This window comes from Serratia sp. CY37869, assembly GCF_052168895.1.
Classification (GTDB): domain Bacteria; phylum Pseudomonadota; class Gammaproteobacteria; order Enterobacterales; family Enterobacteriaceae; genus Serratia; species Serratia ureilytica.
The window spans coordinates 1,015,573-1,921,751 of sequence record NZ_JBJNLU010000001.1; the positions used below are offsets into that span (position 1 = coordinate 1,015,573).

Annotated in this window: 853 protein-coding genes, 5 tRNA genes, 2 other RNA genes, 8 pseudogenes, 3 riboswitches and 2 other annotated features (2 of these 873 only partly in view); of the genes and pseudogenes, 463 read left to right on the forward strand and 405 right to left on the reverse strand. The window is 59.7% G+C overall.

Going from position 1 to position 906,179, the window contains the following annotated elements; all coding sequences use genetic code 11:
• A protein-coding gene (locus ACJ8J1_RS04885; RefSeq protein ID WP_033643506.1) for a LysR family transcriptional regulator crosses the window boundary here: on the forward strand, nt 1–20 show its 3' end. 910 nt of this gene lie to the left of the window's left edge; only the last 20 of its 930 coding nucleotides appear in the window; its start codon lies beyond the left edge, outside the window; it ends in the stop codon at nt 18–20.
• A 476-nt stretch (nt 21–496) separates the two neighbouring features.
• Here ACJ8J1_RS04885 and ACJ8J1_RS04890 read toward each other — a convergent pair whose 3' ends face one another.
• The 4 genes from ACJ8J1_RS04890 to fliD form a co-directional block, all read right to left on the reverse strand.
• A complete protein-coding gene (locus ACJ8J1_RS04890; RefSeq protein WP_033643505.1) occupies nt 497–1,357 on the reverse strand; it encodes a helix-turn-helix transcriptional regulator in 861 nt (286 codons plus the stop codon).
• 308 nt (nt 1,358–1,665) lie between these two features.
• A complete protein-coding gene (gene fliT, locus ACJ8J1_RS04895; protein WP_033643504.1) occupies nt 1,666–2,034 on the reverse strand; it encodes a flagella biosynthesis regulatory protein FliT in 369 nt (122 codons plus the stop codon).
• Nucleotides 2,034–2,444 (reverse strand): flagellar export chaperone FliS, encoded by a 411-nt coding sequence (gene fliS / locus ACJ8J1_RS04900; protein ID WP_004934758.1) that lies wholly within the window; start codon nt 2,442–2,444, stop codon nt 2,034–2,036. The genes fliT and fliS overlap by 1 nt, the downstream gene beginning before the upstream one ends.
• 26 nt (nt 2,445–2,470) lie before the next feature.
• Nucleotides 2,471–3,871 carry a flagellar filament capping protein FliD gene (gene fliD / locus ACJ8J1_RS04905; RefSeq protein ID WP_033643503.1) on the reverse strand — a complete coding sequence of 467 codons (1,401 nt, stop codon included), beginning with the start codon at nt 3,869–3,871 and terminating at the stop codon, nt 2,471–2,473.
• 281 nt (nt 3,872–4,152) lie between these two features.
• Here fliD and ACJ8J1_RS04910 point away from each other — a divergent pair, with 281 nt between their 5' ends.
• The 7 genes from ACJ8J1_RS04910 (at nt 4,153) to tcyN (ending at nt 10,142) form a co-directional block, all read left to right on the forward strand.
• Nucleotides 4,153–5,220 (forward strand): flagellin FliC, encoded by a 1,068-nt coding sequence (locus tag ACJ8J1_RS04910; RefSeq protein WP_033643502.1) that lies wholly within the window; start codon nt 4,153–4,155, stop codon nt 5,218–5,220.
• Between the two features lie 182 nt (nt 5,221–5,402).
• Nucleotides 5,403–6,125 (forward strand): RNA polymerase sigma factor FliA, encoded by a 723-nt coding sequence (locus tag ACJ8J1_RS04915; RefSeq protein WP_004934752.1) that lies wholly within the window; start codon nt 5,403–5,405, stop codon nt 6,123–6,125.
• 56 nt (nt 6,126–6,181) lie between these two features.
• Nucleotides 6,182–6,691 carry a flagella biosynthesis regulatory protein FliZ gene (gene fliZ / locus ACJ8J1_RS04920; RefSeq protein WP_033643501.1) on the forward strand — a complete coding sequence of 170 codons (510 nt, stop codon included), beginning with the start codon at nt 6,182–6,184 and terminating at the stop codon, nt 6,689–6,691.
• Nucleotides 6,692–6,815: 124 nt separating this feature from the next.
• On the forward strand, nt 6,816–7,808 hold the full coding sequence (locus ACJ8J1_RS04925) for a D-cysteine desulfhydrase (RefSeq protein ID WP_033643500.1): 993 nt from the start codon (nt 6,816–6,818) through the stop codon (nt 7,806–7,808).
• A gap of 115 nt (nt 7,809–7,923) precedes the next feature.
• Nucleotides 7,924–8,724, forward strand: coding sequence for a cystine ABC transporter substrate-binding protein (gene tcyJ, locus ACJ8J1_RS04930; RefSeq protein ID WP_033650878.1), 801 nt, complete (start codon nt 7,924–7,926; stop codon nt 8,722–8,724).
• Nucleotides 8,724–9,386 carry a cystine ABC transporter permease gene (gene tcyL / locus ACJ8J1_RS04935; protein WP_033643498.1) on the forward strand — a complete coding sequence of 221 codons (663 nt, stop codon included), beginning with the start codon at nt 8,724–8,726 and terminating at the stop codon, nt 9,384–9,386. The genes tcyJ and tcyL overlap by 1 nt, the downstream gene beginning before the upstream one ends.
• A 3-nt stretch (nt 9,387–9,389) precedes the next feature.
• A complete protein-coding gene (gene tcyN, locus ACJ8J1_RS04940; protein WP_033643496.1) occupies nt 9,390–10,142 on the forward strand; it encodes an L-cystine ABC transporter ATP-binding protein TcyN in 753 nt (250 codons plus the stop codon).
• 29 nt (nt 10,143–10,171) lie between these two features.
• Here tcyN and ACJ8J1_RS04945 read toward each other — a convergent pair.
• Together ACJ8J1_RS04945 and putA are read right to left on the reverse strand one after the other, a co-directional pair.
• Nucleotides 10,172–10,279 (reverse strand): annotated as a pseudogene (locus tag ACJ8J1_RS04945) (type II toxin-antitoxin system HicB family antitoxin); the annotation flags it as partial.
• Between the two features lie 187 nt (nt 10,280–10,466).
• The gene (gene putA, locus ACJ8J1_RS04950; RefSeq protein ID WP_033643495.1) at nt 10,467–14,438 is read right to left on the reverse strand and encodes a trifunctional transcriptional regulator/proline dehydrogenase/L-glutamate gamma-semialdehyde dehydrogenase; all 3,972 of its coding nucleotides are present in this window, start codon (nt 14,436–14,438) and stop codon (nt 10,467–10,469) included.
• A 571-nt stretch (nt 14,439–15,009) separates the two neighbouring features.
• On the opposite strand from putA, the gene putP reads away from it, so the two are divergent.
• The 6 genes from putP to lpxO all read left to right on the forward strand — a co-directional run bounded on the left by putP (nt 15,010) and on the right by lpxO (nt 22,698).
• A complete protein-coding gene (putP, locus tag ACJ8J1_RS04955; protein WP_033643494.1) occupies nt 15,010–16,494 on the forward strand; it encodes a sodium/proline symporter PutP in 1,485 nt (494 codons plus the stop codon).
• A 245-nt stretch (nt 16,495–16,739) separates the two neighbouring features.
• A complete protein-coding gene (gene efeU / locus ACJ8J1_RS04960) occupies nt 16,740–17,585 on the forward strand; it encodes an iron uptake transporter permease EfeU (RefSeq protein WP_033643493.1) in 846 nt (281 codons plus the stop codon).
• 20 nt (nt 17,586–17,605) lie between these two features.
• Entirely contained in the window at nt 17,606–18,742 is a 1,137-nt protein-coding gene (gene efeO, locus ACJ8J1_RS04965) for an iron uptake system protein EfeO (RefSeq protein ID WP_033643491.1), read from the forward strand.
• An 11-nt stretch (nt 18,743–18,753) separates the two neighbouring features.
• Nucleotides 18,754–20,052, forward strand: a complete 1,299-nt coding sequence (gene efeB / locus ACJ8J1_RS04970; RefSeq protein WP_033643490.1) for an iron uptake transporter deferrochelatase/peroxidase subunit — start codon at nt 18,754–18,756, stop codon at nt 20,050–20,052.
• 718 nt (nt 20,053–20,770) lie between these two features.
• Nucleotides 20,771–21,559, forward strand: coding sequence for a phosphate starvation-inducible protein PhoH (gene phoH, locus ACJ8J1_RS04975; protein ID WP_015378226.1), 789 nt, complete (start codon nt 20,771–20,773; stop codon nt 21,557–21,559).
• 236 nt (nt 21,560–21,795) lie between these two features.
• A complete protein-coding gene (lpxO, locus tag ACJ8J1_RS04980) occupies nt 21,796–22,698 on the forward strand; it encodes a lipid A hydroxylase LpxO (protein ID WP_015378219.1) in 903 nt (300 codons plus the stop codon).
• A 36-nt stretch (nt 22,699–22,734) separates the two neighbouring features.
• On the opposite strand, the gene chaA is transcribed toward lpxO, so the two are convergent.
• Nucleotides 22,735–23,838: a sodium-potassium/proton antiporter ChaA gene (chaA, locus tag ACJ8J1_RS04985; protein WP_025303229.1), complete on the reverse strand. Its 1,104-nt coding sequence runs from the start codon at nt 23,836–23,838 to the stop codon at nt 22,735–22,737.
• Nucleotides 23,839–24,130: 292 nt separating this feature from the next.
• Entirely contained in the window at nt 24,131–24,949 is an 819-nt protein-coding gene (locus tag ACJ8J1_RS04990) for a siderophore-interacting protein (RefSeq protein ID WP_033643460.1), read from the reverse strand.
• Between the two features lie 130 nt (nt 24,950–25,079).
• Here ACJ8J1_RS04990 and chaB point away from each other — a divergent pair, with 130 nt between their 5' ends.
• From chaB to cbl, 3 genes are all read left to right on the forward strand, one after another.
• Nucleotides 25,080–25,307 carry a putative cation transport regulator ChaB gene (gene chaB, locus ACJ8J1_RS04995; protein WP_033643458.1) on the forward strand — a complete coding sequence of 76 codons (228 nt, stop codon included), beginning with the start codon at nt 25,080–25,082 and terminating at the stop codon, nt 25,305–25,307.
• A 250-nt stretch (nt 25,308–25,557) separates the two neighbouring features.
• Nucleotides 25,558–26,253 carry a gamma-glutamylcyclotransferase gene (locus tag ACJ8J1_RS05000; RefSeq protein ID WP_033643457.1) on the forward strand — a complete coding sequence of 232 codons (696 nt, stop codon included), beginning with the start codon at nt 25,558–25,560 and terminating at the stop codon, nt 26,251–26,253.
• Between the two features lie 301 nt (nt 26,254–26,554).
• Nucleotides 26,555–27,508, forward strand: a complete 954-nt coding sequence (gene cbl, locus ACJ8J1_RS05005) for an HTH-type transcriptional regulator Cbl (RefSeq protein ID WP_033634950.1) — start codon at nt 26,555–26,557, stop codon at nt 27,506–27,508.
• Nucleotides 27,509–27,558: 50 nt separating this feature from the next.
• Here the strand turns inward: cbl and ACJ8J1_RS05010 are convergent, their stop codons facing one another.
• Both ACJ8J1_RS05010 and ACJ8J1_RS05015 read right to left on the reverse strand, forming a co-directional pair.
• The gene (locus tag ACJ8J1_RS05010; protein WP_033643456.1) at nt 27,559–27,750 is read right to left on the reverse strand and encodes a hypothetical protein; all 192 of its coding nucleotides are present in this window, start codon (nt 27,748–27,750) and stop codon (nt 27,559–27,561) included.
• Entirely contained in the window at nt 27,740–28,387 is a 648-nt protein-coding gene (locus ACJ8J1_RS05015) for a hypothetical protein (protein ID WP_033643455.1), read from the reverse strand. The genes ACJ8J1_RS05010 and ACJ8J1_RS05015 overlap by 11 nt, the downstream gene beginning before the upstream one ends.
• Before the next feature lie 279 nt (nt 28,388–28,666).
• On the opposite strand from ACJ8J1_RS05015, the gene ACJ8J1_RS05020 reads away from it, so the two are divergent.
• The 6 genes from ACJ8J1_RS05020 to ACJ8J1_RS05045 all read left to right on the forward strand — a co-directional run bounded on the left by ACJ8J1_RS05020 (nt 28,667) and on the right by ACJ8J1_RS05045 (nt 35,372).
• Nucleotides 28,667–30,235, forward strand: coding sequence for an ABC transporter substrate-binding protein (locus ACJ8J1_RS05020; RefSeq protein WP_033643454.1), 1,569 nt, complete (start codon nt 28,667–28,669; stop codon nt 30,233–30,235).
• A complete protein-coding gene (locus tag ACJ8J1_RS05025; protein ID WP_033643453.1) occupies nt 30,235–31,290 on the forward strand; it encodes an ABC transporter permease in 1,056 nt (351 codons plus the stop codon). The genes ACJ8J1_RS05020 and ACJ8J1_RS05025 overlap by 1 nt, the downstream gene beginning before the upstream one ends.
• Nucleotides 31,287–32,156 (forward strand): ABC transporter permease, encoded by an 870-nt coding sequence (locus tag ACJ8J1_RS05030; RefSeq protein ID WP_033643452.1) that lies wholly within the window; start codon nt 31,287–31,289, stop codon nt 32,154–32,156. The genes ACJ8J1_RS05025 and ACJ8J1_RS05030 overlap by 4 nt, the downstream gene beginning before the upstream one ends.
• The gene (locus ACJ8J1_RS05035; RefSeq protein ID WP_033643451.1) at nt 32,146–32,988 is read left to right on the forward strand and encodes an ABC transporter ATP-binding protein; all 843 of its coding nucleotides are present in this window, start codon (nt 32,146–32,148) and stop codon (nt 32,986–32,988) included. Before ACJ8J1_RS05030 ends, ACJ8J1_RS05035 begins: the two co-directional genes overlap by 11 nt.
• Entirely contained in the window at nt 32,985–33,656 is a 672-nt protein-coding gene (locus tag ACJ8J1_RS05040; protein WP_033643450.1) for an ABC transporter ATP-binding protein, read from the forward strand. Before ACJ8J1_RS05035 ends, ACJ8J1_RS05040 begins: the two co-directional genes overlap by 4 nt.
• A 132-nt stretch (nt 33,657–33,788) precedes the next feature.
• Entirely contained in the window at nt 33,789–35,372 is a 1,584-nt protein-coding gene (locus tag ACJ8J1_RS05045; RefSeq protein ID WP_033643449.1) for an ABC transporter substrate-binding protein, read from the forward strand.
• 62 nt (nt 35,373–35,434) lie between these two features.
• On the opposite strand, the gene ACJ8J1_RS05050 is transcribed toward ACJ8J1_RS05045, so the two are convergent.
• Together ACJ8J1_RS05050 and ACJ8J1_RS05055 are read right to left on the reverse strand one after the other, a co-directional pair.
• A complete protein-coding gene (locus tag ACJ8J1_RS05050; RefSeq protein WP_033643448.1) occupies nt 35,435–36,703 on the reverse strand; it encodes an EpsG family protein in 1,269 nt (422 codons plus the stop codon).
• A 97-nt stretch (nt 36,704–36,800) separates the two neighbouring features.
• Complete coding sequence (locus ACJ8J1_RS05055; RefSeq protein WP_080273393.1) at nt 36,801–37,583, reverse strand: prepilin peptidase; 783 nt, start codon at nt 37,581–37,583, stop codon at nt 36,801–36,803.
• Nucleotides 37,584–38,016: 433 nt separating this feature from the next.
• Between ACJ8J1_RS05055 and ACJ8J1_RS05060 the strand changes: the two genes are divergently transcribed.
• Nucleotides 38,017–39,528 carry a YchO/YchP family invasin gene (locus ACJ8J1_RS05060; protein WP_033643447.1) on the forward strand — a complete coding sequence of 504 codons (1,512 nt, stop codon included), beginning with the start codon at nt 38,017–38,019 and terminating at the stop codon, nt 39,526–39,528.
• Here ACJ8J1_RS05060 and narL read toward each other — a convergent pair.
• A complete protein-coding gene (narL, locus tag ACJ8J1_RS05065) occupies nt 39,525–40,175 on the reverse strand; it encodes a two-component system response regulator NarL (RefSeq protein ID WP_033643446.1) in 651 nt (216 codons plus the stop codon). The genes ACJ8J1_RS05060 and narL overlap by 4 nt on opposite strands.
• Before the next feature lie 10 nt (nt 40,176–40,185).
• Nucleotides 40,186–41,970 carry a nitrate/nitrite two-component system sensor histidine kinase NarX gene (gene narX, locus ACJ8J1_RS05070; RefSeq protein ID WP_033643445.1) on the reverse strand — a complete coding sequence of 595 codons (1,785 nt, stop codon included), beginning with the start codon at nt 41,968–41,970 and terminating at the stop codon, nt 40,186–40,188.
• 351 nt (nt 41,971–42,321) lie between these two features.
• Here narX and ACJ8J1_RS05075 point away from each other — a divergent pair, with 351 nt between their 5' ends.
• The 28 genes from ACJ8J1_RS05075 to ACJ8J1_RS05210 all read left to right on the forward strand — a co-directional run bounded on the left by ACJ8J1_RS05075 (nt 42,322) and on the right by ACJ8J1_RS05210 (nt 75,791).
• Complete coding sequence (locus tag ACJ8J1_RS05075) at nt 42,322–43,716, forward strand: NarK family nitrate/nitrite MFS transporter (protein ID WP_033643444.1); 1,395 nt, start codon at nt 42,322–42,324, stop codon at nt 43,714–43,716.
• 771 nt (nt 43,717–44,487) lie between these two features.
• Nucleotides 44,488–45,387, forward strand: coding sequence for a transcriptional regulator (locus ACJ8J1_RS05080; RefSeq protein WP_033643443.1), 900 nt, complete (start codon nt 44,488–44,490; stop codon nt 45,385–45,387).
• A 178-nt stretch (nt 45,388–45,565) separates the two neighbouring features.
• Entirely contained in the window at nt 45,566–46,528 is a 963-nt protein-coding gene (locus tag ACJ8J1_RS05085) for an NAD-dependent epimerase/dehydratase family protein (RefSeq protein WP_033643442.1), read from the forward strand.
• A gap of 173 nt (nt 46,529–46,701) precedes the next feature.
• The gene (gene wecA, locus ACJ8J1_RS05090; RefSeq protein ID WP_033643441.1) at nt 46,702–47,751 is read left to right on the forward strand and encodes a UDP-N-acetylglucosamine--undecaprenyl-phosphate N-acetylglucosaminephosphotransferase; all 1,050 of its coding nucleotides are present in this window, start codon (nt 46,702–46,704) and stop codon (nt 47,749–47,751) included.
• A gap of 45 nt (nt 47,752–47,796) precedes the next feature.
• On the forward strand, nt 47,797–48,930 hold the full coding sequence (locus ACJ8J1_RS05095; RefSeq protein ID WP_033643440.1) for a polysaccharide export protein: 1,134 nt from the start codon (nt 47,797–47,799) through the stop codon (nt 48,928–48,930).
• A 27-nt stretch (nt 48,931–48,957) separates the two neighbouring features.
• Nucleotides 48,958–51,129 carry a polysaccharide biosynthesis tyrosine autokinase gene (locus ACJ8J1_RS05100; protein WP_033643439.1) on the forward strand — a complete coding sequence of 724 codons (2,172 nt, stop codon included), beginning with the start codon at nt 48,958–48,960 and terminating at the stop codon, nt 51,127–51,129.
• A gap of 4 nt (nt 51,130–51,133) precedes the next feature.
• Entirely contained in the window at nt 51,134–52,423 is a 1,290-nt protein-coding gene (locus ACJ8J1_RS05105) for a flippase (protein ID WP_033643437.1), read from the forward strand.
• Complete coding sequence (locus ACJ8J1_RS05110) at nt 52,413–53,261, forward strand: ATP-grasp fold amidoligase family protein (RefSeq protein WP_033643436.1); 849 nt, start codon at nt 52,413–52,415, stop codon at nt 53,259–53,261. Before ACJ8J1_RS05105 ends, ACJ8J1_RS05110 begins: the two co-directional genes overlap by 11 nt.
• A 134-nt stretch (nt 53,262–53,395) precedes the next feature.
• Entirely contained in the window at nt 53,396–54,301 is a 906-nt protein-coding gene (locus ACJ8J1_RS05115) for a glycosyltransferase family 2 protein (protein ID WP_033643435.1), read from the forward strand.
• Between the two features lies 1 nt (nt 54,302).
• Entirely contained in the window at nt 54,303–55,358 is a 1,056-nt protein-coding gene (locus tag ACJ8J1_RS05120) for a glycosyltransferase family 4 protein (protein WP_033643434.1), read from the forward strand.
• Nucleotides 55,359–55,368: 10 nt separating this feature from the next.
• Nucleotides 55,369–56,112: a glycosyltransferase family 2 protein gene (locus ACJ8J1_RS05125; RefSeq protein WP_033643433.1), complete on the forward strand. Its 744-nt coding sequence runs from the start codon at nt 55,369–55,371 to the stop codon at nt 56,110–56,112.
• On the forward strand, nt 56,109–57,992 hold the full coding sequence (locus ACJ8J1_RS05130; protein ID WP_033643432.1) for a carbohydrate-binding protein: 1,884 nt from the start codon (nt 56,109–56,111) through the stop codon (nt 57,990–57,992). The genes ACJ8J1_RS05125 and ACJ8J1_RS05130 overlap by 4 nt, the downstream gene beginning before the upstream one ends.
• Nucleotides 57,993–58,004: 12 nt before the next feature.
• Nucleotides 58,005–58,991, forward strand: a complete 987-nt coding sequence (locus tag ACJ8J1_RS05135; RefSeq protein WP_033643431.1) for a glycosyltransferase family 2 protein — start codon at nt 58,005–58,007, stop codon at nt 58,989–58,991.
• A gap of 45 nt (nt 58,992–59,036) precedes the next feature.
• On the forward strand, nt 59,037–59,939 hold the full coding sequence (locus ACJ8J1_RS05140; protein WP_033643430.1) for a glycosyltransferase family 2 protein: 903 nt from the start codon (nt 59,037–59,039) through the stop codon (nt 59,937–59,939).
• A gap of 279 nt (nt 59,940–60,218) precedes the next feature.
• Nucleotides 60,219–63,980, forward strand: coding sequence for a nitrate reductase subunit alpha (locus ACJ8J1_RS05145; protein ID WP_033643429.1), 3,762 nt, complete (start codon nt 60,219–60,221; stop codon nt 63,978–63,980).
• Nucleotides 63,977–65,521 (forward strand): nitrate reductase subunit beta, encoded by a 1,545-nt coding sequence (gene narH, locus ACJ8J1_RS05150; RefSeq protein ID WP_033643428.1) that lies wholly within the window; start codon nt 63,977–63,979, stop codon nt 65,519–65,521. The genes ACJ8J1_RS05145 and narH overlap by 4 nt, the downstream gene beginning before the upstream one ends.
• Nucleotides 65,518–66,240 carry a nitrate reductase molybdenum cofactor assembly chaperone gene (gene narJ / locus ACJ8J1_RS05155; protein WP_033643427.1) on the forward strand — a complete coding sequence of 241 codons (723 nt, stop codon included), beginning with the start codon at nt 65,518–65,520 and terminating at the stop codon, nt 66,238–66,240. Before narH ends, narJ begins: the two co-directional genes overlap by 4 nt.
• Nucleotides 66,241–66,242: 2 nt before the next feature.
• Nucleotides 66,243–66,920, forward strand: coding sequence for a respiratory nitrate reductase subunit gamma (gene narI, locus ACJ8J1_RS05160; protein ID WP_033643426.1), 678 nt, complete (start codon nt 66,243–66,245; stop codon nt 66,918–66,920).
• Between the two features lie 273 nt (nt 66,921–67,193).
• A complete protein-coding gene (locus ACJ8J1_RS05165; RefSeq protein ID WP_033643425.1) occupies nt 67,194–68,201 on the forward strand; it encodes a 3-oxoacyl-[acyl-carrier-protein] synthase III C-terminal domain-containing protein in 1,008 nt (335 codons plus the stop codon).
• Nucleotides 68,198–69,214, forward strand: coding sequence for an NAD-dependent epimerase/dehydratase family protein (locus ACJ8J1_RS05170; RefSeq protein ID WP_089197158.1), 1,017 nt, complete (start codon nt 68,198–68,200; stop codon nt 69,212–69,214). The genes ACJ8J1_RS05165 and ACJ8J1_RS05170 overlap by 4 nt, the downstream gene beginning before the upstream one ends.
• Nucleotides 69,207–70,013, forward strand: coding sequence for an MBL fold metallo-hydrolase (locus ACJ8J1_RS05175; RefSeq protein ID WP_033643422.1), 807 nt, complete (start codon nt 69,207–69,209; stop codon nt 70,011–70,013). Before ACJ8J1_RS05170 ends, ACJ8J1_RS05175 begins: the two co-directional genes overlap by 8 nt.
• A complete protein-coding gene (locus ACJ8J1_RS05180; protein ID WP_033643421.1) occupies nt 70,010–71,296 on the forward strand; it encodes a F390 synthetase-related protein in 1,287 nt (428 codons plus the stop codon). Before ACJ8J1_RS05175 ends, ACJ8J1_RS05180 begins: the two co-directional genes overlap by 4 nt.
• Nucleotides 71,293–71,910 carry a phosphatase PAP2 family protein gene (locus tag ACJ8J1_RS05185; RefSeq protein WP_033643420.1) on the forward strand — a complete coding sequence of 206 codons (618 nt, stop codon included), beginning with the start codon at nt 71,293–71,295 and terminating at the stop codon, nt 71,908–71,910. The genes ACJ8J1_RS05180 and ACJ8J1_RS05185 overlap by 4 nt, the downstream gene beginning before the upstream one ends.
• A complete protein-coding gene (locus ACJ8J1_RS05190) occupies nt 71,907–73,040 on the forward strand; it encodes a sterol desaturase family protein (protein ID WP_033643419.1) in 1,134 nt (377 codons plus the stop codon). The genes ACJ8J1_RS05185 and ACJ8J1_RS05190 overlap by 4 nt, the downstream gene beginning before the upstream one ends.
• Entirely contained in the window at nt 73,033–74,115 is a 1,083-nt protein-coding gene (locus ACJ8J1_RS05195; RefSeq protein WP_033643418.1) for a fatty acid desaturase family protein, read from the forward strand. The genes ACJ8J1_RS05190 and ACJ8J1_RS05195 overlap by 8 nt, the downstream gene beginning before the upstream one ends.
• Nucleotides 74,112–75,197 carry an acyl-CoA desaturase gene (locus ACJ8J1_RS05200; RefSeq protein ID WP_033643417.1) on the forward strand — a complete coding sequence of 362 codons (1,086 nt, stop codon included), beginning with the start codon at nt 74,112–74,114 and terminating at the stop codon, nt 75,195–75,197. Before ACJ8J1_RS05195 ends, ACJ8J1_RS05200 begins: the two co-directional genes overlap by 4 nt.
• Before the next feature lie 106 nt (nt 75,198–75,303).
• Nucleotides 75,304–75,528 (forward strand): hypothetical protein, encoded by a 225-nt coding sequence (locus ACJ8J1_RS05205; protein ID WP_025303190.1) that lies wholly within the window; start codon nt 75,304–75,306, stop codon nt 75,526–75,528.
• Nucleotides 75,525–75,791 carry a hypothetical protein gene (locus tag ACJ8J1_RS05210; protein ID WP_033643416.1) on the forward strand — a complete coding sequence of 89 codons (267 nt, stop codon included), beginning with the start codon at nt 75,525–75,527 and terminating at the stop codon, nt 75,789–75,791. Before ACJ8J1_RS05205 ends, ACJ8J1_RS05210 begins: the two co-directional genes overlap by 4 nt.
• Before the next feature lie 9 nt (nt 75,792–75,800).
• Here the strand turns inward: ACJ8J1_RS05210 and ACJ8J1_RS05215 are convergent, their stop codons facing one another.
• From ACJ8J1_RS05215 to ACJ8J1_RS05225, 3 genes are read right to left on the reverse strand one after another with little or no spacing between them, the layout of a single operon-like run.
• Nucleotides 75,801–75,953 carry a DUF2474 domain-containing protein gene (locus tag ACJ8J1_RS05215; protein ID WP_004934619.1) on the reverse strand — a complete coding sequence of 51 codons (153 nt, stop codon included), beginning with the start codon at nt 75,951–75,953 and terminating at the stop codon, nt 75,801–75,803.
• A gap of 14 nt (nt 75,954–75,967) precedes the next feature.
• Nucleotides 75,968–76,975 carry a cytochrome d ubiquinol oxidase subunit II gene (cydB, locus tag ACJ8J1_RS05220; protein ID WP_033643414.1) on the reverse strand — a complete coding sequence of 336 codons (1,008 nt, stop codon included), beginning with the start codon at nt 76,973–76,975 and terminating at the stop codon, nt 75,968–75,970.
• 2 nt (nt 76,976–76,977) lie between these two features.
• Nucleotides 76,978–78,378, reverse strand: coding sequence for a cytochrome ubiquinol oxidase subunit I (locus ACJ8J1_RS05225; protein ID WP_004934615.1), 1,401 nt, complete (start codon nt 78,376–78,378; stop codon nt 76,978–76,980).
• A 144-nt stretch (nt 78,379–78,522) separates the two neighbouring features.
• On the opposite strand from ACJ8J1_RS05225, the gene ACJ8J1_RS05230 reads away from it, so the two are divergent.
• From ACJ8J1_RS05230 to ACJ8J1_RS05255, 6 genes are all read left to right on the forward strand, one after another.
• Nucleotides 78,523–79,941, forward strand: a complete 1,419-nt coding sequence (locus ACJ8J1_RS05230) for an aminotransferase-like domain-containing protein (RefSeq protein WP_033643413.1) — start codon at nt 78,523–78,525, stop codon at nt 79,939–79,941.
• A gap of 154 nt (nt 79,942–80,095) precedes the next feature.
• A complete protein-coding gene (locus tag ACJ8J1_RS05235) occupies nt 80,096–81,784 on the forward strand; it encodes an ABC transporter substrate-binding protein (protein ID WP_033643412.1) in 1,689 nt (562 codons plus the stop codon).
• Between the two features lie 48 nt (nt 81,785–81,832).
• Nucleotides 81,833–82,789: an ABC transporter permease gene (locus tag ACJ8J1_RS05240; protein WP_004934604.1), complete on the forward strand. Its 957-nt coding sequence runs from the start codon at nt 81,833–81,835 to the stop codon at nt 82,787–82,789.
• 4 nt (nt 82,790–82,793) lie between these two features.
• On the forward strand, nt 82,794–83,744 hold the full coding sequence (gene opp4C, locus ACJ8J1_RS05245; protein WP_033643410.1) for an oligopeptide ABC transporter permease: 951 nt from the start codon (nt 82,794–82,796) through the stop codon (nt 83,742–83,744).
• The gene (locus ACJ8J1_RS05250; protein WP_033643409.1) at nt 83,741–84,727 is read left to right on the forward strand and encodes an ABC transporter ATP-binding protein; all 987 of its coding nucleotides are present in this window, start codon (nt 83,741–83,743) and stop codon (nt 84,725–84,727) included. The genes opp4C and ACJ8J1_RS05250 overlap by 4 nt, the downstream gene beginning before the upstream one ends.
• Nucleotides 84,717–85,685: an ABC transporter ATP-binding protein gene (locus ACJ8J1_RS05255; RefSeq protein ID WP_033643408.1), complete on the forward strand. Its 969-nt coding sequence runs from the start codon at nt 84,717–84,719 to the stop codon at nt 85,683–85,685. The genes ACJ8J1_RS05250 and ACJ8J1_RS05255 overlap by 11 nt, the downstream gene beginning before the upstream one ends.
• A 2-nt stretch (nt 85,686–85,687) precedes the next feature.
• On the opposite strand, the gene ACJ8J1_RS05260 is transcribed toward ACJ8J1_RS05255, so the two are convergent.
• The gene (locus tag ACJ8J1_RS05260; protein ID WP_033643407.1) at nt 85,688–86,662 is read right to left on the reverse strand and encodes an alpha/beta hydrolase; all 975 of its coding nucleotides are present in this window, start codon (nt 86,660–86,662) and stop codon (nt 85,688–85,690) included.
• Between the two features lie 675 nt (nt 86,663–87,337).
• On the opposite strand from ACJ8J1_RS05260, the gene ACJ8J1_RS05265 reads away from it, so the two are divergent.
• The 6 genes from ACJ8J1_RS05265 (at nt 87,338) to ompC (ending at nt 95,148) form a co-directional block, all read left to right on the forward strand.
• On the forward strand, nt 87,338–88,552 hold the full coding sequence (locus ACJ8J1_RS05265; protein WP_015378175.1) for an aspartate aminotransferase family protein: 1,215 nt from the start codon (nt 87,338–87,340) through the stop codon (nt 88,550–88,552).
• Between the two features lie 52 nt (nt 88,553–88,604).
• A complete protein-coding gene (gene astA / locus ACJ8J1_RS05270) occupies nt 88,605–89,639 on the forward strand; it encodes an arginine N-succinyltransferase (RefSeq protein WP_004934585.1) in 1,035 nt (344 codons plus the stop codon).
• Entirely contained in the window at nt 89,639–91,111 is a 1,473-nt protein-coding gene (gene astD / locus ACJ8J1_RS05275) for a succinylglutamate-semialdehyde dehydrogenase (RefSeq protein ID WP_033644293.1), read from the forward strand. Before astA ends, astD begins: the two co-directional genes overlap by 1 nt.
• A gap of 52 nt (nt 91,112–91,163) precedes the next feature.
• A complete protein-coding gene (astB, locus tag ACJ8J1_RS05280) occupies nt 91,164–92,504 on the forward strand; it encodes an N-succinylarginine dihydrolase (RefSeq protein ID WP_033643406.1) in 1,341 nt (446 codons plus the stop codon).
• Between the two features lie 10 nt (nt 92,505–92,514).
• On the forward strand, nt 92,515–93,498 hold the full coding sequence (astE, locus tag ACJ8J1_RS05285; RefSeq protein ID WP_033643405.1) for a succinylglutamate desuccinylase: 984 nt from the start codon (nt 92,515–92,517) through the stop codon (nt 93,496–93,498).
• 567 nt (nt 93,499–94,065) lie between these two features.
• The gene (gene ompC / locus ACJ8J1_RS05290) at nt 94,066–95,148 is read left to right on the forward strand and encodes a porin OmpC (RefSeq protein WP_033643404.1); all 1,083 of its coding nucleotides are present in this window, start codon (nt 94,066–94,068) and stop codon (nt 95,146–95,148) included.
• Nucleotides 95,149–95,230: 82 nt separating this feature from the next.
• On the opposite strand, the gene ACJ8J1_RS05295 is transcribed toward ompC, so the two are convergent.
• Complete coding sequence (locus ACJ8J1_RS05295; RefSeq protein WP_033643403.1) at nt 95,231–95,455, reverse strand: biofilm development regulator YmgB/AriR family protein; 225 nt, start codon at nt 95,453–95,455, stop codon at nt 95,231–95,233.
• Nucleotides 95,456–95,576: 121 nt separating this feature from the next.
• Nucleotides 95,577–95,768, reverse strand: a complete 192-nt coding sequence (locus tag ACJ8J1_RS05300; RefSeq protein WP_004934567.1) for a YebW family protein — start codon at nt 95,766–95,768, stop codon at nt 95,577–95,579.
• Nucleotides 95,769–95,994: 226 nt separating this feature from the next.
• Here ACJ8J1_RS05300 and lysM point away from each other — a divergent pair, with 226 nt between their 5' ends.
• From lysM to ACJ8J1_RS05325, 5 genes are all read left to right on the forward strand, one after another.
• Nucleotides 95,995–96,441, forward strand: coding sequence for a peptidoglycan-binding protein LysM (gene lysM / locus ACJ8J1_RS05305; RefSeq protein WP_033643402.1), 447 nt, complete (start codon nt 95,995–95,997; stop codon nt 96,439–96,441).
• A 263-nt stretch (nt 96,442–96,704) separates the two neighbouring features.
• Nucleotides 96,705–96,860, forward strand: a complete 156-nt coding sequence (locus tag ACJ8J1_RS05310) for a hypothetical protein (RefSeq protein WP_162882310.1) — start codon at nt 96,705–96,707, stop codon at nt 96,858–96,860.
• A 23-nt stretch (nt 96,861–96,883) separates the two neighbouring features.
• Nucleotides 96,884–97,048 carry a hypothetical protein gene (locus ACJ8J1_RS05315; protein WP_162837199.1) on the forward strand — a complete coding sequence of 55 codons (165 nt, stop codon included), beginning with the start codon at nt 96,884–96,886 and terminating at the stop codon, nt 97,046–97,048.
• 106 nt (nt 97,049–97,154) lie between these two features.
• The gene (locus ACJ8J1_RS05320; RefSeq protein ID WP_442520328.1) at nt 97,155–98,096 is read left to right on the forward strand and encodes a pirin family protein; all 942 of its coding nucleotides are present in this window, start codon (nt 97,155–97,157) and stop codon (nt 98,094–98,096) included.
• A gap of 427 nt (nt 98,097–98,523) precedes the next feature.
• Nucleotides 98,524–98,877 carry a DUF1304 domain-containing protein gene (locus ACJ8J1_RS05325; RefSeq protein ID WP_033643400.1) on the forward strand — a complete coding sequence of 118 codons (354 nt, stop codon included), beginning with the start codon at nt 98,524–98,526 and terminating at the stop codon, nt 98,875–98,877.
• 25 nt (nt 98,878–98,902) lie between these two features.
• Here the strand turns inward: ACJ8J1_RS05325 and ACJ8J1_RS05330 are convergent, their stop codons facing one another.
• Both ACJ8J1_RS05330 and ACJ8J1_RS05335 read right to left on the reverse strand, forming a co-directional pair.
• Entirely contained in the window at nt 98,903–99,289 is a 387-nt protein-coding gene (locus ACJ8J1_RS05330) for a helix-turn-helix domain-containing protein (protein WP_004927697.1), read from the reverse strand.
• A 444-nt stretch (nt 99,290–99,733) separates the two neighbouring features.
• A complete protein-coding gene (locus ACJ8J1_RS05335; protein WP_004927694.1) occupies nt 99,734–99,946 on the reverse strand; it encodes a YccJ family protein in 213 nt (70 codons plus the stop codon).
• A 188-nt stretch (nt 99,947–100,134) separates the two neighbouring features.
• Here ACJ8J1_RS05335 and ACJ8J1_RS05340 point away from each other — a divergent pair, with 188 nt between their 5' ends.
• Nucleotides 100,135–100,374, forward strand: a complete 240-nt coding sequence (locus ACJ8J1_RS05340; protein ID WP_033643399.1) for a DUF2766 family protein — start codon at nt 100,135–100,137, stop codon at nt 100,372–100,374.
• 40 nt (nt 100,375–100,414) lie between these two features.
• Here the strand turns inward: ACJ8J1_RS05340 and ACJ8J1_RS05345 are convergent, their stop codons facing one another.
• The gene (locus ACJ8J1_RS05345; protein WP_033643398.1) at nt 100,415–100,648 is read right to left on the reverse strand and encodes a YobH family protein; all 234 of its coding nucleotides are present in this window, start codon (nt 100,646–100,648) and stop codon (nt 100,415–100,417) included.
• Nucleotides 100,649–100,809: 161 nt separating this feature from the next.
• On the opposite strand from ACJ8J1_RS05345, the gene ACJ8J1_RS05350 reads away from it, so the two are divergent.
• Both ACJ8J1_RS05350 and ACJ8J1_RS05355 read left to right on the forward strand, forming a co-directional pair.
• Nucleotides 100,810–100,968: a PhoP/PhoQ regulator MgrB gene (locus tag ACJ8J1_RS05350; RefSeq protein ID WP_004927688.1), complete on the forward strand. Its 159-nt coding sequence runs from the start codon at nt 100,810–100,812 to the stop codon at nt 100,966–100,968.
• Between the two features lie 81 nt (nt 100,969–101,049).
• On the forward strand, nt 101,050–101,325 hold the full coding sequence (locus ACJ8J1_RS05355) for a YebO family protein (RefSeq protein ID WP_033643394.1): 276 nt from the start codon (nt 101,050–101,052) through the stop codon (nt 101,323–101,325).
• Between the two features lie 38 nt (nt 101,326–101,363).
• Here ACJ8J1_RS05355 and fos read toward each other — a convergent pair whose 3' ends face one another.
• The gene (fos, locus tag ACJ8J1_RS05360; protein ID WP_033643393.1) at nt 101,364–101,771 is read right to left on the reverse strand and encodes a fosfomycin resistance glutathione transferase; all 408 of its coding nucleotides are present in this window, start codon (nt 101,769–101,771) and stop codon (nt 101,364–101,366) included.
• Between the two features lie 169 nt (nt 101,772–101,940).
• Between fos and ACJ8J1_RS05365 the strand changes: the two genes are divergently transcribed.
• The 3 genes from ACJ8J1_RS05365 (at nt 101,941) to ACJ8J1_RS05375 (ending at nt 104,092) form a co-directional block, all read left to right on the forward strand.
• Nucleotides 101,941–102,243 carry a phage protein NinX family protein gene (locus ACJ8J1_RS05365; protein WP_033643391.1) on the forward strand — a complete coding sequence of 101 codons (303 nt, stop codon included), beginning with the start codon at nt 101,941–101,943 and terminating at the stop codon, nt 102,241–102,243.
• Between the two features lie 75 nt (nt 102,244–102,318).
• A complete protein-coding gene (locus ACJ8J1_RS05370; RefSeq protein WP_025303167.1) occupies nt 102,319–102,555 on the forward strand; it encodes a DUF4060 family protein in 237 nt (78 codons plus the stop codon).
• A 175-nt stretch (nt 102,556–102,730) separates the two neighbouring features.
• Entirely contained in the window at nt 102,731–104,092 is a 1,362-nt protein-coding gene (locus tag ACJ8J1_RS05375) for an amino acid permease (protein ID WP_033643390.1), read from the forward strand.
• Between the two features lie 40 nt (nt 104,093–104,132).
• On the opposite strand, the gene ACJ8J1_RS05380 is transcribed toward ACJ8J1_RS05375, so the two are convergent.
• Nucleotides 104,133–104,423 (reverse strand): hypothetical protein, encoded by a 291-nt coding sequence (locus ACJ8J1_RS05380; protein WP_033643389.1) that lies wholly within the window; start codon nt 104,421–104,423, stop codon nt 104,133–104,135.
• 221 nt (nt 104,424–104,644) lie between these two features.
• On the opposite strand from ACJ8J1_RS05380, the gene ACJ8J1_RS05385 reads away from it, so the two are divergent.
• The 3 genes from ACJ8J1_RS05385 to cspE (ACJ8J1_RS05395) all read left to right on the forward strand — a co-directional run bounded on the left by ACJ8J1_RS05385 (nt 104,645) and on the right by cspE (ACJ8J1_RS05395) (nt 106,732).
• Nucleotides 104,645–105,682 carry an MBL fold metallo-hydrolase gene (locus ACJ8J1_RS05385; RefSeq protein ID WP_033643388.1) on the forward strand — a complete coding sequence of 346 codons (1,038 nt, stop codon included), beginning with the start codon at nt 104,645–104,647 and terminating at the stop codon, nt 105,680–105,682.
• Nucleotides 105,683–106,364: 682 nt separating this feature from the next.
• Nucleotides 106,365–106,481, forward strand: coding sequence for a DUF2627 domain-containing protein (locus ACJ8J1_RS05390; RefSeq protein ID WP_002211058.1), 117 nt, complete (start codon nt 106,365–106,367; stop codon nt 106,479–106,481).
• Between the two features lie 41 nt (nt 106,482–106,522).
• Nucleotides 106,523–106,732 carry a transcription antiterminator/RNA stability regulator CspE gene (cspE, locus tag ACJ8J1_RS05395; RefSeq protein ID WP_002221949.1) on the forward strand — a complete coding sequence of 70 codons (210 nt, stop codon included), beginning with the start codon at nt 106,523–106,525 and terminating at the stop codon, nt 106,730–106,732.
• A gap of 52 nt (nt 106,733–106,784) precedes the next feature.
• Here the strand turns inward: cspE (ACJ8J1_RS05395) and pgeF are convergent, their stop codons facing one another.
• On the reverse strand, nt 106,785–107,501 hold the full coding sequence (pgeF, locus tag ACJ8J1_RS05400) for a peptidoglycan editing factor PgeF (protein WP_033643387.1): 717 nt from the start codon (nt 107,499–107,501) through the stop codon (nt 106,785–106,787).
• A 161-nt stretch (nt 107,502–107,662) separates the two neighbouring features.
• Between pgeF and rlmA the strand changes: the two genes are divergently transcribed.
• Nucleotides 107,663–108,481, forward strand: a complete 819-nt coding sequence (rlmA, locus tag ACJ8J1_RS05405; protein WP_033643386.1) for a 23S rRNA (guanine(745)-N(1))-methyltransferase — start codon at nt 107,663–107,665, stop codon at nt 108,479–108,481.
• Nucleotides 108,482–108,543: 62 nt separating this feature from the next.
• Here the strand turns inward: rlmA and mntP are convergent, their stop codons facing one another.
• The 5 genes from mntP to manX form a co-directional block, all read right to left on the reverse strand.
• Nucleotides 108,544–109,113: a manganese efflux pump MntP gene (gene mntP / locus ACJ8J1_RS05410; protein ID WP_025159822.1), complete on the reverse strand. Its 570-nt coding sequence runs from the start codon at nt 109,111–109,113 to the stop codon at nt 108,544–108,546.
• Nucleotides 109,114–109,124: 11 nt separating this feature from the next.
• A riboswitch (yybP-ykoY riboswitch) is annotated at nt 109,125–109,307 on the reverse strand.
• A gap of 218 nt (nt 109,308–109,525) precedes the next feature.
• On the reverse strand, nt 109,526–109,984 hold the full coding sequence (locus ACJ8J1_RS05415; RefSeq protein WP_033643385.1) for a DUF986 family protein: 459 nt from the start codon (nt 109,982–109,984) through the stop codon (nt 109,526–109,528).
• 54 nt (nt 109,985–110,038) lie between these two features.
• On the reverse strand, nt 110,039–110,881 hold the full coding sequence (locus tag ACJ8J1_RS05420) for a PTS mannose transporter subunit IID (RefSeq protein ID WP_033634889.1): 843 nt from the start codon (nt 110,879–110,881) through the stop codon (nt 110,039–110,041).
• A gap of 15 nt (nt 110,882–110,896) precedes the next feature.
• Complete coding sequence (locus ACJ8J1_RS05425; protein ID WP_033634888.1) at nt 110,897–111,697, reverse strand: PTS mannose/fructose/sorbose transporter subunit IIC; 801 nt, start codon at nt 111,695–111,697, stop codon at nt 110,897–110,899.
• Nucleotides 111,698–111,753: 56 nt separating this feature from the next.
• Complete coding sequence (manX, locus tag ACJ8J1_RS05430) at nt 111,754–112,713, reverse strand: PTS mannose transporter subunit IIAB (protein ID WP_033643384.1); 960 nt, start codon at nt 112,711–112,713, stop codon at nt 111,754–111,756.
• A gap of 562 nt (nt 112,714–113,275) precedes the next feature.
• On the opposite strand from manX, the gene ACJ8J1_RS05435 reads away from it, so the two are divergent.
• Entirely contained in the window at nt 113,276–114,820 is a 1,545-nt protein-coding gene (locus ACJ8J1_RS05435; RefSeq protein WP_033643383.1) for a TerC family protein, read from the forward strand.
• A 16-nt stretch (nt 114,821–114,836) separates the two neighbouring features.
• On the opposite strand, the gene ACJ8J1_RS05440 is transcribed toward ACJ8J1_RS05435, so the two are convergent.
• The 4 genes from ACJ8J1_RS05440 to pabB form a co-directional block, all read right to left on the reverse strand.
• Entirely contained in the window at nt 114,837–116,423 is a 1,587-nt protein-coding gene (locus tag ACJ8J1_RS05440; protein ID WP_033643382.1) for an EAL domain-containing protein, read from the reverse strand.
• A gap of 267 nt (nt 116,424–116,690) precedes the next feature.
• A complete protein-coding gene (gene sdaA, locus ACJ8J1_RS05445) occupies nt 116,691–118,055 on the reverse strand; it encodes an L-serine ammonia-lyase (protein WP_033643380.1) in 1,365 nt (454 codons plus the stop codon).
• A 446-nt stretch (nt 118,056–118,501) separates the two neighbouring features.
• Nucleotides 118,502–119,080 (reverse strand): CoA pyrophosphatase, encoded by a 579-nt coding sequence (locus ACJ8J1_RS05450; protein ID WP_033644292.1) that lies wholly within the window; start codon nt 119,078–119,080, stop codon nt 118,502–118,504.
• On the reverse strand, nt 119,077–120,450 hold the full coding sequence (gene pabB, locus ACJ8J1_RS05455) for an aminodeoxychorismate synthase component 1 (protein ID WP_033644291.1): 1,374 nt from the start codon (nt 120,448–120,450) through the stop codon (nt 119,077–119,079). The genes ACJ8J1_RS05450 and pabB overlap by 4 nt, the downstream gene beginning before the upstream one ends.
• A 526-nt stretch (nt 120,451–120,976) precedes the next feature.
• Between pabB and ACJ8J1_RS05460 the strand changes: the two genes are divergently transcribed.
• The gene (locus ACJ8J1_RS05460) at nt 120,977–121,978 is read left to right on the forward strand and encodes a glycosyltransferase (protein ID WP_033643379.1); all 1,002 of its coding nucleotides are present in this window, start codon (nt 120,977–120,979) and stop codon (nt 121,976–121,978) included.
• A 70-nt stretch (nt 121,979–122,048) separates the two neighbouring features.
• Nucleotides 122,049–122,288: a YoaH family protein gene (locus ACJ8J1_RS05465; RefSeq protein ID WP_033643378.1), complete on the forward strand. Its 240-nt coding sequence runs from the start codon at nt 122,049–122,051 to the stop codon at nt 122,286–122,288.
• Nucleotides 122,289–122,322: 34 nt separating this feature from the next.
• Here ACJ8J1_RS05465 and purT read toward each other — a convergent pair whose 3' ends face one another.
• A complete protein-coding gene (gene purT, locus ACJ8J1_RS05470; RefSeq protein WP_033643377.1) occupies nt 122,323–123,501 on the reverse strand; it encodes a formate-dependent phosphoribosylglycinamide formyltransferase in 1,179 nt (392 codons plus the stop codon).
• Between the two features lie 246 nt (nt 123,502–123,747).
• Between purT and cspE (ACJ8J1_RS05475) the strand changes: the two genes are divergently transcribed.
• From cspE (ACJ8J1_RS05475) to yebF, 5 genes are all read left to right on the forward strand, one after another.
• Complete coding sequence (cspE, locus tag ACJ8J1_RS05475) at nt 123,748–123,957, forward strand: transcription antiterminator/RNA stability regulator CspE (protein ID WP_004927572.1); 210 nt, start codon at nt 123,748–123,750, stop codon at nt 123,955–123,957.
• A 147-nt stretch (nt 123,958–124,104) separates the two neighbouring features.
• On the forward strand, nt 124,105–125,487 hold the full coding sequence (gene dbpA, locus ACJ8J1_RS05480) for an ATP-dependent RNA helicase DbpA (RefSeq protein WP_033643376.1): 1,383 nt from the start codon (nt 124,105–124,107) through the stop codon (nt 125,485–125,487).
• Between the two features lie 88 nt (nt 125,488–125,575).
• Nucleotides 125,576–125,899: a YebG family protein gene (locus ACJ8J1_RS05485; RefSeq protein WP_033643375.1), complete on the forward strand. Its 324-nt coding sequence runs from the start codon at nt 125,576–125,578 to the stop codon at nt 125,897–125,899.
• A gap of 39 nt (nt 125,900–125,938) precedes the next feature.
• Nucleotides 125,939–126,247 carry a N(4)-acetylcytidine aminohydrolase gene (gene yqfB / locus ACJ8J1_RS05490; protein WP_004927562.1) on the forward strand — a complete coding sequence of 103 codons (309 nt, stop codon included), beginning with the start codon at nt 125,939–125,941 and terminating at the stop codon, nt 126,245–126,247.
• 70 nt (nt 126,248–126,317) lie between these two features.
• A complete protein-coding gene (gene yebF / locus ACJ8J1_RS05495) occupies nt 126,318–126,677 on the forward strand; it encodes a protein YebF (protein WP_033643374.1) in 360 nt (119 codons plus the stop codon).
• 57 nt (nt 126,678–126,734) lie between these two features.
• Here the strand turns inward: yebF and ACJ8J1_RS05500 are convergent, their stop codons facing one another.
• The 5 genes from ACJ8J1_RS05500 to mdtH form a co-directional block, all read right to left on the reverse strand.
• Nucleotides 126,735–127,298, reverse strand: coding sequence for a lipoprotein (locus ACJ8J1_RS05500; protein WP_016927416.1), 564 nt, complete (start codon nt 127,296–127,298; stop codon nt 126,735–126,737).
• A 152-nt stretch (nt 127,299–127,450) separates the two neighbouring features.
• Nucleotides 127,451–129,091: an ABC1 kinase family protein gene (locus tag ACJ8J1_RS05505; RefSeq protein ID WP_033643373.1), complete on the reverse strand. Its 1,641-nt coding sequence runs from the start codon at nt 129,089–129,091 to the stop codon at nt 127,451–127,453.
• A gap of 34 nt (nt 129,092–129,125) precedes the next feature.
• The gene (gene grxB, locus ACJ8J1_RS05510; RefSeq protein WP_033643372.1) at nt 129,126–129,773 is read right to left on the reverse strand and encodes a glutaredoxin 2; all 648 of its coding nucleotides are present in this window, start codon (nt 129,771–129,773) and stop codon (nt 129,126–129,128) included.
• 127 nt (nt 129,774–129,900) lie between these two features.
• Nucleotides 129,901–130,149, reverse strand: coding sequence for a hypothetical protein (locus tag ACJ8J1_RS05515; protein ID WP_033643371.1), 249 nt, complete (start codon nt 130,147–130,149; stop codon nt 129,901–129,903).
• 73 nt (nt 130,150–130,222) lie between these two features.
• A complete protein-coding gene (gene mdtH, locus ACJ8J1_RS05520) occupies nt 130,223–131,428 on the reverse strand; it encodes a multidrug efflux MFS transporter MdtH (RefSeq protein WP_033643370.1) in 1,206 nt (401 codons plus the stop codon).
• A gap of 346 nt (nt 131,429–131,774) precedes the next feature.
• Between mdtH and rimJ the strand changes: the two genes are divergently transcribed.
• The 4 genes from rimJ (at nt 131,775) to murJ (ending at nt 135,568) form a co-directional block, all read left to right on the forward strand.
• Nucleotides 131,775–132,359 (forward strand): ribosomal protein S5-alanine N-acetyltransferase, encoded by a 585-nt coding sequence (gene rimJ, locus ACJ8J1_RS05525; protein WP_033644290.1) that lies wholly within the window; start codon nt 131,775–131,777, stop codon nt 132,357–132,359.
• Nucleotides 132,360–132,368: 9 nt separating this feature from the next.
• Complete coding sequence (locus ACJ8J1_RS05530; protein WP_033643369.1) at nt 132,369–133,013, forward strand: YceH family protein; 645 nt, start codon at nt 132,369–132,371, stop codon at nt 133,011–133,013.
• Complete coding sequence (locus ACJ8J1_RS05535) at nt 133,006–133,926, forward strand: Gfo/Idh/MocA family protein (RefSeq protein ID WP_033643368.1); 921 nt, start codon at nt 133,006–133,008, stop codon at nt 133,924–133,926. Before ACJ8J1_RS05530 ends, ACJ8J1_RS05535 begins: the two co-directional genes overlap by 8 nt.
• A gap of 106 nt (nt 133,927–134,032) precedes the next feature.
• Nucleotides 134,033–135,568: a murein biosynthesis integral membrane protein MurJ gene (murJ, locus tag ACJ8J1_RS05540; RefSeq protein ID WP_033643367.1), complete on the forward strand. Its 1,536-nt coding sequence runs from the start codon at nt 134,033–134,035 to the stop codon at nt 135,566–135,568.
• A gap of 66 nt (nt 135,569–135,634) precedes the next feature.
• Here murJ and argS read toward each other — a convergent pair whose 3' ends face one another.
• Entirely contained in the window at nt 135,635–137,365 is a 1,731-nt protein-coding gene (argS, locus tag ACJ8J1_RS05545; RefSeq protein WP_033643365.1) for an arginine--tRNA ligase, read from the reverse strand.
• 200 nt (nt 137,366–137,565) lie between these two features.
• On the opposite strand from argS, the gene ACJ8J1_RS05550 reads away from it, so the two are divergent.
• Nucleotides 137,566–137,724: a hypothetical protein gene (locus ACJ8J1_RS05550; RefSeq protein ID WP_154219869.1), complete on the forward strand. Its 159-nt coding sequence runs from the start codon at nt 137,566–137,568 to the stop codon at nt 137,722–137,724.
• Between the two features lie 475 nt (nt 137,725–138,199).
• Complete coding sequence (locus ACJ8J1_RS05555) at nt 138,200–138,766, forward strand: VOC family protein (RefSeq protein WP_033643364.1); 567 nt, start codon at nt 138,200–138,202, stop codon at nt 138,764–138,766.
• On the opposite strand, the gene ACJ8J1_RS05560 is transcribed toward ACJ8J1_RS05555, so the two are convergent.
• Nucleotides 138,763–139,911 (reverse strand): MalY/PatB family protein, encoded by a 1,149-nt coding sequence (locus ACJ8J1_RS05560; RefSeq protein ID WP_033643363.1) that lies wholly within the window; start codon nt 139,909–139,911, stop codon nt 138,763–138,765. The two genes, ACJ8J1_RS05555 and ACJ8J1_RS05560, sit on opposite strands and share 4 nt — an antisense overlap.
• A 101-nt stretch (nt 139,912–140,012) precedes the next feature.
• On the opposite strand from ACJ8J1_RS05560, the gene cutC reads away from it, so the two are divergent.
• Nucleotides 140,013–140,771, forward strand: a complete 759-nt coding sequence (gene cutC, locus ACJ8J1_RS05565; RefSeq protein ID WP_033643362.1) for a copper homeostasis protein CutC — start codon at nt 140,013–140,015, stop codon at nt 140,769–140,771.
• Nucleotides 140,772–140,902: 131 nt separating this feature from the next.
• Here cutC and ACJ8J1_RS05570 read toward each other — a convergent pair whose 3' ends face one another.
• On the reverse strand, nt 140,903–142,723 hold the full coding sequence (locus ACJ8J1_RS05570; protein WP_033643361.1) for a hypothetical protein: 1,821 nt from the start codon (nt 142,721–142,723) through the stop codon (nt 140,903–140,905).
• Nucleotides 142,724–143,166: 443 nt separating this feature from the next.
• Between ACJ8J1_RS05570 and ACJ8J1_RS05575 the strand changes: the two genes are divergently transcribed.
• Together ACJ8J1_RS05575 and ACJ8J1_RS05580 are read left to right on the forward strand one after the other, a co-directional pair.
• Nucleotides 143,167–143,571: a hypothetical protein gene (locus ACJ8J1_RS05575; RefSeq protein WP_033643360.1), complete on the forward strand. Its 405-nt coding sequence runs from the start codon at nt 143,167–143,169 to the stop codon at nt 143,569–143,571.
• The gene (locus tag ACJ8J1_RS05580) at nt 143,568–145,418 is read left to right on the forward strand and encodes an FKBP-type peptidyl-prolyl cis-trans isomerase N-terminal domain-containing protein (RefSeq protein WP_033643359.1); all 1,851 of its coding nucleotides are present in this window, start codon (nt 143,568–143,570) and stop codon (nt 145,416–145,418) included. The genes ACJ8J1_RS05575 and ACJ8J1_RS05580 overlap by 4 nt, the downstream gene beginning before the upstream one ends.
• Nucleotides 145,419–145,454: 36 nt before the next feature.
• On the opposite strand, the gene cmoB is transcribed toward ACJ8J1_RS05580, so the two are convergent.
• From cmoB to ACJ8J1_RS05605, 5 genes are all read right to left on the reverse strand, one after another.
• Complete coding sequence (cmoB, locus tag ACJ8J1_RS05585) at nt 145,455–146,426, reverse strand: tRNA 5-methoxyuridine(34)/uridine 5-oxyacetic acid(34) synthase CmoB (protein ID WP_033643358.1); 972 nt, start codon at nt 146,424–146,426, stop codon at nt 145,455–145,457.
• On the reverse strand, nt 146,423–147,166 hold the full coding sequence (gene cmoA / locus ACJ8J1_RS05590) for a carboxy-S-adenosyl-L-methionine synthase CmoA (protein ID WP_033650946.1): 744 nt from the start codon (nt 147,164–147,166) through the stop codon (nt 146,423–146,425). Before cmoA ends, cmoB begins: the two co-directional genes overlap by 4 nt.
• 102 nt (nt 147,167–147,268) lie before the next feature.
• Nucleotides 147,269–147,664, reverse strand: coding sequence for an MAPEG family protein (locus tag ACJ8J1_RS05595; protein ID WP_004932387.1), 396 nt, complete (start codon nt 147,662–147,664; stop codon nt 147,269–147,271).
• A gap of 102 nt (nt 147,665–147,766) precedes the next feature.
• Nucleotides 147,767–148,582, reverse strand: coding sequence for a DUF72 domain-containing protein (locus ACJ8J1_RS05600; RefSeq protein WP_096242837.1), 816 nt, complete (start codon nt 148,580–148,582; stop codon nt 147,767–147,769).
• A 52-nt stretch (nt 148,583–148,634) separates the two neighbouring features.
• A complete protein-coding gene (locus tag ACJ8J1_RS05605; RefSeq protein WP_033643355.1) occupies nt 148,635–149,213 on the reverse strand; it encodes a hydrolase in 579 nt (192 codons plus the stop codon).
• Nucleotides 149,214–149,467: 254 nt separating this feature from the next.
• On the opposite strand from ACJ8J1_RS05605, the gene ACJ8J1_RS05610 reads away from it, so the two are divergent.
• From ACJ8J1_RS05610 to ruvB, 7 genes are all read left to right on the forward strand, one after another.
• The gene (locus ACJ8J1_RS05610) at nt 149,468–149,659 is read left to right on the forward strand and encodes an FmdB family zinc ribbon protein (RefSeq protein ID WP_103681809.1); all 192 of its coding nucleotides are present in this window, start codon (nt 149,468–149,470) and stop codon (nt 149,657–149,659) included.
• A gap of 74 nt (nt 149,660–149,733) precedes the next feature.
• Nucleotides 149,734–151,518, forward strand: a complete 1,785-nt coding sequence (gene aspS, locus ACJ8J1_RS05615) for an aspartate--tRNA ligase (protein ID WP_103681808.1) — start codon at nt 149,734–149,736, stop codon at nt 151,516–151,518.
• Entirely contained in the window at nt 151,518–151,964 is a 447-nt protein-coding gene (nudB, locus tag ACJ8J1_RS05620) for a dihydroneopterin triphosphate diphosphatase (RefSeq protein ID WP_004932373.1), read from the forward strand. The genes aspS and nudB overlap by 1 nt, the downstream gene beginning before the upstream one ends.
• 19 nt (nt 151,965–151,983) lie before the next feature.
• Nucleotides 151,984–152,727, forward strand: a complete 744-nt coding sequence (locus ACJ8J1_RS05625) for a YebC/PmpR family DNA-binding transcriptional regulator (RefSeq protein ID WP_004932370.1) — start codon at nt 151,984–151,986, stop codon at nt 152,725–152,727.
• A 57-nt stretch (nt 152,728–152,784) separates the two neighbouring features.
• Nucleotides 152,785–153,306 carry a crossover junction endodeoxyribonuclease RuvC gene (gene ruvC / locus ACJ8J1_RS05630; RefSeq protein WP_004932367.1) on the forward strand — a complete coding sequence of 174 codons (522 nt, stop codon included), beginning with the start codon at nt 152,785–152,787 and terminating at the stop codon, nt 153,304–153,306.
• Nucleotides 153,307–153,418: 112 nt separating this feature from the next.
• Nucleotides 153,419–154,030 (forward strand): Holliday junction branch migration protein RuvA, encoded by a 612-nt coding sequence (ruvA, locus tag ACJ8J1_RS05635; RefSeq protein WP_033643353.1) that lies wholly within the window; start codon nt 153,419–153,421, stop codon nt 154,028–154,030.
• A 19-nt stretch (nt 154,031–154,049) separates the two neighbouring features.
• On the forward strand, nt 154,050–155,054 hold the full coding sequence (gene ruvB, locus ACJ8J1_RS05640) for a Holliday junction branch migration DNA helicase RuvB (protein WP_033643352.1): 1,005 nt from the start codon (nt 154,050–154,052) through the stop codon (nt 155,052–155,054).
• A 61-nt stretch (nt 155,055–155,115) separates the two neighbouring features.
• Here ruvB and znuB read toward each other — a convergent pair whose 3' ends face one another.
• A complete protein-coding gene (znuB, locus tag ACJ8J1_RS05645) occupies nt 155,116–155,901 on the reverse strand; it encodes a zinc ABC transporter permease subunit ZnuB (protein WP_033643351.1) in 786 nt (261 codons plus the stop codon).
• Nucleotides 155,898–156,656, reverse strand: coding sequence for a zinc ABC transporter ATP-binding protein ZnuC (gene znuC / locus ACJ8J1_RS05650; protein ID WP_004932357.1), 759 nt, complete (start codon nt 156,654–156,656; stop codon nt 155,898–155,900). The genes znuB and znuC overlap by 4 nt, the downstream gene beginning before the upstream one ends.
• A gap of 78 nt (nt 156,657–156,734) precedes the next feature.
• Between znuC and znuA the strand changes: the two genes are divergently transcribed.
• The 3 genes from znuA (at nt 156,735) to lpxM (ending at nt 160,140) form a co-directional block, all read left to right on the forward strand.
• Complete coding sequence (gene znuA / locus ACJ8J1_RS05655) at nt 156,735–157,679, forward strand: zinc ABC transporter substrate-binding protein ZnuA (protein WP_033644289.1); 945 nt, start codon at nt 156,735–156,737, stop codon at nt 157,677–157,679.
• A 20-nt stretch (nt 157,680–157,699) separates the two neighbouring features.
• Nucleotides 157,700–159,022 (forward strand): murein DD-endopeptidase MepM, encoded by a 1,323-nt coding sequence (mepM, locus tag ACJ8J1_RS05660; RefSeq protein ID WP_033643350.1) that lies wholly within the window; start codon nt 157,700–157,702, stop codon nt 159,020–159,022.
• A 149-nt stretch (nt 159,023–159,171) separates the two neighbouring features.
• Nucleotides 159,172–160,140 carry a lauroyl-Kdo(2)-lipid IV(A) myristoyltransferase gene (gene lpxM, locus ACJ8J1_RS05665; RefSeq protein ID WP_033643349.1) on the forward strand — a complete coding sequence of 323 codons (969 nt, stop codon included), beginning with the start codon at nt 159,172–159,174 and terminating at the stop codon, nt 160,138–160,140.
• 49 nt (nt 160,141–160,189) lie between these two features.
• On the opposite strand, the gene ACJ8J1_RS05670 is transcribed toward lpxM, so the two are convergent.
• From ACJ8J1_RS05670 to ACJ8J1_RS05680, 3 genes are all read right to left on the reverse strand, one after another.
• Nucleotides 160,190–161,071: a leucine-rich repeat domain-containing protein gene (locus tag ACJ8J1_RS05670; protein ID WP_033643348.1), complete on the reverse strand. Its 882-nt coding sequence runs from the start codon at nt 161,069–161,071 to the stop codon at nt 160,190–160,192.
• Between the two features lie 84 nt (nt 161,072–161,155).
• Nucleotides 161,156–162,598 carry a pyruvate kinase gene (gene pyk, locus ACJ8J1_RS05675; RefSeq protein ID WP_019452801.1) on the reverse strand — a complete coding sequence of 481 codons (1,443 nt, stop codon included), beginning with the start codon at nt 162,596–162,598 and terminating at the stop codon, nt 161,156–161,158.
• 190 nt (nt 162,599–162,788) lie between these two features.
• Complete coding sequence (locus tag ACJ8J1_RS05680; RefSeq protein WP_033643347.1) at nt 162,789–163,661, reverse strand: MurR/RpiR family transcriptional regulator; 873 nt, start codon at nt 163,659–163,661, stop codon at nt 162,789–162,791.
• A gap of 447 nt (nt 163,662–164,108) precedes the next feature.
• On the opposite strand from ACJ8J1_RS05680, the gene zwf reads away from it, so the two are divergent.
• The 4 genes from zwf to mdtI all read left to right on the forward strand — a co-directional run bounded on the left by zwf (nt 164,109) and on the right by mdtI (nt 167,617).
• A complete protein-coding gene (gene zwf, locus ACJ8J1_RS05685) occupies nt 164,109–165,584 on the forward strand; it encodes a glucose-6-phosphate dehydrogenase (RefSeq protein ID WP_033643346.1) in 1,476 nt (491 codons plus the stop codon).
• 154 nt (nt 165,585–165,738) lie between these two features.
• On the forward strand, nt 165,739–166,380 hold the full coding sequence (locus ACJ8J1_RS05690; RefSeq protein WP_033644288.1) for a bifunctional 4-hydroxy-2-oxoglutarate aldolase/2-dehydro-3-deoxy-phosphogluconate aldolase: 642 nt from the start codon (nt 165,739–165,741) through the stop codon (nt 166,378–166,380).
• A 552-nt stretch (nt 166,381–166,932) separates the two neighbouring features.
• Nucleotides 166,933–167,301 (forward strand): multidrug/spermidine efflux SMR transporter subunit MdtJ, encoded by a 369-nt coding sequence (gene mdtJ / locus ACJ8J1_RS05695; protein WP_004932327.1) that lies wholly within the window; start codon nt 166,933–166,935, stop codon nt 167,299–167,301.
• A complete protein-coding gene (gene mdtI, locus ACJ8J1_RS05700) occupies nt 167,288–167,617 on the forward strand; it encodes a multidrug/spermidine efflux SMR transporter subunit MdtI (RefSeq protein ID WP_016927446.1) in 330 nt (109 codons plus the stop codon). Before mdtJ ends, mdtI begins: the two co-directional genes overlap by 14 nt.
• 61 nt (nt 167,618–167,678) lie before the next feature.
• Here the strand turns inward: mdtI and ACJ8J1_RS05705 are convergent, their stop codons facing one another.
• The gene (locus ACJ8J1_RS05705) at nt 167,679–168,023 is read right to left on the reverse strand and encodes a RidA family protein (RefSeq protein WP_004932322.1); all 345 of its coding nucleotides are present in this window, start codon (nt 168,021–168,023) and stop codon (nt 167,679–167,681) included.
• A 133-nt stretch (nt 168,024–168,156) separates the two neighbouring features.
• Here ACJ8J1_RS05705 and ACJ8J1_RS05710 point away from each other — a divergent pair, with 133 nt between their 5' ends.
• The 5 genes from ACJ8J1_RS05710 (at nt 168,157) to rnd (ending at nt 174,647) form a co-directional block, all read left to right on the forward strand.
• Nucleotides 168,157–170,073 (forward strand): ATP-dependent DNA helicase, encoded by a 1,917-nt coding sequence (locus ACJ8J1_RS05710; protein ID WP_004932318.1) that lies wholly within the window; start codon nt 168,157–168,159, stop codon nt 170,071–170,073.
• A gap of 79 nt (nt 170,074–170,152) precedes the next feature.
• Entirely contained in the window at nt 170,153–170,854 is a 702-nt protein-coding gene (gene tsaB / locus ACJ8J1_RS05715) for a tRNA (adenosine(37)-N6)-threonylcarbamoyltransferase complex dimerization subunit type 1 TsaB (protein WP_033643345.1), read from the forward strand.
• Nucleotides 170,855–170,955: 101 nt separating this feature from the next.
• Entirely contained in the window at nt 170,956–171,546 is a 591-nt protein-coding gene (locus ACJ8J1_RS05720) for a Slp family lipoprotein (RefSeq protein WP_021503867.1), read from the forward strand.
• A 209-nt stretch (nt 171,547–171,755) separates the two neighbouring features.
• Nucleotides 171,756–173,444, forward strand: a complete 1,689-nt coding sequence (gene fadD / locus ACJ8J1_RS05725; protein WP_033643344.1) for a long-chain-fatty-acid--CoA ligase FadD — start codon at nt 171,756–171,758, stop codon at nt 173,442–173,444.
• 81 nt (nt 173,445–173,525) lie between these two features.
• Nucleotides 173,526–174,647: a ribonuclease D gene (rnd, locus tag ACJ8J1_RS05730; protein ID WP_033643343.1), complete on the forward strand. Its 1,122-nt coding sequence runs from the start codon at nt 173,526–173,528 to the stop codon at nt 174,645–174,647.
• Nucleotides 174,648–174,884: 237 nt separating this feature from the next.
• On the opposite strand, the gene minE is transcribed toward rnd, so the two are convergent.
• The 3 genes from minE to minC are packed head-to-tail and all read right to left on the reverse strand — an operon-like array spanning nt 174,885 to nt 176,691.
• Complete coding sequence (minE, locus tag ACJ8J1_RS05735) at nt 174,885–175,154, reverse strand: cell division topological specificity factor MinE (protein WP_004932303.1); 270 nt, start codon at nt 175,152–175,154, stop codon at nt 174,885–174,887.
• 3 nt (nt 175,155–175,157) lie between these two features.
• A complete protein-coding gene (minD, locus tag ACJ8J1_RS05740; protein ID WP_004932300.1) occupies nt 175,158–175,970 on the reverse strand; it encodes a septum site-determining protein MinD in 813 nt (270 codons plus the stop codon).
• 25 nt (nt 175,971–175,995) lie between these two features.
• A complete protein-coding gene (gene minC, locus ACJ8J1_RS05745) occupies nt 175,996–176,691 on the reverse strand; it encodes a septum site-determining protein MinC (RefSeq protein WP_033643342.1) in 696 nt (231 codons plus the stop codon).
• Between the two features lie 136 nt (nt 176,692–176,827).
• Here minC and ACJ8J1_RS05750 point away from each other — a divergent pair, with 136 nt between their 5' ends.
• The 4 genes from ACJ8J1_RS05750 (at nt 176,828) to ACJ8J1_RS05765 (ending at nt 179,435) form a co-directional block, all read left to right on the forward strand.
• The gene (locus tag ACJ8J1_RS05750; protein WP_033643340.1) at nt 176,828–177,100 is read left to right on the forward strand and encodes a YcgL domain-containing protein; all 273 of its coding nucleotides are present in this window, start codon (nt 176,828–176,830) and stop codon (nt 177,098–177,100) included.
• A 28-nt stretch (nt 177,101–177,128) separates the two neighbouring features.
• The gene (locus tag ACJ8J1_RS05755) at nt 177,129–178,151 is read left to right on the forward strand and encodes a lytic murein transglycosylase (RefSeq protein WP_033643339.1); all 1,023 of its coding nucleotides are present in this window, start codon (nt 177,129–177,131) and stop codon (nt 178,149–178,151) included.
• A gap of 58 nt (nt 178,152–178,209) precedes the next feature.
• Complete coding sequence (locus ACJ8J1_RS05760) at nt 178,210–178,866, forward strand: fumarylacetoacetate hydrolase family protein (protein WP_033643338.1); 657 nt, start codon at nt 178,210–178,212, stop codon at nt 178,864–178,866.
• 122 nt (nt 178,867–178,988) lie between these two features.
• A complete protein-coding gene (locus ACJ8J1_RS05765) occupies nt 178,989–179,435 on the forward strand; it encodes a YcgN family cysteine cluster protein (protein WP_025159803.1) in 447 nt (148 codons plus the stop codon).
• 118 nt (nt 179,436–179,553) lie between these two features.
• Here ACJ8J1_RS05765 and ACJ8J1_RS05770 read toward each other — a convergent pair whose 3' ends face one another.
• From ACJ8J1_RS05770 to nhaB, 3 genes are all read right to left on the reverse strand, one after another.
• On the reverse strand, nt 179,554–180,315 hold the full coding sequence (locus ACJ8J1_RS05770; RefSeq protein ID WP_033643337.1) for an aspartyl/asparaginyl beta-hydroxylase domain-containing protein: 762 nt from the start codon (nt 180,313–180,315) through the stop codon (nt 179,554–179,556).
• 649 nt (nt 180,316–180,964) lie between these two features.
• Entirely contained in the window at nt 180,965–181,495 is a 531-nt protein-coding gene (gene dsbB / locus ACJ8J1_RS05775; RefSeq protein ID WP_033643335.1) for a disulfide bond formation protein DsbB, read from the reverse strand.
• Nucleotides 181,496–181,615: 120 nt separating this feature from the next.
• Nucleotides 181,616–183,181, reverse strand: coding sequence for a sodium/proton antiporter NhaB (gene nhaB / locus ACJ8J1_RS05780; protein ID WP_033643334.1), 1,566 nt, complete (start codon nt 183,179–183,181; stop codon nt 181,616–181,618).
• A gap of 243 nt (nt 183,182–183,424) precedes the next feature.
• On the opposite strand from nhaB, the gene fadR reads away from it, so the two are divergent.
• Entirely contained in the window at nt 183,425–184,144 is a 720-nt protein-coding gene (fadR, locus tag ACJ8J1_RS05785; protein ID WP_033643333.1) for a fatty acid metabolism transcriptional regulator FadR, read from the forward strand.
• Between the two features lie 57 nt (nt 184,145–184,201).
• Here the strand turns inward: fadR and ACJ8J1_RS05790 are convergent, their stop codons facing one another.
• On the reverse strand, nt 184,202–185,737 hold the full coding sequence (locus tag ACJ8J1_RS05790; protein ID WP_033643331.1) for a SpoVR family protein: 1,536 nt from the start codon (nt 185,735–185,737) through the stop codon (nt 184,202–184,204).
• A 298-nt stretch (nt 185,738–186,035) separates the two neighbouring features.
• On the opposite strand from ACJ8J1_RS05790, the gene zinT reads away from it, so the two are divergent.
• Complete coding sequence (gene zinT / locus ACJ8J1_RS05795) at nt 186,036–186,686, forward strand: metal-binding protein ZinT (RefSeq protein ID WP_033643330.1); 651 nt, start codon at nt 186,036–186,038, stop codon at nt 186,684–186,686.
• 46 nt (nt 186,687–186,732) lie between these two features.
• Here zinT and ACJ8J1_RS05800 read toward each other — a convergent pair whose 3' ends face one another.
• Nucleotides 186,733–187,050: an antibiotic biosynthesis monooxygenase family protein gene (locus tag ACJ8J1_RS05800; protein WP_033643329.1), complete on the reverse strand. Its 318-nt coding sequence runs from the start codon at nt 187,048–187,050 to the stop codon at nt 186,733–186,735.
• 534 nt (nt 187,051–187,584) lie between these two features.
• Here ACJ8J1_RS05800 and ACJ8J1_RS05805 point away from each other — a divergent pair.
• Entirely contained in the window at nt 187,585–188,889 is a 1,305-nt protein-coding gene (locus ACJ8J1_RS05805; RefSeq protein ID WP_033643328.1) for a D-amino acid dehydrogenase, read from the forward strand.
• Nucleotides 188,890–188,965: 76 nt separating this feature from the next.
• Nucleotides 188,966–190,039, forward strand: coding sequence for a catabolic alanine racemase DadX (gene dadX, locus ACJ8J1_RS05810; protein WP_033643327.1), 1,074 nt, complete (start codon nt 188,966–188,968; stop codon nt 190,037–190,039).
• Between the two features lie 8 nt (nt 190,040–190,047).
• Here the strand turns inward: dadX and ACJ8J1_RS05815 are convergent, their stop codons facing one another.
• From ACJ8J1_RS05815 to ACJ8J1_RS05825, 3 genes are all read right to left on the reverse strand, one after another.
• Nucleotides 190,048–191,241: a Bcr/CflA family efflux MFS transporter gene (locus tag ACJ8J1_RS05815; protein ID WP_033643326.1), complete on the reverse strand. Its 1,194-nt coding sequence runs from the start codon at nt 191,239–191,241 to the stop codon at nt 190,048–190,050.
• A 77-nt stretch (nt 191,242–191,318) separates the two neighbouring features.
• A complete protein-coding gene (locus ACJ8J1_RS05820; RefSeq protein ID WP_033643325.1) occupies nt 191,319–191,879 on the reverse strand; it encodes a 3'-5' exonuclease in 561 nt (186 codons plus the stop codon).
• Between the two features lie 306 nt (nt 191,880–192,185).
• A complete protein-coding gene (locus ACJ8J1_RS05825; RefSeq protein WP_033643322.1) occupies nt 192,186–192,668 on the reverse strand; it encodes a hypothetical protein in 483 nt (160 codons plus the stop codon).
• 225 nt (nt 192,669–192,893) lie between these two features.
• Between ACJ8J1_RS05825 and ACJ8J1_RS05830 the strand changes: the two genes are divergently transcribed.
• A complete protein-coding gene (locus tag ACJ8J1_RS05830) occupies nt 192,894–193,190 on the forward strand; it encodes a hypothetical protein (protein ID WP_033643321.1) in 297 nt (98 codons plus the stop codon).
• A 159-nt stretch (nt 193,191–193,349) separates the two neighbouring features.
• Here the strand turns inward: ACJ8J1_RS05830 and ACJ8J1_RS05835 are convergent, their stop codons facing one another.
• On the reverse strand, nt 193,350–193,526 hold the full coding sequence (locus ACJ8J1_RS05835) for a GhoT/OrtT family toxin (protein ID WP_033634815.1): 177 nt from the start codon (nt 193,524–193,526) through the stop codon (nt 193,350–193,352).
• Nucleotides 193,527–193,918: 392 nt separating this feature from the next.
• On the opposite strand from ACJ8J1_RS05835, the gene ACJ8J1_RS05840 reads away from it, so the two are divergent.
• Both ACJ8J1_RS05840 and ACJ8J1_RS05845 read left to right on the forward strand, forming a co-directional pair.
• Complete coding sequence (locus ACJ8J1_RS05840) at nt 193,919–194,257, forward strand: hypothetical protein (protein ID WP_146049808.1); 339 nt, start codon at nt 193,919–193,921, stop codon at nt 194,255–194,257.
• 140 nt (nt 194,258–194,397) lie between these two features.
• A complete protein-coding gene (locus tag ACJ8J1_RS05845) occupies nt 194,398–195,087 on the forward strand; it encodes an alpha/beta hydrolase (protein WP_033643320.1) in 690 nt (229 codons plus the stop codon).
• A gap of 174 nt (nt 195,088–195,261) precedes the next feature.
• Here ACJ8J1_RS05845 and ACJ8J1_RS05850 read toward each other — a convergent pair whose 3' ends face one another.
• The 3 genes from ACJ8J1_RS05850 to yeaG form a co-directional block, all read right to left on the reverse strand.
• A complete protein-coding gene (locus ACJ8J1_RS05850; RefSeq protein ID WP_033643319.1) occupies nt 195,262–195,492 on the reverse strand; it encodes a hypothetical protein in 231 nt (76 codons plus the stop codon).
• Between the two features lie 328 nt (nt 195,493–195,820).
• Entirely contained in the window at nt 195,821–197,089 is a 1,269-nt protein-coding gene (locus ACJ8J1_RS05855) for a YeaH/YhbH family protein (RefSeq protein WP_033643318.1), read from the reverse strand.
• A 132-nt stretch (nt 197,090–197,221) separates the two neighbouring features.
• The gene (gene yeaG / locus ACJ8J1_RS05860; RefSeq protein ID WP_016927472.1) at nt 197,222–199,156 is read right to left on the reverse strand and encodes a protein kinase YeaG; all 1,935 of its coding nucleotides are present in this window, start codon (nt 199,154–199,156) and stop codon (nt 197,222–197,224) included.
• Between the two features lie 426 nt (nt 199,157–199,582).
• Between yeaG and ACJ8J1_RS05865 the strand changes: the two genes are divergently transcribed.
• Nucleotides 199,583–200,347 (forward strand): MipA/OmpV family protein, encoded by a 765-nt coding sequence (locus ACJ8J1_RS05865; RefSeq protein ID WP_033643317.1) that lies wholly within the window; start codon nt 199,583–199,585, stop codon nt 200,345–200,347.
• A gap of 94 nt (nt 200,348–200,441) precedes the next feature.
• Here the strand turns inward: ACJ8J1_RS05865 and ACJ8J1_RS05870 are convergent, their stop codons facing one another.
• On the reverse strand, nt 200,442–201,317 hold the full coding sequence (locus ACJ8J1_RS05870) for a D-hexose-6-phosphate mutarotase (protein WP_033643316.1): 876 nt from the start codon (nt 201,315–201,317) through the stop codon (nt 200,442–200,444).
• Nucleotides 201,318–201,511: 194 nt separating this feature from the next.
• Nucleotides 201,512–202,507 (reverse strand): glyceraldehyde-3-phosphate dehydrogenase, encoded by a 996-nt coding sequence (gapA, locus tag ACJ8J1_RS05875; RefSeq protein ID WP_004932222.1) that lies wholly within the window; start codon nt 202,505–202,507, stop codon nt 201,512–201,514.
• A 348-nt stretch (nt 202,508–202,855) separates the two neighbouring features.
• Here gapA and msrB point away from each other — a divergent pair, with 348 nt between their 5' ends.
• Entirely contained in the window at nt 202,856–203,269 is a 414-nt protein-coding gene (gene msrB / locus ACJ8J1_RS05880; RefSeq protein WP_033643315.1) for a peptide-methionine (R)-S-oxide reductase MsrB, read from the forward strand.
• Between the two features lie 63 nt (nt 203,270–203,332).
• Nucleotides 203,333–203,605 carry a YeaC family protein gene (locus ACJ8J1_RS05885; protein WP_004932218.1) on the forward strand — a complete coding sequence of 91 codons (273 nt, stop codon included), beginning with the start codon at nt 203,333–203,335 and terminating at the stop codon, nt 203,603–203,605.
• A 45-nt stretch (nt 203,606–203,650) separates the two neighbouring features.
• Here ACJ8J1_RS05885 and ACJ8J1_RS05890 read toward each other — a convergent pair whose 3' ends face one another.
• From ACJ8J1_RS05890 to sppA, 4 genes are all read right to left on the reverse strand, one after another.
• On the reverse strand, nt 203,651–204,928 hold the full coding sequence (locus ACJ8J1_RS05890; protein ID WP_033643314.1) for a glycoside hydrolase family 18 protein: 1,278 nt from the start codon (nt 204,926–204,928) through the stop codon (nt 203,651–203,653).
• Nucleotides 204,929–205,161: 233 nt separating this feature from the next.
• A complete protein-coding gene (gene pncA, locus ACJ8J1_RS05895; protein WP_033643313.1) occupies nt 205,162–205,794 on the reverse strand; it encodes a bifunctional nicotinamidase/pyrazinamidase in 633 nt (210 codons plus the stop codon).
• A 22-nt stretch (nt 205,795–205,816) separates the two neighbouring features.
• Nucleotides 205,817–206,833: an asparaginase gene (gene ansA, locus ACJ8J1_RS05900; RefSeq protein WP_033643312.1), complete on the reverse strand. Its 1,017-nt coding sequence runs from the start codon at nt 206,831–206,833 to the stop codon at nt 205,817–205,819.
• Nucleotides 206,834–206,926: 93 nt separating this feature from the next.
• A complete protein-coding gene (sppA, locus tag ACJ8J1_RS05905) occupies nt 206,927–208,783 on the reverse strand; it encodes a signal peptide peptidase SppA (RefSeq protein ID WP_033643311.1) in 1,857 nt (618 codons plus the stop codon).
• 160 nt (nt 208,784–208,943) lie between these two features.
• Between sppA and ACJ8J1_RS05910 the strand changes: the two genes are divergently transcribed.
• From ACJ8J1_RS05910 to ACJ8J1_RS05930, 5 genes are all read left to right on the forward strand, one after another.
• Nucleotides 208,944–209,495: an NAD(P)H nitroreductase gene (locus ACJ8J1_RS05910; protein WP_004932204.1), complete on the forward strand. Its 552-nt coding sequence runs from the start codon at nt 208,944–208,946 to the stop codon at nt 209,493–209,495.
• Between the two features lie 157 nt (nt 209,496–209,652).
• Nucleotides 209,653–210,696, forward strand: a complete 1,044-nt coding sequence (gene selD, locus ACJ8J1_RS05915; RefSeq protein ID WP_033643310.1) for a selenide, water dikinase SelD — start codon at nt 209,653–209,655, stop codon at nt 210,694–210,696.
• A gap of 8 nt (nt 210,697–210,704) precedes the next feature.
• Nucleotides 210,705–211,814 carry a tRNA 2-selenouridine(34) synthase MnmH gene (mnmH, locus tag ACJ8J1_RS05920; protein WP_033644287.1) on the forward strand — a complete coding sequence of 370 codons (1,110 nt, stop codon included), beginning with the start codon at nt 210,705–210,707 and terminating at the stop codon, nt 211,812–211,814.
• The gene (locus ACJ8J1_RS05925) at nt 211,814–213,739 is read left to right on the forward strand and encodes a DNA topoisomerase III (RefSeq protein WP_033643309.1); all 1,926 of its coding nucleotides are present in this window, start codon (nt 211,814–211,816) and stop codon (nt 213,737–213,739) included. The genes mnmH and ACJ8J1_RS05925 overlap by 1 nt, the downstream gene beginning before the upstream one ends.
• Complete coding sequence (locus tag ACJ8J1_RS05930) at nt 213,736–214,032, forward strand: YnjH family protein (protein ID WP_033643308.1); 297 nt, start codon at nt 213,736–213,738, stop codon at nt 214,030–214,032. The genes ACJ8J1_RS05925 and ACJ8J1_RS05930 overlap by 4 nt, the downstream gene beginning before the upstream one ends.
• Nucleotides 214,033–214,053: 21 nt before the next feature.
• Here the strand turns inward: ACJ8J1_RS05930 and ACJ8J1_RS05935 are convergent, their stop codons facing one another.
• From ACJ8J1_RS05935 to ACJ8J1_RS05970, 8 genes are all read right to left on the reverse strand, one after another.
• A complete protein-coding gene (locus ACJ8J1_RS05935) occupies nt 214,054–214,455 on the reverse strand; it encodes a pyrimidine (deoxy)nucleoside triphosphate diphosphatase (protein ID WP_033643307.1) in 402 nt (133 codons plus the stop codon).
• 44 nt (nt 214,456–214,499) lie between these two features.
• Nucleotides 214,500–215,306, reverse strand: coding sequence for an exodeoxyribonuclease III (gene xthA / locus ACJ8J1_RS05940; RefSeq protein WP_004932192.1), 807 nt, complete (start codon nt 215,304–215,306; stop codon nt 214,500–214,502).
• A gap of 102 nt (nt 215,307–215,408) precedes the next feature.
• The gene (locus tag ACJ8J1_RS05945; protein ID WP_004932190.1) at nt 215,409–215,981 is read right to left on the reverse strand and encodes a TIGR00730 family Rossman fold protein; all 573 of its coding nucleotides are present in this window, start codon (nt 215,979–215,981) and stop codon (nt 215,409–215,411) included.
• Between the two features lie 206 nt (nt 215,982–216,187).
• A non-coding RNA gene (locus tag ACJ8J1_RS05950) (RtT sRNA) lies at nt 216,188–216,315 on the reverse strand.
• Between the two features lie 48 nt (nt 216,316–216,363).
• Nucleotides 216,364–216,448, reverse strand: a tRNA-Tyr gene (locus tag ACJ8J1_RS05955).
• A 189-nt stretch (nt 216,449–216,637) separates the two neighbouring features.
• A tRNA-Tyr gene (locus ACJ8J1_RS05960) sits at nt 216,638–216,722 on the reverse strand.
• A 175-nt stretch (nt 216,723–216,897) separates the two neighbouring features.
• Nucleotides 216,898–217,746, reverse strand: a complete 849-nt coding sequence (gene purU, locus ACJ8J1_RS05965; protein WP_004932187.1) for a formyltetrahydrofolate deformylase — start codon at nt 217,744–217,746, stop codon at nt 216,898–216,900.
• A 68-nt stretch (nt 217,747–217,814) separates the two neighbouring features.
• Nucleotides 217,815–218,279 (reverse strand): YchJ family protein, encoded by a 465-nt coding sequence (locus ACJ8J1_RS05970; RefSeq protein WP_033643306.1) that lies wholly within the window; start codon nt 218,277–218,279, stop codon nt 217,815–217,817.
• 118 nt (nt 218,280–218,397) lie between these two features.
• On the opposite strand from ACJ8J1_RS05970, the gene rssA reads away from it, so the two are divergent.
• The 5 genes from rssA to ACJ8J1_RS05995 all read left to right on the forward strand — a co-directional run bounded on the left by rssA (nt 218,398) and on the right by ACJ8J1_RS05995 (nt 223,955).
• A complete protein-coding gene (rssA, locus tag ACJ8J1_RS05975; RefSeq protein ID WP_033643305.1) occupies nt 218,398–219,300 on the forward strand; it encodes a patatin-like phospholipase RssA in 903 nt (300 codons plus the stop codon).
• Nucleotides 219,301–219,403: 103 nt separating this feature from the next.
• The gene (gene rssB, locus ACJ8J1_RS05980) at nt 219,404–220,417 is read left to right on the forward strand and encodes a two-component system response regulator RssB (protein WP_004932178.1); all 1,014 of its coding nucleotides are present in this window, start codon (nt 219,404–219,406) and stop codon (nt 220,415–220,417) included.
• A gap of 213 nt (nt 220,418–220,630) precedes the next feature.
• Nucleotides 220,631–221,548, forward strand: a complete 918-nt coding sequence (gene galU, locus ACJ8J1_RS05985; protein WP_033650221.1) for a UTP--glucose-1-phosphate uridylyltransferase GalU — start codon at nt 220,631–220,633, stop codon at nt 221,546–221,548.
• A 43-nt stretch (nt 221,549–221,591) separates the two neighbouring features.
• Nucleotides 221,592–222,935 carry a UDP-glucose dehydrogenase family protein gene (locus ACJ8J1_RS05990; RefSeq protein ID WP_033643303.1) on the forward strand — a complete coding sequence of 448 codons (1,344 nt, stop codon included), beginning with the start codon at nt 221,592–221,594 and terminating at the stop codon, nt 222,933–222,935.
• Between the two features lie 9 nt (nt 222,936–222,944).
• On the forward strand, nt 222,945–223,955 hold the full coding sequence (locus ACJ8J1_RS05995) for an NAD-dependent epimerase (RefSeq protein ID WP_033643302.1): 1,011 nt from the start codon (nt 222,945–222,947) through the stop codon (nt 223,953–223,955).
• A gap of 188 nt (nt 223,956–224,143) precedes the next feature.
• Here the strand turns inward: ACJ8J1_RS05995 and hns are convergent, their stop codons facing one another.
• Entirely contained in the window at nt 224,144–224,551 is a 408-nt protein-coding gene (hns, locus tag ACJ8J1_RS06000) for a histone-like nucleoid-structuring protein H-NS (protein ID WP_004932170.1), read from the reverse strand.
• 704 nt (nt 224,552–225,255) lie between these two features.
• On the opposite strand from hns, the gene ACJ8J1_RS06005 reads away from it, so the two are divergent.
• On the forward strand, nt 225,256–225,840 hold the full coding sequence (locus ACJ8J1_RS06005) for a thymidine kinase (protein WP_033643301.1): 585 nt from the start codon (nt 225,256–225,258) through the stop codon (nt 225,838–225,840).
• 119 nt (nt 225,841–225,959) lie between these two features.
• Here ACJ8J1_RS06005 and adhE read toward each other — a convergent pair whose 3' ends face one another.
• Entirely contained in the window at nt 225,960–228,632 is a 2,673-nt protein-coding gene (gene adhE / locus ACJ8J1_RS06010) for a bifunctional acetaldehyde-CoA/alcohol dehydrogenase (protein WP_033643300.1), read from the reverse strand.
• Between the two features lie 517 nt (nt 228,633–229,149).
• Between adhE and ACJ8J1_RS06015 the strand changes: the two genes are divergently transcribed.
• The 7 genes from ACJ8J1_RS06015 (at nt 229,150) to oppF (ending at nt 237,867) form a co-directional block, all read left to right on the forward strand.
• Entirely contained in the window at nt 229,150–229,794 is a 645-nt protein-coding gene (locus ACJ8J1_RS06015; protein WP_015378089.1) for a YchE family NAAT transporter, read from the forward strand.
• A gap of 695 nt (nt 229,795–230,489) precedes the next feature.
• On the forward strand, nt 230,490–232,127 hold the full coding sequence (locus tag ACJ8J1_RS06020) for an ABC transporter substrate-binding protein (protein WP_033643299.1): 1,638 nt from the start codon (nt 230,490–230,492) through the stop codon (nt 232,125–232,127).
• 149 nt (nt 232,128–232,276) lie between these two features.
• A complete protein-coding gene (gene oppA, locus ACJ8J1_RS06025; RefSeq protein WP_033643298.1) occupies nt 232,277–233,914 on the forward strand; it encodes an oligopeptide ABC transporter substrate-binding protein OppA in 1,638 nt (545 codons plus the stop codon).
• Between the two features lie 83 nt (nt 233,915–233,997).
• The gene (gene oppB / locus ACJ8J1_RS06030) at nt 233,998–234,918 is read left to right on the forward strand and encodes an oligopeptide ABC transporter permease OppB (protein WP_004932150.1); all 921 of its coding nucleotides are present in this window, start codon (nt 233,998–234,000) and stop codon (nt 234,916–234,918) included.
• A 14-nt stretch (nt 234,919–234,932) separates the two neighbouring features.
• The gene (oppC, locus tag ACJ8J1_RS06035; RefSeq protein WP_033643297.1) at nt 234,933–235,841 is read left to right on the forward strand and encodes an oligopeptide ABC transporter permease OppC; all 909 of its coding nucleotides are present in this window, start codon (nt 234,933–234,935) and stop codon (nt 235,839–235,841) included.
• Between the two features lie 11 nt (nt 235,842–235,852).
• On the forward strand, nt 235,853–236,869 hold the full coding sequence (locus ACJ8J1_RS06040; protein ID WP_033643296.1) for an ABC transporter ATP-binding protein: 1,017 nt from the start codon (nt 235,853–235,855) through the stop codon (nt 236,867–236,869).
• Entirely contained in the window at nt 236,866–237,867 is a 1,002-nt protein-coding gene (oppF, locus tag ACJ8J1_RS06045) for a murein tripeptide/oligopeptide ABC transporter ATP binding protein OppF (RefSeq protein WP_019452737.1), read from the forward strand. The genes ACJ8J1_RS06040 and oppF overlap by 4 nt, the downstream gene beginning before the upstream one ends.
• 73 nt (nt 237,868–237,940) lie before the next feature.
• Here oppF and ACJ8J1_RS06050 read toward each other — a convergent pair whose 3' ends face one another.
• Together ACJ8J1_RS06050 and cls are read right to left on the reverse strand one after the other, a co-directional pair.
• Nucleotides 237,941–238,264, reverse strand: a complete 324-nt coding sequence (locus tag ACJ8J1_RS06050) for an HI1450 family dsDNA-mimic protein (RefSeq protein ID WP_004932139.1) — start codon at nt 238,262–238,264, stop codon at nt 237,941–237,943.
• A 56-nt stretch (nt 238,265–238,320) separates the two neighbouring features.
• Nucleotides 238,321–239,781, reverse strand: coding sequence for a cardiolipin synthase (gene cls, locus ACJ8J1_RS06055; RefSeq protein ID WP_033643295.1), 1,461 nt, complete (start codon nt 239,779–239,781; stop codon nt 238,321–238,323).
• A 242-nt stretch (nt 239,782–240,023) separates the two neighbouring features.
• Between cls and ACJ8J1_RS06060 the strand changes: the two genes are divergently transcribed.
• A complete protein-coding gene (locus ACJ8J1_RS06060; protein ID WP_025159792.1) occupies nt 240,024–240,200 on the forward strand; it encodes a YciY family protein in 177 nt (58 codons plus the stop codon).
• Nucleotides 240,201–240,246: 46 nt separating this feature from the next.
• Here the strand turns inward: ACJ8J1_RS06060 and ACJ8J1_RS06065 are convergent, their stop codons facing one another.
• Together ACJ8J1_RS06065 and smfY are read right to left on the reverse strand one after the other, a co-directional pair.
• On the reverse strand, nt 240,247–240,738 hold the full coding sequence (locus ACJ8J1_RS06065; protein ID WP_019452735.1) for a Dps family protein: 492 nt from the start codon (nt 240,736–240,738) through the stop codon (nt 240,247–240,249).
• A 200-nt stretch (nt 240,739–240,938) separates the two neighbouring features.
• Nucleotides 240,939–242,411: a multidrug efflux MFS transporter SmfY gene (smfY, locus tag ACJ8J1_RS06070; RefSeq protein WP_033643294.1), complete on the reverse strand. Its 1,473-nt coding sequence runs from the start codon at nt 242,409–242,411 to the stop codon at nt 240,939–240,941.
• 127 nt (nt 242,412–242,538) lie between these two features.
• On the opposite strand from smfY, the gene ACJ8J1_RS06075 reads away from it, so the two are divergent.
• The gene (locus ACJ8J1_RS06075) at nt 242,539–243,102 is read left to right on the forward strand and encodes a TetR/AcrR family transcriptional regulator (RefSeq protein ID WP_033643293.1); all 564 of its coding nucleotides are present in this window, start codon (nt 242,539–242,541) and stop codon (nt 243,100–243,102) included.
• Between the two features lie 143 nt (nt 243,103–243,245).
• On the opposite strand, the gene ACJ8J1_RS06080 is transcribed toward ACJ8J1_RS06075, so the two are convergent.
• From ACJ8J1_RS06080 to ACJ8J1_RS06100, 5 genes are read right to left on the reverse strand one after another with little or no spacing between them, the layout of a single operon-like run.
• Nucleotides 243,246–244,253, reverse strand: coding sequence for a substrate-binding domain-containing protein (locus tag ACJ8J1_RS06080; protein ID WP_033643292.1), 1,008 nt, complete (start codon nt 244,251–244,253; stop codon nt 243,246–243,248).
• A gap of 33 nt (nt 244,254–244,286) precedes the next feature.
• A complete protein-coding gene (locus ACJ8J1_RS06085) occupies nt 244,287–245,324 on the reverse strand; it encodes an ABC transporter permease (RefSeq protein WP_033643291.1) in 1,038 nt (345 codons plus the stop codon).
• An 18-nt stretch (nt 245,325–245,342) separates the two neighbouring features.
• A complete protein-coding gene (locus tag ACJ8J1_RS06090; RefSeq protein ID WP_405053039.1) occupies nt 245,343–246,851 on the reverse strand; it encodes a sugar ABC transporter ATP-binding protein in 1,509 nt (502 codons plus the stop codon).
• The gene (gene xylB / locus ACJ8J1_RS06095; RefSeq protein ID WP_033643289.1) at nt 246,845–248,362 is read right to left on the reverse strand and encodes a xylulokinase; all 1,518 of its coding nucleotides are present in this window, start codon (nt 248,360–248,362) and stop codon (nt 246,845–246,847) included. The genes ACJ8J1_RS06090 and xylB overlap by 7 nt, the downstream gene beginning before the upstream one ends.
• Nucleotides 248,363–248,366: 4 nt before the next feature.
• Complete coding sequence (locus tag ACJ8J1_RS06100) at nt 248,367–249,401, reverse strand: NAD(P)-dependent alcohol dehydrogenase (protein WP_033643288.1); 1,035 nt, start codon at nt 249,399–249,401, stop codon at nt 248,367–248,369.
• 228 nt (nt 249,402–249,629) lie between these two features.
• Between ACJ8J1_RS06100 and ACJ8J1_RS06105 the strand changes: the two genes are divergently transcribed.
• Together ACJ8J1_RS06105 and ACJ8J1_RS06110 are read left to right on the forward strand one after the other, a co-directional pair.
• The gene (locus ACJ8J1_RS06105; RefSeq protein WP_033643287.1) at nt 249,630–250,184 is read left to right on the forward strand and encodes a D-lyxose/D-mannose family sugar isomerase; all 555 of its coding nucleotides are present in this window, start codon (nt 249,630–249,632) and stop codon (nt 250,182–250,184) included.
• A gap of 71 nt (nt 250,185–250,255) precedes the next feature.
• Nucleotides 250,256–251,257: a LacI family DNA-binding transcriptional regulator gene (locus ACJ8J1_RS06110; RefSeq protein ID WP_033643286.1), complete on the forward strand. Its 1,002-nt coding sequence runs from the start codon at nt 250,256–250,258 to the stop codon at nt 251,255–251,257.
• Nucleotides 251,258–251,294: 37 nt separating this feature from the next.
• Here the strand turns inward: ACJ8J1_RS06110 and ACJ8J1_RS06115 are convergent, their stop codons facing one another.
• Nucleotides 251,295–252,260: a DMT family transporter gene (locus ACJ8J1_RS06115; protein WP_033643285.1), complete on the reverse strand. Its 966-nt coding sequence runs from the start codon at nt 252,258–252,260 to the stop codon at nt 251,295–251,297.
• A gap of 91 nt (nt 252,261–252,351) precedes the next feature.
• On the opposite strand from ACJ8J1_RS06115, the gene ACJ8J1_RS06120 reads away from it, so the two are divergent.
• Nucleotides 252,352–253,206, forward strand: a complete 855-nt coding sequence (locus ACJ8J1_RS06120; protein ID WP_033643284.1) for a LysR family transcriptional regulator — start codon at nt 252,352–252,354, stop codon at nt 253,204–253,206.
• 109 nt (nt 253,207–253,315) lie between these two features.
• Here ACJ8J1_RS06120 and ACJ8J1_RS06125 read toward each other — a convergent pair whose 3' ends face one another.
• The gene (locus ACJ8J1_RS06125) at nt 253,316–253,612 is read right to left on the reverse strand and encodes a YciI family protein (protein WP_033643283.1); all 297 of its coding nucleotides are present in this window, start codon (nt 253,610–253,612) and stop codon (nt 253,316–253,318) included.
• Nucleotides 253,613–253,788: 176 nt separating this feature from the next.
• On the opposite strand from ACJ8J1_RS06125, the gene ACJ8J1_RS06130 reads away from it, so the two are divergent.
• Together ACJ8J1_RS06130 and tonB are read left to right on the forward strand one after the other, a co-directional pair.
• Nucleotides 253,789–254,442, forward strand: coding sequence for an epoxyqueuosine reductase QueH (locus ACJ8J1_RS06130; protein WP_033643282.1), 654 nt, complete (start codon nt 253,789–253,791; stop codon nt 254,440–254,442).
• Between the two features lie 235 nt (nt 254,443–254,677).
• Nucleotides 254,678–255,421 carry a TonB system transport protein TonB gene (gene tonB / locus ACJ8J1_RS06135; RefSeq protein WP_033643281.1) on the forward strand — a complete coding sequence of 248 codons (744 nt, stop codon included), beginning with the start codon at nt 254,678–254,680 and terminating at the stop codon, nt 255,419–255,421.
• A gap of 70 nt (nt 255,422–255,491) precedes the next feature.
• Here tonB and yciA read toward each other — a convergent pair whose 3' ends face one another.
• Both yciA and ACJ8J1_RS06145 read right to left on the reverse strand, forming a co-directional pair.
• A complete protein-coding gene (gene yciA / locus ACJ8J1_RS06140) occupies nt 255,492–255,920 on the reverse strand; it encodes an acyl-CoA thioester hydrolase YciA (protein WP_004932085.1) in 429 nt (142 codons plus the stop codon).
• Nucleotides 255,921–255,996: 76 nt separating this feature from the next.
• Entirely contained in the window at nt 255,997–256,536 is a 540-nt protein-coding gene (locus ACJ8J1_RS06145) for a septation protein A (protein WP_033643280.1), read from the reverse strand.
• 221 nt (nt 256,537–256,757) lie between these two features.
• Here ACJ8J1_RS06145 and ACJ8J1_RS06150 point away from each other — a divergent pair, with 221 nt between their 5' ends.
• Nucleotides 256,758–258,461, forward strand: coding sequence for a SulP family inorganic anion transporter (locus tag ACJ8J1_RS06150; RefSeq protein WP_033643279.1), 1,704 nt, complete (start codon nt 256,758–256,760; stop codon nt 258,459–258,461).
• A 51-nt stretch (nt 258,462–258,512) separates the two neighbouring features.
• Here the strand turns inward: ACJ8J1_RS06150 and ACJ8J1_RS06155 are convergent, their stop codons facing one another.
• Both ACJ8J1_RS06155 and ACJ8J1_RS06160 read right to left on the reverse strand, forming a co-directional pair.
• Nucleotides 258,513–259,265 carry a YciC family protein gene (locus ACJ8J1_RS06155; RefSeq protein WP_033643278.1) on the reverse strand — a complete coding sequence of 251 codons (753 nt, stop codon included), beginning with the start codon at nt 259,263–259,265 and terminating at the stop codon, nt 258,513–258,515.
• Between the two features lie 34 nt (nt 259,266–259,299).
• A complete protein-coding gene (locus tag ACJ8J1_RS06160) occupies nt 259,300–259,740 on the reverse strand; it encodes a YkgJ family cysteine cluster protein (protein ID WP_033643277.1) in 441 nt (146 codons plus the stop codon).
• Nucleotides 259,741–260,026: 286 nt separating this feature from the next.
• On the opposite strand from ACJ8J1_RS06160, the gene ompW reads away from it, so the two are divergent.
• Entirely contained in the window at nt 260,027–260,659 is a 633-nt protein-coding gene (gene ompW, locus ACJ8J1_RS06165) for an outer membrane protein OmpW (RefSeq protein ID WP_019452715.1), read from the forward strand.
• 44 nt (nt 260,660–260,703) lie between these two features.
• Here ompW and ACJ8J1_RS06170 read toward each other — a convergent pair whose 3' ends face one another.
• The 6 genes and pseudogenes from ACJ8J1_RS06170 to ACJ8J1_RS06195 all read right to left on the reverse strand — a co-directional run bounded on the left by ACJ8J1_RS06170 (nt 260,704) and on the right by ACJ8J1_RS06195 (nt 267,798).
• Nucleotides 260,704–261,018: a BON domain-containing protein gene (locus ACJ8J1_RS06170; protein ID WP_016927515.1), complete on the reverse strand. Its 315-nt coding sequence runs from the start codon at nt 261,016–261,018 to the stop codon at nt 260,704–260,706.
• A gap of 218 nt (nt 261,019–261,236) precedes the next feature.
• Entirely contained in the window at nt 261,237–262,043 is an 807-nt protein-coding gene (trpA, locus tag ACJ8J1_RS06175; RefSeq protein ID WP_047574957.1) for a tryptophan synthase subunit alpha, read from the reverse strand.
• A complete protein-coding gene (gene trpB, locus ACJ8J1_RS06180; protein ID WP_033643274.1) occupies nt 262,043–263,233 on the reverse strand; it encodes a tryptophan synthase subunit beta in 1,191 nt (396 codons plus the stop codon). Before trpB ends, trpA begins: the two co-directional genes overlap by 1 nt.
• A 41-nt stretch (nt 263,234–263,274) precedes the next feature.
• A complete protein-coding gene (trpCF, locus tag ACJ8J1_RS06185; protein WP_169539684.1) occupies nt 263,275–264,636 on the reverse strand; it encodes a bifunctional indole-3-glycerol-phosphate synthase TrpC/phosphoribosylanthranilate isomerase TrpF in 1,362 nt (453 codons plus the stop codon).
• 3 nt (nt 264,637–264,639) lie between these two features.
• A pseudogene (gene trpD, locus ACJ8J1_RS06190) lies at nt 264,640–266,236 on the reverse strand (bifunctional anthranilate synthase glutamate amidotransferase component TrpG/anthranilate phosphoribosyltransferase TrpD).
• Nucleotides 266,236–267,798: an anthranilate synthase component 1 gene (locus ACJ8J1_RS06195; protein WP_033643270.1), complete on the reverse strand. Its 1,563-nt coding sequence runs from the start codon at nt 267,796–267,798 to the stop codon at nt 266,236–266,238. The pseudogene trpD and the gene ACJ8J1_RS06195 overlap by 1 nt, the downstream one beginning before the upstream one ends.
• Nucleotides 267,799–267,822: 24 nt before the next feature.
• Nucleotides 267,823–267,926 (reverse strand) — a sequence feature (Trp leader region).
• 252 nt (nt 267,927–268,178) lie between these two features.
• Between ACJ8J1_RS06195 and rnm the strand changes: the two genes are divergently transcribed.
• The 5 genes from rnm (at nt 268,179) to rluB (ending at nt 272,214) form a co-directional block, all read left to right on the forward strand.
• Nucleotides 268,179–269,060 (forward strand): RNase RNM, encoded by an 882-nt coding sequence (gene rnm / locus ACJ8J1_RS06200; protein WP_033643269.1) that lies wholly within the window; start codon nt 268,179–268,181, stop codon nt 269,058–269,060.
• Nucleotides 269,061–269,107: 47 nt separating this feature from the next.
• Nucleotides 269,108–269,728: an L-threonylcarbamoyladenylate synthase gene (locus tag ACJ8J1_RS06205; protein WP_033643268.1), complete on the forward strand. Its 621-nt coding sequence runs from the start codon at nt 269,108–269,110 to the stop codon at nt 269,726–269,728.
• 115 nt (nt 269,729–269,843) lie between these two features.
• Complete coding sequence (locus ACJ8J1_RS06210) at nt 269,844–270,203, forward strand: Rap1a/Tai family immunity protein (RefSeq protein ID WP_016927523.1); 360 nt, start codon at nt 269,844–269,846, stop codon at nt 270,201–270,203.
• A gap of 148 nt (nt 270,204–270,351) precedes the next feature.
• Nucleotides 270,352–271,149, forward strand: a complete 798-nt coding sequence (locus ACJ8J1_RS06215; RefSeq protein WP_033643267.1) for an alpha/beta fold hydrolase — start codon at nt 270,352–270,354, stop codon at nt 271,147–271,149.
• A 159-nt stretch (nt 271,150–271,308) separates the two neighbouring features.
• Nucleotides 271,309–272,214: a 23S rRNA pseudouridine(2605) synthase RluB gene (rluB, locus tag ACJ8J1_RS06220; RefSeq protein ID WP_033643266.1), complete on the forward strand. Its 906-nt coding sequence runs from the start codon at nt 271,309–271,311 to the stop codon at nt 272,212–272,214.
• Between the two features lie 39 nt (nt 272,215–272,253).
• Here the strand turns inward: rluB and cobO are convergent, their stop codons facing one another.
• The gene (gene cobO, locus ACJ8J1_RS06225) at nt 272,254–272,844 is read right to left on the reverse strand and encodes a cob(I)yrinic acid a,c-diamide adenosyltransferase (RefSeq protein ID WP_033643265.1); all 591 of its coding nucleotides are present in this window, start codon (nt 272,842–272,844) and stop codon (nt 272,254–272,256) included.
• 13 nt (nt 272,845–272,857) lie between these two features.
• Nucleotides 272,858–273,619, reverse strand: coding sequence for a YciK family oxidoreductase (locus ACJ8J1_RS06230; protein ID WP_033643264.1), 762 nt, complete (start codon nt 273,617–273,619; stop codon nt 272,858–272,860).
• Between the two features lie 359 nt (nt 273,620–273,978).
• Here ACJ8J1_RS06230 and sohB point away from each other — a divergent pair, with 359 nt between their 5' ends.
• Nucleotides 273,979–275,025: a protease SohB gene (sohB, locus tag ACJ8J1_RS06235; protein WP_033643263.1), complete on the forward strand. Its 1,047-nt coding sequence runs from the start codon at nt 273,979–273,981 to the stop codon at nt 275,023–275,025.
• Between the two features lie 50 nt (nt 275,026–275,075).
• On the opposite strand, the gene ACJ8J1_RS06240 is transcribed toward sohB, so the two are convergent.
• Nucleotides 275,076–275,327 (reverse strand): YciN family protein, encoded by a 252-nt coding sequence (locus ACJ8J1_RS06240; protein WP_033643262.1) that lies wholly within the window; start codon nt 275,325–275,327, stop codon nt 275,076–275,078.
• Between the two features lie 427 nt (nt 275,328–275,754).
• On the opposite strand from ACJ8J1_RS06240, the gene topA reads away from it, so the two are divergent.
• From topA to acnA, 5 genes are all read left to right on the forward strand, one after another.
• Nucleotides 275,755–278,352, forward strand: coding sequence for a type I DNA topoisomerase (topA, locus tag ACJ8J1_RS06245; RefSeq protein WP_015378045.1), 2,598 nt, complete (start codon nt 275,755–275,757; stop codon nt 278,350–278,352).
• 5 nt (nt 278,353–278,357) lie between these two features.
• Complete coding sequence (locus tag ACJ8J1_RS06250) at nt 278,358–278,492, forward strand: hypothetical protein (RefSeq protein WP_255201708.1); 135 nt, start codon at nt 278,358–278,360, stop codon at nt 278,490–278,492.
• 221 nt (nt 278,493–278,713) lie between these two features.
• Entirely contained in the window at nt 278,714–279,688 is a 975-nt protein-coding gene (cysB, locus tag ACJ8J1_RS06255; RefSeq protein WP_004930690.1) for an HTH-type transcriptional regulator CysB, read from the forward strand.
• Nucleotides 279,689–279,788: 100 nt separating this feature from the next.
• Nucleotides 279,789–280,025: a hypothetical protein gene (locus ACJ8J1_RS06260; protein WP_050594450.1), complete on the forward strand. Its 237-nt coding sequence runs from the start codon at nt 279,789–279,791 to the stop codon at nt 280,023–280,025.
• A gap of 223 nt (nt 280,026–280,248) precedes the next feature.
• Nucleotides 280,249–282,921, forward strand: a complete 2,673-nt coding sequence (gene acnA, locus ACJ8J1_RS06265) for an aconitate hydratase AcnA (RefSeq protein ID WP_033643259.1) — start codon at nt 280,249–280,251, stop codon at nt 282,919–282,921.
• A gap of 57 nt (nt 282,922–282,978) precedes the next feature.
• Here the strand turns inward: acnA and ribA are convergent, their stop codons facing one another.
• Complete coding sequence (ribA, locus tag ACJ8J1_RS06270) at nt 282,979–283,572, reverse strand: GTP cyclohydrolase II (RefSeq protein WP_019452695.1); 594 nt, start codon at nt 283,570–283,572, stop codon at nt 282,979–282,981.
• A 278-nt stretch (nt 283,573–283,850) separates the two neighbouring features.
• On the opposite strand from ribA, the gene pgpB reads away from it, so the two are divergent.
• From pgpB to lapB, 3 genes are all read left to right on the forward strand, one after another.
• Nucleotides 283,851–284,615 (forward strand): phosphatidylglycerophosphatase B, encoded by a 765-nt coding sequence (pgpB, locus tag ACJ8J1_RS06275; RefSeq protein WP_033643258.1) that lies wholly within the window; start codon nt 283,851–283,853, stop codon nt 284,613–284,615.
• A gap of 298 nt (nt 284,616–284,913) precedes the next feature.
• Entirely contained in the window at nt 284,914–285,216 is a 303-nt protein-coding gene (locus tag ACJ8J1_RS06280; protein WP_033643257.1) for a LapA family protein, read from the forward strand.
• 6 nt (nt 285,217–285,222) lie between these two features.
• Nucleotides 285,223–286,395: a lipopolysaccharide assembly protein LapB gene (lapB, locus tag ACJ8J1_RS06285; RefSeq protein ID WP_019452693.1), complete on the forward strand. Its 1,173-nt coding sequence runs from the start codon at nt 285,223–285,225 to the stop codon at nt 286,393–286,395.
• A 61-nt stretch (nt 286,396–286,456) separates the two neighbouring features.
• Here lapB and ACJ8J1_RS06290 read toward each other — a convergent pair whose 3' ends face one another.
• Nucleotides 286,457–286,756: a hypothetical protein gene (locus ACJ8J1_RS06290; RefSeq protein ID WP_033643255.1), complete on the reverse strand. Its 300-nt coding sequence runs from the start codon at nt 286,754–286,756 to the stop codon at nt 286,457–286,459.
• A 172-nt stretch (nt 286,757–286,928) separates the two neighbouring features.
• Nucleotides 286,929–287,189 (reverse strand): multiple stress resistance protein BhsA, encoded by a 261-nt coding sequence (bhsA, locus tag ACJ8J1_RS06295; RefSeq protein ID WP_046687154.1) that lies wholly within the window; start codon nt 287,187–287,189, stop codon nt 286,929–286,931.
• A gap of 329 nt (nt 287,190–287,518) precedes the next feature.
• On the opposite strand from bhsA, the gene pyrF reads away from it, so the two are divergent.
• Both pyrF and yciH read left to right on the forward strand, forming a co-directional pair.
• The gene (gene pyrF, locus ACJ8J1_RS06300; RefSeq protein WP_103681804.1) at nt 287,519–288,247 is read left to right on the forward strand and encodes an orotidine-5'-phosphate decarboxylase; all 729 of its coding nucleotides are present in this window, start codon (nt 287,519–287,521) and stop codon (nt 288,245–288,247) included.
• A gap of 10 nt (nt 288,248–288,257) precedes the next feature.
• Nucleotides 288,258–288,584, forward strand: coding sequence for a stress response translation initiation inhibitor YciH (gene yciH / locus ACJ8J1_RS06305; protein WP_046687152.1), 327 nt, complete (start codon nt 288,258–288,260; stop codon nt 288,582–288,584).
• 188 nt (nt 288,585–288,772) lie between these two features.
• On the opposite strand, the gene osmB (ACJ8J1_RS06310) is transcribed toward yciH, so the two are convergent.
• From osmB (ACJ8J1_RS06310) to ACJ8J1_RS06325, 4 genes are all read right to left on the reverse strand, one after another.
• Nucleotides 288,773–288,991, reverse strand: coding sequence for an osmotically-inducible lipoprotein OsmB (gene osmB, locus ACJ8J1_RS06310; RefSeq protein WP_004945176.1), 219 nt, complete (start codon nt 288,989–288,991; stop codon nt 288,773–288,775).
• Between the two features lie 258 nt (nt 288,992–289,249).
• Complete coding sequence (locus ACJ8J1_RS06315; RefSeq protein WP_004930631.1) at nt 289,250–289,996, reverse strand: DeoR/GlpR family DNA-binding transcription regulator; 747 nt, start codon at nt 289,994–289,996, stop codon at nt 289,250–289,252.
• A gap of 50 nt (nt 289,997–290,046) precedes the next feature.
• The gene (locus ACJ8J1_RS06320) at nt 290,047–292,479 is read right to left on the reverse strand and encodes a formate C-acetyltransferase/glycerol dehydratase family glycyl radical enzyme (RefSeq protein ID WP_103681803.1); all 2,433 of its coding nucleotides are present in this window, start codon (nt 292,477–292,479) and stop codon (nt 290,047–290,049) included.
• 4 nt (nt 292,480–292,483) lie between these two features.
• Entirely contained in the window at nt 292,484–293,383 is a 900-nt protein-coding gene (locus tag ACJ8J1_RS06325; RefSeq protein WP_103681802.1) for a glycyl-radical enzyme activating protein, read from the reverse strand.
• Between the two features lie 149 nt (nt 293,384–293,532).
• Here ACJ8J1_RS06325 and fsa point away from each other — a divergent pair, with 149 nt between their 5' ends.
• Nucleotides 293,533–294,198: a fructose-6-phosphate aldolase gene (gene fsa, locus ACJ8J1_RS06330; protein WP_033643250.1), complete on the forward strand. Its 666-nt coding sequence runs from the start codon at nt 293,533–293,535 to the stop codon at nt 294,196–294,198.
• Nucleotides 294,199–294,246: 48 nt separating this feature from the next.
• Here fsa and ACJ8J1_RS06335 read toward each other — a convergent pair whose 3' ends face one another.
• The gene (locus ACJ8J1_RS06335) at nt 294,247–296,313 is read right to left on the reverse strand and encodes a carbon starvation CstA family protein (protein ID WP_033643249.1); all 2,067 of its coding nucleotides are present in this window, start codon (nt 296,311–296,313) and stop codon (nt 294,247–294,249) included.
• A 384-nt stretch (nt 296,314–296,697) separates the two neighbouring features.
• On the opposite strand from ACJ8J1_RS06335, the gene ACJ8J1_RS06340 reads away from it, so the two are divergent.
• Nucleotides 296,698–297,861 carry a M20 aminoacylase family protein gene (locus ACJ8J1_RS06340; protein WP_033643248.1) on the forward strand — a complete coding sequence of 388 codons (1,164 nt, stop codon included), beginning with the start codon at nt 296,698–296,700 and terminating at the stop codon, nt 297,859–297,861.
• A gap of 30 nt (nt 297,862–297,891) precedes the next feature.
• Nucleotides 297,892–299,202: an MFS transporter gene (locus ACJ8J1_RS06345; protein WP_033643247.1), complete on the forward strand. Its 1,311-nt coding sequence runs from the start codon at nt 297,892–297,894 to the stop codon at nt 299,200–299,202.
• Between the two features lie 74 nt (nt 299,203–299,276).
• Here ACJ8J1_RS06345 and ACJ8J1_RS06350 read toward each other — a convergent pair whose 3' ends face one another.
• Together ACJ8J1_RS06350 and gloA (ACJ8J1_RS06355) are read right to left on the reverse strand one after the other, a co-directional pair.
• Nucleotides 299,277–301,211: an exoribonuclease II gene (locus ACJ8J1_RS06350; RefSeq protein ID WP_033643246.1), complete on the reverse strand. Its 1,935-nt coding sequence runs from the start codon at nt 301,209–301,211 to the stop codon at nt 299,277–299,279.
• Between the two features lie 186 nt (nt 301,212–301,397).
• The gene (gene gloA, locus ACJ8J1_RS06355) at nt 301,398–301,925 is read right to left on the reverse strand and encodes a lactoylglutathione lyase (protein WP_033643245.1); all 528 of its coding nucleotides are present in this window, start codon (nt 301,923–301,925) and stop codon (nt 301,398–301,400) included.
• A 99-nt stretch (nt 301,926–302,024) separates the two neighbouring features.
• On the opposite strand from gloA (ACJ8J1_RS06355), the gene ACJ8J1_RS06360 reads away from it, so the two are divergent.
• Nucleotides 302,025–302,879 carry a LysR family transcriptional regulator gene (locus tag ACJ8J1_RS06360; protein ID WP_033643244.1) on the forward strand — a complete coding sequence of 285 codons (855 nt, stop codon included), beginning with the start codon at nt 302,025–302,027 and terminating at the stop codon, nt 302,877–302,879.
• A 15-nt stretch (nt 302,880–302,894) separates the two neighbouring features.
• Here the strand turns inward: ACJ8J1_RS06360 and ACJ8J1_RS06365 are convergent, their stop codons facing one another.
• Nucleotides 302,895–305,201, reverse strand: coding sequence for an FdhF/YdeP family oxidoreductase (locus ACJ8J1_RS06365; protein ID WP_033643243.1), 2,307 nt, complete (start codon nt 305,199–305,201; stop codon nt 302,895–302,897).
• Between the two features lie 282 nt (nt 305,202–305,483).
• On the opposite strand from ACJ8J1_RS06365, the gene dacD reads away from it, so the two are divergent.
• Together dacD and ACJ8J1_RS06375 are read left to right on the forward strand one after the other, a co-directional pair.
• Nucleotides 305,484–306,653, forward strand: coding sequence for a serine-type D-Ala-D-Ala carboxypeptidase DacD (gene dacD, locus ACJ8J1_RS06370; protein WP_033643242.1), 1,170 nt, complete (start codon nt 305,484–305,486; stop codon nt 306,651–306,653).
• A 64-nt stretch (nt 306,654–306,717) separates the two neighbouring features.
• Entirely contained in the window at nt 306,718–307,623 is a 906-nt protein-coding gene (locus tag ACJ8J1_RS06375) for a LysR family transcriptional regulator (RefSeq protein WP_033643241.1), read from the forward strand.
• A gap of 88 nt (nt 307,624–307,711) precedes the next feature.
• On the opposite strand, the gene ACJ8J1_RS06380 is transcribed toward ACJ8J1_RS06375, so the two are convergent.
• Together ACJ8J1_RS06380 and ACJ8J1_RS06385 are read right to left on the reverse strand one after the other, a co-directional pair.
• Nucleotides 307,712–308,260 carry an inclusion body family protein gene (locus tag ACJ8J1_RS06380; RefSeq protein ID WP_033643240.1) on the reverse strand — a complete coding sequence of 183 codons (549 nt, stop codon included), beginning with the start codon at nt 308,258–308,260 and terminating at the stop codon, nt 307,712–307,714.
• 451 nt (nt 308,261–308,711) lie between these two features.
• Nucleotides 308,712–309,896 carry a CMD domain-containing protein gene (locus ACJ8J1_RS06385; RefSeq protein ID WP_047575019.1) on the reverse strand — a complete coding sequence of 395 codons (1,185 nt, stop codon included), beginning with the start codon at nt 309,894–309,896 and terminating at the stop codon, nt 308,712–308,714.
• 16 nt (nt 309,897–309,912) lie between these two features.
• Here ACJ8J1_RS06385 and ACJ8J1_RS06390 point away from each other — a divergent pair, with 16 nt between their 5' ends.
• The gene (locus ACJ8J1_RS06390) at nt 309,913–310,170 is read left to right on the forward strand and encodes a hypothetical protein (protein WP_004930590.1); all 258 of its coding nucleotides are present in this window, start codon (nt 309,913–309,915) and stop codon (nt 310,168–310,170) included.
• A 145-nt stretch (nt 310,171–310,315) separates the two neighbouring features.
• Here ACJ8J1_RS06390 and sapF read toward each other — a convergent pair whose 3' ends face one another.
• From sapF to sapA, 5 genes are read right to left on the reverse strand one after another with little or no spacing between them, the layout of a single operon-like run.
• Nucleotides 310,316–311,128: a putrescine export ABC transporter ATP-binding protein SapF gene (gene sapF / locus ACJ8J1_RS06395; RefSeq protein ID WP_016927550.1), complete on the reverse strand. Its 813-nt coding sequence runs from the start codon at nt 311,126–311,128 to the stop codon at nt 310,316–310,318.
• Between the two features lies 1 nt (nt 311,129).
• Entirely contained in the window at nt 311,130–312,122 is a 993-nt protein-coding gene (sapD, locus tag ACJ8J1_RS06400; protein ID WP_016927551.1) for a putrescine export ABC transporter ATP-binding protein SapD, read from the reverse strand.
• On the reverse strand, nt 312,122–313,012 hold the full coding sequence (sapC, locus tag ACJ8J1_RS06405) for a putrescine export ABC transporter permease SapC (protein ID WP_004930580.1): 891 nt from the start codon (nt 313,010–313,012) through the stop codon (nt 312,122–312,124). Before sapC ends, sapD begins: the two co-directional genes overlap by 1 nt.
• Nucleotides 312,999–313,964: a putrescine export ABC transporter permease SapB gene (gene sapB / locus ACJ8J1_RS06410; protein WP_004930575.1), complete on the reverse strand. Its 966-nt coding sequence runs from the start codon at nt 313,962–313,964 to the stop codon at nt 312,999–313,001. Before sapB ends, sapC begins: the two co-directional genes overlap by 14 nt.
• A complete protein-coding gene (sapA, locus tag ACJ8J1_RS06415) occupies nt 313,961–315,610 on the reverse strand; it encodes an ABC transporter substrate-binding protein SapA (protein ID WP_033643238.1) in 1,650 nt (549 codons plus the stop codon). The genes sapB and sapA overlap by 4 nt, the downstream gene beginning before the upstream one ends.
• A gap of 204 nt (nt 315,611–315,814) precedes the next feature.
• Between sapA and folE2 the strand changes: the two genes are divergently transcribed.
• From folE2 to zigA, 3 genes are read left to right on the forward strand one after another with little or no spacing between them, the layout of a single operon-like run.
• Nucleotides 315,815–316,741: a GTP cyclohydrolase FolE2 gene (folE2, locus tag ACJ8J1_RS06420; protein ID WP_103681800.1), complete on the forward strand. Its 927-nt coding sequence runs from the start codon at nt 315,815–315,817 to the stop codon at nt 316,739–316,741.
• A complete protein-coding gene (locus tag ACJ8J1_RS06425) occupies nt 316,731–317,291 on the forward strand; it encodes a carbonate dehydratase (protein ID WP_033643236.1) in 561 nt (186 codons plus the stop codon). The genes folE2 and ACJ8J1_RS06425 overlap by 11 nt, the downstream gene beginning before the upstream one ends.
• A gap of 10 nt (nt 317,292–317,301) precedes the next feature.
• Entirely contained in the window at nt 317,302–318,489 is a 1,188-nt protein-coding gene (gene zigA, locus ACJ8J1_RS06430; protein WP_033650275.1) for a zinc metallochaperone GTPase ZigA, read from the forward strand.
• 157 nt (nt 318,490–318,646) lie between these two features.
• Here zigA and ACJ8J1_RS06435 read toward each other — a convergent pair whose 3' ends face one another.
• Nucleotides 318,647–318,784 (reverse strand): hypothetical protein, encoded by a 138-nt coding sequence (locus ACJ8J1_RS06435; RefSeq protein WP_154582449.1) that lies wholly within the window; start codon nt 318,782–318,784, stop codon nt 318,647–318,649.
• A gap of 83 nt (nt 318,785–318,867) precedes the next feature.
• Between ACJ8J1_RS06435 and ACJ8J1_RS06440 the strand changes: the two genes are divergently transcribed.
• Together ACJ8J1_RS06440 and ACJ8J1_RS06445 are read left to right on the forward strand one after the other, a co-directional pair.
• Complete coding sequence (locus ACJ8J1_RS06440; RefSeq protein WP_060660658.1) at nt 318,868–319,833, forward strand: SDR family NAD(P)-dependent oxidoreductase; 966 nt, start codon at nt 318,868–318,870, stop codon at nt 319,831–319,833.
• Nucleotides 319,834–319,863: 30 nt separating this feature from the next.
• Complete coding sequence (locus tag ACJ8J1_RS06445; protein WP_060660659.1) at nt 319,864–320,994, forward strand: MFS transporter; 1,131 nt, start codon at nt 319,864–319,866, stop codon at nt 320,992–320,994.
• Nucleotides 320,995–321,149: 155 nt separating this feature from the next.
• Here ACJ8J1_RS06445 and pspF read toward each other — a convergent pair whose 3' ends face one another.
• A complete protein-coding gene (gene pspF / locus ACJ8J1_RS06450) occupies nt 321,150–322,157 on the reverse strand; it encodes a phage shock protein operon transcriptional activator (RefSeq protein ID WP_060660660.1) in 1,008 nt (335 codons plus the stop codon).
• Nucleotides 322,158–322,341: 184 nt separating this feature from the next.
• On the opposite strand from pspF, the gene pspA reads away from it, so the two are divergent.
• The 7 genes from pspA to tyrR all read left to right on the forward strand — a co-directional run bounded on the left by pspA (nt 322,342) and on the right by tyrR (nt 328,342).
• Nucleotides 322,342–323,007, forward strand: coding sequence for a phage shock protein PspA (gene pspA, locus ACJ8J1_RS06455; protein WP_046687135.1), 666 nt, complete (start codon nt 322,342–322,344; stop codon nt 323,005–323,007).
• A 63-nt stretch (nt 323,008–323,070) separates the two neighbouring features.
• A complete protein-coding gene (pspB, locus tag ACJ8J1_RS06460) occupies nt 323,071–323,298 on the forward strand; it encodes an envelope stress response membrane protein PspB (protein ID WP_004930553.1) in 228 nt (75 codons plus the stop codon).
• Nucleotides 323,298–323,657 carry an envelope stress response membrane protein PspC gene (gene pspC, locus ACJ8J1_RS06465; protein WP_033643233.1) on the forward strand — a complete coding sequence of 120 codons (360 nt, stop codon included), beginning with the start codon at nt 323,298–323,300 and terminating at the stop codon, nt 323,655–323,657. The genes pspB and pspC overlap by 1 nt, the downstream gene beginning before the upstream one ends.
• Before the next feature lie 97 nt (nt 323,658–323,754).
• Nucleotides 323,755–324,021 (forward strand): phage shock protein PspD, encoded by a 267-nt coding sequence (gene pspD / locus ACJ8J1_RS06470; RefSeq protein ID WP_072055823.1) that lies wholly within the window; start codon nt 323,755–323,757, stop codon nt 324,019–324,021.
• A complete protein-coding gene (locus ACJ8J1_RS06475; protein WP_033650278.1) occupies nt 324,002–325,399 on the forward strand; it encodes a YcjX family protein in 1,398 nt (465 codons plus the stop codon). Before pspD ends, ACJ8J1_RS06475 begins: the two co-directional genes overlap by 20 nt.
• Nucleotides 325,396–326,457: a YcjF family protein gene (locus tag ACJ8J1_RS06480; RefSeq protein ID WP_060660661.1), complete on the forward strand. Its 1,062-nt coding sequence runs from the start codon at nt 325,396–325,398 to the stop codon at nt 326,455–326,457. The genes ACJ8J1_RS06475 and ACJ8J1_RS06480 overlap by 4 nt, the downstream gene beginning before the upstream one ends.
• A 313-nt stretch (nt 326,458–326,770) precedes the next feature.
• A complete protein-coding gene (tyrR, locus tag ACJ8J1_RS06485; RefSeq protein ID WP_033643230.1) occupies nt 326,771–328,342 on the forward strand; it encodes a transcriptional regulator TyrR in 1,572 nt (523 codons plus the stop codon).
• A gap of 56 nt (nt 328,343–328,398) precedes the next feature.
• Here the strand turns inward: tyrR and tpx are convergent, their stop codons facing one another.
• Nucleotides 328,399–328,902: a thiol peroxidase gene (gene tpx, locus ACJ8J1_RS06490; protein ID WP_004930536.1), complete on the reverse strand. Its 504-nt coding sequence runs from the start codon at nt 328,900–328,902 to the stop codon at nt 328,399–328,401.
• Between the two features lie 225 nt (nt 328,903–329,127).
• On the opposite strand from tpx, the gene ycjG reads away from it, so the two are divergent.
• The gene (gene ycjG / locus ACJ8J1_RS06495) at nt 329,128–330,102 is read left to right on the forward strand and encodes an L-Ala-D/L-Glu epimerase (protein WP_046687132.1); all 975 of its coding nucleotides are present in this window, start codon (nt 329,128–329,130) and stop codon (nt 330,100–330,102) included.
• Nucleotides 330,103–330,105: 3 nt separating this feature from the next.
• Here ycjG and mpaA read toward each other — a convergent pair whose 3' ends face one another.
• Nucleotides 330,106–330,813 (reverse strand): murein tripeptide amidase MpaA, encoded by a 708-nt coding sequence (gene mpaA / locus ACJ8J1_RS06500; protein WP_033643228.1) that lies wholly within the window; start codon nt 330,811–330,813, stop codon nt 330,106–330,108.
• A gap of 206 nt (nt 330,814–331,019) precedes the next feature.
• Between mpaA and ACJ8J1_RS06505 the strand changes: the two genes are divergently transcribed.
• A complete protein-coding gene (locus tag ACJ8J1_RS06505) occupies nt 331,020–331,370 on the forward strand; it encodes a hypothetical protein (protein WP_015378006.1) in 351 nt (116 codons plus the stop codon).
• Between the two features lie 158 nt (nt 331,371–331,528).
• Complete coding sequence (locus ACJ8J1_RS06510) at nt 331,529–333,163, forward strand: peptide ABC transporter substrate-binding protein (RefSeq protein WP_033650282.1); 1,635 nt, start codon at nt 331,529–331,531, stop codon at nt 333,161–333,163.
• A gap of 158 nt (nt 333,164–333,321) precedes the next feature.
• On the opposite strand, the gene ACJ8J1_RS06515 is transcribed toward ACJ8J1_RS06510, so the two are convergent.
• The 3 genes from ACJ8J1_RS06515 to ACJ8J1_RS06525 all read right to left on the reverse strand — a co-directional run bounded on the left by ACJ8J1_RS06515 (nt 333,322) and on the right by ACJ8J1_RS06525 (nt 335,617).
• Nucleotides 333,322–333,570 (reverse strand): hypothetical protein, encoded by a 249-nt coding sequence (locus tag ACJ8J1_RS06515; RefSeq protein ID WP_004930507.1) that lies wholly within the window; start codon nt 333,568–333,570, stop codon nt 333,322–333,324.
• A 194-nt stretch (nt 333,571–333,764) separates the two neighbouring features.
• Nucleotides 333,765–334,856 carry a hypothetical protein gene (locus ACJ8J1_RS06520; RefSeq protein ID WP_103681798.1) on the reverse strand — a complete coding sequence of 364 codons (1,092 nt, stop codon included), beginning with the start codon at nt 334,854–334,856 and terminating at the stop codon, nt 333,765–333,767.
• Nucleotides 334,808–335,617, reverse strand: a complete 810-nt coding sequence (locus tag ACJ8J1_RS06525; RefSeq protein WP_223524914.1) for a hypothetical protein — start codon at nt 335,615–335,617, stop codon at nt 334,808–334,810. Before ACJ8J1_RS06525 ends, ACJ8J1_RS06520 begins: the two co-directional genes overlap by 49 nt.
• 50 nt (nt 335,618–335,667) lie before the next feature.
• On the opposite strand from ACJ8J1_RS06525, the gene zntB reads away from it, so the two are divergent.
• Nucleotides 335,668–336,651, forward strand: coding sequence for a zinc transporter ZntB (zntB, locus tag ACJ8J1_RS06530; RefSeq protein ID WP_033643224.1), 984 nt, complete (start codon nt 335,668–335,670; stop codon nt 336,649–336,651).
• Nucleotides 336,652–336,868: 217 nt separating this feature from the next.
• On the opposite strand, the gene ACJ8J1_RS06535 is transcribed toward zntB, so the two are convergent.
• From ACJ8J1_RS06535 to nifJ, 3 genes are all read right to left on the reverse strand, one after another.
• Complete coding sequence (locus ACJ8J1_RS06535; RefSeq protein ID WP_033643223.1) at nt 336,869–337,267, reverse strand: VOC family protein; 399 nt, start codon at nt 337,265–337,267, stop codon at nt 336,869–336,871.
• Between the two features lie 147 nt (nt 337,268–337,414).
• Nucleotides 337,415–338,353, reverse strand: coding sequence for a tRNA 2-thiocytidine(32) synthetase TtcA (ttcA, locus tag ACJ8J1_RS06540; RefSeq protein WP_069100970.1), 939 nt, complete (start codon nt 338,351–338,353; stop codon nt 337,415–337,417).
• Between the two features lie 229 nt (nt 338,354–338,582).
• Nucleotides 338,583–342,116, reverse strand: a complete 3,534-nt coding sequence (gene nifJ / locus ACJ8J1_RS06545; protein WP_103681817.1) for a pyruvate:ferredoxin (flavodoxin) oxidoreductase — start codon at nt 342,114–342,116, stop codon at nt 338,583–338,585.
• A 247-nt stretch (nt 342,117–342,363) separates the two neighbouring features.
• On the opposite strand from nifJ, the gene ssmE reads away from it, so the two are divergent.
• Nucleotides 342,364–342,696: a multidrug efflux SMR transporter SsmE gene (ssmE, locus tag ACJ8J1_RS06550; RefSeq protein WP_033632935.1), complete on the forward strand. Its 333-nt coding sequence runs from the start codon at nt 342,364–342,366 to the stop codon at nt 342,694–342,696.
• A gap of 499 nt (nt 342,697–343,195) precedes the next feature.
• Complete coding sequence (locus ACJ8J1_RS06555; protein WP_015377999.1) at nt 343,196–343,450, forward strand: DUF333 domain-containing protein; 255 nt, start codon at nt 343,196–343,198, stop codon at nt 343,448–343,450.
• A gap of 29 nt (nt 343,451–343,479) precedes the next feature.
• Here ACJ8J1_RS06555 and hslJ read toward each other — a convergent pair whose 3' ends face one another.
• Nucleotides 343,480–343,905: a heat shock protein HslJ gene (gene hslJ, locus ACJ8J1_RS06560; protein WP_103681797.1), complete on the reverse strand. Its 426-nt coding sequence runs from the start codon at nt 343,903–343,905 to the stop codon at nt 343,480–343,482.
• A gap of 52 nt (nt 343,906–343,957) precedes the next feature.
• Entirely contained in the window at nt 343,958–344,950 is a 993-nt protein-coding gene (locus ACJ8J1_RS06565) for a 2-hydroxyacid dehydrogenase (RefSeq protein ID WP_033650287.1), read from the reverse strand.
• 443 nt (nt 344,951–345,393) lie between these two features.
• Here ACJ8J1_RS06565 and ACJ8J1_RS06570 point away from each other — a divergent pair, with 443 nt between their 5' ends.
• Genes ACJ8J1_RS06570 through ACJ8J1_RS06580 form a run of 3 tightly spaced genes read left to right on the forward strand, consistent with a single transcriptional unit; the run spans nt 345,394 to nt 348,532 of the window.
• Nucleotides 345,394–348,006, forward strand: coding sequence for a YdbH family protein (locus tag ACJ8J1_RS06570; protein ID WP_103681796.1), 2,613 nt, complete (start codon nt 345,394–345,396; stop codon nt 348,004–348,006).
• Nucleotides 348,003–348,200, forward strand: a complete 198-nt coding sequence (locus ACJ8J1_RS06575) for a YnbE family lipoprotein (RefSeq protein ID WP_025302979.1) — start codon at nt 348,003–348,005, stop codon at nt 348,198–348,200. Before ACJ8J1_RS06570 ends, ACJ8J1_RS06575 begins: the two co-directional genes overlap by 4 nt.
• A gap of 8 nt (nt 348,201–348,208) precedes the next feature.
• Complete coding sequence (locus ACJ8J1_RS06580; protein ID WP_033643218.1) at nt 348,209–348,532, forward strand: YdbL family protein; 324 nt, start codon at nt 348,209–348,211, stop codon at nt 348,530–348,532.
• A gap of 119 nt (nt 348,533–348,651) precedes the next feature.
• Here the strand turns inward: ACJ8J1_RS06580 and azoR are convergent, their stop codons facing one another.
• Nucleotides 348,652–349,257, reverse strand: coding sequence for an FMN-dependent NADH-azoreductase (gene azoR / locus ACJ8J1_RS06585; RefSeq protein ID WP_015377994.1), 606 nt, complete (start codon nt 349,255–349,257; stop codon nt 348,652–348,654).
• Nucleotides 349,258–349,526: 269 nt separating this feature from the next.
• Here azoR and hrpA point away from each other — a divergent pair, with 269 nt between their 5' ends.
• Complete coding sequence (gene hrpA, locus ACJ8J1_RS06590; protein ID WP_071991646.1) at nt 349,527–353,414, forward strand: ATP-dependent RNA helicase HrpA; 3,888 nt, start codon at nt 349,527–349,529, stop codon at nt 353,412–353,414.
• Between the two features lie 96 nt (nt 353,415–353,510).
• On the opposite strand, the gene ACJ8J1_RS06595 is transcribed toward hrpA, so the two are convergent.
• Nucleotides 353,511–354,323 carry a trypsin-like serine peptidase gene (locus ACJ8J1_RS06595; protein WP_033643217.1) on the reverse strand — a complete coding sequence of 271 codons (813 nt, stop codon included), beginning with the start codon at nt 354,321–354,323 and terminating at the stop codon, nt 353,511–353,513.
• A gap of 295 nt (nt 354,324–354,618) precedes the next feature.
• Nucleotides 354,619–354,897 (reverse strand): acid resistance repetitive basic protein Asr, encoded by a 279-nt coding sequence (gene asr / locus ACJ8J1_RS06600; RefSeq protein ID WP_033643216.1) that lies wholly within the window; start codon nt 354,895–354,897, stop codon nt 354,619–354,621.
• Nucleotides 354,898–355,082: 185 nt separating this feature from the next.
• Here asr and ACJ8J1_RS06605 point away from each other — a divergent pair, with 185 nt between their 5' ends.
• Nucleotides 355,083–355,988, forward strand: coding sequence for an alpha/beta fold hydrolase (locus ACJ8J1_RS06605; protein ID WP_033643215.1), 906 nt, complete (start codon nt 355,083–355,085; stop codon nt 355,986–355,988).
• Between the two features lie 170 nt (nt 355,989–356,158).
• Here the strand turns inward: ACJ8J1_RS06605 and ACJ8J1_RS06610 are convergent, their stop codons facing one another.
• From ACJ8J1_RS06610 to folM, 4 genes are all read right to left on the reverse strand, one after another.
• A complete protein-coding gene (locus tag ACJ8J1_RS06610; protein ID WP_033643214.1) occupies nt 356,159–357,658 on the reverse strand; it encodes a carboxypeptidase M32 in 1,500 nt (499 codons plus the stop codon).
• 35 nt (nt 357,659–357,693) lie between these two features.
• On the reverse strand, nt 357,694–358,998 hold the full coding sequence (gene rstB / locus ACJ8J1_RS06615) for a two-component system sensor histidine kinase RstB (RefSeq protein WP_033643213.1): 1,305 nt from the start codon (nt 358,996–358,998) through the stop codon (nt 357,694–357,696).
• Nucleotides 358,995–359,720: a two-component system response regulator RstA gene (rstA, locus tag ACJ8J1_RS06620; RefSeq protein ID WP_004938307.1), complete on the reverse strand. Its 726-nt coding sequence runs from the start codon at nt 359,718–359,720 to the stop codon at nt 358,995–358,997. The genes rstB and rstA overlap by 4 nt, the downstream gene beginning before the upstream one ends.
• Before the next feature lie 75 nt (nt 359,721–359,795).
• Nucleotides 359,796–360,518 carry a dihydromonapterin reductase gene (gene folM / locus ACJ8J1_RS06625; RefSeq protein WP_033643212.1) on the reverse strand — a complete coding sequence of 241 codons (723 nt, stop codon included), beginning with the start codon at nt 360,516–360,518 and terminating at the stop codon, nt 359,796–359,798.
• A gap of 183 nt (nt 360,519–360,701) precedes the next feature.
• Between folM and ACJ8J1_RS06630 the strand changes: the two genes are divergently transcribed.
• Complete coding sequence (locus tag ACJ8J1_RS06630; protein WP_033643211.1) at nt 360,702–361,112, forward strand: hypothetical protein; 411 nt, start codon at nt 360,702–360,704, stop codon at nt 361,110–361,112.
• A 99-nt stretch (nt 361,113–361,211) separates the two neighbouring features.
• Here ACJ8J1_RS06630 and ACJ8J1_RS06635 read toward each other — a convergent pair whose 3' ends face one another.
• From ACJ8J1_RS06635 to ACJ8J1_RS06645, 3 genes are all read right to left on the reverse strand, one after another.
• Complete coding sequence (locus ACJ8J1_RS06635; RefSeq protein ID WP_226886078.1) at nt 361,212–361,586, reverse strand: pyridoxamine 5'-phosphate oxidase family protein; 375 nt, start codon at nt 361,584–361,586, stop codon at nt 361,212–361,214.
• Between the two features lie 52 nt (nt 361,587–361,638).
• Complete coding sequence (locus ACJ8J1_RS06640; protein WP_033643209.1) at nt 361,639–362,124, reverse strand: hypothetical protein; 486 nt, start codon at nt 362,122–362,124, stop codon at nt 361,639–361,641.
• Nucleotides 362,125–362,345: 221 nt separating this feature from the next.
• A complete protein-coding gene (locus tag ACJ8J1_RS06645) occupies nt 362,346–363,737 on the reverse strand; it encodes an amino acid permease (protein ID WP_033643208.1) in 1,392 nt (463 codons plus the stop codon).
• A gap of 57 nt (nt 363,738–363,794) precedes the next feature.
• On the opposite strand from ACJ8J1_RS06645, the gene ACJ8J1_RS06650 reads away from it, so the two are divergent.
• On the forward strand, nt 363,795–363,989 hold the full coding sequence (locus ACJ8J1_RS06650) for a hypothetical protein (RefSeq protein ID WP_127897184.1): 195 nt from the start codon (nt 363,795–363,797) through the stop codon (nt 363,987–363,989).
• Here the strand turns inward: ACJ8J1_RS06650 and ydgH are convergent.
• Complete coding sequence (gene ydgH, locus ACJ8J1_RS06655) at nt 363,982–364,932, reverse strand: DUF1471 family protein YdgH (RefSeq protein ID WP_025302966.1); 951 nt, start codon at nt 364,930–364,932, stop codon at nt 363,982–363,984. The genes ACJ8J1_RS06650 and ydgH overlap by 8 nt on opposite strands.
• A gap of 537 nt (nt 364,933–365,469) precedes the next feature.
• On the opposite strand from ydgH, the gene pntA reads away from it, so the two are divergent.
• Together pntA and pntB are read left to right on the forward strand one after the other, a co-directional pair.
• Nucleotides 365,470–366,999: a Re/Si-specific NAD(P)(+) transhydrogenase subunit alpha gene (gene pntA / locus ACJ8J1_RS06660; protein ID WP_033643207.1), complete on the forward strand. Its 1,530-nt coding sequence runs from the start codon at nt 365,470–365,472 to the stop codon at nt 366,997–366,999.
• 10 nt (nt 367,000–367,009) lie between these two features.
• Entirely contained in the window at nt 367,010–368,404 is a 1,395-nt protein-coding gene (gene pntB / locus ACJ8J1_RS06665) for a Re/Si-specific NAD(P)(+) transhydrogenase subunit beta (protein WP_025159771.1), read from the forward strand.
• Nucleotides 368,405–368,465: 61 nt separating this feature from the next.
• On the opposite strand, the gene uspE is transcribed toward pntB, so the two are convergent.
• From uspE to ACJ8J1_RS06700, 7 genes and pseudogenes are all read right to left on the reverse strand, one after another.
• Nucleotides 368,466–369,428, reverse strand: a complete 963-nt coding sequence (uspE, locus tag ACJ8J1_RS06670; RefSeq protein WP_442520329.1) for a universal stress protein UspE — start codon at nt 369,426–369,428, stop codon at nt 368,466–368,468.
• Between the two features lie 126 nt (nt 369,429–369,554).
• Nucleotides 369,555–370,319, reverse strand: a complete 765-nt coding sequence (locus ACJ8J1_RS06675) for an FNR family transcription factor (protein WP_004938278.1) — start codon at nt 370,317–370,319, stop codon at nt 369,555–369,557.
• Nucleotides 370,320–370,599: 280 nt separating this feature from the next.
• The gene (ogt, locus tag ACJ8J1_RS06680; RefSeq protein ID WP_004938274.1) at nt 370,600–371,124 is read right to left on the reverse strand and encodes a methylated-DNA--[protein]-cysteine S-methyltransferase; all 525 of its coding nucleotides are present in this window, start codon (nt 371,122–371,124) and stop codon (nt 370,600–370,602) included.
• 219 nt (nt 371,125–371,343) lie between these two features.
• Complete coding sequence (locus tag ACJ8J1_RS06685; protein WP_033643206.1) at nt 371,344–371,655, reverse strand: hypothetical protein; 312 nt, start codon at nt 371,653–371,655, stop codon at nt 371,344–371,346.
• Between the two features lie 306 nt (nt 371,656–371,961).
• Entirely contained in the window at nt 371,962–372,816 is an 855-nt protein-coding gene (locus tag ACJ8J1_RS06690; RefSeq protein ID WP_033643205.1) for a tagatose bisphosphate family class II aldolase, read from the reverse strand.
• Between the two features lie 9 nt (nt 372,817–372,825).
• Nucleotides 372,826–373,992: an SIS domain-containing protein gene (locus ACJ8J1_RS06695; RefSeq protein WP_033643204.1), complete on the reverse strand. Its 1,167-nt coding sequence runs from the start codon at nt 373,990–373,992 to the stop codon at nt 372,826–372,828.
• A 26-nt stretch (nt 373,993–374,018) separates the two neighbouring features.
• Nucleotides 374,019–374,170, reverse strand: a pseudogene (locus ACJ8J1_RS06700) (transcriptional repressor AgaR); the annotation flags it as partial.
• Nucleotides 374,171–374,968: 798 nt separating this feature from the next.
• Here ACJ8J1_RS06700 and ACJ8J1_RS06705 point away from each other — a divergent pair.
• The 3 genes from ACJ8J1_RS06705 to ACJ8J1_RS06715 all read left to right on the forward strand — a co-directional run bounded on the left by ACJ8J1_RS06705 (nt 374,969) and on the right by ACJ8J1_RS06715 (nt 378,364).
• On the forward strand, nt 374,969–376,690 hold the full coding sequence (locus ACJ8J1_RS06705; RefSeq protein ID WP_033643203.1) for a lysophospholipid acyltransferase family protein: 1,722 nt from the start codon (nt 374,969–374,971) through the stop codon (nt 376,688–376,690).
• A gap of 101 nt (nt 376,691–376,791) precedes the next feature.
• Entirely contained in the window at nt 376,792–377,574 is a 783-nt protein-coding gene (locus ACJ8J1_RS06710) for an N-formylglutamate amidohydrolase (RefSeq protein WP_033643202.1), read from the forward strand.
• 76 nt (nt 377,575–377,650) lie between these two features.
• Nucleotides 377,651–378,364, forward strand: a complete 714-nt coding sequence (locus tag ACJ8J1_RS06715; protein WP_033643201.1) for a flagellar brake protein — start codon at nt 377,651–377,653, stop codon at nt 378,362–378,364.
• Nucleotides 378,365–378,409: 45 nt separating this feature from the next.
• Here ACJ8J1_RS06715 and pdxY (ACJ8J1_RS06720) read toward each other — a convergent pair whose 3' ends face one another.
• Genes pdxY (ACJ8J1_RS06720) through ACJ8J1_RS06730 form a run of 3 tightly spaced genes read right to left on the reverse strand, consistent with a single transcriptional unit; the run spans nt 378,410 to nt 380,223 of the window.
• Nucleotides 378,410–379,252, reverse strand: a complete 843-nt coding sequence (pdxY, locus tag ACJ8J1_RS06720; protein WP_033643200.1) for a pyridoxal kinase — start codon at nt 379,250–379,252, stop codon at nt 378,410–378,412.
• A gap of 3 nt (nt 379,253–379,255) precedes the next feature.
• Nucleotides 379,256–379,972 carry a glutamine amidotransferase gene (locus tag ACJ8J1_RS06725; protein WP_033643199.1) on the reverse strand — a complete coding sequence of 239 codons (717 nt, stop codon included), beginning with the start codon at nt 379,970–379,972 and terminating at the stop codon, nt 379,256–379,258.
• Complete coding sequence (locus ACJ8J1_RS06730; RefSeq protein WP_033643198.1) at nt 379,969–380,223, reverse strand: hypothetical protein; 255 nt, start codon at nt 380,221–380,223, stop codon at nt 379,969–379,971. Before ACJ8J1_RS06730 ends, ACJ8J1_RS06725 begins: the two co-directional genes overlap by 4 nt.
• Nucleotides 380,224–380,289: 66 nt before the next feature.
• Between ACJ8J1_RS06730 and ACJ8J1_RS06735 the strand changes: the two genes are divergently transcribed.
• Entirely contained in the window at nt 380,290–381,594 is a 1,305-nt protein-coding gene (locus ACJ8J1_RS06735; protein WP_033643197.1) for an aminotransferase class I/II-fold pyridoxal phosphate-dependent enzyme, read from the forward strand.
• Here ACJ8J1_RS06735 and ACJ8J1_RS06740 read toward each other — a convergent pair.
• The 3 genes from ACJ8J1_RS06740 to nudI all read right to left on the reverse strand — a co-directional run bounded on the left by ACJ8J1_RS06740 (nt 381,591) and on the right by nudI (nt 384,072).
• Nucleotides 381,591–382,577 carry an MsnO8 family LLM class oxidoreductase gene (locus ACJ8J1_RS06740; protein ID WP_033643196.1) on the reverse strand — a complete coding sequence of 329 codons (987 nt, stop codon included), beginning with the start codon at nt 382,575–382,577 and terminating at the stop codon, nt 381,591–381,593. The two genes, ACJ8J1_RS06735 and ACJ8J1_RS06740, sit on opposite strands and share 4 nt — an antisense overlap.
• 139 nt (nt 382,578–382,716) lie before the next feature.
• On the reverse strand, nt 382,717–383,553 hold the full coding sequence (gene pbpG, locus ACJ8J1_RS06745) for a D-alanyl-D-alanine endopeptidase (RefSeq protein WP_033643195.1): 837 nt from the start codon (nt 383,551–383,553) through the stop codon (nt 382,717–382,719).
• Between the two features lie 93 nt (nt 383,554–383,646).
• Entirely contained in the window at nt 383,647–384,072 is a 426-nt protein-coding gene (gene nudI / locus ACJ8J1_RS06750) for a nucleoside triphosphatase NudI (protein WP_033643194.1), read from the reverse strand.
• A 235-nt stretch (nt 384,073–384,307) separates the two neighbouring features.
• On the opposite strand from nudI, the gene ACJ8J1_RS06755 reads away from it, so the two are divergent.
• Nucleotides 384,308–385,738 (forward strand): SH3 domain-containing C40 family peptidase, encoded by a 1,431-nt coding sequence (locus ACJ8J1_RS06755; protein ID WP_033643193.1) that lies wholly within the window; start codon nt 384,308–384,310, stop codon nt 385,736–385,738.
• 68 nt (nt 385,739–385,806) lie between these two features.
• Here ACJ8J1_RS06755 and ACJ8J1_RS06760 read toward each other — a convergent pair whose 3' ends face one another.
• On the reverse strand, nt 385,807–386,559 hold the full coding sequence (locus ACJ8J1_RS06760) for a hypothetical protein (RefSeq protein WP_033643192.1): 753 nt from the start codon (nt 386,557–386,559) through the stop codon (nt 385,807–385,809).
• A gap of 256 nt (nt 386,560–386,815) precedes the next feature.
• On the opposite strand from ACJ8J1_RS06760, the gene ACJ8J1_RS06765 reads away from it, so the two are divergent.
• Nucleotides 386,816–387,844, forward strand: a complete 1,029-nt coding sequence (locus ACJ8J1_RS06765) for a transporter (protein WP_033643191.1) — start codon at nt 386,816–386,818, stop codon at nt 387,842–387,844.
• Here the strand turns inward: ACJ8J1_RS06765 and ACJ8J1_RS06770 are convergent, their stop codons facing one another.
• The 9 genes from ACJ8J1_RS06770 to ACJ8J1_RS06810 all read right to left on the reverse strand — a co-directional run bounded on the left by ACJ8J1_RS06770 (nt 387,845) and on the right by ACJ8J1_RS06810 (nt 395,277).
• On the reverse strand, nt 387,845–388,378 hold the full coding sequence (locus ACJ8J1_RS06770; RefSeq protein WP_033643190.1) for an SRPBCC family protein: 534 nt from the start codon (nt 388,376–388,378) through the stop codon (nt 387,845–387,847). It lies immediately after the preceding gene.
• A gap of 3 nt (nt 388,379–388,381) precedes the next feature.
• Complete coding sequence (locus ACJ8J1_RS06775) at nt 388,382–388,729, reverse strand: ArsR/SmtB family transcription factor (protein WP_004938187.1); 348 nt, start codon at nt 388,727–388,729, stop codon at nt 388,382–388,384.
• Nucleotides 388,730–388,811: 82 nt separating this feature from the next.
• Complete coding sequence (locus tag ACJ8J1_RS06780) at nt 388,812–390,038, reverse strand: Zn-dependent hydrolase (RefSeq protein WP_033643189.1); 1,227 nt, start codon at nt 390,036–390,038, stop codon at nt 388,812–388,814.
• Entirely contained in the window at nt 390,035–390,526 is a 492-nt protein-coding gene (locus ACJ8J1_RS06785; RefSeq protein ID WP_033643188.1) for an L-2-amino-thiazoline-4-carboxylic acid hydrolase, read from the reverse strand. The genes ACJ8J1_RS06780 and ACJ8J1_RS06785 overlap by 4 nt, the downstream gene beginning before the upstream one ends.
• An 18-nt stretch (nt 390,527–390,544) precedes the next feature.
• Nucleotides 390,545–391,654, reverse strand: coding sequence for a branched-chain amino acid ABC transporter substrate-binding protein (locus ACJ8J1_RS06790; RefSeq protein ID WP_346405209.1), 1,110 nt, complete (start codon nt 391,652–391,654; stop codon nt 390,545–390,547).
• A 76-nt stretch (nt 391,655–391,730) separates the two neighbouring features.
• Nucleotides 391,731–392,444 carry an ABC transporter ATP-binding protein gene (locus tag ACJ8J1_RS06795; RefSeq protein ID WP_033643186.1) on the reverse strand — a complete coding sequence of 238 codons (714 nt, stop codon included), beginning with the start codon at nt 392,442–392,444 and terminating at the stop codon, nt 391,731–391,733.
• Nucleotides 392,437–393,207, reverse strand: a complete 771-nt coding sequence (locus ACJ8J1_RS06800) for an ABC transporter ATP-binding protein (RefSeq protein WP_033643185.1) — start codon at nt 393,205–393,207, stop codon at nt 392,437–392,439. Before ACJ8J1_RS06800 ends, ACJ8J1_RS06795 begins: the two co-directional genes overlap by 8 nt.
• A complete protein-coding gene (locus ACJ8J1_RS06805; protein WP_033643184.1) occupies nt 393,204–394,316 on the reverse strand; it encodes an ABC transporter permease subunit in 1,113 nt (370 codons plus the stop codon). Before ACJ8J1_RS06805 ends, ACJ8J1_RS06800 begins: the two co-directional genes overlap by 4 nt.
• A gap of 10 nt (nt 394,317–394,326) precedes the next feature.
• Complete coding sequence (locus tag ACJ8J1_RS06810) at nt 394,327–395,277, reverse strand: branched-chain amino acid ABC transporter permease (protein ID WP_033643183.1); 951 nt, start codon at nt 395,275–395,277, stop codon at nt 394,327–394,329.
• A 170-nt stretch (nt 395,278–395,447) separates the two neighbouring features.
• On the opposite strand from ACJ8J1_RS06810, the gene ACJ8J1_RS06815 reads away from it, so the two are divergent.
• The 4 genes from ACJ8J1_RS06815 to ACJ8J1_RS06830 all read left to right on the forward strand — a co-directional run bounded on the left by ACJ8J1_RS06815 (nt 395,448) and on the right by ACJ8J1_RS06830 (nt 399,865).
• Entirely contained in the window at nt 395,448–396,377 is a 930-nt protein-coding gene (locus tag ACJ8J1_RS06815) for a LysR substrate-binding domain-containing protein (protein ID WP_033643182.1), read from the forward strand.
• Between the two features lie 256 nt (nt 396,378–396,633).
• On the forward strand, nt 396,634–398,514 hold the full coding sequence (locus ACJ8J1_RS06820) for a potassium transporter Kup (RefSeq protein WP_033643181.1): 1,881 nt from the start codon (nt 396,634–396,636) through the stop codon (nt 398,512–398,514).
• Nucleotides 398,515–398,703: 189 nt separating this feature from the next.
• Nucleotides 398,704–399,423: a glucosamine-6-phosphate deaminase gene (locus ACJ8J1_RS06825; protein ID WP_033643180.1), complete on the forward strand. Its 720-nt coding sequence runs from the start codon at nt 398,704–398,706 to the stop codon at nt 399,421–399,423.
• A 118-nt stretch (nt 399,424–399,541) separates the two neighbouring features.
• On the forward strand, nt 399,542–399,865 hold the full coding sequence (locus ACJ8J1_RS06830; RefSeq protein ID WP_033643179.1) for a cupin domain-containing protein: 324 nt from the start codon (nt 399,542–399,544) through the stop codon (nt 399,863–399,865).
• Here the strand turns inward: ACJ8J1_RS06830 and ACJ8J1_RS06835 are convergent.
• Entirely contained in the window at nt 399,841–401,001 is a 1,161-nt protein-coding gene (locus ACJ8J1_RS06835) for an alpha/beta fold hydrolase (protein ID WP_201911142.1), read from the reverse strand. The genes ACJ8J1_RS06830 and ACJ8J1_RS06835 overlap by 25 nt on opposite strands.
• Nucleotides 401,002–401,065: 64 nt before the next feature.
• Here ACJ8J1_RS06835 and ACJ8J1_RS06840 point away from each other — a divergent pair, with 64 nt between their 5' ends.
• On the forward strand, nt 401,066–401,959 hold the full coding sequence (locus ACJ8J1_RS06840) for a LysR family transcriptional regulator (RefSeq protein WP_033643178.1): 894 nt from the start codon (nt 401,066–401,068) through the stop codon (nt 401,957–401,959).
• Between the two features lie 39 nt (nt 401,960–401,998).
• On the opposite strand, the gene ACJ8J1_RS06845 is transcribed toward ACJ8J1_RS06840, so the two are convergent.
• Nucleotides 401,999–402,592: a TetR/AcrR family transcriptional regulator gene (locus tag ACJ8J1_RS06845; protein ID WP_033643177.1), complete on the reverse strand. Its 594-nt coding sequence runs from the start codon at nt 402,590–402,592 to the stop codon at nt 401,999–402,001.
• A gap of 140 nt (nt 402,593–402,732) precedes the next feature.
• Here ACJ8J1_RS06845 and ACJ8J1_RS06850 point away from each other — a divergent pair, with 140 nt between their 5' ends.
• Genes ACJ8J1_RS06850 through ACJ8J1_RS06860 form a run of 3 tightly spaced genes read left to right on the forward strand, consistent with a single transcriptional unit; the run spans nt 402,733 to nt 405,600 of the window.
• Nucleotides 402,733–403,788, forward strand: a complete 1,056-nt coding sequence (locus ACJ8J1_RS06850) for a sugar phosphate isomerase/epimerase family protein (RefSeq protein ID WP_033643176.1) — start codon at nt 402,733–402,735, stop codon at nt 403,786–403,788.
• A gap of 26 nt (nt 403,789–403,814) precedes the next feature.
• On the forward strand, nt 403,815–404,708 hold the full coding sequence (locus tag ACJ8J1_RS06855; RefSeq protein WP_033643175.1) for an alpha/beta fold hydrolase: 894 nt from the start codon (nt 403,815–403,817) through the stop codon (nt 404,706–404,708).
• Nucleotides 404,698–405,600 (forward strand): alpha/beta hydrolase, encoded by a 903-nt coding sequence (locus ACJ8J1_RS06860; protein WP_033643174.1) that lies wholly within the window; start codon nt 404,698–404,700, stop codon nt 405,598–405,600. The genes ACJ8J1_RS06855 and ACJ8J1_RS06860 overlap by 11 nt, the downstream gene beginning before the upstream one ends.
• Nucleotides 405,601–406,028: 428 nt before the next feature.
• Here ACJ8J1_RS06860 and ACJ8J1_RS06865 read toward each other — a convergent pair whose 3' ends face one another.
• The gene (locus tag ACJ8J1_RS06865; RefSeq protein ID WP_033643173.1) at nt 406,029–407,462 is read right to left on the reverse strand and encodes an NAD-dependent succinate-semialdehyde dehydrogenase; all 1,434 of its coding nucleotides are present in this window, start codon (nt 407,460–407,462) and stop codon (nt 406,029–406,031) included.
• A 196-nt stretch (nt 407,463–407,658) separates the two neighbouring features.
• On the opposite strand from ACJ8J1_RS06865, the gene ACJ8J1_RS06870 reads away from it, so the two are divergent.
• Together ACJ8J1_RS06870 and ACJ8J1_RS06875 are read left to right on the forward strand one after the other, a co-directional pair.
• Nucleotides 407,659–408,486, forward strand: a complete 828-nt coding sequence (locus tag ACJ8J1_RS06870; RefSeq protein ID WP_033643172.1) for an AraC family transcriptional regulator — start codon at nt 407,659–407,661, stop codon at nt 408,484–408,486.
• Between the two features lie 98 nt (nt 408,487–408,584).
• Nucleotides 408,585–409,553: a DMT family transporter gene (locus ACJ8J1_RS06875; RefSeq protein ID WP_033643171.1), complete on the forward strand. Its 969-nt coding sequence runs from the start codon at nt 408,585–408,587 to the stop codon at nt 409,551–409,553.
• A gap of 27 nt (nt 409,554–409,580) precedes the next feature.
• Here ACJ8J1_RS06875 and fusA read toward each other — a convergent pair whose 3' ends face one another.
• Both fusA and ACJ8J1_RS06885 read right to left on the reverse strand, forming a co-directional pair.
• The gene (fusA, locus tag ACJ8J1_RS06880; RefSeq protein WP_033643170.1) at nt 409,581–411,686 is read right to left on the reverse strand and encodes an elongation factor G; all 2,106 of its coding nucleotides are present in this window, start codon (nt 411,684–411,686) and stop codon (nt 409,581–409,583) included.
• A 249-nt stretch (nt 411,687–411,935) separates the two neighbouring features.
• A complete protein-coding gene (locus tag ACJ8J1_RS06885) occupies nt 411,936–412,184 on the reverse strand; it encodes a glycine zipper domain-containing protein (RefSeq protein ID WP_004938127.1) in 249 nt (82 codons plus the stop codon).
• 221 nt (nt 412,185–412,405) lie between these two features.
• On the opposite strand from ACJ8J1_RS06885, the gene ACJ8J1_RS06890 reads away from it, so the two are divergent.
• Nucleotides 412,406–413,902: an alpha/beta hydrolase gene (locus ACJ8J1_RS06890; protein WP_033643169.1), complete on the forward strand. Its 1,497-nt coding sequence runs from the start codon at nt 412,406–412,408 to the stop codon at nt 413,900–413,902.
• A gap of 45 nt (nt 413,903–413,947) precedes the next feature.
• On the opposite strand, the gene ACJ8J1_RS06895 is transcribed toward ACJ8J1_RS06890, so the two are convergent.
• From ACJ8J1_RS06895 to ACJ8J1_RS06915, 5 genes are all read right to left on the reverse strand, one after another.
• On the reverse strand, nt 413,948–414,493 hold the full coding sequence (locus ACJ8J1_RS06895; RefSeq protein WP_033643168.1) for a cysteine hydrolase family protein: 546 nt from the start codon (nt 414,491–414,493) through the stop codon (nt 413,948–413,950).
• 222 nt (nt 414,494–414,715) lie between these two features.
• Nucleotides 414,716–415,753, reverse strand: coding sequence for an ABC transporter ATP-binding protein (locus ACJ8J1_RS06900; RefSeq protein ID WP_033643167.1), 1,038 nt, complete (start codon nt 415,751–415,753; stop codon nt 414,716–414,718).
• Nucleotides 415,750–417,333: an ABC transporter permease gene (locus ACJ8J1_RS06905; protein WP_033643166.1), complete on the reverse strand. Its 1,584-nt coding sequence runs from the start codon at nt 417,331–417,333 to the stop codon at nt 415,750–415,752. Before ACJ8J1_RS06905 ends, ACJ8J1_RS06900 begins: the two co-directional genes overlap by 4 nt.
• Before the next feature lie 33 nt (nt 417,334–417,366).
• The gene (locus ACJ8J1_RS06910) at nt 417,367–418,383 is read right to left on the reverse strand and encodes an iron ABC transporter substrate-binding protein (RefSeq protein WP_442520330.1); all 1,017 of its coding nucleotides are present in this window, start codon (nt 418,381–418,383) and stop codon (nt 417,367–417,369) included.
• A gap of 274 nt (nt 418,384–418,657) precedes the next feature.
• A complete protein-coding gene (locus tag ACJ8J1_RS06915; RefSeq protein ID WP_033643163.1) occupies nt 418,658–419,233 on the reverse strand; it encodes a hypothetical protein in 576 nt (191 codons plus the stop codon).
• 708 nt (nt 419,234–419,941) lie between these two features.
• On the opposite strand from ACJ8J1_RS06915, the gene ACJ8J1_RS06920 reads away from it, so the two are divergent.
• The 6 genes from ACJ8J1_RS06920 (at nt 419,942) to ACJ8J1_RS06945 (ending at nt 425,334) form a co-directional block, all read left to right on the forward strand.
• A complete protein-coding gene (locus ACJ8J1_RS06920) occupies nt 419,942–420,211 on the forward strand; it encodes a hypothetical protein (protein WP_033643162.1) in 270 nt (89 codons plus the stop codon).
• 174 nt (nt 420,212–420,385) lie between these two features.
• Nucleotides 420,386–422,005, forward strand: a complete 1,620-nt coding sequence (locus ACJ8J1_RS06925) for an ABC transporter substrate-binding protein (RefSeq protein WP_033643161.1) — start codon at nt 420,386–420,388, stop codon at nt 422,003–422,005.
• 142 nt (nt 422,006–422,147) lie between these two features.
• Nucleotides 422,148–422,321, forward strand: a riboswitch (M-box (ykoK) riboswitch).
• 75 nt (nt 422,322–422,396) lie between these two features.
• Complete coding sequence (locus ACJ8J1_RS06930; protein ID WP_033643160.1) at nt 422,397–423,419, forward strand: magnesium transporter; 1,023 nt, start codon at nt 422,397–422,399, stop codon at nt 423,417–423,419.
• A 141-nt stretch (nt 423,420–423,560) separates the two neighbouring features.
• On the forward strand, nt 423,561–423,644 hold the full coding sequence (gene mgtS / locus ACJ8J1_RS06935; protein WP_369803928.1) for a protein MgtS: 84 nt from the start codon (nt 423,561–423,563) through the stop codon (nt 423,642–423,644).
• A gap of 107 nt (nt 423,645–423,751) precedes the next feature.
• Nucleotides 423,752–423,931, forward strand: coding sequence for a hypothetical protein (locus ACJ8J1_RS06940; RefSeq protein WP_004938106.1), 180 nt, complete (start codon nt 423,752–423,754; stop codon nt 423,929–423,931).
• 26 nt (nt 423,932–423,957) lie between these two features.
• Nucleotides 423,958–425,334 carry a cation diffusion facilitator family transporter gene (locus ACJ8J1_RS06945; RefSeq protein ID WP_033643159.1) on the forward strand — a complete coding sequence of 459 codons (1,377 nt, stop codon included), beginning with the start codon at nt 423,958–423,960 and terminating at the stop codon, nt 425,332–425,334.
• Here the strand turns inward: ACJ8J1_RS06945 and ACJ8J1_RS06950 are convergent.
• The 3 genes from ACJ8J1_RS06950 to ACJ8J1_RS06960 form a co-directional block, all read right to left on the reverse strand.
• Complete coding sequence (locus ACJ8J1_RS06950) at nt 425,277–426,122, reverse strand: inositol monophosphatase family protein (RefSeq protein WP_033643158.1); 846 nt, start codon at nt 426,120–426,122, stop codon at nt 425,277–425,279. The two genes, ACJ8J1_RS06945 and ACJ8J1_RS06950, sit on opposite strands and share 58 nt — an antisense overlap.
• 66 nt (nt 426,123–426,188) lie before the next feature.
• Nucleotides 426,189–426,629, reverse strand: a complete 441-nt coding sequence (locus tag ACJ8J1_RS06955; protein ID WP_033643157.1) for a GNAT family N-acetyltransferase — start codon at nt 426,627–426,629, stop codon at nt 426,189–426,191.
• A gap of 47 nt (nt 426,630–426,676) precedes the next feature.
• Nucleotides 426,677–428,407 carry an ABC-F family ATP-binding cassette domain-containing protein gene (locus ACJ8J1_RS06960; protein ID WP_033643156.1) on the reverse strand — a complete coding sequence of 577 codons (1,731 nt, stop codon included), beginning with the start codon at nt 428,405–428,407 and terminating at the stop codon, nt 426,677–426,679.
• Nucleotides 428,408–428,857: 450 nt separating this feature from the next.
• On the opposite strand from ACJ8J1_RS06960, the gene ACJ8J1_RS06965 reads away from it, so the two are divergent.
• The gene (locus tag ACJ8J1_RS06965; RefSeq protein ID WP_169539598.1) at nt 428,858–431,287 is read left to right on the forward strand and encodes a DUF3772 domain-containing protein; all 2,430 of its coding nucleotides are present in this window, start codon (nt 428,858–428,860) and stop codon (nt 431,285–431,287) included.
• A gap of 48 nt (nt 431,288–431,335) precedes the next feature.
• Here ACJ8J1_RS06965 and ACJ8J1_RS06970 read toward each other — a convergent pair whose 3' ends face one another.
• Nucleotides 431,336–431,503 (reverse strand): hypothetical protein, encoded by a 168-nt coding sequence (locus ACJ8J1_RS06970; RefSeq protein ID WP_226886075.1) that lies wholly within the window; start codon nt 431,501–431,503, stop codon nt 431,336–431,338.
• Between the two features lie 129 nt (nt 431,504–431,632).
• Here ACJ8J1_RS06970 and ACJ8J1_RS06975 point away from each other — a divergent pair, with 129 nt between their 5' ends.
• Entirely contained in the window at nt 431,633–432,481 is an 849-nt protein-coding gene (locus tag ACJ8J1_RS06975) for an alpha/beta fold hydrolase (RefSeq protein WP_033643153.1), read from the forward strand.
• Between the two features lie 4 nt (nt 432,482–432,485).
• Here the strand turns inward: ACJ8J1_RS06975 and ACJ8J1_RS06980 are convergent, their stop codons facing one another.
• A complete protein-coding gene (locus tag ACJ8J1_RS06980; protein WP_411361393.1) occupies nt 432,486–434,624 on the reverse strand; it encodes a TonB-dependent siderophore receptor in 2,139 nt (712 codons plus the stop codon).
• Between the two features lie 388 nt (nt 434,625–435,012).
• Between ACJ8J1_RS06980 and ACJ8J1_RS06985 the strand changes: the two genes are divergently transcribed.
• From ACJ8J1_RS06985 to ACJ8J1_RS07015, 7 genes are all read left to right on the forward strand, one after another.
• A complete protein-coding gene (locus tag ACJ8J1_RS06985) occupies nt 435,013–436,455 on the forward strand; it encodes a GGDEF domain-containing protein (protein WP_033643152.1) in 1,443 nt (480 codons plus the stop codon).
• A 104-nt stretch (nt 436,456–436,559) separates the two neighbouring features.
• Nucleotides 436,560–436,910, forward strand: coding sequence for a DUF1428 domain-containing protein (locus ACJ8J1_RS06990; RefSeq protein ID WP_025302905.1), 351 nt, complete (start codon nt 436,560–436,562; stop codon nt 436,908–436,910).
• A gap of 11 nt (nt 436,911–436,921) precedes the next feature.
• Nucleotides 436,922–437,395, forward strand: a complete 474-nt coding sequence (locus tag ACJ8J1_RS06995) for a VOC family protein (RefSeq protein ID WP_004938077.1) — start codon at nt 436,922–436,924, stop codon at nt 437,393–437,395.
• Between the two features lie 27 nt (nt 437,396–437,422).
• Nucleotides 437,423–438,112 carry a VIT1/CCC1 transporter family protein gene (locus ACJ8J1_RS07000; protein WP_033643151.1) on the forward strand — a complete coding sequence of 230 codons (690 nt, stop codon included), beginning with the start codon at nt 437,423–437,425 and terminating at the stop codon, nt 438,110–438,112.
• Between the two features lie 109 nt (nt 438,113–438,221).
• The gene (locus ACJ8J1_RS07005) at nt 438,222–439,559 is read left to right on the forward strand and encodes a D-serine ammonia-lyase (protein WP_033643150.1); all 1,338 of its coding nucleotides are present in this window, start codon (nt 438,222–438,224) and stop codon (nt 439,557–439,559) included.
• Between the two features lie 395 nt (nt 439,560–439,954).
• Nucleotides 439,955–441,310: an aromatic acid/H+ symport family MFS transporter gene (locus tag ACJ8J1_RS07010; protein ID WP_033643149.1), complete on the forward strand. Its 1,356-nt coding sequence runs from the start codon at nt 439,955–439,957 to the stop codon at nt 441,308–441,310.
• Nucleotides 441,311–441,322: 12 nt separating this feature from the next.
• Nucleotides 441,323–442,501, forward strand: coding sequence for a 4-hydroxybenzoate 3-monooxygenase (locus ACJ8J1_RS07015; protein WP_016927657.1), 1,179 nt, complete (start codon nt 441,323–441,325; stop codon nt 442,499–442,501).
• Between the two features lie 64 nt (nt 442,502–442,565).
• Here the strand turns inward: ACJ8J1_RS07015 and ACJ8J1_RS07020 are convergent, their stop codons facing one another.
• From ACJ8J1_RS07020 to tet(41), 4 genes are all read right to left on the reverse strand, one after another.
• A complete protein-coding gene (locus tag ACJ8J1_RS07020) occupies nt 442,566–444,002 on the reverse strand; it encodes a 6-phospho-beta-glucosidase (protein ID WP_096242273.1) in 1,437 nt (478 codons plus the stop codon).
• Nucleotides 444,003–444,130: 128 nt separating this feature from the next.
• Nucleotides 444,131–444,865: a MurR/RpiR family transcriptional regulator gene (locus ACJ8J1_RS07025; protein ID WP_033643147.1), complete on the reverse strand. Its 735-nt coding sequence runs from the start codon at nt 444,863–444,865 to the stop codon at nt 444,131–444,133.
• A gap of 258 nt (nt 444,866–445,123) precedes the next feature.
• Entirely contained in the window at nt 445,124–446,080 is a 957-nt protein-coding gene (locus ACJ8J1_RS07030; RefSeq protein ID WP_033643146.1) for a sulfonate ABC transporter substrate-binding protein, read from the reverse strand.
• Between the two features lie 198 nt (nt 446,081–446,278).
• Nucleotides 446,279–447,457, reverse strand: a complete 1,179-nt coding sequence (tet(41), locus tag ACJ8J1_RS07035) for a tetracycline efflux MFS transporter Tet(41) (RefSeq protein WP_069100141.1) — start codon at nt 447,455–447,457, stop codon at nt 446,279–446,281.
• 64 nt (nt 447,458–447,521) lie between these two features.
• Here tet(41) and tetR point away from each other — a divergent pair, with 64 nt between their 5' ends.
• The 5 genes from tetR to ACJ8J1_RS07060 all read left to right on the forward strand — a co-directional run bounded on the left by tetR (nt 447,522) and on the right by ACJ8J1_RS07060 (nt 453,069).
• Nucleotides 447,522–448,163, forward strand: a complete 642-nt coding sequence (gene tetR, locus ACJ8J1_RS07040; RefSeq protein ID WP_033643144.1) for a tetracycline resistance transcriptional repressor TetR — start codon at nt 447,522–447,524, stop codon at nt 448,161–448,163.
• 175 nt (nt 448,164–448,338) lie between these two features.
• Nucleotides 448,339–448,812 carry a (2Fe-2S)-binding protein gene (locus ACJ8J1_RS07045; RefSeq protein ID WP_033643143.1) on the forward strand — a complete coding sequence of 158 codons (474 nt, stop codon included), beginning with the start codon at nt 448,339–448,341 and terminating at the stop codon, nt 448,810–448,812.
• Entirely contained in the window at nt 448,809–451,067 is a 2,259-nt protein-coding gene (locus ACJ8J1_RS07050; protein ID WP_033643142.1) for a xanthine dehydrogenase family protein molybdopterin-binding subunit, read from the forward strand. Before ACJ8J1_RS07045 ends, ACJ8J1_RS07050 begins: the two co-directional genes overlap by 4 nt.
• 28 nt (nt 451,068–451,095) lie before the next feature.
• Nucleotides 451,096–452,394: a c-type cytochrome gene (locus ACJ8J1_RS07055; RefSeq protein WP_033643141.1), complete on the forward strand. Its 1,299-nt coding sequence runs from the start codon at nt 451,096–451,098 to the stop codon at nt 452,392–452,394.
• Between the two features lie 69 nt (nt 452,395–452,463).
• Nucleotides 452,464–453,069 (forward strand): nitroreductase family protein, encoded by a 606-nt coding sequence (locus tag ACJ8J1_RS07060; RefSeq protein WP_033643140.1) that lies wholly within the window; start codon nt 452,464–452,466, stop codon nt 453,067–453,069.
• 209 nt (nt 453,070–453,278) lie between these two features.
• Here ACJ8J1_RS07060 and ACJ8J1_RS07065 read toward each other — a convergent pair whose 3' ends face one another.
• Both ACJ8J1_RS07065 and ACJ8J1_RS07070 read right to left on the reverse strand, forming a co-directional pair.
• Nucleotides 453,279–453,851: a hypothetical protein gene (locus ACJ8J1_RS07065; RefSeq protein WP_033643139.1), complete on the reverse strand. Its 573-nt coding sequence runs from the start codon at nt 453,849–453,851 to the stop codon at nt 453,279–453,281.
• Between the two features lie 133 nt (nt 453,852–453,984).
• The gene (locus ACJ8J1_RS07070; RefSeq protein WP_050594421.1) at nt 453,985–454,896 is read right to left on the reverse strand and encodes a DMT family transporter; all 912 of its coding nucleotides are present in this window, start codon (nt 454,894–454,896) and stop codon (nt 453,985–453,987) included.
• A gap of 129 nt (nt 454,897–455,025) precedes the next feature.
• Between ACJ8J1_RS07070 and ACJ8J1_RS07075 the strand changes: the two genes are divergently transcribed.
• Complete coding sequence (locus ACJ8J1_RS07075; RefSeq protein ID WP_033643138.1) at nt 455,026–455,595, forward strand: helix-turn-helix domain-containing protein; 570 nt, start codon at nt 455,026–455,028, stop codon at nt 455,593–455,595.
• Nucleotides 455,596–455,717: 122 nt separating this feature from the next.
• On the forward strand, nt 455,718–457,643 hold the full coding sequence (locus ACJ8J1_RS07080; RefSeq protein ID WP_033643137.1) for a DUF3857 domain-containing protein: 1,926 nt from the start codon (nt 455,718–455,720) through the stop codon (nt 457,641–457,643).
• Between the two features lie 38 nt (nt 457,644–457,681).
• Here ACJ8J1_RS07080 and ACJ8J1_RS07085 read toward each other — a convergent pair whose 3' ends face one another.
• The 3 genes from ACJ8J1_RS07085 to ACJ8J1_RS07095 all read right to left on the reverse strand — a co-directional run bounded on the left by ACJ8J1_RS07085 (nt 457,682) and on the right by ACJ8J1_RS07095 (nt 460,823).
• Nucleotides 457,682–458,038 (reverse strand): DUF1937 family protein, encoded by a 357-nt coding sequence (locus tag ACJ8J1_RS07085; protein ID WP_033643136.1) that lies wholly within the window; start codon nt 458,036–458,038, stop codon nt 457,682–457,684.
• Nucleotides 458,039–458,137: 99 nt separating this feature from the next.
• Nucleotides 458,138–459,370, reverse strand: coding sequence for an ethanolamine utilization protein EutH (gene eutH / locus ACJ8J1_RS07090; protein ID WP_033643135.1), 1,233 nt, complete (start codon nt 459,368–459,370; stop codon nt 458,138–458,140).
• The gene (locus ACJ8J1_RS07095) at nt 459,363–460,823 is read right to left on the reverse strand and encodes an FGGY-family carbohydrate kinase (protein WP_033643134.1); all 1,461 of its coding nucleotides are present in this window, start codon (nt 460,821–460,823) and stop codon (nt 459,363–459,365) included. Before ACJ8J1_RS07095 ends, eutH begins: the two co-directional genes overlap by 8 nt.
• A 258-nt stretch (nt 460,824–461,081) precedes the next feature.
• Between ACJ8J1_RS07095 and ACJ8J1_RS07100 the strand changes: the two genes are divergently transcribed.
• The 3 genes from ACJ8J1_RS07100 to ACJ8J1_RS07110 all read left to right on the forward strand — a co-directional run bounded on the left by ACJ8J1_RS07100 (nt 461,082) and on the right by ACJ8J1_RS07110 (nt 464,582).
• Entirely contained in the window at nt 461,082–462,485 is a 1,404-nt protein-coding gene (locus ACJ8J1_RS07100) for an NAD(P)/FAD-dependent oxidoreductase (protein ID WP_033643133.1), read from the forward strand.
• Nucleotides 462,475–463,698, forward strand: coding sequence for an FAD-dependent oxidoreductase (locus ACJ8J1_RS07105; RefSeq protein ID WP_033643132.1), 1,224 nt, complete (start codon nt 462,475–462,477; stop codon nt 463,696–463,698). The genes ACJ8J1_RS07100 and ACJ8J1_RS07105 overlap by 11 nt, the downstream gene beginning before the upstream one ends.
• A 113-nt stretch (nt 463,699–463,811) precedes the next feature.
• Nucleotides 463,812–464,582 (forward strand): DeoR/GlpR family DNA-binding transcription regulator, encoded by a 771-nt coding sequence (locus ACJ8J1_RS07110; RefSeq protein WP_033643131.1) that lies wholly within the window; start codon nt 463,812–463,814, stop codon nt 464,580–464,582.
• Nucleotides 464,583–464,630: 48 nt separating this feature from the next.
• Here the strand turns inward: ACJ8J1_RS07110 and ACJ8J1_RS07115 are convergent, their stop codons facing one another.
• The 3 genes from ACJ8J1_RS07115 to ACJ8J1_RS07125 form a co-directional block, all read right to left on the reverse strand.
• Nucleotides 464,631–466,928, reverse strand: a complete 2,298-nt coding sequence (locus ACJ8J1_RS07115; protein ID WP_103681816.1) for an FdhF/YdeP family oxidoreductase — start codon at nt 466,926–466,928, stop codon at nt 464,631–464,633.
• 203 nt (nt 466,929–467,131) lie between these two features.
• Nucleotides 467,132–468,805, reverse strand: coding sequence for a gamma-glutamyltransferase (ggt, locus tag ACJ8J1_RS07120; RefSeq protein WP_033643129.1), 1,674 nt, complete (start codon nt 468,803–468,805; stop codon nt 467,132–467,134).
• Nucleotides 468,806–468,967: 162 nt separating this feature from the next.
• The gene (locus tag ACJ8J1_RS07125) at nt 468,968–469,831 is read right to left on the reverse strand and encodes a LysR substrate-binding domain-containing protein (protein ID WP_033643128.1); all 864 of its coding nucleotides are present in this window, start codon (nt 469,829–469,831) and stop codon (nt 468,968–468,970) included.
• A gap of 143 nt (nt 469,832–469,974) precedes the next feature.
• Here ACJ8J1_RS07125 and ACJ8J1_RS07130 point away from each other — a divergent pair, with 143 nt between their 5' ends.
• The 7 genes from ACJ8J1_RS07130 to ACJ8J1_RS07160 all read left to right on the forward strand — a co-directional run bounded on the left by ACJ8J1_RS07130 (nt 469,975) and on the right by ACJ8J1_RS07160 (nt 478,938).
• The gene (locus ACJ8J1_RS07130; RefSeq protein ID WP_033643127.1) at nt 469,975–471,111 is read left to right on the forward strand and encodes an agmatine deiminase family protein; all 1,137 of its coding nucleotides are present in this window, start codon (nt 469,975–469,977) and stop codon (nt 471,109–471,111) included.
• A 79-nt stretch (nt 471,112–471,190) separates the two neighbouring features.
• On the forward strand, nt 471,191–471,871 hold the full coding sequence (locus tag ACJ8J1_RS07135) for a class I SAM-dependent methyltransferase (protein ID WP_033643126.1): 681 nt from the start codon (nt 471,191–471,193) through the stop codon (nt 471,869–471,871).
• Between the two features lie 43 nt (nt 471,872–471,914).
• Nucleotides 471,915–472,577 (forward strand): hypothetical protein, encoded by a 663-nt coding sequence (locus tag ACJ8J1_RS07140; protein WP_142075564.1) that lies wholly within the window; start codon nt 471,915–471,917, stop codon nt 472,575–472,577.
• Between the two features lie 124 nt (nt 472,578–472,701).
• Nucleotides 472,702–473,844 carry an efflux RND transporter periplasmic adaptor subunit gene (locus tag ACJ8J1_RS07145; RefSeq protein ID WP_033643125.1) on the forward strand — a complete coding sequence of 381 codons (1,143 nt, stop codon included), beginning with the start codon at nt 472,702–472,704 and terminating at the stop codon, nt 473,842–473,844.
• A gap of 1 nt (nt 473,845) precedes the next feature.
• Nucleotides 473,846–476,983, forward strand: a complete 3,138-nt coding sequence (locus tag ACJ8J1_RS07150) for an efflux RND transporter permease subunit (RefSeq protein WP_033643124.1) — start codon at nt 473,846–473,848, stop codon at nt 476,981–476,983.
• Between the two features lies 1 nt (nt 476,984).
• Complete coding sequence (locus ACJ8J1_RS07155) at nt 476,985–478,427, forward strand: efflux transporter outer membrane subunit (RefSeq protein ID WP_033643123.1); 1,443 nt, start codon at nt 476,985–476,987, stop codon at nt 478,425–478,427.
• A 157-nt stretch (nt 478,428–478,584) separates the two neighbouring features.
• On the forward strand, nt 478,585–478,938 hold the full coding sequence (locus ACJ8J1_RS07160; protein WP_033643122.1) for a DUF1493 family protein: 354 nt from the start codon (nt 478,585–478,587) through the stop codon (nt 478,936–478,938).
• Between the two features lie 7 nt (nt 478,939–478,945).
• Here the strand turns inward: ACJ8J1_RS07160 and ACJ8J1_RS07165 are convergent, their stop codons facing one another.
• The gene (locus ACJ8J1_RS07165) at nt 478,946–479,515 is read right to left on the reverse strand and encodes a DJ-1/PfpI family protein (protein ID WP_033643121.1); all 570 of its coding nucleotides are present in this window, start codon (nt 479,513–479,515) and stop codon (nt 478,946–478,948) included.
• Nucleotides 479,516–479,648: 133 nt separating this feature from the next.
• Between ACJ8J1_RS07165 and ACJ8J1_RS07170 the strand changes: the two genes are divergently transcribed.
• On the forward strand, nt 479,649–481,187 hold the full coding sequence (locus ACJ8J1_RS07170; protein WP_033643120.1) for a long-chain-fatty-acid--CoA ligase: 1,539 nt from the start codon (nt 479,649–479,651) through the stop codon (nt 481,185–481,187).
• Between the two features lie 39 nt (nt 481,188–481,226).
• Here ACJ8J1_RS07170 and ACJ8J1_RS07175 read toward each other — a convergent pair whose 3' ends face one another.
• The gene (locus ACJ8J1_RS07175) at nt 481,227–482,501 is read right to left on the reverse strand and encodes a Glu/Leu/Phe/Val family dehydrogenase (RefSeq protein ID WP_033643119.1); all 1,275 of its coding nucleotides are present in this window, start codon (nt 482,499–482,501) and stop codon (nt 481,227–481,229) included.
• Between the two features lie 542 nt (nt 482,502–483,043).
• Nucleotides 483,044–483,391, reverse strand: a complete 348-nt coding sequence (locus tag ACJ8J1_RS07180) for an antibiotic biosynthesis monooxygenase family protein (RefSeq protein WP_033643118.1) — start codon at nt 483,389–483,391, stop codon at nt 483,044–483,046.
• Nucleotides 483,392–483,904: 513 nt separating this feature from the next.
• Between ACJ8J1_RS07180 and ACJ8J1_RS07185 the strand changes: the two genes are divergently transcribed.
• A complete protein-coding gene (locus ACJ8J1_RS07185) occupies nt 483,905–484,525 on the forward strand; it encodes a helix-turn-helix transcriptional regulator (protein ID WP_033643117.1) in 621 nt (206 codons plus the stop codon).
• Between the two features lie 740 nt (nt 484,526–485,265).
• Here ACJ8J1_RS07185 and ACJ8J1_RS07190 read toward each other — a convergent pair.
• Nucleotides 485,266–487,455 (reverse strand): TonB-dependent siderophore receptor, encoded by a 2,190-nt coding sequence (locus ACJ8J1_RS07190; RefSeq protein WP_033643116.1) that lies wholly within the window; start codon nt 487,453–487,455, stop codon nt 485,266–485,268.
• Nucleotides 487,456–487,657: 202 nt separating this feature from the next.
• On the opposite strand from ACJ8J1_RS07190, the gene fes reads away from it, so the two are divergent.
• The 4 genes from fes to entS are packed head-to-tail and all read left to right on the forward strand — an operon-like array spanning nt 487,658 to nt 499,123.
• Entirely contained in the window at nt 487,658–488,965 is a 1,308-nt protein-coding gene (gene fes, locus ACJ8J1_RS07195; protein WP_229597896.1) for an enterochelin esterase, read from the forward strand.
• A 29-nt stretch (nt 488,966–488,994) separates the two neighbouring features.
• Nucleotides 488,995–489,219 carry an MbtH family protein gene (locus ACJ8J1_RS07200; protein WP_033643114.1) on the forward strand — a complete coding sequence of 75 codons (225 nt, stop codon included), beginning with the start codon at nt 488,995–488,997 and terminating at the stop codon, nt 489,217–489,219.
• A gap of 51 nt (nt 489,220–489,270) precedes the next feature.
• Nucleotides 489,271–497,781 carry a non-ribosomal peptide synthetase gene (locus ACJ8J1_RS07205; RefSeq protein ID WP_033643113.1) on the forward strand — a complete coding sequence of 2,837 codons (8,511 nt, stop codon included), beginning with the start codon at nt 489,271–489,273 and terminating at the stop codon, nt 497,779–497,781.
• A gap of 58 nt (nt 497,782–497,839) precedes the next feature.
• Nucleotides 497,840–499,123, forward strand: coding sequence for an enterobactin transporter EntS (entS, locus tag ACJ8J1_RS07210; protein WP_033643112.1), 1,284 nt, complete (start codon nt 497,840–497,842; stop codon nt 499,121–499,123).
• A 4-nt stretch (nt 499,124–499,127) separates the two neighbouring features.
• Here entS and ACJ8J1_RS07215 read toward each other — a convergent pair whose 3' ends face one another.
• Nucleotides 499,128–499,487, reverse strand: a complete 360-nt coding sequence (locus tag ACJ8J1_RS07215; RefSeq protein ID WP_033643111.1) for a winged helix-turn-helix transcriptional regulator — start codon at nt 499,485–499,487, stop codon at nt 499,128–499,130.
• A gap of 101 nt (nt 499,488–499,588) precedes the next feature.
• Between ACJ8J1_RS07215 and ACJ8J1_RS07220 the strand changes: the two genes are divergently transcribed.
• Nucleotides 499,589–500,143 (forward strand): NAD(P)H-dependent oxidoreductase, encoded by a 555-nt coding sequence (locus tag ACJ8J1_RS07220; RefSeq protein WP_033643110.1) that lies wholly within the window; start codon nt 499,589–499,591, stop codon nt 500,141–500,143.
• A gap of 37 nt (nt 500,144–500,180) precedes the next feature.
• Here ACJ8J1_RS07220 and ACJ8J1_RS07225 read toward each other — a convergent pair whose 3' ends face one another.
• Nucleotides 500,181–500,957: an NAD(P)H-dependent oxidoreductase gene (locus tag ACJ8J1_RS07225; RefSeq protein WP_033643109.1), complete on the reverse strand. Its 777-nt coding sequence runs from the start codon at nt 500,955–500,957 to the stop codon at nt 500,181–500,183.
• Between the two features lie 84 nt (nt 500,958–501,041).
• Between ACJ8J1_RS07225 and ACJ8J1_RS07230 the strand changes: the two genes are divergently transcribed.
• Nucleotides 501,042–501,935: a LysR family transcriptional regulator gene (locus tag ACJ8J1_RS07230; protein ID WP_033643108.1), complete on the forward strand. Its 894-nt coding sequence runs from the start codon at nt 501,042–501,044 to the stop codon at nt 501,933–501,935.
• A gap of 13 nt (nt 501,936–501,948) precedes the next feature.
• On the opposite strand, the gene ACJ8J1_RS07235 is transcribed toward ACJ8J1_RS07230, so the two are convergent.
• The 6 genes from ACJ8J1_RS07235 to ACJ8J1_RS07260 all read right to left on the reverse strand — a co-directional run bounded on the left by ACJ8J1_RS07235 (nt 501,949) and on the right by ACJ8J1_RS07260 (nt 507,617).
• Nucleotides 501,949–502,428, reverse strand: a complete 480-nt coding sequence (locus tag ACJ8J1_RS07235; protein WP_033643107.1) for a GNAT family N-acetyltransferase — start codon at nt 502,426–502,428, stop codon at nt 501,949–501,951.
• Nucleotides 502,429–502,538: 110 nt separating this feature from the next.
• Nucleotides 502,539–502,700 carry a hypothetical protein gene (locus ACJ8J1_RS07240; RefSeq protein WP_162997437.1) on the reverse strand — a complete coding sequence of 54 codons (162 nt, stop codon included), beginning with the start codon at nt 502,698–502,700 and terminating at the stop codon, nt 502,539–502,541.
• A gap of 141 nt (nt 502,701–502,841) precedes the next feature.
• Complete coding sequence (locus tag ACJ8J1_RS07245; RefSeq protein ID WP_033643106.1) at nt 502,842–504,908, reverse strand: TonB-dependent copper receptor; 2,067 nt, start codon at nt 504,906–504,908, stop codon at nt 502,842–502,844.
• Nucleotides 504,909–505,133: 225 nt separating this feature from the next.
• Nucleotides 505,134–505,541: a DUF2946 domain-containing protein gene (locus ACJ8J1_RS07250; protein WP_071991645.1), complete on the reverse strand. Its 408-nt coding sequence runs from the start codon at nt 505,539–505,541 to the stop codon at nt 505,134–505,136.
• 338 nt (nt 505,542–505,879) lie between these two features.
• Nucleotides 505,880–507,181 (reverse strand): PQQ-dependent sugar dehydrogenase, encoded by a 1,302-nt coding sequence (locus ACJ8J1_RS07255; protein ID WP_033643105.1) that lies wholly within the window; start codon nt 507,179–507,181, stop codon nt 505,880–505,882.
• Between the two features lie 10 nt (nt 507,182–507,191).
• On the reverse strand, nt 507,192–507,617 hold the full coding sequence (locus ACJ8J1_RS07260) for a DUF2231 domain-containing protein (RefSeq protein WP_033643104.1): 426 nt from the start codon (nt 507,615–507,617) through the stop codon (nt 507,192–507,194).
• 168 nt (nt 507,618–507,785) lie between these two features.
• Here ACJ8J1_RS07260 and ACJ8J1_RS07265 point away from each other — a divergent pair, with 168 nt between their 5' ends.
• Complete coding sequence (locus ACJ8J1_RS07265; protein ID WP_033643103.1) at nt 507,786–508,244, forward strand: YbaK/EbsC family protein; 459 nt, start codon at nt 507,786–507,788, stop codon at nt 508,242–508,244.
• An 80-nt stretch (nt 508,245–508,324) separates the two neighbouring features.
• Here the strand turns inward: ACJ8J1_RS07265 and ACJ8J1_RS07270 are convergent, their stop codons facing one another.
• The gene (locus tag ACJ8J1_RS07270) at nt 508,325–508,702 is read right to left on the reverse strand and encodes a VOC family protein (RefSeq protein WP_033643102.1); all 378 of its coding nucleotides are present in this window, start codon (nt 508,700–508,702) and stop codon (nt 508,325–508,327) included.
• 24 nt (nt 508,703–508,726) lie between these two features.
• Here ACJ8J1_RS07270 and ACJ8J1_RS07275 point away from each other — a divergent pair, with 24 nt between their 5' ends.
• Entirely contained in the window at nt 508,727–508,942 is a 216-nt protein-coding gene (locus tag ACJ8J1_RS07275) for a hypothetical protein (protein WP_033643101.1), read from the forward strand.
• A 240-nt stretch (nt 508,943–509,182) separates the two neighbouring features.
• Here ACJ8J1_RS07275 and ACJ8J1_RS07280 read toward each other — a convergent pair whose 3' ends face one another.
• The 3 genes from ACJ8J1_RS07280 to ACJ8J1_RS07290 all read right to left on the reverse strand — a co-directional run bounded on the left by ACJ8J1_RS07280 (nt 509,183) and on the right by ACJ8J1_RS07290 (nt 511,199).
• A complete protein-coding gene (locus ACJ8J1_RS07280) occupies nt 509,183–509,572 on the reverse strand; it encodes a hypothetical protein (protein WP_103681786.1) in 390 nt (129 codons plus the stop codon).
• 6 nt (nt 509,573–509,578) lie between these two features.
• The gene (locus ACJ8J1_RS07285) at nt 509,579–509,959 is read right to left on the reverse strand and encodes a nuclear transport factor 2 family protein (protein ID WP_033643099.1); all 381 of its coding nucleotides are present in this window, start codon (nt 509,957–509,959) and stop codon (nt 509,579–509,581) included.
• A gap of 229 nt (nt 509,960–510,188) precedes the next feature.
• A complete protein-coding gene (locus tag ACJ8J1_RS07290; protein ID WP_033643098.1) occupies nt 510,189–511,199 on the reverse strand; it encodes a LacI family DNA-binding transcriptional regulator in 1,011 nt (336 codons plus the stop codon).
• Between the two features lie 316 nt (nt 511,200–511,515).
• On the opposite strand from ACJ8J1_RS07290, the gene ACJ8J1_RS07295 reads away from it, so the two are divergent.
• The 3 genes from ACJ8J1_RS07295 (at nt 511,516) to ACJ8J1_RS07305 (ending at nt 514,634) form a co-directional block, all read left to right on the forward strand.
• The gene (locus tag ACJ8J1_RS07295) at nt 511,516–512,439 is read left to right on the forward strand and encodes a substrate-binding domain-containing protein (RefSeq protein WP_033643097.1); all 924 of its coding nucleotides are present in this window, start codon (nt 511,516–511,518) and stop codon (nt 512,437–512,439) included.
• Nucleotides 512,440–512,506: 67 nt separating this feature from the next.
• Nucleotides 512,507–513,682 carry a Gfo/Idh/MocA family protein gene (locus ACJ8J1_RS07300; RefSeq protein ID WP_033643096.1) on the forward strand — a complete coding sequence of 392 codons (1,176 nt, stop codon included), beginning with the start codon at nt 512,507–512,509 and terminating at the stop codon, nt 513,680–513,682.
• Between the two features lie 10 nt (nt 513,683–513,692).
• Complete coding sequence (locus ACJ8J1_RS07305; protein WP_033643095.1) at nt 513,693–514,634, forward strand: sugar phosphate isomerase/epimerase family protein; 942 nt, start codon at nt 513,693–513,695, stop codon at nt 514,632–514,634.
• 53 nt (nt 514,635–514,687) lie between these two features.
• On the opposite strand, the gene ACJ8J1_RS07310 is transcribed toward ACJ8J1_RS07305, so the two are convergent.
• From ACJ8J1_RS07310 to ACJ8J1_RS07350, 9 genes are all read right to left on the reverse strand, one after another.
• Complete coding sequence (locus ACJ8J1_RS07310) at nt 514,688–515,785, reverse strand: hypothetical protein (RefSeq protein ID WP_033643094.1); 1,098 nt, start codon at nt 515,783–515,785, stop codon at nt 514,688–514,690.
• Between the two features lie 61 nt (nt 515,786–515,846).
• The gene (locus ACJ8J1_RS07315; RefSeq protein WP_033643093.1) at nt 515,847–516,884 is read right to left on the reverse strand and encodes a Glu/Leu/Phe/Val dehydrogenase dimerization domain-containing protein; all 1,038 of its coding nucleotides are present in this window, start codon (nt 516,882–516,884) and stop codon (nt 515,847–515,849) included.
• 16 nt (nt 516,885–516,900) lie between these two features.
• On the reverse strand, nt 516,901–519,780 hold the full coding sequence (locus tag ACJ8J1_RS07320; protein WP_033643092.1) for a type I polyketide synthase: 2,880 nt from the start codon (nt 519,778–519,780) through the stop codon (nt 516,901–516,903).
• Nucleotides 519,781–519,793: 13 nt separating this feature from the next.
• Nucleotides 519,794–520,969 (reverse strand): NAD(P)/FAD-dependent oxidoreductase, encoded by a 1,176-nt coding sequence (locus ACJ8J1_RS07325; protein WP_033643091.1) that lies wholly within the window; start codon nt 520,967–520,969, stop codon nt 519,794–519,796.
• 40 nt (nt 520,970–521,009) lie between these two features.
• Nucleotides 521,010–521,567 carry an allene oxide cyclase barrel-like domain-containing protein gene (locus tag ACJ8J1_RS07330; RefSeq protein WP_050440105.1) on the reverse strand — a complete coding sequence of 186 codons (558 nt, stop codon included), beginning with the start codon at nt 521,565–521,567 and terminating at the stop codon, nt 521,010–521,012.
• Between the two features lie 22 nt (nt 521,568–521,589).
• A complete protein-coding gene (locus tag ACJ8J1_RS07335; protein WP_033643090.1) occupies nt 521,590–522,618 on the reverse strand; it encodes a PLP-dependent cysteine synthase family protein in 1,029 nt (342 codons plus the stop codon).
• 42 nt (nt 522,619–522,660) lie between these two features.
• Nucleotides 522,661–523,389 carry a thioesterase II family protein gene (locus ACJ8J1_RS07340; protein WP_033643089.1) on the reverse strand — a complete coding sequence of 243 codons (729 nt, stop codon included), beginning with the start codon at nt 523,387–523,389 and terminating at the stop codon, nt 522,661–522,663.
• On the reverse strand, nt 523,386–524,990 hold the full coding sequence (locus tag ACJ8J1_RS07345; protein WP_033643088.1) for an AMP-binding protein: 1,605 nt from the start codon (nt 524,988–524,990) through the stop codon (nt 523,386–523,388). Before ACJ8J1_RS07345 ends, ACJ8J1_RS07340 begins: the two co-directional genes overlap by 4 nt.
• Before the next feature lie 301 nt (nt 524,991–525,291).
• The gene (locus ACJ8J1_RS07350; protein ID WP_033643087.1) at nt 525,292–525,516 is read right to left on the reverse strand and encodes a hypothetical protein; all 225 of its coding nucleotides are present in this window, start codon (nt 525,514–525,516) and stop codon (nt 525,292–525,294) included.
• Nucleotides 525,517–525,654: 138 nt separating this feature from the next.
• Here ACJ8J1_RS07350 and ACJ8J1_RS07355 point away from each other — a divergent pair, with 138 nt between their 5' ends.
• Nucleotides 525,655–527,796, forward strand: coding sequence for a TonB-dependent siderophore receptor (locus tag ACJ8J1_RS07355; RefSeq protein ID WP_050594419.1), 2,142 nt, complete (start codon nt 525,655–525,657; stop codon nt 527,794–527,796).
• Nucleotides 527,796–528,935: an ABC transporter substrate-binding protein gene (locus ACJ8J1_RS07360; RefSeq protein WP_033643086.1), complete on the forward strand. Its 1,140-nt coding sequence runs from the start codon at nt 527,796–527,798 to the stop codon at nt 528,933–528,935. Before ACJ8J1_RS07355 ends, ACJ8J1_RS07360 begins: the two co-directional genes overlap by 1 nt.
• A gap of 4 nt (nt 528,936–528,939) precedes the next feature.
• On the opposite strand, the gene ACJ8J1_RS07365 is transcribed toward ACJ8J1_RS07360, so the two are convergent.
• A complete protein-coding gene (locus ACJ8J1_RS07365; RefSeq protein ID WP_033643085.1) occupies nt 528,940–529,548 on the reverse strand; it encodes a TetR/AcrR family transcriptional regulator in 609 nt (202 codons plus the stop codon).
• A gap of 178 nt (nt 529,549–529,726) precedes the next feature.
• Between ACJ8J1_RS07365 and ACJ8J1_RS07370 the strand changes: the two genes are divergently transcribed.
• Together ACJ8J1_RS07370 and ACJ8J1_RS07375 are read left to right on the forward strand one after the other, a co-directional pair.
• Entirely contained in the window at nt 529,727–531,268 is a 1,542-nt protein-coding gene (locus ACJ8J1_RS07370) for an MFS transporter (protein WP_228287392.1), read from the forward strand.
• 2 nt (nt 531,269–531,270) lie between these two features.
• The gene (locus ACJ8J1_RS07375; RefSeq protein WP_033643083.1) at nt 531,271–532,656 is read left to right on the forward strand and encodes an MmgE/PrpD family protein; all 1,386 of its coding nucleotides are present in this window, start codon (nt 531,271–531,273) and stop codon (nt 532,654–532,656) included.
• 45 nt (nt 532,657–532,701) lie between these two features.
• Here ACJ8J1_RS07375 and ACJ8J1_RS07380 read toward each other — a convergent pair whose 3' ends face one another.
• Nucleotides 532,702–533,016, reverse strand: coding sequence for an ArsR/SmtB family transcription factor (locus ACJ8J1_RS07380; protein ID WP_033643082.1), 315 nt, complete (start codon nt 533,014–533,016; stop codon nt 532,702–532,704).
• 186 nt (nt 533,017–533,202) lie between these two features.
• Here ACJ8J1_RS07380 and ACJ8J1_RS07385 point away from each other — a divergent pair, with 186 nt between their 5' ends.
• Nucleotides 533,203–533,625: an MAPEG family protein gene (locus ACJ8J1_RS07385; RefSeq protein ID WP_033643081.1), complete on the forward strand. Its 423-nt coding sequence runs from the start codon at nt 533,203–533,205 to the stop codon at nt 533,623–533,625.
• Complete coding sequence (locus ACJ8J1_RS07390) at nt 533,622–533,978, forward strand: thioredoxin family protein (protein ID WP_050594418.1); 357 nt, start codon at nt 533,622–533,624, stop codon at nt 533,976–533,978. Before ACJ8J1_RS07385 ends, ACJ8J1_RS07390 begins: the two co-directional genes overlap by 4 nt.
• Here the strand turns inward: ACJ8J1_RS07390 and ACJ8J1_RS07395 are convergent.
• From ACJ8J1_RS07395 to ACJ8J1_RS07415, 5 genes are all read right to left on the reverse strand, one after another.
• Nucleotides 533,959–535,494, reverse strand: coding sequence for a phospholipase D family protein (locus tag ACJ8J1_RS07395; protein WP_033643080.1), 1,536 nt, complete (start codon nt 535,492–535,494; stop codon nt 533,959–533,961). The genes ACJ8J1_RS07390 and ACJ8J1_RS07395 overlap by 20 nt on opposite strands.
• An 86-nt stretch (nt 535,495–535,580) precedes the next feature.
• Nucleotides 535,581–536,372 carry an AraC family transcriptional regulator gene (locus ACJ8J1_RS07400; RefSeq protein WP_033643079.1) on the reverse strand — a complete coding sequence of 264 codons (792 nt, stop codon included), beginning with the start codon at nt 536,370–536,372 and terminating at the stop codon, nt 535,581–535,583.
• 357 nt (nt 536,373–536,729) lie between these two features.
• Nucleotides 536,730–537,047 carry a cupin domain-containing protein gene (locus tag ACJ8J1_RS07405; protein ID WP_033643078.1) on the reverse strand — a complete coding sequence of 106 codons (318 nt, stop codon included), beginning with the start codon at nt 537,045–537,047 and terminating at the stop codon, nt 536,730–536,732.
• A gap of 233 nt (nt 537,048–537,280) precedes the next feature.
• On the reverse strand, nt 537,281–539,251 hold the full coding sequence (locus ACJ8J1_RS07410) for an FAD-dependent oxidoreductase (RefSeq protein WP_181006744.1): 1,971 nt from the start codon (nt 539,249–539,251) through the stop codon (nt 537,281–537,283).
• Between the two features lie 17 nt (nt 539,252–539,268).
• Entirely contained in the window at nt 539,269–540,441 is a 1,173-nt protein-coding gene (locus ACJ8J1_RS07415) for an MFS transporter (RefSeq protein WP_229597894.1), read from the reverse strand.
• 181 nt (nt 540,442–540,622) lie between these two features.
• Between ACJ8J1_RS07415 and ACJ8J1_RS07420 the strand changes: the two genes are divergently transcribed.
• Nucleotides 540,623–541,492, forward strand: a complete 870-nt coding sequence (locus ACJ8J1_RS07420) for a LysR substrate-binding domain-containing protein (RefSeq protein WP_033643077.1) — start codon at nt 540,623–540,625, stop codon at nt 541,490–541,492.
• Between the two features lie 90 nt (nt 541,493–541,582).
• Here the strand turns inward: ACJ8J1_RS07420 and ACJ8J1_RS07425 are convergent, their stop codons facing one another.
• Both ACJ8J1_RS07425 and ACJ8J1_RS07430 read right to left on the reverse strand, forming a co-directional pair.
• Nucleotides 541,583–543,361: a bifunctional diguanylate cyclase/phosphodiesterase gene (locus ACJ8J1_RS07425; protein ID WP_033643076.1), complete on the reverse strand. Its 1,779-nt coding sequence runs from the start codon at nt 543,359–543,361 to the stop codon at nt 541,583–541,585.
• 4 nt (nt 543,362–543,365) lie between these two features.
• Nucleotides 543,366–545,246: a diguanylate cyclase domain-containing protein gene (locus tag ACJ8J1_RS07430; RefSeq protein ID WP_033643075.1), complete on the reverse strand. Its 1,881-nt coding sequence runs from the start codon at nt 545,244–545,246 to the stop codon at nt 543,366–543,368.
• A 180-nt stretch (nt 545,247–545,426) separates the two neighbouring features.
• Nucleotides 545,427–545,502: riboswitch (Fluoride riboswitch) on the forward strand.
• Between the two features lie 40 nt (nt 545,503–545,542).
• Here ACJ8J1_RS07430 and ACJ8J1_RS07435 point away from each other — a divergent pair.
• From ACJ8J1_RS07435 to eno, 3 genes are read left to right on the forward strand one after another with little or no spacing between them, the layout of a single operon-like run.
• A complete protein-coding gene (locus tag ACJ8J1_RS07435) occupies nt 545,543–546,508 on the forward strand; it encodes a DHH family phosphoesterase (RefSeq protein WP_080273389.1) in 966 nt (321 codons plus the stop codon).
• A 3-nt stretch (nt 546,509–546,511) separates the two neighbouring features.
• The gene (locus ACJ8J1_RS07440; protein ID WP_033643074.1) at nt 546,512–546,940 is read left to right on the forward strand and encodes a universal stress protein; all 429 of its coding nucleotides are present in this window, start codon (nt 546,512–546,514) and stop codon (nt 546,938–546,940) included.
• Between the two features lie 16 nt (nt 546,941–546,956).
• On the forward strand, nt 546,957–548,240 hold the full coding sequence (gene eno / locus ACJ8J1_RS07445) for a phosphopyruvate hydratase (protein ID WP_033643073.1): 1,284 nt from the start codon (nt 546,957–546,959) through the stop codon (nt 548,238–548,240).
• Here eno and ACJ8J1_RS07450 read toward each other — a convergent pair.
• Nucleotides 548,237–548,644 carry a MerR family transcriptional regulator gene (locus tag ACJ8J1_RS07450; RefSeq protein WP_033643072.1) on the reverse strand — a complete coding sequence of 136 codons (408 nt, stop codon included), beginning with the start codon at nt 548,642–548,644 and terminating at the stop codon, nt 548,237–548,239. The two genes, eno and ACJ8J1_RS07450, sit on opposite strands and share 4 nt — an antisense overlap.
• Nucleotides 548,645–548,714: 70 nt before the next feature.
• On the opposite strand from ACJ8J1_RS07450, the gene ACJ8J1_RS07455 reads away from it, so the two are divergent.
• The 3 genes from ACJ8J1_RS07455 to ACJ8J1_RS07465 all read left to right on the forward strand — a co-directional run bounded on the left by ACJ8J1_RS07455 (nt 548,715) and on the right by ACJ8J1_RS07465 (nt 553,311).
• On the forward strand, nt 548,715–549,935 hold the full coding sequence (locus ACJ8J1_RS07455; RefSeq protein ID WP_033643071.1) for an NADH:flavin oxidoreductase/NADH oxidase family protein: 1,221 nt from the start codon (nt 548,715–548,717) through the stop codon (nt 549,933–549,935).
• Nucleotides 549,936–550,440: 505 nt separating this feature from the next.
• Nucleotides 550,441–551,823 (forward strand): diaminobutyrate--2-oxoglutarate transaminase, encoded by a 1,383-nt coding sequence (locus tag ACJ8J1_RS07460; protein ID WP_071845182.1) that lies wholly within the window; start codon nt 550,441–550,443, stop codon nt 551,821–551,823.
• 18 nt (nt 551,824–551,841) lie between these two features.
• A complete protein-coding gene (locus ACJ8J1_RS07465; protein ID WP_033644272.1) occupies nt 551,842–553,311 on the forward strand; it encodes a pyridoxal phosphate-dependent decarboxylase family protein in 1,470 nt (489 codons plus the stop codon).
• A gap of 77 nt (nt 553,312–553,388) precedes the next feature.
• Here the strand turns inward: ACJ8J1_RS07465 and ACJ8J1_RS07470 are convergent, their stop codons facing one another.
• A complete protein-coding gene (locus ACJ8J1_RS07470; RefSeq protein WP_033643069.1) occupies nt 553,389–553,916 on the reverse strand; it encodes a carboxymuconolactone decarboxylase family protein in 528 nt (175 codons plus the stop codon).
• Nucleotides 553,917–553,919: 3 nt separating this feature from the next.
• Nucleotides 553,920–554,708 carry a cyclase family protein gene (locus ACJ8J1_RS07475; protein WP_033643068.1) on the reverse strand — a complete coding sequence of 263 codons (789 nt, stop codon included), beginning with the start codon at nt 554,706–554,708 and terminating at the stop codon, nt 553,920–553,922.
• A gap of 126 nt (nt 554,709–554,834) precedes the next feature.
• Between ACJ8J1_RS07475 and ACJ8J1_RS07480 the strand changes: the two genes are divergently transcribed.
• The gene (locus tag ACJ8J1_RS07480; protein WP_050594417.1) at nt 554,835–555,641 is read left to right on the forward strand and encodes an AraC family transcriptional regulator; all 807 of its coding nucleotides are present in this window, start codon (nt 554,835–554,837) and stop codon (nt 555,639–555,641) included.
• A 68-nt stretch (nt 555,642–555,709) separates the two neighbouring features.
• Nucleotides 555,710–556,615: a LysR family transcriptional regulator gene (locus tag ACJ8J1_RS07485; RefSeq protein WP_033643066.1), complete on the forward strand. Its 906-nt coding sequence runs from the start codon at nt 555,710–555,712 to the stop codon at nt 556,613–556,615.
• Nucleotides 556,616–556,652: 37 nt separating this feature from the next.
• On the opposite strand, the gene ACJ8J1_RS07490 is transcribed toward ACJ8J1_RS07485, so the two are convergent.
• A complete protein-coding gene (locus ACJ8J1_RS07490; protein WP_033643065.1) occupies nt 556,653–557,294 on the reverse strand; it encodes a TetR family transcriptional regulator in 642 nt (213 codons plus the stop codon).
• A gap of 93 nt (nt 557,295–557,387) precedes the next feature.
• On the opposite strand from ACJ8J1_RS07490, the gene ACJ8J1_RS07495 reads away from it, so the two are divergent.
• From ACJ8J1_RS07495 to ACJ8J1_RS07535, 9 genes are all read left to right on the forward strand, one after another.
• A complete protein-coding gene (locus ACJ8J1_RS07495) occupies nt 557,388–558,050 on the forward strand; it encodes an O-methyltransferase (protein ID WP_033643064.1) in 663 nt (220 codons plus the stop codon).
• A gap of 81 nt (nt 558,051–558,131) precedes the next feature.
• Complete coding sequence (locus tag ACJ8J1_RS07500) at nt 558,132–559,181, forward strand: dipeptidase (protein ID WP_033643062.1); 1,050 nt, start codon at nt 558,132–558,134, stop codon at nt 559,179–559,181.
• Nucleotides 559,182–559,298: 117 nt separating this feature from the next.
• Nucleotides 559,299–559,376, forward strand: a complete 78-nt coding sequence (gene pqqA / locus ACJ8J1_RS07505; RefSeq protein ID WP_004937827.1) for a pyrroloquinoline quinone precursor peptide PqqA — start codon at nt 559,299–559,301, stop codon at nt 559,374–559,376.
• Nucleotides 559,377–559,434: 58 nt separating this feature from the next.
• Entirely contained in the window at nt 559,435–560,346 is a 912-nt protein-coding gene (pqqB, locus tag ACJ8J1_RS07510; protein ID WP_033643061.1) for a pyrroloquinoline quinone biosynthesis protein PqqB, read from the forward strand.
• A 9-nt stretch (nt 560,347–560,355) separates the two neighbouring features.
• Complete coding sequence (gene pqqC, locus ACJ8J1_RS07515; RefSeq protein ID WP_033643060.1) at nt 560,356–561,111, forward strand: pyrroloquinoline-quinone synthase PqqC; 756 nt, start codon at nt 560,356–560,358, stop codon at nt 561,109–561,111.
• Complete coding sequence (pqqD, locus tag ACJ8J1_RS07520) at nt 561,111–561,389, forward strand: pyrroloquinoline quinone biosynthesis peptide chaperone PqqD (protein ID WP_033643059.1); 279 nt, start codon at nt 561,111–561,113, stop codon at nt 561,387–561,389. The genes pqqC and pqqD overlap by 1 nt, the downstream gene beginning before the upstream one ends.
• On the forward strand, nt 561,382–562,518 hold the full coding sequence (gene pqqE, locus ACJ8J1_RS07525) for a pyrroloquinoline quinone biosynthesis protein PqqE (RefSeq protein WP_033643058.1): 1,137 nt from the start codon (nt 561,382–561,384) through the stop codon (nt 562,516–562,518). The genes pqqD and pqqE overlap by 8 nt, the downstream gene beginning before the upstream one ends.
• 2 nt (nt 562,519–562,520) lie before the next feature.
• The gene (gene pqqF / locus ACJ8J1_RS07530; RefSeq protein ID WP_033643056.1) at nt 562,521–564,830 is read left to right on the forward strand and encodes a pyrroloquinoline quinone biosynthesis protein PqqF; all 2,310 of its coding nucleotides are present in this window, start codon (nt 562,521–562,523) and stop codon (nt 564,828–564,830) included.
• Nucleotides 564,831–564,979: 149 nt separating this feature from the next.
• Nucleotides 564,980–567,415, forward strand: a complete 2,436-nt coding sequence (locus tag ACJ8J1_RS07535; protein WP_033643055.1) for a glucose/quinate/shikimate family membrane-bound PQQ-dependent dehydrogenase — start codon at nt 564,980–564,982, stop codon at nt 567,413–567,415.
• Nucleotides 567,416–567,859: 444 nt separating this feature from the next.
• Here ACJ8J1_RS07535 and ACJ8J1_RS07540 read toward each other — a convergent pair whose 3' ends face one another.
• Complete coding sequence (locus tag ACJ8J1_RS07540; protein ID WP_233788444.1) at nt 567,860–570,790, reverse strand: autotransporter domain-containing protein; 2,931 nt, start codon at nt 570,788–570,790, stop codon at nt 567,860–567,862.
• A 1,024-nt stretch (nt 570,791–571,814) separates the two neighbouring features.
• On the opposite strand from ACJ8J1_RS07540, the gene ACJ8J1_RS07545 reads away from it, so the two are divergent.
• The 8 genes from ACJ8J1_RS07545 (at nt 571,815) to ACJ8J1_RS07580 (ending at nt 581,192) form a co-directional block, all read left to right on the forward strand.
• Complete coding sequence (locus tag ACJ8J1_RS07545; protein WP_103681783.1) at nt 571,815–573,920, forward strand: putative bifunctional diguanylate cyclase/phosphodiesterase; 2,106 nt, start codon at nt 571,815–571,817, stop codon at nt 573,918–573,920.
• A gap of 277 nt (nt 573,921–574,197) precedes the next feature.
• On the forward strand, nt 574,198–574,845 hold the full coding sequence (locus tag ACJ8J1_RS07550; protein WP_442520331.1) for a hypothetical protein: 648 nt from the start codon (nt 574,198–574,200) through the stop codon (nt 574,843–574,845).
• Nucleotides 574,737–575,573, forward strand: coding sequence for a hypothetical protein (locus ACJ8J1_RS07555; RefSeq protein WP_442520332.1), 837 nt, complete (start codon nt 574,737–574,739; stop codon nt 575,571–575,573). Before ACJ8J1_RS07550 ends, ACJ8J1_RS07555 begins: the two co-directional genes overlap by 109 nt.
• 76 nt (nt 575,574–575,649) lie before the next feature.
• Entirely contained in the window at nt 575,650–576,927 is a 1,278-nt protein-coding gene (locus ACJ8J1_RS07560; RefSeq protein ID WP_069100351.1) for a glycosyltransferase family 2 protein, read from the forward strand.
• Complete coding sequence (locus tag ACJ8J1_RS07565) at nt 576,927–578,375, forward strand: radical SAM protein (RefSeq protein WP_099783057.1); 1,449 nt, start codon at nt 576,927–576,929, stop codon at nt 578,373–578,375. The genes ACJ8J1_RS07560 and ACJ8J1_RS07565 overlap by 1 nt, the downstream gene beginning before the upstream one ends.
• 3 nt (nt 578,376–578,378) lie before the next feature.
• Nucleotides 578,379–579,188, forward strand: coding sequence for a hypothetical protein (locus ACJ8J1_RS07570; protein WP_046687030.1), 810 nt, complete (start codon nt 578,379–578,381; stop codon nt 579,186–579,188).
• Complete coding sequence (locus ACJ8J1_RS07575) at nt 579,185–580,357, forward strand: MFS transporter (RefSeq protein ID WP_206359486.1); 1,173 nt, start codon at nt 579,185–579,187, stop codon at nt 580,355–580,357. The genes ACJ8J1_RS07570 and ACJ8J1_RS07575 overlap by 4 nt, the downstream gene beginning before the upstream one ends.
• Nucleotides 580,358–580,379: 22 nt before the next feature.
• The gene (locus tag ACJ8J1_RS07580; RefSeq protein ID WP_206359487.1) at nt 580,380–581,192 is read left to right on the forward strand and encodes a hypothetical protein; all 813 of its coding nucleotides are present in this window, start codon (nt 580,380–580,382) and stop codon (nt 581,190–581,192) included.
• A 30-nt stretch (nt 581,193–581,222) separates the two neighbouring features.
• Here the strand turns inward: ACJ8J1_RS07580 and ACJ8J1_RS07585 are convergent, their stop codons facing one another.
• Nucleotides 581,223–582,416, reverse strand: coding sequence for an MFS transporter (locus ACJ8J1_RS07585; protein WP_206359488.1), 1,194 nt, complete (start codon nt 582,414–582,416; stop codon nt 581,223–581,225).
• A gap of 149 nt (nt 582,417–582,565) precedes the next feature.
• On the opposite strand from ACJ8J1_RS07585, the gene ACJ8J1_RS07590 reads away from it, so the two are divergent.
• Together ACJ8J1_RS07590 and ACJ8J1_RS07595 are read left to right on the forward strand one after the other, a co-directional pair.
• A complete protein-coding gene (locus ACJ8J1_RS07590; RefSeq protein WP_089191740.1) occupies nt 582,566–583,483 on the forward strand; it encodes an ABC transporter substrate-binding protein in 918 nt (305 codons plus the stop codon).
• Between the two features lie 360 nt (nt 583,484–583,843).
• Nucleotides 583,844–585,430 (forward strand): GmrSD restriction endonuclease domain-containing protein, encoded by a 1,587-nt coding sequence (locus ACJ8J1_RS07595; protein WP_071991663.1) that lies wholly within the window; start codon nt 583,844–583,846, stop codon nt 585,428–585,430.
• Between the two features lie 118 nt (nt 585,431–585,548).
• On the opposite strand, the gene ACJ8J1_RS07600 is transcribed toward ACJ8J1_RS07595, so the two are convergent.
• Entirely contained in the window at nt 585,549–587,318 is a 1,770-nt protein-coding gene (locus ACJ8J1_RS07600; RefSeq protein ID WP_033643044.1) for a sigma-54-dependent Fis family transcriptional regulator, read from the reverse strand.
• 275 nt (nt 587,319–587,593) lie between these two features.
• On the opposite strand from ACJ8J1_RS07600, the gene exaC reads away from it, so the two are divergent.
• On the forward strand, nt 587,594–589,114 hold the full coding sequence (gene exaC, locus ACJ8J1_RS07605; protein ID WP_033643043.1) for an acetaldehyde dehydrogenase ExaC: 1,521 nt from the start codon (nt 587,594–587,596) through the stop codon (nt 589,112–589,114).
• Between the two features lie 60 nt (nt 589,115–589,174).
• Here exaC and adhP read toward each other — a convergent pair whose 3' ends face one another.
• From adhP to ACJ8J1_RS07620, 3 genes are all read right to left on the reverse strand, one after another.
• A complete protein-coding gene (adhP, locus tag ACJ8J1_RS07610) occupies nt 589,175–590,191 on the reverse strand; it encodes an alcohol dehydrogenase AdhP (protein ID WP_033643042.1) in 1,017 nt (338 codons plus the stop codon).
• A gap of 197 nt (nt 590,192–590,388) precedes the next feature.
• Nucleotides 590,389–591,678, reverse strand: coding sequence for a bifunctional sulfur transferase/dioxygenase Blh (gene blh / locus ACJ8J1_RS07615; protein WP_033643041.1), 1,290 nt, complete (start codon nt 591,676–591,678; stop codon nt 590,389–590,391).
• Nucleotides 591,679–591,694: 16 nt separating this feature from the next.
• Nucleotides 591,695–592,480: a sulfite exporter TauE/SafE family protein gene (locus ACJ8J1_RS07620; RefSeq protein WP_033643040.1), complete on the reverse strand. Its 786-nt coding sequence runs from the start codon at nt 592,478–592,480 to the stop codon at nt 591,695–591,697.
• A 191-nt stretch (nt 592,481–592,671) separates the two neighbouring features.
• On the opposite strand from ACJ8J1_RS07620, the gene ACJ8J1_RS07625 reads away from it, so the two are divergent.
• A complete protein-coding gene (locus ACJ8J1_RS07625; RefSeq protein ID WP_033643039.1) occupies nt 592,672–593,907 on the forward strand; it encodes an NAD(P)/FAD-dependent oxidoreductase in 1,236 nt (411 codons plus the stop codon).
• Between the two features lie 127 nt (nt 593,908–594,034).
• Nucleotides 594,035–594,328, forward strand: a complete 294-nt coding sequence (locus tag ACJ8J1_RS07630) for a SelT/SelW/SelH family protein (RefSeq protein WP_033643038.1) — start codon at nt 594,035–594,037, stop codon at nt 594,326–594,328.
• Nucleotides 594,329–594,334: 6 nt separating this feature from the next.
• Here the strand turns inward: ACJ8J1_RS07630 and ACJ8J1_RS07635 are convergent, their stop codons facing one another.
• Entirely contained in the window at nt 594,335–595,276 is a 942-nt protein-coding gene (locus tag ACJ8J1_RS07635; RefSeq protein WP_033643037.1) for a LysR family transcriptional regulator, read from the reverse strand.
• A gap of 97 nt (nt 595,277–595,373) precedes the next feature.
• On the opposite strand from ACJ8J1_RS07635, the gene ACJ8J1_RS07640 reads away from it, so the two are divergent.
• From ACJ8J1_RS07640 to ACJ8J1_RS07670, 7 genes are all read left to right on the forward strand, one after another.
• The gene (locus ACJ8J1_RS07640) at nt 595,374–596,573 is read left to right on the forward strand and encodes an MFS transporter (protein WP_033643036.1); all 1,200 of its coding nucleotides are present in this window, start codon (nt 595,374–595,376) and stop codon (nt 596,571–596,573) included.
• Between the two features lie 94 nt (nt 596,574–596,667).
• Nucleotides 596,668–597,162 (forward strand): TIGR00645 family protein, encoded by a 495-nt coding sequence (locus ACJ8J1_RS07645; protein ID WP_025302805.1) that lies wholly within the window; start codon nt 596,668–596,670, stop codon nt 597,160–597,162.
• A 188-nt stretch (nt 597,163–597,350) separates the two neighbouring features.
• Nucleotides 597,351–597,806 (forward strand): 3-hydroxyacyl-ACP dehydratase FabZ, encoded by a 456-nt coding sequence (gene fabZ, locus ACJ8J1_RS07650; protein ID WP_033643035.1) that lies wholly within the window; start codon nt 597,351–597,353, stop codon nt 597,804–597,806.
• Nucleotides 597,807–597,840: 34 nt separating this feature from the next.
• Complete coding sequence (locus ACJ8J1_RS07655) at nt 597,841–598,629, forward strand: spermidine synthase (RefSeq protein ID WP_033643034.1); 789 nt, start codon at nt 597,841–597,843, stop codon at nt 598,627–598,629.
• 80 nt (nt 598,630–598,709) lie between these two features.
• Nucleotides 598,710–598,904 carry a ribbon-helix-helix protein, CopG family gene (locus tag ACJ8J1_RS07660; RefSeq protein ID WP_004928567.1) on the forward strand — a complete coding sequence of 65 codons (195 nt, stop codon included), beginning with the start codon at nt 598,710–598,712 and terminating at the stop codon, nt 598,902–598,904.
• Between the two features lie 147 nt (nt 598,905–599,051).
• Nucleotides 599,052–599,453, forward strand: a complete 402-nt coding sequence (locus ACJ8J1_RS07665; RefSeq protein ID WP_015377846.1) for a VOC family protein — start codon at nt 599,052–599,054, stop codon at nt 599,451–599,453.
• Nucleotides 599,453–599,989: a dihydrofolate reductase family protein gene (locus tag ACJ8J1_RS07670; protein WP_169539571.1), complete on the forward strand. Its 537-nt coding sequence runs from the start codon at nt 599,453–599,455 to the stop codon at nt 599,987–599,989. Before ACJ8J1_RS07665 ends, ACJ8J1_RS07670 begins: the two co-directional genes overlap by 1 nt.
• On the opposite strand, the gene ACJ8J1_RS07675 is transcribed toward ACJ8J1_RS07670, so the two are convergent.
• The 3 genes from ACJ8J1_RS07675 to ACJ8J1_RS07685 form a co-directional block, all read right to left on the reverse strand.
• Nucleotides 599,974–601,368 carry an MFS transporter gene (locus ACJ8J1_RS07675; RefSeq protein ID WP_033643032.1) on the reverse strand — a complete coding sequence of 465 codons (1,395 nt, stop codon included), beginning with the start codon at nt 601,366–601,368 and terminating at the stop codon, nt 599,974–599,976. The genes ACJ8J1_RS07670 and ACJ8J1_RS07675 overlap by 16 nt on opposite strands.
• Nucleotides 601,369–601,481: 113 nt before the next feature.
• On the reverse strand, nt 601,482–602,549 hold the full coding sequence (locus ACJ8J1_RS07680; protein ID WP_033643030.1) for an oxidoreductase: 1,068 nt from the start codon (nt 602,547–602,549) through the stop codon (nt 601,482–601,484).
• Nucleotides 602,550–602,561: 12 nt separating this feature from the next.
• Entirely contained in the window at nt 602,562–603,311 is a 750-nt protein-coding gene (locus ACJ8J1_RS07685; RefSeq protein WP_033643029.1) for a DeoR/GlpR family DNA-binding transcription regulator, read from the reverse strand.
• 150 nt (nt 603,312–603,461) lie between these two features.
• Between ACJ8J1_RS07685 and ACJ8J1_RS07690 the strand changes: the two genes are divergently transcribed.
• Nucleotides 603,462–604,340, forward strand: coding sequence for an alpha/beta hydrolase (locus ACJ8J1_RS07690; RefSeq protein WP_033643028.1), 879 nt, complete (start codon nt 603,462–603,464; stop codon nt 604,338–604,340).
• A 60-nt stretch (nt 604,341–604,400) separates the two neighbouring features.
• Here ACJ8J1_RS07690 and ACJ8J1_RS07695 read toward each other — a convergent pair whose 3' ends face one another.
• The 3 genes from ACJ8J1_RS07695 to ACJ8J1_RS07705 all read right to left on the reverse strand — a co-directional run bounded on the left by ACJ8J1_RS07695 (nt 604,401) and on the right by ACJ8J1_RS07705 (nt 605,725).
• Nucleotides 604,401–604,535 (reverse strand): AcrZ family multidrug efflux pump-associated protein, encoded by a 135-nt coding sequence (locus ACJ8J1_RS07695; protein WP_033643027.1) that lies wholly within the window; start codon nt 604,533–604,535, stop codon nt 604,401–604,403.
• A 193-nt stretch (nt 604,536–604,728) separates the two neighbouring features.
• On the reverse strand, nt 604,729–605,199 hold the full coding sequence (locus ACJ8J1_RS07700) for an Rrf2 family transcriptional regulator (RefSeq protein ID WP_033643026.1): 471 nt from the start codon (nt 605,197–605,199) through the stop codon (nt 604,729–604,731).
• 130 nt (nt 605,200–605,329) lie between these two features.
• Nucleotides 605,330–605,725 (reverse strand): DUF427 domain-containing protein, encoded by a 396-nt coding sequence (locus tag ACJ8J1_RS07705; protein ID WP_033643025.1) that lies wholly within the window; start codon nt 605,723–605,725, stop codon nt 605,330–605,332.
• Between the two features lie 231 nt (nt 605,726–605,956).
• Between ACJ8J1_RS07705 and osmB (ACJ8J1_RS07710) the strand changes: the two genes are divergently transcribed.
• Nucleotides 605,957–606,169 (forward strand): osmotically-inducible lipoprotein OsmB, encoded by a 213-nt coding sequence (gene osmB, locus ACJ8J1_RS07710; RefSeq protein ID WP_004940700.1) that lies wholly within the window; start codon nt 605,957–605,959, stop codon nt 606,167–606,169.
• 155 nt (nt 606,170–606,324) lie between these two features.
• Here the strand turns inward: osmB (ACJ8J1_RS07710) and ACJ8J1_RS07715 are convergent, their stop codons facing one another.
• The 3 genes from ACJ8J1_RS07715 to mrdA form a co-directional block, all read right to left on the reverse strand.
• Nucleotides 606,325–607,950: a methyl-accepting chemotaxis protein gene (locus tag ACJ8J1_RS07715; protein ID WP_033643024.1), complete on the reverse strand. Its 1,626-nt coding sequence runs from the start codon at nt 607,948–607,950 to the stop codon at nt 606,325–606,327.
• 332 nt (nt 607,951–608,282) lie between these two features.
• Nucleotides 608,283–610,001, reverse strand: a complete 1,719-nt coding sequence (locus ACJ8J1_RS07720) for a penicillin-binding transpeptidase domain-containing protein (protein WP_033643023.1) — start codon at nt 609,999–610,001, stop codon at nt 608,283–608,285.
• 107 nt (nt 610,002–610,108) lie between these two features.
• Complete coding sequence (gene mrdA, locus ACJ8J1_RS07725) at nt 610,109–612,034, reverse strand: penicillin-binding protein 2 (RefSeq protein ID WP_033643022.1); 1,926 nt, start codon at nt 612,032–612,034, stop codon at nt 610,109–610,111.
• A 296-nt stretch (nt 612,035–612,330) separates the two neighbouring features.
• On the opposite strand from mrdA, the gene ACJ8J1_RS07730 reads away from it, so the two are divergent.
• Nucleotides 612,331–612,612 carry a YjcB family protein gene (locus ACJ8J1_RS07730; protein ID WP_033643021.1) on the forward strand — a complete coding sequence of 94 codons (282 nt, stop codon included), beginning with the start codon at nt 612,331–612,333 and terminating at the stop codon, nt 612,610–612,612.
• 37 nt (nt 612,613–612,649) lie between these two features.
• Here the strand turns inward: ACJ8J1_RS07730 and ACJ8J1_RS07735 are convergent, their stop codons facing one another.
• Complete coding sequence (locus ACJ8J1_RS07735) at nt 612,650–613,099, reverse strand: MarR family winged helix-turn-helix transcriptional regulator (RefSeq protein WP_033643020.1); 450 nt, start codon at nt 613,097–613,099, stop codon at nt 612,650–612,652.
• 261 nt (nt 613,100–613,360) lie between these two features.
• Here ACJ8J1_RS07735 and ACJ8J1_RS07740 point away from each other — a divergent pair, with 261 nt between their 5' ends.
• Nucleotides 613,361–614,560 (forward strand): multidrug efflux MFS transporter, encoded by a 1,200-nt coding sequence (locus ACJ8J1_RS07740; protein WP_033643019.1) that lies wholly within the window; start codon nt 613,361–613,363, stop codon nt 614,558–614,560.
• A gap of 172 nt (nt 614,561–614,732) precedes the next feature.
• Here the strand turns inward: ACJ8J1_RS07740 and ACJ8J1_RS07745 are convergent, their stop codons facing one another.
• The 4 genes from ACJ8J1_RS07745 to ACJ8J1_RS07760 form a co-directional block, all read right to left on the reverse strand.
• A complete protein-coding gene (locus ACJ8J1_RS07745) occupies nt 614,733–615,224 on the reverse strand; it encodes a nuclear transport factor 2 family protein (protein WP_033643018.1) in 492 nt (163 codons plus the stop codon).
• A gap of 9 nt (nt 615,225–615,233) precedes the next feature.
• Nucleotides 615,234–615,686 (reverse strand): MoaF-related domain-containing protein, encoded by a 453-nt coding sequence (locus tag ACJ8J1_RS07750; protein WP_099783007.1) that lies wholly within the window; start codon nt 615,684–615,686, stop codon nt 615,234–615,236.
• Nucleotides 615,687–615,996: 310 nt separating this feature from the next.
• A complete protein-coding gene (locus ACJ8J1_RS07755) occupies nt 615,997–616,431 on the reverse strand; it encodes a glyoxalase/bleomycin resistance/dioxygenase family protein (RefSeq protein ID WP_033643017.1) in 435 nt (144 codons plus the stop codon).
• A gap of 18 nt (nt 616,432–616,449) precedes the next feature.
• Nucleotides 616,450–617,319, reverse strand: a complete 870-nt coding sequence (locus tag ACJ8J1_RS07760) for a helix-turn-helix domain-containing protein (protein ID WP_033643016.1) — start codon at nt 617,317–617,319, stop codon at nt 616,450–616,452.
• Nucleotides 617,320–617,497: 178 nt separating this feature from the next.
• Between ACJ8J1_RS07760 and ACJ8J1_RS07765 the strand changes: the two genes are divergently transcribed.
• Together ACJ8J1_RS07765 and ACJ8J1_RS07770 are read left to right on the forward strand one after the other, a co-directional pair.
• Nucleotides 617,498–618,415: a DMT family transporter gene (locus ACJ8J1_RS07765; RefSeq protein ID WP_033643015.1), complete on the forward strand. Its 918-nt coding sequence runs from the start codon at nt 617,498–617,500 to the stop codon at nt 618,413–618,415.
• 54 nt (nt 618,416–618,469) lie between these two features.
• The gene (locus tag ACJ8J1_RS07770; protein WP_033643014.1) at nt 618,470–619,366 is read left to right on the forward strand and encodes a PhzF family phenazine biosynthesis protein; all 897 of its coding nucleotides are present in this window, start codon (nt 618,470–618,472) and stop codon (nt 619,364–619,366) included.
• A gap of 48 nt (nt 619,367–619,414) precedes the next feature.
• On the opposite strand, the gene ACJ8J1_RS07775 is transcribed toward ACJ8J1_RS07770, so the two are convergent.
• The 8 genes and pseudogenes from ACJ8J1_RS07775 to ACJ8J1_RS07810 form a co-directional block, all read right to left on the reverse strand.
• Entirely contained in the window at nt 619,415–619,768 is a 354-nt protein-coding gene (locus tag ACJ8J1_RS07775) for a hypothetical protein (RefSeq protein WP_033643013.1), read from the reverse strand.
• Between the two features lie 141 nt (nt 619,769–619,909).
• A pseudogene (locus ACJ8J1_RS07780) lies at nt 619,910–620,146 on the reverse strand (RHS repeat-associated core domain-containing protein); the annotation flags it as partial.
• 78 nt (nt 620,147–620,224) lie between these two features.
• The gene (locus tag ACJ8J1_RS07785) at nt 620,225–620,491 is read right to left on the reverse strand and encodes an immunity protein TriTu family protein (RefSeq protein WP_033643012.1); all 267 of its coding nucleotides are present in this window, start codon (nt 620,489–620,491) and stop codon (nt 620,225–620,227) included.
• Nucleotides 620,476–620,951 (reverse strand): annotated as a pseudogene (locus ACJ8J1_RS07790) (RHS repeat-associated core domain-containing protein); the annotation flags it as partial. The gene ACJ8J1_RS07785 and the pseudogene ACJ8J1_RS07790, both read right to left, overlap by 16 nt.
• 48 nt (nt 620,952–620,999) lie before the next feature.
• Nucleotides 621,000–621,692 (reverse strand): annotated as a pseudogene (locus ACJ8J1_RS07795) (RHS repeat domain-containing protein); the annotation flags it as partial.
• 122 nt (nt 621,693–621,814) lie between these two features.
• The gene (locus ACJ8J1_RS07800) at nt 621,815–622,204 is read right to left on the reverse strand and encodes a hypothetical protein (RefSeq protein WP_071991644.1); all 390 of its coding nucleotides are present in this window, start codon (nt 622,202–622,204) and stop codon (nt 621,815–621,817) included.
• Nucleotides 622,155–626,285 (reverse strand): RHS repeat-associated core domain-containing protein, encoded by a 4,131-nt coding sequence (locus ACJ8J1_RS07805; RefSeq protein ID WP_229597892.1) that lies wholly within the window; start codon nt 626,283–626,285, stop codon nt 622,155–622,157. The genes ACJ8J1_RS07800 and ACJ8J1_RS07805 overlap by 50 nt, the downstream gene beginning before the upstream one ends.
• A gap of 31 nt (nt 626,286–626,316) precedes the next feature.
• On the reverse strand, nt 626,317–626,748 hold the full coding sequence (locus ACJ8J1_RS07810) for a DcrB-related protein (protein WP_033643010.1): 432 nt from the start codon (nt 626,746–626,748) through the stop codon (nt 626,317–626,319).
• Between the two features lie 232 nt (nt 626,749–626,980).
• Here ACJ8J1_RS07810 and ACJ8J1_RS07815 point away from each other — a divergent pair, with 232 nt between their 5' ends.
• Nucleotides 626,981–627,985: an alpha/beta fold hydrolase gene (locus ACJ8J1_RS07815; protein ID WP_033643009.1), complete on the forward strand. Its 1,005-nt coding sequence runs from the start codon at nt 626,981–626,983 to the stop codon at nt 627,983–627,985.
• Nucleotides 627,986–628,054: 69 nt separating this feature from the next.
• Nucleotides 628,055–628,705, forward strand: a complete 651-nt coding sequence (locus tag ACJ8J1_RS07820) for a dihydrofolate reductase family protein (RefSeq protein ID WP_442520333.1) — start codon at nt 628,055–628,057, stop codon at nt 628,703–628,705.
• A gap of 41 nt (nt 628,706–628,746) precedes the next feature.
• Here the strand turns inward: ACJ8J1_RS07820 and ACJ8J1_RS07825 are convergent, their stop codons facing one another.
• Entirely contained in the window at nt 628,747–630,363 is a 1,617-nt protein-coding gene (locus ACJ8J1_RS07825; protein ID WP_033643007.1) for a serralysin family metalloprotease, read from the reverse strand.
• Nucleotides 630,364–630,773: 410 nt separating this feature from the next.
• Between ACJ8J1_RS07825 and ACJ8J1_RS07830 the strand changes: the two genes are divergently transcribed.
• Nucleotides 630,774–631,127, forward strand: coding sequence for a protease inhibitor Inh/omp19 family protein (locus ACJ8J1_RS07830; RefSeq protein ID WP_033643006.1), 354 nt, complete (start codon nt 630,774–630,776; stop codon nt 631,125–631,127).
• Nucleotides 631,128–631,131: 4 nt separating this feature from the next.
• Here ACJ8J1_RS07830 and ACJ8J1_RS07835 read toward each other — a convergent pair whose 3' ends face one another.
• The gene (locus tag ACJ8J1_RS07835) at nt 631,132–631,653 is read right to left on the reverse strand and encodes a chromate transporter (protein WP_033644268.1); all 522 of its coding nucleotides are present in this window, start codon (nt 631,651–631,653) and stop codon (nt 631,132–631,134) included.
• Nucleotides 631,650–632,216, reverse strand: a complete 567-nt coding sequence (locus ACJ8J1_RS07840) for a chromate transporter (RefSeq protein ID WP_442520334.1) — start codon at nt 632,214–632,216, stop codon at nt 631,650–631,652. The genes ACJ8J1_RS07835 and ACJ8J1_RS07840 overlap by 4 nt, the downstream gene beginning before the upstream one ends.
• A 103-nt stretch (nt 632,217–632,319) precedes the next feature.
• On the opposite strand from ACJ8J1_RS07840, the gene ACJ8J1_RS07845 reads away from it, so the two are divergent.
• Together ACJ8J1_RS07845 and ACJ8J1_RS07850 are read left to right on the forward strand one after the other, a co-directional pair.
• Nucleotides 632,320–633,231: a LysR family transcriptional regulator gene (locus tag ACJ8J1_RS07845; RefSeq protein WP_033643004.1), complete on the forward strand. Its 912-nt coding sequence runs from the start codon at nt 632,320–632,322 to the stop codon at nt 633,229–633,231.
• A gap of 290 nt (nt 633,232–633,521) precedes the next feature.
• The gene (locus ACJ8J1_RS07850) at nt 633,522–634,691 is read left to right on the forward strand and encodes a cupin domain-containing protein (protein WP_042784444.1); all 1,170 of its coding nucleotides are present in this window, start codon (nt 633,522–633,524) and stop codon (nt 634,689–634,691) included.
• Between the two features lie 36 nt (nt 634,692–634,727).
• On the opposite strand, the gene ACJ8J1_RS07855 is transcribed toward ACJ8J1_RS07850, so the two are convergent.
• The 9 genes from ACJ8J1_RS07855 to ACJ8J1_RS07895 all read right to left on the reverse strand — a co-directional run bounded on the left by ACJ8J1_RS07855 (nt 634,728) and on the right by ACJ8J1_RS07895 (nt 645,952).
• A complete protein-coding gene (locus ACJ8J1_RS07855) occupies nt 634,728–636,032 on the reverse strand; it encodes a c-type cytochrome (RefSeq protein ID WP_033643003.1) in 1,305 nt (434 codons plus the stop codon).
• A gap of 11 nt (nt 636,033–636,043) precedes the next feature.
• Nucleotides 636,044–636,502, reverse strand: a complete 459-nt coding sequence (locus tag ACJ8J1_RS07860) for a (2Fe-2S)-binding protein (RefSeq protein WP_016927823.1) — start codon at nt 636,500–636,502, stop codon at nt 636,044–636,046.
• Nucleotides 636,502–638,724 carry a xanthine dehydrogenase family protein molybdopterin-binding subunit gene (locus ACJ8J1_RS07865; protein WP_033643002.1) on the reverse strand — a complete coding sequence of 741 codons (2,223 nt, stop codon included), beginning with the start codon at nt 638,722–638,724 and terminating at the stop codon, nt 636,502–636,504. The genes ACJ8J1_RS07860 and ACJ8J1_RS07865 overlap by 1 nt, the downstream gene beginning before the upstream one ends.
• A 201-nt stretch (nt 638,725–638,925) precedes the next feature.
• Nucleotides 638,926–639,750 (reverse strand): M55 family metallopeptidase, encoded by an 825-nt coding sequence (locus tag ACJ8J1_RS07870; RefSeq protein WP_033643001.1) that lies wholly within the window; start codon nt 639,748–639,750, stop codon nt 638,926–638,928.
• Nucleotides 639,751–639,765: 15 nt separating this feature from the next.
• Nucleotides 639,766–640,821 (reverse strand): P1 family peptidase, encoded by a 1,056-nt coding sequence (locus ACJ8J1_RS07875; RefSeq protein WP_033643000.1) that lies wholly within the window; start codon nt 640,819–640,821, stop codon nt 639,766–639,768.
• Nucleotides 640,822–640,993: 172 nt separating this feature from the next.
• On the reverse strand, nt 640,994–643,093 hold the full coding sequence (locus ACJ8J1_RS07880; protein ID WP_033642999.1) for a peptidase domain-containing ABC transporter: 2,100 nt from the start codon (nt 643,091–643,093) through the stop codon (nt 640,994–640,996).
• Entirely contained in the window at nt 643,086–644,360 is a 1,275-nt protein-coding gene (locus ACJ8J1_RS07885; protein ID WP_033642998.1) for an HlyD family secretion protein, read from the reverse strand. Before ACJ8J1_RS07885 ends, ACJ8J1_RS07880 begins: the two co-directional genes overlap by 8 nt.
• 254 nt (nt 644,361–644,614) lie before the next feature.
• Nucleotides 644,615–644,893, reverse strand: a complete 279-nt coding sequence (locus ACJ8J1_RS07890; RefSeq protein ID WP_033644266.1) for a hypothetical protein — start codon at nt 644,891–644,893, stop codon at nt 644,615–644,617.
• Between the two features lie 315 nt (nt 644,894–645,208).
• Nucleotides 645,209–645,952, reverse strand: a complete 744-nt coding sequence (locus tag ACJ8J1_RS07895; protein ID WP_033642997.1) for a sulfite exporter TauE/SafE family protein — start codon at nt 645,950–645,952, stop codon at nt 645,209–645,211.
• Between the two features lie 107 nt (nt 645,953–646,059).
• On the opposite strand from ACJ8J1_RS07895, the gene ACJ8J1_RS07900 reads away from it, so the two are divergent.
• Nucleotides 646,060–646,941: a LysR family transcriptional regulator gene (locus ACJ8J1_RS07900; RefSeq protein WP_033642996.1), complete on the forward strand. Its 882-nt coding sequence runs from the start codon at nt 646,060–646,062 to the stop codon at nt 646,939–646,941.
• 189 nt (nt 646,942–647,130) lie between these two features.
• Here ACJ8J1_RS07900 and dcp read toward each other — a convergent pair whose 3' ends face one another.
• The 3 genes from dcp to guaD form a co-directional block, all read right to left on the reverse strand.
• Nucleotides 647,131–649,332: a peptidyl-dipeptidase Dcp gene (gene dcp, locus ACJ8J1_RS07905; RefSeq protein ID WP_033642995.1), complete on the reverse strand. Its 2,202-nt coding sequence runs from the start codon at nt 649,330–649,332 to the stop codon at nt 647,131–647,133.
• A gap of 166 nt (nt 649,333–649,498) precedes the next feature.
• Nucleotides 649,499–649,969 carry a hypothetical protein gene (locus tag ACJ8J1_RS07910; protein ID WP_144236176.1) on the reverse strand — a complete coding sequence of 157 codons (471 nt, stop codon included), beginning with the start codon at nt 649,967–649,969 and terminating at the stop codon, nt 649,499–649,501.
• A gap of 444 nt (nt 649,970–650,413) precedes the next feature.
• Nucleotides 650,414–651,730 carry a guanine deaminase gene (gene guaD / locus ACJ8J1_RS07915; RefSeq protein WP_033642993.1) on the reverse strand — a complete coding sequence of 439 codons (1,317 nt, stop codon included), beginning with the start codon at nt 651,728–651,730 and terminating at the stop codon, nt 650,414–650,416.
• A gap of 187 nt (nt 651,731–651,917) precedes the next feature.
• Here guaD and ACJ8J1_RS07920 point away from each other — a divergent pair, with 187 nt between their 5' ends.
• The 6 genes from ACJ8J1_RS07920 to ydfG all read left to right on the forward strand — a co-directional run bounded on the left by ACJ8J1_RS07920 (nt 651,918) and on the right by ydfG (nt 657,698).
• On the forward strand, nt 651,918–652,100 hold the full coding sequence (locus ACJ8J1_RS07920; protein ID WP_127146125.1) for a hypothetical protein: 183 nt from the start codon (nt 651,918–651,920) through the stop codon (nt 652,098–652,100).
• Between the two features lie 58 nt (nt 652,101–652,158).
• Nucleotides 652,159–652,683, forward strand: coding sequence for a ferric citrate uptake sigma factor FecI (gene fecI / locus ACJ8J1_RS07925; RefSeq protein WP_025302726.1), 525 nt, complete (start codon nt 652,159–652,161; stop codon nt 652,681–652,683).
• The gene (fecR, locus tag ACJ8J1_RS07930; RefSeq protein WP_033642992.1) at nt 652,680–653,636 is read left to right on the forward strand and encodes a ferric citrate uptake sigma factor regulator FecR; all 957 of its coding nucleotides are present in this window, start codon (nt 652,680–652,682) and stop codon (nt 653,634–653,636) included. The genes fecI and fecR overlap by 4 nt, the downstream gene beginning before the upstream one ends.
• Nucleotides 653,637–653,750: 114 nt before the next feature.
• Nucleotides 653,751–656,102, forward strand: a complete 2,352-nt coding sequence (gene fecA, locus ACJ8J1_RS07935; protein ID WP_033642991.1) for a TonB-dependent Fe(3+) dicitrate receptor FecA — start codon at nt 653,751–653,753, stop codon at nt 656,100–656,102.
• A gap of 199 nt (nt 656,103–656,301) precedes the next feature.
• Nucleotides 656,302–656,823, forward strand: a complete 522-nt coding sequence (locus tag ACJ8J1_RS07940; protein ID WP_033642990.1) for a GNAT family N-acetyltransferase — start codon at nt 656,302–656,304, stop codon at nt 656,821–656,823.
• A 125-nt stretch (nt 656,824–656,948) separates the two neighbouring features.
• The gene (gene ydfG, locus ACJ8J1_RS07945) at nt 656,949–657,698 is read left to right on the forward strand and encodes a bifunctional NADP-dependent 3-hydroxy acid dehydrogenase/3-hydroxypropionate dehydrogenase YdfG (protein WP_033642989.1); all 750 of its coding nucleotides are present in this window, start codon (nt 656,949–656,951) and stop codon (nt 657,696–657,698) included.
• A gap of 36 nt (nt 657,699–657,734) precedes the next feature.
• Here ydfG and ACJ8J1_RS07950 read toward each other — a convergent pair whose 3' ends face one another.
• Nucleotides 657,735–658,061, reverse strand: a complete 327-nt coding sequence (locus ACJ8J1_RS07950; protein ID WP_004938563.1) for a YnfA family protein — start codon at nt 658,059–658,061, stop codon at nt 657,735–657,737.
• 148 nt (nt 658,062–658,209) lie between these two features.
• Between ACJ8J1_RS07950 and ACJ8J1_RS07955 the strand changes: the two genes are divergently transcribed.
• A complete protein-coding gene (locus ACJ8J1_RS07955; RefSeq protein ID WP_033633135.1) occupies nt 658,210–658,578 on the forward strand; it encodes a DUF1283 family protein in 369 nt (122 codons plus the stop codon).
• Between the two features lie 89 nt (nt 658,579–658,667).
• Nucleotides 658,668–658,967, forward strand: coding sequence for a DUF1161 domain-containing protein (locus ACJ8J1_RS07960; protein ID WP_033642988.1), 300 nt, complete (start codon nt 658,668–658,670; stop codon nt 658,965–658,967).
• 52 nt (nt 658,968–659,019) lie between these two features.
• On the opposite strand, the gene ACJ8J1_RS07965 is transcribed toward ACJ8J1_RS07960, so the two are convergent.
• Complete coding sequence (locus ACJ8J1_RS07965) at nt 659,020–660,507, reverse strand: MDR family MFS transporter (protein WP_033642987.1); 1,488 nt, start codon at nt 660,505–660,507, stop codon at nt 659,020–659,022.
• A gap of 509 nt (nt 660,508–661,016) precedes the next feature.
• Here ACJ8J1_RS07965 and ACJ8J1_RS07970 point away from each other — a divergent pair.
• From ACJ8J1_RS07970 to clcB, 5 genes are all read left to right on the forward strand, one after another.
• A complete protein-coding gene (locus ACJ8J1_RS07970; RefSeq protein WP_033642986.1) occupies nt 661,017–661,733 on the forward strand; it encodes an ABC transporter permease in 717 nt (238 codons plus the stop codon).
• A gap of 64 nt (nt 661,734–661,797) precedes the next feature.
• Entirely contained in the window at nt 661,798–662,655 is an 858-nt protein-coding gene (locus ACJ8J1_RS07975; protein ID WP_223524993.1) for a glycine betaine ABC transporter substrate-binding protein, read from the forward strand.
• 9 nt (nt 662,656–662,664) lie between these two features.
• The gene (osmW, locus tag ACJ8J1_RS07980; protein WP_015377782.1) at nt 662,665–663,315 is read left to right on the forward strand and encodes an osmoprotectant ABC transporter permease OsmW; all 651 of its coding nucleotides are present in this window, start codon (nt 662,665–662,667) and stop codon (nt 663,313–663,315) included.
• Entirely contained in the window at nt 663,312–664,451 is a 1,140-nt protein-coding gene (gene osmV / locus ACJ8J1_RS07985) for an osmoprotectant ABC transporter ATP-binding protein OsmV (RefSeq protein WP_033642984.1), read from the forward strand. Before osmW ends, osmV begins: the two co-directional genes overlap by 4 nt.
• Nucleotides 664,452–664,576: 125 nt before the next feature.
• Nucleotides 664,577–665,878 (forward strand): voltage-gated ClC-type chloride channel ClcB, encoded by a 1,302-nt coding sequence (gene clcB, locus ACJ8J1_RS07990; protein WP_033642983.1) that lies wholly within the window; start codon nt 664,577–664,579, stop codon nt 665,876–665,878.
• Here the strand turns inward: clcB and ACJ8J1_RS07995 are convergent.
• Entirely contained in the window at nt 665,875–666,267 is a 393-nt protein-coding gene (locus tag ACJ8J1_RS07995; RefSeq protein WP_033642982.1) for a helix-turn-helix domain-containing protein, read from the reverse strand. The genes clcB and ACJ8J1_RS07995 overlap by 4 nt on opposite strands.
• 69 nt (nt 666,268–666,336) lie before the next feature.
• Between ACJ8J1_RS07995 and ACJ8J1_RS08000 the strand changes: the two genes are divergently transcribed.
• A complete protein-coding gene (locus ACJ8J1_RS08000; protein ID WP_033642981.1) occupies nt 666,337–666,831 on the forward strand; it encodes a DUF2938 family protein in 495 nt (164 codons plus the stop codon).
• A gap of 5 nt (nt 666,832–666,836) precedes the next feature.
• Here the strand turns inward: ACJ8J1_RS08000 and bioD are convergent, their stop codons facing one another.
• The 3 genes from bioD to ACJ8J1_RS08015 all read right to left on the reverse strand — a co-directional run bounded on the left by bioD (nt 666,837) and on the right by ACJ8J1_RS08015 (nt 669,914).
• A complete protein-coding gene (gene bioD / locus ACJ8J1_RS08005; protein ID WP_033642979.1) occupies nt 666,837–667,502 on the reverse strand; it encodes a dethiobiotin synthase in 666 nt (221 codons plus the stop codon).
• A gap of 144 nt (nt 667,503–667,646) precedes the next feature.
• Nucleotides 667,647–668,864 carry a sugar metabolism global transcriptional regulator Mlc gene (gene mlc / locus ACJ8J1_RS08010; protein ID WP_033642978.1) on the reverse strand — a complete coding sequence of 406 codons (1,218 nt, stop codon included), beginning with the start codon at nt 668,862–668,864 and terminating at the stop codon, nt 667,647–667,649.
• 159 nt (nt 668,865–669,023) lie between these two features.
• Nucleotides 669,024–669,914: a LysR substrate-binding domain-containing protein gene (locus ACJ8J1_RS08015; RefSeq protein WP_033642977.1), complete on the reverse strand. Its 891-nt coding sequence runs from the start codon at nt 669,912–669,914 to the stop codon at nt 669,024–669,026.
• Nucleotides 669,915–670,061: 147 nt separating this feature from the next.
• On the opposite strand from ACJ8J1_RS08015, the gene ACJ8J1_RS08020 reads away from it, so the two are divergent.
• Entirely contained in the window at nt 670,062–671,330 is a 1,269-nt protein-coding gene (locus ACJ8J1_RS08020) for an MFS transporter (RefSeq protein ID WP_169539675.1), read from the forward strand.
• Between the two features lie 50 nt (nt 671,331–671,380).
• On the opposite strand, the gene ACJ8J1_RS08025 is transcribed toward ACJ8J1_RS08020, so the two are convergent.
• Together ACJ8J1_RS08025 and ACJ8J1_RS08030 are read right to left on the reverse strand one after the other, a co-directional pair.
• On the reverse strand, nt 671,381–672,667 hold the full coding sequence (locus ACJ8J1_RS08025) for a glycoside hydrolase family 10 protein (RefSeq protein WP_033642975.1): 1,287 nt from the start codon (nt 672,665–672,667) through the stop codon (nt 671,381–671,383).
• Nucleotides 672,668–672,793: 126 nt separating this feature from the next.
• On the reverse strand, nt 672,794–674,590 hold the full coding sequence (locus ACJ8J1_RS08030; RefSeq protein WP_033642974.1) for a glycoside hydrolase family 3 N-terminal domain-containing protein: 1,797 nt from the start codon (nt 674,588–674,590) through the stop codon (nt 672,794–672,796).
• Between the two features lie 366 nt (nt 674,591–674,956).
• Between ACJ8J1_RS08030 and tus the strand changes: the two genes are divergently transcribed.
• Nucleotides 674,957–675,895: a DNA replication terminus site-binding protein gene (tus, locus tag ACJ8J1_RS08035; protein WP_033642973.1), complete on the forward strand. Its 939-nt coding sequence runs from the start codon at nt 674,957–674,959 to the stop codon at nt 675,893–675,895.
• On the opposite strand, the gene ACJ8J1_RS08040 is transcribed toward tus, so the two are convergent.
• The 5 genes from ACJ8J1_RS08040 to ACJ8J1_RS08060 all read right to left on the reverse strand — a co-directional run bounded on the left by ACJ8J1_RS08040 (nt 675,885) and on the right by ACJ8J1_RS08060 (nt 679,353).
• The gene (locus ACJ8J1_RS08040; RefSeq protein ID WP_028128189.1) at nt 675,885–676,253 is read right to left on the reverse strand and encodes a VOC family protein; all 369 of its coding nucleotides are present in this window, start codon (nt 676,251–676,253) and stop codon (nt 675,885–675,887) included. The two genes, tus and ACJ8J1_RS08040, sit on opposite strands and share 11 nt — an antisense overlap.
• A gap of 90 nt (nt 676,254–676,343) precedes the next feature.
• Nucleotides 676,344–677,033 (reverse strand): helix-turn-helix transcriptional regulator, encoded by a 690-nt coding sequence (locus tag ACJ8J1_RS08045; protein ID WP_033642971.1) that lies wholly within the window; start codon nt 677,031–677,033, stop codon nt 676,344–676,346.
• A gap of 61 nt (nt 677,034–677,094) precedes the next feature.
• The gene (fumC, locus tag ACJ8J1_RS08050) at nt 677,095–678,492 is read right to left on the reverse strand and encodes a class II fumarate hydratase (RefSeq protein WP_033642970.1); all 1,398 of its coding nucleotides are present in this window, start codon (nt 678,490–678,492) and stop codon (nt 677,095–677,097) included.
• 228 nt (nt 678,493–678,720) lie between these two features.
• Entirely contained in the window at nt 678,721–679,053 is a 333-nt protein-coding gene (locus tag ACJ8J1_RS08055) for a hypothetical protein (protein WP_033642969.1), read from the reverse strand.
• 33 nt (nt 679,054–679,086) lie between these two features.
• On the reverse strand, nt 679,087–679,353 hold the full coding sequence (locus tag ACJ8J1_RS08060) for a hypothetical protein (protein ID WP_146035854.1): 267 nt from the start codon (nt 679,351–679,353) through the stop codon (nt 679,087–679,089).
• A gap of 176 nt (nt 679,354–679,529) precedes the next feature.
• Here ACJ8J1_RS08060 and manA point away from each other — a divergent pair, with 176 nt between their 5' ends.
• On the forward strand, nt 679,530–680,708 hold the full coding sequence (gene manA / locus ACJ8J1_RS08065) for a mannose-6-phosphate isomerase (RefSeq protein ID WP_033642968.1): 1,179 nt from the start codon (nt 679,530–679,532) through the stop codon (nt 680,706–680,708).
• Between the two features lie 141 nt (nt 680,709–680,849).
• Nucleotides 680,850–682,382 carry a YdgA family protein gene (locus tag ACJ8J1_RS08070; protein WP_033642967.1) on the forward strand — a complete coding sequence of 511 codons (1,533 nt, stop codon included), beginning with the start codon at nt 680,850–680,852 and terminating at the stop codon, nt 682,380–682,382.
• 45 nt (nt 682,383–682,427) lie between these two features.
• Here the strand turns inward: ACJ8J1_RS08070 and ACJ8J1_RS08075 are convergent, their stop codons facing one another.
• A complete protein-coding gene (locus tag ACJ8J1_RS08075; RefSeq protein ID WP_033642966.1) occupies nt 682,428–683,582 on the reverse strand; it encodes a serine hydrolase domain-containing protein in 1,155 nt (384 codons plus the stop codon).
• Nucleotides 683,583–683,685: 103 nt separating this feature from the next.
• Between ACJ8J1_RS08075 and ACJ8J1_RS08080 the strand changes: the two genes are divergently transcribed.
• A complete protein-coding gene (locus ACJ8J1_RS08080; RefSeq protein WP_033642965.1) occupies nt 683,686–684,591 on the forward strand; it encodes a LysR family transcriptional regulator in 906 nt (301 codons plus the stop codon).
• Nucleotides 684,592–684,620: 29 nt separating this feature from the next.
• Here ACJ8J1_RS08080 and ACJ8J1_RS08085 read toward each other — a convergent pair whose 3' ends face one another.
• Entirely contained in the window at nt 684,621–685,757 is a 1,137-nt protein-coding gene (locus ACJ8J1_RS08085; protein ID WP_033642964.1) for a class C beta-lactamase SRT-3, read from the reverse strand.
• 206 nt (nt 685,758–685,963) lie between these two features.
• On the opposite strand from ACJ8J1_RS08085, the gene ACJ8J1_RS08090 reads away from it, so the two are divergent.
• Nucleotides 685,964–686,845, forward strand: a complete 882-nt coding sequence (locus ACJ8J1_RS08090) for a LysR family transcriptional regulator (RefSeq protein WP_033642963.1) — start codon at nt 685,964–685,966, stop codon at nt 686,843–686,845.
• Here the strand turns inward: ACJ8J1_RS08090 and ACJ8J1_RS08095 are convergent.
• Entirely contained in the window at nt 686,842–687,873 is a 1,032-nt protein-coding gene (locus ACJ8J1_RS08095) for a Mal regulon transcriptional regulator MalI (RefSeq protein ID WP_033642962.1), read from the reverse strand. The genes ACJ8J1_RS08090 and ACJ8J1_RS08095 overlap by 4 nt on opposite strands.
• 223 nt (nt 687,874–688,096) lie before the next feature.
• On the opposite strand from ACJ8J1_RS08095, the gene malX reads away from it, so the two are divergent.
• Nucleotides 688,097–689,716: a maltose/glucose-specific PTS transporter subunit IIBC gene (malX, locus tag ACJ8J1_RS08100; RefSeq protein WP_103101424.1), complete on the forward strand. Its 1,620-nt coding sequence runs from the start codon at nt 688,097–688,099 to the stop codon at nt 689,714–689,716.
• Nucleotides 689,709–690,890, forward strand: coding sequence for a MalY/PatB family protein (locus tag ACJ8J1_RS08105; RefSeq protein WP_033642960.1), 1,182 nt, complete (start codon nt 689,709–689,711; stop codon nt 690,888–690,890). Before malX ends, ACJ8J1_RS08105 begins: the two co-directional genes overlap by 8 nt.
• Nucleotides 690,891–690,922: 32 nt before the next feature.
• Here the strand turns inward: ACJ8J1_RS08105 and ACJ8J1_RS08110 are convergent, their stop codons facing one another.
• Both ACJ8J1_RS08110 and ACJ8J1_RS08115 read right to left on the reverse strand, forming a co-directional pair.
• Nucleotides 690,923–691,291 (reverse strand): hypothetical protein, encoded by a 369-nt coding sequence (locus ACJ8J1_RS08110; protein WP_033642959.1) that lies wholly within the window; start codon nt 691,289–691,291, stop codon nt 690,923–690,925.
• A complete protein-coding gene (locus tag ACJ8J1_RS08115; protein WP_033642958.1) occupies nt 691,288–691,884 on the reverse strand; it encodes an NUDIX domain-containing protein in 597 nt (198 codons plus the stop codon). The genes ACJ8J1_RS08110 and ACJ8J1_RS08115 overlap by 4 nt, the downstream gene beginning before the upstream one ends.
• Before the next feature lie 96 nt (nt 691,885–691,980).
• Here ACJ8J1_RS08115 and ACJ8J1_RS08120 point away from each other — a divergent pair, with 96 nt between their 5' ends.
• From ACJ8J1_RS08120 to ACJ8J1_RS08130, 3 genes are all read left to right on the forward strand, one after another.
• Nucleotides 691,981–692,736, forward strand: a complete 756-nt coding sequence (locus ACJ8J1_RS08120) for a DeoR/GlpR family DNA-binding transcription regulator (protein WP_033642957.1) — start codon at nt 691,981–691,983, stop codon at nt 692,734–692,736.
• 135 nt (nt 692,737–692,871) lie between these two features.
• On the forward strand, nt 692,872–693,870 hold the full coding sequence (add, locus tag ACJ8J1_RS08125) for an adenosine deaminase (RefSeq protein ID WP_019455941.1): 999 nt from the start codon (nt 692,872–692,874) through the stop codon (nt 693,868–693,870).
• Between the two features lie 117 nt (nt 693,871–693,987).
• Nucleotides 693,988–694,533, forward strand: a complete 546-nt coding sequence (locus ACJ8J1_RS08130) for an AAA family ATPase (RefSeq protein WP_033642956.1) — start codon at nt 693,988–693,990, stop codon at nt 694,531–694,533.
• Between the two features lie 11 nt (nt 694,534–694,544).
• On the opposite strand, the gene ACJ8J1_RS08135 is transcribed toward ACJ8J1_RS08130, so the two are convergent.
• Together ACJ8J1_RS08135 and ACJ8J1_RS08140 are read right to left on the reverse strand one after the other, a co-directional pair.
• Nucleotides 694,545–695,549 (reverse strand): bile acid:sodium symporter family protein, encoded by a 1,005-nt coding sequence (locus ACJ8J1_RS08135; protein ID WP_033642955.1) that lies wholly within the window; start codon nt 695,547–695,549, stop codon nt 694,545–694,547.
• A 73-nt stretch (nt 695,550–695,622) separates the two neighbouring features.
• Nucleotides 695,623–696,663 (reverse strand): oxidoreductase, encoded by a 1,041-nt coding sequence (locus ACJ8J1_RS08140; RefSeq protein WP_033642953.1) that lies wholly within the window; start codon nt 696,661–696,663, stop codon nt 695,623–695,625.
• A 235-nt stretch (nt 696,664–696,898) separates the two neighbouring features.
• On the opposite strand from ACJ8J1_RS08140, the gene ACJ8J1_RS08145 reads away from it, so the two are divergent.
• From ACJ8J1_RS08145 to rsxC, 4 genes are all read left to right on the forward strand, one after another.
• Nucleotides 696,899–697,339: a DUF2569 domain-containing protein gene (locus ACJ8J1_RS08145; protein WP_004938446.1), complete on the forward strand. Its 441-nt coding sequence runs from the start codon at nt 696,899–696,901 to the stop codon at nt 697,337–697,339.
• A gap of 135 nt (nt 697,340–697,474) precedes the next feature.
• Nucleotides 697,475–698,056, forward strand: a complete 582-nt coding sequence (rsxA, locus tag ACJ8J1_RS08150; protein ID WP_004938443.1) for an electron transport complex subunit RsxA — start codon at nt 697,475–697,477, stop codon at nt 698,054–698,056.
• Nucleotides 698,056–698,628, forward strand: a complete 573-nt coding sequence (rsxB, locus tag ACJ8J1_RS08155; RefSeq protein ID WP_004938428.1) for an electron transport complex subunit RsxB — start codon at nt 698,056–698,058, stop codon at nt 698,626–698,628. The genes rsxA and rsxB overlap by 1 nt, the downstream gene beginning before the upstream one ends.
• Complete coding sequence (rsxC, locus tag ACJ8J1_RS08160) at nt 698,621–701,047, forward strand: electron transport complex subunit RsxC (protein WP_033642951.1); 2,427 nt, start codon at nt 698,621–698,623, stop codon at nt 701,045–701,047. The genes rsxB and rsxC overlap by 8 nt, the downstream gene beginning before the upstream one ends.
• Nucleotides 701,048–701,080: 33 nt before the next feature.
• On the opposite strand, the gene ACJ8J1_RS08165 is transcribed toward rsxC, so the two are convergent.
• On the reverse strand, nt 701,081–701,974 hold the full coding sequence (locus tag ACJ8J1_RS08165; RefSeq protein WP_033642950.1) for a helix-turn-helix domain-containing protein: 894 nt from the start codon (nt 701,972–701,974) through the stop codon (nt 701,081–701,083).
• Nucleotides 701,975–702,339: 365 nt separating this feature from the next.
• Here ACJ8J1_RS08165 and rsxD point away from each other — a divergent pair, with 365 nt between their 5' ends.
• The 5 genes from rsxD (at nt 702,340) to dtpA (ending at nt 707,519) form a co-directional block, all read left to right on the forward strand.
• Complete coding sequence (gene rsxD / locus ACJ8J1_RS08170) at nt 702,340–703,425, forward strand: electron transport complex subunit RsxD (protein ID WP_033652582.1); 1,086 nt, start codon at nt 702,340–702,342, stop codon at nt 703,423–703,425.
• A 9-nt stretch (nt 703,426–703,434) separates the two neighbouring features.
• The gene (gene rsxG, locus ACJ8J1_RS08175; RefSeq protein WP_033642948.1) at nt 703,435–704,064 is read left to right on the forward strand and encodes an electron transport complex subunit RsxG; all 630 of its coding nucleotides are present in this window, start codon (nt 703,435–703,437) and stop codon (nt 704,062–704,064) included.
• Nucleotides 704,061–704,759 carry an electron transport complex subunit E gene (locus tag ACJ8J1_RS08180; protein ID WP_033642947.1) on the forward strand — a complete coding sequence of 233 codons (699 nt, stop codon included), beginning with the start codon at nt 704,061–704,063 and terminating at the stop codon, nt 704,757–704,759. The genes rsxG and ACJ8J1_RS08180 overlap by 4 nt, the downstream gene beginning before the upstream one ends.
• Complete coding sequence (nth, locus tag ACJ8J1_RS08185; protein ID WP_019455952.1) at nt 704,759–705,400, forward strand: endonuclease III; 642 nt, start codon at nt 704,759–704,761, stop codon at nt 705,398–705,400. Before ACJ8J1_RS08180 ends, nth begins: the two co-directional genes overlap by 1 nt.
• A gap of 604 nt (nt 705,401–706,004) precedes the next feature.
• Nucleotides 706,005–707,519, forward strand: coding sequence for a dipeptide/tripeptide permease DtpA (dtpA, locus tag ACJ8J1_RS08190; RefSeq protein ID WP_033642946.1), 1,515 nt, complete (start codon nt 706,005–706,007; stop codon nt 707,517–707,519).
• A 75-nt stretch (nt 707,520–707,594) separates the two neighbouring features.
• Here the strand turns inward: dtpA and ACJ8J1_RS08195 are convergent, their stop codons facing one another.
• A complete protein-coding gene (locus ACJ8J1_RS08195; protein WP_442520335.1) occupies nt 707,595–709,688 on the reverse strand; it encodes a prolyl oligopeptidase family serine peptidase in 2,094 nt (697 codons plus the stop codon).
• Between the two features lie 194 nt (nt 709,689–709,882).
• Nucleotides 709,883–710,446: a helix-turn-helix domain-containing protein gene (locus ACJ8J1_RS08200; protein WP_033642943.1), complete on the reverse strand. Its 564-nt coding sequence runs from the start codon at nt 710,444–710,446 to the stop codon at nt 709,883–709,885.
• A gap of 115 nt (nt 710,447–710,561) precedes the next feature.
• Here ACJ8J1_RS08200 and ACJ8J1_RS08205 point away from each other — a divergent pair, with 115 nt between their 5' ends.
• The gene (locus ACJ8J1_RS08205) at nt 710,562–711,749 is read left to right on the forward strand and encodes a benzoate/H(+) symporter BenE family transporter (RefSeq protein WP_033642942.1); all 1,188 of its coding nucleotides are present in this window, start codon (nt 710,562–710,564) and stop codon (nt 711,747–711,749) included.
• 100 nt (nt 711,750–711,849) lie between these two features.
• On the forward strand, nt 711,850–712,353 hold the full coding sequence (locus ACJ8J1_RS08210; protein WP_442520336.1) for a cupin domain-containing protein: 504 nt from the start codon (nt 711,850–711,852) through the stop codon (nt 712,351–712,353).
• Here ACJ8J1_RS08210 and ACJ8J1_RS08215 read toward each other — a convergent pair.
• Nucleotides 712,318–713,172, reverse strand: a complete 855-nt coding sequence (locus ACJ8J1_RS08215; RefSeq protein WP_033642940.1) for an aminoglycoside phosphotransferase family protein — start codon at nt 713,170–713,172, stop codon at nt 712,318–712,320. The two genes, ACJ8J1_RS08210 and ACJ8J1_RS08215, sit on opposite strands and share 36 nt — an antisense overlap.
• A gap of 181 nt (nt 713,173–713,353) precedes the next feature.
• Here ACJ8J1_RS08215 and ACJ8J1_RS08220 point away from each other — a divergent pair, with 181 nt between their 5' ends.
• Complete coding sequence (locus ACJ8J1_RS08220) at nt 713,354–713,734, forward strand: RidA family protein (protein ID WP_033644265.1); 381 nt, start codon at nt 713,354–713,356, stop codon at nt 713,732–713,734.
• A gap of 252 nt (nt 713,735–713,986) precedes the next feature.
• On the opposite strand, the gene ACJ8J1_RS08225 is transcribed toward ACJ8J1_RS08220, so the two are convergent.
• Nucleotides 713,987–714,367, reverse strand: coding sequence for a nuclear transport factor 2 family protein (locus ACJ8J1_RS08225; RefSeq protein ID WP_033642939.1), 381 nt, complete (start codon nt 714,365–714,367; stop codon nt 713,987–713,989).
• A gap of 276 nt (nt 714,368–714,643) precedes the next feature.
• Here ACJ8J1_RS08225 and ACJ8J1_RS08230 point away from each other — a divergent pair, with 276 nt between their 5' ends.
• Nucleotides 714,644–714,913: a hypothetical protein gene (locus ACJ8J1_RS08230; protein ID WP_033642938.1), complete on the forward strand. Its 270-nt coding sequence runs from the start codon at nt 714,644–714,646 to the stop codon at nt 714,911–714,913.
• On the opposite strand, the gene ACJ8J1_RS08235 is transcribed toward ACJ8J1_RS08230, so the two are convergent.
• A complete protein-coding gene (locus ACJ8J1_RS08235) occupies nt 714,910–715,302 on the reverse strand; it encodes a nuclear transport factor 2 family protein (protein WP_033642937.1) in 393 nt (130 codons plus the stop codon). The two genes, ACJ8J1_RS08230 and ACJ8J1_RS08235, sit on opposite strands and share 4 nt — an antisense overlap.
• 200 nt (nt 715,303–715,502) lie before the next feature.
• Here ACJ8J1_RS08235 and ACJ8J1_RS08240 point away from each other — a divergent pair, with 200 nt between their 5' ends.
• The 4 genes from ACJ8J1_RS08240 to gstA all read left to right on the forward strand — a co-directional run bounded on the left by ACJ8J1_RS08240 (nt 715,503) and on the right by gstA (nt 718,502).
• Nucleotides 715,503–716,198: an HD domain-containing protein gene (locus ACJ8J1_RS08240; RefSeq protein ID WP_080273387.1), complete on the forward strand. Its 696-nt coding sequence runs from the start codon at nt 715,503–715,505 to the stop codon at nt 716,196–716,198.
• A 95-nt stretch (nt 716,199–716,293) separates the two neighbouring features.
• The gene (locus ACJ8J1_RS08245) at nt 716,294–716,557 is read left to right on the forward strand and encodes a DUF3811 domain-containing protein (protein ID WP_033642935.1); all 264 of its coding nucleotides are present in this window, start codon (nt 716,294–716,296) and stop codon (nt 716,555–716,557) included.
• Between the two features lie 362 nt (nt 716,558–716,919).
• The gene (gene dapA, locus ACJ8J1_RS08250; RefSeq protein ID WP_033642934.1) at nt 716,920–717,804 is read left to right on the forward strand and encodes a 4-hydroxy-tetrahydrodipicolinate synthase; all 885 of its coding nucleotides are present in this window, start codon (nt 716,920–716,922) and stop codon (nt 717,802–717,804) included.
• A 92-nt stretch (nt 717,805–717,896) separates the two neighbouring features.
• A complete protein-coding gene (gstA, locus tag ACJ8J1_RS08255) occupies nt 717,897–718,502 on the forward strand; it encodes a glutathione transferase GstA (RefSeq protein WP_033642933.1) in 606 nt (201 codons plus the stop codon).
• Between the two features lie 39 nt (nt 718,503–718,541).
• Here the strand turns inward: gstA and pdxY (ACJ8J1_RS08260) are convergent, their stop codons facing one another.
• From pdxY (ACJ8J1_RS08260) to anmK, 5 genes are all read right to left on the reverse strand, one after another.
• Nucleotides 718,542–719,402 (reverse strand): pyridoxal kinase PdxY, encoded by an 861-nt coding sequence (gene pdxY / locus ACJ8J1_RS08260; protein ID WP_033642932.1) that lies wholly within the window; start codon nt 719,400–719,402, stop codon nt 718,542–718,544.
• A gap of 88 nt (nt 719,403–719,490) precedes the next feature.
• The gene (gene tyrS / locus ACJ8J1_RS08265; protein WP_033642931.1) at nt 719,491–720,765 is read right to left on the reverse strand and encodes a tyrosine--tRNA ligase; all 1,275 of its coding nucleotides are present in this window, start codon (nt 720,763–720,765) and stop codon (nt 719,491–719,493) included.
• A 139-nt stretch (nt 720,766–720,904) separates the two neighbouring features.
• Nucleotides 720,905–721,558 (reverse strand): pyridoxamine 5'-phosphate oxidase, encoded by a 654-nt coding sequence (gene pdxH / locus ACJ8J1_RS08270; protein WP_033642930.1) that lies wholly within the window; start codon nt 721,556–721,558, stop codon nt 720,905–720,907.
• A gap of 88 nt (nt 721,559–721,646) precedes the next feature.
• Complete coding sequence (locus tag ACJ8J1_RS08275) at nt 721,647–721,949, reverse strand: MliC family protein (RefSeq protein ID WP_004931294.1); 303 nt, start codon at nt 721,947–721,949, stop codon at nt 721,647–721,649.
• A gap of 45 nt (nt 721,950–721,994) precedes the next feature.
• Nucleotides 721,995–723,116, reverse strand: a complete 1,122-nt coding sequence (gene anmK, locus ACJ8J1_RS08280; RefSeq protein WP_033642929.1) for an anhydro-N-acetylmuramic acid kinase — start codon at nt 723,114–723,116, stop codon at nt 721,995–721,997.
• Nucleotides 723,117–723,467: 351 nt separating this feature from the next.
• Here anmK and ACJ8J1_RS08285 point away from each other — a divergent pair, with 351 nt between their 5' ends.
• Complete coding sequence (locus ACJ8J1_RS08285) at nt 723,468–723,932, forward strand: glycine zipper 2TM domain-containing protein (protein ID WP_025159710.1); 465 nt, start codon at nt 723,468–723,470, stop codon at nt 723,930–723,932.
• A 93-nt stretch (nt 723,933–724,025) separates the two neighbouring features.
• Here ACJ8J1_RS08285 and slyA read toward each other — a convergent pair whose 3' ends face one another.
• A complete protein-coding gene (gene slyA, locus ACJ8J1_RS08290) occupies nt 724,026–724,457 on the reverse strand; it encodes a transcriptional regulator SlyA (RefSeq protein WP_004931301.1) in 432 nt (143 codons plus the stop codon).
• Between the two features lie 180 nt (nt 724,458–724,637).
• On the opposite strand from slyA, the gene ACJ8J1_RS08295 reads away from it, so the two are divergent.
• Genes ACJ8J1_RS08295 through ACJ8J1_RS08305 form a run of 3 tightly spaced genes read left to right on the forward strand, consistent with a single transcriptional unit; the run spans nt 724,638 to nt 727,775 of the window.
• Nucleotides 724,638–724,874, forward strand: coding sequence for a DUF1656 domain-containing protein (locus ACJ8J1_RS08295; RefSeq protein ID WP_025159708.1), 237 nt, complete (start codon nt 724,638–724,640; stop codon nt 724,872–724,874).
• Between the two features lie 3 nt (nt 724,875–724,877).
• Complete coding sequence (locus tag ACJ8J1_RS08300; protein ID WP_015377735.1) at nt 724,878–725,741, forward strand: efflux RND transporter periplasmic adaptor subunit; 864 nt, start codon at nt 724,878–724,880, stop codon at nt 725,739–725,741.
• Nucleotides 725,742–725,744: 3 nt separating this feature from the next.
• Nucleotides 725,745–727,775 (forward strand): FUSC family protein, encoded by a 2,031-nt coding sequence (locus ACJ8J1_RS08305; protein ID WP_033642928.1) that lies wholly within the window; start codon nt 725,745–725,747, stop codon nt 727,773–727,775.
• On the opposite strand, the gene sodC is transcribed toward ACJ8J1_RS08305, so the two are convergent.
• The gene (gene sodC / locus ACJ8J1_RS08310; RefSeq protein ID WP_033642927.1) at nt 727,776–728,297 is read right to left on the reverse strand and encodes a superoxide dismutase family protein; all 522 of its coding nucleotides are present in this window, start codon (nt 728,295–728,297) and stop codon (nt 727,776–727,778) included. It lies immediately after the preceding gene.
• Nucleotides 728,298–728,538: 241 nt separating this feature from the next.
• On the opposite strand from sodC, the gene ACJ8J1_RS08315 reads away from it, so the two are divergent.
• Nucleotides 728,539–730,383 carry a polyurethane esterase gene (locus ACJ8J1_RS08315; RefSeq protein WP_033642926.1) on the forward strand — a complete coding sequence of 615 codons (1,845 nt, stop codon included), beginning with the start codon at nt 728,539–728,541 and terminating at the stop codon, nt 730,381–730,383.
• 60 nt (nt 730,384–730,443) lie between these two features.
• On the opposite strand, the gene ACJ8J1_RS08320 is transcribed toward ACJ8J1_RS08315, so the two are convergent.
• The 3 genes from ACJ8J1_RS08320 to ACJ8J1_RS08330 all read right to left on the reverse strand — a co-directional run bounded on the left by ACJ8J1_RS08320 (nt 730,444) and on the right by ACJ8J1_RS08330 (nt 732,631).
• Nucleotides 730,444–731,340, reverse strand: coding sequence for an aldo/keto reductase (locus ACJ8J1_RS08320; RefSeq protein ID WP_033642925.1), 897 nt, complete (start codon nt 731,338–731,340; stop codon nt 730,444–730,446).
• A 100-nt stretch (nt 731,341–731,440) separates the two neighbouring features.
• Nucleotides 731,441–731,680, reverse strand: coding sequence for a DUF1289 domain-containing protein (locus ACJ8J1_RS08325; protein ID WP_019455980.1), 240 nt, complete (start codon nt 731,678–731,680; stop codon nt 731,441–731,443).
• A 21-nt stretch (nt 731,681–731,701) separates the two neighbouring features.
• A complete protein-coding gene (locus ACJ8J1_RS08330; RefSeq protein WP_187174031.1) occupies nt 731,702–732,631 on the reverse strand; it encodes a LysR substrate-binding domain-containing protein in 930 nt (309 codons plus the stop codon).
• A gap of 138 nt (nt 732,632–732,769) precedes the next feature.
• Here ACJ8J1_RS08330 and ACJ8J1_RS08335 point away from each other — a divergent pair, with 138 nt between their 5' ends.
• From ACJ8J1_RS08335 to rnt, 6 genes are all read left to right on the forward strand, one after another.
• The gene (locus tag ACJ8J1_RS08335; protein WP_033642923.1) at nt 732,770–733,411 is read left to right on the forward strand and encodes an NAD(P)-dependent oxidoreductase; all 642 of its coding nucleotides are present in this window, start codon (nt 732,770–732,772) and stop codon (nt 733,409–733,411) included.
• 136 nt (nt 733,412–733,547) lie between these two features.
• Nucleotides 733,548–735,185, forward strand: a complete 1,638-nt coding sequence (gene eptA, locus ACJ8J1_RS08340) for a phosphoethanolamine transferase EptA (protein WP_033642922.1) — start codon at nt 733,548–733,550, stop codon at nt 735,183–735,185.
• A gap of 102 nt (nt 735,186–735,287) precedes the next feature.
• Entirely contained in the window at nt 735,288–735,908 is a 621-nt protein-coding gene (locus tag ACJ8J1_RS08345) for a TetR/AcrR family transcriptional regulator (protein WP_033642921.1), read from the forward strand.
• An 87-nt stretch (nt 735,909–735,995) separates the two neighbouring features.
• Nucleotides 735,996–737,099 (forward strand): alkene reductase, encoded by a 1,104-nt coding sequence (locus ACJ8J1_RS08350; RefSeq protein ID WP_033642920.1) that lies wholly within the window; start codon nt 735,996–735,998, stop codon nt 737,097–737,099.
• A gap of 333 nt (nt 737,100–737,432) precedes the next feature.
• Nucleotides 737,433–737,840 carry a lactoylglutathione lyase gene (gene gloA, locus ACJ8J1_RS08355; protein ID WP_033642919.1) on the forward strand — a complete coding sequence of 136 codons (408 nt, stop codon included), beginning with the start codon at nt 737,433–737,435 and terminating at the stop codon, nt 737,838–737,840.
• A 77-nt stretch (nt 737,841–737,917) separates the two neighbouring features.
• A complete protein-coding gene (gene rnt / locus ACJ8J1_RS08360) occupies nt 737,918–738,601 on the forward strand; it encodes a ribonuclease T (RefSeq protein ID WP_033642918.1) in 684 nt (227 codons plus the stop codon).
• Between the two features lie 68 nt (nt 738,602–738,669).
• Here the strand turns inward: rnt and ACJ8J1_RS08365 are convergent, their stop codons facing one another.
• Nucleotides 738,670–739,017, reverse strand: a complete 348-nt coding sequence (locus ACJ8J1_RS08365; protein WP_004931329.1) for a Grx4 family monothiol glutaredoxin — start codon at nt 739,015–739,017, stop codon at nt 738,670–738,672.
• 416 nt (nt 739,018–739,433) lie between these two features.
• On the opposite strand from ACJ8J1_RS08365, the gene ACJ8J1_RS08370 reads away from it, so the two are divergent.
• Together ACJ8J1_RS08370 and sodB are read left to right on the forward strand one after the other, a co-directional pair.
• Nucleotides 739,434–740,252 carry a C40 family peptidase gene (locus ACJ8J1_RS08370; RefSeq protein ID WP_042784370.1) on the forward strand — a complete coding sequence of 273 codons (819 nt, stop codon included), beginning with the start codon at nt 739,434–739,436 and terminating at the stop codon, nt 740,250–740,252.
• 200 nt (nt 740,253–740,452) lie between these two features.
• Nucleotides 740,453–741,031 (forward strand): superoxide dismutase [Fe], encoded by a 579-nt coding sequence (sodB, locus tag ACJ8J1_RS08375; protein ID WP_004931333.1) that lies wholly within the window; start codon nt 740,453–740,455, stop codon nt 741,029–741,031.
• Nucleotides 741,032–741,095: 64 nt separating this feature from the next.
• Here the strand turns inward: sodB and cydH are convergent, their stop codons facing one another.
• On the reverse strand, nt 741,096–741,185 hold the full coding sequence (gene cydH, locus ACJ8J1_RS08380; RefSeq protein ID WP_094143265.1) for a cytochrome bd-I oxidase subunit CydH: 90 nt from the start codon (nt 741,183–741,185) through the stop codon (nt 741,096–741,098).
• Between the two features lie 322 nt (nt 741,186–741,507).
• Here cydH and purR point away from each other — a divergent pair, with 322 nt between their 5' ends.
• Complete coding sequence (purR, locus tag ACJ8J1_RS08385; protein WP_004931336.1) at nt 741,508–742,533, forward strand: HTH-type transcriptional repressor PurR; 1,026 nt, start codon at nt 741,508–741,510, stop codon at nt 742,531–742,533.
• Here the strand turns inward: purR and punR are convergent.
• Complete coding sequence (gene punR / locus ACJ8J1_RS08390; protein WP_033642916.1) at nt 742,521–743,477, reverse strand: DNA-binding transcriptional activator PunR; 957 nt, start codon at nt 743,475–743,477, stop codon at nt 742,521–742,523. The genes purR and punR overlap by 13 nt on opposite strands.
• 123 nt (nt 743,478–743,600) lie before the next feature.
• Here punR and punC point away from each other — a divergent pair, with 123 nt between their 5' ends.
• A complete protein-coding gene (punC, locus tag ACJ8J1_RS08395) occupies nt 743,601–744,812 on the forward strand; it encodes a purine nucleoside transporter PunC (RefSeq protein ID WP_033642915.1) in 1,212 nt (403 codons plus the stop codon).
• Between the two features lie 344 nt (nt 744,813–745,156).
• Nucleotides 745,157–746,308, forward strand: coding sequence for a cyclopropane fatty acyl phospholipid synthase (gene cfa / locus ACJ8J1_RS08400; protein WP_033642914.1), 1,152 nt, complete (start codon nt 745,157–745,159; stop codon nt 746,306–746,308).
• Nucleotides 746,309–746,380: 72 nt separating this feature from the next.
• Here cfa and ACJ8J1_RS08405 read toward each other — a convergent pair whose 3' ends face one another.
• On the reverse strand, nt 746,381–746,674 hold the full coding sequence (locus ACJ8J1_RS08405) for an I78 family peptidase inhibitor (RefSeq protein WP_033642913.1): 294 nt from the start codon (nt 746,672–746,674) through the stop codon (nt 746,381–746,383).
• A gap of 54 nt (nt 746,675–746,728) precedes the next feature.
• Nucleotides 746,729–747,379 carry a riboflavin synthase gene (locus ACJ8J1_RS08410; protein ID WP_033642912.1) on the reverse strand — a complete coding sequence of 217 codons (651 nt, stop codon included), beginning with the start codon at nt 747,377–747,379 and terminating at the stop codon, nt 746,729–746,731.
• A 239-nt stretch (nt 747,380–747,618) separates the two neighbouring features.
• Here ACJ8J1_RS08410 and ACJ8J1_RS08415 point away from each other — a divergent pair, with 239 nt between their 5' ends.
• The 7 genes from ACJ8J1_RS08415 (at nt 747,619) to ACJ8J1_RS08445 (ending at nt 752,225) form a co-directional block, all read left to right on the forward strand.
• Complete coding sequence (locus ACJ8J1_RS08415) at nt 747,619–748,995, forward strand: MATE family efflux transporter (RefSeq protein WP_033642911.1); 1,377 nt, start codon at nt 747,619–747,621, stop codon at nt 748,993–748,995.
• 181 nt (nt 748,996–749,176) lie between these two features.
• Nucleotides 749,177–749,253, forward strand: a tRNA-Val gene (locus tag ACJ8J1_RS08420).
• A gap of 20 nt (nt 749,254–749,273) precedes the next feature.
• A tRNA-Val gene (locus tag ACJ8J1_RS08425) sits at nt 749,274–749,350 on the forward strand.
• 20 nt (nt 749,351–749,370) lie between these two features.
• Nucleotides 749,371–749,447: transfer RNA gene (locus ACJ8J1_RS08430), tRNA-Val, on the forward strand.
• A gap of 121 nt (nt 749,448–749,568) precedes the next feature.
• Nucleotides 749,569–749,874, forward strand: a complete 306-nt coding sequence (locus tag ACJ8J1_RS08435; RefSeq protein ID WP_033642910.1) for a cupin — start codon at nt 749,569–749,571, stop codon at nt 749,872–749,874.
• Nucleotides 749,875–750,267: 393 nt separating this feature from the next.
• The gene (gene pykF, locus ACJ8J1_RS08440; protein ID WP_033642909.1) at nt 750,268–751,680 is read left to right on the forward strand and encodes a pyruvate kinase PykF; all 1,413 of its coding nucleotides are present in this window, start codon (nt 750,268–750,270) and stop codon (nt 751,678–751,680) included.
• 308 nt (nt 751,681–751,988) lie between these two features.
• The gene (locus tag ACJ8J1_RS08445; RefSeq protein ID WP_004931354.1) at nt 751,989–752,225 is read left to right on the forward strand and encodes a major outer membrane lipoprotein; all 237 of its coding nucleotides are present in this window, start codon (nt 751,989–751,991) and stop codon (nt 752,223–752,225) included.
• Nucleotides 752,226–752,365: 140 nt separating this feature from the next.
• Here the strand turns inward: ACJ8J1_RS08445 and ACJ8J1_RS08450 are convergent, their stop codons facing one another.
• The 7 genes from ACJ8J1_RS08450 to sufA form a co-directional block, all read right to left on the reverse strand.
• Nucleotides 752,366–753,379: a L,D-transpeptidase family protein gene (locus ACJ8J1_RS08450; protein ID WP_033642908.1), complete on the reverse strand. Its 1,014-nt coding sequence runs from the start codon at nt 753,377–753,379 to the stop codon at nt 752,366–752,368.
• A 298-nt stretch (nt 753,380–753,677) separates the two neighbouring features.
• Nucleotides 753,678–754,094 carry a cysteine desulfuration protein SufE gene (sufE, locus tag ACJ8J1_RS08455; RefSeq protein WP_033642907.1) on the reverse strand — a complete coding sequence of 139 codons (417 nt, stop codon included), beginning with the start codon at nt 754,092–754,094 and terminating at the stop codon, nt 753,678–753,680.
• 35 nt (nt 754,095–754,129) lie between these two features.
• Complete coding sequence (sufS, locus tag ACJ8J1_RS08460; RefSeq protein ID WP_033642906.1) at nt 754,130–755,356, reverse strand: cysteine desulfurase SufS; 1,227 nt, start codon at nt 755,354–755,356, stop codon at nt 754,130–754,132.
• A complete protein-coding gene (sufD, locus tag ACJ8J1_RS08465) occupies nt 755,353–756,639 on the reverse strand; it encodes a Fe-S cluster assembly protein SufD (RefSeq protein WP_047026202.1) in 1,287 nt (428 codons plus the stop codon). Before sufD ends, sufS begins: the two co-directional genes overlap by 4 nt.
• Nucleotides 756,614–757,360, reverse strand: a complete 747-nt coding sequence (gene sufC, locus ACJ8J1_RS08470) for a Fe-S cluster assembly ATPase SufC (RefSeq protein ID WP_016927936.1) — start codon at nt 757,358–757,360, stop codon at nt 756,614–756,616. Before sufC ends, sufD begins: the two co-directional genes overlap by 26 nt.
• A 43-nt stretch (nt 757,361–757,403) precedes the next feature.
• Entirely contained in the window at nt 757,404–758,900 is a 1,497-nt protein-coding gene (gene sufB / locus ACJ8J1_RS08475) for a Fe-S cluster assembly protein SufB (RefSeq protein ID WP_033642904.1), read from the reverse strand.
• 14 nt (nt 758,901–758,914) lie between these two features.
• Entirely contained in the window at nt 758,915–759,286 is a 372-nt protein-coding gene (gene sufA, locus ACJ8J1_RS08480) for a Fe-S cluster assembly scaffold SufA (protein ID WP_004931368.1), read from the reverse strand.
• Nucleotides 759,287–759,811: 525 nt separating this feature from the next.
• Between sufA and ACJ8J1_RS08485 the strand changes: the two genes are divergently transcribed.
• Nucleotides 759,812–760,216: a hypothetical protein gene (locus tag ACJ8J1_RS08485; RefSeq protein WP_004931369.1), complete on the forward strand. Its 405-nt coding sequence runs from the start codon at nt 759,812–759,814 to the stop codon at nt 760,214–760,216.
• Nucleotides 760,217–760,261: 45 nt separating this feature from the next.
• Here the strand turns inward: ACJ8J1_RS08485 and menI are convergent, their stop codons facing one another.
• Complete coding sequence (gene menI / locus ACJ8J1_RS08490; RefSeq protein ID WP_016927938.1) at nt 760,262–760,678, reverse strand: 1,4-dihydroxy-2-naphthoyl-CoA hydrolase; 417 nt, start codon at nt 760,676–760,678, stop codon at nt 760,262–760,264.
• On the reverse strand, nt 760,675–763,731 hold the full coding sequence (gene ydiJ, locus ACJ8J1_RS08495) for a D-2-hydroxyglutarate dehydrogenase YdiJ (RefSeq protein ID WP_033642903.1): 3,057 nt from the start codon (nt 763,729–763,731) through the stop codon (nt 760,675–760,677). The genes menI and ydiJ overlap by 4 nt, the downstream gene beginning before the upstream one ends.
• A gap of 245 nt (nt 763,732–763,976) precedes the next feature.
• On the opposite strand from ydiJ, the gene ydiK reads away from it, so the two are divergent.
• Together ydiK and rprA are read left to right on the forward strand one after the other, a co-directional pair.
• Nucleotides 763,977–765,077, forward strand: coding sequence for an AI-2E family transporter YdiK (gene ydiK, locus ACJ8J1_RS08500; protein ID WP_033642902.1), 1,101 nt, complete (start codon nt 763,977–763,979; stop codon nt 765,075–765,077).
• Between the two features lie 260 nt (nt 765,078–765,337).
• An RNA gene (gene rprA, locus ACJ8J1_RS08505) (antisense sRNA RprA) lies at nt 765,338–765,447 on the forward strand.
• A 109-nt stretch (nt 765,448–765,556) separates the two neighbouring features.
• Here the strand turns inward: rprA and ppsA are convergent.
• Entirely contained in the window at nt 765,557–767,935 is a 2,379-nt protein-coding gene (ppsA, locus tag ACJ8J1_RS08510; RefSeq protein WP_033642901.1) for a phosphoenolpyruvate synthase, read from the reverse strand.
• A 458-nt stretch (nt 767,936–768,393) separates the two neighbouring features.
• On the opposite strand from ppsA, the gene ppsR reads away from it, so the two are divergent.
• The 9 genes from ppsR (at nt 768,394) to ACJ8J1_RS08555 (ending at nt 777,335) form a co-directional block, all read left to right on the forward strand.
• On the forward strand, nt 768,394–769,254 hold the full coding sequence (gene ppsR / locus ACJ8J1_RS08515) for a posphoenolpyruvate synthetase regulatory kinase/phosphorylase PpsR (RefSeq protein ID WP_160880175.1): 861 nt from the start codon (nt 768,394–768,396) through the stop codon (nt 769,252–769,254).
• Nucleotides 769,255–769,450: 196 nt separating this feature from the next.
• On the forward strand, nt 769,451–770,497 hold the full coding sequence (locus ACJ8J1_RS08520) for a 3-deoxy-7-phosphoheptulonate synthase (RefSeq protein ID WP_033642899.1): 1,047 nt from the start codon (nt 769,451–769,453) through the stop codon (nt 770,495–770,497).
• Nucleotides 770,498–770,602: 105 nt separating this feature from the next.
• Nucleotides 770,603–771,088, forward strand: a complete 486-nt coding sequence (locus tag ACJ8J1_RS08525) for a glutathione peroxidase (RefSeq protein ID WP_033642898.1) — start codon at nt 770,603–770,605, stop codon at nt 771,086–771,088.
• A 172-nt stretch (nt 771,089–771,260) separates the two neighbouring features.
• Nucleotides 771,261–771,443, forward strand: a complete 183-nt coding sequence (gene hemP, locus ACJ8J1_RS08530; protein WP_016927944.1) for a hemin uptake protein HemP — start codon at nt 771,261–771,263, stop codon at nt 771,441–771,443.
• Between the two features lie 94 nt (nt 771,444–771,537).
• Nucleotides 771,538–773,622: a TonB-dependent hemoglobin/transferrin/lactoferrin family receptor gene (locus tag ACJ8J1_RS08535; protein ID WP_033642897.1), complete on the forward strand. Its 2,085-nt coding sequence runs from the start codon at nt 771,538–771,540 to the stop codon at nt 773,620–773,622.
• A 66-nt stretch (nt 773,623–773,688) separates the two neighbouring features.
• Nucleotides 773,689–774,726, forward strand: coding sequence for a hemin-degrading factor (locus ACJ8J1_RS08540; RefSeq protein ID WP_033642896.1), 1,038 nt, complete (start codon nt 773,689–773,691; stop codon nt 774,724–774,726).
• Nucleotides 774,723–775,553 (forward strand): heme/hemin ABC transporter substrate-binding protein, encoded by an 831-nt coding sequence (locus ACJ8J1_RS08545; RefSeq protein WP_033642895.1) that lies wholly within the window; start codon nt 774,723–774,725, stop codon nt 775,551–775,553. Before ACJ8J1_RS08540 ends, ACJ8J1_RS08545 begins: the two co-directional genes overlap by 4 nt.
• Nucleotides 775,553–776,557, forward strand: coding sequence for a FecCD family ABC transporter permease (locus ACJ8J1_RS08550; protein WP_033642894.1), 1,005 nt, complete (start codon nt 775,553–775,555; stop codon nt 776,555–776,557). Before ACJ8J1_RS08545 ends, ACJ8J1_RS08550 begins: the two co-directional genes overlap by 1 nt.
• Nucleotides 776,550–777,335, forward strand: a complete 786-nt coding sequence (locus ACJ8J1_RS08555) for a heme ABC transporter ATP-binding protein (protein WP_033642893.1) — start codon at nt 776,550–776,552, stop codon at nt 777,333–777,335. Before ACJ8J1_RS08550 ends, ACJ8J1_RS08555 begins: the two co-directional genes overlap by 8 nt.
• Nucleotides 777,336–777,372: 37 nt before the next feature.
• On the opposite strand, the gene ACJ8J1_RS08560 is transcribed toward ACJ8J1_RS08555, so the two are convergent.
• From ACJ8J1_RS08560 to ACJ8J1_RS08680, 25 genes are all read right to left on the reverse strand, one after another.
• Nucleotides 777,373–778,815: a protein adenylyltransferase SelO gene (locus ACJ8J1_RS08560; RefSeq protein WP_033642892.1), complete on the reverse strand. Its 1,443-nt coding sequence runs from the start codon at nt 778,813–778,815 to the stop codon at nt 777,373–777,375.
• A gap of 245 nt (nt 778,816–779,060) precedes the next feature.
• Nucleotides 779,061–779,792 carry an EAL domain-containing protein gene (locus ACJ8J1_RS08565; protein WP_033642891.1) on the reverse strand — a complete coding sequence of 244 codons (732 nt, stop codon included), beginning with the start codon at nt 779,790–779,792 and terminating at the stop codon, nt 779,061–779,063.
• 511 nt (nt 779,793–780,303) lie between these two features.
• Nucleotides 780,304–781,317, reverse strand: coding sequence for a lipoate--protein ligase A (locus tag ACJ8J1_RS08570; protein ID WP_033642890.1), 1,014 nt, complete (start codon nt 781,315–781,317; stop codon nt 780,304–780,306).
• A 59-nt stretch (nt 781,318–781,376) separates the two neighbouring features.
• Nucleotides 781,377–781,835: an NlpC/P60 family protein gene (locus ACJ8J1_RS08575; RefSeq protein WP_080273408.1), complete on the reverse strand. Its 459-nt coding sequence runs from the start codon at nt 781,833–781,835 to the stop codon at nt 781,377–781,379.
• 182 nt (nt 781,836–782,017) lie between these two features.
• A complete protein-coding gene (arnF, locus tag ACJ8J1_RS08580) occupies nt 782,018–782,410 on the reverse strand; it encodes a 4-amino-4-deoxy-L-arabinose-phosphoundecaprenol flippase subunit ArnF (protein ID WP_033642888.1) in 393 nt (130 codons plus the stop codon).
• Nucleotides 782,407–782,751 (reverse strand): 4-amino-4-deoxy-L-arabinose-phosphoundecaprenol flippase subunit ArnE, encoded by a 345-nt coding sequence (gene arnE, locus ACJ8J1_RS08585; protein ID WP_033642887.1) that lies wholly within the window; start codon nt 782,749–782,751, stop codon nt 782,407–782,409. Before arnE ends, arnF begins: the two co-directional genes overlap by 4 nt.
• Nucleotides 782,748–784,412 carry a lipid IV(A) 4-amino-4-deoxy-L-arabinosyltransferase gene (gene arnT, locus ACJ8J1_RS08590; RefSeq protein ID WP_033642886.1) on the reverse strand — a complete coding sequence of 555 codons (1,665 nt, stop codon included), beginning with the start codon at nt 784,410–784,412 and terminating at the stop codon, nt 782,748–782,750. The genes arnE and arnT overlap by 4 nt, the downstream gene beginning before the upstream one ends.
• Nucleotides 784,409–785,314 carry a 4-deoxy-4-formamido-L-arabinose-phosphoundecaprenol deformylase gene (arnD, locus tag ACJ8J1_RS08595; protein ID WP_033642885.1) on the reverse strand — a complete coding sequence of 302 codons (906 nt, stop codon included), beginning with the start codon at nt 785,312–785,314 and terminating at the stop codon, nt 784,409–784,411. Before arnD ends, arnT begins: the two co-directional genes overlap by 4 nt.
• Complete coding sequence (gene arnA / locus ACJ8J1_RS08600) at nt 785,311–787,293, reverse strand: bifunctional UDP-4-amino-4-deoxy-L-arabinose formyltransferase/UDP-glucuronic acid oxidase ArnA (RefSeq protein WP_033644264.1); 1,983 nt, start codon at nt 787,291–787,293, stop codon at nt 785,311–785,313. The genes arnD and arnA overlap by 4 nt, the downstream gene beginning before the upstream one ends.
• Nucleotides 787,293–788,273 carry an undecaprenyl-phosphate 4-deoxy-4-formamido-L-arabinose transferase gene (gene arnC / locus ACJ8J1_RS08605; RefSeq protein ID WP_033642884.1) on the reverse strand — a complete coding sequence of 327 codons (981 nt, stop codon included), beginning with the start codon at nt 788,271–788,273 and terminating at the stop codon, nt 787,293–787,295. Before arnC ends, arnA begins: the two co-directional genes overlap by 1 nt.
• Nucleotides 788,260–789,414 (reverse strand): UDP-4-amino-4-deoxy-L-arabinose aminotransferase, encoded by a 1,155-nt coding sequence (gene arnB, locus ACJ8J1_RS08610; protein ID WP_033642883.1) that lies wholly within the window; start codon nt 789,412–789,414, stop codon nt 788,260–788,262. Before arnB ends, arnC begins: the two co-directional genes overlap by 14 nt.
• Nucleotides 789,415–789,815: 401 nt before the next feature.
• Nucleotides 789,816–790,571 carry a vitamin B12 ABC transporter ATP-binding protein BtuD gene (btuD, locus tag ACJ8J1_RS08615; protein ID WP_033642882.1) on the reverse strand — a complete coding sequence of 252 codons (756 nt, stop codon included), beginning with the start codon at nt 790,569–790,571 and terminating at the stop codon, nt 789,816–789,818.
• Between the two features lie 5 nt (nt 790,572–790,576).
• On the reverse strand, nt 790,577–791,128 hold the full coding sequence (locus tag ACJ8J1_RS08620) for a glutathione peroxidase (protein ID WP_033642881.1): 552 nt from the start codon (nt 791,126–791,128) through the stop codon (nt 790,577–790,579).
• Between the two features lie 42 nt (nt 791,129–791,170).
• On the reverse strand, nt 791,171–792,178 hold the full coding sequence (gene btuC / locus ACJ8J1_RS08625) for a vitamin B12 ABC transporter permease BtuC (protein WP_033642880.1): 1,008 nt from the start codon (nt 792,176–792,178) through the stop codon (nt 791,171–791,173).
• A 179-nt stretch (nt 792,179–792,357) separates the two neighbouring features.
• A complete protein-coding gene (locus ACJ8J1_RS08630; RefSeq protein WP_033642879.1) occupies nt 792,358–792,762 on the reverse strand; it encodes a DUF2502 domain-containing protein in 405 nt (134 codons plus the stop codon).
• Nucleotides 792,763–793,314: 552 nt separating this feature from the next.
• Entirely contained in the window at nt 793,315–793,611 is a 297-nt protein-coding gene (ihfA, locus tag ACJ8J1_RS08635) for an integration host factor subunit alpha (RefSeq protein WP_004931414.1), read from the reverse strand.
• Between the two features lie 4 nt (nt 793,612–793,615).
• Entirely contained in the window at nt 793,616–796,003 is a 2,388-nt protein-coding gene (gene pheT, locus ACJ8J1_RS08640; protein WP_089196984.1) for a phenylalanine--tRNA ligase subunit beta, read from the reverse strand.
• A gap of 14 nt (nt 796,004–796,017) precedes the next feature.
• Nucleotides 796,018–797,001: a phenylalanine--tRNA ligase subunit alpha gene (gene pheS / locus ACJ8J1_RS08645; RefSeq protein ID WP_043143373.1), complete on the reverse strand. Its 984-nt coding sequence runs from the start codon at nt 796,999–797,001 to the stop codon at nt 796,018–796,020.
• 187 nt (nt 797,002–797,188) lie between these two features.
• Nucleotides 797,189–797,311, reverse strand: a sequence feature (Phe leader region).
• Nucleotides 797,263–797,307, reverse strand: a complete 45-nt coding sequence (pheM, locus tag ACJ8J1_RS08650; RefSeq protein ID WP_121626058.1) for a pheST operon leader peptide PheM — start codon at nt 797,305–797,307, stop codon at nt 797,263–797,265. Its footprint overlaps the feature before it by 45 nt.
• Nucleotides 797,312–797,424: 113 nt before the next feature.
• Entirely contained in the window at nt 797,425–797,781 is a 357-nt protein-coding gene (rplT, locus tag ACJ8J1_RS08655; protein WP_004931417.1) for a 50S ribosomal protein L20, read from the reverse strand.
• Nucleotides 797,782–797,824: 43 nt separating this feature from the next.
• The gene (gene rpmI, locus ACJ8J1_RS08660) at nt 797,825–798,022 is read right to left on the reverse strand and encodes a 50S ribosomal protein L35 (protein ID WP_004931418.1); all 198 of its coding nucleotides are present in this window, start codon (nt 798,020–798,022) and stop codon (nt 797,825–797,827) included.
• A 98-nt stretch (nt 798,023–798,120) separates the two neighbouring features.
• Nucleotides 798,121–798,672 carry a translation initiation factor IF-3 gene (infC, locus tag ACJ8J1_RS08665; RefSeq protein ID WP_048233542.1) on the reverse strand — a complete coding sequence of 184 codons (552 nt, stop codon included), beginning with the start codon at nt 798,670–798,672 and terminating at the stop codon, nt 798,121–798,123.
• A gap of 3 nt (nt 798,673–798,675) precedes the next feature.
• The gene (thrS, locus tag ACJ8J1_RS08670) at nt 798,676–800,604 is read right to left on the reverse strand and encodes a threonine--tRNA ligase (RefSeq protein WP_025159696.1); all 1,929 of its coding nucleotides are present in this window, start codon (nt 800,602–800,604) and stop codon (nt 798,676–798,678) included.
• 218 nt (nt 800,605–800,822) lie between these two features.
• Nucleotides 800,823–801,446 (reverse strand): hypothetical protein, encoded by a 624-nt coding sequence (locus tag ACJ8J1_RS08675; protein ID WP_103682015.1) that lies wholly within the window; start codon nt 801,444–801,446, stop codon nt 800,823–800,825.
• Between the two features lie 239 nt (nt 801,447–801,685).
• On the reverse strand, nt 801,686–802,735 hold the full coding sequence (locus tag ACJ8J1_RS08680; RefSeq protein WP_033642876.1) for a YrzE family protein: 1,050 nt from the start codon (nt 802,733–802,735) through the stop codon (nt 801,686–801,688).
• Nucleotides 802,736–802,958: 223 nt separating this feature from the next.
• Here ACJ8J1_RS08680 and ACJ8J1_RS08685 point away from each other — a divergent pair, with 223 nt between their 5' ends.
• A complete protein-coding gene (locus ACJ8J1_RS08685; protein ID WP_033642875.1) occupies nt 802,959–803,186 on the forward strand; it encodes a hypothetical protein in 228 nt (75 codons plus the stop codon).
• 107 nt (nt 803,187–803,293) lie between these two features.
• Nucleotides 803,294–803,983, forward strand: coding sequence for a MarC family NAAT transporter (locus tag ACJ8J1_RS08690; protein ID WP_033642874.1), 690 nt, complete (start codon nt 803,294–803,296; stop codon nt 803,981–803,983).
• 36 nt (nt 803,984–804,019) lie between these two features.
• Here the strand turns inward: ACJ8J1_RS08690 and ACJ8J1_RS08695 are convergent, their stop codons facing one another.
• The 6 genes from ACJ8J1_RS08695 to ACJ8J1_RS08720 form a co-directional block, all read right to left on the reverse strand.
• Nucleotides 804,020–805,153 carry an ABC transporter substrate-binding protein gene (locus tag ACJ8J1_RS08695; RefSeq protein WP_033642872.1) on the reverse strand — a complete coding sequence of 378 codons (1,134 nt, stop codon included), beginning with the start codon at nt 805,151–805,153 and terminating at the stop codon, nt 804,020–804,022.
• A 150-nt stretch (nt 805,154–805,303) separates the two neighbouring features.
• On the reverse strand, nt 805,304–806,587 hold the full coding sequence (locus tag ACJ8J1_RS08700; RefSeq protein ID WP_033642871.1) for a serine/threonine protein kinase: 1,284 nt from the start codon (nt 806,585–806,587) through the stop codon (nt 805,304–805,306).
• 257 nt (nt 806,588–806,844) lie between these two features.
• On the reverse strand, nt 806,845–808,182 hold the full coding sequence (locus ACJ8J1_RS08705; RefSeq protein WP_033642870.1) for a c-type cytochrome: 1,338 nt from the start codon (nt 808,180–808,182) through the stop codon (nt 806,845–806,847).
• A 12-nt stretch (nt 808,183–808,194) separates the two neighbouring features.
• Entirely contained in the window at nt 808,195–809,976 is a 1,782-nt protein-coding gene (locus ACJ8J1_RS08710) for a GMC family oxidoreductase (protein WP_004931432.1), read from the reverse strand.
• 2 nt (nt 809,977–809,978) lie between these two features.
• Nucleotides 809,979–810,704 carry a gluconate 2-dehydrogenase subunit 3 family protein gene (locus ACJ8J1_RS08715; RefSeq protein ID WP_033642869.1) on the reverse strand — a complete coding sequence of 242 codons (726 nt, stop codon included), beginning with the start codon at nt 810,702–810,704 and terminating at the stop codon, nt 809,979–809,981.
• A gap of 304 nt (nt 810,705–811,008) precedes the next feature.
• Nucleotides 811,009–811,674 carry a transglycosylase SLT domain-containing protein gene (locus ACJ8J1_RS08720; RefSeq protein ID WP_004931439.1) on the reverse strand — a complete coding sequence of 222 codons (666 nt, stop codon included), beginning with the start codon at nt 811,672–811,674 and terminating at the stop codon, nt 811,009–811,011.
• Between the two features lie 109 nt (nt 811,675–811,783).
• On the opposite strand from ACJ8J1_RS08720, the gene ghoS reads away from it, so the two are divergent.
• The 6 genes from ghoS (at nt 811,784) to ACJ8J1_RS08750 (ending at nt 816,870) form a co-directional block, all read left to right on the forward strand.
• Nucleotides 811,784–812,083: a type V toxin-antitoxin system endoribonuclease antitoxin GhoS gene (gene ghoS / locus ACJ8J1_RS08725; RefSeq protein WP_033642868.1), complete on the forward strand. Its 300-nt coding sequence runs from the start codon at nt 811,784–811,786 to the stop codon at nt 812,081–812,083.
• A 131-nt stretch (nt 812,084–812,214) separates the two neighbouring features.
• A complete protein-coding gene (locus ACJ8J1_RS08730) occupies nt 812,215–813,159 on the forward strand; it encodes a metal ABC transporter substrate-binding protein (RefSeq protein ID WP_033642867.1) in 945 nt (314 codons plus the stop codon).
• Nucleotides 813,156–814,046, forward strand: coding sequence for a manganese/iron ABC transporter ATP-binding protein (locus tag ACJ8J1_RS08735; RefSeq protein WP_033642866.1), 891 nt, complete (start codon nt 813,156–813,158; stop codon nt 814,044–814,046). Before ACJ8J1_RS08730 ends, ACJ8J1_RS08735 begins: the two co-directional genes overlap by 4 nt.
• Complete coding sequence (gene yfeC / locus ACJ8J1_RS08740; protein ID WP_016927980.1) at nt 814,046–814,906, forward strand: iron/manganese ABC transporter permease subunit YfeC; 861 nt, start codon at nt 814,046–814,048, stop codon at nt 814,904–814,906. The genes ACJ8J1_RS08735 and yfeC overlap by 1 nt, the downstream gene beginning before the upstream one ends.
• Complete coding sequence (locus ACJ8J1_RS08745) at nt 814,906–815,760, forward strand: metal ABC transporter permease (protein ID WP_033642865.1); 855 nt, start codon at nt 814,906–814,908, stop codon at nt 815,758–815,760. The genes yfeC and ACJ8J1_RS08745 overlap by 1 nt, the downstream gene beginning before the upstream one ends.
• Before the next feature lie 240 nt (nt 815,761–816,000).
• Nucleotides 816,001–816,870 carry a fructosamine kinase family protein gene (locus ACJ8J1_RS08750; RefSeq protein WP_033642864.1) on the forward strand — a complete coding sequence of 290 codons (870 nt, stop codon included), beginning with the start codon at nt 816,001–816,003 and terminating at the stop codon, nt 816,868–816,870.
• Between the two features lie 35 nt (nt 816,871–816,905).
• Here the strand turns inward: ACJ8J1_RS08750 and ACJ8J1_RS08755 are convergent, their stop codons facing one another.
• Complete coding sequence (locus ACJ8J1_RS08755; RefSeq protein ID WP_025302601.1) at nt 816,906–817,466, reverse strand: YniB family protein; 561 nt, start codon at nt 817,464–817,466, stop codon at nt 816,906–816,908.
• A gap of 185 nt (nt 817,467–817,651) precedes the next feature.
• Between ACJ8J1_RS08755 and ACJ8J1_RS08760 the strand changes: the two genes are divergently transcribed.
• The 4 genes from ACJ8J1_RS08760 to ACJ8J1_RS08775 all read left to right on the forward strand — a co-directional run bounded on the left by ACJ8J1_RS08760 (nt 817,652) and on the right by ACJ8J1_RS08775 (nt 822,205).
• Nucleotides 817,652–818,932, forward strand: coding sequence for an HdeD family acid-resistance protein (locus ACJ8J1_RS08760; RefSeq protein ID WP_033642863.1), 1,281 nt, complete (start codon nt 817,652–817,654; stop codon nt 818,930–818,932).
• 64 nt (nt 818,933–818,996) lie between these two features.
• The gene (gene hxpB / locus ACJ8J1_RS08765) at nt 818,997–819,662 is read left to right on the forward strand and encodes a hexitol phosphatase HxpB (protein ID WP_033642862.1); all 666 of its coding nucleotides are present in this window, start codon (nt 818,997–818,999) and stop codon (nt 819,660–819,662) included.
• A 421-nt stretch (nt 819,663–820,083) separates the two neighbouring features.
• Nucleotides 820,084–820,632: a metal-dependent hydrolase gene (locus tag ACJ8J1_RS08770; protein WP_033642861.1), complete on the forward strand. Its 549-nt coding sequence runs from the start codon at nt 820,084–820,086 to the stop codon at nt 820,630–820,632.
• Between the two features lie 181 nt (nt 820,633–820,813).
• Complete coding sequence (locus tag ACJ8J1_RS08775) at nt 820,814–822,205, forward strand: L-cystine transporter (RefSeq protein ID WP_016927986.1); 1,392 nt, start codon at nt 820,814–820,816, stop codon at nt 822,203–822,205.
• 63 nt (nt 822,206–822,268) lie between these two features.
• Here the strand turns inward: ACJ8J1_RS08775 and phnX are convergent, their stop codons facing one another.
• Together phnX and phnW are read right to left on the reverse strand one after the other, a co-directional pair.
• On the reverse strand, nt 822,269–823,078 hold the full coding sequence (gene phnX, locus ACJ8J1_RS08780; protein ID WP_033642860.1) for a phosphonoacetaldehyde hydrolase: 810 nt from the start codon (nt 823,076–823,078) through the stop codon (nt 822,269–822,271).
• A gap of 9 nt (nt 823,079–823,087) precedes the next feature.
• On the reverse strand, nt 823,088–824,191 hold the full coding sequence (gene phnW, locus ACJ8J1_RS08785; protein WP_033640525.1) for a 2-aminoethylphosphonate--pyruvate transaminase: 1,104 nt from the start codon (nt 824,189–824,191) through the stop codon (nt 823,088–823,090).
• A gap of 154 nt (nt 824,192–824,345) precedes the next feature.
• Here phnW and phnR point away from each other — a divergent pair, with 154 nt between their 5' ends.
• The 5 genes from phnR (at nt 824,346) to ACJ8J1_RS08810 (ending at nt 829,054) form a co-directional block, all read left to right on the forward strand.
• Nucleotides 824,346–825,065: a phosphonate utilization transcriptional regulator PhnR gene (phnR, locus tag ACJ8J1_RS08790; protein ID WP_033642859.1), complete on the forward strand. Its 720-nt coding sequence runs from the start codon at nt 824,346–824,348 to the stop codon at nt 825,063–825,065.
• Nucleotides 825,066–825,239: 174 nt separating this feature from the next.
• Nucleotides 825,240–826,250 (forward strand): 2-aminoethylphosphonate ABC transporter substrate-binding protein, encoded by a 1,011-nt coding sequence (locus ACJ8J1_RS08795; RefSeq protein ID WP_033640527.1) that lies wholly within the window; start codon nt 825,240–825,242, stop codon nt 826,248–826,250.
• Nucleotides 826,251–826,258: 8 nt separating this feature from the next.
• Entirely contained in the window at nt 826,259–827,383 is a 1,125-nt protein-coding gene (phnT, locus tag ACJ8J1_RS08800; protein WP_046688468.1) for a 2-aminoethylphosphonate ABC transport system ATP-binding subunit PhnT, read from the forward strand.
• A gap of 1 nt (nt 827,384) precedes the next feature.
• Complete coding sequence (phnU, locus tag ACJ8J1_RS08805) at nt 827,385–828,248, forward strand: 2-aminoethylphosphonate ABC transporter permease subunit (protein ID WP_033642857.1); 864 nt, start codon at nt 827,385–827,387, stop codon at nt 828,246–828,248.
• Between the two features lie 2 nt (nt 828,249–828,250).
• Complete coding sequence (locus tag ACJ8J1_RS08810; RefSeq protein ID WP_033642856.1) at nt 828,251–829,054, forward strand: ABC transporter permease; 804 nt, start codon at nt 828,251–828,253, stop codon at nt 829,052–829,054.
• Nucleotides 829,055–829,085: 31 nt separating this feature from the next.
• Here the strand turns inward: ACJ8J1_RS08810 and kdgR are convergent, their stop codons facing one another.
• Entirely contained in the window at nt 829,086–829,877 is a 792-nt protein-coding gene (gene kdgR / locus ACJ8J1_RS08815; protein WP_033642855.1) for a DNA-binding transcriptional regulator KdgR, read from the reverse strand.
• Nucleotides 829,878–830,107: 230 nt separating this feature from the next.
• Between kdgR and ACJ8J1_RS08820 the strand changes: the two genes are divergently transcribed.
• Entirely contained in the window at nt 830,108–831,502 is a 1,395-nt protein-coding gene (locus ACJ8J1_RS08820; RefSeq protein ID WP_033642854.1) for an MFS transporter, read from the forward strand.
• Nucleotides 831,503–831,606: 104 nt separating this feature from the next.
• Here the strand turns inward: ACJ8J1_RS08820 and ACJ8J1_RS08825 are convergent, their stop codons facing one another.
• Together ACJ8J1_RS08825 and htpX are read right to left on the reverse strand one after the other, a co-directional pair.
• Nucleotides 831,607–832,314: a hypothetical protein gene (locus ACJ8J1_RS08825; RefSeq protein ID WP_033642853.1), complete on the reverse strand. Its 708-nt coding sequence runs from the start codon at nt 832,312–832,314 to the stop codon at nt 831,607–831,609.
• Between the two features lie 338 nt (nt 832,315–832,652).
• Nucleotides 832,653–833,531, reverse strand: a complete 879-nt coding sequence (gene htpX / locus ACJ8J1_RS08830) for a protease HtpX (protein ID WP_033642852.1) — start codon at nt 833,529–833,531, stop codon at nt 832,653–832,655.
• Between the two features lie 368 nt (nt 833,532–833,899).
• On the opposite strand from htpX, the gene ACJ8J1_RS08835 reads away from it, so the two are divergent.
• The 6 genes from ACJ8J1_RS08835 to ACJ8J1_RS08860 are packed head-to-tail and all read left to right on the forward strand — an operon-like array spanning nt 833,900 to nt 839,743.
• Nucleotides 833,900–834,991 carry an ABC transporter substrate-binding protein gene (locus ACJ8J1_RS08835; RefSeq protein ID WP_033642851.1) on the forward strand — a complete coding sequence of 364 codons (1,092 nt, stop codon included), beginning with the start codon at nt 833,900–833,902 and terminating at the stop codon, nt 834,989–834,991.
• Between the two features lie 2 nt (nt 834,992–834,993).
• On the forward strand, nt 834,994–836,034 hold the full coding sequence (locus ACJ8J1_RS08840; RefSeq protein ID WP_033652483.1) for a FecCD family ABC transporter permease: 1,041 nt from the start codon (nt 834,994–834,996) through the stop codon (nt 836,032–836,034).
• Complete coding sequence (locus ACJ8J1_RS08845; RefSeq protein ID WP_033642849.1) at nt 836,031–836,816, forward strand: ABC transporter ATP-binding protein; 786 nt, start codon at nt 836,031–836,033, stop codon at nt 836,814–836,816. The genes ACJ8J1_RS08840 and ACJ8J1_RS08845 overlap by 4 nt, the downstream gene beginning before the upstream one ends.
• Complete coding sequence (locus tag ACJ8J1_RS08850; protein WP_033642848.1) at nt 836,804–837,601, forward strand: nicotianamine synthase family protein; 798 nt, start codon at nt 836,804–836,806, stop codon at nt 837,599–837,601. The genes ACJ8J1_RS08845 and ACJ8J1_RS08850 overlap by 13 nt, the downstream gene beginning before the upstream one ends.
• The gene (locus ACJ8J1_RS08855) at nt 837,594–838,901 is read left to right on the forward strand and encodes an opine metallophore biosynthesis dehydrogenase (RefSeq protein WP_033642847.1); all 1,308 of its coding nucleotides are present in this window, start codon (nt 837,594–837,596) and stop codon (nt 838,899–838,901) included. Before ACJ8J1_RS08850 ends, ACJ8J1_RS08855 begins: the two co-directional genes overlap by 8 nt.
• Entirely contained in the window at nt 838,898–839,743 is an 846-nt protein-coding gene (locus ACJ8J1_RS08860) for a DMT family transporter (protein ID WP_033642846.1), read from the forward strand. The genes ACJ8J1_RS08855 and ACJ8J1_RS08860 overlap by 4 nt, the downstream gene beginning before the upstream one ends.
• A 67-nt stretch (nt 839,744–839,810) precedes the next feature.
• Here the strand turns inward: ACJ8J1_RS08860 and prc are convergent, their stop codons facing one another.
• From prc to ACJ8J1_RS08875, 3 genes are all read right to left on the reverse strand, one after another.
• Entirely contained in the window at nt 839,811–841,859 is a 2,049-nt protein-coding gene (gene prc, locus ACJ8J1_RS08865; RefSeq protein ID WP_033642845.1) for a carboxy terminal-processing peptidase, read from the reverse strand.
• A 19-nt stretch (nt 841,860–841,878) separates the two neighbouring features.
• Nucleotides 841,879–842,589 carry an RNA chaperone ProQ gene (gene proQ / locus ACJ8J1_RS08870; RefSeq protein ID WP_004931497.1) on the reverse strand — a complete coding sequence of 237 codons (711 nt, stop codon included), beginning with the start codon at nt 842,587–842,589 and terminating at the stop codon, nt 841,879–841,881.
• 96 nt (nt 842,590–842,685) lie between these two features.
• Nucleotides 842,686–843,183 carry a GAF domain-containing protein gene (locus tag ACJ8J1_RS08875; RefSeq protein WP_033642843.1) on the reverse strand — a complete coding sequence of 166 codons (498 nt, stop codon included), beginning with the start codon at nt 843,181–843,183 and terminating at the stop codon, nt 842,686–842,688.
• 255 nt (nt 843,184–843,438) lie between these two features.
• On the opposite strand from ACJ8J1_RS08875, the gene yebS reads away from it, so the two are divergent.
• From yebS to ACJ8J1_RS08930, 11 genes are all read left to right on the forward strand, one after another.
• Nucleotides 843,439–844,686 (forward strand): membrane integrity lipid transport subunit YebS, encoded by a 1,248-nt coding sequence (gene yebS / locus ACJ8J1_RS08880; protein ID WP_033644263.1) that lies wholly within the window; start codon nt 843,439–843,441, stop codon nt 844,684–844,686.
• On the forward strand, nt 844,655–847,285 hold the full coding sequence (locus ACJ8J1_RS08885; protein WP_033644262.1) for a PqiB family protein: 2,631 nt from the start codon (nt 844,655–844,657) through the stop codon (nt 847,283–847,285). The genes yebS and ACJ8J1_RS08885 overlap by 32 nt, the downstream gene beginning before the upstream one ends.
• A 102-nt stretch (nt 847,286–847,387) precedes the next feature.
• Entirely contained in the window at nt 847,388–848,824 is a 1,437-nt protein-coding gene (rsmF, locus tag ACJ8J1_RS08890; protein ID WP_033642842.1) for a 16S rRNA (cytosine(1407)-C(5))-methyltransferase RsmF, read from the forward strand.
• 265 nt (nt 848,825–849,089) lie between these two features.
• Nucleotides 849,090–849,626 (forward strand): Csu type fimbrial protein, encoded by a 537-nt coding sequence (locus ACJ8J1_RS08895; RefSeq protein ID WP_033642841.1) that lies wholly within the window; start codon nt 849,090–849,092, stop codon nt 849,624–849,626.
• Between the two features lie 272 nt (nt 849,627–849,898).
• Nucleotides 849,899–850,435, forward strand: coding sequence for a Csu type fimbrial protein (locus ACJ8J1_RS08900; RefSeq protein ID WP_033642840.1), 537 nt, complete (start codon nt 849,899–849,901; stop codon nt 850,433–850,435).
• A gap of 2 nt (nt 850,436–850,437) precedes the next feature.
• A complete protein-coding gene (locus ACJ8J1_RS08905; RefSeq protein ID WP_033642839.1) occupies nt 850,438–850,941 on the forward strand; it encodes a Csu type fimbrial protein in 504 nt (167 codons plus the stop codon).
• Nucleotides 850,935–851,477 carry a Csu type fimbrial protein gene (locus ACJ8J1_RS08910; RefSeq protein WP_033642838.1) on the forward strand — a complete coding sequence of 181 codons (543 nt, stop codon included), beginning with the start codon at nt 850,935–850,937 and terminating at the stop codon, nt 851,475–851,477. The genes ACJ8J1_RS08905 and ACJ8J1_RS08910 overlap by 7 nt, the downstream gene beginning before the upstream one ends.
• 20 nt (nt 851,478–851,497) lie before the next feature.
• The gene (locus ACJ8J1_RS08915) at nt 851,498–852,265 is read left to right on the forward strand and encodes a fimbrial biogenesis chaperone (protein WP_033642837.1); all 768 of its coding nucleotides are present in this window, start codon (nt 851,498–851,500) and stop codon (nt 852,263–852,265) included.
• Nucleotides 852,266–852,287: 22 nt separating this feature from the next.
• Nucleotides 852,288–854,759, forward strand: coding sequence for a fimbria/pilus outer membrane usher protein (locus ACJ8J1_RS08920; RefSeq protein WP_405050748.1), 2,472 nt, complete (start codon nt 852,288–852,290; stop codon nt 854,757–854,759).
• A 16-nt stretch (nt 854,760–854,775) separates the two neighbouring features.
• Nucleotides 854,776–855,711 carry a Csu type fimbrial protein gene (locus ACJ8J1_RS08925; protein ID WP_169539546.1) on the forward strand — a complete coding sequence of 312 codons (936 nt, stop codon included), beginning with the start codon at nt 854,776–854,778 and terminating at the stop codon, nt 855,709–855,711.
• A 134-nt stretch (nt 855,712–855,845) separates the two neighbouring features.
• Nucleotides 855,846–856,085 carry a YebV family protein gene (locus tag ACJ8J1_RS08930; protein WP_033642836.1) on the forward strand — a complete coding sequence of 80 codons (240 nt, stop codon included), beginning with the start codon at nt 855,846–855,848 and terminating at the stop codon, nt 856,083–856,085.
• A gap of 55 nt (nt 856,086–856,140) precedes the next feature.
• On the opposite strand, the gene ACJ8J1_RS08935 is transcribed toward ACJ8J1_RS08930, so the two are convergent.
• On the reverse strand, nt 856,141–856,740 hold the full coding sequence (locus ACJ8J1_RS08935) for a C39 family peptidase (protein WP_033642835.1): 600 nt from the start codon (nt 856,738–856,740) through the stop codon (nt 856,141–856,143).
• Nucleotides 856,741–856,744: 4 nt separating this feature from the next.
• Nucleotides 856,745–857,137: an ASCH domain-containing protein gene (locus tag ACJ8J1_RS08940; RefSeq protein ID WP_033638276.1), complete on the reverse strand. Its 393-nt coding sequence runs from the start codon at nt 857,135–857,137 to the stop codon at nt 856,745–856,747.
• 336 nt (nt 857,138–857,473) lie between these two features.
• Between ACJ8J1_RS08940 and yniD the strand changes: the two genes are divergently transcribed.
• Nucleotides 857,474–857,566, forward strand: a complete 93-nt coding sequence (gene yniD, locus ACJ8J1_RS08945; protein WP_016928013.1) for a small membrane protein YniD — start codon at nt 857,474–857,476, stop codon at nt 857,564–857,566.
• A gap of 38 nt (nt 857,567–857,604) precedes the next feature.
• On the opposite strand, the gene ACJ8J1_RS08950 is transcribed toward yniD, so the two are convergent.
• A complete protein-coding gene (locus ACJ8J1_RS08950) occupies nt 857,605–857,757 on the reverse strand; it encodes a hypothetical protein (protein WP_170852783.1) in 153 nt (50 codons plus the stop codon).
• Nucleotides 857,758–857,916: 159 nt separating this feature from the next.
• Between ACJ8J1_RS08950 and ACJ8J1_RS08955 the strand changes: the two genes are divergently transcribed.
• Nucleotides 857,917–858,126, forward strand: a complete 210-nt coding sequence (locus tag ACJ8J1_RS08955) for a hypothetical protein (RefSeq protein WP_033642834.1) — start codon at nt 857,917–857,919, stop codon at nt 858,124–858,126.
• 146 nt (nt 858,127–858,272) lie between these two features.
• Here ACJ8J1_RS08955 and ACJ8J1_RS08960 read toward each other — a convergent pair whose 3' ends face one another.
• Both ACJ8J1_RS08960 and ACJ8J1_RS08965 read right to left on the reverse strand, forming a co-directional pair.
• A complete protein-coding gene (locus ACJ8J1_RS08960; protein WP_033642833.1) occupies nt 858,273–859,691 on the reverse strand; it encodes a serralysin family metalloprotease in 1,419 nt (472 codons plus the stop codon).
• A 328-nt stretch (nt 859,692–860,019) separates the two neighbouring features.
• Nucleotides 860,020–861,363: a 2-hydroxycarboxylate transporter family protein gene (locus ACJ8J1_RS08965; RefSeq protein WP_033642832.1), complete on the reverse strand. Its 1,344-nt coding sequence runs from the start codon at nt 861,361–861,363 to the stop codon at nt 860,020–860,022.
• A 432-nt stretch (nt 861,364–861,795) separates the two neighbouring features.
• On the opposite strand from ACJ8J1_RS08965, the gene pckA reads away from it, so the two are divergent.
• The gene (gene pckA / locus ACJ8J1_RS08970) at nt 861,796–863,415 is read left to right on the forward strand and encodes a phosphoenolpyruvate carboxykinase (ATP) (protein WP_033642831.1); all 1,620 of its coding nucleotides are present in this window, start codon (nt 861,796–861,798) and stop codon (nt 863,413–863,415) included.
• 56 nt (nt 863,416–863,471) lie between these two features.
• On the opposite strand, the gene ACJ8J1_RS08975 is transcribed toward pckA, so the two are convergent.
• The gene (locus tag ACJ8J1_RS08975) at nt 863,472–864,116 is read right to left on the reverse strand and encodes a TetR/AcrR family transcriptional regulator (RefSeq protein ID WP_033642830.1); all 645 of its coding nucleotides are present in this window, start codon (nt 864,114–864,116) and stop codon (nt 863,472–863,474) included.
• A 93-nt stretch (nt 864,117–864,209) separates the two neighbouring features.
• Here ACJ8J1_RS08975 and ACJ8J1_RS08980 point away from each other — a divergent pair, with 93 nt between their 5' ends.
• From ACJ8J1_RS08980 to ACJ8J1_RS09000, 5 genes are all read left to right on the forward strand, one after another.
• Nucleotides 864,210–864,908: a DAPG hydrolase family protein gene (locus tag ACJ8J1_RS08980; RefSeq protein ID WP_033642829.1), complete on the forward strand. Its 699-nt coding sequence runs from the start codon at nt 864,210–864,212 to the stop codon at nt 864,906–864,908.
• Between the two features lie 84 nt (nt 864,909–864,992).
• Complete coding sequence (locus ACJ8J1_RS08985) at nt 864,993–865,379, forward strand: GFA family protein (RefSeq protein ID WP_033642828.1); 387 nt, start codon at nt 864,993–864,995, stop codon at nt 865,377–865,379.
• A 90-nt stretch (nt 865,380–865,469) separates the two neighbouring features.
• Entirely contained in the window at nt 865,470–866,774 is a 1,305-nt protein-coding gene (locus ACJ8J1_RS08990; protein ID WP_033642827.1) for an MFS transporter, read from the forward strand.
• A 168-nt stretch (nt 866,775–866,942) separates the two neighbouring features.
• Nucleotides 866,943–868,202: an MFS transporter gene (locus tag ACJ8J1_RS08995; RefSeq protein WP_033642826.1), complete on the forward strand. Its 1,260-nt coding sequence runs from the start codon at nt 866,943–866,945 to the stop codon at nt 868,200–868,202.
• On the forward strand, nt 868,199–869,641 hold the full coding sequence (locus ACJ8J1_RS09000) for a glycoside hydrolase family 32 protein (protein WP_033642825.1): 1,443 nt from the start codon (nt 868,199–868,201) through the stop codon (nt 869,639–869,641). Before ACJ8J1_RS08995 ends, ACJ8J1_RS09000 begins: the two co-directional genes overlap by 4 nt.
• 41 nt (nt 869,642–869,682) lie before the next feature.
• Here ACJ8J1_RS09000 and ACJ8J1_RS09005 read toward each other — a convergent pair whose 3' ends face one another.
• The 3 genes from ACJ8J1_RS09005 to ACJ8J1_RS09015 form a co-directional block, all read right to left on the reverse strand.
• Nucleotides 869,683–870,684, reverse strand: a complete 1,002-nt coding sequence (locus ACJ8J1_RS09005; protein WP_033642823.1) for a LacI family DNA-binding transcriptional regulator — start codon at nt 870,682–870,684, stop codon at nt 869,683–869,685.
• A gap of 69 nt (nt 870,685–870,753) precedes the next feature.
• On the reverse strand, nt 870,754–871,317 hold the full coding sequence (locus tag ACJ8J1_RS09010; RefSeq protein WP_033642821.1) for a HutD/Ves family protein: 564 nt from the start codon (nt 871,315–871,317) through the stop codon (nt 870,754–870,756).
• Nucleotides 871,317–872,687, reverse strand: coding sequence for a formimidoylglutamate deiminase (locus ACJ8J1_RS09015; protein ID WP_033642819.1), 1,371 nt, complete (start codon nt 872,685–872,687; stop codon nt 871,317–871,319). Before ACJ8J1_RS09015 ends, ACJ8J1_RS09010 begins: the two co-directional genes overlap by 1 nt.
• Before the next feature lie 180 nt (nt 872,688–872,867).
• Between ACJ8J1_RS09015 and hutC the strand changes: the two genes are divergently transcribed.
• The 4 genes from hutC (at nt 872,868) to ACJ8J1_RS09035 (ending at nt 877,583) form a co-directional block, all read left to right on the forward strand.
• Complete coding sequence (gene hutC / locus ACJ8J1_RS09020) at nt 872,868–873,623, forward strand: histidine utilization repressor (protein WP_033638258.1); 756 nt, start codon at nt 872,868–872,870, stop codon at nt 873,621–873,623.
• Between the two features lie 157 nt (nt 873,624–873,780).
• On the forward strand, nt 873,781–875,004 hold the full coding sequence (hutI, locus tag ACJ8J1_RS09025; RefSeq protein WP_033642818.1) for an imidazolonepropionase: 1,224 nt from the start codon (nt 873,781–873,783) through the stop codon (nt 875,002–875,004).
• Nucleotides 875,001–875,804 carry an N-formylglutamate deformylase gene (hutG, locus tag ACJ8J1_RS09030; RefSeq protein ID WP_033642816.1) on the forward strand — a complete coding sequence of 268 codons (804 nt, stop codon included), beginning with the start codon at nt 875,001–875,003 and terminating at the stop codon, nt 875,802–875,804. Before hutI ends, hutG begins: the two co-directional genes overlap by 4 nt.
• Nucleotides 875,805–876,047: 243 nt before the next feature.
• Entirely contained in the window at nt 876,048–877,583 is a 1,536-nt protein-coding gene (locus tag ACJ8J1_RS09035; RefSeq protein ID WP_033642814.1) for a serine hydrolase domain-containing protein, read from the forward strand.
• Here the strand turns inward: ACJ8J1_RS09035 and ACJ8J1_RS09040 are convergent.
• Both ACJ8J1_RS09040 and ACJ8J1_RS09045 read right to left on the reverse strand, forming a co-directional pair.
• Nucleotides 877,525–878,115: a chorismate mutase gene (locus ACJ8J1_RS09040; protein ID WP_228287446.1), complete on the reverse strand. Its 591-nt coding sequence runs from the start codon at nt 878,113–878,115 to the stop codon at nt 877,525–877,527. The two genes, ACJ8J1_RS09035 and ACJ8J1_RS09040, sit on opposite strands and share 59 nt — an antisense overlap.
• A gap of 114 nt (nt 878,116–878,229) precedes the next feature.
• The gene (locus ACJ8J1_RS09045; protein WP_033642812.1) at nt 878,230–878,724 is read right to left on the reverse strand and encodes an anti-virulence regulator CigR family protein; all 495 of its coding nucleotides are present in this window, start codon (nt 878,722–878,724) and stop codon (nt 878,230–878,232) included.
• A 442-nt stretch (nt 878,725–879,166) separates the two neighbouring features.
• On the opposite strand from ACJ8J1_RS09045, the gene ACJ8J1_RS09050 reads away from it, so the two are divergent.
• Nucleotides 879,167–879,346, forward strand: coding sequence for a hypothetical protein (locus tag ACJ8J1_RS09050; RefSeq protein ID WP_033642811.1), 180 nt, complete (start codon nt 879,167–879,169; stop codon nt 879,344–879,346).
• 54 nt (nt 879,347–879,400) lie between these two features.
• Here the strand turns inward: ACJ8J1_RS09050 and ACJ8J1_RS09055 are convergent, their stop codons facing one another.
• From ACJ8J1_RS09055 to ACJ8J1_RS09075, 5 genes are all read right to left on the reverse strand, one after another.
• A complete protein-coding gene (locus tag ACJ8J1_RS09055) occupies nt 879,401–880,282 on the reverse strand; it encodes a nucleoside-specific channel-forming protein Tsx (protein ID WP_033642808.1) in 882 nt (293 codons plus the stop codon).
• A 362-nt stretch (nt 880,283–880,644) separates the two neighbouring features.
• On the reverse strand, nt 880,645–880,917 hold the full coding sequence (locus ACJ8J1_RS09060; RefSeq protein ID WP_033642807.1) for a hypothetical protein: 273 nt from the start codon (nt 880,915–880,917) through the stop codon (nt 880,645–880,647).
• Nucleotides 880,918–880,990: 73 nt separating this feature from the next.
• On the reverse strand, nt 880,991–881,884 hold the full coding sequence (gene yddG, locus ACJ8J1_RS09065; protein WP_033642805.1) for an aromatic amino acid DMT transporter YddG: 894 nt from the start codon (nt 881,882–881,884) through the stop codon (nt 880,991–880,993).
• Between the two features lie 91 nt (nt 881,885–881,975).
• A complete protein-coding gene (locus ACJ8J1_RS09070) occupies nt 881,976–883,346 on the reverse strand; it encodes an APC family permease (RefSeq protein ID WP_033642803.1) in 1,371 nt (456 codons plus the stop codon).
• Between the two features lie 308 nt (nt 883,347–883,654).
• Entirely contained in the window at nt 883,655–885,073 is a 1,419-nt protein-coding gene (locus ACJ8J1_RS09075; protein WP_033642802.1) for a glutamine synthetase family protein, read from the reverse strand.
• Nucleotides 885,074–885,292: 219 nt separating this feature from the next.
• Between ACJ8J1_RS09075 and puuD the strand changes: the two genes are divergently transcribed.
• Genes puuD through ACJ8J1_RS09095 form a run of 4 tightly spaced genes read left to right on the forward strand, consistent with a single transcriptional unit; the run spans nt 885,293 to nt 889,412 of the window.
• Complete coding sequence (gene puuD, locus ACJ8J1_RS09080; protein ID WP_025302552.1) at nt 885,293–886,054, forward strand: gamma-glutamyl-gamma-aminobutyrate hydrolase; 762 nt, start codon at nt 885,293–885,295, stop codon at nt 886,052–886,054.
• Complete coding sequence (puuR, locus tag ACJ8J1_RS09085; RefSeq protein ID WP_033642801.1) at nt 886,051–886,608, forward strand: HTH-type transcriptional regulator PuuR; 558 nt, start codon at nt 886,051–886,053, stop codon at nt 886,606–886,608. Before puuD ends, puuR begins: the two co-directional genes overlap by 4 nt.
• A 15-nt stretch (nt 886,609–886,623) precedes the next feature.
• A complete protein-coding gene (puuC, locus tag ACJ8J1_RS09090; protein WP_033642800.1) occupies nt 886,624–888,120 on the forward strand; it encodes an aldehyde dehydrogenase PuuC in 1,497 nt (498 codons plus the stop codon).
• Nucleotides 888,121–888,131: 11 nt separating this feature from the next.
• Nucleotides 888,132–889,412 (forward strand): NAD(P)/FAD-dependent oxidoreductase, encoded by a 1,281-nt coding sequence (locus ACJ8J1_RS09095; RefSeq protein ID WP_033642799.1) that lies wholly within the window; start codon nt 888,132–888,134, stop codon nt 889,410–889,412.
• A 43-nt stretch (nt 889,413–889,455) separates the two neighbouring features.
• On the opposite strand, the gene ACJ8J1_RS09100 is transcribed toward ACJ8J1_RS09095, so the two are convergent.
• Together ACJ8J1_RS09100 and ACJ8J1_RS09105 are read right to left on the reverse strand one after the other, a co-directional pair.
• Complete coding sequence (locus ACJ8J1_RS09100) at nt 889,456–890,211, reverse strand: SDR family NAD(P)-dependent oxidoreductase (RefSeq protein WP_016928044.1); 756 nt, start codon at nt 890,209–890,211, stop codon at nt 889,456–889,458.
• Between the two features lie 314 nt (nt 890,212–890,525).
• A complete protein-coding gene (locus ACJ8J1_RS09105) occupies nt 890,526–890,954 on the reverse strand; it encodes a universal stress protein (RefSeq protein ID WP_033642798.1) in 429 nt (142 codons plus the stop codon).
• Nucleotides 890,955–891,207: 253 nt separating this feature from the next.
• Between ACJ8J1_RS09105 and ACJ8J1_RS09110 the strand changes: the two genes are divergently transcribed.
• On the forward strand, nt 891,208–891,885 hold the full coding sequence (locus tag ACJ8J1_RS09110) for an isochorismatase family protein (RefSeq protein WP_016928046.1): 678 nt from the start codon (nt 891,208–891,210) through the stop codon (nt 891,883–891,885).
• A 213-nt stretch (nt 891,886–892,098) separates the two neighbouring features.
• Here the strand turns inward: ACJ8J1_RS09110 and ACJ8J1_RS09115 are convergent.
• Nucleotides 892,099–892,177, reverse strand: a pseudogene (locus ACJ8J1_RS09115).
• 114 nt (nt 892,178–892,291) lie between these two features.
• The gene (cspE, locus tag ACJ8J1_RS09120) at nt 892,292–892,504 is read right to left on the reverse strand and encodes a transcription antiterminator/RNA stability regulator CspE (protein ID WP_004941268.1); all 213 of its coding nucleotides are present in this window, start codon (nt 892,502–892,504) and stop codon (nt 892,292–892,294) included.
• 374 nt (nt 892,505–892,878) lie between these two features.
• On the opposite strand from cspE (ACJ8J1_RS09120), the gene ACJ8J1_RS09125 reads away from it, so the two are divergent.
• Nucleotides 892,879–893,502, forward strand: coding sequence for a LysE family translocator (locus ACJ8J1_RS09125; protein ID WP_033642797.1), 624 nt, complete (start codon nt 892,879–892,881; stop codon nt 893,500–893,502).
• Here ACJ8J1_RS09125 and ACJ8J1_RS09130 read toward each other — a convergent pair.
• From ACJ8J1_RS09130 to ACJ8J1_RS09140, 3 genes are all read right to left on the reverse strand, one after another.
• Nucleotides 893,492–894,136, reverse strand: a complete 645-nt coding sequence (locus ACJ8J1_RS09130; protein WP_033642796.1) for a Qnr family pentapeptide repeat protein — start codon at nt 894,134–894,136, stop codon at nt 893,492–893,494. The genes ACJ8J1_RS09125 and ACJ8J1_RS09130 overlap by 11 nt on opposite strands.
• 75 nt (nt 894,137–894,211) lie before the next feature.
• Nucleotides 894,212–895,285 carry an SMP-30/gluconolactonase/LRE family protein gene (locus tag ACJ8J1_RS09135; protein ID WP_342185895.1) on the reverse strand — a complete coding sequence of 358 codons (1,074 nt, stop codon included), beginning with the start codon at nt 895,283–895,285 and terminating at the stop codon, nt 894,212–894,214.
• 152 nt (nt 895,286–895,437) lie between these two features.
• Nucleotides 895,438–895,647: a hypothetical protein gene (locus ACJ8J1_RS09140; protein ID WP_004941260.1), complete on the reverse strand. Its 210-nt coding sequence runs from the start codon at nt 895,645–895,647 to the stop codon at nt 895,438–895,440.
• Between the two features lie 141 nt (nt 895,648–895,788).
• Between ACJ8J1_RS09140 and ACJ8J1_RS09145 the strand changes: the two genes are divergently transcribed.
• Complete coding sequence (locus tag ACJ8J1_RS09145) at nt 895,789–896,139, forward strand: GFA family protein (protein ID WP_033642794.1); 351 nt, start codon at nt 895,789–895,791, stop codon at nt 896,137–896,139.
• Nucleotides 896,140–896,151: 12 nt separating this feature from the next.
• Here ACJ8J1_RS09145 and ACJ8J1_RS09150 read toward each other — a convergent pair whose 3' ends face one another.
• Both ACJ8J1_RS09150 and ACJ8J1_RS09155 read right to left on the reverse strand, forming a co-directional pair.
• A complete protein-coding gene (locus ACJ8J1_RS09150) occupies nt 896,152–896,568 on the reverse strand; it encodes a DUF2000 domain-containing protein (RefSeq protein ID WP_033642793.1) in 417 nt (138 codons plus the stop codon).
• Between the two features lie 99 nt (nt 896,569–896,667).
• The gene (locus ACJ8J1_RS09155) at nt 896,668–897,126 is read right to left on the reverse strand and encodes a hypothetical protein (RefSeq protein ID WP_033642792.1); all 459 of its coding nucleotides are present in this window, start codon (nt 897,124–897,126) and stop codon (nt 896,668–896,670) included.
• Between the two features lie 232 nt (nt 897,127–897,358).
• Between ACJ8J1_RS09155 and ACJ8J1_RS09160 the strand changes: the two genes are divergently transcribed.
• Entirely contained in the window at nt 897,359–898,570 is a 1,212-nt protein-coding gene (locus ACJ8J1_RS09160; RefSeq protein ID WP_033642791.1) for an MFS transporter, read from the forward strand.
• Between the two features lie 72 nt (nt 898,571–898,642).
• Here the strand turns inward: ACJ8J1_RS09160 and ACJ8J1_RS09165 are convergent, their stop codons facing one another.
• Complete coding sequence (locus tag ACJ8J1_RS09165) at nt 898,643–898,780, reverse strand: hypothetical protein (RefSeq protein ID WP_016928056.1); 138 nt, start codon at nt 898,778–898,780, stop codon at nt 898,643–898,645.
• A 294-nt stretch (nt 898,781–899,074) separates the two neighbouring features.
• Between ACJ8J1_RS09165 and ACJ8J1_RS09170 the strand changes: the two genes are divergently transcribed.
• Both ACJ8J1_RS09170 and ACJ8J1_RS09175 read left to right on the forward strand, forming a co-directional pair.
• Nucleotides 899,075–900,190: an AI-2E family transporter gene (locus tag ACJ8J1_RS09170; protein ID WP_033642790.1), complete on the forward strand. Its 1,116-nt coding sequence runs from the start codon at nt 899,075–899,077 to the stop codon at nt 900,188–900,190.
• Nucleotides 900,191–900,282: 92 nt separating this feature from the next.
• On the forward strand, nt 900,283–900,495 hold the full coding sequence (locus ACJ8J1_RS09175; protein ID WP_033642789.1) for a hypothetical protein: 213 nt from the start codon (nt 900,283–900,285) through the stop codon (nt 900,493–900,495).
• On the opposite strand, the gene ACJ8J1_RS09180 is transcribed toward ACJ8J1_RS09175, so the two are convergent.
• Nucleotides 900,492–900,911, reverse strand: coding sequence for a GNAT family N-acetyltransferase (locus tag ACJ8J1_RS09180; protein WP_033642788.1), 420 nt, complete (start codon nt 900,909–900,911; stop codon nt 900,492–900,494). The genes ACJ8J1_RS09175 and ACJ8J1_RS09180 overlap by 4 nt on opposite strands.
• A gap of 146 nt (nt 900,912–901,057) precedes the next feature.
• On the opposite strand from ACJ8J1_RS09180, the gene ACJ8J1_RS09185 reads away from it, so the two are divergent.
• Nucleotides 901,058–901,348, forward strand: a complete 291-nt coding sequence (locus ACJ8J1_RS09185) for a hypothetical protein (RefSeq protein ID WP_033642787.1) — start codon at nt 901,058–901,060, stop codon at nt 901,346–901,348.
• A 157-nt stretch (nt 901,349–901,505) separates the two neighbouring features.
• Here ACJ8J1_RS09185 and tolA read toward each other — a convergent pair whose 3' ends face one another.
• Complete coding sequence (gene tolA / locus ACJ8J1_RS09190; protein ID WP_033642786.1) at nt 901,506–901,943, reverse strand: cell envelope integrity protein TolA; 438 nt, start codon at nt 901,941–901,943, stop codon at nt 901,506–901,508.
• 362 nt (nt 901,944–902,305) lie between these two features.
• On the opposite strand from tolA, the gene ACJ8J1_RS09195 reads away from it, so the two are divergent.
• From ACJ8J1_RS09195 to uspF, 3 genes are all read left to right on the forward strand, one after another.
• Nucleotides 902,306–902,539, forward strand: coding sequence for a YgdI/YgdR family lipoprotein (locus tag ACJ8J1_RS09195; RefSeq protein ID WP_033642785.1), 234 nt, complete (start codon nt 902,306–902,308; stop codon nt 902,537–902,539).
• Between the two features lie 12 nt (nt 902,540–902,551).
• A complete protein-coding gene (locus ACJ8J1_RS09200) occupies nt 902,552–902,779 on the forward strand; it encodes a YgdI/YgdR family lipoprotein (RefSeq protein WP_019454813.1) in 228 nt (75 codons plus the stop codon).
• A gap of 217 nt (nt 902,780–902,996) precedes the next feature.
• On the forward strand, nt 902,997–903,452 hold the full coding sequence (gene uspF, locus ACJ8J1_RS09205; protein WP_033642784.1) for a universal stress protein UspF: 456 nt from the start codon (nt 902,997–902,999) through the stop codon (nt 903,450–903,452).
• A gap of 79 nt (nt 903,453–903,531) precedes the next feature.
• On the opposite strand, the pseudogene tnpA reads toward uspF, so the two are convergent.
• The 3 genes and pseudogenes from tnpA to icd all read right to left on the reverse strand — a co-directional run.
• Nucleotides 903,532–903,968 (reverse strand): annotated as a pseudogene (gene tnpA / locus ACJ8J1_RS09210) (IS200/IS605 family transposase).
• A gap of 313 nt (nt 903,969–904,281) precedes the next feature.
• Nucleotides 904,282–904,842, reverse strand: coding sequence for a zinc ribbon domain-containing protein (locus ACJ8J1_RS09215; RefSeq protein WP_052133794.1), 561 nt, complete (start codon nt 904,840–904,842; stop codon nt 904,282–904,284).
• A 496-nt stretch (nt 904,843–905,338) separates the two neighbouring features.
• On the reverse strand, nt 905,339–906,179 hold the 3' portion of the coding sequence (gene icd / locus ACJ8J1_RS09220; RefSeq protein ID WP_015377612.1) for an NADP-dependent isocitrate dehydrogenase. 413 nt of this gene lie beyond the right edge of the window; only the last 841 of its 1,254 coding nucleotides appear in the window; the start codon falls outside the window, past its right edge — the gene reads right to left on this strand; its stop codon occupies nt 905,339–905,341.

Consider the following 906,179-nt stretch of genomic DNA (forward strand, 5'->3'; position numbering starts at 1 on the left):
CGCCGTTATCGCAGCGGTAATCACCGCGTCGCAACCGACAGGAAATGGGGGCAATGTCCCGAATAGAGGGGCGAACATTGTGCTGTCAGGCTTATTGAATGTGCCGGTGAGCGTTTATTATGGCCTTATTAGTAGGGTTATTATTCGAGGCAGGTCAATGAGCAGTAAAAGCGAATCCAGATGGCGCCTGATCAGTATTTTAATGCTGGCGGTGTTAGTCACGTTAATTGGCGTGTTGGTCAAACTGGATTGAAGTCTGACCAGGCGATAAAAAACCTGGCCGTTTTATTGTGCGGCCAGTAAACGCATCATGTCTTCTTCATACAGTAAGGCTAGCAGCCACAGCCCCAACAACATTATTGCCAGAGAAAATAATCGCTTTTCATTGCGCATCGTTTAATTCGCTTTCGGCGGATAGACGTGGCTTAGCGTATCTCAGCGTTGTTACAACCGTTAGGGACTTGTGTTAAATAAAGCCATTTTGTTGCGCGTCTATTTATGTTTCTCCGGCGACCATCGCCTCAACGCCCTGAGAGCCGGGTTCCATAATCCTTTGGTGGCCGCGAATGGCGGTAGGCGCGAAACCGAAGCGTTTGCGAAAACGTTCGGCGAAACGCGACGCGCTTTCATAACCCACATGCTGCGCGATGGCGGAAATCGGCCAGTCGGTCGATTGCAGCAGGGCCAGCGCGCTGCTCATCCGGACGTCGATCATCAGGTTGCGCAACGCGGTGTTTTCCATCGACAGTTTGCGGCGCAACATCACCTCACTCATCGACAGGCTCTCCGCGACTTTGGCCGCCGTCCAAATGCTGTGCGGATCGGTCGCGAGGCAGCGACGCACCCGCTGCGTCAGATCCTTGGCTTCGTTGTGAATAAAGCGAATGCCGAATTGGGCCAGCCACAGCAGAATTTCCAGCATTTTGTGCCGCACGATGATGGTGGGAAAGCGTTGCCGCAGCGTCAGCGCCAGGCCGGTGGTTTCAAAACTGTGCTTTAGGGCGCAGGGCAGATTGCGCAGCGCCAGGACGGCATCGAACGGCATCGCCGCCGGCGTTTCCTCGGCCGGAGGTTGGACGGTGAGCAACAGGGGATCGCAGGTCAGCAGTTGGCAACTGAATACGCCGTCTTCGGACGGGCCGTTAATAATGTCCACCGTTTGCCCGCCGTCGATAATCAACAGCTCGCCGGGATGAGCGACCACTTCGTGTTGTTGCCAGCGTACGCGCTTATGGCCTTGTTGTATCAGATACAGATGTGGTTGCTCAAAATAGACTGAAGGGAATAATAATTCAGTATACTGAATGATGTGCGCTGAGGCGCCAATTCCAGGACAGAGATTAATTGTACGTTCCATCGATATTCATTTCGCAGCCATTATCTGGGAATATCTTTACGCTTTGATCCGCGCTGGAGCAACATTTTTCCATGGGCCGTGAAACACAGCGGCGAGTTTTATCTATCAAAAATCAATTTCCTGATGAACAGAAAACGTCCGTGTCGGGATGATGTTTATCCATTAAAGTGAGAGCCAGGCTCGAAGCGCGCATTTTACCAATTACCCATAAACTGAATAATTCAAATGCCATAGATTAATATCCTAACGTAACCCGAGGGTAATAGCGCATAGTGCTATTTAATCCATTTTCGTCAGTATTGTCGATCTTATCGGACCTGTGGCTCTCCCAGCAGCAGCGCGCGGTCATGAAACTGGCCGTAGGTGTTGTTGACCACGTTTTGGCGCGTTGACTGTTCAATAAGCGTTTTCAGCTCATCCATCCGTTGCTGCAACAGACGTTTGAGCTCGGTTTCGTTGTCGAGGATCTGTTGCAGCTTATTGCGCAACATCTCCTGCAACGCCATGGACGGGCCGGCTTGCCCGGTAAAGGCGGCGGTTTTTTCCACCGCCGTCACGTAGGCGAACTCAAGCTCGACGAGCTCTTCCCAGCGCCCGGTTTGCGCCAGCGCGATCATTTGGCTGCTCAGGGTGTAAATTTGTTGATAAGCGGCTAACAGCTGCTGTTGACGTTCCATTACACGGCGTCCTGCGAAGGTTGGTAGTTGGGGCCGATCTGGCGCCAGGCGTCGGCGATGTTTTCCAGCAGTTTGACCACCTCGGCAATCGCCGCTTCGTCGTTGTGCAGATTGGCCTGCATCAGGCGACGCTTCATATAGTCGTATAACGCCGCCAGGTTTTCGGCGATCTCGCCGCCCTGCTGAGGATCGAGGCCGCTTTTCAGGCCGTTGTCGATGATGTTGATGGCTTTGGAGAGCGCCATGCCTTTGCCGGCGATATCGCCCTGGTTCATCAGGATGCGTGCGCGAAGCAGGGCGCTGAGCGCCCCGTCGAACAACATCACGATTAACTGGTGCGGGCTGGCGCTCATGGCGCCGCTTTCCAGACTGACCTGTGCATAGGCCTGAGTGCCGCTACGGTTATACATGCTGTTTTCTTTGCCTTGTTAAAGGGTTACTTGAACTGTTGAGCCAAATAGTTACTGGTGCCGTTCATTTTCGACATCATGGTATCCAGCTGAACGAACTGTTGTTTATAACGATCGATGGTGTTTTGAATGCTGGCCGTGACCGTGGTGATCTGGCTGTTCAGGCGATCGAGGTTAGTGTTGATGCTTTTGGTCGAGTTCTCGATGATGCCGCCGGATTTGATGTAGCTCTGGATCTCGTTGTGGATCTCGGTGGCCATGCCGGTGTCTTTGCCGTTACCGACGAAGAAGTTGCTGACCTGATCCGGCTTCTCATCCATCGCTTTCTTCAGCTTGGCGCTGTCGATTTCCAACTTGCCGGTTTTGGTGTTGGTGGAAATGCCGAGGTTGCCCAGGCCTTTCAACTCCGGGTTGTCCTGGGCGGCGCTCAGCGCGCTTTTGATCGACGACTGAATGCCGCGCAGGGTGTTGTCGCCCAGCAGCGGGCCGTTGGTTGGGTTTGGCGCTTCGCCGGTTTTCACCGGGGTGAACTTGGACAGCGAGTTGAAGGTGTCCAGCAGCGAGTTATAGCTGTCGACCCACTCTTTGATCTTGTCGGTGGTGCCGGCGGTGTTGGTGCTGATCACCAGGTGTTGCGGTTCATCGGTTTTGGTTTTGGTTTTCAGATCGATGGTGACGCCCTGCAGGGCATCGCTGATCGAGTTGGTGCTGCGTTTGATGGCCGTGCCGTTCACCATCAGCTCCGCGTCCTGCGGCGCGACCGTCTGCTTCATGGCGGTGGTGGTGCCGCGGGTGGCGTTGTAGTTCAGGATATCGCCCAGTTTGTCGTCATTGTCGACCTGGAGGGAGATCTTGTTGTTTTCGCCGGTGGTGGAAGAGCTGATCGCCAGCTGGTAGTCGTTGTCGCCGACGCGCATGATGCTGGCGGTGACGCCGGCCTTGGCGCCGTTGATGGCGTCGCGCATCTCAACCAGCGAGGTTTGATCGTCGCTGAGCGGGATTTTGGTTTCTTTCGGCGGGTTGCCGGCGGTGATGGTCAGAGAGCGGTTGGTGATGCCTTCTTTACCTAATTTTTCGCCCTGGTCGCTGACTTTCGCCTGAGTGGTCAGGGTTTGCGCCTGCGCCAGGTTCTTCACTTCCACCACATAGTTGCCCGGCACCGCCTTGGCGTTGGTGGTGATCTTGAAGGCGTCATGTTCGGTGGCGGTGGTGGCCTTGAAGAAGTCCTCTTTCGCCATCTCTTTGCTGAGGTTGTCGAATTTTTCCAACGCGCCCTTCAGCGTGCCGTAACCGGTCAACTGGGCTTTATAGCTGGATTGTTTGGTGGTGTAAGGGGTCAGGCGCTGTTGTTCCGCTTTAGTCAGCTTGTCCAGCAGGCCATTGAGGTCGAGTCCTGAGCCGAGACCTAATGAACTGATCGTTGCCATGGGTAATTCTCCTTGATTATGACTTTATTCGCTTTACGCGTTATCGGCCCAGTGATGAAAAAGTTTACCGAAAAAAACAAAAAACCGATGGCGCAATAGAAGAGGGAAAAACCGCGTTATTTCCGCCATTGCGGCGGACGCAAAAAAAATTAAAAAAATTCTAAAGGTTGTTAGGGGAGGGCCGATACCTGAGGGGACGGTGGTTGACGCCGTGGGCAAACAAGCCCGAACCTTTTAACTGTGTTGCGAAGAACGCAACTGACTCGTAAGGAAAGCAAACAATGGCACAAGTAATCAACACTAACAGCCTGTCTCTGATGGCGCAGAACAACCTGAACAAATCTCAGTCTTCTCTGGGCACTGCGATTGAGCGTCTGTCTTCCGGTCTGCGTATCAACAGCGCGAAAGACGATGCTGCGGGTCAGGCGATCTCCAACCGTTTCACCGCTAACATCAAAGGCCTGACTCAGGCTTCCCGTAACGCCAACGACGGTATCTCTCTGGCGCAGACCACTGAAGGCGCACTGAACGAAGTTAACGACAACCTGCAGAACATCCGTCGTCTGACCGTACAGGCGCAGAACGGTTCTAACTCCACCAGCGACCTGAAATCCATCCAGGACGAAATCACTCAGCGCATGTCGGAAATCAACCGTATCTCCGAGCAGACTGACTTCAACGGCGTGAAAGTGCTGAGCAGCGATCAGAAACTGACTATCCAGGTTGGCGCTAACGACGGTGAAACCATCGATATCGACCTGCAGAAGATCGATTCTGGCAAACTGGGTCTGACTGGTTTCGATGTAACCGAAAAAGGCACCAAAATTGGCTCTGCAATTGCCGATAAAGCCATGGTTAAAGATGACACCGGTAAAGATGTTGCTTTCGACCTGGCTGAATCTTCCAAAACTGGTGGCGCTTTAGAGAAAGCGACTCTGGTTTCCGGTAAAGACAAAGACGGTAAAGAAGGTTACTACATTCAGACTACTGATGCAGCGACTGGCGCAAAAACCTACGCTACTGCGAAAATCGACGACAAAGGCGTTGTAACCAAGGGTGCTGACGTTACTGACGTTAAAGATCCACTGGCAACCCTGGACAAAGCGCTGGCACAGGTTGACGGCCTGCGTTCTTCTCTGGGTGCGGTACAGAACCGTTTCGATTCTGTTATCAACAACCTGAACAGCACCGTGAACAACCTGTCCGCTTCTCAGTCCCGTATTCAGGATGCTGACTACGCGACCGAAGTGTCCAACATGAGCCGTGCCAACATCCTGCAACAGGCTGGCACCTCTGTTCTGGCACAGGCTAACCAGTCTACTCAGAACGTTCTGTCCCTGCTGCGTTAATCGTCTCTCCCGATTAACTGTCGCAAAGAAACCCCGCTTCGGCGGGGTTTTTTTATGCTCGCGCACCGCGCGGTTATTACATGGCGCAAATAAAGCCCGTTTTGTGCGACTGTTCAGCCGATTGGCATTTCGCCCCCTACGCATAATAGCGCTGACTCTCTTATCCGCAGGTTTAAGACATAGTGAGCGATCTGTATACCGCCGAAGGCGTGATGGACAAAAATTCTCTCTGGCTGCGCTACGTCCCGTTAGTGCGCCACGAGGCGCTGCGCCTGCAGGTCAGGTTGCCCGCCAGCGTGGAGCTTGACGACTTGCTGCAGGCCGGGGGAATCGGGTTATTGAACGCCGTTGAGCGTTATGACGCCCTACAGGGAACCGCCTTTACCACCTATGCGGTGCAGCGCATTCGCGGCGCGATGCTCGACGAGCTGCGCAGCCGCGACTGGGTGCCGCGCAGCGTGCGGCGCCACGCGCGCGAGGTCGCGCAGGTGATGCGGCAACTGGAACAGCGTTATGGCCGGCCGGCGAGCGAGACGGAAGTGGCGCAGACGCTGAATATCTCGCTGGATGAGTACCGTCAAATTCTGTTGGACACCAATAACAGCCAGCTTTTCTCTTACGACGAATGGCGCGAGGAGCATGGCGAAAACGCGGAACCGATGCTGGAAGGGCATGAAGAGGCCAACCCGCTGCATCACCTGTTGGAAGGCAGCCTGCGCCAGCGAGTGATCGACGCCATCGAGGCGTTGCCGGAGCGCGAAAAAATGGTGCTGACGCTGTATTACCAGGAAGAGTTGAATCTCAAAGAGATCGGCGCCGTGCTGGACGTCGGGGAATCCCGCGTCAGTCAACTGCACAGTCAGGCGATCAAACGGCTGCGTGCGCGGCTGGCGAACGATACCTGACGGCGGGCTGCCGCCCCCTCAACTCGATGACTCATGCGACAATCGGACTGCCCCTTATGCCAGGAATACTGTTGAAGAAACGGCCGCTTAGCCGTTACCTGAAAGATTACAAGCACAGCCAGACCCATTGCTCCCAGTGCGGTAAATTGTTGGACCGCATGGCGCTGGTGTTTCGCGGCAAGATAATCAATAAAGAAGCCATCGCGCGCATGGATCAGCCGATCGACGATGCGGTCTGGCAAAACGTGCAGCATGAGCTGACCGCACTGTGCCGCTTTTGCAGCGAGATTTCCTGCAACAGCCACCCGAGCTATTTCGACATCATGGCGTTCAAGCAGTATCTGTTCGAACAGACCGAGATGAGCCACAGCACCATTCGCGAGTACGTGGTGCGGCTGCGCCGGCTGGACGAAATGCTGGTGGCGCGTAATTACCCGGCAGACAAGTTCGCCAACTGCGCCAGCCATCAGCGCATTATCGACGATCTGCCTACCGCAGCGCACAACAACTACCGCATTGCGCTGCGCAAATACGATCAGTATCTCGCCTGGCAGCGCAGCTACTGAGATTTTCCCCGGCCGCTGGGCCGGGGTCTGCGGATCCCCCCGTGATAAAGGATGATTATTCAGTTCACATCTGCTAAATCTATCGGTTATCAGATGTTGATACTCGATTCCCTGGGGGGAAGTAGTGAACCTGCAACAACAACTGGCGCAATTTCCGCGTCTGGATCTGGTTGGCGTCGCCACGCCGCTGGAAAAACTGTCCCGTCTCTCCGATTATCTCGGCCGTGAAATCTACCTTAAACGTGACGATGTCACCCCTATGGCCCTGGGCGGCAACAAGCTGAGAAAGCTTGAGTTTCTGGCTGCCGATGCGCTGAGGCAAGGCGCAGATACGCTGGTTACCGCCGGCGCCATTCAATCCAATCACGTGCGCCAGACGGCGGCGGTGGCGGCGAAACTGGGCCTGCACTGTGTCGCGCTGCTGGAAAACCCTATCGATACCCGCGCGGAAAACTACCTGACCAACGGCAACCGCCTGTTGCTCGGCTTGTTCAACGCCGAAGTGGTGATGTGCGAAGCGCTGCACGATCCGCAGCAGCAGCTGGCGGAGCTGGCGACGCGCCTCGAGGCGCAGGGCTTCCGGCCTTACGTGGTGCCGGTGGGCGGCTCCAATGCGCTGGGCGCGCTGGGATACGTGCAGTGCGCATTGGAAATCGCCGAACAGAGCCAACGCAGCAACGTGGCGTTCAGTTCGGTGGTGGTGGCGTCCGGCAGCGCAGGCACCCACGCCGGGCTGGCGGTGGGGCTGCAACAGCTGCTGCCCGAAACCGAGTTGATCGGCGTGACGGTCTCGCGCACCGTGATCGATCAGTTGCCGAAGGTGGAACAAATCCAGAAAGCCCTGGCCTGTTCGCTGAATATCGACGAACTGGCGCCGATCGCGCTGTGGGACGATTACTTCGCGCCGCAGTACGGCATGCCGAATGAAGAAGGCATGGCGGCGGTGCAGCTGCTGGCGCAGCAAGAGGGGGTATTGCTGGATCCGGTATATACCGGCAAAGCGATGGCCGGTTTGATCGACGGCATCGCCCAGCGGCGTTTCCGCGACGAAGGGCCCATCCTGTTCGTTCACACCGGCGGTGCGCCGGCGCTGTTCGCCTACCATCCGCAGGTGTAAATGCCGCTTGTTATTCCATTTTGAACTATATTTATAAAGTTATATTCCTTTATGCGGGCGGTCGCACTGTTAAAGTGCTGATATCAAAAAAGATAAATAACACACAGGGGTGTTTATGATGTTTGCGAAAGTTCGTCGTCAATGGTTGTTGGGCGTGGTGGGTATTGCGTTGGCCGCCGGTGTAACGACGCAAACCTACGCCGCCGATAACCTGCTGCAGCAGGTGAAACAGCGCGGCACGCTGATCGTTGGGCTGGAAGGCACCTATCCGCCGTTCAGCTTCCAGGGTGAAGACGGCAAATTGACCGGTTTCGAAGTGGATTTCGCCAACGCGCTGGCGCAACATCTGGGCGTGAAAGCCAAGCTGAACCCGACCAAGTGGGACGGCATGCTGGCGTCGCTGGAGTCAAAACGCATCGACGTGGTGATCAACCAGGTGACAATCTCCGATGAGCGCAAGAAGAAGTATGACTTCTCCACCCCTTACACCGTTTCCGGCATTCAGGCGCTGGTGAAAAAGGGCAACGAAGGCACGATCACCAAGCCGGAAGACCTGAAGGGCAAGAAGGTCGGCGTTGGCCTAGGCACCAACTATGAGCAATGGCTGCGTGCGAACGTGCAGGGTGTAGACGTGCGCACTTACGACGATGATCCGACCAAGTATCAGGATCTGCGCGTCGGCCGTATCAACGCCATTCTGGTGGACCGTCTGGCGGCGCTGGATCTGGTGAAGAAAACCGGCGATACGCTGGCGGTAGCCGGCCCGGCATTCTCCCGCCAGGAGTCCGGCGTGGCGCTGCGCAAGAATAACCCAGAGCTGTTGGCCGCGATTGACCAGGCGATCGCCGAGATGCAAAAAGACGGCACGCTGGCGAAGATCTCCGAAAAATGGTTTGGCGCGGACGTAACTAAATAATGCACGAAAGTATTCAACTGGCGCTGGATTCAGCGCCATTTTTATTGAAGGGCGCCATACTGACGCTGCAGCTTAGCCTGGGCGGTATGGCGTTCGGCCTGTTGCTCGGTTTTCTGCTGGCGCTGATGCGCCTTTCGCCGCTTTGGCCGCTGTCGTGGCTGTCGCGCATTTACGTATCGCTGTTCCGCGGCACGCCGCTGATCGCCCAGCTGTTTATGATCTATTACGGTCTGCCGCAGTTCGGCGTTGAATTCGATCCCTTCCCGGCGGCGCTGATTGGCCTGTCGCTCAATACCGCCGCTTACACCTCAGAAACGCTGCGCGCGGCGATTTCGTCGATCGATAAAGGGCAGTGGGAAGCCGCCGCCAGCATCGGCATGACCCGTTGGCAAACCCTGCGCCGGGTGATCCTGCCGCAGGCGGCGCGCACCGCCTTGCCGCCGCTGGGCAACAGTTTTATCGGCCTGGTGAAAGACACTTCGCTGGCCGCCACCATTCAGGTGCCGGAACTGTTCCGCCAGGCGCAGCTCATCACCTCGCGCACGCTGGAAGTGTTCACCATGTACCTGGCGGCATCGCTGATTTACTGGGTGATGGCGACCCTGCTTTCCGCACTGCAAAACCGTCTGGAAGCCCACGTTAATCGCCAGGATCAGGAGTAGCGCATGAGTGCCATTGAAGTTAAGCAATTGACCAAGCAGTTCAAAGGTCAGACGGTGCTGCATGGGATCGATCTGGCGGTGGACGCCGGCGAAGTGGTGGCGATCATCGGGCCGAGCGGTTCCGGGAAAACCACCTTGTTGCGCTGTATCAACCTGCTGGAGGAGCCGGATTCCGGCACCATCCGCGTCGGCGATATCCGGATCGACGGCAGCAAGCCGCTGAGCAAACAGAAAAATCAGGTACGCGCGCTGCGTCAGCAGGTCGGTTTCGTGTTCCAGAACTTCAACCTGTTTCCGCACCGTTCGGTGCTGGAAAACATCATTGAAGGGCCGGTTATCGTTAAAGGCGAGGCGAAAGCCAGCGCCGAACAGCGTGCTCGCGCGTTGCTGGCCAAAGTGGGCCTGAGCGGCAAAGAGGCGGCTTATCCGCGTCGGCTGTCCGGCGGGCAGCAGCAGCGGGTGGCTATCGCGCGCGCGCTGGCGATGCAGCCGGAGGTGATTTTGTTCGACGAGCCGACGTCGGCGCTCGATCCCGAGCTGGTGGGGGAAGTGCTCAATACCATGCGCTCACTGGCGGAAGAGAAACGCACCATGGTGATCGTCACCCATGAGATGAGCTTCGCTCGCGACGTGGCCGATCGGGTTATCTTTATGGATCACGGCCGCATCGTCGAACAGGGCCCGGCGAAAGCGCTGTTCGCCAATCCGCAGCATCAACGCACCCAGCAATTCCTCGACAAGTTCCGGAATCAATAAGGCGGCGGGGGCGTTTCCCCCGACCGCATTCACTCCGCTTTCAACCATTCGTTTCGCGCGGCGGCGGCGAGAAATCCGCTGCGGCTGCCGTATCCCGGATATTGCCGAACCCGAAAGTCAATGCGTCTCGTAGCGCGCTGACGCGGCCTTTCAAGCAGAGTAATCCGTCTATGTTGTTATCGTCCATGAGCGACGCCCACCCTGTAAGGATAACAAGACGCTAACGGCCGATCGGCCTGCGGACAATAAAAAACCCTGCACGAGTGCAGGGTTTGCCTAGCGGTAAGCCCATCAGGCTGCAACGCGTGCAGCCTTGAGGATGCGTTAACCGATGGTCATCAGGCTGGCGTTACCGCCGGCGGCGGCGGTGTTGACGCTCAGGGAACGTTCGATCAGCAGGCGTTCCAACAGGATGTTGGTTTCACCGTGGGCGAAGCCCTGCACCGAGACGATGGCGCCGCCGCGCTGGGCGATCTGCTCGCACAGGGTGCGCAGCTGGTCGGCATCGCCGTGGTAGATGGCGGCGTCGAACTCGACCTTGTCCTGCTGCCAGTCTTTGCTGAAGGCGATGCGCGCCTGCACATCGTTCGGCAAGCGGCGGAACAGATTGCGTTGCAGTTCCGCTTCCGGCCACAGCGCGCAGCTGCCAACCGCCAGCACGGCGGCCAGCTGGATCAGCGCGTCGGTTTCGTTATCCGCCAGGCACAGCACGCGTTCACGCGGCAGCAGGGCATAGGTGTTGCGCTCGCCGGTCGGGCCCGGCAGCGGACGTACGGTGCCGCCCTGGCCCAGTTCCGCATAACGTTGCGCCAATGCCGCCAGTTCGCCTTGTTGGCTGGTGACCGCCCACTTCTCCAGCGATTGCAGCGCGCCCAGCAGCTGCGGCCGCGCGGTGGCTTCCATCGGGCGCTCTTCGTCCTGGCGGTGCAGCGTACGTTGCACCGCGTCGTCCGGACGGTTGGCCAGCAGACGGTACAGGTACAGCGGGCCGCCGGCTTTCGGGCCGGTGCCCGACAGGCCTTCGCCGCCGAACGGCTGCACGCCGACCACTGCGCCGACCATGTTGCGGTTGACGTACAGGTTGCCGACCTTGGCGCGTTCGGTCACCCGGGCGATGGTTTCATCGATACGGGTGTGAATGCCCAGCGTCAGGCCATAACCGGCGGCGTTGATCTGATCGACCAGCGCGTCCAGATTGTTGCGCTGGAAGCGCACCACGTGCAGCACCGGGCCGAAGATCTCTTTCTGCAGCTCGTCGAAGCTGTCGAGCTCGATCAGCGTCGGCTTGATGAAGGTGCCGCGCGCCCACTCTTTCTCATCCTGCGCGCTGCCTTTGGCGGCCTGGTATACCTTGCGGCCTTTGGCGCGCATCGCCTGGATGTGGCGTTCGATGCCGGTTTTGGCTTCGGCGTCGATCACCGGGCCCACGTCGGTAGACAGGCGTTCCGGGTTGCCCATGCGGCATTCGGCCATCGCGCCGCGCAGCATTTGCAGCGTGTGCTCGGCCACGTCTTCCTGAATGCACAGGATACGCAGCGCGGAGCAACGCTGCCCGGCGCTGTCGAAGGCGGAGGCCACCACGTCGGTCACCACCTGTTCGGTCAGGGCGGAGGAGTCGACGATCATGGCGTTCAGGCCGCCGGTTTCGGCGATCAGCGGCGTCGGACGGCCTTGCGGATCCAGACGACCGGCGATGCTGCGCTGGAGAATGCCGGCGACGTCGGTGGAGCCGGTAAACATCACGCCGCGGACGCGGGCGTCGTTAACCAGCGTTGAGCCGACGGTTTCACCCTGGCCCGGCAGCAGCTGCAGCACGCCTTGCGGAATGCCGGCTTCCAGCAGGATACGCACCGCCTGCGCGGCCACCAGCGGCGTTTGCTCGGCCGGTTTGGCCAGCACGCTGTTGCCCGCCGCCAGCGCGGCGGCGATTTGGCCGGTGAAGATCGCCAGCGGGAAGTTCCACGGGCTGATACAGACCACCGGGCCCAGCGGGCGATGGCTGTCGTTGGCGAAATCGTCGCGTACCTGGCCGGCGTAGTAGTGCAGGAAATCGACCGCTTCACGCACTTCGGCGATGGCGTTGTTGAAGGTTTTACCCGCTTCGCGCACCAGAATGCCCAGCAGGCTTTGCAGCTGGCTTTCCATCAGCTCGGCGGCGCGTTCGAGGATCGCGGCGCGCTCCGTCGGCGGTGTGGCGAACCAGATTGGGCCGGCGGCCGCGGCGGCGTCGAGCGCGCGGCTGACTTCGCCTTCGGTGGCTTCACGCACGTAGCCGACCACATCGCCCGGTTCGGCCGGGTTGATCACCGGCTGTTCGACGCCCTGATCCAACTCGGCGTCGATGATCGGTTCCGCGCGCCATGGATGGCTGGCGCTGGTGAGCAGGGCGCTGGACAGCGAAGCCAGACGCTGTTCGTTGGACAGATCCAGACCGCTGGAGTTGGTGCGCTTCTCGCCGTACAGCTCGCGCGGCAGCGGGATGCGCGGATGCGGCAGGCCAATTTGACCTTCGCTGGCCGCCAGCGCTTCCACGGCGCTGACCGGATCGGCCACCAGCTCGTCGAGTGGCAGGGTGGCGTCGGCGATGCGGTTGACGAACGAGGTATTGGCGCCGTTTTCCAGCAGGCGGCGCACCAGGTAAGCCAGCAGCGTTTCATGGGTGCCGACCGGCGCGTAGATGCGGCAAGGGCGGTTCAGTTTGCCGTCGGCCACTTTGCCCACCACCTGTTCGTAGAGCGGTTCACCCATGCCGTGCAGGCACTGGAACTCATACTGACCAGGGTAGTAGTTGTTGCCGGCCAGGTGATAAATGGCGCTCAGCGTATGGGCGTTGTGGGTCGCGAACTGCGGGTAGATCAGGTTCGGCACCGACAGCAGCTTGCGGGCGCAGGCCAGATAGGAAACGTCGGTGTACACCTTGCGGGTGTATACCGGGTAGCCTTCCAGGCCGTCCATCTGGGCGCGTTTGATTTCGCTGTCCCAGTAGGCGCCTTTCACCAGACGTATCATCAGGCGACGGCGGCTGCGTTGCGCCATGTCGATCACTGCGTCGATGGCGAACGGACAGCGTTTCTGGTAGGCCTGAATCACGAAGCCGATGCCGTTCCAGCCGGCCAACTGCGGTTCGAAGCACAGCTTCTCGAGCAGATCGAGCGAGATCTCCAGACGGTCGGCCTCTTCGGCGTCGATATTGATGCCGATATCGTACTGGCGTGCCTGCAGGGTCAGCGACAGCAGGCGCGGGTAAAGCTCTTCCATCACGCGTTCGTACTGCGCGCGGCTGTAGCGCGGGTGCAGGGCGGACAGCTTGATGGAGATGCCGGGGCCTTCATAGATGCCGCGGCCGTTGGAGGCTTTGCCGATGGCGTGGATAGCCTGCTGATAGGAAACCAGGTAGGCCTGGGCGTCGGCTTCGGTCAGGGCGGCTTCCCCCAGCATGTCGTAGGAGTAGCGGAAGCCTTTTTCTTCCAGCTTGCGCGCGTTGGCCAGCGCCTCGGCGATGGTTTCGCCGGTCACGAACTGTTCGCCCATCAGGCGCATCGCCATGTCCACGCCTTTGCGGATCAGCGGCTCGCCGCTCTTGCTGATAATGCGGTTCAGCGAGCGGGACAGATTGGCTTCGTTATGGGTCGACACCAGCTTGCCGGTGAACAGCAGGCCCCAGGTGGCGGCGTTGACGAACAGCGACGGGCTGCGCCCCAGGTGCGAGTGCCAGTTGCCGTTGCTGATCTTGTCGCGGATCAGGGCATCGCGGGTCGGTTTGTCCGGAATGCGCAGCAGCGCTTCCGCCAGGCACATCAGCGCTACGCCTTCCTGCGAGGAGAGGGAGAACTCTTGCAGCAGGCCTTGCACCATGCCGGCGCGGCCGTTTGCACTTTTTTGGTTACGCAACTTCTCGGCGATGCCGTAGGCCATTTTGTGAGTAGCCTGTGCAAGATCGGCGGGTAATCGCGCCTGTTCGAGCAACATCGGCACCGCTTCGGTCTCCGGGCGGCGATACGCGGCGGTGATGGCGGCGCGGGTCACCGACTGCGGCAGAATTTGTTCGGCGAAATCGAGGAATGGCTGGTGTGACTCTTCCTGCGCTTGCGGCATAATGTCGTCCGCTTCAGGCTGGCCCGCTGCGGCCAGCGCTGGAATTTCAGGAATATCGGTACCGCTCTCGAGACGCTCGAGGTAATTAAAGATGGCCTGCTTGATGAGCCAGTGCGGCGTGCGATCGATGCGCTGCGCGGCGCTCTTGATCCGGTCGCGTGTTGCCTCGTCGAGTTTCACGCCCATTGTGGTAGTGCCCATGCCTGTCCAACTCCTGTGTTTAGAACCTATCCCATCAGGCTAGACAAACAGCAGGCCGGAAAGCCTGTTGGGATAGGTTCGTGAGATGTGTGGTGTCAAGAATGCAGACAATATCCTGCATGTTGCAACTTTGTGCAACCTTGTTAAATCAGGCGGATGAGCGAAGTGTGAGTTTCATCGATTTTTTAACACGGGCAGTTGGCACGAATGTTGCGTTATTGAGCGAACGCGGCGGGGTTAATGATGCCGCAGGCGCTTTACCTTGCGGTATATAAGGGTAATAGCAAGGTGCAACTCATTTTGCTTGTCGTGAGTGCAACCTTTGAGCCCGGTAAATGTGACGCAGGGTAAACTTTGTGTAACTTTGTTGTTAAATATCTTGTTGGTTGATGAAAGGCTCATCTAGGATAACCGACGGTCAACAATTACGGGCAGAAACTATTTTACCTGCACTTGCTCGCAGGCTGTGCCACGTTCCGGCGCGGCGGCCAGTGAAATGCATTGCGCGTGGGTTTACCGGCGCCGGCTTGGCCGGAGCGAAACGCGAATAATAATGAAAGTGGAGAATTAAATGACAATGAGCACACCTATGCTGGTGACCTTCCTGGTATACATTTTCGGGATGGTGCTGATCGGCCTGCTTGCCTACCGGGCAACCAATAACTTTGATGACTATATTCTCGGCGGCCGCAGTCTGGGCAGCGTGGTGACCGCGCTGTCCGCCGGCGCTTCCGACATGAGCGGCTGGCTGCTGATGGGCCTGCCGGGCGCCATCTTCCTCTCCGGCATCTCCGAAAGCTGGATCGCCATCGGCCTGACCATCGGCGCTTACCTGAACTGGAAGCTGGTGGCAGGAAGGCTGCGCGTGCATACCGAAGCCAACAACAATGCCCTGACGCTGCCGGATTATTTCACCAGCCGTTTTGAAGACAACAGCAAGCTGCTGCGGGTGATCTCGGCCATCGTCATCCTGGTGTTCTTCACCATTTACTGCGCCTCCGGCATCGTGGCCGGCGCGCGTCTGTTCGAAAGTACCTTCGGCATGAGCTACGAAACCGCCCTGTGGGCCGGCGCCGCGGCGACCATCCTGTATACCTTCATCGGCGGTTTCCTGGCGGTCAGCTGGACCGACACCGTGCAGGCCAGCCTGATGATTTTCGCGCTGATCCTGACCCCGGTGATCGTGATCTTCGCCGTCGGCGGCATCGATACCTCGATGCTGGTGATCCAGGCGCAGAACCCGGCCAACCTCGACATGCTGAAGGGGCTGAACTTCGTCGCCATCCTGTCGCTGCTGGGTTGGGGCCTGGGCTACTTCGGCCAGCCGCACATCCTGGCGCGTTTCATGGCGGCGGATTCTCACCGCACCATCCGCAGCGCGCGCCGCATCAGCATGACCTGGATGATCCTGTGCCTGGCCGGCACCATCGCCGTCGGTTTCTTCGGTATCGCTTACTTTGCCAATAACCCGGATCAGGCCGGCAACGTGTCGCAAAACGGCGAGCGCGTGTTCATCGAACTGGCGATGCTGCTGTTCAACCCATGGGTGGCGGGCGTGCTGCTGTCGGCGATTTTGGCGGCGGTTATGAGTACCCTGAGCTGCCAATTGCTGGTCTGTTCCAGCGCAATCACCGAAGACCTGTACAAAGCGTTCCTGCGCAAAGGCGCCAGCCAGCGTGAACTGGTGTGGGTCGGCCGCGTCATGGTGCTGGTGGTGGCGTTGGTCGCCATCGCGCTGGCGGCCAACCCGGAGAACCGCGTGCTGGGCCTGGTGAGCTACGCCTGGGCCGGTTTCGGCGCCGCCTTCGGCCCGGTAGTGCTGATCTCGGTGATGTGGTCGCGCATGACCCGCAACGGCGCGCTGGCCGGCATGTTGGTCGGCGCGGTGACGGTGATCGTCTGGAAACAGTACGAATGGCTGGGCCTGTACGAAATCATCCCGGGCTTCATCCTGGGCTGTCTGGCCATTGTGGTGGTGAGCCTGATGGGCCGCCAGCCGTCTTCCACCATGACCGAACGTTTCGATCAGGCGGAAGCCGAGTACAAAACGGTATAACGCCGTTCACTGTCAGTCAGCAAGGGGCGCTCAGAGCGCCCCTTCTTTTTGCCTGTTCGCCACTGTCATTCAGCTGTAACACCTGGCGACATTTGATTAGAAAAAATCACGCTTGCGCCTCTTGTATTTCTTTTTGGCAGAATGATAATCACTCTCGTTGTATTTTACGTTTCTTTACATACTCGCCGCGGCTCATTGCGAGCCGGTTTTCTCTGCCGCCGCGGTCTTTTCAGGGGTGATTAGTTATGTTCGTTCCCTTTCTTATCATGTTCCGTGAGGGGCTGGAGGCCGCGCTGATCGTCAGCCTGATCGCCAGCTACCTGAAGCGCACGCAGCGCAGCCAATGGCTGGGCGCGGTGTGGATCGGCGTGATTGTCGCGGCGGCGCTGTGTCTGGCGCTCGGCATCTTCATCAATGAGACCACCGGCGAGTTCCCGCAGAAACAGCAGGAGCTGTTCGAAGGCATCGTGGCGGTGGTGGCGGTGCTGATCCTCACCTATATGGTGTTCTGGATGCGCAAAGTCTCCAGGTCGGTCAAGGTACATCTGGAAGGGGCGATCGATCAGGCGCTCAGCGCCGGTAAAGGGCAGGGGTGGGCGCTGGTGGCGATGGTGTTCTTCGCCGTCGCTCGCGAAGGGTTGGAGTCGGTATTCTTCCTGCTGGCGGCGTTTCAGCAAGACGTGGGCGCCGCAGCGCCGATCGGTGCGGTGCTCGGCCTGGTCGCCGCCATTGTGCTGGGCATGATGATTTACTGGGGCGGGGTGAAGCTGCATCTGGCCAAATTCTTCAAATGGACCAGCCTGTTCATTCTGTTCGTCGCCGCCGGGCTGGCCGCCGGGGCGATCCGCGCCTTCCACGAAGCCGGTCTGTGGAACCACTTTCAGGACATCGCCTTCGATTTCAGCAGCACCCTGTCGACCCATTCGCTGTTCGGCACCCTGCTGGAAGGCATCCTCGGTTATCAGGAAGCGCCGACGGTCAGCGAAGTGGCGGTCTACTTCCTGTATTTGATCCCGGCGCTGATTTTCTTCTTTCTGCCGCAGCGCGCGGAGCCGGCAGCGGCCCCGGCGCAACGTAAAATCAATCATTAATGTTTAATAGGGAATCTCGTATGTCTACTCCGTTATTTCGCCGCAAGGCGTTGCACGCAGCATTACTGGCTATCCCGGCGTTTGCGCTGAGCATCGACGCCTTGGCGGCGGACGTGCCGCAGGTCAAGGTCACGGTCAACGACAAGCAGTGCGAACCGATGCAGCTGACGGTGCCGGCCGGCAAAACGCAGTTTGTGGTGCACAACACCAGCCAGAAAAACGTCGAATGGGAAATCCTGAAAGGGGTGATGGTGGTGGAAGAGCGTGAGAACATCGCGCCGGGCTTTACCCAGAAAATGACCGCCACGCTGGAGGCGGGCGAATATGACATGACCTGCGGGCTGCTCAGCAACCCGAAAGGCAAACTGACTGTCACCGCAGCGGCCAACGGCGCCACCGACGGCAAGCCGAACGCGCTGGACCTGGTCGGCCCGATTGCCGAATACAAGGTTTACGTCACCAAAGAAGTCGATGGGTTGGTGAAACAGACCAAGCTGTTTACCGACGCGGTGAAGGCCGGCAACGTGGAACAAGCGCGCAAGCTGTATGCGCCGACCCGCCAGCACTATGAGCGCATCGAGCCGATCGCCGAGCTGTTCTCCGATCTGGACGGCAGCATCGACGCCCGCGAAGACGACTACGAGAAGAAATCGGCGGATCCGAACTTCACCGGTTTCCACCGTCTGGAGAAGGCGCTGTTTGCCGACAACTCCACCAAAGACATGGGTAAATATGCCGATCGCCTGTACCACGATACCGTAGAGCTGCAAAAGCGCGTGAGTGAACTGACCTTCCCGCCGAGCAAAGTGGTGGGCGGCGCCGCCGGGCTGATCGAAGAGGTGGCGGCAAGCAAGATCAGCGGTGAAGAAGATCGCTACAGCCGCACCGATTTGTGGGATTTCCAGGCCAACGTCGACGGCGCGCAGAAGATAGTCAATCTGCTGCGTCCTTTGCTGGTCAAGGCCAATAAGCCGCTGCTGGACAAGATCGACGCCAACTTCAAAACCGTGGACACCATCTTGGCGAAGTACCAAACCAAAGACGGCTATGAGTCCTATGAGAAGCTGACCGATGCCGATCGCAATGCGTTGAAAGGGCCGATCACCACGTTGGCGGAAGATCTTTCCCAACTGCGCGGCGTATTGGGTCTGGACTGAGGCATACGGTTATGAGCAACAAGGCAGACCCGAATAACGGGCCGCATCCGCACTCTCAGGGAGCGGCGTCGCCTTCGCGGCGCCGTTTGCTGCAAGGGCTGGGGCTGGGCGCGCTGGCGTTGGGCGGCAGCCGCCTGGCGCAGGCGGCGGGTAACGCGGCGGAGCCGTTGGCGACGCCGCAGGATGAGCGCTGGCAGAAACAGCCGTTTTATGGCCGCCATCAGGCCGGCGTGCTGACGCCGCAACAGGCGGCGATGATGCTGGTGGCGTTCGATGTGCTGGCGACCAGCAAAGCGGATCTGGAGCGCCTGTTCCGGCTGCTGACCGATCGCATCGCCTTCCTGACCCACGGCGGCAAGGCGCCGGAGGTGGACGCCAAGCTGCCGCCGCTCGATTCCGGCATCATGGGGCCGGAGATTTACCCGGACAACCTGACCATCACCGTCTCGGTTGGCGCATCGCTGTTCGACGAACGTTTTGGTCTACAGGCGCACAAACCGCTGCGGTTGCAGAAGATGACGCGCTTCCCCAACGATGCGTTGGACGCCGCGCTTTGCCACGGCGACCTGCTGCTGCAGATCTGCGCCAACACCAACGAAACCGCTCTCCACGCGCTGCGCGACATCATTAAGCATTCGCCGGATCTGCTCAGCGTGCGCTGGAAGCGGGAAGGGTTTATCTCCGCGCACGCGGCGCGCAGCAAAGGCAAAGAGACGCCGATCAACCTGTTGGGGTTCAAAGACGGCACCGCTAACCCGAAAACCGACGACAAGCCGCTGATGGATAAAGTGGTGTGGGTCGGCGACAGCGTCGGTGAACCGGCGTGGACGGCGGGCGGCAGCTATCAGGCGGCGCGTATTATTCGTTTCCGCGTCGAGTTTTGGGATCGCACGCCGCTGCAGGAGCAGGAAACCATTTTCGGCCGCGAGAAGCACAGCGGCGCGCCGCTGGGCATGAAGCATGAACATGACGAGCCGAATTACGCGAACGATCCCGACGGCAAGGTGATCCCGATGGACGCGCACATTCGCTTGGCTAACCCACGCACGCCGGAAAGCCAAAGCAATCTGATGCTGCGACGCGGCTACAGCTATTCACTGGGGGTATCCAATGCCGGCCAGCTGGAAATGGGGCTGCTGTTCGTCTGCTATCAGGCCGATCTGGAGAAAGGTTTCCTGACGGTGCAAAAAAGGCTGAACGGCGAAGCGCTGGAGGAATACATCAAGCCGATTGGCGGCGGGTATTTCTTCGTGCTGCCGGGCGTGAAAGAACGCGGCGATTATTTGGCCAGCGGCCTGCTCAAGGCCTGAACCCGCAATGACGAGGCGGGCTCGCCTGCCTCGTTTTACGTTGACTTGCCTATTGTGCGGGACATTAAGCGACGGAGTTCAATTCAATCCGTCGCCTGCGGATTAAAAAATCTGAAGGGCACGCCGACTTTGGGTTGTGCAAATTTTAATCAAGAAACCAAAGTGTCATTCGCGGTTTTTAATTGTAATTCGTTGAAATTTATATGTTAAAAATTTTTATGGAATGACGTGTCGCGCGTGATATAGTGTTTTAGCGATAACTAAAAACCAAACATATAAAATTTTTTTACATTTTAGTAACGCGACAGGATTGAATGTCATTATACTGTAATCATCTGGCGGTAGTTTTCACACGGTGCACAGCTTGAAGCTGTAAATATCACTGCGGGGATCGCTAATGGTAAAGTCCTTGGTTGGGCTGGAAAGAAAAAATAACACATCCCCCCTGATTTCTCGTTGTAACGAGGGTTCTCTCTCCGACTCTCTTTTACCGGCAACTCCGCACTCTTATCGCTACCGAATCTCACCACTTTTTACTCCACATTTATTGATGCAGTCCGCGTTGTCCCGTGAAGCAACGGCGCTTAAGCGTTGCCGTCAATTCACATTGTCCCTTGGCTCTTATTGGCTCGGAGGAGGCCAAAACCTAATACGTGTGTGAAACATAATCGCGCGGCCTGGCCGTTGCGGTAGGTGAAACAAACTGTAAGGTGCCACTATGGGTAGACAGAAAGCAGTGATCAAAGCACGTCGTGAAGCGAAACGCGTTATTCGTCGTGACGCTCGTAGTCATCGCCAGCTGGAAGAAGAGTCTGTGACCTCGCTGGTGCAAATGGGGGGAGTCGAGTCTATCGGCATGGCGCGAGACAAGCGCGATAGCTCACCCATCGAGGCTAGAACCGAAGCTCAGGGTCATTACTTATCAGCCATAGAGAATAAGCAGCTGATCTTCGCCACCGGCGAAGCCGGCTGTGGCAAAACATTCATCAGCGCCGCCAAGGCGGCGGAGGCGCTGATCCATAAAGAGGTGGATCGGATTATCGTTACCCGTCCTGTTTTGCAGGCGGATGAAGACCTCGGTTTCTTGCCGGGGGATATCTCCGAGAAGTTCGCCCCTTATTTCCGCCCGGTGTATGACATTCTGGTACGTCGTTTAGGATCTTCCTTTATGCAGTACTGCCTGCGCCCGGAAATCGGCAAGGTAGAGATTGCGCCGTTCGCTTATATGCGCGGACGCACCTTCGAAAATGCGGTCGTTATCCTGGATGAAGCCCAGAACGTGACCGCCAGCCAGATGAAAATGTTCCTGACCCGCCTGGGGGAAAACGTGACGGTTATCGTTAACGGCGACGTGACCCAGTGCGACCTGCCGCGCGGCGTGAAATCCGGTCTCAGCGATGCCCTGGAGCGCTTCGAAGAGGACGAGATGATCGGCGTTATCCGCTTTGAAAAACAGGACTGCGTGCGCTCCGCTTTGTGCCAGCGCACGCTCAACGCTTACAGTTAACCTATCCGCTAATGGAAAGGCCGCTTCGGCGGCCTTTTTTATCGCCCCCCCATTTCACCTCTCGTTTAACCTTTGTGTAAATTATTGTGGTTTTCTGTATAGATTTTCGTTGAGTTAGCGTTAATGATTAATGGGTTCCAGATTGGCGCGCAGTTTGCCTGCGCCGCCAAAAGGACATTTTCTGGGGTGTGCGCCGCGCGGCGCATTGAGTGTGGGTTCCTTGCTGCGATTCAAACATGAAATACATCATTCTGCTTTTGCTTATTTTATGCGTCGTCTACGTGCATTACCGCGGGCGGGTGCGCTACAACGTGTGGCGTCAGCTGTCTGATCATTCCACCTTTACCGCACCGCTGAACGTCTTCATGTATCTGTTTTCCCGTGTGCCGACTACGCCGTACCTGAAGCCGGAGCAGTTCCCTGAGCTGGCGGTACTGCGGGAGAACTGGGAAACCATCCGCGACGAAGGACAGAAGCTGATGGAGATCCAGCAGATCAAAGCGTCCGATCAATTCAACGATGCCGGTTTCAACTCGTTCTTCAAGACCGGTTGGAAGCGCTTTTATCTGAAATGGTATGAAGACAGCCATCCTTCCGCCATGACCCTGTGTCCGCAGACCACGGAACTGCTGCGCAGCCTGCCTTCGGTCAAGGCGGCGATGTTCGCCGAACTGCCGGACGGCAGCCGTTTGCCGCGCCACCGCGATCCTTACGCCGGTTCGCTGCGTTATCACCTGGGGTTGATTACCCCCAACGATGACCGCTGCTTCATTGAGGTGGACGGTGAGCGCTACAGCTGGCGCGACGGTGAAGGGGTGATGTTCGATGAAACCTATCTGCACTACGCGGAAAACCAGAGCGGGCAGAATCGTCTGATCCTGTTCTGCGACATCGAACGGCCGATGCGCTACCGCTGGGCGCAGGCGGTGAATCACTGGCTGGGGCGCAACCTGATGAGCGCCGCCACGGCGCCGAATGAAGAGGGCGATCGCACCGGCGGCGTCAACAAGATGTTCAAATATATCTATGCGATACGCCGGGTGGGGAAACGCCTGAAGGCCTGGAACCGCACCGGTTATTACATCATCAAGTGGATTTTGTTCGGGGGGATCGCCGCGGCGATATTCTTCTCGGTATAACGAAGGCAGGGGCGCACAGAGTGCGCCCCTTTTTGATCAGGCGAAGATAGTCATCATGTAGGCGGCGAACAGCGCCAGGTGGGCGGTGCCGTTCAGCACGTTGGTGCGGCCGGTCGAGAACGACAGCTGGCACAGCAGCAACACCGTCAACATCACCACGATATGCGGCGTTTGCAGGCCGAAGATCAGCGTCTGCCCGGTCAGAGTAGCGATGATGGTCACCGCCGGCACCGTCAGGGAGATGGTCGCCAGCACCGAACCGAAGAACAGGTTCATGGCGCGTTGCACCTGATTGTTCAACACGGCGCGCAGCGCGCCCAGGCCTTCCGGCGACAGGATCAACAGCGCCACCAGGAAACCGGTGAACTGCGCCGGTGCATTCATCTTGGTCAGCAGGCCTTCCAGCGGATTGGCGTTGAACTTGGTGACGGCGATAACCGCGATCAGGTGCACGATGAGCCAGGCGGCGTGCCAGGCGCTGCTGTGGGAAGAGGGCTTGCCGTGGTGCGGGTCGCCATCGTCGTCTTCATGCTCGTACACGAACAGGCTCTGGTGGGTTTTGGTCTGGATCACCAGGAACACGCCATACATGGCGGCGGAGATCAACGCCACCAGCAGCGCTTGCCCGGTGCTGAAGTTACCGCCTGGCAGCGCGCTCGGGAACACCAGCACGATCACCGCCAGCGGGAAAATCGCCATCAGATACTGTTTGATGCCGCCCAGGTTGACGTACTGGGTGGCGAACTTGCGCCCGCCGAGCAGCAGCGCAAAGCCGACCAGGCCGGCGGAAACGATCATGATGATGGAGTACAGCGTGTCGCGCATCAGCGCCGGCGCGGCGTCGCCGGTGGCCATCAGCGCGGAAATCAGGCTGACTTCGAGGATCACGACGGACAAACTGAGGATCAGCGAGCCGTAGGGTTCGCCCAATCGGTGAGCCAGCACGTCGGCGTGGCGCACCACGCTGAAGGCGCTGCTGAGGATCCCCACCAGCGCGAGAATATTGATGCCGACGATCAGCGGAAAGTTATCGGTGCTGCCCCATAGATTTAACACCACCAGCGCGGCGATAGGGAAGATCAGCGAGTATTCGGTGTGGCGAGATTTGGTGGATCGGCCAGGATCGTGTTGCGACTTCATGAGGGTGGCACTCCTTCTCAAACAGCGTAGCCCGTCAGCGCCGGTCGCCGTGATACGGCAACGTTGCGTTTCCAGTAGGTATTTTATATTAGGATACACCCGCGGCGCCGGTGTGATGTTGTTTTATCTGAGAAAGCAATTGCTTGCTTATGTGATCAGAGTAACAAAAAAACCGCACGGGGTGCGGTTTTATTTACTTACTTTTACGCAATAACGCCAATTTTTAGCGTTAGATTTGAGAAAAGTCGTGTTTACTTGTTTAGCTCGTGGTTAATCAAGGAAAATGAGACCGTCAGTCGTCAATGTTGTCCATGATTTCATGCCGTTTATTGTGGTAACCCTCTTCATTTAGCCCCTCACGCCAGTAAGGCACGGCATAAAGACGATTACGATCGCATTGACGTTCGCGACGCAGGTAGCGGCGCAGCTCTACCACCAGGCGATCTTCACCGGCGAGCCAGAAGTGGCTTTCGCCCTGCGGCAGGGACTGTGCGCGGAACCGAGCGACCAACTCGTCGGTCTTCTCCGTGCCGCCGACGACCCAATTGACCTCAACGTCGGCGGGTTTCTTCAGGTCAATGACGTCAGCGTTGCTGTCGACGCGGACGAAAGCGCGTCCGGCACTGTGTGGCGGCAGGTTTTCCAGCAGTGCGGCCAGCGCAGGCAGTGAGGAAGGATCGCCCGCCAGGCAGTAGAAGTCGGCGGCCGGCAGCATCGGCTTGGGGCCGCCCGGGTTGCTGATGCCGATTTTATCACCGGCTTTCGCCTGGCGTGCAAAGTCCACCGCCGGGCCCTGATGATCATGAATGGCGAACTCGATGTCCACTTCCGCCAGTTCCGGGCGCACGGCGCGGATGGAATAGGTGCGCACGATCGGGCGCACGGCGTCCGCAGCCCAACGCGGGCCGTTTTCGGTCAGCGTCGGCAGGTCCGGCTGCGTCTGGCCGGCGAGCGGCAAAAAGACTTTGATGTGTGCAGCGGCGGCATTGGCCGGGTAGTAACGCAGATCGGGAGCGGTAAAGGTAATGCGGCGCAGGTGCGGCGTCATGTCCTGTACGCGGCTGACGGCGATCAGGTAGGGGGCGCGTGAGCGAGGGGCTTCGGTAGTCACGGGATTCTCCTTATAGTTCGTTTGGCGGTGAGTATAACATGTCGTTTGATAATGAGAATTGTTTGCTAATTGAGACGAAACCGCATGTGGGCTAGGCTTAAGGTTCACTCATCCTGAAAGGGGAGGCCATATGCCCTACCACAGCACGAACGACTTGCCGGACAACGTTAAGCATGTGCTGCCGGAACATGCGCAGGCGATCTATAAAGAAGCGTTCAACAGCGCCTGGCAACAATACCGGGATCCCGATGAGCGGCGCGGTGACGACAGCCGGGAAGAGACGGCGCATAAGGTGGCCTGGGCGGCGGTCAAGCAAAGCTATCGCAAGGGCGACGACGAACGCTGGCATAAAAAGTAACGAATTATCACGCAGTAAAATCGCGCAGACATTATGTGGAGCCCGGCAATTAATATTATTGCTGCTCAGTACAAATACTTTTTCACTTTAACGCCGCTTTGTAACTTGATTGCACGTCAGGAAAAGAATAAGGTCATTCTTATAAGGCGCGGTGATTGAATTAATAAAAATCCGCAGCCGAAAATAAAACATCAAAGGTTCAGCAGTGGCGAGGGAAGGCGAGAAATCGTATTCCCGGGAGGTAATATCAGTGTTAACGCGAGATTTTCTGCAAAAAGCGGATTGCAAAACTGCATTCGGCGCTATTGAGGAGTCGTTGTTGCTGACGCCTGAACAGCGTGCAGCCTCGTTGGATTGCACCTTATCGCGCCGGCCGGATCACAGCCCCGTATGGATATTCGGTTACGGTTCGCTGATGTGGAATCCAGTTTTCGAATCGGAAGAAGTGCGGCCGGCCACGCTGCAGGGCTGGCACCGGGCGTTCTGCATGCGCTTGACCGCCGGGCGCGGCACGCTGCATCAGCCGGGGCGCATGCTGGCGTTAAAAGCCGGCGGCCACACCACGGGCCTGGCGTTTCGTTTGCCGGAAAGCAAGTTGCGTGAAGAGTTGGAGCTGCTTTGGAAGCGCGAAATGGTGACCGATTGCTACGTGCCCACCTGGTGCGAGCTGCAGTTGGATGGCGGCGAGAAGGTTACTGCGTTGGTGTTCGTGATGAACCCGCAGCATCCGCTGTTTGAAGAAGACACCAGCTACCAGGTGATTGCGCCATTGATCGCCAGCGCCAGCGGCCCGCTGGGCACCAACGCGCAATATCTGTTTGCGCTGGATAACGAGTTGAAGCACCACGGCATGCAGGATGATTGCATCGGCGATCTGGTGCGCTGTGTACAGCAGTGGCTGCAGCAGAACCGCACCGGCGGCATCGGCAGCGAGGCCACCGCCTGAGGCTGCTGCGGGAATACGAACGGTGAGGGGCTCAGCATGCTGAGCCCTTTTTTTATATCTAATGCCTATATTTAATAACTTTAATTTGCGCAGCGATTGAAGGCATGTTTTTATTGTGGTTATCTATCCCGTTATTTTTAAAGTCATTAGCTGTTTTTTGTCAGTTTCCCACCCCACCTGCGAAGCAGAATGATCGACTTAGTATTAAATTGCATAAGTAAAGGTTATTTCTTATTTGTTCAGACTCGTCGGACTCCGTATCAATATGGCTAACGCTACTGGAAGAAACAGGGAGACGGGGATGAACTTTCAACAATTAAAAATTATTCGTGAATCGGCGCGCTGCAACTACAACCTGACTGAGGTCGCCAATACGTTATTTACCTCGCAGTCCGGCGTCAGTCGGCATATTCGCGAGCTGGAAGAAGAGCTGGGCATTGAAATATTCATTCGCCGCGGCAAACGGCTGCTGGGCATGACCGAACCCGGCAAAGAGCTGCTGGTGGTGGCGGAGCGCATTCTCAACGACGCCAACAACATCCGTCGCCTGGCGGACGTTTTCAGCAGCAACGACTCGGGGCAACTGCATATCGCAACGACGCACACTCAGGCGCGTTACAGTCTGCCGGGGGTGATCAAAGAGTTTCGCGCGCTTTATCCGCGGGTGCGGGTGGTGCTCAATCAGGGCAGCCCTGAGGAGATCGTCTCGATGTTGGCCGCCGGAGAAGCCGATATCGGCATCGCCAGCGAACGGCTGATGAGTGACGAATCGCTGGCGGCGTTCCCTTACTACCGCTGGCATCACACCATCCTGGTGCCGGAAGGGCATGAGTTGACGCGTCAGCCGCAGGTGACGCTGGAGATGCTCAGCACCTTGCCGCTGATCACTTACCGCCAGGGCATTACCGGGCGCGCGAAGCTGGATGCGGCGTTCAAAGCGGCGGGCCTGACCCCGGACATCGCGCTAAGCGCGCAGGACTCCGACGTGATTAAAACCTACGTCGAGCTGGGGTTAGGCGTGGGCGTGCTGGCGGACATGTCGTATGAAAAAGAGCGCGATCGCGGGTTGGTCAGTCTCAACGCCGAGCATTTGTTTGAGCCTAATACGGTATGGCTGGGCCTGAAACGCAGCCAGCTGCAGCGCAACTATGCCTGGCGCTTTATCCAACTGTGCAACCCGACGCTGTCGCTGACCGAAATAAAAGACAAGGTCTTCTCGTCGCAGCTGGACGCGGTGATTGATTACCAGATTTAACAACGCGTCATTGCCCTGCCGGACCGGATTGCTTGCGGGCTAATGCGGGATCAGTCGTCGGTACGTTCGATCAGATGACGTTTACTTTTTCTGAACGGGCCGATGGCTTCCCATTCCGGGAGTTCTTCGGGGGGGCGAGGGTTGGCCATCTCCCAGCGATGGTACTGACGTAGAATCTCTATGGCGATGCGTTTTTGCTCTTGAATGGAGAGCGTCGGGTCGGTCAGATCCTTATTTTTCATTTTTGCTTCCTTTTTGCGCGTTATTTGTACGCACCTTATCACATTTGGCACCGTATTTTTCCAGCGATTGTATGTACTTTTTCAGTGCGTTGAAGCTGGTTTTACATGTCATGGTACCGGGTATCACTTCAAAGGCGGCCTGACGGGTATACAGCGCCAACACGCGGTGATTAATGGCGTGGCTGATCAGCATGTCCGGCGGAGACGCCGGCGTCAGCCCCTGCTCTTGCAGGTTCAGGCCATACAGATACAGAGCCTGCAAGCAGTTGCGCAGCATATTGCCTTTCAGTGGATGTTGCGTTTCGCGCAAGGAGAAATTCTCCAGCGCGACAAGTTCGATAACGTTCTCGGCCTGGAGATAACGGCACAGACAAAAGCCTGCACGGCTCAGCGGGCTGGTTATTCGCCGGTAGACAAAAGCGAAACTTATGGGCATTTGGGCATGATATTTAAAGAGAGAGCGCCAATTTAACGTATGGCCGTTTTTTCTGCCTTTTTGCCAGCGCCGGTCTTGTACCGTCAGACGAGTCATAAAGAGATCCGACTCAAGCAGCACGCTGTTCATATCTGCCAATGTTTGCTCTATCGCTCTCTCATGCCGGAGTGAGAAGCCATTTTCTGATGGATGGTTTTCCATTTGCCCGTCCTTTGGGTGACCGAGCTCACGTTAATCACCCGATGAAACAGACTCAAACCTCGACTTTCATCGCTGCGAATCGCGCCGCAAAGACAATGGGCAATTGCTGCGAGGTGCCGCGAGAGTGCGATCGGCCGCGCAATCCTCGCTCTAATAATCAAAACCCCATCTATATACATAAAAAGAATATCTATAGTGATTTAAGTACCTTCAGCTGCCGATCGCGCTCGCATACACTCGCGAAATTATTATAAATTCCATCCGCTTGGAGAGTTTCAGATGAAAGCGCTCGTTCCTTCTTTGCTGTTTTTGGCCGTGGCGGCCAGCGTTGACGTACAGGCGGCGACGCCGGCCAACACGTTGGTGATCGCGCAGTCTATCGATGACGTGGTCAGCTTTGACCCGGCTCAGGGATTTGAGTTAACCACGGTGCAGTCGTTCAACAGCCTGTATCAACGTCTGATCCAGTCCGATCCGCACAATCCCGTCGATCTCAAACCGACCCTGGCCAGCCGTTGGCAGGCCGGCGCCGATAACCGCAGCCTGACCTTCAGCCTGCGCCCGGACGCCAAATTCGCCAGCGGCAACCCGCTGCGGCCGGAGGACGTGATCTTTTCGCTTTCACGGGTGGTGAAACTCAATCTCGAACCGTCGTTTATCCTGACGCAGCTGGGCTGGAACGCGAAGAACGTGGATCAACACCTGACCAAGGTGGATGACCATACGGTAAAAATCAGCTGGGATGAAAACGTCAGCCCTGCCTTCGTGCTCAGCCTGCTGTCGGCGCCGGTATCCTCGATCGTCGACGCCAAAGAGGCGCTGGCGCACCAGCAGGGCGACGATCTGGGGCACCAATGGTTGAACAGCCACTCCGCCGGCAGCGGCCCTTACAAAATCCGCACCTATGTGCCGCACGAAGTGGTTGTGTTGGACGCGAACCCCGGCTCGCCGGAAGGGGCGCCGACGTTGAAAACCATCCTGATCAAAAACGTGCCCGATCCGGCCGCGCGCCGTTTGCTGATTGAGCAGGGCGATGCCGACATCGCCCGCAACCTGGGGGCGGACCAGATGGCGGCCCTGAAGGGCAAGCCGGGCGTCAAACCGTTGGCCATTCCTTACGCCTCGCTTTATTTCCTGCAGTTCAACGCCAAGGCGTCGCCGGCGCTCGGCAACCCGGCGTTTTGGGAGGCGGCGCGCTGGCTGTTCGATTACCAAGGCATCGCCGACGATCTGCTGAAAGGGCAGTTCCAGAGCCATCAGGCATTCCTGCCGGACGGTTATCTGGGGGCGCTCAAGGAGCAGCCATACAGCTTCAATCCGCAGAAAGCCAAAGAAATACTGGCCAAAGCGGGGCTGAGCAACGTCAGTTTCCGTCTGGACGTCAACAACCAGCCGCCGTACCTGGATATCGCTCAGGCGCTGCAGGCCAGTTTTGCTCAGGGCGGCGTGAAGGTCGAACTGGTGCCGGGCATCAGCTCGCAGGTCTCCACCAAGGTGAAAGCGCTTAACTACGATGCGACGTTGACCTCCTGGGGGCCGGATTACTTCGACCCCAACACCAACGCGGCCGCCTTTGCCTACAACCCGGAGGACGGCAGCAAGACGCTGGCCTGGCGAGCCAACTGGCAGATCCCGGCGCTGAGCAAGTTGACGCTGGCCGCCACTGCGGAAAACGACACTGCCAAACGGGTGGCTGACTATCAGCAACTGCAGAAACAGGTGCAGCAAAGTTCGCCGTTTGTCATCGGCCTGCAGGCGCGCAGCCTGATCGCGGTGCGTGACAACCTCAAGGGCTATGTGCAGGGCATCAACCCTGACATGGTGTTCTACAGCAAGGTCAGCAAGTAATGGCCGCTGAACTCTCCGCCTCCGCCGGGCTAGCCCGGCGGTATTGGCGCTGGGGCGGGCGGCTGCTCGGCGGCGCGCTGTCGCTGGCGTTAACGCTGCTCGGCCTGCTGCTGTTCACCTTTATGCTGTCGCACCTGGCGCCGATCGATCCGGCGCTGCAGGTGGCGGGCGATCACGCCAGCGAAGCCACCTATGCGCAGGTGCGTCATGACCTGGGGCTGGATCAGCCGCTGCCGGTGCAATTTTGGCGCTATCTGGTGCACCTGGCGCACGGCGATCTGGGCATTTCGCGCATTACCGCCCAGCCGGTGCTGAGCGATCTGTTGCGTACCTTCCCGGCAACGGTGGAACTGGCCACCTGCGCCATTATTCTCGGTGCTCTCGGCGGCATTACGCTGGCGTTTCTGGCGGTGCTCAAACCGGGGAGCTGGCTGGATAATGCGGCGCGGTTGCTGTCGCTGGTGGGTTATTCGGTGCCGATTTTCTGGTTGAGCCTGCTGGGGCTGCTGCTGTTCTACGCCACGCTGCACTGGTCGGCGGGGCCGGGGCGCCTGGATGACATTTACTTGTACAGCATGGAGCCGCGTACGGGTTTCGTGTTGATTGACAGCTGGCTGTCCGGCGATCGCGAGATGTTCTACAACGCCATCAGCCACCTGTGGCTGCCGGTCGTGGCGCTGGCGCTGCTGTCGATGGCGGGCATCACCCGGCTGCTGCGCGCGGCGATGCTGGAAGAGTGCAATAAGGAATACGTGACGCTGGCGCGTTCCAAAGGCGCCGGCCGCCTGCGCATTCTGCTGCGCCACGTGTTTCCCAACGTGCTGGGGACGTTGATCACCGTACTGTCTCTCTCCTATGCCAGCCTGCTGGAGGGCGCGGTATTGACCGAAACGGTGTTCGCCTGGCCCGGCGTCGGGCGCTATCTGACCTCGGCGCTGTTTGCCGCCGACACCCCGGCGATCCTCGGCGCCACGCTGCTGATCGGCACCTGTTTCGTGCTGTTGAATACCCTGGCCGATGCCTTGACCTATCTAGTGGATCCGCGAACCCGATGAGCCAATATCTCTCTGAACACGAACCGCAAAGCGAGCCGGCCGTCGGCTATCGCACCGGTCAGCGGCTGACCACGCTGACGCTCGGCGCAGCGCTGGTGGCGATCCTGATCGTCACCGCACTGCTGGCCCCGTGGCTGGCGCCTTTCGATCCCAATTTGCAGCATATCGAGCTGCGGCTGCTGCCGCCTTCCGCCACGCATTGGTTGGGCACCGACGGTTTCGGCCGCGACTTGCTCTCCCGCGTGATTTACGGCGCGCGGCCGACGCTGATTCTGGTGTCGCTGATTCTGGTGCTGACCATTCCTATCGGTCTGCTGGTGGGCATCTGCGCCGGTTATCTCGGCGGCTGGGCAGAACGCATCTTGATGCGTCTGACCGATATTTTCCTGTCGTTGCCGAGCCTGGTGATCGCGCTGGCGTTCGTGGCGGTGATGGGGCCGGGGCTGATGAACGGCGCGCTGGCGCTGGCACTGACCAGCTGGCCGGCCTTTGCCCGCCAGGCGCGGGCCGAAACGCTGGCGCTGCGCCGCAGCGATTATCTGGCGGCGGCGCGCATGCAGGGCATCAACGAGCTGCGGCTGATGGTCGGCCACATTTTACCTTTATGCCTGCCCAGCGCGGTGGTGCGCGCGGCGCTGAGCCTGGGCGGCATAATCCTGTCCGCCGCCGGTCTGGGGTTCCTCGGCATGGGCGTCGCGCCGCCGACCGCCGAATGGGGCTCGATGGTGGCCGAAGGCAGTAAAGTGATTTTCGATCAATGGTGGGTCGCCGCCGCACCGGGCGGGGCGATCCTGTTCGCCAGCCTGGCCTTTAACCTGCTGGGCGATGGCCTGCGCGATAAAATGGATCCTCGTCATGGGCACTGATAACACCTTATTGACCGTTGAACGTTTGGCGATCGGCGTGCCGGGGCCGCAGCCGGCGGCGCTGGTGAAGAATATTTCGTTCAGCATGGGGCGGGAGCGGCTGGCGCTGGTCGGTGAGTCCGGCTCCGGCAAATCGTTGACCGCGCGTGCGCTGATGGGGCTATTGCCGCCGCCGTTGCAGCTGCGGGCGCAGCGCCTGACGCTGGGCGACGAAGACTTGACGCGCCTGAGCGAGCGCCAGTGGAGCCGACTGCGCGGCGACCGGGTGGCGATGGTGATGCAAGATCCCAAGCATGCGTTGAATCCCAATCAGCCGATTGGCCGTCAGGTGGAGGAGCCGCTGGTGTTGCATGCCAAGCTGAGCCGCGCCGAGCGGCGTGAAAAAGTGCTGGAGATGCTGGCGGCGGTGGGCTTGCCCGATCCGGTGGCGCTGTGTCGCCGCTATCCGCATCAGCTCTCCGGCGGGATGGGGCAGCGGGTGATGCTGGCCATCGCCCTGATCAACGATCCGCAGCTGCTGATTGCCGACGAACCCACATCGGCGCTGGATCACCAGATGCGCGATCAGGTGCTGCAGCTGATAGAAAATCTGGTGGCGCAACGTAATATGGGGCTGATCCTGATCAGCCACGATCTGCAGCAGGTGGCGCACCACTGCGAGCGGGTACTGGTGATGTACAAAGGCGAGCTGTTGGATCAGCTGCCGGCAGCAGAGCTGGCGCAGGCCACGCACCCTTATACTCGCACGCTGTGGGCGTGTCGGCCGAGCCGCGAGACGCGCGGCAAGCCGCTGCCGGTGCTGGATCGCGCGCTGCTGGAGGCATTGAAATGAGCGTGATTGCACTGGAGAACCTCAGCGTCAGCCATCGCCAGGGTTATGAACAGCGCACCGTGGTGCACGACGTTAACCTGCGTATCGAACCGGGCGAGTGCTTCGGCCTGGTGGGGCCTTCCGGCTGCGGCAAGTCCTCGCTGCTGTGGGTATTGGCCGGGCTGAACGACAGCTGGCGCGGCGGTTTTGAACTGCTCGGGCGGCGGCTGCAGCCGGGGCAGGCGTTCACCGGCGAACTGCGGCGTGAAGTGCAGATGGTGTTTCAGGATCCTTATGCTTCGCTTCACCCCAAGCACCGGCTGTTGCGCACGTTGTCGGAACCGCTCAACCTGCTGCAGGAAAGCGACATCGAACGCAAAATCAGCGCGGGCTTTCGCCAGGTAGGATTGGATCCGCGCCTGCTGGATCGCTATCCGCATCAGCTGTCGGGCGGCCAACGGCAGCGCGTGGCGATCGTGCGCGCCTTGCTGTTGCGGCCGAAGCTGCTGCTGCTGGATGAGCCGACCTCGGCATTGGACATGTCGGTGCAGGCGGAGATCCTCAACTTGCTCAACGAGCTGAAACAGGCGGGCGATCTGACTCTGGTGCTGGTCAGTCACGATGCGGATGTGATCGACCATATGTGCGATCGCGCGGTGGCGATGGCGCACGGCCGTCTCCTTGCCTGAGCCAATGCCCGTCAATGCGGCGGGCATATCCATCTTGGTAATAAATAAAGCAATTTATCGTCGTTCTTCTGTTAATTCTTACCCCCTACACTCGAAAAACAACGCAACCGCGTGATTGTGGAGAGTGTATCGATGAAACGGTTAATCCCAACCTTATTGTATGGCGCGCTGGCGACCGCTTTCGGCGCGCAGGCCGCCACCCCGCCGGATACCTTGGTGGTGGTCAGTTCGCTCGAGGGCATCATCAGCCTCGATCCGGCGGAGAGCTTTGAAACCGTCAGCTCGGCCAATCTGGTCAATCTCTATCAGCGCCTGGTGGCGCCGGATCGCGGTGCGCCGCAAAAGTTGGTGCCGGACGCCGCCGCCCGTTGGCAAGCGGGCGCCGATGGGCGCAGCCTGATCTTTACCCTGAAGCCGCAGCAACGTTTCGCTTCCGGCAATCCGCTGCGTCCCGAGGACGTGATTTACTCACTGGTGCGTGCGGTGAAGCTGAACAAGGCGCCGTCCTTTATTCTCGCTGAGTTTGGCTGGACGCCGGATAACGTCGAGCAGCAGCTGAAGAAGATCGGGGATAACCAGGTGCAGCTCAGTTGGTCGGCCAACATCGGCAGCGAGCTGGCGCTGCGGCTGCTGACGGCGAACGTGGCTTCGATCGTGGATGAGAAGCTGTTGAGCGAACACGCGCAGCAGGGGGACTTCGGGAACGCCTGGCTGCGCAACCATTCGGCCGGCGGCGGCCCGTATCGGGTGAATAACTATGTGCCGCATGAGGCGCTGCTGTTTGGCCGCAACGACTACGCGCCGTCGCCGGCCCGGCTGAAAACGGTGTTATTCAAGAACGTCAGCGATGCCGGCACCCGCCGTTTACTGTTGCTGAAGGGGGATGCCGACGTGGCCTACGATCTGGGCGCTGACCAGTTCGACTCGCTGCGCAAAGCGCCGGGCGTGCGCATTGAGCAGGCCGATGCGCCCAAGGTGTATTACCTCGGTTTCAATACCGGCAGCAAAGACAACCCGGCGCTGGGCAATCCGGCGCTGTGGCAGGCGGCGCGCTGGTTGGTGGATTATCAGAGCATCGCCGAACGGTTGCTGAAAGGGCAATATCGCGTGCATCAGGCCTTCTTGCCGCAGGGCTTGGACGGTGCGCTCGACGAGCGGCCGTTTAAGCTCGATGTGGGCAAGGCCAAACAGATCCTGCGCGATGCCGGCATCGCCGAGGGCACAAGCATCAGCCTGATCGTCATCAACCAGCCGCCGTATACCGACATCGCGCAGGCGCTGCAGGCCAGCTTTGCGCAGGCTGGGCTACGGCTGGACATTCATCCGGTGGTGGAGAGCGATCTGTGGGGCAAGATGCGCGGCCGCGATTTCCAGGCGATCTTCACCTATTGGGGCGCCGACTATCTGGATCCGAACACCAACGCCAGCGCCTTTGCCTACAATGTGCCGGGCGGGCCGAAGACCCTGGCCTGGCGCACCCAGTGGAGCATTCCCGCCATCAGCGCGGAAACGCGTGCGGCGGCTGCGGAAGGCGACAGCGCAGCGCGCAGCGCACGTTACGCCGCGCTGCAACGGGAACTGCAGGCCAGTTCGCCTTATGTGCTGGCGCTGCAGGGGCAAACGCTGGTGGCATTACGGGACAATGTTGAAGATGCCCGGGTGGATATCGCCAACAGCATGCTGTATTTGGATCGGGTGAATAAAACGCAGCCGTGAACGAAAAATGCCCCCTCGCCGCCGAGAGGAGAGGGGGCCTGGCCGGTGTTAACGCGGCGAGCTCACCACGGCGTGCCGGCGAGATTCAGCTTATTGAGGATTGTCGGCAGGCTGTCGGTCACCAGCGCCTGCAGATCGCCGTACCAAAACTGCTGCACGCCGACCTGGTTGATATACAGATAGGACGCGATGCCCAGAGAGAAGCACAGCAACGTTAGCAGCACCCGGCTTACCGCGTCTTTCAGATTGCCGCATACCATCACCATAAAGATCAGCACGAAGATCATCATGTTGAATGAATAACGGTTGGCCACCTCTTCAAAGCTGATGGTGGCGAAGAACACCGCGCAGTTATAAAGGAACATCAGGCGCACGGCATAGGCGGCTTGTACAAACTGAGGCGATGGCGCGCGGAACTTGTAGCGGGCGAATTGATACAGCGCCTCCACCACGCCGACGTACAGCAGCGTGATTTGGATTTTGCGCACCGGGTTATTACCGAAGTCGCCGCTGACGTAGGCTTCGGCGCGCGAGGCCAGAAAGTCGTTGCCGACGACGGCAATCAGTTTAGGCATCAGCACCGCGCCGCCGAGGTAACAGGCGGCGAACAGCGCCAGCACCGGCAGGGTGCCCACGGTGCGCCAGCGCGCGGGCAGCAGCAGATAGGGCAGAAACAGGAAAGCGGAAAAATGGCTGAAGGACGCCATCACGATCCAGAGCAGCATGCGGCCGCGGTGCTGCTCCGACACGGCCAGCACCAGGAAAGAGAGCGCCAGCCCCTGCCGCAACAGGTTGCCGTACAGCCCCTGGAAATTGTACTGGCAGCAGAACAAAAACAGGATCACGGCAAAGTAAGTGCGCGACAGGCGGTAAACGCCCAGCGCCAGCAGCGAAAAGCTGATAAGGAAGAAGGCGGCGAATGCGCCATTACCGACGCCAAACCAGGTGGCAGTCAGTTTAAACAACAGGTGCGAGACAAAGTCGGTGCCGGAAAACTGCGCCAACCAGTCCATCAGGCCGTAGCCGCTGTACTGCTGCATCTCAAGGTAGTAGTTCACCTTGTCGTTCATCACCGGCTCGAGGTTCTTCGTCGCCAGCGGCACCGCGGATATCACGGTCAGCAGCAGGAAGGCGGTGAGATTCAGCACGCGATCGGGTTGCTGGCGCAGCAGCATAAAGGCGGCGATCAAGCCGCTGCAAATCACCAACGATAAATAGGGGGCGAACCAAACGCCTGTGATGGCGACGGCGCCCAGCAGCAGCCATTGCACGGAAGAATGCGCCTGTTCGCTGTCGGGAAGGGCGGCGAGTGGCCTGACCGGGTTTTGCATGGGATGCTCCATGGCGTGATCCAGCTGGGGAACATAACACCGGGGCCTAAAGGGACACAGTGAGTTTTGGTGAAATAGGCAAAATTTCACCGGGTTATCATCCCTTGCCGGCAGCGGAAAAATGGCCGTCGGCGAGGCTGGGTAAAAACGGTGCGAAATGCGCAGAACCGCGTTCTGCCTCGATTTCATGTGAGGTTGATGCTGTGAAATAAATGAAATTCCACTGCGGGCCAGGTGAGCCGGGACCGGTCAGCAGGCATAGCCAGCCAGCCGCCGCTAACCCGATACCGAAAGGTTGCGGCGTTCGCCAGGCTCGGCGGTTGTGCAGGCCACGCGCCAACGCGATGCCCAATCCGAACGCCGCCGCCAGAAAGACCAGCAGTGGCAACATCGTCCAGCCGAGCCAGGCACCCAGCGCCGCCAGCAGTTTGAAATCGCCCTGGCCGATGCCGTTGCGCCGCTGCGTCAGCCGGTAGAGCGCATTGAGCAGCCATAACGCGCCGTAACCGGCGACGGCACCCAGCACGGCGTCTTCCAGCGGCGCCCAGCGAGCGTCAAGATTGCACAGTAGCCCGCCCCACAGCAGCGGCTGAGTCAGTCGATCAGGCAGCCACCGATGGCGCCAGTCCAGCCAGGCCAGGGCGATCAGGAGCGCCGCGGCCGGCGCTAACCCCCATCGAGGCGCTGCAGCCAGGCTCAGAGGCAACGTCGCCAACGCCAGCCCCAGTGCCGTCAGCAGGGGCCCCTGAAGGCGCAACCTCTGTGGGCGACCGTTGACGCCCTCCACGCGTTCCAGCCACGTAATGAGCGCGAAGGCGATCAGGCCCGCCGACAGCAGCGTGGTGAAAAACAGCGCGTGCCACAGTAAAGAAAGCAACATCCGGACTCCGCCAGTCGTAGAACAGACGGCTAAAATAACGGCAAAATGCGTATTTCATCAGGGGAAAACGCGGTTGGTTGTGAGGAATGCGCAGGCGTTCGCATCGCCACGCTGCGTATTGCAGGGGTGTACACTGCCCTGCGCGGTGGCGCGCAGCCACGGGGTACTGTGCTTTTTATCGGCAAAATCGGCGCTAAAATGCGGTGAATTCACCTGGCGGCCGGAATGGATCGGTAAAGGGTACAAGTGACGACGTCACTGGGGAGCGATTGGGGTTTATCCTATTGTTTCTGCTCGTCAAGCCGTTAGGCTATGAGGACATAGGCGCCCCCGCCGGGCTGGGGGGCGTGAGGTTTTTCAGCGCTGTCGCGGGAATGGCGGCGGCAAAGCAGTGGGTTGGCGTGCTCCAGGAAGGAGGGAAGCCAACGGTGTCATGAAAGACGTCATTCAGGCAGTACTCATCAAGACTAAAAAACGATTCTGGCGCCGACGCCAGACGGCGTGGCTGGCCGGGCCGCTGGTGTGGCTGGCCGGCGCGGCGCCCGCGTGCGCCGAATCCCCACCGGCGCCGGACAGCGTTATCTCTTCCGAACAGGCCGGCGCAGATCCGGCGGCGAACTTGCCCGAACTGGGCGGTGCGCCCGACGACGCCGCGCGCGAGAAGCAGTGGGCCGAGATGGCCAAACAGCTCGGCGAAAAAGATCTGAACAACGTTTCACGTCAGCAGATGCGCAGCCGCGCTGAAGATTATTTGCTGGGGCAGGCGACCGGCGCGCTGCAGCAACAGGCGCAAGAACTGCTGTCTCCGTTGGGAACCGCCCGGCTGTCGCTGAAGATGAACGGCGAGGGCGATTTTACCGGCAGCAACGGCCAGCTCTTCAGCCCGTTGTACGACGTCGATGGGTTGTTGACCTACAGCCAAATCGGCTGGCTGCAGCAAAGCACCGGGGCGCTCGGCAATGTCGCGCTGGGGCAACGCTGGATCGCCGGTGACTGGCTGCTGGGTTACAACACGGCGCTCGACAGCGATTTCGCCCGGCAGCGCAATCGCGGCAGCGTGGGGGCGGAAGCCTGGGGGGACTACCTGCGTTTCTCCACCAACTATTACTATCCGCTGTCGGCGCTGTCGCAACAGCCCGGCGATGGGGTATTTTTCAACCGTCCGGCGCGCGGTTACGACATCACGACGCAGGGCTATTTGCCGTTCTATCGCCAAATCGGCGGTTCGCTCAGCTATGAACAGTACCTGGGCGAGAATGTCGATCTGTTCGGCAGCGGCAAGAAACAGAACGATCCGCGCGCGATGCAGCTGGGGCTCAACTATACCCCGGTGCCGCTGGTGACGATGAAGGCGTTGCATAAGATTGGTGCGGGCGGGCAGAGCCAGGATCAGGTGGAATTGGCGCTGAGCTACCGTCTCGGGGTGCCGCTGGTCAAGCAGATTTCGCCGGAGTATGTGGCGCAGGCCAAGTCGCTGCGCGGCAGCCGCTACGATCCTGTCGAACGTAAAAACGTGCCGGTGCTGGAGTTCCGCCAGCGCAAGACGCTGCAGGTGTTCCTGGCCACGCCGCCGTGGAGCCTGCAGGCGGGGGAAACCGTGCCGCTGGTGTTGGAAATCAAGGCGTTGCACGGGATTTCTCACGTCAGCTGGCAGGGGGATACGCAGGCGCTGAGCCTGACGCCGCCGCACAATGCCAACGACCCGCAGGGCTGGACGGCGATCGTGCCGCCGTGGGATGACGCCCCGGGCGCCGCCAACAGCTATCGGCTGTCGGTCACGCTGGAGGACGACAAACAGCAGCGCGTGACGTCTAACTGGATAGAACTGAAAGTGGCGCCGCCGCTGACGGCGACCGCCGGTGATGAAGCGGATCAGCCGCCGATCCAAACCCTGACGCCGCCGCCGATCCCGGCGCAAACCGGGCCGCTGTACGGCGACGATTAACCGTTTTTACCCTGCAACACCCACACGGCGGCCTCGACGCGGGATTTCAGCTTCATCTTTTTCAGCAGGTGTTTGACGTGTACCTTGACGGTGCTTTCCGTGATGGTCAGGCGGCGGGCGATCAGCTTGTTCGGCAGCCCCTGGGCGATCAGCTTCAGGATATCCCGTTCGCGCGGCGTCAGTTGCTGAATATCGCGCTCGGCGCTTGGGCGGTTTTCCCGCAGGCTGGCGGCGAGGATCGGCGTCAGCGTTTCGCTGAGCACCATCTGCCCGGCCGCCGCCTGATGCAGCGCCTTCAGCAGATCCTCCGGCTCCATGTCTTTCAGCAGATAGCCATCGGCGCCCCGCTTGAGCGCGCTGACGACGTCGTCTTCATGGTTGGATACGCTGAACACCACGATGCGCCCCGACAGATCGGTCTGGCGCAGGCGATCCAGCGTTTCCAGCCCGTTGATGCCGGGCATGTTCAGGTCGAGCAGGATCAGATCCGGATCGTGCTGCTCCGCCAGCGCGACCCCTTGTTCACCGTTGCTGGCCTCGGCGATGACCTGCAGGCGAGCGTCCATGCCGATCAGCTGTTTTACGCCGTTGCGCAGCATGGGGTGGTCGTCGATCAGTAAGATGGTGGCGGCGGTTTCTGTCGTCATGGTGTCTCCGTTAGTCGATGGCGTGGTTATCCGGCGTGAAGCTGACCCGCACCTCGGTGCCGCCGCCGCTGCGCGGTAAAATGTCGCAGCGGCCGTGCAGGCTCTTGGCGCGATCGCGCATGATGATCAAGCCGTAATGGTCGGGGCGAGAGGTCTCGGCCGGCAGGCCGCGTCCGTTGTCGCATACGCTCAGGGTCACTTCGCCGCGTTTATTGATGACCTGAATGCTTACCTCGCTGGCGGCGGCATGCTTAAGGATGTTGCTGAGCGCCTCGCGGGCGATCTGCAGCAGGTGTATGGCCTGATAGGCCGGCACCGTGCGCGGCCCCAGCTGATAATCGAGGCTGATGGTCAGGCCCAGTTTGGGGTTGAACTCCGCGACCGTCGATTGCAGCGCCGCCAGCAGACCCGGTTCGGTCAACTGCAGACGGAAGGTGGTCAGCAGTTCGCGCAGTTGGCGATAGGCGCCGTTCAGCTCTTCACGCATCTGTTGCACCAGCGCCTGGCTGGCGGCAGAGAGCGTTTCCCCCTGCATCTGCAGACAGGCGATCTGCATTTTCAGGCAGGAGAGCGATTGGGCGATGGAGTCGTGCAGCTCGCGGGCGATCGCCGCCCGTTCCTCCATCAGCATCAGCTGCTGCTGGTGGTCGACCTGACGTTCGATGGCCAGCACGCTGGTCAGCTGTTCCACCAGGGTATTGATCAGTTGGCGATGTTCATCGTTCAGCGGTTGCTGCGGCGCATGTTGCGCCACGATCACGCCGTAGTCGCCGAGCTTGTCGCTCAGGCTCCAGCTCAGCGACGGATTGTTGGGATACTGGCGGTCGCTGTCGTTCAGGCAGGCGCTGCACACCGGGTTATGGCAATGCTCCGGCCTTAGCGGTTGGTTGCCGCTCAGCTGCAGCAGCGGTTCCCGGCTGTCGTTTTCATACAGCCGCACCTGAATGGCGCGCAGCGGCGTCAGGGTTTGCAATTGGTTGAGCAGCGGCGTCAGGCGACTGCACAGCGGCTCGCTGGCGTGCAGCTGGCGGCTGGCGCGATAGAGGAAGCTCAGCACCTGATTTTTCTGCTGCAGGTCGGCGGTCTTCTCGGCCACGCGCTGCTCCAGCCCGCTGTAGGTGGCCGACAGCTCGTCGGACATGGTGTTCAACGCGCCGCCGAGCGACGCCATTTCATCCTGATGGCCGCGCTGCGCAAAGCGGCGGCTAAAATCACCGCGGCCTACCGCCAGGGCCATCTCCACCAGTTGCCGCCAGGGATGCAGCAACCGGCGCCGCAGGTAGCAGGTGGTGCCGATCAACAGCAGCAGCGTCAGCGCAATAAAGCCGGCCTGCACCAGCGTCACCATCAGCAGGCGGCGTTCGGTTTGCCTGTCGATATCCGACACCAGCTTGTCCAACAACCGCACGAAGTGCGCGACCTGGGGCGCGGCGTCGGCCGGCTGCTGCGCGCTGCGCAGGCGAGGTTGCAGCGTCTGTTGCCAATAGTCGCGCAGGGCGTTGAAAGGCTGCGTCAACCCTTCCTGCTCCACCGAACGCTGCAGGTCGGGGCTGTTTTCGTCGCGCTCCAGTTCCCGGATCAGCGCTTCGTGCCGTTCATCCAGCGGCACCTGCGCCAGCAGCCGGTAGCTTTGCATGCGCAGCGAGCCGGCCTTGTTGATGGCGTGCGCGTTGCCCTGAATGCTTTGCGACATCCAGGCGGAAATCCCCATGCCGGCCACGCCCAGCATGCCCGACAGCAACATCAGCAGGGCGACCTGATTCACGATCGAAAGCGGGGCCAACAGGCGTTTCATAAGTGCGGATTCCTGGCGTTTGGCGCCGCTGAAGCTCAGGGGCGAAGGCGGCGATGGGGCTAAACAAGTCACGATTCAGCCGTATTTTTGATTATCCCTGCGCATAACCCCATACCTCGAATGAAGTACCCATTAGTTTCCAGGGGCGCGTCGAGACGGCAAGAAAACGAAAGTGATAGTGATTAGTTGATTGATTTAAATGGATTTAATTTTTGGTTAGGGCGTACCCCTAAGGGGATGAAGGCGCCATTTCCGCCGCCAACTACTTGCATGCGGGTTGATATACATCAACTTTGCCGCCGGGGCCGCCCCCTAGGGTGTGCGGAATGATCCCCCGTGTCTGAGGTTTTTATGTCGCAACTTGCAACGCCTTCATCAAAGAAAACCGGTGCGCTGATTCAGGACTGGCGCCCTGAAGACAGCGCTTTTTGGCAGCAGCGTGGCCAGCGCATCGCCACCCGCAACCTGTGGATTTCCATTCCGTGTCTGCTGCTGGCATTCTGCGTCTGGATGCTGTTCAGCGCCGTCGCGGTCAACCTGAACAAGGTCGGCTTCAATTTTACCACCGACCAGCTGTTTCTCCTGACGGCGCTGCCGTCGGTCTCGGGCGCCATTTTGCGCGTACCGTATTCCTTCGTGATCCCGCTGTTTGGCGGCCGTCGCTGGACCGCCATCAGCACCTGCTTCCTGCTGGTGCCCTGCCTGTGGCTCGGGTTTGCGGTGCAGGACAGCAGTACGCCGTACAGCGTGTTCGTCATTATTTCCCTGCTGTGCGGTTTCGCCGGCGCCAACTTTGCCTCCAGCATGGCCAACATCAGCTTCTTCTTCCCGAAAGCGCGTCAGGGCGGGGCGTTGGGGCTCAACGGCGGGTTGGGCAATCTGGGCGTCAGCGTCATGCAGCTGGTCGCGCCGCTGGCGATTTCCTTCAGCCTGTTCGGCCTGTTTGGCGGCACGGCGCAAAACCAGGTGGAGGGGGGCCAGCTGTGGCTGGAAAACGCCGCCTGGATCTGGGTGCCGTTCCTGCTGGTCGGCACGTTGGCGGCCTGGTTCGGCATGAACGATCTGGCGGCGGCCAAGGCATCACTGCGTCAGCAACTGCCGGTGCTCAAGCGTGGGCATCTGTGGATGCTGAGTCTGCTGTATCTCGCGACCTTTGGCTCTTTCATCGGTTTCTCCGCCGGCTTCGCCATGCTGTCGAAGACGCAGTTCCCCGACGTGGTGATCTTGCATTACGCGTTTTTCGGGCCGTTCCTGGGGGCGCTGGCGCGGCCGGTCGGCGGCGCGTTGTCTGACCGTTTCGGCGGTGTGCGGGTGACGTTGATCAACTTTGTGGTCATGGCCGTTTTTGCCGCGCTGTTGTTCCTGACCTTGCCGAGTGCGGGCGAGGGCGGGTCGTTCATCGCCTTCTACGGTATCTTTATGGTGCTGTTCCTCACTGCGGGGCTGGGCAGCGGATCGACTTTCCAAATGATCGCCGTTATTTTCCGCAAAATCACCGTCGATCGCGTTAAAGCGGCCGGCGGCAGCGATGAAAGCGCGCAGCGTGAGGCGGTAACCGATTCCGCCGCCGCATTGGGCTTTATCTCGGCGATTGGCGCCGCCGGCGGCTTCTTCATTCCGCAGGCCTTTGGCACCTCACTGGCGCTGACCGGTTCACCTGCGGGCGCGATGAAAGTGTTCCTGGTGTTTTACATTTTGTGCGTCGTGATCACCTGGACGGTGTATGGCCGCAAGAAAAAAGCCTGAGTGTCAAACGACTTTCTCTATCCCTCCCGACAGGGGAGGGATATTTCGTTCATACCGAAACTTCTCTCTTCTCCTCCTCAGTGAAATTTTCTGCCTTTAGGTAAAATTCTCACCCCCGCTTGCCGTTTTTTTCTTTTTTTATAGTTATATCTCTCAATGTATGAATCCTTTCTCACAAAAGGTTTATATTATTCACGCGGTTTTTTCGTTTTGTTGAGCGTGTTCTTACTATTAAACAATTAATGCTTTTTCCTGCGTTTAAATGAAATTGCTTAGGAGAATACCTAATTGATGTGCGTATTATAAAATCAGCAATAGGGTTTTGTCTTAGATGCTGCGCCCGTTGGATGGAATGAACGCCGGAGTTAAATCAGATAACTCTCATTCTGTTTTTTCCGTCTTTTTGTAGTCTATCTGACGTTCAGATTAGGTGGAAAAACAGAATGAATTCAGGGCGAAGAATGAAATTTCACAATTTCATTCGATTAACAATCAAGCAACGCCGTTAGTTTTTTCTTTCTAAATCAAAGAGGTGCTAGTTTGAATTTTACGGTAGCCAGGAAAGAAATCCATGTTACCAACAGGGAAATAGAGTCGTTTGGATAAACGGAACATCCTGAATCAGGCTTAATGTAAAAAATGAAATCAGAAAATTTTTATAAAAGCCAATATCCGATGAATGCAACCTGTTGAGTTTACATTTAATTTCTTGAACATTTTTTGATATTTCTATACAAAGTGTGCAGGACAGGCACGCTAAGGAAATTAAAAGTGAATCTTGATAAAAGAATAAAGATTAGGAATCTCGATGTTCTGACTCCTGCCGGGGAGAAATTCCGTCTGCGTTGGAAGGAGTATCAAATTCTTTCGCTGCTTGTCGCCAGATCCCCCGAGCTGGTTACCCGAACGGAAATTATAGAAAATATCTGGAAAGGAACCTATTGTTCAGATTCAACGATAAATCAAACAATTAAATCCATTCGTCAGAAAATTAGCGATTCGGAACACACGCTTATCAGAACCATTCCACGCTTGGGTTACAAGGTGGAAAATCAAGCGGCTTTTCACTTTATATCTGAAGATGAAGACTACGCCGATGATGATATATTAAACGGTAACGATGATATTGACGTTGATATTCAAGCGGAACTTTCTGAAAGTGAAAATGAATCGCCTGTAGCCAACGACGAGAAAATAGTTAAGCCGCGTAAATCGACCCTCGTTTCTGCGCCTGTTGCGGCGATGGATTCCTCTCAAGATCCGGCGCATGAAAAGAAGTCGCTATCCGTGCGCCGCTTTTTCAGCGTGCCTGCCAGTCGCGTGGTGAAATACCTGACGGTGTTCGCCTCGTTACTGGTTATTTCACATTTTTCATATGTCCTGGGCAACCAAACCCGTCCGCCGGTGATCAATGATATTCAGAACAACACGCGCGTGGTGTTGACGCTGACGCTGAATAATCCCCATACCAACAGCCCGCAAACGCTGTTCTGTCTGTACCAGGGAGAGAACATGGATCTGGCCACCATCGAATGTGTCGATCCTAAACAAGGCCAGCTGAAATTGCCGGTAAAATATGAGACCTCTTCCTCCACCGGTAAAGGTCGGATTAATCTCATATTGCCGAATAAAACCTTGCAATATCAAGTTGCTTACGATGTTAAAAATTAGCGCTGAATGAGGTTTTATCTATAGCGATAATTTTACATTTGATGAAATCTTTTATTTCATTATTTGTTATTTGAAAGCCAGGTTCGATTTGTCCAGTCTGGAACTCATTACCTAACGCGTATTAGCGCCTGTCCCAATCGGGTGACGGGAATAATGAGAACCTGCTGAGTGACAAATTATGGATAAGCGTAAAGTAGCTATTATCGGGGGTTCCGGTTTTATCGGAACACGCCTGGCGAAACGTCTCAGTAAGCGCGATGATCTGACATTGGTCATCGTCGATAAGCAACCCAGTGCACATTTTCCATCCCTTTATCAGTATGGCGATGTGACTCAACCTCAGACTTTGCAAGAACCGCTGGCGGGCTGTGACGCCATCATTAATCTGGCGGCGGAGCATCAGGACAATGTCGATCCCATTTCGCTCTATTATCAGGTCAATGTCGAAGGCGCACGTCATGTCTGCATGACCGCCTCTGCATTGAATATCCGCCAAATCATTTTCACCTCCTCGGTCGCCGTTTACGGGTTCGTCAAGCAGGAAACCGGCGAAGAAGGGCGTTTTGAACCTTTCAACCATTACGGCAAGTCCAAGCTCGAGGCGGAATATGTTTATGAGGCCTGGCGCAAGGCAGACGCCGCAAATAAATTGACCATCATCCGTCCGACGGTGGTGTTCGGCGAAGGCAACCGCGGCAACGTGTATAACCTGTTCCGCCAGATCGCCAGCGGCCGTTTCGTGATGATTGGCAGCGGCAATAATATGAAGTCGATGGCTTACGTCGAGAATATTGCTGCACGGTTGGAGCATGCGTTGGATCAGCAGTCCAGTTATCAGGTCAGCAACTATGTCGATAAACCGGACTTTACGATGAATCAGCTGGTCGACGTTATTTCCTCTTCATTGGGCAGGGAAAATAAGACGATTCGCATTCCTTACGCCTTGGGAATATGCGGCGCAACCGCATTGGATGTCGTGAGTAAAATAAGTCGCAAGAAATTTCCAATCAGTCGCGTCAGAGTGCAGAAATTCTGCGCCAGAACGCAATTTAAAAGCAATGTGCAGAATAATTTCGTGGCGCCGGTCGAACTTGATTCGGCAATCGAAAGAACCATTAAACATGAGTTTTCTGATAGATAACTTAATCGCACGCTGACGTTATTTCGATATTTTCGCTGACAAGCGGATAAATCTGCATTTTCAGGATTAGCGCATGCTGACTTATATCCTGGCCGGATCAATTTTGTTTTTGTTAATAGCGCATTGGGAGCTGTAACTCAAGGGCGGTAGCGTGCTTATTCGCTGGAGGAACGATGTTATATCAACTGAGCGTGATATTTGTGCTGGCGGTGGCGTGGGTGCTTATTGCCCGCCGCGCCGCCTTGGTGGTGGGGTTAGTGGATAAGCCCAATGCGCGCAAGCAACATCTGGGGCACATTCCGCTGGTCGGCGGCATCGCCGTGTACCTGACGCTGATGCTGATGACGCTGTGGCAACCCGCCTGGCTGCCCGAAAGCACGATCTACCTGCTGTGCATAACGGCGCTGGTGGTGTTGGGCGTGCTGGATGACCGCTTTGATCTGCCCGTGGCGCCGCGCGTCATGGTGCAGGGAGGGATCGCGCTGGCGATGATGCTGGCGGCAGGGATGCAACTCTCCTCGCTGGGTTATGTCTGGGGGCATCAGGAAGTGATGCTCGGCTATGGCGCGTTGCTGCTCACGCCGCTGGCGGTATGGGGAGCGATCAATGCCTACAACATGGTGGATGGCATCGATGGGCAGTTGGGCGCTTTGTCCTGCGTCACCTTCGTCGCGCTGGCCATCGTGTTCGGGCTGGGCGGCCGGGAAGACCTGGCGCTGTGGTGTCTGGGCCTGATCGCCGCTCTGGCGGCTTATCTGCTGTTCAACCTGAGTCTGTTCGGTGCGCGTAGCAAGATCTTTATGGGGGACGCCGGCAGCATGGTGATCGGCTTCAGCGTGCTGTGGCTGGTGTTGCTGGCGACCCAGGGACCGCAGGCGGTGATGCGCCCGGTGACCGCGCTGTGGCTGATCGCCATTCCTCTGATGGACATGGTGACGGTGATGGTGCGCCGCCTGCTGCGCCGCCAAAGCCCATTCAAAGCGGGGCGCGATCATTTGCACCATATTCTGATGCGTCGCGGACTGAATGCGCGCCAGGCGCTGGCGATGAGCACCATGCTGGCGGTGACGCTGGCCTGCATCGGCATCTGCAGCGAAGTGCTGAAACTGCAAGAGAGTTTGATGCTGGTGGCGTTTCTGCTCTGTTTTTGCGGCTATTTCGCCCTGTTGCGCGAGCCGCGTCAGGCGACGGTGTTCAGCGATAATCCGACCGTCGGCCGTTAATCCCCTCACGGGCTGCGGCGGCAGCCCGTTTATCACGGTACTTCCATGAATTTTCATTTGCCTCTTTTGATGCCGTTGGCCTTTACCTCCGCGCTGTTGAGCGGGTGTACGGTGATTCCCGGCTCACATTTACCTACCAGCGGAAAAGCCGTCGTCGTGCAGCAAGACGACGGTTTTGATTTGAATAACCAGGTGCAGGTCTACCGCATGTCGCCGATGTTGCTGCAGAAAATGCGGCGCGTAGAACCGGTCGCCCGGCCGAACCCGACGCTGGATCAGCGGCTGCAGAACTATCAATACCGTATCGGCGTCGGCGACGTGTTGAACGTCACCGTCTGGGATCACCCTGAGCTGACTACGCCGGCCGGGCAGTACCGCAGCGCCAGCGACACCGGTAACTGGGTCCATGCCGATGGCACGATTTTTTATCCCTATATCGGGCGAGTGGCGGTGGTGGGCAAAACCGTCACCGAAGTGCGCAGCCTGATCGCCGGCCGTCTGGCGCAGTATGTGGAAAGCCCGCAGGTGGATGTCAGCATCGCCGCTTTCCGTTCGCAGAAGGCTTATGTGACCGGTGAGGTGAAAACCTCCGGCCAGCAGGCGATCACCAACGTGCCGCTGACCATCCTGGATGCGATCAACGCCGCCGGCGGCCTGACGGAGAACGCCGACTGGCGCAACGTGGTGCTGACCCATCAGGGCAAGGATCGGGCCATCTCGCTGCAGGCGCTGATGCAGCACGGCGACATCAGTCAGAACGCGTTGCTGCAGCCGGGTGACATCCTTTACGTCCCGCGCAATGACGAACTGAAAGTGTTCGTGATGGGCGAAGTGGGCAAGCAAGCGACGCTGAAGATGGATCGCAGCGGCATGACGTTGACCGAGGCCCTCGGCTCTTCCGAAGGGATCAGCCAGACGGTCGCGGATGCGACCGGGGTATTCGTGATCCGGCCGAGCGGCGGCAAAACGCCGCAGCGGCTGGCGACGCTGTATCAGTTCGATCTTTCCGACGCCAGCGCGCTGGCGATGGGCGCTGAATTTCAGCTGCAACCTTACGACGTCGTGTACGTCACTGCGGCGCCGGTCGCGCGCTGGAACCGTTTGATCAGCCAGCTGGTGCCGACCATCAGCAGCTTTAACGATCTCAGCGAGGCTACCTTGCGCGTGCGCAACTGGTAAATCCGCAGGATGAATAAGGAACAGAAGATGAAGAACAATGCGCTGTCCGTGATGGTGGCCGAACAAGATGAAAAGCTGGAGTGGGAGCGTCTGGTAGGGCCGCTTTGGGATAACCGCTGGCGGATCGCCGTCGTAACCGGCGTGGCCGGCGCGCTGGGCGTCGCCTATGCCCTGTTGGCGACCCCGGTGTATCAGGCCACGGCGGTGGTGCAGGTGGAGAAACAGCTGTCCGGCGACTCGCTGCTGCGCGAAACGCTGGACAGCTCGATGGGGCAGAATTCGGCGACGCAGGATGAAGTGACGCTGGCCAAGTCGCGCTACGTGCTCGGCAAAACGGTGGATGCCCTTGGCCTGACGGTGCGCGTCGAGCCGGACTATTTCCCGGTATTCGGTAAAGGTTTTGCCCGACTGAGCGGCGAAAAGGCGCCGGTGCTGGATATCGCCACGTTAACGACGCCGCCGGAAATGGAGGGCGAAGCGCTGACGCTGACGGTGCGCGATGGGCAGCATTACGAGCTGAGCCATGACGGCGCCAAACTGTTCAGCGGCGCGGTCGGGCAGCCGGTGGCGCAGGGCGGATGGAACATGGCCGTCTCGGCACTGGACGCGGCGCCGGGCGCCAGCTTCACGGTGGTCAAAGTCGCGCGCCAGAAAGCGGTGGACGATCTGCGCAAAAATCTTGACGTAGTGCCGGGCGGTAAAGACAGCGGCATCATGACCTTTACGCTGCCGAGCGAAGATCCGCAGCGCGCCGAGGCGGTGCTGAAGAACATCACCGACAACTACCTGCAGCAGAACGTGGATCGCAAAACGGAAGAGGCGCAGCGAATGCTGGCGTTCCTGCAAGAGCAACTGCCGCAAACGCAAACCTCGCTCAACAACGCCGAAACCCAGCTCAATCAGTTCCGTCAGCAAAACGACTCGGTGGATCTGTCGCTGGAAGCCAAATCGGTGTTGGACACGCAGGTGCAGCTCGAAGCGCAGCTCAATGAACTGACCTTCAAGGAAGCGGAGATCTCCAAGCTCTATACCCGCGCGCACCCGGCTTACCGGGCGCTGCTGGAAAAGCGCGCCACGCTGGAAGCGGAAAAGGCGCGGCTGGGCAAACAGGTGCAGACGCTGCCGAAAATGCAGCAGGAGATCCTGCGTCTCACCCGAGACGTGCAGGTGGATCAGCAGGTTTACATGCAGCTGATGAACAAGCAGCAGGAGCTGAGCATCAGCAAGGCCGGCACGGTAGGCAACGTGCGCATCATCGATGAAGCGGAAACCGCCATTCGGCCGATCCAGCCGCAAAAGATGCTGATCGTGCTGTTGGCGCTGCTGCTGGGCGCCGGGGGCGCCGCCGCGGTGGTGCTGTTGCGCGCGGCCTTCCACCGCGGCATCAATGATATCGATACGCTGGAGAAACGGGGCATCAACGTCTACGCCACCGTGCCGCTGTCGCCGTGGCAGGTGAAGCGCAACCGCGAGCAGCGTCATCTGTTGCCCAAATCCGGCGGCCGGCGCCTGCCGATCCTGGCGGTGGCCGAGCCGACGGATCTGTCGGTGGAGGCAATCCGCAGCCTGCGCACCAGCCTGCATTTCGCCATGCTGGAAGCCAAAAACAATATTCTGATGGTCTCCGGCGCCAGCCCGGAAAGCGGCAAGAGCTTCACCAGCACCAACCTGGCGGTGGTAGTGGCGCAGGCCGGGCAGCGGGTGTTGCTGATCGACGCGGATATGCGCAAAGGCTTTCTGCATCGCTGGCTGGCCGAGGATGGACATCGCGGTTTGTCCGACATGCTGGTGGGCGACGTGATGGCGGAACAGGCGGTGCGAAAAACCGCCATCGCCAACCTGGACTTCGTGCCGCGCGGCCAGGTGCCGCCGAATCCGTCCGAACTGCTGATGCATCGCCGCTTCGCTGACTTCCTGCGCTGGGCCGGGCAACACTACGATCTGGTGCTGATCGATACGCCGCCGATTCTGGCGGTGACGGATGCGGCGATCGTCGGTCATCACGCCGGCACCTCGCTGCTGGTGGTGCGTTTTGAAGTGAACACCGTCAAGCAGATCGAAACCAGCATGCGCCGTTTCGAACAGAATGGGGTGGCGATCAAAGGCGTGATCCTCAACGGCATGGTGAAAAAATCCGCCGCCGATGCGGGTTACTACGCCTTTGCCTATCCGAGCCATCAGGAAGAAAAGGTGCCGTAAGCGCATGAAAGCGATGCTGATGAACTCTTTGTGGCTAATGCTGGAGCGGGTATCGCTGAGTCTGTCGGGGATTTTCGTTTCGGTGTACGTCGCGCGCTATCTCGGGCCGGCGCAATACGGTTTGATTAACTACTTGCTGTCGGTGATCGCCATCGCCGTGCCGCTGGTGCAGCTGGGGGCGGACGCGGTGCTGTTCAACCGCGTCGCCAAACGGCGCCGGAGCGGCATGCGGCTGATGCTGGCTTCGATGCGCATCCGCCGCCAGCTGTTTGCGCTGATCGCGCTGCCGCTGATGGCCTGGACGCTGTTGACGCAGGATCGCACCAACCAAATCATGATGCTGCTGATGTTGATCAGCGCGTATTTCTCCGTGCAGGACGTCTACAAAATCTATTACGACGCGCTGCTGAAGTCGAAGTTGAACACGTTGATCAACAACGTCGCGCTGTTGCTGTCGATCGTGATGCGGCTCGGCCTGGTGTACGCGCAATTGCCGCTGGTGTGGTTTGCGCTGCCCTATGTGCTGAGCAGCCTGCTGCCTTATGCGGTGCGCTGGGTGCTGTTCCGTCGCGAGCAGGCGCAGATGCCGGCGATCAGCGGCAGACACAAACGGCGCTACGGCCGCTACCTGTTCAGCGTCGGCTTGCCGCTGGCGATCTCCAGCCTGTCGATCGTCATTTATACGCGCATCGATCAGATCATGCTGGGCAACTATTTGGGAGAACACAGCGTCGGGCTTTACAGCGCCGCCATCACGCTGAGCCAGGGGTGGGTATTCGTGCCCATCGCGCTGATCATGTCGATGATGCCAGGCGTGGCGAACGCCGGTTCGGAGCAGGAACAAGAGGCGCGCATTCGCCAGCTGTATCTGATGGTGCTGGTGCTTTCGATGCCGGTGATCGCGGTGCTGTCGCTGTTTCCGCAGCAGATAGTCGCGCTGATGTTCGGCGAAAGTTACCGGCAAACGGCGACCATTTTGGCGCTGTGCTCGGTGACGTCGCTGTTCTCGGTGATGGGAACGGTGTCTTACCGCGCCATCGTGCTGTTCAGCGGCTATCGATTCATCGCCATCAAAATGCCGCTGGCGGCGTTGGCCAACGTGGTGATGAATTTCATCCTGATCCCGCGCTACGGGATCATGGGCGCGGCGATATCGACGTTGATCACGGAGTTTATTTCATTCTTTGTGCTCAACAGCTTTTTCAGAGGAGGAAAAATTACGCGTTTGCAGGTGACTTGCTATCGGTGTTTTCCGCAATTAATAGGGAAGGTACGAGAAATATATGTTAAATAATCTGGTGAAAGGGTTATACCGACGTATGCCCGATGCAATATATCATCAGTTAAAATACGCAATGTTTTTCCGCAAGGTGCCGCATCTGGCCCATCCGGTGGGGTACAGCGAAAAACTGATGCGTAGGAAAGTTTATCCACTGGCGATATATACGCAGCTATCTGATAAATATCGGGTGAGAGAGTATATCGAACAGCTATGGGGTAAAGAGTATTTGATCGATCTTTACGCGCACGGCAACGAATTTACGGAAGAGATGTATCAGCAGCTGCCCGAGTCGTTTGTGATTAAAGCCAACCATGGCAGCGGATATAACAAGCTGGTATTTGATAAAAGCCAAACCGGTTATAACGAACTGCGGGTGTTGACCAACAGTTGGCTGCGGCAAAGTTTTTATCAGGTTTATCGCGAGCGGCATTATAAAGATATTCCACCTTGCATCATGGTGGAAAGAATGCTGATCGACGAAGGGCAAATACCGAACGACATCAAGATCCACTGTTTTAATCTTGACGGTGAGGTGCGCTTCTTTATTCAGATCGATTATCAGCGCTTTATCGATCATCGCCGCGATTTCTTTGATGCGGACTGGAACCGCACCGAGATCCGCATGGGCGTGCCGAACAGCGACGTGCCGATGTCGCGCCCCAGCGGGCTAAAGGAGATGCTGCGGCTGGCGCGCCAGGTGGCGGAACAATTCTCGTACGTACGCGTCGATTTTTATCAGGTGCAGGATCGCATTTATTTTGGCGAGCTGACTTTCACCCCGGGGGCCGGATTACAACGGCTGATGCCAGAAACGATTGAACAAGAATGGGGAGGGTATTTTCATACGTAGCTGAAACAGGCCGTTGGCTGCGCGTACTCGACCCGAGGCGGGGGGATAACCGGGCAGGGATATGCTGCGATAACAAACTTTTTCTCTGGCATCAGGCTGCACTCGCCAGTTGATAATAGCTTTTGAGGTATTAAATGGACTTATCAATTGTTATTCCCGCTTTTAATAATTCAAACCATCTCGCCGCCACGCTGGCGCGCATGACCCATTACTGCGCCGGTTTTGATTATGAAATTATCGTGGTCGATTATTCATCGGAAGCCGGTGAGTCGGAAAAGATACACGGACTGTTGGCGGCGAATCATCGCGCCAGACTGCATGAAAGCCGGGTGCGCGGCAATATCGCCGTCGCCTGCAATATCGGTTTTCGCCTGGCGCGTTCTGAGGTGGTTTTTTTTCTGGAACCGGAAGATATGTTTGGCACCAATTATATCATCCGGCGCTTGAGACGGCATGAGGACACACGGATCGATATCGTGTTCGGCAATTACACCACGGTCAACGACAAGAATGTGCGCAGCTACGTGTTTAATTATCAAGAGGGCGTGGCCGGGGAAGATTTCTTATTTATCGAGATGGGGGATATTCGCACCTCGACCATCAGCGTGCGTAAGAAACAAGACCGGCGGTTTTTATTTCCGGAGTTTTTGGCCCGTTACCAGGACTGGGGATTTTTGGTCAACGCCACCAACCTGGGCGCCCGGGTGGTTCACGATCAGGGCGGTGGGGTGTTCATCCGCTGCGGCGACGAGGATCTGAACCGCTGCCGATTGAACATCGACGCCAGCGAACGCTTTATCGATACCTATCTGCAGGCCAGCGGCCGTTATATCAGCGGCTTTGCCTGTAAACACCTGCTGGCTTCGCTGTACAGCGAAGATCTGCAGGCTTTCAACTACTACTCATCGCGCATGGAGCGCCACACCCTGAGCGGCAAATTCAAGGCGATCAAGCTGTATGGCGACTGTCTGGCCAGGCTGGGACTGTTTCCATTGGGGGGGAGGCTGCTGCGCACGGCCCGCGAGGGATTACGGAGGTGACATGCAACCGCGGAAAATCGCAATTGTAATCGAAGACATCGGCGGCAAAGGCGGCACCGAACGGGTGGCCAGCAGCCTGGCCAATGCGCTGACCACCCGCTTCGGCCACCAGGTCGAACTGATATCCATCTGCGGGGATCGGGCGTTCTATCCGCTGGAGCCGGCGGTGACGCTGCGCTTCATGCGCGGCAAGACGCTGCTCTGGCCGTGGCGCCTGGCGCTGTTCTTACGCCGCGGCCGCTATGACGCCATCATCACCGTCTCGATGGGGAAACTCTCGGTGATCATGGTGCCTTACCTGCGGCTGTTGTGTCCCGGCAGCCGCTTGGTGCTGAGTGAACATGTCAGTTTCCACCAGTATCCGTGGCCGATGAAGTGGCTGAAGGTGCTGATCTACCGGCTGGGCGATCGCACCGTGCTGCTGACGCAAAAAGATCTGGCGAATATCGGCCGCTGGGTGCCCGCCCGCAAATGTCGGGTGATTGAGAACGTGTCGCCGTTTCCGCTGCGGGCGCCGCATCCGGAACAGCAACAGCCGGTGGCGCTGGCGGTCGGCCGACTGTGCCACCAGAAAGGCTTCGACCGGCTGATCGCCGCCTGGCGGCAGGTGGCGCAGCAGGCGCCGGAGTGGCGGCTGCACATCGTCGGCGATGGCCCGGATCGGGCGGCGTTGCAACGGCAGATCGCCGATTACGGGCTCGACGAACGGGTGCAGCTGCTGCCGGCCACCGCCGATATCGCCGGGCATTACCGGCAGGCGAGCCTGTTGCTGATGACCTCTCGCTACGAAGGCCTGCCGATGGTGCTGATCGAAGCCATGAGCTTCGGCCTGCCGCTGGTGGCTTTCGACTGTCTGACCGGCCCGGCGGAGCTGATCGACGATCGCGAAAACGGTTATCTGGTGACGGACGGCGACGTCGACACCTTCAGTCAGCGCGTCCTGGCGCTGATCGGCGACGGCGAACTGCGTCGCCGCTTCTCCCACCGTGCGTTGGAAAAGGCGCAGCGGTTTGTGCCTGAACGTATTTACCCCCAGTGGCAAGAGCTTATCGTCTGAGGTAATCATCATGGAAAAAGTGTCCGTCATTATGCCGGCTTATAACGCCGCCGGTTTTATCCGCGAGTCGATCCTTGGCGTATTGAATCAAACTTATCAGGACTATCACCTGTATGTGATTGACGACGCCTCCACCGACAACACCGCTGAGGTGGTCAAGCCGTTCATTCACGATCGGCTGACCTACATCCGCAACAACGCCAATCAGGGGGTGGCCGAAACGCGCAATATCGCCATCGAGGCGGCGCGCGGCGACTACATCGCGTTTTGCGACAGCGACGATGTTTGGCACCCGAATAAGCTGGCCCGCCAGGTCGGCATCCTTAAAACCCAGCGTTACGACGTGGTCTGCTCGCACTATTACACCTTCGAGAATGACCTGGCGCAGGTGAAAAATTACCGCGGCGCCGGGGAGATCATCGCCTACCGCGACATGTTGAAAAGCAACTGGATCGGCAACCTGACCGGCATGTACAACCAGCGCCGGGTCGGCAAGGTCTACCAGCGCAAGGTCGGGCACGAAGACTACGTGATGTGGCTGTCTATTCTGGAGCGCGCGCGCAATCGCCTGGCGTACTGCATTCCGGAGCCGCTGGCGTTTTACCGGCTGTCCGCCAATTCGCTGTCCGGCAACAAGATCCGCGCGGCGGACTGGCAGTGGCAGATCTACCGTCGTCATCTGGGGCTCTCTTATCAAAAATCTTGCTACCTGTTCTTCTCCTACCTGTACAGCGCGGTGATGAAAAGACAATGACCAGCAAAATCTTGAACGCAGCCTGCGTGCTGATCGGATGCGGGCTGGCGGCTCAGGCCGGGGCGGCGGGCTGCGAGACCAATCTGCTGACCAACCCCGGCTTTGAGCAGGGACAGACGGGCTGGTCGCTGCCGCCGGCCAAGGTGGTCTCCGGCGGCCGCAGCGGCCGTGCCAGCCTGTACTACAGCAATCCTGACCCGGCGGAGTATCACCAGATGCTGCAAACGCTGCAGGTGAAAGCGGGCCAGACGATCGCGTTCGGCGTGTGGGTGCGCGGCGATAACCTGCGCGGCAAAGGCGATCAGCCGGGCGCCGGGGTGTACGTCGAAAGCTATGACGCCAAGGGGCGCCACCTGGCCGGCAGCTACCCGCAAGGCCTGCTGGGCAGCAGCGGTTGGCAGCTGGTGGAGGGCAGCTTCACCGTACCGGCAGAGGCCACCACCACCGTACTGGGGCTGTATATGCGCAAGGGCACGACCGGCAACGCCTGGTTCGACGATGCCTACGTTTGCAGCCAGCCGACGGCGCCGGCGTTGTATCAGATGCGCGCCGGCGGGCAATCGGCCTCCAGCCTGATTGAAGTGCAGCAGCCTCAGGAAGTGCAGGTGGAAAGTACGCTGCTCGATAGCCAACGCACCGCCGTGCGGCAGGAGAGCCGCCGCTACCATGTCGCCGAGCGTCAGCGCGTAGAGTTCTCGCTGCCGGCCAACCTGGCCGCCGGCGAGTACCGCCTGCAGCAGCAGGTGACGGACGTGGCGTCGAAGCACAGCCGGAGCAGCGAAATGCCGGTCAGCATCGGCGAGGCGCCGCCGAAAGTGGCGCTGGACGAGCAGGGCTATACGCTGCGGCAGGGCAAGCGCTTCTTTCCGCTGGGCATCTACATGTACGGCAACATGGCGACCGATGAGCATCTGGCGCGCATCCGCGACGCCGGTTTCAACACCGTGCTGAATTACAACTACGGCGCAGGGCGCGACCCGTACGCCTATTTCCGCAAAACGCAGCAGTACGGGCTGCAGGTGATTTTCTCGCTGAAGGATTTCTACCCCGGCCTCGACTCTGCGCCGAAAACGCGCCTGAGCTACCCGCAGTTGACGGCGTCTTATGTGGAGAAGTTTAAAACTCAGCCGAACCTGCTCGCCTGGTACATCAACGATGAGCTGGCGCCGAAGTACGCGCCGCAGATAGAGCAGATGCATCTGCAGGTGAAGCAACAAGACCCTGACCATCTGACCTTTCAGGCGCTGAACCAGACCGGCGCGCTCAACGCCTATTTCAACAGTTCCGACGTGTTGGCCAGCGATCCTTATCCGGTCGGACGCGATGCCGACATGACGCGCACGCTGGAATACTCGCGCCTGACGGTGCAGGTGGCGCGCCAGGCGAAGGGCGCCTGGCTGGTGATGCAGATCATGGATCACGCCGCCTATGAGCCGCACTGCAAGCCGCGCCAGCCGAGCGAAGCGGAGATCCGCAACCAGGCCTGGCTGGGGCTGATCGGCGGCGTCAAAGGGCTGCTGTTCTACTCCTATACCGACCTGTTCTACAAGCGCCGCAGCGGCGATTTCAACCAACAGGAATTCGACGGTATCTGGCAAGGGGTTGCCCGCGTGGCGCAACAGATCGACAGCTTCACGCCGTACCTGCTCTCGGGCGAAAGTGCGACGCTGTCCGGCAACAACACCGCCGTACCGGCGCGGCTGTTTATCGACGGCGAGCGCGGCCTGGTGCTGATCGCCAACCCGTACTATCGGCCGATGGCCGCCCGTTTTGACCTGCCGCCCGGCTGGCGCTGGCAGGGGCAGCCGCAGATCGACGCCAAATTGCCCGCGGTGGGCAGCAGCGCGCTGTGGGTGCAACGAGACACTAGCAATCAATAAGGATACCCGTTCATGACTATCACGCTAAGCCTGATCGTCCCGGTGTATAAGGTGGAAGCCTACATCGAAGCGTGCCTGGACTCGGTGCTGAGTCAATTGCCCGACTGGGCGGAAGTGATCCTCGTCGATGACGGCAGCCCGGACGGCTCCATCGCCGTCGCGCAAGAGGTGCTGTGCCGTTATCCGGCATTGAAAACGCAGGTCAGCATCCTGCGCCAGGATAACCAGGGGTTGAGCGCCGCGCGCAACGCCGGGATCGCCCATGCCGAAGGCGAATATCTCGGTTTTCTGGACTCCGACGACGTGCTGCTGCCGGGCTATTTCAGCATTTTGGGGCGCCTGCTGGCGGATAACCCGCAGGTGGAGATCGTGGCGTTCAACGCCCAGCGTTTCTCGCGGCTGAAAAACGGCAAGATAGAACCGGATGGCCTGATGGCGATCGTGCCCGGCAACGCCGCGCCACAGGAGCGCGAGCCGCATATGGCGCTGCTGGCGGACAGTTTTAACCGCAGCCTGTGGTACGCCTGGGCGCGGATTTATCACCGTTCGCTGTTCAACGACGCCGCGTTTCCGGCGGGGCGCAACTTCGAGGATATCCAGCTGATCCCGCAGCTGTATCTGAAAGCGAACCGCATCGTGGTGTGCGACACGCCGTTGGTAGGATATCGCGCTAACCCCAACGGCATCACGCGCGCGCCGAAGCGGCGGGATTTGGACGATCTCGATTACGCCATCGAGCGCGCTGACAGCGGGCGTCGCCGCGAGGGGGGGAAGGGATTCCACTCGGTGCTGTTCGTCACCACGCTGAAGGCGCGCCTGCTGGTCGGGCTGGACTTCTTCGGCCTGCGTGACGCGCTGCGGGAAACCGCCGAGCTGAAACGGCGCTATGCCCGGCTGCGGGCGGAGGAGCGGCAAATGCTGAGCCGCAAGAACCGCCTGTTCTACCGCAGTCCGCTGGTCTACTACCTGATGGCCAGTCTCTACAACCGTTTCGGGTGAATCTGACCGTGCCCGAACGACGATAAACCCGTGTGGAAGCCCATTATGAGTATCAAAGTCAGCGTCATTATTCCGACCTATGGCCGCAGCGAACTGCTGGCGCGCGCCATCGACAGCGTCCTGGCGCAAACCCATCAGCCGGTGGAGATCGTGGTGGTGGACGATAATCCGCCGGACCATCCGCAGCGCCAGGCCACCCGCGAACGGCTGGCCGGCTATATTGCCGCCGGGCAGATCGTCTATTGCCCGCGCGCGCGCAACGGCGGCGGGGCGCGGGCGCGCAACAGCGGCATCCTGCGCGCCACCGGGGAATACCTCACTTTTCTGGACGACGACGATTACTACCACCCGGAGAAGATCGCCCGTCAGCTGGCCTTTATGCAGCGCGGCGATTACCCCGTCAGCCTGTGCGATATGGATATTCTGCAGGATGGCCAAATCAACGCCGAGCGCTATTACCGCGCCCGCTGCGACGGGCTGGAGGACTTCATGCTGGCCGGCGTCGCTTACACGCCGATGATCATGCTGCGCCGCGAGGCGGCGATCGCGGTGCGCGGGTTCTTCAATACCCCGCGTTATCAGGATCATATCTTCATTTATCGCCTGCTGGCGGCGGGCATGCGCATCGGCACGTTGCACGAGCGCCTGGCGGTGCATAACGATCACGACGGTGAGCGTATTACCTCCAGCCCGAAAGGCATCATCGGCTATCACAACAAAATGCAGTTCGAGCGCCGGTTGATGCCGCAGATTTCGCCGCGGGCGCGCAAGGTGATGCGGCTGCGCCACACCTGCATCACGTCGCGCATCATCACCGACAGCCGAAGCCGTCTCGGCGGCGTGCTGCACGGCATGAAGGGCATCATCTATGTCAACAGCGGGGTGATGGCCGGCGTTTACATGAAGAACATTCTGCGCAACGTCTTCTTCCGCGGCGTCCCTTTCTGAAACCTGACGCGGGGTTTTCCCCCGCGTCCTACCCCCAAATACCCCGTCTTGCCTCCCGCCCGTTCACCTTCATCTTGATATTCTGATTTATTCGTTTTAATTCAAACAATTAATCCTATTCCTCGCCCCTATACTTTGGTGGTATTTCCCGCCCGACGCACGCGTCGCCCGCCGCTTTCTCTTGATCGCAATCAATTTGCCGTCGGTTGGCCGTCAGTAGGCTGGCGGCAGATTGAGCATGTCTTCTTATAACGACAAGAGCCTTCAGGAGCATTCCGGATGAGCAAATTTTTAGACCGTTTCCGCTATTTCAAGCAGTTGGCGGAGCCTTTTTCTGGCGATCACGGCCAGACCTTGAACACCAACCGCGACTGGGAAGACGGCTACCGCAGCCGTTGGCAGCATGACAAAGTGGTGCGTTCCACCCACGGCGTGAACTGCACCGGTTCCTGCAGTTGGAAGATCTACGTGAAGAATGGTCTGGTGACCTGGGAAACCCAGCAAACCGACTATCCGCGCACCCGCCCCGATCTGCCCAACCATGAACCGCGCGGCTGCCCGCGCGGCGCCAGCTACTCCTGGTACCTGTACAGCGCCAACCGGCTGAAATACCCGCTGATGCGCAAGCGGCTGCTCAAACTGTGGCGCGAGGCGAAAGCGCAGCACAGCGATCCGGTCGAGGCCTGGGGATCGATCGTCGGCGATGCGGAAAAAGCCAAAAGCTACAAGGTGGCGCGCGGCCGCGGCGGTTTCGTCCGCTCCAGCTGGCAAGAGGTCAATGAACTGATCGCCGCCGCCAACGTCTATACCGCCAAAACCTTCGGCCCTGACCGCATTATCGGCTTCTCGCCGATCCCGGCGATGTCGATGGTGTCCTACGCCGCCGGCGCTCGGTACCTGTCGCTGATCGGCGGCGCCTGCCTGAGCTTCTACGACTGGTATTGCGATTTGCCGCCGGCTTCGCCGATGACCTGGGGCGAGCAGACCGACGTGCCGGAGTCCGCCGACTGGTACAACTCCTCCTACATCATCGCCTGGGGCTCCAACGTGCCGCAGACGCGCACCCCGGACGCCCACTTCTTTACCGAAGTGCGCTACAAGGGCACCAAAACCGTGGCGGTGACGCCGGACTACGCCGAAGTCGCCAAGCTGTGCGACCACTGGCTGAATCCGAAGCAGGGCACCGACAGCGCGATGGCGCTGGCGATGGGCCATGTGATGCTGAAAGAGTTCCATCTCGATCGCGAAGTCGGCTACTTCCGCGACTACGTGCGCCGCTATACCGACATGCCGATGCTGGTGCTGCTGGAGCCGCGTGAAGGCGGCCACTACGCCGCTGGCCGCCTGCTGCGCGCCGCCGATCTGGTGGACGGACTGGGCCAGGAAAACAATCCCGAGTGGAAAACCGTCGCTATCGACAGCCGCAGCGGCGAGCTGGTGGCGCCGCAGGGCTCTATCGGTTTCCGCTGGGGCGAGAAGGGCAAGTGGAACCTGGAGCAGCGCGAAGGCAAGTCGCAACAGGAAGTTGAGCTGCAGCTCAGTCTGCTGGGCATGCATGACGACGTTGCCGAGGTGGGCTTCCCGTACTTCGGCGGCGCCGACAGCGAGCATTTCAACAGCGTGGCGCTGGACGAGATCCTGCTGCACAAGCTGCCGGTGAAACGCCTGCGGCTGGCGGACGGCAGCGAAGCACTGGTGACCAGCGTGTATGACCTGACGCTGGCCAACTACGGCCTGGAGCGCGGGCTGGGCGACGCCAACTGCGCCGCCGACTATGACGAGGTCAAGGCTTACAGCCCGGCCTGGGCCGAGCAGATCACCGGCGTGTCGCGCCACAACATCATCCGCATTGCCCGCGAGTTCGCGGAAAACGCCGAGAAGACCCACGGCCGTTCGATGATCATCGTCGGCGCCGGCGTCAACCACTGGTATCACATGGACATGACCTACCGCGGCCTGATCAATATGCTGATCTTCTGCGGTTGCGTCGGCCAGAGCGGCGGCGGCTGGGCGCACTACGTCGGCCAGGAAAAACTGCGGCCGCAAACCGGCTGGCTGCCGCTGGCGTTCGGCCTTGACTGGCAGCGCCCGCCGCGCCACATGAACAGCACCTCGTTCTTCTACAACCATTCCAGCCAATGGCGCTATGAAACCGTCGGCGCCGATGAGCTGCTGTCGCCGCTGGCGGACAAATCGCGCTTCGGCGGCAGCCTGATCGACTTCAACGTGCGCGCGGAGCGCATGGGCTGGCTGCCTTCGGCGCCGCAGCTGGGCGCTAACCCGCTGCGCCTGGCGGAGCAGGCCCGTGCCGCCGGCCAGTCGCCGGTTGAGTTCACCGTCGACAGCCTGAAGAGCGGCGCGCTGGGCTTTGCCGCCGAGCAGCCGGACAATCCGCAGAACTTCCCACGCAACCTGTTCGTCTGGCGCTCCAACCTGCTGGGTTCTTCCGGCAAGGGCCATGAATACATGCTCAAATACCTGTTGGGCACCGAGAACGGTATCCAGGGGAAAGATCTCGGCCAGCAGGGCGGCGTGAAGCCGCAGGAAGTGGAATGGCGCGAGCAGGGCGGCGAAGGCAAACTGGATCTGGTGGTGACGCTCGATTTCCGCATGTCGAGCACCTGCCTGTATTCCGACGTGGTGCTGCCGACCGCCACCTGGTACGAAAAAGACGACATGAACACCTCCGACATGCATCCGTTCATTCATCCGCTGTCGGCGGCGGTCGATCCGGCCTGGGATTCGAAGAGCGACTGGGAAATCTACAAGGGCATCGCCAAAGCCTTCTCCGAGGTGTGCGTCGGCCATCTGGGCCAGGAAACCGACGTGGTGACCTTGCCTATTCAGCACGACTCCGCCGCCGAGCTGGCGCAGCCTTACGGCGTGCAGGACTGGAAGAAAGGCGAGTGCGAACTGATCCCCGGCAAAACCGCGCCGCACATCATCGCGGTGGAGCGCGATTATCCGGCCACCTACGAGCGTTTTACCTCCTTGGGGCCGTTGATGGACAAACTGGGCAACGGCGGCAAGGGCATCAGCTGGAACACCCAGACCGAGGTCGATTTCCTCAAGCAGCTTAACTACGTCAAGGCCGACGGCCCGGCGGCGGGGCGGCCGAAGATCGAGAGCGCGATAGACGCGGCGGAAGTGATCCTGTCGCTGGCGCCGGAAACCAACGGCCAGGTGGCGGTGAAAGCCTGGGAAGCGCTGAGCAACGTCACCGGACGCGATCACCGGCATCTGGCGCTGAACAAGGAAGACGAGAAAATTCGCTTCCGCGACATTCAGGCGCAGCCGCGCAAAATCATCTCCAGCCCAACCTGGTCCGGCCTGGAAGACGAGCACGTCTCCTATAACGCCTGCTACACCAACGTGCACGAGCTGATCCCGTGGCGCACCCTCAGCGGCCGTCAGCAGCTGTATCAGGATCACGAGTGGATGCGCGCCTTCGGCGAAAGCCTGCTGGCGTATAGGCCGCCGATCGACACCCGCGCCGCGCAGCCGCTGCTCAACAGCAAACCGAACGGCAACAAGGAGAAGGCGCTGAACTTCCTGACGCCGCACCAGAAGTGGGGCATTCACTCCACCTACAGCGACAACCTGCTGATGCTGACGCTGTCGCGCGGCGGCCCGATCGTTTGGCTGAGCGAAGACGATGCCAAAGATCTGGGCATCGCGGACAACGACTGGATCGAGGCCTTCAACGCCAACGGCGCGCTGACGGCGCGCGCGGTGGTCAGCCAGCGTATCCCGGCCGGCATGACCATGATGTACCACGCGCAGGAGCGCATCGTGAACCTGCCGGGCTCGGAGATCACCAGCCAACGCGGCGGCATCCACAACTCGGTGACCCGCGCCTGTCCGAAGCCGACCCACATGATCGGCGGCTATGCGCAGCTGGCCTACGGCTTCAACTACTACGGCACCGTCGGCTCCAACCGCGACGAATTCGTGGTGGTGCGCAAGATGAACCGCATTGATTGGTTGGACGACGAAGGCAACGACTACGCGCAGGGCAGTCAGCAGGAGAACAGCAAATGAAAATTCGTTCGCAAGTCGGCATGGTGCTGAATCTGGACAAGTGCATCGGTTGCCACACCTGTTCGGTCACCTGCAAAAACGTCTGGACCAGCCGTGAAGGTATGGAATACGCCTGGTTCAATAACGTGGAAAGCAAGCCCGGCGTCGGGTATCCGCACGCCTGGGAAGATCAGGAAAAATGGAAGGGCGGCTGGATACGTAAAATCAACGGCAAGCTGGAACCGCGCATGGGCAACCGCGTCGGCGTGCTGGCGAAAATCTTCGCCAACCCGGACGTGCCGGCGCTGGACGACTACTACGAGCCGTTCGATTACGACTACCAGCACCTGCATACCGCCAAACAGGGCAAGCACCAGCCGGTGGCTCGCCCGCGCTCGCTGATCACCGGCCAGCGCATGAACAAGATCGAAAACGGCCCGAACTGGGAGGAGATCCTCGGCGGGGAGTTCGAAAAACGCTCGCAGGACAAGAATTTCGACAACCTGCAGAAGGCGATGTACGGCCAGTTCGAAAACACCTTCATGATGTACCTGCCGCGCCTGTGCGAACATTGCCTCAACCCGGCCTGCGTCGCTACCTGCCCGAGCGGGGCGATCTACAAGCGCGGCGAAGACGGCATTGTGCTGATCGACCAGGACAAGTGCCGCGGCTGGCGCATGTGCCTGACCGGCTGTCCGTACAAGAAAATCTACTTCAACTGGAAGAGCGGCAAGTCCGAGAAGTGCATCTTCTGCTACCCGCGCATCGAAGCCGGGCAGCCGACGGTGTGTTCGGAGACCTGCGTCGGCCGCATTCGCTACCTCGGCGTGCTGCTGTACGATGCCGACCGCATCGAGCAGGCGGCGGCGGTGGAGAACGACAAGGATCTGTACCAGAGCCAGCTCGATATCTTCCTCGATCCGCATGATCCAAAGGTGATTGCTCAGGCGCTGGCGGACGGCGTGCCGCAGGGCGTCATTGAAGCTGCCCAGCAGTCGCCGGTGTACAAAATGGCGATGGACTGGAAGCTGGCGCTGCCGCTGCACCCGGAATACCGCACGCTGCCGATGGTGTGGTACGTGCCGCCGTTGTCGCCGATTCAGTCCGCCGCCGACGCCGGCGAGCTGGCGCACAGCGGCGTGTTGCCGGACGTCGAGAGCCTGCGCATTCCGGTGCAGTATCTGGCGAACCTGCTGACCGCCGGCGATACCGAACCGGTGCTGCTGGCGCTGAAGCGCATGCTGGCGATGCGCCACTACAAGCGGGCGGAAACCGTCGACGGCGTGGTGGACACCAGTGCGCTGGAGCAGGTTGGGTTGAGCGAAACGCAGGCGCAGGAGATGTACCGCTACCTGGCGATCGCCAACTATGAAGATCGCTTCGTGGTGCCGTCGAGCCACCGCGAGCTGGCGCGCGAAGCCTTCCCGGAAAGCAAAGGCTGCGGTTTCAGTTTCGGCGACGGCTGCCACGGCAGCGACGGCAAGTTCAACCTGTTCAACAGCCGCCGTATCGACGCCATCGACGTGACCGCGAAAACCGCGCGGCCGGAGGATGCCTCATGATCAGCCTGAAAGTGATCGCCCGCCTGCTGGATTACCCGGAGCAGGTCCTGTTTGACCATCAGCAGGCGCTCATCGAAGCGCTGGAGCCGGCCAGCGAGCTGGATCTGCACCACAGCGCGCAGCTGATTCTGTTTATCCGCCGCCTGTGCGCCCGCCCGCTGCTGGACGTGCAGGCCGACTATTGCGAGCTGTTCGATCGCGGCCGCGCCACCTCGCTGCTGCTGTTTGAGCACGTGCACGGCGAGTCGCGCGATCGCGGCCAGGCGATGATTGACCTGATGGCGCAGTACCGCGCCGCCGGGCTGGAGATCGACAGCCGCGAGCTGCCGGATTTCCTGCCGCTGTACCTGGAGTATCTGGCCAGCCGCAGTGCGGCGCAGACGCGTGAAGGGCTGCAGGATATCGCGCCGATCCTGGCGCTGCTGGGCGCGCGCCTGCAACAGCGTGAAAGCCCGTATGCGGTGCTGTTCGATCTGCTGCTGGCGCTGTCCGGCAGCGATGCGCAGGCGCAGGCGCTGAAGACGCAGGTGGCGCAAGAGGCGCGCGACGATACGCCGCAGGCGCTGGATGCGGTATGGGAAGAGGAGCAGGTCAAATTTCTCGGCGAGCAGGGCTGCGCCTCCGCCCAGCAGACGGCGCACCAGCGGCGATTCGCCGGCGCGGTGGCGCCACAGTATCTGGACCTGACGGATGCGTTAACCGGAACCAAAGGACGCTAATTATGCAATTTTTGAATCAGTTCTTCTTCGACATCTACCCTTATCTGGCCGGCGCGGTGTTCCTGATCGGCAGCTGGCTGCGCTACGACTACGGGCAGTACAGCTGGCGTGCCGGCTCCAGCCAGATGCTGGATAAAAAGGGCATGCGGCTGGCGTCCAACCTGTTCCACATCGGCATTATCGGCATCTTCGCGGGCCACTTCCTCGGCATGCTGACGCCGCACTGGATGTATGAGGCCTTCCTGCCGATCGACGTGAAGCAGAAGCTGGCGATGATCGCCGGCGGCGCCTGCGGCCTGATGACGCTGATCGGCGGCGCGCTGCTGCTGAAGCGCCGGTTGACCAACCCGCGGGTGCGCGCCACCAGCAGCGTCGCCGACATCCTGATCCTGACATTGCTGGTGGTGCAGGTGTGCCTGGGGTTGCTGACCATTCCGTTCTCCGCCCAGCATATGGACGGCAGTGAAATGATGAAGCTGGTGGCCTGGGCGCAGGCGGTCGTAACCTTCCACGCCGGCGCTTCTGCGCACCTGGAAGGCGTGGCGCTGATCTTCAAGCTGCATATGGTGCTGGGCATGACGCTGTTCGTGCTGTTCCCGTTCTGCCGCCTGGTGCATATCTGGAGTGCGCCGGTAGAGTACCTGACCCGCCGTTACCAGCTGGTGCGCAACCGCCGCTGAGCCTGACCCCGCCGCCGCCGATCGCCAGCGGCGGCGCTATTCCGATAATTCTCCCGCCGTCTGCCCATTCTCGTCGCCTTGTCGTAAACTCACTATCTCAGTTATGTTACGTTTATGCTTCCGCCGACGGACGTCGGCCTGTGGTAGCCGATAACAAGAGATACCGCCTTGATGAAAGGCATTTTGGGACATAAAAACCGGGGATGATCCGTGTGGCCTTCGTGCCCTACGGGAGAATCGCTTTATGGATAGTCAGGTTAATCAATAACAATAATGACCACACAATTACGCTCACCCGAGCTGCTGCCTCTGAAAATCATCGCCACCGGGGCCGCGTTGCCGCCTAACCGCGTGGCGTCCTCTGCACTCGACGCTCGGCTGGGGAAAACGGCCGGCTACGTTGAAAAACGCTCGGGCATCGTTTACCGCTATCACGCCGCCGACGATGCCAGCCAGGCTGAACTCGCCGCCGCCGCGCTGCAAGATGCGCTGGCTCGCCGCGCCATGCCGGCGGACTCGATCGATCTGCTGATCTCCGCCTCGGCGATTTCGGTGCAGGCGCTGCCGTGCACCGCCGCGCACATTCTCAAGGTGGCGGGGCTGGCGCCGGGCACGCCGGGCTTCGACATCAACAGCAGCTGCGTCAGCTTTATCTCTGCGCTGCAGGTGGCGGCGGGGCTGCTGAACGCCGGGACGTATCGACGCATCGCCATCGTCTCGGCGGATCTCGCTTCACGCGGCATCGACTGGCAGCACGAAGAGTCGTCGCTGATCTTCGGCGACGGCGCGGCCTGTGCCATCGTGGAGCGCGGCGACGGCGGCAGCGGCATCCTCGCCAGCCTGGTGGAAACCTACCCCGCCGGCAGCGAACTGTGCGAGATCCGCGCCGGCGGCACGCGTCGCAACCCGCGCGCCGGCATGTGTGAGCAAGACTTCCTGTTTCATATGCAGGGCAAGCCGCTGTTCCGCCAGGCGTCGGCGCTGATTGAGGGTTACCTCGATCGGCTGTTGAGCGCCAGCGGCCTGACCCTGGCGCAGATCGCCACCGTGGTGCCGCATCAGGCCAGCCATCTGTCGCTCGAACATATGCGCAAACGGCTGCACGTCTCCAGCGAGGCGCTGGTCGATATCTACCGCCATCATGGTAATCAGGTGGCGGCGTCTATCCCGACGGCGCTGCATGCCGCCGTGACCACCGGGCGCTTCAATCCCGGTCAGCCGGTGATGCTGATCGGCACTGCCGCCGGGCTGGCGCTGGCCGGCATGGTGTTGCTGCCATGAGGGTGCTGGTCACCGGGGCGACCAGCGGGCTGGGACGCAACGCGGCGCAGTGGTTGCTGGAGGCCGGACATCAGGTGCGCGCCACCGGCCGCGATGAACGGGCCGGCGCAACGCTGCGTCGGCTGGGCGCCGAGTTTTGCGCGCTCGATCTGGCGCAGGCCACGCCGCAGCAGTGTCGGGAGCTGGTGACCGACTGCGAGTGGGTCTGGCACTGCGCGGCCAAGTCTTCGCCCTGGGGCGGCAAAGCGGAGTTTCACCGCATCAACACCGCGGCGACGGAGAAGCTGGCGGAGGCGGCCGGGCGCTGCGGCGTGCGGCGCTTCGTGCATATCTCCACGCCGGCAATCTACTTCGATTTTCAGCCGCATTACGATCTTGACGAGGGTTACCGCGCCCGGCGCTTCGCCAATCACTATGCCGCCAGCAAGTATGCGGCCGAACAACGCCTGTTGGTGCAGGCGAAGATCTATCCGCAAACCACCTACATTTTGCTGCGGCCGCGCGGCCTGTTTGGCCCGCACGATCGGGTGATCGTGCCGCGGCTGTTGCAGCAGCTCGAACGCGACCGCGGGGTATTGCGATTGCCCGGCGGCGGACAAGCGCTGCTGGATCTGACCTTCGCCCCCAACGTGGTGCACGCGATGGATCTGGCCAGCCGGCAGCGCGGATTGCCGTCCGGCGCCGTGTACAACATCACCAACCACCAACCGCAGCGGCTGGCGGAGATGCTGGATGCGTTGCTGCGTCAGGAACTGGGGCTAAGTTACCGGCTGCAGGCCGTGTCCTATCCGCTGCTGCATACGCTGGCCGGCGGCATGGAGCTGTGGGCGGCGCTGAGCGGCAAGGAACCGCTGTTGACGCGCTACAGCGTGGCGGCGGTGCATTTTGACATGACGCTGAGCCAGACCCGTGCGATCGAAGAGCTGGGTTACCGACCGCGTTATTCGATGGAAGAGGGCATTCGTCTGACCGGCGAGTGGCTGCGGCGGCAAGGGGGCGGACAGCATGGCTAAGGTCACCGTTTTTGAAGTGGGCTATTGCACGCATATCGGCTGCATGGCGCTGCGCGGCGCCGGATTCCGGGTGTGCAAATTCCCGGCGCGCGCCTATTTGCTGGAGGTGGGGGAGCGCCGCTGGCTGTGGGATACCGGCTACGCGCGTTATTTTCAGCAGCACACGCAGTCGGGGCTGTTCAGCCTTTACCGCCGCATGACGCCGGTCTATTTCGATCCGGCCGAGTCGTTGGCGCATCAGCTGCGCGAAGCCGGTTACGCCGAGGGGGATATTCAGGCGCTGATCGTCTCGCATTTTCACGCCGATCACATCGCCGGGCTGCAGGATTTCAGCCAACTCGACTTTATTTGCTCCGGCGAGGGCTGGCAGCAAACCCGTGGGCTGCGCGGTTTCGCGGCGCTGAAGCGCGCCTTTATTCCCGGCCTGATCCCGGCGGATTTCGAGAGCCGTCTGCAGTTTATGGAGTCTTTTCCTGCGGTGGCGTTGCCCGCGCTGTTGGCGCCGTTCGATCGCGGTTACGCGCTGCCGGGCAGTGAAGGGCAGATCGTGCTGGTGCCGTTGCCGGGGCATGCGGCCGGCCATATCGGCGCCTTTATTCTCACCGACGCCGGCTGGACGCTGCTGGCCAGCGACGCCGCCTGGTCGCCGCAGAGCTATCAGACGCTGCGCGGGCCTTCGCGCCTGGCCAATCTGGTGATGGACGACGCGGCGGCTTACACCCGCACCCTGGAGCGGCTCAACCAGCTGTGGGCGGGCGGCCAGGTCAACATTTTGCTGTGCCACGAGGGGGACCTGTGATCCCCTTCATGACCCTTTGGCACTATTTCCGCGCCCGGCGCCTGCGCTTTGGCGATCGTGCGGCGCTGGAGGCGCATCAGGCCCGACAGCTTGAGGGTTTTGCCCGCCGGGTGCTGAGCAAGAGTCCCTATTTTCAAGGCTTCAGCCGCCGGCCGTTCGCCGAATGGCCGCAGATGGACAAGGCGCTGATGATGGCGCAGTTCGACCGCATGAACACCGCCGGGCTGCGGCGCGATGCGGTGTTGGCCTGCGCGCAGCGCAGCGAGGCGGATCGCGATTTCACGCCGAAAATCGGGCGCTACAGCGTCGGATTGTCGTCCGGCACTTCCGGGCAGCGCGGCGTGTTTGTCGTCAGCCCGCGGGAACAGCAGGTGTGGGCCGGCGGCATGTTGGCGAAAATGCTGCCGGACGGGCTGTCGGCGGGCGAGCGCGTCGCGCTGTTTCTGCGCGCGGACAATAATCTCTATCACAGCGTGAACAACCGCTGGCTGAGCCTGGCGTTTTACGATCTGCTTGCGCCGTTCAGCGAGCATTTGCCCGCATTGGAACGGCAGGCGCCCAGCATCATCGTGGCCCCGGCGCAGGTGCTGCGCGCCTTGGCGCTGGCGGTGCTGGCCGGGCAGGTGAAATTGCCGGTCAAAAAAGCGATCTCGGTGGCCGAGGTGTTGGAAGAGCAGGACCGCCGCCTGCTGCTGCAGGTATTTCCGGCGGTCGGCGAAGTGTATCAGGCCACCGAAGGATTTCTTGCCGCGACCTGCGCGCACGGTACGCTGCATCTGAACGAAGAGTTTTTGCATATCGAGCCGCAGTGGATCGACGAACTGCGCTTCACGCCGTTGATCACCGACTTTACCCGCAGCACGCAGCCGATCGTGCGTTATCGGCTGGACGATGTACTGGTGCTGCGCAAGGAACCCTGCCCGTGCGGGCAACCGACGCGGGCGATCGCACGTATCGAGGGGCGGCGCGACGATCAGCTGATGCTGCCCGATGCGCAGCGGCAACCGCAGGCGGTGTTCGCCGATGCCTGCAGCCGAACGATCGCCAATGCGCTGCCGCTGACCAGCGATTACCGCCTGATCCAGCGCGGCGAACGGCGGTTGGAATTGATTGCCGATTGCAGCCCGGCGGCGTTGGCGCACTGTCAGGCGCAGCTGATGGCGCTGTTCGCTCGTCAGGGCATCGCCACCGATCGCCTCGAATGGCGGTTGACGGCGCAAGCGGTGCTGCCGCAGTTCGATCGCAAGCGGCGGCGCATCGTGCGCCGGGCGGAGGAGGCATGAAAAGCGCACTGTTCAGGCTATGGCACATGCTGCTGGGATGGGGCACGGTCGGCGTGGTGTATAGCCTGACCGATCGCCTGCAGGGGGCGGGAACCCTGTTGCCGCCGTCGGCGCTTGATCGGGCGATCCCGTTCTGCCCCACGGCCATCTGGCTCTATCTGTCGTTCTTCCTCATCGTCCCGGCGGGCTATCTGCTGGCGCCGCTGCCGCGGATCAAATGGCTGACGCTGGCGATGCAGCTGACCGCGCTGGGCGCCGGGGCGGTTTATCTGCTGTGGCCGACCACCATGGCCTATCCGCAGAACGATGGCGTCGGGATCAGCGCGCAACTGCTGGCGGCGTTAACCCGGGTGGACTCGCCGCAAAACTGCCTGCCTTCATTGCATATGGCGCTGACGGTGCTGGCGGTGTGGGCGCTGAGCGACGGCGAGCGCAAAGTGCGCACGGCGCTGTGGATGCTGTGGGGCGTGGCGATCGCGTTCTCGATTCTGCAACTGCGTCGGCATTTGTTTGTCGATTTGGCCGGCGGCGCGCTGCTGGCGCTGTTCGCCGGCTGGCTGGCCCTGCGCATGAAAACCCTGCGCAGGCGCGTCGTTAAAGGAGAAATGGGATGAGCGATCTGGCATTGCCGATAGTGTTCATGCTGTTCATCGTGGTGGCCGAGGCGGTGGCGCTGCAGTGGGGGCGTCGCGAGCCGGTCAACTGGCACGATCTGGTGTTCAACCTGAATTCCGGCCATATCATGCTGTGGCTGTTCCGCGGGTTGGAGATCACCTGCTACGGCTATGTGGCCGCGCATTTCAGCCTGGGGTTGCTGGATGCCTGGCCGCCACTGCTGATGTGGCTGTTCGCCCTGCTGGCGTGGGACTTCGGTTTCTACTGGCTGCACCGTCTGCACCACCGTTTCCGCCTGCTGTGGGCGGTGCACGTGGTGCACCATCAGGGCGAGCACTTTAATCTGTCGCTGGGGGTGCGCAACTCCTGGTATTCGTCGCTGACGTCGATCCCGTTCTTTTTGCTGCTGGCGCTGGCGGGGGTGCCGCTGTCGGTGTTCGTTGCGGTCTCTATTTTTCATTACAGCATTCAGCTGTTTAACCACAATGCGCTGACGCCGAAGCTCGGCGTGCTGGAAAACATCCTGGTCACGCCGGCGCATCACCGGGTGCATCACGTCAAGGACATGGCGTATTCCAATAAGAATTTCGGCGGCAGCTTTATCTTCTGGGACAAGCTGTTCGGCACCTTTTGCCCGGCATTGCCGAGCACGCCGTTCAGCTATGGCGTCGGCGGCGACAGGCCGTCCGCCAACCCATTCTGGGCGAGCAATCTGCCGTTCCTGCGCTATTTGCGCCTGGCATGGCGCCCGGCGCCGGGCCGGCCACGCGACCGCCGTTCGGCGTTCAGCGTTTTCAGCGGCGCCATGCTGTTGTTCTCGCAGGTGGTCGGTTACGTCTACCAATACGGTTACGGCTATAGCGACATCAGCTGGCCGCAAATGGCGCTGTTGGCGCTGCTGGCGTTGGGATCGGTGGCGCTGGGCGGCATGACGGAAGGGCGGCGGTGGGCGAGCGCCGTCTGGCTGCTGATCGCGCTGGGCATGCCGCTGCTGTTTATCGGCTATCTCGGTTGGCCGCAGCGCTATTGGCATATCGCCATGGCCGCCGTGGCGTTGCATGCCCTGTGCGTCGCGTTGGGCTGGGGAAGAGTAGCCGCACCGGCCGCCGTGGAGGAACCGCATGGCTGAATCATTGCCGCCGCTGCGTTTTCCCGCCGATGGCGAACAGGCCTTCCACCGCGATCTTAAGCGCGCGGCCCACGCCTGTCTGGCGGGCGATCATCGCTATGCCGATGCCGCGAGATTGGCCAAGGCCGCGCTGTTGCTGGCGTTGTGCGTCGGGTTTTACGCGCTGAGCCTGCTGCAGCATCAGCCCTGGGCGTTTTTCCTCTGCTATTTCCTGTTCGTGACCATGGGCATGCTGCTCAATGTCAACGTCAACCACGATGCTTCGCATAACGCTTTCCTGCGTGCGCCCTGGGCCAATCGGCTGGTGGGGCGGTTGGTGACGCTGCCGCTGGGCGTCGATCCGGACTACTGGCGCACGCGGCATGTGGATTACCACCACGTTTACGCCAACGTCGAACATTACGATCTGGATACCGAAGAGAACGGCTTTTTCCGCCAGACACCGTTCCAGCGCTGGCGGCCCCATATGCGCTATCAGCATCTGTACTGGCCGCTGATCGCCGCGCTCTCGCTGCCCTATATCGCCTGGATTTTCGATTGGTCCGATCGGCTCGATAAAACGCCGCTGCGGGAAAAACGCGTGCTGGCGGGGCGCGGCGGTTGGGCGCTGTTCGTGCTGTGCAAGCTCGCGCATCTGGCGCTGGTGCTGGTGGCGCCGCTGGTCGTGGGCCACTTGCACGGCATCGGCTGGGGCTGGGTGTTGCTGGCTTACGCGCTCAGCCAGATGTGCGCCTCGCTGCTGGTGGTGTTCTTGCTGCTGGGCACCCATTGGGCGCAGGCCGAGTTTTACCCGGCGCCGACGGGCGACAGCATGCCGCAAGGCTGGTATCGGCACAATTTCGCCACCGCCTGCGACTGGCAGCCCGAACCGCGCTGGCTGGAGCATCTGACCGGCGGGCTAAACTATCACCTGACCCATCACCTGTTTCCCGGCTGGAATCATCGCCACTATCCGGCCCTGGCTGCCGCGGTGGCGGAGGCCGCGCAGCGGCACGGCATGGCGTACCGCTGCATTGGCTATCGTGAACTGCTGGCGCAACAACAGCGCTTCTTGCGGCGGATGGGGCAGCCATGAAACCGCTGCGTCCGTTAGCCTATCGGCGCGACGACAACGGGTTGCACCGCGCGCTGATGCAGGCCGCCCAGCACTATCTGGCGACCCACGGCGATCACCGTTTCGCCGACGGCGGCATGCTGGCGAAGGTCGCGCTGCTGCTGGCTCTGTGCGGCCTGTGTTACGGGCTGAGCCTGCAGCAGCATAACGGCTGGGCGTTTTTCGCCTGCTACTTCGGTTTTATCTTTATCGGCATGTTCCTGACGGTGAACGTGGTGCACGACGCCTCGCACAACGCGTTTTTCCGCCGCCCCTGGGCCAACCGCTGGCTGAACGCACTGGTGAGCGTGCCGCTGGGGCTGGATCCCGACTGTTGGCGCGTGCGGCATGTGTTGTTCCACCATGCCCATAACAACATCGAACATTACGATCCCGATATCGACGCCAACGGCGTGCTGCGGCAAACGCCGTTCCAGCGCTGGCGGCCCTTTATGCGCGCGCAGCGTTACTATTGGCCGTTGGTGGCGGCGCTGACTTTTCCGTACTACATCTGGCTGTTCGATTGGTTGGACAGGGCGGGCCGCACCCGCGTGGCGGCGCGCATGGCGCAGCAGGGCGTACGCGGCTGGAGCGGGTTTCTGGCGGGGAAGGCGGCGCACCTGCTGCTGGCGCTGGCGATCCCATGTTGGCTGTTGCCGCCGGCTATCGGCATCGGGCAAATTCTGCTGGTCTATTTGCTGAGCCAGATGCTTTCTTCATTGCTGTTCGTGATGTTGATCATCGGCACCCACTGGGCCAAGGCCAACTTTTATCAGGCGCCGGCGCAGGGCGCGATGCCGCACGGTTGGTATCACCATGTGTTCGCCACCACGTTCGACTGGCAGACTCGGCCGCGCTGGCTGGGTTATTGGCTGGGCGGGGCGAACCTGCATTTGACGCATCATCTGTTTCCGCACTGGAGCCACCGCCATTACCCGGCGCTCAGCCGCATCATCGGCGAGGTGGCGCCGCGCTTCGGCATCGACTACCGCCTGCTGGAGCTGGAGGAGCTGTTGCGTCTGCAGCAACGCTTCCTCAGCGCGATGGGCCGCAAGCCGCACTAGCGTTGCATGCGAATTGTGCGAGGCGTTACGCAGTTCACTAATTGAACGATATTTGCCCTTCCAGTAGACTTTCCCTCTGTGAATCAACGGCCACAGGAGGTGGACTATGCGCAGCTTGCCGATTCGGTTATCGAACAAAATTGATGATGATCTGAACGATATCGCCCGGCGTCACGGGATGGAAAAAACCGAGGTAATCAAAATGGCGTTTGCACTGATTACCCTTGCCGATAAGTACTGGATGAAACAGGATGGTACTTCTCTTGGCATTGTACGGGAGAAGGGTGAACAGCTTGAAGCGGTGGGGCGGGTCGTGGAGATCTTCCCATGAACATCGAAAGCCGTAATCTGCGCGATGAGGCCAGCCAGGTTTATCTGGAGCAGGTCTTGGTCTTCGACGAAATGGAGCGGCTGCGCCTGGCACGCCAGGTGCTGTGCGGGATATTCGCGGTCAGCGTGGGCGTATTCGCCGCCCACGCGTATTGGGAGAAAAACGAAGCGCTGAATCAGGTGTTTGAGCTGGTGAAGATCGGCGCCTTGCCGCTGGTCACGCTGGTGGTCTCTTTTTACTTTCCCAACAGCGCGTCCAGATAAGGCGCCGCGTCAATGCGACTTCATGCCCGCCGCAGTCATCAGCAGGCGGAACAGCGAGGCAACCACGAACAGCCCCAGCACGCTGGCGCTCCAGATGATCACCAGCCAACCGATGCGTTTCCACCAGGGCGCCGGAGCGGCGGCTGCCGTTTTATCTTGCATAGCGTCCTCCTTCCTCAGTGATAGCCGTGTTCATGGCTGATCTTGCCGCGGAACACGTAGTAGCTCCAGAAGGTGTAGACCAGAATGATTGGGATGATGAACAGCGCGCCCACCAGCATAAAGCCGAGGCTCTGCGGTGGTGCTGCGGCGTCCCATAGGCTGATGGCCGGCGGGATCAGGTGCGGCCAGATGCTGATGCCAAGCCCGCTCAGGCCGAGGAACACCAGCAGCAGCGTCAGCATAAACGGCGAGTAGTGCGCGCCGCGTTTCACTCCGCGTTGAATTCCCCAGGCGCTGAGCAGCACTAGCAGCGGTACCGGCAGCAGCCAGAACAGGTTAGGCAGCGTAAACCAGCGCGCGGCGATTTCGGGATGCGCGATCGGCGTCCAGATGCTGACCGCAGCCAGCACCAGCAGCAGGATCGCCAGCAGCGGCGTCGCCAGGTGATACATGCGCGCCTGCAGGTCACCGGCGGTTTTCATCACCAGCCAGGTACAGCCGAGCAGGGCGTAGGTCACCACCAGCCCCAGCCCGCAGAACAGCGCGAACGGCGTCAGCCAGTCCAGTGCGCCGCCGGCGTAGGTGCGGCCTTCTACCGGGAAGCCGTTGATCACGGCGCCCACCACCACACCCTGGCTGAAGGTGGCGAAGAGAGAGCCCCAGATGAACGCTTTATCCCAGATATGGCGCTTCTCCGGCGTCGCCTTGAAGCGAAACTCGAAGGCCACGCCGCGGAAAATCAGCCCGATCAGCATCAGCGTCAGCGGGATCGCCAGCGCGTCGAGGATCACCGAGTAGGCCAGCGGGAAGGCGCCGAACAGCGCCGCGCCGCCCAGCACCAGCCAGGTCTCATTGCCGTCCCACACCGGGGCGACGGTGTTCATCATCAGATCGCGGTCGCCGCTCGCCTTCACCCACGGAAATAGAATGCCGATGCCCAAATCGAAACCGTCCATCACCACGTACATCATGGTGCTGAACACGATGATGACAAACCAAATCAGCGGAAGATCGATACCCATGTTCAGCTCCTGTCGTCCAGAGTGTCGTTGACCGCGGACAGCGGACGCGCCGGGCGGCCCTCGGTATTGTCTTCTTGGTGTTCATGCGGCTGCGGCCCTTTGCGGATCAGGCGCATCATGTAGGAGTAGCCCACGCCGAACACCGAGCAGTAGACGATGATGAACGCCAGCAGGCTGATGCTCATGTGCAGATCGCCGTGCGCGGACACCGCATCCTTGGTGCGCAGCAGGCCGTACACCACCCACGGCTGGCGGCCGATCTCGGTGGTGAACCAGCCCGCCAGCAGCGCCAGCAGCCCGGAAGGGCCCATCCACAGGATGAAGTACAGGAACGGACGCGACTGATAGAGCCCGCCGCGCCAGCGCAGCCACAGGCTCCAGACCCCGGCCAGGATCATCAGCATGCCCAGCCCGACCATGATGCGGAACGACCAGAACACCACGGTGGAGTTGGGGCGATCTTCCGGCGGGAACGATTTGAGCGCCGGCACCTGCTCGGTCAGGCTGTGCGTCAGGATCAGGCTGCCGAGGTAGGGCACTTCCAGCTTGAAGCGGGTCTCTTCACGCTGCATGTCCGGCCAACCGACCAGGATCAGCGGCGTGGCTTCGCCCGGCGGGTTTTCCCAGTGGCCTTCGATGGCGGCGATCTTCGCCGGCTGATGTTTCAGCGTATTCAGGCCGTGCGCATCGCCGATCAGCGCCTGCACCGGCGCGACGATCAGCGCCATCCACATCGCCATCGACAGCATCTTGCGCATCGCCGGCGTGTCGCGGCCACGCAGCAGATGCCAGGCGGCGGACGCGCCGACGAAGAACGCCGAGGAGAGGAAGGCGGCGGTAGACATGTGCAGCAGGCGGTACGGGAAGGACGGGTTGAAGATGACCTTCAGCCAGTCAACCGGCACCACTTGGCCATTGATGATCTCATGCCCCTGCGGGGTCTGCATCCAGCTGTTGGAGGCCAGGATCCAGAAGGTGGAGATCAGCGTGCCGAGCGCCACCATGCAGGTGGCGAAGAAGTGCAGGCCGGGGCCGACGCGGTTCCAGCCGAACAGCATCACGCCGAGGAAACCGGCTTCGAGAAAGAAGGCGGTCAGCACTTCATAAGTCAGCAGCGGCCCGGTAATGCTGCCGGCGAACTCGGAGAAGAAGCTCCAGTTGGTGCCGAACTGGTAAGCCATCACCAGCCCGGATACCACGCCCATGCCGAAGTTAACGGCGAAAATCTTTGACCAGAAGTGATAAAGCTCACGATAGGCTTCATTGTGCGTTTTCAACCATAATCCTTCCAGCACCGCCAGATAGCTGGCTAAACCGATGGTGATGGCGGGGAAAATGATATGGAAAGACACGGTGAAGGCGAACTGTATTCTGGCAAGTTCCAGTGCATCAAGACCCAGCATGGCGCCTCCTAGGGTTGAACATAAATTAACCTCTTGAGTATAGCTGTCATTTTTATGTGAAATGCTTGGCGTTAAGTTAAGCACGGAGTACAGTGCCTATAATAGTGACAGTTATTTTACTTTTTCATATAACAGTTAATGGTTATGACCCGATACGAGCAGCTTGCGCAGCAGATTAGAGAACAGATCCAGAACCGGGTGTGGCGGGCGGGCGACAAGCTGCCTTCGCTGCGCGAGAGCGGCAAACGCGCCGGATTGAGCCTGATGACGGTGGTGCAGTCTTATCAACTGCTGGAGAGCCAAGGGTGGATCGTCGCCCGGCCGCAGTCGGGCTACTATGTGGCGGCGCGTCCGCAGCCGCTGCCGCAGCCTTCGCGCGGCGAGAAACTGCTGCTGAGCGAGCAGGTGGACATCAACGCCTTTATTTTCGACGTGCTGCAGGCCTGCAAGGATCCGGACATCGTGCCTTTCGGTTCGGCGTTTCCCGACGCCACGCTGTTCGCCCAGCCGAAGCTGGCGCGGGCGCTGAGCAGCGTAGCGCGCAAGTTCACGCCGCACAGTTCGCTGGTCAACCTGCCGCCGGGCAACGACGCGCTGCGGCGGCACATTGCCCAACGCTATGCGCTGAGCGGCATGCAGGTCGCGCCGGACGAGATCGTCATCACCGCCGGGGCGATGGAGTCGCTCAGCCTCAGCCTGCAGGCGGTGACCCAACCGGGCGACTATGTGGCGATCGAGTCGCCGGCGTTTTACGGCGCGCTGCAGGCGCTGGAACGGCTGCGGCTGAAGGCGGTGGCGATCGCCACGCATCCGCAGGACGGTATCGATCTGGACGCGTTGCAGCAGGCGGTGGAGCAGTATCCGATCAAAGCCTGCTGGCTGATGACCCACTTCCAGAACCCGCAGGGCGCCACCCTGCCGGAGGCCAACAAGCAGCGTCTGGTGGCGCTGCTGCGCGAACGGCAGATCTGGCTGATCGAAGACGATGTCTATGGCGAGCTGTACTTCAGCGCCGAACGGCCGTTGCCGGCGAAGGCGCTCGACAGCGGCGGCCAGATCCTGCACTGCTCGTCATTTTCCAAATGTCTGGCGCCGGGCTTTCGCGTCGGCTGGGTGGCGGCGGGGCGTTATGCGCAACAGATCCAGCGTTTGCAGCTGATGAGCACCGTTTCCACCAGCGTGCCGACCCAGATGGCGCTGGCGGATTATCTGCTGCACGGCGGCTACGACACCCATCTGCGGCGGCTGCGACGCCTGCTGGCCCAGCGCCAAAGCGCAATGCGTCAGGCGATCGCCCACCATTTTCCGCCGACGGTGAAAGTCAGTCAGCCCGACGGCGGGTATTTCCTGTGGCTGGAACTCGACCCGGCGCTGTCGTCGATGGAGCTGTACCGGCGCGCACTCGCACGGGGTATCAGCATCGCGCCGGGGCGCATGTTCACCACCGGCGACCATTTCAACCACTGCTTCCGTCTCAACGCCTCATTTGAATGGAATGACCGCTTTGAAGAGGCGATAAAAACCTTAGCTAAACTTATCCGGGGGCTGGCGGCGGCCGGCTGAATCGCGTTTTTCCCGCCGCTTCGCCCCAGAAAAATTCATAATGCTTTTTTCGGCAATGGAATGCCGGTTTCGTTGTTAGACAGCCCTCCAGCCGCCCATTACTCTGCGATAAATTTTGTCACATTTTTATCAACGGGTAGACGAGGGGCAGTGGGTGAGTGGAATAAAAAATAAGCTAAACAAACTGTTGCGCTATCGGCTGACGCCGCTGGCGTTGGTCTGCGCGCTGGGATTGAGCACCGCCGCGCAGGCGGAAACGCTGGCCGAAGGCATTACGCCGGCCAGCGACGCCGCTCGGGTGCCGGCCGCCGCCAAACTGCGCAAAGATACCGTCGTGGCGGGCATCTCGGAGCCGCAGGGGATTTTCAACCCGTATCTGTTCACCAACGGCTGGGACGAGAACGTGACCGACGTAATCTTCAGCCGGCTGATCGGCCTGGACAGCCAGGGCAAACCGGAAGGGCGCCTGGCGGAGTCCTGGCAGGTCAGCCCCGATAATCTGACCTACACCATCAAGCTGCGGCCGAATCTGGTCTACAGCGACGGCTCGCCGCTGAAGGCCGACGATATCGCCTTTACCCTGACGCTGCTGCATGACCCGGCCTATGACGGCGATACCGATATCACGCCAGCGCACATTCAGGGCGGCGCCGAGTATAAAAACGGCACCGCGGCCGGCATCAGCGGGCTGAAGGTGATCGACGATCGCACCATTCAGATCGTCACCACCCAACCGGGCGCGACCACGTTGCAACTGATTGGCGGGCCGGTATTGTCGCGGGCTTACTACGGCAAAGACTATCAGCGCGGCAAGCTCGACGGCGTGCGCGCCTTGAACGGCAAGCCGCTCGGCAACGGCCCCTACATTTACGACAAGTACGTGCCGGGGCAGGAAATCCGCTTCCACGCCAACCCGAACTTCTACCTCGGCCCGCCGCCGATGGCGCGCTTTATCTATCGCGTCACCAACCCGGCCACCAACTTCCAGCTGTTCCAGACCGGTGAGACCGACTACGACGCCTTTACCGCCAAGCCGGACGATATCGAACAGCTCAAACTGCTCGGCTTCGCCAATATCAACCTTTACAGCTCGAGCGATTACAGCCGGGTTGATTTCAACCTCAGACGCCCGGCGCTGCAGGACAAGCGGGTGCGTCAGGCGCTGATCTACGGCCTCGATCGGCAAAAACTGATCGCCGTGGTGTACCAAGGGTACGGCAAGGTCGCCAACCAGCCGATTTCGCCGATCTCCTGGGCTTACGACGCCAACGGCATCAATCCTTACGCTTACGATCTCGATAAGGCCAAAAAGCTGTTGGACGAGGCGGGCTGGCAGGTGGGCGCTGACGGCATCCGGCAGAAAGACGGTAAAAAGCTGGAGCTGACGCTGCTGGTGACCAAAAAGCTGATCAACGACGCGCTGGTGCCGATCGCCAAGGATAACTACCGCCGGCTCGGCGTGGTGCTGAAACCGCAGGTATTGGATTTCAACGCGCTGCTGGCGCAGCGCAAGGCGGGCAATTACGACCTGGCGTCTCTCAGCACCAGCACGCTGAACGATCCGCACGACGGCGTACGCGACTTCATCAGCCGCGAGAGCGAGACCGGCTACCACAACCCGCAGGTGGACGCGCTGATCGCCAAAGCCAACGCCACGCTGGATATCGCGCAGCGTAAGCCGCTGTACCATCAGCTGTATCAGGTGCTGGCGGACGATCCGCCGGTGATCCTGCTCGGCAACCGCGAAATATTGAGCGCCAGCAGCGCGCGCGTCACCGGCTTTAAACCGGATATCTACAACGGACTGGTCGGCAGCCTGCCGAACGTCAAACCGGCGCCGTAACGCCCCGATGCCGCCGCGCTATTCCGGGCGGCGGCGATGGAATTCGCGATGAGAAATTTTATCCTGCGCCGTTTGTTGCAGACTATCCCGATGCTGTTGTTGGCTTCATTGCTGATTTTTTGCATCTTCGCCCTGGCGCCCGGCGACTTTATCGACGGCAATATCAACCTGACCGCGCAACGCGCCGCCGAGCTGCGGGCGCTGTATGGGTTGGATCAGCCCTTGTTCAGCCGTTACCTGCATTGGCTTGGCCGGCTGTTGCAGGGCGATCTCGGCTTCTCGCTGCAGTATCAGATCCCGGTCAGCACGCTGCTGAATCAATACATCTGGAACTCGTTCCTGCTGGCGGCGGTGGCGATGGTGCTGTATTGGGGCATCGCGCTGGCGGTAGGAGTGATCTCGGCGATGAAACCCTATTCGCTGTTCGATCATCTGATCACCGTGGCGGTGTTCGCCGCCATGTCGTTTCCGACGTTTTTCCTTTGCCTGTTGCTGATCAAATGGTTCGCCGTCGATCTGCACTGGTTGCCGGCGGGCGGCATGTTGCGCACCGGCAGCGAAGCGAGCGGGCTGGCCTGGGCGCTGGAGGTGGCGGCGCACCTGCTGTTGCCGGTGCTGGCGCTGGTGATGCTGCAGGCCGGCAGCCTGACGCGCTATTTTCGCGCCAGCATGCTGGAGGTGATCCGCATGGACTATATCCGCACCGCGCGCGCCAAAGGGCTCAGGGAGAAAACGGTGATCCTCAAACACGCGCTGCGCAATGCGCTGTTGCCGATCATCACCCTGCTGGGGTTCGAGCTGCCGGGATTGTTCTCCGGCGCGCTGATCACCGAAAAAATCTTCAACTGGCCGGGCGCCGGGCATATCCATATCGATTCGCTGGCGGCGCGCGATTATCCGGTATTGATGGGGTTCACGCTGTTTCTGGCGGCGTTGACCATTCTCGGCAATCTGCTGGCGGACATTCTGTACGCCTACGCCGATCCACGCATTCGCTTGAGGTAACACGATGTGGGTAACGCTGTTTTTCGGGCGCCGTCGCCGCTGGCGCCAGGCGCAGTTGCCGGCGCTGGCGCAGCTGTCTCCGCCGCCCGCCGCGCAGGCCTGGCGCCGTCTGCGTCGCCACCGACCGGCGATGATCTCGCTGGCGCTGCTGGTGCTGTTGGCGCTGCTGTGCCTGATTGGGCCGTCGCTGTCGCCGTGGTCTGACGACGCCGGCGATGTGCTGAACATCAATCAGGCGCCGAGCGGCGCGCATTGGTTGGGCACCGACTTTCTCGGCCGCGATATTTGCACCCGGCTGCTGCTGGCGGGGCGAATATCGCTGACCATCGGCCTGGTGTCGATGCTGCTGTCGGTGACGCTGGGTTATGTGCTGGGGGCGTTCGCCGGTTATCTGGGGGGCGTGGCGGATCGGTTGATCATGCGCTTCGCCGATCTGTTGATGACCATTCCCGGCCTGCCGCTGCTGATCATCATGGGGGCGATGCTGACCGAACTCGACGTGTCGCCGGACTACCGTATCTACATGGTGATGATCATGCTGAGCCTGCTGGGCTGGCCGTCGCTGGCGCGGCTGGTGCGCGGCCAGATCCTGTCGCTGCGCGAGCGGGATTTCATGTTGGCCACCGAAGTGCTGGGGCTCTCCACTCGGCGGCGCCTCTTCGGCCATCTGTTGCCCAATACCGTGCCGATTTTGGTGGTGGTCGCCACCATGGCGGTGGCCAATGCCATCCTCAGCGAGTCGGCGTTGAGCTACCTTGGGCTGGGCGTGGTGCCGCCGACGCCGTCGTGGGGCAACATGATGGACGCCGCCAATAGCCTGATCGACTTTCAGCGCCGCCCCTGGCTGTGGATGCCGCCGGGGCTGGCGATCTTCGTCACCGTGGTGGCGATCAATATCTTGGGCGACGGCCTGCGGGACGCGCTCGATCCGAAAATGAGCGGGGTAAAACGATGAGTCAACCGCTGGTGGCGTTCGACCGGCTGTCGGTGTCGTTTCATGGCGAGCAGGGGCCGGTGCGGGCGGTGCAACAGGTCAGTCTTGAACTGCAGGCCGGGCAAACGCTGGGGATCGTCGGCGAATCGGGCTGCGGCAAAAGCGTGACCGCCATGGCGCTGATGGGGCTGTTGCCGCAGCCGCTGGCGCAGGTAGACGGCGGTGAGATTCGCTTTGAAGGGCAAAACCTGCTGTCGCTGCGGGCATCCAAGATGGCCGATTTGCGCGGCAACCGGCTGGCGATGATCTTTCAGGAGCCGATGAGCGCGCTGAATCCGGTGTTGACCCTTGGCGAACAGCTGGTTGAGCCGCTGATTCGCCACCTGACCCTGTCGCCGAAAACGGCCTGGCGTCAGGCGATTCAACTCTTGACGGAAGTGGGGTTGGCGCGCGCGGAGGCGCTGATGCGCTGCTACCCGCATCAGCTTTCCGGCGGCATGCTGCAGCGCGTGATGATCGCCATGGCGATCGGGTGCCGCCCGGCGCTGCTGATCGCCGACGAACCGACCACGGCGCTCGACGTTACGGTGCAGGCGCAGATCCTGGCGTTGCTGCGCGAGCAGAGCCGGCGACACAACATGGCGATGATCTTGATCACCCACGATCTCGGGGTGATCGCCCAGATGGCCGATCGGCTGGCGGTGATGTACGCCGGGCGCGTCGTCGAGCAGGGAACGACCCGGGAAGTGCTGGACGAGCCGCGACATCCCTATACGCAGGGGCTGATCGCTTCGCGGCCGGTGCCGGGGCAGCGGCGACGCCGCTTGTACTCCATTCCCGGTCAGGTGCCGGATCTGGCGCGGCTGCCGGAGCATTGCGCTTTCGCCGAGCGCTGCGCGCAGGCCTCCGCTCGCTGCCGCGACGGCATTCCGCCGCTGTACGGCTCCCGTCAGCGTCAGTCCGCCTGTTTTCTCAATGCCGGAGGGCATCCGTATGTCGACTGAACCTTTGGTGGAAGTGAAAGGATTAAAGAAATATTTTCCGCTGCGCGACGGGCTGTTCGGGCGCACCACCGGCCAACTGAAGGCGGTGGATGATGTCAGCTTCAGCATCCGCAAGGGGCGCGTTTTCGGGCTGGTGGGCGAGTCCGGCAGCGGCAAAACCACCGTTGGCCGCACGCTGCTCGGCCTGCACGACAAAACCGCCGGTGAGGTGCTGTTCAAAGGGCAGGCGTTGGACGGCCTGAGCAAGGACGCGTTGCGCGCCCTGCGGCCGAAAATGCAGCTGGTGTTTCAGGATCCTTACAGCTCGCTGAATCCGCGTCTGCGCGTGGGCGACGCCATTGGGGAAGCGCTGTTGCAACACGGCCTGGCGAGCAAGGCGGAACTGCGCGAACGGGTGCTCGATACCCTGGCGATCTGCGGATTGTCCTCACAGCATTACGGGCGGTTTCCGCATGAGTTTTCCGGCGGCCAGCGGCAGCGTATCGGCATTGCGCGCGCGTTGATCCTGCAACCGGAATTTATCGTCGCCGATGAGCCGATATCGGCGCTCGACGTGTCGATTCAGGCGCAGATCATCAATCTGTTTTCCGATTTACAGGAGCGGCAGGGGGTGACGCTGCTGTTTATCTCGCACGATCTCGGCGTGGTGGAGCATCTGTGCCAGGATGTGGCGGTGATGTATCTGGGGCAGATCGTTGAGAGCGCCGATCGCGATGCGCTGTTCCGACAACCGCTGCATCCTTACACGCAGGCCTTGTTGGCGGCGGTGACGACGCTGGATGCGCAACGCGCGCCGGCGTGGGTGGCCGGCGGCGAGCCGCCGAACCCCGCCAACCCGCCGCGCGGCTGCCGTTTCCATCCCCGCTGCCCGCTGGCCACGGCGCAGTGCCGCGAACAGGCGCCGCAGCTGCGCAGCGTGGCGCCCGGTCATCAGGTGGCTTGCCACCTGGTCGGTTAGCGTCAGGACAGGTAGTGTTTCAACGCGCGCCCGGCCTGGTGGATCGCCGAATGCACCGCCGGGACGTGGGCGAGCGGGTTCAACAGGCCGTAGTCGTGGATTAGCCCGTTGTAGCGGGTAGAGGTGACCTCGACGCCGGCGGCGTCGAGCAGACGCGCGTAGGCTTCGCCCTCATCGCGCAGCACGTCCAGCTCGGCGGTTTGCACCAGCGCCGGCGGCAAGCCCCGCAGCTGTTCCGGCGTAGCGTTGAGCGGCGAGGCGTAGATGTCTTTGCGCTGCGCCTTATCGGGCGCATAGCTGTCCCAAAACCACTTCATCATATTGCGGGTCAGGAAATGGCCTTCGGCGAACTGATGATAGGAATCGGTATCAAAATGGGCGTGCGTAACGGGCCACAGCAGGATCTGGCAACGCAATGCCGGTAGGCCTTTCTCTTTGGCCATCAGGCTGACCACCGCCGCCATATTGCCGCCGACGCTGTTGCCGACCACCGCCAGCCGTGAACCGTCAACGTTGATTTTTTCGCCATATTCGGCCACCCATTCCGTGGCGGCGTAAGCCAGATTGATCGCCTGCGGATAGTGCGCTTCCGGTGAGCGGGGGTAGTTGACGAACACCGCCGCCGCGCCGGAGCTGTAAACCAGATCGCGCACCAGCCGTTCATGGGTGGGAAAATCGCCCAGCACCCAGCCGCCGCCGTGAAAGAACATGAATACCGGCAATGTCTCCTTGACCCTGGCCGGCCGCACCAGCTGCAGCAGAATATCCTGGCCTTCTACGTGAATGGTTTTCTCGCTGATCTCCACCTCGCGCAGCGGCACGTCTACGCTGCGCTGCGCCGCTTCCAAAACTCTGCGCGCCTCTTTGGGCTTCATTTGTTCCATAGGTTTACCGCCAGCGGCATTCAGCGTCTCGAGAAACGCGCGGATGTCGTGCTGGAGGAGAGGCCGGCTGAGATCGACGGTTCGTTTGGGCATGGTGACTCCTTGTGCGCAGAAGAAAAAGTGCGGTCAGAATCACAGTGTAGTCGTTGGCGCATAAAGCGGGAGCCGCGGCCGGCGGCGATCGGCGCGGTTCGTTTTCCGGGGCGCTGCCGATGGAATAGGCGCTTCGTCGCCGCATTGCCCGATCCTGGCGCAGCGCTGCACCGGGTTGGGGCAAAAAGTGTGATGGCGAGCAAATCGGATGAAATTATTTTTGCGAGCGCGATCAGAAATCCTGAAGTTTTTCGCAATTGAATAGGATTTCGCGAGCAATGATGATTTTAGGCCTTATTTTTTAAATTATGCATTGCAAATGCATATAAAATGAATAAATATGCATTATAAGCCGTTGTTTTAACGTAAAAAATAGCAAAATCCGGCAAAAATCCCGTTTTGGCACGATAGCTGCTCTACACTCTTTATCAAACGACATGTATTTTAACTGCTCGTTAACATTTACTCCCCGCTCAGGGACCGGATAAGCGCCATAAATAGTGAAAAACCGATTTTATGTAACAGATTTGTTTCTAAATCAGCGGTGAGAGACAGCATTTTCTCCGCCGGGAAAGTCGGTTTTGAGCAGCGGTTTTTTTGCATTGTGGCGGCCTAGCCGGGCTTGCGCGGTCCTTACAGTCAAAATTCAGCCTTTGCTGAGATTATGAGGTCACTATGGAACAGCCAATCGCAGTTACCCGCCAGTCTTTCGATGACTGGATGGTCCCGGTTTATGCCCCTGCCGATTTTATTCTGGTGCGGGGTGAAGGATCGCAGGTGTGGGATCAACAGGGTAAGTCTTACATCGATTTCGCCGGCGGCATCGCGGTTAACGCGTTGGGCCATGCGCACCCGGCGGTCAAGGCGGCGCTGGTGGAGCAGGCGGGCAAACTGTGGCATCTGGGCAATGGCTATACCAACGAACCGGTGCTGCGCCTGGCCAAAAAACTGATCGACGCCACGTTCGCCGACAAGGTATTTTTCTGTAACTCGGGCGCAGAAGCCAACGAAGCGGCGCTGAAACTGGCGCGCAAACATGCGCATGACCAGCACGGCGCCGGTAAAGATCAGATTGTGGCGTTCAACAACGCGTTCCACGGCCGTACGCTGTTTACCGTGTCCGCCGGCGGCCAGCCAAAATATTCGCAGGACTTTGCGCCGCTGCCGGGCGGTATCACCCATACGCCGTATAACGATCTGGCCGCGGCGGCCGAGCTTATCAACGATCGCACCTGCGCGGTGATCGTCGAGCCTATCCAGGGCGAAGGCGGCGTGCTGCCGGCGGAAGCCAGTTTCCTGCAGGGGCTGCGTGAACTGTGCGATCGCCATAACGCGCTGCTGATCTTCGACGAAGTGCAGACCGGCGTCGGCCGCACCGGCCACCTGTATGCCTATATGCAGTACGGCGTGGTGCCGGACGTGCTGACCACCGCGAAAGCGCTGGGCGGCGGCTTCCCGATCGGCGCCATGCTGACCACCGATGCGCTGGCGAAAACGCTGGGCGTCGGCACTCACGGCACCACCTACGGCGGCAACCCGCTGGCGACGGCGGTGGCGGGGGAAGTGTTCTCCATCATCAATACCCCGGAAGTGCTGGAAGGCGTCAAGCAGCGCCACCAGTGGTTCATCGACGGGTTGAACGACATCAACCGTCAGTATCCGATCTTTGCCGAGATTCGCGGCGGCGGTTTGCTGATCGGCTGCCAACTGAAGAAAGACTATGCCGGCAAAGCGAAGCAGATCACCCAACTGGCCAACGAAGAAGGCGTTATCGCGCTGATCGCCGGCCCGGACGTGGTGCGTTTCACGCCGTCGCTGATCATCCCTGAGCAGGATGTGAAAGAGGGGCTGGCGCGATTCGCGCGCGCCGTGGCGCGCATTTGCAGCTAATCAGCGGGCTGCGCCTTCATCGGCGCAGCCTGATTCAGAAGAGGTTCGCATTATGATGATTATTCGCCCTATAGAGCGCCGCGATTTGGCGGATTTGCTGACGCTTGCCGGCAAATCCGGTATCGGTCTCACGTCGCTGCCGCAAAATGAAGATACCCTGTCGGCACGCATTGAGCGGGCGTTAAAAACCTGGCAAGGCGAACTTCCGCAAAGTGACCAGTGTTATTTGTTCGTGTTGGAAGACAGCGAGCGCCGGCAGGCGGTGGGGGTCTGCGCGATCGAAGTGGCCGTCGGCCTGGCGGAACCCTGGTACAGCTTCCGCGTCGGCACGCAGGTGCACGCTTCCAAACAGCTGAACGTCTATAAATCGGTGCCGACGCTGTTCCTCAGCAACGACCATACCGGGCATTCGGAACTGTGCACGCTGTTCCTCGATCCGGACTATCGTCACGGCGAGAACGGCAAGCTGCTGTCGAAGGTGCGTTTCCTGTTTATCGCCGCGTTCCGTGAACGCTTCTCCCGCCGTCTGATCGCCGAGATGCGTGGTTTCTCCGATGAAAACGGCCGTTCGCCGTTCTGGGAGAGCGTCGGCCACCGTTTCTTCTCCATCGAGTTCGCCAAGGCGGACTACCTGAGCGGCACCGGACAAAAAGCGTTTATCGCCGAACTGATGCCGAAACATCCGTTGTATGTCGATTTCCTGGCCGAAGACGCGCAGAAGGTGATCGGTGAAGTGCACCCGCAAACCCTGCCGGCGCGCCGCCTGCTGGAGGCGGAAGGCCTGAGCTATCAGGGCTACGTCGATATCTTCGACGGTGGCCCGACGCTGGAAGCCGAAATCGACCACATCCGTGCGGTGAAGCAGAGCCGCCTGGTCAAAGTGGTGCTGGATGACACGCCGATGCGCGCCGATGCGCCGGTCCATCTGGTCGCCAACGACAACTATCAGAATTACCGCGCACTGTTGGTCAATGCCGATCTGTATGACGACCGCCTGCATATCAACGCCGCCACCGCTGCGGCGCTCGGCGTCGAGCAGGGCAGCCCGGTGCGGGTACTCCCCCTTATTGCACAGGAGAAAGCATGATGTCCCATCCTGCACTGTTGATTAACGGCGTCTGGCGGCAGGGCCGCGGCGCGGAGTTCGGCAAGGCCGATCCGGTCGGCAATCAGCCGCTGTGGCGCGCCAACGCCGCCGACGCCGATGACGTCGCCGCCGCCTGCGAAGCCGCGCGCGCCGCATTTCCCGACTGGGCGCGTACGCCGTTCGAGCAGCGCGAACAGCTGGTGAAACGCTTCGCCGCTTTGCTGGAAGAACATAAACAGTCGCTGGCGGAAACCATCAGCCGCGAGACCGGCAAACCGCGCTGGGAAACCCTGACCGAAATTCAGGCGATGATCGGCAAGGTGGGCATTTCACTGCAGGCCTATCAGGCGCGCACCGGTTTTAGCCAGACGGCGATGGCCGACGGCGCTTCGGTGCTGCGCCATCGCCCGCACGGCGTGCTGGCGGTGTTCGGGCCTTACAACTTCCCCGGCCATCTGCCGAACGGCCATATCGTGCCTGCGCTGCTGGCCGGAAACTGCGTGGTGTTCAAGCCGAGCGAACTGACGCCGCTGACCGCCGAGGAGACCCTGAAGCTGTGGCTGAAGGCCGGTCTGCCGGACGGGGTGATCAATCTGGTGCAGGGCGGCCGGGAAACCGGCGAGGCGCTGGCGGCCAGTGCGAATATCGACGGCCTGTTGTTCACCGGCAGCGCCGGCACCGGTTACCACCTGCATCGCCAATTGGCGGGGCAGCCGGAGAAGATCCTGGCGCTGGAGATGGGCGGCAACAACGCGCTGATCGTCGATGGTTTCGAGGATCGCGACGCGGCGGTCAACCTGGCTATCCAGTCGGCGTTTATCTCCGCCGGCCAACGCTGCACCTGTTCACGCCGCATTTTGGTGAAGCAGGGGGCGGAAGGCGACGCCTTTATCGCGCGTTTGGTTCAGGTGGCGGGCGAGCTGCGCGTCGGCCGTTGGGATGCCGAACCGCAGCCGTTCATGGGCGGCGTAGTGTCGGCGGCCGCGGCGGAAAACATGCTGAAAGCGCAGCAGCGCTTGCTGGCGCTGGGCGGTAAATCGCTGCTGGCCATGCGTCTGCTGGAGCCGGGCAGTTCGCTGCTCAGCCCGGGCATCATCGAGCTGACCGGCGTGGCCGGCGTGCCGGACGAAGAGTACTTCGGGCCGTTGACCACGATCGTGCGTTACCGCGATTTCGACGAGGCCCTGCGGCTCGCCAACCAGACGCGCTACGGCCTGTCGGTGGGATTGGTCTCGCCGCAGCGCGAGCTGTTCGAGAGGCTGCTGCTGGAAGCGCGCGCCGGCATCGTCAACTGGAACAAGCCGTTGACCGGGGCGTCCAGCGCGGCGCCGTTCGGCGGCGTGGGGGCTTCCGGCAACCATCGCCCAAGCGCCTTCTATGCGGCGGACTATTGCGCCTGGCCGATGGCGTCGCTGGAAAGCGAAAGCCTGTCGCTGCCGGCGACGCTCTCGCCGGGCTTGTCGTTCCGTTAATCGTCTGCGGCGGCGTCATGGCGTCGCCGCAGGCCATCCCCAGGGGATAGCCATGTCAGGATATGAAGTCAATTTCGACGGTTTGGTGGGGCCAACGCACCACTATGCCGGGCTGTCGTTCGGTAACGAGGCCTCTACGCAGCATCAAAACAGCGTATCGAACCCGCAGCTGGCAGCGAAGCAGGGGCTGCTGAAAATGAAGGCGCTGGCCGATCTCGGTTTCCAGCAAGGGGTATTGCCGCCGCAGGAGCGGCCGCATTTGCCGATGCTGCGTCGCCTGGGCTTCAGCGGCAGCGATGAGGCGGTGCTGGCGCAGGCGATGCGTCAATCGCCGCGTTTGCTGTCGGCGCTCAGCTCGGCGTCCTGCATGTGGACCGCCAATGCGGCCACGGTGTCCCCCTCGGCGGACAGCGCAGACGGCAAGGTGCATTTCACCGCCGCCAACCTGAACAATAAATTCCACCGCGCCATTGAAGCGGAAACGACCACCGACGTTTTGCGGGCGATGTTTAACGACGACCGGCATTTCGCCCACCATGAAGCGCTGCCGCAGGTGGCGTTGTTTGGGGACGAAGGGGCGGCCAACCATAACCGGCTGGGCGGCGATTATGCCAGGCGCAGCGTGCAGGTGTTCGTTTACGGTCGCCAGGAGTTTGGCGGCGAAACGGCGCCGGCGCGTTATCCTGCGCGCCAGACGCGCGAAGCCGGTGAGGCGATCGCTCGCCTGCACCAATTGGACGAGCAGCATACGGTCTTCGTGCAGCAAAACCCGGCGGTGATCGACCAGGGCGTGTTCCATAACGACGTGATTGCGGTCAGCAACCAGAACGTGCTGTTCCACCACCAGCAGGCGTTTTACCGCCAGCAACAGGCGCTGGATGAAGTGCGCCGCAAGATGGCGACGCTGGACAGCGAGCTGGTGGCGATCGAAGTGCCGACGGAGCGCGTCTCGGTGGCGGACGCGGTGGCGACTTATCTGTTCAACAGCCAAATTCTCACCAAGCCGAACGGCAAGATGATGATCGTGGTGCCGGAAGAGTCGCGCCAGCATGCCGGCGTGTGGCGTTATCTGAACGAGATGGTCGGCAGCGGCGGCCCGATCGATGAAATCCGCGTGTTCGATCTGCGCGAAAGCATGCGCAACGGCGGCGGCCCGGCCTGCCTGAGGCTGCGGGTGGCGCTCAACGATCAAGAGCTGCGGGCGGTGAATCCGCGCGTCATGATGAACGATCGGCTGTTCGCGACGCTGAACGAGTGGGTGGATCGTCATTACCGCGATCGCCTGACGCAGGATGACCTGGCCGATCCGCTGCTGCTGCGCGAAGGGCGCGAGGCGTTGGATTCGCTGACGTCGATCCTCGGTCTCGGGTCCATCTATCCGTTCCAACGATAAGGGAGGCTGCATGATCGATCTACTGCCCCTGACGCTGGAGGGGAAAGAACCCGCCGAATGGCAGGGCGAAACGCCGCAGCTGCGCTGGCGTTGGCTGGGGGAAGGGGTGTTGGAGCTCACGCCGCGGCAGCGTTATCGCCAGGCGTTGGTGGTGTCGGCGGGCGTACACGGCAACGAAACCGCGCCGATTGAACTGCTCAATCAGTTAATCGGCGATCTGTTGAGCGGCCGCTTGCCGCTGGCGGTGCGGCTGTTGGTGGTGCTGGGCAACCCGGCGGCGATGCGGGCGGGCAGGCGCTATCTGCACAGCGACATGAACCGCATGTTCGGCGGCCGCTACCGCAACTTCGCCGCCAGCGGGGAAACCGCGCGCGCCCAGCAGTTGGAGCGCACGCTCGCCGCTTTTTTTGATGGCGAACAGGCGGCGCGTTTCCATTACGATCTGCACACCGCCATTCGCGAGTCGCATTTGCCGCGCTTTGGCATTTTGCCCTTCCAGAAGCGCCCGTACAGCGAACCGATGCTAAAGCTGCTGGATGCCGCCGATTTGGATGCGCTGGTGGTGCACAGCGCGCCGGGCGGGACTTTTAGCCACTACTCCAGCGAACATCTCAATGCGGCGAGCTGTACGCTCGAGCTGGGTAAAGCGCGGCCGTTCGGCAGCAACGATCTGCAGCAGTTTGCCGCCATCGATCGCGCTTTGCGGGCGGCGGTCAGCGAGGGGCCGTTGCCGGAGCGCGCGGGCGAGGCGATCCGGGTATTCCGTGTGATGCATTCGTTGATCAAACACAGCGAGGATTTCAAGCTGTACCTGGATGATGACACGGCCAACTTCACCGAGTTGAAACCGGGGATGTTGCTGTGCGAGCAGCCGCAGGAAGACTATCGCGTTGGCCAAGAGGGCGCGTGGATTCTGTTCCCTAACCCCACTGTGGCGCTGGGCTTGCGTGCTGGAATGCTGTTGAGCGAAGTTTCCCGTTCTACGCTGTATTGATTTATCCTCGGTGGCGCCGTCAGCGCGCCGCCGTTATTCTCCCCATTATTTCATTCTGCTATTTCCCGCTATTTTAATTGCCGTAAGGCGAATTTTATTCGTCCTATAGGGATTTCTTTACGTGAATGAATAAAGGCCGTATTCAGCCGTTATCGGAAAGCCTTAATTGCCTGGTGACTTTGTTAAGATAAAAATGTGAAATAAGTAACGTTTTTAATAACCATGCTAATCTTGTTGTTACTTTTGAATCGCGCAGAAAGCACGCAAAACGAAACCAAAATGCACTAAATTGGTGCATTGCACCGTTTTGGTTATAAGTTATGTGATAAAAATTTCTTATATTCAATGGGTTATGCATTCTCTTTTTTGAAATATATGGTTACAAATAAACATGCTTTCTCCTCGTTGTTTCATGAACTTTTTGATTTTAAGTTTTGATTCATGATGCTAATGTCACATCACCCCAGCATTAGGGGAGCTCATAAAATACCAAAAGATAAAATCACAGCCCAAATTATAAATTGGGCGTGACGGGCAGGGTTCTAATTATAATATCTAGGAAAATAAATGATGAAACGCAGTGTATTAGCCTTAGCTGTCGCCCTCGGGGCGGTCACCTCCTTCGCCAACGCGGCTGAAATCTACAATAAAGATGGCAATAAACTCGACCTGTACGGCCGCGTTTCGGCCAAACACGTTTTCAGTAAAGATAAAAGTGAAGACGGAGATAAAACGTACGTTCGTCTGGGCTTTAAAGGCGAAACCCAGATCAACGATCAGTTGACCGGTTACGGCCAGTGGGAATACAACGTTCAGTCCAACCACGATGAAGCGCAGGGCACCACCGGCACCAAAACCCGTCTGGGCTTCGCCGGCCTGAAGTTCGCCAACTATGGCTCGTTCGACTACGGCCGTAACTACGGCGTGGTGTACGACGCCGAAGCTTATACCGACATGCTGCCGGAATTCGGCGGCGACTCCTACAGCTACACCGACAACTACATGACCGCGCGCTCCAACGGCCTGGCGACCTACCGCAACCGTGACTTCTTCGGTTTGGTGGAAGGCCTGAACCTGGCGTTGCAGTACCAGGGTAAAAACGACGGTGACGGCCGCAGCGTGACCAAGCAAAACGGCGACGGTTACGGCATGTCTCTGGACTATCAGGACATCGGCGGCACCGGCATCGGCGTCGCGGCGGCGTTCTCTGATTCCAACCGTACTAGCGACCAGAAAGCGCTGAAGTATGGTAAAGGGGATAAGGCCACCGCCTGGACCACCGCAATCAAATATGACGCCAACCAGGTCTATCTGGCGGCCATGTATGCCGATACCCGCAACATGACGCCGATCAGCGGCAATGGCGTCTCCGGCTTCGCCAACAAAACGCAGAACTTCGAAGTTGTGGCCCAGTACCAGTTCGAAAACGGTCTGCGTCCGTCTCTGGCCTACGTGCAGTCGAAAGGCAAGGATATTGAAGGGATTGGCGATGTCGATCTGGTGAAATACGTGGAAGTGGGCGCGACTTACTACTTCAACAAAAACATGTACACCTACGTCGACTACAAGATCAACCAGTTGAACGACGACAACAAACTGAAGCTGAGCACTGACGACATCGTTGCCGTCAACCTGACCTACCGCTTCTAAGCTGCAATTCCATTACCCTCATCCTGTGTCGGGATCGGTAATCAGGCAGGGCGCAAGCCCTGCCTTCGTTTGTATCGCGCGCTCAGCCTTTTGGCGCCAACCCCACCAACTCGATGGCCGAACGCAGCGCGGCAAACCGCTGCTGATCCTGCTCTCGCTCTATCTCTGTCACCAGCTGCGAAAGAATATTGCCGCCGGATACCTTTTTATGGTTTTTGATTAACTGCAACACTGCGTCGCCTAACGCCAGGCTGACGTTGCGCAGCAGAATTTCATATTGCTCGTTGGAATGAGCCGATGCTGACATGACCTTTCTCTGTCTTTCTTCTTCGGGAGCCGCAATTTAGCAAAACAGCGGCCTTATGCCTCGGAGGAAGATGCAGTTTCCGATGAAATCAGAAATTCCTCAGCATCAGGCGGGGAGGGGATCAAAAATCCGAGTATTCGCTGGCCGGCAACCAGAAGCCGTCAATAAATTCTTCCATGGGATAACAGCCGGCGTGACGCAGGTTCTGTTCCTTCATTGCCACCAGGCATTGCGGTTCGTCGCGCAATATGTCCACCACCATTTCACTGCAGCCGCCATCCAGATAACAGACAAACATCACCAATGCGTACATCTTGCAGCCTCCTTCGTCGAGCCGCCTTGTCTGCAACAGTGTAGGTAAAAAAGCGCGATTTTTCAGCATCATTGCGCGATAAAACGCCAATGAGGCGCCGCAGACGGCACTTTCGGAATTCTCTAGCCGTTTCTGGGGGCGAGAGCGGATGGCAGATCCTTTTGACGATGCTAAGCTTAACAAGCCTTACATCAACGCATTAGTGCAACCATCAAAAGGAGTGAATATGGGCTTGTTTAACTTTGTCAAAGAAGCGGGCGAAAAACTGTGGGACACAGTCACCGGCAATGCCTCCGCCGAAGATCAAAGCGCCAAACTCAAGGAGCATCTCGATAAGAGCGGCCTGCCGGGCACCGACAAAGTCGATGTGCAGGTGGTCGATGGGAAAGCGGTGGTGACCGGCGATGCCGTCAGCCAGGAGCTGAAAGAGAAGATTCTGGTGGCGATCGGCAACGTAGCGGGCATCAGCGGTGTGGAAGACAAGGTGGCGGTAGCGCAATCCGACGCCGAGAGCCGCTTCTATACCGTGAAGAAGGGCGATACGCTGAGCGCAATCTCCAAAGAGATGTACGGTAACGCCAATCTCTACAACAAAATTTTCGAAGCCAACAAGCCGATGCTGTCGAGCCCGGACAAGATCTATACGGGACAGGTGCTGCGTATCCCGCAATAACGCCTCTGTCTCCCCTGGCCCGGCGATGTGCCGGGCTTTTTTTTGCCTCCGCTATAAGCATCTCTTATTTCCCTTCCCTCTAAATAAAAGTTACACATACCGTGTGCCTGCGCTCGCCGGCCCGCGGCGGCGGTGTTGACCCTGGGGGGGAAAGTTGGTAGCGTCATGGCCCGGTTGCGGACTGAGCAGCCGAAGGGGGATTTCGCTCCCCCATTCTGAGGGGGTGTCTTGCCCCATCAAACAGCAATGCAGCAGTTGAACGAGTGAAAGCCGATTTAGTGAAACAGCAGCGTAACGCCTTGACGGATAAAAACTACAGAGAAACCTTGGGTGATGCGCAATTTGCGATCGTCGTTTTGGCGATTGCGTCCTGCTCACTGATCATTTTTACGTTGGCGGTCACGCTGTGGCTGACCTGACGTCATTAACTAGGGGAGAGAAAATGGAGCCCAATCTCCACGATGAAACCAAACTGTTGGCGATTATCGGCCTGTTGGTTTCTGTACTGCTGGTCGTGTCGATTCTCTTCGGAGTGACTTATTTCTCCGATCTCAGGCATGCCCACGACGATATCGATATTAAAAGCTGCTACATCAAAACACCTTAATCCGCGTGAGCGCGGCTGAGCGTCGTCGCTCTCCAGGGGGCGTTGTCCTGTGCTAAGCTGGGGCGATTATCCTTGGCGAATCGGCGCCATTCAGGAGGTCTTTGCGATGAGTCAGTCACGTCCTACGCGCTTTTCACCCTCACGCGAGTGCCCTGTCGTTGACGGCGCGCGCCAGATCCAGCGTATTGCCGTGCGCAATGCTGAAGTGGGTGGCATTCCTATCAACCGCGCGTTGCCAACCCGGGAGCGGCGCACCGTCGGCGCCTGGTGTTTTCTCGATCACGCCGGCCCGACGGTATTCAACGGCACCGCGCCCGGCATGGACGTAGGGCCGCATCCGCACACCGGTCTGCAAACCTTTACCTGGATGATCGAGGGTGAGGTGCTGCACCGCGATAGCCTCGGCAGCGAACAGTTGATCCGTCCGGGGCAGGTCAATCTGATGACCGCAGGGCACGGCATCGCGCATACGGAACAGTCGGTGGGCGAGGACCGACGACTGCACGCCGCACAATTGTGGATTGCGTTGCCGGCCGAATATGCCGACATGGCGCCGCGATTCGATCATTATCCCGATTTGCCGCAGTGGCGGAATAACGGCGTGAATCACCGTTTGCTGGTCGGGGAATTTGGCGCTTATCGTTCACCGGTGTTTACTCTTTCGCCATTAATCGCCATTGATATGGAATGGCAAGAGGCGGCGACGGCGCAATTGCCGCTGCGCGATGATTATGAAATCGGCTTTTTGCCCCTGATTGGTGCATTTGAACTTAATGGTGAAACATTTTCACCTGACGCATTCACCTATTTAGGCATGGGTAATAACTCTATTGAGTTAAATGCAGAGAAGGGCAGCCGGGGATTATTAATCGGTGGAGCGCCGTTAAATGAAGAGATCCTTATCTGGTGGAACTTCGTTGGCCATACCAAAGCGGAAATTATTCAGGCTCAGCGCGATTGGGAGCAGGAAACGGATCGTTTTCCGGCGGTCAGCGGTTATTCCGGTGAGCGCATGGCCGCGCCACGCCTGCCGTGGAGCGAAGTTTGATAGCGTTAGGATATAATCGCCGAGATTATTCGACTTATTTCGCTCTAATAACGCGCAATAAATGTGATCGCGGCTCCAGCTTCACGACAATATAAAGTTTCTCAACGAAATAGTGATCTGACGCATATAATGATAAACGGAAGAAGATTAGGATAATCCTCAGGAAGTCAGGTTGTCTCCCGTTAGTCTGATGTCAGTGAGGTCATTATGAGCCAAGTTCTTTATCGTGCAAGACTGTCCCATGTCGTGGTTGCCACGGCGCTGTTTTGGGTCTCTGTCGCGGCATTGTTGGTTGCCGTATTACACTAACCTCAAAAAATGACTCCTGCATAAACCCGCTTCGGCGGGTTTTTTTATCTTGGATGGTGAGCGATATTCACCCATCACTTATACTTGACGGCATCCCCATTTCGCTATTTGGATAATCATGAAGCTCATTGCTGACATTGTTCTGCTGCTTATCGCGGCGCTCCACCTTTATATCCTGGTATTGGAAATGTTCCTGTGGTGCGCGCCGATCGGCAGGCGAGCATTCGGGACGACGGCGGAGTTCGCCGCGGCCACGCGGGTCTTGGCCGCCAACCAGGGGCTGTACAACGGTTTTCTGGCGCTGGGCCTGGTATGGGGCTATTGGCGTGAAGATGTGGCGCTGCAGCTGTTCTTTCTCGGCTGCGTGCTGGCGGCCGGTGTGTTCGGCGGGCTGACCGCCAGCCGCAAGATCCTGTGGGTGCAGGCGTTGCCGGCCGCGATCGCGCTGCTGGCGGTCTGGGGCGCGCGTTAACCCGCCGGTTGACGGCGGGCGAAAATCAGGCGGATTTTTGGTGAATGACGTGCAGCGGCGGATCGATGTGCAGATCGACGCTCAGATCCTGGCGGAAATCGTAAGGCGTGATATTAAAACGCTTTCTGAACATGTAGGTGAAGTGGGACTGTGAGCCGAAGCCAAAGTCCAGGGCGATATCGAAAATCGACGCTTCACTGCTGCGCAGTTGATAGACCGCGCCGGCCAGACGGCGTTCACGAATGTATTTGCCCAGCGAAATCCCTGTCGCTTCTTTGAACAGCTTCTGCATGTGCCACAGCGAGTAGCCGGAGTACTCGGCCAGCTCTTCGAGATGGATCACTCGTCCGAGGTGAGTTTCGACCCATTTGCTGAGGGCGCAGACCAATGAGAGATGGTGTTCTTGTATCATCAGTGCGTCAGTGTGAGATCTACATAGCGGTGAAGTATACACAACTTGCCGCCGCGGACAAAAAACGCCGCCGATGACGGGGCATGATTCGGAAAAACCGTTGAACCGCCGCTTGTCAGCCGAAAGGAAAAACGGCTAATCTGAGACTGTCGCCGCCGCGGTGGGTGACGCGGAGCAGACCGCAGCAAGAACCGCCAAAACAGAGTCAGCCGTAACAACTCAACGTTGATGGGGTGATCGCATGTTAATGACAGTGATTATTACTCTGGTTGTAATCGTGGGCGTCGGCGCTTTTATGGCGACGCCGGTGATGAGCATGAAAAATGCGGAAGGTGTGGGAGGTGAAGAACCGTGAGAGCAAGCAGAGATGCACGCCGCTGAGCGGGGTGAGCGCTAATCGGGAAAGCCTGGGCCAGAAACCCGGGCTTTTTGTTGCCTGGCGGCTTAAACGTTTTTACGCTCGACGGTTTCCTCTCCCCAATAAAGCTGGTCGGCGGTGGTTTTGGCAAAAGCCTTTTCCAGCGCTTCATCGCTGCCTTCTTCCCAGATCTTCTGCGCCAACACTTCATCGTTCCCTGCCAGTTCAAAAATAGCTTCGGCAATTTCCACCGAAGTTTCACGCACTGTTGCCCAGGATTTCACATTGTGATTCGCCATAACTATCTCCTGTTGGTTGTGGCTTAGGTTACGGATGTTTTTATCACCGTCATGCTGCAAGTATAGGCTAATCTGCCGCGGGCTTTTGCCCGGCGGTGCGCAGAATGGGGAAAAAGGCGGGGAGGGCGGGCAATGGCGCAGGCGGCATGCTATTCTGTGCGGCGTTTGAATCAAGAGGGAAAGTTATTATGTCTGACATGCTGAGCAACGAGCAGGAATTGGCTTCCGATCTGGTCGCTTGCCAACTGGTCATTAAACAGATTCTGGACGTTATCGACGTGATTGCGCCGACCGAAGTGCGCGACAAGATGGCGGGCCAGCTCAAAAGCATCGATTTCTCCACGCATCCCGCCGGCGCCGATCCGGTGACCCGCAGAGCGATTGACAAGGCGATTGCGCTGATCGAGTTGAAGTTTACCCGCGATTGAGGCGGAGCCGCCGCAGAGCGACGGCGTCGGGCGGTGGCGGTTAATCCACCACCGTTTCGATTTTCTTGAACAGCGGGCAGTCGGTCACGCCGATGAAACCGTTGTCGCCATTGACGTACTGGGCGATCGCCACGTTGCGCGCCGTCAGGTATTTGCACTGCAATCCCAATCCGCCGACGTTCTTGTTGCTGCCGATCAGCACGCCGTAGCCCGAGATCAAAAAGCCGCCGTAAATGACCGCCAATACCAGTACCCACTTAATCAGTCTGCTCATTGCGTTTCCTCGTTATCCCTGAGGGTTCATCTAGCCACGGCGCCAGCGCGAGGGCAAGGGTAACAGTCTGAAAACCGGGCGATAGCCAGAAATCTAAACGACAAGTTAAACTTCGTTTAACTTTGCTGTGATAACATGCGCGATAGACCATCCTGATAACAATGAGGCTGCTAAATTTGTTGCGAAAAAAAATCCTCGTGATAATGACGGCCGTCGCTGCCTGCCTGTTTTTCTACCTGTTGGCGCTGGACAGCTATTGCGACGATGGTGGAAATTTTGCGCTGGGCATCTGTTCGGTGACGCGCTTCGTACCCTGGTAAGCAATTTTTGGCAGGGATGTTCGCCCGGCCGCCGCGAGTGTTAAGATGGCGGCCTGAATTTCGCAGTAGATAGGGTTGTCCATGTACGATTTAGGTTTTGGCCAGAACGGCCTGTTGTCGTTGGCTCTCGCCGCCGTGGCGTTGCTGGTGGGGCTCTGGGTTTGGTTCCTTGTGAACCGCGCCAGCGTGCGCGCCAACGAGCAGATTCGCCTGCTGCAGGAAATTGCCGAGCAGCAACGTCAACAAACGGCGCTGTTGAAGCGTTTGGCGCACAGCGCTCGCGCCGACGGCGGCGATGCTGATGACGACGATCTCAGCCCCGCGCTGGATTTTAAAGGTTTTATCCCCGAACGTTGAACACCTTGCTCCGGCTGGCGCTGCGCCGCCGGGGCGCTTCAGTAAAATACCATGCCCTGATACGGTTTTTCCCGGCATGCCGCCAGGCGGCTGGCCAGATCGCCGGCATGGATCTCCAACTGATGCCCATCAGGATCGAGAAAATAGAGCGACTCGCCCTCGCTGCGATTGCTTTTCCACTCTTCTGCGCCGCTCTGGCGAAGCCGCTCGCTGACCCGTTCAATGTGTTCCGGCGCGACGCTGAAGGCGTAATGGGTGTAATCACGCGCCCGTGGTTGCGTGCGCGCCTCATCCAATGACAGACACAGCCACAACGCCCCCAATGACAGATAGGCGCCGCCTTGCCAGCGGGCGTGAGGGGTGAACCCCAACAGATGGCGGTAAAAATCGAAGCTGCGATCGAGATCGCTGACGGCGAGCGTCAGGTGGTTGAGGCCGGTCAACATGCGTGCGTTTCCTGGGCGCTAAACAGACGAAAAGTGTACGCAGAAGGGGAGAAAAGTTAAAGGGGGCGAAACATTAGTGCAGATAATGTGAAAACCAGCGACGCTGTCATAAAACTGTCTTACAGACATCGTAATGTAGCGCCAACCTTACAAAAGATGGATAAAGCCGATGATTAAATGGTACGAAGAAAGCGATGCCGAAGTGAACCGCAGCATTGCGCTGCTGACCGGGGAGAACCCGGACAAGTGGTATCCCTACGGCGGCGTAAAAGGTAAAGATTACTGCAAGAATCCCTCCGACGCCTGGCCGATCATTTGCGCCAACAAAATCAGTCTGAACCCCGACAACCACAGCGACAGCCCACAGTGGCAGGCGCGCATGAGCACCCAGGGCGGTGAATGGCAGGCCGACAGCGCCAGCCCGCTGCGCGCGGCGATGATCTGTTTTCTGATGAGCCGACAGGCTAACTGATTCGCAAAAATACCGGTGATTGGTAAGAGTTTCTCCTTTTTCTAATAACAGAGCTGTCGTTGGCGGAGGCTGTTTATGAAGCGCATTATCAAAGGTGATAAAAACTTGTCTCATCTGGTGATTGCCCATGCGGCGATCGATCGTCATGCCGAAAGCTTCGGCCAGCGCCGTCAGGGCTGGCCCTCGACCTATCTGATAAAATATCAAAACGATCGCGTGGCGGTGGAAGTGGTTACGCGTCGCCAATCTTATGTCGCCACGCTGATGATCGGCGCGCGCAACCTGACCAAACTGTGCGGTATGCCTGGCTGAACGCCGCCGTTACCCGCTCTCCCTCGGTTAAAAAATCGCGCTCCGGTCTGCCGTCTCGGGGCGCTACTCCTTGATGCTCACGGGGTTAAGTGTTAAAAAGCCGCCCGCAGATACATTTATTGATTGGTGAAATCTTGGCCGATAACGGCAAGGAGGTACGCCATATGAGGATAAGATGGGCGGTCAGCATCAGGATACCCCGCTAAAACGCGGATTAAAAAACAGACACATACAGCTTATTGCCCTCGGGGGCGCCATCGGCACCGGTTTATTTCTCGGCATTGCGCAAACCATTAAAATGGCCGGCCCCGCCGTGCTGTTGGGCTACGCCATCGGCGGTTTTATCGCGTTTTTGATCATGCGCCAGCTGGGCGAAATGGTGGTGGAGGAGCCGGTCGCCGGATCTTTCAGTCACTTTGCCTATAAATATTGGGGTGATTTCGCCGGTTTCCTTTCCGGCTGGAACTACTGGGCGATGTTCATTCTGGTCGGCATGGCGGAATTGACCGCCGTCGGCATCTACATTCAGTACTGGTGGCCAGAGATCCCCACCTGGGCGTCCGCCGCGCTGTTCTTTGTGTTGATCAATCTGATCAACCTGGTGAACGTGCGCCTGTACGGCGAAACCGAGTTTTGGTTCGCCATCATCAAGGTGGTGGCGATTGTCGGCATGATCGTGTTTGGCGCCTGGCTGTTGGCCAGCGGCAACGGTGGGCCACAGGCCAGCATCACCAACCTGTGGCAGCAGGGCGGCTTTATGCCGCACGGCTTCTCGGGGCTGGTGATGGCGATGGCGGTGATCATGTTCTCGTTCGGCGGGCTGGAGATGGTGGGCATCACCGCGGCGGAAGCCGCGGATCCGCGTCGCAGCATTCCTAAAGCGACCAATCAGGTGGTGTACCGTATTCTGATTTTCTATATCGGTTCGCTGACCGTACTGCTCTCGCTTTATCCGTGGGGGCAAGTGGTGGAGGGCGGCAGCCCGTTCGTGCTGATCTTCCATGCGCTGAACAGCAATCTGGTGGCGACGGTGCTCAACGTGGTGGTGCTGACCGCCGCATTGTCGGTCTACAACAGCGGCGTTTACGCCAACAGCCGCATGTTGTTCGGGCTGGCCAGCCAGGGCAATGCGCCGAAAGCGCTGACGCGCGTCAACAAGCGCGGCGTGCCGGTCCTGTCCATCGCGCTGTCGGCGCTGATTACCTCGATCGGCGTGCTGATCAACTATCTGATGCCCGGCAAGGCGTTTGAGCTGCTGATGGCGCTGGTGGTGTCCACCCTGGTGATCAACTGGGTGATGATCTGCCTGGCGCACCTGAAATTCCGTGCGGCGAAGAATCGTCAGGGTGTCATTCCGAGCTTTAAGGCGCTGTGGTATCCGTTCGGCAACTATCTGTGCCTGGCGTTCCTCGGCCTGATTTTAGTGATTATGTATTTCAGCGAAGGGATCCGCATTTCGGTGCTGTTGATGCCGGTGTGGGTTGCAGTGCTGTGGGGCGGATTCATGCTGACGCGCCGCAAAGGCGCCAAGCGTTAATCTGCGCGCGGAGGCGTATTGCGCCTCCGCGCTCTTCTCGTCAGCTGCGCGGCATAAAGGCGCGCCCCTCACCGTCACCCCGTCCCAGCAGTTTCCGGCACAGCAGCAGCAGGGTGCTGATGACGTCGATGGTCACCACGCTGAGCATCAGCAGGGTCAGCATGAAGAACCCGAGCAGCGAACCGCCAAGCAGCACCAGCGGTGCAGGCACGCGCACGCGGCGCAGCTTCATGGCGAAATACATTTTCCAGTATTGCTTCTGCGCCAGCAGCGCGCTGCGAATACGGCGCCCCAGGCCTGCGCCTGATTTGCGGGATGTCGAACGACTCATAACTTCTCCTTTTCTGTATGCCCTACAAGTCAATCACAAAGTTCTTAAGAGAGTCTTAACGGGCTCTTGGCGGCCCTGGCTGTCTCACCGAAGTGAGACAACAGCATACGGCAAAAGCTCCCTCAATGCAGCGCACGGCTGACGAAGTGCGAGCTTCATCGGGTTTGTTACACTGAAAGTCATGCCCGTGCAGGGCGCTGAGGGTCGGGAGAAGACGCTGGATGAAAAGAATCAACCGTTATTACGACGCGGCCAAGGCGCATCACACGCCGGAGGGATTTCGCAACCCGGAACCTTCGCGGCGTCAGGAGGGGGATCTTCAACGTTGGCAAGATGAGCGCAAGCGCCAGGGGTTGCCCAAGCCGCCGCAGCAGGGCTACGCGCAATTTACCGAACGCTGGTGGCAGCCAGCCGATCTCAGCGGCAGTGGCGACAGCGTCTGGTGGTTGGGGCATGCCTCGATGCTGCTGCGGTTGAGCGGGCGCTATATCCTGATCGATCCGGCGTTGTCCGAACGCGCATCGCCACTGAGCTTTTACGGCCCGAAGCGCAGAACGCCGCCGCCGCTGACGGTGGAGCAACTGCCGGCGGTGGATGCGGTGCTGATCTCCCATAACCATTATGACCACCTTGACAGGCGCACGGTGCGGCAATTGGCGCGGCGTTTCCCTCAGGCCGAGTTCATCGTGCCGCTCGGCTTGAAGCGCTGGTTCCGCCGTTATCGGCTGAAGGTGCATGAGCTGGACTGGTGGCAGAGTCTGCCGTTGGGCGAGCTGACGGTCTACGCCACGCCGGCGCGGCACTGGAGCATGCGCACGCTGTGGGATCGCAATCGCTCGCTGTGGTGCGGCTGGGTGATCCACCATCCGGCGCTACGGTTTTATTTTTCCGGTGACAGCGGCTATTCGGAACGGTTGGCGGAGATCGGTCAACGGCTGGGGCCGTTCGACGTGGCGGCGCTGCCCATCGGCGCCTATGCGCCGCGCTGGTTTATGCAGGAGCAGCATATGGATCCGCAGCAGTCGGTGACGCTGTACCGTCAACTGAATCAGCCGCGCGCCATTCCCATTCATTGGGGGGTGTTCGAATTGGCGGATGAATCGCTGGACGAGCCGCCGCAGCAGTTGAACCTGGCGTTGAGTGAAGCGGGGCTGGAGCAGCATCAATTCCATCCGCTGAAGATTGGCGAGCGCATCGCGTTGCAGGACTCACCGTCTGCGTTACCTCATCACCACCCGGCGGCGCTGCGGGATGAATAAAACCAACGGTTTGAAAGCGCGGCTGTAATTAGCCGAATTGATAAGCGCGGGTGGTGATTCAAATAACCCCCTTGTTTTCAGGATTTAATTCAACGTTGAACTTTCGTTATTGATAAGACTATTCCGGCTATTGAGGTTAATGATATTCGGATTATTTATGATGAACCCACCGGCAAGCGGGAGAGGTGTCGGCGCTTTGCATGTTTATGCATCCGTTGTGCAGGGCGGATGCGTCACCGCTGGCCCGTTCGCCGTGCTCGCCCGCGCCGTTTGGCGGCAGGGCTGAAAGCCGATGATGAATGGGCTTTCCGGCGGTAAATGGTCGGAGGAGCGATGAATAAATTGGCCCCCGTTCATCGATATTCAAATGTTGCATATCAAATTCCATAAAGATTCAAATTTTTTAACGCTATAAGCGGCAAAAAAGCGGAAATGACGAGACAGATAGGCGTCAATACGATGAAAGTTTTGTTAAAACGCCAGCAGAATGCGGGGTCTGGCGCAGTGATTTTAGCAAGCAGAAAATAGCCGATGCTTCAACATCTTTTGGCCTATTTAAGCAAATGTGGCTCTCGACCGTTTCAAATATGTGCGACATGTCGTTCAGTGATTAAAAATGGCTTGCCATCGCATACAGAGTATGTGATAACGCATCTGGGTAAAACGAGGTACAGTTCTGTATATGTGTGGCATTTTCAGTAAAGAAGTTCTGAGTAAAGACGTTAGCGTTGAATACCGCTTCTCTGCCGATCCTTATCTTAGTGCCTCAAGCAGTAACGACTCTAGTTTGTCTATGTAACGCCTACGGGCGGTTTAAACAATCCAAAGGAAATACTCAAGATGGCAAAGATCAAAGGTCAAGTTAAGTGGTTCAACGAGTCTAAAGGTTTCGGTTTCATCACCCCGGCTGACGGCAGCAAAGACGTGTTCGTACACTTCTCTGCAATCCAGGGTAACGGCTTCAAAACCCTGGCTGAAGGCCAGAACGTTGAGTTCGAAATCCAAGATGGCCAGAAAGGCCCATCTGCAGTAAACGTTACTGCTATCTAATCAGCGTCAGCTGTACAAAAAGCCCGCCTTCGCGCGGGCTTTTTCGTTTCCGTCATTCGGCGACGATGACGATGCCGGCGTACTGGTTGCGGCCTTTAATGCCCGGATGCGTCGGATCCTGCGCGCGCCGATGGCTGTTGCGGCGATAGCTGGTGTATTTGAAGCGCTGCGGCCGCTGCGGATCGACGTCCGGCGTGCAGATAGTGCAACTGCCTGAGCGGTCAACGGCGGCGAAGCCGAGTGCCGTCAGCTTGTATTCGGCGATCGCGGCCAGATCCAGATGCCGATAGTGCGGGCTGATCAGCGTAGCGGGCAGCGGCAGACGCTGTTTAAAGTTTTCCACCAGCGCTTCGTCAACTTCGTAACAGCACGGGCCGGCGGCGGGACCGATGGAGGCCACCCAATCGGCGGTGTCGCCGTCCTGGCGAATGCGGGCCGCCATCTGTTCCAGAATACCGTCCAGCAACCCGCGCCAGCCGGCGTGCACCGCCGCGATGGCGCCGCCGTCACGACGGCTGAACAGCACCGGCAGGCAATCCGCCGTCAGCACGCTGAGCAGAATGCCGGGCTGGCGCGTGTAGAAGCCATCGGCCTCACCGCACGTCTGCGCCGGTTGCAGCACATCGACGATGCGGGTGCCATGCACCTGCTTCTTTTCCGGCAATGTGGCGCTGTAGGGCAGCAGATGCCCCGGCAGCAGCGCGAGTTTGCTGCCGAAGCCGTGCTGAATGTGGGGCACCGCATCGAGCAGCGCGGAACGATCGCTCATAAATTATTTTCACCTGCGTGAGAAAACAGACTCTCAGTGTAGCCAGCTTTTTCCCCGCTTGGCCAGGTGTTGTTGGCGATGAAAGCGAGCGGGGATGCGCCTTGCATCAAACCGGCGCCTTCTTTAGACTAGCCGCGCCCTGTCTCTCTGGAAGCCCATTCATGTCTTATCAATGTCCCCTGTGTCATCAGCCGCTGCATTTTTCGTCTCAACAATGGCGTTGCGACAGCAATCATCAGTTCGATCAGGCCAAAGAGGGCTACGTCAATCTGCTGCCGGTACAGCACAAGCGATCGAAACAGCCGGGAGACAGCGCGGAAATGATGCAGGCGCGGCGCGCGTTTCTCGACGGTGGGTATTATCAGCCGCTGCAAGCGCAGGTGGCCGAGTGGCTGGATGTGGCGCTGGCGGCCGATGCTGGCGCGTTATTGGACATAGGCTGTGGGGAAGGGTATTACACCGCCGCCGTGGCCTCACGGCTGGCCCAGGGGCGCAATATGGCGGTCTACGGGTTGGACGTCGCGAAGGTGGCGATCCGCTATGCCGCCAAACGTTATCCGGCGGTCTCGTTCTGCGTCGCCTCCAGCCACCGTTTGCCGTTCGCCGACGGGGCGCTGGATGCGGTCTTGCGCATCTACGCCCCTTGCAAGGCGCAGGAGCTGGCGCGGGTGGTGAAGCCGGGCGGCGTGGTAGTGACGGTTTCGCCGGGCCCGCGTCATCTGTACCAGCTGAAAGAGCGGGTGTACCAGCAGGTGCAGCTGCATGCCGAACAGGACGAACAGTTCGATGGGTTCGACTGCGAGCGCAAAGAGGCGCTGGCCTATACGATGACCTTGCCGGGCGCGCAGGCCGCCAACCTGCTGCAGATGACGCCGTTCGCCTGGCGCGCCACGCCGGAAGTGCAACAGCGGTTGGCCGAGGGCGGGGAGTTTGTGTGCGAGACGGATTTCGTCCTGGCGCTGTACCGACGTCGCGCTTAAAAGGCGCGGCGTCCAGAAACAAAAAAACCTGCCGCGGCAGGTTTTTTTGCAGTTCGGTCGCCTCAGGCCAGGTAGCCGAGGTGTTCCAGCAGGATGTTGACGCCGATACCTATCAGCACCACGCCGCCGAGGATCTCGGCGCGTTTGCCGAGCAGCGGGCCGATAAAGCGGCCGATCATCATGCCCAGCGTCGCCATGATCATGGTGGCGCAGCCGATGGCCATCGCGGTGTGCACGATATTCACCTGCAGGAAGGCCAGGCCGACGCCGATCGCCATGGCGTCGAGGCTGGTGGCGATGGCGGTGGCGACCAATAACCAGAAACCATGGCGTTTGACCTTCTCTTCTTCGTCGGGCCTGTTGCGCACCCCTTCGACGATCATGCGCATGCCGAGAATGAACAGCAGCGAGAAGGCGACCCAGTGGTCCCATTCCATGATGTATTGGCTGGCGAACAGGCCGATGGCCCAACCGATGAGCGGGGTGATCGCTTCCACCACGCCGAAGATCAGGCCGGTGCGGATCGCTTCGCGAAAACGGGGTTGATGCAGGCTGGCGCCTTTGCCAATTGAAGCGGCGAAAGCATCCATGGACATGCCGAAAGCGAGAATAAGCGTTGCTGAAAGGTTCATGTGAAATAGCCTCGGCCGGGTGGCTCCATATACACGTAACCCACCCCCAACCAAACGACGGAGTTACGTGTCTATGGTCTCGCCAACCTTACCTGGCTGCCCGCACCACGTTTCATACGGCGAAACGAGTATGTTGATACGGGCGTTTCTGGTTTTTATTCTCCAGAAACCGGCTACTCCCCAATGACGGCGCAACCTTACCATATTATTTCAGCCATCGACAACCTTATTCTTTGGCTATATTGGCTCTTAATTGAGACTCGTTTTCATTAATCTGAGTTCATGCGGGAATATAATGTAGCCGGGGGTAACAATGTTGCGGAAATAATAGTCAGAAAGGAAATGGCGCTGCCGATTAATTGTCCACAAGCAGCGCGGGGTTTGAGCGATAACGGAATGGATTTATTTTTATTTATTGATTATCAACGAAAAAGTGATAAATCTTCTCCAGGTCGTCCAGGTGAGTTACCTGAACCAACAGCCGGCGCTGTTCCAGGTCGATGGCCAGAATGCCATCCTCCGATAAATTCATGGCTTTAATGCGGTTATATTCGACAAACACATTGGCGAAGAAAAAACCGTGCGCTTTAAACACCATCTTGGGCGAGCGAATATAAGCGATATAGATGGCGAGCAGCGCCAAAGAAATAAGCAGGTAAGTGGTTAATGCCGCGCCGTTGGTGGTGACGTTGCGGTAAATCAGAATGGCGATCAGGCCGACGAAAATCAGGCTGTCGAGCCGGTTGCGGCGTTTGAGCGGCACTTTGAGCCGCGTTTTGCCTTTCAGCAGATCCATGCCGAATTCGTCATACAGCGAATACAGCAACAGCAGGGCGATGAACAGCATCAGTACGGCGTCGGTCAGTGACATCTCTTGCTCCACACATAAAAAAGCCGGGGGTTGCCCCCCGGCCGTTCCGAACGATTACAGGCCCAGCAGGCCAATCCAATAGCCAAAGATACCGATGACGAAGAAGCCGATGATGATCCACAGCGCGTTGACTTTCTTGCGCAGCAGCCACATGCAGGCGAAGGTCAGCAGCAGCGGCACCAGGCCCGGCATCAGCTGGTCGAGGATAGTCTGCACCGTGGTGACGTTGGTATGCCCGGTCTGGTCGGTTATCTTGGACACCACCAGCGGGATATTCACGTGCGTCCACTTATTGACCAGCGCCCCCATCACAAACAGGCCGAGAATGGACGCTCCTTCCGTCAGTTTTTGCAGGAAACCGCCGCCCATGTCGTTGACGATATCCACCCCTTTGCGGTAACCGTAGGCCACGCCGTAGTAGCGGGTCAGCAGGCGCACCAGGTTGAATAGCACGAAGAACAGGATCGGTCCGAGCAGGCTGCCGCTCATGGCGATGCCGGCGCCGAGCGCGGCGAACACCGGCCGCACGGTGCCCCAGAAGATCGGGTCACCGACGCCTGCCAACGGCCCCATCAAACCGACCTTGATGCCGTTGATCGCGCCGTCGTCGATCGGCGCGCCGTTGGCGCGTTGCTCTTCCATCGCCATGGTCACGCCGAGCACCGGCGCCGCCACGTAAGGGTGCGTGTTGAAGAACTCGAGATGGCGTTTGATCGCCTGTTTGCGATCGTCATTGTTTTCCGGATACAGGCGACGGATCACCGGCACCATCGAGAAGCAAAAACCCAGCGCCTGCATGCGTTCGAAGTTCCATGACCCCTGGAACAGGTTAGAGCGCAGGAATACGCCGCGAATGTCGGCCGGCGTGAGTTTCTTTTGAGCAGTTGTATCAACCATTTCTCTCACCTATTCCTAGTCGAGTTCGTTATCGAGATCGTTCGCGTTAGCCGGGCCGGCCTGGACAACCTGAGATTTGTTGTATTTCGGGCTGAGCTGGATATACAGCACGGCCATCACCACGCCGATGACGCCGAGCGCCACCAGGTTGAAGTTGGTGAAGGCGGCGGTAACGAAACCGAGATAGAAGAACGGCATCAGGTAGCCGGCGCGCATCATGTTAATCACCATTGCGTAACCGACCACGACGATCATGCCGCCGGCGATGTTCAGGCCGCTGGTGACCACTTCCGGGATCGAGTTGAGCAGGGCGTGTACCCCGGCGGTGCCGACCGAGATGGCGACGATGACCGCAGGGATGGCGATACGCATCGCCTGCAGCAGCAGGGCGCCGATATGGATCCAGGTGATGGCGCGCAGGCTGCCGCGCTCCGCCGCGCTGTCCGCCGCGTGCTGGAAGGCCACGGTGAGGGTGCGCACGATGATGGTCAGCACCTGGCCGGCCGCCGCCAGCGGAATGGCCAGCGCGATACCGGCGCCGACGCTCTGCCCACCGGCGATGACCAGAATGGTCGAGATGATGGACGCCAGGGCGGCATCCGGCGCGACCGCCGCACCGATGTTCATCCAGCCGAGGGCGATCATTTCCAGCGTACCGCCGATGATGATGCCGGTTTTCATGTCGCCGAGGATGAAGCCGATCAGGGTACAGGCGACCAGCGGGCGGTGGAACTGGAACTCGTCGAGGACGGAACCCATCCCGGCGATACAGGCAACGATAAATATCAGCACAATCTGAAGAGTGGTGATCTCCATTGCACTTCTCCTATGACCAAAAAAGCTCTGAGTAAAATAATCAGCGGCTGGCGCCACTAATTGAGTTTGTTAATCAGGTCCATCATTTTTAGCCGGCTGTCGGACGAGACCTTACGCACCTCCAGCTCGATACCGCGGTCGTTCAGCTTCTTAAACGCTTCGATATCTTTTTCATCGACGGAAACGGCGTTGTTCACCTGAGTTTTCCCCTGACGGAACGCCATGCCGCCGATATTGACGGATGTAATCTCGACGCCGCCTTCCACCAGACGCCAAACGTCGGTCGGGTTGGTGAATAACAGCATCACGCGATCGTTGGCGTATTTCGGGTTGTTCCAGACGCGGATGGCCTTCGCCACGTCCACCACGTGAGCGGTGACGCCCGGCGGGGCAACCTGGGTCAACAAGGTCTTGCGCACATGGTCGGCGGCGACCTCATCGCTGACGACGATGATGCGGCTGACGTTGGTCTCTTTGGTCCAGCGGGTGGCGACCTGGCCGTGGATTAAGCGATCGTCGATACGCGCCAGGCCGATTTTCATGTGATCGTTCGGCCCCAACGGCGCCTGAGGAGCAGCGGCTTTCGGGGCGGGTGCTGCGGGTTTTGCGGGTTCTTCTTGCGGTTTTTTCAGCGCTTTCACGCCTTCACGGCCGGTTTCCAACGCCAGCGCCACCAGTTCATCGAAAGCGGGGTTATCGTCCCGCGCCATGAAGGTTTCCACCAGCATCGGGATGTTGACCCCGGTGACGACCTCATAGTTGTCTTTATCGACCGCAATGCGGCTGGCGGCGTTGAACGGGCTGCCGCCCCAGGTATCCACCAGGAACAGCACGCCGCCGCTGGTATTCAATCCACTGATTTTTTCGTTGTACTTGACGATTAACGTTTCGGCATTCTCACCGGGAACGAAGTCTATAAAGGCGACGTTGTCCTGCTCGCCCAATAGCATCTCCGCCGTTTTCAGCAGTTGTTCCGCTGCAGCCCCGTGTGTGCCGATGATAATAGCTATTGCCACTCGCTACCTCCTCGTTGAACTCCAGGCACGGTGTATATCGTTCTTCCGTGCCGTCTTGGCAGTCACTTCCGCGGTTCAGATACATTATGGTAGAAAAAAAGAAACGCACGCCTAACATTTCTCACGCAGTTTCAAATGCCTGTGCGCGATACTTCAAGAACGCGTCATTTATTTTAGTGAGTGAAAAAATATTTTTTGTGACGCTGCTCCGCTATTGAATGCTCGGATAAATCTTAGCGGTCGTGGGCGAGATGACAGGGCGCAACCTTAAACCGCCGTTGAAAAAGCCGCTTTGTCCGCCAGAAAAATCCTGATACAGTAATTTCCTCTTTCATCACTAAGGAGTGAAGGGCCTCAGCCCTCCCTATGGACTGTCACCGAAGTTACTGTTTTTCCAGGTTTCACCCGCCACCTGCTGGCGTTACATATGCTGTTCGGCCGCTCGGCCACCACCCGGTAATCCCATCCCGTCACCTTGCTATTGTCGACTGCGCCCATGCAGCGGCGGCATCGTCACGTCTGAGCCTCCTGCGCTCGTTCCCACTTTTCTCTGGAGTCTGATATGGAATTTTTAATGGACCCCTCTATTTGGGCGGGGTTGCTTACGCTGGTGGTGCTGGAAATCGTGCTGGGCATCGACAACCTGGTGTTCATTGCCATTTTGGCCGACAAGCTGCCGCCGAAGCAGCGTGATAAAGCGCGCATCATCGGCCTGTCGCTGGCACTGCTGATGCGTTTGGGCCTGTTATCGGTGATCTCCTGGATGGTGACGCTGACCACGCCGCTGTTCAGCGTCGGCGATTTCAGCTTCTCGGGCCGCGATCTTATCCTGCTGTTCGGCGGGGTGTTCCTGCTGTTCAAAGCCACCATGGAGCTGCATGAACGGTTGGAAGGGCAGACGCACCAGGACGGCGCCAACCGCGGTTACGCCAAGTTCTGGGCGGTGGTGGTGCAGATCGTCATCCTCGACGCGGTGTTCTCGCTCGATGCGGTGATTACCGCCGTGGGCATGGTGAACGATCTGCCGGTGATGATGGCGGCGGTGGTGATCGCGATGGCGGTGATGCTGTTGGCGTCCAAACCGTTGACTAACTTCGTTAACGCGCACCCGACCATTGTGGTGCTGTGCCTGAGCTTCCTGTTGATGATCGGCCTGAGCCTGATCGCCGAAGGCTTCGGCTTGCATATTCCTAAAGGTTATCTGTACGCCGCGATCGGCTTCTCGATCCTGATTGAATTGTTCAACCAGATCGCGCGTCGCAACTTCATCAAGCATCAGGCGCGTCGCCCGATGCGCGAGCGCACCGCGGAAGCGATCATGCGCCTGATGGGGCAGCAGCGCGCGCAGCAGACGGACGATGCGGTCGCCTTGCCGCGGGATGAAACCTTTGCGGAGGAAGAGCGTTATATGATCAGCGGCGTGCTGACGCTGGCCTCGCGCTCATTGCGCAGCGTGATGACGCCGCGCACCGAGATTTCCTGGGTCGATTGCGAGCGCTCTCGTGAAGAGGTGCGCGAACAGCTGCTGGACACGCCGCACAGTCTGTTCCCGGTGTGCCGCGATTCGGTGGATGAGATTGTCGGCGTGGTGCGCGCCAAGGATCTGCTGGTGGCGCTGGAGCAGGGTGAAGATATCGCCGAGTTCGCCGCCCGCACGCCGCCGATCGTGGTGCCGGAAACCATGGACGTCATCAAGCTGTTGGCGGTGCTGCGTCGCGCCAAAGGGCGTCTGGTGGTGGTCACCAACGAGTTCGGCGTCGTGCAGGGGCTGGTGACGCCGCTGGACGTGCTGGAAGCGATTGCCGGTGAATTCCCGGACGAAGATGAAACCCCGGACATTGTGGCGGAAGGCGACGGCTGGCTGGTGAAGGGCGGGACCGACCTGCACTCGCTGGAACAGGCGCTGGCCTGCGATGACCTGGTGAGCCCAACCGCGGACTACGCCACCCTGGCGGGGCTGCTGTTGGCCCACTACGGCCAGATGCCGGTGGTGGGGGATACTATCGAGCTGAACCACCTGCGTTTCGATATCGTCGACGTCTCCGAATACCGCATCGAACTGGTGCGTGTCACCCGCGTCGTCTTTGACGAGCCGACGCAGTCGTAACCCGTTCGCCGGAGGCTCAGGCCTCCGGCGGATCCTCTTGCGCATGCCTGACGCGCGATTCGTACTGTTGCAACCACAGCGGGAAAACGTGGATCGGCATCGGTTTGGCGAAATAATACCCCTGCAGGGCATTGACCTCGCGTGAGCGCAGATAGTCAGCCTGTTCCGCCGTTTCTACCCCTTCAGCCACCAACTTCAGCTTCAGCCGCTGCGCCAGCGTAATGATGGTGTCGGTCACCGTGGCGTTTACCGCGTCGGTGCCGATGGCCGCGGTAAACCCGCGGTCGATCTTCAACACGTCCGGGCTGAGGTTTTTCAGGTAGCTCAGCGAACTGTGGCCGGTGCCGAAATCGTCGATGGCCAGCATGATACCCATGTCTTTCAGCGTCCGGATCTGGTCATGCTGGATGGCCGACAGCGCGGTGCGCTCGGTCAGCTCCAGCATCAGTGACGGCATTGGGTGCGCCGGCAGCCAAATCTGGCGGATATCGTCGATGATGTTGAGCGTTTTAAAATGTTCGGCCGCGACGTTGATGCTGATATAGAACGACGGCCGCGGCGGGAATAGCTGCAGATTTTCCGTCACGGTGTTCATCAGATAGCGGGTCAGCGGAATGATCAGCTCATGCTGCTCGGCCAGCGGGATAAACACGTCGGGCGAGATCCACCCCTGCCGTTTCTTTTTCCAACGCAGCAGCATCTCGACGCCGGCGCAGCGGCCGGTATCGCTGTGAATGATCGGTTGGCAGTAAACGCGGAACTCCCGGTGGGTAATGGCATGGCCGATGTGATAAGACAGGCTCATACGGTTAGCGGTGAGCAGGTAGACCACATAGGCCGCCAGCAGGCTGATCAACAGCGCCAGAGGAATATGGCGCGGCAGTGCGGAAAACGCCAGCATGCCGACCTGCGGGCCGAACAGCGAAATCGAGAACGGGTACCGCTCGGAACCGGCGGTGTAACGCAGATCGTTGGTCAGGGTGTCGCGGCGCAGGATTTCACGGCGTCCGTATTCCAGGCTGCTGTCGGCTACGTTCAGCACCATTCGCTGAACATAAGGCTCCTGCGGTTCGAGTAAAAAGTTCGATAACAGCTCGATATTGAAGACGTGCAGAACGCCGCTGGTTCTATCGCCGGGGGAGGGTGTCCACATCACCAACGTGGGCAGTCCTTTGCTCACCGCCAACGAAGGGCGCAGCGCCAGCTTGACGTTGCTGTTGACGAAAATCGGCAGCACGGCGGCCAACTGATAATGACGGGCGCCAAACAGGCTGGAGCAGTAGATGACGCCATTTTTTACCAGCAGCATGGCGCGCAGCGCCTGATTTTGCGCAGCGCGAAAGCGTAGGGTCGATGAGACGTTCTCGCAGGGTTGTTCCAGCATGTCCATACTGCGTTCCGCCTGCAGCTGTGCGGGGGACAGCAGCTGGTCAATCTTGCCGACGGTGCGGGTGGCCAACGTTTGCTGGCTCTGCTCGATGCTTTTGACCTCTTGATAGTAACGGGTATACAGCGATACCAACAGAATAGCCGCGCCCACCGCTCCGGCCAGCAGCCAACGGTAGTAACGATATTGGGACGCGGCGAGGTGGGTCATCAACATCCGGTAAATCCTTGTTCGGTAATCCAGCTCCGAGTCACGGTCAGGCCATAGATCCTTAAGTTGCGCTCGGCTAATTCTAGCCTGAGGTTATACAAGATTGATGGTAACTCAGTAAATTATTTCGATTTGGCAAAACAGAAGGTCAATTTGCAGGCTAACCGCCGGATCGATGAGAAAAATGCAGGATTTTTTCTGGTGACATTGTCACAAAAACGCTCAATGAATTGATTACCCATAAAAAACCCCGCCGGGTGGCGGGGTTGTCGGTCAGTCGCATTGCACCTTGATAGCCAGGCCGCCGCGTGATGTTTCTCGATACTTGGCGTTCATGTCTTTGCCGGTTTCATACATGGTCTCGATCACCTTATCCAGCGAAACGCGCGGTTCGCTGGTGCGGCGCAGGGCCATGCGGGCGGCATTGATCGCCTTGACCGAGGCGATGGCGTTGCGCTCAATGCACGGCACCTGCACCTGGCCGGCGACCGGATCGCAGGTCAGACCCAGGTTGTGTTCCATGCCGATTTCCGCCGCCACGCATACCTGCTCAGGGCTGCCGCCCAGCAGTTCGGCCAGGCCGGCCGCCGCCATGGAGCAGGCAACGCCGACTTCACCCTGACAGCCGACTTCGGCGCCGGAAATGGAGGCGTTCATCTTGTACAGCGCGCCGATGACGCCCGCCGCCATAAAGTAGCGGATATAGATGTCCGGGCTGACGGACTCGATGAAGTGATCGTAGTAAGCCAGCACGGCAGGCACGATGCCGCAGGCGCCGTTGGTCGGCGCGGTGACGACGCGGCCGCCGGCGGCGTTTTCTTCGTTAACCGCCAGCGCGAACATGTTGACCCAGTCGATCACGTTCATCGGATCGTTGGACAATTTATCCGACGCCACCAGCATGCGGCGCAGCGCGGAGGCACGGCGCGGCACGCGCAGCGGGCCCGGCAGCACGCCTTCGGTGTTCAGACCGCGATCGATGCAGGCGCGCATGGTTTGCCAGACGTTACCGAAGTAGGTGTCGATCTCTTGCTTGCTGTGCAGCGCCAGTTCGTTCTGCATCACCATGCCGGACAGCGACAGCCCGGTATCGCGACAGTGGTCGAGCATTTCGCGCGCGGAATTGAACGGATAAGGCATTTGCAGTTCTTGCTCGGCGGCCTTGCCGAAGTTCTCTTCATCGACGATGAAGCCGCCGCCGATAGAATAATAGGTCTTGCTGTACACTTCTTTATCGCCGGCGAAGGCGTGGACCTGCATACCGTTTTCGTGCAGCGGCAGGTTGTCGCTGCGGAAGACCATGCCGCCGTCGCGCGGGAAATCGACTTCATGCAGGCCGTTGGCCAGCATCAGGCGTTGACGTTGTTCTACATCGCGAATAAAACCCGGAATGCTATCGATATCGACGGTGTCCGGCATGTTGCCGGCCAGGCCGAGAATGATAGCGATATCGGTATGGTGACCTTTGCCGGTCAATGAGAGTGAGCCGTAAACGTCTACGGCAACACGCGTGATAGAAGGCATCAGGCCTTTATTTACCAGATCGTCGACAAACTGTTTGCCGGCTTTCATCGGTCCAACCGTATGAGAGCTGGACGGGCCGATGCCGATCTTAAACATGTCGAAAACGCTAATCACGCTAAAACTCCTTAAAGAGACGTATTGTTATGGCTGCGGCGGTTAAAAACCGCGCAGGGAACAGCGATATTGTAAAAGGGCCGTGCGGGTTCGGCTGCCTTTTTCGCATGAAATTAAATAATCCGTGGTGTCGCTTTTTTTACTGATTACCCGGGGCGAACCCTTGTGCGGGGCATCCGCTTTCGCCCAAGCTCCATTAACGGTAATCGCGCCAGCTTTCCTTGCTGAACGCCGCCGGCTTAATCCCTGTTTCTACAGTGGTTTATCTCGGACGGTGGTATTTTACAGGTATTTCGTAAGGTTTAAGAGAGGGTTTACAGTTTTTTTAAAACCATTCAACCGGAACGGTAGTTGAAAAAGCGATCAAATGAAGTGATTTCGATCGCTTTACCCGCAGCGGAGGCCGGCAACCGTGCCAGATTGCGAGTCAGATCACGCAATGCCGGCTAAATACTGACTTGCTGCGCCAGGCGGCGAATGATGGCGGCGGTCAGCCCCCAGATAAACTGGCTGTGGTACCAGGAAAGGTAAATCCGGTGCGTATGGCCGGCGCGATGAATGTCCAGCGGGTAGTAACGCGACAGGGTCAGCGCCTCCCGCAAAGGCATTTCAAACACGTCAGCCACTTCGCCTTCGTTGGCGCGGAACTGCACGTCCGGCGAGACCAGGCCGACGATAGGCGTGACCTGAAATCCGGTGCTGCTGTCGAGCGGCGCCATTTGGCCGAGTATGGTAACCGCCTGTGGCGGTATCGCCACTTCTTCCTGCGCTTCTCGCAGCGCCGTCACGATCGCCGACCCGTCTTCAGCGTCGGTTTTACCGCCGGGGAAGGCCACCTGGCCGGCATGTTTGCGCAGCGAGTCGGCGCGGCGGGTCAACAGCAGCGTCGGCTCGGCGCGACAGACGATCGGGATCAGCACCGCGGCCGGGCGCACATTGTGCGAGATCTGCGCCGCCTGCGGCAGCTGCAGTTGGAAACGGCTGATAAAGGCGTGCAGTGAGGCCGGTGCATTTGGTGGGATCACGATTGGGCGCACTCCCCGAGCTGCGGCAGAATGCGGCCAACCTTGTCGAAGGTCTCCTGATATTCCGCCTGTTCCTGGCTGTCCGCCACGATGCCGCCGCCGGCGGAGCAATGGATGCGGCCGTTTTCGGTGACGAGCGTGCGAATAGTGATGTTGGTGTCCATGGTGCCGCAGGCGCTCAGGTAACCGATGCTGCCGCAATAGGCGTTGCGACGCTGCGGCTCCAGTTCTTCGATGATTTCCATCGCCCGCACCTTGGGCGCGCCGGTGATCGAGCCGCCGGGAAAGCAGGCGCGCAGCAGTTCGGTCGCCGAGGCGGTGTCCGGCAGGGTTGCGGTGATGGTGCTCACCAGGTGGTGCACCGCCGGGAACGGCTCCACGACGAACAGTTCCGGCACGCGCACGCTGCCGGGCTGGGCGACGCGGCCGATATCGTTGCGCAGCAGATCGACAATCATCAGATTTTCAGCGCGATCTTTGGGCGAACCGGCCAAACGACGAGCCTGTGCGGCGTCTTGTTCCGCGTCCGCCAGCCGCGGCAGCGTGCCCTTGATCGGGCGGGTTTGGATGCGCTGCTGCTCCAGCCACAGGAAGCGCTCGGGAGAAACGCTCAAAACGCTGTTGTGAGGCAGACGCAAGAACGCGGAGAACGGCGCGCGGTTGCTGGCGCTCAATTGGCAAAACGCCTGCCATTCATCTCCCTGATAGTCTGCGGAGAATCGCTGCGCCAGATTGATTTGGTAACAGTCGCCGCTGCGCAGGTAGTGCTGAATGCGTTGGAACTTCTCGCCGTACTGCTGCCGGCTCATATTGGCGCGCCAATCGCTCAGCAGTGTGAAAGGGCGTGCCGCAGGCGCGGTTTGGCTATTGAGCCAGCGCCAGCGCTGTTCCACGTCGCCATAGCTGAGCAGCGTCAGCGTTTGCAGCCGGTGGTCGGCGATCAGCGCCCAGTCATAAATGCCCACAGCCATGTCCGGTAAGGCGAGGTCGGCTTCGGCCAACTGCGGCAAGCTTTCCACCCGCCGCCCAAGATCGTAGCCGAACAGCCCCAGTGCGCCGCCCTGAAACGGCAGATCCGGATTAAAGGCCGGTTGCCAACCTTGCGCCACCATCTGCTGTTGCAACAACTCAAACGGATCTTGTTGCGACCGTATTGTTACGTCGTCACTTATGATTTCCGTGGTGGCGCCATGAGTCGTGAGAGTAATGCGCGGCTGCGCGACCAGAATATCGAAGCGGTTGTGCGAATGGTCGGCAAAGCCCGAGTGCAGCAGCATCGCCCAAGGCTGCGATGAAAGCGGGGCAAAAAGCGTCATCAGGGCGCTGCGATGGTAGGGCAAAGACTTTATGTTTGGGGCGGTTACGCTCATGAACGTCAATAAACCTGGCTGTGAAGACGGCAATATCTGGCGGCTAGTGTGCCATAGACGGCCATGGCATGCATGTTTTGCCATGCGAGACATGCAGCACACCTCACATAAACGACAGTTCAATAAACCTGAAATAAGGCATTTTTTGCGCCATTGTTTATACTTCGATATGTTAAAAATTTAACGTCAAAATAACTGAAAGCATTTTTCACCGAGGGCGCGAGACCCGAGAAATATAAAGACAACTCGTTAATTTCACACTTTTATTGTTGCTCGCTTTTATTAAGCGGGCGATGCGAAACGGTTTTGCCTGTGTTTTTTAAGGTGGCCGTCTTGTGAAAGTTATTCCTTGTTGTGGAACGCTTTTCTTGTAGAAAGCATGAAAAGACAAACAAGATGAATCTTATTTGGCTCGCGGCGGAAATGTGAATGTTCGCGTCATATTTTCGCTCGGGCGCTGAAGCGATTTCTATTTTTCAAAAAAATAAAATTATCATTTTGTTACATTATTATTGAAGAGCTGCCTATGTCGTTAATGCTGAGCGTCATCGTCCCGATGCACAATGCGGGAGAACTGTTAGAACCTTTCCTGGCTTCGTTGCTTGCTCAACGAGAACAGCGGTTGGAGGTGATCATCGTTAACGATGGTTCCACCGACGGTTCGGGGGAGGTCGCCCACCGCTATGCGGCGGCGCATCCGCATATTCGGGTTATCGATCAGGCGAACGCCGGCGTTTCCAATGCGCGTAATGCCGGGCTCGCCGTTGCCCGAGGAAAATACGTGGCGTTTCCCGACGCTGACGATCTGCTGGCGCCGGAAATGTATTCCACGCTGCTCGAGCAGGCCGAACGGCACCAATTAGACGTGATGCAATGCAATGGCGAACGCTATTTTGCCAGCCAGGACGAATTGCAGCCGATTTTTCCTCAGGAGCGTTTACGCACCACTGATGTTATCACTGGCGTTCAATGGTTCGAACGCGCGTTGAAATCGCGAAAGTTTATTCACGTTGTGTGGTTGGCGATATATCGTCTCGATTTTATCCGCCAGCATCGGCTCTATTTTGAACCGGGCTTACATCACCAGGATATTCCCTGGACGACGGAGGTCATGTTTAATGCCAAGCGGGTCAAATATTTAAGCACGCCGCTGTACCGCCAACGGGTGCACGACAAGTCGATCAGCAATCGCCGCCGCACCGGCAAGGCTAACGTGGATTATCAGCGCCACTATATGAAAATCGTCGAAATGCTGGAGCGGCTCAACCTGCGTTATGCGAGCACCATCGCCATTCGGCCGGCGTTCCATTGGCAGATCACCCGTGAAGCGCTGGGGATTTGCCACAGCATTCGCCGTGAGCCGGATCCGGCCGCTCAGAATCAGATTACCGAAGAGTTTTACCAACGTGGCATCGACAGAGCGATGCTCGCCAATGCGCGCGGCGTGAAGCAGGGGTGGCATGTCATGCTGTGGCGGCACCGTTTAAAGCAGTGGCGCAACGATAACGGCTGTTCACAGCCGGCCTGAGGCACAAGACGTTGGGATCCGCCGCGTTAGCGCGTATACTCCTTCTCCCTTTTGCCGGAGAGAACGACACATGCATGCAGGTATGCCATTACTGAGCCACGCGGAGCAGCAGGAAGCGGCGGATCGCATCCATCAGCTGATGGAACAGGGCATGAGCAGCGGTGAGGCCATTGCTCGCGTTGCGCAGGAAATTCGTGAGAAGCATCAGGGCGCGCATGTCGCGGTGCTGTTCGATGACGAAGACGAACAGCAGGATGCCGCGCCGGAGGCGTCGCGGGATGACGATGCTGAAGAAGACGAAGACTATTGATGTTATCGGGGCCGCGCAAGCGGCCCCGTCAGTTTTAGCGGTTGACCGCTACGGCGGCGGCGGCCTGTTTCGCCAGCTCCACCGCGAGTTCCGTGGTGTCCGCCGTCGCCAGCGCTACACCCAGGCGGCGCTGGCCGGCGATTTCCGGCTTGCCGAACAGACGCAGCTGGTTGTGCCCGCGCAGCGCGTTTTCCAATCCGCTGAAGCGTACATCGGTGCTGGTGAGCTGTGGCAGGATCACCGCCGAAGCGGAAGGGCCGAACTGGCGGATAGCGCCGATCGGCAAACCGAGAAACGCGCGCACGTGCAGGGCGAACTCAGACAGATCCTGTGAAATCAACGTGACCATGCCGGTATCGTGTGGGCGTGGCGACACTTCGCTGAAGATCACGTCGTCGCCACAAACGAACAGCTCCACGCCGAACAGCCCGAAGCCCCCCAGGGCCTTCACCACTTTCTCGGCGATAGCCTGGGCCCGGCTCAGCGCCGTAGCCGACATGCGTTGCGGCTGCCAGGACTCGCGGTAATCCCCATCCTCCTGACGGTGCCCGATCGGCTCACAGAAATGCACGCCATCCACGGCGCTGATGGTCAGCAGCGTAATTTCAAAATCAAATCTTACCAGCCCTTCGACGATCACCCGGCCACCGCCGGCACGGCCGCCCTGTTGGGCGTAATCCCAGGCGCTTTGCAGCTGTTCGGGCGTGCGGATCAGGCTCTGGCCTTTGCCGGAAGAGCTCATCACCGGTTTGACGATGCACGGGTAGCCGATATGCTCGACCGCCTGACGGAAGACCGTCTCGCTGTCGGCAAAGCGGTAGCTGGAGGTGGGCAGGCCAAGTTCTTCCGCCGCCAGTCGGCGGATGCCTTCACGGTTCATGGTCAGGCGCGTGGCTTCGGCGCAGGGCACCACGCGATGGCCCTGGCGTTCAAGTTCGACCAACATGGCGGTGGCGATCGCTTCGATTTCGGGAACGATATAGTCCGGCCGCTCGTGTTCGATGACGGCTTTCAACGCGTCACCGTCCAGCATATTGATGACGTGGCTGCGGTGCGCCACATGCATGGCCGGCGCATCGGCGTAGCGATCGACGGCGATCACCTCCAGACCGAGGCGCTGGCATTCAATGGCGACTTCTTTACCCAGCTCGCCTGAGCCGAGCAACATGACGCGGGTGGCGGAAGGGCGCAGGGCGGTTCCAATCGTTAACATAGTTTCGTACCTGGATCGGTGAAAGTAAGCGGATTGATGATCGGCGGGCAGTATATACGAAAACGATTGCGCGCGCAGCCGCCGCGCCGTTTTTGTTGCTAACTGGCTGTTTTTATAAAAAACAGAAATATTTGCCCTGTATGAGCGATTGTGCGTTAATAACCGACGGCGAAAGAAGACCTACTTATCGAAAGGTTTTCGCGTCTCGTGCCGTCAAGGCAGGTTTATCAAGTAAAGGAAACACAAATGAGCAAGATCACTGGTCACGTTAAATGGTTCAACGAAAGCAAAGGTTTCGGCTTTATTACCCCTGCCGACGGCTCTAAAGACGTTTTCGTTCATTTCTCCGCTATCGTCAGCGATGGTTTCAAGACCCTGGCTGAAGGCCAGCAGGTTGAGTTCTCCATCCAGGACAGCCAACGTGGCCCAGCCGCAGCCAACGTCGTTGCGATTTAACGACTGCGTTGCCAAGAAACCCGCCGCCGGCGGGTTTTTTTATGCCCGCACCCCGTAACGCCGCCCATCTCTGTTATCATTTACCGCTGATTCGGCGCTTACCTGCGGGCGCGCCGCCATTCCATTCGTCACATAAGAGTTATCGCCGTGAGCACAGTTTCTTTTTCTTCCCTGCCGCTGCCAGCCGAACAGTTGGCCAACCTCAACGAACTGGGGTACGCCGAAATGACGCCGGTACAGGCCGCCGCATTGCCCGCCATCCTGCAAGGGCGGGACGTGCGCGCCAAGGCGAAAACCGGCAGCGGTAAAACGGCGGCCTTCGGCATTGGTCTGCTGAACAGTATCGTCGTCGGTCAGGTCGCCACGCAGGCGCTGGTGCTCTGTCCCACCCGCGAGCTGGCCGATCAGGTGAGCAAAGAGCTGCGTCGCCTGGCGCGTTTTACGCAAAACATCAAGATCCTGACGCTGTGCGGCGGCCAGCCGATGGGGCCGCAGCTCGATTCGCTGGTGCATGCGCCGCACATCGTGGTGGGGACGCCGGGCCGTATCCAGGAACACCTGCGCAAGAAAACGCTGCAGCTGGACGAGCTGAAGGTGCTGGTGCTGGATGAGGCCGATCGCATGCTGGACATGGGGTTCGCCGACGACATCGACGATGTGATCAGCTATACGCCGCCGCAACGTCAGACGCTGCTGTTTTCCGCCACGTACCCGGCAGGCATCGAGCGCATCAGCGCGCGCGTTCAACGCCAGCCGCTGAGCGTCGAGGTGGACGATGGCGAAGCGCAGACCTCCATCGAACAACGCTTTTATGAGACCACGCGCGATCAGCGCCCAGCGCTGCTGGTGTCGGCCATTCGCTATCATCAACCCGCGTCCTGCGTGGTGTTCTGCAATACCAAGCGCGACTGTCAGACGGTGCTTGAGGCCCTGGAGGCCCGCGGCATCAGTGCGCTGGCGCTGCATGGCGATCTGGAACAGCGCGACCGCGACCAAGTGTTGGTGCGTTTCGCCAACCGCAGTTGCCGGGTATTGGTGGCGACCGACGTCGCCGCACGCGGGCTGGATATTAAAGAGCTGGAGCTGGTGGTCAACTACGAGCTGGCGTTCGATCCCGAAGTGCATGTGCACCGTATTGGCCGTACCGGCCGCGCCGGCATGAGCGGGTTGGCGATCAGCCTGTGCACGCCGCAGGAAATGGCGCGTGCGCACGCGATTGAAGACTATCTGCAGATGAGCGTCGACTGGTCGCCGGTGTCCGAGCTGAGCGGGGCGGCCAACGGCTCGCTGGAGGCGGAAATGGTGACGCTGTGCATCGACGGCGGCCGCAAGGCGAAGATCCGTCCCGGCGATATTCTCGGGGCGCTGACCGGTGATGCCGGGCTGACGGCGGCGGAAGTGGGCAAGATCGATATGTTCCCGGTGCATGCCTATGTCGCGATCCGCAAAGCCAGCGCGCGCAAGGCGCTGCAACAGTTGCAGCAGGGCAAAATCAAAGGCAAAAGCTGCAAGGTGCGGCTGCTGAAATAAGCCAAGGGCGGGCGGCGGTTTGCCTTCCCGCCACGATCTATTTATACTGTATATAATAACAGTAATTTGAGTATTTGAGGACGCACGCATGGCGGTTGAAGTTAAATATGTGGTGGTGAGAAACGGTGAGGAAAAAATGACTTTCGCGAGCAAGAAAGAAGCCGACGCCTACGACAAAATGCTGGATCTGGCGGACAACCTTGGGGAGTGGCTGCAGCAGGCGCCGCTGAACCTGGATGACGAACAGCGCGAAGGGCTGAGCTTCTTCCTGGCGGAAAACAAGGATGCGCTGGGCCTGATTCTGCGCGGCGCATCGCCGGCGGAAACCCTCAAGAAACCGGCGGAAAGCAAAGCGAAAAAAGCGGCCTCTACCCCAAAAGAGGGATCTGCGTCAGAAAAGCAGGCGGCATAATGACTTATGTTGCGGTGTTGTGATGAAAAAGGATCTAAAATGAGCCGTGAAATAACTTTCTTCAGCCGCTTTGAGCAAGACATTCTGGCCGGGCGTAAAACCATCACCATTCGGGATGCCAGTGAATCGCATTTTGAACCGGGCGAGGTATTGCGCGTTAGCCGCAATGAGGACGGCGTATTTTTCTGCTTTATCGAAGTGCTGTCGGTAACGCCGGTGCGCCTGGATGCGCTGACCGAACGCCACGCACAGCAGGAGAACATGTCGCTCGGCGAACTGAAGCAGGTGATCAAGGAAATCTATCCGGGCCTGGATGCGCTGTTTGTCATTGAGTTCGTCAAACGGTAACCCTTTGCCGAAGCCCTGTTGTGAGCCAGGGATGGGCGCCCGGATAGCGCTAATCACAACGGGAGGACATATGAAAAAAACGGGTTTGGCTATCGCCTTGTTGGCCATGATGGGAGCATCGACGACGGTGTGGGCGCAGGATCACGAACAGCGCGCCGCCAAGGTGGGGCAGTGTGCGGGCCTGCAGCCGGCGGATATCGCCGCCCAGGTCAAGCGCGACTTCTTGCAGAACCGCATTACGCGCTGGGAGTCGGACAAAAAGCTGCTGGGTACCGCAACGCCGATTGCCTGGGTTAGCCCGGATGCCATCAGCGGCAAGGATCAGGTATGGCAGGTGCCGTTGACGGTGCGTGGCACCAAGGCAGATAAAACCTACAACGTGACGCTCAACTGCAACACCGGCGAAATCGCCTACAGCGCCCCACAGTAACGCTTTCCCGGCAGTAAAAAGCCCGCCGAGCGGCGGGCTTGATGTTCTCAGGCGGCGTCAGTCGCTGAACGGGATCACCAATTCACCCGGTTTCACTTCCAACCCTTTCGCCAGTTTTTTCGCCAGCGCTTCGGTTTTGCTGTTGTCAGGATTCAGCACATAAGCCGGCTTTTGGTCGAAGTAGGATTTCAGCGACTGGTTCAGATACGGCGTCAGCGCTTTCATGACCGTCTGCATTTTTTCCGGTTGCACGCTGTAATCGGTCAGCTCCATGTCCTTCAGGAAAATGGCGCCCTGCGCCCGGTCATAAACCGGCTGCGCCTTCAGCGTCAGCTTCAGATCAGCGGTCTGCGGGCCGAGAATCGACGTGATGTTGACCTTGGCGTCGCCGGAAAGGGTGACTTTACCCGGTTCGCTGCGGCCGATCTGGCTTTGCAACTGAGTCAGCACGATGTTGGCGTCCAGCAGGCCGGGCACGCCGATTTGCTTCTGATAGTCGTTATGTTTCTGCAGGTAGTCATTCACTTCCTGTTCACTCAGGGTGTACTGGGTCAGTTGATTGCAACCGGCCAATACGCCGGCGAACAGCAGGGCGGCTGCGCCCATCAGGATCTTCTTCATTAATGCCTCATTGCGACTGCTGGCGAAAAGTGCTGCAGATAATTGATTAATCATTATAAACGCTCCGCCTGCGCGTGAAAACGGCAGGCGGCGGTATGGCGGGAATAGTGCGCGTAAAACAGGGCGAGACCTATCGGATAACGCCGAAAGCGTCAGCGCCGTAATCGCAGCGCCAAGAGGATCACGCCGGCCAGGCAGGCTGCGCCTCCCAACAGCGGGAACAGCGGAATGCCCCACAGCCGCAGCGACGAATGCATCAGATAAGGCGCCAGCCCCAGGGCAAAAGCGGCGGTGACGATGGCGATGGCCAGGGTAACGGCGCTGCGCTCCAGCGCTTTGCTCAACTGACCGAGGTTCTTGACGTTAATGTCGGCATTGAGCTGCCCGCGTTTCAGGCGGCGCACCAACAGCCGCAGGGTTTGTGGCAGCTCCTCTCCGGCGTCGAGCGCTTCCCCGCCCAGGGCCAAGAGTCGTTGGCGCACGGCGTCAGGGGCATAGCGTTGCAGCACCGTTTGTTGCAGCATCGGTTTGAGCGTGGCGACGATGTCAAAGGCCGGATCCAGCCGGTGCAGCACGCCGTCGGCGGTGATTAAGGCCTTGAACAGCAGCACCAGATCCGGCGGCAGCGCCAGCTGGTGCTCACGCGCCATCACCAACAGGTCAGTGAGGGCTTTGCCGAGCGTCAGGGTGGCGGCGGCCTGCTTGTCGAGAAAGTTTTGCGCCGCCAGCTCCAGGTCCATCAGATCCAGCGGTTCGCTGTCCGACCAGGCGATCAGCGTGTTGACGATGCCTTCGGACTGACGATCGGCGATGGCCTGCAGCAGCAGGAGCAACTGGTTGCGCCGCCGTTCGGACAGCTGGCCCACCATGCCAAAGTCGATGAAGCCGACGCGATCGCCGCTCAGCGCCATCACGTTGCCGGGGTGCGGATCGGCGTGATACAGCCGGTGCTCCAGCACCATGCTCATAAAGGCACGGGCGCCGCGCTGCGCCAGCAGCGGGCCGTCAAATCCCGCTTCCGCCAACTGCCGGGGGTTCTCCGGCGCGGTGCCGGGCAAGTATTCCTGCACTAACAGACGCGGGGAAGACCATTGCCAATAGATTTTCGGCACGACCACGTCGGGTTCACGCGCAAACATGCCGGCGACGCGATCGCAGTTATGCCCTTCATGGGTCAAATCCAGTTCATGATTGAGCGCCGTCGCCAGCGCTCTGACCATCTGCCGTGGTCGATAGCGCGCCAGCGCCTGACTCTGCTGCTCCACGGTTTCCGCCAGCGAGGCCAGCAGCCGCAGATCGGCGTGAATGGTTTTTGCCAGGCCGGGGCGCAGCACTTTCACCACTACCTGTTCGCCGCTGTGCAGGCGCGCGCGGTAAATTTGCGCCATCGACGCCGCGGCCAGCGGTGTGCGATCGAATTCGGCAAACAGGTGCTCGGGATCATCCCCGAGATCGGCGATGATCTGCGGCGCCAGCATTTCCCATGGCAACACCGCCGCCTGGCTGTGCAGACGATCCAGTTCGTCGGTCCAGGCCGGATCCAGCAGGTCAGAACGCGTGGCCAGGATCTGGCCGAATTTGACGAAGGTTGGGCCGAGCGCCTCGAGCGCTTCGCGCAGCCGCTGAGGAAGGGGCTGCGCACTCTGCCGCGCGGGCTCACTGCGGGCGCCACGCAGCAACGCCCCCAGGCCCAGCAGGCGCAGAACGTCTTGCAAACCATAACGAATCAGAACGGAAGTAATTTCCTTCAGCCGCGCCCGATCGCGAGCGGTGGCGAGCACCATTTTCAGCATCAGTACGCCATATCCTTTTTGTGACTGTCGAACGTTATTGTTCCATATCCAGCAGCAACGGCACTTCGCTGCGCTGCGCCATGCGGTTGCGGTAGGCTTCCACGTTGTCCGGCAGGGCAACCCCGGCGACGATCGACAATGAGCGCAGCAGCGGGAACAGATGAATATCGTCCTCAGAAAGCTCGCCGTTCACGGCGTCGGCGGAGACGATCAGCGGTGACAGCGTTTGCAGGTCGGCCTCCAGTTCGGCGATCAGATCGGCGCTGTTGGCGAGATGCTCGGCGAAATCACCGATTGACGCCTGCTTTTTATCGATAAAGTAACGGCGGGCGCTGTCGGTGGCAAATTCTTCGAAATCGGCATGCGCAATACGCGGCAACAGCAATTTTGCCGCATAACTGTCGACCCGGCGCAACCACTCGGCGATGGCAGGGTTGGTGCGGCCGGTCAGCACCGGTTTGCCGTCCAAGCCATCGACATAGCGCACGATATCCAGGCTTTCCGGCATCGCTTCGCCGTCGTCTTTGATCAGGATCGGCACCATTTTTTTGCCAATCAGATTGAACGGGGTCGTCTCATCGTCGTTGAGCAACGTGACCAGGCGAATCGGCAGATGTTTCAGGCCGAAAATAATGCGGGCTTTAACGCAGAATGGGCAATGATCGTAAATGAACAGTTTCATGCTTGCTCCGGGTTGTCAGGTTTTAACAGCAATAGTTACCACAGCTTATCGAGGCTGTCTTGAAACGCGTGTGTTGGATGGTGCGTTATTGCGATATTGCCCGCGCAACAGGCGCGGGCGAGGGGTGCTATTTCTTGACCGGTACCGAGTTGAGCACATCGATCAGGTGAATGCGGGCTTGTTCCAAATCGATCTGATCGCGTTCGTTGGCGGCGGTGACGACCTGCAGCTGTTTGATAATATCGTTTTTCAGGCCGGCGTCGCTGGCGAGGATATGCGCCAGCGCCTTTTCCACCAGGGTGGAGCGCGCATAAATCATGCGCAAGTTCAGTATCATATGTTCGAGTAGTTGCGGTAATTTGGCTTCTTCGCTCATGCCGACGGGCTCCTGTGGGTGTTTTTACTAACAGGATAGCAGCTGTTGCCGATTCGGCCGGATTTCTATGGCGTTAGCCGCCGCGCAGTATCACCGACGCGTTGCGCCGCGGGCTGAATTGCCAGTACAGCGCCAGCAGCGTGGCGAAGCCGACGGCGCCGAGCAGCAGCCAGGGCAGCTCCGGCATGTTCATCATCCGCCCGGTATCGTACATCCAACCGCCGCCGGTATATCCCAACGCACCGCCCAACGCCAGCCCGAGGCGGCTGAAGCCCATGTAGCTGCCGCGCGCCCGCGGATCGGCCAGTGACGCGCTGAGCGTTTCGCGCGCCGGCTCGGCGATGATCGAACCCAGATAGAAACAGCAGATCAGCGTGAACACGCCTTGCAGGCTGCTGGCAAGGCCGATCGGCAGCAGGCTGAGCGTCATCAGCAGCAGGCCCGCCATCAGGCGTTGTTCAAGCCGAAAATGTTTTTCACCCCAACGCGCCAGCGGATAGAGCAGCGACAGCGACAGCGCCGCTTCGATCGCGTACATCCATTTCACCGCCGCCGGTGAGCCGGCAATTTCATTGACCACGATCGGCAGCATCAGCATCACCTGTACCGCCAGCATATAGTAGCCGGTCAGCGTCAGGACATAGGTGAGGAAGCGGCGATCGCGCACGACCCGCAACATGCCTTCTTTCATCGGCACGCGCACGGTGGAGATGCGATAAGCCGGCAGTAACCAGGCGTTCCAGCCGGCGGCCAGCACGAAGATCGCCGCCCCGACCCAGCAGACAAAGTGGAAATCGTATTGCAGCAGCCAACTGCCGATCAGCGCGCCGACTACCGCGCCGGCGCTGTCCTGCATCATCAACAGCGAGAAAAAGCGGCCGCGTTCGTGCGGACGGGTCAGTTTGATCACCAAAGCGGTGCGCGGCGGATCGAACAGCGTGCCGCCGAGGGCGGACAGCGCGCAGGAGAACCACAGGATCCACGGCGCATCGGCCATCGCCATGGTGGCGAAACCGGCGGCGCGCAGCAGCATGCCGGTGACGATCATCGGCTTGGCGCCAAAGCGGTCGGCGACCGCGCCGCCAAAGATGCCGAGCCCTTGTTGCAGCAACTGACGCAAACCCAGCGCGATGCCGACGATCAGCGCCGCCCATCCCAGCTGATCGACGAAGCGGATCGAAATAAGCGGGAACACGACAAAGAAGCCTAAAACCACCAGCAGGTTGTCGAGCAACAGAAAATATTTACCCAAGCTGCGCGCTTGCGACACCAGAGACATGCATCACCATGAGCAATTAAGAGAGAGGGGGAAGGCAACTCCACCATTCTCTACCCAATTGGCGGACGGCGACAGGGGCGGAGTAGATAATATTTTTTTATCGTCAAGGTGTTACCTGAACTGCAAAATTGGCGGAAAAACGCCGTAAAACGCGTATTCGGCGATTTACTGAGCGGCCGGTATTTTACCTCGGGGGCGGCCTACGGTTATATTGAATGCAAGGGAGCGCGGTTCTGAGGCGCTATTGGCAACATAAAGTCATGGCCTCAGATCGGCGTCGGATAATTATCCACGACGCTTCCTAATAAATACTTCTTATCGAACCGTTTTGACCGCGGGGGAAATGATGTTCGGCTACCGCTCTGCATCGCCAAAAGTACGTCTTACTACCGACCGGATGGTGGTCCGTTTAGTGCATGAACGGGACGCCTATCGTCTGGCGGACTATTATGCCGAGAACCGGACCTTTCTCAAACCCTGGGAGCCGGTGCGCGATGAAAGCCATTGTTATCCGTCCGGCTGGCAGGCGCGCCTGGGGATGATCGCTGAAATGCAAAAGCAGGGCAGCGCCTACTATTTTATCCTGCTCGATCCGGAAGAGCAGGAAGTCCGCGGCGTGGCGAACTTCAGCAACGTGTTGCGCGGTTCGTTTCACGCCTGCTTCCTCGGTTATTCGCTGGGGGAGAAATGGCAGGGGCAGGGGTTGATGTTCGAAGCCTTGCAGTCCGCCATCCGCTATATGCTGCGCCAACAGCGCATGCACCGCATCATGGCCAACTATATGCCGCATAACCAGCGCAGCGGCGCATTGCTGACGCGTCTGGGATTCGAACGCGAAGGTTACGCCAAAGATTACCTGCTGATCGACGGCAAGTGGCAAGACCACGTTTTGACGGCATACACCAATAAAGAGTGGCTACCCCCACGTTGAGGCCAAACGATGAAATGTGAATTGAACGCCAAAGAGGCCCGGGTCATCGGCTGCCTGTTGGAAAAACAGGTGACGACGCCGGACCAATACCCGCTTTCGCTTAACGCCATTACCCTGGCCTGTAACCAAAAGACCAACCGCGAGCCGGTGATGGATCTGAGCGAAAGCGAGGTGCAGCAACTCCTCGATCTGTTGCTGCGCAAACATTTCCTGCGCACCCTCAGCGGGTTCGGCAATCGGATCGTGAAATACGAGCAGCGGTTTTGCAATTCCGAGTTTGGCCAGCTGAAGCTCTCTCCCGCCGAACTGGCGGTGATCGCCACCTTACTGCTGCGCGGCGCGCAAACGCCGGGCGAGCTGCGCACGCGCACCAACCGAATGCACGAGTTCAGCGATGTCAGCGAGGTCGAACAGGTGCTGCAGCAGTTGACCACGCGCGAAGACGGCCCGTTCGTGGTGCGCCTGGCGCGCGAGCCGGGCAAGCGCGAAAGCCGCTTCATGCATCTGTTCAGCGGGCCAATCGATGAGGCGCCGCCGGCGCTCGAGTCGGAGATCGACGGTGAATTGAGCGCCAGGGTCAGCGCGTTGGAAAACGACGTGGCGGAGCTGAAACGGCAGGTGCAGCAACTGTTGGCGAGGGAAACGCATGACTAAATTGCGCGTGGGCGTGGTGGGGCTGGGCAGCATCGCGCAGAAGGCCTACCTGCCGATCCTCAGTCAGGCGGCGGACTGGACGCTGGTGGGCGGCTTCTCGCCTAATCAACAGAAAGCGCAGCCGCTGTGCGACAGCTACCGCATGGCCTGTTTCCCTCGGCTGGACAGCTTGGCCGAACAGTGCGATGCGGTCTTTGTCCACAGCAGCACCGCCAGCCATTTTTCGGTCATTGGCGAGCTGCTTAACCGTGGCGTACATGTTTACGTCGATAAGCCGCTGGCGGAAACGCTGGAGCAGGGCGAGCAGTTGCTTGAGCTGGCCGAGCGGCGGGGCAAAACGCTGATGGTGGGGTTCAACCGCCGTTTCGCGCCGCTTTACCGCCAACTCAAGCAGCAAATGAATCAGCCCGCCTCCATTCGCATGGATAAACATCGGGCGGACAGCGTCGGCCCTCACGATCTGCGTTTTACCCTGTTGGATGATTACCTGCACGTGGTGGACACCGCCCTGTGGCTGGCGGGCGGAGGCGAGCAACTGCTGAGCGGCAGCGTGCGCGCCAACGCTGCAGGCGAGATGCTGTACGCCGAGCACCACTTCGCCTGTGGCGATACGCTGGTGACGACCAGTATGCATCGCCGCGGCGGCAGCCAGCGCGAAAGCGTGCAGGCGGTGACAGACGGCGCGCGGTATCAGTTGACCGATATGCGCCACTGGCTGCGCGAAGATGCGCAGGGCGAGTTGGAACAGCCGGTGCCGGGTTGGCAAAGCACGCTGGTGCAACGCGGTTTCGACGGGGCTGTGCGGCATTTCCTCTGCGCCGTCGCCAATCAGAGCGCGCCGGAAACCGGCGGCGAGCAGGCGCTGGTTGCGCAGCGGGTGGTCGAGCGTTTGTTACGCGATAACTCTATGTAACATATGGCGGTAGCTATTCTTTTCCGGATGCGTAAACTGAGCCGATTGTTTCACTGACGCCTGCTGTTGCAGGCGTTGATATTTACGGTACCTATCAGACAACCACATGAACCTACTCAAATCATTGGCTGCCGTCAGCTCGATGACGATGTTTTCGCGGGTGTTGGGCTTTGCCCGCGATGCGATCGTCGCGCGCGTGTTCGGGGCCGGCATGGCAACGGACGCCTTCTTCGTGGCGTTCAAACTTCCTAACCTGCTGCGTCGTATCTTTGCCGAAGGCGCATTTTCGCAGGCTTTCGTGCCGATCCTGGCGGAATATAAGAGCCAGCAGGGCGAGGAAGCGACGCGCACCTTTATCGCCTATGTCTCCGGGCTGTTGACGTTGGTGCTGGCGGTGGTGACGGTGCTGGGGATGCTGGCCGCGCCCTGGGTGATCTATATCACTGCGCCGGGCTTTACCGATACGCCCGACAAGTTTGCGCTGACGTCGGCGCTGCTGCGCATTACCTTCCCCTATATTCTATTGATTTCGCTGGCCTCGCTGGTGGGGGCGATCCTCAATACCTGGAACCGTTTCTCGATCCCGGCCTTTGCGCCAACGCTGCTTAACGTCAGCATGATCGGCTTCGCGCTGTTCGCCGCGCCGTATTTCCACCCGCCGGTGCTGGCGCTGGCGTGGGCGGTGGTGGTCGGCGGCGTGCTGCAACTGGGCTATCAGCTGCCGCACCTGCGCAAGATCGGCATGCTGGTGCTGCCGCGCATCAAATTGGGCGACGCCGGGGTCTGGCGGGTGATGCGCCAGATGGGGCCGGCGATCCTTGGGGTGTCGGTCAGCCAAATCTCGCTGATCATCAACACAATCTTCGCATCGTTCCTGGTGTCCGGCTCGGTGTCCTGGATGTACTATGCCGACCGCCTGATGGAGTTTCCTTCCGGCGTGCTGGGCGTGGCATTGGGCACCATCCTGCTGCCGTCGCTGGCCAAAAGCTTCTCGAGCGGCAACCACGACGAGTATTCGCGCCTGATGGATTGGGGGCTGCGCCTGTGCTTCCTGCTGGCGCTGCCGAGCGCCATCGCGCTGGGTATTTTGGCCAAACCGTTGACCGTCTCACTGTTCCAGTACGGCAAGTTCAGCGCCTTTGACGCGGCGATGACGCAACGTGCGCTGGTGGCTTACTCGGTGGGGCTGATGGGGCTGATCGTGGTTAAGGTGCTGGCGCCGGGCTTTTATTCGCGTCAGGACATCAAAACGCCCGTCAAGATCGCCATCATTACGCTGATCATGACGCAGGTGATGAACCTGGCGTTTATCGGTCCGCTGAAGCATGCCGGCCTGGCGCTGTCGATCGGTTTGGCGGCCTGCCTGAACGCCGCGCTGCTGTATTGGCAGCTGCGCAAGCAGAAAATCTTCCAGCCACAGCCGGGTTGGGCGCTGTTCCTCACCAAGCTGGTGATTGCCGTACTGGTGATGTCGGCCGTGCTGATTGGCTTGATGTGGCTGATGCCGGCCTGGGATCAGGGCAACATGCTGGAGCGTTTGCTGCGCTTGGCGGCGGTGGTGGTGGCCGGTGTGGTAGCCTACTTCGGCGTGCTGGCCGGGTTGGGTTTCCGCCCGCGTGATTTCGCGCGCCGGGTCGTCTGAGCCGAGTGAAAGCGTAAAAAAAAAAGGTCGCCACGGCGACCTTTTTGCTTTTCCGCGCGGCGCGGTTTACATGCGCTCGACGGTTTCGATGCCCAGCGTATCCAGGCCGGTTTTCAGCGTTTTGGCGGTCAGCAGCGCCAGCTTCAGGCGGCTCTGACGGGCTTCTTCGCTGTCGGCGTTGAGGATCTGGCAGTGCTCGTAGAAGCCGGAGAACAAGCCGGCCAGATCGTACAGGTAGCTGCACATGACGTGCGGCGTGCCTTCACGCGCGACGGCGGTGAGCACCTCTTCGAACTGCAGCAGGCGAGTGGCCAGCGCAATTTCACGCTCTTCGGTCAGGATCAGCGGCAGCGTCAGGCTGCTTTCGTCGATCCCGGCGCGTTTGAATACCGATGCCACACGGGTATAGGCGTATTGCATGTAAGGCGCGGTATTGCCTTCGAAGGCCAGCATGTTATCCCAGTCGAAAACATAGTCGGTGGTGCGGCTTTTCGACAGATCGGCGTATTTCACTGCGCCGATACCGACCACGCGAGCGATGGTCTTCATTTCGTCTTCCGGCATGTCCGGGTTTTTGCCGGCGATCAACTGCTCGGCACGTTCGATGGCTTCATCCAGCAGATCGGAGAGCTTCACGGTGCCGCCTGAGCGGGTTTTGAACGGCTTGCCGTCTTTGCCCAGCATCATGCCGAACATGTGATGTTCCAGCGAGACGGACTCCGGCACATAACCGGCTTTGCGCACGATGGTCCAGGCCTGCATCAGGTGCTGATGCTGGCGGGAATCGATGTAATACAGCACGCGATTGGCGCCCAGGGTCTCGTAGCGATACTTGGCGCAGGCGATATCGGTGGTGGTATAGAGGTAGCCGCCATCCTTTTTCTGGATGATGACGCCCATCGGGTCGCCGTCCTTGTTCTGGTATTCGTCGAGGAACACCACGGTGGCGCCTTCGCTTTCCACCGCCAGCCCTTTGGCTTTCAGATCGGCGACGATGCCCGGCAGCATCGCGTTATACAGGCTTTCGCCCATCACGTCGTCTTCGGTCAGCGTGACGTTCAGGCGGTTATAGGTCAGCTGGTTTTGCGCCATGGTGATGTCGACCAGCTTGCGCCACATTTTCAGGCAGTATTGATCGCCGCCCTGCAGCTTCACGACGTAAGCGCGTGCGCGCTCGGCGAACTCGGCGTCTTCATCGTAATGCTTCTTGGCTTCGCGGTAGAACTGCTCGAGATCGGACAAGCCCATATCGCTGGCGTTTTCATTCTGCATTTTTTCCAGGTAGGCAATCAGCATGCCGAACTGGGTGCCCCAGTCGCCGACGTGGTTGGCGCGGATCACTTTATGGCCCAGAAACTCCTGAGTACGCGCTGCGGCGTCGCCGATGATGGTGGAGCGCAGGTGGCCGACGTGCATTTCTTTCGCCACGTTCGGCGCGGAATAGTCGATAACGATGGTTTGCGGTTCAACCGGCGCAATGCCCAATTTCGGTGCGTTCAGCACCTGGTCGGCCTGGCGGGCGACCCAGTCGCTGTTCAGGAAGATATTGATAAAGCCGGGGCCGGCGATTTCCACTTTACTGGCGACGTCGCCGAGATCCAGCAGTTGCACCACTTTTTCCGCCAGCTGACGGGGCGGCATGCCCAGCTTTTTGGCGACTGACATCACGCCGTTGGCCTGGTAATCACCAAACTGCGCCTTGGCGGATGGGCGGACCTGCGCTTCGCAATCCGCTGGCGCGCCAGCGGCGATCAGCGCCTGGCTGACTTTATCTGAAAGAAGAACCTGAATATTCACCGGGTTACCTTAATGACGAACGAGGGGCCGAAACCAGCCCCCGAGGGATTCAACGGTGGTGGCCAACGGCGCGCGGGCGGCGGCGACCTCCACAAAACAGCCTGCAATTGTAACCGATCTGAGGGAGCCCGTCAGCAGTTGGCGCGACCGCAGCGATGAAACAGTTGCGGAGGCGCGCGTTATTGCCGTGGGGATAAAAGATGGACAACCGAGAGAAGATATACGGTGGAAAAAATGAGGGGCTAGCGTTTTTTATTGCGGCGACCGGAATCCAGCGTATTGGTGCTGCGAGATTTAAAATGACGGTAGATGGCGTATACGGCGATAATTATCAACACCAAGGATATCGTCAGCAATAACATAATGATCATCTCTAATTTAAATTTCCCCCAAAGTAGCCGAGTTGAGTGGGTGAATCAATTGCCCGGCATTAAATTAAGATAATCCTTAGTTTTCCATCATTTTTTGCGCTGCATTCTCTTTGTTTACAATTGGTTAAACTTCATTTTTTGTGTGACTTATATAAGTGGGTGAGGTTTGATTAAGCGAAAAAAATCAATCGATTTAGCCCGCAGGTGGCGGAGGGTTTTGTGCAAAATAACTTAAATCTTACTGTCATAAGGAAATGATATAATGGCCTGCGAAAAATCCTATTTTTTATTTAATTGCCGAATTAATAAGCTGCCATCTCAATAAGCGCTGGGTTTTTCGTCCCCCATCCAGAACCGAAAATTATGCTGTACTGCCGCTGAAAAATCTCGCCACTCTGGCGAGCGCCGTCGCCACCGTGTAAATTACGGCCTTTAACTTTGCGCTCGTTGTTTTGAGGTTTCTATGACCAATCCCTTGCAGGCCATTGCCGAGCTTGACGATCTGAGGCTCGACCTGCCGCGTTTCGAGCAGGCGTTGCAACAATTCGCCGCCAGATTGCAGCTTGACCTGTCCTCGTTTACCGCCGATCACATTTCCTTGCGCTGTCACCAGAACGCTACCGCCGAACGCTGGCGCCAGGGATTGATGCAGTGCGGGACACTGTTGTCCGAATCGATGATCAACGGGCGGCCTATCTGTCTGTTTGATTTACAGCAGCCGCTGGCCGTGGGGCCGTGGCGGATAGATTGCGTCGAGCTGCCGTATCCCGGGGAGAAACGGTATCCGCATGAAGGGTGGGAACATGTCGAGCTAGTGCTGAGCGGCGATCCGCAGACGTTGCACGCCCGCGCGCTGAGCCATCTCGCTGATGAAGCGTTGCTGGCGCCGGGGATCAAACTGAAGCAAAGCTCGCCAAAAGGCGAGGGCGAGCGGTTGCCGAACCCGACGCTGGCCATCACCGATGGAACGGTCACGATCAAGTTTCATCCTTACTCAATTCGAGACATTGTCGCCAGCGAGCAAGGCTAGTCGAACAGCGTGGCGCAGGCCCGCGCCATGCGATCGAGCGCTTCATCGAGCAGAGCCCGCCGGCAACCGAAGTTCAGTCGTACAAAGCGCCGATCGCCGAAATCCAAACCGGCGCTTAATCCAACGCCCGCGCGCTCGAAGAACTGATGCGGATTGTCCACCGGCAACGCGCCGCAGTCGATCCAGGCCAAATAGGTGGCTTCAATCGGCAACAACTTCAATCCCGGCATGGCGTTGATGCGCTCTGTCACCCGATCGCGATTGGCGCGCAGATAAATCAACTGCTCGTCCAGCCAGGGTTGCCCGTATTGATAGGCCGCCTGGGCGGCGACCAGCGCCAGCAGATTGACCTCCGGCACGATGCCGCTGCGCGCGCGTTTCAGCTTTTGTCGCAGCGCCTCATTAGGGACGATCGCTATCGAGGCGCCCAGCCCGGCGAGATTAAACGCCTTTGACGGCGACATCAGCGTCACGCTGCGTTGGGCCGCGTCTTCGTTCAGGGTGGCGAAAGGAATATGCCGTGCGCCGGGTTCAAGCAGCAATTCGCAGTGGATTTCATCCGAACAGACGATTAAATCGTGCTCGCGGGCGAACTGATGGTGCTGCGACAGCTCTTCTCGACGATAAACGGTGCCTCCGGGATTTTGCGGGTTGCACAGCAGCAGGAGCTTCTCATTGCCGCTGAGCTGCCCATGCAGCGCGGAAAAATCCAGCACCCAACGTTGGCCTGTTGCCGCCAGCGGTACCGAGAGGTGCTTGCGCCCGGCGAATTTGGCCGCTTTGCGAAATGGCGGATAAATGGGGCTGGGCGCGAGCGTGCTCTGATGTTCTTCGGTGAAGGCGCGCACGCACAGGTTCAGGCCGCACACCAGGCCGGGCAGGAAAAGGATCCATTCAGGCTTGATGTGCCAGCGGTAGCGCTCTACCATGCGGCGGGTAAAAACCTCAAGAAGATCGGGGGATGGGTGCGTGTAGCCGAACACGCCGTGCGCCACGCGCCGCTGCAAGGCGTCGATGACCGCCGGCGGGGAGGCGAAGTCGCTGTCGGCGACCCACAGCGGAATGATGTCGCTGTCGCGATATTTATCCCACTTAACGCTGTCACTGTGACTGCGGTCTACCCATTGATCAAAATTGAATGCCATAGTTACAACCCTGAGCCGGTTTATGCCTAAGCATGAGCCTACGTGAGAAATGAAGAAATGAACAATTGCCGCCGTATGTTGGCCGTTATCTGGGGGTGACAATGATAAAACTGGAAGTTTGTTGCTTTAGCGTCGACTGCGCGCTAACGGCCGAACGGGCGGGCGCCGATCGTATCGAGTTATGCGCCAGCCAGAGCGAGGGCGGATTGACGCCGAGTTATGGCACGCTGCGTTTGGCGCGGGAACGGGTTTCGATTCCGGTTCATCCGATCGTACGCCCTCGCGGTGGCGATTTCTGTTATGGCGCGGTGGATTTCGAGGTGATCAAGCAGGATATCCGCCAGATCCGCGAGTTGGGATTCCCCGGCGTGGTCGTCGGCATGCTGGACGAAGAAGGGCATATCGATCTGCCGCGGATGCGCGAGGTAATGACGTTGTGCGAAGGGATGGCCGTCACGTTCCATCGCGCATTCGACATGTGTCAAAACCCGATGGTGGCGCTGGAGCAACTAACCGACCTGGGCGTGGCGCGCATTCTGACTTCCGGTCAACAGCAGAGCGCCGAACTGGGCCTGCCGCTGTTGCGTGATTTGCGTCAGGCCAGCCAGGGCCCGGTGATCATGGCGGGCGCCGGCGTGCGTCTGAGCAATTTGCACAAGTTTGTCGATATCGGCCTGCATGAATTGCACAGCTCTTCCGGCCATCTGGTGCCATCGACCATGCGTTATCGCAAGGCGGGGGTCACCATGTGTTCCGATAACGAGTTTGACGAATTTAGCCATTATTGCGTGGATGGCGAAATGGTGGAGGCGATGAAAAACGCGCTGGCCTTGGTTGACCCCTTGGCGCAAAGCGCATAAACACGCAGCTAACCGCGTTTGATAACCGGTTTCCGGGCCGTAAGACCCCTTTGCGTGTCACTGAGCCTTCGGCGATCACGCAAGTACCAGGCCCCGGCGTTTTGCCGGGGCTTTTTTTATGCCGCGAGAGACTATTGCAACGTGTCAGGCGAGAAGTCAAAGATTTCACCCGGGCTAATGCCGCAGGCTAAAATGCGCACTGTATTATTGCCGTTACCGGGATTGATCAGGATATCGTGGATGGTGCGGTTATTATTCATGACAAACCGCGCATAATAGAGGTTCCCGATGCGCATCCAGGGGATGGCATTATTGCTCTCGATCGTGTCAGTGTAGTCATCGTTGAATGAACGGGCCCAGATACCGGTCGAGGCTTGTGCGGTAGATTGTTCACCGATATAGGATGCGATGGCCCAGAATGTCCTTAATCCCATGCTCCGATGGATGCGCTGGCCCAAACCTTTATAAGCCGGGTTGTCGCCATTGGCCGTCAGGGTATTGCTATCCGCCGTCAGATTCCCATCAATAAACCAGCCTACAGGCTGTTTGTCAGCACCGATGGCGATCATATTGCTGTTCGTCAAACAATTTAGCGGAGCCGCATGTAGCTGATAGCTGCGTTGCGCAATGCTCAGTGTGCCTCTAAGAATGTTGTAACCCGCTTCATTGTTCAGACTGCCGTTCGTCCACATTGGCATGACGGTGTTGCTGAATGAAAGTTGATACCCGCCGTTCGCTTCGAAGCGAATGGCCTGAGGGGAGAGTGAACCCTTCGGTCCATTAGCGGTAGCGAAGTTAACATTGCTGATTTGCACTGGGGTGATATTTGATTGGCCAGTAGACTTTCTTAATACCAGGAACCCTCCAACGATATCACCATAGTCATTAATATAAGAACCGTTGGCGATTTGAATATTGGCGGAGGAATCCGAGTCGATATCAATTCCGGTACCATTTCTGTCTGCCATGAAATTGCTCAGGCTAAGGCCGCCTAAATAGGAGGTTCCTTGTGTTGTAGTTTTGATAAAGATCTTTTTGCCATAAGAGAACACATTCACCATAAACGTATTGTCGTGGCGATCGAGATTGAAAGCACAAGAACCGGCTACGGCGATAGAGGCAGTCACCGCGTTTTCTGTCGGGCGCACGACGTTGGCATTGACGTGAACATTGGTAAATCTGTTGATGTCCCTGCTTTCATAAACCCTGTAGTCGCAGCGTACTGCCCAACCGTAGATATTCTCAAAGCTGTTGGCTTCTCCACGAGCTTCAACAAAATCATAGGCGCCTACATAACGGCAGTTGGCGACTGACAGAGCGCCGGTTGCGGTAATGGTGGCTCCGTATGGAACAAACGCCTCCGGCTGGGTGGCAGTATATTTCTGATCTGGATAGAGGAACGACCAACCATCAAAGACAACGTTCTTATCGCAGGCGAAACAAACCGTACCTGCCGGCTTTTTGATGATGAAAGCACTATCGTCAGCAAGGCCTGCCCGATTAGGGCCATTGTTTGTAAGACTTGCAGGGCCTTGAGCAATACCGCGGCGGGATCCTCTGACTGTGACGCCATTTGCGACGTTGATAGGTTGAGTGCTGGTCAGCAGATATTGAGCATTTTCCGAAGCATAGACCACTTTGTTTTTTAAACTCGCGGCATAGTTTAATGTCGCGCTGATTGCCGCGTCAGAGGCGAAAGTGCCACTGGGATCGGCGCCGAAGTGATCGAAGGTAAGCTTAGTGTCCAGTCGTTTCCAGCGGGCTCCGTCTGCAGTAACCACTACGGTACCGTTATTGTCCGTACTGGTTGTATCCGTTTTCGCATAATAGAATTCGCCGCCGCCGGCGAAACGTCCGGTGGAGTGAGAAACTAAAAAGACAATCTGATCGTCTGTCGCGGGTGTCAGATTACGCAATTCACTGATGTTATTCACACTAATCATATTGCCCATGATATCTCTCCTGTTGATTGGCAACATGATTCTCAATCAGGGTGGACGTTTTAAAAAGCCGATGAGGTTTGTTGGGCGCTGATACAGTATGAAGGTCAGGCTGCGGTGTTCGGAGCATGGATTAGCTTGTTACTTTGTAAAGACACCGCGCCCGTTCCTGCGCTGTTTATCGGTCGGTCAGGCGCCATCTCTTCTCTTGCGCTCGTCATGCCCTGCTGATAAGTTTATGAGTTAAAATCCTTTAAATATCATAATATTAAATGATTTTTTGGTATGTATTGTCGTGGTGAATGATTTGCGCTCTGCCGTTCATCACCGCGTCTGCATTTCTATACCTATTCACCGCCGGTTTTTATGGCCGGAACATCACAGCACCAATGAGGAGAGCCGTCGGCGCAGCCACAGAGCACGTCGACGGCGGACTTTACAAGGAGATAACGATAATGACCCGAACGGCACACTGTTTGACCGCTGCGCTTTTGCTGACCTTGGCCCTGACCGGCTGCCAGACCACCAAGCGGCCTGTTTCTACCTTAAGTAAGCCCCCCAGCGCAGAAGAAATTGCGGAGCAAGACAAACGGCAACGTGAGGCCGAACGCATGCAGCAGTGCCAGCGCGAGCTGGATGCCATGCGCGGCATGGATAACGAAAAATACCAAAAATTCAAACGCGAATTCGATGCTTTGATGGGCGGCGCCGCGCAGTATGCCGGGGTGCGTCAGCGGGTCAACACGGGGACGCAGGAAACCGTTGACGCCCTGTATCGTTATCGCACCAGCCGTCTGTGCGCAGACATCAGTTCTGCCATGATGACCGGTCTGGCTGAGCGTGGAGAGCGCACCCAATGACCCCGCGTGCGAGAAAGGCGTTACTGAGCCTGATGATACCGTTGGCGTTTGCGCCGGCGGTGGCCGCTGCGGATGACGATGTGCCGGCGTTATTGCAGTTTGCCGAGCGCTACCAGCGGCAGGATGCACCGGCCGCGGAGGCTGATGCCGCCGTCACGCAACCCCAGGCCCCCCAGAAGTCGGCATCCCGCCAGGTTCAAACGCGTGAGGCGACGGCGAAGAAGAAGCAGCTGGCGCAGTGGCAAAAGGCGTTGCGCGAGAAAGATGCCCGACTGGAGCAACAGCAGGCTTCCATTCAATCACTGCAGCAGGAGCTGACCGCGTTGCGCGTCGCGTCTTCCCTGGCGGCTGCCGATAAACCGGCTTCGGCGCCCGATCTGAGCGCGTTGAGCGACTTTGCCAGCGGCGTGCGACAGGCGCTGAACCTGACGCCGCAGGAGCGTAAGGCTCAGGCGCAAATCGCCGAGGCGCAAGCGGCGTTAGCGCGGCAAAAGCAGCAAACCGAGGAGCGGGATCGACGCATCGCATCGCTGGAGCAACGGTTGGCGGCGTTGCCAAAACAGTCTGATAACGCGCAGCAACAGGTTTGGCAGGAGAAACTGGCGGCGGCGCAAGCTGCCAACGATAAAGCGCGCCAGCGTTATGAACAGGACCGAAAAGCGGCCGCCGCTGAACTGGAACAGCAGAAGGCCGAAGCCGCCAAGGCGCTCGGCGTACTGCAACAACAATTGGCGCAGTTGCAAAAAGAGCAGGAAAGCCAACGCCAGCAGGGTGGGCAGCAAGAGAAAAACCTGAAGATGGCGCTCGAGCAGCAAAAGGCCGAGGCCGCCAAAACGACGGGGGAACTTCAGCAGCAGTTGGCAGCGCTGCAAAAAGAGCGTGATGACCAACGCCAGCAGGCCGAGCAGCAAGAGAAAAACCTGAAGATGGCGCTGGAGCAACAAAAGATCGAGGCCGCCAAAGCGGCGGGTGAACTTCAGCTGCAGCTGGCGCAGCTGCAGGAAAAAAACAAGACGCAAACCGAACAAGCTAAAGCGTTGGAACAACGTTTGGCGGTGGTAACGGCGGAAAGCGCGCAGGCTGCGCAGCAACGGGATAAAGCGGCGCAACAGGCGGATAAAACGGCGACGGAGCTGGCGGCCGCGCATCAGGCGCAGCAAGCCTTGCGTGAGGAACTGGACGGGCTGAGATCGCGGGCCAAATGGCTGCCGGATAGGCAAGCGCTGAAGAAAAAGCCGGAGCAACAGAGCTATGCCGCCGGTGTCGCTTTGGGGCGCGATATTCAAACAATGCTGGCGGAACGTAAAAATTGGGGTATCACGCCCGACAAAACCGCGCTGCTGGCGGGCGTGATCGATACCTTCAACGGCCATTACCAGTTGAGCGATGCGCAGTTGACCAGCGCACTGGCGGAGTCGGAAAAAGCGGTGAACGACGCCAGAAACCAGGCTGCGAAGACGCAGACCAGCAAAGGTGAGGCGTTCGTCGCCGAGTTCCAAAAGAAGAAGGGCACGCAGAAGTCGCCTTCCGGTTTCTGGTATCGCATCGATTATGCGGGTGATGAGGCCATTACGGAAAACGCGCGGGTGGATATCGTGGTGAAAGAAAGTTTAACCGACGGTCGCGTGATTCAGGATATGGATCGCAGTGGGAAGGTGATGTCCCAGCCGCTCTCCGCCTATCCGCCGTTGTTCCGCGAGGCTATCGGCCATCTGAAAAATCACGGCTCGCTGACGATGGTGGTACCGCCGGCGTTGGCGTACGGTGAAACTGGCTATGCGCCGCAGATCCCGCCAAACGCGACGATGGTCTATGAGCTGCGGATTGTCGATGTCAGTAACGGGTGAAGGCGGGCCGGCGCAGGCCGGCCCGATTAGCGCGCGCTAGGGCTTTTTGGCGGTCAGCACGGCGCGCAGCGGCGCCGGATAGCCTTCGACCGTTTTACTGCGATCGTTCGGATCGAGGAATTCGGCCAACGATTCGCTGGTCATCCAGTCAGTGCGTCGCTGCTCTTCGAGGCTGGTGACGCACATATCGGCGATCTTCACGTCGACAAAGCCGCACTTCTCCAGCCAGCATTTCAGCGCTTCGGCGGAAGGAATGAAATACACGTTGCGCATCTGCGCATAACGATCGCCCGGCACCAGCACCTGGTGACGGTCGCCTTCCACCACCAGCGTTTCCAGCACCAGCTCACCTTCAGCCACCAGCTGATTTTTCAACTGATAGAGATGATCGAGCGGCGAGCGGCGATGATACAGCACCCCCATCGAGAACACGGTGTCGAACGCCGCCAGATCCGGCAACTGCTCGATGCCGAGCGGCAGCAGATGGGCGCGCTGATCGCCGCCCAACAGTTTGCGCACGGCTTCAAACTGGCACAGGAACAGCTGCATCGGATCGATACCCACGGCGAAGTGTGCGCCGGCGCCAATCATGCGCCACAGGTGATAGCCGCTGCCACAGCCGACGTCGAGAATGGTGCGGCCGGCCAGCGGAGAAATGTGCGGCAGTACGCGATCCCATTTCCAGTCGGAATGCCATTCGGTATCGATATCGATGCCATACAGCGAGAAGGGCCCTTTGCGCCACGGCATCAGGGTGCGCAGCATTTTCTCGATGCCTTCAAGCTGGCCCGGCGACAGCCCCGGCTCCATCTCGGCGCGCACGCCGTGCAGCAGATCGAGACGGGTGGGAGTCAGCGTCGGCAAATGCTCTACCGAGTTGAACCACTGCTTGAATTTGCCGTGCAGCGATTCGCGCTGCCAGGCGCTCAGCTGAGCGGGCAGCGTATCCAGCCAGTGGCTGAGGGGGCTCTTGGCAATCCGCTGATAGAAGTCACCAAACTCGATCATTGCGCATCCCCCGCTTTCAGAGCGATCAATGAACCGAAGTTGAAGCACTGGAACCACACTTCGGCATGCTCGAATCCGGCCTGTTGCAGACGCGCCTTGTGCGCTTCCACCGAGTCGGTCAGCATCACGTTTTCCAGCATGCTGCGTTTTTGGCTGATCTCCAGCTCGCTGTACCCGTTGGCGCGCTTGAAATCGTGGTGCATGTTAAACAGCAGCTCGCCGACTTCGGCGTCTTCAAAGCTGAACTTTTCCGACAGCACCAGTGCGCCGCCCGGGCGCAGGCCACGATAAATTTTTTCCAGTAGACGCAGGCGATCGGCAGGTTCGAGGAACTGCAGCGTAAAGTTCAGCACCACCATCGAGGCGTCTTCGATATCGATGTCGCGAATATCGGCTTCGATGACGTCGACCGGCGTGTCGGCGCGGAAGGCGTCGATATGGCGGCGGCAACGTTCCACCATCGCCGGCGAATTGTCGACGGCGACGATAGTGCAGCCGGGCACCCTGATATTCCGCCGCATCGACAGCGTCGCCGCGCCCAGCGAGCAGCCCAGGTCATACACCCGGCTGTCGGGTTGCACAAAACGTTCGGCCAGCATGCCGATCATCGAGATGATGTTGGAATAGCCGGGAACGGAGCGTTGGATCATGTCGGGAAACACTTCGGCGACGCGTTCGTCGAAGGTCCAGTCGCCCAGTTTGGCGATGGGGGCTGAGAAAAGAGTATCGCGGTTTGGCATAGCGGCAAATCAGTTCAGAATTCGAAGCTGCGTAGTCTAACAGAAAAGCGTAAAAAAGCGGAGCGGAAGCAGGCGGCGCGGCCGCCTGATGATAAAACGGGATCAATGCAGGCTGAAAATCAGATCCCAGGGCAGATAGAAGATATTTGCCAGAACCATCAACAACAAAGAGATGTAGGTCGCGGCCATGCCCGAACGACGCCAGCGAACCTCGCGGTTGCGCAAACCGTAGTAATGCACCAGTCGCCCGGCCATCAGCATCAGGCCGCAAAGGTGGATCATCCAGATTTCTGCGCCGTTCATTTCCATAATCACCAGCAATACAGCAGCGATAGGAATGTATTCAACGGCGTTGCCATGCACGCGGATGGCGGTCTGCAATTCGTAAAAACCGCCGTCGCCGTAGGCTACGCGGTACTGCATCCTTAATCTGACAACGTCATAAGAGAGTTTGATCAACAACAATGCGCCGAGCACCACATAAAGCGCGCTTACCATTTTTAACTCCGTTCCCTAACCAAAACTGGCAGCCAGCATCATAGCCGTCATTGTATTCACTGTCGCGGGGAAATATTTGATGTTATTGGTCAGATTAATAGGTCAAAACAGTGCATCTTGCTCTGGCCAGTCCGGCGGCGCAGGCAAATCGGGGATCGCCCGGCGAAGCTGCTGCCAAATTTTTTGCGCTTGCTGGGGTGAATCGCCGTTGTCCGGCGTATGAATAAACAGATACGGTTGATGCTGTTGCTGCCACAGCGGCAGTTTTTGCTGCCAGGCTTCGAACCAGCGCAGGTTGTCGGCCAATTGGTCGCCGCCGATAAAACGCACCAGCGGTTGGTCGGCGGTGACTAACGCGTGCACCGGCAGCTTCGGTTTTTTCTGCTGGGCATCGCGCACGGCGGCGGTATTAGGGGCGGCGTGATGCACCGGGCGGCTGTCGAGGATCACCCGATTGATGCCGCGCTGATGCAGCCCCTGATTCAACGCGCGCTCTTCCTCGCCTTTGGCGAAAAATGCCGGATGACGCACTTCGACGCCGTAAGTGAACTCCTGCGGCAGGCTTTCGAAGAACTGCCACATGCGCGGCAGCTCATCGGGGCCGAAGGCGGCGGGCAACTGCAGCCACAATTGCCCGATGCGTTGATGCACCGGACTCAGGCAGTGGTAAAACGCCTGCAGCTCGGCGGCGCAGTTGCGCAGGGCGGCCTTATGGCTGATGTCCGACGGGAATTTGAAGCAAAAGCGAAAATCGTCGCCGGTCATGTCGCGCCAGCGCTGCACGATTTCCAGCTTCGGCAGCGCATAGAAGGTGGTGTTGCCCTCCACGCAGTTGAAGTAGCGGCTGTAATCCGCCAAGTCGCGCAGCCCGATACGGTTCCAGGCTGCATGTTGCCACTGTGGCAGTCCGATGTAGATCACGGCTCGTCTTCCTTTACTTGTGCTTGGCTTATCAGGCTACAACTTAACGTTACCGGTCGAGCGCGGCAAGAATTTCGCCGGTGTCGCGCACCCGCGCCAAACGCGGGAAGATGTGTTCGAACGCGAAACGGTGCATTTCCGCGTTCTGCGCGCTGCAGACGTCTTCGGCGATCACCAGCTCATAGCCGTGTTCCCAGGCGGCGCGGGCGGTGGATTCCACGCCGATATTGGTGGATATGCCGCCCAAGACTACGGATTTGATGCCGCGACGGCGCAGCTGCAAGTCCAGATCGGTGCCGTAGAAGGCGCCCCATTGGCGCTTGGTGATCAGAATATCGCTGTCGCAGACCGCCAGCGGCGCGGGGAACTCCCACCAGGTGGCCGGCAAACCGCCGGCGGGCGCGGGAGCCGGTTTATCCACCGGTTGTTTCAGCGCCTCGGCGAAGGAGTCTGACCAACCGACGCGCACCAACAGCACCGGCGCGCCCAGCATGCGAAAACGCGCGGCCAGCAGGGCGGCGTTCGCCACCACCTGGTCGGCGCCGTGCGGGCCGCCGGCGTAGGGCAGAATGCCGTTTTGCAAATCGATCAGCACCAGAGCGGTGGTTTGGGCGTCAAGTTTCAGCATGGATTTCATCTCGTTGCGAAGTGGATAAAAACTGTTCGGCGCGTCGGGCGAGCTGCGTTCGGCGCAAAACCGGGGGAGAATCAGGCTACGTGAAAAAACTGTCGCAGGTTAATGGGAAATTTGTTAACCGATGTGTTGATTCGAACAAAAACGCGCCATTTAGTGCAGTAACAATGCTGTGTTCGCACTTATCGGGCGGATGAATTTCCTTTATAATGACTCCCTTTTTTCAACACTCTTTAATCCAACGACCTATGCCGATTTATGAATATGCATGTGGTGCTTGCAGCCATCGGTTAGAGAAATTGCAAAAATTTTCCGATGCGCCGCTGGCAGACTGCCCGGCGTGTGGGCAGCCCGCGTTGACCAAGTTGATTTCATCTTCCGGTTTCCAGCTTAAGGGCACCGGCTGGTATGCGACGGATTTTAAACCGGGTAACAAGTAGAATTTATCAGATAACAGCCGCGCGACAGGGGCGCACTAGCCCGGCGCGGCATCGGCTGTGTAAAAGGATAGCGTATGCGTACTGAATATTGCGGGCAGTTGAATCTGTCCCACGTGGGCCAGGAAGTCACTCTGTGTGGTTGGGTCAATCGTCGTCGCGATCTCGGCGGCCTGATCTTTATTGATATGCGCGACCGCGAAGGCATCGTGCAGGTGTTCTTCGATCCGGACGAGAAAGTGGCGTTCGACAAGGCCTACGACCTGCGCAATGAGTTCTGCATCCAGATCGTCGGCACCGTGCGTGCGCGTCCGGACAGCCAGATCAATAAAGATATGGCCACCGGCGAAGTGGAAGTGTTTGCCCACGCGCTCGAGATCATCAACCGCTCCGAGCCGCTGCCGCTGGACTCCAACCAGGTCAACAGCGAAGAAGCGCGCCTGAAATACCGCTACCTGGATCTGCGTCGCCCGGAAATGGCCGAGCGTCTGAAGACCCGCGCCAAAATCACCAGCTTCGTGCGCCGCTTCATGGACAGCCACGGCTTCCTCGACATCGAAACGCCGATGCTGACCAAAGCGACGCCGGAAGGCGCCCGCGATTACCTGGTGCCGAGCCGCGTGCACAAGGGCAAATTCTACGCGTTGCCGCAGTCTCCGCAGCTGTTTAAACAGCTGCTGATGATGTCCGGCTTCGATCGTTACTATCAGATCGTCAAATGCTTCCGTGACGAAGACCTGCGTGCGGACCGTCAGCCTGAATTTACCCAGATCGACGTCGAAACCTCCTTCATGACCGCCGACCAGGTGCGTGAAGTGATGGAGAAACTGGCGCGTGAACTGTGGCTGGACGTGAAGGGTGTGGATCTGGGCGATTTCCCGGTCATGACCTTCGCCGAAGCGATGCGTCGCTTTGGTTCCGATAAGCCGGACCTGCGTAACCCGCTGGAGCTGGTGGACGTGGCCGACCTGGTCAAGGACGTCGAGTTCAAAGTGTTCTCCGGCCCGGCCAACGACGCCAAAGGCCGCGTGGCGGCGATCCGCGTACCGGGCGGCGCACAGCTGACCCGCAAGCAGATCGACGAGTACGGCGCTTTCGTCAACATCTACGGCGCGAAAGGCCTGGCCTGGCTGAAGGTCAACGACCGCGCCGCCGGCATGGAAGGCGTGCAGAGCCCGATCGCCAAATTCCTCAGCGCGGAAGTGCTGGAAGCTGTCCTGGCGCGTACCGACGCGCAGACCGGTGACATCCTGTTCTTCGGCGCAGACAGCTTCAAGATTGTCACCGATGCGATGGGCGCGCTGCGCCTGAAGCTGGGGCGCGATCTGGGGCTGACCCAACTCGACAGCTGGGCGCCGCTGTGGGTGGTCGACTTCCCGATGTTCGAAGAAGACGAAGAGGGCGGCCTGGCGGCGATGCACCACCCGTTCACCTCGCCGCGCGACATGAGCCCGGAAGAGCTGGCCGCAGCGCCGGTCAACGCTATCGCCAACGCTTATGACATGGTCATCAACGGTTACGAAGTGGGCGGCGGTTCGGTGCGTATTCACCGCAGCGAAATGCAGCAGACGGTATTCAGCATTCTGGGCATCGACGAACACGAACAGCGCGAGAAGTTCGGCTTCCTGCTGGACGCGCTGAAGTACGGCACGCCGCCGCACGCCGGCCTGGCCTTCGGCCTGGACCGTCTGGTGATGCTGCTGACCGGCACCGACAATATCCGCGACGTGATCGCCTTCCCGAAAACCACCGCGGCGGCCTGTCTGATGACCGACGCCCCGAGCCTCGCCAACCCGGCGTCGCTACAGGAGCTGGCGATCAGCGTGGTAAAGAAAGCCGGTGCGGAACAAGAGAGCGAGTGATGAGTTATAAGCGCCCTGAATCTATCCTGGTAGTGATTTACGCGAAATCCAGTGGTCGGGTGCTGATGTTACAGCGGCGCGACGATACCGAGTTCTGGCAGTCGGTCACCGGCAGTCTGGAGCAGGATGAGTCGCCGCCGCATGCCGCGCGGCGTGAAGTCATGGAAGAAGTCGGCATCGATATCGAAGCAGAGCACCTGCCGTTGTTCGATTGCCAACGCTGCGTGGAGTTTGAACTCTTTGTCCATTTGCGACATCGCTATGCGCCGGGAACCACGCGCAATAAAGAGCACTGGTTCTGTCTGGCGTTGCCCGAGGAGCGCGATCCGGTGATTACCGAGCATCACGCTTACCAATGGCTTGAGGCGGCCGAGGCCGTGAAGTTGACCAAGTCGTGGAGCAATCAGCAGGCGATTGAAGAGTTCGTGATCAATTCAGTCCAGTAGTTTTTTTCGGAGATTTTTTATGGCAGGTCATAGTAAGTGGGCCAACACAAAGCACCGTAAAGCGGCGCAGGACGCCAAGCGCGGTAAAATTTTCACCAAGATTATTCGTGAGCTGGTCACTGCCGCGAAGCTGGGCGGCGGCGATCCGGATTCCAACCCGCGTCTGCGCGCGGCGATGGACAAGGCGCTGTCGAACAACATGACGCGCGACACCATGAACCGGGCGATCGCGCGTGGCGTGGGCGGCGATGATGATACCAACATGGAAACCATCATCTACGAAGGCTACGGCCCTGGCGGCACCGCCGTCATGATCGAATGCCTGAGCGACAACCGTAACCGCACCGTGGCGGAAGTGCGTCACGCCTTCACCAAATGCGGCGGCAACCTGGGTACCGACGGTTCCGTTGCCTACCTGTTCACCAAGAAGGGCGTAATCACTTACGCACCGGGCCTGGATGAAGACAGCGTGATGGAAGCGGCGCTGGAAGCCGGTGCGGAAGACATCGTGACCTATGACGATGGCGCCATCGACGTGTTCACCGCCTGGGAAAGCCTGGGCGCGGTGAAAGACGCGCTGACCGCGGCGGGCTTCGAAGCCGAAGCGGCGGAAGTGTCGATGATCCCATCGACCAAGGCCGACATGGACGCGGAAACGGCGCCTAAGCTGCTGCGCCTGATCGATATGCTGGAAGACTGCGACGACGTGCAGGAAGTTTACCATAACGGTGAGATCTCCGACGAAGTGGCGGCGACGCTGTAATCCGGTAAAACGGGCGCCGCCATCAGGCGGCGCCGTGCATGCAAGGTGGATGTAGATATGGCGATCATACTCGGTATCGATCCCGGCTCACGCGTCACCGGCTATGGCCTTATCCGCCAGCAGGGGCGCCAGTTGAGCTATATCGCCAGCGGCTGCATCCGCACGGTGGTGGACGACATGCCGACGCGGCTGAAGCTGATTTACGCCGGCGTCAGCGAGATCATCACCCAGTTTCAGCCCGACTTCTTCGCCATCGAACAGGTGTTTATGGCCAAGAACCCGGATTCGGCGCTCAAGCTCGGCCAGGCGCGCGGCGTCGCGATCGTCGCGGCGGTGAATCAGAATCTGGAAGTGTTCGAGTATGCGGCGCGGCAGGTCAAACAAACCGTGGTCGGCACCGGCGCAGCCGAAAAGGCGCAGGTGCAGCACATGGTGCGCTCGCTGCTCAAACTCTCGGCCAACCCGCAGGCGGACGCCGCCGATGCCCTGGCCATCGCCATCACCCACTGCCACCTCAGCCAGAACGTGCTGCGGATGAGCGAAGGGCGGCTTAACCTGGCGCGCGGGCGTTTGCGCTGACGCGAAGCGATGATTGCTCAGGCTGGATATTCATCCAGCCTTTTTTATGTTATAAGCTTTACCAGCAACGGCATGGCAGGGCGCCATGCCCGGTCATTCTGCAGGAGGGTAAATGATAGGTCGTCTCAGAGGAAATATTCTGGAAAAGCAGCCGCCGCTGGTGTTATTGGAGGCGAACGGCGTGGGCTATGAAGTGCACATGCCGATGACCTGCTTTTACGAGCTGCCGGAACTGGGGCAAGAGGCCATCGTGTTTACCCACTTCGTGGTGCGCGAAGACGCGCAACTGCTGTATGGTTTCAACGATAAGCAAGAACGCGCGCTGTTCCGCGAGCTGATCAAGGTCAACGGCGTCGGGCCGAAACTGGCGCTCGCGATCCTGTCCGGCATGTCCGCGCAGCAGTTCGTCAGCGCGGTGGAGCGTGAAGAGATCACCGCGCTGGTCAAGCTGCCGGGCGTGGGCAAGAAAACCGCCGAACGCCTGGTGGTAGAGATGAAAGACCGCTTCAAAGGGCTCAACGGCGATCTGTTCAACAGCAGCGAGATCAGCTTGCCGTCCGCCGCTGAGAAAGCGCCTGAGGCGGATGCGGAGGCCGAAGCGGTCTCGGCATTGGTGGCGCTGGGCTATAAGCCGCAGGAAGCCAGCCGCATGGTCAGCAAAATTGCCAAACCGGGTGCCGACTGCGAGACCCTGATCCGCGACGCGTTGCGCGCTGCTTTGTAAGGCCGCTAAGAGGTAGATAATGATTGAAGCCGATCGCCTGATCTCCGCCGAACCGCTCAACGAGGAAGAAGTCCTCGATCGTGCCATTCGTCCCAAGCTGTTGACCGAATACGTGGGCCAGCCGCACGTGCGCGAGCAGATGGAGATTTTCATCCAGGCGGCCAAGCAGCGCGGCGACGCGCTCGACCACCTGCTGATCTTCGGTCCGCCGGGGCTGGGGAAAACCACCCTGGCCAACATCGTGGCCAACGAAATGGGCGTGAATTTGCGTACCACCTCCGGCCCGGTGCTGGAGAAGGCGGGCGATCTGGCGGCGATGCTGACCAATCTTGAACCGCATGACGTGTTGTTCATCGACGAAATTCACCGTCTGTCACCGGTGGTGGAAGAGGTGCTGTATCCGGCGATGGAAGACTATCAGCTGGATATCATGATCGGCGAAGGGCCGGCGGCGCGCTCGATTAAGCTCGATCTGCCGCCGTTTACCTTGGTGGGCGCAACCACCCGCGCCGGTTCGCTGACTTCACCGCTGCGCGATCGCTTCGGCATTGTCCAGCGGCTGGAGTTTTATCAGGTAGCCGATCTGCAGCACATCGTCTCGCGCAGCGCCGGCTGTCTGGGGCTGGAGCTGTCCGACGAGGGCGCCCATGAAGTGGCCCGCCGCGCGCGCGGCACGCCGCGTATCGCCAACCGTCTGTTGCGCCGGGTGCGCGACTTCGCCGAAGTACGTGCCAACGGTGTGATCAGCGGCGCGGTGGCGGCGCAGGCGCTCGATATGCTCAACGTCGATGCCGAAGGCTTCGACTATATGGATCGCAAACTGCTGTTGGCGATTATCGACAAGTTTACCGGCGGCCCGGTCGGGTTGGATAACCTGGCGGCGGCGATCGGCGAGGAGCGTGAGACCATCGAAGACGTGATCGAACCGTTCCTGATCCAGCAGGGCTTTATCCAGCGCACGCCGCGCGGCCGTCTGGCGACGCAGCACGCCTACCGGCATTTCGGCCTCGAACGCGAAGCGTAAGTTTTTAATCCGCCAATAAGAAAGGGCCGCAGATGCGGCCCTCGTCATATCCCGGCTTTAATCAAGCCTGCTGTTTTTTAAACAGGCTCAGTGTGAACAGCACGGCGGCGCAGAGCACCACCGAAGGGCCGGCAGGCGTATCGTAAAACGCCGAGAAGGTCAGGCCACCGGTAACCGCCACCATCCCGAGCAGCACCGCGATGCCCGCCATCTGCTCCGGCGTGCGCGCGAAGCGGCGAGCGGTGGCCGCCGGGATGATCAGCAGCGAGGTGATGATCAGCGCGCCGACGAATTTCATCGCCAGACCGATGGTCAAGGCGGTGACCAGCATCAGCACGGTGCGCGCCCGCGCCAGATTGACGCCGTCGACGTGCGCCAGCTCAGGGCTGATGGTCATCGACAGCAGATCGCGCCATTGCCACCACAACACCAATAGCACCACGGCGACGCCGCCGGCGATCATCACGATGTCGCTCAGCGTGACCGACAGCAGATCGCCGAACAGATAGGCCATCAGGTCGACCCGCACGTTGGACATCAGCGCCACCACCACCAGCCCCAGCGACAGCGCGCTGTGGGCCAGAATGCCGAGCAGCGTATCCACCGAGAGCTGCGGGCGGCGCTCCAGCCACACCAGGGCCAGGGCCAGCAGCAGCGTAATGGCGATCACCGCATAGAAAGGATTGATGTCCAGCAGCAGACCGAAGGCGACGCCGAGCAGCGAGGCGTGCGCCAGGGTATCGCCGAAGTAGGACATGCGGCGCCAGACCACAAAGGAGCCCAGCGGCCCGGCGGCGCCGGCCAACAACACCCCGGCCAGCCAGCCGGGAAGTAACAATTCGATCATGCTTCGCGGCTCCCGGTTTTCTTCAAGACAATTCTTCCCTGCAGGTCGTGACGGTGGTTGTGATGGTGGCGATACACCGCCAGCTGCTCTGCGCCGCGGTTGCCGAACATGGCGATGAATTCGGGATGCATCGACACCACCTCCGGCGCGCCGGAGCAGCAGATGTGCTGATTGAGGCACAACACCTCGTCGGTTTTCGCCATCACCAGATGCAGATCGTGCGAGACCATCAGCACGGCGCACCCCAGCTCCTTGCGCAGCTGATCGATCAGATCGTACAGCGCCAGTTGGCCATTGACGTCCACCCCTTGCGTGGGTTCGTCCAGCACCAGCAGCTGCGGTTTATTCAGCAGCGCTCGCGCCAGCAGCACGCGCTGGTTTTCGCCGCCGGAGAGCTTTTGCATGGGCTGGTCGAGCAGGTGGGCGGCGTGCACGCGTTTGAGCGCCGGCAGAATGTCGGCTTTCTTTACGCCCGGCTTCAGGCGCATAAAGCGGCTGACGGTCAATGGCAGGGTAGCGTCGAGGTGCAGCTTTTGCGGCACGTAGCCGATGCGCAGATCGGGCTCACGCTCCAGCGTGCCGGCGGTCGGTTTTACCAATCCCAGCACTACGCGCACCAGCGTGGATTTACCCGCGCCGTTCGGGCCCAGCAGGGTGAGAATACGGCCGGGCTGCAGGCTGAGGGAAATATTCGACAGCACCTTGCGGCTGCCGAAGGCGACGGAGATATTTTTTAGCGTTATCAGTGTAGACATCTCGAGATTACAGGTTGCAGAACGAAGCGAATGTTATAATATCACGCCTTGTTGATGAAAACGATGGGATTACTGATGATGGCACAGAAAAATAAATGGCTGCAGCGCACGCTGCTGGCCAGCGCACTCGTGATGGCCGGCCCGCTGAGCAGCGCTTCCGCGGCGGTGGTGACGACGATTCGTCCGCTGGGCTTTATCGCTTCGGCTATCGCCGACGGCGTGACGCCGACCGAGGTGCTGCTGCCGGATGGCGCTTCGCCGCACGACTTCGCGCTGCGGCCTTCCGATATTCAGCGTTTGCGTTCTGCCGACCTGGTGCTGTGGGTCGGACCGGATATGGAAGCGTTCCTGACCAAGGCGCTGGTGCCTATCTCGGCAACCCGCAAACTCGCCATCAGCGAACTGCCCGCGGTGAAGCCGCTGCTGATGAAAGGCGAAGATGACGACGATCATGATCATGCAGGCGAGGCGCATAACCATGCTGATGACGATCATGGGCATCATCACGGCGAGTACAATATGCACGTTTGGCTGTCGCCGGAGGTGGCAAAAGTGACCGCGATCGCGATTCACGACAGATTGTTGGAACTTATGCCGCAAAATAAGGACAAATTAGACGCAAACCTGCGCCAGTTCGAGAATCTGCTGACGCAAACTGACAAAAATGTTGGTAACATGCTTACGCCTGTGCAAGGTAAGGGTTATTTTGTTTTTCATGATGCTTACGGCTACTTTGAGAAACACTACGGTTTGAGTCCGCTGGGCCATTTCACCGTCAATCCCGAAATTCAGCCTGGAGCACAGCGCCTACACCAAATTCGAACACAGTTGGTTGAGCAGAAAGCGGTATGCGTTTTTGCTGAGCCACAATTCAGGCCGGCCGTAATCAATGCCGTCGCCAAGGGTACCACTGTGCGTTCCGGAACGCTGGACCCGCTGGGCATCGGCATCGCGCTGGGGAAGGACAGCTACGGGAAATTCCTGACACAGTTGTCAAGCCAGTACGTGAGCTGCCTGAAGTAAGCTTATGAGGATAATATCGAGTGCAGCAGATAGTCCGAACTATCGCTCTGGCGTATAACAACCTGCCACGGCCCCACCGCGTCATGCTGGGGTCGCTGACAGTCGTCACATTGGCCGTCGCTGTTTGGCGGCCTTTTGTTTACCACCCAGAACACAATCCCATCGCCAAGAGCGTCGAGTTAGAATCCAGCCAGTTGCGGTCATTGCTCCCCGAAGCCAGTGAACCGATAGATGCCGACCAACCCACCCCCGATGATGAAATCCCGCAGGATGAGCTGGACCAGAAGGATGCCGGCGATGATGGCGTGCATGAATATGTGGTTTCCACCGGCGATACCCTCGGCAGCATTCTGACGCAGTACGGCATCGATATGTCGGATGTCACGCTGCTGGCTTCGCAAAACCGCGATCTGCGCAACCTGAAGATCGGCCAACAGCTGTCGTGGACCGTGAACGAAGCGGGCGATCTGCAGCAGTTGACCTGGGAGGTTTCTCGTCGCGAAACCCGCACCTACGATCGCGTCGGCAACAGCTTCAAAGAGTCGAAAGAGGCGCAGCAGGGCGAATGGCGCAACAATGTGATCAGCGGCCGCGTTAACGGCAGCTTCGTCAGCAGCGCCGGCGACGCCGGGTTGAGCCGTAACGAAATTAATGCGGTGATCAAGGCGCTGCAATGGCAGCTCGATTTCCGCAAACTGCGCAAGGGCGACCAGTTCTCCGTGCTGATGTCGCGCGAACATTTCGACGGCAAGAAATCGCAAAGCCAACTGTTGGGCGTGCGTCTGCGCACGGGCGGCAAAGATTACTATGCGATCCGCGCCGAGGACGGCAAGTTCTACGATCGTCAGGGCTCTGGCCTGGCGCGCGGCTTCATGCGTTTCCCAACCATGAAACAGTTCCGCATCTCCTCCAACTTCAACCCGCGCCGGGTGAACCCGGTGACCGGCCGCGTGGCGCCGCACAAGGGCGTCGATTTCGCCATGCCGGTCGGCACGCCGGTGCTGGCGGTCGGCGACGGCGAGGTGGTGATCGCCAAGCGCAGCGGCGCAGCGGGCAACTATGTGGCGATCCGCCACGGCCGCCAATACACCACGCGCTACATGCACCTGAAAAAGCTGCTGGTGAAACCGGGCCAGAAGGTGAAGCGTGGCGATCGCATAGCGCTCTCCGGCAACACCGGCCGCTCCACCGGGCCGCACCTGCACTTTGAACTGTGGACCGGTCAACAGGCGGTGAACCCGCTGACGGCCAAACTGCCGCGTTCCGAAGGCCTGAGCGGCAAAGACCGCAGCGATTATCTGGCGCAGGTGAAGGAAGTGGTTCCTCAGCTGCAACTGGATTAACGTCCCCTTTTTCCGGCGCTCCGGCGCCGTTAATTTCATCGGCCTGATTGCGGGCCGATGCTGTTTTATCTGGGCGGTTCGCGGTTGTTAATTGCAAAATTGGTGATGGCAATTATGATTAGCCGAATTGCTAAGCGAAGAGCATGTGCATGCAAAACGAGAAGAAATCGAACGTAGAGTTCATCCCGCAGTTTCAAAAAGCCTTTTTATACCCGCGCTACTGGGGCGTGTGGCTGGGAACCGGCCTGATGGCCGGCGTTTCTCTGGTGCCTGCGCGCCTGCGCGATCCGATGCTGGGGGCGATCGGCACACTGGCCGGCAAGCTGGCGAAAGGGGCGCGTCGTCGTGCCCGCATCAACCTGCTGTATTGCTTGCCGGAACTGCCGGAAAGCGAGCGTGAGCACATTATCGACCAGATGTTCGCCTGTGCGCCGCAGTCGATGGTGCTGATGGCGGAACTGGCCTGCACCAAACCGGAAAAAGTGCTCAAGCGCGTGCGTTGGCACGGTGAAGAGGTGTTGGACAAGATCCGCGCGGAAGGGCGCAACGTGATTTTCCTGGTGCCACATGGCTGGGCGGTGGATGTGCCGGCGATGTTGATGGCCGCGCGCGGTCAACCGATGGCGGCGATGTTCCACAATCAGCGCAATCAGCTGATCGACTACCTGTGGAATGCCGTGCGTCGTAAATTCGGCGGCCGCATGCACGCGCGCAATGACGGCATCAAACCGTTTATCAGTTCGGTTCGCCAGGGATATTGGGGTTACTATCTGCCCGATCAGGATCACGGTGCTGAGCACAGTGAGTTTGTCGACTTCTTCGCCACCTATAAGGCGACGTTGCCGGCGGTTGGGCGGTTGATGAAAGTGTGTCGTGCGGCGATCGTGCCGTTGTTCCCGGTGTACGACGGCAAAACCAGCATGCTGGATATTTATATTCGCGAGCCGATGGACGATCTGGCCGAAGCGGACGATCCGCGCATTGCCCGCCGCATGAACGAAGAGGTGGAGAATCTGGTGGGCCCGAACCCGGAGCAGTACACCTGGATCCTCAAACTGTTGAAGACGCGCAAGGAAGGGGAGATTGAACCCTACTCGCGCGACGATCTGTATCGTTAATCCTATCTACCGCTAACGCCGGTCGGGCCGCACCCTGGCCGGCGTCACTTCAGATGTGCACCATACAGCCGCGCGCCCGCAGGATCTCAATGACGTTGGGCGTGTGGGTGAAATCATTCCAGCGTAGATCCAGCTTGCGCAGCCGGCTCAGTTCACCGAGGCTTTCCGGCAGATCGCTCAGGCGGTTGGCGCGCAGATCCAGACTTCTCAGCGCCGTGAGCTCACCGATATTTTCCGGCAGGCGCGTCAACTGATTAAAACGCAGGTTCAGCTCGCTCAATCGCGGCAGGCGGCAGAAGGCTGCCGGCAGTTCGGTGATGGCATTGTTGGCCGCATCGAGTATTTCAAGCTCGCCGAGCAGAGCCATTTCCGCCGGCAGCGTGGTCAGGGCATTTTTCATGATATGCAACTCGCGCAGCGCGCGCAGTTGCCCGATTTCGCCGGGCAGGCTGCGGATGCGATTGTTGTATAAACGCAGCTCCTGCAACGCCGCCAGCCTCGGTATTGCCTGCGGCAAGGCGGTCAGCTGGTTATCGGTCGCGTTGAGGTAAACCAACTGCTGCAGTTGCGCCAGCGCACGCGGCAGGTCGCTAAAGCCGTTATCGCTCAGGTAGAGGTATTTCAGCCGGTGCAGCTGCCCCAATGTTACAGGCAGTTCGCTCGCGCGGTTGTGACCAAAATCGAACATCTCGAGCTGTTGCAACTGACCAATCTCCGGCGGCAGACGGTCGAGCTGATTGCAAGAGATGTTCAGCACCCGCAGATTCTGGTGCCGGAATAGGGGAGTAGGGAAGGCCGTCAGCTGATTGTTGTACAGGCTGACCTTGCGCAGCGCGTGGCCAGCAAACAGCGATTCGTCGAGCTGCGTCAGGCCGCGTCCATCGAGCTCGAGCTCATCATAGGTCGAGGCGGGATTGTGCTGGTGGAGCATGGCGTTCTCCGTCGTAATGGCAGTGTCAGAGCAAAAAAAATGCCGGCCTAGGTGAGCCGGCCGGCATTTCGTCTGCGGCGTGAATTACTCGACGCGCAGGATACGGCTGGTATTGGTGGTGCCGACGGTTTCCATCACGTCGCCCTGGGTGACGATCACCAGATCGCCGGAGACCAGGAAGCCTTTGTCGCGCAGGCGATTGACGGCTTCGTTGGCGGCGATGACGCCGTCTTTGTGGCTGTCGAAATACACCGGCGTCACGCCGCGATACAGCGCGGTCAGGTTAAGCGTGTGCTCATGCCGCGACATGGCGAAGATCGGCAGGCCGGAGCTGATGCGTGACATCATCAGCGCGGTGCGGCCGGACTCGGTCATGGCGATCAGCGCGGTGACGCCTTTCAGGTGGTTGGCCGCATACATCGAAGACATGGCGATCGCCTCTTCGATATTGTCGAACTGCACGTCCAGACGGTGTTTGGAAACGTTGATGCTCGGGATCTTCTCGGCGCCCAGACAAACGCGCGCCATCGCCGCCACGGTTTCCGCCGGGTATTGGCCGGCAGCGGTTTCCGCCGACAGCATGACGGCGTCGGTGCCGTCCAGCACGGCGTTGGCCACGTCCATGACTTCGGCGCGGGTCGGCATCGGGTTGGTGATCATCGACTCCATCATCTGAGTCGCGGTGATCACCGCGCGGTTCAGAGTACGGGCGCGGCGGATCAGTTTCTTCTGGATCCCGACCAGCTCCGGATCGCCGATTTCGACGCCCAGATCGCCACGGGCGACCATCACCACGTCGGAGGCCAGAATGATGTCGTCCATCGCTTCGTCGCTGCAGACCGCTTCGGCGCGCTCGACCTTGGACACGATCTTGGCGTTGCAGCCTGCGTCGCGCGCCAGGCGGCGAGCATAGTTCAGATCTTCACCGGTGCGCGGGAAGGAGACCGCCAGGTAGTCGACGCCGATCTTGGCGGCGGTGACGATGTCCGCCTTGTCTTTTTCGGTCAGCGCTTCGGCCGACAGGCCGCCGCCGAGTTTGTTGATGCCCTTGTTATTGGACAACGGGCCGCCAACGGTGACTTCGGTAAATACTTTCATGCCCTGAACTTCGAGCACTTTCAGCTGAACGCGGCCGTCGTCGAGCAGCAAGACGTCGCCCGGCACGACGTCGGCAGGCAGGCCTTTATAGTCGATACCGACTTTTTCTTTATCGCCTTCGCCTTTTGACAGGTTGGCGTCCAGCAGGAATTTATCGCCCACGTTGAGGAAGATTTTGCCTTCCTTGAAGGTGGAAACGCGGATTTTCGGCCCTTGCAGATCGCCAAGGATAGCGACGTGACGTCCCAGTTTGGCAGCGATTTCGCGAACTTTGTCTGCGCGAGCCTGGTGATCTTCCGGGCTGCCGTGGGAGAAGTTAAGCCGAACTACGTTGGCGCCGGCGGCAATGATCTTTTCCAGATTATTGTCGCGGTCTGTAGCCGGACCCAGGGTGGTAACGATTTTGGTTCTTCTGAGCCGTCTGGACATGTATTACTCCGTTGACTGGTGAAGCAAATATTGGTGTTGCGATAACGTCGGATAACGAAACCAGGCGTGAAATGTAATTTTACAACACTGATATTTCACCCGGGTTACCCGCATGAGCGTATTAACAGGGTACAGCCTCTGATGTCGCCATTCAAATGTCTGTTGAACGGCGACTTTTTTCTTCGTCGGGTTACGAGTCAAAACTGTTGGGAATGACTACGCCTTTATCAAAGCGCGATTCTTTGAGCGCTTCTTTGACCCGCTTCAAGTTATCTCTGAATTTAGCCCCTCTGCGCAAGGTAAATCCGGTGGCGAGCACGTCAATGAGCGTTAATTGCGCGATCCGCGACACCATCGGCATGTAAACGTCGGTGTCTTCAGGCACGTCGAGCAGCAACGCGAGGGTCGCCGCCTGGGCGAGCGGGGTGTCGCGCGAGGTGATAGCCAGTACCGTGGCGTCGTTTTCTCGCGCCAGGTGGGCCATTTCCACCAGGTTCTTGGTGCGGCCGGTGTGAGAGATCAACACCACCACGTCGCCCTCGCCGGAGTTCATGCAGCTCATGCGCTGCATGACGATGTCATCGAAGTAGACCACCGGAATATTGAAGCGGAAAAATTTGTTCATCGCGTCGTGGGCCACGGCGGCGGAGGCGCCCAGGCCAAAGAAAGAGATCTTTTTTGCCTGGGTGAGCAGGTCAACCGCACGATTGATTGCGGCAATATCCAAATTTGCCTTTACTGTATCCAGGCTGGCCATCACTGATTCGAAGATCTTGCTGGTGTAGGAATCGACGCTGTCATCTTCCTCGACGTTGCGGTTCACGTAGGGCGTGCCGTTAGCCAGGCTTTGGGCGAGATGCAGTTTGAAGTCGGGAAAGCCTTTGGTATCAAGGCGACGGCAAAAACGGTTGACGGTGGGTTCGCTGACGTCGGCCATGCGCGCCAGCGTGGCGATGCTGGAGTGAATGGCGGTCTGCGGGGAGGCCAGGATCACCTCGGCGACTTTCCTTTCAGATTTGCTCAGGAGCTCCAGATGGCTCTGGATTTTGTCCAGCGTATTCATATAACGAGAGTCACTCATGGTTTTATCCCTGTGGCTTTCAAGCAACAGCGCCGAATTTCGCCCGTGTTCGCCGTGCAAGCAGACGCCAAACGAGCGGCTGTAACCTGAAATCGATAGGGTATGTCGATTGCAAACAAAGGAGAAATCAATGCCGGTTTAGTGAAAATATACTACGTGCTGGTAACCGTTGGCAGTCTCGACAGGGCGTATGCAGGCTTTTTTCACCAGAATATGACCTGTGTCTAACTTTCATAATGGTAACAGAGCGTCAAAAAAGACGAAAAATTACAGTTTTGCCCGCCTGTGAGGGCGCCGGCGCGCAGTGGCGCTACCACTGAGATCTTAACGTCTTTTTTCTGCTTCTGCGCCGGGTTTGCTGGCCGTAGTCAAACAGAGTACATTAGTAATGTAAGAAAATTACAAATATCCTGCAACGAGGAGATGAACATGGCGGTAACCTCTACAGCCCAGGCGTGTGACCTGGTTATTTTCGGCGCGAAAGGTGATTTGGCGCGCCGTAAGCTGCTGCCTTCCCTGTACCAGTTAGAGAAAGCCGGACACATCCACCCGGATACGCGGATCATCGGCGTCGGCCGCGCGGAGTGGGATAAAAAAGCCTATACCGAAGTGGTCAAGGAAGCGCTTGGCACCTTCATGAAGGAAAAGCTGGATGACGAACTCTGGGCCACGCTGAGCGCGCGCCTGGACTTCTGCAATCTGGACGTCAACGACAGCAAGAACTTTACCAAACTCGGTAAAATGCTGGACCAGAAGCACCGCACCACCATCAACTACTTCGCCATGCCGCCAAGCACCTTCGGCGCCATCTGCAAAGGGTTGGGCGAAGCCAAGCTGAACCATGAGCCGGCGCGCGTGGTGATGGAGAAACCGTTGGGCACCGATCTGGCGTCCTCCCGCGTGATCAACGATCAGGTGGCGGAGTTCTTCAACGAGTCCCAGGTCTACCGCATCGACCACTACCTCGGCAAAGAGACGGTGTTGAACCTGTTGGCGCTGCGTTTCGCCAACTCGCTGTTCGCGTCCAACTGGGACAACCGCACCATCGATTCGGTGCAGATCACCGTGGCGGAAGAGGTGGGCATCGAAGGGCGCTGGGGCTACTTCGATCAGGCCGGCCAGATGCGCGACATGATCCAGAACCACCTGCTGCAGATCCTGACCATGATCGCCATGTCGCCGCCGGCGGATCTGACCACCGACCGCATCCGCGACGAGAAGGTGAAGGTGCTGCGTTCGCTGCGCCGCATCGATCAGACCAATGTACGGGAAACCACCGTGCGCGGTCAGTACACCGCCGGTTTCGTTCAGGGCAAGAAAGTGCCGGGGTATCTGGAAGAAGAAGGGGCGAACAAGAGCAGCAGCACCGAGACCTTCGTTTCCATCCGCGTGGACATCGACAACTGGCAATGGGCCGGGGTGCCGTTCTATCTGCGTACCGGTAAACGTCTGCCGACCAAATGCTCGGAAGTGGTGGTGTACTTCAAGAATCCGCCGCTTAACCTGTTCAGCGACTCTTATCAGCAGCTGCCGCAAAACAAGCTGACCATTCGTTTGCAACCGGACGAAGGCATCGAAATTCAGGTATTGAACAAGGTGCCGGGGCTGGATCACAAGCACCGCCTGCAGACTACCAAGCTGGATCTGAGTTTCTCGGAAACCTTCAACCAGGAGCACGTGGCGGACGCCTACGAGCGCCTGCTGCTGGAGACCATGCGGGGCATTCAGGCGCTGTTCGTGCGCCGTGACGAAGTGGAAGAGGCCTGGAAGTGGGTCGACTCCATCATGGACGCGTGGAAAGCCGACAACGAAGCGCCTAAGCCTTATCAGGCGGGCACCTGGGGGCCGGTGGCCTCGGTGGCGATGATCACCCGCGACGGCCGTTCCTGGAACGAGTTCGAGTAATGCGCAATGCCGGCAGCCCGTCTGCCGGCTTTTTTTTGCCTGCGATCTGCGCGTGGGCCACATCACTTACGGTACGGCCGGACGTTCGCGCGTTTGCGCGGAGCCCTGTGGCAGGGGCGTGCCATTGTTAACCGCGAGTAATGGAGAAAGAATGATGAAAAACTGGAAAACCAGCGCTGAACAGATCCTGACGGCGGGGCCGGTGGTGCCTGTTATCGTGATCAACACGCTGGAGCAGGCGGTGCCGCTGGCGAAAGCGTTGGTTGCCGGCGGCGTGCGGGTACTGGAGGTGACGCTGCGCACCGCCTGTGCGCTGGAGGCTATCCGCGCTATCGCCCAAGAGGTGCCGGAGGCGATCATCGGCGCCGGTACGGTGATCAATCCACAGCAGCTGCGGGAGGTGACCGAGGCCGGGGCGCAGTTCGCCATCAGCCCGGGGCTGACCGACGCTTTGCTGCAGGCGGCGACGGCGGGGTCAATCCCGTTGATCCCGGGCATCAGCACCGTATCTGAACTGATGCAGGGCATGGATTACGGCCTGCGCGAATTCAAATTCTTCCCGGCGGAAGCCAACGGCGGCGTGAAGGCGCTGCAGGCGATCGGTGGCCCGTTCCCGCAGGTGCGCTTTTGCCCGACCGGCGGCATTACGCCGAACAATTACCGCGATTATCTGGCGCTAAAAAGCGTATTGTGCATCGGCGGCTCCTGGCTGGTGCCGGCCGATGCGCTCGAAAGCGGCGACTACGCGCACATCACTGAACTGGCGCGCAGCGCCGTCAGCGGCGCCGCGTTGTAACCCGCGCCAGGCCTGGGGTTGGCGCTTATTTGCTCACCCGCGGATCTCGCAAGGCTCAACGCTCCGTTGGGCCTTTTTTAATTTTTATCGCGATTAACTTTCTTATTTTTAACCCATTTTTTTCTGATTTTTTATGAAAACGGCAGTTTGCTTTCTTATTTTGGCTGTGGTAAAAATATCTCAGTTGAAAATTTTACTTTTATGAGGATATTGGGCAAATCGCACGGTGTGCGGCTGATAATAGAGAACTATTATGATGACTATTAACGGAACTACCCTCAGAACCTCTACGTGCCAACTCTTCCTGTCTGCGATCCTTGCCAGTGAGCATCACTGGTGCAGCGAGCTATAGCGTCTTTCTCCCTTAACCGGTGCTGGTAGCGGGCTTACGCCTTCGCTCTACCGTTCAGCCGGACAAACATTCTTTTTGCGTTTGGGTCAGTTTATCCCCAGGGATCTCTGCGTCTTGCGCGCCGTACTGCGGCCGTTCGACGAGATAAATCGGGATAAATATGCCTTGGCGCGCGTTATTCGCCGTTTGGGAGAAAAATTATGATTTATTGGATCTTTTTAGGTTTGGCCATCATGACCGAAATCATCGGCACCTTGTCGATGAAATACGCCAGCGTCAATGGCGGCATGATCGGGCATATCGTGATGTACGTGATGATCACCGCGTCTTATGTGTTGCTGTCAGTAGCGGTAAAACGCGTGGCGTTGGGCGTAGCTTATGCGCTGTGGGAAGGTATCGGCATTCTGTTCATTACCCTGTTCAGCGTGCTGTGGTTCGACGAGCCCATTTCGGCGCTGAAGGTACTGGGTCTGGCTACGCTGATCGCCGGTATCATGCTGGTGAAATCCGGTACCCGCAAAGAGCGAAAACAGGTCAGCCCGCGAGGTGACAACCATGCAACAGTTTGAGTTGTACCACATTGGGTTCCTGGGATTGGCCATCGTGCTGGAAATCATCGCCAACATCTTCCTGAAGATGTCGGACGGTTTCCGTAAAATTTGGCTGGGATTGCTGTCGCTGCTGTCGGTACTCGGTGCGTTCAGCGCCCTGGCGCAGGCGGTAAAGGGCATCGATCTGTCAATCGCTTACGCGTTGTGGGGCGGTTTCGGTATCGCCGCCACCATCGCCGCAGGCTGGATCATGTTCGGCCAGCGGTTGAACGCCAAAGGCTGGATTGGCCTGGCGCTGCTGTTGACGGGGATGGTGATCCTCAAACTGTCCTGATAGCGGGCAATAAAAAACCGCAGGCGTTGCCGTCTGCGGTTTTTTTTCGTCTGCGCGAGGCTTACAGCGCGGCGATGATTTTGATTTCCACCTTGTACTTCGGATTCATCAGCTGAGCCTGCACGGTGCAGCGCACCGGCGCGCTGCCGGCGACAACCCAGGCGTCCCAGGCGGCGTTCATCGCGGCGAAGTCGGCGGTATTGGCCAGGAAGATGGTGGCATCCAGAATACGGCTTTTGTCCGACCCTACACGTTCCAGCAGCACGTCGATGGCGGCAAGGGCGTTGGCGGTCTGCGCGGTCGCGTCATCGTCCAGATTCTCAGGCACGCTGGTGTAGTAAACGGTCTCGTTGTGCACCACGGCTTCGGACCAGCGCTGATCGGGATCAATTCTTTCGATATTCATTTGCTTATCTCCATATCATAGTCCCGCTAAGGGTAGCACAGCCGGTGATGAAAAAGCGCGGCGATAAAGTGGGTGGTAGCCGGGCGGCAGGCTTGGCATAATCACCGCTGAATGACACCGGCAGAGAGACAGCGTGACAGACGATTTTGCAACAGACGGCGCATTGGCGCAGGCTATCAAGGGATTCAAACCGCGTGAGCCGCAGCGGCAGATGGCGCAAGCCGTTACCGAAGCGATCAATTTCAAGCAGGAACTGGTGGTGGAAGCCGGCACCGGCACCGGCAAAACCTTCGCTTATCTGGCGCCGGCGCTGCGTGCCGATCGCAAAGTGATCATCTCCACCGGTTCGAAAGCGCTGCAGGATCAGCTGTATGCGCGCGATCTGCCCACCGTCGCCAAGGCGCTGAAGTACAAAGGCAAGCTGGCGCTGCTGAAGGGGCGCTCCAACTACCTGTGTCTGGAGCGTCTTGAGCAACAGTCGATGGCCGGCGGGGAGCTGGCGGGGCAGACGTTGATCGATCTGGTGCAACTGCGCAAGTGGTCGTCGCAGACCAAAGAGGGTGATATCAGCACCTGCAGCGAAGTGGCGGAAGACAGCTTCGTCTGGCCATTGGTGACCAGCACCAATGACAACTGTCTCGGCAGCGACTGCCCGCTGTATCAGGATTGCTTCGTGGTCAAAGCGCGCCGCCGCGCGATGGATGCGGATGTGGTGGTGGTGAACCATCACCTGTTCCTGGCGGATATGGTGGTGAAAGAGGGCGGCTTCGCCGAGCTGATCCCGGAAGCCGAGGTGATGATTTTCGATGAGGCGCACCAAATTCCCGACATCGCCAGCCAGTATTTCGGCCAGCAGCTCACCAGCCGCCAACTGCTGGATCTGGCGAAGGACATCACCATCGCCTACCGCACCGAGGTGCGCGATGCCGCCCAACTGCAAAAAAGCGCCGACCGTCTCAGCCTGAGCACGCAAGATTTCCGTCTGAATCTGGGGGAGCCGGGTTTTCGCGGCAACCTGCGGGATGTGCTCGGCGAACCGAACGTGCAGCGTGCTTTGTTGCTGCTCGATGACGCGCTGGAGCTGTGTTATGACGTCATGAAACTGTCGCTGGGGCGTTCGGCGCTGCTGGATGCCGCCTTTGAGCGCGCCACGCTGTACCGCGCGCGTCTCAAACGCCTCAAGGCGGTGACGGAACCGGGCTACAGCTATTGGTATGAGTGCAATTCGCGCCACTTCGTGTTGGCGCTGACGCCGCTGACGGTGGCCGATCGTTTCCGCGAAATGCTGGACGAGAAGCCGGGCAGCTGGATCTTTACCTCGGCGACGCTGTCGGTCAACGATCAGTTGGGTCACTTCACCGAACGGCTGGGGCTGACCAAGGCCAAAACGCTGCTGTTGCCGAGCCCGTTCGACTATGCCAAACAGGCGTTGCTGTGCGTGCCGCGCTTTTTGCCTTCGCCGAATCAGCCCGGCGGGGCGCGCCAGCTGGCGCGCATGCTGCGCCCATTAATCGAAGCCAACAACGGCCGCTGCTTCTTCTTGTGCACATCGCACCAGATGATGCGCGAGCTGGCGGAAGAGTTCCGCGCCACGATGACGCTGCCGGTCTTATTGCAAGGGGAAACCAGCAAAGGGCAGCTGTTGGCACAGTTCGTCGCCGCCGGTAACGCGCTGTTGGTGGCGACCAGCAGCTTCTGGGAAGGGGTGGACGTGCGTGGCGATGCGCTGTCGTGCGTGATCATCGATAAGCTGCCGTTTACCTCACCGGACGATCCGCTGCTGAAGGCGCGCATTGAAGATTGTCGCCTGCGCGGCGGCGATCCGTTCAATGACGTGCAGTTGCCGGATGCGGTCATCACCCTGAAACAGGGGGTGGGCCGTTTGATCCGCGATACCGACGATCGCGGCGTGCTGGTGATCTGCGATAACCGTCTGGTGATGCGCCCTTATGGCGAGGTGTTCCTCAATAGCCTGCCGCCTACGCCGCGTACCCGCGATCTGAAGCAGGCGATCGCCTTCTTGCAGGCCGCTGATACGTCGGCCACGTGAAAGATGAAGGGCTTACGGGGCTGTGCTACAATGCGCGCCCTGTATGAAAAACCCAGTTTTATTCCCGCCAGAGGTTGGCATGTCCACGCGAATTTTAGCGATCGATACCGCGACGGAAGCCTGTTCCGTCGCCGTCTGGAATCAAGGCGAAATCCACGCCCTGTTTGAGCTGTGCCCACGCGAGCATACGCAACGTATTTTACCTATGGTGCAGCAGGTGCTGGCGGAATCCGGCCTGGCGCTCAACCAGCTCGATGCGCTGGCCTTCGGCCGCGGCCCCGGCAGTTTTACCGGGGTGCGCATCGGCATCGGCATCGCTCAGGGCCTGGCGCTGGGTGCCGATCTGCCGATGATCGGCGTTTCTACGCTGCAAACCATGGCGCAGGGCGCCTGGCGCGTCAGCGGCGCGGAGCGTGTGCTGGCGGCGATCGATGCGCGTATGGGCGAGGTCTACTGGGGGCAGTTCGAGCGTCAGGCCGACGGCCGCTGGTTGGAAAGCGAAGGCGAGGCGGTGCTGTCGCCGGCGCAGGCGCTCGAGCGTGCACAGCGCCTGCAGGGCGAATGGGCCCACGTCGGCACCGGCTGGCAAACCTACCCCGATCTGGTCAACGGTTCCACGCTGAGCGTGCGCGACGGCCAGATGCTGTTGCCGCAGGCGGAAGACATGCTGCCGCTGGCGCTGCACGCCTGGCAACAGGGGCTGGCGGTGGCGGTGGAAAACGCCGAGCCGACCTACCTGCGCAATGAAGTGACCTGGAAAAAACTGCCGGGCCGCGAGTAATCGCGGCGTTATTGTGCTGATGTTGATGCCGGGCGATGAAGGCCTGCAACTTGAGCGCTGAAACGCGGTCAAAGTTACAGGCATTTCAGGAGATTGCGACCATGTTAATCCGCACTGCAAGTAAAAAGCTGTCGCTGCTGGCCGTCGCCTGCGGCGCGCTGGTTCTGACCGGGTGCGTCACCGTACCGGATGCGATCAAAGGCTCCAGCCCTTCGCCGGTGACTCAGCTTTCCTCGGTACAAAATGCACCGAACCTGTTTACCGGCGCGGAAGCCCGCTTTGGCGGCACCGTGGTGAACGTCGCCAACGAACAAGGGCGCACGCTGCTGGAGATCGCGGCGGTGCCGCTCGACAGCGGTGCGCGGCCGATACTGGGTGAACCGTCGAACGGCCGCTTGCTGGCCACGGTGAACGGCTTCCTCGAACCGGTCGATTTCAAAGGCCAACTGGTGACCGTCGTCGGCCCTATCACCGGCCTGAAAGAGGGGCGGATCGGCATGACGCCATATCGCTTCGTAACGATGAACGTGACCGGTTTCAAGCGCTGGCATCTGGTACAGCAGGTGGTGATGCCACCTGCGCCGATGGGCCCTTGGGGCTGGCGCGGTGGCCCGTGGGGACCCGGCTGGGGCGCCGGCTATGGCTGGTACAACCCCGGCCCGGCACAGGTGCAAACCATCGTAACCGAGTAACATACGCTTGATGTGAACAAATTTGACAGGGCGGCTCAGGCCGCCCTTTTGTTTTTTGGGATAAGGAATATCCGACAATTAGTGACGTACATCGCAACCTGAGTAATGTTTAAAACCCGAACTGGTCTGCTGAGTTAAAATATTGTTATGGTTAGGCTGCGAGTTTGAGGGCTGCGATGATAATTAGTAATGATTTCAGGAGTAATACCTTGGATAAGGTCTGGTTAAAACGGTATCCGGCAGATGTGCCCGCAGAGATTGATGCCGATCGCTATTCGTCGTTGATCGAAATGTTTGAGCATGCCGTGCAGCGCTATGCCGATCAGCCCGCCTTTATCAATATGGGCGAGGTGATGACCTTCCGCAAACTGGAAGAACGCAGCCGGGCTTTCGCGGCTTACCTGCAAAATGAGCTGGGCCTGAAGAAGGGCGACCGCGTCGCGCTGATGATGCCTAACCTGTTGCAATACCCCATTGCCCTGTTCGGCATTCTGCGTGCCGGCATGGTGGTGGTCAACGTCAACCCGCTGTATACCCCGCGCGAGCTGGAGCACCAGTTGAACGACAGCGGCGCCAGCGCCATCGTCATCGTCTCCAACTTTGCCCATACGCTGGAAAAAGTGGTGTTCAACACCCAGGTCAAACACGTGATCCTGACGCGCATGGGCGATCAGCTGTCGGCCGCCAAGGGCACGTTGGTCAACTTCGTGGTCAAATACGTTAAGCGTCTGGTGCCGAAATACAACCTGCCGGACGCCATTTCCTTCCGCAGCGCGCTGCAGCGCGGCCGCCGTTTACAATATGTAAAACCGGACATCATTAATGCCGATCTGGCTTTCCTGCAATACACCGGCGGCACCACCGGGGTGGCGAAGGGGGCGATGCTGACGCACCGCAACATGCAGGCCAACCTTGAGCAGGCTAAGGCCGCCTATTCGCCGCTGTTCCGTGAAGGGCAGGAGCTGGTGGTGACGGCGCTGCCGCTGTATCACATTTTCGCGCTGACGGTGAACTGCCTGCTGTTTATCGATCTGGGCGGGCGCAATTTGCTGATCACCAACCCGCGTGACATTCCGGGCCTGGTGAAAGAATTGGGCAAATACCCGTTCACCGCCATGAGCGGAGTGAATACGCTGTTCAATGCGTTGCTGAACAACGAAGACTTCCACAAGCTCGATTTCTCTACGCTGCGTTTCTCGGTCGGCGGCGGCATGTCGGTGCAAAAATCGGTGGCCGAGAAGTGGGAGAAAACCACCGGCAAACACCTGCTGGAAGGTTACGGCCTGACGGAGTGCGCGCCGCTGGTGGCCGGCAACCCTTACGATCTTAAACACTACAGCGGCAGCATCGGTCTGCCGGTGCCGTCGACGGACATTCGGTTGGTGGACGACAACGGCCATGACGTGCCGCCGGGCGAGCCGGGCGAACTGTGGGTCAAAGGGCCGCAAGTTATGTTAGGCTATTGGCAGCGCCCGGATGCCACCGACGAAGTGCTGAAAGACGGCTGGCTGGCGACCGGTGATGTGGTGACCGTGGACGATCAGGGATTTGTGCGCATCGTCGACCGCAAGAAAGACATGATCCTGGTATCGGGTTTCAACGTGTATCCGAACGAGATTGAAGATGTGGTCAGCCAGCACCCGAAAGTGCTGGAATGTGCGGCAATCGGCGTGCCCAGCGAGGCCTCCGGCGAAACGGTGAAGATCTGCGTGGTGAAGAAAGACGCCTCGCTGACCAAGGAAGAGCTGTTGACCCATTGCCGACGCCACCTGACCGGGTATAAAGTGCCTAAAATTGTTGAGTTCCGCGATGAACTGCCGAAGTCGAACGTCGGCAAGATTTTGCGGCGAGAATTGCGCGATGAGCAAAAAGCGCCTAAGCCGGCCGATGCCGCCTAGGTTTTGCTTTCGCGTCAGCCTATCAACAACGCCGGTGAATGCCGGCGTTGTTGTGTTTGAATCCTACAAGAGAATGATGTTTTGAATTATCAGTTGATCACTACCGATGCCGGATTGCAGCAGGTCTGCGAGCAGGCGAGAAAGCATGCCCAGGTTGCGCTGGACACCGAGTTTGTCAGAACGCGTACCTACTATCCGCAGCTGGGCCTGATCCAGCTTTACGACGGTGAACAACTCTCCCTTATCGATCCTCTGCCGATCAAGCACTGGCAACCGTTTATCGAGCTGCTGGCCGACACCGCCGTGGTGAAGTTTCTGCATGCCGGCAGTGAAGATCTTGAAGTGTTTCTCAACGCCTTTAAAACGCTGCCGACGCCGATGATCGACACTCAGATCCTGGCGGCCTTTACCGGTCGGCCGCTCTCCTGCGGCTTTGCGACGCTGGTGGCGGAGTACATGAAGGTTGAACTGGACAAGAGCGAGTCGCGCACCGATTGGCTGGCGCGCCCGCTGACTGAAAGACAGTGCGTGTATGCGGCCGCCGACGTGTTCTACCTGCTGCCGATGGCCAAACAGCTGGTGCAGGAGACTGAAGAGGCCGGCTGGACCGCTGCGGCCAATAACGAGTGCTTGCTGCTGTGCCAACGCCGTAGCGAGGCGCTGGCGCCGGAAGTGGCCTATCGCGAAATCAGCAATGCCTGGCAGTTGCGCCCGCGTCAGCTGGGGTGCCTGCAGAAGTTGGCGGAATGGCGGTTGCGCCAGGCGCGCGAGCGCGATCTGGCGGTGAACTTCGTGGTTCGCGAGGAGAACCTGTGGCAGGTGGCGCGCTTTATGCCGTCTTCGCTGGGAGAACTGGATTCGCTGGGCCTGAGCGGGCCGGAGATCCGTTATCACGGCAAAACGCTGTTGGCGCTGGTGGCCGAAGCCGAAGCGCTGGAGGAGTCCGAGTTGCCGGCGCCGTTGGCTAACCTTATCGATCAGCCGGGCTACAAGAAGGTGTTTAAGGACATCAAGGCCGCTATCGCCAGCGTCAGCGAGCAAAGCGGGTTGAGCAGCGAGCTGCTGGCATCCCGTCGCCAAATTAACCAATTGTTGAACTGGCATTGGAAACTGAAGGACGGCGAGAGTCGCCCTGAATTAATCAGCGGCTGGCGCGGCGATTTATTAATGGCGCCGTTGCAGGACATCCTGAAAGATTATTAATCGCTGGTTATCACCAGGGCAGGGTAGGGAAACTCTGCTCGGGTGAATATAGGCAGGAAATAATGCGTTGAAGGTAAATCTGGCCAGAATTTACTTTAAACGAGGTGGCGGCAAAGTTAATTGGGAATTGTCCCAAAGGGAAAAATCGATTTTTTGCTGCCGATAATGCTTAATAACTGGATACACATACAGTTACCCCCTGCATAAAATATACAGGGGGTAATTAATGCGTCGCAATCATTTAGCTGCTTCTTCCGATTCCGGTAATGTCACGTTAAGTTCAAGTACCGAAATATCGTCCCCTTTCTGCTCGAACTGCACATGCAGCATTTCAGGATCGATCTGAATGTATTTGCAAATAACCGCCAGAATATCGCGTTTCAAATCAGGCAGATACGGGGGCTCACTGTCCCCGCGACGACGCTCTGCGACGATAATCTGCAGCCGTTCCTTGGCTATATTGGCTGTCTGTTTTTTGCGGGACAGAAAGAAGTCTAATAAGGCCATGGTTTATCCCCCAAAAAGGCGTTTCAGGAAACCCTTCTTCTCTTCTTCAATGAAGCGGAATGGGCGTTCTTCCCCCAACAAGCGGCAAACGGTATCGTCATACGCCTTACCGGCGTCTGACTCGGCATCCAGAATGACAGGCTCACCCTGGTTGGAAGCACGCAGTACGGACTGGTCTTCCGGGATCACACCCACCAATGGAATGCGTAGGATTTCCAGCACGTCTTCCATGCTCAGCATGTCGCCACGGCTGACGCGGCCCGGGTTGTAACGGGTCAGCAGCAGGTGTTCCTTGATAGGCGATTCGCCTTTCTCGGCGCGGCGCGATTTGGAGGAAAGGATGCCCAGGATACGGTCGGAGTCGCGTACCGAAGAGACTTCCGGGTTGGTGGTGATGATAGCTTCGTCGGCGAAATACAGCGCCATCAGCGCACCGGTTTCGATACCGGCCGGTGAGTCGCAGACCACGAAGTCAAAATCCATCTCGCCGAGATCGTTGAGGACTTTTTCAACGCCTTCACGGGTTAACGCGTCTTTGTCGCGTGTCTGCGAAGCCGGCAGGATATAGAGGTTTTCAGTGCGTTTGTCTTTGATCAACGCCTGATTCAGCGTGGCGTCGCCCTGAATCACGTTCACGAAATCATAAACTACCCGACGTTCGCAGCCCATGATCAGGTCAAGATTACGCAGGCCGATATCGAAATCGATCACGACGGTTTTCTTGCCTTTCTGGGCCAGGCCGGTAGCGATGGCCGCGCTCGAAGTGGTCTTGCCAACGCCCCCTTTACCCGATGTAACAACAATAATGCGTGCCATGAAATGGATTCCTTGTCAAAAGGGCTTAATTTAAAGGTTGTATGGTTAAAGCGTTATCCAACAGGCTGAGTCGTACGGCCTGCCCGACGTAATCGGACGGGATTTGGTCGCTCAACCAGTACTGCCCTGCGATAGAGACTAGCTCAGCCGCCAGGTGGGTGCAAAAAATCTGACATTGCGTGTCGCCTGACGCGCCTGCCAGCGCGCGACCGCGCATCATGCCGTAGACATGAATGTTGCCGTCGGCAATCAGTTCGGCGCCGGCGCTGACGCTGCTGGTCACGATAAGATCGCAGTTGCGGGCGTAAATCTGTTGGCCGGAACGGACAGGGGTGCTGATGATACGCGTTTTGGCGGGGGCGTTGTCCACCACCACGGGCGCAGGTGCAGGCTCCGGCGCCGCCATTTTCTGGCCTCTGCCTTCGCTCAGCAACGGCAGCCCGGCACGGGCTATCGCGCGCTTTTGACGCTCATCTCTGCAACCGCTGATACCCACAACGCGCAGACCTGCCGCCGCGACAGCCTGTTGAAGTTCTTTCCAGTTCGCATCGCCATCCAGCGTTGCGACGTTGATAACAACAGGGGCGTTTTTCAGAAAAGCGGGCGCTTGCTCAACTTTTTCCTGTAACGCCTGGCGTATTACCTCGGGCTGCGAATTATGCAAATGAACAACCGATAGGGTAAAACTGCTGCCTTTTAGCTCAATTGGCGATTGTGACATCTATCCTGACTCAGTCTCAGCAACTTTAAATCCCCGGAATACCACTCGGGGTGCGATATTCCGATGTACTATAAGCATGTTATAGTCAGAGTTATATCCAGGCAAGACGCTCCCTCAATTAAATAGAGTTAAAAAAATGCTTTGTGTGATCTATAGAAGCCCGAAACGCGATCAAACTTATCTTTATGTCGAAAAAAAAGACGATTTCTCTCGTGTGCCGGAAGCGCTGATGAAAAGTTTCGGCGTACCGCAATTCGCCATGATGCTTTCACTCGATGAACGCAAGAAATTGGCCTCGGCGGATATCGAAAAGGTGAAACAGGCGCTGAAAGACGAAGGTTATTACCTGCAGTTCCCGCCGCCGGTGGAAAACCTGCTCAATCAGCATTTGGCGGGCGACAAGGCCTGAGACCGCCGCCACGGTCAGGGGAGGCATGATGACACGTTCGGCGAGAAGTACCGCGTTGGCCGTTTGGCTGGCGCTGGGCGGTGCGATGATGCCGGGCGCACCGCAGGCGGCGCAGGAGACGACGCTGGCGACCAGCGGGCGCGATCCGGCGCAGTTCTCGGCGTATGTCGAGCAACTGAAGCGCCGGGCGCGGGAACAGGGCATCAGTCAGGCCACCCTTGACCGCGCCTTTGCGCAAATCCACTTCGTCGATCGGGTGATCAAGGCCGACCGCAATCAGCCGGAGCAGAAGATCACTTTGGATGATTACCTGCGGCGGGTGATGTCGCCCGCCAAGGTGCGGCAGGGGCGTGAACTGTACCGGCAGCGCCATGCGCAATGGCTGCGGGCCAGCGAACGCTATCGGGTGCCGGGGCGCTATATCATCGCGCTGTGGGGCATGGAGAGCGCCTATGGCAAGATCCAGGGGCGGGAGGACGTGGTGTCCGCGCTGGCGACGCTGGCGTTCGAAGGGCGCCGCGAGGCCTTTTTCAGCCGGGAGCTGCTGGCGGCGTTGCAGATAGTCGAACAGGGGCACGTTGGCGATACGCCACTGAAAGGGTCCTGGGCCGGCGCGATGGGGCAATGTCAGTTTATGCCAAGCTCCTTCCTGCGCTATGCGGCGGACGGCGACGGTGACGGGCGCATCGATATCTGGAATAACATTGACGACGTTTTCGCGTCCACGGCCAGCTACCTGTCTAAAGAGGGCTGGCAGCCCGGCATCGGTTGGGGGCGCGAGGTCAAACTGCCCGCCGGCTTCAATCGAGCCGAACTGGGCCTGAAAGACGCGCAGGCGCGCAGCGTCAACGACTGGCAGAAACGCGGCGTGCGCCGTGCGGATGGCCGCGCGTTGCCGCACGCCGTGCAGCGCGGCTGGATCATCGCGCCGGATGATCTGCAGGGGCGGACCTTCCTGGTCTATGATAATTTCCGCACCCTGATGCACTGGAATCGCTCTTACTATTTCGCTATCGCCGTGGGTATGATGGCAGACGCGATCGGGCATTGATCCGGCACACCAATAATCGGCTTGGCGCGCCAAGCCTCTACAGTTTGGGAGAAGCGGTATGTATCAACACAGAGACTGGCAGGGTTCGCTGCTCGATTTCCCGGTGAACAAGGTGGTCTGCGTCGGCAGCAACTACGCCGATCACATCAAGGAAATGGGCAGTGCGGTGTCCGTCGAGCCGGTGGTGTTTATCAAACCGGAGACGGCGTTATGCGATATCCGCCAGCCGGTGGCCATCCCTAAAGAGTTCGGTGCGGTGCATCATGAGGTAGAGCTGGCGGTACTGATCGGCACGCCGTTGAAGCAGGCCAACGAAGATCGCGTGGCGCGTGCGATTGCCGGTTACGGCGTGGCGCTTGATCTGACGCTGCGCGATCTGCAAGCCGGTTTTAAAAAAGCCGGTCAGCCGTGGGAAAAGGCCAAGGCCTTCGACGGTTCCTGCCCGATGTCGGGATTTATCCCGGTGGCGGAATTCGGCGATCCGCAAAACGCCGAGCTGTCGTTGACCGTCAACGATCAACTGCGCCAGCAGGGCAATACGCGTGACATGATCACGCCGATCCTGCCGCTAATCAGCTACATGAGCCGTTTCTTCACGCTGCGCGCCGGCGACATCATCCTGACCGGCACGCCGCAGGGCGTAGGCCCGATGGCTTCCGGCGACATGCTGAAAATCAGTCTGAACGGTAAAGCGCTCAGCACCCGGGTGATCTGATCGCTGTTGGCCGCCGGCATCGTCGGCGGCAAAACTTGCATCTCGCGGCTAAAATGTCTATATAGTCCCCCCTCGAACCTGTGCGCAGGTGAGTTATCCATTTACCGAAACCGGACGCTAACATGTCACAACTCGCTTTTTGGCAACAGAAAACGCTGGCGGAAATGTCAGAACAAGAGTGGGAATCGCTGTGCGACGGGTGCGGGCAATGCTGTTTGAATAAGCTGATCGACGAAGATACCGACGAGATTTATTTTACCAACGTAGCCTGCAACCAGCTCAACATCAAATCCTGCCAATGCCGTAACTACGAGCGGCGCTTCGAGCTGGAAGAGGACTGCATCAAATTGACGCGCGAAAACCTCACCACCTTCGATTGGTTGCCGCCGACCTGCGCCTATCGCCTGATCGGTGAGGGCAAGCCGCTGTTCCCCTGGCACCCGTTGCTGAGCGGCTCCAAGGCGGCGATGCACGGTGAGCGCATCACGGTACGGCATATCGCGGTGCGCGAGAGCGAAGTGGTGGACTGGCAGGACCATATCCTCAACAAGCCGGACTGGGCCAGATAACGCCGGCCCCCTTGCGCAGCAAGACGCGTTTTCATGCAAGAGGGCGGCGTGTCAGGACACACCGCCCTCTGCAATTGCGCTAACCGGCAGGCGTGAGGTTATGGCATAAGCCGTCACTTCACTCCTTTTTGTCGCGGCGGCGCCAGTTGGCCAGATTTTTCAGCGGCTGCTTCACGTAAGGGCTGGCTTTAATCAGGCTGAACAGCAGTTTATTTACCGCCGTCCCCACTTTGTCCATCGGCCGGTCGATATCGAGAAACAGCACCGCACGCAGTTCGTCGGTATCATTGCGCACCTCGTGTTCATAAGAGTCATCAAATAAAATGACCTTGCCTTCATCCCAGTGCAGGATCTGATCGTCGACGCGGATCCAGAGCTTTTCCCGATCCTTTGGCACGATCAATCCCAAATGCGCGCGCACCACGGCACGAGTCGGGCCTTTGTGGGGGACGATGTGATAGTGCGGCTTAAGGATCGAAAACATGGCGGTGCGCATGCCGGGGATCTCGCTGACCGCCTGTGCGGTGTGCGGACAAATGGCGCAGTTCTCATCAACGCGCTGCCCGTAGACAAATAGCCCGAAGGTTTTCCAATTATCCCCTTTGGAGATGCGTTTCTGATCCGGTGATATTTGGTGGAACGCGGGGATGTCCTCCGGGTGCTCCAGTAACCGATCCAACTCTTGGCGAATGGCAGGCCAACGGGCTTCCAGCGCCGTCACCCAATTAAATTCATGATTACCGATCCGCGGCGTAGTGGAGATGAGCGAATGGCGAGTCTGAAATTCGCCGTTCCAGCGCAGGAATTTTTTCCCTGCTTTGAGCAGCATGCGCCGCAGGAACGGGCGCTGAGACGTGGGGGGAAAGGTGCTATCCGGCATAAATCGTGTCCTTGATATCATTGGCCTACTGCATTCAGCATAAGGAAAGAATCACGAACGATTTTAATCATTAGTGCGCGAGCGATGGCCGATGAGTGATACCGCGCAGAGTTAAATTTGAATGATTTATTTAAAGGCAGCGGGGACTGACGGTTGGGGGAGAAGGAAAAAAGCCCCTGCAAAGATGAGGGGCAAGACACACAACAACACCAGGGAAATCGGTAGTACTCACTTTGCCGATACTATAAGGATTTTATGGGCAAACTTCACCAAAATATTGTGCTCTGAATGTGACAAAGACGCAGTCGTTCATAAATAACGGTAATTTATTGATGCCCGCAGGCCGTGAGGAAAGTGCCTGCACAGCATGTGTTGGCCCGCTGGCAACGCAGAAGTTTAATGTTATGTAAATTACGCGCTTAATCGAGCCAGGATGCTTCTTTTTAAACGATAAGTTGGGTAATTTGGCCGCTCTCCCGCAAGTTCGAGAGCATAACAATGAAAATGGTCCGTCTGTTTGCCGTAGCTGGGGCACTGATCGTGCTCGTTTACTTCCTTACACATACCTGAAATGGGGTTATCTCTGAATTCAACAGTAATACCCTAAAAAAACGGCGCCCTGAGGCGCCGTTTTTTGTTTGTTGGCCTATCAGCGGCCGAACAAATCGCGGCGGCGTGGGCGGACAAATTGCGCGATCAGCACAATCAGCGCCACCAGCAGATAGGCACCGAAGATACCCACCAGCCACTGTGGCATTTCCAGCGTCAGGAACTGCCATTGACGCACGGAACAGTCACCGGAAGCGTGGAACACCGCAGGCAGCCATTTATCCAGCGGCAGCCAGGACGGGAAGCTGACGAAGAAATCGCAGGTATTGAACGGCGAGGGGTGCAGTTGGATCATGGTGTGTTTCCACGCCAGCTGTACGCCTTCCCAGGCGCTGTAGATCCACAGCAGGATCGCCACATAGCGCAGCGGCGTTTTCGGCGCGATGGCGCCCACCAGTGAGGCGCCGAGGATGCCGAACAGCGCGCAACGCTCGTAAATGCACATGACGCAGGGCTGCAGCAGCATAACGTGCTGGAAATAGAGCGCGACCAGTTCCAACACCAACGCTGTCAGGGCCATCAGCAGCCAGGCGCCGCGTCCTTGTGAACAGCGGTTAAAGAATTGCAACATATCTAGATTCTTCCATGCAGTAAGCAATTGAACCGGCAGTGTAAACCAATTCCCCCTCGCTGCCAGCCACCTGGGCCGGTTTCAGCGTAAAAATAGTCGGTTTACCCTGCCGGCGCCGCATCAGTGGCCGATGGCGTCGACAGGCGGCAGCGTCAGCCAGTGCCACTGTGTCAACAGTTCGGTCGCCGGCTCCAGCGTGAACTGTACGCACAGCAGGCCGACCACGGTCAATACGATCGTATAAGGCAGAGCCATCCACACCATGCGGCCATACGACAGACGCACCAGCGGCGCCAAGGCCGACGTCAAAAGGAACAGGAACGCCGCCTGGCCGTTAGGGGTCGCGACCGAAGGCAGGTTGGTGCCGGTATTGATGGCGACCGCCAACAGTTCGAACTGTTTCAGCGCAATGGCGCCGGTTTCCAGCGCGGTGCGCGCTTCGTTGATGTAAACCGTGCCGACGAATACGTTGTCGGAAACCGACGACAGCAGACCGTTGAACAGGTAGAACAGCGAAAGCTGAGAAGCGGGCTCGGCGCGCAGTACAAACTGGATCACCGGGCTGAACAGGTGTTGCTCAATGATCACGGCCACCACGGTGAAAAATACCGTCAGCAGGGCGGTGAACGGCAGCGCCTCTTGGAACGCTTTGCCGATGGCGTGTTCGTCGTTCACGCCGCACAGCGATGTGGCGAGAATGATGACCGACAGGCCGATCAGCCCAACTTCCGCCAGGTGGAAGGCCAGCGCCAGCACCAGCCAAACGCCGATCAGCGCCTGCATCACCAGCTTGAGCCTTTCTTGCTTGCTGCGGCCTGCGGTGGCCTTGCGATCATACTCTTTCAGCACCTCACGCACCGCTTCCGGCAGTGGCGTGCCGTAGCCAAACAGGCGAAAACGCTCTACCAGCCAGCAGACCAGCAGGCCGCATGCCAGCACCGGCAAAGTGACCGGCGCCATCCGCAGGAAGAAGTCGATAAAGCCCCAGCCCGCGCTTTTGGCGATGATCAGGTTCTGTGGCTCGCCCACCATGGTCATGACTCCGCCGAGCGCGGTGCCGACGCCGGCGTGCATCAGCAGGCTGCGCAGAAAGGCGCGGAATTGCTCCAGCGTCTGCTTGCGCTCTTCGCCGGTGAAATCGCTGTCATCGCCGATGTCGCCGTCGGAGCGGTTCGACGTCACATTGTGATAGATGGAATAGAACCCCGTGGCGACGCTGATCACTACCGCGACGACCGTTAGCGCATCGAGGAAGGCGGAAAGGAAGGCGGCCGCCAGGCAGAACGCCAGCGACAGCAGCGTTTTCGAGCGGATATTGAGCAGCAGTTTGGTGAACACGAACAGCAGCAGTTGCTTCATAAAGTAGATGCCGGCCACCATAAAGACCAGCAGCAGCAGCACTTCCAGATTGTGTTCGATTTCTTGCGAAACCTGCGCCGGGCTGGTCATGCCGATGGCCACGGCCTCCAGCGCCAGCAGGCCGCCCGGCAGCAGCGGGTAACATTTCAACGCCATCGCCAGGGTAAAGATGAACTCGATCACCAACAGCCAACCCGCGAGAAACGGGCTGGCGAAAAAGAACACCAGCGGGTTGATCGCCAGGAAAATGAGAATGGTCAGTTTGTACCAGTCGGGAGATTGCCCCAGGAAGTTTTTGAGCAGGGCGCTGCGCAGGGTTGTTTCCATTGTCCTTTATGCATCCTTAAATCAGTCGTAGCACGTACCCTAACAACGCGGCGGGGGCGGGCGCAACCGGAGCTTGTTTTACGGCGGCAAATTTCTCAGGGCCGGTGTTTTTGCGCGTTTTTTGCCACTTTATGCACACTTTCGTTTATTGTTTTTCGCTCACGCTATGTCATGTCTGTGTGATCTGGTATGATGAGCTGATTACTTTTACTGATTTTATCGTCGCAACGGAACGTCAAACACATGGTCATAAAGGCGCAGAGTCCTGCCGGTTTCGCGGAAGAGTACATTATTGAGAGTATTTGGAATAATCGCTTCCCCCCTGGCTCTATTTTGCCCGCGGAGCGTGAGCTTTCGGAGTTGATTGGCGTCACGCGCACCACGTTACGTGAAGTGTTGCAACGTCTGGCCCGCGATGGCTGGTTGACCATACAGCATGGTAAACCGACCAAAGTGAACAATTTCTGGGAAACGTCCGGCCTCAATATCCTTGAGACCGTGGCTCGTCTCGATCACAAAAGCGTCCCGCAGCTGATCGATAACCTGCTGTCCGTGCGTACCAATATCGCGTCGATCTTTATTCGCGCTGCGGTGCGCAATCATCCTGAGCAGGCGCAGGAAGTGCTGGCGAAAGCCGCCGAGGTGGAAGATCAGGCGGATGCCTTCAATGTCCTGGACTATGAGATCTTCCGTGGTCTGGCGTTCGCTTCCGGCAACCCGATCTATGGCCTGATTTTCAACGGCCTGAAAGGGCTGTACACCCGCGTGGGCCGTTACTACTTCTCCAACCCGGAAGCGCGCAAGCTGGCGCTGACCTTCTACAGCAAGCTGTCTACGCTTTGCCATGAGAAGCTGTACGACCAGGTGATGGACACCGTGCGCAACTACGGTAAAGACAGCGGGGCGATTTGGCAGAGCATGCAGGGCACCATGCCGAGCGATCTGACCGAAGCGCGCCGCTGATGCCGTGCGAATGACATAATAAGGGCGCCGTGTTGGCGCCCTTTGTCGTTATGGCGGTTACAGCGGCGTAGGCCGCGGCGGGCAGCGGTCGAGCAATTCCACGCTGCCGTCTTCGTTTTGCTGCTCGAGGATCACGTCGAAGCCCCACAGGCGATGCAGGTGCTTCAACACGTCGCGGCGGCTCTTATCGAGCGGCGCGCGCTCCTGCGGGATGTAGCGCAGCGTCAGCGAACGGTCGCCGCGCAGGTCTACGTTCCAGATCTGAATGTTCGGCTCGTGGTTGCTCAGATTGTATTGAGCCGACAGCTCCTGGCGGATTGCCCGGTAGCCCGCTTCGTTATGGATCGCGGCAATTTCCAGGTAGTTGTTGCGATCGTCGTCCAGCACGGTAAACAAGCGGAAGTCGCGCATCACTTTGGGCGACAGGAACTGGCTGATAAAGCTCTCATCCTTAAAGTCGCGCATGGCGAAGTGCAACGTGTCCAACCAGTCTTTACCGGCGATGTCCGGGAACCAGTAGCGATCTTCCTCGGTCGGCGATTGGCAGATGCGCTTGATGTCCTGGAACATGGCGAAGCCCAGCGCGTAGGGGTTGATGCCGTTATAGTATGGGCTGTTGTACGGCGGCTGATAAACCACGTTGGTGTGGCTGTGCAAAAACTCCAGCATGAACCGCTCGGTCACCCGGCCTTCGTCGTAAAGATGGTTAAGGATGGTGTAGTGCCAGAAGGTCGCCCACCCCTCGTTCATTACCTGGGTCTGTTTTTGCGGGTAGAAATATTGGCTGACTTTGCGCACGATGCGCAGCACCTCACGCTGCCACGGTTCCAGCAGCGGCGCATTCTTCTCGATAAAATAGAGGATATTTTCCTGCGGTTCGCTCGGATATCGGCGCGCCTGCTCAGGCGACTCTTCGCGCTCGACGCGTGGCAGGGTCTTCCACAGCGTATTCACCTGGCTTTGCAGATACTCTTCGCGGCTTTTCTGGCGCGCTTTTTCTTCCACCAAAGAGATTTTTTGCGGGCGTTTGTACCTGTCGACCCCGTAGTTCATCAGCGCATGGCAGGAGTCCAGCAGCCGTTCCACTTCTTCGACGCCGTAGCGTTCTTCGCACTGGCTGATGTAGTGGCGAGCAAACAGCAGGTAATCGACGATGGAGCTGGCGTCGGTCCAACTGCGGAACAGGTAGTTATTCTTGAAGAACGAGTTGTGGCCATAGCAGGCGTGCGCCATCACCAGCGCCTGCATGGTGATGGTGTTCTCCTCCATCAGGTAGGCGATGCAGGGATTGGAGTTGATGACGATTTCATACGCCAGCCCTTGCTGGCCCTGTTTGTAGCGCTGCTCGGTTTCGATGAATTTTTTGCCGAAGGACCAATGGGTATAGTTGATCGGCATGCCGACGCTCGAATAGGCGTCCATCATCTGTTCTGAGGTGATCACCTCGATCTGATGGGGGTAGGTGTCGAGCCGGTAATGCTTGGCGACGCGGTCGATCTGCTCCAAATACACCTGCAGCAGTTCGAACGTCCAGTCCGGTCCATCGCTCAGACGTTTATCATCCTTAACCTTGTCATGTGTTGAAGTAGTCATCAGCGCACCCTCATTATTCACGGGCCTTGCTCAAACGGCAGACCCTGTAACAAGCATAGTTCAAGTCATAATTAACCATTGCAAATCAGTGAAATAAAAATGCCGGTACGCAAAGGGGCGAACGGCGGTCGATCCGGCGCCCGTCCCGGCAGAAGGCGGTGCAACACCGCGCATCTTCTCCGAGTATAGCCCTGCGGCAGGGGCGTGCAACACATTGCCTGCTGTGCGACAGGGATTGAAAACTGTTATGTTATATTGTAACTTTTCATTTTTCTCAATAACGGACAAGGAGCGCGTTTTGACGAGGCATTTGGGCAAATTGGCAGTGGCGCTGGCGGCGCTGTTCATCAGTGGGCAAACGTTGGCTCACGGGCATCATTCACATGGCAAGCCGCTGACGGAAGTGGAAAAAAAGGCGGAGGGAGGCGTGTTCGACGATAAAGACGTCAAAGATCGCGACCTGGCGGATTGGGAGGGCGTATGGCAATCCGTGTATCCGTATCTGATCAATGGGGATCTTGACCCGGTGTTCAAGAAGAAAGCGGCGCAGGATAAGAGCAAAACCTTCGCAGAGGTGAAGGCGTATTACCGCAAAGGTTACGCCACCGATGTGGATACCATTGGCATTGAGAACGGTATCATGGAATTTCACCGTGGCGACCAATCCAGCGCCTGTCAGTACAAGTACGCCGGGCATAAGATCCTAACGTATGTCTCCGGTAAGAAAGGCGTGCGTTATCTGTTCGAGTGCCAGGATGCCGACAGCCAGGCGCCGAAATTCGTACAGTTCAGCGATCACATTATCGGGCCGCGCAAATCGGCGCATTTCCATATCTTTATGGGCAACACGTCGCAGGAGGCGTTGCTGAAAGAGATGGATAACTGGCCGACCTACTACCCATTCCAGCTGCAGACCAAAGAAGTCGTGGACGAGATGCTGCATCATTGATGCTTCTCTCTTCTGCCACCACAAGCCCGCACGCGTGGGCTTGTGGTCAGTCGAACGACCTGATTTGCAGGTAATCGTCCGTGACGTCCATTTCAAATAGCGTTTCATCCGCCAATAAAGTGGCGCGCATACGATCCCGAGCCGCTCGGTACCGTTCATCCAGCTGAATATCACCGGCGTTTTCCCATGCCGAGCGGCTTGGCCACTGCGCATAGCCGATATATTTGCCGTTCACCTCCCGATGCAGGCGCGAGCCCAGGCTGCCGCGTTGCTGATAGATGCCCTGCGTCAATTCAAGCCAGGCCTGGCGAAAAGCGTGTTCGTGTCCGGTTTTGACTGAGAACTGATAGAGAGCGATGAACATGCGAGGTTCTCCTGAATAGCGACAGTATGAACTCTGGGCGCGGCTGGGGGCTTGAACGTTCATATCGTGCTGCAGCGAAAACAAGATGGCGCCACAGTGAACGCCGCTTTATTCCAACAGTAAAAATAAGGCTATTAAGGGCTGAAAATTTACGCGATTTTTCTGCTGCAGCGGGTGGTGCCGTTATTTGCCAGTTGTTTTGGTATTTTTTGTTTTTGTGGTTTTTTATTCTATTTATAGGTTAGCTGATATTTTTATATTCTGTTAAATCCATGTTGCTTATCACGCCAATTTTCCATGACATCAATGATAGCAATGCTAGCGAATCAGGGGTGACCTCGCGCCATAAACCCCCTTAAACCGTATCTTATCGCTATTTTCTGGCGGCTATTGCAAATGCGCGGGCCATCGACGATAAATTAATTGTGAATATTGTCACGTTTGATGACGAAGTTGTTGGACGGATTTTTTCACTGAGTTAATTTCCTGTTAGCAGAAGATTGTGCTTTGTGAAGCCTTGGGCTGGAGTCAGCGATGCGAGTGGTAATTTTAGGTAGTGGAGTGGTGGGCGTAGCCAGTGCCTGGTATTTGGCGAAGGCTGGGCATGAGGTGACGGTGATCGATCGTCAGCCTGGCCCGGCACTGGAAACCAGCGCGGCGAACGCCGGGCAGATTTCACCGGGCTATGCCGCTCCCTGGGCGGCGCCGGGCGTGCCGCTGAAGGCCATTAAGTGGATGTTCCAACGCCATGCGCCGCTGGCGATCCGTCTCGACGGCAGCAGCTTCCAGCTGAACTGGATGTGGCAGATGCTGAAAAACTGCAACACCGAACACTACATGACCAACAAAGGCCGCATGGTGCGCCTGGCGGAATACAGCCGCGACTGCATCAAGGCGCTGCGGCAGGAAACCGGCATCCAGTACGAAGGCCGTCAGGGCGGCACGCTGCAGCTGTTCCGCACCCAACAACAGTTCGAAAACGCCGCGAAAGATATTGCGGTATTGGAAGATGCCGGAGTGCCTTACCGATTGCTGGAGGCCGGCCAACTCGGCAGCGTTGAGCCTGCGCTGGCGCAGGTGGCGCACAAGCTGACCGGCGGCCTGCAGTTGCCGAACGACGAAACCGGCGATTGCCAACTGTTTACGCAACAGTTGGCGAAGATGGCTGAGCAGGCGGGCGTGACCTTCCTGTTCAACCGCAGCGTCGACCGTCTGTTGGTGGAGGGGGACAAGATCGCCGGCGTACAGTGCGGCGAGGAAGTGTTCAAAGCCGATAGCTATGTGGTGGCGTTCGGTTCGTACTCCACGGCGCTGCTGCGCGGCCTGGTGTCTATTCCGGTTTACCCGCTCAAGGGCTATTCGCTGACGATCCCTATCGTCGATGAGGCGGCGGCGCCATTCTCTACGGTACTGGATGAGACGTATAAAATCGCCATCACGCGCTTCGACCAGCGCATTCGCGTCGGCGGCATGGCGGAGATCGTCGGTTTCAATACTCAGCTGGAGCAAAAGCGGCGAGAAACGCTGGAGATGGTGGTGCGCGATCTCTACCCGAACGGCGGCAGAGTGGAAGACGCGACGTTCTGGACCGGCTTGCGCCCGATGACGCCGGACGGCACGCCGATCGTCGGCCGCACCTCGTTGAAAAACCTGTACCTCAACACCGGGCATGGCACGCTCGGCTGGACCATGGCCTGCGGTTCCGGGCAGTTGTTGTCCGATCTGATGTCCGGCATTACGCCGGCAATCCCTTCCGATGACCTGGCGGTGGCGCGTTACAGCGCCGGATTTCGCCAGCAACACGCGGTTCCGCTGAACGACGTGCATCCCGCACGTTAATCGTCGACGCTGTCATAGACTTTTTCGGCCACGCGCAGGCGCGCGTGGCCGCTGTACGCTGCCCCAAGGAGAAGCGATGCCCCGTCCGATAACCGCCACGATGCATCTCGGTGCAATTGAAAACAACCTGCAGGTGGTGCGCCGTTTCGCCCCCGGCGCCAAAGTCTGGGCGGTGGTCAAGGCCAACGCCTATGGCCACGGCATCAAACACGTTTGGCGCAGCATGGCGCACACCGACGGCTTCGCCATGCTGGATCTGGCCGAAGCGGTGTTGCTGCGCGAGTCCGGTTGGCAGGGGCCGATCCTGTTGTTGGAAGGCTTCTTCCAGCGACAGGATCTGGCCTTGCTCGATCGTTATCGCCTGACGACGGCGGTGCACAGCGACTGGCAACTGGCGGCGATCGCCGACGCAAAGCTGAGTGCGCCGCTTGATGTCTATCTGAAAGTGAACAGCGGCATGAATCGGCTGGGGTTTGCGCCCGAGCGCCTGCATGAGGTGTGGCGCAGGGCGCAGGCTGTCGCCAATATTGCCGAGCTTACGCTGATGAGTCACTTCGCCACCGCCGACGGGCCGGAAGGCGTAACTCAGCAGATGGCCACCATCGAGGCGGCGGCGGCCGATGTACCGCTGCCGCGTTGCCTGGCCAACTCGGCCGCTACGCTGTGGCATCCTGCGACCCACGGCAGCTGGGTGCGCCCTGGGATCATTCTCTATGGCGCTTCGCCGAGCGGATGCTGGAACGATATCGCATCGACGGGGTTGCAGCCGGCGATGACGCTGAGCAGCGAGATCATCGGCATTCAGCAGCTGAAGTCTGGAGATCGCGTGGGCTACGGTGGCCGTTACAGCGCCGCCGGCGCGCAGCGTATCGGCGTGGTGGCCTGCGGTTATGCCGACGGCTATCCGCGTCATGCGCCGACCGGAACGCCGGTATGGGTCGATGGCGTGCTGACACGCACCCTGGGAACGGTATCGATGGATATGCTGGCGGTGGATTTGACGCCCTGTCCCCACGTTGAACTGGGCGCCGAGGTGGAGCTGTGGGGAAAACGCCTGCCGGTGGACGAGGTGGCCACGGCGGCAGGGACGTTAGGCTATGAACTGTTGTCGGCGTTGGCGGCACGGGTGCCGGTCGTTACCGAAGCCTGAGCCGCGGCTCAGGCGACTTTTCTGATCTGTCCTTTAATCTGCTTGCTGAGCCGCCGCGCGTGCAGCGCCAGCAGGCAGCCCGCCAGCATGACCAAAGCCAGCGACAGCTTCGGTTGCAGCGGCAGCGCCATCGCCAGCAGCCCCAGCGCGGCGCCCCCGGCCATCTGTACGAAACCGACCAGTGCGGACGCGACGCCGGCCTCATTGGAGTACGGTTCCAGCGCATAGCTGGTGGCCGGGCCCATCACGAACGCCAACCCGGCGCAGGCGCTGGCGACCGGCAGCATATACGCCAGCCAGTGCGCTTGCGCCGCCGCGGGAAGCCACATGACGCCCAGCAGCAGGCCCAGGCAGCCCAACCCCATCAAAATGCCGCCGGTCGCCAGACAAACCGGGCGGCCGACTTTGTGGATGATGCGGTTAGCGAAGAAGCTGACCAACATGATCCAGAAGCCGTTGGCGCCGAACACCAACGAGAATTGCAGCGGAGTCAGGCCCGCGGTGCCCATCAGCACGTTAGGCGCCAGAGAAACGTAGGTCAGCGCCATGCCCATCGCCCCGGAGTTCACCACCGCAAAAGAGAGGAAACGCCGTTCGCTGAGGATGCGCGCGTATTGGCGCACCGGCAGCCCTTTGACCGGCACGGTGTCGGCGGGGCGAGTTTCCGGCAGGCGCAGCGCGATGAGCACCAACACCAGCAGCGCGTAACTGGCCAGGAACCAAAAGGGCGCGCGCCAGCCGAAGGCTTCGGCGAGCAGGCCGCCGAGCAGCGGCGCCAATGCCGGGATGATGTTCAGCGTGCCGTTGAGAAAGCCGAAGGCGCGGGCGGCGTCGTCGCCATTCAGCCGATCGCGCACGCCGCTGAAGGCGACGACGGCGGTGCAACAGACCGCAACCCCTTGCAACAGGCGCGACGCGATGAAGATCGTCGGGCTGGTGGCCAGTGCCGCCATTGCCGCGCCGATCGTGTAGAGAATAATGCCGGCCAGCGCCACCGGTTTGCGGCCATAGTTATCCACCAACGGACCGGCGATGATTTGACCGAGGCCGAGCACCAGAATAAACAGCGAAATGGTGGATTGGATCAGCGCTTCACTGCTGCCCAGGCCGGCGGCGATGGCGGGAATGGTGGGCAGATAGAGATCGATGCCCAATGGGCCGAGCAGCACCAGGCTGAGAAGCAGAAACAGGAACTTTTGCATAGCAGGAAAGGCACGTCCGAGTGACAAAGAGGGCTAGAGTAGAGATTCTGGCGGCAAATGAAAAGGGGCAAAGCGGGTCAGCGCTGCGCTCCCGGGCGGAGATAAAGCGCCGAGACGGTATCGGCCACATAACGGGCCTGATGGCGAGCGTCATCCAACGCGCGATGCGGCATGCCTTCGAACGGACGGGTCTTTTTCGGGTTAAAGCCGTGCAGTTCCGCCAGCGTTATCACCGTGCGCACATCCTGGGTATCCCAGAATTTCCACGGACAGGGCATCTCCAACTGCTGGAAGGCGTGTTCGAGGATCGCGCAGTCGAACTCTTTACCGTTACCCCAGACCTTTACCGTATCGGTGCTGTTCATATGGATAAAACGGCTGAGACTGCTCAGCACGCGCTTGAGGCTCTCGGTGCCGCCGAAGGCCAGCTTGCGCGCTTCATCGGATTGTTTCGCCCACCAGGCAACCGTGTCCAGGCTTATGGTTCGCCCCGGCTGATCTTTCTGGCTGCTGACGGCGGCCTCGAATTCGGCGCCAAGTTCCCCGGTGCGGGGATCGAAAAACACCGCCGCGACCACCAAAATCACGGCGCTGGGTTTTATATCCAGGGTTTCAATGTCTAACATCAGATGGTGCATCGGCGTTTCCGGTGGTTGGCGTGGTGGCTTAATGTTACTACAGAACGTGCGACGATGCGGCCAGTGCGCACATGAAATCCTTTTAAAGCGCCTCGTTCAGGTTATGATGCTGGAGATACTCTTGTCAGGTTGGTCGCTATCGGTGAGAACGCTTATCTTTATTTTGTGCATGGTTGGCTACTTGCTGCTGCTGGGCTACCTTAGCGTGTTCGTCACGGACAAGATCTGTGAGAAGGCAGGCAACTACACCAAAATATGCCGCATCGTAGACATTTCAGAGCCCCATATCCCCAGATAGCACCGCGTTTAGCCGAGGTAATCGGTGGTGATCAGCGGGGTCAGGATCGCCGCCAGCGCCGCGAGCGTCGTCCATTGCCGCCAGCCTAGGCGAGCCAGCCAGTCATGCCGCTGTGGCGGCGTGGCCAGCTGCCCGACGGCCACGGTGCCGGTCAGCAGCAGCGTCAGAATCAGCAGCACCAGGCCACGGCTCACCAGCGTGAACTCAATGTGCAGCACATTGGCGTAATACAGGCGCATCAGAATAAAATAGCCCAACAAGATCCAGGCGAAAACGACGTTTTTCTTGAGCACCTGTTGCAACATCAGCGCGAGAAACAGGCTGTGAAACAGCGATAGCAGCGGGGCTTCGATCGGATGCCGAACGCAGACGTTGTAGACCGCCATGTAAATGTTGAAAACCAGCAGGATATAGATCACGTAAATATACCAGCCGTAGATCACTTTGAGTTTTTTGGCGCTCGGCGGCAGGGAGAGTGCGTCCGGTTTCATTAGGGCCTCCTGATGACGCCACGCAAACGCTGCAGTTGAAGGCGGCGCGTCGGCATCGTAATTTATAATCCACAGGGTATATATCACCCGAGCGCTAAATGAGAATTAAACGCTGAACCGGCTTTATTCCCGCGTTTGCGCGGAACTATTTTTGGCCCGCAGGGTCGATTGGCGAGCGATCGCCAGGCGATTCTCGCACTGAGATGAAGCAAGCAATACGCTGATATGAAAGATTATAAAAACACGCATGGCACCAGGCTGCTGCTGATATTCACCCTGGCGTTTTACATCCTGTTGCCGCCTGTGCTGACCGCCTGCGTCTTCACCCGTTTCAATCTTAATCCCTTCGCGATCGTCAAATTCTTGCACTTTAATCCGTTCTTCGCCGATCGGGGCATACCCGGTTATCAGACTTTCCTCTACCTGCTGATGCTTTGGTTGGGGGGGAATATTTTGCTATGGCTGATGGTATGGGGCGCGGGGCGGCTGTACCGCCGTTGGCGATCGCGGCGCGGCGAATAGTCTACCCCCAAGTAAAACGTTACGCGGGGAAATGGCCTTTCATTTAACAATGCGCCGTATCGTCACTTGTTTCGCTGGTGAGGGGCTGCGTCGTCGGCTGACCCATTCCATTAGCACGGCTGTTTAAAAGCATCCGTGGCGGCACAGCCGGTTAGGGCGTTAGAACAGCGAAAACAGCAAGACGACCGGCAGACTCAACGGCCAGGTTAACCCGATGGTCAGCGCGCTGATGCAACGAATTTTGACGGTGTCCCTGCTTACCAGGTAGGTGAAAATCATTGAAACTAACAGACCAATAAAATAACAGTATTGCGTTGCAACCCACAGCGACGACATGAAACTCGTTCCCAGTTGTATTTTTACGCGCGAATTTTAGGAGCTTGGCGGGCGATAATCAATGACCGAAGGCCGTTAATTCATGCCTTTATCCATAAGAATGCATAATTTATTTCTATAAAGAATGTAAGGTTATTAACGGCTTTATGCTTATTACGAAAAGAAATCAACAACATAGTTACCGGTAACATTTTGAGATTGTCAGCCTGATTTCAGGCGGGAACGGTGTGAAGAAGGAAAATAGTCATTCAGACGTCCGGAAACGCGACGAGGCTATCACTCATAAATATTATTTATGTTTTAGTGGGCGGGCAGACGAAGGCGAGATCGCGTTGCGCCGGCGAGCTTTGGGTTCTTTTTAGCTGTCGACGGGCGAATGATGGGATAGAAACATGCGGGGAGAGGGGTTTTTAGCGCATTGTCCGGATGCGCTGCCGGTCAGCCAGGAAGGGGGGTTTGGTGTTGCTGTAGGTTTAATGAATGTTAAGACCGTAGACGAACAGCCACGAAAACAGCAGCGCCAGCAGGCATGTCATCAATACGATGGAGATCATTTCCTTCACAACTTCATTCCTTTTCCCGATGAACCAAATTTACTTGTCTTTGTTTTTGCGTGGGATTTTAGATCGGTATGGGTAAAAATCCTAGTTTTAATCCCGTTTTTTGCACTGCCGCCACGGCGTACGCTGCCTCGGCAAGTCATGACGATGCCTGTAAACCGAGCGCCTTAACCCGTCGTAGCTATTGCCGAATACCGCAGTGCTAACTATATAAATGGAGATCGCGCGACGTCGCCGGCTGCAAGGCGCGTCCCTGTAGGGCGGCTGTTGATCAGTCTACAGCGCCTCCAAATGAGATGAAGAGGTCGGCAATGAGCACAAAACCAACCATCGTGCTGGTGCACGGATTCTGGGGCGGCGCCGCGCACTGGAGTAAGGTGATTATCGAGTTGTCGCGCAGGGGCTATTCGGCGATTCATGCGGTGGAAATGCCGCTGACCTCACTGGCTGAGGATGCGGAACGGGCGCGCAAGATGGTCGCGCAGCAAGCGGGACCGGTATTGTTGGTGGGGCACTCTTACGGTGGCGCGGTGATCACGGAAATGGGCAACCAGCCTAACGTGGTCGGCCTGGTCTACATTGCCGCGTTTGCGCCGGATGCCGGTGAAAGCCCCGGTGGCATTACGCAAGCGCATCCTCCCGCGGCAGTCGCGAATCTGATTCCGGACAGCGACGGTTATCTGTGGATCAAGAACGACAAGTTTCACGAAAGCTTTTGCCAGGATCTTACCGCCGACGAGGCTCTGGTGATGGCGGCGACGCAGAAGGCGCCATTGGCCGATACCTTCGGCAACCCCCTCGGTGAGCCCGCCTGGAAACATAAACCGTCGTGGTATCAACTCTCCAGCGACGACCGTATGATAGCGCCGGAGAACCAACGGCGTATGGCGCAGCGGCTGCAGGCTAAGAAAGTAATGGTGCTGAAGGCCAGTCATGCCTCGCTGGTTTCCCATGCCGATGACGTGGCGGGATTGATTGACGAAGCGGCCGGTTCAAAATAAAACCCGGGCAGAAACGCGCTTCGGGCCAAAAAAGAGGCACCTTGCGGTAAAGGAGTGCTTCGCTTCGCATTAGGGATAAGCGCTGATATCGCTGCCGGAGTTCATTATTAACAGCATAATTAACACCACGACGGCGGCAATAATGGCGTAGATTTCCGCCTTGCGCATATCGATCTAGCGCCCGTTAACGCCGATCATTTCTATTGCCGCGCGATGCAATTTTTGAAAATACTCGTCGTGCTGTTGTTCAACTTCCTGAATAAGACTGGCCAGCAGATTCTGTTTGGTGATCGGTTTGTTGGCGATGAGCACCAGCAGCACGCTTTTGCCGAGCAGGCAGCAGATTTGCTTATGGTATTCATCAACATCATTCTTGTTGAGGCCATAGAGGGTGTAATCGATCATGGTGTCTAACCTGCTGACAGGTAAATTGCCCGCCGAAGCGGGCTGAGAAGCCATAGAAAATAAAATGAGTCAAATTTCGCTTAGGGTGGAACCCGATGCGTGTGTTAACGATAACTGAATGGGAATATTCCCATCAAGACGCATGAGGGAGGATGTGAAGGTTTAGGAATAACCTCAGAAGAAATAATAATAGAGGTCGTCATTCGGGATAATGCGGCTTATTATTTTGCCGGTGAAGGTCAAAATTTATGTGTGAGGGATATATCAGGGTGAAAAAGAAACAGCCGGAAAACGGGTTCTCCGGCTGCTATGATTACCGCGATATTATTCACGCGGTCTGTTTGCGGAACAGTTCGCGGAATACCGGATAGATATCGTCCGGTTCGCGGATATGCTGCATGGCGAAGTTGTCGAATTTCGCTTGCAGATCTTCGTATTCGCGCCACAGCGTTTGGTGAGCGCGGCGAGTGATTTCGATGTAGCTGTAGTACCGCACCATTGGCAGGATCTTCTTCGCCAACAGCTCGTGACACAGCGGTGAATCGTCGGCCCAGTTGTCCCCGTCCGACGCCTGCGCGGCGTAGATATTCCATTGCGCCGGATCGTAACGCTCTTCGACCACGTCGTTCATCAGTTTCAATGCGCTGGAGACGATGGTGCCGCCGGTTTCCTGCGAATAGAAGAACTCCTGCTCGTCCACCTCTTTCGCCTGGGTGTGATGGCGAATATAGACCACCTCGACGTTTTTGTAGGTTCGGCTCAGGAACAGATAAAGCAGAATGTAAAAACGTTTGGCCATGTCTTTGGTGGCCTGATCCATCGAACCGGATACGTCCATCAGGCAGAACATCACCGCCTGGCTGGAGGGCTCCGGCCGACGCTCGTAGTTTTTGTAACGCAGATCGAAGGTGTCGATAAACGGCACGCTTTCGATTTTCTTGCGCAGTTCGGCAATCTCTTTGCGCAGCCGCTCTTCTTCCAGCAGTTGCACCGGCTCGGTGTTTTCCAACTGGGTCAGCGCGTCTTCCAGTTCGTGCAACGCGCGCCTTTTACCGGCGGTCATGGCGGTACGCCGCGCCAGCGAGTTTTGCAGCGAACGCACGACGCTGATGTTGGCCGGCACGCCGTTAGCGGTATAGCCGGCGCGGTGGGTTTTGAACTCGGTCAGCTGCTTGTACTGATTCTTTTTCAGGTTGGGCAGGGCGAGATCCTCGAACAAAAGATCGAGGTACTCGTCTTTGGATATCTGGAAGACGAACTCATCCTGACCTTCACCGTCCTGGCTGGCGTTGCCCTGGCCGCCGCCACCGCCTGCGCCGCCCTGAGGCCGTTCGACGCGATCGTTCTGCACGAAGTGGTCATTGCCCGGGTGAACGCGATGGCGCGTGCCGCCGCGCCCCTGATGAAACATCGGTTCGTTGATATCGTCAGTGGGGATAGAGACTGACTCCCCGCTGTCTACGTCGGTGACCGAACGCTTGTTGATGGCTTCGGCAATCGACTGTTTGATTTGCGACTTGTAACGGCGCAAGAAGCGCTGGCGGTTCACCGTGCTCTTGTTTTTGCCGTTCAGCCGCCGGTCAATGAAATAGGCCATACTTCCCCCAAACGACGTTGCCAACTCTTCATGTCCCGGCCGCGGCAGCGCAATGTGTCAGCCCCTCCGTGGGCTGCGCTGCAACGTCCATGACTGTGGACATGGCCCTGATAATGCCGCTTACCTGAGGCGTTATGAGGATTTTCTGACCCGCAGATACCATTCACACAGCAGGCGCACCTGCTTGCGGGTATAGCCTTTCTCCATCATGCGATCGACGAAGTCGTCGTGTTTTTTCTGCTCGTCCGTCGATGTTTTGGCGTTGAACGAAATCACCGGCAACAGTTCTTCGGTATTGGAGAACATCTTTTTCTCGATCACGGTGCGCAGCTTCTCGTAGCTGGTCCAGTTCGGGTTGCGGCCGTTGTTATTGGCGCGGGCGCGCAGCACGAAGTTCACGATTTCGTTGCGGAAATCTTTCGGGTTGCTGATGCCGGCCGGTTTTTCAATTTTCTCCAGTTCGGCGTTCAGGGACTCGCGGTCGAACAGCTGGCCGGTGTCGGGATCGCGATACTCCTGATCCTGGATCCAGAAGTCGGCATAGGTGACGTAGCGGTCAAAAATGTTCTGTCCGTATTCCGAGTAGGATTCCAGATAGGCGGTCTGGATCTCTTTGCCGATAAACTCGGCGTATTTCGGGATCAGATAGCCTTTCAGGTGCTCCAGGTATTTCTCCGCCAAATCCTGCGGGAACTGTTCGCGCTCGATCTGCTGTTCCAGCACATAGAACAGGTGCACCGGGTTGGCTGCCACCTCGGCGTGATCGAAGTTGAATACCCGCGAGAGGATTTTAAAGGCGAAACGGGTGGAGAGGCCGTTCATGCCTTCGTCAACCCCGGCGTAGTCGCGGTATTCCTGATAGGACTTGGCTTTCGGGTCGGTATCTTTGAGGCTTTCACCGTCATACACGCGCATTTTCGAGTAGATGCTCGAGTTTTCGGGCTCTTTTAGCCGCGACAGCACGCTAAAGCGCGCCAGCGTTTCCAGCGTGCCCGGCGCGCAGGGCGCATGGGTCAGCTCACTGTGATCCAGAAGCTTGTCGTAAATTTTGATCTCTTCCGACACGCGCAGGCAGTAAGGCACCTTGACGATATACACGCGGTCGAGGAACGCTTCGTTGTTCTTGTTGTTACGGAAGGTCACCCACTCGGATTCGTTGGAGTGCGCCAGAATAATGCCGCTGAACGGCAGGGCGGAGATGCCTTCGGTGCCGTTGTAGTTGCCTTCCTGGGTTGCGGTCAGCAGCGGATGCAGCACCTTGATCGGCGCTTTGAACATCTCGACGAATTCCATAATCCCCTGGTTGGCGCGGCACAGGGCGCCGGAATAGCCGTAGGCGTCCGGATCGTTCTGCGCGTGGTTCTCCAGTTTACGGATGTCCACTTTACCGACCAGTGCCGAGATGTCCTGGTTGTTCTCATCGCCCGGCTCGGTTTTGGCGATGGCGATCTGTTCCAGAATGGAAGGGCGCACTTTCACGACTTTAAACTTAGTGATATCGCCACCAAACTCATGCAGGCGCTTCGCCGCCCACGGCGACATGATGGTGCCGAGATAGCGACTTGGGATATTGAACTCTTTTTCCAGGATCGTGGCATCTTCCTGCGGATTGAACAGGCACAGCGGATGATCGTTGACCGGGCTGCGTTCGCCGTTGGCGCTGAGGGTGTAGATGGGCACGCGCTGCATCAGCGCTTTCAGACGTTCCGCCAGCGAGGACTTGCCGCCGCCCACCGGGCCCAGCAGGTAAAGGATCTGTTTCTTCTCTTCCAGGCCCTGAGCGGCGTGTTTCAGGTAAGAGACGATCTGTTCGATGGCCTCTTCCATGCCGTAGAACTCTTCGAAGGCCGGATAGCGTGCGATCACGCGGTTGGAGAACAGGCGCGACAGGCGTGATTCTAGCGCAGTGTCGACCATCACAGGTTCACCGATAGCCATCAGCAGACGTTCGGCCGCGTTGGCATAGGCACTGCGATCTTGCCGGCAAATGGTAAGAAATTCCTGCAGTGTGAACTCTTCGTCCTTGGCAGCTTCGTAGCGCTGGCGATAGTGGTCAAATATGTTCATGATGCCCGTCCTTTCGTTATTAGCACAGGTTAAAGAGAGCGTGTGATAGTGTTCTGGCTCCCGAAAGATGAGAATACGCCTGAGTACAGCAACCCGTATGCCAACTTGGTGCGCTTATTATCGCGAGTTGCGCTGTATGCCACTGGGCCCAGGATAAATTCACCTTCTGATTTAAGCTTAGTTTGCTTGCCGGAAAATTTCCTGCCGTAGAAAAAGCTTTTTTTAAGTCATATCAATGACTCAGTTATTGCCGGGATAACCAAATGCCTTGTCTGGCGCGGCCTGCGGCATGAATCGTCATCGTTCCGCCATGATTAATTCATAATTCCGCTATAAGTTATTCGATCTTGGTCGTTTTCTATTGTAAAGATTAGGCGCGTAACTAAATTTTCACATAAACTATTGCGGCTATTAACCCTGTAATTTATGGAAAAAGAACCAGTGAAGATTTCAAAACTCAAAACGCTAGCAATTATCGCTTCCGCAATGGTTTGTGCGCAAAGTGCCCAGGCGGGAACCTGGTCACTGGGTGCTGCCGCGCTGGTTAGCCCGGACCCGTATCGCGGTTATCAGGATCGCGTTTATCCGGTGCCCGTCATCGACTATGAAGGTGACGACTTCTACTTCCGTACTCTGACCGCCGGTTACTACCTGTGGAAAGATCAAGAAAATCAGCTGAGCATCATGGGGTATTACACGCCATGGGGCTACCGTCCGGGCGACAGCGACGACGATCGCATGAAGCGTCTCGACAAGCGTCGCGGCACGCTGATGGCCGGCCTGGCCTATTCACACAACGCAGAGTGGGGCACCATTCGCACCACCTTCACCGGCGACACGCTGAACTACAGCAACGGGCTGGTGGGCGATGTGGCTTATCTGTACAAGTTTGATCTGGACGCGTTGACGCTGGTTCCGGGCGTAGGCGTGATGTGGAACAGCAAAAACCAGAACAAATATTACTATGGCGTCAGCGCCAATGAATCGCGCCGCAGCGGTCTGGACAGCTACACCCCGAGCGATAGCTGGGCGCCGTATCTCGAGCTGAGCGCCAATTACCAGATCAACAAGAGCTGGAACGCCTTCTTCCTCGGCCGCTATGTGAAGTTGTCGGATGAAGTGAAAGACAGCCCGATGGTGGATAAATCTTACACCGGTTTGCTGATGACGGGTGTGAGCTACACCTTCTAATCGCGCATTGCACGATAAGTGTGCATGGTGTGCATCAAAAAGGGGCGCGAGCGCCCCTTTTGCACATCCGTAGTGCGCTGACGCGCACGGGGTTTCAGGCCTTTTTACGGCTGCGGAAGGTCACACCCAAACGGGCGGGTTGTTCGCCGGCGGCGACCAGCGGTTTGCTGACGCGCCCGGTCTCAACGCAGACCATGGTCTTGTAACCGTCGTTCGGCATGTCTCCCATGCTGCAGGACAGCTCTACGCCGGGGTTCCAGGCGATAACGTCGCTCATATGATGGTGATGAACCTCGATGGTGCGTGCGAGCGCCGGATCGCGGATCAGGCTGAAGGCCTCCGGACGGGTATAGACGCGGTCAGTTTGGCCGACGAAGGTCACTTCGCCCGTCTGACGCGCTTCGACGCCGCCCGCCACCTTATCAATATAAGGTTCGCCCAGGCCCGCCACGCTGACCCGATCGATATCGCCAACCTGGAAGTAGCTGTGCAGCGCCGCCGTGGCTTGATAATCGCCGTGCGATTCCAGTTCGATCTCGCACTCTTCACCCAGCTTGAAGCGAGCAATCAGCGTGAAGGCGTGCGGCCACAGCTTGCGGGTCTGCTCATTGTCTTTCAGCGTAAAGGTCAGGATGACGCCGTTGTCATCTTCATCGTGCGCCGTCAGGCTCCAGGGCTGGTTGCGGGCGAACCCGTGGGAGGGTTGCGCCACCGGGCCGAACCACGGCCAGCAGATCGGCACGCCGCCGCGGATGGCCTTGCCTTTGGCGAAAGGCGTGTTGTTGCTGAGCCAAATCACCGGCTGCTCACCGCTGGGCTGCCAGGCCAGCAAATGGGCGCCCTGCAGCGCGACCGCCGCGCGCACTTTCGGGTGCGACACGACCACCACGCCCAGCTCATCGAGTTGGCGCTGGCTGATGTAAGGAGAAATCTGTTCGGAAACGGGCAGGGTGAAAATTTTCTCGTTCATTTCATAACCTATTGTTTGCCGGAAATAGAAATGGACCCTATTAGCTTTCGGGTCACAACCAGGCCCTCAGGCGCATGCTTAGACAGTGACTGAGGTGAGTGTGTGCAGCGAACAACGCTGTGACTCGAAAGATGACGGGTAAAAAAAGGGCGACAAAAAAATGTCGCCCTCATTATCAGCTTAACATCATGCCATTACTTGGAGATGTGAGCGATCAGATCCAGAACCTTGTTGGAGTAGCCGGTTTCGTTGTCGTACCAGGAAACCAGTTTCACGAAGTTGTCGTTCAGTGCGATACCGGCTTTGGCATCGAACACGGAAGTCAGCACTTCGCCGTTGAAGTCGGTGGAAACCACGTCGTCTTCAACATAGCCCAGAACGCCTTTCATAGAGCCTTCAGCGGCGTCTTTGATGGCTTTCTTGATTTCTTCGTAGGTAGCCGCTTTTTCCAGACGCACGGTCAGGTCAACAACGGACACGTTAGGGGTCGGTACGCGGAACGCCATGCCGGTCAGTTTGCCTTTCAGCTCTGGCAGAACCACGCCAACCGCTTTCGCTGCGCCGGTAGAAGAAGGGATGATGTTCTGGGATGCGCCGCGGCCGCCGCGCCAGTCTTTGTGAGACGGGCCATCAACGGTTTTCTGAGTCGCGGTGGTGGCGTGAACGGTGGTCATCAGGCCTTCAACGATACCGAAGTTGTCGTTGATGACTTTAGCCAGTGGCGCCAGGCAGTTGGTGGTGCAAGAGGCGTTGGACACGATGTCCTGGCCGGCATATTTGTCAAAGTTGGCGCCGCGAACGAACATTGGGGTCGCATCTTTGGATGGGCCAGTCAGAACCACTTTTTTAGCGCCGGCGGTGATGTGTTTACGTGCGGTTTCGTCGGTCAGGAAGATACCGGTCGCTTCAGCAACCACATCAACGCCCACTTCGTTCCACTTCAGGTTAGCCGGGTCTTTCTCTGCGGTAACACGGATGGTTTTGCCGTTAACAACCAGGTGGCCGTCTTTAACTTCTACCGTACCGTTGAAACGGCCGTGAGTAGAGTCATACTTCAGCATGTAAGCCATGTACTCTGCGTCCAACAGGTCGTTGATTGCAACGATCTCGATGTCAGAACGCTCTTGAGCAGCACGGAAAACAATGCGACCGATACGGCCAAAACCGTTGATACCTACTTTGATAGTCATATATTCCACCAGCTATTTGTTAGTGAATAAAAGGTTGGTTGTAAAATTACAAAAACCTTACCCAGCGTCAAGCGGAATCGTGTCAATACTTGCGGCAAGTCAAACCGGAAGGGTGGTTTTGCACGCTTATTGCACAGTCCATTTGCGCTCGGCCTCATCCGTTATATGGGGACAAGCCGCCAAGTATAAAGTCAGCATACGCAAGATGTGTGATCGCTATCACATATCATCGTGACGTGGCCTTTATGGGCTACAGTTTAGGCCAAAAACCCCTGCAGCGGTGTTAATTTTTTGTTATTATTAATCATTGTTTTCGTTGACATTATCCACATTCAGAGATAAGCACAAATGGCTAAAGAGACAACCCCCGCTCATCCGGTCACGGAACTGAATGAAATCCAACGTTATGTCACGCAACAGCGTGGCACCGAAGCGCCGTTTAGCGGCAAATTGCTGCATAACAAGCGTGAGGGCGTGTACCATTGTCTGTGCTGTAACCAGCCGCTGTTCTATTCCGAAACCAAATACGATTCCGGCTGCGGCTGGCCCAGCTTTTACGAGCCGGTTTCCGCCGATGCAATCCGTTATCTTGATGATAATTCACATAATATGCATCGTGTTGAAATCCGCTGTGGCCACTGCGACGCGCACCTGGGGCATGTATTCCCCGATGGCCCGCAGCCGACCGGTGACCGTTACTGCGTCAATTCCGCCTCGCTGAGTTTCACCGATGGCGAAAATGGCGATCAAACGGCCGGTTAAGCGGTAATTTAACCAACAAAATCGATTCAGCTAATTATTCTTCCGTAAGCGAGAAGGGCCCTGATGGACGTGAAAGATCTGATTGCGGCGATGACGCCCGAGATATACCAACGCCTGGTGCAGGCGGTTGAACTGGGCAAATGGCCGGACGGCGTGGCGCTGACGCCGGAGCAAAAGGAAAACAGCCTGCAGGCGGTGATGCTGTGGCAGTCGATGAACAACGTCGATCCGCAGCATATGAGCATCGGCACCGACGGGCAGATCGTGATGAAGAGCAAACAAGAGCTGAAGCAGCAGTTCGTTGCCGAGCCGCTGGTGAAACTCAAGCCGCAGTAAGGCTCCACCCCTAAAGCGGGGCGATGTCGCCATCGCCCCGTCGATTCAACGTTTCTCGCCCTTTATGCCCAGCGATTCCGCCAGCTGCTGCGCCAGCCGGTTGTTGTCGTCTGCGCCGTATTCCCAGAACATCGCACCGCCCAATCCCTGGCTTTTAATATAATCGGCCTTGATGGCCACCGAACGCGGGTTCTCGTACGAAATGGCGAACAGCGGCTTGCCTTCGGCGGATTGCAGCGTCAGGTATGGCACTTTGGCGTCGTCATCCCAGTGCTCGCGGAAACGCTGCTGCGGATCGTTGAGCAATTTGTTGACGATATCGCGGTATTTAAAATAAGTGTCTTTGCTGAGATCCAATCCCAGCGTGCGGAACAGGGCGATTTCTCGCGCGCTGAAGTAAGGCTGCGTCACCGGATGGTTGGCGGCATCCGGTTTGTCCCAGTCGATGCCCGCCTCGGTCGCCCGTTTCGGTACCCGGCCGTAGAAACCGATACCCAGGTTCATCTGCGCCGGTTTCAGACCGGCGGCCAGATAATGCTTTACCACGTTATCGGCGCTGTAGCGATCGGCGGCGGCTACGGTTGGCCAACGCGTTGAATCGTACAGGTTGGCATTGAAGTACTGCGTGCCGTAAGCCATGTCGTAGGTCATCAGATTGATGTAATTGAGGTAGGGCGCAATATTTTTTACATCGACCCATTCACGTGGGCTTTTGACGTTGGCGCCAACGGCGATGGTCAACAGTTTGCCTTTACCCAGCGTCTGATGAAGCTCTTTCAGCAGCAGGGTGAAGTTGTCGCGGTCTGCCGGTTGGCTTTCCACCAAACCCCATGCGCCGTTTACCGGGTATTCCCAGTCCAGATCGATCCCATCCAGCCGGTACTGTTCGATCACCTGCAACGCGGAGCGAATGAAAATCGCCCGGTTTTCCGCGGTGGCGGCGGCGCCGGAGAAACCGCGTGCGCCCCAGCCTCCGACCGACAACAGCACTTTCAGCTCGGGGTTCTGTTTGCGCAGCACCGGCAGACGTTGCAGATCGGCCGTGACTTTCGGTGACAGGTAGATCTGGTGGCGGCGAGCAGGGTCTTTCAGCGCCGCATTGGTTTCGTCTTTCTCGTCGTTGTAGATCAGGCCAAACGAATAGTTGAGGTGGGTGATTTGCGTCACGTCCAGCTTGTCGATGTCACCACCGGGGCCGGCGGTGACGTCGCCGCCGCCGTTGAAGTAGCCGACGGAGAGATAGGCCGCCTGAGCCGCGCCGGTACCGGCGATAGCCAACTGCACCGCTGCCAGCAAAGGCAGCAGTTTTCGGGTTATTTTCATGTTTGTCTCCTTGGGATCGGCAAGGCCGACCGTACCGCCAGTAGCGGTCACAATAAAGCCGGGCTCAGCGGGCCCCGGATGCGTATAACCGATTGACGCCAAAAGCGTCGCTGCCATAACAGCAAAAGCGCCTGCCGGTCACAAGCGGCTGGAGGAGAAGAAAAACAGCATTGTGAGCGGCGTCGATATTTTCGCCGCCGCGCAGAGAGGGCGCCGATAGCGCCCGGCAGGATTTAATTGGCGAGAAATTGTGACAGGGTAACCAGTTGAGCGCCGGCGCGCGCCATCTCCTGCAGCGCCCGCTCACTGTCGTCCGGCTGCAGATTCACGCCGCGGCAGCCGTCGACGATCACCTGCGTCGGATAGCCGGCAGCCAGCGCATCCAGCACGCTGAACTTCACGCAATAGTCGGTCGCCAGGCCCATGATCGCCAGCCGCTGAATGCCCTGCGATTGCAGCCAGCCGTGCAGTTCGGTCTGCGCCCGATGGCCGTTATCGAAGAACGCGCTATAGCTGTCGATGTCCGTATCCTGCCCTTTGCGAAAGACGGTATTGATGTGTTGCCGCTGCAGTTGAGGATGAAAATCGGCGCCGAGGCTCCCTTGCACGCAGTGCACCGGCCACCACACCTGCGGCAAGCCTTCCAGCTCACCGAGGGTGCCGACTTGCGCATCGGAGTTCACCGCAAAGCTGCGGTGATTGGCGGGATGCCAGTCCTGGCTGGCCACCACCGGTTCGCCGCGCGCCAGGCAGGCGGCGATCGCCTGATTGGCGACCGGGATGACGGCGTCGCCCTCCGTGACCGCCAGCGCGCCACCGGGGCAGAAATCATTTTGCAGATCGATCAACAACAGGGCCGTTTTCATCGCCGCTCCAAAGATCGGTAGGTTAACCGTTGATGCTCAGCTCGCCGCGCAGATCTTGCTGCATCAGGGCGCGGATTTGTTCCGGCGTCAGCGGCTGGCTCAGCAGGTAGTGCAGCTTGGTCAGAGCGGCTTCCACCGTCATGTCGAAACCGCTGATCACCCCGGCGTGCGCCAGCGCGTTGCCGGTGGCGTAGCCTTCCATATTGACGCGCCCGGAGATGCACTGCGTCAGGTTGACCACCACGATGCCGCGTTCGGAGGCCGCACGCAACTCGTCGATCAGCTCGGCCTTCTGCGGCGCGTTGCCGACGCCGTAGGAACGCAGGATCAGCGCCTTGACCGGCTGCAGCAGGAAGTTACGCACCACCGCGCCGGAAATGCCCGGATAGATAGTGACCACGCCGATCGGCTGCGGCGTGATGTCATGTACCTGCAGCGCGCCGTTGCAAACCGGGCTGTCGATGCCGTGCTGGCGACGAATGTGGATACCGGCTTCCAGCAGCGGCGGCAGGTTGGGTGAAGCGAAAGCGTCGAAGCCATCGGCGTGCGCTTTGGTGGTGCGGTTGCCGCGGAACAGCTTGTTGTTGAAGAACAGGCTGACTTCGTTCACCGGATGGTTGGCCGCCAGGTACAGTGCATTCAGCAGATTGGTTTGGCCATCGGAGCGCAGCTCCGCCAGCGGAATCTGCGAGCCGGTGACGATCACCGGTTTGGCCAGGTTCTCCAGCATGAAGGAGAGCGCCGAGGCGGTGAACGCCATGGTATCGGTGCCGTGCAGGATCACGAAGCCGTCGTAGCGATCGTAGTTCTGTTTGATGTCGTCGGCGATGTGCTGCCAGTCTTCCGGCGTCATGTCCGAGGAATCGATGAGCGGCGCGTATTCATGAATGGTGAAATCCGGCATCTCCGGCCGATGGAATTCCGGCATCAGCGCCAGCTGACGCTGCAGGTGGCCGGAAACCGGAATATAGCCGTGCTCGGAACGCTGCATGCCGATGGTGCCGCCGGTGTAGGCGACGTAAATGGATTTCTTTTGCATGGTTATGATTTTAACAAAGATAAGATGGGCTGAATTATAGGGACATGGCGGCAGAAAAAAAGCCCGGCGGAGGCCGGGCTGCAGAATTATTTGTTAGCGGACTTCTCCGCAGGTCAGACAGATCGCGTAGCGGTTCTGCGGATCGTTCAAGTTATTGAACAAACCCGGCTGCTCTTTCACCGCATTGGCGACCGAGGCCAGCGGGGCAGGCAGCATGGCCTGAATCGCCGCCGGCAGCATGGCGTGAATGGAAACGCCGAACTGGCTGAGCACCATATCGCTCAGGCTCGGGGTGTCGACGAACCAGTCGAGCTGCCACTGTTGCAGTTTCGCCAGCTCAGCGGCTTTCTTCACCGCGTCGTCGAAATCGCCCAACTGATCGACCAGGCCGTTGGCCTTGGCGTCGCTGCCGAGCCACACGTGGCCCTGCGCGATTTGGTCAACCTGCTGCGGGGTCATCTTGCGTGATTTGGCGACCAGATCGAGGAAGTTCTTATACCCGTTTTCGATATTCAGCTGCATCATCTGCGAGAACTCCTGCGGCAACGCCTTGGTGACCGCGATATCGGCCAGCGGGGATGTCGCTACGCCGTCGGTGTGCACGCCCAGCGTATCCAGGGTTTTCTCGTAGGTATTGATGATGCCAAAAATACCGATGGAGCCGGTCAGCGTGCTCGGGCTGGCGATGATGTAGTCGGCCGGCGTCGAGACCCAGTAACCGCCCGACGCGGCCATGCCGCCCATCGACACCACCACCGGTTTGCCGGCGGCGCGCACGGCGGCCAGCTCGGAGCGGATCACTTCGGACGCGCTGACGCTGCCGCCAGGGCTATTGACGCGGAACACCACGGCTTTGACGGCCGGATCCAGACGGGCCTGACGCAGCTCGGCGGCGGTGGTGTCGCCCCCGACGTTGCCCGGCGTCTGCGGGCCGTCCATGATGGCGCCGTTGGCGAACACCACGGCGATCTTGCCACCCTGGTTGGCGTCCGGCTTCGGCTGGTAGTCGTAGATGCTGATGGCGTTAAAATCGTTCGCCTGTTTGTCCCAGCCGAAGGTTTTGACCAGCTGATTTTCGATCGCGGTGCGCGACGCCAGCTCGTCCACCAGCTTATTGTCCAGCGCATAGCGGGCGGTGTCGCCGCCTGCCGCCTGCAGGCCGCTCAGCACGCCGGCGGCGCCGGGGAACAGCTGCTGCGGCGTCAGCTGCCGGTTGGCCGCCACGGTTTCCAGATAGTTCTGCCACAGGCCGCCAATCCAGCGGCTGTCCGCTTCGCGCGCCGCCGGGGACATGTCGTCGCGGATCAGCGGTTCGACCGCCGATTTATAGGTGCCGACGCGGAAGATATTGGTGGTGACCTTGAGCATGTCCAGCAACGACTTGTAATACAGGTTGTTGGTGGCGAAACCGTGCAGATCGACCGCGCCCTGCGGCGAGAGGTAGACCTTGTTGGCGTAGCTGGCCAGGTAGTATTGCGTTTGATTGTAACTGTCGCCGATGGCGAAGATCGGTTTGCCGCTGTCGCGGAACTCGCGCAGCGCTTTGCCGATATAGCGCAGCGAGGGCTGATCGGCGCCGGCGAAGTCATTTAGCTGCAACACCATGCCGGTAATGTTTTTGTCGTCTTTGGCCTTGCGGATGCTGTCCACCACGTCGAACAGCGAATTCTCCTGCAGGCGGCTGCTGGAGGCGCCCAACAGTTCACGCCCCCATTGCCGCACTCGGTTGTTTACCGAAGGCTGATCGACCACCACACCGCTTAAATCGACCAACAGCGCGCCGCGCGCCGGGGCCGTCGAGGTGGAGGAACTTTGGAAGGACAGATAGATGCCGACCCCAACCAGGATCAGCAGGACCAGGAACAGGTTAAGGATCAGTTCCCTGATAAAATTCAGCAGACGCCATGTCCACCGGAAAATGCCGGCAATAATTTGCCACAATGTGCGCATGTGCTCTCCAACAAGAGTCGAGAATGTTCCGTTATCCTAATGAGCGGCCGGGTAAATGTCAGCTTTAAATCGTGGCACACAGACGCTATCGCCGAGGCTGTAACTCGCCGTTTAGCTATGTTAACGTGGCCGGAATGAAAATTGTTATCAGGAGTTTACGATGGATGCTCTGGATCTTTTATTGAATCGTCGCTCGGCTTCGCGCCTGGCGGAACCGGCGCCGGCGGGGGAAGTGCGCCAAAACATCATCAACGCGGGCCTGCGTGCGCCCGATCACGGCGCGCTGCAGCCGTGGCGTTTCGTGATGATCGAGAATCAGGGCCTGGAGCGTTTCAGTCAGCTGCTGCAGGCGGCGGCGAAGCAGGATCAGTTGGATGAAGCGGCGATCGAAAAAGCCACCAAGGCGCCGTTCCGCGCACCGCTGATCATCACCGTCATCGCGCATTGCACTGAAGAGACCAAGGTGCCGCGTTGGGAGCAGGTGGTTTCCGCCGGTTGCGCCGTGCAGGCGATGCAGATGGCGGCGCTGGCGCAGGGCTTTAACGGCATCTGGCGCACCGGCGCCTGGACCGAGCATGCGCTGGTGCGTGAAGCCTTCGGTTGCCGCGAGCAGGACGAGATCGTCGGTTTCCTCTATCTGGGCACGCCGCAGCTGAAGGCCGCCACTAAAGTGACGCCGCCGGACAGCACGCCTTTCGTCAGCTATTTCTAAGTATTATCCGACGGGGCGCGGCGAAAATGCGCCAAACCCCGCAAAATTGCATGGTTTCTGAGCAGGCCGTTCGCTTATCGGCGGCCCGCTCTTATCAATCCCCTCGGCAAGCGCTACCCTATGTTATCTTGAGTGCCGTTATCGAAGGGAGTGGACTATGACATCGCCAGCGATCCGTTTAACCCAGTACAGCCATGGCGCTGGCTGCGGCTGCAAAATCTCACCGAAAGTTCTCGAAACCATCCTGCACAGCGAGCGGGAGAAATTTGTCGATCCGCGTCTGCTGGTCGGCAATGAAACCCGCGACGACGCGGCGGTATATGACATCGGCAACGGCGTCGGCATTATCAGCACCACCGATTTCTTCATGCCGATCGTCGACGATCCGTTCGATTTCGGCCGCATCGCCGCCGCCAACGCCATCAGCGACGTGTACGCCATGGGCGGCAAACCGATCATGGCGATCGCCATTCTCGGCTGGCCGATCGCCAAACTGCCGCCGGAGGTGGCGCAGCAGGTGATCGACGGTGGGCGTTTCGCCTGCCAGCAGGCGGGGATCGCGCTGGCCGGCGGCCACTCCATCGATGCGCCTGAACCTATCTTCGGCCTGGCGGTCACCGGCGTGGTCAATACCGAGCGGGTGAAGAAGAACAGCGCCGCGCGGGCCGGGGCTAAACTCTATCTGACCAAGCCGCTGGGCATCGGCGTGCTGACGACCGCCGAGAAGCAAAGCAAGCTGCGCCCCGAGCATCATGGGCTGGCGACGGACGTGATGTGCCGCCTTAACAAGCCGGGCGCCGACTTTGCCGAGGTGGCGGGCGTCACGGCGATGACCGACATCACCGGTTTTGGCCTGCTGGGCCACCTGAGCGAGGTATGTCAGGGTTCCGGCCTGCAGGCGACGGTCTGGTTCGATCGGGTGCCGAAGCTGCCGGACGTCGAGGCGTATATTGCCGAGGGCTGCGTGCCGGGCGGTACCGGGCGCAACTTCGACAGCTATGGCCATCTGGTGGGAGAGATGAGCGATCTGCAGCGCCAGTTGCTGTGCGATCCTCAGACCTCCGGCGGTTTGCTGTTGGCGGTATTGCCGGAGGCGGAAGCGCAGGTGCTGGCGATTGCCGAACAGCATGGCATTACGCTCAACGCCATCGGCGAGCTGCATGTGGCATCGGCCGATAAGCCGCTGATCGAGGTCGTGTAGTGTCCAACATGCAAGGAAGGCCGGACAGCGACAATTACCAACGCATTTTCCTGCAGGACGTGCCGCTGATTGACGTGCGCGCGCCGATCGAGTTTCAGCAGGGCGCCTTCGCTCAGGCGCTGAACCTGCCGCTGATGATCGACAGCGAGCGGCAGGCGGTGGGCACCTGCTATAAACAGCATGGGCAGCAAGCGGCGATAGCGCTCGGCCACAGTCTGGTGAACGGCAAACTGCGCGAACAGCGCACCGCCGCCTGGCTGGCGGCCTGTGCGCAGCGGCCCGAAGGCTATCTCTATTGCTTCCGCGGCGGTCTGCGCTCGCAGCTGGTGCAGCAATGGTTGCATGAGGCCGGCGTCGAGTACCCGCGTATCATTGGCGGTTATAAGGCGCTGCGCAATTATTTGCTCGGCGTGCTGGCGCAAAGCGCAGCATTGCCGATGGCCCTGGTGGGCGGCAATACCGGCAGCGGCAAGACGTTGCTGGTCAACGAACTGGCCGACGGCGTCGATCTGGAAGGTGCGGCGCGCCATCGCGGTTCATCTTTTGGTCGAACGCTGGCGGGCCAGAGCTCGCAGATCGATTTTGAGAATCGTCTGGCTGTGTTATTGCTGAAAAAACAGCATGGTGGCAGCCGCCGTTGGGTGCTGGAAGACGAAGGGCGGATCATCGGCAGCAACAATTTGCCGCTGCCGTTGTTCAATGGGATGCAGCAGGCGCCGGTGGCGGTGATCGACGATCCGTTCGACATTCGCCTGGCGCGTTTGCAGGCGGAATATATCGACGGCATGCGCGAACAGTTCGAACAGGCCTATGGCATGGAAGAGGGCTGGCGACAGTACGACGACTATCTGCACCACGGCCTGTTCGCCATACGCCGCCGCCTGGGGCTGGAACGCTTCCAGCAGCTAACGCAACGACTGGAAGCGGCGCTGCGGACACAGCGGCTCAGCGGCCAGGGCGAGGCGCACCGCGAGTGGCTGGCGCCCCTGTTGCAGCAGTACTACGATCCGATGTATTGCTATCAGTTGGAAAAGAAAGCCCAGCGGATTGTCTTCCGTGGGAACTATGCAGAAGTAAGAGAATTCTTGATGACGTTCAGCCAGAAAAACGGTGAATAATGCGACTGTTCATAGCCGAGAAACCGAGTTTGGCGCGCGCCATTGCCGACGTATTGCCCAAGCCGCATCGCCGCGGCGACGGGTATATCGCCTGCGGCGGCAACGATGTGGTGACCTGGTGCGTCGGCCACCTGTTGGAGCAGGCTCAGCCTGACGCTTATGACAGCCGCTATGCGCGCTGGTCATTGGCGGATCTGCCGATCATTCCCGAAAAATGGCGGTTGCAGCCGCGGCCTTCGGTCAGTAAACAGCTCAACGCCATTAAAAAGTTGCTGCTTGAAGCCGATGAAGTAGTTCACGCCGGCGACCCGGATCGTGAAGGGCAGCTGCTGGTGGATGAGGTGCTGGACTACCTGGATCTGACGCCGGAAAAACGCCAGAACGTGCGCCGCTGTCTGATCAACGATCTCAACCCGCAGGCGGTGGAACGCGCGGTTGAACGCCTGCGCGACAACCGTGACTTCATCCCGCTGTGCGTGTCCGCCCTTGCGCGCTCACGCGCCGACTGGCTGTACGGCATCAATATGACCCGCGCTTATACGCTGCTGGGCCGCAACGCCGGTTATGACGGCGTGTTGTCGGTGGGCAGGGTGCAGACGCCGGTGCTGGGGTTGGTGGTGCGGCGCGATGAAGAGATCGAAAACTTCGTGCCGAAAGACTTCTTTGAGGTCAAGGCGCACATCGTTACGCCGAAAGAAGAGCGTTTCGTGGCGCTGTGGCAGCCCAGCGAGTCGTGCGAGCCTTATCAGGACGAAGAGGGGCGCTTGCTGCACCGGCCGTTGGCGGAGCACGTGGTCAAGCGCATCGAGGGCCAGCCGGCGCTGGTCACGTCCTATAACGATAAACGGGAATCAGATACCGCGCCGCTGCCGTTTTCGCTCTCCACGCTGCAAATCGAAGCGGCCCGGCGTTATAACCTCAGCGCCCAACAGGTGCTGGACGTTTGCCAGCGGTTGTACGAAACCCATAAATTAATCACCTATCCGCGTTCCGACTGCCGCTACCTGCCGGAAGAACATTTCGCCGGCCGTCACGCGGTGCTGAACGCCATCAGCGTGCACCAGCCTGAGCTGTATCCGCAGCCGGTGATCGACAGCGATCGCCGCAACCGTTGCTGGGACGATAAAAAAGTCGATGCGCACCACGCTATCATTCCCACCGCCCGTGCCGGCAAGATTAATCTGACTCAGGATGAACGGAACGTGTATGGGCTGGTGGCGCGCCAGTATCTGATGCAGTTTTGTCCGGATGCGGTATTCCGCAAATGCGTGATTGAGCTGGATATCGCCGGCGGCAAATTTATCGCCAAGGCGCGTTTCCTGGCGGAAGCCGGTTGGCGTACGCTGCTGGGCAGCAAGGAGCGCGACGAAGAAAACGAAGGCGCACCGCTGCCGGTGGTGGCTAAAGATGATGAGCTGCTGTGTGAGCGCGGTGAGGTGGTGGAGCGCCAGACGCAGCCCCCGCGGCCGTTTACCGACGCCAGTCTGTTGTCGGCCATGACCGGCATTGCGCGCTTCGTACAAGATAAAGCGCTAAAGAAAATCCTGCGGGCGACCGATGGTTTAGGTACGGAAGCGACGCGAGCGGGGATCATCGAATTGCTGTTCAAACGGGCGTTTCTGTACAAGAAGGGACGCTATATTCACTCCAGCGAAACCGGGCGCGCGTTGATTCACTCGCTGCCGGATCTTGCTGCGCGTCCTGATATGACGGCAAACTGGGAGGCAACGCTGACGCAAATCAGCGAGAAATCCTGCCGTTATCAGGACTTTATGCAGCCGTTGGTCGGCACGCTGCAAGAGCTGATTTATCAGGCCAAGCAGAGCCGGGCGAGCATGGCGTTCCGTGGGTTGCCGCCGCCGCCTTCCAGCGGAGGCAAAAAACGCAGGAAAAGCGCCGGCAAGGCGCAGGAGAAGAGTGAATGAAGCACGGACTCAATGGGGTGCTGGCTGCCGCTGCCCTGGCCTACTGCGGCCTGGCGGCCGCCAACCGGGGCGATGTGGACGTGGTGTTGCCGGTTTCGCCGGAGATTTGGGGGACGGCGAAAAACGGCGCCAATTCGCCACCGGCGCAACCCTGCAACCGCTGTTGCGTCTACCAGAATCAAAACTATTCCGAAGGCGCGGTGCTCAAAGTCGAAGGAGAAGTGCTGCAGTGCGTGCGTGAGCCTAACACCATCGGCACCAACCCCTTGATTTGGGTGCGATTGAAGAAGTGACCATGTAACCTATCGCCGCGCTCAGCGTGCATCGCCTTGCGCGGCGATATAGTCCGCCAGCAGTGGAACGTCGGCCGGGGCCAGGGTATATTCCTGCGCCTGTTGCGGCGTGACCCACACCAGCGCTGAGTGACAATGCAGCTGCAATTCACCGGAGAACTCCGCGACTCGCCAGGCGTGTAGCCGGATGAGGCGTTCGCCTTGCTGCCACTGATTGCAGCCCACATAGTTGCCGATACGGGCGCAAATCCCCAATTCTTCATCCAGTTCGCGCGCCAGCGCCTGCGGTTGGCTTTCACCCGGCTCAACTTTGCCGCCGGGAAACTCCCACAGACCGGCCTGATCGCTGTCTGCGCCGCGCTGGGCCAGCAAAATGCGGCCATTTTTTTCCAGAATGGCGGCTACCACGTCGATAATTTTCATTGGCTTCACAGAGTAAAACCCCGGCGGACGCCGGGGTGATGGGGTTACAGCGTAAATTCCGCCCAGACCGGCGCATGGTCGGAAGGTTTCTCCATGCCGCGGGTTTGGTAATCGATGCCGGTGGCGATGCAGCGCGAAGCCAGCGGGGTGCTGGCCAGCAGCAGATCGATACGCAGGCCGCGGTTGTCGTCGAACCCTTTGGAGCGGTAGTCGAACCATGAGAACTCGTCGTTGCGCCCCGGGTTGGCGTGGCGGTAGGTATCGACCAGCCCCCAGTTCAGCAGGCGATCCATCCATTCGCGCTCTTCCGGCAGGAAGGAGCATTTACCGGTGCGCAGCCAGCGTTTGCGGTTGTCTTCGCCGATGCCGATATCGTAATCGCTGGGGCTGATATTCATGTCGCCCATGATCAGCACCGGGGATTCCGCCGACAGCTGCTGCTCCAGGTAGTTTTGCAGATCCTGATAAAAGCGTGTTTTAGCCGGGAATTTGATCGGGTGGTCGCGGCTTTCACCTTGCGGGAAGTAGCCGTTGATCACCGTCAGCGTGCCCTGCGGCGTAGCCAGATCGGCCATGATGATGCGACGCTGCGCGTCTTCTTCATCGGTCGGGAAGCCGCGGCGCACGGCCAGGGGCTCCGCTTTGGTCAGCAGCGCCACGCCGTAATGGCCTTTTTGCCCGTGATAGAACACGTGATAGCCGTGCTGGCTGACTTCTTCCAATGGGAACATGTCATCGTGAACTTTGGTTTCCTGCAGACCGATCACGTCGGGCTGGTGCTGTTCGATAATTGCCGCCAGCTGATGCGGACGCGCGCGCAGTCCATTGATATTAAAAGAGACAAACTTCATGAGCGGTGCCGTTTTCACGAGAAAAATGTGCTGTGATAGTAGCAGAGTTTGGCGGGAAATGTAACGCAGACAGCGGCGAGCCCGCTGACTGCGCAGCCGGCATTATTTCGCCCAGCGGTCGTAATTTTTGGGTTGATAGTCGTCAAACTGTTGCAGCAGCGTTTGCGCCGATTCGCTGATGTGCAGCGTACCGAGATAGTCGTGGCGCATGAAGCCCTGATCGGCGACGTGTTCGAGGAACTGGCTCAGTGGGCGGTAGAAACCGTTGACGTTCAGCAGGCCGACCGGTTTGTTGTGATACCCGATTTGCCCCCAGGTCCAGATTTCAAACAGCTCTTCCAGCGTGCCGATGCCGCCGGGCAGGGCGATAAAACTGTCCGCCAGCGCCGCCATACGGGCTTTGCGCGTATGCATGTCTGGCACCACTTCCAATTCAGTCAGGCCGCGATGCGCCGTTTCCGCTTCAACCAGGCGCTCGGGGATAATGCCGACAGCTTCACCGCCCGCCGCCAACACCGCGTCCGCCACAATCCCCATCAGTCCTTTTTTGCCGCCGCCGTAGATTAAACGGCGTCCCTGTGCGGCCAGCAATTGCCCCAGTTGGCGAGCCTGCTCGGCATAAGCGGGATTGACACCTTCGCTGGCGCCACAAAAAACGCAAATATTGTTTCGCATCCACCTGTTCCTTACTGCACTAAAGAAGCCAGTGGTATAGCGAATTGTCGGCCGGAGTTCAAGTTACGGGCGAAGGAGCGTAATAAAACGTCTGGATGAAAGCGGTTAATAAGGGGAGATAACTTGATATATTGATACGAGAACATTGGATGCAACGTGTTGGATGCGATGTGCTTTAAGTGGGTTTTGGGATTTTCTGTAAGAGATGGTGGTGGGGGAAGGATGATTCGTCGCTGCGCGACTCACCCTGCGGGCCGCGCTGAAGCGCGTTGTCTCACTGCGTGAGACTCGAACCTTGGTCGAAGCTTCTTATCCTTCCCCAATACGGAGCATTATGAATGCGATGTGCTTTTAATTCGGTTTTGGGATTTTCTGTAAGAAATGGTGGTGGGGGAAGGATTCGAACCTTCGAAGTCAGTGACGGCAGATTTACAGTCTGCTCCCTTTGGCCGCTCGGGAACCCCACCATGGTATTCATGGATTTGCTGATTTTTTAAGGAATGGGCTAAATTCCTATTGTGTGCTTCTAAGGATGACCGCGCTAAAGCGCGTTGTCTCGCTGCGCTCGGCTCGAACCTTGTCGAAGCTTCTCATCCTCCCCCTCGGCGTTTAATGATATTTCAGCTTTCGCTTCAAGTTCATCAACAGAGAGAAGATGGTGGTGGGGGAAGGATTCGAACCTTCGAAGTCAGTGACGGCAGATTTACAGTCTGCTCCCTTTGGCCGCTCGGGAACCCCACCATATACATGGCTATTTAACTGGCCTTGCTTGCGAGAGCGCTGTCTCGGTAAGCGGGGCGCATCATATCAAATGAAGCGGATGTGTAAAGCATTGAAATGCAGAAAATGAATCGTTTGCCGTTTTTTTATTCTTGGCGGTGCATCCCTGAACGAAATGCACCGATTTATTGAGCGATTACAGAATAACGGTGCGATTGCCGTAGACGAAGACGCGCTGCGCCAACACCTGATACAGTGCTCGGCTGAGCACGTTTTTCTCTACGTCGCGGCCGGCGCGCATCATATCCTCGGCGGAATAGGTGTGATCGACGTGGATCACGTCCTGCATGATGATCGGGCCTTCGTCGAGATTGTCGTTAACGTAGTGAGCCGTGGCGCCGATGATTTTCACGCCGCGTTCGTAGGCCTGGTGATAAGGCCGCGCGCCGATAAACGCCGGCAGGAACGAATGGTGAATGTTGATCACCTGATTCGGATAATGTTGCACAAAGGCCGGCGTCAGCACGCGCATATATTTGGCCAACACCACGTAATCCGGCTGATATTGATCGATCTTGGCCGTCATTTCGCGGTCGTGCTGTTCGCGCGTCAATCCTTCGTGGCTCACCAGATGGAAAGGAATATCGAAACGCTCCACCAGCGTTTGCAGCGTGTCGTGGTTGCCGATTACGGCGGCGATCTCAACGTCGAGGCCGCCATAGGCGCTTTTCATCAACAGATCGCCCAGGCAGTGTGCCTCTTTGGTGACCAGCACCACGATGCGCCGACGTCCGGTGCTGTGCAACTCACGCAGCGAACCTTCCGGCAGGGCGCTGTCCAGATCGGCCAGCAGCGTGTTGTCGTTGAAAATGCCTTCCAGCTCGGTGCGCATGAAGAAACGCCCGGTGCGGTGATCGACGAACTCATTATTCTGGACGATATTGAGCTCGTGTTTGTAACAGATGTTGGTGATCTTGGCGATCAGCCCTTTGGCGTCCGGGCAGATGGTGCGTAACACTTTTCGTTGTACATTTTGGTGTGGCATGGGTTTGAGGATCCTGTCTGATACTGAACGGCCTGTCTGCGCAGGCGTTAACGTGAAGCGCCGGCCGGCTAGCGCCCGCAGCACTTCTTATATTTTTTCCCTGAGCCGCAGGGACATATCGCATTTCGGCCGGGCTGGGGTTTGCTGCCGTCGATATAATACCAACGTTGATCGCGACGAAGGAAGCGTGAGCGCTCATGCATCGCCTGGGGCTCGCCGCTTTCGCCATCGGTGAAGCGGGCGATGAATTCGACGAAGCCTTCGTCCGGCTCATGGCCGGTTTGCTCCTCGACGATCGTCAAGCCCAGCCATTCGGTGTTTTTGAAACTGTCGACGATCGCATTGCGCCATGCTTCGGCGCCGCAGTCGGGGTGCCAGGTGGCGATCAGATAGTCGACGTTATGATTCACGTAGGCGGTGAAGCGTGAACGCATCAGTTGGCCGGGCGTCGGCGCCGGCTGACTGCCGCTGATAAAAGGGGCGCAGCACGCGTTATACGCCAGTCCGCTGCCGCATGGGCATGATTCGGGCAAAATAACTCCTGAGAAAACGAGGCTGAAAATGAATTTAGCGCATATGTTACCTAACAATATTCGTCAGTGACAATCTACCCTGAAAGCAGAGAACACCTTTTACCGAGAGGATGGCGCTATGCGGCAAATCAAGATCGGACTGGCGCTGGGGGCGGGCTCGGCTAAAGGCTGGGCGCACATCGGCGTGATCAATGCGTTAAAGAAACTGGGGATTGAGGTCGATATCGTTGCCGGCTGCTCTGTCGGTGCGTTGGTGGGGGCGGCATTCGCCAGTCACCGTTTGCCGGTGATGGAGCAGTGGGTGCGGTCGTTCAGCTATTGGGACGTCATTCGTCTGATGGATTTTTCCTGGCAGCGCGGCGGTTTGTTGCGCGGCGATCGGGTGTTCACTGCCGTCGGGCAACTGTTGAAGGTCAATGATATTGCCGAATGTGCGCTGAAGTTCGGCGCCGTGACGACCAATCTCAGCACCGGCCGCGAACTGTGGCTGACCGAAGGCGATATTCATCAGGCGGTGCGCGCTTCTTGCAGCATGCCAGGCCTATTGGCGCCAGTGTGGGCCGACGGCTATTGGCTGGTGGACGGCGCAGTGGTCAATCCGGTACCGGTGTCGCTCTGCCGGGCGCTGGGCGCCGATATTGTCATTGCGGTCGATCTGCAGCATGACGCGCATTTGATGCAGCAGGATCTGTTCTCGATACGCGGCGAGGACGAAAGCCCGGACGATACGCCTGCGGAGACCTGGCGCGGGCGCCTGCGGGAGCGCGTCGGCAGAATGCGCAAGCGCAAACCGACGACGGCGCCGACGGCGATGGAGATTATGAGCACATCGATTCAAATGCTGGAAAATCGCCTGAAGCGCAACCGGATGGCGAGCGATCCGCCGGACGTTTTGATCCAGCCTTTTTGCCCGCAGATCTCAACGCTGGATTTCCACCGCGCCGATGAAGCGATCGAGGCGGGGTTGCTGGCGGTTGAAAAACAACTGGATCGGTTGTTGCCGTTGATAAAAAATAGATAATTCTCGGTTCTTGGTTGGCAATGCGCGGTTGGTCTGTTTCAGACGAGCATAAGTGACCTTTTTGAGCCACTATTACACTATGGAAAGGGACGAGGCTCGGCTGATGGCATTACCACTCACTCACAAGCGTATCTTGATCGTTGAGGACGAACAGGTTTTTCGTTCCGTGCTGGTCGGTTATCTGACCTCGCTGGGCGCTGAAACCGGCGAGGCGACCAACGGTTTACAGGCGCTGAGTGCCGTCGATGACTTCAAGCCGGATCTGATTCTGTGCGATCTCGCGATGCCGGAAATGGGCGGCATCGAATTCGTTGAACACCTGCGTCTGCAGGGGCTGCAGATCCCGGTGCTGGTGATCTCCGCTACCGACAAGATGGCGGACATCGCCAAGGTGCTGCGTTTGGGCGTACAAGATGTGCTGCTGAAGCCGCTGACCGATCTCAATCGCCTGCGTGAGGCGGTGCTGGCGTGTTTATACCCCAATATGTTTACCTCCCAGGCGATTGAAGAGGTTGAGCTGTTTCAGGATTGGGACGCGCTGAGCAAGAATCCTTCCGAAGCCGTCAAACTGCTTAAGCAATTGCAGCCGCCGGTACAGCAAACCATTGCGCATTGCCGGATCAACTATCGCCAGTTAACCACGGGCGAAAATCCCGGGCTGGTGCTGGATATCGCGGCATTGTCAGAAAAAGACCTGGCGTTCTATTGCCTGGACGTCACGCGCGCCGGTGATAATGGCGTATTGGCGGCGCTGCTGTTACGCGCATTATTTAATGGGTTGCTGCAAGACCATCTGGCTAATCAACAACATCGCCTACCGCAAATGTCGGCATTGTTAAAGCAGGTTAATCAATTATTGCGGCAGGGGAAATTAGACGGCCAATTCCCGCTGTTGCTGGGATATTATCACGCCGAAAATAAAAACCTGATTCTGGTTTCCGCCGGGCTGCATGCCAACGTCAATACCGGCGACAATCAAATTCAGCTGAGCAACGGCGTGCCGCTGGGCACGCTGGGCGCCACCTACATGAACCAGATCAGTCAACGCTGTACGGCCTGGCAATGTCAGGTATGGGGCAGCGGCGGCCGATTGCGGCTGATGCTCAGCGCTGAATAATGGACGTTGATCGGCGATATCTTAAGCTATTCACTTATCGGTAATTAAACCGTCTATTTCTTCTCCCGATTATCAGAACGGGTAATAGTCCTAAATGTTTTCTATTTGTGTTCTGGTTAATGCCAGGCGCGCATAAGCTGGTATACTCCGAAGGTTTTTTTATATCGAGCCCAAGCTCATAAAATGAGCGCTTCAGCTTTAAGAGAGGAAATAATGCCTGCTGTAAATCGCAAAGTCAGAAAAGCCGTGATCCCGGTTGCAGGCTTGGGTACGCGGATGTTGCCGGCCACCAAAGCCATTCCGAAAGAAATGTTGCCGCTGGTTGATAAACCGCTGATCCAATACGTCGTCAATGAGTGCATTGCGGCAGGGATTAACGAGATTGTGCTGGTCACCCACTCCTCCAAGAACTCGATCGAAAACCATTTTGATACCAGTTTCGAACTGGAAGCGATGCTGGAAAAACGCGTCAAGCGTCAACTGCTCGATGAAGTGCAGTCAATCTGCCCGAAGGGCGTTACCGTGATGCAAGTCCGCCAGGGGAATGCCAAAGGCTTGGGGCACGCGATTATGTGTGCCTACCCGATGGTGGGCGATGAACCGGTCGCGGTGGTGTTGCCGGACGTGATCCTTGATGAATACAGTGCCGATCCGAAAAAAGACAACTTGCACGACATGCTGCAGCGCTTCGAAACCACCGGCATCAGCCAGATCATGGTTGAACCTGTGCCGCATAAAGATGTTGGCAACTACGGCGTAGCCGACTGTAAGGGCGTCGAATTGCATCCGGGCGAAAGCGCGCCGATGGTCAGCGTGGTCGAGAAGCCGTCGCCGGAGAAAGCGCCTTCCAACCTGGCGATTGTCGGTCGTTATGTCCTCTCCGCCGATATCTGGCCGCTGTTGGCGAAAACGCCTCCGGGCGCCGGCGACGAAATTCAGCTGACTGACAGTATCGAAATGCTGATGCAGCAGGAAACGGTGGAAGCGTATCACCTGAAAGGCGTGAGCCATGACTGCGGTAACAAACTCGGTTACATGCAGGCCTTCGTGGAATACGGCATGCGCCATGCCAGCCTGGGCAAAGAATTTTCTCAGTGGCTGCAACAGGTTGTTGCCGCTGACAAGAAGTAATTGAGTGATCTTTCGTCTTAATTTGAAAAACTAGGATTTTCACATGAAAGTAACAGTTTTTGGTATTGGTTATGTGGGTCTGGTGCAGGCCGCCGTACTGGCTGAAGTAGGCCATGACGTTATGTGTATTGACGTCGATGAGCGAAAAGTCGAAAACCTGAAAAAAGGGAATATCCCGATTTTCGAACCGGGTCTGACGCCGCTGGTGCAGCAAAACTATGAGGCCGGCCGTCTGCATTTCACCACCGATGCCAAAGCGGGCGTGGCGCACGGGACTATCCAGTTCATCGCCGTCGGCACGCCGCCGGATGAAGACGGTTCCGCCGATCTGAAGTACGTCACCGCGGTGGCGCGCACTATCGCCGAGCACATGACCGATCGCAAAGTGGTGATCGACAAATCCACCGTGCCGGTCGGTACGGCGGACAAGGTGCGTCAGGTGATGGCTGAAACGCTGGCGAAACGCGGCAGCAACGTGCCGTTTGACGTGGTATCCAACCCGGAATTCCTGAAGGAAGGCGCGGCGGTGGCAGACTGCATGCGTCCTGAGCGCATCGTGATCGGTACCGACAATAAAGATGTGATCGAGCCTATTCGCGAGCTGTACGAACCGTTTAACCGCAATCACGATCGTATGATCATGATGGATATCCGCAGTGCGGAGCTGACCAAATATGCCGCTAACTGCATGCTGGCGACCAAGATCAGTTTTATGAACGAAATGTCCAACCTGGCGGAAATGCTGGGCGCGGACATTGAGAAAGTGCGTCAGGGCATCGGTTCTGACTCACGCATCGGCTATCACTTCATCTACCCGGGTTGCGGCTACGGCGGCTCTTGTTTCCCGAAAGATGTCCAAGCGCTGATCCGCACGGCGGAGCAGATCGGTTACCAACCGAAGCTGCTGCAGGCGGTAGAGCAGGTCAACTATCAGCAGAAAGACAAGCTGAACAGTTTTATCAACGACTACTTCGGCGGCGATCTGAAGGGCAAAACCTTCGCGCTGTGGGGGCTGGCGTTCAAGCCGAATACCGATGACATGCGTGAAGCTTCCAGCCGCGTGCTGATGGAACAGCTGTGGGCCGCAGGCGCCACCGTTCAAGCCTACGATCCTGAGGCGATGAACGAAGTTCAGCGCATCTATGGCCAGCGTGACGATTTGAAGCTGGTGGGCACCAAAGAGGCTGCATTGCACGGCGCCGATGCGCTGGTTATCTGCACCGAATGGCAGAACTTCCGCGCGCCGGACTTTGATGTGATCAAGGGCGCGTTGAAGCAGCCGGTGATCTTCGATGGCCGTAACCTGTACGATCCGGAGCGTTTAGAGAGCCGCGGTTTCACCTATTACGCAATTGGCCGTGGCGCCTCGATTAAACCGGTTATTTAAGGAGTGAGCATGAAATTCCTGGTTACAGGCGCCGCAGGGTTTATCGGTTATCACGTTGCAGAGCGTTTATTGACCGCCGGTCATCAGGTTGTCGGCATTGATAACCTGAATGATTATTATGACGTGGGCCTGAAAATGGCCCGTCTGGACAGGCTGGCGGATAAGCCGGGATTCCGCTTTATCAAGCTGGATTTGGCCGATCGTGAAGGCATGGCGGCATTGTTTGCCGAGCATCAGTTCCAGCGAGTCATTCATTTGGGGGCTCAAGCCGGCGTACGTTATTCGCTGGTCAATCCGTTGGCTTATGCCGATGCCAACCTGATCGGTCATTTAAACGTTTTGGAAGGCTGCCGTCATAATAAGGTTGAGCATTTACTTTACGCCTCTTCCAGCTCGGTATATGGCCTGAATCGCAAGCTTCCATTCGCCACCGAAGATTCTGTCGATCATCCGGTGTCACTGTATGCGGCGACTAAAAAAGCCAATGAGCTGATGTCCCACAGCTATTCCCATTTATACGGTCTCCCGACGACCGGGCTGCGGTTCTTTACCGTATATGGTCCCTGGGGGCGTCCGGATATGGCGCTGTTCAAATTTACCAAAGCCATATTGGCCGGGGAGAGCATCGACGTATATAACCACGGTGAAATGCACCGCGATTTTACTTACATCGATGATATCGCCGAGGCGATAGTGCGGTTGCAGGCGGTTATTCCGCAGGCGGATCCGTCATGGACCGTTGAGCAGGGCTCGCCGGCAACCAGTTCCGCGCCGTACCATGTTTATAATATCGGCAATAGTGCTCCTGTTAAACTGATGGAATATATCAGCGCTCTGGAGCAGGCATTGGGGGTAACGGCCCGTAAGAATATGCTGCCGATGCAACCGGGCGATGTGATGGATACCAGCGCGGATACGGAAGAGCTTTATCGTGACATTGGTTTTAAACCGGAAACCAGCGTTGAAGAGGGCGTGAAGCGCTTTGTTGACTGGTATAAGGCATTCTATCAGGTTCAATAATTGAACGAGGATAAATGCGATAGAAGGGGCCTTTAGGTCCCTTTTTTTTCGCTGCGCTCTCATGTACGGCGCAAAAGCGAATTAGGATATTTACTAAAAGGAGAGAGGAATGACGGGATCAGGGTTATACGCTCTAAAAATGAAAAGGCCCCCCGCAGGGAGCCTTTCAGATACGGACTGAATCGCTATTACAGCAGGAAATCATCCAGAGATTTACCTTGCTCTTCGATTGCTTTCTTAATCACCGCAGGAGTACGGCCTTGGCCGGTCCAGGTTTTCAGTTCGCCGTTTTCGTCTTTATATTGGTATTTAGCTGGACGTGCTGCACGTTTTGCTTTGCCGGCAGCCTTGTTGGCAGCCATGGTTTGCAGCAGTTCATTTGGATCGATACCGTCAGCAATCAGCATTTCGCGGTATTGCTGCAGTTTACGAGTGCGTTCTTCGATTTCTGCTTGAGCCTGGCTGTCTTCTTCGCGACGTTCGTTCACAACAACTTCCAGTTTCTCGAGCATTTCTTCCAGCGTTTCCAGTGTGCATTCTCTTGCCTGGGCGCGCAGAGTGCGGATGTTGTTCAAAATCTTTAATGCTTCGCTCATTGTCCTAGTCTCAAATTATATTGGTGGGGGGCGTCTCGATAATAATAGAGTGCTCTTTTCTTTTCTGCAATAGCCAAATTGGCTTGAATACTCAAATTTACCTTTAAAAAAACCGTTAATCGGATCAGTCCGACTAATAATAGGAAGGGCTGTTAACTATTACCCTTGGCACGCTTAAGTCAAAATTTCAGCAGACAGGCTTTAAAAGGCGCGTATCACAAGGCTTTCATCGATAAGTTATCGTAGTAATTTATATCAATATTACAATGAGTTCTGTGGGCTTAATCACGCCACGGCAGGCCAGACATTGTAAACAATAGGGGTATATAGGTAAAGATTGCGTCAGTAAACCTTGGCGCGTCGGCGCAGGTGATTAAATGCCCGGTATTGGGCTCGCGTATAATAGACGGGGGGCTCCGCCGCGGCTGCAGCGCCAGCGAGAGGGAATGGGCAAGTCGGCATTAATGGGCAAATCACCGGGCTTAACCATTAGCAAGAATTAATAGTGATGACAGGCATACATTATCCTGTAAATAGCTGTAAAAAGAACAGGCCGACAGAACGATATGTTTCGCTTGAAAGCGCATTATTACGGCGAACGCAATATTCGTTCGCTTTGGGCTGAGGCGGAGGGCAGGTTATGGTACACTTACCGTCCTAATCAACATTTTGAATATTTCTTATACCATCGGAGTTGCGGGGCCATGGCTCAACTTTATTTTTATTACTCTGCGATGAATGCCGGCAAGTCCACCGCGCTGCTACAGTCTTCATATAACTATCAAGAGCGCGGTATGCGCACGCTGGTGTTCACTGCGGAGATCGATCACCGCTTTGGCGTAGGCAAAGTCAGTTCGCGCATTGGTTTATCCTCGCAGGCGCAGCTCTATAACAACGACTCGATGCTGTACGCCATGATCCAGCAAGAGCATCAACAGCAGCCGGTGCATTGTGTGCTGCTGGATGAAAGCCAATTCCTGACCAAAGCGCAGGTTGAGCAATTATGCGATGTGGTGGACCAACTGGACATTCCCGTATTGTGTTACGGCTTGCGTACCGATTTTCTCGGCGAGTTGTTTACCGGCAGCCAATATTTGCTGGCCTGGGCCGATAAGCTGGTGGAATTGAAAACCATCTGTCACTGCGGGCGTAAAGCCAACATGGTGTTGCGGTTGGATGAGCATGGCAAGGCGATGCACGCCGGCGAGCAGGTGGTGATTGGCGGTAACGAGAGCTATGTCTCCGTCTGTCGCAAGCATTATAAAGAGGCGATCCACTCCCTGGAGTAGGGGCGAAAATGCCGCCAGCGCCCGCTGAGGCGTTTTGGCGGCGGGATAAGAAAAACCGCGCGCCAGACGCAATAAAAAACCCGCCATTCGGCGGGTTTTTTCATCGGTTCACGGAACCGTTATTTCTTGGGCTTCTTTACTGCGGTTTTGGCTGCGACCGGTGCAGCCGCTTCCTCTTCCACCGTTTCGCTGAACTCGCGGCCATAGAAGGTATCCAGCATGATTTGCTTGAGTTCGGCAATCAGCGGATAGCGTGGGTTGGCGCCGGTGCATTGGTCGTCGAAAGCGTCTTCCGACAGCTTGTCGACTTTCGCCAGGAAGTCGGCTTCTTGCACACCCGCCTCACGGATGGAAGCTGGGATGCCCAACTCGGTTTTCAGCTCGTCCAGCCAGGCCAGCAACTTCTCAATCTTCTGCGCGGTGCGGTCGCCCGGTGCGCTCAGGCCGAGGTGGTCGGCGATTTCAGCGTAGCGGCGGCGCGCCTGAGGGCGGTCGTACTGGCTGAAGGCCGTCTGCTTGGTCGGGTTGTCGTTCGCGTTGTAACGAATGACGTTGGAAATCAGCATCGCGTTAGCCAGGCCGTGCGGAATGTGGAACTCCGAACCCAGTTTGTGCGCCATGGAGTGACAAACCCCGAGGAAGGCGTTGGCGAAAGCGATACCGGCGATGGTGGCGGCGTTGTGCACGCGTTCACGGGCAACCGGGTTCTTCGCGCCTTCTTTATAGCTGGCCGGCAGATACTCTTTCAACAGTTTCAACGCTTGCAGCGCCTGGCCGTCAGAGTATTCGTTCGCCAGCACCGACACGTAGGCTTCCAGCGCGTGGGTCACCGCATCCAGGCCGCCGAAGGCGCACAGGGATTTCGGCATGTTCATCACCAGGTTGGCGTCGACAATCGCCATGTCTGGGGTCAGCGCATAGTCGGCCAGCGGGTATTTCTGCCCGGTGGCGTCGTCGGTCACGACGGCGAATGGCGTGACTTCCGAACCGGTGCCTGACGTCGTGGTGATGGCGATCATCTTCGCTTTCACGCCCATTTTCGGGAACTTGTAGATACGCTTGCGGATGTCCATGAAGCGCAGCGCCAGATCCTCGAAGTGGGTTTCAGGATGTTCGTACAGCACCCACATGATTTTCGCGGCGTCCATCGGCGAACCGCCGCCCAGCGCGATGATGACGTCCGGTTTGAAGGAGTTCATCTGCTCGGCGCCTTTACGCACGATGCTCAGCGTCGGATCGGCTTCCACTTCGAAGAACACTTCGGTTTCGATGCCGTGTGACTTGAGAACCTTGGTGATCTGGTCAGCATAGCCGTTGTTGAACAGGAAACGGTCGGTCACGATGAAGGCGCGTTTCGCCCCGTCGGTCGCCACTTCTTCCAGCGCGATTGGCAGCGAGCCACGGCGGAAGTAGATCGATTTCGGAAGTTTATGCCACAACATGTTTTCTGCTCGCTTCGCTACAGTTTTCTTGTTGATCAGGTGCTTAGGTCCGACGTTTTCAGAGATGGAGTTACCACCCCAGGAACCGCAACCCAGCGTCAGCGAAGGCGCGAGTTTGAAGTTATACAGGTCGCCGATACCGCCCTGAGAAGCCGGGGTGTTGATCAGGATGCGAGCCGTTTTCATTTTATCGCCGAAGTAGGCGATGCGAGCCGTTTGGTTATCCTGGTCGGTATACAGGCAAGAGGTGTGCCCGATACCGCCCATGGCGACCAATTTTTCGGCTTTGGCGACGGCGTCTTCGAAGTCTTTGGCGCGGTACATTGCCAGCGTCGGCGACAGTTTTTCATGGGCGAAAGGTTCGGACTCGTCGACCAGCTTCACTTCGCCAATCAGCACTTTGGTGTTGGCCGGCACTTTAATGCCCGCCATCTCGGCGATTTTCGGCGCGGATTGCCCGACGATGGCCGCGTTCAGGCCGCCGTTTTTCAGGATGATGTCCTGCACCGCCTTCAGTTCTTTGCCCTGCAGCAGATAGCCGCCGTGGGAAGCGAAGCGCTCGCGTACCGCATCATAGATAGCGTCAACGACGATGACCGACTGTTCGGAAGCGCAGATAACGCCGCTGTCGAAGGTTTTGGACATCAGGATAGAGGCGACCACGCGTTTGATGTCTGCGGTCTCGTCCACCACGACCGGCGTGTTACCGGCGCCTACGCCGATTGCCGGTTTGCCGGAGCTGTAAGCGGCTTTCACCATGCCCGGGCCACCGGTGGCCAGGATCAGGTTGATGTCAGGGTGGTGCATCAGCTGGTTGGACAGCTCGACGGTAGGTTGGTCGATCCAACCGATGATGTCTTTCGGCGCGCCGGCGGCGATAGCGGCTTGTAGCACGATGTCGGCGGCTTTGTTGGTGGCATTTTTCGCACGCGGGTGCGGCGAGAAGATGATGCCGTTGCGGGTTTTCAGGCTGATCAGCGCTTTGAAGATCGCGGTAGAAGTTGGGTTGGTGGTAGGAACGATACCGCAAATCAGGCCGATAGGTTCGGCGATGGTGATGGTACCGAAAGTGTCATCTTCAGACAGGATGCCACAGGTTTTTTCATCTTTATAGGCGTTGTAGATATACTCGGAAGCGAAGTGGTTTTTGATCACTTTGTCTTCGACGATACCCATTCCGGATTCTTCCACGGCCATTTTGGCCAACGGGATACGGGCATCAGCAGCGGCGAGGGCGGCAGCGCGGAAGATTTTATCCACTTGCTCTTGAGTGAAGTTGGCATATTCGCGCTGGGCTTTTTTGACACGTGCGACAAGCTCGTTCAGTTCAGCGACATTCGTTACAGCCATAATGCTCTCCTGATAATGTTAAACTCTTTCAGTAAATAAGCCGTGCGAGCCACTAGTATAGTCGTAACGGGGATAAGCGGTGATGAGAATACCGGGGTCTTCCCGCGTTATTTCTTCGCATGCTGCTGATTTGCTTAAAGAGCTTCACCCTACGCCAACCGGAGGGGCAGGCAGTGAGGAGAACGGAACGGCCTACTTTGTTCTACTCCCTGACTACGACTAAGAGCTTACCCACTGTTGGGTAGTTGATTTGTGATCTAAATCATGAAAAGTGCAAGCTGACACCTTTCAGCTTGGTGTTTTTGAGAGTGATTCTCAATAACTGTGATCGGTGACTCTTTTTTCAACATAAAAAATCAAAAGGCCATACATCACTTTAACAAAGGGCATTTGTTTTGTTGCCTAACTTGCTGGTAGTCAAAAATGCTGCTCTGGCCGGATGGATTACCCGCGGCAATTCCATTACATTAGCGCGCATAGTCAGCACACCTTTACAGCAATTAACGCGGAGCCATCTGTGGGCCAATCTCTGTTGGATCTTTCCGGCTTTATCAAGTTCTTTGTCGGTCTGTTTGCGCTGGTCAACCCGGTGGGCATCTTGCCGGTGTTTATCAGCATGACCAGTTACCAGGCGGAAGCGGGGCGCAATAAAACCAACCTGACCGCCAACCTGTCGGTTGCCATCATTCTATGGACATCTCTGTTCCTGGGGGAAGGGATATTGCGGATGTTCGGCATCTCCATCGATTCGTTCCGCATCGCCGGCGGTATTTTGGTGGTGACCATCGCCATGTCGATGATCAGCGGCAAGCTGGGTGAAGATAAGCAGAACAAACAGGAGAAATCGGAGAGCGCGATCCGCGAAAGCATCGGCGTGGTGCCGTTAGCGCTGCCGTTGATGGCGGGGCCGGGGGCGATCAGTTCCACCATCGTGTGGAGTTCCCGTTATCACAATTGGCAAAGTCTGCTCGGCTTTACGGTGGCGATCGCCTTATTCGCTTTTTGCTGCTGGTTATTGTTCCGCGCCGCGCCGCTGTTGGTGCGTTTGCTTGGGCAGACCGGCATCAACGTGATCACCCGTATCATGGGCCTGTTGCTGATGGCGCTCGGGATCGAATTTATCGTTACCGGCATTAAGGCGATATTCCCCGGCCTGTTGTAATCGCTCTCGTTTGGCCGCGCCTCTGTCCTTGAGCGCGGCTAAAATTAATTTTAAAAGTTAAATTATTTATTGGTTCGCATTATTATAGTGCACAAGATGAATAAAATTTATGCCATTGCACTCTTATGTTGCATAAATCTCATGTTGCTGCTTAAAAAAAACGCTAAGCGTTATTTAAGACACTTTTCTTTCCCCATTTCCGCGCGTTTTCTCCTCGTTAAACGGTAAAGCTGTTGTTAAATTAATCACATCATTCTGTGGGGCTTGTCTCACTTTCATCCAGGTGTTATTAGTGATTAACCGCCTGTAGGCAGGTGTTTGTTCTTTGAATGGCTGGTTTGTTAACTGAATGTTTCTTTGTGCGGCAATGGTATTGCGCCGACAGTTTCAAATGAAACTAATTTTGAGTTTTCTCCTTTAAAATCAAAGTTGTTTTCATGTTTTCCTTTGCCCTTCATCACAAGGGCTGGATCGGGCTTGGTGCGATAAAAGAGAATTGCTTAACATTTTTGTAAAATTTATTGGCTATGGAATTTGGCTTCTGCTAATTTCCGAGCAACTTTCCCGTGGTCAATTAACTGAAATGCGCCATAAAAACGGGAATGATTTTTGCTGGTATCCGTTTATTTAGAATTCTTATAAACACTTCACAAACTTCGATAAGCGATGCTTGTCGGTGAAAAGGAGCCTCGATTATGCAGCAAACCCTGAAGCGCACTTCTTTGACCTTGTTGATTAGCGGCGCGTTGAGCGTCATTGCCGTAAATAGCAGTTTGGCGGCGGAGGTTCCGGCCGGCGTCCAATTGGCGCAGCAGCAGAATATTGTCATCAACAACGGCAGCGAAGTGGCTTCATTGGATCCGCATAAGGTCGAGGGCGTACCCGAAAGCAATATCATTCTTAACCTGCTGGAAGGGCTGGTGAGTACCGACGCCAACGGGCATGTGGTACCGGCGGCGGCGGCGAGCTGGGAAAACCAGGATTATCGGCAATGGACCTTCCACCTGCGCCCCGGCGCGGTATGGAGCGACGGCAGCCCGGTCACCGCGCAAGACTTCGTCTACAGTTGGCAGCGCCTGGCCGATCCGAAGATCGCTTCTCCCTACGCCAGTTACCTGCAGTACACCAAAGTCGAGAATATCGACGACATCCTGACCGGCAAAAAGAGCCCGCAGACTCTCGGCGTCAAGGCGCTGGACGATCAAACGCTGCAGGTGACCCTGAGCGAACCGGTGCCGTATTTCATCAGCATGCTGAGCCACACGTCGCTCAAACCGGTCAAACGCGCGGTGGTGGAGAAATTCGGCGATAAATGGACGCTGCCCGCCAACTATGTCGGCAACGGCGCTTACCGCCTGAAAGAGTGGGTGGTGAACGAGCGCATTGTGCTGGAGCGCAGCCCGAGCTACTGGAATAACAAGCAGACGGTGATCAACCAGGCGACCTTCCTGCCGATCGCTTCTGAAGTCAGCGACGTCAATCGCTTCCGCAGCGGCGAAATCGATATCACCAACAGCGCCATTCCGCCGTACCTGTACGTCAAAATGAAGCGCGAGGTGCCCGAGCAACTGCACGTTAACCCTTATCTGTGCACTTTCTATTACGAACTCAATAACCAGCGGGCGCCGTTCACCGATCCGCGGGTGCGTGCGGCGGTGAAGATGACGCTGGATCGCGACATTATCGCCAACAAAATCATGGGCCAGGGGCAGATCCCGGCCTACAGCCTCACGCCGACCTTCACCGAAGGCGCCAACTTCACGCAGCCCGCGTGGGCCGGCTGGAGCCAGGAACAGCGCAACGCCGAAGCCAAAAAACTGCTGGCGGAAGCGGGTTACAGCGCCGCCAAGCCGCTGAAGTTCTCGCTGCTGTACAACACCTCCGATCAAAACAAACAGCAGGCGATCGCCGCCGCATCGATGTGGAAGAAGAACCTCGGCGCCGACGTCACGCTGCGCAACCAGGAGTGGAAGACCTCGCTGGAAAGCCGCCATCAGGGGCAGTACGACGTGGCGCGCGCCACCTGGTGCGGGGATTACAACGAGCCGAGCGCCTTCCTGAACCTGGTGCTGTCCAACAGCAGCATCAACACCGTGTTTTACAAGAGCCCGGCGTTCGACGCCATCATGGCCGCCACGCTGAAGGCGCCGGATGAAGCCGCGCGCGCCGCGCTCTACCAACAGGCGGAAACGCAGTTGGACAAAGACTCCGCATTGATTCCGGTGTATTACCGCGTCAGTGCGCGTTTGATCAAACCGACGGTAGGCGGGTTCACCGGCAAAGATCCGCTGGACTATACCGACGTTAAAAATCTGTACATCATCAAGCAGTAAAAGGGGTATTCCTCACGCTGAACCGCAGGGGAATATGGGGAAGGCCCGCCGCCGCATTCGTTCCGCAGCGGCGGGAAAACAGAGTCCGCTTACGGGCAACGCAGGTTCCACGAAGAGCCTGTGATAATAAAAAACTGGAGTCGATAAGTATGACCAACATCACGAAGAAAACCCTCATTGCCGCCGGCGTCATCGCCGCGCTCGGCATCACAGCAACCACCTCCGCCTTCGCGGCCGACGTTCCTGCAGGCGTGCAACTGGCCGACAAGCAAGAAATCGTCAAAAACAACGGTTCCGAAGTGCAGTCGCTTGACCCGCATAAAATCGAGGGCGTGCCGGAAAACAACGTGACCCGCGATCTGATGGAAGGCCTGGCGAACAACAGCCCGGACGGTTCCATCGTGCCGGGCGTCGCGGAAAGCTGGGATAACAAGGATTTCAAAGTCTGGACCTTCCACCTGCGTAAAGACGCCAAATGGTCCAACGGCAAGCCGGTGACGGCGCAAGATTTCGTTTACAGCTGGCAGCGCGTGGTGGATCCGAAAACCGCGTCGCCTTACGCCAGCTACCTGCAGTACGCCCACGTAGAAAATGTCGATGACATCATCGCCGGTAAAAAAGACAAGTCGACGCTGGGCGTGAAGGCCATCGACGACCACACCTTCCAGGTGACCCTGAGCGAGCCGGTGCCTTATCTGGTTGAAATGACCCCACACTACGCCATGAAACCGGTCTATAAGGACGCGGTAGAGAAGTTTGGCGAGAAGTGGACGCTGCCGGCCAACTACGTCAGCAATGGCGCCTACAAACTGAAAGACTGGGTTGTCAACGAACGCATCGTACTGGAACGTAACCCGGAATACTGGGATAACGCCAAAACCATCATCAATAAAGTGACGTTCCTGCCTATTTCGTCGGAAGTGACCGACGTTAACCGCTACCGCACCGGTGAAATCGACATGACCTACAACAACATGCCGATCGAACTGTTCCAGAAGTTGAAGAAAGAGATCCCGAAAGAGGTGCACGTCGATCCTTATCTGTGCACCTACTATTACGAAATCAACAACCAGAAGGCGCCGTTCACCGATGCGCGCGTGCGTGAAGCGCTGAAGCTGGGCATGGACCGCGACATCATCGTCAACAAGGTGAAAAACCAGGGCGATCTGCCGGCCTACAGCTTTACGCCGCCATACACCGACGGCGCCAAGCTGACCCCGCCGGAGTGGTTCGGCTGGACGCAGGAAAAACGCAACGAAGTGGCGAAGAAACTGCTGGCGGACGCCGGCTACGGCCCGGGTAAACCGCTGACCTTCTCCCTGCTGTACAACACCTCCGACTTGCACAAGAAGCTGGCGATCGCCGCCGCCTCCATCTGGAAGAAAAACCTGGGCGTGGACGTGAAGCTGGTGAACCAGGAGTGGAAAACCTTCCTGGATACCCGCCATCAGGGCACCTATGACGTATCGCGCGCCGGCTGGTGCGCCGACTACAACGAACCGAGTTCGTTCCTGAACATGATGCTGTCCGACAGCAGCAGTAACACCCCGCACTACAAGAGCGCCGAGTTCGACAAGCTGATGGCCAACGTGTTGACCGCGAAGACCAAAGACGAACGCGCCGACCTGTATCAGAAAGCGGAAGTGCAGCTGGATAAAGATTCCGCCATCGTTCCGCTGTATTACTATGTGAACGCCCGTTTGGTGAAACCTTACGTCGGTGGCTACACCGGCAAAGACCCGCTTGATAACGTGTACGACAAAAACCTGTACATCATCAAGCATTGATACGGTAAGAGCCGGCGGCGCAGGCCGCCGGCCCATGTTGAGAATAATAAGCCGTCATCAGGCTGTCGCACAGGGTTAGGGCAATGCTGAAATTTATACTTCGTCGCTTGTTGGAAGCGATCCCGACACTATTTATCCTTATTACCATCTCATTCTTCATGATGCGCCTCGCGCCCGGCAGTCCATTTACCGGGGAACGCGCATTACCGCCGGAAGTCATGGCGAATATCGAAGCCAAATACCATTTGAACGACCCGATCTGGAAACAGTACGGTCATTATCTGGCGCAGCTTGCGCAGGGAGACTTCGGCCCGTCCTTTAAATACAAGGACTATTCGGTCAACGATTTGGTGGCCAGTTCTTTCCCGGTGTCCGCCAAGCTCGGCCTGGCCGCGTTTCTGTTGGCGGTGGTGCTGGGCGTTAGCGCCGGCGTGATCGCGGCGTTGAATCAAAACACCAAATGGGACTATACGGTGATGGGGTTCGCCATGACCGGGGTGGTGATACCCAGTTTCGTGGTGGCGCCGCTCTTGGTGCTGATCTTCGCGATTACGTTGAAATGGCTGCCGGGCGGCGGCTGGAACGGCGGCGCGCCTAAGTTCATCATCTTGCCGATGGTGGCGCTGTCGCTGGCCTATATCGCCAGCATCGCCCGTATCACGCGCGGCTCGATGATTGAAGTGCTGCACTCCAACTTCATTCGCACCGCGCGCGCCAAAGGTTTGCCGATGCGTCGGATCATTTTCCGCCACGCGCTGAAGCCGGCGCTGCTGCCGGTACTGTCCTACATGGGCCCGGCGTTCGTTGGGATCATCACCGGCTCGATGGTGATCGAAACCATCTACGGTCTGCCGGGGATCGGCCAGCTGTTCGTTAACGGCGCGCTGAACCGCGACTACTCCCTGGTGTTGAGCCTGACCATTCTGGTGGGCGCTCTGACCATTCTGTTCAACGCGATCGTCGATGTGCTGTATGCGGTCATCGATCCGAAAATCCGTTATTAATCTGGAGCACGCGAATGATGTTGACTAAAAAGAACAGCGAAGCTCTGGAACACTTCAGCGAGAAGCTGGAAGTGGAAGGGCGCAGCCTGTGGCAAGACGCGCGTCGGCGCTTTATGCACAACCGCGCGGCGGTCGGCAGCCTGTTCATTCTGGCGCTGATCACGCTGTTTGTGGTGCTGGCGCCGATGCTGTCGCAATTTGCCTACGACGATACGGATTGGGCGATGATGTCCGCCGCGCCGAGCATGGAATCGGGGCACTACTTCGGCACCGACTCCTCCGGGCGTGATCTGCTGGTGCGCGTGGCGATCGGCGGGCGCATCTCGCTGATGGTCGGCGTGGCCGCCGCGCTGGTGGCGGTAGTGGTGGGTACCCTGTACGGCGCGATGTCCGGCTATCTGGGCGGTAAGGTCGACTCGGTGATGATGCGCCTGCTGGAGATCCTCAACTCCTTCCCGTTCATGTTCTTCGTTATCCTGCTGGTGACCTTCTTTGGTCAGAATATCCTGCTGATCTTCGTGGCGATCGGCATGGTGTCGTGGCTGGATATGGCGCGTATCGTGCGCGGGCAAACCCTTGGCCTGAAGCGCAAGGAGTTCATCGAAGCGGCGCTGGTGTGCGGCGTCTCCACGCGCAACATCGTGCTGCGGCATATCGTGCCTAACGTGCTCGGCGTGGTGGTGGTGTATGCCTCGCTGCTGGTGCCGAGCATGATCCTGTTCGAATCCTTCCTCAGCTTCCTGGGGCTGGGCACGCAGGAACCGTTGAGCAGCTGGGGCGCATTGCTCAGCGACGGCGCCAACTCAATGGAAGTTTCACCGTGGTTGCTGCTGTTCCCGGCGGGTTTCCTGGTCGTCACTCTGTTCTGTTTCAACTTTATCGGCGATGGCCTGCGTGACGCCCTCGACCCGAAAGATCGTTAAGGAGTGCAACCATGAGCACCATTGAACATCCTCAACTGCAAACCGCCGCCGGCATCAAAGCGTCGCCGCTGCTGGACGTGAAAGACCTGCGCGTCACGTTTTCCACCCCGGACGGCGACGTGACGGCGGTGAACGATCTGAACTTCGATCTGCGCGCCGGTGAAACGCTGGGCATCGTCGGTGAATCCGGCTCCGGCAAATCGCAGACCGCGTTCGCCCTGATGGGGCTGCTGGCCAGCAATGGCCGCATCGGCGGCTCGGCCAAATTCAACGGCCGTGAAATCCTCAACCTGCCGGAAAATCAGCTCAACAAACTGCGGGCCGAGGAAATCTCGATGATCTTCCAGGACCCGATGACCTCGCTGAACCCTTATATGCGCGTTGGCGAACAGCTGATGGAAGTGCTGATGCTGCATAAGAAAATGAGTAAAAGCGAAGCCTTCGAAGAGTCGGTGCGCATGCTTGACGCGGTGAAAATGCCGGAAGCGCGCAAGCGCATGCGCATGTACCCGCACGAGTTTTCCGGCGGCATGCGCCAGCGCGTGATGATCGCCATGGCGCTGCTGTGCCGGCCGAAGCTGCTGATCGCCGATGAACCGACCACTGCGCTGGACGTGACCGTCCAGGCGCAGATCATGACGTTGCTCAACGAGCTGAAGCGCGAGTTCAACACCGCCATCATCATGATCACCCACGATCTGGGCGTGGTGGCCGGCATCTGCAACAAGGTGCTGGTGATGTACGCCGGGCGTACCATGGAATACGGCAGCGCGCGCGAGGTGTTCTACCAGCCGAGCCACCCGTATTCCATCGGTCTGTTGAACGCGGTGCCGCGTCTCGACGCCGAAGGCGAGGCGTTGCTGACCATTCCCGGCAACCCGCCGAACCTGCTGCGGTTGCCGAAAGGCTGCCCGTTCCAGCCGCGCTGCCCGTACGCCATGGAACAGTGCGCGAGCGCTCCACCGTTGGAGCAATTTGGGGAAGGGCGCCTGCGCGCCTGCTTTAAACCGGTGGAGGCGTTGGTATGACAGCAGTAACCGACAAGAAAGTGCTGCTCGAAGTGGCCGATCTGAAAGTGCATTTCGACATTCATGACGACAAGCAGTGGTTCTGGCAGCCGCCGAAAACCCTGAAGGCGGTCGACGGCGTTACGCTGCGGCTGTTCGAGGGGGAAACCCTGGGCGTGGTCGGCGAATCCGGCTGCGGCAAATCCACCTTCGCGCGCGCCATCATCGGCCTGGTGAAGGCCACCAGCGGGCGCGTCGCCTGGCTGGGTAAAGATCTGCTGGGCATGAGCGACGCCGACTGGCGCAAAACCCGCAGCGATATCCAGATGATCTTCCAGGATCCGCTGGCTTCGCTCAACCCGCGCATGACCATCGGTGAAATCATCGCCGAGCCGCTGCGTACTTACTACCCGAAAATGCCGCGTCAGGAAGTGAAGGACAAGGTCAAGGCGATGATGCTGAAGGTCGGCCTGCTGCCTAATCTGATCAACCGTTATCCGCACGAGTTCTCCGGCGGCCAGTGCCAGCGTATCGGCATCGCGCGCGCGCTGATCCTCGAACCGAAGCTGGTGATCTGCGACGAGCCGGTCTCCGCGTTGGACGTGTCGATTCAGGCGCAGGTGGTGAACCTGCTGCAGCAGCTGCAGCGCGAAATGGGGCTGTCATTGATCTTTATCGCCCACGATTTGGCGGTGGTGAAACACATTTCCGATCGCGTGCTGGTGATGTATCTGGGCCATGCGGTGGAGCTGGGCACCTATGACGAGGTGTACCACAATCCGCAGCACCCTTATACCAAGGCGCTGATGTCGGCGGTGCCTATTCCGGATCCGGACAAGGAGAAGGAAAAGCAGATCCAGCTGTTGGAAGGGGAGCTGCCTTCGCCGATCAACCCGCCGTCCGGCTGCGTGTTCCGCACCCGCTGCCCGATCGCCGGGCCGGAGTGCGCCAAGACGCGCCCGCTGCTGGAGGGCAGTTTCCGCCATGCGGTTTCGTGCCTGAAGGTCGATCCGCTGTAATGCGCCGCTAGCCGGCAACAAAAAGCCCCGCTTATTCAGCGGGGCTTTTTTTATCCGAAACGTTAGCGGTGAATCACTCTTTCCACAGAATGTGACACAGCTTGTGGTCTTTCTCGCGGCAGATCAGCACGCGGGCGAATACGTCGTTGATCGGCTCGCCGTCGCTGTCCGCCAGACCGATCACCACTTCGGCGAAGAAGTCCGGGTTCAGGTCGTAATCCACGTGCTCGCTCCAGTCTTCGGATGGGTCGTACAGTTCTGCGCCGCCGCGCTCTTCAAACTGCAGATTGAACAGCAGAATATCCGCCGGATCCAGATTGTCGCCGGCCAATTCGAGGAAGATGTCGTAGGCCTGTTCCAGCGTTTCGTCTTCGGTAAGGCGGTTATTCAAATCCATAAAAAAATCCTGATAACAAATGATTTGGCGCTATTAAAGCACGCTCGCCGCGGCTTTTACAGCAACGGGCTGAAAAAGTAGAACAGGCGCTCGACCAGGCGGTGCCAGAACGGCCGCTTCAGCCACTCTTTGGCGTTCAGCAGCTTGGAGCGAGCGATGTAATCTTCCTGCACGCAGGCCAGATCGCTGCCGAAGCCGTCGTCGTCGATCACCAGGGTGATTTCGAAATTCAGCCACAGGCTGCGCATATCCAGATTGACGGTGCCGACCAGGCTGAGCTGGCCGTCGACCAGCACGCTCTTGGTGTGCAGCAGGCCGCCTTCGAACTGATAGATTTTCACGCCGGCTTCCAGCAGCTCGGAGAAGAACGCGCGGCTGGCCCAGCGCACCATCATCGAATCGTTGTCGCGCGGCACGATGATGCTGACCTCGACGCCGCGCAGAGCGGCGGTGCAGATGGCGTGCAGCAGATCGTCGCTCGGCACGAAGTACGGCGTGGTCATGATCAGCTGTTCGCGCGCGGAATAAACCGCGGTCAGCAGTGCCTGGTGGATCATTTCCTCGGGGAAGCCGGGGCCGGAGGCGATCACCTGAATGGTGTGGCCGCTTTCCTGCTCGAACGGCATGATGTTGACGTCCGGCGGCGGCGGCAGAATGCGCTTGCCGGTTTCAATTTCCCAGTCGCAGGCATAGACGATGCCCATGGTGGTGGCCACCGGGCCTTCCATGCGCGCCATCAGATCGATCCATTGACCGACGCCCGCATCCTGTTTGAAATAGCGTGGATCGACCATGTTCATGCTGCCGGTATAGGCGATGTAGTTGTCGATCAGCACCACCTTGCGGTGCTGGCGCAGATCCATGCGGCGCAGGAATACGCGCAGCAGGTTGACCTTCAGCGCTTCGACCACTTCGATGCCGGCGTTGCGCATCATCGCCGGGTAGGGGCTGCGGAAAAATTGCAGGCTGCCGGCGGAGTCCAGCATCAGACGGCAGTGTACGCCGCGCCGCGCGGCGGCCATCAGCGATTCGGCCACCTGATCGACCAGGCCGCCGGGCTGCCAGATATAGAACACCATTTCGATGTTGTGGCGCGCCAGCTCGATGTCGCGGATCAGCGCTTTCAGCGTGTCGTCGGTGGTGGTGAGCAACTGCAGCTGGTTGCCCTTGACGCCGTCGATGCCCTGGCGGCGGTTGCACAGCTGGAACAGCGGTTCGGCGACTTTACTGTATTCGGTGGCGAAGATGCGGCGACTCTCTTTCAGCTCTTTCAGCCAGCGCGCGGTCGACGGCCACATGGCCTTGGCGCGCTCGGCCCGGCGCTTGCCCAGATGCAGCTCGCCGAACGATAAATAGGCGACGATGCCGAACAGCGGCAGAATATAGATAACCAGCAACCAGGCCATGGCAGAGGGAACCGCACGGCGTTTCATCAAAATGCGCATCGTCACGCCGGCGATCAGCAGCCAGTAGCCGAACACCATGAGCCAACTGATTACGGTATAAAATGTTGTCATAAAGGCGAAAAATCCCGTTCGCAAACCACCAATGATGAGTGTACGCACAGATCGGTCAAGGCGAAACCTTTTATCGGCGCTTATGTTACATAAATATGATGAAGTTAAGGCACTTGCCGAAATCGAAAGGGCGGCTTTTAGCGGCGCGGCGCCTGCGATGTCGCCGATAACGGCGACTTGGATCGCGGGCTGAAAGGGCTATAATGCCCGCGGTTGGCATTAGACGAACGAGTGACGGAATTATGAGACGCAGTAGAAATGAAGTGGGCCGTTGGCGAATGTTGCGGCAGAGCCAACGCCGTCGGCATCGTTGGCTGGAGCGCCAGTCTTGCAGCAATCGCCATATTATCCGGGTGCGCCGTCGCCTGGACGATCAGCATCGGCGCGCGCTGCTGTTTGCGGTATCCTGCGAGTGGTAAAACGAAAACAGTCCCGTGAGGGACTGTTTTGTTATGGCGCCTGGGTTTATTTGCCGAGGTAGGCGTTGAGCATCCAGACCTGTTTTTCCTGCTCTTTGATGTAATCGCTCATCAGCGACGCGGTGCCTTCGTCGCCGGCGTCCGCCGCGACCGTCAGCAGTTCACGCTGCTGTTGCAGCAAGATTGAATACCCTTCCAACAGGCCGCGCAGCGTGCCCTTATCATCGGTCACATTGGTGTGTTCCTTGATATCGGCGGTTTTCAGATAGTCGCTGTAAGCGTGGCGCGGCTGCGAGCCCAGCGTCAGAATGCGTTCCGCCAGCTCATCCACCTTGGTCAGCAGATCGTTGTAAGTTTCTTCGAATTTCGCGTGCAGCTCAAAGAATTGCGGGCCGGTAATATTCCAGTGATAGCCGCGCACATTCATATACAGCACCTGATAATTCGCCAACAGCGCATTTAGCGCTTCGGCGAGTTTTGCCGATTGTTTACTGTCGAGGCCGATATGGGTTTTCGCTGCTTTCTTCGCCGTTGCCATAATAATCTTCTCCTGATTATTCGTTCCAAGGGTAGACAGAATCAATTTCCATAGCTGTTACAGTAACCGGATTTATCGCAGGGTTAAACACGATAACAGGCATCATTGCCATCGCTCAAACCGATGACGATAAATCCGTCGAGCAAATTGCCGAATCAGTTTACGCAGGATCCGCAGGCGAAAAAAGCCGCTTTTATCGGTTACTTGCGCAGCGCCAGTTTTACCACGCCGGCGCCCAGCGCCATTAACAGCGCGGCGGCGATCAGTACCATGATAAACGCGCGATCGAAGGCCAAACGCGCCAACTGCGTCAGCTGCTGCGCGCGATCGGCCGCCATCCCGGCCGCCAGGCGCAACGCCTCGTCGATGCTGTCGTAGGCCAACTCGCTGACCGGCAGCTCCGCCGGCAGCGCCAGACTATGGCTGTAGACCGCCGTCATCAGCCCGCCGAGCAACGTCACGCCCAGTACGCCGCCCAGCTCGTAGGAGACGTCTTCGATAGAGGCCGCCATACCGGATTTCTCCTCCGGCGCGTTCAGCATGATGGCGGTGGACGCGGCGGTGATCACGCCGCCGAGACCAAAGCCCACCAACGCCAGGCTCACCAGCTGCAGCGCTATGCTGCTTTGATACAACAGGGCGAGGCCGGCGATGCCGAAGGCGGTCAGGGCGAAACCGCCGAGGATGATGCTGCGTTCGCCATAGCGCGGCAACAGTAAACCGGCCATCGGCCCCGCCAGCGCCGAGGCCAGCGGGATCGGCAAGATGAACAGCGCCGCCTGCAGCGGACTGAGGCCGAGCACCAGCTGCAGGCGTTGGCTGAGCACCAGCTCGACGCCGATCAGGGCCACCATCGACAGCAGCGCCACGCCGATGCCGCCGGCGAACAGCCGGTTGCGGAACAGGGAGAAATCGATCATCGGGTGGGCGCTGCGCTGCTGGCGACGCACGAACAGCGCCAGGAACAGGATGCCGATCAGGGCCGCTGCGAGCAACGCGCTGACGTCAGGCGCCGGCTTACTCAGTTCCTTCAGCGCATAGATAGCGCCGACCAGACCGATCATGATTTGCACCGAGCCGACGATATCGGCGGGGCGCGGGTTATCGCCGCCGCAGCGGGGGATCAGTTTCCACGCCAGCGGCCAGACCAGCAACACCACCGGTACGTTGATCAGGAACACCGATCCCCACCAGAAATACTCCAGCAGCAGGCCGCCGACCACCGGGCCGATGGCCGCGCCGCCCGAGGCCACTGAAGCCCAGATGCCGATCGCCAGCGCGCGTTCGCGTTCGTCGGTAAAGACGTGGCGCACGATGGACAACGTGGCGGGCATCATCATTGCCGCGCCAACGGCGAGGAACACCCGTGCGGCGATCAGCCATTCGGCGGTTGGCGAAAAGGCGGCGCACAGCGAAGCGACGGCAAACACCGGCAGCCCGGCGAGGAACAGCCGCTTATGGCCGACGCGATCGCTCAGCATGCCGGCGCCGGGCAGCAGCCCGGCGACCACCAGCGGGTAGGCGTTGACGATCCAGAGTTTTTGCGAGGCGCTGGCGTCCAGCGCCTGGGTTAAACGTGGCAGAGCGGTATAGAGCACCGTCATGTCGATAACAATCAGGAAAAGGGCGCTGGCGACCATCGTCAGGATCAACCAGCGGTTCTTGGCGTACATAAGTCATAATCCAGTTTACGTGGGCGGCGCGAAGGCGCCGCCATTGCGGTAACCCTCCGGCGATGCCGGGTGGTATACTGGTGATAATATATATCCATACGTTCGTATTGAAAAGAGGGGTTTCTTAATGGGACGTCAACGCAGCATCGATCGCGACAAGGTTTTGGACACCGCCGAAGAGATCGTCGCCACCCAGGGCGCCGCCGGTTTAACCATCGACGCCGTCGCCAAAGCGATGGGGATCTCCAAGGGCGGGGTGCAGTATTGCTTCGGCAGCAAAGACGCCCTGATCGACGCGATGTTCGATCGCTGGGGCAGCGCCTATGAAACGCTGTTCGCGGAGATCGCCGGCGACGATCCTTCGCCGCAGACCAGCGTGCGGGCGCATATGTTGGCTACCCAAAGTTCGGATCAGACCGCCAGCGCCAAGGCCGCCGGGTTGATGGCGACGCTGATTCAAACGCCGGAGCATCTGGCGAGCACGCGCGAATGGTATCGCAGCCGCATCGCCGGGCTGGATTTGACTACCGAAGAGGGTAAGCGCGCGCGGCTGGCGTTTCTGGCCACCGAAGGCGCCTTTATGCTGCGTTATTTCGGTTTGATGGATATCGGCCAGGCGGAATGGGAAACGATGTTCGCCGATATGCAGGCGTTGATTTTAACGGGCAGCGCCTATCGCACTGATAGCTAGTAAAGCGTGCGGCGAAAGGCGTATGTTTATCGCACAAGATATTCCCTCGAAGAACTTTTTAGCCAGCCCCTCCGTGCTGGCTTTTTTTTTGCCTGCGGCAAGCTTCGGAGCAAAGGCCCCCTGAGTGCAGGGGGCGCCGGACATTACTTGCGCGCGTCCAACAGTTGCTGGGCATTCTCTGCGGTGACGACGGTCCACGGAATATAATAATGCTTCTGCGTGCCGCCCTCCCATTTCAGATCTTTGGCGTACTGTTTCCAGATATCCGACTGTGGTTGATAACTTTCCCCTTTCACGGCGCGCAGCGCGACGTCGATGGAACCCTGCATCTGGCCTTTGGCATCTTGCAGGATAGAGACCATTTCACCGGCCTGCACCGCATGAATCGCGTCGGAAACGCCGTCGACGCCGGCAATCGCGAAGTCCTTCACATTCAGGCCGGCCCCTTTAATCGCTTCGATGGCGCCCAGCGCCATCTCGTCGTTCTGGCCAATCACGCCGTTGATTTTGCCCCGGTGTTTCTGCAGCCAGTTTTCCATCAGCGGCTGCGCTTCAGCGCGTGACCAGTTGGCCGTTTTACGTTCAAGCACGGTCACCTGGCCGGCGCCGCACTCGGCAATCGCTTTATCATTGCCCTTGCCGCGCTGGATCTCGCCGCTGCCGCCTTTCGGGCCTTCGATAATCACCACGTTCACCTTCTGGTTCTTGCAGTCGAGTTTGTCCAGTACGGCTTTGGCTTCCAGATACCCGCCCAGCTCGTCATTAGACACCACTTCAGACGTCATCGCGTCCGTGTTCAGGCGCGCGTTGGTGACCACCACCGGGATTTTGGCTTCGTTGGCATTGGTGACGATATCGATATTGGCCTCAAAATCCATCGGGTTGACGATAATGGCATCGGCGCGCGTCTGGATAGCGGTGGCGGCCTGATCGTTTTGCACCGATGCATCATAACGCCCATCGTAGAAAGTCAGTACGGCTTCGCCGCTTTTCACCGCCGGGTGTTCCTTGCCGAACCTTTCCATCAATTGCACGAACTCGGCTTTGTTGCCGTACATCAATACCGCGATTTTAACCGGGGCGGCCTGAGCCGCCGACAGGCTGCCGAACAGCATGGCAGAGGCAAACAACGCTATCTTGGTCTTATTCATGGTTTTCTCCTGGTAGAGTTGGGTCTGATGTTATTAATCGCGCTGTTGCTTACGCGATGGGTCGAGCAAGACGGCAAGAACGATCAATGCGCCTTTGATAATTTGTTGGTAGTACGATTGCACGCCGAGCAGATCGAGGCCGTTATTCATCACCCCGATAATCAGCACGCCGAAGAAGGTGCCGACCAGCGTACCGACGCCGCCGGCCATGCTGGTGCCGCCGATCACCACCGCCGCGATGGCGTCCAGCTCATACCCAGCGCCGGCGTTGGTTTGCGCCGAACCGGTGCGCGCGGTGAGGATCAGGCCGGCGATGCCGGCCAGCGCGCCGCACAGCGTATACACCAGTATTTTGATGCGCGTGACGTTAATCCCCGAGGTGCGCGCGCTTTTCGGGTTGCCGCCGACGGCGTAGATGTAGCGCCCGAAGAGGGTTTTATTCAGCACGAGCCAGGCGAGGGCGAACAGCACGATGAAGATGATGACGGGCACCGGAACGCCGCCGACATAGCCATTGCCTAACCAGCGGAAATCGCTGTTCAATTGCGATACTGGATTGCCGTTGGTGGTCAACATGGTTAACCCGCGCGCCGCGGAGAGCATGCCCATGGTGACGATAAACGGCTGCAACCGGTAGCGAGCCAACACGGTGCCGTTCACCAGGCCGCAGACGATGCCGATCCCCAGCGCCACGATCAGCGGCGCCATAACGGCGGTCGCGGTATCACCGATAGCCAATCCGCTATTGTTGGTGGCGAAGCGGGCGGCGACGATGCCGCTTAACGCCAGCACCGAGCCGACGGAGAGATCGACGCCTGCCGTGATGATGACGAAGGTCATGCCTATCGCCAGAATGCCGTTGATCGAGACCTGGCGCAGTACGATCAGGGTGTTTTCATTGCTGAGAAAATAATTGCTGCTCCAGGCTCCCTGGGCGACCTGATATTCGCCAATCAGCGCCACGATCAGGCACAGCGCGAAAAAGGCGATGATAATGCCGTATTTGTGCATACGGCGCTTATTGCGGGTGAAAAATGACATTCCTGGTGATAAGGAGTGGGCGCTGCTCATTTTGTTTTTCTCTCTCTGTTAAACCGCAAGTTTCATCAGTGCTGCCTGAGTCGCATCGGCTGCCGCAAGCTCGCCGGCCAACTGCCCGTCACGAAACACCAGGATGCGATCGCTCATGCCGATAATTTCCGAAAGCTCGGAGGAAACCATGATGATCCCTTTGTTTTGCAAGGCGAACTCCGACATAAATCGATAGATCTCTTTCTTGGCGCCGACGTCGATACCGCGCGTCGGCTCGTCGAGCAACAACACCTCCGGCTCCAACAGCGCCCAGCGGCCCAGCACCACTTTTTGCTGGTTGCCGCCGCTCAGGTTGCCCACGGGCTGTTCGCCATCGTGGGTTTTAACGTTAAAGCGCTGGATCATGTCGCGGGTTCGCGCTTGCTCCCGTTTTTCGCTGACGAACCCCATTCGGCTTATGCCGGCAAAAGAGGCGATATTGATGTTTTCACTGACGGAACGGCACAGCACCAGGCCGGTTTCCTTGCGATCTTCCGTCACGTAGGCAATGCCGCTGTCGATGGCCTCTCGCGGGGAATGGCGGTTAAGCGTCTTGTCGCCCAAGCGGATCGTGCCGCTGTCGGCATGCTGAATGCCGAAGATAAGATCGAGAAACTCGCTGCGGCCCGATCCCACCAGGCCGTAGATGCCCAGGATCTCACCGTGCTTAAGCTGCAGGCTGATATCCTTTATCTTGCTGCGCCAACACAGGCCGTTGACCTCCAGCAAGACCTCTTCGCCGGGTTGATTGAACTTGGCGAACTCGCTGTCGTACTCGCCGCCGATAATGTGTTCGATCAGCTGCTCACGGGTAATGTCAGCGATATAGCCTTCATGGATATAGGCGCCGTCGCGGAAAATGGTGTAGCTGTCCGCGATTTGGAATATCTCGGACAAACGGTGGGAGACGTAGATAATGCCTTTACCTTTCGCCGCCAGTTGCTGAAGCGTCTGAAAGATTTTTTGCGCATCCTCTTCGCCAATCGCCGAGGTGGGTTCATCCATGATGATGATGTCGGCATTGGCGTGCGACAGCGCTTTGGCGATCTCGACCAGTTGCTGCTCGGCGACGCTCAGGTTGCGCATTTTTTCTCGGGCGTCGATCTTGAAATCAAGTTCCTCGAGCAGACGGGTGGTGCGTTGGTTGAGCGTCGCAAAGTCGACGAAACCCAGGCGTCTCGGCTCGCGGCCCAGCCAAATGTTTTCGGCTACCGTCAGGTCCGGGATCGCGCTCAGCTCCTGCTGCACGATGGCGATGCCGGCATTGAGGGCTTCCCGGGGATGATGAAATTCACAGCGTTGACCATTGATAAAAATGTCGCCGCCATCGGGTTGAATAAAGCCCATCAGAATGCTGAGAAAGGTGGATTTCCCCGCGCCGTTGCCGCCGCACAGGGCATGGATGGATCCGCGCCGCAGGCAAAACTCGGCGTTCTTGAGCGCCACGACCGGGCCAAAGGCTTTCCTGACGCCACTGACTTCCAGCAGGTAGGCAGGGGCTTGCGTATGGGGATCTCGCGTCACGATTGAACCTCCGGGTATGTCCGCTGCAAACGCTGCAGGTACCGTTGATAAAGCGTCTCGTATTGCGTTTGCCTGTCGGCGTTTGGCGTCGTGCGTGTGGCTTCATCCAGGGAAACGAAGCGTTGGCACAGTTCAGCCAAGAGCCCGGCGGCGTTCTGGTGCGGGCGATCGGCCAACGACGTCGCCCACATCGCTTGAATGGCGCCGCCCAGCGCGGCGGTCTCTTTGACGTTCAGGCAGACCACCGGGCACCCCATCACGTCCGCGACGATTTGTCGCCAGGCGGCGCTGCGGGCGCCGCCACCGGTGAGGCGGATCTCGCGCGTTTCGATGCCCTGGCGGCGAAACAGCTCGATGCCATAGCGCAGGCCGTAGGTGGCGCTTTCAACCACCGCCAGGCAGAGATTGGCGCGAGTAAAATTGTCGCTATCGAGGTTATGCAGGCTGGCGCGCGCGTGGGGCAGCGGGGGAACGCGTTCGCCGTTGAAGAACGGCAGCATCTCGACGCCGCCGGCACCCGGCGCCGCCTGCGCCAATAAGCGGTTAAAGCCGTCAAGATCTTCGTCCAGCAGCGTCTGCATGGCCGTGGTGGCCGAGGTGACATTCATGGTGCATATCAAGGGCAGCCACCCGTTGGTGCTGGAGCAGAAACCGGCAATCATGTCGGATTCCGCCACAACGGGCGCGGCGGACCAGGCGAATAGCGTGCCGGAGGTGCCCAGGCTTAGGGTAACGGTGCCGGCCTCGATGTTGCCGGAACCGATAGCCGCCATCATGTTGTCGCCGCCACCGGTCGAGACCCGAACTGCCGGGCCAAGGCCGAGCTTTTCCGCCGCGAAGGGGCGCACCGTGCCGATGCAGCATTCCGCGCTTTTGAGCGGCGGCAGGGCATGCCATAAACGGCCGCTGTCATCGATAAGATTGACGGCGGCTTGACTCCAGCTACGGGCGCGCACATCGAACAGCCCGGTGCCGGAAGCATCGCCATATTCCGCTACACGCTCCCCGGTCAACCAGAAGTTCAAATAATCATGCGGCAGCAGCACGGTGTGCAGTTTTGCCCAGAGCGCCGGATGGTGCGTCTTGAACCAAAGGATTTTTGACGCGGTATAACCGGTGGCGACCCGCAGGCCGAGCTTGTCCAGCGAGCCCTTGGCGCCGCCGAGCCGCTGCAGCAGCAGTTCGTTTTCCTCCGCGGTTTCGGTATCGCACCACAGCTTGACGCTGTGCAGCACGTTGCCGTCTGCGTCCAGCGGCACAAATCCATGCTGTTGGCCCGAGACCCCCAGAGCGTTAATTTCCCCGGCATCAATACCGGCGTTAGTCACGGCTTGGCGAAACGCGGTGACCAACGCCTCAATCCACCAGTCGGCCTCTTGTTCGCGCCGGCCATTGGCTTGGCTGATGAGGCGGTGAGGGGCGCTGCCCTCACCGAGGATCACGCCCTGTGTGCTGTCGACAATCACGACTTTCGTGCCTTGCGTACCGCAGTCTATGCCAGCATAGAGCGCCATAGGATCACTCCATTTCCAGCATGATTTTGATGTCCGAGGCATATCCCGCCGCCGCGCGCTCGAAGGCGGCCACGCTGTCGGAGAATTTGTAGGTTTGGCTTATCAACGGTTGGACGCGCAATTTGCCGCTGCTCAACAACCGCAGCGTGCGCGGATACATGTTGGCGTAGCGGAAAATGGTCTTGAAGGTGATTTCCTTGGCCTGCGCGGCGACGATATCCATCGGCGCGGCGTCGATCGGCATGCCGACCAGCACGGCGGTCGCCCCTGGCGCCGCATGTTCGGCCAGCGTAGCGATAGCCGGTTTTGCGCCGCTGCATTCAAACACGATATCGACGCCATTGCCGCTGGTGAGCGCAGCCACTTTCCCCGCCAGGTCGCCGGTTTTGATATTGACGGCGTGCAGCCCTTCATAGCTGGCCGCCACGGCGAGTTTCTCGTCAAACAGGTCGCAGATAATGACGTCCGAGCAGCCACCCGCCAGCGCCGCGAGGGCGGTGACCACGCCGATCGGCCCAGCGCCGATCACCAGCGCGATATCGCCGGGTTTGATCCCGGCTTTGGTGGCCGCTTGCATGCCGATGGCCAGGGGTTCAACCATGGCGCCTTCAGCGAAACTGACGTTGTCCGGCAGTTTGAACGTGAATGCGGCGGGGTGGATGACGGTTTCGCGCAAACAGCCGTGCACCGGCGGCGTCGCCCAGAAGCGAACGGCGGGGTCCAGGTTGTAAATCCCGGCGCGCGTCTGCGCCGAGTTGAGGTCGGGAATGCCGGGCTCCATGCAAACGCGATCGCCGACGCTGAGGTGAGTGACGTTTTCACCTGTCGCGAGCACCACGCCGGCGGCCTCATGGCCGAGCACCATCGGGGCTTTGACCACAAACGGGCCAATGCGGCCATGCTGGTAATAGTGCACATCGCTGCCGCAGATGCCCACGGAATGAATTTTTATCTTTACATCGTCGGGCCCCAGCGTTTCGGCCAGTTGGACGTCCTCGATAGCGATTTCCCCCGCTTTGGCCAGCACTAATGCTTTCATATTGCCTCCTGGTGAATCATTTTTATGGTAACGGTATCATTTCAATGCGGCGATAGTGAGCTAATGCGGGTGGTTAAACTGTGATCAATGTTGGAATTACTCGACGAGAGTTAATTTTGCTGGCGGGTTGTTATTCAATATAGCGATGGTGGTCACAAAATCGGCGTGGCAATGACGGTTTTAATATCGGCCTGTTGATATCGATACCGTTACTTTGCCGGGGGAATGATGAACAAACAACAAAGCGCCAGAGCCGCTACGCTGGAGTATTTGCGCCAGGCGGACATTATCTTGACCGAAGAAGAACAGCAACGCATTGAAATTGCGACGTTTGGTCTGGCCGACTATCCCGCGTCCGGGTTGCAGCTGCTGACCTACGTCAACTCACCTCGGTATTGCGCGAAAGAGCTGGTGCTGTTTCCTGGGCAGACTTGCCCGGAACATTTACACCCTCCCTTTGCCGGCACGCCCGGCAAGCAAGAGACGTTCCGTTGCCGTTGGGGAGAGGTGTTTTTGTTTGTCGATGATGAAAATCTGACGCCCAACGATCGCGGCGGCCAACCGGTATGCCGGGTGCCAGAGGGTGCGGAGCAGTGGTATACCTGTCATCGCTATATCCTCTTGCGGCCGGGGGAACAATACACCATTGCGCCCAATACCCGTCACTGGTTTCAGGCGGGGAAGCAGGGCGCGGTGGTGTCCGAGTTCTCTTCCGAGAGCCGTGACGAGCTGGATATTTTTACCGATCCGCGAATTAACCGTCTTGCCGGCGTAAACCATTAGCGCCAAGAACAAAGTTCTGTCATGATGCCGGGAATGATACAAAATGATACCTTCAAGCTAAGGAGCTGCATTTGGCCGTGGGTCGAGGACGGAAAGCGACGCTGGCTAGCGTCGCCGCACAGGCGAACGTCAGCAAAATAACCGCTTCGCGGGCATTTTCACAGCCGGACAAGGTCCATCCGGAAACGTTGAGGAGAATTCGGGAGACCGCCGCCGAACTCGGTTACGTGGTCAATGCCGCGGCGCGCAATCTGCGGGCGAAAAGCAGCAGAACCATTGGCATCGTCAACCCCGACATGGCCAACCCATTCTTTGGCGGCCTGACGCGCCTGATGACGCTTGAAGCGCAAAAGATGGGGTACGACACGCTGGTGTTCGACTCCTATGAGTCTCAGGAAAGCGAAGACAGAATCATCGACAAACTCATTGGCTACAACGTCGATGCGATCATTCTCTCGGTCATTTCCAACGATCATCTGTACCGGCCTTCCTACCTCAAACGTCTGGAAACGCTTAATATACCGGTGGTGTTGATCGATCGGGAATTGGAGAGTCACCACTGCAGCGGGGTGTATATTGATAATCTGGATTGCGGCCTTCAGGCGGGGCGTTGGCTTCTGGAACAGCAGGCGCAGCGGGTGGTGGTGATCTCCGGGCCGGAGAATTCCAACGTTGCGCGTGACAGGGTCACTGGCTTGCAGGCGGCATTGCAAGGGAAGGTGGCTTCGCTCGACGTGCGGTATGCCGATTTCTTTATGGATGTCGCCTGGCAAGAGACGAGCCGCTGGCTGGCCAATAACCCCGCCCCCGATTTTTTCGTCGGCTGCAATAACCAGATCTCGCTGGGCATCATCAAGGCCTGTATCGAACATCGGTTGCCGTTGATGCAGGACGTGTCGTTGTTCAGCATCGATGAGGTTTCACATGCCGAGATCTACGGTTTCCATTTCCCCTGTGTGTCACACGACTTGCAAGAGATCGCCTGGCAAGCGTTGAATCTGGCGATCCGCCGTATTGCCGATCCTGAGATAAAGCCGGGCAAGGTGGTGGTGCGGGGAAAACTCGTCGTGTAACGGTGCCGGCAACGTGTAGCCGACATCTCCGTTAACCTTATCTGCCATTATTCATTTCAGCGCGTTCAGTCCGGCCCCTCATCGGGGGGCGGATAAGCAGCCACAAGCCGCTCCCCGCCGTTGCTGCGCCCAGCAGCATGGGCCAGGAAAGGGGCTCATCGAACATTAACCATGCCCAGCAGAAGGTGACGAAGGGGCTGAGGAACAGCAGGCTCGTCACACGCAATGCAGAGGTATGCCTAAGGCAGAACCAATACAAACCGTAACCGGCCAGGGTGGCCAAAAGCGCGGTCCAAAGCACGCCGATAACCAACCCTGTCGTCATGGTTGGCAGCAGCGGGCTTTCTGCGCCTGCCAGTGGGGCAAAAGCCAGCGCTGAAATCGCGCTTTGTATCCCCAACCTGGCGGGCAGGCTCACCGCTTGCGCTTGCGCCTGCGGCAGCCGTTGCTGCCACAGCGTCGCCAGTGCCAGTGACAGCATCCCCGCCAGCGGCAACAGGTAGCTCCACAATGGCGCACTTCCCCAGGAAATAGCACCGCCCGTCGCCAATATCACCCCGAGAGAGCCTAATGCCAGGCCGAGCCAGACGCGGCCATCGGGCAGCCGGCGTAGAAACAGCATGTTCAAGAGTGCGGTGCCGAGAGGGAGCAAATCGGCGATGAGCGCGGCCAACCCGGTCGGCACGCCGTACTCGATGCCTTTACTGACGCCGGTCAGGTATCCGGTCATGGCAAGCAGCCCGATCCCGGCATGAGCGGCTACCGACTGCGGCGAGGAGCGCCTGATGGCGCGAAGGCTAAACGGCATCAGCAGTAAAGCGACCACGACACAGCGCCAGAACGCCACCAGCAACACCGGCGCGTAATCGGCGGCGAAACGGATGCCGACAAAGCCCGAGCTCCAGGCGACGATCAGCAGGACTTCCGCTGCCGGCAACCAGACGGCGGCTTTGTCGCCCACCTTATCGCGGCAGGAAGGTGGACGAAATTCTGACAGGGGCATGGTGATCTTCTCCTTTTTCCCCAAGGGTAGTGAGCCGCTATAATTTAATAAATCGAATAATTTTCGTTCAGTTGTTTAATGGAGTTAAACCATGCGGCCAACCCTGGACATTAATCTTTTGCGCACTTTTCACGCTATCGCCCGTTTGGGGCAATTTCGTGCGGCGGCGACCTTTGTTCATCGCAGCCCAGCCGCGGTGAGCGTTCATATTCAGCGTCTGGAACAGGTCGTGGGCGGCCGCTTGCTGGAGCGCGACAATCAGTCCGTCGTGTTGACGCCCTTAGGCGACAAACTGCTGGCCTCGACGCTCGGGCTGTTGAATGCCCACGACGATATTCTGCGTGAGCTGCAGGGCGCACCGCTGAGTGGGCACATCAAGCTGGGAGTGCCTGATGAATACGCATCACATGTCATGCGCGATGTGCTGCCGGCGTTTGCCACCCGTTTTCCTGCGGTGATGCTGGAGGTTTCTACGGCCGCCAGCCAGGCGTTGGTTGAACAGATCGGACGCAACCGGCTACAGCTGGCGTTGGCGGTGCTGCCGATGGGGGGACTGCGCCAGATGCCGCTTGCGGTGACTGCGCCGGTTTGGGTTGGCTGCCGCCGGTTGGCGCTGGATATGGCCCAACCGATACCATTGGCGTTGCATGCCGCCGATTGCCCTTACCGAGAGGCTATGATCGATGCATTGAGCGGGGCGGGAAGGCATTGGCGAGTGGTTGTGAGCAGCCCTTCGGCCAGCGTGGTGGCTGCCGCCGTCGAGGCAGGATTGGCCGTCACGCTGCTCGACCGCGCACGCGTGACGGCGGCGATGCGGATCCTCGACGAATTGCCGTCGGTCGCTCCGCACGAAGTGCAGCTGCTGCGCTCTGCCGCTGCCGCCGGTCAATCGGCGGTGGCGATGCTGGAAAGCGTTATCGGTGAGTATTTCCGGGGCGGAACATGAATATCGACCGCGCGGGGAAGACGAACCGAGCGCGACGGTGACGCTGAGGTGTGGCTAGCGCCGGAAACGCCGTATAGCGGGGCGTTCCCGGTATTCGGAGGGCTGGAAATCAGAACACCTGTTTGAACGGCTTCACCGTCACGTCGGCGTAGACGCCGGCGGCGACGTACGGATCCTGCTGCGCCCAGGCCTGGGCTTCCGCCAGTGAGGCGAACTCGGCGATCACCGTTGAACCGGTGAAGCCGGCGGCGCCGGGATCGTTGCTGTCGATGGCCGGGTTGGGGCCGGCGACCACCAGACGGCCGGCGTCACGCAGCGCCTGCAGGCGCGCCAGATGTGCCGGGCGCACCGCCAGACGGTTTTCCAGTGAGTGGGGAACGTCTTGCGCGTAGATCAGATAAAGCATATTTCACCTGTAAAATCATGGCTATAAAACGGTGCTACCAAGGTAGCGCAAAAGGCGCGGCAGGGGAACGGCGCGCGGTGAATTTATGGGGGGGATTGGCGCTTATGCCTTGAAGCCGCTACTTTTTATTCGTATAGTGCGGCGCGCTTAAACAGATATGCCATTGAGGTGAGGACATGACGGAACTGGTAAGGGAAAAACTCGATTTGCCTGCGGGCAAAAGCAAACTGCTGCTGCATTCTTGCTGTGCGCCCTGTTCCGGCGAGGTGATGGAAGCGATCCAGGCGTCCGGCATCGAGTACGCTATTTTCTTCTATAACCCCAACATTCACCCGCAAAAAGAGTATTTGCTGCGTAAGGAAGAGAACATCCGTTTCGCCGAAAAGCACGGGGTGCCGATCATCGATGCCGATTATGACACCGACAACTGGTTCGAACGCGCCAAGGGCATGGAACATGAGCCGGAGCGCGGCATTCGCTGCACCATGTGCTTCGACATGCGTTTTGAGCGCACGGCGCTGTATGCGCATGAGCACGGTTACGACACCATCTCCAGCTCGCTCGGCATCTCGCGCTGGAAGAACATGCAGCAGATTACCGACTGCGGCATTCGGGCGGCGGAAAAGTATCCCGATCTGGTGTATTGGGATTACAACTGGCGCAAGAAGGGCGGCGCGGCCCGCATGATAGAGATCAGCAAGCGCGAACGCTTCTATCAGCAGGAATACTGCGGCTGCGTCTATTCGCTGCGCGACACCAACCTGCACCGCAAAGCGCAAGGGCGGCCGCTGATCAAACTGGGCGTGCTCTACTATGGTGATGAAGAATAACGCTTAATTACCGCAATCCACCCGCTACGGCGGGTTTTTTATTTTTTAGCGCCGTCTGAACGTTAACGAAGCGTGTTGATTCGGCGGTAAAAAAGCAACGTTCAGGTTAATATCCTTATGAGTTTGCTGGTTTTCGCCGCGGAGACTGACGATTAAAGCGATAGTTTGCCTTTCGTTATTGAATATGATTGCTATTTGCATTTAAACTTGGCGAACCAGAGGAAACAGAATCATTATGCCGCTAAAAAAGATGTTCCTTAATCGCCGTATATCCGTGCCTTTCGTCTTGTCCGTAGGCCTGCACAGCGCCCTGGTGGCGGGACTGCTTTACGCTTCGGTAAAAGAAGTGGTTGAGCTGCCAAAGCCTGAAGAGGCGCCGATCAGCGTCATGATGGTCAACACCGCCGCGATGGCTGAACCGCCGCCGCCTGCTCCGGCAGAACCGGAGCCGCCGCAGGTGGAACCTGAGCCGGAACCTGAACCAGAACCTATTGTGGAGCCGCCGCCGAAGGCGATTGTGAAACCGGAGCCGGTCAAGCCGAAACCGAAGCCCAAGCCAAAGCCGAAGGTAGAAAAACCGGTGAAACCGGAGCCGAAGAAGGTCGAGCCGCGCGAGCCTTCGCCGTTCAATAACGACTCGCCGGCCAAACCGATCGATAAAGCGCCGGTGAAACAAGCGCCCGCCGCGCCGGTACAGGGCAACTCGCGCGAGGTCGGGCCAAAACCGATCAGCCGTGCGGAACCGATTTATCCGCCGCGCGCCAGAGCCTTGCAGATCGAAGGCAACGTGCGGGTGCAGTTCGATGTCGACAGCGATGGCCGCGTGACCAACGTGCGCATCTTGTCGGCTGAGCCGCGCAACATGTTCGAGCGTGAAGTGAAACAGGCGCTGCGCAAATGGCGGTATCAAGCCAAAGAAGCGAAGGATCTTATCGTCAATATTCGTTTCAAGCTGAACGGCACCACCGAAATGAACTGATTTCGGTTTGCGCCAAGAAAAAAAGGGTCGCCTCGGCGACCCTTTTTGCATTTGCGGCGCAGCCGCAGGCTTACTCTTCGAAGCCGACGCGGAAATTCATTTTACCCTCAGGCAGCGCGCGCGAGTTGCCTTCCGCATCGACCGCCACGTAGGTGAACACCGCTTCGGTCGCCCGGTAGCGTTGGCCGATTGGGGCGGAGGAGACTTTCTTTACCCACACTTCGATATTGATGGTGATCGAGCTGCGCCCGGTGCGGATGCAGTGCGCATAGCAGCAAACCACGTCGCCTACCGCCACCGGTTTCAGGAAGGTCATGCCGTCTACGCGTACCGTCACTACGCGCCCCTCGGCGATCTCTTTTGCCTGGATGGCGCCGCCGATGTCCATTTGCGACATCAGCCAGCCGCCGAAAATATCGCCGTTGGCATTGGTATCGGCCGGCATCGCCAGCGTGCGCAGCACCAGCTCGCCGCTGGGTAAAGGTCGTTGTTGTGTCATAGCAGTCTGCTTTTAAAAGGAGGGAATCACATCATACTGCCCGCGGCAAGCGCCGCAGGCATTAACAAATTTGTAACTATTTTTTCTGTTCTGCCGGCATGTGCCGGTAAATATAGATGCCGCTGAGCAGGGTGAATACCAGCGTCAGCACCGTCAGGCCAAAGACTTTGAAATTGACCCAGACGCTTTGCGGCAGCCAGAAGGCGACATAGATGTTCGCCAGGCCGCAGGCCAGGAAGAAGAGCGCCCAGGCCAGGTTGAGATTGCTCCACACTTTGTCCGGCAGCGTCAGCTCTTTGCCCAGCATGCGCTGAACCAGCGGCTTTTTGAGCACCCACTGGCTGATCAGCAGCGCCAGCGCGAACAGCGCGTAAATCACCGTCACTTTCCACTTGATGAATAAATCGTTGTGGAACACCAGCGTCAGGGTGCCGAACACCAGCACCATCAGGAAGGTGATCAGCGTCATCTTCTCGACCTTGCGGTATTTCACCCAGGTGAACACCAGCGCCAGCGCGGTGGCGACGATCAATGCGCCGGAAGCGACGTAAATGTCGTACAGCTTGTAAAAAGCGAAAAAGACAATTAACGGGAGGAAATCAAGAAACTGCTTCATAAATCAATCCATCATCTGTTCATCGGCCGACTATACCGGATTCGGCGAGTTCTGTGTACCGCCGGGCGCTGCCGATTATCGGCGTTTGGCCGGCGGATTTCTGCCGCGAAAGCAGGAATTTGCATAAACTTACGCAAGAAAGCACGGGCGCATTGCCAGCGCTGGCCGCAGATCGCATAGTAAGTGCCATAATAACCAGATAATTTACCGCGGAAAACAGCATGCAGTGGAAATCTCTCCAGGCCCTGACGCCTGGTTTGACGCATTTATTGGGCTATCAACGCAGTTGGCTCAAACCGGATATGCGCGCCGGTCTTTCCGTCGCCGCCGTCGCCTTGCCGGTGGCCATCGCCTATGCCGAACTGGCCGGGGTTAGCCCGGTGGTGGGGCTTTATTCCTGTATCTTGCCGATGGTGGCCTATGCGCTGTTCGGTTCGTCACGCCAGCTGATCGTCGGGCCCGATGCCGCCACCTGTGCGGTGATCGCCGCGGTGGTGACGCCGCTGGCGGCGGGCAATATGGAACGCCATTGGCAGTTGACCATCATGATGACCGCGATGATGGGCGGCTGGTGCCTGTTGGCCAGCCGGTTCAAGCTGGGGGCGCTGGCGGATCTGCTGTCGCGGCCGATCCTCAGCGGGCTGCTGAACGGCGTGGCGCTGACCATCATCGTCGATCAGATCGGCAAGGTGTTGGGGTTCACAGTGCGCCCGGCGCAGCTGATCGAGCGCATCTACGCGCTGCCGGCCAACCTGTTGCACAGCGACTGGCTGACGATGGCGGTGTCCTTGCTGACGCTGGTGACGCTGCTCGGATTTAAAAAATGGCGGCCTAACTGGCCGGCGCCGCTGTTCGCCATCGTGCTGGCGGCGTTCGTCACCTGGGCGGGCGGATTGCAGCAGTATGGCGTGGTGACGGTGGGCGGTTTCAGCGGCGTGTTGCCGATCGTCCAGTGGCCGGACTTTCAGCCCGGGCTGCTGCGCGACATGGTGATCCCGGCGCTCAACCTGGCGGTCGTGAGCTTTGTCAGCATGATGCTGACCGCCCGCAGTTTCGCGGCCAAAAATGGCTATGAGGTCAACGCTGACGCTGAGTTTCGCGCGCTGGGGATGGTGAATATCGTCTCCGCATTGTCGCAAGGCTTCGCCATCAGCGGGGCGGATTCGCGCACCGCGGTGAATGACGCCAACGGCGGCAAGAGCCAGCTCGTGTCGATCATCGCCGCCGCGGTGATCGCTTTCGTCTTGCTGTTCCTGATGGCGCCGCTGCAGTTTATTCCGGTGGCGGGATTGGGCGTGGTGCTGATGTATGCGGCCTGGTCGCTGCTGGATTTTCGCGGCATCTGGATCTTGCGCCGCCGCAACGCGCAGGCTTTTCGCCTGGCGATATTTACCTTCCTCAGCGTCTTGTTGGTCGGGGTGATCAGCGGCATCGGGCTGGCGGTATTGCTGGGGCTGATGCAGTTTCTGCACACCGTCTTTCGGCCGACGGAACAGCTGCTGGGCGTTAACGACGAAGGCATGATCCATTCCATGGGCAACAACAATGGGGTGAAGGCGGTGCCCGGCGTCATGATGTATCGCTTCAATTCGCCGCTGACCTACTTCAACGTGGCCTACTTCAAACGCCGCATTCTCAATTTGGTCGACAGTACGCCATTCCAGCCGCGCTGGGTGGTGGTGGACGCGGTGGCCAGCTTTACCCATGCCGATATCAGCGTGCTGGCGGCCATCGACGAACTGAAACGCGATCTGTTGCAGCGTAACGTCAAACTGGTGCTGGCCGGGCGCCGCACTGAACTGACGCGCTGGTTCCGCATCAATCGGTTGGGGCGGGACAAGGAGCTGATTTTGGTGCCGGATCTCTATCTGGCGCTGAAGCTGATTCAGAGTAAGGAACAGGCGGAAGCCGCCGCGGTGGGGTAAACAAAAAGGGGCGCGCCGAAGCGTGCCCCTTGGGTTTTGGTTGCGTCGGCGTTAGCCGCGCAGCAGCATATACAAACGGAACAGATAGATCAGCAGCAGGGCGGAGACCAGGTTGCTTAACGCGGTCAGCACGACGCTGGCCACGTTCGGCGTCAGCACTGACAGATGGCTCACTAAAAACAGCACCAGCAGCTTGGCCGCCAACCACAGCATCATCGCCGGCACAATCACGCGCGCATTGGCGAAGGCCAATTTGCTGCTCAGCTTGAGCGAAGCGAAGACGCCTTTCTTGTCGACGGAGGCGATCACTGGCGCCAACGCGAAGGCGATAGCCATGATCACGCCCGGCACCACGAACAGCGTCAGGCCGAGCTGGATCAGCAAGGTGCAGATAAACAGCAGCAGCAGCAGGCGCGGCAGATCGGGCGCCGAGGCGCCGAGCGCGCGCAGGGCGCTGGTGCGTTGCCCCTGAGACACCAGACGGATCAACGTCAGCATCCCCCCGACCAGCAGCACGTTGCCGACCAGCGCGGAGAATGTGGCGGCGGCCGACACTTTCAGCAACACCATCTGCTGTTCCGGCGTCATCTGCTGGATCACGTCCTGAATGCCCATGCCGGTCGACGACGCGAAATCGCTGGTGGAGGCGGCCAGCGTCGCCAACTGTTCGGCATCGGGGCTGAAAGCTTGGTTCAGCAGCACCGAGATAAACGCCGTCAACAGCGCCAGCATCAGGATGCTGGCCAGTTGATTGCGTAAAAAGTTAAAACTGTCACGGTACAAAGCGTTGGCCGTGATAGGCATGCAGACTCCTTGGCGTCGAGAAAACAGAGATAAATCAGTGGGTGATTGTACCCTGTTCCACGCCGCTGTGGCACCCCGCGAATTGCACTACGTCTATTTCTTCAACGATCGTCGTCTCAGGCAGCGACAGCGGCAAGGGCACCGGCAAGGGGGGCAGGCCGTAGCGTTCTCGAGCGCGATCGCAGGCTTCGTTGCGCAGGCCGTTTTCACCGGACTGATCGAACTCTCTGCACGGGCTTGGCCGATTAAGATAAATCGAGCACGACACGGCTTTGCCAATCTCGCCGTCCAGCGCGGTGCAGCGCGGAGACTTGCTGTTGGTCCCCTGCATGCAGCGCAGGAACGGGGTCAGAGGCTCCGTCAGGGAAAGGGGAACGGTGCCGCCGCCGTCTTCGGCCTCGGCCCAATAGAATGACACTCGAAAATAACCGCAGCATGCGCCGCAGCTGACACAGGGATTAAGGATTTCGCTCATCTTGATTGCCCGCCGACTCCTCACGGCACCAACCAAAACCAACACGGAAGATGAAATTACCTCAGCCGTATTTTTTTCCGCAACTGAAATTTGAACATGCAGATAATTTGCAACAAAATCGTTTTTTTGATGCAGATCAATCCTTGATTTATTAAGCGGTTAGGTAACCTTGTTTTTGGTGGGATTTTAAAATTTTACACATAAGATGTGATCTCGATGGGATCACAAATACCCGAAAGTAGGTATATTCCCCCTCGAGAGATTAACCACACAAATGGAATGGATAATGAAAAAGACAACTCTGGTGGTATTGGCGACGATGATGGCGCCTATGTTGGCAAGTGCGCATCAGGCCGGTGATTTCCTGTTCCGTGCGGGCACCGCGACGGTGCGTCCAAATGCGGGCTCGGACAACGTATTGGGTTTGGGATCGCTGGATGCGAAAAACAATACCCAGCTCGGTTTGACCTTCGGTTATATGGTGACGGACAACATCGGCGTTGAGTTGTTGGCCGCGACACCGTTCCGCCACAAGGTTACCCTGGGCGGCACCGATCTGGCGACCGTTCATCAACTGCCGCCTACGCTGATGGCGCAATACTACTTCGGTGACAAGCAGGACAAACTGCGTCCTTATCTGGGCGTCGGCGTTAACTACACCACTTTCTTCGACGAGAAGTTCAACGACTACGGCAAAAGCGCCGGGTTGAGCAACCTCGATCTGAAAGACTCCTGGGGCGTGGCGGCACAGGCCGGTCTGGATTACAACCTGGATGAGCACTGGATGCTGAACATGTCGGTGTGGTGGATGAACATCGAAACCAAAACGCGTTTCAACGACGCGAACGGTGGGCACCACAGCTTCGATACGCGTTTGGATCCGTGGGTGTTTATGTTTGGGGCGGGTTATCGCTTCTGATGAAGGCCGCAAACAGGGAGGCATTGCGCCTCCCTGTGTCGGTATTATTTAACCTGCATGACGTTCTCAACAGATTTCACGCCGGCCACGCCGCGTGTGACCTGCACCGCACGGTTGGCGTCATCGCTTGACGTCACGAAGCCGCTCAACTGCACGCGTCCTTTAAAGGTTTCCACGCTGATTTCGCGCGACTTGATGTTTTTATCCGCCAGCAGCGCCGATTTCACTTTGGTGGTGACCACGGTGTCATCGATATAACCGCCTGTTCCCTCTGATTTCGCCGTCGGTGCGCAAGCGCTCACCGCGACCGCCACAACGGCTGCCATGCACAAGGCCGAAAGGGTTTTAAACAGCTTCATAAATTACTCTCCATGCAATGTTATGGTTGAAATTCGATGCGGTTTTTTCGCCGCAGCGAGCGCATTCCCCAAATCAAACGAAGAAATGCATAGCGAACAATGTTTATTGTGAGACAAGACGCGGGTTTGTTCAAATTTTTGCTGTAAATAAATAGAACAAACTTTTAGGGGAAACAAGCTGTTAAGGCGAGCGCCGGCAAGGCGCTCGCCGAAGGGGATCACGCGCGGGTCGCGTGTTTCATCGCGCTGACGAAGGCCGCCAGCTTGGTCAGCATTTCCGCCGGGTTGGCATGGTGCCGTTCGATGATTTTGACGATTGCCGATCCGGAGATGGCGCCGGCGGCGCCGGCCTGCAGCGCAGCCTTCACCTGCTCGGGCTCGGAGATGCCGAAGCCCTGCAGCGGCGGAGCGGCGTGATACTCGCGCAGCTTGTTCACCAGGTGATGCAGCGGCAACTGCGCCCGGCTTTCGGTGCCGGTGACGCCGGAACGCGACAGCAGGTAGGTGTAGCCGCGACCGTGCGACGCGATTTCACGCAGCAGATCGTCATCGGCGTTCGGCGGGCAAATGAAGATGGGCGCGATACCGTGGCGCACGGCCGCGGCGCGGAACGGCGCCGATTCTTCAAACGGCACGTCGGCGACCAACACTGAATCCACGCCCACTTCCGCACAGCGTTGGTAAAAAGCATCGATGCCTTTATGGAACACCAAATTGGCGTACATCAGCAGGCCGATGGGAATGGTCGGGTGCTTCTGACGAATGGCCGCCAGCAGCTCGAAACACTGGGTCGGCGTAACGCCGGCGGCGAAGGCACGCAGCGTCGCGCTCTGGATGGTTGGGCCATCCGCCAACGGATCGGAGAAGGGGATACCCAGCTCCAGCGCGTCCGCGCCGGCTTCGATTAGGGTGTCGATAATCTGCAGCGACAGCGCCGGATTAGGATCGCCCAGCGTCACGAACGGGACGAAGGCGCCTTCCTTGCTGCTTTCCAGACGCGTGAACAGTTGCTGATAACGTTCCATCAGATTTCTCCCCGTGCTTTCAAAATGTCGTGAACGGTAAATATGTCTTTGTCGCCGCGGCCGGACAGGTTGACCACCAGGATTTGCTCTTTTTGCGGCGTTTCACGGATCATTTTCAGCGCGTGCGCCAGGGCGTGTGAAGATTCCAGCGCCGGGATGATGCCTTCATGGCGCGACAGCGCTTTGAACGCCTCCAACGCTTCGTCGTCGGTGATCGACACGTATTCGGCGCGACCGGTGCTGTTCAGGTAGGCGTGTTGCGGCCCGACGGACGGGAAGTCCAGCCCGGCGGAGATTGAATAGGATTCTTCAATCTGGCCTTCGGCGGTCTGCATCATCGGCGCCTTCATGCCGAAATAGATGCCGACGTGGCCATGCTTGAGCGGTGCGCCGTGCTGGCCGGTTTCGATGCCCAGACCGGCGGGTTCCACGCCGATCAGCCCAACGTCGGCGTTATCGATAAAATCGGCGAACATGCCGATGGCGTTGGAGCCGCCGCCGACGCAGGCGATGACCGCATCCGGTAGGCGGCCTTCGCGCTCCAGCACCTGCGCTTTGGTCTCTTCGCCAATCATGCGCTGGAATTCACGCACGATGGTGGGGTACGGGTGCGGGCCGGCCGCGGTGCCGAGCATATAGTGTGCGGTTTCATAACTGCCGGACCAGTCGCGCAACGCTTCGTTGCAGGCGTCTTTCAGCGTGGCGGAGCCGCTGTGCACCGGGATCACTTCCGCGCCCATCAGCCGCATGCGGAACACGTTCGGCGACTGGCGCTCAACGTCTTTGGCGCCCATATAGATACGGCATTTCAGGCCGAGCAGCGCGCAGGCCAGCGCCGACGCGACGCCGTGTTGGCCGGCGCCGGTTTCCGCGATGATCTCGGTTTTGCCCATGCGCTTGGCCAGCAGGGCCTGGCCCAGCACCTGGTTGGTCTTGTGCGCGCCGCCGTGCAGCAGATCTTCCCGCTTCAGATAGAGCTTAGTGTTGCTGCCGGCGGTGAGATTTTTGCACAGCGTCAGCGCCGTAGGGCGGCCCGCGTAGTTCTTCAACAGATCGATGAATTCCGCCTGAAACGCCGGATCGCGCTGAGCGCTGACAAAGGCTTCTTCGAGTTGTTTCAGGGCCGGCATCAGAATTTGCGGTACGTATTGACCACCAAATTCGCCGAAGTAGGGGTTAAGCAGCGTCATGAGAGTTCCCGTCATTATCCGTTATTAATGTAGAGCCGTATTCAGTAAGCGCGCAGGGTTTGGAAGACCGAGGCCAGGCGCGCGGGATCTTTGATACCCGGTTCGCTTTCCACGCCGGAATTGAAGTCCAGCCCGGCGCAGCCGAGCTTGGCCGCTTCGACGCAGTTGTCGGCGCGCAGACCGCCCGCCAGCATAACGTTGGTCAGATCTTCGCCTTGCAATACCGACCAGTCGAAGCGTTGGCCGGTGCCGCCTGCGCCGTTGTCCAGCAGATAGCGATCGACATGCTGCAGATCGCGCGCCGGCACCTGTTCTTTCACGCTCAGCGCTTTCCAGATGCGGCAATCGGCCGGCAAGCGGGCGCGCAGGGCGCTGATATAGGCCTGGTCCTCCGCGCCGTGCAGTTGCACCGCCTGCAGACCGAGGCGCTCTACGGTCAGCGCCACGGTATCAAGCTGGGCGTCGCAGAAGACGCCGACGTACTTCAGCGGCGCGCCGGAAATGACTTCGCGGGCGCGGACGATATCCACATAGCGCGGCGAGCGGCCGACGAAAATCAATCCGCCGTAGATGGCGCCGGCCTGATACGCGGCGGCGGCGTCCTGTGGGCGAGTCAGGCCGCACACTTTATTGTCGCCCAGGATCACACGGCGCACGGCGGCGCGCAGATCGGGTTCCGACATCAGCGCGCTGCCGATCAGGAAACCGTTGGCGTAGTGGCTGAGCTCGCGGATCTGCCCGTAATTGTTGATGCCCGACTCGCTGATCACCGTCACCCCATGCGGCACGCGCGGCGCCAACTGCCGGGTGCGGTCCAGATCGATGCTCAGATCGCGCAGATCGCGGTTATTGATGCCGACCACGCGGGCTTCCAGCGCGATCGCCCGCTGCAGCTCTTCTTCACTGATCACTTCGGTCAGCACGCCCATATTGAGGCTGTGGGCCACCGCCGCCAGCTGGCGGTACTGTTCGTCGGTCAACACCGACAGCATCAGCAGGATAGCGTCGGCCTGATAGTAGCGCGCCAGGTAAATCTGATACGGGTCGATGATAAAGTCTTTGCACAACACCGGTTGGCTGACGGTTTTGCTCACCAGCGGCAGGAAATCAAAGCTGCCCTGGAAGTATTTCTCGTCGGTCAGCACCGAGATCGCCGAGGCGAAATCTTTATAGACCGTGGCGATCTCCACCGGATCAAAGTTCTCGCGAATCAGCCCCTTGGAAGGCGAGGCCTTCTTGCATTCGAGAATGAAAGCCGTACGGGTGCCCTGCAGCGCGTGGTAGAAGCTGCGTTCGCTCGGTACGATGTCATTCTGAAAGCCGGCCAGGGGCTGTTGCTGTTGTCGCGCCGCGATCCATTGCGCTTTGTCGCGGACAATCTTGTGTAGCACGGTTTCCTGCATCATTTATCCTCTTGCCGCCAGTGCGATGACACGCTCATAGGCCTGCCCGCTGTTGATCATATCCAGTGCCTGCCGCGCATTTTGGCGCAGGTCTTCATGTCCGAATAACTTCAGAAGCAACGCGACGTTGGCCGCGACCGCCGCAGCGTGCGCCGGCTCGCCTTTACCTTGTAACAGCCGCGCCAAAATGTCACGGTTTTCTTCCGGCGTGCCGCCCAGCAAGGCCTCCAGCGGATAGGTTTCCAATCCGAAGGACTGCGGGGTAAGCTGATAACTGCAGATTTCGCCGTTGTTCAATTCCGCCACGTGCGTCGGGGCGTGGATCGCCACCTCGTCCATGCCGCCGCCGTGAACCACCGCCGCGCGCTGATAGCCCAACACGCGCAGGGTTTCGGCGATCGGCAGCACCAGTTCCGGGCTGTAAACGCCGATCAGCGCCAGCGGCGGACGCGCCGGGTTGATCAGCGGGCCCAGCACGTTGAACAGCGTGCGGGTCTTCAACTGCTGGCGTACCGGCATGGCGTGACGGAAGCCGGTGTGGTACTGCGGCGCAAACAGGAAGCACACGCCAAGATCGTCCAACGCCTTGCGCGCCTCTTCCGCCGGCAGATCCAAGCGGATGCCGAATGCCGCCAACAGATCCGAAGAGCCGGAGCGGCTGGAGACGCTGCGGTTGCCGTGTTTGGCGATTTTCGCGCCGCACGCCGCCGCCACAAAGGCGCTGGCGGTGGAAATATTGATGCTGTTGGTGCCGTCGCCGCCGGTGCCGACGATATCGGCAAACAGATAGTCAGGGCGCGGGAACGGTTGAGCATCTTCCAGCAGCGCTTTGGCGGCGCCGGCGATCTCTTCCGGGCGCTCGCCGCGGACTTTCATGCTGATCAACGCCGCCGCCAGTTGGCTCGGCTCCAGTTCGCCGCGCACGATGGCGCTGAACAGCTGTTGGCTTTCCTGCTGGCTCATCGATTCAGCGCGGTACAGTTTCTCAAGGATAGGTTGCATCGTCGTGTTCCTTTTATGACTTCGCCAGCGCCCAGGCCAGGGTCTGCTCAAGCAGGCGCGCGCCATGGGTGGTCAGAATCGATTCCGGGTGGAACTGGAAGCCGCATACGCGGCGGCGATCGTCGCGTACCGCCATCACCATCTCGCCGAACCGGGCGTTGACGGTCAGATCGGCCGGGATGTTGCTGCCGACCAGCGAGTGGTAACGCGCCACCGGCAGCGGGTTGGCCATGCCGGCGAACATGCCTTCACCGTCGTGAACGATCGCCGAGGCTTTGCCGTGCAGGATTTCCCCCGCCTGGCCGACCTGGCCGCCATAGGCTTCGACGATCGCCTGGTGGCCGAGGCAGATGCCGATGATCGGCAGCCGGCCGCGCAGGCGTTGCAGCAGTTCCGGCATGCAGCCCGCTTCGGAAGGGGCGCCGGGGCCCGGCGACAGCATCAGCACCGGCTGTTCCATCTGCGCCAGACGCTCGATGATCACCTCGGCGGCGATCTGGTTACGGTAAATCACCACCTGGTGGCCGCTGGCGCGCAGCTGATCGACCAGGTTGTAGGTAAAGGAGTCGACGTTGTCGAGCAGCAGGATATCGGCCATCAGAACACCTCCTTGGCATGGTGCGCAGTGGCGATGGCGCGCAGCACGGCACGGGCTTTATTACGGGTTTCGTCGGCTTCCGCCTGCGGGATGGAGTCCAGCACGACGCCGGCGCCGGCCTGCACGGTGGCGATGCCGTCTTCGACGTAGGCTGAGCGAATGACGATGCAGGTATCCAGATCGCCGGTGGCGGTAAAGTAGCCTACCGCGCCGCCGTAGCTGCCGCGGCGCGTGCCTTCGGAGGCGGCGATCAGCTGCATCGCCCGCACTTTGGGCGCGCCGCTCAGGGTGCCCATATTCATGCAGGCCTGGTAGGCGTGCAGCACGTCGAGATCGGCGCGCAGGGTGCCCACCACGCGGGAAACCAGGTGCATGACGAACGAATAGCGATCCACTTTGGTCAGGTCGGCCACGTAGCGGCTGCCGGCCTGGCAGATGCGCGCCAGATCGTTGCGCGCCAGATCGACCAGCATCAGGTGCTCGGCCAGCTCTTTGTGGTCGGTGCGCATTTCCAGCTCGATGCGGCTGTCGAGATCCAGATCCAGTGAACCATCGGCTCGGCGGCCGCGCGGGCGGGTGCCGGCGATCGGGTAGATTTCGATCTGGCGATTGCCCGCGTCGTATTTCAGCGCGCTCTCCGGCGAAGCGCCGAACAGGGTGAACTCGTCATCTTGCATGAAGAACATGTACGGGCTGGGGTTGTTGTCTTTTAACGTCTGGTAGGCCGCCAGCGGCGCCGGGCACGGCAGGGAGAAGCGGCGCGACGGCACCACCTGGAAAATCTCGCCGTGACGGATCGCTTCCTGCAGCCCGCTGACCACCGCGCCGTACTCTTCGTCGCTCTGGTTGCAGCTCAGCTGCATGTTTTCCAGCTTTTGGTGCGGGATTGGCTGCGGGGTTTGTTTCAATTCGGTCTGCAATTGCGCCAGACGCTGCTGCAGGCGTTGTATTTCACTCGCTTGCTCGCTGAAGACGCTGGCCTGCAATCGGGCGGAACCGCGTTGATGATCCAGCACCAGCAGGGTTTCCGCCAGATAGAAGCAGAAGTCCGGGCAACGTTGATCCTGGCGCAGCGTCGGCAGGTTTTCGAAACCGGCGACCAGATCGTAGGCGAACAGGCCGCCCAGCATCACGGCTTCACGCTCGTCCGCCGGGGAGTCGACCAGGGTCAGCAGCGTGCGCAGCGCGTCGAATACCGACAGGGAGCGCAGGCGCGCGTCTTCGTCCTGCACCTCGTCGATCGCCGGGAAGGTCAGCTCGCGGCCGTTTGGGCGCGCCTGAATGCTGACCTCGGGCGGCAGCGCTTCGTCCAGCAGCGGCAGCAGCGCCGCGCCATTGGCGGTGAGCGCCTGCACGCTGACGGTGTGACCCAGCGCGGTGATGCGCAGCGCGCTGTCGATCACCAGCAGGCTCTGCAGATTCTGTTTACTGTTGATTTCCGCCGACTCCAGCAGCAGGGTGGCCGGCCGGGCGCCGCACAGCTGGTGGAAAAGGGTGGTGGGATCGCCCCGGTAACTGGCCTGCGCCTTCAGTAATGTCAATTGTGGTTTGATGTTCATCATCGGTGGTTCCAGTGAATTCTGTCCATAAAAAAGCCCGCATCAGGTGCGGGCTCAGGAAATCTGCATTGTCAGATGACAGCTATGCGCGATTACACCGCCCGCAAGAGGGAGGTACGCCACCAACCGTGAAGAGAAATGTATGTGTTCATTTGCAGACTCTCTTTGTTAACTCTCATCCGACACGGCCACTGCCGTGAACTTGTGTACTAGTTAACTGGTTCGCGAGGGCAAAGTCAACCCCCTTTTTGTACAATGTTTTAGCGGTCAGCGTGAATTCTGTTCATCATCCCGCCCGCGCGCCCAACCGGGGCAGAATAGATTTCCGTCCGGCCGCCGATCGCAGGTATGATAGAAAACCAAGCCATTGCCGGATAGCCGTTTTGACAGACAGTAACCCTCAATCCACCGCTTTTACCCTGTACGATCTCCACAGCCATACGACCGCCTCCGACGGCTACCTGACGCCGACGCAGCTGGTGCAGCGGGCGGTAGAGATGCGCGTGGGGGTGTTGGCGATCACCGATCACGACACGACCGCCGGGCTGGCCGAGGCCGCCGCCGCCATCGCGGAGCAGGTGTTGCCGTTGCGGTTGGTCAATGGAGTGGAAATCTCGACGCTGTGGGAAAATCATGAAATCCATATTGTTGGGTTGGGTATGGACGTCGCGCATCCGGCGCTGGTGGCGCTGTTGGCGGAACAAACCGAACGCCGCAACCGGCGGGCGCAGGAGATCGGCGTGCGGCTGGGCAAGGCGCGTATTCCCGACGCCTATGCCGGCGCCCAGCGCCTGGCCGGAGCCGGCGCGGTGACCCGCGGCCATTTCGCCCGTTACCTGGTGGAGATCGGTGTGGCGGACAATATGGCTCAGGTGTTCAAGAAATACCTGGCCAAGGGGAAAACCGGCTATGTACCGCCGCAGTGGTGTACAATAGAACAAGCCATTGATGCGATTCATCAATCGGGCGGCCAGGCGGTGATGGCGCACCCGGGCCGTTACGATTTGACCGCGAAATGGCTGAAACGCTTGCTGGCGCATTTCGCCGAACACGGCGGCGACGCCATGGAAGTGGCGCAGTGTCAGCAGGCGCCGCATGAGCGCACTCAGCTGGCGAAATACGCGCAAGACTACCGCCTGTTGGCCTCGCAAGGCTCTGATTTCCATCAACCTTGCTCGTGGATCGAACTGGGGCGCAAGCTGTGGCTGCCGGGCGGCGTCGAGCCGGTGTGGCGCGATTGGCCGCAGCCGGGCCAGGCGGTCTGATTTTACGCGCGTGGCAACGCGCGCGGGCATTATTTTAGGAGCAAGTCATGAGTCAGCTTTTTTATATTCACCCGGACAACCCGCAGCCGCGCCTGATCAACCAGGCGGTAGAGGTGCTGCGCAAAGGGGGGGTGATCGTCTATCCCACCGATTCCGGCTATGCGCTGGGCTGCATGCTGGAAGAGAAGGCGGCGATGGAGCGCATTTGCCGCATCCGTCAGCTGGACGGCAACCACAACTTTACCCTGATGTGCCGCGATCTGTCCGAGTTGTCGACCTATGCTCACGTCGATAATACGGCGTTCCGTCTGATCAAAAACAATACGCCGGGCAACTACACGTTCATTCTGAAAGCGACCAAAGAAGTGCCGCGCCGCCTGATGAATGAAAAGCGCAAAACCATCGGCCTGCGCGTGCCGTCGAACCCGATCGCGCTGGCGCTGTTGGAGGCGTTGAACGAACCGATGATGTCCACCACGCTGATGCTGCCGGGCAATGATTTCGCCGAGTCCGATCCGGAAGAGATCAGCGATCATTTGGGCAAGGTGGTCGATCTGGTGATCCACGGCGGCTTCCTCGGCCAACAGCCGACCACGGTTATCGATCTGACCGAATCCTCGCCGGAAGTGGTGCGCGAAGGCGCCGGTGACGCGGCGCCTTTCCGCTGATGTAAAATATTGCCACCTTGCCCATTGTCTGAAAAACGGCTGAAGCGACGCTATTTCGCGTGAAAGCCGCTATTCTTGAAGACTTCAGAATTGATAATGGGCAGGATGCGCAGCAATGATTAAACAGGTTTCTTTTTTAGCGGCCTTATTATTTTCCTCAATGGCGAATGCGGGTTTTTATTCGGGCAGCGGTTTGCTGGCGGAATCCGGCGGTTACGTAAAAAATAAAAGCGGTGAAGCCACCGTGGCCGAAGCGCTGAATGGCGGCATGTTTATGGGATACGTCGCCGGCGTATTCGATACCTATTCCATGCAGGGCAATCGCAATATCTGCCCAGAGGCCGGAATGAGCATCGGCGTAGCCGCCGACGCGGTAATGCAGTACTTGAACGAACATCCCGAGCAACTGCATTATTCCGCACCGTCGGTGATTATGCTGGCGTTGAGCGCCGCCTATCCCTGCGTGCGCCATTAAATTCCCATTCCAATAAGTGCGCATTTTTTCATAAGGTGCGCTCGGGTCTTTTCCGCACGAACTTCAATAGATCATGACCTGCTGCGCTGTCACCCTTAGCCCGTCGGTAATTCCCGAACGGGTCGGGGAGAGACGCGCAGGAGGTAATATGACCGCATTTCACAGTGCCAACATGACGCTCGATTATCAGGATATCGGCTCAGGGCCGCTCACGTTGGTGTTGCTGCCCGGCTGGTGCGAACCGAAAACCGTGTTTGAGCCGTTCATCGCGCTGGCGGCCGACGGTTATCGGACGATCAGCATCGATTGGCGTGGCCACGGCCTGTCGTCAAAAGCGGCGGAGATGTCGCTGACGGCGGACGATTTGCTGGAGGATGTGCGCCAATTGCTGACGGCGCTGCGTTTGGACAACGTGATCACCCTGTCGGTGGCGCACGCCAGTTGGTTGGCGGTGGCGTTGGCCGAGGCGTTGCCGCAGCAGGTGCAGGGCATGGTGTTTCTCGATTGGATCATGACGCAGCCGGAGCCAGCGTTCTTTGCGGCGGTGAGCCGCATGCAGCAGCCGCAGCAGTGGCTGGCGGCGCGCGACGCCTTGTTCGACTTCTGGCAGGGCGGCATCCGCCACGATCGGGTCAAATGCCATCTGGAGGTCGAGATGGCGCAGGAAGATGACCGGCTCTGGCGCGCCGCCGGCGTGGCCATCGAACAGGCCTACCGGCAGTTCGGCTCGCCGCTGCAACGCCTGGCGGGAATGAGCGCGCCGCCGCCGTGCCGGCATATTTACTCGCTGGATCGCCGCGATGACTATCTGCGGCAACAGCAGGCATTTGCCGCCGAGCGGCCGTTTTTCTCCGTGGCGCGTTTAGAAGAGGCCCGCACTCACCTCGGCATTCTGGAGCGGCCCGACGCGGTGCTGAGGGCGGTGGAGGACTTCTTGGCGCCGTGAACGCCGCTTGGGGGCACCGCCGATAAAGTGGGTTTCAACACCTTAGAAAGCCTGTATAATGCGCGGTTCGATCTTGATAAACGTATTATTACCGTTGCGGCGATTGGCCGCGGCGGTTATCCCCCCGACGCCTGTGAAGGCGACATTAGAGGTTGCTCAATGAGCGAAAAGTTACAGAAAGTATTAGCGCGCGCCGGGCACGGCTCGCGTCGTGAAATCGAAACCATGATTGAAGCCGGGCGCGTCAGCGTCGACGGCAAGGTCGCCAAGCTGGGCGATCGCGTTGAAGTGACCCCGGCGATGAAAATTCGTCTGGATGGTCATGTCCTGTCGATCAAAGAGTCCGAAGAGGTGGTCTGCCGCGTGCTGGCTTACTACAAACCGGAAGGTGAGCTGTGTACCCGCAGCGATCCTGAAGGCCGCCCGACGGTGTTCGATCGCTTGCCGAAGCTGCGCGGTTCGCGCTGGGTGGCGGTAGGGCGACTGGACGTCAACACTTCTGGTCTGCTGCTGTTCACCACCGATGGCGAACTGGCCAACCGTCTGATGCACCCAAGCCGTGAAGTGGAACGCGAGTACGCGGTGCGCGTGTTTGGCCAGGTCGACGATGCGAAAGTGAAGCAGCTGAGCAAAGGCGTGCAACTGGAAGACGGCCCGGCCGCGTTCCGCACCATCAGCTTCCAGGGCGGTGAAGGCCTCAACCAATGGTACAACGTGACCCTGACCGAAGGCCGCAACCGTGAAGTGCGTCGCCTGTGGGAAGCGGTGGGCGTGCAGGTGAGCCGCCTGATCCGCGTACGCTACGGCGATATCGATCTGCCGAAAGGCCTGCCGCGCGGCGGCTGGGCCGAGCTGGATCTGCCGGCGATCAACTACCTGCGCGAGCTGGTTGAATTGAAACCGGAAACGGTCAGCAAGATGCCGGTGGAGCGTGAGCGCCGCCGCGTGAAGGCTAACCAAATCCGTCGCGCGGTCAAGCGTCACTCGCAGGTGGCCGGCAGCGGCCGTCGCAGTGCGCCGGGCAGCAAACCGAGTAAATCGGGCAAACCGAGCAAACGCAGCTAATCCCGTCATTCTGGCCCCGTTCGGGGCCAGAACGTTTTGTTACCAATCGATCCCCTGTTGCGCCTTGATGCCCGCGTCGAACGCGTGTTTCACCGGCCGCATCTCCGTAACCGTATCCGCCATTTCCAGCAGCTCGCGATGGCAACCGCGCCCGGTCAGTATCACCGTTTGGTGCGCAGGGCGCTGCCGCAGCGCTTCTTTGAGCTCTTCCAGCTCCAGATAGCCGTAGGTCAACATGTAGGTCACTTCGTCCAGCAGCACCAGATCCAGGCCGCTGTCGGCCAGCATGCGTTTGCCGTGCTGCCACACCGCCTGGCAGGCGGCGGTGTCGCCTGCCTTGTTCTGCGTCTCCCAGGTGAAGCCGGTAGCCATCACCTGAAATTCAACGCCATGTTGCTGCAGCAGATTCTTTTCGCCATTGGGCCACTCGCCCTTGATGAACTGGATCACCCCGGCGCGCATGCCGTGACCGACCGCGCGGGTGACGGTGCCGAAGGCGGCGGTGGTTTTGCCTTTGCCGTTGCCGGTAAACACCAGCAGCAGGCCGCGGGTGTCCTGCGCCGCGGCGATGCGTGCATCGACCTGTTCTTTCAGGCGCTGCTGGCGCTGTTGATGACGATCTTCCGCCATGAAACGCTCCTTATTATTCGGCCGCGCCGGGTTTGCGGTTCGGCTGGGCGTCGAAGCTCATGCCGGTTTTTCGCCGGCTGTCCTCGCCCATCAGATACAGGTACAGCGGCATGATGTCAGCCGGGGTTTTCAGCTTGTTTTTGTCTTCGTGCGGGAAGGCGGATGCGCGCATTTTGGTGCGAGTTCCGCCCGGATTGATGCAGTTTACCCGCAAATTACGATTTTTGTATTCATCGGCCAATACCTGCATCATGCCTTCGGTGGCGAACTTCGACACCGCATAAGCGCCCCAGTCGGCGCGGCCGGTGCGCCCGACGCTGGAACTGGTGAACACCAGCGACCCGGCGTGGGATTTCAGCAGCAGCGGCAGCAGCGCCTGAGTCAGCATAAAGGTGGCGTTGACGTTAACCTGCATCACCTCTTGCCACATGGTTATCGACAGGTCGGCCATCGGCGCAATGTCGCCCAGCAGGCCGGCGTTGTGCAGCACGCCGTCCAGGCGCGGAATTTGGCGCGCCAGATCGTCGGCTATCTGCCGGCATTGCTCCGGCGTGGCGTGCAGCAAGTCGAGCGTGACCACCAGGGCCGGGGCGCCGCCCTGGGCCGCGATCTCTTGTTGTACCGCCAGCAGTTTGCTCTCGGTGCGTCCCAGCAGCACTAACTGGGCGCCGAAGCGAGCGTAGGTCAGCGCCGCTTCGCGGCCGATGCCGTCTCCGGCGCCGGTGACCAAAATAATGCGTTGTTCGAGTAGATCTTGTTTGGGTTGGTAATGCACGATAAATCCTCGCCTGGGTGGCTGTTCTCCCGCGTATCGTGGGGAGCAAGGGTGAAACGCGCGGCCAGGGCGGGAGCGAGAGCTCGACCTTCTGCGGGCCGCGCAGCGAATCTGTCTCATCATATTGATGAATAATGGGTGTTATATGCCTTAATCCGTACGCATTTTCAATGCGTAGCAGGCTGAAATGACATTCTTTTGTAACAAAAGCGGCGCGGCGGCGGCTTGGTTCGGCCTTGAATCGTCCCCATAGTGACGTGCAGAACGCAATGAATTTTCATTTAGCCGCGACAGCAGGCGCTGCGGTTGGCTAAAATGGAAAGAATCATACTAACAACCTGTAAATAAAGGCGGAATCTGTGGAGTTTATATCTGTTTATGGCCTGTTTCTGGCCAAGGTCGCCACGGTGGTGCTCGCCATCGCCGCGTTGGCCATCCTGGCGGTCAGTCTGGGGCAACGCAAGAGCCGTCAGAAAGGGGAGCTGCAGTTGACCGATCTCGGTGAGCAGTATCGCGAAATGCAGCGCGATATGCGCCTGGCGCGTATGGATACTGCCGAGCAAAAGATTTGGCTGAAACAGTTCAAGAAGCAGACCAAATCTGATGACAAATTGAAGAAGCAGCGCGCCAAATCCGGCGCGGTGGAAGTGGCCAAGCCGTGCCTGTACGTGTTGGACTTCAAGGGCAGCATGGATGCGCACGAGGTGACGTCGCTGCGCGAAGAGATCTCCGCGGTGCTGGCGGTGGCCTCGGCGCAGGATGAAGTCCTGCTGCGTCTGGAAAGCCCGGGCGGGGTGGTGCACGGCTACGGCCTGGCGGCTTCGCAGCTGGAGCGCTTGCGCAAAGGCGGCATCCGCCTGACGGTGGCGGTGGATAAAGTGGCGGCCAGCGGCGGCTACATGATGGCCTGCGTCGCGGATCGCATCGTGGCGGCACCGTTCGCCATCATCGGTTCCATCGGCGTGGTGGCGCAGATCCCGAATTTCCACCGCCTGCTGAAGAAGAACGACATCGACGTGGAGCTGCATACCGCCGGGCAGTTTAAACGTACGCTGACGCTGTTCGGTGAAAATACCGAGCAGGGGCGCGAGAAGTTCCGCGAAGATCTGAACGAAACGCACGAGCTGTTCAAACGCTTCGTGCACGAGCAGCGCCCGTCGCTGGACATCGACAGCGTCGCCACCGGTGAGCACTGGTTCGGGACCCAGGCCAAAGAGAAAGGCCTGATCGACGCCATCGGCACCAGCGACGATTTGTTGATCGCCGAGTTGGATAACCACGAAGTGATCGCCGTGCGCTATGCGCGTCGTAAACGTTTGATGGATCGTTTCACCGGCAGCGCGGCGGAAAGCGTCGATCGTTTGCTGTTGCGCTGGTGGCAGCGCGGGGAAAAGCCGTTGTTGTAAGGCGAGAAGAGCAGGAATCAACGGGGGCCAGGCGCCCCCGTTTTGTTTTCTCAATCGACCAAATGGTATTTTTCCGAAAGCAGGTGAGCCAAATGTTTAAACATATTAAATACGGCGGTGGTTTTGGCGGTGGGCAATCCATCGGCATCTAAAAAGTATTCGCCGCGAAAAACTAAAACGCCGCTTTTTTGTTCAACGTCGGTGGCGATCATGCCGTGCAGATAATCTTCGTGTTGGCGGATAATGTTATTTGCTTCCGCCAGCAGGGCCTCGCGGCCGATAGGTGCAGTATTCTTGTACATTTATTAGACTCCAAACAAAAAACGCTGCGCATATTCTAACGCCGGTTCGCTTTTATCCGCAAACCGACTAAGGTTTATTTGCCGTCTGGATGGCCATGGGCGGCGGCCGGTTGGCGAAATCTGCCTTTCCGTGCTAATTAGGTTGCGTGACGCTTTTTATCAGGTACAGTGTGGGATTTTGCGGCGTCGGGTGGAAGGTTTTGTTTACGCCATGAATAAAAATCACGCAGCCATACTTCTGGGGCATGGGTGAATAGCAGGCAGGATCAACAACTTGCGTTTAGGTTGAGCAGTTGGGCAACCAAAAGAAAAAAATCTGTTGATCTCTTGCCAGACTGCCGCAATATAAAAAAAGAGACACGAATTGCCGCGGCACGGCGAGATAAAAGACTTCTTTTTAGAAGAAATAAATTAGGTAAAGGTAAATATGGGTAAAGCTCTCGTAATAGTTGAGTCCCCGGCAAAAGCCAAAACTATTAATAAATATTTAGGAAGTGACTACGTGGTGAAGTCCAGCGTCGGTCATATCCGTGATTTGCCGACCAGTGGCTCAGCCAGCAAAAAGAGCGCTGACTCAACCGAAGACAAAGCCAAGAAAAAAGTTAAAAAAGATGAGAAGGCGGCGCTGGTAAATCGCATGGGCGTCGACCCTTACCACGGCTGGAAAGCGCATTATGAAATCCTGCCGGGTAAAGAAAAAGTGGTCGCCGAGTTAAAATCGTTGGCGGAAAACGCCGACCACATTTATCTCGCAACCGACCTTGACCGCGAAGGGGAAGCCATCGCCTGGCACCTGCGGGAAGTGATCGGTGGGGATGACAAACGCTTTAGCCGCGTGGTGTTTAACGAAATCACCAAAAACGCGATCCAACAGGCGTTCAAACAGCCGGGCGAGCTGAACATTGACCGCGTCAACGCGCAGCAGGCGCGCCGGTTTATGGACCGCGTGGTGGGCTATATGGTCTCGCCGCTGCTGTGGAAAAAAATCGCCCGCGGCCTGTCCGCCGGCCGCGTACAGTCGGTGGCGGTGCGTCTGGTGGTTGAGCGCGAACGCGACATCAAGGCGTTCGTGCCGGAAGAGTACTGGGAGCTGCATGCCGATCTGCTGGCGAAGGGTGAAACCGCGCTGCAGATGGAAGTGACACATGCGCACGACAAACCGTTCAAGCCGGTCAACCGCGAGCAGACGCACGCCGCGGTCAAGTTGCTGGAAAAAGCCCGCTACACGGTGCTGGATCGCGAAGACAAACCGACCAGCAGCAAGCCGGGCGCGCCTTTCATTACCTCCACGCTGCAACAGGCCGCCAGCACCCGCCTGAGCTTCGGCGTGAAGAAAACCATGATGATGGCGCAACGGCTGTATGAAGCCGGCCATATTACCTATATGCGTACCGACTCCACCAACCTGAGCCAGGATGCGCTCAACATGGTGCGTGGCTACATCGGCGACAACTTCGGCGATAAATACCTGCCGAAAGCGCCGAATCAGTACAGCAGCAAAGAGAATTCGCAGGAAGCACACGAAGCGATCCGTCCTTCGGACGTGAACGTGCTCGCCGAGCAGTTGAAAGACATGGAAGCGGACGCGCAGAAGCTGTATCAGCTGATCTGGCGCCAGTTCGTTGCCTGCCAGATGACGCCGGCGCAATACGATTCCACCACGCTGACGGTGAAAGCCGGCGATTATCAACTGCGCGCCAAGGGCCGTACGCTGCGCTTTGACGGCTGGACCAAGGTGATGCCGGCTCTGCGCAAAGGCGATGAAGATCGCACGTTGCCGTTCGTCGAAATCGGCAGCGAGCTGGATCTGCAGAAACTGATCCCGAGCCAGCACTTCACCAAGCCGCCGGCGCGCTACAGCGAAGCCTCGCTGGTGAAAGAGCTGGAGAAACGCGGCATCGGGCGTCCGTCCACTTACGCCTCCATCATCTCGACCATTCAGGATCGCGGTTATGTGCGGGTGGAAAGCCGCCGTTTCTATGCCGAGAAAATGGGTGAGATCGTCACCGATCGCCTGGAAGAAAACTTCCGCGAGCTGATGAACTATGACTTCACCGCCCGCATGGAAGACGGCCTCGATGAGGTCGCCAACAACCAGGCCGAGTGGAAAGCGGTGCTGGACGAATTCTTCGTTGATTTCAGCGAGCAGCTTGAAACGGCGGAGAAGGATCCGGAAGAAGGCGGCATGCGGCCTAACCAGATGGTGATGACCAGCATCGACTGCCCGACCTGCGGCCGCAAGATGGGCATCCGTACCGCCAGCACCGGGGTCTTCCTCGGCTGTTCCGGCTACGCGCTGCCGCCGAAGGAACGTTGCAAAACCACCATCAACCTGGTGCCGGAAGCGGAAGTGCTCAACATCCTCGAAGGCGACGACGCGGAAACCAACGCGCTGCGCGCCCGCCGCCGCTGCCAGAAATGCGGTACGGCGATGGACAGCTATCTGATCGACAACCAGCGCAAGCTGCACGTCTGCGGTAACAACCCGGCGTGTGACGGCTATGAGATCGAAGAGGGCGAGTTCCGTCTGAAAGGCTATGATGGCCCGGTGGTGGAGTGCGACAAGTGCGGCTCGGAAATGCACCTGAAAATGGGGCGTTTCGGCAAGTACATGGGCTGCACCAACGAGAACTGCAAAAACACCCGCAAGATCCTGCGTAACGGCGATGTCGCGCCGCCGAAGGAAGATCCGGTGCCGTTGCCGGAGCTGCCGTGCGAGAAGTCCGACGCCTATTTCGTGCTGCGTGACGGCGCTGCCGGCGTGTTCCTGGCGGCCAACACCTTCCCTAAATCGCGCGAGACCCGCGCGCCGCTGGTGGAAGAACTGGCTCGCTTCAAGGATCGTCTGCCGGAGAAACTGCGCTACCTGGCCGATGCGCCGGTGGCGGATGCCGAAGGCAACAAAACGCTGGTGCGTTTCAGCCGTAAAACCAAGCAGCAGTACGTCTCCTCTGAAAAAGACGGCAAGGCGACCGGTTGGTCCGCGTTCTACGTGGACGGCAAGTGGGTCGAAGGCAAGAAGTAAGGCCGATGTCCTGCCCGCAAGATGAAAAACCAGCCCTGGCGGCTGGTTTTTTTATTGGTGAAAAGGGGCAAACGGATCTATCCTTTGCTGTTTTTATCCCTCCGACACCGCCGTTTCACGTTGATACCCATGCAAAATAATCGTTATCATAGTGTGACGCGGATCTATACTTGAAGCTGCATCGTGGTATAGTGGTTATATAAAAAGTTTTTTTATTATTAAAGCTTATTAACAACGGCGTTTTCTTCACCATCAGGGTAGAACACGGGGTTTATGGCTTGTGAGTTTCAGCATACCGGGGCGACACCGATATACCTGGCTGCGGGTAAGCCGCAGTGTTTAACCTAGGATGGTATAAGATATGAAATTGCAGCAGCTTCGTTACATTGTGGAAGTGGTTAACCACAACCTGAATGTCTCCTCGACGGCAGAAGGGCTCTATACCTCTCAACCCGGCATCAGCAAACAGGTGCGCATGCTCGAAGATGAGCTGGGCATCCAGATTTTCGCCCGCAGCGGCAAGCACCTGACCCAGGTCACCCCGGCCGGCCAGGAAATCATTCGCATCGCGCGTGAAGTGCTGTCCAAGGTCGACGCCATTAAAGCCGTCGCCGGTGAACACACCTACCCGGACAAAGGCTCGCTGTACGTCGCCACCACGCATACCCAGGCCCGCTACGCCTTGCCCAACGTAATTAAAGGCTTCATCGAGCGTTACCCGCGCGTCTCGCTGCACATGCATCAGGGTTCGCCGACGCAGATCGCCGAAGCGGTCTCCAAAGGGACCGCAGATTTCGCCATCGCTACCGAAGCGCTGCACCTGTACGACGATCTCATTATGCTGCCGTGCTACCACTGGAACCGCGCGGTAGTCGTGAAGCCCGATCATCCTTTGGCGGGCAAAAGCAGCATCAGCATTGAAGAGCTGGCGGCTTACCCGATCGTCACTTACACCTTCGGCTTTACCGGGCGTTCGGAGTTGGATACCGCCTTCAACCGCGCCGGCCTGACGCCGCGCATTGTCTTTACCGCCACCGACGCCGACGTGATCAAAACCTACGTGCGTCTGGGATTGGGGGTGGGGGTGATCGCCAGCATGGCGGTGGATCCGGTGCAGGATCCGGATCTGGTGACGGTGGATGCGCGTGATATCTTCACCTACAGCACCACCAAGATCGGTTTCCGCCGCAGCACCTTCCTGCGCAGCTACATGTACGACTTCATTCAGCGCTTCGCGCCGCACCTGACGCGCGATGTGGTAGACAGCGCGGTGGCGCTGCGCTCCAACGAAGAGATCGAAGCGATGTTCAAGGACATCAAACTGCCAATTAAGTAACCATCGACGATATCAAATCAATCCCGGTTAGGCGCCTGCCTAACCGGGTTTTTTTTAGCCCGGAAATCCGTACTGATTACAGTAAATGCGTGGTATCACAATGAAAAAAAGTCTCTGGATTGTTCTGTTCTTGTTGCTAACCTTTTTGTTGTTGCGCTACCTGCCAGACGGAATTTTCGACAGCTTCGTTTCCAACAACATAGAAATTAGCGGTGATGGTGAAATAGGGATGAATAATTTCGACTCGGCTGTCATTGCCATTAAATTGGGTGTCTCTGCTATCATTGCTGCAGTTGTGCTCCCAGTATGTCGCCGCCTGGTGCGCAAACCCCGCTAAAGCCGCGAGATTCTTGCTGCCAAAACGCCGCCTCGTTGCGGCGTTTTCGTTGACGCGTGGCCTAACCCCTTGGCTGCGCTCGCACTTCCTTCTTCTTGATTGTTCTCACCTATCGCTGTGATCAAATCGTGTTGTTATCAAAACGTTAACTTATCTTTGTGGTATCTTTAAACAAGACCTCACTGATTACCCTGTTTTAATCACAATAAGAAATGGAGGAGCTATGTCGTCCGATCTTCGTGAAACAAGTCTGGATAAGCTGGTTGCGCTGAATAGCGAATATTACTACTACAGTCTGCCGCTGGCGGCGAAGCAGCTGGGTGATATCGACCGGTTGCCGAAATCAATGAAAGTGCTGTTGGAGAACCTGCTGCGCCATGTGGATGGCGATACCGTGCAGGTTGACGACCTCAAGGCCATCGTCGCCTGGTTGCAAACCGGCCATGCTGACCGTGAGATCGCCTACCGTCCGGCGCGCGTGCTGATGCAGGATTTTACCGGCGTTCCGGCGGTGGTGGATCTGGCGGCGATGCGTGAAGCGGTGCGGCGGCTGGGCGGCAATGTCGACCAGGTGAACCCGCTGTCACCGGTGGATCTGGTGATTGACCACTCGGTTACCGTCGATGAATTCGGCGATGACAACGCCTTCGAAGACAACGTTCGTATCGAAATGCAGCGCAATCACGAGCGCTACACCTTCCTGCGCTGGGGGCAGAAAGCCTTCAACCGTTTCCGCGTGGTGCCGCCGGGCACCGGCATCTGCCACCAGGTCAACCTCGAATACCTCGGCCAAACGGTGTGGCACAGCGACGAAAGCGGTCGCCGCGTGGCCTATCCGGATACGCTGGTGGGCACCGATTCCCACACCACCATGATCAACGGCCTGGGCATTCTCGGCTGGGGCGTCGGCGGTATCGAAGCGGAAGCGGCGATGCTGGGCCAGCCGGTGTCGATGCTGATCCCGGACGTCGTCGGCTTTAAGCTGACCGGCAAGCTCCGCGAGGGCATTACTGCCACCGACCTGGTGCTGACCGTCACTCAAATGCTGCGTAAGCACGGCGTTGTTGGCAAGTTCGTCGAGTTTTACGGCGACGGCCTGGCCGATCTGCCGTTGGCGGACCGGGCGACCATCGCCAATATGTCGCCGGAGTTCGGCGCCACCTGCGGTTTCTTCCCGGTAGATGACGTCACGCTCGGCTACATGAAACTCAGCGGCCGCAGCGCCGAACAAATCGCGCTGGTGGAAGCCTACGCCAAGGCGCAGGGCATGTGGCGCAACCCGGGGGATGAGCCGGTATTCACCAGCTCGCTGGCGCTGGATATGTCGACGGTCGAGGCCAGCCTCGCCGGGCCGAAACGCCCGCAGGATCGCGTTGCGCTGCCGAATGTGCCGCAGGCGTTCAGGGCCGCTACCGAGTTGGATATCGGCGGCCACAAGACCAAGGCAGACAGCAAACCCTTTACGCTGGATGGGCAGCAGCACGAGCTGCACGACGGCGCGGTGGTGATCGCGGCGATCACCTCCTGCACCAACACCTCCAACCCGAGCGTGATGATGGCGGCTGGCCTGCTGGCGAAAAACGCCGTCAAGAAAGGGCTGCGCAGCAAGCCTTGGGTAAAAACGTCGTTGGCGCCGGGTTCCAAAGTGGTGACCGACTACTTCGACAGCGCCAAGCTCACCGCTTATCTGGAAGAACTGGGGTTCAACCTGGTGGGATATGGCTGTACCACCTGTATCGGCAACTCCGGGCCGCTGCCGGATCCTATCGAGCAGGCGATCAAAGAGGGCGATCTGACCGTGGGCGCGGTGCTGTCGGGCAACCGTAACTTCGAAGGGCGCATCCACCCGCTGGTGAAAACCAACTGGCTGGCCTCACCGCCGCTGGTCGTGGCGTATGCGCTGGCGGGCAGCATGAAGATCGATCTGACCAAAGAGCCGCTGGGCGAGGGCAATGACGGTCAACCGGTCTACCTGAAGGACATCTGGCCGAGCAGCCAGGACATTGCTCAGGCGGTGGAAGAAGTGCGCACCGAGATGTTCCACAAAGAATACGGCGAAGTGTTCGATGGCGACGCCAACTGGCAGGCGATCCAGGTGACCGGTTCGGCGACCTATCAATGGCAGGAGGATTCTACCTATATCCGCCATCCTCCGTTTTTCAGCACCATGAAGGTGAAGCCGGATCCGGTGCAGGACATCAAGGACGCGCGCATTCTGGCGATTCTGGCCGATTCGGTGACCACCGACCACATCTCGCCGGCGGGCAACATCAAGCGCGACAGCCCGGCGGGGCGTTACCTGAGCGAGCACGGCGTGGCGCCGCAGGACTTTAACTCCTACGGTTCGCGCCGCGGAAACCACGAAGTGATGATGCGCGGCACCTTCGCCAACATCCGCATCCGCAACGAAATGGTGCCGGGCGTGGAGGGGGGCTATACCCGCCATATTCCGTCGCAGCAGCAACTGTCTATCTACGACGCCGCCATGCAGTACCAGCAGGAGCAAGTGCCGCTGGCGGTGATCGCCGGTAAAGAGTACGGTTCCGGCTCCAGCCGCGACTGGGCGGCGAAAGGGCCGCGCCTGCTGGGCGTGCGGGTGGTGATCGCCGAATCCTTCGAGCGTATTCACCGCTCCAACCTGATCGGCATGGGCATTTTGCCGCTGGAGTTCCCGCAGGGCGTGACGCGCAAAACGCTGGGGCTGACCGGGGACGAGCAGATCAGCGTCGGCGGCCTGCAACAGCTGCAGCCGGGCCAGACGGTGCCGGTACATATCACCTATGCCGACGGGCGCAAGGAGGTGATCGACACTCGTTGCCGCATCGATACCGGCAATGAGCTGACCTACTACGAAAACGACGGCATCCTGCACTACGTAATCAGGAAAATGCTGTAAATCGGGCAGTAAAAAGGGCGCCGCAAGGCGCCCTGATTGTTTTCACCGTGGCGGCGATCACTTCTGGTCGAGCAAATGGCCCATTTTGGCGGCCTTGGTGGCCAGATAGTGTTCGTTCTTCGGATTGCGGCCGACGATCAGCGGCACGCGCTCGCTGATATTGATACCGGCTTCGGTCAGGATCTCGACCTTTTTCGGGTTGTTGGTCAGCAAGCGCACCGCGTCGACGCCCAGCAGTTTGAACATGTCGGCGCACAGGGTGAAGTCGCGTTCGTCGGCGGCGAAGCCGAGCTGATGGTTGGCTTCCACGGTGTCTGCGCCCTTATCCTGCAGGGCATAGGCGCGGATCTTGTTCAACAGGCCGATATTGCGGCCCTCCTGGCGATGATAAAGCAGGATGCCGCGGCCTTCTTCGGCGATCTGCTCCAGTGCGGCTTCCAGCTGAAAACCGCAGTCGCAGCGCAGGCTGAACAACGCGTCGCCGGTCAGACATTCGGAATGCACGCGTGCGAGCACCGGCGCTTCACCGGAAATATCACCGAATACCAGCGCCAGATGATCGTGCCCGGTCGCCAGTTCTTCGAATCCTACCATCAGGAAATCGCCCCAAGGTGTCGGCAGTTTAGCCTCTGCCACCCGTTTAAGCTGCATGTCACTCTCCACAAAAACCTACGATTCAATCATTGTCGCGCATCCTAAGTCCGGTCAGTGCATTGACCAAGACTAAAACGTGCTACGCCGATCTCTATTTCGTTAATTATCGGCTATTTTGCCACAACTTCTTGCCGGGCGGTGCTCAGCAAACCAGCAGATGGCGTTTTCTGGCCACCTATTATTGCGATAGGTTGTCTATCTGTTTAATTTTTCGCGTGTTATCAATATTGCACTCTTGTTACACTGCAGCCTGATTCACGCAGAGGAAAACGGGAATGTATGAGATAGCAAAACGCACGGCGGGCGGCGCGTTGCTGCTGCTGTTGATGCCGCTGGCGGTCTGGGTATCCGGCTGGCACTGGCAACCCGGCGGCAATGACCGGCTGCTGAAAGCGCTGTACTGGGTGACCGAAACCGTGACCTCGCCGTGGGGCATTCTGACCAGCGCGATCCTCTGCGGTTGGTTTTTGTGGTGCCTGCGCTTTCGGCTGAAGCCGGCCATCGGTCTGGCGATGCTGCTTTTCGCCGCGCTGTTGATTGGGCAGGGCGTGAAGTCGTTGATCAAGGATCGGGTGCAAGAGCCGCGTCCTTTCGTGGTGTGGTTGGAGCAAACCCACGGCGTGGACGGCAAGTATTTCTACTCGCTGCAGCGCAAAGAGCGCAGCGCGCTGGTGCGCGAGCAACTGCAAGACCAGACGCTGGTGCCGGGCTGGCTGCGCAAGCACTGGCAGTTTGAAACCGGCTTTGCTTTTCCGTCGGGGCACACCATGTTCGCCGCCACCTGGGCGCTATTGGGGGTAGGGCTGCTGTGGCCGCGCCGCCATTACAAAACCGTCGCGATCCTGATGGTGTGGGCGGCCGGGGTAATGGGCAGCCGCTTGCTGCTGGGCATGCACTGGCCGCGCGATCTTGCGATGGCCACGTTGATCAGTTGGTTGCTGGTGGTGATCACCTGCTGGCTGGCGCAGCGCTGGTTCGGTCCTCTGACGCCGCCGCCGCAAGAGCAGCAGGAAATCGCGGCGCGCAAGCCGGAGAAATGAACGTTATGTGACCATGTCACAAAAAGCGCGGCGCCAGATCGGCGCCGCATTAACCGCTTACATTTTCCCGCCATTGCAATCCGCGCCGTCGCCCCCATATCCTTATAAATTCGACGTTTTGAGAAGCTTTCTCATCAATTTGTTCGTTAAAGCCGTTTACTGCCGAATATGCCAGCAGATATGTGGTTTTATCGTGCCGCAGGGTTTCCCTGCCGCAACGGGAAATGCTAACTTAAGGGTTAGGGACGCCACGTTTTGGCATCGTTCATCCGATTCACTCGGCATCGCGGGAAAGAATGTGAAATATTTGCTGATTTTTTTGTTGGTTCTGGTGATCTTCGTGATTTCCGTCACCTTGGGTGCGCATAACGATCAGGTGGTCAATTTTAACTATCTGGTTGCGCAGGGCGATTATCGCGTATCGACCCTGTTGGCCACGCTGTTTGGCGCCGGTTTCATTCTCGGCTGGATCATTTGCGGTCTGTTCTATCTGCGTACGCGCATTGCGCTGGGCCGCGCCGAGCGCAAGATCAAAAGGCTGGAGCTGCAGCTTGAGCAGCCCGCTGAACCGGCGGCTCAGGCCGTTGTCAGCAAGGAATAACCCTCTATGTTAGAACTGCTGTTTCTGTTGCTGCCCGTGGCTGCCGCGTACGGTTGGTACATGGGGCGCAGAAGCGCTCAGCAGGATAAACAGCAAGAAGCCAACCGCCTGTCGCGTGAATACGTGGCAGGGGTGAACTTTCTGCTTTCAAACCAGCAGGATAAGGCGGTCGATCTGTTCCTCGACATGTTGAAAGAGGACAGCAACACCGTTGAGGCCCACCTGACGTTGGGCAACCTGTTCCGCTCGCGCGGCGAAGTCGACCGCGCTATCCGCATCCATCAGGCCTTGATGGAAAGCGCTTCCCTGACCTTTGAACAGCGCCTGTTGGCGGTGCAGCAGCTGGGCCGTGACTATATGGCCGCCGGGCTTTACGACCGCGCGGAAGACATGTTCAGCCAGTTGACTGACGAAGCGGATTTTCGCGTCTCGGCGCTGCAGCAACTGCTGGTGATCCATCAGGCGACCAGCGACTGGCAGAAAGCGATCGACGTGGCGGAAAAGTTGGTCAAGCTGGGCAAAGAGAAACAACGCGTTGAGATCGCGCACTTTTATTGTGAACTGGCGCTGCAGGCGATGGGCAGCGACGATCTCGATCGGGCGATGAGCCTGCTCAAGCGTGCGGATGCGGCCGATAAACAGTGCGCGCGCGTGTCCATCATGTTCGGGCGCATTTACATGGCGCAAAACGACTACGCCAAAGCGGCGGAGTCGCTGCAACGCGTATTGAGTCAGGATAAAGAGCTGGTCAGCGAAACGCTGCCGATGCTGCAGGAATGCTACCGGCACCTGCCGGAACAGCAGCACAACTGGGCTGATTTCCTGAAGCGCTGCGTGGAAGAGAACACCGGCGCAACCGCCGATCTGATGCTGGCCGAAATCATCGAGCAGCACGAAGGGCGCGACGTGGTGCAGGTCTATATCAACCGTCAGCTGCAGCGTCACCCCACTATGCGGGTGTTTTATCGGCTGATGGATTATCACCTGGCGGACGCTGAAGACGGCCGTGCGAAAGAGAGTCTGCTGTTGTTGCGCGATATGGTCGGTGAGCAAATTCGCACCAAGCCGCGTTACCGCTGCCACAAATGTGGCTTCACGGCGCACTCGCTCTATTGGCATTGTCCGTCGTGTCGCGCCTGGTCATCGGTTAAACCGATCCGCGGTCTGGACGGACAATAGCGCGGCGGTGAGACAAAATAAAACGGGGCGATTGATCGCCCCGTTTTTCTATGTTCATCGCTTACTTTTTCTTGCCGCCTTTAGCGCCGGTTTTCAATAGCTGACGCAGCTTCTTCAGCTCTTTCTGGCTCAGAGGCTGTTCGATTTCTTCTTCGGTGCTTTGATTGTCGATCTCGCCGTGGTGCAGGTCGTCCGCTTTCTTGGCCGGTTTTTCTGCCTTGACGACGGGCGCGTTGAAGCTGCTTTCCAGGCGCTGGCACACTTCCACGCTCAATGAAAATTCGTTTTCAGCGGCGGCGGCGCGGATTTTCTCCTTCAGTGCCAGAGGAATTTTAATGGTAAGTGTTGATATCTCGCTCATTTTGAAAGCCTTTCTGCAGGAAGATGCCTTCAAGCTAAGCCACTGGCGATCGGGTGTCTAGTGTGTAATAAAAATTTAATATTTTTGTAACAATAAAGGGCGGGGCAAATGCGGGGTTTTCAAGCGGGAAACAGAGACAGGGCCCGAAATCTCGGGCCCTGTACCGGAAACCTTATTTGTAGATGATCGCGGTGCCGCTCAACATGTTGTTACCGCCGGCGGAGATAATGCGGTAGCTGCTGGCGCCCTGAGCATCTGCTTTAGCGGCCAGTTTTTTCTCCAGGCTGCTGAGGGTGGTTGCGTGGCCTGCGGAAACGACGCCGGTCGCGGTCAGGCTATCGGCCTGCTGGCTGTTGATCGGCTCAGCGGCCAAAGTGGCGAAAGAGGTCAGTGCGATAGCGGCAGCGGCTGCAAAATATTTGATGATTTTCATGGGTGACTCCAGTCTGTTTATTTAGGAAGGAAGCCATTCGCTTCCGATGTGGTGAATAATAAAGCATCTGGGCCGATTGAAAATCTGATAATGCTGAGTAAGTAATTCAAAATATTTGATTGATAATTTACGCATCTTTACGGCGTTTTACGCTGCGTGGTTTATTGCTGACGCGCTTACGTTGACGCGCCATGACAAAGACGCAAGGTAACATGACAGAGCGCTGGTGCGCGCTGTGGCTGGGATTTCTGGCCCCTGGCATGTAGAATGCGGCGGTCAGTTTCGCGGGTGAGTCCCTGATTATCTCCATTTTACAGAAGGTAGAAGAAATGAAGTCTGAAAATAACGCTAATAACAATGACTTAAAATCATCTCCAATCGTTGTGGCGTTGGATTACGCCGATAAGAACGCTGCGCTGGCGTTCGCCGACCGTATCGATCCGCAAGACTGCCGGCTGAAAGTGGGCAAAGAAATGTTCACGCTGTTTGGGCCGCAGCTGGTGCGCGATCTGCACGGGCGCGGCTTCGACGTATTTCTTGACCTGAAATTCCATGATATTCCCAATACCACTGCGCATGCGGTCGCGGCGGCGGCCGAGCTGAGCGTTTGGATGGTCAACGTCCACGCCAGCGGCGGCGCGCGCATGATGACCGCCGCTAAAGAAGCGCTGGTGTCATACGGGGCGGATGCGCCGTTGCTGATCGCCGTCACGGTGCTGACCAGCATGGAAGCGGAAGACCTTCGCGGCATCGGCATCGAGGCCAGTCCGGCAGAACACGCCGAGCGCCTGGCGCGCCTGACCCGCGACTGCGGGCTGGACGGCGTGGTGTGTTCGGCACACGAAGCGCAGCGCCTGAAGGCCGCCTGCGGGCAGGCTTTCCAACTGGTGACGCCGGGGATCCGCCCTGAAGGCAGCGCGGCGGGCGATCAGCGTCGTATTATGACGCCGGTGCAGGCGCAGGCCGCCGGCGTGGACTATATGGTGATTGGGCGTCCGATCACCCAATCTGCGGATCCGGCCGCGACGCTGCGCGCGATCCGCGCCTCTTTGGCCTGAGGAAGCGATGATGAATGACGATAACAGCCGTCTGGTGTATTCCACGGACACCGGTCGCATCAAGCAGGAAGAGGTTAAACCGCAACGCGCCAAAGGCGATGGCTTCGTGCGCATCCAGCGCCAGAGCAGCGGCCGCAAGGGGAAGGGCGTGTGCCTGATTACCGGCGTCGATCTGGATGATGCCGCGCTCGACAAACTGGCGGCCGAACTGAAAAAGAAATGCGGCTGCGGCGGCTCGGTGAAAGAGGGAGTCATCGAGATCCAGGGCGATAAACGCGATCTGCTCAAAGAGCTGCTGGAAGCCAAAGGCATGAAGGTCAAACTGGCGGGCGGTTGAGGCGAATCGCCATGCCGCAGTGCAATGCTGCGGCATGGCTAGAGGTTGTTGCTGCCGGGGGTTAACCCGTTAACGGCGAAAGAACCATAGACTTAAAGTAAAACAGACCTGAAATCATCGTTATTGGTTAATACGTCAAAGCGCCGAGGCGCTTTTGCCCGCCTGTCGGCGGAGGAGCATCGGGCAGGTTATTTGCCAACCTGGTGACCGATGATGCCCCCCACTGCAGCCCCACCCAGCGTGCCCAACGCGCTGCCGTCTGTTAGCACTGCGCCGCCGACTGCACCGGCACCGGCGCCGATAGCGGTGTTGCGATCGCGTTTGGACATGTTGGAACAGGCGCTCAGTGAAAACGCCAGAGTCAGAGCCAGAGCGGCGGTGGCGAAACGTTTATTGATAATCATCATAATGACTTCTCCTTAGCATTGGCTATATGGAAGTGCCCTATAAGTATAGGCGTTAACCATAAATCAGGCCTGCTGTTGATTCCCATACGGTATCGATATAAAAAATGGCATTTTTTGTTAACGGCCGAATAATTAGCGGGTTACGGCCCAAAAGTTACCGAAGCTGAGTATAGGTTTCTCGGGAAGGATAAACAGGTAAATAGTCTTAAAATCCCGCTGCGCAAGGGAAACGGCGGGCGGCGTGGCCCGCGCGGCGCGTTATTCGTTGACCAGCTCCACCTGTACGCCCTGACGTTTCAGCTGATGCTGATACTCCAGCGCCAAACGTGAATCGGTGATCACCCGGCTGATTTGCCCCGGCTGCGCCAGCGGGTTAGGCTGGATCTGGCCGAATTTGCTGGAATCCGTCAGCACGATATTCTCCACGCCCTTGGCCAGCACCGCGCTGACCACATCGGCGCGCATCATGTCGCGGCCGGTAAAGCCGGTTTCGGCCTGAAAGCCGTCAATGCCGATAAACGCTTTGTTGAAATGCACCTGCTGAATGCACAGCCGTGTGAGCGGGCCGACCACGGTCTCGCTTTTCTTCTGGTACATGCCGCCCAACACAATCACGTCGCAGTCGGTTTCTTTGAGCAGGTTGGCGATGTAGTGGCTGACGGTGATCAGCGTAATGCGCTTGCGTTCGGCGATGTAGCGCGCCAGCAGGGCATTGGCGCTGCCGCTCTCGATAAAAATCGTCTCGCCGTCGTTGACCTGCGCGGCGGCGTACTGCGCCAATCGTTGCTTAAGGGTGAAATTGGACATCATGCGGGCGTCGACGTCGTCGCTTTCCAACGCCACGGCGGAGCCGTGCACCCGCTTCAGATAACTGCGTTTTTCCAGCAGGTTGAGATCCTGCCGGATGGTGACTTCCGAGACGCCCGAAGCGCGCGCCAGCTCATTGACGCTGATCCGGCGGCGATCGTTAACCAACTGCAATATGGTCTGTTGTCGTAAATTCATATCGGCCTGATGATGCGGCCGCCAAGGCGCGGCCGCTAAGAGTCAAAGGTTTAAAGAGTATGTTCTGTGCGCGCAATAATATCATCCTGCGCCTCAGGGGATAATGCGGTAAAGAAGGCGGAATAGCCAGCTACGCGAACCACTAAATCACGATATTGGTCAGGGTGTTGCTTCGCCGCCAGCAGCGTGTCGCGCGACACGATGTTGTACTGCACATGCCAGCCGCGATAGCTCTCGAAGAAGGTGCGCAACATCAGCATCAGCTTCTCCCGATCGCGCGGGTTGTCCAGCGTCGCCGGGTTCAGCTTTTGGTTGAGCAGCACGCCGCCGAGGATCGCCTCGGTCGGCAACTTGGCGAGCGAATTAAACACCGCCGTCGGCCCCAGGTGGTCGGTGCCGGACGCCGGGCTGGCGCCTTCCGCCAGCGGCGCGTGCGCCTTGCGGCCATCCGGCGTGGCCAGGGTGGCAGCGCCGAAGGGCACGTTGGCCGAAATCGACGAGGTGCCGGCGTAATAGCCGCCGCCGATCGGCCCACGGCCGAAGCGGGTGTTGCGATACTGTTTCAGTTCTTCGATGTAGGTTTGGTAGGCGCGCACCAGCAGCCGATCGACCTCGTCTACATCGTTGCCGTATTTGGGCGCAGCGTTAAGCAGCCTCTGGCGCAGCTGCTCGCCATCCAGCCCGGCGAAGTCTTCGGCCAGCGCCGTCGCCAACTGTTGCTGGCCGATCGCCCCTTGGTCGAACACCAGTTTTCGCACCGCCGCCAGGCTGTTGCCCAGGTTGGCGATGCCGACCTGCAGGCCGGAAACCCAATCGTATTTGGCGCCGCCTTGCTTGATGCTTTTGCCGCGTTCAATGCAGTCATCCACCAGCGCGGAGCAGAGGATATCGTGGGCGTTCTCCTCCAGCACGCTGTCTACCACGCACTCGATCTCGATCGACTTGCGCGTGTAGTAGCGGATTTGCCGATCCCAGGCGGTTAAGACCTGCTCGAAATCGGCGAAATTTCCTTTGGACAGCGCCTGTTCCTGCGGCAGGAAAATCTGCCCGGACGTGGCGTCGCGGCCTTGTTCCAGCGCCGCCAGCAGCACGCGGGCGAAGTTGATGAAGCTCATGCCGGTGCAGCGATAGCCCCATTTGCCGCCGACGGCGGTCTCGATACAGCCGATGGCGGCGTAGTCGTAAGCGTCCTGCGGTTCGACCCCCAGCTTGATGAACTCGGGAATGACGATTTCGTCGTTATTGAATGCCGGCATGCCGAAGCCGCAGCGGATCACCTGTACGCAGGCGTCGAGGAAATCGGCGCTCATCCCGGCGTGGTAACGCACGCTGAGGTTGGGCTGGGTGGAGCGCAGGCGGCCGCAGGATTCGAGAATGGCGTAGGACAGCGGATTGACCGCGTCGCACGGCCGGCCATCGACCAGTTTTTGGCCGCCGATGGTGACGTTCTGGTACAGCGGGCTGCCGGCGGAGGCCTTGGAGTGCGAGCCGGAGCGGATCTTGTTGACCTCCAGCAGCTTCAGCCAGCAGCTGTGCAGCAGCTCGATGGCGTTTTCCCGCGTCAGGTTTTGCTCCAGCTCCACGTCGCGCCGATACCAGGGATAGAGATACTGATCGAGGCGGCCAAAGGAAACCGAATGGCCGTTGGATTCGATCTGCAACGTCAGCTGGATGAAATAGCACAGCTGCAGCGCCTGCCAGAAGGTTTGCGGCGGGCGATGGGCGATCCGGTCGCAGTTGTCCGCGAGGGTCAGCAGCTCGGCGCGCCGCCAGTCGCGGGCTTCGTTTTGCGCCATGTCGCGCGCCAGGCGGGCGAAGCGCAGGATGTGCCCGCTCAGCGCCGTCAGCACAATATCGATAGCGTTGAGAAACTGCGCCTTGTGCAGATCTTCCCACTCGGTCAGACGCAGGCGGCTGCGGCGCGCGTTCACTTTTTTACGCAGGCCATCGAGGCCTTGTTCCAGCAGCAGCGGGAAGTTGACCGCCAGATGGGCGTCGCCGGAGGTCATATTGCCCTCGGCCTTGATGATGCCGGTGGCCAGCAGCGCCTTTTGTTCGTCGGTGAACATGCCGTAGCAGCGATCCTGCACCGTTTGGCCGCGCCACCAGGGGCACAGACGATGCAAAATTGCCTTGTTCTCGTCGCTAACCGAAAAACCGGCGCCCGGCCGGTCGGCCAACTGGTCTATTTCGTTTTCTATCCAGCCGACGGTGTATTCGGGGAAGATCGGCGCGGCGCGCAGCTCGCTGGCCTGGTTGCCGACGATCAGCTCGTCGTTGGCGATCCAGATGCTGCGTTTCGCCAGATGGTTGGCCAACGCCAGGGCGCGGCGCACCGGCAGCGGCTTGTCCTGATGCTGCTGATAGGCCTCGGTATAGTGCTGCGCGCGTTCGGTGCACACCGGCGGTTTGACGATGTGAATCAGCGCATTCTTATGCGCCTGGATACGGGCGCTCAGGGTAGTCAAATCCAACGTGGTCATAGTGTTATCCTCGCAAAATGGCGGTCAGGCCCTTGGCGCCGGCATAGTCTTCGGCGAAGGCCAGCAGGTCGGGTGCGTCCAGTGGCGTGCGTGCGGCATGGTAGGGTTCGCCGAGCAGGTGGTACTTGTTGATGCCAAGCGTGTGGTACGGCAGAAAGTGGATCTCCGACACGCCGATCTCGTCGGCGGCGAAGTCGACGATGGCACGGACAGAGCGGCGATCGGCGTTGAAATCGGGGATCAGCGGCACGCGTACGGTCATTTGCGCGCCGTGCGCCGCCAGCCGACGAAAATTGCTCATCACCCGGCGGGCGGAACCGCCGGTCCAGGCTCTGAAGCGCGCTTCGTCGGTGTGTTTGAGATCGGCCAGCAGCAGATCCAGCCACGGCAGCGAAGGGGCGATATAACGCCATGGGACGTGCAGGCAGGATTCGACGGCGGTGTGGATGCCGGCCTCGCGGCCGCGCCGCAGCAGGTCCGCCGCGATGTCCGGCTGCATAAAGGGTTCGCCGCCGGACAGCGTTAAACCGCCGCCGCTGCGCAGGTAGAAAGGCTTATCCCGCATCACCTCGGCCATGATATCGTCGGGGTTGATCGGGCTGCCGCACAGACTGAGTGCGCCGGTCGGGCAGGCGGCGGCCAGGGCGGCATAATCGTCTGCGCTAATCAGCTCGCGTTGCAGCGTCAGCGGCCCGTCGGTGCGTTGCAGCCCTTGCGGACAACGCTCGGCGCACAGCGTGCAGCCGCTCAGGCACAGACGTTCGTCAAACAGCAGGTCTGCGTGGCGCGAGCGGCTTTCCGGGTTCTGACACCACCGGCAGCTCAGCGGGCAGCCTTTTAAAAAGACCACGCTGCGGATGCCCGGGCCGTCATGGGTCGAGTAGCGCTGCACATTGAAGATCATGAGTCACCCGTTTGGCGTTGCTGTATCTTTCTCCATTAAAGATGTTTCGAATGAAAGTTGAGTTGATTTTGATCAAAAGTTAGCGCGGTTTTTGCCCTATGATGATCAGAGTTTGAATCCGCCCACAGAACATGACACAGGAGTCCGTGATGGAGCTTTATCTCGATACCGCCGATGTGACCGCGGTAAAACGCCTGGCGCGCATTCTGCCGCTGCACGGCGTCACCACCAACCCGAGCATCGTGGCGAAGGAAGGCAAGCCGATCTGGGAAGTGCTGCCCGCGCTGCGCGACGCCCTCGGCGGCACCGGCAAGCTGTTCGCACAGGTAATGGCGACCGATGCGGAACGTATGGTGGCGGAGGCGGCGCTGCTCAGCCAGCGGGTACCGGGGCTGGTGGTGAAAATCCCGGCGACCGCCGAAGGGCTGGCGGCGATCAAGAAGCTTAAAACGATGTCCATTCCGACGTTGGGCACCGCGGTGTACGGCGCTGCACAGGGGCTGTTGGCGGCCTTGGCCGGGGCGGAATATGTGGCGCCTTACGTCAACCGGGTGGACGCGCAGGGCGGCGACGGCATCGAAATGGTGCACGAGCTGCAGCAGCTGTTGAGCCTGCATGCGCCGTCGGCGCAGGTGCTGGCCGCCAGTTTCAAAACGCCGCGCCAGGCGCTGGAGTGCCTGTTGGCGGGCTGCCAGGCCATCACGCTGCCGGTGGACGTCGCGGAGCAGTTCCTGAATGCGCCGGCAGTGCAGGCCGCAGTCGAGAAATTCGAACAGGATTGGCAAGGGGCGTTCGGCTCCACGCTGTTAGGCTAAAGCCAGTAAAAAGGGCGCCGCGGCGCCCTTGCTTGATGCTCGGTTCGTTTAGCTGCGGCCGGCCTCTTCCCTCAGCGCGGCGCCGACCTCGTGCGCCGTCGGCTGTTCGGCGCGCAGCGCCCGGCGGATCGCGAAGAAGGCGGCGATCAGCATGGTCACCGCCACCAGCATAAAGAACCCGCACAGCGCGGCGTTGATCTGGTTGCTGAACACGATGGTTTCCATGTCTTTCAGAGACTTGGCCGGCGCAATGATCGTGCCTTGCTCGATGCCGGTGGAGAACTTCTTCGCCTGCGCCAGGAAGCCGATGCTCGGTTTTTCGTGGAAGATCTTCTGCCAGCCGGCGGTCATGGAGGTCACGAACAGCCAGGCGGTCGGCAGAATAGTCACCCAGGCGTAGCGCTGCTTTTTCATCTTGAACAGCACCACGGTGCCGAGGATCAGCGCCATCGACGCCAGCATCTGGTTGCCGATACCGAACAGCGGCCACAGGGTATTGATGCCGCCGAGCGGATCGACCACGCCCTGATACACGAAGAAACCCCAACCGGCCACCGCCACCGTGGTGCCCGCCAGGTTGCCGAACCAGGAGCGGTTATTGGCCAGCTGCGGCACCGCCACGCCCACCAGATCCTGCACCATAAAGCGGCAGGCGCGGGTGCCGGCGTCGACGGCGGTCAGGATGAACAGCGCTTCGAATAGAATGGCGAAGTGGTACCAGAACGCCATCATCGCCCGGCTGTTGAACACCTCACTGATGATGTGCGCCATGCCCACGGCGAAGGTCGGGGCGCCGCCGGCGCGCGACAGGATGGCGTTCTCGCCCACCTCTTTGGCGATCAGCGCCAGCGTTTCCGGCGTGACGATAAAGCCCCAGCTGTTAATGACCTGCGAAGCATTTTCCACCGTGGTGCCGATCAGCGCCGCCGGCGAGTTCATGGCGAAGTAAACGCCCGGATCCAGCACCGAGGCGCAGATAAGCGCCATGATGGCGACGAAAGATTCCATCAGCATGGCGCCGTAACCGATAAAGCGGATGTGGCTTTCGCGCTCCACCAGCTTCGGCGTGGTGCCGCTGGAGACCAGCGCGTGGAAGCCGGAAATGGCGCCGCAGGCGATGGTGATGAACAGGAACGGGAACAGGGCGCCGGCGAATACCGGGCCGCTGCCGTCGATAAAGCGCGAGACCGCCGGCATTTTCATCTCCGGCATGGCGAAGACGATGCCGATGGCCAGGCCGATGATGACGCCGATTTTCATAAAGGTGGAAAGGTAATCGCGCGGCGCCAGCAGCAGCCACACCGGCAGCACCGAGGCGACGAAGCCGTAGATCACCAGCACCCAGGTCAGGGTGGTGCCGTGCAGCGTGAAGAACGGTCCCCAATAGGGATCTTGCGCCACGTTGCCGCCGTAAACGATCGCCAGCAGCATCAGCACGAAGCCAATCACCGAAATTTCAGCGATCTTGCCCGGCCGGATAAAGCGCATGTAGATGCCCATGAACAGGGCGATCGGGATGGTGGCGGCGATGGTGAACAGCCCCCACGGGCTGTCGGCCAACGCTTTCACTACCACCAACGCCAGCGCCGACAGGATGATGATCATCACCCCCAGCGCGCCGAGCATGGTGATCACCCCGGCGAACGCCCCCAGCTCTTGCTTGGCCATTTCCCCCAGTGAACGCCCGTCGCGGCGCGTGGAGATGAACAGCACCAGAAAATCCTGCACCGCGCCGGCCAACATAACGCCGACCAGGATCCAGATGGTTCCCGGCAGGAAGCCCATCTGCGCGGCCAGGATCGGCCCCACCAGCGGCCCGGCGCCGGCGATGGCGGCGAAGTGGTGGCCGAACAGCACCCATTTGTTGGTGGGCACGTAGTCCAGGCCGTCGTTGTGGCGTTCGGCCGGGGTCAGACGGCGGTCATCCAGTTCAAAGACCTTGTCGGCGATGAACCGGCTGTAGAAGCGGTAGGCGATGCTGTAGCAGGCGACGGCGGCGACCACCAGCCAGACGGCGTTGACGTGCTCGCCGCGGCTGAGCGCCAGCATGGCGAAGGCGAAGGCGCCGACCAACGCCACCAGCAGCCAGATAAATCCGGACCTGATGTTTCTCATGAAATAACTCCTTGGCGTGCAGAGGTAAAATCGACGTTGTTATTAGGAATGACGTTTTAACAGTAGAAGTTTTGCCGCCGAACCGTGGCAGGTCGGATGAGAAATGTGAAGCAGGTGGGGTTTTAGTGTAAAAACAACGTGATGAAACACCGCTGGCGCAGGCTGCGGCCCATGCGCTTCCCGGCAGAAGTTCATTCTGCACTTTCACTTCGCATACAGCGAATCATCGCCGTTTTTTATCAGAGCACGGCGTCTGGCGGCCTATTATTTTATCTGGCGAGGCGCGCCGAAATAAAATTACTCATGCCGTGTTATACCTTTATTTCAATTCGCACTTTTATTCATTCATTAAATAAATAATAAAGCTACGAAAGGAATTTAATTATGATAAATAAAGTCATTGAAGGGTATTTACCGCAGCTTACGGCCATCCGGCATGATATTCACCAGCATCCCGAGTTGGGTTTTGAAGAATTTCGCACCAGCGATCTGGTGGCGGATTATCTAAGCTCGTGGGGCTATGAGGTACACCGCGGATTGGCGGGCACCGGCGTGGTGGGGACGCTGCGGGTGGGCGACGGCGTTAAACGCCTCGGACTGCGCGCCGATATGGACGCCTTGCCGATCGAGGAAAACAACGGCAAACCCTGGAGCAGCAGCGTGGCCAACCGCATGCACGCCTGCGGCCATGACGGCCATACTACTATGCTGCTCGGCGCCGCCCGCTACCTGGCGCAAACGCGCAACTTCAACGGCACGCTGCACCTGATTTTCCAACCGGCGGAAGAGATGCTGAACGGCGGCGCGCGCATGGTGGAACAGGGGCTGTTCGAACGCTTCCCCTGCGATGCCATCTTCGCCATGCACAACATGCCGGGGATGCCGCTCGGCGAGTTCTTCTTCCAGCACGGCCCGTTCATGGCCTCGATGGATCAGTTCAACGTGCGGGTGCAGGGGCGCGGCGGCCACGGCGCCATCCCGCAGCTGGCGGTCGATCCGGTGCTGGTGGCCTCGCATATCACCGTCGCGCTGCAGAGCATCGTTTCGCGCAATATCGATCCGCTGGAGGCGGCGGTGATCACCGTTGGCAGCATCAAGGCCGGCGAGGCGGCCAACGTGATCCCGGATAGCGCGGAGATGAAGCTCAGCGTACGCTCGCTGGATCGCCAGGCGCGCGCTACGCTGCTGGCGCGCATTCCGGCGCTGATCGAAGCGCAGGCGGCAAGCTTCGGCGCCCACGCGACGGTGGAACACGTTAACGGCACGCCGGTGTTGGTCAACGACGAAGCGATGACCCGTTTCGCCCACCGCGTGGCGCAGCAGCAGTTCGGCGCCGCCCGCGCGCACTACGGCGCCAGGCCGCTGATGGGCAGCGAAGACTTCGCCTTTATGCTCGATGCGCATCCGCAAGGCTGCTACCTGATCATCGGTAACGGTGACGGCGAAGGAAGCTGCATGGTGCATAACCCGGGATATGACTTTAACGATGGGTGTCTGGCGGCCGGCAGCCAGTATTGGGGAGCGTTGGCGGAAGCGTATTTAAAATAAATTCGAAGAATAATAACAGGGAAGATAATGATGAGTGAAAATACGGCGGCGACGCAACCAACAATAAACGCGCCCGCGAGGGTAGGCGGCAAGAAAGTGATATTTGCCGCCTCCTTCGGCAATGCGCTGGAGTTTTTCGATTTCGGTATCTATAACTTCTTCGTTATTTATATCAGCGTATTGTTTTTTCCCCCCTCGAGCGATCCCAATTTGGCGTTGCTGTTGGCGTTCGCCACGTTTGGCGTCAGTTTTTTCATGCGGCCGCTGGGCGGCATTCTGATCGGCGCCTATGCCGATCGCCATGGCCGCAAGCCGGCGATGATCCTGACGATTTCACTGATGAGCCTCGGCACGGCGATGATCGGCTTTGCGCCGACCTACGCCAGCGCCGGTTATTGGGGAACCGTCACGCTGGTGGCGGCGCGTTTGATCCAGGGCGTGGCGGCGGGGGGCGAGGTGGGCGCATCGATGTCGTTGCTGGTGGAGTCGGCACCACCTAACCGGCGAGGCTTCTATTCCAGTTGGTCGCTGGCGACGCAGGGCATCGCCACCGTGGTCGGCGGCGTCACCGCGCTGGCGCTCAGCGCGGCGTTGCCGGCGATCTCCGGCGAGCCGAACGCCATGGCCGAGTGGGGATGGCGCATTCCGTTCTTTATCGGCGTGGCGCTGGCGCCGCTCGGTTGCTGGCTGCGTCTCGGATTGGAAAGCGACCGGCCGCCGGTGTCGCGGGCTCATGAACCGCCAGCGCAGCTGCGACGGCACTCGCGAGCGGTGGTGCTCGGCGTGATGCTGACCATTGGTGCCACCGTCGCCACTTACATCTCGATGTATTATCTCGGCACTTACGCGGTGAAATACTTAGGCATGCCGCAGGCCTACGGCTATGCCGCGATGCTGCTGGCGGGGCTGGTGACCTTCGGCGGCAGCCTGTTGGTCGGGCACTGGTGCGATCGCTATGGCCGCTTGCCACTGATCCGAGGCTCGCGCATCGCTATCTTGATCGTGGCCTTGCCGGCGTTTTGGTGGCTGAGCGCCGCGCCGCATCCGGCGGTGCTGCTGCTGATTGTCGCGATATTGGTCGGATTGACCACGCTCGGCTCGGTGCCGACCATGCTGATGATTTCGGAGCTGTTTCCGCAGCGCATTCGCGCATTGGGGTTTGCGTTGGTCTACAGCCTCGGCGTGGCGATTTTCGGCGGCTTCGCCCAATATATCGCCTCGCAGTCGATCGCGTTGAGCGGCTCGCTGCTGGCGCCCGCCGTCTACCTGATGCTGGCGACGCTGGCTTCGTTGGCGGTGCTGCCATTGCTGCGTGAAACCGGCGGTAACCCATTGCGTTAGCGAGCGCGGACGAAAAAAAACGCCGGCGGTTTTCACCGTCGGCGTTTGGCGTCGCTACCGTTTCAGGCTGGCGTTCAGGCCGCCGGCCGGGCGATCACGCTGCGGGTTTCCATGCGCACTTCGGCGATGGTGACCTGCAAGGTATCGCTTTGGCGATAAACTACTTCGCCTTTGATCTGCACGGTGCCGGTTTCCTGGCTGCACTGCATCTCGTCACGCACCGCGTGAATAAACGGCGCCGGGATGAAGGCAACCGCGCCGTTGTCCAGCAGGCGCACGCGCAGGCCGCCGCGTGTCACGTCGATGATCTCGGCGTTGAAGCGGGTATCGGTACCGGCCTTGTCCTGCAGGAAGCGGGCGTACAGCCAGTCGCCGACGTCGCGTTCCGCCATGCGGTTCAGGCGGCGGCGTTCCGCCAGTTGCACCGTCACGTCATCCTGCGGTTTTTCCGCCGGCTGCTGGTTGATGATCGCCTTCAGCAGGCGATGGTTGACCATATCGCCGTATTTACGGATCGGTGATGTCCAGGTGGCGTAAGCCTCCAGACCCAGACCGAAGTGTGGCCCCGGCGTAGTGCTGATCTCGGCGAAGGTCTGGAAGCGGCGGATGCGGCTGTCGAGGAACTGGGTCGGCTGCGCATCCAGGTGGCGGCGCAGTTCGCAGAAACCGTCGAGGGTCAGCAGCTTCTCGGCTTCGGCTTCGACGCCGTTGGCCTGCAATACGGTGACCGCTTGCTCAACCAGCGCAGGATCGAAACCGGTGTGCACGTTGTACACGCCGAAGCCCAGGCGATCGCGCAGCACGATGGCGGCGCAGACGTTGGCGGCGATCATGCACTCTTCAACGATGCGGTTGGCGCTGCGGCGCTGCTCGGTAACGATCTCCAGCACGTCGCCTTTTTCACCCAGCACGAAGCGGTAGTCCGGGCGATCTTTGAATACCAGCGCATGCTGGTGGCGCCAGGCGTTGCGCGCGTCGCAAACGCGTTTCAGCAGGGTGATCTGTTGCGCGATGGCGTCGCTCGGCGGTTGCCAGCCGGCAATGCCGTCCAGCCAGTCGGAGACTTCGTCGTACACCAGTTTGGCTTTGGATTCGATCTCGGCGGCGAAGAACTGAATATCTTCGCCCAGCGCGCCGTCGGCGGCGATGGTCACGCGGCAAGCCAGCACCTGACGGCGCTCGTTAGGGCGCAGCGAGCACAGGTTGTCCGACAGATCGCGCGGCAGCATCGGGATGTTGAAGCCCGGCAGATAGTTGGTGAAGGCGCGCACGCGGGCGATATCGTCCAGCTTGCTGCCTTGTTCTACGTAGGCAGTAGGATCGGCGATGGCGATGGTCAACTGCAGCGAACCGTCACCGTTGTCGGTCACGTACAGCGCATCGTCCATGTCTTCGGTGCTGGCGCTGTCGATGGTGACGAATTCTAGCGCGGTCAGATCTTCACGCACCAGCTCAGAGTCCGGCTCGCTGAGGGCCTGCATCTCCGGCGCCTCTTTTTCCAGGTTGTGACGCGCCAGCGTCACCCACCACGGGGCGAAATGGTCTTCACCGTCGGTGATAAACTGGGTCAGGTCGGCGTTGAAGCCGCGATCGCCTTTCAGCGGATGGCGGCGCATTTCCGCCACCGCCCAGTCGCCGGCCTGGAAGTTGTGGGTCAGTTCACGCACCGGGCGGCACGGAATCGCGTCTTTCAGCAACGGATGATCGGGCACGATGGACAGACGATCGTCGCGCTTTTGCACGCGGCCGACAAAGCGCGACAGGAATGGCTCGACCAGGGTTTCCGGCTCGGCGATTTCGCGCTCTTTCTCGGTGTGCAGGGTGGCGATAATGCGATCCCCGTGCATGACTTTCTTCATGTACGGCGGCGGAATGAAGTAGCTTTTTTGACCGTCTACTTCAAGAAAGCCAAAGCCTTTCTCAGTCCCTTTCACTACGCCTTCAACGCGCGGGGTCTGAGAGTGAAGTTGCTGTTTTAGCTGCGCCAGCAGCGGGTTATCTTGAAACATATCGTCCAGTGAATGGGTTGTGAGTGGCAAGATTTGCGGCTGACAGTTTTACGCGAATCACCCGCTGCGAGCAAGCCTAACGTCACGGAACCCCGCGTTGCCGCGCGATTTTGCGCAAGATTGGTCAATCGAAGGGCGAACGATGAAAAACCCCGGCGCGCAGGCCGGGGTGAAGGAGGGGGACAATCAGTCCTGCAGCGGCGTCGGCTGCAGGATTTCAATCCAGTAATCGTCCGGATCGCGAATGAACGCGACGTAGTTCATGCGGCCTTCATGCAGGCGTTTCTGGAAGGTGACGCCCAGGCGCTCAAAACGCTCGCAGGCGGCGCGCACGTCCGGCACCGTGACGCACAGGTGGCCAAAGCCGCGCGGCTCGCCGTTGCCGTTGTGGTAATGGAAATCCGCCTGATTTTCGGTGCCGTGGTTATGGGTCAGCTCGAGAATGCCCGGTTGGCTCAGCGCCCAGCGTTTGCGTTCGTCGTCATCCTGCGGGATCTGCTCGCGCGGGCTGCGCGTCAGGTAGCAGATGGTGAAGGCGGCCTCTTTGAATTCTTCCAGATAGACCGGGGTAAAACCCAGTACGCGAGTGTAGAAATCCAGCGCGGTGGTCAGATCCTTCACGCGGATCATGGTGTGGTTGAACACGTAACCGTCGGTTACCGCGTCCGGTTGGGCCGCCACGCCGGGCAGCGTCAGTAAATCATTCAGTGGCATCAGAGATCCTCCTCAGGGTGTCGGCAGACTGTAGGTGAAATCAATGCTAATCTAAAGTGATTGTTTTTAACTAAAACACTAACTAAAAGTGAATGAGAGATGAAGCTGAGCCAGCTGAAGTTTTTCTGCACCGTGGTGGAGCGCAAAACCATCGCCGCCGCCGCGCGTGAGTTGCACTGCGTGCCTTCCAACGTCACGCTGCGGCTGCGCGAGCTGGAGGAGTCGCTGGGCGGCGAGCTGTTTTTCCGCGACAAGAACCGGCTGTACGTCAATCCCAAAGGGCGCCTGTTCTATCAGCAGGCGCGCGACATCGTGGCGCAGGCGGAGCGCAGCAAGCAGCTGTTCGCCGGCGAGCATCAGCATGGGCTGCTGAACCTCGGGGCGCTGGATTTCTCGCTGGTCAGCCATTTGCCGGCGCGCATCGCCCGGCTGCGCCGTTTACAACCCCATCTGCAGATCAACGTGCTCAGCCGCGATTCATTGGTGCTGGAGCGCATGCTGATCGACAGTGCCCTCGATCTGGCGATCACCGACGGCCCGATTGAACATCCGTTGCTGGCCAGCCAAAAGGCGTTTGACGAACGGCTGGTGATGCTGATGCCGGCCGATGCCGGGCAGCCCGATGCCGCCACGCTGGCGGCGCTGGAATTTTACACGTTCAGCCGCGAATGTTCGTTTCGCCTGAAGGTGGATCACTGGCTGGCCTCGCGCGGGCTGAAACCGCGCATGACGCTGGAAATGGAGTCTTATGCCGCGATGGCGGCCTGCGTGCAGGCAGGTTGCGGCGTCGCTTGCGTGCCGGGTTCTTTGCTGCCGCAGATTTTGCCCGCTCCGGGGCTGAAGGTGGTGGAAATGGGCGAGGAGGGCGTGAGCGATCTGTACTTCGTCTGGCGACGGCATCAGCTGTCCGACGAATTACAGACCATCCTGGCGATATTGAAGCGCCCGGCGTGAACCGGGCGCGCGTTTTCAGGCAATGCGCAGCGAGGGGTGCTGTTCGCTGCGGCGAATCGCCACCGGGATCGACTTCGACGTCGGGGTGCCGGTGCCGTCGCCGAAGCTGGCCAGCGGCACCAGCGGGTTGGTTTCCGGGTAGTAGGCCGCCAGGTTGCCACGCGGAATGTCGTAACTCACCAGCTTGAATCCGTCCACTTTACGCACCACGCCATCGTTCCACAGAGTCTCTATCTCAACCCGTTCGCCATCCTGCAGGCCCAGCGCCGCCAGATCTTCCGGATGGATGAACAACACTTCGCGCTGGCCGTAAACGCCGCGGTAGCGGTCATCCAGGCCATAGATGGTGGTGTTGTACTGATCGTGCGAGCGCAGCGTTTGCAGGGTAAACGGCGCTTGCACGTCGCCCAGTTGCGGGAACAGGGTCGCCGGCAGCGCGGCGGCGCTGAATTCCGCCTTGCCGCTCGGCGTGGCAAAGCGCAGTTCGGCGGCGGCATTGCCCAGGTAGAATCCGCCGGGCTGCTCGCAGCGACGGTTGAAATCCTCAAAGCCGGGAATGGTGGCGGCGATATGATCGCGGATCAGCGAGTAGTCGTCGGCCAACTCCAGCCAGTCCAACTGCTGCGTGCCCAGCACCGCGTCGGCGATGCCGCAGACGATCGCCGTTTCCGAACGTTGGGTATCCGCCAGCGGTTTGCCGATGCCTTCCGAAGCGTGAACCATGCTGAAAGAATCTTCGACCGTGATGTACTGCGAGCCGCTGGCCTGCATGTCCAATTCGGTGCGGCCCAGCGTCGGCAGGATCAACGCGTCTTTGCCGGTCACCAGGTGGCTGCGGTTAAGTTTGGTGCTGATGTGTACCGTCAAATCGCAGTTGCGCAGGGCGCGGGCGGTGCGCTCGGTGTCCGGCGCCGCGGCGGCCAGATTGCCGCCCAGCGCGATCAGCACTTTCACTTCGCCGCGCAACATCGCTTCGATCGCTTCCACCGTGTTGTGGCCCACCGCGCGATTGGCGGTAAAGTTAAAGTGGCGTTCCAGGCTGTCGAGCAGCGCCTTGGGCGACTTCTCGTCAATCCCCATGGTGCGGTTGCCCTGGACGTTGCTGTGGCCGCGCACCGGGCACAGACCGGCGCCCGGTTTGCCCAGTTGCCCGAACAGCAGCTGCAGGTTGGTGATTTCACGCACCGTCGCAATCGAGTGCTTATGCTGAGTCACGCCCATCGCCCAGGTGCAGATCACCCGCTCGGCGCCCTGGTAAGTGGCCGCCGCCTGGCGCAATTGCGCCTCGCTCAGGCCCGACTGCGCGGTAATGGTCTGCCACTCGGTCGCATCCACCTGCGCCAGGTATGCCTCTACGCCGACGCTGTGCCGTTCGATAAACGCCAGGTCGAACAGGGCGGGTTCACCGGCGGCCAGCCGCTGGCGGTGGGTTTCCAGCAGCGCTTTCACCATGCCGCGCACCGCCGCCATATCGCCGCCCAGATTCGGTTGGTAATAGGAGGAACTGATCGGCGAGGATTTTGGCGTCAGCATCTGCACCGGATCCTGCGGATCGGCGAATCTTTCCAGCCCGCGCTCGCGCAGGGTGTTGAAACTGACGATGCGCGCGCCGCGTCGGGCGGCGTTTTTCAGGCTGTGAAGCATGCGCGGGTGGTTGGTGCCGGGGTTTTGACCGAACACGAAGATGGCGTCGGCTTTTTCGAAGTCATCGATGCGGATGGTGCCTTTGCCGACGCCGATGCTTTGCTTCAGCCCGACGCCGCTCGCCTCGTGACACATGTTGGAGCAGTCGGGGAAATTGCTGGTGCCGAGCATGCGGCCGAACAGTTGATAAAGGTACGACGCTTCGTTGCTGGCGCGGCCCGAGGTATACAGCTCGATTTGATTCGGGTTGTCCATTGCGTTGATGTGCCTGGCGATCAGCGCCAGCGCGTCCGGCCAATGAATAGGCTCATAGTGGTCGGTTTCGGCGTTGTAGCGCATCGGATGCGTGAGGCGCCCCTGATATTCGAGGAAATAGTCGCTCTGCTGCTGTAGGGTGCTGACGCTGTGCGCGGCGAAGAACTCAGGCTCGACGGCGCTGCGCGTCGCTTCCCAACTGACCGCCTTGGCGCCGTTTTCACAGAAGCTGAAGGTGCTGTGGTTGTCGTCGCCCCAGGCGCAACCGGGGCAGTCGAAGCCGCGCGCCTTGTTGACGCGCATCAGGTTGCGCATGTTTTTTAGGGTTTGTTTACTGTCGAGGACAAAGCGGGTGGTGGCTTCAAGCGAACCCCAGCCGCCCGCTGGGCCGGTATAAGGCTTGATTGACGGTTTGAATTTCATGGTGACACTTCGCAGGTGGTTGTAGCTAAAAAGTAAACGCTTTTTTATGCGTCTTGCGTATTTATGTCACAAGTTTAGGGGCGCGGCAGGCAGGCGTCTAATCGAATGGGGCAATGGCGGCATAGAGCATATCTATCGCAGGCGGACGCTGACTTAAACAAATGGTTGCATAAAGACACCCGCTGCAAAAGAGTAATGGTTTCGCCTGAAAGTGAATTCATGCAGTCTATCTCGCGGATTATATTGGCATTTTATTTAGCCTGCGGGCCTGAGGAACACAGCGTGAAGCGTTCAGTATCAGTGGTGATCGGCGGTATCTTACTGCCTTTAGCGGCGCAGGCGGCGGAAACGGCGTCCCATTTTTCCACCATGACCCCACCGGCGATAGACGCCGCCTCTTACGTATTGATGGATTACACCACCGGCCAGGTGCTGGCGGCCGGCAATGCCGACGAGCGGCGCAATCCGGCCAGCCTGACCAAACTGATGACCGGTTTGGTGATCGACCATGCGCTCGATGAGCATAAGATTGGCCTCGACGATGTCGTCACCGTGGGGAAAGACGCCTGGGCGCAGGGCAACCCGGTGTTCAAAGGCTCCTCGCTGATGTTCCTGAAGCCTGGTGACAGGGTCACGGTACGCGATCTCAGCCGCGGCATCATCATCGATTCCGGCAACGACGCCTGCGTGGCGATGGCGGACTATGTGGCGGGCAGCCAGGCCAACTTCGTCAAGCTGATGAACGAGAAGAGCGCGCAGCTGGGATTGCAGAACACGCATTTTGAAACGGTGCACGGGCTGGATGCGCCGGGCCAGTTCACCACCGCCGGCGATCTGGCGGTGATTGCGCGCGCCATCATCATGAGCGAGCCGGCGGAATACCATATGTACAGCGAGAAATCGCTGACCTGGAACGGCATCACGCAGCAGAACCGCAACGGCCTGCTGTGGGACAAGACCCTGCACGTCGACGGACTGAAAACCGGACACACCGCCTCGGCCGGCTTCAACATCATCGCTTCCGCCACCGAAGGAGATCGCCGTCTGATCGCCGTGGTGATGGGCGGCAAAAGTTCAAAAGGCCGCGAGGAACAGGCGCGCAAGCTGCTGAGCTGGGGGCTGCGCGACTTTAGCACGGTACACCTGTTCAGCGCCGGCCAGAGCCTGGGGGAAGAGCCGATCTGGTATGGTGAAAGCCACCGCTTGCCGGTCGGCAGCGCGCAGGACCAGTCGCTCAGCCTGCCGAAAAACGAGGCGGACAAGCTGAAGGCGCAGTACGTGCTCAACGTTGCGCGGCTGGAAGCGCCTGTCAACAAAGGACAAAACGTCGGCGAGATCCGCATCAGCGACAATGGTCAGGTGGTGAAAACCCTGCCACTGGTGGCGCTGCGGGCGGTGCCGCAGGGCGGGGTGTTCTCCCGCCTGGCGGATTACGTGAAGCTCAAACTCTGACTCACCGGGCGGGCGACGGCGCCCGGTGGTATACTGGTGCGAATGCCGATCATTGAGCCGCGCTATGGATATTAAACAACTGATTTATCTGTGTAATTTAGAACGGGAGCGCCACTTCGGCCGGGCGGCGGAAGCCAGCTTCGTCAGCCAGCCGACGCTGTCCATGCGATTGAAAAATCTGGAAAAAGAACTGGGCGTTTCGCTGATTAACCGCGGCAACCATTTCGGCGGCTTTACCGCCGAGGGCGAACGGGTGTTGGCGTGGGCGCGCGAGATCGTCTCGGTCTACCAAGGGCTGAAACTGGAGGTGGAGTCGCTCAAGCACGGCTTGCACGGCACGTTGCGCCTCGGCGTGGTGCCACAGTGCAGCATCTCGGTGGCGGAAATGCTCAAGGCGGTCAGCGAACGTTATCCCCATCTTGATTATCGGTTGGCGGTGCTGAGCGCCGATCAGCTGCTGGAGGCGCTGACGGCGCACACCGTAGATATCGGCATCGGCTTTTTCGAGCTGTCGACCTTGAAAGAACTGCATTTCCAATCGCAGCCGCTGGTGGAAACCGGCGTTGAGCTGGTGTTTCATCCGCAGCATTTCCCTAAGCTGGTGGGGGATGCGCCGTTGCCGCTGGAGGCAGTGGCCGCCTTGCCGCTGTGTCTGGCCGAGCCGACGCGTTATTTCCGCCGCTATCTCGATCAGCATTTCCGCGACGCTGGATTGACGCTGCACCCGCGGCTGGAAACTACCTCTATCTTCCAACTGCTGGAGGGGATTTTCGTCGGGTTGGGCTGCGGGTTGTTCCCGCGCGGCCAACTGCAATCGCCGCTGATGCCGGCATTGCAGCGGCGTCCGGTGGCCATCGCCGCCATGCCGCGTCATGCGGCGGTGGTGGTCGATATGTCGGAGCGCGCCACGCCGTTGGCGCAGAAGTTTTTCGATGCCGCCAGCGAGTGGTTGCGGCGGCAAAATGGATAGAAAAATTTAAGTTTATCCCGTGCCCGGCAATGATTATGGCCCCTAGGGGCCATAATCATTTCTCTTCTAATGGTTGCTGAAATACGTGTTAATTGCCGACGGTAATAGTCGGATCCCAATAGAAGTAACCTAATAGTTTTTGGTCTCCGCCGTTTGGTCGATAATAAAGGCCAAATTGAATGCAATAGTTTTCCGTGCCGGTATTGGTAATGTCAGCCTGTATGAACCAATAGGTTTGGTTGGTGAAAGTGACGGGGAATACGGTATTTTGCGCAGGCATCATCGAGCTGCGCGTGTACATTTTGAATGTCGGGTTGGAGAAAACCTGGGTGCCGCTGCCAAACTGCGGCAGCCCATAGATCAGGACGCCGGCATCGAAATTTGCCGATTCGGAAGTGCCGGTCCAACGGATGACGTCGCCGACATTGGCTTTAAAATTCAGGTCCGCCGTGCCGGAGCCGCCGATCACCTGTTCGGAAGTGACGACCATATAGGCATATTGGTGGCCGATGCCCGTCGGGCTGCCGGCATCCTGACTGGGGTTTTTATTCTCGAATGCTTCTATCAGCGCATCGGTATCGATGACGACAATAACGTTAACGATATTGTTGCTGGATTTAAGTTCTTGTTCAGACATAAGTTAGCCTCACAATATTTTTTGCTGTGATAGAAAGTGAAAATAATGGGGTTGATGGCAGCCGTTTATTGAATGGATATTTAAAATGAGGAGTGACAACGGCGCTATCGGCTTAATCATAGAGACTAAATAACAAGGCAGCCACCGGTGAAAATGTAGAGAAATTAATGGGTGCCTCTATTAATTAGCAGGGTTAAAACCTTGTTTTGATGATTCTGAGATAAATGCAGTTACAGAATGAGAGGCGAGCACGAACTGCCTATTATCCTGTTTGTAGTGATAATTTTCTCGAAGTGCGACGGGAGAATAAAATAGAGAAAAATGGAGTTTAACACTAATTTAATTAAATTATTTGGTTTTAAATTTGAAATTTAAATGATTATTGATATTTATCTCTAAAAAGGACGGGCGATGAGTTAGCGGCAAAATGGGCCGCCAACTCATTGATAGATTACAGGGCAGTCTGTGCCGGTTCCGCATCGCCCAGCGTTTGGCGCAGGCGGTTTTCCCAGGCGTAGAGCGCGACGGTGAGGATCACCTCCAGCGCCTGCGCCTGATCCAGGCCGCTGTTGAACAGCGGCTGCACGCTCTGCGGGGTGAACTTCTCAGGTGCGCGAGTCAGCTCGGCGGCGGTGCGCATCACTGCGAGTTTTACCGAATCTTCGGTATACGCCAGCCCCTGAGGCAGCCCGGCGAACAGCGCCTGAACCAATCCCTCATCCTGCAATTCTTGCGCGACGGTGGCCGCGCAGTAACGGCTGCCGTTGATGCGCGAGACCGCCAGCGTCGCCAGCGCCTTGAGGCGACTCGATAACCCATATCCTTCGGCATTGATGCCGTTGAACACCCCGTTGCGCTCGCGCAGGGTGGCGGCGTCGTGGGCTAACAGCAAATAATAAGATTCGGCGCGCGCCTGCGGGTGACTTTGATCCAACACATCAAGCTGTTCGGCGGCGGCGGTTTCCGCGTCTATCGGTGGCAGGCGGGCAGACCAATTCAGTTCGTCGGCGCTGAAAGCGATGCCATCGGCGTCTTCGACGTTAGGAAAGCCGGGCACTACCACCGCCGGGCGGCCGGCCAACGCCGCGACGCCGGCGACCACGCGCGCTTGATAGCTGACAAAACCGATCACCTGCGAAAAGGTGACAATATCCGCCGGGCTCAGCCCGACGTCGGCGAGTTGTTGCAGCGCCTTGCGGCAAATCAGCGTGGGCTGGCTGGCAAGCTGGCGGGCATATTGGGTGATCTGAGCAAGGCGGATATTGCTTTCCCGGGAGGCGTCCGGGCTGTGCAGCGGGGCGAGGCGGGCGGCGTAGTGGCTACAAAGCGATTGCACGCCCGTCACCTGAGCGACGGTCAACGCGGTGCTGAGGCGATCGTAGGGTGACAATGTCACGTATCGTGACAGCGGCACCTGGTCGGGAAACAGCGCGTGGTAACCGGCCAACGAGGCGCTGAACACCCCGGCGCGAGCGCTGAGCGCATTGTTTAAGGCTTCATCGGCGAAGGCGCCCAGCCCCAGCAGAAAGCGATCGCGAAGGGTGGCCGCCTGGGGTTCCAGCGGCGCATCGCCCCGCACGCTGCTTTGGGTTTCGTGATACCACTGGGCATTATGTTGTCGACGGAGTCGTTCCATAGGTCAATCCTTAATCATGATCAACAGCCGCCGCTGCGCGCGGCAGCGTCGGCTGGACAAAGAGGCAACATGCCCGCAGGCGGGGCGAAAGGCGGTTTTAGCGCAGCTCATCACAGCAGAGGGCGTGGCCGTAAACAGAAAAACCGGCTGCCAGCGTGAGCAGAAACTGCGTAAGGCGGCGATGGCGAATGCTGTTCATCAGTGCGATATCCTGTCGTATGAGAAGTGCAACGTAGGGGATATCCTCACCGATCGCCCTGGCGAGATAAAATAATGTTACGGACTAATCAATAACTGAAAGGAATAAAATATAAGGATATATAACAAGAATGTAATTTGCATGTGCACTTTCTTGCTAAGCGGCAGGCGCGCAAGGCGATAAAAAACCCGCCGCAGCGGGTTTGAGGTGAAGGCGTGACTCAGAAGCGGCCGCCGTCGCGCCGCCAGGCATCGGCGGTCAACGCTTCGCCGAAGTGGCTGGCGATAAGACGCTTGGTCAATTCGTGCAGCGGCGCCGCCAACACCTCCGCGGTGCTGCCGCGCTCGACGATTTCCCCTTCGTGCATCACCAGCACCTGGTCGCTGATATGTTTCATCATGCCGAGGTGCTGGGTGACATAAATATAGGAAATGCCGTGTTTTTCCTGCAGTTCCAGCATCAGGTTGATGATTTGCGAGCGCATCGACATGTCCAGCGACGCCAGCGCCTCATCGGCGACGATCACCTTCGGTTGCAGGATCAGTGCGCGGGCCAGCGCGACGCGCTGTTTTTGCCCGGAAGCCAGCATGTGCGGATAGTAGTAGGCGTGATCCGGCAGCATGCCGACCTGGCGCAGCGTTTGGTTGATGCGCTGCTCGCGCTCGGCGGGCTCAAGATCGGTGTTCAGCCGCAGCGGCGCATCCAGCAGCTGGCCGATGCGCTGGCGCGGGTTGAGCGAGGTGCTCGGATCCTGAAAAATCATGCGAATACGCTGGCTGCGGTAACGATAATCGCCGAATGCCAGCGGATGATCGTCGATCAGCAGCTCGCCGGCGGTGGGTTCCACCATGCCGGAGAGCATCTTCGCCAGCGTGGATTTGCCGGAGCCGTTCTCGCCGATCACCGCCAGCGTCTGGCCTTCGCGCAGGGTAAAGCTGACCGATTTCACCGCCTCGACGTGCTGGCGGCGGAACAGCCCGGTGCGGTAGCGGTAGGTTTTGCTCAGGTTGCGCACTTCCAACAGCGTTTCCATGTTATTGCTCCTCCATGTTCAGCGGGAAGTGGCAGGCGAAGAAGTGGTTTTTGACCGGGCGCAGGCGCGGCGTTTCGATGCACTTCTTCTGCGCGTAAGGACAGCGCGGCCCCAGGCGACAGCCGATCGGCAGGTGTTCCAGCGAAGGAATGGCGCCCGGCAGCGTATTCAACCGGCTTTTGTGCGGCAGCGAGCGGCCGAAGTCCGGCATGGCGCGGATCAGCGCCTGGGTGTAAGGGTGGTGCGGCGCCGCCAGCAACTCTTCGCACTGGGCGCTCTCCACCGTTTGCCCGCAGTACAGCACGTTCACCCGATCGGCCCACTTGCTCATCATCTGTAGGTCGTGGCTGATCAGCAGAATGGTGGTGTTGTTGTTCTGGTTGAGGCGCGCCAACAGACGGAAAATCTGCGCCTGCGTGGTCGGTTCCATGGCGTTGGTCGGCTCATCGGCGATCAGCAGGCGCGGTTGGTTGGCCAGCGCGATGGCGATCATCACTTTCTGGCACTCGCCTTCCGTCAGCTCGTACGGGAAGCTGCCCATGATGTCGTCATGATCCTTGATGCCGACGCGGTGCAGCAATTCGATGGCGCGGCGTTTGCGCCAGTTGAAGCGCTGCCACCAGTGGCCCTTATAGGTCCAGCCTGGGATGGCCTGCGCAAGCTGGCGGCCGATGCTCTCGGAAGGATCGAGACAGGACTGCGGCTCCTGGAAGATCATTGAGACGTTGTGGCCCACCAGCTTGCGCCGCTCGCGCGGGCTCAGCTGCAGCAGATCGATGTCGTCGAAACGAAAGCGATCGGCGGTAACGCGCCAGTTGTCTTTGGTTACGCCGCAGATGGCCTTGGCGATCAGGCTCTTGCCGGAGCCCGATTCGCCCACCAGCCCGCGCACTTCGCCCTCGGTCAGCGTCATGCTGACGCGATCGACCGCCTTGACCGGCCCTTCGGCGGTCATAAATTCAATCGTCAAATTGCGGATATCGAGTAACGGCATTATTCCACCCCGGCATTGATTGCGCGGCGCATACCGTCGCCTAACAGGTTAACCAGCAGCACGCTGACGAGAATGGCCGCGCCGGGCAGCATCACCGTCCAGGGCGCGACGTACACCAGCTCGAGCGAATCGCCGAGCATCGCTCCCCATTCCGGCGAAGGCAATTGCGCGCCGAGATCGAGGAAGCCGAGCGCGGCGATGTCCAAAATGGCCATCGACAGCGCGCGGGTGAACTCGGTCACCAGCACCGCCGCGATGTTCGGCATGACCGCGTACCACAGGATCTGCAGCGTGGAAGCGCCGTCAAGCCGGGCCGCCACCACGTACTCTTTCTCCAGTTCGTCGTGCACCGCGCTGTAGATGGTGCGCACCATGCGCGGCAACAAGGCGAGCCACACCGCCAGCATGGCGTGTTCAAGTTTGGGGCCGATAAACGCCACCACCACGATCGCCAGCAGCAGCGACGGAATCGACAGCAGGGTATCGAGGATGTGGTTGAGCACCGCCGAGCGTAGCCCGTGGGTGACGCCGGCGAACACGCCGAGGATCACGCCGCAGAACGCCGCGGCCAGCGTCACCGCCAGCGCGGAACCGAAGGTGGCGGCGGTGCCGGTCAACAGGCGGCTGAGGATGTCGCGCCCGAGATCGTCGGTGCCGAGGAAGAACGACACGTTGCCGTAGCGCGACCAGGACGGCGGCAGCAGTTGATAGCCGAGGAACTGCTGATCCAGCGCGTAGGGCGCCAGCAGGCTACCGAACAGCGACAACAGCAACAGGGCGATCACGCCGTAAAAACCGATCATCGCCAGCGCGTCGCCGTAGAAAATCCGCCAGGTGTAGCGCAGCGGGCTCGGCATCTTTTTCTCGCGGTATACGTTATCGAAGGGCATACCATTCCTTATGTTTCAGCGGGTTGGTTGCCGCACCCAGAATGTCGGCCAGAACGTTAATGGTGATCACCAGCGTGCCGACCACCATCACGCCGGCGGAGATCGCCGCATAGTCCTGTTGGCGAATGGCGTTGATCAGCCACCGGCCGAGGCCCGGCCAGCTGAAGACCACTTCGGTGATCATCGCCAGCGTGAGCATGGTGGAGAACTGCAGCCCCAGTTTGGGCACGATCGGCGGCAGCGCGTTGTGCAACACGTGGCGACGAATGATGGTGAAGCGCGACAGGCCGCGGGTGGCGGCGGCCTTGATGTAGTTTTGGCTCAGCACGTCGTCGGTGCTGATGCGCATCAGCCGCACCACTTCGGTGGTGGGTGCCACCGCCAGCGCGGCGATCGGCAGGATCATGTGGCGCAGGGCGCTGCCGATCATCTCGGCGCGATACGGCGAGTCCGACAGCCAGGCGTCGATCAGCGCGAAACCGGTGATGGGCTTCACCTGATACAGCAGATCGAAGCGGCCGGAAACCGGCAGCCAGCCGAGATGCAGCGAGAAGAACAGCATCAGCAGCAGCGCCAGCCAGAACACCGGCATCGAAAAGCCCAGCAGCGCGAAGGTGCTGATGGCGGTGTCCTGCCACTTGCCGCGCAGCACGCCGGCGATGATGCCCAGCGGAATGCCGATAAACAGCGCCAGGGCGAAGGCCAGCAGGCACAGTTCCATGGTGGCCGGGAACACTTCGCGCAGCTGTTCGCTGATCGCCTGGCCGTTGATGCTGGAGACGCCGAAGTCCCAGTGCAGCAGGCTGACGAAGTAGAATTGATAGGCGTCCAGCAGGGCGGCGCCGTTCAGCGGCGCGCGCGGCGTGAAATAGCTCAGACTGAAGCTGACCAGCGTCAGGAAGAACAGCGTGATCAGCAGCAGCAGAATGCGGCGCAGGGTAAAGATAATCACTTTTTCACCTCCGGCGCGGATTCACGGTAAACCCCGGCGAACGAGGCGTTGCCGAACGGGCTCAGCACCAATCCCTTGATGTCGTAACGATAGGCCTGCAGGCGCAGGGAAGACGCCAGCGGCAGCACCGGCAATTGCTGCTCGAGGATTTTCTGCGCCTTGCGGTAGTTGTCGATGCGCTGAGACAGCTGCTGCGACAGCAGCGCGTTCTGCAGCACTTCGTCGAAGCTCGGGTCACACCAGTGAGCATAGTTGGTTTGCGAACGGATTGCCGCGCAGCTCAGCAGCGGCCGGAAGAAGCTGTCCGGATCGTTGCTGTCGGTGGCCCAGCCGGTCAGGGTCAGATCGTGGTTCATTTCCATCAGGCGCGCTTCCTGGAAGCGGCCCTCCACCGGCACGATGGTGACGTTGATGCCCACCTGGCCGAGGTCGGCCTGGATCAGCTCGGCGGTTTTCAGCGGGCTCGGGTTGTAAGACTGCGAGGCGGTAGGCACCCACAGCTTCAGGTTCAGCTGGCCGACGCCGGCCTGCCGCAGCATCTCGCGAGATTTGGCCGGATCGTACTCGGTGACGTGCGCGTCGTTGTCATAGGCCCAGGAGGCGCGCGGCAAGATCGAGGCGGCGGTTTCCGCCGTGCCGTAATAGATAGACTGCATCAACCGCTGGTTGTTGATCGCCAGCGAGATCGCCTGGCGCACATTGAGGTTGTCGAGCGGCGGTTTGCGGGTGTTGAACGCCAGATAGGCGATGTTCATCCCCGGACGCAGCGTCAGGCGCAGGCGCGGATCGTCGCGCAGGATAGACAGCTGGCTGGCCGCCGGATAAGCCAGCACGTCGCATTCGCCGGTCAGCAGTTTGGAGAGGCGGCCGGTACCGCCGGCGCCCAGATCGATCACCACCTGCGGCATGCGCGGCAGCCCTTTCCAGTAGGCGGCGTTGCGCGCCAGGCGAATATATTGCCCCGAGCGGTATTCGTTGAGCAGGAACGGGCCGCTGCCGACCGGCTCGCGGTCGATCAGCTCCTGATGGCCCTCACGCGTCAGCAGATCGGCGTACTCGGCGGACAGCACCGGCGCGTAGTGGGTCGCCAGATGCCACAGGAACGAGGCGTCCGGCGACTGCAGGCGAATCTCCACCGTATAGTCGTCGAGCTTTCTCACGCTCTGCACCGAATCGCCGAACTGCAGGCTGTCGAAATAGGGGTATTCGCCGCCGTTCACGTCGTGATACGGGTGTTTCTGATCGAATACGCGGGCGAAGCTGAATACCACGTCGTCGGCGTTCATCTTGCGGGTGGGCGTGAACCAGGCGGTGGTCTGAAACGGCACGTCCTTGCGCAGATGGAAGCGGTAGGTGGCGCCGTTGTCCAGCACCTCCCAGCTCTGCGCCAGCTCGGGGATCAGGCGATAGGTGTAGGGGTCGACGTCCAGCAGGCGATCGTACAGCTGGGCGGCCAGGGTATCCACCGTCAGGCCACTGCTGGCCATTTGCGGGTTGAAGGTATTCAGTATGCCGCTGACGCAATAAACAAAGCCGCTCTGGCGAATGTCCGGCAGCGGCGCCGCGCTGGGCGCGGGCGGTGTTGTCGCGGCCAGGGCAGAGCCCGTCAGGCACAACGACAGTATCCAAAAGGGTAAACCACGCATAGAGGCTCATGGGTTAATCAGCAATAGCGTTAGTGTATCGCACTCTGACCAGCAGCCCAATCCATTGAGCAAAATCGCTGAGTTTTCTGCGACTTGATTGATCAGCCCGTTCAGCGGCAAGAAAAAAGTTTTCCATGTTATGTTATAATATAACAAAATCATGTTACCGTTCCCCGGCAAAGTCACAATAACGCAAGGGGATGTATGAACGAAGTTGCACTTCCACCACGCCGTTCGCTGCCGGATGCTCAGGCATGGCGCGGCGAAATGAGTGATGTCGGGCTCGATTGGGTCGGGATGCAAGGGATCGCGCTGCCGCTGGAGCTGGCCGGCAAGCCATTGATGGCGAAGGTCGACGCCGGTATCAACCTGCGCGCCGAAGCAGTGGGCGAGCGCGGCATTCACATGTCGCGGCTGTATCTGGCGCTGGACGAGTTGACGCAGGGCGAGCTGACGCCGCAGCGCATCGGCCGAACGCTGCAGGCCTTTTTGGCTTCGCAGCCGGAACACAGCGATCGCGCCAGCTTGTCGATCGGCGGCGAGCTGTTGCTGTCACGCCCGGCGCTGCTGTCGCCGCAGCGCGGCTGGAAAGCCTATCCGCTGCGCATCGAGGCCACTCTGACGGATACGCTGACGCTGGCACTGATCGTCGGCGTGCCTTATTCCTCCACCTGCCCGAGTTCGGCGGCGCTCAGCCGTCAGTTGGCGCAGCAACAGTTCCAGTTTGATTTTGAACAGGCGGCGGAGCGGGTCAGCCAACGGCAGGTGAGCGAGTGGCTGCTGGAGCAAGGGATGCCGGCCACCCCCCACAGCCAGCGCAGCTGGGCCTGGATCACCGTGACGCCCGAGAATGAACGGGCGTTTGAGCCGGTGAAACTGATTGATCGCATCGAACACGCGCTGGGCACGCCGGTGCAAACGCTGGTGAAACGCAGCGACGAACAGGCCTTCGCATTGGCCAACGGTCAGAATCTGATGTTTTGCGAGGACGCGGCGCGCCGTCTGTATCGCATGCTGCGCAGCCAGTGCGACTACCGCGCTTTTTCGCTGCGCGTCGAGCATCAGGAGAGCCTGCATGCCCACAATGCGGTGGCGGAGCTGAGCTGGCGGGGAGAACACCATGCTGCGTAAAAACCCCAGTGGCCATCTGCCGCAGGTCTCGCCGCTGGCCTACATCGATCCCACTGCCATTATTTGCGGCCGGGTGATCGTCGAAGACTTCGTTTACGTCGGCCCTTATGCGGTAATTCGCGCCGACGAGTTGAACGCCGTCGGCGACATGGAGCCGATCGTCATCGGCTCGCACTCCAATATTCAGGACGGCGTGGTGATCCATTCCAAGAGCGGGGCGGCGGTGACTATTGGCCGTTACAGCTCGATCGCCCACCGCGCCATTGTGCACGGCCCGTGCCGCATCGACGATCGGGTGTTTATCGGCTTCAACAGCGTGCTGTTCAACTGCCACGTTCAGTCCGGCTGCGTGGTGCGCTACAACGCGGTCGTGGACGGCGTAACGCTGCCGGAAAACCGCTATATCCCCTCGACCGAGCGCGTGGGGCCGGACAGCGACCTGTCGCGCTATCGCCAGGTCGATCGCGGCGCGCTGCAGTTTTCGGAAGAAGTGGCCGCCACCAACGTCGAGCTGGTGCGCGGTTACCAGGCATTACGCAATGAATTTTAATGAGGTCCCCATGAAACAACTTCCCGTGACCGTGCTTTCCGGCTTTCTCGGCGCCGGCAAGACTACGGTGCTGAACCACATCCTGAACAACCGGCAGGGCATGCGCGTGGCGGTGATCGTCAACGACATGAGCGAGGTGAATATCGACGCTGCGCTGGTGGAGAATGAAGTGCGCCTCGATCGCCAGCAGGAGAAGCTGGTGGAGATGAGCAACGGCTGCATCTGCTGCACGCTGCGCGAAGACCTGCTGGTGTCGGTGCGCGAGCTGGCGCAGGACGGGCGCTTCGATTATCTGTTGATCGAATCGAGCGGCATCTCCGAACCGCTGCCGGTGGCGGAAACCTTTACCTTTGAGGATGAACAAGGGGAAAGCCTGTCGCAGTTCGCCCGGCTGGATACGCTGGTGACGGTGGTCGACGGGGTGAATTTCATCCGGCAATACCAGCAGGCGCAAAGCCTGCAGGAGGCCGGCCAAAGCCTGGGCGAGGACGATCTGCGCAGCGTGGCGGACCTGTTGATTGAGCAAATTGAATTTTGCGACGTGATCCTGGTCAGCAAGACCGATCTGTTGACGCCAACGCAGCAGGGTGAAGTGATGGCGCTGCTGGCCAGCCTGAATCCCGACGCCCGCATTGTGCCGATCGCGCCGGGCAAACTGCCGCTGGAGGCGGTGCTGAATACCGGCAGCTTCAGTTTTGAAAAGGCGCAGCAGGCGCCCGGCTGGCTGAAAGAGCTGCGCGGCGAACACGTGCCGGAGACGGAAAGCTACGGCATCAGCAGCTTTGTCTATCAGGCGCGGCGGCCGTTTGCGCCGGACAAGTTCTACCGCGTGATCAACGGCGACTGGGGCGGCGGCAAGCTGCTGCGTTCGAAAGGCTTCTTCTGGCTGGCGACGCGGCCGCGGCAGGCCGGGCAGTGGAGCCAGGCCGGCGGCATCGCCCATTACGGCCTGGCGGGCACCTTTTGGCGCGCGATCCCGCAAGACAATTGGCCGCAAGATCCGCAAACGCGGGCGCATATTCAGGAGAAATGGGTGGAGCCGTTCGGCGACATGCGCCAGGAGCTGGTGTTTATCGGCCAGCACTTGCAACAGGCGGCGATCGTGCGTCTGCTGGACGACTGCCTGCTGAGCGACGACGAAATGGCCGCCGGCGTGGACTATTGGCTGGAGATGGCAGACCCGTTCCCTGAGTGGTAATTGCGCAATCTTCGTGTGGTAATGAGAAAAATTCTCAACAAAGTGCTTTACAGACGATACTGATAACTATTATCATCGCCTGGCAGTTCACGGAAGGCCACAGTTTGCGGCTCTGATGTGGAAGGCACGACATTGCTCACATTGCTTCCAGTGTTTTTTAAGCCAGCTCGGGTGCTGGCTTTTTTTTTGCCTGTTTCAGACCGGAAACCTCGCCTGGCGAGCCGCCATGCTCCACTTTTTTCTTTTTCGCCGCGTAACCTGGACGATCTCGACAGAAGTTCGGGGTTTCATGCATTCACAGTCCCGTGACGGAATTTCATACTCCTTCTCATCGACGCGCCGGCTGCGTTTGGCCGGCCACTGTTAACCGTGAGGAGAATGCCTGTGATTACCCAACAAACCCCCATCAAGTCAGGATTCGGGCCCAAAACGACCGCCGGCGAGGTGCTCGCGAGCCAGGATCTGTCAGGCACGCTGGCCATCGTCACCGGTGGCCATTCAGGCCTCGGTCTGGAGACGACGCTGGCGCTGGCCGACGCCGGCGCACGGGTTATCGTCGCTTGCCGGGCACCGGCGGCAGCCAAAGCGGTGTTAGGGCTGAGCGCCGGCGTCGAGATCGCCGAACTCGATCTCGCCGATTTGAACAGCGTGCGTCGTTTCGCTGCAGACTTTACCGCATCGAGCCTACGGGCGGATATCGTCATCAATAACGCCGGGGTGATGGCATGCCCGGAGGCGCGGGTGGGGAACGGTTGGGAAAGGCAGTTCGCCACCAACCATCTCGGCCACTATGCGCTGACTAATTTGCTGTGGCCGACCATTGCCGATGGCGGGCGGGTGGTCACCGTCTCCTCCGCCGGGCATCACCATTCGGCGATCCGCTGGGAAGATGTGCAGTTCGAACGCGGTTACGACAAGTGGCTGGCGTATGGTCAGTCGAAGACGGCGAATGCCCTGTTCGCCGTCTGGTTGGATCTTCTGGGCCGCTCGCGGGGGATCCGCGCATTTAGCCTGCATCCGGGTAGCATCGCCACGCCGCTGCAGCGGCACATATCGAGAGCAGAGATGATAGCCCTGGGCTGGATGGACGAAGAGGGCAATCCGGCCGATCCCGATGCCCTTAAAACGCCTCAGCAGGGGGCTGCTACGCAGGTCTGGGCCGCCACCTCACCGCAGTTGCAGGGATTAGGGGGCCTCTACTGCGAGGATGGCGATATTGCCGGCATCGCCGCCCACGACAGTCAGGCGCTGGTCGGCGTGAAGGAATACGCGATCGACCCGGAACAGGCGCAGCGTCTGTGGGCGCTTTCGGCATCGCTGACCGGCATTGATGCCTTCGCCTGACCAGGCCGCTAATCGGATAAGGGGGAGCCCATGATGTCGATGATGAAAGAAAAAAATCTGGCGATATCCAGCATGTTTTTCATGCTGGGGCTGTGTTTCGGCAGTTTGAGTTCAAGGATGGCGACGATCAAGGGAGGGCTTGCGTTGTCTGACGGCGTATTCGGCACCGTCCTGTTCGCCATGTCGGCCGGCGTGGTCGTGTCGCTGCCGATATCGGGATGGGCGATCGCCAAACTCGGCAGCAGGGTGGTCGGCGTCGCGGCTATTCTGTTCAACGCCACGCTTTTGCTTCTGGTGCCCTTCGCCGCGACGGTCCTGCAACTGGCGGTGCTGCTGTTTTTATGCGGGTTCGCTTACAGCGCGGTCAATGTCTCGAACAACATGCAGGCCAGTATCGCCGAGGCGGTCAGCGGTAAAACGAGGCTGCCGTTCTTTCACGGTATATGGGGCGTGGCGGGGTTCGTCGGCGCAGGGATCGGGGCGTTAATGATCGGTCGGGATGTCGCCTTGCCGCTGCACTTTGCGGGCATAGCGGCGGTGGCTCTGATGTCCGCCTTGCTGTGTCGGCGGGCATTGTTCGACAAACCGGAACTGGAACAGACCGGGCGCGCTTTCGCCATCCCGGACCGCTCGCTGTTCAACTATGGCCTGATCGTTTTCTGCTCGATGGCTTGTGAGGGCATTATGTATGACTGGAGCGTCGTTTATTTTCAGGACGTCGTCTCGGTCGATCGAAAATACATCGGCCTGGGTTTTACGGTATTTATGGCGGCCATGACGATCGGCCGGCTCATGCTGAACCGGTTCGTGGATCGGATCGGAGTGAGAAGAACGTTGCAATGGGGCGGGATGCTGGCATTCACCGGCATGACGCTAACGACCTGGTTACCGGGTTTGGTGACGTCGATAATCGGTTTTTTCCTGGTTGGGCTTGGCATTTGCGCCATTATTCCGCTGGTTGCGGGGGCGGCCGCAAGGTCTTCTTCCATGGCGCCAAGCGCCGCCATCGCGGCAGTGCTGACCATCGGTTTTCTGGGGACGCTGATCGGGCCGCCGTTAATCGGGTTCTTATCCGAAACTGTCGGTTTGCGCTATGCCTTTCTGGTCTGCGTCGCGTTGTCGCTCGGCGTCATTTATCGGGCAGGAAAAATACCGCTGTGATCTTACAAGAAGGTGATTCATCGGCGGGCTATCCGCAGATAGACGTGACCGTCGAGAAAGGCCGGCCTCTCCAGGCGGCCGTTCTCAGGCCACATCTCTCAACCTGGGGCTAATAGCTGACGGCCGGGAAAGACCGGCACCCAATCCCCGCGTTGCTAATCCTCGTCTTGCTCGCCGTTTTGCAGCAGCGCATGCTTTTTCAGCATACCGCGTAGCTGATGGTAGGTGAGCCCCAGCAGCTGCGCCGCCTTGCGCTGGTTGAATCGCCCTTGCTGCAGCGCTGCTTCGATCAGCGCCTTCTCTTGCTCCAACTGCCAGTTTTTCAGCTCGAGCGGCAGCGCCGGCAACGCGCTGGCGCCTTCAGGGGCAGGCGTAAGCGGTGTGGCCTCGCGTGGCGCAAACGGGTTGATGACGATCTCATCCAGCGGGTTGTCGCTGTCGCCGTGACGATAGACCGAACGTTCCACCACGTTTTTCAGTTCGCGCACGTTGCCCGGCCAGCCGTAGTTGAGCAACGTCTGCCTGGCGCGTTCGGTAAAGCCGGGAAACAGCGGCAGCGCCAGCTCACGGCACATTTGAATGGCGAAGTGCTCGGCCAGCAACATGATATCGGGCCGGCGTTGGCGCAGCGGCGGCAGCTGCACCACGTCGAACGCCAGCCGATCCAGCAGATCGGCGCGGAACTTGCCCGCCGCCGCCAGCGCCGGCAGATCGTCGTTGGTGGCGCACACCAGGCGCACATCTACCCGCAGCGGCTGGCTGCCGCCCACGCGTTCCAGCTGGCCGTATTCGATCACCCGCAGCAATTTCTCCTGCACCAGCATTGGCGCGGTCGCCAGCTCATCGAGGAACAGCGTGCCGCCGTCGGCGCGCTCGAAGCGGCCCAGATGACGTTTCTGCGCACCGGTAAAGGCACCGGCCTCGTGGCCGAACAGCTCGGAATCCAGCAGGTTTTCATTCAGCGCCGCACAGTTGAGCGAGATGAACGGCCCTTGCCAACGGTTGGAGAGGTAGTGCAGACGATGGGCGATCAGCTCTTTACCGGTGCCGCGCTCGCCGATCACCAGCACCGGTTTGTTCAGCTTTGCCACCTGGGAGACTTGCTCCAATACTTCGACAAAGGCGTTTGCTTCGCCCAACAAATTCTCTGGCTGTTCGTTCATGATGAAATTCGCCAATGTTTGGTGAAAATAATCACTCTACAGCAAGCGCGCAGAGAGTCAAAAATAAAGAGTTGTTGTTTTTCAATTAGATAAAAGTTGGCACGGGTTTTGATTATCTCTTTGGGCAAGCTGTACGACTTAACGCGGCGCTTCAGACGCCATCAGAACCAAGAGGAAGTGAATTATGGGTATTTTTTCTCGTTTTGCCGACATCGTGAACGCCAACATCAACACCCTGCTGGACAAGGCGGAAGATCCGCAGAAGCTGGTGCGGTTGATGATCCAAGAGATGGAAGACACGCTGGTTGAAGTCCGTTCTACGTCGGCGCGCGCGCTGGCGGAGAAAAAGCAGTTGCTGCGTCGCATCGAGCAGGGTGAAAGCCAGGTAAGCGACTGGCAGGAAAAAGCCGAGCTGGCGCTGCGCAAAGATAAAGAAGACTTGGCCCGCGCGGCGCTGATCGAAAAACAAAAGGTTGCCGACCTGATCGCCACGCTGACGCAGGAAGTGGCGACCGTAGAAGAAACGCTGGCGCGCATGAAGAGCGAAATCGGTGAGCTGGAAAACAAGCTGACCGAAACCCGCGCGCGGCAGCAGGCGCTGGCGCTGCGCCATCAGGCCGCATCTTCCTCGCGCGAGGTGCGCCGTCAGCTCGACAGCGGCAAGCTGGATGAGGCGATGGCGCGTTTCGAACAGTTCGAACGTCGCATCGACCATATGGAAGCCGAAGCGGAAAGCATCGGCATCGGTAAAAAGAAGTCGCTGGACCAGGAGTTTGCTGAGCTGAAAGCCGATGACGCCATCAGTGAGCAACTGGCGGCGCTGAAAGCCAAGATGAACCGCTCCGAGTAAGGCGAACCGCGGCCACACGCCGGAGGTGGCCGCCTATCCAGGATCCGATAAGAAGGAATAACAATGAGTGCTTTATTACTTGCCATTCCGCTGACAATTTTCGTGCTGTTTGTCGCGCCGATTTGGCTTTGGCTGCATTACAGCAATCGGCAACAGACCGGCATCCAGCTGAGTCAGCAAGAAATGCAGCGCCTGGCGCAGCTGGCGGAAGACGCCAAACGCATGCGTGAACGCATTCAGGCGCTGGAAGAGATCCTCGATGCGGAACACCCGAACTGGAGACAGTCCTGATGAGCATGACGCTGGGCAGTAAAAAGCTTTATCGCGTACCCGAAGAAGGCATGGTAAAAGGCGTCTGCGCCGGTCTGGCTCACTATTTCGACGTGCCGGTGCGCCTGATCCGCGTGATGGTGGTGCTGTCGCTGTTCTTTGGGCTGTTTTTCTTCACGCTGGTGGCCTATATCGCGCTGGTGTTCGTGTTGGACGAAGCGCCGGCCAGCCGTTTCGAGGGCGAGCATCAGAAGACGCCGCGCCAGTTGCTCGATCAGCTGGAATATGAGCTGGGCAGCGGCGAACAGCAGCTGCGTCAGGTCGAGCGTTACGTGACGTCCGACACCTTCGGCGTTCAGAGCCGCTTCCGCAAGCTGTAACTCTTCTTGCGATATCCGGCCTGTGCAGGCCGGGTATCTTCTCCGCCGTCATCCCGTTGAAGATCATCTTAATCGTCTTGTGCCGGAGGGCATTGTCATGAATAAAATTGATGTCGCGAACGCCCCCAGAACGGGTGGATTTAAATCAGGAGCGGCGGCAATGTTGAAGACATTGGCTAAAGTCATCATCATAGCGTTATTGAACTATGGCCCGGCGGGCGCCGCCGGCTGGCTGTTGAAGACCGTCGGCCGCAAACCGGTGCGCTTCGTGCTGGCGCTGGTGCTGGAACCGCTGTTCCGTAAAGGCCTGAACAAGGCATTCGGGCGTTACGTCAAGGAGAGCAATGAAACGACTGCAAAATGAGTTAACCTCGCTGGTCAACCGCGGAATGGATCGCCATCTGCGCCTGGCGGTGACCGGCCTGAGCCGCAGCGGCAAAACCGCCTTTATCACCGCCTTCGTCAATCAACTGCTGCATGTGCACAGCGGCGCGCGCATGCCGCTGTTTTCACCGGTGCGCGAAGAACGCCTGCTGGGCGTCAAGCGCATCCCGCAGCGCGATCTCGGCATCCAGCGTTTCACCTACGACGAAGGGCTGGCGCAGCTGTACGGCGCGCCGCCGGCCTGGCCGACGCCGACGCGCGGCGTCAGCGAAATCCGACTGGCGCTGCGTTACCGCTCCAACGACTCGTTGCTGCGCCATTTCAAAGACACCTCGACGCTGTACCTGGAGATCGTCGATTATCCGGGCGAATGGTTGCTGGATCTGCCGATGCTCGAGCAGGATTACCTGGCCTGGTCGCGGCAGATGACCGGGCTGCTGCAGGGGGAACGCGCCGAATGGGCCAAGCCCTGGCTTGACCTGTGTAAAACCTGCGATCCGCTGGCCCCGGCCGACGAAAATCGCCTGGCGGCGATCGCCCAGGCCTACACCGATTATCTGTTGCGCTGCAAAAGCGAAGGTCTGCACTTCATTCAGCCGGGCCGTTTCGTGCTGCCGGGCGACATGGCCGGCGCGCCGGCGCTGCAGTTTTTCCCGTGGCCCGATGTTGCCGCGGTGGGCGAGTCGAAACTGGCGCAGGCCGACAAACACACCAATATCGGCATGCTGCGCGCTCGGTTCAATTATTACTGCCAGTCGATCGTCAAAAACTTCTATAAAGAGCATTTCGTCCGTTTCGATCGGCAAATCGTGCTGGTTGACTGCCTGCAGCCGCTCAACAGTGGCCCGCAAGCGTTCAACGACATGCGCCTGGCGCTGACCCAACTGATGCAGAGTTTCCATTACGGCAAACGCACGCTGTTTCGCCGCTTGTTCTCGCCGACCATCGACAAACTGATGTTCGCCGCCACCAAGGCGGACCACATCACCGCCGATCAGCACGCCAATCTGGTGTCGTTGCTGCAACAGCTGGTGCAAGAGGCGTGGCAGAACGCGGCGTTCGAAGGCATCAGCATGGATTGCGTCGGCCTGGCCTCGGTGCAGGCGACCGAGAGCGGCATTGTCGATCATCAGGGGCAGCGTATTCCGGCGCTGAAGGGCAATCGCCTCAGCGACGGCGCGCCGCTGACGGTGTTCCCCGGCGAAGTGCCGGCCCGTTTGCCGGGGCCGGCGTTCTGGCAAAGCCAGGGATTTCACTTCGATGAGTTTCGCCCGCGTGCCATGAGCGTGGACAGCCCGTTGCCGCATATCCGTCTGGATGCGGTGATGGAATTTTTACTGGGAGACAAATTGCGATGAGCGAGCCGATCAAACCGCGTATCGATTTTGACGAGCCGTTGCAGCCGCCGCAGGAACCGACGTTGCGCGCCGGCGTCGCTTTCGACGCCGAGCAGGCGGAGAGCTTCTTTCCGGCGGCGCCGGAGCTGCAGGAGGAGGAGGAAGAAGGGCGCGCCGAGGGCATCATCAACGCTGCGCTGAAGCCGAAACGCAGCCTGTGGCGCAAAATGGTCACCGCCGGGTTGGCGCTGTTCGGCGTCAGCGTGGTGGCGCAGGGCGTGCAGTGGGTGCATACCGCCTGGGTGCAGCAGGACTGGATCGCCATGGGTGGCGGCGTGGCCGGCGGCCTGATCGTGTTCGCCGGCGTTGGTTCGGTGGTCACCGAATGGCGGCGTTTGTATCGGCTGCGCCAGCGCGCGGAAGAGCGCGACGTGGCGCGCGAGCTGTTGCACAGCCACGGACTGGGGCAAGGGCGCGAATTCTGCGAGAAACTGGCGCGCCAGGCCGGGCTGGATCAGGGGCATCCGGCGCTGCAGCGCTGGCAGGCCTCGCTGCATGAAACCCAAAATGACCGTGAAGTGGTGGAGCTGTACGCCAAACTGGTGCAGCCGGTGCTCGACAACCAAGCGCGGCGCGAAATCAGCCGCTCCGCCGCCGAATCGACGCTGATGATTGCCGTCAGCCCGTTGGCGCTGGTGGATATGGCGTTTATCGCCTGGCGCAACATCCGTTTGATTAACCGCATCGCCGCGCTGTACGGCATCGAACTGGGCTACTTCAGCCGCATTCGTTTGTTCCGACTGGTGCTGCTCAACATCGCCTTCGCCGGCGCCTCCGAACTGGTGCGCGAAGTGGGCATGGACTGGATGTCGCAGGATCTGGCGGCGCGGCTGTCGGCGCGCGCGGCGCAGGGCATCGGCGCCGGGTTGTTGACCGCGCGGCTGGGCATCAAGGCGATGGAACTGTGTCGCCCGCTGCCGTGGCTGGAAGGGGAGAAACCGAAGCTTGGCGATTTCCGCAGCCAGCTGATCGGCCAATTGAAAGACACGCTGAAAAAGAGCGACGGCAAGGCCAAATAACCCCGCGACGGCGCTCCTGGCAGCGCCGTTATTTCACCGGCGCCAACGCCGGACGTAATCGAGACTTGACGATAGTCGATCCCCCTGCGCTTGCGTGATAAATATCTGCAAAATTAAATCTTTCTGTGATAACTCTCTGTTTGTGGGCTAAAATGACGCCGATGCTGTTATTCGCTTGCGTTTAAAATCAGCAACCACGGCAATAAATCAGAGTTCTGTCAACTTTTGCTGACAGATCGCTTCTACCGCCCGGTGCGAGGGAGTATCATCATCGCTAACGATCCCCGCACCTGCAGAGATAAGGCCAACACTGATGCGTTTGGAAGTATTTTGCGAAGACCGCCTCGGTCTCACTCGAGAATTACTCGATCTTTTGGTATCGCGCAGCATTGACTTACGTGGCATCGAGATCGATCCCATCGGCCGCATTTACCTCAATTTCTCCCAGCTGGACTTCGATACTTTCCGCGCGCTGATGGCGGAGATCCGCCGCATCGCCGGCGTGACCGACGTGCGCACCGTCAGCTTTATGCCTTCCGAACGCGAGCATCGCGCGCTGCGTGCGCTGCTGGAGTCGATGCCGGAGCCGGTGTTCTCTATCGACATGAAGGGCAAGGTCGAGCTGGCCAATCCGGCGGCGCTGGCGTTGTTCAGCCTGAACGAAGACAAGATCCGCAACCAGACCGCCGGGGCGCTGATCGGCGGCTATAACTTCAGCCGCTGGCTGGAGAGTGAGCATACGGCGCCGCACTCAGAACGGGTGGTGATCCGCAGCCAGGACTTCCTGATGGACATTACGCCTATCTATCTGGAAGACGAACAGCAACAGCCGGCTGCGGTCGGCGCGGTGGTGATGTTGAAGTCCACCGCGCGCATGGGCCGCCAACTGCAAAATCTGTCGGTGAACGACGATACCGAATTCGATCACATCGTCGCGGTGAGCGCCAAGATGCGTCACGTGCTGGAGCAGGCGCGCAAACTGGCGATGCTCGATGCGCCGCTGCTGATCGTGGGCGATACCGGCACCGGCAAGGATATTCTGGCTCGCGCCTGCCACCTGCGCAGCCCGCGCGGCAAACAGCCGTTCCTGGCGCTGAACTGCGCCGCGCTGCCGGATGACGTGGTGGAGAGCGAGCTGTTCGGCCATGCGCCGGGCGCTTATCCCAACGCGCTGGAAGGCAAAAAGGGCTTCTTCGAGCAGGCCAACGGCGGTTCGGTGCTGCTGGATGAGATTGGCGAAATGTCGCCGCGCATGCAGACCAAACTGTTGCGTTTTCTCAATGACGGCACGTTCCGCCGGGTCGGCGAAGAGCATGAGGTGCACGTCGACGTGCGCGTGATCTGCGCCACCCAGAAGAACCTGACCGAGCTGGTGCAGCGCGGCGAATTCCGCGAAGACCTCTATTATCGCCTCAACGTGCTGACCATCACCATTCCGCCGCTGCGCGAACGCCCGCAGGACATCATGCCGCTGACCGAGCTGTTCGTGGCGCGCTTCGCCGATGAGCAGGGCGTGGCGCGGCCCAAGCTGGCGAACGATCTGGGCAGCTTCCTCAGCAAATACGGCTGGCCGGGCAACGTGCGCCAGCTGAAAAACGCCATCTACCGCGCGCTGACGCAAACCGAAGGCTACGAACTGCGGCCGCAGGATATCGTGTTGCCGGAGTTCGAGGTGGAGATGTCGCTGGGCGACGAGGTGCTGGACGGTTCACTGGACGACATCAGCAAGCGTTTCGAGCGCTCGGTGCTGACGCGCCTGTATCGCACCTATCCCAGCACCCGCAAGCTGGCGAAGCGGTTGGGCGTTTCCCATACCGCCATCGCCAACAAGCTGCGCGAGTATGGCCTGAGCAGCCGCAAAGGCGGCGCTGAAGGCGAAGAATAAAAAAGGCGCCTTGCGGCGCCTTCCCGTGTATCCAAAGCCGGCGTTCGTCGGCTTTATTATTTCAGCGCTGCCAGCGCTGCGTCGTAATCCGGCTCGGTGGTGATTTCGTTCACCAGCTCGCTGTACAGCACGTTGTCCTGGCCATCCAGTACCACGACCGCACGCGCGGTCAGGCCCGCCAATGGACCTTCGGCGATTTCAACGCCGTACGCCTGTTTGAACTCGGCGCCGCGCAGGGTGGACAGCGTGACCACGTTGCTCAGGCCTTCCGCGCCGCAGAAACGAGACTGGGCGAACGGCAGATCGGCGGAGATGCACAGCACCACGGTGTTATCCAGGCCGCTGGCCAACTGGTTGAATTTACGCACCGACGTCGCGCAGACGCCGGTATCGATGCTTGGGAAGATGTTCAGGACTTTGCGTTTACCCGCGAAGCTGCTCAGCGCTACGTCTGACAGGTCTTTGGCAACCAGCGAGAAGGCCTTGGCCTGTTCGCCCTGCTGTGGCAGTTTGCCCGCTACGCTGACCGGATTGCCTTGAAAATGTACTGTCTGAGTCATTGCTAGATTCCTTTTACAGGTGTTTATACAAAGGGTATGAACCTGATAAAACGGCGCGCCGGCGGCGGCTGTTAACATCAGGTTCACACCCTGACGCCAGTTTATGACAAGCGGGGCGGATTGGATATCAAAGTTTGCTAAATAGTTGTATATATTAGGCTGTTCTATAAAACATCACCGGCGCATCAGCCTGCCTGGATGCGCAGTTTTCGCTCAGGAGCCGTTATGAGAGACATGCGTTTTTACCCGGAAGCCTGGCCGCTGCACACCGCCTTCGTGATCGCGCGCGGCAGCCGCACCGAAGCCAGGGTGGTGGTGGTCGAAATCGAACAGCAGGGCGTGCGCGGCGTCGGCGAATGCACGCCGTATCCGCGCTATGGCGAGAGCGAGGAATCGGTGATGACGCAGCTGGCAGAGATGGCGCCGGCGATCGCGCAAGGCATCACCCGCGAACAGCTACTGACGCAGATGCCGGCGGGCGCGGCCCGCAACGCGCTGGACTCGGCGCTGTGGGATTTGGAGTGTGGTCTGCACGGGCAGAGCCTGTGGCAGCGCAGCGGCGTGACGGCGCCGGCGCAGATCCGTATGGCGCAGACCGTCAGCATCGGAACGCCGGAAGCGATGGCCTTCGCCGCGCGTGAGCTGGAGCGGCAGGGCGCCACGCTGCTGAAGATCAAACTCGACGATCACTATATCAGCGAGCGGCTGGTGGCGATCCGCGCCGCGGTGCCGCAGGCGACGCTGATTGTCGACGCCAATGAATCCTGGCAGGCGGAAGGGCTGGCGGCACGCTGCCAGCTGTTGGCCGATCTCGGCGTAGCGATGCTGGAGCAGCCGCTGCCGGCCGGTGACGACGCCGCATTGGAACACTTTATTCATCCGCTGCCGATCTGCGCCGATGAGAGCTGCCACACCCGCGCCGATCTGCCGCGGCTGGCGCAACGCTATCAGATGGTCAACATCAAACTGGACAAAACCGGCGGCTTGACCGAGGCGCTGGCGCTGGCGCAGGCCGCGCGCGAACAGGGATTCGCCATCATGCTCGGCTGCATGTTGTGCACGTCGCGGGCGATATCCGCCGCCTTGCCGCTGGCGCCGGCGGCGCGCTTCGTCGATCTGGACGGCCCGACCTGGCTGGCGCGGGACGTCGAACCGGGTCTGGCGTTCGAATGCGGGGCGATCGTCGATCTCGCCCCGTAGGGATTAATTCGGGTAGGTCAGCAGTTCGGTCATGGCGTCGATGTAGCGCTCGCTGGCGGCATCGGCGGAGATCGGCGGGAATTCGGCGGTGATGCACGGCAGCGACAGATCCGCGCACCAGCTGCCGAACGAACCGGGCGTCTCATAGCCGACGCTGGTCACCAGCGGGAGTTCGAACTTGTGCGACAGCCAAACGCCGAGCCGCGAGCTGGCGGGATCTTCGATGCAGGCCAGCGGCTCATGGAACGACACCACCCAATGCGGCTTCAGGCGATGGATCAGATGACACAGCGCCTGGGTTTCCGGTTCGGAGCCGGGGCGCCCGCCGGTGGAGAGCCTGACGTCGCGCACCGGCGCCGCGCTGTTCCAGCGATAGACGGTGTCCCCGGAGCGCCAGTTGGCGGCCGGGAAGTTGCGGTTCAGATCGACGCCGTTGGCATTGGCGCGCAGCCCCAGCTGACAGCCGTCGGGGTTGACCGCCAGCACCACGTGGTGGCGCAACTGTTCGGGGGCGATGCTGCGCAGCGCGCAGGACAGGGTTACGATGGCGGCGCTCTCATCGCCATGGGTGCCGGCGATGATCAGCCCGGTTTCCGGGCCGCTGACCGCCGCCGGGAAATAGAGCAGCGGCGCGCCCAGCAGCGAGCTGCCGTAGTTCTCTCCTGCGACGGCCAACTGGCCACGTTCACTGCGCGGTCGATGTTCGGTCATGGTGTTGTCCCTGAGTTAAAGGCCGAGAGTCATTGTCATTTTATTCAGTGTATTACGCTTTGAGACATCTTTCCCATCGCAATTGTGCGGCGTTTGCGCGATCTGTGATGCGGTAGCGGCGAAAACGCCAATTAAACCGCACCTGGCCTGAGGCTGTTGTTATACTAACGGCAGAGCTAAGCCAATCACCCGCAAGAGGATTTAACATGCCAGTAGCCAGAATCATCGCCAGCTATAGCGAAAATGAAAATGACACCATCACGCTGCTGTGCGGCGTAGACGCTGAAAACCAGATCCGTCAGGGGGAATGGTTCGGCGTGGTGAAAAATGACGACGGGCGCGGGGACGAATCGAACTATCCGTTCACCCTGCATATCGATTACCAGAAAGATGCCTTCTATCTCGACTACGGCTACGACGACGCGGATGCGCGTCAGCTGCAAAAAACCGATATCTCGGCCCGTCCGCTGGCTGAGAAAGGCTTTTTCACCGTGTTCGATGAAGAAGAGGGTGAAGAGTTCAGCTACCGCATCAACAGCATCCACCTGTACGACTGACGGTCGCTGCCGCAATCCCACCCGTGCCGCCCTGCGCCGCACGGGTTTTTTATCGCCTGAATCGCACTTTTTGCAACTTCTCGCCCGCGGGCTCTAGGCCGGATGGATCTTGTGCTATATGATAAAAAATTCAGATGGTTAACGGGGGACAAATCATAATGACGGGAAAAAAAATGCAACGGGGTTTTCGTTTGGCGCTCTGCGCGGCGGCGATCGGCGCCTGTATGAGCAGCGCCATGGCGGCGCAGGTTCCCCCGGGCACCGCGCTGGCGGACAAACAGGAAATCGTGCGCCACATTAAAGACGAACCGGCCTCGCTCGATCCGATCAAAGCGGTTGGCTTGCCGGAGGCTCAGCTGGCGCGCGATCTGTTCGAAGGGCTGGTCAATCAGGACGCCAACGGGAAAGTGATCCCCGGCGTCGCCACCCGCTGGCAGACCAGCGACAATCAGACTTATATTTTCCATCTGCGTAAAGACGCGCGTTGGTCAAACGGTGACCCTGTCACGGCAAAAGACTTCGTTTACAGCTGGCAGCGGCTGGTAGAACCGAAAAATCTGTCGCCGTTCGCCTGGTTCGCGCAACTGGCGGGGATCCAGAACGCCGAGCAGATCATCAGCGGCAAACTGCCGGCCGATCGCTTGGGCGTATCGGCGCCGGATGACTACACGCTCAAGGTGCAGTTGGACAAGCCGGTGCCGTACTTCGTCAGCCTGACGGCCAACTTCAGCCTGTTCCCGGTGAACAAGGCGGTGGTGGAAAAATACGGCAATGACTGGACCAAGGTCGGCAATCTGGTGGGCAACGGCGCGTTCAAACTGCAGGAGCGGGTGGTGAACGAGAAGCTGGTGCTGACGCCTAATGACCATTACTGGGATCATGCGCGCACCGTGCTGACCAAAGTGACCTTCGTGCCGATCAACCAGGAATCCAACGCCACCAAGCGTTACCTGGCGGGTGACATCGACATCACCGAATCCTTCCCGAAAAACATGTATCAGAAGCTGCTGAAAGACATCCCGGGGCAGGTGTACACCCCGGATCAGCTCGGCACCTATTATTACGCGTTCAACACCCAGCGTGCGCCGACCAACGACGTGCGGGTGCGTCAGGCCTTGTCCTACGCCATCGATCGCAAGATTATCGCGGAGAAAGTGTTGGGCACCGGTGAAAAACCGGCTTATCACTTCACGCCGGACGTCACCGCCGGGTTCAAACCCGAGGCGAGTTTGCTGCAACAGCAGCCGCAGGCGGAGCTGGACGCGCAGGCCAAGGCATTGCTGCAGGCGGCCGGCTACGGCCCGAACAACCCGCTGAAGCTGACGCTGCTGTATAACACCTCGGAGAGCCACCAGAAGATCGCCATCGCCGTGGCCTCGATGTGGAAGAAAAAGCTGGGGATTGACGTCAAGTTGCAAAACCAAGAGTGGAAAACCTACATCGACAGCCGCAATACCGGCAATTTCGATGTGATCCGCGCCTCCTGGGTGGGTGACTATAACGAGGCGTCGACCTTCCTGTCGCTGCTGACCTCCACCCACAGCGGCAATATCGCCAAGTTCAAGAATGCGGACTACGACAAGCTGCTGGCGCAGGCGGGGCGGGAAACCAACCCGGCGGCGGTGACCGCCGATTACAACAAGATGGAACAGATCATTGCCGATCAGGCGCCAATCGCGCCGATATACCAATACACCAACGGCCGCCTGATCAAACCGTGGGTAAAAGGCTACCCGATCACCAATCCGGAAGATGTGGCCTATAGCCAAACGATGTATATCATCAAACACTGAATGGGCTTATTTATCGCCCCCGCGCAATGCGGGGGCGTTATTTTCTCGGCGGCGAAACCACGCGGCTAATTAATTTTTCCATGCGATAAACCCCGTTTAATAATAAACAGGGTTGCCATCATCACATTAATATTGTCTATTTCAGAGAGCGGTTACGCTTACAGACAGTCCCGCATGGCGTCCACCACTACGCGGCCGCTCATATCGGTCTGAGTAATGCGGTAGCTGGTGGGATAAGAACGACGGGTACTGAAACGATCGTGGACGGAGACCTTGCCAATCTGCAGACCGGCGGCGTTTTTCACCACAAACTCACTGATCTCTTCCTGGCCCTGGTTTTGCAAATGGATATTGCTGATTTTTTCCAGCGTATCGCTGGCGTTTATTTTTAAATGGTCGCGTAACATAACTACCTCCTCGTAGTGAGAAAAGTATATGCCCCTAAAATTTGCGCTGAAACAGCTTTGTGTTGATTTATTATTATCATTTTGAATTAAAATTGATAGCAATATGTTAAGTCATAATAATAACGGTATTACCAGCGCTTTATCGGCGATATTGTCTGATTTATCGGCAATGGTTTATTTCAATGCCGTTATTATTAGTCTGCATTAATGGAGAACAGCGCTTGCCTGGCCGCCGGCGCGGGAAAGACGCAGGCGACGTTGTGTCCGCAGCCGGGAACGAGGGTTAACCGATGCGGCTTCTCCGGCGCCAGATAGCGCCGGTCATAGTCGGCATAGGCCAGGGCGCGCTGCAACCGGTAGGGACCCTGCAGCTGGGCGGCGCAGGATTTGTCGAGTATGCGATAGTAGGCGCCCGGCGCGGTGCCGGTATCACCGTCTGCGGCCAGGTAGGTGATATCCGCCGCCGCATAGCGCCGGCGGGCTGCGTCGGCGGTGCGCTGCAGGTGAGCGGGAAGCGCTTCCGGACCATATTTCCACTGGTTAGCCTGTGGGCACTGGCCGGCGTCCAGCGTGTGCCAGCGGAAGCGACAGTTTTTTTCACTGCCACAGCGCTCCGGATGAAGGGGCTGGGGACGCAGGTTGTCAAAATAGAGCCAGCTGCCCGGATCGGCGACGACATAGCGCAGGCGCACTCCGTCCGGCGGGTCGGCGAAGCCGACATAATGCTGCACGAATTGGGCGCCGGCGGAGAAACCGGCGACGGTGATCGACTGCAACGACGGCCAGCGCCGTTTCAGATCGGCCAGCAGGTTATCCATGGCGTTGAACGAGCCGGTTTTCCCGCCATTATCCAAACCGCCTTCGATCCAGGAGCCGCAGTGCCACAGGGCGTCCCCCTCTTGCGGCGCCTGTAGCCCGGCGGAACGGCAGCGGGCGGCAAGCGTCTCCGGCACCTGGAACAGCGGGGCGACCAGCAAGCTGTTGTCTCCCGCTCCCTGCGCGGCGTCGATCGCCGCTTGCAATGTCTTGGCGACATCGCGCGGGTGGCCGTGCATCACCACCAGCGCGGTGCGCGGCTGGGGGGAGTGAGCGTGCGCGACAAAATAAGGCAGTGAACCCGCCGCCGTCGGCGCGTGATAGGGCGTGGCGAGGCGTTCTAACACCGGCTCTGCACAAGCCGATTGGGCGAACAGCAGCAGGGCGGCCATTGCGATGCAACGCAGGCGGCGCATTCTCGTCAGGTTCGGCGCAGCGCAGCGCGCAGTTGTCTCAGGACTTCCCGGCATCGTTGTTCCTCACGCGCTCGTTGATAGTAGCGATAAAAGGCGCGTTCCGAACTGAGGTTGCCCGCGCGTGCCAGCTGCCTGAAGGTCAGGTATGCCAGGCTGAACATAATGATAATAAATAATAAACCGGGGAACAGCAGCTGCCAGCCGTCGGTGATGCGCGCATTAGGCAGATAGCGGAGTGAATAGGGCGTAATCAATACCCCTAACTGCTGCAGTCCCCATTGAGTCAACGCAGGGAACAGCACCAGCAACGTAACGAACACCAAATACAGCAAGAAATAGCGACAGGAAAGCAAGAAACGCTTGAACGCGTTATTGGCGCTTGGCCGCAAAACGAAGCCTGCGGGCGTGGCGCGCAAGATTTGCTGACGGCCACCGGTGAAACGATAGCGTTCCAGCGCCGCTACGCTATCCGGCAATGCCAGCAGCAGCTGCAGCGCAACAAGGCCGGCGCTGCGGTTGCCGATATAGTCGCGAAACCGCAACAGACGTATGGGGGCGCTTTGGGGCTTCTCGACGGATTCGAGCAGGTTTAACAGCTTATCGTGGTTTTCCCGCCGAATGCGAAAAGGCGTTTTGACCACGGCGATAAACAGCGTAATGACGGTCGGTAGGACGATTTTCAAGATATCTGCGGTGCTGATTTGTAACATGCGAGTTTCCTCTCGGGCTGTCTTGCGTTCCTGGCAGCAGAAGTATAGACCACGCTTATGGGACAACATGAAAACTGGCGTTACAGCTTGGTCTTTGATCTCCAAGGCGTTAACGCTAGACTCAGCAACATAAGCAAGACTGAGGGGATAAATGAATGGATGTGATTGAGGGGAGCGAGCTGCAGGTCGCCGACGCGGTCTACGCCTACCAGCTGGATGGCAAGGGCGGCGTCACGCCGATCGAGCGGGATGACAAGATCACCTGCGACGCGCCTTGCTGGCTGCATCTTGATTACGCGCACCCGGCCAGCGCCGAATGGCTGAGCACCACGCCGCTGCTGCCGGACTCGGTGCGCGAAGCGCTCTCCGGCGAAAGCTCACGGCCGCGCGTCAGCCGCCAGGGCGAAGGCACCATGATCACGCTGCGCAGCATCAACTTTAACGCCAACTCACGGCCGGACCAGTTGGTCACCATTCGCGTGTACATCACCGATAAACTGATTATCTCCACGCGGCACCGCAAGGTGTATTCCATCGATCAGGTGGTGAACGATTTGCAAAGCGGCGCCGGGCCGACCAACAGCGGCAACTGGCTGGTGGAGATTTCCGATGCGTTGACCGATCACACCAGCGAATTCATTGAGGATCTGCACGACAAGATTATCGATCTGGAGGACGCCTTGCTGGAACAGCAGGTGCCGGAGCGTGGCCAGCTGGCGTTGATCCGTAAACAGCTTATCGTGCTGCGCCGTTACATGGCGCCGCAGCGTGACGTTTTCGCACGGCTGGCCAGCGACCGCCTGCCGTGGATGAGCGACGACGATCGCCGCCGCATGCAGGACATCGCGGATCGCCTGGGGCGCGGGTTGGACGATCTGGACGGCAGCATCGCGCGCACCGCCATCTTGTCCGACGAAATTACCACGGTGATGGCCGACGCGATGAACCGCCGCACTTACACCATGTCGCTGTTGGCGATGGTATTTCTGCCGACCACCTTCCTGACCGGGCTGTTTGGCGTCAACCTTGGCGGCATACCGGGCGGCGGCAACCCCTTCGGTTTCGCGGCATTTTGCCTGATGCTGGTCGGGTTGGTGCTTGGCGTCGCCTGGTGGCTGAAGCGCAGCCGCTGGCTGTAGGCGAAAATGACGAAAACCCGGTTAACATTGAGCAAAATCAACATTTAGCCGGGGGAAATGGGGCATGATCTCTCTCGCAGGTGAATGCAACGTCAAGCGATGGGCGTTGCGCTCCATAATTGTCTTACTTTCTTATTTTTGAATTACTGCATAGCACATTTGATTCGTACAATGCCGGTTTAATCACCGGCATTTTTTTATTCGATTTCTCTCTTCCTCAGGCCGCGCTTTCATCCCAGAAGCTGGCTTCAATCTTGTGCCCATCCAAATCACGGACAAAGCAGCCGTAGTAAGCCTCACCGTAGTGCGGCCGCGAACCGGGCGCGCCTTCATCGACGGCGCCGGCCAGCAGCGCCTGGCGATGGAATTCATCCACCTGCTGCTTGCTGGTCGCGAAAAAACCGACGTGCGTGCCGTTGCCGGGTGAAGCGGGCTGGCCGTCGATCGGCACCTGCAGCCAGAACTCCGGGTAGTCACGGCCATAACCGATCGCGCCGGGATGCTCCAGCACCCGTCGGCAACCCAAGGCGGCCAGCGTGCGATCGTAAAAGGCCGCGGCGGCGACGAAATCGTTCGAGCCCAGCGAGACGTGGGACAGGCAGGGGGTGATATTCATTGCGCGATCTCCATATGACTGTATAAATGCACAGTATAGGGTAAAAACGGCATCGCCCAGCAAATTATGCGCAAACTGTGAACAGGATCGAGATCGTCGAGAGAGGGAAAAGATCGCCGCTCGCAGGGTGGCGAGCGGCGAGGGGACTTATTTGATTTCCAGCACGTCCAAACGCGCCGGCACAGGCGCCGCGTCGTCCGAATCTTCCGGCTGCCAGCCGACCGGCTGCATCGGAATGTCTTCGCGATCGAAGGCCAAATCGCCGCCGTCCACCACCGCGCTGCCGTGGTGAATGCCTTTGAAATCGAACAGATTGATATCGCTCAGGTGCGAAGGCACCACGTTTTGCATGGCGCTGAACATGGTTTCCAGCCGGCCTGGGTAACGTTTGTCCCAGTCGCGCAGCATGTCGCCGATCACCTGGCGCTGCAAATTAGGCTGAGAGCCGCACAGATTGCATGGAATGATCGGGAACGCTTTGGCGATCGAGAAACGCTCGATGTCTTTTTCGCGGCAATAGGCCAGCGGGCGAATGACCACGTGCTTGCCGTCGTCGCTCATCAGTTTGGGCGGCATGCCTTTCATCTTGCCGCCGTAGAACATGTTGAGGAACAGCGTCTGCAGAATATCGTCGCGGTGGTGGCCCAGCGCGATCTTGGTGGCGCCCAGTTCGGTGGCGGTGCGATACAAAATGCCGCGGCGCAGGCGCGAGCACAGTGAACAGGTGGTTTTGCCTTCCGGGATCTTGTCTTTAACGATGCTGTAGGTGTTTTCTTCGACGATCTTGTACTCCACCCCCAAGCCTTCCAGGTAAGCAGGCAGAATATGCTCAGGGAAGCCGGGCTGTTTCTGGTCGAGATTCACCGCCACCAGCGAGAAATTGATCGGCGCGCTCTGCTGCAGATTGCGCAGGATCTCCAGCATGGTGTAGCTGTCTTTGCCGCCGGACAGACAGACCATGATGCGGTCGCCTTCTTCAATCATATTGAAATCGGCGATCGCTTCGCCCACGTTGCGGCGCAGGCGTTTTTGCAATTTGTTCAGGTTGTACTGCTCTTTTTGGCTAACGGATTGCTTTTCTGACATTTAAATCGTGCTCATTCTCAATGGGGGGCACTAGGGGCATGGCGTTGTAGACCGCGAGTTTACCATTCAACCGGCCGATTTTGATCATTATTCATCATCCAGCTTCCACGCGCCCGACGCGAGGCCTGTATGGTACGGATTGCGCGCAGGAATGCCAGCAGGTTTTATTGCTACGCCTTACGTCAACGGTAAAAGATCAGGGCGCGAATCGCTCGCGCCCTGAGGGAGGTTACTCAGCGGCGGACTTTTCCGCCTTGCCGGCCAGCAGGCTGAGGAAATCGTATTTCTCCTTCAGCTCTTTCTCGGCGGCCTGATACAGCGCGCTGGCCACCTCCGGCTGCTGCGCGTTCAGGCGGCGGAAACGCTGTTCTTTTAGCAGCGTTTCCGACAGGTTGCTGTTCGGCGGCCGTGAATCCAGCGCCAATGCGGCCTTGCCCTCGGCGCTGCGGCGCGGATCGAAGCGGTACAGCGGCCAGAAGCCGGTGGCGGTCAGCTGTTTCATCTGATCGTGGCTGAGCGCCAGATCGTAGCCGTGCTCTTCGCACGGGCTGTAGGCGATGATCAGCGACGGTCCCGGATAGGCCTCGGCCTCCTGAATCGCTTTCACCGTCTGGTTGAGCTGCGCCCCCAGCGAGATCTGCGCGACGTAAACATGGCCGTACATCATCATGCTGACGCCCAGATCCTTGCGCGCCTTGCGCTTGCCGTGCTCGCCGAATTTGGTCACCGCGCCGAGCGGCGTGGCCTTCGACTGCTGGCCGCCGGTGTTGGAGTAGCACTGGGTGTCGAGCACCAGCACGTTGACGTTCTCCGTCAGGCTGAGGACGTGATCCAAACCGCCGAAGCCGATGTCGTAGGCCCAGCCGTCACCGCCGATCAGCCAGATGGATTTATCCACCAGATAGTCGGCGTCGGTCGCCAGCTGGCGCGCATCTTCACCTTCAATACTCGCCAGCAGCGCGCGCAGTTCGGCGATTTGCTTGCGGCGCGGCTCCGGCGCCACGTCTTCCATCTGCAGGGCATTGACCAACTGCTCCGGCAGCTGCGGCGCCAGCGAATTCAGCAGGCGCAGCACCCGCGCGCGATGTTGATCGACCGTCAAACGGAAGCCCAGGCCGAATTCGGCGTTGTCTTCGAACAGCGAGTTGGCCCATGCCGGCCCGCGCCCTTCGGCGTTGGTGGTGTACGGCGTGGTCGGCAGGTTGCCGCCGTAGATCGACGAACAGCCGGTGGCGTTGGCGATCAGCAAACGGTCGCCATAGAGCTGGGTCAACAGCTTGATGTACGGCGTTTCGCCGCAGCCGGAGCAGGCGCCGGAGTACTCGAACAGCGGCGTGATCAGCTGCGAGGTGCGAATGTCGATGCGTTCCAGCTGCGCCGTATCGATTTCCGGCAGCTGCAGGAAGAAATCGTAGTTGTCTTTTTCCGCCGTCAGATTATCGAGGCGTGAGGCCATATTGATGGCCTTGATCTCCGGGTTCTGGCGATCTTTCGCCGGGCAGACCTCGACGCACAGGTTACAGCCGGTGCAATCCTCCGGCGCCACTTGCAGCACGTATTTTTGCCCGCGCATATCGCGCGCTTTGACATCCAGCGACTGCAGGGAGGCGGGGGCGTGTTCCATCTCCGCCGGCTGCACGACCTTGGCGCGAATGGCGGAGTGCGGACAGGCGGCGACGCAATGGTTGCACTGGGTGCACAGGTCGGGCTGCCAGACCGGGATCGCTTCGGCGATGTTGCGCTTTTCCCACTGGGTGGTACCCACCGGCCAGGTGCCGTCCGGCGGGAAGGCGGAAACCGGCAGCGCATCGCCCAGTCCGGCCAGCATCGCGGCGGTAACGGTTTTGACGAAGTCAGGCGCGGCGTCCGAGACCACCGGCGGGCGCATCGGGCTGCTGTCGTCGACCGGCTGCAGCGGGATTTCAATCAGCGCGCCGCGGGTGGCGCCCAGCGCCTGCCAGTTGCGCTCGACGATCTCCTGGCCTTTGCTGCTGTAGCTGCGGGCGATGGCGTCCTGCAGCTGTTGCAGCGCCACGTCGCTCGGCAGGATCTGCGTCAGATGGAAAAACGCCATCTGCATGACGGTGTTGATGCGCGCGCCGAGCCGGCATTCACGCGCCAGCTTGGCGGCGTTGATGATGTAGAAACGCGCCTGGCGTTGATGCAACAGCGCCTGTACCTCCTGCGGCAGGCGCGACCAGACTTCGTCGGCGCCGTAAGGGGTATTGAGCAGGAAGGTGCCGCCGGGTTTGAGGCGCTCAACCATCTGGTACTTATCGATAAACTGCAGCTGGTGGCAGCCGACGAAATCCGCCTGGCTGACCAGATAGGCCGAATTGATCGGCTGCTCGCTGACGCGCAGGTGCGAGACCGTCAGGCCGCCGGCCTTTTTGGAGTCGTAGACGAAATAGCCCTGCGCATACAGCGGCGTGGCGTTGCCGATGATTTTGATGTTGTTCTTGGTGGCCGAGACCGAGCCGTCGCTGCCCAAACCGTAGAATAGCGCTTCCAGCGAGGCGCGCTGCGGCAGGATTTCGTCGCTCAGCGGCAGCGAAAGGCCGGTGACGTCATCGAAGATGCCGACGGTGAAGCGCGGGCGCGGCTGCGGCTGGGCCAGCTCGCGAAACACCGCCAGCGCGCAGTCCGGGCCGAACTCCTTCGACGACAGGCCGTAACGGCCGCCGATCACTCGCGGCAGCGTGGCGCGCTCGCCCCGGCTGTAGGCTTCCGCCAGCGCGGTCATCACGTCCAGATACAGCGGCTCGGCCAGCGCGCCCGGTTCTTTGGTGCGATCGAGCACCGCGACGCTGCGCACGCTGTCCGGCAGCGCGCCGAGCAGGTGTTTGGCGGAGAACGGCCGGAACAGCCGCACTTTCAGCACGCCGACTTTTTCGCCGCGGGTCAGCAGGGTGTCGATCACTTCTTCGCAGGTGCCGGCGGCGGAGCCCATCACCACCACCACGCGTTCGGCCTGCGGGTGGCCATAATAGTCGAACGGCCGGTAGTGGCGGCCGGTGAGGGCGGCGAAAGCCTCCATGGCGTCGATCACGTGCTGGTCGGCGGCGTCATACCAAGGGTTGGTGGCCTCGCGCGACTGGAAATAGGTGTCAGGGTTGGCGGAAGTGCCGCGCACCACCGGATGATCCGGCGACAGCGCCCGGCGGCGGTGGGCGTCGATCGCCGCCTGCGGCAGCATGTGCCGCAACGTATCGTCGCTGAGCGGTACGATTTTATTGATCTCGTGCGAGGTGCGGAACCCGTCGAAAAAGTGGATGAACGGCAGGCGCGCGTTGAGGCTGGCGGTCTGCGAGATCAGCGCGAAATCCTGCGCTTCCTGCACGCTGCCGGCGCACAGCATGGCGCAGCCGGTCTGGCGCACCGCCATCACGTCAGAGTGATCGCCGAAGATTGACAGCGCGTGCGTGGCCACGGTGCGTGCGGCGACGTGCAGCACAAACGGCGTCAGCTCGCCGGCCAGTTTGTACAGCGTCGGGATCATCAGCAGCAGACCCTGCGATGAGGTGAACGAGGTGGACAGCGCGCCGGTCTGCAAGGCGCCGTGCACGGTGGCGATCGCGCCGCCCTCCGACTGCATTTCCACCACGCGCGGGATATCACCCCAGATGTTTTGCCGGCCATCGCCGGACCAGGCGTCCGCCTGCTCCGCCATGGTGGAACTTGGCGTGATAGGGTAGATGGCAATCACTTCGTTGGTGCGATAGGCCACGGAAGCGACTGCATTATTACCATCTGTAGTTATCATCGACATTACCTTTTCATTGCTCACAAAGCCGCGAAAGCGCACTTTCGCAGTAATGGAAAAAAGTCTAACAGAGGGTTTGAACGCGGCTTTATCGCGTTTGTGTGGCGGGCGATAAATCGGCAAGCGTATCCGGCATCGCTATTTGCATCGCCGGTTGAGGTCCTTCAATAAATTGTTTTCGCCGTTTAAAGACAATTTATTTCCGGCGCGTCATAATTGCGCATCGGTAAACTGACAGAAGAAAACCATGAGCGGATTTATGTATTTGACGATGGCGATAGTCGCGGAAGTGATCGCCACCACCATGTTGAAAGCCTCCGAGGGCTTTACCCGTCTGTGGCCGTCGCTGCTGGTGGTGCTGGGCTACGGCGTAGCGTTTTGGGGGCTGTCGATGGTGGTCAAGAGCATGCCGCTGGGCATTGTGTATGCGATTTGGTCGGGCATGGGGATCGTGCTGGTGTCGGTCGCGGCGGTATTCGTTTATCAGCAAAAATTGGATTGGCCGGCGATTGTCGGCATGGGATTAATTATTGCCGGCGTGCTGGTAATTAATTTACTGTCGAAAGCCTCTGTGCACTGAATGTTATTTTGATGTAAAAAAAGCCGGCGTGACAGCAAGTCGCGCCGGTTGAAGAATTCAGCCATCATTCACTGAAAATAGTGGAATGCTAATTAGTTAGCGCCGTCAGCATAGACGCAAATATCATCCTCTCCGGTAGCAAAAAATGCGCCGTCACGCCGAAAGCACGCGGGGTTAATTAATACCGATATCATGCGAAGAAACCCCGTCGCCGGCAACGGTGACGTTATCACTTTCTCTCTGCGGCCGGGGCGGGCGGTGGGGGCCGCTGTCACGTTTAACCTCCCGCAATGGGGGCGGAAATATTCTGCAAACAAAATAAATGTCCGGCCGGTGCAAAAAAACCACAAATAATGGCCGGAATATATTTTCATTATTTATATATCGAGCTAGATTAAACAAGTTTGCATCAAAGATAGCGAAACGTGTCCGCCAAGTGACGCGCGTTATTGGCAATGGCGATTTTACACAGCGCAGTTCCGGGTTCAGGAGTGGGATAATGACGACATCAAAATGGCTGCTTGCCAGCGCCGTGCTGCTTTTAGCCGCCTGCAGCAGCAACAACGAAGAGCCAGTACAGCAGGGCAACAGTGCCAGAATCAATACGTTGCAGACCAGCGCCGGTTGCGCGGCGGTCGGCGGCGTCACCACCATCGCGCACAACTTGAACGGTGAAGCGTTGCGCATGTGCCAGATGCCGAACGGCAAACAGTGTGAGGAACGCACGCTGGGCCTGGGCAGCTGCGCCGGGTAAGCCCACGGCGCCAGGCCTGGCGTCCAGAATCAATATACCCAGTCGCGCAGGGCATAAACCAGCGTGTGGCCGCTGCCGTTGAGCGTCAGCTGCTGCGCGCTCAGCGTCACTTCGGCGCCGTTTTCCAGCACGGTGCCGATCACTCGATCCCAGCGATTGCGCTGCTCATCAGGGCACAGCCTGCGCGTCGAGGCCAACGGTTTTACCGTCAGTACGCCGTCGCGTAATTGCCCCTGGCCGAAAAAGCGGTTGCACATCGCGCCGGACACATGCAGGTTCTCGCCGAACTCCAGATTGAGCAGGACGCCGCCCGTTGGGGATTTTGCCGCTTCGCCATCGACGCTCTGCAACACGAAATTATGATGCATCAGATCGCCGGGCGTAACGGTCGCGGGTGGTTTCATGCTGCATCCCCCCAAGACCAGCGCCGCAAGGGCGGCCGTCGTTGTTCTCATCGTCGCGCTCTCAAATAAACAGGGCGCCGCAGGGGGCGCCCCGAAATGCCGTTCACGCGTTCAACTGGTTCGGGCAGGCTTCGCCGCGATCCAATTGGCTGATGTTCTGCAGCGTGGTTTGCGAAATGCTGGTCAGCGCCTCTTCGGTCAGGAAAGCCTGATGGCCGGTGAACAGCACGTTGTGGCAGGCCGACAGGCGGCGGAACACGTCATCCTGAATCACGTCGTTAGACTTGTCTTCAAAGAACAGATCGCGTTCGTTCTCGTAGACGTCCATCCCGAGCGCGCCGATTTTCTGCTGCTTCAACGCGTCGATGGCGGCGGTAGAGTCGATCAGCGCGCCGCGGCTGGTGTTGATCACCATTACGCCGTTTTTCATCATCGCGAAGGCGTCGGCATTCAGCAGATGGTGGTTTTCCGGCGTCAGCGGGCAGTGCAGGGTGATTACGTCGGATTGCGCGTACAGCGTTTTCAGGTCGACATACTCTGCGCCCAGTTCCAGCGCCTGTTCGCTGGGGAACGGATCGTAAGCCAGCAGCTTCATGCCGAAGCCTTTGAGAATGCGCATCGTCGCCACGCCGATTTTACCGGTGCCGATCACGCCGGCGGTGCGATTGTGCATGTTAAAGCCGATCAGCCCTTCGAGAGAGAAATTGGCGTCGCGGGTGCGTTGATATGCGCGGTGAATACGGCGGTTCAGGCACATCATCATGCCTACCGCGTGTTCCGCCACGGCTTCCGGCGAGTAGGCCGGCACGCGCACTACCTTGATGCCCAGCGCTTTGGCGGCGTCCAGATCGACGTTATTAAAACCGGCGCAGCGCAGGGCGAGAATTTCGACGCCCAGCGCCGCCAGTTCTTCGAGCACTTCACGGCTGCCGTCGTCGTTGACGAAGATACACACCGCCTTGCAACCGGCGGCCGTTTTGGCGGTTTTTTTACTGAGTAAAAAGTCGAAGAATTCCAGCTCATAGCCAAACTGCTGATTCACCAGTTCGAGATATTTACGGTCATACTGTTTGGTGCTGTATATCGCCAATTTCATCGTGGTTTCTCCACCGTGATTTTGTGATCAATTTAACAGATTTTAGTAAATTCGACAATTGGTTAGCCACGCTGCAGGGCTGCTGTGGGCTGACGACGGTGAAGGAAAGGCGACGGTGAGGCGGGCGACAAAAAAATCCCCACGGGGGTGTGGGGAATGGCTTCTCTAGTACACAGTTAGCTAGCAGCTAAACTTTTATTAGAATGCTTGCAAGACTATTAATCATCAACGGTAACAACAATAACAAAAGTCTGAAAACTGTCCTATTTATGTGATGTATATGTAACGAAAATCTACAACTCCGCGCACGCTTGCGCCAAAAGGGTGCAAATCGCCTCTGCGACCGCGCTCAGCTTCACCCTATGTCAAATTCGTGCCATCATTATTGTCAATTCAGGCATAGACTTAACCAATGCCTAACACAGGAACGAAGCAATCATTTAATGACCAGGCGATTGAAAGTATTCATAGGGACGGTGGCGGGCTGCGCAATCCTGGTGCTGGCGTTGTGGCAAACCTTGCCGCGCTGGCTGCCGGGGGTGTTATCGCATTGGTTGCCAGCGGGAAGCCGACTGGAGTTGCAGGGCAAATTGCATTGGCGCCAGGGCGGCCTGACGTTGGCGGGGGCGCGTTTCACCGCGCAAGATTGTCTGCTGGCCAGCGTCGGGCCGACGCGGCTGGCTTATCGGCAAGGCCGCTGGCAGCTGTCGAGCGATAAGGTCAGCGTCGATAGCGCCTGTTTGTCAAAACTGCCGGGCGGCGACGCCAACAGCGCGCCGCTTGCGCTCGATCAACTGCAGCGGCAGCTGCCGCCGCTGGATCTCACCATTCATGACCTCACGCTCATTCCCTGGCAGCGTTATGCCGGGAAGCTGCAGCTTTCCTCCGGCTCTGACGGGCAACGTCTGCATTATCGGGGGCCGAATCTCAGCGCCGAGGCGCAGCTGGATGAAAAACAACAGCTGACGTTGCACAGCCTGACCGTCATTCCGCCCAACAGCGCGCAACCGCTGCGCCTCGCCGGCAAGATAACCATTCCGCTGGATCTGGCCAGCCTGCCGACGCAGGGCGCGCTGCAGGGTGAAATGCAGACGGCCTATCTGGAAAAACCGGTTTTGCTGGATATGCGCTGGCAACAGCAGCAGGGCGTGTTGACGGTGAGCGAGAAAGGCGACGATCGGCCGCTGGCGGTGCTGCCGTGGGAAGTGACCCCGCAGCGGGTCAGCATCAAGCAGGGCGAGTGGCGTTGGCCCTACAGCGGACAGCCGTTGAACGGCGGCCTCAGCATCGCGCTGCACGACTGGAGCAAGGGACTGGATGAAACGGAGATCAGCGCGCGGCTGAACGTGATCACGGCCGGCCACAACGGCAAGGGCAATGCGGTGCTGACGCTTGGGCCGGGCAAGGTGGGGCTGACCGACAGCGATCTGCGGTTCCAACTGACCGGCCAGGCCAATCTGGCCGACTTCTCCGCTACCGCGTCGATCCCGGGCGTGCTCGGCGGCAGCATTCTCAACCCGACGCTGGTTCTGCAGCCGGGTTCGTTGCTGCGCCTGTGGGGCAAGGTGACGCCGGAAATGACGCTGGAAGAGGCGCGTTTGCCGCTGGCGGGCGTGAAGGTGACCGCTGCCGGTATTACCGGCCGCCTGCAGGCGATTTTGAGCGCCAGCGGCAGTTACTGGGGCCGCTTCAAGCTGCATCTGGACGGCCAGGCGCAGGATTTCTGGCCGGACAAGGGCCACTGGCAATGGCGCTACTGGGGCAATGGCCGCTTGCCGCCGCTGCAGGCCGCCTGGGACGTGGCCGGCAGCGGCAGCTGGCGCGACAGCGAGTTGGTGCTCGATAAACTCTCCACCGGCTTCGATAAGTTGAAGTACGGCCTGGTGACGGTCGCCGCGCCGCGCTTGAGCCTCAACCAGCCGCTGCGCTGGCGGCGTGATGAACAAAGCCCGCAGTTCAACGGTGAGCTGCAGCTGGCGGCGGATAAGGTCAGCTTCAGCGATGGCGGTTATCTGCCGGCGCCGGTGCTGGCGCTGCAGGTGAACGGCCGTTCGCCGGACAGTTTCCAGATGCAGGGCAAGCTGCAGGCGCAACAGATCGGTCCGATCGCGCTGCGCGGCCGTTGGGACGGCGAACGTCTGCGCGGCGAAGGCTGGTGGCCGAAACAGTCGCTGAAGGTCTTCCAACCGCTGCTGGCGCCGGATCTCAATCTCACGCTGCGCGACGGCGAGTTTTACGCGCAGTCGGCGTTTTCCGCCGCCCGCGAACAAGGGTTCGAGGCCGGTGGCCACTGGGTGGTGAAAAACGGCGGCATGTGGCTGAAGGACGGGGAGATGAGCGGCCTGGATTTCATCCTGTCGTACCGGTTCAAGCAGCATCACTGGCAATTGGGAGCTAAACAGCCGGTATCGCTGCGCATCAAGTCTTTCACCAACCTGTTCGAGATGCAGAACATTTCCGCCGATTTGCAGGGCACCTATCCTTATAGCGAAGGGCAGCCACTGACGTTGAGCAACGTCGGCGTGGACATGCTCAACGGGCATATCAGCCTGTCGGCGCTGCGGTTGCCGCAGCATGACGCCGCAGTGCTGAAGCTGGACAAGGTCGATCTCAGCGCGCTGTTTACCGCCCTGAAACCGAAGCAGTTCGCCATGTCCGGCCGTGTCGACGGCGAGTTGCCGCTGTTCCTGAACCATCCGAAGTGGCTGGTGCAAAACGGCTGGATCGCCAACGCTGGCACGTTGACGCTGCGCCTGGACAAAGACATGGCCGACGCCATCGGCAGCAACAACCTGGCGACCGGCGCGGCGATCGACTGGCTGCGCTACATGGAAATCAACCGTTCGCATGCCCGGGTCGATCTCGACAACCTGGGCGAGCTGACGCTGAGCGCGCGCATCGACGGCATCAACCCGCAGAAAAGCGCTAAGCGCGAGGTGATCCTGAACTATCGCCATCAGGAAAACGTGTTTCAGCTGTGGCGCAGTTTGCGCTTCGGCGACAATTTACAGGAGTGGCTGGAGCAGGCCCTCTCACAACCTGGGGAGCAACAATGAAAATCATGAGTGTGTCGACGCTGGCAGCGGTGCTGTGCGTTTCGCTGCTGAGCGGCTGCGTGCCGCGCATCGAGGTGGCGACGCCTAAGGATCCGATCACCATCAATATGAACGTCAAGATCGAACATGAAATTCATATCAAGGTGGATAAGGACGTCGAAAACCTGCTGAAAACCCAAAGCGGTCTGTTCTAGGAGCCGACATGAAAAAACGTTATTTGTGGCTGGCCGGCGCCGCCTGGCTGTTCAGCGGCCTGGCGATGGCGCTGACGCTGGATGAGGCGAAGCAGCAAGGGCGGGTGGGGGAAACCCTGAGCGGCTACATCGCGCCGGTGCAGCAGGACGCCGAAACTTTGGCGCTGGTGAAGCGCATCAACGCCGGCCGCGCCGAGAAGTATCAGGAAGTGGCGGACGGCAACCATATCGCCGTTGATGAAGTGGCGCGCATGGCCGGCCAGAAGCTGGTGACGCGGGCGCAGAGCGGCGAGTATGTGCGCGGCATCAACGGCCAGTGGCTGAAGAAGTAAAAAAAAGCGCGCCGTCTGGCGCGCTGAATGATACGGATAGATGATTATTATGAGGGTAGTGCAGGTTTGACAAGGCTTGCCTCTTGTCCGGCAGGGGCATGGCGCCCCTGCGCTGGCTCTTACGCGGCAACCACCTGAGACAGGGCCGCTTTGGCGTCTTCCTGTGCTTTGGTCGCCACTTCCGGACCGTAGGCGATGCCTTCCGCGAAGACGAACTCCACGTCGGTGATGCCGATGAAGCCCAGGAACAGACGCAGGTAAGGTTCCACCAGGTCGGTTGGGGTGCCTTTATGAATGCCGCCGCGGCTGGTCAGGATCACGGCGCGTTTGTTTTTCACCAGGCCTTCCGGACCGTTTTCGGTGTAACGGAAAGTCACGCCGGCGCGGGCGACCAGATCGAAATAGTTTTTCAGCTGGGTCGGGATGTTGAAGTTGTACATCGGTGCGGCGATCACGATAACGTCATTGGCCTGCAGCTCGGCGATCAGTTCGTCCGACAGGGCCAGCGCTTCTTGTTGACGCGGAGTCAACGGAGCATCGGAAGGACGCAGCGCGCCAACCAGCTCGCCGTCCAGCACCGGGATTGGCTGTGCGGCCAGATCGCGCACGGTGATGGTGTCGCCGCTGTGGGCGTTGCTCCATTGCTCTACGAAGAAATCGGCCAGTTGGTTAGACTGAGAGTAGGTCGCCAGGATGCTTGATTTCAGAACCAATACGTTGCTCATCGATAATTCCTTACGTTGTGACAGTGACATCAGGACTCAGCGTCCCTTGCATGAACTACATGCTATTCACATTCCCCCAACAGTGATAGCGCAATATTTCGAGATCTTCGTTCGATTTTATTGAATAACCTGCCGAGGCGTTACTCGCGAAAGTAGGGGGAAAAAGCCGTTTGTGATAGGCTGTGCGGCTAAAGCAAAAAAATCGCTAAAAAAACATTAAACCGTTGCTAAGCCTGGTCTTGGCCACGATGAAACAAGGAACACCGAACGTGAAATCTCCGCTCGAGGCACTGCCGGCCCAACTGGGCGAGCTGATGCTCCGCGATCAACAACGCCTGCGTCGTCGCCTGCAGGGCGCACGAAAAATCAAAAATCCCGATGCCCAGCTGGCGGTCGCCGCCGAAGTGGAAAGCGACATCGCGACGGCGCGGCAAAAAGTGCAGGCGCGCGCCGCGTCTTGCCCGCGCATTACCTATCCGGAAAGCCTGCCGGTCAGCCAGAAAAAGCAGGACATCTTAAACGCTGTCCGCGACCACCAGGTGGTGATCGTCGCCGGGGAGACCGGCTCGGGGAAAACCACCCAGTTGCCGAAGATCTGTCTGGAGCTGGGGCGTGGGGTGAAAGGGCTGATCGGCCATACCCAGCCGCGCCGCCTGGCGGCGCGCACCGTCGCCAACCGCATCGCCGACGAGCTGGAAACCCCGCTCGGCGGCAGCGTGGGCTACAAGGTGCGCTTCAACGATCAGGTAGGGGAAAACACCCTGGTCAAGCTGATGACCGACGGCATTTTGCTGGCGGAGATTCAGCAGGATCGCCTGCTGATGCAGTACGACACGCTGATCATCGATGAAGCGCACGAGCGCAGCCTGAATATCGACTTTATTCTTGGTTACCTGCGCGAACTGCTGCCGAAGCGCCCGGATCTCAAGGTGATCATCACCTCGGCGACCATCGATCCGCAGCGTTTCTCGCGCCACTTCAACAATGCGCCAATCATCGAGGTTTCCGGCCGCACCTACCCGGTGGAGGTGCGCTACCGCCCGGTGGTCGACGACGGCGACGATACCGACCGCGACCAGCTGCAGGCGATTTTCGATGCGGTAGATGAGCTTGGGCGCGAAGGGCCGGGCGACATTCTGATCTTCATGAGCGGCGAGCGCGAGATCCGCGATACCGCCGACGCTTTGAACCGCCTCAATTTGCCGCACACCGAGGTGCTGCCGCTGTATGCGCGCCTGTCGAACAGCGAGCAGAACCGGGTGTTCCAGTCGCACCACGGCCGCCGCATCGTGCTGGCCACCAACGTGGCGGAAACCTCGCTGACGGTGCCGGGCATCAAATACGTCATCGATCCGGGCACCGCGCGCATCAGCCGCTACAGCTTCCGCACCAAGGTGCAGCGCCTGCCGATCGAGCCGGTGTCACAGGCCTCCGCCAATCAGCGTAAAGGGCGCTGCGGCCGCGTGTCGGAGGGGGTGTGCATCCGTCTGTACTCCGAACAGGATTTCCTCTCGCGGCCGGCGTTTACCGATCCGGAAATTCTGCGCACCAACCTGGCGTCGGTCATTCTGCAGATGACCTCGCTGGGCCTGGGCGACATCGCCGCGTTTCCGTTCGTCGAGGCGCCGGACAAGCGCAACATTCAAGATGGCGTGCGCCTGCTGGAAGAGCTGGGGGCGATCACCACCGCCGATAACGGCCACTATCAGCTGACGCCGCAGGGCCGGCAGCTGGCGCAGTTGCCGATCGACCCGCGTCTGGCGCGCATGGTGCTGGAAGCGCAGAAGAGCGGCAGCGTGCGCGAGGTGATGATCATCACCGCCGCGTTGTCGATTCAGGATCCGCGCGAGCGCCCGATGGATAAGCAGCAGGCCTCGGATGAAAAACACCGCCGTTTTGCCGACAAAGATTCGGACTTCCTGGCGTTCGTCAACCTGTGGGATTATCTGCAGGAGCAGCAAAAGGCGAACTCTTCCAGCCAGTTCCGCCGGCTGTGCCGCAACGATTTCCTCAACTACCTGCGGGTGCGCGAGTGGCAGGATATCTATACCCAGCTGCGCCAGGTGGTGAAAGAGCTGGGGCTGCCGATCAACAGCGCGCCTTCCGACTACCGCAGCGTCCACACCGCGCTGCTGACCGGCCTGTTGTCGCACATCGGCCAGAAGGATGCGGACAAGCAGGAATACACCGGCGCGCGCAACGCCCGCTTCTCGATCTTCCCCGGCTCCGGCCTGTTCAAGAAGCCGCCGAAGTGGACCATGGTGGCCGAACTGGTGGAAACCAGCCGCCTGTGGGGGCGCATCGCCGCGCGCATCGAACCGGAATGGATCGAGCCGCTGGCTCAGCACCTGGTGAAACACAGCTACAGCGAACCGCACTGGTCGAAGTCGCAGGGGGCGGTGATGGCCAGCGAAAAGGTCACGTTGTTCGGTCTGCCGATCGTCGCGGCGCGCCAGGTCAATTACGGCGCCATCGATCCGCTGCTGTGCCGCGAGCTGTTTATCCGCCATGCGCTGGTGGAGGGCGACTGGCAGACGCGCCATGCTTTCTTCCGCGAAAACCAAAAGCTGCGCGCCGAAGTGGAAGAGCTGGAGCATAAATCGCGTCGCCGCGACATTCTGGTGGACGACGAAACGCTGTTCGGCTTCTACGATCGCCGTCTCCCCAACGACGTGGTGTCCGGCCGTCATTTCGACAGCTGGTGGAAGACCGCCGCCAAACAGCAGCCCGACCTGCTGAACTTCGAAAAAGAGATGCTGATCAAGGATGGCGCCAACAAGATCAGCGCGCTCGACTACCCGAACTTCTGGCATCAGGGCAACCTCAAACTGCGGCTGAGCTATCAGTTCGAACCAGGCACTGACGCCGACGGCGTGACGGTGCACATCCCGCTGCCGATCCTCAATCAGGTGGAGGAGCAGGGGTTCGAATGGCAAATCCCCGGCATCCGCCGTGAGCTGGTGATCGCGCTGATCAAATCGTTGCCGAAACCGGTGCGTCGCAACTTCGTGCCGGCGCCGAACTACGCCGAAGCGTTCCTTGGCCGCGTAACGGCGCTGGAATTGCCGCTGCTTGACGCGCTGGAGCGCGAGCTGCGGCGTATGACTGGCGTGACCGTGTCACGTGATGACTGGCAGTGGGATCAGGTGCCCGATCACCTGAAAATGACTTTCCGCGTGGTGGGCGAGAAAAACCAGACGCTGCGCGAAGGCAAAGATCTGGCCGCCCTGCGCCTGCAGTTGAAAGAGAAGGTGCAGGAGACGCTGTCGGCGGTGGCCGATGACGGACTGGAGCAGAGCAACCTGCATGTCTGGAGCTTTGGCCAATTGCCGGCGTTCTACGAGCAGAAGCGCGGCGGCTATTCGATGAAAGCCTATCCGGCGCTGGTGGATGAAAAGGACAGCGTGGCGATCCGCCTGTTCGACAGCGAAAGCGAACAGCAACAGGCGATGTGGCAGGGCACGCGCCGCCTGCTGTTGTTGAATATTCCTTCGCCGATCAAATATCTGCATGAAAAGCTGCCGAACAAGGCCAAGCTGGGGCTTTATTTCAACCCGTACGGCAAGGTGCTGGAGCTGATCGACGACTGCATTTCGTGCGGCATCGACAAACTGATCGCCGAACACGGCGGCCCGGTTTGGCAGGAGGAAGACTTTGCACGGTTGCAGGAGCAGATCCGCGCCGAGCTGAACGACACGGTCGTTGAGGTGGCCAAGCAGGTTGAACAGATCCTGACGGCGGTCTTCAACATCAACAAACGGCTGAAAGGCCGGGTGGACATGTCGTTGGCGCTGGCGCTGTCGGACATCAAGACCCAGCTCGGCGGGCTGGTCTACCGCGGCTTCGTCACCGGCAACGGATGGAAACGGCTGCCGGACACGCTGCGCTACCTGCAGGCGATCGAACGCCGATTGGAGAAACTGGCTATCGATCCGCACCGCGATCGCGCGCAGATGCTGCGGGTGGAGCAGGTGCAGCAGGCGTGGCAGCAGTGGCTGAACAAGCTGCCGCCGAAGCGACAGCAGGAGGAAGAGGTGAAAGCGGTGCGCTGGATGATTGAAGAACTACGTGTCAGCCTGTTCGCGCAGCAGCTGGGCACACCTTACCCGATCTCCGACAAGCGCATTCTGCAAACCATCGAACAGCTTTCGGGCTAAGCTCAGGCGCGCCGGCCGGCAAACGGCCGGCGCAGCGCAAGTTGAAATTCAGGAAACAGAGAAACAGCAACGGCGCTTGATGCGCCGTTGCGAGAGCTACTTGCCTGCCGCCAGGGCGTCCAGCGCCTCGCGGATGCCGGGCACCGCCAGAGCGCGGTTATCGGCGCGGTAACGATCTTTCGCCGCCGGCGCCGAACTCTGGATGGCGATCAGCTGCCAGCCGTCGGCGGTTTTCAACAGCAGCGGTGAGCCGCTGTCGCCGGGCAGGGTATCACACTGGTGCGACAGCACCCCTTGCTGGGCCCAGCCGGTCACCTTGCAGTTTTGGTGGCTGTAGAGGTCATCAAGATGGTCCTCCGGGTAGCCCGCCTGGGTGATCAGCCGTTTGGCCTGTTTCAGGGCCTGAGTCAACGCCTTGCTGTCGCCTTGCCACAGCGGCAGCGGGGCGATCGGCAGCGGCGTTTTGTCTTTCAGCCGGATCAGCGCAAAGTCATAAGCGGCGGCGGCGGGCGGCACGATCCAGCCGTCGCCGTCCGCTTTCAGCTTTTTGCCCAGTTTGCTGTCGATCAGAGTTTCAATATTGTCGGTTTGATACTGCCATGATTTATCGCCCGCCACGAAGCGCAGGGCGACGGCTTTATCCAATTGTCCCGGCGGCGCCAGCACGCAATGGCCGGCGGTCAGCGCCAGGTGTGGGGAGATCAGCGTGGCGGTACACAGATTGCCGCTGGCGGTTTCGACCTGGCCGATGGCTTGCCACGGCTGGGCGGCGGTATCCGTGACCTTGATTCGTTCATCTTTGCCGAAAAACAGACGCGTTTGCTCGGCCTTGGACGGGCCGTCGGCGCGTGCCGCCTGGGAGGCGATGAGCGGGAGTGAGCACAGCAACAGTAAAACGGATATGCGCATAGATCTCTTGCCTGACAAATACGGATCATCCATAAACACACTGAATGCTAACTATAGACTGATTTAGCAGCCATGTGGATGGGCAATAACTGATTTTTCAATAATTTCCCGCCGGCGAGGCGACAGGCTACAGATAAAAAAAGACGGCGATCAGTCCACAGAGGATCAGGGCGGTCAGAATGATCTCGAACAGGTAGCGGCGCAGCATCAATGAGAACCCCCCGGATGAAAAAACACCCGGTGAACCGGGTGTCGTGCACGTCAAGCCTGAAGCGGTGAGGGGAACCTCACGACATTACGCTTTTTTGTGGCTGGCTTTCTTGTGGTGCTTTTTAGCCGCCTGGGCTTTTTGCGCCGGGGCTTTTTTGCCGGCTTTCTTGTGATGCTTTTTGGCCGCCTGAGCTTTCTGTACCGGGGCTTTCTTGCCGTGGTGTTTCACCTGAGCTTTAGCCGGCGCAGCGGTGGCGGTGGTTGCGGTAGCCGCAGGCGCGGTAGTGGTGGCAGCCTCGGCAGCGAAAGCCACGGAAGACAGACCCATTGCAGCGGCAACAACCAGAGCTAATACTTTTTTCATCGCAGAATCCTCAACATGACTTTTGGGTATCAACCCCACTGCGGGGCCGTTGAGATGATAGTAGGCAAACGGCGTCCGGCTTTCCGTGAGTGATTGGTTTCGGCTTGTAACCTAATGTACAGGGCGGCTGCGGCAGGAGGGATTGCTGCTATAATGACCGTCAGGCTCGATAAAAGGGATTTAAAATGAACGAGATAACGGTTCGTTGTGGCGTGACGGAACAGGGTGAGGTGCCGCTGGCCTATGAAGACTGGGGCGATGAGGCGCATCCGCCGCTGTTGTTAATCATGGGCATCGGCGCGCAGCTTTTGCTGTGGCCTGACGATTTCTGCCGCGCTCTGGTCGCCAAGGGATTTCGGGTGATCCGCTACGACAACCGCGACGTCGGCCTTTCCGGTAAAACGCGGGCGCAGCGCAAGACGCCGCTGTGGCTGTTGATGTTGCGTGCTCAGCTCGGCTGGCAAACGCCGGTGCCTTATACCCTGGCGGATATGGCGACGGACGCAGCGCATCTGCTCGATCATTTACGCATTCCTCAGGCTCATGTCCTTGGCGCCTCGATGGGGGGGATGATCGCCCAGGTGTTGGCCGCCGAATACCCGCAGCGAGTCGCCTCGTTATGCATCTTGTTTTCCAGCACCAATCAACCGCTGTTACCGCCGCCGGCGCCTTCGCTGCTGTGGTTGCTGGTGCGCCGGCCTGCCGCCGATATGACGCTGCAGCAGCGCCAGGAAGGGATGAAGGCCTTTCTGCGCGCGCTTGGCACCGCGACTTATCCGCCGGAGGAGGCGGAGCTGGATGTCCTGGTGAAGCGATTGCTGAAGCGGGGCGTGGATCCGGAGGGCATGCAGCGGCAACTTTCCGCGCTGCTCGGCAGCGGCGATCTGCGGCGTTACAGTCGGCGCATCGCCGCGCCGACGCTGGTGATTCACGGCGATCGCGATCGGCTGGTGCGCAAGGCCGGCGGGGTGGCGATCGCTCGAGCCGTCGCCAACGCCAGATTGCAGATTATGCCGGGCATGGGGCATGATCTGCCCGCCGCGTTGAGACCACAATTGGTGACGATGATCGCCCGTCATGCGCTGGGATGAGAGGCCGATAGGGGCGCGGCTGTTTATGGTTTTAGTTACAACATACTATTGGTGAGTAGCAACCCGCCACCCTGTAGCCAAGGCGTTGCCGGCAAGGAAAGCGCGCTATGTAGCATTATTAGGTCAAGCAGGGGAAAAAGGGCGCGGCCGTGGCCGCGCACGGGGAGAGATTACAGGTAGCGGTTTTCCAAATGCTGGCGGAAGTAGCGCGGATTGAGCGCTTCACCGGTTGCATTGGCGATCAGCGTGTCGGTCGGGAAACGGCTGCCGTGGCGCCAGATGTTATGCTGTAACCAGTGGAACAACGGCTGCAGATTGCCGGCGGCGATGTCCTCGTTCAGCGAAGGCAGGGCCTGACGCACGCTGTGGAACAGCTGCGCGGCGTACATCGCGCCGAGAGTATAAGTCGGGAAGTAGCCGAAGGCGCCGTCGGTCCAGTGGATATCCTGCATGCAACCGTTGCGGTAGTTGCCGATGGTATCGAGGCCCAGGTAAGCGTGCATCTTTTCATTCCACAGCGCCGGAATGTCCTCCACTTCGATCTCGCCTTCGATCAGCGCTTTTTCAATTTCGTAGCGCAGGATGACGTGGGCAGGATAGCTCACCTCGTCGGCGTCGACGCGGATCAGGCCCGGTTTCACCCGCTGGTTGAGGCGAATGAAGTTGGCTTCTTCCAGCGCCGGCTGTTCGCCAAACTGCGCGGTAACCAGCGGACGCAAGATTTTCAGGAATTCATTGCCGCGCGCCAGCTGCATTTCGAACAGCAGGCTCTGCGATTCGTGGATGGCGGTGGAGCGTGCCAGGGCGACCGGTTGGCCAAGCAGATCGCGCGGCAGGTTCTGTTCGTAACGGGCGTGGCCAGTCTCGTGTACGATCCCGAGCAGCGCGGTCAGGAACTCTTTCTCGTTGTAACGCGTGGTGATGCGCACATCCTCCGGCACGCCGCCGCAGAACGGGTGGGCGCTGACGTCGACGCGGCCGTTGTCGAAGTTGAAACCGAGCAGCTTCATCACGCTCAGGCTCAGCTGGCGCTGGGTGTCCACATTGAACGGGCCCTGAGGCGCCAGGCAGGGTTCATTGGCCTGTTTGGCCACCACGCGCTGCAGCAAATCCGGCAGCCAGGTTTTCAAATCGCCGAAGATGCGATCGAGATCGCTGCTGCGCATGCCCGGCTCATACAGGTTGAGCAGGGCATCGTAACGGCTGGTGCCGGCCGCCTGCGCGCGGATCCGCGCCTCTTCCCGGCTGAGTTTGACCACGTCGCGCAGATTCTCCGCGAAGCCATCCCAGTCGTTGGCCGGGCGCTGGGCGCGCCAGGCGTGTTCACAGCGGGCGCCGGCCAGCGATTTGGCTTCGACCAGCGACGCCGGCAGCAGCACCGCGTCTTCATACTGGCGGCGCATTTCGCGCAGGTTGGCGCGGTCGATCTCGTCCAGCGTCTCTTGCTGCGCGCGATCCAACAGCGCGCCGGTGCTTTGTGCCGTTAAAATCTGGTGCTGCAGCACGCTCAATTCGGCCAGGGCTTCGGAGCGCGCCTTGCTGCCGCCCGGCGGCATCATGGTTTGCATGTCCCAACCGGCGATGGCGGACAGGTGGCCGAAACGCGACAGCCGGCTAAAAAGCGCGCGCAGGTGATCGTAAGCAGATGTGTTGGAAGGTGCAGATGTCATTATTATTCGGCTCCAATGAGAAGGGTCCGGCGGTATTACGCCAGATCGGCTTTTAAACTGAATGTCGGCTTCACCGGCCAGCAGAAACGGAAGCTGGCGCCGCCGAGCGAACTGCCTTCGACGAACACCTGTCCCTGGTAGGCGACGGCGATGGAATGGACGATGGCCAGCCCCAGCCCGCAGCCGCCGGTGGCGCGATCGCGGCTGGGATCGAGGCGAACGAAAGGCTCGAACACCCGCTCGCGCTCTTCCGGCGGGATACCCGGCCCGTCGTCCTCGACCTGCAAACAGGCGAGATCGCCGTCGAACCACAACCCAACGCGCAGGCGCTGCTCGGAATAGCGCAGCGCGTTGTTGACCAGGTTATCGAGCACGCGCTCCATCAGGCGCAGATCGACGCCGCCGAAGTCGCCGACGTGCGGGATGTCGAGCTGGATGTCGCGTTCCTGATGGATAAGGCGGATATCATCGACCTTGTCCTCCAGCCACTTTGGCAGATCGATGGGTTCAATGTTTAGCGCAACCTGCGGCCGATCCAGGCGGGCATAGGTCAGCAGCTCGTCGATCAGCGACTCCAGTTGGCCGATATCGCGGTTCAGCGCCTGCTGCTCGCCTTCGGACAGGTTATCGCTCATCTCGAGCCGATAACGCAGGCGCACCAGCGGCGTGCGCAGCTCGTGGGCGATGCCGTCGATCAGCTGTTTCTTGCTGGCGATCAGGGTGTTGACGTTGTCGGCCATCTGGTTGAACGCCACGCCGAGCCGGCTCAGGCTGGAAGTGGGATCGAAGTGGGTGCGTTCATCCAGATGCCCGGCGCCGAGCCGCTGGGCGGCGTTTTCCAGTTTGAGCAGGTCTTGCCAGTGCGGCCGCATCCACAGAAACACCGGCAGCGCCAGCGACATGCCGATAAACACCAGCAACACCAGATCCAGCAGACGCATCTGGTGCAGATAGAACAGATAAGGAATGGGGCCGACCACCAACACATAGTGGCTGCGCGGAATGCGTTGCATAAAGGTGTACTGATCGTCGAGGGCGATGATTTCACCCAGCCGCAGCCGCTTTTTCAGATCCTCGCTCAGTTCCTGTTTGCCGAGCGGTTCGATATGAAGCTTGAACGACAGATTGAGATCCAGCGTGGCGATAGTCTTGTTCCAGTCCTTCAGCGGGATTTCGCGCAGCTCGCTGCGCATCAGGTACAGCGAGCTTTTCATCAAATCGTCCATCGACTGGCGGCCGGCGCGCTCGGCTGTCACCTTGTACACCAGGCCGACCAGCATCGCCATCACCAGAAAACAGACGAACAGCAACAGGAAGAACTGGACGAAAAGTTTTCTCATTGTTGCACCGATGCCCAGGCGTTAGGGGCGAACAGATAGCCCTTGTTGCGCACCGTCTTGATACGGAAAGGCTCCAGCGCGTTGTCGTACAGTTTGCGGCGCAGGCGGGAGATCGCCACGTCGATGCTGCGGTCCATGCCGTCGTAGCTCACGCCGCGCAGGTTTTGCAGCAGCGCCTCGCGATCCATGATCTGCCCGGCGTGGGTCGCCAGCTCCCACAGCAGATCGAAATCCGAGGTGGACAGGGTGATGGTTTCCTCGCCCAGCGTAACCTGACGGTTGACCGGATCGATGCACAGCAGCCCGAAATGCAGCGCGTTATGCTGAGTAAGCGGCTGAACCGACTCTTCTTTCGGCTGCTGGCTGTGTTGACGCAGATGCAAACGCAGGCGCGCCAGCAACACCGCCGGCGGCGTGGTTTTCAGGATATAGTCGTTGGCGCCCATCTCCAGCGACAGGATATGGTTCATGTCGCTGTCGAGCGAGGTCAGCAGCACGATCGGGCCGGGGAAGGTGGGGCGCAGATCGCGGCACAGCGTCATGCCGTCTTTGCCGGGCAGCATGATGTCCAGCAGCACCAGATCGGGTTGCTCGCGCTCGATCCGCGCTTGCGCGCTGTCGCCGCGCGGTTCGATCAGCACCTCGATATCGTGTTTGCCCAGATAGGCGGCGATCAGTTTGCCGACTTCAGGATCGTCTTCCACAAAAACAATTTTATGCATATGCCCGTGTTTTAATAAGAAAAGCGGATTTCAGCATAGCGCGGCCCGCGAGCTTGCGCCAAGCGGATCTTTGCGTCAGCGCAGCGGCCGCCCGCCGTCGACGCCGTGGGTGCGGCCGGTGACGTAGCGGCTCTCCAGCAGGTAGTTCACCAGATTGACCACTTCGCTCTCGCCCGGCGCGACCTTCATCAGCGACTTCGCCAGCGCCTGCCGACGATAAGCTTCGTCGTCGCCCGGATTGAAGATGATCAGCGCCGGCGCGATGGCGTTGACTTTGACTTCGGGCGCCAATTTGCGGGCGAACGACCGGGTCATGTTGTCCAGCGCGGCTTTGCTGGCGGCGTAGGCGATATGCTTGTCGCTGCCTTTTTCCACCACATAGTCGGTCAGATGGATAATGTCGGCGCCGGCCTGGCCCTGGCCGGTCAGGCAGGACTCGAGCAGTTGATTGAGCAAATAGGGCGTGTAGACGTGAATTTGCAGCATCGCCGCCATGACCTGTTCCGGCGGCACCTCCGGTGACTCCGCCTGCCAGGCGCTGGCGTTGTGGATCACCGCGCGCAGCTTGGGCGCGGCCTGCCGCACCTGATCGGCGAAACGATAAATGCCTTCATGGGTGGAAAAATCGCCCTGAATGCAGCAGGCGCCCAAGGCTTTCAACTCGGCCATCGCCGGATATTCGCTGCGGTAGGCGATGATGACCGGAACGCCGCGCTGGAGAAACGCTCTGGCGAGCGCCAGCCCTATGCGCCGTGCGCCGCCGGTAATCAGCACCGGGGCGGAGTTGTGGTGTTCCATTGATTAAAGCTCCTGGACAGACTGGCAAACAATAGGGGAATTATGCCATCATACGGCGGAAAGTCGTTAAAGCTTCGCATGATTATCCATTTCTGGATATAAGATCCCCAATGCATTTCAGGTTGCCCCCGGCGGCGGCTTGAAAGACCACGGGTTAACACTGGCCATGAGAGGAATGAGGGGATGAACAGCAATCACCTTGCATCCATCGCGCGCAGTGAGAAAATCTGTTTCGACTATATGGATTTTCTGTCCGCATCGTGCAGGAAGCACTGGCGCTTTGTTGATGCTATTTATGGTGTGATGCCGATCTTCGGCATGGTGTTGAAATCGCGCGTGACCACCTCGCAAACGCGCAAAGAGCAGTTAAAAGAGTTGGCGCTGCAGGTGGTGTCGACGCAGGTCAGCGATGAAACCAACATCGTGCGCCTGATTGACCTGGCGCAGCAGCAGGGCCTGGCGGTGTTTGATATTCAGTTGCCTTATGCGCTGGAGGCTCAACAACTGGCGGCCATTCAGAAAGAGTGTGCGGAAGGCATTGCGATTACTCTGGTGGGTGAACGCATGACCGTCGCGATCCCTCCCAAAAGCTGACCGGGCATCAACCCGGCCGCCCGTTCATGGTTAGGCAATTGACTCGTCGCGATGGCCTAACCATGAACGTGATGTCTCACGCCGCATGACGGCCGGCGTCTAGAGCTGGGTCCCGGCATTCGGGCCGGAGCGCAGGGTATAAATACTGTCTATATGAATTAACACCGCGTACTTCGGCGGCTTCATTCCGTTTTTTTCCGCAAACGTCAACGCATCGTCAAACGGCTTGCCCGCCAGAAACAGTTCGGGCGTGCCAACGAAGCGGTAACCGTCCAGCGCCTCGCGATCGATGACCACAACGGCCATTTTCGAGCCGGCCTTGATGTTTTTCAGCGTTTGGCCACCGGTATTTTCGTTGTAAATCAGCGTACGGTCATCATAGAGGCGCAAAGAGCGCTTGGGGCCGATATCGGGAACGCCGTTCGGGCTGCTGGTCGCCTGCACAGGCAGCTGTTTAGCCAGCATCTTCTTCATCTCGTCATTCAATTCATTCATTACAGATGGCCCTCAGATTGGTGTGTCACTTTTAATGCAAGGTAGCGGAAGCGTTGGCCGCCGGCGCGCAGACGCTGGTTTCCGGCAACCGGTATTCGCGCAGCAAGTGCAGGGTTTCAATCCTGAAGCGCAGCAGGTGCCGTTCGGCGATCTGCTGCATCTGTTCGCACAGCGACGTATCGTCCAACAGTTGCTCGATAGCGACTCGGGCCTGATGAACATGCAGCTCGACGCCGCGCAGAGGCTTCTGCCGCAGGCGCAGATGGGTAATGTTGTTGAACGTGACGATCAGCGCGGCAAGGGCAGACTCGAAAATATTCAGCGCTTCAAATCTGGCGGTATAGTCCGCATTCAGCCAGGGCTTCTCGGCGATGATCGCCTGAGCCCCCTCCAGCGCCTGTTGATAGCGCGCCATCGCTTGGCGATCGTGCCGCTGATTAAACGCCATGTTGCCCTCGGCGATCAGCGCCTCCCAGGCGGTAAACAAAGGTAATGCGTGCAGCAGTTTCTCAGCCATGAAATGCCTTCCATTTTCAGCCTGTCTTCATCCGCCGCCTGACGCCTCTCGCCAGGGGCACTCGCGTCTTACCACTAATCAATAAATGATAATGATAATTAATTGCATTTGAGATCGCAAGCGAGACGCATGGCTGACTGTGCAAAGGGGGGGGAACGCGGTAGCAGGGGAAAAAGAGGAAGCAAAATGCGGCTGACGGGCAGCCGCATTGACGGGACACTTTAGTGCAGCATAAACCAGCCGGCGGGTAGCGTGGCCACCAGCAGCAGTAAGATGCTGCCTTTTTCCAGGCGATTCAGCAGATTGATATCCTGATGGCCGCGGCGGGCGTACATGAACACCAACAGGCCCGGCGCATACAGCAGCACCGACATCAGCAAGTGCATCAGCCCGGAAGCGTACAGCAGCCATAAACCATAGACGCAGGCGCCGGTGGCGGCGAAGATCAGGCGCTTGTCGCGGCGACGGTAAGCCACCTTGAACAGAAATGCGCCGACCAGGAAGTAAGGCACCAGGATCATTTCCGACGCGATGGTCAACAGCGAGTTGTAGTTGCTGCCGGTCAACCAGATCAGCACCAACGCCAGCTGCACCGCGATGTTGGTCAGCCACAGCGAAGACGATGGGGCGTGATGGCGGTTCTGTTTGCCGAACACGCGTGGAAATGCGCCGTGCTGTGCGGCCAGCAGGGGGACTTCCGCCGCCATGATGGTCCAGCTGAGGTAGGCGCCGCACACGGAAATGATAAGACCGGCGGCGATGATCACGTCTCCCCACGGGCCAATCAGTTCCACCATCAGCACTGCCATCGACGGGTTGCGCATGTCGGCCAGTTCGCTGCGCGGCACCACGCCCAGCGACAGCAAGGTGACCATCAGATACACCGCCAGCGCCGACAGTACTGCCAACATGGTCGCGCGGCCCACGTCCTTCTTATTGCGCGCGCGCGCGGAAACCACCACGGCGCCTTCCACGCCGATAAACACCCACAGGGTGATCAGCATGGTGTCCTTGACCTGTTCCCATACCGGCTTGCCGAGGGCGATCCCCTGGAAGTCCAGCGTGAACACGTCCATTTTAAAGGCGATCGCCGCCAGAACGGCGAACATCCCCAGCGGCAGCAGCTTGGCGAGAGTGGCCGCAAGATTGATGCTGGCGGCGGTTTGCACGCCGCGCAGCACCAGCGCGTGCACGATCCACAGCAGGGCGGATTCGGCGATCAGCGCCTGCCAGGTATTGCCGTCACCGAGAATAACGTTGCCGCCGCGATCGGTGAAAATGCTCAATGCCGCGAACACGATCACCAGATACGAGACGTTGGCGATTACGGCGCACAGCCAGTAACCCCAGGCAGAGCAGAAGCCCATCAGCTCGCCGAATCCCTCTTTGGCGTAGGTGAAGATGCCGCCGTCCAGATCCGGGCGCAGACGCGTAAGCAACAGCATGGCAAACGCCAAAAACAGAATGCCGACGCCGGTGATCCCCCAACCCAGCAGCAGCGCGGCGGGGCTGGCGACCTGCGCCATGTTTTGCGGCAGACTGAACACGCCGGCGCCCAGCATCGAGCTGAGCACCAAAGCGGTTAGCGCGGTAAGACCGAGTTTTTTTTCCAATGACGGATCCTGAACGCAGAATAAACAACTGGAAGGGAACTGCTTGGCGGCAACAATGTGTTAACAACCATTGCGCTAATAGACAATAGCCCTAAAAATTGGCGCAAATTCTACGGAGGGATGATTAGAGATGCAATGATTGAATATGCGGAATTTACAAAAAACTATTCAACGAGCGGCGAAAAGAGCGGCAATAAAAACGGGCAGCTCAAGGGCTGCCCGATGGTAAACCGAAAAGCGGGTTTTATTTGAACAGATCGGCGCTGACGGTCAGGTTGCCGCCGCTCTTGTTCTGCCACTGGCGAGTGACGTGGTAGTACTTGGCGCCTTTCTCGGCCGCGCGTTTCGCCACTTCGGTGGACACGTCGGTCATGCTGTTGAAGTGGCCGGTGAAGGTGACGGAATCGAATGGCACCATCTGCGCGGCGGTCACGTTGTTCACTTCCTGAATCTTGGTGCCGTTAGGCAGCGTGACGGTATAGCGTTGGCCGGTAGAGGACTGGGTTTCGAAGAAACGGCCCACTTCGCGGCTTGGTGAACCGGAAGACGCGACGCCAGGAATTTCGACTTTCGCGGCTGCGGCGCCGCCGGCGGCCAGCGCGGCGCGGCCGGCGTCAGAATCGGCCGGTATGGCGTCCGGGCTCTGCACGCGGCGTTTCGGCGCATCGGCCTTATAGATGTAGGCGGTGACGAACTGGTTGCCGCCGGAGTTGGCGTCAACCTGGCGCACGATGAAGAATGAGGCGGCGCCTTTTTTCTGCGCTTCTTTGGAGATGGCGTCGTTAATGTCCGGCTGGCTGCGGTAGAAACCGCTGACGCTCACGGTATCGTAAGGCTCCAGCAGGTAGGCTTCCTCTTTAGGCAGTTCATTCACGCCGTTAAATACGCGGTATTTTGGTGTTTTGCTCACTTCTGGCGCATCTTTATGATAAAGGTCTGCGGTGACGCGCCAGTTGCCGCCGTTGTTGCTGTTGTTGCTGTCCTGGATATAGAAGGAATCGGCACCCAGTTTGTCTGCACGGCGGGATACGGCGTCGACGGCTTCATTGATCGCATTGAAGCGGCCGGTAATCGTGATGCGATCAAACGGCTTCAGCGCCGCTGCTTTCTCAGGAGTTAACTCTTGCGCCGCATGAGCGGACAGCGCGGTGAGTGATAACAAGGCTGACGCGATGATCGTGGTCTTCAGCTTCATAAAAAATCCTTTCGCCTAGCGCATTAACGTTTATAACGTACTGAACTGTTTAAGTGTAATTCAGCCGTCGATTATTACATGTAATTCTGAAAACTGTCTCAGCATTTTATGTTATCCCGTGCGACAAATCCTTGACGGTGACGCGGGTCGCACGGATGGCGCCGCCGCCATAAGTTTCCATAATAAAGGCTTTGGTGTCATTAGTGTTAATTATTCACAAAATGATAACTTTTATGCTTATCCGCCCCGCATGGCGATAAATCGTTACGCCGGGCGCAAACCTCTAACCATGCAGAATGTGCTGTTCTGTATGCATTTTTTCACTGTAAATTGCGATTTGTCATATCGCGCCCGGCGTTTTTATGTAAAAACAGGGCTGAATGCGTAAGCAATTATGGATCATCGACCTTATTTTCAGTAGGTTATAGTTGGCGTCTGAAATCAGTGCGGGCAAGTTGACGCCTCGCTCGCCGATGGCGCCGTTCTATGGGCAGGAAAATAATAAACATCATCCAAGACAGGTGAGAAGGGAACATTATGCGTATTGGTGTACCAAGAGAGCGGTTGGCCAATGAAGCCCGGGTCGCAGCCACGCCGAAAACGGTGGAACAACTGCTGAAGCTGGGTTTTACCGTCGCGATTGAACGCGGGGCGGGCAAACTGGCCAGTTTTGACGACGTCGCCTACGAAGCCGCCGGCGCGGCGCTGGTCGACGAAAACGACGTGTGGCAGTCGGATCTGATCCTGAAAGTCAACGCGCCGCAAGACGACGAGATCGCCTTGATGCGCGAAGGCAGCACGCTGGTCAGCTTTATCTGGCCGGCGCAAAACCCCGAGCTGATGGCCAAGCTGGCGGCGCGCAACGTCACCGCGCTGGCGATGGACTCGGTGCCGCGCATCTCGCGCGCCCAGTCGATGGATGCGCTGAGCTCGATGGCCAACATCGCCGGCTACCGCGCCATCGTCGAGGCGGCGCATGAGTTCGGCCGCTTCTTCACCGGCCAGATCACCGCCGCCGGCAAAGTGCCGCCGGCCAAGGTGATGATCATCGGCGCCGGCGTGGCCGGCCTGGCGGCGATCGGCGCTGCGGGCAGCCTCGGCGCCATCGTGCGCGCCTTCGACACCCGCCCGGAAGTGAAAGAGCAGGTGCAGAGCATGGGCGCGGAATTCCTCGAGCTGGATTTTGAAGAGGAAGCGGGCAGCGGCGACGGTTACGCCAAAGTGATGTCCGAAGCCTTTATCAAGGCAGAGATGGCGCTGTTCGCCGCACAGGCGGCGGAGGTTGACATCATCGTCACCACCGCGCTGATCCCGGGTAAACCGGCGCCGAAGCTGATCACCAAAGAGATGGTGGCGTCGATGAAGCCGGGCAGCGTGATCGTCGATCTGGCGGCGCAAACTGGCGGCAACTGCGAACTGACCGTGGCCGACACCATTACCGTGACCGACAACGGCGTGAAAATCATCGGCTATACCGATCTGCCGAGCCGCTTGCCGACACAATCTTCGCAGCTGTACGGCACCAACCTGGTCAACCTGCTGAAGCTGCTGTCGAAAGAGAAGAACGGCGAGATCGATATCGATTTCGACGATACGGTGATCCGCGGCGTTACCGTGGTGCGCAGCGGTGAAATCACCTGGCCGGCGCCGCCGATCCAGGTTTCCGCCCAGCCGAAAGCGGCGCCCGCCGCCGCACCGGTCGCCAAACCTGAAGCCAAGCCGACCTCGCCGTGGCTGAAGTACGGCCTGATGGCTCTGGCGATCCTGCTGTTCGGCTGGCTGGCGGACGCAGCCCCGAAAGAGTTCCTGTCGCACTTTACCGTGTTCGCGCTGGCCTGCGTGGTCGGGTACTACGTGGTCTGGAACGTCAGCCATGCGCTGCATACCCCGTTGATGTCGGTCACCAACGCGATCTCAGGGATTATCGTGGTCGGTGCGCTGCTGCAAATTGGCCACGGCGGCTGGGTGAGTTTCCTCTCCTTTATCGCCGTGCTGATCGCCAGCATCAATATTTTCGGTGGGTTCACCGTCACTCAGCGCATGCTGAAGATGTTCCGCAAGAACTAAGGGGTAACAAATGTCTGGAGGATTGGTTACAGCTGCATACATTGTTGCCGCTATTTTGTTTATTTTCAGCCTGGCGGGCCTGTCGCGTCATGAAACGTCGAAGCAGGGCAACCTGTTCGGCGTCGCCGGCATGGCGATAGCGCTGATCGCGACCATTCTGGGGCCGGATTCCGGCAACGTCGGCTGGATCATCATCGCCATGATCATCGGCGGCTCGATCGGCGTCTATCTGGCGAAGAAGGTCGAGATGACCGAAATGCCGGAGCTGGTGGCGGTGCTGCACAGCTTCGTTGGCCTGGCCGCGGTGCTGGTCGGTTTCAACAGCTATCTGGATCACGGTGCGCCGATGGAACCGGTGATGGCGAATATCCATCTGACCGAAGTGTTCCTCGGCATCTTTATCGGTGCGGTGACCTTCACCGGGTCGATCGTCGCCTTCGGCAAACTGCGCGGCATCATTTCTTCCAAGCCGTTGATGCTGCCGAATCGCCACAAGCTGAACCTGGCGGCGCTGGTGATCTCGTTCCTGCTGCTGGTGGCGTTCGTGCGCACCGACAGCGTGGGCTGGCAGGTGGTGACGCTGCTGCTGATGACGGCGATCGCGCTGGCGTTCGGCTGGCATCTGGTCGCCTCGATCGGCGGCGCCGACATGCCGGTGGTGGTGTCGATGCTCAACTCCTACTCGGGGTGGGCGGCGGCCGCGGCGGGCTTCATGCTGAGCAACGATCTGCTGATCGTCACCGGCGCGCTGGTGGGCTCTTCGGGGGCGATCCTGTCTTACATCATGTGCAAGGCGATGAACCGCTCGTTTATCAGCGTGATCGCCGGCGGTTTCGGCAGCGACGGTTCATCCACCGGCGATGCCGAAGAGATGGGCGAATACCGTGAAACCACGGCGGAAGAGGTGGCCGAGCAGTTGAAAAACTCCACCTCGGTGATCATCACCCCGGGCTACGGCATGGCGGTGGCGCAGGCGCAGTATCCGGTGGCGGAAATCACCGAAAAACTGCGGGCGCGCGGCGTGAAGGTGCGCTTCGGCATTCACCCGGTCGCGGGGCGCTTGCCGGGCCACATGAACGTGCTGCTGGCAGAGGCGAAGGTGCCGTACGACGTGGTGCTGGAGATGGATGAAATCAACGACGATTTCCCGGATACCGACACCGTGCTGGTGATCGGCGCCAACGATACGGTGAACCCGGCGGCGCTGGAAGATCCGCGCAGCCCGATCGCCGGCATGCCGGTATTGGAAGTGTGGAAAGCGCAGAACGTGATCGCGTTCAAACGGTCGATGAACACCGGCTACGCCGGCGTGCAGAACCCGCTGTTCTTCAAGGAGAACACCCAAATGCTGTTCGGCGACGCCAAAGACAGCGTGGAAGCGATTTTGCGGGCGTTGCAGAAGTAAAATTGGGCAACCAAAGAAAAACGGGCCGCTTTTCAGCGGCCCGTTTCTTTATGTGCGAAGCCTAATCTTCGTCGTCGTGTTCGTCGTCTTCATCCGCCTCGATCGGGCAGTTGAAGTTTTCCGGTTTAATCACCAGCAGGTCGCATTTCAGATGATCGATCACATGTTCCGCCGTGTTGCCGATAAAGGCGGCTGAAATACCGGTGCGGCCCAGGGTGCCCAGCACCACCACGCCGGCCTGCAGGTGTTCGGCCAAATCGGGGATCACCTCTTCCTGCAGGCCTTTTTCCACGTGGGTGAACTCTTCCTTAATGCAGAATTTTTGCCGCAGCGCCTTCATGGCGATCAGATGCTGGCCGCGAATGGCGTCGTTGTAGACGCTCGGGTCGAAGTCGGGCAATTCGATGGCGATGTTGATCGGGGTAACGGGATAGGCGCCGACCAGGTGAACCTCGGTCTGGTTGACGTTTTGCGCCAGTTCGACGGTTTCTTGCACCAGTTTGATATTGAGCGGGTCGTGATAGGGTTCTTCGCTGGCCAGATTGACCGCCACCAGCGCCTTGCCGCCTTCCGGCCAGGGCTGGTCTTTCACCATCCACACCGGGCAAGGGCATTTGCGCAGCAGGTGCCAGTCGGTGGGGGTAAAGATCACCGACTCCAACCGGTCGTGTTGGTGCGCCATTTTCAGCAGCAGGTCATGTTGGCCGGAAAGCACTTCCTGAATGATGGCTTCGAAGGGGCGGTTATGCCAGACCACTTTGATTTCGATCGGCACGCCGTCGTTGAGATAGAAGCGGCACTGCTCGTTGATCCAGGCGGCGCGTTGGCTGATCACACCTTGCCGCATCGCCGTTCTTTCATCCGGGGAGAGCAGGGTCGTCATTTCGTAAGAGAAGTCATAGATGGGCAGGAAGGCCTTGATGCGCCCGCCGTTCCGTTTTACCAGGTACACGGCGCGGCGCAATGCCGGCTGATCGTCCTGATTGGGGTCAATAGCCACCAGAAGATTCTGATACTTCGCCATAGGGCCTCCTTACAGCTGAAATCAACAGTCTGTTAATTTACAGAGTAACCCAACATTGAAAAACAGAACAACAACAGAAGCGTGCCGGATCAACAATTTCGGGGAAATGGTGATCCGGCAGGAGAATCAGGCGTTGACGGTCACGTTGATACGCGGCGTACCGGCCAGCACCGACAGAGCGTCGGCGTTTTCGATGGTGATGTATTTGCCTTTCACGCTGAGGATTTCGCTTTTCTGGAAGCGGCCCAGCAGCCGGCTGATGGTTTCCACCGTCAGGCCGAGATAGTTGCCGATATCGCCGCGGGTCATGGTCAAACGGAACTCGCGCGGAGAGAAACCGCGCTCCGCAAAGCGGCGCGACAGGTTGTAAACGAACGCCGCCAGGCGCTCTTCGGCGTTTTTCTTCGACAACAGCAGGATCATGTCCTGGTCGCCTTTGATCTCGCCGCTCATCAACCGCATGATCTGCTGACGCAGGTTTGGCATTTTGCCGGACAGATCGTCGAGGGTCTCGAACGGAATTTCGCACACCATCGAGGTTTCCAGCGCCTGGGCGAAGCTTGGGTGCTTCAGGCCACCGATGGCGTCAAAGCCCACCAGGTCACCCGCCAGGTGGAAGCCGGTGATCTGCTCGTCGCCTTGCTCGGTGATGGTGTAGCTCTTGATGGTCCCGGAACGGATCGCGTACAGCGATTTCAGCTCGTCGCCGGCCTTGAACAGGGTCTGGCCTTTCTGAATAGGCTTTTTCCTCTCGATAATGTTGTCGAGCTGATCCAGCTCGTGGGCATTAAGGGTGAAAGGAATGCACAGCTGGCTGATGCTGCAGTCCTGGCAATGGATCGCACAACCACCAGACTGGATACGACGAATCACGCGTTTTTCCGGGATCATAGATTACGCTCATTCAATAATTGATATGAGTCAATTTTAACATCTTTTGCCGCAGCTGATAAGGGTAGCATTAGTCTGAATAGGGGCATTGTGTGCGAATTTTACGCACACATGCCGCCGATTATTCTGTAGGGGACTGAAGTTATGAGTATTATTTGTGACTTATGCGTTTTATTCACACAAGTTATTCATAGGGCCCAGCGGCCTGCGAGCGTGGCGTTGAGCAATGGGCTTTATTAAGCGTCGCCAAACAATGGCGCCGGATAATCGCCTGGCGCGGCTACAGCAGGCTTTTAGGCAGGTAGCCTTCGTGCTGCAGCAGCCATTGTTTGCGCTGTACGCCACCGGCATAGCCGGTCAGTGCGCCTTGCGAACCGATCACTCGGTGGCAGGGCACGACGATGCTGATCGGATTTGAACCGTTGGCCATGCCGACCGCGCGCGAGGCGGTCGGACGGCCGATGCGTTGCGCGAGCTGGCCGTAGGTCAGGATCTCGCCGCAGGGGATTTGGCGCAGCTGTTGCCAGACGGTGCGTTGGAACTCGGTGCCGGCGGTCATCACCGGCAACCGATCGATAATGCTCAGTTCACCGGCGAAATAGCGCTGCATGGCGTCGGTCAGCCCGCTGGGATCGCGCTGTTCGCGCAGGGTGAACCGATCGGCGCGGTAGTGGGTATTCAGCAGCTTCATCAGGCGCGCTTCGTGATCGGTCCAGTCAATCGCCCGCAGGCGCCCCTGTTCATCGGCAATCAGCACCAGTTCTCCCACCGGCGTGGCGGTACGATCAATCAAAAAAGTCTGCATCTGGATCACTCCTCGGTTTGGTAGGGCGATTATCGCATGAAACGCAAGGGAGCGATGGCGGATTTCGGACATGCTGATGGGCGACCGCAGGGTCGCCCGAATAGCCGGCTTACGGTAAGTCGGGGAGTTATTGTGTGATAAATTTATAAAATAAATTTATAAGTCATCAAGACAAGTTGTGTCTTGTTTATTATTTCAGCAGGCAGTAACGCTTTGTGGTTACTTATAGCTGATGGTCACGCGTTTTAAATGGGGATCGTTATTCACCATCTCACTGCTGACGGCAGAAACTAATTCTTTTGGCATCGCTTTTAACGAAGAGGATATATACCCGTTCTGATATTCCGTCACTTTACCGAAGCAGCTGGAGATAAGCTTTTCATCCTGATGTTTGACGGTGCATGCAGGCGTGGTAATGGCGCCGGTGAAGCGTACGACGCCAGAGGCGACCTGGCTGCCGGAAAGCGGTTTTGCTTGCAGAGCGAAGGGCAGAATGACCAATGCGCTTAATACAGCTAAGTAATGGTTCATACGCTGTTCCTTTCAGAGTAAAAACACTGCCAATTAAAAAACAAGCGCGCTTGTTTTCATCAAATAAGCTATTTCGCTTGGCGAAATAAAAACGAATGGGCAAAAATCCTACTGCCTGCATTCAATGAATTTGATAATAGAGAGGTAGGATGAGTAAAACCATGATTTGGATCATAGTGAAGACCGGTTAATGGTTTCAGGCGCGGGCGGGATAACAGGCTGTGATCGTTCTCTCAGGAAAGCGGAAAATGGCGGGATGTTTTCGCCCCCGTGGTGCAGCCACTGAAACCGGGGGCGGGCGTGGGGTTACAGCATGCCGCTGCTGCCGCAGATGCGGATCTTTTCCGCCACCACTTCTTTCATCGCCAGCTTGCCGGGGACGATGTATTTGCGCGGATCGTTGGCATCCGGGTGCTGTGAAAAGTAGCTTTTTACCGCATCGGCGAAGGCGATTTTCAATTCGGTGGCGACGTTGACCTTGCAAACGCCGAGCGAGATCGCGCGCTTGACCATCACTTCCGGAATGCCGGAGGCGCCGTGCAGCACCAACGGCACGTCCACCTGTTCGCGGATCAGCGCCAGGCGTTCGAAGTCCAGCTTCGGTTCGCCGTGATACAGGCCGTGGGCGGAACCGATCGCCACCGCCAGCGAATCGATGCCGGTGGCGGCGACAAACTCGCGTGCCGCCACCGGGTCGGTATAGAAGCTGTCCGCCGTATCGACGATCAGATCGTCCTCTTGCCCGCCCAGGCGGCCCAGCTCCGCTTCCACGCTGGCGCCGTAGCGATGGCACAGGGCCACTGCGGCGGCCACCTTGGCGATATTCTGCTCGAACGGCAAATGGGAGCCGTCGATCATGACCGAGCGGATGCCGCTTTTCACCTTGTGCTCGATGTCATCGAGCTCTTCGTGATGATCCAGATGCAGCGCCAGCGGCAGATCGTAGCGGTGCGCGGCCGCCTGACATATACCGATCAGGTAGTCGGTGCCGGCATAGCTGAAGGTGCCGGGCGTGCCGGCCATGATCACCGGCGAGCGCAGCTCGGCGGCGGTCTCCGCCACCACCTGCACGGTTTCCAGATTGTGAACGTTAAACGCCGGAACGGCGTAACCCTGGCGCTGCGCCTTGAGCAGCATGTCTCGGTTGGCTATCAGATACATGGGATCTCCTTACTGCACGGGGGAAGGAAAACGGTAAATCGTCACGCCTTTCACCACCCGGTTAACCTCGCCGGTCGGGCAGGGGTTATCCGGGGTCAGCCCCAGCGCCAGCGAACTCTCGAAGGCCAGCATCTGGGTGAACAGCAGATACGGGAACAGCAGCCAGATATCGTCTGCCGCATCGTGCATATGCAGCAGGGTATCGGCGAGGGGTTGGCGCCCGCCGGTCAATCCGACCAGCTGCATCGCCTGCCCATCGCGCTGCAGCTCGTTCCACAGATCGCGGTCATACTGGCGGGCGTAGTCGTCGCGCGAGAACATCAACACCACCAGCGTCTGGCCGTCGACCATGAATTTCGGACCATGACGCAGGCCGAGCGGCGAGTCGTAGCGCGTAACGATGCGCCCGGCGGTCAGCTCCAGCATCTTGAGCGAGGCCTCTTCGGCAAGGCCGGTAAAGCAGCTGCCGCCAAGGGTGATGTAGCGGCGGAAGCCGCCGGCGGCCAGCGCCTTCACCTGCGGCTGCAGCGTTTCTCGCAGTGCGCGGCAGCGCTGCACCATGGCGTGCAGCGGCGCCTGGGCGGCCTCGAGCGACAGGGGGCCGAGCAGCAGCGCGGCGCTCAGCATCATGCAGCTGAAGCTGGAGGTCATGGCGAAGCTCTGATCGTTAGAACCTTGCGGCATCACCAGCGAACAGACGTTGTCGCGCTGATGTGCATACTGCGCCAGCTTGCTGTCCGGGTTGCACACCAGCATCAGGTGGTAGCTTTCCGGCAGCAGTTGGTCGGCCAGCTCCACCGTCGCCACGCTCTCCGGGCTGTTGCCCGAGCGGGCGAAGGAGACCAGCAGCGTCGGCCGCTCAGGGTCGAGATACTGCAGCGGGTTGGCGACGATATCGGTAGTGCCGTAGGCCACCACGTCGCGGCCGGTGCGTTCGCGCAGCCAGGGGGCCAGGGCGCGGCCGGCGAACGCCGAGCTGCCGGCGCCGCACAGCACGATCTGCAGGCGCGGATTGACCAGCAGCGGCGCCAGAAACGGCTGCCATTGCGCCTGTTGATCCTGCAGCTGCCGGTGCAGCGCCGCCCACAGATCCGGCTGTTGCCAAATTTCTGCGGCGGTGTGCCAGGCGTTGCGCTGCTTCAGCCAATTCGCCTCGTAAGAGAAATACGCGTTCATGATGACAGCTCCTTAAAAATCCTCGGTTAACGGTCGGCGATAATCACGTCGATCCCTAAAGGGTGCAGCGCCTGCAGACAGTGTTCCGGAATGCGGCTGTCGGTGACCAGGCGGTGGATCTGGCCGATGTCGCGATCGTGCAAAAACTTGTGCGGCCGAATTTGCTGGCGTCGGCGAGGGTGTGTTTGACGTCGCGATTGATGTGGATGGTGACGCTGGAGACCGAAAGCAGCTGGCTGAGCGGTTCCACGCGCGACGCGCCTTCGCGGCACAGCGGGTCGATAATTAATTCCCGGCGTTTTGCGGTAGTGATCATTAACGCAGACTCCTGATTTACCTGTAGCCGTGCCCGACCGCGGCTTAATAAGCCGCAGCGATACCGACCGGAGCGCTTTCAGTTGTTCGTGGCGAATTACAGCAAACGAAACACTGAAATGCAATCGATTAATTTTAAAATATCTATATCTATCAGTTGGTTATATTTGATTTTGCTTTCGTTTGAGCGCCAACCGAAAGCAGCGTCAACGCAAAGTGAAAACGGCAAATTCGTTATTTTTCAGTCGACAATTCCCGGCATTTAATTATTCAGTCCGTCGAGGCCGAAAGCCGCAGCGATAATTCGGCAGCCGCCGGGCTTTCACTGTTTTTTTATGCCGGCGCGTGTAATAGCGCCGCATTGCAGCGGGTGAGGGTGAACGACAGCGGCCATGCGTTTCCCTCCGGCGATCCGTTCGTGGCCCATCCCGGCGAGGATCTGCAGCCGATAGCGCCTGCGTGAGGCGGTGAACCGCCGCATTGAAGCGTTGCTGGCGCCGATGTGAGGAGAAGTGGGGGCGAAAATGCGTCTTTCGCTCCCAAATCGCCATTACTTTGCTATACCTGATAGTCGATGGATTCATTTTATTGTCATGTGACTGACATGTCAGAGTCATGGCTCTGGCTTAAGTTTGCAGCGACTACGTCAGGAGATAACGCGATGTTCAGCCTGGATTCTCTGTTGCAAGATGCATTTCCACACCGCAATACCCCTGCCTGGCAGCGCAGCCTGCTAAGAACCCTTCTCTTCGAAAAAGAATTCAAACAGTTCGCCGCCGACTATCCCCACCTGAAAGGGCTCGATCTGATCGAGCAGGTGGTGGACTACTTTAACCTCAGCTGCGAGCTGGTGGACGGCGATCTGGAAAACATCCCCAGCCAGGGGCCGGTGGTGCTCGTGGCCAATCACCCGATCGGCTCGCTCGACGGACTGGTGCTGTTGCGCGCCGTCGCGGCGGTGCGTCCGGATGTGAAAGTGGTGGCCAGCCAACTGCTGACTTACATCGAACCGCTGCGCAACCTGTTCGTGCCGGTGGATAACGTCGCTTATAAAACCAGCCGCAAACAGATAGAAGGCATGCAGCAGCAGCTGGACAATCAGGGCGCGCTGATCCTGTTCCCGGCCGGCGAAGTGTCGCGCATGAGCCCGAAAGGCATCCGCGACGGCCACTGGCATACCGGTTTTCTGCGTCTGGCCGCCAAGGCGCGCGCGCCGATCGTGCCGATTCATATCAGCGCGCGCAACAGCAACCTGTTCTACTTTACGTCGCTGGTCTATCGTCCGCTGTCGACGCTGCTGCTGGTGCGTGAAATGTTCCAGCAGCGGGGCGGGCGCATCAGGATCCGCATCGGCGGCCGCGTGCCGTTCGCCAACTGGCACGACGGCCACACCAGCGCCAAGGATCTGGCGGAGCGCTTTCGCCGCCACGTGTATCGCCTGGGCCAGGGCAAACCGGGGCTGTTCGCCAGCGAATCGCCGATCGCGTTGCCGGAAGAGCGTCTGGAGCTGAAAAAGGCGCTGGCGAACTGCGAAAGACTGGGGGTGACGCCGGACGGCAAAACCATCTATCTCTATCGCCGACATGATGAAGCGCGCACGCCGATCCTGCGCGAGCTGGGGCGCCTGCGCGAGATCGCTTTCCGCGCGGTGGGGGAAGGATCCGGCCGCCGCCGCGATCTGGACAGCTACGACGACGATTATTATCACCTGGTGCTGTGGGATGAAGAGGAGCTGGAGATCGTCGGCGCCTATCGGTTTATCCCCACCGCCGAACAAATCGCGCGTAAGGGCCTGGAGAGCATCTACAGCAACAGCCTGTTCCACTATGATCGCGATATGGAACCGATCCTGGCGCAGGGCATCGAACTGGGGCGCAGCTTCATTCAGCCGGCCTATTGGGGCAAGCGCGGGCTGGACTATTTGTGGCTGGGCATCGGCGCCTATCTGTCGAAATACCCGCAGTACCGCTATCTGTTCGGCCCGGTATCCATTTCCGGCGGCATGCCGCTGGCGGCGCGGGATCTGTTGATCGCCTTCTATCGGCTCTATTTCTCGCCGGACCACGCCTTCGCGCAGTCGCGTCGTCCTTATCCGGCGTCGTTGCCGCAGGTGCTGGCGCAGTTTGCCGGGGATAACTACCAGGAAGATCTGGTGCGGCTGAAGAGCCTGCTCAGCAACATCGGCTGCTCGATCCCGACGCTGTACAAACAGTACACCGAGCTGTGCGAACCGGGCGGGGTGCAGTTTATCGACTTTGGCACCGATCCGGCCTTCAACAACTGCATCGACGGCCTGGTGCTGGTGGATACCTCGCGGCTCAAGCCGTCGCGTTATCAACGTTATATTGCGGTGCATCAGCCGCAGGAAGCCGAGACGGCATGATCGGCGTCTGACTCATGCCTTTTTGATCTAAGTACGACCTTGGGGCCGGCGACGGGATAGCGCTACGATAAACGTTTTGCTTTCCACCGCCGGAGCCTTTCATGCCTCATTCGTTTATCCCGCCGTTATTGTCCGCCGATGAACCGCCCGCCGCCGCCGTTGAAACCCCGCGCGGCAAAGCGCCATTTTTGCTGCTGTGCGATCACGCCGGCAAGGCGATACCGCAATCCCTCGGGGATCTCGGCTTACCGCCGGGGGAGATCGAGCGCCACATCGGTTGGGATATCGGCGCGCTGGGCGTATCGCGCCATCTGAGCCGCCAACTGGACGCCACGCTGATTCATCAGCGTTACTCACGGTTGGTGATCGACTGCAACCGGGCGCCCGGCATCGCCAGCTCGATCCCGCATTTGTCTGAACTGACGCCCATCCCCGGCAATATCAGCATCGACGCCGAACACGCGCTGGCGCGTGAGCGCGAGGTATTTTTGCCGTATCACCACGCCATCGACGAGCATCTGGGGCAACGCCAACTGCGTGAACTGCCGACGGCGGTGATCGCCATGCACAGCTTCACGCCGGTGTTCAAGGGCCAATCGCGCCCCTGGCAGGTGGGGCTGCTGTTTAACCGCTACCCGGAATTTGCGCTGCTGTTGGCTGAACTGCTGCGTGAAGAGGGGGATCTGCAGGTGGGTATTAACGAACCTTATGCGATGACGGACGCCACCGATTACACGTTGCCGGTGCACGCGGAGCGCCGCGGTTTGCCTTACGTCGGCATCGAAATTCGCCAGGATTTGGTCGCTGACGAACGTGGGCAACAGGCATGGGCGAAACGTTTCGCGCGCCTGCTGCCGCAGGCCTGGCAACGCTGGCAAATTTGACTTTAGGAATATTCCCAGAGATGATAACCGTAAGGAATACGTAAGACGTCATTAGAAAAAAAGTCAGGAGACACGTGTGGAGCACAGCGATAACGGACTGTTTATCAAACGGGAGCGTTTTGAAGTTCTGGCGATTCTGCGAGAAATTTGCAAACAACGCACGCCGCTGCGCGTAGAAAATCAGCAGCACCGGTTTCAAAGTCTGTTATTGAGCGTCGGGCCGGACAATATCGTGTTCAGCGGTGAGGAAGCCTCGAGCGCCATCGACGGCGCTTGCACCATCGTGATTGAAAGCAACGACGCCAAAATCGAGTTTTCCGTCCCCCAGGCGGAGCTGACCGAACATCAGGGCGTACAGGCCTGTTCGACCCGGCTGCCGCAGGAGCTGGTCTATATCCAGCGTCGCCGTCAATTCCGCATCACTACGCCGCACTGGCGCCAATTCTTTTGTACCGGCGAATACCCGGACGGCACGCCGTACGAGCTGCGGATCCACGATCTCTCCGCCGGCGGCGTCGGTTTACGCTTCGACGGCCCGCTGCCGGATTTCTTCCAGCCAGGCTTGCAGTTCAAGAAAGCGGAGCTGGATCTGGGCAGCTACGGCAGCTTCAAGGTCAACATGGAGCTGGTGGTGGTCAACGACGATCAGGAAACCGACGATAACGACCAGGTGGTGCACTTCTCGCGCCTGTCATGCCGCTTTCTTAAGCTCGGATTGGCGATGGAGCGCAAAATTCAGAGCGCCGTGTTCGCCTTCGAGCTGGATTTCAACAAAAAGAAAAAACGCTGATAGTTATCAGGGGCAGTGCGCTGCCCCTCTGACTCGCCCGCGGCCTTAGGGGTTAAGCGCCCGCAGGCTGCCGATCTCTTCCCAACCGAAATGCGCCGCTTCGGCCAGTACGCCGCACACTTCATCGCCGGCGGCAACCACTGCCGCGTCGAGCGCAGCGCCCTGCAGCAGATGGCTGACCAGCAACGCGGTGAACAAATCGCCGGTGCCTTTGACCGCCGATTTGACCTTCGGATGAGTAAAGCACTGCGTTTCCTGCCGGGTGACCAGCATCAATCCCACTTCGTCTTCGTGTTGCGCTACGCCCGGTGCGCTGGTGACCAACACCCATTCGGTGGTGTCGTTCAACAGCGCCTGCGCGGCGTGTTGCGTCTGCTCGCGGCTGCTCAGTTGCCGGCCGCACAGCTGCTCCAGTTCGAAACCGTTCGGCGTCAGGCCGTTGGCCAGCCGCAGGAACGGCGAGCGATAGCAGTTGACGATGCGTTCATCCACGTAGATCCCTTCACCGTAATCGCCCATCACCGGATCGATATAGATTTTTATCTGCGGATTGAGCGAGCGCACCCGCTGCAGCCAGTTGGCCAGAATATGGCACTGCATCACGTCGCCCAGGTAGCCGACGATCACCGCCCGTGTGCGCTTCATGACGCCGCGGGCGATCAGGTCGTCGAGAAAACCGCCGAACCAATCGCCGGAGATGACGCCGCCGTGCGGTTTGCCGTAATAGGGCGGGCAGCCGAACAGCACGCTGGGCACCTGCAGCGCCTCCAGTCCCTTTTTCAGCAGAGCGCGGTAGGCGATGCCGTTGCCGACGCTGCCGTAGACCACCTGAGATTGAATGCTGATCACGTCAATAGACGGTGACCGCAAAGGTGAAGCCTGTTGCATGAGTTACTTCCTTGGTTCGTTGTTATCCAGCCAGCGCGCGAACACCTGCCGCGCGCGCTGTTCCAGCTGCGCGCCGTGGCGCGCGGCCTGGTCGCGCAGGGTCTGGGGCGCGATGCCGGCCAGTTCCAGCTCGCAGGCATGGCCAATCAGCCAGCGTTCGATATCGCGATAATCCGCCTCCAAATGGAACTGCAGGCCGAGCGCGAACCCCTGATAGTCGAAGGCCTGATGCGGGCATACCGCCGTGCCGGCCAGGCAGCGGGCGCCGTCCGGGATCATGAACATATCCCCGTGCCAGTGCAGTACCGGCGTGTCGGCCAGCGGCGCCAGCACCGACTCCTCTTCCGCCGGCGGCGTGGTCAGCGGGGCGAAGCCTATCTCTTTCACGCCGAGCGAAATAACCTCAGCGCCCAGCGCCTGGGCGATCACTTGCGCGCCGAGGCAAACCCCGAGGGTCGGCCGCCGCTGCGCCAGGCGCTGTTTGACCAGCGCGAATTCATGGTCGAGAAAATCATACCGCTGCTCGCCGGAAAAGTGCTGAGCGGCGCTGATCGGCCCGCCGAGCACCACCAACAGATCGGTCTCTTCATTATTGATAGCACGAATATCATCGCGGCCGGCATCGTAATAATCGATCTGATAGCCGCGCAGTGACAGCAGGGAACCGAGGATGCCCAGGTTTTCAAAGTTGACGTGCCGAATGGCGACGGCTTTTTTCATTGTTTAACCTCGCTAGCGTGAGTGAAGGGGATCAGCGCCAGCGACTCGCCCAGCACCGTGATGCCTTGCGCGCCGCTCTGGTAGACGATGCGGCGTTCGCTGACTTGGCTGAGCTGCACCTGATAACCCTGTGCGGCCGGGAACAGCGCGCAGGCCTGCTCCAGCTGATCGGCTGCCCACGGGGTGAACAGCTGCAGGCGGGCAAAGGCTTTTCCTGCATACTGAATGTCGAGCACGTAATGTTTATCCATGGAACCCCTTACTTTTGGCCGCAGAAACTGCTAATCTTATTTGAACTAGTACAAAAGGATTTATGTATGGCTTCATTGTATGCAAAAGGCGGCGGCGCTGTCCAGATTGCCGAGCAGATCGCCGCACGCATCAAAAACGGCGCGCTGCGGCCGGGCGAACTGTTGCCGCCGGTACGCCAGCTGGCGGCGGAGCTGGAGGTCAATCCGAATACCGTGGCCAGCGCATACGCCAGATTGCGCGATGCCGGCCTGGTGGCGACGCGCGGGCGGGCGGGTACGGTGGTGCTGGAGCCGCCGCTGGCGGCGGTGAGTGCGGCCTATACGCCGCGCCAGGTGCCGGCGGGGATGTGCGATCTGGCCAGCGGCAACCTGGATGCCGCTTTGCTGCCGGCACTGAGGCTTGGCGCGGCGGAGGTGTTCCCGCAGCAAAACGGCTATGACATCAGCGGCGACCTGCCGGTATTGACCGGTCTCGGGCGTGAGTGGCTCGGGCGCCAGGGCGTGGCCCTGGGGGAACCGGCGGTGTTTTCCGGCGCGTTGGACGCGATGGAAAAGGCGCTGCGCTGCCATGCCCAGCCTGGGGCGGCGGTGTGGGTGGAAGATCCCTGCTGGCCGCCGCTATTGACGCTGCTGCGTCACCTGCGCCTGCGGCCGCTGCCGCTGGCGGTGGATGAACAGGGCTGTCGGCTGCCGGAGAGTGGCACGGCCGACGCGGTGATCCTGACGCCGCGCGCCCATAATCCGACCGGCGCTTCGCTTTCAGCGCAACGTGCGCAGCAGTGGCGAGGTTTTCTGCGCGGCCATCCGCAGTGTCTGGCGATCGTCGACGATTTCTGGGGGCCGCTGTCGCAACAGCCGCTGCATCTGCCGTTCGACGGCGATCGCGGCCTGTACGTGCTGTCGCTCAGCAAGTTTCTCAGCCCGGATCTGCGCATCGCGTTGGCCTGCGGCAGCCCGACCTTGCTGCAGGCGATGCGCGCCGATCAGTACATCAGCGAACGCTGGGTCAGCCATATCTTGCAGCAGATCGCCGCCAGACTGTGGGAACAAGCCTTGCAGGAAGGGCAATTGCAGCGGGCGCAACAGGCGTATCAGGCCAGACGGGACGAGCTGGTCCAGCGGCTCAATGCGTTGAATCACACGGCGCTGGCGGTAGGTGAAGGGCTGCATCTGTGGGTGCCGGTGCGTTCGGAAACCGCCGCCGCGCAGCTGATGGCGCAGCGGGGATGGCTGGTGCAGGGCGGTGAACCTTTCCGCCTGAAGTGCGGTCCGGCGCTCCGCGTCAGCCTGGCGAACGTCACGCCGTCGCAGTTGGCGCCGCTGGCGCAGGATCTGGCCGACGCCATGCGGGCCAGTGCGGCGATTAACTAGGCCGGCGTCAGGCTCTCCTCCGCCAGCAGCTGCAGTGAGGTTAACCGGGCGGTCGGTTCGGCGATCGGCGTGTCGATGATGAATTCTTCCACGCCGTACTGCTGCTGCAGTTGCGCCAGTTGCTGATGCACCTGCTGCGCGGTGCCGAGCAGAATATGGCTTTCCCGCGGCTCGATGCGGTAGTCGGTGGCGCCGGCCTGCTGCACGAAACTCTCCGCCTGCGCCAGGCTGCCGACGGTCACACTCTGCTCACCGGCAATGTGCACGCGGTATTGCCGAATGTCGGCCGCCAATGCCGCGGCCTGTTCCTCGCTGGGGGCCACGATCGCCGCCACCGCCAGCAGCGCCTTGCGGCCGCCGCTGTGTGCGGCGTAGTGCTCCAGCGCGTCGCGGATATCCTGCGGATTGCCGTTCAAATGCGCGGCGAACACGAAGGCCCAGCCGGACTCGGCCGCCAGCGTCGCGCTTTCTTTACTGGCGCCGAGCAGAAAACGCTGCGCGCCCTGCGGCGGCAGCGGTGTGGCGCTCAGGCCGGGCTCGGCGTCGTCGTTCAGATAGGCGGTCAACTGCGACAGCTGCTGAGGAAAGTCCGGCTTGCGTTGCCGATCGTGGGCCGCCTGCAGCGCCTGGGTTGCGAGCGGCAGCCCGCCGGGCGCTTTGCCCACCCCGAGATCGACGCGTCCCGGCGCCAGAGCCGCCAGCAGGTTGAAGTTTTCGGCCACCTTGTAGGCGCTGTAGTGCTGCAGCATCACGCCGCCGGAGCCGATGCGAATGCGCGTCGTCTGGCCGAGCAGGTAGCCGATCAGCACTTCCGGCGACGGGCAGGCGAGCTGCGGCGTGTTGTGGTGCTCCGCCAGCCAGAAACGCCGATACCCCCAGCGTTCCGCCCGTTGCGCCAGCTGCAGCGTGCGCGCCAGCGCCTGCGCGGCGCTTTCCCCGTCGGCGATCGGACTTTTTTCCAATATGCTCAAGGCATAAGCCATTTTTCCCGCTCCTTTCATCATCAGATATGCCTGACAAATACCATGCGGGCGGCGCGCGGCTTAATACTGATTGGCGATAGGATATTCCATTGATCCAAAACGGATTTGGATATGCGCAGAACGGTAAAGCGCCGCGATTTTACCGCTCCAGCCAGGCCTTCAGACGAATGGCGTCACGGTAGTGGCCGTAGCGCGGCTGCGCGCCAAGCAAGATCATCACCACCGGCTGCCCTTTGATGGTGGTGCGCATCACCAGGCAGTGACCGGCCTCGTCGGTAAAGCCGGTTTTCTGCAGCTGGATCTTCCAGGCCGGGTTGTTGATCAGACCGTTGGAACTGCGATAGACCAGCTGGCCGCGGCCAGGACGCACGATCTGCTGCTTGTCGGTGCTGAAGCGGCGAATCAATGGATAGCGATAGGCGTGATTGGCCATTTTCAGCAGATCGCTGGCGGTGGCTACGTTGCGCGGCGTTAGCCCGGTCGGATCGTAGAAACGGGCGCGTTTCATGCCGATGGCGCGCGCTTTCTGATTCATTTTCGCCACGAAGGCCTTGCGCCCGCCGGGATAACTGCGGCTCAGCGCCGCGGCGGCGCGGTTTTCCGAAGACATCAGGGCGATGTGCAGCATGTCGCGGCGGCTGAGCACCGAGCCGATGGTCAGCCGCGAATGGGTTTTTTTCAGCAGATCGCGATCGGCGGCGGTGACTTTGAGTTGACTGCCCATGGGGCGTTTGCTGTCCAGGGCGACCATGGCGGTCATCAGCTTGGACAGAGACGCGATCGGCAGCACGCGGTTCGGTTGCTTCTGATAGAGCGTTTTTCCGGTACGCTGATTGACGACCAGCACCGATTTGGCATTCAACACCAATGGCGCCGCGGCGGCATGGGCGGGTGCCAAAACGAACAGCAGGCTGAACAGGGCGGCGGCGCCGAAGCGCCGGACGGACAGACGGAGAACAGGGAGAAATAAAAGCATAGCGACGGCAATAGTGACCCTAAGTGATTAAAAAATATCAAAAGAGTCTGCCCGGCAAATGTGAAGGAAATAGGGTGATAATCGCTCAAACTGTTACAGCAATCCCTTTTGCCGCAGCGTGAAGCGGGTGGCTTCGTTCAGATCGTAGTCCGCCAGGCGTTCGCGCGGCACCCAGGCGTAGTCGTCGAATTCATCGTTGATCGTCACGTCGCGGTTGGCGGCGTGGCAGTCGAAAATCAGGTAAATCATGTAGATTTGTTCCCGGCTGCCGTCGGCGTAGGTTTTGATGCGCACGTCGTCGCGGAAGGTCCAGGGCGTGATGCTGTCGAGGATCAGTGCGGGGCCCAGTTCTTCGTGCACTTCGCGCCGCAGCGCTTGCTCTATCTGCTCACCCAGCTCGACGCCGCCGCCTGACAGCGCCCACTGGCCGGGAAATACGCCCTTGTGCGCGGCCATTTTGCACAGCAGGAAGGCGTTATCGTTTTCAATCAGCGGGCAGACAATGATGCGTTGGCGCATGGAGGACTCCTGTCAGAAAGCAAAGCCGCAGGATAGCAGATTTGGCGGCGCAGGGCGGGAAGGTCGATCGCATTCTGTGCGGCGGCGGGAAATCCGGTCGGCATTTGTCATGGGGTTGCCTCCGGCTTTGTTTTCTTCAACGGGAAATCAATCGCAGGTGTTATTAAGTATCAATTCGAATAATTTCGCGTCAGGATAAAGCAGGGATTTTAACCTATCATGGAGTTGATAACGTATGCCTAATGGAATAAAACCGCTGTGCCTGATGACTCTGCTGCTGCTGTCGGCCTGCCACAGCGCGCCGGTCAGCCAGCCCCCTCAAGACGCCACGGCGACAGCCCCTATCGATGCCACCAAATCGTTGTTCCCGCTGGGAAACTATTCGCAGTCTGTCGATAAATGGTTGCCGCCTGGTCCGCAGCAGCGGATGCCTGTGATGGATGCCGCCACGCAGCAACGTCATTTTTCCGCCCTCAAATCTCACTATTTTGGCATGGGGCCGAACGATGAATCCCCCTGGAATCCGCATTACATCGCTGCCGTCCTGAACCGCGAAGCGGAAAGCCACCGTGATGCCGCAATGGATAAATACCTTGGCCGTGGAAGTGTCTCCTGGGGGGAAAACTTCAGGACTCACACCGACCGCTGGAAACAGCAAGTCAGAGATAACGCGTCTACGGACATTAGCCAGGTTTATCATTCTTCGGCCCGAGGCATTGCGGTCAGGGAGACGCTGGTCAGGATCCTGCCGACGGACGATCCGGCTTATGACGACCCTCGCCTGGCTGGACAAGGTTATCCCTTTGATAATCTGCAGGATTCGTCTATCCGCCCCGGCACTCCGGTATACGTTATTACGCAAAGCCGCGATAAACGCTGGAAATACGTCATGTCGCCTACGGTGATCGGTTGGGTGCATAGCGAAGACATCGCGGCGGCGGATCAGCGGTTTGTCTCAGAATGGCTGGCGCTGGCGGGGAAAAATCTGGGGGCATTCATTAAACAGCCGGTTTCGGTGCAAACGGGCGGCCAGTTTTATTTTACGGCGCGCCACGGCACGATTCTGCCATTTTACCGTCACCGACAGGGCCTTTTTGTGGTCGCCGTGCCGGTACGCCGAGAGGATGGCCGCGCACAGATGCGCCGGGTCGTTGTCAAGAAGGGGGAATTTGCCGCCATGCCGTGGAAAATGACGCCCGAACATCTTGCCGTACTGATGCGGTCAATGAGCGGCAGGCCTTATGGCTGGGGGAACTATAACTTCAATAATGACTGCTCCGCCGAACTGCGCAGTCTGTTGATGCCTTTTGGCCTCTTTCTTCCCAGAAATTCCGCCGCGCAGATACAGGCGGCCACCCGGGTGGTTGATCTTGCTCAAGCGAACACCAGTGAACGGCTGCGCTATCTCAAAGATCACGGCAAACCCTTCACCACGCTGGTTTACATTCCGGGCCATATCATGCTGTATATCGGTAATGCGCTCATTGACGGCCAGGTTGTGCCGATGACGTACCAGAATATCTGGGGGCTGCGCCCGGCAGATTCAAAGCGCCGCAGCATTATCGGCGGCGCAGTCTTTTTCCCGCTGCTGGCGACCTATCCTGAAGATGCGAGCCTGATGTCGCTGGCGGGCAAGGCGCAGTTTAAACTGGGATTTATTGAATAGCCCTTTCTTTAGCTGATAAAGCGACCGCGAATGCGGCCGCTTGTTGTGCGGCGACAAATCGAACTGCGCTAATTACCTAGCCGGCGCTGGATAATTTTATCATGCTCATCCGTCAGGTTAGCGTAATTCCAAATAAATAATCCGCCAAGGTTAAAGTCCAAAACCTGATCGATAAAGTAATTTAAATTCCAGTCGGTCAATCCTTTGGTCGTCAGGGCCAGAATGCATTTTTTATTTTCGGCCCCGTTCGCCAACGATTGTTTTAATGCCGGGATCACATTAGCGAGAATATCGTCATTGCTCCACATCGCTGCCGCATAACAGTAATGGATAAAGCGGTCGCATTGGTCTGATTGAATGATTTTTCTGACTTTCTCGTTGAGCTTGTTGCCATTTTCCGTATTGGGGTGGTTGTAAGAATAACCGGCAATAAAACCAAAGCTGGTCTCTTTCCCGGCCTCTTTTAGCCGTTTCATGGCTTCGATGACCCGTTCGGTGTTCATATTGCATTCGTCATCAAAATCGACGCCATCCCAGCCCCGATCGACCGTGGCCGCGACGATCCTCAACACTTCATCCTCATTGGCCGGCTTTTGCTGCGGGGAGCATCCGCCGCCGCCGTAAACCCATAGCGTCTTTCCGTTAAAGCCGGGAAGCGTATCGGGTTTGTTTTGTTTTTCCGGACTCCATCCTGGCTGGGCTGAGGTGCCTGTGGTTAAGCCATCAAGGTTGGTTACCATGCCGTACATCATGACATCGAACGCTTTATGCGGTTGGCCAGCCAGAGACTGGCTCCATCCGCCCGTAATAAACTTGTTCATTGTCGTTATCTCCTTATTGAGCGTGTTCCTTAAATGAATGTGTCTTGCATGATGGAGGGTATCAGCCGCTATATTCATTTAGCCATTGTGCGGTTGCTGAACGGGCAAGGGATGAAAATTTTTTAAAATGAAATGACGTTTTTATGACGGAAATATTAATGAGCAAGAGCGTTGAAAATCATTAACGCCGAGCGATAAAGATTGTTATAACAGCGTGGACGATCTGGGTTAACGGCAATAGGCAGGATAAGGCGTTATGGTGCAAAGGGCAGCGGAAAAGATGCACAAGCTGGATTTTGATGATGAAGTGACCGGGCTGATCTACGGCCATGCGTTTCGCTCCGGCGAGCCGCCGGCGCGCCTGAACTCGCAGCAGGTTTGCCTGGCTTACCAAACGTTGTCGCCCGGCGACGGTTTTATCTGGCTGCACCTCAATCTCAACCACGCGGCGGCGGAGAAGTGGCTGAAAAACCATTTCGCCATTTCCGATTTTTTCTTTCACGAAATTCGCCACGGTTCCCACACTACCCGCATCGAGCGGCAGGGCGACGATCTGTTCGCCGTGCTCAACGACGTGATCTTCCACCCTGAAGACAACAACCCGGAAACGGCGACGCTGTGGCTGTATTGCCGCCGTGGGCTGGTGGTGACCGTGCGTCATAAACCGGTGCGATTGATCGAGCGGTTGCTGGGCCGCCTGACGGCGCTGCAGCTGGCGTCGTCCACCGAACTGCTGGCGCACCTGCTGGAAGAGCAGGAGGATGTGCTGGAGCAGGTGGTGCGGCAGGCCAACCAGTATGTCGATACCATCGAGGATCGTCTGCTGACGAGCCGCGTTAAACGCAACCGCGCCGAGCTGGGGCGCATGCGCCGCATGCTATTGCGCTTTCAGCGCCTGTTGGCGCCGGAGCCGGCCGCGCTGTTTCGCCTGTTGAACCGGCCGCCGAGCTGGCTGAGCCGTGAGGTGGTGCAGGATCTGCGGCAGTTTACCGAAGAGTTCACCGTGGTGTTGAACGATCTCGCCAGCCTGACCGAACGCATTCGGCTGCTGCAGGAAGAGCTGGGCGCCAAACTGATGGAGCAGAATAACCGCACGCTTTACACCCTGACGGTGATCACCGTGCTGGCGTTGCCGATCAACATCGTCGCCGGTTTTTTCGGCATGAACGTCGGAGGGATACCGCTGGCCAGCAATCACCACGGTTTTATCCTGCTGGTGTTGCTGGTCGGCAGTTTTACGCTGATCGCCGGTTATCTGGCGTTCAGGCGCAGGGACGAGTCGTAATTACAGGCGGGCGCGGTACTCTTCTTCCAGCCGGGCATGGGTGCTCCAGAACGGCTGCGGCGCCCGATCGTGCAGGCGATCCAGCAGAATATCCAGATGGGTATGCCAGCCGCCGGCGACGCTGAGCATCTCGTCGCGGTTAGCCAGGCGCCGGTGGGTGACCGTTAGCAGCACCGCGTTTCCCTGTTCCGTCAACTCGAAGGTCACTTCGGAAGGGCGCCCCTGCTCCTGTTCGGCCCAGGTAAAGCTCAGCAGGCGCGGCGGGAACAGGCAGGTGATGTGGCCGCGGTTGCTGACGCAGCCGCCATGCTGTTTGTACTTGGCCGGCGGTTGCTCGTGCTCGCCCGCCAGATCGGAGTTGCGAAACTCCAGCTCCAGCGGCGCGCCGTTTTCCAACTTCATGGCGCCGGCCGCCAGCCAGGTGGCGCGCTTGTCGGATTCGGTCAGGTAAGCCCACACCCGCTCGATGGGGCCGGGCAGCAACCGCTGGATGCGCAGCGTACCGGGTTCGATAATCATGCCGTAATCATTCATGGTTCACTCCTTGGGAGGAAGCTGTTCGGGCTGCAGCAGCGCCTGTTCGAGCGCATCCAGCCGTTCAGTCCAGAAATGTTCATAGGTTTGCAGCCAGTGCATGGCCTGCGCCATAGGCTCGGGTTCGAGCCGGCAGATATGGTTTCTTCCTTGCACGGTGCGTTGCACCAGGCCCGCATGTTCCAGTGCTTTCACGTGCTTGGAGGCGCCGGCGAACGACATCTGCAACGGCGCGGCCAGTTCGCCGATGCTGCGTTCACCGCCGGCCAGCGCGCGTAACATCGAGCGGCGGGTCGGATCGGCCAGCGCATGAAAAATGGCGTCCAGCTGTGAGGAAGATAATTCAACCATATGGTTGAATATAGATCAGGCAGGCTAATATTCAACCGTTTTGTTGAATATTTTTTGCCCCGGCGCCAAACCGGGGCGAGGATCAGGCGTCGGCGTGCGCCAGCAGGGCGTTGAGCAACACATCGGCGCCGGCGGCGGCCCAGGCGGGGGTGATATCTTCCCGCTCGTTGTGGCTGATGCCGTCCACGCAGGGAATGAAGATCATGGCGGTCGGGGCGACGCGATTAAGGTAACAGGCGTCGTGGCCGGCGCCGGAAATCATGTCGCGATGGCGATAGCCCAATGCCTGCGCGGCGTGACGCACGCTGCCAATACACCCCGGATCGAAGGCGATCGGGGGATACTGGAAGATGCGCTCGGCCCGGGCGGCCAGGCCGCCGCCGTTGACCTCGTTTACCGCCGCCAGTAGGCGCTGCTCCATCTGCGCCAGAATAGCCTCCTGCGGATGGCGGAATTCGACGCTGAAAAAGACGCGCCCCGGCACCACGTTACGCGAATTGGGGGTGATTTGCGCCATGCCCACCGTGGCGCGCGCGTCGGGCGCGAAATCCCAACCGATGCGGTTGACCGCCGTGACCAGCGCCGCAAAGCCAAGCAGGGCGTCGCGGCGCCGATCCATCGGCGTGGTGCCGGCATGGGCGCTGAAGCCGACGACCTCCAGTTCATACCAGCGCTGCCCTTGTGCGGCGGTGACTACGCCGATGTCGAGATGCTCCGCTTCCAGAATCGGCCCCTGTTCGATGTGCAACTCGAAGGCGGCATGGATCGGCGTACCGCCCACCGGATACTCGCCGGCGTAGCCGATGCGCTCCAGCGCGTCGCCGAGGCTGACGCCGTGCTCGTCGCGGCGCGTCAGGCCGTATTCCAGGTCGAATACCCCGGCGAACACGCCCGAGGCGATCATCGCCGGCGCGAAGCGCGCGCCTTCTTCGTTGGTCCAGTTGATCACTTCAATCGGGCGTTCGGTGACGATCTGCCGATCGTTAAGGGTACGAATAACCTCTAATCCGGCCAGCACGCCGTAGATGCCGTCGAAACGGCCGCCGCGGGGCTGCGAATCACCGTGCGAGCCGGTGACGACCGGCGCCAGCTCGGGGCGAGCGCCTTCACGCCGCAGGAACATGTTGCCCATTTTGTCGACGCGTACGGTGCAACCCGCCTCCAGCGCCCAGGCGCGCAGCTGATCGCGCGCTTGCCGATCTTCTTCACTCAGCGCCAGCCGGGTGACGCCGTTATTGGCGATGGCGCCGAACTGCGCCATCGTCTGCAGGCTTTGCCACAGGCGCTCGCCGTTGACTCGATACGTCATTGATCTTCTCCCGGCGTTTTAGCGGTGTAGCGGAAATCGCAGCAGGGGGCGCCGGACATGATGGTCTGGCTGCGCTGCAGGTCGACGTCAGGGGCATAGCCAACGATAAACTGACTGTCGCGAGCGCAGGAGAGCAGGTGGCCGATCTCCCCCAGCCCCATCTCGTGATACATCTCGGCGTAGCGGCAGCGGGTGACGTTATAGTCGAAGTGCTGCGCGTCCTGATTGATCACCTCGACGCGCAGCGCATCGTCTTTTTCCCACAGGTACTGCAAGGCGGCGAAGCTGCGCAGATCCGCGCCGTTCGGTTCCTGGGCGGCGAACTGTTTGCCCGCCTCGATGGCGGCATTCTCGATGGCTTCGCCGATTACCGCCTGAGCGCGCGCCTTGCCGATTTCACGCACCAGAATCTGGTAGATCGGCTTGATGATCTCCGCCTCGATCTTTCTGCGGGCCAAAATGCCCAATTCGTTTTTTGCACAGCTCATCGCCTTGCTCCTCTTGATTTATTGTGACTTGGCGCCGCCCAACACGGTTTGCGGCTGCCATTTGCCGTCAACCACCCGGTACAGGGTGAAGCTCGGCTGTTGCAGGTTGCCTTGCGCATCGAAGGCGATGTCGCCGGTGACGCCCTGGTAATGTATGGCGCGCAGTTTCGGCAGATAATCGGCCGGATTGGCCGAATCGGCTTGCTCAATGGCGGCGATCAGCACCCGGGTGGCGTCGTAGGCGAAGGGCGCATGCAGTTCGATGTGGGTGTGATAACGATCGCGGTAGGCTTGTTCAAACGCCTTGCCGCCCGGCATCTGTTCCAGCGGTAGCCCCGGCTCCAGCGCGACGACGCCTTCGCCTTCCCGCTGCGCCAGCGTCAGGAAGGTTTGGCTGACGAAGCCGCCGGCGCCCATCAGCTGCGCGTTCATGCCCAGCTGTTTCAGTTTGCGCGCCAGCGGCGCCGCCTGCGAATCCACGCCGCCGAAGAAGATCAGATCGGCGTTTTTACTGCGGACGGTGGTCAGTACGGCGCTGAAATCAACGGTCTTGTCATCCACATACTCACGGGTGACCGGCTGCACGCCCTGGGCCTGCAGCGATTTGATAAACTCGTCCGCCAGCCCCTGGCCGAAAGCGGTGCGATCGTCTATCACTGCGATGCGCTTGGCTTTCAGCGTCTTCACCGCATATTGCCCGGCGTAGTTGCCGCCGTCGTCGTCGTGGCCCATCACGCGAAAGCTGGTGTCAAAACCTTGCTGCGTGTAGCCGTGACCGGTCGCCACTGGCGCCACCTGAGCGATGCCGGCGTCGTGATAGATGCGCGCCGCCGGGATGCTGGTGCCGGTGTTCCAGTGGCCGACCACGCCGGCGACGCCTTCGTCGACCAAACGCTGCGCCACGGCCACGGCGGTGCGCGGGTCGGACTGATCGTCCTCGGACACCAGCTTGAAGGTGACCGGTTTGCCGTTCAGCGTCGGTTTCTGTGCGTTAGCGTCGGCGATCGCCAGCCGTGCGCCGTTTTCGAGATCTTTGCCGATGCGCGCGGAAGGGCCCGTCAGCGGCCCGGCAAGACCGATCAACACGGTGTCGTCCGCCAGCGCCGGGAGGCTCAGGATCATTGTCATGGCGGCCAGCGCCAACGGCTTGATGCGAATGTTCTGCTGCATGTCATACTCCTGGTGCGGTTAAAGGTAACAACGGTTATTCACCCAAATAGATCCGTTTGATTTTTTCATCGTCCAGCATGTCGGCGGAGCGGCCGCTGTGGCTCAGGCTGCCGCTGTCCAATACGTAGGCGCGATCGGTGGACGCCAGCGCCAGGCGGGCGTTCTGCTCGACCAACAGCAGCGTGACGCCGTCACGGGCTAACTGCTTGATGACCGAGAAAATGGCCTCCACCACAATCGGCGCCAGCCCCATCGACGGTTCGTCCAAGATCAGCAGCCGCGGGCGGCTGAGCAGCGCGCGGCCCATCGCCACCATCTGTTGTTCACCGCCGGAAAGCAGCCCGGCCGGTTGATGCAGGCGCTCGCTCAGCCGTGGGAAGGTGGCGCACACGCGTTCGAAATCTTGCCGCACCGCCGATGCGTCACGCCGCGCATAGGCACCCAGCTGCAGGTTTTCTCGCACCGTCAGGCGGGTGAAAATGCCGCGTCCCTCCGGCACCATCACCAGCCCTTGCTGCAGCAAGCGGTGCGGCGGCATGCCGCGAATCGAACGGCCGTCGAACAGGATGTCGCCCTCAAACGGCTGCAGGCCGGTCAGCGCCCGCAGGCTCGAGGTTTTGCCCGCGCCATTGGCGCCGATCAGCGTCACCTGTTCGCCGGCGCTCACCGTGAAATCGATGCCTTTGACCGCATGAATGCCGCCATAAGACACTTTGAGTCGTTTAACGCTCAGCAGGGCTTCAGACATGCGCGCCGCCTCCCAGATAGGCTTGAATGACCGCCGGTTCGCGCCGCACCTGAGCCGGTTCGCCTTCGGCGATCGCTTTGCCGTAATCCAGCACCGTCAGCCGATCGCACAGACCCATCACCAGCTTGACGTCGTGTTCGATCAGCAGCAGCGTTTTGCCGCTGTCGCGGATGCGCAGCAGCAGTTCGCGCAGCGCCACTTTTTCTCCGGCGTTCATGCCGGCCGCCGGTTCGTCCAGCGCCAGCAACCGGGGCTCGGTCGCCAGCGCGCGGGCGATCTCCAGCCGCCGCTGATGGCCGTAGGCGAGATCGCCGGCGCGGTAATGGGCGAATTGGCTGATGCCGACGTACTCCAGCAGCGCATGAGATTTATCGCGCACCGCCTGTTCCTCCTCCCTGGCGCGACGGTGCCGGGCGATCGCCGCCCACAGGCCGTTGCGGGTGCGCACGTGGCAGCCGACCATCACGTTTTCCAGCACGCTCATTTCATTGAACAACCGCAGGTTTTGGAAGGTGCGGGCAATGCCGGCCTGCGCCACTTTGTCGATCGCCTGGGGCTTATAGCGCTGGCCCGCCAGGCGGAACTCGCCCGCGTCGGCGCGATACAGGCCGGTGATCAGGTTGAAGCAGGTGGTCTTACCGGCGCCGTTCGGCCCAATCAGGCCGTAGATTTCCCCCTGGCGGATGCTCATGCTGACGTCATCCACCGCCGTCAGGCCGCCGAAGCGTTTGCTGATATGGTGTAAAGCGAGCAGCGGCGTCATGCGGCGTTCCCCCGTGCGTGGCGGGCCGGCCACAGGCCCGCCGGGCGATACAGCATCACCAGGATCAGCGCCAGGCCGTAAAACAGTTGGCGGATGATTTCCGGGTCGATCAGCACCTGGCCGAATAGCGCCTGCTGCAGCGGCCCCATGCTGCTGCGCAGCAGCTCCGGCAGGGCGGCCAGCAGCAGCGCGCCCAGGATCACGCCGGGGATGTGCCCCATGCCGCCGAGCACCACCATCGCCAGTACGGCGATCGATTCCTGCAGGGTGAACGATTCCGGCGACACGAAGCCCTGAAACGCGGCGAACAGCGCGCCGGCCACGCCGCCGAAGGTGGCGCCGATGGCGAAGGCCAGCAGCTTGAAGTTGCGGGTGTTGATGCCCATCGCCCGCGCGGCGTCCTCGTCTTCGCGGATCGCCGTCCACGCGCGGCCGATGCGCGAGTTCTGCAGCCGCAGGCTGATAAACAGGATCGCCAGCAGCAGGGCGGCGAACAGGTAGTAATAGAGATACAGGCCGGAAAAACGCACGCCGAACCACTCATGCATGCCGGAAAACTTCAGGCCGAACAGGCTGACCGGGTCAATGCCGGAAATGCCTTTGGGGCCGTTGGTGAGGTTGACCGGGCGGTCGAGATTGCGCATCAAAATACGCACGATCTCGCCGAAACCGAGCGTGACGATCGCCAGATAATCGCCGCGCAGCCGCAGCGTCGGCGCGCCGAGCAGGATGCCGCACGCCGCCGCCAGCAGCGCCGCCAGCGGGATCAGACCCAGCATCGACAGGTGCAGCCCGTCGGGGAACCACTGCAGCAGCAGCGGGAATTGCTGTGTCAGATGCGGTGACGACAGCAGCGCGGCCAAATAGGCGCCGACGGCGTAAAAGGCGATAAAGCCCATGTCCAGCAACCCGGTCATGCCCACCACGATGTTCAGCCCGAGCGCCAGCATCAGGTACAGCAGGGCGAAGTCGACGACCCGCACCCAGTAGTTGCCCCCGGCGGCGCCCGCCACCCAGGGCGCCAGCAGCAGCGCGAGAATGAACAGCGTCAGCCCCAGCCTGGCGCGGCGCGGCGTGGCCAGAGGAACGGGAGGAGTCAAAACGGTCATGGTGATGTCCTTATGCGCGCGTGGCGATGCGTTCGCCCAAGAGCCCGGAGGGGCGGAAGACCAGCACGGCGATCAGCACCAGAAACGCGAACACGTCCTGGTAGTTGCTGCCGAACACGCCGCCGGTCAGCTCGCCGAGATAGCCGGTGCCCAGCGATTCGAACAGGCCCAGCAGCAATCCGCCGAGCATCGCGCCGCGCAGGTTGCCGATGCCGCCGAGCACGGCGGCGGTAAACGCCTTGATGCCCGGCAGAAAACCCATCGAGAAACCGGCGTTGCCGTAGTTGCTGGCCATCATGATGCCGGCCACCGCCGCCAGCGCGCCGCCGAGCGCGAAGGTCAGAACGATGATGCGGTCAGGACTGATGCCCATCAGGCCGGCGACCTGCGGGTTTTCCGCCGTGGCGCGCATGGCGCGGCCGAAACGGCTGTGTTCGACCAGCAGCCATAAGCCGGCCATGACCGCGACGGCCACCGCCAGCGTGACGATCGCCGTGCCGGTGATCACCGCCGGCGCATGCCCGCCGCTGCCTGCGGTCAGGGTGATGGGGGTCATTGGCAGCAGTTGCGGAAACATCAGGGGATTGCGTGACCAGATCAGCATCGCCAGGGTTTGCAGCAGCAGCGAGACGCCGATACCGCTGATCAGCGGGGCCAGGCGCGGTGCATTGCGCAACCGGCGGTAGGCGAGACGCTCGATCGCCATCGAGGTGATGGCGCAGACCGCCATGGCGAACAGGGCCGCCAGCAGCAGCGTGGCATACGGCGGTAACGCGGGAAAGTGGTGTTGCAACAGGCTTATCGCCGACAGCGCGCTCATCGCACCGACCATCAGCACGTCGCCGTGCGCGAAATTGATGATGCGCAGGATGCCGTACACCATGGTGTAACCGAGCGCGATCAGCGCATAGATGCTGCCGAGCATCAAACCGTTGACGGTTTGCTGTACCAGCGTATCCATAGAGAGAGTCCGGAGATAATGAGTCAGGAGGGTCACAGTAGAGAATTTAAAAAAATTGTAAAATACGGAAAAATACTTTCTTATACAAAAAACGAGTGATTTTAATGCGTTGATTTTTATGTATATTGAATCCATTCCTTCAGTGTCGATTTCCCAAAAACAGTCAATATATGAAAAAAACAGAACAGTACGATGAGCCATTGCCGATGCTGCCGAACGATCCGCCGCTGCGCGCCGTGCGGGCGTTCGAAGCCATCGCGCGCCTGGGGGGCATCAGCGCGGCGGCTAACGAGCTGATGATTTCGCCTTCGGCGGTCAGTCATCAACTCAAAACGTTGGAGGCATTTTTGCAGATGCCGTTGACCGAACGGCAGGGGCGTAACCTGGTGCTGCGCAGCGAGGGGCGGGAGTATTACCGTTCGATTCGCTCGGCGTTCAACGTGCTGCGCCAGGCGACCGAACACGTGCGCGAGCAATCCGCGTCGCGGCAGGTGACCATCAGCCTGATCCCGCTTTTCGGCATGGGTTGGTTCATTCCGCGGCTGCGCGGTTTCCTGCGCGAAAATCCGGATATCGACATCAATGTGGTCTACGCCAACCACCGCAATTACCTGAGCGACGCCGCCGACCTGTCGATCCGCTTTGGGGTCGGGCAGTGGACCGGCTATCGCAGCGAGAAGCTGATGTCCGGCAAAATGGTGCCGGTGTGCAGCCGGGCATTCAGTAAACTGCATGGTTTGCTCGATACGCCGGAGCAGCTGGCGACGCTGCCGCTGCTGCACGACGAGGAGCGCAATACCTGGATGCAATGGTTTCAGCAGGCCGGCGTCAAGCGTCCGCTGCGCAGTATCGGCCCGATGTTTGAGGACGGATTGTTGACGTTGGCGGCGGTGCAGGCGGGGTTAGGGTGCGCGTTGATGCGTGAACCGTTAATCGCCCAGTACCTTGAAAGCGGTGAGTTGATCAAAATGTTCGATCTGCCGATCGACGACGGCCGCGATTATTACCTGTGCGCTCGACTGGATAGCGAGCTGTCGCAGGAAGGCGAAAATCTGCGGCAGTGGCTGCGCCGCGAAGCCGATGAGAGCCGGCTCGCGTAACGCCGGGCGGAAACAGGGGGGAGCCGGACGTTCATTTCACTTTCCCACGACGCACGCCACGCCAACAGGAAAGTAATAGGCCCTCCGGGGTGGGCGTTTTTAAACCGTTGCTCACCGGCGATGATTGCTGAAGCTTCAACGCGCGATGCTGTCACTGGCGAAGATGACGGCTATGCTTAACTTGCCGATCACGTGGCGCGACGGCCACAAAGTGACAATAATTCCCACTCTCAGCGCAACGTCAAGGAGCGAGCAGATGTCTGTCGGCAATGATACGGAAACCGTGAATAAGACGGGGCTGTCGCCGCTGGCGTTGGGCGCATTGGGCGTGGTGTTCGGCGATATCGGCACCAGCCCGCTGTACACCCTGAAAACCGTGCTGTTTCTCTCCGGCGATGCGCCTTCGGCGCCGGTGATCCTTGGCCTGCTGTCGCTGATATTCTGGACGCTGGTGATCGTCACTTCTCTCAAATACGCCATGTTCGCCATGCGCATCGGCAACCGCGGCGAGGGCGGCATCATGGCGCTGATGTCGCTGCTGGTCAGCAAGCGAAAATCCCGGCCGCTGGTGCTGTTCGCCGGCCTGTTCGGCGCCGCGCTCATTTACGGCGACGGCGCCATCACGCCGGCCATCTCGGTGCTCTCGGCCCTCGAAGGGCTGAACATCGTGCTGCCGGCGTCGCAGCCCTTTATTCTGCCGGCGGCGGTGGTGATTTTGCTCAGTCTGTTCGCCATTCAGCCGCTGGGTACCGCGCGCATCGGCCGCGTGTTCGGGCCGATCATGGCGCTGTGGTTCCTGTCGATCGCTGCGTTGGGCGTGTGGGGCATCATCCAGCATCCGGCGGTATTGCTGGCGCTGAACCCGCTCTACGGCATTCACTTTCTGTTCTCCAACGGACTGACCAGCTTCCTGGTGCTGGGCGGCGTGTTTTTGTGCGTCACCGGCGCCGAAGCGCTGTATGCCGATATGGGGCATTTCGGCAAACGGCCGATTTGGCTGGCCTGGTTCGGCATCGTTTTTCCCAGCCTGTTGCTTAACTACGCCGGTCAGGCCGCGCTGATCCTGAGCGGCGCCGATGTCACGCAGAACATCTTCTTCCGTTTATGCCCGCCGGCGCTGCTGATCCCGCTGGTGATCCTGGCCACGCTGGCGACGATCATCGCCAGCCAGGCGATCATCAGCGGTGCGTTTTCCATGACCCGGCAGGCGATCCAACTGGGGTGGCTGCCGCGGCTGCGGGTCAGGCAAACCACCGAGGAAAGTTACGGGCAGATCTACATTGGCGCCATCAACTGGCTGCTGATGGTGGTGACGCTGTTCCTGACCGTGTTCTTTAAATCGTCGGACAATCTGGCCGCCGCCTACGGCATCGCCGTCTCGTTGACCATGATCATGACCACCGGCCTGCTGTTCGTCGCCATGCGCGAGGTGTGGCGCTGGGGGCCGATCGCCAGCCTGTTGGCGGCGGGCGGTTTCTTCGTGGTCGATTTGAGCTTCCTGACGGCCAACATGACTAAAGTGCTGCAGGGCGGTTATATCCCGCTGCTGTTGGCCGCCGCGGTCTATACCGTGATGCTGATCTGGCATCGCGGGGTGCTGGCGGCCGCGCGCACCCTCGGTGAAACGACAGTGCCGGTAGAGGATTTCCTGGAGAAAATCCGCCGCGAATCCGTGCCGCGCGTGCCGGGCACCGCGGTATTCCTGACTCGCAGCCTGCAAGGGACGCCGCCGGTGATGAAATGGCAGGTCAAGCGTAACGGTTCGCTGCACGCCAACGTGCTGGCGCTCACCATTGCCATCGTCAATGAGCCGCGGGTCTCGAATGCTGAACGGTTGGTGATGCGCGAGCTGTTGCCGGGCTTTTGGTGCGGCGTGGCCAGCTATGGCTTTATGGAGCGGCCTAACATCCCGCAGCTGTTGCAGCACGTCGAGGCGCAGAAATCCGGTCTGAACTTCGACGAGGCGACCTACTATCTCGGGCACGAGACCGTGGTGCGCCGCGAAGCGAACGACCGGTTGCCATCCTGGCAGCGCAACCTGTTCGCGCTGATGGTGCGCAACGGCATGCACGTCACGGATTATTACTACCTGCCCAGCGATCAGGTGGTGGAGATTAGCCGCCGCGTGCCGGTATAGGGCGCGAAAAAGGCATCGCCGCAATTGCGGCTTGCATCACACAACGCGGTTTGCATTTCATTCCTGGCCGCCATAACCTGACAAGAAACGGATTGTTACTGACGCGATCAGGCAAAACCTAACTTCTCTCCCGGCATCGAACATGGCCGGATGGGCGGTTAGGTTTTTTTTTTGCAAAAGGAGAAGGGAATGAAACTTGTCGTCGCTAATGACTACCAGGAAATGAGTGAGCTGGCCGCCAGCCTGTTGTTGAGTTACATGCTGCGCCCGCAGCGCGTCAATCTGGCTATCACCGCCGGCTCGACGCCTAAACGGATGTATGAGTTGTTGGCTCCGCGCGTCAAGGGCCACGCGGAATTCGCCAACGCGCATTACTATAATTTCGATGAAATTCCTTACGCCGGCCGATCGGGCTATGGCGTCACCATGGAGAATCTGCACCGTATGTTCTTTGGCCCGGCGGCGATCCCCGAGCGGCAACTGCACGTCTTGAATTCGGACAACTACCTGCAGCACGATCGGCGTATCGCCGAAGATGGCGGGCTGGATGCGATCGTGATGGGCGTCGGGGCGGACGGGCATTTCTGCGGCAATCTGCCGGGCACCACCGCCTTCGAAGACCGCACCTGTCGGGTGCCGGTTTCCGCCAGGCCGGATCTGGCGGACATTTTGCTCAAAGAGGTGGGCGGCCGCACTGAATGGCTGCCCGATCATTACGTCACCCTGGGGCCTGCAAGCGTGATGGCCGCCAAAAAGCTGGTGCTGCTCGTCAACGGTTCGCACAAAGCGGACATTTTGCGGCGCATTGTCAGCGGGCCGGTGGAGAGCGGGGTGCCCGCCAGCATTTTGATGCTGCATCCGGACCTGTTGATTATCGCCGATCGGGAGGCCGCGGCGCTGCTGCCTTAAGCGTTCATCCGGCGCATCTCGCCTCAGAACCAACGGTCATAACCTGCAACCAAAGCGTCTTTCCCTGCGGCGCAGAATCGGGCTAGAGTGCTTTTTTTCATGCGCCTGGGGGATTCCGATGCTGTTCGATTTAAACCAGCAGGCGGCCGAACTGCCTGAGGCCTGGCGCTCTGCCGTGCTGGGCCGCGTCGGTGCGGCCAATATCAAAGTGCTGCGCATGGACGCGCGCAGCATTGCGGATGAAGTGCATGATTACAGCGAAGGGTTGCTGGTGATCAGCGGCCACCTGCGGCTGCAGGTGGCGGGGGAAGAAGTGGTGGTGCGGGCCGGTCAGCTGTATCAGGCCGCGGCCGGCGTGCCGCACCGCGTGTTGCCGGGCAGCGAAGGCACGCTGGTGATTGTCGATTTGCCGGAAGATCAAGTGCCGTCGTTGGTGGGCTGAGGCTGCGCCAGAAATCTGACAACGCCCTGGAGAAAGCGTTGTCTGCCGGCGTTATCTCTATCGAGATGGACAAAATGTGTCGCTTCAGGAATGACCAGCTTTTCGGCTGAAGGGGCATCTTTCATGATGGCGTCAACATCCTCGGGCCGGCTCCAGAAATCCCGCCCCGAGCGAACAACCAATACGGGAACGGTTGTTAAGGCTGTTGCGGACCACTGTTTTCTGCCCATCGCCAGTTCAAAGCTGTCAGCCATTGCACCGGTCGGTGCGCGGAAGCTGTGTGGCGTTCTGCGCTGCGAGGTATTGTCCGATGCCAGTGCGGCATCACCGTAAGCGCGTTTAACTGTTTCATCACGCCACTGTGTTTTATCCGCCACGGGAATGCTGTTATCCCAGGCGACAAACAGACTGTCTCGCGTGTTGAGGCTCCAGCCGCCAAATTTGGCGGCGTTGAAGTGCCCGGGATTTTGAGGATCGTCCAGCGGCGATCCCTGGCCCAGCAGCGGGTGGTGGGCGGTTCCGCCATAAAGCGTGTTATAGAGCACCAGCCGTTCCACATTCTGTGGATATTGGGTTGCATAAGCGCCCGCCCAGTGCCCTCCCGTCGCCCATCCCAGGATATTAATGCGGGGCGCTCGACTCCATGCCTGAATAGCCTGCACGGCGCGATCGATATCGGTTATGGCGTCCGCAGTGCGGATCAACGGCGCTGACTGGTTAGGAGGGCTGTCCATCGCGGCCGGCCGGCTGGATAACCCATATCCCCGCAGATCGAGGATATATACCCGAAAACCGGCTAACGCCAGATCTGCAGCCAAAGAGCCGCCCTTGACGGGCAAATCAAAAGAGGCCAGGCCGGGAACCCGTGCGCCATGAATCAGCAGTACAGGTTTGCCCTCAGATTTCAGGCTGACTTCCCTGACGTGCAGTTGCTCTCCGCCCGCAAGCAAAATGTATCTGTCTGTTCGATTTACCGGTGTGGGGATTTCATTTTCTTTTGATGCAGCCAGCGTTGACGACGCTGACATGATAAGGAGGGCTAGCAACGTATTTAGGTTTCGATAAGTCAGTGACAACGATCTGAGTATGTTCATTGTTATTTCTGCTCCACGAATATATACAGGAAGCATCTTCATGTGCTCCCCTTGACGTGTCTAATACTATTGTGGCGCTTTCTTAATATATTTTAGGTATCACGACATGCTTACTCTGCGTCAGCTCCGCCAATTTCTTGTGGTTGCGGAAACAATGAATGTCCGGAAAGCGGCCGAGCGTTTGCATATGGCTCAACCCCCGCTGACAAAAGCGATCCGTCAAATGGAAGAGGTTTTGGGCACCCGGCTTTTTGAGCGAACCAATCGAATAACGGCATTGACTCCCGCCGGGGCAGTGTTGCAGAAGGAAGCGGTTACGACGCTCATGCAGATGGAACGGTCGATGTTACTGACACGACGCGCTGGCCAGGGAATGACGGGGGCTTTGCGCATCGGTTTTGTCGCTTCCGCCGTCAGACATCTGCTTCCCGAAATGGTCGCCCGTTTTCACTTTTCCTGTCCGCAGGTTGTTCTTGAATTGAAAGAAATGACGACGGCGCGACAGGTTGCGAGCCTTTTGGAAGACACGATTGATATTGGCATTGCGGTTTTACCTGTTCCTGAATACGCCATACCGAAACTGTCTTGCCATCCATTTTTTAGCTGCCCGCTGATTGCCGTTTTGCCGAGTAAACATCCTGCCGGAACAAGCGGCGTTCTTTCGCTTTCTGCCCTGGCCAGGGAGCCGTGGGTATTGTTTCCTGAGCAAGAAGGGCCAGGTCTCTATCGCGCTATCATTGAGGCCTGCGAAAAGGCAGGATTTGCTCCTGAGGTTGTTCAGCGAGCCGTACAGATGGAAACGATAGTCGGCCTTGTTGCTTCGGGATTAGGAGTCAGTCTGGTCCCTGAATTCATGCAAAAAAGCGGCTGGGCAAACGTTTCTTTTTGTCGGCTTAGTGGAGAACAGATCCCGTATCAGGTTGCTCTGATTCACAAGGCGGAAAATATCAATCCCCACGTCGCGGATTTTGTCAAAAACGCAGTTCCTCCACAGCCATAGGTAAAACGCGCCTGAGTTTGAACCGCATTCAAGAATCGATTAGGCGCGGTCGCCCAAGGCCGTCAGCGCCACGTTTACCGCCGCCAATAACCGCGCCTCGGTGACGCCGTCACGCGCCTGAATCGACAGGCCGTGCAAGAAGACGGCGAAATAGTCACCCAGGCTGTCGGCGTCGGTGTCGGCCGGCAATTCGCCGGTTTGCACCGCCTGCCGCAGCCGTTCGACGATCTGCTGCGTGCGCTGCAGCCGATGCTCTGCCAGCCAGGCTTTGAGCCCGTCGTTTTCCGCGCTGACGCTGGCGGCGGCGGAGACCACCATGCAGCCTTGCGGCAGATCGGGCCGGCTATAGAGCCGCACGGCGTCTTCCAGCAGGCGTTTGAGCGCCGGGCGAATGCCGCTTTCCGTCGCGAAGGCGCGATCGGCGAAGCCCCCTTCGGCGGTTTCATAACAGGCAATCGCCTCGCGAAACAGCTGCTCTTTGGAGCCGAACGCTTTGTAGATGCGTGCGGAAGCGATGCCCAACTCCGCCACCAGATCCGACATCGAAGTGCCTTCGTAACCTTGCCGCCAGAATAAGTTTCGCGCCTTCAATAGCGCCTGTTCGCGATCGAACTCGCGCGGTCTGCCTGCCATTCGCTGCTCCAATTTACCTGCCATTCAGCGACATAGGATCGCTTAAATCGACGGGAATACCAATGCCTTTATAAATTTCGCTTGCGGTCGCCGCGCTTTGCTCCTATTGTTTGTCAATCGACAACCAATAGGAGTTTACGATGAAAACCCTCAAAGGTCCAAGCCTGCATCTCGCGCAATTCAGCGATGACGCGGCGCCGTTCAACAGCTTGCCCGCCATTGCCGAGTGGGCGGCGCGGACCGGTTTTACCGCCTTGCAGATCCCGGCCTGGGATCGGCGTTTATTCGACGTGGCCACCGCTGCGGAAAGCCAAACTTACTGCGACGATTTGACCGGCATGTTGGCGGAGCAGGGGTTGGTGGTCAGCGAACTGACCAGCCATATCTTCGGCCAGCTGATGGCGGTGCACCCGGCTTACGATGCGCTGTGCGACAGCTTTGCGCCGCCGGCGCTGCAGGGCGATCCCAAGGCCCGCGGCGAGTGGGCGCTGCAGCAAATGCTTTTGGCGGTGAAGGCGTCGGCGCGGCTGGGGCTCAGCGAACTGGGCACCTTTTCCGGTTCGCTGGCCTGGCCCTATCTGTTCCCGTTCCCGCAGCGCCCTGAAGGATTGATTGACACCGCGTTCAACGAGCTCGCCAAACGCTGGCTGCCGGTGCTCGACGCCTGCGAGGAGCAGGGCATCAATCTATGTTATGAAATTCACCCGAGTGAGGATCTGCACGACGGCGTGACGTTTGAGATGTTTCTGCAGCGCGTCGGCAACCATCCGCGTTGCCGGGTGTTGTTCGATCCGAGCCACATGGTGCTGCAGCAGCTTAACTATCTGGAGTTTATCGATATCTATAAGGACGTTATCGGCATGTTCCACGTTAAGGACGCCGAGTTCAATCCGACCGGTCGTCAGGGCATATACGGCGGTTATCAGTCCTGGATCGATCGCGCCGGCCGTTTCCGCTCGCTGGGCGACGGCCAGGTCGATTTCAACGGTATTTTCTCCCGTTTGACGCAGTATGGCTATCCGGGCTGGGCGACGCTGGAGTGGGAGTGCTGCCTGAAAAATCCGCAGGACGGCGCTCGCGAAGGCGCGGCCTTCATTCGCGATCGCATTATCCGTGTCACCGACAAAGTGTTTGATGACTTCGCCGGTGCGCCGGTCAATCCTCAGCAGATCAATGCGTTGCTCGGCATTCGCTGAGCCTGACCCCACAGGGAGTTAACCCCATGAAACACAGTCAAAACGAGATCCTGTTGCAGGATCTCGCGGCGGAACACGTCTATACCCAGGTCAACGGCCGGCGCCTTCACTGCGTGGTGGCCGGCGAAGGGCGGCCGGTGCTGCTGATCCCCGGCTGGCCGCAAACCTGGTACACCTGGCGTTATGTGATGCGCGCCTTGGCGGCGGCCGGTTTTCAGGCGATCGCCGTCGATCCGCCGGGCATCGGCGACTCTGACAAGCCCGCCGGCGGCTACGACACCGGCAGCATCGGTGCGGCGTTGCACGCGATGATGGCGCAGCTGGGCCATCAACGTTACCAACTGGTAGGCCACGATATCGGCATGTGGATCGGTTACGCCATGGCGAGCGATTTCCCGCAGGCGGTGGAGCGTCTGGTACTGACGGAGGCGGTGATCCCCGGTCTGGCGCCGCCGCCGCCGATTTTCGTCGCGCCGGAGGAGAATATCTTCCTGTGGCATTTCATGTTCAACCAGCTGGCGGATTTGCCGGAGACCCTGACCCAAGGGCGCGAGCGGGAGTATCTTGGCTATATCTTCAACCGCTGGTCTTATCGGCGCGATCGGGTGGCGGCTAAGGTCTATATCGCCGCCTATTCGGCGCCGGGCGGCCTGCGCGCCGGATTCGACTATTACCGGGCGATCCCGGAGACCGTTCGCCAGAACCGGCTGCGCGCCGCCACGCCGTTGACGATGCCGGTGTTGACGGTGGGAGCGGAGCACGCCACCGGCGACGCGCCGCTGACGACGCTACGGGGCAATGCGCGCGATCTGCGGGGCGAAACGGTCGCCGGCTGCGGCCATTTCATCACCGAGGAGTGTCATGAGGCGTTTATCGCGCTGATTGCGCCGTTCCTGGCGGGAGAGCAACATGCCGCTTGATGAACGCATCGCCGCCTTTTTGGCGGCCTCGGCCGACGCGCCGCCACCCGCGTCGTTGGCGGACATGCGGGCGGCCACGGAAAGCGGTTTGCGTCTGCTGCAGGGCGCACCGCAACCGAGCGGCGGCGTCAGGGATTTTACGCTGGTCGCCACCGATGGGCACCGGATTGCGCTGCGCGCCTATCTACCGGCGGGGGAAAGGCGCGCTGCCGCACAACCGGCGATGCTGTTCGCCCACGGCGGCGGCTGGTGCCTCGGTTCGCTGTCGCTGTATGACCAGCCCTGTCAGGCGCTGGCTAACGCCACCGATCGGATAATCCTGTCGGTCGATTATCGACTGGCGCCGGAGTTTCCTTTTCCACAGCCGCTGGAAGATGTCTATCAGGCGCTCTGTTGGGCGGCGCAACAGGCGCCGCAGTTAGGGATTGACGCTGACCGTCTGGCGGTGGGCGGCGACAGCGCCGGGGGCAATCTGGCGGCGGCGGTCGCGCTGTTGGCGCTGGATCGCGGCGGTCCGCACATTGAACGTCAACTGCTGCTGTACCCGGCGCTCAGCCGCGAAATGGTGACGAAGAGCTATCGCGAATTCGCCGAGGGGCATTTTTTGACGCGCGACGCGATGGTGTTTTGTTGGCAGCAGTACCTGGCCCAGCGACGCGATCCGAGCGCCGAGCCGCTGCACGCCGCCACGCTGCGCGGATTGCCGCCGGCCACTATCCTGAGCTGCGAATATGATCCGCTACGCGATGAGGCCGAACTGTATGCGCAGCGGCTGCGTGAAGCGGGTGTGGCGGTACGCTGTGAACGGTTGCCGGGCATGGTGCATGCCTGCATTCACATGTTGGGGCTGACCCCGGCGGCGCGGCGCCTGTTCGAGCTGGCTCGCGAGTAAAAAGTTCACGCTAAGACGCGATGAACCATTCTTATCCCATTCGTTTGATGTTGTGTTATGAAAGGCAATGAAAATAGTGAGATAAGCAGGGTGTTGGGCGCCCTTGAAGACGCCGAACGCAGGCATAGCGCATTAGGAGAAACCGCCATGGACGGCGGTTTCAGGTGAGACAGGCAGGGACGCCTGTCGCAACCGGCCTCAATGCGGTATGGCGGAGAGAGGGAAGTTGGCAAAGCCAACCGTCTGATAGGGCAAAGGCGCGGGTTGCCAGGGGCCGCGCCTTCGGCCCCTGGCTCGGTCGAAGCGTATGAGCTTCATGGCGCATCTCACCTTTATCGACCGAAAACTGCACAAATACGTTCAGAAAAACGCTAACTAACCAGGATTACCCGCATTGCGGGGCTTCTGGCTATTCATCCGACGTGCGATTAACGACCGGCGACGGTGACAAAGCGCGTTTCCAGGTAGGACTCGATCGCTTCGCTGCCGCCTTCGGTGCCGTGGCCGGAGTCCTTCACGCCGCCAAACGGCGTTTCCGGCAGGCCGAAACCGATGTGGTTGATGCTCAGCATGCCGCTCTCCACGTCGCGCCCCAGCGCATTGACGGTGGCGATGTTGCGGCTGTAAGCGTAGGCGGCCAGCCCGTACGGCAGGCGATTGGCTTCGGCGATCGCCTCGTCGTAGGTGGCGAACGGGCGTAGCAGGGCGACCGGGCCAAACGGCTCTTCCGACATGGCGCGCGCGCTCAGCGGCACGTCACGCAGCACCGTCGGCTCGAAGAAGTTGCCTTTGCCCGCCACGCGTTTGCCGCCGGTGCTGGCCTTCGCCCCGTGGGCGATAGCGTCTTGCACCAGCGCCTCGATATTGTCGACGCTGCGGCCCAGCACCATCGGCCCCATCGTCACGCCGTCTTCTAGCCCGTTGCCGAGCTTGAGTTCACGCACCGCGGCGGTGAATTTCTCCACGAAGGCTTCATAAACGCCTTGCTGGATCAGGAAGCGGGTCGGGGCGATACAGACCTGGCCGGCGTTGCGGAACTTGGATTGCGCCAGCTCTTTGGCCGCCGCGTCGAGATCGGCGTCGTCGAAGATCAGCACCGGCGCGTGGCCGCCCAGCTCCATGGTGGCCTTTTTCATATGCTGGCCGGCCAGCGCAGCCAGATGTTTGCCCACGCGGGTGGAGCCGGTGAAGGAGATCTTGCGAATGGTCGGATGCGGGATCAGGTATTCCGAGATTTCCGCCGGGGTGCCGTACACCAGCGCGATCACCCCGGCCGGAATGCCGGCGTCGGCGAAGGCTTTGATCAGCTCAGCCGGTGAGGCCGGCGTTTCTTCCGGGCCTTTGACGATGATTGAACAACCCGCCGCCAGCGCGGCGGACAGCTTGCGCACGATCTGGTTGATCGGGAAGTTCCACGGCGTGAAGGCGGCCACCGGGCCGACCGGCAGTTTCAGGGTTTGCTGCTGCACGTCGCGAGCGCGGGACGGAATAATCTGCCCGTAGGTGCGGGTGGCTTCGCCGGCGAACCACTCGATCACGTCGGCGGCGTTGAGAATTTCGATTTTGGCCTGCGCCACCGGCTTACCCTGTTCCTGCGTCATGATGGCGGCGACGGCGTCGGCGCGTTCGCGCAGCAGCGCAGCGGCTTTGCGCATCAGGTTGGCGCGCTGGTGTGCGGCGGTGTTTCGCCAAACGTTAAACCCGCGTTCGGTGGCGGCCAGCGCCAGATCGAGATCCTCTGCGGCGGCGTGCGCCACTTGACCGATGATCTCGTCGGTAGCGGGGTTGGAGACCGGCAGGGTTTTTCCGGCCAGCGCGCTGCGCCATTGTCCATCGATATACAGTTGAGTATCCGGATACATTGTTGCCTCTTGTTTGCGGAGTGTCAGGGGCCGATGAGCTTCGCGATGCGGCCCGTCTGAAAGGGACAGGGACCTTAACCCTACGCCGAATGGCGCCGATCGTCCAGGCGAGGGGCACGAAAGGACCAGGGCGGCTACTCAACCGGCGATGTTTTGGCTATGCTGAGCAGATTGTCAGCACGGATGAGGAGGTCGAGTGCAAGGGGTTCCACAACAGTTTCCGTTCGAGAAGGACAGCGCGCAGTTCCGGCATTTGTCGCATCTGCCCGGCGTCGAACTCTATCAGGCGCATATCGAACGCTATGCCTTCGAGCCGCATACCCACGACGCCTTCGCCATCGGCACCGTGGACACCGGGGCGGAGCGCTTCCGCTATCGCGGGGCGCAGCACCTGGCGGCGCCGGGCGCGCTGGTGCTGATGAATCCTGACGAGCTGCATACCGGCGAAGCCGAAACGCCGGGCGGCTGGTGTTACCGCATGCTCTATCTGGCGCCCGAGGCGCTGGAGCAGCTGTCCGGCGATCGGAGCCAGTGGTTCACCGATGCGGTGCGCCACGATCCGCGGGCGGCGCAGCGCCTGTCCGCCATTCTCGCCGCGCTGTGGCAAACCGACGATCCGCTTATGCTCGACGGCCTGCTGTTGGAAGCGGTGGCGTTGCTGCAACCGCACATCCGCACCGGGCGCCGGGAGAAAGCCGAGGCGGCGCACCGTTTCGAGGTGGTGAAAAGCTACCTGCACGATAACTTCGCCGAGGCCATAACGCTCCACCAACTGGCCGAGCTGGTGTCGCTCAGCCCGTACCATTTCCTGCGCAAGTTCAAGGCCGAATATCACGTCTCGCCGCAGCAGATGCTGATGGCGATCCGGCTGTCGCAGGCCAAACGCATGCTGGAGCGCGGCATGCCCGCCGCACAGGTGGCGGCGGCGGCGGGGCTGACCGATCAGGCGCACCTGACGCGCGCCTTCGCCAACCGTTACGGCGTCACGCCAGTGCGTTTCCAGAAACAGGTGAAATTGGGCTAAAACAGCAACCTGCTACAATAATTCCTCCCCGCGTTTTCGTTACTCTGCCGCTGTCTTGTCGGGCGGGTTGGCCGCACCGGCCGTTTGTCGGAGTTGTTATGTTCATTGGCGTTGTGTTTGCCCTGGCCGCCGGGCTGATGTGGGGATTGATTTTCGTCGGTCCGTTGCTGGTACCGGACTATCCCGCCGCGCTGCAGTCCACCGGGCGCTATCTGGCCTTCGGGCTGATCGCCTTGCCGCTGGCGTGGTTCGATCGTCGCCGCCTGCGTAAGCTGCAGCGCCAGGATTGGTGGGAAGCGCTCAAGCTGACGGCTATCGGCAATCTGCTGTACTACCTGTGCCTGGCCAGCGCCATTCAGCGCACCGGTGCGCCGGTGTCGACCATGATCATTGGCACCTTGCCGGTCGTGATCGCCATTTGCGCCAATCTGTTTTACGGCCGGCACGACGGGCGCCTGGCCTGGGGCAAACTGGCGCCCGCACTGCTGTTGATCGTCTGTGGATTGGCGTGTGTGAACGTCGCCGAGCTGCGCGGCAATGCGGTGCCGATCGACGGCTGGCGCTATCTCAGCGGTCTTGGGCTGGCCGTGTTGGCGGTGGTGTGCTGGACCTGGTTCCCGCTGCGCAATTCACGCTGGCTGCGGGAGAATCCGACGCAGCGTCCGGCCACCTGGGCCACGGCCCAAGGGCTGGTGACGCTGCCGCTGGCGCTGCTGGGCTATCTGGCGGTCTGCGGTCAGTTGGCGCTGAGCGAGCCGGCGTTCGCCTTGCCGTTCGGCCCGCGCCCTGAGGTGTTTATCCCTCTGATGCTGATCATCGGCGTGTTCTGCTCCTGGCTGGGGGCGCTGTGCTGGAACGAAGCCAGCCAGCGGCTGCCGACGGTGTTGGTGGGGCCGCTCATCGTGTTCGAAATTCTGGCGGGGTTGGCGTATACCTTTCTGTTGCGCCAGGCCTGGCCGCCGCTGCTGACGCTGGCGGGCATCGTCTGTCTGATGGCCGGCGTGGTGTACGCCATGCGCATCAAACCGCAGCCAGTGGTGGTGGCGCTGGAGGACAAGCCGAGGTGACGCCCGCCGTGGCGGCGGGCGTGAGGGTTAACGCTTGCTGTGGTGAATGATCTCTTCGGCCACGTTGCGCGGCGCTTCGGCGTAGTGGCTGAATTCCATGGTGTAGGTGGCGCGGCCCTGCGACATCGAACGCAGGGTGGTCGAGTAGCCGAACATCTCGGACAGCGGCACCTTGGCGCGAATTTCCTTGCCGCCGCCGCCCGGGATATCTTCCATACCCTGCACCAGACCGCGGCGTGAGGAGAGATCGCCCATCACGTTGCCGGCATAATCCTCCGGCGTTTCTACTTCCACCGACATGATCGGCTCGAGGATCACCGGATCCGCCAGGCGGCAGGCGTCCTTGAAGCCGAAGATCGCCGCCATGCGGAACGCCTGTTCCGACGAGTCGACGTCATGGTAAGAACCGAAGGTCAGGTGCACCTTGACGTCCACCACCTGATAACCGGCCAGCACGCCGTTATTCAGCGCCTCGAGCACGCCTTTTTTCACCGCCGGGATAAACTCGCCGGGAATGACGCCGCCCTTGATCTCATCGAAGAACTCGAAGCCTTTGCCGGGTTCGTTCGGCTCGACGGTCAGCACCACGTGGCCGTATTGCCCTTTACCGCCGGATTGGCGCACGAACTTGCCTTCCACGTCGGCCACCCGTTTGCGGATGGTTTCGCGGTAAGACACCTGCGGTTTGCCGGTGGTGGTCTCCACCCCGAACTCGCGGCGCATGCGATCGACGATAATCTCCAGGTGCAGCTCGCCCATGCCGTAGATAATGGTTTGGCCGGATTCTTCATCGGTGCGCACGCGGAACGACGGATCTTCCGAAGAGAGCCGCTGCAGCGCGATGCCCATTTTCTCCTGATCGCCCTTGGTCTTCGGCTCGATCGCCTGGGCGATCACCGGTTCGGGGAAGGTCATGCGCTCCAGCGTAATGATGGCGCCGGGATCGCACAGCGTATCGCCGGTGGTGACGTCCTTCAGGCCGACGCAGGCGGCAATGTCGCCGGCGTGCAGTTCGTCGATGTCCTTACGATCGTTGGCGTGCATCTGCACGATGCGGCCGATACGCTCCTTTTTGCCCTTGATTGGGTTATAAACGCTGCTGCCTTTGGCCAGCACCCCGGAATAGACGCGCACGAAGGTGAGTTGGCCGACGAACGGGTCGGTCATCAGCTTAAACGCCAGCGCCGAGAATTTTTCGTTGTCGTCGGCTTTGCGAGTGATGATTTCATCGTGTTCGCCGTGGCCCTCCATCGGCGGCACGTCGAGCGGCGAGGGCATCAGCTCGATCACCGCGTCCAGCATGCGCTGCACGCCTTTGTTGCGGAACGCCGATCCGCACAGCATCGGCTGGATTTCGCCGGCGACGGTGCGCACCCGCAGCCCGTGAACGATCTCCTCTTCGCTCAGCGGCACCTGATTGAGGTATTTCTCCATCAGTTCTTCCGACGCTTCGGCGGCCGCTTCAATCATGTTTTCACGCCACTCCTGCGCCGATTCGCGCAGGTCGGCCGGGATCTCTTCGAAGCTGAAGTTCATGCCCTGCGAGGCTTCGTCCCACAGAATGGCTTTCATCCGCACCAGATCCACCACGCCGCTGAAGCGGTCTTCGGCGCCGATAGGAATAACGATCGGCACCGGGTTGGCTTTGAGGCGTTCGATCATCATTTTGCGCACGCGGAAAAAGTCCGCGCCGATGCGGTCCATCTTGTTGACGAACGCCAGCCGCGGCACTTTGTATTTGTTGGCCTGGCGCCAGACGGTTTCCGACTGCGGCTGGACGCCGCCCACCGAGTCATAGACCATGACGGCGCCGTCCAGCACGCGCATTGAGCGCTCCACTTCAATGGTGAAATCGACGTGCCCGGGGGTGTCGATGATATTGATGCGGTGCTGCGGATAATTATGCTGCATGCCGTTCCAGAAGCAGGTGGTGGCCGCCGAGGTGATGGTGATGCCGCGCTCTTGTTCCTGCGCCATCCAGTCCATGGTCGCCGCGCCGTCATGCACTTCGCCCAGCTTGTGGCTGACCCCGGTGTAAAACAGAATCCGCTCGGTGGTGGTGGTCTTGCCGGCATCGATATGCGCGGAGATGCCGATATTGCGGTAACGTTCGATAGGGGTGGTGCGAGCCATAATCAACCTTTCTTAGCCGCGTGAAGGAGAGCGGCTTAAACAGCATGGATAATGATGATAATCCTCATAGGGTTATCCGCCGGATCGCAGAGCCTTGCTCTGGTCACAAACTAATCGTAGTTGAAGGCGTTGGTTTTTTTAAGCGATGGTTGTGATAGATGAAAGTTTGCACGCACAACGGCGCCGGCGCAGAAAAGGGCGAAAAAAAAGGCCCGTAACGGGCCTATTGTCGTAGGGCGCATTCGCCGCTTATTTGCGTCCCAGCAGGAAGCCGAAAACGATGCCGACTGCCGCCGCAACGGCTACGCCGGCCAGCGGGTTGGCTTCCACCTGCGTTCTTACGCTGTCCGCTGCGTCACGGGCGGCATAGCTGGCCTGGGAGGCGTACTTGCGCGCCGCGCCGCGCACCTGATGCTCCGGCGAATCGACGGCTTTACCGAACGCTTCTTCTACCGCGCCTGCGGCTTCATTGGCTTTGTCTTCCGCTTTACCAAACATGCTGCTCTCCTGTTCCTTGTGGGTTAACGAACTCTAAGCCTAGCAGGTGAACGGCGTTTTTTGCAGCATTCTGTGCGTTATAAGATCAATCCGAGCAAAGAAAAGTCTTTCCATACGCACGACGTCGGCTTCACCCGCGCATTTTTTTATGTTCTATTGGCTAGCGGTTTAACCGAGTATCGTTACCCTTTGACCGATTCGTTGAGTTGAAAGGACTCCCCATGTCAGTACTGCGTATTCTGGCGCTGCTCGCCGCGACCGCCGCCGCGTTGCCCGCCCAGGCCAAACCTGCGGCTCACGGCGCGGCGCCCGAGAACGGCGTTCGTTGGCAATCTTGTCTCAACAGCGGCTTTCAGCGTTGGTTCGATGAAGCGCCGCAGGCGGGGCTGCGCTGCGGCTACCTCGACGTGCCGTTGGTTTACGCTACGCCTCCCGCCCATTCGGCGCAGGCGGGGGAACCGACCGTGCGTCTGGCGCTGACCCTGCTGCCCGCCACCGGGCCGAAAAAGGGCAGCGTCGTGGTGATCAGCGGCGGGCCGGGCCTGCCGGGGATCAATCCTTATCTCGGCAACGACGCCCACGTCGCCAAACTGCGTAAATCCTACGACATCATCGGTTACGATCCGCGCGGCGTCGGTCAATCGACGCCAAAAATTTCCTGCCAGGTGGCCGAAGGTGACGAACTCCCTGAACCGGACGACAACGACGTGGCCGGCGCGGAGAACCAGACGCGCACCCTGATCGCCGCCTGCATCAAACAGACCGGCGCGGACGTGCTGCAACACATCGGCACCGACGAGGCGGTCAACGATCTGAACGCGATCCGCCATGCGCTGGGCGAACCGGGGCTGACGGCGGTGGCGTACTCTTACGGCACCAAGGTGGCGGCGCTGTATGCCGAACGTTTTCCGAAGAAAACGCGCGCGCTGGTGCTGGACGGGGTGGTGGATCTGGCGGAGGACGATTTCACCCAGCGCATGAATCAGGAGCGAGGCTTCCAGCAAAGTTTCCTGCGTTTCGCCGCCTATTGCGGAAAAACCGACAGCTGCCAGCTTGGCGGCGGCGCCAATCAGGCGCTTCAGCGTTATCATGCTTTGCTGCGCAAGCTGCATGAGCAGCCGTTCGTCACTGCGGCGGGCTATGAGATCTCCGCCGACGATGTGCTGACGGTGACGCGTTCGCTGCTGTTGTGGCCGGAGCGCTGGCATGAACTGGCCACCGTACTGCGTCAGCTCGATGCCGGCATCGCCGGGCAACAGGTTTCCGATCTGATCGACGAAAGCTATTCTCCGGATGCCGATGATGCCCTGAACGTCATCACCTGCGCCGACGTCGCCAACCCAACGGCCGATCCGCAGCTGTTGCGCAGGCAGCGGCAGGAGATCAATACCGCCGCTTTATATGCCCACTATCTGCCGCTGCACGAGTATCCGCTGGAAATGTGCGATCTGTGGCCGTACCGCGGCAAAGATCGGCCGCACATGCCGGTGGCGTCCGCCGCGCTGCCGCCGCTGCTGTTCGTCGCCCAGCGCTACGATCCAACCACGCCGTACCGCAATGCCCAGGTGATGGCCTCGGCCTTTAAAAGCCCGCTGATCACCCGCGAACGCGACGGACATACGTTGGCGCTGAACGGCATCGACAGCTGCGTCGACGAAAGCGTGGTGGAGTATCTGCTGGCGCCGAAAAAGCCGCGCCGCGACAAGGTTTGCCGCTGAGGAGGCCGGGCGTTGGCCCGGCCTGACAGGCAAATCGCGCGTGTTTTAGAATTTCACCTCTTCCGCCAGCGCCAGCGTCACGAACGGCCCCGACAGGGTCTGGTTATGGTGACGGATAATGGCGTCGGCGCCGAGCGCCGCCGTGTCCGAACAGCTATGGGCATCGGCGGCCAACACCAGGTCAAATCCCAACTCCGCGCCGCGCCGACACGCGGTGTCTACGCAGTATTGCGTTTTCATTCCCGAAATCACCAACCGACCGATGCCGGCTTGCTTAAGCCGCTCCGCCAGGCCAGTCCGGTAAAAACAGCTGGGATGGGTTTTATCGATGAACCAGTCGGCTTGCGCATCGGTGTCGAGATCGGGGTGAACTTGCCACAGTGGACTGTTTGCGGCGATAGGTGAACCTGCCGGGCCGGTGTGGCGAATAAACACCACGAGCGCATTCGCCACGCGTGCGGCGCGTATCAACGCATGGGTCTTCGCCAGAAGGGTTTCGGCGGCGAACGGGGGATGGTCCGGCGAGGCGAACAGGCCGACTTGCATGTCGATAACCAGCAGGGCGCTGCGCGGTGCGGGGATAGTTGGCATAGGTCTTCTCCGTAATGAAATTGCCGGCGGGCACGGAGAAATAAAAAAACCCGGCCATGGCTGGCGGGGCTTGGGGATACGTCGTTAGCTGTTGCGCACCCGTGCAGCCCGCCATTGCGTGGCGGTTGCGGTGGTGGTGGTGGTGAGGGCGTACGCGATGCGATTCATGCCATTGATAATGCGCGGTGGTGAGGGGAACGTCAAGGGTCGCTCCCCACACTTTCAGCCGGTGAAAATATGCGCTTGCCCCATCACGTTGAGACTGACCTGCGCCCCGGGCCGCAGGCCTTCGCGGCTGACGGTTTTGATCTCGAGCTGCGCGCCGTCGGCGGCCATTTGCAGATTGAGGGTGGAGACGAAGCCGGCGAAATCGATGCCGGTGATCACCGCCTGGCCGCGCTGCGCCGGATCGGACAAACCGATTTGAATCTGCTCCGGACGCAGCATGATGCGCGCCGAGCCGCTGCGTTGGCGATCGTCGACGGCGATGCGCCCCAATGCGCAGTCGGCCCAGCCGTGCGCCAGCTCGGCGGTCAGCACCAGCGTTTCGCCAAGGAAACTGGCGGTCGGTTCATCGACCGGGCGCAGATAAAGATCCTGCGGCGCGCCCACCTGCGCCAGCCGACCGTTGCGCATGACCGCCACCTGATCGGCGAACGACAGCGCCTCGCTCTGATCGTGGGTGACCAGGATCGACGCGACTTTGGCCTCCGTCAGCAGTTCGGCCACCGCTTTGCGGGTGGCGGCGCGCAGGCCGGTATCCAGCGCCGAGAACGGCTCATCCAGTAACATCAGCCGCGGTTGCTGCGACAAGGCGCGCGCCAATGCGACCCGCTGTTGCTGTCCGCCGGACAGCTCGTGCGGCCACAGGGCGGCCAGGCGACGATCCAGCGCCACCATCTCCATCAGCGCCTCGATGCGACGCTGTTTCTCGCGCTTGCTGCCTTTGAGGCCAAAACCGATGTTGCCGGCGACGGTAAAGTGCGGGAACAGCGCGCCATCCTGCGGGACGAAGCCGATGCCGCGCAGGTGCGCCGGCACCCAGCCGCCGCCGTTGCCCATCGCTTTCCCCTGCAGCAGAATTTGTCCGCCGTCGGGGATTTCAAAACCGGCGATGATGCGCAGCAGGGTGGTTTTGCCGGAGCCGGAAGGGCCGACGATCGCCGTGCGGCTGCCGGCGGCAACCTGCAGGTCGATGTGTTCCAGCACCCTGATGGCATTGTAAGATTTTCCGATACCGTGCAGTTCGAGCGTGCTCATAGTCCCGCCGTACGTTTAGATTGAGAGTAAAGAAGCCAGGTGAGCGGCAGCGACAGCGCCACCATAATCAGCGCATAAGGCGCGGCGGCAACATAGTCTATCTCGCTGGTCAGCGCCCAGAAACCGGTGGCCAGCGTGCGGGTGCCGTTCGGCGCCAGCAGCAGCGTGGCGGTCAATTCATTGGCGATCGCCAGGAACACCAGCGCGGCGCCCGCGGCGGCGCCCGGTGCCGCCAGCCGCAACGTGGTGCTCCACAGCGCCTGCGCCGGCGATTTGCCCAGGCTGCGCGCCACGTTTTCCAACTCCACCGGCGCCTGCGCGATGCCGGCGCGCAGGTTGATCAATGCTCGCGGCATAAACATCAGCAGATACGCCAGCAGCAGGGTGATTTCGGTTTGGTAAATCGGCCGGAAGCTGTGAATGGTGATGGTCACCAGCGCCAGCGCCACCACGATGCCGGGCAGCGAACTGGTCACGTAGTTGCAGCCTTCCAGCACCCGGTACAGGCGGGCTGGATAGCGCACCGACAGCCAGGCCATCGGAATGGCGCACAGCGTAATCAGCAGCGCGCCAGAGGCGGACAGCGACAGCGTTTGCCACAGCGCGGGCCACAGATCGGCGTTGCGCCATACGTCGAGGCCGCCCAGCCACAGCCAGCGGACCAGGGTGATGAAAGGCACGCCCAGCGCCAGCGCGGTCAGCGCGATCGGCAGCAGCAGCGCCAGCGCGGCGAGCGGCGCTGACAGGCGACGCGGCGTTTGGCTGCGGGCGCTGCCGGAGCCGACGCGGGCATAGCGCGCGCGGCCGCGGCTTATCGCTTCAAGCAACAGCAGCCCCAGGCAGCACAGCACCAATACGCCGGCCAGCATGTTGGCCGCCGGACCGTTGAAGGTCGACTGGAACTGATCGAAGATGGCGGTGGTGAAGGTATCGAAACGGATCATGGCGTACAGGCCATACTCCGCCAGCAGGTGCAGCGCGATCAGCAGCGAACCGCCCCAGACCGCCAGCTTCAGCTGCGGCAACACCACGCGGAAAAACACCGCCGGCGGCCGGGAGCCGAGCGAGGTGGCGACGTCTTCGATACCGGGATCCAGACGGCGCAAGACCGCGGCGGCCGGCAGGTAGATAAACGGAAAATAGGCGAGCACCGAGATGAAAACGCCGGCGCCCAGGCCGTGCATCGACGGCACCAGACTGATCCAGGCATAGCTTTGCACAAAGGCCGGCACCGCCAGCGGCGCGGTCGCCAATACCGCCCAGAGACGGCGGCCCGGCAGCGTGGTGCGTTCGGTCAACCAGGCCAGGGCCACCCCCAGCACGGCACAGATCGGCAGCGTCAGCACCACCAACAGCAGGGTATTCAACAGCAGCTCCGCCACGCGCGGGCGGAAAACCAGAGCTTTGACCGTTTGCCAGCCGGTTTCAAACGCTACGCCGATAACGAATCCCAGCGGCAGCAGCGCCAGCAACGACAGCAACACGGCGCAGGCCACCACGATCGGCCCCGGCCGCGGGTGACGAGGGATAGTGGAATAACGCCGCGCGGTCTGCGCGGCGTGGGTACTCAGGTTTGACATAACGATCAAAAACTCTCGGTTTGCCGGCGGGCCTTACAGCAGGCCGGCCTCGGTCATCAGTTCGACAACTTTCTTACTGTTCAACTGCGCGGCTTCTACCTTCGGCGCGTCCAGATCTTTCAGCGGCACCAGTTTCGGGTTGGAAGCCGCACCGACGCCGACGGCGTATTCGAAGGCATTATTGGTGCGCAAGATCTCCTGGCCCTGTTTGCCGGTGATCCACTTGATGAACGCCTGCGCCTGCTGCTGATGCTTGCTGGAAGCCAGCACGCCGCCGCCGGAGATGCTGACGAATGCGCCCGGATCCTGATGTTTGAAGTAGTACAGCTTGATGTTGTTGCTGTTCTCGCCGGTTTTAGCGCCATCCACGAACGGGTAGTAGTGATAGATCACGCCGCTGTCGACCTGGCCGGCATTGACCGCTTTCATCACCGTGCTGTTGCCTTTATAGGCGGTAAAGTTGGTTTTCATCGCTTTCAGCCAGTCCAGCGTTGCTTTCTCGCCTTTCAGCGCCAGCAGCGCGCTGACGATCGCCTGAAAATCGGCGCCCGATGGCGAAGCGGCCCAGCGGCCTTTCCATTCCGGCTTGGCCAGATCCAGCAGCGACTTCGGCAGCTGCGCGTCGGTCAGCTTGGCCGGGTTATAGACGAATACGGTAGAGCGGGCGGCGATGCCGATCCAGCGGCCGTGGCTTGGGCGATATTGCGGCTCTACCTGGGCCAGCGTCGCGGCGTCCAGCGGGGCGAACAGCTTGGCGTTATCCACCAACACCATCGCCGGGGAGTTTTCCGTCAGGAACACGTCGGCAGGCGAGGCGCTGCCTTCCTGCACCAGCTGATTGCCCAGCTCGCTGTCGCCGCCGTTGCGCAGCGTGACTTTGATGCCGGTGTCTTTGGTAAAACCGTCGACCCAGGATTTCACCAGATTTTCGTGCTGGGCGTTGTAAATAACGATGCCCTGGTCGGCGGGGGCCGCCTGAGCGCCGAAGGCCAGCATCATCGAGGAGGCGAGCAGGGCCACGGGGCCGAGGGATGAAATACGCAGCTTCATGCAGTTATCCTTTTTAGCGTTCGAATGAGGAAAACGAATATCGCCTGGCAAGCGCAAGCAGCCCGATTTTAGCCAAGAACATCCATAATGATAGTGAAAACGATTCGTATTAAATTATTTTTGACGATCGCTCACAAAATGAATTGCCCTAAGGATAAGTTAAGTTTCGGCTGGAATAATCTGTTTTGATTGTCTGAATAGAATTGGGGCGCGTTACCTCACAGTGAGCGGCCACCTGCCATCGCAGGCAGCCGCCCGTCAGGCTTGCTTCTTGTCACGCCAGCACAAACTCACCGTTGCCAACGCCGAAGAACTGCCCGTTGATGCTGCTCGCCCACTGCGGCGGATGAACCAAAGAGGCCAGCACCCGGCCATTCTCCAGCAGCGTCAGGACGATCGAACCGGGGTTGATGGCCAATTGTAGGGTTAACGGAACGCCGATCAGATTTTCGGCATCGGGTACGGTGCCTTGCAAATAAATCGTCGGGATGTTGATGTTACCGTCTGAGCCAGTGCCGGTGGCCTGGCCGACAAAACGCACCGATGTACCGTTTGATGGGGCATTGGGACCAATATTGGCAGGCTGCGCGGAAATTTGCACGGTCTCCGCATGTGGCGCGCAGCCACACCCACAGCCACAGCCCTGGAAGCTGAAGTAGCCGCAGATATTTTGTTGGCACCCGCATCCACACAAGGATTGCGGATGCACTTGCTGGTTGAACGCCGGTTTCAATTGCGGATGTTGGTTGAGCAGCGCCTGACGGCTCTGCACTTCCGCGTTATAAGCGTCACGTGATTGTTTATTCAATGCGTTAGCCTGTTCAGGCGTAATATCTTGCAGTGAAGGCATATGTAAACCCCTATGATTTTTGCTGAGTTAGTCTGAAATGCATATCACGCTGAATCCGGTTAGCCACCAGACAGGTAATTGCATCTGAATGGAAATAGTTATTGCCGTCGGCAGAAGAACGGTATGGCAACCAAACCGTTACATCCTATCCTTTCGGCACGCGTTTATATATTTGGATTTGTCTTCTGGTAATTATTTCTTATTAAATCATTCGCCAGTTATTGGTTTGATAACCAACGGCGGCCTCGTGTTAGTCTCGAAGCCATTTAAAGGTAGTTAGGTGTCACGGAGATATCAAGTGGGTTTCCTACTGTTATTTTTACATTGAAAAGCAACTTATTTGGCATGTCCATTATTTTGATTTTAACCTTTTTCGTAACCGATTAATTAATATAGGGTAAGTGAGGGTGTTTTTTAATTAATTGATTTTTATGAAGTTAAACTGTAGTTATCTTTTTTTGTGAATATTCTTAATATATTCATTGAGGTAACGGGTAAACGCGGGTTTGCATTTGACTTATATCAGTTCTTTGTCGAATCTGTAATGGTTATTAACCTGTTTCAATATTGACGACTTGTTATCCACTGGCGATCTTTTTCTTCAGTCTTTTCATGTCGTTCTTCAGCGTTTCGCACAGGCATTAATAACACGGGCCGCCAACGCGAATTAAGAATTATATTCACCAAAAAATAGTGAGAGAGGTGTCTATGTCTAATGGACCGTTTTATACCAATCCGATCGTGGTTATCGATGTAGCTAATGATTGCGTGCATGTGGAGATGGCGATCGATGGAGGACTATACGAAAACGTATTTCCGTTATCGGTAGCGGCTAATGAACCCTATCCGAAATTGCTGGTGAATCTGGCGATCCAGGCGCAAGCGAGCGGTAAATCATTAATGGTGTGGGGGGAGCCCGGCCCAGAACCGGTTAAAGGCCTGCCGCTGTTTGGTATCACGACCGTGAACATCAAGTAGGGGACGGCAACGCGCATTGTGTTGAAAGCGGGAAGCGCGGTGAGGGATATTCCTTTGATAATGAAAGAAATTCAACACCGCTTTTGGTTATGACTCATAGCGATTAATGATTTAATTTATTCCACTGCCACATTGCATATTGAACGCGATAAAACACTAATCAGGGATATCGACGTGAAATATTCATTTAATGGCAAGAAATTGGCTGGTTTAATCCTCCTGGCTTTTAACGCGACGGCAGCTCAGGCTGCCGACGTACCGGCGGGCGCTAAACTGGCGCCGGTACAGGAATTGGTGCGCGCCAACGGGTATGAACCGGCGACGCTGGATCCGAACCTGGCCGAGAGCAATGTGGAGTTCTACATCTTCAACGATTTGTTCGAAGGTTTGCTGCGCGTCGGGAAAGACGGCGAAGCGATCCCGGCGCTGGCGCAGAAATGGGAGCACCAGGGCAACGTCTGGATTTTCCATCTGCGGCCGCAGGCCAAATGGTCGAACGGCGATCCGGTGACCGCCGACGATTTCGTTTACAGCTGGCGGCGCCTCACCGATCCGAAAACCGCGTCGCCGTACGGCAGCTATCTGGCCTCGGCCTATGTGCTGAATGCGGCGGCGATCAACGCCGGCAGCAAACCGCCGAGCGAGCTGGGCGTTAAAGCGCTGGACGCGCACACCTTGCAGGTGACGCTGTCTGAGCCCAACGCCTACCTGCTCAAACAACTGGTGCATTTTCCGGTTCTGCCGGTCAACCGCAAGGTGGTTGAGCAATACGGCAAAAACTGGACTCAACCGGCGCATTTTGTCGGCAACGGCGCGTTTCGTCTCAGCGAGTGGGTGGTGAACGAAAAAGTGGTGGTGGAACGCAATCCGCTGTATTGGGATAACGCCAACACCGTGCTCAACAAGGTGACCTTCCTGCCGATCCAGGGGTTCCCGGAGGTGGCGCGTTTCCGCGCCGGCGAGGTGGAGTTGGGCTATACCACGCCGCCGGAACTGTATCAGCAGCTGAAAAAAACGCTCGGGGATCAACAGCTGGTGACCTATCCGCTGCTCTCCACCAGCTATTTCGCCTTCAACAACCGCCAGACGCCGTTTAACGACCTGCGGGTGCGCCAGGCGCTGAACCTGGCGCTGGACAAAGAGATCATCGCCGGCAAGGTGCTGGGATACGGCCAGCAGCCGGCCTGGACCTTTACCCCAACGGGGGCGGGCGGCTATCGCCTGCAGGCCGGCGCCGCGGCCGGTTTGACGCCGGAACAACGCCACGCCCAGGCGAAACAGTTGTTGGCGGAGGCCGGTTTCAACGCCGAGAATCCGCTGCGCTTTACCGTGTTGTACAGCAATGACGCCACCATCAAGAAGATCGTCATCGCCGCCGCCGCCATGTGGAAAAAGAACCTCGGGGTGGAGGCCGGCTTGCAAAGCCAGGAGCGCAAAGTGACGCTGGATAATATCAACCGCGGCCAGTACAGCGTAGCCTTTACCCGCTGGCTGGCGGATTACGACGATCCTTCTACCTTCCTGAATGTGTTCCGCGCCGACAGCAGCGAGAACAGCCCCAAATACCGTAACCCGGAATACGATCGCATTCTGCATCAGGCGACGGCGGCGCCGACACCGCAGCAGGTGCAGCAGTATTTCCAGCAGGCCGAGGCGGTGCTGGCCGTCGATACGCCGGTCGCGCCGGTGTACTACGAAGCCAACGCCACGCTCATCAAACCCTACGTCAAGGGGATCGACTTCACCCGACAGGGCGCCCTATACGATAAAAACGTCTACATTCTCGCGCACTGATAAATAAAAAAACGGCTGATTTATATCAGCCGTTTTTATAGATTCGCGTTTAATAAAAATATCCTAAATACTCCATAAACGACGGGCAATCTTTTCTTCCCGCCGGATAAAACAACGCCTATACTGCGCCGGTAGTTTATATGCAGTATCTCGTTTGGCGAGGCTCCTATACAAACACAGGTTACTGATCTGACGACATCGAGAGATGCCCAAGGTTAAGACAGGCTTTATCGGATTAAGGTTCAGCCCAAAGTAACTTCCGAGCAACAATTCGGATACGTTGTATAGTGCTAAAACCTGGACGCGGAGATAGGCAGTCTGCACTCCCTCTGTGGTTACGCCCCTATGCGATTCGCTGTTGAAGTTCACAACAGAAATAGGGACTGACAAAATGATCAAGTCACATCAATACTCTTCTTCTCCGGCGCTGCGCGCGACTGAAACTCTCGATGAAACTTCGGTCGCCGGTTATATGAACGCCGATTTTATTACCGTTCCCGCGACGATGACGGTCACGCATGCCCGGGAATATTTACTTTCACAGCTAAAAACGGACGAAATTCCCACCCGGGTCTTTATTACCGCAGACGATTATCATTTGCGCGGCACGCTGTCGGTGAAAAAACTGCTGCAGTGCGAAGAACAGGATAAAGCGGTCGGCGTAATGATGGATTACAGCTATTTCCAGGTTTCACCCGACGACGATCGCAACGACGTGGCGCATCTGCTGGGCAAAGGCGGTTTGGACGTGGTGCCGGTCGTGGCGAACAACACGCTGGTCGGCGTGCTGGGCGAGCGCGAGATCGCTCGGCTGGTCGAAGATGAAAACACCGAAGACGCGCAGCGTCAGGGCGCGAGCCTGCCGCTGGACAAGCCTTATCTGGAGACCAGCCCGTGGGCGCTGTGGCGCAAACGCTCGGTGTGGCTGCTGATGCTGTTCGTGGCAGAAGCATACACCGGCAACGTGCTGAAAGCGTTTGAAGATCAGCTCGAAGCGGCGATTGCGCTGGCGTTCTTCATCCCGCTGCTGATCGGCACCGGCGGCAACAGCGGTACCCAGATCACCTCGACGCTGGTGCGCGCCATGGCGCTGGGCGAGGTCAGCCTGCGCAATCTGGGCGCGGTGATCCGCAAAGAGGTCACGACCTCGCTGCTGATCGCCGTCACCATTGGTCTGGCGGCCTGGGTGCGCGCCTGGATCATGGGCGTCGGCATGGAGGTGACGCTGGTGGTCAGCCTGTCGCTGGTGGCGATCACCGTATGGAGCGCCATTGTTTCGTCGATCATCCCGATGCTGCTGAAACGGCTCGGTATCGATCCGGCGGTGGTGTCGGCGCCGTTTATCGCCACCTTTATCGACGGCACCGGCCTGATTATCTATTTCAAAATTGCCCAGCACGTCCTGGGAATTTAAACGGGTCCCGCGCTTGAAAGTGCGGGAATGTTGAAAAAAAGAGGAGGACGTTAAAAAACCATGGACACCGACCAACCCCGATATTTAACGCAAGGGGATTTTATCGATAACATTTAACCTGAGGACAAAACAATGGGAAACATGACTATTTTTATGGGATTCCTGGCAATGATCAGCTCACTGGGCCTGTTGGCGGCCTATATGAGCACCAAATGGGATGATTGATGAACGCTAAAGATCCGCCTAGATGCATCCTCCCCGTAACCGCTATTTATTATGGGGAGGATTTAGCGGCGCGCTGAACGCGCGGCCTGATACGGGAGTTGATAATAATGACGATTCTTATTCTGGGATTGCTCTATGCCATTTTAATGATTTCGGTGGGGGTGAATGAGATTTATTTTTATTCCACCGGAAAATCCAATTTTCTTACTAGCCTCATGCTGACTTTCTCTGGCAGTATGCTGCTGATCGCCTTTGTCTGGCAATTATCCTCTAAAGTAAAAAAATAAATCACCGTCCGAATGTGAGCAGCATAATGCAAAATGAAAAACAGGCCGTGGCCAGAAACTCGATGATCGCCAGCGGGTTGCTGGCCACGGGCAAATTCGTCGCCGGCATTTTTACCGGCAGTATTGGCCTGATATCCGAAGGGATCCACTCTTTCACCGATTTTATCGCCACCAGCATCACCTGGCTGGCGGTGCGCATCAGCGATAAACCCGCCGATGACGATCACCACTTCGGCCACGGCAAGGTGGAAAACCTGGCGGCGCTGTTCGAGGTGTTGCTGTTGCTCGGCGCCGCCGGTTGGATCGTCTACGAGGCGGGCGGCAGCCTGCTTGGACAACCGCATGAGATAGTCGCGGCGCCGGTGGTGATCGCGGTGCTGCTGATTTCCATCTGCGTCGATTTTTTCCGCGTGCGGGCGCTCAGCCGCGTCGCCAAGGCGACCGACAGCGCGGCGCTGGAGGCGGATGCGCTGCATTTCTTCTCCGACATGCTTTCGTCCGGCGTGGTGCTGCTGGGCATGGTGTTTGTGCTGCTGGGCTTTGGCCGTGCGGACGCCATCGCCGCGCTGATCGTCGCCGGTTTTATCTTTGTCGCGGCAATCAAACTGGGTAAACGTTCCTTCGACTCGCTGATGGATGCCGCGCCCGCCGGGGCCACCGAGGCGATTCGCGCCACGCTGGACAGCTTCCCGGCGGTGCTGGCCTGCGACAGCGTGCGTATTCGCAACGCCGGCGCCGTACTGTTTGTCGAGATCACGGTGGCGGTGTGCCGCACCTTGCCGCTGGAGCGCATCGATGCGTTGAAGCGAGAAATCGTCGAACGGCTGCGGCAGCAGTATGCCAAGGCGGAGTTTACCGTCATCGCGGTGCCGCAGACCCGCAGCGACGAAGACATGGCGACGCGCATTCGGGCGATCGCCGCCAATCACGGCGCGCAGGTGCAGAACGTCACCTTGCAGCAGTTGCCGACGCACATGGCGATCGGCATGGATCTGGCGGTGCCGGCCAACGCCAGCGTGGCGCAGGCGCATGATATCGCCACGGAGATAGAAGGGATCCTGCGTCAGGCGATCGGCGAGGACACCGAGATAGAGACCCATCTGGAGCCGCAGACGCCGCACTGGCTGGCCAGCGAGGATGTTTCCGCCGCCGAGCTGGCCGATATCCGGCTGATTTTGCAGTCGGCGCTGGAGCAGGGGGATAAGGTGCAAGACGTGCACAACATCCGGGCGCGCAGAACCGACGGCGGCATCATCGTCAACTTCCACTGCCGGGTGTCGCCGGCGGTAACCATCGCCGCCGCGCACGATGCGGTCGATCGGGTCGAGCGGCGGCTGCGCGCGCTTTATCCGGCCATCTCACGCGCGATAGGGCACGTCGAGCCGATCAAGCCCGGCGTTTGAATCAGCTCGGCCAATTGCGGATAGAGCGCCGCGTTGGCCAGCAGCAGCGGGTTGCCGCGTCGCAGCCCGTTGTGGTGCATAAAGTCATTCGCCACGCCGCCGGCTTCGCGCGTCAGCACCAGCCCAGGCAGGCTGTCCCAGGCATTCATGTGCGGTTCGTAATAGCCCAGCAGCCGACCGGCGGCCACCTGGGCGGTCATCAACGCGCCGGAGCCGCTGCGCACGAACATGCCGCCCGCCTGCAGCAGGCGACAGAGAAAACCGCTGAATTCCGCCGCCGAGGCGCGAGGTGATATCCCGACGCCCATCACGCCATCCGCGACGCTGCGCCCGGCATGCACGCCGATCGGTTCCCCGTTGAGGAAAGCGCCTTGGCCGCGGCAGGCGCGGAACATCTCGCGGTGATTGGGATCGTAAACCACGCCGATCGTCGGCTCACCGTCGATCACCACGCTTATCGCGATACACCAGGTATGCAGCCCGTTCAGGAAGCAGGCGGTGCCGTCGATCGGATCGACGACCCAAAGGCAGGCCGCGCTATCGTTGGTGCCGCCGCTCTCTTCGCCGAGAAACCCATCCAGGGGAAACCGCCGGTTAATCATGCGGCGGATCAGCGCTTCGACGCGGCGGTCAGCTTCGCTGACCACGTCCTGCAGCCCCTGTTTAAAGTCAACCGCCAGGGTTTGCCGCCTTTGATAAAAGCTGAAAGCGAGATCGGCGGCGGCGCGGGCGATCTCGCGCGCAAAGCGGTAGCGCGCCTCGATGTCCCGTGGGGAAAGTGAAGTCATGGCAGGCTCGATAGCAAAGAACGAATCGGTTTACCCTGCCATAAAAGGATGAAAGTAATGTGTCGCTCAGGGCGGCGGGGATGAAAAGCGCAGCTGCATTATGGCGTCGGGGGCCGAAAGTGGTTGAGTCATGACCCCGGTCGGTACTACCGTCCGCCAAAACGCCAGCCCGCGCGGATTATCCTGGCTGACCGACAGCGACCAACCGCCAGGATGCTGCGCGAACAAGGCGCGGGCAGCCCGTTGCCCCATCCCGTTGCGTCGCCATTCGGGCTTGATGTAGAACTCCGCCATTTCGACGGTGGCGCTATCGATACGCCTGACCAACGCGAACCCGGCGGTTTGCCGATCGCTCAACATCAAATAAGGGTAGCGGCCGGCCTCGCGCCAGTAGAGCGACAAATAGGGGTAATCGCCATCGACGCCCAGCTCGCGAAGGCAATCGGACAGCATGGCCGCCAGCAGCGGCCGCTGCGCGAGTGAGGCCTGCTCAAGGGAAAATGCCATGTCGCACTCCGTCAAAAAACAGGCCGCCGGATGGCGGCCTGTCAAGGTTAGCCCAGATTCAACCGGGCGGTGATGTCGGCAATCTCGCGGCGCCAGCGCGCCTGAAGCTCCGGTTTTTGATGCTTCGGTTTACGCGCCAGGTCGTCCTCCAGTTTGCTTTCGAGGGCAAACAGGGCGGTCAACAGCGCTTCTTCGCCTTCCAAGCGCTCGTCCGGCGTCGGGGCGTCTGCATCGGCCTTGCCTGCCGTCGGCAGCGCCGGCGCTTCGCCCGCCAGGCGCTGATACACCGGCGCCAGATCGTGCCACTCCTCCAGTTTTTGCTGGTCGATCAGCCAAAAGCGGTTGCAGCTCTGTTCGATCAGCATCCGGTCATGGGTGACCAACATGACGGCGCCGGCGAACTGGCGCAGCGTTTCCGCCAGCTCTTCTTTGCCTGCCATGTCCAGGTGGTTGGTGGGCTCGTCCAGCAGCAGCAGCGAATGGTTGGCCAGCGTCAGGCCGACGAACAGCAGCCGCGAACGCTCGCCGCCGCTCAGCGAACGGATCTGCTGATGGTGGCGCAGGTAAGGGAAACCGGCGCCGATCAGCGCCATTTTCCGCTGTTCCTCGGTCAGCGGCGCAAACTGCGCCAGCGCTTCGCTCAACGTGTCTTCATCGCGTAGCTGTTGCAGGCTCTGATCGTAATAGCCGATGCGCACGCGCGGATGGAACAGCGCCGGGCGCTGCGTTTGTTGCTGATACTCGCGCCACAGCAGGCGCAACAGCGACGATTTTCCGCAGCCGTTGCGCCCGACGATGGCGATGCGATCGCCGCTTTTCACGCGCAGATGTTCCAGGCTGAACAGCACCGGCGCATCCGGTGCCGGGCGCACCGCCCAGTGCGGCAACGCCAGCAGGCGATCGGCGTCCAGCGCTTCTCCCTGCAGCCGCAGCCGCCATGGACTGCCGGCGGTCAGGGTGGTCTGTTCTTCCTTCAACCGATCGACGCGCTTCTCCATTTGCTTGGCCTTGCGCGCCAGATCTTCGTTGTCGTAGACCTTGCCCCAGGTCGCCAGGCGCTTGGCGCTTTTTTCCACCCGGTCGATTTCCTTTTGCTCGGCGTGGCGCCGCTGTTCGTCCGCGGCGTCCTGTTCCGCCAGCGCGGTGCGCGCCGCAGAGCAGGGCAAACGGAAGAACTGCAGCGTTTTGTCGCGCAGGATCCAGGTGCAGTTGGTTACCTGGTCGAGCAGGTAGCGATCGTGCGACACCAGCACGAAGCTGCCGGTCCAGTTACGCAAGAACTGTTCCAGCCACAGCAGCGTGGGCAGGTCCAGGTGGTTGCTGGGTTCGTCGAGCAGCAGCAGATCGGGCTGGCGGATCAGCGCGCGCGCCAACAGCAGCCGCGTATGCTGGCCGCCGCTGAGGGTGCCGGCGGTCAGCATCCAGCTCGCCGGTTCAAACCCCAGCTCGGCCAGTAACGCTTCGCAGCGCCAGCGTTCGCTGAGGTGTTGGCCCGCAGGCAGCCGCGCCAGAACCGCATCCAGCAGGGTGCTGGTGTGCAGTTCCGGCGGCAGGTGCTGCTCGATGCGCGCCATCAGACATTGATGTGACAATGTCACCGTTCCGGTGTGCGCAGGCAGGTCGCCGCTGAGAATTTGCAGCAGGGTGCTTTTGCCGCAGCCGTTATCGCCGATCAAACCGATGCGGTCGCCTTTTTTCAGGCTGAAGGAAATCTCGCTCAGCAGGACGCCGAACGCGTTGTCGTAACCGACAGATTGTGCAGACAGTAATGTGCTCATTGCTTACTCAAGAGTTACAGGCATAACAATGCCTATCGTCAAACATTGCTGACGATAACCCGGTAAGCCGGAGGGAAGATCCTGGATTTTAGTAAGCTTCGCTCAAGCTGGGTTATCGCAGCGCGATACCGGTAATGCTTGAGCGGCGACGATTACCAAAGAAGTGTGAGTGAAAAACCAATTCACACGTCAGCATAGTAAGTCTCCTTTTATTGGTTGCAGGTTAATCGGTGGCTGGATTATAGAGCGCTTCATGCCGTATCGCCAGTGTAAAAGCGCCCGAATAATCAGCAAGCTAAGGCGAGCGCGGGCGCGTGGCACACAATGGGAATAATTACTGTATTTCGGCCGACATTAAGCAGCTATTATAATTAGCGTTTATGGTTAAGCGACGGTTCATCCGCCGCCTGTTCGTCTGTCTATCAGATAATGATGCTGAGCACTGAATTTATGTTAAAGCCTCGCCCGTTCCTGCTGTTGTTATTATTGCTGTTGGGTATGCAACTGACGCCGTTCGCCGCCGTCGCCGCCACCCAGGATGATCCCGCCGCCGAAAGCGCGCCCGATCCCGCTACGCAGTTGAAAGCCGCGCAAAAGCAGTTGGACAGCATGAAGCAGCTGGTTTCCAAAGCGACGACCGACACCCAGCTCAGCAAGCTGCGGTTGGCGACGGACGATCTGGTCGCCAGCATGGATAAATTGTCCGCCGATCTGCAGCCGGTGCAGGAAAAACTGCAGGCGCAGCTGGACGTGCTGGGGCCGGCCCCGGCGGCCGGCGCGCTGCCGGAAACTCCCGCCGTCGCCCAGCAGCGCAATGCGCTGAACAGCAGCAAGAAGCAGTTGGACGATGCGGTAAAACGCGCGCAGGCCATCAAGACCAGCGCCTTCGACCTTGGCCAGCAGATCAGCGATCTGCGTCGGGTGGCGTTCAAAACCCAGCTGGCGCTGAACACCGGCAGCATTTTGGGCGTCAAATTCTGGACGCCGGTCGTGCAGCCGTCAGCGGATGACGTGCAGCGGCTGGACCAGTTCAACGCCGAGATGAAAGCGGCCTGGGACGCCAGTTGGCAGGACGAATGGCGGTACGGCACGCTGGCGTTGCTGGCGCTGGCGGTGATCGTCTGGTCCTGGGGGCGCTATTTGTCCGAGCGTTTCCTCGCCTGGGTCAGCATTCGTTTCCTGCCGGACGGGCGCTTGCGCCGCAGCTTTATGGCGATCATCACCGTGGCAGTGACGGTGATCACCACCTCGATTGCGCTGAACCTGCTGTATTACGTCTTTATCCGCGTGCAGCCGCTGCCGGTGATGCTGGAAGACTTCGCCGAAGGCTTTAACCGTCTGGGGATTTTCTGCGCGCTGATCGCCGGGCTGGGGCGTGCGGCGCTGTCGCTGAATCGTCCGTCGTGGCGTTTGGCTTCGCTGGACAATGAAGTGGCCGCCGGGCTGCGTTACTTCTCGCCGCTGCTGGCCGGTCTGGCGCTGGCGTTCGGCACCGTGGAGCTTATCAACAACGTCGTCAGCGCCTCATTGGCCACCACCATCTTCGGCAACGGCCTGGTGGCGGGGTTGATCGGCATGGTGCTGCTGGCGGCGCCGCTGCGCGGCCAGCGCATTCGTCGCCGTCTGGAGCAGCAGGGCGCGCACCTGGAAAAACGCACGCTGGTCGGCGGGCTGGTGCATATCGTCACCCTGGTGTGTTCGGTGGTGATCCTGCTTTCACTGCTCGTGGGCTATATCGCTTTTGCCCGCTTCCTGACCTACCAGCTCATCTGGGTGGTGCTGGTGCTGATGGCGTTCTACTTCATGGTGCTGTTCGCCACTGACCTGTGCGCCGCACTGTTTTCGCCGCAGACCGTCAGCGGCAAGATGCTGAAGAAAACGCTCAGCTTCAAGGATCGCCATCTGGAGCAGGTGGCGATCATCACCACCGCGCTGGCCAAATGTTCGCTGTTGCTGTTGATGATCGTCGCGTTGTTCAACGGCTCGTTCGGCAGCACCACGCCGGGCTCGCTGATGGAGAAAATCGTCTCGATCCTGACCGGCGAAGGCTTGCAGCGTTTCAACATCGTGCCAGGCAACCTGCTCAACGCCGTGATCTGCCTGGCGATCGGCATCTACATCCTGCGCGCGGTGCGGCGCTGGCTGGGCTCTGAGCTGCTGCCGAAGACCATTTCGGACGTCGGCATCCGCGCCTCGCTGGTGACGCTGTTCAGCAATATCGGCTATGTGCTGGTCATTCTGATCACCCTGGCGGCGCTGGGCATCCAGTGGAGCAACCTGGCGTGGATCGTCAGCGCTCTGTCGGTCGGTATCGGTTTCGGTTTGCAGGAGATTGTGAAGAACTTTATTTCCGGCCTGATCCTGCTGACCGAACGCCCGGTGAAGGTCGGGGATATGATCGGCATCGGCGGCGTGGAAGGCGACGTGCGGCGCATCAACGTACGCGCCACCGAAATTCAGCTCAGCGACCGCTCCACCATGATCGTACCGAACTCGCAGCTGATCTCACAGAACGTACGTAACGCCACCATGGGCAACGCGCAAGGCGTGGTGACCATTGCGCTGACGTTCCCGACCTCGATCGATCCGGAGCAGGTGCGCAATATCCTGCTGAGCGCTTATAACGAGTACGAAACCATTCTGGAGACGCCGGCACCTTACGTGCGCTTCAGCCAGTTGGGGCCGGACGGCATTATCCTGAGCGTGACTGGCTATGTGCCGAGCCCGCGCATGGTCGGCGCCACCAAAAGTGAACTGCTGTTTAACATCCTCAAGCTGTTGCGCGCTCAGGAAGTGAGCCTGTCCAGCCCGCAGGAGGTGGTGTTCATGAAGCAGCAGGCGACACGATATCAGGCTAACGAAGAGGAACACTCTTCCTAGTTCTGCCATGAGGCGGCGGGTCGTTCATCAACGGCCCGCCGAACGCGGCTAGTACATCGACGGCTCCACGGACTGCGAACAGTCGCTGTTGGCGCCGGAGTTGCTGCAGGTGTAGGGCTCATTCGGCGACGCCGGCGGCGCATTCGACGGGCCGCCGCCGCCGCCGATACAGCCGCTCAGCAACAACGTCAAAAGCACCAGCGTTATCTTTTTCATCTCTCCGTCCTCCATTGCGATTCCTCCTTTAAGTATATGTCGGGAAAGCGAACGCTACCGCCCGCCAGTGCGATCTATACTCCTTGGATGCCGTTTCGCCGCACCGCGCCGGCGAACGAGGGGGGAAAGATGCACATCGACGACGATTTGACGCGCTTTGCCGCGTTAGGGGCGCCGCCCTTACCGCCGGGAGCCCGGCAGGGTTATATAGACCACGACGGCGCGCGTATTTGGTATGCCGCCTATGGCGACGGACCGGCGGTGATCCTGTTGCACGGCGGCCTGGGCCACAGCGGCAACTGGGGGTATCAGCTGCCGGCATTGCGGGCCGCCGGGTACGGGGTGTTGCTCATCGATAGCCGCGGGCACGGGCGCAGCACGCGCGACGCCCGGCCGTATCGTTACGATCGGATGGCCGATGATCTGTTGGCGGTGATGGCGGCGCTGCAAATACCCCACGCCGCGCTGGCGGGCTGGAGCGACGGCGCTTGCGTCGCGCTCATCGCCGCCCATCAGGCGCCCGGGCAGGTGGACGGCGTTTTTTTCTTCGGCTGCAATATGGACGCCAGCGGCGTTAAACCGTTGGCGCCCAGCCCGATCGTCGAGCGCTGTTTTGCGCGCCATGCGCAGGACTATGCCGCCTTGTCGCCGACGCCGGACGATTTCGAGGCGTTCGTCGCCGCCGTGAGCCTGATGATGAGCAGCCAGCCGGACTACCGCGCACAGGATTTGGCGGCCATTCGCGTGCCGGTGACGATCGTTCACAGCGAACACGATGAATTTATCCGCGCCGAACATGCCGCCTATCTTAGCCGCAGCATTCCCGGCGCCCGTTTGACGACGCTGCCGGGCGTCAGCCATTTCGCGCCGCTGCAGCGGCCCGCGCTGTTCAACCGCGCGTTGCTGGATTTTCTCGCCGATGTGATGTGCCGCGGCCGGCGCAAAGAAAACGGGCGCCAAACGGCGCCCAAGGCATGACAGGTTAGAAATCGACCGTCGCCTGCAGGCTCAGGCTGCGCGGTTCACCCTCAATCACGCGTAAATTACCGGCGCTGGAGGCATAGTACTCGCGGTTGAACAGGTTTTTCACATTCAGTTTCAGCTGGGTATGTTTCCCAAGCAGCTTGCTGTCCCAGGCGACAAAGGCATCCGCCACGGTATAGGCCGGCATGGTGAAACTGTTCTCCGGATCGCCGGCTCGGCGGCCGACGTAGCGCGCGCCGCCGCCAATGCGCACCTCGCCGGGCACCACCGGCAATGTCATGCGGCGGCTGAGGTACAGGCCGCCCATGTTGGTTGGGGCGTTGACCAGCCGATTGCCGACGTTGTCCGGGTTGAGGTTGTCTTCGACGATCTCGGTCTTGTCGTAGCTGTAGTTGGCGGTGAGATCCCAGTTGCGCGCCACTTCCCCGTTCAACTCCAGTTCGACGCCGGTGGAGCGCGCTTTGGGGATACTGCGGGTCACGCCGTTGATAAAGATCGACATGTTGCTTTCATCAATGCGATAGAGCGCCAGCGTGGCGTCAAACGCCGGGGTGATCTGCCATTTTCCGCCCACCTCATAGGTGGTGCCGGTTTCCGGCGTGGCGACGTTGCCATTGTCGTCGATGGCGGTGGACGGCGTGAACGAACGGCTGTAATTGCCGTACAGCGACAGGCTCGGCGTCAGCTTATACACCAACCCCGCCTGCGGCAAAAACTGGTCGTCTTTGTCATTGAGCGTATTTTTTGGTTTCTGGAAACCGTTGCTGTTGTTCTGGTAATACGACTGATAGCGCGCGCCCAGCACCGCGATCCATTGATCGGTAAGATGAATGCTGTCCTTGGCGTACAGCGAACGGCTGAACAGCGTGGCGCGCAGGTTGCTTGACGCGTCGCTGTAGGTGGTGCTGTCGGTGATCGGCGTTTCGCCATACACCGGGTCGTACATGTTGAAGGTCTTCGAGACCTTGCCGCGGTAGGAATAGGCCTTGTAGGTCTGATTTTTCTCGTAGTCCACGCCCAGCAGCAGATCGTGCTGCATGCCGAACAGCTGGGGCGAACCGGTCAGATCCCAGGAGTAATAGTGGGTTTGATGATTGAAACCGCGGTTGGCGTCGGCGCGGCGCGAGACGATGCCGGTCGTGGTGTCGACCGCGGTGGCGCGCACTTCGTTGCTGTCGTAACGGCGTTGCAGCCAGGCGTAGTTGAACCGGGTCGTCCAGATCGGATCGAGCGCGTACTCATAATGGGCGTTCAGACGTTTGTTCTTGCCCCAGGCATGGTTCGCGTAGTCATCCAAGCGGCGGTTATAGGGCACATCGACCGGTTTGCCGTCGATAAATGCGGTGCCGCGATCGTAAGGAATGTCGTACTTGTATTCGCTGTAGGCGATGTTAAAGGAAGCCTGGTCGCCGAACCAACTGAGCGAGGGGGCGATCAGCGTGTGTTCGTCGCTGCCGAAATTGCGCCAGTAATCTGCGTGCTGGCGTTCGGCGATCAGGCGAAAGGCGAAGCCGCCGCCCAGCGGGCCGGTCACATCGACGCTGCCGCTGCCGCCGCCAAAACTGTTGGTGGCGCCGCTGATGCGGATGTTCCAGTCATACTGCGGTTTTTTGCTGATCAGATTGATGACGCCGCCGGGGCTGAGGATGCCATACAGCAGCGACGCGGAACCTTTCAGGACCTCGACGCGATCGGTGGTGGCGTCCATGCTCAGCCCTTGGTTGCTGCGCACGCCGTCGATGAACACCGAGCCGTCGGAGTTAACCCCGAACCCGCGTTTGACGAAGCCATCCTCGGTGCCGCCGAGCGTGTTGCCCTGGGTGACGCCGCTGACGAATTTCATCGCGTCATTGACGCTTTTGACCTGGAAGTCGTCAATCACCTGTGAGGTGACGACGCTGACCGATTGCGGCAGTTCACCGATTGGCGTGGCGGTTTTGCTGCCGGTTGAGGCGGTATCGGCGCTATAGCTGCCGGCAGGCAGGGCGGTGGCGGTCACCGTGATGGCGTCTTCCTTTTTTGCGTCGGGCGCGGCGGCGATCGTCAGGGCGGGAAACAGGCCGGCGATCAGGGGCAGCGTTCGGAAAACGTGATTTTTTTTGTTTTTGTTGGGGCGGCGAAGAACTGACTGGTGCATATAATTCCATGAAAAAATAATAAATAGTAACAATTATCATTATAATTATCATTTATAGGTTTTGAATAGAGAGGAATACCGGTATCCCTTCATTGCACGATTTAATTTTGTCATTAGGGAAAAAGACGGCGATTTTGCCGGTAAAAATTCGGATGGATGGCAATAACGATCGCAGTGACGGGAGGGACGCGGCAGTTTGTTCGTCGGAAGGGTGATTCCTGTCAATATATTGATACACAAATATATTTTCCCTTGATGAATAAACAGGTGTCCGGGCAGGAAAAACTGGCAATAATAGGCGGGTCGGCCGTTTATCTTCTCCTCATCGTCGACGGTTGTGACACGCAAAGACTGTCACCTTACGCTAGCGGAAGTCTCTGGATCCAAGATGCAAACCACCTCGTTGTCCGATACCCGGAAAATCTGGCCCGCGCTCAGCTTTTTTTTGCTGGTGTTCGCGCTGTGTCTGTTGGGCATCGTGAGCCGGCCCGGCAGTTTTCTGGCGATATTCTGGCCGGCTAACGCCGTGCTGCTGGCCGTTTTGGTGCGCCGCTCACGGTGGGCCACGCGCGCCGATTGGGGCATGGCGGTGTTGGGGTATCTGGCGGCGGATCTGCTGACCGGCAGCTCGCTGGAAAAGGCGCTGTTGTTGAACGCCGCCAATCTGGCCGGCGTGGTGGTAGGGTATCTGTTGTTCATGCGCCTGCCGCCGCCGGCGCGCACGCTGCAGCGTGGCGCTTCCAGCATGTATTTGTTCGGTATCTGCCTGGCCGCTGCCGCCGTTACCGGCGTTGTGGGCGCGGCGGCCTCGCAGTGGCTGTTCGGCCGACCCTATCTGACCTCGCTGGTGCTATGGTTCTCGTCTGAATTCACCAACTACGTCACGCTGATGCCATTCATTCTGGCGTTTCCCGTCGATTGGCGGCATCGGCTGCGCGCGGCCTGCAGTATGCTCTCGCAGCGCAGCCAGTGGCCAATTGCGGGGCGAAAACTGGCCGTGTTGGCACTGCTGGTGTTGGCGGCGGTGTGCAGCGTGCTGATTGGCGGCCCCGGCGCGGTGATCTTTCCCATGCCGGTGCTGCTGTGGCTGGCGATGTCCTTCTCACTGTTCTGCACCATGATCGCGGTGCTGGTTTACGTGCTGTGGTGCCATCTGGCGATCGATTTCGGGTTGCTTAGCACCACGCTCGACATGAAGGTGCTGCAGAACGCGGTATCCATGCGCCTGGGCATCGCGCTGCTGGCGCTGGGGCCCATCGCCGTGGCCAGCATGAACTATGCGCGCAACGCGTTGTTACGCACGCTGGAGCACGTGGCGAATCACGATGCGTTGACGCACGTGCTGACGCGCAATGCGTTTATGCAACGCGGCGAACGGTTGATAGACCAAAAGGGCGAGCTGGTGTGCGTCATGATGCTCGATATCGACTATTTCAAATCGATTAATGACCGTTTCGGCCATGCCGGCGGCGATCAGGCGCTGATGGCCTTTACCCGCGCGATCGCCGCCGATCTGAGCGTCGGTGACCTGTTCGGCCGCATGGGGGGCGAAGAGTTCGCCATCGTTTCGACGCTCGGCCAGCCGCAGCAGGGATGGCAATTGGCCGAACGCCTGCGGCAACGCATCGAAACGGAGTCTATCCTCATGCCGGCCGGGCATCCGCTGCAGATCACCGTCAGCATCGGCATGGTGACCTGCCCGGGCGGTTCCGGCCAAAGCCTGGCGGATCTGCTGAAGCTGGCGGATCTGGCGGTGTACAAAGCGAAAAACGCCGGCCGCAACCGGGTCGCCACACCGGAATCGTCTCCGCCGGCCTGTCACGGCCGCTGAACTTCCGATCCGCGCTGCGTGCCTGCGGTCTAAACTGGTAAGGGACGCGGGCATTTCCGCCTGCGCCGAACCGACTGTCCTTAATCAGACAAGAGGATGCCAGAATGAAATACGTAGACGGGTTTGTGGTGGCGGTGCCGGCCGCCAATAAGGAGGCTTATCACCGGTTGGCGGCGGCGGCAGCGCCGCTGTTCAAAGAGTTTGGCGCCACGCGCATCGTGGAGTGCTGGGGCGATGACGTGCCCGATGGCAAGCTCACCGACTTTCGCGGCGCGGTGAAAGCCCAGGAAGACGAAGTGGTGGTGTTCAGCTGGATAGAGTACCCCTCCAAAGCGGTGCGCGACGCCGCCAATGAGAAAATGATGAACGATCCGCGCATGAAAGCGCTGGGCGAGATGCCGTTCGACGGCAAACGCATGATCTTCGGCGGTTTCGCGCCGATCCTCGATGCGTAAAGGAGGCGCAGATGGCCAGAATTACGCAACATCTGTGGTTTGAAAAAGACATGGAAGCGGCGCTGAATTGCTACGTCGCGCTGATCCCCGGTTCGTCCGTGAACTGGTTTTCCGATCTGCCGGCGGATACGCCGAGCGGCCCGGCCGGCAGCGTGAAGCTGGCCTCCTTCACTCTGGGTGACCAGCGCTATGCGGCGATCGAGGCCGGGCCGTTGGATCCGTTCAATCACAGCTTTTCCGTGATGGTGGAATGCGACGATCAGGCGGAGGTTGACCGGCTGTGGGATGCGTTGAGCGAGGGCGGCGAGGCGGAGCAGTGCGGCTGGCTGCGCGATCGCTGGGGGCTGTGCTGGCAGATCGTGCCGCGGCGCCTGACCGAGCTGATGAACGACCCCGACGCCGCCCGCGTGCGGCGGGTCACGGAAGCGATGCTGCTGATGGGCAAAATCGACATCGCCGGGTTGGAAGCGGCGGCGCGCGAGTAGCGCAACGCTCACAGAGGGAGAGAACGGATGCACCGAGAGCGGCACAGTATTGAACGCATCGGCTGGCTGCGGGCGGCGGTGCTCGGCGCCAACGACGGCATCGTCTCAACGGCCAGTCTGCTGCTGGGCGTCGCGGCGGCCAGCGCCTCGCATTCCACGCTGATGATCGCCGGCGTCGCCGGGTGGGTGGCGGGCGCGATGTCGATGGCCACCGGCGAGTATGTGTCGGTCTCGTCGCAGGCGGATACCGAAAAGGCCGCGCTGGCGGAAGAGCAGGCGGAGCTGCTTGAAGACTACCCGGGGGAGTTTCGCGAACTGACGTCAATCTACGTGCATCGCGGTCTGGATCCGGCGCTGGCACGGCAGGTGGCGGAAAAGCTGATGGCGCATGATGCGCTGGAGGCGCACGCGCGCGACGAACTGGGTATTTCCTCCGCCACCCGCGCCCGGCCGCTGCAGGCTGCGTTGGCGTCGGCCCTGAGTTTCTCCCTCGGCGCGCTGTTGCCGCTGCTGGTGGCGATGTGGGTACCGGTCGCCTGGACGCGGCCGGCGCTGGTGGCGTCGGCGCTGATTTCCCTCGGCGTTCTCGGCGGCATCGCCGCGAAAACCGGCGGGGCGCCGATCTTGCCGGGCGTGGCGCGCATCCTCATCTGGAGCGCACTGGCGATGGCGGTTTCTTCCGGCGTCGGCCTGCTGTTTGGCGTGACGGCCGGCTAACGTCGCGCTTGCATCAATCTAGTGCACCTCAAGCTCAGAATTTATCATTTGTCAGCCGCCGGCGTTCGCGGCAAGGTGACGGCAACGCCAACATCAGTCAGGGACACTTATGCAGAAATCACAGATCCTATCGTGGGTCGCCCAGCATCCGCTGTTGCAACGCATGGTCGCGCTAGAGCCGATCACCTGGTTCAATCCGCGCGCGACAACGCTGGCCGCAGGGTTGCCCCACGTCGGGTTGACCGCCGCCGACGTCGCCGACGCGGAGCAGCGCCTGGCGCGTTTCGCGCCTTATCTTGCCGCGGCCTTCCCGGAAACCCAACCGACAAAGGGGATCATCGAATCCGAGCTGGTGGCGATCCCGGCCATGCAGCTCGCGTTGGATCGGCGCTATGGGCAGACGTTGGGCGGGCGCCTGCTGTTGAAAAAGGACAGCCATCTGCCGATTTCCGGCTCAATCAAGGCGCGCGGCGGCATCTATGAGGTGCTGACGCATGCGGAGAAACTGGCGCTGGAGGCGGGGCTGCTAAAGATCGGCGACGACTACGCCCGACTGTTTTCCGACGAGTTCCGTCAATTCTTCAGCCAGTACCGCATCGCCGTCGGATCGACCGGCAATCTGGGATTATCCATCGGCATCATCAGCGCCCGGTTGGGGTTTGACGTCAGCGTGCACATGTCGGCGGACGCGCGGGCGTGGAAAAAACAGAAGCTGCGCGACAATGGCGTGACGGTGGTGGAATACGCCGACGATTACGGCGTGGCGGTCGAACAAGGGCGCAAACAGGCGGCGGACGATCCGAGTTGCTTCTTTATCGATGATGAAAACTCGCAAACCCTGTTCCTCGGCTACGCGGTGGCTGGCGGCCGCCTGAAGCGGCAGTTTGCCGAACAGGGTATCGTGGTGGACGCGCAGCATCCGCTGTTCGTTTATCTGCCGTGCGGCGTCGGCGGCGGGCCGGGCGGAGTCGCCTTTGGCCTCAAGCTGGCGTTCGGCGATCATGTTCACTGCATTTTCGCCGAACCGACCCATTCCCCTTGCATGCTGCTCGGCGTCTACAGCGGGTTGCATGACGGCATTGCGGTGCAAGATCTCGGCATCGACAACCGCACGGCGGCGGACGGACTGGCGGTGGGGCGCGCCTCCGGTTTTGTCGGCCGGGCGATGGAGCGCCTGCTGAGCGCGTTTTACACCCTGAGCGACGAAGAGATGTTCGCGCTGCTCGGGCTGTTGGACAGGCACGAGCATATCCAGCTGGAACCCTCCGCCCTGGCCGGCATGCCCGGGCCGTGGCGCGTTGCCGCTCACGCGCGGCAGCTCAGCGAGCAGGGCGTGAGCGCGGAGAGCCTGGCCCAGGCGACGCATCTGGTATGGGCGACCGGCGGCGGCATGGTGCCGACGGCGGAAATGGCGAAATACCTCGCCGCCGCGCAAACGGCGCCGTGAGTCAATAGCGCCGAGGCTTGCGCTCGTTTCCTGTTTTTAGGCGGCGAGCGCGGTTTGACAGGCGCCGGTTCCCTCCGGCCCAGGGTCAACGTCAGACCGGGCGCTCATGATGTTTTTAAAATGTTAACAAAATCACAACTCCCCATGCCGCAGTCACGGCTTAAATCTCCATATCCAATTAATAGTAAATAAAATTATTTTATTTACCGCTTTCTGATGTTCGTTTATCGCACGCTTATTTTTTTAACAATATTGAAGCATTTGCCGTGGGGTGGTTTGATTTGATTGTCGATTAACGAACTATATTCCGATAATCGCACAAATTAACCCTCTCGCCGGCTCGCAGCCGGCTGTTCCGTGCGGCGAGGTTTGCCGCACTCTCTGAGGAGCAAGCCATGCCGCATGATAACAACGTAGAAATTCGAGGGTTTATCGATAACCAGCCATTTTCTCGCTACCAGTGGTTGATACTGGCTTTGTGTTTTTTGGCGGTCGCGCTGGACGGTTTCGATACCGCCATTATCGGCTTCATCGCCACGTCGCTGGTGCAGGAGTGGGGAATAGACAAAACCGCGCTGGGGCCGGTAATGAGCGCCGCTCTGGTCGGTCTGGCGGTAGGCGCGTTGGCCGCCGGCCCGTTGGCGGATCGCATCGGCCGCAAGAAAGTGCTGGTGATTTCGCTGCTGCTGTTCGGCGGCTTCAGCCTGCTGACCGCCTTCGCCGGCTCGCTTTCGGCGCTGACGCTGCTGCGTTTTTTGACCGGGCTGGGACTGGGGGCGGCCATGCCGAACGCCGCCACGTTGATGTCGGAATATGCCCCTCAGCGCTGCCGAGCCCTGATGGTGAATCTGATGTTTTGCGGTTTCCCTCTCGGTTCGTCGCTGGGCGGTTTTTCTTCCGCCTGGCTGATCCCGCATTTCGGCTGGCAGAGCGTGCTGGTGCTGGGCGGCGTTATGCCGTTGCTGCTGGCGCTGGTCCTGATCGCCGCCTTGCCTGAATCCGTGCGCTTCATGGTCGCGCGTGGCTATGCCGCAGAGCGCATCGCCAAGGTGCTGAAGCGCATTGCGCCGATCCGAATGACGCCGCCGCCGCACTTCATGTTGCAGGAAGAGGGGCTGGTAAAGGCAGCGTCGCCGCTGGGCATGATCTTTTCGCGTCGCTATCTGCTGGGCACGTTGATGCTGTGTCTGACTTACTTCATGGGATTGATGATCTTCTATCTGCTGACCAGTTGGCTGCCGCTGCTGATCCGTGAAACCGGCGCCTCCGTTACGCAGGCGTCGCTGATCACCGCGCTGTTTCCGCTCGGCGGGGGGCTCGGCGTATTGATTATCGGTTGGTCGATGGATCGCATGAACCCGCACAAGGTGGTGGCCGTCGGCTATTTGCTGACCGGTTTGTTCGTCGGCATCATCGGCTATGTCTATACCTCTCCGCTGCTGATGGCGCTCACGGTGTTCATCGCCGGCACCTGCATGAACGGCGCCCAGTCATCCATGCCGGCCCTGGCGGCCGGGTTCTATCCCACCCAGAGCCGGGCGACCGGCGTGGCCTGGATGCTCGGTCTCGGGCGTTTTGGCGGCATTCTGGGGGCGATGAGCGGTGGCGTGCTGATGCAGATGCAGCTGTCGTTCAGCACCATTTTCACGCTGTTGGCCATCCCGGCGCTGATCGCGGCGCTGGCGCTGCTCGCCAAACACCTTTCCGGCGGCTACCCGGCGCTGCCGGCGCCGCTCAACAAAATGCTATGAGGGAGTCATGCTATGCGCACACAGGTTGTGATCATCGGCGCCGGTCCGGCCGGCTTGATGTTGTCCCATCTGCTGCACCTGCAAGGTGTGGAATCGGTGGTGTTGGAAACGCGCAGCCGGGAGGCGGTGGAATCGACCATTCGCGCCGGGGTGCTCGAACAGGGGACCGTCGATCTGCTCGAGCAGACCGGATTGGGGGAGCGGATGCGGCGGGAAGGGGCGCGGCATCAGGGGATCCGCTTGGCGTTCGGCGGCCGGCAGCACCGCATCGATCTGGCCGGATTGACCGAGCGCGCCGTCACCGTTTATGCCCAGCACGAAGTCTTGAAAGACCTGATCGCCGCGCGTCTGGCGGCGCAGGGCCATCTGTTTTTCGAGGTGGAGCAGGTTGAATTGAAGGCGCTGGACAGCGCGCAGCCCGAGGTTCACTACCGTCATGGCGACCAGCCGCGCCGGCTGCGCTGCGACTTTGTCATCGGATGCGACGGATTCCACGGCATCAGCCGCGCGGCGATGCCCGGCGGGCTGCGGCAGGATTACACCCGCACCTATCCGTTCGGCTGGTTCGGCATTCTGGTCGAAGCGCCGCCGTCCAGCGAAGAGCTGATCTACGCCTGCCATCCGCGCGGTTTTGCGTTGATCAGCACCCGTTCGCCCGGCGTGCAGCGCATGTATTTTCAGTGCGATCCTGCGGAACAGGTCGATCAATGGTCGGACGATCGTATCTGGCGCGAGTTGGAGCAGCGGCTGGAAAACCATGAAGGCTGGACGCTGAAAAAGGGCCGCATATTTCAGAAAAACGTGGTGGGCATGCGCAGCTTCGTTACCGAACCGATGCGCTACCGGCGCCTGCTGTTGGCGGGCGACGCGGCGCATATCGTGCCGCCGACCGGCGCCAAAGGGTTGAATCTGGCCATGGCCGATGTTTGCCTGTTGTCCCAGGCGCTGGAGACGTTTTACCGGCGAGGCGACTGGCAACGGCTGGACGATTACAGCGACACCGCCTTGCAGCGGGTCTGGCGCGCCGAGCATTTTTCCTGGTGGATGACCCACATGCTGCACACCCGGCGGGAAGACACGCCTTTCGAACACCGGCTGCAACTCTCAGAGTTGCAGTACACGGTGAAATCGCGCAGCGCCATGACGATGCTGGCGGAAAATTATGTCGGGGCGCCATTCCCGGCGATATAAGCGAAAACGCCCATGCCGTTCGGCATGGGCGAGAAGGGGCGTCACCGCCCCTGAGCTGCGGCGGTTACAGCTGTTCGCCGTTGCTGGCGATCACCCGACGATACCAGTCGAAGCTTTTCTTGCGCGACCGTTCCAGCGTGCCGGTGCCGTCGTCGTGTTTATCGACGTAGATGAAGCCGTAGCGCTTGCTGTACTCGCCGGTAGTGAACGACACGCAGTCGATGCAGCCCCACGGCGTATAGCCGATCAGGTCTACGCCGTCTTCAATCACCGCTTTTTTCATCTCTTCGATATGGGCGCGCAGATAGTCGATGCGATAGTCATCGTTGATCTGGCCATCCGCTTCCACCTTGTCGAAGGCGCCGAAGCCGTTTTCCACGATAAACAGCGGCTTCTGGTAACGTTCATACAGCACGTTCAGCGAATAGCGCAGCCCGACCGGATCGATCTGCCAGCCCCAGTCGGAGGCTTTGACGTGCGGGTTCGGCACGTTGCCCGGGAAGCCGAACATGCCGTCGCTGCCGTCCACCGCGTTGGCCTGCAGCGCATTGCTCATGTAATAGCTGAAGCCGATGTAATCGGTGCAGCCCTCGCGCAGGATCTGCGCATCCTGCGGCTGCATCTCGATCTTCAGCCCTTTGCGTTCCCAGTCACGCAGCAGGTAGCTGGGGTAGTAGCCGCGCATTTGCACGTCGGTATACAGATAGCGCTGGTGCATCGCTTCCACGGCGTACATCACGTCGTCCGGCTTGCAGGAATAAGGGTAGAACGGCACGCAGGCCAGCATGCAGCCGATCTTGAATTCCGGGTTGATCTGATGGCCGAGTTTGACCACCTGCGCGCTGGCGACGAACTGGTGGTGCAACACCTGGTACAGCGTCTGCTCGGGGTTGTCTTCCTGGGTATAGTCCACGCCGGAACAGCAGTAGCCGAACAGCGGGTAGCGGTAGTTGCTCTGGTTGTTGATTTCGTTGAAGGTCATCCAGTACTTCACTTTTTCGCGGTAGCGGTGCATCACCACTTCGCTAAAGCGCACGAAGAACTCCACCACCCGGCGATTTTTCCAGCCGCCGTAGGCTTTTACCAAATGGTAAGGCATTTCGAAGTGGGACAGGGTGATCACCGGCTGGATGCCGTATTTCAGCAATTCGTCGAACAGGTCGTCGTAAAACTGCAGGCCGGCTTCGTTCGGCGTTGCTTCGTCGCCGTTCGGGAAAATGCGCGTCCAGGCGATCGAGGTACGAAAACACTTGAAGCCCATCTCGGCGAACAGCGCCACGTCCTGCTTGTAGCGGCCGTAGAAGTCCACCGCTTCGTGGTTGGGATAGCGATAGCCGTCGAGCACGCCGTCGGTCATCACGCGATCCACGCCGTGCGAACCGCCGGACAGCACGTCGGCGATGCTTGGCCCTTTGCCGCCCTGATCCCAACCGCCTTCAACCTGGTGCGCGGCGACCGCGCCTCCCCACAGAAAATCTTTCGGCAACTGTTTCATCGTCAATGTCTCATCTTATTTAATGAAGGGTAATAACGTTCGCGTTGCCAATAGAGTAACAAGACCGAAAGAAATGTCACGATATAACAAATCGCCGTAAAACGTGATTTGTCACAATAAAAAAACAGCCTGTTTTATTTTATCGCGTTCATTCTTCCCAGGCGCTTGCCGATGGTTTCAATAATATAAAGCACGGGGATTTGCGTAGTAATATTATGATGATCGCCGATCAAGTGTTGCGGGACGTGATAAGACAGATTGAAGTCAGCCAGCCGCGCCAGCGAAGAGGTTTCGTTGTTGGTGATGCTGATGATTTTACAGTGGTGCAGGCTGAACTGGCTGGCCAGCCGCAGGATTTCTTCGGTTTCGCCGGAAACCGACAGCATGATCGCCACTGCGCTTTTATACATATCGCTGTTGACGGGATAATAAGGATCGTCGATATGGGTGCTGAATTTTCCGACGTTGGAAAAGAAACGCGCGCCATATTTCCCCAGGGCGCCGGAGGTGCTGATGCCGACGAAAATAATTCGCTCGGCGGCGGCGATATGCCGCACCGCTTCATCGAGCAGCTGATTAAATTCATCGTTGCTGACGCTTTTAAAAAAACTGAGAATTTCGCCGATGCCGGAATCGACCGGCGGCGCATCGGTTTGCTCCAGATACAGTTTGAAACGGATGCGAAATTCCGAATAGCCGTCACACCCCATTTTTTTGCAAAATCGCAGCACGGTGGTGGTGGAGACGCCGGCGGCCTCGGCCAGTTCGCGGATGGTCATGTACATCACTTGATTCTTGTGTTTGCTGACGTAGTTATAAACCATCAGCTCCAGGGCGTTGAGCGCGGCGATTGCTTTGTGGGTAAACATGAGTCGATCCGGCGGCTGAAAACGGGAAGCGTATCTGCGGGTTAACATAGCAAAATTCCCCGCTGCTGGCACTGCCGAACAAAAAAGAAAAGCCGCACCAGTCAGGGGCGGCCCAGGGTTCACGACGAACAAATAAAGCAAAACGTTCCGGAAGACATGCCATGAAAACGCGTTTCATCACACAGGGTTAGCATAGGTCAGCTTACTCCGGCGGCAAAATGCCGGTTTCTGCTTTCTAAAGCCAAAGCGCGGCAAAGGCTACGGCGCCTCGGGCTTATCTTCGGACCAGCGGGCGGCGTTGACGTCCACCTTACCCGGCAGCAGTCCGATGGCGGTGAATTTATCCGCCAACTGCTGCTGCTGTCTGAACACCTCCGGCGACATGCGCTGGCTGCCGAACGGCATGCGGGCGATGGCTCTGGCCCAAATCGCCTGATCCAGGCCGGTGCTCTGAGCGAGGATCGCCGCCGCTTCCTGCGGATGGCCGTTGGCCCAGTCGCTCAGCGCGCCGAGCTGTTGAATCACCTGCTTGGCGCTGTCCGGGTAGGTTTCGGCAAAGCGGCGGCTGGCGAGATAGAAGGTGTAGTGCGGCACCAGACCTTCCGCGTCTTTCAGCCGGCGGGCGTTGGCATGGGTTTCCACCTCGGCGTAGTAGGGATCCCAAATCACCCAGGCGTCGACGCTGCCGCGCTGGAAGGCGGCGCGGGCATCGCTCGGCGGCAGATAGACCGGCGTGATGTCCTTGTAGCTCAAGCCGGCCTGTTCCAGCGCGCTCACCAGCAGGTAATTGACGTCCGACCCTTTGTTCAACGCCACGCGTTTGCCTTTCAGATCTGCCACGGAGCGGATCGCCGAATCCTGCGGCACCACGATGGCTTCGGTTTTCGGGCTGGGCGGCGAATGCGCCAAATAAACCAGATCGGCCTTGGCGGCTTGCGCGAAGGCCGGCGGGGCGTCGCCGGTCGCCGCCAGATCGATGCTGCCGACGTTCAACCCTTCCAACATCTGCGGGCCGGCGGGGAATTCTATCCAGCGAACCTTGACGCCCTGCGGCTCCAGGGTTTTCTCCAGCGTGCCGCGGTATTTCAGCAGCGCAAAAATGTTGGCTTTCTGGTAACCGATGGTGATTTGTTGCGGTTTCTCCTGCGCGCCGGCCGGCAGGCTAAACAGGCCGAGCAGCAGGGCGGCGATCAGCGGCGTTGTGAGTTTTCTCATCCTGATTTTCCGATAGGCGAAGTGAACGGTAGCGATGACGCGCTGGGCGTAACGCCATGAAACGGCATTTAAATTTTCCTGCGGCGGGATAAGGGCGATGATAATGAGCGGCGCAGTGGCGTGTAAAGCGCCCGCTTATGCTGAATAATGCCTTGCTTAGCCATAAATCAGCTTAAGCGGGAGAGGGTGAGCTCGACGTTATGCCGCGTCACGCTCGCGCGAACGCGCCAGCAACAGCGGAACCAACAGATAGAGGGCGGCGGCCAACGCCCAGACCAGGCCCGGCCAGACATCGCGCGTGGCAGCGTACAGCGCCGTCGCCACCAGTGGCCCCGCGACGCCGATCAGGCTGCCCATGCTGGCCAGCGTCCCTTGCAGCTCGCCCTGATGATCGTCGTCCACCTTTTGCGCCATTAACGCCTGCAGCGCGGGCAGCGCCATACCGCCCGCCGCGAAGAACGGCAGCAAGGCGAAAGGTGCCCAGCCGCGCGTGGCGATCGACAGCAGCGCCAGGCCCATTGCGTCGGCGGCCAGGCCGATCAGCAGCGCCTGGCGTTCGCCGAGCCGCGCGACCAGCGGGCCGATGGCGAAGGCCTGCGACAGCGCATGGCAGGCGCCGTAACCGGCCAGCGACAGGCCCGCCACCATCATGCTCCAGCCGAAACGATCCTGACCGTATAAAATCCACAATGTGGCCGGCGCCTGCGAAACCAGCGCCATGATCAGGTAAATGCCGACCAGCGGCAGCAGGCCAGGCTTGCCGTGCAGCCGTCGCAATGACGAAAAGGGATTGAGGCGGATTTTCTCGGCGGCGCGGGCGCGCGGTTTACGCGATTCCGGCAGCAGGAAAAACGCCATCGCCAGGTTGACGGCGTTCATCGCCGCCGCCGCCAGGAAGGGCGCATGCAGATGCCACTCGCCTAGCGAACCGCCGAGCAGCGGGCCGACGATAAAACCGACGCCGAATACCGCGCCCACCAGGCCGAAACGCCGCGCGCGTTGACCGGCCGGCGTAATGTCGGTGACGTAAGCGGTGGCGACCGCCATGTTGGCGCCGGTGATGCCCGCCAGCAACCGGCCCAGATAGAGCCAGGCCAGCGTCGGCGCGAACGCCATCAGCAGATAGTCGGCCGCCGCGCCGGCGAGCGAGATGAGCAGCACCGGCCGCCGGCCGAAACGATCGCTCAGCGCGCCGAGGATCGGCGAGAACAGAAATTGCATTAACGCATAGGCCGCCAGCAGGGCGCCGTAGTGCAGGCTGCCGGCGTCAAGACCGCCCAGCGAACGTAACAACGCCGGCAGAATCGGCATGATCAGACCGATGCCCACCGCATCCAGCAACACCGTCAACAAAATAACCAGCATGGGTTTTTTCAAAATTGTGACTCTAACAGTGATAGAGTATTGAGTATTCCACAGTTACCCTATCAGTGATAGAGAGATGAGCGAAAAAAATACTGCGACACGTTTAACGCGAGAAACCGTCCTGCGCGGGGCGCTGGCGTTGCTGAACGACATCGGCATCGATGCCCTGAGCACCCGCCGCCTGGCGCAACATTTGGGCGTGCAATCTCCCACGCTCTATTGGCATTTCAAGAACAAGGCCGAGCTGCTGAAGGCGATGGCGGAAACCATCATGCTGGATCACCGTGAAGAGGTGCCCGCCGACATGCCCTGGCAGGATTGGGTTGTCACCAATGCCGGCAACTTCCGTCGGGCGCTGCTGGCTTACCGCGACGGCGCGCGTCTGCATGCCGGCACCCGGCCGCAGGAGCCGCAATTCGCCGTCATTGAGGCCAAGGTGGCGCTGCTGTGCCGGGCGGGGTTGACGCCGGAGCGCGCGGTAAACCTGCTGTTCGCCGTCGGGCGTTTCGTGGTGGGCTGGGTGCTGGAGGAACAGCAAATGCAGCCTGACGATCCGCTCAATGACGCCGACCGCCGCCGTTATCCGCTGCTGTGCCAAGGCTGGGAAACATTGCAGGAGAAGGGCGCGGATGCGTTGTTCGAAGCCGGGGTGCGGCTGTTGGTCGACGGCGCCGAGGCCGGACTGGCGATCGACAATAATCACGGGCGGCAATCATAAAAGCGCGCTTATCTATCGGAAATTTATAGAAAATACCCACTTTTCGTTAAAGCCATGGCGGCTACATTCCCTTAACATCGTCAAGTCTTTTGATGATAATTATTAGCACGCTGCTCAATTATTCACCGCAGTGATGTTACGGATTAAATCCGTTTGTTTAAGGGATAGTTTCACCATGGAAATCAACGTTAATGGCCGGGTGGTTCCGCTCGGCAATCTCGCGCCCGACACGCCGCTGCTGTACGTTTTACGCAACGATCTGCACTTGAATGGCCCCAAATATGGCTGCGGCCTGGGGGAGTGCGGCGCCTGCACGGTGCTGATCGACGGCGTCGCCGCGCGTTCTTGCTCAATGCCGCTGGCCGCCGTAGGAAGCAAGTCCGTCACCACGCTGGAAGGCCTGGGCACGCCGGAGGCGCTGCATCCGGTTCAGCAGGGGTTTATCGATGAGCAGGCGGCGCAGTGCGGTTACTGCGCCAACGGTATGATCATGACGCTGGTCGCGTTGTTCGAACGCGAGCCGGATGCAGATGAACAAACCATCAAGAAAGAGCTGGCCTACAACCTGTGCCGCTGCGGCACCCACCTTGAGATCTTGCGCGCCGCCGAGCGCGCCCGCGATCTGCTGGCTGCGCGGAGGCAAGCATGAGCCACCTCGAACTAACCCGCCGACAGTTGCTGCAAGCCGGCGGTGTGGTGATGGTCAGCAGTCTGCTGCCCGCGCCGTTTAACGCCTTCGCCGCCGAGACGGTTGCATCGCCTGCCGATCTGCCGCTGGATCGGGTGGACAGCTTTATCAGCCTCACCGCCGACGGCCGGGTGACGGCCTTCAATGGCCATGTCGATCTCGGCACCGGCATTCGCACCGCGCTGGCGCAGATCGTCGCCGACGAAATTTGCGTGCCGTTCGAGCACGTCACGATGATCCTCGGCGATACGCAACGCACGCCGGATCAGGGGCCGACCATCGCCAGCGCCACCATCCAGGTCACGTCGGTGCCGCTGCGGCAGGCGGCGGCGCAGGTGCGACATATGCTGACGGCGCTGGCGGCCAAAGCCTTCGAACTGCCGGCCGACCAGCTGACGGCGGCGGCGGGACAGGTGTTTGTGACCAAGCACCCGGGGCGTTCCTTGAGCTATGCGCAGCTGGCGAGCGGGCAAAATCTGCATGTGACGCTGGATAAAAACGTGCCGCTGAACGGTGAACAGCAGGGCCGCTATGTCGGCCGCGCCGTCGCCCGGGTCGATATTCCGGCCAAGGTCAGCGGGGGGCTGACCTACGTGCACGACCTGCGCTTGCCCGGCATGCTGCATGGCCGGGTGGCGCGCCCGCCTTACGCAGGCGCCGACAGCAGCGCGCCGCTGGGCGGCGGCCTGTTGTCGGTGGATGAAAGTTCGATCGCGCACCTGCCGGGCATCGTGAAACTGGTGGTGATCAACGATTTCATCGGCATTGTGGCCGAGCGCGAAGAGCAGGCGATCGCCGCCATGCGCCGGCTGAAAACCGAATGGAAACCCTGGGCCGGCCTGCCGGACCTGTCGCCGGAGGCGCTGCCCGCCGCGCTGGAAGCCAACCCGAAAACCGACCGCGTGCTGCGCGATGATGCGGGCACGGACGAGGCGTTGGCATTGCTGCATACCGAAGTGCGGGCGGACTATGTCTGGCCTTACCATCAGCACGCCTCGATCGGCCCCTCCTGCGCGGTAGCGGAGGTCAAAGACGGGCGGGCGCAGGTGTGGTCCGGCACGCAAAACCCGCACGATCTGCGCAAAGATATCGCCAGGCTGCTCGAGCTGCCGTCTGAGCAGGTGCACATCACCCGCATGGAAGCCTCCGGCTGCTATGGCCGCAACTGCGCCGACGACGTCTCGGCGGACGCGGCGCTGTTGGCGCGGGCCACCGGCCGCCCGGTGCGGGTGCAGCTGATGCGTGAACAGGAATCCGGCTGGGAGCCGAAGGGCACCGGCCAACTGATCCGGGTGCGCGGCGGCCTCGACGCGCAAAATCGGGTGGCGGCTTACGAGTTGAAAACCAGCTATCCCTCCAACAATGCGGTGACCTTGCCGCTGGTGTTGACCGGCAAGGTGGCCAACCGGGCCGACGTGCAACAGATGGGCGATCGCACCGCCATTCCGCAATACGCGTATCCGCACATGCGGGTGATCTGTCAGGACGCCGCGCCGATCGTGCGGGCGTCGTGGATGCGCGGCGTTTCGGCGCTGCCCAACGTGTTCGCCCATGAATCCTGGATCGACGAGCTGGCCTGGCGCGCCGGCGAGGATCCGATCGCGTTTCGCCTGCGTTACCTGAACGATCCGCGCGCGGTGGCCTTGATTGAGGCCCTGAAGCGCCAGGCTAACTGGCAAGACGGCCCGGCGCACCGCTCGCGCGCCGCCGGGGCCGAAGTGGTGAGTGGCCGCGGCTTCGCCTATGCGCGCTATTTCCACAGCAAATTCCCCGGCTTCGGCGCCGCCTGGGCGGCCTGGGTGTGCGATCTCAGCGTCAATCGCCTTTCCGGGCAGATCACGCTCAATAAAGTCTTCGTGGCGCATGATTGCGGCCGGATGATCAATCCGGCCGGGGTGCGCCATCAGGTGCACGGCAACATTATCCAATCCGCCAGCCGGGTGCTGAAAGAGTTTGTGACCTTCAACGCGTCGGGTGTGACGTCATTGGACTGGGGCGGCTATCCGATCCTGCGCTTTGACGAATTGCCGCAGATCGATATCCAACTGATCGACCGCCCGGACGAAGCGCCGATGGGCGCAGGAGAGTCCGCCTCGGTGCCGAGTGCGGCGGCGATCGGCAACGCGCTGTTTGACGCCCTCGGCGTGCGCCTGCGCGAGGTGCCGTTCACACCGGCGCGGGTGCTCGCCGCGCTGCGCGCTCAGGCCGGCCATTAACCCCCCGTAACGAACAAGGACAGCAAAGATGAGTAAGATGAAAAAAATCGTCGGGTGGGGCGGCGTCACGGTGATCGCCGTTGTGGTCGCCGGCGTGGTCGCCAGTTGGCAGCCGGAGATTGCGCCGCTCGCCGCCGATGCGACCCACAGTTTCAGCGAGACGCAGATCGCGCGCGGCAAAACGTTGGCCGATCTCGGCGACTGCGCCGTGTGCCACACCCGTGCGGGCGGCGAGCGCAACACCGGCGGGTTGGCGATGGAGATCCCCTTCGGCACCATTTACACCACCAACATCACGCCGGACGTGGAAACCGGCATCGGCAGCTGGAGCTACGCGGCGTTCGAACGCGCCATGCGCCACGGCGTCGATCGCCAGGGCCGCTATCTCTATCCGGCGTTTCCCTATACCGCCTTTACCCGCACCCGCGACGACGATCTGCAGGCGCTGTATGCCTATCTGATGTCGCAGCCGCCGGTCAAGTACCGGCCGCCGGCCACCGATCTGCACTTTCCGTTCAACATTCGCCAGGGCATCTTTGCCTGGAACCTGCTGTTCCTGACGCCGGGCGCGATGCCGGAACAGGCGACCCAAAGCGCCGACTGGAACCGCGGCGCGTACCTGGTCGAAGGGCTGGGGCACTGCAGCGCCTGCCACTCGCCGCGCAACGTGTTGTTCGGCGAGAAAACCGGCGGCGAGCACCTGGCCGGCGGCGTGGCGGAGGGATGGACGGCGCCGGCGTTGACCGGCCGCTCGCCCGCGCCGCTCGCGTGGACGCAGCAGGATCTGGTCGATTTCATGCGCACCGGCTACTCGGCCAACCACGGCGTCGCCGCCGGCCCGATGGCGCCGGTGATCGAAGAAGGGCTGTCGCGCTTGCCGCAGGCCGATCTGCAGGCGATCGCCGTCTATCTGCGCAGCTATCATCCTGAAACGGCGGCGGGCGCTACGGCGACAACGTTAAACGCTCAGGCGGAGCGCCAGGTGGAGCCTCTGAGTTCGGCAGGGGCGCGGCTGTTTTCCGGCGCCTGCATGGCTTGCCATGCGCAGGAAAAAGGCGCGCAGATGGCGGGGGTGCGGCCGTCTCTGGCGCTGAACACCAACCTGTTCGCCGACGCGCCGGACAACGCCATTCGCGTGGTGCTGGACGGCATACAGCGGCCGGCGAACGCCGAGCTGGGCTATATGCCGGGCTTTCGCCATAACCTGAATGACGCGCAGATCGCCATCCTGCTCAACTACCTGCGGCAGCATTACGCCGGTCAGGCGCCGTGGCCGGAATTGGCGGCGCAGGTCAGCCGTTTGCGCGCCGAAACCGCGCAGAAATAGCCGCCTGGGGCTGGACAGCCGCGCCGCGTTGACGACAATAGACCTTTTCACATGGACAGAGGCAGTAAAATGAATACGTTAGACGCGATCCGCCAACGCCGCGCCACCAAGCAGTTCGATACGCAGCACGTGATGACGCTCGAAGAGAAAAAAGCGCTGTTGAACATTGCGCTGCAGGGCGCTCCTAGCGCGTTTAACCTGCAGCACTGGCGCCCGCTGCTGATCGAAGATCGCGCGCAGCGCGAGAAAATTCGCGAGGCGGCGTGGGGGCAGGCGCAGGTGACCGACGCGTCGATGCTGGTCGTGCTGTGCGGCGATCTGTCGAGTTGGGAATCGAAGGTAAAAACCGTTTGGGCCGACGCGGCGGAGCCGGTGCAGCAGTTCATGATCCCGGCCGTCGATCAGTATTATCGCGGTAAACCGCAGGTGCAGCGCGACGAAGTGATGCGCAGCAGCGGCATCTTCGCCCAGACGTTGATGCTGGCGGCCAAGGCGCAGGGCTACGACTCTTGCCCGATGGACGGTTTTGATTTCGACGCGGTGGGCGAGATTATCAATAAGCCGGCGCATTATCAGATCGCGCTGATGGTCGCTATCGGCAAGGCGGCGGGGCAACCTTACCCGCGCATCGGCAAGCTGCCGTTCGACGAGGTGGTGAAAACCGATCGCTTCTGAGCTGAACGGTGAATGACAAAAGGGAAGGCTTGCGCCTTCCCTTATTTTTTTATGACGCACAGTTCGTTCCAGTAACTGAAACGGATGCGCCGTTGCAGGCGGTGATGCCACATAGAACACTCCTTCTACCCTACACGGTTTAAATAAATAGCACCGCGCCGGGCGCAAGACGAATGCCTTATTGTGCATAGCTTGCCCGCCGGATGGGATTAGCGGTATTTATTGACGTTGGCCACGGCGGAATCTAAAGACGTTACCTTATATTTCCAATAGGTTATTTTATTGGCCTGCGCTGCGCCCACCGCACCGAAATAGGTTTGCCACGCCGTGGCGCTGGTCAACAAATCGCTAAACATCTGCCCCAGGTCGGTCACGCTCCAGACGGTACGGTAGCCTTTCACCGCAGAAGGCGCCGGCGGCGTATGTTGAACATAGCCGCCAACCGAATACCGGTTCTCGTAGGCCATAAATACGGTGTAAACCCGTCCGTGCGGCGCCGTATGCTGGTACCAGGGGATCACCACAAAATGGTGGACGGGCGGGCCAATCATGAAATGCCAAACGGCGGTTTCCGAGTTCGCCCCAGAGAACCCCAGCGCGATATTGATATTCTTTTGCATGTCACGGTTATTTTCGATCGTGGTTCCGGCCCCGCTATCGTCCTGCGTTTTGCCATAAACGGCCCGGCTCATTTGGGCGGGAACGCCAGGGCAATTATTTATTGCCATCAGAGAATTATTGCTGACGATGGCATTGATTAATGTCTCACCGGTATTGCCCATATTGATATTTCTCCACACGCAAGGTAAATATTCTAATTATTTTCATGCTTAATAATTAGAATGGATTAAATAGGCTGAGTGGCGGCATCGATAATAAGGTTAGACATAAAACGCCTTCGGCATTCGTTTATGCTCATTTATTTTTCTGTCTCACGACGGCAGGCTCGGCTGCTGTTGAGATTGAATGGCGTTTATAAAACATCATGCCCGCCGCGGCGCCCAGGATCGCCAGCGTGCCCAGCAGCTGCAGCAGGCTGAGACGGTGCCCGAACGCCGCCCAGTCCACCACGATCGCCACTGCCGGGTAGATAAACGACAGCGCGCCAACCAGAGCGGTGGGGATTTTCTGGATAGCGCCATAGAGCAACGTGGACATCACCCCGGTATGCACCAGGCCGAGGGTCGCCAGCAGCAGCCAGTCGAGCGGTTCTGCGGGAAGGTGGGCCAGACCGGCGAACGGCGCCATCGCCACCGCGCCAACGGTCAGTTGAATCAACACGATGAGCTGCGGCGGCAACGCGGCCAGCTGTTTGACGATCGCTGCCGCCAGGGCGTACATCAGGGCCGCACCGAGCGCCAGCGCCACGCCCAGCAGATAGTCGCCATCGCCGCCACCGCTCTGCCGGCCGGTGACGATCAACACCATCCCGGCGAACGCCAGCAGAAGCCAGCCCAGCCGATTAGCCGTCAGTTTTTCGCCGAACAGCAGCGCTCCCAGCGCCACCAACATAAACGGTTGAACATGGTAGGTCACGGTGGCGACAGCGATCGAGGCATGCGCATAGGCGGCAAACAATAGCGTCCAGTTGAGCACCAGCGCGAGGCCCCCCAGGACGGCGAAAGCCAGCTGCCGCCGGTTGATGGCGCCTGATTTCAGTTGCCCAAGCGCGGCGCAGGTGGCCAGCATCGCCAGCGCGCCGAACGCGCAGCGCCAAAACACCACCGTGGCGGGCGGCTGCCCTAACACGATCACCGGCCAACCGACGGTGCCGGAGATCGTCATGGCGAGGATCATTTGCACTGCGCCGCGCGTTTTCGTTTTCATGTCGTTTCCCTCGCGGCCTGACCGTGCTTGTGGTGAAGTCGCTTAATCATTAAAATGAACAATCGAACATTATGATGAACATGGTTGACGGCGTTCGTCAAGTCGAACAAATGAATGGTATAACGAACAATGAGCGAGAGCCTAATGCAGAACATCACGCCGATCGGCCTCTTGTCGGCGGCAATCCGCCGTGAGCGGGAGCGATTGAACCTGTCCGTCACCGAACTGGCGAAGCGCGCGGGTATCGCCAAGTCCACGTTGTCGCAGCTCGAAGCCGGCAGCGGTAATCCCAGTCTGGAAACGCTGTGGGCGTTGGCGATGGCGCTGGATGTGCCGGTCAGCCGACTGATTTCGCAACCCAGCAGGCAGGTGCAAGTGATCCGCGCTCATGAGGGGACCGCGGCGGTGTCAGAGCAGGGCAACTACGCCGCCACGTTGCTGGCCACTTGTCCACCGGGCGCGCAGCGCGACATTTACCGGCTGCGGGTGCAGCCCGGCGAAGTCAAACTTTCCCGGCCGCATCCGCCGGGCACCGTCGAGCATGTGATCATCAGCAGTGGACGGGCGCGCCTTGGCCCGGCGGATCAGCCGCAGGTGCTGAGCGCCGGGGATTACATCAGTTACTCCGCCGATCGCGAGCACGTTTTCGAGGCCCTGGAGCCGGAGACCACCGCTGTGATGCTGATCGAGCAGGGCTAGCACGGCGTTGACGGTTCGTTTATTGAAAATGATTCTCAATTATATTAGTGTGCCCGCCTGTTTTGACGCCGGGGCAGACGCGTAGCCCGGCGTCGCCGTTTGTTGCCCTTCAAGGACCGAAGATGAAAATCGCTATTCCTTCCATACTGTTACTCGCCGGTTTGACGGCGACGCACCCGGCCACCGTGTTGGCCGCTGCACCGCCCGCCGCGGCGGATCAGGGCCAGAACGACACGGCCAACAACGATTTCAGCTTCGTGCGCTATCGCGCGGATTACCGCGTTAACGCCAACGCCACCAACGTGAAGGCGGAAAGCTACGAAGTGCTGCTGAAAACCAAGGCGGCGGTCGAAAAATTCAGCCAGATCCGCCTGAGCTACAGCGAGAAAATGGAAACGCTGGAGGTGGTCGCCGCCTATACGCTGACCGCCGACGGCCAGCGCCACGATGTGGCGCCCGATCGCATTTATACCCAGGAAAGCTATTCCAGCGCCACGGCGCCGCTGTATGCCGATCGCAAGGTGCGCGTCATCGTGTTCTCCAACCTGGCGCCGGGCTCGCGCGTGGTGTACGAACTGCGCCGCACGCAGAACACCCCGTATTTCCCTGACTATTTCGGCCTGTGGGAGACGTTCAGCGTTTTCGATCAGTTCGACGACGCCGAAGTGACCCTGCAGGCGCCGGCCAAGCTGCCGATGCATATCTTCACGCGCGGCGTCGAGGGCGGGGACCAACCGCAAATCCGCAACGGCCAGGCGCACTGGCGCTGGCATTATTCGCGCAGCGCGCCGATGAAGGCGCAAAACTGGGCGGCGGACAGCTGGACCTTCAGCCCGACCATCATGGCCAGCACCTACCGCGAGTGGCCGCAGTTGGCCAAGGCCTACCAGCTGAAGGCCGGCGCGGCGGCGAAGGTGACGCCGGGCATTCAGGCGCTGGCGGACAATATCACCGCCGGTATCAGCGATCGGCGCGAGCAGGCGGAGGCCCTCTATCGCTGGGTGGCGCAAAACATTCGCTACGTGGCGGTGTACCTGGGCAACGGTGGGCTGGAGCCGAATTCGGCGCAGAGCATTCTCGATAACCATTACGGCGACTGTAAGGATCACGTGGTGATCCTGGAGGCGCTGCTCGCCGCCAAAGGCATTGAAAGCTCGCCGGTGCTGATCGGCATGGATGAAGGCCCGATACTGCCTAAAGTGCCGCTGCTTGGCCGCTTCAATCACGCCATCACCTACGTGCCGGAATTCAAACTGTACCTCGATTCCACCAATCCCTGGGCGCGTTTCGGGCAACTGCCGGAGGGCGATTTGGGCGCACCGGTGCTGCTGACGCGCGACGCCAGGCTGGCGCGCACGCCGGGCAGCGATGAGCAGCCGGTCAAGAGCGCGCTGAACGTCGATTTCGTGTTCGACAAGGCGGGCAATCTGCGCGGACAGACCGAGCGCCGGCTGAGCGAAGTGGAAGAAATTGACCTGCGGGGCTACTTCTCGCAGATCAACCGTCAGAATCGGGCGCAGGCCGAAGCGACGATCATGTCCGCTTCCGGCATCGACGGCAACGGCGAAGTGGCGATGAACAGCGATCCGCTGGATCTCAAAAAGCAGTTCGGCTATCGCTTCCGCTTCAAGGCGGACGACTACGTCGATTTCGGCGTGGTGGGCGGCATGACGTTGCCCAACCCGCCCGGCGGCAAATCGTTCCGCACGCTGTATACCACCACGGCGGCGCCGGGCAACGAAACGCCGTTCTACTGCACCGCGCAGCGCTACGACGAAACCTACCGTCTGCAGCTGCCGGCCAACGTGCCGATCATCGCCATTCCGAAAGATCGGCAATTCCGCAATGCGGCGGGCGACTATCGCGTCGAGTGGCGGCGCGACGGGCAGCAGGTGACCGTCAATCACCGCCTGCAGGTGAATGCCATTCGCGGCAAGGAAGCGCTGTGCCAGGCGCAGGATTACCCGGCATTCCGCGAGCTGTTCCAGCAGGTGCGGCGCGGTTTCCGCGGCCAGGTGGTGTACGGCGAATTGGCCAACGGCAAATAAGCCGCTGCCCCGTCGCGCTAAGCGGCGGGGCGCACGCCTCAGTTGAACTCGCCCGCGACCTCGGACCACAGGCTGACGCGGCAGCCGCGCGCGGCGAAAGCGTCCATCTCGCGCTTGATGCCGCCGCTCTCTTGCCAACCCGGCAAATCGAGCACGATCAACTCATCCATCGCCGCCATGAACAGGGCGTCGATCGGCGCCCACAGCTTGCCGATGGCGGTTTTGTCTAGCTCTTGCAAACACTGGTTGATCGGATGCGACATGCTGACCTGACTAAAAACGGCGCTGCCGGCGCGCACGATAGCGGCGGCGACGTCGTTGCAGGCGATAAAGCGTTGCTGCACGACGTTGGCGTCGGTGTGGCTGTAGGGGCAGGCTAAAAATATTTTTCTCATTAGCGTTTGTTCTCTCAATAATTGTTGTCAGGGACGAAAAAAGGGCGCAGCTTCCCCGTGAGGCGGCGCCCCGTTTATTTTTATGGCTTAGGGGTAAATTTAACGAGCGGCGGCGGCGATGGCCGTCGATTGCCTTTGCGTCTGTTCTTTTTCCAGCAATTCAGCCTCCGGCACCGAAATTTTTATGGCGATCAGCACGGCGATCATGCCACCGAGGAATTTGCCCATCATGATCGGCAACACCAGCGAAGGTTGGAAGTTGGCGGTAAACGCCAGGTGATCGCCCAACGTGGCCTGTGCGCAGATGCCGAAGGCCACGCACAGCACCTTATCGCGGGCGCGCATGCCTTTGAACAGGTGATAAACGGCGATGATATTGGCCAATACCATAATAAAGCCCAGCGCGCCGGTATCCGATAAACCGAGCTTTTTACCGATGAAATGCATCGGCTTGCGGCAATAGCGCTGGAATAAATAACAAATGGGGAATGTGCCCGCCAACATAATGCCGATATAACCGGCGATCTCGATAGCGCGGAATAATTCGTCTTTGTCGGCAAATAATGGATCGAATACCCAGCCGCCGAACACCTTTTTAAACACACCGGTGAAATGCTCGATGATGCACAGCGCCAACACCAGCTTGATAAAGGCATCCGCCGCCTTGCCGAAGATCAGGAATCCTTTCACCATCGCCGCCGGCCGCAGCTTCAGCCCCAACGCCAGCAGGAAGCACAGGGCGAACAGCGGGGACAGCAGCCGCAGCGCCTGCAGCAAGTCCAGCTGCAGATAGTGCGCGGCAGGTGACGTGGTGGAGATAATCTCCCTGACCGGCAGGTTATTGAAGGTGATGGTCACCAGGGCGATCAGCACGGCGAACGGAATGCTGATCAGGCCTGCCATGGCACCCAGCGCCAGATATTTATGGTCGTCGCGGTTCAGCATGATAAGCCCGACCGGGATCAGGTACACGATGCTGGCACCCGAGGTGTAGCCCACCAACATGGCGACGATCCACATATCGCGGTTGGCGGCAATGGCGTCGGCCAGCTGATAGCCGCCCATGTCCACGGCGATCACCGCCAGCGCCGCGATCGAGGCGTCGGAGCCGAGCGCCGAGAAGAAGGGGCCGATGCTGTACATGATCAGGTAAGAGATGATCGGGATTGCGGCCATGATGCCAGCCTGGGCGAGAAACACCGGGCCGATGGCGTGAATGCCGTTGACGAATTCGCGTCCCAGCTCGCCTTCCGGTTTGACGATCGACGCCAGCGCACCGATCAGAGTGCCGGCCATGATGATATAGATGATGAAATTACCGAACTCAGCCATGGTGTTCCTCCTGCGATGAACGTAAGCCGCGCGAGCGCGCGATGATTTCCTGATAGCGGGCAAACCAGCCCGCCATATCGACCTCGGCGGGTTCCGTCACTTCATAGCGGTTGAGCACCTTGAGCGGATGTTCCACCCCCAGTCCTTTACGCGCCAACAGCGCAACGCCTTGGGCGGTGATCTCCTTATTGGTGGGAGAGACGATGCGCTTTTGGATCAGGTTGGCGAGAAACTGCGTGAAATAGCGGTTGGCGGACAGGCCGCCGTCCACCGAAATGCTGTCGCCGATCGGTTTCAGTTTATCCATGGCGTTGATCACCTCGGCGGAACGCATGGCGATGCCTTCGAGGATCGACTGCAGCAGATCCTTGCGCTCGGTCTCCAGCGACAGCCCGGCCCACATCCCGGCAGCGGAGCGGTCCCAGTACGGGCAGGCCAGTCCGGAGAGCGCGGGCACAAAGGCCAGGCCGCGCGCGATGGCCGGCTGAGAGGGGAAGTCGCCGAATTCATCGAAATCGTTGAACAGGCCGATCTTTCTCGCCCAGTTAATGGCGGAGGCGGCGTTATAAACGCCGCCGTCCAGGCCATACACCGGCTTGCTGTCGGGCAGCTTCCAGCACAGCGTGGGCAACAGGCCGGACTCGCCGGCATCGATCGGGCGCGGCCCGGTGATCGCCTGTAAAAAGGCGCCGGTACCGAAGGTGATCTTCATCTGCCCCGGTTGATGGCAGCCGTGGCCGTATGTACCGGCAAACTGGTCGACGATGCAGGCCGTCAGCGGCACCGGTTTGCCGTTGAGCGCGACGTCGCCGAAGTGGCCGATGTTGTCTCTGACCTCGGGCAGGCTGTCGATCGGCACGCCGAACAAACGGCACAGCTCCTCATCCCACTGCAGGGTATGAATGTTGAACAACGAGGTGCGCGAGGCCGAGTTATAGTCGGTAAGATGCCGGCCGCACAGGTGGAACAGGAAGAAGGCGTCCATGGTGCCGAGCCGCAGGCGGCCGCGTTGCGCCAATTGCCTGGCGCCCGGGGCGTTGTTCATCAGCCAGCCCATCTTGCTGGCTGAGAAGTAGGTATCGAGCGGCAGACCGGTTTTCGCCGTCACCAGCGGCTCAACGCCTTCGCGTTTCAGCCGCTGGATCTCCGGCTCGGTGCGCTGATCTTGCCAAACGATGGCGTTGTACAGCGGCAGGCCGCTGTCGGCGTCCCAGGCCAGCAGGCTTTCGCCCTGATGCCCTAAACCGATGGCGTCCACCATGTCGCACTGGCTGAGACAGCGGCGGATATTCGCCAAAATCTCCAGGGCGTCGTGTTCCACCCAGCCCGGATTGGGGGTGATCTGCTTGTGCGGCATGCTGGCCGGTGAATGGTGCCTGCCGTCTTCGCCGAACACCACGACCCGGGTGCCGGTGGTCCCCTGATCAATCGCGGCATAACGTTGATTCATCATTGCTTCGCTCTCTTATAGGTTTTGTTTTTTTATTGTGCCTGGTGTTGGTTGTGTGACTGTTTTAATAATCTATCTTCAATTTCACACACAAAAGCAACATAAATCACAAGATAAAATAACCCCGCGTGATCGACCTCATACTTTTTGCTTATCACCGCCTTTTGCGGCTTTTTTTTGGGAGTTATGTTGTTTTTGTCATTTCAAATGCGGTTATTGTGTGGTTTTATTGTGGTTATCACATCAAAACGGGACATCAGCATGATGGAAGAACAAACGGGTTGGGACATTGTCGTGATTGGCGGCGGTGTGGTCGGGTGTGCGGTATTCCGCAAATTCTGCCTGATGGGCGCCCGTACGCTGCTGTTGGAAAAAGGGGGCGATATCCTGTCCGGCGCCAGCAAAGCCAACAGCGCGCTGCTGCATACCGGCTTCGATGCGCCCAGCGGCAGCCTGGAACTGCATTGCATGCAGGCCGGGTACCGGGAATTTATCGCCATCCGTGAACGAATGAATCTGCCGCTGTTGCCCACCGGCGCGCTGGTCGTGGCTTGGGACGAGCAGCAGTTGGCGGCGCTGCCCGCGATTGTGCAACAGGCGCACGACAACGGCGTGCTGGACGTGGCGCAGATCGACGCCGCCGAGCTGTATCGCCGTGAGCCGCAGCTGGCACCCGGCGCGTTGGCGGCGGTAGAGGTGCCGGGCGAGAGCGTGATCGATCCCTGGAGCACGCCGCTGGCTTACCTGACACAGGGCGTTAAACACGGCGGCGACTATCGCTTCAATACCGAGGTGACCGGCGCCGAACACTTGCCGACCGGCTGGCGGCTAACCAGCAACCGGGGCGAGTTTCACGGCAAAATCGTCATCAACTGCGCCGGCAATCAGGGCGACCGGGTAGAAAGTTTCTGCCATCAGCCCGAGTTTGAAATTCGCCCGCGCAAAGGGCAGTTCCTGGTGTTCGACAAGGCCGCCGCCGGGCAGGTCAACGCCATTATCCTGCCGGTGCCGACGACGATCACCAAAGGGGTGCTGCTGTCGAAAACCATCTTCGGCAATTTGCTGCTCGGGCCGACCGCCGAAGAACAGCAGGATCGCGAGACGGCGACGGTGGACGAAACCAAAATGCGCGAGCTGATCGAACAGGGGACGCGATTGCTGCCCACGCTGGCGAATTACAGCGTCACCGCCAGCTATGCCGGATTACGCCCGGCGACTGAACAGAAACACTACCGCATTCAGCACTATCCCGATCGGCAGTGGATCTGCGTGGCGGGCATTCGCTCCACCGGCCTGACGGCGGCGCTGGGCATCGCGCAATATGTGGAACAGCTCTATCGCGACCACTTTACGCCGTGCTTCACGCCAAAAACGCCGGAGACCGTGTATTGGCCGCAAATGCCGATGCTTGCCGACTACGCGCTGCGCGATTACGCGCGCCCGGACAACGGCGGCATCGTTTGCCACTGCGAGCTGGTGACCCAGCGGGAGATCGAGGCGGCGTTCGATTCCGCCGTGCCGCCAGAGTGCATCGGCGGGCTGCGGCGCCGCACGCGCGTGATGATGGGGCGCTGCAACGGTTTTTATTGCAGCAGCCGGGTGGCGGAAATGGTAGGCGATCGTTTTGGCCAGACGCTGGCCGTAGGGAGCATTGATGAAAACTGAGTATCAGGTGGCGATTGTCGGTGCCGGGCCGGCCGGGATCGCAGCGGCGACCGCGTTGCGGCAGGCGGGGATCGAGGATGTGGTGCTCCTGGAACGGGAACGGCAGGCGGGCGGTGTGCCCAGACACTGTCGGCACCCCACCTTTGGGCTGCAAACGTTTTATAGGCCGATGCTGGGATCCACCTATGTCGATAAAATACTGGCGCGCGCCGGGCAGGTGGAGATCCGTACCGGCGTGACGGTGCTCGCCATCAAGCCGGACGGCGAGCTGACCATCACGGACTGCCGCGGCGTCAGCACCTTGAAAGCGCAGCGGGTGATCCTGGCGACCGGCGTGCGCGAGACGCCGCGCCATCCGCGTCTGGTGAGCGGGCTGCGGCCGCAGGGCGTACTCACCGCCGGTGCACTGCAGCAGTTCGTCTATCTGCGCGGGCTGCAGCCGGGCAAGGCGCCGGTGGTGATCGGCACCGAGCTGGTCAGTTTCTCCGCGCTGTGGACGCTGCGTAACGCCGGCGTGCGCGCCGTCGCCATGATTGAAAGCGGCGGCAGACCCGTCGCCTGGCGTCTGAGCGCGCTCTATGCGCGTCTGATGGGAGTGCCGATCCACTACTATTCGCGTGTGACCGATATTGCCGGCCGCGATCGGGTTGAATCTATAGAAGTGGAAAATCGCCAGGGGGAGAAACGGCGCATCGCCTGCGACAGCCTGATCTTCACCGGCCGCTTCACTGGGGAGTATACGCTGATCCGCCAGAGCCACCTGGCGCAGCGGCCGGACAGCGGCTGTCCGTTGACCGATCAGTTCGGCCGCTGTTCCGACGCCGCCTATTTCGCCGTCGGCAACATGTTGCACCCGGCGGACATGGGCGACCAGTGTTATCAGGAAGGGCTGCGCGTCGGCGAGGCCGTTGCCCATTCGCTGCAGCGCACGCTGCCGCCGGCGCGGCAAATCCTGCCGGTGCGGCACGACGAACGGATACGTCTGACTGCGCCCGCCCGTGTGGCGCTGATCGGCAATCCCGCCACGGTCACGATCAATATGCGCGTGGAACAGGCGGTGTCCGGTTCGGTGGTGGTGCGGTTGGGGGAGAAAGTGCTGTACCGCAAAACGCATCGTTGCCTGCCTGAACGGCGGATCCTGCTGCGCAATATCGTCTTGCCAGCCGAGGCTGAGCGTGATGCGCTGCACATCAGCATAGAATCCGCCGGGTGAACGACGGCAACGGCTTGCGTCTAACGCCCTGAAACCCGTAGTATTCCGTCAGTTAACGCCGCAAGTCTCGGCGGAGGCAGTCACTCTTACTAAAGGCAGCGAGTGTAATGTGAATGGATATCTCTAATTCCGTGGAAAGGCGCAATGAAATACTGGCGCTGATCCAGGCCAACGGCCGGGTTTACGTGAATGAGCTGGCGGATAAATTCCAGGTTTCGCAGGAAACCATTCGGCGCGACCTGAACAAGCTGGAAGACTATCGGCTGATCAAGAAGATCCACGGCGGCGCGGTGAGCAGCCAGTTTAAATTCGAGCATGAATTCAACGAGCGGGCCAAAATCGCCGAGGCCGAGAAGCGCGCCATCGCGGAGAAAGCGGCGACGCTGCTCCAACCGGGCGATACGGTGTTCGTGGATTTCGGCTCCACCACGCTGGAGTTTGCCCGGCAGTTGGCGACGATCGATCAACTGACGGTCATCACCAACTCGCCGCTTATCGCCAACGTCTGTCTGGAAAATGACTCCATTGACGTGGTGCTGATCGGCGGGCAGTTCATCGACTCCAAAATGGCGTGCCTGGGCGCGATCGCATTGAATAATATCGAGGCGTTTTTCGCCGACTACGCCATCATCGGCGCCGGCGCGGTCAATCTGCAGACCGGCGTGATGGATCAGAACGTCAATGAAGCGGCCATCGCGCGCAAAATGATTGCCCAGAGCCGCAAGTGCATCGTGCTGGCCGACGAAAATAAGCTGCGCGGGCATGCGATGACGCTGGTGGCCAAATGGCCCGAGGTCGATTATCTGGTGACCTCCGACAGCGGTAACGCATTAGAAGGCTTGGTTTTCCCCGCCAACGTTAATGTGTTGGTGGCGCAGGTCTAAAGGGGGAGAAGCCTTTCTCCATGCGGAGAAAGGCTCAAACCGCTTCCGTCAGGCGATATCGACCGCGCGCACCTCTTTGGATCTCAACTTCACGCGGATCGGCACCGATTTATACGAAGGCGTGCCGCTCTCCTCATCGATATAATGCAGCGGCACCAGCACGTTGGCCTCCGGGTAGTAGGCGCCGACCGAACCGGCTGAGATGTTGTAGGCGATCACCGTGATGCCTTCCAGGCGCTGGGTGCTGCCGGGCAGCGCCGTTTCCAGATCGACCACGTCGCCATGTTCCAACCCCAAACGTTGCAGATCGCTGTCATTCATGAACAGCACGTCGCGCCGGCCGAAGACCCCGCGGTAGCGATCGTCCAGAGCATAGATGGTGGTGTTGTACTGATCGTGGCTGCGCAGCGTGATCAGCCGCAGCGTATCTTTGTCTGCCGTTGTCTCGTCCTCATGCAGCCCGCTGAATACGGAAAACATCGCCTTGCCCGTCGCCGTCGGCCACTGGCGCTCAGTCGGCGGCAGCGGCATGCGGAAACCGCCGGGTTGGCGAATGCGCGCGTTGTAATCGTCGAAGCCGGGGATGGTTTTTTCGATCAAATCGCGGATCACGTCGTAATCTTCGATCAGTTCATCCCAGGGCACCTTGCTGGCGGGCATCACCGCTTTGGCCATGCCGGCCACAATGGCGGGTTCCGAACGCAACAGCTCCGACGCCGGTTTTAATTTGCCGGACGAGGCGTGAACCATCGACATCGAATCCTCCACCGTCACCGATTGTCGCCCGCCGGCCTGCATGTCCAGTTCGGTACGTCCCAGGCAGGGCAGAATGAGGGTTTCTTTCGCCACCAACAAATGGCTGCGGTTGAGTTTGGTGCCGATATGCACGCTTAATTCCAGCGCTTTCATCGCCGGGAAACTCTGCTCGGGGTCCGGCAGCGCCACGGCGAAGTTGCCGCCCAGGCAGATCAACGCCTTCGAGGCGCCGTCGATCATCGCCTGCATGCATTTCACGGCATCGTGACCGTGGGCTTTGGGCGGCGTGAAGCCAAACACCGTTTCCAGCTTCGCCAAAAAATCGGCCGAGGGTTTTTCGGTGATGCCGACGGTGCGGTTGCCCTGCACGTTGGAGTGGCCGCGCAGCGGGCAGATGCCGGCGCCCGGTTTGCCGATGTTGCCGCGCAGCAACAACAGATCGGCAATCAGGCGTACGTTGGCGGTGCCTTTATTGTGCTGCGTAATGCCCATGCCGTAGGTCACGATGGTGGCGTTGGATTTCGCGTAAGCGGCGGCGACCTGTTCCAGATCCCGGCGCGCCAGGCCACTCTCCGCCTCAATCGCATCCCAACCGGTGGTCTTCAGATCGGCGGCAAAATCCGCAAAACCTTCCGTGTGCTCGGCAATAAAGGCGTGGTCCAGCGCATTGCCATGTTCGTCATCCAACTGCAGCAGCGCTTTGGCGATGCCTTTGAGCGCTGCGGCGTCGCCGCCGGCTTTGACCTGATAGTAGGTGGAGGCGATAGGGGTCGAACTGTAGGTCGCCATTTCGATGACGTTTTGCGGATCGGTGAAACGCTCGAGCGCCCGCTCGCGCAGCGGATTGAACACGATAATCGGCACTTTTTTGCGCGCCAGTTCATGCAGCGTGCCCATCATGCGCGGGTGATTTGTGCCCGGATTGTGCCCGATGGAGATAATCAGCTCCGCGCTGTCAAAGTCGTCCAGCGACACGGTGCCTTTGCCGATGCCGATCGACTGAGGCAGACCAACGCTGGTCGGCTCATGGCACATATTGGAACAGTCGGGGAAGTTATTGCTGCCAAATTCCCGCGCAAACAGCTGGAACAGATAGGCAGCCTCATTGGACGCCCGGCCGGAGGTATAAAACTCAACCTGCTCCGGCGGCAGCGTCTGCAAAACGGCGGCAATGCGTTGAAACGCCTCATCCCAGGCCAGCGGGCGCAGCGTGTCGGTCCCGGCGTCATAGAACAGGGGCGTGGTCAGGCGACCATAATCCTCCAGTTCATAGTCGGTTTTCCGCAGCAGTGAGGTCACGGTATTTTGCGCCAGGAATTCGGCCGTCACGCGTTTGCTGGTCGCTTCCCAGGTCACGGCTTTGGCGCCGTTTTCGCAAAACTGGAAGGTGGATCGATGTTCTTTATCCGGCCATGCGCATCCCGGGCAATCAAACCCGTCGGGCTGATTGGTGCGCATCAGCGTTACCGGCGCCTCCAGGGTATCCATCTGTGTGCGCACGGCGATGGCCGTCGCTTTCAGCGCGCCCCAACCGCCGGCGGGCCCATCGTAGGGATGAACCCCGGGCACTGCTCGTCTTTTCGCCATTATTGATTGCCTCCGACACCGCTTACGATAAATGCAGGTGATTGATTTACTATGAATATTATCCTTATCGTCCAAGGCGGACCGCAGGCGCCGTCGTCGTTGAACGCAGGCCTGTCGATTCAGTATAGATGAGTGAAAAAGGAGACAGCGGCCATCTGTGCGGGGAGAGCGGCGGCCCGTCTAATCGGAGGCGGGCCGCCGGAGGGTTACTTTTTCACCACCAGCCCCACGCCGCGGCCGCGCGGATCGGATGCGGTTTCCGGCGTGCGGCCATCGATGCGGATAGCCTGAATATCTCCCATGTTCCAGCCCTGGTCTTCGAGGGTGTAACCCATGGCCTTCAGCTCGTCCGCCGGTTTGCCGGTCAGCGGCGCAAAGCTGTCATAGTAGACGGTGTCCTTCGGCAACAGCTGATGGTGCACGCGCTGGGCGGCCACCGCCTGCGCCAGCGGCAGATGGTAATCGTAGAGATTGTTGATCACCTGAAAGATCGAGGTGAAGATGCGCGATCCGCCCGGCGTGCCGATCACCAGGGTGACGTCACCGTCGCGGGTGATGATGGTCGGGCTCATCGAGGAGAGCATGCGTTTGCCCGGCTCGATGGCGTTGGCGTCGCTGCCCACCACGCCGAAGGCGTTGGCGACGCCGGGTTTGGCGCTGAAGTCGTCCATCTCGTCGTTGAGCAGGAAGCCGGCGCCTTTGACCACCACGCCGCTGCCGAAGTCCCAGTTGAGCGTATAGGTGTTGCTGACCGCGTTGCCGGCCGCATCGACGATCGAGAAGTGGGTGGTTTGGTGGCTTTCCAGCCCCGGCCGCACCTGCTCGGTCGGCGAGATCGCCGTCGGGTTGATCTCGGCGGCGCGTTTTTGCAGGTAGTCGGGGGCGATCAGCTGCGCTTCCGGCACGTTAGTGAAATCCGGGTCGCCGAGGTAGTCGGCGCGATCGGCGAACACGCGTTTTTCGATTTCCGCCAGCAGGTGGATATAGCGCGCCGAGTTCAGCGGCACGCCCTTGAAGTCGGCGGCGCGATCTTCTTTTATCCCCAGCAGCTGCGCCAGCGCGATGCCGCCGGAGCTGGGCAGCGGGGCGGTATACACGGTGTTGCCGCGCCAGCTGATGCGCATCGGTTCACGCCATTTCACCCGATAGTCGGCCAAATCCGCCGCGCCGATCAGCCCGTTATCGCGCTGCATTTGCGCCACCAGCAGGCGGGCGGTTTCGCCGTGATAAAAATCGTCGGCGCCCGATTTGGCGATGCGCTCAAGGGTGGCGGCCAGCTCCGGCTGTTTGAACACCGTGCCGGGCTTCATGGCGCCGAAATAGTCGCCGAAGTTGGTTTTACCGGCAAACAGCTTGTTGGCGTCTTCGCGGTACTGATACTGCTGATCCGCCACGGTGAAACCTTGCCGGGCGTAGCCGATCGCCGGCGTCAGCAGTTCGGCCCACGGCAGCTTGCCGAAGCGTTTATGGGCTTCCCACAGCCCCAGCACGGTGCCCGGCACGCCGGCGGCGCGACTGCCCACCAGGCTGAGATTCTCGATCACTTCGCCTTTCTCGTTCAGATACATAGTTTTGCCGGCGGCCTTGGGCGCCACTTCGCGGTAGTCGAGGAAATAGGGTTTGCCGTCGACGTACAGCGTCATAAAGCCGCCGCCGCCGATATTGCCGGCTTCAGGGTAGGTGACCGCCAGGGTAAAGGCGGTGGCGACCGCCGCATCGACCGCATTGCCGCCGGCCTGCAGAATGTGCGCGGCGACTTTTGCGCCATACTGATCCGGAGCGGCGACCGCGCCGGCGGTCAGATCGGCGGCAAAGGCGGCGGGAACGGTGCAGGCCAGGGTCACACTCAGAGCTATCGTTTTCAATAAACCGGCAGACATAGAAGATCCTTTTAGCGATGTTCAGTTATCAGGTGAATTCAACTAATTATTTTTGAAACAGCGGGTTAGCGCGTTTTATTCGGGCTGTTGCGGCGCTTTATTGAAAGTAGCAGCGGCCAGGCGGGGCCGCCTGACCAGAGTAGCAAATCGTGATATGGCGCGTTATGCGTCGGCCGGCAGCGTCGATTGCAGCCATTGGCAGAAGTGCCGGGCGAGCGGATTGTGTTCGCTGTCGCGATGCAGCAGCCACGCCCAGTTGGCGCCGCGCACGCGTTGCTCGGTTAACGGATGCAGCAACCCGGCGTCACGCGCTTGCTGCGCCAACAGCTGACTGACCAACGCGATGCCCAGCCCCTGGCAGGCGGCATCCAGCAGCAGGCCGGGATCGGAGAAATTCAGCCCGCCGTCGCGCTGGCCGACGTGCGCGCCGCCCGCCACCGTCCAGTGGCTCCAGTCCATTTCGCGTTCGCCGTGCAGCGTGACGCGCTGCTCCGCCGCCAGCGCCAATAGGCTGGGGTGGCAGGCGGGATAAAGCCGGTCGGTGCAGAGAACCTTAAAGGTGCAGTCCGCCTGCGCGCTGAGATCGTCGCGGATCGCCAAGTCGATGCTGTCCGTCGCCATATCCGGTGGCTCGAAGCTGGTGAAGAGCCACAGATCTATCTGCGGATGCCGTTGGTTGAACTCGCCCAGCCGCGGCGTCAGCCAGTGGCGGGCAAAGGCCGGCGTCGTGTTGACGATCAACTGATTGGGTTTGCGGTACTGGTCCAGACGACGAATGCCGACGGCCAATTGTTGCAGCATTACCTGCGCGGTGCTGAACAGATCGTGGCCGGCATCGGTCAGAGTCACGCTGCGGCCGGTGCGGAAAAACAGCGGCTGTTCCAGAAAAGCCTCGAGGCTGCGGATCTGCTGGCTGATTGCCGACTGGGTAAGGTGCAGCTCTTCGGCGGCCTGATGAAAACTGCCCAGACGCGCCGCCGCTTCAAAACCGCGCAATGCGCTTAACGGGGGCCAGTGTTTTAACATTATCAATAAGCCTGTCTAATCAGATATCCACTAAATATATCGTTTGTCGCAGCGGCAGGGGAAGACTAGCATGAGATTCAATTCCCGGAGAGCGAAAAAACCGGTTAACCAGTTGAATTTAAATTAATTAAAAGGGGGCATTTATGTCAACGCGCCGCACCTTTATCAAGCAGCTTTCGGCGGTGGCCGGCGTCGGCTTGACGGCATCATTGGGTATTTCGTTACGCGGTCACGCAAAAGCTGTGCTTAATCCGGCCTGGCGCTTGCCGGATGAAGGGGAACCGCAACAGCGGGCGTTTATCGCGTTCGGCGCGCAGCGCGCGATTTGGGGCGACTTCACGGCGGACGTGCGGGCGGCGCAGGGGCGTATCGCCCGCGCCATCGCCGAATTTCAGCCGTTGACGGTTTTTTGCCGCGAGCGTGAACGGCAATTGGCCGAGGTCACCTGCGGCAGTCACAACGTCAGCTATGTCGTCACCGAGCTGGATGATATCTGGATGCGCGACATCGGCGCCAATTTCGTCGTCAATGATGCCGGCGAACTGGGCGCGGTGGATTTCAACTTCAACGGCTGGGGCGATAAGCAGCAGCATGCCAGGGATGCGCGTCTGGCAGGGTTTGCCGCCAGGCGATACGGCGTCGCTCAACCGCGCCGCAGCGCACTGGTAGGCGAAGGCGGCGGCATTGAGGTGGATGGGCGCGGCACCGGCATCATGACCGAGAGCAGTTGGGTGAATGCGAACCGCAACCCGGGCTGGAGCAGGGATCGGGTTGAGCAGGAGCTGAAGGCGATGCTCGGCCTGCGTAAAATTATCTGGCTGCCGGGCATTAAAGGCCGGGACATCACCGATGCCCACGTCGATTTTTACGCCCGTTTCGTGCGGCCGGGCGTGGTGGTGGCCAATCTGGACACCGACCCGGCCTCTTACGATCATGCGGTCACCCAGACGCATCTGGCGATCCTCAAGACGGCGACCGACGCCGACGGCCGCACGCTGCAGGTGCATACGCTCTCGCCGCCGCGGGCACCGCGCGACAGCCGTTTCAGCCGCCGCAATCCCGATTTCGCGGCGGGCTACATCAACTATTTCGTTATCAACGGCGCGGTGATCGCCCCGGAGTTTGGCGACCCGCAGGCGGACAAGGCGGCGTTTGAACTGCTGTCGGCGCTCTATCCGCAGCGCAAGGTGGTGCAGTTGGAGATCGACGCGATCGCCGCCGGCGGCGGCGGCATTCACTGCGTGACCAGCCAACTGCCGGCGCCTGGCAAACCAGACTAGTGAATGTTCAAAAAATGCGCACGCGGTTGTTTGTCGCCATAGGCTGTGGTTGGCTGAGTGGGAACAGAAGGAGGCCATAATGAACGACTCATCCTTGAGCATTCCCACCTGGTATCGCGATCCGCACGCAGAGCAGGCCATGGCCGAAGGCCATGCGCCCATCTGGCGGCATCTGCTGAGCCTGGTGCCGGAACGCGAACTGTCCGGCGTCAGGGTGCTGGACTTCGGCTGCAATCAGGGCGGTTTTTTGCGCCTGTTGCATCAAATTCGGCCATTTAGTGAGGGGATCGGCGTTGATATCGCCCGCCAATCCGTCGAACAAGCCAACCGCCTGAAAGGAAACCTGCCGATCGTTTATCAGACCGACACGCGGTTGACGGGTTATGAGAACCACTTCGATATCGCCTTCAGTCATGAAGTCATCTACCTGATTGAAGATATCGCGCAGCATGCCGCCGATATGCTGCGGGTGCTGAAGCCGGGCGGCGTTTATTATGCGGTGACCGGTTGCCACACCGACAACCCGCTGTGGCCGCAATGGCGCGAAAGGGTGGCTGAACAGACGCATACCGTGGTGCAGGATCGTTCTCTGGACGATTATGCGCGTATTTTCTCCGCCGCGGGGTTCCAGGTCTCTGCCCGCAGGCTGGGTTTTTCCGGCTTCGTGCCCTATGAGCCGGACGGCTGGATGCCGACTGTTTCGGCAGCGATCGACTACTATTGGCACACCAAAACGGTGTTTAGGCTGGTTAAACCCTAAAAATCCCACGCGGCGCTCGGTACGCCGCCGCTGACGAGATAAGATGACGAAATTTATGATGGACCAAGACGCTAAAACAATGGACTTTCGTTTAATCACACGGTTGTCCCTGCTTATGGGGGCGCTCTTGACGCCTGTTGGAGGGGCCACTGCGGCCATGCTTACGCTCGAGAATCAGGATCCGGCGGCGGTGTACCTTATTCAGGATGCGAAGCTGATTCAGGAGCGTGAGGGGGTGAAGATCGCCGAGCGCTCATACCGTTATTTCGAACTTAAGCTCGCCGACAATCTCCAGTATGAAGGTTATATCACCCGCTGCGCCGACGACTATGCCGATAAATTGAATGAACAAGATCGGCGTGAATTAAACCGCTGCACTGAGCAGGTGATCGACGACCTGGATCGGTTGATGGAAAAGACCGCCAACGTGACGTTCTACGATGGCGGCACGCAAAACGTTTATCGGGGCGAAGAACATTCAACGCCTTATTATTACTATTCGTTCGCCCGCGTGGCCAATTATTATCAAACCGACGATGGGCGCCATCCCCTGTATGGCCTGGTTTATCGCTGCAAGCAGCCGGCGAGCGATGCTCATCGGGAGCAAGAGCCTGATACAACTGAAGCGGCGCCGCCCCCGGCTGAAGTGGAACGCTTTATTGCATTGGCTAAAAACCGCTGCGGCAATGTGCTGAAACCGCGCTGAACGAGATTGCGCCACCGTTTTCCGCTTCGAAAAGATTTTACGCAATCCTTACGCAACCCTTTCAGAAGCGCATTCCGGCATTCGATATATTGAGAATAGTCATTCTCAATAGGATCGTATTGCAATGCAGAGGAAAACGCTTTTGGCGCTGGGGCTTTCGCTGTCGCTGGCCGCCTGCGATGGGCAAAACGCCGGCGCGCCGACGGGCGCAGGCGGTGAACGGGAGGTCGGCGTCGTCACGTTGCGCGGCCAGTCTGTAACCCTGAGCAGCGAGTTGACCGGTCGGGTTAACGCCACCATGACCTCCGACGTGCGGCCGCAGGTCGACGGCATCATCAAGCAGCGGCTGTTTACCGAAGGGGCCGAGGTGAAAGCCGGGCAGGTCTTGTATCAAATTGACCCCGCCAGCTATCAGGCCAGCTACGATCAGGCCGCCGCCCAGCTGAAAAACGCTCAGGCCACGGTGCAATCCACCCGGCTCAAATCGCAGCGCTATGCGGCGCTGGTGAAAGAGAACGGCGTTTCCAAACAGGACGCAGACGACGCCAAAGCCGCGTATCTGCAGGCCGTGGCGTCGGTGGCGCAGTATCAGGCGGCGCTGGAAACGGCGCGCATCAATCTCGCCTATACCCAGGTGCGGGCGCCGATCGCCGGCCGCATCGGCATCTCGTCGGTGACGCCGGGCGCGCTGGTCACCGCCGGCCAGACTGATGCGTTGGCCACCATCCGCGCGTTGGATCCCATCTATGTCGATCTGACCCAGTCCAGCGCCCAGTTGCTTAAACTGCGCCGTCAGCAGGCCGCTTTGCAGCGCGGTGCGGTCACGCCGGTCGCCATCAAGCTGGAGGACGGCACGCCTTATGCCCACGCCGGCAAGCTGGAGTTGACCGAGGTGGCGGTGGATGAGGCCACCGGTTCGGTCACGCTGCGCGCGGTGTTCCCCAACCCCGAACATGAGCTGTTGCCCGGCATGTACGTCCATGCCACGGTGGATAACGGCGTCGATCCCAAAGCCATCCTGGCGCCGCAGCAGGGCATCACCCGCAACGCCAAAGGGGAAGCCACCGCGTTGGTGGTAAACGAGCAAAACAAAGTGGCGCAACGCACCGTCAGCGCCGAACGGGTGGTGGGCAGCAACTGGCTGATCGACAGCGGGCTGAACGACGGCGATCGCCTGATCGTCGAAGGCACCAGCAAGGTGACGATCGGCGCCGCGGTGAAGCCGGTAGACGTCTCGGTCGACAAAACCCAACGCGGGGAGCAGTGATATGGCGCAGTTCTTTATCCGGCGTCCGGTATTCGCCTGGGTGATCGCCATCATCATCATGCTGTGCGGTCTGATGTCGATCAATTCATTGCCCGTCTCGCAGTACCCGGACGTCTCACCGCCGCAGATCGCCATCTCCGCCACCTACCCGGGCGCGGACGCGGAAACGCTGGAAAACAGCGTCACCCAGGTGATTGAGCAGCAGCTCACCGGCCTGGACGGCCTGCTGTATTTCTCGTCGACCAGCAGCGCCAGCGGCTCGGTCAGCATCAACGTCACCTTTGAGCAGGGCACCGATCCGGATATCGCTCAGGTGCAGGTGCAAAACAAGGTGCAGCAGGCGGAAAGTCGTCTGCCGAGCGCCGTTACCGCGCAGGGCGTGACGGTCAAAAAATCCCAGAGCAGCTTTCTGCTGATCGTCGGGCTGTATGACGAAAGCGACAAGGCGACGATGGCCGATATCTCCGACTATCTGGTCAGCAACCTGCAGGATCCGCTGTCGCGCATCGAGGGCGTCGGGGACGTGCAGGTGTTTGGCTCGGAATACGCGATGCGCATCTGGCTGGATCCGACCAAACTGGCGAGCTTTTCGCTGATGCCTTCCGACGTGCAGACGGCGATCGAGGCGCAAAACACCCAGGTGTCCGCCGGCAAGATAGGCGATCTGCCGGCCGCCGCCGACCAGCAGCTGACCGCCACGGTGAAGGCGCAGTCGCGGCTGCAAACGCCGGAACAGTTCCGCAATATCATCCTGAAAAGCGACAGCAGCGGGGCGCTGGTGCGGTTGGGCGATGTGGCGCGGGTTGAGCTGGGCAACGAAGACTACTCCGCCAGCGCGCACCTCAACGGCCACCCGGCGGCGGGGATCGCGGTCAAGCTGGCGGCGGGCGCCAACGCCCTGAGCACCGCCAAGCTGGTGAAGGCCAAGGTGGCGGAGTACCAAAGCGCCATGCCGCAGGGCTACAAGGTGGCCTACCCGAAAGACAGCACCGACTTCATCAACATCTCGATCGAAGAGGTGGTGAAAACGCTGTTTGAAGCGGTGGCGTTAGTGGTGGTGGTGATGTTCGTGTTCCTGCAAAACCTGCGCACCACGCTGATCCCGACCATTACCGTGCCGGTGGTGTTGCTGGGCACCTTCGGCGTGCTGGCGGCGTTCGGCTATTCGATCAATACCCTGACGCTGTTCGGCATGGTGTTGGCGATCGGGCTATTGGTGGATGACGCCATCGTGGTGGTGGAAAACGTCGAACGGGTGATGCGCGAAGATAAGCTGCCGCCGCGCGAGGCGACGGAGAAATCGATGCGCGAAATCACCGGCGCGCTGGTCGGCATCGCGCTGGTGCTGTCGGCGGTGTTTCTGCCGATGGCGTTCTTCGGCGGCTCCACCGGGGTGATCTACCGCCAGTTTTCGATCACCGTCGTCTCCTCGATGGTGTTGTCGGTGGTGCTGGCGTTGACGCTGGCGCCGGCCTTGTGCGCCACGTTGCTGAAACCCGCGCACGACGCGCAGACTGACACCGGGCTGCTGGGCAAATTCAACCGCGGTTATGACCGGTTGCAGGCGAAGTACGCCGACAAGGTCGGCGCAGTGATCCACCGGCCAACGCGCTATCTGCTGCTGTACGGCCTGCTGTTGATCGCCGCCGCCGTAATGTATCTGCGTTTGCCGACCGGCTTCCTGCCCAACGAGGATCAGGGCTCGGTGATGGTGCAGTACACCTTGCCGGCCGGCGCCACCAACGCGCGCACCTCGGCGGTGAGCGAGGCGGTGACCGCCTATTTTCTCGACCAGGAAAAGGCCAACGTCAGCACCATTTTCACCATCAACGGTTTCGGTTTCAGCGGCAGCGGGCAAAACGCCGGCATGGCGTTCGTCAGCCTCAAAGACTGGAGCCAACGCGGCGGCAGCGAAAACACCGCCGACGCCATCGCCAAACGCGCCATGGCGCACTTCGCCTCGCTGCGCGACGCCCAAGTGTTCTCCATGAGCCCGCCGGCGATCGACGGCTTCGGCCAGTCCGACGGCTTCACCTTCGAACTGCAGGCCAAAGGGGCGACCACCCGCGCCGAACTGCAGGCGATGCGCGATCAGATTGTCGCCGCCGCCGCCGGCAATCCATCGCTGTTGGCGGTGCGCGCCAACACCTTGCCGGACACCCCGCAGCTGCAGGTGGCGATCGACAACGGCAAACTGCAGGCACTCGGCCTGAGCGCCGCGGACGTCAACAGCACCCTCAGCAGCGCGTTCGGCAGCACCTACATCAACGACTTTATCGATCGCAACCGGGTGAAAAAAGTCTATATGCAGGGCGACGTGCAGTACCGCGCCAAGCCGGAAGACCTCGACCGCTGGTTTGTGCGCGGCACCAACGCATCGGGCGACAGCAGCATGACGCCGTTCTCCGCCTTTGCGTCTTCGCACTGGATCTACGGCCCGGAGAACCTGTCGCGTTATAACGGGCTGTCGTCGTTCGAGATCACCGGGCAGGGCGCCGCCGGTGTCAGTTCCGGTACGGCAATGAGCGAGATGGAGAAACTGGCGGCGAAATACTCCGCCGGCAGCAGCTATTCCTGGAGCGGGCTGTCCTATCAGGAACGGCTGACCAGCGGCCAGGCGTCGTCGCTGTACGCCATTTCGCTCATCGTGGTGTTCCTGTGCCTGGCGGCGCTGTATGAGAGCTGGTCGATTCCATTCGCGGTCATGTTGGTGGTGCCGATGGGCGTGGTGGGCTCACTGCTGGCGATCACGCTGCGCGGGCTGGAAAACGACATCTACTTCCAGGTGGCGCTGCTCACCATCATCGGGCTGTCGGCAAAGAATGCCATTTTGATCGTCGAGTTCGCCGAGGAGATGCACCAGCGGGGGGAAACGCTGATTGGCGCGGCGGTCCACGCGGCGCGCATGCGCCTGCGGCCGATCCTGATGACCTCGCTGGCGTTCACCGCCGGGGTGCTGCCTCTGGCGGTATCCAGCGGCGCCGGCGCCAACAGCCGAATCGCCATCGGCACCGGCATTATCGGCGGCACGATCACCGCTACCGCCTTGGCGATCTTTTTTGTACCGCTGTTTTATGTGTTGGTGCGCCGCATGTTTACCCGTCGGCCCACCAACTCGCCGTCGCAGGCAGGAGAATAACGTGTTGCAACGAGTCATGATGTTAACTTTACCGCTGCTGCTGAGCGGGTGTCTGTCGCTGGATCCGCACTACCAGCGCCCGGCGGCGCCGGTGCCCGCCAACCTGCCGCAGGGCGAGGCCGCCGGCAAGCAGGCGTTGAGCTACCCGGACGTCGCCTGGCGCGACTATGTGCAGGACGCCAGGCTGCGGCAGGTGGTGGCGATGGGGCTGAACAGCAGCCGCGATCTGCGTGAGGCGATCGCCAATATCGCCTCGGCGCGCGCCCTGTACGGTGAGCAGCGCTCGGCGCTGTTCCCGACGATCAACGCCACCGCCGACGGCAGCCGCGGGCGTTCGCTGAGCGGCAACGGCAATGCCACCGCCATCAGCCAGAGCTACGAAGCGCAGGGCGGCGTCAGCGCGTTCGAGCTGGATCTGTTCGGCAAGAATGCCAGCCTGTCGCGGGCGGCGTTCGAAACCTATCTGGCCAACTCGGAAGCGGCGAAAAGCACCCGTCTGACGCTGATCGCCGATATCGTCACCGACTGGGTGGCGGTGGCGGCCGAGCGCAGCAATCTGGCGGTGGCGCAGCAGACGATGGAAAGCGCCAAACGTTCGCTGGACGTGACGCGCAACAATCAACAGCACGGCATTTCGTCGCTGGTCGACGTGGCATCGGCGGAAACCGTTTATCAACAGGCGCGTTCGGACGCCGCCAGCTACGCCACCCTCGCCGCGCAGGCGAAAAACGCGCTGGATTTGGCGGTGGGGCAAAGCGTGCCGGAAAACCTGCTGCCCGGCGGTATCGATGCGCTCGGCGAAATCATGCGCAATCTGCCGGCCGGGGTGTCTTCGCAGGTGCTGCTGACGCGGCCGGATGTGCTGCAGGCCGAGCATAACCTCAAATCCGCCAATGCCAACATCGGCTCGGCGCGTGCGGCATTCTTCCCGTCGATCAGCCTGACCGCCAGCGGCGGCGTGGGCAGCGGTGAACTCTCGTCGCTGTTCAGCCACGGCGCCGGCGTCTGGTCGTTCGCCCCGAGCATCAGCCTGCCGATCTTCAGCGGCGGCTACAACACGGCTCAGCTCAACTACACCCAGGCGCAGAAAGACCTGTATGTCGCCACCTATGAGAAAGCGGTGCAGACGGCATTTCAGGAAACCGCCGACGCGCTGGCGCGCAAAGCCACGCTGCAGGAACAGCTGGCGGCACAGACCGGCTATGTGGCGGCGGCGCAGCAATATTATCGCTTGGCCGAACTGCGTTACCGCCAGGGCGTGGACAGCTACCTGACGCTGCTGGACGCGCAGCGCACGCTGTATACGGCGCAGCAGTCGCTGATCGCCGCACAGCAGACCGCGTACGACAATCAGGCGACCCTGTATAAAGTGTTGGGCGGCGGGGTTGCCGCCGAGCGGCAGGGGGACGGCGTCATCGCCGATAAGGCGGCGCTCAGCCGCTAACCGTCGACCGCGCACGCCGCGAGTTGGGCGGCGCGCGGTTTACTTATGGAAAGTGTAAAGAAACGGAAAACCCGCGCGGCGGCCCGAACTCGCCGCGGCGGGCAGAGTCAGACAGATAATTGCATTCACCTTTTCTTCATATCGGCTCGAGGTCGTCATGGCAGAAGACATTCAGCAACAGGTCATCGCGCTTATCGCCGCATTCAACGCACCAGGGCGGCAGAAGAAGGGGGCGGTCATCACCCCGGAAACCGAGATTAACACCGCGCTCAACCTGTCGTTCAGCGACTCCAACACGCTGATGCGCCGCTACTTCGATACCTTCGGCGTCGACAGCAGCAATTACAACCACGAGCTGTATTTCCAGCCGCCGAGCAATACCGGGCGCTGGTTTTCCCCCTCCGCCTGTAAAGAACACACCCGGCCGCTGTGCGTATCGATGCTGGTGCGCTCGGCGCGCGCCAAACGCTGGCTGTACGACATCCATTTTCTTATCGAGCAATTGCGCTAGCGCCAGGTTACTGCTCCAGCAGCTCGGCGAACTTCGCCAGCCACTGCGGATGCGCCGGCCAGGCCGGGGCGGTGACCAGGTTGCCGTCGACATGCGCCTGATCGATGCCGATCTCCGCATAGTGGCCGCCGCCGAGCCGCACCTCCGGGGCGCAAGCCGGGTAGGCGCTGCAGGTGCGGCCCTTCAACACCCCAGCCGCCGCCAGCAGCTGCGGGCCGTGGCAAACGGCAGCGATCGGTTTTTTGGCGGCGTCGAACGCCTGCACCAGCGCGATCACGTCGGGATTCAGGCGCAGGTATTCGGGCGCCCGACCGCCGGGGATCAACAGCGCGTCATAGTGTTCTTCTTTGGCGGCGGCAAAGTCGGCGTTCAGGGTAAAACGATGACCGGGTTTCTCGCTGTAGGTCTGCGCGCCGTCAAAGTCGTGGATCGCGGTCTGGATGTAGTCGCCGACGGCTTTGTCGGGGCACACGGCATCCACCCAATGGCCAAGCATTTGCAATGCCTGAAACGGCACCATGGTTTCGTAATCTTCGGCGTAGTCGCCGACCAGCATCAGGATTTTTTTCTTGCTCATGATCACAACTCCAGCAGGAGGGGGAATGCCTAAGGTATAGCCCAGCGCCCCTGGGAATGCGAACCGTAAAGCGCCTATCTATACTCGTGATACTGCGGCGCTTTCTCGCCGCTCAACCCAGGGAGGATCCCCGATGCTGAATCTGGCTACCTTGCTTGAAGAAAGTGCGCGCACCTGGCCGGAACGGCCGGCGGTGATACAGGACGATATACTGCTCAGCTATCGGGCGCTGAATGAAATGGCCAACCGGGTGGCGAATTTGTTGGTCGCGCGCGGCGTGCGGCCCGGTGAACGGGTGGCGCTGGCCTGCACAAACCGGCCGGAGTTTCCGGCTATCTATTACGGCATTCTCAAAAGTGGCGCGGTGGTGGTGCCGCTGAATATTCTGCTTAAAAGCGCAGAATTCGACTATTACCTGGCGGATTCGGCGGCGGTGGCGCTGTTCTGTTTCGAGGGCAGCAGCGGCCTGCCGTTGGGGGAAGAGGCGCTGCGGGCGGCGGCGAAGGCGGAGCAATGCCGTGAGGTGTTTATCATCGGCGATCGGCTGCCGCTCGAAGGCGAACGTTTCAGCACGGCGATAGCCGCACAGGCCACCGAGTTCGCTTCGGCCGCGACGCTCGAAAGCGACACGGCGGTGGTGCTGTATACCAGCGGCACCACCGGCCGGGCCAAAGGGGCGGAGTTGACCCACGCCAACCTGGTGCTTAACGCGCTGGGATCGGTGAGGCTGTTCGACGGCTCGGAAACGGATCCCGATCGCCATCTGGTGACGTTGCCGCTGTTCCACACGTTTGGTTCGACGGTGCAGATGAATGCCGGATTTTCCGCCGCCGCCACCCTGGTGCTGGTCGAACGCTTCGACGCCGCGCAGGCCATCGCGCTGATGCAGCGGCACGGCATTACCTTTTTTGCCGGCGTGCCGACCATGTATTGGGCGTTGTTGAATGCGCTGGATGAGCATACGGATATCGAGCGCCTGCGCAGCACGCTGCGTATGGCGGTGTCCGGCGGGGCCAGCCTGCCGGTGCAGATCCTGGAGGATTTCTCGCGCCGCTTCGGCGTCAACATTCTCGAAGGGTATGGGCTGTCGGAAACCAGCCCGGTCGCCACCTTTAACCATCCGCACCGCGTGACCAAACCCGGCTCCATCGGCCAACCGATCTGGGGCGTGGAGGTTCGCTTGCTCGACGTCACCGGGCAACCGATCGACGGTGTCGATCAGGTGGGAGAGATCGCGGTGCGCGGCTACAACATCATGAAAGGCTATCTGAACCGCCCTGAGGCGACGGCGGAAGTGCTGGAAAACGGCTGGTTCCGCACCGGCGATCTGGCGCGCCGCGATGCCGACGGCTTCTATTTCATCGTCGATCGGGCCAAGGACATGATCATTCGCGGCGGGTTCAACGTCTATCCGCGCGAGATTGAAGAGGCGCTGATTCGCCATCCGGCGGTGTCGTTGGTGGCGGTGATCGGTGTCGAGCATCCTTCGCTGGGTGAAGAGATCAAAGCGGTGGTGGTGTTGAAAGAGACGGAGGAGCCGATCGAGGAAGAGGCGCTGATCGCCTGGAGCCGGGAGAGGCTGGCGGCGTTCAAGTATCCGCGTATCGTCGAGTTTGTCGAACGCTTGCCGATGACCAGTACCGGTAAGGTGTTGAAACGCTGTTTGCGCTGAGGAAAATCCGGCCTGCCGGGGCAGGCCGGGAAACGGGCATCAACCTGGGTAGATGCCACGCTCTTTACGTGCGGTCAGGATGCGCTCACAAGCCACGATATAAGCGGCGGTGCGCAGGCTGCACTCTTTCTCTGCGGCCTTGTTCCAGACGTGGACCATCGCGTCGGTCATGATCTTGTCCATACGCTCGTTGATCTCGGACTCGCTCCAGAAGTAACTCGCCATGTCCTGCACCCACTCGAAGTAACTGACCGTTACGCCGCCGGCGTTACAGATAACGTCCGGAACCACGGTGATGTTACGGGAACGCAGAATGTCGTCCGCTTCTGGGAAGGTTGGGCCGTTAGCCCCTTCCAGCACCAGCTTGGCGCTGAGGATTTCGGCGCGCTGACGGGTGATCTGGCCTTCCAGCGCCGCAGGGATCAGGATGTCCATGTCAACCGACCAGAACGCTTCGCTTTCGATCTCGCTGGCGCCTGGGAAACCGGCGATCTGCTTGTGCTTGGCCTGGTATTCGGTCAGCGCGGCCAGATCGATGCCGTTGGCGTTGAACAGGGTTGCGGAGTGGTCCTGGATGGTGACGACGCGAGCGCCGACGCCGACGAACAGGCGAGCCGCTTCGCTGCCCACGTTACCGAAGCCTTGCACCGCCACTTTGGCGCCTTCGATCTGCACGCCCAGACGCTTGGCCACTTCGCTGCCGGTGACGAACACGCCGCGGCCAGTCGCTTTCTCACGGCCCAGGGAGCCGCCGAGGTGGATTGGCTTACCGGTTACCACGCCGGTGATGGTGGTGCCGTGGTTCATGGAGTAGGTATCCATCATCCAGGCCATCACTTTGGCGTTGGTGCCGACGTCCGGCGCAGGAATGTCTTTCTGTGGCCCGATGATGAAGCCGATTTCGCTGGTGTAGCGGCGGGTCAGTCGCTCCAGTTCACCTTCAGACAGTTTGAACGGATCGACGCGGATGCCGCCCTTGGCACCGCCGTACGGCAGGTTGACCGCGGCGCACTTGATGGTCATCCAGGCGGACAGGGCCATCACTTCGTTCAGATCGACGTCAGGGTGGAAGCGGATACCGCCTTTACCCGGCCCGCGCGACAGGTTGTGCTGTACGCGGAAGCCTTCGAAGTGACGGATGGTGCCATCGTCCATCTGCAGCGGGATATCGACAATCAAAGCGCGTTTAGGGTGACGCAGCGTATCAACCCAGCGTGAGAGGTCGCCGAGGTAAGGGGCGACGCGATCGATTTGTTGCAGATATGTAGCCCAAGCGGTGGTGCTGCTGTCTGAAGCGTAGGATAGCTTTTCCATAACCAACCTTTATATTTTAGAGGTATTTATTTCGTTTAACCGTGGATTAGCAAGCGCATAACACTTTGCGCCGCTAAATTTACCACTAATTATGCCGGTTGTTAGCCCCCCGCTCATCGGGCCAGCGGACGGTTTTTCGCCGCCTGCAGGGCGGTAAATGAATAGTTAATTACTTTTCGCCGGTCGTTAGCGGGCGCATGCATACTTTATGCATATAAAACGCATAAAAACCCTTTATATCTATTTTTCAGAAGCTTGAATGTGATCAAAAAGTTTCATTTTATTTAACTGCTATGTTGACAATGGCGTTTCCCCTCGGCAGCGTTAAAATCCTGTTAAAACGCCGTCTGCCGCCGCGTTTTGCCTTGGCAGCGAGAAGCATGATTCGGGGCTGTTTTACTGTATTGCGGCAGAAGAGTGGGCTGAAAAGCGTGTTCACCTGAAACGGACGGGTGACCGCGAGCGGCCGGCCACCCGTTCTGGTTTGGCGAATCAGCGTTTAAAGAAGACCGCGCCGCGGTGGCGTGGTCATCCGATACGCATTAGGCGCCGGTATGCTGATAGCGTTGTAATTCCACCGGTTCAGCGCCGATACTCGCCAGATATTCTTTGACGGACGCCGGCGCGGAAGCTTGCGTAAATTGGTAGATGTTTTCATCCGCATCCAACAGCGTCTCCCATTTTACAATGTTCACCCAGCGAGGCTCATTGTCTACGCTGATGCCTGAGTCACGCGAAATAAACCCGTTCTGGTTCGAGATAAATTCCTCTTCAACGCGCTTGTCCAATACGGCAAACGCTTCAGGGCTGAGTGAGGCCGGCAGTTTAAAACTTGAAATTTCAATAATGTAGCTGTTGGCGGAACAGTCCGCCTTGGATTCATAATTCATAATAAAAGTCCTTTAAATTAAATTGCTTATACAACTCAAATTAAGCTGCATCCTTATTGCAGTACTGCAGGTTAAATTTATTCCTGATGTCTGAAATAAATAATTAGGAATAATCTGAATTGGCGCTTTGCTTTATGCAAAACATGATGATTTGTATGAGATTTTTCTTGCATAAGGGAGTTTGCTAATCAACTTGCCAACGGCCTTAAGCAATAATTCAATAACGGTGGTGCGGTTATTAATGTCATTGGCAAAGGGGCGGTTTTTAAATAAAAAAACGGTAGATGAACGGCGTGGTTAACCTATTTCCTTTTCCTCTTTGAAGGGGCGGGCGTTATTTCGCCGGCGACCGGCAATGGCCAATCATGCCCCCCCGTCGGGATAAAAGGTCACTTGCGGCGCAGCCGGTGGTGAGGGGGAAAACAACGCCATCCGCTCGGCAAGCGGCGGCAACTGCGGTATGCTAAGCGGCTGAACAACAAACCAAACCGGGCTATACGGAGACACCCCAGCGTGGCGAATTCTTCTTCTCAACTTGAACTGTTGCGGTCGGTCGCCGACGGCATCGCGGCCCTGTTTTTCCCGAATGCGGAAGTGGTGATCCACGATTTGGCCGCCAACAAGATAGCCTACCTGGCGAACAACCTGTCGAAGCGCAAACCGGGCGACGACGCGGGGCTGGAAGATTTCACGTTTGATGGCGGCGCCAACGTGACCGGCCCCTACGAAAAGCTGAACTGGGACGGCAAAAAGATGCGCTCGGTGAGCATCGCCGCGCGCAACGAGCAGGGTAACCCCAGCTATCTGCTGTGCATCAACCTGAGCACCGCGATGTTCGAGGACGCCCGCAACGCGCTGGATATGTTCCTGTCGGTCACGCGATTGCAGCCGCAGCCGCAACAGCTGTTCAAAGACGACTGGCAAGAGAAGATCAATACCTTCCTGCATGACTGGCTGCGGCGCGAGAACGCTGCGCTCGGCGCGCTGAGCCGCGAACAGAAACGGCGGCTGGTCAGCGATCTCTATCATCAGGGGGCGTTCAAGGCCAAAAGCGCGGCGGACTATATCGCCAACGTGCTGTCGATGGGGCGCGCCACGGTGTACAAGCATCTGCGGGAATTGAAGCAAGAGTAAACGCGGCGGGAAAGGTGGAAGAAAGGGGCGGCGATGGCCGTAAACCTGACTGGCATTTTTTATCCGGTCTCTGTCAGCGCCGTGCAGGAAAAATTGCCGTAAATACCCCGAATTTCTCTGTTACCACAATGAACGGCAATTGGAGGGGCCGAAGGCGCGGCCCCTCCACCCGCGCCTTCGCTTAACACCGTCTGTCCGCTATGCGGATACCCTCGCCGCGTCTGCATTGTCGGGCGGGTCGGCTGCGACAAACGTCCCTGTTAGTCTCGCCTCAACCGGCCTTCCCTGGCCGGTTGCCCCTGACAACGCCGTCTTGCTCGGCAGCCGGTGATGCGCGCCCAAGGTCAACACCTGAGCTGGCAGCTACCGGGAAATCTGTCGCTTATGAGGTTGTGGTAGAGAAGTTGGAGATGAGCGCGGTGTTGGGCGCCCTTGAAGACGCCGAACGTAGGCATAGCGCATTAGGCGAAACCGCCATGGACGGCGGTTTCAGGTGAGACAGGCAGGGACGCCTGTCGCAGCCGGCCTCAATGCGGTATGGCGGAGAGAGGGCAGTTGGCAAAGCCAACCGTCTGATAGGGCAAAGGCGCGGGTTGCAAGGGACCGCGCCTACGGTCCCTTGCTCGGTCGAGGCGCATGAGTTTCATGGTGCATCTCACATTTATCGACCGAAATACGTCACCAATACCTTCAGAAAAAAGCTAACTGACAAGCATTACGGCGCTGGCCGCCCCTTTTCGTTACCAGCGGTAGTTCACCGAAGCGATGACGCTGCGGCCGCTGCCGTAGAAGCAGGCGTACTCGCCGCTGCAGGATGAAACGTATTTCTTGTCCGTCAGGTTCTGCACGTTGAGCTGCAGCGCCGCACCGCGCAGCGCCGGCGAGGCCTGGCCGAGATCATATTTCACCATGGCGTCGTACAGCGTGTAGTGCGGCACATCGTACTGGCCGGTGGCGTCGGCCGGCGCATCGCCGATGTAACGCACGCCGCTGCCGACGGTCAGGCCGTTGAGCGCGCCGCTCAGGAAGCTGTAGCTGCCCCAGGCGGACGCCGCGTGGCGCGGAATGCCCGCCGGGCTGTGGCCGATTTCGTCCGCCGAGTTGGAGTCTTTGGTCACCACGTCGGTGTAGGTGTAGGCGGCGATCAGCTTGATCTCCGGCGTCGGCTGAGCGTGCACTTCCGCCTCAATCCCTTTGGATTTCACCTCACCGATCTGCTCGTAGGCGGAGGTGAGGCGGTTATAGGACGCCACATTGCGCTGGGTGATGTCGAACCAGGAAAGGGTCAGCAGGGTGTTGCCGCCCGGGATCTGGTACTTCACGCCCACCTCGGTTTGTTTGCCGGTGGTCGGCTTGAGCGGGTCGGCGCCCGGCGCGCTCGGGTACAGGTTAGGATCGAACGAGGTGCTGTAGCTGACGTACGGCGAAATGCCGTTGTCGAAGGCGTAGAGCAGGCCCGCACGGCCGGTGAACTGGGCATCATTGTAGGTCTGCTCTTTGCCGCCGCTGGTGCGATCGCGGGTGTTGACCTGCGACCAGTCCTGACGGCCGGACAGCAGCAGGTTCCAGTTATTCCACGCCAGCTGGTCCTGCAGATACACCCCGACCTGATTCAGCGTCTTCAAATCGCTGGAAGCCAGCGCCAGCGTGCTGCCATCAATGCTGGGGCGAACCGGGTTGGCCCAGTCGATCGGGTAATCGTTGCCGCGATCGCGATACATCTTCGAATCGATATGGCTGTAGCGGTAATCCAATCCGCCCAGCACCGTGTGCTTCACCTCGCCGGTGTCGAACAGGCCCTTCAGCTGGTTATCCACGCCAAACTCGTTGGTCATCTGCGTTTCATGTTGCGCCATGCGGGTGACGGTGTGGTCGTTGACCTTCGAGTTTACGTTATAAACCAGATATTTATAGTCCTCATCACGGTGGGTGAAACGCAGGTTCTGGGTAAACGACAGCGCATCGCTGAAGTTGTGCTCGAGGCTGTAGCCGATCGACGCCTGCTCGCGCCGCGACTTGTTGAAGCTGGGTTCGCTGATGTTGAAGTCATAGGGCACATAGCCCGCGCTGGTCGGGAACAGCGTGCCGGCGCGCGGCAGGAAGTTGCGCGATCCGGCTTTCGGATCGTTCTGGTAGCTGGTCAGCAGCGTAAAACTGGTGTCTTCGTTCGGCAGCCAGGTGAAGGCCGGGGCGATGGCCACCCGTTGCTGCTTGCTGTCTTTGACAAACTCATGTTCGGTTCTGGCGATACCGTTCAGGCGATAGAACAGGGTGTTGTCGTCGTTGAGTTTGCCGCCGAAGTCGAACGCCGTTTCCGCCAGATGACGGTTGCCGGTGCTGAATTTAACTTCGTGAATGCTCTGGGCAGTAGGGCGTTTGCTGGTCATCACCACCACGCCGCCGGGGCTGACCTGGCCGTAAAGCACGCCGGCCGGGCCGTGCACCATTTCCACACGCTCCAGCAACCAGGGATCGATCTGCCCGGCGCCGCCGTTTTGGCTAGAGAGGCCAAAGTGCAGGCCGTCGAGCAGCTTGGGCGCGTAGCGGAAGCCGCGGCTGATCACTTCGTCATTGCGGTTGGAATTGCCGCGATAGGTGGTGACCACCCCGCTGGTGTAGTTCAAGGCGTCGGCGACCGACGCCGGTTCCTGGTCGTTCATTTGCTCGCGCGTCACCACCGAGATGGACTGCGGGGTTTTGCTCAGCGGGGCGGCGGTTTTGGTGCCGGCGGCGCTCTCTTTGGCGACGATCCCTTTGACGGGCGCGGTCACGCTGCTCTGCGCGTCGGCGGTCACCACCATCGTCTCGTCCGCCGCGGCAAAAGCGTTTTGCGCGAAGGGCAGTAGCGCCAGCGTCGCCCCCAGCAACAGCCGGTTGGCGGACATCGCCTCTGTGCTATCGTTTTCTATCCCTTTGTTTCTAATATTCATTATCTCTCCTGCATGCCTACTTTTGTGTGTAATGCCACCCTGATAAACCCCGCAATGCCGATGAATACGCTTTCCCTCGTCGACGCGGAGACGTCGCGTTTGCACGACGGCAAAAATCCGACAAATAGTATTGAAAATGATAATGAGTATCAATACGATTGTCAGGTTTTGTAAAAGTCACGCACGTTATGTAAGGGGCGCTATGGAGTTTTTGCCGGAAAAGAGGCCAGAACACGGCCATGAGGGATTGGCGGCGCACTGGCTGCGTGAGGCGGCGGCGGGGCAACCCGCATGGTGGCAGAAGGTTGCCGCTCATGGCACGCCTGTCGTCGACGCGCACGATGAACAGCACGTCAGAATGACCTGGCTATGGCGCGATCCTGCCGGCGACGAGCGGCTCTCGCCGATATGCCGGGTCTATGCCGATATCAACGGCATTACCGACCATCACAGCACGTCCCCCAGCAGCCTGAAAAGGCTCCCCGGCACCGACGTTTGGTACGGCGCGGCCGTTGTCGATCGCCGCTGGCGCGGCAGTTACAGCCTGATCCCGATTACGGCGCGAGATCTTCCTCCCGTCTTTAGCGACGACGAAACGTTGCGCGATCGCCAGCAGCGCGCCTGGTGGGTATCGCTGTTCCCGTTGGCGATCGCCGATCCGCTGAATCGCACCTCGCTGGGGCCGGCTTATCGCCCGCGCGCCGTTTCCCTGGCTCAGGGGCCCGACGCGGACGACCAAAGCGCCTGGCAGGCCGCCGATCGGCCGTTGGATGAAGCGCGGCTACAGCTTTTTCACTGGCACAGCGCACGGCTGGGCACCCGGCGGCGCGTGTGGCTGTATGCCGCCGGCGAGGCGGCGGACAACGCGAACCGCCCGCTGGTGCTGCTGCTCGACGGCCAGAACTGGATCGAAAGGCACGCATTGCTGCCGGTGATTGAGAACGAGACCGCAAAAGGGCATCTGCCGCCCGCGTGCTGGCTGCTGATCGATGCGATCGATGGCGAACACCGGGAAAAAGAGCTGCCTTGCAACGCCGCCTTTTGGCAGGCGGTGATCGACGAACTGCTGCCGCAGGCGCAGCGGCGCGAACCGTTCAGCGAAGAGGGGGCGCGCACCGTGGTCGCCGGCCAGAGCTACGGCGGGCTGGCGGCGTTATACGCCGGCCTGCACTGGCCCGAGCGCTTCGGCCATGTGCTGAGCCAGTCCGGCTCCTTCTGGTGGCCCACGGTGCAATTCGTTACCCAGTTCGAAAAACGCCACGAGTTGGAGGAAGGCTGGTTGATACGCCAGGTTCGGCAGCGCGGCGCGACCGCGCCGACGCTCACCGTGATTCAGCAAGCCGGCGATCGGGAGGCGGACATCGAATTCGTCAATCGCCAGATGCACCAGGCGCTGACGGCGGCCGGGCATCGTGCCGACTACCGCGTGTATTCCGGCGGGCATGACGCGCTCTGCTGGCGCGGCGGTCTGGTGGACGGCGTGCGCCGGCTGCTTTCCGCAATGAAGTAATTCCACATTTTGACAGACAGGTAAGGCAAATGACTCAGGAACAACAAAACCCGTTCGATGACGAAAGTCTCCGTTTCTCCGTGTTGGTCAACGCGCAACAGCAGTACTCGCTGTGGCCGCAGTTTGCCGATACGCCGCCGGGATGGCGCGTGTTGATGGGGCCGGCGTCGCGCGGTGAATGTATCGACTATATCGAAGCGCACTGGCAGGACATGCGGCCGGCGTCGTTGAAAGCGGCGGATGCGCCGCGTTAATCGCCGCACAGCCACATCGCTACATTCCGTTTGAGGAAAAGGACAGACACCATGTCAGAAACGCTTTCTTTGCCGGATACTCAGGTCGAGTATCGGGATTATCCGCTGGTTGCGGCGCAACCGGGGATCTGGATTGCCGACCAAATCGCGCTGCGGCGCAACAGCTTTGCCGTGGCGCACTACACCGAACTGCACGGCGATATCGATCGTTCGGCGCTGGAGCGCGCGATTCGCCAGGGGCTGGCGGAGGCGGATACGGTTCAGGCGCGCTTCTTTGAGGCGCAGGACGGCCAGCCGGTGCAACGTTTACCGCTGAACGCGGATCCCGCGCGGGTGCTGGCGCCGGAGTGGTTTGACTTCAGCGCGCGGCCAGACGCCGAACAGGCGGCGCTGGCGCTGATGCACGACGATCTGGCGCAGGATCTGCCCGCGGACGGCGAGCGCCCGCTCTATCGCCATGCGGTGATCCGCATCAGCGCCGATCGCTGGTTCTGGTACCAGCGCTTTCATCATCTGACCCTGGACGGCTTCAGCTTCGAGGCCATCACCCGCCGGATCGCCGATATCTACCGCGCGCTGCGCCACGGGCTGTCGCCGGCGGCCTCGCCGTTTACCCCGTTCGGCAAGGTGGTGGAAGAGTTTCAGCAATGGCAAACGTCGCCCGCACGCCAGCGGGCGGCCGAATTCTGGCGGCAGCATCTGCGCGATCTGCCGTCGCCGCTGTCATTGGCGACGGAAAACCGCGAGGTCGAACCGGGCGCTCGGCCGCTCAAACAGGCGCTGGTGCTGCCGGAGTCGCTGTTTGACGAAGCGCTGCGCGATGCGGCGCTGCAGTCGTTGCAACCGGCCGATATCGTCACGGCGGCACTGGCGATGTATCTGGCGCGCATGAGCGGCGAAACCCGGCTCTCCATCGGTTTTCCTTTCATGCGCCGCATGGGCTCGCAGGCGCTGGCGGCGATCGGCCCGGTGGTTAACGTGCTGCCGCTGCTGCTGAACGTGACGCCGGAGATGTCGCTGGCGGACGTCTGCCAGGCCACCGCGGCGGAAATCAAACAGGTGCGGCGCCATCAGCGCTATGAGGCGGAGCAGATCAAACGCGATCTCGGCCTGGTCGGCGGCCATCAGGAGCTGTACGGCCCGGTGGTCAACGTCAAGGTTTACCACAGCGCCTTGTCCTTCGACGGTCAAGCGGCCGTTACCCATACGCTGGCGATGGGGCCGGTCGACGACCTCGAGTTTGAGATCGGTTTTCGAAGCGGCGTGCTGACGCTGTCGTTGGTGGCCAACCCGGCCAAATACGCGCCGCGCACCTTGCAAGGCCATGCGGAGCGCATTGGCCATTGGTTGCAGCAACTGGCGCGGCGGCCGCATCAGCCGAACGGTCAACTGGCGCTGGTCAGCGAAGGGGAGCTGCGCCAACTCGCGGCCTGGGGGCGCGGCGCTGAGCTGACGCCGCCGGCGGGCATGGTGTCGATCATGGACGCTTTCCAGCGTCAGGTTGAGCGACAGCCCGAGGCGTTGGCGGTGACCTGCGGCGATGTGCGCCTCAGCTACCGTCAACTCAGTGAACGGGTGATGCAACTGGGGCGCGTGCTGATCGAAAGCGGCATCGGCGCCGAAGACGTGGTCGCCATCGGCATTCCGCGCTCGGTGGACACGCTGGTCGCGCTGTTTGGCGTGTTGGCCAGCGGCGCGGCATATATGCCGCTCGATCTGGATTATCCGCGTGAACGTCTGGCGCTGATGTGCGACGACGCGCGGCCGGTGATGCTGCTGACCCACAGCGACACGCGGGCCAACATGCCGGATCTGCCGCAGATCATGTGCCTCGATGAGGCGCAATGCCGGGCGCGCTGCGCGGCCGCCGAGGCCGCGCCGATATCGGACGAAGAGCGGCGCGCGCCGCTGAACGAGGCGCATCTGGCCTACATGATTTACACCTCCGGTTCGACCGGCAAACCCAAAGGCGTGATGTCCACGCACCGCGGGCTGCTGAACCTGTTCTTGTCGCATCAGGCCTCTCTATTCGGCCCGGCGATTGAAAAATTCCAGGCTCGCCGCGGGCGGCGTCTGCGCGCCGGGCATACCGCTTCGTTCTCTTTCGACTCCTCCTGGGAGCCGCTGTTCTGCATGATGATGGGCAGCGAACTGGTTATCTTCGATGAAGAGCTGCGCCGCGACCCCTGGGCGTTGCTCGAACAGACCCAACAGACCCCGATCGATCTGCTGGATATCACGCCGTCGTTCCTCTCGCAGTTGGTGGATTGCGGCCTGCTGAAGGGACAGTTTCCGCTGCCGGCGTTTGTGATGATCGGCGGCGAGGCGGCGACACCGACGCTGTGGAACCTGATGCGGCAGCATCCGGAAGTCGAGATCCATAACTATTACGGCCCGTCCGAATACACCGTCGATACCCTCGGCGCGCCGGTCACGGCCGCAGACCAGCCGGTGATCGGGCGCCCCCTGGCCAATACCGAAGTCTGGCTGCTCGACAGTCGCCTGCAGCCGGTGCCGATCGGCGCGGCGGGGGAACTGTACATTTCAGGCAAGGGCATCGCGCGCGGTTACCTGCGCCGCCCGGATCTGACGGCGGCGCGCTTTGTCGCCAATCCGTTCGCCGACGGCGAGGTGATGTACCGCAGCGGCGATCTGATGCGTTGGAGCGCGGACGGCCAGCTGGTGTTCATTGGCCGTACCGATCACCAAATCAAGGTGCGCGGCTTCCGCGTCGAGCTGGGTGAAGTGGAGAGCGCGCTGGCTGCCTTGCCGGACGTGGGGCGGGCGGTGGTGATCGCCGAGCCGATCGGCGCTACCTATCGCCTGATCGGTTACTGCTCGGTGCAGGATGACGCGCGGCGCGCCTCACCCGCGCTGCAGAGCGAGCTGCTGGCGCAGTTGGCGCAGCGTCTGCCGGATTACATGGTGCCGGCGATCCTGGTGGTGATGCCGGAGCTGCCGCTTAACGTTAACGGCAAGATTGACCGTCAGGCGCTGCCCAAACCGCAGGAGACGCTGGCGCAAAGCCTGCGCGAGCCGGCCACCGAGCAGGAAAGGCTGATTTGCCGCGCCATGGCGCAGCTGTTGGGGATGGAGCGCGTCGGTGCCGACGACGATTTCTTCGCGCTCGGCGGCGACAGCATCTCGGCGATGGGGCTGGGCACCGCCCTGCGGCGCAACGGGTATCTGCTGCGGCCGCGTGAGATCTTCGCGCTGCACACCCCCGCGCGCATGGCGCAGGCGATGCAGCCGCTGGCCGTTGGATCTCAGGCCGCGCGCAGCGTGCAGCAAGGCCCGATCGACGGGCTGCCGATCCTGCACTGGTTTGCCGAGACGGGCGACATGCATCGTCTCTTCGCGCACGGCGTTTTCCTGCGCGTGCCTGCCGAATTGCAACCGGCACAGCTGCGTTATGCGTTGGAACAGCTGCGTACGGCACACCCGGCGCTGGGCGCGCGGATCCGCGACGGCCAGTTGGTGGTTGAAACCGCCGCCGCCGGTGAATTGATGCAGCGTCATCCCGTATCCGGCGATCTGGAAACCGCGGCGGAACAGGCGTTTGATGCCGCGCTGGCGCGCCTCAATCCGGCCGAGGGCAGCATGATGCAGGCCATCTTGTTACAGCGTGACGGGCAGAGCCTCGGGCTGGTGCTGGCGATCCACCACCTGGTGGTTGACGGCGTTTCCTGGCGCATCCTGCTCGACGAACTGCGGCAAGCGGCCGACAGCGCCATGCAGGGGCAGCCGATCGCGCTGCCGCCGGAGGAAACCTCGCTCTATGAGTGGTCCGCGCGTTTACGGGCCGACGCCAAACGCCGGGAAACCGAGCTGCCGTTCTGGCGGCAGATGCTGGCGGACGGCGTGCCGCGCTTGGGGCGCCGCGCGCTGGATCCGCAGACCGATCGTCTCGCTTCGGTGAGCGAACGGCGCACGCTGCTCGACAGCCGGCTGACCGCCGCGCTGCTGGGCGCCTTGCCGCAGGGATACCGCGCTCAGGTCGAAGAGATCATGCTGTGCGCGCTGGCGCTGGCCTGCCGGCGTCATTTCCAGGCCGCTTCGCTGCGCTTTTCGCTGGAGTCGCACGGCCGCGCCGAACTGGACGATAGCCTCGATCTGGCGCGCACCGTCGGCTGGCTGACGGCGGAGTACCCGCTGTGCATCGAACTGCATGACGCCGAACACCACGAGGCCGTGCGCGCGGTGAAACGGGTGACGCGCGCGGTGGCCGATCGCGGCATCGGCTATGGTCAACTGCGCTATTTACATCCGCAGCGTGACGAACTGGCCGCGCTGGCGCAGCGCAATGCGCCGGAGATTTTGTTCAACTACCTCGGGCGCTTCGGCCAGGATGAGGGACACTGGACGCCGCAGCGCAGCCGGACCCGTTTCCGCGACGCCTTCGCAGTGGCGCAGGATACGCAGCAGGCGCTGTGTTACGGGCTGGAAGTGAACATCTTTGTCGAAGAGCGGCGCGACGGCGCGTGTCTGGCGATCAACTGGAGCTGGCTGGAGGCCATCTTCAGCGCGAGCGACATCGAGGCGCTGCATAGGGGCATCGAGCAGGCCGTGCGTGCGCTGTGCGAGTTTGCTGAACGGCATCCCGAACGCGCAGCGGCAACGTTGACGGCGGCCGAGATCGCCCAACCGAACGTCGACGATGAAACGCTGCGCGCCTGGGAGCGGGAGTATGGGCCGTTGGCCGATGCGCTACCGCTGTTGCCCTTGCAGCACGGCTTGCTGTTCCATGCCCAGACGGCGCAGCAGGGCGGCAGTTATAACTCGCTGACGCGCCTGAGCCTCTGCGGCGAACTGGACGCGCCACGGCTCCAGCAGGCGCTGGATGCGGTGATCCGCCGCCATCCGCAGCTGGCCGCCCGGTTCAACCGCGAGGGCGAACCGCTGCAGCTGATACCGCAGGAAAGCCATTGGCCGCTGGACAGCCTCAGGCTGCCGCCGCTGTCCGCCGAACAAGAAATGCAGGCGCTGAATGAGCTGGAGCAGAAAGAGCTGCAGCGCGATCTGTTTAACCAGCCGGGCGCGATGCTGCATGCGCTGTGGGTCAAACACGGCGAGAGCGAACGCTGCACGCTGTTCCTCAATGCCCACCACCTGATCGTCGATGGCTGGTCGACGCCGGTGGTGCTCAACGATCTGATGCTCGCATTGCGTGAAGGGATAACGGCGTTGCCGCCGCTGCGTTCGAACTATACCGATATCGTGCGCCGCCTGGCCGCGCGGGATGCCGACGCCTCGCGCCGCATCTGGCGCGAGACGCTGCAGGACGTGCGGCCAACGCTGCTGTTTGGCGAGGCTCAGGACGACCGCGTGTTTGAGCGGGAAATGACGCTGCCGCCGGCGGAGGAACAGCGTTTGCTGACCCTGTGCCGCGAACGCGGGCTGACGCTCAATACCGTGATGCAGGGTATCTGGGCGCTGCAGCTGGCCGGCTGTTGCGGCCATCAGGACGTGGTGTTCGGCTCGCCGGTTTCCGGGCGGTTTGGCCAGATCGACGGCGTGGAAGAGCACGTTGGCCTGTTCAGCAACACGCTGCCGGTACGCGTACGGCTGGAAAACGGCCGGCCGTTGACGGAACAGCTGACCGCTCTGCAACACCGGCAGATTGAACTGCTGGAGCACGACGATTTGGGATTGGGTGAGATCCAGCACCTGGCCGGCGCGGGCACGCTGTTCGATACGCTGTTGGTGGTGGAGAACTACCCGGACAACGATGCCTTGCTCGGCGGCACAGGTTCCCTGCGCTGCGACGCCATCCGCAACAAAGGCTATACCCACTATCCGCTGACGTTGCTGGTGCTGCTCGGCGAGCGTCTGCGTCTGCTGATGGAGTACCGTGACTCGGTGCCGCAGCCTGAACGCTTCGCCGCGCGGCTGATGGCGCTGCTGCAACAATGGATTGCGCAACCGGATCTGCCGTTGCCGCGCTGGCAATTGCAAACCCCGCAGGAACAGGCGTTGATCGCGGCGGTCAACCGCACCGCACAGGCGGTAGCGGACACCACCTTGCATCAGGCGATCGCCGATCAAGCTCGGCGCACGCCGGAACGCATCGCGTTGCAGGATGCCGGGCACACCCTCAGCTACCGTGACATGCAGCGCCAGGCCGCGCTGTTGGCCGAACAGCTGACGGCGGCGGGCATTCAGCCGGGCGATATCGTCGCGGTGGCGTTGCCGCGTTCCGTGCGCCTCAGCCTGGCGCTGACGGCGATTGTGCAAACCGGCGCCGCCTGGCTGCCGCTGGATACCGGTTACCCGGATGAGCGTCTGGCCTACATGGTGGCAGACGCCAAGCCACGGCTGATTATCACCGAGAGCGCCTTGGATGCCCGTTTTGCCGCGCTGGCGCCGACGTTGCGGTTCGATGCGCTGGACGACAGCGGGCGCGAACCGATGCAGCGCGCACCGGCGGGGAACGGCGATTATCCCGCCTACGTCCTGTATACCTCGGGCTCTACCGGGCGGCCGAAAGGGGTGGTGGTGAACCACCGGGCGATCGTCAACCGTCTGTTCTGGATGCAGCATGAGTATTCGCTCGATGCGCAGGACGTGGTATTGCAGAAAACGCCGTGCAGCTTCGACGTTTCCGTCTGGGAGTTCTTCTGGCCGCTGATGGTCGGCGCGCGCCTGGTGATGGCGCCGCCGGAGGCGCACCGCGATCCGCAGGCGCTGACGACGTTGATCGACGACTATGGCGTAACCACGCTGCATTTCGTTCCGTCCATGTTGGCTATCTGGGTTGAGGCGCTGAACGAACGTGCGCCGCAGCGCGCCGCCGCCAGCCTGAAACGCGTGTTCTGCAGCGGTGAGGCGTTGTCGTGTGAACTGGCATCCCGCTACCAGGCGTTGGTCGCCGCGCCGCTGCATAACCTGTATGGCCCGACGGAGGCGGCGGTTGATGTCACCTATCAACCGGCGTCCGGCGAGGCATTGGCGGCGGTGAGCGGCGCCGGCGTGCCGATCGGCAAACCGGTCTGGAACACCCAACTGAGCATTCTCGACGCCATGCTGCGGCCGGTGCCCGTCGGCTGCGCCGGCGATCTCTACCTGCGCGGCATTCAGCTGGCCGACGGCTATCTGCATCGGCCGGGATTGACGGCGCAGCGGTTTGTCGCCGATCCCGCCGGCAACGGGGCGCGCATGTATCGCACCGGCGATATCGCCCGCTGGCTGGAAGACGGCAGCGTCGAGTATTTGGGGCGCAGCGACGATCAGCTGAAGATCCGCGGCCAGCGCATCGAACTGGGCGAAATCGAACAGGCGCTGCTGGCGCAGCCGGGAGTAGCGCAGGCGGCGGTGCACGCCATCGAACTGGGTGAGGGCGCGACGGGGCTGGGCGGCGCCGATATGCGGCAGTTGGTCGCCTGGCTGATCGCCCAGCCGGGCGTGACGCTGGATACCGCCGTCCTGCATCAGGCGCTGGAGGCGCGTTTGCCGGCGCACATGATGCCGGTCAGCTATGTCATGACCGACAGCTTCCCGCTCAGCGCCAGCGGCAAGCTGGATCGCAAAGCGTTGCCTCGGCCGCAGCTGAGCCCGCAGAGCGGCCGCGTGCCGCACAGCGACAGCGAGCGCCTGCTGGCGGCGCTGTTCAGCGAACTGCTGGGGCGCGAGACGGTGTATGCCGACGACGACTTCTTCGCGTTGGGCGGCCACTCGCTGCTGGCGATGCGCCTGGCGGCGGAGCTGCGTCGGCGCGTCACCCGGCCGTTGAGCGTCGGGCAGATCATGTTCGCCCGCAGTCTGGAGAAAATGGCGCACCTGCTCGATGATGCGCAGGCCGCCGGCTCGGCCGAGAGCCGCGGCGTCGGCGAGTGCCTGCAGCTGCGGGCGGGCCAAGGCCCGGCGCTGTTCTGTCTGCACCCGGCTTCCGGTTTCGCCTGGCAGTACTCGGGGCTGAGCCGTTATCTGCCGGGGAGCTACCCGATCATCGGCCTGCAGTCGCCAAGGCCGGATGGTGCCATCGCCACCTGCGAGGACATTGAGCAGATGGTCGATCGTCATCTCGCCACTCTGCGCCGCCTGCAGCCGCAGGGGCCTTATTACCTGCTGGGCTATTCGCTCGGCGGCACGCTGGCGCACTCGATGGCCGCGCGTTTGCAGCAGCAGGGCGAAGAGGTGGCGTTCCTCGGCATGCTGGATACCTATCCGCCGGAAGGCCAGGACTGGACCGGCCCCAGCGAGGAAGAGGCGCAGAAGGAGGTGGCGCAGGAACAGGCCGAGTTTATGGCGGAAGATCATGGCGATCCGGCGCTGATGGCGGAGAAGGCGGCGATGTTCGACAGCATCGTCGCCAACTACCGCGACGCGGTGCGCCTTCTGTCTCAGGCGCGCAGTCAGCGTTTCCACGGCACGGCGACGCTGTTCGTCGCCGACCGGACGCTGCCGCCGGAGATGGACATCAACGCCGTGTGGGCGCCGTATCTGGATGGGCTGATCTGTCATCACCAAAGCTGCGAGCACGCGGACATTCTGTCGCCGGCCTCGCTGGAGACGCTCGGGCCGCTGTTGCATTCGCTGCTGACGCGGCAATACGGATTGGTATAACGCAACCGGGCCGGGGCGTGCGTCCCGGCCCGCACTAAAACATGATATGCAGGACACTATGGCCAGACCTTCTTTTTTTCTTGATTTCAGTTTGCTGAGAAGCAATGCGCATTTCCGCGCGATTTTCTGCGCCCGCATGCTGTCGGTGTTTTCCCTCGGCATGCTGGCGGTGGGGGTGCCGATTCAGATCCAGGCGATGACCGGCTCCACGTTGCAGGTGGGCGTGGCGGTGGCGCTGGACGGCGTGGGCATGTTTATCGGCCTGATGCTGGGCGGGGTACTCGCCGATCGCTACGATCGCCGTAAGCTGATCCTGTTTGCGCGCGGCACCTGCGGGCTGGGCTTTGTCGCCCTGAGTCTGAACGCCTTCGCCCCGGCGCCTTCGCTATGGGCGCTCTACCTGCTGGCGGCCTGGGACGGGTTCTTCGGCGCGCTGGGCATGACGGCGCTGATGGCGGTGATCCCGCTGCTGGTCGGGCGTGAAAACCTGGCGGCGGCGGGGGCCTTGAGCATGGTGACGGTGCGCATCGGCGCGATCCTGGCGCCGGCGCTGGGCGGGATTATCATCGTGTTCGGCGGCGTCGGTCTCGCCTTCGCCGTCGCGGCGGCAGGGACGCTGGGCACCCTTGTGCCGCTGGTGCGCTTGCCGACGCTGCTGCCGCAGCAGCAGGAGCCGGAACACCCACTGCGCGCGCTCGCCAGCGGCTTCCAGTTTGTCTGGCGCAATAAGGTGGTCGGCTCGGTGGTGTTGCTGGGGATGTTGATGAGCATCGTCGGCGCCGTCAGGGTACTGTTTCCGGCGCTGGCGCAGGACGCTTACCACGTCGGCGCGTCCTCTATTGGCCTGATGTACTCCGCAGTGCCGCTCGGTGCGATGCTGGGTGCGCTAACCAGCGGCTGGGTGGGGCGTTTCCCTCGCCCTGGGGTGCTGATCCTGATCGCCGCTATCGTCGCGTTCACCGCCATCGCGTCACTGGGGCTGTTCAGCCATCTGGCGCCGGCGCTGCTGGCGCTGGTGTGTTACGGCTACGCCAATGCCATCGCCTCGCTCTTGCAGTTCATGCTGATCCAGAGCAATACGCCGGATCATCTGCTGGGGCGGGTGAACAGCCTCGGCACCGCGCAGGACGTGACCGGCGATTCGATCGGCGCGCTGGGGCTCGGTGTACTGGGCAGGGTGTTCACCCCATTGATGAGCGTGCTGTCGTTTGGCGCATTCGCCGCAGTGCTCGGCGTGCTGGTGGCCTTCAGCGTGCGCACGCTGCGCCAGTGCCGGCCGGCGGACGCGTTGGTCGAGCACGATGAGCCGGCTCCGGCAACCTCAGCGGCGGCGGACAACTAACCCCTCACGGCGCCGGCTGTTCCGGCCGGTGCCGCTCCCCCCAGTCGCACATCATGTCGATCACCGGGATCAGCGAACGCCCGCGCTCGGACAGGCTGTACTCCACCTTGGGCGGGATCTGCGGATACTCCTTTCTCACCACCAGACGGTCTTTTTCCAGCTCTTTCAACGTCGAGCTCAGCGTCTTATACGAAATGGTGCCGATGCAGCGCTGCAGTTCGTTGAAGCGCAATACCGGCTTATACAACGCCAGCCAGTAGAGAATAATCATTTTGTATTTACCGTTGATCACCGACAGGGTGTAGCCATAACCGGTGTCTTCAAGGCTGATGCCCGTAGGGCTGCAGTGGGATTCGGCGGTCATTTACACTTTCTCCAGGGTAAGTATGTGTCGTGAGTGTGCGTATTTTACATTCTGTCAGCATACCCTAAGATGCGTCGAAACACCTGACTGGAGAGATCAGTATGAAAACGTTGGTGGTAGTGACACATCCCGATATGGCGAACTCGGTGGTCAACAAACGTTGGCTGGAGGAACTGCGGCGCTATCCGGCGCTGTATACCGTGCACGAACTGCATCAGGCCTATCCGGACTGGCAGATCGACGTCGCCAAAGAACAGCAGTTGATTGAAGCGCATGACAACATCGTGCTGCAGTTCCCGATTTACTGGTTCAGCAGCCCGCCGCTGCTGAAAAAATGGCTGGACGACGTGCTCACCTACGGCTGGGCCTACGGTTCTCGCAGTGGCTATAAGATGCAGAACAAGAAACTGGCGCTGGCGGTCACGGCGGGCGTGCGCGCAGAAGATTACGCGCGTGAAGGGCGTTATCGCTACTCGCTGGAGGAGATCTTCCGGCCGTTTGAAGTGACCGCCGATTATGTGCGGGCCGACTATGCTTCGTTCTTTGCCTTTTACGGCAAGGAAGCCGCTTCGGACGGGACGGCAGAGCAGGTTCAGCAACACGAGTTGGACAGCAGCGCGCAGGGCTATCGGGCATTTCTCGCCGCCCTGAATTAAGGGCACGCCCCGGATGCGCCCGGGCGTGCGCATCCGGCTACTCGATGTGAACGCCGAAACCGTCTTGCCCCGGCGCGAGATGCGCTTTCAGCGTCAGCTGCGGGATCAGATAGTCACCGGCGTTCTGCCGCCGGAAGCGGATTGGCTCGGCGTTCCACAGATTATCCAGCCGCTGCCCGAGCTGCTCGCACAGGGCGGCAAAGCGTGCCTCATCGGTTTTGCCGGCGCGGTAGGTGACGAACGGCGGCAGCACCTCGAACCCTGGGTAGTGCAGCATGCCGTGCTGGATCGGGAACAGGATATCGTCGATCGGCCCGTTGATGCCGCGCGGGGCGTAATGGGACTCCCAGCCGCCGGCGGTGACGATCAGCATCGCCCGTTTGCCCGCCAGCGTCCCCTCGCCGTAACGGTCACCCCAATGGGTGTCGGAATGCTCACCGACGCCGTAGGCAAAACCATAGGCATAGACACGCTCGAACCAGCCTTTGAGGATCGCCGGCATCGAGAACCACCACAGCGGAAACTGCAGCAGCACCACGTCCGCCCAGCGCAATTTTTGCTGCTCCCGTTCGATATCGGCGCTCTGCACGCCGTTAGCAAACGCGCGCTGCGAATCCAGCGAAGGATCGAAACGGGGCCCTGATGCGCCTTCCAGGCTGTCGTCGGCGTCAAGCGCCGCTTTCCACTTCATGGCGTACAGATCGGACACCTGTACCTGATGGCCGGCCTGCGCCAGGCGATCAACGGCGAAGTTTTTCAGTGAGCCGGTCAGCGACAGCGGCTCCGGGTGGGCGTAAACAATCAGCACATTCATAACAGCTCTCCTTGGTGTGAGAGCTGCAGGTTAGGGCGTTAGTCGGTATATTAGAAATGAATTACCGTTATCCCAGGTATAACCATGAATAATTTAAGGCGGCTGGATCTCAACCTGCTGGTGACGCTCGACGCGCTGCTGGCGGAGCACAACGTCACGCGCGCGGCGCAGCGGCTCAATTTCTCCCAGCCGGCGGTCAGCGTGCACCTCGCCAAACTGCGGGCGATCTTTGACGATCCGCTGCTGTTGCCCGGCCCGCGCGGCATGCGCCCGACCGCCAGAGCGGAGCAGCTGCGGGAACCGTTACGTCAGGCATTGGCGGCGCTCGAGTTGGCGGTGACGCCGGCGACGCCGTTCGATCCCGCCGTGGCGACCGATACCTGGCGCGTGGCCGCCTTCGACTACGGCGAATCCACCATCGTGCTGCCGGCGCTGAACGGTTTGCGCACGGCGGCGCCGGGCACCCGGCTGGCGGTGCTGGAAATCCCGCCGTCACGCATCGCCAAACGGGCGGAACAGGGGGAGATCGATCTGGCGTTTCACACCCGCGAAGGGGCGCCGCCCGGTCTGCGTCAGCGCACGCTGTTCAGTGAACGCTATGTGCTGGTGGGCCGGGTCGGCCACCCCAAGCTGCATGCCAGGCTGACGCCGGCGCAATTTTGCCAATTGGAGCAGGTGATGGTCTCGCCGGACGGCGGCGGGTTCTATGGCATGACCGACAGGGCGTTGGCGGACGTGGGGCTGACGCGGCGGGTGGTGCTTTCCGTGCCACATTTTCTGTTCGTTATCTCGGTGCTGACGCAGTCCGATTTGGTGGCGATGCTGCCGGAGCGGCTGGTGCGCAACCAGCCTTTATTACAACGGCTCGAGCCGCCGCTGGCGGTGCCGGGCTTTGAAATGACCATGCTGTGGCACGAACGATCGCACCGGGATCCCGCTCACCGGTGGCTGCGCGAACATATCGTGCGTTCAGTGTGAGCGGGTTGGCGGGTTAAAGGGAGAAGCGTTTTTTGACTCTGTCGATCGGCGTGCCATCGCTGAGCGGCACCTGCGGCAAACGGTCGTAATCGCGAAAGCCCATTTTGTGATAGTAGGCGAGGCCACCGACGTTATCCGCCCGAATGGTGGCGTTGATGTGCTTGAAACCGTGCGACTTCGCCGCCGCTAATGTGGCAGGGAACAACGCACTGCCGACGCCGCGCACCTTCGGCGACAGGCGGGAGAAGGTGGCAATATCTGCGGTATCGGGCGGCAGGGCATCATCTGCGCTCAGCGCCTGGAAGCCCACCAACAGCCCATCCACCTCCGCGACCTGGCAGCTCAGCGCATTGCTGCCGCTGATGAACCATTCGCTGAATTCGGCGGGGGTGAGGGGCGTTTCTATCGCCGTCGTGCCGCCGGCGCCGATCACGTCATTCAATAACTGCGTCAGGGCTTCAGCGTCTTGCGGGGTTACCGTTCTGATCTTCATTGCGTTGCTATCTCCTATGATGAATCGGCTGGAACCATCGAAAGAAGATAGACGCAGGCGTCCGATAATGAAATATCAGAACGTGCCGGACCAAAAGACAGTGAGAGGAATTACATGAACAGGAAGCGGTCGGCCAGCGGAACCCCACGTTCGAGGCGCGGCGGCAACGCGTCGTCGCGATCGTCAGGCCGAGCAGCCTGCGGCGCGGCGTCTTCGGCTTTTTCAATCATCAGCTCGCCGAGCAGGGCCAGAAAACGAGTGAGCTTTTGCATATTCCCTCCGGATCCTTGATTACATTGAGAGTGATACTAATCGCCGCTCAACCGAATGGGAAAAACTTAAAACTCATATCCTAAGAACCGGATCGCATATCGCCTGACCGGGCGACGGTTGCCCATCGCCCGGTGTACGGTTTAGAAGGTGACGTTAACCTTGGCCCACAGGGTGCGGCCCGGCTCATTCACCGCGCTGTTGGCCGAATACCCGAAGGCGCTGTTGCCCGCCAGGTTGAGGTGTTCGCTGTAGGTCTTGTTCAGGATGTTATCCAGACCGGCGCTCAGCTTGACGTTTTTATTCACCTTGTAGGCGGCGTTAGCGGAAAGCACGCCGAAGCCGGCGCTTTCGGCAAAGTCTTTGCCTACCACGTTGCCTTCGTTGATCGCCACGCGGTGTTGGCTGCTGACCAAACGCCACAGGCCGGTGCCGCTCCAGTCGCCGTACTCATAGGTGAGCCCCAGACGCGCCTCCAGCGGCGGGATCTGCGGCAGCGGCCGGCCGTCGCTGGTGTTTTTGCCCCAGGAGTAGGCCAGGCTGGCGTCGGTTTTCCAGTGCTCGCTCAGTTGATAACCCATGCCCATTTCGCCGCCCATGATGTTGGCGTTGACGTTATCGGCCTGGCTGAGACGCGCATTGTGCGGATCGTATTTGAACAGGATGAAATCATCGACGCGGCCCACATAAGCGGAGACCCAACCGTTGAAGCGCTTGCCGTTGTATTGCGCGCCGATGTCGAGCTGCGTGGTTTTCTCGCTCTTGACGTTGGAGAACGGATCCTTGCTGCCGTTCGGGCCTAGCTTCGGCGAGAACAGCTCCCAGTAATCCGGGAAGCGTTCGGTATAACCGACGCCGGCATACAGCATCAGCGGTAGCTCGGCCAGCGTATGCTCCAGGCGCATAAAGCCGCTCGGCAGGGTATCTGAACGTTCCACATCGCGGCCGCTGCGGAAGTTCTCCACCAGGGTGCGATCGAGACGCGCGCCGCCGATCAGCTTATCCTGATCGCTGGTGGACCACGTCAGCTCACCGAAGGCGCCGTAGCTGTTGAACTGGGCGTCTTTTTCCCAGCTACCGCGGCTCATGCTGCGGTGGGTATTGGTCTGCGTGTCCAGGCCGCTTTCAAGCTTCACGTCCTGCCACTGCCAGGTGCCCATCACGCGGCCGCCGACGGTGCGGCGATCGAGCTGCATCGTCATGCCGGAAGACATCATGTGCCCGCCGTGGCCCCCCATGTTCATGCCGCCATGCCCACCATGGCCGCCCATGCCGCCGCTGCCCGGCGAGCGCAGGGTCACGTTGTCCATCACGTGGTTGGCGTAGTTGTAGTAGACCTGCGCTTCCAACTTATCCAGCACCTCGCCGATGTTGGATTTCTCCACCCGCATGCCCAGGCTTTCGCGTTTGAACTGCGAACCGTCCATGCTGCGGCCGGCATAGCGCGCTTCGCCGTTGCCGCGCCCCATCGTCACTTCCAGCAGCGTGTCGGCATCCGGCGTCCAGCCGAGCGCCAGATCGCCGTTCCATTTGTCCCAGCGCGATGGCACGCGCGTATTCGTTCCGTCCTGGTAATCGTTGGCGCGCGACTTGTTGGCCATCACCCGCAGGTAACCTTGTTCGGCGCCGAGGCTGGCGTCGATATTCTCGTCCCAGCGGCCATTGGAGCCGGTCAGCACGCTGGCGTTGCCCTTGATGCCCGGCTTGTCGAAGCGCGGACGTTCACGTTCGAAACGCACCGTGCCCGCCGACGAACCCGGCCCCCACAGCACCGTCTGCGGCCCTTTGGTGATGGTCAGCAGATCGAAGCTTTCCGGCGAGATGTAAGAGGTGGGCGCATCCATTCTCGATGGGCAGGCGCCGAGCATCTCCGAACCGTCAGTGAGAATTTTCAGCCGCGAACCGAACATGCCGCGAAATACCGGATCGCCGTTGGTGCCGCCGTTGCGGATCTGCGAAAAACCGGGAATGGTTTTCAGATAGTCCGAACCGTCGCTGGCGGGCACCGGCTGACGCGGGGTTTTCGGTGATGTCACGATGGTCAGCGGAGAGTAGAGCGGCGCTGTGACGGTGATCACGTCGCCATCATTAACCTGTGCGTCGGTAGGGTGCTGATGCGCCTGCGCCGCGTGGCCGGCCAGCAGGAACAGCGGCATGGCGGTGGTGATGGCGCGGGTAACGGCGTTCTTTTTATAAGTCGGTTTAAACATCATCTTTCCTTAAGCTAACTCTTTTCCGTTCTTGGCCGTGGGATTATTCAGGCGTGGGGCGGCCTGGCGAAAATCACCATCGGAAAATACGGGGGTTAATTCCATCAACGTGGAAATAACCGGATTAATAATGTCGTCTCGATGATTAACCGTTGGGCGAATTAATTCCGCCGGGTTGAAGCGATCAACGGCAATACAGAGAGCGGCAATGGGCTTATTGTTAAATCAGAGGAAAGAGACGGGGGGCGCGCGCGGCTGTAATTCGGTATGAACGACGTGGGCAAACAGGGGAACGAGATAATGAGTCGGCGGCGGGCGCGAGGCCAGAGATTGAGACCAGAACAGCGGGGCGTGGCTCACGTCCAGCAGCGGCGCGTGCAGCAACAGCACGCAGTAGCCGCAGGCGCTGTCGTCCATCATCATCGCCATGTTGTGGTGGCCGCCGCCGTGCTGCATCATCGGCGATGCGGCCTTTTCCGGCGCGGCCGGCGGCGAATGCATATCATGATGCATCGGCTTCGGCATCGCCATGCCGCAGTCCGCCATGACGGTCGTTTCAGCACTTCCGGCGCGCGCATGCTCCAGGGATCGCGAGACCACCGGCGCAATGAACAACATCAGAATGGCGAACATCCCTAACCAGGCGGCGGCCCGGTTACGTGATGCAGGGGGCTGAATTAACGACACAATCAACCTAAAAAAGGGTTAACACAGGGGAGGGAATTGTACTGGTTTATGTCGAAATGTTAAAACCTTTTATTTCTGATCAACGATCTGTTGATGAATATATTATCGAATGAGCGCTTTAATTCTGACCGACGGCTATTATTTTTGCGCCAATAACGTGACGGGGATAATATTAATGACGAAAAAACTGGCGAGAACGATTATTCCGCTTTATGACGATCTGGCTGGCGCTGAGGAGTGAGTGACAATGTCACGGGCGAGTTCACCGGAACCCGCCCGTAACCTTACTTCGCGCTGACGCGCCAGACAGTGTTGCCGACGTCATCCGCAACCAGCAAAGCGCCGGTCTTATCGACAGCCAGCCCCACAGGGGCGCCATAGAGTTCCTTCTCATCATCGGAGACAAAGCCTGTCACCACGGCCTTGAGCTTGCCAACCGGTTTGCCTTGTTCAAACGCCACATAGCTGACCCGATAGCCGTTCAGCGGCGAGCGATCCCAACTGCCGTGCTCGCTGATAAAAGCGCCGCCGCGATAGTCGGCCGGCAGAGCGCTCGCGGTGTAGAACAGCAGCCCCAGCGGCGCGACGTGCGAGCTGAGCGCGTAATCCGGCTTGATGGCTTTCGCCACCAGGTCCGGCCGCGGCGGCTGTACCCGTCGATCGACGTGCTGGCCGAAATAGCTGTAAGGCCAGCCGTAGAAACCGCCGTCTTGCACCGAGGTCAGGTAATCCGGCACCAGATCGGCGCCGATTTCGTCACGCTCGTTGACAATCGCCCACAGCTTGCCGCTTTGCGGCTCCCACTGCAGCCCGGTCGGGTTGCGCAGGCCGCTGGCGAAGATGCGGCTGGCGCCGGAGGCGGTGTCCACTTCTAGCACGGCGGCGCGCCGGTACTCTACGGCCAGGCCGTTTTCGGTGATGTTACTGTTGGAACCGATGCCGACATACAGCTTTTTCCCATCCGGGCTGGCCAGCAGGGCCTTGGTCCAGTGATGGTTGATGGTGTCCGGCAAATCGGCCAGTTCTTTGCCCGGATCGCTGATGCGCGTTTCGCCAGGCTGATAGGCGTACTGCATGATATTGCCGGTATTGGCCACGAACAGCGTATTGCCAATCAGCTGGACTCCGAACGGGGAATCGAGCCCCTCGAGGAACACGTGCTTTTCCCAGTTGCCGCCGGCGGTCGGGCGCAGCAGGGTGATGCGATTGCCCCCTTTGCCGCCTTTACCGGATTGGCCTTTCACCAGGCCGGCGATCAGCTGCTTGGGCGTGCTCACCGCTTCCGTGCCCGGCCCGTTGGCCTCCACGACCAACACGTCGCCATTGGGCAGCGTGAGCAACTGACGCGGATGAAGCAAATCGTCTGCCACCTTATCGATTTTCAAGCCTTCCGCCACTTTCGGCGTCTGATCTTGTTGCCAGCCAACGCCCTTAGGCACCTGCATCGGCGGCATCAGAAAGTCTTGCGCCGCCGGCAACGTCGGATCCGGGCCCATTTGTTGCTCTGGCGAAATGACGGCGCTGTTATCGCAGCCGGCCAAGGCCAAAACGGCGGAAAGGGTGAGCGCCAGAGATGAGAGCTTCATGAAAACCTCCTTATTTTGCGCGGGCGCCAAGGGCCAGCAGAATATTCGCCAGGCTGAGCAGCGCGACCACGATCGCAGACAGCACCAGGCCTTGGGGCACCACGGCATACGCATCCCGGCTATGCACGAAAGCGTTGATAATGGCGAGAACGATGGCCAGCAAATTCAGCCAGAAATGGAGTTTGACCGACGCTCCCCGCAGCCGAGCGCTGCCGAACCATACCTGTACCAGGTTAATCAGGCGGGGAATGATGGCAAAAATCAGGCCGATGGCAATTAGCCAACTTGCGCCATTGACCCACTGAATATTAGCGGTACAGGCATAAATGATGTCGAAAATCAGCGCCGCGGTGAAAAATCCGTAAGGTATCGGGTTGAGCCATTCATAGACGGCCACTGCGGCCGCTGAGGGCCTTGCTGTCGTTTGCGTGGTCATGCAGGCATCTCCATGAAAAATGATGGGTAAAAAGGCCATTGGCCCCTTAAAGCTTTGTTCAGATCCAGCGATTTGAACAATTTTGATTCTCATTTTTAGCATGCGATGTTAAAACCGAAACCATCACTTCGGCATTATCAATGGCTTAGCAATATCAGGAGGCAGGGCATGAGCATAGAACGCGTTCAGCGTTTTCTGGCCGAGCACGCACCGGAGACGACGGTGACGGTGCTGGCAAAGAACACCGCAACGGTGGCGCTGGCGGCAGAAGCCTTTGGCGTGGAGAGCGGGCAGATCGCCAAGACGCTTTCGTTTCGCGTTAACGGCGATGTGGTGCTGCTGGTGATGGCGGGAACTGCCAGAATCGACAACAAGAAGTACAAGCAATTCTTCGGCGTGAAGGCGCGTATGCTGCCGGCGGAAGAGGTTGAAGCATTAACCGGCTATCCGCCCGGCGGCGTTTGTCCCTTTGCCGCACCGGAGGCGGTGAGGATCTACTGCGATCATAGCCTGCGCGTTTTCGATGAAGTGCTTCCGGCAGGCGGCAGCGATAACTCTGGCGTGAGAATTGCGCCACAGCGGCTGGCCGGCATCACGGGAGCGGAGTGGATTGACGTGACGGGGTAACTAATAGTGACGCCGTCACAATACGTTATGTTAAATACAGAGTCTTTTCTCTGTATAATTATTTGTTTTTAAATGGAAAACTAGGCTATCGCATTGTGGCAAACCGCCTCGATATTATGACCATCCGGACCAATGACAAACGCCGCATAGTAGTGGGCATGATAATTGGGGCGTAAACCGGGCGCGCCATTGTCTTTGCCGCCGGCGCTTAACGCGGCGTGATAGAACGCATCGACCTGTTCACGGCTGCTTGCGGTAAATGCCAGGTGCAGATGCGCCGGTTTTTCATCGGTCTGAAACAGGCATAATGACACGTTACCCCGATCGGGACACAGCTCAACGCCATAATCGGGTTCACCTTCGGCAACGATCTTTACGCCCAGCGGCGCCAGCGCATTAAGGAAAAACGCTTTGCTCAGAGCAAAGTCGCTGACGCCAAATTTCACATGGTCAAACATGGGGATGTCCTGGAGTGTGGAAGAATGTTCCCATTCAGTATAGCCAACGCCATGAAGGCCACCGGAAACGGTGAAGACGAACGCCAGTACGCATTTGGCAGGCAGAAGTTGTTCATTTTTATGGCGCGTTTTGGTGAAATCTGCAGTATCGCAGTAGCCATGTTTTATCAGATTTCACGTAGCGCGATCAAAAAGGCGGGGGGATTTCGCCTCAATATCCCCAGAGATGTATCGCTATAAGCATGCCCGGTCATCATTAATGGCAGAACGCATTTATCTATGATCCTCAGTGGGTGGAACGTGATAAAGCTGAAACTTCGCGAGATACTGGCTGGCGTGTTAACGGCAGTCCATCACATCGGCAGAGTTGGCTGGCGGCCAAACCAACGATTGATAATTTTGCTGGGCGGTTAAGCGGCGTTGGAACGCCAGGTACCGAAATCCTGGGAAGCGGCAAGCGCATGCCTCACATGCATGCATTTACTGCAGGAAGTGAACAGGCGACAGGCATTGGGTGTTCAGAGATTTTTGCGCAAACATCATAGTGTCGCTCAGCAATAAGCGGCAATGGCAATGAAGCCTGCAGCGAAAACTCGACGGCTTAAGACCAGCTGAAAAACGAATTCGTTCAACGGCATGAGCAACGGGCGTTGAAATGGTTGGCCACAGGAGAAAACCCATGATCAAGCCAGGACGCCAGAATCCACGTATAACCACATGGGTGCGCATAATGTATATTATGTTAAATTGCATTATTGGATACGCACCGCCGTTAGCCTGGCCGTCCTTTCTCACCTCACCTTCAAGCCTTATCAGGCTGCTAACCTTTTTTATGTTTAAGCCCATCATCAGCCCGTTCAGTTTCAGCACCTCAGTTTAATCCTCGGTCGGTGTGCCCTGATGAAACCGCATCTGCCAACCGGCCTTTTCCGTCAGCATCCAAATCGACGACCGTTCTGTGCAACGAATGGCGTTGCCCTGCGCGTTGCGTTGAAAACTCTTATACGTCAGCAACACGGCGCCTTCACTGATTTTCGCCAGCGTAAAACCTTCGGCAACAATCTGCGGATGCTCAGTTTCCATTTCCAGCGCCGCAACGGTCTGGCGTTTGTCATAACGCAGACCTGAGCGAGCAATCTCTTCAAAGTCTTCATGCAGCAATGCCGCGACGCGCTGCGGATCGCGGCGCACCGATGGCTGATGCAGTTCAACCTCAAGCGTCTGGATTTGGCTAAACAACTTTGCAGAATGCGTCAAAATGCCCTCCTTTTTGATCGCGCTACGTGAAATCTGGCAAACTTCGGCAGTCAATCTACACCAGAATGACACTCGTGAAACCTGACTTTGCCATGGCGCCCCCAGCGGTACTCGCCACCGCTGGCTATGGGGCATCTGAAGGTAACACTTTCTCTTCTATAGAGTTTTTTTTATCGCGACGAGTTCTCATTAAACCTCCAAAGTGACGACGTCACCAAAAGGAAAAACCTCACGCCTGTTTCTCTCCCAGGTGCGACCGCCGAACCCGCAATTCCCCATGCCGCCAGGCGCCGTCTGCCGTGGTGCGATTATCGAGCAGGCGATTCAAGGCTTCTTCGACCAGCCGGTCGATGCGTTGGCTGTAGCTGGTCAGCGCCCAGTTGGCTGATCCGGCCTCGTCGATATCGTCGAAACCTACCACGGCCATTGCAGACGACGGTGTCACTTGCCTGAGCGCTTCGAGCGCCCCCAGCGCCAACACGTCGTTCTCGCAGAACAGCGCCTCAACCCGCTCGCTTTCCGGCGTTGCCTGCAGGTATTCGCTCATCAGCTGGAAACCGCGTTGGCGATCGTAGTGGCCAGCCGTGAGCACCCGATCCAGCTGAAAGCCAGAGGTTATCAGCCTATCGCGGTAGCCTTCCATGCGCAGCAAATGGCTACTTTGCGTGTCTGGCCCCTTCATGTAGCCAAAGCGCCGATGCCCTTGTTCTATCAGCAACCCAGCGATCTCTTCGCCGGCGCGGTAGCCGTCGATGTTCACCACATCAATGTGTTCACTTTCCGTATTGCGGCATACCTGCACCAGCGGGATCTGATGCAGATCTTGCGCAATCGCCGCCCACTCTTGGGTTAACACCGTCGCCAGGAACAAAATGCCATCGACCTGCAGCTGGTCGGCCATCGCCATTACCGCCCGGTAGTTTTCCCCCGCGGTGATGTTCAACAGCAGCGCCATATAGCCGCGGGTTTGCAGTTGTTTGGTGACCATATCGAGCATCATCATCGAATGCGGGTTCTTCATTTCGTCGATGGCCACGCCGATGATGTGCGTGCGTTTTTGCGACAGGCTGCGCGCCAGCAGATTGGGTCGATAGCCCAGCTCGGCCGCCGCCGCCAGTACGCTTTCACGCGCGCTGTCTGAGATCGACGCACCGGGCGTAAAGGCGCGCGATACCGTCCATTTAGAGACGCCGGCCTTTTCGGCGACGTCGCTGGCGGTGGCTTTGTGGTGTTTCGTCATGGTTGCGTCGATCCCTGCTTCGGTGAAGTCACACTATACCCTGCTCGCTCAGATCCCCTAAGCGCCTGCCGGCATACCTGCTGCGATTATGTCCCGTTTTTGCACCCGATTGCAATTTGTTATGCAACCGGGTGCAAAACATAAAGAGTTTGTGATCGTCCGCGCTGTTTTCACCTTTCCCCTGTTGACCAAATTTTATCCATGGCCGACATTCACGGTGGCATTCAGAGACTCATCGCCGTTTTGTCTCCTGTTTTGCACCCGGTTGCAAAACACTGTTTTTACATAACACCTCTCTTCTCAACAGGATACCGTAATGAAAAAAACCAGACTGTTGTTGATGTTAGCCTGCTCGCTGTTTGTCGTGACCGCCCAGGCCAAGACCTACCAGGTCGGCGTGGCGCTGGCCAACTTCGCTCTCAACTTCGTCTCTATCCTGCGCAGCCAAATGGCGCGGGAACTGGTTGCGCAGCAGCTGCAAGGCCAGTTCGTTGATGCCAAAGGCGATGTCGCCCTGCAGGTGCAGCAGGTAGACGATCTGATTAATCAGGGCGTGGACGCCATTATCCTCAACCCGGTCGATACGCAAGGCGTTCAGCCGATGATAGCGGCCGCCCAACGCGCCGCTATCCCCCTTATCTTCGTCAACCGCAAACCCGAAGTGCCGCTGAGCGGCGCGACGGCCTACGTCGGCTCCGATTCGGCGCTCAGCGGTCGCCTGCAGATGGAGGCTCTGGCGAAAAAAATGAATTACCGCGGCAACGTGGCGATCCTGATGGGCGCCCTCTCCAACGAAGAAACCCGCGAGCGCACCCGCGCGGTGGAGGCGGTGATCGCCAAACACAAAGAGCTGAAAGTGGTAGAGAAACAGACTGCGAAATGGCAACGCAATGAAGCGGTCGACGTGGTCTCCGGCTGGTTGCTGAACGGCGTACCGATCGATGCGATCGCCGCCAACAACGATGAGATGGCCATCGGCGCGATCATGGCGCTGAAGCAGGCCAAAAAGAACGGCGTACTGGTTGCCGGTATCGATGGCACGCCCGACGGCCTGCAATTTATCAAAAACGGCGACCTGGCGGTGACCATTTTCCAGGATGCCAAAGCCCAGGCGATCGGCGCGGTGCAAGTGACCCGAGCGATGTTGGATCACGCCAAAACCGAGTCTTACAACTGGGTGCCTTATGCCACCGTGACGCGAGAAAACTACCCGCAATTTGCGCAAATGAACCAGAAATAAACCGTTGCCACTCTCTTTTTCAACCCACTTTGCACCCGAGTGCAAAACCACAGTATCAGGAGTCAGCATGTTAAATGGTGAAAGAAGCATCCCTCGCCCGCTGCGTTGGGCGATGATCGGCGGCGGCCGCCTCAGTCAGGTGGGCTACAAGCACCGTTCCGGCGCACTGCGCGACAATACCGCCTATCGGCTGGTTGCCGGCGCTTTTGATATCGACGCGGCGCGCGGGCGTGAGTTTGGCGTCAATCTCGGCGTGCCCGCTGAACGCTGCTATGACGACTATCAGCAGTTGCTGAAACAAGAGGCCTACCGCGAAGATGGTGTTGAGGTGGTGACCATCGCCACCCCTAACGGCACCCACTATGAAATCACGCGCGCCGCGCTGAATGCCGGCCTGCATGTCATCTGCGAAAAACCGCTGTTCTTCACTACGGCGGAGGCGAGAGAAATCAAGGCGCTGGCGGCGGAGAAAGGCCTGATCGTCGGCGTAACCTACGGCTTCTCCGGGCATCCGCTGCTGATGCAGATGCGCGCCATGATCGCGAACGGCGACATCGGCGAAATACGCATGGTCGAATTGCAGTACACCCATGGCTTCAACGCCAACGAAAGCGCGGACACGTTCGAGGCGCAAAAGTGGCGCGTCGATCCGAAAATCGCCGGCCCCTCCTTTGTTCTGGGTGATATTTCTACCCACACCTTCTACATCTCACAGCTGGTGATGCCCGACATGAAAATTGCCTCCCTGCTGTGCGATCGCCAGAGCTTTATCCCTTCCCGCGCCCCGCTGGAAGACAATGCCATGGTGCTGATGCACTACGAAAACGGCGCCGTCGGCCGCATGTGGGCCTCCGCCATCAACGCGGGCGCGATGGACAGCCAAAGCATTCGCGTGGTGGGCGCACGCGCCAGCCTGCAATGGAGCGATTCCACGCCCGGCGAATTGCGCTATGAGATCCAGGGGCGGCCCAACCAAACGCTGCACCACGGCATGCCCTATCTGGACGACAGCGCGCTGGCCGAAGAGCGGCTCGGCGCGCTGCATACCGAAGGGCTGGCCGAATCCTGGGCCAATATTTACCTCAAGTTCGCCATCGCCATCAGCGCCAGCCAGCACGGCGATCGGCAAACGCTGGCCACGCTGATCTATCCGGATATCGATGCCGGGTTAGAAGGCGTGCGCTGGATTGAAAACTGCGTTCGTTCCGCCGACAACGGCGCCACCTGGGTCAATTACCGATAAGGAAAGCATCATGAAACTTTCATTCTGTACCGACAGCCTGGGCCATTTGCCCTTCGAGCCGATGCTGGATCGGTTGCTGGAGCTGGGGGTGCGCGGCGTGGAAATGACCACCGGCGGCTGGTCTCCGGCGCCCCATCTGGATACCGACGATCTGCTGGCCAACCCGGCCAAACGCCGGCAGCTGCAGCAGGCCCTGGCCAGCCGCGGCATGGAGATCGCCGCGCTCAATGTCTCCGGCAATCCGCTCGATCCGGGCGAGCTGGGGCAGCGCCATCTGCGCCAAACCGACAATACGCTGGAGCTGGCCGGCCTGCTGGGGGTGAAGAAGATCGTCATGATGAGCGGCCTGCCCCCGGCCAGCCCGCATGACACCATCCCCAACTGGATCACCTATACCGTCAGCTGGCCCCCTACGGTGAAAAACTGTCTGGACTATCAATGGAATGAGGTGGCGATCCCCTATTGGCAGGCGCTGGTCGCCCGAGCCAAAGCGTGCGGCGTCGAGCGCTTTGCGCTGGAAAACTTCAGCGCCATGCTGGTGTGGAACCCGGAAACGCTGTTCCGGCTGCGAGAGGCCGTTGGCCCGATGGTGGGTCTGAACCTCGATCCCAGCCACTTGATCTGGATGGGCGCAGATCCCATCGCGGTGGCCCGCGCCCTTGGGCCCGCCATTCACCATGTGCACGGCAAAGACGTACGCCTTGAGCGCGGCGTCGTCGAGGTTAACGGGCTGCTGGAGACCAAACCGATAGACGAGGTAGCTGACCGGGCCTGGAATTATGTCGCCGTCGGCTGCGGCCGGGATCTGCAGTGGTGGAAGGAATTCTTCTCGGTGGTGCGCATGATGGGTTACAACGACTGGGTGTCACTGGAAATGGAAGACTTGACCATGTCGGTCGATGCCGGCATCGCCTCTTCCGTTCAGGCGCTGCAGCAAACCCTCAGCCAATAAATATCCTGCGCAGCGGCCACGGCCGCTGCGCCACCCAGTGAATTGCCAACCGCTTACAAACACCATACCGGCCGGGCGCCCACCGTCGCACTGGCATGCCCAGCGCCATGGCTCAGGCACAGCGTTCTCAGCCCGGCACCCGCACCGGAATACCAGGCGCCGCCTCGCATCAGCATGCGTTCGCCGTAGTTGCGCAGATAAACCTGATCGCCGTCCGCACACCGGTGATGCGGTACAACGCCGAGGATTTTCAATATATCCGGCACCGACTCTCCACTTGCCGCACCAATACGCCCGAACTCATCATCCATCAAACCTGACGGATACCCATTGTCATGCGGATCGCCGTTGAAATGCCGGATACGGTCCGAAATGCGCGGCGTGCCGGCATTGCCGGTAAGACTCGGCGATGAAGCATCGAATTTTGCGGTTCCCGGGCTGCCGGGAGGTAGCCACTCGCCTGTTGCCAGCTCGACCGCGCGCCAGCGTTCGTCTTCATTATCGGTCATCGGCATCGCGGCGTCATTGTCCGGTAAAAGCAGGATTTCCCCCGCGACCAATTTCAGCCCGTGTTGCCATTCCCAAAGGTTGCCGCAGAGATCGCCAATACCGTGCGGCGTACCGTCATGATACCAGGCAGCCGGACCGGATGCGGTAAACGTTGTCGGATCGCCCTGCTCATCGCCCACGACACCGCCGTCACATCGCTTGCCATACTGGCGTCGATCGCGATGCGATCGCCCACTCTCGGTATTGCCTAACTCCGGCCAGCCATGATGACGGCACCAGAACATCAACGCGGCCCATTCGGCGTTGGTGCCAATGTGCCAGCCGCGTCCATTGCGAGCCGCCGCCTGTCGAAATGCGGCCAGGTCATGCCAGCTGGCCGGGGCCGTCTCAGGTTGGCTGACCAGTTCGCCATGGATCAGCGTGCCGGGGTAACAGCCGTAGAAGAAAGCCTCTTTTCGCTGACCGTTGACGATAAACGCCGGATGAACCGCCTCGCCTAACCCTGATGTGACCTCTTGCAGCGTAAAACGAGGTATCACATGCATATAGCTGGGCTGCCCACTTGCGGTGTAAAGCACGGTGCGACGCCCTTGCGATTCGGCCTCTACTTTGCAACGCAAAGCGTCTTTTACAATAATCATGGAGTTATGTGCCCGTTAAAAAAGCCGAGGCCGGGAAAGCGCAGGCTCCCCGGCCCATTTCTTACGCCACCATGGCGGCGGATTTGATCGGTTGCAACAATTGTCCAATATCGCAATTGAGCAGTTGAGCGCGCTGCAGCAACTCCTCCGTCTTGGCGCCAATCACGGAGTGAACATAGGCGTTGACCTGCTCCTGGTTCATTTGGTTATAACGGTCGGTAAACGCCATTTCGATGCTGTCGCAGATCACTGCGCCGGCGTTGCTGACGTAGTCCGGCAGATAGTGAATACCGCGCGCCAACAGCCGCTGTTCAGCCTGTGGCGTATTAAACGGTGAGTTGGCGCTGCTCACCACCCAGCGGGTATTCAGCTGTTCAATATTCTGTGCATTCAATACGTTGGACATCGACGCGATGCACAGCACCTCGCTGGGTTGCGCCCAAAGTTCCTCTTCGCTCACGCGGCGCACCCCCGCAGGAAATTGCGCTGCGGGGTTGATGTCATAGGCCGTCACCTCACAACCGAACAGCAGGCTTTGTTTCGCCACTTCAGTGCCGACCTTGCCCATACCGTGAATGGCAATGCGCGCGCGAGGCAAATGATTGAGCCTCAGCGTCAACACTTTTTTCATCGAACTCCAGACGCCGTAGCCGGTTGCCACCGATGTATCGACTTGTGGGCTGTCCATGGCATTCAGGATCCACGGCGTAAACTGCCGCAGATAGTCCATCTCTCGATTGCCGGTATTGATATCGCATCCCGTAAACATGGTGCCGCCATAGCGATTGAGCAGAGCGCCTATCGCTTCAAGCACTGCCGGTTGCTCTTGGGGAGAACGTTTGCTGTTCACCACGATTTTGCCGCCGCTGAAGCCGGTATTGTACAGCCCGTGCTTCAGCGACATGCGCTGCGCCAGCATGATCGCCTCCTCTTCCTGCTGCTGCCGGGACGCATAGTTTCGCCAACGGATACCGCCATTGGCCGGTAGCAGCTTGATCTGCGACGAGTAAGCCAGGGTGAATGACGTTTCGTCATCGATTACGACCGTTTCTATCTGGTATTGGTTATGTGTATTCAGCAATTCATTGTTAACTGACATAATTTGCCATCCTGTTTTAATGAGAATCTTGCTCGAATGCTCCAGCCTGGTCCAACTGTTGTTTAATGCCCCACGGCGTAGGCCGCTTAAGAAAATCGGCCATCCCTATTGCCTTGCCAAACTCTTGCTCCAACATCGCCAGCAGGCGCAGCGCCATCAGCGACTGCCCGCCGGCGTCAAAAAAGTCACAGTGGTTAGAATCGGGGTTCACGCCGGTCACATCCCCCCAAACGCGCCAGATAAGCGCCATCTGGGGATCTGACTGGCTTGTTGCCGCCGGCGTTCGCTCGGCTTGCGGCCCCTGCCTGTCCCGTTCGCCCAACCACCAGTGCGCCGGATCGAAGGGATACATCGGCAATGCGATGCGCGAAGGCGGCAGTTGCCACAGGCGGCGCCAGTTAACGTTGACGCTGGCGCGCCAGATTTTTTGCAGCGCCTGGATCCATACGGCACCTTCATTCTGCGCTTCGTCGCGACGCGGCAAGGTTCGCACCGCGGTCACAGAACCGGCGGATTTCAGCTGTGCAACCAACGCCGTGAGCGTCGAACCCGGCCCAACTTCGATAAACAACGTCTTGCCGCGCTGCGGTAGCTGCTGCAAGGCGCGGTGGTAATTGACCGGTTCACGGGCATGACGCGCCCAATAGCGGCCGTCAAGTGCCGAACATTCGACTTCGGTCGCCAGCAAGGCGGAGACGTAACGTACCCCCGTCGCCGATTCACCCGGCGGCGGCGCAATATCGGCCAGCTCGTCAAGAATGGGATCCATCAGGGTCGAATGAAACGCATGTGAAACATTCAAGGCTTTGCATCGCACGCCTCGGTCTCGCATCTGGCGTTCGCAAGCGCGAATGGCTTCAGCGGTGCCGGACAGCACGCAGCCGTCATCACTGTTTTCTGCCGCTAGCGATAGCTGATGACTCAACCAGGGCTGAACCTGTTGAACGCTCAGCTCTACCGCCAACATCATCCCGGACGGCAACCCGGCCATCAGACGCCCACGATGAGCGGCGAAAACCAGCGCCTCTTGCACCGAGAACACCCCAGCGGCCCAGGCCGCCGCAATTTCGCCGAGGCTGTGCCCAATGACCCAATCCGGCTCGACGCCGTAATGCATCAGCAGTTCGGCCATGGAGATTTCGACGGCGATCAGCGCGGGCTGCGTCAACGCGGTATCGTTAATCGACTCGGGCGCGGCCTCTCCGGTAAATAACGCCGAGAGATCCAGTGCGGCTTGCGTTTGCACTATCTGCAGTTTGTCGTTCATCAGTTTTCTGAAGGTCGCGTCCTGCGCCATCAAATCGCTGGCCATACCGATAAACTGGCTTCCCTGGCCAGGGAATTGGAAAACTATCGACAAGCGCCCTTTCCCCGTATCCATCATGTTTTCTTTCACGCTCAACGCGCCCCGATCGTCTATCTGCAAGGTGCCGCGATAGCGCAGCGACTTTCTTCCGCTTTGCGCGCTCCAGGCCAAGCGTTCGTCGTTTTCGCCGTGCGGTCGCTGCAGATAGCGTTTTACCAGCCGATGCCAGGCCTGTTCTGACTGTGCGCTGATCGGTACGACGGTGGAGGACAATGAGGCCGCTGTTCGCGCCGGCGGCATGACAGGCGGCCTCGCCAGTACGACATGCGCATTCGTACCGCCAATACCGAATGCGCTGACGCCGATGGCCTGGCGCGGATCCTCGCGATCCCACCGTTGAGCGGAACAGATAAACTCAAACGGACTCTCCGCCAATGCCATTTCCGGATTCGGTGAGCCAACGTTGATCTGCGGCGTGAGCCAGCCATGCTGAATTTGCAGGGCGGCCTTAATCAATCCCGCCATGCCGGCGCAGGTTTCCAGGTGCCCGACGTTAGCCTTGACTGCGCCGATGGCGCAGAACCCCCGTCGTGTCGTATGCTCTCGGAAAACGCCGTTCAGCGCCTCGAATTCGATGGGATCGCCGGCCAGAGTGCCCGTACCGTGGGCTTCGATGGCGCGAAAATCCTCAGGCGTCAACCGGGCATCGTCCATCGCCTGGCGCAGCAGGCGTTGCTGGCCATGCAAACTGGTGGTGGTAAAACTGACTTTGCGCGCGCCGTCATTATTCATCGCCACGCCTTTGATCACCGCGACGACGTTATCGCCGGCCGCCAGCGCATCACTCAGGCGCTTCAACACCACCACACCGACGCCGCTGCCGAATACCGTACCGCTGGCATCTGCGGAAAATGGCCGGCAGTGCCCATCGGTGGAAAACACCATGCCTTGCTGCGCAAAATAGCCGTCGTTTTGCGGGATCCTTAGGGTACAAGCGCCTGCTAACGCCAGGTTGCAACGGCCGCTGCGCAAGGCGTGGACCGCTTCGTATACCGCCACCAGCGAAGTGGCGCAGGCGGCTTGCACGTTGCACACCGGCCCCCCGATGCCCAGATGCCAGGCCACCCTGCTGGTGAGGTAATCTTTATCGCTCATTATTTGCCGCTCGAACGGCGAAGGATTGAGTTTATCGAGTAGCTCGGATCCTTGCGCCTGACGTAAATAGTCAGAGCTGCTACAGCCGGCGAACAGCCCGGTATCCTCAAGTTCCCCCGGTGTCACACCGGCGCTTTCCAGCGCGTGCCAGGCGCATTCCAAAAAGAGCCGCTGCTGGGGATCCATCAGCAGCGCATCGCGCGCGCTAATACCGAAGAATCCTGCATCAAAGCGAGATATGTCGCCGGCCACAGGCGCGGCGACGGGAATATATCCCTTGTCGACGGCATCATCCCGATCGTTATCGACGCGAACCAGGGATTCGACACCGTTGATCAAATTATGCCACCAGCTTTCGATGTCCTCGGCGCCCGGGAAACGGCAGGCCATGCCAACCAGGGCGATATCCCGTTCATTGCTGTTCACCTGCTGCATGAAGGTTCTCCGCTCAGAAACGCAATGCGCTGATGTCCCAACGGGGCTCTCGTTCCGCCAGCAGATCGGCGCAAATTTGCCCCATCAGAGGCGTAAATTTGAACGCCCATCCTCCTGCCGAGACCACCAGATGTTCGCCGCCGTGGCAGCGGCCCTTGGCGCTGTCGAGATAGAATTGGCGCGCCGGATCGGTGGGCAACACGGCCAGACAGCTTGCAGCGGAATGCTGTTTATCCGGTTCGAGGAACGGCATATGCCGGCGGGCAAACTCCAACGCGCGCTCCACGTGCTGCGGGTTTGCCCTATAGCCAGGCGCATTGGCTTCGGTGATCGGATCCACTTCGAAATCGGTCCCCAGCCGATCAAACCCATTGACGGACCAAGGGTTGGGCGGGAAGCCATAAAACAGGTTGCTGTCGCTCTCCACCGGCGGTTGGAAAGCAAACCAGAAGGGATCGTTGGCTCCCAGGCGCTGGCTGCGCAGCATGCTGATGCAGGCCATCTCATAGGTAGAAAGCGCAAGTTCAATATCCAACTGGCGCAGCAGTTTCTTGCTGCCCGGCCCACTGGCAACCAGGACTTTACGGGCGCGATAACGGTTTTGCGTCGTCAGCACCGTTGCGCCCCGAGCATCGGGCTCCACGGCCTTCACGCATTGCTGGAACTGGAACTCCACGCCGGCTTCGCTGGCCAGCGAGTAAAGCGACGCCAGGGTGCCTTTAACGTCGATCACGCCGCCGTCTTGCTGCAAGAAACCTTCATAGTTGCTGTCCAAGCCGGTGAAACCATAGCGCCGTTCGATTTCACGCATCGTCAGACGTTCATAAGGCAACCTCATTTCATCCATTGAAAGCATGGTTTGGCGGATTTGCCCCTCATTGGTCCAGACATCCGCATCGCCGAACCATAGGCTGCCAATGCGGTGGATCAGTTTTCTGTCCGCCTGTTGTTCCAACTGCCGCCACAATTTGTCGGCCTCCAGGGTAAGGCGGAATATTTCCAGCTCCGAATATTGCAAACGCCAATGGCGCTCCTCCCCGCTGGTGCCGGCCAGTTGCGTAAATAACGCATGTTGTTCCAGGACCAAAACCTTATGGTCGCGATGCTCTCGCGCATAATTCCATGCGGCGGCCAGCCCGATGGGGCCAGCGCCGATAATAATGACATCCCAGTGTACCGACGTGTGCATACCTATCCCTCGTAATGGATATTGTGTGTGTTTGATAAAATTATTTTTTAATTAAGCTTTTAATCTGATCCAGCGGCAACAGGACGATCAGCGTCAGATATTTTTCTCGCGGAATATCCTGATAGAGCTGACGAACGCCGATCTTCCCCATGACATCCCCGCTAACGCCGGCGGCGAACAACGATTGCCATTGCCCCGCCCAAATCGCACTGGAATTCCAAATGCCGGCGGTTTCGATTCGCCCCAGCGGCGTCTCGGCCGTCTCGTGGTACCAGGAAACCACGCTGTCGTCCGGCAGTGAGGCGATTTTCCACCCCTGGCCCTTCATCGTGCCGATATCATGCCCCTGCTTATCCACCAACCGATCGATATGTGAATTGGCATCGCCAACGTTAGGGACATTATCCGCTTTTGCTTTAAAGGTAATATTTGCCATTTCGATAACGGAAAGCACGGTGGCATTGTTATAGCCGTCTTTCGTCGCCAAAATATGCTCAATATCGTTGGCCTCTTTACCTGAACTTATTAACTGGCGAACATAATCGCCAAGCGCGATCAGCTCAGACAATACATTATTATTGCCCTGTATAATTTCCATGAAATATTCCTTTTAGACGTTGTTAAACGGTCAAGGCTTCAGATTGTTTGAACCACTCGCGCCCTTTTTCTCGATCGATATCGGAACCGGCGTCGGCAAAGAGTGTGACAACCCGTTGATCCGCACTCAGCGTTTCTGCCAGCTTACAGGCCGTTTTCCAGTTGGCGGCGGAAGATGCGCCGATTTTAACGCCGGTCAACTGATGGAACTCGTGCATCGCGCTGAGCGCTTCCCGATAGGAAACCGGATTGAAAGGCGGTTCCTGCGGCATCAACTTACTGATGAAAGGCTGACGGAAACCGAAGCCCAACCCGCCGGCTCCGGCAAATTTAGGTTCACCGTTCGGCGCAGACAGCGTACCGTAAGGCAGTTCGCGCGGCGTGCTGCCCCACACGATCAGCTGTGGGTTATCCTGACGCAACGCGGCGGCCACCCCCGACAAGGTCCCGCCGGTCCCTACCGCCGATACCCAACCGTCGATGCGCTCACCCTCCAGCTGCCGGCGAATCTCTGCGCCCGTCGCATGCTGATGTACGGCGGTGTTGACCAGGTTAAGATGCTGAGAAAGCAGCGTCCAACTGCCATCTTCATGCGCAATCTGCTGGCTGCGTGCAATGACGCCGAGCAGGAACTGATTGCGATCGACCAGAGTAACGATGGCTTTATCGGCTTTTAACGTGTCGATAAGCGGTTGCGGAGACGAATCCGGGATCACCACTTGCACCGCTATCCCGCACATATTGCCAAGCTTGGCCAGGGCTTTCGCCATATTGCCCCCCGAGGAATCGAGCAACTTCAATTCACCGGCGGCGAAGTCGTGTTGATTGATGGCATCGCAAAACAGACCGAACGCGGTGCGGTCTTTCACCGAGCCAAACGGATTCTCAAACTCAAACTTGGCGTAAATCGACGCCTTTCCCTTTGGCGACGGCACTTCAACCAGCGGAGTATTGCCTAACGTCGCATAGAATTTTTTCAACTGGGGGAACAGAGCGAAGGCTTTCTCCGTATCCGGTGCGCAATCCTGTGGGTTAAACAGCTCAAAATTCATCAGAGGTTCCTTTAAAGCCATACGTTGACAAATAAGCCAGCGTTACCGGAGCAGCTGGCGGAGAAACGCAGCGGTGTCCTGCGCGAAATAAAAGTGATCGCCCGCGAGGAATTGCACCCGGCTGCCGGGGAGTTCTTTTTCCCACAGCGACAGCGCGGCGCGGCTAACCAACGGATCGTTATCACCGCCCAAAATGCGTGGCTGCATGTCGGGCAAAGGTTCTGCGCTGAGCGCGCCCAACAGCTGTAGATCTTGCTGTATCAAGCGGGTGACAAGCGGGCGAGTGATCTCATCCAGCGACAGTGCGCCGCTGCTTTCACTGAATGTCAGGATGTCGCCCAACACCTCTTGCCGCAGGCTTTCCTGTTGAAGTATTTTCAGTTCAGAGGGGGCGCGCTGGGCCGACAACACGGCGTCGATGTTAAAACGCGACGCTTGTAACGCCGCGGCAACCTGCAGGGCAAACAGCGCGCCCATGCTATGACCGAAAATCACCACCGGCGCGATGCCCAGCGAAGAATGCAGCGCATCAACGCAGCGCGTAATGGCTCGCTGCGCCGTTTCCCAAGCCGGCGCGTCTTGCGCGTCTTCTCGGCCGGGGTACTGCACGATGAACAGATCCACCTCGTCCGGCAGCAGATCACGCCAGTGCTGGTAGAACGCAACGCCGCCGCCGGCATGTGGAAATACGACCAATTGTTTGCTGACCGGTGAACTGCATGGGCGGCTGAGCCTCACCACGCAACCGAGAGACGTGCGCAATGGCGTCATGAGTTCAACCCCGCCGTATTTTTGACCGTCTGTTCCTGGCGCAGCATGTCGCGCAACGTCACGCGATCTATCTTGCCGATCCCTTTCATCGGAATGGTATCGATGACAATCAGCCGCTCCGGCGCCTTGAACGCCGCCAGCCCTTCTTTCTCAAAGAAGCGGCGCAATGCGCTGAGAGTCAGAGTGGTATCTGTGCTGGTGACAAACAGACAAGGCACCTCACCGTAGAGATCGTCCGGCATACCAACGCAGGCGGCTCGCACCACGGCAGGATGCTGTTCAGCCAACTCCTCTATCTCATTGGGACTGAATTTCTCTCCCCCGCGGTTGATCGAGTCGTTTACGCGGCCGTCGATGAAAATGTTGCCCGCGGCATCGACGTGCGCCAGGTCGCCGGTACGGTAGAAGCCGTCCGCCGTAAACGCGCTACGATTAGCCTGGGGATTTTGGTAATACTCGGTGAGCGTATAAGGGCCGCGGGTGATCAGTTCGCCTGATTTGCCCACGGGCAAAGGACGGCCGTTTTCGTCGACGATCAGTACTTCATCATGCGGGCTCAACGGCCGGCCCTGAGAGCTGAATCGCAGAGTGTCATCATCGTCAATCGAGTTAAAACACAGCAGCCCTTCGCTCATGCCATAGCACTGCTGCAGGGTAATGCCGAGGTTGCGGGAGGCGGAGGCCGCTAGCTCAGGCGTCACCCTGGCGCCACCCACCTGAACATGCCACAAAGACGTCAGGTCGCGCGGCGTTTGCCGCTGCAGTTCGCTCCATTGAGACAGCAACGCAGGCACCAGCGTGGTGTGCGTCACGCCGCATTGCTCGATCACGTCCAACGCCGTTTCCGCCGACGGGGCGTCGGCGAGCGCAACGGCGCCGCCGCGAGAAAGCGTACCGAGTATACCGGGGCAATTGATGACAAACCCATGCGAAACCGGCATCGCGGCGAAATAGACCGAATGGCTGTCTAAAGCAAACACGTCACAGCCGCACTCGATCATATAGCTGTAGCCGCCATTTTTACGGGCAATCGCTTTAGGTAAACCGGTGGTGCCGCTCGAGAGCAACATGACGGCGGTATCCGACGGCGTCATGGTGGCGGCGTGAAGTGGCGGCGCGGGCGTCAAAGGCGAACAGAAATGTTGCAGGTTTAGGTAACGAGTGTCGTGCCCGGCGTCATCGTAGTCTTCGACCAATATCACATCGATATTGAGACCTTCGGCCAACAGCGTCTGCAAAGCGGCAAGTGGGTTATAGCGACGGGAACCTCGCTGCAGGGCAAATACTTTTGGCGCCGTCAGATGCAGAATGTGCCTCAGCTCTTTTTCTCGATAAGAGGGTAATATCGGCACTGGGATCGCACCGAGCATCAACGAAGAGAGCATGATGACAACCGCTTCACGGGTGTTGCGCAATTGATAGGCGATCCGATCGCCCTTCACCACGCCCAATTGACACAGCTTCAAAGCGGCTGAAGCCACCGCACCGTTCAGCCAGTCGTAAGTGTAAACCTCCCCGTGTTCAAAAAGCGCCGAGCGCTGTCCATGTTGTTGAAGGGCCAGCAATAAACGTTGGTTGATCGAATCCTCAACACTAACCATAGCGACTCCATAATGAGTTAACTCACTGTTTGACTGTTATCTTTCTCAATCACAATTCGTTAAACAAACAGCTTTCGGCACCTCGGTCAGGCGGCGCCATCACTTCTGTATTGGCTCAGAATGAAAAGCAAAACGGACTCAAAAACACTTCATTTTCTGGCCGACATCAAACACCATGACCGACCGTCAGTCAATTACCTTGGCGTTAATTATTTGTAGATCTTATGTTTCACCCCTATCATGTCGTTTTAATCTCCTTTATAAACAACACATTATAAATAATACTTTTTTTTATACTTGCTTATGACATTTCAGAAATAAGCTGTTCTAATGAATAGTCTCGCCCTCCCCACAGCGATGGCGCGTTAACACAGCGGGCTTTCAGCAGGGCTTGCAATGCCACCGTTTCCGCCGAACTGAGTGCTAAATCTTGACGCAACTGCCAGCTGCCATCCGCCTCTTGCAGCACATCTTCAGGTACCCCCACCTCAGCCAACAGCGCCAACAAATCATCCAGAGTCTTCATAATGTTATCCAATCGTTAAATGGTATTGATAATTATTCATATTGACCGTCAGTCGGTCAATGAGTATTTTAACGCTTGCCTGAGATGACCAGACTCCCGCCCTCGCAGCGAGACTCTTACTTAAAGAGGGATTTTTTTTTGAATAAATTCAACGGATTTCGCCTGCGGAAGGCTTATCTTTGCCCGTTATTGCTGGGCATGATGCCCTGCCTGACCCTGGCGGCCGATGAAGAGTCGATCTGGGTGGTCGCAGAGGGTTCCTCCTCAGACAATGCCCCACAGGGTTATGCCGCACAGCAAGCGACGGTGGCGACCAAAACCCGGTCACCGTTGGTCGACGTGCCGCAATTTGTCTCGGTGGTCAATCGCCAGCAAATGGACGTGCAGTCGGCCGACACGGTTAGCCAGGCGTTGCGCTACAGCGCCGGCGTTGCCGTGGAACGTTTCGGCGCCTTTTCCAGCGGCGTGGACTTCGCCAAAATGCGCGGTTTTGAGGCCGACTACTACCTGGATGGATTGCGCGTCATCGGCAATACCGGCATTTGGGGACCGCAAATTGAAACCTGGGGAGTGCAAAGCGTTGAAGTCTTGCATGGCCCTTCATCCTCGTTATACGGCCAGGGGGGCGCCGGCGGCGTTATTAATATGATTTCCCGACGCCCTTCCACCGCCGAGTCGAATCAGCTTAAATGGGATGTCGGCAATGACCGCTCACACGCCCTCAGCCTCGATTCCACCGGCGCGCTGACCGATGACGAACAGTGGGTGTACCGCTTCGATGGCCTGGCGGCCACGCGCGGTTCGCAGATCGAAGACACCAGGCAAAAGCGCCTCTTTCTGGCGCCCGCAATCACCTGGCAACCCAATGATCGCACGCGCTGGACCGTGTTGGCTCACTATCTTCGCGAACCCCAATCAGGCTATTACAACACCCTTCCCGCCCAGGTTTTGGGGCTGTTGCCCAATCCGCACGGCAAGATAGATACCGATAGAAATTACAGCGATCCCGCGCACGAGCACTCGAGCCGTACGCAATACGATATGACCTCGCTGCTTGAATTCGAATTGAACGATCGCTGGCGCCTAAAGCAAAACCTGCGCTATTCCCACGTAGACTCGACGGTGCGGCGCGATTTTACGCGCGACATCACGCCGGACAAGGGACTTTTGACGGCGGTTTATCAGGACGCACCGAGTCAGGCGGACAGTATCGTGATGGATAATCAGGCCGAGACGTCATTCGTTACCGGCGCCATCGTCCATCAGGGGTTGGCCGGGATCGACTTTCAGGCCGGTAAATTGGATAAAGACTGGTGGGGATCGCAAACCGTGACGTTTGATCCCTGGTCCGAACAGTACCGCCCTTCATTCGAACCTATCCCGGTTTCACGCACGTCGACAACGCAACGCTTCCAGCGCACGGGCTTATACGGACAGGACGAAGCCAGCTGGCGCGGATGGCATTTGTTGTTGGGCGCCCGTCATGACTGGTCACGCATGCGTACCAGTGACAATCTGGCCCATACTCAAACGCAAACCAATGACGCAGCCTGGAGCTATCGCGCCGGGTTGAGCTACCCGTTCGACAATGGCCTGGCGCCGTGGGCCAGCGTCTCTACCGCCTTCGATCCGTTGACCGGCACAAACGCTCAAGGCACGCCGTTCAAGCCAACCCATTCCACTCAGTATGAGATGGGGATGAAACTGCAGCCTCCCGGCAGCGCAACGATGACCAGCCTGGCGGTCTACCAACTGACGCAGCGCGATGTGAACACCATCGATCCCCTTAATCCCAGTTATTACACCCAAACGGGTGAAGTGCGTTCTCGCGGCGTGGAGCTGGAATCACGGGCGGCGGTGACCGATAACCTTAATCTGATGCTGTCCTATGCCTGGGTCAACAACGTCGTGACGGAGGCTAACGATAGCACGCAGGGGAAACATCCGGTGGGGGTTCCGGCGCAGACCGGCTCGATGTGGCTGGACTATCGCTTTACTAAAGGGCCGCTGCAGGGGCTGCTTATCGGTGGCGGTACCCGCTACCTGGGGGCCAGTTGGGGAGATGGCGCCAACACCTTCAAAGTGCCCGCCGTTTGGCTCGGCGATATGACCGTCCGCTATACGCCGGGTGCCTGGGATCCTCGTCTGTATAATCTGGAGCTGGGACTGACGGTCAACAACCTGACCAACAAATCTTACATCGCCAGTTGCACCAGTGCGCCTTACTGCAGCATCGGCATCGAACGCCGCATCATCGGTTCGATAAGCTGGTATTTCTGATGCACAGACGACGTTTTCTTCAGGCGGCCGCTTTGCTGGCACTTTCTTCGCCTTCACGCTCTCTGCGCGCCCAGGCTGATACACAGATCGTGACCGATATCGTCGGGCGTACGGTGACTTTACGCTATCCTCTGCGGCGTATTTTCCTGGCGGAAGGCAACCTGTTTTATACCGTCGCGGCGCTCAACCCACGCGCGCCGATGGAAAAACTGGTGGGTTGGCGAGACAATTTCCGCACCGCCGACCTGGACAGCTACCGGCTGTATCTGCGCTATTTTCCCGAACTGGCCAAGCTGCCGGCCTTCGCCGGCGTGCAGCAAATGCAATTCGATCTGGAAAGGTTGATCGCCTTGCGGCCCGAAGCCATGTTGCTCAACGCGAATACGCGTTCTGTGCTGGAAACGAGCGGCCTGATGGCTAAGCTTACGGCGGCGAACATCCCCGTGGTGTTTGTCGATATGAGCATCGGCCTGATGAACAACAGCGCCAGAAGCATCGCCATCATGGGGCAGCTGTTTGATAATCCGCAAAGTGCACATAGCCTGATTCGCTTCCGCCAGCGTCATCTCGATACGATCCGCGACACGCTGATGAAACGGGCTCCGCCGCGCCCACGCATAATGATGGAGCGCGCCGCCGGATTATACGAGGATTGCTGCCTGTCTTGGGGCAATGGCAACTACGGCGAGATGGTGGATAGCGCAGGAGGATTCAATTTGGCTCAGACGCATATTCACGGCGTTTACGGCGCATTGAGTCAGGAAACGGTGATCGCTTCCCGGCCCGATAAAATCGTCGTGACCGGCAGTAACTGGAGTCATTACTCGCCCCACGGTGACTGGATCAACCTTGGGCCAGGCGCAGATTTGACGCTGGCAAAAACGCGGCTGGAAAAATTGATGCGACGCCCGGCTTATCGCACCCTGGCCGCGGCAAAGAACGGACAGGCGTACGCCATCTGGCACCCGTTTTACGATCACCCTTTTAATTTCGTCGCGATCGAACGTCTGGCCACTTGGTTCCATCCGTCGCTGTTTGCCGGCGTTGATCCCGAAGCGACTTTTGCTGAACTCTTCGCCCGATTTCTTCCCATTCCGTATCAGCCCGGTTACTGGGTGTCGCTCAAGGCGGCGCCGTAAACGATCAGCGACATCCCAGCAAACGCATGAATTCCTGCGCCAGCGCAGGCCCCAGCCCTTGGCGGTCGGCGTCGGGGTTGACCATGACGTCATCCACGGCACCATGCATGCCGTGATACATCAAGATGGCGGTCAGATGCGGATTCTCCAGACGCCAGGCGCCCGCCGCTGCGCCATCGTTTAAAATCGTCAGGATCTGCTCCAGCACGGCATCACGATCCTGATTGCCTCGGGTATGATAATGATGATCGTGATACAACGCATCGTGCAGTTCCATGCCTTCAAAATAGGTCGCCACGCCGGCATCACACCAGGCTCTCAGACGCGCCAACCAGTCATCCGGCGCGCATTCATCGATAGCCAGCTGAATTTTCTCGATAAAGTGATTGGTGAAACGTATACGTAAAGCGGACAACATTTCATTTTTGGACGGAAAATAGTGGTAGAAGGTCCCTTTGGCGACGTTGGCGTCGCGGACGATATCGCTGATGGTGGTCGCTTCAAACCCTTTTTCGATAAACAGCTTCTGCGCCGCATCCATCAATTCATCCAAGCGCACTTCCGCCGGTTTGGTTCGAGGCTGTGTTTCTTTCATCTTCTCTTTTGTCTTCATATCAACATCCACTAGGAGTCCAGCGGCCATCGTAACCAATGTTGTTGCCATTGACCAGCCGGCCTATCTCAGTGAAATCAATATTTACGCTCCATTGACCGACGGTCAGTCATAATATAGGATGAGAATAGTTTTCACTTTCACCCCCATCTCAATAAGGAGCCCCACTATGTCCGGTATGCGCAGGATTTCGCTCGTTGCCGCCATCTGTCTGGGTACATTTATGGCGTCGCTTGATATCAGCATTGTCAATGTGGCGCTGCCCACGATGCTGGAATCGCTGCAAACCGACATGTCGGGCCTGCAGTGGGTCGTTGACGCCTATGCCCTTTGCCTTTCCGCGTTAATCCTTTCCTCCGGTCCGCTGGGCGACAGATTTGGCCGCAAGCGTATTTGGCTGTACGGCGTTGCATTGTTTACCGTCGGTTCGATCGTTTGCGCATTCGCCTCCTCTCTCGGCATGCTGCTGACGGGCCGGGTGATACAAGGGATCGCCGGCGCAGCCGTTATCCCTGGGGCATTGTCGTTATTGACTCATGCTTTTCCGGAGGAACAGTTGCGCACCCGCGCGATCGGGATCTGGTCTTCGGTCAATGCCCTTTCGCTGGTGATTGGCCCGGTTTTGGGCGGCTTGCTGGTGCATACCACCGGTTGGCCAGGCATATTCTGGATCAACATTCCGGTCGGGATCGTCGCGTTGATATTGGGCGGTTGGGGGCTGCGAGAAAGCTCGCATCCTGAGCACGCTGCGCTTGACCCGCTGGGGCAAGGGTTGAGCATCTTGTGGCTTGGCGCGCTGACCTACGGGCTGATTGCCGCCGGAGAATTCGGTTGGCACAGTGTGCAATCGCGTTTTCCGTTGTACGCCGCCCTGGCGCTGTTGGCGCTGTTTCTCTGGGTGGAAACGCGGGTCAAACGCCCCTTGCTGCAGCTGAGCCTGTTTCGCAACGCCGATTTTAGCGGCTATAACCTCGCCTCTTTTGTACTCGGTTTTTCCGCTTACAGCAGCGTCTTCTTCGTCTCGCTATTTCTGCAACAGGCCCAGGGCTGGAGCCCCGCCGACACCGGTTGGCGCATGGCGCCGGAATTTCTCGCCATGGCGCTGGCCGCTTCCGGTTTTGGCCGCCTGTCCGCCAAACTGAGCGTGAACTCGCTGATGATCGTCGGTTATGGCCTGATGGGCGTTGCCCTGCTGTTGCTGACGCAGCTGCACGCCGATTCGCCTTACGCTCTGGTGGCGCTCTATTTGGCCCTGCTTGGTTTCGGCATGGGGCTGTCCATGCCGGCGACAAGCGCCTTGGTGATGCGCACCGTTGCGCCGCAACGTTCCGGGATGGCGTCGGCAACGATGAACGCGCTGCGACAAACCGGCATGACGCTGGGCATCGCCTTGTTGGGCACGCTGATGAGCATGAAAGCGGTGACCACCTTGACTGCGGCTTTGCAAACGCAAGGCGTGGAACAGGCCGCCGCAATCGCCCGGACGGCGGTCATCGAACAACAGCAAACGGCCGTTGATGCATTGAGCGCGAGCCGCATGCAAGCGCTGACGCACAGCGCCTTCGCCGATGGTTTCGGGATCGCCATGCTGTGTGCCGGATTACTCAGCATCGTGATGACCGTGTGGCTGCTGATCATGCTGCATCCGCGTTTCCGTCTGCATCCTCAGGCCGGAAACGCCGTGCTGAACAAGTCACCTGAACGACTGAACGAGGAATGAACATGACAAAATTATCGGTCGACCCGATCGAAGAATTGATCGCTTTCGCTTCGCAGGTAGATGCGTGCATGATTCCCCCCGCCGTCCTGGCATTCCAGTGTAAACGGCTCATGGATAATCTTGGCTGTCTCGCCGCCGGCTACGATCAAAGCGGCGTTGACGCGGCGCTGTCGCTGGCCAGACGCTGGAGCGGCAACGCCGAAGCCAGCATTATCGGCAGCGAAGAGCGGCTCGCCGCGCCTCAGGCGGCGTTTGTCAACGCCGTACGCGCTCGCGCGCTCGATTATTGCGACGTGCTTTCTCCTGGCTGGCACCCCAGCTCCTCGGATATTCCTGTGGCCTTGGCGGCTGCGGAACTGTCGGGTGCTTCCGGCCTCGACACCTTGGCTGCGTTGGCCGTTGGGCAAGACTTCGCTCAACGCATCAACCTCGCCGCGCAGGCGAACGGCTTTTTCTACCGCGGATTCGACTCGAACATCCTCGGCCTGTTTTCCGGCGCAGCGATCGCCGCCCGCCTGTTGCGCCTGGACCTGCACGCCTTTACCGACGCTATCGGCCTGGCTTTCGATTTTGGCATCGGCACCTTCCAACACTATCAGGACAAGACGCTGGCGGTACGTATCAGCCAGGGATTGGTGGCTCGCCATGCGCTGGAAGCGGTTTTAATGGCGCAGGCTGGAATAAGTGGCCCTAAACGCGTCCTGAGCGGCGAGAACGGATTTTTCAATCTCTATGCCCCGGGCGAACCCGACCTGGGATTGCTGACCCACCACTTGGGCACCGCCTTTCTGGGTGAAGAAGCGACCTGTTTCAAACTCTACCCGCACTGCAGCATTCTGCTGGCGCTGACCGAAGCGCTGTTGAACGACGGCCCGCATCGGCAGTTGTCCGATCCCGCACGGGCGAAGATCACTCTGCATGCCTCGCCGACCATGCGCATGGTCTGCGGCGCGCCATACGAGCCGCAGAAAACGGCCGAAATCGATGCGCAATTCAGCGCGCGTTACATCATCGCCAACGCGCTGCTGCGCGGCCAGGCCAGCGCACGTGAATTCAGCGCGGCTTCAGCGACAGAACCTACGGTCGTTGCTCTGGCGCAGCGTATCGAAGTTCATGAACAACATGCCTTCGATAGGTTTGACCGCTTCGAACTACACATCACGCCGGAGCAGGGTGATACGCTGCGGCTCGAGGCCGAGTTTGGCCGCGGCTGGCCGGAGAATCCGGCCGACATGCAGGATATTCGTGAGAAATTTCTTCACTGCTGTGCGCAATCACCCAGTGAGGGATTACGCCTCAATGCGCGAAAACTGATGGCCTGCATCGAGAATCTGGTCGAAGCGCCTTCGTTACAAGCCTTGTTGGCCGCAACGCGAGAAGTGCGCTAGTCCCGACGCACTCCGCCGGCGTCAAAGCGGCGATCGCCGGCCCCCTCACTTCGGCGCGTAAATCTCTCTGAGCGTGGCGATCACTTTCGCCACGTTTGGGTCATCGATGCGGTAAAACAGGGTTTGCGCTTCGCGTCGGTACGTTACCAGACCTTCATTGCGCATTTTCGCCAGGTGCTGCGACAGCGCCGATTGGCTGAGCGGCACCAACTGTTGTAGCTCCCCCACGGCGATCTCATCGTGTTTCAATAGCAGGCAAAGCACCAGCAAACGGTGTTCGTTGCCTATCGCTTTCAACAGCCTGGCGGCCTCAATCGCCCCTTCATTCAAAAAGGGATCCTGCTTAGCTTTTGCATTCATGGTCAATCACGGCCCCGTCATCATTCAGCCGCATTATAGCGGCTTTCAGGCGCCGGCACAGCATTACATTAGCATCCATTAAATTAGATATTGCTAATTTATATAATTCTAATATAACCTTGTATTCAAGCCGAGCGGCTCTCCCTGAGGCCGCAGGCTCTTTCCCAACACAAGTGAGAATGCGTTATGAATATGCCAACCCTGGTGTTGCTGGCGTTTGCCGGCTGGACATTATTGATTCTATTCGGCACCGTCGGCGTTTATCGCTGGTCCCGAATTTTAACCGGCCGCGCCACAGTCAGCGAATGGCAAGCGAACAAACCGCAGGGCAGCGATGGCTACCAGCGCGCCATTGCGGCGCATCGCAACTGCATTGAAAATTTGCCGGTTTATACCGCCCTCGTTGTGGCGATAGCCGTATTTCAGGTGGAAAGCACGACGCTGAATGTCTTGTCTCTGGCCCTGCTCGGCGCGCGCATGGCGCAGAGCCTGGTTCACATCGGTTTCGAGCAGACGGAGAAAGTCGCCACCTGGCGCTTCGCTTTCTTTTTCACGCAAATCGTCACGATGATTTGGATGGGGATAGAGATCGTCAGGAGCCTGCCATGACGATCACGAACCTGGCAGAGCCCCATGAGGTGACCCGTTTCCTCTATGACGCAGACAAACCCGAGGGGCAGCGGGCCATCCTCTACTTTTCCGCCTCCTGGTGCCGCCCTTGTCAGAATATGCAGGGGATCGTCGAACAGCTGCACCGTCACGCCAACGAGATCGCCTTCGGCCGCATTGACGTCGCGCAGGCGCCGACGGTCGCCCCTGCGTTCGGCATCAAGTCCGTGCCCTCCCTCGCCCTGTTTGAGGATGCGCGCCTCATCGCAATCATCGCGGGCGAGGTTCCCTTGCAACGGCTGTTACACCGGGTGGCGACGGCCTTCGCCGGCGTTACAGCATCCACTCGATAGGCAGCCAGCCGGCCACGGTAAGAACGATGCGTTTTACCCAGCCGGCGCCGGGTTCTTGCTGGTGCACCTCGGTGTGGCCGTCTTCGAAGGCTTCTTTCCACACCATTTTGCCTTCGGGCGTCAATACCGGCCGATAGGCGGCGTATTCGAGCGGGCCATCAAACAGTTGGCGGGTGTCGGCCGCCAGCGACGGGCTATCGATCAAGAATCCCATTTCGCAGTTCAGGTGCGCCGAGCGCGGATCGAAATTGAACGAGCCGATAAACACCCGTTTGTCATCGATGGCGAAGGTTTTAGCATGCAGCGCCGCACCGGACAGCCCCAGCGGCTTGAGTTCCTTGCGCCCCGTCGGTTGCCCGGCGCGCAGCTTCAGCTCGAACAGCTCGACGCCCGCCTGCAGCAGCTCACGCCGGTATTTGGCGTAGCCGGCGTGGACCACCAGCACGTCGGTGGTGTTCATTGCGTTGGTCAGCACGCGGATGGATTTTCCCTGTTTGGCAAGCGATTCAAAGAAGGTTGCCCCTTCCCGCCCCGGCACGAAATAGGCGGAGACCAGATCCAATTGCCGGCTGACGCCGCCGATGATCTTGCCCAGCTGCGTCACCATCAAGCGATCGCGCGACGCTTTGCCCAATCCTTTCGCCGGATCGTCGGCCACCAGCTCTACCTGGGTGAATTCCGGCTGCACGGCGCCATCACGAAAGCGCACCGCACTGGTTTCCAGCTGCACCGCCAATTTACGGGCGCGCTCGCTGGTTTCGGTTGCGGCGGCCTGCGTCAGGAATGCCGAGAGGTTGCCCTGGCCCCGGATAATTTGCTCAACGCCGAATACCGAGGCGCTGTTCCAGTAGCGATCGAAGACATCGGCGGTCTCCGCCACCACGCTGCCGACGCTCAACACGTCGAGATCGAGGAAATAGTTCTCGTCACCGACCTGGAAATACTCATCGCCAATGTTGCGGCCACCGATGATCGCCACGGCGCCGTCGACGATGTAGGACTTGTTATGCATGCGCCGGTTCATGCGCATAAAGTCGAAGGCGTAACCGGCCAGCTTCGGCGTACGCACGGTAGACGGGTTGAACAGACGGATCTCGACGTTTTTCTGCGCGTTCAGCGCCGCCAGCGTCTCATCCATGGCGACGCCGTTATCGTCCAGCAGCAGCCGCACACGCACGCCGCGTTGGGCCGCGTCATACAGGGTTTTCAGCAGGATCTGCCCGGAGGTGTCGTTATGCCAGATATAGTACTGGGCATCGATCGACCTTTCCGCCATCCGCGCCAACGCCAGGCGGCTGGCGAACGCATCGTGGCCGCTGACCAGCGGCACCACGCCGCTCAGGCCGGGATGCGCCGCCATCTGTTCGGCGGCTCGCGCCGGCAATAGCGCGGCAGGATCCGCCGGCAATGCCGCCTGCGGCAGACGCTGCGAAATATCCGGCAAACGAAAGATGACTCTTGCCGCAATAATGGCGATCGTCACGGCGATAATCAGGTACACGACAATTTTTATCACGGGAAGCGGCCTCGGAGGTTGACTGCTTTGCTTTATACGTCATTAGGTTGCTTCAATCTATAGGAGAAGCGCGCTCTGCAATACGGCTATAGCGTAAAGCGCGAAGGCGAAACGCCAAACAGTTTTTTAAACGCCACCGAATAGGCGCTGTGGCTCTCATAACCGCTTTCGAAAGCGGCGTGTATGATGGAGTGGCCGGCTAACAGCAGCGGAATGGACGACAGCAGCCGCAGACGCTGTTTCCACTGGCCAAAGGTGATGCCGGTTTGTTGAGTAAAGTGACGCTGGAAGGTTTTCGCGCTGATCGACAGTGAATCCGCCCAGATCTCAATGCCGCGATCGTCGGCCGGCGTGATGACCAACTGCCGGCAAATGGCGGCCATTCTCGCTTCCATCGGCCAAGGGAGATGCAGCGCCAGCTGTGGCTGCAGGCTCAGTTCCTCGAGGAACAGCGCTCTGAGCAGCGCGTGGCGTTTGGTTTCCTCGCCCTCGGGCGCCAGCGTCGCCAGTTGGGCGATCAGCTCCCGCAGCAGCGGTGACACCTGCAAAACGCCGTCGCGCAACGGCAACCGCGCGGCGGTGAATTCATCGACAAAAATCCCGTAAACGCAGATATTGCTCTGCATGACCAGCTGATGCTCCACCCCCGGCCGCAGCCAGACCGCGGTGGTTGGCGGCACGATCCAACGCCCGCTGCCCGCCTCGACCGCCATCACTCCCTGTTGCGAATAGAGCAAATGGCAACGTTTATGCGAGTGGAAAGGAACGACAAAGCCTGCCGGATAGTGTTTCACCAGCCCTGTCACCTCGAACGAGGAATTCTCGTGGCTGCTCAGGTTGATGCGTTTCGTTTCGGCGTTGTCGACTTCGAATCCCATGGTCGTTTGTCCCTTTTGATAACGCGAATGTCTTTTATTTGATAGAGAGGCCGCATGATCCTCCATATAGTGACGTTCTCGCAAGCCACACCAGGGGCCTTATGCGAATAAACTCACTATGACACCCACATTTCATCGTTCTGCGTGGTAACGGGGCGATGACATTGTGCATGCGCTGCACAATGGCGGCAACGTTGCGGGGGCGACGGAGGCCGAAAGTGATGGAAAGGGAAAGCGCGGTGGATTGAATCAGGAGGTTTATGCCTAGTCAGCAGGTAGCTTAGCCTGGGGGGCGGCTCAATGCTGAAGGGATAGGGAGAGCGCCTAGGCTCTCCGCTATCCCTTCTTGTCAATACGTCAACGGGCCAGTTCGGCGCCGTCCAGCTCGGAAATCGCCAGACAAATCACTTCCGTTATGGCCTCTACCGTATAGGCGGTATTGGCAGGAATGATTAACATCTCATGAGGTTGCAGCGTCTGATCGTCAACCTTCAGTTCACCGCTCAGCACCATCAGTTTCACCCATCCCGGATGAAAACGCGCCGGTTGTCGGCTGCCCGCATCCAACTTCAGCAACGCCGTATGGCCCGGCGTCTCCCGTTTCAAAATATGAAAGCGCACCCCATCGTAAGGCATGTTTTCGTAATGCAGTGACGCCAGTGTTCTCTTATGCATGGTAAGTGTCCTCGTGACCTGTGAGTAGCTGCTCCGCCTTCGGTCGCCGTAAAAACGTTTGGCGGCTGTCCCTACCGAAAGCACCGTCTCGCAGCCTCTTGGCGAACGGATTAACTGTCGTGCTTGCAGCGGCCTGTACGGCCACCGCTTCATGCCTAACCTGCCTCAGGCATGCTAATAAATATATAAGAGCCTCGCCAACGGCGCAAAAAACCACTGCAACGTTGAGCGCATTACGGTGTTAATCCGTAGTCGGAAAGATTATCCAGCAGCCCGATCAGAGAGAAGAACAGCGCCGTTTGCCGAGGATCGCGCCAGCCATCGGCAAAGTCCGCCATCAGCCACAGGACTTCGTCGAGAAACAGATGCTCTACCGCCTGATGCCAGCTTTGCACTTCGCCGGCCGTCAACGCGACAGACTCACCGTATCCCGTCAAAAACAGCCGCCATTCCCGTACGGTGAACACGCGGTCGGGCGCCGAGTCCAGCGCGTTGTGGAACAGCAGCAGGACCAGCGCCAGATCGAACACGCGCGGCAAAAACAGCGCGTTATCGGGGTCGATCAGCACTGGCCTATCCTGCGCGACATAAATCAGATTATCGGCTTTAAAGTCATAGGGCGTTTCCACGCAAGGGAGATCCCGTGCGCTAAGCGCCGTCTGCCGCCCGGCAATCTGCAGCATACGCGTTTTTAGCGCCTCGATGTCGAGCGTCAGCCCCTGGCTTGCCGCATGACTGGCGATCTCGTCCAGATCCGCTGAGATATCGTCTTCAGTCAGTGCATACTCGTCATAAACCGCCAGCCCAGCGTTATTGTCTGCCGAAGATAACGCGTGGATCCTTCCCAACAGCCTGCCCGCCGCGATAATCTGCTCATCGCGGCCCGCATATTTTTCTCCCGCCACAAAGGGATAAACCACCCACATACTGCCCGCTATCTCTTGCGGACAGGCCGTCGGCGCCACGACGTCAACGCCCTGACGACGCAACGCGGTGAGATACGCCGCCAGCGCCTGGGCTTCGCCCGACGTCGGACGGGTGCGCTTCAGGACGTGCTCCCCTATCTTATACACCGGCGCATAGGGATAAAGACTGAGCGGCGGCTGCGCGGTATCCAGCGCGAACCGACCGGCAATCGCGATGATATCCCCCCCTTCACCCCCATCATCAATAAATCGCGCCGGGCGGTAACCGTGAGGAATGGCGGGATTAACGCCGTGCAACAGCTCGTCGCTGACCAGCCGACCCAACGTCGGAGCGCACATCACGGCCGGATGCATCACCGCCACATAGAGACAGGTGACGCCCAGCGGCCCGAGGATGGGATAACCGTCGCGCGGCCTGGGGCGCAGCCCCACCGAACACGCCTGCAGTTGCAATGGCGCCGAGCCGTGCAGGCGGTTTTGAATCGCCGATCGCGCGTCCTCTTCCACGCGTTTGACATCGCCGCCCGCAGGATAATCCTCCGCCGCGAGCAGATCGCCATTTTGCGCATGACGCACTTCGATGTCGTCGCCCGCAATCAGCGTGTTCACCGCCTGCGCCGCCGCGTGATAGCGCAACAAAATTGCCGGCGACGCCTCGATCGGCAACGAGAATTCGCTGCCGTCCAGCAGCGCCGAGATCCCCGTACCGCAGGCGAGCACTACCCGTTCGGCGGCGATCGCGCCCTCCTCGGTAACGATGCCGGTTATCTGACCACCGGCCTCGCGCAGAAATCCGCTGACCGCACGTCCCAGAAGCAACTCGCCGCCCAACGCGCCTACCCGTTCGAGCAGCCGCTGTGTCACTTCTTGCGGATCGACCGCGCCATCGCGCGCCGCAAAATAGGCCTGGCTATCGAGCAGCCCGAGCGACGGCTCCAGCGCCATCACCTCGGCGGAGGACAGACGCCGATTGTCGGGGTTTTGCGTCGCCGGCGCCTGACCATAGCTGAGCGCGCCGGACCAATTCACCCACAATTCCGGGATCTCCTGCGTCAGCCGCACCCAGTCAGCCACGATCTCGCGCCGCAGAAACGCGTCGGGAGCGCCCTCTGGCACGCCTTCGCTGATCCAGCCGAACGAGCTGCCTGTGGCCCCCGCCGCGGGATGCGCCTGCTCAACGACGATAACGCGCTGCCCCTGACGCGCGAGATGATAGGCGATCGATGCCCCGACAATCCCGGCGCCCACGATAACAATGCGTGATGATGTTCCATTCATTTAATGATGTCCGTACCTCATTTCAAATGTTGTCGCCAAAGCAAGCAGGCCGCCAGACAGGCTACCCCGCCGCCGCAGGCCAATACGGCATAAGACGCGCCCCAACTGTGGGTGGTATCCATCACCACGCCAAAGGAGAAAGGGGCGAACGAACCGATGCCGAACCCCAGCAACGATCGCCAGCCCATCACGCTGCCGAGCTGTTGCGGCAGCACGTTGTCCGCCATCGCGGCCGACAGCACGCCGGAGTCGCCGAGAATAAAGAAACTGCCGATGCTGACGAGCAGCAGCGTCCAGCCCGGCCCCCAGTTCGCCGACCCTCCCATCAGCAGCGAACCCAACGCGCCGGCGGCGCCCATAAACATCAGCACCGACGCGCGATTGAAATAGTCGGAAACGGTGCCGACAATCAGCGTGGCGATCATGCCGGCCAGGTGGATCACCGCCGCGACGATCAATCCGGCGCTGAGCGGATCCAGAGAGAAACCGCTCAACGCCTCGCTGACCAGGCTGGGCGCCCAGGCCCAGTTGCCGAGCAGCTCCCAGCTGTGGGCGATATACCCGATCAGCAACAGCAGGGTCGCATAGGTGATAGCATAGCTCTCACGTTTCGTCTTCCTCCCCAGCGTGCGCGGCTGCGGTTCCCGATAACCGACCAGGGCCAACGATCCCGCCAGCGCTCCCAGTAACGCACCGGCGGCGCACAGAGAAAACGCCACGCCGGCGCCCCAGCGCATGGCGCTCCAACCGGCGATGAAAACCGACAGAAAATACCCCAACGAACTGGCCGCCAGCACCATGCCGATGGCATAACCGCGCCGCGCCGGACCGTTCATCCCCATCGCCAACAGCAGCGCCGGCGTATAAGCCCCGCCCTGCGTCAAACCGACGAAGGCCATCAACACCAACGCGCTGAGATAAGAATGGGCAAATACGGCGAACAGCATCAACGCAGCGGCGCCCAGCCAGGAGAACAGCAGATAAACCCGGCGGGCGCCCAACGAATCACACCACCAGGAGGCCACCAGCAACGCCAGGGCGTTGGTCAGGCTGAACACCGTCTGCACTGTGCCGGCCGAAGCGGCGTCGAGTTGCCACTCGCTCCTGATGGTCGGCAGCGCGCCGGCGAACATCATGGTGCCCAGACACAGACCCGCCCGGCTCACGCAAAGCAGATAAAAAGCCCGCATTTCAGCGCCGCCTCCCTGCCAACCGCAGGGGGAGAATAACGCCATTAACACGCATGACCGATAGCCAAAAGATCCGCATCATAAACTCAGCAATCAGAAGGAGATGCCTCATCATAGTGAGCAAAATCAAAGGCTGACAAACGATCTTTCTTCCCCCATTTGGTTGAGCTAGACTCAACCTATGAAAAAAATCCACTCCCTGCCGCACCTGTCCGCTTTCGAAGCCGCCGCCCGTCTCGGCAGCTTCAGCGCCGCTGCGGATGAGCTGTTTCTCACCACCGGCGCGGTCAGCCGCCATATTCGCAGTCTCGAAGCACAGCTGGGGATCACGCTGTTTTATCGCGGACACAAATCCGTGCGGCTGACGCAGGCCGGTGAGAACTTTTCCCGCACCGCGTCCCGGGTCATCGGCGAACTGTTTGCTGCGGAGAGCGCGCTGAAAGCGAGCGCCGGCCAGCAGCGGCTGGTGGTGCACAGCCTGCCGACGTTCACCATGCACTGGCTGATGCCGAAGCTGGCGGCATTCAATGAGCGTCATCCGGGGGTCGCGATTGATATCACCACCGGCATCGGCGCCGTCGATCGCAATACGCCGTTTGACGTGGCGATCCGACGCGATCCCGCGCACTTCTCAGGGCTGAAAGCGATCCCTTTCCTGCAGGAAGACAGCCTGCTGGTCTGCAGCCAGAGCTATTTGCACGCCAGACCGGTCATTGCGCCGGACACGCTTGGCGAGCATACCGCCATCCGCATCCGTGCCCGGGAAGATTTGTGGCGCAGCTGGCTGAATGCTTATCCGACGGCGCTGGACGCTTCGCCGCCGCCGCTCACGCTCGATCATACCTTCGCCGCCATTCAGGCGGCCGAAGACGGCCTGGGGCTGGCCGTTGTGCCTTATTTGTTCTGCGCCAAACACCTGTCGTCCGGCCGACTGGTGTCGCCTTTCCCGACGCTGACCATCCGAACCGGCGTCTATTCTCTGCTGCTGCGCGACCGGGACGATGACGTCGTGAGAACATTCGCCGCCTGGCTGCGCACTTACCAGGCCTGACCGGGTGACGACATTGACGGACAGTCATGGCCTGCGCCTGGGTGAGAATCGCCGGCGATTTCCGGTTGGCGCGCCATGAGCGGCGCTGCCTCAGGCATTTCGCCGCTGCTGCCCGTGAATGTCGACGAGCGCGCACAGCTTTTCCAACGTCACCGCCGGTGAAAAATAGAAGCCCTGTACGACATCGCACCGATACTCGGTCAGGTAGTGGAGTGACTCCAGGTCTTCCACCCCTTCCGCCAAGACTTCATAGTTGAGTTTATGCAGCATATCGATGATGCTTTGCACGATGATGCGGCTTTCCGCATCGCTCTTCAGCAGTCTTATCAGGGAGGCGTCCAGTTTGACGACGTCGGCGGGGATATGGCGCAGATAGTTTAAATTGCTGTAGCCGGCGCCGAAATCATCCAGCGCGATGCGATGCCCGTTGGCCTTGAGCGCATGCAGACAGGCCAACGCCGCGCTGCTTTCCTGAATGCGTTGCGACTCCAGGCATTCTATCTCAATGTCCCCCGCCTGCAGCCCGCGCCGGGTGATGGCTTCATTCAACCGCGCCGCAAAGTGCCGCTCGGCCAGATTGCCGGCCGTCACGTTGATCGAGATGGGAAACGCGATCCCCGCTTCACGCATCAACAACAACTGTTCAATCGACTGCGCGATGACAAACTCGGTCAACGGTTTGATCAGCGAGGTATTTTCCACCAGCGGAATGAACTCCCCCGCCGGGATCGCCCCCCAACGTTCATGCAGCCAACGCAGCAATGCTTCCGCGCCGACGATCCTGCCGCTCGCCAAATCAATCTGCGGTTGGTATTCCAAAAATAGCCCGCGATTATTTTCCTTCAGACTCTGCGCCAACTCATTAAAAATATTGAAATTATGCTTGCGCGCCGCATCCTTCGGCTCGCTATAGAGGGAGACGGCTCGCCCCTCGTCGATCGAATCATGCAGCGCGCTGGTCGCCTGGCGCAAAATCTCGGGAGGATCGGCATGCGGCGCGGAAAACAACGCATAACCGGCATTAAGCTCCAGGCGCAGCGGCACGGCGCCTCTCACTTCGTGATGCAAACGGTCGGCGCAACGCAACAGATCGCGCTTCGCCTGCGGCATGTGCTGCGCCTCGATAATGACGGCGAAACGTCCGGGCGCGATGCTGTACAGCATGCGCTCACTGAGAAACATCTCTTTCAGGAAATGGCTGATATCCCCCAGCAGTAACTCTACCGTAGACAGGCCGAAAGAACGCGCCATCTCGTAGGCGTATTGGATATCTATCGTATCGAACAGCAATAACGCGTATTTGCCCGTGTCCAGTAAATTGCCGAGTTCCCCCATCAGCCGCTGTCGATTGGGCAAGCGAGTGATGGCATCGACCAGGCCGATCTCACTCTGCGCTTCGATCAGCTCGCCGACGATGGTGGCCATGCTGCGCAGCAGTTCGACCTGACGGCGAGTCAGATGCTTTGGCTGCGAACCCACGAGGCAGAACGCGCCGATCGTATAGCCTTCGCGGGTGCACAGCGGGATGGCGGCGCAGTGGCGGATCGCCGCGGCGCCGTTGACCATGGGATCCGAGGCAAAGCGTTCATCCGCATGGGTGTCCGGACAAATCAACGCCTCGCCGCTCAGACGAACGAAATTGAACAAGGGGCTGACGAAATCGATCTCCTCGAACCCGACGTCAATGTGCTCGCGGATCCAAATCTTGCGCGTTCCGTGCAGGTAAATGAGGCAGCCCTCGGCCTGTAACAGCTTGCGGGTGATCGTCAGCACCTGATGGATCGCGTCGTCATGGCCGGCGCCCAACCCCGCCAGCGCATCGATGGCCGCCAGGCGCTCGTCTTCGTTCTTACTGAGATGTCGTAACATTGGCTCATAGCTCACAGATGGCGTAAGTGCCTTTGCCGGCGGATTTCGCCTGATACATCGCGCCGTCGGCGCTGGCCAGCAGCATTTCCGGCGTCACGTCCCCACTCGCAGAGATAGCGGCGCCAATGCTGGCGGACAGGCAGACCTTCTGCTGACCGATCTGCGAAATACCGGCCAGCTCCGCCAACACCTTTTCGCAAAACGCGCTGACCTCAGGCCGCGGCGCTGTCAGCGGCCACAGGATCACCGTGAACTCGTCGCCGGCCAGGCGCGAGACGCTGTGCCGTTCGTCGGCGCAAGCGCTGAGCAATTTGGCGAACGTCTTCAGGATCAGATCGCCAAAGTCATGGCCGTAACTGTCGTTCATGCCCTTAAAACCATCGAGATCGATGAACAACAGGGCCATCTGCCGCTGATGACAGCAGACTTGCAACGTGCCCGACAACCGGCGCAGAAATGCGCGTCGGTTGGTCAACCCGGTCAGCATGTCGTGCGTGGCGTCATATTCCAATCGTTGCTGCAGCCGCTTCAACTCGGTGATATCCATGGAGAGAATGTAAAAGCCCTGAGCCTCGCACGGCACCAGCGTGGTATGGATCATCAGCAGCCCCTGCTGGGTCTGCAATTCGTTTTCGAAGCTGACCATTTCGCCCGCCAAAGCCCGCGCGATCATCGGCCGGGCCATCTGATACACGCTTTCCCCCATGAACTCGCGCACCGTCATGCCCTGCAGGCTGGCCTCTTCCAGACCAAACCAGGTCTTATAGGCGCTATTGGCGAACAGGTAGCGTTCATTGGCGTCGATTTGGCTGATTAACGCCGGCATATTGTCGGTAATGGCGCGCAGGCGTTCTTTTTCCGCACTGAGCTGAGATTCGGCGAGCACCCGGGTTTCTATCTCTTCGTTAAGCTGTTTGACCACTACGTTAAGCTCATGCGTACGAATTTCGACGCGTTCTTCCAGCTCATGCTGCAAGGCATACAGGTCGGCCTCCGCCGCCTTGCGCTCGCTGATGTCGACGATGACCGAGATGAAATGATCCGGCTTGCCGTTCGGCAGCCGATTGAGCGCCACCGTCAGTTCCACCCATACGATCGTGCCATCGGCGCGGAAATAGCGTTTCTCCAGCGAGTAGGTGTCGATCTCGTTTCTCAGCAACTGCTGCAGTTTTTCCAGATCGGTGTTGAGATCGAGCGGATAGGTAATGTCCTGAAAGGTGCGATCCATCAGCTCGCGCTCGGAGTATTGCAGCATTTCACAGATGCGCGGATTGACCCGCAGCCAATACCCCTGCAGCGAAACCAGCGCCATGCCCACCGCCGCCTGAGAGAAAGTCTGTTCGAATAACGCCTCCGTGCGCTGCAGATCGGATTTCAGGTTTTCGGTATAGACGTTGCGTTCGATGCTCTGCAGATACTCTTCCACCACCGCGGCGAAGTCACGCAGGTCGGCCAGTTTATCTTGAGGAAACGGCTGCGGGTGACTGTCGATAATGCATAGCGTGCCGAGCGGCAATCCGTCGAGGGACAGCAGCTGTTGCCCGACGTAGAAGCCGATGCGCGGGCCACCGACCACCAGTGGGTTATCGAAAAAGCGCGGATCCTGCGCGGTATCGGGCACCACCAGCGCTTCGCGTTGCAGGATGGCATGGCCGCAGAACGAGATGTTGCGCGGCGTTTCCCGGACATCCAGGCCATAACGTGATAAAAACCATTGACGATCGCGGTCGATCAGTGACACCAGCGCAATGGTGACGCCGAAATATTTCGCAGCCAGCCGCGTGATGCGATCCAGCTTTTCTACTGAGTTCGAATCCAGCACGTTCAGCGAATCCAATACCGACAGGCGTTCGGCTTCGTTTTCGGGGAAGCATGGCTCGAGCATGTTGACTCCCATTGTGACACCCACGGATCCGGTGCAGCCGGCCGGCGTGATTCCGTTCAGCCTATCCGTCGGTTAGCGGCAAATATCCTTGTCCATCATAGACTCACTCAGTATCAATCCGATTATGCATTCTCGCCAGCTTTGCCGGGCGTTGCGTTTGCCACCGCGCTGCGCTACAGTCGTTCACAAGGTGATGGTGTTCCACCTTTCCCAACCGCCGCGTTCGCTCGAACCGGATGATGACGCCTGATATACAACTTCGCTTTATTTTTTAGGCAGGTATGTCAGGAGTCGCTATGAATGAAATCTCACGTATTAGCCCTTTTCCGTCCCAGCCTGATCTCGCCGTGCGGGAAATGCCGCTGTACGTTTTCGGCCATAAAAATCCCGACAGCGACAGTATCTGCAGCGCGCTGGTGGTCGCGGACTGGCTCAATCACCTCGGCAAACCGGCCGTCGCTTTCCGCCTTGGCGAATTGACGCCGGAAACCCGCTACATACTGGCCGCCGCCGGCGTACAAGCGCCTGCGCTGCTGACAGACGATCTCCGTGACCGCAAAGTCTGGCTGGTGGATTTTACCGACGTCGAACAAGGGCCGGCCTCATTGCCCGACAGCGATGTGGTCGGCGTTATCGATCATCACCGGCTGGGCACCTTGATCACCCGCAACCCGCCCGATGTCTGGATCCGCGCCGTTGGCTGTTGCGCCACCGTGATCCTGTCCATACTGACGTCAGATACGCCGATGCCGCTTTCTTCCGCCCAGGCCACGCTGCTGCTGGGCGCGATTTTGAGCGATACCGTTGCGCTGAGCGCACCGACCGCCACCGAACAGGATCGGGTGGCGGTCGCGCGGTTATGCGCAATCTCTCACGTTGACTATGACGCCTTCACCGCCGGATTGCTTGCCGCCAAAACCGATCTTTCGGGGCAATCCGCCCCGCAGTTGCTGCACCGTGACGCCAAGAATTACCGCATCCATAGCGTCTCGCTGCTGCTGTCGCAGATAGAAGTGCGGGCTATGAGCGATATCGATCCGCTGTTGCCCGCGCTGCAACAGGCGCTCGAGCAGGCTAAGCAGGAGGCCGGGCTGGAGATGGCCGCGCTGCTGGTTACCGATATCACCCGCCACCGCTCTACCCTGTATTTCTCGTCGAACCGGGTGCTGGCCATTCGGCAGGTGTCGCTGCCCGGCATGACGAGCCGGAAAAAAGAGGTTTTACCGTGGTTAACCCTACAGATTGCTAACGCAGGGAGATAAGTCATGTCGCTCTATCAACATGCTTTACTGCTGGTGCAGGATGAACGCGACGGCCGGCTGCTGTTACGCCATGCCGAACGCCTCAATCAGCAGATGAATACGCGCATTACCGTGGCGCACATCAGCGCCGACTATGCCGAGCTGGACTACCTCAGCGATGCACAAACCAAAGATCGCCAGTCCAGCGAGGTGATCGCTGCCAAAGCCATGCTCAGCCGGCTGGTGGAAGACTGCACAATCCCCCTGGAGGTGCGCGCAATTGTCAGTATTCACCGCTTCGAAGACATCGAGGCCCTGATTGCCCGTGAAGGCGTCGATCTGTTGCTGCTCGGCCATCAGAACCGTCCGTTCGGCGTCTTTGCCTCCTTCGGCTTCGAGTTCATTAACCATTTGTCGATCGACGTGCTGATAAAGCACGTGCCCACTCCCTAGAATGAGGTGATCATCCATGAGCTATGAAATTGAAAACGTAACCGCCAGAGAGATTCTGGATTCGCGCGGCAACCCCACCGTCGAAGTTGAAATGACTGCGGCGGGCGTCGTGGCACGGGCTTCGGTTCCCTCCGGCGCCAGCACCGGTTCACGCGAGGCGGTGGAACACCGCGACGGCGATCCGCACCGTTACGGCGGCAGAGGCGTACTGGAGGCGGTGCAAAGCGTCAAAACGGCGATCAATGAAGCGCTGCGCGGGGTAGATGTACGCCAACAAGGGGAGATTGACCGCCGGTTGATCGCACTGGACGGCAGCGAGAACAAGAGCCGATTGGGGGCCAACGCCCTGCTTGGCGTTTCTCTGGCCGCCGCCCGCCTCGCGGCGCAATTGTCGCAGCTGCCGCTGTATCGTTATCTGGGCGGTCTCGGCGCCAACCTGCTGCCGGTGCCCTGCATGAATATCATCAACGGCGGCGTGCATGCCCGCTGGCAAGGTGCGGACTTTCAGGAATTTATGATAGCGCCGCTGGGCGCGCCGTCGCTGCGCGAGGCCGTGCGCTGGGGCAGTGAAGTTTATCAGGCGCTGCGCCAAATTCTGTTGGAGAAAGGCCTGTCGGTCGGCGTTGGCGACGAAGGCGGTTTTGCGCCGGCGGTTGCCTCGAACCGGCAACCGCTGGAGCTGATCGTGCAGGCGATAGAGAAAGCCGGTTATCAACCGGGAGACGATATCGCCATTTGCATGGACCCGGCCTCGAGTGAATTCTATGCCAACGGCAAATACCGCCTGCGCAGCGAAAACGCTGAACTGGATGCCGAACAGATGACGGCCTATTACCAGCGGCTGGTGCAAGATTTTCCCATCGTGTTGATTGAAGACGGTTTGGCCGAGGACGACTGGGCGGGCTGGCGCATTCTCAGCGACGCCCTGGGCGATCAGGTGGAACTGGTCGGTGACGATCTGTTCGTCACCAACGTGAAATACATCCAGCGCGGGATTGATGAAAGATTGGCCAATGCGGCGCTGATCAAGCTGAACCAGATTGGCACGCTGAGCGAAACTTTCGCCGCCGTGCAGCTTTGCCAGGCAAATGGCTGGGGCGCCTTTATCTCACACCGCAGCGGCGAAACCGTCGACAGCTTTATCGCCGATATGACGGTTGCGATGCGAGCTGGCCATGTGAAAACCGGCGCGCCGTGCCGCGGCGAGCGGATCGAAAAATACAATCAGCTGATGCGCATCGAAGACCAATTGGGCAGCGCGGCGGTATATGCCGGGCGCGCCGCCTTTAAACACCGTTAATCTTTGCAGGCCGGCCACGCACCGGCCTGTTTTTCATTTTTTGCGCGGCATAATCCCGCCACGCCGGATTCCAACAGAATGCGCCGCGTCGCCATCAACGTCTCACGCTGCTCGTTCAGCGTCGCCATCATCCGTTCGATTTCCGCCAGCCGGCTGTCGACGCCTTGCATCAACCCATCCTGATAGGCGCTGCCCTGCAGCGCCAATACCCCGCGGATCGCCTGCAGCGAGAACCCCAGATTCTGGCCGATTTGGATCAGGTGCAGCCGCTCCAGCGCGCTTTCGCTATACACCCGATATCCGTTAACGCCGCGCACCGCTTTGGGCAGCAGACCCTGCTGTTCGTAGTAACGTATCGCCGAGGCGGCCATGCCGGCGCGCTCCGCCAACTCTCCGATTTTCATGCCCTATTGACCTTAAAGTTAACTTTAAACCTAGTATAGCGCCATTCCCCCTGCGACAGGAACGTACCCGATGTTTACCCCGCTTATTCTGCCCAACGGCAGCCGCTTACCCAACCGTTTGGCCAAAGCCGCGTTGGAAGAAAATCTGGCCGATGAAGGCCAACTGCCCGGCCCCGCGCTATGGCGTCTGTATCGCCACTGGGGTATCGGCGGCGCCGGCCTCATCATCACCGGCAACGTGATGATCGACGGACGCGCCATGACCGGCCCCGGCGGCGTGGTGCTGGAACAGGATACGCCGCTCGAGGCGTTCAAAACCTGGGCGGCGGCCTCGCGCCAGGAAGGCGCGCAGGTATGGATGCAGCTCAGCCACCCGGGCCGTCAGGTGATCGCCAACATGGGCGGCAACGCCTGGGCGCCCTCCGCCATCCCGATGGCGATGGGCAAGTACAGCAAGGCGTTCGCACAGCCGGAGGCCATGAGTGAAACGCAGATTGCCGAGGTGATCGCCCGCTTCGCCGCCAGCGCGCACGCCGCCGAAAAGGCCGGGTTTACCGGCGTGCAGATCCATGCGGCGCACGGCTACCTGATCTCCCAGTTTTTGTCGCCGTTGGCCAACCAGCGCAGCGATCGTTGGGGGGGCGAACTGGCGAATCGCGCCCGTCTGCTGCTGGAGGTGGTGCGCGCGGTGCGCCAGCGTGTCTCGCCAGACTTTTGCGTGGCGGTGAAGCTCAATTCAGCCGATTTTCAGCGCGGCGGCTTTTCGCCGGACGAGGCCCGACAGGTATTGTTGATGCTCAACGAACTGCCGGTCGATCTGGTGGAGTTGTCGGGCGGGAGTTATGAAAGCCCGGCGATGCAGGGGGAAGCCGCAGACGACAGCACCCTGGCGCGCGAAGCCTATTTTCTGACCTTCGCCCGCGATCTCGCCGCAGTAGCGCGCATGCCGGTGATGACCACCGGCGGCATCGCCCGCCCGTCGGTGGCGCAACGGGTGCTGAACAGCGGCGTCGCGGTGGTCGGCATCGCCACCGCCATGGCGGAAATTCCCGATCTGCCGCGCCGCTGGCAAACCGGCGAAGCCCCTCATGCGCTGCCCGAACCGGTAAAATGGCGCGACAAAACGCTGACGCTGCTCGCCCGCATGGCGCTGATCAAGCGCCGCATGCACGCCCTGAGCCGCGATCGGACGCGCAACGTGCGTTACTCCCCGCTGTGGTCGCTGCTCATCGATCGGTGGCGCACCCGCCGCACTCTGCGGCGCTATCATGCCTGGTTACGGCAACGTTAATGACCGCGGCGCTGGCAGACACGCCGGCGCCGCACAAAAATCCCGCTGTTTTGATCGCGCTACGTAAAATCTGCAAGAAATCACCACTCTGGATACTGCGCTTTTAACGCTCGGCTGCTTATATTCATCACAAATTTTGTGTATATAACCGCTATAGGACTTAAGGTGGTGAATAGATGAAAATAAGCCGCTATTTTCTATTTATGTTATTAATCGGAAATTCACCTTAATAATAAATGCATTAAAGAAGCAGCCAAAGGAAAGCAGAAAAGGATTTTTACGCAATGTTAAAGAAATGTTGTTTTTTGCCGGTAAAACCAACGGTCAACAAATCAACAACATATTGATGAGCCTAAGAAAAAACTAAACAATTCAAAACAAAATCGGCTATTGAGTCCCAGGCGAAAAAGCCATATATTGGTCGCGCTTTTCACAAGGCAGTTACTTTTCTAATTCATTAATTCAATCGTTGCGTCTTGAGACCTTCGGTTGTAGGAGAGATATGATGACGGATAAAGTCCGTATTGATACTTTAGTTGCAAACTCATTAAACGGAAACAATGAAACCTATTTGGCGCGTCAAGCCGAATTTGAGTCGAATGTTAGGAGTTATCCGCGCAAATTGCCGTTGGCAATTGCGAAAGCCCAGGGCGTTTGGATCACTGATGTTGAGAATAATCAATATCTTGATTGCCTGGCCGGGGCGGGAACGTTGGCTCTTGGACATAATCACCCCGACGTCCTGCAAAGCATCCAAAATGTCATTACCAGCGGCTTGCCGTTACATACTCTCGATCTCACGACCCCGTTGAAAGATCGTTTCTCCGACTACCTGCTCTCTCTGTTGCCGGGCGAAGGCAAAGGGTACTGCCTGCAGTTCTGCGGCCCGTCCGGCGCCGATGCGGTGGAAGCCGCGCTGAAGCTGGCGAAAAAACACACCGGCCGTTCCGGCGTGATCAGCTTCTCCGGCGGCTACCACGGCATGACCCACGGCGCGCTGTCGGTCACCGGCAACCTGTCGCCGAAAGCGGCCATCAACGGCATGATGCCGGAAGTGCAATTCATGCCTTATCCGCATGAATACCGCTGCCCGCTGGGCATCGGCGGCGAAGCCGGCGTCAAGGCGCTGACCTACTACTTCGATAATTTGATCAACGACGTGGAAAGCGGCGTGCGTAAACCGGCGGCGGTGATCCTGGAAGCCGTTCAGGGCGAAGGCGGGGTTAACCCGGCCCCGGCCGAGTGGCTGCAGCGCATTCGCAAAGTGACGCAGGAACACGGCATTCTGCTGATCATCGACGAAGTTCAGGCCGGTTTCGCCCGTACGGGCAAGCTGTTCGCCTTCGAACACGCCGGCATCGAGCCGGACATCATCGTGATGTCGAAAGCGGTCGGCGGCGGCTTGCCGCTCGCGGTGCTGGGCATCAAAAAAGAGTTCGATGCCTGGGAACCGGGCCACCACACCGGCACCTTCCGCGGCAACCAGCTGGCGATGGCCACCGGGCTGACCACCCTGCAGTACCTGAAGGAGCATAAGGTCGCCGACAAAGTGGCCGCTCAGGGCGAATGGCTCAAAGGCAAGCTGGCCGAGCTGCAGAAACGTTATCCGGTGATTGGGCACGTCCGCGGTCTGGGCCTGATGATCGGCATCGAGATCGTCAAGCCGAACGAAGCGCAGGATCACATGGGCTGCTACCCGGCCGATGGCGAGCTGTCCGCGCTGCTGCAGAAAAAATGCTTCGAATCCGGCTTGATCCTGGAGCGCGGCGGGCGCAATGGCTGTGTGCTGCGCCTGTTGCCTTCCCTGCTGATCACCAATGATGAGCTGGGTATTTTCCTGGATAAATTTGAGCAGGCGCTGTTGGCCGCCGGCGTCAAGCCAGTCTGATTGGAGCGAATGACCGCGATGTCCAAGTTAAACCCGATTCTGGCTTCCTCGGCGCACAGCGCCGAGGCTTACCGCCAGGCGATCGCACAGAGCAGTGAAGCCGTCGTGCAGTGGCTGCAACAGCCCGAGATGTATCAGGGCAAAAGCGTTGCCGAACTGCGCGAGCGCATCCAGCTCGACTTTACCCCGCAAGGCCTGGGCAACCAGGCGGCGATCGAGCGCGCCATCGAGTACTTTTTGAAAGACAGCCTGTCGGTGCACCACCCGCAGTGCGTGGCGCACCTGCACTGCCCGAGCCTGGTGATTAGCCAGGCCGCTGAAGTGCTGATCAACGCCACCAACCAGAGCATGGACTCCTGGGATCAGAGCCCGTCGGCCACGCTGATCGAAATGAAGCTGATCGAGTGGCTGCGCGCCCAGGTCGGTTACCAGCCCGGCGACGCCGGGGTGTTCACTAGCGGCGGCACCCAGAGCAACCTGATGGGGCTGATGCTGGCGCGCGATGCATTCTTCGCGCGTCAGGGCCACTCCGTGCAACAGGACGGTCTGGTGGGCGATCTGCGCAAGCTGAAAGTGTTCTGTTCTGAAAACGCCCACTTCTCGGTGCAGAAGAACATGGCGCTGATGGGCCTCGGCTACCAGTCCGTCACGCTGGTGAAAACCGATCGCTTCGCCCGCATGGACGTGAACGATCTGGCGGAAAAACTGGCGCAGGCCAAGGCTAACGGCGAGCAGGTGATGGCGATCGTCGCCACCGCCGGCACCACCGATGCCGGCGCGATCGACCCGCTGCGCGATATCGCGCGGCTGGCGGCGGAGCAGAAAATTTGGGTGCACGTGGATGCGGCCTGGGGCGGCGCGCTGCTGCTCTCCGAGCAGTACCGCGACTACCTGGACGGCCTGGAGCTGGTGGACTCCATCACCCTGGACTTCCATAAGCAGTTCTTCCAGACCATCAGCTGCGGCGCCTTCCTGCTGAAAGACGAGCGCCACTACGAGCTGATGCGCTATCAGGCGGCCTACCTGAACTCCGAATTCGACGAAGCGCAAGGCGTGCCGAACCTGGTCTCCAAATCGCTGCAGACCACCCGCCGCTTCGATGCATTGAAGCTGTGGATGGGGCTGGAAGCGCTGGGGCAGAAGCAGTATGCCGAGATCATCGATCATGGCGTCTCGCTGGCGCAACAGGTGGCGCGTTACATCGCCGATCAGGAATCGCTGGAACTGGTGATGCAGCCGCAGCTGGCCAGCGTGCTGTTCCGCTACCGTCCGGCGCCGCTGGCGGCGAAAGGCGACGCGGCCGTCGCGCTGTTCAACCAGCGCATCGGTGACGCCTTGCTGGAGTCGGGCCGCGCCAACGTCGGCGTGACCGAGTTCGATGGCGTAACCTGCCTGAAGATGACGCTGCTGAACCCGATCGTAACGCTGGAAGACATCAAGCTGCTGCTGGCGCTGGTCGAGAAAACCGCGCAGCAGCTGCCGGCGTAACCCTCCGCCACTGCGCATTAAAAGCCGATAACCCCCAGGTTATCGGCTTTTTTATTGCGCTCACGCCATGCACGCACTCAATCCGTAGACATGTTTTCCCACGACGTTGCTTGCTCGTCCAGCTCGATTTCCAGAGTTTCCAAAAAACGCGCCGTCATCATGTAGTGCCCAATAATTAATGACAGCTCAGCAAGTTGAACCTCATCATAGTAATGTCTGACCGCGTTAAATGTTTCGGCAGAAACCTTCACCCGCTTCACACATTCATCGACAAAATGCAAGATGGCCGTCCCTCTGGCATCGACGCCAACTCCCTGCTCTATTTTCTTGATATCGTCATCGTGCCACCCTGCAAGGATCGCCAGCGGATAGTGTTGCATACGCTCATAAGCGCTGTGGCTTAACGCGCCAACCCTTAATATGATCATTTCCCGATCTTTATCACACAGTCGCCCGGCCGGAAAAGAAGCTCCAAGGGAAAGATATCCCTGCGCCGAGCGACTGGTTTTCAACAGACCCAGCGTAAGATTGGCGGGAAAACGGGCATATTGTTGCTGTTGCTCAGCCGTTAATTCACGCACTGCCGGCAGTTTTATTCTGGCCATCGCTTATTCTCCCGCTTGAGCTTCGATAATTGCAATCGGGCGCGCCCATCCGGCGGAAGCCTGATAAACCTTGACTGGCAGACTGATCACGCTAAATCCGCAGGGCGGCAGCAATTCAAGATTGCACAGCTTTTCAATCTGACAATAAGGATATTTACTGCCGGCATAGTGCCCTTCCCAAATAAGCGAAATATCGCCGCTTTGTTCAAATTTGGTGCGCGTATGGCTGAATGGCGCGTCCCAGCTCCAGGCATCGGTGCCAACCACTCTGACGCCGCGTTCAGTAAGATACAACGTCGCCTCACGGCCCATGCCGCAACCGCGATGAATGAAATCTTCACTACCGTAACGCCCACCGGCCGCCGTATTGACCAGAACAATATCGCCGACGGCGAGCGGATGATCTATTCTTGCTAATTCACTCTCAATATCACGCGCAGTGACCACATAACCGTCGGGAAAATGCCGAAAATCCAATTTGACGCCAGGGCCGATACACCATTCCAGCGGTATTTCATCAATGGTTTTTGACGCAGAGCCGTCGTCCATATGCGAATGGTAGTGATACGGGGCGTCCATATGCGTCCCCGCGTGGGTGCTCATGCGGACGAACTCCACCGCCCAACCCTCCTGGCGTGGCAGCGCCAGGGGATCAAGACCGGGAAAGGATTCCGCCAGTTGCAACGCTCCGTGCTTGTTATCAACATACTCGATTTCCGGCAGAAAACTTTCCGGATCGGAGGCGATCCCGCTCATCAGCGGCACCGAAAGATCAATGATTTTACCGTACATATTGTTACCTTTATCCAGGGGATGACCTGCCCAGAATAAGTTTTCCCCAAAGAATAGAAATGCCGATTATCAGACAACTTATTGTTATAATAGGAAGGCGCAGCCATGAGCGGACAGGAATGAGCGATGAAATCATCAGAATTGACCGGCGAAGCCCCAATATCGATTTGGTTCAGAAATAAATTCTGGCCGGCAGGAACGCATTTCCCTTTACAGGCGTTGCCCTGGGGTAAACTGATGTATTCCATGAAGGGGTTGGTGGAAATAAAAATTGAGAACAATATTTATTTATCCACACCGGAATATGCCATTTGGCTCCCCGTTAATACCGAGCATGAATCCGTCGCAAAGAGTGCAATTAACTATGTCATTCTTCATGTCAGTCCCTCGCTATGCCAATCTTTACCGAGCAAACCGCAAACCCTACGGCTGAATAAGGTCGCCAAAGCGGTGTTGGCCGATTTTTCAGAAAGGCACATTGGCTATCCGCAAACGTCTCAGGACCAGACGTTGGTAACCGCGTTGCTTGAGCAGCTGGCGCTGTCGGAGCGTTTTGACAGCTATCTGCCGCTCGGCAGCGACGACGTTATCAAGATCATGACGGAAAAGATGAGCGCCGCCTCGCACCATCTCAACACGCTGGCACAATGGTCGGGCATGCTGGGCTTGAGTGAGCGTACGCTGTCGCGGCGATTTCTCGCCGCTACCGGCATCTCTTTCAATGAATGGAAGCTGAGAAGCAAAACCCTCATGGCGATGAGGCTGTTGCAGGAAGGGAAAGCCGTCAAATATGTCGCCTCTACCCTGGGGTATAACGATCCTTCCGCCTTTATCGCCATGTTCAGACGACAAACGGGCCAGTCTCCCTCCGGTTTTTTAGCGGTAAGTCATGGCACATCGAAAACAGGCTCAGGCATAATGCATGGCGACTGATGCAGCATTAGCACGCACAAACTGCATCGAACGCCTTCCCCCTATTCAGCACGACAGGATGCGCACGCATGACAGACCCTGATTTCAACCTGCTGATCGCGCTCGACGCGCTGCTGACGGCGGGCAGCGTTGCCGGCGCGGCGCGACGTCTCGGTTTAAGCGCCTCGGCGATGAGCCGTACCCTCAGCCGACTGCGCACGGCGACCGGCGATCCCCTGCTGGTGCGTGCCGGCCGTCATATGGTGCTGACGCCCTACGCCGAAACGCTGCGCGAGCGGGCGCGGCACGCGGCGTTCGAAGCGCACGCCGTGTTGCGTCCGGCGCAGGGGACATTGGATCCCGCCGCGCTGGATCGTACCTTCACGCTGCGCGCCAACGACGGCTTTGTCGAGGCCTTCGGCCCGGTGCTGATCGCCGCCGCCGCCGAACAGGCCCCGCGAGTGCGGCTGCGCTTTGCGCCCAAGCCGGAGAAAAACGACCGCCCCCTGCGTGAAGGTCTGGTCGATCTGGAGATAGGCGTACTGGGTGACATGGGCCCGGAAATCCGCCTGCAGGCGCTGTTTCGCGATCGCTTCGTTGGCGTGATGAGAACCACGCATCCGCTGGCGCAACAGCCGGAGATCGGCGCCGCCGACTACGCCGCCTGCGGCCACGTGGTGGCCTCGCGCAGCGGGCGCATCCTCGGGCCGGTAGATGCCGCGCTGGCGGAGCTGGGGCTGACGCGCCAGATTGCCGCCGTGGTGCCGAGCTTCCCGGCCGCGCTGGCGGTGGCGCAGGCCTCGAACCTGCTGGCGCTGTTGCCCGCCTCCTTCCTGCAGGCCCAACCGGCCGACGGCCCGCTGCGCGTCTTCGAGCTGCCGGTGAAAACGCCGCCCATTACCGTCTCGCAAATGTGGCACCCGCGCCTGGACGCCGAGGCGGATCACCGTTGGCTGCGGCAGCTGGTGCTGGCCGTTTGTCGCCAACGGGTATAGGCACTGCGCGCAGTGGGTGACAATGTCACAAAGAACCTTACCGCGCCACACGCCCGTTTAAATCGGCTAAATACGCGCAGAACATGTCCGCCATCGCATCGGCATAAGACGCGATCTCGGTATCGGTTCGCGGCGTTTCGGAGAATTGCTTGCCCGCCGCCCCCAACGTGCCGACGATCAGATCGCCCGCCAACCGACGAGTGAACGGCGGCACATCAGGCAACGCTTCGCACATGAAAACCTGCACGATACCCTTGCCGGTCGCCTTCACCGCCTGTGCCTCCGGCGCATCTCGGTAAAGCGGCGCCGCATCATTCAACGCTACGCGCATCTGCGCTTCTTCACATTCCGAACGGATAAATGCCTGCGCCAGCAACCGCAGGCGCTCGTACGGCGTTTTCTCGCGGTCGGCCAAAATACGGCTCAGCATATCGGTGGTCTGTCGCCATTCGTCGCTCTGCAAACGAAACAGGATTGCCGCCTTGTTGGGGAAATACTGATAAAGCGACCCGACGCTGACGCCGGCACGTTCAGCCACTCTGGCGGTAGTGAAACGTGCCGCCCCCTCCTGCGCCAAAACCTGAATAGCAGCGGTCAGAATGGCGGAAACCAGTTCGGCAGATCGCGCCTGTTGTGGTTGTTTTCTCGAGGAAATTTGCTTACTGCGGCGTTCAGTCATAGCGGACGGCCAATGCGAATAGAGGAATACGAATAGTTCGTCATATTATAGCGGCATGCGCTAACGCGCTCCATTTACGACAGGAAATTAGCCATGAGTACCCTGACCACTGCCCCCTTAGCGCCGCTGCTAAGCCGCCTGTTTCAACAGGCATCCCGCCGCTCGCCGGCGCTTGCCGCCCTGTTCCGCGACGTGCCGGACGCAGAGCAAAGCCGGCTGATGCAGAGCAAAACCGAGTATCGCGAACTCTACCACCGCCTGAAGGATTTCCCGCTGGCCGTGTCGCCGGCAACCGGCGCATTGCTGTATATGTTGGCGCGCGGTTGCCGGGCGCAAAACATCGTCGAATTCGGCACGTCGTTCGGCATTTCTACTCTGCACCTGGCCGCCGCACTGCGCGATAATGGCGGCGGCCGATTGATTACCTGCGAGTTTGAACCGAGCAAAGCGGTGCAGGCGCGCAACAACCTGACTGAAGGCGGCGTCGTCGATCTGGTGGAGATCCGCGTCGGCGACGCCCTGGAAACGCTGCGCGACGATCTGCCGGCCACGGTCGATCTGCTGTTGCTCGACGGCGCCAAGGGACTTTACCCCGATATACTCGACCTGCTTGAGAACCGTCTGCGGCCCGGCGCGCTGATCGTCGCCGATAACGCCGATGACAGCCCGGATTACCTGGCGCGGGTTCGCGCTCCAGCGTCGGGCTATCTCTCCACGCCGTTCGCGGATGACGTCGAGCTGTCGATTCGGCTTTAAAATCCCCATTGAGCGAGGGTTGTTCCCCCTCGCGCGATGGGAGAACATAGCGTTCACGATGCCTGACTCAGTGAAGCGCCCATGACACTTCCCCCTCTCTGGCCCGTGTTCGACGGCCATAACGACCTGCTGCTCAACCTGTGGCTGCAGCATGACGACGATCCGGCCACCGCCTTCTATTCCCGCGTCACGCCGGGCCACCTCGATTTCGCCCGCATGCGGCGCGGCGGATTTTTCGGCGGGCTGTTCGCGGTATTTATTCCCCCGGTCAGCTATATCGCCCAGATGCGCCACCAAACGCAGGACGAGGCGCAGGCCACCTTCGATCCGCTGGCGATCGCCGAACGGCAAATCGCCATCCTGCAGCAGCTGGAGCAGGCTTCTCAGGGGCAACTGCGCATCTGTCGCACCGCCACCGAGATAGAACAGTGTCGTCTCAACCGACAAATCGCCGCGGTGCTGCATATTGAAGGCGCCGGCATGATCGATGCGGAGCTGACGCAGCTGGCGGCCTTCTACCGGCTGGGCGTGCGCAGCATCGGGCCCTTCTGGAATCTGCCGAACGCCTTCGGCACCGGCGTCAGCGGGCCGTTCCCCGGATCACCCGATACCGGCCCCGGCCTGACGCCGGCCGGTGAAGCGCTGATCCGCGCCTGCAACCAGCGCCGCATCATGATTGACGTCTCGCACATGAACGAGAAAACCTTCTGGCAAACCGCCGCGTTGAGCACCGCACCGCTGGTCGCCACCCATTCCAATGCCCACGCCCTCTGCCCGCAGCCGCGCAACCTGACCGACGCGCAGCTGGACGCTATCGCCCAGAGCGACGGTATGGTCGGCGTCAATTTCGGCACCGCCTTCCTGCGGGCTGACGGAAAACGTGACAGTGCAACGACCGGCTTAACAGAAATTGTTAAACACGTTGAGTATTTGATCGCTAAACTTGGTGAAGATCGCGTGGGATTTGGCTCTGATTTTGACGGGGTTAACGTACCGCAACCGTTGGAGGACGCCGCAGGCCTGCCGCGCCTGACGCAAGCGCTCAAGCAGGCGGGGTTTGACGACCGGCTGCTGGAGAAGCTGACCTGGCGCAACTGGCTGAACGTGCTCTCCGCCACCTGGGGTGAATAACCCGGTTACGCTTTAACGGTTGCGATCTCCGTCACATTTCGTCAACATTGAGCCAGCCGAATGCGAATTTTTCTCATTGGCTTCGAACTATCACGATGCATGCAAAGGAGCACCGCTATGACTACCTGGACCAAACCTGAGTTTGTTGACCTGCGTCTGGGGCTGGAAGTGACGCTGTACATTTCCAACCGTTAATCGCCTGTCTGCCCGCCTTTCGCGCGGGCATTTCTTTCCTTCTTTTTCTGGTTCAGACATGCAGATAAAAGTTCTCGGCTCGGCAGCGGGCGGCGGCTTTCCCCAGTGGAATTGCAACTGCGACAACTGCCGGGGCGTTCGCAGCCACAGCATCAACGCCACGCGCCGCACGCAGTCTTCCATCGCCGTCAGCGACGACGGTAAAAACTGGGTGCTGTGCAACGTTTCCCCGGACATTTGCCATCAGCTGCTGGCCTCGCCCGAATTGAACAATCCCGACGTGCTGCGCGGCACCGGCATCGGCGCGATCGTGCTGACCGACAGCCAGATCGATCACAGCGCGGGCTTGCTCAATTTGCGTGAGGGCTGCCCGCATCAGGTCTGGTGCACCCCCGAAGTGCACGACGATCTCAGCACCGGTTTCCCTGTGTTTCCCATGCTCTCTCACTGGAACGGCGGGTTAATCCATCACCCTGTGACGCCCGGCGAACCGTTCCACACGGCGGTCTGCCCAAACGTGCGCTTCACCGCCATTCCGCTGCTCAGCAACGCGCCGCCCTATTCGCCGTACCGCGATCGCCCGCTGCCGGGCCACAACGTGGCGCTGTTTATCGAAGATACCGCGCGCGGGGTCGGTCTGCTGTACGCGCCGGGCCTGGGTGAGCCGGACGAGGCTTTGATGCCCTGGCTGCGCCGGGCGGATTGCCTGCTGATCGACGGCACGCTCTGGCGCGACAACGAGCTAGCCAACGCCGGCGTGGGGCGCAATACCGGCAAAGACATGGGGCACCTGGCACTGGCGGAAGAGCACGGGCTGGCGGCCCTGCTCAGCACCTTGCCCGCCAAACGCAAGATCTTGATCCACATTAACAATACCAACCCGATCCTCAATGAAGACTCCGCGGAACGGCAGAGCCTGAGCGCCGCCGGCATCGAAGTGAGCTGGGACGGCATGAATATCGAACTGTAGGGAATCGCCATGACGCAACCACTCCCCCTGACTCCGCAGGCATTTGAAGCGGCGCTGCGCGCCAAAGGCGCTTATTATCATATCCACCACCCGTATCACATCGCGATGCACAACGGCGAAGCGACCCGTGAGCAGATCCAGGGCTGGGTGGCCAACCGTTTCTACTATCAGACCAGCATTCCGATCAAGGATGCGGCGATCATGGCCAACTGCCCGCAGCCGGAAACCCGTCGCAAATGGGTGCAGCGCATTCTGGATCACGACGGTTACGGCGGCAGCGAAGGCGGCATCGAGGCCTGGCTGCGCCTCGGCGAGGCGGTTGGGCTGCAGCGCGACGCCCTGCTATCCGAGCAACTGGTGCTGCCCGGCGTGCGTTTCGCGGTGGATGCCTACGTCAACTTCGCGCGCCGCGCCTGTTGGCAGGAAGCGGCCTGCAGCTCGCTGACCGAATTGTTTGCGCCGCAGATCCACCAGTCGCGCCTCGACAGCTGGCCGCAGCACTACCCGTGGATTGACGCCGCCGGCTACGGCTATTTCCGCAGTCGCCTCGGCCAGGCTAACCGCGACGTGGAGCACGGGCTGGCGCTGGCGCTGGACTATTGCGATACCGTTGAAAAACAGCAGCGCATGCTGGAAATCCTGCAGTTCAAGCTGGATATTTTGTGGAGCATGCTGGACGCCATGAGCATGGCCTATACCCTGAACCGCCCGCCTTACCACAGCGTGACCGCCGCGCGGGTCTGGCACAATCAGAGGCTGGTGTAATGACACTGAATCCTGAACACACCCCCGTCTTCCGCCGCGGCTACCGCCTGCAATGGGAGCAGGTGCAAAACAGCCACGTGATCCTCTACCCGGAAGGCATGGCCAAACTGAACGACAGCGCCGCCGCCATCCTGCAGCTGGTTGACGGCAACACCACGCTGAACGGCATCATCGCGCAGCTGAACGCCCGCTTCCCCGGTGCCGAGGGGCTGGCGGACGACGTGCTGGCGTTTTTCCAGCGCGCCTACGAACAAAAATGGGTGACCTTCCGTGACTGAGCCACGCGCGCCGGCGGTAAATCCGCCGCTCTGGCTGCTGGCGGAGCTGACCTATCGCTGCCCGCTGCAGTGCCCCTATTGCTCCAACCCGCTCGACTTTGCCGCGCAGGAAAAAGAGCTGACGACCGAGCAATGGATCGCGGTGTTTCGCCAGGCGCGGGCGATGGGCAGCGTACAGCTCGGTTTCTCCGGCGGCGAGCCGTTGGTGCGTAAAGACCTGCCCGAGCTGATCGCCGCCGCGCGCGATCTCGGGTTTTACACCAACCTGATCACCTCCGGCATCGGCCTGACCGAGAAAAAGCTGCAGACCTTCGCCGACGCCGGGCTGGATCATATTCAGATCAGTTTTCAGGCCAGCGACGAAACGCTGAACGCCGCGCTGGCGGGCTCCGCCAAGGCGTTTCAGCAGAAGCTGGCGATGGCCAAGGCGGTCAAGGCGCTCGGCTATCCGATGGTGCTTAACTTCGTCTTGCATCGCCATAATATCGGCCAGATCGACCGCATCATCGAACTGGCGATCCAGCTGGATGCCGACGACGTCGAGCTGGCGACCTGCCAGTTCTACGGCTGGGCGCACCTGAACCGTGAAGGCCTGCTGCCGACCCGCGAACAGATCGCCGATGCTGAAGCCGTGGTGAAACGCTATCGCGAGCGCATGGCTGCCGACGGCAAGCTGGCCAACCTGCTGTTCGTCACGCCGGATTACTATGAGGAACGCCCCAAAGGCTGCATGGGCGGTTGGGGGGCTATTTTCATGAGCGTGACGCCGGAAGGCATGGCGTTACCCTGTCACAGCGCCCGCCAGTTGCCGATCGCCTTTCCGTCGGTGCTGGAGCACGATCTGCAGCATATCTGGTATCACTCCTTCGGCTTTAACCGCTATCGCGGCTATGACTGGATGCCTGAGCCCTGCCGTTCCTGTTCGGAGAAAGAGAAAGACTACGGCGGCTGCCGCTGCCAGGCGTTCATGCTGACCGGCGACGCCGACAACGCCGATCCGGTGTGCGGCAAGTCGCCGCACCATGGCACCATTCTGGCGGCGCGTGAAGCGGCGAATCGCTCGCAGATCGGCATCGATCAGCTGCGTTTTCGCAATCAGACCAACTCCCGATTGATCTTCAAGGGCTGACGATGACACTCGCCGCCTCGTGGCAGCTCGATAACGGTTTGGCCGTCAGGGCGATTAGCACCCCTGACGCCGAGGCCGCCGCCGCGCTGGTGCGCATCGAGGCGGGCAGCTTTCAGGCGCCTGCCGCCTGGCCGGGCCTGGCGCATCTGCTGGAGCATATGCTGTTTCGCGGCAGCGTGAACTTTAACGCGCAGGATGGGCTGATGGGCTGGACGCCGGCGGTCGGCGGCCGGTTAAACGCCACGACCCAGGCCACGCAAACCGCGTTTTTCTTTGAGGTGGGCGCCGAACAGCTGGCGGAGGGGTTGGCCAGGCTGATCGATATGCTCGCCGTCCCACAGCTGGCGGCTGAGGCAATCGCCCAGGAGATCGAGGTCATCGACGCCGAATATCGCCTGCTGCGCGCCGACGTTGAAACCCGCTGCGAAGCGGCGCAGCGGCAGATGTTCAGCGGCATTGACGCGTTGCACCGCTTTCATATCGGCAGCCGCGCCGCTTTCGGCAGCGATATTCCCGCGTTGCAGCGGGTGCTGCGGCAGTTTCACCACCACTATTACCGCGCGCCGAACATCACGCTGTGGCTGCAAGGCCCGCAATCGCTCGAGCAGTTGCATGCGCTGGCGCAGCGCTACGGCGGCGCCTTGCCGCCGGGCAGCATCGCGCCGCCCGAGGCATTGCCGCCGCTGGCCGCCGGGCAAGATTACACGCTGTCTCTCCCCGGCGCGCCGCAGCTGCGGTTGGTGTTTGCCCTGCCGCACTCCCGTTCACGCGGCTGGCTGCGGCGGCTGGAGCGTTTATTGCTGGACGAAGCCCCTGGCGGGCTGCTGGCACGGCTGCGCGCTCACGCGTGGGCCGACGCCGTTAGGCTGGATTACGCCCGCTGCGCTGAAAACAGCGCCCTGCTGAGTTTTATTTTTACCGTCAATCACGGCTCGGCGTCTGAAGCCGCCCACATCGAAAGCGCCTTGCTGGCCTGGTTGCAGGCGCTTATCGCGCTGACACCGGCTCAGCTTGCGCATTTCGGGCAACTGGCAAACCGCGATTTCCACCGTTTGGCGCCGCTCGATCAGTTGCGCGCCAGAGCATTTGGGCTGCCGCCGGTGGAGCCGAACGACGATTGGCCACGGCATATTTCGGCGCTGATTAGCGCGCCGCATCGCCGTCTGGCCATGCTGCCTGAGGGAGGCGGTGAAACGCGTGAAATTCAAGGGCTGCCGTTGGCGCTCGCGCCCTTCGTCCGCACCGTGCCGACGCCCACAATAGATCCTTTCCGCTTTTTCTCCACCTCGGCGGCGCTGCCGATCCCGCCCCTGCCGGCCGGCCAGGCGCCGCTGCGGCATCTGCACCCCGACGAAGCGCAGCCGGTGCTGCTGCTGCGCCCATCGCCGCATGGCGCTCTCAGCGAAGAACAGGCCTGTGGTTTGCAGGCGGCATTGCGCCCTGGAGCGGCCGAGTTAGCCCATCGGGAGGGACATTTAAGCTTCGAGCGCCACCAGGGCGTGTGGTTGTTACAGCTGGCGGGCAGCGCAGCGCTGATCTGCCACGGTCTGAACGTCGTGAATCGAGCCCTGGCGGCGCTGCCGCCGGCCGTCATCAACGAGGCGGCGAGAAACCTGCGCCACGCGCAGCTCAAAGCGCAAAACGATATCGCCATTCGCCGCCTGTTAGCCCAATTGCCGGCGGCGTTGAGCGTATCAACGGCAACGGCCCCACTCTGGCATGCCACCCTGGTCGGCGGCGACGGCGAGTTAAAACGGCGGCTGTCGCATTTGCTGTATGACTTTCCTTTTCCCATAACCGACGAGGCTCAGCGGCCGGCGCCTCTGCATCACCACCCCGTCACCCTGACGGAAAGCGGCGCAGAACACGCCTTGCTGCAATTTTACCCGCTGCCGAACGACGAAGCCGAAGGGCGTTGGGCGCTGCGCGTGCTGGCCCGGCTTTACGCGCCGCGTTACTTCCAGCAGTTGCGCGTCGAGCGCAACGTGGGTTACGTGGTGCAATGCGCCTTTCATCGCAGCGCCGATGCCGAAGGCCTGCTGTTTGCACTGCAATCCCCGACGTTCGCCGTTGCGCAGCTGCGGCAGTTAACCGACGAATTCTTGCTGCAGATGCGCCATGAACTGGCGCACCTCGGCGCCGGCGAACTGGCGCTGGCGCAACAGGCGCTGCGGCAAAGCGTGCAGCGCCTCAGCGCCGAGCCGTTGCAACGCGCCCGGGAAATCGCCCTGGAAAATCGCCACCGGGTGGCGCAGGTTGCCTCTCTGCCTGCCGCGCAGCTCGTACACTGGCAGAAACGGATATTCCTCTAAGCCAAACCGAGGTTGTGCCGATAACGTCGGCTTTTCCCTCATAAATGCAGTTACATATCCTTAACAAGCGCACCTCCATCAATGTTACAATAGTCGCCAATAACGACCTTTTCACCTTTAAGAATCAGTATGTTATTGGAGATTATTCAATGTCAGATGCCAATGCACGTTCGGGCATAAAACTTACGCTGTGGTGTTGCCTGTTGGGCATCATCCTGGCCGCCACCGGCCTGTTCTTCACCGTCGCCGGCGGCAAACTGCTCTCGCTGGGCGGCAGCGCCTACTTCCTGATTGCCGGCCTCGTCATCCTGCTGTCGGCCATTCAGTTTTTCCGCCGCAAGTCCTCAGCGGTTTGGCTGTTCCTGGCGGTGTTCATCAGCACCGTCATTTGGGCGCCGTTGGACGCCGGTTTTGATTTTTGGCCGTTGATTTCCCGCCTGATGGTGCCGACCGGCCTGATGCTGCTGGCCTTCCTCACCTGGCCGGCGCTGCGCAAGCGCGAAGGCAAAGCGCCGTTGGCCAAGCCGGCTTACCTGCTCTCCGCCTTGCTGGCGGTCGGCATGGTCGGCGCCTTTGTCCAAATGTTCCAGCCGCATCCCACCGTTGCCTTCAGCGGCCAGCCGCTGCCGCTGATCCCGGTTGATAAAGCGCAACAGCAGAAAGATTGGGATAACTACGGCAATACGCCGGGCGGCAGCCGTTTCGTCGCGCTGGATCAGATCACCCGCGATAACGTGCGGGAGCTGAAAGTCGCCTGGACGTTCCATACGGGTGACATCCCTATCAGCCCTGATGGCAACGGCGCGGAAGATCAGCAAACGCCGCTGCAGATCGGCAACCGCATTTTCCTGTGCACGCCGCATAACAATGTGATCGCCGTCGACGCCGACAGCGGCAAAGAAATTTGGCGGCGAGAAGTCAACGCCAAGTCGCAGGTATGGAACCGCTGTCGCGGCCTGGCCTACTTCGACGTCAACAAGCCGTTGCCCGCGCCGAGCGTGCCGGGTTCAACCCCCGCCGCGCCCGTCGCGCTGGCGGCCGGTGACAGCTGCCAACGACGCATATTGATGAACACCATCGACGCGCGCCTGATGGCGATTAACGCCGACAACGGCGAATTCTGCCAACACTTCGGCAACCAGGGCGTGGTGGACCTGAAGGCCGGTCTGGGCGACGCCGCCGATCCTAAATATCAACTGACGTCAGCGCCGACGCTGGCCGGCACCACCGTGGTGGTCGGCGGGCGCGTTGCCGATAACGTGCAAACCGATATGCCCGGCGGCGTGCTGCGCGGCTTCAACGTGATCACCGGCGAAATGCGCTGGGCGTTTGACCCGGGCAATCCGCAGCCGAACGCTGCCCTGAAACCGGATCAACACTTCGTGCGCAGCACCCCGAACTCCTGGGCGCCGATGTCGTACGATCCGGCGATGAACACGGTCTTCCTGCCGATGGGCAGCTCCTCCGTCGATCTGTGGGGCGCCAACCGCAACGCGCTGGATCACCGATACGGCGCCTCGGTGCTGGCGCTCGACGCGACCACCGGCAAAGAGAAATGGGTCTATCAGACCGTGCATAACGATCTGTGGGACTTCGATCTGCCGATGCAGCCCAGCCTGCTCGACTTCCCGATGCAGGACGGCACCACCCGCCCTGCGTTGGTTATCGGCACCAAAAGCGGGCAGATCTTCGTGCTGGATCGCCATACCGGCAAACCGCTGACCGAAGTGAAGGAACTGCCGGTGAAGACCCGCACCATTCCGGGCGAGCAATATTCCGCCACGCAGCCGTTCTCCGTCGGCATGCCGCAGATTGGCGCGCAGAAGCTCAGCGAGTCCGACATGTGGGGCGCTACGCCATTCGATCAATTGATGTGCCGCATCAGCTTTAAATCGATGCGTTATGACGGCCTGTTCACCGCGCCGGACACCGACGTTTCCCTCAGCTTCCCCGGCTCGCTGGGCGGCATGAACTGGGGCGGTCTCTCTACCGATCCGAACAACCGTTATATTTTCGCCAACGATATGCGTCTGGGTCTGTGGGTGCAGATGATCCCGCAGAAAGCCGACGCAGGCGCGCCGGCCGGCAACGGCGGTGAAGCCGTGAATACCGGCATGGGCGCGGTCCCGCTCAAAGGCACGCCGTATGCCGTCAATAAGAATCGCTTCATGTCGCCGCTGGGCATTCCTTGCCAAAAACCGCCGTTCGGCACCCTCTCCGCCATCGATTTGCAGACGCGCAAAGTGGTGTGGCAGGTTCCGGTAGGAACGGTGCAGGATACCGGGCCGTTCGGCATCAAAATGCGCGCGCAGATGCCGGTCGGCATGCCGACGCTGGGCGGCACGCTGGCGACTCAAGGCGGCCTGGTGTTTATCGCCGGTACGCAGGATTATTATCTGCGCGCCTTTGATTCGTCCACCGGGCAAGAGCTGTGGAAAGCGCGCTTGCCGGTCGGCAGCGGCGGCACGCCGATGAGTTACGTCTCGCCGACCACCGGTAAGCAGTATGTCGTCATTTCCGCCGGCGGCGCACGTCAGTCGCCGGATCGCGGTGATTACGTCATCGCCTACGCGCTGGATAAATAATCGCCGGAACGCCGGTTAAATAAAGCGGCGCACCGCGCTCAATGGGCATTTAGAGGGAGACGTTGCATGACGTCTCCTTTTTTTTGGGTTTATTGCCTGAACAGCAGAATATTAACCATCCGTTTCATTTTCATCCCTTTTCTTCTATTTCTCTTACGGCGATACAGCGCGCGCCACCGGCGCCGGTGATACTCACAGGCAATTGATATGTATAAGGTAAAAAATAATAAAATGAAGAGAAATTCCATGTTTCGGCCTAAATCCTTTTAGTCATTTCAGATGATTATCATCAATTTTTCTAACCAAAAGAATTAGAAACATCCTGTTCTAACGCGCCTTTATCCTGTGAAGACACCGCCGCCCGGCCTGTCGCTTCCGCGCGCCCCATAAAAAACCCCCATCGTTGCGATGGGGGCTGAGTAGCGTGAAACGGATCAACGGCTATCAGAAGCGCCAGGTCAGACCGGCATTGACGCTGTTGTCCTGATGGTTGGACGACAATTGCCCGCCGTAACCGAGGGACAACACGGCGTTTTTGTTAACCCAAACATCGACGCCCGCCTTCAGAACCGCCCCGTCACGGGAAACGGGGACGCTGTTCACGTCGAACGCCGCATCGCTGCGTTTGAACATCAGCTGTGTTTTACGCTCCAGCTTGCCGTACTGATGTTGCCAACCCAGCTCGCCGCGCAGCGCGATCGCCACGCTGTCGGTCTGCCATTGCGTATCGGCGCGCAGGCCCAGCGTCGAAGCGGTGGCGGACTGACTTTGCTTATCGCCGCGCAGCGCCGCCGCTCCGCCTTGCTCGTTGATCCCCTCGTTGCGATAGTGGGTGTACGCCAGGTTGGCGAACGGCTCAAGATTGACCACGTCGTTGCTCCAATCGTAACCGCTTTCGATAAACAGCTGACCGGTGCGCGCGTTATAGCGGGCCTTTTCGCGATCCGCCTGCGCGCCGTAGTTTACCGAGCGTGACGTGTCGATGCGATGCCAGGTATAGGTGCCGCCCGCTCGCAGCGCCAACGCGCCGAAACGTTTGTCGCCGTACAGCCCCAGATGGTAGTTGTCGCTGTGAGCATCTGACTGATAGCCGCCATCCAGCGACGTGCGGGTATACCCGGTCATCACGCCCAGCCGGCCGTCGTCAAACAGTTCACTATCCAGACCCAACAGCACGCCATAGGTGGATGTCTGGTAACCGGTGGCGTTGTCGTTGCCGGAAGCATGCCCCCAGTTGCCCAGCAGTTTCGCCCAGGCGCCATTATCATCCGCTTTGATATCGGAAGCGGTGCGGCGGCCTTCAGCCTGGCGCAATCGCTCGGTGGCGGTATCGCGCAAATTACGGCTTTCGTTGATCTGGGCGGAAGCCATATCCGCGTGGATCTGGCCGGACAGTTGACGGGTCGCCTGCTGCAATTCTCTGGCCGAAGTGAAGCCGAGGAAGCTTTCATAAACCGGATGGCCGGCCACGGGGCTCGTCGCTTCGGTAACGGCTGTCGCCTCGCCTTCAACGCCCTGCAGTGCGGTTAGCGCTTCAGCGGTAGGCGCCGCGACGCTGCGTTTGGCCGTTTCCGTGACCGGTTCCGTGGCGTTGAGCGTTTCCACCGCCCGGGCGACCGCTTTCTCGTTTTCGGTGCTGGCCAGGCTGTCAAAACGGGCGGCGGTGCGCGTGATCCCAAGGCCGACGTCATTGCCCTGATAGTCCAGCGTCACGTTGACAAACGGATACGAAGGATTGGCGTTTTCGAAGCGGCCGGTCACGCCATCCGTCGTCGTCAGGATGGTGTATTTATTGCCCAGCAGGCTTTGCGCCTCATTTTGCGACAGCAGGTTTTTGCTGTGCTCCAGGCTGACGTTCACACTGCCGCCGTAGAGGAAAGCGCGCCGCGCTTCGATTTTATCGCTGCGGCCATTGTCTGCGACCTCCACGTTATACTGCGAGCCGCGATCAAACACGGCGTCATGCAACACGTGCAGCGTACCGATGCCATTTCCCGGCGTCACGCTGCCGCCCCGAACCGCTCTGAACGCCCCCACCGTGCCGTCGCCGGCCAGCGTGCCGCTATTTTCGATATAGACATTGGACGCCACCGAACCGTTGATCGCCAGTACGCCCTGTTTCACCCAGGTGTCACCGCTGTAAGTATTATTGCCTAACAGCGCCAGCGTACCGGCGCCCGTTTTGGTCAACCCGCCGTGGCCGCGGATGTCATTGCTCCACGAATCGAAGTCGCATTCGCCCGACGTGCAACGCCGCTCAACCGGGGTTCCGGCTTCGACGATATTCCCCAGACCGGGGATATTCACCACGAACTGTTTTTCACTGTAGGAACCCGGCACATAGAATTCCTGCGGAATATCCTCTTGGGTGATAAACATCTTCGGCCCGTTGATCGCATCGCGTAAATTGACGCGGCCCCAGCCGAATAAATGATCAATGCCGGCCTCGCCTAAATCGGTGGCGGTGGTTTTGATGACCGCGGATATTTGAGCGGCGCTCATATAAGGGAAGCGCTGCATCAATACGGCGGCAAATCCGGTGACGTGCGGCGCCGCCATTGAGGTGCCCGACATATTTCCGTAATCGGGTTTAACCGTCAGCTCGCCTTTATTATAGGCTTCGCGGTTCACCGCCCCGCCGGTATTGGAAACCAGCTCCCCTACGCTGCTGTAAATACTGCTGCCCGGCGCTGACACGCAAAAACTGGCCGTATGTCCGCAGCTGGTTGAGGAAACGCTTAACTTATCGTTATTACTCAGATTGGTCACGATCAGATAATTGTTTAATACCTCAGGGAAAGCATAGGGAAGTGACTTTTGCGCCTCAGGAATATTGTAGTTATTGTAATTGCCTGCCGAGAAAACGATCAGTTTGCCATGCTTGGCGGCGCGCAGCAGCGTCGCCATGGCGCTGTGCCCGCCGGTGGGCACGGGTTGCTCGCTGCCCCATTCCAGGTTGGACTTATTGCGCATCACTTCATTGATGACGTCGGTTTTCACCCACGCCACATAGTCAGGCCGCCCGTTCGGCAGCCAAATGGTGTTGCCATTGGCATCCTTTCTGACCGCCGGTGGGATCCCCCAGCTGTTATTGATAACCCGGGCTGGGCTCTGGATCAGTTCTTCGCGGCCGTTGCGGTTGCCGAAGTCGTTCAACTTGGCGCCGATAATGTCCGCGTCGTAGGCGACGCCATGCATACCGGAGCCGTCTCTTTTGGCGGCTGCAATACCGGCGACATGCGTGCCATGCGTGCCGAATGACATATTATCTTGTTTATCATACGAGAAATTATAGCTGCCGTTATCCAGCCGCGTCAGTTTACCGGCGAATTCCGGATGAGAGAGAATGGCATCATCAATAACGCCAATCGTCACGCCCTTTCCGGTATAGCCTCTGGCATAGGCGAACTCGGCGGAAATAGCCTCAAGCCCCCATTGGCGATTAAACTCTGCGTTTTTCCAACTGTCGGGCGAACCTAATTGTCCTGGTTCCCGATAAGCGGCAAGAGATGAATGAAGAGACAAGCCATAACAACCCAGAAACACGCAATACGCTAACTTCAATTTTTTATTAAGTATCATTTTACGCTCCATGTTTATTTATACCCAGAAGAAAACTGACGTTTTAACCGCGCTGAAACCTCCTATGATCGTGAAACGACAGATAACGCATGCCTGCCCGACGCGGGCCGCATAAAACAGGCTGAGTGATAAAAATTCGGGCGTGCGGACATGAAGATGTCACCACGCCATACGCTTAGGGCGTAGAAGTGCAGACAGGTGGCGAATGTACGTTTGCCGGCGATAAACCCGGCGCCGTTATACCGGCACGGCTCGGCCATCCGGCCGAAGCGCGAGAATCAGGCTGTGGGTGCATCTCGCTTAATTATCCAGTTTTGTTAATGATTTTCATTCGCGAGGCTATCTTATACGTAAGTAAAGTGTCAACAGATGAAACAAAACATTTCTTGATTTGCATCATAACTTTCACCGCAAACGTCGGCGACAGGTGCGTCGGCCACCGCTGAACCGGGCATAACATGGCGCTTTTTACCGCCCGGCATGCGGATTTTGTCAGTCATGATGCATAAGAGAGGCGGTATGACGAGTGAAAGAGCAGCAGAAAGACTGAACATTTCCTCAAAAAGAAACATCAGGTTTGATTACTTTTTTGCGGTTATTAAACCGCCTGGTCGGAGCACTTATTTTTCGATGCAATATAAGAGGGGCTTATAAATAACAGGAGTATTCCTAATGCGTTCTTGCGTAATCTATTTCATGCTACCAGGCCGATTTTTAGCCGCGCCCGCTGGCTATTCCCATTTTCATTGGCAAGACTATATTGAAAGAGGCTCTGCTATAGAGCAAGAATATGGGTAATTTTCCGAGGAAATACCGCATGAGCCTGTTGCCCGAGCAGACCAATAACAAAAATCCGATCGACCTCTACAGCGAAATCGTAGACGACTTGCCGGGTCTGATCTGCTTCGGCAACCGCCTTGGCGGTTACTTCAACAAGCAGTGGCGCGACTATACCGGCGCAATCGCCGGTGAGCACGGCGCCGCAGACTGGCTCGAGGCCCTGCACCCTGACGATCGCGAACGCCTGGCCGCGCAATGGCGCCAGGCCATCGTTGCCCTCTCCTCGTTCGCCGGCGAAGCCCGTCTGCGCGAGCGCAGCGGCGCCTACCGGTGGTTTATGCTGGCGTTTAACGCCCGCCAGGACGGCAAGGCGCTGGAGCCCAGCTGGTACCTCACCGCCACCGACATCCATCCGCAAATGCTGCAACGCCAGCAAAACGTTCAGGCGCTCTCTATCCAGCAAGACATGCTGGACGCCAGCGTTGACTGCATCAAAGTGATCAATCGCGACGGCACGCTGCGCCACATGAACCGCTCCGGCAGCCTGGCGCTCGGCCTCGATCCGGCGCAAAAAGAGTTTGGCATGCCCTGGCTGGGGCTGTTGTCGCCCGAAGTTCGCCGCCGCGGCAGCAAAGCGTTGCGCAGCGTCAAAACCGGTAAGAATGCGCGCTTCGCGGGATTGAGCGTGACGCCGCAGGGCAAAAAACAGCATTGGGACAACATCCTCTCTCCCGTCAGCGATGAGCACGGGGTCGTGGCCGAGATCTTGTGCGTCTCACGGGATGTGACGTCGCAGCGCGTGATGGAGCAACGCCTGCTGCTTGCCAGCGAGTATGACGAACTGACCGGCCTGCCCAACCGGCGCCTCTTCAAGAAAAAGCTGAAGCAAGAGATGAAGCGCGCCCTGCACGGCAACAAGTCGCTCGGGCTGATGCTGCTGGATCTTGACCATTTCAAACTGGTGAACGATACGCTGGGCCACGCGGCGGGCGATCATCTGCTGCGGGTGCTGGGCAAAAGGCTCAGCGCCTGCATGAATACCCATTCGTTCGTCTCTCGCCTCGGCGGCGACGAGTTCGCCGTCGTGATCAGCGACGTCGAAAACGAGCAGGATATTTTCCGCATCGCCAACAAGTTTCTGCTGCAGCTGGAGACGCCGATCACCCACGGCGGCAAGACGTTGCATTGCGGCATGAGCATCGGTGGCGCCATCTATCCCAAAGATGCCCGCGATGCGTCAGAGCTGATGAAGTGCGCCGATACCGCGCTGTATGAACTGAAAGAAGGCGGCCGCGGTGGCGTCTACATGTTCGACAGCAAGATGATGGACAAAGCCCGCGCCCGCGCCAGTCAGCTCAACTACGCGCGCCAGATCGTGCGCGATAATTGCATTCGCCCCAACTACCAGCCGAAGGTCAGCCTCGCCGATGGCAGCATCGTCGGCTTCGAAGCGCTGCTGCGCTGGCATTGCCCGCAAAACGGCATACAGCTGCCGGCGACGGTCAGCGAGGCCTTCAACGACTATGAACTGGCGACCAAAATCAGCGAAGCCATGCAGCTGAAAGTCTTCGCCGATATCGCCCGCTGGCGCGCGGCCGGCGTGGCGGTGCGGCCCGTTTCGCTGAACGTGTCGCCGATCGAGTTTTTACGCGACAACTACGCCGAAACCTTCCTGCAACGCCTGCTGAAGTTCCACATTCCCCACCACCTGATCGAACTGGAAGTGACCGAACACGCGTTCAACAAGCACGGTTCGAAATACGTACTGCGCGCGCTGCACATGCTCAAAGAGATGGGTATCCGTATCGCGCTGGACGACTTCGGCACTGGCCACTCCTCGTTCAGCCATATCATGGACTACCCGCTGGACTGCATTAAGCTGGACTGCGACTTCATTCAACGCATGAACACCGAACCGGCGATCCTGGCGATCGTGGAAAGCATCGGCATTCTCGGTCAAAAGCTGTCGATCGATATCATCGCCGAAGGCGTGGAAACCGAGCAGCAGCGCCAAACGCTGTGCGAAGCCGGTTTCCATATCGGCCAGGGGTTTTTGTTCAGCCCGGCGGTGGGATCCCAGCAGGTGCCGACGCTGCTGCAGGCGATACTTCAGCCTGCCGAAGGCGGCACGGCGAATCGTTAAATCGGCATCGCATGCCCCACATTCGGGGGGCTTGATCCCCCCTCTTTTCCTCTGCTTGTTTCACGCCTCCCGCACCGGAATATTTGTGAGAGCCCTCACAAAGCATAAACGTATCTTTACATTTTTGAACGGTTAAGCTTCCGTTCTGTCAGATTTGAGTGTATTCCAGAGCGTCAAAACGATTCTTTTTCCACTCAATTGGGAACGTTACCGGAGACTTGTTAAGAAATAGTTAATTTAAATCAATGCACTACAAATAATAGCAGGAGGTACTGCGATGCACGAAAGGCAAGAGAAGAATGCAATGTTCATTTCGTTCGATGCCGTCTCGGTCTCGGGGATCACGGTGGAAGCAATGAAGATTGCCAAACGACTGCAAGCCTGTGGATTTCGCTCTTATCTTGATTTGGGATACGACATCAAGATTGATAAGGGAAACTTTAATAAACCCTATCAGCATGAGCATGACATCTACCGCGATGTCTTTACGCTGGTCCGCCTGGACGACATCACGTCGATTCCAGATTACCACCCCGCCTTTCTCGAGTACGCGCACGCGGCGTTGATCGGCCAGAAAACGCCCATTGACGAGCAAGAAAAAGCCGCTTTGTTGCATACCATCGCGTTGACGGCGCGGCAACTGGCGGATCGCCTCATCGCCCAATGGGAAGCGCTCGCAATCAGCCATGTGGTGGTGGAAAACGGCACGCTGCCGGAAAACATCATCTATACCAAAGCGCTGTACCTGGCGATCGAAGATTATGGCCGACGTTATCGACTGACGCGTTTCGTCATCTGGCGCGATCATGACCTGATGTGGAACAGCGAAAAAAGGTGCTCAAATACGGCCCACCGCCTTATTCTCACGCCATCAAACCTATCCCTTCAAAATACATTACCTATGTCACGCTCAATCACGATCTGAAGCAAAAGCTGGAGGCCTGGTGCAATCATGATGTCCATGTCGAGGTAAAGAAAAATACCTATGACTTCTCGGATAGTCACGAAAGAACGAATGTCAGAAAGCAGATGAATATTCGCGACAATGATCTTCTCATTGCCAGAACCACCCGCATCATCCCTCAGAAAAGATTGGACCGCGATATTATTCTGATCAGCCGGCTGAACGATTTATTTATCCGCGACCACAACACGCGACGCGCCTATTTGGCGATCGCCGGCAATGAATATGAAAATCCGTCATGTTATCTGCAACTCGCCAAATTGGCGCAGGAACTGAATGTTCTCCCCTATGTCAAATTCGTCGGCATGCTTCCTCATGTCGATATGCGCTCGGAAAACGACGCGTTTTGCATAGAGGACCTCTATCACTCTTGCGACCTGGTCTCTTTTCTCACCTCGTATGATTATGATAGCTATGGCAATCCTATCGGCGAAGCGATCAGTTGCCGCCGTTGCTATATCACCACTCGCTACGAATATTATCACGAAGTCTACGGCCGGCATGGGTTTGAAGCGCCCGTCATGCCGATCTCCGAGTTACAGGATGGGCCGCCGAACGACGAATTCATCCAGGAAGTCTACCGGTTCATTAATAACAAGGAGAAGATGAAGCGCGTGGCGGAAAAGAATTACGCGCTGGGCAAGCGGATTTTATCCAACAACGTCATGGAGTTCTTAAATATCAGCTAATCATCGAATGACGTGAAATTTAACTTTCAGACAAGCCATTTCTAACTGTGGACTTTCATTAGCCCTTGGAGGATCTATGCGTGATACTGTTTTTGTGTCTGTCGTACTGCCCGTTTATAATGAAAGCGACCGTATTGAGGCGGTTTTACTTTCGCTGTTCAATCAGCACACCAAGAATGAATTAATCACCCACGACACTTACGAACTGATTGTCGTTGATAACAACTCCACCGATGATTCCGTCGCTAAAATAAACGCGTTTAGTGAAAGGCATCCGGCTATGGCCATTCATGTTATCGCCGAAACGGTGCAGGGTGTCTCCTCGGCCAGAAAACGCGGCATGGACTATGCGTCGCTGCGTTCTAAAGCCCGCGACAGCCGGCTGGGAAATAAACGCAAGCACTATATCGTTTCCGCCGATGCCGATTGCACCGTGGATGCATTTTGGCTTTACGAGCTGGTGAATACCATGATCGAGCAACAAGGCGACCTGGGCACCTGCAACTATTACTACCCTCCCGCAGAGTTTGAGCACCGCCCCAACCTGTTCCGCGAGATCCAAAAAACGCTGCGTCTGCGCGAATTTTCGTTCTCCCTGTTCGGCGGCTTCCCCGACGGCAAAGGGTTCGGGGTGGAGCGCAGCCTGTATGACGCGGTAGGCGGCATCGAAATCTTCTACCAGCTCAACCATGGCCGCTTTGTCGAACACCTGTCCGACGACTGGGACTTCGGCATTAAGGTCATCGCCTACGGCGGCAAGCCGGTTTACGCTCGCCATGCTTACGTTGAGATCAACAGCCGCCGGGTGGACACCATTCTCGATGAGGTGATCAACGGCATCGCCTACGGCAAGGACGGCATCATTATCATGAAGGACGTCCGGCCGGACGTTGAGCGGCAGAAAACCGCGCTGGCGGACGCCACATCGGCGGAGGCGAAACTGGCCTGGGACTACTCGGTCAAGGACTTCACGCCAAAAAATATCTTACTGCCGGTGCTGCTCAATCCGTATCTGCTGTTGGAAAACAGCGAAGTGCGCGATTTCTTCTCCGGCCCGCTGGCCGACAGCCTCTACCGTCGCATTCACGAGCTGAAACACGAGATGCGCCTCATCGATTTCAAACCGATCCATGCCTACAAAACCCCCGCCTATCGGCTCTACCTCGAATTTCGCGATGCGTTGTTTGCCGCCATGCGGCGCGCCGTCGGTGACGATATCGGCTTCCCGCCCGCATTGCCGGCCTGCTTCGATACGGTCAAAGACGAAGATTTCACCCGCTTTGTTTATTACTTCTGTGAAGACCGCGAGTCCGGCGAAGCCCACAACTATTTCGGCAACGGAGGGGTATTCTGATGAACGACGAAGCCTTGCACTCATTGCTGGATATCGATGAAAACTATCCCACGCCGCGGGTGAACGCGTTCCTGGCGCAACCGGAAAACCGGGCCTTTCTGGAGTACGTCCATAAGGATCCGTTCGGCTGTCACGTGTTCCCCGGCGATCTCGTCGACTACCCGCTGGCCGCGTTTTTTGCCGATATGGAGGCCGACATTCGCCAGGCGGGCAAAATCCACCTCTGGGCCTATATCCCGACCTGCCGCTATCGCTGCCATTTTTGTCAGTACCCCACGGTGATCCTCAATCCCAAGGCGCCCGCCTCTCAGGCGGTATTCCGCGATTTGGTCGATTTCAACATCAAGGAAGCGCAAATGTGGCTGGCGCGCGTGCCCAGCCTGGCCGAAGTGGAAATCGGCGAATTCAACGTCTTTGGCGGCACGCCGTCCTTGCTGCCGGAGCCGGAACTGCGCCGCATGATGGCCTTCTACTTCAGCCACTTTAACTTCACCAACGCCACCCTGCGCTTCGAAGGGGAGCCCGGCACCCTGAACAAAGCCTATCTGGCACTGCTGAAAGAGCTCGGCTTCAGCAAAATCAGTTTCGGCACCCAATCCTTCAATGACGACATCATCACCGCCTGCGGGCGCATGCACTCGGCCGAAGAGTGCGTGGAGACCATTCATCATGCGCGCGCGCTCGGCATTGATTGGGTCAGCGTGGATCTCATTTACGGCATGCTGGGCCAAAGCGTGGACGACGTGAAATACGACATGGAAAAAACCCTCGAGCTGAATCTGTCGCACGTCGTCTGCACCAAGCTGCACATGGATGAGTTTATTAAAAATCGCACCGGCGTCTCGGGCGAGCGCGAAAGCCTGTGGCAGAAAAAGGGGCTGATCAGCATCAACAACCTGCGCTTCCCTGGCCTGGGCAAACAGTACCAAATGCGCGAGCTGGTCGAGAACTACCTGAATGGCGGCTATACCGAACACCCCACCATGTACTTTCACCGCAATGATCAACAGCCGGAAAAGTGGAAAGCGCTCATCACCGATCTCGACAAGCAGTATCCGGAAGTGGCGATCGGTTTGGGCGGCAGCTCCAAATCGACGCGATCCGAAGCCATCAACATCACCGGTTACAAGAAGTACAAGGAGGCGCTCAACCAAGACCGCCTGCCCATCGAGGAAAGCCGCGGTTTCTCCCCGATCCAGCGTGAAGTGAACGCCTTCAAAATGGCGCTCTCCACCTTGCTGCCGGTGGACGATCGGGTGTTTAAACGGCGCTTTGACGGCAACAGCCTGTTTGCTAACCCGGTCATCCGCCGCACGTTGAAAATCCTGGTAGATAAAGCGCTGGTCACTGTCGATGGCCCGTGCGTGACGCTCACGCCCATCGGCGTCACGCTGGTCGAAGCCATTATCAATACCCAATTTTCCGCCGCATTCGCCAATCAGGAGTGAAAGATGACGACGACAGTCCCCGATCCCAAACCGGTATTCAGCTTCTATTACATCGGCATCGATACCGAAGCCGGCGTCACGCCACAACAGTTTGAAACCTTCGTGCGCGAACAAGGCGTGCATATCCCCTGTTATCCCGGCTGGCGCTGGACGTTGCTGCGCGGCCTGCGCGGCGAACGCGTCGGGCAATACCTGATGCTGTACGAGATTGACAGCGCCGAGCAGCGCGATCGTTACGTCACCGCCACCGGGCAGCGAACGGCGCACGCGCACGAATTCTGGCGGCGGCATGCCGCCGCGCAGGAAATCCTCGCCGAGTGGCGAAAACTGGGCACCTACAGCCTGCTGCCGACGCTGTTCAGCGATTATCGCCTGCTGGCTGAGAACAGAAAAAGCGACGTGCCGCCCGGCCCGCGCTACCGGGAACGGCCGGGCGAACCGCCCGAGGCGCGCATTATCGGCATCCACAATCTGGCGCTGCGCGAAGGCGTGACCCCGGCGCAATTCGAACGCTTTATCGCCGAAAATCACCATCGCATTGAGGATTATCCGGGCTGGAAGTTTCACTTGCTGAAGGGAGAGCGCGGCAATCGGCTCGATCAGTACGCGGTGATGATGGAAATCGTCAGCCTGGCGGCGCTGGACGTGTTCTATCCGGAGCCCGATATCGCCACCGCCGAAGCGGCAACCTTCGCCAAAGCGCATCGCGACACCAAGCAAATGTATGAAGAGTGGAAGCAACTGGCGTCATTTTCCGGTTCACCGCAGATTTATACCGATTATCTGTCCGTCGCGCAGAGCCGATCGTCATGATGCTGCCTTGGCTAACCGGCGAGGCCGCAGAGAATCATCGCCGGCAAATCGCCACCCGAGCGATCTTCTTCCTCGCCGGGTTGGGCATGGCCGCCTGGGCGCCGTTGATCCCTTTCGTGAAAGCGCGATTGGGCATCGATGACGGCGCGCTCGGTTTGCTGCTGTTTTGCCTCGCCGCCGGCTCCATGGCGATCATGCCCTTCGCCGGGTATCTGATCGCCAAACTGGGGTGCCGCGCCGTGTTGCTGGGCGCTGGCGCCTTGCTGTGCGTCGACTTGCCGCTGTTGGCGTTACTCGATGAGTCGCTGTTGATGGGGGCGGCATTGGGGGTATTTGGCGCCGTCAACGGCATCATGGATGTGGCGATGAACTCACAGGCGATAATCGTCGAGCGGGAGAGCGGCCAGGCGAAAATGTCCGGTTTTCATGGCTTCTACAGCCTTGGCGGCATTGCCGGCGCCGGCGGCGTCAGTCTGTTGCTGCTGGCGGGTCTCGCCCCGGTCCAGGCCATCGGCCTGATCGCCCTCCTCATCGCGATCCTACTGCTGATCGTCGCCGGCGATTTACTGGCGCACGGCGGCATCGGCGAGCGGCGACGGGGCGGCGCGCGGTGGGCGCTGGCCCACGGCAAGATCCTGTTTATCGCCCTGCTCTGTTTCTTCGTGTTCCTGACCGAGGGGGCGATGCTCGACTGGTCGGCATTATTCCTGCATGCCGAGCGCGGCGTGGCCAAATCGCAGGCGGGGATCGGGTTCACGCTGTACGCCGTCGCCGTGGCCTGCGGGCGGCTGTATGGCGACAGGCTGATCGGCGCAATCGGGCGCTACCGCACTCTGTTGCTCGGCAGCCTGTGCGCCGCGGCGGGCGTGCTGTTGACCGTCACCGCCCCTCTGGCATCGGCCGCCTTTGGCGGGTTGATGCTCGCCGGCCTGGGCATCGCCAACATCGTTCCCATTCTGTTCAACGCCGTCGGCAATCAAAAACAGGTGCCGCCTGGCCAGGCGTTTCCGGCCGTGACGCTGGTCGGCTATCTCGGCTTATTAACCGGCCCGGCGCTGATCGGTTTTATCGCCAATTACACCAGCCTGGCCCTGGCGTTCGGCTGCACGTTGCTGTGCCTGTTGCTGGTCAGCATCAGCGCCAAAGCCGTGACGAACACATCTCACTAACTTAACTTGCGAGGATCGTTTAATGCATGCATCAACCACGCCGGTTTTCTCCCTGCACTACGTGGGAATCAACCTGAAACGGGGCGTCGCCTCGGAGCGTTTCGAAGCGTTCGTTCGCCATAAGGGCGTCGCCATCCCGGCCTATCCCGGCTGGCGATGGACGCTGCTGCGCGGCCTGCGCGGCGAGCGTGAAAATCAGTACCTGATGGTTTATCAGGCTAAAGACGCCGCCACCTACGCGCGCTATATCGACGGCAACGGCGAGCTGACCGACGAGGCGCACGCCTTTTGGCGACAGCGTCCGGAGGCCGCCGCGCTGATTGAGGAGTGGAAAACCTTCGCGACCTTCGCCGAACTGCCGACCCTTTACACCTGTTACCGTCTGGTGGCCGAGAATAGCCGCAGTTCATTGCCGCCCGGCCCCAATTACCGCAGCGAACCAGGGAAGGAAAGCATTCAGCGTGTCATCGGCATTCATAACCTGGCGCTTAAAGCGGGCGTCTCACCCGAGCGGTTTGAACGGTTCATTACCGACAACATCCACCGCGTGGAAGACTACCCGGGCTGGAAGTTTCACCTGCTGAAGGGCCAGAGCGGCAACCGGCTGGACCAATACGCGGTGATGCTGATCATTGAAAGTCTGGCGTCGCTCAACGCGTTCCATCCGGAGCTCGATGTCTCAACCGAGCAAGCGCTCAGGTTCGTGGCCGAGCATCAGGACACCGAACGCATGTACGACGAGTGGAAAACACTGGCGTCGTTCTCCGGCGCGCCACAAATCTACACGGATTACCTGGCGATTGGCGGCAACGAGAATGACGCCCATCCGGCGTAAACCGCGCGGCGGCGTTGAGCGCCGCCGCTTTCACGGCCGCCGTTCGCCGAACGGCGCCAGCTTCATGCCGATAAGCGTCACCACGCAGATGAGCGCCCCGGCGTAGAAGGTGGAGGCGGAACCGAACAGCTCCCACAGGGTTCCGGCCCCGAGACTCGCCAGCAGCAGCGCCACGCCGCTGATCAGATTGAACATGCCGAACGCGGTGCCGCGCAGGTGCGCCGGCGCGATATGCGCCACCATCGCCGCCAATAACCCCTGGGTCATGCCCATGTGCACGCCCCACAGCGCGACGCCAAAAAGCACCCCGCCCCAATGATCGCTCTGCGCCAATACCAGGTCGGCGGCGATCAGTACCAGCAACCCGGCTTTCAGCAATCCTTCATGGCTCATGCGGTCGGACAGTTTTCCGAACGGATAGGCCGAGCAGGCGTAGACCAGATTCATGGCGACCATCACCAGCGGGATCAGCGCCAGCGGCGTGCCGCCCTGCTGCGCCTTCAACACCAGGAACGCTTCACTGAAGCGCGCCAGCGTGAAGATCGCGCCGATGCTCACCACCCACCAATAGCTGCGCCCCAGCAGCCGCAGGTTGGCGCGAGTGATCGGGTTGGTGCGCTTGTGGGTTATCGTGGCGGCCGGCTCTTTCAGGCCGAAAAACAGCAGCGCAATCGCCAGCGCCGCCGGGATCGCCGCCACCCAGAAGATGGCGCGAAAATCGTTGTGCCACAGCAGCATCAGACCGACGGCCAGCAGCGGCCCTAAAAAGGCGCCGACGGTATCCAGCGACTGGCGCAGCCCGAAAGCCGCGCCGCGAATTTCCGGCGGCGTCACGTCGGCCACCAGGGCATCACGCGGCGCCCCGCGAATGCCTTTGCCCACGCGATCCAGCAGGCGCGCGCTCATCACCATGCCGGACGACGACGCGATGGCGAAAAACGGTTTGCTGATGGCGCCCAACCCGTAGCCCAGCAGCGCCAGCCCTTTACGTTTGCCGAGGTAATCGCTGAGCACGCCGGAGAACACCTTGACGATCAACGCCGTCGCCTCCGCCAGCCCTTCGATCAGACCGATGACAATCACGCTGGCGCCGAGCGTCGTCGCCATAAACAGCGGCAACAGGCTATGGATCATTTCCGAGGAAACGTCCATCAGCAGGCTCACGCCACCCAATACCCACACGCCGCGCGGTATGCGGCCCAACGTAGCGAAACGCGACGGCATGGTTCATCCTCGATCGGTTCAGCGCCGCCAGAGGCGCCTCATGATTTTTCCAAGATTGGTTAGTTGATTTTGTTCGTTCACAGATCTGCAGCCTTTAGAGATAGTGCAACGACCGTGTGACATCCATAATAATGAAGGTAATTAACATAATGATATATAGCAAAAAGATGATAGTGATTGCGGCGCTGCTGAGTTTTTCCGCCGCCGCCGCACCGGGCGTGGATCTCGTCGCCAACGAAACGCCGATCCACACGGTGAAGAGCGCCGAAGCCGTGGCCAAAATCCCCGCCGGCTTCCGGTTCGTGGAACCCGGCACGCTGACGGTGGCCATTTCCCTGCTGGGCAGCGGCCCGCCGTTCGGCCTGTACGCCCGCGACAATAAAACGGTGATCGGCAGCGAGGCGGACATCGCGCGCCTGGTGGCCGACGGTTTGGGGCTGAAACTCAGGCTGGTGCCCACGTCGTGGGAAGACTGGCCGCTGGGGGTGGCCTCCGGCAAATATGACGCCGCGGTTTACAACATCACCGTGACCAACGAACGCAAGACTAAATTCGATTTCGCCACCTATCGGCAGGATACGCTGGGCTTCTACGTCAAGTCCGACAGTAAAATCACCCAGATCAAAACGGCGCCGGATATCGCCGGTAAAAAGATCATCGTCGATTCCGGCACCAATCAGGAAGCGGTACTGCTGGCCTGGGACAAGGAGAACCGCGCCAAGGGATTAGCGCCGCTGCAGCCGGTGTACGTCACCGATAAGGCCGCCTCCACGCTGGCCATTCAGTCGGGCCGCGCCGACGCCACCTTCGGGCCCAACGTCTCCGGCGCTTATCAGGCGCGGCTGACCGGTAAAACCCGGCTGGTGGGCATCGTGCCCGGCGGCTGGCCGAAGACCGCCAACATCGCCGTCACGCTGAAGAAAGGCAACGGCCTGGTGGACGCGGTGCAGGCTTCGCTCAACAGCGCCATCGCCAACGGCAGTTATCTGCAGGTGTTGGATCGCTGGGCGGAGAGCGACGAGAAGATTGCCCATTCCGAGATTAACCCGCCGGGACTGGGGGATTGAGAGAGCAACAAACAGGCCCCGCGCAGCGGGGCCTTCTTATCACACGACTGTATTATTGATTAGTACATAGTCTCAGATTCAACTAGCTGCAAAATTCAATGAGAAGGGTCATTAGATCGACATATGAAAAACTTCAGCTGACTTTTTCTATGAGCGCACCTTAGAATGCAAATCATGATAATTAATCCAGTTTGAATAAATTAAATGAAAAAATATAAACAAGGTCAATAACAATGCAGCTGTAATTTTGACAGACAGAATATGACATTAATTTACATTCAGCAGACTATCTGGTTGAATGTGAATTTAACTTTGATATTATATGAACCACAAACATTCAGCGTTTTGAAAGGGAAGAAAATGAGCGTAAGTACTATTACTATCCGTAAATTACTACAAGCAGTATCTGACGGCGAAATCCGGATCCCTGCATTTCAACGAGATTTTGTTTGGGAACCCGATAGAGTACAATTTCTAATGGATAGTCTTTTTAAAAAATACCCAGTAGGAACCTTGCTGTTGTGGAAGACAAAAGAGAAGCTTGAACATGATAAAATGTTAGGGCCATTTAACTTGCCAGCTCCAAAAAAAGATTATCCAATTGATTATGTCCTTGACGGACAACAAAGAATAACCTCAATATTTGCCACATTTCAAACTGAATTGGAAAAAGATAAGAGTTTTGGAAATTGGCTAGATATATATTTTGATATTGATGCAAAGAGTGATGTTCAAGACTCTCAGTTTATTGCCTTAGAAAAAACTGATGTAAAAAAAAATCATGTCCCTCTAAATCTACTTTTTGACATACAGAATTTCGGTAAATATGTCAGAGAGTTTTACGACCAAAATAGGATTCGAGAAATTGACGAACTACAAGCTGCTTTTCTTGATGTGCAAATCCCTGTTGAAACTGTTGAAATAGATGATCACTCAAAAATAGCGATCATATTTGAAAGAGTGAACAGAGGGGGAATGCCTTTAGATACATATCAACTGCTTTCGGCTTGGACGTGGAGTGGTGATTTTGATTTAAGGGCAAAGTTTGAGGAGCTGGGGGACGACTTAGATGATCATGGTTATAAAGAACTCGGCGATGAAGCAGATTTATTATTAAAATGCTGTGCCGCAGTAATAAAAGGCGATGCTTCAGCTAAATCTGTTGTTGAGCTTAATGGGACAGAAGTTAGGAATAAATTTAAGAAGTTTCAGACAGGTATTTTAGGGGCTGTTGAATTCTTAAAAAAAGACTGTAAAGTCGCCTCATTTAAAAACTTACCTTACAAATCAATGCTAATACCATTATCTCGTTGTTTTTCAACTGAAAAAAGATCAGGTTTCCATCCATCTTCAAAGCAAAGGCAAGCTTTAGTGAAATGGTTCTGGCACAGTTGTTTTTCTCGTCGCTACTCAAACAGTGTCGATACGGCTGTAAAACTAGACGTGCTAGCTATGGATAAACTTCTAAAAAACGACTTAGCCGATCTGGAGTCTAGGACATATACTGTGACGCCTGATTTTTTCACAAAAAACATATTCCAAATGACCTCAGTAAATACCAAGACATTCATACTTTTCCTTGCCAATAGGAAACCTCTTTCGTTCCTTTCAGGTTCAAAAGTAGATTTAGAGAAAGTATTGTTAGCATGTAATAAAAGAGAATACCATCATATATTCCCGAAAGACCATCTTGAGAAGAAGCTCAAGCTAAAAAATAAAGTAGATATATATCCGTTGGCAAATTTCTCGTTCTTATCAAAAAGAGATAATGCATCAATTCAGAATTCATCGCCATCTGAATATGAGAAAAGAATTGATCCTGATAAAAAAGAAAAAATATTAAGCTCATCTTACATCCCTAAAGATGGATTAAGTCTACCATACAAGGACTTTATAAAGGCACGAAGCATTCTATTAGCAAAAGAGGCAAACAAGTTAATCAGCTAGCAATAAAAATACTGGCCATGAATTGAAACGCATGGCCATATTAATCTATTATATAAAATCATGAGAAAGATAATAAAATATAATAATTAACATTATAAAAATATATTTCATCGTCATTTTATACCGCTTTTCGCCTCCCCAGCTTGCGGTACAGCGTGCTGCGCGAAACGCCGAGCGCCTTCGCCGCCCGGCTGAGATTGCCGCCCGCCCTGTCGATCGCCGCCTGCAGATCCTCGCCGCCGGCGTCGGCGCATGCCTGGCGCGGCGACAGTACCGCGATCGACTGCGGCAGATCGTCCAGGGTGATCACCGCGCGATCGTCCGCCAGCGCCAGCAGCACCTTGAGCGTACTTAACAATTGCCGCACGTTGCCGGGCCACGGATAGCGCGCCAGCATCGCCAGCGCCTCCGGCAACAGGCGAATGTCGCGCCGTTCGCCGCCCAGCTCCCGCCACAGCTGCAGAATGAAGGTCTCCAATTGCGCCCGCTCTCTGAGCGGCGGGATGCGCAGGCTGTATTCCTGTATGCGATACAATAAATCTTCGCGAAACGCCCCCGTTTGCACCTGCCGATGCAGATCGTGGTGCGTCGCGCAAACCAGCGCGAAATCGACCGCATAGGCGCTGCGGCTGCCGAGCGGCGTGACCGTTTTCTCCTGCAACACCCGCAGCAGACGCGTTTGAAGGCCCGCCGGCATGTCGCCGATTTCATCGAGGAACAGCACGCCGCCGTCCGCCTCGCGGATCTTGCCGATATAGCCTTTGGGGTTGGCACCGGTAAACGCCCCCGGCGCATAGCCGAACAGTTCGGACTCGATCAGCGGTTCCGGCAGCGCCGCGCAGTTGATCGCCACAAAGTTGCCGTTGCGCCAGCGACTTTCCTGAAACAGGCGGCGGCTGAAGTGCTCCTTGCCGCAGCCGGTTTCGCCGGTCACGCACAGAGAAAGGCCGGCGTTGAGAATACGCAACGCTTTCTGATGCTGCTCGTCGTGCCGTTCCGCCGGCGGCGTCGAACGCAGAGCGCTAACGCGGCGTTGGGGCGCCTCGAGCAGCGAATAATAGTGCCGTTGATTGCCGGCCAGCGTCTGGCGCGGCGCGCCGGAGGGTTGCCGCAACAGATCGGGGAACAGCTGAGCGAATTCAAGCGAGCCGAATGCGGCCGGCGAGAGTTGGAACTCGACCATCGCCAGCCGATTGGCGGCGATCAGCACTTCGTCGTGAAACACCAGCAGCAGTTCCTGCGCGCTGCCCAGGCGCCCAGCGTCGGCGTGCAGGCGCAGCGTCCAGTGACGATCGGCGATCGCGCTTCTGACCCAGCGGTGTTCGATATGGCGCACCGCCTGCATGATCAGACGCTGCGCATCAGGATACGGGCGCTGGGCCGGGGCAGAGAGATCCAGTATGCCGGCAATATGGCCATCCGGCCGGTAGATCGGCGCGGCGGTGCAGTTCAATCCGGCGTTTTGGTTGAGAAAATGCTGATCGCCGCGCACTTCGCAGAAAGCGCCCAGCGCCAGCGCAGTGCCGATGGCGTTAGTGCCCCGCTCCGCTTCTCCCCACTGGTTGCCCGGCGCCAGCGCAAAGCGCGACGCCTTGTGCAGAAAATCGTGATTGCCACGGGTTTCCAACACCAGCCCGTCGGCGTCGGCGATCACCACGATGGCCGGTTGACGCGTAATTTGCGCGCCCAACTGTTCGATCAGCGGCTGTACCCGTTGCGGCACCCAGTCGTTGCGGCTGCGCAGTTCTTCGAGCAGACCGGCTTTGATAAACGGGATATGTTGATCGGCGCGCGTCAGGCCGTAACTGCGGCTGCGCTGCCAGGATTCCGCCAGCGGGTGGGTCAGCAAACTGGCGCTCTCAGTGAGCAAGCGATCGTCAGGCAACATGCGTTTCTCCCCCGGCTGCAAGTGTTGCAAATATGTATCATGGATGTGTATCAGGCGTTGCGACACGGAACACAAAAAATCATCGGCGGCAGCGGCACCGCTCGATTGGCTTACCCACATCAGTGCTTAACATTTTAATAAATAGCCATTTTTTAAATAACGCTACGTCCGTCGCTAATCTGGCACGGGGCGTGCTTCTCTGTGCTGCGGCGACAGGCCGCACTCACAGGCGCAGCGCAATAGCGCCGGTTATCATCTGCAGAGAGGTGCTTCACATGAAATATGTTCACCCCGGTTTGCCTGGCTCGCTGGTTTCGTTCCGTCAACGCTATGGCAACTACATTGGCGGCAAATTTGTCGAACCGGTATCCGGCAACTACTTCACCAACACCTCGCCGGTGACCGGCCAGCCGATCGCCGAATTCCCGCGTTCCGACGCCAAAGACATCGAGCTGGCGCTTGACGCGGCGCATGCGGCGGCGGACGCCTGGGGTAAAACCAGCGTGCAGGAACGCGCCAATGTGCTGTTGGCCATCGCCGATCGCATCGAGTCGCGGCTGGAGATGCTGGCGCTGACCGAAACCTGGGACAACGGCAAACCGATCCGCGAAACCCTGAATGCCGATCTGCCGCTGGCGGTCGACCATTTCCGCTACTTCGCCGGCTGCCTGCGCGCGCAGGAAGGCACCGCGGCGGAGATCGACCAAAATACCGTGGCCTACCATATCTATGAACCGCTGGGTGTGGTCGGCCAGATTATCCCGTGGAACTTCCCGCTGCTGATGGCCGCCTGGAAACTGGCGCCGGCGCTGGCCGGCGGTAACTGCGTGGTGCTGAAACCGGCGGAACAGACGCCGCTCGGCATCAGCGTGCTGATGGAAGAGATCGGCGATCTGCTGCCGCCGGGGGTGCTCAACGTGGTGCAAGGTTTCGGCGCCGAGGCCGGCGAAGCGCTGGCGCGCAGCAAACGCATCGAAAAAATCGCCTTCACCGGCTCCACGCCGGTCGGCCGCCACATTCTCGCCTGTGCGGCGGAGAACATCATCCCCAGCACCGTCGAGCTGGGCGGCAAATCGCCGAACATTTATTTTGAAGACATCATGCAGGCGGAGCCGGCGTTTATCGACAAGGCGGTTGAGGGGTTGGTGCTGGGCTTTTTCAACCAGGGAGAGGTTTGCACCTGCCCTTCACGCGCGCTGATCCAGGAGTCCATCTACCCGCAGTTCATGGAGAAAGTGCTGGCGCGTATCGCCACCATCCGCCAGGGCGATCCCTTCGACACCGAGACCATGATCGGCGCCCAGGCGTCAAAACAGCAGTACGACAAGATCCTGTCCTACATCGACATCGCTAAAAACGAGGGCGGCAAAATCGTTGCGGGCGGCGAGCCCGCTCAGCGCGGCGACGAAGTGCAAAACGGTTTCTACCTGCAGCCGACGCTGATCACCGGCGACAACAGCATGCGTTTCTTCCGCGAGGAGATCTTCGGGCCGGTGATTGGCGTCACCACCTTCAAGGATGAGGCCGAAGCCCTGGCGCTGGCCAACGACACCGAGTTCGGGCTGGGCGCCGGGCTGTGGACCCGCGACATCAACCGCGCCTACCGCATGGGACGTGCGATCAAGGCCGGCCGCGTATGGACCAACTGCTACCACCTGTACCCGGCGCACGCCGCGTTCGGCGGCTACAAAAACTCCGGCATCGGGCGCGAGACCCACAAGGCGGCGCTGTCGCACTATCAGCAGGTGAAAAACCTGCTGGTCAGCTACGACGCCAAACCGCTGGGCCTGTTCTGAAGCCGGCGTAATGAGATAACAAGAAGGCCACCCGCAGGTGGCCTTCTTTTTTCGCGTGGCCTACTTCGCCATGCCGAGATCGATCACCATGCGACCGCGAATGGTGCCCGCCTTCATCTCCTCGAAGATGGCGTTGATATCGCCCAATGGCCGTTTGGTCACTTTCGGCGTCACTTTGCCTTCGGCGGCGAACTGGAACGCCTCTTTCAGATCTTCGCGCGTGCCCACCAGCGAACCCACCACCTGAATGCCGTCCAGCACCAGGCGCGGAATGCTCAGATCCATACTTTCCGGCGGCAGCCCCACGGCCACCACTTTACCGCCGGCGCGCACCGCATTGACCGCCGAGTTGAAGGCGGCTTTCGCCACCGCCGTCACCACCGCCGCGTGAGCGCCGCCGGTTTGCTGCTGAATGATCTCCTCCGCGTTTTGCGTTTTGGAGTTGATAGTCAGATCGGCGCCGATCTGTTTGGCGAACTCCAGCTGGCCATCATTGACGTCGATGGCGATCACTTTGGCGTTAAACACGTTCTTGGCGTACTGCAACGCCAGGTTGCCCAGCCCGCCCAGGCCATAGATGGCGATCCACTGCCCCGGCTTGATATCGGAAATCTTCACCGCCTTGTAGGTGGTGACGCCGGCGCAGGTGATGCTGCTGGCGGCGAAAGAATCGAGCCCGTCCGGCACTTTCACCGCGTAGTCCGCCACCACGATGCACTCTTCCGCCATGCCGCCGTCAACGCTGTAGCCGGCGTTTTTCACCGAGCGGCACAGGGTCTCGTTGCCGCTGACGCAGTATTCGCAGTGGCCGCAACCCTGGTAAAACCAGGCGACGCTGGCGCGGTCACCCACTTTTAACGAGGTGACGCCCTCACCGACGGCGGAGACCACGCCGATGCCCTCATGCCCCAACGTAATGCCCGGCACCTCGCCGAAATCGCCGTTTTTCACGTGCAAATCGGTGTGGCACACCCCGCAACACTCCATTTTCAACGCCGCTTCGCCGTGCTTCAGCGGGCGCAGCACTTTATCCTGAATGTCTACGGTATGGTTTTTCGTCACTACGGCAGCTTTCATGGTGTTTTCCTTAGCAGTGTGGGAAGTACAGTTGTTAATGTAGTGACTGTATTCGGCGAGGGCAAGCGCCGCGTGTTTTGTGTAAAAACAAATAATTAAATATGAATCAGTCTGATTATTTCATAAAAAACCATTAACAGACGGCGCGATCGCCTTGAGATTGACAGCCGTGAACAATCGCGCCTCTCTGGCTTGATTTACCCCTTGAAGCGATTAACAGGGATTTTGAGGTAGTGCCGCCCATCATCTTCGCAATCAGGCAGAACGCCGCCGCGAATGTTGACCTGCAGCGCCATCAGCATCAATTCCGGATGCGGCAACGTGGCGTCTCGCTGCTTTCTTTGCGCGATAAATTGGGCTTTATCCATGTTGGCCACCCAGGGGTTGTTCTCGCGCTGCTCTCGCACGGTGCTTTCCCAGCGGGCCTCACGCCCCGCCGGGCGATAATCGTGGCCGGTAAACAGGCGGGTATCCGCTGGCAGGCTCAAGATCCGCTGCAACGAATCCCACAGGGCTTCCGCATTTCCGCCGGGGAAATCGGCCCTTGCGGTGCCGCTGTCAGGCATGAAAAACGTATCGTGAATAAACGCCGCATCGGCAATGTGATACGTGACGGAAGCCAGGGTGTGGCCAGGAGACAGCAAGACTTCAGCGCGCAGGTTGCCGATAAAAAAGACGTCCCCATCCGCAAACAGCGCATCCCACACGGTCTCGGCGGGAGGCAGTTCCTTCAAATTATAGATGTCTTGCCACAGCCCCTGCACGGCGGTGATTTTTTCGCCTATGCCGCTGAGGGCGCCGGTTTTCTGCGCCAGCCAGGTTGCGGCAGAAAAATGGTCGGCATGCGGGTGCGTATCCAGCACCCAGGCCACGCCCCATCCTTGCTGCCGGATAAAGCTCAAAATGGTGTGCGCCTGCTGATGCGATACCGTGCCCGATCGGCGGTCAAAATCCAGTACCGGGTCGATGATGGCGCAGCGACGCGCCTCGGGATCGGCGACGACATACTGCAGGCTGCCGCTTTCCGGCTCATAAAATGCGTGCACTTGCGCATGAGACTGAACGGACTGATGCCGGCGATACCAGCTGAGCGCCTTATCGGCATCCGCGCCATATTCTTCGCATTGGCTGCGGAATCGCGCTTCATCGATCCGCCCTTCGCGCAGCGCATGCAGCAGAGCAAGGCAGGCTGAGCGCGCCCCGCTCCGGCAGTGCGCCAGGGTCTTCTTGCCCCGCCGCAACAGGTAATGGAAGGTATAAACGGTCTCCCAGGTCAGCGTGTCGAACGTGTAAGGAAGATAGACGTAGTCTATGCCCATGCCTTCAGCCAGCGTTTTCTCTTGCTGATGGGATAGATGCTCCCCCGGTTCTTCATCTGGCCGGTTGTTGACAATAAGCCGGTAGCCTTGTTGATGCAGGGTAGCGAAATCACTCGCTGCGGGCGCCCCCGAAAAGGAGAGCTGATGATGGTATGTACGGATGCGCATATTTTTTCCTTCTGTCTTATAAGCTTTTAAAAAGCATATAAAGGGCCAGCACCAAGAGCATGGCGGCGTAGAGCACACGGATAATGTCCTCGCGTTTCTTCAGGCGCTCGGTGAGCGCAACCCCCACGACGCCCCCCAGAACACCGCCGACGATCAGCCAGCACGTGATGACGAGCGACACCTTGCCGGACAAGGCATAGCTTGCGCTCGTCGATAAACCCATGGCAGAAACCACCACCAGCGAGGTGGCCACCGCTTCAAGCAGCGAAAAGCGGAAAAACCAGAGCAGCGCCGGCACCACTAAAAATCCGCCGCCGATACCCAGAAAGCCGGCCACCGCGCCGAGCGCCAACACGCTGGGCCACACGATGGCGGGATGAAAGGTTGCATCCGGGGAAGCCAACCCGTTGCCGGCCCGGTGATTTTTTTTCAGCGTTAATCCGGCGACAATCAGCATCAGCAAAGCGAAAGGCAGGGTTAGATAGCGCCCGTCCGTGATTTTTCCCATCTGTGAACCTGCCAGCGTTCCTGCCACCGCGACCAGCGACACGACAATGCCGGTTCGCCACCGGACGTTTCCTTTGGCGGCGTGCGCAAAAAGGTTGAGCAGCGCACTGACGGCGACGGACATGGCGCTGGTGCCTATCACCAAATGCGTATCCGGGATTTGCACCATATACAGCAGCAGCGGCACACAAACGATGGAGCCGCCTCCGCCTGTCAGGGCCAAGAGAAATCCGACTATTCCTCCGGTTATCACCAATAACATCAGGGTATAAAAAGTAAAATGGAAAAAATCCAATGCGTTAATTCCTGAACGGTGTTTGTGGCATTTATTAACGATCAGTTCGCATTGATTGTCAAATAACTTATTACATTTAGCTATTACATATAGCTAAATCGAATATGTGATTTTCAATATAACCATAAGTTCTATGAATTCCCTTTTAATCTGGGCATTAACCCCCTACTTTCTTATGAAAGGAGGCCTGCATGAAACCGGAAAAAATAAACACCCAGAAAAAAGTTGTTGTTATTGGCGGTGGTTCATCTGGAATAAGCGTCGTGGCAAGCATAAGGAAGCGAGTTAAAGGCATTGATATAACGGTAATTGAACCTGGCGACTGTCATTATTATCAACCGGCATGGACCCTGGTGGGCGGCGGGCTTTTTGATATCAATGAAACGCGGCGTTCCATGCGCGCCGTCATCCCCCCAGGAACCGCATGGATTCAGGATAGCGTGGTCAGAGTGGAGCCCGGCCCAAAATATGTCGAGACCCGCCAAGGGCAGAAAATAAACTACGACTTCCTTATTGTTGCCTGCGGCCTCGTTTTACGTTGGGATAAAATAGAGGGTCTTGAAGAAACGTTGGGAATGAATGGCGTCACCTCTAATTATCGTTTTGATCTTGCGGAATACACCTGGAAACTGGTTCGTGAAATGCAAGGCGGCGAGGCGATATTTTCTCAACCACCAATTCCGATAAAATGCGCCGGCGCGCCGCAAAAAGCCTTATACCTTTCATGCGATCACTGGCGGCGACAAGGTGTCCTTAATAATATTAACGTCAATTTTTGCCTGGCGGGCGCGGCGGTATTCGGCGTGCCGCAATTTGTTCCTCCGCTGACCGATTACTTGAAAAAATACCGCGCACAGGTCAACTTCCGGCATAATTTAGTTCGCGTTGATGGGCAGCGTCGGCAAGCGACCTTTTCTCTGGACGGTGATGAAGAAGGCAAACGCGAAGTGACACTGCCCTTCGATATGCTGCACGTAGTGCCGCCGCAATCTGCGCCGGCGTTCATTTCGCAAAGTGGGTTGTCTGACGAGTCAGGTTGGTGCGACGTGGATAAATTCACCCTACGGCATAAGCAGTGGCAGACGATTTTTGCGGTTGGCGACTGTTGTGCCACGCCAAATGCCAAAACCCTGGCGGCGGCTCGCAAACAGGTGGTGGTGGTGGCAGAGAACATCGCGGCGCAGCTTAACGGCGCCCCTGATGCGGCACGGTATGATGGTTATGGCTCCTGCCCATTGACGGTAGAGAAAGGCAAGGTTGTTCTGGCGGAGTTTGGTTACGACAGTAAATTGCTCCCCACCTTTCCTCTGTTCGACAACACGCATCCCAGCCGTATGGCATGGTGGCTGAAGGCCTGGTTTTTACCCAAATTTTACTGGGCGGGCATGTTGCGCGGGGTCGAATGGTTTGCCAAAAGCAAACCATAGCGACCGTCATCGTTATCCGCGCCTCGCGGCTTCCGCAGGCGCTTGACTATTTGGCGATACACAGCCACCATCGCTTGCGAGCCATCAGGCTGATTGCAAGCCGTCACCACTAACCGGTCGATCAACGATGAAAAATGCCCCCGCCGTTACGATTCACTACTGTTCACAATGCAATTGGTTGCTGCGCGCCGGCTGGATGGCGCAAGAGCTGCTCAATACCTTCGGCGACGATCTCGCCTCCGTCACCCTGATGCCGGGCACCGGCGGGGTGTATCAAATCAGCGTCGATGGCGTGATGATTTGGGATCGCAAAATTGACGGCGGCTTCCCCGATGCGGCGCAGTTAAAGCAGCGGCTGCGCGATCACAGCTTTCCCGAGCGTTCCCTCGGCCACAACGACGGCAAAAAAGCCCGGCACTGAACGGCGTCAGCCCGCCGCCGGCGGCCGCGCGCCGAGAATGCGCGGCATCACTTCTTTCATCATTTCCATGAACTTGCGCAGGCGAGCCGGGTAATAGCTGGCGTAGGGATATAGCAGGTAGATAGGCAGCGGCGCGGCGCGCCAGGCCGGCAACACGGTTTGCAGCGCCCCGTCGGCCACATCGTCCCGCACCAGCCAGGAGGAGACAATCGCGACGCCCAGCCCCTCCAGCGCCGCCTTGCGTACCGCGTACAGGCTGTCGGTGCTCAACCTCGGCGTGATATCGAACCGCCCCTGCTCGCCGCGCTCAGCATGGGTCAGCACCACTTCATTGCGATAAAAACTGTTCAACGCCAGCCACGGCAACCGCGCCAAATCGTCAAGACAGCGAACCGGTTCTCGGCTCGTCAGCAGCGCCGGCGACGCTACCGTGCTGCGCGGCACCTCCGCCAGCAACACCGCCACGACCGACGGATCGGTCACCGCACCGACGTGAATGGCGCAATCCACGCCTTCGGGAATAAAGTCCGGAGAATGATCGTTCAGCGTCCACTCAACGTAAGTTTGCGGGTAGCGCCGCAGGTACTCGCCCAACGGACCGATCAGCTGATCCTGGCCGAAAGCGTGCGGCGCCCGCACGCGCAACACCCCGACCGGTTCGTCGCGCGCGCCGCCCAGCCCTTCTTCCAGGCTTTGCCATTGCTCGATCAGCCCCCGCGCCTGGCGGTAACAGCGCTCGCCGTCGTCGGTCAGTTTGAGGGCGTGAGTCGTCCGCTGGATCAGTTTGGCGCCCAGCAGCTGCTCCAACGCCTGCAGACGCCGACTGATCGTCGGTTGTGAGGTGCCCAGCTGCTGCGCCGCCGCCGACAGGCTGCCGCTTTCGACGATGCGCACCAGCGTATGCAGCAAAGTTATGCGGTCGCCGTTGGGTAAATTAATTTTATTCATACGTTAAGTGTATAACAGTTTTACCTGCGAGGGGGCTACAGCGGAATGAAGCAAGCGGTAAAAATGGCCGCACATTCACTTTGCAGGGATCTTTGCCATGAGCACCACCGCCACTAACGGCGCCCCGTCCGCCAACGTCGTGTTTCTGCTGGCCGCCGGCGCCGGTCTCAGCGTCGCTTCAATCTATTACAGCCAGCCCATGCTCGGCATGATGGGCGCCGATTTCCACGCCGGCGTCGCCGATGCCGGCATGGTGCCGACGCTGACCCAGTTGGGTTATGCGCTGGGCATTTTACTGTTGGCGCCGCTGGGCGACCGGTACGATCGCCGGCGGATCATTCTGATCAAAGGCGCGCTGCTGACGCTGACGCTGCTGCTTTGCGCGTTTGCCGCCTCATTCCCGCTGTTGTTGCTCAGCAGCCTGGCGATAGGCCTGACCGCCACCGTCGCCCAGGACATTATCCCCGCCGCCGCCACGCTGGCGCCGGAGGCCAGCCGCGGCAAAACCGTCGGCGCGGTGATGACCGGGCTATTGGCCGGTATTCTGCTGTCGCGCGTGTTCAGCGGCGCGCTCGCCGAGTTCGCCGGCTGGCGCAGCGTTTACGCGCTGGCGGCGCTGGGCGTTTTGCCGATCACGCTGGCTATCTGGCGCATGTTGCCGCGTCTTCGCCCCCATAACGCGCTGAGTTACCCCGCGCTGCTGCGCTCGCTGGGGCATCTGTGGGCCGCGTATCCCGAGCTGCGGCGTGCAACGCTGGCGCAAGGCTTTCTGTCATTGGGCTTCAGCGCTTTCTGGTCAACGCTGGCGTTGATGCTGGCGGAGCGCTACCAGATCGGCAGCGCGGCGGCCGGCGCGTTTGGTCTGGCAGGGGCGGCGGGTGCGCTGGCGGCGCCGTTGGCGGGAAGCCTGGCCGATCGGCACGGCCCTGACGCCGTGACCCGCATCGGCGCGGCACTGGTCCTGGCCGCCTTCGCCCTGATGTTTCTGCTTCCGCTGTTGCCGCTCCCGGCGCAGCTGGCGCTCATTGCGCTGAGCGCCGTCGGATTCGATCTGGGCATCCAGGCGACGCTGATCGCACACCAGACCATCGTCTACGGTCTTGATCCGGCGGCCCGTAGCCGCTTGAACGCCCTCTTGTTCACCGGCGTATTCATCGGCATGGCGACCGGCGCCGCCCTCGGCAGCCGCATTCTGGCAAGCGCGGGCTGGCCGGGCGTCGTGGCGCTGGCAACGGCGGCGGGGGCCGTGGCGCTGTGGATCCGCTGCGGGCGCAAAACGGCACGCGTAGCGGCCTGATATCGCCCTCTACTGGCGCAAGCGGTTGATTTCACCCAGGCCTCTTGCGCTATACTGAGCGCCCTTTTTGCTACGCATTCAAAACAATTTTATGATGGAACGCTTGCTAGAAAACGCGATGTACGCCTCCCGCTGGCTGCTCGCGCCGGTTTATTTCGGCCTTTCACTGGCCCTGGTCGCCCTGTCTATCAAATTTTTTCAGGAGATCCTGCACGTCCTGCCCAACATTTTCTCCGTCGCTGAAGCCGATCTGATCCTGACCCTGCTGTCGTTGGTCGACATGGCGCTGGTCGGCGGGCTGCTGGTGATGGTGATGTTCTCCGGGTACGAAAATTTCGTCTCGCAGTTGGATATCACCGAAGGAAAAGAAAAGCTGAGCTGGCTGGGCAAAATGGACGCCACCTCGCTGAAAAACAAAGTCGCCGCGTCTATCGTCGCCATCTCGTCCATCCATCTGCTGCGGGTGTTTATGGACGCCAAGAACGTGCCAGACAACAAGCTGATGTGGTATGTGATCATCCACCTCACCTTCGTGCTCTCCGCCTTCGTGATGGGTTATTTGGACAAAGTGACCCGCTCCAAGCACTAAACGCGCCGCCACGCCCGATCGTCAGGATCGGGTGTCTTTCCCTTCTTCGCTGTTTCCCAACCGTCGTCGCCGTCATGTCTTTCATCTGGCACATCTGATGATAATTTTATTATAATGTCATTACACTCATTTTGGACCGAACGCCGGCCATCGCGCCGGATTCGCCGCAGACAGGATCACGCTCCCCCATGCCATTACATGGTCACCCCCTGCAATTCCACGATATTCAGGCGATTCTGCCTCATCGCTATCCCTGTCTGTTGGTCGATCGCGTGCTGCCCGCCGGCACCTGCATCGCCGAAGGGCGGCTGAGCGCCATCAAGAACATCACCGCCAATGAGCCGACGTTCTGGAGCGGCCATGCGCGCTTCGCCGGTTTTCCTGGCGTGCTGTTGGTGGAAGCGCTGGCGCAAAGCACCGGTCTGCTGGCGCATTACTATCTCGGGGCGCTTAACGAAGGGGAACATTACTACTTCGCTTCCATTCAGCGGGCGCGGTTTTATCGCGCCGCCCGTCCCGGCGACCAGGTGTTGATGGAGGTCGCCTTTGTACGCCGGCGCGGCGCGATCGCCCGCTTCACCGGCCGTGCCAGCATCGATGGCCGGCGCATTTGCACCGCCGATTTCATGTGCGCCCGTAAGTAAACAGGCCGCTTGCCAAAGGAGCCCTGCGAATACCATGTCTCTGGTTGACAGCTTACTCAGAACCCTCGATTTCTCCCCGCGTGGCCAGGTGATCGCTCGCGAAGCCGACGCCTGGGGCGAAATCATCGTCTCCGATCACAAGGACTACCGCACGCTGCGGTTTGACGGCATCTGCGAGCAAAGCAAGATGAGCCTCAGCAACCCCGCACAGCCGATCCACAACTACATCAAAGCGATGCTGATGGCGGTGGCCTGGCAGCCGCCGACGTCGGCGTTGATCCTGGGGTTAGGCGGCGGCAGCCTGCTGCGTGCGCTGCACGCGCTCGATCCGGCTATGCGCTTGGAGGTCGTTGAGCTGCGCGCCGCGGTGATCGCGGTCGCGCGCCGCTATTTTACGCTGCCGGCCACCGACACCATCAGCCTGCGCACCGCCGACGCCATGGACTTCGTGCGCCCGCCCGCCGAAACGCGTTACGATCTGATTTTCTCCGATCTTTATTCGGCGTTCGCCATGGATCCGCAGCAAGGCACCCAGACATTCCTGGAGAACTGCGCCGCGCGGCTGAATGACGGGGGCTGGCTGGTGCTGAATTACCACGATCTGCCCGACGAAAACAGCCTGCTGTACCACAGCCTGCACCGGATATTCGCCACCGTGCTGTTTTGCATCGCCCCCAGCGGCAACGTGATCATTTATGCTACGCCGGCCCAGGTGTCGCTGCCGCTCAGCACGCTGCGCACGCTGGCCGCCGGCAGCGGCGAGCTGTTCAACTGCGAACTCGGCTACCTGTCACGCAAGATAGAGCGGCTGCATTTCCGCTAAAGACGAGCGGCGGCGCGGTCTGGCTGGCCGCTTCGCTCACATGGTATTATCATTCAGTCATCATTCTCTGGAGGATCCTGATGGAAAAGAAAACGGCGCGGCTAACGGTGCTGATTGACCCGGACAAAAAGAAAGCCCTGGAAGAGCTGTGCCTGCAGCAGGATGTCACCCCTTCCCAGGTGGTGCGCCAGCTGATACGCGATTATCTGCACAAGCATCAGGTGGATTATCCCAGCCAGCCGACCCACGCCAATCCTCGCGTAGAGAGCAATTGAGGCGGCCCGCCCCACAAACCGTGAAGCGCGCTTTGCCCCCCTGCGCGCGTCCCTAATCCGAATCCTCCACCGCGGTCTGTCCATCCTGCGCTATCGCTGCTACTGTTTTATCCGTTCATTATTCTCTCTTGGGAAAGGAAACGCGCCATGTTCAGCCATATTACCGTCGGCGTCAGCGATCTGGACGCCGCCGCCGCGTTCTACGACGCCATTTTGTTGCCATTGGGTTTACAACGGCGGGAAGTGACGCCGGACGGCGGCCCCGCCGCCCGCTGCTGGGTGATGCCGGGCCAAACGCTGCCGCGGTTTTATGCCTACCAACCCTTCGACAGACAGCCCGCCAGCGCCGGCAACGGCAGCATGTTGGCCTTTCTCGCCGCCGACGAGCTGGCGGTTAAACGCGCCTACGCCGCCGGCCTGCTGGCGGGTGGCAGCAGTGAAGGCGAACCCGGCGAGCGCGCGCACTACGGTAAAGGCTATTTCGGCGCTTACCTGCGCGATCCCGACGGCAACAAGGTCCATGTGGTTTACCGCGGAGATCTCGCCTGATGAAATGCTCGGTTTACATCGCCACCAGCGTAGACGGATTCATTGCCGGCCCGGACGGCGACATCGATTGGCTGCTGCGGCCCGAGTACGCGGTGTCGTTGCTCAATGGCCTGAGTTTTGAAGCGTTTATCGCCGACATCGACGCGCTGGTGATGGGCCGCCATACCTATGAAAAAGTCCGCGCCTTTCCCGAATGGCCCTATGGAGAACTGCCGGTGGTGGTACTGTCGACGCAATCCGCACCGCACGGCGCAGAGCCTGTCCGCTGGATGAGCGGCGAACCGGCCAGCGTCGTGGCGCGGTTGGCCGAGGCCGGCTGCCGTCACCTGTATATCGACGGCGGCCAGACCGTGCAGCGTTTCCTGCAGGCCGGGTTGATCGACGAATTGACGATTACGCGCGTGCCGCTGCTGCTGGGCGGCGGCATTCCCTTGTTCGGCGCCGATGCCCCTGAGCAGCGCCTGCGTCTGCTCGCCGTCACCCAGTCGGACAACGGTTTCGTGCAAGAACGCTACGCCGTTCAGCGCGCGTCATAACGCAGCGCCAGTCGGCGGCCGCCGAAGGCGATAAGTAATGCCGCCAACGCCAGCAACGCCGCCGCGCCGTAGGTGACGCGCATGCCGTAAGCCGCGGCCGCCGCGGCGCCCGCCACCCGCTGCGAGGCCAGATAAAACAGCGCCCCCATCGCCGACGCGCCGGTGATCGCCCCCAGATTGCGCGCCAGATTGACCATGCCGGCGATCAACCCGCGTCGTTCGGGAAACAGGTCCTTCATCAGCACCGTGTTGTTGGCCACCTGAAACAGCGCATAACCGGCGGTCAACAGCGCGATCGGCGCGACATAGCCGAGTACGCCCCAGCGGCACAGCAGCGACAGCAATCCCGCCCCGGCGGCCACTGCCGCCAGCCCAAGCTGGGCGATGCGTTGCGATCCAAAGCGATCCACCAGATAACCCGCCGGAATACCGGTCAGGATCGCCACCGCCGGCCCCGCCGACATCACCAGCCCCACCTGCGCGGCGCTTAACCCCAGCGCGCGCGACAGATAAAACGGCCCGACCACCAGCGTGGCGGTCATCACCGTCATGACCAACGCGCTGGCCGCCAGCCCCGCCGTCAGGGCCGGATGGCGAAACATCGTCGGCGCCAACAGCGGCGACACGGCGCGGCGTTCCACGCGGATAAACAACCCTGCCGCCAACAGAGCGCCCAACATCAACGCCAGGTTAAGCGCGCCGAAATCACCGCGTCCCAGAGTCATCGCCAGCGAGTAGCAAAGCAATGCGCCGCCCAGCAGCAGCGTGCCAGCGCGGTCGAACGGTTCAGGGCGCGTCGCCGCCCGCGCCCCATCCGGCAAGTATCGCCAGGCGAGCCACAGCGCCAGTAGCCCCAGCGGCAGGTTGATCAGGAATATCGTTCGCCAGCCGAAGCCGGCGATCAGCGCGCCGCCCAACGACGGCCCCAGCGCGGTGCCCACGGCCGACATAGTGCCGAGCAGCCCCATCGCGCGGCCGATCTTTTCCGTGCCCAGCGCCTCGCCCGCCAGCGCCATGGTGATTGACATCATGACGGCGCCCCCCAGCCCCTGCGCCAGGCGCGCCGCCAGCAGCAGCCACAGCTGCGGAGCCAACGCACAAGCCAGCGAAGCGGCGGTAAACAGCGCGATGCCCGCCAGCAGCAGGCGGCGGCGATTGAGGCTGTCACCCAAGCGGCCGATGCCGATGATGCAGGTGGTGACGGCCAGCAAATAGCAGAGCAGCACCCACTGCACTGCCTGGAACGAGGCATGGAATGCGGTGGCGAGCGCCGGCAGCCCGACGTTGGCGATGCTGATGCCGAGCGATGACAGCAGCATACACAGAGAAAGTGCGGCCAGTATGCCGCGGACGCCCTGCGGCGAGGGATGGGATAACATGATAAGCACTCCTGACATAGACTGAGGCTTAGCCTATGTCAGGGGCTGGGATGGCGGAAGACGCATGCGATGCACTGTATCAATGCATCTGACGCCTTATCTGGCGCGATGCGTTACCAGGCGGCGATCTCCGCCTCGGTGAGCGGCAGCGTTTGGGTTACGCCGGTTTCCGCCGCCAGCGTGGCCGCTTCCAGCACCGCCATCACCGCCAGCGCCTGCGAAGCGGTGACCGGATTGGCGCCGGCGCCGCGCAGCGCGTCACGCACCTGGACGTAATATTGGCGCTGATCGCCATCCGGCGTCGGCAGCGTGCGCACCGGTTCCGTGCCGATAAACAAGCTCATCGCGTCGTCGTCTTTACCCCACTCAGCCGAACCCGGCGTTACGCCGGTCAGCAGTTGGCTCTCCTGCCCGTCGGCGCGCGCTTTGACCACGCTGCCTTTATCGCCGTGCACGGTAAAGCGCGCGACGCCGCCCGCCACCAGCATGCTGCCATGCAAAATCACGCGGTGCGTCGGGTAGTTCAGCACCACATGCGCCCAGTCATTGATCTGCGCATTGGCGCGCAGCGTGGCGATGTTGGCCTGCACGCTGTGCGGCAAACCGAACAGCTGCAGCGCCTGATCGACCATGTGCGGCCCCAGATCGAACCACAGCCCGCTGCCCGGCAGATTCTGCTCGCGCCAGCGCACCCGCACTTCGGGGCGGTAACGATCGATGTGCGACTCAAAGTGCGTCACCTTGCCGATCAGTCCCTGCTCGATCACCTGCTTCACGCCCAGGAAATCGCTGTCCCAGCGGCGATTCTGGAATACCGACAGCAGACGGCCGTGTTTCTCCGCCGCGGCAATCAGCGTGCGCGCCTGCGCCAAATCCAGCGTAAACGGCTTATCCACCACCACGTGCTTGCCCGCTTCCAGCGCAGCCAGCGCCAGCGGCGCATGGGTGGCGTTCGGCGAAGCAATCACCACCAGGTCCACTTCCGGCAAGCGGATCGCCTCCAGCGGATCGGCGATCACGCGCACGTGCGGCAGATCGGCATGGACTTTGGCGGCATCGCGCGAAGCCACCACGCTCAGCACCAGACCCGGCACCGCGTTAATCAGCGGCGCATGAAACGCCTTGCCGACAAAGCCGTAACCAATCAGCGCCACCTGCAACGGTTGAGCGTTATCGTTCATCAGGGTTCTCCTCTAGCGGTCGTCGGCGACGACACAAAGTTCAATCATTGATTGCTCGTCCAGGTTATCCCACGGGCGATCGGTAAACAGGCGTTGGATCTGCGCCAGATCCGCCACGTGATGCGGCTCGCAGCGATCCAGCTTCATATGGTCGGCCACCAGCCAGCGCTCGCCGCTGTTGGCCAGCATGGCGCGTTTAACCTCTGCATCAGCCTCTTCGCCGGCGCTCAGCCCCAGCTGAGAATGCACCGCGCAGGCGCCCAGCAAAGCGATGTCCGCGCGGTAGCGTTCCAGCAACGCCAGCGTCGCGCTGCCGGCGAACAGCCGTTGGCGCGCGTCCCACTGGCCGCCGAGCAGGATCAGTTGGATCTCCGGCTTATCGCTCAGGCACTGCGCGATATCCAGCGAGGCGGTGATCACCGTCGCCGGGCCGCGCAACGCTTGCGCCACCGCCAACAGCGTACTGCCCGCATCCAGCATCAGGGTACTGCCGGGCGGGATCTGCGCGGCCACCGCGCGGCCGAGCCGCTGCTTGACCAGCGGCAACAGCGCCGCGCGCGCCTGGCGCGGCATGCCGGACGGTTCGAGCGCTATCGCGCCGCCGTGATGTTTCTGCGCCAACCCCTGCCGCTCGAGATCGGCCAAGTCGCGGCGCACGGTATCGACCGAAACACCGATGGCGCTGGCCAATTCCGCCACCGCCGCCTGACCGCGTTCGCTGAGCAAATCCAGTAAATGGCGCTGTCGTGCCGCTTTGTGCATGGGATTATTCCGCATTAAAAAAGCATAAAACGGCAATATACAGCAGATAACAGCATTGGAGAAGCCGCAATTGTGCGCACCGGAGATCAAACATCTTTTCCCCTGCGGGACGATGATGAAGACATAACGCATAACAATCCGGAGAAACGCATGAACATCGATCTGACGTTTGAAGACCTGAGCGCCCGCGCCGCGCAATACAACGCCCGCGCTTCGGTGGAGGATTTTGACGCCTGCATGGCGGACTATGCCGCGCTGGCGCAGCGCGCCAAAGCGCAGACGCCGGGCATTTACGATCTGCGCTACGGCATGAGCGCCGCCGAGCGTCTCGATCTGTTCCCGGCCAGCGCACAGCCCGCCCCGCTGCTGATCTTTATCCATGGCGGCTACTGGCATTCGCAGCGCAAAGAGGAAGCCTGCTCGATGGCCGCCGCGTTCGCCCGCCGCGGTGTGGCGGTCGCCACGCTGGAATATACGCTGGCGCCGGAAGCGACGCTGGCGGAGATCGTGCATGAGGTGCGCAGCGCCGTCGCCTGGCTTTATCATCACGGGGCGCCGTTCGGCATCGATCCGGCGCGCATTTTCGTCAGCGGCAGTTCGGCCGGCGGCCACCTGTGCGGCATGCTGATCGCCGACGGCTGGCAGCAACGCTATCGCCTGCCGCCCGATGCAATCAAAGGCGCGCTGGCGCTGAGCGGCCTCTACGATCTGCGCCCGCTGTGCGATATCTACATCAACGACTGGCTGCACCTGACGCCCGAACAGGCGCAAACTCTCAGCCCGCTGTTTTTGCTGCCGGCGAAAGCGCATGCGCCGCAGATCCTGCTCGACGTCGGCCACCGCGAAACCCAAGGCTTCAAAAACCAGACGCAGGCCTATTATGACGCCTGCCTGGCGCGCGGCCTCGACGTCCACCTGCTGGCCGACCGCCACTGCAATCACTTTACGCTGGTCAACGAGCTGGCGGATGCGGAAAGCGCGATGTTTCGGCAGGTGATGGCGATGATCGACGCAACGGCGCGTTCATAGAGAGAAAGGGGGAAATAAGGGAGTTATAGCCGGGGGCCGATAGCCCCCAAGCATACAGATTCAGCCGTTTTTGCGGCCGATAGCGGAAAAGACGTTGAACACTTCACCCAGGCCGTAAATCGCGCCGAGCAAGACGGCCACCATTACCGGCACCAGGACCACCACGGTGGCCAAGCTTTCAATCATTTCTAACATCGTTCTCTCCTGGTTTATAAGCACAGCGAATCTGCGCCGGAAGAAAAGGTTTCCGGCCAAACGGTCGATTATCGTGGGGAGGCAGTCTAAAACGTGAGCTACATCACACTTGATGCGAGCTAATGTAACTTACACAATTACATTAACGCAATGCAAAAAATGCTCTGCGCGGAACGGGGTTTGGCGTGATTTTTTATTGCGTATCTGCTTGATATTGCGGTGAACAAGGGACGAAGGGATAGCCGGCGCGCAGCTCGACCTGCCCGGCCATTTCGGCGATGCTGGTCTGCGCCAGGCTGGCTTCCAGCGCGTGACCGATGCGCGCAAACTCTTGCTCCAGCACCGGGGTAATGGCGTGGCCGATATAGCACGCCTCGTTAGGCCGGGTGCGATGCAGCGTGAAATAAGGTTGATCCTCCACCGCGCGATACACGTCCAGCAAAGAAATCGCTTCCGCCGGCCGCGCCAACAGCGCCCCGCCGCCTTGCCCCATCTGTGAATAGGTCAGCCCCGCCTCCGCCAACGCCCCGAGAATGCGCCGCACCACCGTCGGATTGGTGTTGACGCTGCGGGCGATATCTTCGGAACGCACCGTCTGGCCGCGACACAGCGTGATGTTGGTCAGAATATGGATGGCAACGGCAAATCGCGTAGAGGTAGACACCTTGGCACCTGCTCAGAGTTTCGCTTATGTCGGATTAAAACATAAGGAAAGCGTATCAATTTCCGGTAATACACATAATGAGTAGGGATAAGTGGAATGTCAACCTGCCCCGCCCGAAGGCGGCGGCGGCTCAGGCTTCGGTACGGATCGCCGTGACTTTGTCGGGATAAAATGCCAGATGATCCTTGATCGCCACCACGGCGTTGTAAGGCATTTCATAGCTCCAGGCCACATTGTCCCCCTGTGGGTCGTTCAGCGTGAGGGAGAAATAACTGCAGTCGCCCTTATAAGGGCAGTAGCTCACATGCGTGCTTTTATGCAGCAGCCGCATATTCACATCCTCACGCGGAAAGTAAAACACCGGCGGATAGTTGGCTTCCTGCAAGATGAGTACATGACGGCTGTCGGCCAGGATTTGGCCGGCGCCGCGCACCACGACCCGCGTCGGATGGCGGGTCAGCGTAATCGGATGGTCCGGGCCGGGAATTTTCACCGGTTTGCCGGATGCGGAAACGAGCTCGGACATGGCGGCCTCCAGCGTGTGCGCCCCGCCCCTCGTGAGGCGTCTTCCCAGTATAGCCGAACGGTTTTGCCGACGGCCGCACATTCGGCGAGCGATCGCTTTTCACCGCGCCAAAATTAAGAATTTTTACCTGTTCGATTTTCTTTCGGAGGAATACATTCATCCCAACTTCTACCGGCGAGTTAATCGGATTATTTTTAATCCATTAATTAGCCAATTTACCAGGAACTCATTATGAATATTAAACGTGCCGCGGGTGTGTTGGTGGTGGTAATGGCGACGCTTTCCGTTACCGCATGTGGGCATATGTCCAATCGCGATCGCAACACGGCGATCGGTGCGGGCGTCGGCGCCGTGGGCGGCGCGGTATTGACCGACGGCAGCACGCTGGGCACCCTCGGCGGCGCAGCGCTGGGCGGCATCATCGGCCACCAGACCAGCCGTTAATTCTCCCGCCAAAAATAACCTCCGCAGGCCGACGCTTTTTTAATCCACACGCGCCGGCCTGCTTTTATTTACTCCGCTGAAATTCCTCAGGGAGCGGACCTAAATAAATAACGTTAAGCGCGGCTTTATTATTCATTAACCTGCATCGGAAGTATTTATTGCGCCGGCAGCCTGAAACGCGCCATCGCTTTTTCCAATCGTTCCGATTCGCCCTGCAGCAACTGCGAAGCCTCGGTCACCGCGTTCACCACGGCGCCGGTTTGCCGCGCCACCTGATTCAGCCCGGCGATGCGCGCCGTCACGTCCTGAATGCTCTCCCCCTGATTGAGCGACGCCAGCGAGATCTCCCCCATCAGTGCGCTAAACGTGTTCACCAGATCGATAATTTGACGCAAATTGCCCGCCAGCAGATCCACCGCTTGCGACCCCTGATCGATTTGCTGCAACGAGCGGTTGATCAGCTGCTGAATATCGCGCGTAGAATGGCTGCTCTTCTGCGCCAGCAGGCCCACTTCTTTAGCGACAATGGCGAAACCGCGGCCGTGAACGCCGGCGTGCGCGGCCTCGATCGCCGCATTCAGCGCCAGAATATTGGTCTGAAACGCCACGCTGTCGATCAGCGCCACAATGCCGCGCATCTCGGCCGATTGGTTGACGATCCCTTGCATCGAGACGTTGACGGTTTGCATCATCTTTTCACCGGCGCCGGCGCACTGCCTGGCCTGTTCGGTGCGTTGATTGGCCAGCTGCGCGTATTGGCCGTTTTCTTCCACCCGCGCCGCCAACTGCTGCACGTGCTCGGTCGCCAACTGCAATTCGCCGTCCTGCTTCGCCGACTGCGCCGTCAACTGTCGATTGCCGTCCGCCAGCCGCCCGACGCCGTTCAGGATCCCGCTCGCCGCATCGCGCACCTCACTCACCAGCCGCTGCAGGCCGTTTTGCATGTGGCCAATGCTGGTTTGCAACTGACGCATTTCGCGGTTAACCGCCCGTTCAGACGGCAACGGCCGCGAAAGGTCGCCGGCGGCCAGCACGTTGAGATGGGCGATCGCCCTTTGCAACGGTACGATCACCCAACGAGCAACGCCGAACCACACGCCCAAGGCGATCAGCGCCAACGCCGCGAGCGCGCCAAGCGCATAGGTTTTGGCCTGCTCCAGCGCCGCCAATTGCCGCACGTTGACGTCATCGCCGCGTCGTTCGTTCAGCGCCTGATAAGCGAGATACTTCTCGTTGAAATCCGCCTGAAAAGCCTGGATCGGCACGGCGAAAAACGCATCGATGCTGTCGCTGCGTTGCAGCCCTTGCGCCTGCTCCTTCAGACCGTCATAGAACAGGCGATAACTGCCTTTCAGGGCGTCAGCGGCCTCGGGCGCCGTCGCGCTCAGGCGCTCAAACCGGGCGAAGGCCTGCTCTGAAGCCTGCAACGCCGCCAGCGATTCATCCAGCAGGCTATGCCAGCTGCCGTCGGAGCCGGTGGCTTTATCCTGCAGATAGTAAATGCCCGCACGGTTCAGGGTATCGCTGGCCGTCAGCAGCGACAGCCTGGCGCGATCCATCGCCGCCTGCTGGCGATGCAAGGCGTCGCCCGTCACCAGGTTAATCTTGGCGTCGCGCAGAATATTGGAAATAAATACGGTGGAAAACAATTGCAGCAGAGAAAATAGCGCGATAACGCAAATTACGCCGCTTAATAACCCCATGCTTTTGCCGAAGCCAAACGCGCGCGGCAGCGCGGGCGCAGGTTTTGCCCCGCGGCCAAGTGTCAGTTTTATGTTCATGATTTTTAGTCGGTAATACCAGGATGCCGCGAGTCTAACGAGCATTGATGACACGACGATTACAGCCCCCATAGACGGGTGTTGCCGGGTTCGGAATGCGTTGAAATCATGTTAAGGCGTGAACGAAAGAGGGAATTGTCTTGGTGAGAAAATAAGCTTCTCTGCGAATCGCCAAATAAGAAATATTATTTTAGAAACAGAGAAATTCATTCAAGTCGAATATCAATCAATATTTCAAGGCATATCCATAATAAATACTGCCGTAGGTTAAACTCGTTGTATTGAAGCGTGGGTCAGACATTTTCTGACCCACTCACTTCCCGCTTAAATCCTCACCCTTTAACCGACGACACCACATTGAGCGGCTGGGCATCCGGCAGGATATTCATGTGCTCCAGCACCTGGGCCATGATCTTGCCGAACACCGGCCCGGCTACCGAGCCGCCGAAGTGCTTGCCGGCTTTCGGGTTGTTGACCATCACCACCAGCGCTACCTGCGGATCGCTGGCCGGCGCCACGCCGGCGGTATAGTTGATATAGCCGCCGTCGTATTTGCCGCTGGGGCCCATTTTCTCGGCGGTACCGGTTTTGATCGCCAAACGGTAGCCGGGCACCGCAGCGCTCACCCCACTGCCGCCCGGCAAGGCGTCGCTTTCCATCATATGCACCACGGACCTGACCGTATCGGCCGGCAAAATGCGTTGCCCCATCACCGGCGGCGTCACCTTAGTGATCGACAGCGGCCGATAAATGCCGAAGGAACCGATCGCGGCATACTCGCGCGCCATTTGCAGCGGCGTCACGCGCAGCCCATAGCCGAAGGAGAACGTGGCGCGTTCGATATCGGCCCAGCGCTCGCGATGCTGCGGCAGGTAGCCGCTGCTCTCGTTGCCGATGCCAAGCTCGGTCGGCCGCCCCAGGCCAAAGCTGCGGTAGACCGCCGGCAGCACCGTGGCCGGCAGCGCCAGCGCAATGTGCGATACCGCGATGTCGCTCGATTTTTGCAGCACGCCGGTGATGGTCAGCTTCGACCAGTGGCCGACGTCCTTAATCAGGTGACCGTTCACCCGATACGGCGTGGTGTCCAACACGGTATCCGGCCGAATCAGCTTATGTTCCAGCCCCACCATCACCACGACCGGTTTCACCGTCGAACCCGGTTCGAAGCTGTCGCTGCTGCACACGTTGCGGATATCTTTCGCCGGCGTGCTGCCATAGTTGTTCGGGTTGAACGACGGGTAGCTGGCCATGCCGAGGATTTCGCCGGTGTCGATTTTCACCAGCACCGCACAGCCGGAGTCGGCCTGGTTAGCCACCACGCCGTCGCGGATCTGCGCATAGAGCACGTACTGGATAAATTTGTCGATGCTGAGCGTCACATTCGGCGGTGGAACCGGATCCACGCTTTTAATCACGCCGATCACCGCACCGCTGCCGTCCTTCTGGTAGACCCGCAGGCCGTTTTTACCCTGCAGCAACGGGTTGAAGCCCAGCTCGATGCCCTCCAGCCCCTGATTGTCCTGGCCGACGATGCCGATCAGGCCGGCCGCATCCTGGCCCATCGGATAGAAGCGGCTGAAATCCTGCTCGGTGCTGACGCCGGTCAGGTGCAGTTTGCTGATATAAGCGGCGTTGTCGTCCTCCACCTTGCGCGCCAGGTAGACAAAGCGTTTGTGCGCGTTGCTCTGGATCAGATGCTGCACGTCCGCCAGCGGGATCTTCAGCACGTTGGCCATGCTCTGCCAGCGTTCGTTGCCGGTATCAGTCTGGGTATCGAGAATATGCTTCGGATCCAGCACGATGTCTTTCGACGACACGCTGACCGCCAGCGCCTCATTGTTGCGATCGGTGATCATGGCGCGGTTGGTCGGCACTACCTGGGTGCGAATCGAGCGCTGATCTGCCTGGTTCGCCAACTGCTGGTGTTCCAGCAGTTGCAGGTAACCGACCCTGAACGCCAACAGAAAAAAACAGACCAGCATGCCGGCGCAAATCCAGCCGAAACGAACTGTGGAATAGGTTTTACCGCTCTTTTTGGTCGATGGCGCCACTGTTGTGTTAACCCTGCGTTTTTATTCGGTTTATCGTGTTATTTCAGTCTACCTTGCCGGAAATGGTCAGGAGATTGCAGTTTGTAAGAAAGTAAAAACAAACCGCATCACCGTTGCACATCCGCACTGTCGTTTAACTGCGGTTTAGTTTGCGCCGCGTCGCCGGGCTGGGGCGCGTTGGCCGGATCGAAAATGTGGTCGAGGATCGCGCGCGCGGTCGGCCCCGCCACCACGCCGTCGCCGCCGCCGTTTTCCAGGATCAGCGCCATCGCCACCCGGGGGTTTTTGTAGGGGGCGAACAGCGTATAAAAGATGTGATCGCGCAGCCGCACCGGTATCATTTTGGCGTTGTAAGTCTGGTTTTGCTTCAGGCTGAACACCTGCGAGGTGCCGGATTTAGCGGCAATCTGGTACGGCGCGGTATGGAACAGCTTGTATCCGGTGCCGTTCGGCAGGTTGGCCATGCCATACATGCCGTTGCGCACAATGCCCCAGTAAGGCGAACGGGGATCGCCAATCTGCAGCGCCTGCGTCGGTGGCTGATAACGCGTGACCCGGTTGCCCTGCTGCAGCGAATACAGCAGGTGCGGCGTTTTCACCTTACCGTTGTTGATCAGCGTAGTCAGCGCTTTCACCATCTGAATAGGCGTCGCCACCCAATATCCCTGGCCGATGCCGACCGATACCGTATCCCCCTGATACCAGACTTTTTTGTGCACCTTCAGCTTCCAGTCGCGGCTTGGCAGCACGCCGCGGTACTCTTCGTTCAGATCGATGCCGGTCGACTGGCCGTAACCAAACTGGCTCAGCCAATGGTGAATGCGATCGATGCCCATCTCATACGCCACCTGATAAAAGAAGGTATCGGCGGACTCTTCTATCGCTTTGGTGACGTTGAGCATGCCGTGACCGGTCTTCAGCCAGTCGCGATAGCGCCGCTCGGTGCCGGGCAGCGTCCAGGTCGGCGCGCCGAAAAAGGTGGTGGTGGGCGTGATCACCCCGGCAAACAGCGCCGAAACCGCCATGTAGGGCTTCACCGTCGACGCCGGCGGGTACAGCCCCTGGGTGACGCGGTTGATGAGTGGCAAATCCGGGTTGCGGAGCAGCGCCTTATAGGCCTGATAGCCGATGCCTTTGACGAAGGGATTGGGATCGTAACTGGGGCTGGAGACCATCGCCAGAATGCCGCCGTCGCGCGGATCTTCCACCACCACCGCGGCGCGTTGCCCCTTCAGCACCGATTCGATGTACTGCTGCAGCGGCAGATCCAGCGTCAGGTAGATGTTTTTGCCGGCCTGCGGCGGCTGCTCCTTCAGCAAGCGGATCACCCGCCCGTGGTTATCCACCTCCACCTCCTGATAGCCGGTGGTGCCGTGCAGCTCGGACTCGTAATAGGCCTCGATGCCCTGTTTGCCGATGTTGCGATCGGCGGCATAGTTCTCGCTCAACCCGGCCTTGTCCAGGCGCTTGAGATCGCTGTCGTTGATCTTCGACACGTAGCCCAGCACGTGCGCCAGCTGCGCGCCGTAAGGATATTCGCGCTGCTGATAGGTATCGATAGTCACCCCGTCGAAACGGTATTGATTGACGGCGAAACGCGCCACCTCGGTGTCGTTCAGCCCCGCTTTTAGCGTTATCGGCTTGTAGCGGCTGTTGTGGTGCATGTCGTCGCGAAACGCGCTGATATCTTCCGGCGTCAGATCGACGATCGGCGTCAACGCCTGCAGCAGCGCCGATATATCGGTGATTTTGCTGGGCGTGATCTCGATGCGATACAGTGTCACGTTTCGTACCAGCGGAATGCCGTTGCGATCGAAGATCAGCCCGCGGCTTGGGGCGATCGGCAACATCTTGATGTCATTCTGGTTGGAGCGCGTCTGGTAAAAGCCGTGCTGGCGAATTTGCAGCCGGTAGAGGTTGACGACCAGCGCGCCGAAACAGACCACCACCAGCGCCAGCGCCACGGCCGCCCGGCGGATAAACAGCATCTCTTCCGCGGAGTGGTCGCGAATTTTTTCTTTTAACAGGGCCATGCGGAGCCGATACCTTTTGCGTCACATTTCCCCGCAAAATCAGGGAACTGAAAAGCCGGCAAGCATAGCGTTATCGGGCGCGACGCCCCATGAAAAGGTTGCTAATGAAATGGCATAACTGTTTCAGCATATTGGAATGTTACCGGCGGCGATTTTTTCACCGCGCGCCCCATTGAGCCGCCGTTCCTCTCAATGCTACAATGTGATCCTTATCACACTATTACCGTTATTCTCCTCCGCATTTTCCTGTCGGCGCCCTGCCGGATGCGGCTTTTTGTTACATAGGATCGAGTTCGATGAGTACCATTGCCACCGGTTTAATCATGATGCGCTGGGAGTTGCTGAGCGCCGTGATGATGTTCTTCGCCAGCCAGTTAAACGTCGTTTGCCGTAAAACCAGCCGCAATGGCATGGCGTTCATGTTCAGCAGCCTGGGCCTGTTTACCGCCTGCTGGTTCGTGATGGGCCTGATGGGCATTCACTTCACCCTCGAAGCCTTCTCCCAATTCTGGTCATCGGCCTGGGATCGCTACGTGGACGTGGTCAGCACCATGCCGGTCGATTGGCCGATGCCGTAATCTCGCCGCTGGGGGGCAACTCAGGCCGCCCCTGCAATCAGTCCGCTTCCGCAGACGGCGCCGCCGCCAGCCGCGCCATCAGCGCCCCCGCTTCGAGCAACAGCGCCTGCTCCCGCTCGGACAGACAGCTTTCCATCGCCGCCAGCAACCACGCCTCGCGTCGGGCGCGGCTTTGCTGCAGCAAACCCAGCCCGGCGGACGTCAGCCGCACCCGCACCCGGCGTTTGTCTTCGGCATCCGGTGTGCGCACCAGCAGCCCATCGGCTTCCAGCTCGCGCAACGCGGCCGCCAGGTTTGAGGAGCGCATACGCTCCGACTCCGCCAGCAACGACGGCGTCGCCTCGCCGCCATGGCGATCGATAGCCCCCAACAGCATCAGCTGGGCCCAGGATTTTTCGTCGCTGCGCGACTCGCGCCGCATGCGGCGCACCAGCGACATTAACTGCGTGCGCAGCAGCGTCACGTCTTCAGGATGATCTTTTTTCATTGGCATCAGTCGATAACGTTCAGTTTGTCCCTACTTTCACATCGCCGGATCGCGCAGTCAATGGCGCCCCGTTCGGCCACCGCGCGCTTCTGGCTTAACCCATTTACCTATGATAATATAGCTATTAATATATAGCAAAAAGACACTGCAGCCGGCAGGGTTACGTTTGCTCACGCATTTGCCCCCTCGCTGACTAATTTGCAGTGTTATTATTATTTTGCTTAACAAATCCCTCCTCATTCAACGTGGTACGATAAGCCGATGGAAGCGTGGAAAGTCAATCTGATCTCGGTCTGGCTCGGGTGTTTCTTCACTGGGCTGGCGATGAGCCAAATCCTCCCTTTTCTGCCGCTGTACGTCGAACAACTCGGCGTCAGCGATCATCAATCCCTCAGCCTGTGGTCCGGGCTGGTATTCAGCGGCACCTTTTTGGTCTCGGCGGTGGTGTCGCCGCTGTGGGGCAGCCTGGCCGACCGCAAAGGCCGTAAGCTGATGCTGCTGCGCGCTTCGCTGGGCATGGCGATCGTCATCGCGCTGCAGGGGCTGGCCACTAACGTGTGGCAGCTGTTCGCGCTGCGCGCCCTGATGGGGCTGACGTCCGGCTATATTCCCAACGCCATGGCGCTGGTCGCCTCGCAGGCGCCGCGCGATAAAAGCGGCTGGGCGCTGGGCACACTCTCGACCGGGCAGATCTCCGGCGTGATCGCCGGGCCGCTGCTGGGCGGGCTGATGGCCGACCATCTGGGGCTGCGGGTGGTGTTTTTCGTCACTTCCGGGCTGATGTTCGTCAGCTTCCTGGTGACGCTGTTCCTGATTAAAGAGCGGCGCATCACGGTGAAAAAAGCGGATCAGCTGAGCGGCAAGGCGGTATTCCGGTCGCTGCCCTATCCGGCGCTGATCGTCACCCTGTTCGTTTGCACCCTGATGATTCAGCTGGCCAACTCCTCCATCAGCCCGATCCTGACGCTGTTCATTCGCGAACTGTCGGGCAACGTCAGCAATATCGCCTTCGTCAGCGGCATGATCGCCGCCGTGCCCGGCATCGCGGCGCTGATCTCCGCGCCGCGCCTCGGGCGGCTCGGCGATCGCATCGGCACCGCGCGCATTCTGATCGCCGCGCTGCTGTTCACCACCGGCCTGTTCGCCGTGATGGCCTGGGTGAATACGCCGCTGCAGCTGGGCATTCTGCGTTTTCTGCTGGGCTTCGCCGATGGCGCGCTGATGCCGGCGGTGCAGGCGCTGCTGCTGAAGTATTCCTCCGATCAGGTGACCGGGCGCATCTTCGGCTATAACCAGTCATTTATGTATCTGGGCAACGTGGTCGGCCCGCTGCTGGGTTCGGGCATTTCGGCGATGATGGGGTTCCGTTGGGTGTTCGCCGTGACGGCGGTATTGGTGCTGTTCAATGCGCTGCAGCTGCGCCATCAGTTCAAAAAAGTGCAGCTTAAACGCGCGGGATAGCGGGGAATGCGAGGGAAGCGCCTCAAGCAGTGGCGGGACAATGACGCCCATCAACCGTGCCGCCACTGCCAAAGGCGGCCGTAGCCTACTCGACGCGATGAACGTTTGGTATTTATGTAAGTAAATAAAGTGTTGCAGGCGCGTAGAGGGCCGCCGCAGCGGCCCTTTTGCATCAGAACATGGTGTTGTCGTTGGCCGATTTTTCCGGCACATCCTGATTGACGTCCCAATGCTCGGTGATTTTCCCCTGATCGTTCACCCGATAAATATCCACGCTGGCAGTGCCGCGATCCTGCGGGTTATTTTGATATTTGACGTGAACGTAGACCAGATCGCCGTTGACCGCGCTGCGGTATATTTTAGCGCTGTACTGCGGGTTGTCTTTGAAGGTCTGGCTGAAGAAATCGAGGAACGGCTTGATGCCGTCGCCGACGAACGGGTTATGCTGCTTGTAGTTTTCCACAATCAGCTTCCGCGCCACGCCGATGTCATGGCGGTTGAAGAAGCCCGCGTACAGATCTTCCACCACCTTCAGCTTTTGCTGAGCATGATGATAACCGCCCTTGCCGGCCGATTTGTAAGACGCCGCCTGATCCGTTGACAGCGCCGGGTAACTCGCCAGCAGGCCGCCGACGATCGCACAGGTGATCAATGCCTTTTTCATAACTGCTCCTTAGTTTCCTGAGTGACCTACAATTTTCAGCTGCCCTTTCAGATGGGTGAAGCTGCCGTCCTTGGCGGCGATGTTGGTGTACACCTCGCCGCGCTCGAAGTCCTCGATATGCGTCACGTTGTCGCCGGACTGCGGCTCATGCCAGTAGACCATGTAGACCTTCGGCCGAATTTCCACCGCGGTGTACTGCACGGTATCGGTGATGCCCTGCGACGCCTCGCCGATGCCGGTGAAGGTCATGGTCTTGTCATCGGTAAAATCCAGCTTGAAGGCGAAATCGCCAAAGGTCACCTGCACCACTTTACCAACCGCAATAAACTGCCCGTGTTTTTCCGTCATCGTCGCCGCCTTACTGTTTGTCAGGGAGGTTTGCGCCGCCGTAGCGGCAGGCAATGCCAGGGGGAAAGTCAGGGCTATCGCCAGCGCGATACCCGTTCGCTTCACTGTTTTCATCGTTCCTTCTCCTTTCCGTGGTTGAAAACGAGAATCATTATTATTTCTTAACGGTTAGCGGAAATATAAGAATAATCTCTATTCCCATCAGGCACCTGACGACGCCAAAAGAGGGTAAAAAATCGCCGTGAAATGGCGTGGCAATAGCGCGTTCTGACCCTTGGTTTTTACGCAATGAACGGGATTACTGTTTTCAGGATGAGGGATAGCTCGGGGATTCGGTAGGTCTATAGCGCAGATAGCTTTAAGCTAATGCGAATTTGTTCTTAATCCGCCCGCCGCAGGGAAACGGCGGCGAACGGCGCGGCGTTTAACGCAGCCAGGGCGTATAGGTGACGCCAACCAGCAATCCTTCCGGGCTGAGCAACCGGGTAACGCTTTGCCCCCACGGCTCTTCACGGTTGGCGGCCAGCAGCCGATAACCGCGATCGATTAGCCCTTGGGTGGCTATCGCCATGTCGGCCACGTCAAATTCGATCCACGCCTGCGGCGCCGCGAGATCCGCCGGCCAGCGATCGTCGCCAAAACAGGACTGCGCCGCCTGCGCCAGCGGCCACAGGGCGAAGTGTTTCACCCCGTCCAGCGCGCCCTGCTCGGCCAGCAGATAGCTCTCATTGCCCGGCATCGGCTTAAGCGGCAACCCCAGCGCCTCGACATAAAACGCCTTGCTCGCGTCGCTCTCACGCGTGATGGGCCCGAATCCGGCGACGAACAACACGCCCAGGCCCGCAAATTGTTGTTCCATGCTTACACTCCCATCCGGTTAGCGCCCCTGCCGCACCTGCAGCGGAGCAAATCCATAGGCCGCCTTGAAGCGGTTGCTGAAATGGCTGGCGGAGCTGAAGCCGCACGCCAGCGCGATCTCGGTGATCGGCTGTTGGCTATGCCGCAACAGCTGTTCCGCCCGTTGCAGCCGCGCGCGCATCACGAACTGGTGCGGCGCCAGGCCGGTGGCGTGCTTGAACATGCGGGCGAAGTGGTACTCGCTCAATCCAGCCTGCGCCGCCAGATCGGCCAGCAGCAGCGGCCGATCGAGATGGCTTGCGATATATTCCCGCACCCGCCTGGCTACCGCGGGGGCCAGGCCGCCGCGCGCCTGCGGCAGCGTCCACTGCAGCTGGCTGTAGCGTTGGATCAGGTGCGACATCAGCAGGTTCGACGCGCTGCTGAGCGCCAGCAGATTGGCGCTGTCACGCCAGTCGCAGTTAAGCAAAAACTGGCGATACAGCAGCGTAATTTGCGGATCTTCGCCAAAGCTGCGCGGCTCTACGTTGATCGCCGCCGGGCTGCGATCCCAGGTTTGCTCCGCCAGCCGGCGCAAATGCCCGTCGGTGCAATACAGATGCACGAACGACAGATCGCTGCGCACATCCCAGGTAGATGCATACTGGCGCGGCATGATGCAGAACCGATCCGGCCCGCCGCCGTTGCGCCAGCCGCCCGGCACCTGCTGGTAGCACTCATAGCCGTCGGCGACGTACAGGCTCAGGGTATGGTGGTCGGCGCTCTCCTGCGTGACGCGATCGTTGCAGTTGGACCAGGCCGCCAGCTCCACGCCGGTGCCCAGCAGCACGCGGCCGTGCAACCGCGCTTTATGCTCACGCAGTGTTTCAAACGCCTGATAGTTGGACATCGCCGGCCCCGTTGTTCGACATGCCGACAGTGTAAAGAGTGGCGCCTCGGCATGCCAGCGGCCGCCCCGCGCTTTTGGCAAAAAAAGCGCAAGAATATGCAACTGGGCGCAAGGCGCTGCAAGCGCGGCCGCACGCCAAAGCGGATACTGCGCCATCGGCTTTTTCGGAGTGAATAGAATGAATGCGCTGTTGTACCTCGCCGTGGTGCTGATTTGGGGCACCACCTGGATTGCGATCACCCTGCAACAAGAAGGCCCGGTGGCCATTCCCGTCTCGATCGCTTACCGCTTCGCCATTTCCGCCGCGGTGATGTTCGCCGTGCTGTTGCTAACGCGCCGCCTGCGCCGCATCGCCCCGCGCGATCATTTGTTCTGCGTGTTGCAGGGCTGCTGCGTGTTCGGTTTCAACTTCTTCTGCTTTTACCACGCGGCGGCTTATATCAGCAGCGGGCTGGAATCGGTGATCTTCTCGATGGCGGTGCTGTTCAATGCCCTCAACAGCCTGCTGTTTTTCCGCCAGCGCCCCAGCCCCAACCTGCTGCCGGCGGCGCTGCTGGGGTTGACCGGCATCGTGGCGCTGTTCTGGCAAGATCTGGCCGCCACCCGCATGGCGCCGGAGCTGCTCAAAGGCATCGGTCTGAGCGCGCTCGGCACCTACGGCTTCTCGCTGGGCAATATGATCAGCGCGCGTCATCAGCGCCGCGGGCTGGATATCTTTTCCACCAACACCTACGCCATGACCTACGGCGCGATGCTGATGGCGCTGATCGCCCTGGCGCAGGGCGCATCGTTCCAGATCGAATTCAGCAGCCGCTATATCGGCTCCCTGCTGTACCTGGCTGTCTTCGGATCGGTGATCGCCTTCGCCGCCTACTTCAGCCTGCTCGGCCGCATCGGCGCCGGCGCGGCGGCTTACAGCACCCTGCTGTTCCCGCTGGTGGCGCTGACCATCTCGACGATCTACGAAGGCTACCAGTGGCACTTCAACGCCGTGCTGGGGCTGTGCCTGATTCTGCTGGGCAACCTGGTGATGTTCGCCAAGCCGGGGCTGAGGTGGCGACGGGCAGGTATGCCAAAACAAAATTCAACCCTTTGAAGCCATTGGCGAATATCGTTATCATCAGGTTTTGTTGATAACGGATGATGGCCAATGCTCAGAAGCGATGATGTGACACCCCGCGCCTACAAACAGGTGGACGTTTTCACCGCCACGCCGCTGCTCGGCAATCCTGTGGCGGTGGTGCTGGAAGCCGAAGGGCTGAACGACGCGCAGATGCTGGCATTGGCCCGTTGGACCAACCTTTCGGAAACCACCTTTGTGCTTAAACCGACGCACCCGGCGGCGGATTATAAGGTGCGCATCTTCACTACCGAAAAGGAGCTGCCCTTCGCCGGCCACCCGACGCTGGGCACCGCACACGCCCTGCTGGAAGCCGGATTGGCGCCTAAACGCCCCGGAACGGTGATGCAGGAATGCGGCGTCGGCCTGGTGGCGATCAATATCCTGCCGGAAGGCGCATTGGCGTTCGCCGCGCCCGAAGTCAGTTTTCGCGCGATGGCGGTTGAGGAAACAGAACGGCTGATGGCCGCTTTACAGCCGGCGGTGATTGAAGCCGATACCCTGCCGGTTATTGTCGACATGGGCATCCGCTGGCTGATGATGCGCCTGCCGGATGCGCAATCTTGCCTGGCGGTGATGCCGGATCAGGCTATGATCGAACAGTTGCAAACCGCCTGTGATGTGGATGGCGTAGTGATTTATGGCGCCTGTTCTGCGGCCGAACCGGCAGATTACGAAATGCGCGCATTTATGGTGGAATGCGGCGCCTTGATCGAAGATCCGGTAACGGGCAGCGCCAACGCCTGCCTGGCGCGCTTGCTGAAGGCCAACCGCTTCCCCGACGGCGACCGAACCGCGCAGGGCTACCTGGTGCGCCAGGGCACCCAACTGAAGCGAGATGGCCGCGTGAGCGTGCGCTTTATTGACGGCGAGCCCTGGATCGGCGGGCAGTGCTGCACCCTGATTAACGGCACATTGGGTATTTAGTATGCCTCCTACCGTTTCGAACTTTTTCTGCGGCACAAAATGCCGCCATTATTCATACAATATTTTAAAACTACCTGTAACATCGAAAACATGATCATAGGTACTTAACGCAACCCTTGCTTTTCCTGAACTGTATTCCTCCAGCAGGTCAAAGCTTGACTCTGAATACTTCTCATAAGGATAGTCATCGACTTTATAGATAGACATCCTTTCTATATCACTAAAAAAGAACTCTATTTTCACATCAGCCTCATTCAAAACCTCTAACTCGCATGCCGATGACGAAAGCAACGCTTTAATTTTAAATGTGAAAGGAGAAAGACTCACTTCATGTTCAGAGATAATCAAGGCATCTCGCCCTTGAATGATCCCATACTTAGTCTTTATTGCTTGCACCTTCATCTTTAGCTCACTCTCTACTTAAATGATAACTAAGAAAGACATTGCGCTGTATATTCCAGACAAGCTAGTCGTCATATCGGTTAATTTCAATACCGCACTTTTCAGAAGCATTTTATCCCCTGGGAGTTGGTCTCTTCTGCTACTCAATCCCAGCGGATCCACCCACATCCGCGGGTTCGTAGTAGCTGAACTGTAGTGCAGACCGCTTTCGTCGTCCTGATATTGCCCGGCGTAGCACAGCGGCTTCTGGTATTGCGCGCCCTGCCGCTTCGCCGCGTTGGTTACCTCCAGCGGCGCGCTATTCAGATCGGTTTGATACCAATCCGCCGAGCCGCTGTCGCCCGCCTGCTCCAGCGCCGCCAGCGGGCTCGCCGGATCGTTATTTAAAAGTCCATCAGTGCATAAAGCCGAGCATTTAAAATTAGCAAATCAAAATCAGATCAATATTCTTTATAACTAATTTCTAAGCAACGATACAAACTCTTTAAATGCTTCTATTACAGTTCCCTCGTCTGATAATTCTCTTCGTTCATTAATTATATAGTTCCCGGTTTCAACATCAATGATCTCCAACATACAAGATGCATCATCCCACACCGTAAAACGCGCAATCTTCGTATCGTCATCTATATCAACAACCAGACTATCTGTAAAATCATTAGCATTGTACTTAACTTCATAATGGCTATTGGATAAGATCCAATCACTTATTTTTTTGAGCATGTTGAAATTCCTGATTCTGTTTTATGAGCCTTAACCTCAATGTTTTTCACAGTCGGCATTTCTGGTACTGGTAGCCCCTTACGTTTGGCTAATCGCCCCTCCAACGAGTCAGGACCAACTATTTTTGCCCAACCTTCATTTGTCTTGATTAATGATCGTACAGGCACTTCGAATTCAACGTACATAGTACCCGGTTTAGCTTGTTTTCCAAACGCATCAATATTTGCAGGTGATGCTACATGGGTTGTTCCCGTTGTGCTTTGCACAACCTTACCTGTGGAAACCATTTTTTCATATTCTGCCGGATCCTGCGTGGTGAAACGCCCCACCTCGGGTTCGTAGTAGCGGAACAGGTTGTATAGTGCAGGCCGCTTTCGTCGTCCTGATATTGCCCGGCGTAGCGCAGCGGCTGCTGATATTGCGCACCCTGCCGCTTCGCCGCGCCGGCCACCGTCTGGCCCTGCAGCAACCGGTAGCCCTGCCACAGGAAACGGGTCGTCTGTTCGGTTTTGCCCTTATAGCGCAGCGGCTGCTGGTATTGCGCGCCCTGCCGCTTCGCCGCGCCGGCCACCGTCTGGCCCTGCAGCTTGCCGAAGGTGTCGTATTGCCCGGACCAGCACAGGTTGCCCGCCGCGTCGGTCACCTCCAGCGGCGCGCTGTTCAGATCGGTGTGATACCAGTAAATATCCGCCGAGCGGCTGTCGCCCGCCTGCTCCAGCGCCGCCAGCGGGCTCCACGGGCTGGCCGGATCGTAGCTCCAGCTGCGGCGGCTGCCGTCGTCGCGCTGCTCCTGCAGCAACCGGTAACCCTGCCACAGGAAACGGGTCGTCTGTTCGGTTTTGCCCTTGTAGCGCACCGCTTTGCGACTGCGGCGACCCAGCGCGTCGTAATGGTACTGCGCCTCGAATTCGCCCTGCGGGCCGCGACCGTGCGCCTGCACCAGCCGGTTGTCGGCGTCGTAGCGGTAGTGCTGTTCGTAAAGGCCGTTGCGCCGGCTGATCAGGTTGCCCCAGGCGTCATAACGGTAAAACAGTTTTTGCCAGTGCGTCAGACGGTTGTCGGCGATCGGCGCCAGCGGCAGGTGCGCGTCGATGTCGTTCTGCGGGCTGCGCTCGCCCAGTAGGTTATCCGCCAGATCGTACACCAGCCGCGCGCCCGGTTTGCCCTGATTGGGTTCGCGGTGTTGCAGCAGGCGGCCTTTGATGCAACTAATAATCTAATGCTTTTACTCTTCCTTTTTTATTTTTAAAGAACCGAATATCTCCTTTTCAAGCATCTACCTTACATCTCATATTCAATGTTTCTCAAATTTGTTGTGAAACTCTAACAATCTTTATCACCATTGACTATCTTATTAATTTCAGGTCGCCACACCTCCCCCCATTTTTTCTCCAAATTCACAGAATAGTTTTCAATTGAATAATAGTCATCTTTATCATTGTGGGATGTGAAACACTGATCAACACCATTAACAACCCATGACAGCAAATTTAAAACATCCTCATCTCGATTGTTTACCTTAACAAACAACTCTGATTTTTCTATTAAATCAATTAATAGTCGCTCATCAAAAAAAGCATCCTCAAATAGAGAGTAACAAAATGTACCTTCAATCAAATCATCTTTGTTTTTTAAAATATCACATTTTAAATTATCATTCACTTTAACACCCCGGACCTTTTCTTTTTGCAGCTTTAATTGACTTTTTCTCATTGTAAGAACCATCCAAATTAAACACTCCTTTGGATTTATCCAACGATGAGAAGGTTTCATAGTGATCTTTATGGAGATTATCCAAATAGAAGTAATCACCTTTTTTAAAGGTCACATCCCCAACTTTAACTTTACTAGTTATCTTATAAATCTCAGCACCTTGGAACTTTTTCCCGGTTGTCGTAGCAGCATCGCCTACGATCTCAAGGAAGCTCAGCCCAAATGGATCTATCCAAGTTAAAGGATTTGGCCCATAAGCATATAAATTCAGCCCACCTTCCAACCCTATCGGATCCTGCGTGGTGAAACGCCCCACCTCGGGTTCGTAGTAGCGGAACAGGTTGTAGTGCAGGCCGCTTTCGTCATCCTGGTATTGCCCGGCGTAGCGCAGCGGCTGCTGATATTGCGCGCCCTGCCGCTTCGCCGCGCCGGCCACCGTCTGGCCCTGCAGCTTGCCGAAGGTGTCGTATTGCCCGGACCAGCACAGGTTGCCCGCCGCGTCGGTCACTTCCAGCGGCGCGCTGTTCAGATCGGTGTGATACCAGTAAATATCCGCCGAGCGGCTGTCGCCCGCCTGCTCCAGCGCCGCCAGCGGGCTCCACGGGCTGGCCGGATCGTAGCTCCAGCTGCGGCGGCTGCCGTCGTCGCGCTGCTCCTGCAGCAATCGGTAGCCCTGCCACAGGAAACGGGTCGTCTGTTCGGTTTTGCCCTTGTAGCGCACCGCCTTGCGGCTGCGGCGGCCCAGCGCGTCGTAATGATACTGCGCCTCGAACTCGCCCTGCGGGCCGCGGCCGCGCGCCTGCACCAGCCGGTTGTCGGCGTCGTAGCGGTAGTGCTGTTCATACAGGCCGTTGCGCCGGCTGATTAGGTTGCCCCAGGCGTCATAACGGTAAAACAGTTTTTGCCAGTGCGTCAGACGGTTGTCGGCGATCGGCGCCAGCGGCAGGTGCGCGTCGATGTCGTTCTGCGGGCTGCGCTCGCCCAGTAGGTTATCCGCCAGATCGTACACCAGCCGCGCGCCCGGTTTGCCCTGATTGGGTTCGCGGTGTTGCAGCAGGCGGCCCTCGGCGTCGTAACCGTAGTGCACTTCGCCGCGCAGCGCGTCGCTCACCCCGGCCAGCTCGCCGCGGCCGGTGTAGCGATAAGCGCGCCACAGCACGCCGTCTTCCGGCCGGGTCAGTTTGTCGTGGCCGAAGGCGCTGCTCTGCCAGCTGCGGCGGCCCATGGCGTCGTAACGCCGCTGCTGCTGCAGCGCGCCCTGGCTGCGGCCGGTTTCCCGGTGCAGGCGATCGCGGGTGAACTCGCTCACCACCTGCTGGTTGAATTTGATGGCGCTGGCGTGGCCGGAACCGTAATACAGCCACTGCAGGCGATCGCCCTGGGGCAGCGTCAGCGCCTGCAGGTTGGCCAGCGCATCCCATTGGTATTGCAGTTCGCCATTCACGCCCTGCTCGCCGAGCAGCCGCCCGGCGGCGTCATAGCGCATCTGCACGCTGTCCGGCTCGATGCCAAGCGCCGCGCCGCTCGCCGTCGGCAGGCGGTTCAGCTCGCGCAGCCGCCCCATGGCGTCGAAACGGTAATGCCATTCCGCGCTGGCGTTGCCGCGCCAGACCAGTTGCCCGGCCTCGTCGAAGCGGAAGCGCTGTTCGCGCTGCGTCAGCTCGCCCGCGCTGCCCGGCAGGCCGACCTCACGGTGCTCTTCCAGCAGCCCGGCCGCGCCGTAGCGATAATAGTGGCGGGTGTCGTCCGGGCGCTCTTCGGTCAGCACGCGGCCCACCGCATCGTAGCTGAAGCGGTATTCGCCGCCGTTGCCGTTCTCCAGCCGCGTCAGCCAACCCTGCGGGCTGTAGTGATAGCGCCGGGTGCGGTTGATGCGATCGGTGATGCTGACCGGCAGCCCCAGGGCGTTGTACTGCCAGCGGGTCTGGCTGCCCAGCGCGTCCTGATGTTCGGCCAGCTGGCCGTGCGCGTTCCAGTTAAAGCGCTCTTCGCCGCCGTCCGGGTGGATCAGGGTATGCAGGCGGCCGCCGTTATCCCACCGGTAGCCCGTCTGGTGGCCTTCGGCATCGGTCTGCGCCGTCAGTTGCCCCAGCGCATCGTAGGTATAAGCCGTGACGCTGCCGGAACAGTCGGTGTAGCGCGTCAGCTGGCCGCGGGCGTCCCACTCCAGCTTCACTTCCCCGCCCAGCGCGTCGATCACGCTGGCCGGCAGGCTCTCTTCGTCATCCGGATAGCGGTACAGCGTGGCATTGCCCAGCGCATCGACATAGCGCGTCGGGCGCCCCAGCGTGTCCCAGTGCTGCGCTTCGCTGCTGCCGTCCGGGTACGCGACGGCGAACAGCCGGCCGCTGTTGCGCGAATATTGATAGCGCGTCACGCGGCCGAGCGGGTCGGTCTCCGACAACAGGCGGCCGTAAGGGTCCCATTCGCTCTGGCGCTGCGCGCCGCCGGGCAGCAGCACGCTGCACAGCTCGCCGCGTTGGTAGATAAAACCGTAGCGGCGCTGGTCGAAATCGGTGTACTGCGCCACGTTGTCGTCGTCATCCAGCCGCCACTCCGCGCGCTTGCCGTCGCCGCGCACCGCGCTGCGGCGCCCGCCGGCGAAGTCATAGCCGAACTCAAGGGATTCTCCGGCGCTGTTGCGATAGGCCGTCACGCGCGGCACGCCGTCGATCTCTTGCCATTGGTATTCGTTCAGCAGCCCGGCGGCGTCCTGGTGGCTGATCATCAGGCCGTCGCGCCAGCCAAAGCGGCGCGTTACCTCACCGGCGCGGTTGCTCACCGTCGTCAGTTGGCCCTGCTCATCGTAACCGTAGCGCGCCAGCGTCCGTTCGCCTTCGGCGGTTTGCAGCGCCACTTCGCGCAGGCGGCCCTGCGCATAGCGGCACATCAGGCGCTGCCCGGCGCTGTCCACCAGTTCGCTCAGCAGCCCCTCGTCGTCGTAAAACAGCGAGGTGGCGTTGCCGATGGCGTCGGTGATCATGCTGAGCCGGCTCGGCTGCTCGCCCGCCAGCGGCGGGTAGTGGAAAATCTGTTCGCCGACGTCAAACAGCTGCCAGCTGCCGTCGTCGTTGTGCATCAGCCAGCATTTTTCGGCTTCGCAATAGGTTTTGTGGCCGCGCGGCACCCTGGGGAAAGCGACGAAGTCGCCGGAAGGCGCGCGCCACACCAGGCCGTCCTGATACGGCTGCAGGCTGCTCTCCCAGAACAGGTTCCAGCCGCGGCCCAGCACGCCGTCGCCGGGGTTACCGCTGCGCCAATAGCGCTGCCAGGCGACCGGCAGGCGCGATGGCAGCACGAAATCGAGATCGTCTTCGCCGTCGAGGAATTTCTGGCCGCTGACGATATCCACCGGCCGGGCGATAATGCCGACCGCGGCGGTCGCGGTCATCAGGGTGCCGGCTCGGCAGGCGATGCGCGCCAGTTTGTTGATGCCGGGCAGTTTGCCCAGCAGTTTGCCGAGCGCCCCCAGCTTGCCGGCGGCGCCGCCCACGCCGCCCACCAGGCCGGCGAACAGCAGCGTCAGATCGGAGACCTTATACAGCCAATCCGGCACTTCGGGCTTGATCGGCAAGGTGGTGACGGTGCCGCCGCCGATAAACACGTTGGGCGAACCTTCCATCACCTGCGCGTCGCAGTTGGTTTTGTCCCCCACGCGCGAGGCGGGCTGGCCGTTGATGCTGACCTTGTCGGAGCCCTGCGCCATCTGCATGCTCGGGCCGTCGTCGCTGCAGGCCACCTGGCTGTTGGTGGCAAGCGCGGCGGGTTTGCCGTTGATGAAGACGTTGGGGGAGCCGGTGACGATATTGCCTTTGGGGGTCAGGCTACCGGCACCGGCGTCGGCAATGCCGTCGCGCGCCGCGGTGGCCGCCTCCCCGGTGAGATACCCCACCGCCAGGCTGGCGCCGATAAGCAGCACGCCGACGCCGATACAGGAAGCCGCCAGGCCGGCGACGAACAGCGCACCCGCCGCCAATGCGCCTGCGGCGGCGATCAGGCCGCCGACAATCGTGCCGGCAATCATGCCGGCCAGGGCATGGGAATGCCCGATGGTATCGCCGACGCGGGCCGCTTCGGTCATCGTAAGTTCCTTTTACGCAAAGAGTTCATCGTTAGGCCGCCCGGTAGCTGTTCAGCACCTGCTGCAGCAGCGCGTCGTCTTGCGGCGTCAGCTTGCGCGCCATCGCCAGGGTGAACACCAGCACCCGGCCTTCCGCCAGCGCGAACACCGCCTGGTTCTGCCAGATGCGTTTGCCGTCGCGCAGGTAGCTGGCGCGTACCCACTCACCGGCGGCCAGCCCATCGCCCAGCGACGCCGGCTCGCGGCTTTTGAACGCCCAGCCTTTCAGCCCCTGCGCCAGCGCATCGAGCTGGCGAGTGACGTAGCTTTCCAGATTCTCCGCCGGCTGCAGCGCATCGCGGGAAATATTGACTGAGGGGGAAACATCATCACCGGCCAACAGCACGTTGACGGTGCGATCGGCATAGCCTTCCGGCAAAGCGACGCTGCCTTCGCTGAAAGCGCAGCGGGATAAAGCGGACATGCGAGGATCCTTTTGCATAAATAATGCTTAAGCATCGCATAACTTAGCCTTGAAATAAAACCATCAGATACTGCGAATGTTGCACGGCGTGACCCCGTTCACTGTGAAAAAGACCGTTGTCGGAATCTTGCCGGGAATCAAACCGTAATATTACAGAATTATCTGAAACCACTGGCGCGCCAGCGCGCCGATTGTGGCTATACTCGGCTATCGCCCTTTTCAGGAGATCAGGATGCTGAGATTAACCCGCCGCGCGCTGCTGTGCGCCACGTTGGCCGCGTTCACCGCCGGCGCTGCCGAAACGCCGAAATTCGGCCCGGAGCTGCAGGGCTTTCACTACCCCTACCCGTTGCAACAATTCAGCTTCACCTCGCAGGGGCAGCCGTTAAAAATGGGCTATATGGACGTGCCGCCGGAAGGCGCCGCCAACGGCCGCACCGCGCTGCTGCTGCACGGTAAAAACTTCTGCGCCGCCACCTGGCAGGACACCATCAAGGCGCTGAGCAAGGCCGGTTACCGCGTCATCGCGCCCGATCAAATCGGTTTTTGCTCCTCCACCAAGCCGGCGCATTACCAGTACAGCTTCCAACAGCTGGCGCAAAATACCCACGGCCTGCTGCAGAATCTGAACATCAGCAAGGCCATCGTCATCGGCCACTCCACCGGCGGCATGCTGGCCACGCGCTACAGCCTGATGTATCCGCAGGCGGTGGAACGGCTGGTGATGATCAACCCGATCGGCCTCGAGGACTGGAAGGCGAAAGGCGTACCGTGGCGCAGCGTCGATCGGTGGTTCGAGCGCGAGCTGAACACCACCGCCGAGGGCATCCGCAACTATGAGCAGCGCACCTACTACGGCGGCCGCTGGAAGCCGGAGTACGATCGCTGGGTGGATATGCTGGCCGGGCTGAACAACGGGCCGGGCCACCGCCTGGTGGCGTGGAACTCGGCGCTGATCTACGACATGATCTTCACCCAGCCGGTGTATTACGAGTTCAAGGATCTGCAAACGCCCACCACGCTGATGATCGGCACCGCCGACACCACCGCCATCGGCAGCGATATCGCCCCGCCGGCGGTCAAGGCCAAGATCGGGCACTACGCGGTGCTGGGCAAGCAGGCGGCGAAACTGATCCCGCACGCCACGCTGATCGAATTCGCCGGGCTGGGCCATGCGCCGCAAATGGAGGAGCCGGCGCGCTTCCATCAGGCGTTGCTCAAGGCGCTGCAACCCTGAGCGGCCGGTTGGCGCAGCCGGCGCGCGGCGGCTAAACTTTCAGCTGGCACTCAATTGCAGGAGACAGCCATGCGACAGATTATTGCCAGCGCGTTCGTCAGCCTCGACGGCGTGATGCAGGCTCCCGGCGGGCAGGACGAAGACCGCAGCGGCGGCTTTCGCTTCGGCGGCTGGACCGCCCCCTACTGGGATGACGCCGTCGCGGAAACGATGGGCGAACTTTTCTCTGCGCCTTTCGATCTGCTGCTCGGGCGGCGCACCTACGATATCTTCGCCGGCTACTGGCCGCATATCACCGACGAGGCCGACCCGTTTTCCGCCGATATCGCCCGCGTGTTCAATCAGGCGACCAAGTACGTCGCCACCCACCACGGCGAGACGCTGACGTGGGAGAACAGCCAGTGGCTGGGGCAAGACATCCTCGCCCGGCTGCGTGAGCTGAAGCGCACCCAGGGGCCGGTGCTGCTGATGCAGGGCAGCAGCACGCTGATGCAACAGCTGCTGGCCAACGATCTGGTGGATGAACTGCGCTTGCTCACCTACCCGGTGCTGCTCGGCGGCGGCAAGCGGCTGTTCGATGACAACGCGGCGCCGGCGGCCTTCACGCTGACCCACCCGGTGGTCTCGCCCGGCGGCGTCATTGTGGCTCACTACCGCCGCGCCGGCGCGGTGAAAACCGGCTCTTTCGTGGCGGAAAGCGCCACGGCGGCCCAGTCGTAAAAAAAGGGCCGGTCGGCCCTTTTCTCTTCCCCTTCCTCACCTCAGGCAAACAAAATATCGCTCTGCTCCACCTGCCCGACCACGTGGATCTTGAAGTCGGCGGCATAGCTGTTGCTCTGGGTGTTCATCAACAGATCGGTGGTGCCGTTGAAGGCGTCGAAGTTGAGCTGGATCTCGCCTTTCTGGCCGCTGAAGGCGCTGCCGCTGTCGATAAAGCGCAGCTCGCTCAGGCTATTGTTGAAGCGCAGGCCGGAGAGATCGATCTTGTCGATGCCGTGCTCGAAGTCTTCAATCACGTCGAACGCCGCCACCGTCGACTCTTTGGCGTTGAGATAGACGAAATAGTCGGTGAAGTTGTTGGCGTCTTTGCCGCCCCACAGATGGTCCGCCCCCCGCCCGCCGTACAGAATGTCTGAACCGGCGTTGCCCGCCAGCAGGTTGTCCTGATCGTTGCCGATGATCAGATCGCGCCCGCTGCCGCCGATGGCATTCTCGATGATCGCCCCGCGCGCGATGGCGACGTTCTGCGTGCCGCCGCCGACGCTGGAGAACGCGCCGTCGTTCAGGTTGATCATCTGCTGCTGGCTGTAGCCGGAGAAGTCCAGCGTGTCGTTGCCGCCGGCGTCCCACACCGCGAAGTTGACCGGTTTGCCGTTGTCCGCCGTGGCGGTCAGGAAATCACGGCCGGTGTTGGAGTTGAAGCCGTACACCGTGTCGCCGGTGCGGGTGTTCATGTTGGCGCCGTACAGCTTCTGGATCGCGGCGATGTCATCCACCATCGGCCCATAGCCATACACCCCTTTGGTGTCGGCGCCGGTGTAACCGGCGTTGAAATAGCTCATGATCGAGTATTGCAGCGAATCCTGATAATAAGCCGCGTCGTTTTGGTAACTCGGGTTGCCTAACGATGCGTCATAAGATCCCGGATGCGCCAGCCCCAGGGCATGCCCCAGTTCGTGGGTGAAGGTCTGGCTGCTGAAGTCGCCGCTAACCGGCGCCTTATGGGTGGCGAAATTTTTGTTGAACCACACCGTGCCCGCAAAGGCGTTATCGCTGCCCGATTTGGAACTCGGCGGGTAATAGGCGTAAGCATTGATGGCATTCGGGCCGCTGCCGGCTGCGGTGCTGCCGTCGGCGCGCTGCGTGAAGTAAGCGAAGGTGATATCCGCGCGGTGGTTGATATCGGTGGACGCCGCCTCGGTGAAGGTTACGTTCGCCACGTCGGCCCACGCCTGCATCGATTTCAGCGCCTGAGCCTGCGCCGCCTGGGTCAACGGCTGCAGCCCCTTGTCGCCGTCACCGGTCTGGCCGATGCGGTTCAGCGCGCTTTGCGTCAGGAAGGAATAGGTCAGCGCGACCGGCTGGTGATACACCTGGTCGCCGTTGTGCGTCAGGCCCGGCCGCGTCAACTGATCGGCGGCGCGATCGAAGCTGAAGTTATCACGGATTTTACCCAAATTATTAATCGCCGCCCCGCCGCGCTGGTTACTGTACAGGTTAGCGTTGTCCAGCGTGAACAGCGCGCCGTAGCCCAATCCGTCATAGAGGCTGCCGGGCTGGTGATAGTAAAACTGATAGTTATGATCGTTGGGGGATGTGGCGGCCAGGCTGGTGAACTCATCATCATCTTGCAAAATGTCGTTGTGGCGACTGCGCATTGCATTCTCCTTTTACACACTAGGAATCCACTCGATTTGTAAGACTATTCATCAGTCGTTCTTATCTAAGCCGAGGCTTAGGATTGACCAGTATAGTGACTCACTCCGGCGACGCGAGCCCGCCCAGCCTGGCTTCACCGCGCCGGGCGTTAAGAAGGAGATAACCATAACAATTTGTATTCTCACTATATTAATGAGAAAAATAAGCGCAATAACAGGTTAATCACTCGCTTTTCGCGCCTTTTAGCGACGGTTAGATCAGAATAATCGAGGATTAAAAAACCTAATCCTTGCCTCATCATCCCGCCGGGAACGTGCTAAGGTGTGAACGGACAGCCGAAAGGAGTGACCCGATGCCAACCCATTTCCTTATGCGCGCCTTGCGTCGCGCCAGCCTGACAGGAGTCGTTATGAGCGTATTGTGCAGCAGTGCCCTGGGCAGTTCACTGCCGTTGCTGGAACCCGCCGCGCTGAAGGGCGACTGGCAGCTCGCCGCCATCGGCGACGGTAAAGCCGTCTGCGAGGTGCAGCTGAGCGACGAAACGGTAGCCAACACCAACGCTTTCCGCTTCAGCGCCTCCGCCGAGTGCCTGCAGCCGATGGCGCTGCACGCGCTGCCAGTCGCCTGGCGGCCGACGCCGGACGGCATGACGCTGACCGACGCTGAAGGGAGCATGGTGGCGTTTCTGGCCCTGACCGCGCCGAAGCGCTATGAGCTGATCGACCGCAACGGCCCTTCACGCTTTGTGCTGATCCCGCGCTAATCCTTCAGGCAAACAGCAGGCCGAGCAGCGCGCCGCCCGCCAGCACCCACAGCGGATGGAGGCGCTTGCTCATGCTCAATCCCGTCGCCAGCGCCACGATCGCCGCCAGCCGCCAATGGGGCGCGGAAGCCTCGGCGATCAAAAGGCCGCTGGCCACCACCAGCCCCACGGTCAGCGGCACCAGCCCGGCCTGCACGATGCGGCGCCACGGACGATCCTTAAAGCGCCGCCAGGCGCCCATCACCAATAGCGTAACGATGGAAGACGGCCCGAACTTGGCGATCGAAGAAACCAGCAGCCCCGCCCAGCCGGCCACGTGCCAACCGACCAACGGCACGATCATCATGTTCGGCCCCGGCGCGGCCTGCGCCATGGCGAACAGCGCGCTGAACTCCTGGGCGCTCATCCACTGATGCACCTCCACCACCTGCCGCTGCATCTCCGGCAGAATGGTCATGCCGCCGCCGAACGCCAATAAAGAGAGCTCGGTGAAGATCAGCGCCAACGCCATCAACACCCCGCTCATGACGGCCACCGCCACATCAGCAGAATGCTCAGCGGCGCCAGCACCAGCATGGTCGGCAGCAGCGGCAGGCGCAGCCAGGCGATAGCGATCAGCGCCAGCGCGACGATCGCCAGCGCCGGCCATTTGCCGCCCAGCGGCAGCAGCATCTTGATCCCGGTCGAGAGCAGCAGCCCGGCGGCCGCGGCGGCCAGCCCGGCGAACACATGCTGCACATGGGGATCGTTTTGGAAGCGGGCGTACACCACGCCCAGCCCCACCACGATCGCCGTCGGCGCGGTGATGAGGCCCAGCAAGGCGCACAGCGCGCCGCGCAGCCCGCGAAATTCCATCCCCACCGCCACCGACAGGTTGATCACATTGCCGCCGGGCAAAAACTGGCACAGGCCGAGCAGCTCGGTGAACTGTTCCGCGTTCAGCCAGCGCCGGCGTTCCACCAACATGCTGCGCGCCATCGGCAGTACGCCGCCGAAGCCGATCAGCCCCAGCCACAGAAAGCCCAAAAACAGCGCCGCGTTGCCCGGCGCTGCCGCCGGGTGCGGTTTTAACGTATTGATATCTGACATGACATTGCCGTTCCACATCGCTTGTTTTGATGTCTGGTATCATGCGCGCCGCCGTGCCATGATGTCTAATGCATTCCGGAACAAAGAAAGATACCTTTGAGGTATGGCAATGATTGAACTGCGTCGCCTGCGGGCGTTCGTCACCGTGGTGGAAGAAGGCAACATCACCCGCGCCGCCGAGCGGCTGTTTATCCAGCAGCCGCCGCTGACCCGCCTGTTGCAGGGGTTGGAAGACGAATTGGGCGTGAAGTTGTTACAGCGATTGCCGCGCGGCGTGCGCGTCACCGAAGCGGGCGGCGTGCTGTTCGAAGAAGCCCGCGCCCTGCTGGCGCGCGCCGAACGCCTGCGCGAAGCGGTGCAGCGCGCCGCCCGCGGCGAGCAGGGCCACATCGCTATCGGTTTCACCAGTTCCGCCGCGCTGCACCCGTTCGTGCCCAACCTGCTGCGCCGCTACCGCGACATCCTGCCGGGCATCACCACTCAACTGGAAGAAGCCGGCAGCGGCGAACTGATGGAGGCGTTGCTGGAACAGCGCCTCGACGCCGCCTTCGTGCGCTCGCCGGCCAACGGCATTCCCGGCCTGAGCGTCGAGCCAGTGCTCAGCGAGCCGATGATCGTCGCCCTGCCGCTGGGCCACCGGCTGGCGCAAGAAACGCAGCAACCGCTGCCGTTGGCCGAACTGGCCCACGAGGCGTTTATTCTCTATCGCCGCCCGGCCGGCCAGGGGCTGTACGACGCTATCCTGGCCGCCTGCCACCGCGCCGGCTTCAGCCCGCGCATCGTGCAGGAAGCGCCGCGCCTGCCGGCCACCCTCAGCCTGGTGGGCGCCGGATTAGGGGTGTCAATCGTGCCCGGTTCCATGCGGCGGCTGGGCGGCGACGGCATCGTCTACCGCACTCTCGCCGCAGAAGCGCAGCTCAGCGCCCCGCTTTACCTGGCGCTGCGCCGCAGCCCGGCTTCGCCGATCGTCGAGCGCTTTCGTCAGTTGGTGCTGGAGACCGTGGGGCAGTCATAAAAAGCCCTAACGGCCAATAAAAAATGACGTTCGTTTATTATTTATTTAAGCCTGTGAGCGGTGAAAATTAATTCCAATCCATGACTATTCAACTTCCGGTTAATTAATTAAACCCGCTCTCACTTAGTAACAAACGCAAACAAATAAGCGCCTACGCAATACATTCCAGCCGCTAGGATTTAAGGGTCACAGCCTATTCCCGCCGATGACAAAAAATCATTTCAATGGCGATCGCGCCTTCCCTGTCGCCTGCTGCTGCAGGCGCACGGTTTTATATTGGAGAAAACGCTATGCTATCACGTCGTGATATATTGAAAGTCTCCGCCGTCAGCGCGGCCGCCGCCGGCATGATCGGCGGCATCGCCAAAAATGCCGCTGCCGACGACCATCGCAATATCGTGCCCCCCAGCAGCTATCAGCCGCCTGCCGATGCGCAGCATCTCTATAAATACAAATTCACCGACAGCAAAAAGCGCAGCCTGCCCAACGGCTGGGCGCGCGAAGCCACCGTCGAGCAATTCCCGATCTCCGAAGGCGTGGCGGGCGTCGACATGACGCTGGAGCCGGGCGGCGTGCGCGAACTGCACTGGCACGCCATCGCCGCCGAATGGGCGTTTATGCTGGAAGGCCATGCGCGCATCACCATCCTCGATCCCGAAGGCAAATGTGAGGTGGCGGACTTCGGCCCCGGCGACGTCTGGTATTTCCCGAAAGGCTATGGCCATTCCATTCAGGCGCTGGCGGACGGCGCGCATTTTATTCTGGCGTTTGATAACGGCCACTTCTCCGAATTCGGCACCTTCAGCATTACCGATTGGGTGGCGCATATGCCGAAAGAAGTATTGGAAAAAAGCGTCGACATGCCGGCGGCGGTATTTTCCAAGGCCAAACAGGGCGAGGCTTATATTGTCGGCGGCGCCGTTCCGCCCACATTGCCATTGCCGAAAAGCGACGGCGGATTAAATAACGCCCCGCTGACCCACCGCTATGAATTAATGAAGCAAAAGCCGTTCTTTGAAAATGACGCCGGCAGCGTCCATTTGGTGTCGTCGAAAGAATTTCCCATTTCCACCACCATGACCGGCATCATCGAGATCGTGAAACCCGGCGCAATCCGGGAATTGCACTGGCACCCCAATGCCAACGAATGGCAATACTATATTGCCGGCAAAGGCCGCATGACGGTGTTCAGTTCGCACGGCCACGCGCAGACGGAAGAGTACGCCCCTTCGGACGTCGGTTACGTGCCGCAGGGCTTCGGCCATTACATCGAGAACATCGGCGATGAGGATTTGAAGGTACTGATCGTGATGGACAACGGCATTTATCAGGATATTTCGTTGTCCGACTGGCTGGCGAAAACCCCGGCCTACCTGCTGGCGGACAACTTCAATAATCAGGTTGAGGACTGGCAGGATAGACCGAAAGACAAACGGGTGATGTCGCGGCGCAGCCGCTGACGCCGCGGCGAGGGAGAATCTCCCTCGCCGCTTTCTTTACTGCTTGCGCTGCTCCGCCACCTGTTTGGCGGTGACCTTGCCCTGCTTGTCGCCGAAATGGCCGACCACAAAGTTGGCGACCGCCGCCACTTCCTCGTCGGAATACGCGCTGCCGAACGCCGGCATCATCTCATGCCGCTCGCCGACGCTGATGCTTGTCCCCTTCAGGATGGCCTGCACCACGCTGCGCCCCTGCGGATCGTTCACCGCCGTGCTGCCGACCAGCGACGCATACTCGCTCTGGCGGCCCGGCCCATTCCACTGGTGGCAGCCGCTGCAGTCGTTGGCGAACACCCGGCGCCCGAGCGAGCTGTCTTGCCCGCCCGGCAGGATCGGTGTGGAAGCCCCCGCGCCCTTCGGCTGCAAGTTCACCGCTGCGGCGCCGTCGCCGGCGATCGGCTCGATATCGCGCAGGTATTTCACCAGCGCCATATTATCTTCCGGCGTCAGGAACTGCAGGCTGTTTTCCACCGCTTCCGCCATCGGGCCGCCGGCGCTGCTGCGCCCCGGCGCATGACCGGTGGCCAGATATTGCGACAGCTGCTGGTCGCTCCAGCCGCCGATGCCGGTCTGTTTGTCCGGCGTGATGTTGGCGGCGAACCAGCCTTGCACCACTTCACCGCTCAGGTGCTTGCTCTGGTTGAGGCCGAACCCCAGATTGCGCGGCGTGTGACACTCGCCGCAGTGGCCCAGCGCCGTCGCCAGATAAGCGCCGCGGTTCCACTGCTCGTCCTTGTTGAGATCCGGCGCGAAGCGTTGCTCATGGAAGAACGCCAGGTTCCAGAATTTCATGCCCCAACGCTGGTTGAACGGGAACGACAGATCGTTTTGCGGGTTGGCCTGTTTCACCGGCGGCAGGCTGAACAGATAATCCTTGATCGCCAGCACGTCGTCGCGGCTCAGTTCGGTGTACGAGGTATAAGGCATCGCCGGATACAGGTTGCCCTGCGGGCCGATGCCCTCACGCACCGCGCGCACGAACTGATCGTCGCTCCAGTTGCCGATGCCGGTTTCCTTGTCGGCGGTGATGTTGGTGCCGTAAATGGTGCCGAACGGCAGCTTGAAAGCGAAACCGCCCGCATAAGGCGCGCCGCCCGGCGCGGTGTGGCACGCCACGCAGTCGGCGGCGCGCGCCAGGTACTCGCCGCGCGCCAGTTTGTCGGTCATGCCGGCCGGCGCCCCGGCGATCGGCGCCGCAGGCTCCGCGCCGGTGGGCCGCAGCAGCGAGTACAGCGCGTATCCTCCCGCCAACACCACCACGGCGATAATCAGCCATAACAGCCCTTTCAAGGCATTGCTCATCGCATCTCTCCCTAACCCAATGCCTTGGCGGCCTGGTGGATGGCGGCGCGAATGCGCACATAGGTGGCGCAGCGGCAGACGTTGCCGCCCATCGCCGCGTCGATGTCCGCATCGCTCGGGTTCTTGCTTTGCGCCAGCAGCGCGCTGGCGCTCATGATCTGGCCGGACTGGCAGTAGCCGCACTGCACCACGTCCAGATCAAGCCAGGCCTCCTGCACCGCCTTGCCTTCCGGCGTGGCGCCCACGGCTTCGATGGTAGTGATTTTTTTGCCGACGGCGGCGGAGACCGGCGTCATGCACGAACGCACCGGTACGCCGTCCAGATGCACGGTGCAAGCGCCGCACATGGCGATGCCGCAGCCGAATTTGGTGCCGGTCAGGCCGGCTTCGTCACGCAGAAACCACAGCAGCGGCATGTGCGGATCACCCTCGAAGGTCAGCGGCTGATCGTTTACGGTTAAATGAATCATCAGGTTCTCTCCTTGTCAGACGCCGGATTCGCAGTGGGATTATGCAGTGGCAGGCTCAGCGAGCTACGCGGCCGCCCGAGCAGCGCCAGCGCGTTGCCGACCGCCGGAGCGATAGTCGGCACCCCCAGCTCGCCCACGCCGGTCGGTTTTTCGCTCGAGGGCACGATGATCACCTCGATCTCCGGCATCTCATCGATGCGCAGTGGGCGGAAGTTATTGAAGTTGGACTGTTCGACCACGCCGTCTTTCAGCGTGATATTGCCGTACAGCGCCAGGCTCAGGCCGTAGCCGATGCCGCCCTCGATCTGCGCGCGGATCACATCGGGATTCACCGCCACGCCGCAGTCCACCGCGCACCACACTTTATGCACTTTCGGGATGCCGCCTTCGCCGATCGATACCTCGGCCACCTGCGCCACATAGGTATCGAACGCCTTGGCGACGCCCACGCCGCGCGCGCGTCCGTCCACCACCTTGGCGCCCTGCCAATCAGCGGCTTTGGCCACCGCCCGCAACACGCCCGCCGCGCGCGGCGCGTCGCCCATCAGCGCCAGCCGCCCTTCGACCGGATCCTGCCCGGTTTCCTGCAGCAGTTGATCGATAAAGCTCTCCACCGCGTGGCCGGTGTGGGTGCTGGCGACCGACCGCAGCGAGGTGGTCGGCACCTTGCCGGGCACGATATGTGCATCGCAGCGGAAGGCTTCGAAGGTATAAGGCACCTCGCTGGCGCCCTCGACCATCATCTGATCGAGGCCGTTGACCACCAACGCATCCATCGCGCTGTGGCGCGTCCAGGAGTGGCCGACCACGGTATCGGTCCAGCCCACCACCTTGCCGCCGCGAATGGCGCCGCGCAGGCGGTGCAGGATCATCGGGCGATACCAGCCGTTGCGGATGTCGTCCTCGCGCGTCCATACCACCTTCACGCCGTGGCCGGGGCCGATGCCCTTGGCGGCCGCCGCCATGTCGGCCGCCAGATCCGGCCCCAGCGTCGGGTTGCCCAGATCGATACGCCGGCCGAAGCTGCCGCCCGCCAGAATGGTTTCAATCTGCACCTTCTCCGGCGGCAGCTCGAACAGATCGCAAAGCTGCTTGTGGTCGAGCGTCTGGATTTGGCAGCCGTAGCGCGCCTTGACGCTTTCGCCGTCCCAGAACAGATAGCCGTCCAGCGGCTCCATCGGCGCGTGAGCGACGTAGGGGAAGGTGTATTCGGCCTCGATCACCTTATCGGCCTTGTCGAACACCTCGTCCGGCTTACCGAGACTCTTCGCCACTACGCCGGTTTTCTGCGCCACCTGGCGGAATTCGGCGTAGATTTCCTCGGTGTTGCGTCGCTCCGCCTGCGCATCGTCCCAGGTGACCCTAAGCCGATCCCGCCCCTGGATCGCCGCCCAGGTGTTTTTGGCGTAAACCGCCACGCCGGTGGCAACCTGTTTCACCGCCACCACGCCCGGCACCGCCAACGCACGTTCGGCGTCAAACGTCGCCACCTTGCCGCCGAAGCGCGGCGGTTTCTTGAGGGTGACGGTCAGCATGTCCGGCTCGTGGATATCCTGCGAGAACTGCGCGCTGCCGTTGGTTTTCGCCAGTGAATCGACGCGGTGCAGACCGCGCGTTTTGCCGATCAGGGTGAAATTGGCCGGATCCTTCAGCGCCAGGCTGGCGGGATCGGGCGGCGGCAGCGTGGCGGCCAACTCGGCGAACTCGCCGAAACCCGCTTCGCGCCCGCTGGCGGCATGGCGGATCTTGCCCGCCTGCACGGTGATTTCCTGCGCGGAGGTTTTCCAGCTCTGCGCGGCGGCCTGCACCAGCAGCGCGCGCGCCATGGCGCCCATGCGCCGCATCTGTTCATAGGCGTTGGCCACCGAGCTGGAACCGCCGGTGCCCTGGAATCCGAACGCCAGGTTCTTGTAGACGGCGGTGTCCACCGGCGCGGCCACGACCCGCACCTGCGCCCAGTCGGCGTCGAGCTCTTCGGCGACCAGCGTCGCCATGCCGGTATAGACCCCCTGGCCCACTTCGGTGTGTTTACTGATGACGGTGACGATGCCGTCGGCGCCGATCTGGACGAAGGCGTTGGCGTCAAACGCCGTCGCGCCGGCGGCGGCCGGGGCGTTCGAGCGCGCCAGCGCGCCGGTGGACGGCAGATAGGCGCCGATCACCAACGCCCCGGCGCCGACGATAAACCGCCGCCGCGAAAGCGGAACTTGGGATATGCTCATTGCTCATGACTCCAAAAAAACCGAAGGCGTCACTGCCTTCGGCGAAACAGCGCTAATTATGGGAATGGCTTGCCGCGCCGGTCAGGTGACATAGCACAACAGAGCAATAATTAGCGTAGCCTATTATCCAGTAGGCTTAATGTTGAAGAGGGATTTTCTATTGGAGAATCGTGCGGTGCGGGCGGGAACCCGCACCGGGGGTCAGCTCTGCGTCGTCGCCAGATAGGAGAAGACGCTGAGCAGGCGGATTGGCGCCGCCATGTTGTCGCTGTCGAAGGCCACGGTGAGCGCATCCTGGCGCTCCACGCCGGGCACCAGGCTGAACAGATCCGCCAGCACCGGTTTGGCCGCCATCAGCGTCAGCCGGTAAGGCGGCATAAAACGGCGCTCCACCGGCAGTCTGGCGCCCTGGCGCACCTGTTGCATCGCGCGCTCGCGGATCTCGGCGCGTGCCCGCTGTGGGCTGAGCGATTCGGCGGCGGTTTGCGAGAGGGCGCGTTTCACGCAAACATAGCCGGATTGCGGATAACGTTCAGCGATCCAGCGTTGCAGCTCGTCGTCACCGCTCACCAGCCACAGCGGCACGTTCAACTCGGCCGCCGCCGCCGCATACAGATCGCTTTCGCCTACCGCCTCGCCGTTCAGGCTGACGCGATAAAAGGCCCGGCCGTTGATGGTATGCGCCAGCACGCCGCGCTCGCCGGCGGCGCTGTGATAACCGATAAACATCAGGCCGTCGTAACGTTGATGCTGCAGCCCTTCCACCATCGACAGCCCGCGCGGTTTGCCCTGCACCAGGCGCGCCCGCGCATCGATGCGTTCGGCGCGCAGGTTCTGCATCATCGCGTGGCTGTCGGCCACCGTCACCTCGGTGGCGCCGCCGGCAAAAGCGCCGTCGATGGCGGCGTTGACCTCCTGCTCCATCAGCTCGCGCGCCGCCGCATAGTCGGCGTGGGCCGGGTTGCACTGCTCCGGCCGCATCACGCCGGCGATCCCCTCGATATCCGCAGAGATAAAGACTTTCACATCAGGCTCCTGTATTTAATTTGCCGCCAGCCGATCGAGCAGCGGGCCCAGCGCCACGCGCGCATGCTGCTCGAAGCCGCTGACGCCTTCGGCGCTGAGCAACGCATCCAGCACCGCGTATTCGGTGGCGTCCGCCGCCGCCGCGAACAGCGGCTCCAGCCGTTCGTCCGGCAGCGTCGCCCCCAGTAACCGAGTGGAGAACGCCAGCGCGATGTCGCCGGAGCCGTGCCCCCAATGGCTGCCCACCCGCCCCAGGCCCGCGCCCGCGCGGCGGGCGATGCGGTTCAGCTGGCGGCTGTCCAGCGCCCGATCGCAGGCGATGATGATGATGACCGAACCGGCGTCCACCTGCAGCGGCGGATCCGCCAACAGCTTGCCCAGCGCCTGGCCGACGCGCACGCCGCTCAGCGTCAGCGAGTCGAGGGTGCCGAAGTTGGCCAACACCAGCACGCCGAGCGTGGTGCCGAGCCCCGGGCAACAGCGCGAGGCGGTGCCGATGCCCCCTTTCAAGCCGAAACTGCTCATGCCGCGCCCGGCGCCGACGCTGCCGCGCGCAAAGCGGGTGGAATGGTTATCCAGCGCGCTGAAGACGTGTTCCTCACGCACCGCCATCGCCTGAATATCGTTGAGGTAGCCGTCGTTGCACTCCAGCACCAGCGGGTTGATGGTGGCGCTGCCGCGGCCGATCTGCGGGTAGCGCCGGCAGCTGCGCCGCACCATGGCGTTGAACAGCGTGCCGACCGCGAAGGTGTTGCTCAGCAGGATCGGCGTTTGCAGCACCCCCAGTTCGTTCAGCTGCACCAGCCCCAGCGGCTTGGCGAAGCCGTTGAGCACCGCGCTGCCGCACGGCAGCGGCTGGTTGAACAGATCGCCCGGCGGCACGATGGCGGTGACGCCGGTCTGACATTCGCCGTCGGCCAGTGTGTGATGCCCGACGCTGACGCCCGGCACGTCGCACAGGGTGTCGGTCGGGCCGGCCGGATAACGCGCGCCCGGCAGGCGGCGGTGGCGCCGCCAATAGCTCAGCAGATTATCGAGGCTTTGTTGTTCAAATGCCTGGCTGTCTGTCATGGTTCCCTCATCCGCCGTTAGCCCATCAGAAAACCAGAATATCGCGCAATGCGCCGCGCCGTAAATTGAAAGCGGAAGCGAGCAGTAAAAATAGCCTTGCCCCATCGCCACTTATTGGGTTTTTAGGGAGAAAAGCAATGTAAATGGCTTGTGGCGCGGGTGATATCCCCCCTTATCCAAGATGTATAACCCGATCTGCCGACGCAATGGTCGTTTCACGGTGGGCAATGATCAGCTTAGTGATATTGAGTCTCTTAATTGCCTGATTCACGGCAGCTTCGCTCTCCTTATCCAGCGCACTGGTGGCCTCATCCAGGAACAAAATAGCCGGTTTCTTGTAGATTGCCCGGGCTATGAATAGCCGCTGTTTTTGCCCGCCGGACAATCCCTCCCCCAACTCGCCGATCGGGGTTTCATACCCCATCGGCATGCGCATGATCACCTCATGCAGATAGCTGGCACGGGCACAGGCTTCCATCCAGGCATCATCCATCTTGTCCGCGAACCCGCAGATATTTTCCCGGATCGAGCCGGAGAACAGTTTGTCGTCCTGCATCACGCAGGCAATCATTTTGTGGTAGTTGTTGATGCCGAGCTGCCGGATATCAACGCCGTTCACCTCAACCCGCCCTGAAGCCGGGGTAAACAGTCCGCACAACACCTTCATCAGCGTGGTTTTTCCGGCGCCGGACGGGCCCACGATGGCCACGCTTTCGCCCGGCGCAACGCTGATGTCCAGGCCATCAAAGATAGCCGGTGACTGGCTGTCGTAACGATAGCTCAGGGCATGGGTCGTCAATCCCAAAGGTTGCAGGCCCGCCGTGTAAGGGTGATCGGGTTTACGCTCCTCCCGCGGATGCAGGGCGATATCGGCAATGCGCTCGTTATGCAGGCTCATCATGCGCAGCTGCAGCAAAAATTCCGTCAGCGACCCGATGCGGTCGGAGAACTGCCCCCGAAAGGCGCCGAACGCCACGAACATGCCGAGGGTCATCTGGTTATCGATCACCAGGCTGGTTCCCAACCACAGAATGACGATCTGGTCACACGCCGCTATAAAGGTGTTGATCCCACCAAACAGCATGTCCATTCGGGTGACTCGGATCCCCGTGTTGATGGTGTCGATTTCAAGGTTTAGCCAGTGAGCGATGCGGCGTTCTGCCATGCCCTGCATCTTGACGGTAGCGATACCGTACAGCGTTTCCATAAAATACGAGCCGGCCCGAGCCTCTCTCACCAGCGCCTCCTCGGACAGCTGACGGTAATAGCCGTAGGTCAGCAGTCGCATCAACACATAAAGCGCGGTGAAAGTGAGCACTACCCAGGTGAGCCAGCCGCCATACAGCGCCATCATCACCAGCACACCGATCACCATGATGCCGTCCATGATGGCGCCGACGATGCTGGTGGTGAAAGTGCTGCGCAGCGTATCCAGTGAACCGAAGCGTGACTGAATGTCCCCCAGCTTACGACGTTCAAAGTAACCGAGCGGCAGGCGCAGCAGATGGGTGAACAACCCGGACTGCCACTGAACGTTGATAAGCGTCGCCATGACCAATCCTGACCATGCCCGCACCATGCCGATGGCAGCCCGCAACAAGATAAACAGCATCAATCCGGCGCAGATGAGCGACAGTAACCCACGATCTCCGGCAGGAATAGCGTGATCCATCACCAGCTGCGTGCCGATGGGCATCACCAGGTTGACGGTTTCGAATACCAGAGACAGGCAAAAAATTTTGCCGAGCGCCCCCTTGAGGCCATGCACGCTGCCGATCAGCGTGCGAAGATGAATGCGATGGCGGACGCTGTCGGCGGTGAATTCGCTGCCGGGCCAGGCCTCAAGCGCTACGCCGGTGAAACTGTGCGACAGTTCCGTCAGGCTGACGGCCCGGCGCCCGCGCGCCGGATCATGCAGCACTGCGCGGTGGCCTTTGACGCTGACCAGCACCACAAAATGGTTGAATTCCCAGTGCAGAATGCAGGGCAGTTTTAGCGCGCCGAGTTCGTCCAGATCCAGAGACAGGGGACGGGTACTCAACCCCAATTGCTCGGCGATACCGGTCAGTCCAACCAGCGTTGCACCGCGGGTTGACAGGTTGAACTGCCGGCGCAGCGCGATCATGTCGATATTTTTGCCGTAATAACCGCAGATCATCGCCAGACAGGCCAGCCCGCATTCCGACGACTCGGTCTGGTGCACCATCGAAACCCGGTGGCGCAACCGCAGATCCAGTTGGCTGACCCGTTGTTTGAATGAGGTCCTACTCATTGACTGGCCCCGTCGCGCTGTGTTTCATGTCGTAGAACGGCGACAGCATCCATTGATAAATCTTCCTTTTTTCCAGAAACAGGGTGCTTTGCGCTTTCATGCCGTTTTCCAGGCTCAGACGTTTACCGTCATAGGCAATGGCCTGTTTCTCCGGCATGACGATCACCTTGTAGTACGGCACGGCGGCGGTCAGCGCCGCTTTGGGCGCTCCCTGATAGGTCAGCATTTCCTGCGGCGAGGCCGGGGCTTTGGAGATGACGGCCACCGTACCGGCAAACTGGCCAAATTTCTCCGCCGGAAAAGCGTCATAGCGCACATTGACCTTATCGCCGGCGACGATGTAGGGGATAGCGTCGTTGGGCACCCACAGTACCAGGGCATAGCGATCGATGTTTTGCGGGATAATCTGCAGCAGACTGTCGCCGACGTTGACCATTTGGCCAACCGTGACGCTCAGCGAATCGATACGGCCGCCGGCCAGCGCGCGAACGATAATATCGCCAGTGGCATCTATGTTTTGCCGCTCCTTTTGCAGCTCGTAGCGCTGCAGCTCCATCTGGTAAATCTGGTTGTCGAATTCGGCAGCCTGGATATGGATCTGGCTTTCCAGCGCGGTGATCTGCAGCGCATTCTGTTCGTTCTGGCCGGACAGGCCCAGCAGGTTGTTCTGCTGCTGGTAATACAGCGCCACCTGGTTGGTGAGCTGATCCTTATTGATCAGCCCTTTGGTCTGATAGTGCCGGTAGTTCTCCATGTTTTCCTTCATGATGCGAATCCCTTCCTGGGCGCGTTTGAGGATATCGGTGGAACGGGTGAATGCGGCGGTGTATTGCGCCTTCTGTTGTTCCAGCATGATAAGCGTGGCCTGCTTGCTGCTTTCCAGTCGGTTGATGATTTGCGCAATGCGTGCCAGCTGGCCATCGATATCCCGGCGCTGGTTGTCGCTGATCACACCGCTACGGGTACTCTTGCTGACGTCGATCTGGTAAATGGGGGCACCAGCGGCAATCACCTGCCCTTCGGTGACGAATTGCTTGACCACTATCCCCTGGACGGCGGAATAAACGTTGGCGGCGCGCGGATAAGTGCTGATCTCGCCGGTCACGTTGACCCGCCGGGTATAGGTACCGGCGATCGCGAAGGTGAGAAAGGCGATGAAGAAAAACAGGCAGAGCCCTGTCGTGCCCCAAACGGGAATACCGGGTAGCAGAAGCGCCCTGCCACGCCATTTCATTTTCTGATTCTCGATCGCTTCCTGGCGAAACATGAGCAGCGTCCCTTAGTGATAGCTAACATTCAAATTCACAGGCTACTGTATTGACAATAAAATAAGCAGAAGGTCAGTTAATTTTGGTGAGAGGACATGAAACCATTAAAATAAACACCTTTAAATCTTCTGAGTGATCCTGGCGCCAATAAATTTTTATGAACGTATGCTTCACCCAATGGCAGTATCATATCCCGAGAAAAATCAGAAAGATCCAGCTCGACAAGCCTTTTTAAATCCTACAGCATCTACTTCTAACTCATTTTCATCGTAGCAAAATAGACGATCGTCATAACAATAACAAAAATAGAACAGAACAATAAATCACCTGAAAAACCTCTCAATGAATCCAAATAATCATTGCTGTTCTTATTTAATTTTTTAATGGCATCGCTTTCGTTCTCAGCCTCTACTTCGATATGATGCTTTCTGAACCCCTTCTGCCTCATGACTTTAATTATTTCTCGCGTAACCACTTCCTTTTTTAGCACTTTTGATTCATCACTCTTTATAAAAACAACATATCTATTCATCATATACCCCATCTCCGTTATCAGACGCTCTTTTTCCACTCCTATCTCGATCCTGCCATCCACCTGACACCGCATCGAATTGGCTGCTTAAAATTTCCTTCATAAATACTCTCCTATGGGTTTACTGGTTTTACAGTCATTAAAAACAGCTGCAGTGGCAAATGTAAAACACACTAATAACAATCCATAACCACCCTGTATTCCATGAAAAAAACCAATAAGAAAAGTGTGTTCTAAACATTGCAACTCATCATATTAAAATAAACCCCAGAATAATATATCGAACCTAATTACACGCGCATGCTATCGATTCAATTAATTGAATCGCCAAATAATCTCAACGCCCAAGATTAATAACCCAATAAAGAAGAGGCGGCGGAACAGCTGCGGGCGACAATGACGACGCACCCTCTCCCCCAGCCACATGCCGCCCAACGCCGGCAACAGCGCCAACAGCGAACCGCCGAGCAGCGTGGCGGGCAGCGCCTGATGCCAGGCTAAACCGGCGGCCAGCGCCAGCGTCGAGACGGTGAACGACAGCCCCAGCGCCTGCACCAGATCGTCGCGCGCCAGGCCCAACGCATTCAGGTAAGGCACCGCCGGAATGACGAACACTCCGGTGGCGCCGGTCAGCGCACCGGTCACCAGGCCGCACAGCGGCCCCAACCAGGGTTCCGCCGCAGCGGAAACGCGCCAGTCGAAACGGGTAAAACCCAGCAGCGCATAACCGATCAGACACACGCCCAGCGCCAGCGGCGCCAGGCGGCCGTCGCCGGCAGTGAGCGCCCCCGCGCTCAACACCGTGCCAAGCGTGACGCACAGCATCATCGGCCAGAGCCGGCGGCACAGCGCCCCCAGCCGCGCCCCGCGCAGCAACTGCCACAGGTTGGTGATCAGCGAAGGCAGCAACAGCAACGCGGCGGCCTGACCCGGCGGCATCATCAGGCTGAGCAGCCCCATCGACACGGTCGGCAGCCCCAGACCGATCGCTCCTTTGACCGTGCCGGCCAGTGTAAAAATGCCCGTCAGGGCGATAATCTCGAGTAGCGTCAGCGACATGCGTCTATCCTTATGGCGAATCAACGGCTCGATTGTGGCCGGCGGTATGGCGCGGCACAATGCGGCAATGGCAGAGCCTGCCTGCGGCAAAGACAGAGGGAAAACGCATGCATTTTGACTTTATCGATCTGCGGCTGTTGGCGGCGGTGCTCGAGACCGGCAGCATCACCGCCGGCGCCGAGCGCGTTGGGCTGTCGCTGGCCGCCGCCAGCGCCCGCATGCGTGGGCTAGAGCAACAGGCCGGCGTAGCGCTGCTGACGCGCAATCCGCGCGGCGTCCAGGCGACGCCCGCCGGTGAGCGCCTGTTGCATCACGCGCGAGTGCTCTTACAGCAGCGTGAGCGGTTGCGCGGCGACCTGGCCGAGTTCGCGCCGGGCCAGCGCAGCCGACTGCGCATCGTCGCCAATACCGTCGCCGCCGACGCTTTTCTGCCGGAGCTGTTGGCGGATTTTCTGGTGCTGCACCCGCATACCGATATTGTACTGGAGGAGCTGCCCAGCCCGGCCATCGCGCAGGCGATCGCTGAACAGGCAGCGGATATCGGCATCGCGGCGGATCACGCCGATCTGCGTGGGCTGGCAAGCTACCCTTTTCGCCAGGATCGTCTGGTGCTGGCGTTGCCGCCGGGGCATGCGCTCAGCGGCCGCCGCACGCTCAGCTTTGCGGACGCCCTGCCTTTTGATTTCATCGGCCTGCCGGAAGAGAGTGCGCTGCAACAGCATCTGGAACAGCTGGCGATACGCAGCGGCGGCCCGATGCGGCTGCGGGCGCGCGCGGCTCATTTCGACGCCATCTGCCGCATGGTGCTGCGCGGTGCCGGGCTGGCGGTGGTGCCGGAAGAGAGCGCCCAACGCCATCCGCAAATTCGGCACAGCGCACTGACGTTGACAGACGAGTGGGCGACCCGGCGCCTGTCGATCGCGGTGCGTGACCTGGCGCAGCTGCCGCTGCCGGCGCAGCGGCTGGTGGCATTCCTGCGCCAAGCCTGAGGCGGCTCAATGCGCAGCCGCGCTATCTTGTGCCTGCGGTTTCACATTCAGCGTTGTCGTGACGCTCAGCGACATCACATCGCTGCCCAACCTCTCCGGGCTGGTGGTGAACCGCTGAGCGTCGGCCACGCCAAAAAGACGAAGGGCGCATAATGCGCCCTTCTTTTTGCTTACCGGGAATGGACGAACTTACTCGTCCTTCAGCCCGCGGTTGATCAGCATCGGCTCGATGCTCGGCTCTTTGCCGCGCCAGTCGATGTACAGCTTCTCCAGATCCTGGCTGTTGCCGCGCGACAGGATCATGTCGCGGAAGCGCTGGCCGTTTTCGGCGGTCAGGCCACCGTGTTCGGTGAACCACTGGAAGGCGTCGTCCGCCAGCATTTCTGTCCACAGGTAGGCGTAGTAGCCCGCGGCGTAACCGTTGCCCCAGATGTGCTGGAAGTAGCTGGAGCGGTACCGCGGCGGCACGTAGCTGAGATCCACCTTGTCTTTTTGCAGCGACTCGGCCTCGAACTTGTCCACGTCCTGCTGCGGCTGATCGGCTGTCAGCATGTGCCAGTGCATGTCCAGCAGCGCGGCGGACAGCAGCTCGGTCATGCTGTAGCCCTTGTTGAACTTGTCGGCCTTCTTGATCTTGTCGACCAGTTCCTGCGGCATCGCCTCGCCGGTCTGGTAGTGCTTGGCAAAGTGGCTGAACACTTTCGGATCGCTGACCCAGTGCTCGTTGAACTGCGACGGGAACTCGACGAAGTCGCGCGCGGTGTTGGTGCCCGACAGGCTCGGGTATTCCTGATCGGCGAACATGCCGTGCAGCGCGTGGCCGAACTCGTGGAACATCGTGATCACGTCGTCATACGACAGCAGCGCCGGCTGCCCTGGCGCCGGTTTGGTGAAGTTGGCGACGTTGTAGATCACCGGCTTGGTGCCGTTGAGCTTCGACTGATCGACGAAGTTGCTCATCCAGGCGCCGCCGCCCTTGTTGTCGCGCTTGAAGTAGTCGGTGTAGAACAGCGCCAGCGATTTGCCGCCCTTGTCGAACACTTCATACACCTTGACGTCCGGCTGGTAGACCGGGATGTCCTTGCGCTCTTTGAAGCTGATGCCGTACAGCAGGTTGGCGGCGTAGAACACGCCGTTGTTCAGCACGTTGTTCAGCTCGAAGTAAGGTTTGATCTGCGATTCGTCCAGATCGTACTTGGCCTTGCGCACCTGTTCGGCGTAGAACTGCCAGTCCCAGGCCTGCACCTTGAAGTCGCCTTTCTGCTGATCGATCACCGCCTGAATGTCTTTGGCTTCACGCTCGGCGCGCGCGGTGGCCGCCGGCACGATGTTGCGCATAAAGCTCAAGGCGGCATCCGGCGTCTTGGCCATCTGGTTTTGCAGCTTCCAGGCGGCGTAGTTCGGGTAGCCCAGCAGTTTGGCCTGCTCGGCGCGCACCTTGGCCAGACGGGAAAGGGTCTGGCGGGTATCGTTGCCGTCGCCCTTCTCCGCACGCGTCCAGGAGGCGTCGAACAGCGCTTGGCGGGTGTCGCGATCTTTCAGGCTCTGCAGCAGCGGCTGCTGGGTGGTGTTCTGCAGCACCAGCAGCCACTGTTTCTCCAGCTTGCGTTCGGCGGCCGCCTGCGCTGCCGCGGCCAGCTCACCTTCGGACAGACCGTCCAGCTTCGCCGGGTCGGTTATCGCCAGCGCGCCGTTTTTGCTCGCCGCCAGCAGTTTGTTGGTGAACTGGGTGCTCAACGTCGCCGCTTCCTGGTTCAGCGTCTTCAGCTTGGCCTTGTCGGCGTCTGACAGGTTGGCGCCCGCCAGCTCGAAGTTCTTGTAGGTCACTTCCACCAGCCGCCGCGATTCCGGATCCAGCTTCAGCGCGTCGCGATCCTGATAGATGGCCTTGATACGTGCGAACAGCTTGCCGTTGAGCATGATGTCGTCGTTCAGCGCTGCCAGCTTCGGCGAGGTCTCTTCATCCAGCTTCTGCAGCGCATCGCTGGTGTTGGCCGAGGTCATGGCGCCGAACACGCTCATCACCCGCGTCAGCAGCGAGCCGGCCTGCTCCAGCGCCACGAAGGTATTTTTAAAGTTAGGCTTGGCCGGGTTGTTGGCGATCTTCTCCACCTCTTCCCGCTTTTGCTTGATGCCCGCTTCGATCGCCGGCGCGTAGTCGCTTTCCTTGATCAGGTTGAACGGCGGCGCCTGGAACGGCAGACGGCTTTGATAGAAGAACGGATTCTGAGTCTTTTGCTTGTCGTGCTGATTGGCTTCACCGGTCACGGTAGCCTCCTTCGCCTGGCCGCTGGGCAGCGCGCTATGGTCGGCGTGAGGTTGGGTTTCTGCTGCCTGTGCCTGCGAGCCCAGCGCCATGCCGATCGCCAGCACCAATGTGGATAAACGCATCAAATCGAAACTCCTCCATGTTCACGGAATAAGGTCTCGGGGAATGGCTCCCTCTGAGTCATCACCTAGCTTAGGCGCAGTTGGCAGTTTGAGCAAAAACAAGTGATTAGAATACTCCTCCCTCGATGATTTGCTCCCTGTGGCGTATAGCAGTGCGTTAACTCGATTAGATATAACCTATAAACGCTTGAATGCGCCGACCGGGCACCGGACGATCGTATGACCTGATTATTTTCCCCACTGCCGCCTCGAAGGTTGCCGAAGTATATAATCCGCTACGGGTTTCAAGCGAAATTTGCCACAGAAACAACTCCCTCATATTACTGATACGTGTCACATCAAGCCGTGCGAAAACAAAGGGGTCTTTTGAGCTATGTTGATATTTTTCCATCCAAGCCGTGAGCCTTGAGTTACTCGGTGAATGCGTAAGCAAATCATGCCGGTGAGAGATATTATTCTCCTTTGGATAATCCTCAGATACGCTGGTATGTATAAGGATCTGTACGATATTGTACGCATAACCATTGAGCCTGTTACTGGGGTGCTTGCGCCAAACGGAAGGTTGCTCTTCAACTTTCCACGCCTTCTCGATCACGCGAGCAAGATAAATCAGCTTGTCGGCAGCTTGCAGATCCAACTTACGTCTGCCACTTATGAGCCAAGACCTTAGCTCATAAGTGGCGCGAGGATAAACATGCCCCACCGATTGCAAAAACTCACTTGACGACTCTGGCGATATGCTTGGCAGTGGTGATGTCCAACAGCTCCGCCAAAGAACAGCATCAAACGCTAGCGGTTCTAGTTTATCGCGAGCACAGATCCTTTCAGCTACAGCGCGCAGATGCTGAGCGCTGCAGACGGCTAACAAGTGATAACGGGGGTCAGACACAAGCATGAGCAATAAATCCTTTATATAATTTTTAATTAAAAATACGCGCAGAGTTATTCCTGATAAAGAGTATCCGCTCAACGGTGTTAACCCTGTGCCAATGACTTCACGTCTCTCCGCCCTTTCCCGCTCAATAATCAGATAAAGACAACGACGTTGGACGCTTCGATACTGGTAATGAATACGGCTGCGTCAGCGCGACGCCTCATAAACCACCTTGCCGTCCACATAGGTGCGATAAATATTGCGATCGTCCCCCAGGGTCATCAGCACGAACCCTTGTTCCGCCGTCGTGGCGCTGTTGGCGTAGCGCAACTGCTGCAGCGGCGTGACCGCCGGATCGAGCACCACGAAATCCGCCTCTTTGCCGACGTTGAAGTTACCGATTTTGTCGTCCAGCGACAGCGCGCGGGCGCCGCCCAGGGTGGCGTGATAGAACGCTTCTACGGCAGAGAGCCGGTAATGCTGCAGCTGGCCGACCTTGTATGCCTCGCCCAGCGTGCGCAGCATATTGAAAGTGGTGCCGGCCCCCACGTCGGTGCCGATGCCGAGCTTCACCCGCTTGCGCCAGGCCTGCTGCAGATCGAACAGCCCGCTGCCGAGGAACAGATTGGAGGTGGGACAAAACGCGATTGCCGAGCGGGTCTCGCACAGGCAGTCCCATTCCTGCTCCTCCAGGTGGAGGCAGTGGGCGAACACGCTTTTGCCGCCGGTCATGCCGTAGCGATGGTAAACGTCCAGATAGCTTTGGTTCTGCGGGAACAGCGATTTTACCCAGGCCACTTCCTGCGGATTCTCGCTCAGGTGCGTCTGCAGCCAAACGTCGGGGAATTCTTCGCGCAGCCGCTGCACCTGCGCCAGCAGCGCCGGCGTACTGGTGGGCGCAAAGCGCGGCGTAATGGCGTAACCGAGGCGGCCTTTGCCGTGCCAGCGTTCGATCAGCTCACGCGTCTGGCGATAACTTTGCTCCGGCGTTTCCAGCAGCGCCTCCGGCGCATGGCGATCCATCATCACCTTACCGGCGATCAGGCGCATATTCAGCGTTTGCGCCTGGGTGAACAGCGCATCGACCGACTGCGGATGCACGCTGCCGAACACCAGCGCGGTGGTGGTACCGTTGCTCAGCAACTCCCGCAGAAAGAAGGCCGACATCGCGTCGGCGTGCTGCTCGCAGCCATAACGGCTTTCGGTCGGGAAGGTGTAATTGTTTAACCAGCCCAGCAACTGGTCGCCATAGGCACCAATCATTTCGGTTTGCGGGTAGTGGATATGGGTGTCGATAAACCCCGGCACGATCGGTTTGTCGCGATACTCCGTGACCGCGAAGCCCGGCGGCAGCAGCGCCTCGCCCTGCTGCCAGCTGCCGAACCAGACGATGGTGCCCTCGTTGAGCAGCAGCAAACCGTCGGGAATATGCCGCAGGCGTTCCTCAAGCTGTTGCGGCGCCTCCACACAGGCTGAGATATCAAAAAAATTGCCACGAATAGCCGTGGTGAATTGCAGTGTCATTATTTTCTTCCTTGTGACGACCGGCCAAGCCCACCTGCATAATAAATTGCGATGATGAAACAAGGCCCTTTTTACCCAAACGCAAAGACCGGATTAAGCATAGCAAGCCGTGTGCCAATAGGCGGTCATAAAATATATTTTTATTTAAAAACAGAGTGATACTAATTCAACCAAAGAAAACCAACCGATGAAAAAGAATAAAACACGTGGCGGTCTTCAACGGCAGACGAATAGCAACCGTTTGCTTGCCGAAATAACACCGCGCCGCTGCACCTTTATTGGGCAAGCGGATAATTTCGCGGCCGTGACGTTTATTCCAACACGATGCAAAGCGGTCTGGCCCATTCCGCAGGCCACCCGACAAACTTGAAACGATAACCATTCTCAATTATCATCCGCGCATCTTTTTGACCAGCAATGCGAAAACCATGTCCGCCACCGCTTCCGCCCCGCACACCGCGCTGTCGCGCCTTTACGCCACCCATCATGCCTGGTTGCAGGGATGGTTGCGCCGGCGGCTGGGCTGCGCGTTCGACGCGGACGATGTGGCGCAGGACACCTTCATGCGCCTGCTGAAAAGCGACGCCGCGGCGACCCTGCGCGAGCCGAAAGATTTTCTGGTCACCGTCGCCAAGCGGGTGATGGTCGATCTGTTCCGCCGCAGAACGCTGGAGCGCGCCTATCTTGAGATGCTGGCGCTGATCCCGGAAGGCTACGCCCCGTCGCCGGAGCAGCGCCAGAGCCTGCTGGAAAGCCTGCAGCAGATCGACGCCATGCTCGACGGCCTGGGGCCGAAGGTAAAACAGGCCTTTCTGTTGTCGCAGCTCGAAGGCCTGGGCTATGCGGACATCGCCGCGCGCCTCGGCGTGTCGGTCAGTTCGGTTAAAAAATACATGGCCAAAGCCACCGAGCATTGCCTGCTGTTCAGCCTCGAAAACGACGTTTATTCATGAGCAACGCCATCACCCCCGAGCAGCGCCAGGCGCTGAAAATGGCCGCACACTGGTATGCCCTGCTGTGCGACGAGCACGTCACCGAACGCCAGCGCCAACAGTGGCAAGCCTGGCACCAGCAGCATGACGATCACCGCTGGGCCTGGCAGCGCGTCGAAGCGTTGCAGAGCCAGCTGCAGGGCGTGCCGGGCAAATTCAGCTATCGCGCGCTCGATCGCGCCGGCCGTCAATCGACGATCGATCGCCGCACCCTGCTGAAAAGCCTGCTGCTGTTGCTCGGCGTGGGCGGCGGCGGCTTCTTCTACCGGTCGCCGCTCGGCCAGGAGCTGCGCGCCGACTACCGCACCGCCACCGGCGAAATCAAACCCATAGTGTTAAGCGACGGCACCCAGCTGGTGCTGAACACCGCCAGCGCGGTGGACGTGCATTACGACGATCGCCAACGGCTGATCCGCTTGCACGCCGGGGAAATCAGCCTGGTTACCGGACGCGATGCCCGGCCGCTGTGGGTGCAGAGCCCGCAAGGGGCGATGCGCGCGCTCGGCACCCGTTTTTTGGTGCGCGAGAGCGGCGGCGAAACGCGCCTGACGGTGCTGGAGCATGCAGTCGAAGCGCAGCTGGCGCAAGACGCGCAACAAAAGCGCCGGGTGAACGCCGGCGAACAGATAAGCTTCAGCGCGGCGGCCTTCAGCGATAAGCAACCGGCTACGGCGGAAGACGGCTGGCTACACGGGGTGCTGAGCGTCAGCCAGTGGCGGCTGGACCGGGTGATCGCCGAACTGGCGCGCTATCGGCGCGGCCACCTGAGCTGCGATCCGGCCGTTGCCGGCCTGCGCGTCAGCGGCAGTTTCCCGCTCAACGATACCGATCGCGCCCTCGCCCTGCTCAGCCAGACGCTGCCGGTACGCCTGCAAAGCTTTACCCGCTATTGGTTGCAAATCGTCCCCGCCTGAATTTTTTAAATGAAAATGATAAAAAATCGCATTCTTGATTGTCCCTTTTGCTTTGCTCATCCGACTCCCAGGAAAACACTGCAGCAATAAATAAAAAATGATTCAGGAGAAGGTATGAACAACGCTTGGGGAAAGGTCGCTCCGGCTTCGCTTTGGGGAAAACGGGCCACGCCGCTGGCCGTGGCCATTGGCCTGGTCTTCGCTGCACCGCAGATGGCGAGCGCCGCCAGCGCCGCTGCCGCCTATCACATTCCGGCCGGTGAGCTGGACGGCGCGCTGAACGCTTTCGCCGCGCGCGCCGGCATCGCGCTCTCGGTGGACGGCGCACTAACCGCCGGTAAACGTTCGCCGGGCCTGAGCGGCAGCTACGGCGTCGATGACGGCCTGAACGCCCTGCTGGCGGGCAGCGGCCTGCAGGCTAAAGCGCTCGGCAACAACGGCTACACGCTGGCCAAACTGCCGCAGCCGCAGAAAGAAGAAGACATCACCGTGGTCGGCGACTGGCTGGCGGAAGGCCGTCAGGCAGACGTGTTCGAACACCCCGGCGCGCGCGACGTAGTGCGCCGCGAAGACTTCGTCAAAACCGGCACCACCACCGTGCGTGAAGCGTTGAACCGCGTGCCGGGCGTGGTGGCCCCGGAAAACAACGGCACCGGCAGCCACGATATGGCGCTGAACTTCGGCATACGCGGCCTCAACCCGCGCCTCGCCAGCCGCTCCACCGTGCTGATGGACGGCATCCCGGTGCCCTTCGCCCCTTACGGCCAGCCGCAGCTGTCGCTGGCGCCGGTCTCGCTCGGCAATATGGATGCGATTGACGTGGTACGCGGCGGCGGCGCGGTGCGCTATGGGCCGCAGAGCGTCGGCGGCGTCGTCAACTTCGTTACCCGCGCCATCCCGAAAACCTTCGGCCTGGAGGCCGGCATGCAGGGGCAGCTCAGCCCGACCTCGCGCCAAGATCACCCCAAAGGCACCGGCAACCTGATGATCGGCGGCACCGCCGACAACGGCTTCGGTGCGGCGCTGCTTTACTCCGGCACCCGCGGCAGCGACTGGCGCGAGCACAGCGCGACCAAGATAGACGACGTGATGCTGAAAAGCCGCTACGCCCCGAACGAGGTGCACACCTTCAACAGCCTGCTGCAATACTACGAAGGCGAAGCGAACATGCCGGGCGGCCTGAGCCGGGCGGACTACAACGCCAACCCGTTCCAGTCTACGCGCCCGTACGACAAGTTCTGGGGCCGCCGCCAGTTGGCGAACTTCGGCTACCAATATCAGCCTGATCAGCAGCACAAGTTCGACGTGCAGAGCTTCTACACCTACACCCTGCGCAGCGGCTATCTGGATCAGGGCAAGAACCTGACGCTGTCGCCGCGCGAATACTGGGTGCGCGGCGTAGAACCGCGCTACAGCCAGAGTTTCCGCTGGGGAGATTCCGCCCATGAGGTCGGCGTCGGCTACCGTTACGTCAGTGAGTCCACCCATGAGCTGCGCTACACCAGCAAGGCCAGCACCGGCAGGCTGCCGTCCACCGCCAGCCCGTACGATCGCGACACCCAGTCCGGCACCGAGGCGCACGCCTTCTATCTCGACGATCGCATCGACATCGGCGACTGGACCATCACGCCGGGCATGCGCTACGAGTACATCAAGTCGTATCAGAACAACTACATCAAGAATAACCGCCTGGACGTCAGCTATAACGCGCCGCTGCCGGCGTTGAACGTGATGTATCACCTGAACGAATACTGGAACCTGTACGCCAACACCGAAGGCTCCTTCGGCACCGTACAATACAGCCAGATGGGCAAAGCGGTCGACAGCGGCAAGATTGAACCGGAGAAGGCGCGCACCTGGGAACTGGGCACCCGCTACGCCGGCGATGCGCTGACCGGCGAGATCGGGCTGTTCCTGATCAACTTCAACAACCAGTACGATTCCAACCAGGTGACCGACAGCGTGACCGCGCGCGGCAAAACCCGCCACGCCGGGCTGGAAGGCAGCCTGCGTTACGATCTGTCGCAGCTGACGCCGAAACTGGACGACCTGACCGCCTACGCCAGCTACGCCTACGTCAACGCCACCATCCGCGAAGACGGCGGCTACAAGGGCAACCAGGTGCCGTTCTCGCCGAAGCATAAAGGCACCCTGGGGCTGGACTACACGCCGGGCAACTGGGCGTTTAACCTTAACGGCGAGTTCCAATCCAACCAGTTCGCCGACAACGCCAACACCGTGGCGGAAAGCGCCGACGGCAGCACCGGCCGCATTCCCGGCTATATGCTGTGGGGCGTGCGCGCCGCCTATGATTTCGGCCCGGAAATGGCCGGCCTGAATCTGGGCGTCGGCGTGAAAAACCTGTTCAACCACGAGTATTTCACCCGCGCCTATGACGACAACAACAAAGGTCTGTACATCGGCCAGCCGCGCACGATCTATCTGCAAGGTTCGGTGAAGTTCTGATCCTCAACGGCGGGCGCGGTTAACCGTGCCCGCCGCCTTTCCCGTCGACGTGACGACGTCACATAAAACCGTTCCTCCGCGTCGCCGCAGCGGCGAAAAATAAGTCGCTTCTGACGCCAATACGCGTAATATCGACGATCCGCCCCGATTTATGTGCGCGGATTTTTTGCCGTTATGGCCTGAAAAGCGAGGAAATAAAATGAATCACAATGACCTTTCTCAGTGCCGCGTTGACACCGACCGTTTGTTGATTGCCCCCTTTACCGCAGCAGACGCCGACGATGTTTACCAGGCGATCACCCCCACGCTGACGCGCTTTATGACCTTTGAGCCGGAGGCGTCGCCGGAAGATTTCGCCAACGTTTGGCAAAGCTGGCTGCCGCTGATGCGCGAAGGCGAAGAAGTGTTCTTCGTCGCCCGCCGGCGCGAAGACCGGCAGTTTGTCGGCGTCGGCGGCGCGCACAACCTGCGCAGCCCCACCCCGGAGCTGGGCATCTGGGTGAAAGAGAGCCTGCATGGCCAGGGCTACGGCCGCGAAATCGTGCAGGGCATCGCGCGCTGGGCCAGCGAGCGCTTTCAGCCGCCGCACTTTCTCTACCCGGTGGCCGAGCAGAATACCGCCAGCCGCCGCCTCGTCGAGTCGCTGGGCGGCGTGCTGGCAGGCCGTTGCGAACGCATCAAGTATGACGCCGTGGTCTACCACCTGCCGCCTCAGCGCTAATCAGCATCGGGCCGCTGGCCCGGTGTGACCTTTTTTCCTTTCCGCCGTGATAACCGCTGCCACTGCCTGCGGGTTTGTGCTAATGATAGAAGCATGTAGGGTAAAAACAGTTGAGGAACAGCAACATGATTATATTTGTTACCGGCGCCACCTCCGGTTTCGGCGAGGCCATTGCGCGCCGTTTTATCCGTGAAGGCCACCAGGTGATCGCCGCCGGGCGCCGCCTTGAGCGTCTCGAAGCGCTGCAGGAAGAATTGGGGGAAGCGCTGCACATCGTGCGGCTCGACGTGCGCAACCGCGCCGCCATTCAGCAGGTGATAGAAGCGCTGCCGGCCGAGCTGCGCCAGATCGACGTGCTGGTGAACAACGCCGGGCTGGCGCTGGGGCTGGAGCCGGCGCACAAGGCCAACGCCGATGACTGGGAAACCATGATCGACACCAACGCCAAAGGGCTGGTGAACATGACCCGCGCGCTGCTGCCCGCCATGGTCGAGCGCAACGTCGGCCACGTGATCAACATCGGTTCCACCGCCGCCAACTGGCCCTATGCCGGCGGCAACGTGTACGGCGCCACCAAGGCGTTCGTCAAGCAGTTCAGCCTGGGCCTGCGCGCCGATCTGCACGGCACGCGCATCCGCGTGACCGATATCGAGCCGGGCCTGGTGGGCGGCACCGAGTTCTCCAACGTGCGCTTCAAGGGCGATGACGGCAAGGTCAATAAAACCTACGAAGGCGCCGATGCGCTGACGCCGGAAGACATCGCCGAGTCGGTATTCTGGGTCGCCACGTTGCCGGCGCGCGTCAACATCAACACGCTGGAAATGATGCCGGTCAGCCAGTCCTTCGCCGGGCTGAACATCCACCGCGGCGCCTGAGCCCTGTCGGCGGGAGGCAACTCCCGCCGTGTTTCCTCAGGCCGCGCGCCAGCCGGAAACGATAATCAGCATGCCCGCCAGCGCCACCCCGGCGCCGACCCAATCCAGCGCAGACAGCTTCACGCCGTCCACCACTCGCAGCCACAGCAGCGCCGTCGCCACATACACGCCGCCATAGGCCGCGTAGACCCGCCCGCTGGCCGCAGGATGCAGCGTCAACAGCCAGACGAACAGCATCAGGCTCAAGGCCGCCGGCAACAGCAGCCAGGCGCTGCCCTGCTTCTTGAGCCACAGGTAAGGCAGGAAACAGCCGATAATTTCAGCGAGGGCGGTGGCGAAAAACAACAGCGTAGTTTTTAACATCGGTCGCAGTTTTCTCTCGATAAAGTAAACGAATCGGCGCTTGGCTGGTGAATTCCAGGAGCGCGGTGGTATATTTGTCACCACGCCTGCGGGCGAGGTAACGCCAGTGCCGCCTTCATCAGGCGCACTCACTCATAAGGATGAAACGATGAAAACATTTTCGACCCAACGACTGCTGCGCGGGATGCTGCCGGTCGCCATGCTGGCCGTAATGGGCGCCTGGCAGGCGCCGGCGCTGGCCGCCACCTGCACTCAGGGCAGTACCTGCGTCACCGTCGATGGCAAAGGCAGCGGCGCGATGAGCACCGAAGAAGCGCGCCAGAGCAAAGAGCAGTGGAATGATACCAAATCCCTGCGCCACAAGGTTAACACCCGCGTCGAGAAAGAATTCGACAAGATCGATCGCGCGGCGGATGACGAAGATCGCTGCAACGACAGCAACAACGTCAACGCCTACTGGGAGCCGGACACCCGTAAATGTCTGGATCGCCAGACCGGGCGTCGGATTAATCCTTAATCCGCCTGCGGCGGGCGGGCAAGCGTGAAACCCGGCCGCCGTTGCTGCTATCCTGTTACAGGAAGTCCATTGTCTAAAAGGATGACGTGATGAAAAAAACGCTGATATTAACCGCTGTGTTGCTGGCCGGCGCGCCGATAGCGGCCCTGGCCTCCTGCGAAAGCGTGAAAGCGGACATTTCGCAAAAAATCGTCAATAACGGCGTACCGGAGTCCGGCTTCAAACTGGAGATCGTGCCAAACGATCAGGCCGATCAAGCGGGCGGCCAGGTGGTCGGCCACTGCGAAAACGACACCCAGAAGATCGTCTACACCCGCCTGAACAACGGCGACGATCGCGGTGATGCGGCGCAGACCGGCACCAGCCAGGATACCTCCAACACGCAGTAAGCCGCACCGGCTACCCAGGGCGCTCTGCAGCAGCGCCCGCTCCTTCTCTTCCTTACGCCTGTTCCGCCTCTTCCTCTTCGCCCTGCGGCCGACAACGCGCCGGGATCAGCATCGCCGCCGCCAGCGCCAGCAACGACACCAGCGCCGAAACCAGAAACACCCAATGCAGCGAAGCCGCCACTTGCTGGGTCAGCTGCGCCAACGCCTCGCTCCCCATGCTCTGGCGCACTGCCGGTTCCATCAGCCGCTGCACCGGATCGTCAATCTCCGGCAACCGCCACTGCAGGTTGAGATTCAGCGTCGCGCCCAAAATCGCGGTGCCGATGGCCGAGCCCACCATGCGGGTAAACACCGTACAGGCGGTGGCGATGCCGCGAATGCTGTAATGTGCCGCGTTCTGCACCGAAACCAGAAACGTGGTATTGCACAGCCCCATGCCGGCGCCGACCATAAACGCCGCCACCCGCCCCCACAGCAAGCCGCCCTCCGGCTGCAGCAGCAGCAAGATCAGGCCGCCCGCCACCAACAACAGCGCGCCCAGCAGCGCCGTGGCGCGGTACGAGGTCATCAGCATCAAGCGGCCGCTCAGCGTGCTGGCCAGCGGCCACCCGATCGACATCAGCGCCAGCGTGGTGCCCGCCTCCAGCGGCGAGCCCCCCATCACGCCCTGAATGAAGGTCGGCAGAAAGGCGCTGATGCCCATCATCGCCGCGCCGATCACCAGCCCGCCGATGTTACCGGCGACGATCACCCGGCTTTGCCACAGCGCCAACGGGAACAGCGGTTCGACCGCGCGCCGCTCCTGGCGGACAAGCAGCGCCAGCGCCGCTGCCGCCAGCGCAAACAGCGGCACCACCCACCAGCCCAGGCTTTCCATCTGCAACAGCGCCAGCAGCAGCGCCGAAACGAACAGCGTCAGCCAGGCGGTGCCGGCCAGATCCAGCGCGTGCTGGCGCAATGGCTGATGCGCCGGCAGATAGCGCCAGAGGAAGAACATCGCCAACAGGCCGATCGGCAGGTTGACCCAGAACACCAACGCCCACGGCAAATGTTGCACGATAAACGCCCCCAACAGCGGGCCGATGATCGCCGACACGCCCCACACGCTCGACAGGTATCCCATCACCTTCGGCCGTTCGGTGGCGCTGTAGATATCGCCGATGATGGTAGAGGCGATCGGCATGATGGCGCCGGCGCCCAGCCCCTGCAGCAGACGAAAGCCGATCAGCCAATACATGTCGGGGGCGAAACCGCACAGTACCGATCCCAACAGGAACAGCGTGGCGCCGAAGAAGAACACCCGCTTGCGGCCGTAGAGATCCGCCAGCCGCCCGTAGATGGGAATGGTGATCGCCTGCGACAGCAAATAGACCGCGAACACCCAGCCCAGCAGCGAGAAACCGCCGAGATCGCCGATGATGGTCGGCATGGCGGTGGCGACGATGGTGGCTTCGATCGCCGACATGAACATCGCCAGCATGCAGGCGATCAGAATCAGCGGGCGGTGAGCGATGGGTGCGGGTGAAACGTTATTTGTCATGGCGTTATGCAGGTTTCCTGGCGTTTTTGTTTTCCCTGAGTATATCAGCAAGCGCCTACACCGAGTCTATCCGCCCTCACATCCCGTCTTCGCCGACGGCGGATCGCACCATTTGGACTTGTTGTTACGGCGTAACGTTATGCGGCGGATTTTTTTCACTTTCCCCCCATCCCAGCGCTGACGCGGGCTGACACGCCGATTGGCGCAAACTCAATCACCTGATTTTGTTCATAAAACTTGGCACGGTCAACGACAGAGTGCTATACATTCCCTAGCCGGGGTCGTTGGGCTTCGTGCTTTCTCGGGTTTAAATATCAGTATCTTATGCTGATTAACTCACGTATTGAGCCTACGTTCAGCACGCTGTGCCGAACGCACCCTTCGCTCAATGTCGCTAACCTCATGCGAAACGCCCGTTTTGTACCGCCACGCCCGCCGGGCCGTGGGTAACAATCAGAGCGGAATGCGCCGTCTCGTCGGCCGCTCCGCGCAACGGAGGACGCAACATCATGCACAAGTCAGCGCCATACCGGCGCCTGCTCCTCGGGAGCCTGTTGTTTATCGCCGTCATCGCACTGCTGGTTTACGGCATCGGTTGGGACACCCTCAAGTCGCGCCGGGAAGATTTGATCTACCTCGGCCAACAACACATGTTCCTGGTGGCCTGCTCCATGCTGCTGTCGCTGCTGGTCGGTATTCCCAGCGGTATCTTGCTGAGCCGCCCTTTCGCCCGCCGCTGGGCGGAACACGTGATGCAAATCTTCAACGTCGGCAACACCCTGCCGCCGCTGGCGGTGCTGGCGCTGGCGATGGTGATCATCGGCATCGGCGATCGGCCGGCGGTGGTGGCGCTGTTCCTCGCCTCGCTGCTGCCCATCGTGCGCAATACCTATGCCGGCCTGCGTTCGGTGCCGCCGGCGCTGGTCGAGGCCGCCAACGGTATTGGCATGACCGCCGGGCAGCGGCTGCGCCAGGTCGAACTCCCCAACGCCCTGCCAGTGATCTTCGCCGGGATACGCATCGCGATGGCGATTAACGTCGGCACCGCGCCGCTGGCGTTTTTAATCGGCGCCAGCAGCTACGGCGAGCTGATTTTCCCCGGCATCTACCTGAACGACTTCCCGACGCTGATCCTCGGCGCCGCCGCCACCGCGCTGATCGCCCTGCTGCTCGATCTGGCGCTGGCCGGTCTCGGCCGCCGGCTCAGCCCGCACACCGCATCCTGATGGGAGAAACGCGATGACTCGATGGTTACAACGACTCCGCCACGCGCTGCTGTTCTCCTTGCTGATGACCGGCGCGGCCGCCTGGGCCGCCCCGCTGACGCTGGCGAGCAAGAACTTTACCGAACAGCGCATTCTGTCGGCGATCACCGTGCAATACCTGCGGGCCAAAGGTTTTCAGGTCGAACCCAAGACCAACCTGGCCACGGTGATCACCCGCAACGCCATGATCAACAAGCAGATCGACATGACCTGGGAATACACCGGCACCTCGCTGATCATCTTTAACCACATCAATAAGCGCATGACGCCGCAGGAAACCTACGACACGGTGAAAAAGCTCGACGCCAAACTCGGCCTGGTGTGGCTGCAGCCGGCGGACATGAACAACACCTACGCCTTCGCCATGCAGCGCCGGCGCGCGGAAAAAGAGCAGATCCGCACGATGTCGCAGCTGGTGGCCAAAGTGGAACAGGTGCGTAAAACGGACCCTAAACACAACTGGCTGCTGGGGTTGGATCTGGAGTTTGCCGGCCGCTCGGACGGCCTGAAACCGATGCAGGCGCTGTACGACATGCCGCTCGATCGCCCGCAAATTCGCCAGATGGATCCCGGCCTGGTCTACAACGCCATCCGCGACGGCTTCGTCGACGCCGGGCTGGTGTACACCACCGATGGCCGGGTGAAAGGGTTCGATCTGCAGGTGCTGGAAGACGACAAGGGCTATTTCCCGAGCTACGCGGTCACGCCGGTAGTGCGCGCCGACGTATTGCAAAACACGCCGGGGCTGGAAGCGGCGCTGAACACGCTGTCGAAACAGTTCAACAATCAGGTGATCACCGAGCTTAACGCCAAGGTGGATATCGACTACCAGACGCCGCAACAGGTCGCCGACGCGTTCCTCAAGCAGCGCGGCCTGATTTAAGGAGGCATGATGAATACCTTACTCTACGCCTGGCAAAACTGGGCCTATATCGCCGGGTTGACGCTGGAACACCTGCTGCTGGTCGGCGTCGCCGTGGGTCTGGCGATCCTGATCGGCGTGCCGCTTGGCGTGCTGATCGTCCGCCACAAATGGCTGGCGACGCCGGTGCTGAGCCTGGCCACGCTGGTGCTGACCGTGCCCTCCATCGCCCTGTTCGGGCTGATGATCCCGCTGTTTTCATTGATTGGCCACGGCATCGGCTACGTGCCGGCGATCACCGCGGTGTTCCTCTACTCGCTGCTGCCGATCGTGCGCAATACCCACACCGCGCTCGACAATCTGCCCGGCGGGCTGCGCGAAGCCGGCCGCGGCATCGGCATGACCTTCTGGCAACGGCTGCGCTGGGTGGAAATCCCGGTGGCGCTGCCGGTGATTTTCGGCGGCATCCGCACCGCCGTGGTGATGAATATCGGCGTGATGGCAATCGCCGCGGTGATCGGCGCCGGCGGCCTCGGCCTGCTGCTGCTCAACGGCATCAGCAGCAGCGACATTCGCCAGTTGATTACCGGCGCCGTGATGATCAGCCTGCTGGCGATCGTCCTCGATTGGTTATTGCACCGCTTGCAAATTGCGCTAACGCCCAAGGGGATCCGCTCATGATTAAATTGGAAAATCTGACCAAACAGTTCATGCAAAAGAACGGCACGCCGTTCAACGCCGTCGACAACATCAATCTGGACGTGCCGGAAGGCGAAATCTGCGTGCTGCTCGGCCCTTCCGGCTGCGGCAAAACCACCACGCTGAAGATGATCAACCGCCTGATCGAACCCACCGGCGGCACCATTCTGATCAACGGCGAAGACACCAGCGCGCTGGATACCGTCAGCCTGCGCCGTAAAATCGGCTACGTCATCCAACAGATCGGTCTGTTCCCCAACATGACCATCGAGGAGAACATCACCGTGGTGCCGCGCATGCTGGGCTGGGACAAAAAACGCTGCCACGCCCGCGCCGAAGAGCTGATGAGCATGGTGGCGCTGGATCCCAAGCGCTTTTTGCACCGCTACCCGAAAGAGATGTCGGGCGGGCAGCAACAGCGCATCGGCGTGATCCGCGCGCTGGCGGCCGATCCGCCTGTGCTGCTGATGGATGAACCCTTCGGCGCGGTAGATCCGATCAACCGCGAAACCATCCAGAACGAGTTTCTCGACATGCAGCGCCAGCTGAAAAAGACCGTGATGCTGGTCAGCCACGACATCGACGAAGCGCTGAAGCTCGGCGATCGCATTGCGGTGTTCCGCCAGGGTAAAATCGTGCAGAACGCCAGCGCCGATGAGCTGCTGGCGCGGCCGGCGAACGAGTTCGTCGCCTCCTTTGTCGGCCAGGATCGCACGCTGAAGCGCCTGCTGCTGGTGCAGGCCGGAGACGTGGCAGGCCAACAAGAGACGGTGACGGTGCGCCGGGAAACGCCGCTGGTGGAGGCGTTCGGGCTGATGGACGATATCGACGCCCGTTCAGTGACGGTAGTGGACGCCGACGGCAAGCCGCTGGGCTACGTCAAACGCCGTGAGGCGCGCGGCGCGCCGGGGGTGTGCGCCGACAGCCTGCACCGTTTCCGCGTCACCGCCCGCGCGGAAGAGAACCTGCGCGTGGTGCTGTCGAAGCTGTACGAACACAACACTTCCTGGATGCCGATCGTCGATGAAGACGGCCGCTACAGCGGCGAAATCTCGCAGGATTATATCGCCGACTACCTCAGTTCCGGCCGCACACGCCGGGTGTTGACGCCGCAATAACCCACGCCGGGGCGCTCGCCGCCCCGCCCATGCCGCAGTTTGCTAAAGATTCACTGGTCATCGGCCGGAGCGCCAAGCACAATGCGCTGATGACCCTTTGATTTTTCTCACGACGCCGCCCACGCATGAAAAGATTGGTCCACCTGCACCACTATCGCGCCCTACTGCGCAGCCTGCTTATCGCCGTATTTATCGGCGTCGCCGCCGCCCTGGCGGTGTGGCTGTTTCACCGTTCGATGATTGGCCTCGAGTGGCTGCTGCTCGGCAATGCCGACGGCAGCCTGGTAGCCGCCGCCGCCGCGCTGCCCGGCTGGCGACGCGCGCTGACGCCCGCGCTGGGCGGTCTGGCGGCGGGCCTGCTGCTGTACATTCACCAGCGCTACCGCCACCAGCGCCCGGCGGCGCCCACCGACTATATGGAAGCGATTGAGACCGGCAACGGCAAGCTGGATACCGGCGCCAGCCTGGTGAAGTGTCTGGCGTCGCTGCTGGTGGTGTCGAGCGGCAGCGCCATCGGCCGCGAAGGCGCGATGATCCTGCTGGCGGCGCTGGTGGGATCGCTCTTCGCCCAGCGCTTTACGCACGAGAAAGAATGGAAACTGTGGGTGGCCTGCGCCGCCGCCGCCGGGATGGCCAGCGCCTACCATGCGCCGTTGGCGGGCAGCCTGTTTATCGCCGAGATCCTGTTCGGCACCCTGATGCTGGCCTCACTCGGCCCGGTGGTGATCGCCGCAGTGAGCGCTCTGCTGATGACCAACCTGCTCAACGGCGGCCAGGCGCCGCTCTACCTGGTGACGCCGCTCTCCGCTCCCTTGCCGACGCAATACCTGCTGATGGCGCTGGTCGGCGTGGTGGCCGGCGCCGGCGGGCCGCTGTTTTTGTGGTTGATGACCGCCAGCGGTCGCGCCTTCCGATCGCTGCGCCTGAAGCCGCCATTGCAGCTGGCGTTGGGCGGCCTGATCGTCGGGCTGCTTTCGCTGCTGTTTCCGCAAGTGTGGGGCAATGGCTACAGCGTGGTGCAGGCGCTGCTGATCGCGCCGCCGGGGGTGTTGCTGCTGGGCGCGATCCTGGTGTGTAAACTGTTGGCAATCCTCGCCAGCAGCGGCTCGGGCGCGCCCGGCGGGGTCTTCACCCCGACGCTGTTCGTCGGCGCCGCGCTCGGATCGATAATCGGTCAGCTGTTCGGCCTGTGGCCGGGCATGGATGCGGCGGTGCCGCTGCTGCTGGCGCTGACCGGCATGGCCACCCTGCTGGCCGCCACCACCCATGCGCCGATCATGGCGGCGCTGATGGTGTTTGAAATGACCGGCGAATACGCGCTGCTGCCCGGCATTCTGCTCGCCTGCGTGATCGCCACCACCGTGTCGCGCGGCCTGCGGCCGATCTCGGTGTACCACACGGCGCCGCTGCCCAAGCGCGAGGTTTAGAACTCACCCTGCTGCAATATTTTCCTGAACTGCGGGCACTGCAGGTGCTCGGGTTCAGGGCAATCAACCATGTGCCGCAGCCCGTCGCGCACCTGTATCAGGCGCTGGATATGGCGATCCAACTCATCCGCCCGCGCCGCCAGCAACACGCGATCGAGCGCGATTTTGCCCCGTTCGTCAAACAAGGCGCTCATCTCATCCAACGTAAAACCGGCCAGGCGCGCGAGGGCGATCAACCGCAGTTGATCGAGCACCCCGGCGGCGTATTGACGGCGCAAACCGTGGCGGCCTATCGACGCGATCAGCCCCTTTTTCTCGTAATGCCGCAGCGCAGAAGGCGCGACTCCGCTCAGGCGCGCCACCGCGCCGATATCCAGTTCTTTTGCCATTGACTTGAAGCCGGCTTTAAGTTGCACACTGTGCGCACCTTATCACGTCACTGAGCCAAGGACACCCCTATGACCCCCGATTTGTTATTGCGCATTCTGTTAACCGGCGCTGGCGCCACCCTCTGCATGGATTTGTGGGCGTTGCTGCTGAAGCGGCGCTTCGGCATCCCTTCCCTCGATTACGCGCTGGTGGGCCGCTGGTTTCTCGGCATGTTCGACGGCCGCTGGTTTCACGCCACCATCGTCACGGCGCCGCCGCGCCAGGGTGAGAGAAAAATCGGCTGGATACTGCACTACGCCATCGGCTTGGCGTTCGCCTTTATCCCGCTCGGTTTGGCGGGCATCGAGTGGTATGCGGCGCCGGAACCGCGCATCGCGCTGTTGAGCGGCTGGCTGAGCCTGGCGGCGCCGTTTCTGGTGATGCAGCCCGCGCTGGGCTTTGGCGTGGCGGCGGCGAAAACCGCCAATCCGCGCAGAGCGCGGCTCCTCAGCCTGCTCACCCACACGGTGTATGGGCTGGGCCTGCTGATCGCCGCCCGGTTGTTGGCGACGTTCTGCGCCTGAATGGGCTACAGCAACGTGGAAATATCGAGGTAGTGCGCCAGTTCGCGCTGCTCCGCGCGCGGCAGATACGGAATTTCACCCAGCAGCGGCGCGGAAATGCGCTGCTGCAGCGCCGTGATGGTTTCGGCATAGTGCGCCAACCCCGGATTGATGCGGTTGGCCACCCAGCCCAGCAGCGGCAGGCCGTCGTTGATGATCGACTGCGCGGTCAGCAGCGCGTGGCTGACGCAGCCCAGCTTGATACCCACCACCAACACCACCGGCAGTTGCTCCTGCACCACCCATTCGGCGTACGGCCGCAGATCGTTCATCAGCACGCGCCAGCCGCCGCTGCCCTCTACCACCACCGTATCGGCTTTGGCGGACAGATCGCGCAGGCCGCTGCTCATCAGGCCGTAGTTGATGTCCTCGGTGGCATGCGCATGAAACACCTCATCCAGACAGGTGATGGGATTGATCTCCTCATAGCACAGCGGCAAGGTGGAAGATGCCTGCAACACCAAAGCGTCTTTATTGCGGATGCCCTCGCTGGTTTCCTGGCAGCGCGCGGCGATCGGCTTGTAGCCCGCGACCGAGCGGCCATCGGCGGCCAGCGCCTGCATCAACCCGCGGGAAACCACGGTTTTACCGACGTCGGTATCCGTGCCTGTCACAAATAAACGCTTCAACATGAATAAAATGCCCCAGAATGCCCCGTTAACAATGTATCGCCGCACCGGCGGCGAAGAAGTCTTGCGGAAAAATTCTAGGGGATGCCGCCACGTAGGGGCTTGAGGTAGCTCAATCTTTTGCAGGATTAATAAGAAGTTCTGATGTTAGCCTTGCAGCAGCTGCACCAGCAATGAACCGTTATACAGCGCCTCTTTCACCAGCGCCGCGCCGGGCATGGTGCCCTGATTGAAGAACTGCGTGGATTCAACCTTGACCTGCTCGCTGTAGGCCGGCAGCGCCTGCTGGCGAATGCAGGAGGCGATGGCCGGGTGCAGGATCTCCGCCGCGCGGTTGAGCGGCGAACCCACCAGGATCTTCTCCGGATTGAACAGGTTGACCATGATAGCCAGAATGCGCCCCACGCTGTGGCCGACGCCGAGGATGATGTCCCGCGCCAGTTGATCGCCCGCCAGCGCGGCGTCGCACAGCGATTCAACGGTCAGCGGCGCGCCGTGCAGGCTGGAGCTCATCGAGCCGCTCAGCCGCTGCTGGGCGATCTCCAGCATGTTCTCGATGCTGGCCACGGTCTCGAGGCAGCCGTGGTTGCCGCAGTAGCAGCGTTTGCCGTAAGGATCGACCTGGGTGTGGCCGATCTCCACCACGCTGTGGCTGCCGGCATGCAGCACGTGGCCGCCGGTGATCACGCCGGCGCCGACGTTGTGGTCGATCACCACCTGAATCACGTTCTGGCTGCCGCGCGAGGCGCCGTACAACGCCTCGGCCATGGTCCAGGCGCTGATGTCGTGTTGCAAATAGACGGGCAGACCGGTCCGGGTTTCCAGCGCCGGGCCGAGCGGCATCTCCAGCACGTCGTAAAACGGCATGCGGTGCACCACGCCCGACTGCACGTCGATAATGCCCGGCAGCGTAATGGCGATCGCCGTCAACCGTTCCAGCTTGCTTTGGTGGCGAATAAAGAATTGATCGACTTCGGTCAGGATGCGTTTCAGCAGCGGTTCGGGATCTTCGGCCGCCAGCGGCAGCAGCTCTTCCACCACCAGTTTGCTGCTCAGATCGCGCAGCGCCAGCGTGATGCTGCCGCGGCTGATGCGGGCGGACAGGTAGTGCCAGGCCTCGGTGTCCAGCACCAGCCCCACCGCCGGGCGGCCCCGGCTGCCGATTTCCTGGTACTCGGTTTCCTTGACCAGATGGGCTTCCAGCAGTTCGCGCACGATCTTGGTGATGCTGGCGGGCGCCAGCTGTGCGCGTTTTGACAGTTCGATGCGCGAAATCGGGCCCAGTTGATCGATTAGCCGATAAACCGCCCCCGCATTGGTCTGTTTGATTTGATCAATATGCCCAGGCTGCCCAACCGCAATCACAAACCGGCTCCTACTATTTTTCGCGCTTCTAAATAAAGACTAGGGGTTATGGTGGGGCTTTTGTCATACAGCGTCAACTATTTGATTCGTTATGTGATTTGCTGCACAAATTCCTCGCAATTTCAGCGCGAATTGATTTTTATTTGCCCAATCTCAACGTCATTTCAGCATCAACGCCATCAGCGCCTGCGCCGCAGCGGTCAGCGGCCGTCGGCGGTGATGCACCAGCCACACTTCGGTCGTGGCGTCCGGCTCCGCCAGCGGCAAATAACGCACGCCGTCCACCCGCACCCGGGCGAAAGACGCAGGCAGAATCGAGACCCCCAATCCGGCGGAGACCAAACCGATGATGGTCATCGCTTCCCCCACTTCCTGAGTGATATACGGGGTAATGCCGGCCTTGCCGAGCAGCAGCAGAATTTCGTCATACAGCGCCGTGCCCACTTCGCGCGAGAAGAACACGAACGGCTCCTGCGCCAGGTGTTGAAAACGCAGCGCGCCGCCGGGCGTTTCCGCCAGCGGATGCCCCTCCGGCACCACCGCCAGCAGCGGTTCGCGCAGCAGCAGCTGATAGTGCAGCGCTTCCGGCAGCCGCGTGTTGCGCATTACCCCCAGATCCAGCTCACCGTTCAGCAGCGGTTCGATCTGCTGTTTGGTGTTGATTTCGCGCATCTTGATGTGCACCTGCGGAGAATGCTGACGGAAAGCGCGCAGGCTGCGCGCCACCACGCCGATAAACGGTGCGGAAGAGGTAAAGCCGATGGTCATTTCCCCCAGTTCGCCGCGATCCAGGCGCGCCGCCTTTTCCGCCGCGCGGCCGACCTGATCGAGCACCTGATAGGCTTCTTTGAGGAACATCTCCCCGGCCTGCGTCAAGCTGACGTTGCGATTGTTGCGCGCCAGCAGCCGCGCGCCGACCATATCCTCCAGCGCCTGGATTTGCTGGCTGAGCGGCGGCTGGGAGATACGCAGCCGCTCCGCGGCGCGGCCAAAATGCAGCTCTTCCGCCACGGCGATAAAGTAACGCAGGTGTCTCAACTCGATATTCATATTTAAAAAGTCTTAATTGTAATTATTAATATATTAGACAAAAAAATCGCCGCTCCCTATCATTTTGTTATCTGCAAAGTGTCTGTTTATCTCCCCGAAGTTCGGTAAGGAAACGCTGTGACAACCCCTGTGCGTTCTGCGGCCGTGATGCCGTCGACGCTGGCCGCCAACGATGACGCGGCCGCTGCGCCAAAAGTAAAACGCTCCACCCTCAACAACAAACTCCCCTATATCGAACGCGGCACGCCGCAGTTTATGCGCGTAACGCTGGCGCTGTTTTCCGCCGGGCTGGCGACCTTCGCGTTGCTTTACTGCGTGCAGCCGATCCTGCCGGTGCTGTCGCAAGATTTCGGCGTCTCGCCGGCCGAAAGCAGCCTGTCGCTCTCGGTCTCTACCGGCCTGCTGGCGATCGGCCTGATGTTCACCGGGCCGCTGTCCGACGCCATCGGCCGTAAGTCGGTGATGGTGGTGGCGCTGTTGCTGGCGGCAGTCTGCACGCTGATTTGCGCCTTTATGACCAGCTGGCACGGCATTTTGCTGATGCGCGCGTTGATCGGCCTGTCGCTGAGCGGCGTGGCGGCGGTCGGCATGACCTATCTCAGCGAAGAGATCCATCCCAGCTTCGTCGCCTTCTCGATGGGGTTGTACATCAGCGGCAATTCGATCGGCGGCATGAGCGGCCGCCTGGTGACCGGGGTGTTGACCGACTTCTTCTCCTGGCGCGTCTCACTCGGGGTCATCGGTCTGTTCGCCCTCGCCGCCGCCTTCATGTTCTGGCGCATTCTGCCAGCTTCGCGGCATTTTCGCGCCAGCTCACTGCGCCCCCGCACGCTGCTGATCAACTTCAAACTGCATTGGCACGATAAGGGGCTGCCGCTGCTGTTCGCGGAAGGCTTTCTGCTGATGGGCAGCTTCGTCACCCTGTTCAACTACATCGGTTATCGCCTGCTGGCGGATCCTTATCATCTGAGCCAGGCGATCGTCGGCCTGCTGTCGGTGGTCTACCTCACCGGTTCCTACAGCTCGCCCAAGGCCGGCGCGCTCACCTCGCGCTTCGGGCGCGGCCCGGTGCTGCTGGCGTCGATCGTGATTATGCTGATCGGGATTCTGATTACCGCGTTGCCGCAGGTGCCGGCGATCTTTATCGGCATGATGCTGTTCACCGCCGGTTTCTTCGCCGCCCACTCGGTGGCCAGCAGCTGGATCGGCCGCCGTGCGCGCCGCGCCAAAGGCCAGGCGTCGTCGCTGTATCTGTTCTGTTATTACGTCGGCTCAAGCGTGGCCGGGACCCTCGGCGGCGTGTTCTGGCACAGTTTCGGCTGGAATGGCGTGGCGGCGTTCATCAGCCTGATGCTGTTGCTGGCGCTGCTGGTGGTGCATTACCTGAAGCGCCTGCCGGAAGCGGCGCGCCTGTGAATAAAAAAGCCGCGGTGGATTACCGCGGCTCGCTATGCCAATGCCGGTGATTATTGACCGGTTTTCCAGCGGGTGCGCAGGTACTCCACGGCCTTATCCGTTTGCGGCTCGGTCAGATAACGTTGCCGGAACAGGATGGTTCCCCCCATCCCCGGCAAGCTCTCGTTGAGATCCAACTGCCTTTTCAGCTCAGGAACGCCGCCGTCGACGGTCCATGCCGGTTCGCTCGCCGATGGCGTGCCCACTTTATACAGCGCCACCCCGGCATAAAGCCGAACCGGCGTGTCTTTCACCACCTCGGCCCACCAGTTGGCCAGCACGTCGTAGCGAACTATTTCACGATCGAAAGGCCAGTACAGCTGCGGTGCGATGTAGTCGAGCAGCCCCAGTTTGACCCACTGGCGCGTATCGGCATAGGCCGCATCGTACGATGGCGCGCCGGCCTGAGTCGCCGAGCCGGCGGGATCGTCCGCTTTGTTTCGCCAGACGCCCGCCGGGCTGACGCCAAACGCGACAGCGGGCTTTAGCGCCCTGACGGTGGCTGAAACCTGTTTTATCAATTGCAGCGTATTGTCTCTTCGCCAACTGGCCTTGTCTGCAAACCCTTTGCCGTATTCGCGATACGTCTTTTCATCATCCAGCGGCGATTGCGGCGTCTCATAATAGAAATAATCGTCAAATTGAATGCCGTCGACGTCATAGTTTTTGACGACTTCCGCCACCACGCCGGTGATCCAGTTGCGCACATCGGGTAAGCCAGGATCGAGCGCAAAGCGGTCGTTGGCCGTACGTATCCAGTCGGGATGCAGCGCATAGACGCTGGCCGGCGGGGACTGCAGCGTTTGATTAAGCGCATCAATCGTTTGCTGCCGGGTATTCATGGAAACCCGATAAGGATTCAGCCAAGCGTGCACTTTGATGCCGCGCCGGTGCGCTTCTTTCAGCATAAAGGCCAGCGGATCGTAACCCGGATCCTGGCCCACGGTGCCGGTCAATACCTCCGACCAGGGCAAGATGTCAGAACGCCACAGGGCCGTTCCGTCCGGTTTAACCTGAAAATACACCGTGTTAATCCCGGTTTTCACCATGTCGTCCAGTGCGTCCGTCAGCGCCTGCTGCTGCAGGCGAATTCGCTCTGGCGCGGTTTCCGCTTTCAGGGAGGCCGCCGGCGGCCAGTCCAGCCCCATGACGGTGGCCAGCCAGATGCCCCGCATCGGTGTGACCGGCGGTGCAGGCTGCGGAGGCTTTTCCGGCTCAGGGGGTTTGGCGCATCCGCTCACGCCCAGCATGGCGGCCATCAACAGCCATCCGCCTAGTTTTGTTGCGCCTGTCGGCATAAATGTTCTCCTTCCGTGAGTGACGGTTATCCCATGTCGTATCGTGCAGAGCAAGAAACCGCCCGCTTTCTCAACGCTATCCCGCGACCGGCGTCGCCCTTTCTGACGACGCCGGTACTTGTCCCATTACCAGCTCAGCCCGGTCCCGCGAGGGAACGCCACCTTGCCCGTATTGGTTTCCTCATCGTAGTCATGCCAGGTGTTGACCGGCAGTTTTCCGTGCGGTGTGATTTTTCCCGTCAGCACCTGCGCCAGAGATATCATCGAGGGACCGCGCCATACGCCGCTGTCATACCCGTAGTAAGAATAGGTGGCGACGGCTGCATCCACGTCTGCGGCATAGTTCACGATATCGTAAGGCGCGCGCAATGAGAGGTGAACGCGTTTTTTCCCCTGCTCGGCGGCGTATTTCAACCAGCCCGGATAAGGACTGGAATCATTAGCCGCCCCGGTTGCGGAGGTCACGACCCCATCCTGCTCGGCAGGCGTAAAGCGGGTCGAAAGCGTGCCGAGCAGGAACACGTCGCAATCGGCAATATGCGCCCTGATTTGGGCATCGCTCAGTTCCGTTTCCTTCGCGGCAACGACGTTCTGGTAGCCCTCCTGCGCCATCACGTTAGCGATGCCTTTGGCCTGCTCACCCCACGGGGTCAGGATAAAATAGCGCAGCGCCTTGTCTTTCAACGGCAGCAGGCTGTGGCGGTTAATGACCACGGTAATGGAGCGATCGGCGATGCGTTTTTCCAGCTTATGCGCTGAGGACGAAACGCTGCTGGAACAAGGGGCCTCGCGATGCCCCATCAGGTGATGGCGTAATTTGAGGCGCAAAATGCGCTCGACCGAAGCATCGATATGGGCCTCGCTGAGATGCCCTGTTTTCACCCGGTCCGCAAGGTAACGAATCAGGTCCGGCAGCAGGTTAGCCTGGGCCGGCGAAGCGATGCTGACAGGCATCAGGGCGATATCCACCCCGGCGGCAAAGACGTTTTCAGCCGCCCCTTGCTGGCTGAAATGCTCAGCAATCGCCCCCATATCCAGCGCATCTGAAATCGTTACGCCGGCATAACCCAGCTCATCGCGCAGGATGCGGGTCTGAATTTCATGCGACATGGTGGCCGGCACCGTGATTTTTTCGCCGCTGCGGGTGTCGATCTGGCGGTTATCCAGCGCGGGGTACTGAATATGCGCGGTCATGACCATGTCCGGCGCCGCACAGCGGTCAATGGCCTGTTTGTAAGGCGCGATATCGATGGCAAACGCCTCTTCCCGCGTACGGTCGACGCGCGGCAAACCGGTATGCGAGTCGGTGGAGGTGCTGCCATGGCCAGGGAAGTGTTTGTAAGCGGTGATAAGCCCTTGCTGCTTCATCCCCGCCACCATTTTCTCGGCCAGGCGGGAAACGGCGTTCTTATCATCGCTGAAGGCGCGAACGTTAATCACCGGGTTGAACGGGTTGGTGTTGACGTCCACAACCGGTGCAAAGTTGGTATTGATATGCAACGCGCGCATATCCTGGGCCATCAGTTCGCCCTGTTCAACGGCGAGCTGTTTATCCGCGCCGCCCTCAATCGCCGCGGCGAGTGCCATATTGCCGGGGAATGAGGCATAGTCGCCGCGCGGCAGCCGGAAAACGTTACCGCCCTCGTTATCCGTGCCAATGAACAGGCGGATGCCGGCGTGGGTTTTCATCGCGGCATACCAGGCCGTTAACGTATTGATCTGCTGCTTATCTTTCAGATTATTGGCAAACAGGATCACCCCGCCCACATGGTTATCGGTGATCAGCTTGCCAATGGCTTCATCGGGAACGGTCATATCCTGATTGCTGCTACCGTTCCGATCCCAGTAGCGAAAATCCAGCATGATTTTTTGCCCGATCTTCTCTTCCAGCGTCATGTTTTTGACTTTCTGTTTAATATCCACAGTAAACCTCCTGTTAAAGCACCCGTTAATGACAGAAGAAAAGATAACCCCAAGGGCTCATAGCGTCCTGCCATTCTGTTTGTTCCAGCGTTTGGACAACGGCAAACGGGAAATGGATTAAACAGAAGACAAACGAACAGGAAAAAATCCATCAATGAATCAAAACCATAAGAAGAGCAGGTTTATTTTCGACAATCACACTTGCCCGCATGCGTAGCAGACGAGCGAGAGAATTCCCCCTGCTGCCCGCCCTGTTTCCCCCTGGTAAGCCGGGTGGGCAGTTAAGCCGAGTATTGTCCCATTGCCGATGTTGCCCCCAGCCTGCTACTCTCCTATAGTATGTTGTAACTAAAATAGGGGCATATGATGAGCAAATACGATGTGATTGGCCGGATGAACGCCTGCTTTGCCGAACTGGAGCAAGCCCTCGGCGCATTGCAGCAGCAGATAACCCCGCTGCGGCTGCTGGCGGCGCGGGTGTTCAGCCTGCCGGAGGTAGAAAAAGGCCAGGAACATCAGGCCATTTCGCATATCGCGGTCGAGCAGCATGTGGGGCAAGCGGCGCGCGATCTGGCGCTGGAACACTATCAGCGGCTCTTCATCCACCATAACCGTGAGAATGTCAGCAGCAAGGCCGCCGTGCGCCTGCCCGGCGTCATCTGTCTGGCGGTGGAGCAACCGGAGTATCAGGCGCTGCAGGCGCAGCTGGCGCTGATCAACCGCCTGAAAGGCGAACTGGAGCAGATTATCACCGTCGATTCCGGCCTGGCGCCGGAGCAGCGTTTCGAATTCGTGCACACCCATTTGCACGGGCTGATTACCCTCAGCGCCTACCGCACCCTCACCGCCCTGACCAATCCCGACTCGGTGCGCTTCGGCTGGGCCAACAAGCACATCATCAAAAACGTCAAACGGGACGACATCCTGGCGCAGCTGGAGAAAAGTCTGAAAGCCGGCCGCGCGGTGCCGCCGCACAGCCGTGAACAGTGGGCCGCCCTGGTCAGCCGCGAAATAGACGATGTCAGCCGTCTGCCGCAGCATGCGACGTTGAAAATCAAGCGGCCGGTCAAAGTGCAGCCGATCGCCCGCGTGTGGTATCAGCAGCAGCAAAAGCAGGTGCAACACCCCTGCCCGCTGCCGCTGATCGCCCTGTGTCAGGTTGAAAGCGGCGCTGCGGTGCCGAAGATCGGCGAACTGCTCAACTACGACGCCGACGCAGTAAAGCATCGCTACAAACCCGACGCCAGGCCGCTGCGGCTGCTGGTGCCGCGCCTGCACCTGTATACCGACGGCACTACTCGCTGAGGGCATATACCCGCAGGCGATGACCGTCCGGATCCCGCGCCACAAAGGTGTAGCCGAACTCCATTTCGGTTGGCGTTTGCTCGATAGGCAGCCCGAGCTCGCGCCACTGGTTATAGCGCGCCTCCACTTCTTGCGGATCCTGGCATAAAAAGCCCAGTTCACCGCCGCCGCCGGTCAGCGTGGCGGCGGGTTTTACCCCCTGTTTGGCCCACATCCCGAGCTTGAAGCCGTTGTTGAGCACGAACAGGGCAAAGCCGGGAGAAAGCTCTACCGGCGCCTGCCCCAGCAGGCGTTGATAAAAGGCGGCGCTGTTGAGCGGGTTATCGACGTAAAGCAGGGTCATGCTGGGAAGGGTCATCGGTCTGTCCTCTGGGTGATGGGAACCGGTTGGTTCCCGATAGGCACAGACTAAAGGAGGCGACTGACAGTTTATGGCAGCAGCGTGTCGTTATTGTTCCGCAATGCCTTCGCTCAACCGCCACTCTTTCAACAGTCGCCGCCGGCCATGCGGATAACGCTGTTCAAGCGGCGTGGCGGCCTGAATGCGATCGAGGCGAAAATGACGAAAGGCCTGACGCAACTCACACCAGGCAACCAGCATCTGGAACTGGTCGAAAAAGCCCAGCGCAAAGGGCCACAGCAGGCGTTCGCTGCGCTGCCCCGCCAGGTCGAGATAGTCGATATGCAGCTTGCGCTCGCGGCGGATGCTGTCACGGATTAACACCCGCATCTCATCCGCCACCGGCGGCGACTGAGCCGGTGCGATAAGCAGCGTGTTGGCCTCCAGCTCCTCCCGCAGCGCCGTCGGCAGCACCGCGGCGATCTTGGCGAGCGCCTGGCCCGCGGCGCTCGCCAACTGGCTGTCGCCGCGGCGGCTGACCCAGCGCATGCCCAGCACCAGCGCTTCTATTTCCGCTTGCGAGAACATCAGCGGCGGCAGCATAAAACCGGGGCGCAGCACATAGCCGAGCCCCGCCTCGCCGACGATCTCCGCTCCCTGCTGCTGCAGCGTGGCGATATCGCGGTAAAGCGTGCGCATGCTGATGCCCAGCGTCTGCGCCAACGCATGGCCCGCCACCGGATAGCGGTGGCTGCGCAGCAGCTGCATCAGATCGAGTAAACGTTGTGCGCGCGACATCTTAATTTCTCCATAAAAAAGGGGCTTACCTCAGTAAGCCCCCGGTTGCCTCACAGATCAATTATTTCTGCATGCTGCCGACCATCGCCTCTGGGCGCACCCATTCATCGAACTGCGCTTCGGTCAGATAGCCGAGCTTCAGCGCTGCGGCTTTCAACGTCAGCCCTTCCTTGTGCGCTTTCTTGGCGATTTGCGCCGCTTTGTCATAACCGATATGGGTGTTGAGCGCCGTCACCAGCATCAGCGATTCATTCAGCAACTGGGTGATGCGATCGCGGTTCGGTTCGATGCCCACCGCGCAGTGCTCGTTGAAGCCCTGCATACCGTCGGCCAGCAGGCGGATCGACTGCAGGTAGTTGTGGATCACCATCGGGCGGAACACGTTCAGCTCGAAGTTGCCGGAAGCGCCGCCGATATTCACCGCCACGTCGTTGCCCAGCACCTGCGCGCACAGCATGGTCATCGCTTCGCACTGGGTCGGGTTGACCTTGCCCGGCATGATGGAGCTGCCCGGCTCGTTCTCCGGGATAGAAATCTCGCCGATGCCGCAGCGCGGGCCGGACGCTAGCCAGCGCACGTCGTTGGCGATCTTCATCAGCGAAGCCGCCAACCCTTTCAGCGCGCCGTGCCCCTGCACCAGCGCATCGCAGGTCGCCAACGCTTCGAACTTGTTCGGCGCGGTGACGAACGGCTGATGGGTCAACTCCGCCAGCGCTTTAGCGACGCGTACGGCGTACTCCGGATGGGTGTTCAGGCCGGTGCCGACCGCCGTGCCGCCCAGCGCCAGCTCGGCGATGTGCGGGATGCTGTCTTCGATGTGTTTCAGATTGTGCGCCAGCATCGCCGCCCAGCCGGAGATTTCCTGGCCCAGGGTCAGCGGCGTGGCGTCCTGCAGGTGGGTGCGGCCGATTTTGACGATGCCGCGGTAGGCTTCGGCCTTGTCGCTCAGCGTCTTGTGCAGCACTTTCAGCTCGGGGATCAGGTGCTCGCGCAGCGCAATCACCGCCGCCACGTGCATCGCGGTGGGAAACACGTCGTTGGAGCTCTGACTTTTATTGACGTCGTCGTTCGGATGCACCTTGCGCTCTTCACCTCGCACGCCGCCCAGCAGCTCGCTGGCTCGGTTGGCCAACACTTCGTTCATGTTCATGTTGGTCTGAGTGCCGGAGCCGGTTTGCCAGATGGACAGCGGGAACTGGTCGGCATGGCTGCCCGCCAGCACTTCGTCGGCAGCGTTGATGATGGCGGCGCCCCGCTCGGCCGGCAGCAGCCCCAGGTCCACGTTCACCTGCGCGGCGGCGCGCTTGGTCAACGCCAGCGCATGGATCAGCGCGGTCGGCATCTTTTCGGAGGAAATGCGGAAATGCGCCAATGAGCGCTGGGTCTGTGCGCCCCACAGCTTGTCGGCCGGTACTTCGATGGGGCCCATGGAGTCTTTTTCGATACGAACGCCTGCCATCATTGTCTCCTTAGCATAATTCCTAAAATTGTAGGGTTAGGCCGACGCGCTACCCCCCGTCGGCACGCATTCCCAGTATAGTGACATAATAACTATTCGCATTAAGAGAGTTATCTCACAGCACGATTCATCTCTTTTACCCATTCATGACGCGGTTATTTGCCGTCGGTTAACCCGCGCCGAAATAAAGGCGAAGAAAGAACCGGGATAATAAACGCGGAGATGAAATTAACGCGCGTGACGCGAATTAAAATTATTGATGCGCTGCGCCTGTAAGTGATTGAGTTCATCGATCCGCTGCTGTTGCAAATGATTGATCTCATCGTAGGCATCCTGCCGTTCATTATGGCGATACGCCCCGGTCGCCACCGCGCCGGCGGTGAGCGCCAGCGGATGTGCCACGGGTGCAGTTACGGCGGGAAGCGCGACCGGTGCGGGCGCAACGACGATCGGCGCCGGCGTTACCACCACGGCGCGCGGGGCCGCGTAGGGATAGGTGACGATCACCGCCCCCTGGGCCGCCCCGGTGCAAAGCCCCAACAACAGCAACCATTTTTTCATGCAACAGACCTCTCATTTCGTTAAATCGACTCGTTAACGGCTACGGTAAAGCGGTCTGTCGTTCAGGTTTAAGCTCGGCGTGTGATCGCCCGACTTGGCGCAAAAATAATAATAAGGGAATGGCTCAGAAGGTAAAAAATAAATTCCGCCGACATACTTTGACATGCCGATAAATAAATAATGACGTAGAAAGCCTGCGCTGTCGGCAATAATTTCTTTCCCTACAATCAACGATCGATTGGCGGATTTATCGGGCCCTCTTGGGGCCGGTGAGCCATTTGAGACGCCGATCGTTATCACGCTATACTCTGGCCGCGTGGCCGGACGCAACCTTATCCGGCGTTGTTTTGATCGCGCCCATGAGGGTTCCTGCCGACGCGGGCGTATGATGGTTGTCGGCACAGATGAAGCGAATCGTATAAAATCAGTAAGTTATTGCCATTAGTACGGCAATGACGCAAAGGACGTTTATCGACATGCAAAAAATGACCAACGCGGTACAGAATTACGCCTGGGGCAGCCACGATGCGCTGACCCGTCTTTACGGCATCGCCAACCCGGATAATCAGCCGATGGCCGAACTGTGGATGGGCGCGCATCCCAAGAGCCCTTCCCGCGTGCCCGGCGCCGATGGCGCACTGCGTTCGCTGCGCTGTCTTATCGATGAAGACCAGCCAAAGCAGTTGGGCGCTGACGTCGCCAGCCGCTTTGGCGAGTTGCCGTTCCTGTTTAAAGTGCTCTGCGCCGATCAACCGCTGTCTATCCAGGTCCACCCGAGCAAAGCGGCGGCCGAGATCGGCTTCGCGAAAGAGAACGCCGCCGGCATCCCGCTGAGCGCCGCCGAACGCAACTATAAAGATCCCAATCACAAGCCCGAGCTGGTCTTCGCCCTGACGCCGTTCCTGGCGATGAACGGCTTTCGCGAACTGACCGATATCGTCTCCCTGCTGCAACCGATCGCCGGCGCGCACCACGATATCGCCACCTTCCTGCAGCAGCCGGACACCGCCCATCTGTCTACCCTGTTCGCCAGCCTGCTGACGATGAGCGGCGAGCAAAAGTCGCTGGCGCTCGGCGTGCTGAAAGCCGCGCTCAACAACCAGCAGGGTGAACCCTGGGATACCGTGCGCTTCATCGCCGGTTTCTATCCGGACGACAGCGGCCTGTTCTCACCGCTGCTGCTGAACGTGGTGCAGCTCGCGCCGGGCGAGGCGATGTTCCTGTATGCCGAAACGCCGCACGCCTATCTGAAAGGCGTGGCGCTGGAGGTGATGGCCAACTCGGACAACGTGCTGCGCGCCGGCCTGACGCCGAAATTTATCGACGTGCCCGAGCTGCTGGCCAACCTGCAGTTCCGCCCGCAGCCGGCGTCCGGCCTGCTGACCCAACCGGAGCGGCGCGGCAACGAACTGTTCTTCCCGATCCCGGTGGAAGATTTCGCCTTCTCGCTGCACGATTTGACCGCCGCGCCGCAGGCGCTCGCGCAACGGAGCGCGGCTATCGTGTTCTGCGTCAGCGGCGAAGCGACGCTGGAAAAATCCGGGCAGCGCCTGACGCTCAAACCGGGTGAATCCTGCTTTATCGGCGCCTTCGAATCGCCGGTCAACGTCAGCGGCAGCGGCCGCATCGCCCGGGTTTATAACCAACTGGCCTAACCGTTGATAAATTTCAGCAAATTGCTTGCTGAAAGCGAGAGCTGCCCCCACAATTAAACGCCTGCGGGCGTTTTTTGTCGGCCCACATTTGCCCCCTCCCTCGCAACGGAGGGTTATAAGAAAAAAGGATGAAACAGAGCTATGAAAAAATCGTTAGTCGCTGTCAGCGTCATTGTCGTTCTTGGCGCAGCATGGACCGGGGCATCCTGGTACACCGGGAAACAGATCGAGCAGCACATGGGCGAAGTCGTCGACAACGCCAACGGCCAACTGAAAGCCTATCTGCCGAAAGCCGGCGTCAAGCTGAGCTATGAAAATTACCAGCGCGGCCTGTTCAGCAGCAAAGTGCGTTATGTGCTGCGCTCCGACGGCACGGATACCAGCGAAAACGCGGCGCTGAAAGCCGGTGAAGAAGTGGCGTTCCTGGAAACCATCGATCACGGTCCGTTCCCGTTCGCGCAGCTGAAAAAATTCAACCTGCTGCCGAGCATGGCGTCGGTGCATACCGAGCTGGAAAACACCCCGGCGGTGAAAGGCCTGTTTGAAACCACCAAAGGCAAATCGCTGTTTACCGCCGATTCACGCATCTCGTACAGCGGCGATACCGCGTCCACCATCGACTTTATCCCACTGGACTACCAGAAGGATAAATCTTCGCTGAAATTCAGCGGCGCCACCATTGACGCCGACGTGTCCCGCGATCTGAAAAAAATCGCGCTGGACGCCAACAGCGACAACATCGTGTTCGCCAGCCCGAACGAATTCGGCCAAAACGAGCAGATCACCTTCCAGGGCTTCAACCTGAAAGGCAACAGCAACGAAAGCAAGTTCGGCGTGAAGCTCGGCGATCAGACGATGACCCTGAAGCAGTTCAAACTGACGATCGACGGTAAAGACACCGTGGCGTTGGACGGTTTCAATCTGGTGAGCAAGTTCGGCGAGCAAGGCAGCAGCAATATCGGCGGCCAGATCGATTACACCATGGACGCGCTCAAGGTGCAGGGCAACGACTTCGGCGCCGGTAAACTGACGCTGAAAATCGACAACGTCGACGGCAAGGCGCTGAAAGACTTCTCCGACAGCTACAACCGCCAAACCATGGCGCTGCTGCAGCAGGGCGAGAACCTGGATCCGGACGTCTACGAACAGCAGACCTCCGAGATGCTGCAAAAGAACCTGCCGATGCTGCTGAAAGGCAACCCAAGCCTCAGCATCGCCCCGCTGAGCTGGAAAAACAGCAAGGGTGAGAGCATCTTCACGCTGGATCTGGCGATGACCGATCCGAGCAAGGCCGCCTCCCCGGCACAGTCGCCGGATCAAGTGATCGCTCAGGCGGTTAAAAAGCTGGATCTCAGCCTGACCATTCCGGAAGCGATGGCTACCGAAGTGACCGCGAAGACCGCCTTGTTGCAGGGTTACAATGAGGAAGACGCGCAGAAACTGGCGCAGCAGCAAGTGCAGGGCCTGGCGGCCATGGGTCAGATGTTCAAGCTGACCACCCAGAAAGACGGCGTGATCGCGAGCAAGTTCCACTACGCTGACAATCAGGTTGACCTGAACGGCAACAAAATGTCGCTGCAGGAGTTCATCAGCCAGTTCGCCATGCTGGGCGCCCCGGCGGAAGACGCTGAACCGGCGCAGGAAGCGGAACCCGCTCCGGCACCGGCGCAGTAATCGCCTGAAAGCCTGAACAAGGGCCCCCTGTGGGGCCCTTTTTATTTACGCCGCATAAACCGCATCGCGGATCTGCTGCGGGTAGCGGCCGCACATGCCCTCAAATGCGGTATTGGTCAAGACGACTACGCTCAGCTGCGCCTCTGGATCAAAGAACCAGCTGTGGCCGTAAACGCCGCCCCAGGTCAGGGTACCGGCATGCTGCGGCGTCTGCGCAGCGTCTGGATCCACCAGCAGCGCGCCGCCAAAGCCGAAGCCCCAGCCCGGCCCTTGCGTTTGCGCCTCGGCGCCGACGTGCGGGTGACGCAGCAACGCCACCGTATCCGGTTGCAAAATGCCCTGCCCGCCGCTGCGCAGCGCCTCCACCAGCCGCAGCACGTCGTCGGCATCACCGACCATGCCCGCGCCGCCGGAGGGATAGGCTCCGACGTTAAGCGCGCGCGCCGGCGAGAACGTCACTTCTCCCCCCGCCATGCCTTCCGGCAAGGCGATCCGCACGCCTTCCGGCATGCGCCGCGGCCCCTGCGGCGTATTGTAATAAGGCGTCGCCAGGTTAGCGGCATGGGTCGCATGGAACGCGGTATTGCCGAGCCCCAGCGGCCGCGCCACCCATTCGACAAACAGCTGCGGCAGCGGCATGCCCGTCACTCGCTCCAGCACCGCGCCGAGCACGTCGATCGCCAGCGAATAGTTGAAGCGCGCGCCCGGTTCCGACAGCAACGGCGCCTGCGCCAACAGCCGCAGGTTTTGCTCCAGCGTCAGCGTCGACAGCTCCACGCCGTCCTGGATCCCCAACTGATGGTAAACGCCTGCTGGCGGTTGGTTCAGCCGATAGTCGAGCCCGGCGGTATGACTCAGCAAATGACGAATCTTGATCGTCGGGCGCCGGCCGTCGGCCAGCGCCGGGGTAAACCACGGCAGCCAATCGCTGACCGCATCGTCGAGGCTCAGCTTGCCTCGTTCAATCAAACGCAGCGCCGCCAGCGTGGTATAGGGTTTGGAAACCGACGACAGCCGAAACTGCGTTTCTCGCCGCATCGGTTGCCGCGCTTCGCGATCGGCATAACCGGCCGCACCGGCGTAGCAAATTTCACCCCGCCGCGCCACCAGCACCACGCTGCCCACGATGCGCCCTTCGGCCATCGCCTGTTGATCGATCGCCGCGATCCGTTCTGTTAACGCCCGTTGTTCTGCCGACATGATTTTTATCTCGCTGAGGGAAAGTAAAAATCAGTCTAAAACGTTCGTCATAAATTAAAATAAGGCATAATTTAATGAATCATTAAGCACAGGTTATTGATAGATGAGTTCACTCCTGCAGCTGCTGCCCTATTTCGAAGCCGTCGCGCGGCTGGGCAACTTCACCCGCGCGGCCAACCAACTGGGCGTCACGCCGCCGGCGGTGTCGCAAAACATTCAGGCGCTGGAGAATCAGCTGGGGGTGCGCTTATTCCACCGCACCAGCCGCTCGGTGCGCCTCAGCGACGAGGGCCGACTGTTTTACCAGAAGGTCTCGCCGGCGATGAACCAGATAGACGTGGCGGCGGACGACGTGCGCGCCCTGGGCGCGCAGCCGGCGGGCCTGCTGCGCATCACGTTGCCGCAGTTGGCCGCTTCGCTGCTGGTGATGCCGCACCTGGCGGAGTTTCAGCGGCGCTATCCCGAAGTGCAGCTGGAGCTGTTTACCGAAGACCGCTTTTCCGATCTGGTGCTGGGCAGTTTCGATGCCGGCATTCGCATGCACGCCATGCTGCAAAAGGACATGATCGCCGTGCCGATCGACAACGGCCAGCGCCGGGTGCTGGTTGCCTCACCCGATTATCTGACGCGTTGCGGCGCGCCGGCCACGCCGGACGATCTGCTCGCGCAGCATTGCCTGCGCTACCGTTTTCCCGGCAGCGGCAAATTGGAGCCCTGGTATTTCAGTCGGCACGGCGATGAGCGGGCGCTGGACGTCAGCGGCAGTTTGATCTTTAACGAAGATCGGCTGATCAAGGATGCGGCGTTGGCGGGCCTGGGGATCGCGCAACGTTTTCAGGGCACGGTGGTGCAGGAACTGGCGCAGGGCGATCTGGTGGAAGTGCTGCCGGAGTATGCCAGCGAGGCATCGGGATTTTTCATCTACTTTCCCGCCGGCAGGCATCTGCCGCTCAAGCTGCGCGCTTTTATCGATTTCATGCGCGAACGGCGAGAGCGACAGCACCGGTAACAGGGGCGCCCCGACGGCGCCCCCCACGATCAGCGCTTATCCAGCGCTTGCACGATGCGGTAAGCCGCCTCGACCCGATCGTCGTTCGGGAACCATTTGTTGGCCAGCATCACCACGGCGATATTTTTCGCCGGGATAAACACCGCGTAGGTGGAGAAACCGCCGGTCGAACCGGTTTTGTTATACCAACCGGCGCGCAACTCCGGCTGCGGCGGCGTGATGGCGGTGGCCGGCGTGCCGTTCATGATCATCCCGGCGTTGTTGCCCTCGATCAGCCGCGACAGTTTCACCGGGTACGGGTAGTTCTCCCACATCAGATCCTGCGTGAACACGCCCGCTTTGTAATAGCCGACGTGCGTGGCGGCCAGCGCCTCGCGCCACGGCTGCGCGACCTTCGCCTGCTGCAGGTTGGCGTCCAGGTAACGAATCAGATCGCGGGCGTTGGATTTGATGCCGTAAGATTCGGCGTCCAGCGGGCCGGGATTGACGCGCACCGGCTTATCGTCCTTGTTGTAACCCTGGGCATAGTTGGCCATCTGCGCCGCCGGCACCTGAATGTAGGTGTGGCTCATGCCCAGCGCCGGCAGCATGCCCTGCTCCATGGCCTGGATAAACGGCCGATCGAGGCTCTTGGCGGCGATCATGCCCAGCATGCCGATACCGAGGTTGGAATAGACGCGGTAGCTGCCCGCCGGGTGCTTCGGCTGCCAGGCCCGGTAGTAAGCCATCAGTTGGGCGTTGTCGGTCACGTCGTCCGGCACGAACAGCGGCAGGCCGGATGTGTGGGTCGCCAGATTCAGCAGGCTGACGCCGTCGAAGGCGCTGCCGCGCAGCTCAGGCAGATAATGGCTGGCCGGATCGCTGAACGACAGCTTGCCCTGCTGCTGCGCATAGACCGCCAGCGTCGCGGTGAAGGTTTTGCTCAGCGATCCCACTTCGAACAGCGTCTGCTCGGTGATCGGTTTGCCGGTCTGTTTCGAGGCGACGCCATACGGGTAAATCTGCTGTTTGCCATCGACCGATACGGCGATCGCCATGCCCGGCACGCCGTATTTTTTCATCAGCGGCTGAATAACGGCGTCGATATCCTGCTGCTGCGCGGCGTGTGCGGTCGGCAAGATCAGTGCGGCGATCAGCGCGGCCGCCAGGCGGTTCATTTTCGTCATGATAGAGGCTCTTCGGTTGCAGGGCATCGGCCGCGGCCAAAAGTTTTTATTGGCGTTGCGCACGGCGCACTCCCTGATGGATGATGTCATTCCTTTACGGGCTCCGCCAATCTTGCGGCAGCCGCGCCAAATATCGGTTTTTGCCGCCGGGTTGACAAGCGATAATAATTTCAGCCAGCATAAAGAAAAACTTATGGCTATCAACAATGCGCAATCGACTTCCCCTCAACGCCCTGCGGGCGTTCGAATCCTCCGCCCGCCACCTGAACTTCACCCGCGCCGGTCTGGAGCTGCGCGTCACTCAGGCCGCCGTCAGCCAGCAGGTGCGCATGCTGGAAGAACAGCTGGGCATTCAGCTGTTCCGCCGCCTGCCGCGCGGGTTGGATCTGACCGAAGAGGGCCAGGCGCTGCTGCCGGTGTTGAGCGATGCTTTCGATCGCATCGAGGCGGTGTTGCAGCAGTTCGAAGGCGGGCATTTCCACGAAGTGCTGACGGTGGCGGTGGTCGGCACCTTCGCGGTCGGCTGGCTGATGCCGCGGCTGGCGGCGTTCCGCGCGGCGCATCCGTTCATCGATCTGCGGGTGCTGACCCACAACAACCTGGTCAATCTGTCGGCCGACGGCATGGATTTCGCCATCCGTTTCGGCGAAGGTTTATGGCCCGCCACCCGCAATATCAAGCTGTTCGACGCGCCGCTGACGGTGCTCTGCTCGCCGGCGGTCGCCGCGCGGCTGCATACGCCGAAGGATCTGCAGCACGAACTGCTGATGCGCACTTACCGCCAGGATGAATGGGAACGCTGGTTCACGGCTGCGCAGGTGACGCCGTGGCGAATCAACGGCCCGGTGTTCGACTCATCGAGGCTGATGGTGGAAGGCGCGCTCCAGTGCGACGGCGTGGCGCTGGCGCCGGTCAGCATGTTCCGCCGCGAACTGGCCGCCGGCGCGCTGCAGCGGCCGTTCGCCGCCGAGGCCGCGCTCGGCGCCTACTGGCTGACCCATTTGAAATCGCGGGATCTGACGCCGGCGATGAAGGCTTTTATTGGCTGGATTTGCCGCGAAGCGGAAGAGGAACAGCGGCGGGATTAGGCGGAGCCGCGCCGGATCAGCGTCGGCGGCAAAATGACGTTCTGCGCCGGCAGATCGGCGTCATTGATGCGCTGCAGCAGGCGCGCGGCGGCGCTGCGCCCCACTTCCCGCGCCGAGCTGGAGACAAAGGTCAGCGGCGGTTCGGTCAGCTCGGCCTCCGGCACGTCGCCGAAACCGATCAGCGCCACCTGCCGGCCGTAGTAGGCGTCGACCCCGTCCGAACCGATGCTGCGGCCGCTGCGCGTCAGGCCAAAATAGGCGCCAAGCGCCACCGACGCCTTGTGGCAAACGACAGCGGTGATATTCGGGTAGTGGCGCAGCAGCTGTTCCGCCGCTTCCGCCGCCTCACGCTGCTGGCAATCGCACTCGACGATCCATTCGCTGCGAAACGGCAGGCCGTACTGCAACAGCGTGGCGCAAAATCCGCCCAACCTTTCGGCGCGCGTCAACGAGTCGCTCTGGCCGCCGAGATAAGCAATCTGGCTGTGGCCGCGTTTGATCAAAAATTCGGTGGCCAGCTTGGCGGCCTGCATATTGTCCGGCCGTACCACGTCCACGCCCTCGAGACCGCTGGAGCGCGCCACGCATACCAGCGGCACGCCCTGCTCGGCCGCCTTTTCCTTCAGCCCGGCCGCCGCGCGGATGCCGCCCGCCAGCACGATGCCGTCGACGCCCTGCGCCAGCAGCGCGTCAAACGCCCGCTGCAGCCCCTGACCATCGCGCCCGCTCTGGGTTAAAAACAGCAGTTTGTCGTGCGCCTCCAGCGCTTCACTCAGCCCGGCGGTCATTTCGGCATAGAAAGGTTCGCAAATGTCGCGCAGGATCAGGCCGATTACCCCGGATTCGCCGCCGCGCAGCGTCGCCGCCTGGCGATTGCGCACGTAGCCCAACTGCTCTATCGCCTGATTGACCTTCTCGACGGTGGTCGGCGAAATCCGCCCCTTGCCGCTCAATACCAGAGAAACCGTGGTGACCGAAACGCCCGCCTGTTGCGCCACATCGGTAATGGTGATCTTTTTGATGCTCATAGTCTCTGCGAACCCGTTCCTGGGCAACCCGCGCCGTAGTGATCAAGGGTATACCGAATCCGTCAATGCAGTAAAACGTTTTACTGCCCGCCGCATTGTCGCCAAAAACCGGGCGACAGATTTGTGATTGGCGGCGCATTTTTGCTAGGTAAAACGTTTTATCTTCTTTTTACCTAATCAGAAGTCCCCTTTTTGCTCGTCTTTTCGCCAGGAGAAGTCGGTTATGTCAGCAGCCAATAAACCCAAAATCACCCTCTGGGAGTTCTTCCAGAGCCTGGGCAAAACATTCATGTTGCCCGTCGCCTTGCTCTCTTTCTGCGGCATCATGCTGGGGATCGGCAGCTCGCTGAGCAGCCGCGACGTGATCACCCTGATGCCGTTTATCGGCCACCCGATCTTCCAGCTGATCTTCACCTGGATGAGCAAGGTAGGCTCCTTCGCCTTCAGCTTCCTGCCGGTGATGTTCGCCATCGCCATTCCGCTGGGCATGGCGCGCGACAACAAGGGCGTCGCCGCCTTCTCCGGCTTCGTCGGCTTCGCCGTGCTGAATCTGGCCACCAACTTCTACCTGACCGCTGCCGGCGTGCTGCCCACCAGCGATCCGCTGGTGCTGAAGGCCAACAACATCCAAAACATTCTCGGCATTCAGTCGATCGACACCGGCATCCTCGGCGCAGTGATCGTCGGCATCATCGTGTATCTGCTGCATGAACGTTTCCACACCATCCGGCTGCCGGATGCGCTGGCCTTCTTCGGCGGCACCCGTTTCGTGCCGATAGTCACCACCGTGACGCTGGGCCTGTGCGGCCTGCTCATCCCCCTGATCTGGCCATGGTTCGCCGCCGGCATCAACGGCCTGGGGCGCATGATCAATGGCGCCGGCATTTTCGGGCCGATGATCTTCGGCACCGGCGAACGCCTGCTGTTGCCGTTCGGTCTGCATCACATTCTGGTGGCGCTGATCCGCTTTACCGAGGCGGGCGGCACGATGGAGGTGTGCGGCCACAGCGTCAGCGGCGCCCTGACCATCTTCCAGGCGCAGCTCTCCTGCCCGACCACCACCGGTTTCGCCGAAAGCGCCACCCGCTTCCTGTCGCAGGGTAAAATGCCGGCGTTCCTCGGCGGCCTGCCGGGCGCGGCGCTGGCGATGTACCACTGCGCCAAACCGGAGAACCGCCATAAAATCAAGGGGCTGTTGATTTCCGGCGTGGTGGCCTGCGTCGTCGGCGGCACCACCGAGCCGATCGAGTTTCTGTTTCTGTTCGTCGCGCCGTTCCTTTATCTGATCCATGCGCTGCTCACCGGGTTGGGCTTTACCGTCATGGCGCTGCTGGGCGTGACCATCGGCAACACCGACGGCAACATTATCGACTTCGTGGTGTTCGGCATTCTGCACGGCACCGCCACCAAGTGGTATCTGGTGCCGGTGGTGGCCGCCATCTGGTTCGTCGGCTATTACGCCATTTTCCGCTTCGCCATCCGGCGCTTTAACATCAAAACGCCGGGCCGTGAGAGCGACGGCGCCGTCACCCCAAACGCGCCGAGCGGCGCGGCGGGCAAATCCGGCTACAATGTGCCGGCGATTTTGGCGGCGCTCGGCGGCCCGGACAACATCATTACGCTGGACAACTGCATCACCCGCCTGCGCCTGTCGGTCAACGACATGAGCCAGGTGGACGACGCGGCGCTGAAGGCCAACCGCGCCATCGGCGTAGTGCATCTCAACGATCATAATCTGCAGGTAGTGATCGGCCCGCAGGTGCAATCGGTGAAGGATGAATTAGACTCACTGATAGCCACGGCGCGCCCTGCCGCGGCGCTGCAGGGAGCCACCCATGTTTGATTTCTCTACCCCGATCGACCGCCACGGCACCTGGTGCACCCAGTGGGATTACATCGCCGATCGCTTCGGCAGCGCAGACCTGCTGCCGTTCACCATCTCCGATATGGATTTCGCCACCGCACCGTGCATTCTCGAGGCGCTGCAACAGCGCCTGCAGCACGGCGTGCTGGGCTACAGCCGTTGGCAGCATGAGGATTTTCTCGGCGCGCTGCGCCACTGGTATCAACAACGTTTCAACACCGCTATCGACACCACAACGGCGGTGTACGGCCCTTCCGTTATCTACATGGCGGCGCAGCTGATCCGCCAATGGTCCGTGCCGGGCGACTACGTGGTGACCCATACCCCGGCCTACGACGCCTTCTATAAGGTGATCCTCGCCAACCAGCGCCAGTTGCTGGCCTGCCCGCTGCACAAGGCCGCAGATGACTGGCGCTGCGACATGGCGCACCTCGAAGCGCTGCTGGCGCGGCCGCAGACCAAGATCCTGCTACTGTGCAGCCCGCATAATCCCACTGGCAAAGTGTGGCGCCGCGAAGAGCTGCAGCAGATGGCCGAACTGTGCGAACGCCACGACGTGAGGGTGATCAGCGATGAGATCCACATGGACATGGTCTGGGGTGAACACCGCCATACGCCCTGGAGCCAGGTGGCGACCGGCCCCTGGGCCTTGCTGACCTCCGGCTCCAAGAGTTTTAACATTCCGGCGTTAACCGGCGCCTACGGCTTTATCAGCGACGACGCCAGCCGCGAAGCCTATTTCCAGCAGCTCAAAGCCCGCGATGGCCTCTCCTCGCCGGCAGTGCTGGCGGTGGCGGCGCACGTAGCCGCCTATCGGCGCGGTGAACCCTGGCTGGACGCCCTGCGCGACTATCTGCAGGATAACCTGACCTACGTCGCCGAACGGCTGGCAGAGGCGTTTCCCGCGCTGGGCTGGCGCCCGCCGCAGGCCACCTATCTGGCCTGGATCGATCTGCGGCCGCTGGCCGTGGACGATCGGGCGCTGCAGCAGGTGCTTATCGAGCGTGAAAAGGTGGCGATCATGCCGGGCTTTACCTACGGCGAAGAAGGCCGCGGGTTCCTGCGCCTCAACGTCGGCTGCCCGCGCAGCAAGCTGGAAGCCGGCATGGACAAGCTGATCGCCGGGTTGAAGTTTGTGCTGGACGAGAAATAACGCGAGGGGGCGAGCCTCTGCCCGCCCCTCGGTTACGCCTGAACAGACGGAATTTCCTCCAGATGACGATAGACCGTCAATCCCCATTCGTTAGCCAACCGCACGTCGTTATCGGCCCCCACAGACGCCCCTTCGATGCGATACACCGCCTGACACTGCGCAATCAGTCGGTGAGCCACCGGGTAAAGAAACGCCTCGCTGACCGCATCGCCAACCTGAGTGGAACCGGCCGCGGCCGCCAAAGGCAGCGCCAGCCATTCGCCGATCACCGGCACGTGCCCCCGTTGGTAGACCGCCAGCGCCGCCTGTTCGAGGCGCGCCAGATTGGCGGCGATACGCTGCGGATCGCCATCGGTGCCGCTGCGATAAGGGCCGGCGATCAAGATTTGTTGGGCTTTCATCGTTGTTCCTCCAACGTCCGATTCAAGGCGACAAACTGCAGCAGCATGATAGTTTTGGCGTCAACGATCGTACCCTGACGAACCGCCTGCAGGGCCTGCGCCAGCGGCAGCTCGATCACCTCCAAATCTTCCCCCTCCGCCGCCAGCCCGCCGCCCTCGTTGAGGCGGTCGCCCGCCTGATATTCACCGACGAAAAAGTGCAGCTTTTCGGTGACCGAGCCAGGGCTCATGTACGCCTCAAACACTTTCTCCACGTTCTGCACGAAGTAGCCGGTTTCCTCTTCAACTTCGGCGCGGATGCGCGCCTCCGGCGACGCGTCGTCCAACAGCCCGGCGGCGGCCTCAATCAGCATGCCGTCATGACCGTTGACGAACACCGGAAAGCGGAACTGGCGCGTCAGGATCACCGTTTGCGCCTGCCGGTTGAACAGTAAAATGGTGGCGCCGTCGCCGCGATCGTAAGTCTCACGGCTTTGCCGCTGCCAGACGCCGTCGCGCCGCAGAAAATCAAAGGTGGTTTTTTTCAGCAGGTACCAGTCATCGGACAACACCCGGGTTTCGACAATGCGAACCCTGTCTTTGGTGGCTATCATCGGTTTACTCCGCCAGAGGAAGGAAATTGATACTATCGTGCAGTTTCGTGTATGATCAAGATATTTCGTGCATAGCAAATTTGAGAGGAAATGGCCATGTTGACCAGCCAGCGCAAGAAGATCATTTTGGAAAAACTGGCCCAGGAGGGTCAGGTCTTGGCCAAACAGCTCAGCGAGATGTTCGGGCTGTCGGAAGATACGGTCCGGCGCGATCTGCGCGAACTGGACGCCGAGGGGTTGCTGCAACGGGTGCATGGCGGCGCCCTGCCGGTTTCTTCCGCCATCGCCAGCTTCGCCGAACGCAATCACTTGGAATCCGGCGCCAAACGCGCGATCGCCAAAGCGGCGGCGGCGCTGATCGCCCCCGGCCAGGTGGTGATCATCGACGGCGGCACCACCTCCGCAGAGCTGGTCAGGCAACTGCCGGCCAACCTCAACGCCACCATCGTCACCCACAGCCCCAGCGTCGCCGTGGGCCTGGTCGATCACCCCACCGTCGAGGTGATCCTGATCGGCGGCCGACTGTATAAGCATTCGATCGTCAGCGTCGGCGCCGCTGCCGTAGAAGCGATGTCGCATATTCGCGCCGATATCTATTTTATGGGCGTGACCGGCGTGCACCCCACTGCGGGGTTGAGCACCGGCGATCTGGAAGAAGCCTACATCAAGCGCGCGCTGGCGGCCCGTGCGGCGGAAACCGTGGTGCTGGCTTCCGCCGCCAAGCTTAATGCCGCCTCGCAGTATGCGATCGGCGATATTACGCTGGCGCACACCATCATCGTTGAGCGGGCTACCGATGACGCGCTGATCGCGCCGTTGCAGCAGGCGGGCGTCAGCGTGTTGAAAGCCTGATTCACGACGAAAATGCGATACACCTCGCATTATTTGTGATGTAAGTCACTTTTTTATGCAACGCGATGGCAAGTTTCATCCATTTGTTTTTATACTGTTCTGCACTTTACCTACGATAATTAGCGAGTGCCCAGCATGATCGATCCCCGCCTACCGCTTACCGATATTCACCGCCATCTCGACGGCAACATCCGCGCGCAGACCATTCTCGACCTCGGCCGCCAGTTCAATCTCGCCCTGCCGGCCAACGATTTGGAGAGCCTGCGCCCGCACGTGCAGATCACCCATGCCGAACCGGATCTGGTCAGCTTCCTGCAGAAACTGGACTGGGGCGTGGCGGTGCTGGGCGATCTGGACGCCTGCCGCCGGGTGGCATACGAAAACGTCGAGGACGCCGCCAACGCCGGCCTGCACTATGCCGAGCTGCGTTTCTCCCCTTACTACATGGCGATGAAGCATCAACTGCCGGTCGCCGGCGTGGTGGAAGCGGTGATCGACGGGATCCGTTCGGGCTGCCGCGATCGTGATATCGACATTCGCCTGATCGGCATCATGAGCCGCACCTTCGGCGAGGCCGCCTGTCTGCAGGAACTGGAAGGATTGCTGGCGCACCGCGACGGCATTACCGCGCTGGATTTGGCGGGCGATGAGCTGGGCTTCCCCGGCAGCCTGTTCCTCAACCACTTCAACCGCGCCCGCGACGCCGGCCTGCGCATCACCGTGCACGCAGGCGAAGCCGCCGGCCCGGAAAGCATCTGGCAGGCGATCCGCGAGCTGGGCGCCGAACGTATCGGCCACGGGGTGAAAGCGGTCGAAGATCCGGCGCTGATGGACTTCCTGGCGGAACACGGCATCGGTATCGAATCCTGCCTGACCTCCAACATACAAACCAGCACCGTGCCGTCGCTGGCGCAGCATCCGCTGGCCACCTTCCTGCGCCACGGCGTGCTGGCGTCGATCAACACCGACGATCCGGCGGTTCAGGGCATCGAGATCGAGCATGAATACCGCGTCGCCGCGCCGCAGGCCGGGCTGACGCCGGAAGAAATCCGCACCGCGCAGGAAAACGGCCTGAAGCTGGCCTTCCTCAGCGAGCAGGAAAAACAGGCGCTGCGCGCCAAAGTTCAGGGCTAAATCCCCCCAGGCGCCAAACGGCGCCTTCTTCTCATCCCTCTCCCCGCCGTCTTCTTCCGACTGCTCGTCTTTATCGCTGTGTTACCCCATGACTCTGCCGCAAAAGAGGAATTTCGCATGTCTGACAAAACACGCCGCATCGTGCTGACCGGCGGCCCCGGCTCGGGCAAAAGCACGCTCATCGACGTTCTTCATCGCCGCGGCTTTCCGCACTCGCAGGAGGCCGGCCGGGCGATTATTCAGGATCAGGTGAGTATCGGCGGCCATGCGCTGCCGTGGGGCGATCGCCAGGCCTTCGCCGAGCGGATGCTCGATTGGGAACTGCGCTCATGGCGCGAAGCAACGGGGGAAACATGCTGGTTCTTCGATCGCGGGCTGCCGGATATCGCCGGGTATCTCACGCTGTGCGGACTGCCGATCCCCGCGCATTTGACGGCGGCGATCGGCGCTTTTCGCTATGCCGAAAGGGTGTTCATCGCCCCGCCGTGGCAAGCGATCTACGCGCAGGACAGCGAAAGAAAACAATCTTTCGCCGAAGCCGAGCTGACCTACCGGGCGATGGTGGCCGTCTATCGCCGTTATGGCTATCGGCTGCAAGAGCTGCCGCGCGCCTCACCGGACGAGCGCGCCGACTTTCTGCTCGACGCGCTGGGCCGCCGTTAGCGGCCTGCGGCCTATTTGGCCGCCAGCGCCTCCGCCTCGGCCCGCTGTTTAGCGGTTTTACGCGCATAGCGCTGCGCCAGCACCGCGCACACCATCAGCTGAACCTGGTGGAAAATCATCAGCGGCAGCACCATCGCGCCCACCGCCGCGGCTGGGAACAGCACATTGGCCATCGGGATGCCGTTCGCCAGGCTCTTTTTCGATCCGCAGAAGACGATGGTAATTTCATCGGCGGTGTTAAAGCCCAGCCAGCGCGCCGCGTAGGTGTTGATCACCAGCACCACCGTCAGCAGCACCAGCGACATCACCAAGATGGTCAGCAGCGACCAGCCGTCGATGCGATACCAAATCCCTTCCACCACCGCCGCGCTGAACGCGGTATACACCACCAGCAGGATCGACGAACGGTCGGTCAGATTGATCAATTTGCGATGGCGATCGATCCACTTGCCGATCAATGGCCGCGCCAGGTGGCCGATCACGAACGGCACCATCAATTGCAAAATGATTGAACCGATGGCGTGCAGCACGTCGGTATTACCGCCCTGAGTATGCATCAACGCCCCCACCAGCAGCGGCGACAGGAACACGCCGAGAATGCTCGACGCCGAGGCGCTGCAGATCGCCGCCGCCACGTTGCCGCCCGCCGCCGACGTAAAGGCGATGGCCGACTGCACCGTGGCCGGTAGCGCGCACAGATAGAGGAAGCCGAGATAGACCGTCGGCGTCATGATGCCCGGCACCAACAGGTTCATCGCCAGCCCGAGCAGCGGGAACAGCGCAAAGGTGCTGAGGAACACCAGCAGATGCAGCTTCCAGTGACTCATGCCGGCGATGATCGCCTCGCGCGACAGCTTGGCGCCGTGCATAAAGAACAGCAGCGCGATGGCGGCGGTGGTCAGGTGTTCAAAGAAGGTTTTCCAGATGCCTTCGCAGGGGAACAGCGAGGCGACGATCACCACCAAAATCAGAACCAGCAAAAATTTGTCAATGCGCAAACGCTGCAACCAGGACATGAAACGGATTTCCTTGCACGTAGAGTCGTAAAAAGGCCCGACGTTGCGCCGGGCCACAGAAAAGTGGGCGGGATCAGACCACCGGCAGCGCCTGCTGCAGCCGGGCCGATTCCAGCCCCAGTTCGATCAATGCCATCACCGCGATGGCGTCGGCGGCCGGCACCGGATTTTCGCCTATGCCGGCAATCGCGTCGCGCACCGCCGCGTAATAAGCCGGGTAGTTGCCGGGAATATTGAGCAGCGGCTGTTCCGCCAGCAGGTCGCCGCGTGACAGCGTCACCACACCCTCGCGCATGTCATAGCCCCAGTCGGCCTGCGGCAAGCGTTCGCCGGCCTTCAGCCGGTCTTCCTGCGGATCCAGGCCGTATTTGACATAGCTGCCGCGGGTGCCGTGCACCACATAGCGCGGGCTCTCCGCCGCCGCCAGCATGCTGGCGTGCAGCACCACACGGCGATCGCCATAGCTCAGCAGCGCGTGGAAATAGTCCACCGCCTGCGCCCCCGGCCGCAGCTCACCCAGATCGACAAACAGCCGCTCGGGTTTGCCGAAGAGTTGCAGCGCCTGATCGAGCAGATGCGGCCCCAAATCGAACCAGATGCCGCTGCCGACGCCGCCCTGTTCGCGCCAGCGCTGACGCACCTGTGGCCGGTAACGATCGAAGTGCGACTCGAAGTACACCACCTCGCCCAGCGAACCGTCGTTCAGCAGCGCTTTGAGGGTCAGGAAATCGCTGTCCCAGCGACGGTTGTGGAACACCGACAGCAGCAAACCGCTCTGCTGCGCCTGCTGCTGCAGCGCTTGAGCTTGTGACAATGTCACGGTAAACGGTTTGTCCACGACCACGTGCTTGCCGGCGGCCAGCGCCTGTTGCGCCAGCGGGAAATGGGTATCGTTGGGGGTAGGAATCACGATCAGATCGAGGGCCGGATCGGCGAACAGCGCCTGCGCATCGCCCACCACCGTCATCGACGGCCAGTCCGCGCGCACTTTGCCGGCATCGCTGCTGGAAACGGCGGCCAGCTCCAGCCCGGGCGTACCGGCGATCAGCGGCGCATGAAAGGTTTTGCTGGCGTAGCCGTAACCGACCAGCCCGACACGAATTTTCTCAGCCATGGGATTTCCTCTTGCAGGCTCACGACAGACCCTTTCGATTTGACACCATGCGGACGGCTGGAACAAGAAGTAAATGAGATGTTAATTCGAAGCGGGGTCGGCACGGCGCCGGAGTAGCCAAACGTGCGGCCCGAGCCCGCGACGCCGAGCTATCCGGTTGATAGGGATGACGAAGCCTATATTACCCGCTAAGCTATGCCGCCTGTGATCCCCGATTCAATCAGGAAGCCGTTTTATGTCTCAAGCTGAATACTCTCGTATCGGCGGTTGGTTGCTGGCCCCGCTGGCCTATCTGATCGTCACCCTGCTCAGCGCCAGCCTGATGCTGCTCCTGTACGCCATGGCGATCTTCATGCCCGAGTCGCGCGACTATCTGTTGACCAACGCCCAGGCGTTTACCCTGCAATGGTACTTTTCGGTGTTGACCACGCTCTTGATGTGGGGCTTCACCCTGTGGCTGGTATTTCTGTTTTGCCAGCGGTCGCAGCGCTTCCCCAAGCTGTTCTTGTTATGGCTGCTGATCACGGTGATCCTGGCGGTGAAAGCCTTCGCCTTCGCGCCGGTGCCGGATGAAGTGGCGGTGCGCAGCCTCGGCTGGCCGCTGCTGATGGCGGCGCTGCTGGTGCCTTACATCAAGCGTTCGCAGCGGGTCAAAGGGACCTTTACCGAACGTTAAAGGCGATTGCAGCACGTTTTATTGGGTGATTTGTGTAAATTTTCACCAAAAAAGGCAATACCCCTGCGATTCATATGTTGTCGTCCGGCCGCCGATTCCCGATAATAGGCGGCTTTTATTTTTTTAGGCATCGCAATGACCGAATACCTGCTCCTGTTTGTCGGCACCGTACTGGTGAACAACTTCGTTCTGGTGAAGTTTCTTGGCCTGTGCCCGTTCCTCGGCGTTTCCAAGAAGCTGGAAAGCGCCATCGGCATGGGAATGGCCACCACCTTCGTCATGACGCTGGCCTCCGTCAGCGCCTGGGTGATCAACACCTTTATTCTGGTTCCGCTGGATCTGGTGTATCTGCGCACGCTCTCCTTCATTCTGGTGATCGCCGTGGTGGTGCAGTTCACCGAGATGGTGGTGCGCAAGACCAGCCCGGCGCTCTATCGCCTGCTGGGTATCTTCCTGCCGCTGATCACCACCAACTGCGCGGTGCTGGGCGTGGCGTTGCTTAACGTCAACCTCGGTTATAACTTCCTGCAGTCCGCCGTTTACGGTTTCAGCGCCGCCGCCGGTTTCTCGCTGGTGATGGTGCTGTTCGCCGCCATTCGCGAACGTCTGGCGGTGGCCGACGTGCCGGCGCCGTTCCGCGGCTCCTCGATCGCACTGATCACCGCCGGGCTGATGTCGCTGGCCTTTATGGGCTTTACCGGGCTGGTGAAATTCTAATGACTGCGTTGTGGATAGCTATCGCGGCTTTGAGCGCGCTCGGGCTGCTGTTCGGACTGGTGCTGGGCTACGCCGCGCGCCGTTTTGAGGTGGAAGAGGATCCGGTCGCCGAGCAGGTCGACGCGATCTTGCCACAGAGCCAGTGCGGCCAGTGCGGCTACCCCGGCTGTCGCCCCTATGCCGAGGCGGTGGCCAACGGCGAGATGATCAACAAATGCGCGCCGGGCGGCGAACAGGTGATGCTGAAACTGGCGGAGCTGCTCAACGTGGAGCCGCAGCCGCTGGGCAGCGAAGCCGCCGCCGAGCCGGAGCGTAAAGTGGCCTATATCGACGAGGCCAACTGCATCGGCTGCACCAAGTGCATTCAGGCTTGCCCGGTTGACGCCATCGTCGGCGCCACCCGCGCCATGCATACCGTCATTACCGACCTCTGTACCGGCTGCGATCTGTGCGTCGCCCCTTGCCCTACCGACTGTATTGAAATGAGACCGGTCGCCACCACCACCGCCAACTGGAAGTGGGACATGAAGACGATCCCGGTGCAAGTGATCCACGTGGAGCAACATGCTTAATCTGTTCGCCGCCTTTAAAAAAGACCGGATCTGGGATTTCGACGGCGGGATCCATCCACCGGAAATGAAGACTCAGTCGAGCGGCGCGCCGCTGCGTGTCGCCCCTCTGCCCAAGACCTTTATCATTCCGCTGCAGCAGCATCTGGGGCCGGAAGGCGAACTGTGCGTCAACGCCGGCGATCGGGTGTTGAAAGGCCAGCCGCTGACCGTCGGCCGCGGGCGCACCGTGCCGGTGCACGCCCCGACCTCGGGCACCGTTAGCGCCATCACGCCGCACATCACCGCTCACCCTTCCGGGCTGTCGGAGCTGTGCGTGATTATCGAGGCAGACGGCGAAGACCGCTGGTGCGAGCGCGAGCCGGTGGCGGATTACCGCCAATCGCCCGCCGCAGATCTGATTCAACGTATTCATCAGGCCGGCATCGCCGGTCTGGGCGGCGCAGGTTTCCCGACCGCCAGTAAACTGCAAGGCGGCATGAGCGGCGTGGAAACGCTGATCCTCAACGCCGCCGAGTGCGAGCCTTACATCACCGCCGACGATCGCCTGATGCAGGAACATGCCGATCAGATCGTTGAAGGCACGCAGATCCTGCAACACATTCTGCAGCCCAAGGTCACACTGATCGGGATCGAAGACAACAAGCCGGAGGCGATCGCGGCGCTGAAACAGGCGTTGCGCGGCCAGTCCGGCATTGCCCTGCGCGTCATCCCCACCAAATACCCGTCCGGCGGCGCCAAGCAGCTGACCAAGATTTTGACCGGCAAGGAAGTGCCGCACGGCAAGCACTCCTCCGCTATCGGCGTGCTGATGCAAAACGTCGGCACCGCCTTCGCCATCAAGCGGGCGATCGTCGACGGCGAACCGTTGATTGAGCGCGTGGTGACCCTGACCGGCGAGGCGGTCGAGCGCCCTGGCAACCTGTGGGCACGCATCGGCACGCCGGTGCAGCACCTGCTTGATTTCGTCGGTTTCCGTCCGCAGGCGCAGCAGATGGTGGTGATGGGCGGCCCGCTGATGGGCTTTACCCTGCCCGCGCTGAACGTGCCGATCGTCAAGATCAGCAACTGCATTCTGGCGCCGACGGTGGATGAAATGACGCCGCAGGAACCCGAGCAATCCTGCATCCGCTGCGGCCTGTGCGTGGACGCTTGCCCTGCCGGGCTGTTGCCGCAACAGCTGTACTGGTTCAGCCGCGGGCAGGAGCACGACAAGGCGCGCAACCACAACCTGTTCGACTGCATCGAATGCGGCGCCTGCGCGTTCGTCTGCCCCAGCAACATTCCGCTGGTGCAGTACTACCGGCAGGAAAAGGCCGAAATCAAGGCTATCGATTTGGAAGCGGCGCGCACCGCCGAGGCCAAGGCGCGTTACGAGGCCAAGCTGGCGCGTCTGGAGCGCGAGAAACTGGCGCGCGAAGAGCGGCACAAAAAGGCCGCCGTCAAACTGACCGACGACGATCAGGGGGCGGTACAGGCCGCACTGGCGCGCGTACGCAGCAAGAATGCCGAAGCGGCGGTTACGCCGGTCGACGGCCAGCAGCCAGACAACAAAGAGATGATCGCCGCCCGCGAAGCGCGTAAAGCGCAGGCGCGTGAACGGCGCGCCCAGTTGGCGGCCGAAGCGGAACAAGCCTCGCCGGCAACCTCAGGCGACGACGCGCGTAAGGCCGCCGTGGCCGCGGCGCTGGCCCGCGTGAAGGCGCGCAAAGAGGCACCGGCCGCAGACATCACCGCCCCTGCCGCGACAGAGGACGATCCGCGTAAAGCGGCAGTCGCCGCCGCCCTGGCTCGCGTGAAGGCCAAGAAAACGGCGCAGCAGGCGGACGCTCCTGCCGAGACAGAACCGGCTCCGGCCACCGCCGAAGAAGATCCGCGCAAAGCGGCGGTCGCGGCGGCTATCGCCCGCGCCAAAGCCAAGAAAGCGGCGCAGCAGGCGGACGCTCCGGCCGAGACAGAACCGGCTCCGGCTACCGCCGAAGAAGATCCGCGTAAAGCGGCAGTCGCCGCCGCCCTGGCTCGCGTGAAGGCCAAGAAAGCGGCGCAGCAGGCGGACACTCCCGCTGAGACAGAACCGGCTCCGGCTGCCGCCGAAGAAGATCCGCGTAAAGCGGCAGTCGCCGCCGCCCTGGCTCGCGTGAAGGCCAAGAAAACGGCGCAGCAAGCGGACACTCCGGCCGAGACAGAACCGGCTCCGGCTGACGCCGAAGAAGATCCGCGCAAGGCGGCGGTCGCGGCGGCTATCGCCCGCGCCAAAGCCAAAAAAGCGGCGCAGCAGGCGGACGCTCCGGCCGAGACAGAACCGGCTCCAGCTGCCGCCGAAGAAGATCCGCGCAAGGCGGCGGTTGCGGCGGCTATCGCCCGCGCCAAAGCCAAAAAAGCCGCCAGAGAATCGCTGGCGGCGGAAACGGAAGACAAATGATGACGGCGGCGCCTGGCCTACGCCGGGCGCCGTTTAATCGATAGAGATCAGATAGGTGTAGTCCACTTCAATCTGACGCAGTTTGGACTCCGGGTTCCACTCTTTGGTTTGAATGATCTCCATTTCCATACTGCCGCGCACCTTATCCTTCAGCCCCGGCATCACATGCGACACCAGATAACCGAAAAACTGCAGACACTCCTTCGCCGTGCCCTTATGGTTGATGGAGATAAACTCGCGGCTCGGCAGATGGATGGTGTCTATCTGATGATTGGAAAGAATGTCCTTTTTATGTTCAGGATCGACCGCCATCACCAGCGTGGACGACAGCTCGTCACCTTCCCCGGCCTGCGGGCAATAAATGCTGTAAATTCGCCGGCAGTCGACGTGCAACCCCTTGAAGAAGTCATTGAAAATCTCGTCCTTCATCGCCATGCAGGACGCGTACTCCAGCTCTTGTTCGGAGGCGAAATCCAGCCGGCGCGAGAAGCCGACCAGTTGCATCTCGGGCAGCGTCAGCCGCTTCACTTCCGGATAATATCCCGCGCCGTAGCTGGCTTCGAAGTTAAAGCGCGGCATCAGGTTTTTCACGTCCCAGTGCTCCATCGAGCGGTAGCGATTGGGCGTGGTGCCGAAGCGCTGCTTGAACATGCGAGTAAAGGTCTGCTGCGAGTCGAAGCCCAGCTCATCGGAGATGTCGATGATGGAGCGACGGGTGATGCGCAGCGCCACCGCGGCGCGCGTCAGGATGCGCGAACGGATATAGGTGGCGAGTTGAATGCCGGTAATACGCTTGAATTTACGCTGCAGATGCCACTTGGAATAGCCCGAAATACGCGCAACTTCATCCAGGTTTGGCCGTTTCTCCAGATGTATCTCCACCCACTCAATTAGCTCTTCAATAAAAAAAATGTCTTCATTTGTCATTATTATGGATTCACTGACTCAATAATGTTCGCGATAGTAACCTACACGTATTATGTGAAAGTTGTTATTTTGTGCGGAAATCTGGACAAAAATGATATTTCATTCATACGGTTACCCCATTTCTCAGGGGCGATGGCGGCACAAGTTCCACAGACAATTCCTCACGTTAGCCCATTTTCCGGCCAAAAAAAAATCAAATCGCGCCACGCCGATCTCAACGGGTGCGAAAAGCCGAATACCCCTATCATTAAGGCGTATTACCCTCGCATCGAATCAGGTAGAATGCTCGGCTATTATTTTTGCCGCGCCCGCAATTCGGCGCATCGAAACTGCCGCAGGCGCGGCGCAGAAGGTATCGTTACTCTATGAAGTTCAGGCCGGTATCACCCACAGCCGCCAAAGGCTTACACATCGCCAGCTCGCCGTTCACCCACAACCAGCAAAGCACCAGCCGCATTATGCTGTGGGTGATGTTGGCCTGCATTCCCGGCATCGCAGCACAGATTTGGTTCTTCGGTTATGGCGTGCTGATTCAGGTGGCGCTGGCGGCGATCGTCGCGCTGGCCGCAGAAGGCGCGATCCTCAGGCTGCGCAAGCTGCCGGTGCGCAGCCGGCTGGCGGACAACTCCGCCCTGCTGACCGCGCTGCTGCTCGGCATCAGCCTGCCGCCGCTGGCCCCGTGGTGGATGATCGTCATCGGCACCTTCTTCGCCATCGTCATCGCCAAACAGCTGTACGGCGGCCTTGGGCAGAACCCGTTCAATCCGGCGATGGTCGGTTACGTGGTGCTGCTGATCTCCTTCCCGGTGCAGATGACCAGCTGGTTGCCGCCGGATGAGCTGCGCGCCACCGCGCTGTCGTTCCACGACACGCTGCTGGCCATTTTCAGCGGCCATACCGCTCAGGGCGCGACGCTGCACGAATTGCAGATGGGCGTTGACGGCATCAGCCAGGCTACACCGCTCGACGGCTTCAAAACCGGTTTGCGCAGCGGCCACAGCGTTGAACAGGTGTTGCAGCAGCCGCTGTTCGGCGGCGCGCTGGCGGGCATCGGCTGGCAGTGGGTCAACCTCGGCTTTCTGGCCGGCGGCCTGTTTATGCTGGCGCGCCGCCTGATCCACTGGCAGATCCCCTTCAGCATGTTGGCCGCTATCGCCTTCTGCTCCGGTCTGGCCTGGTGGCTCGATCCGGCGCATCAGGCTTCGCCGCTGATCCACCTGTTCTCCGGCGCCAGCATGCTGGGCGCGTTCTTTATCGCCACCGACCCGGTCAGCGCCTCCACCACGCCGAAGGGCCGTTTAATCTACGGCGCGCTGATCGGCGTGCTGGTCTGGCTGATCCGCGTTTATGGCGGCTACCCTGACGGCGTGGCCTTTGCCGTGCTGCTCGCCAACATCACCGTCCCGTTAATCGACCACTACACGCAGCCGCGCGTGTACGGCCATCGCTAAGGAGCCGCCATGCTGAATTCCATGAGAAAGCACGGCACCACGCTGGCGGTGTTTGCGGCGGTCACCACCGGCCTCACCGCCGTGGTCTACGCCCTGACGAAAACCACCATCGCGCATCAGGCGGCGCTGCAGCAAAAAGCCCTGCTCGATCAGGTGGTGCCGCCGGAAAATTACGACAACGTCATGCAGAACGAATGCTTCCTGGTCAGCGATCCGGCGCTGGGCGACGGCGCGCCACACCGTTTATACCTGGCGCGCAAAAACGGGCAACCGACCGCCGCCGCGCTGGAAGCCACCGCGCCGGACGGTTACTCCGGCGCCATCAAGCTGCTGGTCGGTGCCGATTTCAACGGCACGGTACTCGGCACCCGGGTGATTGAACACCATGAAACCCCGGGGCTGGGCGACAAGATCGAACTGCGCATTTCCGACTGGATTTCCTTCTTCAGCGGCAAGAAAATCGAAGGCCCGGACGACAAACGCTGGGCGGTGAAGAAAGACGGCGGCATGTTCGACCAATTCACCGGCGCCACCATCACCCCGCGTGCGGTGGTCAATGCGGTGCGCCGCACGGCGTTGTATATGGAAACGCTGCCGCCTAAACTTGAAAGCTTACCTGCGTGTGGAGCCAGCGAATGAGTGAAGCCAAAGAATTGATCGTCCAGGGGTTGTGGAAGAACAACTCCGCCCTGGTGCAGCTGCTGGGCATGTGCCCGCTGCTGGCGGTGACCTCCACCGTCACCAACGCGCTGGGCCTGGGGCTGGCCACCACGCTGGTGCTGACGCTCACCAACGCCTCCATCTCCGCGGTGCGTCGCTGGGTGCCAAGCGAAGTGCGTATTCCAATCTACGTCATGATCATCGCCGCGGTGGTGAGCATCGTGCAGATGCTGATCAACGCCTATGCCTTCGGTCTGTATCAGTCGCTCGGCATTTTTATTCCGTTGATCGTGACCAACTGCATCGTCGTGGGCCGCGCCGAAGCGGTGGCCGCCAAGAAACCGGTCGGCCTCTCGGCGCTGGACGGCATGGCCATCGGCCTCGGCGCCACCGGCGTCATGGTGACGCTGGGTTCAATGCGCGAGCTGCTGGGCAACGGCACGCTGTTCGACGGCGCCGATCAACTGCTGGGCGGCTGGGCCAAATCGCTGCGCATCGAAGTGGTGCACTTCGACAGCCCGTTCCTGCTGGCCATGCTGCCGCCAGGCGCCTTTATCGGCCTGGGCCTGCTGCTGGCGGTCAAGTATCTGATCGACGAAAGAATGAAGGCGCGCAAAGCCCGCGCCGTGGCGGCGGAACCGCTGCTGGAACAAGGACGTGCTGAGAAGGCCTGATGAACAAGCAGAAGCGACTGGAAATTCTGACCCGGCTGCGCGACAACAATCCGCATCCGACCACCGAGCTGGTGTACACCACGCCATTTGAGCTGCTGATCGCGGTATTGCTGTCTGCGCAGGCCACCGACGTGAGCGTCAACAAGGCGACCGCCAAACTCTATCCGGTCGCCAACACCCCCGCCGCCATGCTGGCGCTGGGGGTTGATGGCGTCAAGGAGTACATCAAGACCATCGGTCTGTTCAACAGCAAGGCCGAAAACGTGATCAAGACCTGCCGCATGCTGCTGGAGCTGCACGGCGGCGAAGTGCCGGAAGATCGCGCCGCGCTGGAGGCGCTGCCGGGCGTTGGGCGCAAAACCGCCAACGTGGTGCTCAACACCGCCTTCGGCTGGGCGACCATCGCCGTGGACACCCATATCTTCCGGGTGTGCAACCGCACCCACTTTGCGCCGGGCAAGAACGTCGATCAGGTGGAGGAGAAACTGTTGAAGGTGGTGCCCGCCGAATTCAAGGTCGATTGCCATCACTGGCTGATCCTACACGGACGCTACACCTGCATCGCGCGCAAACCGCGCTGCGGCTCCTGCATCATCGAAGACCTGTGCGAATATAAAGAAAAGGTTTATCCGGAATCCTGAGTCAGTTGGGTGCGGCAAACCGCACCCGCCGCGTCCTCTTCCCTCGCCAACGCCGCTTTTTTATCAAAAATGTGATATCGCGCAGCAGTAACCCCGGCGTTATCACGGTTTTCAGTAAGAAACCCATCGCTGCGTTATTTTCAAGCAAAAAATTAGTCGAAAATTGCGGTGAACGTCACGCTTTCGGGATCACAAGGCGTTCACAAATGCCAGCCCCGTTTTCCTGAATTTCTATAATTTTACAAATCGCGCCATATACACAACATTCCAACGGATTAATAACCTCACGTACACTGATGCGCTAAAAAATAGCAATTCAGCAGAATATATCCCTGTTTAAAATTCGTATAGCTTTTAGTCAAAACAAAAAATCGATAAACCACCAAAAGCCGAAAGTTAATACTGCATAACATTTGCAACATCGTGGCATAATCCTGCCGGCGTTAAATGTAACCGAATATGACAAACAGCTTGCCACGTTGACAAAGATAGTGAACATTAACCGCCGTCCCCATCCTATAACAACGCAAAAGGATGCCGTTCCGCATCAACTTTTGTACTTTCCCGTCCCCTAAAGACGGGCTGCGAAAAAACAGAGGTACCAGTGTCAACAGCAAACAACCAACACCAGGAGAGCGTGAGCCTTAACGCGTTCAAACAACCGAAAGCATTCTATCTGATCTTCTCGATCGAACTGTGGGAGCGCTTCGGCTATTACGGCCTGCAAGGCATCATGGCGGTTTATCTGGTCAAGATGCTCGGTCTGAGCGAAGCCGACTCCATCACCCTGTTCTCTTCTTTCAGCGCCCTGGTATACGGCTTCGTCGCCATTGGTGGCTGGCTGGGCGACAAGGTGCTGGGCGCCAAACGCGTGATCGTGCTCGGCGCGCTGGTGCTGGCCGCCGGTTACGCCATGGTGGCCTACTCCGGCCACGACATCTTCTGGGTCTACCTGGGCATGGCGACCATCGCCGTGGGCAGCGGCCTGTTCAAGGCTAACCCGTCCTCCCTGCTCTCCACCTGCTATGAGAAAGACGACCCACGTATCGACGGCGCCTTCACCATGTACTACATGTCGGTGAACATCGGTTCCTTCTTCTCCATGCTGGCTACCCCGTGGCTGGCGGCGAAGTACGGCTGGAGCGTGGCGTTCTCCCTGAGCGTGGTCGGCATGCTGATCACCCTGGTCAACTTTATGATGTGCCACAAGTGGGTGAAGAAAAACGGCTCCAGGCCTGACTTCAAGCCGCTACATCTGCCGAAACTGCTGATGGTGCTGGTCGGCATCGTGGCGCTGGTCGCCGTGTCCAGCTGGCTGCTGCACAACCAGGTGATCGCGCGCTGGGCGCTGGCCTTCATCTCCGCCGGGATCGTGATCGTGTTCGCCAAGGAAGCCTTCGCCCTGCATGGCGCCGCACGCCGTAAAATGATCGTCGCCTTCCTGCTGATGCTGGAAGCGGTGGTGTTCTTCGTGCTGTACAGCCAGATGCCGACGTCGCTGAACTTCTTCGCCATCCACAACGTGGAGCACAGCATCTTCGGCGTCGCCTTCGAGCCGGAGCAGTACCAGGCGCTGAACCCGTTCTGGATCATGCTCGCCAGCCCGATTCTGGCCGCGTTGTATAACAAGATGGGCGATCGCCTGCCGATGCCGCACAAGTTCGCTTTCGGCATGATCCTGTGTTCCTGCGCCTTCCTGGTGCTGCCATGGGGCGCCAGCTTCGCCAACGAACAGGGCATCGTGTCGGTCAACTGGCTGATCCTGAGCTACGCGCTGCAGAGCATCGGCGAGCTGATGATTTCCGGTCTGGGTCTGGCGATGGTGGCGCAACTGGTGCCGCAGCGTCTGATGGGCTTCATCATGGGTTCCTGGTTCCTGACCACCGCCGCCGCGGCACTGATCGCCGGTAAAGTCGCCGGTCTGACCGCCGTCCCCAGCGACATCAACGACGCGCACGCTTCGCTGGCCATCTACAGCCATGTGTTTATGCAAATCGGCATCGCCACCGCCGTCATCGCCATCCTGATGATGCTGACCGCGCCGAAACTGTACCGCATGACGCTGGACACCAGCGAAGACCTGAATCAGAAAGCGCAGGAAGCCACGGCGGCTCACTGATCGCCTGCGGATTGAGCGTAAATAGAAACGCCGGGGTTAACCCCCGGCGTTTTTTTATGCCCGCAAGAAACGTGTTTACGCTGGCTTGCGCTTGCCGCTCAGGTTAGCCCACATGAATTCGCTCACCAGCGCGCTGTGGAACGCCGCCTGTTGCTTGTCGGCGGCGGCGCTGTGCCCACCCTCGGTATTTTCGTAGAAGTAAGCCTGCTGATACCCCATCGCCTGCATGCGCGCCGCCATTTTGCGCGCGTGGGCCGGGTTGACCCGATCGTCGCTGGTGGCGGTATAGAACAGCACCGGCGGATAGGCCGTTTTCGCCTGAATATTGTGGTACGGCGAGAAGGTTTTGATATAGGCCCACTGCTCCGGCTTGCTCGGATCGCCGTATTCCGCGATCCACGACGCGCCGGCGGAGAGTTGGGTATAGCGCTGCATGTCCAACAGCGGCACTTCGCAGACGATGCAGCCGAACAGCTGCGGATACAACGTCAGCATATTGCCTACCAGCAGACCGCCGTTGCTGCCGCCGCGCGCGCCGAGATGCGGCGCGGAAGTCACCTTGCGCGCGAACAGGTCTTCGGCCACGGCGGCGAAATCCTCATAGGCACGATGACGATTCTGCTTGAGCGCCGCCTGATGCCAGGCCGGACCAAATTCACCGCCGCCCCGAATGTTGGCCACCACGTATACCCCGCCGCGCTCCAGCCAGGCCGGCGCTTTGCCGCCCAGATAGCCCGGCAGCAGCGGCACTTCAAAACCGCCGTAGCCGTACAGCAGCGTCGGCGTGCTGCCATCCAGCTTGAGATCTTTGGCGGCGATCTGGAAATACGGCACGCGGGTGCCGTCCTTGGAGCGCGCGAAATGCTGGCTGACCTGATAGCCGGCGGCGTCAAAGTCCTGCGGCGCCTGTTTCAGCAGCGTCGCTTCCCCGCCGTCGAGGTTGCCCATATACAGCGAGGTCGGCTGCAGGAACCCGCTGACCGTCAGGAAATAGGCGTTGCTCTCGTCGTCGATGCCGCCGGCGGAAAGGGTGCTGATGGCGCCGGGGTTGCCCAGCGGGCGACGTTGCCAGCTGCCGCCCTGCGGCGTCAGCACTTCCAGTCGGTTGACCACGTTATCCATGATGCTGAGGATCAGGTGATCGCGAGTGCCGCTGTAGCCGCTCAGCGCCTGCTCCGCCGTCGGGGTAAACAGCGGCTGCAGCTCGCGCTTGCCCGCCAGATAGTCGTCGAAATTGGCCGCCAACAGCGAGCCGGACGGATAGCGCTTGCCGCCCACGTCCCAATCGCTGCTCGGCTTGATCAGCAGCCATTCCCGATGCGTATCCAGCTCGGCGTCGGCGGGGATGTCGATTTTTTTCTGCCGGCCGTCCTGAGTCAGCAAGAAATAGTCGCGGCGGTAGAAGTCCAGGCTGCGGCCGACGAAATCGCGCTCAAAGCCCGGCGTGCGGTCGTGATAGGCGAAGACCGCCATGTCCTCGGGCTGCGCTTCGTACAGCGTTTCGGCGGCGCTCAGCGGCGTGCCGCGCCGCCAGCGTTTGGCGATGCGCGCGTAGCCGGACTGGGTCATCGAGCCGGGGCCGAAATCGGTGGCGATGAACAGCGTGTCCCGATCGACCCAGGAAACCCGGCTTTTCGCCACCGGCACGTTGAAACCCTCTTTGACGAAGCGTTTGGCAACCAAATCGAATTCGCGGATTTCGGTGGCGTCACCGCCGTCCGGCGACAGCTGCATCAGGCAATAACGGTATTCCGGCGCCAGCGGCTGCGAGCCCTGATAAACCCAATCCTTGCCCTCCGCCTTGCCCAGCGCATCGATATCCAGCACCGTCTCCCAGGCCGGTTTGGCCTTGCGGTACTCGTCCAGCGTGGCGCGTCGCAGCAGGCCACGCGGGTTGGCCTGATCCTGCCAGAAGTTGTAATAGTACTCGCCGCGTTTGCTCACCCACGGGATCTGGGTGTCTTTATTGAGGATATCCAGGACTTCGCGCTCAATGCGCTGAAAGTCTTCGCCCTGGCCGAAACGTGCCACGGTGCGCTGATTTTCCTGCTGCACCCATTGCAGCGCTTTTTTACCCTGCAGCTCTTCCAGCCACAGGAATTCATCGCCGGCGGCCGCGCCGCCCTCCGCCGCCATCGCCAGGCGGATACTGTTGGGTAATGAAGTCATCGCGAATACGGCTCCTGCGGTTTGCGCACTGAGTTTAATAAACTGACGTCGATTGGTGACCGGCAAAATCAAGCTCCTTTTGAGTCGGCTGCAACGCCGCCCCGTCATGGGCGACAGCCTGTGAAATAAGAGTCATTTTCAACAAGGTAGGCGTTTGGCGGCGCGGAGTCAAAGCCCGCGGCCGCCGCGTTGAGTCAGGATTGAGGATAGTGGATCAGATCGTGAATGCGCACCGTGTGTGAACCGGCGTTGCGGTAGGCATGCGGCCGATCGGCCTGAAAGCGCATCGCCTCGCCGGCTGCCAGGCTGTGCCACTCGCCGTCTATCGCCAATTCCAACCGGCCGCTGATCACGATCACATGCTCAATCACGCCCGGCTCATGCGGCGACGATTCGCTGAGCGCGCCCGGCGCGAGATCGATGACGAACATGTCGAAACCCAGCTGGCGATCGTAGGGAAACAGCGGCACCACGCGCATATCGGCGTTGTCCTGATCGTACACCGGCAGCTCGCCGTAGCGGTGCAGCGTCGCCTGCTGCTGCGCGGGCGACGCCTCAAGAAAGGCGGAAAACGCCACGTTGAAACCGGTGGCGATCTTCCACAGCGTCGCCACCGTCGGGCTGGATTCGCCGCGCTCAATCTGCCCAAGCATCGCTTTGCTGACGCCGGTGTATTCCGCCGCCTGCGTCAGGCTCCAGCCGCGCTGCGCGCGCAGCGTGCGAAGGGTGTGCGCCAAATGGCCGGCAAGTTCCTGCATCCTGTTCTCCTCTGCATATCGCGCTCGATTATACCCGCTTGTGCGCTATAGCGCACGGTGCTATGCTGATTTCTTACCGTGCGTTATAACGCACACTCACCGATTGGAGCTCCTCATGCGCCCAGCCCTCTCCTTGCGCCATCTGACCCTGCCCGCCGTCATGGCCGGCTTTGTCGCCGTTCTGGTCGGCTACACCAGCTCTGCCGCCATCATTTTCCAGGCCGCCGCCGCCGCAGGCGCCACGCCGGCGCAGATCGGCGGCTGGCTGAGCACGCTTGGGATCGCGATGGGCGTCACCTCGCTGGGGCTTTCGCTGTACTATCGCACCCCGATCCTCACCGCGTGGTCGACGCCAGGAGCGGCGCTGCTGGTCACCAGCCTGCCCGGCACGCCGATCAATGAGGCGATCGGGGTGTTCATCTTCGCGTCGGGCCTGATCCTGCTCTGCGGCGTCACCGGGCTGTTCGCCCGCCTGATGGATTATATTCCGCAGGCGATTTCTGCCGCGATGTTGGCGGGGATCCTGCTGCGTTTCGGGCTGGACGCCTTCGCTTCACTGCAGCTCAATTTCCTCCTCAGCGCCGGTATGGGGCTGGCCTATCTGCTCAGCCGCCGTTACCTGCCGCGTTATGCCATCGTACTGACGCTGGCGATTGGGCTGGCGATCGCCGCGCTACAGGGCGATATCCATCTGGCGCAACAGGCGCCGGCGGTCGCCGTGCCGGAATTTATCGCGCCGCATTTCAGCTGGCCGACGCTGCTCGGCATCGGCGTGCCCTTCTTCGTGGTCACCATGGCTTCACAGAACGCCCCCGGGATCGCTACGCTGCAGGCGGCGGGCTACCGTGTCCCCACCTCACCGCTGATCGCCTGGACGGCGCTGACCGCGCTGCTGCTGGCGCCATTCGGCGGTTTCTCGGTATGCATCGCCGCCATTACCGCCGCGATTTGCATGGGGCCGGACGTGCATCCCGATCCACAGCGGCGCTATATGGGCGCGGTGGCCGCCGGCGGCTTCTATTTGTTGGCCGGGTTGTTCGGCGGCGCCATCGGCCTGCTGTTCAGCGCGTTGCCGGTCGCCTTGATCCACACCATCGCCGGGCTGGCGCTGCTCGGCACCATCGGCGGCAGCCTGCAACGCGCGCTGCATGATGAAAAACAGCGCGACGCGGCGCTGATCGCCTTCCTCATCACCGCCTCCGGCGTCACGTTGCTCGGCATCGGTTCGGCATTCTGGGGCATTGTCGGCGGCGCCATCGCGCATCTGCTGCTGTCGCTGCCGCGGCGAACCACCGTGACGTAACGGGCGGTCTACATTGACAAGCGGCGCCGTGGCGCCTTCACTTTCTCTGTCGTCTGAATGTCAATTCACATAATAAGTGACGCCGTCACCAAGGAAGCTTATGACCGAGAAAGCCGCGCTGTTGGCCCAGCGCTTGATACGCAATGTCGAACAGGTAGAGATGAAGCATGACCGGCGGCCGCCGCTGTATGACAGCGTCGGCGCTCGTCTCGGCACCGGCACCGCCGCCGACAAGCTGGACGCCTCCTTCGATTGTGTGGCGCCGGGCATGCGTTCCTGCCCCTATCATTTTCACTACGCTCAGGAGGAAATGTTCATCATTCTGGTAGGCAGCGGAACGCTGCGGGTAGCCGGAGAAATGCTGCCGATCGTCAGCGGAGATGTCATTTTCATTCCGCCTGGCCCGGAATACCCGCACCAGATCATCAACACCTCCGATGCGCCGCTTAAGTATCTGTCCGTCAGCACGCGCGAACAGCCGGAAGTGGTGATGTATCCGGACTCAGGCAAATACCAGGCGATGGCGCGCGGCAATGACGGCGAGCAGGTGCGTTATCTGCAGCGTCCTTCAGCCTCGCTCGATTACTGGCAGGATGAACCCTGAATCGCCGTCCGGCAACGTGAGATCCAGCGCGCGCGCCGCCAGTTCCGCGACGCGAAAATCGATGTCCGCCGCCTGCCCGTCTTCCATGAACCAGGCGGCGGAAAGCCCCGACCAGGCCAGGATCCATTGCAGCAGACGCCGGCGATCCAGCCCGGCCAACCGGCACACCTGTTCCACGCGGCGATGGAAAATGGCCGGATCGGTGGCGACGCCGTAGTTGGGATTGCAGAAGATGTTGGCGTAATCGAAGCCCCGTTCACCGTACAAACGCTTGGGATCGATCGCCAGCCAACCGCGTGCACCAAAGTCCAGCACATTGTCATGGTGGATATCCCCGTGCAACACGCTTTCTTCTCGCGGGCTGCTCAACAGCTCCGCCGCCGCCGTGGCGCTGAGACGCAGCATGCCGCCGTGCGCCTGGGCCGCAGGCCACAGCGAGCTGAACCACTCCTGCAACGGGATAAGCTCAGGCAACGGCGCCGCCCGCGGCGCATGCAAGGCGGCGATCGCCCGGCACAGGATCTGCGTGGCTTGTTCATCGTCGCCGTCACGCACCAGCTGCGCCAACGACCCTTCGCCCTGCGCGCGCTCCAGCAAAATGCCGTCGTCGTGCCACGCCAGCACCTGCGCGGCACCTTCTCCACGCCACCAGCACATCAGCTGACCACCGAAGCGCTCCTCCTGCTCGCGGGCGATCTTCAGCATGGCCGCCGCGCCCCGGTAACGCACCGGCATCAATAGACTGCTGTGGGTTTCGAAGGCTTTGCCGTCCTGCTCCAGCCGCCAGCGCTGCAGGTAAGGCGTAAAAAGCGGGTTCATCGTCTCTGCGTCCTTGTTGCCGATCTGCGCCGCACTGTCACATTCGCGTGAGAGACGGCGTATAACATAAAGGGGGATGATTCTCTCAGATATCATCGGCGTGCGGCGCTTTGCCGCGTTTTCTCCAGTATCCTAACCAAGTTTGTCGATTTTATTAACCGGTCTTGCGCGGGGTTTGACCATGACATCATTAAAACGCATTAATTATCCGCAATTGCCTACGCCGGGTGGCCCTTATGTGCACGCCGTGCGCCACGGCGATCGCCTGTACGTATCTGGCTTGACGGCCTTCGCCACCGACGCGCAGGGCTTGAGCGCGCCGCAGCAAACGCAGGAGATCCTTGAGCAGTTGGCGACCATCGCCGCCAGCGAAGGCGTCAATCTCAAGGCATTGATTAAAATCAGCGTGTTCCTGACCGACATCGCCGATCTGGCGAGCGTGCGCCCGGTGCTATTTGACTATTTCGACGGCGCGCTGCCGGCCTGTTCTTTGATGGCGGTCAGCGCGTTGTTCTCACCCGCAGTGTGCGTAGAGATAGAGGCGGTGATGGCGTTGCAATAAGGCGCGGCTAGAGCGCAATGCTGATTTAGTTAAGCGTTTTTCTGCAGGCGTTCGTGACATTTTCGGTCGATAAAAGTGAGATGCCCCATGTGGCGCATCTCGACCGAGCCAGGGGCCGCGCCTTCGGCCCCTCCAATTGCCGTTCATATTGGCCACAAATAAATGCGGAACATTGACGGCAATTCCCCTGCACAGAACGCCCAGAGGCTGGATAAAAAAATGCCACTCAGGCTTAAGTGAGCGGCATTGCGGCTAGAGCGCGCCTTCGTCCGGCACGCAGGGGCCGATCTTGAACCAGGCTTTGGCGATCCGCCCCTGTTCCACTTCGTAAATGGCGATGACATCCATTTTGCCGCGCCCCTGCGGGAAGTTGCGCGTCACCACCTCCTGATCGACCACCATATTCCCCACCGCCATGCGTTTTATCCGTTCGCCGTACAGGCTCGGCTCGCGAAAGCGCGCCAGATGCCGTTCGCGGATCGCCGCCTTGCCGCTGGCCAGCAGCGTGTCGGGGTGTTCGTAATACTGCGCGTCATCCGCCCAGCAGGCCATAAAGGCCTCAATATCGCGGGCGTTATAGGCGTCAAGCTGTTGTTGAACCACATCCTGCGGGCGTGCCGTCTTATCGTTCATCATGTTCTCCTGCCGAAGTTAACCGCCGCATGCGTCGAACCCATCACGTTAACCGCCCAGTGCTACGGCTTGATGATACAGCGATGATTGAATAAAAACCCATAAATAGCGAATAAATAACCTATCACACCCGATAAACAATACCAGCGTCTGCGCATAAATTTTCAGCGTGCCCCGGGGAACGCTGAAAACCGCCTGACGGCGTGCGTTAATCTTTGCGGCAGTTGGCAGGATTCTGCTAATTTAGCGTGAACAGCCTGATGATAACGAAACGCTATGCAGCAAAAACCGGTGTTGGACGAAGCCAGACAGTTAAAACGACTCAACGCCGCCACGCGGCGCCAATCCCATATGTACAAATGGATCGCGCTGATTGCTGCGCTGGATGCGCTGTTGGTGTTTTGGTATGACCGGGATATGCGCAACGTCACCTTCTCGGGAGCGGTTGCGCTTGTGTGCGGCTATTTGTGGATCCGCGATCGCAACAAGGCTCGGGGTTACCGGCGCGAGTTTGACCGCAAATTCGGCAAGCACAGCGGCGATTAAGGCTGCATCGCTTCCAGCACTTTAGCGCTGTCGACAATCTGCACGAACTTCACGATCTTGCCGGCGCGCACCGTATAAATATGCGCAAAGGAGGCGCTGAAGGCTTTGCCGGTGGCCCGGTAAGTGCCGTGATAAAAACCCTGAGCAATCACGTTGTCGCCGGCGTCGTAAAAGTGATCGACATCGGCGCGGTAACCTTGCCATTCGCTGCCCAAACGCTGATGCACGTTCTTGATGATATTCTCCGGGCCGATATAAGTACCGGCGTAAGGGAAACCGGCGGCTTCGGTCCACTCGGCATCGGGGGCCAGCGCCGCCAGCAGATTACGGCCGTTTTCTTCGGAACTGCCTTCGTAAGTCGCGCGCACTATCTCAAGAGGGGTTGGCATGTCTCTTCTCCCATGGCTGATAAGGATATTCCGACCATCTCCGCGGACACAGGCTCTCACCAGGCGGAGACGGCGGAATGCGGCTATTCTAGGTTGCTTGTTTCGCTGCAAAAACCGCAGTTATGACAATAGTAGGTTGCACTTTAGTAAACAATAGTCGTCTTCTGTCATTCTCTCGACCTCCGACGCGGCTATGCTGATTGCCCGATTTCCCCCAACAGGAGCTGAACGTGTCTTTACCCCCGCTGACGCAAGAGCTGTTACAGCCGTTTTCCCCCTACCAGACGCTGGCGCAAACGCTGCTGCCGCTCACCCTCGAATCGGACGATGGCTCGCACGATGTGGCGCACCTGCACCGAGTCTGGAAGAACTGCCGCCGCATCAGCAAGCTGGAAGGCGGCGACCGGCGCATTCTCTGCGCGGCGGTGCTGCTGCATGACGCCGTGGCGGTTGAAAAGAATTCGCCGCAGCGTCACCTGGCTTCGCGCATGGCGGCGCAGCAAGCCACGCTGACGCTGACCCAGCTCGAATGGTCGCCGGCGGACATCGCGGCGGTGGCCCACGCTATCGAAGCACACAGTTTTTCCGCCGGCATCCCTCCGCAAACGCTGGAAGCGAAGATCCTGCAGGACGCCGATCGTCTCGACGCCATTGGCCTGATTGGCGTAGCCCGCTGCTTCTATATCGGCGGCCGCATGCGCAGCGCGCTGTATGACGCTGCGGATCCGCGGGCCGAGCATCGTCAATACGACGACAAGCGTTTCAGCCTGGATCACTTCGAAACCAAGCTCTTCAAGCTGCAAGACGGCTTCCAGACCGCCGCCGGGCGACAGATGGCCGAGCAGCGCACCGAACGGATGCGGCGCTTTGTCGACGCTCTGCTGGAAGAGGTGTAACCTGGGCTTACAGGGCATTTTCGTTATGCCCATAACATTTTCGGTCACATAACGCCGTTAAACTGAAAGCCAACTTCACCGAACGGGCGGCAAAGATGAAAAAGTTGACGTTGAAAGAGATGACGGAAAGCGAGCAACGGGAAGTCAAAACCGAGCTGGACAAAGCGCGTAAAAGCCACGGCCGGCCGCTGACCAACGCCGAACAGCACAAGGTCAAAGATGAAGTGGTGGCGCGCATCATGGCCGCCAGAGCGAAGCTCGCCAAGGCAGAGCGCGCGGAACGCAAGGCCAACCGCTACCGGCCAAGCGGCGACACCTTCAGTTGGTCCGCCACCATCGGTACCCGCCCGCCGCGCTGAATCAGCCAAACAATCCCCGCCGCCGCGGGGATTGTCGTTTATTAGCCAAACTCATCTGCCCTCACCCATCATGAATAACAATGTTATCAATCTGTTGTAAATTGACAGCCTGATGAAGAATATTCATTATCACCCCCACATCCTCTTTTCACGAGACTGCCATGGCCTATCCGCGCAACGTTAATACACCGATTCTCCCGGCGTTGCCCGTTGGCGGTTTGGCGGCGGTTACATCGAAGAAACAGACGCTCATTTGACCGGGGCGAGCTGTCCCGTCAGATGAGCTGACTGGATGGTCTGCAATGCCCCGCCTTCAATTTTCTCATCTGGCTTCTCTGTCGGTCACACAGAAGGAATATTTTATGGCCTCATTTTCGGGTATTTGGGTAGCGATGGTTACCCCTTTCAATCAAGATGCCGTCGATCTGCCGGCGGTTAAACGCCTGGCGCGGCACCTGCTCGACGCCGGCATCGACGGCCTGGTGGTCTGCGGCTCTACCGGTGAAGCCGCCGCGCTGAGCAAGGAAGAACAGCTGGCGGTGCTCGACGCCGTGCTGGAGGTGGCGCCCGCCCATCAGGTGGTGATGGGCCTTTCCGGCAATAACATGGCCGCCACGCTGCAGATACAGCAGGCCATTCAACTGCGCGACATCGCCGGCGTGCTGATCCCGGCGCCTTACTACATCCGCCCTTCGCAATGCGGCCTGATAGACTATTTCACCCAGTTGGCCGACGCCTCCACCGTGCCGGTGATCCTGTACAACATTCCGCAGCGCACCGGCATCGCCATGGAGCTGGCCACGCTGCGCCGGCTCGCACGTCACCCCCGCATCACCGCCATCAAGGATTGCGGCGGCAACCCTGACGCCACCATGGCGCTAATCGCCGACGGCGAAATCGATGTGATGACCGGGGAAGACAATCTGATCCTCACCACGCTGTGCCTCGGCGGCACCGGCGCCATCTCCGCCGCCGCGCATGTTCACCCTGAACGTTTCGTCCAGCTGGTGCAGCAAGTCGCCGCCGGCGATCTGGCCGCGGCGCGCAGCAACTTCTATGAGCTGTTGCCGATGATCCACCAGATGTTCAGCTTCCCGAATCCGGCGCCGGTCAAGACCGTGCTGGCCCAACAGGGGCTGATCGCCAACGAACTGCGCTCGCCGATGCAGGTGGCGCCGCAGGCGCTGCAGCAGCAGATCGCCGCGACGCTGGCGCAGCTGCAGCCCGCCGAGGCGATAGTCGGTTAAATTTGTTAGCTAAGCCGCTGTAATTTTGGCGCTGTGGGACTACGATGAGAGGTTAAGCATGCCCGTCATTCGTCATCAACAAGGAGCTTCCGATGAAACTGTTCTATAAAGCCGGCGCCTGTTCGCTGTCCCCGCATATCGTGCTGCGTGAGGCAGGGCTGGATTTTACGGCGGAGAAGGTCGATCTGGCGCAGAAGAAAACCGAGAGCGGCGCCGATTACCTCGCCATCAACCCCAAGGGACAGGTACCGGCGCTGCTGCTGGATGACGGCAGCCTGCTGACCGAAGGCGTGGCGATCGTGCAATACCTGGCGGACCGCGTGCCGGACCGTAACCTGATCCCGGCGGCGGGCACCCTGTCGCGCTACCACGCGATCGAATGGCTGAACTACATCGCCACCGAGCTGCACAAAGGGTTCAGCCCGCTGTTCAACCCGAAGACGCCCGAGGAATATAAAGCCATCGCGCGCGCCAGGCTGGAGCAGCAGTTCAGCTATCTGGATTCGGTACTGGCGAAGCAGCACTTCCTGTTGGGAAGCCGTTTCAGCGTGGCCGACGCCTACCTGTTCACCGTGCTGCGCTGGGCATTCGCCCTGCAGTTCGATGTGCGCAAGCACGCCCATCTGGCGGCCTGGTTCGATCGCGTTGCGGCGCGCCCGGCGGTAGATGCGGCGCTGAACGCCGAAGGATTGAAGTAAGGTTCAGCCCCGGCGGCTCTCGCCGGGGCCCGATGCCGCTTACAGTTTTACCGCTCTGAACTCGCTGCGCGGCTGCACGATCCGATCCTGCGCCGCCACCACCTGCAATTCATACTCGCCCATCGCCTGCGTGGTCAGCATCACCTCATACACGGCGGCGGTCACGTGCTCCAGCGCTTTATCCAGCGCCTCGCCCTTCAGCAGATCCACCAGCAGCAGACCACTGGTCAAATCGCCGACGCCGACCGGCTGACGCGCCCCGAAGTCCACCAGCGGCCGGCTAATGTGCCAGGCTTCGTCCGCCGTCACCAGCAGCATTTCGAAACAGTCGGTGTGATAGCCGGCACGGGCCAGGTGCTTGACCAGCACCAATCGCGGCCCCTTGGCGATCAGCGATCGAGCGGCCTGCACCGCGTCGTCCACGTTGGCGACGGCCATCTGGCTCAGCATTTCCAGCTCCAGCAGGTTCGGCGCCACCATGTCGCTGCACGGCAACGCCTGACGGCAGTGAAACTCGGCCACCCCCGGCGCCACGATGCAGCCCTTTTCAGGATGTCCCATCACCGGATCGCAGAAATACCAGGCGTTCGGATTCGCCTGCTTAACCTGACGCACGATCGCCAGAATATGGTCACCCTGCTCCGGCGAACCGATATAACCGCTCAGCACCGCATCACAGCGTTTCAGCTGATCGATATTGGCGATGCCCTGCGCGATCTCGCTCAGGTGGCTGGCCGGCATGACGCAGCCGGTCCACTGACCGTATTGCGTATGGTTGGAGAACTGCACCGTGTTCAGCGGCCAGACGTTGACGCCCATGCGGCGCATCGGAAACTCCGCCGCACTGTTGCCGGCGTGACCAAACACCACGTGCGACTGGATAGAAAGAATGTTTTTCATCGACAGAACTCGTTGGGAATGCGGCAGCCAGCCTGGCGGCTGCCCAAAAAGAAAGGGGCCGCCTGGGCCCCTTACCATCATTATACGCTTACTGCCAGTCCACCAGGCAGTAGTGTTTCTTGCCGCGGCGCAGCAGCGTGTAGCGGCCAAACAGACGGTCCGCATCGCTGAAGCGGTATTCGGCATCCGACTGTTTCTCGCCGTTGATGGTCACCGCGTTGGAACCGATCATGGTGCGCGCCTGGCCACGTGACGGCACCAGTTCAGCATTCACCAGCGCCTGCTGCAGATCGGCGTCGCGCTCAAGTTTGATGGTCGGCATGCCGTCCTGCGCCAGCTGGGCGAAGTCCGCTTCGGTCATGTCATGCAGCGCGCCGGAGAACAGGCTCTGGGTGATGCGCTTGGCAGCCGCCAGGCCTTCCGCACCGTGCACCATGCCGGTCACTTCTTCCGCCAGCACGTACTGGGCGCGCGGCGCCTTGCCGCTGTTCTTGTCTTCTTCTTCCAGCGCGTTGATCTCTTCCAGGCTCATGAAGGTGAAGAACTTCAGGAAGCGGTAAACGTCGGCGTCGGCGGTGTTGATCCAGAACTGGTAGAACTTGTACGGGCTGGTTTTTTCCGGCGCCAGCCAGACCGCGCCGCCTTCGGTTTTACCGAACTTGGTGCCGTCTGCCTTGGTGATCAATGGCACGGTCAGGCCGAACACCTGCTTCTGATGCTGACGACGCGTCAGATCGATACCCGAGGTGATGTTGCCCCACTGATCGGAACCGCCGATCTGCAGTTCCACCTGGTGGCGGTTGTACAGCTCGGAGAAATCGAAGCCCTGCAGCAGGTTGTAGGAGAACTCGGTGAAGGAGATGCCGGAGTCGTCGCGATTCAGGCGCTGCTTGACCGCTTCCTTGTTGATCATCTGGTTGACGGAGAAGTGCTTGCCGATATCACGCAGGAAGGTCAGCACGTTCATGCCGCCGAACCAGTCGTAGTTGTTGGCCGCGATAGCGCTGTTGCTGCCGCAGTCGAAATCGAGGAACGGGGAAACCTGTTTGCGGATCTTCTCCACCCACTCGTTCACCGTATCGGTGGTGTTCAGCTTGCGCTCCGCCGCTTTGAAGCTCGGATCGCCGATGAGGCCAGTGGCGCCGCCCACCAGCGCTACCGGTTTGTGGCCGGCCAGCTGGAAGCGCTTCAGGCACAACAGAGGAACCAGATGGCCCAAATGCAAGCTGTCAGCGGTCGGATCGAAACCGCAATACAGTGCAATTGGCCCTTGCGCCAGTCGCTCCGCTAACGCTTCCTCATCCGTAACCTGGGCAACGAGGCCCCGCTCTTGCAGTTGTTTAATCAAGTTGCTGCTTGCCATCAATGACTCCATGTATAAACGAATGCACCTTTGCCGGTACACGGCCTTTCGCCCAGTGGCGAAATAAAAATTCAGGGTAGCGCATAGAATAAAGCGCCGGCGGCGTCAGCACCAGCGCTTAGAGGGGGATTTTACGTCTTCAAGGTGCCAGTCGGTCAATTTTCCAGTCATTCCCGTCCCGCTGATACAGGAAACGGTCATGCAGGCGGTGGGCGCCGCCCTGCCAGAACTCGACGGAGTCGAATTTCACGCGGAATCCGCCCCAGAAACTCGGCAACGGCACCTCGCCCTGCTGGAACTTCTGCTTCAGCTCGAGGAATTTGCTTTCCAGCACGCCGCGCGCGGAAATGCGTGACGACTGCTGCGACACCCAGGCGCCAATTTGGCTGTCCTTCGGCCGGCTATGGAAATACTTCAGCACTTCGAGGGTCGACAGGCGCTCCGCCTGACCGAGGAAAATCACCTGACGATCGAGCATGTGCCAGGGGAACAGCAGGCTGATATGCGGGTTTTGCGCCAACTGCTGCGCCTTGCGGCTGCCGAGGTTGGTGTAAAACACCAACCCCTGCTCATCGAAATGCTTGAGCAGCACGATGCGCTGATACGGCTGGCCGCGTTCGTCGACGGTAGCGACGCACATGGCGGTCGGATCGGCCAGGCGCGCGTCGCAGGCCTGTTTCAGCCAACGCTCGAACAGCTCGAGCGGATTGGCGGTCAGATCGTTGCGGCGCAGGCCGCCTCGGGTATATTCACGGCGCAGGTCCGCAACATCAAACTCATTCTTTTCAATCATCTGGGTTATCGACCAACTGAAAAATCCGTCGTTACATTCTGCGCCTGCGGCGCCAGGAACTCAATCGCTCCGACGCCACCGCTGACCGTCACTCCGTCAACACGCAGTCGCTCATGACTACCTTGCCGTTGCGCTCAAGATAGGCATTGCGGTCTTTCGACCAGAAAGTGTATTTGCCGTCGCTGTATTTAGCGCCGGTCAACGCCAGCACCTGCTTGAGATGCAGCTGTTCGCCATCCATCAGCAGGCTGACTTCGCTCGCCTTGCCGTCGAGCGCCACCGTCAACGGCGTGGTGCCGCACTGGTAGTGCATCGTCTGGCTGCTCTGCGGCAGGATGTAGCTGCAGCCGGACAGCGCCAGCGCGCCGGCGACGAAAATGACTTTTTTCATGCTGTTGCTCCTTAGAAAAATCCTTCACAGGCTATCCTAACAGAGCTAACGGCCCCCCAATGGCAAAACCGGATAAATCCCACCCAACACCGTTTCACGGCTGGCGCCGGTGACCGAAGGCAAATTGCCGGCCTGGCCGGACAGCGTGCGAAACGCCAGCCAGGCAAAGGCCAAGGCCTCCATATCGTCGCCGCTGACGCCGAAATCGTCGGTCAGCCCAACTTCCGTCCCCGGCAGCAGCGCAGACAGACGCGCCATCAGCAGCGTGTTGCGCGCCCCGCCGCCGCACACCAGCAAACGCTCGCACCCGCCGGCCAGCAACACCTGTTCGCTGATGCTGACGGCGGTCAGCTCCGTGAGCGTGGCCTGCACGTCGACCGGCGCAATCGCCGGTAATCCGGCCAGCTGCCGCTCCAGCCAGGCGATATTGAAATACTCGCGGCCGGTGCTTTTCGGCGCAGGCAGCGCGAAGTAAGGGTCCGCCAGCATCTGCTGCAACAGCGGCAAACAGACGCGCCCCTGCATGGCCCAGCCGCCGTCCTGATCGTAAGGTTGCGCGCGGTGGCGCCAGATCCAGGCGTCCATCAGCATGTTGCCCGGCCCAGTGTCGAAACCGCGCACCGCCGCACCGGGCAACAGCAGAGAGAGGTTGGCGATGCCGCCGATGTTCAGCACCATACGCCGCTCGACGGGATGCCCCAGCAGCGCCTGATGAAACGCCGGCACCAGCGGCGCGCCCTGCCCGCCGTAAGCCATGTCGCGCCGGCGGAAATCGCCGACGGTGGTGATATTGGTCAGTGCGGCGATGCGGTTGTTGTCGCCGAGCTGCATGGAGAAACGCGCGTCGCCTTCCGGTTCGTGCCATACCGTCTGGCCGTGGCAGCCGATGGCGGTGATATGATCCGCGTCGATACCGGTTTGCTTCAGCAGGCCGAGCACCGCCTCGCCAAACAGCGTGCCCAGCTGTGCGTCCAACCGGCCGACCGCGGCCAGCGTGGTTTGCTGCCCCTGGCACATCCCCAGGATCTCTTTTTTCAGCGCGATCGGCATCGGATGGCTATAGCTGGCCTGCTGCGCCACCATGCGATCGTCAATCGCGGCCAATACCACATCGATTCCGTCCAGACTAGTGCCGGACATGACGCCTATATAGCGGCCTGACTTCATAGCAACATCCTCTAACCCGCACGGTAAGCAAATTTTATCCTGACAAATAAACCAGAATTGACGAATTAACGCCATGAATTATGATGCTTTTTTTACGCGCCGTGAGCCAGGTGCGTCGCTGTGGCACATTTTATGTGTTAAACCGTGCGTTAACCGGCAACGGAATGTCGGTGAGGCTGTCATAAAGGTAAACCGCGGTTTATTATTGGTTGAACAGAGAAAAGTTAAGCTGCGTGCAGCGATGAGGCATGGCGCTGTATCAACTTTCAGCCATACTTTGTCTATCATTTTCACTGAATCTTGCCTGGTGAGCATTGCCAGGTTATGGACTACTACCATCAGGAGTTTTATATGATCAAGCGTCTTCTCGTCGTTGCCGTCGCCGCCGTTACGTTGGCTGGGTGTGCCAATGAATCCATGTCCGGCGATGTCTACTCGTCCTCGCAGGCCAAGCAGGTGCAGAACGTCACTTACGGGACGCTGGTTTCCGTGCGTCCGGTTAAAATTCAGGGCGGCGAAGGCTCCAACGCCTTGGGGATGATCGGCGGCGCGGTAATTGGTGGGCTGTTGGGCAACACCGTTGGCGGCGGCACCGGCCGTACGCTGGCTACCGCGGCGGGCGCTATCGCCGGCGGCGCGGCGGGCAACAGCATCGGTGAAGTGGCCGGTCGTACCTCAGGCTACGAGCTGGAAATCAAAACCGACCAGAAAGAGAACATCGTCGTGGTGCAGAAAGCAGGCGACACCAAGTTCAGCCCGGGTCAGCGCGTGCGCATGGCGCGCATGGGCGACACCATCACCGTCTCTCCGCTGTAAGTCAGCAGGCGGCACACGGCAAACCGGAGGCAATCGCCTCCGGTTTTATTTCTGATGCTGTGAAACTGTAATCGTAGAAAAATAAGAATATTATTATTTGTTCTGCAGTTCGGTGATATTTTGTTCTAACTTGCCAATCAGCCCTACCAACAGATGCACTTCGTCGGCGGTAATGCCGCTTAAAATCTCACTGCGCGTAGACGTGATCACACTGTCGACTTCCCTGATGATCGGATCGGCCGCTTCGGTCAGCTTGATGCGCTTCGCGCGGCGATCGTTGGCACAGGTGTGACGCGTGATAAGCCCCTTCTCCTCCAGTTGGTCCAGCGTGCGAACCAGTGACGGTTGCTCGATACCGATCGCCTTGGCCAGCTGGATTTGCGACTGCTCCGGCGGCAAGCGATTGATATTGTGCAACGTAACCCAATGCGTTTGGGTCAGCTCCAACGGCTTGAGCCGATGATCGATGAGCGCTCGCCAAACACGAACCAATCGTGCTAAATCTGAACCTAATGTTGACTCCACTTACCCCTCCTTATAATTAGCATGCTAACATTACCTCCCAGAGCTTAGACTATTTTGGGTAACTCACATTAAAAACACAAATGTATATAATGTATATTGTGGAAATAACCACTATTTTTAACCGCTATTGTTTAATCGTTATGCAAATATTCAACATATTCACCCGTAGGGATTGTTAATGTGAATACATCATGGTTACACGCCTCATCGCCCTTACCCGATTTGGTCCTGGGGGCATCGCTTTATTTTCCACCCATATTTAAAGCTTTTTTGCTAGGACTGGTCTTATGGTTGCTGATTCATCAGCTGCTCAGGGACTGGATGTATTCCGGTGAAATCTGGCACCCCATGTTGATGGACCTGTCCATTTTCGTCCTGACCGTCAGCGGTTCCTTATGGATTTTAGCGAGTTGGTAACCCATGCAGCATAAAACATTAAAATACTTTTCTACGGTGATCGTCTGCGCCATTGCCGTCTGCGCCGGTTGGTGGCTCTGGAATTATTATATGCAATCCCCATGGACCCGTGACGGAAAAGTGCGCGCAGAACTCGTCAATATCACCCCTGAGGTTTCTGGAAGATTAGAGAAAATAAGTGCGAATGACAATCAATTCGTACCTGCGGGAAGTCTGATTTTTACCCTCGACCCGGTGCCTTATCAGATCGCGCTGGACAATGCCGAGGCCGCGGTGGCAAAAGCGCAATCGGATCTGGCCAAGGCGGACCATGAAGCCGCCCGACGCCGCGGGTTGCCGCGCAACGTTATTTCCGCTGAAGATTTGGATGAGTCCAATTTAGCCGCTCAGGCAATGAAGGCCGCCTATAAAGCCGCCCTGGCCAACCTGGAACAGGCCAAATGGAATTTGAGCAAAACTAAAATTTACGCGCCGACCGACGGTTATATCACCAATCTGCAGGCGCGGGTCGGGAACTACGCCAACGCCGGCACGCCTTTGGTCGCACTGGTGGATGTCCATTCGTTTTATGTACTCGGTTATTTCGAAGAAACCAAGCTGAAACATATAAAAGAAGGCAATAAAGCCGATATTGTCTTATATAACGGCAACACCCCGCTGCAGGGGGAAGTAGAGAGTATCGGCCGCGCCATTTACGATCAGAGCGTTGACAGCAACAACGATCTATTAATGGATGTTAAGCCCAATGTTCCCTGGGTGCGTTTGGCTCAGCGCGTGCCGGTGCGGATAAAATTGCTCAACGTGCCCGCCGATTTGACGCTGGTTGCCGGCACCACCTGCACCATTTCGATTCATCAGCGGAACTAAAGTGTGAACCTGCCCTTTCTGGAGTGGAGCCGTACCCCCTGGGGTAAGGCGACCGGCGGCCAATGGCGCTATGCGCTGCGCAACTCGCTGGCGATGTGTCTGGCGCTGTGGGTGGCGTTCGTGCTCGAGCTCGACGAACCCTATTGGGCGCTCACCTCCGCTGCGGTGGTCAGCTTCCCCACCATCGGCGGCGTGATCAGCAAAAGCATCGGCCGCATCTTCGGCAGCCTGGTGGGCGCCGCCGCCTCGGTGGCGATCGCCGGCCACTGCCTGAACGATCCCTGGCTGTTCACGCTGTTCATCGCCGCCTGGATCGGGCTATGCACCTATATCTCCAACCATTATCAAAACAACGTTTCCTACGCGTTCGCGCTGGCAGGCTATACCGCCGCCATCATCGCCTTCGGTACGGTCAACGTCACCGATACCCAGCAGATCTTCGATATCGCCCAGGCGCGGGTTTGCGAAGTGATCACCGGCATTCTGTGCGGCGGGCTGATGATGATGATCCTGCCCAGCACCTCCGACGGCGAAGCCTTGCTGACTTCGCTGCGGCGCATGCAGCAGCGGCTGCTGGAGCACGCCGCCATGCTGTGGCAGCCGGAGGTCACCGCGCAGATGCGCACCTCGCACGAAGGGGTCATCGGCCAGATCCTGACCATGAACCTGCTGCGCATTCAGGCGTTTTGGAGCCACTACCGCCTGCGGCGGCAAAATAACCTGCTCAACTATCTGCTGCACCAGCAGCTGCGCATTACCAGCGTCATTTCCAGCCTGCGCCGCATGCTGCTGAACTGGCCGGATCGTCCCGCCAATCTGATGCCGGTGCTGACGCAACTGCTGGATGAATTGCGCGATCCCGCCACCGATAAATATCGCTTGGCGCGCCTGCTCCAGCAGATCGCCCCGCAAGATGCAGCGGACTACCGCCATCGCGCCTTCTGGCTGCGTTTGCGTGATTTCTGCTGGCTTTACCTGCGCTGCAACCGCTGGCTGCAGCGATTGGAAAGCGCCACGGCGGTCAGCGATCTCCAGCCGCCGCGCGTCACCTCGCTGGCGCGCCATACCGACAGCTACGAAGCCGCCTATAACGGCCTGCGCACCTTTTTATGCATCGTGATCGGCTGCGCCTACTGGATCAACACGCAGTGGGACGCCGGCAGCGCGGCGCTGACGCTCACCGCCATCAGCTGCGTGCTCTACTCCTCCACGCCTTCGCCGATCAACAGCGTCAGCACCTTGCTCAAGGCGGTGCTGCTGCTCTCGGTCGCCTGCTTCGTGGTGAAATTCGGTTTGATGATCCAGATTGATGATTTCTGGGTGTTCTGCGCCTTCCTGTTCCCGATCCTGGTGACCATGCAGATGCTCAAACTGCAGAATCCGCCTTATGCCGCGCTTTGGGGGCAGCTGATCGTCTTTATGGGCTCATTTCTGACCGTCAGCAATCCGCCGAGCTATGACTACCAGTCCTTTATCAATGACAACATCGGTAAAATTGTCGGTGTGCTGCTGGCCGGGCTGGCGTTTCAGATCCTGCGCCCCAGCTCGGACAAGCGAAAGAGCCGCCGTATTATCCGCGCGCTGCGCCGCGACTTTATCGATCAGTTGAGCAAAAAGCCGCAGCAGAGCGAAAGCCAGTTTGAATCGCTGATCTACCATCGCATCAGCCAGCTCAATCAAAGTCAGGATCAGGAGGCGCGCACCTGGTTGCTGCGCTGGGGCGTGGTGCTGCTCAACTGCAGCCATATCGTCTGGCAGCTGCGCGACTGGCAAACCCGCTCAGATCCGCTGTCGGCGGTGCGCAACGTCTGTATCCACTGCCTGCGCGGCATCATGACGGAGAAAGGCGTGCAGCACAGTTCGCTGGACGCCACGCTGCAAGAACTGCTGCGCATGAGCAACGCCCTGGCGCACCACCCGGAACAGGCGGCGCGCGATCTGGCCGGCCTTATTTGGCGGCTCTACTGCTCGCTGCAACAATTGCAACAGGCCATTGGCCAGCCCGCCGCCACTGCGGCCGTCAGCGGCGGATGATCACTTGATCACGCCGCAGGCGAAGCGCTCACCGCCGCCGCCGAGCGGCAGCGGATGATCCGAGTGATTATCGCCGCCGGCGTGCACCATCAGCGCCTTGCCCTCAATTTCACTGATTTTTTTCAGCCGCGGCGCCAACACCGGGTCGTTCGCCATGCCGTCGGCGGTCACATAGATGGCCGGCAAATCGCCCAGATGCCCGTCGGCATACGGCCCGAGGTGTTTCCCGGTTTTTTGCGGATCAAAATGCCCGCCGGCCGCCAGCGCCGCCACCGCCTTACCGTCCTTCATGCCCGGCTCGCAGCTGCCTTTCTCATGCACATGGAAACCGTGCACCCCGGCCGGCAAGGCTTTCAGGCTCGGCGTGAACAGTAAGCCGTAAGGCGTTTCGCTGATGGCCACTTTGCCGATATCCTGACCGATGCCCTGCCCGGTCACCAAGTTCATCTCAACGTCGACCGTCGCCGCCTGAGCGGCCCCGCAGGCCATCAGGCCAAGCGCCGCATACCAATAACGTTTCATCAATCAGTCTCCTTAATGACTATATCGAGTTATCAGTATAGGAGAGCCAGCGCCAGCACTGTTAACCAACGCACAATCTCGCCAATTTGATTCGCGGGCCTAATATTTAGCACCAATAATAATTCTACCGATGTTGGTCCTCTGACCAGCTGTCGTTCGGCTAACGTTGTTTCCCTGTTTCCACCGCCGACGCGCGAGAGTTCACTTCCCGGCCAGGCGGCATACTTCATAAGGAACTGATATGGGCATCTTTAGCTATAAGGATCTGGACGAAAACGCGTCAAAGGCGCTGTTTTCCGACGCCTTGGCCATCTCTACCTACGCTTACCACAATATCGATAACGGCTTCGATGAAGGCTATCACCAGACCGGTTTCGGCCTCGGTCTGCCGCTGACGCTGATCACGGCGCTCATCGGCAGCACCCAGTCGCAGGGCGGCCTGCCCGGTCTTCCCTGGAACCCCGACTCCGAACAGGCCGCGCAGGACGCGGTGAACAATGCCGGCTGGTCAGTGATCGACGCCGCGCAATTGGGATACGCCGGCAAAACCGATGCGCGCGGCACCTACTACGGCGAAACCGCCGGTTACACCACCGCTCAGGCCGAGGTGCTGGGCAAATATGACAGCGAAGGCAATCTCACCGCCATTGGCATCTCATTTCGCGGTACCAGCGGCCCGCGCGAGTCGCTGATCGGCGATACCATCGGCGATGTGATTAACGATCTGTTGGCCGGGTTCGGGCCGAAAGGCTATGCCGACGGCTATACGCTGAAGGCCTTCGGCAATTTGCTGGGGGACGTGGCGAAATTCGCGCAGGCCCACGGGCTGAGCGGCGAAGACGTGGTGATCAGCGGCCACAGCCTCGGCGGGCTGGCGGTCAACAGCATGGCGGCGCAGAGCGACGCCAACTGGGGCGGCTTCTACGCGCAGTCCAACTATGTCGCCTTCGCCTCGCCGACCCAGTACGAAGCCGGCGGCAAGGTGATCAACATCGGCTATGAGAACGATCCGGTGTTTCGCGCGCTCGACGGCACCTCGCTGACCCTGCCGTCATTGGGCGTTCACGATGCGCCGCATACCTCCGCCACCAACAATATCGTCAACTTCAACGACCACTACGCGTCGGACGCCTGGAATCTGTTGCCGTTCTCCATTCTCAACATTCCGACCTGGCTATCCCACCTGCCGTTCTTCTATCAGGATGGTCTGATGCGGGTGCTGAACTCCGAGTTTTATTCGCTGACCGACAAAGACTCGACCATCATCGTCTCCAACCTGTCGAACGTCACGCGCGGCAGTACCTGGGTGGAAGATCTGAACCGCAACGCGGAAACGCACAGCGGGCCGACGTTTATCATCGGCAGCGACGGCAATGATTTGATCAGGGGCGGCAAAGGCAACGACTATCTCGAGGGCCGCGACGGTGACGATATCTTCCGCGACGCCGGCGGCTATAACCTGATCGCCGGCGGCAAAGGCCACAATATCTTCGATACCCAGCAGGCGTTGAAAAACACCGAGGTCGCCTACGACGGCAATACGCTTTACCTGCGCGACGCCAAAGGCGGCATTACGCTGGCGGACGACATCAGCACCCTGCGCAGCAAAGAAACCTCCTGGCTGATTTTCAGCAAAGAGGTGGATCATCAGGTGACCGCCGCCGGATTGAAATCGGATTCGGGCCTCAAAGCCTATGCAGCCGCCACCACCGGCGGCGACGGCGATGACGTCCTGCAGGCTCGCAGCCACGACGCCTGGCTGTTCGGCAATGCCGGCAACGACACGCTTATCGGCCATGCCGGCGGCAACCTGACCTTCGTCGGCGGCAGCGGCGATGACATCCTGAAGGGGGTCGGCAACGGCAATACCTTCCTGTTCAGCGGCGATTTCGGCCGCGACCAGCTGTATGGCTTCAACGCCACCGACAAACTGGTATTTATCGGCACCGAGGGCGCCAGCGGGAATATCCGCGACTATGCCACGCAGCAAAACGACGATCTGGTGCTGGCCTTCGGCCACAGCCAGGTCACGCTGATCGGCGTCTCGCTCGATCATTTCAACCCCGATCAGGTGGTGTTGGCCTAAAGACCAACGTAAAAAAAGCCGGGCGCTTTCGCCGCCCGGCTTTCCTCTTTCTACCCCGTCTCAGGGCACGTCATACCCCAACGCCGCCTTGCGAAGGCGGAACCACTGCTGGCGGTTCAGCGCCAGTTTCTGCGCCTTCAACGCCGAACGCACCCGCTCGATCTTGCCGGAGCCGATAATCGGCAGCGGCGAAGACGGCAGGCGCATCACCCAGGCGTAAACCACCTGTTCAATGCTCTCGGCGCCGATCTCTTGCGCCACCCGCTGCAGCTCGTCGCGCAGCGGCTGGAACTCGGCGTCGTTGAACAAGCGGCCGCCGCCCAGGCAGGACCAGGCCATCGGTTTGATGCGCAGCTGCTGGCACTGGTCGAGCGTGCCGTCCAGGATCGCCGGTTGGTGAATCGGCGAAATTTCCACCTGATTGGTGACCAGAGAGAACGGCAGACGCGACTGCAGCAGTTGGAACTGCGCGGGCGTAAAGTTAGAGACGCCGAAATGGCGCACCTTGCCGCTTTTGTGCAGCGCGACAAAGGCTTCGGCCACGTCGTCAGCGTCCATCAACGGATCCGGGCGGTGGATCAGCAACAGGTCGAGGTAGTCGGTATGCAGATAGCGCAGCGAGTGTTCCGCGCTCTGTACGATATGATCGCGATCGGTAATGTAGTGGCCGATCGGGTTGCCGGGCTTGGCGGTGGTGGCGATGCCGCACTTGCTCACCAGCTCCAGCGACTGCCGCAACGAGGGCTTCAGGCGCAGCGCGTCGCCGAATGCCTGCTCGCAGGCATAACCACCATAGATATCTGCGTGATCGACGGTGGTGACGCCCAGTTCGACATGCTGTTCGATAAACGTCAGCAGTTGCTGCGGCGACATGCCCCACTCCATCAACCGCCAGTAACCGCAAATCATACGGGAAAATTCAGGCCCCTGCGGCGCGAGACGAATGCGTTCTACCATTGCGAAAACCTCATGACATTAGTTGTCAGCCAGCATACACAAGCCGGTGAGGCGCAGGGAAGCGCAAAGGCGCATGAACGTGCGGCAGATCAGGAAAGGGTCAAAACAGCGAAGGCTGTTCCGGCAGCGGCTCGTCGGGGGCTTTGTTGGCGCGCTGCAGGCGCAGGAAACGTTGGCGACACAGACGCAGCACTTCGCGCTTTTGCGCGTCGCTCATGCTCATCCAGCCGAACCGCTCCTCGCGGCTGCGCAGGCAGCCACGGCAGAAACCGCGATCGTCGGCCTGGCAAATGCCGCGACACGGGCTGGGGATGTCGAAAAATTCAAGCTGCTGTGCCACGGGCCCTCCTGCATTCTCCTGCTAATTGAAGACGTCATCGCCGCCGCTGGCAAGTCCCTTTTCGCCATTGCGGCGAAAATAGTCGCGCAAATAGCGCAGCGCCTGGCGGCTTTTCTCCGGCATAGTGCGTTCCAGCGTCAGCGCATGCAGCCGCAGCGGCGCCGGCCGCCACTCCGGCAACAGCAGCAACAGCTCGCCGCGCTGCAGCTCGTCGCCAATTTCATACAGCGGCTGAACGGAAATGCCCAGACCGGCGCGGGTAAAGGCGCGCATCACGTTCATGCTCTCGCTGACGATCTGCCCCTCCGCCAGCCGCAGCTTGACCTGCTGGCCGGATTGATGCAGCAAATCCAGATGGGCCCCGCTATAGCCGCTGGAGATCCAGCGGTGCTGCACCAAATCCTGCGGCTTTTCCGGCACCCCATGCTGGCTGAGGTAACGCGGCGCCGCGCACAGCACCATCGGCCACGCCGTCAGCGGGTGAGCGATCATATTGGCGTCCGCCAGTTGACGATTGGCGCGCAGCGCAATGTCGACCCGCTGTTCTATCATGTCGACGATGCGATCGTCTGCCAGCACCCGCAGCGTCAGCTTGGGATGCGCCTGCAACAGCGGCGCCAGCGCCTCCGCCAACGAGCGGCCGCCGATGCCAACCGGAGTGGCGATGCGCAGCTCGCCCACCAGCGTGTCCCGCAGTTCCGCCAGCCGCTGCTCCGCCTGCTGCGCCTGTTGCAACATCGCCTCGCAGCCGGGATAAAACGCCGCCCCCGCCTCGGTCAACGCCAGACGGCGGGTGGAGCGGTGCAACAGCGGCACCCCGAGCGCCTTCTCCAGCGAGCGCATATGCTGACTGACCGCCGACGGCGTCATGCCCAGCCGCCGCGCCGCACCGGCCAACGATCCCTCCGCCACTACGGTGGCGAACACCGCCATTCGATTGAGTTTATCCACGATTATGAAGTTTTACTTAATCAAGAAAGCATGAATATGGCACTAATCACGGCTATTGTTAAGGACTAGAGTAGATCCCACGCAGCAGGCACATCGGCCTGCCTTACGATACTGACCCATCCCTGAAGGAGCATACAGATGAAAGTAGCCATTATTGGAGCAACCGGTTTTGTTGGCCGCCGTGTGGTGGATGAAGCGCTGGCTCGCGGCATTCAGGTAACGGCGATCGCCCGTCAGAAAAAAGATTTGCCGGACCACGCCAATCTGACCGTCGCGCTGGGCGACGTCGCCGATACCGCCTGGCTGGCGGGGCAATTGCACGGTCAGGATGCGGTGATCAGCGCCTACAATCCCGGCTGGGGCGAAGACAACCTGTATGAGAAGACTACGCGCGGCGCCCAGCAGATCCTTACCGCGGTCGAGCAGTCAGGCGTCAAGCGCCTGTTGGTGGTGGGCGGCGCAGGCAGCCTGGAAGTGGCGCCGGGCGTTGAACTGGTGGATACGCCGCAATTCCCGGAAAATATCCGCCCCGGCGCGCAGGCGGTGCGCGATCTGCGCAATAAACTGCGCAACGAATCAGCGCTCGACTGGACCTATCTCTCTCCGGCCGCCCTGCTGGAACCGGGCAAACGCACCGGCCAGTTCCGCCTCGGCACCACGCAGCTGCTGATGAACGGCGACGCGCCGGCCAGCATTTCGGTGGAAGATCTGGCGGTGGCTATCGTCGATGAGATTGAAAAACCTCAGTTTATTCGCGCCCAATTCACCGCCGCCTACTAATTCCCCTCACCGCCAGGCCACCGGCCTGGCGTTTTCCCGCGTTCGCCGCCGCCAGTATTCTGAATTTCTAAGGTTTTCTTAAGTTTCATCCGGTAGATTTCAAGGCATTATCTACTCTCAGGATCCAGATTTGGCAATGTGGTTACGTCAACGCTTACAGTGCAACAGCCTCGGTTTTATCCTCGCCACCGCCCTGTTCTTCACTCTGTTCCAAAACGCGTTATTCCTGCATCGCGCCTGGTCGTATATCACCTTCGATAGCGTCCACAGCGTGATATTCGCCGCCAGCATGCCGGTGGTGATCTTCTGTGCGCTGAATATTATCTTCAGCGTGTTGACCGTGCCCTACCTGCGCAAACCACTGATCGTCTTTTTCTTGCTCGGCAGCGCCGCAGCCAACTATTTCATGTACAGCTATGGCGTGGTGATCGACGGCAACATGATGCAAAACGCCTTTGAAACCAACACCCACGAAGCGACGGCGTTGCTGACGCCGCGCATGGGGCTGTGGCTGGCGCTGCTCGGCGTCCTGCCGGCGGCGGCGGTTTGCTTCATCCATATTCGCCAGACCCGCCCCTGGTGGTACATGGTTGGGCTGCGCGCCGCCAACGTCATGCTGTCATTGGTGGTGATCCTGATCATCGCCGCGCTGTTCTACAAAGACTACGCTTCGCTGATCCGCAACAATAAAAGCGTGGTGAAGATGTTAACGCCTTCCAACTTCGTCGCCGGCACCATCAAGTTTACCGAGCAGCGCTACTTCACGCGCAATCTGCCGCTGGTGAAGATCGGTGAAGACGCGCGCAAAGGGCCGCTGATCGCCGGACAGGCCAAGAAAACGCTGGTGATCCTGGTGGTGGGCGAAACCGCCCGCGCCGAAAACTTCTCTCTCGGGGGCTACGATCGCGAGACCAACCCGCGCCTCAAGCAGGACAACGTGGTCTATTTCAAGAACGCCAGCTCTTGCGGCACCGAAACGGCGATCTCCGTCCCCTGCATGTTCTCCAACATGCCGCGCAAAGCGTACGACGCAACTCAGGCGACGCACCAGGAAGGCATGCTCGACGTGCTGGCGCATGCCGGCGTCAACGTGCTGTGGCGCGATAACGACGGCGGCTGCAAAGGCGCCTGCGATCGGGTGCCGCACATCGACATGACCAAACTGAAACTGCCGCAGGACTGTGACGGCGAAGTTTGCATGGACAATGTGCTGTTGTACAAACTGAACGACTACATCAATAGCCTGAAAGACGACGGCGTGATCGTGTTGCACCAGATGGGCAGTCACGGCCCGGCTTATTACCGCCGCAGCACGCCGCAGTTCCAGACGTTTTCGCCGACCTGCAACAGCAATCAGATCCAAGATTGCAGCCATGAACAGCTGGTGAACACCTACGACAACTCGATCCTGTATACCGACGCGATGCTCGATGCCACCATCAAGCTGCTGCAGCAGTATGACGACCGGTTCAATACCGCGTTGGTCTACCTGTCCGATCACGGCGAATCGCTGGGAGAAAACGGCATGTATCTGCACGGCACGCCTTATGTCTTCGCGCCGAGCCAGCAAACTCACGTGCCATTCCTGATGTGGATGTCGGCCGACTATCAGCGCAATTTCGGCATCGATCGCCAGTGCCTGAGCGCGCTGGCGGAAAAGGACGACGTGTCGCAGGACAATCTGTTCCACACCCTGCTGGGCATGCTGAATGTGCAGACGCGTGAATATCAATCCCAGTTGGATATTCTGCAACGCTGCCGCAACGCGGCGTAAGCGCTTAACTTCCGCGTGCCGCTGAGGCACAATGCTTGAGACCAACCGGCGTTTTGTGCGCCGGTTTTTTTATTCCCATTGACCTAGACCAATCGGTCTATTATGCTCGGCGCCATGATGACCAAATCAACGCATTGCAACGTGGATACACGTGAACATCTGCTCGCCACCGGCGAAACCCTCAGCCTGCGCCTGGGCTTTACCGGCATGGGGCTGAGCGAACTGCTGGCCACGGCGGGCGTGCCGAAAGGATCGTTCTACCACTATTTCCGCTCGAAGGAAGCCTTCGGCGAAGCGATGCTGCAACGCTATTTCGCGCACTATGATGCGCAAATGCAAAAGCTGTTTGCCGACGAGCACACCGATGCCCGCCACCAGCTCTTGGGGTATTACGCCCAGGCCATCAGTTACCACTGCCGCAGCGAATGTCATAACGCCTGTCTGGCGGTGAAACTCTCCGCCGAGGTGAGCGACCTGTCGGAGCCGATGCGCCATGCGCTGGAAACCGGGACCGCCCGGGTGATCGGCCACCTGCAGGCGGCCATTGAGCGCGGCATCGCCGAGGGATCGCTGTCGGTAGCCATGAGCCCGGCGGCAACTGCAGAGACGCTGTATGCCCTGTGGCTCGGCGCCTCGCTGCGCGCCAAGATCCGGCGATCGTTGGCCCCGTTGACCAGCGCGCTGGAAAGCATCGAGTTGCTGCTGCGCCCGCCGCAGCCGTAACACCACCGTCTTTTTTCGTGAAAATGCAGTTCGTGTTTTTTTATCGCCCATAACTAGACGACCGGTCTATTAAATACAGGATGCACTATGAAGACTGAAAAATTGCTCTCTCCGCTGAAAGTTGGCGCAGTCACCCTGCCCAACCGCGTGTTTATGGCTCCGCTGACGCGTCTGCGCAGCATCGAACCGGGCGACATTCCCACGCCGCTGATGGCGGAGTATTATGCGCAGCGCGCCGGCGCCGGTCTGATCGTGACCGAAGCGACGCAGATTTCCTTCCAGGCGAAAGGCTACGCCGGTGCGCCGGGCCTGCATACCCCGGAGCAGATCGCCGCGTGGAAACACATCACGCAGGCGGTACACGACAAAAACGGCCACATCGCCGTACAGCTGTGGCACGTAGGCCGCATCTCCCACACCAGCCTCCAGCCGGGCGGACAAGCGCCGGTCGCCCCTTCGGCGATCAACGCAGACACCCGCACCACCGTGCGTGACGAAACCGGCGCCTGGGTGCGTGTACCGACCTCTACGCCGCGCGCGCTGGAAACCAGCGAGATCCCGGGCATCGTCAACGATTTCCGCCAGGCGACCGCCAACGCGCGTGAAGCCGGCTTCGACTTTATCGAGCTGCATGCGGCTCACGGCTATCTGCTGCACCAGTTCATGTCTCCGGCGTCTAACCAGCGTACCGATCAATACGGCGGCAGCATCGAGAATCGCACCCGCCTGACGCTGGAAGTGGTCGACGCCGCCATCGCAGAATGGGGCTCCGAGCACATCGGCATCCGCATCTCGCCGCTGGGGCCGTTCAACGGCCTGGACAACGGTGAAGATCAGGAAGAAGCGGCGCTGTACCTGGTGGAAGAGCTGAACAAACGCAACATCGCCTATCTGCACATCTCCGAACCGGACTGGGCCGGCGGCAAACCTTATTCCGACGCCTTCCGTGACTCGGTGCGCGCCCACTTTAAAGGGGTGATCGTCGGCGCCGGCGCCTACACCGCTGAAAAAGCCGAAGCGTTGATCGAAAAAGGCTTCATCGACGCGGTGGCCTTTGGCCGTAGCTACATCGCCAATCCGGATTTGGTCGAGCGTTTCCGTCAACACGCCCCGCTCAACGAACCTAAGCCGGAAACCTTCTACGGCGGTGGCGCCGAAGGTTATACCGACTATCCGTTTCTGACGAAGTAACCCGTCCTGACCCTAAACGGCCACGCAACCGCCTGGCCGTTTTTTTATGCACGCAAAAAGGCCCGCACAAGGCGGGCCGACGTTCCCTGGTGTTGTTATCTGCTACAGGTCAATTTCTACACGGTTACGCGCGGAATTGATAATTGATTGTGCAGATCAATTACTTCGTATCGATCGGTACACTCGATCAATATTTAAACACCCATGACGAGGGGGCAAAAAGTGACATCGTCACCAACTCGTCACGTTGAATTCCCTTGCGGGACAAGGCTATACTCGCTTGTGCTTCAATCCACCCGCCGTCTGCCACGGCACAGTCAATTCAGAGGAATTATGCGCTTACTCCATACCATGATCCGCGTCGGTGATCTGCAACGCTCCATCGACTTCTACACCAAGGTATTAGGCATGCGCCTGCTGCGCACCAGCGAAAACCCGGAGCACAAATACTCGCTGGCTTTTGTCGGCTATACGGAAGAGAGCGAAGGCGCGGTTATCGAACTGACCTATAACTGGGGCACCGACAGCTACGACATGGGCACCGCCTTCGGCCACCTGGCGCTGGGCGTGGACGACGTCGCCGCCACCTGCGACAACATCCGCCGCGCCGGCGGCAACGTCACCCGTGAGGCCGGCCCGGTGAAAGGCGGCACCACGGTGATCGCGTTCGTCGAAGATCCGGACGGTTATAAAATCGAGCTGATCGAAAACAAACACGCCGGCCAAGGCCTCGGCCACTAAGCCTCTCTCGGGGCGCGCCTGCGCCCCGCTGATTCTCCGCGCGATAGCGCCTGCAACCGGGCGCAAAATTTGCCATAATGCGCGCTGCATTCGATGAAGATAAGAAACTGATGGCCGAAAAAAGTGATCTTAACGCCCTGAGTGGTCGTTTTCGTGGGTTTTATCCCGTAGTAATAGATGTTGAAACCGCCGGCTTCAACGCCAATACCGATGCGCTGCTGGAAATCGCCGCCGTGACGCTGAAAATGGATGAAGACGGCTGGCTGCAGCGCGACGAAACCCTGCACTTCCACGTGGAGCCTTTCGAGGGCGCCAACCTGCAACCGGAAGCGCTGGCGTTTAACGGCATCGATCCGCACAACCCGCTGCGCGGTGCGGTCAGCGAATACGACGCGCTGCACGCCATTTTCAAAGCAGTGCGCAAAGGGCTCAAGGATCGCGGTTGCAACCGGGCCATTATCGTCGCGCACAACGCCAACTTCGATCACAGCTTCCTGATGGCCGCGGCCGAACGCGCCGGTTTGAAGCGTAATCCGTTCCATCCGTTCGCCACCTTCGACACCGCTGCGCTGAGCGGCCTGGTGCTGGGGCAAACGGTGCTGGCCAAAGCCTGCATCGCTGCCGGCATGCCGTTCGACAGCAGCCAGGCGCACTCCGCGCTGTACGACACCGAACAAACCGCCCTGCTGTTTTGTGAGCTGGTTAACCGCTGGAAGCGTCTCGGCGGCTGGCCGCTGCCCGCCAGCGATCTCGCCGAATAGGCCCAATAAAAAAGGCGGCCCAGTTTGCACTGGCGCCGCCCGTTACGCGATAACCGCACGTCTGTCGATTAAGACTGCTGGTCTTCCTGCGCTTTATACTTTTCTGCCGTTTCTTTGATCAGCTGCTGCAATTCGCCGCGCTGATACATTTCGATGATGATATCGCAACCGCCGACCAGTTCACCGTCTACCCACAGCTGCGGGAAAGTCGGCCAGTTGGCGTATTTTGGCAACTCGGCGCGGATGTCCGGGTTTTGCAGAATATCCACATAGGCGAAACGCTCGCCGCAGGCGGACAGCGCTTGCACAGCCTGCGCAGAGAAGCCGCAGCTCGGCAGCTTTGGCGAACCCTTCATGTACAGCAGAATCGGGTTTTCAGCGATCTGGTGCTGAATTTTTTCAAGTGTCGTCGTCATTTATTGCTTCCTCAAGCCACATTTCATGGCTACAACATGCATCACGCGGGCTATTGTAGCGGCTGGAACAGTCGCAAGAAAACGCCATCTTTTGCAAGGATATTCGCCCGCCGCCGATCGCGTTTCACCGGCCACGTCATTCCGGTCAAAACATACGTTGAGAATAACATTTTTAATCCGACCATTTCACTAATATATTGCGCCGCGATGACGGCGCGGCTTAATTATATCCGCTACCGCCGCCTGGCGCTTTTTTATACATCAACAGGCTGATTTTAAACCAAAAAAAATGTCATTAACGTTTTCTCACAATATGGATTATTATTTATGAGTTCTTCGCTGTTTTATATGGCGAAATTCGGGAATACTGTAACTCTTTCGATATCCGTTTCGGGGCCAAGGTTGGTGACGTCGACATGCGTTTAATTCTTACGCTCTTTGCGCTGCTGTTTACGCAGCTCTTCTTCAATTTGGCGCACGCTGCGCCACAGGCGCGTGTTGCCGCCGAGCAGCGTAAAAGCCATGCCAATGAAGCGCGGCCCGATGACCGCAGAAAAAAGAAAGCGGATAAAGCCGCCAAAAAAGCCAAAGTGACGGCCCCCGAGAAAAAAACCAAGACCGCCAAGGTCAAAAGCGAGAAAAGCGCGAAAAAGATCGTCAGCGCCAAACCCAAGGCCAAAGCGCAGAAAACCGCCAAAATTAAAGTCACCCCGCCGAAAAAGGGCTACAAAAAAGGCTATGGCCGCCACCGCGAAGCCGGTATGGCCACCGCCAAGCTGGCGCGTGATGAAAAACCGTTGAAACTCAGCCCGGCGCACAAAAAGCGTTACCAGCACGCCAAGCAGACCGCGATGGCCAAGCTGATGGATCAGATGGGCAAGCCTTACCGCTGGGGCGGCAGCTCGCCGCGCACCGGCTTCGACTGCAGCGGCCTTATCTATTACGCCTATAAAGACGTGGTGAAAATCAAGATGCCGCGCACCGCCAACGAAATGTATCACCTGCGCGACGCGGCGCCGATCAAGAAAAGCGAACTGGAAAGCGGCGATCTGGTGTTCTTCCGCATTAACAACCGCGGCGTGGCGGATCATGTCGGCGTCTACCTCGGCAACGGCAAATTCATCCAGTCGCCGCGCACTGGCGAAGAGATCCGCATCAGCCAGCTCGACAACGACTATTGGCAGAACCACTACATCGGCGCTCGCCGCGTAGTGACGCCGAAAACCATCCGTTAATTCCCTGCTCTGCGCGGTTGCGGCCTCGGCCGCAACCGCCTGCTCAAGCTATCGCCCATCGCACTCCCCCACGCGCATTTCTCGCTTTTCCTCCTGTTTTTTATGATGAAAATTGTTAAGATTGAATGACCACAATAAAAAACGGCCCATCCGGCGTTCGCCCCGGCGAGAAGCTGAATGGCGCTGTAAAGGAGGAAGCAATGTCGTTTGAATTACCTGCATTACCGTATGAGAAAAACGCGCTCGAGCCGCACATCTCCGCCGAGACCCTGGAATACCACTACGGCAAACACCACAACACCTACGTGGTTAACCTGAACAACCTGGTGAAAGGCAGCGAGTTCGAAGGCAAATCGCTCGAAGAGATCATCAAGACCTCTAACGGCGGCGTGTTCAACAATGCCGCGCAGGTGTGGAACCACACCTTCTACTGGCACTGCCTGTCGCCACAGGGCGGCGGTGAACCGCAGGGCGAACTGGCGGCGGCGATCGTCAAATCCTTCGGCTCTTTCGCTGCGTTCAAAGAGCAGTTCACCGATGCCGCCGTGAAAAACTTCGGTGCCGGCTGGACCTGGCTGGTGAAAAAACCGGACGGCGCGCTGGCAATCGTCAACACTTCCAACGCGGCAACCCCGCTGACCGGCGAAGACAAACCGCTGCTGACCGTTGACGTGTGGGAACACGCGTATTACATCGATTACCGCAATGCGCGTCCAAAATACCTGGAAAACTTCTGGGCGTTGGTCAACTGGACCTTCGCGGCGGAAAACCTGGCGTAAGCGCAGGCCTTGCCTAAGTGATGAGGCGCAGCTTGGCTGCGCCTTTTTTAAAACTGGCGGGAAATCAGTTCAACGCGGCGACAAAGCTGAAAGCGATGATCATCGCCAATGCGCAAACGGTGGTGAACAGCGACATCTTCAGATCGGTATCCATGACAACTCCTTTAAAATGGGCTTTCCTAAGGATAAAAGGCGCACAATTAGTACGTCAAATCATTTTCCCACAGTTCGCCGATAAAATCTTGTTATCATTTCCCGGTTTATAATCTCGATTACCTCTTCCACTTTTGTTCAATATGCGACAAAATTCGCAGTTCACAACTGCGTACCGGCATTCATGCCCCTCCTGATTAAGCGCTGACGACTTCAACACTAAAAACTCAGTTTTCGCTTCTCTGGAGAAGGATCTACGTAGGCAAACGATTAACATCACACTTACATGCTGTAAACATGTGAGTTCAGGAGTCATTCCTTACATGGCAACGATTAAAGATGTGGCCAAACGCGCGGGCGTTTCCACCACCACCGTTTCGCACGTCATCAATAAGACTCGTTTCGTCGCCGAAGAGACCAAAGCGGCCGTGTGGGCCGCCATCAAAGAGCTGCACTACTCGCCGAGCGCCGTGGCGCGCAGCCTGAAAGTCAATCACACCAAGTCTATCGGTCTGCTAGCCACCTCGAGCGAAGCGCCCTACTTTGCCGAAGTGATCGAGGCGGTGGAAAACAGCTGCTACAGCAAAGGCTATACCCTGATCCTGTGCAATTCGCACAACAATCTGGACAAACAGCGCGCCTACCTGGCGATGCTGGCGCAAAAGCGCGTCGACGGCCTGCTGGTCATGTGTTCCGAATACCCGGATCAGCTGCTGGGCATGCTGGAAGACTACCGCAACATCCCGATGGTGGTAATGGACTGGGGCGCCGCGCGCGGCGACTTCACCGACACCATCATCGATAACGCGTTCGAGGGCGGCTATCTGGCCGGGCGTTATCTGATCGAACGCGGCCACCGCGATATCGGCGCTATCCCGGGCCAACTGTCGCGCAACACCGGCGGCGGTCGGCATCAGGGCTTCATGAAGGCGCTGCAGGAAGCGCATATCGATATTCGCGAAGAGTGGATAGTCCAGGGTGACTTCGAGCCGGAGTCCGGTTACAAGGCGATGCATCAAATTCTGTCGCAGAAACAGCGACCGACCGCAGTATTCTGCGGCGGCGACATCATGGCGATGGGCGCCATCTGCGCCGCCGACGAACTGGGGCTGCGGGTGCCGCAGGATATTTCCGTGATCGGCTACGACAACGTGCGCAACGCCCGCTACTTCACCCCGGCGCTGACCACCATTCATCAGCCGAAAGAGCGTCTGGGCGAAATGGCCTTCACCATGCTGCTGGATCGCATCATCAGCAAGCGCGAAGAATCGCAGGTGATCGAAGTGCATCCGAAGCTGGTCGAACGCCGTTCGGTCGCCGACGGTCCGTTCATCGACTACCGCCGCTGATCGTCCTCCCTACCGGAAGCCGGCGCGGCTTCCGGTGCCGCCTCACTCAGCCACTCCTGATTCAGCGTCTCGCCATCGCCCAAATACGCCAGCAGCCAGCTCATCGCCGGTGACGGTTTATCCTGTTGCCAGGTCAGGCAGCAGGGGCTGGCGGGAAACGGCTGCTGCAACTGCAACGCCTTCAGCTCACCGCGCTGCACCCGCGGCAGCGCCAGATGCGCCGGCATCATGCCGACGCACAATCCGGCGCACAAACAGTCGAGCGCCGAGGTCCAGTCCGGCACCACCAGCCGCCGCTGGTTATCCAGCGTCCAGGTGACGCGCTTGGGCAGATTGCGCGAGGTGTCTTCCAGACAAAGCGCAGGGTACGGCCTCAACCGATCGTCATTCAACGGCCCTGCCAGCTGCGCCAACGGGTGCTGTGGGCTGACTACGCACAGCCAGTTCATATCCCCCATGTCGCGGAAAGCGAAGCCGCCGCCGACCGGCACCGCGCGGGTGGCGCCAATCGCCATGTCCGCCCTGCCGTCCACCAACGCATCCCACACGCCATTAAACACCTCGGGTTGCAGCATCAACTCGACGTCGGGGAAATGGCGGTAGAAATCCAGCACCAGCTGGCGGCTGCGCTGCGGTTTGACGATGATGTCCACCGCGATATTCAGCTGACCGCGCCAACCGTTGGCCACCTGTTGACAGTGGCGGCGGGTGTCGAGCATTTTTTTGATAACAGCTCGCGCATCCTTGATAAACAGCGCGCCGGCCGGCGTCAGTTCCACATCTCGGTGACGCCGCTCAAACAGCGGCACCGCCAGCCATTGCTCCAGCTGCCGCACGGTATAACTTACCGCCGACGGCACCCGGTGCAGCTCCTGCGCCGCCGCGCTGAAACTGCCGGTGCGCGCCACCGCATCAACGACCTCGAGAGAATATTCAGACCACATCGCTTTGCCTTCAATTTTTTTAACAGCACTTTGCAAATATTACCGTTTCACAAGCAGAGATCCAGCCGGATACACTGGCCGGCGCTAAAAACCTGCGACACTAAAATATTAACGAGAAATACCATGCGAAATTCCTTTGGTTTTATGTTCTACCTCGCCGGCCTGAGCATGCTGGGTTATCTGGCGACCGATATGTACCTGCCCGCCTTCGGCGCCATGCGGGAGGAACTGCAAATTTCCGCCGGCGCGGTCAGCGCCAGCCTGAGCATCTTTTTGGCCGGCTTCGCCTTCGCGCAGCTGCTGTGGGGGCCGCTCTCCGACCGTCTGGGACGCAAACCGGTATTGTTGATTGGCCTGACGCTGTTCGCGCTCGGCTGCCTGGGCATGCTGTGGGTGGAAAATGCCGCGCAGCTCTGGATACTGCGCTTTATTCAGGCCGTAGGTGTCTGTTCCGCCGCCGCCATCTGGCAAGCGCTGGTGGTCGACCGCTATCGTGAAGGCCAGGCCAACCGCGTATTCGCCACCATCATGCCGCTGGTGGCGCTATCGCCGGCGCTGGCGCCGCTGCTGGGCGCCTGGCTGCTGAGCCACGCCAGCTGGCGCGCGATCTTCGCCGTGCTGCTGGCCATCACCGCCTTGTTGCTGTTGCCGACGCTGCTGCTCAAAGAGAACGCCAGGCCAAAACCCGCCGTCGACGCGCCAAAAAGCAGCGTCAGTTTTTGGCAATTATTGAAATCCCCGGTATTCAGTGGCAATGTCGCCATGTACGCCGCCTGTTCGGCCGGTTTCTTCGCCTGGCTGACCGGCTCGCCGTTTATCCTCGGTGATATGGGCTACGGCCCGAGCGACATCGGCCTGAGCTATGTGCCGCAGACGCTGGCCTTCCTGCTGGGCGGTTACGGGTGCCGCGCCGCGCTCAAGCGCATCAATGGCAAAACCCTGCTGCCGTGGCTGCTGGTAGCTTATGCTGTCAGCATGGTGGCCCTGTATCTGGTGGCAACCCTGACCAATCCGACGCTCACCACGCTCCTGATCCCGTTCTGCGTGATGGCGCTGGTCAACGGCGCCGGCTATCCGATCATGGTGGCCAACGCGCTGATGCCGTTCCCGGACAGCAGCGGCAAAGCCGCCGCGCTGCAAAATACGCTGCAGCTGGGGCTGTGTTTCGTGGCGAGCATGCTGGTATCGACGTTTATTGCGCAGCCGCTGTTGGCGACGGTGACGGTGATGGTGTCCACGGTGATACTGGCCGCGCTGGGGTATTTCCTGCAGCGGGGAAAAGCGGCCAAGGCGCCGCAAGAAACGCCGCGCGAACATGCTAACTCAGCGTCATAATTGCCAAGCTAAATAATCACTTAAAGAATATGCGTGCCGAGTGCGATTTACAGTTGAGTCAATGCCTCGGCGCGCCTATACTCAAAAACAACCTTGTAAAGTAACACCTTATAATCTCTATATCTCAATTAGCTGTTGTGTACGCGTCTTGCGTCACACTCTTTTTTTGAAGAGGCGTTTATCCTGCGCCGTTTGCGTCGGGTCGCTTCTTTAAATTTCCTCTGTTCATAGTCGGATATCAGACGCCGCGGGCTTATTTCCCGTCGGTATACGTATGCACCCGCAGAAATTGTCTAAGCTGTTTCCTAACGGGTCATCAGTCAGAAGAAGGTGATGGAGAAGCTATGAGTTCATCGTGTATAGAAGATCTGAGCATCCAGGATAACCAGTGGTACCGTATCGCGCACGAAATGCTCGGTCTGGCCGGTATCGAAATTAACGGATCGCGCCCTTTCGATATTCAGGTTAAAAACCCCGAATTCTTTAAACGCGTTTTGCAGCAAGGCTCCCTGGGTCTCGGCGAGAGCTATATGGATGGTTGGTGGGAGTGCGAACGGCTGGATATATTCTTCCAGCGCGTGGTCAGCGCCGGGCTGGAGAAGAAGCTCCCCCACCACCTGAAAGATACCCTGCGTATCGCCGCGGCGCGCCTGACCAATCTGCAATCGAAAAAGCGCGCCTGGATCGTCGGCAAAGAGCATTACGATCTTGGCAACGATCTGTTTACGCTGATGCTCGATCCTTACATGCAGTACTCCTGCGGCTACTGGAAAGACGCCGCCACGCTGGAGGAAGCGCAAGAAGCGAAACTGCGGATGATCTGCGAAAAACTGCAGCTGCAGCCGGGCATGCGCTTGCTGGACATCGGCTGCGGCTGGGGCGGCCTCTCCGCCTATGCGGCGAAAAATTACGGCGTGTCGGTGGTCGGCGTGACCATTTCCGCCGAGCAGCAGAAGCTGGCTCAGGCACGCTGCGCCGGGCTGGACGTGCAGATCCTGCTGCAGGATTACCGCGATCTGCATCAGCAGTTCGATCGCATCGTCTCGGTCGGCATGTTCGAGCACGTCGGGCCGAAAAACTATCGCACCTATTTCAACGTGGTAGAGCGCAATCTGGCGCCGCACGGCCTGTTCCTGCTGCACACCATCGGTTCCAACAAGACCGACATGAACGTCGATCCGTGGATCAACAAATATATCTTCCCGAACGGCTGCCTGCCCTCGGTGAGGCATATCGCCGAGGCCAGCGAAGGCCATTTCGTGATGGAAGACTGGCACAACATCGGCGCCGACTACGATCGCACGCTGATGGCCTGGTTCGAGCGCTTCAAGCAGGCGTGGCCGCAGCTTGCTCCACGTTATTCCGAGCGCTTCGAGCGGATGTTCAGCTATTACCTGAACGCCTGCGCCGGCGCGTTTCGGGCGCGCGATCTGCAGCTGTGGCAGGTGGTGTTCAGCCCGAAAGGCGTTGAAGGCGGCATCCGCGTCGCACGCTGAACGCTCCCCTAATAAAAAAAGCCCCGGCAACCTCATCGCCGGGGCTTTTTTTGCTCTTTCGAACCAGGCGGCTTAGCCGCAGTAAACGCGGATGATTTTATCGTTGCTATCGCCGAGGAAGTTCAGACGGCGCAGGTTGAAATCCATGGTGACGGCAGAGTTGTACGGAATGGCGCGCACCTTGGATTCGATCCGCACGCCTTCCAGCGACGTCATCGGCTTGCCGACGTAGTTTTGATACTGCGAAGCGCCGCAGGTATCGTCCGCATCGGCCACTTGCGCGCCGCCGCCCTGCTCAGGTGAACTGCTGCAGGCGCTCAGCGCCAGCAACGCGGTTAACAACAACGTTTTCCCATAAAACTTCACGCGTTTCTCCTCTCTGCTTATGATTCGACTCCGGCGGCAACGCCCGAATCGCTGTCAGTCTTTGTGCGCCGGCGCCACCGCCGCCGCCAGCGTCGCTTCCCGATTGGCCAGCACGCGTTCGACGGTGTCCACTACCGCCTGCGTCTGCGGATCGATCTCGATGTTCACCTTATCGCCCAGGCGTTTTTTACCCAGCGTAGTGCGCTCCAGGGTTTCCGGGATCAGATGCACGCAGAAACGGTTATTCACCACTTCGCCGATGGTCAGGCTAATGCCGTCGATGCCGATGAAACCTTTGTGCAGCACATATTTCATCAATTCCGCATTCGGCATGCGCAGCCATACCTGACGGTTATTTTCCGAGGTATAAATTTTGGCCACTTCCGCCGTGCAGATAATATGGCCGGACATCAAATGACCGCCAATTTCATCATTGAATTTCGCCGCGCGCTCGATATTGACGATGTCGCCCAACGCCAGATCGCCGAGGTTGGTCAGGCGCAACGTTTCCTTGATCAAATCGAAGCTGACGCGGTTGCCTTCCACCGCGGTGACGGTCAGGCAGCAACCGTTATGGGCCACCGACGCGCCCAGCTCCAGCCCCGGCAGCAGTTCTGCAGGCATCTCGATCACATGGGTGCGGAAATTGGGTTTCTCATCAATGGCGACCAGCGGCGCGGTGCCTTGTACGATACCGGTGAACATATGTGCCTCTTCTTACTCAATAGATTAAAACGCTTCCGGCAGTTTGCCCCAGTTGGCGCTGAAAACCAAATCCGCGACGGCAAAAAACGCGTCCCTGCGCATTTAATAACTATTTATCTGCGGCGTTTGCTTAACGACGCCGAGCAGGTACAATATTTTTGACAAAATTCCGCTATTTTAATTGTTGTCCTCTCGCGGCAGCCCTCCCTCCCACATATATAAAATAGAAAGGTGTATGCGTGCAGAAGTACTTAATTGAAGCGCGTAGTTTATTGGCTCTCGCTATCCCGGTGATCATCGCGCAAATCTCGCAAACCGCCATGGGCGTGGTGGATACCATCATGGCCGGCGCTTACAGCGCCACCGATATGGCGGCGGTGGCGGTCGGCACCTCTATCTGGCTGCCGGCCATCCTGTTCGGTCACGGCCTGCTGCTGGCGCTGACCCCAGTGATCGCCCAGTTAAACGGCGCCGGCCGTCGCGATCGCATCGCCCATCAGGTGCGTCAGGGCTTCTGGCTGGCCTCCGGCGTTTCCGTACTGTTGATCGTCGTGCTGTATAACTGCAAATTCGTCATCGACATGATGCACAACATCGATCCGCAGCTGGCGGATAAAGCCGTCGGTTATCTGCACGCCATCATGTGGGGCGCGCCGGGCTATCTGTTCTTCCAGGTGATGCGCAACCAGTGCGAAGGGCTGTCCAAAACCAAGCCCGGCATGGTGATCGGCTTCCTCGGCCTGCTGGTGAATATCCCGATCAACTACATCTTTATCTACGGCAAGTTCGGCATGCCGGAACTGGGCGGCGTGGGCTGCGGCGTCGCCACCGGCAGCGTCTACTGGATCATGTTCCTGATGATGCGCTGGTACGTGAAGCGCGCGCCGTCGCAGCGCGACATCAAGCGCCAGACAGGCGATCTCGGCGGCCCGGACTGGGCGGCGCTGAAGCGCCTGATCGGCATCGGTATGCCGGTGGCGCTGGCGCTGTTCTTCGAAGTCACCCTGTTCGCCGTGGTGGCGTTGCTGGTGTCGCCGCTCGGGATCGTCGCGGTCGCCGGCCACCAGATCGCGCTTAACTTCAGCGCGCTGATGTTCGTGTTGCCGCTGTCGCTGGGCGTCGGCGCCACCATTCGCGTCGGTTATCGTCTGGGAGAAGGGTCGGTAGAAGGCGCGCGCGTCGCCGCATACTCCGCCATCGGCGTCGGCATCACCATGGCCGTCTGCACTGCGCTGTTTACCGCCACCTTCCGCGAACCGATCGCCCTGCTGTACAACGACAGCCCGGCGGTGGTGGCGATGGCCTCGCAGCTGATGCTGCTGGCGGCGCTGTATCAAATCTCGGATTCAATCCAGGTGATCGGCAGCGGCGTGCTGCGCGGTTATAAAGATACTCGCGCGATCTTCTTCATTACCTTCATCGCTTACTGGGTGTTGGGCCTGCCGAGCGGCTATCTGCTGGCGCTGACCGATGCGGTGGTGCCGGCGATGGGGCCGAGTGGTTTCTGGATCGGCTTTATCATCGGCCTGACCTTCGCCGCCATCATGATGGCGCTGCGCATGCGCTGGCTGCAGAAACAGCCGACCACCGTCATCCTGCAGCGTTCTACCCGCTGAGTCCGTTCCCGGCCGGTTTTCTCCCCGGCCGGGCAGCGGGTTGCGGAAAAAAACGCCTGTCTGCGCACAACCTCAGCAATCGCGTGAAATACCGAATAAAATTGCGTTTTTCCCCTTGCCAGCACGCGGGTAGCTCGTTAATATTCGTCCCCGCTGTCAGCCATGACAGACAGGAAAAGATGCGTCCGTAGCTCAGTTGGTTAGAGCACCACCTTGACATGGTGGGGGTCGGTGGTTCGAGTCCACTCGGACGCACCAAATTCCAGAAGCAGTACAGTGCGTCCGTAGCTCAGTTGGTTAGAGCACCACCTTGACATGGTGGGGGTCGGTGGTTCGAGTCCACTCGGACGCACCAAATTTCACAAGCAGTGCAGTGCGTCCGTAGCTCAGTTGGTTAGAGCACCACCTTGACATGGTGGGGGTCGGTGGTTCGAGTCCACTCGGACGCACCATATTGCTGATTCACCTCTCCCCCTATCGCGTTATAATTCTCGCTGTTTCGTCTCTGCCCGACCGCTCGATTTTTCATGTCGATTGCGCCGAACTACCGCCATCAGCCATCAGGAACGCCACATGACCACCTTCACCGCCAACACCCCCTTTTTACTGCTCGACAATGGCCTTGCCCGTCGTGAAGGCGTGATGAGCGACGGTTCGCCGGCAGCGGAAGTGCGTTTCGAGACCGGGGCCTTCGGCCAGCTGCAAAAGCCCGCGCACGCGCTGCAAACCCGGGTGATATCGGGTGAATTCGAGTTCACCCTCGGCGGCGACACGCGGATAGTGCGGACCGGCGAGAGCCTGACCCTGCCGGCCAACGTCGCCAGCGGCTGCTTCTGCCTGAGCGCCGGTGTGCTGCTGGAAATCCCGCAAACGCGCTAAGCCGCATTTACAGCAAGGTTATTTGCGCAACAAGCCGTACGCAACGCGTTGCATTTGCGCCACATTTGCCCTCGTTTTGACATATCCGCCGCACCGCCGCGGTTTTTTATTTTGTTTCCCGCCGCTTAGCCTTTATAATGCGCAACGTCTATCAGTTGAATGGTTTCAGCCCTTGATCTGCGAAAACGCAATAACAACACGATTTAATCTCACCCCGTTGCGCAGCATCCCCGCGCCCCCGCGCGGGCTGAATTTTTCCGCCCCACATCAACTGTCGTCACCTATCCTTAACTATGTTTTTCACCACCAGGCACGGCTCAAATTCCCTATCGGCGTAAACAACGCCGGTCAAATTCGTTTTTTTATCCATCACAACTTGTAGAAAACTCCGCCATGAAAAAGACCAAAATTGTTTGTACCATCGGTCCAAAAACCGAATCGGAAGAAATGCTGACCAACCTGCTCAATGCGGGCATGAACGTGATGCGTCTCAACTTCTCTCACGGCGACTATGAAGAGCACGGCAACCGCATCAAGAACATGCGCGCCGTGATGGCGAAAACCGGTATCAACGCCGGCATCCTGCTGGATACCAAAGGCCCGGAAATTCGCACCATGAAACTGGAAGGCGGCAAAGACGCCTCTCTGGTCGCCGGCCAAACCTTCACCTTCACCACCGACCAGAGCGTGATCGGCAACAGCGAACGCGTGGCGGTGACCTACGCCGGCTTCGCCGCCGACCTGAAGATCGGCAACACCGTGCTGGTTGACGACGGCCTGATCGGCATGGAAGTCACCAACGTGACCGAGAACGAAGTCGTTTGCAAGGTGCTGAACAACGGCGACCTGGGCGAGAACAAAGGCGTCAACCTGCCGGGCGTGTCCATCCAGCTGCCTGCGCTGGCCGAGAAAGACAAACGCGACCTGATCTTCGGCTGCGAGCAAGGCGTCGACTTCGTGGCGGCGTCCTTCATCCGTAAACGCTCCGACGTGCTGGAGATCCGCGAGCACCTGAAAGCGCACGGCGGCGAGCAGATCCAGATCATCTCCAAGATCGAGAACCAGGAAGGCCTGAACAACTTCGACGAAATTCTCGAAGCGTCCGACGGCATCATGGTTGCCCGCGGCGATCTGGGCGTTGAAATCCCGGTAGAAGAAGTGATCTTCGCCCAGAAGATGATGATCGAAAAATGCAACCGTGCGCGTAAAGTGGTGATCACCGCCACCCAGATGCTCGATTCCATGATCAAGAACCCGCGCCCTACCCGTGCGGAAGCCGGTGACGTCGCCAACGCCATTCTGGACGGCACCGACGCCGTCATGCTGTCCGGCGAAAGCGCCAAGGGCAAATACCCGCTGGAAGCGGTCAACATCATGGCGACCATCTGCGAACGCACCGATCGCGTGATGCCAAGCCGCATCGATACCCTGAACGATCGCCGCAAGCTGCGCATCACCGAAGCGGTATGCCGCGGCGCGGTTGAAACCGCCGAAAAACTGGACGCACCGCTGATCGTCGTCGCCACCAGCGGCGGCAAGTCAGCGAAATCCGTGCGTAAATACTTCCCGAACGCCGTGATCCTGGCGCTGACCACCAACCAGACCACCGCGCATCAGCTGGTGCTGAGCAAGGGCGTTATCCCGCAGATGGTCAAAGAAATCGCCTCCACCGATGACTTCTACCGCATTGGTAAAGAAGCCGCGCTGGCCAGCGGCCTGGCGCAAAAAGGCGACGTCGTGGTGATGGTTTCCGGCGCGCTGGTGCCGAGCGGCACCACCAACACCGCCTCGGTACACGTGCTGTAATATAAAACGTGACATAATTATCTTGATCAAAACGCCGCTTTGCGGCGTTTTTTTTATCGGCAGTAAACTATTTTTCTCAAAACGCAACCGCGATCTGCTCATTATTTAGCTAATAACAAATCGGAGTAGTCCCATGGAAGCCGGCTGTTTTCCCTCGTTTTTTTAACTAATTTGTAAAACCAGATGCAAGTTTGAGCGAACGATCAAAATAAAGCACCTCAACACTAAAAAATTATTCTCTTTCGAAAAAAGTTTGTGTAATACTTGTAACGCTACATGGAGATTAACTCAATCTAGAGGGTGTTATAATGAATCGTACTAAACTGGTACTGGGCGCGGTAATCCTGGGTTCCACTCTGCTGGCTGGCTGCTCTAGCAACGCTAAAATCGATCAACTGTCTTCTGACGTTCAGACTCTGAACGCTAAAGTTGATCAGCTGAGCAACGACGTGAACGCAATGCGTTCTGACGTTCAAGCGGCTAAAGACGACGCAGCACGCGCTAACCAGCGTCTGGACAACCAAGCTCACGCTTACAAAAAGTAAGATAGCTTTGGTTATTGAAAACGGCGCACATTGTGCGCCGTTTTTTTTTGCCTGTTTGTCGCCTGGGCTTTCCAGCTCGGCGGGCAAAAAAAAGAGGTTCAGCACGCTGAACCCCTCTTCGACCGCTCAATCCGGCAAACTTAGTTCACCGAGCTGATTGGCGCTGCCTTGAATGGGCTCTTTTTCGCCGCAGGAGCCGCTGCAGGCGTTAAACTCACCTCAGACGGGCTCTCCCCTACGTTGACCAGCACCGGCATGCCAGAGCGGCGGACAACCGCGCTATCGAACACGGCGCGATCGGTTTGCCCATCGGCAGCAAAGGCTTTCTCCGCTTTAGACAACGCGATCGGCATGGTCTGCGGATCGTCGCTTTCCACCCGCGACAGCGGCTGGTGCACTTCCACATAGCGTTTGCCGTCCGGCTCGACCGAAATCTTCACCGGATCGTTGATCACCTGCACCCGCGTACCGCGCGGCACCATGTTGAACAGCGCCTCGATATCCGTCGGACGCAGGCGAATACAGCCGGAGCTGACGCGCATGCCGATACCGAAGTTGGCGTTGGTGCCGTGGATCAGGTATTCACCGCGCCCCATCGCCAGACGCAGGGCGAACAGCCCCATCGGGTTCTCAGGGCCGGCCGGCACCACCGCAGGCAGCGTCACGCCCTGGGATTGATAGCGCTTGCGGATGTTGGCGGTGGGCGTCCAGGTCGGGTTAGGGATCTTTTGGCTGATGGAAGTCACCTCAAGCGGCGTGTGCATCCCGGTCTGGCCGATACCGATCGGATAGACGATCACTTTATTCTCGCCTTTCGGATAGTAGTAAAGGCGCAGCTCGGCCAGGTTGACGATGATCCCTTCACGCTTGGTGTCAGGCAGCAGCATTTGGGTCGGAATGGTCAGCACCGTGCCTGGCTTGGGCAGGAACGGGTCGGTGCCGGGGTTGGCTTCCAGCATGCCCAGCAGGCCAATCTTGTAGTCGGCGGCGATCGCCTCCAGCGGACGGCCGTCGTTTGGCACGGTATAAGTGGTGTTTTCGCCGATCAGACGGCTGTCCGGCGGCGGCAGCGGGTATTCGGTCGCACTGGCGGCCTGCGTGCCGGCCAGTACGGTGGCGAAGACCATGCCCATTAAACTCAACGCACGTTTCATTATCATCCCTATATTTTTTATGACGGTTCGCCCCCAAGGCTAACGAGCGCCTGGCGGTGGGTAAATCAGACAATACCTGATTAATACTAGCAACGCTGGCATCAAAGGCAATAAGTTCTCTAAAAATCAACACGTTATAACGTAATCGCCGTCGTTGATTGTCAACGAAACGTCAATGGGTAAGCTGCTGAAATATCACTGAATTGGGGGATGAACCCTGGGGAAAACGGCGGATTGTAAAGACTCATTGACAAAGCGAATATATCAATGAGCCTTTAAAGAGCAGTGGCGTTAAGGATCAGGCCAGCTGAGCGGCTTTACTGCGAATGGCGCGGATCATCGCCTCCAGCCCCTGCGAGCGCGAAGGCGTCAGATGTTGGCTGAGCGCCAGCTCGGTGAAAAACGGCCGCACGTCGAGCTCGACGATTTGCTGTGGTGTCAATTGACGATAAAGAATAAACACCACCGCCAGCAGCCCTTTGACGATCGCCGCGTCGCTATCGCCATGGAATTCGACCTGCCCTTGCTCATCGCAGCGCATCACGATCCACACCTGGCTCTGGCAGCCGGAAATCAGGTTCTCGGCCTGCCGCTCGGCCTCGTCCAGCGGCGGCAATTTGGCGCCGAGTTCAATCACGTACAGGTATTTCTCCTCCCAGTTCAAACAGCGGGAGAAATTACGCACCAATTTGTCTTTGTCCGGCAAATTCGCCATGGGGATCCTTTTGTACCGCCGAGGACGCGCCCCGGCTAGCCTAACAGCTGATGAATGCGTTGCAGCCCGGCCACCAGCCGGTCCACCTCTTCGCGGGTATTATATAACGCCAGCGACGCGCGGCACATGCTCGGCACCTGATAAAACGCCATCAGCGGCATGGCGCAATGGTGGCCGGTGCGAATGGCGATGCCGTACTGATCGAGGAAGCTGCCGACGTCATAGGCGTGGTGTTCCCCCAAATTGAAGGCAATCACCCCGGCCCGATGCGCCGGACCATAGATTTTCAACGTCGGCACCTGCTTGAGCGCCTCAAGCGCGTAATGCATCAGCGACTGTTCATAATCGCGGATCGCATTCAGCCCCAGGGCTTCGACGTAATCGAACGCCGCGCCCAGCCCCATGATGCCGGCGGTATTCGGCGAACCGGCCTCGAAGCGCCAGGGCGGATCGGCGAAGGTGGTGCCCGCCGTCAGGCTGACCTGACGGATCATCGAACCGCCCCCTTCCCACGGCGGCATCTGCTGCAGGAGCGCCTGGCGCCCATACAGCATGCCGATGCCGGAAGGGCCATACAGCTTATGGCCGGAAAACACGTAAAAATCGCAGTCCAGCGCCTGAACATCGACGCGCTGGTGCATCACCGCCTGCGCGCCGTCCACCAACACCGTCAGATCCGGCGCCAGGGCTCTGGCGCGGGCGATAATGTCGCGCACCGGGTTGACGGTGCCCAGCACGTTGGAGACCTCGGTCAGCGCCAGCAGTTTACAGGACGCATCGACCAGTTCCGGCAGCCGCGCCAGATCCAGCGTACCGTCCGGCTGTAGCGGCCACACCCGCAGCTGCAGACCGCGCTCCTGCGCCAGCATCTGCCACGGCACGATGTTGGCGTGGTGCTCCATCTCGGTGATGAGAATCGCATCGTCCGGCTGCAGCAGGTGGCGGCCAAAGCTGTTGGCCACCAGATTGATGCCTTCGGTGGTGCCCTTGACGAACACCATCTCTTCCGCCGAAGCGGCGTTGATAAAGCGCGCCGCCTGCTCCCGCACCGCTTCCATCTGCTGAGTCGCCTCGGCGCTCAGGGTGTGGATGCCGCGATGCACCGCCGCATAACCGTGGCGGTAGAACTCCAGCTCGCGGTCGATCACCGCCTGCGGTTTCTGCGCGCTGGCGGCGCTGTCGAGATAGGCCAGCGGTTGGCCGTTCACCTCACGCGCCAGCAGTGGAAAATCGCTGCGCACGCGTTCAATCGGATAACTCATGCAGCCTCCCCCGGCAGACGCTGGGCGATGCGCGCCAGCACCCGTTCCCGGATGGTGTCGTTGGCGATGCCTTCGGTCAGCTCGGCGGCGAAGGCGAAGATAATCATCTGCTGCGCCGCGCGTTTGTCGATGCCGCGCGACTGCAGATAAAACAGCTGTTCTTCATCGATACGCCCCACGGTGGCACCGTGGCTGCACTTAACGTCGTCAGCGTAGATCTCCAGCTGCGGCTTGGTATCCACTTCCGCCACTTTCCCCAACAACAGATTGTGGTTGGTCATCTGCCCGTCGGTTTTGATGGCGTGTTTGGCCACTTTGATCATGCCGTTGAACACCGCTTTGCCGCGATCGCTGACCACGGTTTTATGCAGCTGGCGGCTTTCGCAGTAGCCCTTGTTGTGTTCCAGATAGGTGCGGGTATCGCAGATCTCCTTGCCCACCGGCAGCACCAGGCTGTTGATCACCAGATTGGCGCCTTCGCCGTTCAGCTGCGCGCTGGTGTTGTGGCGCGTCAGGCCGGCGCCCAACAGGAAGCTGTCGCTTTTCACCCGCGCGTCGCGGCCGATGACCAGATCGTTATGGGCAAAGTGGTAGCTCGGCCGGCTTTCAAACGCCAGCTTGCAGTGCAACAGCCCGGCGTTGTCCGCCACGTTGGCGGTCAGGCGCGCGCCGGTAAAGTGCGCGGCCTCGCTCAGGCTGACATAGTGTTCGATCACTTCCGCCTCGGCCCCGCGCCCAATCTCCAGATGATGACGATGATGCACGGTATTCACTTCCCCCGTCACGCCGCGGCCGCTGCTGATATGCAGCAGGTACAGCGGCCGTGTGGGGGCTTTACCGGCCGGCAGACGGATCAGGCTGGTTTCCTGCGCCAGGCTTTCGGTCAGATGCAGGAAGACTTCGGGCTGAATGGGCTCCGGCAGCGCCTGCGGCGTGCCGTAGGCGGTCAGCTCGAACTGGTAGTCGCCCAGATCGCCATCGCTGAGCGCGGCACTGTAGCGACCGTCGATAAACACCAGCCGGCAGGCGTCGATACCGAGCGCCAGCGCCTCGAGCTGCGCGGCGTTCACGGATGCGGGCTGCGGCTCAAGGAAGTGCTGCTCCAGCAGCCCCTCGAGCGGCGTGTATTTCCAGTTCTCATGTTTGCGCGTCGGCCAGCCGAGGCGCAGCGCCTGCTGCCAATGCGCCAGCGCATGGGGCGAACGCTCGCCGCCGCGGCCTTCGAACAGACGATACAGCTGCTGCAACGCGTTGGCGTTACTGTTGGTCGGTAAGCCAGCCATAGCCTTGCTCCTCCAACTGTTTCACCAGCGAGAAATCGCCGGATTTGACGATGCGCCCCTGGGACAGCACGTGTACGTAATCCGGCTGGATGTAGTCCAAAATGCGCTGGTAGTGCGTGACGATGATAAAGGCGCGCTTGCCGTCCCGCAGCGAGTTGACGCCGTTGGCGACGATTTTGAGCGCATCGATGTCCAGACCGGAGTCGGTTTCATCGAGAATGCACAGATCCGGCTCCAGCGCCGCCATCTGCAGAATGTCGTTGCGCTTTTTCTCGCCGCCGGAGAAACCGACGTTGACCGAACGGGTCAGCAGATCGGCCGGCATATCCAGCAGCGCGATCTTCTCTTCGATGAAATCGGCGAAATCGAAGCGATCCAGCGGCTCCTGTTCGCGGTATTTGCGCACCGCGTTGACCGACGTCTGCAGGAAGAAGTGGTTGCTGACGCCGGGGATCTCCACCGGGTACTGGAACGCCAGGAACACGCCTTCGCCCGCGCGATCTTCCGGATCCAACTCCAGCAGGTCCTTGCCCTTGAAGGTGACTTCCCCTTCGGTCACTTCGTACTCTTCACGCCCGGCCAGCGTGGCGGACAACGTGCTCTTGCCCGAGCCGTTCGGCCCCATGATGGCGTGCACTTCGCCCGGTTTGATCTCCAGATCCAATCCCTTGAGGATCTCGTTGCCTTCCACGCTCACTTTCAAATTCTTGATGCTTAACATGCTGTGTCCTCAGATAGCGCCGACGGCGCTAAAAATGCGGCGATTAGCCCACGCTGTGTTCCAGGCTGATGGCCAAAAGTTTCTGCGCCTCGACGGCGAACTCCAGCGGCAGCTCGGAGAAAACGTCCTTGCAGAAACCGTTGACGATCATCGAAATGGCGTCATCCTCGCTGATGCCCCGCTGCAAGCAGTAGAACAGCTGGTCGTCGCCAATCTTCGAGGTGGTGGCTTCGTGCTCCAGCTGCGCGCTGTTGTTGCGCGCTTCAACGTAAGGGAACGTATGGGCGCCGCTGTCCGGCCCGATCAGCATCGAGTCGCACTGGGTAAAGTTACGGGCGTTTTCCGCCCCCGGCAGGATTTTCACCAGGCCGCGATAGGTGTTCTCGCTGTGCCCGGCGGAAATGCCTTTGGCGATGATGGTCGACCTGGTGTTTTTGCCGATGTGGATCATCTTGGTGCCGGTGTCCGCCTGCTGATGGCCGCTGGTCAGCGCCACCGAGAAGAATTCGCCGATCGAATTGTCGCCCTGCAGGATCACGCTCGGGTATTTCCAGGTGATGGCCGAGCCGGTTTCCGACTGGGTCCAGGACATTTTCGAGCCGGCGCCTTCGCACAGCGCGCGCTTGGTGACGAAGTTGAGGATGCCGCCCTTGCTCTCGCCGCCGGAGAACCAGTTCTGCACCGTCGAGTATTTCACTTCGGCGTCTTTATGCAGGATCACTTCCACCACCGCCGCATGCAGCTGATAGCTGTCGCGCACCGGGGCGGAACAGCCTTCGATGTAGCTGACATAGCTGCCTTCGTCGGCGATCAGAATGGTGCGCTCGAACTGGCCGGTTTTGGCGGCATTAATGCGGAAGTAGGTCGACAGCTCCATCGGACAGCGCACACCCTTCGGCACGTAGACAAAGGTGCCGTCGGAGGCCACCGCGGCGTTCAGCGCGGCGAAGAAGTTATCGTTGGACGGCACCACGCGCCCCAGATACTGGCGCACCAGCTCCGGGTATTCCTGGATCGCTTCGCCGAACGAGCAGAAGATCACCCCGCTTTCCGCCAATTTTTCACGGTAAGTGGTGGCGACCGAGACCGAGTCGAAGATAGCGTCCACCGCCACCTCGCTGCCCTCACGCACCGGCACGCCGAGCTGGTTGAACGCCAGCTCCACTTCGCTGGTCAGGTAATCTTTTTCCGTCGCCGCGCCCGGTTGCTGCTCGGCGCCGGGCTGCGAACCGCAGGCGTCGTCGCAGCTGCCGCAGGACGGCGCCGAATAGTAACTGTAGTCCTGGTAGTTAAGGCGTTCGTAATTGGCCTTCAGCCAGTGGGGCTCTTCCATCTGCAGCCAGGCGCGGTAGGCCTCGAGGCGGAATTCCAGCATCCACTCGGGTTCGTTGCGCTTGGCCGAGATAGCGCGCACCACCTCTTCGTTGATGCCCTTGGCCAACTCATCGGTTGCCAGCTGGGTGAAGAAACCTTCTTTGTAGCGACCTTCGCTGACCCAAGCCTGCACTTCATTAGGCATTTCTACATTGCTTCGTGTCATGTTGATTGCATCGCTCAAACGCCAAAACTCTCGCCGCACCCGCAGGCATGCTGAGCTTTAGGGTTATTGAATTTGAATATCTGATTCAGCCCTTCGCGGACATAATCTACCGTGGTGCCGTCAATAAACGGCATCGCCTTCAGCGGCACATAGAGTTTGGCGCCGTCGCGCTCAAACAGCAGATCGTCATCGGCGGGTTCGCGGGTCAGATCCAGCACATAGGCAAAGCCGGCGCAGCCGGATTGTTTTACCCCTAGCTGCAGCCCTTTCACCTGCGGATCCTGCTGCATCAGTTTCGTTATTTGTCGTACGGCGCTGTCGCTGAGCGAAATGCCTTGCCAGACATTCTCGTCCAAAGAAAAAGTGCCGACATTTTCCGTTTGCATAGGGTCTACCTCACACTCGTGTTTGGCCACAGCCAATCTGGGTTACTTATATGTTAGTGATAACGATTATCACTTCAACCGTTTGTTTTGCGGGGGTATCCGCCGCGAGCGCGGTTTTTCGCTGCGGCGTGCGGCAAGCCAGCGGGACATCCGTGGCGGCTTGCGGCGTGTGGCGGCAAGGCGTGCATGCTATCCCTATGAATTTGTTCTTTATCCTGCATCACCGTACCGCACTCCCCGGTGGCCCGTCAGCGTTACAGCGCCGCGGTGCGTTGCCGATCTAAACATTCATAGAAAATACCTATTTCTGCATTCTGTCTGTCGTAAATGTGCGTTTATCGGCATTTTGCGCCGCGGCGCAAGGCGCGGCCTTTAAGTTAAAGTTTAGTCGCTCTGGGTTAAGTTGGGCCGTCGATGGCCTTTTACCCCCATGGAATGAAAAAACGCCGCCACGGGGATTGATCGGCAACGCGGCAGTTTATATGATAATGATTATCATTCAATTTGAATTTGAGCGCGAAGCCAATGACTCTTTCGATCAACGCATGGTTGCTGGGCAAGATTGATGACTACAAATTCAGCGTGCGCGACGCCACGGTGGACTTTTATATGGCCGAAGCGGCGCTGCGCCGCCCGGAATGCAATATTGATCATCTGAAGCGGTACAACAGCGTCAGCCTCACCATGGCCAATCTGTGCCTGGAGAACGGCGATGATGACAGCTATCTGCACGCGCTCAGCAAGCTGCACAACCGGCTGATCGTCGAGATCAACAATCCGCAGCGCTGCCAGCTGTTTCGGGTGCAAAGCTACCACTTCGCCCGCCACACGCTGACGCTGATCTGCCAAAAATATGCGATGGAAGGCACCTGGGAGAAGGCGAACGCGTTTCAGAAGGACTTCGTCAAACGCGTGCCGTTTCAGCTGTAAAACGAAGCGCTCCGCAGGCCGATCGCCTGCGGAAACCGGCGGGGATCAGTCGATGACCGCCGTGGTCAGACGCGAGGTGCAGCACAGCCGATCGCGCGCGTCGAAGATCTCTATCTGCCACACCTGATGACGGCGGCCAACGTGCAGCGCGCGGCACACCCCGCGCACCTGGCCATCGAACACCGCCCGCAGGTGGTTGGCGTTGATCTCCAGCCCCACCACCTTCTGTTCGCCTTCGCTGCACAGGTAGCCGGCCATCGATCCCATCGATTCCGCCAGCACCACCGACGCCCCGCCGTGCAACAGCCCGAACGGCTGCCGGGTGCGGCCGTCCACCGGCATGGTGGCCTCCAGGAAATCCTCGCCCAGCTGAGTAAACTCGATGCCCACATGGCTGACCATGCAGCCGTCGCCGGCGCGGTTCAGCTGCTCCAGCGATGTTTCACGTTTCCACAATTTCACTCAATCATCTCCAGAAGTGCCTGTAATGGGTGGCGCACGCCATTGCCCTCAATGCGTTTCACCTGGCTGCGGCAGGAATAGCCGGTCGCCAGGCAGCGCTGACGCGGCAAACGCTGCAGCGTCGGATGCCATGATAGCTCATAAATGCCGAGCGAGTTTTGCAGGTTCTTGGCTTCATGGCCGTAAGTGCCGGCCATGCCGCAGCAGCCGACGCTGACGTTCTCCAGTTTGGCGCCGAAGCGGGCGAAGATCGCCGCCCACTGTTGGCCGCTGGCCGGCAGCGCGGTGGTTTCAGTGCAGTGACCGAACAGATACCAGGGTTCGCCGGTCGCCGGCTGTTCGGCGCGATCCGCGATCCGCTGTTGCAACCATTCATGCACCAGCTGCACCTGAAAATCGCCGCGCTCGGCGCCGAGGATCTCGCGGTATTCGTCGCGATAGCACAGCACCAGCGCCGGATCGACGCCCACCAGCGGCATGCCGAGCTGCGCCACGCGGTTGAGGAAATCGGCGGTTTTGCGCGCGGTGCGGGCGAACCGCGTCAGGAAGCCCTTCACATGCTGCGCCTTGCCGTTCGGCGAGAACGGCAGCAGCACCGGTTTATAGCCAAGCTTTTCCACCAGCCGGACGAAATCCGCCACCACTTTGGCGTCGTAATAGCTGGTGAACGGATCCTGAACAATCAGCACGTGTTCTTCGCGTTGCTCGGCGTTCAACCCTTCCAACTGTTCCAGCGTCAGCGTGGTCGCCCGGTGGCCTGACAGCTGCTGACGCAGCGTCGGGCTGGACAACAGCGGCAGATCGACCATGCCGACGGCGTTGCGGCTCATCTCCCGCAGCCACGGCTGGCGGAAGAAGAAGTTGAACACCTTCGGCGCGCGGGCCATCAATGGGGTATAGCTCTCTACGCCGGCGACCATGTAGTCGCTCACCGGGCGCAGGTAGCGGGTATGGTAAAGCTGCAGGAAGCGCGAACGGAACCCCGGCACGTCAATTTTGATCGGGCACTGGGTGGAACAGGCCTTGCAGGCCAGACAGCCGGACATCGCCTCTTTCACTTCGTGCGAAAAGTCGTACTCGCCCTTACCGGCATGCCAGCTGTTGCGGGTTTTCTCGATTAGACCGCGCAAGCTGAGGCGCTGCTGCGGCAGCTGTTTCTCCAGCGCCAACGGATCGATGCCCTGCTCGGCCAACAGACGCAGCCACTCGCGCACCAGCGTCGCCCGCCCTTTCGGCGAATGAATGCGGTTGCCGCTGATCTTCATCGACGGGCACATCGGGCTGCGCACGTCGAAGTTGAAGCACAGGCCGTTGCCGTTACACTCCAGCGCGCCGCGGAACGAGGTGCGCACCTCGACCGGGATCTGGCGATCGAAGGTGCCGCGTTTGACCGCATCCACCTGCATCATCGGCGCATCCACCGCCAGCGGCGCACAGATCTTGCCCGGGTTCAGCCGGTTATCCGGATCAAACGCCGTCTTGATGCGGCGCAGCTCCTCGTACAGCGTTTCCCCGAAGAATTCAGGGCTGTACTCGGCGCGGAACCCCTTGCCATGCTCGCCCCACAGCAGGCCGCCGTATTTGGCGGTGAGCGCCACCACCCGATCGGAGATCTGCTTCATCAGCACTTCCTGCTGGGGGTCGCACATGTCGAGCGCCGGACGCACGTGCAGCACCCCGGCATCGACGTGGCCGAACATGCCATAGCTCAGCTTGTGGTCGTCGAGCAGTTGGCGGAACTCGACGATATAGTCCGCCAGGTGCTGCGGCGGCACGCAAGTATCCTCGGCGAACGGGATCGGCTTGGCGCGCCCTTTGGCGTTGCCCAGCAGCCCGACCGCCTTCTTGCGCATGTTGTAAATGCGCTCGATGCCCGCCAGGTCGCCGCAGATCTGGTACCCGATCACGCCGGCCTGCCGCTGGGCGATCAGTTCATCCAGCCGTTGGCACAGGGTCTCCATCTGGCCGTCGATCAGCGCGCGGTCGTCGCCGGCGAATTCGACGATGTTCAGCCCAAGCATCTCTTTATCCGGCACGTCGGCGATCAGTTCGCTTACCGAATGCCAAACGATATCTTCACGCGCCAGATTCAGCACCTTGGAGTCGATGGTTTCCACCGACAGCGCCTTGGCCTCGACCATAAAGGGCGCATTGCGCAGCGCCGAGTCGAAGGAGTCGTATTTCACGTTAACCAGACGACGCACCTTCGGCAGCGGCGTAATGTCCAGCCGCGCTTCGGTGATAAAGGCCAGCGTGCCTTCCGCACCGGTGAGGATGCGCGTCAGATCGAAGGTTTGCAGATCGTCGCTCAGCACGTGGCGCAGGTCGTAGCCGGTGAGGAAGCGGTTGAGTTTGGGGAATTTTTCCAGGATCAGCGCGCGCTGCTCGCGGCAGCGATTAAGCACCGTGCGGTAGATGCGCCCTTCGGCGGTCTCTTCCAGGGCAATCGTTTCCGCCAGCGCCGTCGGCATGGCGCGGGTGTCGATCATCTCGCCGCCCAGCAGCACCGCCCGCAGGCCCAACACGTGATCGGAGGTTTTGCCGTATACCAGCGAGCCCTGGCCGGAGGCGTCGGTGTTGATCATGCCGCCCAAGGTGGCGCGGTTGCTGGTGGACAGTTCCGGCGAGAAGAAGTAGCCGAACGGCCGCAAATATTGATTCAGCTGATCCTTGATGACCCCGGCTTCGACTTTCACCCAGCCCTGTTCGACGTTGATCTCCAGAATGCGGTTCATATGACGCGACATATCGACCACGATGCCGGTATTTAGCGACTGACCGTTGGTGCCGGTGCCGCCGCCGCGCGGGCTGAAGGTCAGCGTATTGAAACGCTCTTCCCCCGCCAGGCGGGCGATCAACGCCACGTCGGCGGTGGAACGGGGAAACACCACCGCATCGGGCAACAGCTGGTAAATGCTGTTGTCGGTGGCCATCGTCAGCCGGTCGGCGTAGCTGGTGGCGGTATCGCCGTTGAATCCGTTTTGCTTCAGTGCTTCCAAAAAGTCGAGCACCCGTTGAACGAGGCCGGGCGCCTGAGAAATCTGTGGGATCATTCGCTTTTTTGACCCTGTCCGTCTATTTTTTATGCGCTGATGTACGCTGAATCGGGCCTTTAATTCAGACCCACCCTATTTTTTAGTGACACTAAAAACTAACATACTCGTTTAGTGAAGGCATTCACATTATTACCGCCCTGCGAGCGCCGCCACAGGCGGCCGCCCGGCGGTGATAAACCGACCGACAGGCACCCCGATTCGCTGGTGCCAGGGATTTAATTGACCAGGATGAGAACCCACTGATGCCACTCCCGCAATCGCGTTACGACTTACCGCGAATTATTTTCGGCGTGCTGTTTATCGCCATCATGATCGTCGCCTGTTTCTGGGTGATCCAACCGTTTATTCTCGGCTTCGCCTGGGCGGGCATGGTGGTTATCGCCACCTGGCCGCTGCTGCTCAAACTGCAAAAGCTGCTGTGGGGACGCCGCTCGCTGGCGGTGCTGGTCATGACCCTGCTGTTGATCCTGCTGTTCATTCTGCCCATCTCCCTGCTGATCAGCAGCGTGGTGGATAACAGCGCGCCGTTGATCGCCTGGGCCAGCTCGCCAGGCAAGCTGCATATTCCCGACCTCGCTTGGCTGCAATCCGTCCCGATGATCGGCGACAAGCTCTATACCAGCTACCATACGCTGGTTAACGCCGGCGGCGCCGCGCTGCTGGCGAAGGTACAGCCATACTTCGGCCAGACCGCCACCTGGTTCGTGGCGCAGGCGGCGCATATCGGCCGCCTGCTGCTGCACTGCGCGCTGATGCTGCTGTTCAGCGCCTTGTTGTACGCGCGCGGCGAACAGGTCGCGCTGGGTATCCGCCACTTTGCGGTACGCCTCGGTTCCGCGCGCGGCGATGCGGCGGTGCTGCTGGGCGGCCAGGCGATCCGCGCGGTCGCGCTGGGCGTGGTAGTGACGGCGCTGGTGCAGTCGGTGCTGGGCGGCATCGGTCTGGCGATAAGCGGCATTCCGGCCGCCACCCTGTTGACGATGCTGATCTTCATCTGCTGTGTGGCGCAATTGGGGCCGCTGTTGGTGCTGGTGCCGGCCATCATTTGGCTGTACTGGCACGGCGACACCACCTGGGGCACCGTGCTGCTGGTCTGGAGCTGCGTGGTGGCCACGCTGGATAACGTGCTGCGCCCGGTGCTGATCCGCATGGGCGCCGATCTGCCGCTGCTGCTGATCCTGTCCGGCGTTATCGGCGGTTTGCTGGCCTTCGGCATGATCGGCCTGTTCATCGGCCCGGTAGTGTTGGCGGTGTCTTATCGACTGCTGACCGCCTGGATGGATGAAGCGCCGGAGCCGACCACCGCGCCGGAGCAAGTGATCGAAGAACTGGAAAAACGTTAATCGCCCTCCCTTCCGCCCGCATCGCCGGGCGGAAGAGTTTCCCCTCTCACTACGCCTACCTCATTCGGGTAATATCTTCGCCAAATATAATGCCGTTGTTTATTGATTAAGGCGCGGCAAATGGAAAGGTGCAATGTAAATCCGTGTTTGCTGCAAAATGCAAAAAGAGATAACGCCCGCAAATAAATGGTGATACCGCTATCGATTAGGATGATTCTTAATGACTAGTCGCGTTCAAATATCTAGTATTATGGCCATCTATTGCTTCAAATCACTGATTTTAAAGCAACCTTTCTGAACAATGTAATGCCATACATGTGAATTGCTGTGTGTAGTCTTTGCCCATCTCCTACGATGGGCTTTTTTTTATTCTTTTTTCGCCAAATTGATTATTTAACGCGCCGTTATTTACATTCAGAAATAAAAAGGCCGCAGCGTAAACTGCGGCCGGGTATTAATGCCTTAGCAACGCCGAAGCCTTATTTCTTTTTCGACAAGTTGATCCAGGTCTGCACTACGGTATCCGGATTGAGCGACAGGCTATCGATGCCCTGCTCCATCAACCACTCGGCGAAGTCTTCATGGTCGGACGGCCCCTGGCCGCAGATACCGACGTATTTGCCGTGGCGTTTGGCCGCCTGGATCGCCATCGACAGCAGCGCTTTCACCGCGTCGTTGCGTTCGTCGAACAGTTCCGACACCACGCCGGAGTCGCGATCCAGCCCCAGCGCCAGCTGGGTCATGTCGTTGGAGCCGATGGAGAAACCGTCGAAGTGCTCAAGGAACTGATCCGCGAGCAGCGCATTGGACGGGATCTCGCACATCATGATCACTTTCAGCCCGTTTTCGCCGCGCTTCAGCCCCTGACGCGCCAGCTCGGCCACCACCGCTTCCGCCTGCGCCACGGTGCGCACGAACGGCACCATGATTTCGACGTTGGTCAGCCCCATTTCGTTACGCACGCGTTTCACCGCTTCGCACTCCAGCGCGAAGCAATCGCGGAAGCTGTCGGCCACGTAGCGGCCGGCCCCGCGGAAGCCCAGCATCGGGTTCTCTTCGTGCGGTTCATACTTGTCGCCGCCCACCAGGTTGGCGTACTCGTTGGATTTGAAGTCGGACAGACGCACGATCACGCGCTTCGGCCAGAAGGCGGCGCCCAGCGTCGCGATCCCTTCGGTCAAACGACCGACGTAGAACTCGACCGGGTGGTCATAGCCCTGCATCAACGCGCGAATTTCGTTTTGCAACGCCGGCGTTTGCTGATCGAACTCCAGCAGCGCGCGCGGGTGCACGCCAATCATGCGGTTGATGATGAATTCCAGCCGCGCCAGGCCCACGCCTTCGTTCGGCAAACGCGCGAAGTCGAAAGCGCGATCCGGGTTGCCGACGTTCATCATGATCTTCAGCGGCAGATCCGGCAGTTCGGTCACTTCGGAGCTCTGCACGCTGAAGTCCAGCATGTCGCTGTAAACGAAGCCGGTGTCGCCTTCCGCACAGGATACGGTGACTTTCTGGCCGTCTTTCAGCACGTCGGTGGCGTGGCCACAGCCCACTACCGCCGGAATGCCCAGCTCACGGGCGATGATCGCCGCGTGGCAGGTGCGCCCGCCGCGGTTGGTGACGATCGCAGCGGCCTTCTTCATGATCGGCTCCCAGTCCGGATCGGTCATGTCGGTCACCAGCACGTCGCCCGGCTGGATGCGATCCATTTCGCTGATATCGTGAATCACTTTCACTGGACCGGCGCCGATGCGATGACCGATGGCGCGGCCTTCCACCAGCACCGGGCTGGAGCCGTTCAGCTGATAGCGTTCCATGGTCTGTTCGTTGGAGCGAACGGTCTCCGGGCGCGCCTGCACGATCAGCAGTTTGCCGGTGTGGCCGTCTTTCGCCCACTCGATATCCATCGGGCGGCCGTAATGTTTTTCGATCAGGATCGCTTGATGCGCCAGCGCCTGCACTTCGTCATCGGTCAGCGAGAACCGGCTGCGCTGCGCTTCCGGCACGTCTTCGATGCGCACCTGCTTGCCGTGATCCTGCGACGGCGCGTACACCATGCGGATTTTTTTCGAGCCCAGGTTGCGGCGCACGATCGCCGGCTTGCCTTTTTGCAACGTCGGCTTGTGCACATAGAACTCATCCGGGTTCACCGCGCCCTGCACCACCATCTCACCCAGACCGAAGGCGGAGGTGATGAACACCACCTGATCAAAGCCGGACTCGGTGTCGATGGTGAACATCACGCCCGAGGAGGCCAGATCGGAGCGCACCATGCGCTGTACGCCCGCCGACAGCGCGACGCCGCGGTGGTCGTAACCCTGGTGCACGCGATAAGAGATGGCGCGGTCATTGAACAGCGACGCGAACACGTGCTTGATCGCCACCATCACGGCGTCGATGCCCTGCACGTTGAGGAAGGTTTCCTGCTGGCCGGCGAAGGAAGCGTCCGGCATGTCTTCCGCCGTGGCGGAGGAGCGCACCGCAAAGGAGGCTTCCGGTTCGCCGTCGGCGAGCTGTTGGTAAGCCTGATGAATTTCACGCTCGAACTCGGCGTGGAACGGCGTGTCGATCACCCATTGGCGGATCTGGGCACCGGCCTTGGCCAGTTGTGCAACGTCGTCAACGTCAGTCTGATCCAGTAACTGATAGATGCGCTGGTTAACACCGCTTTGTTCGAGGAAATCGTTAAACGCCTGCGCGGTGGTGGCAAAACCGTTCGGCACGGCCACGCCCAAATCGGAAAGATTGGTGATCATTTCACCGAGGGAAGCGTTTTTGCCGCCGACACGGTCAACGTCGTGCATGCCAAGCTGGTTGTACCAAAGCACATTACGCAAGTCTGGGCCATTGTTGGACATCGAGACAATCCTTATTGCTATCAGTAGGGTAAAGACGGATTTAATTCGCTTGCTTTACGGCGCCGCTAAACGCGGAGCCGAATCAGACTAGCACACTGATCCGGGGAAAATGGAAAGGTGAATCGATCAACCCACTGAAGAAAGTGGTTTTTAAGAGAATGTCCTAACCGGCTGATTTGCCTGGGAACCGTTCCCAAACGCACGAAAAGCTTAGTTCTCAACAAATTACGTTCTTTTTAAACTTCTGTTTTAATGACCGCGCAAACGCTACCGTTTTTGGTGAAAATAACGGCAAACTCGCGCTTCAGGTGGAAAAGCGCCGCTGGGCCGCACTTTTTATGGCCGCTAATCGCGCTTTCCGCCAGCGCCGCCGCATGGCGGTTTATCGCCCCGCCGTCACAATTTTTTCTCTCGCCCCTTTACCGACGGATCGTCTGCGGCCCATGATATTGACAGTGATGACAGCAGGAACACCGTTTTCAGGTAAGGAGCCTCGGGTGGAAAGAAGCGTTTTTTATATTTCGGATGGTACGGCGATCACCGCCGAAGTGCTGGGACACGCGGTGCTGTCGCAGTTCCCGGTCACGGCGACCACCTATACCCTGCCGTTTGTCGAAACCGAGGCCCGCGCGCGCGCAGTTCGCCAGCAAATCGATGATATTTACCATGAAACCGGCGTGCGCCCGTTGGTGTTTTACTCCATTATCTCGCCGGAAGTGCGCGATGTGATCGTCCAGAGCCAGGGCTTCTGCCAGGATATCGTGCAGGCGCTGGTCGGCCCGCTGCAGGGCGAGCTGGATGTGGAACCGACGCCGGTGCCGAACCGCACCCACGGCCTGACCGCCAGCAATCTCGGCAAGTACGACGCCCGCATCGCCGCCATCGACTATACCCTGGCGCACGATGATGGCATTTCGCTGCGCAACCTCGATCAGGCGCAGGTGATCCTGCTCGGCGTCTCGCGCTGCGGCAAAACCCCCACCAGCCTCTATCTGGCGATGCAGTTCGGCATCCGCGCCGCCAACTACCCGTTTATCGCCGACGATATGGACAATTTGCATCTGCCGGCCTCGCTGAAACCGTTTCAGCATAAATTATTCGGCCTGACCATCGATCCGGAGCGCCTGGCGGCGATCCGTGAAGAGCGGCGCGAAAACAGCCGTTACGCCTCCTTGCGCCAGTGCCGCATGGAAATCGCCGAGGTCGAGGCGCTGTTCCGCAAAAACCAGATCCGCTACCTCAACACCACCAACTATTCGGTCGAAGAGATCTCCACCAAAATCCTCGATATCCTCGGCATGAGCCGCCGCATGTTCTGATCTTTCCCCGCGGGGCCATCGCGCCCCGCCGCCTGCCGTTTATTTCAGCAGCAGCTGATTTTTTTGTGCTTTTTTTCGCGGCTTTGATCAACAGAACGCAATCTCTACGGTTGAATTCAGCGCTTTTTGCGTTATTGTGATCGCCATCACTTCCCGGCGCTCCTGCCGCAGAGAAGAACAGTTTCCAGGGAACAACATGCACAAAACAGATGAACTGCGGACCGCGCGCATCGACAGCCTCGTCACGCCGCAAGCGTTGGCGGATAAGCTGCCGATCTCGGCGGCCGTCGCCGATAACGTGACAGCGTCACGTAAACGCATTGAAAAAATCCTTACCGGTGAAGACCGCCGCCTGCTGGTGGTGATCGGCCCCTGCTCCATCCACGATCTCGACGCCGCCGTCGATTACGCCGGCCGGCTGAACGCCCTGCGCGAACGCTACCAGGATCGCCTGGAGATCGTGATGCGCACCTACTTCGAAAAACCGCGCACCGTTGTCGGCTGGAAAGGCCTGATCTCCGATCCGGCACTGGACGGCACCTTCCAGGTCAACCGCGGCATCGAAATGGCGCGCCGCCTGCTGCTGGAGGTGAACCAGCTCGGCCTGCCGACCGCCACCGAATTCCTGGACATGGTCGTCGGCCAATACATCGCCGATCTGATCAGCTGGGGCGCCATCGGTGCGCGCACCACCGAAAGCCAGATCCACCGTGAAATGGCCTCGGCGCTCTCCTGCCCGGTCGGCTTCAAAAACGGCACCGACGGCAACACCCGCATCGCCATCGACGCCATTCGCGCGGCGCGTGCCGGGCACATGTTCCTGTCGCCGGACAAACATGGTCAGATGACCATCTACCAGACCAGCGGCAACCCGTACGGCCACATCATCATGCGCGGCGGCAAAACGCCGAACTACCACGCCAGCGATATCGCCGCCGCCTGTGACAGCCTGCGTGAATTCGATCTGCCGGAGCACCTGGTGATCGACTTCAGCCACGGCAACTGCCAGAAGATGCATCGCCGTCAGTTGGAAGTGGCCGACAATGTCTGCCAGCAGATCCGCGCCGGCTCTGCCGCCATCACCGGCGTGATGGCGGAAAGCTTCCTGGTGGAAGGCACGCAGAAAATCGTCGCCGGCCAGCCGCTGACCTATGGCCAGTCGATCACCGATCCTTGCCTGAGCTGGTCCGACAGCGAACAACTGCTGGCGATGCTGGCGGATGCCATCGATAGCCGCTTCTAGCCTATCGCAGGCCGGGGCCACGCCCCGGCTTTATCTCCTCTGTTTCGCTCATCTATACTGATCGCAATCCTTTAACACCCGCCGCAACGCACTGGGAGCCCCGGCATGATTCACTCTCTGTTATCCATCCCCTGCGTCACGCTGCAGGGCGAGCAAAAAACGCTGGGCGATTTCCCGGCGCGCGCTTACCTGGTGGTCAACACCGCCAGCAAGTGCGGTTTCACCCCGCAATACCGCGGGCTGGAAAATTTGTGGCAATACTATCGCGAACGCGGGTTGATGGTGCTCGGCTTCCCTTGCAACCAGTTTGGTTCTCAGGAGCCGGGCAGTCCGCTTGAGATCGCCAATTTTTGCAGCCTCAACTACGGCGTCAGTTTCCCGCTGTTCAACAAAATAGAGGTCAACGGCCCCGGCGCCCATCCGCTGTTCAACGAACTGAAACGCCTGGCGCCCGGCATTCTGGGCAGCCGCCGCATCAAATGGAATTTCACCAAATTCCTGCTCACCGCCGATGGTCAACGTGTCACGCGCTTTGCGCCGATCACCAAACCTGAGCGTCTGTTCGACCGTATCGAAACCCTGCTGAAATAATCCCCTCTTTTTTACGGGCCGAGCGCGTTCGGCCCGTCGCCGGATGTCCGTTCGGCAAAAAGGTTCCATCGGTAAGAAAATTTTCCTTGATGTAACCTTTCCATCACATGATAATGATTCTCAATTTGATATTAATTACCATTTAATGGTCTGTTTTATAAGCACAAAGATGATGGATACTGCCAACACGCCAACTCCCGCCGCCGCGGCCCCGACCGAGCACAGCGCAAACGCGCCGCCCAGCTACGACAGCGCACAGCTGCTCGGCGCCGACGGCATCGCGTTCATTACCCATCAGGGCCAGCGCTATCAACTGCGGCAGACCAAGGCAGGGAAATTGATCCTGACCAAATAACCACAGAATCCTCAAACGCCAGCCACCCCGATCTTGTGATCCAGGCAGCCAGCAAATCTATTGATATGTTTCATTACATACGGAGAGTTGCACCATGCCTCTGACATTTTCCACCCGGCTGCGTTTTTCCGCGTTGAGTCTGGCGATTGCCTGCGCTCTGCCTACGGTGGCCTTGGCACAAAACACCAGCACGACACCCTCTTCTTCCCCCGCGACGCCGGCCAAAAAAGCCAAAGCCGCTGACGAAACCATGACCGTGGTCGCCACCGGCAATCAGCGCAGCAGCTTTGAAGCGCCGATGATGGTGACGGTCATCGAAGGCAGTTCGCCGGAAAGCCAAACTGCGGGGACCGCTGCCGATATGCTGCGCCGCGTGCCGGGCATCACCGTCACGGGCTCCGGCCGCAGCAATGGGCAGGATCTCATGATGCGCGGTTACGACCGACGCGGCGTGCTGACGCTGGTCGACGGCATCCGCCAGGGCACCGATACCGGCCATATTAACGGCACATTTTTAGATCCTGCGTTGGTGAAGCGCATCGAAATCGTGCGCGGCCCTTCTGCCCTGCTGTACGGCAGCGGCGCGTTGGGTGGCGTAGTGTCTTATGAAACTGTCGACGCCGCCGACCTGCTGTTGCCAGGCCACGACAGCGGGTTCCGCGTCTACGGCACCGCCGGCAGCGGCGATCACAGCTTGGGCATGGGCGCCAGCGCCTACGGCAAGACCGATAACCTCGACGGCCTGCTGTCGTTCGGCACCCGCGACGTCGGCAATCTGCGCCAGGGCAATGGCTTCGATGCCCCCAACGACGAAACCATCAACAACGTGCTGGCCAAAGGCACCTGGAAGATCGACGACAACCAGTCGCTGGGCGGCAACCTTCGTTACTACAACAACAGCGCCCAAGAGCCGAAAAACCCACAAACGCCAGCCAGCTCCGCTGGAAACTTAATGACCGATCGTTCGACGATCCAACGCGACGCGGCTCTGAGTTACAAACTGAAGCCGGTCGGCCAGGATTGGCTGGATGCTGAAGCGAAAGTGTATTACTCGGACGTGAAAATTAACGCGCACGCCAGCGGCAGCGAAGATGAAGCGCGCAAACAAACCACTAAAGGCGCCAAACTCGAAAACCGCACACGCCTGTTTGCAGATACTTTCGCTTCGCACCTGTTGACCTACGGCACCGAGGCTTACAAACAGGAGCAAACGCCGGGCGGAGCGACCGAAAGTTTCCCGCACGCAAAAATCAACTTCGCTTCAGGCTGGCTGCAGGACGAAATCACGCTGCGCGATCTGCCCGTCACCCTGCTCGCCGGCACCCGCTATGACAATTACAAGGGCTCAAGTGACGGCTATGCCGATGTGGATGCGAACAAATGGTCCTCACGCGGCGCAGTCAGCATTACCCCCACCGACTGGCTGATGCTGTTCGGCTCCTATTCTCAGGCGTTCCGCGCACCGACGATGGGTGAGATGTACAACGACTCCAAACACTTCTCCATCCCAATGGGGCCTACCACCATCACCAACTATTGGGTGCCGAACCCTAATTTGAAACCGGAAACCAATGAAACTCAAGAGTACGGATTTGGCCTGCGTTTCGACGATCTGCTGCTCGCCGATGATAGCTTGCAGTTCAAAGCGAGCTATTTCGATACCAAAGCCAAGGATTACATCACAACCGACGTCACCATGGAGCTGGGACGCGGCCCGCGCGGCCCTTACTGCATCAGTTGCACCACCTTCTCGACCAATATCGATCGCGCAAAAATCTGGGGATGGGACGCTACGCTCAGCTATAAAACCTCTTGGTTCGGCTGGGATTTGGCTTATAACCGCACCCGCGGCAAAAATGAAGCGACCGGTGACTGGTTGAGCAGCATCAATCCGGACACCGTCACCAGCTCGCTGGATGTGCCGCTGGGCGAAACCGGTCTGTCCGCCGGTTGGGTCGCCACCTTCGCCGAACGCGCCACCCGCGTGCAGACGGGGACGCCGGAGCAAGGCGGCTACGGGGTTAACGACTTCTATCTGAGCTACAAAGGCCGCGACCGTCTGCAGGGCGTCACCACCACCGTGGTGCTGGGCAACGCCTTCGACAAAGAGTACTACTCGCCGCAGGGCGTCCCGCAGGATGGCCGCAACGCCAAACTGCTGGTCAGCTACCAGTGGTGATCATTTGACTATCTGGCGGACATCCGGTGTGTCCGCCATTCGCATCACAGCGCAGGAGAATCCCGCATGAGCAACACCCTGTACGAACGTTACCAACAGGCTAAAATCGACCATCCCGGTAAATACGCCCGCGATCTGGCGGCGATCCTTGGCGTCAGCGAAGCAGAGCTGACGCACGCCCGCGTTGGCCACGACGCCCGCCGCCTGCAGGCCGACGCACGCACGTTGCTGACCGAACTCGAGCAAGTGGGCGTCACCAAGTCCATCACCCGCAACAGCTATGCGGTGCATGAGCAGATGGGCCGCTACCGCAACCAGCACCTCAACGGCCACGCCGGGCTGATCCTCAACCCGCGCGAGCTGGATCTGCGCCTGTTCCTCAACCACTGGACCAGCGTCTTCGCCATGAGCGAAACCAACAAGCGCGGCGTGCGCCACAGCATTCAGTTCTTTGACCCGCAGGGCGATGCACTGCACAAGGTCTACACCACCGAGGAAACCGATCTGCCGGCCTGGATGGCGCTGGTGGAACGCCACCTGAGCGAAGAAAACCCGGCGCTGGCGCTGCAGCCCGCCGAGGCGGCCACCTCCGATGAAGCCACGCAGGATCAGGCCAAAATCGACGCTGAATGGCGCGCGATGACCGACGTGCACCAGTTCTTCCAGCTGCTGAGCCGCAATAAGCTGACGCGTCAGCAGGCCTTCCGCGCCGTCGGCGACGATCTGGCCTATCAGGTGGACAACAGCGCGCTGTCGCAACTGCTGGAGGCGGCGCAGCAACAGCAAAATGAGATCATGATCTTCGTCGGCAACCGTGGCTGCGTGCAGATTTTCACCGGCCAGATCGAACGGTTGATGCCGCAGGAAGGCTGGATCAACGTGTTCAACCGCCGCTTCACGCTGCACCTGATTGAAAACGCCATCGCCGAAAGCTGGATCACCCGCAAACCGACCAAAGACGGCATCGTCACCAGCCTGGAGCTGTTCGCCGCAGATGGCACGCAGATCGCGCAGCTGTATGGCCAGCGCACCGAAGGCCAACCGGAACAAACCCAGTGGCGCGAGCAGGTCGCCGCGCTCGCCGCCAAGGACATCGCCGCATGAAATCCTCCTTGATCCGCCGCCTGGCGTTGATGGTGACGCTGACGCTGCCGCTCACCGCCGCCGCCGCGCAGCGCATCGTCTCGATCGGCGGCGACGTGACGGAAATCGCCTTTGCGCTCGGCGCCGGCGACGACGTGATCGCCCGCGACAGCACCAGCCTGCATCCGGAAGCGGTGAAAAAGCTGCCGGACGTCGGCTACATGCGCCAGCTGAACGCCGAAGGCATTCTGGCGCTGAAACCGACGCTGGTGCTGACGACCGAGCTGGCGCAGCCGGCGCTGGTGCTCAAACAACTGGCGGACAGCGGCGTCAAGGTCGTCAGCGTGCCGGGTGACACCACCCTGCAAGCGGTGCCGCAAAAAATCGCCGCGATCGCCGCCGCGCTGCAGCGTGATGAGCAAGGCAAGCAGTTGAGCGAGCGCTATCAACAGCAGCTGGCGGCGGTCGATACCACTCCGCTGCCGGTCAAGGTGCTGTTTGTGATGAGCCACGGCGGCATTACGCCGATGGCGGCCGGGCAACACACCGCCGCCGACGCGGTGATCGCCGCCGCCGGACTGAAAAACGCCATGCAGGGTTTTGACCGCTACCGTCCGCTGTCGCAGGAAGGCGTCATCGCCAGCGCGCCGGACCTGTTGCTGGTCACCACCGACGGCGTGCGCACCCTCGGCGGCGAACAGCAACTGTGGACGTTGCCGGGTCTGGCGTTGACGCCGGCAGGTAAGCAGCGTCGCGTGCTGATCGTCGATGACATGGCGCTGCTGGGCTTCGGTCTGGAAACGCCGGCGGCGCTGGCCAAACTGCGCCACGCGGCGGAGCAAAAGTAATGCGCTGTCGCACCTCGCCTCAGTTAGCCATCATCGGCCTGCTGGTGCTGCTGACGCTGCTGGCGCTGGTCGCCGCTAACCTGGGCGCGCTGACGCTGTCGTTTGGCACCCTGTGGCGCGAACCCTTCAGCGACGCCGCCTGGCACATCTGGCTGAACATTCGTCTGCCGCGCGTGCTGTTGGCGGTGGTGATCGGCTGTGCGCTGGCGGTATCCGGCGCGGTAATGCAGGGGCTGTTCCGCAATCCGCTGGCGGATCCGAGCCTGCTGGGCATCAGCAGCGGCGGCGCGCTGTTTGTCGCGCTGTTCATCGTGATGCCGCTGGCGTTGCCGGTGACGATCGCGTTGTATGGCCACATGCTGGCGGCGTTCCTCGGCAGCCTGCTGGTATCGCTGTTGATCTACGGCATCAGCCGCAGCGGGCACGGCAATCTGTCGCGGCTGCTGCTGGCGGGCATCGCGATCAACGCCCTGTGTATGGCTGCCATCGGCGTGCTCTCCTACATCAGCAGCGATCAACAGCTGCGCCAATTCTCGCTGTGGATGATGGGCAGCCTCAGCCAGTCGCAATGGCCGACGCTGGCCGTTTCCGCCTCGCTGATCCTGCCCACGGCACTGCTGACGCTGCTGCAGGCGCGTCGTCTGAACCTGTTACAGCTGGGGGACGAAGAGGCACACTACCTCGGGGTGAACGTTCAGCGCGCCAAGCTGCAGCTGCTGCTGTTGAGCGCCCTGTTGATCGGCGCGGCGGTGGCGATGAGCGGCGTGATCGGCTTCGTCGGTCTGGTGGTGCCGCATCTGGTGCGCATGCGCCTCGGCGGGGATCACCGCTGGCTGCTGCCCTGCTCTGCTCTGGGCGGCGCCTGCCTGCTACTGGTCAGCGACACGCTGGCGCGCACGCTGGTGGCGCCGGCCGAAATGCCGGTGGGATTGATGACCAGCCTGATCGGCGGCCCTTACTTCTTGTGGCTGGTGATGCGCCAGCGGGAGCGAACCAGTGGATAACGCCGCCAACCTCACGGCCCGGGAGTTGCGCTACAGCCTCGGTACGCGCCGCTTGATCAACGATGTTTCGCTCAGCCTCGCCGGCGGTGAAATGGTGGCGATTATCGGCCCTAACGGCGCCGGCAAATCGACGCTGCTGCGTTTGCTGACCGGCTATTTGACGCCGGACTGTGGCGAATGCCGGCTGCTTGGCCGCCCGCTGGAACACTGGGCGCCGCAGCAGTTGGCCAAAGTCCGAGCCGTGATGCGTCAATACAGCGATCTGGCGTTCCCCTTCAGCGTGGAAGAAGTGGTCAGCATGGGACGCGCGCCGCACGGCAAACGCGACGAGCACCAGGCGATCCAACAGGTTATGGCGCAGACCGATTGCCTGGCGCTGGCGCAGCGCGACTATCGTCAGCTGTCCGGCGGCGAACAGCAGCGGGTGCAACTGGCGCGGGTATTGGCACAGCTGTGGCAGCCGCAGCCGTCCCCCGCCTGGCTGTTCCTCGACGAGCCGACTTCGGCGTTGGATCTTTACCACCAGCAGCATACCCTGCGCCTGCTGCGCTCGTTGACGCGCCAACAGCCGCTGGGCGTCTGCTGTGTGCTGCACGATCTCAATCTGGCGGCGCTGTACGCCGACCGCATCCTGCTGTTGCATCAGGGGCGCCTGGTGGCGAGCGGCACACCGCAGGAAGTGTTGCAGACGGAAATCCTCACCCGCTGGTACCAGGCCGATCTCGGCGTGATTCATCATCCCGAAGTGTCGTTGCCGCAGGTCTATCTGCGACAATGAAACGTTCAAGGGCGCCATGAGGCGCCCTTTTTTCATCTCAGCTGGAGCAGGAAATCTCCAGATGTTTGCCCCAGTCCGGCGGCAGCGCGGCGAGATCGTCATACTCCGGCGCATCGTCGAACGGCCGCAGCAAGGCCTGATGCAACCGCTGCAAACGGCCGACGTCGTCTTTCTCCGCATCCTCAATCGCTTGCTGGGCCAGGTAGTTGCGCAGGATCAGCCGCGGGTTCACCGCCTTCATCGCCCGTTGCCGCTCCGCGTCGCTGACCTGCTCCTGCTGCAAACGCTGACGATATTGCTGATACCAGGCGTCGAAGGCCGCGCGGTCAATAAACTCATCGCGCAGCGGCGACTGCGCCTGTTGCTGTTCGGTTTCGCTCAACAGGCGGAACGTGCGGGTATAGTCCCGCCCTTCCTGGGCCATCAGGCTCAACAGGCCGGTCAGCACGTCGTTATCCTGCGCCGTCGGCGTGAAGAAGCCCAGTTTGGCGCGCATCTGTTCGCCATAGGCGCGCATCAACGCCGGTTCATACGCCGCCAACGCCTGCTGCAACTGTTCGGCAGTCATCAGCCCCGACAAGGTTTGCGCCAGGCGATGCAGGTTCCATAGCGCCACCGCCGGCTGATTATCAAAGGCGTAACGCCCTTGATGGTCGGAATGGTTACAGATATAGCCGGGCTGATAGTCATCGAGGAAGCCGTAAGGGCCGTAATCGATGGTGATGCCGAGAATCGACATGTTGTCGGTGTTCATCACGCCGTGGGCGAATCCGACGGTTTGCCAATGGGCGATCAGGCGCGCCGTGCGTTCGACCACGTCGGTAAACCACAACAGGTAACGATCGGCCTGATCCTGCAACTGCGGCCAGTGACGGGCGATGACGAAATCCGCCAGCTGCCGCACCTGCTCCGGCTGTTTGCGGTAATAAAAGTGTTCGAAGTGACCGAAGCGCACATGGCTTTCCGCCACCCGCAGCAGCATCGCGCCGCGTTCCGGCTGCTCGCGGTATACCGGTTGTTGACTGGTGACAATAGTTAACGCACGCGTGGTGGGGATCCCCAGATGGTGCAACGCCTCAGAGGCCAGAAACTCGCGGACAACCGAACGCAGCACCGCGCGGCCATCCCCCATGCGTGAATACGGCGTCAGCCCGGCGCCCTTCAGGTGCCAGTCACGGTGACTGCCGTCCGCCAGGACTTGTTCGCCCAGCAAAATGCCGCGCCCATCGCCCAGTTGCCCGGCCCAGACGCCGAACTGGTGGCCACTGTACACCTGTGCCAACGGCTGCATGCCCGGCAGCAGCGTTTCCCCCGCCCAAATCGGGGTTTTATCCTGAGTAAACCAACTGTCATCCAGCCCCAGCTCGCGCGCCAGCGGCTCACTGTGGTACAGCAGGCGCGCATCCTTGAGCGGCGTCGGGTTCAGGGCGGTGTAAAAACCGGGTAATTGTTGATAGTAAGCGTTATCGAATTGCGGCATAGGCCCTCCGTTTCAGCGTAGTGTAGAGCCTGAACGGGAGGATTAACACCGAAGGAATGCAGGGAGAACGCATCCGCCTGTCGCCAGAACGGATGCGGGAGGTTTCGCGTGAGGAAACGCGCTGAACGTCGGCTGACAAACGCGGTTATCAGCAAAAACGTGGGGGAATAACGGCGACTGAATCACGCTAAACATCACCCCGTCGCTTATTTACCTCATTGTGTGTAGTTTTTTTGTATCACTTCTTAATTATTGAACTCGCTGGGCATCGCCAGCAAAGCTTGCAGATTATCCACACCAACGCTGGGCCATAAAAAACCTTGCAGGCCTAAAACACCGGCGTATCTGAGTTTATTAAAGTACTCTTTTTTCTCTATTCCTCCGACGATCACGCCTTTACACAACAGGTTGATATTCTTTAACAACGAGTCGATGACCACGTCATACCCCTGATGGGTAAACAGCTGCCAGTAAAAACGCTTGTCTATCTTTACGTAGTCAAACAAACCATCGTACAACGCGGTCAGCGTGGCTTTACCGGAACCGAAATCATCAAGCCATAGCGTAAACAATTCGCTTAATCGCCGCACGCTCGTATTGTTCTTTCCGGCAGAAAGATTCGGAAAACTCTCACTCATTTCAAATGCAATAAAAGGATATTGCCGGATCCTCTGGCACAAGGCCGGATCGGAAAGAATAAGCTCGACGATGGTTTCTTCGATATTGATGGTCAACTGCACGCTGTTACCGGTAAACCAGGCAGCATGCTGCTCCGCCAGTCTCAATTGCTCATTAAATAACTCAATCCTTTGTTCAGGCGCCAATAAATTAATCCCAATTTCGGCCGGCATGGCTAAATCACCGTCGAGACTGTTGAAACGGCTCAACATTTCCACCGCCAACAGCCCACCCTCCATTGAGTAAACAGGTTGAAAAACATAGCTACTAATAAAGTCAGCTTCGAGTTGGATGTTCATTTTAATGCCACAGGATGAATGGCTAGCGTATCATCGTATATCAATATATTTTATCGATCAATCCTTCTGGGATTAATCGGAAATATCAATGCAAATGTTCGTAAAATATCATTTAATTGATAGATTAAAGCTATACGACAATCGCGAACGGCGCAAAGAAAAGCAGCCGCACTTATGCCATTTTTCTCGTTCGGCGCGTGATGCGAAAAGATATTTGGCTTAAGTGGAATGGATTTGAGGCCAAATTTGACTTATCTCCTTTGTTTTAATTAAGAAAAATCCTAAATAAAGTAAAATAATCTTTCTGACTTAACGCCAATTTTTCCGGCCGTTAACGATGACTGATTAAATTTAATAACGCATCAATTCCGCCCGTTATTCGCCGCATTGAAAACCTGAAAAAATGCCCACCTTGATTTTCAGAAAATCTGCGCTACGCCCAGCGAAACGTCGCTTTCAGCGATAAAAAAAGGGATGAGCACGCTCATCCCCTCGCAGCCAGACCGCCCGGCTAGCGGATGGTATCGCTCAGCCATTGCCGCAGCTCGGTCAATTCAGCCGCCTGTTGCGGATAGGCCGCCACCAGGCGGTCGCAGCAGGCGGCGACGGGCTCACTGCGGTACGCGCAGCCCACCAGCATGTCCGCCAACCGCTGTAGCGGCGCCGGATTCAGGCTGTCGGTGAATACCTGCGCACGAACAATTGTCCCCTTCTCGACATCGAAGAACAGGTCCACGCCGCCCCAGACGAAGCGTTCATTTAGCAGATGGCTGAACGCCGGCGCCTTGCCGAAATTCCATTCCCAACTGCTCTGTTTGGCGAACTGCGCGGCAAAATCGGGCAGATCGGGGAATACATCCGGCGAAATGATCTCCGGCTCGGCCGTCTCGCCATAGTGGGCGAAGAAGGCCTGCACGATCGCCTCACACACCTGCTCATGGCTGATGCCCGGCAAAAACTCCGCCAGGTTGGCGACGCGTGAACGCACCGAGGTGATGCCCTTGGCCTGCAGTTTTTTGGGATCCGGATTGAGGTAGTCCGCCAGCCGCTCCAGATCGGCATTCAGCAACAGCGTGCCGTGGTGGAAACCGCGATCCTGCGTTTCGCGATAGGCGGAGCCGGATATTTTGCGCGGCCCGTCGGCGGTTTCCATCACCAGGTCATTGCGCCCCGATGCGTCGGCCGTTACGCCCAACTGCCGCAGCGCTTGCAGAATGATGTTCGTAGAGACGCTTTTATCGTACCCCGGCTTGCCGGCCATAAAGGTGAAGCAGGTGTTGCCCAAATCGTGGAATACCGCCCCGCCGCCGCTGCTGCGCCGCGCCAGCCGAATGCCATCCTGTTCCATACGCCGGGTGTTGCACTCTTTCCAGGGGTTCTGCGACTGGCCGATCACCACCGTTTCGGCATTGCGCCACAGGAAGAGGATTTTTTGCGTGGTCATTTCGCGGAAGATGCACTCTTCCACCGCCAGGTTGAACCAGGGATCGTAGGAGTCGGAGATCAGTAAACGCAAACTGTTCATGGCAGGCACCGTTCAAAACACGTGATGCCGCCATGATACACCAAATCAACGGGTTAAGGCTAAATGCGCCGCGCCTGCCAGTACACCCGTTTCCAGTAAACGTTATCGAGCGAGGAGCGGATCACCCCGCGGCTGGTCGAAGCGTGGATAAATTGGTCGTTGGTATCGTAAATGCCGACGTGCAGACCGTTCTCACCGCCGCCGGTTTTGAAAAACACCAGATCGCCCGGCATCAGTTCGTCGCGCGAGACCTTGGTGCCCAGCGAGGTTTGCTCTTCGGTCGAACGGGGCAGCTGCATATCGAAGCGATCGCGGAACGTGCGGTAAACAAAGCCGGAGCAATCGACGCCGCCGCGATCCAGGCCGCCGTAACGGTATGGCGTGCCGTACCACTGGCGCAGTTGTTCATTGAGCTGAGCCACCACCACGATAGAATCCGCCAGGCGGCCGCTGGGTGGCGGCGCATGGCTGCTGCAACCGGCGAGGATTAAACTGGCTAATAAAAAACACACACGCATCCGCATAATATCCCTTCATTGAACACGTTGCCGCATTATGCCATTCGGTACACCACTACACTGCCTGCGAGGCAAAGCCGGCACCACGTAAGGAAAGCGCTATTTCGCGTTAATTTATCTCCCGCACGGGGAAAAAGGCAAGCGCCATGAGGGAGATAATAGCAGGATCGCCGGTTTTGGCCCTATTGCGGCGATTTGGTCTCGGATTTGCTGTTAATCAGCCAGACGCCGAACAGAATAAACAGCGTGCCCAACGTTTTCAGCAGCGTAGCGGATTCGTTAAACCACGGCAGGATCACCGCCGCCAGGTAAACCAGCGCATAGCTGACGCTCAGCAGAGGATAAGCGCGGTTTAACGGCAGATGGCGCAGCGCAAAGAACCAACACAGCATCGACAGCGCATAGCCAAAGATGCCGCCGCCCACCGCCAGCAGCGGCAGCCAGTAGTCGCCGATCAGCGTCAGCGAGACATCGGCGAACGACATCAGCGGGATCTGAACCATGCCCCACTTCATCAGCAACTGCGCCAGCGTCACCAGCAGTACGCTGGCGGCGCCCCAGGCATAGCCCTTCATGAATGCACGCTCATCAGCAGGATCCCCAGCATAATCGACGCCACGCCACACCAATGGCGCGCGGTCGTCGGCTCATGAAACAGCCAGCGCGCGGCCAGCGTCACCATCACGAAGTTAAGGCTGAGCATCGGGTAAGCCAGGCTGAGCGGCAGGCGTTGCAGCACATTGAGCCACACCGCCATGCCCAGCCCCAGCAACAGCACCGCCAGCGCCAGCCAACGCAGCGTCTGCTTGAGCCGCGCCTCGTCCGCCCGTTCCCAGCAGTGCGCCGCCTGCTTCTGGCACAGCTGCCCACCACAGGTGAGCAGACTGACCACTATCACCAACAGAAAACCGATCATGGTTGCTGTTTATACCACATCAGCACCAGACGGTTCATGCGATCCACCTTGTCTGCGGCAGGCAGTTCCTGCGGCAGCGCTTCGCCGCGGGAGAGCTGCAACACCAGCGACACATTCCCCTGCTTGCGCGCCTGCGCCAGCCACTGCGGGAAGTCGGCGTCGCTGATCAGGTGCCCTTTGGCGTCCGGATACTCCAGACCATAGGCCACCTCGCCTTTCTGGCTGTACATCAACACGTCGCTGCGCTTGAGTTCCCAGGCCAGGCCGGCCGCCAGCCCGACGCTGTCGCTCAACACAAAGCGGCTGTCGCTCAGTTCGGCCATGGTTGCGCGGGCGAAGTTTTGCGGCAGTTTGGAATCGGTCACCTGTTGCGGGATGGCGTAACCAATCACCAGGCACAGCAACACCGGGCAAGCCGCCGCCCAGCGCCATTGGCGGCCGTTATCGCGCGCGGAGACCAGCGCGAACAGCAGCCAACCGCCGAACGCGATCAGGCCGAGAACCACTTTCGGCCACTCCTGCGGAGTAAACAGATGCGCTTTCGGCAGCAAACCGGCGCTCAACACCACCAGCGCCACGATGCCAATCAGCCCGAACAAGCCGTTCAGCCAGGCGTTGGCCTTAAACAGCCTGGCGCGCAGCGTGGCGGCATAGTCTTCCGCATAGGCGGTCATCAGCAGCGCCAGCGGCGCCATGCACGGCAGAATATAGGTCGGCAGCTTGCCTTTGGCGATGCTGAAGAAGATCAGCGGCATCATCGCCCAGCTCAGCAGGAAGAACAGCTCCGGGCGCTGCACGCGTTCGCGCCAACCTTTGAGCAGCGCGCCGGGCAGCAGCGCCAGCCACGGCAACACCGCCGCCAGCAGGATCGGCAGGTAATACCAGAATGGCGCCTTGTGCTGGGCGTTATCTTCGGCGAAGCGCTGAATGTGTTCGACCCAGAAGAAGTAATTCCAGAAATCGGGCTCACGTTGCGCGATCGCCAGCGCCCACGGCAGGCTGAGCAATGTGGCGGTCACGATCGCCACCGGGCCGTAGCACAGCAGATCCTTGATGCGACGTTGCTGAATGACAATCGGGATCACCGCGATCACCGGCACCGCCAGCGCCAGGAAGCCCTTGGTCATAAAGCCCATGCCGCAGGCCAAGCCCAGCAAGGCGTAGGCGCCCAGCTTGCCTTTGACCGAGGTGGCTTTCAGCGTCAGGTAATAGCTGACCATCGCCGCCGCCAGCCACAACGAAATCATCGGATCCAGCACACTGTAGGTACCGATGCTGAACACCAGCACCATCGACAGGAACATCAGCATCGCCAGGCTGGCGCGGCGCGCATTGCGCCACATCAGCATCGCCAGCGCGAACACCAGCAGCGCGGTCATGCCGGTGCTGAACACCGAGCCGAACCGCACCGCAAAGTTGTTTTCCCCGAACAGCCACTGGCTGATGTTATTGAACCAGTATCCCGCAACCGGCTTCTCGAAATAGCGCAGCCCCAGCAGGTGCGGCACCACCCAATCGCCGCGTTGCAGCATTTCACGACTGATCTCGGCATAACGCGTTTCATCCGGCTGCCACAGCAGGCGACCGTTAAGCGGGATCAGATAGACCAGAGCAAAAAAAACGGCCAGCAGAATGGCCCAGGATCCTTTTAGCGCCTTCATGTAACGTCCTTCACATCGGTTTGACAGCCCAGCCAACCTTCGCGGCCGGGGAAAGGAGCGCGCTTGATGCGGCCCAACGGCAGTGACGCCAAATCTTGCGGTAACAGCGCGCTCAGCGGGCAGAATTCGATGCCCTGCTGCCGTGCGCGTTGCAATAACTGTTCGAACATCGCCGCTTGCGACATGCCTTCCACTTCGGTGTGAATGGTGTACACCGGTACGCCGCGATCGTTCTCGATGGCGCGCAGAATGTAGTCGTTGAAGTCGGCCATGCTGACTTCGCTGCCGATCACTTCGTCGAAAGTCGGCAACGTCACCGGGATCTGCACCGTACCGTGACGCCCGTCGCTCAGCACCGGACGGAATGGATGGGTGCCGCGGCAATCGCTGTTGTAATGGAAGCCGAAGCGCTGCTTGACCTCCAGCACGCGCGTGTCGGCACGCCACCCTGCTACGGCGGAGCATTTCACCGGCTGGCCGGTGCTGGCGCTCAGGGCATCGACGCCCCGCTGCACCTGTTCGGTCAGCTGCGCCTCGCTCCACTTGCCGACGTTGGCCTGCCATCCCTGGTGATCCCAGGCATGCAGCCCGACTTCATGGCCGGCTTCGGCGGTGCGCTTCATCAGCGGCCCCAGCGCGCGTGAAATGTTGCGCCCCGGCCACGCGGTGCCGGCCAGCAGAATATCCAGACCGTACAGCGAAGCGGCGTTCGAGCGCAGCATTTTCCACAGAAATTTCGGACGCAAAAGGCGCCAAAGATGGCGCCCCATGTTGTCCGGTCCCACGCTGAAGAAGAAGCTGGCCTGAATGTCGTACTTGTCGAACAGGTCCAGCAACTGCGGCACCCCTTCACGGGTGCCGCTGAAGGTATCTACATCAACCCGCAGACCGACTTTCTTCATGCATCGTTCCCTTCCTGAACGGTAGTGCGCAGGAAGTAGTCCAGCGTATCGGCGACGGTTTGCTTCATCTCGATGGTCGGCTGCCAGCCCAGCAGGCGGCGCGCGTTTTTGATGCTCGGCGTGCGGTGCTCGACGTCCTGGTAACCTTTACCGTAGTAGCTGCTGCTCTCCACGTCCTTGAAGCCGGCAAACGGCGGGAAGCGGTCGCGCAGCGGGTGGTTGTTGAAGCTTTCCAGCAGCATTTCCGCCAGCTCGCGAATGCTCGCTTCGTTGGTCGGGTTGCCGATGTTGACGATCTGACCGTCGCACAGGCCGTCGCGGTTCTCAATGATGCGGAACAGCGCTTCGATGCCGTCGTTGATGTCGGTGAAGCAACGCTTCTGTGCGCCGCCGTCCATCAGTTTGATCGGCGAACCTTCTACCAGGTTGAGGATCAGCTGGGTGATGGCGCGGGAAGAACCGATGCGCGCGGCGTCCAGGTTATCCAGACGCGGCCCCATCCAGTTGAACGGACGGAACAGCGTGAACTTCAGGCCTTCTTTGGCGCCGTAAGCCCAGATCACCCGATCCAGCAGCTGTTTGGAGACCGAGTAGATCCAGCGTTGTTTGTTGATTGGCCCGACGATCAGACGAGAATGGTCTTCATCGAACTCTTTGTCGTCGCACATGCCGTACACTTCGGAGGTGGACGGGAAGATGATGCGCTTGTTGTATTTCACGCAGTCGCGAACGATCTTCAGGTTCTCTTCGAAGTCCAGCTCGAACACGCGCAGCGGGTTACGGGTGTATTCGATCGGCGTCGCGATCGCCACCAGCGGCAGCACCACGTCGCATTTCTTGATGTGATACTCGATCCACTCGGAGTGGATGCTGATGTCGCCTTCCACGAAGTGGAAACGCGGGTTGTCGAGGAAGCGGCTGATGGCGTCAGAGCCGATATCCAGACCGTAGATGTCGTAACGATCGTCGCGCAGCAGACGCTCGGTCAGGTGGTTGCCGATGAAACCGTTGACCCCGAGGATCAGCACGCGGGTGCGGCGTTTCATCACGGCGTTAGGCTTGGCGGCCAGACGCACGTCGGTGACGATGCCCATTTCCTGCGCCAGGCGGCTGCCCTGCACGTACAGGCCACTTTCGTTCTGCCCGGCGACGATTTCCAGCGCGCCTTCGCCACAGGCGATGACCAGCGGGGCGGTGCTCAGCACGGTGCCCGGTTGTTTATCGTGTTGGGTATCCAGCACGCGGGAACGCCAGACGATCAGCTTGCGCTGGCCGAGGTAGCTGAATGCCCCCGGGTACGGTTCAGTGACGGCGCGCACCAGGTTGTTGATCTCTTTGGCGGATTTGTGCCACAAGATCTCGCCGTCCGCCGCGGTGCGGCGCCCGAAGTAGCTGGCCTGAGACTCATCCTGCTTGGTGAAGGTGGCGGTGCCGTTCTTCAGCTTCGGCAGTTGCTCTTTCAACACGGCCTGCGCGGCTTCCAGCACTTTTTTGTGCAGCGTCAGCGCGGTGTCGTTGTCGGCGATAGCCACTTTCTGCTGGCCCACAATGTCGCCGGCGTCAGGGCGTTTCACCATTTTGTGCAGGGTGGCGCCGGTTTCGGTTTCGCCATTCACCAACGCCCAGTTCACCGGCGCGCGGCCACGGTAGCGCGGCAGCAGCGAACCATGCAGGTTGAAACCGCCCAACGGGGCCAGCGACAAGATCTCGTCGCTCAGCATGTGACGATAGTAGAACGAGAAGATCACGTCCGGCTGCAGTTCGCGAATGCGATCAACCCACAGCGGGTGGTTCACGTCTTCCGGCGCATAGACCGGCAGATCCAATTCGGCGCCCAAACGGGCCACGGAGGAGAAGAAGTTGTTCTCACCTGGGTCGTCGGTGTGCGTGAACACAGCCTGCACGTCATAACCCGCCTCAGTCAGCGCTTTCAGACCTGCGCAGCCAATATCATGGTAAGCAAATACAATAGCTTTCATCATTCTTCTTCCTGAGTATTGTGGTCTTGCTGTACGCCGACCACTTTCTGAACAAAATAGCGAGGACGTGCGCGCACGTCGGTATAGATGCGGCCGATGTATTCACCCAGCAGCCCCATGCCGACAAACTGGGCGCCGATAAAGGTGAACAGGACGGCGAAAAGCGTGAACACGCCGCCGGCGGCCCATTCAGGGCCGAGCAGCAGACGCAGCGCGATCAGCACCAGCGCCAACACGAACCCGGACAGCGCCACGATGCTGCCGACCACGCTGAGCAAACGCAGCGGCGTAGTGGTCAGACAGGTGATCAGGTCATACATCAGGTTGATCAGCTTCATCAGGCTGTATTTGGAGTCGCCGAACTCGCGCTCGGCGTGACGCACGTCGATCTCGGTCGTGCGACGGGCGAAGGTATTCGCCAGGATCGGGATGAAGGTGCTGCGCTCATGACAGTGCAGCATCGCCTCAACGATATGACGACGGTAGGCGCGCAGCATGCAGCCGTAGTCCCCCATCGATTTGCCGGTGGCGCGTTGAATCATCATGTTGATTACGCGCGAAGCGCTTTTGCGGAACCAGGAGTCCTGACGGTTGGCGCGCACGGTGCCCACCACGTCATAGCCCTCTTCCGCCACGCTGACCAGCCGAGGGATTTCCTCCGGCGGGTTCTGCAGATCGGCGTCAAGGGTAATCACCAGATCGCCGGTCACCTGATTGAAACCGGCCATGATCGCCGAATGTTGGCCATAGTTGCGGTTAAGCAGGACGGCAATCACGTGACTGTCCGGCTTTTCGGCCGCTGCGGTCAGCATGTCAGCGGAGTTGTCGCTGCTGCCATCGTCGACGAGAATGATTTCATAAGGTTGGGATAACTGCTTACAGGCGGCGGTAGTGCGCTCCAGCAACGCAGGCAGGCTTTCCTGCTCGTTGTATACCGGGATGACTATCGACACTTTTTTGATCGGTTCAACGCGAGACACGTAAAGACTCCACAACAGAAGACAAGGCATTGACCACGCGATCCACATCGGCGTCGGTCATATCAGGGAATAGCGGTAAGGTGCACAGCCGCGCCGAGTTCCATTCGGTATTCGGCAACGACAGCTGCGGATAGCGCTCACGGTAGAATTTCTGGGTGTGCGCGGCACGGAAATGCAGCCCGGTGCCGATGCCAACCTCTTTCAGGCGCTCCATCAGCTGGTCGCGATCGAGGCCGCAGCGCTCGGGATCGACGCGCACCATAAACAGGTGCCAGGCGTGGTCATGCGGATAATCCGGCACGCCCAACGGCTGGAACGGAGAGCCTTCCAGCGCGCTCAGGTAGCGCTGCGCCAGCGCCTTACGGCGCGCGTTCAGCTCGGCGAAGCGCGAAAGTTGCACCACGGCGATCGCCGCGTGAATGTCGGACAGGTTGTATTTGTACCCCGGCTCCACCACTTCGGCCTGCGGTTTGCGGCCCAGCTGCTGGCGATCGAAGGCATCGACGGCCAGGCCGTGGAACTTCAGGCAACGCAGGCGATCCGCCAGCGCATCGTCGTCGGTGGCGATCAGGCCGCCTTCGGCGCAGGTCACGTTCTTAATCGCGTGGAACGAGAAAATCGCCGTGCCGCGCGCGCCGACCCATTCGCCGTTGTAACGCGTGCCAACCGCATGGGCGGCGTCTTCGATCAGCGGCAGACGATGGCGTTCGGCCACGGCGCGCAAAGCGTCCATCTGCAGGGGGGCGCCGGCATAATGCACCGGAATAATCGCTCTGGTTTTCGGGGTGATGGCAGCCTCGACGTCGGCGGCGCTGACCATCAAGGTCTCACGGTCAACGTCGATCATCACCGGCGTAGCGCCCAGCAGTTCGATCATGTTGAGGGTGGAAACCCAGGTTTGGGAAGGGGTGATGACTTCATCGCCGGGCCCCACGCCCAGCGCCATCAAAGTGATGTGCATGCCCGCTGTGGCGGAACTGACGGCGATGGCGTGCTTACAGCCGAAGGTGGAACAGAAGTCGCTTTCCAGTTGCTGATTTTGCGGGCCGGTGGTGATCCAACCGGAACGCAACACTTTCTCTACCGCGGCGATTTCTTCGTCGCCGATGGCTGGACGAGAGAAAGGTAAAAATTGATCCATAGTTAACCCCAAACGTATCGGACTGCTTTTGATGACACTGTAAATCCCTTTCGTTTAACGAATATTAAACGCCAGAGAAGAATCGTTTCCGTGGATTAACTGTCAATGTAAGGCCGCAAGCTTAACTAAACCTTAAGACGAGACTTATCATCAGTGGGAGAACTGATAGGAAGGTGCCGTCATCATTAATATAATTTTATTATGTAAATCAAATTCTTATATTTTTTAATAATTACTTACGTATTTTATTTTTGCCGAATCAAGCGTAGCACGTCATCGACGTTTTTCAAGAAAATCGGTATGAAAATGAGAAACCGCACAATATTCGCCGATGCTTATCTGACTATTTATATTCACTATGTTTAGTTTCCGTTTACGTTGCGCCCCGCCGACTGGGTTAATTAAGCCGTGCGGGTCATGATCCAACGCTGGTCCCCTACCCATTGCAGCTGGAAATCCACTTCATAAATCTGCGACAGCAGCGCGGGCGCCATCACCTCACGCGTGACGCCCTGCGCCACCAGCCGGCCGGCATGCAGCAACCAAACCCGATCGGCCTGCTGCAGGGTGTGATTCAGATCGTGCGCGCATACCAGCGCGCTGCGCCCGCTCTGGCAGAATTCGCGCAGCAGGCGATCCAGCGCGACTTTCTGCGCCACATCCAGGCTGTTGGTCGGCTCATCCAGCAACAACAGGCGGCTGTGCGGATTGACGCTGGGCCACACCTGCAGCAAGACCGCCGCAAGCCGCACCCGTTGCCATTCTCCTCCAGAAAGCTGCGTCAGCATGCGTGACAGCTTATCCACCAGCTTCAACCGCCGGCACAGATAGAGGATGGCGTGCTCCACATCGGTTTGCGTCGCCGCCGCAGGCCGGTGCAGCGCCAAATACTGAAACACCGGCATCAGCGACACCGGCGGCTGTTGCTGGCTGAGGTAACCCCGCCGGGACGCCAGTTCGCTCCCCGGATAATCGGAGAGCGCGCGTCCGTCCAGACGAACCTCGCCCAGCCCCGGCAGCATGCCCGCCACCCGCGCCAGCAGAGTGCTCTTCCCGGCGCCATTTGGGCCGATCAGGTGAACCTGCAACCCGCCGTCAATCTGTGCCGAAAAAGGCGCCAGGCGCCCCGCCACCCCAACCTCAACGAGTTGCAGCATTCGCCTTACCCTGCCAGTGCTTGTTTCACCGCTGCCACCAGCGCCGGATCTTCCGGCGTGGTGTCCGGCGAGAAGCGCTGGATCACCGTGCCGTCGCGCGCGATGAGGAATTTCTCGAAGTTCCACAAAATATCGCCGGCGTGCTTCGGCGCACGCCCTTTGCTGGTCATCCGCGCCAGGAACTCGCTGCCCTGCGGCGCGACAGCAGCCGGCTGCGCGGCAATCAGCGCCTGATACAGCGGATGACGGTGTTCGCCGTTCACCTCAATCTTGGCGAACATCGGGAATTGCACGCCGAAAGTGCCGCGGCAAAACGCCAGGATCTCTTCGTTGCTGCCCGGCTCCTGCCCCAGGAATTCATTGGACGGGAACCCCAGCACTTCCAACCCCCGATCGCGATAGGTTTCGTACAGCGCTTCCAGCCCTTCATATTGCTTCGTCAGGCCGCACTCCGAGGCCACGTTGACCACCAGCAGCACCTTGCCCTGATAGGCCCCCAGCGTGGTAGCCTGATTTTCGATGGTCTGTAACGGCAGGTTATAAATTGGATTGCTCATCGGTTGTCATCCTGTAGTTTAATGGCAGGTGAATGAAGAAAACTACCTTACGCCTTTTGCCCGGGTCAGTAACCAGATAAATAGCGGCGTTCCCAGCGTAGCGGTCACCACGCCGATCGGCAGTTCGGCCGCCAGCAGCGCAACGCGGGCAATCACATCGGCCACCAGCAACACGCCGGCCCCCGCCAGCGCGCAGGCCGGCAACAGATAGCGTTGGTCGGTCAGGCCGGTGAGCCGCAAAATATGCGGGATCACCAGCCCTACGAAGCCGATCACCCCGGCGAGCGCCACGCTGACGCCCACCAGCCAGCCGATCGCCAGCACCAGCAGGTTGCGCCACAGATGCAGCGACAGCCCGAGCTGCCGCGCCTGCACCTCGCCCAGCGCCATCAGGTTAAGCGCTCGCCCCTGGCCGCACAGCCACAGCAGCACCGGCAGCAGCGCCAACACCAGCCACTTTTGGCGCCAGTCGACGCCGCCGAAGCCCCCCATCATCCAGTACATCAACTGCCGCAGATCGAGGCTGGTGCTGAAATAGACCGCCCAGGTCATCAGCGCGCTGCACACGATGCCCAGCGCCACTCCCACCAGCAACAGCCGCGCATTGGTCAGGCGGCGCCGGCGAGCGAAGCTCAGCAGCAAGAACGTCATCGCCAGCGCGCCTGCTATCGCGGCGGCGCTCATCAGCGCTACCGGCAGCAGACCGTGGCCCAGCAGCACCGTCAGCACCAGCGCGACGCCGGCGCCGTTCGCCACCCCCAGCAGGCCAGGTTCCGCCAACGGGTTTTCAAACAGCGCCTGCATCACCGCCCCGGCTACCGCCAGGGCTGCGCCGACCAACATCACCGCCAGCGCACGCGGCAATCGCAGTTGCCAGACGAACAGCTGCGCCCGATCGCTGAACCATTCTGACGGCCATATCCATCGATCGCCGGCGCAAAGGCTAAACAGCAATGCCAGCACCACACCCAGCGCCAACAGAATGACCTGGCGTTTATCGCGGTAACGTTGATGTTGCAACAGTAAGGTGAAGGTACGGCTGGTTGGCATGGCGCGGCGATTCCCTGCCGGCCGCTGTCGTGGCCGGATAATTGACGTCTGAGTCAAATATTAGGGGGTTAACGCCGCAAGGGGAAGCCTTGCGTAAGCGATGGCGCAGGAAAGCAGCGGCTGGCCCTGCCCGTCATCGCCAGGATGATGGCAAAACCAGCCGCCGATAAACTCAGGGGTTAACGATGCTGACCGGGGTTGCCCTGCGGATAGGGCCGGCCGCGGCCGTCATCGCGTCGGTCATGGTCGCCGCGATCGTCATGATCACGATTATCGCGATCGCCGTGGAAAGGATTGCCGCTGCGCGCCGGCTCGCGATGCTCATAGCCGCGCGGCGGCGAAGGCTGCCAGCGCCCGCCGTCCCAGTACAGGCCGCGCGCATTGCGCTCCCCTAAACCGCGGCCCTGGTGTGCATGCCACCATTGCGGGGGACGCCAGTCGTAGCCATCCCAGTAGTAGCCGCGGCGGTCCTGATCCCCCAAATGCAGGGAAACGCCCGGCACGTTGATATCGACAGAGACATCGGCCTGTGCCGCCAGCGGCAGCAACAGCGGAAAACACACCAGCAACAGGATCTTTTTCATTTTGCCTTCTCACTCTATTTTTCTTGCTGCAGTGGTTATATCAGTGCGCTTATTTAGCGACTATCTCACCGGTGCCTATTTTCAGATCGTTTTCGACGGCCTTACACAATCCCGACACTGTTTGCCGACGTCTTTAATTATTATTGCCTCTGCCAAGGCTTAACGAATAACTGACATCGCTTAAGCGGCGCGACAATGATAATTAAACGGATCCCCACCGGAGGATAATAAGATGATTAAACGACTCGGTATGCTGCTGGCCGTGGTCGCCCTGGCCTCAACCCTTAGCGCCTGTTGCTGGGGCCCTCACGGAGGCGGCGGCCACCGTGGCGATGGCCCTGGCCATTATTACGGCCGTTATTGAAGTGAGAAATAAAAGCCACGCATTACATGAAATAAGATATAAGAATATTCCGCAATTAAGGGCAATGATTTTCGCCGTGCCAACTTAACGGCTCAATGAAGTCATGTCTTATCGATTAGGAATAAACTGAATTTTGTCCCAAAAAAAGAAAAAGGCCGCGCAAGCGGCCTTTTTTGATGTCACGTCACTCACCCTTTCGGGCTGGCGTTTTCTACCCGGCTTTTCAGCTTCTGCCCCGGACGGAAAGTCACCACGCGGCGCGCCGTAATCGGAATGTCTTCGCCGGTCTTCGGGTTACGCCCCGGACGTTGGTTCTTGTCACGCAGATCAAAGTTGCCAAAACCCGACAGTTTTACCTGTTCGCCATTCTCAAGGGCCCGACGGACCTCTTCAAAGAACAGTTCCACCAGGTCTTTGGCGTCCCGTTTGCTAAGCCCAAGCTTCTCAAACAGGTGTTCTGACATTTCAGCTTTAGTAAGCGCCATAGGTTCAATCCCTCAAGGATGCTTGGAATCGCTGTTTTAGAGCCTCTACGCATTTTGCAACGGTAGCGGCTATCTCCTCTTCTTCCAGTGTACGAGCGGTATCCTGCAATACCAGACTGATAGCCAGGCTCTTGTCACCTTCTGCCACGCCCTTGCCACGGTACACGTCAAACAAGTTTACGCCAACTACCTGATTTGCGCCAACTTTCTTACACTCGGCCAAAATATCTTCTGCGGGGACGTTTTCAGCCACCACAATGGCGATATCACGGCGGTTTGCCGGGAAGCGCGAAATCTCCCGCGCCTGAGGCACGGCGCGGCTCGCAAGCTTGTTCCACTCCAGTTCAAACACCACAGTGCGGCCGTTAAGATCCAGTTTACGTTCAAGTTCCGGGTGAACCACACCGATGAAACCAACGCGTTCGCCGTGCAAATAAATCGCCGCACTTTGCCCTGGATGCAGGGCCGGATTGGCTTCCGCCCGGAACTGAATTTCGGATAATTTACCGGTCAGCTCGAGGACAGACTCCAGATCCCCTTTTAAATCATAGAAGTCGACAGGCTTGCGCGCCAGATCCCAATGTTCATCGTGCGTATGGCCGGCGATCACGCCCGCCAGCATGACGTCCTGACGGATACCCAGATCTGCCGCACTATCAGGCACAAAGCGCAGGCCGCTTTCGAACAGGCGTAGGCGCGTCTGCTGACGGTTCTGGTTATACACCACCGCAGACAGCAGGCCGGTCCACAGCGACAGACGCATCGCCGACATTTCGACCGAAATCGGGCTCGGCAGGATCAGCGCTTCTTCATTCGGGTGCAGCAGCGCCTGCACTTTCGGATCGACGAAGCTGTAGGTGATCGCTTCCTGATAACCGTGATCGACCAGCATGGTCTTCACGCGCTTGAGCGTCAGATCGGCTTCGCGATGCTGGGTCATCACCAAATCGGCGCGCACCGGTACATCCGGAATGTTGTCGTAGCCGTAAACGCGCGCCACTTCTTCCACCAGATCCTCTTCAATCTCCATATCGAAACGCCAGCTCGGCGCGACCGCTTGCCAGCTGTCGCCCTGTTCGGTCACCTGGCAACCCAGGCGGCGCAGAATGTCGCTGACCTGCTCGCTCGGCACCACGTGGCCGATCAGGCGATCCAGCTTCTCGCGGCGCAGCGTGATGGTGGCGCGTTTCGGCAGTTCATTCTCGTGAGTCACGTCGATAATCGGGCCTGCCTGGCCGCCGCAGATGTCGAGCAGCAGGCGCGTGGCGCGCTCCATGGCTTTGTACTGCAGCGCCGGATCGACGCCGCGCTCATAGCGGTGAGAAGCATCGGTGTGCAGGCCGTGACGGCGCGCGCGACCGGTGATCGACAGCGGGCTGAAGAAAGCGCACTCCAGCAGCACGTCCTGGGTTTCGCCGTTGACGCCGGAATGCTCGCCGCCGAAGATGCCGCCCATCGCCAATGCTTTTTGATGATCGGCGATCACTAAGGTGTCGGCGTTCAGTTTGGCTTCGTTGCCGTCCAGCAGCGTCAAGGTTTCCCCTTCTTCCGCCATGCGCACCACGATGCCGCCGTCGATGCGACTCAGATCGAAAGCGTGCATCGGCTGGCCAAGTTCCAACAGCACATAGTTGGTGACGTCGACGACGGCATCGATAGAACGGATACCGCAACGACGCAGTTTTTCACGCATCCACAGCGGGCTTAACGCCTTGACGTCGATGCCTTTCACCACGCGGCCCAGATAACGCGGGCACGCCTGCGGCGCGTCAACGCGGATCGGCAGCGTGGCGTCAATCGTCGCGGGCACCGGGCTCATGTCCGGCTCGGTCAGCGCAACCTGGTTCAGTACGCCCACGTCACGCGCGACGCCGATGATGCCCAGGCAGTCGGCGCGGTTCGGGGTGACGCTGATCTCGATGGTGTTGTCGTTCAGTTTCAGATAGTCACGGATGTCGGTGCCGATCGGCGCATCCAGCGGCAGCTCGATAATGCCGTCATGATCGTCAGAAATGCCCAGTTCGGAGAACGAACACAGCATGCCTTCCGAAGGTTCGCCGCGCAGTTTGGCGGCCTTGATTTTGAAATCGCCCGGCAGCACCGCGCCCACGGTGGCGACCGCCACTTTCAGGCCGGTGCGGCAGTTCGGCGCGCCGCAGACGATGTCGAGCAAGCGATCGCCGCCCACGTTAACTTTAGTGACACGCAGTTTATCGGCGTTCGGGTGCTGACCGCACTCGACAACCTCACCCACCACGACGCCGTTAAACGCGCCGGCAACCGGATCCACGCCGTCCACTTCCAAACCGGCCATGGTGATTTGATCGGATAATGCTTCGCTGCTGATGGCCGGGTTTACCCACTCGCGCAACCAGAGTTCACTGAATTTCATGTGATATTCCCGCCTTACTTAAACTGTTTGAGGAAACGCAGATCGTTTTCGAAGAATGCGCGCAGGTCGGTGACGCCGTAACGCAGCATCGTCAGGCGCTCCATGCCCATACCGAAGGCGAAGCCGGAGTAAACTTCCGGATCGATGCCCACGTTGCGCAGTACGTTCGGATGCACCATGCCGCAGCCCAGCACTTCCAGCCATTTACCGTTTTTGCCCATCACGTCCACTTCGGCGGACGGCTCGGTGAACGGGAAGTAGGACGGACGGAAACGAACCTGCAGGTCTTCTTCAAAGAAGTTATTCAGGAAATCGTGCAGCGTGCCCTTCAGGTTGGTGAAGCTGATGTCTTTATCAACGATCAGCCCTTCCATCTGGTGGAACATCGGGGTGTGAGTCTGATCGTAGTCGTTACGATAAACGCGGCCCGGCGCAATGATGCGGATCGGCGGCTGCTGGTTCTTCATGGTGCGGATCTGCACGCCGGAGGTCTGAGTGCGCAGCAGGCGCGTGGCGTCGAACCAGAAAGTATCGTGGTCGGCGCGCGCCGGGTGATGCCCTGGAATGTTCAGCGCGTCGAAGTTATGGTAATCGTCTTCAATCTCCGGGCCGGTAGCGACGGAGAAGCCCAGCTCGCCGAAGAAGGTTTCGATGCGGTCGATGGTGCGGGTCACCGGGTGCAGGCCGCCGTTTTCCATGCGACGGCCCGGCAGGGAGACGTCGATGGTTTCAGCCGCCAGGCGCGCGTTCAGCGCGGCGCTTTCCAGCGCGTTCTTGCGCGCGTTCAGGGCGTCTTGCACCTCTTGCTTGGCCTGGTTGATCACCGCGCCGGCCGCCGGGCGGTCTTCCGCCGGTACGTCGCGCAGAGACTGCATCTGCAAGGTGAAATGACCTTTCTTGCCAAAATATTCGACGCGTACCAAATCTAACGCGGCAACATCCTGGGCATCTTCTACGGCTGCCTTGGCACTGGCAACCAGCTCTGCGAGATGTGGCATTGCTTTCCTCTTCCTCTGGCCGGGATGGCCCTAAGTAATTGTTATCTATTATTCGAACACGCCTTTGAGCAATCTTCAAAGACTTTTCAATGCGTTGTCGGCCGGATGGCTCACCTGCGCGGCACAGGGCCGGCTGAGTACCCGCCGTTCTCACCGCAACGCTTTGCAAGGCGGGACGATGGCCAAAAACAAAAAAGCCTCCACGAGGGAGGCTTAGGCGCTACTTTTCGTTTCTTTTCTTACGCGCAAAGCCTCCTGAAGTCAGGCGCTAAAGTAAAAAAAGAAACGAAAAATAGCTGCGTGCATGATTGCGGTACCTTGTCGATGATTGTCCACCAGTGATATAGCGGCGGGCAATGAAAGTCAATATTTGTCGCTGAAAACAAAGATTAAAAGAGGGAGCAAGCTCCCTCTTCTACTGACTTACGCCAGAGCTGCTTTCGCTTTCTCAACCAGTGCGCCGAAGGCCACTTTGTCGAAGACTGCGATGTCAGCCAGGATCTTACGGTCAATTTCGATCGAGGCTTTTTTCAGGCCGTTGATGAACTTGCTGTAAGACAGACCGTTCTGACGAGCAGCTGCGTTGATACGTGCAATCCACAGCTGACGGAACTGACGCTTACGTTGACGACGGTCACGGTAAGCATACTGACCTGCTTTGATTACTGCCTGGAAGGCAACACGATATACGCGCGAACGGGCACCGTAGTAACCTTTCGCCTGCTTCATGATTTTCTTGTGACGTGCGCGTGCAATTACACCACGTTTTACGCGAGCCATATGCTCTCTCCTAAAGTCTTATTCTAAATTCAAAAAAAATGGCTTATGCGTACGGCAGGCACGCGGTAACCAGGACCAGATCGTTTTTAGACACCATGCCTTTCGGACGCAGGTGACGTTTACGCTTGGTTGCTTTTTTGGTCAGAATATGACGCAGGTTGGCATGTTTACGCTTAAAACCACCGCTGCCGGTTTTTTTGAAGCGCTTGGCTGCACCACGTACAGTTTTAATCTTTGGCATTTTAATTAAATCCACTTCGCATTGTTAAACAACGAATCAGTTGGGCGAATAAAACCCACACAGCGCAAGCGCCGCGCGGGTTCCATTACTTGTAAGCCTTACTGTTTCTTCTTAGGAGCGAGCACCATAATCATCTGGCGGCCTTCGATCTTCGTAGGGAAGGACTCGACCACTGCCAGATCCATATCTTCACACAGGTCTTTACGGACGCGGTTAAGCACTTCCATGCCGATCTGCTGGTGCGCCATCTCACGCCCGCGGAAACGCAGGGTGATTTTGGCTTTATCGCCATCTTCCAGAAAGCGAATCAGGTTGCGTAGTTTGACCTGATAGTCGCCATCATCGGTGCCAGGACGGAATTTGATTTCCTTAACCTGGATAACTTTTTGCTTCTTCTTCTGTTCTTTCGTCGACTTGCTCTTCTCGTAGAGGAATTTGCCGTAATCCATGATTCGGCAAACTGGCGGTTCGGCATTTGGGCTGATTTCTACTAAATCAACGCCCGCTTCCTCAGCTTTTTCAAGAGCTTCATTCAGACTGACAATACCAATCTGCTCGCCATCGACGCCGGTTAGGCGAACTTCTTGCGCGCGAATTTCTCTGTTAATGCGATTAGGACGCGCCGGTTGAACTCGTTTTCCGCCTTTAATACTTTATTCCTCCAGTTGATGAAGACTACGGCTGCGAATCTCTTTCAGCAGCTTGTCTACGACTTCGTTTACGTCCAGGCTTCCCAAGTCTTTGCCACGGCGGGTACGAACGGCAACTTTGCCTGCTTCGACCTCTTTGTCACCGCACACCAACATGTAAGGGACTCGACGTAAAGTATGTTCGCGAATTTTAAAGCCAATCTTCTCATTTCTCAAGTCCGCTTTCACGCGAATACCTGCATCCTGCAGTTTTTTGGTCAATTGCTGGACGTAATCAGACTGGCTGTCGGTGATATTCATCACCACCACCTGCACCGGAGCGATCCAGGTCGGGTAGAACCCGGCATATTCTTCGGTAAGGATACCGATGAAGCGTTCCATGGAGCCCAAAATGGCGCGGTGAATCATTACCGGCACGACGCGATCGTTGTTTTCGCCAACGTACGATGCGCCCAAACGGCCCGGCAAGAAGAAATCGAGCTGCACGGTACCACATTGCCATGCGCGATCCAAACAATCATGCAGGGTAAATTCAATTTTCGGTCCGTAGAAGGCGCCCTCGCCCGGCTGGTACTCGAACGGAATGCCGTTCTCGGTCAGCGCGGCGGCCAGGTCTTCTTCCGCACGGGTCCACATGTCGTCGGTGCCGATGCGTTTTTCCGGGCGCGTGGACAGCTTGACGGCGATCTTGTCGAAGCCGAAAGTGCCGTACACGTCATAGACCATGCGAATGCATTCGTTCACTTCGGCGCGCACCTGCTCTTCGGTACAGAAGATGTGGGCGTCATCCTGCGTGAAGCCGCGCACGCGCATCAGGCCGTGCAGGGAACCCGAAGGCTCGTTGCGGTGGCAGCTGCCGAATTCGCCCATGCGCAGCGGCAAATCGCGGTACGACTTCAGGCCCTGGTTGAAGATCTGCACGTGACCCGGGCAGTTCATCGGCTTGATGCAGTATTCGCGGTTTTCCGACGCGGTGGTGAACATGGCGTCTTTGTAGTTTTCCCAGTGGCCGGTTTTTTCCCACAGCACGCGGTCCATCATGAACGGACCTTTCACTTCCTGGTACTGGTACTCTTTGAGCTTCATGCGCACGAAGGCTTCCAGCTCGCGGAAGATAGTCCAACCGTCGTTGTGCCAGAACACCATGCCCGGCGCTTCTTCCTGCATATGATACAGGTCGAGCTGTTTGCCGATCTTGCGGTGATCGCGCTTGGCCGCTTCTTCCAGGCGTTGCAGGTAGGCGTTCAGCTGCTTCTTGTCTGCCCAGGCGGTACCGTAGATACGCTGCAGCATTTTGTTTTTGCTGTCGCCGCGCCAGTAAGCGCCGGAGGTTTTCTGCAGTTTGAAATGGTGGCAGAAACGCATGTTCGGCACGTGCGGACCGCGGCACATGTCGACGTATTCTTCGTGGTGATACAGGCCCGGACGATCGTCATGGCTGATGTTCTCATCCAGGATCGCCACTTTATAGATTTCGCCGCGCTCAGCGAAGGTGTCGCGGGCTTCTTGCCAGCTGACCTTCTTCTTGATGACGTCGTAATCCTTATCGGCCAACTCGTGCATCCGCTTTTCCAGCAGATCCAGGTCTTCCTGCGTCAGGGTGCGGTCGATATCCACGTCATAATAGAAACCGTTGTCGATCACCGGACCGATCGCCATTTTGGTATCCGGCCACAGCTGCTTGATCGCATGACCCAGCAGGTGCGCACAGGAGTGGCGCATGATTTCCAGACCGTCTTCGTCTTTGATGGTGATGATGGCCAGCTGCGCATCTGATTCGATCAGATCGCCGGCGTCGACCAGCTCGCCGTTGACACGGCCGGCGATACAGGCTTTCGCCAGGCCAGGGCCGATATCGCGCGCGACATCCATCGGGGAAACGGGGTGATCGAAATGACGCTGACTTCCGTCAGGAAGGGTAATAACAGGCATTAATAATTCCTTATCTACAGTGGTGACCCACACGACAGATCACATGCAGTACGAAAATTGGATTTTGGGTTTGGTCAGCCAGGTTTCAGATCTCGCCCACAATTGCCAGATTGAAACCTCACTGGGTATACAGAATGGAACGCATACCTTCTCAGCCGCATTCGGCTAAGCGAATAGTATCACTAAAATTGTTCCGGATAAATAAAGCGCCGCCGCCCTCACGCTTTCGCTCTATCCGGCGCAAACACGCCTTTCAGGTAGCTAAGGGTGGCCAGCAGGCACAGGCCGTAGCCCAGCAGTTCGCATCCCTCTTCCACCATGTTTTTCACCACCCGGTTGTAACCGTCCAGCATCAGCGTTTGCCACAGCGCGCTCATGCCGAACAGGCGTGAAAACACCAGGATGCACAGCAGGCCGGCGCACATCATGCCGTAGCCGGGGTGCGACACGATATAGACCAGGCCGCGCGCCGTAGCCGCAATATGCCTTGCGGCATGCCACAGACAGGCCAAGGCGACCGCCAGCGCGAACCACACCCAGGCGCCGTGCCACAACGCATCGAAAGCGAAGTCCATCTCGCGGATCAGCATGCAGAGAAAGAAGCCGCCAACCAGCAGCCAGGCGGAACGACGCTCGGCCTGTCGCCGAGCCGCGGCGAAGAAACCGCCGGAGATGGCAAGCAGCAACAGCTCCTGCGCCGCTTCGGTCAACGAGGTTTCATGCACGAAGTTATGCAGCCAGTGCACATCGATAAACACCAGGCCGACCAATGCCCCCATGAAGGCGGCGGAAAGCGCGAATGCGCCGATTTTCCCCAGTAAAATATGCAGTTCTTGTTTCATAATCACACTCATTATTATTTACAGCGCATCTATGGTATCCACCTGTTCTCAGGGATCGTGGCAATTGATGCCTAATGCCCTGCGCCGCGCGAAAGGTGGTCGTTAATTACGCCGAAACAATAAAAAACCCCGGCACCTGGGCCGGGGTGAGGCCAGTCTTTCCTGGCAGTCACTTCATCGTCGTCAGTATTCCAGGCTCTCATCCCTATATCATCGAGACGCGCAAAGGAGCCTGAAGATTACGCCTGCGCAGGTGATACCGCGATACGGCGGACATTGGTGTTAACGCCCCACAAGCCGGCCAACGCACTGACCACTGCGCCAATCAACAGCGCAAAGAACGACCACAATGCGGCCCGCGACAATTCGTCCGCAGCAGCGGCAGCCTGCTCGCGCGCCTTCTGTTTCAGCTCCACATACTCCTGTTTTGCCTGATTGATTTTTGCTTCGGCGTCATCCAAACGCTGATTAACCAGCTGGGCAGTTTTATTTTTGGCTTCGACCAAATTCTTCACCGTCTGGTCCACTTCCTGCGGCGTCATATCGGTATTTTCCGCCAAGGCCTTTTTCAGGGCGTCTTGATCCACATCTTGCGAGATGGCCTCACCCTGTTTTTTAAGCTTGGCGACCAGTTGATTAATAATGGCGTCGCTATTGTCAGGCTGAAGTGCCAGAGCTTTTACTGCGTCCGCCAAATCAGTTTTGGCCGCATTCAACTGCTGTTGCATGAATTCAGGCTGTAATGACGGGATACCGCTTTTTTTAAGCGCCGTAACCACATCGCCTTGCAACTGTTCAGGTTCCAAGGTTGTGTCAATGCCCAACTTGTCAAACACTTTACCGCCGGCGTCCGCCAATCCGGATGCCCCTTTGCCAATCGCTGAACCGGCGCCGGAGAGCAAGCTGCCGGAGGTCGAAGCGATAGCGCCCAGCGCATTGCCGGTCGCCTTCACGGCAGACCCGACCAGCATCCCCCCCAGCACCGCCGCCACAATCAGTGAGGTCGCCCATACCAGGAAGCCATGAATAAGTCCGTCATTAGCAGCCAAACGCCCGGCAATAAAAGCGCCGGCGGCCAAACTAATAATGATTGAAACAGCGGACCAAATCACTACGGTGGTACCGGCGCCGTTTATCGGATCGTCTGATGTCGGATCCACGATGGAGAATCCAAGACTGGTGCCTAACGTCGACAGCAACAGTGAAACAGCCAATACGGTGATCACGCCGCCGATGACGCTGCCCCAGGAGATTTTTTTCGCCGCTACCCATTCTTTTGCCACTTCCATAGTAAAACTCCTTTTAAGTTTTCGATTATAAAGAAATGCCAGAAAGCCTTACCATTATAGACTCGCTTCATCAATCAGGCGGTTAAAGGGTGAAAACAGTTAAAAATAATTAATGATAATGACTTCAGACGTGCGTTTACTTTCAGCGGCGCTACGCTGACAGACCGCCTTAGCGTCACTATTCTTACGCTATCCACCAATGAACAAGGTCTTAGCGCACAACATGAACCGGTTACTCGCAGCCCTCATCGTGGCGTGCGCGGCATTGGCGACGTTATATGGGCTGGTGCATTTTGGCGCACGTTCGGTGCCGCGCGCGATTGGGGTCAACGAGGCGCCGCTGGGGTGTGAGGATGAACCTGAGCTCGCCGGCGAGTGCGGCGATGACGATGAGGCTCCCGCCGACGAATTTCGCCGGCTGGCGACGCTGAACGCCCGGGCCGACGGTTAATTAACGTTACGAGCTATCCCCATTGCCGCCAGGCGTACGGCAGGCTAGGCTGTTCAGCTCATGGGCCGCCGTTTGGCGGCTTGAACGTTGCACAGGGAGTCTATCTTATGACGGGTATTTTGCAGTTATTCCAGGCCATCGGACTGGGTTTGGTGCTGCTGTTGCCGCTGGCCAACCCGCTGACCACGGTGGCGTTGCTGCTCGGGTTGTCCGGCAATATGACGCGCGAAGAGCGTAATCAGCAGTCGCTGATGGCCTCGGTTTATGTGTTCTGCATCATGACGGTGGCGTTTTACGCCGGGCAGGTGGTGATGAACACCTTCGGCATTTCGATCCCCGGCCTGCGCATCGCCGGCGGCCTGATCGTCGCCTTCATCGGTTTTCGCATGCTGTTCCCGCAGCAGAGCCCCGAAGACGCGCCGGAGGTGGAGAGCAAGTCGCACGAGCTGCGCCACAAGACGTCGGCCAACATCGCCTTCGTGCCACTGGCCATGCCGAGCACCGCCGGGCCGGGCACCATCGCGATGATCATCAGCTCGGCGTCGAGCGTCAAAGCGAATTCGCTGGGCTTTGAACCCTGGGTGTTGGCCGTGGCGCCGGTGGCCATCTTCCTGACGGTCGCGGTGATCCTGTGGGCCTGCCTGCTCAGTTCCGGCGCCATCATGCGGTTGGTGGGAAAAAGCGGCATCGAGGCGATCTCGCGCCTGATGGGTTTCCTGCTGGTGTGCATGGGCGTTCAGTTCATCATCAACGGCGTGCTGGAGATCATCTCCACCTATACACCGACCGCCGCCTGACCATGAAAAACGGGCGCGACATCGCGCCCGTTGCCGTTATTTCCCCGCCGGCGCCTGCGCGCCCAAAATGCCCTTGCCTTCCGGCACTTCGGTAAAGCGACTGAGGATCTCGCTGTAGGTCTTGGCCGGATCCAAATCCGGGAACTGCGCCGGATAGATAAACTTCGCCAGATACTCCAACCCGACGATGTTGTACGGGTGGTTGTAGAAGTTATGGTAGATGCCGTAGAACCGCCCTTCCTTCACCGCCGACACCTGCGAGAACCCCGGGCGCTGCTTCATGCGGTTGAAGGCCTCATCCACCTGCTGCTGCGTCACGCCATAGCCGAACGGCACCGCGGCGTTGGTCTTGCTGGCCCACTGCGAGCCGGAAACGATGTAGGCATCCGGTTTCATGCTGATCACTTTTTCCAGCGCCACGTCGCCGGTCGCGCCCGGCAGCAGCGCAGAACCGATGTTGCGCGCGCCGACCGCTTCGACCAACGCGCCCCAGCCGACGTGCGCATGGGTGAAGCAGCAGGATTCCAGTCCGTTCAGGCCGGCCTTGGCTTCGAAGAACACCAACGGTTTGGGTGCCACCGCCTGCGTTTTGGCCAGAATGGCCTGATAATGCTGCTGATAATAATCGGTATATTGCTTGGCTTCGCTTTCGCGGTTGAGGGTTTCCCCCAGCAGCGTCACGCTTTTCGGCGTGTTTTCCACCGGCTTGAGCATGGTATCGATAAACAACACCGGCACGTTCAGCGCCTTCAGCTTATCCAGCACGCCGGTTTGGCTCAGCGAAGGTTTGGAGCGCAGCTGGGCGATCATCAGATCGGGGCGCTTGGCGATCACGCTCTCCAGATTCACTTCACCCTTGTCGCTGAAGCCCATATCGATGATGTTTTTCGCCGCCGGCCATTTGCTCTGCAAGATTTCCCAGGTCGCCGCGTCGCTTTTCTTCAGCAGGTTATTCCAGGCCACCAGCCGGCCGAACGGGTTGGCGCGATCGAGCAGCGCCAGCGTGAGAATGTCGCGCCCGTCCTGCACCACGATGCGTTTCGGCTCCTGCGGGAGGGTGACCGTCTGGCCGGAGGTGTCGGTCAGGGTCAACGGATAGGTAGTGGCCATCGCCGGAGAGGCGAGTAAGGCGGCGCAAACCAGCGCCGGCAAAGTGATTCGACGGTGCACGAAAGACTCCTTAGTCATGAATACATTCAGGAAATACTAATGAGAATGGCTTGCATTATCAAAGATAACGCCCGGCATGCCGGCGATTAATTGCAAAGGGATGTGTAAAGGAAGGATAAGAGGCGCGCCGGAGCCGGCGCGCCCAGGGGATCACATCAGGCCGTAGATCAGCGCCGAGAGCGCGATCAGCCCCATCACCAGCACGAAGACGTTGCTCGCCGCGCGATATTGGCGCATGGCCGGCACCGCACGCACGGCGTACATCGGCAGGATGAACAGGATCGCCGCAATCAGCGGGCCGCTGATGGTTTCAATGATGTGCAGCGCGCTGGGGTTCCACACCGTCGCCGCCCAGGTCAGCAGGAACAGCGCCACCGCCGAGATTCGGTGCGTCATACGCGAGCTGAGCGGTTTGCCGACCGCGCGCGTAACGCCGTCGATCAGGCTGGTCGCCCCTTCCGTCACCCCCAGCGAGGTGCCGAGATAGGATTTAGCCATTGCCAGCATCGCCATCACCGGGCCGAGATAGGCGATCAGCGGGTTGGAAAACTTGTTGGCCAGGGTGGTCAGCACCGTGATGTTCTGATCTTTGGCCTGCTGCATGTCTTCATGGGACAGGCTCAGCACGCAGCTGAACACGAAGAACAGCACGGTAACGCAGATCAGCACATAGCTGTAGCGCATGATGCGCGCGCAGCGGCGTTCCGCCTTGTCGCCATACAGGCTCTTCTGCGTCGAGGCGAAGGAGGAGATGATTGGCGCATGGCTGAAGGAGAACACCATCACCGGCACCGCCAGCCACAGCGAATGCCACAGCCCCGGCGTGTCGAAGCGGGTGGCGGCCAGGCCATTAACGAAGTTGGCGGTATTCCAGCTCGGCATCAGGTACAGCGAAATGCCCATCAGGAACACCAGCAGCGGGAACACCAGCATGCCCATTGCCGCCACGATGCTGTCTTTGCCGCGCAGCAGCACCAGATTGAGCACCACCACCACCGCCAGGCTCAGCCAGATGCGCGGCAGCGGCGCCACGTGGAACTGATGGATCAGGAAGCTGTCCAGCGCGTTAGTGATCGAAATGCTGTACACCAGCACGATCGGGAAGAACGCCATCAGATACAGCACCATGATGATTTTGCCGGCCAGCACGCCGAAGTGTTCCACCACCACATCGTGAATGTTGCCGTCGCGGCTGGAGCCGGAAAGCACGAAGCGGCTGAGCGCGCGGTGCGGCAAATAGGTCAGCGGGAAAGCGAACAGCGCCATCAACAGCAGCACCAGCGGGCCGTTCAGGCCGGCGTTGATCGGCAAGAACAACGTACCTGCGCCCACCGCAGTCGCATAGAGACCGAACATCCAGACGGTGTCGGTTTTGTTCCATTTGGCAGGCTGAGCGGCCGTCAGCGTGCCTGAATCGGGAGAAATCGTACTCATGAGACAGTCTACCTTAATCTGCGGCGCCAACGATTGCGCCTAACGGGATATCCTTCTCCGCGAATTTTTTAATAGTAATCAGTGAATTAAAGCGATATTTCATACTTACGCCTGATGAAAGGACGGCAAAGGATAATGAAAAATCCGCTGCGGGTCTATGTTTTATCGGCCGAACGAACGATTTGCGAACAGGAAATGCTGAAAAAAACGGCGCAGGCAGGAAAAACTAAGGGCCCCTTGCGGAGCCCTTAAGCGGTTTACTTCTTCGCGTCCGGATGGTCCGGCACCTCGGCGCTGCCCATCTCCTTCTCATCGCGGATCATCGAGCGGTCTTTACGCACGTCGGCCACGTCGGAGGCGCTCACCGGTTTGGCGCTGTTGCCCCAGCTGGAGCGGATGAAGTTCACCACGTCCGCCACCTGCTGATCGTTCAAACGCCAGCCAAACGGCGGCATGGTGATGTTGGACACCGCGCCCTGCACCGCCGGCGTGGTGTTGCCGGTCAGCACGATATGGATCAGCGAAGTCGCGTCCTCGGTCTGCACCACCGGATTGCCCTTCAGCGACGGGAAGGCGCGCTTGTAGCCCACGCCGTCGGTACGGTGGCAGGCCGCGCAGTTATCAACATACAGGGCCGCGCCGGGCTTGCTGTCATTCCCGCGCCACAGATCCTTGGCCACGCTGTCTTCGACCGGCGCCGCCTGCTGCTTGCCGTCTTTCGGCGGCAGCGATTTCAGGTAGCGCGCGATGGCGGTCAGATCGTCGTCGCTCAGGTATTGCAGGCTGTGCTCCACGACGTCGCTCATGCCGCCGAACACGATGGCTTTGTCGTTACGGCCGGTTTTCAGGAACTCGGTCAGCTCGGCTTCGCTCCAGCTGCCCAGGCCGTCCTTGCGATCGCCGCGCAGGCTGGAAGCCACCCACCCGTCGATCGGCGCGTTACTCCCGGACAGGTAGTCGTCGCTTTCGCTGTTGCTCAACGCTTTCTCCTGCATGGTGATGCTGCGCGGGGTATGGCAGGCGCCGCAGTGGCCCAGGCCTTCCACCAGGTAGCGACCGCGCTCAATCACCGGATCGGCCTTGGCGTCGGCGACAAAATCCGCCGGCGACGGCGCAAACATGCCGCGCCAGATGCTCAGCGGCCAGCGCATCGACAGCGGCCACGGGATGTCGGAGTCCTTGTTGGCCTGCTCCACCGGCTGCACGCCGTGCATGAAATAGGCATACATGGCGCGCATGTCGTCCTCTTTCACCAGCGCGAACGACGGGTACGGCATCGCCGGGTACAGGGTGCTGCCGTTTTTGGCTACGCCCTTACGCACCGCGTTGTCGAAATCCTCGAAGCTGTAATCGCCGATGCCGGTTTTCTTGTCCGGCGTAATGTTGGTCGAGTAGATAGTGCCGATCGGCGTCTCCATCGCCAGGCCGCCGGCGAAGGTCTTGCCGTTCTTGCCATCGGTATGGCAGGCCACGCAGTCACCGGCGCGCGCCAGGTACTCGCCGCGCTTGATCAGCTCGCTGCTGACGGTGGCGTCCTGCGCCCAAACGGAGAAACTCACTGCACTGAGAACCAGTGCCGGTACAAATGCTTTCATCGTTCGCCGTCCTTATGCCTGCACCAATGGGCCTGGGTTTTTCAGATACTGCTCGCGAATGGCGCGGGCAGACCAATAAGCCAGCGCCGCCACGGTGCCGGTCGGGTTGTAGCCCAGCCCTTGCGGGAAGGCCGATGCGCCGATCGAGAACACGTTATGCACATCCCAGCTCTGCAGATAGCGGTTGACCGCGCTGGTCTTCGGATCTTCCCCCATCACCGCACCGCCGTTCATGTGGGTGGTCTGGTAGCTGGTGGTATCGAAGTGGCTGTTGGCGTTTTTCGGGCTGCCGGCGATCAGTTTCGGGTTCATCGCCTTGGCGATCGGCGCCATCTTGTCGTACATGAACTGCGCCATCTTGATGTCGTTTTCCTGCCAGTCGAACGTCATGCGCAGCAGCGGCTGGCCGAACACGTTCTTGTAGTTGGGATCGAGATCCAGATAGTTGTTGCGGTACGACTGGTGCGCGCCGTGGGCATCCATCGAGACGTGGTGGGTGTAGGCATCCGCCACCGCCGCTTTCCACTTGCTGCCCCAGGCCGGGGTACCCGGCGGGGTCGGCAGGCCGGAGATCGGCTTGGTGCCCGCCTGGTTGACCCAGAACGGCGAACCGCCGACGAAGCCTTCTTTGGCGTGATCGAAGTTGTCGGCGTTGAAGTCATCCACGCCCACGCCGTTGCCGCCGGCGCCGATGAACGGGTTGGTGAAGACGTCTTTATCAAAGAACGCCTTGATGGTGGTCATGTTCTGGTAGGCGAAGTTGCGCCCGACCACGCCTTCGCCGGTCACCGGATCGTAAGGCTTGCCGATGCCGGACAGCAGCATCAGGTGCACGTTGTGGAACTGGAACGCGCCCAGGATCACCAGGTCGGCCGGCTGTTCAATCTCACGGCCCTGCGCATCGACGTAGTTCACGCCGGTGGCGCGGGACTTGTCATCAGTCAGGTTGACCTTCAGCACGTTGGCGTTGGTGCGCAGCTCGAAGCGTTTCTCCATGCGCAGCGCCGGCAAGATGTTGACGTTCGGCGAGGCTTTGGAATACATGTAGCAGGCGTAGCCGCTGCAGAAACCGCAGAAGTTGCACGGACCCATCTGCGCGCCGTACGGGTTGGTGTAAGAGTCCGAGGTGTTGGCGGACGGCAGGTTGTAAGGGTGGTAACCCACCTCCAGCGCCGCTTTCTCGAACAGCTGGGCGGAGTAGGTGTTTTTCTGCGCCGGCAGCGGGAAGTCGTCGGAGCGATCCGGCGCAAAGCGGTTGCCGCCCTTCTGCGCCACTTTCTGCCCTTTGATGGTCCAGGCGGTGCCGGAGGTGCCGAACACTTTCTCCGCTTTGTCGAAGAACGGTTCCAGCTCGTCGTAGGTCACGCCGAAGTCCTGGATGGTCATGTCCTTCGGAATGAAGTTTTTGCCGTAGCGCTCTTCATAATGGCTGCGCATGCGCAGTTCGATCGGATCGACGCGGAAATGCACGCCCGACCAGTGCAGACCGGCGCCGCCGACGCCGGTGCCCGGCAGGAACGCCGCCAGCTGGCGATAAGGCACCGCGGTCTGGCTGCTGTTGTGGCGAATGGTGACGGTGCTTTTCGACAGATCCTGGAACAGCTTGCGTCGAATGTTATAGGTCAGCTCGTCGATCACCTGCGGATAAGAACCGTCCGGGTAGGTGTCGCGCATCGGGCCGCGCTCCAGCGCCACCACGTTGAGGCCGGCCTCGGTCAGCTCTTTGGCCATGATCGCGCCCACCCAGCCGAAGCCGACGATCACCGCGTCTACTTTTTTCATTACCGTTGCCATGGTTAGCCCCTCTCCCCACGAATCGAGACCGGCGGGAAGGGATAACGCTCCCCTCGCTCAACCCAGTCCATAAAATCGGCGCGCGCGCCCGGAAAATTAATCAGCTTCCAGCCAACCATGTCTTTGTTGCCGCCATGGATCGGATCGCTGAAGAAACCTTCACGGGTGTTTTGCAGCAGATAGGAGAAGAACAGTTTCGACGGCAGTTGCTGGAACTCCGCCTCGCCGGACTCGAACTTTTGCAGCAGGGCGTCTTGCTGCGCGCCATCCAGTTCGGCGAAAGGCTTGCCGGCGGTTTTCTTGCTGTAGGCGTCGGCGTCATGGATGCCGAGGTTGTAGATTTGCTTGGGCACCAGCGGCAGCTGGTAGCCCATCTCCTTCGGCACATCGGGGTTGAACGGCCCCTGCATGTACCAGATGGAACCGGTGGCGTACGGCGTGTTCATCTGGCGATCGATAAACTCCGGCACGCCGGCTTCCAGCGCGCCAGGGCCGCGTTCGTCGGCCGGGATCAGGCGCGCGACGGCGGCCTTGATGAAGGCCCACTCTTCCGGGGTGAAAAAGGTCGGTTGGTAATCGTTCTGCGTTGAAGTGTTCGAGGCAGCGACCGCTGGTGCTGGGGCCGTCAGCGCGCCAACGCCGCTGCCACCAATTACCGCCGCAGGAATTAAGGTCATCGATTTCAACAAGAAATCGCGCCGCGAATTGTTGGTTTTATGATTCGACATGTCACATTCCATCCAAAGATAGTCACAACTATTTAACCGCAACCTTGCGATCGATACGGGTTTTTAAAATAATTTGTTACTTATTTGTCTATTTATTGAAGGTCAGAATGCGAGCAAAAGCAAAAATGTTACCGGTAACTTATTGAATGAACGTAAAGATTTATCTGCTAACGTAAATTTAACTTTTTGTGCGGTTTTTCTGATAAGCGATGAGGAAATAACGAAAAATGAGAGGCGGGTCGCGCTAAAAACTGACGCCGAAAACAAAATCGGCCGCGTTCGGCGGCCGATTCAAAGGATGGGATTATTGCGACATCGCCTGATAAGCGGTGGTCACTTTCCATAAATAGCGCGGCGCCTGCGGTGCCGGGTGCTTTTTCTGGATGTGCTGATAAAACTCATCCGGACTCATCTGATTGATGCGATTAACCGCCACGCGCTTGTCCGAGGAGAAAGTGCGCAACATGGCGCCCGCCCCGTTCACATACGAAACGATGGTGGCGTAACGCAAAGTCTGTGGGTTGTTGATCCCGGCTAGCTGCTGGCTTTGAAGAATATTGATATAGGCCGTTCCCAGATCAATATTGACCGCCGGATCCTTCAGCTCACGCGAGCTGGGTTGCCCGCTTCGTCCTTTCATGCGATAGGCGTCGCGGCCGGCGGTAGAAGCCTTCAGCTGCATCAATCCCACTGCGTTCGAGGTGCTGACCACGTTCGGGTTAAACCCGGACTCCACCTGAATAATCGCTTTAATCAGCGTTTCGTCGACGCCGTAGTTGCTGGCGGCCTGACGAATGTAATCGTTATAAGCAACCGGGGTGCCTGTGCGGTTTACCGGTGCCTGCGGAGGGGGTTTTAACCAACCGCCGCGCGTTGTGCCACTGCCTGAAATATTGCTCGCCGTTTGCGGGTCTTTGGCGCACCCCGACAAAAGCAAAATTGCCGTAAGGCAACCTATTTTTGTTTTCACAGAATCCCTCACTCCTTTCAATGAGTTGCGTAGCATATACAACTTGTAAGGACACCTGCAGTAATTTTTTGGACTAATCTCAAGCTATCCATATACCAAGAGGTGATTTATGAGTCAATCTGCAACAAGCTGCTTTGTGGTGACTTTTCGCTATCAGGAAGCGGGACTGACCGACCTGGCCAAGCTGACCGGGCAATTGACCCGTGAAGGTTTTGTCACGTCGGTGACAGACGAAAATGGCGTTCATCATGAGCTCGGCAGCAACAGTTTTGCGTTCATAACCGTTCTGGATCAAGAGGATGTGCAGCGACTTGCGCAGGGGTTCGGGCAGTTGGCGTTGGGAAAACAGCCGGAGGTGGCGATCTGCACCTGTAAGGACTACCTTCAGCGGTTACATACTGATACATAAAATGCTATAACTCCCCGGACGGAATTATTTTTCAGTTGGAGAAATAGCCCCGCCGGCGGTGGGCAAGTGACGCTTGACTTCGCTTCAATTGATATTGATAATCATTTTCATTTGAACCAGGAGACGTCATCATGCCATTGATAACTTGCGCTTTTCGTCGCAGTCGCCCTCCCCGCGCTGCCGCACTGTTACGCCCCTTCACGCTCGCCTGTTTGCTGCTCGGCGCCGCTCTGGTCAGCCAACCCGCGCTGGCGGAAAAAAAGCTGCGCGTGGTGACCACTTTCACCATCATTCAGGATATCGCCCAGAACGTGGCGGGTGACGCCGCCGTCGTGGAATCCATCACCAAACCGGGCGCCGAGATCCACGATTACCAGCCCACCCCGCGCGATATCGTCAAAGCGCAGCACGCCGACCTGATCCTGTGGAACGGCATGAACCTGGAACGCTGGTTCCAGCGCTTCTTCGAGAACATCAAGCAGGTGCCGGCGGCGGTCGTGACCGAAGGCATCACCCCGCTGCCGATCCGTGAAGGGCCCTATAACGGCAACCCGAACCCGCATGCCTGGATGTCACCGAGCAACGCGCTGGTATATATCGAAAACATCCGTAAAGCGCTGGTGGCGCACGATCCGGCCAATGCGGAAACCTACAACCGCAACGCCAAGGCCTACGCAGAGAAAATCGGCGCGCTGGACGCTCCGCTGCGCGAACGCCTGGCGCGCATTCCGGCCGCGCAGCGTTGGCTGGTGACCAGTGAAGGCGCCTTCAGCTACCTGGCGCAGGACTATCAGCTGAAAGAAGTCTATCTGTGGCCGATCAACGCCGATGAGCAAGGCTCGCCGCAACAGGTCCGCCGGGTGATCGACGCGGTGCGCGCCCACCATATTCCGGTGGTGTTCAGCGAGAGCACCATTTCCGACAAGCCGGCCAGGCAGGTGGCGAAAGAGACCGGCGCCAAATACGGCGGCGTGTTGTACGTGGACTCGCTGTCCACCCGCGATGGCCCGGTGCCGACCTATATCGATCTGCTTAACACCACCGTGCAAACCATCGCCAAAGGATTCGATCAATGACCCATGAGCTGTTTGTCCGCCCTGAATTGAGCGTGGACGACGTCACCGTGACCTACAACAACGGGCACACCGCCATTCATAACGCCAGTTTTACCCTGAGCGGCGGTTCTATCTGCGCGCTGGTGGGCGTTAACGGCAGCGGTAAATCGACGCTGTTCAAAAGCATCATGGGGCTGGTCAAGCCCACCAGCGGCCGGGTGTCGCTGAGCGACAAACCGGTGGCGGACGCGCTGAAAAAGAACCTGATCGCCTACGTGCCGCAAACCGAAGACGTCGACTGGAACTTCCCGGTGCTGGTGGAAGACGTGGTGATGATGGGCCGCTACGGCAAGATGAATTTCCTGCGCATTCCGTCGCGCGAGGATCGCTTGCGGGTCGACAAGGCGCTGGAGCGCGTCGGCCTCAGCGAGCTGCGCGGCCGGCAGATCGGCGAACTCTCCGGCGGTCAGAAGAAGCGCGTGTTTCTGGCGCGCGCCCTGGCGCAGCAGGGCACGGTGCTGCTGCTGGATGAGCCTTTCACCGGCGTGGATGTGAAAACCGAGAATGCCATTATCGATCTGCTGCGCTCGCTGCGCGACGAGGGGCATTTAATCCTGGTTTCCACCCATAACCTCGGCAGCGTGCCGGAGTTCTGCGATCGGGTGATCCTCATCAACCGCACGGTGTTAGCCGCCGGCCCGACCGAAACCACCTTCACCCAGAGTAATCTGGAGCTGGCGTTCGGCGGCGTGCTGCGCCATATCAACCTCTCCGGCCCGGATCTGCACGACGACAACGATCCGCGCACCGTCACGGTGTTGACCGACGATGAACGCCCGGCGGTGTTCTATGGCCACACCAAGAGCGATCCGCCTGCCAACAGTCAGGCCAGGGAGAAACAATCCTGATGCTGGACCTTCTGCTGCAACCTTTCAGTTATAACTACATGGTGAAGGCCATCTGGGTCAGCGCCATCGTCGGCGCCGCCTGCGCGTTTCTGTCCGCCTACCTGATGCTGAAAGGGTGGTCGCTGATGGGCGATGCGCTGTCGCACTCGGTGGTGCCCGGCGTGGCCGGCGCCTATGCCCTCGGCCTGCCCTACGCCGCCGGCGCCTTCTTCACCGGCATGCTGGCGGCGCTGGCGATGACGCTGGTGCGCCACATCACCCGGCTGCGCGAAGACGCCATCATCGGCTTTATCTTCTCCACCTTCTTTGCCGTCGGCCTGCTGATCGTGTCGCTCAACCCCACCTCGGTCAACGTACAGTCGATCATCTTCGGCAATATCCTCGGCATCGCCGACGAAGACGTGCTGCAGGTGGAAATCATCATCGGCGTTTCGCTGCTGATCCTGTGCCTGGTGTGGAAAGATCTGCTGGCGGTGTTCTTTGACGAAAGCCACGCGGTGTCGATCGGCCTGTCGCCGCTGAAGCTGAAGATCCTGTTCTTCACCCTGCTCAGCGCCTGCACCGTCGCCGCACTGCAAACCGTCGGCGCCATTTTGGTGATCGCCATGGTGATCACGCCGGGCGCCACCGCCTATCTGCTGACCGACCGCTTCAGCCGGCTGGTGATCATCGCCATCATCATCGGCGCATTGACCAGCGGCATCGGCGCCTACCTGAGTTTCTTCCTCGACGGCGCCACCGGCGGGGTGATCGTCACCCTGCAAACGCTGGTGTTCCTGGCGGCGTTCTGCTTCGCGCCGAAACACGGCCTGCTGGCGGCAAAACGTCGCGTAGCACAGTCACCAACCGGAGGCCGCTGATGGACACGCTCTACCAACTGCTCAGCGAACCCTTCGCCTACCCGTTCATGCAGCGGGCGATCGTCGCCGCCATCGTCACCGGCGTGGTATGCGCCGTGCTCTCCTGCTATCTGGTGCTCAAGGGCTGGTCGCTGATGGGCGACGCCATCTCGCACGCCGTCTTGCCCGGCATCGTAGTGGCGTTCGTCATCGGCATTCCGCTGGCGATCGGCGCCTTCCTCTCCGGCATCTTCTGCGCGGTGGCCACCGGCTACCTGAAAGAGAACAGCCGGGTGAAAGAAGACACGGTGATGGGCATCGTTTTCTCCGGCATGTTCGCCTTCGGCCTGGTGCTGTTCTCGCGCATCGACACCGACCAGCACCTGAGCCACATTCTGTTCGGCAACATGCTGGGCATCACCGACGGCGAGCTGAAGCAAACCCTGCTGATCGCCGGCTTCACCCTGGCGGTGGTGTTGCTCAAGCGCAAAGACTTCATGCTGTACTGTTTCGACCCGCACCACGCCCGAGTGATTGGCCTGCCGGTCAAGCTGCTGCACTACGGGCTGCTGTGTCTGCTGGCGATGACCATCGTCGCCTCGCTGCAGGCTGTGGGGGTGATCCTGGTGATCGCCATGCTGATCGCCCCCGGCATCATCGCCTTTATGCTGTGCCGCCGCTTCGATCGCATGCTGATGGTGGCGACGGTGGTGTCGGTGTTCTCTTGCGTGCTCGGCACGCTGATCAGTTTCCACATCGACGGCGCAACCGGGCCCTGCATCGTCATTGTACAGGCCGTGCTGTTCGTTATCGCCTTACTGTACGGTAAACTGCGTCCGTTACAGCGTAACCAAACCGCCCTGGGCGACAGTTAAACGCCCTCCTCTGATGCGGCGGCGCTCTCCGCCGCATCCTGTTTCCTCTGCCCCCTTATCCGTTGTCATCAAGTTGCAACCGGTATTGCGCTTAAATTAATCAATAGGGTATATACTGTGAGCTGGCGGGATGCTGAAAAAATCGCCGCCTTTGACGCCGGCTGTGCGCCGCGTCGTGTTTTCACCACGGGAAAGACGCTAACCTAATGAATTATCAGGCAGCACAGAGGGGGAAATACCATGTGGCAAGCCGTTAGCCGTCTGTTAAGTGAACATCTTGGCAGCGCAGAGATACGCGAAAGGATTGAACTGCCCGGGGGCGACATTCACCCGGCGTGGCGCGTGAGTTACGGTGACAACGAGGTGTTCGTGAAATGCGACGCCCGTGAACAACTGCCGATATTCACCGCCGAGGCCGATCAGCTGGCGCTGCTGGCGCGCAGCAAAAGCGTGCGGGTGCCGGAAGTGTACGGCGTCGGCAGCGATCGCGACTACAGCTTCCTGCTGCTGGAGTATCAGCAGTTGAAACCCCTCGACGCCCATGGCGCCTACTGCCTGGGGCAACAACTGGCGCATCTGCACCAGTGGAGCGAGCAACCGCAGTTCGGTCTCGACTTCGACAGCGATCTGACCACCACCCCGCAACCCAACGCCTGGCAACGCCGCTGGTCGGAATTCTTCGCCGAGCAGCGCATCGGCTGGCAGCTGCAGCTGGCGGCGGAAAAAGGCATGACCTTCGGCGACATCGACGACATCGTCGATCGGGTGTATCTGCGCTTGCAGCACCACCAGCCGCAGCCTTCCCTGCTGCACGGCAACCTGTGGCCGGGCAACTGCGCGATGACCGCCAACGGGCCGATACTGTTCGATCCGGCCAGCTACTGGGGCGACAGAGAGTGCGATTTGGCGATGCTGCCGCTGTATCCGGAGCTGCCGCCGCAGATCTACGACGGCTATCAGAGCGTGTGGCCGCTGGGGGCCGGATTTATCGAACGCCAGCCGCTGTATCAGCTGTACTACCTGCTCAACCGCAGCAATCTGTTCGGCGGCCAGCATTTGGTGGCTGCCCAACGCGCGGTGGAGGCGCTGTTGCAGCCCGAAGCGTCATAACGTTCCGGGGCGCCGAGCGGCGCCCCGTTCATGGTTCAGGCCGCGCCGGCCAACTGCCCCAACAGGCGGATCACGAACCAGGCGATCACCGCAATCACGATCGGCAGGATGTACAGCGGGAAGTACTGCAGGAAGATGGTGTGGTGCGGCAGCGTAATGCGCTCCTCAAGCTGTTGGCGCGTGTGCCCTTCGCTGCCCTTGGCCTGCTCCAGGATCATCTGGTCTTCCAACCCTTCGCGGATGAACTTGACCTGACGCGACATGCGCGCGCCGGAAGCCTGCAGCGCCAGCCCGACGAAGATCAGAATATAGATGATGATGAACATCAGATTGGCGCCGCTGAACAGGCTTTTATCCACGTCGGGCACCGGTGAGTTGTACCAGAAAAGGTTCAGGAACGGCGTGTTGAAACGCACCATGTCCACCATCACGTGGACGAAATCCAGCATCACCGCGTTGATGCCCTTGGTTTTTTCACTGTGCTGATAGATAAAACCCAGCACGGAAATCAGCGTCGACAGCAACGCCGGGATAAAAACCACCCATCCGAGAATGCGTTTCAAAATGGCGAGACGCCCGGCCTGTTGATACGTCATGTGTTCCCCTTGTTAGCGACGTAACCGAATCGGCTAAGTCTACCTGCTGTTGGCGAAACTCGCCCACCGTTTTCTTCACTCCCGCTGTGCTACAAGCTTAGCCGAATTAGTCGAAATCAAAAACTTAACCGCGCCGGCACACTATCATTGAAGAGATAACGTTATCCATTCGGGCAGAGGCCGCCATGATTCGACTGATTATCTTATTGCTGGGCGCGCAGGCGCTGCACGGTCAGCGCCGTCTGTTGGTGCTGTTCGGTTGGCTGTGGATAGCCGCAGGGGCGCTGATGCTGTTCGACATCCTGCAGGATGGCCGGTCGGTGCTGGCGCTGGATGCCCTGGCGGTCATCCTGGCGCTGGAGGGGTTGGTGGCGGTATCCGCCGCGCTGGTGATCGGCTCTTCGGCCAGCAGGCCGGTGCTGCTGAAAGGATTGGGTTTTGTCTTTATGGCCTTTTTAATGCTGGACGTGCCCGCAGACGATAACATCGTCGCCACCGTGGTGTTTGGCAGCGCGCTGCTGCTTGACGGCGCCGTGCGCATCGCCTCCTCCACGGTGATTCAACACAGTCGATGGAAAGGCGTGGCGCTGGCGGGCAGCGGCGAGATCCTGCTTTCGTTGATGATTTTTGTCGGCTGGCCGGCGCCGCATCGGATGACGGTGCCCTTTTGCCTCGGCGTGATGATGGTGCTTTCCGGTTGGGCCTTATTGCGTATCGCCCGGAGACTGACAAGCTTCTCTCTGAATCAGCACCCCGAGCGGCAGCCACCGCACCCGGAGGATGAGACTGCGCCGCTCACGGTGTATGTCTGGACACCGATTGGTGCGGCTAAAGATCCGCGCCGGCGTTACATCGTCGACCGATACATCGCGGCGGTCGACGGCGGCGGCAATATCTCCACCGGTCACGCCGCCCTGGCGCTCGCGCCGGATGTGTATATCAGTCACTACCCGCTCAACGACATCAGCCATTCCGTTCAGGATTTCCGCCAGTTGTTGCATGCCGGCGAACAGAACAACGTCGACGGGCGTTTCCTGCCCGACCTGGCGGGCGAGATCGCCGCCTGGTGCCCCCCGGACAAGAAAATTCAATTCTACCGCTATAACCCGGCGGCGCTGCGCGCATTCTGGCTGCGTTATCGGCAGGACGCCACCTACAATCTGACCCGGCGCAACTGCTCCACCACGGTCATCGGCGCGCTCGACAGCGCGTTGGAAGGCGTGCTGGGCGATAAACATCTGTGGCGCCGCTTTCTGTTGCTGGTGCTCGATCCCAACCTGTGGATGCTGGCGGTACTGCGCAGCCGCGGCGAAAGCATGACCTGGACGCCGGGTTTGGTGCTGGACTACGCACGCATGTTGCAACAGGTCACCGAGCGTCAACACCAGCGCTGGTGGCTGAAATTGCGCGAGGTGTGGAATATCCTGCGTTTTGGCAAAAGCCAAACGCGCAGGCAAAGGTTTTAGTCTCGTCACCGGCGATGATAAAGTGTCGGGCACATTCACCCGCGCCGGCAGGAGTTAACCGTTAATGGCTTATTCGCAACGCATTGAAACCGCAATTTTTGATATGGACGGCTTGTTGATCGACTCGGAACCGCTGTGGCTGCAGGCTGAGTTGGATATCTTCGGCGCGCTGGGTTTGGATCTGTCCGACCGTCACAAGCTGCCGGACACGCTGGGGCTGCGCATCGATCTGGTGGTGAAAATGTGGTATCAGGCGATGCCGTGGCAAGGGGTTTCGCTTGATGAGGTGTCGGCGCGGATTATCGAGCGCGCCATCGAGCTGGTGCACGAGACGCGTCCGCTGCTGCCGGGCGTTCAGCAGGCGCTGGAGCTGTGTCGCAGCCAGGGGCTGAACATCGGTCTCGCCTCCGCCTCGCCGCTGCACATGCAACGGCAGGTGCTGAAGATGTTCGAGCTTGAGGATTACTTCGATCAGCTGGTTTCCGCCGAATACCTGCCGTACAGCAAGCCGCACCCGGAGGTCTACCTGATCGCCGCCGAACGCCTGGGCAGCGATCCGCTGCGCTGCATCACGCTGGAAGACTCGTTTAACGGCATGATCGCCACCAAGGCCGCACGCATGCGTTCCATCGTGATCCCGGCAGCCGAATACCGTCACGATCCGCGCTGGACGCTGGCGGACCACAAGCTGGACACCCTGGAACAGCTCACCCCCGCCCACTTTGCCTGACCTGCGGCGCCGGCCATCGGCGCCCTGGGTTTGCCGCTCTGCGTCATAAAAGGGATCCGCACCGCAAAATAAACGAAACACCGTTTCATTTTATTGAATTGGCATGACGTTCTCATTATGCTGCATGGCAGGGAAAGCGACGGCCCGCGGCGCGTTGTCACTGCCACGCAGCGCGGTTCAAGGCCGCCGCTTCCTCCCGCCACACGCCGAGCAACCGTCTTTTTTCTCACCGCCATACGCCCCCCATCGCCCGCTTTTTGTTCTCGCGCGTCAAAATCGATGCTTTGTTACCCATTGCCGTAACAAGCCGTTGTAAAACAGGGGAAAATAAACAATTGGTTACAGGGTAACTGCTTCCACTACTGGGAATTTTCCCATATACTGGATAAATTAACAGTTTACCAGTCGGAATCGCAACAGCATGACTGCGGAAGGACACCTTATATTCTCTGTCGCTTGCGCGATCTTCGCCAAGAAGGCGGAAGTGACGCCAGAGCTGGCTACCGGCGACTGGTGGCACATCATACCCGCCGCGCTGCTGACCTCACTGCTGCCGGACATCGATCACCCCAAGTCGGTGCTGGGCCAGCGTCTGCGCTGGATCGCCATTCCCATCGCCCGCGCCTTCGGCCACCGCGGTTTCACCCACAGCCTGCTGGCGATCGCCGGCGGCATGGCGCTGTTTCAGCTTGATGTGCCGCGCAGTTGGCCGATCCCGGCCGACGCGCTGCACGCCATGATCATCGGTTACTTCAGCCATCTGCTGGCCGACATGCTCACGCCCGCCGGCGTACCGCTGCTGTGGCCATGCCGCTGGCGTTTTCGCCTGCCGCTGCTCAACTCGCAAAAAGGCAACCAGCTGGAGCGGGTGCTGTGTCTGTGCCTGGTGGCGTTTGCCATCTGCTGGCAAGGTGATTTCACCCTGCCGGTGCAATCCTATGTCGAGCAAATCAGAAATATCAGACTCTGATCACAAAAAAACGCTTAACCCATCACCCATGTGTATATAAAACGAACAAAATCACACAAAAAGCTATATTAAATTCCATTTGGATATAAGTAGGCCCCTCGGCAAACTGTTACGATATTTACATCGCGACATACGTGATGCGTTGTCGTTTTTATAAGAAAGATTATTGGAGACATTGGGGATGAATCTTCCGCTCGTGATTAACGTGCTGGTGTTTGTCGCGCTCCTTTTGCTGCTGGCGCAAACCCGCCACAAGCAATGGAGCCTGGCGAAAAAAGTGCTGGTCGGCCTGGTGGTCGGCGTGGTGTTCGGTCTGGGCCTGCAGCTGGTGTACGGCTCCGACAACCCGGTACTGAAAGAATCCATCAGCTGGTTCAACATCGTCGGCAACGGCTATGTGCAACTGCTGCAAATGATCGTCATGCCGCTGGTGTTCGCCTCGATCCTGAGCGCGGTGGCCAAGCTGCATAACGCCTCTTCTCTGGGCAAAATCAGCGTACTGACTATCGGCACATTGCTGTTCACCACGCTGATCTCGGCGCTGGTGGGCGTGCTGGTCACCAACCTGTTCGGCCTGACCGCCGAAGGCCTGGTGCAGGGCGCGCAGGAAAGCGCGCGCCTGACGGCGATCCAGACCAACTACGTGGGCAAACTGGCCGACCTGACCGTGCCGCAGATGGTGCTGTCGTTCATCCCGAAAAACCCGTTCGCCGATCTGACCGGCGCCAGCCCGACGTCGATCATCAGCGTGGTGATTTTCGCCACCTTCCTCGGCGTGGCGTCGCTGCAGCTGCTGAAAGACGACAAGCCGAAAGGCGAGCGCGTGTTGGTGGCTATCGACACCCTGCAGGCCTGGGTGATGAAGCTGGTGCGTCTGGTCATGAAGCTGACGCCGTATGGCGTGCTGGCGCTGATGACCAAAGTGGTCGCCGGTTCCAACATTCACGACATCGTCAAGCTCGGCAGCTTCGTGGTGGCCTCCTACATCGGCCTGGCCATCATGTTCGTGGTACATGCCATCCTGCTGGCCTTCACCGGCGTGAACCCGATGAAGTTCTTCCGCAAGGTGTGGCCGGTGATCACCTTCGCCTTCACCAGCCGCTCCAGCGCCGCCAGCATTCCATTGAACGTGGAAGCGCAGACCCGTCGTCTGGGCGTGCCGGAATCCATCGCCAGCTTCTCGGCGTCGTTCGGCGCCACCATTGGCCAGAATGGCTGTGCGGGCCTCTACCCGGCGATGCTGGCGGTGATGGTTGCGCCGACCGTCGGCATCAACCCGCTGGATCCGGTGTGGATCGCCACCCTGGTCGGCATCGTCACCATCAGCTCCGCCGGTGTGGCGGGCGTGGGCGGCGGCGCCACCTTCGCCGCGCTGATCGTGCTGCCGGCGATGGGCCTGCCGGTGACGCTGGTCGCGCTGCTGATCTCGGTCGAACCGTTGATCGACATGGGCCGCACCGCGCTGAATGTCAACGGCTCGATGGCGGCAGGCACCATCACCAGCCAGCTGATGAAGCAAACCGACAAAGCCGTGATGGACAGCGAAGACGAAGTCGAACTGGCTCACCGCTAACGCCGTCTCAGAACAAAAAAACCGGGGATTATCCCCGGTTTTTTTATGCCCCGCTTTCGGTCGTTACGGCCGCTCGCCGTTCGCCAGCCGCCGGTTGATATCGGCGATCACACCCGGCAATTGCGCCAGCGTGTCTATCACATAGTGCGCGCCCGCCGCGTACAGCTTATCGGCGGCGGCCGTGCGGCGGCGCTCGATCTCCCCTTGCGGCATTTGGCGATACTCCGACCAGGTAGCGCCGAACTCGTTGCCGGACAGCGCCAGCCCGACGCTCCACATCCCGGCGTTCAGCCCTTCGGCAATGCCCGGCACCGCGTCATCCACCTTCACGCAGTGCGCCACCGCATCGATGCCCAGCACGATGACGTTCTGCAACGCCATCCACGGCCCCGGCCGCCCGCCGGCCGCGAGATCGTCAGTGGCGACCCAGTAATCCGGCGCGTAACCGCGCTGCGCGGCGGCCGGCGCCAGCACCTCCATCACCGCGCGCGGATAACCGGAGCAGGAGCCGATTTTAATGCCCTGTTCGCGCAGCCCGGCAATCACCTGCGGCACGCCCTCAATGGGATCGGCGAAGTCGATCACTTTGGCGATTTGCAGCGGCATAAACGCCTGATACAGCGCGTCGATGTCTTGATGGCTCATCGAGCGGCCCAGCTTCTGTCGCCAACGCGCGTCAACCGCCGGCAACTTGCCCAGCGCCTCGATGTGCTGCCATTTGCCGAGGCCCATCGGAATGCGCGCTTCCGCCAGGCTAATATCGATATCGAAGGTGTGTTTGAACGCCTCGACGAAAATCTGCGTCGGCGCAAAGGAGCCAAAGTCCACCGTGGTGCCGGCCCAGTCGAGGATCACTGCGTTGATCTGTTTCATGGTCAATCCTTATTGATTCCAGTACATCGCCTGCCCGACGGCCGCCAGCAAACGTTCGATATCCTGCGGATAAATTTCCCCGATGTTGCCGATGCGGAAGCAGTCGCTCTGCGACACTTTGCCGGGATAAATCACGAAACCTTGCTGCTTCAGGCGCTGATAAAACTCGGCGAAGCGGTAAGTGTCGGCCTTCGGCGAATAGAACGCGGTGATGATCGGCGAATGCAACGCATCGTCCAGCAGGGTTTCAAAGCCCAGCTCGCGCATGCCCGCCACCAGCCGACGCTGATTAGTCTGATAGCGGTGGTGGCGCGCGGCAATGCCGCCCTCTTGTTCCAGCTCTTTCAGCGCCTGCGCGAAGGCCAGCACGGTGTGGGTCGGCGACGTAAAGCGCCATTTGCCGGCCTGATCCTCCATACAACGCCACTGGGCATACAGATCCAGCGACAGCGAGCGTGAGCGGCCGGCGCATTTCTCCAGCTCGCTGCGGCGGGCGATGACAAAAGCGAAGCCCGGCACGCCTTGAATGCATTTGTTGGCGGAGCTGATCAGAAAATCGATGCCCAGCGCGTCCACATCCAACGGAATGCCGCCGAAGCTGCTCATGGCGTCGACGATAAAGGTCTTGCCGTTGCGCGCCGCCAGACCGGCAACCTTCTGCAGCGGGTTGAGCATGCCGGTGGTGGTTTCACAGTGCACCATGGCGATATGGCTGATGCGCGCATCGCTTTTCAGCACCGCCTCCATCGCCGTCACATCCGGTTCATTCACCTCACCGCAGTCGAAAGCGTGGTGGTCGATATCCATCAGCCGCGCCATTTCGATCATCCGCGCCCCGTAGGCGCCGTTATTGACGATCAGCAGCTTGTCCTGCGGGCCGATGACCGTGCCCAGCACGCCCTCTACCGCGAAGCTGCCGCTGCCTTGCAGCAGCACCGAGGTATAACCGGCGGACGGCGTCGCCAGCGCCACCAACCGTTGGCGAATGCGCTGCACCACGCCGAGGTTGTAATCTTCATCCCAGGTGCAGCTGTCATACAGCATCGCCTCTTTCACCGTTTTCGACGTGGTCAACGGGCCGGGGGTCAACAGCAGGTAGTTACGATCGGACATGTTATTCACCTATTGGTCTATACCAGATTGTGCGCATTGTGGCGGCAAATTCCTGCCTCGGTCAAACGACAAAGCGCGGTGAAACAAAAAATTCATCTGGCTATGTATAATAAGCGCGTGCCGGAATGTCGGGCCGATGCCATAGCGAGACGAAATGAAAGAACATCAGGGCGATATGCCTCACTACCTGCAGATCAAGGATCAGCTTCAGGCGCGCATCACCCGCGGCGCGCTACAGGCCGGCGATAAGCTGCCTTCGGAGCGCGAGCTGTGCGCCATCTTCTCCACCACCCGCGTCACCATTCGCGAAAGCCTGGCGCAATTGGAAGCCACCGGCGCCATCTACCGCGCCGATCGCCGCGGCTGGTTCGTCACGCCGGAACGGCTGTGGCTGGATCCGACGCAGAACACCAACTTCCACCGTCTCTGTCAGGAGCAAGGGCGCACGCCGCGCACCGCACTGCTGTCCGGCGAAAAAACCACGGTGCCGCTCGACGTGATGCAGCCGCTGGCGCTCGAACCGTTCGATCAGGTGTATCTGCTGCGCCGCGTGCGGTATGCCGACGGCCGCGCCATCTGCTATTGCGAGAACCACTGCCTGCCGCAGCGGGTGCCGGCACTGCTCAGTCACGATCTCAACGGCAGCCTGACCGAGGTTTATCAACAGCATTACGATTTGATTTACAGCAACATGCACCTGTCGTTCTACCCGACCGCCCTGCCTTATCGCGCCGCCAACGCGCTCGGCGCCATGGTCGGCCTGCCCGCGTTGCTGCTGCGCCGGTTGAATTACGATCAGCACGGCCGCATTCTCGATTTCGATATCGAATACTGGCGCCACGACAGCCTGCGCATCGAAGTCGATACGCTTTAACCCCCTGCATGCCGGGGCTGCGCCTGCCGCTCCGCCTTTCTCTCCCACGCCTAATCCCCGTCTCCGGCAACTATATTTTGCCGCTTTCATTTGTTTGTCATATTTGCCGATTAGCTTGGCCGCATATCTGGTGTATACCAGTTTCGCATAAACCCGCACAGTGAGGCTGAAGCTATGAAATTCTCTCGTCTGGTCGTGATGACCGCCATCGCACTCGGCGCCGCGCCGGCCTGGGCCGCCGACGCGGTGGTGACCGTCTACTCCGCCGATGGTCTGCACGACGGCGATCACAGCTGGTATCAAACCCAGTTCGACGCCTTCACCAAGGCGACCGGCGTCAAGGTGCAGTACGTCGAAGGCGGCTCCGGCGCCATCGTGGAACGCCTGTCGAAGGAGCGCAGCAACCCGCAGGCCGACGTGCTGGTGACGCTGCCGCCGTTCATCCAGCGCGCCGCCGCGGAAAAACTGCTGCAGGATTTCACCCCGCAGGATGCGGCGCAGATCGCCGACGCCCAGCCGCAGTTCGTGCCGCTGGTGAATAACTACCTGAGCTTCATCTATAACGCCAAACTGCTGCCGCAGGCGCCCGCCAGCTATCAACAACTGCTGGACGCGCAATTCCGCAATAAGCTGCAGTACTCCACGCCGGGTCAGGCGGGTGACGGCACCGCGGTGATGCTGCAGGCGTTTCACAGCTTCGGCAGCAAAGATGCCGGTTTCGACTACCTCGGCAAGCTGCAAAACAACAACGTCGGCCCTTCGGCCTCCACCGGCAAGCTGACCGCGCTGGTCAATAAAGGCGAGTTGCTGGTGGCCAACGGCGATCTGCAGATGAATCTGGCGCAGATGCGCAGCAACCCGAACGTGAAGGTGTTCTGGCCAGCCGGGCCGGACGGCAAACGCAGCACGCTGGTGCTGCCTTACTACATCGGCCTGGTGCAAGGCGCGCCGCAAAGCGCCAACGGCAAAAAACTGATCGACTTCCTGCTGAGCAAAGAAGCGCAGAGCAGCGTCAGCGCCATTTCCTACGGTATGCCGGTGCGCAAGGACGTCACCCCGACCGACGATAACTTCAGGCAGTCGCAGGCGGCGCTGAAAGGCGTGGACATCTGGGCGCCGGACTGGGACCAGGTGGTGAGCAGCCTGTCCGCCGATATCTCCCGCTGGCGCCAGGTGACCGAATGACGCTGACGATGCCTTCTACCCTCTCTTCCCGCGCCGAGGCGCGGGATAGCAGCCTCGACATCGCCGGGCCGTCGGGCATTCAGCTCAACCGCGTCAGCGTGTCGTATCGCGGCACCGAGGTGCTGAAACCCCTCACGCTCACCATCGCCCCCGGCGAAGTGCTGGCGCTGATCGGCCCCTCCGGCTCGGGCAAAACCACCGTGCTGCGGGCGATCGCCGGATTCGTGCAGCCCTCCGCCGGACGCATCGCCATCGGTGACATCGATGTCACCGACGTGCCGCCCTATGAGCGCGGCCTGGGCATGGTGGTACAGAACTACGCGCTGTTTCCGCATATGCGCGTCGAGGACAATGTGGCGTTCGGCCTGCGCGCGCAAGGCAAGCCGCGCGGCCTGACCGCCGAGCGCGTCGAAGAAGCGTTGGCCATCGTCGGCATGTCCGCCTACGCCAAGCGCTATCCCAGCCAGCTTTCCGGCGGCCAACAGCAGAGGGTGGCGATCGCTCGCGCCATTGCGGTGCGCCCCAAAGTCTTGCTGCTGGATGAGCCGCTGTCGGCGCTGGACGCGCAAATCCGTCACAGCATGGTGGAAGAGATCGCCCGCCTGCACCGCGAGCTGCCGGATCTGACCATCCTGTACGTCACCCACGATCAGGGGGAAGCGCTGACGCTGGCGGACAAGATCGGCATCATGCGCGACGGCCACCTGATCGCCCACGGTGAAACCCGCGCGTTGTACCACCATCCGACGAACCGCTTCGCCGCCGAGTTTCTCGGCCGCGCCAATCTGCTGCCGGCCACCGCCCTTGAGACTACCGCGCAGCAAGGCATGACCACCGTCAGCTGCGCCGGCAAAGTGATCGGTTGTTTCACCTACGGCGCACAACGCGGCTTCGACAAGCTGCTGTGCATCCGGCCGCAGCATATTGCGCTTGATGCCGACGCCCAGCGCAGCAACTGCCTCATCGGCACGCTGCGCGATATTCATTGGCAGGGGGAGCTGACGCACCTGCAGTTCGAGGTACAAGGCCATTCGCTGCGCGTGGTCACCACCCATCGCAGCCGGATGCCGCAGATCGGCGAGCGCGTGCCGCTCTATTTCGCCCCCGACGATGCGGTACTGATCGAGGACTGACATGACCGACTCTACGCTTACTCGCCCGGCCCAGCGGCTGCGTTTGCCGCGCCGCCTGTGGATCCTGTTGCCGCTGCTGGCGCTGGCGACGCTGTTTTTCTACCCGCTGGCGTTGATCGTCAAACAGGCGTTTACCGACGAACAAGGGCTGTTCAGCGCCGCTGCGCTGCAGCAGGCGTTCGAATCACGCCGCTTTGTCGGCGCCCTTCTCAACACGCTGCAGATCGCGCTGCTGGCGACGCTGGGCTGCCTGGTGCTCGGCACCCTGCTGTCGCTGCTGCTGGTGTTCACGCCGTTCCCCGGCAGCCGTCTGATCGCCCGGGTGATCGATACCTTTATCGCCATGCCGACCTTCCTCATCACGCTGGCCTTCACGTTCATCTACGGTTCCGCCGGCCTGCTGAACGGCACGCTGATGGCGACCTTTGGTTTCACCCTGCCGCCGGTGGATTTTCTTTACTCCATTTGGGGGGTGATCCTGGCGGAAATCACCGTGTTTACCCCGCTGGTGATGCGCCCGCTGATGGCGGCGCTGTCGCAGATCGACCGCAGCCAGCTCGAGGCCGCCAGCATCCTCGGCGCCCGGCCGGGGCGCGTGGTGCGCCAGGTGATTTTGCCCGCCGCGCTGCCGGCCTTGCTGGCCGGCGGCAGCCTGTGTTTGCTGTTGACCACCAATGAGTTCGGCATCGTGCTGTTTATCGGCGCCAAGGGCGTCACCACGCTGCCGATGATGGTCTACTCCAAAGCGATTCTGGAGTCGGATTACGCCGTCGCCTGCACGATCGCCGTCGTGAATATCGCGCTATCGCTCGGGCTGTTCTCCCTTTACCGCTACGCCGCGGCGCGCGCCGGGCTGAGGAACTGACAATGTTGATTTGGTCCCGCACCGGACGCACCCTGACCTGCACGTTGACGATCACGCTGTTCGCCCTGTTCTTCTGCCTGCCGCTGGCGGTGATCCTGATGTCCAGCCTCAGTGAGCAGTGGAACGGCGTGCTGCCGAGCGGTTTCACCCTCAACCACTTCCGCCAGGCGTTCAGCGGCGCCTCCTGGGACGCACTGATCGCCAGTCTGGCTATCGGTTTCAGCGCCAGCCTGTTCGCGTTGTTGTGCGGCACCTGGGCGGCGTTGGCGCTGCGCCACGTGCCTGAACGCGGCCGACGGCTGCTGGGCACGCTGTTTTTCATTCCCAGCGCGGTGCCTTCGGTCTCTATCGGTTTGGGGATGCTGGTGGCGTTCAGCCAGGGGCCGCTGCAGATGAACGGCACCTTCCTGATCGTGCCCGCCGCCCACTTCGTGCTGATTTCCGCCTTTACCTTCGGCAACGTCATGGCCGGGCTGACCCGGCTGCCTGACGACTACGAGAACGTCGCCGCCAGCCTGGGCGCTTCGCCGCTGTTTCGCCTGCGCCACGTCACTCTGCCGATGATCGCCCCCTACATGATCTCCGCCTTCGCGCTCAGCCTGTCGCTGTCGATGGGGGAGCTGGGCGCGACCATGATGATCTACCCGCCGAGCTGGGCGACGCTGCCAGTCACGATCTTCAGCCTGACCGATCGCGGCAGCATCGCCAATGGCGCAACGCTGACCATGATCCTGGTGGCGGCCACGCTGTTGCTGATGTTGGTGCTGGAGCGGATTTCTCAGCGGCTGACGCCCGGCGCAAAATAACAGCAAGGCGCCTTGCTCATCGAAACGCAGGTCAGAACGGGTAGTCGTGATAGCCCTGCTGTTCGGAAATGCGTCGGGCGGCGACGTGCAGCAACGCCACATACTCCTCCCGCGCCGCTTCGGAAAAGCGCAGCGTCGGGAAAGAGATGCTCAGCCCGGCGATCGCCACCCCGAACCTGTCAAAAACCGGTACCGCGATGCAGCGGATCCCCGCTTCTTGCTCTTCGGCATCTTCGCCGTATCCCTGCGCACGCACCCGATCCAGCACCGGCAACAGTTCGGCGGCGCTGGTCAGGGTATGCTCGGTGCTGCGGGTAAATTCAATCTGCGACAGGATCTGCGCCACCTCATCCCGCTCGCGCCAGGCCAGCAGCACCTTGCCGATGGCGGTGCTGTGCAGCGGGTTGCGGCGGCCGATGCGCGAATACATGCGCAGGTTGTACATCGCGTCGATCTTATGGATGTAGACGATGCCATCCTCGTCCAGGGCGCCGAGGTGGATGGTTTCACGGGTATGATTCGACAGCTCGCGCATCTGCACGTCGGCGCTACGGATCAGATCGACGTTCTGCAACGATTTGGCGCCCAGTTCGAACAGCTTGAGCGTCAGCGCATACTTTTCCGTCTCGCCCTCCTGTGAAACGTAACCCAGCGCTTTCATGGTCTGCAGAAACCGGTAGACGGTGCTTTTAGACATCATCACCCGCTGGGACAGTTCGGTAATGCCTATCTCGCGCTCATCGCCGAGCGCCTGCAAAATGCCGAACACTTTCATCACGGATGAGACGGCATCCGGTTGCTTGTCTGAATCTGCGTTAGCCATGGCGAATACCCTACTTAACGGTTTTGTTTCAGGAAATTTAAACAAGGGTTTCAGTATAATCGGAACAGATCGCGACGCGCAACGCAGCTGAAGGCTAAGCGATTGAAGCCAAATGAATAACCGCCTGCCGCTCACCGCCGTTTACAATTAAGCGGACAAGGGGCATGCAATCGCAGGCGAATATGATTAGCATGATAATACTCTCCTGAATAAATACCGCTGAGACCTGCATGCGTCCTTGTTCCGACGGCCTCCCCGTCCCGCAACGCTATGGGGCGATCCTCGCCATCGCCCTCGGCATTACCGTATCCGTGCTCGACGGCGCGATAGCCAACGTGGCGCTGCCCACCATCGCGCGCGATCTCAACGCCAGTCCGGCCAGTTCCATCTGGGTGGTTAACGCCTATCAACTGGCGATCACCGTCTCTTTGCTGTCGCTGGCGTCGCTCGGCGATCTGGTCGGCTATCGCCGCATCTATCAGGCTGGATTGCTGGTGTTCAGCATCACCTCACTGTTCTGCGCCCTGTCCGACTCGCTGCTCACCCTGACCATCGCCCGCGTGCTGCAGGGCTTTGGCGCCGCCGCCATCATGAGCGTCAACACCGCGCTGATCCGCATCATCTACCCGCAGCGTTTTCTCGGCCGCGGCATGGGCATCAACTCGCTGATCGTCGCCTGCTCCTCGGCGGCCGGGCCGACGGTGGCGGCCGCTATCCTGTCGGTCGCGTCCTGGCAATGGCTGTTCGCCATCAACCTGCCGATCGGCATCGTCGCGCTGCTGCTGGGGATGAAATTCCTGCCGGCCAACGGCCAAAAAAGCGATAACCGCCGTTTCGATCCCACCAGCGCCGTGCTGAACGCGCTGACCTTCGGCCTGCTGATCACCGCCATCAGCGGCTTCGCCCAGGGCCAGAGCCTGACGCTGATCTTCAGCGAGATCGCCGCGCTGCTGGCGATTGGCGCGCTGTTCGTGCGCCGCCAGCTGCGCCAGGAATTTCCGTTGCTGCCGGTCGATCTGCTGCGCATTCCGATCTTCGCCCTGTCGATGGGCACCTCAATCTGCTCGTTTGCCGCGCAAATGCTGGCGATGGTGTCGCTGCCGTTCTTCTTGCAAAGCGCATTGGGCCGAGACGAGGTGGCGACCGGGCTGCTGCTGACGCCGTGGCCGCTGGCGATCGTGGTGATGGCCCCGATCGCCGGCCGGTTGGTGGAACGCGTGCATGCCGGCCTGCTGGGCTGCATCGGGCTGGCGGTGTTCGCGCTCGGGCTGTTCTCGCTGGCGCTGCTGCCCGCGGCGCCGTCGAATATGGACATCATCTGGCGCATGGTGCTGTGCGGCGCCGGTTTCGGCCTGTTCCAGTCGCCCAACAACCACACCATCATCTCCGCCGCACCGCGCAACCGCAGCGGCGGCGCCAGCGGCATGCTGGGCACTGCCCGTCTGCTGGGACAAACCTCGGGAGCCGCCCTGGTGGCGCTGATGTTCAACCTGTTCCCGGCCTCCGGCACCCACGCTTCACTGATCCTGGCTGGGGTGTTCGCCACCCTGGCGGCGGCCGTCAGCAGCCTGCGCATCACTCAACCGACGACGCAAACGGCGCAGCCCAGCCGCGAGGTGAAATAGCGCACATAAAAGAGCCGAGCCCTCATCGATTGTAAAACCGACGGGGCCAGCACTGGCGGCCGGGCCGCGTCGGGTGCGGTGCCGGGAGCATGGCAGGCCAGGCGTCAGTCGCCGCACCTCAACGGGCTGCGGCCTTGTCGTAAACAGGCTAAATAGGCGTCGTCATCCGGATACCAGCCAACAAGGCGTTGGCCGTCGTTATCCATCCCCTCGAAGGCCTTGAGCAGGCCGGGGGCGAACATGCGCTTTATCAGATCTTCGGACTGCGCGCTGTCGATGCGGCAGTCGCAGCGCGTTTCTCCGTCAACCTGAACGAAGTTCTGCAACGAAGCGAGACATCGCGCGTCGAGATCGCCATGAACATGGATAAACTCCCCCGTTTCTACCAGGGTGAGCGCGGTCAGGTCTCCCCCCACCACGAACGCGCCGTCGTTTCCTGAGCTGCAATAGGCATGGCGTATGCGGACATCGTCACGCACGACCAGTCCGCCCCAGCAAATCAGCGTATCCGCCTGCAGCCGCCCCAGCACGACAATGCCGCCGTCCTCTCGCTGCGGTGACACCGCCAGGCATCCCTCGACGATCACATCGCCGTCCACGATCAGGTAATCGTAATCGTGGCCGTCGTGCTCGTCGGGGAAAAACGCCGGCAGGCGCAGATCGCCTGAATGCCAGCGAATAACCGGCGGTTCATCATCGTCATCATGCCGGTTCAACAATTCCGCAACCGCATCGGCGACACCGCCAGCCAATGCGGCCAGGCGCGCCGACACCTCATCACCGTTGAGTAAGGGAAGGTGGTTGATTTTCATAGTGCCTCAGGGACAAATGTCATTGTGCCAAAGCATATAACATGCGCTTACAAAGCCAAACAGGCGGTCGTGACCGGGCCCGATGCGGCTTGCCCTCTCACCGGGTGATCTGGCACCGCGCCTGCCCAGGCTGAGAGGCCGAAAGACGCGGTTTGCAGGTGGGACTCAGGGACTTCGGGCGCTGCTGCACGGCATTAACGCCCGTAAACTCTGGTGAAGCGCTTACGCCATTCATTGCCGAATTTCATTGCTGAATCCGTCGCCGCCGCTGAAAAAGCGGTTCAGGCATGCCATAAAAAAACCCCGGCAAGCCGGGGTTTTTCATTTCATTCAGCCGATTACTTCAGGTACTGACCGGTGCGCAGCGCTTCGATGCGCTTGTCGAGCGGCGGGTGCGACATGAACAGCTCGCTGAACGACTTGGATTTGCCGTTGATGCAGAACGCCATCATGCTGCCCGCTTCCTGCGGTTCATAGCTGGTTTTCAGACGCTGCAAGGCGGCGATCATCTTCTCGCGGCCCACCAGTTTGGCGGAACCGGCGTCGGCATAGAATTCGCGGTGACGCGAGAACCACATGGTGATGATGCTCGCCAGGATGCCGAACACCAGTTCCAGCACCATCGACACAGCGAAGTAAATCATCGGGTTGCCGTTGCCTTCCCCTTCACCGTCGCGGTTGCCCAGGAAGCCGGCGGCAACCTGTGCGATCAGGCGCGAAATGAAGATGACGAAGGTGTTCACGACCCCCTGGATCAGGGTCATGGTCACCATATCGCCGTTGGCGACGTGGCTGATTTCGTGCGCGATAACCGCTTCCGCTTCGTCGCGGCTCATGCTCTGCAGCAGGCCAGTGCTGACGGCGACCAGCGAAGCGTCGCGGCGTGCGCCGGTGGCGAAGGCGTTGATGTCCGGCGCGTGGTAGATAGCGACCTGCGGCATGGCGATACCCGCCTGCTGCGATTGACGGCGCACCGTTTCCAGCAGCCAGTTTTCGGTTTCGTTACGCGGCTGTTCAATCACTTCCCCGCCCACGGAGCGCAGCGCCATCCATTTGGACATCAGCAACGACACGAAAGCGCCGCCGAAGCCGAACAGACCGGCCATGATCATCAGGCCCTGAACGCTACTGGATTGGATTCCTGTCAGGCTGAGCACCAGCCCGAAAACCAACATCACCGCCAGGTTGGTGAGCAGGAACAGAGCTATACGCATCATAAAATGTTTACTTCCTCATAAATGTTAACAAAACACTGTCCAGATACCCTGGATCGTATGGGCATTCGTCACAGTTTCAAGAGTTGCGCGCCATTAACCTACTAAAAATACGAAACTTTACAAAAACGACGCGCGACCGGGATTTGGCAAATTGTAAACGATTGTTGCGCAAGGCGGAGGGATTTTGCAGAAAAATTTCTTTGCCCGCACGCCATGACAACGAGAACCGTTATCCTCACGCTTTATAGGCCAATATCCGCTCAGCGCGTTTCATCATACCCCGCCTGATTCAGCGGCGATGAAAGTTTGAATCTCGCGATTAATTGTTACATTATAACATCACAATTAATCGTAAAGGGATGTCAATCATGTTATCGCGTATCGTCTGGATGCTGGCGACGTGGCTGCTTTTCTGCCAGGTCGCGCACGCTGAAATTCACCTCACCGACGTTGAAGGACGCCAGGTTACCCTGGCCGCCCCCGCACAGCGCGCCTATATCGGCTTTTACTACGAAGATTTTCTGGCGGTGAACGGCCCGGAGAGTTATCAACAGGTCGTCGCCTTCTCCAAAAGCGACTGGGCGTTGCGCGCCAGCCAATGGACGCGCTATCAGGCGGCGCTGCCACGGCTCGCTCAACTGGTCGATGTCGGTTCGCTCTATAACCAGAGCTTCGATTTTGAACGCCTGCTGACCACGCGACCAGACCTGCTGATCCTGGCGAAGTGGCAGCTCGACGGCTTCGCCAACTACCTGCCGGTGCTGCAACAGCTCAACATTCCTTACATCGTCGTCGACTTCAATCAGGGCGTTGAAGTCAAGCTCGCCAGCATCCGGTTAATGGGCCAGGCGATGGGCCACGCCGAGCGAGCGGAACGGCTGGCCGACGAATATCGCCAAAGTCTCGAGGATACCCGGCGGCGCATCCGCCAGGCGCAGCTGCCGCCGCCGGTCACCTACATTGAGCTGGGGGACAAGGGCCCCGGCGAGTACGGCAGCAGCTATGGCGCATCGATCTGGGGGCCGCTGCTGCAGCTGGCCGCCGCCGACAATATCGCCGCCGGCGTCGTCGGCAGCCCTTCCCCCTTGCGCGCCGACTATGTCCTGACCCGACGGCCCGAGGTGATTTTTCTCGCCGGTGGCGACTGGGAAAACATGCCGAACGCCGTGCCGATGGGCTACGGCACGCAGGCAGCCCCCCTACAGACGCGCCTGACGCAATACGCCCGGCGGGCGGGATGGCCGCAACTGCCGGCGGTAAAAAATCAGCGTCTTTATGCGCTTTACCATGGCGGCGCGCGCACGATTTACGATTTTATCTTTGTCCAGTATCTGGCAAAAGCGCTCTATCCCGCCGCGTTTGCCGATGTTGATCCCGCGCGCAATCTGGCGCAGTTCTACCATCAATATTTGCCGATAGAGGCGGACGGCATCTTCTTGCAACGCTGGCAAGGAGAATAACCGTGGCCCACACAGGACGTGCGTTTTTGCGACGGCGCAGGCTGCGCCGCGGGCTATTGACGCTGGCGCTGCTCGGCGCGCTGCTGGCGGCGACCGCCATCGATCTCACCGTCGGCGCCGCGCAACTTGGCCTCACGGATATCGTGCGGATGCTTTGGCCCGGCTCTGCCCCCGGCAACGCACTGCATCAGGCGGTTTTCTGGTCGATTCGCTTGCCGATGACGCTCACCGCCTTGGTGGTCGGCGCCAGCCTGGCGCTGGCGGGCCTGCTGATGCAGACCGTGCTGGCCAATCCCCTCGCCAGCCCCTATACGCTGGGGATCTCTGCCGCGGCGGGGTTCGGCGCGGCGCTGGCGATCCTCACCGGCTTCAGCCTGGGCGGCGCGTTGGCGCTGGGCACGCCGTTGCTGGCTTCGCTGATGGCGCTGTTGGCTTGCGTGCCTGTCTATCTGCTGGGACAACGCCGCGGCATGACGCCGCAAATATTAGTGTTGAGCGGCATCGTGGTGCTGTTTTTCTTTCAGTCGCTGCAATCGCTGCTGCTGTTTCTGGCCTCGCCGGAAGCCATGCAGCAAATTGTCTTTTGGCTGTTCGGCAGCCTGCTCAAAGCCAATATGCACGGCGTGGCGATCACCGGCGTCGTGTTGCTGTGCGCGCTGTTCGTCAGTCTGCGGCTCGCCTGGCGGCTGACGGCGCTGTCCGCCGGCGAAGAGCAGGCCCAGGGGCTGGGCATCAATGTCAGCGCCTTGCGCAAGCTGGCCTTTCTGCTGGCGACCTTGCTGACGGCCGCCTCGGTCTCGTTTGTCGGCACCATCGGGTTCGTCGGGCTGATCGCCCCGCATTTCGCCCGCTTTCTGGTGGGTGAGGATCAGCGCTACCTGATCTGCATTTCCGCCCTCTGCGGCAGCCTGCTGCTGCTGTGCGCCTCGATCGTCGCCAAGCTGGTGATGCCGAACGGCGTGGTGCCCATCGGCATCGTTATCGCCCTGATCGGCGTGCCGGTGCTGTTTTACTTCGTCACTCGACAGGTTAAACGCCCATGACTCAACTGACCCTCACCCGCGTCGGCGTCTCGCTGCATCGCCGCTCGCTATTGGCAGACGTTTCATTGAGCTGGCCGGAGGCGCAGCTCGGCGGCATCATCGGCCCCAACGGCGCCGGCAAATCGACGCTGCTGAAAGCGATTAACCGCATGGTGCCGTGCAGCGGCGAGATCGCTTACCGCGAGCGCCCTCTCGATCCGAAAACCAGCCGTATCGCCTATGTGCCGCAGCTAAATCGCTGCGATTCGGCATTGACCGCTTTTGACATGGTGCTGCTGGGCAAGGTACGCCAGTTGAGCTGGCGCGTCAGCGCCGCCCAGGCCGATGCGGTCGAGCAGGCGCTTACGGAATGCGGCATTTCCGAGCTCGCCGATCGCCCCTTCAACCGTCTCAGCGGCGGCCAGCGACAGTTGGTGATGCTGGCTCAGGCTTTCGTCTCTCAGCCGCAGATCATTTTGCTCGACGAACCCACCAGCGCGCTGGATATCCACCACCAGCTGCGCGTGCTCAATCAGATCGCCGACTACGGCCGGCGCCACCGCTGCATCACGCTGCTGGTGATCCACGATCTGGGATTGGCGCTGCGCTATTGCCACTCACTCACGCTGCTCGCGCACGGACGCGTCGTTTGCCACGGCGATACCCATCAGATGATGGGACATCCGATGGTGTCTCGCGTATTTGGCGTCGGCATCGAAAACGGCGTCAGCCCGCAGGGCTACCCCTATCTGCTGCCGACACAGCTGTTACACGCACACGGAGAATCCCCATGTACACTCTGACCAAGGCGGACATGCTGGCGCAACTCGCCGGCTTGCAACAGGAAATTCACCAGCTTCACCGTTCCGCCCGGCAAGATCGGCGCCATTTTTCCCTGCTGGAACGTCGTTTCAGCCGCCTGCAGGCCTTTAACGACGAACCGCAGCTGCAGGCCTATCGTCAAAAGCTGGAAAACGACCGTTTGATAACGGCGCAGATCACCCAACTGCGGGCGACGGCCAACGCCGCGTTGTGCGACTACGAGAAGCATCGCGTCTCGGCGCTGTGCCGGGAACCGGCGCAAACCAACGCCTACCTGAACAGTTTCGACCGCGCGCTGCAGCTGGAGATCGCGGCCGCCGACATTAAACCCGGCGAACGGGTGCTGCTGGTGGGCAGCGGCGCATTGCCCACCACGGCGCTGGCGCTGGTCGCCAGGCTCTCCGCCACCGTCATTTGCTACGATTGCGACCCGGCGGCCCAGCGTTTTGCCCGCCGGCTCACGCGCCACCTGGGGCTGGTGCAGCAGATGCCCTGCATCGACAAGCTGAACGGCCTGACGCGCAACGATATCGATCACATCATCATCGCCTCCCTGGTGGCGGACAAGCAGGGTTTGCTGAAGGCGCTGCGGCCTTTGCTGCCCCAGTGCGGCAAATTGCTGGTGCGCTATGGCAATGGCCTCAAGTCGATCTTCAACTGCCCTTACCACCACCAGGCCGCCGGCTCGCCCTGGCGCGTCAGCGGTAAACCGCTCACCACCCCGCTGTACGATCTGTTGATTTTGGAGCCTCACCGCCATGAATAATGCCTTTCCCACCCTGATCCTCGGCGCCGGCCCGGCGGCGATCCAACTGGCGGCGGACATCAAGGCCGCGGGCAATGCGCGCATCGGCCTGTACAACCGTCCCAGCGAAAAAGGGCGCCGCCTGAAGCAACATCTGGCGCACACGCCCAGCCTGTGGCTGACGGGCGCCGGTAAGGCGCAGCGCACCCAAGACGATGCGCAGGTGACAATTGACCGCTATTGCGATGATCTGGCGCTCGTCGGCGGCGACTGGCGCAGACTGATCCTTGCCGTCCCCGCCGATCAATACCATGACGTGCTGCGACAGGTGCCATGGGCGGCGTTGCCCCAACTGCGCTCACTGATCCTGCTCTCTCCCTCCATCGGCTCCGGCTTGATGGCGCAAAGCCTGCTGCAGGAGGCCGGGCAATCCCACGTCGAGGTCATCAGCCTGTCGAGCTACTACGCCGACACCAAATACCAGAACGCCGAACAGCCTTACCGCGCCTACACCAAGGCGTTCAAGCAGCGAATTTATCTGGCCGGCGCAGGCACAAGGTCAGACTGCGCCGAACTCGACTGGCTTTGCTCGCTGCTGGCGCGTCACGGCATTGACGCCCAACGCTGCAACAGCCAGCTCGCCGCCGAGCGCTTCAGCATCACCAATTATGTTCATCCTCCGCTGGCGCTGGCCGAAACCACGCTGCAGGCGATATTCCAGCCGCAGGCGCCGATCCAGTACCTGTATAAAACCCACCCCGAGGGCCCCATCTGTCCCGAGGCGATCGCCGACATGCTGGCGCTCTCGCAGGATTACCAGCAGTTGCTCAACCGGCTCGGCATCGAGGCCATTAACCTGCTGCGCTTTTTGAATGACGACAACTACCCGGTTCCGCCCCGTATGGTGAGCCGCCGCTGGATTGACCAATTCCCGCAGCTCGCGCCGACGGAGCAATGCTATGCGCTGTTTACGCGTTATACCGCGCTGCTGGTCGACCCCTATTCCGAGCCGGACGCGCAGGGCCGCTACTATGATTTTTCCGCCGTCAGGGTCGCCCGCGTCTTCCAGGATGCCCAGGGGCGCTGGCGCCTGCCGCGCGTGCCGCAAGAGGACGTGCGCAAACTGCGCGTCCTGGTCTTGCTGGCGCAGCGGCTTGACGTCGAGATGCCCGCCGCCCAGCGTCTGTTGGCCCGCTTTCAGCAGGCGCTGCAGCACTTCGTCACCCGGATCGGCGCCGAGCATTGCCATCGCTCGTTGCTGGACGATACCTGCGACGAGCAGGCGGACATCATTTACCGACAATGGCGGAGGCAAGCATGAATCAGGGTGCGCTACTGGCCATTTTTGCCTCATTGATTTTCAGCGTCATGAACGCGCTGGTTAAAACCATCTCCGATGCTATTCCCACCGGTGAAATCGTGTTCTTTCGCAGCAGCATCGGCTGTGTGCTGGTTCTGCTGCTGATGTACCGCCACCGCATCGCCTTCAGCCGCGTAGACCGGCCGCTGCTGGTGTTGCGCGGCACCATGGGCGGGCTGTATCTCATTTGTTATTTTTACAGCATCGCCCATCTGACGCTGGCCGACGCCAGCATGCTGGCCTACCTGTCGCCGTTTTTCTCCATTTTGCTCTCCTTGCTGGTGCTGCGTGAACGGGTCAGCGCCTGCACCGCGTTTTGGCTGGCGATGGTCATCATCGGCGCCGTGCTGCTGGTGCGGCCGTGGCACTTCTCGGCCTATACCCTGGCGTCGCTGGTCGGCGTGATGAGCGCGGTGTTCGCCTCGATCGCCTATCTGTCGGTCAACAAACTCAGTAAGCGCCACCACAACTACGAGATCGTGTTCTACTTCCTGTTCATCGCAACGCTGATCTCGCTGCCGCTGATGTGGAACGCGTTCGTTTGGCCCAACGCCTATCAGTTCGCCATTCTGCTCGCCATCGCCCTGGTGTCGCTGTTGGGGCAGGTCGTCTTAACCCAGGCCTTCTCTTCCGATAACCTGATCGTGGTCTCGGTGGTCCGCTATATCGGCATCGTGTTCAACATCGCCTGGGGTTGGCTGTTCTGGCATGAGATCCCGCTGCTGCTGTCGCTGTTCGGCTGTCTGCTGGTGGTGGTTTCCTGCATTCAGCTCGGGCTGCGTCACCGTAAGAAACCGGCTTAAGCCGGGCTTGCCGCAACCAAAAAAAAACGCACCCGAGGGTGCGTTTTTCACAGGCAAAGCCGTGGCCTTATTTGGCCGGCGTCGGCTGCTGAGCAGGCTGATCCTTTTCCAGATGAGCCAGGTCCAGCGCGATATGCACGGTTTCATCCAGGTACGGATCCGGCTCCTGGTAATCCTTCGGCAGATCGTCGAGCGATTTCAGCGGCTTCTTGCCCGCACGTTCCAGACGCTCGTTGATGCGTTTCAGACGGGTCGCGTCGTCATCGTGATTCTCTTTCTCGCGTACCGCCAGATTGAGGGACACGATGTTGCGTTTATCCTTCAGCGCCTTGTAATGCGCGATATCCTGCGCGATGTACTGGAACTCCGGATTTTGCGCGATGCGCTGCTGGTGATCTTTCAGCAGCTCCGGCTCGAACGGCGCCATATCGCCGGTCTTGCTGTAGGTCGCCGCATTGATGCTGTCCCACGGCATGGCGTTGTCTTCAAACGCTTCGCCGGTTTCCGCCGGATCGACGCCGGTCGGCATCAGAATGTCCGGCGTCACGCCCTTGCGCTGGGTGCTGCCGCCATTGACGCGGTAGAACTTCTGAATGGTGTACTGCACGGAACCGAGCGCCGGCCACTCAGGACGCAGCATCTGATCGTAGATACGGTTCAGCGAACGGTACTGCTGCACGGTGCCTTTACCGAAGGTCGGCTCGCCGACAATCAGCGCGCGGCCGTAATCCTGCATCGCCGCCGCGAAAATTTCGGAGGCGGAGGCGCTGAAGCGATCGACCAGCACCACCAGCGGGCCTTTGTAGTAGGTCACGCCGTCGGTGTCGGCGTCTTCGCGCACTTTGCCGTTGTTGTCGCGCACCTGCACCACCGGGCCGCTCGGAATAAACAGGCCGGACAGCGACACCGCTTCGGTCAGCGCGCCGCCGCCGTTGGTGCGCAGATCGATGATCACGCTCTTGACGTTCTGCTTGGCCATCTTCTGCAGCTGCACTTTCACGTCATCGGTCAGACCGACATAGAAGCCGGGGATGTCGAACACCGCCACCTTCTCTTTACCGACGGTCTTGATGGTCATTTTCACCGCGCGGTCTTCCAGACGGATGCGCTCGCGGGTCAAGGTGACCACGCGGGTTTTGGTGCCCTTGCCGGCCGGCAGGATCTCAAGGCGCACCTTGCTGCCCTTCGGCCCTTTGATCAACGACACCACGTCGTCCAGGCGCCAGCCGATCACGTCCACCATCGGTTTGCCGGCCTGGCCGACGCCGACGATGCGGTCGCCCACGGTGATCGCTTTGCTCTTCGCCGCCGGACCGCCCGGCACCATCGAGTTGATCAGGGTGTAGTCGTCATCCATCTGCAGCACCGCGCCGATGCCTTCCAGCGACAGACTCATCTCGGTGTTGAACTGCTCGGTGTTGCGCGGAGACAGATAGTTGGTGTGCGGGTCGATTTCATGCGCAAAGGCATTCATCGCCAGCTGGAAGACGTCTTCGCTGTTGCTTTGCGTCAGGCGCTTGATGGCGAACTGATAGCGCTTGGTCAGCGTGTCGCGGATTTCTTTGTCGGTCTTGCCGGTCAGCTTGAGGTTCAGCTCGTCATACGTGACTTTCGCATCCCACAGGCTATCCAGCTCGGCCTTGTCTTTCGGCCACGGCGCTTTGCTGCGGTCGAGATCGATAGTGCCGTTGCCGGTGAAGTTCATCGGCTTGTCCAGCAACGACAACGCATAGGTGTAACGCTCAAAGCGGCGTTTCTGCGCCAGATTGAACAGCGCGTAGAAGGTGTCCAGCTTGCCGGTTTTCAGCTCTTCGCCAACCTGATTGCGTTTGCCGGCGAACTGCGCCACGTCGGAGGCCAGCAACACGTTATGGTTGTAGTCCAGCATGTTCAGGTAGCGATCGAAGATCTTGCCTGAAAATTCCGCATCGAGGGCGAACTGGCGGTAATGAGAGCGAGTGAAGCGCGAGGTGACGCGCTCACTCACCGTAGCGTGCTGGGGTTCCTGTTGCAGTTGGGGCAGTTGGCCGATGCGGATGTTGGCTGTTTCCGCGCCGTAACTGACACCCGCCCACAGCAGCCCTGCAATCGCTGTTAATCTGACGAATTTGTTCATGCCTGGGTTGGCCTCCGTATCAGAACTGCAAGTGTTCTGCGCGCACAATCATCGCCAGACCGGAAGAGAGCTGCACACGTACGCCATCTTTAGCGATTTCGAGTACGGTAGCATCCATCGCGCTCTTGCCTGCTCTGACTTTGATTTCCTGGCCAATTTGCAGTTTAGAGATATCCGTGACTGGCGCATAACGCGGCTGGCTTTCCTCTTTGGCTGCACGAGGTTGGCGAGCGGGCTGTGGGCGAGTTTGTGGGCGCGGCTTGCGGTTTTCCGGCGCGGCTCCGCCTTCGCGACGTGCAGCGGGCTTTTTACCGGCTGGACGCGGACGGCGCGGAGCGGCATCGGCGGATTCGCCGGCGGCTTCACGTTTTTTGGCGTTTTGTTCGGCACGCTGTGCCTGAACGCGCGCTTTGGCTTCTTCAAGCTGCTGGCGAGCATGATCGACATGCTGCTGCTCCAGTTCACCGCACGGATTGCCGTCCAGATCGACGCGCTGCGCGCCAACCTTGACGCCGTACAGGTAACGCCAGCTTGAGGTGTATAGGCGCAGGGCAGAACGCAATTGCGTTTTGCTGAGATTCTCTTCCCCCTGCACGCGCTCTACCAAATCCTGAAAAATACCGATTTTCAGCGGACGAGCTTCGCCTTCGGCGCTAAAGCAGAGCGGAAAACGCTCGGCAAGAAAAGCAATGACTTCTTTACTAGAGTTCAACTTAGGTTGATTTTCCATGAAATTTCCTGATTACAACGGTATTGCCAACAAGCCACAGGCATGAACAGGCGTCATTATAATGACGCCATCGGTAATTGCCACGTTAACCGTCGATCAACTTGCCGCCACAGTCACATATTTCGCACTGTCACACTGTTCCAGTTGCTCACAAAGCCCCGCCACCACTGCTTTCAGGCCCACTTCGTCCTGTTCGTCGAAGCGTTGATAAACCGTGCTATCGATATCCAAAACGCCGATCGCTCGGCCGCCAACCGCCAGCGGCAGCACGATTTCCGCGTTGCTGGCCGCATCGCAGGCGATATGGCCCGGAAACGCATGCACGTCGCCGACGCGCTGCACGCGATTTTCCGCCACCGCCGTGCCGCACACGCCCTTGCCCACCGGAATGCGCACGCAGGCGATCTTGCCCTGGAACGGCCCCAGCACCAGTTGGTCGCCATCCATCAGATAGAAACCGACCCAGTTCACGTCATCCAGACGCTCGTTGAGCAACGCGCTGGCGTTGGACAGCGCCGCGATAAAGTTGGTTTCCCCGCCGAGCAACGCGCTCAGGTCACGTTTTAATTCCGCGTAGAATTGTTCTTTTGTCATGTGTTAACCATTGAAACAGTGAAGATGGCCAGAAGCCCAAAGCTTAGGCCCTATAAAATAAGCATTAAATGCGTATAGCCACAAGGTTAATCATCTGTTGCTTCACAAAACCCCGTCGCTCGGGGTATGTTTGCCGCTCAGAATCCCGGTTTACCTCGTTTTACCGTCCGGCGCCCGATCGCCGGTGACGCGGCCGGTTTATTTTTCAGCTACGCTGACAGTTCCGGCGGGCTCAAGGGCAGCTACTTGTCAAAAATGAAAATACACGCGATCACCGCCCCCCTTTCCAAAGCGCGCCACCAACGCTGCTGCGAGTGCGACCTGCTGTTTGTGCTGCCGCCGCTCAGCGGCAATCAGGCCGCTTATTGTCCGCGCTGTAACGCCAAGGTGGTGAGCGGCCGCGACTGGTCGATGACGCGCCTGACCGCCATGGCGATCGCCATGCTTCTGCTGATGCCGTTCGCCTTCACCGAACCGCTGATCAGCATTCGTCTGCTCGGCACGCGCATCGACGCCAGTTTGCTGGAGGGCATCTGGCAGATGAGCCGCCAGGGCGATCCGCTCACCGCCAGCATGGTGGCGTTTTGCACCATCGGCGCCCCGCTGACGCTGGTGCTGTCGCTGCTGTACCTGCGTTTCGGCCATGCGCTCGGCATGAACCTGCGCCCGGTGCTGCTGATGCTGGAGCGGCTCAAAGAGTGGGTGATGCTGGACATTTATCTGATCGGCATGGCGGTGGCGGCGATCAAAGTGCAGGATTACGCCGACATCCAGCCCGGCAGCGCGCTGATCGCTTACCTTTCGCTCACGGTGCTAAGCATCCTGACGCTGATACACGTCAATCTGGAGCAGCTGTGGGAGCGCTACTATCCGCAGGAACAGCCGGAAGGCCCGCCGACGGCGCTGCACATTTGTCTGTCCTGCCACTATACCGGCTATCCCGACGCGCGCGGCCGCTGCCCGCGTTGCCATGTGCCGATGTGCCATCGCCAGCCCTACAGCCTGCAGAAAACCTGGGCGGCGCTGATCGCGGCGATGATCCTGCTGATACCGGCCAACCTGCTGCCGATTTCCATCATTTACGCCAACGGCACGCGGCTGGAAGACACCATTTTCTCCGGCGTGGTCTCATTGGCCACCTCCGGCAACGTGCCGATCGCCGCCATCGTGTTCATCGCCAGCGTGCTGGTGCCCTTCACCAAGGTGATCGTGCTGATCGTGCTGTTGCTGAGCATCCACTTCAAAACCTCGCACAGCCTGAAGACGCGCATTCGTCTGCTGCGCCTGGTCACCTGGATCGGCCGTTGGTCGATGCTCGATCTGTTCGTTATCGCCTTGATGATGTCGCTGGTAAATCGCGATCAACTGTTATCTTTTACTATGGGACCGGCCGCGTTTTACTTTGGCTCGGCGGTCATTTTGACTATTCTTGCCGTTGAATGGCTCGATAGCCGATTGATTTGGGATGCACATGCAACAGGAAACGCCGACTACACCGACTGAAGCGCGGGTCAAGAACAAACGCCGCATTTCACCGTTCTGGTTACTGCCGTTCATCGCCCTGCTGATCGCCGGGTGGCTGGTCTATAACAATTTCCAGGAGCGCGGCACCACCGTCACCATCGATTTCCAATCGGCGGCGGGCATCGTCGCCGGCCGCACGCCGGTGCGCTACCAGGGCGTTGAGGTCGGCACGGTGCAAAAAATCAGCCTGAGCAAAGATCTGCGCAGCATCGTGGTGGAAGCCAGCATCAAAAGCGATCTGGAAGACTCGCTGCGCGAAGGCACCCAGTTCTGGCTGGTGACGCCCAAAGCCTCGCTGGCCGGGGTTTCCGGGCTCGATGCGCTGGTCGGCGGCAACTATATCGGCATGATGCCTGGCAGCGGCAAGGAGCAAACCCACTTCACCGCGCTCGATACCCAGCCGAAGTACCGCCTGAACACCGGCGAGCTGATGATTCACCTGCACGCCGACGATCTGGGTTCGCTCAACAGCGGCTCGCTGGTCTATTACCGTAAAATCCCGGTCGGCAAGGTGTATGACTACACCATCAGCGAAGGCAACAAGGGCGTAACCATCGACGTGCTGATCGACCGCCGCTTCGCCAACCTGGTGAAGAGCAACAGCCGCTTCTGGAATGTCTCCGGCTTCAAGGGCGATTTCAGCCTGTCCGGCGCCACGGTGCAGATGGAGAGCCTGGCGGCGTTGGTCAACGGCGCCATCGCCTTCGATTCGCCGGCCGATGGCCAGCAGGCCAAGGGCGATCAGAACTATACCCTTTACCCGGACCTGGCCCACAGCCAGCGCGGCGTCAATATTCTGCTGGATCTGCCGAGCGGCAACAATTTGAGTGAAAACCGCACGCCGCTGATGTACCAGGGGCTGCAGGTCGGCACCCTGACCAAGCTGACGTTGCAACAGGACAGCAAAGTCATCGGTGAACTGACCATCGATCCTTCGGTGGTCGATCTGATGCGCAGCGGCACCCGCATCGTGATGCGCAGCCCGCGCATCAGCCTCAACGACGCCAAGCTCAGCCAACTGCTGACCGGCACCACGCTGGAATTGGTGCCGGGTGAAGGCGAACCGCAGCAGCGCTTCAACGTGCTGGACAGCAGCGAAACGCTGTTGCAACAGCCGGGCGTGTTGACCGTCACGCTGACGGCGCCGCAAAGCTACGGCATCGACGTCGGGCAACCGCTGGTGGTGCACGGCGTGAAAGTCGGCCAAATCCTGAGCCGCACCTTGACCGCCGGCGGCGTGGTGTTCACCGCCGCCGTTGATGCGCAATATCGCGGCCTGCTGCACAAAGACAGCAAATTCGTGGTCAACAGCCGCCTCGACGTCAAGCTGGGAATAGACGGCATGGAAGTGCTCGGCGCCAGCGCGCAGGAGTGGGTAGACGGCGGCGTGCGCATTATCCCCGGCAGCAAAGGGGAGCCTGGCGGCCAATACCCGCTGTACGCCAACAGCGAAAAAGCCGAGGAAGGCATCGTCGGCAACGCCCCTTCCACCACCCTAACCCTCAGCGCCACCAGCCTGCCGGACGTGCAGGCCGGCTCAGTGGTGCTGTATCGTAAATTCCAGGTGGGCGAGATCGTCAACGTTCGGCCGAAGGCCAACGAGTTTGAGGTGGACGTTTACATCAGCCCGGAATACCGTAAGTTGCTGACCCGTGAAAGCATCTTCTGGGCCGAAGGCGGCGCCAAGGTGCAGCTCAACGGCAGCGGCCTGACGGTGCAGGCTTCACCGCTCAACCGCGCGCTGAAAGGCGCCATCAGCTTCGACAATCTGCAGGGCGTGACGCTGAACAAAGGCGCCAACCGCGTGCTGTACGCCAGCGAAACCGCCGCCCGCGCGGTGGGCAGCCAAATCACGCTGAAAACCTATGACGCCAGCAAGCTGTCGGCGGGCATGCCGCTGCGTTACCTCGGCATCGACGTCGGCCAGGTGGAGTCGCTGCAGCTGGCGCCGGAGCGCAACGAAGTGTTGGCCAAAGCGGTGCTGTATCCGGAATACGTGCAGACCTTCGCGCGCCTCGGCAGCCGCTTCTCGATCGTGTCGCCGGAGATCTCCGCCGCCGGCGTCAGCAACCTCGATACCCTGCTCCAGCCTTATATCAACGTGGAGCCGGGCCGCGGGCGCGAGCTGCGCACCTTCGAACTGCAGCAGGCCAGCATCACAGATTCGCGCTATCTGGACGGCCTGAGCGTCGTGCTCGACGCGGCCGAAACCGGCTCGCTGCAGATCGGCACGCCGGTGCTGTTCCGCGGCGTAGAGGTCGGCACTATCACCGGTTTCTACCTCGGCGCCATGTCCGATCGGGTGCACGTCGCGCTGCGCATCAGCAAGAAGTACCAGCATCTGGTGCGCAACAACAGCGTGTTCTGGCTGGCGTCGGGTTACAACCTGCAGTTCGGCCTGACCGGCGGCGTGATCAAGAGTGGCACCTTCCAGCAGTTCATCCGCGGCGGCATCGCCTTCGCCACGCCGCCAACCATTCCGCTGGCGCCGAAAGCGACGCCGAACAAACACTTCCTGCTGAATCCGGAAGAGCCGAAGGACTGGAAAACCTGGGGCACCGCCATTCCGCGCGATTAACTTTCGCGTTTTCCTCAGGGCCCGGCAATGCCGGGCCCTGTTTTTTTCCGCTTTGTGATAAACTCTCGCCCTTGTCTTTATTGCACCCTGAGAGTTCGCCCCGTGGCCAAATCCACCGCCGTTTTTCTGCCCCCCGCTTTCCTCGACGCCACCCGCGCCATCATGCCCGCCGAGCTGGCGATGGACGATTTTATCGCCGCTTGCCAGCGCCCGCTGCGCCGCAGCCTGCGCGTCAACACGCTGAAAATCAGCGTCACCGACTTCCTGGCGCTGGTGCGGGACTACGACTGGCGATTGGAACCCATTCCCTGGTGCGCGGAAGGTTTCTGGATCGAGCGCGACGATGAAGAGCTGCGATTGGGCAGCGCCGCCGAACATTTGAGCGGCCTGTTCTACATTCAGGAGGCCAGCTCGATGCTGCCGGTCAGCGCGTTGTTCGCCGGCGGCGCAGCGCCCCATCGGGTGCTGGACGTGGCGGCCGCGCCGGGCTCCAAAACCACCCAGATAGCCGCGTTGATGGATAATCAGGGCGGCATCGTCGCCAACGAATACTCCGCCAGCCGGGTGAAAGTGCTGCACGCCAATATCAGCCGGTGCGGCGTGAAGAATACGGCGCTGACCCACTTCGATGGCCGGGTGTTCGGCGCCGCGCTGCCGGAGAGTTTTGACGCCATTCTGCTCGACGCCCCCTGCTCCGGCGAAGGCGTGGTGCGCAAAGATCCGGACGCCATGAGCAACTGGTCGCCGGAAAGCGTCGCCGAGATCGCCGCCACCCAGCGCGAGCTGATCGACAGCGCGTTTCATGCGCTGGCGCCGGGCGGCGTGATGGTTTATTCCACCTGCACCCTCAATGCGCAGGAAAATCAGCAGGTGGTGCGCTGGCTGCTGGACACCTATGGCGACGCGGTCAGCATCGAGCCGCTGGGTGAGCTGTTCCCCGGCGCCGACAAGGCGTTGACCGCCGAGGGCTTCCTGCACGTCTTCCCGCAGATTTACGACAGCGAAGGGTTTTTCGTCGCCCGCCTGCGTAAAAAACACGCCGTGGCGCCGTTAGCAAAGCCGACCTATAAAGTCGGTAAATTCCCATTCAGCCCGCTGTCCGGCAAAGAGGCGGCGCTGGTCGCCCAAGCCGCCGCGGCATCCGGCTTAACCTGGGGCGATGACAGCCGGCTGTGGGAGCGCGACAAGGAAATCTGGCTCTTCCCGGCCGCGCTGGAGCCGCTGTTCGGCAAAGTGCGCTTCTCGCGTATCGGCCTCAAGCTGGCGGAGCGCTTCCCGAAAGGTTTCCGTTGGCAGCACGAAGCGGCGATCGCCCTCGCGGGCGCCGACGGCAAACAGCATTTCGAGCTGGACGCCACGCTGGCCCAGGAGTGGTATCACGGCCGCGATCTCTACCCTGAGCAGCCGCCGGCGGGCGACGAGTGCGTCGTCACCTATCAGGGGCAACCGCTGGGCATCGCCAAACGCATCGGCAGCCGCATCAAGAACAACCTGCCGCGCGAGCTGGTGCGCGACGGCGCGCTGGATTTTCACCTGTAATCGCCCTGGCGCCGGGGAGCCGCTTTCCCCGGCGATAAATAAAGATAATAATATTCCCATCGTCATTCGTTATTATTCTAATCATTTCACCATCACGTTATTTCACCCACGCACGCTTGCCCTGTGCCAATTAAAAAGTTTTGACCTTTGATAAAGACAATTTCACGTTCTTATCCTATTAATTTAAATGTAAGTAAATAAATGCGTGCAACTCAGCTCTGGGTGGCGTTTTTGCGGACTTTCTCTGACATGGCAAGGAATCATGATGAAAAAAACTCTGCTGGTTTTGCTCTCGTTAACACCTCTGCTGTGCATCAGTGGCGCAGCCAACGCAGCGGGCACCATTCAGGGCACGCTGGGCGTGACAATGACCATCGGCGCCGGGTGCGTGGTCACCGGCGGCAACAGTTCCGGCACCACCAACGACTTTGGTTCCATCAGTTTCGGCACCTACTCGTCGCTGGCTAACGTCATCACCGCCAGCGCCACCGGCAGCGGCGGCACCGGCACCTTGGGGCTGAACTGCACCACCGGCACCAACTACACCGTGGCGCTGGACAACGGCCTCAACGCCTCCGGCAGCCAGCGGCGCATGGCCAGCGGCGTGCCCGCCTACATCAGCTATAACCTCTACCAGGACAGCGCCCACGCCGTGCCGTGGAACAGCACTACCGGCGTGCTGACCGGCACCGGCACCGGCTCGGCGGTCCCGCTGATCGTCTACGGTCTGGTGCCCGCTGCGGGCACCACCCCGGCCGCCGGCGTGTACAACGATACCGTCACCATGACCGTAACCTGGTGATGCCTGCCGACACGGGGCGCCACCACGGCGCTCCGTTATTCATTAATATAATAATATTCCTATCAACCCTTTCGTTATCTCAAACACGATTCCCCTGATGTGTTTACGCTGCACGCAACCTGCGATCTCGCTTAAAAATAAATAAATTTTTTAATCTTTAGGCAAGACATTCCCCCGTTCTTATTCTATTAATTAATCTGTAAATAGATTAATGCATTTGACTCATTTTTCGGGCTTTTTGGCAGGCTTCTCTACTACGGCAAGGAACCATGATGAAAAAGACTCTGGCGGCATTAACCTCGGCAGCGGTTCTGCTGTGCACCTCTGGCGCCGCCTTTGCGGCGGGCACCATTCAGGGCACGCTGGGCGTCACTTTAACCATCGGCGCCGGCTGCGTCGTTACCGGCGGCAACAGCTCCGGCACCACCAACAACTTCGGCTCCATCAGCTTCGGCACCTACTCGTCGCTGGCTAACGTCATCACCGCCAGCGCCACCGGCAGCGGCGGCACCGGCACCCTGGGGCTGAACTGCACCACCGGCACCAACTACACCGTGGCGCTGGACAACGGCCTCAACGCCTCCGGCAGCCAGCGGCGCATGGCCAGCAGCGTGCCCGCTTACATCAGCTATAACCTCTACCAGGACAGCGCCCACGCCGTGCCGTGGAACAGCACCACCGGTGTGCTGACCGGCACCGGCACCGGCTCGGCGGTCCCGTTGATCGTCTATGGTCTGGTGCCCGCCGCGGGCACCACCCCGGCGGCAGGCGCGTACAGCGATACCGTCACCATGACCGTCACCTGGTAAGCATGACGCGCCTGGCCGTCACCTGCATGCTGCTGTCGTTGGCAGGCGCTTGCCGCGCCGACGTCAGCACTGCGACGGTCGGCGTCAGCGCCACCTTGGTCAAATCCTGTGTCGCAGGCACCACCAGCGGCGGCAACACCACGTTCGGCACCTTTAACTTCGGCACGGTTTACTTCCTCAATACGGCAATAAAAGTGACCGGCCAGGCGAACGCCGGTGCACTGCAGATCAACTGCAACAACGGCACCAGTTACACGGTGCTGCTCAGCGGCGGACAGAGCGGCAATACCGCTTCGCGCTATCTGCAAAGCGCGGCGGGCGCCCGCGTGAACTACAACCTGTATACCAGCGCCAGCTACGCCACCGTCTGGGATAACGTCACCGGCGTGACGCAGACCGCCACCGGTCAAAGCGTCTGGCTGCCGGTGTACGGCATGATTCCGGTGCAGGCGACGCCGGCGACGGGCACTTATACGGACACGGTACAGGTGACGATAAATTGGTGATTAACGGAACGCTGCGCACCCTGCTGCTGACGGCGCTGTTTGGCGCTCCGGCGGCACATGCCGATACCGTCAGCCAGGGCTTCACGGTCAATGCTTCGATCATCAAAGGCTGCGTGCTCGGCAGCGGCGTCACCAACGTTACCTCGTTCGGCAGCATGAGCTTCGGCCAGGTGGCGTCTTTAAGCAGCCCGATAAAAATTGTCTCGAGCGCCGGCGCCGGCTCAATCCTTATCCGCTGCAACCCCGGGCTCAGCGTCACCCTGGGATTGAACGTCGGCAATAACGTGACCGGCTCCATCGCCGGCGGACGCAAGCTGTTGAACTCGGTCACCTCGGAAACGCTGATTTACCAGCTCTACCAGGATGCCAACTACGCCGTTTTGTGGGGAGACGGCGGCAACGGCGGCGCCGCCCAAACCGTCTCCTCCACCGGCAGTACGCAGGAAATAAAAATCTACGCCAGTTTAATGGCGAGCAGCACCTTGCCCACCAGCGGCACCTACAACGATACGGTCTTAGTGACGGTGAGTTATTGAGCTTTTAAAAGGATCACATTATGCGTAGTACTCTGCTTCGCCTGCCTCTGCTGGCAGGATTGTTGTTAGCCGGCCAGCCGCAGGCCTTCGCCGCCGCCTCCATTCTGATTTGGCCCATCGATCCGGTTATTGAAGACAACCAGCAGGCGACGGCCCTGTGGCTGGAAAACCGCGACAGCAAGCCGGTTTACATGCAAATTCGCGTGCTGGGCTGGCAACAAACCGGCGGTAAGGACGATTACCGCAACCAGAGCGAGGTGCTCGCCAGCCCGCCGGTCGCCACCATTCTCCCCGGCAAACGCCAACTGATTCGCCTGATCAAGCAGACGCCGGCCGCCGCCGGACAAGAGCGGGCTTACCGCATCCTGGTCGATGAAGTGCCGATCAAAGATAAAGATGGCGCAGCGCCCGACAAAGGCGCGCAGATGGGGCTGAAATTCCAGATGCGTTATTCGGTGCCGCTGTTCGTCAGCGGCAAAGGCGTCTGGACCAAGCAAGACTTCGAACACCCGCGCGACTACGCCACCGCCAACCAGCCGAAGCTCAGCTACCGGCTGCTGCAACAAAACAGCCAGCGCTGGCTCGACGTGCGCAATGACGGCATCGTGCATGCTCGCCTGTCGCAGGTCAGCATTCAGGGCAAGCCGCTCAACAACGGGCTGCTGGGCTATGTGCTGCCGGGTTCGCAAATGCGTTTCGCCCTGCCGCCGTCGGGCAGTTTTGCCGCCGGCAAGCTGCAGGCGATGGTCAACGACAATAAACAGCCCGTAACCCTCCCGTCTTACTGAGCCCGAGGCGCAGGTGATGCGGATGTCGCCATCGCCCTCACGCGGCATGCAGCTCAAGCCGCTGGCCCTGGCCGTACTCTGTATGGCGGTAGAACTGTGCCCGCCGCCTGCCGCCGCCGACGATTTGCCACCGCCGCCCCGCGCCGTCAGCATGCCGGATACCACGCTGTATCTGGAGCCGGTGGTGAACGGCCGCCCGACCGGCAAAGTCGTGCCGGTCGCCTACCGCGGCGGCCATTACTATTTAACGCCTCAGCAGCTGATCGATGCCGGCCTGCCGGTGACGGACAAACAGGTGAAAGAGATCGCCGTCGATCAACTGGATAAGGTCGACGTCACCTACAGCGGCGAAACGCAGCAGTTGCTGATCTCGGTGCCCAACGATTGGCTCCCCAGGCAAACCCTCGGCGACGCCAACCCGGAGCAGCGGCTGCCGGCGCAAAGCAGCCTGGGCTTCTTGCTGAATTACGACGCCTACGTCAGCCAAAGCGGCGGGCGCGGCAATCCGGGCTATTTTTCCGCCTGGAGCGAACAGCGCCTGTTCGACGGCTTCGGCGTTATCGCCAACACCGGCATTTTCCGCAGCAGCTTCAACGGCGAGACCGCCGCGCAGCAGAACAATCGCTATATCCGCTACGACAGCAGCTGGCGCTACAGCGACGACGACACCATGCTCAGCTATACCGCCGGCGATCTCACGACCGGCTCGCTGCCCTGGACCAGTTCGGTGCGCGTCGGCGGTCTGCAGGTAGCGCGTAATTTCGCCACGCGGCCGGATCTCATTACCTACCCACTGCCGCAGTTCTCCGGCCAGGCCGCCGTGCCGAGCAGCGTCGATCTGTACATCAACAGCTATAAAAACACCTCCGCCAACGTGAATCCCGGCCCGTTCACCCTGAATACCGTGCCCTACATCAACGGCGCCGGTCAGGCGACGGTGGTGACGACCGATGCGCTCGGCCGCCAGATCAGCACGACGGTGCCGTTCTATGTCGCCAGTTCGCTGCTGCAGGCCGGGTTGAGCGATTTCAGCCTGTCGGCAGGCGCGCTGCGCCAAAACTACGGTTACCGATCCGCGGACTACGGCCAGTGGGTGGCCAGCGGCAGCGGACGTTACGGCGTCACCGACTGGCTCACGCTCGAAGGGCGGGCGGAAGGTGCGGCGGAGTTGGCGGTCACCGGCGCCGGCGCCGGCGTGCGCATCGGGCAGCTAGGGGTGCTCAACGCCTCCTACAGTTACAGCCAGGCGGGCCGCGACGCTTTCAACGCCCCTCCGGTCACGCCGCGGTATTACGATCCGGTCACCGGCCAACCGGTGCAGCAACCGGATGCCGGGCCGGTCTATCAGTACGCCGGCCGACACGGCGATCAAACCAGCCTGAGCTACACCTACAGCAATCAGTATTTCAGCCTCAACGCTCAACGGCTGCTGCGCAGCGCGGACTTTGGCGATCTATCCACCTACAAGAGCAGCTATCGGCTGAGCCGCCGCACCGATCAGCTGACCGGCAGCATCGGCCTGAGCCGCTTCGGCAGCCTGGGCGCCGGTTATTTCGACGTGCGCGACGCCATCGGCCAGCGCACTCGCCTGGTCAACCTGTCGTACAGCCTGACGCTGTGGCGCAACATCAGCCTGTACGCCTCAGCGAACCGCGAGATTGGCGGTGACGGTTACAGCTCTCAGCTGCAGATCAGCATTCCGTTCGATACCTGGGGCACCGCCAACGTCAGCACCGCCCGTGACGCCGGCAACCGCTGGAGCGAACGCGTGGCTTACAGCCGCGCCGCGCCGACCGACGGCGGTTTCGGTTGGAATCTGGCCTATGCCGGCGGCCAGGGCAGCAACAGCGATTATCGTCAGGCGGATGTGACCTGGCGCACCTCGCTGTTGGAAACCCGCGCCGGGCTGTATGGCAACCGTAACGACTACACCCGCTGGGGCGAAGTCAGCGGTTCTCTGGTGGCGATGAACGGCGGCGTTTATGCCACCAACACCATCAACGATGCCTTCGCGCTGGTATCGACCGACGGCTACGCCGGCATTCCGGTCAGCTACGAGAACCAGCGCATCGGCGTCACCAACGACAAAGGTTATCTGCTGGTGCCCACCGTCACCTCGTATTACCACGCCAAGTTCCAAATCGACCCGCTCAATTTACCGGCGGACGTTAACCTGCCGGCGGTCGAAAAAACCGTCGCCATCCGCGATCACAGCGGCTACCTGGTCGAATTCCCCGTCCAGCGCCTGTCCGCCGCCGACGTGGAGCTGGTCGATGCGCAAGGCAAACCGCTGGCCAACGGCAGCCAGGTGGCGGTGCTCGGCGGCAATCAACAAAGCTACGTCGGATGGGATGGCATGACCTATATCGATCCGGTGCAGCAACACAACCGGTTAAGCGTAATCCCGGCCGACGGCGGCCCGCCGTGCCAGGTCAGTTTCAGCCTGGCCAACCCGCAGGGGCTGCAACGCGTCGGCCCTCTCGTCTGCCAGTAACACACGGAGAAGAAGAATGATGTCTCGGCAAGTGAAAATCTTTTTGGCGGCGCTGCTGTTGATGTGCGGACAACGCGCGCTGGCGGACTGCGCCACCACCAACGGCACGGTTACCCTGCCCAGCAGCAACTCCTTCGCCGTCTACAACGGCCAGATAAGCGCCCAGGGCACCGCGGGGCTGAACTGCACCGGGCTCGGGCTCAATTTGCTGACGCAAAACACCGTCACGGTCAAGATCGCTTCCACCACTAACAACATGGCCCTGCTGAACGGCAACGGCTCAGGCGATAAAATTTCTTATTTGATCTACCCGGATTCGAACTACCAGTATCCGTATAGCGTCGGCCAGACCATCGATTACAGCTCGCTGAATCTGCTGTCGCTGATCCTGATCTCTTCCAACGTCAACTTTCCGGTGTATATCAAAACCGTCGTCGGCGCGAACGTCAGCGCCGGCACCTATACCGATACCATCAACCTGGTGTGGAACTACCATATCTGCGGCCTGGGCCTGATAGGGCTTTGCATCTGGTGGGACGGCACCAATCAACCCAGCACCGTGACCGTCACCGCGGTCATCACCAAGAGTTGCCTGATCAACACCGCCAACAACGTCAACTTCGGCAGCATGGCCTTAGTGGGGCAATTCAATCCGATCAACCAAAGCATCACGCTGACCTGCACCAAATCCCAGTCTTACAGCTCCTACTTCACCAACGGCAACAACCCGATCACCGGCTGGCGGCGAATGATCAGCGGCACCAGCAACTTCCTGCAGTATCAGATCTATTTGCCCAATACCAGTACCGTGTGGAGCAGCACCAACGCGCAAAGCGGCACCGGCACAGGCCTGGCGCAAAGCATCCCCTTTACCGCCGCCGTCAACCCGGCGCAGACCGAAGTGCCGGTCGGCACCTATCAGGATAACGTCAGCTATGTCGTGACTTACTAGCGCAGCCGCTAGCCGCCCGGCCGAATGTTGCCAGAGTGTATTTTTTATGTGGCATTTTTTGCTCATTTGGCTATGCTCATACCGATGACCTGACTGGTCTAACCTCCTACCACATCATTGAGCAAGGAGTTCCCATGAGCAAAACCGTCGTAAAAATTGGCAGCTTCGAGGTCGATGACGCGCATCTTCACGCCACCGCCGACCGTGCAGGCACCCTGAGCATCCCCTGCAAGTCCGATCCGGATCTGTGCATGCAGCTCGACGGCTGGGATGAACACACCAGCATTCCGGCCATCCTCAACGGCAAGCAGTCGCTGCTGTACAAGCAACACTACGATCGACACACGGACGCCTGGGTGATGCGGGTGGCATGAAAATGCATCCAGTCGGCTGACGACGCGCTGCTTTCATCAGAAACAGCGCGTTTTTTTATGCGATGGCGATGCCGCGGCCGGCAAAGAAGTGGGCGAAGCGGTTGAGTGACAGCTGTACTCGCTCGCGCGTCGCCGGGCTGTCGCCCGAAGGATTATGGAAGGTCACGCTTTGCGGATCGGCGGCGGTGATCAACACCAGATGCCCGCCCCGCTGCGGCGGTATGCTCTCGGGCCGGCGAATGGCGGGATGCACCGAGGCGATAAAGTAGCGGCATTCATGAAGCAGCGCCGGCACATCGGCGGCCGCCAGCCCCACCTTCACCTCCGCCTGCAGCGCGAACTGCTCGCGCACGTACTCGACGAACGGCGCGTAAATCAGCCCTTTTATCCGCTCGTTCTCACGCACATAGGCGCCATAAGGCAGGCTGCGGCGCGCCAGTTCCAACAGCGGCGGCGCTTCGCCATCGCGGTGGCCCAGCACCATTTTCAGGCAGGCCATGCCGCACACGTGGTTGGCCCACTCGACGTACTCCGCCCGATCGCGGGCGCCGCTGCGCGCCCAATTCTCGTCTTGCGCCAGCGTCGCGCGGCCGGCGATCAGATCGGCGGCCATCTCCGGGCTCGCCCACTGGCACTCGTAGGGAACGGCGCGCATCAGTTTAGAACTTGTCGACGACTTTGAAATTCATCAGCACCAGCGTCATGTCCGGCGAGAACAGATCGTACTCTTCGAAGAAGCGTTGTAGCTCTTTGCGCCAATGCGCCAGCGAACGATCGCCCTCGCCTTCGGCAAAGGCGTGCGCTTCATCGACCTGATCGTACGTTTTCATTTCCACCGCGGTCAGCTCAACCGCGCAGACCGGCTCTCCCTTGCCGTCCACCACCAGGAACCGATCGCCGGCCTGTGGGATGCCCTCGCCGTCCAGGTTGGAGCAGGTCGCCGTTTTGGTGCCGTTCAAAATCAATTGCACCACTTCATCGGCCTGCTGTTCGGTATCGCCGAACGCCCAGCGCTCAAGGTGCTCGTATTTCTGTGGAATTGCCGTCGCCATGATTATACCTTTTGGAAAAATGCCTCAATGCAGACAGGATAGTACAACGTATTGGCGGCCGTCTGCATCCGTCACAAGCACGACTGCGCGTTACGCCAGCGCCGTCTTTACGAGTTTTTACCGTTCTTCGCTGTGCCTTCAGCGCTACGGGGCGCATACTGTGAACAGTATTCACTCAATGGCAACGCCAGGCGGCAACATGCGGCAAGACGATTTCGATGCTGACGATACCTTCAGCGATTTACTCAACAGCGTCGCGTTGGCGACGCTGTTGCTCATCGCCATCGCCGGCGGATGGTATTTCAGTTAAGAGAGGGCGACGTGGCGACAAAACGCATGGGCAACAAGCTCAGTAAAATGGTGGTGGTGCTGCTGCTGATCTGCCTGGCGTTGCTGCTGTTGCGTTGGGCAGCGATAGCGTTCGGTTAATCCCATAAAACGACGCCGGCCAACCGCCGGCGCCCTGCTCACCGCCGCGGCGCCGCGGTCGGTTCCAGTAACTCGCGCAAATAGGCAAGACGCGCTTCCCCCTGTGGCAACCAGCGACGGCACAGCCAATGTTGCGTTTCACCCGTGCGGCTGAGGCGGTAGTACTCCGCCAAGGTTTCGATCCAGTTCATGATGTGTTCTCCTGCTTTTCGACATTGCCAGTATTGAGCGCAAAAACCAGAAGAAATACTGATGGCTTGTTTTTTATGCTTCCTGTTTTTGGCCGTCGGTAGCGAAGCCGCAGTTCAACTGCTACATTGGGCGAAAATCAACCCACCGAGGTGTAGGCCATGACGTTCTCGGAACAGGAGATTAAACCCGTATGGGATGAAGTCGCGCGCCTGATCGGCGACAGCGTGATGCAACTGCGCCATCGCGGCGAGGCGCTGTCGGTAGAAACGCTGGAGAAACATCTGGCGCGGCAGCTGGCCGAGAGCAACGACATCGAACGGCGTATCCTGCTCGGCGCCGCCATCAACATGCTGAAAGGCGGAAAATGAATCGCCAACCGAAAAGGTTGGCGATCCGACAGAAGCCCGAGGTATGCAAGCCCGGCCTTCTGCGCGCTACTATGTCACGCTAATATGACGTAATTAATAGGAATTGTCGGGTTTTTGCCCAAAACGCCCTATTTTTGTTGCCTGCATTACGCCAACACGAAATCGCCGGCATCCAGCGGCTGCCCCACCACTTTCACCAGGAAATCGTTGCCGTCAAAGGCGCCGCCCAGGTTGATCGCCACATCGCTGACGTGATTTTGCGCATCGTAGCTCAGCTTCGCCTCGCCCGCCTTGCCGCTGAACTGATCGACGAAGCGGATGCCGTCGGCGCTGCCTGTGTTGAACAGCGTCAGATCGATCTTGTCCTCGCCGCGCACGAAGTCGCGGATCCAATCCGGCGCCGCCGCCGTCGACTCATCCGCCGCGAAGTAGACGAAGGTGTCCTTGCCGGCGCCGCCCCACAGCTGATCCGCCCCTTTGCCGCCGTACAACACATCATCGCCCGCGCCGCCCTTGAGCACGTTATCGGCGGCGTTCCCGACCAGCACATCGTTACCCGACCCGCCGATGGCGTTTTCAATCGTTACGCCCGCCGCGATCGACACGTTGCCTTTCAGGCCGCCGACGTCCGAGAACGCCTTTTCATTCAGGTTGATGCGCTGATTTTGGCCGAAGCCGGAGAAGTCGAAGGTGTCGTTGCCGCCGGCATCCCAGGCGGTGAAGATTATCTTGTCCTGCGCACCGGTGGCGCTGAGGAAGTCGCGATCGGTGTTGGAATTGAAACCGTAAACCGTGTCGCCGGTGCGGGTGTTCATGTTGGCGCCGTAGAAATGCTGGATCGCCGTGATGTCATTGAGCAACGGCCCGGAAGAGTACGCGCCTTTAAAGTCCTGCCCGGTGTTGCTTTCGCTGAAATAGCTCATCAGGCTGTGGGCGCGGCTGTCTTCGAAGTAGGTCGCGTCTTTAGCGTAGGTGATGCTGACGCCCGGCGCGGCGTTATAGTCGCCCGGGTGCTGCAACCCCAGCGCATGACCGATCTCATGGGTGAAGGTCTGGCGGCCGTACTCGTTTTCATGGATCTGGTTGTTGACGAAGGTGTGGTTCTTGGCGTTATACCAGGTTTGACCGGCGACCGAAGGCGATGAATCCGGGTTATACGCAAAGGCATAGGAGCCGCGCGAGCTGTAATCGAACAGACCGAATTTGATGTTGGCGGCGGCGGTGTTGCTGGTCTCGGTGAAGGTGATGTTGGCCACGTCGGACCATGACTGCAGCGCCAGTTTGGCCTGCTCGCGCTGTTCCGCGTTAAAGCTGCTGAAGCCGCTGATGCTCATGCTCGACATATTGCCCGGCGCCTTTTCCCAGAAGCTGTAGGTCAGGGAGACCGGCTTTTCGGTCACGCCCTTGTCGTGCCAACTGCGATCGCCGCGCACCAGTTCCAGGCCGGCATTCTCGAACGTTTTCGACGGATGAAGCACGGTAATGGTGTCGTCTTCATCGGGTTTATAAGCGCCCAGCAGGGCTAATACGCCTTCGGCCTTAACGGATGCATTGCTTGATGACATAACCTTATCTCCATATTCGTCAATTCAATCGGGGTGATGCCCCAACTGGCGGATTGCCTGAACGGCAGCGGCCCGGTGTTGAATCAATACGGGGATATCGGTAATGCGCTGGCGCCTTCCATCGGCACTCTGAATGAGAACGATAATCCCTTAAGAGAAGAGAATAGACACATTTTACCGAGAACAGATTTTTCTTATCAAAAGTGTGACAGGGATTTTCCGCCATGCGAATGATTTTCAAGGTAATAATCAGCATTATCACGATGTCGAAAAAAGTATAAAAAAACCGGGGCAATCCAACCCCGGCTATCCATAACACACTCTGGACTCAGACTAACCAACCGAGCAACAGCGTCGCGCCAATGACCGTGGAAGCGCCGCCGATGCGCGTAGCGATTTGGGCGAACGGCATCAGCCCCATGCGGTTGGACGCCGACAGGATCGCCACGTCGCCGGTGCCGCCCAGGCCGCTGTGACAGCAGGTGACGATCGCCGCTTCCACCGGGAACATCTTCAGGTAAGGCGCAATCAGGAAACTGACCAACCCCATCGACAGCACCACCGAGCCGCAGACCACCACATAGCCGACCGAGAACACCGCAACCACGCTTTCCAGCGGCACGTACAGCATGCCCAGACCGATCATCAGCGGCCACACCAACGCGGTGGAGACGAACTTATAGAAACTGTGCGCGCCGGTCTCCATCGAGGCCGGGATCACCCGGCAGTATTTGCACAGCACCGCGAACAGGATCATCAGCACCGGGCCAGGGATATGCACGATATGCTCGAACAGGCCGCCGACGATAAAGAAGGCGCAGATCACCAGCAGCCCGCCGCCCATCAGTTGGAAATCGACGTTGCCGCTTTGTTCCTTGATGGCGAACATCGCGTTCTCCTGCGCCGAACGGATCAGCATGCCGTCGCCGCTCAGCGCCTTGCGCTGCATGCCGATGCGCGCCAGCACCCCGGCGGTCACGATGGCGAAGATATTACCCAGCACCGCCGCCGGCGCCAGCTGCGCGACGTAGACGTCCGGTGTCGATCCCAGGATCGCCGAATAGGCCAGCGACAGCGGTAAAATGCCCTCGCCGATGCCGCCGCCGATGATCGGCACGATGATAAAGAAGAAGGTGTGATAGAAGGTGAAGCCGAACAGTTTCCCCACCAGCAGCCCGGTGATCACCGCCGTGACCGTGCCCACCACCAGCGGCACGAACATGCGAATCATCCCCTGGATCAGGATCACCCGGTTCATGCCGAGAATGCTGCCGACCACCAGACTGGCGATGACGAAATAAAGCAGGTTGGCGTCTTTCATCAGCAGATGGACGGTGCCCATGACGTTGGGCTGGAACACGTTGAAGTAGACCAACACCGACGGCACCATCAAACACAGAATGGCCGGCCCGCCGATATCGCGCAGCACGGGAATGCTTTTACCCAACTGCGCCAACGCAAAGCCCAGCGTCATTATCACCGCCAGGCCGCCGATCATATTCTTCGGCAGGAAGTTGGCGTAGGCGGAAATCGCCACGATGGCGCAAATCGTGATAAACAACGCGATCGGCACCGCACCGATATCTATTTGACGAAGTTGATTAATTAATCCTGATGATTCGGACGATGCCGTATTTTTATCACAGGCTATTTCTGCATTTATCTGTTTCATTATTCACCCTGCTGACAAGCGTACAGTACGGTTAGATTCACCTGGCGCAATAATCCCGCCATAGCCAAGTGAAAACAACTAATTACAAAAATCCTATTGCGGATTTCGCTTTTTCTAATAAGAAATAAAACAGTAGACAGCACTGACAATATGATAAAAAATAAAAATGCAAAACTAAATTACGCTGAGGGAATTCAATATTGTGACCCTCCGCCAAGGTTGGTTTTAATTAATTATCGTCAGCATTTTGTAATTAAAGTAATCAGGCTTAAATTCGCTGCTATGCTATAGGAGGGCGAAAAAGCCCCCTGCTTTATTAATAAAGAACCGGAAACGCCATTAGCTGAATCCGGTCAGCTTGATCCGAACCTTAATCCTGCGCGCGGCACCGCACGGGAAAAAGGCATAATATGACTCATAAGGAAGTAGAATATGTCTTCACGCGCTGTTACCCCACAAACCCTCGCTCGCTACGGCATCCATCAGGCCGCCGACATCGTCTATAACCCCAGCTATGAATTGCTGTTCGCCGAAGAGACCCGCGCCGACCTGCCGCCGCTGGAACGCGGCACCCTCACCCAACTGGGGGCGGTCAACGTCGCGACCGGCGAATTTACTGGCCGTTCGCCGAAAGACAAATACATCGTGCGCGACGACACCACGCGCGACACCGTCTGGTGGTCCGACAACGGTACCGGCAAGAACGACAACCAGCCGCTGTCGCCGGAAGTCTGGCAGCATCTGAAGACGCTGGTGGGCAACCAGCTCTCCGGCAAGCGTCTGTTCGTGGTGGATGCCTTCTGCGGCGCCAACGCCGATACGCGCCTGAAGGTGCGCTTCATCACCGAGGTGGCCTGGCAGGCGCACTTCGTGAAAAACATGTTTATCCGCCCAAGCGACGCCGAGCTGGCGGACTTTGAGCCGGACTTCGTGGTGTTGAACGGCGCCAAATGCACCAACCCGGACTGGCAACAGCAAGGGCTGCACTCGGAAAACTTCGTCGCTTTCAACCTGACCGAGCGCATGCAGCTGATCGGCGGCACCTGGTACGGCGGCGAGATGAAGAAAGGCCTGTTCTCGATCATGAACTATCTGCTGCCGCTGAAGGGCATCGCCTCGATGCACTGCTCGGCCAACGTCGGCGAGCAAGGCGACGTCGCGGTGTTCTTTGGCCTGTCCGGCACCGGCAAAACTACCCTCTCCACCGATCCGAAACGCCAGCTGATCGGCGATGACGAGCACGGCTGGGACGACGACGGCGTGTTCAACTTCGAAGGCGGCTGCTACGCCAAAACCATCAAGCTGTCGCCGCAGGCGGAGCCGGAAATCTATCAGGCGATCCGCCGCGATGCGCTGCTCGAAAACGTCACCGTGCGGGCCGACGGCAGCATCGACTTCGACGACGCCAGCAAAACCGAGAACACCCGCGTCTCTTACCCGATTTATCACATCGAGAACATCGTCAAACCGGTGTCCAAAGCCGGCCACGCGCGCAAGATCATCTTCCTGACCGCCGACGCCTTCGGCGTGCTGCCGCCGGTGTCGCGCCTGACGCCGGAGCAGACCCAATACCACTTCCTGTCCGGCTTCACCGCCAAGCTGGCCGGCACCGAGCGCGGCATCACCGCCCCGACGCCGACCTTCTCCGCCTGCTTCGGCGCCGCGTTCCTGACGCTGCACCCGACGCAATACGCTGAAGTGCTGGTGAAACGCATGGAGGCCGCCGGCGCCCAGGCTTACCTGGTCAACACCGGCTGGAACGGCAGCGGCAAGCGTATCTCGATCAAAGATACGCGCGGCATCATCGACGCCATCTTGAATGGCGACATTGAGCAGGCCGACACCTTCACGCTGCCGATCTTCGGGCTGGCAGTGCCGACCGCACTGCCGGGCGTCGATCCGTCGATCCTCGATCCGCGCAAAACCTACGCCGACGAATCGCTGTGGCAGGAGAAAGCGCAGGATCTGGCGCAGCGCTTTATCGATAACTTCGCCAAATATACCGTCACCCAGGCGGGCGAAAAGCTGGTGAACGCCGGGCCGAAGCTGTAACGCAGACGTTTAGCATCCTGCTGTTTAAGGGCCGAACTTTCGGCCCTTTCTTGTTTTCATCCTTCCGCCAGCAAACCCGGCATCACCAGCGCCACCGCCGCCGCGATGCGCTCGTCGATCGCGCTGCCGGGCGGCAACAGCCCCAGCGTCATCTGCCGCAGCGGTTCGGCGATGGCCATCGCCAACAGCAGATCGCTGGTTTGCGCCCAGTCGCGCTCACGCAGCCACCCGCACTGCTGCTGGCGCCGCAGCCAGTCCGCCACCGTCGCCCGTCCGCGCAGAATGCCGTTGCGCTGATAGCTGTCCAGCAGCGCCTCGCGCCCCGGAAACTCGCTTTGCAGCAGCCGAAACATCCCCACCGCTTCGGCGCTCAATACCTGCTGCGCCACCGCCTTCAGCCCTTTTTCCAACAGCGGCGCCACCGCCTCCCACCGCCCGGCATCCTGGGCGAAGGCCGGCTGAAACGCATCGGTCCAGCCGCTCACCGCCTGCGCCACCAGTTCGTCGCGATTGGCCGCAAAGCGATACAGGGTTTTTTTAGCCACCCCGGCGCGTTTCGCCACCGCATCCACCGTTGCCGCGGCATAGCCGCCGTCGAGCAACAGCGCCAGCGTCGCCTGCGCCAGCGCGGCGCGCAGCGCCGTTTCCGGCGTGGCTGGCCGGCCGCGAGCACGCAGCGGTTCTTCATTCGGGTTCGCCATATTTATTCCTCACAAGCATTGACAGACTCAGCATAGCGGCATAGTTTTATTTTGGAAACACAATTCGTTTCCAAAATAAAACAGGAACCCATTATGACACATCCTTCCCTGCTGGCGCCGTGGGGCGTTAACGATATCAACGAGTTGCTCAAACCTGAACCGCTGCGGCTGGAGATGGGGCTGAGTCGCAGCGCCGACGGTTTGCTGACCGTCGCGGTCCGTACCGATCTGCACGGCTGCAAGGGGCGCATGCTGGACTGGTGGTTCACCTTCTTTGAGAACACGCAGCACATCAACTGGTGGCACCCGCACGATCACGTCGAACATCGCGGCTGGGACCGCCATTGGAAAAAAGGGGAAAGCTACGTCGGCGCCAGCATCGAAGCGGTCGAATGGCTGGCGGAGCTGCCACCGGTCGCGGCGCGCCTCAAATTCCACGCCGCCGAGGACTTCTTCGCGCCGCAACCGCTGCGCCAGGCGCGTGACGCGCAGGCGCTCTCCGCCGCCGTGTGCGCGCGCATCGGCTTCGGCGACCAGGTGGCGTTGGATGACAACGGCGATCCCTGCGACGGCGAGATGCTGCATCTGGCGCGCGATACGCCCTACGGGTGCGTGCTGCGCAGCCGTTTCCTGCTGGGTAAAGCCTGCGCCAACGCCCACGACGAAGTCTCGGACGACATCGGGTTTAACCTGATGCGCCACTGCTACAACGAGTTCAGCTATCTGGCGCAGTTCCTGCCGTCGCTGTACTACGCCGAAAACGGCCGCGAGCCGGCGCCGTTGCTCTGGTAATGCATCAGCGGGGACCTGTTAATTTTTCGCGATATCGCTATAGTGATTTTCATCGTTTTCCCCTGCGCTCATGACGGAGACATCATGGAAAATCCCTGCTATAGCGGCGGCTGCCTGTGCGGGCATATTCGCTTTCAGGCACGCGGCCTGCCTGGCAATCCGCACAGCTGTTCCTGCGATTTTTGCCGCCGCCACTCCGGCGCGCCGACGCTCTGCTGGGTCGAATTTCCGCGTCAGGCCATCGAGTGGAACGGCCCGGGCGGCATGCCCACACTCTACCGTTCTTCACCCTATTCCAGCCGCGCCTTTTGCCCGCGCTGCGGCAGCACGCTGGGGGCGATCGACGACGAGCCGACGGTGGCGCTGGCCACCGGCAGCTTCGATCGGGCCAATCTGCCGGAGCTGCGCCCGACCTCACATGCGTTCGCCGATGTTTGCCCCGAATGGTGGCGTATCGACGGCATGCGCTGAGCGCCTCACAGTTCCCGCTGAAATCAATTGATTGTTTTGTCGTATAAATTTAGAACTGACGAACAATAATTCAAATGTATGGGAACGGGGATGAATCAACAGACTCTCGACGCGCGCCGGTCGCGTCAGGCGTTGCTGGCCGGCTCGGTCGGCAACTTTATCGAATGGTATGAGTTCGGGGTATACGGTTTTCTGGCCACCGTCATCGCCGCCAATTTTTTCACGCTGCAGGGTGAAAATGAAATCACCAGCCTGATCCTCACCTACGCCGCCTTCGCGCTGGCATTTTTCTGCCGGCCGATCGGCGCGGTGATCTTCGGCCGTATCGGCGATCGCATCGGCCGTCGTCCGACGCTGATTGCGGTCCTGCTGCTGATGACGCTGGCGACGGCGTTGATCGGCGTCATGCCGACCTATGCCTCGATCGGCGTCGCCGCCCCGCTACTGCTGACGCTGCTGCGTATGTTCCAGGGGCTGTTCGCCGGCGGCGAATTCGGCGGCGCCGTGTCGCTGATGACCGAGTTCGCCCCAAAGGGCAAGCGCGGGCTGTTCGGCGCATGGCAATCGCTGACCGTCGCGCTCGGCCTGTTGGCCGGCGCCGGGCTGGTGGCGCTGCTGGCCGCGCTGCTGAGCGTGCAGCAGTTGCATGACTGGGGCTGGCGCATTCCCTTCCTGCTGGCGCTGCCGATGGGCGCCGTGGCGCTGTGGCTGCGGCTCAAGCTCGAAGAGACACCTACGTTCACCCAGGCGCAGCAACATGCGGAACACGCTATCACCCCACCGGAAGCGAAGCTGGGCGGCGTGGTGAAAACCATTCTGGTCGGCATCGGCCGCATGATGGGTTGGTCGGCCGCCGGCTATACCTTCCTGGTGGTGATGCCTTCCTATTTGCAAACCTCGCTGCACGCCACCTTCCAGCAAGCGCTGATGGCGACGGTGCTGGCCAACGTCGGTTTCGCCCTGACCATCCTGCCGGCGGGCATCATCAGCGACAGGCTGGGACGAAAAACGGTGATGCTGACGGCGGTGGCGGCGGTGATCCTGTTCACCTTCCCGCTGCTGCACCTGTTGCAGGATGCGCAGAGCTCACTGTGGATCAAAGGGCTGGCGGTCATGATCGCCGGCGCCGTGGTCGGCCTGCTGGCCGGTCCCGGCCCTGCGATGCTGGCGGAGATGTTCCCGACCCGGGTGCGCTATACCGGCCTGGGGCTGGCTTACTCGCTGTCCAATGCGGTGTTTTCCGGCTCGGCCGGGCTGATTATCACCGGCCTCATCAAACAGACCGGCAATATCGACATTCCCGCCTACTATGTGGTCGCCACGTCGGTGGTCAGCCTGTTTGCGCTGATGACGCTGCGCCGCGACGATCATCTGCGCTCGCTGAACGAACGTTAATCCTCCGGGGGCGCATCGCCCCCATTCCAACTCGTGATAATGATCACAACGCAAAAATGTTAACGTTAACTTTTGTGATTAACATCGCATGAGTGATAACTGACAGCTTCATCCATCCGCGAGTTAACGTTAACAATAGAGCTAACTTCACTCACCGGGGCCCTACCCATGAACCGCGAAACTAAAAAATATTACGTGCTGCTCAGCGGCCTGCTGTTCTTCTTTTTCTTCACCTGGTCTTCCTGCTTTTCGCTGATCTCGCTGTGGCTGAATCAAAAGATCGGGCTGAAAGGCGCCGAGACCGGCCTGATCTTCTCCGCCATCTCGCTGGTGGCGCTGTGCGCACAGCCGTTGTACGGCTTTATTCAGGACAAACTTGGGCTGCGCAAACACCTGCTGCAGTTTCTCGGCGTGATGCTGCTGCTGACCGGCCCGTTCTTTATCTACGTTTATGCCCCGCTGCTGGCGAGCAGCCTGCCACTCGGCGCTTTGGTCGGCGGGGTGTTCATCGGCGCGACCTTCTTCGCCGGCATCGGCGCGCTGGAGTCTTATACCGAGCGCGTCAGCCGCATCAGCGGTTTTGAGTTCGGCCGCGCCCGCATGTGGGGCTCGCTCGGCTGGGCCAGCGCCACCTTTGTGGCCGGTTTTATCTTCAATATCAATCCGAACATCAATTTCTGGCTGGCCTCCGCCGCCGCCGTGGTATTCCTGTTGCTGCTCAGCCAGGTGCGCGAGCTGAAGCCGAACGCCATGGCCGGCCTTGCGTTCGGCAAACCGGAGAACCTGCGGCTGCAGGATGCGCTGGCGCTGCTGCGTATGCCGGGCTTCTGGGCGCTGGTGGTGTTTGTGCTGGGGATCAGCGTATACAACGTTTTCGATCAGCAATTTTCTGTCTACTTCGCTTCACAGTTCGCTTCTCGCGCACAGGGCAACGAGATGTACGGTTTTCTCAACTCGCTGCAGGTCTTCCTCGAAGCCGGCGGCATGTTCCTGGCGCCGCTGCTGGTGAACCGCATCGGCGCCAAGCAGGGGCTGTTGCTGGCGGGCAGCGTGATGGCGCTGCGCATGTTCGGTTCCGGGTTGGTCAGCGGCGCCCTGATGATCTCCGCCATGAAACTGCTGCACGCCGTAGAGTTGCCAATCCTGCTGATCGCTATCTTCAAATACATCGCCAGCCGCTTCGACAGCCGACTCTCCTCCACGCTGTACCTGGTGGGCTTTCAGTTCATCACCCAGGTGATGGCCAGCTTCCTGTCGCCGCTGGCGGGCTACGGTTATGACCGCATCGGCTTTGCCGATACCTATCTGCTGATGGGCTGCGCGGTCGCCGCCACCACGCTTGTCTCCTGCTTCCTGCTGCGCGGCGAACGCTCCGCCACGGCAACGCCCTTTCCATCCGCCATTAAATCAAGTGAGTCTGTCCAATGAACACTGCTTTAGCTCAAGCCGACCATGCGGTCGAAGCCCTGTGCGCAGAGCGCCGAGACGATTATTATCCGCAGTTCCATCTCGCACCGGCCGCCGGCTGGATCAACGATCCCAACGGCCTGATCTGTATTGACGGCGTCTATCATGCGTTCTTCCAACATCATCCCCATAGCGAGCACTGGGGGCCCATGCACTGGGGGCATGCGACCAGCCGCGATCTGATACGCTGGCAACGCCAGCCCATCGCCCTGGCGCCCGATTCGCCCTATGACCAAGACGGTTGTTTTTCCGGCTGCGCCGTGGATGACAACGGCGTGCTGACGCTGCTTTACACCGGCCACGTGTGGTTGGGCGAACCCGGTGACGACAACCAGGTGCGGGAAGTGCAATGTCTGGCCACCAGCGAAGACGGCATACGCTTCGTCAAACACGGGCCGGTACTGGCCCCGCCGGACGGCATTCAGCATTTTCGCGATCCGAAAGTCTGGCGCGAAAACGGCGAATGGTGGCTGGTGGTCGGCGCCAAAGAAAACGGCCTGGGCCAGGTGCGCCTGTACCGCTCTGCCGACCTGCGCGCCTGGCGCTTCGATCGGGTGCTGGCCGGCGCGCAAACGGCGCATCAGGGCTATATGTGGGAATGCCCGGATTTCTTTCCGCTGGGCGAGCAACACCTGCTGCTGTTTTCGCCGCAGGGACTGGCGGCGCAGGGCTACCGCTATCGCAATCGCTTCCAGAGCGGCTATCTGCTCGGCCATTGGCGTCCGGACGGCGACTTTACGGTAACGCAGCCCTTCTGCGAGCTGGATGCCGGCCACGATTTCTATGCGCCGCAGACCTTCACCGCCGCCGACGGCCGTCGGCTGCTGTTTGCCTGGATGGATATGTGGGAATCACCGATGCCCAGCAAAGCGCACCGCTGGGCCGGCGCCCTCACCCTGCCACGCGAGCTGACGCTGGCCGCCGACGGCAGCGTCCGCATGAATCCGGCTCGTGAACTGGCGGCGTTGCGCCGAGGATCGCAGACGTTGTCGGCGCAGACGCTGACCAATCAGCATCTGCCGCTGACGAACGATATGCAGGAGCTCATCCTGACGTTGAGACCGGCCGACAGCGACGCCGAGCGGTACGGTCTGGCCATTGGGAGTGCGGCGCGGCTGTTCGTCGACAATCAGTCACACCGATTGGTGCTGGAGCGTTTTAATGAACACCCGGCGCTGTGCACCTGCCGCAGTGTGCCGCTGCCGGAGGGTGACATTCTGTCGCTGCGGATCTTTATCGATCGCTCCTCACTGGAGATCTTCGTTAATCAGGGGCAGGCCTGCCTGACCAGCCGCATCTATCCGACGGCGGGCGATCGCCGCCTCAGCCTGTTCGCCGAAGGGGGACGGGCGCTGTTCGAGCCCATCACGGGATGGCAGTTGGCAAGCATCTGGGGGTAATGGGAATGAGCACCGGGCGCGTAGCGACGCCCCCGGTGCGTTTACAGCGAACCACGTTCCAGCAGCGGGCAAGGCACTTTCACCGTATCACGCTGTTCCCGCCGCTCAATCACATGCAGCGCCGCAAGGCGACCCAGTTCATAATGCGGCAGCTGCACCGTCGTCAATGCCGGCAGGAACAGCTCGCCGGTGCCGACCATATTGTCGTAGCCCAGCACCGCCACCTGCTGCGGTATCCGCCAACCTTGCGCCAGCAATACCTGATACGCCAGAAACGCTATCCGATCGTTCCCACACACCACGACATCGCAATCGCGCCGGCCGGCGGAAAAATGCCGCTCCAGCAACGCTACGCAGTCGCGATAGCTTTGATCGCCGGCGCTCAGATCGAGATGATACTGCCGCAGCTGTTCAACATCGCGCCCCGCTTCGCGCCAGGCGCGTTCCAGACCGCGGCGGCGCAGCCCCGCCGCCAGCGTATCCGCCGGTAAATGAATGCACAAAGGCGCGCGATAGCCTTTGGCGATCAGCGTGCGCGCCGCGTCATACTGCCCTTGCTCATCATCAGGAATGTAGCTGGCGATCGAATGCGCCGGGCTGACGCAGTTGGCCAACACCAGCTTTTTGTCCAGCAGTTTGGCCGGCAGCGTCACCTCACGCAGTCCCATCGTGGTGAAGATCACCCCATCCGGCCGATGCGCCAGCAGCAGATCGACGGTCTGTTCGGCGTTGTCGTCGGCGAACAGGTTGACGACGAAGCTGTTCCAGCCGCGCTCGCGCGCGGTTTTCTCAATCGACAGGATCATTTCCACCGAGAACGGCGTCGTGGCGGTGTCCAGCGCCAGCACGCCGAGCGTCTGCACGCGATTTCCGTCACCACGAATACGCCGCGCCGACAGATCCGGCACATAGTCCAACCGATCGATAGCTTGTTTGACGCGGCGGTAGGTTTCCGGCCGCAGCTTGCCGGGATCATTGATGGCGCGGGACACCGTCATCAACGAGACTCCGGCAAGTTTTGCGACGTCTTTCAGCGAAGCCATGCGCCCTTCTTTATGATTAATGGGAAAAAGTGAATAATCCCATAACCGAGCGCAGGACTCTACTCTGCGTTAGCAGGCTGTGATGTTCGCCCACAGGAGAACGCCGTCGGCCGTCAGCGGCGCCACTTCACCGCCCGCCGTCTGCCCCGCCCACCAGACGCCCTCGCGCGCCCGCAGTTCGCCGCCCCCCGGCAGCGACCAGACCCCGCTCAGCACATACAGCACGCCCGCCCGCCCCGGCGGCAAGGTTAGCGGCTCGGCGCTGCGTTGCACCTGCGCCGCTAGCCGGCCGCGGCGCGTCATGATGTTGAAATCCTGACTGGCGCCGCCCAGCAGCGTCGCTTCCAGCGCCACGTCGCCGGAAAAGGCGAACGGCTCCCCGATACGCGCCAACTGATGGTCGATATGCCCGGCGCTGAACAGCCGCACGCCGTCGCCTTCCAGCAGCGTGATCGAACGGTCAATGCCCGCAAAGGCGGAAAACGGCCCGTCCTGCGCGATGGTGGCGATGCTGGCGCGCCAGTCGAAATCCGGCTCGCCCGGCGGCCAACTGACGATTTCACGGGTTTCCCCGCCGCCGTTGCGCCACGGGCTGACCGGCAGCCCAGCGAAATTAAAACGGGTCAGGCTCATCACGCCTCCTGCTGAAAGGTTTTCAGCACCTGCAGGAACTCGGCGCTGCTCTGCTGCTGCAGCGCGTGCCGCCCCTGCTCGATCACCTGTCGGCCGCCGACGAACACGTCGCGAATTTGCTCTTTGCCGCCGGCGAACAGCCAGCGGTTGAGGATCGAGGCATCCGGCGCCGCCGCCAAATACGGATCGTCGCCGTCCAGCACCAGCCAGTCGGCGCGATAGCCGCTCTGCAAGCGGCCGATCGGCGCGCCACACGCCTGCGCGCCGCCTTGCAGCGCCTGGTGATACAGCACATCGCCCACCGCCGATTGCTGCGGTGTCGTCAGGCGATTGCGGCGCTGATCGCGCAGCCGCTGCCCATATTCAAACCAACGCAGCTCTTCCACCACGTTGAGCGAAACGTGGCTGTCGGAGCCGATGCCCCAACGCCCCTGCTGCTGCAGATAGGCGTCGCCGGGGAAAATGCCGTCGCCGAGGTTGGCTTCGGTGGTCGGGCACAGGCCGGCCACCGCGCGACTGCGCGCCAGCGCTTCCAGCTCATCGCGATCCAGATGGGTGGCGTGCACCAGGCACCAGCGCTGATCCACCGGCAGATGGTCATACAGCCAGGCCACCGGTCGCTGCCCGCTCCACGCCAGGCAGTCGTTCACCTCTTTTTGCTGCTCGGCGATATGAATATGCACCGGCAAGGTGCGATCCGACGCGGCCAAAATCTGTTGCATCTGGCCAAGTTCCACCGCGCGCAGCGAATGGAAACACAGACCGTGATTCTGCAACGGGCGATCCGCCAGTTGGCGAGCAATCACCTGCTGCTGTTGCAGATAGCCTTCGGCATCCTGGATAAACCGTTTCTGCCCCGGCTGGGCCGGCTGGGCGCCAAAACCGGCGTAGCTGTACAGCACCGGCAGCATCGTCATGCCGATGCCGGCCTGATGCGCGGCCGCGCTGAGGCGGCCGGTCATTTCACCGCGATCGGCGTAAGGCTTGCCGTCGGCGTCGTGATGCAGGTAGTGGAATTCGGCCACCTGGGTATATCCGCCCTTGAGCATTTCGATATACAGTTGACGGGCGACCACCTCCACCTGCTCCGGCGTCAGGCGCTGCACCAGCCGATACATCAGATCGCGCCAGGTCCAGAAGCTGTCCTGCGGGTTGCCCGCCACTTCCGCCAACCCGGCCATCGCGCGCTGAAAGGCGTGGGAGTGCAGGTTCGGCATGCCCGGCACTGCATCGCCGTGCAGCCGGGTGCAGCCTTGCGGTTCAGCGTTGGCGGTAACTTGAGTCAGATAACCTTGCGCATCGACGTCCAGCCGGACGTTATGCGCCCAGCCCTCAGGGAGCAAAGCGCGTGGGGCAAAATAAGCAGGCATGGCAGTATTCCACGGTTAATGTAACGGCGAATAAGGCGCGGCGATGGCGCGTCTTCAGGAATTTTTGGCGGTCGCCGGCAAGTTTCTGGCGCGACGGCCACTAGTTGTATATACATATACATACGCCGACATCAACAGTAAACTGGTGTTATTATTTTTTTATTTGACGAGGTTAACGTCGTGGCTGAACAACAGACCGTGTTACAACTGGCGGCTGCAATGAGCGATGCCCCCGCCCCGATCTACCAACGGGTCAAACAGGCGATCGTGAATCAAATCCGTGCGGGGCACTGGCAACCGCACCAGCGCGTGCCCTCCGAAAGTGAACTGGTGGCGGAACTGGGCGTCAGCCGCATGACCATCAACCGCGCGCTGCGCGAGCTGACCAGCGAAGGTTTTTTGATCCGCATGCAGGGCGTCGGCACCTTCGTCGCCGAAGCCAAGGCGCACACCGCGCTGCTGGAAGTGCACAACATCGCCGATGAGATAGCCGCGCGCGGTCATCGCCACAGCAGCAAGATCCTCGAGCTGAAGGCCCGAGCGGCCAGCGAGGAAGAGGCGACGGCGCTCGGCATTCACCCCGGCCAACGGCTGTTCTACTCGCAGATCGTGCATTACGAAAACGACGTGCCGGTGCAGGTGGAAGACCGCTGCGTCAACCCGCTGGTGGCGCCGGATTACCTGAAGCAGGATTTCGACCGCGTCACGCCTTACACCTATCTGACGCAGGCCGCGCCGCTGACCGCCGGCGAACACATCGTCGAAGCGGTGATCCCGACCCGACGTGAACGCGAGCTGCTGCAGCTGGAAGACCACGAACCCGGCCTGCTGATCCACCGCCGCACCTGGTCCGGCAAAACCGTGGTGACCTCGGCCCGGCTGCTGTACCCCGGCAGCCGCTATCAACTGTTCGGCCGCTTCACCAGCGAAGTCTGATCCCCGTCGGGCGCGCCCTGCGCCCGCATCTCCGCTGTCGATCACATCCTGATAACAAAATCTCTCCCGCCTCTTGTGACATCCCGGTGAATGCGTTAGGTTGTTTTTAATTGTATATACAACCATGTGGGAGCTGCGGCTCCGGCGGAGGAAAGCAATGACGTCTGAGATTCACTGTGACAGCCTGTGGCACGGCGCCGATATCGTCACCATGCGCGACGGCAACTATCACACCCTGACCGACGGCGCGATCGCCGTACGCGACGGCAAGATTGTCTGGATTGGCGAACATGCGGCGCTGCCGCCCGGCCTGATCGCGGACGAAACGGTGAAATTCGACGGCGGCATCATCACCCCCGGCTTTGTTGATTGCCACACGCACCTGGTGTTCGGCGGCAACCGCAGCGGCGAGTTCGAACAGCGGCTGAACGGCGTAAGCTACGCCGACATCGCCGCACAGGGCGGCGGTATCATTTCCACCGTGAAAGCCACCCGCGAGGCCGACGAAGCGCTGCTGCTGGAACAGGCGCTGTTCCGTCTGCGGCCGCTGCTGGCGGAAGGCGTCACCTGCGTGGAGATCAAATCCGGTTACGGCCTCAGCCTAGAGAGCGAACTGAAGATGCTGCGGGTGGCGCGCAAGTTGGGCGAACTGCTGCCGGTCGAGGTGAAAACCACCTGTCTGGCGGCCCATGCGCTGCCACCGGAATACGCCAACCGCGCCGACGACTACATCAATCTGGTCTGCGATACCATTATCCCGCAGGCCGCCGCCGCCGGCCTGGCGGATGCGGTTGACGCCTTCTGCGAACATCTGGCGTTCTCACCGGCGCAGGTGGAGCGAGTCTTCGCCGCCGCCGAAGCGGCCGGTTTACCGGTCAAGCTGCACGCCGAGCAGCTCTCCGCCCTCGGCGGTAGCACGCTGGCGGCGCGCCATCACGCGCTCTCCGCCGACCATCTCGAATACGCCACCGAGCAAGACGCCCGCGCCATGGGCGACGCCGGCACCGTGGCGGTGCTGCTGCCGGGCGCCTATTACCTGCTGCGTGAAACCCAATGTCCGCCGGTAGAGCTGTTCCGCAAGCACCACGTGGCGATGGCGATCGCCAGCGACGCCAACCCCGGCACCTCGCCGGCGCTGTCGCTGCGCCTGATGATCAACATGGCCTGCACGCTGTTCCGCCTGACGCCGGAAGAAGCGCTGGCGGGCGTCACGACCCACGCCGCCAAAGCGTTGGGGCTGCAACACAGCCACGGCACGCTGGAAACCGGCAAGGTGGCGGACTTCGTTCACTGGCCGCTGTCGCGGCCGGCGGAACTGGCTTATTGGTTGGGCGGCCAGCTGCCCTGTACGGTGATTTTCCGAGGAGAAGTACGTCAATGACCATTCGCGATCCTTTTAGCTTCCAAGGCGGCAGCCTGCCGCTGCTGATCAGCATCCCGCACGCCGGCACACAGCTGACGCCGGCGGTCGAGGCCGGGTTGACCGACGACGCCCGCCCGCTGCCCGATACCGACTGGCACATTCCGCAGCTGTACGACTTCGCCCGGGCGATGGGCGCCAGCGTGCTGGTCGGCAACTATTCGCGCTTCGTCATCGATCTGAACCGCCCGGCGGACGACAAACCGCTGTACACCACCGCCACCACCGGTCTGTATCCCGACGTGCTGTTCGACGGCCGCCCAAGCTTCCTGCCGGGCAAAACGCCGACGGACACAGAACGCGCCGGCTATCTGCAGCAAATTTGGCAACCTTATCATCAGCAGCTGCAGAACGAGCTGGCGCGCCTCAAAGCGCGGCACGGCTATGCGTTGCTGTTCGACGCGCACTCCATCGCCTCGGTGATCCCGCGGCTGTTCGACGGCAAACTGCCGGATCTCAACCTCGGCACCAACGGCGGCGAAAGCTGCGCCCAGGCGCTGAGCGATCGGCTGGTCGCCTGCTGCGAGCAGCAACAGCAGTACACCCACGTGCTGAACGGCCGCTTCAAGGGCGGTTACATCACCCGCGCCTACGGTCAACCGCAGCAGCAACAGCATGCGATCCAGCTCGAGCTGGCGCAGGTCAACTACATGTCCGAACAGTATCCTTTCGCGTTCGAACCACAGCGCGCCGCCTCGCTGCAGCGCCTGCTCAAGCAGATGGTTGAAAGCCTGTTGGACGGCGCCGCCAGGCTGAACTGATGCCCCTTTACAGGCGCCGCCGGGCGCCTGTTTTTCTCCTGCCTTTAACCGCAACGCCAGCGGCAATCTGCGCGCTATATCAAAGTTTCGCGTGATTCCCCGCTAACTGGTCCAAACAGCGCACAAAACAGCGGCCGACGAAAAACGCACTGCGCCACAATCAGCCCAAAAGCCCGTGTTCATCGTCAGCACCGGGCGGCCTGTGGCCAACTGGCCCGTTTCGAATATCTCTCTGGAGGCCCTATGTCTGTAACACCGTTAAACTGGCGCGCTGCCGGCGCCGTCGCCGAACAACTGCTGGCCGGCTGGCAACGGCGTGGCGAACCCGGCGGCGCCATCACCCTGTTTGACGCCGAACAACTCCGCGCCACCGCCTGCGCCGGCCTGGCCGATCTGGCGCAGAACACCCCCTTCACCGCCGACAGCGTGGTGCGCTACGCCTCAGTGACCAAGCATATCTTCGCCGCGCTGGCGCTGAACGCCACCGATCGCGCCGTTCGGCTGGAGCAACGCCTGGGTGAACTGCTCCCCGCCCTGCAGCCTGCGCTGGCGGACGTCACCGTCGGCCAGGCGCTGGACATGACCGGCGGCCTGCCTGACGTGCGCGAGACGCTCGGCCTGCTCGGCATCTCGCTGCACGCCGTCAGCGAGGCGCAGCCGGTGATGCAGTTTGTCGAGGGGCTGGAAAGGTTGAACTATGAGGCCGGCAGCGAGATCGCCTACAGCAATACCGGCTATCGGCTGCTGGAGGCCGCGCTGCGCAGCAAAGGGTATGATTTCGACCAGTTGGTGCAACGGCATATCGCCCAGCCGCTGCAGGTGCAGATGCGAGCGCCGGAAAGCTGGTTCGACGTAGTGCCGGGGTTGGTGCCGGGTTACTGGCGGGCGCCGCAGGGCTGGCAACACGCCAGCGCCGGTCTGCACCTTTCCGCCTCCGGCAGCCTGACCGGCAGCGTCAACGCCCTCACCCGCTGGCTGCAAACGCTGTTGGCGGACCAAGGCCCCGGCCAGGGCGTGCTGGCGCAGCTCAGCGCGCCGCGCCGCCTCAATCAGGGCCAACTCAGCGCCTATGGCCTGGGGCTGGCGCGCACGCCGCTGGGCCGCCGCAGCCTGCTGGGCCACGGCGGCTCCCATGCCGGTTACAAAACCTATTTCCTGCTGGCGCCCGACCGTCAGGCCGGCGTCGCGCTGGTGGCCAACCGTGAAGACTGCGACAGTTTCGGCATGGCTTTGCAGGTGATGGCGGCGCTGCTGGGCGAACCGCTGCCGCAGCGCAGCACGGCGATCCCCGACGGCCTCTACGCCACGCTGGCGGAGCCGCACTGGCTGGAAGTCAAAGACGGCAACCTGGCCTATCTGGGCAGCGATGAACCGCTGTATCAAGGGGAGGACGGGTACGCGGTGTCGCTATCCGCTCATATGCCCATCAGGCTGAAGTGGACCGGCGAAGCGGTAGAGGGCGAGGTTGGACACGTGGCGCGCCGTTTCCTGCCGGTCACGGCCAACGGCGACTGCCTGAAGCATGTGCAGGGGCTGTGGTACCACCCGCACTATCGCACCGCCTTTGAAATTAGCGGCAATCGGGTGCATATCGGCGTCGGCCCGGCGGCGCAGACCGGCACGCTCAGCCCGCTGGGCCAGGGCCGCATGCTGGTGGAGTGCCAGGACGGCCCGTGGTTGAAACGCTTTTGCCTCTATTTCCGCGGTTACAACGTGGATCTCATCGCCAACCGCAGCCGGATGCTGACCTTCCGCCGCAGCACCGTCGGCCGCGACTGACGATCAGCGCGCTGTCGGCTTTGACCGCCAGCAGCGCATCCGCCAGCCGCCGCTTGTCGGCGGCGCTGAGATTCACCTGTTCCACGGACGCCATAAACGCCGCCCGATCCGCCGCGTCAAGCGGGCCGGCGCGCAGCCGCGCCGCCAAACGCTGCAGTATCCGGCTGCTCAATTGCCCGATCTCCACCCGCACCTGCGCCAGCGGGCGCGGCTGCCAATCGCTTTCCGGGCTCGCCAACCAGTCGGCGCGATAGCGGTACTGAATCGCCTTGGCGGCGTCCATCTGCGCGGTGATAAAAGGCCGTACCGACGCCGGCTCCAGCCCCAAACGCCCCGCTTCCGCCTGCGCGTTGGCCAACACCTTCGCCTCCTGCGCCAGATCTTCGATCGGCAAATGCTGCTGCGCCTTGTAACCGGCCACGTCTTTCATCAACGACAGCCGTTGGTTCACCAGCTCGCCGATAGCGGCGCCACCGTCCGCCAACGCCGGAAAACTGGTCAGGCAACACGCTATCAATAACGCCCTGAACATGGCGCCTCCCTTATGATGCAGTGAAAAGGTCAGGCGCCAAGTTCACCACGTCAGCCCCGCGCCGGCAAATAAAAAAGGCCCCGCCGCAGCGAGGCCGATGAGACCCAACCGGCGTTAATCGAACACGCCGTTGATGACGGAAGCCACAATCGCGGTGCTGAGCGCGACCAGCACCAGATCGTCGCCGGCGATGCGCCATTCATAACCCGGATACTGCGGCAGTTCACGCAGCATCGAAGACGGCACCATTTTTTTGGCGATGCCCGGCGGCAGCGGTTTGCCGCGCGCCAGATTCTTGGCGATGCCCGGCGGCAACGAGCGGTAGCCGGTCAGCCCGTAGGTGTGCGCCAGCGAACGGGCGCGGTCGCGCGAGAGGCTGACGGAAACCAGATTGTCGTCGTTTCTATAGTCTCTATAGTCGCCTTTATCTTTGTTGCCGTGATTGCCGTTGTTGCCGTGGTTACCGTTATTGCCGTGATTGCCGCTGTTGCCATGCCCGTTGCCGTTGCCGTTACCATTGCCGCCTTTGTCGGCCATGGCCGGGGCGGATGACAACCCCAGCGATGCAATCAGTGCCAACACCGTGAGAGTCGTACGACGTTTGTTCATGTTGTGTATTCCTGCGTGGGGGACTCTGTTTACTATAGTTGGCCTTTTCCGGGCAAAGTATAAGGAAAACTCCGAGATGACAGTGCGGTTTTACGGCATTCGCGCCACTCTCTTGTTTTAACGCAAAACGCCTCGAGAATTCCGAAATCTACCCCCGATTTTTCTTGAAGAAAAATAAGCCTTCCGCTAGCGTGGGACGGTAACAAAAAAGAGTTAGCGTGCTCTTTTTCGTCGCACCTCAAATCTTATTCTTATCATCCAGAATGATAATATCGAACACTTCCCGCCTTTCCGTGCGGGATTCTTTTTCCCACCGGCATCGCCCCAATCTGGTGCTTTATGTTGAGATTTCGTTGCCGATAATTTACATTCGCTGTCTGAGAAACCTTAACCTCCCGCGGTGGCCAGGCTGGCAACGGGTGGGCGTTCAGGAGCAAAAGACGTGCAAATGACCCTCATGGAATACATCACTCGGCACTTTAACGGCGATCTTCATCGTTACGCGCAGTCGGAAGGCGTCAGCCGTGAACAAATCATTAGTTGGATAAATAATGAATGTCACGTGATCAAAGGCAGGCTGTTTATGCCGGTGAGGCATCTCCCGGTAGAACAAGCCCAGTGATGACGAAAAAAAACCCCGCCTGGCGGGGTTTTCTGTTTCTGATAACACGGAAAATCAGAAGTTATAGCCGACCACCAGGTAGTAACCCCAACCGGTAGACTTGATCGGGCCCTGCGGCGTGCCGATCTCCGCGCCATCCTGCCACTGACCGCCGTTATGGAAATAACGCGCCACGAAAGAATAGTGCCAGTGATCGTAGTTCAGCGCCAAAATATGGCTGGAGGCGATAGAGTTACCGGTGCGCACCTGTTTGCCGGTGCCGTCAACCCAATGGCTGTCCTTGCCCAGATCGGAACCGAAATCGAAGTTGGTGAAGCCGATGTAGCTCAGATTGCCGCCCCACACCTGGGTCAGCGGCACAAAGTATTTCACCTTGAAGCGGTAACCGTCCCAGCTGTTCTCGTTGGCGGCCTGGTAGTTTTCCCACTGGTATTTGGCATAGATGTTCATCGACAGGCTCATCGGCAGGCCGGTGTCGATATCGGTACCCAGGCCCATGTACCAGGTGTTCTGACGGCCGTCGGCGTTATGGCCCAGGTCATAGATGTAGTTGTTGGCGAAGTACCACTCTTTGAACGGACCGAAGCTCAGATCGGTGCCGGTCAGCTTGTCGATGGAGAAGCGCGGTTCAATCTCCATAAACAGCGGGGAGCCTTTGTCCCAGATGCCGCGGTCCGGGGTATTGCCCACGCCGAAGAACTTCGGCACGTCAACGTAGCCGTAGAAATCGAACCAGTCTTTCTTGGCGAAGGCTTCGTATTCGAGATACACGTCGTTATTCAGTTGCGGCCCGAAACGGGTGTGGTAGCTGCCCACCACGTTAACGCTCTGGTGCCACCAGTCGGAGACATATTGACTGTCTTTGCTATCAGCCATTGATGATGCACTGTAAGACGCTGCGAGCAGTACACCTGCTGCGAGAGCTATTTTTTTCATTTTATTACCACATGCTTAAAGGGCCATTTCCTGCCCGTTTAGAAAAGATGACAATGAGTCTGCCGACACCTGGCGTTGTCTTCACACAGAAACTCGGATGACGCGCGCATTATAGAAACCACTGACTGTAAGAATCTGTGATCCAGTTACGCATTTCGCGAATAGGTAATCGATTGCGTTCACATTTGTCAAATTATGTTTCATGCAAATTCACATTCGCTGTGATTTTTGTCATGTGTCGCGTTTTTTAGCGCAGTTTTTAAGCCAAATGACATCAGGGCGTCATCACGAGGTGGAAAAGAAAAAGCCGACGCGCAAGCGTCGGCCTTCATCAGCATCAGGAGAAAGTGCGGAACGTGAAATCAGCTTACCGCCGGCACCGCTTTGGCGATGTTTTCCTGGCGGAACGCCACCTCTTCACCGTTTTTGACCTCCCAGCTGGCGACCGGAATATCGGTTTTGGGCGCCGCCGCGACGACCGAACCGTAAATCAGCTTGTCATCGCGGCGCAAAATATAAACATCGAGCTGATATTCATGCCGCAAATTCGCCGTGGTCAGGCGCACGGTATCGCCGCGCTCATAATGATGCACGTCGATTTCAGGCTGCTGAATAAATTGAATGTCACTTCTCATTGTCGTCGTTCCTTCAGGCAACATGGCTAGTTAAATTCTAGTTCAACATTGCGGCGATGGCGGATAATTTCCGTTAATTTCCGCGAGTTGCCCGCCAACAGATCAGCGAACCCAGGGTAACCATCGCCACGCCCTGCCAGAAATTGACGGTCAGCGAGGTGTGCAGCACCAGCGCGGCGAACACCGCCGACAGCACCGGGGTAAAATAGGAGACGGTCGCCAGCAGCGTCATGTTGCCGTGCAGAATGCCGACGTTCCAGGCGGCATACCCCGCCCCCATCGCCACCCCGGCGCACAGCAGCGTCACGGTCACGCCGACGCTGAACTGCATGCCGCTTTCCGCGCTGAAGGCGTACTTCAGCCACAGCGCCAGCGCGGTCAGCACGATAAACAGCACCACACCGTTGCTGCCCTGGGCGATCTTCTTGGTCAGGTTGCAATACAGCGCCCAGATCACCGCGCCGCTGAACGCCAGCGTATAGCTGAGCGGATTGCTGCGCACGTTGGCCAGCATCTGCGCCGGTGACCAGCCGCCCTCGCCGCTCATGATCCAGCCGATGCCGAACAGCGACAGCAACAGCCCCGGCAGCAGCCACCATTTCGCCTTTTGGCCGTTGAGCGCCAGCGCCATCAGCACGGTGAAACAGGGCCACAGGTAGTTGATCATGCCCACTTCTATCGCCTGCAGGCGGGTATTGGCGTAGCCGAGCGACAGCGACAGGCAGATCTCGTAGCTGACGAACAGCAGGCTGCCGACGATCAGGTAAGGCCGCGGAAAGCTGCGCCATTTCGGCACGCCAAGCGCCACCAGCAAAAACACCGCGCTGACGCTGTAGATCATCGCCGCGCCGCCGACAGGCCCCAGCCCTTCGCTGACGCTTCTGATCAGGCCAACGACGCTGCTCCACAGCACGATGGCCAACAAACCGAACAGCGTGGCACGGGTACGCGAGGGCAAAGCGGGCATAAGGCAGGTCCAATAGGTTATTTTTTATCAGGTTTTTCACTCTACTGCCGCACGTGCCAAAAAGAAAGGCGGGAAACTCCCGCCTGTGAATTTATTGCTGCGGTTGCCGCTCCAACTGCGGCGGCGGCTGGCGAAAGCGTCGGGTCAGCCAGGCCAAATAGCCGAAGCCCAGCGTCGCCCAGATAAGCCCCATGGTCAGCGAGCTTTTCTCCAGGTTCAGCCACAGCACCCCCACCGTCAGCGCCCCCACCAACGGCAGGAACAGGAAGTTGAAGCGATCCTTCCAGCTTTTGTTGCGCCCTTCGCGAATAAAGAAGTGGCTGATCACCGACAGGTTAACGAAGGTAAAGGCCACCAGCGCGCCGAAGTTGATCAGCGCCGTGGCGGTCACCAGATCGAATGACAGCGCCGACAACGCCACCAACCCGACCATCAGTACGTTCAGCGCCGGCGTACGCCATTTGGGGTGGATATAGCCGAAGAATTTCTCCGGGAACACGTTGTCACGCCCCATCACGTACAGCAGGCGCGACACGCTGGCGTGCGACGCCAGGCCGGAGGCCAGCGTGTTGATAAAGGTCACGCACAGGAAGATCGATTGGAACAGCTTGCCGCCGACGTACAGCGCAATCTCCGGCAGTGCGGCGTCGGGCTGATGAAAGCGTTGAATGGACGGGAAAAACAGCTGAATGAAGAACGACACGCTGATAAAGATCACCCCGCCGTACAGCGCGGTCAGGAAGATCGCGCGCGGGATCACCTTGGCGGCGTCGGGCGTCTCTTCACACAGCGTGGTGACTGCGTCAAAGCCGAGGAACGAGAAGCACAGGATAGTCGCGCCGGTAATGATCGGCAGCAGGTGCGCATTCTCGCTGAGGAACGGCCGCAGGCTCCACACCGTACCCATCCCCTCGCCGTTGTGCAGGCCGCGTACCACCAGGTAGATAAATACCAGAATGATCGCCACCTGCGCCAGTACGAACAGGGTATTGAAGTTGGCCACCAGATTGACGCTTTTCAGGTTGATGGCGGTGATCAGAATCACGAAGCCCACCACCCACACCCAGGGCGGCACCTCCGGGAACAGCGCGGTCAGGTAGATCTTGGCCAGCAGCGTGTTGATCATCGGCAAGAACAGATAGTCCAGCAGCGACGACCATCCCACCAGGAAACCGACGTGCGGGTTGATCGCCTTCTGCGCATAGGTGTAGGCGGATCCGGCGGTGGGAAACTGGCGCACCAGTTTGCCGTAGCTGATGGCGGTGAACAGCACGCCGGCCAGCGCCAGCAGGTAGGAGGTCGGCACATGGCCGTCGGTGAGGCCGGAGACGATGCCGAAGGTGTCAAACACCGTCATCGGCGTCAGATAGGCCAGGCCCATCATCACCACCTGCCACAGCTTGAGGGATTTGCGCAGCTGCGGTTTGCCCGCCTGGCCGCCGTCGATGGCTTTAGTCGTCATGGCATTTCCCCTTTTGGTCCTCTGCTGTCAACCGTGCAACGTCATTCAGAGAGGCCGCAGGGAAACTGCTGCTCAGGCGGCGGTAAAAACGGGTTGGGATCGCTGTCGGGCGGCCGGCGACCGGCCCGTCGGCACTGCGGCACAGGCAAACGTCTGCGCAGGGGGATGACTGAGTCATGGTTATTTCCTCGTCGGCGTCCTGTACGCCGTGATAGAAGAAATTCTGTACCGCAGCGCGCAGCCTCGCCGGCCACAGGAGAGCCGATGAAATGCGCCGGACGCGCGCGGTAGTCACAGGGTGAGCGGGATCAGGCGTTTTTCAGCATCCACTCGATCTCGGTTTCGGTGATCAGGCGCTCAAACTGCACCAGCTCATCGGTTTTGCAGGCCAGGTAGACATGGCTGAAGCGTTCGCCCAACAATGCATTGAGCACCGGCTGATGTTCGAACTCGTACAGGGCGTCGCTCTGGCGGATCGGGAACGGCAGCCCGTCCTGCTCCAGCCCGTTGCCGGTCACCGGCTCAGGCAGCGGCAATGCGGTTTCCAGGCCGTAGACGATGCCGGCCAGAATGGTCGCCATCACCAGATACGGGTTGGCGTCGGCGCCCGCCACGCGATACTCCACCCGGTGGTTATCGCGATCGCCGCAGGGAATGCGCAGCGCCACGGTGCGGTTGTTATGCCCCCAGGAGGCCTGGGTCGGCACATACATGCCGGGCTGGAAGCGGCGGTAGGCGTTTACGTTCGGCGCCAGCAGCGCCATCGAGGACGGCATCAGGGCGATCATGCCCGCCAGCGCCTGTTTCAGCAGCGCCGAATCTTCGCCGTCGTCATCGGCGAACACGTTGTCGCCTTGCGCATTCAGCATGCTGATGTGCACGTGCATGCCGCTGCCGGCGTGCTCTTCATACGGCTTGGCCATAAAGGTCGCCTGCATATTGTGGTTCTCGGCCACCATGCGCACCAAGCGCTTCAGTGCCAGCGCATGGTCGCAGGCCTGCAGCACATCGTCGGTATGGTGCAGGTTGACCTCGAACTGCCCCGGCGACGCCTCCGCCACCGCGCCGTCCGCCGGAATGCCCTGCAAACGCGCCAGTTCGTCGATCTCGCTCAGCACGTCGGCGAAATGGTTCAGGTTATCGACGGAGTACACCTGGCTTTGGGTGTTGCGTTCTTGCGTGCCCGGCGCGCACGGCGGCTGCAGATAGCCCTCCGCGTCGCGTTGACGATCGATGAGATAGAACTCCAACTCTACCGCTACCGCGGGGGAAAGCCCGCGCTGACGCAAACGCTGCCACACTCGGTTCAGCACATTGCGCGGTTCAACGTCAAAGGGAGTGCCATCTTCATCCAACATGGTGAGCAGCACCTGTGCGATATATTGCGGGTCCGCCGCCGACGGCGTCAGCGTGCCCGGCACCGGCACGCACACGTGATCCGGCTCGCCCAACTCCTGCCCCAGCCCGGCCTCTTCCACCACGTTGCCGAGAATATCCATCGCAAATACCGACGCTGGGAAGTAACAGCCCTTCTCCAGTTTGTTCAGGCCGCCGACCGGGATGCGTTTGCCGCGGAAGCTGCCGTTCAGATCGGTCAACAGTACGTCGACATGTTGGGTTAACGGATAACGTTCCAGATACTTCTTCACTTCGCGCTGGAACGCGCTACTTCGTCTCTCTTCACTGTGCTGAACAAAGTTTTCCACTTCTACGATGTTGGTCTGCATGGTTCACCCGCCGTTTGTGTTTTGCTGTCGTCGATGTTTATTGACCGTCTTGTTCAATATAATGCCCACAATTGAAACGTAGATGAAACAAATTTGTTTTGCAAGTGTTACTTTTGGTTTGAATATTGGCCAATCGACTGCTAGATTTATAGAATATTGAACGAAATCGGCGGTGGAGAAGCTTATCGTTCATAATTTCGAACGTACCAAGGGGATAGCATGGACAATATATTTAACAGACCAGTCATCGGCGTCGTCATGTGCAGGTATAGGTTAAACGGGCACCTCACACAGACCTTGCAAGAAAAGTACCTGAATGCCGTTATCACCGCCGGCGGCTTGCCGATCGCCCTGCCGCACGCGCTGGCGGAGCCTGAGATGCTGGCGGAACTGTTGCCGCGCCTCGACGGCATTTTGCTGCCGGGCAGCCCCAGTAATGTGCAGCCGCACCTTTATGGTGAAAACGGCGATGAGCCTGACGCCGATCCTGGCCGAGACGCGTTGAGCCTGGCGCTGATCCGCCAGGCATTCGACAGGCGCATTCCCCTTTTCGCCATTTGCCGCGGCATGCAGGAGATGGTGGTCGCCACCCAAGGCACCCTGCATCGCCGCCTGTACGAACTGCCCGAGCTGCTGGAGCATCGTGAAGATCACGACCTGCCGCTGGAACAGCAATACGCCCCCGCCCACGAAGTCATCGTTCAGGAAGGGGGGCTGCTTTCGCAACTGATACCGGATTGCAACAGATTCTGGGTGAACTCGCTGCACGGCCAGGGCGCCAAAACCCTGGGCGCGAGCGTTCGCATCGAGGCGCACGCCGCCGACGGGCTGGTGGAGGCGATCAGCGTGCGCGATCAGCCCTTCGCGCTCGGCGTGCAGTGGCACCCGGAGTGGAACAGCGACGAGTATGCCCTATCGCGCCTGTTGTTTGATGGTTTCATTACCGCCTGTCGGAACTATCAAAAGGAAAAACGCCCATGAGCGACGTCAGCTTGGCACCGGGAAAACGTCTGTCGCAGATCCGTCAACAATTAGGGTTGTCGCAGCGCCGGGTCGCCGAACTGTCTGGGTTAACCCACAGCGCCATCAGTACTATCGAGCAAGACAAGGTCAGCCCGGCCATCAGCACGCTGCAAAAGCTGCTGACGGTATACGGTCTGTCGCTGTCGGCGTTTTTCGCCGAACCGGAAAAACCGGCTGAGCCGCAGATCGTGATAGACAGCGACGACCTGATCGAGATCGGCAGCCAGGGCGTATCGATGAAGCTGATCCATAACGGCGATCCGAATCGCACGCTGGCAATGATGATCGAGACCTACGAACCGGGCACCACCACCGGCGAGCGCATCAAACACCAAGGGGAAGAGATCGGCACGCTGCTGGAAGGCGAAGTGGTGCTGCAGGTCAACGGCCAGAGCTATCACCTGCAGGCCGGGCAGAGCTACGCCATCAATACCGGCATTCCCCACAGTTTCAGCAACACGTCGGCGCGCATTTGCCGGATTATCAGCGCCCATACGCCGACGACATTCTGATCAACGGAGCCAGGCATGAACTTTCACCATTTGCAGTATTGGCAACAACGGGCGCAGGCCCTGAAGATTGAGCACCAGCTGTTTATCGACGGCCGCTACCAGCCGGCCGCCGCGGGGAAACGTTTCGCCGTCGAAGATCCCGCCGGTCGCCGTGAGCTGGCGCAGGTCGCGCGCGGCGAAGCCGCCGACATCGATCGGGCGGTCAGCGCGGCGCGCGCCGCCTTTGAACGCGGCGACTGGGCCCAGGCCGCGCCGGCGCAGCGCAAAGCCACGCTGCTGCGCTTCGCCGAGCTGATGGAACAGCATCACGAAGAGCTGGCGCTGCTGGAAACGCTGGACACCGGCAAACCGATTCGTCACAGCCTGCGCGACGACGTGCCGGGCGCTATCCGCTGCATCCGCTGGTACGCCGAAGCGATCGACAAGGTGTACGGCGAAATCGCCCCTACCGGTCGCGAGGCGCTGGCGCTGATCGAACGCGAGCCGATCGGCGTGGTCGGCGCCATCGTGCCCTGGAACTTTCCGTTGCTGCTGGCCTGCTGGAAGCTCGGCCCGGCGCTGGCCGCCGGCAACAGCGTGGTGCTCAAACCCTCCGAAAAATCGCCGCTGAGCGCCATCCTGCTCGGCAAACTGGCGCAACAGGCCGGGCTGCCGGACGGCGTGCTGAACGTGGTGCCCGGCTACGGCCACGACGCCGGCAAGGCGCTGGCGCTGCACCGCGACGTCGACGCCCTCACCTTTACCGGCTCTACGCTGGTGGCGAAACAGCTGATGATTTACGCCGGCGAATCAAACATGAAGCGTGTCTGGCTGGAGGCCGGCGGCAAAAGCGCCAACATCGTCTTCGCCGACTGCCCGGATCTGGATCAGGCCGCCCGCAGCGCCGCCGCCGGCATCTTCTACAATCAGGGGCAGGTGTGCATCGCCGGCACTCGCCTGCTGGTCGAAGCGAGCATAGAGCAAGCGTTCCTGCAGGCGCTGCGCAAACACGCGGCGGCTTTCGTGCCCGGCGATCCGCTCGATCCCGACACGGTGATGGGAACGCTGATCGACAGCGGCCACTGCGAGAAAGTGGCCGGCTATATCGATCGGGGGCTGAGCCAGGGCGCCGCGCTGTTCCTCGACGGGCGCGACCATCCGCAGGGCGACCACGCCGGTTATCTGGGGCCGACCATCCTCACCCAGGTGGACAATGCCATGAGCGTGGCGCGCGATGAAATCTTCGGCCCGGTGCTGGCGGTGACGGCGTTCGACGACGAGCAACAGGCGCTGCAGCTGGCCAACGACAGCGACTACGGCCTCGGTGCCGCGGTCTGGACCCGCGATCTGGCGCGCGCGCACCGCATGGCGCGCCAACTGAAGGCCGGTACGGTGTTCGTCAACAACTACAACGACGGCGATATGACCGTGCCGTTCGGCGGTTACAAGCAAAGCGGCAACGGCCGCGACAAATCGCTGCATGCGCTGGACAAATTCACCGAATTGAAAACCACCTGGATCTCGCTGGAATAAGGGCTTACATCATGACTGAACACGTAAAAAGCTATTATGCGGCCACGGCCAACGCACATCAGCCCTATCCGCAACTGAATGAATCGATCGAATGCGACGTCTGCGTGATCGGCGGCGGCTATACCGGCCTCTCCTCCGCGCTGTTCCTGGTGGAAGCCGGTTACAACGTGGTGGTGTTGGAAGCGGCGCGCATCGGTTTCGGCGCCAGCGGCCGCAACGGCGGCCAGTTGGTCAACTCTTACAGCCGCGACATCGATGTGATTGAAGAGCGTTACGGCGCGGAAAGCGCCCGCCTGCTCGGCAGCATGATGTTCGAAGGCGCGGAGATCATTCGCAGCCGCATCAGCCGCTACGCCATCAACTGCGACTACCGCCCCGGCGGCATCTTCGCCGCCCTGAACAACAAGCAGTTCCATGCGCTGATCGAGCAAAAACGCAACTGGGAGCGCTACGGCAATACCCAGCTTGAGCTGCTCGACGCGGACCGGGTGCGCCAGGAGATCGCCAGCGATCGTTACGTCGGCGCGCTGCTCGATCACAGCGGCGGCCACATCCATCCGCTCAATCTGGCGCTGGGCGAGGCCGAGGCGATTCGCCTGCAGGGCGGGCGCATCTTCGAGCAATCGGCGGTGACGAACATTCGCCACGGCGAACCGGCGCTCATCAGCACCGCCAATGGCCAGGTGAAGGCGCGCTTCGTCATCGTCGCCGGCAACGCCTATCTGGGCGATAAGCTGGAGCCACGGCTGGCCAAGCGCAGCATGCCGTGCGGTACCCAGGTGGTGACCACCGAACCGCTGGCGCCGGAGATAGCGCAGGCGCTGATCCCGCAGAATTACTGCGTGGAGGACTGCAACTACCTGCTGGATTACTACCGCATCACCGCCGATCATCGTCTGCTGTACGGCGGCGGCGTGGTGTACGGCGCGCGCGATCCGGACGACATCGATAACCTGATCCGGCCGAAGCTGCTGAAGACCTTCCCGCAGTTGAAAGGGGTGCGTATCGACTATCGCTGGACCGGCAACTTCCTGCTGACGCTGTCGCGCATGCCGCAGTTCGGTCGGCTGGAGAATAACGTGTACTACATGCAGGGATACAGCGGCCACGGCGTGACCTGCACCCATCTGGCGGGCAAGCTGATCGCCGAGCTGATGCGCGGCGACGCCGAACGCTTCGACGCCTTCGCCAAGCTGCCGCACCTGCCGTTCTTCGGCGGACGCAATCTGCAGATCCCGTTCACCGCCATCGGCGCGGCCTACTACACGCTGCGCGATCGCATCGGCGTCTAAAACAACAGGCCCGGTCATGATGGCCGGGCCTGCGCATTAACGCTTAGACGATCTTCGGTTGGCCGTCCGAGGCGGTCGCCCCGCCATCGACCGGAATGTTGGCGCCATTGATAAAGCTGGCGTCGTCGCTGGCCAGAAACGCCATCACCGCCGCCACTTCTTCCGGCTCCGCCGCACGCCCCAGCGCGATGCGCTCATTGAACTTGTCGCGGATCTCCTGCGGCCAGCCGTTGGTCATGTTGGTTTTGACCAGGCTCGGGCAGACCGAGTTGATGCGCACGCCGTCACCGCCGTGATCCAGCGCCATGGCGCGCGTCAGGTTAACCACCGCGCCTTTCGCCGCGCAGTAATAGGCCGCGCCCCAGTCACCGCCCAGGCCGGACACCGATGCGGTATTGACGATGCAGCCTTTGGTTTTCAGCAAGTGCGGCAAGGCGAATTTGGAACAGAACACCACGCCGTCGATATCGACCCCGGCGATGCGACGCCAGTCGTCGATGCTGGTTTCCAGCACGCTGCCCGCCACGTGTACGCCGGCGTTGTTCAGCAGGACGTCGATGCGGCCCAGTTTTTCCGCCACCTCGTTCATCATTTTTTCAACCGCCACGTGATCGGAAACGTCGATATGCACCGCCATCGCGCGGCCCTTCGGCAGCGAAGCGGCGACCTTGTCTACCGCTTCCTTGGCCCAGTCGGCCAGCACTACAATGGCGCCTTCGGCGGAGAAACGCCGCGCCGCCGCTTCCCCCATGCCATTGCCCGCACCGGTGATAACCACGACTTTATTGTCAAAACGCATGAGACCTCCTCCATGTAAACGCATTTATATAAGTCATACAAATCTCATTGCCCCGAGGATAAGACGCAGGCTCCCTGAGAGCCAGTCAAAACGTGCGGTTTATTAACTAAAAGGAGGTATGCGAGTCATTTCAATGCGCTGGGTTAATCTTTATCGGATTTTGGCCAACACATTGATGGAGATAATAAAATTGCGGTCATTCACTATTTTCCTGGCGGATTGTCAGCAAGCGGGATTATTGCGGATAGACGGTTATGGCCGCTCAGAGATAAGCGATGCGAATGAAAAAAGCAGCCGCCCGCCGGCGGCCGCGACTATTTTTTCTCGATGGGGATCACCAGCAGATCGACGTTCAACTCATTGATCGCCTGACGCGCCGAAGAAACCAGCCGGCTCCAGACATCGTGGTGATGGCCGAAGATCACCAGATCGAACCCTTTTTCCTTCGCCACCCGATTCAGCTCCTCCGTCAACGCGCCACGGCTGACGATCACCTCTTCCACCGGATAGGAAGACTGCCCTTTGATCGCATTGAGCATATTCTTCACCCGCTCCGAAAACGTGCGATCGGTGTAGTTGTAATCTCCCACGCCCAGATCGACATAATAACCGGCGCGGTGAATATCGATATAAATCAGTGAAAGTTTGGCCTGGAGCGCGGCGGCCAACCTGGCGCCCTTGCCCAACAGGAACTCGGCGTCTTCGCTGAGATCCGTGGCGACAACGATATGCTGATAAGCCATGACGGCGGCCCTCCGCGTCAAACCCATGAACAGGATGGCGTTCCTTGCCGCATGTTTCTCATGCACCTTAAGTTTAGCCCAGCGCCGGCCCCCTCGCCTGCTGCAGTGTCGTTCTATTAATGGAACGATGCATCCCGGCTTTAGGCTCTACCGGATTTATCTCCTCTCTCTACACTGTAGGCAAGTGCTGAGTTTCAGCCTTATCAATCAAAGAAGATACCCACTGACCTCACGACGAAAAAAGGAAGACACCATGAGCACTCCAGCCAACTTCAACGGCCAGCGTCCTGTTATTGATGCTAATGACGCGGTCATGCTCCTGATTGACCACCAAAGCGGTCTGTTTCAGACCGTCGCCGATATGCCGATGACCGAACTGCGCGCTCGCGCCGCCGCCCTCGCCAGCATCGCCACCCTCAGCAAACTGCCAGTGATCACCACCGCCTCGGTGCCGCAGGGCCCCAACGGCCCGCTGATCCCGGAGATTCACCAGAATGCGCCGCACGCGCAATACGTCGCCCGTAAAGGGGAAATCAACGCCTGGGACAACCCGGACTTCGTGGCGGCGGTCAAAGCCACCGGCCGCAAAACCCTGATCATCGCCGGCACCATCACCAGCGTCTGCATGGCCTTTCCGTCCATCAGCGCGGTGGCCGAAGGCTATAAGGTCTTCGCGGTGATCGACGCCTCCGGCACCTACTCGAAAATGGCGCAGGAAATTACCCTGGCGCGCGTGGTACAGGCGGGCGTGGTGCCGATCGACACCGCCGGCGTCGCCTCCGAGCTGCAGGGCAGCTGGAACCGCGCCGACGCTCAGCAGTGGGCCGAGGTCTACACCAAAATCTTCCCGGCCTATCAGCTGCTGATCGAGAGCTACCTCAAGGCGCAGGACGTGGTGAAAAATAACGAACTGCTGGACTCGCAACGTTAAGATCGCGGGTATAAAAAACCCCGGCCAAGGCCGGGGCTATTAATCGTGTGCCGGTAACTTTCCCGGCTGTCATGTTATGGCGTAAGCGTCCATCCCACACTCCAACATTACGCAGACTAAGCGCGACTTTTTCACAACAGAAAAATAGACTGAAACGCGGCGTTATTAATTCTGCGGCAATCTGTTTTTCTGTTGCCAATAATCATTAATTATTGGAACGTCATCGAGGAATCGAACCCCAGTCCGCCAACGAATAATTTCGCTGCCGCTCTTCCTGCTGAGCTAATGACGTATCGAGAAAGACTCCGGGCGAACCCGGAGTTTATTCAGGCTGAGGATTTCATTGCTTAACTGCTCCGGCTTAAACCATCATCGCTGTCGTAAGACATTGCACCTCGGCCGAAAATTATAACGCGACCACGTTACCGGCAGAAGGCCCCTTCATGCCATTTTCGATAGTGAACTCAACCTGTTGGCCTTCGTCCAGCGTTTTGAAATCGTTGCTCTGGATAGCGGAGAAGTGTACGAACACATCTTTGCCGCCGTCTGCCGGGGTGATAAAGCCAAAGCCTTTACCTGCATCAAACCATTTTACCAAACCAGTCATTTTATTGGACATAGAGATATTTCCTTTATATTTTTGCGACGCCATAGGGCGATAGAGGTCTGTTTTTATTGGAAACTTATGGGGCACTAGAGAAGAGAATTCGCGGAAGAAGAGGTATCTGAGGGATATCGCTAATACTGAGAACTGCTTTACTAAAACTGCTTTCATAAGGTCTGTACTACAAACCGATGACGCTATTTACACACAGCTAAATTATTTAAGCAAGATATATTTTAAATTATATTCATCTGCCTCATAAATTTATTACCGCAAAGCACCGCCTGCATCTGCCGCTAACGGCCTATGAAAAAATTTTTTCGCACTGCTGGATCATACCGGCGATTCATTATAGAACTAGGTTCCCCCTTCTTACAGGCCGTTAACCGATGATTGATATGCCAGCCGTGCTCGCCGTCTTCACCGTGTATATTGTCGGCGTGGTGATCCCCGGCCCCAACTTTGTCGCCGTTGCACACAAAGCCGTTTCCGCGCGCCGCAGCGAGGCTTTCGCTCTGGTGGCAGGTATTGTCTTGGTCAACCTGTTCTGGGCGAGCAGCGCCCTGCTCGGCGTCGGCATGATTTTCACCCTGTTCCCTTGGCTGGCGCTGGCGGTAAAAGTGGCCGGCGCAGGTTATTTGATTTGGTTCGGTTATCGGCTGATCGCCCATGCAGCTCCCGGCTCAGGGGTTGTCGGCGCGGCGGGTGGGGTGAACTCCGGCTTCAGATCGGCATTCTTGCAAGGGGTCGCCACCAACATCGCCAACCCCAAATCCGTCGCCTTTTACGCCGCGGTGTTTTCGTCGGCGGCGCCTGCCCATGTCTCCATGCCCACCTTCGCCGCCATGCTGCTGGAGGTCGCGGTAGTCGCTAGCCTGTGGTATGGCCTGGTGGCGCTGGTGCTGTCGCACGCGCCGATCGCCAGCGCCTACCGACGCAGTAAAGCCTGGATCGATCGCGCCTGCGGCGTGCTGATCATCAGCCTGGGCATCAGGCAGCTCTTCAGCCGATGATTGCGATCCCCAGCCGCTCCAGCAGTTGAGCGGCCTGGTGACTGTCCATTTTAACGCCCTGCAGATCGGTGGTGCGCAAATCCAACTCGCCCAGTTCCGCGTTGCTCAGATCGCACTGGGTGACATCGGCGGCGCGCCAGTCAAAACCGGAGAATTCGCCGCCGGACAGATCGGAGCCGCTGAAGCTGGCGCCGAGCACCTGCGCGCCGTGCCAACGGTTTTCCCACAGCTCGCATTTCTCCAACACCACTTTGGCAAAATTGGCGTAGCTCAGGTTGCTCTTGGTGATATAGGCGCTGCAAAACCAGGTGCGGCTGGTGATCATATTCATAAAGCTGGCGCCGCGAAAATCTGCTCCCTGCGCGCGACATTCGCGGATCTCCAACCCCAATGCGTCAACGTGGCGGAAATCGGCCATCGATAAATCGCAGCTTCTAAAACTCGCGTCTTTCAGGATTGCGCGGCTGAAGTTACCGCCCTGTCGGCTCTCGCGATCGTAAAATTGACAGCCGATAAATTCGGTGCCGGTCAGATCGGCGCCCGAAAAATCACACAGCATAAAGCTGCCGTTTTCAATTTTTTCGCCGGTAAAGCGGTTACGCGCGATCTTCTCACCCTTCAGCGCCAGGCTCATTGCAACACCCCTGTTTATTTATACAGTCAGTGCGGCATTTAATCCTATTCCGGCGCGGTTGGCAACCGCCGTCGCTCAGCGGCCATCCGCTGCGGGCGGTGCGAACGCCACCTTGACGATGCTGAAGCGCTTGACGCTTTCCGCCTGAGCGACGTCGGCAAAAAGTTTGGGGTAACGCGAGTTGACCACCCACACCTCGCCATCGCGCAGCGCGGCGCCAGTCGGCCCATCCAACCCCGGCGGCGCGGCGACGGCGACGATATGCGCGCTGGCCCAGCCGTCCGTCGAGGAGAGCAGCGACACGTCACCGGACATGCCCCCTGTTCTCCCCGGATAAGACTGTACGATCACCAATTCGTTGGCGTTTTTGAGCCGCAGCCCGTCCGGCCCTTTCAGCCGATGCGGCAGCCTGATTTCACTTATCGCAGGCGTGTTATCCAGCGTCACCTTCCACAGCAGCCCGCGGGTGTAGTCCGCCGCGATCAGGTAGCCATCCGGGTGATACACGATGCCGTTGAGATAAGGTTGCGTGCCCTGCGCAGCCGCAGGCGCGTCGGCGGGCAGCAGAAGCGATGAGCGCACCAGGATCGACACCTGGCGCGTTGCCCGGTCGATCTTGTAAATCTGCGGCTGGAAGCTGTCGGTGACGTAGATATTGCCCTGCGCATCGAGCGCCAGATCGTTGGCGAGCGTCGGCCCACGGCTTAACGAAGACAGATCGTACACCTGCTGCAGCGCACCGGTATCGAGACGAAATTCCAACACCTGCGCCACGCGATTGCGCGTGCCGGGCGAAGAGTGGAGGGACACCCCTACGTCTTCATTGCACACCAGCACCCGGTTGCGCTCGGTGTCCACCAGCATGCCGGAGGTGGTAATCAGTCCCTTGCCGGTGGAAAAACGCCGATAGCGGCCATCGGGATAAACCAGGCCAAGTTGCCCGCCGCGCAGGGAAGACACCAAAAACGCGCCGGCGCGCGCATTCCAGGCGACGCCCTCTGGGTAAGCGCCGGCGGGATCCGGCGAAAAGTCGATGCGTTGCGTCGCGTGCGCCTGCACAAGGCCGCCGATGAACAGTGCGATGCCGGCCAGCCGGGCAGCGCACCGACGTTGCGGCAATAACAAAGAGAATACGCGGAAGGGAAACATGGGCGTGCACCTGATGAGGAGTCGGATCGCTAGGGTAGCGTCGCGCCGCCGGCGGCACCAGCCGGGAAAAAGGCAATACGCCGCTAAAAAAATCGCAGTAATCGGCGCAAAAAAAACCGCCCGATATGGGCGGTTGACGTGACGGCGAACCGTTACTTCAGGGCTTCCTGAATAGCGTCGGCCATCGGGCCGATGTGCTTCTCCGCCGCCTTCAGCTGGAAATCCACGCCGTTGCCATCGTTGGTGTCTGACAGCGTAGCCTTGATAAGCTCCAGCGCCGCCTGCACCGCCACCAGCCGCTTGTGCTGTTCGTCCGTGACCGGTTCGGCGCCCATGTTTGCCGGATAGTAATGCTCTAACATCGCGATCTCCTTTTGATGACGTTAAACCTTAACCTACCAGAAAACCGCGCATTTATTAAGGAAACCGCGCCCGGCGCGGCCGAATGGCGATAAATTGCACTATACTGGGCAAACCCGCCCTCCTGCCACAGGATCACCGCCATGTCATTCCAGGGAAGCTGCCACTGCGGCGCCGTCACCTTCTCCGTAGACGCCGAACTGCCGACCGAAGCCCTCAGCTGCAACTGTTCGATTTGCCGCCGCAAAGGGCTGCTGCTGTCGTTCTTCCCCATCAGCGCTTTCACGCTCAACAGCGGTCAGGACCAGCTCAGCACTTACACTTTCAATCACCACAGGATCCGCCATCAGTTCTGCCGTGTCTGCGGCGCCCAGCCCTTCGCCTACGGCACCGCGCCGGACGGCGCCGCGATGTGCGCCGTTAACCTGCGCTGCGTGCCTGACGTCGCGCTGGATGCGTTGCAGATCCACACCTACGACGGCGCCAGCGTCTGAGATCCCGCGTTTTCAGCGGTAAACGGAGAACTTTTTGGTGAGCGGCTTAAGCTGTTCGGTGTCGCCGTAGAGCGCCACCGCCACGAAATCCAGCTGCTCGTAAGGGGTGTTGGCGGTGTCGGCGATCTGCTGTTCGGCGGAGTGCGACAGCATAGTGGTGGTGAAGAAGTTGGCCAACACGCCCTCTTCCTTGCACTTCAGAATCAGGTTGCTGAGCTGGCTACTGTTCTTGGCCTGCAGGATCACGATCGGATAGTGGCTCATATTGGCGCTGACGCCGTCGAGGCTGCTCGGATAATGGTGAAACTCGCGCTGCTCGATAAGATCGGTGATGCCTGCCGTCAGATGGCAGGAGGCGTTAAACAGCGTGGCCGGTTCGTGGTTGCGGTTGAGGATGATGTAGAATTTTTTCTCGTTGTCGCTGTACATACTCTTCTCCTTGAATAGGCAGCCAGTTTTACCCAAGCTGCACACGGTTTCAAGGCGTGAAAAGGGGCCGCGTTCGGCCCCCATGATAACGCTGCCGGCTCAGACGGCGCCTTCACCTGGGCCGAGCGGTTGCGCCACCTGATGCAGCACGGTGATGTTCTGCAGGATAGTGCCGCCGTCGATCGGTTTCATCTGGCCATCGCGATCTTTATAGTGCGTCGGTTTGGCCCCGTGGAAGAACAGGCCGGCGTTGACCTGCACGCCCAGATAACCGGCGCTTGGCGGCAGGCGCTGCACGTCGGTCCAGGGGTTGGAGACCGGCACGAACTGGAATCCCTCGCCCGTCTTCACATACAGCGGGCGCAGCAGCGTGACAAAGGCCATCAGCGGCGACAGCGCCTCTTTGAAGATCTGAACCGGCCGATCGACCGTCATCAGGAAGCCATGCGGCTGTTCCTCTACCGTGTCGAAGGTCAGGCTGCTGCTGATATCGTCACCCCGGCCGCCGTAGCTCCACTCCATCACCGGCGCTCCGTTTTCATTCATCATCTCTGACATACACTGCTCCTTATAAATAAAATTGATCGGGCACGCTCGCTGCGTGCCGGAACAGTAAACCGCTGAACGGGCGCCGGCGTCCACGCAGGGCGGCACGCTGGCGAACCAAACAACGAGGCGCACAAAATAAAGCTCGAAATGAATAATTTCCCCGCGTGACAGCGCAGCATTTGAACGACTTCTGTCGTAGCGCAGACGCATAGTGAGGGCGTTACCGCCACTGGAGAGTGTTATGACTGCGATTAAACCGGACGCCATTGACCGCGTTTCCCCCGCCGCCACGCCCTGGCTAGCCGTCATCAATGTGCTGTTCGCCGGCATCGCCGCGGCGCTGCACGTGGGCAAGGCCACCATTGCCTTGCCGGCGCTGCAGGCCGAGTTTGGCCGTTCACTGGAGACGCTAAGCTGGGTCATCTCGGCGTTTCCTTTCGTCGGGGTGTTCGGCGGCATCGCCGCCGGGCTGCTGGTGCGCCGCTGGGGCGATCGGCGGCTGCTGGCGCTGGGATTGCTGATCGTCAGCGCCGCCAGCTTTACCGGCGCCACGCTGCACGACTTCAGCGGCTTGATCGTCAGCCGCTTTGTCGAAGGCCTCGGCTTCGTCATCGTGGTGGTCGCCTCGCCGGCGGTGCTGAACCGCATCGTCGCCCCGGCGCAGCGCAGCCTGGTGTTCGGCATCTGGAGCACTTTCATGCCGGCGGGCATCGCCATTTCGCTGTTTTTCGGCCCTCACCTGGCGGGCTGGCAACAGAACTGGCAGGCCGGTGCGGCGCTGACGCTGCTGGCCGCGCTGCTGCTGCCGCTGACTACGCCGCGCCGCGCCGCCGACGCGCACGCTCCGCCGTTGCCGCTGCGGCAAGCGCTGGGCGCGATGCTGCGGGCGCGCCAGCCGCTGTTGCTGGCGCTGATGTTCACCGCTTATAACCTGCAGTTTTTCTCGGTGATGACCTTTTTACCGATCTTTCTGATGCAGCGCATCGGTCTGACGCTGGCGGCCGCCGGCGGCATCAGCGCGGCGGCGGTGGCCGTCAATATCCTCGGCAATCTCGCCGCCGGGTTCTTGCTGTCGCGCGGTCTGCGGGCCGGGAGCCTGCTCGCGGCCACCAGCCTGGTTATCGGCATCTTTGGCATCGGCATTTTCCTGCCGATGACGCCCAATGGCCTGCTGATCCCGCTATGCTTCCTGTTCTGCGCCATCGCCGGCATGCTGCCCGCGACGCTTCTGGCCGCCACGCCGGCGGCGACGCCAGAGCCCACGCTGCTGCCGCTGAGTCTGGGGTTGGTGATGCAGGGGAACTACCTCGGCCAGGTGATCGGCCCGGTCGCGCTGAGCGCCATCGTGGCCGCGGCCGGTTGGGCGGCGCCGACTTGGCTGGTGCTGGCGGCGGCGGTGTCAGGGGCGGGATTGGCGCTGATTTTTCGCCGCGGGCCACGCAATGCGGCGTAATGGCGCAATAATGAGAAAGGAGGTTCTATTTATTATTAGCGGTGCTGAATATTCCCTGGTGCGGGCGCGTGCTTATCGTGAAGGATAAGGCCAGTGATGATCCAGACCCGACAATGACAAGGCACCGGTCGCAACAAGATAAATCAGCAGACCGGCGAAAGCGATCAGTAATGCCTTTTCGATAACGGCAAGTCGTTTGTGTTCTGTCATTTGCATACTCCTGCGTGGTTCAGGCGAACGGCCGCCCTCATCAACACTAGAAAAGCCTGGCGCAGGGGGCAAGCGCAACACACAAAATGAAACACAATCAATAAATTTTGTTAACTATTTAGCGTTCTTTCTTTCCTTGTGCTGCCACCTGAGACTCGCGCGGCGCCCTCCTTTCCCCTTAGTAACCCTATGGAATACGCCGTTAAAAATCCCCTACCGGATAAGCAAAGGTAATGATAGTGTTGTTTTCATTCAGTTCATCTATGCTGAAAATTCATCTTTTGAGGGACGACTATGATGTCTAGAGGCATTTCCAAGGGATTCTTTATTCTGATCCTGTTCATCGTTACCGCCGCCTTTCTCGACGTGCTGGGGCCTTATTACTCCTCGGTGCTGTGGGCAATTATTCTGGCGGTGATTTTCCATCCGGTGAAAAAGAAGTTGAAGCAGTACGTCGGCGAACGCAACGGCGTGGTGTCGCTGCTGACGGTGGCGCTGATCTGCCTGATCGTGTTCACGCCGTTAGCGATCATCGCCTCATCGCTGGCGATGGAATTCAACATGATTTACACCAAGCTGCAGACCAACAACAGCCAATTGCCGACCATGCTGGCGGACTTCATGCGTCATCTGCCCGGCTGGGCGCAGCGCTTCCTGGCGGAACATAACCTCAACAGCGCCGCCGAGATCCAAAAACAACTTTCCGAGGTGGCGCTCAAGGGCGGGCAATACCTGGCGGGCAGCGTGTTCCTGATCGGCAAAGGCACCTTCAACTTCGTCGTCGGCTTCGGCGTGATGCTCTACCTGCTGTTCTTCCTGCTGAAAGACGGCCCGTATCTGGTGAACCTGGCGCTCGAAGCGCTGCCGCTCTCACAGCACGTGAAGCACCACCTGTTCGTGAAGTTCGCCGCCGTCTCCCGCGCCACCGTCAAGGGCACGGTGGTGGTCGCCGTGGTGCAAGGCGCGCTCGGCGGGCTGGCGTTTTACTTTACCGGCATCGACGGCAGCTTGCTGTGGGGCGCGCTGATGGCGTTCTTGTCGATCATCCCCGCCGTGGGCTCCGCCATCATCTGGGTGCCGGCGGTGATCTACTTCTTCGCCACCGGCATGCTGTGGAAAGGCATCTTCCTGGTGGTGTTCTTCGTGGTCGTAATCGGCCTGGTGGACAACATTCTGCGCCCGCTGCTGGTAGGCAAAGACACCAAAATGCCGGACTACCTGATCCTGATCTCCACCCTGGGTGGCATGGAGATTTACGGCATTAACGGCTTCGTCATCGGGCCATTGATCGCCGCGCTGTTCATCGCCTGCTGGAACATCCTGTCCGGCCGTGACAGCAAGGAAAACATCGAAGAGATCGACGAAGAATTCATCGAAGAAGGCAAGAATCATCCCGACGCGGCGGAGTAAACCTCTCGCGCCGTATCGCACCGGGGCCCGTTTGGGCCCCTTTTTTGTCTGTGGTATCCTTGCCGCGCTCACAAGGAAGAACGGGTTTCGTTATGCTTATTCTCTACGCCACGCTGGCCATCGCCTTCACCCTGCTGTGCCTGCTGGCCTTTATCTCTTGCGCTTACCAGCTTTCGAAGCAGGGCGATGTCAAATTTTTGGCCTCGCTTTCCGTGCTGATCTTCGCGCTGCTGGCCTTCTCAGCCGCTTACGGCTACGTCAACACCTGGCTGCAACAACAGGCGGTGGATGTCCGGCTGTATTAGCGCAGCGGGATGAAAAAAACCTGCTCCGGATCGCCGTCATCGAGATTGTCAATTTGGCCGCTGGCGACAAACCCGGCGTTCAACAGCAGCCGCTGCATCGGCAGGTTGGAGCGATTGGTGGAGGTGAACAGCTTCGGGTGCCGGCAGTGCAACTTAAGCGCCGCAATCAGCGCCTGCCCGACGCCCCGGCGGCGATAGCGCTCGCCGACCATCAGCATCTCCACAAAGCCGCAGCCGAAGAAGTGATAGTGCAGCACACCGTATCCCATCGCCATGCCCTGCTCCTCGGCAAGATAACAGACGCCCTGCCCGCACCAGGTGCGGATCTGCGCCGCGCGCTGCGGCTCGTATTCAGCGACGCTGTCGAGGGCGATCAGGGCTGCGGCATCGCTGTCGGTGGCCTGGCGAACAAACATGTTTTAATCCTCGTGCTGATGGATAACGGCGATACCGCATCAACGAAACGGCAACCGCGGCGGGATAGTTTTTACATCCCGGTCGAATTTTGTAATCCTATTATAGAGTTACTAAAACACACGCCAAGGAAGGAAAGCATTTCCCGATGAGAATACCGCAAATCTCCGCCGCCCTGCTGTTTACCCTGCTGCTGGCCGGCTGCCAGTTCCACAAAACCGTGTTCCCGCCGCCGTATATCGGCACCCCGCAAGAGATCGGCACCTACGAAGTGAAAGGGCTGACGTTCGTCACCACCGTCACCTTCAGCGGCCTGTTCGCCGAAGATCTGGTGCGCGAATACGCACAGAAACACCACTATCGCTACTATGTGGTAACGATGCGCAGCAACGGTTTTAAAGACCGAAGCGAGCGCGTGAGCGCGATGATGTATCGGTAGAGAGTGGCGCCACATGCCGTGAAATAATGCCGAAAAAACGGGCTTTAGCATGAGGAAGCGCTATACGAAATATTGCACAACCCAATACTCACAGGCCGCATGAAAATACGGCCTGTGACTTTGGTTTAATTGTCTGGCATCGCAGTGCCGTTTATTTTCACTGTGGACGAAATTCCAACGTGCTGCTTTTGACCGCTTCGTAAACCGCGGTCGTTGGCGGCTTAGGCAGACGCGCATTGGCGATTGCTTTGATCGCGGCCTGGCAAAGTTCCGGTTCCCCTTGTTCAGCCCGAATGCTGATCAGCATACCGTCCGGCGCCAGCTTGATGCTCAATCTGCAACGCTTGCCTGAGTAGGCTTCGGCATCTTTCAAATGGCTTTGAATCGCGGCCTGCAACTGGGCGATATAGTGTTCTTTCTCTTTTCCCGGCGCCTTTGGGTTGCCAAGGTTGGCGAAAAGATCGTCAACCTCTTTATTCACCGGATCGGTTTGGCTGGGGGCGGTGCTCTTGGCACACCCCGTTAATGCCAGCGCGAGCATCGCCGCCAATAATGTGGCGGCGCCGGTTTTAAAGCCTGAATGCGTGATTTTCATATCCCTGTCCTTATGGATGACTATCAGCCGAAATCAACGTGGTATTCGACAAGATCCCCGGCGCATACTTATACAGAATTAACGCCAAACCGCCAGAGACATTGCGAGTATCAAGCATCGGCATGCGGAGAATCGTGGGCCGATGATGACATGAAGCCATAGCGCCCCAGGCGGGGCGTATACCTGAAAACCCTGACCTTTCGATAACCTTGTTATCCGAACGAGCAATCACTCCATCAATAAATTAAGTTATTCTTAATTTTTTATCCCATTAGAAGCACTTTCAACCCTGGCAATCTGGAAAATCTGCCTATACTTACTTTCCTGATATTAAATTCTTTTAAGTAACCAGGATGGTAGGTATGAAAAGCAAACGCCCCTTTGCCGCGCTGCTGGCGGCAACAGCATTGATGTCCCTGGTGGGCTGCGCTTCCAATCAGGCGATCAAAACGACGGACGGCAAAACCATTGTTACCGACGGCAAGCCCCAGATCGATAAAGATACCGGATTGGTCTCCTATCGAAATGCTGAAACGGGCAAAACGGAACAGATCAATCGAGACCAGATTGCAAACATGAGTGAGTTGAATAACTAAAAGGAGCTTCAAATGAAAAAAGCGCTTGTTCTTCCCGCGATCGCCCTGGTTGCCATCGCCGCACTGTCAGGCTGCACACGCACCAGCTACGCTATTCATACCCACGATGGCCGAACGATCATCAGTGACGGCAAACCGAAAGAGACTTCTGCCGGGTTGATCGGGTATACCGACGCCAATGGCGTCAAACAGCAAATCAACAAGACGGAAGTCAAAGAGGTGTCGGAAATCCCTCATTAAGGTTCCGATAATCTGAGCCTGCTAAAACAAAGGGAGCCGATGGCTCCCTTTCTATTCAAACAGTAAGCGCGCCCATTGGCGTTTAACGATAACGTCGATAAACGCCTGACATTTCAGCAGACAACGTTGCCAGGTTTGCCATACGGATCTCCCCTTTCCCGGCGTCGAACAGCTATAATCCGAAAAGTGGAGTTTTTTAAAACGATAAGGAGGGAGTATGTACAAAACTATTTTGGTTCCCGTGGATATTACCGAGCCGGAATTAACACAGCAGGTCATCCCGCATGTCAACGCGCTCGCCAGGCTCGAAGACTCCCACGTCCATTTCCTGGCGGTGATCCCGTCGCGCGCCACCTACGCGGCCTTCGGCTTTGCCGCCACGGCGGCGGTGGAAACCAAAGATGAAACCATTGCGATAGCGACCGAGGGGCTGGCGAAAGCGGCAAAACAATTCAGCGTTCCCGAGGATCGAGTGACCACGCATGTCGCCGTCGGCGATCCCAAAGATCAGATCCTGGAACTCGCCGATGCGCTTAACGCGGAGATTATTGTGATGGGTTCCAACCGCCCTTCTGCAATGACTTACCTTCTCGGCTCGAATGCCACCGCGGTGGTGCGCCACGCCAATTGCCCGGTGCTGGTCGTGCGTGAATCGGCTAACGCCGCGCGGTGATCTTGTCCGATACCTTATGCATTCGGACAGTAGACAGTCAAAGGCCACCTCCTTCGGAGGTGGCTTTACACGAAGCCCCCTAAAAGGGGGCAATATTCGAGTTAATCCTGCACAACTCCATCTGCTGCTCGATCTCCTGGTCTTTCTCATCCTGATGCTTTACGTATCGTCTGATAATTTCCTCGTTTACCCTTACCGTATTCCCTTGCCCAAAAATGGTTGCCTCACAGCTTCTTGCGTATGTGCGGAAAACGACTGTAAAGGCGGATTGCACTGCGTCCTTTTAGGACATCCATCAACGTATAAGTCGATAGCTTCGGTGGGACAAATGCTCGTGAGTTGGTGAATATTTAGCTCCAAAACCTCACAGACCTTCATGTTGCAGAGGATGTAAATTGTTCAATAGAGCTCTTTCCCCACCTTGTCGCAAAGTATTTGAAATCGATACTTCGGCGTCCAGACTTGGTGGTATTTGCAACGACAGAACACATGTGATGAACTCCTGAATAAACCCATATTGGTAATTTCCAGCTTACTTGTGGTGAGTAAGCTGGAATATTCCGGCATGGGTTTCCTTCAGACTAGATCCTCCCAAGAATAATCCTTCCCCTCCCCCCAGCTTTCCAGCATAAATTTTTGGAAATCAGGTAGAATTGCAGCAAGGGCTTTTAATGTTTAAAGTGGACTTCCGGAGAATAAACAGTAAACTCTCCCTGCTCCCGCTTTCAGAATACCTTAGAGACAAATGCATTTAATTTCAGGAGTCTTAAAAGGCATACCCACACCATAAAAAAACCGCGCATAGCGCGGCTTTCTTGAGGAATAAGTTTTATTTAGCAAGCCAGTATTTTAACCTTTTTACAAACTCGTCTTGAACAGCTTTAGGGAGTTTGTATTTAATGTATGTGATATTTGATTGATGCTCGCCAAAAATATAAGAATCACGATTTGACTTTGATATTGACTTGATTTTATTGGCCAATTCCATCACTTCACTGTCATTTAGTGATGGGCTATCATCTTCTGATAGCAATAAGTTATGATCAAATCCATAAAATGAGAACTTGTTTTCTTTCTGTACTTTCAACTGAACCGATACATCACTACCGCAATGCTTGCATTTTATTGCTTCAGGATTTATTTCTTCAGCACAGAACGGGCATTTTACATATACATTGGTTGCCTTAGACGACGATTTCCCAAAGATGATCATCAAAATGGCGCAAATAGAAATAACTGATGATATCAGCAAGTGATTCTGTTTAGATGCGATCAAACCAATGTTATTGACACGTTCACCATAGCCAGTAAAAACATAGGTGTCCATGTTAAAAGCTATCAGCAGCCAAACGACACCTACTGCCAGCAATAAAAACCCAAACTCTCTCATTTAATCCTTTTCCTATAGAATAGTAATCCCCTTTGATGTTAACAGTTGAAGTTAAGAAGTTCACCCGTTAAAACGCAAAATCGTGATCGTTCGTTCCTGCCAATATCACTCGTAAGGGACACGATTACTTAGCTGACCGCACATGTGATGGAGCATCACGCCACCAGCGAGTACACACCAGCATGGTTCAGTTCATCCGTTCTCACTGAGATTATGATGACGTCGCCGATCAGCAACTTTCGTGAGATCAGCACAAATCCAGCCTCCGCACAGCGTGCCATGTAGAGGTTTTCACCACGATTCCATCAGCCGTCTGTCCGGGAATAATGAGGTAACTCGACCCCTTGTTCGTGCTGAAATCAATCTCGCGCAATTGCATAACAGCCCAGCTCTGTTGGCTCCGGCGCCAGATTGCGGCAGCGCAATAACCCATGCAATTGGAACAATAAAAAACGGGAGCCCTTAGGCTCCCGCTCTCATTCAAACGCAAACACACTTACATGTGTTTAACGATAGCGTCGCCAAACTCTGAACATTTCAGCAGTTTAGCGCCTTCCATCAGGCGTTCGAAGTCGTAGGTCACGGTCTTGGCGGCGATGGCGCCTTCCATGCCTTTAACAATCAGGTCAGCCGCTTCGAACCAACCCATGTGACGCAGCATCATCTCTGCGGACAGGATGATGGAGCCTGGGTTCACTTTGTCCTGGCCGGCGTACTTCGGCGCGGTGCCGTGAGTCGCTTCGAACAGCGCGCAGTCAGAGCCGATGTTGGCGCCCGGCGCGATGCCGATACCGCCTACCTGGGCCGCCAGGGCGTCGGAGATGTAGTCGCCGTTCAGGTTCATACAGGCGATCACGTCGTATTCCGCCGGGCGCAGCAGGATTTGCTGCAGGAAGGCGTCGGCGATCACGTCTTTAACCACGATCTCTTTGCCGGTGTTCGGGTTCTTGATCTTCAGCCATGGGCCGCCGTCGATCAGCTCGCCGCCGAACTCTTCGCGCGCCAGCTCATAGCCCCAATCCTTGAAGGCACCTTCGGTGAACTTCATGATGTTGCCTTTGTGAACCAGGGTCACGGAGTCACGGTCGTTGGTGATGGCGTATTCGATCGCCGCACGCACCAGACGCTTGGTCCCTTCCTCGGAGCATGGCTTCACGCCGATACCGCACTGCTCTGGGAAGCGGATTTTCTTCACGCCCATTTCGTCGCGCAGGAATTTGATCACTTTGTCCGCTTCGGCGGAGCCGGCTTTCCACTCGATGCCGGCGTAGATGTCTTCGGCGTTTTCGCGGAAGATCACCATGTCGGTCAGCTCAGGCTGTTTCACCGGGCTTGGA

Coding starts and splice junctions, on each gene's coding strand:
- ACJ8J1_RS04890 (WP_033643505.1), bottom strand. CDS start 1,357: ATGGAACGTACAATTAATCTCTGTCCTGGAATTGGCGCCTCAGCGCAC.
- fliT (WP_033643504.1), bottom strand. CDS start 2,034: ATGGAACGTCAACAGCAGCTGTTAGCCGCTTATCAACAAATTTACACC.
- fliS (WP_004934758.1), bottom strand. CDS start 2,444: ATGTATAACCGTAGCGGCACTCAGGCCTATGCACAGGTCAGTCTGGAA.
- fliD (WP_033643503.1), bottom strand. CDS start 3,871: ATGGCAACGATCAGTTCATTAGGTCTCGGCTCAGGACTCGACCTCAAT.
- ACJ8J1_RS04910 (WP_033643502.1), top strand. CDS start 4,153: ATGGCACAAGTAATCAACACTAACAGCCTGTCTCTGATGGCGCAGAAC.
- fliZ (WP_033643501.1), top strand. CDS start 6,182: ATGCCAGGAATACTGTTGAAGAAACGGCCGCTTAGCCGTTACCTGAAA.
- tcyJ (WP_033650878.1), top strand. CDS start 7,924: ATGATGTTTGCGAAAGTTCGTCGTCAATGGTTGTTGGGCGTGGTGGGT.
- tcyL (WP_033643498.1), top strand. CDS start 8,724: ATGCACGAAAGTATTCAACTGGCGCTGGATTCAGCGCCATTTTTATTG.
- tcyN (WP_033643496.1), top strand. CDS start 9,390: ATGAGTGCCATTGAAGTTAAGCAATTGACCAAGCAGTTCAAAGGTCAG.
- putA (WP_033643495.1), bottom strand. CDS start 14,438: ATGGGCACTACCACAATGGGCGTGAAACTCGACGAGGCAACACGCGAC.
- putP (WP_033643494.1), top strand. CDS start 15,010: ATGACAATGAGCACACCTATGCTGGTGACCTTCCTGGTATACATTTTC.
- efeU (WP_033643493.1), top strand. CDS start 16,740: ATGTTCGTTCCCTTTCTTATCATGTTCCGTGAGGGGCTGGAGGCCGCG.
- efeO (WP_033643491.1), top strand. CDS start 17,606: ATGTCTACTCCGTTATTTCGCCGCAAGGCGTTGCACGCAGCATTACTG.
- efeB (WP_033643490.1), top strand. CDS start 18,754: ATGAGCAACAAGGCAGACCCGAATAACGGGCCGCATCCGCACTCTCAG.
- phoH (WP_015378226.1), top strand. CDS start 20,771: ATGGGTAGACAGAAAGCAGTGATCAAAGCACGTCGTGAAGCGAAACGC.
- lpxO (WP_015378219.1), top strand. CDS start 21,796: ATGAAATACATCATTCTGCTTTTGCTTATTTTATGCGTCGTCTACGTG.
- chaA (WP_025303229.1), bottom strand. CDS start 23,838: ATGAAGTCGCAACACGATCCTGGCCGATCCACCAAATCTCGCCACACC.
- chaB (WP_033643458.1), top strand. CDS start 25,080: ATGCCCTACCACAGCACGAACGACTTGCCGGACAACGTTAAGCATGTG.
- cbl (WP_033634950.1), top strand. CDS start 26,555: ATGAACTTTCAACAATTAAAAATTATTCGTGAATCGGCGCGCTGCAAC.
- ACJ8J1_RS05010 (WP_033643456.1), bottom strand. CDS start 27,750: ATGAAAAATAAGGATCTGACCGACCCGACGCTCTCCATTCAAGAGCAA.
- ACJ8J1_RS05015 (WP_033643455.1), bottom strand. CDS start 28,387: ATGGAAAACCATCCATCAGAAAATGGCTTCTCACTCCGGCATGAGAGA.
- ACJ8J1_RS05020 (WP_033643454.1), top strand. CDS start 28,667: ATGAAAGCGCTCGTTCCTTCTTTGCTGTTTTTGGCCGTGGCGGCCAGC.
- ACJ8J1_RS05025 (WP_033643453.1), top strand. CDS start 30,235: ATGGCCGCTGAACTCTCCGCCTCCGCCGGGCTAGCCCGGCGGTATTGG.
- ACJ8J1_RS05030 (WP_033643452.1), top strand. CDS start 31,287: ATGAGCCAATATCTCTCTGAACACGAACCGCAAAGCGAGCCGGCCGTC.
- ACJ8J1_RS05035 (WP_033643451.1), top strand. CDS start 32,146: ATGGGCACTGATAACACCTTATTGACCGTTGAACGTTTGGCGATCGGC.
- ACJ8J1_RS05040 (WP_033643450.1), top strand. CDS start 32,985: ATGAGCGTGATTGCACTGGAGAACCTCAGCGTCAGCCATCGCCAGGGT.
- ACJ8J1_RS05045 (WP_033643449.1), top strand. CDS start 33,789: ATGAAACGGTTAATCCCAACCTTATTGTATGGCGCGCTGGCGACCGCT.
- ACJ8J1_RS05050 (WP_033643448.1), bottom strand. CDS start 36,703: ATGCAAAACCCGGTCAGGCCACTCGCCGCCCTTCCCGACAGCGAACAG.
- ACJ8J1_RS05055 (WP_080273393.1), bottom strand. CDS start 37,583: ATGTTGCTTTCTTTACTGTGGCACGCGCTGTTTTTCACCACGCTGCTG.
- ACJ8J1_RS05060 (WP_033643447.1), top strand. CDS start 38,017: ATGAAAGACGTCATTCAGGCAGTACTCATCAAGACTAAAAAACGATTC.
- narL (WP_033643446.1), bottom strand. CDS start 40,175: ATGACGACAGAAACCGCCGCCACCATCTTACTGATCGACGACCACCCC.
- narX (WP_033643445.1), bottom strand. CDS start 41,970: ATGAAACGCCTGTTGGCCCCGCTTTCGATCGTGAATCAGGTCGCCCTG.
- ACJ8J1_RS05075 (WP_033643444.1), top strand. CDS start 42,322: ATGTCGCAACTTGCAACGCCTTCATCAAAGAAAACCGGTGCGCTGATT.
- ACJ8J1_RS05085 (WP_033643442.1), top strand. CDS start 45,566: ATGGATAAGCGTAAAGTAGCTATTATCGGGGGTTCCGGTTTTATCGGA.
- wecA (WP_033643441.1), top strand. CDS start 46,702: ATGTTATATCAACTGAGCGTGATATTTGTGCTGGCGGTGGCGTGGGTG.
- ACJ8J1_RS05095 (WP_033643440.1), top strand. CDS start 47,797: ATGAATTTTCATTTGCCTCTTTTGATGCCGTTGGCCTTTACCTCCGCG.
- ACJ8J1_RS05100 (WP_033643439.1), top strand. CDS start 48,958: ATGAAGAACAATGCGCTGTCCGTGATGGTGGCCGAACAAGATGAAAAG.
- ACJ8J1_RS05105 (WP_033643437.1), top strand. CDS start 51,134: ATGAAAGCGATGCTGATGAACTCTTTGTGGCTAATGCTGGAGCGGGTA.
- ACJ8J1_RS05110 (WP_033643436.1), top strand. CDS start 52,413: ATGTTAAATAATCTGGTGAAAGGGTTATACCGACGTATGCCCGATGCA.
- ACJ8J1_RS05115 (WP_033643435.1), top strand. CDS start 53,396: ATGGACTTATCAATTGTTATTCCCGCTTTTAATAATTCAAACCATCTC.
- ACJ8J1_RS05120 (WP_033643434.1), top strand. CDS start 54,303: ATGCAACCGCGGAAAATCGCAATTGTAATCGAAGACATCGGCGGCAAA.
- ACJ8J1_RS05125 (WP_033643433.1), top strand. CDS start 55,369: ATGGAAAAAGTGTCCGTCATTATGCCGGCTTATAACGCCGCCGGTTTT.
- ACJ8J1_RS05130 (WP_033643432.1), top strand. CDS start 56,109: ATGACCAGCAAAATCTTGAACGCAGCCTGCGTGCTGATCGGATGCGGG.
- ACJ8J1_RS05135 (WP_033643431.1), top strand. CDS start 58,005: ATGACTATCACGCTAAGCCTGATCGTCCCGGTGTATAAGGTGGAAGCC.
- ACJ8J1_RS05140 (WP_033643430.1), top strand. CDS start 59,037: ATGAGTATCAAAGTCAGCGTCATTATTCCGACCTATGGCCGCAGCGAA.
- ACJ8J1_RS05145 (WP_033643429.1), top strand. CDS start 60,219: ATGAGCAAATTTTTAGACCGTTTCCGCTATTTCAAGCAGTTGGCGGAG.
- narH (WP_033643428.1), top strand. CDS start 63,977: ATGAAAATTCGTTCGCAAGTCGGCATGGTGCTGAATCTGGACAAGTGC.
- narJ (WP_033643427.1), top strand. CDS start 65,518: ATGATCAGCCTGAAAGTGATCGCCCGCCTGCTGGATTACCCGGAGCAG.
- narI (WP_033643426.1), top strand. CDS start 66,243: ATGCAATTTTTGAATCAGTTCTTCTTCGACATCTACCCTTATCTGGCC.
- ACJ8J1_RS05165 (WP_033643425.1), top strand. CDS start 67,194: ATGACCACACAATTACGCTCACCCGAGCTGCTGCCTCTGAAAATCATC.
- ACJ8J1_RS05170 (WP_089197158.1), top strand. CDS start 68,198: ATGAGGGTGCTGGTCACCGGGGCGACCAGCGGGCTGGGACGCAACGCG.
- ACJ8J1_RS05175 (WP_033643422.1), top strand. CDS start 69,207: ATGGCTAAGGTCACCGTTTTTGAAGTGGGCTATTGCACGCATATCGGC.
- ACJ8J1_RS05185 (WP_033643420.1), top strand. CDS start 71,293: ATGAAAAGCGCACTGTTCAGGCTATGGCACATGCTGCTGGGATGGGGC.
- ACJ8J1_RS05190 (WP_033643419.1), top strand. CDS start 71,907: ATGAGCGATCTGGCATTGCCGATAGTGTTCATGCTGTTCATCGTGGTG.
- ACJ8J1_RS05195 (WP_033643418.1), top strand. CDS start 73,033: ATGGCTGAATCATTGCCGCCGCTGCGTTTTCCCGCCGATGGCGAACAG.
- ACJ8J1_RS05200 (WP_033643417.1), top strand. CDS start 74,112: ATGAAACCGCTGCGTCCGTTAGCCTATCGGCGCGACGACAACGGGTTG.
- ACJ8J1_RS05205 (WP_025303190.1), top strand. CDS start 75,304: ATGCGCAGCTTGCCGATTCGGTTATCGAACAAAATTGATGATGATCTG.
- ACJ8J1_RS05210 (WP_033643416.1), top strand. CDS start 75,525: ATGAACATCGAAAGCCGTAATCTGCGCGATGAGGCCAGCCAGGTTTAT.
- ACJ8J1_RS05215 (WP_004934619.1), bottom strand. CDS start 75,953: ATGCAAGATAAAACGGCAGCCGCCGCTCCGGCGCCCTGGTGGAAACGC.
- cydB (WP_033643414.1), bottom strand. CDS start 76,975: ATGGGTATCGATCTTCCGCTGATTTGGTTTGTCATCATCGTGTTCAGC.
- ACJ8J1_RS05225 (WP_004934615.1), bottom strand. CDS start 78,378: ATGCTGGGTCTTGATGCACTGGAACTTGCCAGAATACAGTTCGCCTTC.
- ACJ8J1_RS05230 (WP_033643413.1), top strand. CDS start 78,523: ATGACCCGATACGAGCAGCTTGCGCAGCAGATTAGAGAACAGATCCAG.
- ACJ8J1_RS05240 (WP_004934604.1), top strand. CDS start 81,833: ATGAGAAATTTTATCCTGCGCCGTTTGTTGCAGACTATCCCGATGCTG.
- opp4C (WP_033643410.1), top strand. CDS start 82,794: ATGTGGGTAACGCTGTTTTTCGGGCGCCGTCGCCGCTGGCGCCAGGCG.
- ACJ8J1_RS05250 (WP_033643409.1), top strand. CDS start 83,741: ATGAGTCAACCGCTGGTGGCGTTCGACCGGCTGTCGGTGTCGTTTCAT.
- ACJ8J1_RS05255 (WP_033643408.1), top strand. CDS start 84,717: ATGTCGACTGAACCTTTGGTGGAAGTGAAAGGATTAAAGAAATATTTT.
- ACJ8J1_RS05260 (WP_033643407.1), bottom strand. CDS start 86,662: ATGCCCAAACGAACCGTCGATCTCAGCCGGCCTCTCCTCCAGCACGAC.
- ACJ8J1_RS05265 (WP_015378175.1), top strand. CDS start 87,338: ATGGAACAGCCAATCGCAGTTACCCGCCAGTCTTTCGATGACTGGATG.
- astA (WP_004934585.1), top strand. CDS start 88,605: ATGATGATTATTCGCCCTATAGAGCGCCGCGATTTGGCGGATTTGCTG.
- astD (WP_033644293.1), top strand. CDS start 89,639: ATGTCCCATCCTGCACTGTTGATTAACGGCGTCTGGCGGCAGGGCCGC.
- astB (WP_033643406.1), top strand. CDS start 91,164: ATGTCAGGATATGAAGTCAATTTCGACGGTTTGGTGGGGCCAACGCAC.
- astE (WP_033643405.1), top strand. CDS start 92,515: ATGATCGATCTACTGCCCCTGACGCTGGAGGGGAAAGAACCCGCCGAA.
- ompC (WP_033643404.1), top strand. CDS start 94,066: ATGATGAAACGCAGTGTATTAGCCTTAGCTGTCGCCCTCGGGGCGGTC.
- ACJ8J1_RS05295 (WP_033643403.1), bottom strand. CDS start 95,455: ATGTCAGCATCGGCTCATTCCAACGAGCAATATGAAATTCTGCTGCGC.
- ACJ8J1_RS05300 (WP_004934567.1), bottom strand. CDS start 95,768: ATGTACGCATTGGTGATGTTTGTCTGTTATCTGGATGGCGGCTGCAGT.
- lysM (WP_033643402.1), top strand. CDS start 95,995: ATGGGCTTGTTTAACTTTGTCAAAGAAGCGGGCGAAAAACTGTGGGAC.
- ACJ8J1_RS05315 (WP_162837199.1), top strand. CDS start 96,884: ATGGAGCCCAATCTCCACGATGAAACCAAACTGTTGGCGATTATCGGC.
- ACJ8J1_RS05320 (WP_442520328.1), top strand. CDS start 97,155: ATGAGTCAGTCACGTCCTACGCGCTTTTCACCCTCACGCGAGTGCCCT.
- ACJ8J1_RS05325 (WP_033643400.1), top strand. CDS start 98,524: ATGAAGCTCATTGCTGACATTGTTCTGCTGCTTATCGCGGCGCTCCAC.
- ACJ8J1_RS05330 (WP_004927697.1), bottom strand. CDS start 99,289: ATGATACAAGAACACCATCTCTCATTGGTCTGCGCCCTCAGCAAATGG.
- ACJ8J1_RS05335 (WP_004927694.1), bottom strand. CDS start 99,946: ATGGCGAATCACAATGTGAAATCCTGGGCAACAGTGCGTGAAACTTCG.
- ACJ8J1_RS05340 (WP_033643399.1), top strand. CDS start 100,135: ATGTCTGACATGCTGAGCAACGAGCAGGAATTGGCTTCCGATCTGGTC.
- ACJ8J1_RS05345 (WP_033643398.1), bottom strand. CDS start 100,648: ATGAGCAGACTGATTAAGTGGGTACTGGTATTGGCGGTCATTTACGGC.
- ACJ8J1_RS05350 (WP_004927688.1), top strand. CDS start 100,810: ATGAGGCTGCTAAATTTGTTGCGAAAAAAAATCCTCGTGATAATGACG.
- ACJ8J1_RS05355 (WP_033643394.1), top strand. CDS start 101,050: ATGTACGATTTAGGTTTTGGCCAGAACGGCCTGTTGTCGTTGGCTCTC.
- fos (WP_033643393.1), bottom strand. CDS start 101,771: ATGTTGACCGGCCTCAACCACCTGACGCTCGCCGTCAGCGATCTCGAT.
- ACJ8J1_RS05365 (WP_033643391.1), top strand. CDS start 101,941: ATGATTAAATGGTACGAAGAAAGCGATGCCGAAGTGAACCGCAGCATT.
- ACJ8J1_RS05370 (WP_025303167.1), top strand. CDS start 102,319: ATGAAGCGCATTATCAAAGGTGATAAAAACTTGTCTCATCTGGTGATT.
- ACJ8J1_RS05375 (WP_033643390.1), top strand. CDS start 102,731: ATGGGCGGTCAGCATCAGGATACCCCGCTAAAACGCGGATTAAAAAAC.
- ACJ8J1_RS05380 (WP_033643389.1), bottom strand. CDS start 104,423: ATGAGTCGTTCGACATCCCGCAAATCAGGCGCAGGCCTGGGGCGCCGT.
- ACJ8J1_RS05385 (WP_033643388.1), top strand. CDS start 104,645: ATGAAAAGAATCAACCGTTATTACGACGCGGCCAAGGCGCATCACACG.
- ACJ8J1_RS05390 (WP_002211058.1), top strand. CDS start 106,365: ATGTGTGGCATTTTCAGTAAAGAAGTTCTGAGTAAAGACGTTAGCGTT.
- cspE (WP_002221949.1), top strand. CDS start 106,523: ATGGCAAAGATCAAAGGTCAAGTTAAGTGGTTCAACGAGTCTAAAGGT.
- pgeF (WP_033643387.1), bottom strand. CDS start 107,501: ATGAGCGATCGTTCCGCGCTGCTCGATGCGGTGCCCCACATTCAGCAC.
- rlmA (WP_033643386.1), top strand. CDS start 107,663: ATGTCTTATCAATGTCCCCTGTGTCATCAGCCGCTGCATTTTTCGTCT.
- mntP (WP_025159822.1), bottom strand. CDS start 109,113: ATGAACCTTTCAGCAACGCTTATTCTCGCTTTCGGCATGTCCATGGAT.
- ACJ8J1_RS05415 (WP_033643385.1), bottom strand. CDS start 109,984: ATGTCACTGACCGACGCCGTACTGATGCTGTTCATCGCCCTGCTGTTG.
- ACJ8J1_RS05420 (WP_033634889.1), bottom strand. CDS start 110,881: ATGGTTGATACAACTGCTCAAAAGAAACTCACGCCGGCCGACATTCGC.
- ACJ8J1_RS05425 (WP_033634888.1), bottom strand. CDS start 111,697: ATGGAGATCACCACTCTTCAGATTGTGCTGATATTTATCGTTGCCTGT.
- ACJ8J1_RS05435 (WP_033643383.1), top strand. CDS start 113,276: ATGGAATTTTTAATGGACCCCTCTATTTGGGCGGGGTTGCTTACGCTG.
- ACJ8J1_RS05440 (WP_033643382.1), bottom strand. CDS start 116,423: ATGTTGATGACCCACCTCGCCGCGTCCCAATATCGTTACTACCGTTGG.
- pabB (WP_033644291.1), bottom strand. CDS start 120,450: ATGAGCGTAACCGCCCCAAACATAAAGTCTTTGCCCTACCATCGCAGC.
- ACJ8J1_RS05460 (WP_033643379.1), top strand. CDS start 120,977: ATGTCGTTAATGCTGAGCGTCATCGTCCCGATGCACAATGCGGGAGAA.
- ACJ8J1_RS05465 (WP_033643378.1), top strand. CDS start 122,049: ATGCATGCAGGTATGCCATTACTGAGCCACGCGGAGCAGCAGGAAGCG.
- purT (WP_033643377.1), bottom strand. CDS start 123,501: ATGTTAACGATTGGAACCGCCCTGCGCCCTTCCGCCACCCGCGTCATG.
- cspE (WP_004927572.1), top strand. CDS start 123,748: ATGAGCAAGATCACTGGTCACGTTAAATGGTTCAACGAAAGCAAAGGT.
- ACJ8J1_RS05485 (WP_033643375.1), top strand. CDS start 125,576: ATGGCGGTTGAAGTTAAATATGTGGTGGTGAGAAACGGTGAGGAAAAA.
- yqfB (WP_004927562.1), top strand. CDS start 125,939: ATGAGCCGTGAAATAACTTTCTTCAGCCGCTTTGAGCAAGACATTCTG.
- yebF (WP_033643374.1), top strand. CDS start 126,318: ATGAAAAAAACGGGTTTGGCTATCGCCTTGTTGGCCATGATGGGAGCA.
- ACJ8J1_RS05500 (WP_016927416.1), bottom strand. CDS start 127,298: ATGAAGAAGATCCTGATGGGCGCAGCCGCCCTGCTGTTCGCCGGCGTA.
- ACJ8J1_RS05505 (WP_033643373.1), bottom strand. CDS start 129,091: ATGCTGAAAATGGTGCTCGCCACCGCTCGCGATCGGGCGCGGCTGAAG.
- grxB (WP_033643372.1), bottom strand. CDS start 129,773: ATGAAACTGTTCATTTACGATCATTGCCCATTCTGCGTTAAAGCCCGC.
- ACJ8J1_RS05515 (WP_033643371.1), bottom strand. CDS start 130,149: ATGAGCGAAGAAGCCAAATTACCGCAACTACTCGAACATATGATACTG.
- mdtH (WP_033643370.1), bottom strand. CDS start 131,428: ATGTCTCTGGTGTCGCAAGCGCGCAGCTTGGGTAAATATTTTCTGTTG.
- rimJ (WP_033644290.1), top strand. CDS start 131,775: ATGTTCGGCTACCGCTCTGCATCGCCAAAAGTACGTCTTACTACCGAC.
- ACJ8J1_RS05530 (WP_033643369.1), top strand. CDS start 132,369: ATGAAATGTGAATTGAACGCCAAAGAGGCCCGGGTCATCGGCTGCCTG.
- ACJ8J1_RS05535 (WP_033643368.1), top strand. CDS start 133,006: ATGACTAAATTGCGCGTGGGCGTGGTGGGGCTGGGCAGCATCGCGCAG.
- murJ (WP_033643367.1), top strand. CDS start 134,033: ATGAACCTACTCAAATCATTGGCTGCCGTCAGCTCGATGACGATGTTT.
- ACJ8J1_RS05550 (WP_154219869.1), top strand. CDS start 137,566: ATGGACAACCGAGAGAAGATATACGGTGGAAAAAATGAGGGGCTAGCG.
- ACJ8J1_RS05555 (WP_033643364.1), top strand. CDS start 138,200: ATGACCAATCCCTTGCAGGCCATTGCCGAGCTTGACGATCTGAGGCTC.
- ACJ8J1_RS05560 (WP_033643363.1), bottom strand. CDS start 139,911: ATGGCATTCAATTTTGATCAATGGGTAGACCGCAGTCACAGTGACAGC.
- cutC (WP_033643362.1), top strand. CDS start 140,013: ATGATAAAACTGGAAGTTTGTTGCTTTAGCGTCGACTGCGCGCTAACG.
- ACJ8J1_RS05570 (WP_033643361.1), bottom strand. CDS start 142,723: ATGGGCAATATGATTAGTGTGAATAACATCAGTGAATTGCGTAATCTG.
- ACJ8J1_RS05575 (WP_033643360.1), top strand. CDS start 143,167: ATGACCCGAACGGCACACTGTTTGACCGCTGCGCTTTTGCTGACCTTG.
- ACJ8J1_RS05580 (WP_033643359.1), top strand. CDS start 143,568: ATGACCCCGCGTGCGAGAAAGGCGTTACTGAGCCTGATGATACCGTTG.
- cmoB (WP_033643358.1), bottom strand. CDS start 146,426: ATGATCGAGTTTGGTGACTTCTATCAGCGGATTGCCAAGAGCCCCCTC.
- cmoA (WP_033650946.1), bottom strand. CDS start 147,166: ATGCCAAACCGCGATACTCTTTTCTCAGCCCCCATCGCCAAACTGGGC.
- ACJ8J1_RS05595 (WP_004932387.1), bottom strand. CDS start 147,664: ATGGTAAGCGCGCTTTATGTGGTGCTCGGCGCATTGTTGTTGATCAAA.
- ACJ8J1_RS05605 (WP_033643355.1), bottom strand. CDS start 149,213: ATGCTGAAACTTGACGCCCAAACCACCGCTCTGGTGCTGATCGATTTG.
- ACJ8J1_RS05610 (WP_103681809.1), top strand. CDS start 149,468: ATGCCGATTTATGAATATGCATGTGGTGCTTGCAGCCATCGGTTAGAG.
- aspS (WP_103681808.1), top strand. CDS start 149,734: ATGCGTACTGAATATTGCGGGCAGTTGAATCTGTCCCACGTGGGCCAG.
- nudB (WP_004932373.1), top strand. CDS start 151,518: ATGAGTTATAAGCGCCCTGAATCTATCCTGGTAGTGATTTACGCGAAA.
- ACJ8J1_RS05625 (WP_004932370.1), top strand. CDS start 151,984: ATGGCAGGTCATAGTAAGTGGGCCAACACAAAGCACCGTAAAGCGGCG.
- ruvC (WP_004932367.1), top strand. CDS start 152,785: ATGGCGATCATACTCGGTATCGATCCCGGCTCACGCGTCACCGGCTAT.
- ruvA (WP_033643353.1), top strand. CDS start 153,419: ATGATAGGTCGTCTCAGAGGAAATATTCTGGAAAAGCAGCCGCCGCTG.
- ruvB (WP_033643352.1), top strand. CDS start 154,050: ATGATTGAAGCCGATCGCCTGATCTCCGCCGAACCGCTCAACGAGGAA.
- znuB (WP_033643351.1), bottom strand. CDS start 155,901: ATGATCGAATTGTTACTTCCCGGCTGGCTGGCCGGGGTGTTGTTGGCC.
- znuC (WP_004932357.1), bottom strand. CDS start 156,656: ATGTCTACACTGATAACGCTAAAAAATATCTCCGTCGCCTTCGGCAGC.
- znuA (WP_033644289.1), top strand. CDS start 156,735: ATGGCACAGAAAAATAAATGGCTGCAGCGCACGCTGCTGGCCAGCGCA.
- lpxM (WP_033643349.1), top strand. CDS start 159,172: ATGCAAAACGAGAAGAAATCGAACGTAGAGTTCATCCCGCAGTTTCAA.
- ACJ8J1_RS05670 (WP_033643348.1), bottom strand. CDS start 161,071: ATGCTCCACCAGCACAATCCCGCCTCGACCTATGATGAGCTCGAGCTC.
- pyk (WP_019452801.1), bottom strand. CDS start 162,598: ATGTCCAGACGGCTCAGAAGAACCAAAATCGTTACCACCCTGGGTCCG.
- ACJ8J1_RS05680 (WP_033643347.1), bottom strand. CDS start 163,661: ATGAATACGCTGGACAAAATCCAGAGCCATCTGGAGCTCCTGAGCAAA.
- zwf (WP_033643346.1), top strand. CDS start 164,109: ATGGCGGTAACCTCTACAGCCCAGGCGTGTGACCTGGTTATTTTCGGC.
- ACJ8J1_RS05690 (WP_033644288.1), top strand. CDS start 165,739: ATGAAAAACTGGAAAACCAGCGCTGAACAGATCCTGACGGCGGGGCCG.
- mdtJ (WP_004932327.1), top strand. CDS start 166,933: ATGATTTATTGGATCTTTTTAGGTTTGGCCATCATGACCGAAATCATC.
- mdtI (WP_016927446.1), top strand. CDS start 167,288: ATGCAACAGTTTGAGTTGTACCACATTGGGTTCCTGGGATTGGCCATC.
- ACJ8J1_RS05705 (WP_004932322.1), bottom strand. CDS start 168,023: ATGAATATCGAAAGAATTGATCCCGATCAGCGCTGGTCCGAAGCCGTG.
- tsaB (WP_033643345.1), top strand. CDS start 170,153: ATGTCCACGCGAATTTTAGCGATCGATACCGCGACGGAAGCCTGTTCC.
- ACJ8J1_RS05720 (WP_021503867.1), top strand. CDS start 170,956: ATGTTAATCCGCACTGCAAGTAAAAAGCTGTCGCTGCTGGCCGTCGCC.
- minE (WP_004932303.1), bottom strand. CDS start 175,154: ATGGCCTTATTAGACTTCTTTCTGTCCCGCAAAAAACAGACAGCCAAT.
- minD (WP_004932300.1), bottom strand. CDS start 175,970: ATGGCACGCATTATTGTTGTTACATCGGGTAAAGGGGGCGTTGGCAAG.
- minC (WP_033643342.1), bottom strand. CDS start 176,691: ATGTCACAATCGCCAATTGAGCTAAAAGGCAGCAGTTTTACCCTATCG.
- ACJ8J1_RS05750 (WP_033643340.1), top strand. CDS start 176,828: ATGCTTTGTGTGATCTATAGAAGCCCGAAACGCGATCAAACTTATCTT.
- ACJ8J1_RS05755 (WP_033643339.1), top strand. CDS start 177,129: ATGACACGTTCGGCGAGAAGTACCGCGTTGGCCGTTTGGCTGGCGCTG.
- ACJ8J1_RS05760 (WP_033643338.1), top strand. CDS start 178,210: ATGTATCAACACAGAGACTGGCAGGGTTCGCTGCTCGATTTCCCGGTG.
- ACJ8J1_RS05765 (WP_025159803.1), top strand. CDS start 178,989: ATGTCACAACTCGCTTTTTGGCAACAGAAAACGCTGGCGGAAATGTCA.
- ACJ8J1_RS05770 (WP_033643337.1), bottom strand. CDS start 180,315: ATGCCGGATAGCACCTTTCCCCCCACGTCTCAGCGCCCGTTCCTGCGG.
- dsbB (WP_033643335.1), bottom strand. CDS start 181,495: ATGTTGCAATTCTTTAACCGCTGTTCACAAGGACGCGGCGCCTGGCTG.
- nhaB (WP_033643334.1), bottom strand. CDS start 183,181: ATGGAAACAACCCTGCGCAGCGCCCTGCTCAAAAACTTCCTGGGGCAA.
- fadR (WP_033643333.1), top strand. CDS start 183,425: ATGGTCATAAAGGCGCAGAGTCCTGCCGGTTTCGCGGAAGAGTACATT.
- ACJ8J1_RS05790 (WP_033643331.1), bottom strand. CDS start 185,737: ATGACTACTTCAACACATGACAAGGTTAAGGATGATAAACGTCTGAGC.
- ACJ8J1_RS05800 (WP_033643329.1), bottom strand. CDS start 187,050: ATGTTCATCGCTCTCTATCAGTTCTCAGTCAAAACCGGACACGAACAC.
- ACJ8J1_RS05805 (WP_033643328.1), top strand. CDS start 187,585: ATGCGAGTGGTAATTTTAGGTAGTGGAGTGGTGGGCGTAGCCAGTGCC.
- dadX (WP_033643327.1), top strand. CDS start 188,966: ATGCCCCGTCCGATAACCGCCACGATGCATCTCGGTGCAATTGAAAAC.
- ACJ8J1_RS05815 (WP_033643326.1), bottom strand. CDS start 191,241: ATGCAAAAGTTCCTGTTTCTGCTTCTCAGCCTGGTGCTGCTCGGCCCA.
- ACJ8J1_RS05820 (WP_033643325.1), bottom strand. CDS start 191,879: ATGCACCATCTGATGTTAGACATTGAAACCCTGGATATAAAACCCAGC.
- ACJ8J1_RS05825 (WP_033643322.1), bottom strand. CDS start 192,668: ATGAAACCGGACGCACTCTCCCTGCCGCCGAGCGCCAAAAAACTCAAA.
- ACJ8J1_RS05830 (WP_033643321.1), top strand. CDS start 192,894: ATGAAAGATTATAAAAACACGCATGGCACCAGGCTGCTGCTGATATTC.
- ACJ8J1_RS05835 (WP_033634815.1), bottom strand. CDS start 193,526: ATGTCGTCGCTGTGGGTTGCAACGCAATACTGTTATTTTATTGGTCTG.
- ACJ8J1_RS05840 (WP_146049808.1), top strand. CDS start 193,919: ATGCGGGGAGAGGGGTTTTTAGCGCATTGTCCGGATGCGCTGCCGGTC.
- ACJ8J1_RS05845 (WP_033643320.1), top strand. CDS start 194,398: ATGAGCACAAAACCAACCATCGTGCTGGTGCACGGATTCTGGGGCGGC.
- ACJ8J1_RS05850 (WP_033643319.1), bottom strand. CDS start 195,492: ATGATCGATTACACCCTCTATGGCCTCAACAAGAATGATGTTGATGAA.
- ACJ8J1_RS05855 (WP_033643318.1), bottom strand. CDS start 197,089: ATGGCCTATTTCATTGACCGGCGGCTGAACGGCAAAAACAAGAGCACG.
- yeaG (WP_016927472.1), bottom strand. CDS start 199,156: ATGAACATATTTGACCACTATCGCCAGCGCTACGAAGCTGCCAAGGAC.
- ACJ8J1_RS05865 (WP_033643317.1), top strand. CDS start 199,583: ATGGAAAAAGAACCAGTGAAGATTTCAAAACTCAAAACGCTAGCAATT.
- ACJ8J1_RS05870 (WP_033643316.1), bottom strand. CDS start 201,317: ATGAACGAGAAAATTTTCACCCTGCCCGTTTCCGAACAGATTTCTCCT.
- gapA (WP_004932222.1), bottom strand. CDS start 202,507: ATGACTATCAAAGTAGGTATCAACGGTTTTGGCCGTATCGGTCGCATT.
- msrB (WP_033643315.1), top strand. CDS start 202,856: ATGGCTAAAGAGACAACCCCCGCTCATCCGGTCACGGAACTGAATGAA.
- ACJ8J1_RS05885 (WP_004932218.1), top strand. CDS start 203,333: ATGGACGTGAAAGATCTGATTGCGGCGATGACGCCCGAGATATACCAA.
- ACJ8J1_RS05890 (WP_033643314.1), bottom strand. CDS start 204,928: ATGAAAATAACCCGAAAACTGCTGCCTTTGCTGGCAGCGGTGCAGTTG.
- pncA (WP_033643313.1), bottom strand. CDS start 205,794: ATGAAAACGGCCCTGTTGTTGATCGATCTGCAAAATGATTTCTGCCCC.
- ansA (WP_033643312.1), bottom strand. CDS start 206,833: ATGCAAAAGAAATCCATTTACGTCGCCTACACCGGCGGCACCATCGGC.
- sppA (WP_033643311.1), bottom strand. CDS start 208,783: ATGCGCACATTGTGGCAAATTATTGCCGGCATTTTCCGGTGGACATGG.
- ACJ8J1_RS05910 (WP_004932204.1), top strand. CDS start 208,944: ATGGATGCTCTGGATCTTTTATTGAATCGTCGCTCGGCTTCGCGCCTG.
- selD (WP_033643310.1), top strand. CDS start 209,653: ATGACATCGCCAGCGATCCGTTTAACCCAGTACAGCCATGGCGCTGGC.
- mnmH (WP_033644287.1), top strand. CDS start 210,705: ATGCAAGGAAGGCCGGACAGCGACAATTACCAACGCATTTTCCTGCAG.
- ACJ8J1_RS05925 (WP_033643309.1), top strand. CDS start 211,814: ATGCGACTGTTCATAGCCGAGAAACCGAGTTTGGCGCGCGCCATTGCC.
- ACJ8J1_RS05930 (WP_033643308.1), top strand. CDS start 213,736: ATGAAGCACGGACTCAATGGGGTGCTGGCTGCCGCTGCCCTGGCCTAC.
- ACJ8J1_RS05935 (WP_033643307.1), bottom strand. CDS start 214,455: ATGAAAATTATCGACGTGGTAGCCGCCATTCTGGAAAAAAATGGCCGC.
- xthA (WP_004932192.1), bottom strand. CDS start 215,306: ATGAAGTTTGTCTCTTTTAATATCAATGGACTGCGCGCGCGTCCGCAT.
- ACJ8J1_RS05945 (WP_004932190.1), bottom strand. CDS start 215,981: ATGCGAAACAATATTTGCGTTTTTTGTGGCGCCAGCGAAGGTGTCAAT.
- purU (WP_004932187.1), bottom strand. CDS start 217,746: ATGCCACACCAAAATGTACAACGAAAAGTGTTACGCACCATCTGCCCG.
- rssA (WP_033643305.1), top strand. CDS start 218,398: ATGCGGCAAATCAAGATCGGACTGGCGCTGGGGGCGGGCTCGGCTAAA.
- rssB (WP_004932178.1), top strand. CDS start 219,404: ATGGCATTACCACTCACTCACAAGCGTATCTTGATCGTTGAGGACGAA.
- galU (WP_033650221.1), top strand. CDS start 220,631: ATGCCTGCTGTAAATCGCAAAGTCAGAAAAGCCGTGATCCCGGTTGCA.
- ACJ8J1_RS05990 (WP_033643303.1), top strand. CDS start 221,592: ATGAAAGTAACAGTTTTTGGTATTGGTTATGTGGGTCTGGTGCAGGCC.
- ACJ8J1_RS05995 (WP_033643302.1), top strand. CDS start 222,945: ATGAAATTCCTGGTTACAGGCGCCGCAGGGTTTATCGGTTATCACGTT.
- hns (WP_004932170.1), bottom strand. CDS start 224,551: ATGAGCGAAGCATTAAAGATTTTGAACAACATCCGCACTCTGCGCGCC.
- ACJ8J1_RS06005 (WP_033643301.1), top strand. CDS start 225,256: ATGGCTCAACTTTATTTTTATTACTCTGCGATGAATGCCGGCAAGTCC.
- adhE (WP_033643300.1), bottom strand. CDS start 228,632: ATGGCTGTAACGAATGTCGCTGAACTGAACGAGCTTGTCGCACGTGTC.
- ACJ8J1_RS06020 (WP_033643299.1), top strand. CDS start 230,490: ATGCAGCAAACCCTGAAGCGCACTTCTTTGACCTTGTTGATTAGCGGC.
- oppA (WP_033643298.1), top strand. CDS start 232,277: ATGACCAACATCACGAAGAAAACCCTCATTGCCGCCGGCGTCATCGCC.
- oppB (WP_004932150.1), top strand. CDS start 233,998: ATGCTGAAATTTATACTTCGTCGCTTGTTGGAAGCGATCCCGACACTA.
- oppC (WP_033643297.1), top strand. CDS start 234,933: ATGATGTTGACTAAAAAGAACAGCGAAGCTCTGGAACACTTCAGCGAG.
- ACJ8J1_RS06040 (WP_033643296.1), top strand. CDS start 235,853: ATGAGCACCATTGAACATCCTCAACTGCAAACCGCCGCCGGCATCAAA.
- oppF (WP_019452737.1), top strand. CDS start 236,866: ATGACAGCAGTAACCGACAAGAAAGTGCTGCTCGAAGTGGCCGATCTG.
- ACJ8J1_RS06050 (WP_004932139.1), bottom strand. CDS start 238,264: ATGGATTTGAATAACCGCCTTACCGAAGACGAAACGCTGGAACAGGCC.
- cls (WP_033643295.1), bottom strand. CDS start 239,781: ATGACAACATTTTATACCGTAATCAGTTGGCTCATGGTGTTCGGCTAC.
- ACJ8J1_RS06060 (WP_025159792.1), top strand. CDS start 240,024: ATGAGACGCAGTAGAAATGAAGTGGGCCGTTGGCGAATGTTGCGGCAG.
- ACJ8J1_RS06065 (WP_019452735.1), bottom strand. CDS start 240,738: ATGGCAACGGCGAAGAAAGCAGCGAAAACCCATATCGGCCTCGACAGT.
- smfY (WP_033643294.1), bottom strand. CDS start 242,411: ATGTACGCCAAGAACCGCTGGTTGATCCTGACGATGGTCGCCAGCGCC.
- ACJ8J1_RS06075 (WP_033643293.1), top strand. CDS start 242,539: ATGGGACGTCAACGCAGCATCGATCGCGACAAGGTTTTGGACACCGCC.
- ACJ8J1_RS06080 (WP_033643292.1), bottom strand. CDS start 244,253: ATGAATAAGACCAAGATAGCGTTGTTTGCCTCTGCCATGCTGTTCGGC.
- ACJ8J1_RS06085 (WP_033643291.1), bottom strand. CDS start 245,324: ATGAGCAGCGCCCACTCCTTATCACCAGGAATGTCATTTTTCACCCGC.
- xylB (WP_033643289.1), bottom strand. CDS start 248,362: ATGGCGCTCTATGCTGGCATAGACTGCGGTACGCAAGGCACGAAAGTC.
- ACJ8J1_RS06100 (WP_033643288.1), bottom strand. CDS start 249,401: ATGAAAGCATTAGTGCTGGCCAAAGCGGGGGAAATCGCTATCGAGGAC.
- ACJ8J1_RS06105 (WP_033643287.1), top strand. CDS start 249,630: ATGAACAAACAACAAAGCGCCAGAGCCGCTACGCTGGAGTATTTGCGC.
- ACJ8J1_RS06115 (WP_033643285.1), bottom strand. CDS start 252,260: ATGCCCCTGTCAGAATTTCGTCCACCTTCCTGCCGCGATAAGGTGGGC.
- ACJ8J1_RS06120 (WP_033643284.1), top strand. CDS start 252,352: ATGCGGCCAACCCTGGACATTAATCTTTTGCGCACTTTTCACGCTATC.
- ACJ8J1_RS06125 (WP_033643283.1), bottom strand. CDS start 253,612: ATGCTTTATCTGATCTACGCGCAAGACGTTCCCCACTCACTGGAAAAC.
- ACJ8J1_RS06130 (WP_033643282.1), top strand. CDS start 253,789: ATGACGGAACTGGTAAGGGAAAAACTCGATTTGCCTGCGGGCAAAAGC.
- tonB (WP_033643281.1), top strand. CDS start 254,678: ATGCCGCTAAAAAAGATGTTCCTTAATCGCCGTATATCCGTGCCTTTC.
- yciA (WP_004932085.1), bottom strand. CDS start 255,920: ATGACACAACAACGACCTTTACCCAGCGGCGAGCTGGTGCTGCGCACG.
- ACJ8J1_RS06145 (WP_033643280.1), bottom strand. CDS start 256,536: ATGAAGCAGTTTCTTGATTTCCTCCCGTTAATTGTCTTTTTCGCTTTT.
- ACJ8J1_RS06150 (WP_033643279.1), top strand. CDS start 256,758: ATGCAGTGGAAATCTCTCCAGGCCCTGACGCCTGGTTTGACGCATTTA.
- ACJ8J1_RS06155 (WP_033643278.1), bottom strand. CDS start 259,265: ATGCCTATCACGGCCAACGCTTTGTACCGTGACAGTTTTAACTTTTTA.
- ACJ8J1_RS06160 (WP_033643277.1), bottom strand. CDS start 259,740: ATGAGCGAAATCCTTAATCCCTGTGTCAGCTGCGGCGCATGCTGCGGT.
- ompW (WP_019452715.1), top strand. CDS start 260,027: ATGAAAAAGACAACTCTGGTGGTATTGGCGACGATGATGGCGCCTATG.
- ACJ8J1_RS06170 (WP_016927515.1), bottom strand. CDS start 261,018: ATGAAGCTGTTTAAAACCCTTTCGGCCTTGTGCATGGCAGCCGTTGTG.
- trpA (WP_047574957.1), bottom strand. CDS start 262,043: ATGGAACGTTATCAGCAACTGTTCACGCGTCTGGAAAGCAGCAAGGAA.
- trpB (WP_033643274.1), bottom strand. CDS start 263,233: ATGACGCTGCTTAACCCCTACTTCGGCGAATTTGGTGGTCAATACGTA.
- trpCF (WP_169539684.1), bottom strand. CDS start 264,636: ATGCAGGAAACCGTGCTACACAAGATTGTCCGCGACAAAGCGCAATGG.
- ACJ8J1_RS06195 (WP_033643270.1), bottom strand. CDS start 267,798: ATGATGAACATCAAACCACAATTGACATTACTGAAGGCGCAGGCCAGT.
- ACJ8J1_RS06205 (WP_033643268.1), top strand. CDS start 269,108: ATGAGTCAGCTTTTTTATATTCACCCGGACAACCCGCAGCCGCGCCTG.
- ACJ8J1_RS06210 (WP_016927523.1), top strand. CDS start 269,844: ATGATTAAACAGGTTTCTTTTTTAGCGGCCTTATTATTTTCCTCAATG.
- ACJ8J1_RS06215 (WP_033643267.1), top strand. CDS start 270,352: ATGACCGCATTTCACAGTGCCAACATGACGCTCGATTATCAGGATATC.
- rluB (WP_033643266.1), top strand. CDS start 271,309: ATGAGCGAAAAGTTACAGAAAGTATTAGCGCGCGCCGGGCACGGCTCG.
- cobO (WP_033643265.1), bottom strand. CDS start 272,844: ATGGCGGAAGATCGTCATCAACAGCGCCAGCAGCGCCTGAAAGAACAG.
- ACJ8J1_RS06240 (WP_033643262.1), bottom strand. CDS start 275,327: ATGTACAAGAATACTGCACCTATCGGCCGCGAGGCCCTGCTGGCGGAA.
- topA (WP_015378045.1), top strand. CDS start 275,755: ATGGGTAAAGCTCTCGTAATAGTTGAGTCCCCGGCAAAAGCCAAAACT.
- ACJ8J1_RS06250 (WP_255201708.1), top strand. CDS start 278,358: ATGTCCTGCCCGCAAGATGAAAAACCAGCCCTGGCGGCTGGTTTTTTT.
- cysB (WP_004930690.1), top strand. CDS start 278,714: ATGAAATTGCAGCAGCTTCGTTACATTGTGGAAGTGGTTAACCACAAC.
- ACJ8J1_RS06260 (WP_050594450.1), top strand. CDS start 279,789: ATGAAAAAAAGTCTCTGGATTGTTCTGTTCTTGTTGCTAACCTTTTTG.
- acnA (WP_033643259.1), top strand. CDS start 280,249: ATGTCGTCCGATCTTCGTGAAACAAGTCTGGATAAGCTGGTTGCGCTG.
- ribA (WP_019452695.1), bottom strand. CDS start 283,572: ATGCAGCTTAAACGGGTGGCAGAGGCTAAACTGCCGACACCTTGGGGC.
- pgpB (WP_033643258.1), top strand. CDS start 283,851: ATGTATGAGATAGCAAAACGCACGGCGGGCGGCGCGTTGCTGCTGCTG.
- lapB (WP_019452693.1), top strand. CDS start 285,223: ATGTTAGAACTGCTGTTTCTGTTGCTGCCCGTGGCTGCCGCGTACGGT.
- ACJ8J1_RS06290 (WP_033643255.1), bottom strand. CDS start 286,756: ATGAGCGAGATATCAACACTTACCATTAAAATTCCTCTGGCACTGAAG.
- bhsA (WP_046687154.1), bottom strand. CDS start 287,189: ATGAAAATCATCAAATATTTTGCAGCCGCTGCCGCTATCGCACTGACC.
- pyrF (WP_103681804.1), top strand. CDS start 287,519: ATGAAGTCTGAAAATAACGCTAATAACAATGACTTAAAATCATCTCCA.
- yciH (WP_046687152.1), top strand. CDS start 288,258: ATGAATGACGATAACAGCCGTCTGGTGTATTCCACGGACACCGGTCGC.
- osmB (WP_004945176.1), bottom strand. CDS start 288,991: ATGATGATTATCAATAAACGTTTCGCCACCGCCGCTCTGGCTCTGACT.
- ACJ8J1_RS06315 (WP_004930631.1), bottom strand. CDS start 289,996: ATGAATTTACGACAACAGACCATATTGCAGTTGGTTAACGATCGCCGC.
- ACJ8J1_RS06320 (WP_103681803.1), bottom strand. CDS start 292,479: ATGACCACGTTGGATTTGACTACCCTGAGCGCCCGTATCCAGGCGCAT.
- ACJ8J1_RS06325 (WP_103681802.1), bottom strand. CDS start 293,383: ATGATCTTCAATGTGCAGCGCTACTCGACCCATGACGGCCCGGGCATC.
- fsa (WP_033643250.1), top strand. CDS start 293,533: ATGGAGCTTTATCTCGATACCGCCGATGTGACCGCGGTAAAACGCCTG.
- ACJ8J1_RS06335 (WP_033643249.1), bottom strand. CDS start 296,313: ATGAGAAACATCAGGTCCGGATTTATCTGGCTGCTGGTGGCGTTGGTC.
- ACJ8J1_RS06340 (WP_033643248.1), top strand. CDS start 296,698: ATGATAAATAAAGTCATTGAAGGGTATTTACCGCAGCTTACGGCCATC.
- ACJ8J1_RS06345 (WP_033643247.1), top strand. CDS start 297,892: ATGAGTGAAAATACGGCGGCGACGCAACCAACAATAAACGCGCCCGCG.
- ACJ8J1_RS06350 (WP_033643246.1), bottom strand. CDS start 301,211: ATGTTTCAAGATAACCCGCTGCTGGCGCAGCTAAAACAGCAACTTCAC.
- gloA (WP_033643245.1), bottom strand. CDS start 301,925: ATGCCACTGAATGATTTACTGACGCTGCCCGGCGTGGCGGCCCAACCG.
- ACJ8J1_RS06360 (WP_033643244.1), top strand. CDS start 302,025: ATGAAGCTGAGCCAGCTGAAGTTTTTCTGCACCGTGGTGGAGCGCAAA.
- ACJ8J1_RS06365 (WP_033643243.1), bottom strand. CDS start 305,201: ATGAAATTCAAACCGTCAATCAAGCCTTATACCGGCCCAGCGGGCGGC.
- ACJ8J1_RS06375 (WP_033643241.1), top strand. CDS start 306,718: ATGGATATTAAACAACTGATTTATCTGTGTAATTTAGAACGGGAGCGC.
- ACJ8J1_RS06380 (WP_033643240.1), bottom strand. CDS start 308,260: ATGTCTGAACAAGAACTTAAATCCAGCAACAATATCGTTAACGTTATT.
- ACJ8J1_RS06385 (WP_047575019.1), bottom strand. CDS start 309,896: ATGGAACGACTCCGTCGACAACATAATGCCCAGTGGTATCACGAAACC.
- ACJ8J1_RS06390 (WP_004930590.1), top strand. CDS start 309,913: ATGATCAACAGCCGCCGCTGCGCGCGGCAGCGTCGGCTGGACAAAGAG.
- sapF (WP_016927550.1), bottom strand. CDS start 311,128: ATGGAAACGCTGTTGGAAGTGCGCAACCTGAGCAAAACCTACCGCTAC.
- sapD (WP_016927551.1), bottom strand. CDS start 312,122: ATGCCGTTACTCGATATCCGCAATTTGACGATTGAATTTATGACCGCC.
- sapC (WP_004930580.1), bottom strand. CDS start 313,012: ATGCCCTTCGATAACGTATACCGCGAGAAAAAGATGCCGAGCCCGCTG.
- sapA (WP_033643238.1), bottom strand. CDS start 315,610: ATGCGTGGTTTACCCTTTTGGATACTGTCGTTGTGCCTGACGGGCTCT.
- folE2 (WP_103681800.1), top strand. CDS start 315,815: ATGAACGAAGTTGCACTTCCACCACGCCGTTCGCTGCCGGATGCTCAG.
- ACJ8J1_RS06425 (WP_033643236.1), top strand. CDS start 316,731: ATGCTGCGTAAAAACCCCAGTGGCCATCTGCCGCAGGTCTCGCCGCTG.
- zigA (WP_033650275.1), top strand. CDS start 317,302: ATGAAACAACTTCCCGTGACCGTGCTTTCCGGCTTTCTCGGCGCCGGC.
- ACJ8J1_RS06435 (WP_154582449.1), bottom strand. CDS start 318,784: ATGCATGAAACCCCGAACTTCTGTCGAGATCGTCCAGGTTACGCGGCG.
- ACJ8J1_RS06440 (WP_060660658.1), top strand. CDS start 318,868: ATGCCTGTGATTACCCAACAAACCCCCATCAAGTCAGGATTCGGGCCC.
- ACJ8J1_RS06445 (WP_060660659.1), top strand. CDS start 319,864: ATGATGTCGATGATGAAAGAAAAAAATCTGGCGATATCCAGCATGTTT.
- pspF (WP_060660660.1), bottom strand. CDS start 322,157: ATGAACGAACAGCCAGAGAATTTGTTGGGCGAAGCAAACGCCTTTGTC.
- pspA (WP_046687135.1), top strand. CDS start 322,342: ATGGGTATTTTTTCTCGTTTTGCCGACATCGTGAACGCCAACATCAAC.
- pspB (WP_004930553.1), top strand. CDS start 323,071: ATGAGTGCTTTATTACTTGCCATTCCGCTGACAATTTTCGTGCTGTTT.
- pspC (WP_033643233.1), top strand. CDS start 323,298: ATGAGCATGACGCTGGGCAGTAAAAAGCTTTATCGCGTACCCGAAGAA.
- pspD (WP_072055823.1), top strand. CDS start 323,755: ATGAATAAAATTGATGTCGCGAACGCCCCCAGAACGGGTGGATTTAAA.
- ACJ8J1_RS06475 (WP_033650278.1), top strand. CDS start 324,002: ATGAAACGACTGCAAAATGAGTTAACCTCGCTGGTCAACCGCGGAATG.
- ACJ8J1_RS06480 (WP_060660661.1), top strand. CDS start 325,396: ATGAGCGAGCCGATCAAACCGCGTATCGATTTTGACGAGCCGTTGCAG.
- tyrR (WP_033643230.1), top strand. CDS start 326,771: ATGCGTTTGGAAGTATTTTGCGAAGACCGCCTCGGTCTCACTCGAGAA.
- tpx (WP_004930536.1), bottom strand. CDS start 328,902: ATGACTCAGACAGTACATTTTCAAGGCAATCCGGTCAGCGTAGCGGGC.
- ycjG (WP_046687132.1), top strand. CDS start 329,128: ATGAGAGACATGCGTTTTTACCCGGAAGCCTGGCCGCTGCACACCGCC.
- mpaA (WP_033643228.1), bottom strand. CDS start 330,813: ATGACCGAACATCGACCGCGCAGTGAACGTGGCCAGTTGGCCGTCGCA.
- ACJ8J1_RS06505 (WP_015378006.1), top strand. CDS start 331,020: ATGCCAGTAGCCAGAATCATCGCCAGCTATAGCGAAAATGAAAATGAC.
- ACJ8J1_RS06510 (WP_033650282.1), top strand. CDS start 331,529: ATGACGGGAAAAAAAATGCAACGGGGTTTTCGTTTGGCGCTCTGCGCG.
- ACJ8J1_RS06515 (WP_004930507.1), bottom strand. CDS start 333,570: ATGTTACGCGACCATTTAAAAATAAACGCCAGCGATACGCTGGAAAAA.
- ACJ8J1_RS06520 (WP_103681798.1), bottom strand. CDS start 334,856: ATGCCGGGAAGTCCTGAGACAACTGCGCGCTGCGCTGCGCCGAACCTG.
- zntB (WP_033643224.1), top strand. CDS start 335,668: ATGGATGTGATTGAGGGGAGCGAGCTGCAGGTCGCCGACGCGGTCTAC.
- ACJ8J1_RS06535 (WP_033643223.1), bottom strand. CDS start 337,267: ATGAATATCACCCCCTGCCTGTCCCACGTCTCGCTGGGCTCGAACGAT.
- ttcA (WP_069100970.1), bottom strand. CDS start 338,353: ATGTCAGAAAAGCAATCCGTTAGCCAAAAAGAGCAGTACAACCTGAAC.
- nifJ (WP_103681817.1), bottom strand. CDS start 342,116: ATGATAACTACAGATGGTAATAATGCAGTCGCTTCCGTGGCCTATCGC.
- ssmE (WP_033632935.1), top strand. CDS start 342,364: ATGAGCGGATTTATGTATTTGACGATGGCGATAGTCGCGGAAGTGATC.
- ACJ8J1_RS06555 (WP_015377999.1), top strand. CDS start 343,196: ATGACGACATCAAAATGGCTGCTTGCCAGCGCCGTGCTGCTTTTAGCC.
- hslJ (WP_103681797.1), bottom strand. CDS start 343,905: ATGAGAACAACGACGGCCGCCCTTGCGGCGCTGGTCTTGGGGGGATGC.
- ACJ8J1_RS06565 (WP_033650287.1), bottom strand. CDS start 344,950: ATGAAATTGGCGATATACAGCACCAAACAGTATGACCGTAAATATCTC.
- ACJ8J1_RS06570 (WP_103681796.1), top strand. CDS start 345,394: ATGACCAGGCGATTGAAAGTATTCATAGGGACGGTGGCGGGCTGCGCA.
- ACJ8J1_RS06575 (WP_025302979.1), top strand. CDS start 348,003: ATGAAAATCATGAGTGTGTCGACGCTGGCAGCGGTGCTGTGCGTTTCG.
- ACJ8J1_RS06580 (WP_033643218.1), top strand. CDS start 348,209: ATGAAAAAACGTTATTTGTGGCTGGCCGGCGCCGCCTGGCTGTTCAGC.
- azoR (WP_015377994.1), bottom strand. CDS start 349,257: ATGAGCAACGTATTGGTTCTGAAATCAAGCATCCTGGCGACCTACTCT.
- ACJ8J1_RS06595 (WP_033643217.1), bottom strand. CDS start 354,323: ATGCGCATATCCGTTTTACTGTTGCTGTGCTCACTCCCGCTCATCGCC.
- asr (WP_033643216.1), bottom strand. CDS start 354,897: ATGAAAAAAGTATTAGCTCTGGTTGTTGCCGCTGCAATGGGTCTGTCT.
- ACJ8J1_RS06605 (WP_033643215.1), top strand. CDS start 355,083: ATGAACGAGATAACGGTTCGTTGTGGCGTGACGGAACAGGGTGAGGTG.
- ACJ8J1_RS06610 (WP_033643214.1), bottom strand. CDS start 357,658: ATGACATCTGCACCTTCCAACACATCTGCTTACGATCACCTGCGCGCG.
- rstB (WP_033643213.1), bottom strand. CDS start 358,998: ATGAGAAAACTTTTCGTCCAGTTCTTCCTGTTGCTGTTCGTCTGTTTT.
- rstA (WP_004938307.1), bottom strand. CDS start 359,720: ATGCATAAAATTGTTTTTGTGGAAGACGATCCTGAAGTCGGCAAACTG.
- folM (WP_033643212.1), bottom strand. CDS start 360,518: ATGGAACACCACAACTCCGCCCCGGTGCTGATTACCGGCGGCGCACGG.
- ACJ8J1_RS06630 (WP_033643211.1), top strand. CDS start 360,702: ATGAACAGCAATCACCTTGCATCCATCGCGCGCAGTGAGAAAATCTGT.
- ACJ8J1_RS06635 (WP_226886078.1), bottom strand. CDS start 361,586: ATGAAGAAGATGCTGGCTAAACAGCTGCCTGTGCAGGCGACCAGCAGC.
- ACJ8J1_RS06640 (WP_033643209.1), bottom strand. CDS start 362,124: ATGGCTGAGAAACTGCTGCACGCATTACCTTTGTTTACCGCCTGGGAG.
- ydgH (WP_025302966.1), bottom strand. CDS start 364,932: ATGAAGCTGAAGACCACGATCATCGCGTCAGCCTTGTTATCACTCACC.
- pntA (WP_033643207.1), top strand. CDS start 365,470: ATGCGTATTGGTGTACCAAGAGAGCGGTTGGCCAATGAAGCCCGGGTC.
- pntB (WP_025159771.1), top strand. CDS start 367,010: ATGTCTGGAGGATTGGTTACAGCTGCATACATTGTTGCCGCTATTTTG.
- uspE (WP_442520329.1), bottom strand. CDS start 369,428: ATGGCGAAGTATCAGAATCTTCTGGTGGCTATTGACCCCAATCAGGAC.
- ACJ8J1_RS06675 (WP_004938278.1), bottom strand. CDS start 370,319: ATGATCCCGGAAAAACGCGTGATTCGTCGTATCCAGTCTGGTGGTTGT.
- ogt (WP_004938274.1), bottom strand. CDS start 371,124: ATGCAGACTTTTTTGATTGATCGTACCGCCACGCCGGTGGGAGAACTG.
- ACJ8J1_RS06685 (WP_033643206.1), bottom strand. CDS start 371,655: ATGAACCATTACTTAGCTGTATTAAGCGCATTGGTCATTCTGCCCTTC.
- ACJ8J1_RS06690 (WP_033643205.1), bottom strand. CDS start 372,816: ATGTATCTGATAGCCAACCGAGACATGCTGCTCAAGGCGCAGCGCCAG.
- ACJ8J1_RS06695 (WP_033643204.1), bottom strand. CDS start 373,992: ATGAACGCGTATTTCTCTTACGAGGCGAATTGGCTGAAGCAGCGCAAC.
- ACJ8J1_RS06705 (WP_033643203.1), top strand. CDS start 374,969: ATGTTCAGCCTGGATTCTCTGTTGCAAGATGCATTTCCACACCGCAAT.
- ACJ8J1_RS06710 (WP_033643202.1), top strand. CDS start 376,792: ATGCCTCATTCGTTTATCCCGCCGTTATTGTCCGCCGATGAACCGCCC.
- pdxY (WP_033643200.1), bottom strand. CDS start 379,252: ATGCAACAGGCTTCACCTTTGCGGTCACCGTCTATTGACGTGATCAGC.
- ACJ8J1_RS06725 (WP_033643199.1), bottom strand. CDS start 379,972: ATGAAAAAAGCCGTCGCCATTCGGCACGTCAACTTTGAAAACCTGGGC.
- ACJ8J1_RS06730 (WP_033643198.1), bottom strand. CDS start 380,223: ATGGATAAACATTACGTGCTCGACATTCAGTATGCAGGAAAAGCCTTT.
- ACJ8J1_RS06735 (WP_033643197.1), top strand. CDS start 380,290: ATGGCTTCATTGTATGCAAAAGGCGGCGGCGCTGTCCAGATTGCCGAG.
- ACJ8J1_RS06740 (WP_033643196.1), bottom strand. CDS start 382,577: ATGGCTTATGCCTTGAGCATATTGGAAAAAAGTCCGATCGCCGACGGG.
- pbpG (WP_033643195.1), bottom strand. CDS start 383,553: ATGCTTTTATTTCTCCCTGTTCTCCGTCTGTCCGTCCGGCGCTTCGGC.
- nudI (WP_033643194.1), bottom strand. CDS start 384,072: ATGCGCCAACGCATCATTGTCTGCCCGCTGATTGAAAACGATAACGCC.
- ACJ8J1_RS06755 (WP_033643193.1), top strand. CDS start 384,308: ATGCCTAATGGAATAAAACCGCTGTGCCTGATGACTCTGCTGCTGCTG.
- ACJ8J1_RS06760 (WP_033643192.1), bottom strand. CDS start 386,559: ATGAACAAGTTTATTACGGGCGGATGGAGCCAGTCTCTGGCTGGCCAA.
- ACJ8J1_RS06765 (WP_033643191.1), top strand. CDS start 386,816: ATGGTGCAAAGGGCAGCGGAAAAGATGCACAAGCTGGATTTTGATGAT.
- ACJ8J1_RS06770 (WP_033643190.1), bottom strand. CDS start 388,378: ATGAATGATTACGGCATGATTATCGAACCCGGTACGCTGCGCATCCAG.
- ACJ8J1_RS06775 (WP_004938187.1), bottom strand. CDS start 388,729: ATGGTTGAATTATCTTCCTCACAGCTGGACGCCATTTTTCATGCGCTG.
- ACJ8J1_RS06780 (WP_033643189.1), bottom strand. CDS start 390,038: ATGACGTATCGAGTCAACGGCGAGCGCCTGTGGCAAAGCCTGCAGACG.
- ACJ8J1_RS06785 (WP_033643188.1), bottom strand. CDS start 390,526: ATGAGCTGTGCAAAAAACGAATTGGGCATTTTGGCCCGCAGAAAGATC.
- ACJ8J1_RS06790 (WP_346405209.1), bottom strand. CDS start 391,654: ATGACAATGATCCTGAGCCTCCCGGCGCTGGCGGACGACACCGTGTTG.
- ACJ8J1_RS06795 (WP_033643186.1), bottom strand. CDS start 392,444: ATGTCTGAAGCCCTGCTGAGCGTTAAACGACTCAAAGTGTCTTATGGC.
- ACJ8J1_RS06800 (WP_033643185.1), bottom strand. CDS start 393,207: ATGACGCCGCTGCTCGCTTTACACCATATCAGCAAACGCTTCGGCGGC.
- ACJ8J1_RS06805 (WP_033643184.1), bottom strand. CDS start 394,316: ATGACCGTTTTGACTCCTCCCGTTCCTCTGGCCACGCCGCGCCGCGCC.
- ACJ8J1_RS06810 (WP_033643183.1), bottom strand. CDS start 395,277: ATGGATACGCTGGTACAGCAAACCGTCAACGGTTTGATGCTCGGCAGC.
- ACJ8J1_RS06815 (WP_033643182.1), top strand. CDS start 395,448: ATGAAAAAAACAGAACAGTACGATGAGCCATTGCCGATGCTGCCGAAC.
- ACJ8J1_RS06820 (WP_033643181.1), top strand. CDS start 396,634: ATGTCTGTCGGCAATGATACGGAAACCGTGAATAAGACGGGGCTGTCG.
- ACJ8J1_RS06825 (WP_033643180.1), top strand. CDS start 398,704: ATGAAACTTGTCGTCGCTAATGACTACCAGGAAATGAGTGAGCTGGCC.
- ACJ8J1_RS06830 (WP_033643179.1), top strand. CDS start 399,542: ATGCTGTTCGATTTAAACCAGCAGGCGGCCGAACTGCCTGAGGCCTGG.
- ACJ8J1_RS06835 (WP_201911142.1), bottom strand. CDS start 401,001: ATGAAGATGCTTCCTGTATATATTCGTGGAGCAGAAATAACAATGAAC.
- ACJ8J1_RS06840 (WP_033643178.1), top strand. CDS start 401,066: ATGCTTACTCTGCGTCAGCTCCGCCAATTTCTTGTGGTTGCGGAAACA.
- ACJ8J1_RS06845 (WP_033643177.1), bottom strand. CDS start 402,592: ATGGCAGGCAGACCGCGCGAGTTCGATCGCGAACAGGCGCTATTGAAG.
- ACJ8J1_RS06850 (WP_033643176.1), top strand. CDS start 402,733: ATGAAAACCCTCAAAGGTCCAAGCCTGCATCTCGCGCAATTCAGCGAT.
- ACJ8J1_RS06855 (WP_033643175.1), top strand. CDS start 403,815: ATGAAACACAGTCAAAACGAGATCCTGTTGCAGGATCTCGCGGCGGAA.
- ACJ8J1_RS06860 (WP_033643174.1), top strand. CDS start 404,698: ATGCCGCTTGATGAACGCATCGCCGCCTTTTTGGCGGCCTCGGCCGAC.
- ACJ8J1_RS06865 (WP_033643173.1), bottom strand. CDS start 407,462: ATGTATCCGGATACTCAACTGTATATCGATGGACAATGGCGCAGCGCG.
- ACJ8J1_RS06875 (WP_033643171.1), top strand. CDS start 408,585: ATGTTCATTGGCGTTGTGTTTGCCCTGGCCGCCGGGCTGATGTGGGGA.
- fusA (WP_033643170.1), bottom strand. CDS start 411,686: ATGGCTCGCACCACCCCTATCGAACGTTACCGCAATATCGGCATCTCC.
- ACJ8J1_RS06885 (WP_004938127.1), bottom strand. CDS start 412,184: ATGTTTGGTAAAGCGGAAGACAAAGCCAATGAAGCCGCAGGCGCGGTA.
- ACJ8J1_RS06890 (WP_033643169.1), top strand. CDS start 412,406: ATGTCAGTACTGCGTATTCTGGCGCTGCTCGCCGCGACCGCCGCCGCG.
- ACJ8J1_RS06895 (WP_033643168.1), bottom strand. CDS start 414,493: ATGCCAACTATCCCCGCACCGCGCAGCGCCCTGCTGGTTATCGACATG.
- ACJ8J1_RS06900 (WP_033643167.1), bottom strand. CDS start 415,753: ATGAGCACGCTCGAACTGCACGGTATCGGAAAATCTTACAATGCCATC.
- ACJ8J1_RS06905 (WP_033643166.1), bottom strand. CDS start 417,333: ATGTCAAACCTGAGTACCCACGCCGCGCAGACCGCGCGGCGTTATTCC.
- ACJ8J1_RS06910 (WP_442520330.1), bottom strand. CDS start 418,383: ATGAAGCTGCGTATTTCATCCCTCGGCCCCGTGGCCCTGCTCGCCTCC.
- ACJ8J1_RS06915 (WP_033643163.1), bottom strand. CDS start 419,233: ATGCCTTCACTGCAAGATATTACGCCTGAACAGGCTAACGCATTGAAT.
- ACJ8J1_RS06920 (WP_033643162.1), top strand. CDS start 419,942: ATGTCTAATGGACCGTTTTATACCAATCCGATCGTGGTTATCGATGTA.
- ACJ8J1_RS06930 (WP_033643160.1), top strand. CDS start 422,397: ATGATCAAGTCACATCAATACTCTTCTTCTCCGGCGCTGCGCGCGACT.
- mgtS (WP_369803928.1), top strand. CDS start 423,561: ATGACTATTTTTATGGGATTCCTGGCAATGATCAGCTCACTGGGCCTG.
- ACJ8J1_RS06940 (WP_004938106.1), top strand. CDS start 423,752: ATGACGATTCTTATTCTGGGATTGCTCTATGCCATTTTAATGATTTCG.
- ACJ8J1_RS06945 (WP_033643159.1), top strand. CDS start 423,958: ATGCAAAATGAAAAACAGGCCGTGGCCAGAAACTCGATGATCGCCAGC.
- ACJ8J1_RS06950 (WP_033643158.1), bottom strand. CDS start 426,122: ATGACTTCACTTTCCCCACGGGACATCGAGGCGCGCTACCGCTTTGCG.
- ACJ8J1_RS06955 (WP_033643157.1), bottom strand. CDS start 426,629: ATGGCATTTTCCCTTGAGCAGGCCTCACTCGCGCAGCGGCCGCTGCTG.
- ACJ8J1_RS06960 (WP_033643156.1), bottom strand. CDS start 428,407: ATGAGCACATTACTGTCTGCACAATCTGTCGGTTACGACAACGCGTTC.
- ACJ8J1_RS06965 (WP_169539598.1), top strand. CDS start 428,858: ATGTTAAAGCCTCGCCCGTTCCTGCTGTTGTTATTATTGCTGTTGGGT.
- ACJ8J1_RS06970 (WP_226886075.1), bottom strand. CDS start 431,503: ATGAAAAAGATAACGCTGGTGCTTTTGACGTTGTTGCTGAGCGGCTGT.
- ACJ8J1_RS06975 (WP_033643153.1), top strand. CDS start 431,633: ATGCACATCGACGACGATTTGACGCGCTTTGCCGCGTTAGGGGCGCCG.
- ACJ8J1_RS06980 (WP_411361393.1), bottom strand. CDS start 434,624: ATGCACCAGTCAGTTCTTCGCCGCCCCAACAAAAACAAAAAAAATCAC.
- ACJ8J1_RS06985 (WP_033643152.1), top strand. CDS start 435,013: ATGCAAACCACCTCGTTGTCCGATACCCGGAAAATCTGGCCCGCGCTC.
- ACJ8J1_RS06990 (WP_025302905.1), top strand. CDS start 436,560: ATGAAATACGTAGACGGGTTTGTGGTGGCGGTGCCGGCCGCCAATAAG.
- ACJ8J1_RS06995 (WP_004938077.1), top strand. CDS start 436,922: ATGGCCAGAATTACGCAACATCTGTGGTTTGAAAAAGACATGGAAGCG.
- ACJ8J1_RS07000 (WP_033643151.1), top strand. CDS start 437,423: ATGCACCGAGAGCGGCACAGTATTGAACGCATCGGCTGGCTGCGGGCG.
- ACJ8J1_RS07005 (WP_033643150.1), top strand. CDS start 438,222: ATGCAGAAATCACAGATCCTATCGTGGGTCGCCCAGCATCCGCTGTTG.
- ACJ8J1_RS07010 (WP_033643149.1), top strand. CDS start 439,955: ATGCCGCATGATAACAACGTAGAAATTCGAGGGTTTATCGATAACCAG.
- ACJ8J1_RS07015 (WP_016927657.1), top strand. CDS start 441,323: ATGCGCACACAGGTTGTGATCATCGGCGCCGGTCCGGCCGGCTTGATG.
- ACJ8J1_RS07025 (WP_033643147.1), bottom strand. CDS start 444,865: ATGTTTACCCACAAAGCAATCGCCGCGCTCAACGCCCTGGAGCTGATG.
- ACJ8J1_RS07030 (WP_033643146.1), bottom strand. CDS start 446,080: ATGAGAAAACTCACAACGCCGCTGATCGCCGCCCTGCTGCTCGGCCTG.
- tetR (WP_033643144.1), top strand. CDS start 447,522: ATGAGCGAAAAAAATACTGCGACACGTTTAACGCGAGAAACCGTCCTG.
- ACJ8J1_RS07045 (WP_033643143.1), top strand. CDS start 448,339: ATGGAAATCAACGTTAATGGCCGGGTGGTTCCGCTCGGCAATCTCGCG.
- ACJ8J1_RS07050 (WP_033643142.1), top strand. CDS start 448,809: ATGAGCCACCTCGAACTAACCCGCCGACAGTTGCTGCAAGCCGGCGGT.
- ACJ8J1_RS07055 (WP_033643141.1), top strand. CDS start 451,096: ATGAGTAAGATGAAAAAAATCGTCGGGTGGGGCGGCGTCACGGTGATC.
- ACJ8J1_RS07060 (WP_033643140.1), top strand. CDS start 452,464: ATGAATACGTTAGACGCGATCCGCCAACGCCGCGCCACCAAGCAGTTC.
- ACJ8J1_RS07065 (WP_033643139.1), bottom strand. CDS start 453,851: ATGGGCAATACCGGTGAGACATTAATCAATGCCATCGTCAGCAATAAT.
- ACJ8J1_RS07070 (WP_050594421.1), bottom strand. CDS start 454,896: ATGAAAACGAAAACGCGCGGCGCAGTGCAAATGATCCTCGCCATGACG.
- ACJ8J1_RS07075 (WP_033643138.1), top strand. CDS start 455,026: ATGAGCGAGAGCCTAATGCAGAACATCACGCCGATCGGCCTCTTGTCG.
- ACJ8J1_RS07080 (WP_033643137.1), top strand. CDS start 455,718: ATGAAAATCGCTATTCCTTCCATACTGTTACTCGCCGGTTTGACGGCG.
- ACJ8J1_RS07085 (WP_033643136.1), bottom strand. CDS start 458,038: ATGAGAAAAATATTTTTAGCCTGCCCCTACAGCCACACCGACGCCAAC.
- eutH (WP_033643135.1), bottom strand. CDS start 459,370: ATGGCTGAGTTCGGTAATTTCATCATCTATATCATCATGGCCGGCACT.
- ACJ8J1_RS07095 (WP_033643134.1), bottom strand. CDS start 460,823: ATGATGAATCAACGTTATGCCGCGATTGATCAGGGGACCACCGGCACC.
- ACJ8J1_RS07100 (WP_033643133.1), top strand. CDS start 461,082: ATGATGGAAGAACAAACGGGTTGGGACATTGTCGTGATTGGCGGCGGT.
- ACJ8J1_RS07105 (WP_033643132.1), top strand. CDS start 462,475: ATGAAAACTGAGTATCAGGTGGCGATTGTCGGTGCCGGGCCGGCCGGG.
- ACJ8J1_RS07110 (WP_033643131.1), top strand. CDS start 463,812: ATGGATATCTCTAATTCCGTGGAAAGGCGCAATGAAATACTGGCGCTG.
- ggt (WP_033643129.1), bottom strand. CDS start 468,805: ATGTCTGCCGGTTTATTGAAAACGATAGCTCTGAGTGTGACCCTGGCC.
- ACJ8J1_RS07125 (WP_033643128.1), bottom strand. CDS start 469,831: ATGTTAAAACACTGGCCCCCGTTAAGCGCATTGCGCGGTTTTGAAGCG.
- ACJ8J1_RS07130 (WP_033643127.1), top strand. CDS start 469,975: ATGTCAACGCGCCGCACCTTTATCAAGCAGCTTTCGGCGGTGGCCGGC.
- ACJ8J1_RS07135 (WP_033643126.1), top strand. CDS start 471,191: ATGAACGACTCATCCTTGAGCATTCCCACCTGGTATCGCGATCCGCAC.
- ACJ8J1_RS07140 (WP_142075564.1), top strand. CDS start 471,915: ATGACGAAATTTATGATGGACCAAGACGCTAAAACAATGGACTTTCGT.
- ACJ8J1_RS07145 (WP_033643125.1), top strand. CDS start 472,702: ATGCAGAGGAAAACGCTTTTGGCGCTGGGGCTTTCGCTGTCGCTGGCC.
- ACJ8J1_RS07150 (WP_033643124.1), top strand. CDS start 473,846: ATGGCGCAGTTCTTTATCCGGCGTCCGGTATTCGCCTGGGTGATCGCC.
- ACJ8J1_RS07160 (WP_033643122.1), top strand. CDS start 478,585: ATGGCAGAAGACATTCAGCAACAGGTCATCGCGCTTATCGCCGCATTC.
- ACJ8J1_RS07165 (WP_033643121.1), bottom strand. CDS start 479,515: ATGAGCAAGAAAAAAATCCTGATGCTGGTCGGCGACTACGCCGAAGAT.
- ACJ8J1_RS07170 (WP_033643120.1), top strand. CDS start 479,649: ATGCTGAATCTGGCTACCTTGCTTGAAGAAAGTGCGCGCACCTGGCCG.
- ACJ8J1_RS07175 (WP_033643119.1), bottom strand. CDS start 482,501: ATGGAAAAGCTATCCTACGCTTCAGACAGCAGCACCACCGCTTGGGCT.
- ACJ8J1_RS07180 (WP_033643118.1), bottom strand. CDS start 483,391: ATGAATTATGAATCCAAGGCGGACTGTTCCGCCAACAGCTACATTATT.
- ACJ8J1_RS07190 (WP_033643116.1), bottom strand. CDS start 487,455: ATGAATATTAGAAACAAAGGGATAGAAAACGATAGCACAGAGGCGATG.
- fes (WP_229597896.1), top strand. CDS start 487,658: ATGGAGTTTTTGCCGGAAAAGAGGCCAGAACACGGCCATGAGGGATTG.
- ACJ8J1_RS07200 (WP_033643114.1), top strand. CDS start 488,995: ATGACTCAGGAACAACAAAACCCGTTCGATGACGAAAGTCTCCGTTTC.
- ACJ8J1_RS07205 (WP_033643113.1), top strand. CDS start 489,271: ATGTCAGAAACGCTTTCTTTGCCGGATACTCAGGTCGAGTATCGGGAT.
- entS (WP_033643112.1), top strand. CDS start 497,840: ATGGCCAGACCTTCTTTTTTTCTTGATTTCAGTTTGCTGAGAAGCAAT.
- ACJ8J1_RS07215 (WP_033643111.1), bottom strand. CDS start 499,487: ATGACCGCCGAATCCCACTGCAGCCCTACGGGCATCAGCCTTGAAGAC.
- ACJ8J1_RS07220 (WP_033643110.1), top strand. CDS start 499,589: ATGAAAACGTTGGTGGTAGTGACACATCCCGATATGGCGAACTCGGTG.
- ACJ8J1_RS07225 (WP_033643109.1), bottom strand. CDS start 500,957: ATGAATGTGCTGATTGTTTACGCCCACCCGGAGCCGCTGTCGCTGACC.
- ACJ8J1_RS07230 (WP_033643108.1), top strand. CDS start 501,042: ATGAATAATTTAAGGCGGCTGGATCTCAACCTGCTGGTGACGCTCGAC.
- ACJ8J1_RS07235 (WP_033643107.1), bottom strand. CDS start 502,428: ATGAAGATCAGAACGGTAACCCCGCAAGACGCTGAAGCCCTGACGCAG.
- ACJ8J1_RS07240 (WP_162997437.1), bottom strand. CDS start 502,700: ATGCAAAAGCTCACTCGTTTTCTGGCCCTGCTCGGCGAGCTGATGATT.
- ACJ8J1_RS07245 (WP_033643106.1), bottom strand. CDS start 504,908: ATGTTTAAACCGACTTATAAAAAGAACGCCGTTACCCGCGCCATCACC.
- ACJ8J1_RS07250 (WP_071991645.1), bottom strand. CDS start 505,541: ATGTTCGCCATTCTGATGTTGTTCATTGCGCCGGTGGTCTCGCGATCC.
- ACJ8J1_RS07255 (WP_033643105.1), bottom strand. CDS start 507,181: ATGAAGCTCTCATCTCTGGCGCTCACCCTTTCCGCCGTTTTGGCCTTG.
- ACJ8J1_RS07260 (WP_033643104.1), bottom strand. CDS start 507,617: ATGACCACGCAAACGACAGCAAGGCCCTCAGCGGCCGCAGTGGCCGTC.
- ACJ8J1_RS07265 (WP_033643103.1), top strand. CDS start 507,786: ATGAGCATAGAACGCGTTCAGCGTTTTCTGGCCGAGCACGCACCGGAG.
- ACJ8J1_RS07270 (WP_033643102.1), bottom strand. CDS start 508,702: ATGTTTGACCATGTGAAATTTGGCGTCAGCGACTTTGCTCTGAGCAAA.
- ACJ8J1_RS07275 (WP_033643101.1), top strand. CDS start 508,727: ATGTTCCCATTCAGTATAGCCAACGCCATGAAGGCCACCGGAAACGGT.
- ACJ8J1_RS07290 (WP_033643098.1), bottom strand. CDS start 511,199: ATGACGAAACACCACAAAGCCACCGCCAGCGACGTCGCCGAAAAGGCC.
- ACJ8J1_RS07295 (WP_033643097.1), top strand. CDS start 511,516: ATGAAAAAAACCAGACTGTTGTTGATGTTAGCCTGCTCGCTGTTTGTC.
- ACJ8J1_RS07300 (WP_033643096.1), top strand. CDS start 512,507: ATGTTAAATGGTGAAAGAAGCATCCCTCGCCCGCTGCGTTGGGCGATG.
- ACJ8J1_RS07305 (WP_033643095.1), top strand. CDS start 513,693: ATGAAACTTTCATTCTGTACCGACAGCCTGGGCCATTTGCCCTTCGAG.
- ACJ8J1_RS07310 (WP_033643094.1), bottom strand. CDS start 515,785: ATGATTATTGTAAAAGACGCTTTGCGTTGCAAAGTAGAGGCCGAATCG.
- ACJ8J1_RS07315 (WP_033643093.1), bottom strand. CDS start 516,884: ATGTCAGTTAACAATGAATTGCTGAATACACATAACCAATACCAGATA.
- ACJ8J1_RS07320 (WP_033643092.1), bottom strand. CDS start 519,780: ATGCAGCAGGTGAACAGCAATGAACGGGATATCGCCCTGGTTGGCATG.
- ACJ8J1_RS07325 (WP_033643091.1), bottom strand. CDS start 520,969: ATGCACACGTCGGTACACTGGGATGTCATTATTATCGGCGCTGGCCCC.
- ACJ8J1_RS07330 (WP_050440105.1), bottom strand. CDS start 521,567: ATGGAAATTATACAGGGCAATAATAATGTATTGTCTGAGCTGATCGCG.
- ACJ8J1_RS07335 (WP_033643090.1), bottom strand. CDS start 522,618: ATGAATTTTGAGCTGTTTAACCCACAGGATTGCGCACCGGATACGGAG.
- ACJ8J1_RS07340 (WP_033643089.1), bottom strand. CDS start 523,389: ATGACGCCATTGCGCACGTCTCTCGGTTGCGTGGTGAGGCTCAGCCGC.
- ACJ8J1_RS07345 (WP_033643088.1), bottom strand. CDS start 524,990: ATGGTTAGTGTTGAGGATTCGATCAACCAACGTTTATTGCTGGCCCTT.
- ACJ8J1_RS07350 (WP_033643087.1), bottom strand. CDS start 525,516: ATGAAGACTCTGGATGATTTGTTGGCGCTGTTGGCTGAGGTGGGGGTA.
- ACJ8J1_RS07360 (WP_033643086.1), top strand. CDS start 527,796: ATGCACAGACGACGTTTTCTTCAGGCGGCCGCTTTGCTGGCACTTTCT.
- ACJ8J1_RS07365 (WP_033643085.1), bottom strand. CDS start 529,548: ATGAAGACAAAAGAGAAGATGAAAGAAACACAGCCTCGAACCAAACCG.
- ACJ8J1_RS07370 (WP_228287392.1), top strand. CDS start 529,727: ATGCGCAGGATTTCGCTCGTTGCCGCCATCTGTCTGGGTACATTTATG.
- ACJ8J1_RS07375 (WP_033643083.1), top strand. CDS start 531,271: ATGACAAAATTATCGGTCGACCCGATCGAAGAATTGATCGCTTTCGCT.
- ACJ8J1_RS07380 (WP_033643082.1), bottom strand. CDS start 533,016: ATGAATGCAAAAGCTAAGCAGGATCCCTTTTTGAATGAAGGGGCGATT.
- ACJ8J1_RS07385 (WP_033643081.1), top strand. CDS start 533,203: ATGAATATGCCAACCCTGGTGTTGCTGGCGTTTGCCGGCTGGACATTA.
- ACJ8J1_RS07390 (WP_050594418.1), top strand. CDS start 533,622: ATGACGATCACGAACCTGGCAGAGCCCCATGAGGTGACCCGTTTCCTC.
- ACJ8J1_RS07400 (WP_033643079.1), bottom strand. CDS start 536,372: ATGGGATTCGAAGTCGACAACGCCGAAACGAAACGCATCAACCTGAGC.
- ACJ8J1_RS07405 (WP_033643078.1), bottom strand. CDS start 537,047: ATGCATAAGAGAACACTGGCGTCACTGCATTACGAAAACATGCCTTAC.
- ACJ8J1_RS07410 (WP_181006744.1), bottom strand. CDS start 539,251: ATGAATGGAACATCATCACGCATTGTTATCGTGGGCGCCGGGATTGTC.
- ACJ8J1_RS07415 (WP_229597894.1), bottom strand. CDS start 540,441: ATGCGGGCTTTTTATCTGCTTTGCGTGAGCCGGGCGGGTCTGTGTCTG.
- ACJ8J1_RS07420 (WP_033643077.1), top strand. CDS start 540,623: ATGAAAAAAATCCACTCCCTGCCGCACCTGTCCGCTTTCGAAGCCGCC.
- ACJ8J1_RS07425 (WP_033643076.1), bottom strand. CDS start 543,361: ATGTTACGACATCTCAGTAAGAACGAAGACGAGCGCCTGGCGGCCATC.
- ACJ8J1_RS07430 (WP_033643075.1), bottom strand. CDS start 545,246: ATGCTCGAGCCATGCTTCCCCGAAAACGAAGCCGAACGCCTGTCGGTA.
- ACJ8J1_RS07435 (WP_080273389.1), top strand. CDS start 545,543: ATGAATGAAATCTCACGTATTAGCCCTTTTCCGTCCCAGCCTGATCTC.
- ACJ8J1_RS07440 (WP_033643074.1), top strand. CDS start 546,512: ATGTCGCTCTATCAACATGCTTTACTGCTGGTGCAGGATGAACGCGAC.
- eno (WP_033643073.1), top strand. CDS start 546,957: ATGAGCTATGAAATTGAAAACGTAACCGCCAGAGAGATTCTGGATTCG.
- ACJ8J1_RS07450 (WP_033643072.1), bottom strand. CDS start 548,644: ATGAAAATCGGAGAGTTGGCGGAGCGCGCCGGCATGGCCGCCTCGGCG.
- ACJ8J1_RS07455 (WP_033643071.1), top strand. CDS start 548,715: ATGTTTACCCCGCTTATTCTGCCCAACGGCAGCCGCTTACCCAACCGT.
- ACJ8J1_RS07460 (WP_071845182.1), top strand. CDS start 550,441: ATGACGGATAAAGTCCGTATTGATACTTTAGTTGCAAACTCATTAAAC.
- ACJ8J1_RS07465 (WP_033644272.1), top strand. CDS start 551,842: ATGTCCAAGTTAAACCCGATTCTGGCTTCCTCGGCGCACAGCGCCGAG.
- ACJ8J1_RS07470 (WP_033643069.1), bottom strand. CDS start 553,916: ATGGCCAGAATAAAACTGCCGGCAGTGCGTGAATTAACGGCTGAGCAA.
- ACJ8J1_RS07475 (WP_033643068.1), bottom strand. CDS start 554,708: ATGTACGGTAAAATCATTGATCTTTCGGTGCCGCTGATGAGCGGGATC.
- ACJ8J1_RS07480 (WP_050594417.1), top strand. CDS start 554,835: ATGAAATCATCAGAATTGACCGGCGAAGCCCCAATATCGATTTGGTTC.
- ACJ8J1_RS07485 (WP_033643066.1), top strand. CDS start 555,710: ATGACAGACCCTGATTTCAACCTGCTGATCGCGCTCGACGCGCTGCTG.
- ACJ8J1_RS07490 (WP_033643065.1), bottom strand. CDS start 557,294: ATGACTGAACGCCGCAGTAAGCAAATTTCCTCGAGAAAACAACCACAA.
- ACJ8J1_RS07495 (WP_033643064.1), top strand. CDS start 557,388: ATGAGTACCCTGACCACTGCCCCCTTAGCGCCGCTGCTAAGCCGCCTG.
- ACJ8J1_RS07500 (WP_033643062.1), top strand. CDS start 558,132: ATGACACTTCCCCCTCTCTGGCCCGTGTTCGACGGCCATAACGACCTG.
- pqqA (WP_004937827.1), top strand. CDS start 559,299: ATGACTACCTGGACCAAACCTGAGTTTGTTGACCTGCGTCTGGGGCTG.
- pqqB (WP_033643061.1), top strand. CDS start 559,435: ATGCAGATAAAAGTTCTCGGCTCGGCAGCGGGCGGCGGCTTTCCCCAG.
- pqqC (WP_033643060.1), top strand. CDS start 560,356: ATGACGCAACCACTCCCCCTGACTCCGCAGGCATTTGAAGCGGCGCTG.
- pqqD (WP_033643059.1), top strand. CDS start 561,111: ATGACACTGAATCCTGAACACACCCCCGTCTTCCGCCGCGGCTACCGC.
- pqqF (WP_033643056.1), top strand. CDS start 562,521: ATGACACTCGCCGCCTCGTGGCAGCTCGATAACGGTTTGGCCGTCAGG.
- ACJ8J1_RS07535 (WP_033643055.1), top strand. CDS start 564,980: ATGTCAGATGCCAATGCACGTTCGGGCATAAAACTTACGCTGTGGTGT.
- ACJ8J1_RS07545 (WP_103681783.1), top strand. CDS start 571,815: ATGAGCCTGTTGCCCGAGCAGACCAATAACAAAAATCCGATCGACCTC.
- ACJ8J1_RS07550 (WP_442520331.1), top strand. CDS start 574,198: ATGCACGAAAGGCAAGAGAAGAATGCAATGTTCATTTCGTTCGATGCC.
- ACJ8J1_RS07560 (WP_069100351.1), top strand. CDS start 575,650: ATGCGTGATACTGTTTTTGTGTCTGTCGTACTGCCCGTTTATAATGAA.
- ACJ8J1_RS07565 (WP_099783057.1), top strand. CDS start 576,927: ATGAACGACGAAGCCTTGCACTCATTGCTGGATATCGATGAAAACTAT.
- ACJ8J1_RS07570 (WP_046687030.1), top strand. CDS start 578,379: ATGACGACGACAGTCCCCGATCCCAAACCGGTATTCAGCTTCTATTAC.
- ACJ8J1_RS07575 (WP_206359486.1), top strand. CDS start 579,185: ATGATGCTGCCTTGGCTAACCGGCGAGGCCGCAGAGAATCATCGCCGG.
- ACJ8J1_RS07580 (WP_206359487.1), top strand. CDS start 580,380: ATGCATGCATCAACCACGCCGGTTTTCTCCCTGCACTACGTGGGAATC.
- ACJ8J1_RS07585 (WP_206359488.1), bottom strand. CDS start 582,416: ATGCCGTCGCGTTTCGCTACGTTGGGCCGCATACCGCGCGGCGTGTGG.
- ACJ8J1_RS07590 (WP_089191740.1), top strand. CDS start 582,566: ATGATATATAGCAAAAAGATGATAGTGATTGCGGCGCTGCTGAGTTTT.
- ACJ8J1_RS07595 (WP_071991663.1), top strand. CDS start 583,844: ATGAGCGTAAGTACTATTACTATCCGTAAATTACTACAAGCAGTATCT.
- ACJ8J1_RS07600 (WP_033643044.1), bottom strand. CDS start 587,318: ATGTTGCCTGACGATCGCTTGCTCACTGAGAGCGCCAGTTTGCTGACC.
- exaC (WP_033643043.1), top strand. CDS start 587,594: ATGAAATATGTTCACCCCGGTTTGCCTGGCTCGCTGGTTTCGTTCCGT.
- adhP (WP_033643042.1), bottom strand. CDS start 590,191: ATGAAAGCTGCCGTAGTGACGAAAAACCATACCGTAGACATTCAGGAT.
- blh (WP_033643041.1), bottom strand. CDS start 591,678: ATGCGCATCCGTACATACCATCATCAGCTCTCCTTTTCGGGGGCGCCC.
- ACJ8J1_RS07625 (WP_033643039.1), top strand. CDS start 592,672: ATGAAACCGGAAAAAATAAACACCCAGAAAAAAGTTGTTGTTATTGGC.
- ACJ8J1_RS07630 (WP_033643038.1), top strand. CDS start 594,035: ATGAAAAATGCCCCCGCCGTTACGATTCACTACTGTTCACAATGCAAT.
- ACJ8J1_RS07635 (WP_033643037.1), bottom strand. CDS start 595,276: ATGAATAAAATTAATTTACCCAACGGCGACCGCATAACTTTGCTGCAT.
- ACJ8J1_RS07640 (WP_033643036.1), top strand. CDS start 595,374: ATGAGCACCACCGCCACTAACGGCGCCCCGTCCGCCAACGTCGTGTTT.
- ACJ8J1_RS07645 (WP_025302805.1), top strand. CDS start 596,668: ATGGAACGCTTGCTAGAAAACGCGATGTACGCCTCCCGCTGGCTGCTC.
- fabZ (WP_033643035.1), top strand. CDS start 597,351: ATGCCATTACATGGTCACCCCCTGCAATTCCACGATATTCAGGCGATT.
- ACJ8J1_RS07655 (WP_033643034.1), top strand. CDS start 597,841: ATGTCTCTGGTTGACAGCTTACTCAGAACCCTCGATTTCTCCCCGCGT.
- ACJ8J1_RS07660 (WP_004928567.1), top strand. CDS start 598,710: ATGGAAAAGAAAACGGCGCGGCTAACGGTGCTGATTGACCCGGACAAA.
- ACJ8J1_RS07665 (WP_015377846.1), top strand. CDS start 599,052: ATGTTCAGCCATATTACCGTCGGCGTCAGCGATCTGGACGCCGCCGCC.
- ACJ8J1_RS07670 (WP_169539571.1), top strand. CDS start 599,453: ATGAAATGCTCGGTTTACATCGCCACCAGCGTAGACGGATTCATTGCC.
- ACJ8J1_RS07675 (WP_033643032.1), bottom strand. CDS start 601,368: ATGTTATCCCATCCCTCGCCGCAGGGCGTCCGCGGCATACTGGCCGCA.
- ACJ8J1_RS07680 (WP_033643030.1), bottom strand. CDS start 602,549: ATGAACGATAACGCTCAACCGTTGCAGGTGGCGCTGATTGGTTACGGC.
- ACJ8J1_RS07685 (WP_033643029.1), bottom strand. CDS start 603,311: ATGCACAAAGCGGCACGACAGCGCCATTTACTGGATTTGCTCAGCGAA.
- ACJ8J1_RS07690 (WP_033643028.1), top strand. CDS start 603,462: ATGAACATCGATCTGACGTTTGAAGACCTGAGCGCCCGCGCCGCGCAA.
- ACJ8J1_RS07695 (WP_033643027.1), bottom strand. CDS start 604,535: ATGTTAGAAATGATTGAAAGCTTGGCCACCGTGGTGGTCCTGGTGCCG.
- ACJ8J1_RS07705 (WP_033643025.1), bottom strand. CDS start 605,725: ATGTCCGAGCTCGTTTCCGCATCCGGCAAACCGGTGAAAATTCCCGGC.
- osmB (WP_004940700.1), top strand. CDS start 605,957: ATGAATATTAAACGTGCCGCGGGTGTGTTGGTGGTGGTAATGGCGACG.
- ACJ8J1_RS07715 (WP_033643024.1), bottom strand. CDS start 607,950: ATGAACATAAAACTGACACTTGGCCGCGGGGCAAAACCTGCGCCCGCG.
- mrdA (WP_033643022.1), bottom strand. CDS start 612,034: ATGGCCCTGTTAAAAGAAAAAATTCGCGACCACTCCGCGGAAGAGATG.
- ACJ8J1_RS07730 (WP_033643021.1), top strand. CDS start 612,331: ATGAGTACCATTGCCACCGGTTTAATCATGATGCGCTGGGAGTTGCTG.
- ACJ8J1_RS07735 (WP_033643020.1), bottom strand. CDS start 613,099: ATGAAAAAAGATCATCCTGAAGACGTGACGCTGCTGCGCACGCAGTTA.
- ACJ8J1_RS07740 (WP_033643019.1), top strand. CDS start 613,361: ATGGAAGCGTGGAAAGTCAATCTGATCTCGGTCTGGCTCGGGTGTTTC.
- ACJ8J1_RS07745 (WP_033643018.1), bottom strand. CDS start 615,224: ATGAAAAAGGCATTGATCACCTGTGCGATCGTCGGCGGCCTGCTGGCG.
- ACJ8J1_RS07750 (WP_099783007.1), bottom strand. CDS start 615,686: ATGAAAACAGTGAAGCGAACGGGTATCGCGCTGGCGATAGCCCTGACT.
- ACJ8J1_RS07755 (WP_033643017.1), bottom strand. CDS start 616,431: ATGGAACAACAATTTGCGGGCCTGGGCGTGTTGTTCGTCGCCGGATTC.
- ACJ8J1_RS07760 (WP_033643016.1), bottom strand. CDS start 617,319: ATGTCCAACTATCAGGCGTTTGAAACACTGCGTGAGCATAAAGCGCGG.
- ACJ8J1_RS07765 (WP_033643015.1), top strand. CDS start 617,498: ATGAATGCGCTGTTGTACCTCGCCGTGGTGCTGATTTGGGGCACCACC.
- ACJ8J1_RS07770 (WP_033643014.1), top strand. CDS start 618,470: ATGCTCAGAAGCGATGATGTGACACCCCGCGCCTACAAACAGGTGGAC.
- ACJ8J1_RS07775 (WP_033643013.1), bottom strand. CDS start 619,768: ATGAAGGTGCAAGCAATAAAGACTAAGTATGGGATCATTCAAGGGCGA.
- ACJ8J1_RS07785 (WP_033643012.1), bottom strand. CDS start 620,491: ATGCTCAAAAAAATAAGTGATTGGATCTTATCCAATAGCCATTATGAA.
- ACJ8J1_RS07800 (WP_071991644.1), bottom strand. CDS start 622,204: ATGAGAAAAAGTCAATTAAAGCTGCAAAAAGAAAAGGTCCGGGGTGTT.
- ACJ8J1_RS07805 (WP_229597892.1), bottom strand. CDS start 626,285: ATGACCGAAGCGGCCCGCGTCGGCGATACCATCGGGCATTCCCATGCC.
- ACJ8J1_RS07810 (WP_033643010.1), bottom strand. CDS start 626,748: ATGTCCGCTTTATCCCGCTGCGCTTTCAGCGAAGGCAGCGTCGCTTTG.
- ACJ8J1_RS07815 (WP_033643009.1), top strand. CDS start 626,981: ATGCTGAGATTAACCCGCCGCGCGCTGCTGTGCGCCACGTTGGCCGCG.
- ACJ8J1_RS07820 (WP_442520333.1), top strand. CDS start 628,055: ATGCGACAGATTATTGCCAGCGCGTTCGTCAGCCTCGACGGCGTGATG.
- ACJ8J1_RS07825 (WP_033643007.1), bottom strand. CDS start 630,363: ATGCGCAGTCGCCACAACGACATTTTGCAAGATGATGATGAGTTCACC.
- ACJ8J1_RS07830 (WP_033643006.1), top strand. CDS start 630,774: ATGAGCGTATTGTGCAGCAGTGCCCTGGGCAGTTCACTGCCGTTGCTG.
- ACJ8J1_RS07835 (WP_033644268.1), bottom strand. CDS start 631,653: ATGAGCGGGGTGTTGATGGCGTTGGCGCTGATCTTCACCGAGCTCTCT.
- ACJ8J1_RS07840 (WP_442520334.1), bottom strand. CDS start 632,216: ATGTCAGATATCAATACGTTAAAACCGCACCCGGCGGCAGCGCCGGGC.
- ACJ8J1_RS07845 (WP_033643004.1), top strand. CDS start 632,320: ATGGCAATGATTGAACTGCGTCGCCTGCGGGCGTTCGTCACCGTGGTG.
- ACJ8J1_RS07850 (WP_042784444.1), top strand. CDS start 633,522: ATGCTATCACGTCGTGATATATTGAAAGTCTCCGCCGTCAGCGCGGCC.
- ACJ8J1_RS07855 (WP_033643003.1), bottom strand. CDS start 636,032: ATGAGCAATGCCTTGAAAGGGCTGTTATGGCTGATTATCGCCGTGGTG.
- ACJ8J1_RS07860 (WP_016927823.1), bottom strand. CDS start 636,502: ATGATTCATTTAACCGTAAACGATCAGCCGCTGACCTTCGAGGGTGAT.
- ACJ8J1_RS07865 (WP_033643002.1), bottom strand. CDS start 638,724: ATGAGCATATCCCAAGTTCCGCTTTCGCGGCGGCGGTTTATCGTCGGC.
- ACJ8J1_RS07875 (WP_033643000.1), bottom strand. CDS start 640,821: ATGACAGACAGCCAGGCATTTGAACAACAAAGCCTCGATAATCTGCTG.
- ACJ8J1_RS07880 (WP_033642999.1), bottom strand. CDS start 643,093: ATGAGTAGGACCTCATTCAAACAACGGGTCAGCCAACTGGATCTGCGG.
- ACJ8J1_RS07885 (WP_033642998.1), bottom strand. CDS start 644,360: ATGTTTCGCCAGGAAGCGATCGAGAATCAGAAAATGAAATGGCGTGGC.
- ACJ8J1_RS07890 (WP_033644266.1), bottom strand. CDS start 644,893: ATGAATAGATATGTTGTTTTTATAAAGAGTGATGAATCAAAAGTGCTA.
- ACJ8J1_RS07895 (WP_033642997.1), bottom strand. CDS start 645,952: ATGTCGCTGACGCTACTCGAGATTATCGCCCTGACGGGCATTTTTACA.
- ACJ8J1_RS07900 (WP_033642996.1), top strand. CDS start 646,060: ATGCATTTTGACTTTATCGATCTGCGGCTGTTGGCGGCGGTGCTCGAG.
- dcp (WP_033642995.1), bottom strand. CDS start 649,332: ATGCGTTTATCCACATTGGTGCTGGCGATCGGCATGGCGCTGGGCTCG.
- guaD (WP_033642993.1), bottom strand. CDS start 651,730: ATGACACTGCAATTCACCACGGCTATTCGTGGCAATTTTTTTGATATC.
- ACJ8J1_RS07920 (WP_127146125.1), top strand. CDS start 651,918: ATGAAAAAGAATAAAACACGTGGCGGTCTTCAACGGCAGACGAATAGC.
- fecI (WP_025302726.1), top strand. CDS start 652,159: ATGTCCGCCACCGCTTCCGCCCCGCACACCGCGCTGTCGCGCCTTTAC.
- fecR (WP_033642992.1), top strand. CDS start 652,680: ATGAGCAACGCCATCACCCCCGAGCAGCGCCAGGCGCTGAAAATGGCC.
- fecA (WP_033642991.1), top strand. CDS start 653,751: ATGAACAACGCTTGGGGAAAGGTCGCTCCGGCTTCGCTTTGGGGAAAA.
- ACJ8J1_RS07940 (WP_033642990.1), top strand. CDS start 656,302: ATGAATCACAATGACCTTTCTCAGTGCCGCGTTGACACCGACCGTTTG.
- ydfG (WP_033642989.1), top strand. CDS start 656,949: ATGATTATATTTGTTACCGGCGCCACCTCCGGTTTCGGCGAGGCCATT.
- ACJ8J1_RS07950 (WP_004938563.1), bottom strand. CDS start 658,061: ATGTTAAAAACTACGCTGTTGTTTTTCGCCACCGCCCTCGCTGAAATT.
- ACJ8J1_RS07955 (WP_033633135.1), top strand. CDS start 658,210: ATGAAAACATTTTCGACCCAACGACTGCTGCGCGGGATGCTGCCGGTC.
- ACJ8J1_RS07960 (WP_033642988.1), top strand. CDS start 658,668: ATGAAAAAAACGCTGATATTAACCGCTGTGTTGCTGGCCGGCGCGCCG.
- ACJ8J1_RS07965 (WP_033642987.1), bottom strand. CDS start 660,507: ATGACAAATAACGTTTCACCCGCACCCATCGCTCACCGCCCGCTGATT.
- ACJ8J1_RS07970 (WP_033642986.1), top strand. CDS start 661,017: ATGCACAAGTCAGCGCCATACCGGCGCCTGCTCCTCGGGAGCCTGTTG.
- ACJ8J1_RS07975 (WP_223524993.1), top strand. CDS start 661,798: ATGACCGGCGCGGCCGCCTGGGCCGCCCCGCTGACGCTGGCGAGCAAG.
- osmW (WP_015377782.1), top strand. CDS start 662,665: ATGAATACCTTACTCTACGCCTGGCAAAACTGGGCCTATATCGCCGGG.
- osmV (WP_033642984.1), top strand. CDS start 663,312: ATGATTAAATTGGAAAATCTGACCAAACAGTTCATGCAAAAGAACGGC.
- clcB (WP_033642983.1), top strand. CDS start 664,577: ATGAAAAGATTGGTCCACCTGCACCACTATCGCGCCCTACTGCGCAGC.
- ACJ8J1_RS07995 (WP_033642982.1), bottom strand. CDS start 666,267: ATGGCAAAAGAACTGGATATCGGCGCGGTGGCGCGCCTGAGCGGAGTC.
- ACJ8J1_RS08000 (WP_033642981.1), top strand. CDS start 666,337: ATGACCCCCGATTTGTTATTGCGCATTCTGTTAACCGGCGCTGGCGCC.
- bioD (WP_033642979.1), bottom strand. CDS start 667,502: ATGTTGAAGCGTTTATTTGTGACAGGCACGGATACCGACGTCGGTAAA.
- ACJ8J1_RS08015 (WP_033642977.1), bottom strand. CDS start 669,914: ATGAATATCGAGTTGAGACACCTGCGTTACTTTATCGCCGTGGCGGAA.
- ACJ8J1_RS08020 (WP_169539675.1), top strand. CDS start 670,062: ATGCCGTCGACGCTGGCCGCCAACGATGACGCGGCCGCTGCGCCAAAA.
- ACJ8J1_RS08025 (WP_033642975.1), bottom strand. CDS start 672,667: ATGCCGACAGGCGCAACAAAACTAGGCGGATGGCTGTTGATGGCCGCC.
- tus (WP_033642973.1), top strand. CDS start 674,957: ATGAGCAAATACGATGTGATTGGCCGGATGAACGCCTGCTTTGCCGAA.
- ACJ8J1_RS08040 (WP_028128189.1), bottom strand. CDS start 676,253: ATGACCCTTCCCAGCATGACCCTGCTTTACGTCGATAACCCGCTCAAC.
- ACJ8J1_RS08045 (WP_033642971.1), bottom strand. CDS start 677,033: ATGTCGCGCGCACAACGTTTACTCGATCTGATGCAGCTGCTGCGCAGC.
- fumC (WP_033642970.1), bottom strand. CDS start 678,492: ATGGCAGGCGTTCGTATCGAAAAAGACTCCATGGGCCCCATCGAAGTA.
- ACJ8J1_RS08055 (WP_033642969.1), bottom strand. CDS start 679,053: ATGAAAAAATGGTTGCTGTTGTTGGGGCTTTGCACCGGGGCGGCCCAG.
- manA (WP_033642968.1), top strand. CDS start 679,530: ATGCAAAAAATGACCAACGCGGTACAGAATTACGCCTGGGGCAGCCAC.
- ACJ8J1_RS08070 (WP_033642967.1), top strand. CDS start 680,850: ATGAAAAAATCGTTAGTCGCTGTCAGCGTCATTGTCGTTCTTGGCGCA.
- ACJ8J1_RS08075 (WP_033642966.1), bottom strand. CDS start 683,582: ATGTCGGCAGAACAACGGGCGTTAACAGAACGGATCGCGGCGATCGAT.
- ACJ8J1_RS08080 (WP_033642965.1), top strand. CDS start 683,686: ATGAGTTCACTCCTGCAGCTGCTGCCCTATTTCGAAGCCGTCGCGCGG.
- ACJ8J1_RS08085 (WP_033642964.1), bottom strand. CDS start 685,757: ATGACGAAAATGAACCGCCTGGCGGCCGCGCTGATCGCCGCACTGATC.
- ACJ8J1_RS08090 (WP_033642963.1), top strand. CDS start 685,964: ATGCGCAATCGACTTCCCCTCAACGCCCTGCGGGCGTTCGAATCCTCC.
- ACJ8J1_RS08095 (WP_033642962.1), bottom strand. CDS start 687,873: ATGAGCATCAAAAAGATCACCATTACCGATGTGGCGCAACAGGCGGGC.
- malX (WP_103101424.1), top strand. CDS start 688,097: ATGTCAGCAGCCAATAAACCCAAAATCACCCTCTGGGAGTTCTTCCAG.
- ACJ8J1_RS08105 (WP_033642960.1), top strand. CDS start 689,709: ATGTTTGATTTCTCTACCCCGATCGACCGCCACGGCACCTGGTGCACC.
- ACJ8J1_RS08110 (WP_033642959.1), bottom strand. CDS start 691,291: ATGAAAGCCCAACAAATCTTGATCGCCGGCCCTTATCGCAGCGGCACC.
- ACJ8J1_RS08115 (WP_033642958.1), bottom strand. CDS start 691,884: ATGATAGCCACCAAAGACAGGGTTCGCATTGTCGAAACCCGGGTGTTG.
- ACJ8J1_RS08120 (WP_033642957.1), top strand. CDS start 691,981: ATGTTGACCAGCCAGCGCAAGAAGATCATTTTGGAAAAACTGGCCCAG.
- add (WP_019455941.1), top strand. CDS start 692,872: ATGATCGATCCCCGCCTACCGCTTACCGATATTCACCGCCATCTCGAC.
- ACJ8J1_RS08130 (WP_033642956.1), top strand. CDS start 693,988: ATGTCTGACAAAACACGCCGCATCGTGCTGACCGGCGGCCCCGGCTCG.
- ACJ8J1_RS08135 (WP_033642955.1), bottom strand. CDS start 695,549: ATGTCCTGGTTGCAGCGTTTGCGCATTGACAAATTTTTGCTGGTTCTG.
- ACJ8J1_RS08140 (WP_033642953.1), bottom strand. CDS start 696,663: ATGGCTGAGAAAATTCGTGTCGGGCTGGTCGGTTACGGCTACGCCAGC.
- ACJ8J1_RS08145 (WP_004938446.1), top strand. CDS start 696,899: ATGTCTCAAGCTGAATACTCTCGTATCGGCGGTTGGTTGCTGGCCCCG.
- rsxA (WP_004938443.1), top strand. CDS start 697,475: ATGACCGAATACCTGCTCCTGTTTGTCGGCACCGTACTGGTGAACAAC.
- rsxB (WP_004938428.1), top strand. CDS start 698,056: ATGACTGCGTTGTGGATAGCTATCGCGGCTTTGAGCGCGCTCGGGCTG.
- rsxC (WP_033642951.1), top strand. CDS start 698,621: ATGCTTAATCTGTTCGCCGCCTTTAAAAAAGACCGGATCTGGGATTTC.
- ACJ8J1_RS08165 (WP_033642950.1), bottom strand. CDS start 701,974: ATGACAAATGAAGACATTTTTTTTATTGAAGAGCTAATTGAGTGGGTG.
- rsxD (WP_033652582.1), top strand. CDS start 702,340: ATGAAGTTCAGGCCGGTATCACCCACAGCCGCCAAAGGCTTACACATC.
- rsxG (WP_033642948.1), top strand. CDS start 703,435: ATGCTGAATTCCATGAGAAAGCACGGCACCACGCTGGCGGTGTTTGCG.
- ACJ8J1_RS08180 (WP_033642947.1), top strand. CDS start 704,061: ATGAGTGAAGCCAAAGAATTGATCGTCCAGGGGTTGTGGAAGAACAAC.
- nth (WP_019455952.1), top strand. CDS start 704,759: ATGAACAAGCAGAAGCGACTGGAAATTCTGACCCGGCTGCGCGACAAC.
- ACJ8J1_RS08195 (WP_442520335.1), bottom strand. CDS start 709,688: ATGACTTCATTACCCAACAGTATCCGCCTGGCGATGGCGGCGGAGGGC.
- ACJ8J1_RS08200 (WP_033642943.1), bottom strand. CDS start 710,446: ATGCAGGAACTTGCCGGCCATTTGGCGCACACCCTTCGCACGCTGCGC.
- ACJ8J1_RS08205 (WP_033642942.1), top strand. CDS start 710,562: ATGCGCCCAGCCCTCTCCTTGCGCCATCTGACCCTGCCCGCCGTCATG.
- ACJ8J1_RS08210 (WP_442520336.1), top strand. CDS start 711,850: ATGACCGAGAAAGCCGCGCTGTTGGCCCAGCGCTTGATACGCAATGTC.
- ACJ8J1_RS08215 (WP_033642940.1), bottom strand. CDS start 713,172: ATGAACCCGCTTTTTACGCCTTACCTGCAGCGCTGGCGGCTGGAGCAG.
- ACJ8J1_RS08220 (WP_033644265.1), top strand. CDS start 713,354: ATGACATCATTAAAACGCATTAATTATCCGCAATTGCCTACGCCGGGT.
- ACJ8J1_RS08225 (WP_033642939.1), bottom strand. CDS start 714,367: ATGAACGATAAGACGGCACGCCCGCAGGATGTGGTTCAACAACAGCTT.
- ACJ8J1_RS08230 (WP_033642938.1), top strand. CDS start 714,644: ATGCAGCAAAAACCGGTGTTGGACGAAGCCAGACAGTTAAAACGACTC.
- ACJ8J1_RS08235 (WP_033642937.1), bottom strand. CDS start 715,302: ATGCCAACCCCTCTTGAGATAGTGCGCGCGACTTACGAAGGCAGTTCC.
- ACJ8J1_RS08245 (WP_033642935.1), top strand. CDS start 716,294: ATGAAAAAGTTGACGTTGAAAGAGATGACGGAAAGCGAGCAACGGGAA.
- dapA (WP_033642934.1), top strand. CDS start 716,920: ATGGCCTCATTTTCGGGTATTTGGGTAGCGATGGTTACCCCTTTCAAT.
- gstA (WP_033642933.1), top strand. CDS start 717,897: ATGAAACTGTTCTATAAAGCCGGCGCCTGTTCGCTGTCCCCGCATATC.
- pdxY (WP_033642932.1), bottom strand. CDS start 719,402: ATGAAAAACATTCTTTCTATCCAGTCGCACGTGGTGTTTGGTCACGCC.
- tyrS (WP_033642931.1), bottom strand. CDS start 720,765: ATGGCAAGCAGCAACTTGATTAAACAACTGCAAGAGCGGGGCCTCGTT.
- pdxH (WP_033642930.1), bottom strand. CDS start 721,558: ATGATTGAAAAGAATGAGTTTGATGTTGCGGACCTGCGCCGTGAATAT.
- ACJ8J1_RS08275 (WP_004931294.1), bottom strand. CDS start 721,949: ATGAAAAAAGTCATTTTCGTCGCCGGCGCGCTGGCGCTGTCCGGCTGC.
- anmK (WP_033642929.1), bottom strand. CDS start 723,116: ATGAAGTCAGGCCGCTATATAGGCGTCATGTCCGGCACTAGTCTGGAC.
- ACJ8J1_RS08285 (WP_025159710.1), top strand. CDS start 723,468: ATGATCAAGCGTCTTCTCGTCGTTGCCGTCGCCGCCGTTACGTTGGCT.
- ACJ8J1_RS08300 (WP_015377735.1), top strand. CDS start 724,878: ATGCAGCATAAAACATTAAAATACTTTTCTACGGTGATCGTCTGCGCC.
- sodC (WP_033642927.1), bottom strand. CDS start 728,297: ATGAAACGTTATTGGTATGCGGCGCTTGGCCTGATGGCCTGCGGGGCC.
- ACJ8J1_RS08315 (WP_033642926.1), top strand. CDS start 728,539: ATGGGCATCTTTAGCTATAAGGATCTGGACGAAAACGCGTCAAAGGCG.
- ACJ8J1_RS08320 (WP_033642925.1), bottom strand. CDS start 731,340: ATGGTAGAACGCATTCGTCTCGCGCCGCAGGGGCCTGAATTTTCCCGT.
- ACJ8J1_RS08335 (WP_033642923.1), top strand. CDS start 732,770: ATGAAAGTAGCCATTATTGGAGCAACCGGTTTTGTTGGCCGCCGTGTG.
- eptA (WP_033642922.1), top strand. CDS start 733,548: ATGTGGTTACGTCAACGCTTACAGTGCAACAGCCTCGGTTTTATCCTC.
- ACJ8J1_RS08345 (WP_033642921.1), top strand. CDS start 735,288: ATGCTCGGCGCCATGATGACCAAATCAACGCATTGCAACGTGGATACA.
- ACJ8J1_RS08350 (WP_033642920.1), top strand. CDS start 735,996: ATGAAGACTGAAAAATTGCTCTCTCCGCTGAAAGTTGGCGCAGTCACC.
- gloA (WP_033642919.1), top strand. CDS start 737,433: ATGCGCTTACTCCATACCATGATCCGCGTCGGTGATCTGCAACGCTCC.
- rnt (WP_033642918.1), top strand. CDS start 737,918: ATGCGCGCTGCATTCGATGAAGATAAGAAACTGATGGCCGAAAAAAGT.
- ACJ8J1_RS08365 (WP_004931329.1), bottom strand. CDS start 739,017: ATGACGACGACACTTGAAAAAATTCAGCACCAGATCGCTGAAAACCCG.
- ACJ8J1_RS08370 (WP_042784370.1), top strand. CDS start 739,434: ATGCGTTTAATTCTTACGCTCTTTGCGCTGCTGTTTACGCAGCTCTTC.
- sodB (WP_004931333.1), top strand. CDS start 740,453: ATGTCGTTTGAATTACCTGCATTACCGTATGAGAAAAACGCGCTCGAG.
- cydH (WP_094143265.1), bottom strand. CDS start 741,185: ATGGATACCGATCTGAAGATGTCGCTGTTCACCACCGTTTGCGCATTG.
- purR (WP_004931336.1), top strand. CDS start 741,508: ATGGCAACGATTAAAGATGTGGCCAAACGCGCGGGCGTTTCCACCACC.
- punR (WP_033642916.1), bottom strand. CDS start 743,477: ATGTGGTCTGAATATTCTCTCGAGGTCGTTGATGCGGTGGCGCGCACC.
- punC (WP_033642915.1), top strand. CDS start 743,601: ATGCGAAATTCCTTTGGTTTTATGTTCTACCTCGCCGGCCTGAGCATG.
- cfa (WP_033642914.1), top strand. CDS start 745,157: ATGAGTTCATCGTGTATAGAAGATCTGAGCATCCAGGATAACCAGTGG.
- ACJ8J1_RS08410 (WP_033642912.1), bottom strand. CDS start 747,379: ATGTTCACCGGTATCGTACAAGGCACCGCGCCGCTGGTCGCCATTGAT.
- ACJ8J1_RS08435 (WP_033642910.1), top strand. CDS start 749,569: ATGACCACCTTCACCGCCAACACCCCCTTTTTACTGCTCGACAATGGC.
- pykF (WP_033642909.1), top strand. CDS start 750,268: ATGAAAAAGACCAAAATTGTTTGTACCATCGGTCCAAAAACCGAATCG.
- ACJ8J1_RS08445 (WP_004931354.1), top strand. CDS start 751,989: ATGAATCGTACTAAACTGGTACTGGGCGCGGTAATCCTGGGTTCCACT.
- ACJ8J1_RS08450 (WP_033642908.1), bottom strand. CDS start 753,379: ATGAAACGTGCGTTGAGTTTAATGGGCATGGTCTTCGCCACCGTACTG.
- sufE (WP_033642907.1), bottom strand. CDS start 754,094: ATGGCGAATTTGCCGGACAAAGACAAATTGGTGCGTAATTTCTCCCGC.
- sufS (WP_033642906.1), bottom strand. CDS start 755,356: ATGAGTTATCCGATTGAACGCGTGCGCAGCGATTTTCCACTGCTGGCG.
- sufD (WP_047026202.1), bottom strand. CDS start 756,639: ATGGCTGGCTTACCGACCAACAGTAACGCCAACGCGTTGCAGCAGCTG.
- sufC (WP_016927936.1), bottom strand. CDS start 757,360: ATGTTAAGCATCAAGAATTTGAAAGTGAGCGTGGAAGGCAACGAGATC.
- sufB (WP_033642904.1), bottom strand. CDS start 758,900: ATGACACGAAGCAATGTAGAAATGCCTAATGAAGTGCAGGCTTGGGTC.
- sufA (WP_004931368.1), bottom strand. CDS start 759,286: ATGCAAACGGAAAATGTCGGCACTTTTTCTTTGGACGAGAATGTCTGG.
- ACJ8J1_RS08485 (WP_004931369.1), top strand. CDS start 759,812: ATGACTCTTTCGATCAACGCATGGTTGCTGGGCAAGATTGATGACTAC.
- ydiJ (WP_033642903.1), bottom strand. CDS start 763,731: ATGATCCCACAGATTTCTCAGGCGCCCGGCCTCGTTCAACGGGTGCTC.
- ydiK (WP_033642902.1), top strand. CDS start 763,977: ATGCCACTCCCGCAATCGCGTTACGACTTACCGCGAATTATTTTCGGC.
- ppsA (WP_033642901.1), bottom strand. CDS start 767,935: ATGTCCAACAATGGCCCAGACTTGCGTAATGTGCTTTGGTACAACCAG.
- ppsR (WP_160880175.1), top strand. CDS start 768,394: ATGACAGCAGGAACACCGTTTTCAGGTAAGGAGCCTCGGGTGGAAAGA.
- ACJ8J1_RS08520 (WP_033642899.1), top strand. CDS start 769,451: ATGCACAAAACAGATGAACTGCGGACCGCGCGCATCGACAGCCTCGTC.
- ACJ8J1_RS08525 (WP_033642898.1), top strand. CDS start 770,603: ATGATTCACTCTCTGTTATCCATCCCCTGCGTCACGCTGCAGGGCGAG.
- hemP (WP_016927944.1), top strand. CDS start 771,261: ATGGATACTGCCAACACGCCAACTCCCGCCGCCGCGGCCCCGACCGAG.
- ACJ8J1_RS08535 (WP_033642897.1), top strand. CDS start 771,538: ATGCCTCTGACATTTTCCACCCGGCTGCGTTTTTCCGCGTTGAGTCTG.
- ACJ8J1_RS08540 (WP_033642896.1), top strand. CDS start 773,689: ATGAGCAACACCCTGTACGAACGTTACCAACAGGCTAAAATCGACCAT.
- ACJ8J1_RS08545 (WP_033642895.1), top strand. CDS start 774,723: ATGAAATCCTCCTTGATCCGCCGCCTGGCGTTGATGGTGACGCTGACG.
- ACJ8J1_RS08550 (WP_033642894.1), top strand. CDS start 775,553: ATGCGCTGTCGCACCTCGCCTCAGTTAGCCATCATCGGCCTGCTGGTG.
- ACJ8J1_RS08560 (WP_033642892.1), bottom strand. CDS start 778,815: ATGCCGCAATTCGATAACGCTTACTATCAACAATTACCCGGTTTTTAC.
- ACJ8J1_RS08565 (WP_033642891.1), bottom strand. CDS start 779,792: ATGAACATCCAACTCGAAGCTGACTTTATTAGTAGCTATGTTTTTCAA.
- ACJ8J1_RS08570 (WP_033642890.1), bottom strand. CDS start 781,317: ATGAACAGTTTGCGTTTACTGATCTCCGACTCCTACGATCCCTGGTTC.
- ACJ8J1_RS08575 (WP_080273408.1), bottom strand. CDS start 781,835: ATGCGTGTGTGTTTTTTATTAGCCAGTTTAATCCTCGCCGGTTGCAGC.
- arnF (WP_033642888.1), bottom strand. CDS start 782,410: ATGAAGGGCTATGCCTGGGGCGCCGCCAGCGTACTGCTGGTGACGCTG.
- arnE (WP_033642887.1), bottom strand. CDS start 782,751: ATGATCGGTTTTCTGTTGGTGATAGTGGTCAGTCTGCTCACCTGTGGT.
- arnT (WP_033642886.1), bottom strand. CDS start 784,412: ATGAAGGCGCTAAAAGGATCCTGGGCCATTCTGCTGGCCGTTTTTTTT.
- arnD (WP_033642885.1), bottom strand. CDS start 785,314: ATGAAGAAAGTCGGTCTGCGGGTTGATGTAGATACCTTCAGCGGCACC.
- arnA (WP_033644264.1), bottom strand. CDS start 787,293: ATGAAAGCTATTGTATTTGCTTACCATGATATTGGCTGCGCAGGTCTG.
- arnB (WP_033642883.1), bottom strand. CDS start 789,414: ATGGATCAATTTTTACCTTTCTCTCGTCCAGCCATCGGCGACGAAGAA.
- btuD (WP_033642882.1), bottom strand. CDS start 790,571: ATGCTGCAACTCGTTGAGGTTGGGGTGGCGGGGCGCCTGGCGCCTTTT.
- ACJ8J1_RS08620 (WP_033642881.1), bottom strand. CDS start 791,128: ATGAGCAATCCAATTTATAACCTGCCGTTACAGACCATCGAAAATCAG.
- btuC (WP_033642880.1), bottom strand. CDS start 792,178: ATGCCAACCAGCCGTACCTTCACCTTACTGTTGCAACATCAACGTTAC.
- ACJ8J1_RS08630 (WP_033642879.1), bottom strand. CDS start 792,762: ATGAAAAAGATCCTGTTGCTGGTGTGTTTTCCGCTGTTGCTGCCGCTG.
- ihfA (WP_004931414.1), bottom strand. CDS start 793,611: ATGGCGCTTACTAAAGCTGAAATGTCAGAACACCTGTTTGAGAAGCTT.
- pheT (WP_089196984.1), bottom strand. CDS start 796,003: ATGAAATTCAGTGAACTCTGGTTGCGCGAGTGGGTAAACCCGGCCATC.
- pheS (WP_043143373.1), bottom strand. CDS start 797,001: ATGCCACATCTCGCAGAGCTGGTTGCCAGTGCCAAGGCAGCCGTAGAA.
- rplT (WP_004931417.1), bottom strand. CDS start 797,781: ATGGCTCGCGTAAAACGTGGTGTAATTGCACGCGCACGTCACAAGAAA.
- rpmI (WP_004931418.1), bottom strand. CDS start 798,022: ATGCCAAAGATTAAAACTGTACGTGGTGCAGCCAAGCGCTTCAAAAAA.
- thrS (WP_025159696.1), bottom strand. CDS start 800,604: ATGCCTGTTATTACCCTTCCTGACGGAAGTCAGCGTCATTTCGATCAC.
- ACJ8J1_RS08675 (WP_103682015.1), bottom strand. CDS start 801,446: ATGAAACAAGAACTGCATATTTTACTGGGGAAAATCGGCGCATTCGCG.
- ACJ8J1_RS08680 (WP_033642876.1), bottom strand. CDS start 802,735: ATGGAAGTGGCAAAAGAATGGGTAGCGGCGAAAAAAATCTCCTGGGGC.
- ACJ8J1_RS08685 (WP_033642875.1), top strand. CDS start 802,959: ATGAACCGGTTACTCGCAGCCCTCATCGTGGCGTGCGCGGCATTGGCG.
- ACJ8J1_RS08690 (WP_033642874.1), top strand. CDS start 803,294: ATGACGGGTATTTTGCAGTTATTCCAGGCCATCGGACTGGGTTTGGTG.
- ACJ8J1_RS08700 (WP_033642871.1), bottom strand. CDS start 806,587: ATGAGTACGATTTCTCCCGATTCAGGCACGCTGACGGCCGCTCAGCCT.
- ACJ8J1_RS08705 (WP_033642870.1), bottom strand. CDS start 808,182: ATGAAAGCATTTGTACCGGCACTGGTTCTCAGTGCAGTGAGTTTCTCC.
- ACJ8J1_RS08710 (WP_004931432.1), bottom strand. CDS start 809,976: ATGGCAACGGTAATGAAAAAAGTAGACGCGGTGATCGTCGGCTTCGGC.
- ACJ8J1_RS08715 (WP_033642869.1), bottom strand. CDS start 810,704: ATGTCGAATCATAAAACCAACAATTCGCGGCGCGATTTCTTGTTGAAA.
- ghoS (WP_033642868.1), top strand. CDS start 811,784: ATGAGTCAATCTGCAACAAGCTGCTTTGTGGTGACTTTTCGCTATCAG.
- ACJ8J1_RS08730 (WP_033642867.1), top strand. CDS start 812,215: ATGCCATTGATAACTTGCGCTTTTCGTCGCAGTCGCCCTCCCCGCGCT.
- ACJ8J1_RS08735 (WP_033642866.1), top strand. CDS start 813,156: ATGACCCATGAGCTGTTTGTCCGCCCTGAATTGAGCGTGGACGACGTC.
- yfeC (WP_016927980.1), top strand. CDS start 814,046: ATGCTGGACCTTCTGCTGCAACCTTTCAGTTATAACTACATGGTGAAG.
- ACJ8J1_RS08745 (WP_033642865.1), top strand. CDS start 814,906: ATGGACACGCTCTACCAACTGCTCAGCGAACCCTTCGCCTACCCGTTC.
- ACJ8J1_RS08750 (WP_033642864.1), top strand. CDS start 816,001: ATGTGGCAAGCCGTTAGCCGTCTGTTAAGTGAACATCTTGGCAGCGCA.
- ACJ8J1_RS08755 (WP_025302601.1), bottom strand. CDS start 817,466: ATGACGTATCAACAGGCCGGGCGTCTCGCCATTTTGAAACGCATTCTC.
- ACJ8J1_RS08760 (WP_033642863.1), top strand. CDS start 817,652: ATGATTCGACTGATTATCTTATTGCTGGGCGCGCAGGCGCTGCACGGT.
- hxpB (WP_033642862.1), top strand. CDS start 818,997: ATGGCTTATTCGCAACGCATTGAAACCGCAATTTTTGATATGGACGGC.
- ACJ8J1_RS08770 (WP_033642861.1), top strand. CDS start 820,084: ATGACTGCGGAAGGACACCTTATATTCTCTGTCGCTTGCGCGATCTTC.
- ACJ8J1_RS08775 (WP_016927986.1), top strand. CDS start 820,814: ATGAATCTTCCGCTCGTGATTAACGTGCTGGTGTTTGTCGCGCTCCTT.
- phnX (WP_033642860.1), bottom strand. CDS start 823,078: ATGAAACAGATCAACGCAGTGATCCTCGACTGGGCCGGCACCACGGTG.
- phnW (WP_033640525.1), bottom strand. CDS start 824,191: ATGTCCGATCGTAACTACCTGCTGTTGACCCCCGGCCCGTTGACCACG.
- phnR (WP_033642859.1), top strand. CDS start 824,346: ATGAAAGAACATCAGGGCGATATGCCTCACTACCTGCAGATCAAGGAT.
- ACJ8J1_RS08795 (WP_033640527.1), top strand. CDS start 825,240: ATGAAATTCTCTCGTCTGGTCGTGATGACCGCCATCGCACTCGGCGCC.
- phnT (WP_046688468.1), top strand. CDS start 826,259: ATGCCTTCTACCCTCTCTTCCCGCGCCGAGGCGCGGGATAGCAGCCTC.
- phnU (WP_033642857.1), top strand. CDS start 827,385: ATGACCGACTCTACGCTTACTCGCCCGGCCCAGCGGCTGCGTTTGCCG.
- ACJ8J1_RS08810 (WP_033642856.1), top strand. CDS start 828,251: ATGTTGATTTGGTCCCGCACCGGACGCACCCTGACCTGCACGTTGACG.
- kdgR (WP_033642855.1), bottom strand. CDS start 829,877: ATGGCTAACGCAGATTCAGACAAGCAACCGGATGCCGTCTCATCCGTG.
- ACJ8J1_RS08820 (WP_033642854.1), top strand. CDS start 830,108: ATGCGTCCTTGTTCCGACGGCCTCCCCGTCCCGCAACGCTATGGGGCG.
- ACJ8J1_RS08825 (WP_033642853.1), bottom strand. CDS start 832,314: ATGAAAATCAACCACCTTCCCTTACTCAACGGTGATGAGGTGTCGGCG.
- htpX (WP_033642852.1), bottom strand. CDS start 833,531: ATGATGCGTATAGCTCTGTTCCTGCTCACCAACCTGGCGGTGATGTTG.
- ACJ8J1_RS08835 (WP_033642851.1), top strand. CDS start 833,900: ATGTTATCGCGTATCGTCTGGATGCTGGCGACGTGGCTGCTTTTCTGC.
- ACJ8J1_RS08845 (WP_033642849.1), top strand. CDS start 836,031: ATGACTCAACTGACCCTCACCCGCGTCGGCGTCTCGCTGCATCGCCGC.
- ACJ8J1_RS08850 (WP_033642848.1), top strand. CDS start 836,804: ATGTACACTCTGACCAAGGCGGACATGCTGGCGCAACTCGCCGGCTTG.
- ACJ8J1_RS08855 (WP_033642847.1), top strand. CDS start 837,594: ATGAATAATGCCTTTCCCACCCTGATCCTCGGCGCCGGCCCGGCGGCG.
- ACJ8J1_RS08860 (WP_033642846.1), top strand. CDS start 838,898: ATGAATCAGGGTGCGCTACTGGCCATTTTTGCCTCATTGATTTTCAGC.
- prc (WP_033642845.1), bottom strand. CDS start 841,859: ATGAACAAATTCGTCAGATTAACAGCGATTGCAGGGCTGCTGTGGGCG.
- proQ (WP_004931497.1), bottom strand. CDS start 842,589: ATGGAAAATCAACCTAAGTTGAACTCTAGTAAAGAAGTCATTGCTTTT.
- ACJ8J1_RS08875 (WP_033642843.1), bottom strand. CDS start 843,183: ATGACAAAAGAACAATTCTACGCGGAATTAAAACGTGACCTGAGCGCG.
- yebS (WP_033644263.1), top strand. CDS start 843,439: ATGAAAATACACGCGATCACCGCCCCCCTTTCCAAAGCGCGCCACCAA.
- ACJ8J1_RS08885 (WP_033644262.1), top strand. CDS start 844,655: ATGCAACAGGAAACGCCGACTACACCGACTGAAGCGCGGGTCAAGAAC.
- ACJ8J1_RS08895 (WP_033642841.1), top strand. CDS start 849,090: ATGAAAAAAACTCTGCTGGTTTTGCTCTCGTTAACACCTCTGCTGTGC.
- ACJ8J1_RS08900 (WP_033642840.1), top strand. CDS start 849,899: ATGAAAAAGACTCTGGCGGCATTAACCTCGGCAGCGGTTCTGCTGTGC.
- ACJ8J1_RS08905 (WP_033642839.1), top strand. CDS start 850,438: ATGACGCGCCTGGCCGTCACCTGCATGCTGCTGTCGTTGGCAGGCGCT.
- ACJ8J1_RS08915 (WP_033642837.1), top strand. CDS start 851,498: ATGCGTAGTACTCTGCTTCGCCTGCCTCTGCTGGCAGGATTGTTGTTA.
- ACJ8J1_RS08920 (WP_405050748.1), top strand. CDS start 852,288: ATGTCGCCATCGCCCTCACGCGGCATGCAGCTCAAGCCGCTGGCCCTG.
- ACJ8J1_RS08925 (WP_169539546.1), top strand. CDS start 854,776: ATGATGTCTCGGCAAGTGAAAATCTTTTTGGCGGCGCTGCTGTTGATG.
- ACJ8J1_RS08930 (WP_033642836.1), top strand. CDS start 855,846: ATGAGCAAAACCGTCGTAAAAATTGGCAGCTTCGAGGTCGATGACGCG.
- ACJ8J1_RS08935 (WP_033642835.1), bottom strand. CDS start 856,740: ATGCGCGCCGTTCCCTACGAGTGCCAGTGGGCGAGCCCGGAGATGGCC.
- ACJ8J1_RS08940 (WP_033638276.1), bottom strand. CDS start 857,137: ATGGCGACGGCAATTCCACAGAAATACGAGCACCTTGAGCGCTGGGCG.
- yniD (WP_016928013.1), top strand. CDS start 857,474: ATGGGCAACAAGCTCAGTAAAATGGTGGTGGTGCTGCTGCTGATCTGC.
- ACJ8J1_RS08950 (WP_170852783.1), bottom strand. CDS start 857,757: ATGAACTGGATCGAAACCTTGGCGGAGTACTACCGCCTCAGCCGCACG.
- ACJ8J1_RS08955 (WP_033642834.1), top strand. CDS start 857,917: ATGACGTTCTCGGAACAGGAGATTAAACCCGTATGGGATGAAGTCGCG.
- ACJ8J1_RS08960 (WP_033642833.1), bottom strand. CDS start 859,691: ATGTCATCAAGCAATGCATCCGTTAAGGCCGAAGGCGTATTAGCCCTG.
- ACJ8J1_RS08965 (WP_033642832.1), bottom strand. CDS start 861,363: ATGAAACAGATAAATGCAGAAATAGCCTGTGATAAAAATACGGCATCG.
- pckA (WP_033642831.1), top strand. CDS start 861,796: ATGTCTTCACGCGCTGTTACCCCACAAACCCTCGCTCGCTACGGCATC.
- ACJ8J1_RS08975 (WP_033642830.1), bottom strand. CDS start 864,116: ATGGCGAACCCGAATGAAGAACCGCTGCGTGCTCGCGGCCGGCCAGCC.
- ACJ8J1_RS08980 (WP_033642829.1), top strand. CDS start 864,210: ATGACACATCCTTCCCTGCTGGCGCCGTGGGGCGTTAACGATATCAAC.
- ACJ8J1_RS08985 (WP_033642828.1), top strand. CDS start 864,993: ATGGAAAATCCCTGCTATAGCGGCGGCTGCCTGTGCGGGCATATTCGC.
- ACJ8J1_RS08990 (WP_033642827.1), top strand. CDS start 865,470: ATGAATCAACAGACTCTCGACGCGCGCCGGTCGCGTCAGGCGTTGCTG.
- ACJ8J1_RS08995 (WP_033642826.1), top strand. CDS start 866,943: ATGAACCGCGAAACTAAAAAATATTACGTGCTGCTCAGCGGCCTGCTG.
- ACJ8J1_RS09000 (WP_033642825.1), top strand. CDS start 868,199: ATGAACACTGCTTTAGCTCAAGCCGACCATGCGGTCGAAGCCCTGTGC.
- ACJ8J1_RS09005 (WP_033642823.1), bottom strand. CDS start 870,684: ATGGCTTCGCTGAAAGACGTCGCAAAACTTGCCGGAGTCTCGTTGATG.
- ACJ8J1_RS09010 (WP_033642821.1), bottom strand. CDS start 871,317: ATGAGCCTGACCCGTTTTAATTTCGCTGGGCTGCCGGTCAGCCCGTGG.
- ACJ8J1_RS09015 (WP_033642819.1), bottom strand. CDS start 872,687: ATGCCTGCTTATTTTGCCCCACGCGCTTTGCTCCCTGAGGGCTGGGCG.
- hutI (WP_033642818.1), top strand. CDS start 873,781: ATGACGTCTGAGATTCACTGTGACAGCCTGTGGCACGGCGCCGATATC.
- hutG (WP_033642816.1), top strand. CDS start 875,001: ATGACCATTCGCGATCCTTTTAGCTTCCAAGGCGGCAGCCTGCCGCTG.
- ACJ8J1_RS09035 (WP_033642814.1), top strand. CDS start 876,048: ATGTCTGTAACACCGTTAAACTGGCGCGCTGCCGGCGCCGTCGCCGAA.
- ACJ8J1_RS09040 (WP_228287446.1), bottom strand. CDS start 878,115: ATGTTCAGGGCGTTATTGATAGCGTGTTGCCTGACCAGTTTTCCGGCG.
- ACJ8J1_RS09045 (WP_033642812.1), bottom strand. CDS start 878,724: ATGAACAAACGTCGTACGACTCTCACGGTGTTGGCACTGATTGCATCG.
- ACJ8J1_RS09055 (WP_033642808.1), bottom strand. CDS start 880,282: ATGAAAAAAATAGCTCTCGCAGCAGGTGTACTGCTCGCAGCGTCTTAC.
- ACJ8J1_RS09060 (WP_033642807.1), bottom strand. CDS start 880,917: ATGAGAAGTGACATTCAATTTATTCAGCAGCCTGAAATCGACGTGCAT.
- yddG (WP_033642805.1), bottom strand. CDS start 881,884: ATGCCCGCTTTGCCCTCGCGTACCCGTGCCACGCTGTTCGGTTTGTTG.
- ACJ8J1_RS09070 (WP_033642803.1), bottom strand. CDS start 883,346: ATGACGACTAAAGCCATCGACGGCGGCCAGGCGGGCAAACCGCAGCTG.
- ACJ8J1_RS09075 (WP_033642802.1), bottom strand. CDS start 885,073: ATGCAGACCAACATCGTAGAAGTGGAAAACTTTGTTCAGCACAGTGAA.
- puuD (WP_025302552.1), top strand. CDS start 885,293: ATGGACAATATATTTAACAGACCAGTCATCGGCGTCGTCATGTGCAGG.
- puuR (WP_033642801.1), top strand. CDS start 886,051: ATGAGCGACGTCAGCTTGGCACCGGGAAAACGTCTGTCGCAGATCCGT.
- puuC (WP_033642800.1), top strand. CDS start 886,624: ATGAACTTTCACCATTTGCAGTATTGGCAACAACGGGCGCAGGCCCTG.
- ACJ8J1_RS09095 (WP_033642799.1), top strand. CDS start 888,132: ATGACTGAACACGTAAAAAGCTATTATGCGGCCACGGCCAACGCACAT.
- ACJ8J1_RS09100 (WP_016928044.1), bottom strand. CDS start 890,211: ATGCGTTTTGACAATAAAGTCGTGGTTATCACCGGTGCGGGCAATGGC.
- ACJ8J1_RS09105 (WP_033642798.1), bottom strand. CDS start 890,954: ATGGCTTATCAGCATATCGTTGTCGCCACGGATCTCAGCGAAGACGCC.
- ACJ8J1_RS09110 (WP_016928046.1), top strand. CDS start 891,208: ATGAGCACTCCAGCCAACTTCAACGGCCAGCGTCCTGTTATTGATGCT.
- cspE (WP_004941268.1), bottom strand. CDS start 892,504: ATGTCCAATAAAATGACTGGTTTGGTAAAATGGTTTGATGCAGGTAAA.
- ACJ8J1_RS09125 (WP_033642797.1), top strand. CDS start 892,879: ATGATTGATATGCCAGCCGTGCTCGCCGTCTTCACCGTGTATATTGTC.
- ACJ8J1_RS09130 (WP_033642796.1), bottom strand. CDS start 894,136: ATGAGCCTGGCGCTGAAGGGTGAGAAGATCGCGCGTAACCGCTTTACC.
- ACJ8J1_RS09135 (WP_342185895.1), bottom strand. CDS start 895,285: ATGTTTCCCTTCCGCGTATTCTCTTTGTTATTGCCGCAACGTCGGTGC.
- ACJ8J1_RS09140 (WP_004941260.1), bottom strand. CDS start 895,647: ATGTTAGAGCATTACTATCCGGCAAACATGGGCGCCGAACCGGTCACG.
- ACJ8J1_RS09145 (WP_033642794.1), top strand. CDS start 895,789: ATGTCATTCCAGGGAAGCTGCCACTGCGGCGCCGTCACCTTCTCCGTA.
- ACJ8J1_RS09150 (WP_033642793.1), bottom strand. CDS start 896,568: ATGTACAGCGACAACGAGAAAAAATTCTACATCATCCTCAACCGCAAC.
- ACJ8J1_RS09155 (WP_033642792.1), bottom strand. CDS start 897,126: ATGTCAGAGATGATGAATGAAAACGGAGCGCCGGTGATGGAGTGGAGC.
- ACJ8J1_RS09160 (WP_033642791.1), top strand. CDS start 897,359: ATGACTGCGATTAAACCGGACGCCATTGACCGCGTTTCCCCCGCCGCC.
- ACJ8J1_RS09165 (WP_016928056.1), bottom strand. CDS start 898,780: ATGACAGAACACAAACGACTTGCCGTTATCGAAAAGGCATTACTGATC.
- ACJ8J1_RS09170 (WP_033642790.1), top strand. CDS start 899,075: ATGATGTCTAGAGGCATTTCCAAGGGATTCTTTATTCTGATCCTGTTC.
- ACJ8J1_RS09175 (WP_033642789.1), top strand. CDS start 900,283: ATGCTTATTCTCTACGCCACGCTGGCCATCGCCTTCACCCTGCTGTGC.
- ACJ8J1_RS09180 (WP_033642788.1), bottom strand. CDS start 900,911: ATGTTTGTTCGCCAGGCCACCGACAGCGATGCCGCAGCCCTGATCGCC.
- ACJ8J1_RS09185 (WP_033642787.1), top strand. CDS start 901,058: ATGAGAATACCGCAAATCTCCGCCGCCCTGCTGTTTACCCTGCTGCTG.
- tolA (WP_033642786.1), bottom strand. CDS start 901,943: ATGAAAATCACGCATTCAGGCTTTAAAACCGGCGCCGCCACATTATTG.
- ACJ8J1_RS09195 (WP_033642785.1), top strand. CDS start 902,306: ATGAAAAGCAAACGCCCCTTTGCCGCGCTGCTGGCGGCAACAGCATTG.
- ACJ8J1_RS09200 (WP_019454813.1), top strand. CDS start 902,552: ATGAAAAAAGCGCTTGTTCTTCCCGCGATCGCCCTGGTTGCCATCGCC.
- uspF (WP_033642784.1), top strand. CDS start 902,997: ATGTACAAAACTATTTTGGTTCCCGTGGATATTACCGAGCCGGAATTA.
- ACJ8J1_RS09215 (WP_052133794.1), bottom strand. CDS start 904,842: ATGAGAGAGTTTGGGTTTTTATTGCTGGCAGTAGGTGTCGTTTGGCTG.